This window comes from Nocardia sp. PE-7, assembly GCF_030486425.1.
Classification (GTDB): Bacteria; Actinomycetota; Actinomycetes; order Mycobacteriales; family Mycobacteriaceae; genus Nocardia; species Nocardia salmonicida_A.
This window is the reverse complement of sequence record NZ_CP129614.1, coordinates 4,981,791-5,904,536: the sequence shown is the minus strand read 5'-3', so window position 1 is coordinate 5,904,536 and position 922,746 is coordinate 4,981,791. Positions and strand designations below refer to the sequence as shown.

Here is a 922,746-nt window from a genome sequence, read left to right as displayed (position 1 = left end):
GGGCGTTGTTTGGTCTTCGTGTGCGTGCATGGCCGCAGCCTGGGGTGCTATCTGCGTGTGGGGTTGGTGTGTCGTGGGGTCAGGAAGTGGTCGATGTCGACGATGAGGAACAGGGCGGTGGCGGTGGTGACCACCTGGGCGTGGTCGTTTTCGATGGTGGCGCGCAGGTGGAGTTTGCGGCCGTCGCGGGCGTGGATGTGGGCGCGCAGGGTGTAGGCGGTGTCGAGCAGGACCGGGGCGAGGTAGTCGATGGCGAGGTGGCGGGTGACGGCGAGTTCTTCCACGCTGTAGAGCAGAAAGCCGAACAAATCGTCGAGGACGGTGGCGACCGCGCCGCCGTGCGCGATTGCCGGGGCACCCACATGGCGAGAGTCGAAGCGGTGGTGGGCGTGGACACCGTGGGCGTCACCTCGCACGCGCAGCTGGTGACCGTGCGGGTTGGCCGGACCGCAACCGAGGCAGTGGTCGTGGTGAGGCGGCAGGTCGGCGGCTTCGGACGGGGCCACGGGGAATGCGGGGAACCAGTTCTCCGACCCGGGGGGAAGGGGTCCGGTGGTATCGGGTGTGCGGCTCATAGGTGCTTTCTGTGGGGTGTGTCACCGGGTGGTGGCGAACAGGATGTCGCAGTGGGCTTTACGAGCGAGTGCGATCGGTGGGGTGGTCAGCAGCCGGGCCAGCAGCGGTGATCGGTGCGCATCGGCGGTGACGATGAGGTCAGCGCCGGTGGCAGCGGCCAGGTGCAGCAGGGCGTGCGGGGTGGGCGCGGGCAGGATGTGGGTTTCGATGTCGGTGGCGCCGTGGTTGATCGCGTGCTGGTGGGCGGTACGCAGGATGGTGTCGGTGGGGGTGGTGCCGCGTAGCTGGTAGGCGTCGGGTCCGAGCCGGTCGAGGTCGGCCCCGAGATCATGTTCGTCGATGTCGTGACGGACGCAGATGATCAGGAGCCGGGCGTGGGTGGCGTGGGCGAGTTCGGCGGCGTGGTCGACCACGCGGTAGGAGCGGTCGGATCCGTCGGTGTCGACGATGATCGTGCGATAGGCCGTCATGACGGGCGTCTTTCATGGGATGGACGGGTGTGGGCGTGGTGTTCGGAATCGGCGGGTGGTGGGGCCGGGGGCGAGGAATGCCAGCACGATCGCCCCGATCGTGGTGAGAGCGGCCAGGGTGAGCGCGGCTTGGCCGCTGCCGTGCACGAACGCGGCCTTGGCGAACTCGGCCAGTGGCGCGGCTGCGGGTCCGGCCTGGTCGGCGACCTGCAGGGCGGCGGCCAGGGAATCGGCGACCGGGCCACGGGCGGGCTCGGGTAGGCGGGGCAGGGCGGGCGCGATGTGGTGGGAGTAGCCGGCGGCGAGCACACTGCCGGCCACGGCGATCCCGATCGCGGCGCCGATCTCGCGGGCGGCGTCGTTGACCGCGGCGGCGACCCCGTGTTTGGCCTCGGGGGTGTCGGCGACGATGGCGTAGGTCGCTGGGGCGGTGCACAATCCCAGGCCCGCGCTCATGATCAGCAGCGGCCACAGTAGATCGAGGTAGTGCGCGGCGAGGGTCAACCGGCTCACCAGCACCAGCGCGGCGGCGATGGTGAGCAGGCCGGTGACGGTCATCGCCCGCAACCCGACCTGGCCCGACAGCCACGGCGCGATCACCGAGATCACGACCAGCGGCACCACCATCGGCGCCAGCGCCAGTGCCGAGGCCAGCGGCCCGTAGCCGAGGATCAGCTGCAAATACTGCACCAGTAGCAGGAACACTCCGAAGGTGACCAGGAACTGGATGGTCACCGACAGCGATCCGGCACCGAAACCACGGCGGGCGAACAACCGCACGTCCAGCAGCGGTGCCGCCGAGCGCAGCTCGACGACCACGAACGCCACCGCCGCCGCGACACCGAGCCCGGCGGTGGCGGCGACGAGCGGGTCGGTCCAGCCGCGCGCGGGGACCTCGACCGCGGCGAACACGATCGCCGCGATCGCGACGGCCACCGCGCCCGCGCCGACCCAGTCCACCGGCGGATGCTCGCGTTGGCGGGACTCGGCGATGGTGCAGGCCAACCCCGCCAGCACTGCCCCGGCCACGGTCAACCCGACGAACACCGACAGCCACGACCACTGCTCGAGCAGTAGCCCGGCGCCGAGGATGCCCAGTACCGCCCCGGACCCGGCGACTCCGGCCCACACCCCTACCGCCCGGCCACGATGGGTAGGAGGGAAGCCCGCGGTCAGGATCGACAGTGTCGAGGGCATCACCAGCGCCGCGCCCGCCCCGGCCAGCGCGCGTGCCGCGATCAACCACGCCGGGTCGGACAGCAGCAGCGGCAACGCCGAGGCGGCGGCGAATACCGCCAGTCCCGCGACCAGTACCCCGCGACGCCCGTAACGGTCACCGATGGCTCCGGCGGGTAGCACCAGACATGCCAGCACCAGGGTGTAGCCGTCGACGATCCAGGTCAGCTGGGCTTGGGTGGCCCCGGTCGCGACCGCGATCTGCGGCAACGCCGAATACAACGCCGCCATCGCCGCGACCACCAGCGCCACCGCCAGGCACGACACCGTCAGCATCCACCACTGGGCCCTGGTCCAGCGGGCGATCTCGACCGTGTCCGTTCCGGGTGCGGTCACCGGCACCTCCCGACGTTGTAGACCAGCAGTCTCTGTGCGAGACCGTCAGTATCATAATGGTCGGGGTGTGGGATGATGTCTACACATTCGCAGGGTTGAACGACACGAATCGCAAGGAGCGCGCGGCCATGACCGACCCGGACCCCGCAGCGGCCGACCCGCTCACCACGGCCCCGGAGCAGGCCGATCCGCGGCTGGCACGCTCACGCAACCGGTTGCTCGACGCGGCCAGCCATCTGTTGTCCACCGGTGGTGTCGAAGCGGTCACAGTCGAGGCGGTCACCCGCGTGTCGAAGGTCGCGCGCGCCACCCTCTACCGGCACTTCGGTAGTACCACCCAACTGCTCGCGGCGACTTTCGAACGGCTGCTTCCGCAGGTCGACACACCGACCAGCACCGGGCCCGTGCGCGAGCGGCTCGTCGCGCTGCTCACCACCCAAGCCGACCTGATCCAACAGGCCCCGGTGCAGATGACCACCCTGTCCTGGCTGGCGATGGGTTCCATCGGCGAGGACCACCCAGACCCGGCCGCGGTCACCTCGCTGCGCGCGCGCGTCATCGAGCAGTACCGCCACCCGTTCGACCAGATCCTCACCAGCCCACAGGCCCGCGCGATGCTCGGCGAGCTCGACACCACCTTCGCCATCATCGAACTCATCGGCCCGATCGTGTTCGCCCGTCTCACCGGACTACGCACCATCGACCACGACGACTGCACCCGGCTCGTCGACAACTTCCTCACCGCCCACCGAACAAACACCCCGACACACACCCCTATCGACATCGCCACCCCGTAACCACAGATCCCGGGTCGCGCGGGTCAGAACAACGTGTCGCGCACCCGCAGCGGCCGGTACCCGGTCTGGCCCAGCTGGGCCAACTCGGCGTCGATGTCGACCTCGATCGCGCCGAAGAAGGTGATATTGGCGCTGTGGGCAGGGCTGATGTGGGTCAGGACTTCGTCATCGATACGCTGCCCGGCCCGGCGCATCTGCTCGATAGCGAGCCCGTAATGCTCCGTGGTCCAGGCGATGTTGTAGTTCAGAGAAGGGCCTATGAAATGAAATACGACGGCCTAAGGGCTATCGCCTATGTCGAGGACGGGCTACGGCTCGAGTCGCGCAACGGCAACGACATCACCGTCGCCTGGCCCGAACTCACCGGGCTGGCACCGGCCGAACCAGGTTTCGTGGTCGATGGGGAGATCGTGATCGAACGCGCGGGCCGGTCCTCGTTTCAGGCGTTGGCACCGCGGATGCATCAACGCAACCCGGCCGCGATCCGGGCGCTGGCGGTAACGACTCCGGCGACCTACATGATCTTCGATCTGCTCCACATCGGTGACCGTTCACTGATCGAGTTGCCCTACGCCCAACGCCGCGAACTCCTCGAACAGATCGGATTGGCTGGACCGCATTGGCGGATCCCGCACCTGTTACCGGGCCCTGCCGCTGACGCGCTTGCGGTATCGAAAGAGCTGGGGGCCGAGGGCGTCATCTGTAAGCGGCGCGACAGCTGGTATCTGCCCGGGCAACGCAGCCCGGCCTGGATCAAGATCAAGAACGTCAGCCATCAAGAGGTCGTGGTGATCGGGTGGAAGAGCGGGGCGGGTCGACGCGCGGGACAGATCGGGTCACTGCTGGTCGCGGTGCCCGATGACCGGGGCAGCCTCGAATACGCCGGTAGCGTCGGCACCGGGTTCACCGCCGCGATGCTCACCGATCTACGCGAACGCCTGGCACCGCTGCAACAGCCAGACCCGCCGATCCCCGGCATCGGGCGCACCCCGGATCGAGTGGTCTGGGTCCGCCCGGCACTGATCGGGGAGGTGGCGTTCACCGAATGGACCGGCGACGGCCGGTTACGGCATCCCAGCTGGCGAGGACTGCGACTGGACAAGGATCTCGACGAGATCGAGACCCCGGTCGATCGCCCATGACGGGGTCGCTGCGACATCCACATCTCGGCTAGGCGATGACAAGCCCGTCACCCGGCGGCAATTCCTGTCGGGCACGGCTACGTCTAGGACGGGTGACGGCGACGGCCTGGTCGTCTTTGGCACGAGTGCGGTAGTCATCCGCGGTGAAGTCGGCGGGTGGCGCATCGGTGGTCGGATGGGCGGTTAACGGACCGGCGCAGCAGCCAGTGACGATGCCGACGGTCAGTAGGGCTCGTTGCTCCGGAAGTCGAGCGGTGGGGGAGGGCTCTCTGCGACTTCGAGCATGTGGCGCATCCGCTTCAGCACGGCTGCCGATGATTCGCCGGGAGTGAATCCGACGTGCGGCATCGCGAGGATGTCGAGCACGGTACGCACTTCCCGAAGGCTAGGCGGGTTGGTCGATTCGGCGGCCAAGGCACGGTGCAGGTTTTCGGCGGTGATGTCGGTATCGGGCTCGATCTGACCGATCACCAATGCCACGATCGCTGCCTGCTCAGCGGGGATCGGATCGCCATCTTCGTGGACCACGGTGATCAGCGTAGTCGGATACACGGTTCGTCCGATATGGCCGCTGCGGTGGTTCGACGAAGTCGACAGCCTCCAGATCAGGTCGACTTGGCTGCGGAGGTGACAGGCTTCCGTGAAGATGGGATCTGGGACCTCACCGAACTCGACCGGGCCTAAATGACGATCTGCCCATAGGTCGTCCGCACATCGGCATGAGCGGACATTCGCTCATCGCCGTTCAGCGTCGACGCTAGCCAGGCGCTGGCCGCGCTGCAGCGATGCCCTGGAGGATCAGGTCGAGCGTGGTGTGGAATGCCGAGGTCTGGATGCTCGCAAGGTGCGCACCGGTAGCAGCGACATTGGGATACCGAAGCGCATCAGCTGAGCGGTAAATCGTGCGCCACGTTGCCGTTTCGGCTTCGACTTGCGCAGGCTCAAGCGCCGCCCATGATGCGGCCATCAACGAATGGCTGATCACGGTGTCGGACAGGGCGTGGTAGTAGCGCACCGCGTCCGCATCGTCGAACCCGGCGCCGCGCAAGATGCCGAGAATCGTCTCGACCGCTTCGATCTCGTGAACCCCACCGGTGACTCGAAAGAGAGTAAGGATTGCGGCCTCCGGGTGGGCGAGACTCGTCTGGTAGAAGCTGTCGGCGAGCTGTCGCAAGTCGGCGAGCCAGTCCCCACTGGGTTCGAAGTTTTCGAACCCCCGTCCAGTGAGCGTGTCCGTAATCGCCAGCAGCAAATCGTGCTTGTTTCGGAAGTACCGGTAGACCGCAGTGGCATCGGCACCGAGCGCCGCACCCAGCCGCCGCATCGACAGCGCCTCGGCACCGTGCAGCTCTACCAGTCGCAAACACGTCTCGACGATCAGTTCCTCGGACAACACCTGGCCGCCTCGGGTCGGCCGTCGCCGTTGCCGCTGTGCCCTCACCCTGCTGTCCGACATTTCCACGCCCTTCTGACGGATTGTCCCACTCAAGTAACGGCTATCTCACGGCCTTATGTCAACACCATTGATCTAGTGTGCGCTGCCCGGTTCTATGACAGCTGTATCTCGATGAACTTGCCTCGAGCCGACAGAGTGGAAGGACCAGCTCATGGGAACTACGACCGTCAGTTATCGACAGAGGGGAAGGCTCGGTGCCACCCGAGCAGTCGTCGCGTTGGTCGCCACCGGAATGCTGATCAGCGCGTGCAGTGGCGAAGACACCCAGAGTTCGACGCCCGTATCGGCTACAACCCAGATGGGCACTGCCGTCGCGGAGGCCAAGGCAGCGGAAGCTGCTGCTGCGCTCCCACTCGACGACATCTACTTCACCAAGCCCACAGACGGGCCCGCAGGATCATTGATCAAAGCCGAATCCTTCGACGGTTGGACGCTGGGCACCGGACAGACCGGAACCCGGATCGTGTACAACTCTCGCTCCGCACAGGGCAAGCCGAATGTCGCGTCGGCAGCCGTCATCACGCCCGCAGGCACTCCCCCGCCGAACGGCTGGCCGGTGATCGCCTGGGCCCACGGCACCACAGGTGTCGCCCGTCAGTGCGCACCGAGTCTGTCCAAGGACTTCGCCGCCTACGGCCCCTACCTCACCCAGATCGCCGAGCAGGGCTATGCCATCGTCGCGACCGACTATTCCGGACTGGGAGCGGGTGAAGACCACGAATACGTCACCACCAAGGCCAACGCGAACGACGTCAGTTTCTCGGTCGCGGCAGCTCGCGAGGCCGTCCCGCAGTTGAGCAAACAGTGGATCGCGGCCGGACATTCACAAGGCGGCCAAGCCGCTTGGGGTGTTGGCAAACAGCAGTCCGAGACACCGATCGGAGGCTTCCTCGGCACAGTCGCGCTGGCGCCCGGGCTCCCCCTCGACCAACTCCTCGCCGCCGGGTTCGACACCCCGGGTGCCGGCCTGTACGTACCCTTCTTGGTGAACTCGATAACGTCGCAGTACCCCAGCATCAGCCCCGCCGACCTCCTCACAGAGGAAGGAAACCGTGTCTATGCCGCCGCGACGAAAGACGGGTGCTTCGCCTTCTCGGCAGCGGTGACCGACAACGCGGCCCCTGCTGCGCTCATGCAGGCGGATTGGGCGGATCATCCTGAGGTCCGCACTTTCATCGAACGCAATGGATACACAGATCGCCGACTCGCAGGACCGGCGTTCGTGGCAGCGGGTACCGAAGACCAGACAATCCATCCCGAAGATGTCGAACGCACGGCGAGGACGCAGTGCGACCACGCGACTCCAGTTCTCTACCGGAGCTTCCCTGGCGGCCATGACGAGATGCTCGCGAGCTCGGCGCCGGAAGTCTTGCATTGGGTGCAAGACCGTTTCGCGGGAGTTCAGCCGGCACCGTCCACGTGCCGATAGGACACCCGTGCAGCAACCCCGCACAGCGCGGTAGCCCGAAGTACTGGAGGTGTTTCACCGCCTGCAGGTCGGGTGAAAGCGCTGGCCGCCTATCGAACCAATAAGAGCGGCTAGTTGGAACGGGTCAACTCCGCATCGGACAGTGACACCGATGCAGCACCAGAACTCGGAACGCTGTCGCCTGCGCCTGCCGGGCATCCCCGCTCGCGCGGGGAGTCGAAGACATGTTCCGCGGCCGCTCTTCGGTCAGCGCTCCTGACCGCTGGGAGCCGATCGTGAAGTACAGATCAGATGCTGAGCCAGGTTCGCACAGGATCAGCCCTAGCCGCCGAGATGCGGTGCAAGGCACAGGAAACCGAACAGAACAGGTAGAAGGAGGAGCCGGTCCGGTGCGTCAGCCAGATGACGCACCGGACCGATACGCAGCGCTTGACACGGGTGATCGCCGTGAATAGCGAGGGTGTACCCCGCCGGACACAAGTACTGCTCATCAGATGTCGGGTGACAGCCGTGTGGATGTCTTCGACGACCCTGACGATGTCGACACCGCGATGATTGGTCTGCATGTCGAGGGCGTCAGAGCAGGCCGGGATCGATTTGCTCGACCCGAGTGCCTACGCCCACCGGTCGACACCACACCGGCCTGGCACATGAGGTACCGCCACAGCAGACAACTGCAATCGCTCGAGGCCCACCGGGTCGACTCGCCGACGTTCTATACCAACATCGCCCACCGCGAAGAAGGCGTCGAGGCGTTGCTCGGCAGGAGGCGACGACAGTTCACCAGTCGAACCAACCATCAATTGCCGCGGGTATTCGGCTGACTAACCGCACCACACCGCACCGAGGACGACGAGATGCGATCAATAGCTAGAGGAGACACCGTACCGATGTTGAGCACCATGCAGGACGAGCAGCTTTCGCTCGCGACGCTACTGAAGTACGCGTCGACATTCCAAGGCGACAGCACAGTGTCGACTTGGACCGGTAGCGGCGTGCGGACCATGACCTACCGCGAAATGGGTTCTGAGGCAGCAAGGCTGGCGAACGCGCTGCGCGGGTTCGGAATCGGAATCGGCGACCGGGTCGCGACTTTCATGTGGAACAACAACGAGCACATGGTCACTTACATTGCCGTACCAGCGATGGGCGCGGTGCTCCACGCGCTCAATATCCGGTTGTTTCCTGAGCAGTTGGTGTACGTGGCCAATCATGCACAAGATCAGGTCGTCATCGTTGACGGCTCGCTGGTGCCGATGTTCGCCCAGTACCTGCCGAACCTGAAGACGGTTCGCCACGTCATCGTCGCCAACGGCGACGCCGAGGCATTGCAGGCACCCGCAGGCGTGCACGTGCACTCCTACACCGAACTGCTCGCTACCCAGCCCGACACCTTCGACTATCCGCTGATCGATGAGCGGTCGGCCGCCGCAATGTGTTACACCTCCGGCACTACTGGCGACCCGAAGGGTGTGGTGTATTCGCACCGCTCCAACTGGCTGCACGCGATGCAGGTCACCTCCCCGATGGGTATGGGCTGCACTGAGTCAGACAACATGCTGGCGATCGTGCCCCTGTTCCACGCGAATGCCTGGGGTCTGCCCTACGCCGCGCTGATGGCGGGCGCGAACCTGCTCATGCCCGACCGCTTCTTGCAGCCAGTACCGCTGCTGGAGATGATGGCAGACCAGAAGCCGACCTTCGCTGCGGCCGTGCCAACCATCTGGGGCGGGGTCCTCACCGGACTGGCTGCCAGGCCACAGGACATCTCGCACCTGCGCGCCGCGGTGGTGGGCGGGTCGGCGGTACCGCCGTCGATGATGCGCGCCTTCCAGAAACAGCACGGCTTGCGAATAGTGCAGGCTTGGGGCATGACCGAAACCTCACCGCTGGGCAGCGTCGCGCACCCGCCTGCGGGTGTCACCGGTGAGCAGGAGTGGGAATTTCGCTATACACAAGGCCGTTTCCCCGCCGGTGTGCAGGCGCGGCTGGTCAGTGACGACGGCAACGTCGTGCCCAACGACGGTGATTCGCTAGGCGAGCTGGAAGTTCGCGGACCATGGATCACCGCCTCTTACTATTCCCCCGACGGCGCCGCGATCGACTCCGACAAGTTCGACGACGGCTGGCTACGCACCGGCGACATCGGCAAGATCAGCCCCAACGGCTACCTCACCCTGGTCGACCGCTCCAAAGACGTCATCAAGTCCGGCGGCGAGTGGATCTCCTCGGTGGACCTGGAGAACACCATCATGGGCCACCCCGCCGTCGCCGAGGCCGCAGTCATCGGAGTGCCGGACGAGAAGTGGGACGAGCGGCCACTGGTCGCCGTCGTGCTGACCGAGACCGGCGCCGCCGAGGCTGCCGAGCTGCGCGACTTCCTGGCCGACAAAGTCGCCAAATGGCAACTGCCTGAACGCTGGACCTTCATCACCGAGGTGCCCAAGACCAGCGTCGGCAAGTTCGACAAGAAGCGACTGCGCGCCCAGTACGCCGACGGCGACCTGACCGTCACCTCGCTGCCCTGACACAGATCTCCAACCAGCCCCGACATCCTCAGGAGCCGACCTCAGCTCCCGAGGATACGCTTTCTGGCCGGCGTTGGACGTCCCGATGCTGACTCGACTGGGACCACCGCAGCCCCATATCGAACGAACCGTATACCCGACCACGCTGATTACCGTGGTCCCCGATGATGGCGATCCGATCCCCGCTGAGCAGGCTGCGATCGTGGCGTTGGTGATCGATCGGATCGAGCCCGATACCGCCGAAAACGTGCATCGTGGCAGGCCTCGATACGACAGCTGCCTTGGTCACGATCTGCTCAGGAGTCGGCGGAGGGTCGAGCTGTTTCCCGATTCGCACCCGGGCCGACGGCTTAGCAGGGGCGCCGGTCGGCAGATGTAGTGCTTCGTCCCCGCAATGCCGTCCCCGCTCGACCAGGTTGGTCTGGAGAAGCTAGCCGAACTGGGGTCTGCCCTGAACGCCGAGAGGGCCCAGAGCTCCCACCTGCGATCGCGTTGGCAAGTCTGGTGGTCATGTAGCTCGTGGACTCGGCGTGGTCGATCAGGTCATCGGACAGGAACTGGCGATCTGGGTTTCGGACCAGTCGTCGAGTTCGGTGCCGCGGCGGGTAGCGAGCGGGTTCGGGAAGGCGACCGGTCGCCGCGAGCCGGGTTCAGTCGTCGGCGGTCACCATCAACGCTGTCGATGCTGGCCACGGGTATGTGCCCGGGGTGTCGTCGACGGCTTCGACGAGTACCCGTTCCGGATCGCTCTGATAGTCGACTTCGAGCACCTTGAACACCGTTGCCCCATTGGGGTGTAATCGCACCCGCGCACCAACCTCGAACCTCATGGGTACAAGCTAACCGGATCGGCGGGGGAGCAAATCCGCGACATACTCCTCGGTCCGTTTCGGTGACTCGACATGACGGCTACTTGTTGAACGGTGAGGCGGCCGAGCTGAAACTGATGTAGTAGGTACCGCCGGGAAACACGTTCAGGAGCAGGAATCCCCCGTGAGCGGCATGGTGGCGGATCAGCTCGATGAAGGTGACGCCGTCTTGCTCGTCGGTGAGGGAGATGTATTCGACGAAGTCGTCGCCGCCGACTGCGGTGTCGGTGAAGTTGAAGTAGCTGTCGTAGCCGAGCGCGTACACCACCTGTGAGGAGCCCTCGGGTTTGGCGGGGTCGGCCAGTAGCCGTGGTACTCCGTTCGAGAGTAGGTAGGTGCCCTGGTCTTTGGCCCATGCCAAAGCGGGTGGGATCGGGTTGGGTTTGTTGTCGTCCCAGGTGGGCCAGGAATGTTCGGTCGCGGCCATCGCGTGTTCGGCGATCGTGCTGACCTGGCTGAGTGGGAATCGCAGCTCGAATTCGCCTGTGTGCATGTCCATGGTCGTCCTTTCTGTCGGTGGATGATTGAAGTGCGTAGTGGCGGGTTGGGGTACGCCCGCCGGAGCCGCCATTGCGGCGGCGAACTCTGTTGGTGCCCCACGGCATGCTGGAGTTCGACGGATCGGCAGCAAGGGGGAAGTTCGATGGGCGGCAATGCTGGTAGCGGGGACAGCGCGGACCATCTCGACAAGCACTACGTCCATCGGGACTGCGTGAGGCCAGGTCAGTCGCAAACCTCGCCGATCTGGAACGCCTACCTCAAACTCCTCGTCGACCCGTTCGTCGACGAGGACATCGATTTTCGGTATTGCGATGAGGACGAACTCCACGAACTGATCTGGCAGCGGTGGGCCGACGCCGGCGTCGACAACGACGTCAGCATCGACCACGAGCTGGATCTCTCGGAGGGAACCTCGGCCGCGAAAGGCTGTCGGATCGACTTCGTCGCCACCTACGACGAGGGGCATCGGGTCGGTATCGAGATCAAAGGCGCGGGATGGTGGGCTTTGGATGTGGTGCAGGACCAGCTCGTCCGATACGCCGAGACCGGGCAGATCGACTCGCTGTTGCTGCTGACCGCCGATCCTGAGATGACCGAGATCGACTGGCCCAGTGATCTCACGGTGCCGTTGTTCATCGTCCTGATCACAGGGCGGCGGTCCCGGTTGTAGAAGGGGCGAGTATTGCCTGCTGGGCCGGGACCTTGGTGTTCGGAAATCGGGCCGCGGTGCCATCGAGATCACGACAGAGGGCTACCTCGGATCAGCGAACTCGCTGAGACGCTTCTTGTTTGACGCCGCGGCTGGTCATCGAGTGCCCGGCGCCCTGCGTGCGGGGTCCGATCAGCGTCGCGAAGAAGTCGACGGGTTCTGTGGAGACAGCGCGTGCTCGGGGCACCACTGTTCGACTGGGAGACGCCCCTGACCGTTCCCGGTGGGCACGGTGAAAGCCACGAGCCCCAGCCATGTCCCGTCCGCGACCCTGGCCCAAGCTCGGAGGAGGCCAGGTGTGGTATCTGTCAGGCGTAGGCCGCCTTTGCGGATGCCGAGGCGGACCTTGTTGACACCGAAGTGCGCCGGTCGGGTCACGATCGCGGTTCCGAGTTCGACGGTGACCGGCAGCGGGGGCTCGACGATCCGCCACATCGGCGCTGTCGGGTCGTGCGGCCAGGTCTCGAACAACGACGACGAGCTGTTCACCGTGGGGCCTGTCGGTAGCTCTGGCAACCCATCGGCGATGGCGGTTTCAAGGGCCGGTTCGCCGCATTGAGCCCGTCGACGCGGAACTGTCGTTGCATGTGCGCGTCGATGCGGGCGAGGACGTCATTGATCTGGTCGGCGGACGCGACCGCACCGAACGTTGTCACGTCGCGGCGTTGCCGACCGACCGTGGCCAGGGTGGCTGCGGTCCATTCCGGTGGCGGCGTCGGGGTCATGTTCGGCACGTTACTCGTATTCGAACAAACTTTCGATAATGAGGTTCAGGGTCGAAGGTGTTGTGGTTGTCCACAGAGTTATCCACAACATGTGGATGCAGGTGAGCGTGGCTCACCATCTGTCGGTCGGATCGCCGACGGATCCAGTTGGTGATCGGGTCAGTGGCGTGGGCCGGCGTGGATGTGGAGGTATGCGCAGTCGATCACCTCCTACAGCGACGCGTCGCGAAGTCCGTGCTGGTCGGCGAGCTCCATCGCTGTGACGGCGATCGCGATGACATCCCAGGGCCGTATCGCCGGTGATCGCCCGTCTGATGGGTCCGGGTGCAGCCGCAACCGTTCGAGGGTGTCGAGTTGTCCGGTGCTGAGGATGTCGTCGGGGTCGCCGTAGGTGTCATAGAGGTCGGTCGCGATCGAGATCAATCGTGCTGTGGTGACCGGGCCGATCGCCGCCGCGACCTCTGCGTTGTCCGCCATCGCGGTGGCGATGTCGGCCAGGGCTTGGGCCTGGTTCCATCCGTCGAGGAAGGTTCGCATGATTTCGGCAGCGCCGCCACCGACCGCCATCCCCGCGATCGCCTCGCGCACAAAGGAGTTCAGTGCGGGGGCTGCTGGCTCACCGCGGGCGTGGGCGTCCTGACCGACCTGGGCCCAGTCGATCGGCGCGGCCCGCGGAATCAGGTCCGGGGCGGGATGGTCTGTGCAGGTGCACTTGAAGACGCCACACCGGCCGGGTCGCCCGGTGGATTGCTCGGCGGTGTGGCCGCACGAGCACAGAGGCGAGGGCGAGTGTTCGTGGTCGACCGGGTCGAACTGGTGGACGTTGTTGTTCTGATCGACCCACTGCCGGGGCGGGGTAACCCCGACTGCTTTGTCGGCTTGCAATGGCGCGATCGGTGCCCGGCATGTTGCGCACCGTTGATCGTAGGAACGGTGTGCTGGCGAGGCCCGCTGGTCACGAGCGCGGTGTTCGTCGGTCACGGCTTTCTCCATCCATTCGGTCACCAACACGGCGCGACCGCACCGGTCACGGCCAAGCCGTACGGTGACGGGCGCAACGCCAGACCGGTCGGGAATCAGGAATTGATGTCAGGGTGTTCGTCGACGACCAGGGTGTTCCACAGCCTTCGAGCCGCGACGATCTTGGCGAGCATGTCCATCCACTCGGTGTTGGCGCCGTCGGGTGCGGGATCGCGGACCTTACGCAGCCGCAGCAACGGCACCCCGCGAAGCGCGATGCCGGTGGCGGCGGGCCCGGATTCGTCGGCGGGCACGGTGAAAATGCGGTAGTCCTCGAGCTTGATCCAGGCCTCGTACCAGCCTTCGGCGGGTTTGCCCTCACGGCCCGGCGTGGCATCGTTGTCTTCGACAGAGGCCCAGAATCGGCAGCGACACAGCGGGTCACCGCACCGGTTGAGCGGGCTGCCGCCGGAGGGGTTGTAGCGGTCGACGTGCCCGGCCAGCATCACGCACGCACGCCGACTGTATAAAGCACATTCAGGATGCAAGCCGGGCTCTACGGCCACGCCGCGCACGTAGTCCGAAGGGCGGATCATCAGCACCAGGGTCGCGTCGAGCGGTTCGCCGCAGACCTGGCACCGCTTGTTGTCCAGCACCTCACCGAGGCGCTGCGCGTCGATCCGACCCCATATCGGACGGGTCCGATCCCGGTGGGCCAGAGTGATATACGGGACTACCAGTCCCGCCGAGACCGGAGAATGCGCCAAGCGCGCGGGGATCGGAACACGCTCGGCCGCAGCCGAGCGTGAGGCGGGGCAGCGGGGATTGTTGGGCAAGTGGTCCTCGAATCTGTCGATCCGGCATGCGGTTCGGTGTCGTCGGCGGGAGCGGGGTGGGCGACCAGGACCACCGTGGTGGCCCGATCGGGCGTGAACGGGGCTTCGACGCGGACGTGGATCAGCGTGACCAGCGACGCGGCGGTCGGTGTGCCGCTGTTCCAGGGCAGGTGCCGGTCTTCGTCGAGGGCGGGCATCTGGGCGCGCATCCACGCGGTGAGTTCACCGATGTGGGTGATCACGATGTCCAGCGTTTGCCGGTGTGGGGGTCGTGGTCATAGACCGGCACGACAGTGGGTGCGCCGAGCGCGCGCTCGGTGACCGAGTTCGACAGAACTGCTTCCTCGCCGTTGGCGGCCCACCACCCTGGTGCGATCACCCACCGGCCATCCCCGTCACGGTGGGCGGGGACCAGCCGCCAGCTGATGCCGGTCTTGGCGATCCCGAACGGGTCTGGACCCCATTGGGTTTCGTGGGTGCCGTCGTCGGTGATGGTGTCGAGCGCGGTGGCGTGTTCGATGCGCACCAACGCCATCACCGTCAGATGATCGGGGCCGGGTTCGACGTCGGGAAACACCGCAACCCGTGTGCCTGCGGCGGGCGTGGTGGCGAATGCTGCGTGCCAGCCGATGACCAACACTTCCCGTGCGAGCTGGGGGATGGGGTGCAGGCGTGCGGTCCAGCGGGAGGGCTCTGCCGCGCCGAGGGCAGTGGTGCTCACAACAGCCCCCGCTCGCCGTCGGTGGTGGGGCGTAGTTGCTGCACGGATTCGATGAACCGCAACGGCACGATCACTGCTTCGCGGGAGTCGGTACTCAGGCTGGCGTGGCGGTTGTGGACGTTGTCCACGCTCAACCGCGGCATCAGGTGTCCACCGCGGGTGCGGAGCGTGACCGGGCGGTTGTGGTGGCGTGCCTCGTGCAGTGCGGCTACCACCAGCGTCGACTCGCGCGAACCGGTGGCGGGATCGGCGGCCGACCCTGCTCCGCGCAATTGGGTGAGGGCGGCGCGCAGCCGATACCGCAGGGGAGGAATGGTCAGGGGATGTGTCATCGAGGGTTTCCTTCCCGCAGAGCTCCACACGGAGCGATAGATGTTGGGGGTCAAGCGGTTTCGAGTTCGATGTCGATGAAGTCGGCGTAGCGCTCGGACTCGTCGGGGCAGGCGCACGTGCAGCGCGGGTAGGTCCGCTGGCACTGCACGCAGTAACCGCAATAGAGGCAGTGCGGGCCGTCCGGGTCGTCGATCTCGGCGCCGCAGTTGTCGCAGAAGCCGTCGTCGAACCCGTAGTCAAAGACCACGCCCTGGGGGAAGCGGCCCAGGTCGTAGGAGTGGTTGGAATACCAGGACCCGTCTCGCCAGTGCCCGGCCTGTTCGTTGAAGATGTAGGCGGGGTGTTTGTAGGCGGGATCGACAGTGAGGATCACGGCCTTGTCGGTCCCGAGCCAGCGTTCGAACCGTGTGCGTCCGGTCCAGGAATCCAGCGACCCGAACGGCAACCGGGGCAGGAAGTCCTCGGCCGCGATCCGGGTATCGGAGCGATCGTCACCCGGGAGCGGGTGGACATGCTCGGGCAGGATCCCGTTGTGGGCCAGCACGCTGCGCTTGTCTCCGCCGATAGCGAAGGGGTGACAGTTCGCGGTGGTGTGTTTGCCGTGGGTGGCGTAGCGGGAGTGAAACAACGCGGGCCCGTCCGGGAACAGCATTCGGGTTTGGGCGAATTCGGTGATCGTGGTCTTTGGATTCAGCCCGTGGCCGACGACGAGCCGGTTCCCGGCGTGGACCGCCCAGCCGTGCCCGTGCGGATTGGCCAGAGCCCCGGCAGCGAGGGCGTCGTAGTCAGCGACGATGCCGGGTTTGATGAAGGTCAGGATGCACATGCGAGGTCCTCGTGGTATTCGGTGGACACACCCGATCCGGTCGCGGTCAGCTCCGCGGTGAGCGCGGCGTACTCCGGTCGTGTGGCGACCCACGCGGTGAACGTGGCCCAGTCCCAGCCCTGGTTTCGGGCGACGTCGTAGGCGCGCAGGGTGCGGGTGTACTCCACGGAGGCGTGGGCGAAACCGAGGGCCGCCTGGACCTGCTGGCGCTGCAGTGAGCTGGCGAAGATCCGCAGCTCGAAGGTGTGCGGAGGGCGGGTGTTGATGGCGTGATAGCGGCCCCATCCACGGCCACCATGCGCGAGTTCCTTGGCTTTGGCGCGGATGTCGGGATGAAAGCCCGCCCATTGCGAATCGTGTCGGCGCGCGAGCATGGTGACCTCGTCCTCGTTCCGGTAAACGAGTTTGAGCCAGCGGTAGATGTGGGCAGGGGAGTCGAACCCGGCCCGGGACAGATGGACGTGGATTCCGACCTCGTCGTCGGTGTAGCAGCCCAGCAACCGCAACCGCGACAGCACCGACCACGGAAACTCGGTGATCGCGTAGTCGAAACTCATCGGGTGGGTGACCAGCTCGAATCCGCAGCTGATCGAGCCGTCGTGCTTGAGGTAGGCCAAACGCCCGAGCTGGTCGTTCGCGGTCTCGACCGAGTCGTCGAAACCGTGCGCCGTGGTGCGGAGTTCGAGCTCGAGGCCCAGGAACAGCGGGCCGCTGCCGTGGAAGATGGGGCGCGGGGTGTACTCGGAGTCGTGGACCAGTGCATGGTCGGGTCGGTAGCAGTCCTCGCAATAGTCCTCGCGGCCGCGGATGAGGGTCTCGCACCGGTCGCACTCGCGGTAGTCCTGGCGGCAGTCCGCGCAGACGTCGCGTTCGTCGTTGATCGAGACGGGTTCGGCAACAGCGAAGTTGCAGTCGTCGCAGGTGGAGTACTCCAGCGCGCAGGACTCGCACACATCACCACCGGAGATGACCGCGATGTTGTAGCGGGTGTAGCGGTCGCAGTCGTCGCAGACACTGAAAGCCGATCGGCAACCGGCACACCGGTAGTCGTCATTTGTGGTCAACGCGGTGTCCTGGGCGGGCAGGTCGCAGCCCGCGCACAGCTCGAGATCGGCGACGCAACCCGAGCAGAGCCGGTCGTCCTCAGCGGTCTCGACCAACTCCGAGAGCGGGTGTGGAGCGGAACAGGCCTCGCATTCGGCGAGGTCGACCATGACAGCGGTGGGCATCGAATTCCTTCCCTGAAAACGACGAAAGCCCGCACCGACGGGTGCAGGCAGAGGTGAAACCAGCTGTGGGGCAGGTGTGTTAGGTGCTCGGTGTGGTCGGCGGGCGCGCCGCGGGCAAAGCGAGCGGCCGGTTGAGGGCGCGGTGGCGGGTGCTGCGGGCGCGGGGTTGGCGGCATTCGCAGTGCGGGAACCGGTTCTCGCAGGCGAAGCACCACCCGCACTTGGTGCAGTAGCGACTCACCCGGTAGAGGTCGATGTCGTCACAGTTCTCGCAGACATACCGCTTGGGGTAGCGCTGGCTCAATGGCAGGTAGCTGGTGTTGGAGTACCAGATTCCGTTGTCCCACTGGCCTTTCGGCTCTCCGAACAGATACACCTGCTGATCGAAGGCCGGGTCGACGGTGAAGATCAGCATCTTCGACGACCCCAACCAAGACTCCAGCCCCCGGAACCCGCGGTAGGTGTCGATCGACCCGAACGGCTCAGACGGCAGGTAGTCCTCGGCCGCGATGCGCGTATCCGATCGCCAGTCATACGGGCCGGGGTGGACGCGTTTGGGCAGGACTCCGTTGTGCGCGAGAACCGTTCGCTTGTCTCCAGCGAGGCGGAAAGGGTGGCAGTTGTCTACGGTCCGGATGCCATGGGTGGCATAGCGGGAATGAAACAGCGCCGGACCTCTCGGGTGCTGGGATCGGACACGGGCGAACAAGTCGATCACCTCATCGGCGTTCATGCCGTGGCCGGTCACGATCGTCGGCCCGGCGATGACCGCGAACCCGTGCCCGTGCGGGTTGGACTCGGCACCATGGCGCAACGCGGTTGGGTCGGGGGCCACGGAGGCCGGGATGAAAGTTAAGAGGCACACAGCACGACCTCCTGTTCGTCAGCAAGGTTGGTCAAGTCGGCGAGTTCGGCGACCAAGGGCGCGTATTCGAGCCGGCGGGTCAGCCAGTCGGTGAACCGGTCCCAGTTCCACCCGCCGGCGTGGATCTGGGGGATGGTGAGGTCGGCGGTGTAGCGGATCGAGGCCTCGGTGAACGCCAATGCCGCCTGCACCGCGCGGGTTTCGAGAGAGCTGGCGAAAACCCGCAGTTCGAGGGTGTCGCGGGGGTGGGGGTTGATCGCCTGATACCGCGGCAACCCGACCGCGTTGCGGCAGCCTTTCGCGAGGTATTTCGCCCGAGCGCGGGTGTTGGGTTCAAAGGGGGCGTAGCGGCTGACGCGTCGGGCCAACATCGAGACCTGGTCCTGGTTGCGATAGACCAATTTCATCCACCGGTAGATGTGGGCGGGCCCGGTGAACCCGGTCCGGGAAGCGTGGACATGGAGACCGACACTGTCGTCGGTTTCGCACCCCATCCGGGCGAGCTTGTCGAGGAGCTGCCAGGGGAACTCGGTCAGGGCGTATTGGTAGGTCATCGGGTGGCACACGATCTCGAAACCCGAGGGCCGGATCGAGGAATCACGCTTCAAATACCCGAGCGAACCGAGCGCGTCGGTCGCGGTAGCGATCGCGTCGTCGAAGCGATCGTCGGGCACGATGACTTCCAGTTCCAGCCCGAGGAACAGCGGCCCGGTGCCGTGGAAGATCGGATCGGGACGGTAGGAGTAGTTCCACAGCGCGTGCGGATCAGCGCAACGATCGCAGCCGCGGCGCCCGGCGATCAGCGTGCCGCAGTCCCGGCACGACCGCTGCAACTGTGCGCAGGCGGGGCAGGCGCGTTGGTTGCCGACGACGTAGCGGCTGTGCAGGGTGTACCGCTCGCATTGGAAGCACTGGTCGTAGAGCTGGTGTGCGCAGATCCCGCACACGAACCCACCGGTGTCGACGGGCAACCGGGTGAACGTGGCTTCCGAGCAGGACGCGCACGGGTGCAACCTGGACACGCAGATCGAACACAGCTGTCCTGCTTCGGCGGTGTCGGTGAGGGCGATCGAGCGGGTACCGCAGCGGTAGCACTGCGCGCAGGTCAGCACGCAGCGTTGGCAGACGCGTCCGCCGTCGACGTCGACGTGGATGTCGGGCTCACGGGATCGACAGATCCCACACGGGTCGAGCAGATCGAGATCGGGCACAGCAAACAACCCCTTCCGGAAAACGACGAACGCCGCACCCGAAACCCGGGATGCGGCGCGAAAATTCAGGACGAAAAGGCGGAGGCGCAGGTCAGGCGGCTCGCGCGGACGCAAAGCGGCAGTCGGCCGGTTCGCCGAGGTGGCGGCCCTCGCAGGCGACAAGCGTCAGCACCCGCGAGGGCTTCGCGAGCTTGCGACGGGCGATGGCTTCGAAGTCATCGATCCCGCTGGTATTGATGGCTTCGTAGTGCCCGTCCAGGTCCTCGATCGGCCCGCCTAGGTCGGGCAGTCCTGCTTGGCGCCACATCCGCAAGTACAGGCCGAACGCGGTGGTGTTCAACGGTGTCACGAGGCTGACTCGCATCAGCAACAGCACGACCTCAACCGAGGTTCCGGGCTTGGTCGAGAATCCGGTCGCGACTCGCTCGATGAGCTCCCGGGCGTGGGCTCGGTAGACGAACTCGGTGGCCATTCGTTCGTGAGTCGCGGTCAACAACGAAAAGCTGTGGTGCAACACGTCAGCCACGTCGGGATGTCGTTGTTGTGCTCGACTGATCTCGTCTTCGGCCCAGTCTTGCTGCGTGAGAGTCGTTGTGAGGGTCCTGATGAACTCTGGTCCGGCAATCTCGCGGAGTGCCAGCTCGATCCTGTTGAGTGCATCGGTCATTGGTGTCCGTTCTGTGCAATCGGTGCCACGGGTGAACGCTCATGTGGGGGTGCGGCGCGAAGACCGCTGGGTCCGACCCGCCGCAACGTGCGACATTCAGCGGATCACCGTTTCGACTGAGAGATGGTGTGGCAGATGTGGTTCCCTTCACAGCACTGGCAAGCCCCGCTGGCGGAGGCGTAGTCTGAAAGTGGAAGAGCCGCTGGTCGGGCCATTCTCAGGAGATTGAGATGCCTACTGGCAAACAACGACGGTCCAAGCGCGATCCCGAATTGAGTCGGCGTTTGGACGAGGTCCATAACGTGATGAAGGTTCGGCGTGACGAAGCCGAACGTCGCGAGGCCGCCATGATGGACGCGGTCCAGGTCTACCTGCGCGCTGCTGGATCGATCCGCCGGTGCACCGGGGTACATGATCAGCGCGTTAGTGAGCTACGCAAACGGATCGAACAGCTGGAAAGCGAGCACGAGGCAGAAGTTGCTCGATGGCTCGGTCAGCAAGCAGGCGCTGTGGCGGCGATACGCGACTTGGGGGAGTCCGATGACAGCATCGGTGAACTGCTCGAATTGACCAACAAACAAGTGCGACAACTGATGGCCTCGGCCCGAGCCTCCGACAGGGCAGCGAACAATCCTGAGCTGCGTGATCGCGGTCGACTCCCCGGATTGGCCCAGGAACCTGGACGGCCAGAGGCTCAGAGGGAACCGCAGGTCATGCCAAACGCTGAGGATTCGGACGGTCAGAGTTTGGCGTAGCCGCCGGTGTTCCAGACATGCCAACGGAATTGGCTTGGTGCGAGGGCGACCCGGTAGGGGATGCCGGGTTCTGTTGGGTAGGGCCAGTAGGCGACACCGCATCGGTGGCAGTAGTAGGCGTGGCTCCAGACACCGCGCGCGCGGTTGTGCCCGGCATCGACCTTGCCGTTGCGGCGGGCACGCTTGAACGCGACGGTCAAGATCGCTACAACCGGGATAGACAGCACGATTGGAAACAGATAGAGGCCCAGCAGCGAGGCCATCATCCGGATCGGATTGGATGGCAACGGATCCATGGTCAACCCGATACTGCAGAAGCCGAACATGATCAGGACGAAGAACATCAGGACCGTGCCTAGGGCGGACAGCGGGCCCGCCGATGGCAGAACTGGTCGCCACGCCAAGCTTCTGGCTAGGGCGGAGCTGTGGCTGAACTCGTGGGTAGAGGTACCGATGATGGGGACAATTCCTCCCGGGGCGACGCCGAACCCGGCATGCATGCCGGTGCTGTAGCCGCTGTGCGTTCCCTCCGACATGGCGGCGGGCACGCTCTGGACCAAGTCGATACTTTGGCATTGCGGGCAGCTGATATCGAAGTTCACTGGTCCCCCAAGGACGTGGGTTTCGCTGGAGTTAGTACACGAGAAGTGGTGCCAGGCAACGAACCGTGCATCGATCCAACACCGGATGGCCTCAAACTGTCGATGTGTCCTGGCCCACATCGGCATAGTTTCGGGCGGGGTGTGCGCATGTTGAAACATTGTCTGGCCCAACCCGTCATAGGTGTTCTCCGTGCGCACGATCGCTGTCAGGGTGCGCACGCACAGTCGGCGGCCCAACCTCGGCGTGTGCACGGTCGGTGGCTGCGTGCGCACGCAACCGCTCGGCGTCGCGCAGGATACGGCTGACCGCCGAGCGGCTACATTCGAGCTCGCGAGAGATACGACTGGCATTCCACTCGTCGACATAGCGGTGTGTGAGAACTGTGGTGACAGTGCCGCGATCGCGCCGCCCGCCGGGATCTTGTTCGCAGATCAATGCTGCCAACACGTCGAGGTCGGGGCGTTTGTCCGCAGGTTGTTCGGCGGCGGCGTCCTCGATGGGCTCGGTGGCGGCTGGCTGTGGAGCCGGTAGTGTGACGGCGCTGCGAGATTCGGGTAGTTCGGGTGTGGGCTGTGGTGCTGGGGCTGGAGTTACCGACTCGGTGTCGGTGTCAGGCTGCTGAGTGTGAGCCAACGTCAACAGGGCCAGAGAACTTTGCGTCATGCTCCCCTCCACTATGAGCGGCCAAAGCCATGCTTCGGCGGCGGGCACACCTGCGGTGATCGCCAAAGCGCGCAGCGCGGTGAACGACAGCCAGAACGCGCCACCGGCGATGACCACGGTCAGCGCGGTCGCAGCGCGTCGCGCAGTAGGGGAGGCGGTGTGCGCACGGGTGAGCAGGGCGACGCCGTGCACCGCGGCCAGCAAGGCCAGGGGCGGGATGACAGCGACGGTGGCCGCGACTGCTGGCAAGACGGTCGTATGGAGGACGGCTTGGGTTGCGTTGCCGACCACGCTGACTCCGGCGGCGATGCAGAGCTCGGTCCAGAAGAAGACGTGCGCACGGTCCATGCGCACGTCTTCGCTCGTAGTCGGCTGAGTTCGGGTAGATCGTGGTGATGCAGGCTGCATGGCTGGTCCCATCGTTCGGGGTGTTGATGGTCAGGACATTGCGGCGATCGGATGTGCCACGCGGTGGCTGACGGGACGGGTCAACACGGCGCGCGGCATCCAGCCACAATGCAACCGCTGAATGGTTGCCAACCGATTTGTGGTTGCATACCGTTGTGTGGTTGCCCCGGTTGCCCGTGATCTCTGGGTCGGTTCTGCCTCTACCGTCAAGGAGTGTTCTCGATGACCGATAGCAATACCGCCGCCGTCGCCGACCAGCTGGCAGGTGCCCTGGACAACTACATCGTCGGAGCGCTCGAAGCGATCGGAGCTCTCGACCTCGCCGCTATGACGCGAGAACGCATCGCCGAGATCGCCCCCACCCTGGCGGCGTCGCTGTGTAGCGACGATGATGAGGTCGCCGCGCAGACCGTGATCGACCTCGCTGGCGTCGCCTGGCCTGAAGAGCCTGAGCCGGTGTGGTGGCGAACACCGGTCGGGCGCATGGTGGGCCGCTCGGTCGGCAGGGACGACACCGAGTCGGTGTCGTACTCGGTGGCCGCGGCGATGCTGGGAGTCGCCACCGGCACAGTGAAATCGATGATGGCGCGTGAGCGCACTGACCTGGATCGCCACCCCGACGGCGGCTTGACCCGAGCGTCGGTGCTGGCGCGTATCGCCCGCCTCGACCGGCCGTGACCAGCTTCCGATTCAGGCCGCGCGGGCGCTCGGCGTTTCCCGAAACTTGGTGCGGGCGAGGCTTGCTGAGCTCGGCGGAATCAGGCATCCCAATGCGTCACGTGATGCTCGGCGTCGGGAGTGGGACCGCAAGGCGCTCCCCACTATGTCACCACTAATTCAGCTGGGCGGCCCGTTGCTGACCGTTGTCCATCGTTGTCGAAAGTTGTCGTAGCCAGTGCGTTTCACCAGGTAAGAGCGCAAATCAGTTGTCCGATTTGTTGTTTGGAGTTGTCTATGGTAGCCCGTCTCGCCTGTACCGAGAAGGTCAGGGGTTCGATTCCCCTTAGCTCCACATATGCGCAGTTCAGGCCATGTTTTTGGTCTGATTTGCGGGCTATGTGGTCACCAGTAAGTCCCCACTAATTCAAGTGGCGAGTGTCCGGCGGGGTTCGAGTTGGGCAGCGTATTTCGAACGGATTCGCGAGCGGTCTGAATCCGTTATCCGGTCACCGCTCGGTTGAGGACATCGGCGGCGGCCTTGTGTGGGCGTCCACGTGCCATGTAGTGGCGTTGGGTCATGGCAGGGTCGACGTGGCCGAGGACATCGGCAGTGACACGGGCCGACAGGCCGGCGTCGTCGAGGATGGTGGCCACGGCGTGGCGGAAACTGTGTGGGGTGATGTCCTCGGCGAATCCGAGGGCTTCACGGACTCGCTGCCAGCCGTGTCCGACGTTTTGCGGGTCACGCAATGTCCCCACGGCTGAGGGGAATACCAGGTCCAGCACTTCGATTCCGGGGTCCGGCGGAGAAGCCGGTCGGCGGTTCGCCACCGCGGCTTTGCGGCGTTTGAGCATTTCCACCGCGAACTCGGGTACTGCGATGGTGCCGGTCCGGTTCTTCGGGTCGTCTTTCCTGGTGACCCGGACCAGTCCTTTGCCTGCGACGCGGACGAGTTTTCCGGTGGGGCGCAGGGTCGCGGCGTCGAGGTCGATGTCGGTCCACAGCAAGGCGAGCATCTGGGAGCGGCGCAGGCCGGTGGCGGCGTAGAGGGTGATGACGTCGGCGAGGTCGGCGCTCTCGCAGTACGCAGCGACGGTCGGTGGGGTGTAGGCCTTGACGGGTGTGCCGCGTTCTCGTTCGGCTTTGGCGAGCTGTCGCGGGCACGGGATCTGGGAGGTCCGGACGGCGGAGAGGATGAACCGCAGTTCGTCGGTGGTGAGGTCGCCGGCCCCGCCGGTGCGGCCTTTGGCTTCGATATTTTTCGGCATCTGGACCTCGCGGACCGGGTTGACTTCGAGGGGGCTGGTGCGGACGGCGTAGCGGAACATCCCGGAGAGCACGATGCGCCCGGTGCGCATGTTCGAAGGGCCCCTGGCCTTTCCGACTTCGGTGAGGAAGGTTTCGATGGCTGAGGTGGTGACTTCGAACAGGCGCCGGTCACCGAAGGCGGTGTTGAACATTTTGGCGACTTCGTCGTAGCGGGCGATGGTGTTTGTGGTGCGGTCTTGTGCGATGAGGCTCGCGCGGTAGCGGACCCAGAGGTCGCGCACGGTCATGGATGTGGACAGTTCCCCGCCGAGGCCGACGGTGATGACGGCTGCGGCTGCCATGACGGCGTCGAGGGCTCGTTGGCCGGTGCGGTCGGGGATCGGGCGGTGGCGGGAGTCGAGTTTGGTCGGGGAGACACGCATGAGCTCTCGGCGTTTTCCGGAGGAGTCGCGGACCCGGACGCGGGCTTTCCAGTGCCCGGGAGCGAGTTCGGTGAGCATCGGTTTGCCGGGGACCCCGAGGGGCCGGGGTGGTCTACCGCGGGTCATGGGTACACCGATTGAGTCGGTTGTTGTGGGTGGCGGCTGTCTTGGTGTGGTGTGGCAACGAAATCCCTTTCCGTTCGGTGAGTTGGGGAGTCGGCGTCGTCTGCGGGTGGAGTTCGGGGTTCGACCTCGCGCAGTGCGCGTCGAGCACGCGGCGTCGGTCCACGTGACCTGTGTCTGGGGAGGCGACTTTTCTGAATGCGCAGCTCTAGCGGCTGCTGCGACCATTACGGTGGCGGCGGCGGTCGACCGTGTGGAGGATTGCTATGTCGCGCGAGAGGCGCCATGACCGTCTACCTGGCCCTGAACTAGCGCACCGGGCCCTGATTCGGCGTCGTCGAGTAAGTCCATCTCGGCGACGGCGACTGCCAGACTTGTCACCCCGCCTACGAACTGTTCGGTGTGCGCGTCGACGGCCACCCCTCGCGAGCGAGGATGAAGCCTCCCGATCGAGCTGCGGCACCTTTGCGTATGCGTGCTCCCCGGGCGCGCGGAATGAAGCCAGGGTGGGGGAGGTGCAGCTGTCCGGCCTACAGTGCTCCCCGCCCGAGCGGGGATGAAGCCACCGCCGGCCCCATTACAGGCAAGTCATGAGACTGCATGGTTCTGAGCGCCAAAGTGAACACCACGCGAGCGCGAATCCCGACACCACCTGCCGACGGCTCGATGTCCGTCAGCGCGAATTTCAACACCGCCGCCCGAGCTCGGCTCGTCCGGCGCGCTCGCCGTCCGGCGGCGCCAAGCCGCCGATCGCTGCTGATCTGGGCGACCTCCGCGTGCCGAGGGCGATTCGGCGGCACGACGACCCGCAACGCAACGGCCCTTCCTCTGGCTCGGGTGGTGTCGAAATTCGCGCTGACGATCGGCAGACCAAGATCGCGAAGTGGTGTTCGAGTTCGCGCTCGGGTGGTGTCAGTTTTCGCGCTCTTAGCCAACTGCATGCCGCTGCGGGAGATGCCGATGATGGATCATCTCCGTGTCGTGGGTATCGGCGAGTTCAGCCAGCATCTGTGCTGAGGGATCGCATCGACTGTCCGGTGACAGTGAAGATGAGCCACGCCAACCTCGCTGACCTGCGGTGGCCCATTTTGAGTGGCAGACTCCCCGACCCGATTTGCCATTCAAAGTGAGCCAACTCTCTCCATCGGCCACGGCGAACTGGCTGGTCGGGCTCTCGATGGTCCAGGTTCAGTGGCAAGGCTGCGTCGATGGCTCAGGTGGGTTGGCAATAGCCTATTTTCACTGGCAACGGACATCGGCTGAAGCGTTGCTCAGTGTCGGATCTCACCGATCCGATTGGTGAATTCTGACGTCGCCGGGTGTGGCAGGGCGGGATTGTCGACCAGTTGGCAGCACGCAACAGTGACAGCGGCGACCAGCAGAGTTCCGGGCGAAGATCCGTTGAGACAACGCTCAGCTAAGCCAGCGACGGGCCACTGGCCAGCGATAATCCCGGCGACGTCGATGGTCACCCCAGCCATAATCTCCGACGTGAAAGAAGTCGAGGTCGTCGTCCAGTACGAGCGCGCGACTCTGCACGTCGGCGGGGTGTTCCTGAAGATCGACGCTGAACAGTCGAACACCGACACCAAGGTCGAGGCGATGGCCGGCACCGTTCCCGACTCCGGATGTTCTGTGGCGTAAGCCACCAGTGCTCGCGCTCGCCGCTCTGCCAGGATTGGCACTCGGCGCCTCGGTGAGCCGTCGACCGCATCGCCAGCGGCGTGGGCCGCAGCGGGCGCCACCATACGGAAGCTGCACGACGCGCCGCTACCGCCATGGCCCGGCCGCAGCCTCGACGCGCACGCATCGGAGCTCAACCGCAAATGTGCAGCGCTTACCAGGAGCGGGGTGGCCCCACCAACGTAGTCGCACACAACCGCCGGATAGCCGAGATCGCGCTTCGGCCGTGAACGCCGGCATTCACCCACGGCGACCTCCAGATCTCCCATGTGTTCGTCGAAGGCGATGAGGTCACTGGCGTTAACCGGTGCAGCGAGGGAAGGCGTTTCTCGCGGGGTGGGCGGTCGTTGGCGATCAACACCGCCATCCACGACAACGGCAGTGTCACCCCCATGATCGCCGCGGCCACCCAGCCGGGACCACCAGCGGCGTACACGGCGGTGGCCAACAGCAACGACGGCACCCGACACGCCATCAGGACCACGTACTTGCGGACCCGACGGCGATGCTGTTCGGGGTAGGACAAGCCCACGGCGGTGATCAACGCCGCCTGCCGCTCGTCCCCGTCGGCGGCAGAGCCCGGCGCAGACCGTTTCATGCGCAGGCCTTACCCGCCTGTGCCGGACCGAATCACCGCGCGAATGTCGGATCCGCAGTGAGCGCATTGCTGACTGTATCGTCGGCCCGGATGCGATGTCGGTGACCGGCGCCTGGCCGAGCTGCTCCTGCGCGATCACGGCGGGCGAAGCAGATGCCGGTACGCATTGCCACCGATGTCGACGGGTGGGGCCCGGGAACTGTTTTAGGCGAGCAGGCGCGGGCATTTCGCAACAGGTCGTGTTGGGGCGATCGGATCGTGCAGTCCCGAGTGGCGAACTGACTTGTCACAGGGGGCGGAAAGGGGCTGTGATGGTGTCGAACACAGTGGTCTCGCTCCTGGTGGCGAGTGGGGAAGGACCGCCGGGCTTGTTGCCCGCTCGCCAGCAGATGGCGTTCTCGTTGGGCTGGCATATCGTGCTGGCCTGTTTCGGTGTCGCCTTTCCCGCCATGATCTATGTCGTGCACCGGCGTGGCCTGGTCCGGGAGGATTCCGTCGCGCTGGGGCTGGCCAAAAGGTGGGCGACGGTCTCGGCGATCCTGTTCGCGATCGGTGCTGTTTCCGGGACGGTGCTCAGTTTCGAAATGGGGCTGTTGTGGCCGGGGCTCATGGGCCGCTACGGCGATGTGCTCGGTCTGCCGTTCGCCTTGGAGGGCCTGGACACCAGTTATCGGGGCCCACCCGGGCGCGGACAGCCTCGATGTGGGCGCCGCAGCCCGACCAGGTGGTTTTACCGCAGGTGCGGCATCGCACCGGTGAGCACATCAGCGGGCCTCCTCGGTGGTGGCATCAATTGTGGGCGGGCCTTGATAGGGGCGATGCAGGGCAGCGAATCCCGGGGTGGTCGCGGCGGTGACCAAGGCGGCGAGCAGGCCCGGGCCGCGCTGCGCGGTCGGGGATTCGGTCAGGACGGGGCCGTGGAAGCCGTGTCCGTCGATGACGATGATCGGACTGCCACCGGCGCTGCCGAGCGCGTCCTGACTGGCTCGGTGGGTGTTCGCGAGTTCGGCGTCGAGGGCGGTGTCCTCGGTACGCTGGGCCAATGCCGGATCCAGGCCGGCCTCGGTGAGTGCGTCGGTGAGCGCGTCGTGATCGATCTCGTCGCCGCGAACGTGCAGTCGTGTCCCCAGCGTCTCATACAGTCGCGCGAAGGCCTCGCTTCCGGCGGTGTCGGTCGCCGCGGCGAAGACCCGGCCGAGGCGGCGTGATCGCTGGATCATCGGCTTGTGATCGGCGTCGACGTCGCTGCCTTCATTGAGCACCGCCAAGCTCATCTGTTGTAGCCGCACAGTGTGCGGACCGGATTCGGTGGCGGCGAGCAGCCACCGCGAGGTCACCCATGCGAACGGGCAGACGGGATCGAGATACAGGTCGATTTCGGCCATCGACGGCCTCCTGAGGGAAATGGTAGGAACGGCGGCTGGCGCCTTGGCATGAGCCGTGGGCCGCCGCGCAGGGTTTCGATGCGGTGCGAAAGTTGGGCCGATCAGTGGCTGCCGCGGGGTCGACCCTGCAGGTCGACTCCCAACACCGGACCGAGCAAGCAGAAGTTGAACACTCCCGCCGCGATGGGGACCAGCCCGATGATCGCCACCACGATCCCGGCGGTCCCGCCGACCAGGAGCAAACCCGCGGCGATCACCACGATTCCGGCGGCGATACGGGCCAGGCGCCCGGCGGTACTTCGCATGAATTCGACGATGCCCATAACGCTGCACTCCTTCGACACAGGAACAGGGGTTGCGCTCGACTATACCCCCTGGGGTATTGTCGAACTCGATATCAATATACCCCAGGGGGTATTAAAGGAGGGTCGGATGACCGAAACGAAGCTCGATACCGCCTCGGCGAAACCACCCCGCACGACCTCCGGGCCAGGAATGCTGGGCCGGTGGGGCGCGTTCATGGCCGGGCGCACCCGGGCAGTGATCGGGATATGGCTGCTGGTGCTGATCGCACTGGGCGCGGCCGCGCCGAGTGTGTTCACCTCCCTGGCCGGGGCAGGGTGGCAAGCCAACGGCTCGGAATCGGTCCGTGCCCGCGAGCTGGCTCAGCAGCATTTCGGCGGTAATTCCTCGGCCGCGGTGCAGGTGGTGATCCATTCCGACACCGCCACGATCGGTGGCCCGGCGATGGCACGGGTGGTCGAGCAGGCCACGGCGGTCTTCGCCGGGGACGAGCGGATCGGGCAGGTGATCGCCCCGCAGCCGGGGTTCACGATCAGCCCTGACGGACACACCGGCATCGTGATCGCGGGCGCCAATGCCTCCACCGATGACATGGTCAAAGCCGTCGACGAGCACAAAGCCGCGTTGACCGCGCTGTCGAAAGACGGGATCGAGGTGTATCCGACCGGGGCGTCGGCGTTGTGGAGCGATTTCAATGTCGCCAACCACGACGCGATGATCCAGGCCGAGATGTTGTCGTGGCCGGTCACGTTGGCGATCATGGTGCTGGCGTTCGGTTCGCTGGTCGCGGCCGGGCTGCCGCTGCTGCTGACCCTCGCGGGCTTGGTGGCCTCCGCGGGTGGGTTGGTGCTGCTGAATCAGATCACTCCGATCTCGGTGTGGGCGATGAACTTCGCCATGATGTTCGCCCTGGCCCTGGGGATCGACTACGCGCTGTTCCTGGTCGCGCGCTTCCGCGACGCGCTGGCCCGCACCGGCGATCCCCGCGCCGCGGTCACCGAAACCATGGACACTGCCGGCAAAGCCGTCCTGCTCTCAGGGCTGACGGTGCTGGTGAGCTTGTCGGCGGTGCTGATCGTGCCCGCTCCCGCCGTGCGGACCATGGCGGTCGGGATCATGCTCGCGGTGGTGTTCGTCCTCGCCGCGACCCTGACCCTGCTGCCCGCCGTCCTCGGCGCGCTCGGCACCAAGATCAACGCCGCCGCGCTGCCGTACGCGCGCCGCCAGCAGCACCGCTCGCCGGTGTTCGCGCGCTGGGCCCAGATCCTGCACAAGCATCCGTGGCCGTTCGCCGCGGTGGCACTGGCCATCCTGATCGGGCTGGCCGCACCGGTGTTCGGGCTCAAGACCGCGATGCCCTCGATCGCGGTCGTGCCCACCGACGCGCCGGTGCGCCAGGGCTATGAACTGATCGCCGAGCAGATGGGCCCCGGCGCCCCGGGCATGCTGTCGATCATCACCTCGACCGCCGACGCGGCGGCCACCGAGACCATCGCGCGCGCCGGCGACGGCATCGTCATGCTCACCCCGCCCCAGCTCGCCGTCGACGGTGCCGATCTGGTGATGATGCAGGCCATGCCCGCAGTCGATCCCTCCGCACCGCGGATGGCCGAAATCCTGGACCGGTTGCGTGCCGACCTGCCCGCCGACGCGGTGGTCGGTGGCGCGGCGGCGGAAAACCTCGACCTGCAACAAGCCCTCGACGACTATCTGCCGATCGTGGTGGTCATCATCTTGGTGCTCGGGTTCGTGTTGTTGCTGATCGCGTTGCAGGCCCCGCTCATCGCTGCCCTGGGAACCCTGGTCAGCCTGCTCTCGACCGCGGCCGCGTTCGGGGTGGCCAAGCTGATCTTCCAGGACGGGCACGGCGCCGAGCTGCTCGGCTTCACCCCGCAAGGGTTCCTCGACGGGTGGGGGCCGGTGTTCTTCTTCGCGATGATCTTCGCCATCGCCATGGACTACACGGTGTTCTTGCTGGCCACCGCCAAGGAACACTACGAGCGCACCGGCGACCCCCACGCCGCGCTCCTGGACGGGCTCGCGCATTCGGGGCGGGTCATCTTCGCCGCCGCGGCGGTGATGGTGGCGGTGTTCTTCACCTTCGCCCTGGCCGACCCGCTGCCCCCGAAGGAGATGGGCATCATCCTGGGTGTCGCGGTCCTGCTCGACGCACTGCTGGTGCGGTTGGTGCTGTTGCCGGTGATTCTGCGCCTGACCGGGCACGCTGCCTGGTGGAGCCCGGCGTGGCTGACCCGGGTGCTGCCCACCATCAGCTTCGCTCACCACTGACCCACCGGCCAACCCACTTCCTCGGAACCCCCTATACCCCATGGGGTATAGGGGGGAGGATCCGAGAAGGGAAACATCGATGATCGGCAACGACGACGCTATCGCGCAGGTACTCAACAGGCTGCGCCGCGCCCAGGGCCAACTCACCGGGGTGATCGCCATGATCGAGGACGGGCGCGACTGCAAGGACGTGGTCACCCAACTCGCCGCGGTCTCCAAAGCGCTCGACCGCGCCGGATTCAAGATCGTCGCCACCGGCCTGCGCGAATGCCTCACCGAGACCCCCGAGGGTGAGGCCGCGCCCATGAGCATCGACGAACTGGAAAAGCTCTTTCTCGCCCTGGCCTGACCCCGCACAGCGCGGGGTCGGGTACGCACACTGGAAGGACTCCCGCCGATGGCATTGCCACCGCGACCGCACGGATGGACCATCACCCGCCTCGTCCCGGCCCTGGCCGGGACCCTGGTCCTGCTCAGCGTATTGCTGAGTGTGACCCTGTCCCCGTGGTGGCTGATTCTGGCCGCCCTGGTCGGGGCGAACCTGCTGCTCTACAGCGCGGCGGGCTGGTGCCCGGCCACCCTGGTGATGCGCCGACTCGGTCTGACCGACACGACCTGCCCAACCCCCACCGCCTGACCACTCTCCTCGGATCGGAGCACACGAATGGACCTGGCCCTGTCGACCACGCTGCACACCACCTTCGACGACGCGCTCGAACGCACCCGAGACGCGTTGGCCGAGCAAGGATTCGGCATCCTCACCGAGATCGACATGCAAGCCACCCTCAAAGCCAAACTCGGCCACGACATGGAGGACTACCGCATCCTCGGCGCCTGCAACCCACCCCTGGCCCACCAAGCGGTCGAGATCAACCGCCAGATCGGGCTCCTGTTGCCCTGCAATGTCGTGGTCCGTCGCGACCGGACCGACACCGACACCATCATCGTCGAAGCGATGAACCCCCAGCTCATGGTCGCAGTCACCGGTCAGCCCGCACTCGATCCGGTCGCCGAGGATGCCACCACCCGCCTGCGCGCAGCCCTGGCTGCGCTGGGGGCCACGGGGATTTGACATGACGCCCACCGTCCCGGTCTATCCCGGTCACTGCGCCAGACTGCCGCGCCTTCCCAACGAGCCGATCGTCCCTACGGCCCTGAGCCGATTATCGACGACCCGAATAACCTTGGCACGCCGCTCGGTGAGACCACCCACCACATCTCACTCCGGCCTTCGCCAAGCCTAGGCTTTCCGACCGACCCGCCGAGCAAGCGCGCCGGTTCGAGACCTCGGACTCCGAGTGCACCGGTGGTGACTGGTTGCAGAGCGGGACCGATGGCGTCCTTGCCGGTGCCCGGCCGGGGGGATGCGTATCGCACTCACATGTAGCACCGGTGCATCAGCCACTGGCACTGAAGCAATTGAATATCAAGGAAATGATAGAATGATTGCCAACGCGAGGTGGTATGACGTGAGCAATGGGGCTGGATACATTGCAGCGCAGCTTCCTTCCAGAACCCTCATCAGCAATTACAGTAGCTATAGCCCGAAATCCTTTCTAATCTGCAGCAGACCCCGCACCCCAGCGCGGTCCTGAACCTGCTCGTCGGCCGTGCTGGGCCTGGCAAGCCACAGCAAAGCGACCGAGATGGTACGCCTGGAATGTAGGCCTTTGATCGGACTTCGTTGTCATGCGAAATCCGCCTAGAGCAGTCCAATATTCTCGGTGTGCAGCGTCGCAGTCGGATCGATTCGGATCCCCCGGGCTCGCGACGACGCATCGATAATTCCCCAAATGATAGCGCTGAGATGATCCCGGAAGGCCGAGCGGGACATCGCGGATGGGTCGGCTTGCGAGTTAATCCACCAATCGGTTGCGGAGAGGCTGGCCCCTATGATTGACTGCACGACCAAATCTATGCCGGTGCTGTCCGCGCCAACGTTCTCCAACACGGCGGCGAAATGGCCAGCAATGAAACCGGCGAGCTCGCGTGCATCCTCCAGGGCCTGATCGGATTCTGATGAGCTCTCGCTAAAATGACTCCGCACGAGATATTTGAAAACGTTGCGGTGCTCGTCGACCAATTGCGTATATTGCTCGACGAGCTGATTCATCACTTTACCGATCGGCTCGGATCCGAAGTCGACCGCATCGAGAATGTTGGTCCACATGAGGTCCTTCGCCCGCTCCACCACAGCGGCACGGAGGCCCTGTTTGTCGTTGAAGTGGCGATACAGCTTAGGTTTTGTTGCGCCTGCTTCCCGGGCGATATCGTCCATGCTGGCCTCGGGGCCATATTTAGCGAAGGCTTGGTACGCGGCATCGACCAGCTCCGCGCGCACTACGGCCCGATGCTCTTCCCAACGGCTTGATCGTGCGTCAACTCGCCGAACCACCGAGCTACCGACCTCCAACATTTTCCGTCGCGCGCCTGCCACGATGCCGATCTTACGCTACGGGCTACACGGATGGACAAGTACACGAGGTCGGCAGCCCGTTAACGCCTGGATTCTGGCGATGTCACCGCCGGACGGCCACTGCCGGTTGTGGACGGTTAGCCGAATGTCACAATGACAGTATCGGTGATCGGTAGAGACTGGCAAGCCAGGCGGTCGCCCTCCTCGATGTCGTCCTCGTCGAGTACGTCGTTCACTCTCATCTGTATGTCACCATCTATGACCTTGCATACGCACGCGCCGCATCCGCCTTCGCGGCACGAGTACGGCGGCGAAAAGCCCTCGTTCAGCAGGACTTCGACGAGCGTAAGATCCTTGGGCCATTGAAGCTCGGCACGGTCACCATCGAGGTAGACCACGAGACGTGCCTGCTCCGTGGTCATCGACTGCTTGACGCCAATTTCGGTGTCGAATGGATCGGAACGAAGAGATTGGAAAATTTCTCGATGGAGATTGCCATGCGGGATGCCGACATGATGCGCTACGTCGCCCACTAGGTCCATGAAAGCTGCTGGACCGCACACGAAGTACATTCGATTCTTATATGCGCTGCAGAGTTCTGAGAGAGTTTCTCGGTCCGGGAGTCCTCGCTCGCTCTCCAGCCATTCTATGAGAATGAGCCGTTCCGGAAACTGTTTCGCCATATAGCGAAGGTCTTCGCCAAAAATTACGCTCTCTGCGTCCTGGTTCGCGTAGAAAAGCACAAGATGGCCATCACCCTCGAGCAGGGCTGACTTGATAATTGAGATGATCGGCGTGATGCCACTGCCAGCTGCTAGCAGTACCATATCCGAATTCAAATCCTGCGGCGTGAAATGTCCGCTAGGCGGTAGCACGGACACGATAGTGCCAGTGGCGATATTGTCGCACAGCCAGTTGGATCCATACCCACCCGCTGTGCGTTTTACTGTGACAGCCAGCTCGTCCTCGGTGTGCGGAGAACTCGACAGCGAGTAGCAACGGGCTACAGGTTCCCTCTCGCCACTCCCAGGAATGCGCAACGTCAGGAACTGTCCCGGAGTGTACGAGAATGTTGCCCATTGATGCTCCGGGACTTCAAACCATATCGAGACCGCATCCTGCGTCTCCTGCACCACGCGTGACACAGTGAGCTCACATGGCATATTTTTCTTCGAGAACATTCCATCTCCCTCGATGCTGGACAGCCACTGTCGGAAGTCCCGTCTAGCCCGGCGGACCGGCATCAAATATTGTAATTCACCAGACCGTATCGGCGACCTATCGCGAATCCGAGGCGGGCCAGAGGCGCGTTGAGGTCCTGGTACCTAGGCCCTACCGCCCGCGTAATAACATCGAAGCCGAGGGCGTCAGGCCCGATGAGAACGCGTGGCTTATTGCGACGCACGCCTTTAATGATTGAATCCGCAGCGCCATCGGGTGTCGTGAGAGCAATCCGATCGAATCCGGCAACAATCTTCTTTTGATCGCCCATTGTGCCGACGCCCCGAGCATCCCGTACGATATTGGTCCGGACACCACCGGGATGAACGCAGGTTACACCTACGGGCAAGCGGTTAATTCGCATCTCTTGACGCAACGCTTCGGTGAAACCTCGGACAGCGAATTTGGACGCGTTGTACGCGCTCTGGCTGGGTATGGCCATCAGCCCGAAAACGCTCGAAACATTGACAACGTGGCCGTCACCTGAATCAATCAGATCCGGAAGAAATAGTTTTGTTCCGTTAACCACCCCCCAGAAATTGATGCCCATCAACCATTCGAAGTCGATCCATTCCATGTCCACTACATCGGCGCCTAGCGCAACGCCTGCGTTGTTGACGACCATGCTGATTGATCCGAAGTCCGCCAGGACGCGGTTCCGGTAATCCTGGAATGCGTGACGATTGGCTACATCGAGCTCATAGGGTCGGCATTCTGCACCAAGCGAATTGCAAACAGTGGCGGTCTCCTGTGCGCGTTCCGCGTCGATATCAGCGATCGCGAGCCGTGCGCCGTCGCCAGCCAGCCGAATTGCGACGGCGCGGCCGATGCCCGAACCGCCACCCGTTACCGAGACCACCCGGTCTCTGAAATCTTTCATTTCGGAAGGTTCCCCTTTTCGAGCGCATTCGGGAGGTCGGCGGTGTATTGTGCACCGGCCAACTCGCCGACAAATCCGAAATCCGCCGGCGCCAGTTTGCGAGTGCGCCGCCAGTATTGCCATGTGAAGCCCGGCCAAACAGTTCGGTTGACGCCCTGTGCGTCGAGGTACCAACTTGTACACCCGCCGCTACTCCAGACTCCCTTGACCAGCTTGGCCTGAATTTCGGAGTTGAATTTCCGCTGGACCGGCTCGCGTACTTCTAGCGCAGCTGCGCCACGTTTGTTGACAAGATCGATCGCCGAGATGATGTAACTGATCTGGCATTCAATCATAAAGACTACGGAGTTATGGCCTAGCCCTGTGTTGGGGCCGAGTAGGAAGAAAAGATTGGGGAACCCGGCGGTGGTGATGCCGAGGTGCGTCTGGATCCCTTCGTCCGACCAAACCGTTGCGAGTTCCCTGCCGGACAAGCCCTTGAGGCGAAGACTTTCAAACCCGTCGGTCACATGGAATCCGGTCGCGTAGATGATCACATCCGCTGGACGCTTCTCACCGTTCCGTGACACGATCGCATCCTCGGTTATCTCAGAGATACCTTCGGTGATGACGGTTGTGGTTGGTCGATTCAGTGCTGGATAGTAGTCACTCGAGCCGAGAATCCGCTTACATCCGATGCGATAGCTAGGCGTGAGTTTACCGCGCAATACGGGATCATCGATTCCCTGTGCGATGTTCCACTTGGCAATGCTCTCAAGTGGGCGCATGAGGTTGAGGTGACCATTGAGGCCCATTGACAACGATTCTGCTGACCAGTAGATAGCGGCCCGGACTGCCTTCGCAAGGATCGGCATCCTGGTGAATGCCGCACGGATAGATTCCGGGATCTTGACATTCTTCCTTGGCAGTACCCATGCTGGCGTCCGCTGGTATACGTGCAGTTCAGCGGCTTCCTTGGCAATCTCGGGAATGAACTGAATCGCACTGGCTCCGGTGCCGATCACGGCGACCTTCTTGCCCGCCAATGAGCAATCATGATCCCACTGCGCCGAATGAAAGACTGTGCCGTTGAAGTTCTTCTGCCCGTCAATTGTAGGGATGCTCGGTATGTGTAGCGCTCCGACTCCTGAGACTAGGAACTGGGCGATGTACTCGTGGCCGTCGGATGTGACCAGATGCCAGGCGGAATCATCGGGATCCCAATGTCCGGATTGCAGTGTCCGACCAAAATGAGTGAACCGATACAGATCGTACTTGCGTGCTAGCCCGGTGAGATAGTTCTGGATCTCGTCCTGCCCTGCCCAGAGCCGACTCCAGTCCGGTTTGGGTTCGAAGGAGTACGAGTACATATGCGAAGGAACGTCACATGCGCAGCCCGGATACGTGTTGTCGCGCCACGTTCCGCCGATCTCGGTCTCTTTCTCGATAATTAGGAAGTCATCTATTCCCGCTCTCAGCAACTGTATTGCCATCCCCATTCCCGAAAATCCGCTTCCGACGATGAGGACTTGCGCCCGGTGGACTGTGGCTCGCGCTCCGTCACCTCCCGAGCCATTGGCCTTTTGTGCATACTTGGCAGATCGACTTTTGCTCATCGGTTTCCTCTGGCCGGTGCGGCTCGCCCAGTGCTAGCCGCAAATTCATGTGTCGTGCGAAATTCCTGGCCACGTCCGTGCGCTTGTGTTTTCGCCGGACTGGGCTGCTCACCGCTGGGCGATATCCTCGGGGAGGCTCCTGGACAGACGCCACAGGAACATTGTGATGCGGCCTTCGATCATGCCGGCCTCGTCAAAGAACCGGATCATCGGCTCGGACATGAACTGCAAATTCTCCCGGTAGTGTGGACCGGACTGGCACGCCAAGAACCCACGTAGTGGATGCACGCCGACGACACGGTACAGCTTCGGGTTGATCAAGATGGGATAAGCCAAGTTCGCGACGACCGCGAGCACGCCGCGGTGCCATGCTCTCGAGGCTCGTCCCCGTACGCGCATACCATCGACAAGTTCGGTTCGCGCGAACGTGATGTGGCGTGCCTCTTCGAGTACATGGATCTTCATCAACTGCCGGACCTGTGGCTGTAGACGCTCGTCATTCATCGCCTCGCGCTGGGCCCTATCGAGGATCTCTTCGATCAACAGCGTCGCACCCTGAATGGACGGCCCCAGCGGGATGAAGTGCAGGATCTTCGCCATCGAAAGGAACCCGCGCGGGAGCTTGTAGGGCGGGATGCCCGTTTTGGCAATCAAGCGCGCGAACATCATGGAGTGGCGGCTCTCGTCGCCAACTTCGGCGAGTGCGTACAGCGACTTGTTGTCGACGAGGTCCCCTGTGGTGTTCTGCCGTAGCAATGCCATGCTCAGCAAATTCTCAGCGTAGATGCCGAAGCTGAGAATGCTCACGAGTTCATGCTTGCCCAGCTCAACTTTCTGTGCGTCCGAGAGCCGGTCCCAGATCTCGGTGCCGAAGAGCGACACCCGGTGTTCGGGCAGCCATGCCTTATCCGGCCACCATGGACTATCCCAGTCGATGTCAACCTCGGCGTCATAGGACTTCTCGGCAGAGGTCTTGAGCAGTCGCCCGGCCGATCGTTGAAGATCGGTGCGTCGGCGTCCGCTCACGCGGGCCATGCCGTCAGTGGTAACGGCTATCGGCCCGGCGCTGCGGCTTCGAACTTCGCTTGATGTCATTGGTCCATCTTTCGACTCGGCCGATGGCACAGCATCGGCGTATCTGGCACGGTGTGCCACCCCGTCGGAATGCTTGGACTCCCGCCCAAAGTTACCCGAACGATGGGTAGCGGATACTCGGGGTATGGGGTAACTTTGACTGCGGCAGACCGGATTGTCAAGCGGTCAACGCCCTCGGATTCCGACGTCGGCCCACCACACCGGCAGTGCTGGTGTGGTGGATCCCGTTGCAGGCGTCGGCTGGCGATCACGCGAAGGAAGCCACAGTGAATTCTCATAGTCCGCACGATGACTCCGACTACATCGGGTCCGCGACAGTGATCATGGCAAGCACGGAAGTTGAGGTGCAGGTCGAGCTGCGTGGCTTCTTCCAACCCATCGATGGCCGCTTCTGCTGGTACGGGCGGGTTGGACAGAGTGACATTCTCGACGAGTTTCTGCAGGGTCGTCGACGTTCGGTAGTGGTCCGGACTTCTGCCGGCGAAGCTGCCGGAACCATCGGTGATCGAGACTTCTGGGGTCGCTATCGGATTCAAGGCCGCGGTCGCCCGCCATACCCCACGCCGTCATCACTAGACGAAGTCGAGGCGACGCCGAGTTGAACTACAGACCGCGAAGACGGACGGCGACAACCAGCCGCTTGCGAATGGAACCGGAACCGACATGATCCGCTTTGGACACCTGCTCGACGCCCGAAGATCCGCAGCCTGGACCATGATTGTCACCTGCGGCGCAGTGGCTCTCGTTGTCGCGGCTATGGCAGCGCTCTATACCGCGCTCCCCGCTATAGCCTTGGACACGGGCGCGGATCAAAACGCGCTTACCTGGATAGTCGACGGCTATACGCTGGTGCTTGCTTGCCTCGTGTTGCCAGGGGGCGCGATCGGCGATAGATATGGACGTCGACGTGTTCTGACGGCAGGCTTGGCCGTATTCGCGGTCGCTTCTGTGGTGCCCGTGCTGGTCGATGCCCCGATATGGCTCATGCTCTCCAGGGCTGTGGCGGGAGCCGGAGCCGCCTTTGTCATGCCTGCGACTCTCTCGCTTCTGACCGCAAACTTACCGGTGGACAAACGGGAGTACGCGGTCGGGGTGTGGGCAGGTGTCGCCGGTTCCGGCGGAGTAATCGGTATGGTCGGATCCGGTCTGCTCCTCACACGTTGGTCATGGCACTCGATTTTCGTCGGCCTGACCGTCGTCGCACTGCTGCTGTTGGTGCTTGGTCTCACCGTCCCTGATTCACAAGACACCGAATGCCCGCGGCTGGAGGTTCGCGGCATGTTCTTGGTGGTACTGGCGATCGGGACGACGGTATTCGCGGTCATGGAGGCTCCGACGCGTGGTTGGACCGATGGCTGGGTCTTCGCCATGGGAGCGACCGGCGCAATGAGTGTCGTGGCCTTCATCGTCACTGAACTCCGTGTCGAGCACCCCTTGCTTGATGTACGGCTGTTCCGCCGCCGAGGTTTCTCGAGCGGTGCGTTGTCGATAACCATTCAATTCCTCGTGACTTTCGGTGTGATGTTCCTGCTGGTGCAGCATTTCCAGCTCATCTTGGGGTTCACGCCCCTGCACTCGGCCTTGGCGCTTGCCCCGATGGTTGCTCCCCTCATCGTGATGTCTCTCGTCTCACCGATGATCGCCGCGTGGCTGGGGCTCCGGGTGACGACCACGACCGGGCTACTTACCATCGCAGTCGGCTTGTTGGCCCTCCAGCGCCTCGACACCGGTTCGTCTTACCTCGATGTGCTCTGGCCGCTGCTGATCATGAGCGCTGGCCTGGGCATGTCGGCCGCTCCCGCCACCAACGCGATCATGCTCGACACGCCCTTGGAGAAACATGGGGTATCAGCTGCGGTCAACGACGCAACTCGAGAGATCGGCGCCGCAGTCGGTGTCGCCGTCGCCGGCAGCATCCTGTCGGCGAACTACACGTCGAAGATCGCGGAGGTGTTACCCCGCCTTCCTGAGCCTGCTCGCGACCCGGTGCGGAGTTCGCTGGCTGGTGCACTCGAAGTCGCTGAGCGCGCGGGGGCTGCGGGAGAGCCCCTCGCCGAGTATGCGAAAGCCGCCTTCTGGGATGGAGTGGAACACTCCGCGTTCGCGCTGGCCGTGATCAGCCTCGCAGGCGCGCTGATACTCATCCCGCTCTCTCCTGGACGCACAGTCGACGAAGGCCACAAAGTCAGTTGCGTTCGCCGGGGCCGTCGAAATCGTCTGCGACGCCTCCGGCTTACGCGTGGTGCGCGGAGGAAGCGGTTGGAGTCAATGCCTACCATTGAACCGGCGCAACGGTAAGCCGAACGCACTTTCCGGATCCGTTCACACTTGCGGACCGCTTCAGGGCGTCAGCAGAACAGCCAGTCGGGAGCGAACTCCGGTGATGAACTCTCGTCGCCGACGTGCTCTCGGGTGGTCGGCTAATGGCACATGCCCGATCTGAGTGACTGCCCGGTTGTCGTGGTGTCCGGCCCGAGAGTGGGCCCCGTTCCTGGTCGATAGTTGATTATGTGGCCAGTGTCTCTGATCTTGGAATGACGGGGTCCCGTTCCCGCACATGGACGGACTGTTGGTCGATGCGGTTCGTGGGGTCGGGTCCGTGCGAATCGACGCCGCAACTTTGCGATGCGGTGGCGCTCTGCCCGAGTGGCTCAGCGCCGTCCCGGTGGATTCACGGCCGTATCGGCGGCAACTGGCCGATATCTCGGTCACTGCCAGCGAAGCGGCGATCGTGTTGCTCGTCAGCAGATTGTTCTGCGACAACATCGACTTCGGAAAGACTTTCGCCGAGCAAGTACCTTGGCTCGCCGCACGCCGCGGGCGATGGACGTTGTTCTGCAGCGGGTGTTGGGAGCGGTGGCGTTAGTCCTGGGTGGCCGCCCGGGAGCGCCGTTGGACTGGACATCTCGCGGCGCGGACCGGATAACCCTGCTCCGCCATGTTCGTGCGATCCCTGACCTGCCGCAGCCCAACTATGCGCGGACGGCTCCGCGCTATGCCATGGACACCGCTACGCCACGATCCTGATCGCATGGAATCTCGCCGCCCGATCGACGTGCTCACAGATTGCAGCGCCAAGACTCTGAGAATATGGTTACAGACCCTTCTTGACATCGAGATCATGTGCCGCGACCGGGCCGACCCCTACTCCGGAGGTGTGGCCAGCGGGGAGCCAGTAGGATTCCAGGTCGCTGATCGGTGGCACATCTGGGAGAACCTCGGTGACGCCCTCGAACACGCTATCGCACCGCGCCGACACTGCCTGACCGCCGCGGCGGGCTGCCTCGATGACGCCCCCGCAACTACCCGATATCGCCGAGGTCTCCGCAGGCTTGCATCGTGGTCCGGTCGAGCCAGGTCTGCGCCAAGACAGGGTCGCGATCCGATGCCAGCAGCGTTTCGCCGAGGTCCAGGAATCATCTACGAGTTCAAGCCCTATCTCCTCAGCGGTGGAATAAGGGATGCACCCGACGCCGCCCTGCTGTTTGACGCGATCACCGCCTGCGGCTATCGAAGTCAGCCGAACCTCGTCCGCGCCCATCAGGCCTTCCTCGATGCCGCTCACATCACCGGGCCCCAATTATGACCGAACCTGCTCGCACAGACCCAAATGACCAGTGGCGCTTCGACATGACTCTACCGCCAGCCCGGATTCGACGCACCCGCTGGTCACGTTCGTTCGCCGCGATCATCAAGAGCCGTGTGAGAGGCGACGCCACCTTCGGCGAATCCTCCTGAGCGGCTGAGCAATTCACACAGTCGAATTGCGAAATAGTGCCAGATCCCTGATTCGGCCGGAATTGAACCTGGCACCGATGGAAGTGAGCGGCCCGCGGAAGTAGTCCGCGACTGCCCACGCGATCGCCAGTTTGCGGTACGCGGCAAAGAGTGGTTTACTCAGCGATTTCTCGTAAACCTTGCGGTGGAACTTGTTGTGGGCCTGTTCCATTTCGGCAGTCCGACACCGGGCGCCTGGCGGTGCGGGATGAAGAGGCCGTTCCCTGGTAGCCGCCGTCGGCGATGACCATAGCGGTGCGGCAGGCGTCGGCGCCGGATTCCGTCCAGGCCTGCGGTGCAACGGACGTCCGATCACGACGACGACTTCGTTATCGGGCGTCGATGACGACCAGATGGTGGGTCGAGTACCAGTGGTTCCTACTCGGTGCGGCAATGTACGGTCGCAGGTCGGACCAGGTGCTGACCACCGTAAGCACCACACCGTGCGGGATCGGACCGGGGTCGCAGCGCCAACGTAGTACCAGGTCGTCGATCACCGGGGTTGGCCGGCTTCCATTCCGAGTACCGCCGCGGGTTGACGCATCGTCAGATTCGTCCGCGGTACCTGGCCACCAGTAACACCTGGCCCTCGAAACACAACTCTCGATGTCGGCCCCGCAACGACCGGTCGGTGCCCTCGTGCGGAAGCCGTGTGGTCGGGCGAGCGAACATGCGTGGCCACAGCCCGGAGATCAACTCCATCATCGAATAAGCCGCCGAGTGGCTACCCCCAGAACAATACTCACTGCTAGTCGAACGAATTATGGACAGCCGTCAGGAGGAGCTCATCGGCAAAGCCGCCAGGGGCTTGTTGTTTGCCGGATCAACTCTGTCCGATGAACTATCAGAAGTCCAACGGCTTATGCGGTGACCACCTTCAAGGTCGAAAGTCCGCGAAAAGACAGCCCGGTGCGCCAGCGGGGCTGCTCGACCAGCCGAAGATCGGGAAATCGGGACGCCAGGAGCGGGAACAATATTGCCCCTTCGAGCCGTGCAAGCGGTGCGCCGAGGCAGAAATGGATGCCGGCCCCGAACGACAACGGCGGGACCCCGGTTCGGGTGATGTCGAGACTGTCGGGGTCGTCGAACCGATCCGGGTCTCTGTTGGCTGCCCCAAGCAGGATCAGTACGACCTGACCGGGATGTAAATCAACTCCCGCCAGTCGCGTCGGCTGGAGCACCGTACGCCCGTTGGTCTGGACGGGGGACTCATAGCGCAATAATTCTTCGACTGCGTTGCTCGCCAACTCTGGCCTGGCACGAAGTTCGCGCATTTGGTCAGGGTGGGCGAGCAGCGCGGCGACGCCGTTGCCGATCAGGTTCGTGGTGGTCTCGAACCCTGCCGCAAACAAAAGAATCGCGGTACCGACGCATTCGTCGTCGTCTAGGATGTCGTCGCCATTCGCGACGGCGAGCCGGCTCAGTAGGTCATCGGTAGGGCGGGCGCGTTTGACCGCCAACAGGTCAGCGAAATATGCGGCAAGTTGGTCTTCGGCGTCGCAGGCTGCTGTCAAGGCCGCGATATCGGCACCGGGTTCGAGCGAGGCCAGCAGGGCCCGCACCAGTGGGGCTGCTACTGCTCTATCAGTAAAGGGCACCCCGAGTAGATCTCCAATCACATTCACGGGCAGCGGGAGCGCCAGATCGTTGATGATGTCGACGGAGACCCGTGCTTCCATGACATTGAGCAAGTGGTTGACCTGTGTGACGATACGGCCGCGCAACGCGTCGATGTGCCTCGGGGTGAACACGTCGGCGACCAACCGACGCAGCCGGTGGTGGTCAGGAGGGTTGCGGAACAGCATGGTGCGTCGGAACCGGTGCATGGCCTGATGTTGCAGCTCTTCAGGAATGTCGGACAAGCCGAAGCCCAGCGACTCGTCGGCCTTGCCGAGGCTGCGGTCGCGGAGCGCCGCCGCGCAATCGTCGTAGCGGCTCAATACCAGCACCCCCGATCGTGTAACCAACACTGGTTGCGTCTGGCGCAGCCGCCGGAACGCCTCATAAGGTCCGGCCGAGCCGTGATCGGTTAGCAAGGCGTCCAGGAGCAGTGCTCGCTCGCTCGGTACAGTCATGCCTGTCTCCTTGCACTCACCGGCGACTGCAAGAAATGTTTGACATCGACCACAATGAACAGTGCTGTGGCCGTGACAACCAAATGTCCCCCTGCATCCTCGATTCTGGCCCCGAGATGTAATTTCCGGCCATCTCGAGACCGTAGTTCGGCGTGCAGGGCGTAGGGAGTGTCGAGCTGAACCGGAGCAAGATAGTCGAGGTCGAGATGGCGCGTCACGGCGAGTTCGCCGACGGTGTATAGCAGGAAACCGAATAGGTCGTCGACTACTGTCGCCACAGCGCCCCCGTGCACTATTCCGGGCGCTCCTACATGACGTCGATCGAATCGGTGGTGAGCGACCACGCCGCCTGCGCAGCGCTGGGCCGTCAGAAAATGCCCATGCGGGTTGGCCGGTCCACAACCGAGACAGTTGGGATGGTGGGGAGGCAACTCAGTCGATCGAGGTTCCAAAAGTCGGAACGAACGCACCCATTCCTCCAAGTCGGGATCGGACGACCTGCCGCCCGTGTCCGATAGATTGCTCATGGTCAGCCTTCCTGTCGATGAAGCCGCACCCAACATCGATCTCGAGCGTGACCACTATGCAAATACATATCGCGCACGCCAGAGGTGGTGCGCAGCCGGTGGCCCCATTCCACCACCACCGGCGCGAAACGTGCCGTGCACTGGGAGGTGACTCCCATCTTCGTTTGCAGCCTTTCGCCGATGTCGACGTGCACGGTAATGTCGCCGGTGTCGCGAAAGCTTCGCATTATGGGTATCAATGTCCTGTTCCGTCCTACTCAGGACCAGGCATGGAGACAATTCCTAAATCTCGACGACGGTCAGCTCGCCGTTCGCATGCAGGGTGCGCAACCGCTTCTTATCGAACTTGCCGACCGAGGTCTTGGGCACCTCTGCGGTGAAGCTCCAGCGCTCAGGCAGCCACCACGTGGCGACCTTGCCGTCGAGGAAGTCACGCAGTTGGGCAGGTGTTACTTGCCGCCCGTCGCGTACGACGATCACAGCGAGGGGGCGTTCCTGCCACTTCTCATCCGGGACCCCGATTACTGATGCCTCGAGCACGTCGGGGTGACCGGCGAGCAGAAGTTCGAGCTCGACCGAGGAGATCCACTCCCCGCCGGACTTGATCACGTCCTTGGTGCGGTCGGTCAGCGTGACAAAGCTGCGTTCGTCGATCCGGCCGACATCGCCGGTGCGCAACCAGCCGTCCTGGAACTTATCCCCGCCATCCTCTTCGCCGATGTACGAGCCGGTAATCCAAGGTCCGCGCACTTGCAACTCACCGACGGCTTCGCCGTCGTGCGGGAGCTCATTGCCTCCGTCGTCGACGATCCTAAGCTCGACTCCTGCAACCGGACGACCTTGGGTCGCTCGCAGACGCCACCGCTCCTGGGCGTCGAGCGACGCCGGTGGACGCGCGACAGCCGCTAGTGGCGAGGTCTCGGTCATTCCCCACGCCTGTACAACCTGTACGTTGTACCTCTCTTCGAAGGCCTTCATCAGATGAACGGGTACAGCTGAGCCACCGCAAGCGACCAGGCCTAGAGACGAGATGTCGTAGCTGGGGTTGGAATCCAGGAAGTCCAAGACGTCGTTCCAGATGGTCGGGACTGCCCCGGCGATGGTTGCCTTGTGGACGTCGATCAGCCGCACGAGCGGCTCGGCCTGTAGGAACCGGTCAGGCATGAGCAAGCCGGCACCCGCCATGAGTGCGGCGTAGACCAGCCCCCAGGCGTTCGCGTGGAACATCGGGACGATGGGGAGGATTCGGTCATCGCTGCTCACGCTCAGTCCGTCGGCGGCGCAGGCCGCCATCGAGTGGAGGTAAGTCGACCGGTGGCTATAGGCGACACCTTTGGGGTCGCCGGTGGTGCCAGAGGTGTAACAGGCCGCGGCCGCAGACTGCTCGTCGAGGTCTGGCCAGTCGAACGTCTCGGGCTGGGCGGAGATGAACTCCTCGTAATCAACGACTGTCAGTCCCTCACGGTGCAGCGGGGTAAGGTCCACCTCTCCGGTGACAACGATGGTATGCACGCTAGTGAGCTGCAGCAACACTGAGGCCATCATGGGTACTAGGCTTCCATCGACAATCACGACTTGGTCCTGAGCGTGGTTACCGATGTAAACAAGCTGATCGGAGGCGAGCCGTAGATTCAGGGTATGCAGCACCGCTCCCATCGAGGGCACTGCGCAGTAGGCCTCCACGTGCTCCTGGTTGTTCCACATGAGGGTCGCGACGCGCTCATCGCCTGTGATCCCGCAAGCCCGCAATGCGTTGGCCAACTGAGCGGACCTCCGTCCGATTTCGGAGAACGTAGCAACCTTCACGCTTCCGTCAAGTTGCAAAGTCCGCACGGTCGCCGAGCCGTGCACACTCGAGCCGTGGCGCAGAATCGCCGCGGTCGTCAACGGGACGTTCATCATCGTGCTCTGCATAGCATTTCCTCATTCAAGAGTGTCTTCGAACGTAGGCGATCTGGGGGTTGATTCGCCGCTGGCCGGCGACATGGGGCTGCTGTCAGCGATCCACAGCCGTCAGCGAACTGGAAGCAGCCTCCAGGGACGCGACCAGGTCCAACTCCAGCTCTGGCAGTTGGCTAGCGGCCGAGGCCACCCCGGCCAGGCGAACTCGTATATCAACGTCGCGGCGGATACCGGCACGCGCAGTGGCGGTCCACGCCTGCGCACAACGGCTGGCCGCTACGGCGAGTTGAGCGGTGGCGGAGTCCCCGGTCAGACGAGCGACATCTGCGCAGCCATCGGCTAGCAATCGGCGGAACAGCCCGCCGCCAGTACCTGCCTTCTCAATGAAAGCGCTCAGGCTGAACAGGAGAGTCTCGAGGTCGTCCACCGGAAGATCGGCCCAGGTCTGAATGTCGGCCGCCAGCTGCACCGCCGCGGCCAAGCCCTCCGCACCGGATGCCGCTGTCCTGAGATCGACGATCCCGGGTTGCGATGGGCGGCGCATTCCGGCTGCGGACTGTCGAAATGCCTCCGCCGCTACTTCCGCCACGTCCGGCAGCGCACTCGGCCAGCTGATGCGGTATGTACAGTGGCGCGTCGGTTGCGGGAAAGACTTCGAGGACCGCGCCCGAGCCAGTGCATCGAGCGGGACTTTCTGCACCTCGGCGCGGTCATTGTCTACGACAAAGGCGATCCCCTCGGCCTCGTCGTGACCGATCACGACGATGTCGTGGCGACTCATCTGGAACTGGACGCGGAGGTACGGCAACTCACCGATATCTCCCCATACCAGGCTGGGTCTGCCTGCTTCGAGCTCGTCGAGAACCCATGACCACCCCTCTCGGGGATCATCGGTCGTGAGAACCTGGACTTGCGCGCCGAGTCGGCGGGGCAGATCAATTTCGAAGTCGGCGCCTCGTCCTACCAGGTACAGCGGTGGAACGAGGTCGCTTGACCGGAGGTACGATAACCCCAGTGCGCCGCCGAGAGCGAACACCAGACCTTCGTCGGGCGGCCCATCCCACCCCAGTCCATGCCAATGCAGAAGATCCCGCATAGCGCCAGAACCGCAGTGTCCCCCCATCTTGTGCGGGTAGTCATCGACCAGGGTCCTGCGGGGCATGTGAATCCTTCCGGGTGAATGAGGGGGCCAACGGGGATCGAAGACCGGGTCAGTGGGTCCGGATTCTGTCCAGGTAGGCCTGGCGGGCCGCTGTGTCGACGCCGTCGAGAAATACCGAGTCCGTGCCCAGCGCGGATCCGAGCCTGGCGGTCAGCCAGCCAGGGACGAACTTCATCGCCGCGACCAATACGCCGGCCAGGCGAGTGACGCGTACGAATGGACGCGGGCGCTCGATAAGATCGGCTGTCGCACGCGCGATCTCCTCGGGCTCGGCATTGCGCAGTCCCTTGGCACCAGCGGTTCCCGCGACGAGCTCGGTGTTGGTGAATGTGGGCCTAACGGTGGACAGCTCGACGCCTGACGTGCGGTACTCGTGCCGTGCCGCCTCGGTGAATCCGATGACCGCGAATTTGGTACCGCAATACGTCGCCAGTCCAGGCACAGCGAGCTCGCCGGCCAGCGACGCGGTGTTGATGATGTGCCCAGCGCGCCGCGGCAGCATTCGCTGAAGGGCTAGTTTGGTCCCAAAGACGACTCCCAGGACGTTGATCTCGACCTGCCTCCGGGTCACCGTGTCGTCTTCCTCGTGTACGTGACCAGTGGGCATGATGCCCGCATTGTTGATCAGCACGTCGAGGGGGCCGAGCTCTTCCTCGACCAGCTCGAGAAATTGCCGAAACGAAGTGGGGTCGGTTACGTCGAGGTGGGTAACGATCTTCACGCCGAGTTCGGTGGCGGCCTCCTGAGCGCGCTTCTCATCGACATCGCCGATGGCGACGCGGTGGCCTCGTCGAATCAGCTCCTTCGCGGTCTGGTAGCCGATGCCGCGGGCCCCGCCGGTGATAGCTACGGTCTTTGCGGCGGTGCGGGCACGGTGTGTCGTCACTTGCTGTTCTCCTTGTTGAGGCCGAGGCGCTGCCATAGGCCGCGACCGGCCGCCGCGCGCAACACTCTTCCGGCCATGGCCGCGCGCCGCGGGGTGTACGGGTACCAGGTGAGTTCTCGCGACAGGACAGGGATCCGTGGCTCTGTCACTGCCTGTACCCGGCAGTACTTGCGTAGCCCGTGAGCTCCGCCGAGCCGAGCACCGATGCCCGAGGCCTTCCATCCACTGTGCGGCAGTGTGGTGGCGAACAGGTTGCTGAAGACATCATTTATGTTGACAGCTCCCGCGTTTAGCTGTAATGCGATGCGCTGAGCACGAGCATGGTCTCGGGTCCACACCGTCGCAGACAAGCCGTACGCCGAGTCGTTGGCCAGGCGGATGGCCTCGTTCTCATCCGCGACCTGCATCACCGGAATCGTGGGACCGAAGGTCTCCTCGGTCATGCAGGCCATCGTGTGGTCGACACCGACCAGGACCGTCGGAGCGTAGTAGTTTCCGACCGCACTCCGAGTTCCGCCAGCCAGAACCCGCGCACCTGCCACCACTGCCTCGCTGACGTGGCGATCGGCAATGTCGACCTGCCTCGCGGTGACCATTGCGCCCACGTCGCGACCGGCCGCACCATGGGCGAGGGACCGCACACGTTGGGTCAGCCGCGCCACGAACTCGTCGTAAACCTCAGATACCACATACACCCGCTCGACAGAGATGCATACCTGTCCCGCGTTGAACAGAGCGCCCCACGCGATTCCCTCCACCGCACGAGCAAGGTCGGCGTCCTCCAGCACGATCGCCGGATCTTTGCCGCCAAGCTCCAGACTCATCGGCTTCAAATGCTCGGCACAGCGGATCGCGACCGCACGCCCGGTGGCGGTCGAGCCGGTGAACTGTACAAAGTCAGCGGCATCGACCACGGCTGCGCCCGAATCGCCATCACCTACAACGTGCGCCAGAACCGCGGGGGCGCCGATCTCGTGCCAGCCCTCGATGATCCGCGCGCACGTCAGCGGCGTCTCCTCCGAGGACTTCGCCAGGACCGCGCAGCCTGCTGCCAGCGCGGGCGCTGCGTCCATGAGGAAGAGGGTGATCGGGAAGTTCCACGGCATGATCATGCCGACGACCGGGAAGGGGTGATAGGTCGTAGTGAGTCGTTTCGACAAGGTCAGCAGGCTCGAGGACCTGACCTGCTCGCCGGCGAGAAACTTCGCGGCATGGTCGGCGTAGTAGCTGATGAACTCGCACGATGCTGTCGTCTCCACCAGGGCGTCGGGACGCACCTTGCCTGTCTCGGCTTGCAACAAGTTGGTGAGCTCGTCGGTGTGATCAAGGATCCAGTCCCGCCAGCGATGCAGCCATTTGGCGCGTTGGCGTGGGCCGGCTTCGGCCCACCCGACCTGAGCGTCTCGAAGATCAGCAGCGACGAGACTTACTGTCTCGCGGTCGTCGACAGCGACGGTTGCGATGAGCCGACCGTCGGCGGGGTTGCGCACGTCCAAGACGCCCGCTGGGATCGTCGCGCTCATCGGACCTCCGTAGGTGAATGGGGATCGCGGGCGATCCCGTCGGGATGGGTGCGGTGGGCGGGTGTATCGGTGAAAGCGTCAGCGATCACCTGGGGCCGCTTGAAGATAAGAGGCCCATAGGTGCGGCGAAGTTCGGCCAGGATCGCGTTCAACGGCAAGTCGTCGTAGACGCCCCGCTCGCGGACGTACTCCATATGCTCGGCTCCGTCGGCAGAAAAGGCGTGCAGTAGTGCATCGCGATCGCCGTCGAAATCCACCGGCGGCACACCGAAACGCGCACACAACTCGGTGTTGAACGCGGGCGTCGCCTTCAACCACCGGCCGTCGATATTGAGGAGGCTGTAACCGTGATAGACGAACAGGTCTGTGCCACCCATGAGCGCTCGCAACGCGTCTGTCTGCAAGTGATTGCGGACGTCAGCGAAGCCAAGCACCGCAGGGATCCCCGCCGCACGGCACACCGCGGTCAAGAGCACCGCCTTCGGGACGCAATAGGCGCGCCCGGACTCGAGGACGAAGCTCGCGCGATAGTGGGCAGGGTCGTCAGACACCGTGTAGGGGTCATACCAGACCCGGTCGCGAACGGCGGCGAAGAGACGCTTCGCCTTCTCTCGGCCGGTGCTCGCGTCGCCGATCACAGTGGCGGTGAACTCCCGGACTAACTCGTGCTCGATGTCGAGGAAGTCGGTCGCTGCCAAGAATGTCATCCGGTCCGTTTTCATCTGTGCTCCAGGTCTATCGGCAATCCGTCGACGGGAATTGGGAGCGAGGTGTTGTCCCACCTGGCTTCATACTGGTCAGGGACCGTCCAAGTGTAGGTTCGCAGCATGTGATGCAGGATCGCCTTCACCTCGAGAGTGCCGAAATGCAGGCCGATGCACTTGTGCACGCCTCCTCCGAAGGGGATCCAACCGAGGCGATGATTCCGGTCCTCATGCCGCGGCTCGGTGAAGCGGTCAGGGTCAAAAGTGTCGGGATCGGTCCAGTACGACTCATCGAAGTGGTTCACCGCCGGAGCCACGGCTACCAGTGTGTTTTCGGGGATTTGGTGTCCGGCGATTTCGACATCCTCGATGGTCTTACGCATCATGATCGGCACGGGCGCCACCAGCCGCAGCGTCTCCTTGATCACCAGGTCGAGAGTCTTCAGCGCGTCCAGGTCGTCGATAGTTGGGCGACGTCCGCCCAGTTGGTCGGACTCGGCCCGAGCCCGTTCCTGCCAAGCTGGATGCTTGGCGAGGAAGTAGACGGCAGCGGTGCTGGTGATGGTCGAGGTGTCGTGTGCCGCCATCATCAAGAAGATCATGTGGTTGACGACGTCCTCATCGGTGAAAGCTTGACCGTCGGCCGTGCGGGCATGGCACAGCGCCGCAAAAAGGTCCTCTCCCTGGGCGCTCCGCGCCGCCGGCAGGTGGAAGGTGAAGTAGTCCTCCAGGAGCGCACGCCCACGGACTCCGGCCCGCCACCGAGTCCCCGGCAGCGGGAAACGGATGATCGAGCTGGCCGCACGCACGGCCGCCACGAAGGCATCGTTGATGGCGTCAGTGTCCTCACTGCCACCCCGATCCGCCATGAAGACCTTCGTTGCTACGTCAAGGGTCAGGCCCTTCAGCAGTGGATAGATGCGTGTGGACTGGCCCGCTGGCCACGCGGGAATACCGGTCTCGAGCGGCGGCCCGAGCTGGTCCACATAGGCGGTCAGGCGGTCGCGGGTGAACGCCTCCTGCATGATTCGTCGATGCATCCTGTGCTCGTCGAAGCTCATCAGCATCAGACCCCGGTGAAAAAAGGCGTCGATGAGATACGCCCACCCGTCCTGTGAGAACGATTTCGCCTTGACGGTCAGCGCCTCCTGCATGGCATCTGGACCGGCCACCATCACAATCTTCGTGCCGAAGGCGCCCATCCATGAGACGGGCCCGAATCGCTGGTACCTGGCCCGGGTGAAGCTGGATCCGAAACGGATGTAGTCCAGGGTGTGACCGAGCACAGGCAGACCAGCGGTCCCTCGGATCGGCTTGAGGCCCGACCCTGCGGGGGGCATTGCCAGCTCACGGACAGGCCACTGATCACTGGCCCGCAGGAGGGCCACATCGACCCGGCTCGGCAGTGGCGCCAGGAGGACTGACGAGAGTCGCTCCCGACTCTTCGCCAGCGGCAGATGGATGGCGTACGTCACTGACATTCCTTTCTGAATGCTGTTCGCACGCAGTCGTCGTGCGAGTCGCCTGAGAGTCGGTCACTCAGGGCGAGCCAGCGAGCACCAGTTCTGCCCGGCTTATGCGAAGCTGCTGGGTGATGGCCCGCTTGCTGAAGATGAAGTCACGGGGGCGATTGATGCAGTCGGCGGCAATCAGCTCGCCAGCACGGAGGTAGAAGCATGTGAATTCGCGGCCCCGGGTAGGATCCCCGCTGAGTACGACTTCGTCGTAGCCGGTGTTTAGACCGGCGATCTGGAGCTTGAGATCGTATTGATCCGACCAGAACCATGGAAGCGCAGCTATGTTCTTTGACTTCCCGCAGATGGTCGCGGCAGCGACCTTGGCCTGCTCGCCCGCGCTGGGTACAGATTCCAGGCGTATGCGACGGCCGTAACGGGCCATGTCGTGACTGGCGCAGTCCCCAGCGGCCATGATGTTGCGGTCGCTGGTCCGACTCTGGCCGTCGATCACGACCCCGTTGTCGACCAGCAGACCCGCGTCGGCGGCGAGTTCGGTATTCGGCTCCACGCCGATGCCGACAATGACGAGGTCGGCAGGAATTGATTCGCCGCTGGACAGGAATACCTCTCGGATCCTGACGTCTCCGGATAGGGCCTCGACTAGCGCGCCTGTTCGGATGTTCACGCCCTCCTGTCGGTGAATTCGGTCGAAGAACGCGGATACCTCGGGGGCTGTGACCCGTTCGAGGACGCGTTCGGTAGCCTCGAGCACAGTGACCTGCAGACCCAGCGCACGCAACGAGGCGGCCGTCTCCAGTCCGATATATCCGCCGCCGATGATCACGACCCGGCGCCCCGGGCTGCTTTCCTCTCGGATCATCTCGACGTCCGCCGCGGAGCGTAGGTAATAGACCCCGGCCAGGTCGACACCGGGCACGGGGAGTCGACGGGGGCGAGCGCCCGTGCACAGTGCGAGCTTGTCGTAGGGCACTTCGTCGCCGGTGCTCAGTGAGAGCAGGCCAGCCGAACGGTCGATCGCCTCCACCGTTGCATCCACGAGTTGGATTTCCTGCTTGTTATAGAACTCGGCGCTGCGAATCGCGAGCTCGTCGAGGGTTTGCTTCCCTGCCAGGTATGCCTTCGACAGCGGAGGGCGGTGGTATGGTAATACCGCCTCTTCTCCAATGATGGTGATCTCGTCGGTCCATCCTTCTTGGCGCAGACTGCCGGCGAGTTGGACCCCGGCGTGGCTGCCCCCGACGATGACGGCCCGCCGCGTGGTCATATGCTAGTTTTCGGGGTGAGACGGACCATCATCTTGCTGATGCCCCGCACAAAGTTGGACTGCACGTACTCGGGCTCCTCGACAACCTCGATACTTTCGAAGCGAGGAAGTAGCTCCTCCCAGAGGATCCGCAGCTGCAGCTCGGCGAGCCGGTTGCCCATACAGCGGTGAACACCGAAGCCGAAGGCTATGTGGTTGCGGGCGTTTGACCGGTCGATGATGAAATCGTCGGGGCGTTCGAATACTCGCTCGTCGCGGTTTCCCGAGGCGTACCACATCACTACCTTGTCGCCCTTGCGGATGAACTGCCCGTTAAGAACGGTGTCAGCTCTGGCGACACGGCGCATGTAGGCAAGCGGAGTTTGCCATCGGATGATCTCCGAGCACATGTTGGGGATCAGGTCGGGGTTCGCTTTCAGCTTCGCGAACTGTTCAGGGAAGCGGTTGAGCGCAAGAACGCCGCCGCTCATCGAGTTCCGGGTCGTGTCGTTCCCTCCGACGATCAGCAATACGAGGTTGCCCAAGAACTCCATCGGGCGGTCGATCAGGTCCTTGGTATTTTCATTGCTTTGCAACATCGTGATCAGATCGAATCCGGGCTGCTCCCCAGCGGCTGTCCGGGCCGCTTTGTCGTGCCAGAGAGCGCTGAGACCTCTCGCCATGTCGCGCATGCCGGGGAACACCTCGTCGTTGTCCGATGGCCCACCGTTGGCCTGCTCCAGCGAGGTTGCGAGATCCGACCAGTAGACGAGCTTGTGACGTTGCTCGTACGGGAAATCCAGCAGGGTCGCAAGCATCCGCGCGGTCAGTTCGATCGAGACGTTCTGCACCCAGTCGAACGGCTTATCTACGGGTAGATCGTCGAGCACCTCTTGGACGCGCGATCGAATCAGGCCCTCCATCTCGCGCAGGTTCTTCGGCGCGACCACGCCTTGAACAGCGGCCCGCTGTGCGTCGTGTCGTGGCGGGTCCATCGCGATGAACATCTCGATATCGAGGAAACGGGGCGGAGCCCCGATAACGATGAACGGCTCAGCGGAGAAGAGTTCGTGGTTCTTGTCGACGGCCACGATGTCAGCATGCCGCGTCACGGACCAGAACGGACCGAACGGACTGTCTGGCTGATAGTGGACCGGGGCCTCGTTTCGCAGGCGCGCGAAGTAGGACTGCCAGCGTCCCTGGCGGTACAGGAAAGGGTTGCTGAGGTCGATGTCAGCGAGCGCGACTTCTTCGACTGGCGGGATGGGCCTCTCGACGAAGAGCTTCTCCCCGTTCGTTCCGGTCATCCATCGGCGAGTCTTGTCATATAGGTGTGCACCCTGGATCTGTAGATCCATCGGGATGGTCGACTGAACCTTGGCGGTGATTGCTCCGGGAATCTTCATCGCGTCGTATCCGTTTCTCGCCGTTACATCTGGAACTCGGGTAGGTGGACGATCAAGCCGTCCCAGGCCGTCGATGCCATCATCTGGCACGACAGCCGGGAGGTCGGCTGGCGCTCGGGGTTCATCGCGAGCATCTCCTCCTCATCGGCGCCGGAACGTCCGACCTGCTCGATCCACTGCGGATCGACAACCACATGGCAGGTGCCGCAGGCAGCTTCGCCTCCGCAGTCCCCGTCGACGCCGGGCACAGCGTTGTTGGTCGCGACCTGCATCAGCGACTGGTCTTCCTCGATCGGCGCCTCGTGCTTCTCGCCGTCGTGGGAGACAAAAGTGACAACTGCCATAGCCAACTCCTCGATGCGTTGTCCTCAATGTGACTTGGTCCAAGTGTTGTCGAACACGGGTTCGGAGGCTATGTTCGGCAGAGTCAGAAATTTGTGAATTCGGCTCAGAGAGACCATGGTGAACCTCAACGACGAGGGCGTGCCTCCGCTCATGTTCGTGCAACTGCTCGAGAGCCAAGCGCTCGACCCGGACGCCGCCGCTCGGCTTCGCGACATCATGGCTCGCGAAGGAATTGACGAGACGACGTTGATCCAACGCAATATCCAGGCCCCGATACGGTGGTTTCGCGAGGTCTACCCTGCACTCGATGTCGACCAGGCAACTTCGCTCGGCTTCGCGTTCGCCGAACAAGCTCAGTTGACATCCTTCGGCCCATTGAGTTTTCCGCTGGTCAGCGCAGGCTCGGTAGCTGAGATCGTGGAGCTGCTCACCTATCTGCCTTTGATCTCGACGGCTCTCAGTCCGCAGTTCCACCCAAGTGACGAGGGACTCACCGTCGGGCTCGCCGCGCACACAGGCGATTCGGCGCTGAACTGCCTGGTCGTCGCGTATGGCGGGTCGGCACTCCTGCGCCTGCTCGACATGCTGGCCGGCGATATGCCGACCGTGACACTCCATCTGAGCTGGTCAGCGCCGAACTTTCTAGCCGATAATGAGGACGCCCTAGCTGGGCGGTTGTTCTTCGACGCTCCGACGTCATTCCTTAGTGTCCCGGCGGACACTCTCAACGAGGTATGCAGGTTCTCCGATCCGGTCGCCTATCGACTTGCCATCGTGGATCTGCAACGAACCCTCGACCAGCGAAGTAAAACCATGTCTTTCTCGGAGAAGGTACGACGGCTGCTGGAGGAAGATCCTGGAAAGCGGAGTAAAGACTGGGTCGCGCACGAGCTGTCGATATCGACGAGCACACTCAAGCGGCGTCTATCCGGGGAGGGGACCACCTTTCGCGAGTTGCGCGAATCATTTCTGCGTGACCGTGCGATGCTGCGGCTACTCGACCGATCGATGTCGGTGAGTGAGATAGCTGCCGATCTCGGATATAGCGACCTCGCGAACTTCTCGCACGCCTTCAAGCGATGGACCGGTCGCTCTCCCAGCGAATTTCGACACGAATAGGACCACCCGTCCCGTCGTTGGTGGATGGAGTCTGCGCGAACTGGTGCAGATCGGTTGGGGCTGGCCCCAGGCAGGAACCCGCTGCGGCATACGACAAAAACTCGCGACTTTGCCGAAACCGTGCAGAACTTTGCCGAACTCGTTGCTGCAGCCAACGGCTATCAGCGGCGTAGCCAACACCTAACACGGCGAGTAGTGAGTCGGCACCGGTCTGAATGATCTCAGCGCGTTGCCACCAGGATCCTGTCGGTGACGGCTGCGCATGAGATGGACGGAGTCGAGTCTCTCAATCGTGAAGCACATCGACTCGGTTAGCCAGCCCTAACTGGTCCAGTTGCGATGCGATGCAGGACTGCAGCACGAATCGATCGTGCCCCGCATCCAGGGCCGGTGTTGACGAGAAGGCGACGATCGGTGCCGAACCGACAGTCTTACCCGCTAGGTGGAGGGGATCGCCGGTGAGCTGGGTACTTGATCTTGTCGGCCTGCTTCGAAGCGGCTCACCCGTTATCCACGGGCGGGTATTCGGTCACTGGCACTGATCGGCGGTCGGTCCGTTTCCGACCGCGACCCTTGGGTGGGTAGCGAGAAAGTTGTCGACCAGTTGGGTGCAGTCGTCATGATCGATGGTGCGTAGTCCGGTGAGGCGCGCGAACACGATCGGGCCGAGGAGTTCGATGATGGCGAACGTGGTGTCGAACTCGCCGAGCATCGCCCGCGCGTCGGGGCCGGTGAGGATCCGGTCGAACGGCTGGCGATATTGCTCGATGACGCGGGCACGCAGCGAGGTTACCGCTGCCGGGTCGGTGTGGTCGTCGCCGATCGATCCCATCGCCAGCCAGGCCAGCGTGGTCATCTGCACTGGGGCTTGTTCTACGAGGTCCGCCTGAGTAGTGAGTAGCGCGATGAGTTGATCGCGCACGGGCCCGTCGCCGGTCGGTGTGTCGACATGGGGAAGCAACCGTTCGAAAGTTGCCGCGAGCAGTTGGGTGGTGCTGCCGAAGTGTCGATAGAGAGTGGCGCGCGCGACCTTCGACACGCGGGTGACGGCATCGACTGTGACCGCTTCGACCCCGCCGGTGGACAGCAGATGACTGGCCGCGTCGAGCAACCGGTTGCGGGACCGCGCCAGCCGAGGATCGGCCTGCTCGTCGGCTACGGTGCGCGGATCGGCCGCGGCAGAGTCCGGCTCTGTCATGGCCGCCCCTTCCTCGATTCGTATCGCTCAATTTGATCGTGCGTGGACGTCATCTCGCTCGCCGACCCACTATGATACTAATAGTCTCACACAGAGACTATCGATCTACAACGGCGGGAGGTGCACCGGTGAACACTTCCCGGACGGGCGCTGTCGAGATCGCCCGGTGGACCAGGGCCCAATACTGGGTGCTGGCAGTATCGTGCCTGGGGGTGGCGCTGGTCGTCGCGGCCATGGCGGCGTTGTACTCGGCGTTGCCTCAGATTGCAGTCGCGACCGGGGCGACCCAAGCCCAGCTCACCTGGATCGTTGACGGCTACACACTGGTGCTGGCGTGTCTGGTGTTGCCCGCCGGAGCCATCGGTGACCGCTATGGGCGCCGCGCGGTGCTGGTGGCGGGACTGGCGGTGTTCGCGGCCGCCTCGGCGTTGCCGCTGGTGCTGACCGACCCGGTGTGGCTCATCGCGGCACGCGCACTCGCCGGTGCTGGCGCAGCGTTAGTGATGCCATCGACCCTGTCGATTCTGACCGCAGGCTTCGCACTAGCTCATCGCGGCCGAGCGGTGGGGGTATGGGCGGGCGTCGCCGGATCCGGAGCTGTTCTGGGGATTCTCGGTGCCGGGATGCTGCTTGAGCGGTGGTCGTGGCAATCGGTATTTGTCGGGCTGACCGTGGCGGGGATTGTGCTGGCCGGGTTGGCTTGCACGATCGCGGAGTCTCGCCAACCCGAGCATCCGCCGGTGGACGGAATTGGCGCGGCGACGGTGGCTGTCGCGATCGCGGCGATCGTGTTCGCCGCGGTCGAGGTTCCCGCACGCGGCTGGGCCGACCCGCTCGTCGCTGTCACCGCCGGTGTCGGAGTCGTGGCGGCGGTGGCGTTCGTGGCCGTGGAGCTACGGATCTCGGCACCACTGTTAGACGTGCGGTTGTTCGGACGCCGAGGCTTCGGTGCTGGCTCCCTGTCCGTGACCATTCAGTTCCTGGTCACCTTTGGGGTGTTCCTACTGCTGGTCCAGTACCTACAGCTGATTCTCGGATACGGGCCGCTGGCGTCGGCCCTGGCGCTGGCGCCGATGGTGGCGCCGCTGGCCATGATTTCCGTGATCGCGCCTTGGCTCTCGAGCATGGTGGGATTGCGGGTGATGACCGTGACTGGCCTTCTCACCATCGCTGCCGGGCTGGTGCTGGTGAGCCGGTTGGACCTCGCCGCGAACTACCTCGACCTACTGTGGCCGCTGCTGATCATGAGCGCGGGCCTGGGATTGTGTACCGCCCCGGCGACTTACGCCATCGTCGCCGACACCCCCGAGGCCAAACACGGGGTCGCCGCGGCGGTGAATGATGCCGCCCGCGAGATCGGCGCCGCGATCGGGATCGCCGTGGCCGGCAGCGTGCTGGCCGCCGGCTATACTCAGCGTATCCAGCCCGCCCTACCCCGCCTGCCCGAGTCCGCTCGCGAACCCGTTGCCGATTCCCTGGCCGCCGCCCTGCAGGTCGCCGAGAAGGGCGGACCAGCGGCCCAGCCGCTAGCCGAGTACGCCAAGGCCGCGTTCGTGCACGGCAGCGGCGAGGCCGCGCTGGTGTTGGCTGCTATTACCGCCGCAGGCGCGATCGTGCTGGCTGTGCTTGCACCCGGGCCCACCACTCGCCGATGCCGCGCACAACCCTCGTGCACGATGGCTCCTGCCTCTCGCACGTCCCCTACCCGCGAAGGACGCCCGGCATGACGGCCTATCGCACGATCCTTGTGGATACCGATGGATCCGATCGCTCCTACCGCGTGGTCGACCGCGCCGCCGAATTGGCCCACGCCACCCACGCCCGACTGGTTATCGTCGGCGTCCGCCACCACATCGACGAACGCACACTCGGAGTTGACCTCGACCGGCTGGGACCCGAGGCCTACCGGCTGCGCGGCACCAACCCGGTCGAAGCGATATTGCGCACGGCCTGCCAGCACGCCCTAGCGCACGGCGCCATCGACATCGACACCCGCATCTTGTCCGAACCCACTTTGCGTGCCCTATTGCGCCTTGCCGCCACTGCGGCGCCGGACCTCATCATCACCGCCGACTTGTGCCGGTCGAGTCCGCTGGCCCGGCTGCTGTCCAATACACCGACCGAGCTCGCACGCAGAGCTCACTGCGACATCCTTATCGCCACCACCCAATGACACACATATGCAGAAAGCACCCATGAGCCGCACATCCGATACCATAAGATCCGTATCGTCCGAGGCCGAGGAGAGTACGCCCCTCTTCCCTGTGGTTCCGCCGGAATGCCAAGACTTGCCGCCCCATCATGATCATTGCCTCGGTTGTGGGCCAGCCAATCCGCACGGCCACCAGTTGAGCGTCCGACGTGACGCGGAAGGTGTCTACGCCCGTCACACGTTTGACTCCCGCCACGTTGGCGCCCCAGCGATCGCCCATGGCGGCGCAGTCGCCACCGTCCTCGACGACCTGTTCGGGTTCCTCCTCTACACCGTGGGAGAACCCGCCGTCACCCGCCACCTCTCCATCGACTACCTCTCCCCGGTTCTACTCGACACCCCGTATATCGCCCGCGCCCATCTTCATTCCCGCCAGGGTCGCAAACTGAACCTTCGGGCCACCATCGAAGACGACCATGGCCACATGGTTACAACCGCTACTGCCCTCTTTCTCGTCGTCAACATCGACCACTTCTTCCTGGCCTCACAGCGTGCCACCTCTTCAGACGTGCCACCAACGGCCTAAGCGGCGATCACGTACTGTGGCCGGCGCGATCAGGCGATGAGGACGACTTGGGTCGGGACCGCTATGCCGCCAGCGCACTCTGGGGTGCAGGCTGCTGTGGGACGGTGACCTACGGGCTTCGCTCACGAGTATGCGCTGTCTGACACGATCCGCCAAAACACTACGCACAGGATGCGGCTGTTATGACTCTAATGGGCACGCACGGTCCGGAAATCCCGGAAACGCCAAGCTTCGGTGGCCTCGTGACCACCGATGACATGGTCGCTGCTCGGAAACGATTAATGGAATTCACCGATGAAGACGAGGCATTGCTGCGGCAGTTTAGCGGAGTCGCGACACCCGGTATGGCTGAGATCGTCGACGAACTCCGCGCCTACCTAAACGAACACCGGGACACTGCCGCACTTCTTTCTGGGCGCGACACTGAGGAACAGGTCGAACATCTTCGAAGCGATCACCTTTCCGGTTTGACGGCGGGAACCGTCGATGCTGACTATCTCATCGAGCGTATGCGTATGGCCGCGCGTCACGAGCGACTCGGCGTGAAGCCGACATGGCTTCTCGGCGCGTACAATCGGTTTCTTTGCTCTGCTGCGAGCCGGATCTGTGAATCCAGCTCATCTTCCGATCCCGAGCGTGCGTTGGCGACGCTGCTGGCGCTACAAAGGCTGGTGTTCCTCGATATCGGCCTCGCCGCCGACATCTACCTCGCCAAACGCGAGCACTCGAATCGCGAGCAGCAGAGGGCGGTGAGCGAACTCCCGACTCCGGTACTGCAGTTGATCCCAGGGCTTCTGGTGGTCCCGATCGTAGGAGAATTGGACGATCGCCGGGCTCTCAATTTGACCAATCAGCTGATGGCGCATATCCGCAATTCGAGGGCGCAGGCCGCCGTCGTCGATATCACCGGACTGCCGTCGATCGATCTCGACGTTGCTGCCCATCTGATCACAGCAGTAAAAGCATGTGCGCTTTTGGGTGCGGAGGTTATTTTCACTGGGCTTTCCGCCGAAGTCGCCCGGACGCTTGTCGACATCAGTCCACAGAAAACTACGCTCATTACATTTGTCGACTTGCAGAGTGGGGTCGAGCATGCCACACAGACACTTGGGTACGAGATGGTGATGACGTGGCCATTACGCAATACCTGATTTGGCGAAGTGCTTGGCCAGTTGCGCAGTCCCGGCTGCGGTGGGCGATCCGGCTCACCAGCCTGTGTACGTGCCGACGCGGTGCTGATTGCGAAGTAAGTCCGCCGTCGGTGAAGATGCTCAACAGCAACGTTCGCGCGCACCGCCAAACATGCCGCGCGCAGTATCTGCGGTGGGCCACCGCTGGTATCGTACGGAGCTTCGGCGGCATTCGAGTTCGGGTACCGGTCCTCATAGCTCCTAGCGTGAATCTGCATGTGTCACCGAGACACGTTGCGATGCAGGAAGTTTCGCAGCGGACCTATGTGACGGATGATTGTGGTGGTTAGCGAACCGCAACTCCCAGTGAAGCCGCCGGGAATAGCCAGCCCTCACCACACAGCCCGAGGTTGGTGTTCAAGGGGGAGTGGGGGAGGGCTGTACGTGCTGTCGGGGGCCGCTCATTCTCGGGTTCGTGTCCGGATGACCTTCTGGCGCAGGCTAATAGCTTCTGTCGGTGCGGTTGCTGTGCCGTCGCCATCAGATCAGTGCGGCATCGAGATTCAGGAATCCGTAATGGATGTCGATGCGGCGTGCCCACCGGATGGCCAGGCGCCGGTACCGGGGGAGCGGGCGCAAGTCTGCTCCACGATCCACCGGCCGCAGTGACTTTGTCCCGGGTTCCGCGGCGGGATGTAATTCGACGCAGTAAATCCCCTTGCCTGGACGGCCGAGGCCACTGGGACGGCGGATCGATAAAACTATCACCGACACGGGTTGCGAGCATGTAGTCTGTACGCCGACCTGCGACAGCGCCGGGATCGACGGCCCATTCCCATCGCGGAACCCGAGACAAAGGTCACCGCCAGTCGGCTAGTCGTGGAACAAACCATGGCCCGACCCCACCAATATCGGCGAACGGTGATCGATGGAACGCCGCATCGACATCCACTATCGATTCCTGAATGTCGGTGCCGCAGTATCAGACCGCGACGACTCAGCAACTGAACCTGACAGGAGCTCCTAGGGCACAGCGTGGTAGTCGGATAGGGCGAACTGAGTCATTTGGCTACGGAATTGTCGAGCCAAGCCCGGGAAAGCCGCGGGATTAAAACCATCTTCCCCGACAGGCCAAGTAACGCATCCAGAGTTCCAAGTCGTGCGAGCCAAGTGCCGTTGAACAACCGCGTTGAATCGGTCCTGCGCTGACTTTCGTACATCAATATATCGGAGCCCCCATCGCTCCAGCGTCCGCACCGACTCTACGATGTAATCTATCTGCGCCTCCAGATAGGCTAGGGCTGTGTAGAAATACGGACCGGAGTTCGGTCCGAAAGTGAAATGTAGGTTGGGATACCCAGAAACATGTATGCTCTTGTACGCGTAAACTCCTTCGACCCATTCTTCCTGGAGGAGTCGTGCGCCACAACCACGAACCGGGAATGGTACTCCAGCCTCGCCGGGTGCATCGAAAACGATCGTATCGAAGCGGCGCTCGACGCCATCAACCGTGAGGATTCCGTGCTCCGTAAGCCGAATGATCGGGAAGGTGAGGAGTCTGCAGTTGTCCCGATCTAGAGCCGGTAAGAAATCATTTGAGATGAGCAATCGCGGACGGCACGCCCGGTTGTCCGGTGCGAGCTGCCGTCGCGCCCATCTATCTTTGACCTGAAGCCTCAACTGGATTTTAGATACCTGTTCCAGCGCGGTGGTGAGACCTGTTGTTCGAACCAAACCGTATCCGATAGACTCGTACGCCCAGAAGTGGGCACTCCGGGCTAGATCCTCGGCCAGCGGTAGTTTCTCGAATAGCGAACGTCTCCACCCTGCCGTCCCGTACTGCGGGTGGGGAAGAACCCATCGCGGTGCACTCTGAAATACGGTGACGTGGCGGGCTCGGTCCACCAACTCCGGGATCATCTGGACTGCATTGGTGCCGGTACCGACGACTGCCACCGTCAGTCCGGTGACATCGATACCGGCGTCCCATCGGGTACCGTCTATCTTGTGGCCACGAAAGTCGTCGGCGCCCACGATCTCGCGCCTGCTTGCGTTCGAGAACGGCACAGTCGCCACCACGACCGAGCGGGCAGTGATGCTCTCCTCCTCGCCACTGCTGGTCGAGACACGCACATGCCAGGTCCCTCGAGCCTCGTCGAAGTCGAGTCCGTTTACGTTGTACCCGTAGCGAATCCGTCCATCGAGACCATGCCGGGTGATCACGCCGCGCATGTAGGCGCGGACGTCTACGCCCGGCGTATACCTATGGCTCCAGGCGGGATCCCGCGTGAACCAGAACGACCGCAGTACTGACGGACGACCGCAGGATGCGTCCGGATGAACGCTGTCGCGCCACTCACCGCCGGGCTCAGGTGCGCGCTCGAGAACCACGACGTCCTCGATCCCCGCGCACCGTAATCGGATCGCGGTGCCGATTCCCGAGAACCCGGCACCTATGATCACGACTCGTGTGGGACCGGGAATTGTTTGCCCGGGGTCATCGTCTGTCGGCCGCCCCTCGTCGATCATGCTGCGGCCACCGGTTGGTAAGTGAGCTCGTTGATCCAGGAAGGAGTCGAACCGAGCCATTGTTTAGGGTAGTGCTCAGTGATCGTCAACAGGGCATTGCCGAGTAGTCGATGATAAGGGTGCGACTGGTCCATGACCATTTCACCGTAGTACTTGACGAGTTGGTAGATCGGATTGCGGCGGGTGGCGACGCTCCGGTCACCGATAATGCCGAACTTCCGAATCGCGTCGAAGAGCTTCTGTTCGTCGAGTCCCATCGCGATGATGCTGTCGTGCATACGGGTCAGCAGGGGCAACCCGGTGAGGATGCCGATGAGTAGGGATGGGCGCAGCGCGGCGCCGGCGGCTTCGATCAGCAGTCGGTGTATCGGCCCCGCTCCAATCATGTCCAGCACATGGAAATCCACAGCTAGGTGACGGGACTCATCGGCATTGATCCGCTGAAAGACCTTGTGGCACAGGGGATCCTGGATCTCCTCAAGTAGGAACTTCAACAGTGCTCCGTCGAGTGCCACCTCGAGCATCGGAATCGCTGAGCCTAGTACGGACAGCGGCAGATCATCTGCGTAGCTGTCCAGCCATTCTATGGCTAGTCGGATATTGATATTCGGTTCTGGGATCTCGTCGTCATCGAGCATTCCCCAACGGCGCATGAGGGCCAGCTCGGCGTTTGCGTGCTTTTGTTCCTCGGCCTGGAAGTAGCGGTAGATCTCAGCTAGCGTACTGTCCTTGGTTTGACGGCCGAGCGCGACGAAGGCGCGCGAGCCGACCTGCTCGATCCAGACCAGATCGGACATGAATTGCTTGACCTGCGGGAGCTGCTCGGCCGTTATCGTGTCCGCGCCGGGCTCCGCCCAGTCGAAGTCGCCGAGTGCCCATTGGCGTTGTTTTATGATTTCCAAGGTGTGCGGCAAATCGATTGACATCGCTCTACTCCTTCGCGAATATGGACACAAAATCTTGGCCTGGTGTCCGGAGGCCGTGCATTTCGCAGCGGTAGCCGCTCACGTGTGGCATTGTCGGACAAAACTCTTGGAACTCGTTCCAGTAGACGAAAACGCTCGTCGCTGGCGCATGCTGGCCGTGAGTAATCCGGCGCCGGGCGAAGGCCGCGGCGCAGCGGGGTCTCCTGAAATCGCGGGCCCGTGCGCGCCATTTGCGTCCGTTAGCGAGGTCGAGGCCGGCGAGGGGGGAGGTGTCAGGCGATCGCAGCTGCGATTAGGCGTACGTCCTGGCCATGAATCGACGGGCAGAGGCCCCGCCTCGGGTACTCCGCGATGGCGATTTGAAAGCCGTCTAATCGCGTGGCCGACCACCGACAGGCACGCCATCCATGGTCGTGCGCACCAGGAGAGCGACACCGTCGGGGCGTTCGGCGCACGACCGAGGGCACCGGGAAACGCAGATCGTGCGGAGAGCTCAGACGTCAGTCTGCTGTGGGCGGGCAGTGAACAAGCCGCGAGCGTAGCGGCGTGAACGCAGGGGAGTGTAGGTCCGCAATGCTTGACACCGGGAGCGTGAACTGCGCCACCAAGTGAGCAAGCAGCCCCGAAACACGTGCGCACAAGCGAGACCGCCGACGCCCACACCGCACTTCGGACACCGCTTCCAATGATGACTGTTGCAAGGCCAGAGCACTCCCTCTCCGATAGGGCCAGTCCCGAGGCGACGACATCCGACGATGAGGACCCGCGCGTGTTGGTCCTCATCCATTCGTTCGTCGTCAGCCCGGACTTGCACCGGGGCGCCCCGTTGCGTACCACAGGAACGATGGTACTCACCTAGTATGATCGTTTCAATGCCCACGTCAGGGGTTTGAAAGTATGGCGTACGGAGGTTCATTGGGTGCATACTCAACGGTCGACCAACGACCCCTGCCCACATGACACCCGGCGACGTTGCCCGGCTCGAAGGATCCGATCACGACGATGAACTACACCAGGTTGCTTCTGAAGGCCATCGCGGTGATCCGGACGCCGTCGCCGTCTGGGACCTCGGAACGTATCCTCGACGCCGGGCTAAGGCAATTCGAGGTTGTCGGGATCAGCCGCACACGTATCGAAGACATCGCTCGTCGCGCACGGCTGGCACGTGTGACGCTGTACCGACACTTCCCGAGCAAGGGGCGCATTGTCGAGGCGGTGATTCTGCGAGAACTCGCCAGGTTCCTCGTTGAGTTGGAAGCAGAGGTGTCAAATCATCAGGATCTCGAGGAGAAGATCGTCGAAGGATTCGTTTTCACGCTGAAGGCAGTACGGGGGCACGCCCTGCTCAACAGGCTGTTGGAGACCGAGCCGGAGTCACTACTGCCGTTTCTCACGATCGAGGCAGGGGGTCTTGTCGCGACCGCGTCGAACTTTCTGGCCGACCAACTCGCGCAAGAAGTTGATGCTGCCCGCACGGATGTCGAACTTCACGTGGTTTCCGAGCTGACTGTCCGCGTGATCCTGTCGTTCGTGCTGACCCCATCGACCCGCATATCCCTCGATACCCCTGAGGGTGCGCGCCGATTCGCGCGCCGCCACCTCCTGCCTCAGCTGCGTGACGACTCAGTTGGCGGTAGCGCGACATAATGTCAGATCTGTATCGCTGCCCGGCCGCAGAGATGCGCACCGGTAGAGGACAGAGGGGGATGCGCTCCTCGACGAAGTAGCGGCATACTCGTTGTGGTGACGACGAAATCTGCACGTCGCGGCGCGCGATTCTCGGCCCTGGGTAGCACCCGGGATGCCCTACTTGATGCCGCAGAGTTCTGCTTCGAAGAGGTCGGATTCTCGGCGACGACGATGGAGGACATCGCTCGGCAGGCCGGCGTCTCTCGGGCCACCGTGTACCGGCACTTCGCGAACCGTGAATCGGTGGTCTCGGGCGTCGTCCTGCGGACGGCCGGCCGCTACCTCGACGGGATTGGCGGGCCACTCGCCGGACAGCCTGATCTCGCATCTGCCGTGCTGGTCTTCGTAGAGACCACTGTTCACGCCGCCAGCCGAGAGAAGTCGATTTCCGCTCTGTTCGTCAGCGATGATCGCCTCGCTGGAATCGGTCTGACAGAGTCCACATCGGTCGCCCTCTTCGAACTCGTCACCGAGTTCCTGCGACCGGTATTCACCCGTCACCGCGATGACCTGCAGCCGGGGATCTCAGTGGACGACGCCGCGGAGTGGATCCTGCGGACGATCCTCAGCCTGCTCACCGTGCGCGGCCCGAGACGGCGCAGCCCTGAGGGCCTACGCGCGTACCTTTGCCGCTGCCTCCTTCCTGCCATCGTCGTACCAGGGTCTACCGAATTGGATCGGCACCGCGGTCATGACGAGCGTGCAGATCGCAATCCAGGTGACACAAATCTGCAGTAGTGTCACCTTGGGGCAGGTCAACGCAGAGACGGAGGAGGCTCCGATGGAATTCCCGCAGTTCGACCCCCAAGTTGCTGGGCAGGTGCTCGGCGCGGCAACGGATGTGGGCGGCATCTCGGCATATCTCGGATTTCGTCATGCTGAACTGAGCGCCGGTCGGTTGATCGCCGAGATGGAGGTGCGAGACGAGCTCCTTACCCCCTTCCGTACATTGCACGGTGGCTGCCTGTCAGCCATGGTCGACCATTGCCTGGGTGTTGTCTTTTATCCGGTGATCCCGACCGGCTGCTGGGTCGCGACAACCGAGTTCAAGATCAATCTTCTGCGGCCGGTCACGGCTGGGGTATGCATCGCCACGGCAGATATCATTGCCCTGACCAGGCGATCGGGCGTCGCACGCATCGACATCACCAACGACGGCAGGCCAGTGTGTGCCGCTCAGGGGACCGTTACGATCGTCAGCGACGGGGGCGGCAGCTCGTGACGGAGGGCATGATCGAGATGCAGGTGCTGGCTCGTGACGGAATCACGCTGGCAGCCGACTACTATCCCCATGGTTCCAACCATCAGGTTGTGATCCTGTTGCATGGAGGTGGGCAGAGTCGTCACGCCTGGACCACCTCAGCGCTCCGCCTGCGCGATCGCGGCTACACAGTAGTTGCATACGATGCACGTGGGCACGGCGACAGTGACTGGGCCCCCGACGGACGATACGACGTCGAGCACCTTGTCGATGACCTGCTCATGGTGCGAGAACGATTCTGCACCGAGGACGCGCCCGCGGTCGTCGGAGCATCGTTGGGCGGGATGACCGTTCTTGCCGCGCACCTGCTTGCGCCACCCGAGTTGTGGGGAGCGGTGGTGCTGGTCGACGTGACCCCACGGATGGAATTCGATGGCGCTCGACGCATCGTCTCGTTTATGTCTGCGCATCCTGACGGATTCGCGAACCTCGAAAACGCTGCCGACGTCATCGCGGCATACAACCCGCACCGCGAACGACCGGTGCGGCTTGAAGGCCTTCACAAGGTACTGCGGCAACGAGCCGACGGTCGATGGGTGTGGCGATGGGATCCCGCCTTCATCACCAGTCGTTTCCAGGCGTTGCAACAGGACGCGTCCGCCGGTGCCGAGCAATTCGAGACGCTTGTAGAATTGCTCGTCGCGGGTGCGGGTCGAGTCGTCGCGCCGACTCTGCTCGTGCGCGGTGCCCTGTCCGATCTGGTATCGCATGAGACCGTTGCAGAATTCCTGGAAATTGTGCCGCACGCGGAGACGACCGATGTCTCCGGAACTGGCCACATGGTGGCAGGAGATGACAATGACGCATTCACGCAGGTTGTCACCGACTTCCTCGGACGCACCCTATAGGCCCGATCGCCTCCGGGAGTTGGGTGCTGGTCATGGCGTCTTTGCGCGACACCATTGCCAAGGGATCGACTGCTGACGGGCTGTTCTCTGATTGCAAGAAGGCACACCGCGACTTGCAAGGCCAGGCGGCTGAAGGGTGAGAGGCCCATCGGCCGCATATGACACCGGCCAGAGATAACGGGAGAGGCGCGGACTCCAGGTCGCTAGCGATGGCCAACTGGCGATACCGCGCGGCCTGGGCAGCATTGAATGTGCTCTCCGTTCGTGCTACTTGTGCTGGCACTAGCCTTGCCCGTTTAAGCCCAGTTCGGACAGTTTATAGACCAATCTCAACTGTGTCACAGAATGATGCAGGGCCGGCGGCGAACCGCCCCGGGTTGAGTACCGCTTTGGGCTGTCTCGGAATTCTGTCCGCTGAGTTGTGAGATTCCAACCGTTCGATGGAAGGATCTCCGCTCGTGCCGATGATGTACTCACCGCAGTTCCGTGAAAGCGCTGTCGCTCTGGTCGTCGATGAAGGAAGCAGGGTCGCCGACGTCGCCCATGATCTGGGAGTCACCGAGGCCACGCTGTAGCGGTGGAAACATCAGGCCCGCGGTGAGGCCCACGGGACGTCCACGGTCGAATCGGCGCAACTGAGGGATGCGCTGAACAGGATCAAGCAACTCGAGGAGGAGCTGCGAGCGACTCGGCTGGCCGCGAAGGTTTTCGACGACACCACGCTCGGCTCAAAAGGCGGTTCCCGGCTGTCACGACCTTGACCGGGCAAGGAATCAGCATCCGCACCGCCTGCCGTGTGCTCGGCGTGTCCGAGCGCGGCTACCGCCATCACGGCAACCGATTACCCAGCCAACGCCGACTGCGCCACGAGATGCTCGCCGAAACGATCCGGTCTATCCATGCGGCCTCGCGCGGCTGCTACGGCGTGCGCCGCATGCACCCCGAGCTCACCATCGGCATGGGTATCGAGGTTGGCTCTGGACGGGTGCGCTCGATCAAAGCAGCCAAACGTTGGGCTGGTGTGTCGCAGTCGAGAATTTTTGTGGACGGCCGGTGAGCTCCTCAGCGACCTCGCAGTGCGCATTTGGATTGTAGATGCGTAAGTCTATTCGTCGCGGCAGGTTCTGCCGCAGAGTACCATTAGTGTCTTCGTTGCTGTCGCGCTGTCGCGCTGTCGCGCTGTCGCGCTGTCGCGCTGTCGCGCTGCCGTGCTGCGCCGGGATCGGCGAAGTAGACGCGAATGTCGGTGGCCATGGGAAAGGATCGGTGCTCGGCTATCTCGGCATCCTGGTCCCGAGTCGCGGTGCGGTGGAGGGTCGCGGGTAGTTCGGTGCCGGCGGCGATGAGGCTGTCGCGGACGACTTCGGCGGTCCGTTCGGCGCCGAGGTGTCCGAGGACGAGATAGCGCTTCAAAGTTTCTGGATCGAGGAGCCACGAACCGGGCCCTGCCGCGGCCGCGGGAGTTTCGCCTGATGTCGGCTATCGGTGGGTTCACCGGGCTGGAGGCTCGACGCCGCGCCCGACGCCACGGGTGTGTATGCGGAGCAAGACGCGATGTTCGATACCTCGAGCTCTTCCGCAACCCTGTCAGCGGCGTCACAGCGGCATCGGAATGCTGACCTCGATGGAGTACGAGAACGCAACCATCGTGGCGTGAGGTCCACGACTCCGTGAAACCAGGGTAAGACCAGACCTAGAAGACCGGCCGAGCCAGATTCCAACATGGCTGGCGGAAGCACTCGCGTCAGCCATGCAGTTAACTGTGGTGTTGCTGCCACTATCTCGGTCACCTTGTGCGAGTGGTGATGGGCCAGGTCTTCCCCGGACCGCTCTCCCGGCAGATTCTGTTGTGTATGCATGGAGACGGCCCGAAAATGGAGTTACGGGAAGGCTTCGAGACGGTCGGGCGGCGACGAAGGGGCATATCGCGGTCGGTCAGACCGCGCTGATGGGTCTGGCGTGTCGGCGAGCTTGCATCCGGTGGAGGTCGCGAGCGACTCGAAATCCATCGCCAAGCGGCGATCGTCGGATCGAATCGCGAGTTTGCGGATCAATTGCTGTCACGCATCCGTTGGAGTCTGATGGTCTATTGACAGGGTGTGACCCAGGACGCATACTCGTACCTCAAGTATCTAGTACTTGCCGTAGCACACATGGAGGTGTCGTGGTCGTGATGGCGCACTTGGTCACAACTCAGCAAGGCACAGCTTTCCGGCCAGCACCAGCCGAGCACGTCGAGTGCAAGATCAGCCGAACCGATGCGTTCTTTGCGCCCGCCGCGACGTCGGGCAACGATGCGAGAGACGAGATGGGAATCTGCCGTGGTGCCTGCGCGTAGTGAGTTGTCGGCGTCGGCCCGAGTAATTCGCGAGAATTTATCCGGAACAGTGGTCTCTGGCCTCCGAACGTTTGGTCGGACTACGCGGATGGCGTATTCAGCCGTGCTGGGTGCCGCGAGTGACATTGCCGGATCTAAGTTTCAATGGCGTGAGGCGCTGTATCAATCCTGGTACTTGATTACTGTTACCGCAATTCCGGCAATCCTAATGGCCGTGCCATTCGGGGTTATCGTCTCGGTTCAGGTCGGGAATCTGATCCATCAAATCGGCGCAGATTCACTGCTCGGTGCAGCTGGCGGTTTGGGGGTAATTAAACAGGGTGCCCCCATGGCGACAGGATTGTTGCTGGGCGCGGCTGGCGCGGCCGCGATCGCGGCCGACTTGGGCGCCCGCAACATCCGTGAAGAGATCGACGCCATGCGAACAATGGGCATAAGTCCTATGCATCGCCTCGTAATTCCTCGGATGGTGGCGATGATTCTCGTTGCACCGATGCTCAATGTCTTGATCATCTTCGTAGGGGTCGTGGCGGGATATGCAGTCGCGGTCGGTCCTCAGGGGGTGACGCCCGGAAGCTATTGGGGAACCTTCGGATCCTTCACCGTAATGGCGGATATCGGCGTGTCGATTGTCAAGTCTGTCCTGTTCGGCTTCATCGTCGTGATGATCGCGTGCCAGCGGGGTCTTGAGGCCAAAGGTGGTCCACGTGGAGTAGCGGATGGCGTGAACGCGGCGGTTGTTCTCTCCGTCGTCTCTGTCGCTGTCGTGAATCTATTGGTCACTCAGTTGGTCTCAATGTTCCTTCCAACAAGGCTGGCATAGATGTCGGAGATGAAGTACACCCCCCCGCGGCTAGTGAAGGCCCGGCGAACTGCGACGTCACTCGGGCACCGTGTCGTTCCGGTGGAGCTCCTAGGTTTCGTCCTCAATTTCATCTGGCAGGCATTGTCGGCGATACCGTTCACGCTCAAACGATATCGAGCGGAGACAATGCGCGCGATCACGGATATGACGTGGGGGCAAGGCTCGATCATCGTGGGCGGTGGAACGGTCCCGATGCTGGTGGTGCTGGGACTGGTCATCGGCGGCTCGGTCGGCGTCGAGTCATTCGCGACTCTGGATCTCATCAGTATGGGGCCAGTGTCAGGCATTGTCTCAGCCTTCGCCAACACCCGAGAGCTGGCGCCGATCGCGGCAGGAGTCGGATTCGCCGCACAAGCTGGGTGTCGTATAACAGCGCAAATTGGATCGATGCGGATCTCAGAGGAGATCGACGCCATCGAATCGCTTGGATTGCGATCGATACCTTTCGTGGTAACGACCAGGATTATTGCCGGCGCGGTCGCCATCGTTCCGACTTTTCTTATTGCTCTAATCCTCAGCTATGCGGCGTGCCGGACTGTGATCGTCCAGCTGCACGGCCAGGCCGCAGGTGTCTACGATCACTACTTCTATCAATTCATCAGCGGGTGGGATATCACTGCTGCGGTGATCAAGGTTCTTGTATTCGGAACGGCTGTAATTTTGATTCACAGTTATCAAGGGTTCTTCGCGACAGGCGGTCCGGAAGGCGTCGGAATTGCGTCCGGCCGCGCCGTCCGGGCAAGTTTTGTGGCGATCATCAGTCTGGACATGGTATTGACCATGCTCTTGTGGGGTGTCAACTCCGCGATCGAATTCACAGGGTGAGCGCCGATGTCTCGATATGAAATGCCGGGAGTATCGGCAACAAAGCGATCGTCGATTATTGTCGGTATGGTCGCCGTGCTGACGGCACTGTCAGTAGCGGCCGCTTGGACAGTTGGCAACGCGGCCCGCGGCGACAACCGAATGCTTGTGGTGTTGCGCACCGAGAAAATCGGAGACGGCGTCGGGGTGGGTACGCCGGTGCAGTTCGACGGTGTCGGCATCGGTGCCGTCACTGCCATCGGTTCAGGTGATGGGGCGAAACAGGTGACTTTGATGCTTGATCGAGCAAACTCGAGCGGGCTCACCGACAGCCTTCTCGTAGACTACTCGCCGTCTAATCTTTTCGGTATCAGCGAGGTTGCGCTGAAACCGGGCGTTGGGGGCGCGCCCCTGCGAGACGGCGTTGTTATCGACCTGACGGGTCCTCGATCTGACAGGCAGCGAGATGCGACCATGGGTGTACTGATTCGGACAGTCGCCGAGACCACGGGAAGCCTTCTTACCCCGGAACTCACCGACGTGCTGGTGCGGGTTGCTACAGCGGCCCGCCAATTCACGCCACTCATGGAGGCGATTGTGGTATCCGGCCGGAACGTTGCTGAGACACGCTCTGTGCCGGTATCGGAGTTGCTGGAACAGTATGGCTCGATGCTTGTCGGCAGCGCATCGATGATCGACGGCACGGTAGGCCTGATATATCGGCTCACCACCATCGAGATTCTGAATAGCCAACGCGAGCTATTCGACGCCACAGTCAGTGTTGTAGGCCAACGCTTCTTCCCCGCCCTCGCAGGAACGCTATTCACGGCGCAGGCTCATCTGTCAGAGTACGCGGTAATGCTCACGCCGGTTCTTGCAAGTGGCAGCCGAATGGTTTCGACGCCTGGTGTTTCGAGCATGCAACTCTCCGAGATACTGTCGCGTCTGGATCGGTCGTTCACGTCGACACCTAGTGGCCCGGCACTGAGTATCAAACTGATTCTCGATCTAGTGCCCGCGATTGCGGCGTCCTCGCCGGGAACGTTCGTTCCGTCACCGTATTCCGGAGGTGGTCGATGAACAGGCATGGCAGCCTATTGGTGGTAGTCGCGAAGCTCGCGGTTTCTGTAGTCGTGATCGCAGTGCTGCTCGCAGCAATCGCGCAGACTGTGCAACGCCCCGTCTCAGGAGGGACTAAGCAGTTCTCATCGGAATTCGTCGATGCGAACGGTCTCAAGTCCGGAGACGATGTTCGGATGAACGGTGTCCGCATAGGCAAAGTGCTTTCGATCTCACTTGAGGATGGTCGCGCAATCGTTACGTTCATGGTCGAACGCGATCGGAATTTATACGAGAACACCGTCCTGGCGATACGATATCAGAGTCTGGTGGGCCAGCGTTACGTCGATGTTCAACAATCATCGCCAGTCACGGCGGAGTTGGCGGCAGGCAGTAGGATCGGGGCTTCCAGAACCATCCCGTCATTCGACATCACAGCCCTATTCAACGGGCTGAAACCGGTTCTGAGCGAGTTGTCGCCAGCAGCAGTAAATAAGTTCGCTACTAACATGATCGCCGCTATAGAAGGAGACGGCTCGGGTATCGGTTCGGTTCTCGACTCTATCCAGACGTTGTCCAGCTATACGATGGACCGACAGGCAGTGATTACCGCATTGGTGGCTAATCTGAAAAAGATATCTGACCATCTCGGCGGTCGATCCTCACATCTGGTGCAGCTTGTTTCGGAGCTGTCGGTGGTTGTCTCAACGCTACGTAGCAAGGTGGATGGAATCGTCGAATTCGCTCTTATGGCTCCAGACGTGATCGCGCCGCTGAACAGCCTCCTCGACGCGATTGGGTTGACTCCTGGTAGCAATCCGGACGCCGATACGCTGCTGCGGGCGATATTTCCAGATCCTCAACAGGCAGTCGAAGTACTCCGAAAACTGCCAGCGATGCTCCAGACCCTGAATAGTTGGATTCCGTCCGATAGTCCTGTCGTGAACCGAAACTGTTCGAACGGGAACGTAGACAGTCCGGATCCTTTCCAGGTGATGATCACGGGACAAAGGATATCGATATGCAAAGGATGATAGCCAAACTAGTAAGGATAGCCGGGAGATTCGCTGGCTGGGCGCCAACGGCCGCCTCATCACGTGATTTGCGGGAATTGCGATGGGGCTTCGTCGGAGCGTTCCTGATGGGTGTCGCGTTGCTAGCGAGCGTTTTGGTGTACGTGGTGCCATTCGGCCAGTCGACGTACTGGGCCGAGATGTCGGAACTCGGGTCCATAAAGGTCGGCGATGACGTCCGTATCGCCGGTGTTCCGGTCGGTGCCGTGAAATCGATTGAGCTGCGTCGGAAGGACGTCCGCGTGAGCTTTACGATTGACGATGATATTTTCATAGGCGATCAGACAAGTCTCGACGTCCGAATGTTGACTCTGATCGGTGGGCACTATCTCGCCGTGACATCAGCAGGGACTTCATCGCTTCGCGCCCCGATACCTTCTGACAGAGTGCATCTCCCATACAGCCTCGGTCGGACCTTTCAAGATGCAGCACAGCCGATCGCGGATATCGAGGGCGACACCTTACGGCAGAACTTGACTAACATGAATCGCGCGATCGCCTCCGGGCCGGCAGGGATCCAGCGAGCAGTCGATGCGTTCACATCGCTCGTCGAAATTCTCGACCGTCAGAGTCGGGACGTGTCGGAAACGCTTGCGATGGCCGACGAGTACATCAGTGCGATCAATAACTCGAAGGCGATCCTCGGGGAACTAATCGCAAGTGTCAACCTTATGGAGACGGTGGGGCTCGGCAAAAGGGCTGAGATTTTCGAGGCAGTCCGGTTGATGGAACAGCTTCTGTCTCGGATCGCGGCACTCGAGCCGGTGTACCGGTCAAGGCTGGATTCCATCGCCCGAAGTCTGGCCGAGGTCATACCCGAACTGAACCGTCTGGGCGAAGGTATGGGGCAGATCATCACAAGCACTCGGGACTTGATGTCGAGACTGCAGCCGATCGCTTCCTCAGAAGATGGCGTCGTTGTTGACCAGTCTGCATCAGTTGTCGTTGCGCAATCGGTTTGTATTCCCGTCCCTGGAAAGGACTGCTAAGGATGAATAGGATTCTGGCCTCCCGCGGTCTCATATCCGTCCTGGGCGTCGGGGCTATGTGCACGATATTGGTTGCTGGGTACTTCGCGGTACTCAATCCGCCCAAGACGATGCGGCACTACTGTGCAACGATGCCGGACGCAATTGGGCTGTACACCGGAAACCACGTCACCATTCGTGGCGTCAGAGTTGGCACGGTGACGCACATCGAACCCCGTGGTGATGCGGTGCAGGTTGGTTTCGAGGTGGACGCCAACTATTCGCCGCGTGGTGAGGTATCGGCCACTACCCTGTCAGACACCATCGTTGCTGATCGCTCCCTTGCTATTCTCGACAACAGCGAATCCGATGCTGAATGGGATCCCCGGAAGTGCATTTCCCGTACATTGACTCCGAAGAGCATGACACAGACACTCGATGCGTTGGGTGCCCTCGCAGCAGAAATCGACAATGGGAGTGATCCGGCACAGCGAGGGCAGCTATCCGAGGAAATCGCCGCACTCGACAGCTCGTTGTCCGGCACCGGTCCGAGAATGAACGAAATAATCCGCACACTCGATCGAGCGCTCGGCTCTTCCAGCGCTGCCGCCGGACACCTCGGGGCACTCATAGATTCGCTGCACATCTTGATGAATAGTGTCGCGCGTGGATGGGGAGATATCGAATCCATGATCACCCGTTTGGCGCCGGGGCTGGCGGTGATCGACCACGGAATCTTCGCGCGAACAGTCTCGATCATCGACTCATTGCGAATTATCGTGCCATGGCTGAACGAAATCACCACCATGTTCGGTGACCAAATCCTCCAAGGTCTCGATGCGACAGTTCCCCTCGCTCGCCTCGCTAGCGCGAATATCGGTACAATGAGGGACATTGTCGACATGGCGCCGCCGCTGCTGCAAGCCTTCGTGGACGTAACCGACGCGCACAGCGGTCGACCCGTTCTGACGTATGCAGCACCTAGGGTGGCCATGCCCCAAGCTGATGCTGACCGAATATGTGCTGCGATCGGCCTTGTCGCACAGGGCCGTTGCGATACTGCCGAGGACGGGTTGACGAATGTGTCTCTGATTCCCTTGGTGCTCGGAGTGGCAGGTGCGCGATGATTAATCTGAGAGTACATGCGGTGGCCATTCCTTCCCGGACCTGCCTGACGCAATTCGTGACCGCGGCCGCTGTGGCACTTGTATGCCTTGTCCCCGGCTGCGGATTCGATCCAGCTGCGATTCCTGTCCCTGGGACTGGGATATCGGGGGACCGCTATGGTATCCGAATCGAGTTCGCCAATACGCTAAACCTGCCGTCACAAGCACGAGTGACGGTCGACGGTCTACGTGCCGGAATTGTCCGCGATGTTGCGGTGATCGATGCCGGGAAAGATAACGACGGATACGTCGTGGTCGACGTGGAAATCATCGAATCGGTGCGGTTGCCTGTTGGAACTACGGCTGAGCTCCGCCAGCCGACCATATTGGGTGACGTCTCCATAGCGTTGATCACGCCGGAGGCCGACGGAGGTGGCCTCATCGCGCCGGGCTCCACAATCGATCGAGGACAAACTAAGCCGTTGCTTCAGGTTGAGGACACCATGAACGTCTTGGCGACCTTTGTCCAAGGGGGTGGAATACAGCAGGCTCAGGAGATCATCAACCGCGTGAACTCGGTGCTTCCGGCGGATACACGGGAGACTGCCTCGATCTCGGAGGTGCTGGGTGCCGATATCGAAGACTTGGCACAGCACCTGGATGCTGTCGACGCCTTGCTGGGTGGACTGCGGGCCAGTACCGATGCTGTGCTGAGCCGAACACCCGAGTTGGAGTATCTGCTTACAGATTCTGGAGTGGATCAGGCGGCTGCGTCGATGACGTCCATGATCGGTTTGATCTCACTGTACGATGGATTCACGCTACTGGCAGATTCCCTCCGATGGATCGGTCCACTGGCGCAGTCAGGCGACGCGGCTGCCCGTGCCTTTATACCACTCCTTTTCACGTCCCGGCCGTTGGACCTCTCAGCCCCGTCGAACTTGAACAAGATCATTGCGTTGTTGCGCGAAAAGGTCATTCCATTCGTGGAGCACGGACCGAAGGTTAATGTTATCGGCCTTGAGACTGCCGAAGGCTCTCCCGGATCCGAAGCCGACCGGATCGCTGGGATTTTATCGGCATTGCGTATGATCGGAGCAGTGCGATGAAACTGAGTTCGGCACTATCCCTCGTTGCGATCATGTCGGTTTTGACTCTGGGCGTCGGTTATCTCGCATTCGGTGTATTGCGAATAGATGTCTTCAGCGACTCGATCAACGTGACGTTGCGTGTTCCCCAGGCGGGAAGTCTGCTGGTGGGTTCACCGATACTTCTACGTGGTGTGAAGGTGGGAGAGATCGCGTCGATAGAGAAAGTCGAACGTGGTGTCGAAATGCAACTAGCCCTCGAGTCGAGATACCGAATTCCGGCAACGGGGACCGCGACAGTCGAAGACCTATCAGGTCTCGGTGAGCCGTATATCGAGTTCGTGCCCAAGAACGGCGCCGGTCCCTACCTAACCGATGGCCAGCGCCTCGACGCGGTACAAGTAGTACTGCCCCGTTCGATTCCAGACGTGGCGCAGACTGTTACGGGGCTGCTTGAACAACTGAATCCACAGGCGATCAGCAACATCGTCAAGACGTTGGATCAAGCGCTGACGGGAACAGACACCGTTATGCCGAGGCTGGCAGCCTCGACGACACTGTTGTCGGAGACGATTCTGAGTAGGTCGCCCGCCATCCGCAGCATCCTCGTCGATCTACAGACGATGGGCGCGGACATGGCTTGGGCCGGGCCCGGGATGGAAGCCGCTGGTCCCTTGTGGGACGAGGCAGGAATGTGGGGTGCTCTCATCGCCGATTCCATCGCCCGGCTGGCCCGTATCGGCACCATGCCGGACGACTACTTGCAAGGCAACGGCGTCGTACCTTTCCTCGGCGAGGTCACGGAATATCTCAGCCGCATTGGACCCGACTTGCAAGAATTGGCACCAGCCGTTCAGCCGCTGGCGGACAGCGCGGCGATGTCCATACCACAGATAGACATAAGCGATTTGATATCACGTGCTCTCAGCGCGACTGGAGACAGTGCATTAAATGTGCGTATCGGCATCAAATAGGACTGAAACACGCTATCCGAGGAGATATTCATGCCCATAGAAACCGCTGACAACATCGACGGCCGAACGGAGAGCGTATCCAGTAAGTTGGATATGCCGCCAGAGTCGGTCGTAGAGATCAGGAACCGGTTTGGTCCGGGAAGAACGCTGTCGGTGGACTTGCGCTCGATCATTGTCGGGGTGATAGTGGTAACACTTGTCGTTGGGATGTCTGTTAGCTTTTTGTTGTGGCTCTCGACGAGGAATGAGCTGCGAGAAACTGACTCCATTGCGTCCGCGGAAGAAAGGGCTGAAGAAGTAGCCTCCGAGTACGCTGTTGGCGCGTCCAATATTGATTATCAGAACTTCGATGGATGGGTACGTAATCTGAAATCGAATACTTCCCCCGCCCTAACGAACAAGTTCGACCTCACTGCCCCTCAACTCAAAGACATAGTACTTCCGCTTAAGTGGAGTTCGAACGCGACCCCCATCGCCGCGAAAGTGAAATCGGAAGACGCTGGTGTTTATGTTGTGAACGTCTTCTTGAGTGTGACATCGACCAGTGTGCAGACCCCGGAGGGTGCGCAAACAACCGTCACCTACACGGTGACGCTAGACAAGAACGCGGATTGGAAGATCACGGATGTCGGCGGTGTTGACATGGCCCTTCCGATCAAGTAGCCGGCGACACTGTCAGTAGCAGGGAACTGAAATAATGACCTCGAAATCTACGATCTTTGTTGCTCCCCGAAACTACACGCTGGAGCGGGACTCTGGGCCTGCTTTACATATCGCCGAGTGGGGATCGACGAGCCCGAGAGTGACAATCATCCTGGCACACGGGTTGGCTCTTTCTCATGGGAGTTGGGAAGACGTCGCACAACTGGTCGTCACGGCGGATCCCACCGTACGTGTACTCGCCTACGACCATCGAGGACACGGGCAGTCGCAATCTGCTCCAGCGAGCCTGGAGCTTCTCGCCGACGATCTCGCTGCAGTCATCTCCGCATATGCACCCGTCGGCCCGATCGTGCTCGGCGGTCATTCCATGGGCGGAATGACATTGATGGCGTTGGCCGAACGCGACAGCATGGTGCTCGAAGCGCGAGTCGTCGGCGTCGCGTTCGTGGCGACTGGAGCCGGAGATATCCTCGGACGACTGATGCGCCGCGGGTTCTGGTCATGGTTGGTATCGCTGGCGTTGACTGTGGCACCGCTTCTCGTGATCCCTTCCCGGCCGCTGCTCATCGTGCGACAGCTGACACGCGCCGTCTTGTTCGGGTACCGACCATTCCGCCACGACCTGAACCGAGCGGTAGGGCAGCTGGCGAGCAGCAATCCTCGCAGCGTCGCACAGCTGACTCGTTCGATCCTGTCCCATGATCGGTACTCGGCACTGGATCGATTCGACTGCCGTGTCGTCGTATTCGCAGGTTCGCGAGATCTGTTGACTCCCGTTTATCACGCTCGTGCGATACACCGTCGCGTACCAAGGAGCGGCCTGGTCATCTTCCCGAACTCCGGACACTTCCTACCCTATGAACGTTGCGGTGAGATTGCGGCCCACCTACTGGGATTGACAATGCCAATGGCGTACTCGGACAGCGACGTTGCATAGCGGCATGGAGGCTCGAGTTCGTCGTAGGCCCAGCCGGTGTCGCCGGACAGCTCTTAGGTCTTGCCCTGATGCTCCTCGGTGGTGACCACAACGGCGATGATTTCAGCCAGATTCCGGCGCGACGCCGAAGCGACCACACCGTCGCCGGTGCTCGACAGCGGCACCGGTCTCGCGAACGGTGGGGATGATGTCGCGGCCGTAGTTCTCGCTGTACCAGCCGCTGCGCAGGATCGTGAACGACACCCCGCTGGCACGCACGCGTCTTCTGTGGGCAGGTGCATGGCCGCGGTCGACAGCGCGGTGTCGTCGGCTTTGAGGCCGCTGGTGTAGATGATCCGCGCGGCACCGGCTTTGGCGACGGCAGCGATCTCCTCGGTGTGCTGGCGGTCGCGGTTGGCCAGGGCGGTGCCCGAGATCAGCACGAACATATACACCGGCGTAATGGTGGTGGGGTCGTCGTAGTCGATGACCGCGGTGTGCACCCCTCGGGCGGCGTGGTCAATGATCTTGGCCAGGTCGCGGGCACCGGCGATTACCTCGGCGGGGTCGGTGCTGCGGTCGAGGACGGCTTCGACGGCTGCTCGGCCGAGGTGACCGCAGGTAACGGTGATGACGATGGACACAGGTCTCCGTTCAGGTTTCGACGGTGGTCAGTTGCTGATGGCGGCTGCGCGATGCAGGTAGCGACTCTCGCCGATCTGATCGGCGGTGAAGGCGGCGATGCCGGCGCGGGTGATCGCGAAGCCGAGCTTGTCGGTGCCGAAGAACCTGACCGGATATGGCCCTTCGGTGCACAGTCCTTGGGGGGCGATGAACCGCACGATCGTCCTATCCAGCCCCGAGGGCATGATCTTGTTCGACATGCCGGTGATCTCCTCGTAGGCGCGGGGCATGAACGTGCGCGGCATGAACTCGATCAACCCGGTGATCAAGGTCGGGGACCCCCGCGGGTCCAGTACCGCAGGAGTGGCGTGGCCGATGAAGCGGCCCACACCGTGACGCTTCATCGCCGCCAGGATGTGGCTGGTGCCCTCGATCAGCGGGGTCCCGGTTGGCTTTGCGGTCCATGCTCGGGCCCAACGCGCTGATCACTGCATCGGAAACCTCGCCGACCACGACTTTCACCTGCTCACCCCAGCGAGAAGGGATCTTGGCGGGTTGTGGGCGTAGGCGGTCACGGTCTGCCCGGCCGCGAGCAGCCGTTCCACCATCAGCGAACCGGTGGCCCGAAAACAGTGACATTCATACGAGTCCTCCTTCGGGAATCGGGGTGGTCAGGAGGCGTAGGGGCCGAAACGTCCCCAAGCGACGAACACCGCGGCTTCCAGCAGGGCAAGGTTGAACACGATCGCGGCGGGCTCCTTCCAGCGCGCGTGGGCCACCATTGCCAGCGCCATGATCACCGCGAGGCCGACCGCGGCGCTGAGACGTCGATGCCTTCAGCTTCTACCGCCGCAATACTCCGTTCGTTTTCCTCGACACCACCGCCGAGCGGCTACGGTTCGATGCACCTCACGACCTCGGGCACCTGTGTATTCACGGCATTCATGCTGTGCCGCACGGGTGCGAGGCAGAAGCTGCGGCGATCAGTTCGCTAACGCGTTGCTCAAGTCGCCATGATGTTCTATCGGTGGGACTGCGAAACCCTAGCGTGGCGCAGGTCATCCGTGCCAAGGCTCGATGGAACGTGTCCGCGACAGCGCTGGCGAACCGGCTGCATGCGCTGGGTTTGATAGCTGACTGGACGTATCGCGCAGCGTTGGTGGAATTGAGCAAGCGCGGAGTCCGCTCCGCGCGCCCAGGCTCGGCGCTTGTCCACGAATCGTCACAGGTGCTGGGTAAAGTGCTCGCCGGCCTGCATGGGCAAGGGATGACGGTGCGCGACATTGCCAAGGAGTTCGGTCTCACTCCCCAAGGGGTGACCGAGTACCTGTTCGGACTGACGACGACCCAGCACGAAGGTAACGGGTCCGGACGGTCGCGGATGGATCGCTTCGCCCGTGCCTCCCTGTCGTGCGAGATTACGTATCTGCTGGGTGCAGCGCCGAGAACATTGCGTTGCAGGGTGTGCGCACGGCAGAATTTCTCGGACTTCTCGGCGTGCGCACCGGTCGAGTGCGGGTGCACACGGTCAGTTGCACTGTGCGCACGGCTGAACGAGCGTGCGCACAGTGTCGATCTTGGGGGTTAACGTGCGTATGCACCCTGATCGGGGGAGCACAGGATCAGCTGTGGTGGGGCGGGTGAATCCAATCGCGCGAGAAATGGCTGTTGTCCCAGCTCTCGATGTCGTCGGGCGGGCGTCGGCCACCTCACGTTGCGTGCTCTGAAGGCGCCTGCCGCGCAGGCGTGGCCTGGCGGGGATCGTGGGGGTCGGCGCCACGGCATTAGCGTCAATCGGTCTGCGATCGTGGCTCACGTGATCTTGGCCCCGCTCGCCGGAGTAAGAGCTTTCGTCCCTCGATCTGCTCCCCGTACAGAGGACGATCGTCGAGAGCCGTTGATGCCGTGTAGACGGCTCCTGCATGTGAGCCATTCGGGAACTCAGCTCGACTTCTCTGCTTGTCCGCACGGCGTCTTTCGAGAAGGTCGTGAGTGCGATGCTCGGGTGTGTGACGCGCGATCGCTGGGTGCTAGTGGCTGTCGGCGATGCGGCGTTGCGGCGAGATACACGGCTCGGCCAGAAGGTGGTGTGTTGATCATCACGTGTGGATCGGGTCGGGCGGGGCCGTGCCGATCGCTCGTATGGCTTGGCACACTCTCAGGCGGCCTCGATCTGGGGTGCGCGATCGTCGATCTCGACGCAGGGCGAGTGGCTCTCCAACGCGGTGGCAGCGGGCGGGGACCCCACTATGTCACCACTAATTTGGCTGGACACGCCGTTGTCGAGCGTTGTCCAGCGTTGTCGATAGTTGTCGTATCGGAGCGTATTTCCCCAGGTAGGCATGCTGATTTGGTAGACGATGGTTGCCCAGAGTGGGCCACGGTTGTCTATGCCGCGCGCTCCGAGAAGGTCAGGGGTTCGATTCCCCTTAGCTCCACCCCAGAAGGGCCCGGTCACCGACCGGGCCCTTTCTCTGTTCCTGGCCGACATCGGCCCGCTCCTTCGCTGCGGCGCGCACTCTAGGCGTGGCACGGATGGATCGCATGCCCCTAATTTCTATGGCACTATCCATTGATGATTATTTACTGGTGAGTAATAGTCTTCTTCATTTCCGGTTGCGTAGCTGTCGAATTGCATTGTGAAAGATTCATTTTGCTGTACAGCGGTGAATTCAACTTATTCACAAATCGGATAAACCGTAATACTGGTCACATCGGTAACGCTGACCACGTGGTAGCCGATACACCAAAAATGGCTGTTACCGTGCAGGTCGATGCATTTGCGGACCCTGCTGAATGGCAGTAACGTTCCGATAAATCACATGATCCGCGCAGGACCGCGAGCGCTCGCTCACCAAGTTCGCTGCCGGGGAGGAATCGTTTCACCAGCGAACAGATGTGACGCCACCATCGGGAGGGGCGTCGAACGCGTCTGTTGGAAAGCGTCAGAGGCAGTTCATGACAGCGGTCATCGAGGCTCGTACCGAGCCCGAAGAAATACCGAATACCCATCCGTCGTTCGCCTATCGTGGCGTCGCGCTGATCGCTTCGATCGCCGCGATAGCGCTGACGGCAACGGCGGGCCGTTACGACTACTTCGGTGACGAACTCTACTTTCTCTCCGCCGGACGGCGACTCGACTACACCTACGCCGATCAGGGCGTGGTGGTGCCCATGTTCGCGTGGATCGCCGACCAGCTCGCACCGGGATCGGTGATAGCCCTGCGCTTCCCGGCTGTCCTGATGTGCGTGGGCGCGGTAGTCGTGGCGGCACTGATCGCCTACGAACTCCGGGGCAGCCACCGCGTTCAGATGCTCGCCGCGGCGGCGTACGCGTTGTCGGGACTAGCGGCCAATCAGGTCGTGCTGAGCACGTTCTCCTTCGATGCCACCTTCACGGCCGTGATCACCTGGCTGTTCATTCGCTGGGTTCGTACCCGCCAGGACTGGCTGATCGTCGTCGCCGGACTTGTTGCCGCCCTGGATATGCAGGTGAAGTGGATGATCCCCATCGTCTGGGCGTGCCTCGGCATGGCGGTCATCCTGTGCGGCCCCCGCGACATCCTGCGCCGCCCCGCGCTGTGGGTGGCCACCGGCATTCTCGCCTCGTCCCTGATCCCGATTCTTTACTGGCAGTCACAACACAATTGGCCGCAGCTGGCAATGGGCGCGGTCATCGGAGCCGAGCAGGACGCCACCGGTTACGGCCCGGTGGGATTTCTTCCGCAGTTTCCGATCTTGGCCGGCATCCTGGGCACATTGCTGCTCGGTATCGGACTCTGGGCGGCTTTCAAACAGGAGTCACTGCGCCCGTATCGATTCATCGCGGTGGCACTTGTGATCATGACCGCATTTGTCATGATCACGCATGGGCGGCCTTATTACCCGGGTGGTCTGTTTCCCGCCATGTTCGCCTTCGGCGCCGTCGGCCTCTGGCAATACGACCGGAAACGGTGGATGAATGTGGCGCTGGTTCCGATCGCCGGAATCTCGGTGCTGACGACCATCGTGACACTCACGGTGATACCCCTCGCGCCCAGTTGGCGCACACAGGCCGAGGATGCGATCGACCTCGGACTCCGGACGGCATTCTTCGGAAACACCAATTGGTCGTTGATGGTCTCCGCGGTCAACGACGGCTATCGCACGCTGACGCCTGCGGAAAAGGCAGACGCCGTCATCGTCGCGCAGGGCTATCCGCAAGCGGGTGCCGTCGAACAGTTCGGCAGGCAGTACGGCTTGCCCGCCACGTATAGCCCGAGCCGTGGCTTCGGCTTCTTCGGCCCCCCACCGGACTCGGCGACGTCGGTGGTCTACGTCGGACTCGACACCGCCGAACACGAACTGCGCACCCGTTTCACCGAGGTGGAGCGCGTAGTCCACCTCGACGATCCCATGGGCATCCCCGGTATCGACCGTATGACCGCGGTCTGGGTCTGCAAGGGCCCGAAGCAGCAGTGGTCGACCATGTGGGATTCCATGACCACGCTGTATTTCGATCTCGGCCTCTGGCGAGACGGCCGGACCACAACCCGACCCACGCACTGAGCGAGGACGACACAAACGAACCCCCGGCCGCGCAGGCAGCCGGGGGTTCGTCGTTCGATCCGGGAGGTCAGTTCTTGACCAGCTCCGGCTCGTCCGCCTCGTCCTGCACGGGTGTGGCGTGCGGGTCGGTCGCCGCGCGGTTCGGCAGCAGGACCGCCATGGCGATCACGATCAGGGCCAGGGCGGCCGAGATCAGGAAGGCCAGGCGCATGCCGTCGAGGGTGGCGTCGGCCACCGGGGTGCCCTCGTCGATGAGCGAGGTGCTGCGGGCCGACATGACGGTGACCACCAGCGCGGTACCGAAGGCGGCCGCCACCTGCTGGATGGTGCCCAGCATCGAGCTGCCGTGCGAGTACAGGTGCATCGGCAGGGCGCCGAGGCCAAGGGTGAACACCGGAGTGAACGCCGCCGCCAGCGACACCATCAGCAGGATGTGCAGGCCCAGCAGCTGCCAGTACGGCATGTCCATCGAGATCTGGGTGAAGCCGGCCAGCGAGGCCGCGATACCGATCGAGCCGGGGATCACCAGCAGCCGTCCACCGAACTTGTCGAACAGCTTGCCGACGGTCGGGCCGAGCAGACCCATCGCCAGACCACCCGGCATCACCAGCAGACCGGTCTCCAGCGGGCTCAGACCGCGCAGGTTCTGCAGATACAGCGGCAACAGGATCATCGAGCCCATCATCGCCAGGAACGCGATCGACATCAGGACCAGTGCCTTGGTGTAGGTGCCCTGCAGCAGGACGCGCAGATCCAGCAGCGGGGTTCCGTTGCGCTGCAGGCTGATCTGACGCAGCGCGAACGCCGCGATCAGCGCGACGCCACCGGCGGTGATCAGCGCGGCGGTGGTGTAGCTGTCACCGTGGAACTTGCTCAACCCGAACACCAGTCCACCGAAGCCGAGAGCCGCCAGCGCCACACTGGGGAGGTCGAGCGTGCCGGGCTGCGGCTCGCCGACGTTCTCCAGCTGACGCAGACCCAGCCAGGTGACCAGACCGGCGATCGGCAGCATCACCACGAACAGCAGCCGCCACGAATCGATGCCGGGGATGTCGATCTGCAGGATCAGGCCGGAGATGACCGGGCCCATCGCGGGCGCCACCGAGATGGCCAGGGTGACGTTGCCCATCACGCGACCACGGTCCTGCTCCGCCACGACGGTCATCAGCGTGGTCATCAGCAGCGGCATCATCACTGCGGTGCCGCCCGCCTGGATGACGCGGCCGACCAGCAACACCGCGAACGTCGGCGCGAGCGCCGAGATCACGGTGCCCGCGATGAACACGCCCATCGCGGCCGCATAGGCCTGCCGGGTCGTGACCCGCTGGAGGAACCAGCCGGTGGTGGGAATGATCGCGGCCATCGTGAGCATGAACGCGGTGGAGACCCACTGCGCGGCGACCTCGGTGACATGAAGATCGCTCATCAACCGCGGAATCGCGTTGATCATGATGGTTTCGTTGAGGATGACGACGAAGGTCGCGAGCACCAGCACGCGGATGACGGTCGGTGTCTTGCCCTTCGTCGTCGGCGTGGATAGATCGGCTGGCATCGGGGTGACCTCCGGAGGACATGGGTTCGGCGGGGTGTGAGCTGTGGCCCGATGCCGAGTCGACGACGTCCCGGCACCACAAGAGAGAAGACGGATTCCGTCGGTCCAACTCATCGGGCGCCGGTCAGTATTCCGGGCGGGTACGACACAAATCACCTGGTTTTTCGGATTCGCGTCAGCGGGAACGCAATGAAAGCCGCAGGTCCCGGGGATATCGAAGCGAATCTCGCGCTCGATGGTGAGCCTGGTCACTGCCTGATTCCGACCTGCGGCGCGCCGGTGTGTTCCCGGAGTGGCGCCCGAAAGGCGGGGTATACCGGTTAGGTGACTGCATCGAGAACCTGGCTTGCTGTGGTGTGCGCGATCGTCGCCGCTCTCGGGGGTGCGAAGGCAACGGCCGATCCGGGGGCCTACGTGGCGGGCGAGGCGCCGCTGGGCGGCAGGTCCGCGCAGATCGATGTGTACTCGCCCGCGATGGGGCGGGTCATCCAGAACAAGGTGATCAAGGCGGCGGGGGCCGGGGCGCCCACGTTGTATCTGCTCACCGGGGCCGGTGGCGGGGCGGACGGGATCTCGTGGTGGGACAACACCGACGTACGCACCTTCTTCGCCGACAAGTTCGTGAATGTGGTGATGCCGGTCGGCGGTGCGTACACGCTGTACACCGATTGGATCTCCGATGACCCCGGCGTGGGCCGGGTGCGGTGGGAGACCTATCTGACGCAGGAGTTACCCGGGGTGATCGACGGCGCGCTCGAGACGAGTGGGCGCAATGCCATCGCCGGTGTGTCGATGAGCGCGTCCTCGGCCCTGGATCTGGCGATCCAGAGTGGTTCACGGTTTTCCGCGGTGGCGGCGCTGAGTGGTTGCCCGTGGGCGTCGGATCCGATGGGGATCGCGATGGCCAGCGCGCAGGCGGTGCGTGGCGGTGGGAATCCGGGGAACATGTGGGGGCTGCCCGGTGGGCCGGGGTGGCAGGAGCACGACGTCTTCGCCAATGCGGGGCGGCTCGCGGGGAAGGCTGTTTTCCTGTCCGCGGCGACGGGGGTTCCCGGTGCGCAGGATCGGGGTCTGCCGATGCCGCCGATCGAGGCTCTCGCGGGGGCGTGCACGGCTGCTTTCGCGGGGCGGTTGGGGCAGTTGGGGATTCCGGCTGTGCATGTGCATCGGCCGAGTGGGTCGCATACGTGGGGGCAGTTCCAGGCTGACTTGCATGAGGCTTGGCCGCATCTGGCGGCCGCTATCGGGTGAGAAGTAGTCCCGGGTGGTTTGCTGTGTTTGTTGGCGCGCTGGCGCGCGCGTGTCCGCGGCCCTGAGGGGCCGCCGGTCAGGCGCCGTTGCTTGCTCCTTCGTCGCCTACGCAACGGCGCCTGACCGGCGACCCGGCCGCGGACCGGCCACTTCGTGGCCGTCCCTCCCTAGGGGTCGGGAGTGCGGTGGGTGGGTTGTGGACGGCAGGGGTCGGCTGGGGTGGTCGGGAGTGCGGTGACCAGTTGGGGGGCGGGGGGATTGGTCTCGGGTTGGTGTTCGGGGGTTTCGGGTGGGTTGATCTGGCGGGTGCGGCGGAACAACCACTGCAGCAACGCGATGCCGATCAGGGCCAGTAGGGCGGTGGTGAGGCTGATGGACAGGCCGGGTGGGCGCCAGGTGACGGTGAGCGTCGCGTTGCGGGTGCCGGGTGGAATGTCCACCGCGACGAAGGTTCCCGCGACGGCTCGGATGGGGATTTCGCTGTTGCCGAGCGTGGCTGTGTAGCCGGGCCAGGCCAGGCGGGACAACACGATTCGGCCGCCGGTCCCGGACGAGACGGTGGCGCGGTTGGTGAGACCGGCTTCGGGCATGACGCTGGCGTGGACGCCGGATTCATGGGCGATCAGGTCGCCGGGGGAGGGCAGGGGGTTCACTCGTTCCAGTACCCAGATCTGGTGTTCGTGACCGGGGTAGTGGACGAACTTCCAGCCCGCGGGGGCCGGGTCGTTGCCCGCGTTCGGATACTGACTGCGCTGCAGGACGATGCGATCCAGGCGCATCAAATCGACGATCGGTGTGTCGGTCGACGGTTCGACGGTGAAGACCCTCCTGTACGCGTCGGGGCAGGTGCCGCCGTCCCACGCCATGCACAGCAAGCCTGCGAAGGCCGCGTGTCCCACGGGCGTGTACCCGTTCACGTACTGCAGCCCCAGGTTCTTGGCGTAGCTGCCCAGCGCGATGGAGCCGTAAGTGCCTGCGAGCGTTCGCTCTTCGTCGCGCACCAGGATCCGGTCCGCCAATTGCAGTGTGCGCCCGCCGAAATCGGGGAACGCGGCGGTCATGTCCGAGCGCTGCTCGGCGAAGCCGTACGACATCGGGGTCCGCGGCGCCGACGCCACCTGGACGAAGGCGATCGGGAAGGTCGCGACGATCGTCAACGCCGCCGCCGCGGCGATCCCGCGCGTGCGGGCCAGCCACACCACCGCGGCCCCGAGGCCGAGCACCACGAACACCGCGAGGGCATGCCGTTCGACGAGTTTCGGTGCGGCGGAGAACGATCGAATGAACAGCAACGCGATCAGCGCGCCCGCCGCCGCGTACCGCCGCCGTGACGACGCGAAATCCCCGTAGCGACTGATCAGCACACACACCAGCACCAGCAGTGCGATCGCGAGCATCGGCAACACTCGCGCCGGCCACCGCAGGGGACCGATCGCGCCAGGCCCGGCCGTCCACATCAGGGTCGCCACCGCGAACAGCGCGATCCCGCTCCAGGAAGCGGCGGCGCGCGCGGCGGCTTTCCAGTCGATGAACGCGAGCGCGGGAATCACGAACCACGCGATATAGACCATCGGCAGCGGCTGCACATGCCCCCACCACGCGGTGAACGCGGGCACGGTGCTCGGCAGGCTGGCATTGAGCGATTCCGACCACGGCACGGTCAGGAACGGGTCGTTGTGGATGGTGGAGACGTCACCGCGCCAGGTGGCCTGCGACGACAGCAGGATCGGCAGATTCGCGATCATCGACGCGAGCACCGCGAGCCCGGACGCCGTGAGCAGGCGCAACACCGGCGCCCACCGGCGCTGGTGCAGGTACTCGCCCGCGGCGACCGTCGCGATCATCAACCCGGATTCGACTGCGGGAAAGGCGTATTGGATGGTCAGCGCGAGGTACAGGAACACGAACAGTGGAATCGGTCCGGTCCGCCCTCGGGCGTAGAGCACCGCGGAGGCCCACGCGTGCACCAGCCACGCGGTGCCGGTCTGCGAGGTGAACCAGCTGGCCTCGTCGAAGAACAGGAACCAGCCGCTGAACGGAAACGCCACGCCGGCGACCGCGGCCCACGGCGCGCGGGCGCCGTAGGCCAGGCAGATGCGAAAGACGCCGAGCGCGGCGATCGCCGAGAACACGAATTTCACGGCGGTCGCGTACAGCGCGAGATTGTCGAACGAGGGCGCCAGCAGGTAAACCAGCAACTGCGCGGGGTTGTAGAGCCCGGCCTCTTCGAGGCTGTAATTGCCCGCCATCCATTCCCACGGCACCATCGCCGGGAATCTGCCCGCCCGCAATTCGTTACCGAGCAACTGCCACATCGGCACGTATTGCGCCTCGGTGTCGTCGGTGTAGAAGTGCCGCGAATCTCCCAGCAGCACAGCGAGATATCCGACCAGCACGGCCGCGATGACGACACCGGCCCAACGCACGACTTGTTTTCGCGGTTCCAGCGCCGCGCGTACCCACACGAGCGCGGGAGCTTAGGGCATGGAGGTGAATCGAACAATAGCGCCAGGCATCCATCCGGTGGTGGTGGACATTTGTCCAGCTCAGATATGGTTAGGGTGGGGTTTGATAGCATTGCGCAACCCGAGCAGGACCCTTCGAGAGAGTCGTCAATTGCAGTTCGAAATCGTCGAGCGGGACGAGACCTGGGTGGCCGGTCTTCCGGTTCGCAGTCCCAAACGCGCACTCGGTGAGCTCCGCGACCGTGACCTCGAAGCGGCATGGTCGGCGGTCTTGCATCAGGATCTGGGCGGGCCACTGGCCAGCGCCTACACCGACTACACCGGCGAGCTGAGCACCTACAACACCCAGATCGTGGGTTATCAGTGCGCATCGCTCGATCAGGTGACTCGTGGGCATCTGGCGGCTCGGCTGCCGCGCGGCGCCTACGCGCGATTCTCCTCGGTCGGCAACTTCCCGCAGGTGATGACGGATCTGTGGACCCAGATCGCCTACGCCGAGGAGCACAACCAGATCAAGCGCACCTTCACCGGCGATTTCGAGTGCTATCCGCACGCCTACAAGATCGACCTGTACCTGGCGGTCGACCCGCGATGACCTATTCGATCGTGGTCCGCGGCGCGGCGCTGTACGGCGGCTTGGCCGTGCCCCGGGTGCATCCGAGCTTCAAAGTGAGCAACAGCGATCTGATCGAGTTCCTCAAGGACCGACTGCGCGACCGGCCCGGCGCCGGCGAACCGCTGCACACCGTCTACGTCCCCGATCCGGCGGGCAACTGGAACGCGCTGGTCGCGCGCGAATACGCGACTCCGGCCGACGTGCCGGTGGGCGATCTCATGCTGCGCGTCCCCAAGGGCATCTACGCCCGTTTCGCGCCCAACGGTGACTATCACGACCCGGTGGAAGACGTATGGGCCCAAGTCGACGACGCGACGGCGTCGGCCGAGATCTCCCGCGCCTACCGCGAGGAGATCGAAGTGTGGCACGGCCCCGACACGGTGGAATTGTTCGTGTCGATCACTGTCGATAGCTGAAAGTTAGCCGAATTCGAACCGATCGGTTTGGACTCGTTCACCTTACGTGCGTTCACCCGTTCTGACCTGGGATTATTTCAACTGGCTCAGAAGGTTACCGGAAAATTAGCCACTCGTATGGTGCATTCCTTCGGAATGACGGATACTGCACGAGTTGGCATCGGAAGGACGCCGACCGCGCGCAGGCGTTGAGCACGGAGTAGGAACACGATGGCTGACAAAGCTATGCGGGCTGGAGCGAGGTTGCGGAGCATTCACCGTCGCACCGAATCGGTCGAGGTGCTCCGGGTGCGGGGCCGGCTCGCTCCATGACCGACCCTGAATATCCGGCGATGGATCATCGCCCCCTCGTCCTCGATCCGACCGACCCCACCGACGCGGCAACCCTGCGGCAGCTGGCAGGCCGAGCCGGTGTGCGCACCGAAGACCTGCGCACGGGGCTGCGTGCCGAACTGGATCGGCTGACCGGGTTGCCGGCCGGGATCGACCCCGCCGAGGAACGCTGGATCTACTACCCGTGGCGGCGCGCTCTGGTCGCGATCCTCGGACCTGCCGCGTTCCGGGCGATCCGCTCGGACCGTAACCGCAACAAACTCACCATCGGCGAACAACAGCGCCTCGCCCAGTTGGTCGTCGGCGTCGTCGGGCAGAGCGTCGGCCATTCGATCGCCTACACCCTCGCGCTCGAGGGCGGCTGCGGGCTGCTTCGCCTCGCCGACTTCGACACGATCGAACTGTCTAATCTGAATCGGGTACCGGGCGGACTGTTCGATGTCGGCGTGAACAAGTCCGTCGTCACCGCGCGCCGGATCGCCGAACTCGACCCCTTCCTGCCGGTCGAGATCTGGCCCGCGGGCGTGCTGGCCGACACCGTCGACGAGTTCCTCGACGGGCTCTCGGTGGTGGTGGAGGAATGCGATTCCCTCGACATCAAATTCGCGGTCCGCGAGGCCGCGCGCAGGCACCGGATCCCGCTGCTGATGGAAACCAGTGACCGTGGGCTGTTCGACGTAGAGCGATACGACCTCGAACCCGATCGCGAACCGTTCCACGGACTGCTCGGCGCGACCACCGGCGAACAGTTGGCCGGCCTCGACACCAAGGCCAAGGCGCCGCACGTGCTGCGGATTCTCGACCCGGGACAACTGTCGTCGCGAATGGCGGCCAGTCTTGCCGAGATCGGTGAAACGATCACCACCTGGCCACAACTCGGCAGTGACGTGCAGCTGGGCGCCGCGATCGTGACCGCGGCCGTCCGCCGGATCGGGCTCGGCGCCAAGTTGTCCTCCGGCCGGACCCGGGTCGATCTCGAGGCGACCCTGGACTCCCTCGCTGAACCCGGCTATCTCGACGACGGCGTCGGCGCCGTCGTCGACGAGCCCGTCGAACCGCCGCCTGCCGACCCGGTCGAGGCGATTCTCGCCTGCGCCCAGCGCGCACCATCGGGGGGCAATGTCCAGCCGTGGCGGTTGCGCGGCGACACCTCCACGATCGAGCTCGTCCTCGACCCCGCTGCGACCACCGCCATGGACGTGCGCCTGCGTGGCAGCGCCGTCGCGGTGGGCGCCGCACTGCACAACGCCCGCGCGGCCGCCGCCGCACACGGCTTGCTCGCCGACCAGGAACTGATCGTCGACGACCCGGCGGCCCCCTTGATCGCCCGATTGCGGCTGCGCGCGGGCGCCGACCCCGACCTCGCCGCCGACTATCCGCTCGCGCTCGCCAGACACACCAACCGCCGCCTCGGCGTCACGACGCCGCTGCAGGGATCGGTCCTGCCCGCGCTGACCGTGGCCGCGGCGGCCGAGCGAGCGAGCGTGCGCGCGATCACCGACACCGATGCGCTCGCCGAGGCGGCACTGCTGCTCGGCGCCAGCGATCGCGTCCGCTACCTCACCCCCCAGCTCCACGAAGAGCTCTATGCCGAATTGCGGTGGCCGGGCGAGGACTCGACCACCGGGATCGATGTGCGCACGCTCGAACCCGCCCCGGACGAACTGGCGAAGATGCAGGTCGGGCGCCGCACCGATGTCATGGATCGGTTACGCGAGTGGTCGGCGGGTTCGGCGCTGGGCGAGTTCACCGTCGATCGCGTGCGGGCCAGCTCCGCACTGGTCGCGATCACCTTCGCTGTCGGCGACGGCGGACCGGATCTGGCCGATTACGCACGGGCCGGCGCCGCGGTGGAGAGGGTGTGGTTACGTGCGCACCTGCTGGGTCTGGCGGTGCAGCCGGTGTCGCCGGTGTTCCTCTATGCCGACCGGCGGGATGATTTGCGCAGCGTTTCTCCCGAGTTCACAGATACACTTGCCAGCATTCAGAGACGTTTCCTGGACCTGCTGGGAATCCCTGAGGATGAGAACGTGGCATTGGTTCTTCGTCTGAGCTACGCCGCGGCTGCGAGCGTTCGCAGTCGACGGTTGCCGGTGCCCGGCAGTAGGACTGTGCCGGTGCCCGGCAGTAGCAACGACGGATAGCGCGGATCGGAGACAACGTGCCTCGGCAAACGCTCGACTCACTGGTGACACAGGTCGCCTCCGAGTTGATGGGTGTCGACGCCACGACCATGGTGGCGGTGAGCGAGCGTGTGCTCGCCGCCCTGGTCGAGCACTTCGATGTCGATGTGAGCTACTTACGCCACACCGACCGTGCGCGGCGTGCGACCGTCCTCATCGCGGAATGGTCACCTCGCGCCGATATCCCAGATCCCGATCCGCTGCGCGTCGTCGAATTCGAGCACGCCGATTCGGTCTTCCGGGTGCTCGAATACGCCGTCGAACCGCTGGTCGTGCGGCCCGGCACGGACAGCGCCGACTATCAGGAGACGATCCGCAAGTCCTCGGGCATCCCGGAGGTCGCCATGGCCTGCGTGCCGCTGGTCTCGCGCGGCGAGTCGACCGGCGTGCTCGGCTTCGTGAAGATGGGTGACCGCGCGTGGAGCAACCGGGAGCTCAACGTACTCAAGGCGATCGCCGCTCTGTTCGCCCAGTTACAGGCGCGTGTGGTGGCGGAGGAACAGCTGCGCTACATCGCCCTGCACGATGACCTGACCGGGCTGGCCAATCGCCGCGCCCTGCTCGAATACATGGAACAGCGGCTGCAGCCGGGCAACGAGGGCCCGATCGCTACCTTCTTCCTCGACCTGGACCGGCTCAAAGCGCTCAACGATTTCCTCGGCCACAGTGCGGGCGACAACTTCATCCGCACCCTGGCGCACAGACTGCGCCAGAATCTGGAGCCCACCGACATGATCGCCCGGCTCGGGGGCGACGAGTTCGTGATCGTGCCCGCGACGCCGATGGACGCCGTCGCCGCCGAGCTGGAGGCGACCCGTATCCAGGAGCTCATCGGCCGCCGCGTCTCGGTGGGGCAGGAATCGGTGAGTCGGGGTGTGAGTGTCGGTGTAGCGCTGGGCATTCCCGGGGAGACCTCGGTGTCGGATGTGCTGCGCCGCGCCGATCACGCGCTGTTGTCGGCGAAGTCCGGCGGCGGCAACGGGGTAGCGGTGTTCACCGATGCCATGCGCGCGCAGTTCGAACTGCAGGACGACGTGGAGCTCAACCTGCGCACCGCGGTGTCGGACGGGTCGCTGGTGCTGCACTACCAACCCGAGGTCGACCTGCGCACCGGCCGGATCGTCGCGCTGGAGGCGCTGGTGCGCTGGCAGCATCCCACCCGAGGGCTGTTGCCGCCCGGTGCGTTCGTCTCGGTCGCCGAGGCCACCAACCTGGCCGGCGAACTCGGCCGGTGGGTGATCCGCTCCGCCTGTGCGCAGTTCGCTGATTGGCGCAGGCGCGGCCTGGCCTCGAATGTCGTGATCCGGATCAATGTCTCTCCGGTGCAGCTGGTTTCGGCGGATTTCGTCGAACGAATCGAGGATGTCCTGCACATGTTCGGCATCGACGGCAGTTCGGTCTGCCTCGAGATCACCGAACACGTTGTGGTGCAAGACCTGGTCCGCACCCGGCTCACGTTGCGCGGACTCAAGCGAATGGGCGTGCAAATCGCCATCGATGATTTCGGCACCGGCTACAGCTCACTGTCGCATCTCAAGGCGCTGCCGGTGGACGCGGTGAAGATCGACCGCGGGTTCGTACAGCGCCTCGGCGACAGCAACGACGACCTGGCGATCGTGAAATCGATTATCGGACTTGCCGGTTCGTTCGGCCTCGGCGTGGTCGGCGAGGGCGTCGAGACGGCGATGGCGGCCCGCACGCTCGTCGGCCTCGGCTGCTATCGCGCGCAGGGCTTCCTGATCGCACGGCCCATGCCCGCCGAAGAAGTCGAGACGCAGCTACGGGAGGGCCGCATCCCGCTCGATCTCGACCTGCCACGCGCGGGCCGCGGCGTAGGACCGAACTGATCACGGACGTGTCACTCGGTAGATGGCTGCTGCTGGAGACCCTCGCCGGAGATCTCGAACCCACTCTCGTTGCCGAAGACGCCCAGGCCAAACCGTGGACCGTGGCTGCGCGCCTGCACCGTAGCGTAGGTCCGGCGCGTGCCCGTCTCGTTGTCGAAGCTGGTCGGCGATGCGCGGCTTCGGGGGACCCGCAACGCACGGTCGTGGGTGACAGCGTGGTGCTGGCCGAGCCGATCCGGTGCGCGTTCGGCGGGGTCCACGGCGTCCAGATCTGGATCGGTCCGGTGGATACGCCGGTGCGGCCGAAACGACGGGTCGCTGCCTGGGATTGGGACGCGGTCACCGAACTCGCTCACCACGGCCCCGGTTTGGAAGAACTCGTCTTCGCCAGGGAATCGGAGCAGGTGCAGGTGGTGCGCACGCCGCCCGACGCGTTCGGGCGGATGGTTCGCTTCGACGGCAGGGTCGACTATTTCGACATGGCCACCGAGCTGGAACCGGGCGGGCACTGGCAGGGCGAGGTCGATGTGCTCGGTGACGACGACGTCGTTCGCCGATTCCAGATGGTGGCAAGAGCGCGACCCGACCAGGGCAGAGTGAGTGGGCTGATGCACGCGCTCCCCGAACTCGGCGATGACGCTGCGACCGTCGGCCCCGACACGGCGATGCTGCGCGCGGTGTCGCAGCACAGTGGTGTCGGCGTCGGCATCATCCTGTTGTCCAGTGGGATCATCTACGAATGGGCAGCAGATCCGCTCCCTCCACTGGACCGGTGGGCGGTGGAGCGACCGATCATCGACCCCACCGATTTCGCCGCGCTGCGTGCGGTCTGCGCCGACGCTGCCCGGCAGCCGGGCGCCGCACGGCGACTCTCGGTGCGGGTGCGCTTCGCGGAAGGGGATTGGATCCGCGCGGACGCCGAACTGGTGACAATCACCACTGCTGCCACCGGTCACGGGTTGTTGCGGGTCTGGCCGGCCGGTAGTGATCGCCCAGGCGAGGCCTGATCGCTGCGTATGGTTCGGAGCACGGGTTCTCGCCGGCTGCCTGATCCTCCTGGTATGGATACCCGACCATGGGTTGTCGCATCTTTCGACGCTGTTCACCTCCCGTTCCTCGGGCGGGAGCCGTAGGTAACCCGCACGGCGCGACGATCGGCGGGTGCGCATCGTGCAGCTAGCCAATTTCTACGGCCCGCGATCGGGTGGGTTGCGCACTGCCCTGCACCACCTGGGTGAGGGGTATGTGGCGGCGGGGCACGAGGTGGTGCTGATCGTGCCGGGGTCGCGTCGTTCGGAAGAGGTGCTGCCCACGGGTGCGCTGCGAATTACCCTGCCCGCAGTGGGGATTCCGTGGACCGGTGGTTATCGGGCGGCTGATCCGCGCCGGGTGGCCGATGTGCTGTCCGGGTTGTCGCCGGATGTGCTCGAGGTGTCGGACCGGCTCACGCTGCGCGGTTTCGGCCGGTGGGCCCGACGTCGTGGGATCGCGAGCGTGATGATCTCGCACGAGCGCCTCGACCGGCTGCTCGGCCAGTTCCTGCCAGGGCCCGCCGCGCGCCGCTGCGCCGATGTGGCCAATCGGCGCACGGCCGCCGACTACGACATGGTCGTGTGCACCACCGATTTCGCGCGCGAGGAGTTCCTGCGGATCGGTGCGCCGAACGTGGAACTGGTGCCGCTCGGCGTCGACCTCGACCTGTTCAGTCCTCGCCGCCGTGACCTCGGCCTGCGCGCCGATCTCGGGGTCGCCGGACATCCGATGCTGGTGCACTGCGGACGACTGTCGGTGGAGAAACGTGTGGACCGCAGCATCGAAGCGGTCGGCGCCCTGCACCGCGCCGGGGTACCTGCCCGACTGGTCGTCGCGGGTGACGGCCCCCGCCGCGAATCACTCGAACGCCGCGCCCGCACCCTGCCCGCCCTCCCGGGTGGTGAACCGGCGGTCCACTTCACCGGCTTCATCAACGAACGCGCGATGGTGGCGAAACTCCTTGCCACCGCAGATGTTTCACTGGCACCCGGCCCGCACGAAACCTTCGGCCTCGCGGCCCTGGAGGCATTGGCCGCGGGCACCCCGGTAGTGGCCAGCCGTTCCTCCGCGCTCGCCGACATCGTCACCGCCGAATGCGGAGCCATTGCCGCCGACCGACCCCGTGCCTTCGCCCGAGCCGTCACCGATGTCCTGGCCATGCCGACCTCCGGCCGCCGCCTCGCCGCCCGCTCCCGAGCCGAACAGTTCGGCTGGCCGCGCGCTGTCGCGGGGATGCTCGCGGTGCTGGGCCGCTGAGGCCCGGTCAGGCTTCGGCGGACCGGGCCGCCAGCACGGCGTCGTAGAGCTCGCGACGGGAGGCGCCTCGGCCGGCCGAGACTTCGGCGCACGCGTCCTTGAGCCGCATTCCACCGGCCACCAATGTCTCGACCTCGTCGACCAACTCGGCGGGCTCGGCCGAAACCGGTTGGGAGCCTTCGAGAACCACGGTGATCTCGCCGCGGGCCCCGTCGGCGGCCCAGGCGGCCAGTTCGCCGAGGGTGCCGCGCACGACTTCCTCATAGGTTTTGGTGAGTTCGCGACAGATGGCGGCACGGCGGTCGGGGCCGAGGACGGTGACCGCGTCGGTCATGCACTCGGCGAGGCGGTGTGGGGCCTCGAAGAAGACGATGGCCCGTTGTTCGGAGGCCAGGGTGCGCAGCCACTCTCGGCGCTGGCCGCCCTTACGCGGGGCGAAGCCGTCGAAACAGAAACGTTCCACCGGCAGGCCGGACAGGGCCAACGCGGTGGTGACCGCGGAGGGGCCGGGCAGGCAGGTGACCGGCAGATCGCGTTCGACGGCGGCGGCGACCAGCCGGTAGCCGGGGTCGCTCACCGACGGCATGCCCGCGTCGGTCACCAGCAGGACTGTCAGGCCGCTCGCGATATCGTCGAGCAGGGCGGGGATGCGGGCGGTTTCCACGTGGTCGTAGAAGCTCACGACGCGGCCGGTGATCTCGACGCCGAGCGACTTCGCGAGTGATTTCGTGCGGCGGGTGTCCTCGGCGGCGACCACGTCGGCCGAACCGAGCGCGTCGCGCAGTCGCTGCGACGCGTCGCCGATATCGCCCATGGGGGTTGCCGCTAAGACCAACACAGTGTTGTCCCGCCTCTCCGGTATTTTGGGGCCGCAGGCGATGAGTACGGCGAGCGGTGCGTGCGATGAGCAGATGGCGCCCGATCCATTCTGTCAGGCGAGCGCGCGGGCGCTGTGCGCGCGTAGGTGGGGAAACGAGGGGGCACAGTGTCGGGTCGGACTTCGGTGGGCGCACCGCCTACGATCGGGGCGTGATCCCGGTGACCGATGAGCGCGCGATGCCCCCGTCGCGTCCGGTGTCGGCGTCGGTGAGCCCCGCGCCGCTGCGCCCGGCCGCCGATTTCGGCCCGCTCGACACCGCACGTGGCTGGCTGGTCACCGCGGTGCTCACCTGCATCGCCGCGCTGACCAGGTTCGTCAATCTGAACTATCCGACCGATGCGCGCACCCCCGTCTTCGACGAAAAGCACTACGCCCCACAGGCCTGGCAGATGGTCACCGGCGGCGGTGTGGAGGACAACCCCGCCTACGGCCTGGTGGTACACCCACCCGTCGGCAAACAGTTCATCGCCATCAGCGAGGCGATCTTCGGCTACAACGCGTGGGGCTGGCGCGGCACCGCGGCGCTGGCGGGCACGATCCTGGTGCTGCTCGTGGTGCGGATCGTGCGTCGGATGGCACGGTCGACGCTGATCGGCGCGTTCGCCGGAGTGCTGCTCATCGCCGAGGGGCTGACCTTCGTCTCCTCGCGGATCGGCATGCTCGACATCTTCATGTCGCTGCTGGTGACCGCCGCTTTCGGCTGTCTGATAGTCGACCGCGACGAAGTCCGCGAGCGCATGGCTCGCGCGGACCTGGCAGGCCGGGTCGGCGTCTCGGACTGGGGCCCGCGACTCGGCGTGCGCTGGTGGCGGTTCGGCGCGGGAGTGCTGCTCGGGCTGGCGTGCGGCACCAAATGGTCGGGCATCTACTACATCATGTTCTTCGGCCTGCTGAGCGTGGCCTTCGACGTGAGCGCGCGCCGCGCGTACGGGGTGCGCAAGCCGTGGCTCGGCACGATGATCCGCGACGTGGGGCCCGCGCTGTACGCGCTGGTGGTGATTCCGCTGGTGGTGTATCTGTCCTCGTACTGGGCGTGGTTCGCCAGCGAGAACGGAGTGTTCCGGTACGCGGTGGGCAATCAGGTGGGCAGCGGCGGCACGTTCGCGTTCCTGCCCGCCGCGCTGCGTTCGCTCTGGTACTACCAGGGCGAGACCCTCGACTTCCATTCCAGCCTCACCAATTCGGCCGGCAACCACCATCCGTGGGAATCCAAGCCGTGGACCTGGCCGATGGGCCTGCGTCCGATGCTCTACTACTACGCCGACGGCACGGTCACCGGTTGCGGCGAAGCGCAGTGCGTGAAGGCCGTGATGGCCGTCGGCACGCCCGCGCTGTGGTGGCCGGCGCTGCCCCTGATCGGCTGGATGGTGTGGCGGTCGATCGTGCGGCGCGACTGGCGCTACGCGGCGGTGCTGGTGGGCTACGGCGCCGGGCTGCTGCCGTGGTTCCTCACGCTGGACCGGCAGATGTACTTCTTCTACGCGGTGGTGCTCGCACCGTTCCTGGTGATGGGGATGGCGCTGGCGCTCGGTGACATCCTCGGCTCGGCGAGACCAGCGGGGATACCGCGCAGTCCCACGGGCACCTATCTGCCCGCCCCGGTGAACGAGCGGTACGCGCTCGGCTTGCTGATCGTGAGCATCTATCTGGGCTTGGTGATCGCCAACTTCGTCTGGCTGTGGCCGATCCTCACGGGTCAGGCCATCACGCCGCAGAACTGGCAGGACCACCTCTGGCTGCCGAGTTGGCGGTAGGGGAGGCAGTCAGTCCATGGCGCGGTGGACGAATTCGATCGCGTCGGCGTCGTCGAGTCCGAGTCGCCGGATCGTGGTCACGTAGTCGACGGCGGCGCGGCTGGCTATGTCGCGGGTCGGGTCGCCGGAGGAGGCGATGAAAGAGCCTTGGCGGCCGCGGGTTTCGAGGACGCCGTCGGCTTCCAGCTCACGGTAGGCGCGGGCGACGGTGTTGGGGGCGATGCCGAGCTCGGCGGCCAGCGCGCGGACCGTGGGAATCTTGGTGCCCGCGGTGAGCGTGCCCGCGCGGACCTGGTCGATCACGGCCGTGCGCAACTGCTCGTAGGGCGGCTGGGTGGAATCAGCGGACAGCTCGACGTGGAACACGGCGCTCACACCTCGTCTCGGGACAGCGGGCAGGACATGCAGCGGGGGCCGCCGCGGCCGGAGCCCAGCTCCGAGCCGCTGATGGTGACGACCTCGATACCCGCCTCGGTCAGGCGCGAGTTGGTCATCTCGTTGCGTTCGTAGGCCACGACCACCCCCGGCTCCAGGGCGAGGGTGTTGTTGCCGTCGTCCCACTGTTCGCGTTCGGCGTCGGGTCCGTCGCGGCCGGTGTCGATCACCCGCAGCTTCGGGATGCCCATCGCCGCGGCGGCGGCGGGCAGGAAGGGCTCGGGTCCGCTGATGCTGATGCGTTCGAGGTCACCACGTCCGGAGAAGCCGTCCTCACGGCGGATCGTGAACGCCTCCAAGGATTTCCGCACGCCCGGGTACATCACCACCGCATCGGTGTCGACCATGGTGCAGACGGTATCCAGATGCATGGTCGCCCGATTCTGCGCGATCGGCACCACCAGCACGGTGTGCGCGAGATCGTCGTCGAACAGGCTGCGCGCCAACGCTTCCGCGCCCGCGGGCGTGGTCCGCTCGCCGACGCCGACGGCGACGACGCCTTTGGCGAGCAGCAGCACATCGCCGCCTTCGATCGGCGCGGTATGCGATTCGTAGGCCCGTCGCACGCCGAGGAAGCGCGGATGGAACGCGTAGACGAGATCGGTGATGGAGGTCTCGCGGCTGCGGGCGGGCAGCGCCAGCGAGGTGATCGCGACCTTCGGACCGACCCAGAACGAGGAATCGCGGGTGAACAGCAGATTCGGCAGCGGATCGATGACGAAGTCGCCGCCGTGGTGCATGCGCCGCACCAGCGAGGCGGCGTCGGGGCCGAACGGCAGTTCGTCGAAGGTCATCCCGGCCATCAGGATGTCGGCGAGTGCGGGGGCGTCGATTTTGCGCAGTTCGGCGGCGAGCTGATCGGCCAGGCCGTGGCCGAGCCTGCGGGCGTCGACCGCCGCCGAGATGCCCTGGATCCTGGCTGCGCCACTGGCACTGAGGGTTTCGGTCAGCAGATCTGCCAACAACAGCACTTCCACGCCGCGGTCGCGCAGTACGGTGGCGAAGGCGTCGTGTTCGGCTTGTGCGCGTTCGACCCAGGGGATTCCGTCGAAAAGCAGCTGGTCGTTGTTGCTGGGGGTGAGGCGGCGTAGTTCTGCGCCGGGGCGGTGCAGCAGCACCGTCCGTAGCTGGCCGACCTCGGAGGTGACGGTCAGACGCGAGTCGGGGGCGGTTCCCATTGGCAAACCGTAATGCGAGGACGGCGTGTCTGCGAGCCGCAACGCGCTGGGTTCGGCCACGGTGTGCGCACCCCTGACATGTGTTCCGCCCATTTTTCGTACACGACACGAATACCTGAAGTATTGTTTAGGTGGTAGTGGGAGGAGCTATAGATGACGATGGCCGATTGGCAAACGAAGGAGCTGACCCCCGGGCAGCTTTCCGATCGTAGTGGAGTTGCAGTGTCCGCGTTGCACTTCTACGAACGCGAAGGTCTCATATCGAGCCGTCGAACCAGTGGTAATCAACGTCGATATTCTCGCGAGACATTGCGCCGGGTCGCCTTCATTCGCATCTCGCAGCGGGTGGGGATCCCGCTCAGCGAGATCCGTTCGGCACTGGATCGTCTTCCCGAGGGGCGCACGCCCACCCGCCGCGACTGGGAGACACTGTCGACCACGTGGCGCGAAGATCTCGACGATCGCATCACCCAGTTGGTGCGCCTGCGCGACAACCTGACCGGCTGCATCGGCTGCGGCTGCCTCTCGCTCGGCTCGTGCAAGCTCGTCAACGAGCACGACCGCCTCGGCGCGGAGGGGCCCGGCGCGCGCGTGCTCGATGTGCAGCTGAACTGCCCGCCCAAATCCGGCTGCGTCTAGCTCTTGTCGGATGCCTGGGGCATCATCGCGGGTATGACTTCTCTGGATGCCAAGGCGAAGGCTCTGCTCGAACTGCACCGTCCGGGAAATCCGGTGGTGCTGCCGACGGTGTGGGACGCGTGGTCGGCGAATGTCGCTGTGGCCGCTGGTTTTTCGGGATTGACCATGGGCAGCCATCCGGTCGCCGACTCGATCGGACGCGCCGACGGCGAGGGCATGAGCTTCGATGAGCTCCTCGCCCGCGTCACCCAGGTCACCGGATCCGTCGAGCTCCCGGTCTCGGTCGACATCGAATCCGGCTACGGCCTCGAACCGCTGCAGCTCATCGACGGCCTGCTCGCCGCGGGCGCCGTCGGCCTCAATATCGAGGACACGGTCCACAGCGAGGGCAAGCGGCTGCGATCACCGGCCGAACACGCCGACCTGGTCCGCGGTCTGCGCGAAGCCGCCGACGCGGCGGGCGTGCATGTCGTGGTCAACGCCCGCACCGACCTGTTCTTGCGTCAAGACGGCGACGAGGCCGACCGCGTCGACCGTGCGATCTCCCGGCTGACCCTGGCCGCCGAAGCGGGCGCCGACGTTCTCTACCCCGTGGGCAAGCACGCCGACGCCGATCTGCGCCGGCTCACCACCGAGCTGCCGTTGCCGGTCAACGCGATCGGTCAGCCGGGCGCCCCGGCCAAGGACTACTTCGCCGACCTCGGCGTAGCCCGCATCAGCTTCGGCCCGTTCCTGCAGGCCGCGCTGGGCGCCGAAGCGACCAACCTGCTGGCCGCCTGGAAATGACCCGAACCCGGACATAGCTGTGGCGCACGGCGAAAGGCCGTGCGCCACAGCTCGTTCGACTATTCCTTGGGCTCGATGTAGCGCGGGAAGATCGGTTCCGGCGCGGGCAGGTCGAGGCCGGGGGCCAGGGGTGTCGCGATATCGGCGAAGGTGCGGCCGTCCTGGGCGAGCAGGTCCAGGATCTTGGCCGCGGAGCCGGGCATCACCGGCTGGACCAGGATCGCGACGATGCGCACCACCTCGAGGGTGACGTAGAGGACCGTCGCCATGCGGGCCAGGTCCTCTTCGGTGCCCGACTTGCGCAGTGCCCAAGGGGCGTTGGCGGAGAAGTAGCGGTTGGTTTCGCCGAGGGTGAGCCAGATGGCTTCCAGGGCGAGGTGCATCTGCTGGACGTCGAACTCGGCGCGGCACTTGGCGAGCAGCCCGTTCGCGCGGTCGAGCAGCGCACGGTCTTCGTCGGTGAACTCGCCGGGCGTGGGGGACTTGGCGTCGCAGTTCTTGTTGACCATGGTCAGGCTGCGCTGGATCAGGTTGCCGAACTCGTTGGCCAGGTCGCTGTTGATCCGGCCCGCGATGGCGTCGTTGCTGTAGCTGCCGTCCTGGCCGTAGGAGATCTCGCGCAGCAGGAAGAAACGCACCTGGTCGAGGCCGTAGGTGGACACCAGCGAGAGCGGGTCGACGACATTGCCCGTCGACTTCGACATCTTCTCGCCCTTGTTGTACAAGAACCCGTGCACGAACACCCGGTCCGGCAGCGCGATCCCGGCCGACATCAGGAACGCGGGCCAGTACACCGTGTGGAACTTGGTGATGTCCTTGCCGATGATGTGCAGGTTGGCAGGCCAGTGCTTCTGGAACGCGGCGGAGTCGGTGTTCGGAAAGCCCACGCCGGTCAAGTAATTGGTGAGCGCGTCGACCCACACGTACATCACGTGGTCGGGCGCGCCGGGGACCGGAACACCCCAGTCGAAGGTGGTGCGCGAGATCGACAGGTCCTTCAGCCCGGACTTGACGTAGCTGACGATCTCGTTGCGCCGCGTCGAGGGTGCGATGAATTCGGGCCGCTCCTCGTAGAGGGCGAGGAGCTTGTCCTGATACTCCGAGAGCTTGAAGAAGTAGTTCGACTCCTCGGACCAGGTGACCGGGGTCTTGGTCTCGGTGGACTCGCGGGTGCCGTCGGCGAGGAGGGTGGTCTCGTCCTCGTTGTAGAAAGCCTCGTCGCGCACCGAGTACCAACCCGAGTAGTTGTCGAGGTAGATGTCGCCGTTGGCGAGCATCCGTTCCCAGATGGCGACGCTCGCGGCCATGTGGTCGTCATCGGTGGTGCGGATGAAGCGGTCGAACGAGATGTCGAGCGCCTTGTCCATCGCCTCGAAGACGTCGGAGTTGCGGGCCGCGAGTTCCTGCACCGGGATGCCTTCGGTGGCGGCGGTCTGCTGCATCTTTTGACCGTGCTCGTCGGTGCCGGTCATGAAGAACACGTCGTAACCGTCGAGTCGCTTGAAGCGGGCGATCGCGTCGGTGGAGATGTACTCGTACGCGTGGCCCATATGCGGCACACCGTTGGGGTATGCGATGGCCGTCGTGACGTAGAAGGCGGGCGCCTCGGCGCCTTCGGCTGCACTCATGATGCCCATTACTGTAATCCGGGTGGCAAATACGAATCGTCCGGCTCCGCCTGTTCCGACGCCGCTAGCGCCCCTGATCGACGCGCATACCCACCTCGATGCCTGTGGCGCAACCGATGCCGCGTCGACCACGGCCATCGTGGACCGCGCCGCCTCGGCCGGTGTCGGGCACGTGGTGACCGTGGCCGACGATCTCGCGGCCGCGCAGTGGGCGGTGCGGGCGGCGCAGTGGGATCCGCGGGTGTACGCCGCCGTCGCGTTGCATCCCACCCGGGCCGATGCCCTCGACGACAAGGCCAAGGCCGAGCTCGAGCACCTCGCCACCGATCCGCGCGTGGTCGCGGTCGGTGAGACCGGCCTGGACTACTACTGGCCGGGCAAGCTCGACGGTTGCGCCGACGTCGAGACCCAGATCGAGGGTTTCCGCTGGCACATCGACCTCGCCAAACGCGTGCGCAAACCGCTGATGATCCACAACCGCGAAGCCGACCACGACCTGCTCACAGTGCTGCTCGACGAGGGCGCGCCGGACACGGTGATCTTCCACTGCTTCTCCTCCGACGCCACGATGGCCGAGGCATGTGTGGCGGAGGGGTACGTGCTGAGCTTCTCCGGCACCGTGAGTTTCAAGAACGCGCACGAACTTCGAGAGGCCGCCAAGCTGGTGCCCGACGACCAGATCCTGGTGGAGACCGACGCGCCGTATCTGACCCCGCACCCGTATCGCGGTGCGCCGAACGAGTCGTACTGCCTGCCGTACACGGTGCGCGCGCTGGCCGAGGCGCGTGAACAGGATCCGCAGGCGCTGGCGGAGATCACCACCGCCAACGCGCGCAGGCTGTATCGGATTCGATAGTCCGTTTCGTCTGTTCGGCAGGGGGCTGGACATTAAACGTGAGTCGGCTCACATTCGTACGCCCACGTTGTTATCTACCAGCGCTGTCTATATCGAATTGTGATCTACGATCCCGCTGTTCGGGCGGCCTGGTGTTGTCTACCGCGCACCTCGTCGTTATCGTCCTGTAATCATGTCAGCTTTTGCGCGGATCAACTCGTCACGCTCGCCGCTGCTGTTCGCAGCGGTGGCGGCCATGCTGCTGATTCTTCTCGTCGGCGCCTCGCTGGCGATCGTGAACCACAAGACGGTGGCGCTGGTCATCGACGGCGAACAGACCGAGCTCTCGACGATGTCGCGCGATGTGCGCGCCATTCTGGCCGATGCGGGCTACGAGATCGGCGAACACGACGAGGTGATCCCCGCCGCGAGCGCCAAGGTCGGCGACGGCGCCACGATCACCTTCAACCGCGGCCGCGAGATCACGGTCACCGTCGACGGTGTCGAGCGCACGGTGTGGACCACCGGCACCACCGCGGGCGACGCGCTCGCGTCGATGCAGATCCCGTCCGACACCCACGTATTGCCGTCTCGCACCGAGAAGCTGCCCCTCGCCGGTGCGGCGCTGAGCGTGTACACCCCGCGCAATATCTCGCTGGTCGACGGCGGCGCCGCCCCGATCGATCTGCGCCTCGCGGCCGCGACCATCGGTGAATTCCTCACTGCCGCGGGCGTTCCGCTCAAGGACGAGGACTTCACCGAGCCCGCCGCGACGACGCCGCTCGCCGAGGGCATGCGGGTCGTCGTCACGCGTCAGCACACCGAACAGCGCACCGAAACCCTTCCCCTCGATCCCGTCGAAACGGTGATCGAGGACGTGACCATGAACATGAGCCGCACCGTGGTCGAGAACCCGGGCATGCCCGGTCTGCACGAGGCGACGTTCGCGGTGCGGATGGTCAACGGCGTAGAAGCCTCACGCGTGCAGGTGAATTCGAATGTGATCACGCCCGCGCAGCCCAAGACGATTCGTAAGGGCGCCAAGCCGGGCACCGAGGTGCCGCCGGTGCGCGACGGCGCTGTGTGGGACGCGTTGGCCAAGTGCGAGTCGACGGGGAACTGGGCGATCAACACCGGCAACGGTTATTACGGCGGCATCCAGTTCGATCAGAGCACCTGGGAACGACAGGGCGGGTTGAAGTACGCGCCGCGCGCCGATCTGGCGAGTCGGGAAGAACAGATCGCGATCGCCGAGGTGACCAGGGCGCGGCAGGGCTGGGGTGCGTGGCCTGCGTGCACCGGACGGTTGGGCATCGGCTGATTTCGCAAGAACAGGGCTGACTCCCCAGCCACCTCCCATCCGGTGCGCACCTGACGCAAGGCCGAGAACCAACTATCGAGCTCCCGGACGGCACGCTGAACACCCGGAGAGGCGAAACTGCCGTACAGTGCTCTCGTTTCGCCGAGTCTGCTGTGCTCGTGCGGTGGAGTCGGGTCGTTGAACGAGTCGACGGGTGGTTGGGATGTCTACGGTTTCGGCCTGGTGGCGTGCGATTGCCACGGTGGTGCTGTCGGCGGGGGTCGGGGTGTGCGCGCCGGTGACGGTGGCGCACGCGGACGCGCCGGGAACGGTGATCGCGGTTGTTCCACAGGGCGACGGGTTCCATGGGATGTCGGGGGCTCAGGTCATCGACTACTGGACGCGGGGCGTGGGGGGCGTGCCGCAGCCCGCGAGTGGCGCGCTGTACCTGCCGACCGGGGTCGCGCCCGCGGGTGGTTGGCCCGTCGCCACCTACGACCACGGCACCACGGGACTCGGCGCGGGCTGTGGCGGCCAGTCGGACCCGGCGGGTGCGCCGTGGCCGCAAGCGCAAGCGGGCCAGGACGTGTTCCTGCGGCATCTGGTGTCGAAGGGGTTCGCTGTCGTGGCGCCGGATTATCTGGGTCTCGGCAGATTCGACACCGGTCCGCATCCGTACCTCGGGATCGACACCGAGGCCACCGCCACGATCGATATGCTCCGGGCCGCGCATGCTGTGCGTGATGATCTGTCGCCGGTCTGGGTGGCGACGGGAATGTCGCAGGGTGGGCAGGCCGCGCTCGGCACCGCGCATCGGCAGGTGAGCTACGCGCCGGAGCTGGACTTCCGCGGCACCATCGCGATCGACCCGGAGTCGGACGTGGAGAAGGTGGCCACGCTGCTCGGGCCGGGCAACCCCGATCGCCTCAGCGGCGGAATCCTGGGGTTCTCGGCCAGCATTCTGGCCGGACTGCGAGCCGCTCGCCCCGACGCACAGGTCGACAGTTACCTGAGCCCGCTCGGCCGGCAGGTGATCGACGAGATCGGCGCCCTGTGCTCCGACGCCATCGACGACCGGGTCGCCGATCTCACGCTGGGTGAGATGCTCAGCCGCTCGCTCGGCGACGAGCCGTTGCGCTCGGTGATGGCCGACTACATGACCGTCCCGACCAGCGGGTACGACGCGCCGATCCTGCTGCTGGTCAACGCCACCGACCGCACGGTGCCCTCGCCGCTGCACGCGGCGCTGGCCGCGCAGTTCACCGCGGGCGGCGTGAACTACACGCCGGTGGTCGGCACGGGCAGCCACTGCGAGCTGAATCCGGCGATGTGGGCCGCGATCGACGAGTTCTTGGGTCGAGTCGTCGCAGGTTAAGGGTTCTCTGTCATGCGGGGTCCCGACGGCCGTTGATCTGTACACTCGTCCAAAATCTTGATTGCCTGGTAGAGAGACCGAACTGTGCTGAAGAATCCGATTCGGGCGGCCGTTGTCGCCGCGCTGGCCGCGAGCGCGTTCACGGCCGCCGGCTTCACCCCGGCGACGGCCGAGACCCCCGGTTCACTCATCTCGGTGCAGGCCGAGCCCGCGGGCTGGCACGGGCTCGACAGGGGCTCCTCGGTCGAATACTGGATGACCGACTCGGCTGGCGTCCAGCGCCCGGCCAGCGGCGCGATGTTCCTCCCCGAAGGTGACGCACCGGTCGGCGGCTGGCCGATTCTGGCCTACGACCACGGCACCTCGGGCTCCGGCCCGGGTTGCGGTGGTCAGGCCGATCCGGAGAGCGCGCCCTTCCCACAGCAGCGCGGGAGCGAGGACCGGCTGCTGAAGCGGTTCGTCGACCAGGGCTTCGCCGTCGTCGCGCCCGATTACCTCGGCCTCGGCCGATTCGACACCGGCCCGCACCCGTACCTCGAGGTGCGCAGCGAGGCGACTGCGACGATCGATCTGGTCCGTGCTGCCCGCGCCGCCAACCCCGACCTCTCGCGCACCTGGAGCGTGCTCGGCGTTTCACAGGGTGGTCACGCGGCGCTGAGCGCGGCGCACGTGCAGGCTGAGTACTCCCCTGAGCTCGACTTCCGTGGTGTCGCCGCGATCGACCCAGCCTCGGACGTGGAGAAGATCCTGCCGTTCGTCAGCCCGACGACGCCGATGGTGCCGGGGCTGTCCAGCGCCACCACCTCGTTCATCGTCAGCATCCTGGCCGGTCTGCGCGCCACCGACCCCGCGCTCGACATCGACTCCTACGTGACTCCGCGCGGCAAGGAAATCGTCGACGCCGCGGGCAGTCAGTGCCTGGACGAGATCTTCGCGTCGACCAAGGGCGTCACCTCCGCCGACCTGCTGGCCCGCCCGCTCGCTCCGCTGCGCGATCCGCTCGCGGCCTACATGATGCTGCCGACCAGTGGTTACGATGCCCCGATCCTGTTGTCCATGAACGTCGCCGACACGGTCGTGCCGTCCCCGCTGCACGCGGCGCTGGTTGCCCAGCTCGCGGCCAACGGCGTCGATCAGCAGGTGGTCCTCGGCAACGGACAGCACGGCTCGGTCTCGCCCGAGCAGCTCGCCGCCATCGACGGTTTCCTCGCGCGCGTCAACGTCGTCCCGACACAGCGCTGAGCTGCCGCAGCGGCGAGGTTGGTAGGTTCTAGCGGTGTCCGAACCAGAGAAATCCGCTCGAGGTAGCCGTGCCGCATTGCTCGGTCCCGTCGAGGTCCGGACGCTGGCCGAACGTTTCGGCGTCCGACCGACCAAGCAACTCGGACAGAACTTCGTGCACGACGGCAATACCGTGCGTCGCATCGTGTCCGCGGCCGGTGTCGGTGCGGACGACACCGTGCTCGAGGTCGGGCCCGGTCTCGGCTCGCTGACGCTGGCGCTGCTCGACGTGGTCGATCAGGTGGTCGCCGTCGAAATCGACCCCGTACTGGCCAACTACCTGCCCGAGACCGTCGCCGACCGGGCGCCCGGCCTGGTCGATCGTCTGCGGGTGGTCGAGGCCGACGCGCTGCGGGTGCGCCCGGAGCAGTTGCCCGCCGTGCCGACCGCGCTGGTGGCGAACCTGCCGTACAACGTGGCCGTGCCCGTGCTGTTGCACCTGCTCGCGACGTTGCCGAGCATCATGGTGTCGCTGGTGATGGTCCAGGCCGAGGTGGCCGACCGGCTGGCAGCCGAGCCCGGTAATCGGGTGTACGGGGTGCCGAGCGTCAAGGCGGGTTTCTTCGGCAAAGTCCGTCGTGCGGGCCATGTGGGGACGCAGGTCTTCTGGCCGGTGCCGCGGGTCGAATCGGGACTGGTGCGCATCGACCGCTATGTCGAACCGCCGTGGCCGATGGACGAGGCGCATCGCCGCCGGGTGTTCGAGGTGATCGACGCGGCGTTCGCGCAGCGGCGAAAGACGTTGCGGGCGGCGCTGTCCGGATGGGCGGGCTCGCCCGTCGAGGCGGAGCGCAGGCTCGTCGCCGCGGGTATCGATCCGACGGCACGGGGGGAGACCCTCGAAACCGCGGCGTTCGTCCGGTTGGCGGCGACGACTTAGGTCCGCGAATCGTGGCTTCTCGCAGGGGAACCCGCAGTACACCGGCCGTTCATCGACGCGGGTCGGGTGGTTCCTGTGAAAGCGCTTGTGGATAACAGGTTTTCGCTGGGTCCGGAGTTGATCATGGTCGGCGGGTGGCGTTGCCGGTCGCACCCCGGAATTCGTGTCTCACCACGTCCGGGGACGGATGTGGATGACATTGTGGATGATTCCCCGGGTCGCGCGACGGGGGTGAACCGCCGGTGAACGGCTGGTCGGCCGTGCACCGGCGGCGCGGAAATCAGGCGCTGAGCGCGTAGCCCGCTTCGTCGACCGCGGCGGCCACCTCGGTCTCGGTCAGTTCGCCCGCGCTGTCCACGCGAACGAGACCGCTGGCGAGGTCGACATCCACACTGGTGACGCCGTCGATCTTGCCGATCTCCTGCTTGACCGAGCTCGCGCAATGCCCGCAGGTCATCCCCGTGACGGTGTAAGTGGTGGTGGCCATGGCCGACTCCTTCGCTTCGAACATACGGTCCAGGGGTATGTCCCCGACACGATCGAACATACCCCCCATGGGTACCTAGCGCAACCCTTTGCATGAGCGGCGGGTGTTCGACGTGCGTACTAGTCGGCCGAACCTATTACGCTTGGTGATCGTGCTGTCAGTTGTGCCCAGCCCGGTCGTCGTGCGAGCTCCGTCGAAGGTGAACCTGCATCTCGGAGTCGCTGATCTGCGTCCGGATGGATACCACGACCTGACCACCGTCTTCCAGGCATTGTCCCTCGCCGACGACCTCCGCTTGGCCCCGTCGGCCTCGCTCTCCGTGCGGGTCACCGGCGAAGGCGCCACCGAGGTGCCCACCGACCGCACCAACCTGGTCTGGAAGGCCGCGGTCCGCCTGGCGCACCTGGCAGGCCGTGCCCCGCTGGTCGAGATCTCCATCACCAAGGGCATCCCGGTGGCAGGCGGTATGGCGGGCGGGAGTGCCGACGCGGCCGCGACCCTGGTCGGGCTGAACGAGCTGTGGGACCTCGGCCTGGCCCGCGACGAACTGTCCACGATCGCCGCCGAACTCGGCAGCGACGTCCCGTTCGCGCTGCACGGCGGCACCGCGCTGGGTACCGGTCGCGGCGAACGCCTGCTTCCGGTGCTGTCGCGCAACACCTTTCACTGGGTCCTCGCGTTGGCCAAGGAGGGCCTGTCCACCCCGTCGGTCTTCCGTGAACTCGACCGCCTCCGCGCCGAAGGTGAGCCTCCGCGTCTCGGCGACCCCCAAAAACTCATGCAGGCACTGGCCGCGGGCGACCCGCACACCCTCGCGCCGCTGCTCGGCAACGACCTGCAGGCCGCGGCCCTCTCACTGAAGCCGGAACTGCGCCGCACCCTGCGGGCGGGCGTCGGCGCGGGCGCGTTGGCCGGGCTGGTCTCCGGCTCGGGCCCCACCTGCGCCTTCCTCTGCGAATCCGAGGAAGTCGCGATCGGTGTCGCCGCCGAACTGGCGGGCGCGGGCGTGTGCCGCAGCGTGCGCACCGCGAGCGGGCCGGTTTCGGGAGCGCGGGTGCTCGATACCGAGGCGTCGTCCAAGGGCTGATGGGCCCGGCCGCGGTGGCGGGCCAGAGCGGCCGACGGCCGGTCCTCTATGATCGCAAGCAACAGATCTCGTATGGACATGGGTAACTCGCCGGGGACGGGCCCACTGATCCAGCAATCCAACGTAGGCCGCCGACGCACCGCCTCCCCGCGCCTGAGTCTGGCCAGAAGTCGCGGGGAGGCGGAACAGGCTACACCTATGTCCAACCTGATCAACCTGGAACAGGTCTCCAAGAGCTTCGGCGTCAAGCCGTTGCTGGATGACGTCTCCCTCGGAATTCACGCGGGGGAACGGATCGGGGTGGTGGGTCTCAACGGTGGCGGTAAGACCACGCTGCTCGAGGTTCTGACCGGACTGGAACCGCCCGACAAGGGCCGGGTGAGCCGGGTGGGTGGGCTGCGGATGGCCGTGGTCACCCAGCGCGGCGTGCTCCCGGAGGGCGCGAGCATCGGTTCGATCGTGTTCGCCGGGCTCTCCGATGATCTGTCCACCGTCGACATCGCCGACCATCAGTGGGCCGCCGATTCGCGCGTGCGCTCGATCCTCGAGGGCATCGGCATCGCCGACCTCGGGCTCGACACCCTGGTCACCAACCTCTCCGGTGGCGAACGCCGCCGCGTAGCCCTGGCCGCGGCGCTGGTGCGCGACCTGGACCTGCTCGTCCTCGACGAGCCGACCAACCACCTCGACATCGAGGGTGTGCAGTGGCTGGCCGAACACCTGGTCGCTCGTCGCACCGCGCTCGTCGTCGTCACCCACGATCGCTGGTTCCTCGACACCGTCGCCAACCGCACCTGGGAGGTCGTCGGCGGCAAGGTGGAGGTCTACGAGGGCGGCTACGGCGACTGGATCTTCGCCCGCGCCGAACGCGCACGTCAGGCTGACGCCTCGGAATCGCGTCGACAGAACCTGGCCCGCAAGGAACTGGCCTGGCTGCGCCGCGGCGCCAAGGCCCGCACCTCCAAGCCGCGCTACCGCGTCGAAGCCGCCGAGGCGCTGATCGCCGATGTGCCCGCGCCGCGCGACTCGGTCTCGCTGGCCGCGTTCGCGCGCAAGCGCCTCGGCCGCGTGGTGATCGAACTCGAAGACGCCGCGCTCGCGACCCCCGACGGCCGTGTGCTGGTCGACGACCTCACCTGGCGACTCGCGCCGGGCGAGCGGGTCGGCCTGGTCGGCGTCAACGGGTCGGGCAAGACCACGCTGTTGCGCGCGCTGGCCGGGGAGACCGAACCCGCCAAGGGCAAGCGGATCCAGGGCCAGACCGTGCAGATCGGCTGGTTGCGTCAGGAACTCGACGACCTGCCCACCGATATGCGGGTGCTCGAGGCCGTGCAGCAGGTCGCGCAGCGCATCATGCTCGGCGACAAGGAGATCTCGGCCGGCCAGCTCGCCGAACGGCTCGGGTTCACCCCGGCCCGCCAGCGCACCCCGGTCGGCGACCTCTCCGGTGGTGAACGCCGTCGCCTGCAACTGACCCGCATTCTGATGGCCGAACCGAACGTCCTGCTGCTCGACGAGCCGACCAACGACCTCGACATCGACACCCTGCAGCAGCTCGAGGACCTGCTCGACAACTGGGCGGGCACACTGGTGGTCATCAGCCACGATCGCTACCTGGTCGAGCGGATCTGCGACTCCACCTGGGCCCTGTTCGGCGACGGCAAACTCACCAACCTGCCCGGTGGCATCGACTCCTACCTGGCCAAGCGCGCCGCCATGGCGGGTAACACCAAGCCGCTCACCGCGAAGACCGGTGGCACCTCGACGGATTCGTCCGATAGGCGCGCCGCCCGCAAGGAATTGTCGAAGGTCGAACGCAGCATCGCCAAGCTCGACGAGCGCGAACAGAAACTCCACAGGGCGCTGGCCGACGCCGCGACGGATCCGGACAAGCTGATCAAGCTCGGCGCCGAGCTGAAAGAAGTCGTCGCGGAAAAGGAAGCGGCGGAAGAACGCTGGATGGAACTCGCGGAGCTCGGCGAGAACTAGGTCGCGGTTTCCCTGCCGTCGCTGATCACGACCGGTAGACACGTCTGGACGAAGTCGGCGCCGAATTCGGTGAGCAGGATGCTGCGGTAGGTCACCTTCGTACCGAAACCGGGGCGCCGCAACGCTTCCCGCACCTGCTCCTGGGCCTCGATGACCTGGTAGCGGTGCGGGTTGCCGACGGGGTCGCGGGTGTACTCGATGAGCCCGAGCCTGCGCAGGTTGGGCAGGTACTGCGGCACCCGGTTCGGAAACCGCAGGCCCGCATGCTCACCCAGCATGGTGAGTCCGCTGATCAACCGCTCGCCACCGAACGCCCGCTGACGCCCGGTGCGCACATCGATGGCCGGTTGCGGCCCGTCGACGTGCAGGAATCGCAGAATCCGCGCCTCGTCCGGCGTGATCTCGGCGAGGATGCCGGGATAGGCCGGATGGGTGTCGGGCTGCGCGGCATGCGTGCTGGCGGACAGGCGAAGCAGTTCGGCGCCCTGCTCGCGCAGGGTCGGCGTGCCGTCGTTGCCGCGGCGGTCGGCGCTCGTCGGCAGGCCGAGCGCGTGCCGAAGCCGGTCGCGTACTGCGGTTTCCGCTTCGGCGAGCACCTCGTTGGGTGGGGTGCCCGCCATGCTGCCGCGCACCACCGTGACGGTCACCCCGAGCGCGGTATCCAGGGTCCACAGCGTCATCCCCGAGGCGGCGGTCAGCGCGACCCGCGCCACACCGGTCGCCGCCCTGACCGTGCGCACCGGTGAGACAGGCAGCAGGCCACGCTTGTCGCCTGATGCCTCGAGCGGCGGTACCGACCGTCGCACCATGTCGGTGGACGGGGTCCCGTCGTCTACATCCATGTCGTCGCTACTCCTGTTCCGAAGACCAGGATGTGAGCGTATCCGGCGAGCAGTCCCAGCACACCGCCATGGACGAAAAGTAACCATTCGTCCTGTTTGATCGCCGAGCGCAGCATGTCCACGAAGTCATGGGGCGAAAGTGCGGACATTTGCCGGGCGATGTAGTCGTTGACCTGCCTGCTCTGCTGAGCGTTGAACGCCGGGTCGGCGAATGCCATGGGCGCGATCGTCATGGCCTGCGTGGTGAGAGTTGTTTGCAGCGTGTCGTATTCGCGGCTGCCGAGCATGAATTTCACCGCGGGCCGCGCGGGCCCGAGCGCACGGTCGGCGGCCGGGCGCAGGGTGTCCTCCAGCATCTGCAGGGTGCGGTCCGAGCGCGGGCCGTTGAGCAGTTCGTCGCCGATATTGGCCACGGTGACGACCTCGGTGGACACCAATGCCGCGTACCCCGCGGTGATTTCGGGCTGACGCTTGATCAGCAGACCCTGCCGCCATGGGCACCACCACTTCGGCGTGGCGGGCGCGAAGATCATATTGATGCCGATCCAGTTCACCACCCAGCCGATGATGATCCCGCCGATCGGCAGCACGACCAGCGCCGAGAGCCCGGTCGTGTGCAACGCCAGCACCAGCAGCAGCCCGCAGGGCGCACCGAAGTAGAAGCCGAAATTCTGCATGAACCGCAGCTCTTTGGCGCCGAGCACCTGGAACAGTTGGTTGAGCAATTGCGGTCGGGCCTGGAAGTAGCGGATCACCATCTGCTTCACGTCGAGCAGCTGGTCGATATTGGCGCCGAGCTCCATGGTGAGGTCGCGCAGGATCTCGGGCAGTTGCGAGCGCACCCGCTGGTGGATCATCTCCCTGACCTGAACGGGCAGGTTGTACCAGAGCTGCGGGTGTTCGCGGCGCAGGATCACCTCGACGATGTCGCGGATCTGCGCGTCGGCCACCTCGGCCAGATGTTCGGCCAGCTTCTCCGGGTCGAGCTCGCGATAGAAGTCGGCGACGCTGCCCAGCTTGGACAGCCCCTTGTCGACCGCGATGCTGGCCATCTTGTCGGCGCGCGAGGGCACGATGCCCTGCCAGCCGATCCGGCCGTCATAGCTGAGCAGCGGCAATACCTGGATCCGCTTGGGCAGAAAGGGGAAGACCGCCCGCAAACCGGGCAGTCGGACTCCATGGAATTGAATCGGCTGGAACAGCATGAGAATGCCGGTCCAGTTGGTTATGTAGCCGATAATTCCTGTGAAAAGAGGAATTGTCACAATTTCTAGCAGGAGTGTCGGGTGTAACCCGAACACACTCTCCAACACGACACGCCCTCCTGCCGATACCCGGTGACCACCGCCTCACCGAGAACCAAAATTTATCACCCCCGCGGCGAGGTGACCCTACTGTGAGTTGAGGAACTGGGTCCATTCGTCGTGCGTCAGACCACAGGGTAGTGTCTGAGACATCAGTCACAGAACCTGTCCCGAATGCCGTACTCACCCTTGCAAGTCGGAACAATGACCACCACCACATTTGGTGACAGCCCACAAACTTGCGCACAGGGGGCGCGGTGGCAGGACTGTTCACATGGCGAGACTTCGGAGTAGGACGTGACAGACGACAGGACCGGACAGGACCTGGCCCGTGCCGGTACCCGCGCCGTCGAGCGCAGCTCGGATGTAGAGCAGCGACAGATCAGCAATGAAGCACGGTTGATCCGTGGCGTTTTCCGCGCCGCCGGATTGGCCGCCGGTACCGCGGTGCGCGGCAGTCAGTGGGCTGTCGGCACCACCTACGAGGTCACGAAGGAACTGGCGCAGGCGGCGCTGGACGGCGAATCCTCCGCCGATATCGCCGAGCGCACCGGCAATGCCCTGCGTTCCATCGCGCGCAGCGCACTCGGCGTCACCGAGGGGTCGGTGCGCGAGATCGTCAGCTATGTGCCGACGCCCAACGGGGCATCGCAGCAGGCCATCACGGTCGGCCCGTACCTGCAATCAGCCACCACCGATGACCTGCGGCGACGCGGCGACGCGCTGTTGGCCCGCTCGGCGGACGTGTACTTCACCGAGGACGTGCACCCCGCCTACGACCGCATCCTCGACGAGGTCGCGCCCGACGAGGCCCGCATCCTGCGGTTCATGGCTCTCAACGGTCCGCAACCCTCGGTCGACGTGCGGACCAACCGACCGCTCGGCATCGGCTCCGAGCTGGTGCAGGGCGATCTGACCTCGGTCCCCGAGCAGGCGGGCGTGCGCTACCCGGACCGCTCACGGTCCTACCTGATCAACCTCAACCGACTCGGTCTCACGCTCACCTCCGACGATCCGGTCGTGCTGAGCCGGTACATGGTGCTGGAAGTGCAGCCCGTCGTGGAGCAGGCGCTCAAGAAGGCGGGCCGTGCGCCCAAGATCGTGCGCAAGAGCCTTCGCCTCTCGGAATTCGGTGAGGATTTCTGCCGGACCTGCTTCACCATCGGGTAGCCCAGACAGCCGGGACGGCAGGCGCCGGAGGTCACACTCCGGTGTCAGCAGTGATAGCGATCTGATACAGAACGCGCGGCGAGCCGCTTCCGGTGGGATCGTGGAGAGATGGAGCAGGGTCCGGAATCTCCGAACGTGCACGTCGACGAACCTGTCGCGTCCGCGTGGACAGGCCCTACGCCGTTACTGCCCGGAGATGACACTCCGTTGGTCGCCGGGTCGGACTCGGGGGAGGCATGGATGGCGCCAGAACTGCCGGACGACGAGGAACAGCCCGTACCGATCGAGCGCCCGCCGGATCACCCCGACGACCTCATCGCGATCAGCAGGCTGAAATACCGCTACCTGCGCAGCCTCGATACCAAGTCGTGGGACGAGTTCGCCGACACGCTGATCCCCGAGGCCACCGCCACCTACAGCGAATATCTGCAGTTCGAGTCACGCGAAGCCTTCCTGGCCTTCCTGCGCAACACCCTGGGGCCGCACGTGATCACCGAGCACCGCTGCGACCACCCCGAGATAGACGTCGACGGTGACACCGCCAGCGGTACCTGGTACCTGGCCGACACGGTGATCATCCCCGAACACAACATGTGCCTGCGCGGCGCCGCGTTCTACACCGACAGCTACGTGCGCTGCGACGACGGACACTGGCGTATCTCGCACACCGGGTACGAGCGCACCTACGAGGTGGTGCTCTCGCTCAGCGACCTGCCCAGTCTGCGTCTCACCGCGAGCCGCTGGGGAATGATCGCGCAGGAGAACCACATCTCCTCGGTGGAACGCAATCCCGGACCGGCCGCGTAGCAGCCGACCCAGACAGCCCTAGTCCGCGGTCGCGACCAGCGGTTCCAGCGTGAGCTTCGGGTGTTCCTTCTCGATGTACTGCAGCCGCCACTTGTCGCTGAACAGCGCCAGGACCACGCCGTCGGTGCGGGTGAACACCTCGACGCCGCGCTGGCGATCCAGCTCGGGCGCCGACTCCGCGTCGGTTCGCCGGGCCAGGGTGAAGGGAAGGAAGTCCAGCTGGGTCTCGACATTGAACTCGCCCTGCATCCGGGCGGTGACGACCTCGAACTGCATCGGACCCACGGCGGCCAGCACCGGGGTGGCGTCACCGCGCGCGTCGTTGCGCAGCACCTGCACCACGCCCTCGGAATCGAGCTGGTCGATGGCCTTGCGGAACTGCTTGTACTTGCCCGCGCTCTGCGCGCGCAGCGTCGCGAAATGCTCGGGGGCGAAGCTCGGGATCGGCGGGTACTCCACCTTCTTGTCGACGAACAGCGTGTGGCCCGGTGCGAGCGCGGTGGCGTTGACCAGGCCGACCACATCGCCGGGATAGGCGGTGTCGACCGTGGTGCGCTCGCGGCCGAAGACCGTCAGCGCGTACTTGGTGGCGAACGGGCGACCGGTCTGCGCGTGGGTCACCACCATGCCGCGTTCGAACTCGCCGGACACGATCCGCATGAACGCCAGCCGGTCGCGGTGGGCGGTATCCATCCCCGCCTGCACCTTGAACACCACCGCGCTGAACGGGTCACCGGTCGTGCGTTCCTTGCCCGTCACATCGGCACGCGAGCCGGGCGCGGGCGCCAGTTCCACCAGCGTCTCCAGCAGTTGGCGCACACCGAAATTCAGCATGGCCGAGGCGTAGATCACCGGCGAGGTCTGGCCTGCCAGGAACATCTCCTGATCGTGGTCCTGTCCGGTCGCCGAGAGCAGTTCGCTCTCCTCGGCCGCGGTCGTCCACGCCTCGCCCTCGCGCGCTTGCGCTTCGGTGGAATTCAGGTATTCCTCGGGTGCGATGGTCGCGCCGCCCGCGGTGCGGGTGAAATGGATGTACTCGCTCGCCTCGCCCTCCGGCCCACGGCGCAGCAGGCCACGGAAATCGCCCGCGATGCCGACCGGCAGGAACAGGGGAGTGGGCGTGAGGCCGATCCGCTCGCTGATCTCGTCGAGCAATTCCAGCGGGGCCTGACCCGGCCGGTCCCATTTGTTGATGACGGTGATCACCGGGATGCCACGGTGGCGACACACCTGGAACAGCTTGAGCGTCTGCGGTTCCAGGCCCTTGGCGGCGTCGATCAGCATCACCGCGGCGTCGACGGCCGTGAGCACCCGGTAGGTGTCCTCGGAGAAATCGGAGTGACCGGGGGTGTCGACCAGGTTGATCACATTGTCGACATCGGACCCGGCGACCCGGTAGTTGAACTGCAGCGCGGTCGAACTCACGGAGATACCGCGCGCCTTCTCCATCTCCATCCAGTCCGACACCGTCGACTTGCGGCCGGCCTTACCGTGGATCGCGCCCGCCTCGGAAATCATCCGCGCGTGCAGCGCCAGTGCTTCGGTGAGCGTCGACTTACCCGCGTCGGGGTGCGAGATCACGGCGAACGTGCGCCGGCGGGCCACCTCGGCGGGCAACCCGCGTGGGGTGGGGGCGACGTTCTCTCCGGACTCGGACAAGGGGGAGCCTTTCGGTGGGGGCAGCCTTTCCAGGGTACGAGGGGCTGAAGGGGTGGTCACAGGGGGGATCAATTGTTCTGTGTTTTTGGAGCGCTGGCGCGCTCGAGTCGCGGCCCCTGGGGGCCGCCGGTCAGCCACCGGGGCTTGCTCCTTCGTCGCGTACGCCCCGGCGGCTAACCGGCGACCCGGCCGCGACCGGCCACTTTGTGGCCGCTGCTCCCTAGGGGTCGCAGGTGCGGGGTTCGGAGTGCGGTCATGGCGGTTTCAGATCGCGGATTGCTATGCGGTATGGTTGGCGGGTTGTCTCGGCGAGGGTGAGTGCCCGTTTGGTGCGCACACCGTGATCGACGCGGCTCGGCTGAGTTTGTTTGGGCCGTCCTCGTTCGTTCTTTCGTCCGACGAGTAGACCTTGACCCCGGAGTTGGGTCACCCATGAACCAGCCGTAGGAGCGCATTCAGTATGTCCGACGCCAATCTGATCGAAGCCGCCGTCCGCACCGAATTCGGTAAGGGCGCCGCTCGCCGTACCCGTCGCGACGGCAACGTGCCCGCCGTGCTGTACGGCCACCACGCCGAGCCGCAGCACCTGTCGCTGAACGCCAAGGCGTTCGCCGCGATCCTGCGTCTGCACGGCACCAACGCCATCCTGAACCTGCAGATCGACGGCCAGCCGCAGCTGGCGATGACCAAGTCGGTCGTCGTCCACCCGATCCGTCGCTACATCGAGCACGCCGACCTGCTGATCGTCAAGCGTGGCGAGCGCGTCACCACCGACGTCAACGTCGTGGTCGTCGGCGATGCCGTCTCCGGCGCCCTGATCACCCAGGAGCTCAACACCCTGTCGATCGAGGCCGACGCGATGAACCTGCCCGAGACCATCGAGGTCTCGGTCGACGGCATCGCGCCCGGCACCCAGATCCTGGCCGGCACCATCGCGCTGCCCGAGGGCGTCACCCTGGCCGGTGACCCGGAAGCGCTGATCGTCAACGTCATCGAGGCGCCGTCCGCCTCGCAGATGGACGACGAGGGTGAAGCCGCCGCCGAGACCGAGACCGCGGAGACCGCTCCCGAGTCCGAGTAAGACCGCGCACTACGATTCGGGCAATGACCGAATCCTCCGGGCCCGCGCTCGTAGTCGGACTGGGTAACCCCGGCCCCGAATACGAGCGCACCCGCCACAATGTGGGCTTCCTGGTCGCCGATGTGCTCGCCGAGCGCATCGGCGGCCGTTTTGCCGTGCACAAGAAGTCCGGCGCCGACCTGCTCCAGGCCCGACTGGACGGACGCCAGATCCTCCTCGCGAAGCCGCGCACCTACATGAACCTGTCCGGGCGGCCGGTCGCCGCGCTGGCGAAGTTCTTCTCGGTGCCGGTGGATCAGGTGATCGTGGTCCACGACGAGCTGGATCTGCCGTTCGGGACGCTCAAGCTCAAGCAGGGCGGCGGCGAAGGTGGACACAACGGATTGCGGTCGATCTCGCAGGCGTTGACCACCAGGGAGTACCTGCGGACCAGGATCGGGATCGGGCGTCCGCCCGGTCGGCAGGATCCGGCCGATTACGTGCTCAAGCCCTTTGCCGCGCCGGAGCGCAAAGAGGTTCCGGTGATCGTGGAGCAGGCGGCCGATGCGGTGGAGCTGTTATTGAAGGTCGGGCTGGAAGCAGCCCAGAACAACCTGCATTAGGGGTTCGGTAGTCCCGGGACGGGTTGTACGGCAGCGCACGGGGTTCGAGTAGTCCCGGACGGTTTGACGCTGTGTTTGTTGGAGCGCTGGCGCGCTCGAGTCGCGGCCCCGAGGGGCCGCCGGTTAGCCACCGGGGCTTGCTCCTTCGTCGCGTACGCCCCGGCGGCTAACCGGCGACCCGGCCGCGACCGGCCACTTCGTGGCCGCCGCTCCCTATGGGTCGCGGGTGGGGGTCGGGAGTGCGGTCATGGCGGATCCAGGGTTGGGCTAACGCAGGTGCACCGCCGTCGCGGTGCGGCGGAGTTTGCCCGAGGAGGTCTTCGGGAGGGCTCCCGGGCCGAGGATGGCGACGGTGCGGGGGCGCGCGCCCACCTCGGCGAAGACCTCGTGGACGATCTCGCGCTCGATGCGCTTCACCTCGTCGGGGTCCTGGTAGTCGTTGGATTCGACCACTACCGCGAAGCTTTCGCGTTTCTCACCGGCGTCCAGACGCACCGCTACCGCGTTGCCGGGGCGGACTCCCGGTACCCGCAGGGCGGCTCGTTCGATGTCGGTGGGGTAGATATTGCGGCCGCCCATGATGATGACGTCCTTCATGCGCCCGCACACCACCATCAGGCCGTCTTCGGTGAAGTAGCCGATGTCACCGGTGTCGAGCCAGCCGTCGGCGTCCTGGGCGGGGCGGAAGCCGTCGACGGTGACGTAGCCCGAAGTGACCGCGGGGCCGCGCAATTCGATGACGCCAACCGAGCGGACCGGCAGCGGCTGCCGTTCGGCGTCGACGACGCGGCCCTCCAGATCGTCGACCAGGTGTCCCAGCGTCGGCAGCTTGCGCGGGGTGCCGTGGTGGCCGTCCTCGGCGACCGGCACCGCCTTGCCGACGGCCTCGAGCAGGTCGGCGTCGATCACGTCGAGGACCTGCCCGTAGCCGGGGTCGGGGATCGACACGGCCAGGGTGGTCTCGGCCATGCCGTAGACCGGCGTGAGCGCCATCGGGTTGAGCCCGAACTGTTGTCCGGCCGCCGCGAGAGCGGTCATGGTGTCGGGGTCGACCGGTTCGGCGCCGTTCCACATGTACCGCACGCTCGACAGATCCATCGTGCCCGGCTCGGCCTGCCGCAGCCGCCGCGCCAGCAGGGAGTACGCGAAATTCGGTGCGGCGGTGACAGTGCCGCGATACTTGTCGATCAGCTCGGCCCACAGCAGCGGCCTGGCCAGGAAGTCCAGCGGTGTCACACACACCACCTCGGCGCCGAATTGCATGGGCACGCTGAGGAAGCCAACCATGCCCATGTCGTGGAACAGCGGCAGCCAGCTGACCATCACGTCGTCGTCGGTCTGGAACTTGACCCGGTTGAACATCGCGTACGCGTTGACGTAGAAGTTGCCGTGGGTAATTCGCACGGCTTTGGGTGATCCGGTCGATCCAGAGGTCAACTGTTGCAGGGCGATATCGCTCTCCGTGGTGGGCACCGGATCGGCGTCCGGGCCACTGTGCAGGTCTTCGATCCGCACCACAGCGATCCCGCGTTCCCGCAGCACCGGTTCGGCGGCGGCGAACGGGGCGCCGAGAACCACGGCCTTCGCGTCGATCATGCGCAGCACCGTTTCGGTGTCGCGCACCCAGACCTCCAGGTCGGTGCGCGGCGTCGGCTGATGCAACATCGTGATCGATGCGCCGCGCATCCAGATGGCCTGGCAGGCGGGCGCGATATCGACGGGCAGACCGGCCAGCACGCCGACAGCGTCGCCGTGCCCGATCCCGGCGGCCGCGAGACCACCCGCCATTCGCCGTGCCTGCCTATGGATTTCCCCCCAGGTCTGCCGCAGTGGTGCCTCCGGCTCTCCGGTGACCAGTCCCTTCGGGCTGGTCAGCGCTGTGCCAAACATTTCGTCGGTGAACCTGCTCAACGTCGGTCTCCCTTTACGCCAACGATCGGTTACGGCCGTGCTGTGCACTCCCAACAAGAAATCCCGCCCCGCCCCGCGCGTGTTAACCCGGGCTGACGCCCCAGCACCCCTGCTGGTGCGCACTAGCCGACGAAGGTGGCTGCGTAGCGGTTTACATATGGTCTACCCGATAACGTGGCAATTTCCCGCATCAGCAGGTCTGTTGCCGCTCTGACCTGGGCGTGATGAACTGCTGCGGGATAGTGCCTCGCGGGGTGAACGGTGATGCGTACCTTGGTGAAACGCAACAGTTTCCGACCGCGAGGATTCATGCGATCGGTACCGTCCAGGACCACGGGCACCACCGGTGCCCCGGTGGCCATGGCAACGCGCAGCGCCCCGGTGCGACCACGATAGACCCTGCCATCCCGTGACCGTGTGCCCTCTGGGTGAATTGCCCAGGCGCCGCCGCCGTCGAGGATCGCGGTGGCCGCCGCGAGCGCGCCTGCGGCCGCGTCGCCGCCGGTGCGGTCCACCGGTACCTGGCCCGCGGCGGAGAAGAACCAGCGCTTGCATCGCCCCCGCAGCCCCGTGCCGGTGAAGTACTCCTGCTTCGCGAGGAAGGTGAGTGGCCGGGGGATCACCAGGGCCAGGTAGAGCGAGTCGATGAAGGCCAGATGATTGGCCGCGATGATCACCGGCCCGGTGCGCGGAATGTGTTCGAGCCCTTCGACGTGCGGGCGCCCGAGCAGGCGAAGCACCGGGCCGATGAGGACGTATTTGCACAACAGGTACCACATGGGCAGCCCTTCGGTAGACAGTGTCTACCGAAGACTAGTAGACACTGTCTACGTATGCGACGGCGAACACCGCCGAGCTGGTGTGCAGAATTGCCGGTATGCCTGAATCGTTGCGCGAGCGCCTGATCGACGTCGGCGTCGATCTGCTCGAAACCGACGGCGTCGGCGCACTCGGGCTGCGCGCGATCGCGCGGGCCGCCGGCGTCTCGCACGGCGCACCCCGGCGATGGTTTCCCACCCACGCGGCCCTGCTCGCGGCGATCGCGGCGCGCGGATTCGGGGAGCTGATCGAGCGGTTCGCGGTCCTCGCCACGATCGATGACCCGCGCGAACGATTGCGTCGGATGGCGGTCGACTACGTGGATTTCGCGGTGTCGCGGCCCGAGATGTTCACCCTGATGTTTCGCCACGATCTGCTGGTGGGTTCCGGCGAGAACCTGCGGGCGACGACGCAGCCGCTGTACGGGCAGGTGGTCGACTTGGTCGCGGCGGTGGCGCCGGAGTCGGCGCCGCAGCGCGCGCTGGCCCTGTGGACCAATGTGCACGGTCTGGCGACGATCGCCGTCAACCGGACGCTGGAAATCGTTGCCCCTGATCAGGACCCGCGGGTGCTCGCGGACCGGATCGTCCGCGAGCACCTCGCGAGGCTCAGCGGCCGAGGTCGGCCAACGTCGTGACGAAGCGGTCGAGATCCTCCGGGCTCACGAAGCAGTGCGGGGAGGCCCGCAGGACGGCGGGCAGGGTGCGCTCCGACATGTCGAGCAGGGTGGAGCCCGCGCGGCTGACGGTGACAGTGATCGCGCGCTCGGCCAGGCGGTCGCGCAGCTGGTCGGGGTCGTGGCCGTCGACGGTGAACGACACGATGCCGCTGTGTTCGGTACCCAGGTCGCGCACGGTCACGCCGGGCAGCTCGGGCAGCGTCTTGCGCAGGTACTCGGCGCGGGTCGCGACGGCCGCGTAAACGTCGTCGGGGCCTTGTTCGAGCAGGTAGTCGACGGCGGCGCCGAGGCCGAGACGGGCGGCCACGCCGCATTCCCAGAACTCGAAACGGGACGCGTCGTCAGCGAGACGATATTCGCCGGGGCTCACCCACTCGGCACTGTGCAGGTCGAGGCGGGCCGGTTCCATCGTCCGCGCCAACTCGGCTCGGACGTAGAGGAATCCGGTGCCGCGGGGGCCGCGCAACCATTTGCGGCCGGTGCTCGACATCGCGTCGACCCCGAGTTCGGTGACGTCGATGGGCAGCTGGCCGGTCGACTGGCAGGCGTCGAGCAGCACCAGCGCACCGGCTTCGTGAGTGATTCTGGTCGCTTCGGCGACCGGGTTCACCAGGCCGCCGTTGGTCGGTGCGTGCTGGAGCGACACCAGTCGCACGCGTTCGTCGAGCATGTCGGCGAGCGCGTCGGTGTCGAGGCGTCCGGTGTCGTCGCTGGGAATACGCTCGACCACGGCCCCGGTGCGTTTCGCGCGCTGGAGCGCGGCGATCGCGTTGCTGGCGTAGTCGGCGCCGGAGATCAGGATGCGGTCGCCGGGACGCAGGGGCACCGAGTAGGCGAAATCGGCCCATGACCGGGACGCGCTGTCGCTGAGGGCGATGGTGTCGGGGGTGGCGCCGATGAGGGTGGCGATCGAGGTCTTCACCCTGGCCAGATCGTCGAGGCGCTCATTAGCCGCGCGGTAGCCACCGATCTCGGCTTCGCGGTGCAAGTGGGCGATCATCGTGTCGATGACGACCTTCGGCGGCAGTGACGATCCGGCGCTGTCGAGGAAGACCTGACCGGTGGAAAGTCCTGAGGTGGCGGCTCTGATCGCGGCGAGGTCAAGCATGGTGACGACGATAGCGCCCCGAGGCGTTGGCCTTTTCGACACTTTCTCTGTCGGTGGCGCTCGCTACTCTGGAATGAGCGAAACGCAGGTTCCCCGGCAGCACGCAGCACGTGGAGGTTGGCATGGCGGTCACTCTGGAACGCTCATCGTGGCCCGATTACGCCCCCGACCAGGGCGAAATGTCGTCCAGGGTGGCTGCGGAGGCCTATGTCGGCGGCGTGTGTTTCAAGCTCGGACCACCCGCGCTGATCGGCGCCGAACTGGAGTGGCTCACCGCGGGGCCCACCGGTTCACGCCCCTCGCTCGACCAGTTGGCAGCGGCCCTCGGGCCGCACGCACCGACCTCCATCGCCCCGGCCTCGGGGGCGGTTCCCCTGCCGGGAGGGAGCATCGTCACCCTCGAACCCGGTGGTCAGATCGAACTTTCCAGCGCACCGTTCGCCGATCCGGCAGCGCTGACACAGCATCTGCGCGCTGACGCGGCCCGTTTGCGGGACCTGCTCGCCGCCCGAGAGATCAGCATCTACGCCGCCGCCGCCGATGCGGGCCGTCCCGCCGAGCGCCTGCTCCGACTACCCCGCTACGCGGCGATGGAACGTCATTTCGACGGCGTCGGCCCCTTCGGCACGCTGATGATGTGCAATACCGCCGCCACCCAGGTCAGTGTGGACGCGGGCGCCGATCTCGCCGAGGTACGGGCCCGCTGGACCGCCCTCTACGCGCTCGGCCCCACCCTGATCGCCGCCTTCGCCTGCTCACCCCGCCTGCACGGTGTCCCGCCGGGCGACTGGGCCTCCCAGCGCATGCGTACCTGGTTGCGCCTCGATCCCTCCCGTGCCAGACCGCCGGTGGCCGACTGGGCCGACCCGATCACCTCTTACGCGCACTGGGCCCTCGACGTACCACTGCTGTGCGTGCGCTGTGGCGATGAGGACGCCGACTGGTCCCCACCGCCCGGCGCCACCTTCGCCGACTGGCTGTCCGGGGCCCTCGACGACGAAGTCGGCCGCCGCCCCACCCGCGCCGACCTGGACTACCACCTGACCACGCTGTTCCCCCCGGTCCGGGCATCCGGTCATCTCGAGGTTCGCTACCTCGACACCCAACCCGGCGAAGCGTGGACCACTCCGATCCACCTGTTCGATGCCCTGCTGTCGACCCCGGCCGTCGTCGCCGAGGCGACCGCTCTGGCCGCGCCCACCGCGGGGGAGTGGTTGACCTCCGCCCGCTCCGGATTGCTCGACCCGCAATTACGCCGTGCGGCCGTAGATGTGTTCGACCTGGCCGCCGCCCATGCGCGAACACCGGCTGCCGCCGCGGAATTGGCGGCATCGGCCCGCCGATGTAGGTCCGGTCGCAGTCCGCTCGCCGAGGTCGACTCCTCGCGCAACGGCTCGTCGCGGTGACCTCACGGCTGCTCGTCCGCCGCGGGCACGCCGCTGTCCTTCTGTCCGAAGTCGTTGTCGACCAGTCTGTTTCGGAGATCTCGTGAGTCTTTCCGTCCCCGCCGACCACAGTGACCGCGACCGTACGCGCGCCCGGATCGCCGAAGTTCTCTCGCGTGCCCGCCGCCGCACCGCCACGCTCACCGACAGCGTGGACGAGGCCGATCTCATCGCGCAGCATTCGCCGCTGATGTCGCCGCTGGTCTGGGATCTGGCGCATATCGGGAATCAGGAAGAGCTGTGGCTGGTGCGCGACGTCGGTGGGCGCGAGGCGGTGCGCGCCGATATCGATGAGATCTACGACGCGTTCAAGCACGCCAGGGTCAATCGTCCGGCGCTGCCGCTGTTGGATCCCGAACAGGCGCGCGGTTACGTCGGCTCGGTGCGCGAAAAGGTCCTCGATGTCCTCGATTCCAGTGAGCTGGCCGGTACCGCGCTGGTGGACAACGGTTTCGTCTTCGGCATGATCGCCCAGCACGAACAGCAGCACGACGAGACCATGCTGGCCACCCACCAATTGCGGATCGGCGCGCCGGTGCTCTCGGCCCCGCCCGCGCCGGTCGCGAAGGTTCGGGTCGGCGGCGAAATCGTCATTCCCGCAGGCGAATTCCTGATGGGCACATCGGCCGATCCGTGGGCGCTGGACAACGAACGTCCCGCTCATCCGGTGCAGGTCGACGGGTTCGCGATCGATGTCGCACCGGTGACCAACGGGCAGTTCCTCGCCTTCATCGACGACGGCGGCTACGAACGAGCCGAACTGTGGTCGGAGCGCGGCTGGGCGCACCGCAGGGAGGCAGGCTTGGTCGCGCCGCAGTTCTGGGAGCGCGACGGTGACGGATGGACGCGCACAGCGTTCGGCGTCCGCGCTCCGCTGCGGCTCGATCAGCCGGTCGTGCACGTGTGCTGGTTCGAAGCCGAGGCTTTCGCTCGCTGGGCCGGAAAGCGGCTGCCCACCGAGGCCGAGTGGGAGAAGGCGGCGCGCTTCGATCCGGAAACCGGAGCGTCGCGGCGCTATCCGTGGGGTGAGGAGCAACCGGACGCCGCCCTGGCCAACCTCGGTCAGCAACACCTCGAACCCGCCGAGGTCGGCGCCTACCCGGCCGGCGCGTCGGCCACCGGGGTGCACCAGCTCATCGGCGATGTCTGGGAATGGTGCTCTTCGGGTTTCGAGGCATACCCCGGCTTCCGCGCGTTCCCCTATCGCGAGTACTCCGAGGTCTTCTTCGGCGGCGACTACCGCATCCTGCGCGGTGGCTCCTTCGGCACCGACGAGGTCGCCTGCCGCGCCACCTTCCGCAACTGGGACCACCCGATCCGTCGACAGATCTTCGCCGGCTTCCGCCTCGCCAGAGACCTGCGCGAGGACGAACACTGATGTGTAGACATCTCGGTTACGTCGGCCCACCGGTGGGCGTGGGCGAGCTGGTGATGCGCGGCCCGCACTCGCTGTTCGCCCAGTCCTGGGCCCCTGCCGACATGCGCGCGGGCGGCACCATCAACGCCGACGGCTTCGGCGTCGCGTGGTGGCGCCGAGCCGATATCGGCGTCGAAGCCGCCCGCGACGCCGTCACCCGCTACCGCAACCAGGCCCCGATCTGGACCGATCCCGCTGTCGCCGAGGTCCTCGGCCAACTCGAGTCCCGCTCGGTGATCGCCGCTGTCCGCTCGGCCACCGTCGGCATGCCGGTGGAGCGTTCCGCCTGCGCCCCCTTCACCGACGAACACTGGGCCTTCAGTCACAACGGCGTCATCCCCGACTGGCGAACAACCCTCGTGGCCGTACTCGCCGACATCGACGACGTATTCGCCACCGCGGTTGCGGATGAACCCGCCTCCCCCGCAACGCTATTCGGCTCGCCTGCGCTGCTGCTGCAAGCTGAGGCGTTCACCGACTCCGCCGCGCTGTGGGTGCTGCTGCGAGGACTGCTCCGGGCGATCACCCCCGAGGGGCCGATCAGCTCTCCGGCCGAGGCCGTGCAACTGCTGGTCGCACTCGTCCTGCGTCGGCAGCCGACGGCTCGGCTGAACCTGTTGCTCGGCAACGGCGCTGCGCTGTGGGCCACCACCTGCTGGCATTCGCTGTCGGTGCTCGTCGCCGACGACCACACCGTGCTGTCCTCCGAACCCTACGACGCCGACCCACGCTGGCAATCCGTCACCGATCGCCAGTTGGTCGTCGCCACGCCCGGCCACTGCACCATCACCGCTCTCGAACTCCCCGCCACCGAAAGGGTCCGTTCATGACCGCGCCGCTGCTGGACATCCACCTCACCGACGACGATCTCACCGCGGCCTTGCGCACCGACGCCCGCACCGGTCTGACCGCCGATCCGAAGTCCCTGCCGCCCAAGTGGTTCTACGACGCGCGCGGCAGCGAACTCTTCGAGCAGATCACCGGACTGCCCGAGTACTACCCGACCCGCACCGAGCGGGCCCTCCTCGAGCGGGTCGTCGGCGAGATCGCCGCGGCGGCCAATGCCGAGGTACTGGTGGAGCTCGGCTCCGGCTCGGCCGCCAAGACCCGTCTGCTGCTGGACGCCCTCACCGCCGAAGGCTCGCTGAAAACCTATGTTCCACAGGATGTCTCGGCCTCGGCACTGCGCGGTGCGGCCGCCGAGATCGCGACCGAGTATCCGAACCTGTCCGTGCACGGAGTGGTCAGCGACTTCACCGACACCCTGCACAACCTGCCCCGGGGCGGTCGCCGCATGATCGCCTTCCTCGGCGGCACCATCGGCAACCTGGTCCCCGCCGAGCGCGCCGAATTCCTGGCAGGCATCAACGAGGTCCTCGAACCCGGCGAACTGCTCCTGCTCGGCGCGGGCCTGGTCATCGACCCCGCGATCCTGGTCCCCGCTTACGACGACGCCGCGGGCGTCACCGCGGAATTCAATCGCAATGTCCTGCACGTGCTCAACAACCGGCTCGACGCCGACTTCGTCCCCGAGAAATTCGAACACGTCGCCATCTGGGACGCCGAGAACGAATGGATCGAAATGCGCCTGCGGGCCACGGAAGCGATGAAAGCCACCGTCGCCGGACTCGACCTGACCGTCGATTTCGCGGCAGGCGAGGAAATGCGCACCGAGATCTCCGCCAAATTCCGCCCCGAATCCCTCGCCGCCGAACTCGACAAAGCCGGCTTCACTCCGGCCCACACCTGGACCGATCCCGACAATCGCTTCATCCTGGCCCTGGCCGAACGCCGCTGATCAGGGGGTCGGCGGCTCTTCCGGCCCACAGGATCCGCGCAGTAAGATCAACATGTGACCCAGGTCTCACTCGTGTAGTGGGCCCACGTCGCCGAGCAAAGGAGCTCACATGTCGGATCGACCTGGTCAGCAGCCTCCTGGATCGTCGCCGGACCCGCACAATCAGCAGCCTTCCGGTGAACAGCCATCGGCTCCTCCGCCGTCGGGCAACCAGCCGCCCGGGCATGAGCCGTACGGGCAGCAGCCCTACGGACAACAACCGCCGTACGGGCAACAGCCCTATGGGCAGCAGCCCTACGGACAACAGCCTTACGGACAACAGCCCTACGGTCAGCCACAAGGTTGGCAGCAGCAGGGTGGTCCGCCGTACCAGCAGGGCGGCTATCCGCAAGGTGGCTACCCACCACCCCAGAAGCGCAAGGTCTGGCCATGGGTTCTCGGTGGCGTCCTGCTGGTGTTCCTGGTCGGACTCGGCTCGTGCATCGCCATCGTCGCGACCACGGTGAACGAGGTCGACAACGAGATCAATCGCGCCGTGACCGTGACCTATCAGGTCGACGGAACCGGCCAGGCCAGTTCGATCACCTACTCCGGTCGCAATATGGACATCGCGCAGGACACCGACGCGGCTCTGCCCTGGACGAAGGAGGTCAGCATCGACGGGATCTTCAAAACCGTCACGCTCACCGCCTCGGCCGACGCCGACGGTGGCGATGTCACCTGCAGAATCCTCGTCGGCGACGAGGTGCTCGCCGAGCAAACGGCCAGCGGGCCGTATGCCAGCGTGTCGTGCACCGGCGACGCGGGGAGTTAGAGGTCGAGTTCGTCGGCGAGGTATTCGCCGCTGGTGAGGTTCTCGTCGCCCTCGAGGTCTTTGTCGACGCCTTCCTCGCCGTTGACGGCGTCGTCGTCGAAGAGGTCGCCGTCGACCTTGTCGTCGCCGCGCACTCCCATCGCGACTTCCTCGGCGGGGCGTTCGTCCTGTGCCAACGCCTCGCGGCGGGACCCGCTCTCGGTGTACTCCTCGGCCATTTCCTCGGTGATGCCGAGGAAGCCGTCGGCTTCGGCTTCGTGGTTGCGGATCACGTGGTCCGCGGGTGGGTCCTCCACATAGCGCTCGTATTCGACGATGTCGTCGGCTTGATCGTCATCGCCCATGTCCATGTCCAACGGTTCACGGCTCATGGTTTCCAGTATCGGCCTCCGCGAGCCGTGGCGTCACGAGGCACGCTCGGGCCGATCGGTCACCGCTGCTACGGACGCCTGCCGCTCGTGTCCTCCGGGACGCCCTCCAGGACGGCGGCGAACCATTCGACCAGCGGCCGGAGGTCGTTCCACGCGCGGCGGATCTCGGTGGCCGCGGCCGGGGTGGTGAGCCAGTCCGGCGCGCCGAACTCGCGGTGCAGGGTGAGCGATTTGTGGCGCAGCAGGTCGATGCGTGGATGGTCGACGGCATAGCCTCTCGGCTTGGTTTTGAGCTTGTCGCCGCCGACGGTGAAACCGGCTGCCGTCGTCGCGGCCAGGATCTTCTCGAGTTCCGCGCCGCGCACCTCGTCGTCGATCGTGGCCCGCAAGACCGCCAAGGCCGTGGGCGAGGGCCGGAAGCAGCCGCCCGCGACGAACAACCCCGCCGCCCCGATCTGCACGTACCAACCGACGCCGGGCGACACCGCCGCCACCGCGCCCTGGTGTGTCTTGTAGGGCAGCTTGTCGGCGGAGAACCGGACATCACGGTAGGGCCGAAAGATCTTGGCCTGTCCGAATTCCGCCGCGAGCTCGGCGGCGAGCGCGGTCATCGGGGCTCGTACCGCGTCGTCGTAGATGTGCTTGTGCGCGTTCCAGAAAGCCTTCGAATTGTCGGCCTCGAGGTCTTCGTAGAAGTCGAGTCCGGTGAGCGGGAATCCGGTGAAAGCGTCCATCGGTGCGGCGTTTCTCAGTTCTGTTCGGAGGAGCAGGCCTGATCGGTCAGGTTACCGCTACCAGTATCGCGCGCCGCGGCTCAGATACCGCCGATCATCGCCACGAACACGACGACGGCCAGCGCGGCCAGCGCCGCGATCGCACCGTTGACGATGGCGGCCCACTTGCCCATGTCCTCGCCCTTGGCATGCCCGACCAGCCCGAGGGCGATGCCCGTCGGCGCGGTGATCAGCACCGGCAGCCCACACAACGCCAACCCGCCGAACACCGACGCGGCGGCACAGCAAAAACTGAAGATCGACCAGAGCGGTGTGTTGTCCCTGTACCCATAACCCGGCTGCGGCGGATACGGCTGATACGGCGCAACGCCATACGGTCCCCGGACCGGTGCGGGATAACCCGGCGCCGGATTACCGGAAACGGGATAACCAGCGACGGGATAACCAGGAGCGGGAAAAACCGGTGGAGGCGGCGGATACGGCGGCATCTCGACAGCCGGACCCGGATTCGCGAGTCCACCCCATGGCTGTGCGGCGGGCGGCGGTGGGTACGGCGCCGCATCGCGAGGTGCTACCGGATCGGCGATCCCACCCCACGGCTCCCCGGCCGACGAATCAGACACCTCCGGCGCGTCCTGCACCCGCGGCACACCCTGATCCTTACCGAGCTCGACCCGCCGCTCCGGCTCAGTCCCCATGCCGCCCCCTGTCCCGTCCCGAATTACAGGACCACCATGCACCAAGGATCGGTCGGTGCGCCAATGTCCGAGGACAAGCGCACCGACCGATTCAGCAAGAACATGGGTAACTCACCGGGTACGAGCTAACCCTCCACCCCAGGAAAGCTTGCCGCGTCCCCAACTCACCCGCGCCTCGGTCTGGCCAAAAGACGCGGAGAGGCGGAACAGCCTAAGCGTTGCCGTTGAACAGGCCGGTGACCGAGCCGTTCTCGAAGACCTCGCGAATGGTGCGGGCCAGCAGCGGCGCGATCGACAGCACGGTCAGCGTCGGGAACTTCTTGTCCTCGCTGATCGGCAGCGTGTTGGTGATGACGACTTCCCTGGCGCCACAGTTGGCGAGGCGCTCGGCGGCCGGATCGCTGAGCACACCATGGGTGGCCGCGATGATCACGTCGCCCGCGCCCGCTTCCTTGAGCACCTTCACCGCACCGGCGATGGTGCCGCCGGTGTCGATCATGTCGTCGATCAGCACACAGGTGCGGCCTTCGACTTCACCGACGACGCGGTTGGACTTCACCTGGTTGGGCACCAGCGGGTCGCGGGTCTTGTGGATGAACGCCAGCGGGGTGCCACCGAGCGCGTCGGCCCACTTCTCGGCGACCTTCACGCGGCCCGCGTCGGGGGAGACCACCGCGAGGTTGTCCGACGGGTAGTTGGTGCGGATGTAGTCCGAGAGCTGCACCAGTGCGTGCATGTGATCGACGGGGCCGTCGAAGAAGCCCTGGATCTGGTCGGTGTGTAGGTCGACGCTGATGATGCGATCGGCGCCCGCGGTCTTGAGCAGGTCGGCGACCAGGCGGGCCGAGATCGGCTCGCGGCCGCGGTGCTTCTTGTCCTGGCGCGCGTACGGGTAGAACGGCAGCACCGCGGTGATCCGCTTGGCCGAACCGCGCTTGAGCGCGTCGATCATGATGAGCTGTTCCATCAGCCACTGGTTGAGCGGCGCGGGGAAGCTCTGCAGCACGAAGGCGTCGGAACCGCGGACCGACTCCTCGAACCGGACGAAGATCTCGCCGTTGGCGAAGTCACGCGCGGTCTGCGGAGTGATGTCGACGTCGAGTTCCTTGGCGACCTGTTCGGCAAGCTCAGGATGTGACCGGCCTGCGAAGAGCATCAAGTTCTTCTGATTGTCGATCGAGAACGCGGTCACTGCTGGTTGCCATCCTTTTGCTCGATTGTCTTCGAAGACGTCTCGTCTGCCGCGATGGCTTCCGCCGCCGCGCGTGCCGCAGCGGTTCCTGGACGGTAGCGCTGCACCCAGTTTTCGATAGTGCGCTGAGGCCCACCCGACACAGCAAGTGCACCCGGTGGAACGCTTCTGCGCAGTACAGTACCCGCACCCGTATAGGCGCCGTCACCCACGGTGACCGGCGCGATGAACATGGTGTCGCTACCGGTCCGCACATGGGAACCGACCACAGTGTGGTGTTTGTTCACCCCGTCGTAGTTCACAAAAACGCTGGAAGCGCCGATGTTGCTGTACTCGCCGATGGTCGCGTCGCCGACGTAGGTCAGGTGCGGCACCTTCGAGTGCGCGCCGATCGAGGCGTTCTTGGTCTCGACGAACGCGCCGAGCTTGCCTTCCTCGCCGACGACCGTGCCCGGGCGCAGATAACTGAACGGTCCGATGGTGGCGCCCTCGCCGATCTCGGCGCGCTCACCATGGGTGCGGATCACACTCGCGCCCTCGCCGACGGACACATCGGTGAGCGTGGTGTCCGGCCCGATCTCGGCGTCCTCGCCGATGCGGGTCTCGCCGAAGAGCTGGGTACCCGGCCGCAGCACGGCGTCGCGTCCGATCCGCACGCTCGCGTCGACCCAGGTCGTCGCGGGGTCGATGATGGTGACGCCCGCCCGCATGTGGCGCTCGAGAATGTAGCGATTGAGGGTGGCGCCCGCCTGGGACAGCTGCACCCGGTCGTTCACGCCGGTGACCTTGTTCGAGTCGACCAGTCGCGCGCCGTGCACGGGTCGACCGGCCTCGCGGGCCAGTCGAAGCACGTCGGTGAGGTAGAGCTCGTGCTGGGCGTTGGCGGTGGACAGCCGCCCGATCATGGTGCGCAGCACCGACGCGTCGAACGCGTAGACGCCGGAGTTGACCTCTTTGATCTTGGCCTGTTCGGGGGTGGCGTCGGCGTGCTCGACGATCTCGGCGAGCTGGCCGTCGTCGTCGCGCACGATCCGGCCGTACCCGTTGGCGTCCTCGGGCACGAAGGTCAGCACTGTCACGGCGGGCCGCTCGGCATAGCTGCGGTGCTCGTCGAGCAAAGCGGAGAGAGTGTGCCCGTCGAGCAGTGGCACATCGGCCGAGGTGACGAGGAGGTCGCCGTCGAAGTCCGCCGGGATCGAACCCAGTGCGCACTGCACCGCGTGGCCGGTTCCGAGCTGCTGCTCCTGCACCGCGCACACGATCTCGCGGCCGAGCTCCTTACCCACGTCCGCCACGGCAGCGCCGACCTTCTCGCGGTCGTGCCCGACAACGGTGATCAGGTGGGTCGGATCGATCTCGGCGGCGGCGTGCAGCGCGTGCGAGAGCATCGACCGGCCTGCTAACGGGTGCAGCACTTTCGGAGTCTTCGACCGCATTCGCGTCCCAGCACCTGCTGCGAGAACGACGACGGCGGTCTGCGGTGGCATGGATCTCCCTCGGCTGCCTGTCAGCGAGTGTGCTGTGGCGGGTTCGGTCGGTAGATGGTGCGGGCCGACGATACGTCACTGTGTCCGTGTGTGCTCCGCCGCCAGGACTCGAACCTGAACTATCTGAACCAAAATCAGAGGTGCTGCCATTACACTACGGCGGATCGCCACACCAGTGGGCCGTCGAGGCCCACCACTGTGCTACGGCACGCCAGTGATCCTCGCACATGATCCTGCCCTCGGGCGAATCTTGTGTACGCCTGTCGCGCACCGCCTCGCGGCGCGTTGTTAGCCTTCTGGAACGTTCGTACAGATTTCGCGAGTACATGGGTATCTCCCCGGAGACGCCCAAAACTTCGACCGCGCACGTCCGTCGGTCCGGTGCGGTAGTGGAGGAGCACGTGAAGACCGGCAAAGGGCACGGAGAGGCGGGGGAGCATGTCTTCCAGTGAGCCGGGTCGGACCACCAGGCCGAGGATGACGGGGACGCAGCGCAGGCAGCAGTTGATCGAGATCGGTCGCGCGTTGTTCGCGGAGCGGGGGTATGACGCGACATCGATCGAGGAGATCGCGCAGCGCGCGCAGGTGTCCAAGCCGGTGGTCTACGAGCATTTCGGCGGCAAGGAAGGCCTCTACGCGGTGGTCGTCGATCGCGAGATGTCGATGCTGCTGGAAATGATCACCTCCTCGCTCACCCAGAATCGCTCGCGGGTGCGCTTGGAGCAGGTCGCGCTGGCTCTGCTCACCTACATCGAGGAACGGACCGACGGCTTTCGGATTCTGGTCCGCGATCAGCCGGCGGCCAGCTCCGACGGCCGCTACTCGAGCCTGCTCAACGAGGCGGTCAATCAGGTCGCGCATCTGCTCGCCAGCGATTTCGGCCGTCGTGATCTCGATACCAGCCTCGCCCCGCTCTACGCCCAGGCCCTGGTCGGCATGGTGTCGACCACCGCCACCTGGTGGCTCGACGAGCGCACCCCGCCCAAAGAGGTGGTCGCGGCGCACCTGGTCAACCTTTGTTGGAACGGTTTGAGTCATTTGGAAGCCGAACCGGGGCTCAGCTCCGAATGGAATACGGGGACTACACCAACCATCGGTGGGGTAACCGGACGTTAGCGCACGCTGTGTGGACCGAATCCATGATTCGGCTGCCACTTTGGCGCCTGGTGGTACGGTTCACCCATCCTTTTGGGTGCTGCCGGGCGGTATGTCGAGCAAATTTCGGGATGTCGGTCTACTTCAGGATGGCTGGATTATTGGATGACAGGCGGATCTGATGGCTAGGCAAGCACGCGCGGAGATCACCCGCGACTCCGTCCTTGCTGGCGCTGCCGATGTCTTTCTCCGTTTGGGCTACGCCAACGCGAGCCTCAGCGAAATCATCGCGCAGTCCAATGTGACCAAGGGCGCCTTGTACTTTCACTTCGGCTCCAAGGAGGAGCTGGCCAGGGCGGTGGTCGATCAGGGCAACGAGCGCCTGATCGGATCGTGTCAGGGCTTCTTCGATTCCCGGGTGCCTGCGCTGGAAGCCGGTATCGGGATCACCTATGTGGTGGCCGATCTATCGATGAACGATCCGATGGTGGGGGCGATGCTCAAGCTCACCCATCAGATCGGTGACTATCGCGGCGCGCAGGGCGACAACATCGCCAAGACCTGGGGTGAGACCTACCGGCTGCTGTCGGAACGAGCCATCGCCCAGGGCGATCTGATCGCCGACCTCGATCCCGATGTGGTCGGCGTGCTGCTGCAGGAACTGACCGCGGGCGTGCACATCGTCGCGGTCGGCACCGAGACGATGGATCAGATGGCGGCGCGGATGGAGCGGGCCTGGTACTTCCTGCTGCCCTCGCTGGTGCCGCCGGAGAAGCTGTCGTACTTCCGGGAATTCGCCGCGCGCAGGCTGCGCCGCTACGTCGTCTAGTTCAGATGCTGCGGTCGGTGGCGAGCACCGCCCGCACGTCGGCGTCGGCCCCGGTCGGCGTGATCCGGACTTCGTCGCGGCCGAACGCGTGCAGCAGCAATTCCGAGGGCGGGCCGGTGAGCACCACTTCGGCGCCGTCGCCACGATGTGCCGTGATCCTGGCGCCCTGCGGCGTCGCGAGCACGACCGGGACCGGCGACTTGCGGTAGGCCGCACGGGCGATGGGGCGAAGGGTCTTCCAGAGGCGATCTTCGTCGCTCTCCGCCAATTGCCTTGGCTCCCAGCCCGGTTCGGACCTGCGCACGTCTTCGTGGTGGACGAACATCTCGCTGAGGTTGGCCACGGCGTCGACCGGGCGCAGCGGCGACCACCACGGTGGGCCCGTGCGGACCAGTTCGAGCAGTTCGGCGAACGGGCGCTGGGCGATCTGCGCCTGCTTCGCCTCCAGGTACCCGGCCATCGGCCGGAACATGATCCCGATCGAAGCGTCGGGCCTGCGTTCCCGGACCACCAGGTGGGCGGCGAGGTCGTGCACCGTCCAGGTGCCGCACAGGGTCGGCGCGGCAGGGCCGGCCTCGGTCATCGTTTCCACGAGGGCGTGGCGTTCACGTCGAGCCAGACTCACGCCTCGACCATACGCGCGTATCGGCGTTCACCCCTGAGCGATCCCACCCAGCGGTGTGTTTCAGCGGCCGTTCATCCACTGCTGCTTGAGGTTCCAGTGGTTTGCCCACCACGCCTGTTCCGCCGCCGGGTCCGAGCCCGCCGCCGGGGGCGGTGATTCTCCGGGGAACAGCCCTTGCGGACCCGGAGCGCCGACCTTTGTCGGCGTCGGAGAGTTGCTCGGCGCGGCCGCTTCCGGTGAGCTCGGTGGCGCGGGGGAGTCGGTAGGGCCTTTCTCCGGTGCTGGAACCCGAGTGGGCGGTTTCGGACCACGAGGCGCGGTCGAGGTCGTCACAGCCGGCGGCGGCGCGGGTGCAGCGGCCGAGGGGATACCGGGGTCGGGCGCAGGTGCCGGTGGTGGAGCGGGCTGCGTCGGTGGTTGCGGCGAGGTCGGAAGCGGGGCCTCGACGGTTGTCGGTGCGGACGTTGGCGAAGGGCTGGTCGTGTCCAGGGAACCCGCGTTCGTCGTCGGGGTGCTGTCGTGCAGTACCTGTGCAACCGCGAATCCGGAAACTCCGAGGAAAGCCGCGAGCGCCGCCGCGGTCAGCAGGAGCCGCTTGGGGCGCCGGGGCGCGCGCGGAGTTCCGGCGGATTGCTGTCGCACCTGGTCGGCGGCGATCAGCGCGGCTCCGCGCGCCGTTGCCTCGGCGAAGTCGGGCACCAGGACTACGCGCGCGGTGAGTTCGTAGCGCAGAGCGCCCGCGATCTCGGGATCGGCCGCCGACGAACCACAGAGGGCTACCGCGCCGGGATGCGCCGGGATCGACTCCAGCATCGACCGCACGTGTGCGATCGTCTCGGTCATCGCGTCGGCATCGAACGCTTCCACCGGACCGTCGAGCGAGGCGTCGTCGGCGAATCCGGTGGTCCAGGTGTCCGACGCCAGGATCTGCCGACGGTCCGGTCCGACCACCACCGCGGTGGCGATGCGATCGGCGAGGTTCAGCAGCACCACTGTCTCGAACTCGGTGAGTTCGGGCAGGTCACCTACCAGCGCGAACAGTGCCGATCGAGTCGAAACCAGCGACGATGCCCGCCACTGCCCGTCCGCCAGCTGCGACACGATGCGCTGCCGGTCCTCCACCGTGGGATAGGCCACGGCAACGTCGGCGACGACCGGCGACGACTCGGTGAGTGCCTCGAGTACGCCGACGATCGAGCCCCCGTCCGCCACACGCTGCTCGACTGCCTGCAGGACCTCGGGCCGTTTCCCCGGCGCGCTGGACAGGAGCACCCCCCGGACGACAGTGCGTTCCGCTGATATTCCGACCGTGGTCGTCATGAATCACCTACTCGATAGACGTATAGCTTTCGGAGGTTCGTGGTGAGTGCGTTCTCCGACTGGTCGAAATTGCATATGTGATGTCTCTCACAGGTCGCCTACCACCCCCGAGGCAGCGTGCACTCCGGGGTCAGCCGCAGGCCAACCCCCTGGAATCACTCATCTAGACTTCGAGACGGCTGCCTCGCCGATCCCGTCTGCGTATTCAGGAGCGAACAATGTCCTCCCTTCGTCCTCCGCTCGCCGGTCTGGCCGAAGTGGTCGCGGGTGACGCCGCGCTGCGGACCGTCACCGACCTGGTCGGCAAGTCCGGGGTGGAATTGGTCGCACCATCGGCCGTACGGCCGTTCGTCGCCGCGACGATCGCCGACCAGCGCCCGCTGGTGGTGGTGACCGCGACCGGTCGTGAGGCCGACGATCTGACCGTGGAACTCACCGAGATGATCGGCCCCTCGGTAGCCATGTTCCCGTCCTGGGAGACCCTGCCGCACGAACGACTCTCGCCCGGCCCCGACACGGTGGGCCGCAGGCTGGAGGTACTGCGCAGGCTGGCCCATCCCGAAGACCCCGTCTACCCCGATCCGCTGCGGGTCGTGGTCACCACGGTGCGTTCGCTGATGCAGCCGATGACCGCGGGGCTCGGCGATATCGAACCGATCGTCCTGCGGGTCGGCGGCGAATACGCTTTCGACGAATTGCTCGCTCGCCTGGTCGAATTCGCGTACACCCGGGTCGACATGGTCGGCAAGCGCGGTGAGTTCGCGGTGCGCGGCGGGATCCTCGATCTGTTCGCGCCGACCGCGGATCATCCGGTGCGCGTGGAGTTCTGGGGCGACGAGGTGAGCGAGATCCGTCCGTTCTCGGTCGCTGATCAGCGCTCGCTCACCGAGAGCACTGTCGAGTTGGTGGTCGCGCCGCCGTGTCGCGAGTTGCTGCTCACCACGCCGGTGCGCGAACGCGCCGCCGCGGTCGCCGCCGACAACGAGGCCGACGCCTCCCTGGTCGAGATGCTGGACAAGATCGCCGACGGCATCCCCGTCGACGGCATGGAAGCCCTGCTGCCGGTCCTGGCGCCGGGCAAGCTCAGCCTGCTCACCGAGGCGCTGCCCTCGGGCACCCAATTGCTGCTGTGCGACCCGGAGAAGATCCGCACCCGCGCAGCCGATCTCGTGCGCACCGGCGAGGAATTCCTCGAAGCGTCCTGGACCGCGGCCTCGTTCGGTAGCGACGCGCCGCTGGGCGCCAACGGCCTCGACCTGGCCGCCTCCGGCTACCGCAGCCTGCCCGAATTGCACACCAGCGCAGACGAACTCGGCCTGCCCTGGTGGACGCTGAGTCCGCTCAGCTCCGGTGACCCGGTCGAGGTGAACCTGCCGGTATCCGCCGGGCCGACCGCCCGCGGTTCCGAGGAACTGGTCGCCACCATCTTCGCGTCGCTGCGCGCGCACGTCGCCACCGGCGGCCGCGCGGTGGTCGTGGTCACCGGCCACGGCACCGCGCAACGCGTGCTGGAGCGGCTCGGCGAGGCCGAAGTGCCCGCCGCCCTGCTGCCCGCCGGTGCGGCGCCGGAGTCGGGCGTGGTCGGCGTGCTGTGCGGTTCGCTGCACGACGGCCTGATCTTCGACGACGCCGGCTTGGTGGTCGTCGCCGAGTCCGACCTCACCGGCAACCGGGTCACCGCGCCCACCGAGGGCAAGCGGTTGCCCGCCAAGCGCCGCAACCAGGTCGACCCGCTCGCCCTCACCTCGGGCGACATGGTGGTGCACGACCAGCACGGCATCGGCCGGTTCGTCGAGATGATCGAGCGCACCATCGGCGGCGCGCGGCGCGAGTACCTGGTCATCGAGTACGCGCCGAGCAAGCGCGGCCAGCCCGGTGATCGGTTGTTCGTGCCGATGGAATCGCTGGACCAGCTCTCCCGCTACGTCGGTGGCGAACTGCCGAGCCTGTCCAAGCTCGGCGGCTCCGACTGGGCGAACACGAAACGCAAGGCCCGCAAGGCTGTTCGCGAGATCGCCGGTGAGCTGGTGCAGCTCTACGCCGCGCGCCAGGCCGCGCCCGGTCACGCCTTCGGTCCCGATACGCCGTGGCAGCAGGAGATGGAGGACGCGTTCGCGTTCACCGAGACCGTCGACCAGATGACCGCCATCACCGACGTGAAGTCGGACATGGAGAAGGCCGTGCCGATGGACCGCGTGGTCTGCGGCGACGTCGGCTACGGCAAGACCGAGATCGCCGTGCGCGCCGCGTTCAAGGCGGTGCAGGACGGCAAACAGGTCACCGTGCTCGTGCCGACCACCCTGCTCGCGCAGCAGCATCTGCAGACCTTCACCGAACGTGTCGCGGGCTTCCCGGTGACGGTGCGTGGTCTGTCGCGCTTCACCGATGCCGCCGATTCCAAGGAGATCCTGGCCGGGATGGCCGACGGCTCGGTCGACATCGTGGTCGGCACGCACCGGTTGCTGCAGACCGGTGTGCGCTGGAAAGACCTCGGCCTGGTGGTGGTCGACGAGGAGCAGCGCTTCGGTGTGGAGCACAAGGAGCACATCAAGGCGCTGCGCACCCACGTCGACGTGCTCACCATGTCGGCCACCCCGATCCCGCGCACCCTGGAGATGAGCCTGGCGGGCATTCGCGAGATGTCGACCATCCTCACCCCGCCCGAGGAACGGCACCCGGTGCTCACCTACGTGGGCGCCTACAACGACAAGCAGGTCACCGCCGCCATCCGCCGTGAGCTGATGCGTGACGGCCAGGTCTTCTACGTGCACAACCGGGTGTCCTCGATCGACAAGGCCGCCAAGAAGATTCGTGATCTGGTGCCGGAGGCGCGCGTCGTCGTGGCGCACGGTCAGATGAACGAGGACCAGCTCGAGAAGACCGTGCAGGGATTCTGGGAGCGCGAATACGACGTGCTGGTCTGCACCACCATCATCGAGACCGGCCTCGACATCTCCAACGCGAACACGTTGATCGTGGAACGTGCCGACTCCCTGGGTCTTTCGCAGCTGCACCAGTTGCGTGGTCGCGTCGGTCGTTCCCGTGAGCGCGGCTACGCGTACTTCCTCTATCCGCCGGAGAAGCCGCTCACCGAGACCGCCTACGACCGCTTGGCCACCATCGCGCAGAACTCCGATCTCGGTGCCGGTATGGCCGTGGCGATGAAGGACCTCGAGATCCGTGGCGCGGGCAATGTACTGGGCGCCGAACAGTCCGGTCACGTCGCCGGCGTGGGCTTCGATCTGTATGTGCGACTGGTCGGTGAGGCGGTGGAGGCCTACCGCGCGGCCGCCGACGGCAAGCCGATCGTCACCGAGGAGACCAAGGAGGTGCGCATCGATCTGCCTGTCGACGCGCACATCCCGCCCGACTACATCGCCAGCGACCGCCTGCGGCTGGAGGGTTACCGCAAACTCGCCTCCGCCCAGGACGATACGGCTCTGGCGGCGGTGATCGAAGAGCTCGTCGACCGTTACGGCCCACTGCCTGTGGAGGTCGGGCGACTGGTGGCGGTGGCCAAACTGCGCCTGCTCGCGCGCGAGTACGACGTGTCCGAGATCGTGGTCACCGGTTCTTCGCTCAAGATCGCCCCGCTGAATCTGCCCGACTCCAAACAACTTCGGCTCAAGCGGATCTACCCCGCCGCCAATTATCGGCCGGCGAGCGGTCTGATCACCCTGCCGCTGCCGCGGATCACCGACAGCGTCGGCGCCGACCGGGTGCGTGACGTGGCAGTGCTGCAGTTCGTCGCCGATCTGCTGCTGGTCCTCGACGGCAAACCCCAAGGAATGGTGGATCTCTCGGTTCCGACGGAAGCCGCGGCGGCCCGATGAGCCCGGAGATCTCCCAGGAGCAGGCCGACACCGCGGTGGTCGCCGCGGGACTGTCCGATGCCGTCGAGGTGATGGACCGCCTCTGGAATTTCGGTGGCTGGGAACGCACCCAGACCCACGATTCGCTGCGGCCCTACCTCCTCGAGGAGACCTACGAACTCCTCGACGCCATTCAGGCCGGCGATGCCGAGACCATCAAGGAGGAACTCGGCGACCTCCTGCTGCAGGTGCTGTTCCACTCCCGAATCGCCGAACACGCGGGCGAATTCACCGTCGACGATGTCGCGGCGACCCTGGTCGACAAGCTCGTCCACCGCAGCCCCTATCTCACCGACGCCGGGTTCTCCTCGGGGACCTCGGTGGACGACAAGATCGCGGCGCAGGAAAAGGCTTGGGAGGAGCGCAAATCCGCGGAGAAATCCCGTCGCTCCTGCCTCGACGGCATTGCCATGGCCCAACCCGCCCTCGCCCTCGCCGAGAAGATCCGCACCCGCAGTGCCGCCGCCGGCCTGCCCGCCGACCTCGTCCCGGACTCCCTGCGCGTGGTCGAGCTCGGCGGACCCGACTCGGCCGAGGAACGCCTGCGCACAGCGTCCATCGACTTCGCCACCGCGATCCGGGCCGCCGAGGACGCCGCCGAAGTCGAACGAGGCACCCGATCGCCACTCACCAGCCAGGATTGGCACACTTTCTGGCCGCGCTGAGCACCACCCGCTGCCCGTCAGTTACCGATCGGCTACTGGTCGATCGTGGGTTCGGGAAACGGCATCAGCGTCTGAGACGTTGCTGAGATCTTGTGGACAATCATGTGCGCGCCAGCGAGCAAGGGCCGCACCGCTTTAGAATCGAGGCAGCTCGTCGTTCGCGGCGGGGCAGGGGTCCGGCGATCGTCGAGGTGAGGCTGATGGGTACAGAGGTAGATTCGGCAAGGCAGGACGTGGCGTCCGACCATCCCGAGCTGGACGTGTTGCCGGTATGGCCGCAGGAAACCATCGCGGTGCTGGTGACCACCGATCCGGGCCCGCACGCGATCCCGGTCTCCTGGCCGGTGCGCGCCGGTGACCGGCGGATTCTCCTCAGTCTGAAGTCCGATCGTGGGTCGCTGGCGCGTTTGCGAGCGCGGCCGGAGGTCGCGTTGCTGATCCTCGGTGGCGGCAATGTGGCGTTGTGCGCGCGCGGACGGGCGACGGTCCTCGCCGAGCAGATGCCGTCGGCGCAGGACTACACCGCGGTGCAGCTGGACGTTGACGTGATCGACGACCATCGGCAGTCCGCGTTCGCCGTCGACCGCGGCATCCAGCGCACCGTCCTCGACGACACCGAACTGCGAGCGCTCGAGGGTCGGGTCGAGACCCTGCGATCCTGGATCGACAGCGGACCCGCAGCGTAAGTTCCTCTACGGCAAACCATCTGGACAGAAGGGTTTTCATGAGCGTCACACTCGCCAAAGGCGGCAATGTCTCGCTGTCGAAGCAGACCGACAACCTCACCAAGGTGGCGGTCGGTCTCGGCTGGGACGTGCGCACCACCACCGGTGCCGACCACGACCTCGACGCCAGCGCGCTGGCGACCGGCACGAACTTGAAGGTGCTCTCGGATCAGCACTTCATCTTCTACAACAACCTGCGCTCGCCGGAAGGCACCATCGAGCACACCGGTGACAACCTGACCGGCGAGGGCGACGGCGACGACGAGATCATCAACGTCGACCTGGCCGCCACCCCGCCGACGATCACCAACATCTTCTTCCCCGTCTCGATCCACGACGCCCAGGCCCGCGGCCAGTCGTTCGGCCAGATCCGCAACGCCTACATCCGCGTCACCGACGCGAACACCGGTGTGGAGCTGGCGCGCTACGACCTGTCCGAGGACGCGTCCACCGAGACCGCGATGGTCTTCGGCGAGCTCTACCGCCACAACAACGAGTGGAAGTTCCGCGCGGTCGGCCAGGGTTACGCCTCTGGCCTTGCGGGCATCGCTCGCGACTACGGCGTGAATCTCTGACGCACCGCGACCTCAGGCGGGCGACGCGAGGTCGCCCGCCTTTGTCGTGTCATCGTGACTGGGTGACGGGCACGCGCCGCGGTGGCGTCATGCTGACCTGATCGAGCAGCGCGAAGTACTTGCGCAGCATCAGCACGGCGGTGGTGGCCAAGCCCGCCGTGAGCCCCCACCACACGCCCGCCGCGCCCAGATGCAGCGGGAACGCGAGCAGCAGCGCCGCGGGCAGGCCGACGCCCCAGTAGCCGACCAGCGACAGCCGGAAGCCCGCGGAGGTCTCCTTCAGCCCGCGCAGCAGCCCGGTGCCGATGTTCTGGGCGGCGTCGAAGAACTGCAGCACGATGCCGATGAGCAGCAGGGTGTGCGCGATGGCGATCGTGTCGGTGTCGGTGGCATCGAGGAACGGCGCCAGCACGATGTCCGGGGCCAGCACATAGACGACACCGGTGACGATCGCGATCACCGCGGCCATCCGCAACGCCAACCAGGCCACCGCCCTCGCACGGCCGAACTCCTCGCGCGAGACAGCATCGCTGACCAGGATCGACGCACCGTGCGACAGCCCGATCGCCATCTGGAACACGATGTAGATGATCTGGTAGACGACATTGTGCGCGGCCAGCGCGGCGGGCCCGAAACTACCCATCACCAACGCGAGCACCGAGAACATGCCCGCTTCCGAACCGTAGGTGAGCGCGATCGGGGTGCCCAGACGCAGTTCCTCGCGCACCGTCGCCCAGCACACCGGCCACGGCGTCGACGGCAGCGTGCGGCCGAGTTGTTCGTCGTGGCGCACCATCGCCCAGAACACCCCGAAGGTGATCAGGAAGACCAGCGAGGTCGCGATGCCCACACCTGTCAGACCCATCGCCGGGATACCCGCCCAGCCGTGGATGAAGGCCAGCGCGAGCACCAGGTTCAACGCCACCGAGCCGAGCGTGACCAGCAGCAGCGCCTGTGGGCGCTGCATGCCGACGGTGTACTGCCGCAACACCTGGAACCACAGACACGGCAGCAATCCGGGCGCGAGCGCGATCATCATCGGCCGGGCCAGTTCGAGCACCGCCGCGTCCTGACCGAGCCAGGGCAGCACCCAGCCGAGCCCGATCAGCAGCGCCCCACCGAGCAGGCCGGCGAGCGTAGCGATGACGAACGCGGCCCGCACCACCGCACGCACTTCGGCGTCGGCCGAACCGCCACGCTTGCCTGCCGCGCCGAGCGCGCCCGCGATCTGATTCCCGGTGCCGGTGATCAGCCCGACGCACATGGTGCGGATCTGGTTGAACAGCACCAGCGCGAGCCCGCCCGCGGCGACCTCGCGCACACCGAGCGTGCCCATCAGCGCGAGGTTGGTCGTCGAGACCGCGATCTGCGCCAGTTGGGTGAGCGCGATCGGCGTCGCCAGCCTGGCCAGCGCGCCGCTATCGGTCGCCGCGCCGTTCACCCACCCGCTCCGTGGTTCGTCCCGCGCGCGTTCGCGCTCACCTGACCTCCATCAATTCGTCCTGATGCCGCAGCGGCGAATAGCGGCGCAGCAGCGTGGTCACTTCGGCTTCGGCGGCGGAGTCGAGCAGGTCGCGCGCGCGCATCCAGTCGTCGTCGAACACGGTGTCAAGATATTTCTCGCCACCATCACACACGATGGTCACCACGGTGGACCCGGCCGGGAACTCCTCCAGCCGCGCCAAGGCATTGTGCACCGAACCGCCCGCCGAACCGCCGATCAACAGACCGTGTGTCCTGGCGACGGCGCGGGTGGTGGCGAAGGCGTCGACATCGCTGACCTTCACGCCCTCGTCGAGCAGCGCGTAGTCGACGGCGGTGCCGATGGTCGCCCCGGGCGGGGTGCCGGTGCCCGACTGCCAATACGGCCCGCCCTCGCCGCCGAAGGCGATGGACCCCACCGGCTCGATCCCGATCACCCTGGCGGGCTTGCCGAGGTCGCGCAGGCGGGTGGCGGTGCCGAACAGCGAGCCGCCGGTGCCGACCGCCGAGAGCAGGATGTCGACCCGCTCGACGTCTTCCAGCAACTCCTCGGCGACGGCGTAGTAGCCGACGGCGTTGGCGTCGTTGTTGTGCTGTTCGGTGAAGTACGCGTCGTCGCGGGCGGCCGCCATGGCCTCGGCGAGGTCTTCTCGCGCCGAGGTGGCGAGCTCGTCGTCACCGTCGTCGGCGACGAACACCAGGTCGGTGCCCATTGCTTGCATCGCGCGCAATTTGTCCTTACAGGCGTGGTTGTCGACCACAGCGGTGAACCGATAGCCGCGTTCGGCCGCGACCACCGCCAAGCCGAGTCCGGTGTTACCGGACGTCGACTCGATGATATGCCCGCCATCGCGCAGCAAACCTCGCCGCTCCGCGTCGAGCACCATCGATCGGGCCATTCTGATCTTGGCGGCGCCGGTCGGATTGAACTGTTCGAGCTTGAGTAGTAACCGGGTACCGGCGTCGGTGAGGGCGAGTTCGAACAGGGGGGTGCGGCCGATCAGGTCCGTCACGCGCGTGACGAGAGCCATGGGGTATTCCTCCATCGGATTGGGAGCTCGGGTGGATCAGCGGGCTGTGCTGTCCAGACTCCAGCGCGGTCGGTCGGCGCCTACGCGCAGCACCACCTTGGGCGGGAGCGGGAGTTCGTGGAAGGGGGATTCGTTGGAGTCCATCTGATACCCGGCGGTGTTCGGGTAGACGAGCAGGTCGCCGGTGCGGGCGCGGCGGGGGAGCGGGATGCGCCGTCTGCTCAACAGGTCGGACTCCAGACAGGTGGTGGCGCCGACGCAGGCGGGGGTGAGGTTTCCGGGGCCCTGCGGCCACAGCACGGGATCGGGGAGGTACTCGCTGTCGAACCACTGCTCGGACAGGCTGAGGCTGGTGCCGTCGACGGTGAGGATGTCGTACGGGTTTCCCTGCGCGGTACGGGTTTTCACGCCCTGGACCCGGAAGACGGAACTGCCCGCGCGGTCGAGGAGCGCCCGGCCGGGCTCGATCGCCAGTCGTATTCCGTTGTCGCGCAACAGCCCGGCGAGATCGTTGTGGGCGAGCACGGCTTCGAGCATGGCCGCGCCGGGAACCGGGAAGTGATAGGGGTAGAAGTCGCCGGGTGGGCTCGCGTGGAACCAGTCGTCGCTGACGTTGTTCCGGAACTCGGACCACGTCGACGCATCGAGATAGTCGACGCCGAAGCCGCCGCCGATCGAGATCGTCTCCGCGAGATGACCGTTCGCCCGTGCGCGCCTGCAGTGCCCGACCAGCGCGGCCGCCTGCTCGGAGCGGGCGACCGCGTCGTAGCCCGAGAGATGGAAACTGAAGCCCGACAGCGTGATCGGGCCCGCCACGGCGATGGCCTGGATCGCCTGCTCGAGTTCCATGGGATCGAGCCCGAACCGGCTGGTCGAACCTTCGGGCAGCACCCGCAGCAGTACCCGCACCGGCAGATCCAGCGCGGTGAGGCGGTCGAGTTCGTCGAGCGCGTCGACAGCGATGAGCGCTCGATGCCGAGCGGCCAACCACAGCAACTCGTCGGACTTCGCGGGCCCGGTGACCATCAGGTCCTCGCCACGCACCCCTTGCCCCAACGCCGCGATCAGCTCGCCGGTGCTGGCGACGTCGATCCCCGCGCCGTTCTCCGCGCACGCACGAGCCACGCACGCTGCCTTGTTCGCCTTCTTCCCGTAGTAGACGAACCCGTCGACCTTGCCGAACGCCGACTGAAAAGCCTTGATATTCACCGAGACCCGCTCGGGGAACAGCACATGGAACGGCCCACCGACCGCATCGGCGATATCGGTGAGCAGGCGGGGATCGGCGAGCAGCCGCTGTTCCAGCGCGTCGGTGTAGGCGGGCATCGGTGGTGCGCAGTGCGACGGCCGCCCGTCGGTTGCCGTATGCGCCGAGTCGACGACACGGTCGGTGACGTGCGGCGGGCTCGGCGGCACCCGCGCGTCGGTTCGGGGCGCGGCGAGCGGGGTGCTGTCCCCGGTGACCCCGGGCTGCGCACCCGTCAGTCCCACAACGGCACCTCCGTGCCACGTCCCTCGCTGATCGCCCTGGCGGCCAGCGCGTGCGCGACCGCGATATCGGTGAGTACCAGCCCGCTGTTGTAGACGAAGATCTTCTCGTCCTCGTTGCGACGAGCCACGGCGCTGCGGGTGAGTACCTGCGGCAGTTCGGCATCCACCGACCGCAGGGTCCCGTCGGGTCCGACCATGTCGGTGCCCGTCAGTGCCATCTGCGCCGCGCTGGTGGCCACCACCCGATCGGCCTCGACCAGCGTCGACGGCGCCAGGCCGTAGCCGACCAGTACTGCCACCGAACCCGGTGCCAGATGCGAGGATTCGAGCGCCACCTCGGTGCCGGGTCCGGCCGTGGCCAGTACCACGTCGGCGGACGCCGCCGCGGCGTACGGGTCGTCGACCACGTCGAGTAGCGCGTGGGGCGCCGCGTCGGCCAGATGCGCGTGCACGGCGGCCAGTCCCTCGGGATGCGTGCCGTACACCATCAGCTTGCGCAGCTGCGGGTTCGCGGCGAGCAAGTGCGGCAACGCGTTACGGCCCTGGGTCCCGGTGCCGATGAGCAGCACGCTCTCCGCCCCGCGCCGGACCGTCTCGCGCACCAGCAGCGCCGACACGGCCGGCGTGCGTAACGCGCCGACCCGCGCGCAGTCCATCATCGCGATGGGGGCGCCCGTGGTGTCGTCGTAGAGGGTGATGGTCGTGTAGTACCGCTTGGTGCTGCGGTCGTGACCGGGGTCGAATTTGTAGGAGGTCTTCATGGCCACCACGCGCCGCCGCCCGTCGCGGCCGAGCATGGCATAGGACACCGAGGAGCCGCCGGGGTCGGCGACGCTCAGCTTGCGCGGATTGTCGGATTCGCCCGCCGCGAAGGCGAGATAGGCCTCCTCCACGGCGCGCACCACCTCGGCGGGGCTGATCGGCACGTCGGCCAGGTCGCTGCGGGAGAGCACCCGCAGGCCGATGCCGCGGTCACGGTTGTTCAACGGATCCTCGTTCATCTGCAATGCCCCGCTCTGCTGTCCGATCAGCGGCCGCCCGGAACGGGGCGACCACACGTTGGCCATACCCATTCTCGGACGACTCCTGCGCGCGCCGACGGCGTTCGGGCAGCCGGATGTTGACACGCTTGAGCCAGCGGTCGGTGCCGTCGTAGCGCGCGCGGAACGGAACGCGCCCGTGTACGGCGACATCGTTGTCCACCAGCAGGATCTCGCCGGGGGCCAGTGCGGGGGCGTGACTGACCCTGGCGAGTTCGGTGGTGAGCCTGGCGTAGGCGGCGCGGAAAACCGCGTCCGCATCGTCGATCGGGGTGTAGGCGGGATCGTAACGTGCTGTGACAGCATCGTTTTCGTCGAGCCACAGGGTGGGCAACGGTGCGAGCTGATCGAACCCGGTGCCGTAGGAGACATCGGGCAGGATCGGCAGCGTCGGGGTGGTGAGGGTGCGCAGATCGTCGTCGGACAGGCGTACCTCGCGCACCGAGGCGACCGTGGTGGCCACCCGGTCGGGGTTGCGCAGGCAGGCCAGCATGAGCATGTTCGCGCGCTGAGCGTGGAAAGCGTCCTCGGTGTGCGGGCTGAGCAGGGTGGAACTGCTCGCACCCGACTGCTCGTCCTCGTGACCCTCGGCGGGCACGATGTTGTTGACCAGCCTGCCGTTCTGCTGGCCTTGCCAGCCGAAAGGCTCACCGGCACAACACCCGAGCAGCAACATCGCGATATCCAGCTCGAGGGAGCCGCAGTGCGTGTGCTCGGCCGCGGCCTGCCAATTCGCCGGAGTCGCACCGAATTCGGCGTCGTCGACGGGCAACCCGCGCACCACGGTCGCGCCCGCGGCGGTGGCGGGTGGTCGAACGGCGTGGCGCAGGCTGTCGGGCAGTTCGCCGACGCGCTCGGTGATCTGGGCGATCAGAGCCGTGTCGTGCAGCGACGTGATGTGTGATGCGTCACCTAATCGGTGACGGATGTCGGTCGCGAGCGATCGCAGCGCCGTGGCGGCGCGCGGATCCAGCTCGCGATATTCGATGTCGTGCTGGTGAATCGTCAGACGTTCGGAGAGAACGCTTTTCACCGGCTTCCCTTCTTCGCATCGGTCGAACATGGGTGATCTTCAGGCTCGATGTGCGAAGGTAGTACCTACCATCTGATTAGGCAAGACTTACCTAACGTGTCGGCAAGGGAAATAGCCGATCCATATAACCTAGCGTTCTACCCGGGCGGTGGAAGTGAACGCTGACCGGGGTGTCGTCAGGTCGCTGCGGTTCGGTGACGGTCGATGTGAAGCTCCCCACTCGACACGGCTTTTAGGCTAGCCTCGCCTGGTTTGCGGCGCCGGGAAAGGGGTTTCGGCGCACGCGGTTCGAGGAGGCAACACGATGGGTTTCACTCGCAGGCAGCTCTTCCAGTCCGGCATCGGCGTCACCGCGTTACTGCTGGCCGCCGGATGCGCCGGTGATGATCGATCCACCACCGCGCAACGCGGTGGCACTCTGCGCGTCGGGGCGCTCGGCACCGCGGCCCGCAGCGAACGCGATCCGCACGCGAATCTCAGCAACGACAGCGACTTTCTCATCGCCTCGCTCGTCTACGACGCGCTCACCGTGCCCGGCGCGGACCCGACGGTCGCCCCGCGCCTGGCCGCGCGCTGGGAGCCGAGCCAGGACAACCGCCGCTGGACCTTCACCATCGCCGAGGGCGCGACCTTCCACAACGGTGCGCCGGTGACCGCCGACGACGTGGTGTGGTCGATGCGGCGCCTGCGCTCGGTCGGTGGCGCCTCGAAGATGCCGGTGGCCGAGAACGACATCGTCGCCGACGGCCCGAATCGCGTCGTGTTCACGCTGCCCGCACCCAATACCCAACTGCCACTGCTGCTTCGGCTGATGACTTTCACTGTGCCGAAGGACACCACCGACTTCGCCGCCGCGATCGGCACCGGGCCGTTCCGGCTCGAGTCCTATCAGGGCGGCAACGCCAGGCTGGTGCGCAACGAGCGCTGGCACGGCACGCCGCCCCTGCTCGACGCCATCGAGGTGACGATGTTCGACAGCGTCACCGCGCTGGGCAATGCCGCACTGGGCGGCCAGATCGACCTCGCCTCCAACGTGGGCGCGATCGCCGGGCGTACCGCCGCGGGGCGCGGTGACCTCCAAGTGATCCGGCGTGCCGACGACACCATGCTCGGTGTGGCGATGCGGGTCGCCGACGGCCCGTTCGCCGATGCCAGGGTGCGCACCGCGCTGCGTCTCGGCGTCGACCGGACAGCGCTGGTCAACCAGGTGCACTCCGGCTACGGCACCGTCGCCGCCGATGTTCTCGGTACCGCCGACCCGCTCTACGACAGCGCGCTGCGTCGTGACCGCGATGTCGAGCGCGCGAAAGCTCTGCTGCGCGAGGCGAATTTCGACACCGGGCGCAGCTACCCGTTCGTGACGAAGGCCGAGGTGCCCGGCGAGGTCGAATCGGCGAAGGTGATCGCCACCCAGCTCGCCGAGATCGGTGTCCGGCTCGACGTGCAGGTGGTGGAATCGGCGGCGTTCTACGACCGGACCTGGCTCAACGCGCTGCTGTACACGGTGTCGTGGGGGACCAACGACTCGGTGGTGTTCCTGGCCGACAAGCTGATGACGTCCGGCTCCAACCGCAACGAAACCGCTTTCCGTGACCCGGAATTCGACGCCGCCGACGCGAAGGCTCTCGCCGCGTCCGGTGACGAGTACACCCGTGCGGTGCGCGAACTGCAGCGCATCGAGTTCGAGCGCGGCGGCTATCTGGTGTGGGGCATGGCCGACGGTGTCGACATCGCCGCGGCGACGGTGCGTGATCTGCCGACGCTCGGCGGGTTCGCGCGCGTTCAGCTGGAACGTGCCTGGTTGGCGTGAGTGTCATGAAAACCTTCGCCCTGCCGATGTTCCGGCGGATCGCGCTCCTGGTGACCTTGCTGGCCGTCGTGTTCGTCGCGGTGGATCTGCTGCCGGGCAACGCGGCACGCGCGGCGCTCGGCAGGGACGCGGATCCGGCCGCGCTCGCGGCGAAAGAGCACGAGCTCGGCCTGGATCGTGCGTTACCGGTGCAGTTCCTGGACTGGATCGGTGGGGTGCTCACCGGAGATTTCGGGCAGACCGCGCGCGGGAACTCGATCGGTGCCCTGCTGGCCGACAAGTTCCCGCAGACGCTGCTGCTGGGTGGGCTCGCCTTGCTGCTGACCATCGCCTTGTCGTTGGGGCTCGGCTGCTGGTGGGCGATGCGTCCGACCGCGCTCGGCTCCCGAATTCTGCAGCCTGTCAGCACGATTGCCGTGGCCGTGCCGGAATTCGTCGGCGGCACCTTGTTGATCCTGATGTTCTCCCTGGCCACCGGGTGGCTTCCGGCCGTGACCATCACGGGCCGCTCCGGTTTCCCCATCGGTCCCGAGATGCTGGTGCTCCCGGTACTGGCGTTGGCGATTCCGCAGATCGGCTGGAACGCTCGGGTCGTGCGCTCGGCCCTGCTCGATGTGGGTGCCGCGCCCCATGTGGAAAGCGCGGTGCTGGACGGACTCCCCACCCGCACGATCCTGTTCCGGCACATGCTGCCGTTCGCCGCGCCGACCATCGTCGCCGGATACGCGACCTCGGTCGGCATGCTCTTCGGCGGCGCCCTGGTGGTCGAGACGCTCTTCAACTACCCCGGTATCGGCGCTGTTCTCGCCGGGTCCGTCGCCGACCGTGACGCCACCATGGTCGCCGCGGTGGTCGCCCTGACGGCGATCGTCATCATGGTGCTGCTAGCCGTCGCCGACCTGGCCAGAGCATGGGCGACGGGCCGCACCCAGTGACCACCCGAAAGGCCTACTAGTGCAGCAGGATTCGCGCACCGCAGATCAAGATCATCAGGCCGTGGTGGATTTTCCTTCTCGGCCGATGTCTCCGTCAGGGCCTGGTGAACATGCGTCCAAGTCCGGTATCGCGTGGGGGTCGTGGTTCGCGGGGGTCGGTGTGGGGGTTGTTGGGTTGCTCGCGGTGGTGGGGCCGTTGTTCGCGCCTTATTCGGCGGATGCGGCGGTAGGGATGCCGTTTGCGCGGCCGGGTGGGGCAGCGCTGCTCGGGACCGATCGGCTGGGCCGGGATGTGCTCAGCCATCTGCTCACCGGCGGCACCCAGCTGCTGGCCGTCTCCGCGGTGATCGCGGTGGCGGTGACCGTGCTGTCGGCCGTCCTCGGCGCGATTGCCGCCGTTCGGCCGCGCGCGGGCCGGGTCATCGAACTCTGCGGCGACCTGGTGATCCTGTTGCCCGCGGTCCTCGGCATCCTGCTGGTTCTCACCGCCTGGCCCCAGGGTGGCATCACCGCGCTGATCGCGGTTTCGCTGCTCTTCGGAGTTCCCTACTGCGCCAGAATCTTCGCGGCCGCCGCGTCGACCATCGCCGCGTCGGGCTACGTCGAAGCGGCCGTCTCCAGTGGAGAATCTCTGTCCCATCTGGTCTTCCGTGAGATCCTGCCCAACCTCCGCGCAGTTTTCACCACACAACTCGGCCTCCGCTTCGTCGTCGCGATCTATCTCGTCAGCACCATCGCCTTCCTCGGCGTGTCGGCGCTCGGGGCCGACAACTGGGCGATCATGGTCCGGGACAACGCCTCTGGGCTGCTCTTGAATCCCTGGGCCGTCCTGGCGCCGAGCGCTGCCATCGCGATCGTGGCGGTCGGCGTGAATCTGGTGGTGACCGGTAGGCCGAGGACCCGCCGGACGGCCGCGCCGGATGTGATCGAGGCGGCGGGTTTTGCTAAGGGTGGGCGGAACGCCCTCGGCGTCAGGGGATCGAGCGAGCGGGAAGTGCGCGGGGGCGCGAGTGCTGCGGACGCCGGGCACTCTGGGGATCGGAGGCCTGGCGAGTCCGAGCGGTCGGCGGGATGTGGTATCTCGGTGGTGGATTCGACGGACGCGGTGGTGGTGGACGGGCTCAGCGTTGTCGCCGACAGCGGGGCGGTTTTGCTGACACCGGTGTCGTTTCGGTTGAGAACCGGGACTGTCACCGCGCTGACGGGGGCGTCGGGGTCGGGGAAGTCGACGGCGATGCGTGCGCTGCTCGGGCATCTGCCCGCCGGTGCCAGTAGGCAGGGCGGGGTACTCGTCGCGGGACATGATGTGTTCGCGCTCGACGCGGGCGCGCTGCGCGCATTCCGCCGTGGACAGATCGCCTATGTGGGCCAGGATCCCGGCTCCGAACTCAACCCGTTGCTCCGCGTCCGGGCAGTCCTGGCAGAGGCGGCGCCCGACGCCTCCGCCGCCGACCGCCTGGCCGTCCTCGAACAAGTAGGCCTCGACCCCACCCATCTCCGCCGCCGCTGCGCTCGGCTCTCCGGCGGCCAGCAACGCCGGGTCGCGCTGGCCCGCGCCATCCTGCGCCGCCCCCGCATCCTCGTACTCGACGAACCACTCGCGGGCCTGCACGGCACTCTTCGCACCGAAATAGCCCAGCTGATCTCGACCCTCGCCACCGAGCACCACACCACCGTGCTCCTCTCCGGCCACGACACCGAGGCGATCAACGCCATCGCCGATACCGTGATCGAACTCCACCCGCCCGGCGATCGATCGATGAATGTCGGGGCCGCCGTAGCTGGTTCGGTAGGCAACAGCCTTCCGCCGTCCGTGCGCGCGGTCACCGGCGCCGACAGCATCGCCGAGCCCGAGGCGGTCAGTGGGGGGACGGACGAAGTAGTGGCTGATTCCGCCGACCGCGAGCACCCGACCGATGGGCGTTCGAGAACCGGCCGCCGACGGGCCGACCCACCGTCCCGGGTTGCGGCACGCGGCATTGCTGACTCGGGACGGGCGCTGAATCCTGACCTCACCGAGGTAATCGCTCTGCACGCGAGGGGGATCAACGCGGACGCGGGCGGCCACACGGTGCTCGAGAGCATCGGTTTCCGCGTGCCCGCAGGTGCCGCCCTCGCTGTGGTGGGACCCTCAGGGGCGGGAAAGACCACGCTCGCGCGGGTGATCGCGGGTTTGCACGCTGATGCCGTCGGATCGCTGGAGTTGGGTGGTGTGCGGGTTCCGGTAGGGAGGCGGCGGCGAATCCGTCTCGGTGCCAACGGTATTCAGTTCGTCCCACAGAACCCTCGGGCCGCGTTGAATCCGCGACGCACCGTCGAGCAGACCCTGGCACGTCCGCTGCGCCGCATCGCGCGGGTCGCCGGACCCGACATCCGCCCCCGCGTCACCGCCCTGCTCGCCGCCGTCGATCTCCCCGCCGACCTCGCCGACCGCCACCCCCACCAACTCTCGGGCGGCCAGCGCCAACGAGTCGCCCTGGCCCGCGCACTCGCGGCCGACCCCGCGGTCCTGATCTGCGACGAGATCACCACCGCCCTCGACACCGACACCGCCGCCGCCATCATGGCCCTGCTCGACCGACTCCGCGCCGACCACGGCACCGCGGTCATCCTGATCAGCCACGACATGACCCTGGTCCGCGGCCACTGCACCGACCTCCTCGTCCTCGACCACGGCCGAATCGTCGAATCAGGCACCCCGGAAACAGTTCTCACCACCCCGACCCACCGAGCCACCGCCGCGCTACTCGGCTGATACCGCCTCGGTCCGGCCGGAATCGCGGCGACACGGAGCTGAGAACTCCCTGTGAGATGTGCAGAAACACTGCTGGATCTGGATGATTGAACAGATGTCAGTGCAGAAGGTCGGCGTACTCGCCGCCGTGGCGATCAGCGCCCTTCTATCGGGGTGCAGTTCGCTCGCGTCGATCCCCGACGACATGCCGCCGGGGCCGGGAGTCGCGCTGCCCGTGATCGATGTCGACGCGCCCGGCCGCGCGGCCGAGCAGTTGCGCGGCTGGGCCGACGAGCAGTCCGGGGCGATCGGCATCGAGCCGGTCGCCCTGGAGGCCTATGGCTACGCCGCCGCCGTGCTGGCGAAGTCGAAGCCCGAATGCGGGATCGCCTGGACCACCATCGCCGGCATCGCCAGCGTGGAGAGTGGGCACGGCACCCATCGCGGCGCGGGCGTCGACGCCGACGGGACGGTGCGCCCGGCGATCATCGGCGTCGCCCTCGACGGCACCAAGGGCAACGCCGACATCCGCGACACCGACGGCGGCAGACTCGACGGCGACACCACCTACGACCGCGCGGTGGGCCCGCTGCAGTTCATCCCCGAAACGTGGAAGCGCTGGGGCGTCGACGCCAACGGCGACGGCGTGGCCGACCCGCAGAACATCGACGACGCCGCCCTCACCGCCGCCCGCTACCTCTGCACTCGCGGCGGCGACCTGACCTCGGCCGACGGCTGGCAGCGCGCCCTGTTCGCCTACAACCAGTCGAACAAATACATGCATGTGGTGCGCGATCGCGCCGCCATATACAGCATCGGCCGCCGCGTGTAGTTGCGCACGGCCCGGAGTGCCGGTTACTCCACACTCCGCCGAGACGATAGGCTCGGCACCGCACGGCCCTTTCCCGTGATACCTACCGTGCCTTCCGTCGTAAGGAGCAGTTTTCGTGGCCATTATCGAACAGGTCGGAGCTCGCGAGATTCTGGATTCGCGCGGCAATCCCACTGTCGAGGTCGAGATCGCCCTCGACGACGGCACCCTGACCAGGGCAGACGTACCTTCCGGTGCGTCCACCGGCGAGCACGAGGCCGTCGAGCTGCGTGACGGCGGCGACCGCTACGGCGGCAAGGGTGTGACCAAGGCCGTCGAGGGCGTCCTCGACGAGATCGCGCCCGCCATCATCGGCCTCGACGCCGTGGAGCAGCGCACCGTCGATCAGGTCCTGCTGGATCTGGACGGCACCCCCGACAAGTCCCGCCTCGGCGCCAACGCCCTGCTCGGTGTATCGCTGGCCGTGGCACGCGGTGCCGCCGAGTCCTCGGGTCTCGAGCTGTTCCGCTACCTGGGCGGCCCGAACGCCCACGTGCTGCCGGTCCCGATGATGAACATCCTCAACGGTGGCGCGCACGCCGACACCGGCGTGGACGTGCAGGAATTCATGGTCGCCCCGATCGGCGCGCCCACCTTCCGCGAGGCGCTGCGCTGGGGCACCGAGGTGTACCACTCGCTCAAGGCCGTGCTGAAGGAGAAGGGCCTGTCCACCGGCCTCGGTGACGAGGGCGGCTTCGCCCCCGACGTCGCGGGCACCGTGGAGGCTCTCGACCTGATCAGCGTCGCCATCGAGCGCGCGGGCTACAAGCTCGGCACCGATGTGGCGCTGGCGCTCGACGTGGCCGCCACCGAGTTCTACACCGAGGGCGAGGGTTACAAGTTCGAGGGCAAGGTCCGCACCGCCGCCGAGATGGGCGAGTTCTACGCGGATCTGCTCACCCGGTACCCGCTGGTCTCCATCGAGGACCCGCTGTCGGAAGACGACTGGGACGGCTGGGTCGCGCTGACCGATTCCATCGGCGACAAGGTGCAGCTGGTTGGTGACGACCTGTTCGTCACCAACCCCGAGCGCCTCGAAGAGGGCATCGCCAAGGGCGCGGCCAACGCGCTGCTGGTGAAGGTCAACCAGATCGGCACGCTGACCGAGACCCTCGACGCCGTCGAGCTGGCGCACCGCAATGGTTACAAGACCATGATGTCGCACCGTTCGGGCGAGACCGAGGACACCACCATCGCCGACCTCGCGGTCGCCGTGGGTTCGGGCCAGATCAAGACCGGTGCCCCCGCGCGCTCCGAGCGGGTCGCCAAGTACAACCAGCTGCTGCGCATCGAGGACGCCCTCGGTGATTCGGCACGCTACGCGGGTGACGTGGCCTTCCCGCGTTTCACCGGCGAATTCTGAAGGCAGTGCAGGGGCGGTAGCGAATGACCGAGCGACGTGCGCGTGGGACCAGTCCAGGTGGACGAGGTGACCGGCGCACGTCGCGGGCCGCGCGCTCCCGCCCCAGCCTCGACACGCCCGGCCGCCCCACCGCGGCCAAGCGCCCGACGCGGCGGCACCCGCAACCCACGGGTGCTCCCCGTAAGTCCAGCGGCAAGCTGGAACGCAGCGAGCACACCATCCTCGGTCTCTCGACCGGTAAGGCGGTGATCCTGGCGGCGGTGCTGTGCGGTCTCGCACTGACCCTGGCCGTGCCGACGCGCACCTACTTCAGCCAGCGCGCCGAAGCCGTGGCACTGGCCAAGCAGCGGACCGAACTCGAAGCCGACCTGGCCGACCTGCGTAATCGTCGTGCGCAACAACAGGATCCGGCCTACATCCGCTCCGAAGCGCGCGACCGCCTGCGCCTGGTGATGCCCGGCGAAACCCCCTACATCGTGCAGATTCCCGGCATCGAGGCACCAGCGCCGCCGCCGATGAGCACCCGAACAGCGGCGCCTGACCCCTGGTACACCGACCTGTGGCGCAGCATCTCCGAACCAGCCCCGGAAGGACCACGGTGACGACACCGAACGCCGACGACCTCGAGATCATCGCGAAGCAGTTGGGTCGCGAGCCTCGCGGCGTGCTCGAAGTCGCCTACCGCACCCCCGACGGCCTGCCCGCCGTGGTGAAGACCGCGCCGCGCCTGCCCGACGGCACCCCGTTCCCGACGCTCTACTACCTGACCGACCCCCGGCTCACCGCCGAGGCGAGCAGGCAGGAATCGGCCGGGGTGATGCGCGAGATGACCGAACGCCTCGCCACCGATCCCGAATTGGCCGCCGCCTACCGGCGCGCGCACGAGAGCTACCTGGCCGAACGTAATGAAATCGAGTCGCTCGGCACCGATTTCACCGGTGGCGGGATGCCCGACCGGGTCAAGTGCCTGCACGTGCTGATCGCGCATTCGCTCGCCAAGGGACCCGGTCTGAACCCCTTCGGGGACGAGGCCGTCGCCCTCGCCGCCGACGCCGGTTTCCGCGGTACCGCGATCCCCGCCGACTGGCCTGCCACGAGCACACCCGACGAACAGGCATAATCGCGGTCAGTGCCCGTGCGCGGGTCGAGACCTCTGGAGGACACCATGAGTGAGCGCATCGCCGCAGTCGACTGCGGCACCAACTCGATCCGCCTGCTGATCGCCGAGGTGGGGGCCGACGGCGGGCTCACCGACGTGCACCGGGAGATGCGCATCGTGCGCCTCGGCCAGGGGGTGGACGCCACCGGCCGTCTCGCGCCCGAAGCCATCGAACGCACGCGCCTCGCGTTGTCCGATTACGTCGATGTGATGGTGGCGCAGGGTGTTTCGCGCGTGCGTATGGTCGCCACCTCCGCCACCCGTGATGCCGCCAACCGTGACGACTTCTTCTCGATGACCCGCACCGAACTCGGCCGCGTAGTGCCCGACGCGGTCGCCGAAGTGATCACCGGCGACGAAGAGGCGCGGCTGTCCTTCGCCGGCGCCGTCGGCGAATTGGCCGCTGACGCCGGACCTTTCGTCGTGGTAGATCTCGGCGGCGGCTCGACCGAGCTGGTCGTCGGTGATGAGAACGGCGTCCAGGCAGCCTATTCCGCGGATATCGGCTGTGTCCGCATCACCGAACGTTGTCTGGCGGGCAACCCACCCACCGCCGACCAGGTCTCTGCCGCAAGGGAATTCGCCCAGCAGAAGCTCGACGAGGCTTTCGCGAAGGTCCCCGTCGACAAGGTGCACACCTGGGTCGGCGTGGCAGGCACGATGACCACGATCACCGCCGTCGCCCTCGACCTCCCCGAATACGATTCCGCGCGAGTGCATCTCACCCGCCTGAGTCTGGCCGAGGTCCACCAGGTCTGTGACCGCTTGATCGGCATGAACCACGACGAACGCGCCGCCCTCGGCCCGATGCATCCGGGTCGGGTCGACGTGATCGGCGGCGGCGCGGTGATCACCGAGGTTCTCGCCGACGAACTGTCCGAGCGCGCGGGAGTTTCCGAACTCATCGTCAGCGAACACGACATCCTCGACGGCATCGCCATGTCGATCGTGAACGCCGCGGCCTGACGTTCGCCGCGATCACCTGGGCCCGCGCGTAACCGCTAAGGGGCCGACTCCGACTGCGGCCCACCCGCCTCGTCGCCGATGTGCTCGGCTCCCGGGTAAGCCCGCGCCAGTCGACCGTCCGTTGTGACGAGCGGCATCTCGAACTGCTCCGCGAGTTCTACATAGAGTGCGTCGGCGAGCCTGATCGCAGCTCGGCGATTCCAGGCGCCCGTCGTCAGGTTCACGACATGGTGTCGGGTCAACGGAGCTCTCGCAAGACGACCGAGCGCGGTCTCGACCTCGGCAGCGGACACCAGATCAGCCCGATTCAGTCTGCCGAGCGCGGAGAGTACCTCCACGTCGAAGTGTGCAGGCACGTGCAGGACGGCTGCCGAGATCCGCTTGCTGACCGCGTCGGTCCGGTCGTTGCGAACGAGTAGATCGACCATGGCGCTGGCATCGAGGACGATCTGCTCGGCCTCGCTCACTGGTCGAACTCGTCTCTGGCCGCGTCGACCGCCGCCAGTACGCGGTCATGTGGAATTTCGGGGCGATCGGTGAGATCGGCCAACCATGCCGACGTCGCATTCGTTTCGAGTGCGGCCACAATCGCTGCCTGAGTCAGCGCCGAAACATTGACCCCGGCTGCTCTGGCGCGTTCGGCCAGCTCATCCGGTACGTACACATTGAGTCTCGCCATAGATCAAACTATACACACCAATGTGTGTATACCGGTCGTGCGGTGCTAGCTGCCGGTGCGTTCGCGATGCTTGCAGCCCGGCCAGCAGCACGGCCGCCGTTGCCCTTCTTCCAGCTCCTCCTGGGTGCGTCGAATCCGTCGTTCACGAGTCGCGTTCTGCTTGGCGTCCTCGACCCAGCAGATGAACTCGTTGCGGGCCAGCGGCGTGATGTCCTGCCAGGCGTCGAGCGCTACGGAGTTGGCGAGCAGTGCCGCACGCAGATCGGCGGGCAACTCGTGCACCACGCCCCCGGAGACTCGTCGACTACTCATCAGTCCACGGTAGCGCGCAAGAGTTCGACCTGCGGTTACCCGGACGGGGAGCCAGCGCTACTAGACAAAGCAGTTCATATGTCTCACCATAGAGTCATGAGCACAGCGACGTCTCATTCGGTGCGATTCGAACTCCGCTCCGGAGACACTTGGCGCGATCCCTGGTCCATGTATTCCGCACTGCGTGATCACGACCCTGTTCACCGAGCGATCCCCGCCGGGCAGGAGGACAACGACTTCTACGTGCTGTCCCGGCATGCGGACGTGTGGATGGCGGCGCGCGACCCCGCGACCTTCTCCTCCGCGTCGGGACTGACCGTCGACTACGTCGACCTGGTCGCCGCCGGATTCGGCGCCGTCAAGCCGTTCGTCTTCATGGACCCGCCGGAGCACACCGATTTCCGGCGTCGGGTTTCACCGGGATTCACTCCGCGCCAGGTGAATTCGGTCGAGCCCGCAGTGCGCAGATTCATCGTCGAACGCATCGAGCGGCTGCGCGCGGCGGGGGAGGGTGACATCGTCAAGGACTTGTTCAAGCCGCTGCCCACCATGGTGGTCGCCCACTATCTCGGTGTGCCGGAACAGGATCACGAGAAGTTCGACGCGTGGACCGAGAACATCGTCGGTGGCGCGGTCGCGGGGGCCGGGCTTGCCGCGGGCGACCAGAACGCCTTCACCGCGGTGGGCGAAATGGTCGGCTATTTCAGTGAATTGATCGCCCGTCGTCGAGTCGAACCGGGCGACGACACCATCTCGCACCTGCTGGCCTCCGGTCTCGGCGCCGACGGCGACAACGAAGGTCTGGTCGCGATCCTCGGCTTCGCGTTCACGATGATCACCGGCGGCAACGACACCACAACCGGCAATCTCGGCGGAGCGGTCCAGCTGCTCACCGCCGCCCCCGACCAGCGACGGCTGCTCATCGACGATCCCTCGCTCATTCCGGACTCCATCGAGGAGTTCCTCCGGATGACCTCACCGGTGCAGGGCCTGGCGCGCACCACCACCCGCGACGTCGAACTGCACGACACCGTCATCCCGGAGGGCCGCCGCGTGCTGCTGCTCTACGGTTCGGGCAACCGCGACGAACGCGAATTCGGCCCCACTGCAGCCGAACTCGATATCCGGCGCAACCCCAAGCGTATTCTCAGCTTCAGCCACGGCCACCACCACTGCCTCGGCGCCGCCGCCGCCCGCATGCAGGCGCGCGTCGCACTCGAGGAACTGCTCACTCGCTGCCCCGACTTCACCGTCGACCTAGACGCGGTGCAGTGGTCGCAGGGCAACTACGTGCGCTGGCCGGTCTCGGTGCCGTTCCGCGCGGAGGGCTCGGCATGAGCGGTCAGTGCCCGGAGTCGGTAGCCCGCGCAACCACGCAGGGCGTCCGAGGATGCCGCGGGGAAACAGCATGAGCGGTGACTGGCTGGGCGCCGATCGGGCGGACCTGGCCGCCGAGCGCATCATCGACGCTGCCGCCGAACTGTTCGCCGAGCACGGGGTGGCCGCGGTCGGCATGGCCGACATCGCCAAGGCCGCGGGCTGCTCCCGCGCCACGCTGTACCGCTATTTCGACAACCGGCACGCGGTGCGTCTGGCGTTCGTGCACCGCGAGACCCGCCGCATCGTCGCCCAGCTCGACGAGCGGTTCCGCGACATCGCCGACCCCGGAGAACGCATCATCGCCGCGATGCTCGGCGCGGTCGCGGAGGTCCGCGCCAACCCCCTGCTCATCGCCTGGTTCCGCCCCGCCGACTCCGGTACGGCAGGGCGCATCAGCCAGGACTCCGACGTCATCGAATCCCTGGCCGCGACCATCTTCGGCCCCGCGGACCTGACCGACCCGGAACGCAGCCGGCTGGCCCGCTGGCTCACCCGCGTCATCGTCTCGCTGCTGTCGGCTCCCGGCCGCGATGCCGCCGACGAACGGGCCATGCTCGAGGAGTTCGTCGCCCCGGTGATCACCCGCACCTTCGCCTCGCCGAACTAGAACGTGTTCTATATTCGAGGGAAAGTTCCGGCGATCCCTCGGGAGTCCAGATATGTACCAGTGGTCAGACGAAGACCTGATGTTCCGCGACGCTGTGCGCGGCTTCATCGCCAAGGAGGTCACCCCGCACGTCGACCAGCTGGAGAGTGGCGCGCTGCCGCCGTTCGACATCATCCGCAAGCTGTACGCCACCTTCGGGCTGGACGAGATGGCGCGCGACGGGCTCGCGAAGGCGCTCACCCGCGAAGAGGCCGGCACCACCGGCTCCGGTAAGTCGGGCGGCGGTTTCAGCGGTGCGGGCAGCATGGGGGTGGTCCTCAACAGTGAGCTCGCCGCCGTCAGCCTCGGGCTGGTGGCCTCCATGGGGGTGAGCCTCGGTCTCACCGTGGGCACCATCCGCAGTCGCGGCACCCTCGCGCAGAAGAAGCGCTGGCTGCCCGAACTGGTCACCATGGCGAAGGTCGGCGCCTGGGCCATCACCGAACCCGATTCGGGCTCCGACGCGTTCGGCGGCATGAAGTCCTATGTGCGCCGTGACGGCGAGGACTACATCCTCAACGGTCGCAAGACGTTCATCACCAACGGGCCGTACGCCGACGTCACCGTCGTCTACGCCAAGCTGGACGAAGAGGACGGCACCGACCGCCGCGACCGCAAGGTGCTGCCGTTCGTGCTGGACAAGGGCATGCCCGGTTTCGTGCAGAGCCCGCCGTTCAAGAAGATGGGCATGAACTCCTCGCCCACCGGCGAGCTGTTCTTCGAGAACGTCCGCATCACCCCCGACCGGCTGCTGGGCGAAACCGAGAACCCGGCCAAGGGCGACGGAAAAGACAGTGCCAAGGAGTCTTTCGCGGCCGAACGCATCGGCATCGCCTCCCTCGCACTGGGCATCATCAACGAATGTCACCGCCTGTGCGTCGATTACGCCAAGTCCCGCACGCTGTGGGGCAAGGAGATCGCGCAGTTCCAGCTCATCCAGCTCAAGCTCGCCGAGATGGAGATCGCGCGAATCAATGTGCAGAACATGGTGTTCAACGCCATCGAGCGCACCGCGGCCGGCGACAAGGTGACCCTCGCCGAGGCCTCGGCGATGAAGCTCTACTCCTCTCGCGCCGCCACCGAGGTCGCGATGGAGGCCGTGCAGCTGTTCGGCGGCAACGGGTACATGGCCGAGTACAAGGTCGAACAGTTGGCCCGCGACGCCAAGTCGCTGATGATCTACGCGGGCAGCAACGAAATCCAGGTCACCCACATCGCCAAGGGTCTGACCGCCGGGTAGCCGGCAGTTCGCTCGTATACTGCGAAGATGCGCATCCACCGGAATGCTTTCGCCGGCGCCGTGGTGGTCGTCGCCGCGGTCGTCGCCCTCGCGCCGTCGACTGCGGCCACCCCGGCCTCCGGTGTGACCGTCGAACCGCTGACTCAGGTCGACGTCAGCGCGTTCAGCCCCTTCGCCTCCTTGCCGAGCAAGTTCACCTTCCGGCGGATCACCATCGCGCCCGGGGGCACCCTCGGCTGGCACTACCACGACGGCAACGTTCTCGCGGTGATCACGGCGGGCCAGGTGACCCGATACGAGACGGACTGCGTGCCGACCACGTACTCCGCGGGCCAGGGACTGTCCGAGACCGTGGGCCCTGACCATGTCCATGTGGGCCGCAACCTCGGCAACGAGCCCGCCGAGCTGTACGTCGCGTATGTCAACCTCGCGAACGAACCCCTCTTCGTGGACGCCCCTGCCCCGAACTGCGCGTAGCCACCTCAGGCGCCGAGGCAGGCTTCGGCGCCGCCTGTCGTGAACGTCTCGGTGCTGCAATAGGCGGTTCTCGGGTAGTAGGGGCCCATCGTGGTAGCCGGGTCGTCGCCGGAGTCCTGGGACGCCTGGATCGAATTCGGATAGAACGCCGCGCTCGGGGTCATGTTCCGCAGGAACAGCACCTTGTCCACGTCGGTGCTGCCCCAGGGAATCACCGTCACACTCGAGTCGAGATTCGCGGGCACGTCCGCGGGTGCGGCGACAATGTAGGTGTAGTAGCCGGACCCGTCGATCGCGGTCTGGAAGTCGGCCGCGCAGGCGACAACGGGGTAGGGCGAGCGCAGGTCGTTCTGGCACATCGACCAGTACCGCACCTGCTGGCTCGGATCGGTAGGTGACTGTCCCGCACGGGTATTCGGGCAGATCGGCGCCTTGCCACGCACCACCAGCAAGCGTCCCGGCTGATAGCTGATCCGCGTTCCGATGTATTTGTTGTCGCCGTTCGGGAAGAGCCCGGAGGTGCTCGCCGGGTTGCTGAACGTCGCCTCCGGTGTATTGCCGGGGAACGCGCCCGAGGCCGCTCCGGCGATCGCCCGGTCGAAGGCGGATTTTGCCGCGTCGGCGACGGGACCGGTGTACGCAGCCGGGTCGAAGGGCTGCGCGCACGGCTGGGTGGGCACGTCGGCGCCCGCGATCGACAGCGTCACATCGGGCAGCGCGACGCCGCCACTGAGCGAAGCCGGGTCGGTCGGAACATAGACACGGACGATGACGAAGCCGATCGGCGAGCTCTGACCGTTCGCGACAGCCTGAATCTCGTTGCGACTGTGGTCGGCCGGACCGTTGACCAACGTGGCATGCCAGCGTCGCTGCGAGGCGGGCAGCGATGCGGCGTCGGCATCGACGAACGGATTGGCACTGCCCGGGTCGGCGGCGATCTGGTCGTCGCGCAATGTGTCCACGGTGTCGAGGTCGGTCCCGTAGGTGTTCAACGAGAAATACCGTGCGGCCGGATAGGTACCCGACAACTCGATCGAATCACCCGGCCCCAGTGCATAGGGCATCAGCCAATACGTCGAATTCGCATCGGGGAAAGCCACATTCAGCACGGTGCTGTTGGACATGAACCGCCACGCGCACAGGGCCGAGTCCGGTGGATCCGCGGACGCGGGCGCGGCGAACCCCACCGTTGCCACCACGCAACAGACACGAACGATCAATGCGCCGACCGAATGCATGACGATCCCCTCGCTGAGCTCGAACTGGCGAACTATCGAAGAATCCCGCGCGCCCACGTCACCGTGGCCGGCTCGCGATCAACATAGTGCACCCCATGGCAGCGTCACACGCCACGTAGAGGTGGACCGTCACTGGTGTGTCCGGTCGTCGCCGTTCTACAGGGCTCGTCGTGGTTCCGGCATCGCACATGCCAGCCCATCGGCCATCCCCGTCGGCTGCACACCGAGACCCTGGTTCAGCCTGGCCCGCTGGTTCTCCCACGCGATGCTCGCCGCCAACTCGGCCAGTTGTGCCTTCGACAGATGGGTGAGCAGCGTTTCCCGCAATTCGTCGATATCGACCGCCGGAGTAACCGTCATCGCCTCCGCGAACGCGATCACCAGCTTCTCCAACTCGGAATAGGCGTCACTGGTCCGATACCGAGGCAGATCGACGAGCTGCTGCTCGGTCAGCCCCGCCGTATGCGCCAGCGCCGACCCGATGTCGAGACAGAACTGACAAGCCACCAGCCCCGCCGTTTTGAGCTCGGCCAACTCCTTGAGTCGAGGATCGAGCTTGTTGCTGAACAACAACGCCGTCTCATAGGTCAGCGTCGCCGCCGCGATCTGCGGCCGCCGCCCGAGCCACCCCACCAGATCCCCCCGATTACGCCGAGCCTGCCCGATGACCACGGCGTATCCCCGAACCCGCTTGACCACCCGCATCGATAACACCCCTTCGTGCCGACGATTCACCTACCGATGAACCTACGCCGAGTGCCCACCGAACCCCAGAGTGATCCGCCTCGCTTCCAGCCGGCGGAGAGGCCGACGCCAAAGCGGCTGCCGTGTAAGCCGTTGGAGCACAAAGCAATACCCATTGCGCTGCGATTGGCACCTTAAGGATTTCGCATGTCGAACGTATGCGGCGCTCTCTAATTTCATGGGTGTCAAGGCCCCGAGGGGCATATTTCATCCACACCAGCAAGGTCGACGAGCGTATTTCGCAGGGCGACATCAATGTCCCCAACTACACCTGCAAGCGTGACGGAAACGGCTGGCGGGTAGCCGTCGGCTAGCCCTCGCCGAAGTGGTTGGGGGTCAGTCCGGCGGACCGACCCCTGCCATCCGGTTGCCGTCGCAGACGCTCTTGAACCGGCGGCGGCTATGGGCAGGACGCGCGAGCGCTTGCGGACTCACTGCGGACCGAGCAGGCCAGTTGACCAGGGGAGAAGCGCAGATAGCGCCCACGACCTGCGATGAAGAGTGCCCCCACAGGGACTCGAACCCTGACTGTGCGGATTTTAAGTCCGCTGCCTCTGCCAATTGGGCTATAGGGGCGTCCCGGATAGCGTAGCGAATCGTACGGGTGTACCGGAATCCTGTTGGTCGACAAGGTCGGCCCGGCGTGTCGGAACAGACCACGCCGGGACCGATCATGTCATCGAAGGTGCTGGTCAGTCTGCACTCGCGCTCTTTTTGCCGAGGACGGAGTGTCGACGGCCATAGGCGAAGTAGACGGCGAAGCCGATGGCCATCCAGATCACGAAGCGCATCCAGGTTTCCACCGAGAGGTTCACCATCAGCCACAGGCAGGCCGCGACGGCCAGGATGGGGATGAAGGGGACCAGCGGGACGCGGAAGCCGCGGGGCAGGTCGGGGCGGGTGCGGCGCAGGACGATGACGCCGACCGAGACCAGCACGAAGGCGAACAGCGTGCCGATGTTGACCATTTCCTCCAGCGTGCCGAAGTCGACGAAACCGGCCAGCACACAGCAGATCACGCCGACGATGGCGGTGAGCCGCACCGGCGTGCCGCGCTTGCCGGTGTGGGCGAGTCCGCGGGGCAGCAGGCCGTCGCGCGACATCGCGAACAGCACGCGGGTCTGCCCGAGGAACAGCACCATCACCACGGTGGTGAGACCGGCCAGGGCGCCGATGGAGATGACGTTCTTGGCCCAGTCCACGCCTACGATCTGGAATGCCGTTGCCAGCGTGGCATTCTCGCCGGACAGGTCGGTGTAGGGCACCATGCCGGTGAGCACCAGCGTCACCGCCACGTAGAGCACGGTGACGATCAGCAGCGAACCCAGGATGCCGCGCGGCACCGCCTTCTGCGGGTTCTTGGTCTCCTCGGCGGCGGTGGCCACCACGTCGAAACCGATGAACGCGAAGAACACGATGCTGGCCGCGGCGAGCAGGCCGTACCAGCCGAAGTTGGTGTCACCCGCGCCGGTGATGAATTGGAACAGCGTCTGGTGCAGACCACTGGCGCTTTCCTCGGCGGGCTGCGACGGCGGGATGTAGGGGCTCAGGTTGGACGCCTTGAAATAGGTGATGCCGAGAACGAGCACCAGCGCGATGACCGCGAGCTTGATCGCCACGGCGATCGCCGACACCCGCGAGGACACCTTGGTGCCGATGGCGAGCAGCACACCGAGCACGGCGAGCAGTAACACCGCGCCCCAGTCGAAGGTGATCGAACCCAATTGCACAGTGGCGGACTCGAATCCGAATACGGTGCCGAGATACTGCGACCAGCCTTTCGCGACCACCGACGCGGCGAGCGCGAATTCCAAGATCAGGTCCCAGCCGATGATCCACGCCACCAATTCGCCGAAGGTGGCATAGGAATAGGTATAGGCACTACCGGCAACGGGCACGGTCGAAGCGAATTCCGCGTAACAGACCGCGGTGAGACCACACGCGATCGCCGCGAAAACGAAGGCCAGCGAAACCGAAGGGCCTGCCACATTGCCCGCGGTCCGCGCGGTGAGGGTGAAGATGCCCGCGCCGACGACAACGGCGACACCGAAGACCGTGAGATCCCAGGCCGTCAGATCTTTACGGAGTTTGGAATCGGGATCATCGGTATCGAGAATCGACTGTTCGACGGATTTGGTGCGGAACAACCCGCCCCAGCGGCTGGGCGATCGGCCCACGCCTGGAGCGTCCTGCGGTGTCGGCACGGTATATCTCCTTCTGCTGCGAAAAACGTAATCGGGGATTACCCGGAAATCGGTCAGTGCACGCCCTGCATGCGGCGCTTGATCCAGGGCGAGCACGCGACGACCACGAGACCGGCCGCGATGGCCGCGGCGCCGCTGAACCCGAAGTAGGCGATCTCGCTGTCGGGGCTGTAGAACCGGGCGAGCGTGCCCGCCATCGACGTGCCGATACCGACGGAGAAGAAATACAGGGCCATCATCTGCGAGCGGAACGCGGCGGGCGCGAGATGGGTGGTCACCGCGAGACCGATCGGCGAGAGCAGCAATTCCGAGACCGCGAAGCCGCCGAGGATCAAGAAGACCGCGAGCACCGGCACTGTCTTGCCGTCGAAACCGCTGAGCAGCGCGAACAACCAGAACGCGATGCCCATCCCGATCACGCCGAGCGCGAACTTGATCGGCGTGCTCGGCGCGCGATTGCCGAGTTTGGTCCACATCAGCGCGAACAGCGGCGAGAGCGCGATGATCCACACCGGCTCGACCGAACCGATCCAGCTCGCCGGCGCCTCCCAGCCGAAGATCCGCCAGTCCACGCGCTCGTCGGAATAGACCGCGAGCATGGTGAACATCTGCTGGAACAGCGACCAGAACACGGCGTTGGCGATGAACAGCGGGATGAAGGCGACCACTCTCGTCCGCTCGACCTGCGTCACCTTGGCGCTGCGCAGCATCACCGCGAAATACACGACGGAGGCGACCACGATGACGCCGGTGGTGACGTCGGAGAGATTCTCGAGGGTGATCAGCTTCGTCAGCACGGCCACCAGCACCACGACGGCCGCGACGGCGACGCCGATCAGGATCGGGGTGAGCTCGCGCCGGGTGATGGGATTGGGCACCTCGCGCCCGTGGGTGCCCAGGTTGCGACGGAAGATCACGTACTGGGCCAGACCGAGCGCCATGCCGATCGCCGCGGCACCGAAGGCTACGTGGAATCCCCACTCGCGCTGCAGCAGGCCGGTCAGCAGCGGGCCGCAGAAGGCGCCGATATTGATGCCGAGATAGAACAGCGTGAAGCCGCCGTCGACCCGCGCGTCGGTGGGCGCGTAGAGCGTGCCGAGCAACGACGACGCGTTCGCCTTCAACCCGCCGCTGCCGAGCGCGACGAGCACCAGGCCGACGCCGACGCCAGCCAAGCCGGGCAACACCGCCAGCGCGAGGTGTCCGGCCACGACCACGACGCCGCCGTAGAAGACCGTCCGCTCCATCCCCAGCACCCGGTCGGCAATCCAGCCGCCGAGCACGGTGGACAGGTATACCAGGCCGCCGTACGCGCCGACGATGCCGAGCGCGGTGCTCTGGGCGATGCCGAGGCCGCCCTCGGTGGTGGAGTAGTAGAGGTAGTAGCCCAGGATGGTGAGCATGCCGTAGAAGGAGAAACGCTCCCACAGCTCGACGCCGAACAAGTTGGTCAACCCGATGGGGTGACCGAACACGGTCCGTTCGGCCGCCTTGTCGGCAGGGTTCGGCGGGTCGCCGAGCCGGGTTTCTTCGGTGGACATAAGGGAACGATCCCACGTCGAAACGGTGGACAGCAATTTTCCCGCATCGTCGCGGGTTCGGCGTGCCGCACCCGCCGGGCCGCCGCGAGCACCTCCGGCGGCGGGCGTCGGCACGACGGGGCGCGCCGCCGTGATCGCCGCGGCGGTACGCGGGGCGAGCAGCGCCGCGCCAATTAGGCTGTGGTGACCGGACTCCCGCGACGGACGAGGAAACCAGACGTGTTGACAGCCCAAGTGACCGTCCCCGTGCGGCCGGAGAGGGCGTTCGCGACCCTGGCCGACGGCTGGCTCTACGCGAGCTGGGTGGTCGGCGCCTCGCATATCCGCGAGGTCGACCCCGGCTGGCCTGCCATCGGCAGCCGCATCCACTACCGATTCGGGCTGTGGCCGGTGCTGATCAGCGACGCGACGGTGGTGCGCGCGATCGACCCGCCGCATCGACTCGAGTTGGAGGCGCGGCTGTGGTCGGTCGGTTCGGCGTGGATCACGCTCACCCTCGTCGAGCGATCCCCGGGGCACACCACGATCCGGATGGTCGAACGCGCCGGGAGCGGACCCGCTCAGCTGATTCCGGGAGTCGCGCAGGATCTGCTCTTCTCGGCGCGCAACCAGGAATCCCTCGATCGGCTGGCCGCTTTGATTCGTGCGCGTTCGCAGAATGAATGACTCATAGGAATTCCGACCGGTCCGTATTTCTCGAGAGCGAGTATTCGCGCTGAAATAGTGGCGTGGAATTCTCTGTCGCGGTGTTCTGTCTGCGCAATTGGTTTAGTCTCTAGCGATTATCTGAATGCGTAGATCAGGGGAAAAGCGCGTGCTTCATATCGAGCACTTCAATAATGGCTGGATGAATCCGGTGCTGGCCTTCGGCCTGTCGTTCATCGGCTCGGTATTGGGGCTACGGTGCGCGGTGCACGCCAAGGCGTCGGCCGCGCCGCTCGGTTGGCTCGTCGCCGCGGCCGTGGGGCTGGGCGGAGCGGCCATCTGGGTCACGCACTTCACGGCCATGCTCGGGTTCAGCATCGGCGGTGCGCCCATCCGCTACGACGTGCCGTTGACGCTGGTCAGTGCGGTTATCGCGATCGTGGTGGTGCTGATCGGGCTCACCATCGTCACCGGTGGGGGCAACGAGTGGGTGACACTGCCCTTCGGCGGCGCGATCACCGGACTGGGGGTGGCCGCCATGCATTACCTGGGGATGTGGGCGATACGCGCCCGAGCCGTCATCGAATACGAGCCCGCGCTGATGGCGCTGTCGATCGTGATCGCCGTGGTCGTGGCCACGGTGGCGCTGTGGTTCATGCTGCACGTGCGCGGCCTGCTGATGACAACAGGCGCCGCGCTGGTCATGGGAATCGCGGTGTGCGGCATGCACTACACGGCGATGGCGGCCATGCGTGTGCACCACGGCGACCCGATGACCGTGGTGGACGGCGTCACTCCGGTGCAATTGCTGCTGCCGTTGATCGCGACGGTGTCCTTGGTGGTCACCGGATTGGTGATCGTGGTCGGGTTGGCCGAGTTGGAGGTCGGCGAGAGTCGACCGGACTGACGGATTGGCCGCCGTGGCCGATATCGGCCACGGCGGAATCCATCAGCTCGGCTGGGGTAGCTCGCAGTCGTCGACCTTCGGATTGGCGCCCACATAGTTCAGTGGGCCCGCGATCAGGGTCACCGCGATGGTGCCGAGAGTCGCACAGTTCTGATCGCGTTCGGTGTAGTAACCGCGTTGACCCGCGGCCAGTACTCCGATCAGCAACCACACCAGCACGACGATCGTAATGATGCGAGAACTACTGCCTGTCATGACCGGTCCTCTACTACTACTTCGACGGATTCTGCGCATGGTCAGTAGTAGTGCCGACGGCCGCCGACTGCACGACCTGTGCTGCCGATCAATGCCAGCGCTACGCCGACCACCAGGAGGATGACTCCCACGGTGTTGAGAAGGGGGATGCCGAAAACGAGTCCGGCTATGAGAAGTACTGCGCCGAGAAGAATCATCAGAGCTCACCTTGTTCGGTGTCGGGACTGTGGAATACCGGTGGGCACCCACATAAGCCGTTTGCCCGGTTTTTCCGATCCGAAACAGGCTGTGCCACAAGAGACCGGCCGCCGTGACCGAACTGTTGGGCCACGGCGGCTCGGGTGGATCAGCGGGCGAAGAACGGCAGCGCGGCCGAGCCCGTCGAGACCGGGCGGGGGGCGCTCGAACCGAGATCGGCGTCGAACGAGCCGGTGCCGCTGCCGACGTCGACCGAGCCCATCGAACTACCGGTGGGCGGGCCGAGCTCGACCGAACCGGAGGGGAGCAGGTCCCAATCGGCGCTGCCGACCGCGTTGGCGGTGCCGCCGGCGCCGAGCAGGGTTCCCGCGGCGAGCACGGCCAGTAAGCCCGCTCTGGCGGCGGTGGATTGACGGATGGACATGGGTGATACCTCCGAGCGCTTCGCTGTGATAGCAACCCAGACGGTAACTGAAATACGGTGATTTCACACCGGATCGGCGTGGTCCGCTACGACTGCGGCCGCTGGCCCACTTCCATCTGCACGCGATAGCGGTCGGCGCGGTACCAGCTCTGGGTGTGCTCGATCGGCACCTCCGCGCTGAACGACACGCGGTCGAAATGCAGTACGGGAGCGCCCTTCTTGATGCCGAGCAGGGCCGCGACACCGGCCTCCGCGGCTTGGGCGTCGACCGTCTGCACGGCTCGTTCGATCGGCCTGCCGTAGCGATCGGCCGTGGTCCGGTAGATCGATGAGGTGAGGTCGTGCGAGATCAGGCCGGGGACCAATTCGGGGTTGAACCAGGCATCGTCGACGCTGACCGGATCTTCGTCGGCCAGGCGCAACCGCCGCACGTGGTAGGCGAGCGCGCCCTGGGGCAGGCGCAGCCCGCGGGCGGTGGCCTCGGGTGCGATCGCCTCCTCGGCGACGAGCACCAGGGTGGTCGGATGGTGGCCGAGCGCGCGCATCTCCTCGGTGAAAGAGGCCAGGTGCAGCCGCGATTGCACCGGCCGGTGCGCGACGAAGGTGCCCTTGCCGCGAACCCGGACCAGATACCCTTCGTTGACCAGCTGACCGACCGCCTCGCGCACGGTGATCCGGCTGACGCCGTAGTCCTGCATCAGATTGCGCTCGCTGGTGAGCAGATCGCCCGGCTGCAGCTCGCGCGTGCACTTCTGGAGCAGAATCGCGCGCAGCTGTTCGTGTTTGGGCACTGCGCTGTCACGCAGCGGTGCGGGCATCGCCAGTGGCTCCTTTTTCCTGGTAGGCCGACCGGTCCCTACTGGTCCTATCCGGTTGATTCGAGAATACGCGACCGGCGCCCGGGAACCCAGAGATCTATGCCCGGCTCAGCGGATGCCCGGCGTGCGTGGGTCGGTGCCGACGCATCCCAGGATGACGCATCCCGGTGGCGAATCCGCGAACGGGGCCTTCGGAGTCTCGCCGAGGCAGTCGAGGAAGTTGCAGCCGGGGTAGGCGTACGGGCCGACGCCGAGGGTGCCGAAGAAGGCGTCGGGCCGCGCGATCATCGGGTCGGTCACGCTCACGTCGGGACGCTCCCGATACGGACCGGGATCGGGAACCTGCTGGTCGCGGAACGCGGAGACGAGGGTGCGCAGCACGTCGTGGGTGTAGGTGGTCGAACTGCCGACCGTCGCGACGCCGGTCCAATTCAGCACCAGGCCGAGGCTGGGCACGATGAAGCTGTCGTTGCGCAGCATGCCCGACATCTTCACCGCGTCGTCGGGCAGTCCGGGGAACTCGAGGCGGCACGGTGCGCCGTTGATCACGAACAGGAAGCCGTAGCAGGGCATGCTCGGCGACGGTGACACCGCCGCACGCATGTAGTCCTCGGAGATCACCTGCTGGGAGTTCCAGCGGCCCCGATTGCCCACGAGCAGGCCGAGTTTCGCGAAATCGTCCGGCGGCAGGATCAAATGCGCGTGGCCGTAGGTGTTTCCGGCGCGGTCGCGGGCCCAGTAGTAGTCGCTGCGGGCAATGCCCAACGGGTCGAACAACTTCCGCTGGGCGAAGGACTGGAAGTCCTCGCCCACCGACTGCTGGATCACGTAGACCAGCAGGTCGACAGCGCGCTGGCTGTAGCGGAACATCGTGCCCTGCGGGCGTTCGATCGGCATCGCGAGGGCTTGGGCGACGACATTGGGATCGAGTTGGGCCAGCCCCGTCGCACCCTCGGCGGCGACAGCCACTTCCATGCCGGAGGACTCGGTGAGCAGATTGCGCACGGTGATCGCACGGTGCCCGGCATCGCCGAGTCCAGGGGGCAGGTACCGGCCGATCGGTTCGTCGATCCGCAGCAGTCCCTCGTCGACGGCCGCACCGGCGACGAGCGCGACGACGCTCTTGGTCCCGCTCCACAGATTCCACGCCACCCCACCGGATTCGGCGTTGCGCGGACCGGTCGCGATCAGGCAGTTGTTGCGGAACAGCTGGATGTTGAAGCGGGTGACGTCGGTCGCTCGCGCCATGGCGGTGGCCAGCACGGCGGGGTCGAGCGCGGCCTCGGCCGGTGTCGCGGACTGCGGTGTGCGGCCGGTGGTGACCTCACACTGCTTCGCGGTGACCGGGTCTGCGGTCGCCGGGCTGGGGAGCCATGCCCCCGAAACCAGGGTCAGCGCGGTAATCGATGCTGCCACAACATGTTTCAAATAGCCCTGCACGTACCCCTCCAGATGGTGTGTCGGGAGGGGAATCGTGAACGATCACGTTCTTGTTACGAGGCGATCAGCTGCCGTACGGCGTGCACACCCCGATCGCGATGTCCTTGGACGTGTTGAAAGTGTCGATCACACCGTTGAGTTCGTCGGTGGGCGCCCTGCGCTCGAGGGTGTCGGCGAGGGTGTTCGTCTTCTGGATGTAGTCGCGCAGCGGCACGGACAGATCGGCGATCACGTCCCCGGTGATCTTGCGGTCGAGGTCCTTGGCGCTGTTGCGCAGGGTGGTGACCGCGTCGGTGGCCTTGGCATCGGCATCGGGCGCCTGATCGTTGGAGGCCGCGATGTAGGCGTTGAACGAGGTGACCGAGGTCTTGTTGGCCGAGCGCAGGCCGTCGCACGCCGTATCGTTGGCCGCCTCGATCTTCGCCGCCTTCGACGACGAGGCCGCCGCCGACGACGCCGCCACCTCGGAGGTGTACGAGGCGAGCTCGCTCTGGTTGACCTCGGCGGTACCCGGCACCTGCTTGGAGCAAGCGCCGATGAAGATCACTCCGGTCGCGGTGGCCGCGAGCGCGGTTCCGAGCCCCAGCCGTTCCAGTACTCGCATTTCTCTCTCCTGCCTCGAGACTGCAGGCACCGGTTGGGCCGGAGCCGAACATATCGACCGTACTGGCTACTTCCGGGTGACGTCAGGTCGCGGTGGTGATTTCGATGACGAACCGAGATGCGGCGCCGGAGTGTTGTCTCCGGCGCCGCCCCTGCTCAATTCTGCGCGAGCATGCCGCGCATGGTGGCGATCTCGGCCTCCTGATCGGCGATGATCTTCGTCGCGAGCTGCCGCGACGGCGGATTCACGCCGCCGTTCAGCTCGGTCTGGGCCATCCCGACCGCGCCCTCGTGATGGGCGATCATCATCTCCAGCCACTGCCGGTCGAAATCGGCGCCGTTCGCGGCTTGCAGAGCGCTCATCTGCGCGTCGGTCATCATGCCGGGCATATCGTGGTCGCCGTGTCCTTCGGTCGCGCTCGGAGCGGGTTCGCCGAAGCCGGCGAGCAGGTCGGTGATCTGCTGCATCTCCGGCGCCTGCGCCTTCTCCACCTGGGCGGCCAGCGCGATGAGCTGCTGGTTGCCGGTGTGACTCGGCACCATCTTCGCCATCTCGACGGCCTGCGCGTGATGGGGGTACATCATCTGCAGGAAGCTGACGTCGACATCGTTGAAGCCGGTACTCGCGGCAGCGCTGGTCGTCGTGGTGGTGGTGGAGTGCTCGGTGGGGTGGGTGGCGGTGCTGTCGTCGCTACAACCCGCCGCGAGCAAGACGGTGGCGGCCGCGGCGACGAGGATGTGGGTACGGCTGATGGACATGGTGATCCTCCTGGGGATTCGGGTGAGGTGTCGAAACTGGCGAGGCACGAGAAGTGCCGCGCCTGTCAGATCCGCAGAATCGCCAGTTGGGAAAGGGTGAGGACGGTCCACGGTGGTGGGCGCGTCCGTCGGCCGCGCCAAGCCTTCGACGGGTGCCGGGTGGCCTCGGAGGTATCGCCGAGGCGGTAGAGCAGGACCAGGGTCAGTGCGATGGCGAGTGCGGCAAGGACGAAAACACAGGCGTGGACGGCAGCGTGCTCGTCGCAGCCCTCGGCGCCGCAGCCTGTGTGCGGGTCGGACGGAGCGGCGACGGGCAGTGTCGGCGATGCTTCGGGCAGGGCGGCGGCGTGCTCGGTCGCGAGGATCGTGGCGTGTTCGTCGATCGGCGCCGCGGAGGGTTGGTGATCGGGCTGAGCCACGGTGAGGACTGGAGCCGGGCCGTGCGCACTGTCGCTCGCGTGGGCGGTGCCGAAGACTGCGGAGTGCATGGCCACGATTCCGACCAGCAGCATCAGCACGGCGAGCGCCCTGGCGATGCCGGGTGCGCGCGCGGGCGGATGCTGGTCCATCACGGCGGCCAGTCTAGCGATCGTCATCGCGATACCCGGTAGGGGTAAGGGTTACTGCGTGGCGATGTCGATGACCAGGCGCGGGGGATCGGCCAGAGTGGTCACGGCGAACGGCGGCTGATCGGCGTCGAGGCCGATGAACGACTGTGTGACGCCCTCGTAGACCAGCCGTTTATAGACCCCGGTGATGGCCGGTGTGCTCGGATCGGTCACCGGGTCCGGCCCGGCGAACGGGGGGACGACCGAGTCGAACGGATACGCCGAGCCGAGGATGCGGACCTCGAGTATCGCGCGGCCCGCCACGTCGACGGTTCTGCCGCTGCCGTCCTGCACCGCTTGATCGGTGTAGGACACCTGCCATCCGGGAGCTCCGGTGCCGCCGAGGGCGAAGACCACGCGGTCGAAGCCGGGCTGTCGGCCGAGCCTGATATCGGTGACGGTGAGTGCCGCATCGGCGGAGGCCGAACCGGACTTCGGGCTCGCGTCGGTGGGCACCTCGCCGGTGGCTTCCGCGAACCTGCTGGTGTTGCTCGTCGTTGTCGGTGGTGTCGCGGCCGGTGCGTTGTCGGTGTCGCAGCCGGACACCGAAACCGCGGCCGCGGCGATCAGCACGAACACGAGGGCGTTGCGCATGGGGCCGATGCTACGCAGGGTCAGGGGCATGGTGGGCGAAAGAGCATGGGGTGTGTTCGGCTACGGAAAGTTTGCTGATGGTCACGTAATAGCAGCTGTTCCGGTCGGCGCCCGCAGGTCGTAGCCGGGATTTTCGCTGAACGCGTGCCAGTTCGGCAGTTAGCGCCATCTGCGGTGATCGGCTGCGGCGCGAAGTCGGTCGGTGATCGCGCCCGAACCATTGGGGAACAATGCAATTCGTGAGATCCGCGAATTCGGAGCTGTCTGCAAGGGTGTCGCAAATCGATGGAACTCGTTATGGCTCAAGGAAATACATCCGACCAAGACCCGTCGCGCGCCGTCGCGACAGCGGATACCGGGCCCGGATGTGACGGTGGGGCAACGATCTAGCACACTTGTCGGGTGGACAGTGTTGACGACGTATTCGACCGACTACGCCGGTACCCGGATGTGGAGGCGCCGAACCTCTATGCCGTCGATGCCGCCGACCGGCTGATCCTCGACACGGCCGCCGACGCCCTCGCGGCCGCGGGTAGCGGTGATGTTGCGGTGATCGGCGACGCCTACGGCGCGCTCACGCTCGGCCTCGCCGCGCAGCACGGACTCACCGGTATTCGCGTCCATCAGGACCTGATCACCGGCGAATCGGCGCTGGCGGCCAACGCCAAGACCCTCGGTCTCACCGATCGCTACACCACCCACGCCCTCGACGCCGACCTGCTCGCCGGCGCGCGCGTGATCCTGATGCGGTTGCCCCGGATGCTGTCGGGCGTCGCCGAGATCGCCGAGGCCATCGCCCGCTACGCCGCCGACGATGTGGTGGTGTTCGCGGGTGGTCGCGACAAATACCTCACTCCCGCGATGAACGAGGTTCTCGCCGAATCCTTCGCGCTGGTCCGGGCGGGCCGGGGCAGGCAGAAGTCGCGTGTGCTCGTGGTGGGCGAGCCGCTGCCGACGGGCGAATCCCGGTTCCCCGTCCGTGAGCACGTCATCGAGATCGACGGCGATGTCGTCGCGTTCGGCGCGGCGTTCTCCGGTTCGCGCCTCGACATCGGCACCCGCTTCCTGCTCGAACACATGGACCGGATGAAGCCCGACGCGCGCGATGCCGTCGACCTCGGTTGCGGCACCGGCATTCTCGCGGTCGCGCTGGCCAAGTCGCGGCCGCACATCCGGGTGGTCGGCACCGACCAGTCCGCCGCCGCCGTCGCCTCGGCCAGGGCGACCGCCGAAGCCAACGGTGTCGCCGACCGGGTGACGGTGGTGCGCGACGACGCCATGTCCTCGGCCGCCGACAACAGCGCCGACCTGGTGCTGTGCAATCCGCCGTTCCATGTCGGAGCGGCCGTGCACACCGGTTCGGCGATCAAGATGTTCGTCGAGACCGGGCGGGTGCTGCGGCCCGGCGGTGAGTTGTGGACGGTGTACAACTCGCACCTGAACTATCGCGGCGTGGTGGAGCGGATGGTGGGTCGCACCGATGTGATCGGCCGGAACCAGAAGTTCACGGTCACGCGGTCTGTTCGTGGTCTGCGCGACGTACAACGATAGGACGACCCGAAAGCGGTAGAGTCCGATTTGTCCGAACGGACAGCGATGTGGTCATCGACCGGGTCGCTGGGAACTTTGTCCGATCGTGATGCGTTGAACAGGGCAGTTGGAGCTTCTGTAGCGACTAGTAACTCCAGGAAAGGCGCACGGTGCGTACCTCATCGAATCCGGTGTTCAAGAACCTTCCCCGCCAGGAAGGTGTCGGCGGTTACGCGAACTTCGGTTCGGGCGTAGCCGGCGCGGGCCAGCTCGGTAACCAGCAATACGGCGAATACGGGCAGCAGTACGGCCAGCAATTCCAGCAGGCCCCTGCCACCCGCGCGATGACCATCGACGACGTGGTCACCAAGACCGGCATCACCCTCGCGGTGCTGACCGTCACGGCGATCATCTCCTTCGCGCTGTCGAGCGCGAACCCGTCGCTGGCGCCGCTGTTCGTGATCGGCGGCGCGATCGTCGGCCTGGTGCTCGTCCTGATCGCGACCTTCGGTCGCAAGATGGACAACCCGGCCATCGTGCTGTCCTACGCGGCCTTCGAGGGTCTGTTCCTCGGCGCGCTGTCACTGATGTTCACCGACGTCACCTTCGGCGGTGTGGGCGGTAGCGCCCTGATCGGCCAGGCGGTGCTCGGCACGTTCGGCGTGTTCTTCGGCATGCTCGTCGTCTACAAGACCGGCGCGATCCGCGTGACCCCGCGCTTCACCCGCATGCTGATCGGCGCGATGGTCGGCGTGCTGGTGCTGATGGTCGGCAACCTGATCGCGAGCTTCTTCACCGACGGCGGCTTCGGCCTGCGCGACGGCGGCGCGCTGGCGATCGTGTTCAGCCTGGTCTGCATCGCCATCGCCGCGTTCAGCTTCCTGCTGGACTTCGACGCCGCCGACCAGCTGATCCGCGCCCAGGCCCCCGAGAAGGCCGCGTGGGGCGTGGCCCTCGGCCTCACCATCACCCTGGTCTGGCTCTACGTCGAGATCCTTCGCCTGCTGAGCTACTTCCAGCGCGACTGATCCGAGTACGAAAAAGCGGCCCACCTCATCGAGGTGGGCCGCTTTTTTCGGTCTATCTCAGCTGAGGCGCTCGAGGACCAGCGCCATGCCCTGGCCGCCGCCGACGCACATGGTCTCCACGCCGAACTGCTTGTCGTAGGTCTGCAGGTTGTTCAGCAGGGTGGTGGTGATACGGGCACCGGTCATGCCGAACGGGTGGCCGAGCGCGATCGCGCCGCCGGAGACGTTGAGCTTGTCCTCGTCGATCTTCAGCTCACGCGCCGAGCCGAGCACCTGCACGGCGAAGGCCTCGTTGATCTCGAACAGGTCGATGTCGGAGACCGACTTGCCCGCGATCGCCAGCGCGCGCTTGACGGCCTCGACCGGGCCCAGGCCCATGATCTCGGGCGACAGGCCGGACACACCGGTGGAGACGATGCGGGCCAGCGGGGTCAGGCCCAGTTCCTTGGCCTTGGTGTCGCTCATGATGACCAGCGCCGCGGCGCCGTCGTTGAGCGCGCAGCAGTTACCGGCGGTGACGGTGCCGTCGGGCCGGAACACCGGCTTGAGCTGGCTGACCGCCTCGTAGGTGACGCCGGCGCGCGGGCCGTCGTCCTTGCTCACGATCGTGCCGTCGGGCAGGGTCACCGGGGTGATCTCGCGCTCGAAGAACCCGGCCTTGATGGCCTCTTCGGCACGGTTCTGCGAGCGCACGCCCCAGCGGTCCTGGTCTTCGCGCGAGATGCCGGTCAGCGACGCCACGTTCTCGGCGGTCTGGCCCATCGCGATGTAGGCGTCGGGGAGCAGGCCGTCCTGACGCGGGTCGTGCCAGACACCGGCGCCACCTTCGGCGGCCTTGGCGGTGCGGGCAACGGCTTCGTCGAAAATGGGGTTCCTGGTGTCGGGCGAGCTGTCGGCCGAGCCACGGGCGTAGCGCGAGACGGTCTCCACGCCCGCGGAGATGAACACATCACCCTCGCCTGCCTTGATCGCGTGGAAGGCCATCCGGGTGGTCTGCACCGACGACGCACAATAACGCTGCACGGTGGTGCCGGGAACGACATCGAGGCCGAGCTCGATGGCGATCATGCGGCCCATACCGAAGCCGCCCTCGCCGGCTGGGGAGCCGGTGCCCAGGATGATGTCGTCGATCTGCGTCGGATCCAGCGAAGGCACCTTGGCCAGCGCGGCACGAACCATCTGCGTGGTCAGGTCGTCCGGGCGCATTCCCGCCAGGGACCCCTTGACGGCACGGCCGATGGGGGAACGGGCGGTGCTGACGATGACGGCCTCGGGCATGAGGACTCCTTTTCGCTGGTTCGACGTGAACGGCTGTTTACATGCCGGTCATTCTCGAATCTACGTCTCGAGGTGCGCCACGGGAAGAGCAGGGCGGTCGCGCACCTGCGCGATCAACACGGGCAGCAGCTGCGCGGCGGCCAGTTCGTAGCCCGCCGCGGACGGGTGGAATCCGTCGGTGGCGAAGAGGATTTCGGGCGCGGCGCGGAACTCCGACGCGACCAGCGGTGAGCCCATCGGCACCGCGATACCGCCCGCGATCGTGGTCGCCACGGTCTGCGCCTTGGCCAGCCGCACACTCCAGTTCGCGACGATCGTGCGCAGCGGCTGCTGGATCGCGGTGACGGTGCCGAGGTTCGGGCAGGTGCCGACCACCACCAGCGCGTCGGCCCGACGCAGCCGCGACACCGCCGCCGCGAGTCTGCGCGCCGAGGCCCGGATGGAGTGCTTCTTGGTGATGTCGTTGGCGCCGACCAGGATCACCGCCGCGTCCGGCGGTGGGCCCGCGACGAACATCGCGTCGACCTGTCCGGCCAGGCCCTTCGAGGTGGCGCCGGAGATCGCTTTGGTACTCAGCCGGATTCGCATGCCGGTGGCCTCGGCCAGCCCGCGGGCCAACCGCACTCCCGGCACATCGGCGGCACCGAGACAACCGAGCCCCGCCGCGGTGGAGTCGCCGAAGATCATTAGGTGCAGGTCGACCGGCGTGTTCTTGCGCCACGGCTCGGGACGGGTGGCACCCGGCGCGTACACGCCGTCGGCCTCGGGCGGCTTGGAGGTGTCGCGGCCGATCACCGCGCGCGCCGCACCCGCCTGCGTCATCAGCAGACGATAGGTCGCCCAGGAGACCGTCCCTGCGCTCGATCCGGCGAGCACCGTCGTCGCTGCGGTCACGACCGCGGTCCGCCAGCTGATTCGAGGTGCGCTCACATCCGAAAATTCTACGACGCGGGTCCGCCAGTACCCGACGAGTTACCCATGTACTCGCGAAATCGGAGGTTCTGCAACGATGGAGGAATGCGCATCGCGGATCATGTGGTCGACCTCATCGGTAACACCCCCCTGGTTCGGCTGAACTCGGTGGTCGGCCCCAACGCGGGTCTGGTGGCCGCGAAGGTCGAATACCTGAACCCGGGCGGCAGCTCCAAGGACCGGATCGCGGTCAAGATGATCGACGCCGCCGAACAGGACGGACTGCTGAAGCCGGGTGGCACGATCGTCGAGCCGACCTCCGGTAACACCGGTGTCGGCCTGGCGCTGGTCGCCCAGCAGCGCGGATACAAGTGCGTGTTCGTCTGCCCGGACAAGGTCAGCGAGGACAAGCGCAACGTGTTGCGTGCCTACGGCGCCGAGGTCGTGGTCTGCCCGACCGCCGTGCCGCCGGAGCACCCCGACAGCTACTACAACGTCTCCGATCGCCTGGTCCGGGAGATCGAGGGCGCCTGGAAGCCCAACCAGTACTCGAACCCGGGCGGCCCCGACAGCCACTACGAGACCACCGGTCCCGAGATCTGGGCCGACACCGAGGGCAAGGTCACCCACTTCGTCGCGGGCGTCGGCACCGGCGGCACCATCTCCGGCACCGGCCGCTACCTCAAGGAAGTCTCCGGCGGCAAGGTCAAGATCATCGGCGCCGATCCGGAAGGCTCGGTGTACTCCGGCGGCACCGGCCGCCCGTATCTGGTCGAGGGCGTCGGCGAGGACTTCTGGCCCTCGGCGTACGACGCGTCGATCCCCGACGAGATCATCGCGGTCTCCGACGCGGATTCCTTCGAGATGACCCGGCGCCTGGCTCGCGAGGAAGGGCTGTTGGTCGGCGGTTCCTGCGGTATGGCCGTGGTCGCCGCGATCGAGGTCGCCCGCCGCGATCCCGACGCCGTGGTGGTCGTGTTGCTGCCCGACGGCGGCCGCGGTTACCTGTCGAAGATCTTCAACGACAAGTGGATGAGCTCCTACGGTTTCCTCCAGACTCCCCTCGAGGCGGGCCCGGAACCGCTGGTCGGCGACGTGCTGCGCGGCAAGTCCGGCGCCCTGCCCGATCTGGTGCACACCCACCCGTCGGAAACCCTGCGCGACGCCATCGAGATCCTGCGCGAATACGGCGTGTCACAGATGCCCGTCGTCGGCGCCGAGCCGCCGGTCATGGCGGGCGAGGTCGCGGGCAGCGTCACCGAACGCGACCTGCTCTCGGCCGTCTTCGAGGGCCGCGCCAACCTCACCGACTCGGTGGCCCAGCACATGAGCCCGTCGTTCCCGCTGATCGGCTCCGGCGAACCCCTCTCCACCGCCACCAAGGCCCTGTCGGACTCCGACGCCCTGATGGTCGTCGAAGACGGCAAGCCCGTCGGCGTGATCACCCGCCACGATCTACTCGGATTCCTGAGCACCGGCAGTATCTGAGGCCCGCCGTACCGTGGGCGCGGTGCGGATCTCGGCGGCGAGTCCCTTCTTGGCCGCGGCGGTCCGGATGGCGTCCACCACCAGGAGCAGCGCGGCTCGGCCCGCCGAGTTGGTGCGGTAGGCCAGCGACACCGTCCGGGTGAGGGAGTCGCCGAGCGCGACGATATCCACCCCGGGCGGGCGCAACGCCAAACCCAGATCCGATACCAGGGTGACGCCGAGTCCGGCCGCGACCATCGACATCGCGGTCGCCTGCTCCTCCAATTCGTGGTCGATGCGCGGCCGTAGCCCGGCGGACTGGAACGCCAGCCGCGCCGCGTGCCCGAAGTGCGACCGGGCGGGCGCGATGATCCACGGATGCTCGGACAGCTCGGCCAGCGTCACGCTGGCCGAGGGCACCGCACCGGCGGGGACGGCCGCGTGGATCCGTTCGACACCGATGACCGCTCGCTCCAGGCCACGGTCCCAGGTCATCGGATAGTTCGAGTAGTCGAGAACGAACGACAGATCGAGCGTGCCATCACGGACGGCCGCCGCCGTCGACTCCGGGGCGAGTTCGGTGGTGCGCACCAGAATGCCCGGATGCGAGGCGGCGAGGGCGGTGAGCGCGCTGGGGAGCAGGCCCGAGGCCACCGACGCCCACACCCCGGCGGTGATCTTCGCGGTCACCGATCCGCCTGCTTCCTCCAGTGCCTGGGTCGCGCGCTCGACCGCCGCCAGGATCTCCTCGGCATGCTCGGCGAGCACGATTCCGAGGTCGGTGAGCTGGACTCGGCGCCCGCGTCGTTCGAACAGTCGGGTGCCCGCGTCGCGTTCGAGCTGTGCGAGCTGTTGGGAAACCGCCGACGCGGTGTAGTGCAGAGCAGCCGCCGCGGCCGTGATCGTGCCGCGTTGGTGTAGCTCGTGCAACATTCGCAGCCGGGCCAGAGACAGGTCCATAGCACCGAGGGTAGGCACTGTGCAGGAACCGTGAACGGTGCCGTGAACGATCCGTAAATAGACGCGCCGCCGTGGGGTGACGCAGGCTTGGTGCTACCGGGACGACGAGGTCCGCCACAGGCGATCACGACGAATGAGGAGGTGGGGCGCCATGACGATGCTGAACCCGAATGGGGGAACGCCGCAGGTGACTTCACAGACCGTTGCTGCCACACACACGGACCCGGCCGTCGCTCCCGCTGTCCGCCGCGGGCAGCCGTACATGCGTCTGCAGTGGACCGATTCGCTCACCGACGCGGTCGGCTACCTCGTCGTCCACACCCTGCGCGGCGGCTTGGCCACCGGCGGCACCCGGATGCGGGCCGGTTGCACCCTGGGTGAGGTCGAGGATCTGGCGCGCGGCATGGCCAACAAGACCGCCACGTTCGACCTGCCGATCGGCGGCGCCAAGGGCGGGATCGACTTCGATCCCAAGGACCCGCGCGCCGTGGAGGTTTTGCAGCGATTCTGCGAGGCGATGCGCCCATGGCTCGACGCGCACTGGGTGACCGCGGAGGACCTGGGGGTTCCGCAGCACCTGATCGACGAGGTGTTCGAAAAGCTCGACCTGGGCCAGAGCTTCCACGCCGCGATCCGGCGCGCCGCCGACCCGGTGGCGACCCTGGCGCGGGTCCGTGACGGGCTCAACGCCGCGGTGGACGGCGGCTTCCTGCTCGGTGACGTCATCGGCGGTTACGGCGTCGCGCACGCCTGCCTCGCCACGGCGGTGCAGTGGGGGCAGGCACCGGCTCAGACGACCGTCGCGATCCAAGGCGTCGGCACCATGGGCGGGGCGGCGGCCTACTACCTGCACGAGGCCGGGATGAAGATCACCGCCGTGGCGGACGCCGCGGGCACATTGTCCTGCGCCGACGGGCTCGACATTCCGGCACTGCTGGATCTGCGCGACGGCTACGGCGAGATCGACCGGTCCCGCCTGCCCGAGGGCATCGAGCAGCTGCCGCGCAACGCCATCATCGCCGCGGATGTCGATATCCTTGTGCCCGCGGCTATCTCGTACGCGATCACGCCCGACAACTCCTACGACATCCGGGCCCACGTCATCGTCGAAGCCGCGAACGCCGCCACCACACCGGAGGCCGAGGCCATGCTCGCCGCCCGCGGCATCCCGGTCCTGCCCGACTTCGTCGCCAACGCGGGCGCGGTGGCCTGGGCGTGGTGGTTGCTGCTCGGCGAGGTGGACGACACCCCGGACACCTCCTTCGACCGGCTCCGGACCACCATGCACGACAAGGTGGCGCAGCTGCTGACCGCGTGGACCGACGAGGGCGTCACTCCTCGCGAGGTCGGCCACCGCTGGGCCGACGACCCGTCACCACTCACCGGACCGGTCGTCATTCCCTGATGCCGACGTCGGTGCTGCCTTCAGCGGGAAGGCAGCACCGATCGCCCTTCAGCAGATGAGCATCGAATGCAACTCCACCCACTGATCCGGGTGGACATAGGCGACCACGGTGTCGTGGGCGATGCCCGCGGCCGCCATGGCCTCGTCCACGCCGTGGTAGCGGGCGTGCAGGGATGCCCGGACCGTGCCGCCTGATCCCGAGAAGGCGGTGCGCACCAGCTCGGTGTAGGAATCACGGTGGGGGACAAGGGGTTGCGCGCGTCGGACGATCCGCAGGATCGCGGAGTCGACCGACGGGATCGGGCGGAAGCTGTCGCGGGGTATCCGCCCGCGAAGTTCCCAGGTGAACCACGGCCAGGTCGTCGCGGTGAGCAGGCTCCAGCGGCCGTAGTCGCCGGTGCGTTTGCGGGCGTATTCGCGTTGGGTGAGCAGCGTCGCCGAGGTCAGGGCGGGTGCGGTCAGGCACCAGTCGACGATGTCGGCGGTCACGGAGAACGGGATGTTGCCCACCACGGCGAACGGCTCGCGGGGAGCCTTCGCCTTGGTGAAATCGCCACGGACCACGCGGATTCCGTCCTCGGACCGCGTTCGCGCCGAGAGCTTGGCCGCGAGTAGCGGGTCGATCTCGTACGCGGTGACCCGCGCTCCGCGACGAGCCAGGGCACGCGTGAGAATGCCTTCGCCCGCACCCGGCTCGAGAACGGTCCCCGCCGGGTCGGCCGCCGTCACGATCGAGTCGACGGCGCCACGATCCACCAGAAAGTTCTGGGACAGCGTCCTTCTCGCGTGGTCACGGGCGGTCCGACCGCCACTGTTCCCGGTGACCTTGCGCTGGGTGTGTGAATAGTTTCGGTGTGAATAGTCCTGCGCCACGGCAGTTGCCCCTTCGGGTCTTCGAGTTGATGGAAGCTCGAAGGGCCCTTGGCGCGCCGGTGGACGCCGATGCAGTTATCCGCGTCCGCTAGCGGGCCAGAGCCCGGTTGTGGCGGAGGCGAATGAAGAAGTGGCACGACATGCGACCAACTCTAGGAATCGGCGAAACGGTGGGCAACCGATTTTCGGCCGGGAGGGCGTGGACCCGATCGGCGACCCGAGCGCATGGCCGGCGCGAGCCGCCGGGGCGATCGACAGCCGATTATGGGGTTGACCGGCCGTCGGCAAATTTATCGCTATCGTGACGATTCGGCGAAGATTACCTGGGTAAGTACCTCGAACAGGTGCTTCGGCAATTCAGCCGCACCGGTCGGAAAGCGAAAGGACAGGCCGTGGACAACTCCGTCATTGCGATAGATTTCCAGCAGGGCTTGACCGATGCGTGGAGTTCGGTCGCGCAGTTCGTCCCCAAAGCGGTGGCATTCATCGCCATTCTTCTCGTCGGCTGGATCATCGCGAAGGTCGTCGCCAAGATCGTGAACGCGGTACTGGAGCGCGTCGGATTCGATAAGCTCGTCGAACGCGGTGAACTGCGAAATATGATGTCCCGCAGTAAATATGACGCTTCCGACATCATCGCCAAGATCGCCTACTACGCGATTCTGTTGATCGCGCTGCAGATCGGTTTCGCGGTATTCGGGCCGAACCCGGTCAGCGCCCTGCTCACCAGCATCGTGGCCTGGCTGCCCAGGGCCGTGGTCGCGATCGTGATCGTGGTGATCGCCGCGGCCATCGCCCACGCGGTGAGCGACCTGATCTCCAACGTGCTCGGCGGGCTGTCCTACGGGAAGATGCTCGGCCGGATCGCGGCGGTGTTCATCTGGGGTATCGGCATCATCGCCGCGCTGAACCAGATCGGCGTGGCGACCTCGGTGACCACGCCGATCCTGATCGCCGTGCTGGCCACCATCGGTGGCATCCTGGTGGTCGGTGTCGGCGGCGGCCTGGTCAGGCCCATGGAGCAGCGTTGGAGCAATTGGCTGGGCAACCTGGAATCGGAGATGCCCGCGATGAAGGGGCATGCCCAGGCGTACCAGCGTGGACGCGAGGACGCGGCGCGTCAGGGCGAGCAGGTGGCGCCGAGCACGGCCGCCGAGCAGGGGCGGCAGGCGCGGGTGATGCCCGGCACGGGCTACCCGGAAGGCGAACCGGGCTGGGGTGGCGAAACGGCTCGATAGCCAACCGACACCGGCGCACCGTTACCTTCGGGTGGCGGGGCGCCGCTGTCTGTCCGAGGTCGGCGTCAGTCGGCGGCGTACGCGCACACCGCGGCCAGACGCAACTGCAGCCAGTCGGCGTCGTGCCAGTCGGCAGGCGCGCCTGCGAAGAATCCGTCGGGTCGCTCGGCGAAATGGTCGAGGAGCCCGCGGACATAACCGGCGAGCAGAATGGTCATCGGCACGCGAGCGGAATCATCGACACCGAGTACGAGGATGTCGCGCACGGCGGCGGCGTGCTGATCCAACTGGGCGGACAGGGCGGGCGCCACTGCGGCGGCGGCTGCCGCCGGTGCCCCGAAATCGGTGTTCAACTGTTGTAATTGTCGTTGCGCCGAGGGTTCGAGCAACGCGGGACCGGGCGCAAACATTGCAATATGGTAGCAATCTCTCCCGCATTGATAAAATTGGATCTCTTCAAGATCAATAGCGTGACCTGGCGAATGTTCCGCAATCTCCTCGCGGTCGATCGAATTCGGGTGAGCGCAACCATGGTCGCCCCCGTGGCGTCCTGCTGGACTGTCGACCATGGGCAGTGAACGTCGGAAGTTGAAGACCGTCACCGGGGTCAGCGGATCGCGCGATGTGTACGCCGCGGCCCTCGATCCGACCCGCTCGACGCTCGACGAAGCGGTGCGGGTGGCGCGGATCGCGCAGGAGAACAAGTTCGGCGCGATCTTCGCCGCGGACCTGCTCAGCTTCGGCGCCCAGGGGGCGATCGGCGCGCAGGAACCACTGATCCAGCTCGCCGCCCTCGGCGCGGTGACCACCGATCTCGGCCTGATCGCCACCGTCTCCACGACCTTCCATCACCCCTACAACCTGGCCCGGCTCTTCGGCACGCTCGACCACATCAGCAACGGCCGCGCGGCCTGGAACGTGGTGACCTCCTCGCTGGGTGAGGAGAACTACGGCGACGCTGACCTGCCGAGCCCCGAGCAGCGCTACGCGCGCGCCACGGAATCCCTCGAGGTGGTCAACGCGCTGTTCGACAGCTGGCAGCCCGGTGCGCTGCGGCCGGACGGCAAAGGCGGTGCGGCACTGGACGAATCGCTCGTACGGCCGATCGACTATGCCGGAGAGCATTTCTCGGTGCGTGGTCCGCTGAACATTCCGCCGTTGCCGCAGGGCAGGCCGGTGCAGTTCCAGGCGGGCCAGTCCGCCGGTGGCGTGGAACTCGGCGCGCGATTCGCGGAGGTGGTGTTCACCTCGCTGGCGACGCTCGAGGACGCGGTCACCTATACGAAGAAGATCCGCGCCCGCGCCGCCGAATTGGGCAGGCCGGACGGACTGCCGCTCATCTTCAGTTCCTTCCACGCCACCTACGGTGCGACGGAGGAGGAAGCCCGCAGGTTGGTCCGCGAGGCCGCCGAAGCCACCGATTTCGAGGCGGGTCGCCGTCAACTGGCCGACATGCTGGGTGGCGCCATCGACCTGTCCGGCCTGCCGTTGGACAAGCCCATCCCGGAAAGCCTGCTGCCGCGATTGGATTCGGTGCATCGGCGCCGCGGACGGGTCGAGATCTTCGGCAAGCTCGCCGCCTCCGGCGCGACCCTGCGCGAACTCGTCATCGCCGCCAAGGACACCGGGCACTGGGCCGCGGCGGGCACGCCCGAACAGTTGGCCGACGCGATCGAGGAGCGCTATCGGGCGAATGTGCTCGACGTGATCTCCCTCGGTGGGCTCACCGACGAACGCACCCACGATTTCGTCGTCAACGGCTTGCTGCCCGAGCTGCGTCGCCGAGGTCTGCTCGATACCGACTATCTGGGCGGCACCTACCGCGCGAACCTGGAACTGCCCGCGCCGACCGGAGCGACGAGGGCGTAGCCGACGGGATCCGATCGATACCGCGGAGTTGCGCGAACCGGGCGTCGGATGGACTCTGAATGGGTATAACCGTTGAGAGGCAACTTTCGGCAAACCAGCTCGGCGAGTGAAGGGATCCGCAGTGCAGGTCACCGACCCGGCCGTTCACCTGTTCGGCATGAGCACGGTAATCGCTGCTAGCGCAGGGTATTCGGCTCAGACGAGAATCGCGGGCGCTTGGCGGCGCTTGCCCTACGCGCCGTTGTTCGGTCGGCTGGCCGCCGCGATCTTCTGGGGTTGCGGCAGTGTGGCCGGTCTGACGCTGCTCGGCATCCCCACAGCGATCACCGTGCCCATCGCGCTGACCGTGTTCACGGTGGTGATCGTGATGCTCGCCGTGGCCTTCGCCGGTGGCATGATCAGGCCCGCGCCGAGGCCGGGCCTGACCGCCGGTACCTGACCTACCGGAACGCGTTGGCGTCGGTGAGCGCCTTGCCGATGACCAGTTGGTGCACCTCGGCGGTGCCCTCGTAGGTCAGCACCGATTCCAGGTTGTTGGCGTGCCGCAACACGGGGTAGTCGAGGGTGATTCCGTTGGCGCCCATGATGGTCCGGCATTCGCGAGCGATCTCGAGGGCTTCGCGGGTGCTGTTCAGTTTGCCCACGCTGATCTGCTCGCCGGTGATCTCGTGACGATCCTTCAACCGGCCCAGGTGTAGCGCGAGCAACTGTCCCTTGCCGAGCTCGAGCGCCATATCGGCCAGTTTGGCCTGGGTGAGCTGGTAGCCGGCCAGCGGCTTGTCGAACACGTCGCGGGTGCGGGCGTACTCGATCGCCGCGCTCAGGCAGTCGCGTGCGGCGCCGAGCGCGCCGAAGATGATGCCGAACCGCGCCTCGCTCAAACAGGCCAGCGGGGAACTGAGCCCGCGCGATTCGGGCAGCACCGCGTCGGCGGGCAAGCGCACGTCGTCGAAATCCAGTGCGGCGGTGATCGATGCGCGCAGCGACAGCTTGCGGTGGATCTCGCGAGTGGTGAAACCCGGTGTGCCCGCGGGCACCAGGAAGCCGCGCACTCGCGGCTTGTCCGTGCCCGGCTCGTCCGCGTAGGCCCAGACGATCGCGATATCGGCCACCGACCCGTTGGTGATCCACATCTTGGACCCGTTCAGAACCCAGTCGTCACCGTCGCGACGCGCCCGCGTGCGCATTCCGCCGGGGTTGGACCCGAAGTCGGGCTCGGTGAGTCCGAAGCACCCGATCACCTCGCCGGCCGCCATCGCGGGCAGGTACTGCTGCTTCTGCTCCTCCGACCCGAAGAAGTGAATGGCCGCCATCGCCAGCGAGCCCTGCACCGACACCATGCTGCGTACACCGGAGTCGATGGCTTCGAGCTCCTGGCAGGCGAGCCCGTACGCGGTGGCCGACGCGCCCGCGCAGCCGTAGCCCTCGAGATGCATGCCGAGCAGTCCGAGCTTGCCCAGCTCCGGCGCGATCTCGCGGGCCGGGAACGTCCCCTCCTCGAACCAGTCCGCGAGGTGTGGCCGCAGTCTGCGTTCCCCGAATCGCGCCACCGTGTCGCGGATCTCGCGCTCCTCCGGCGACAGCAACGGATCAATGGCGAACAACTCTTCGACGGTGACCATGGCGTGAGCTTAACCGCAGTACCGATACCGAATCCGGCACATCGACCATGTCGAGAACCCCTGCGAAAGCGACCCGAACCGGCCAACTAGTCTGAGGGATATGAGTGAGCTGGGATTCTCCACCAGGGCCGTGCACGCCGGATACGAACCCGATCCTCAGACCGGTGCGGTGAACGTACCCATCTACGCGAGCTCGACCTTCGCCCAGGACGGCGTCGGCGGCATGCGCGGTGGCTACGAGTACGCGCGCACCGGCAACCCCACCCGCACGGCCTTGGAAGCCAACCTCGCCGCCCTCGAGTCGGGCAGTTACGGGCGCGCCTTCGCCTCGGGTATGGCGGCCACCGACTGTGCGCTGCGCGCCATGCTGCGCCCCGGCGACCACATCGTCATCCCCGACGACGCCTACGGCGGCACCTTCCGGCTCATCGACAAGGTCTTCAGCCAGTGGGGCATCGAGCACTCGCCCGCCCACATCGCCGACGTCGACGCGGTGCGCGCGGCCATCCGCCCCAACACCAAGCTGGTGTGGATCGAGACCCCGACCAATCCGTTGCTGAGCATCGGTGACATCCCCGCGCTGGCCGATATCGCCCACGAGGCCGACGCGAAGCTGGTCGTCGACAACACCTTCGCCACCCCGTACCTGCAGCAGCCGCTGCTGCTCGGCGCCGATGTCGTCCTGCACTCCACTACCAAGTACATCGGCGGGCACTCCGATGTCATCGGCGGCGCGCTGATCACCAACAGCGCCGAGCTCGACAAGGATTTCGCGTTCCTGCAGAACGGCGCGGGCGCGGTGCCCGGCCCGTTCGACGCCTTCCTCACCATGCGCGGCATCAAGACGCTGGCCGTGCGGATGGAAAAGCACTGCGACAACGCCGAGGTCATCGCGGAGTTCCTGACCAACCATCCGGCCATCTCGCAGGTCATCTACCCAGGTCTGCCCACGCACCCCGGCTACGAGATCGCGCAGAAGCAGATGCGTCGCAGCGGCGGCATGATCTCGGTGCGCCTGGCAGGCGGCCGGGAAGCGGCGCTGAAGTTCTGCTCGCGGACCGAGATCTTCACCCTCGCCGAATCGCTGGGCGGGGTCGAATCGCTGATCGAGCACCCGGGCGCGATGACCCACGCCAGCACCGAGGGCTCGGCCCTCGAAGTCCCCGCCGACCTGGTTCGCCTCTCGGTCGGCATCGAGGACATCAGCGATCTCCTGGCTGACGTCGAGCAGGCCCTGAGCTGAGCGGGAGCCCCACACATGACGAAGCGGCCGCATCCGGATTCCGGATGCGGCCGCTTGCGTTCGGGTTCTCGACGTACGGGTTCAGCCGGCTCAGCTGTGGTACGGCTCCGCGCTGACCAGCGTGACCTTCATGGTGTTGCCGTTGGGGAGTGTGTACTCGCGGGTCTCGCCCACCTTGGCGTCGATCAGCGCGCCGCCCAGCGGCGAGTTCGGCGAGTAGGCCTCGAGGCCGGTGGCGCCGAGTCCCTCTTCGCGGGTGGCGATGAGGAAGGTCTCGGTATCGCCTTCGTCGCCGTCGTAGTAGACGGTGACGACCGAGCCCGGCAGCGCCACGCCGGATTTGGTGGGGGCGACGCCGACCTTGGCGTTGTTCAGCAGTTCCTGCAGCTGGCGGATACGCGCCTCCTGCTGACCCTGCTCTTCACGCGCGGCGTGGTAGCCACCGTTCTCCTTGAGGTCGCCCTCTTCGCGGCGCTCGTTGATCTCGGCGGCAATGACCGGACGATTGGCAATGAGCGAGTCCAACTCGCCCTTGAGCCTGTCGTGCGACTCCTGGGTAAGCCAGGTCACATTCTCGGTCATCTCGATCACTCCCTAGTAGTTGTTCCCGGCGCACCGGGATTCCTGAGAAACCAGCGCGATTCCTCCCGGAGGAGGGCATGCACCAGCCCGACGGCTGGAGCGATCCTGGGGGTGAACCCGATACCCGCAAACAGCACCGCTGGCCGCCAATGCAGCAAACACGGCTCCGAACCCCGGAACCGTGTATCAGCCCATTTTAGCATGTCTCACAAAAATGCAGGTCAGCCTAGTCAGCCGGGCAATTCAGCGCGCCGGATCACCTAGCGCTGGTGCGCCGGACCGCCTAGCGCTGGTGTTCGGTCACGGAGCGCTGGTGCGCAGATACCCAGGTATCTGGTCGCTGCAACCATAAATATCGCCCGCCGAAGCGCGTGCCGACGACTTGACCGTAGTGGTCACCTGCACGCTGGTCGAGTCCGAGCCGGGGACGAGCACCTCGCGCCGTCCCACCTCGGCGCCGTCGCGATCCATCGCCCGGACGAAGCAGACCACGGCCTGCCGCGGATCGTCGCGGGTGACCTTGATGCGCACTTCCAAGGTGGAGTCGTCGACGACCACATAGCCGAGCTGCTCGGTCTCGATCGCCTTCGGACCATATTTCTGGAAGCCGAGATAGGCCACCGCGAAGCCGACGGCAACGACCCCGACACCGAGCAAAACCATCAGCCACAGGCGACGCGCAGGTGGTTTTGTGCCGTAACGGTCGGCGTGTCGCGCTGCTGCGGCGGCCGAGGTCGCGGCGGAGTCCGGTGCGGGCTCGGTCATCGGTTCGCGCTCCCGGGGGTGGTCGGAACAAACAGGGGGTCGGATGGAACTATAGGTAACGACATCTGACACCCGCGAGCGAGAGCGACGGTGAACGAGAAGTGAGTGGCCTTCGCCTCATGGCAGTGCACGCCCACCCCGACGACGAATCGAGCAAGGGCGCCGCGACGACCGCCAGGTACGCCGCCGAGGGCGTGGAGGTGCTCGTCGTGACGTTGACCGGCGGCGAGCGCGGCAGCATCCTGAACCCGGCCATGGACACACCTGGTGTGCTCGACCGGATCAACGAAGTGCGACGCGAGGAGATGGCCGCGGCCGCCCACGCGCTCGGCGTGCGTCAGCACTGGCTGGGATTCGTCGATTCGGGCCTACCCGAGGGCGACCCACTGCCGCCGCTGCCCGAGGGCTGCTTCGCACTGGTGCCCCTCGAGGAGTCCACCGAAGCGCTGGTGCGCGTGATCCGCGAGTTCAAGCCGCACGTGATCACCACCTACGACGAGAACGGTGGCTACCCGCACCCCGACCACATCCGCTGCCACGAGGTGTCGATGGCCGCCTACGAGGCGGCGGGCGATCCCAGCGCGTTCCCCGAGGCGGGCGAGCCGTGGACGCCGCTCAAGCTCTACTACGACCACGGTTTCAGCATGAAGCGGCTGGAAGCCTTCGCCGCGGAGTACGAGCGCATCGGTGAACCGTTCCCGCTGCAGGAGTGGCTGGACCGGATGAAGCAGTACACGCGTGCGCGCAGCGACATCATGGGCCGGGTCACCACCCAGATCGAATGCTCGAAATACTTCCCCCAGCGTGACGACGCTCTGCGCGCCCACGCGACCCAGATCGATCCCAACGGCGCGTTCTTCGCGATCCCGTTGGAGATGCAGCAGCGGCTCTGGCCGACCGAGGAGTTCGAATTGGCCAAGACGCGCGTATCCACCGCCATCCCGGAGACCGACCTGTTCGCCGGCATCGAGGACAACGACCGGTGATGTTGGTCTACCTCGCACAGCAACCGACGGGCCCCGAATTCGGCAAGGCCTCGCCCCTGGGCCTGCTGGTCATCCTGATTCTGCTGGCAGGCACGGTGCTGCTGGTCCGCTCGATGAACAAGCACCTCAAGGGCCTGCCCGAAACGTTCGAACCCGAGCACCCGGAACCGGATCAGAAGGCCGACGAGGGCACCGAGCCCGGTGTGATCACCGTCGAGGATTCCGAACCGAAGCAGGGTTCCCAGTAGGCCCGGACGCCTAGCGCGCCGCGGCCAGGTCGGCGACGAGTTCGCCGACCAGGTCGCGGGCGGTGACGGCGTGCTCGGCCACCGACCGCGGCGCCCCACTGGCGTTCAACTCGATCATCGTGTTCATCAGGCCGAACAGCGCGACGAGTCGGCGTAGGGCTGCGCGGCGCTCGGAGACAGTCATCGGCGCGGTGGATATCGGCATGTTCACAGCTATGGGATCGCTGCCGTTCGTGGGTTCGTTTCGGCCGATATCCAATCGAAGCCGTCCGCGGATCACCAGTCGATGAGGTCGAGTTCGTGCAGGCGTCGGAACACCATCATCGAACCGGGGGCGACGTGCTCCATCGCGGCGTATTCACTCACGGTGAAGTAGCGGAATTCGGCGATTTCGCCGGTGGCGAAGGGTTCTCCGGTGAGTTCGGCGCGGAAACAGGTCATGTGCAGGCCGGTGTTGCGGCGGTGTCCGAAGGCTTCGGCCTCGAAGATGCCGAACTCGGCGACACCGGCGAGGCCGACGCCGAGTTCTTCTTCGATCTCGCGATGTAACGCCTGTAAAGGGGTCTCGCCGGGGTCGATCTTGCCGCCCGCCATGTAGAAGACATCCTTACCTTCGGGACGCGTCTGAATCAGCCTGCGGTCGCGGACATGGGCGAGGGCGGCGGTGCGGATCATGGGGATCACTCTATGGACCGAACGGCTTCGGTTCATATCGAACGGCTCTGGTGTCTGGGTCAGCTCATGGTGACGGCGTGATCGTGCGGGGATCGGCGCCGGTCAGGGCGCGGGAGGTGTCCTTGAGCTCGACGCCGGAGCGGCCGAGCGCGCGGGCGCCCGCGACGAGGCCCCCCACCACCCGGGCCGCGTCGGCGTAGGTGAGGCCGTCGGGCGGGTGGATGTTGGAGATGCAGTTGCGTTCGGCGTCGGCACGGCCGGGCCGGGGCAGATGGGTGAGGTAGATGCCGAGGCTGTCGGCGACCGAGAGGCCGGGCCGCTCGCCGATCAGGACAAGAACGGTGCGCACGCCCATGGCTTCGGCGATGTGATCGCCCAGCGCCACTCTGGCCTGGGTGGCGACGACCGGCGGGGCGAGGGTGTAGCGATCACCGAGTTCTGTTGCGAGAGCGGCGAGTAGGCCGGGGGCGTGCTCGGTGAGGGCCACGGGGGACAGTCCGTCGGCGAGGACGAATCCGATATCGGCGCCGGTGGCGGGGACGGCGGTGAGGTCGTCGGGAAGTCGGCCGAGGTCTGGTCGGCGCAGGTATTCCGCGCGGTCCGCCGCTCGGCTGGCGACGGTCACCGGAGTGCCGAGCCCGACGGCCGCGATCTGCTCGGTGAAGGACTCGACGTCGAGCGGCAGGTGTACGGCGTCGCGGGCCGCGGCGTGGGCGGCGCGCAGTGCGAGGACATCGGTCGTCGGTAGCGCGTCGCCGGTGCGGCCGAGTCCGATCCTGGCTTGCGTGCTGCCACGGAGAGCGCGCCAGAAGTCTTCGGCGACAGTCGAATCCGGGTCGGGAGCGGTAACCGGCGAGGCCGCGACGGGCTGGTTCGCAGGTGCTGCGCCGGTGGGTTCGCCCGGCTGTCGTGGCGCGCTCATCGGGTGGCCGTCAGCGCGCGCAGAGGCGAGGACAACGGTTCCACTTGTCGCACACGGCCGTTCGCGTCCAACATGCCGAGGCCCGACAGCCAGGCTTCGAATTCCGGTGCGGGGCGCAGGTTCAGGACCTGGCGGGCGTAGAGGGCGTCGTGGAAGCTGAGGCTCTGATAGCCGAGCATCACGTCGTCGGCGCCGGGGACCGCGATGACGAAGGCGCAACCCGCCGCGCCGAGCAGGGTGAGCAGCGTGTCCATGTCATCCTGGTCGGCCTCGGCGTGATTGGTGTAGCAGACATCCACGCCCATCGGCAGGCCGAGCAGCTTGCCGCAGAAGTGGTCTTCGAGCCCGGCCCGGATGATCTGCTTGCCGTCGTAGAGATACTCGGGTCCGATGAAGCCGACGACCGTATTCACCAGGAGCGGTTGAAGATCGCGTGCCACGGCGTAGGCGCGCGCCTCCAGGGTCTGCTGGTCTACGGGCCGATCACCAACGCCCAGATGGGCATTCGCGCTCAGCGCCGACCCCTGCCCGGTCTCGAGGTACATCACGTTGTCGCCGACGGTGCCGCGCCCGAGCGAGCGCCCCGCCTCGTTGCCCTCGCGCAACAGCGAGATATTCACTCCGAAGCCGGTATTGGCGCCCTCGGTCCCCGCCACGGACTGGAACACCAGGTCCACCGGCGCCCCCGACTCGATCAGCCCGATGGTCGTGGTGACGTGGGAGAGCACGCACGACTGCGTCGGGATGTCGAAGCGCGATCGCACCTCGTCGAGCAAATGCAGCAGATCCGAGGTGGCCTGCGGTGAATCGGTGGCCGGGTTGATCCCGATCACCGCATCGCCGCAGCCGAGCAGCAGTCCGTCCAGGGTGGCGGCGGCGATCCCGCGCGGATCGTCGGTCGGATGATTGGGCTGCAACCGCGTGCTCAACCGGCCGGGCAGGCCGATGGTGGTGCGGAATCCCGCGGTCACCTCGGCCGCCTTGGCCACCGCGATCAGGTCCTGATTGCGCATGATCTTGCTGACCGCGGCCACCATCTCCGGCGTCAACCCCGGCGACACCGCCGACAGGGTCGCCGCCGAATCCGCGGTGACGGCGACCGCGAGCAACCAGTCCCGCAGTCCGCCGACCGTCAGGTGCGCGATCGGCGCGAAGGCCACCCGGTCGTGACTGTCGATGATCAGCCGGGTGACCTCGTCGGTCTCGTAGGGCACGAGCACGTCATCGAGGAATGTGGTCAGCGGGACCTCCGCCAACGCCCATTGCGCCGCGGCGCGTTCGGCATCCGTGGCGGCCGCGCAGCCGGCGAGTTCGTCGCCGCTGCGCAGGGGGGTGGCCTTGGCCATCAGGTCGATCAAACCGTCGAAGGTGTAGGTCGTGACGCCGATTGTGCTGCGGTACACGGTCATCGGGTCCCTTTCGAAAAGATCTGTCGGCCACCGGGGTATCTGCGCGTTACTCCAGCTCGGATTCCGCCTCGGCGATCGCCGCGAACTCCTCGTCCGGCGACTTGGCGACCAGGTGTTTGCGACTGTAGAGCCCGAAGTACGCCATGAAGGCGATGAACACACCGAGGGTCCACAGCGCCGCGGTCGGGTCGACCAGGAAGGTCGCCGCCACCGACGCGGCCGCGATGACCAGCGCGAACCCCGTGGTGACGATGCCGCCGGGGGTGCGATACGGGCGCGGCATGTTCGGTTCGCGCTTGCGGAGCACGATGTGGCTCACCATCATCAGCACGTAGCTCAGGGCCGCGCCGAATACCGCCATGTTCAGCAGCATCGCGCCCTTGCCGGTGAGCGAGAGGGCGAAGCCGATGATGCCGGGCACGATCAGCGCCAGCATCGGGGCCTTGCGGGAGTTGGTCACCGACAGGGCCGTCGGCAGGTAGCCGGCGCGGGAGAGCGCGAAGGTCTGGCGGGAATAGGCGTAGATGATCGAGAAGAAGCTGGCGACCAGCCCGGCCAGGCCGATGTAGTTGACCACCTTGGCCGCCGAGCTGTCGCCCAGTGCTTCCACCAGGGGGTTGCCCGAGGCGGACGCGCTCTGGGCGCCGAGCGCGCCGGTCACCAGGAACAGCACCGCCGCGCCGGTGACGCACAGCAGCAGCATCGCGACGATGATGCCCTTGGGCACGTTCTTCTCCGGCTCGCTGGCTTCCTCCGCGGCCAGCGGCACCCCTTCCACCGCGAGGAAGAACCAGATCGCGAATGGAATGGCGGCCCAGATGCCCAGGTAGCCGAAGGGCAGGAACGACGACGATCCGGTCGCCGTGGGATCGGCCGCGATATCGGTCAGGTTGGCCACGTCGAACCTGCCGACGGCCGCGAAGGCGAAGATCGCCAGACCGACCAGCGCGATCGCGGTGATCACGAACATCGCCTTGAGCGCCTCGCCCGCACCGGCCAGGTGAATACCGATGAACAGCGCGTAGACCGCCAGATACACCCACCAGCCGTCGGTGATCCCGAACAGGTTCAGCGATTCCACATACGCGCCGATGAAGGTGGCGATGGCGGCGGGCGCGATCGCGTATTCGATGAGAATCGCTGTGCCGGTGGCGAATCCGCCCCACGGTCCGAGTGCGCGCCGGGCGAAGGTGTAGCCGCCGCCCGCCGCGGGCAGCGCCGAGGACAATTCGGCCATGCCGAGCACCATCGCCAGATACATCGCGGCGATGATGATCGTGGCGATCAGCAGACCACCGAAACCGCCCTCGGCGAGACCGAAGTTCCAGCCCGAGAAGTCGCCGGAGATCACGTAACTCACGCCGAGGCCCGCGAGCAGCACCCAGCCCGCTGATCCCTTGCGCAGGGTGCGTTTGGCGAGATAGTCGTCGACCGGTGCGCCCTCGTCGGTGGCGGGACTGGTTTCTGTACTCACGGGGAGCTCCTCATCAACAAGCGATACGCGTTCGGCGGCAACGGTGATCGTCGAGAGTTGCAGAATGGTCGACGACTGTTACGGCCGTGGATCCGTCAGGTCAGCGGTGCGTATCGAGCACCGCTGACCTGCGAAAACGATCTGATTACGCGTGTTTCAGATCACCCGGTGGGCGGCGGCGTGGATTCGAGCGCGGCCGCTTCCTCGTCGGTGAACAGACGTGAGCGGATCAGGAACCGCACACCCTCGGGAGCTTCGAGGGAGAATCCACCGCCGCGACCGGGCACCACATCGACGGTGAGGTGGGTGTGTTTCCAGTATTCGAACTGGTCGGCGCTCATCCAGAACGGAGTGTCGCCGGGCAGGTACCCGAGCAGCACGTCCGAACCGCCCACCCGGAATTCCCCACGCGGATAACACATCGGTGAGCTGCCGTCGCAGCAACCGCCGGACTGGTGGAACATGACCGGGCCGTGCTGCCCGGTCAAGTCCCGCAGCAGCGCCGCCGCCTTGTCGGTGAGGTCGACGCGCTGCACCATCAGAAGAAGCCGAGCTTCGTCGCCGAGTAGCTGACCAGGATGTTCTTGGTCTGCTGGTAGTGATCGAGCATCATCTTGTGGTTCTCGCGCCCGATGCCGGACTTCTTGTAGCCGCCGAACGCCGCGTGCGCGGGGTAGGCGTGGTAGCAGTTGGTCCACACCCGACCGGCCTTGATGCCGCGGCCGAGGCGGTAGGCGGTGTTCATATCGCGCGTCCACACGCCCGCGCCGAGGCCGTAGAGGGTGTCGTTGGCGATCGACAGTGCCTCCTCGGTGGAGTCGAAAGTGGTGACCGCGACGACGGGGCCGAAGATCTCCTCCTGGAACACGCGCATGTCGTTGCTGCCCTTGAAGATCGTCGGCTCGATGTAGAAGCCGTCGGCCAGCCCGTCGACGCTGCGGACCGCGCCGCCGGTGAGCACCTCGGCGCCTTCCTTCTTGCCGATGTCGATGTAGGACAGGATCTTCTCGAACTGATCATTGCTGGCCTGGGCGCCGATCATGGTCGCCTCGTCGAGGGGGTTGCCGCTGATGATGGCCTTGGTGCGCTCGACGCAGCGGGCCATGAACTCGTCGTAGATCGACGAGGCGATCAGCGCGCGCGACGGACAGGTGCACACCTCGCCCTGATTGAGGGCGAACATGACGAATCCTTCGATCGCCTTGTCCAGGTAGTCGTCGTCGGCGGCCATCACATCGGGCAGGAAGATGTTGGGGCTCTTGCCGCCCAACTCCAGGGTGACCGGAATGATGTTCTCGCTGGCGTACTGCATGATCAGTCGGCCGGTGGTGGTCTCGCCGGTGAACGCGACCTTCGCCACGCGCGGGCTCGAGGCCAGCGGCTTACCCGCTTCGACGCCGAAACCGTTGACCACGTTGAGAACTCCCGGCGGCAGCAGATCCGCGACGAGCTCGACGACCTTCATGATCGAGGCCGGGGTCTGCTCGGCGGGCTTGAGCACCACCGCGTTACCCGCGGCGAGGGCGGGAGCGAGCTTCCAGGTGGCCATCAGGATCGGGAAATTCCACGGAATGATCTGTGCGACAACGCCGAGCGGCTCGTGGAAGTGGTAGGCGATGGTGTCTTTATCGACCTCGCTGATGCCGCCTTCCTGTGCGCGCAGCACTCCGGCGAAGTAGCGGAAGTGGTCGACCGCGAGGGGGAGGTCGGCGGCGAGGGTCTCGCGGACCGGCTTGCCGTTGTCCCAGGTTTCGGCGACGGCGAGGGGTTCGAGGTTGGCCTCGATCCGGTCGGCGATCTTGTTGAGGATGTTGGCGCGCTCGGCGGCCGACGTCTCACCCCAGGCGGGGGCCGCGCGGTGGGCGGCGTCGAGAGCCAGTTCCACATCGGCGGCGCTCGAGCGGGCGATCTCGCAGAACGGCTGCCCGTCCACCGGGGAGGTGTTCTCGAAGTAGCGGCCCTCGACCGGCGGAACCCACTTGCCGTCGATGAAATTGTCGTATCGCGGCGCGTAGCTGACAATGCTGCCCTCGGTGCCCGGCTTGGCGTAGATCATATGCGGTGGCTCCTCGCTGATTTCCGGTGAAGCGTGACGCCCATCACTATCCGGTACGAGGGTTGATGAAACGTTGAAGACAGGATTCTTGGCGGCTGGTGCCGCGGTTCTCGGCGCTTGACTCCGCCTCTTCCCTCCCTCCGGGCACTCCTTCGTCGCACCCTCCACTCAGTCCAGAGGCGCCAGGCGCGCCGAGAACGAGGGCCTATGTACGCAGTGCGCTGTGCAGGCGTGCGATGGCGACCGCGCGGCGTGCGTCGCGGGCGGGGAGCAGGGCGAGCGCGTGTTCGTGGACGGCGACGTCGCCGGGTGCGCAATCGCCGTAGGTCAGTGCGTGATTCGCGTCCGGGCTGTTGAGGACCGCGTTGCGCATGGCGACTTCGAGGTAGTCGCGCCATTCGCTGATGCCCGGCGTCTCCGAATCGGGAAGCAGCGGACCGTGATACAGGCGCACGGCGGTGTCGAGATCGCCTCGCTCGATGGCGCGCAGCACGTCGACGGCATCGCAGGACAGGGCGGTGGTGAAGCGGTAGACGCGACTGGTGATGTCGCCGCCGGTGGCGCGGCGCAGGTACGACATCTCCGATTTGAGCGTGCTCGCGCCGACCGCGCGGTCGCCGTAGACGGCGTAGTGCAGGCGTTCGTGGCTGTAGCCGTCGTCGTCGAGGGCCAGCAGGGTCAGGATCTCGAGGTGGCGTGGCCGCAACCGGATCTGCTGACCGTCGCGCATCAACCGCCCGGTTCCGAGGCAGGTCAGCCGCATGCCCGCGGGTGCGGGCGCGGCGGCGTGCAGTTTCGACTCGATGGCACTGGTCATGGTGCGCACGGTGGCCATGGCCAGCGGGTGCGAGCGCTTCCAGGTGGTCGACAGGTCGAGCACGCCGAGCAATGTTCCGTCGGCGGCGCGGATCGGCGCGCAATAACAGACCCAACCGTGCAGCGCCGCGACGAGATGTTCGGCCGAGAACACGGTGTGCGGTTGGTCGGTGCGCAGAGCCAGAGACAGCGCGTTGGTCCCCATGTGCGCCTCGTCCCACCGGCCACCGGGCGCGAAGTTCACCTGCTCGGCCCGCCTGCGCATGACGGGCCCGCCGTACGTCCACAGAATCGTCCCCGAAGCATCGGTGACCGCCGCGACGTACCCCGCGTCGTCGGCGACACTGTGCAACTGCTCTTTCAACTCGGTGATCGGCCCCCGCAACGGCGACTCCGCCCACCGAGGTCCGATATCGGTCTCACTGACCGGCGCGTGATCGCGCCCCGGATCCACCGTCCGCAACGACCGCGACCACGACTGCGCCACCTCGGTCCGAACCCCTGAACTCGGTCCCACCCCCGAAACCCCACCCGGCACCCACATCGCCCACTCCCGCTCCAGTGCAGCGCGCTGTGCGGAAAGCGTGAGCTGCACCATCTCGGGTCTTCCTGCTAGACGAACTGGGTGAGGATTCCACATTTCATCATGCCCCAGTGCCAGTCACTGAGCAGCGGTTTCGCCAGGCCGTTCGGATCGCTGCGCCGGGATGGATGATCCCGGTGCCGAGGTCGAAGTGGATGCCCGCGTGGAGCCTTTTCGTGGCGGCGTCTCGACGCGTCGCGCACCGGCACTCTTGTCGGTGGTCCTTGCTATCAACTGTGCATGAGCACATTCATGCTGATCCCGGGTGCGGGCTGCGATGCGGGTTACTGGGGTCAGGTGGCCGACCGACTGCGCGGCCTCGGCCATGACGCGGTACCCGTGCCGCTGCCGAGCGAGGACGACAGTGCCGGGTTGGCGGAATACGCCGACGCGGTGGTCGAGGCGATCGGCGAGCGAGGCGATGTGGTCGTGGTGGCGCACTCGTTCGGTGGCTTCACCGCACCGCTCGTGTGTGCGCGGGTACCGGTGCGGCGAATGGTGTTGGTATCGGCGATGATTCCGGCGCCCGGCGAGGCGCCGGGCGACTGGTGGGCCAACACCGGACACGCGACCTCGGGTGACGACGACGTGTTCTACAACCAGCTCACCCCCGAGCAGCGGGCCGAGGCGCAGACATACGAGTGTGGCCAGTCCGGCACTCCGATGGCGTCCCCGTGGCCGCTGGCATCGTGGCCCGAGGTGCCGACCCGGTTCATCCTGCTGCGCGACGACCGCTTCTTCCCCGCCGACTTCATGCGCGGACTCGTAGCTTCCCGACTGGGGATCGAGCCGGTCGAAATGGACGGTGGGCACATGGTCATGATGTCGAGCCCCGCCGAGCTGGCTCGCCTGCTGCTCTGATCGAATTCACCCAGGGCTGAACGTGGGGGGCGGCACACACCGGGTCGCGGCCTGTGATCGTCGCGTGTGGCAGGGTGGAACCGTGAACCGATTGGCCGGTGCGACCTCGCCCTATCTGCGTCAACACGCCGACAACCCCGTCCATTGGCGAGAGTGGGACGCCGATGCCCTAGCCGAGGCCGCCGAGCGGAATGTGCCGATCCTGCTGTCGATCGGCTACGCGAGCTGCCACTGGTGCCATGTGATGGCACACGAGTCCTTCGAGGACGCCGCGACAGCCGAGCAGATGAACGCCGATTTCGTCTGCGTGAAGGTGGATCGGGAGGAGCGCCCCGACCTGGACGCGGTGTACATGAATGCCACCGTGGCCATGACCGGGCAGGGCGGCTGGCCCATGACCTGCTTCCTCACTCCCGACGGCGCGCCGTTCTACTGCGGCACCTACTACCCCAAGCAGCCGCGCGGGGGGATGCCGTCGTTCACGCAGTTGCTCAGCGCGGTGTCGGAGACCTGGCTCCATCGGCGCGACGACGTGGACAAGGCCGCGCGTCAGGTGACCGATGCGCTCCAGTCGCAGGCAGCGGGCCTGCCCGACGCCGAATTCACCATCGGCGGTGAACTTCTCGACAAGGCGGTGCTGGAGATCGCCGCCGACGAGGACGCGACGCACGGCGGATTCGGTGGGGCGCCGAAGTTTCCGCCGTCGGCGCTGCTGGAAGGACTGCTGCGGCACTGGGAGCGCACCGGCGACCAGGCCGTGTTCGATCTGGTCGAGCGCACCGCCGAGGCGATGGCGCGCGGCGGGATCTACGACCAGTTGCGCGGTGGTTTCGCGCGCTACTCGGTCGATGCCGGATGGCTGGTGCCGCACTTCGAGAAGATGCTCTACGACAACGCCCTGCTGCTGCGCGCCTACGCCCACCTCTCGCGTCGCACACCCCCGACCCCGTTGGAGTCGTTGCCGCACAGAGTGACTCGGGAGACGGTCGAATTCCTGCTGGGAGATCTCGGGACCGCCGACGGCGGTTTCGCGTCGGCGCTCGATGCCGACACCCACCTCGAACCGGACGGTCCCGGCGTGGAGGGCGCCACCTACGTGTGGACGCCCGCCGAACTGGTCGGCGAACTCGGTCCGCTCGAAGGGATGTGGGCGGCCGACGCTCTCGGCGTCACCACCGCGGGCAATTTCGAACAGGGCACCTCGGTGCTCACCCGGCGCAGCGACCCGGTCGACGCCGAGCAGTCGTCGCGGTTCGACCGACTGCGCGCCCAACTGTTCGAGGTCCGCACCCAACGCCCGCAGCCTGCCCGCGACGACAAAGTGGTCACCGCCTGGAACGGTATGGCCATCACCGCGCTCGCGGAATCCGGTGCGGCGCTGGAGGAACCGTCGTGGATCGCCGCCGCCGTGCGGTGCGCCCGCTATCTGCTCGACGTCCATCTCGTCGGCGGCAGACTGCGCCGGGCCTCCCTCGACGGCGTCGCGGGCACCCCGCCCGGTGTCCTCGAGGACTACGCCTGGTTCACCACCGGCCTGCTCGCCCTCTACCAGGCCACCGGCGAACCGGACTGGCTCGCCGCCGCGCAACTGTTGCTGGACAACACGATCGACCACTTCGCCGATCCCGAACGCCCCGGCAGCTGGTTCGACACCGCCGATGATGCCGAAACCCTGGTGGCGCGCCCGCGCGACCCCGTCGACGGCGCCACGCCCTCCGGCGCGTCGGCCCTGGCCGAGGCCCTGCTCACCGCATCGGCGGTCGCCGACACCGAGCGTGCCGTCCGCTACCGCGAACTCGCCGACCAGACCCTCGCCCGTGGCGCGATCCTGCTGGCGCGCGCACCTCGCACCGCGGGCAACTGGCTGTCGGTCGCCGAAGCGGCGGTTCGCGGGCCGTATCAGGTGGCCATCGCCGCGACCGAACAATCATCCGCCGCAATGGAACTCCTCGCCGCGGCCCGCGCTTCGGCCCCCGGCGGCACGATCATCCTCGCGGCTCCGCCGAACACCGCCCCGCTCCTCACCGACCGGCCGCTGGTCGACGGGACCCCCGCCGCCTATGTCTGCCGAGGCTCGGTCTGCGACCTCCCGGTCACCGACCCCGCCGACCTGACAGCATCACTGCGGCGGTGAGCGGCTCCTGCGGTAGGGCGCTATCGGTGGCTCGGACTCACTTGCCCGGCGAGATGTCCGTCCAGGTCCGGGTTCGCCCGGGGATTCCGCGCAGGCGTAAGTCCTTGTAGCGCTTCCACTTGGACCGCTCGGCAGGCGTGGCGGCCTGCCACACCGAATCGCTCACCAGTACCCGGCGCGGCGCTTCCTTCGCGACGGCGGTGAGGCGGGCCGCCTCGTTGACCGCGTCGCCGATGACCGTGAACTCGAGGCGGGTGTCGGCGCCGACGTCGCCGGCGAACACCTGCCCACGGGCCACCCCGATGCCCACGTCGAGTTCGCCGGTGGCGACTACTTCGTCGCGGATGCGGCGGGCCGCGCGGAGGGCGGGGGTGGCGTTGTCCTGCAGGGCGGAGGGGGCGCCGAAGATGCACAGGGCGGCGTCGCCGGCGAATTTGTTCACCAGGCCGCCGTTGTCCTCGGTGGCCGCGACGACCGTGGCGAGCAGCCGGTTGAGCTTGTGGACGAAATCCTCCGGCGCCATTTCCGCGGACAGCTGGACCGAGCCGGTGACGTCGACGAACAGCGCCGAGACGATGCGCACGTCGCCGGTGAGGTCGGTGCTGCCCGACAGTGCGCGTTCGGCCACGGTGGAGCCGACGTGCCTGCCGAAGACGTCCTCGGTGTGCATCTGCTCGCGCAGGGTGGCGGCGAGTTCGTTGACGGAGTGTTCGAGTCGGCCGATCTCACTCGCGCTGCCGACCGGCACCCGCACATCGAGTTCGCCGCGGGTGATCCGGTCCAGTGCCCGGTACATCGCGCGCATCGGCGTCGCCACCGAGCGCGCGAGCAAGGCGGTGGCGAGGGTGCCGACACCGAGGGCGACGATCGAGAACAGCAAGGCGGCGCGCACCCGGTCCTCGGCGGACGTGGTGGTATCGCTGAGGACCACGATGATGATCAGTCCCGGCAGCGCACTGGATACCGCCCAGGTGACGAGCACCCGCACCAGCACGGTCGAGCTGGGATGCACGGTCGGCCCGAGCACCGCGGCGATGATGGGCACCGCCGGTCGGATCAGGCGGTCCAGGATCAGATAGATCGCGCCCGCCGCTTCCAGCCCGCCGAGGGCGAATCCGGCCAGCAGCACGGTGATGTTGTGATAGTCGGTGAACCGGTCGACCAGCCAGACGGTCAACACGACGCCCGGCGCCCACAGGATGATCGCGCGCAGGGTGATCGCGGCGGGCAGCCGGATCAGGATTCGCGCTTCCTCCGGTGTCGGTTTGCGGTTGTCGTCGAGCCAGCGCATATATCGGCGCCGGTCGTAGAGGGCGATCCCGATCCCGACGGAGAAGGCGATGATCGGATAGATCAGGATCAGTGCCGCCGCGTCGCGCCAATCGTTGCCGAGGCGGCTGAAAACCCCGCCCGCCCAGCTGACGAGGAAGATGGCCGTGACGCCGACCATGTTGGCGGTAATCACCACCAGCGCCAGCCCCCAGTAGGACTGCAGCGCCCAGCGGACCAGCCGGTTCACCGCACACGCCCTGACCCGGCGCCCGAGGACGCCCGGGCATCACGAGCTGCGCTGACGGGTGACACAACTACCGAGCATAGAAGGCGCGCCGATAGAGGCGATGCGCACGCGCCGTTCAGCCGAGCACGACCAGCCAGATCGCGATGTAGTGACACAGCGCCGCGACCACCGTCGCCGCATGGAAGAACTCGTGATGTCCGAAGTCGGGCCAGGGATTGGGCCACTTGGTCGCGTACAGAATCGCGCCCACGCTGTAGATCACGCCGCCGACCGCGAGCAGTACCAGCGGCGCGACCCCGACGTTGCGCAGCAGTTCGGGAATCACGGGCACGATCGCCCACCCCAGCAACAGATACAGCGGCACCCCGACCCAGGCGGGCGCGGTGGGCCACAACAACTTCAGCGCGATCCCGGCGATGGCCCCCGCCCACACCACGACCAGCAGGATCTGCCCGGTCCGCCCGGGCAATCCGAGCAGCGCGAACGGCGTGTAGCTGCCCGCGATGAACAGGAAGATCATCGAATGATCGGCCCGCTTCATCCGCACCCGGGTCCGCACGCTCGCCCAGGTGACCCGGTGATACACCGCGCTCACCCCGAACAGCGCGCACACCGAGATCCCGTAGAGCAAGGTCGACCATCCCGCCGTCAACGACGTCAGGAACCCGAACACCACGAGCACCGTCACCGCCACAGCGGCAACGCCTACCGCCCAGGTGTGAATCCACCCCCGGAACCGCGGCTTGCTCACCGTGCCGATCTCCGTCAGAACTGCCTCCACGAAACCTCCAAGGCCAAAACCTACGGTACCGTAAGTTACGGTTCCAACCGTACGTCAAACCCCCACCTCGACACCACAAAACGTGCCCCCGACCACACAAAAGACGAACCCGCTGATCTCGCGAGAACATGGGTGACTCCTCAAACACCCCAAAAGCCGACCCCGGGCTCACCACAGGCCCGGCACGAATCCCACCCCCCGCCCACGACCGGCAAAATTCCCGGAGAAGCGGGGGAGCGTAGGGTGCGGGCGTGGAGTTTCTTGGTCGGGTGCGTGGATTGCCGTACCGCATCTACGAAGCCAGGCTGTCACAGCAGCTGGCAGACAAGCAGCACCCTCGCCATGTCGCCGTGATGTGCGACGGCAACCGTCGCTGGGCGCGCGAGAACGGGTTCACCGACGTCAGCCACGGCCATCGAGTCGGTGCGCTGAAAATCGCCGAGCTCGTCGGCTGGTGTTCCGACCAGGGCATCGAGATGGTCACCGTCTATCTGCTCTCGACCGAGAACCTGCGCCGCGACGCCGACGAGCTCGAGACCCTGTTCGAAGTGATCACCGATGTCGTCGAGGAACTGTCCGCCCCCGAGCAGAACTGGAGCGTGCGGATCGTCGGGTCGCTCGAGGGTTTCCCCGAGCTGATCGCCAAGCGCCTGCGGGTGGCCGCCGAGCGGACGAGCGGGCGCGACGGCGTGCACGTGAACGTCGCGGTGGGGTACGGCGGACGCCAGGAGATCACCGACGCCGTGCGGTCGCTGGTGCGGCAGGAGATCGCGTCAGGGGAGTCGGGAGAGGATCTGGTGCAGTCGATTACGGTCGACGCGATCGGTCAGCACCTCTACACCTCCGGTCAGCCCGACCCCGATCTGGTGATCAGAACATCGGGTGAGCAGCGACTTTCGGGTTTCTTGCTGTGGCAGAGCGCCTATTCGGAGATCTGGTTCACCGAGGCGTATTGGCCGGAGTTCCGGCGCGTCGACTTTTTGCGCGCACTAAGGGATTACGCCGCGCGGCACCGTCGTTTCGGCGTGTGATGTCGTAACCGTCGCGTACTCTGCGGTCAGTGGAACCCGAACAGCCTTCTTACATCAGCTATGAGGAATTCGGCAGGCGTTTCCTGGAATACGCCGTCTCCGAGCAACGCATCGCCGACGCGTTCGGCCAACTCACCGGGGCCGCTTTCGATTTCGGGCCGATCGGGGTGGGGCCGGGTCGGCTGGCGAAGGTCACCGCGCAGGTGGAGCTCGGGCAGCCACGAATCCTGCGTTTCGTCGACGCGTTCATCTCCTTCGAGCTGACCATCCCGCTGCACGTGGATCTGGTTCTCGATCTGGCGGTGGACCGGTCCCGGTTCCGGGTCGACGGCACCGTGCATCTGCATCTCACCGCGCGCACCGCCGACCCGCTGCGGGTGGTCATCGATATCGCCGAGCCACGGCCCGGTGATGTGCGGGTCAATGTCGCCAGTAGCTCCAAGCGCGGTGAGCTGCTGCGGGTGCTCGCCAGTGTCGACCACGAGATCCGCCGTTTCGTCGCCCGGTATGTCGCGCAGGAGATCCGCAAGCCCGAGATCGCGGCCGTCCGCAATATCGACGTGGCGACCAGGCTCGACGCGGCGTGGAAGTTGTAGCGGAGTGAGCCGATCCGCGACCGCCCCCGACTAGGCGTACCTCCGCCTTCGCTCCGGCCGTGCGCACGTCTTTGGGCGGCTGCGCCGACTGTGTCGATTAGGCTGCTGCGCGAGACCGGCCCGACGACACATTGCAGGGGTGTGAGCTGTGGGAATTGCGACGAAGGCGAGCGGATGGCGTGCGTTGATCGCGGTGCTCGGCGCCGTGATGGTCGTCGCGGGCTGCGGTGAGGTCGAACAGCCCGCGCCGCCCCGACTGACACCCGCCGAGGAGGAGGCCGCCAAGGGCCCCGTGTTCGCCTATCGCACCGACGCCGAGCTGGCGGTGGTGCACGGCGCCGAAACCGTGCGGGCGCCGGGCAGTTTCGGCCATTCGTCGGCCGCGGTGACCTTCACCAGGGACGGGCAGTACGCGTTCGCGGTGGAGACGAGCAGCAAGACGCTGGTGGCGCTGGGTGTGCGGGACCGGTCGGTGACGCGCATCCCGTGCGACTGCACCGACGCGGTGGGGTTGCGTGGTTCGGTGATCGGCTGGTGGCGGGAGCCCGGTGAGATCATGAGCATGGATCTGGCCGGTTCCGAGCCCGCCGCACCCGAACGTGAGATCGTCCTGCCGGATTCGCCGAGTCCCATGACCGGTGGCAGCTGGAACGGCGCCGAGTTGGTGGCGGCCACCGACGAATTCGTCCTGCTGGCCAGGGTCGAATCGCGCGGACTGTGGTGGGAGAAGAGCCACCTCTACGCCATCGGCGCCGACGTCATCCTGCCGCTGGGTCGCGTACCCGGCATCGACGCCGGACTCTCCGCCGCCGCCGGACCCGACGGGCACACCTTCGTCCTGGCCGGGGCGACGGCGCGCAGCGCGACCTGCGGCAGCGGCAACGTGGCCACCCTCGACGTCGCGACCAACGGCGTCCGGTCGCTGCCCACGCTGCCGGGCGAGTGCTCGGCGGTGTACAGCCCGCGCTGGAGCGAAGACGGATCGATCACGATCGCCACCCGCAAATGGGCCGATCTCGTCGGCGCGCCGAGCACGGTGGACCGGATGCAGTCGGCGGCCCAGGGATGGGCGCCGGTGGGGGAGTACCCGGTGGTCGACATGCTCCGGCGGGTGCCGGGCTCGGTGATCGAGGTGGTCGCCGGTGAACCCACCGATGCGCGCGGCACTCCGCACGGGGTGTTGGTCGTGCACAAAGGCGGTGTCCGTGAGGAATTGGCGAAGCAGGTCATCTCGCTCGGTGCGCCGCCGACCGTGAACGGCTGATCCGGCGCAAGACGATCAGAGCTTGCGCAGGCGCAACCTGTTGATCGTGTGATCGGAGTCCTTGCGCAGCACCAGGGTGGCGCGCGGACGGGTGGGCAGGATGTTCTCCACCAGGTTGGGTCGGTTGGTGGAGTTCCAGATATCGCGCGCGGCCGCGGTGGCCTGCTCGTCGCTGAACGCCGCGTAGTGGTGGAAGTGCGCGTCGGGGTCGGCGAAGCCGGTCTTGCGTAGGGCGAGAAAGCGCTGCACGTACCAGTTCTCGATGTCCTCGATGCGGGCGTCGACATAGATGGAGAAGTCGAACAGGTCCGACACCATCAGTCGCGGACCGGTCTGCAGCACGTTCAGGCCCTCGACGATGAGGATGTCGGGCTGACGCACACAGTGCTTCTCGTCCGGCACGATGTCGTAGGACTTGTGCGAATACACCGGCGCGCACACCTCTTCGGCGCCCGACTTCACCTCGGTGACGAACCGCAGCAGCTTGCGCCGGTCGTAACTGTCCGGGAAACCCTTGCGGTGCATGATGCCGCGGCGGGTGAGTTCGGCGGTGGGATAAAGGAATCCGTCGGTGGTCACCAGGTCGACCCGCGGGTGGTGATCCCAGCGCGCCAGCAGCGCCTGCAGCACGCGCGCGGTGGTCGACTTGCCGACCGCGACGCTGCCCGCGACACCGATCACGAACGGCACCTGCTTGTCGGGGTGTTTCTCCCCGAGGAAGGTGGCGGTGGCGGCGAACAACCGCTGCCGCGCCGCGACCTGGAGGTGGATCAACCTGGCCAGCGGCAGGTAGACCTCGGCGACTTCCTCGAGGTCGATCTGCTCGCCCAGGCCGCGTAGGCCGGTCAGTTCGTCCTCGGTCAGGACGAGGGGAGTCGATTTGCGCAGGGTGCGCCACTGGCTTCGATCGAACTCCACATAGGGGCTCGGTTCACTCATCCGTGCCACCTACCCGACCCTCCGTCCAGGCGCATCCGCACAGCTTGGCTGCCCGTCTGGTGAGTTCCGGGATAACTCTGACCGCATAGCGAGATTGTGCTCCGTGCTCGCCGCCCGCGCGCAACAGGGGGTTTGGCTACCGGTCGGTAACTAGCGACAATGCCGAGGTAAGGCGCCATTTTCCGGGGGACCACGTAATGTCGGACGGATGGGGTCACATCCACTTGTCACTGAATACCTGCGCCTCGGTTTGGCTTTCGATCGCCTCGAAGAGGGCTTCGTCGACGCCTATACCGGCGATCCGCAGCTGCGTCGCGATGTCGAGAACGCCGCCGTCCCCGAACCCGCCGAGCTGGCCCGGCGCGCCGTCGATCTGCGGGCCGCCCTGCCCGATGCCGGGCTCTCGGCCCAGCGCACCGAATTCCTCGATGCCCACCTGGTGGCGATGGAGTGCTCGGCGCGCAAGTTCGCCGGTGAGCAGATCGGTTTCGTCGACGAGGTCCGCGCCTATTTCGACGTCGACATCGCACCGGGTGACCCCGACGACTATCGCGAAGCGCACCGGCAGATGGACGAGGTGCTCGGCGGCGACGGTCCGCTCGCCGAACGGGCCGCCGCCTACCGTCGCGGCGACGAGATCCCGCCGGAAAAGCTCGCTACCTGCGTCGAAGCGTTCTCCAGTGCGTTGCGCGAGCGGGTGCGCGACCGGTATCCGCTGCCCGACCACGAGCACGTCACCTACGAGGTCGTCGGCGACAAGCCCTGGTCCGGCTTCAACTACTACCTGGGTAATTTCGCCTCGACGGTGGCGATCAACTCCGACCTCAAACAGCACATGGGCAACCTCCCCGCGCTGATCGCGCACGAGGCCTACCCCGGTCATCACACCGAGCACTGCCGCAAGGAAGCCGGACTGGTCGCGGCGGGTGAGGACGAGCAGACGCTGTTCCTGGTCAACACCCCGCAGTGCCTGATGGCCGAGGGCCTTGCCGACCTCGCTCTGCAGTCGATCGTCGGACCGGGCTGGGGCGTGTGGGCCCAGGAGATCTACGCCGACCTCGGCCTTCGTTTCGACGGTGAACGGGCCGAACGTTTCTCGACCGCGTCGGCGAAATTGCTGAACGTGCGTCAGGACGCCGCGCTGCTGCTGCACGATCAGCATCGCGGCGAAGACGAGGTGGCCCTGTTCCTGCAGCGGTGGATCCTGGCGACGCCGGAGCGGGCGCGGCAGTCGTTGCGGTTTCTCTCCTCGCCGCTGTGGCGGGCCTACATCAGCACCTATGTCGAGGGCTACCGGTTGCTCGGTGGCTGGCTCGACGGTGCGGTCGGCGCGCAGGACCGGGTCGAGCGGTTCGGGCGTCTGCTCGACGAGCCGCTGACACCGGGGGCGATCCGGCGGATGAGCGTCGCTACCGGGTGACGGTGCGGCCGCCGGGGTCACGGGTCGGGCGGCTATCTCTGTGTCATCGGTCACCGTCCGACGGGTCCTCACAGCGCGTCTATCGTGTTCGACGGCTATCGAACCTGGTCAGACGTGGTGTGACCCTGGTCTCTCGGGTGGCGGCTCGGACGGTGTTGCGGTATCCCCGTGCTCGGCGCGTACACGGTCGGCAATAGACTCGCAGGCGTGACGCAGACGACCGCTTCGGTGAATACCCAGTCTCTCGGTGAGCTCGATCCCGAGTTGGCCGCCGCGATGGCGGGCGAGCTCGCCCGCGAACGCGACACCCTCGAGATGATCGCTTCGGAGAACTTCGTGCCGCGCGCGGTCCTGCAGGCGCAGGGCTCCGTCCTCACGAACAAGTACGCCGAGGGTTACCCGGGCCGCCGCTACTACGGTGGCTGCGAGGCTGTCGACGTGGTGGAGACCCTGGCTCGTGACCGCGCCAAGGAACTGTTCGGCGCCGAGTTCGCCAATGTGCAGCCCCACTCGGGCGCGCAGGCCAACGCCGCGGTGCTGATGGCGCTGATGAACCCGGGCGAGACCCTGCTCGGCCTCGATCTCGCACACGGCGGGCACCTCACCCACGGTATGCGCCTGAACTTCTCGGGCAAGCTCTACGACGTCCACTCCTACGGCGTGAGCAAGGAAGACCACCGCATCGACATGGACGAGGTGCGTGACATCGCACTCAAGGCCAAGCCGAAGGTGATCGTCGCCGGGTGGTCGGCCTACCCGCGTCACCAGGACTTCGCGCGCTTCCGCGAGATCGCCGACGAGGTCGGCGCCTACCTGTGGGTCGACATGGCCCACTTCGCCGGCCTGGTCGCCGCCGGTCTGCACCCCTCTCCGGTGCCCTACGCCGACGTCGTGTCCTCCACCGTGCACAAGACGCTCGGCGGCCCCCGCTCCGGCCTGATCCTGGCCAAGCAGGAGTTCGCCAAGAAGCTCAACTCCGCGGTGTTCCCCGGCCAGCAGGGCGGCCCGCTCATGCACGTGATCGCCGCCAAGGCCGCCGCGTTCAAGATCGCCGCCACCGAGGAGTTCGCCGACCGCCAGGTCCGCACCCTGTCCGGTGCCCGGATCCTCGCCGAGCGGCTGACCGGCGCCGACGTCAAGGACAAGGGCGTCTCCGTCCTCACCGGCGGCACGGACGTACACCTGGTCCTGGTCGACCTGCGCAACTCCGAGCTCGACGGTCAGCAGGCCGAGGACCTCCTCCACGAGGTCGGCATCACCGTCAACCGCAACGCGGTTCCCTTCGACCCGCGCCCCCCGATGGTCACCTCGGGCCTGCGCATCGGCACGGCCGCGCTGGCGACCCGTGGTTTCGGCGACACCGAGTTCACCGAGGTGGCCGACATCATCGCCGCCACCCTCGCGGGCTCCTCCGACACCGACACGCTGCGTGGTCGGGTCTCCAAGCTGGCCCAGAGCGTCCCGCTCTACCAGGGCCTCGAAGATTGGCGTCTGCTCGGCTGAGACCGGCTCACACTCGCGAATCGCCCCGGTCGACCGAAACCTCGGTCGACCGGGGCGATTCGCCGTTTCGAGGTAGGAGCGTGTCGTGGTGACAGGGGTTGTGACGTGTGATTGTCGGAACGCACAAATTTCTGAGGAAGTGCCTACGGGGGTAATGAAATACGGCATGGTCAGTCCGCATGGGATATCGACGTGAGCTTGCGCGTGAGGTCGGCGGGGAGGTGCATGCGTTCGAGTTGCTCACCGAGGCCGAGGCCAGGGAGATGATCGAACTGTTCCGAGCCGCGCGGGCCAACGAGGTGCGGGCACTGCGCCGGGCCATCGACGCCGCGCTCGTCGCGATGCCCGCTCCGCTGCGCAAGATGACTCGCAAGATCATTTTCGGCCGCTGAACCGATGATCGAGACCGAACTGGAAGCCCAGACCCAACTCGTCGTACTCGCGCGCACACTGCAGGTGCCGCCGCAACACCTCGCGCCGCTGGCGCGTCTCGGCGCCGTGCACCTTTCGGCGATGCAGCAGCAGATTCTGCGGGCACTGCACGCCGAGCACGCGGACACGTTCCGGCGGATCAGCTTGCTCGTGCCGATCTTTCCGGGCGCGCTCGGCCTCGCGCTGTTCGAGCGGGTGGTGCCGCCGGTGCTGGCGGCCAGATTCCTCGGGGCGGTCGGTCCCAAACACCCCGTGAAGTGCGCGCAGGCGTTGTGCTCGGTCGACGCCGTCTACGCCGCGGACGGCGCGCCGTACCTCGACCCGAACGTCTTCGAACAACTGATGCGATACGGCAGGCCGGAGCCGATCACCCGCATCATCAACGAGCTACTGCGCCGTCGCGACTACGTGACGGCGGCGCGGTTCCTCGCGGTGGTGGACGAACCGCTGATCGCGGCACTGGAGCAGACCGTCCTCGATGACGCAGGGCTGATCTTCACCGCCGCCTACGCCTACCCCGCGCACACGCTGAGCCGGATCGTGCGGCAATTGCTCGCGGGCCCACGACAGCGGATTCCGGGAATGCTCCAGACGGTGCTGGCCGGTCCGCCCACCCTGCATCACGCCATGCTCGCGTTGTTCTGCAAGGTCGCCCCCGATATCGCGGGCAGCCTCGGCGATATCTTCTTCGGCCGCGGCACCACCCACGAGGTCGGTCGATTCCTGCTCACCGCCGTCAACCGGAACGCGTCCACCGCCCTGCTCACCGTGATCGGCCGACTCAACCCGGTGGCGCTGTGGGCACTGTCGACGAACCCCCAGTTCGCCGACACCGACGTGCTCAGCGCGCTGGTCCGCTCGCTGGACGGCAAGAACGAAGCCGACCCGTGGCGCGGCCTGTTCGCACTGTCGGCCCGGCTGAGCGAACCGGCCCGCCGCCACATCGCCGCGACCCTCGCCGAACTGGACCACGCGTCGGTAGCCGCCCTGCCCGCCCACGCGACCGACGCCACCTATTGGCCCGCCCTCCTGCAACTCCTCGCCGAATCCGAACCGGCCGCCCAGTCCAGGGTCGCGGCGATCTGGTCGCGCCTTTCCCCCGAATGGCAAGCCGGCATCGAACGTCACATCCACGAGAACCGCTACGACACCCGGCTGAGCCGCATCACCGATGCCCTGACCACAGTCACCCCCGAAGAGGTCTTCTTCCGCCGCCGCCAGCGAATCCGTCAACGGGGAGAAGACCACTTCGCTTCGTGGTGAGCTCAGTTCACCAGGGGGCGCAGGGCGCGGCCGACCTGCTCGATGACGCCGGGTTCGTGGCCGTTGACGATCAGGTTGACGATGAGACCGTCGACGCCGTGGTCGAGCACTCGGGTCTGGATCTGCTCGGCTACTTCGTCCGGTGTGCCGACGAACTGGCGGTCGGCGACGGTGGCGCGGCGTTCGGCGTCGGTCATGGTCGAGAGGTCTATGCCCATGCGGGACAGGATGTCGGTCTGCGTCTTTCGGGCGCGGTCGCCGTCTTCGTCGACGATGGCGAAGGCGAGGAAGCTGGTTTCGAGGGTGGCGGGGGCGCGGCCCGCTTCGTCGCACCGCTGGTGCAGGGCGTCGAGTTTGCGTGGCAGCTCGGAGGCGTTGCAGATGATGTTGAGGTGGTCGGCGAAGCGAGCGGCCATGGCGAAGGTCTTCTTCTCGCCACCGCCGCCGAGCAGGATCGGCAGGTCGTCGCGGATGCGGGGCTCGTTCATCGCGTTCTCGGTGCGATACCACTTGCCGTCGAGGGTGGAACGCTGTCCGCGCAGCATCGGCGTGATGATCTGCAACGCCTCGTCGAGCCGCTCGAATCGCTCGGTGAACGTGCCGAACTCGAACCCGTACTGCTGATGCTCGAGCTCGAACCACCCCGCCCCGATCCCGAGTACCGCCCGCCCGCCGCTCACCACGTCGAGCGTGGTGACAGTCTTGGCCAGCAGCGCCGGGTTCCGGTAGGTATTACCGGTCACCAAGGCGGACAACTGAATTCGCTCGGTCGCGGTAGCCAACCCCGACAGCGCGGAGTAGGCCTCCAGCATCGGCTCCTGCGGCTCGCCGATCAACGGCAACTGGTAGAAGTGATCCATCACGAACGCGGCGTCGAACCCCGCCGCCTCCGCCTCCCTGGCCTGCGCGATCACCGCGGGAAACAGCTCACGCACCGAAGCGGTGTTGCTGAAGTTGGGCATCTGGTAACCGAGTCGAATGCTCATGTCCTCGACGATATGACTTGGAGTGTACTCCAAGTCAAGGGCTACACCCCGACCAGTTGCGGGTAGTCGATCAGGTCGATGTCGTTGGCGGCTTTGTCGCCGTATTTCATCATCAGGGTGAAGAAGCGGGAGCCGAGGAACCAGTTGCGGGCCTTGATGCCGAGGGCGGTCTTCGGCGCGAGGAAGGGGCCGGCGTTGGTGTTGCCCGCGATTTTGGCGTAGCGCTTCATGATGCGGTCGTAGTTGGCGAAAGCGGCGACGTGATCGCCTGCGGCGGAAGCTAGTTCGCCTGCCAGCACGTACGCGCCGACTACGGCGAGGCCGGTTCCGAAGCCCGCCAGGGTGTTTCCATAGGCGGCGTCGCCGACGAGGGCGACGCGGCCTCGGGTGTAGGCGCCGTCGAGGCGGACCTGGCTGATCGAATCGAGGTAGATGTCGTCGAAGTCGGCCAGGTCGGTGAGCATGCGGGGGGCGTGCCAGCTCATGTCGGCGAAGGTTTCTTCGATGATGCGGCGTTGGGCGGCGGCGTCGTTGCGGGGGTAGTGGAGTTCGGGAGCGGCGAACATGTACATCTGCTGCGCCTTCGGGCCGCCGTCGATGGCGAGTTTGCCCGGGGTGTTGTGGGCGTAGCCCGACGCTTTGTCGCGGGGAGTGGCCGCGTCGCTCCAGCGACTCGCGCCTGCCACGCAGTAGTAGTAGCCCAGGTGGGTGACGTAGTCGGATTCGGGGCCGAACGCCAATTTTCTTACCCGGGAATGGATTCCGTCGGCACCGAGGACGAGGTCGAAGGTGCGCGGCTGGTTGTGCTCGAACCGCACCGCCACCCCGTCGCCGGTATCGCGGAGGTCGGTGATGGTGTCGCCGAAGAGGTATTCGACGGAGTCGGCGGTCGCGTCGTACATGATCTCGGCCAGGTCGCCGCGCAGGATCTCGAGGTCGCCGCCGGTGAACTCGCCGGACATCACCGCGAGCTCGTGCCCGTCGGCGTCGACGAGAACCAGGTCGGTGGTGCCGGTACGTCTGGCCCGAACCTCCTCGAGGATGCCCATTCGCTCCAGCACGGTGAGGTGGGTCCTGCCCTTGAAGTCCACCGCCTGTCCGCCCGCCCGGAGTGCGGGGGCGCGCTCGACGACGGTGACGGAAAAGCCGTATCGGTGCAGCCAGTAAGCGAGGGCGGGGCCGGCGATGCTGGCGCCGGAGATGAGAACGGTACGCATGGGAGCTCCTAGAAGTTCTGTGTCCGGTGGAATCTGTATCCGGTGGATGCAGATTAGAGTATGGTAGACACAGTTTCGCGTCAAGATGATTTTCGAGAGGATGGACAGATGCCGCCGCCGACCACAGTCGAGCTGCTGTGGGGGACCACGCAGCGCCCCAAGCGCGGGCCCAAACCCGCACTCACCCTCGACGGGATCGTCGCCGAGGCCATCGCGCTCGTCGATGCCGAAGGGCTGTCGGCGTTGTCGATGCAGCGCCTGGCCGAACGCCTCGGCTTCACCAAGATGTCGCTGTACCGGTACGTGCCGGGCAAAGAGCAGCTCACCGCGCTGATGCTCGACACGGCGATGGGCGAGCCGCCGAATACCGCGAATGCGCAACAGAATTGGCGCACCGGCCTGCGGGATTGGGGTGAGGCGATCTTCGCCCGCTACCTCGCGCACCCGTGGACGATCGAGCTCACCCTCGGCGTGCGCCCGTTCGGTCCGAACGAGATGGGATGGACCGAAGCCGCGCTCACCGCGTTGGCGGGGACCGGCCTCACCGGCTCGGAGAAGCTGGACACGATCGTCTTGCTCAACGGTCACGCCCGCAATCTGGCCCAGCAGGTCGCGTCGATCAGCGGCGACGGCGAAGTGCAGTTCACCGAGCAGTTCACCGCGATGATGACCGCCGCCGCGGGCCGCTATCCCGAGGTACGCGCGGCCTTCGCCGAGGAGGCCGCCGCCCCGGTGGGCAGAGGCGGCCCGAACGACGCCCTGCGGTTCGGCGTCGACCGGATCATCGCCGGACTCGCCGTCCTGATCGACCAGCGAAACTGAGCAGACCCCTGGTCCCGCGGCGATCGGAGCCCTAGGCTCATCCCATGACCGACGAGCCGGAACTGCCGGAGCCCGCTGTCACCATCGTGCGCGAATTCTTCAACGCGCTCGAGCTCAGTGCGGTCGACGAGGCCCTGGATCTGCTCGATCCCGAGATCGTCTGGAAGAACGCCTCGCTGCCCAGCGTGCGCGGCAAGAAGCGAGTCGCCGCGGTGTTGCGCGGCCTGGATCGTCCCAAGCTCGGGTTCTCCGCGGAGATCCACCACATCGCCGCCGACGGCGACATCGTGCTCACCGACCGCACCGACTACCTGCACTTCGGCCCGGTGCGGATCGGCTTCTGGGTGAGTGGCACCTTCGAGCTGCGCGACGGCCGAATCGTGCTGTGGGACGACCACTTCAGCAAGGGCAATGTCCTGCGCGGCACCATCGTGGGCGTGGTGAAGGCGATCCGCGGACGCTGACTACTGGTGCTTGCGCAGATACGCCAGGTAGGTCGGTCGCAGCACATCGGCCAGTTTGCCGTCGCCCGCGTGGAAGTAGTCGTCGATCATCGGCAGCACGTATTTGATGTCGGCCGAGCTCTCGCCCAGGTCGCCCGCCTCGGCCTGAGCCGCCGGGATCGACTTCAGCAGTTCCCACAGGAACTTCACATCACCGTGGTGCACGGCGGTCTTCACCGCGCGATCGTGCAGTTCTTTCGACGTCAGCTTGTCCAGATCCTGCTCATCGGCCATGCCATCGACTCTAGCGCTCGACGACGCGGACGCGCCGGATCCGGCGCGACAGTGCCGGTTAACGACAAATTCACGGACACGTGTGCCGGTCCAGCAGCGCGGCCGCGAATTCGGCGGTAGCGTCGGTGATGCGAGTCGCGTCGGTGTGATTCGTACGGGAGGTCCTGACCGTGACTGAGCTACTCAGTGCGAGAGGGCCGGCACCTGGCCCTCGGGGCGGTTGACTCAGCGTCAAGCGCCCACAAGGACGGACCGGTCCAGCGAGATCGTTCGCGCGGGTGCCGTGCGAACACATAAGGAGCCCACCGTGACTGCTGCACGCTCCGTTTCCAATTCCGCGAAGCACACGGCCTCGGCCTCGGCCTCGAGCAATTCGGCCTCGAAGAAAGGGGCTCGCCCCTCACGTTCCGGTCGCAAGACTTTTGTCGTCGACACCTCCGTACTCCTGTCGGATCCCTGGGCTGTCACCCGGTTCGGGGAACACAGTGTGGTCCTACCCCTGGTCGTGATCAGTGAGCTGGAGGCGAAACGGCACCACCACGAGCTCGGCTGGTTCGCCCGCGAAGCTCTGCGCATGCTCGATGACCTGCGTGTGCAGCACGGCAGGCTCGACCAGGCGCTGCCCATCGGCACCGACGGCGGCACCCTGCAGGTGGAGCTCAACCACACCGACTCGTCGGTGCTGCCCGCCGGGTTCCGTTCCGACACCAACGATTCCCGCATCCTGGCCTGCGCGCTGAATTTCTCGGCCGAGGGCGAAGACGTGGTGCTGGTGTCGAAGGACATCCCGCTGCGCGTCAAGGCCAGCGCGGTCGGCTTGTCGGCCGACGAGTACCACGCCCAGGACGTGGTGACCTCCGGCTGGAGCGGCATGGTGGAACTCGACGTCGCGGGCGCCCAGATCGATCAGCTCTACACCGATTCGGTGATCGACCTCGACGACGCGCGAGAACTGCCGTGCCACACCGGTGTTCGGTTGCTGGGTACCAGCTCCAGCGCGCTGGGCCGGGTCACCGCCGACAAGCGGATCCAACTGGTCAGGGAGCGGGAGGCATTCGGCCTGCACGGGCGTTCGGCCGAACAGCGCATCGCACTCGATCTGCTGCTCGACGAGAGCATCGGGATCGTGTCGATGGGTGGACGCGCCGGTACCGGTAAGTCGGCGCTGGCGTTGACCGCCGGGCTCGAGGCGGTACTGGAGCGCCGGACCCAGCGCAAGGTGGTCGTGTTCCGGCCGCTGTACGCGGTGGGCGGGCAGGAACTGGGCTATCTGCCGGGTTCGGAGAGCGAGAAGATGGGCCCGTGGGCACAGGCCGTCTTCGACACGCTCGACGGGCTGGCCAGCCGTGAGGTGCTCGAGGAGGTGCTCAGTCGCGACATGCTCGAAGTGCTGCCGCTGACCCACATTCGTGGTCGGTCGCTGCACGATTCGTTCGTGATCGTCGACGAGGCGCAGTCGCTCGAGCGCAATGTGCTGCTGACGGTGTTGAGCCGCCTCGGCACGGGTTCTCGGGTGGTGCTCACCCACGACGTCGCCCAGCGCGACAATCTGCGGGTGGGCAGGCACGACGGCGTGGCGGCGGTGATCGAAAAGCTCAAGGGTCATCCGCTTTTCGCGCACATCACGCTCACTCGCAGCGAGCGCTCGCCGATCGCGGCGCTGGTGACCGAGATGCTCGAGGAGTACGGGCCCAACGCGTAATCACCGGCTATCGGGCCGCGTCACGGTCCGAATCCGTTTGATTACCGCGAACGGTGGGTAATATCCGCTTCGACACCAATCCAGCAACGGCTCGGCGAACACTGTTCCGCCGGGCCGTTGCGGATGTCGGCCAGGCTCCGTTCCGGGGTGCAGCCCCGGGGGGCCACTCGCGAGAGGATGGATATGAACCACTTCGCTCGACGTACTGTTGCCGGGAGCGCCGCGGTCCTGGCCGCGGCGGGTCTGCTGCTCGCCGCCGGCTGCAGCGACGACGACAAGGACAAGGCCAACGACGCCGTCGCCTCGGTGACCTCCGCCATCGGCGCCCCCGGGGGCAGCGCGACCACCACGCCGGGCATGGGCGGCATGACCACCACCCCGGGTTCGGAAACCACCTCCGGCACCGAGACCACCTCCGGTGCGGCCACCACCAGTGGAGCGGCAGGCGAATCGACCACCATCTCCACCCCGAACGGTGACATCACCATTTCCGGTGAGGTCTACAAGAAGTACGTGGCGGTCGGCGGCGCGGCCAGCCCGCTCGGCGCACCGGAAGAAGCCCAGGAAGCCGGCCCCGACGGCGGCGAGTACCAGGACTTCACCGGCGGCACCATCTACTGGAGCAAGGATTCCGGCGCCCATATCGTCTGGGGCGAGATTCGTGAGGCGTGGGAGGAGAACGGCGGCGCCAACGGCACGCTGGGCTACCCGACCAGCGACGAGAAGGACATCGCCGGCGGCAAGCAGAGCGACTTCACCGGTGGCACCATCACCTGGGTCAACGGTGAGATCACGGTGACGCCCAAGTAAGAGCGTTGTGCTCGGCCCCAGCGCGGGGGCCTGGTTCACCCCGTAGGTCCCCGCGCTTGCGCACGAAGTACTAGGTTGTCGGGGTGCAGAAAACTTTGACCGACCGCGAGCTGCTGGATTCGCTCGCGGACGAGGTGGAAATCAACCTGCGTCGCCACATCGAGGTGGCCGACGGCTGGCAGCCGCACGAGCAGGTGCCGTGGTCGGACGGGCGCAACTTCGCCTTCCTCGGTGGCACCGATTGGAGCCCGGAACAGTCCGAGCTCAGCGAGACCGCCAGGCTCGCGCTGACCGTGAGCGTCCTGGTCGCCGACAATCTGCCGTCCTACCACCGTGAGCTCGGCAAGCACCTGCGCATCGGCCCCTGGTGGCGCTGGGTCGGCCGGTGGACGGCGGAGGAGAACCGCCACGAGATCATGATCCGCAACTACCTCATGCTCACGCGTGCGGTGGACCCGGTCGCGCTCGAGCGGGCCCGCATGCAGCACATGACCGATGGTTTCAACCGGCCTGCCATGCACCTGATCGACGTGCTGGCCACCTGCGCGTTCGAAGAGGCCGCTGCCGCGATCCGGCATCGCAACACCGCCGCGCTCGGCGAGAACCCGATCGTCACCGCGATGGCCGAGAAGCTGGCCGCCGACGACGAACTGCAGGCCGAGTTCTTCGCCGCGCTCGTCGCCGCCGCCCTCGACCTGGTTCCCGACCAGGGTGTGCGCGCGATCGCCGATCGAGTCGCCGACTTCCGGGTGCCGCACGTGGATCTGCCCGGTGGCGGATCGAGCGACGAGGCGCTGGCCGAGGCCGGCATCTACGACCGTGCCAACGAAGACGAACTGGTGTTCAAGCCGTTGCTGCAGCGCTGGAACATCTTCTCCCGCACCGATTTCAGCGAAGCGGGGGAGAAGGCTCGCGCGGAACTCGCGCACCTGGCCTGAGCCGCTGCGCGAACGGCCGTCACCTGCTTCGAGGTGGCGGCCGTTCGTCTTCTCAGCGGTCGACGTCGGCCATGGCCAGCACGTCGAGCTTGCGATCGAGTTCTTCGAGCGAGAGCTTGTCCGGGACCAGCCCGCGATCGATGACGGTCTGACGGATCGTCTTCTTCTCGCGCAACGCCTCTTTGGCGACGGCGGCCGCTTCCTCGTAACCGATGGCCGAGTTGAGCGGGGTGACGATCGACGGCGACGATTCGGCGAGTGTGCGCAGGTGCTCCTCGTTGGCGACCAGGCCGCTCACGCACCTGTCGGCGAACAGTCGAGAAACGTTGGCCAGCAGGCGAATCGACTCCAGCAGGTTGCGGGCCATCACCGGGATGTAGACATTGAGCTCGAACGCCCCGCTCGCCCCGCCGAACGCGATCGCCGCGTCGTTGCCGACCACCTGCACCGCCACCTGCGTCACCGCCTCGGGCAGTACGGGATTCACCTTGCCCGGCATGATCGAGCTGCCCGGCTGCAGGTCAGGAAGCTGCAATTCGCCGAGCCCGGTGAGCGGGCCCGAACCCATCCAGCGGATATCGTTGGCGATCTTGGTCAGGCTCACCGCGATGGTTCGCAGCGCGCCGGAGGCCTCGACGAGTCCGTCGCGCGCGGCCTGCGCCTCGAAGTGATCATGGGCTTCGCGCAGCGCGTCGATTCCCGTGGTGCGCACCAGTTCCGCGACGACCTTCGTGCCGAATCCGGCGGGCGCGTTGAGTCCGGTGCCCACCGCGGTGCCGCCGATCGGCAACTCGCCGAGGCGCGGCAGGGTGGCCATCGCGCGCTCGATGCCCGCGGCGATCTGACGGGTGTAGCCGCCGAATTCCTGGCCGAGCGTCACCGGCACCGCGTCCATCAGGTGGGTGCGGCCCGACTTCACGACGGTGCGCCACTGCTGCGACTTGTCGAGCAGGGCGAGGCGCAGATGGTCCAGCGCGGGAACGAGTTCGGTGATCACGGCCTCGGTGGCGGCCAGGTGTGTCGCGGTGGGGAAGGTGTCGTTGGAGGACTGCGACATGTTCACGTCGTCGTTGGGGTGCACGGTCACACCGTTACGCGCGGCGATCGAGGCGATCACCTCGTTGGCGTTCATGTTCGAGCTGGTGCCCGAACCGGTCTGGAACACGTCGATCGGGAACTGGTCGTCGTGCGCACCGTTGGCGATCTCGCCCGCCGCCGCGATGATCGCGTCGGCCTTGACCGGATCGAGCAGCCCGAGGTCCTTGTTGACCTGCGCGCAGGCGGCTTTCAGCAGACCGAGTGCCCGGATCTGGGCTCGTTCGAGCCCACGTCCGCTGATCGGGAAGTTCTCGACGGCCCGCTGCGTCTGCGCCCGCCACAGGGCGTCGACAGGGACGCGAACCTCCCCCATGGTGTCGTGCTCGATCCGGTACTGCCCGTCGTCGTCAGCCATAGTTCGACCCTAGGACGAGAACACCGCGAATGGTGGCCCCACACCAGCGGTGATTCCCACACAGTCGGCGGGAATACATCCAGAGACGACCGACACAGGCGAGTCTTACGAGCCCGTTCGCGGCCGGCTCGCGTTCGCGGGTCGAGACGGAACGCCGCAGGCGCAGTATCGACCCGCGAACGCGAGCCCTCGGGGCCGCGAACCCCGCGGCCCCGGCCGCCTATGTCAGGGCAGCGGCGGGTTCGCGCTGTCGTCGCCGTCGAAGTCGACCGAGGAGTACTCGCGCAGCTTCGTCAGGCGGTGGTAGGCGTCGATCATGCGGACGGTGCCCGACTTCGACCGCATCACGATCGACTGGGTGGACGCGCCACCTGCGTAGTAGCGCACGCCGCGCAGCAGGTCGCCGTCGGTGACGCCGGTGGCGCAGAAGAAGACGTTGTCGCCGGAGACCAGGTCGGTGGTCGAGAGCACGCGGTCCAGATCGTGGCCCGCGTCGATCGCCTTCTGCCGCTCTTCGTCGTCCTTCGGGGCGAGCATGCCCTGCAGCTCACCGCCGAGGCAGCGCAGCGCGGCGGCGGCGATGATGCCCTCGGGGGTGCCGCCGATGCCGACCAGGATGTCGACGCCGGACTCGGGACGCGCGGCGGCGATGGCGCCCGCGACGTCACCGTCGGAGATGAGGCGGATGCGAGCGCCCGCGTCGCGCGCCTGCTGGATGGTGTCCTCGTGGCGGGGACGGTCCAGGATGCAGACGGTCAGATCGGACACCGAGAGGCGCTTGGCCTTGGCCACGCGGCGGATGTTCTCGCCGATCGGGGCGGTGATGTCGATCGAGCCCGCGGCGTCGGGGCCCACCGCGATCTTGTGCATGTAGAACACCGCGGACGGGTCGAACATGGCGCCGCGCTCGGCGACCGCGAGCACGGAGATGGCGCCGGGGGAGCCCTTCGACATCAGGGTGGTGCCGTCGACCGGGTCGACCGCGAAGTCGACCTCGGGGCCGGTGCCGTCGCCGACGAGCTCACCGTTGTAGAGCATCGGCGCTTCGTCCTTCTCGCCTTCGCCGATGACGACGATGCCCTTCATGGACACCGAGCTGACGAGCTGACGCATGGCGTCGACGGCAGCGCCGTCGCCACCTTCCTTGTCGCCACGGCCGACCCAACGGCCACTCGCCATCGCGCCTGCCTCGGTGACGCGGACCAGCTCCAGTGCGAGGTTGCGATCGGGTGCCTCGCGGCGGCTGGGGACGGGCGAGGTGGGCGTCATTGCGGAGTGCCTCCTTGGCGTTGGTGATACGGGTGCATTGTCGCATTTCGAAACGGCACGCTCGTGCACGACCTCCTGCGATGACCCCTGGGCGGCCTGGTCATAGCTCGAGTGGATACTGGTAGCCGTGGCACAGACCAAGCACCGCATTTTCAACGACTACCGCGATCTGTTCTGGTCGTTGATCCCGTTGGTGCTGGCCGCGGTGGTGCTGGCGGGCGTGGCGAGCCAGTGCACGGTGGCGACGAACGGCCCGACGCAGGGTCAGATCCCGCATTTCGACGCCGACGCCGCCCTGAAATCCGACGCGAAGACGCTGTCGTTCCCGATCCGCAACCCGACGTTGCCGCAGGGCTGGACGTCGAACTCCGGCAGCCGCGACACCATCGCCGCCGCCGGCGGCGGTGCGGTGAGCACGGTCGGCTACATCACGCCGCAGGGGACCTATATGCGGTATTCGCAGACCGGTGCCTCCGAGGAGGCGTTGTCGCGGCAGGTACTCGGCTCGCGCTACCCGACCGGGACACAAGAGGTGGCCGGGCAGCGGTGGGTCGTCTATTCCGAGCCGACCGAGGAAACCGGCTGGATCGCCGACCTCGGTGGGGTGCGCATTCTGATCACCGGCGCGGGCAACGAAGCCGCGTTCACGACGCTGGCCACGGCGATCACCACCGCCCAACCGCTGTCGAAGTAGCGGCCGCACCCGGCTTCGAGTCCGGTGGGTTCAGCGCACGATCAGGCTGGGTAGAAAAGTTTGGTTCGGTGCTCTTTCGCCGCTGGCGAGGGCTGTGACCAGCATGCGAACCGCCGCCGCTGCCTGCTCTTCGCGATGGGTATTGATCGCGGTCAGTGGCGGATCGTTGTCACGGGCGATGCTGCCCTCGGAGGTGATCAGGCCCAGGTCGGCGCCGATGGTGCGGCCGAGTTCGCGGGCCGCGGTGACGCAACCGGCGGCGACCGAGTCCAGCGGGGCGTACACGGCGTCGACGTCGGGGCGTTCGGTCAGCAGTCGCACGCACGCGCGATGGGCGAGTCTGGTGCGGCCGCCGCCCCCGGCGAAATCGACGGCCGCCACGATCGGCGTCATGCCGGCGGTGCGACTCCAGCGTTCGTAGGCGGCCCTGCTGGCGGCGGCGTTCTGGCGGCCGCTGTTGTCGACCAGAAGGGCGGGTCGGCGAGCGCCGGTACTCAGGAAATGCGTCATCGCCAGGTCGACCGCCGCGTCGCGGTCGAGCGATACCGAGCTCGCCGGAGCGGGCGCGTGACCGCCGATCGTCACCACCGCCAGGCCGCGGGCGGTCGCCGTTTCGACGATGCCTTCGGCCGGGTCGGGGTCGATGAGCAGGACGCCGTCGGCGGCGAGATCGTGTAACTGGTCGCGCTCGCCCAGCGGTGGGACGAGGACCAGCGCGTAGCCGTGCCGGAAGGACTCGTCGGCGGCGGCCAGGGCGGTGCGGGTGTACCAGTCCAGGCGTGATTCGTGGTCGTCGACCTGATCGGCGACCATCGAGGTGACCAGCCCGATCACCATCGTGCGCCCGGTGCGCAATGCCCTGGCCTCGCGGTTGATGCGGTAGCCGAGTTCGGTGGCGGTGGCCAGGATGCGGGCGCGGGTGCTGTCCTCCATCCGGCCCTTGCCCGCGAGCGCGAGCGACACCGCCGACGGAGAGACGCCCGCGGCGGCCGCGATATCGCGCATGGTCGGCCTCGGTGGCACGCGCACCTCCTTCGTGGTCATGAGATTACCGAGGGATCGGCGAAGCGCAGCGCGACGACACGTTCGACGGCGCCGATCCGCTTGCTGGGCAATGAGTTCCGGGGTAATGCGAGAGAGGACCACCCATCCCTCGAGGTCTGGCCGATTCGCGGTCCGATCCGGAGGAACGCGGTGAGTAGACCGAACCACGCGGCGGGCACGACCACGGTGGCCGACGCCGCCGAGGCGAGGAAAGCCGAGACACTCTTCACGATTCGCACTCCGGTTGGGTGATGGGGCCCGGGCCGTACCGCCGGGACGGAATAATCTTGCCACCAATGAGGCGAAATGCTTTGTGCCCGAGAGTGATCCGGGAAGCGAGCACTCGGGAGATCACGAAGACCTGAGCGCGCGTGCGTAGTCCGACATCGCTGTACGGAAACGAAAAATGGGCGGCCTTCTCAGTTGCTCAGTCGGTAGGACCAGCCGCTGTTGGGCAGCGCCGTCGAGGTGGAAATGATGTCGGTGCCGACGACGTCGTCGGCCTTGCCCTGTGCCAGCAGGCCGTAGGGATCGAAATCCCGTTTGAGCGCAGCTTCTTTCGGCCCCCACGGCTTCATGCCGCCGGCGCCGAGGACGGGCGTGTGGGGGTTGGCGATGAACAGCCCGGCCTGCTCCAACCGCGCGGTGATCGTCGCCAGCTGGTGTTGACTCTCGAACTCGAAGACCGGCGAGCCCTGGCACGACAGGCCGCCGTCGATCCGCTTCATCTCCAGATGCAGCGGGCCGAGGTCGGCGAAGTCGCGGTGGATCCGCAGGATCGACTCGAACAGGTTCTCCTGCGGGTACAGCGCGAGCAGTCCGATCAGCTGCTTGTTGCGGCGCTGGTAGCGCATCATCGAATGCCCCCAGGTGAATTCGTACAGCGGTGCGCCGTAGACGCCTTTGCCCTCGAGGCAGCGGTAGCGGATCCGGCCGCCGTTGGCGTGCACGAGATCCTCCACGTTCGGGACCGACTGCACGGCCGCCATCACCAGCACCATCGCTTCGCCGTCGGGCACGAGCCCCGCCAGCTCCGGGAAGTACTGGGGGAGCGGATGCGCGTGGGGCGAGACGACCTTCTTCAGCACACCGTCGCTGTTGCAGATGTCGACCGAAAAGCGTGCCGCCTGTGCGAAGTCCGGGAACGAGATCACCAGCTCGTGCCATTCCCAGGCCGGTGCGACCGGGAGTTCGACCTCGGTGATGATGCCGTTGGCGCCGTAGGCGTGGTGCACGGTGTTCACATCGCGCCCGCGCAGTTCGATCAACCGCGGATGTTCTTCCACCGTCATCACTTCCAGCGCGGTGATATTGCCGGTGTCACGCAGAATTCCCCACTGGCAGCTGCCGATTCCGGCGTGTCCGCCCGCGATGTAACCGCCGACGGTGGCCTGCTGCGAGGTGGACGGATGCATGCGCAGCTCCCAGCCCGACGGGCGGATCGCCGCATCGATATCGGCCATCACCGTGCCGGTGAGCGCCCTGACGGTGCGCGGGATCTGCCTGCCGCGATCACCGTGCCAGCCGAGCACCCCGGCCAGGGCGGTCACGTCGATCACCGCGCCGCCGCGCAGCGGCACGCACTGCCCGAACTGCCCGGAACCCGCGCCGCGCACGGTGATCGGGATGCGATGGCGCGCGCACGCGGCGACCGCGGCGCGCAGTTCCTCCTTGTCGCGCGGGGCGATGTAGATCTCGGCGTTGCGCCCGCGCAACAGGTCGCGTAGCACCGGGCTCTGCGCGAAGCGGTCGCGGCTCTTGCTGCGCAACTTGCGGGTGTCGGTGGAGTGGTGGATGGGGCCGAGTTCGGTGCGCAGCTGGGTCAAGGCTTCGACAGGGGACATCGGTAGTACTTGCCGGGCGGAATTCACCGGCACGAACACTCTGTCGACGGAACTCTCCACGGTGTAGGCCTCCCAGCGAACCAGCTGATCAATCGATTTATCAACAAGGATCAGCGTGCCGGGACAGTGTTTCGTGGCCGTGAAGCGCGAATTGCGTTCGGTGCACCGGCGCAGAAACCGGTGCCGGATCAGTCGGTGGAGTCGAGATCCGCGCGGGAGAGCGCGTCCTCCACGCGGCGCCGAGCACCGGCGAGATGCTGTTCGCAGCGCGTAGCGAGGGCTTCGCCGCGTTCCCACAGCACCAGCGAGTCGTCGAGGTCGAGGCCGCCCTGTTCCAGCATCTTCACCACATTGATGAGCTCGTCGCGGGCGCGTTCGTAGCCGAAGGTCGCGATCTCGGCCAGGGTGTCGGCAGCGGTGTTCTCGGAACCGGCGTCGGCCACGGTCACTTCCTCTTCTCGTCGGTGGTCTCTGGCGTCAGTCGCTGGGTGCCGAGGGCCGCGGCGGTGACCGCGCCGTCGGCGACCCTGATGCGGAGCTGGCTACCCGCGGGGGAGTCGTCGATCGAACGCACGACATGGCGTTCGGGACCGGCGACGCGCTGCACGACAGCGTAACCACGGGCCAGCGTGGCGGCCGGACCCACGGCGGTCAGCTTCTCGCGCAGGTGCAGGGTGGTCGTCGACTCGCCGCGCAGGAGCTGTTCGACACTGCGTCGCGCGGCGGTGCGCAAGCGCTCCAGCTCGTCGTGCCGGTGATTCAGCTCGCGCAGCGGATCGGCGAGGACAGGACGCGATCGCAATTGCGTGATGGTGTGCTCCTCACGCTGCACCCAGCCGCGCAACGCCGCCGCCGAGCGTGCGCGCATGTCCCGGACTCCGGCCAGTTCGGCGGCGGCGTCGGGGACGATGCGTTTGGCGGCGTCGGTGGGGGTGGCCGCGCGCAGGTCGGCGACCAGGTCGAGCAGCGGGTTGTCGGGTTCGTGGCCGATGGCGCTGACGATCGGGGTGCGGGCGGCGGCGACCGCTCGGCACAGTGCTTCGTCGGAGAAGGCCAGCAGGTCTTCGACGCTGCCACCGCCGCGAGCCAGCACGATCACCTCGACGTCGGGATCGCGATCGAGTTCGGCCAAGGCTTCGAGCATCTGCGGGACCGCGGTCGGACCCTGCACCGCGGTGTTCCGGATGACGAAACGGACTGCGGGCCAGCGATTCTGGGCCACGGACAACACGTCACGTTCGGCCGCGCTCGCCCGTCCGGTGATCAGCCCGATGGTCGCGGGCAGAAACGGCAACGGTCGCTTGAGCCGGGCGTCGAACAACCCCTCGGCTGTCAACAGGGCTTTCAACCGTTCGATCCGCGCCAGCAGCTCACCGATGCCGACCGCGCGAATCTCGGTGACCCGCAACGAGACCGTGCCGCGGCCGGTGAAGAAGTGCAGCTTGCCGTAGACGACCACGCGGCTGCCCTCGGTCAACGGCACCGACAGCCTGCGCAACAGATCCGGATCGCAGGTCAGTGACAGCGACATGTCCACCGAGGCGTCGCGCAGCACCAGAAAGGCGGTACGGGTGCCGGGGCGCAGATTGATCTGGGTGACCTGCCCCTCCACCCAGATGCTGCCGAGCCGCTCGATCCACTGGGCGACCTTCACCGCGACCGAACGCACCGGATACGGCTGCTCCGCCGAATTGGCCGGAGCGCCGGTCTGCGCGACGCCGTCCTGAGTCATAGGTCAGTTCTACGCGGAGCCACCGACACAACCAAAAAGCGGCCGCATCCGTTGTGTCGGATTGCGGCCGCCTCGACGGAAGGTCGGTTACTGCGCCTGGACGGTGGCGATGCGGTTGGTGAGCATCGTGACGAAGGGGGCGCGGGCGCGGGTCCGCTGTTCGAAGTCGAGCAGCTGGGCCAGCTCCTCGACGGTCAGCATCCGCAGCCGGGCGCGCAGCTGGGCCAGCGTCATCGCGGGGTAGTCGTAGCGGATAGCGACCTCGGGGGCCACGACCTCCTCCTCGGCGGGCTCTTCGGCGGGCTCGATGACCTCTTCCTCGGTCTCGAGCAGCAGCAGCGGTGTGGGCACGACTTTGCCGTTGGTCCGCGGGGCATCGGCCTCTTCGAACAGATCGAAGCGGCTGGTGTGGCCGTTGGCGGCGGGCGCGGGCTCGACGTCCTCGTCGAAGGTGGCCCACTCGGGCTGCTCGGCCGGAGCCGAACCCAGCCGCTCGAACACACCGTCACCCTTGAGCGCGAGGCTGGTGACGAACTGCTGCATATGCATCGTGGTCTGCAGCACGCGACTGAGCGCGGTGATCGGGAAATTGACCGCGGCGACAGGAAGTCGCCGGGTCTCTTCTAAGGCATAGACGGCGGCGCCGGCGGCCACCCTGGCCAGGAACGGAGGTCGAAACATGACCCCAGCCTGCCGCAAGTCGGGTGTGATGCAAAGGTCCAGCCCCCTGTTATGTGACTTTCGCCCCTTGATCCGACCTGATCCGGCCCGTCGCACGCACGTAAGCTGTGCAATATGACCTCGGCAATCCCCTTGAACGTCGGTATCACGCGCTCCGCGGGCGCGAATGCTGCCGGTGGCAAGCGCGTGCTGCTGGCCGAGCCGCGCGGCTACTGCGCAGGCGTCGACCGCGCCGTCGAGACCGTGGAGAAGGCTCTCGAGAAACACGGCGCCCCGATCTATGTGCGCAAGGAGATCGTGCACAACCGCCACGTCGTGGAAACGCTACGTGAGCAGGGCGTGATCTTCGTCGACGAGACCGACGAGGTGCCGGAGGGCGCGCTGGTCGTGTTCTCCGCGCACGGTGTCGCGCCGATCGTGCACGAAACCGCCGCGCAGCGGAACCTGCGCACCATCGACGCCACCTGCCCGCTGGTCACCAAGGTGCACCAGGAAGCCAAGCGCTTCGCCCGCGACGACTTCGACATCCTGCTGATCGGCCACGAGGGCCACGAGGAAGTCGAAGGCACCGCCGGTGAGGCGCCCGAGCACGTGCAGCTGGTCGACGGGCCCGACTCGGTGGACAAGGTGACCGTGCGCGACCCGTCGAAGGTGATCTGGCTGTCGCAGACCACGCTCTCGGTCGACGAGACCATGGAAACCGTCGAGCGGCTGCGCGAACGCTTCCCGACGCTGCAGGACCCGCCCAGCGACGACATCTGCTACGCCACCTCCAACCGCCAGACCGCGGTCAAGGCGATGGCGCCCGAATGCGATCTGGTGATCGTGGTCGGTTCGCGCAACTCGTCGAACTCGGTGCGACTGGTCGAGGTGGCGCTCGGCGCCGGTGCGAAGGCGGCCTACCTGGTCGACTACGCGCGCGAGGTCGATCTGACCTGGCTCGAGGGCGTGCAGACCATCGGCATCACCTCGGGTGCTTCGGTGCCGGAGATCCTGGTGACCGGGGTACTCGACCTGCTGGCCGAGCACGGCTTCGGTGAGGTGCAGCCGGTGACCACAGCCAACGAAACCCTGGTCTTCTCCCTCCCCCGCGAACTCCGGCCTGCGCGCCTCTCCGCGACTTGAGGCCGGACTTGGGTGCGGGGAGAGTTGTGCTGGCGGCCAGACCATCAGCGTGGCTGGGTTAGCCCGTACCCGGTGAGTTACCCATGTTCTTGCTGGATCAGTGGGCTCTCGAAAGAAAATCCCCGCCGTTTGTACGGCGGGGATTTCTTTGTTTTCAGACGTTGTCCGGGCGGCGGCGTTCTGTGCGGGCGGAGTCGGCTCGGTCGCGGTAGCGCACGTTCGGTTGGGGGTGGGGTGGTGCTTCGCCGCGGCGGCGCGGGACGCGGGAGGGTTCGGGTTCGCGCGGGGGGGCGGCGGCGCGGGCGGCGCGGGGTTCACCGCGTGCGGCGCGGGGCTCGCGAGGTTCGCGGGGCCGGGCGGCGGCGGGGGCGGGGGCGCGTTTGGGTTCGGTGGGTCTGGCGGGGCGGCGAGCCGGGCTCGCCATGTCGACCTCGGTGTCGGGCTCGTCCAGGACCGCGGTGCCGCGGCGTGGTCGCTTGCGGGCGGCGGTGGCGAGGTCGGGGGTCGGCTCGGGGCGACGGCGCTTGACCGGCTTGCGTTCGGTTTTGCGCTCCGGCGTGGGGCGAGCCGTCTGGGGCGCGCGCTTGGCGATCGCGATCCTGGCGCCGCCGATCGCGAGTACCAGCACGGTCGCCAGCGCCATCGTGGGGAAGCGCTCCACCAGCGGGATGATCAGGTTCATCAGAACGTCTTTGATCGAGGTGGTGGCACGCCCACCCAGCATCTGGCAGGCCACCGGCACCGCGACGAACAGCAGCAGCGGCGGCATCACCATGGTGGAGAACAGACCGCGGAAGCGCACCGCGCAGACGGCGAGCACGCAGCCGAGTACATACAGCGCCGAGAACGTGCCTGTGGGATACGTCTCTCCGCCGAATCCGTCGATCAAGAACCCGAGACCCGTCGCACTCACGGCGAGCAGAATCGCGGCCCAGGCGGGGAAGCCGGGTACCGAGGGCACGATCGAACGTTGCGGCGCGGGCACCCGGGGTCGCGCACGTTGGGAAGCAGCCACACTATGACACTAACTGCACATCGCCCCCGTAGGCGCCACGGCACGAGGATCTCAGATGCGATCCTCTGCGTCGGCGAACGCGACGACCCGTGGTCGGGTCTCGGTGAGTCGGATTGCCGGGAGCTCCTGATCGGCGATACCGAGATCGTGCATCCGGCGCGCGGTGACCATGACCCGCGACTCCACCGAGCCTACTGTCGCGTTGAAAGCCGCTACGGCCTTACCGAGATTCACGCCCAGATTGTCCAGATGTTCGGCGACTTTACCCAGCCGGGTGTAGAGCTCCTTACCCAGTTGCTGCACCGTTGCCATATCGCGCGAGAGCGCTTCCTGCCGCCAACTGAACGCCACTGTTCGTAGCAGCGCAATCAAGGTAGTGGGGGTTGCCAGAATCACGTTCCGGCCGAACGCGTACTCCAGAAGGTCGGCATCGGTGGTGAGCGCGGCGTCGAGGAACGGGTCGCCGGGCACGAACAACACGACGAACTCCGGCGCCGGATCGAAGGCCGCCCAGTACGCCTTGTCGGCCAGCTGGTCGACGTGGGCGCGCAGGTGCTTGGCGTGGCGGGCCAGCAATTGCGTGCGTTGGCTGGGATCGTCGGTGGTCGCCGCGTCGAGATACGCCGAGAACGGCACCTTCGCGTCGACGACGATGTGCCTGCCGCCGGCCAGCCGCACCACCAGGTCGGGACGCACCACGCCGCGATCGTCGCCGCCGGGCCGACTCACCTGGGTGTCGAAATCGCAGTGCCGGGTCATCCCGGCCAGTTCGACGACCCGTTCCAGCTGGATCTCGCCCCACCGGCCGCGCACCTGCGGCGCGCGCAGCGCCGCGACCAGCTGACCGGTCTGATCGGAGAGTCGATGCGAGGTGCGTTGCATGCCCGCGACCTGCTCGCGCAGTCCCGAATACGCGTCGATCCGATGGTGCTCGACCTGTCGGATCTGCTGCTCCAATGCGCCGACCGCGTCGCGCAGCGGATCGACCATCGCACCGATCGCGGCCGAATGCCTGCGCGCCGCATCCTCATTGGCCGAGTGCAGCGACTGCTGCAGCAACCGTTGATTGTCCCCGGCCGCGGCGAGCCGGGCCTCCGCGGTGGCGGCGCGTTGCCCACCACGGGCGGAATGCCCCAACCAGCCGAGACCGAAGCCTGCGGCGAAGACGAAGACGAGCGCGACGAGCATCGAAGCGGTCATGTCGGCGATACTGCCCGAGGCCACCGACAAATTCGCAATTCCCCGGCAAACCGGGGACGGTCGTGGCGAACTCGCCGGGCCGTCACGGCGGCGGGAGCGCCGCGCTGTGCGGCACGCCGGTGAATTACACGCGTGTGGTGCGTCGATTGAATTCTGTCGGGGGTGTGCCCTACGGTTCGCGACATGCGGATCCTGCACACCTCCGACTGGCACATCGGGCGCACCTTCCACGGTGTCGACCTGCTGGCCGATCAGGCACGCGTGCTGACTGCCGTCGCGGAGCTGGTCGCGGCCGAATCGGTCGACGTGGTGGTGGTGCCCGGCGACATCTACGACCGCTCCATCCCCAACGCCGACGCGATCGGCGTCTGCAATCGCGGATTCGAGGCGATCCGAGCGGCGGGCGCGACGATCGTCGCCACCTCGGGCAATCACGATTCGCCCGCCCGACTCGGCGCGGGCGCCAGCTTCGCCGCGGCCGGTGGCCTGCATCTGTGCACGCGGGTCGCCGACGCGGACCGGCCGATCGTGCTCTCCGACGGCGACGGCGACGTGGCGTTCTACGGCATCCCGTATCTGGAACCGGAGATCACCCGCGCCGAACTGGGTGTGCCGCAGGCGCATTCACACGCGGAGATCCTCGACGCCGCGATGGCGCGGATTCGCGCCGATATCGCCGCCAGATCCGGCACCCGCACGGTGGTGCTGGCGCACGCCTTCGTGGTCGGCGGGGAAGCGACGGGTTCGGAACGGTCCATCTCGGTGGGCGGTGTGGAGACGGTCTCGATGTCGGCCTTCGACGGCATCGACTATGTGGCGCTGGGACACCTGCACTCGCCGCAGACGTTGTCGGAGTCGGTGCGCTACAGCGGATCTCCGCTGCCGTATTCGTTCGGCGAGAGTTCGCACCGTAAGGCGGTGTGGATCGTCGACCTCGACGCCGAGGGGCTCGCCGCGGTGCATCGCCACGATCTGCCGCTGGTACGCGGGCTGAGCAGGCTCACCGGCACTCTCGAATCCCTGCTCACCGATACCGAATACGCCGCGGCCGAGGACCACTACGTGTCGGCCACGCTCACCGACACCAGCCGCCCGGTGGACCCGATGCGTAAACTGCGCGGGCGGTTCCCGCACGCGGTGCACGTGGAATGGGCGCGCCCGGAAGGCAATCCGGAGTTGCACTACCGCGAGCGGGTGCACGGTCGTCGCGACGCGGAGGTCGCGGCGAGCTTCCTGACCGACGTGCGTGGCACACCGAGCAAGGGGGAGATGGCATGGGTGGAGCGCGCGCTGGCCGCCGCGGTGAGCGAAAACGACTCGGTCCGTGCCGAATCCGGCCCGTCGCCGGTCGCGTCGGAGCTGACTGCGTGAGCCGACGCGTGGCGTTCCCCGTGGCGACTCTCGTCGGCGGTGGCATCGCGTGAGGCTGCACCGGCTCGAACTCACCGCGTTCGGCCCGTTCGCCGAGACCACCGTCGTCGATTTCGACGCGCTCGGCGCCGACGGGCTGTTCCTGCTGCACGGGCATACGGGCGCGGGCAAGACGACGATCCTCGACGCCATCGCCTTCGCCCTCTACGGCAAGGTGCCCGGTGCGCGCGGCGAGAGCAAGCGCCTGCATTCCGATCACGCCGATCCGCAGACGCCGCCGAGCGTGGTGCTGGAAGCCACGCTCGGCGGCCGTCTCCTTCGCCTGACCCGCTCGCCGGAATTCGAGCGCCCGAAGAAGACCGGCACCGGAACCCGGCTCCTGCAGCCCCAGGCCACCCTCACCTGGCTCGACGGCAGCGGCGAGAACCTCTCGCGCATCACCGATATCGGCGACGAGGTCCTGCGGCTGCTCGGTATGAGCGCCGACCAGTTCTTCCAAGTGGTGCTGCTCCCGCAGGGCGACTTCGCGAAATTCCTGCGAGCCGAGAACGAGGACCGCGAGAAACTGCTCGAAAAGCTTTTCGACACCCAACGTTTCGGAACGGCCGAACAGTGGCTGTCCGATCGCCGCCGCGCCGCCGCGGGCGAGCTGGATTCCCGCAAACAGGGCATCGACCGGCTGATCACCAAGGTCGGTATGGCCGGGGGCTACGGCGGCGCGGAGTCGGTCGGCGTGCTCGACGCGGTGACCTGGTCGCAGGAGCTACTCGCCACCGCGCGCACCGCACTCGCCGAGGCGACCACGAATGCCGAACTGCGCCAGAAGGAATCGTCGCAGGCCCGCGCCGAAGCCGAAGAACAACGTCGCGTCGCCGGGCTGCACGCCCGCATGGCAGCAGCCCGCACCGAACTGGCCACCTACACCGCGGCCTCTCCCCGCCGCACCGAACTCGAACACGAATTGGTGCAGGCCCGTCGCGCCGAACCCGTCGTGCACGCCATCGACGAGGCTCGCTCCGCGGTTCGCACCCTGCGCCGTTCGGAGACCGCGACCCGTGGTGCCACCGGTGAACTGGCCGACCAACTGAGGGCACCCGCCGCCGCCGACATCGCGGGAGTGGACCGGCTGACCGTGGTGACGGATGAGCCGGTCGATGGGCGTGCCTCCGCACCGGACGGTGGGCGGCCCGACCACGGCGCGTCAGCGGACCTGCTGTCGAGCGGTTCAATCGGCGCGGGCCATCAGGGGCGAGGCTCGGTTCGTAGTGGGGATGCGGGCGTCGATGATGTCCAGGGCGATCTCGATGCCGCGATCAGTCAGTGGAACGCGCTGCTCGGTGTGCTCGGTGAGGTTCGGGCCGATGTGGTGACCGCGCGTCAGCTCACCGCTGATCTCGCCGCGCACGAGGGCGAAGCCGGTCGTCTCACGCAGCGTTCGGAGGAGTTGGCGCAGCGGCGGCTCGAACTGCCTGCGGCGATCGGCTCGGTCCAAGAGCAATTGCGTGAGGCCACCGATGCGGCCGCCGCGTTGCCCGGGCTTCGCAACGAGTTGAGCAAGTGGCAGGACTCGGCAGCCGCGGCTGTCGACATCGCGCGTCGCCGACCAGCTTTGGACGCAGCGCGGACCGAACACGATTCCGCCTGGCGCGCTCACCTCGAAGCCAAGGAACGGGTTCTCGATCTGCGGGCCCGCCGCCTCGCTGGCATGGCCGCCGAGCTCGCGGGCGCGCTCACCGACGGTGCGCCGTGCACGGTCTGCGGTTCTGCCGAACATCCTGAACCGGCGCGGCCCACCGACGACGCGGTGTCCAAGGATGCCGAGGACGCCGCGCACACCGCCGAACAGTCCGCCGAGGCCGCGCGTGATCGCATCGCCGATCGCATCAGCGTCATCGAACGCGAGATCGAGGCGCTGACCGCCCGCGGTGGCGACGCGGATCCCGTCACCCTCGCCGACGCGGTCCGCACCGCCACTCACCGCTTCGACGACACCGCCGAAGCCGCCGAGCGCGTCCCCGCCCTGACCAGCCGCCTCGAGGCCCTGCGCACCGAGGAAACCGCCCTCCACGACCGGTCTCGCGACCTCGACGCCCGCCTCGGCACCGTCACCGCCAACATCACCACCACCCGCGAGCGCCTCGACGAACTCACGGCGCGGCTGCGCACCGCCGCGGGCGCCGACACCACCGTCGACGCCCGCACCGCCCGCCTCGAATCGCTCATCACCGCGGCCACCGCGCTCCGCGCTGCCCGCACCGAGGAATCCACCGCTCGCGACGCCGTCCGCACCATTGCCGCCCGCGTGGAAAACCTCGCCCGCACAGCCGGTCTCGTGCCGGAAGGGTACGAGGAGCAGGTGGCGTCGGAGGTACTCGATTCACCAGCTACCACCAGCCGAACCGCGGCTGACGATGTCGACGCCGAGCTCGACCCCGACGAGCAGGAGACCGGGAGCCCCGCGCGAGCGATCCGTGCCGAGCCCGAAATGCCCAGCCTGTTCGATCTGTTCGACGAAGGTCCCCTCGATGAGGAACCCGCCGACGAAGCCTCAGCAGTCGAGCCGGCGGCGCCGCGCGACGACATCGCTCTCCTGACTGCCTACGCTCAGGTCGTCACCGCCGTCGCGCGGACCGCGCGGCAGCAGGCCGCGATCGAAGCCGAACTCACCGCAGCGGACCGGGCCCGCGCGCATGCCGAGGCGGTGCTCGCCGAACCACAGATCCAGGCCGTCGCCGAACAGACCCCGGGCGACCTGAACACCCTCGAGCAGCGCTTCGCCGAAGCTCAGAACGCGCTCACCGCGGCGGTGGCAACCCAGTCGGCGGCCACCGAACGGGTGGCCCAGCTCGAGCAGCTGGGGACGCAGCTGTGGGGAGAGGTCGAGCGGATCGCGCCCAAGCAGCGTGAGTTCGACGAACTGGCTGCCCTGGCGGAAGTGGTGGCGGGTCGCGGCGAGAACAACCGGCGAATGTCGTTGCGCTCCTACGTCCTCGCGGCTCGGCTCGAAGAGGTCGCGGTGGCGGGGTCGCTGCGGCTACGCCGAATGTCGGGCGGCCGTTACGAATTCGTCCACTCGGACAAGGCTGGCCCTCGGGGCAGACGAGGCGGCCTCGGCCTCGACGTCCGCGACGACTACACCGGCGTCGTACGGTCCGCGAAGACCCTGTCCGGCGGTGAAACCTTCATGGCCTCACTGGCTTTGGCTCTCGGCCTCGCCGACGTGGTCGCCGCCGAGTCCGGCGGCCTGGTCTTGGACACCCTGTTCATCGACGAAGGCTTCGGCAGCCTCGACGCCGATACCCTCGACGCCGTCATGGGCGTTCTCGACGAACTCCGCGCGAATGGTCGCGTGGTCGGCGTCGTCAGCCACGTGGACGAAATGCGTCAGCGCATCCCCACGCGCCTGCATGTCCTGCGCGGTCGCACGGGTTCGCACCTCGAGGCCACGGTCGCCTAATCAGCCGAACGAGCCCGACGAAGCGATCAGGAGGGCGCGGCTGGGGCTTGCGGACGGTCCACAGACAGTTCCGCTTCCTGGCGAATAATCGGTGCGAACCCGGGAAGTCGGCCGTCGACGAGCGGGATCATCAGCTGGACCAGCGGCCCGATCCCGAAGGCGTAGACCAGCGTGCCGATCCCGACGCTGCCGCCGAGGAACCAGCCGGTGGTCAGCACCGAGACCTCGATACCGGTCCGAACAGACCAGACCGGCCAGCCGGTCCGGCCGACCAGTCCAGTCATCAGTCCATCGCGCGGTCCCGGACCCATGCCCGCACCGATATAGAGCACCGTCGCCGCGGCGTTCACCACCACCGCGACGACCATGGCCAGAATCCGCAACCACAGGGCGTCCACGGACGGGATCAACCACAATCCGACGTCGACCGCGACCGCGATCACCACCACATTGCTGACGGTCCCGAGCCCCGGCCGCTGCCGGAGCGGAATCCAGGCGAGCAGCACGGCGATCCCGGTCAGCGCGGTCACCACCCCGAAACTCAACGGCACGTGCGCGGCGACCCCCTGATGGAACACATCCCACGGATCGAGCCCGAGTCCCGCCCGGATCATCACTGCCATCGACGTGCCGTACAACCACAAACCGACGTAGAGCGCGACCAGGCGACGAGTGAGCATAGGTAACAGAATCCCGCCGACTGGACCTAGAAAAAAGAGCCAATCAGGGATAGCTGGACTGATCTGTCGCCTCTCACCCCTCGTGTGCGAGCAACCAGGCCTTTGCTTCCAGCCCCCACCGGAACCCGCCGAGCGCGCCGCCGATCCGCAACACGCGATGACACGGCACGAACAGCGCGGCGGAGTTGCGCGCGCAGGCATTGGCCGCTGCCCGCGTGGCCGCCGGACGCCCGGAGAGTCCGGCGAACTCGGTATAGGTCACCGGCTCGCCCGCAGGCACCTTGCGCAGGACTTCCCAGGCGTGGACCAGGAACTCGCCCGACTGTTGACGCACGGGAATCGCGTCGATCGCCGTGAGGTCGCCCGCGTGATAGTCGACGACGGCCTGGGTGACCGCGCCCAGTGAATCCCGCTGCCGCAGTTCGGCCGGACGCAAGGTGGCATGGATGAGCCCGGTCAGGGTGGCCGGGTCCCCGGTCCAGCCCGAGGCGAGTACGGCGCCGTCGGTGTCGACGACGGTGGTGAACGGGCCGATCGGCGTGGTGACCGTCGCGACATCGGCACGACGAAGAGCAGTGTCAGTCATGGTGTTTCGCTTCCTGGAGAGAAGGTTCACGGACAAGCGCGCCACGATGTTCGAGCGCGGTCTTCCACAGGTGCATGGACAGATAGGAGCGCCACGGCGCCCAGTGGGTGGTGTCGTCGAGGTCGATTCCCGCTCGCGCCGCACCCTGGCGAACCACCAGGTCGGTGTCGAGCAGGATGTCGGGATCGGCCAGCGAGCGCATGGTGACGTAGTCGGCCGTCCACGGCCCCACCCCGTCGAGCGCGAGCAGGTCGTGCCGCAGGTCGACGGCAGTGCGACCGGAATGCAGGACGAGTTCACCGTCCGCGATCGCGCCGGCCGCGGCAACGATGGCGTTCACCCTGCGCGCGGGCCCGGTCAACACCTCGGCGCCGTGCTCGGCGACCGCTTCGGCCGTCGGGAACAGTCGGGGCACCGACCCGTCGATCCGCTCGCCGAGCGCGTCCACCAGCCGCGCGGTATGCGTCCCCGCCGCCCGCACCGAGATCTGTTGCCCGATCATGGTGCGCAACAACAACTCCGAGCCGTCGAGGGACCCGGGCACACGGATTCCCGGTGTGAACCCGTGTCCCGAGACGGCATCACCCGATTCACTGGCGCCGATCCCGAGCGCACCGTCGATCCCCAACGGATCGGCATCCAGATCGAGCAGATGCCGCACCCGGGCCACGGTCGGCGCCAGATCGCGCATATCCCGCAGCGCCAACTCTGCCCGCACATGACCCGGCTGGAACGACAGCCGAATGGTCGCGTGGCCGTGTGGAGTACGCAGGCTGCGCGTGTACACGCCGTCCTCCCACAGCTCCATCCCCGGTACCGCGTGCGACGAGAGGAACCAGGCCAGCCAGCCGGTATCGAGCGGCTCGCGATACGGCAGTCGCAAAGTCAGCAGACCGGGCGTGCCCGGTGCGACCACATCGGCGCGCGGGGATCGCCGCAACTCGGTCCGCATCGTCGTCGGGCTCACCGCGAACACCTCGCGCACGGTGTCGTTGAACTGCCGGATGCTGGCGAACCCGGCCGCGAACGCGATATCCGACATCGGCATCTCGGTGGTCTGGATGAGCAGCCGCGCGGTGTGCGCGCGATGTGCCCTGGCCAGCGCGAGCGGACCGGCTCCGAGTTCGGTGGTGAGCACCCGCGTGAGCTGACGCTGCGAATAGCCGAGGGTGGCGGCCAGCCCGGGCACCCCACCCCGATCGATCATCCCGTCACCGATCAACCGCATGGCCCGCGCGGCCAGGTCGGCGCGCACATTCCACAGCGGTGAGCCGGGCGCGGCATCGGGCAGGCACCGACGGCACGCGCGATAACCAGCCTGCTGCGCCGCCGCCGCGGTGGGCAGGAACGACACATTGGCCCGCTTGGGCGTGATGGCCGGGCACGAGGGCCTGCAGTAGATGCCGGTCGTGCGCACCGCGGTGAAGAACTGCCCGTCGAAGCGGGAGTCGCGGGTGGAGACCGCCCGGTAGCAGCCCTCGAAGTCCAAAGCGGTGATGGTCACGAGTTCCACAATGGCACCCGTCCCGGCGAGGTGCTAGCGGAAATCGGCCACCGATCCCTCAGGGGCGTCGACCCGGATCAGCAGCAGCGATTGGTCGGATTCCGCTCGGCTTCGGCATAGCGTTCGCGCCAGTAGTCGCGCACCGACGGCACCGGGGCCGCCGGATGATTACGGCGCAGGTGCTCGACGTAGCGCTCGTAATCCTGGCCGCCGTTGATGGCGCTGTACCAGCGGGCGATGCCACGCAAGGCCGCCCAGACGCGCCGGAGAATCGCCCAAGGCCCACGGGGATCGCCGGCGACAACCGCAGGGGCGCGGACGGCCGATTCACTGAACCGGCCGTCCGCGTCCCTGACCACACTCACGAGACGTGCGCCGATCCGGGCGCGCTCACCTTGCCCTCGGCGATCAACGCGTCCCACTCCTTCTGCACGTTCTTCTCCGTGGCCGTGGCGACGAAACCGCTGGGGGCGAAGATCTTCGACGGCTGCTCCTCGGACTCGGTGCTGGTCACCGTGCCCGTGCGGATCGCCTTCGCGCACACCAGCACGCCGACGGCGGTGACGATCAGCACCAGCACCGCGAACACGATCGACAGCGTGCCCTGGATGAAGGTATTGCGGATCGCGATGTCGACCTGCTCGGGCGTCTTGGCCGTCAGGCAGGCTTTGCCCGCCTCCTTGGCCGCCTCGCACAGGCTGTGCTGCTTCCAGTAACCGAGCTTGGGGTCGTCGGAGAAGATCTTCTGCCAGGAGGCGGTCATCGTGACCACGAGATCCCACACCAGCGGAACACCCGGAATCCACGCCCACTTCCACTGCCCGCGCTTGACGATGATCGTGAGCACCACGATCAGCGCGATCGCGGCGAGCAGCTGGTTGGCGATGCCGAACAGCGGATACAGCGCGTTGATGCCGCCGAACGGATCATTGACGCCCATCAGCAGCACCCCGCCCCAGCCCGCGACCACGATCAGCGAGCACAGCCAGGCGCCGATCCGCCACGACGGATCACGGAACTTCTTGAACCCGCCGCCGAAATTGCCCAGCGCGTCCGAGACCAGGAAGCGCGCTACCCGAGTGCCCGCGTCGATGGTGGTGAGGATGAACAGCGCTTCGAACATGATCGCGAAGTGGTACCAGAAGGCCTTCATCGTCGAGCCGCCGAGGAACGCGGAGAAGACATCGGAGATGCCGATCGCCAGGGTCGGGGCGCCACCGGTGCGCGAGACGATCGACTTCTCGCCCACATCGGCGGCCGCGTCGGTGAACAGTTCCGGCGTCGCGGGCGGGCCGGACAGACCGAGCGAATTCGTGAACTTGGCAGCGCCTTCGGCCGTGCCGCCGGTGAGTCCGGCCGAGGCGTTCATGCCGAAGTACAGGTGCTGGTCGATGATCGAGGCGGTGATGATCGCCATGACCGCGACGAACGACTCCATCAGCATGCCGCCGTAGCCGATCATCCTGGCGTTGGATTCCTTGGCCATCAGCTTCGGCGTCGTGCCGGAGGAGACCAGCGCGTGGAAACCCGAGAGCGCACCGCAGGCGATGGTGATGAACAGGAACGGGAACAGACTGCCCGCGAACGCGGGACCGGCGCCGGTGTGTGCGAATTCGGAGACGGCGGGCGCCTTCAGCACCGGCATCGTGATCAGGATGCCGACCGCGAGCAGCACGATCGTGCCGACCTTCATGAACGTCGACAGATAGTCGCGCGGGGCGAGCAGCAGCCACACCGGCAGCACCGAGGCGATGAAGCCGTAGGCGATCAGGCACCACGCGATGGTGGTGCGCGAGAGGGTGAACCAGTCCGCGCCCCACTCGGTTTCGGATACCCAGCCGCCGCCGATGATCGCGGCCAGCAGCAACACGATGCCGATCGCGGAGATCTCGCCGACCGCACCCGGTCGCAGATACCGCAGATAGACGCCCATGAACAGGGCGATCGGGACGGTCATCGCGATGGAGAACACACCCCACGGGCTCTCGCCGAGCGCGTTCACCACGACCAGTGCCAGCACCGCCAGCAGGATCGTCATGATCACCAGAATCGCCACGATCGCCGCGGCACCACCGACGACGCCGAGCTCGTCACGCGCCATCTGCCCGAGGCTGCGCCCACGTCGACGGGTCGAGGCCCACAGCACCAGGTAGTCCTGCACCGCACCGGCGAACACCACACCGACGACGATCCAGATGGTGCCGGGCAGATAACCCATCTGCGCGGCCAGCACCGGACCGACCAGCGGACCGGCGCCCGCGATGGCGGCGAAGTGGTGTCCGTAGAGCACCCGCCGGTCCATCGGCATGAAATCTTTGCCGTTGTCATAGATTTCGGCGGGCGTGGCCACGTCGTCGCGCGGCTTGGTGATCTTCCACTCGATGAACCGCGCGTAGAAGCGGTAGGCGATGATGTAGGTGCAGACCGCCGCGATCACGATCCACACCGCGTTCACGGACTCGCCGCGCACGAACGCGATGATCGCCCACGCGACGGCGCCGAGTACGGCGATCCCCGCGAACACGGCCTTCTTGGCGGGCGTGATCGGCGTGCGATCGACGACACCGACCGGAGGCAAATCCGGGTCGGTCCGCAGATGTTCGATGGTCGCCATTGACTCAACTCTCCTGTACAACGCGCAGAGCCTCGGGTGAAGCAATCGACAACGTAGCTGATCGCGGAACTGCGACGGAGAGGTTCGCACACGATCGTGCGCAGAATGAAATTTTGTTCAGCTGGTCATTCGCCCCGGTAGGTTCCGAAGCTCCAGAGGTTGCCTTCCGGGTCCGCGGCGCTGAAGCCGCGGGAGCCGTAGTCCTCGTCGCGCAGGTCGCGGATGATCCTCGCGCCCGCGGCCTTCGCTCGGTCGTAGAGCGCGTCGGGTCGGTCGGTGACCAGGTAGAGATTGGCGACGCCCGGCGGGCGCGTGCCGAAGGGGCTGTCGTCGCGGCCGGTGGACCCGAACATGATGCCGCCGCCGCCCGGCCAGCGCAGTTCGCCGTGTTCGACGACGGCGTCGTCGTTCTCTCTGGCGTAGACCGCGGTTGCTTCGAAACCGAAAGCGGTGGTGAGGAATTCGACCATCGCGCGGGCGTCGTCGAAGGCGAGGCAGGGCCAGATGGTGTTCGTTGAGGTTTCCATGTGCTCAGCCTCTCGCTGGTCCGGCCTCCGGGTCTTGGACGGATGGAATCTCCTCGGCGAGCCAGGTGGTAGGGGCCACGCCCGCCAGTTCGGCGAAGTCGCGGTTCAGGTGGGCTTGGTCGTAGTAGCCGCAGGCGTTCGCGACCTGGGCGATGGAGATATAGGACGGAGTGCTCGCCAGCATGCGCTTGGCGCGCTCGAACCGGATGATCCGCGCGGCCAGTTTCGGGCTCGCGCCGAATTCGGCGGTGAACTTGCGGGTCAGGTGTTGGCGGGTCCAGCCGATCCGATCGGCGAGCGGGTTGATCGCGTAGGTGCCGCCGGTCTCGACGAGAGCGCGCCAGGCCCAGGTCAATTCGGGACCGGCGAGAGTGTCGGTTCGAGCCGCCGCGGTCAGGGCTCGGTCGCATGCGGCGAACCGACTCGGCCAATCTCGTTGCGACTGCACGGCATCGGCGAGTTGATCACCGAGAGTGCTTTGTGCTTGGGAACATTCGATCGAGGTGTCCCACAGTTCGCTCGCGGGCATGCCGAACAGCACCCGGCAGCCCAGCGGGGTCAGTTCGATCGCCACGCCTTCTTGGAAACCGGTGTGCGCGATCATCGCCGGGCTCGCCTGTAGGCCGCTCAGTACGCAGCGATAGCTGCCGGGGGACTGGCGCGGGTCGGTTTGCTCGACGACATCGATGGTGGGGCCGATGGCGACGATGAACGTCATGTGCCGTGATGGCAGGCCGCGGTGCAGGCCGGGCTCGAAACCCGCGAGCCGATAGCCCACGTACCGGTCGATGAACGCTGCCATCACCGGCGCGGGGGCCGCGGTCACCACCTCCGTGGTCGCCTCCATAGGGCAACGCTACGCCTGGGTGTGGGATTACCCACGCGTCTCGGGCATCGCTGCGGGGTAACCGGACCGTGAAGGTGCTCTCCGTCATGCGGCGGAGGCGGTGAGATTTAGCACTCGTAGGCCGATGGCCTGTGGAAACGCGAGGTCAGCCGGTTAATGTTGCGCCTTCGCTCAATTCTGTAGGAGGTGTCATGCGGCGGGTTCAGTACGAGCGCAGCAGTGGTTCGGAGATGCTCGAGGTCGTCGCGGCCGAGATGCCGGTACCCGGCGTCGGTGAGCTGCTGGTCCGGGTCGAGGCCATCGGCGTCACGCTGTCGGCGATCCGGCGGATCAGTGCCGCGCCGGTCACACAGATGCGTGCCGAAGTCGCCGGTGAGGTGGTCGGGGTCGGTGACGGGGTCGACGGATTCGGCGTCGGATATCGCGTGGTCGGGCTGTGTACGTCCGACGCCTATGCCGAGTACGTCGTGCTCGCGGTCGACCAGGCTTCCGCCATCCCGGACGGCGCTTCCGCGGTCGATGCCGTCGCGTTGATGCGCAGCGGACTCGTCGCGCTCGGCGCGCTCGACACCGCCGCCCCGCGTGAGGGCGAGACCGCGCTGGTCACCGCCGCTGCCGGTGGTGTCGGCCACCTCGCGGTGCAGTTGGCGCGGGTGCGTGGAGCGAGCTGGGTGGTCGGCGCGGTATCCGACGAGTCGAAGATCGATTTCGTGCGCGAACTCGGCGCCGACGAGGTCTTCACCTACGGCGAGCTGCACTGCGGCAAGCAGGCGGATTACGCCCTCGACGGCGTCGGCGGCACCGGTCTCGGTGGCACCCTCGCCGGTCTCGCCGAAGGTGGCCGCGCGGTCACCTACGGCACCGGCGGCGGCCTCATCGACACCGAGGATCTCCTCGCCGGTGGCAAGACCCTGACCGGTTTCCGGATCGGTCGTCTCGCCCAGCGCGACCCGGCCCGCTACGAGGACCTGCGCCAGGAGGTCTGGCAGTACTACGCCTCCGGTCTGCTGCACCCGGTCGTGCACGCGGAGTTCGCACTCGACGACGCCGCTGCCGCGCACGCGGTCATCGAGCAGCGCGCCAACCTGGGCAAAGTCGTCCTCGTACCCTGATCGACTCCGAACCTCGACCCCTAGGGAGGGGCCGTTCGCGGCCCGGCCCGCTGGTCAGGTGCCGCGGCGTAGGCGACGAAGGAGCAAGCCGCGGTGCCTGACCAGCGGGCCACAGGGGGGCCGCGAACCCGCCGCGCCGTAGGTGCGGCAAAATCAACACAGTGAGCCTCACCCTCGGAATCGTCGGCCTGCCCAACGTCGGAAAGTCGACGCTGTTCAACGCGCTGACCAAGAACGACGTGCTGGCCGCGAACTACCCGTTCGCGACCATCGAGCCCAACGTCGGCGTGGTCCCGCTGCCCGACCCGCGCCTGAACCAGCTCGCCGAGATCTTCGGTTCCGAGAAGATCGTGCCCGCCGTGGTGTCGTTCGTCGACATCGCGGGCATCGTGAAGGGCGCCTCCGAAGGCGCGGGTCTGGGCAACAAGTTCCTCGCCAACATCCGTGAGGCCGACGCGATCTGCCAGGTCGTGCGCGTGTTCGCCGACGACGACGTCATCCACGTCGACGGCCGGGTCGACGCCGCCGCCGACATCGAGGTCATCGAAACCGAGCTCATCCTCGCCGACCTGCAGACCCTCGAGAAGGCCATCCCGCGCCTCGAGAAGGAAGCCAGGGTCAAGAAGGACCGCAAGCCCCTGCTCGACGCGGCCAAGACCGCCGAAGCCTTCCTCAACGAGGGCACCACCCTTTTTGCCGCGGGCAAGAAGATCGACGCCGACCTGCTGCGTGAGCTCTCCCTGCTCACCATCAAGCCGTTCCTCTACGTCTTCAACGCCGACGAATCCGTCCTCACCGACGAGGCCAAACTCGCCGAGCTGCGCGCCACCGTCGCCCCCGCCGACGCGGTCTTCCTCGACGCCAAGGTGGAAGCCGAACTCCTCGAACTCGACGACGAATCCGCCCTGGAACTGTTGGAGTCCATCGGCCAGACCGAGCCCGGCCTGCACGGCCTCGCCCGCGCCGGTTTCCACACCCTCGGCCTGCAGACCTACCTCACCGCAGGCCCCAAGGAATCCCGAGCCTGGACCATCCACCAGGGCGACACCGCCCCCAAGGCCGCCGGCGTCATCCACACCGACTTCGAACGCGGCTTCATCAAGGCCGAGATCGTCGCCTTCGACGACCTGGTCGACGCGGGTTCCATGGCAGCCGCCAAGGCCGCGGGCAAGGTCCGCATGGAAGGCAAGGACTACATCATGGTCGACGGCGACGTAGTCGAGTTCCGCTTCAACGTGTAGCCCCGAAGGCTTCGAGCCCGCATCATCGACTTTGTTGGGCCCCGTCCGGAGAACTGGATGGGGCTCTGGTCGTTTCCCGTGATCGGGTTGAAGTGGTGGGGTAGGTGACGATGCGCTGGGCGACTCGCGCGGCCATGAGAGTGGAAACGCCGCTGGGCAGCAGGGGGTCGTAGCCGCTCAGTTCGGTGATGCGGGAGAGCCGGTAGGTGACGGTGTTGCGGTGGATGAACAGTGCCTGGGCGGCGGCGTTGTGGTTGAACTCGCTGGCTATGAACGCATCGAGGGTCTCCAGCAGCGCAGGATGATCGGCGAGCGGATCGAGCAGCGCGGCCAGGGCTGTGAGCGTGGATCCGCCCGCGGCCACGGAGTATTCGAACATCATGTGCCTTCGGGTACAGATTGTTTCCGGCCGGGCAAGGGCGCGGGCTGTCTCGGCGACGGTGTGCGCTTCGGTATAGGCCCCGGGGATGTCCGCCCGGGTGCGGGCGGTCGCGACGCCGATCCAGCATTCGGGCCGAGCAGCCTTGCTGGACAATCCGATACGGCCGGCCAGCGCTGCCGCCGGGTCGTCTTCGTCGACCGGGCGCAGGGGGACGAGCGCGATCCAGCCGCCGTTGTCGCGGTAGAGGAAGGTACCCGGGAGCTGCCCGAGCCGGTTGCGTAGGGCGGTGAGCGTGCCAGGCGCGGGGTCGCCGAGCCGTACCGCCGCCACGAGAAACGATTCCGCGATGGGGATCTCGGGTGCGCCTGTCCAGCCGCTGATCTCGCGTCCGGCCAGCAGGTCGGCAGCGATCTCGCCTTGGCGTTCCAGGATGTCCCAGCGTGGCTGGCGGCTGTCCTCGATCAGGGCGGTGGCGATGTGTGTGACCACCAGGTTGAGGTAGTTGGTCAGACGCAGCCCGAGTTCCGGCAGCAGCGGGTACTCGTCCGGTTCGAGGATCGAGATGGACTGACTCCACAGGAACGCGGTGCCGACCCGGTAATTGGTCAGGATCTCCTCGAGGGACATACCGTCACGGACCAGCCGCATCGCCCGCTCGACGATCGGGCGGGTGTCTTCCCTGGACAGTTCGGAGTCCAGGGTGAGCGACCGGAAGAACAGTGCGATATTGAGTTGAACGCTCGGCTTGAAGTCCGCGTCCAGCATGGAGTGGGGCAGCAGATCGTCAGTCTTGAGGGTGGCGGCCAAGCCTGCCGCTTTGGCGTGCGTCCGCTCGACTACCTGCTGCCACCGCTTATCGTGCGCGAGCCCGGGCTCGGGGGAATACATCTGGGTCATGTGCCCTCCTGAGACGCCGGTACCCGCGCGACCGATTGGCTCAAGAGCCGGGGAAGCCTTCGGGCAGCGGTGCGGGGTACCCGAGATTGAACGTCGGGCCCGGAGGCAAGCCGCGCAGGACCGCGCTGGTCCAGGCTACCGACGGAATCCAGCCGGTGACAGCGTTCACCCCGTGCTCGGGAAGGGGAACGGTGATGAACCGCAGGTCCGCACCGCTGTCCCAGTACTTGTTCACGGTCGGCAGCACGGTCGACGGTGGCACGACCTCGTCCCAGATACCGTGCCACCACAGGATCGGGGTGTCCGGAATGTGTTTGCCGAGGCTGTTGTCTTCCAGCACTCGCTGGATAGCGGGCTCGGTTTCCAGCGATTTGCCCGGTTTGAAATACGCACTCAGTGGGCGGTATATCCCCGACGGCGCGAGGGTGATGACACAGCGAGACTGAAAATCGCGCAGTAGCCGCTGGCCTTCCTCGGTCAGCAACTCCTCGGGCCGGAATACCTCCGGGTATTCCCGCGCGAAGGCTACGAGCCCGAGCCACATGGTGAAGTTGCCGATCCCCGCGAGTCCGGTCTGCGGCTGCACCGCGTATCGGGCGATTCCCGTGAGGCTGCCGGGGGTGGCGCCCACGGCTGTGCCGAGCAGCCGCACATCAGGCGCGTAGGTGGCGCGCAGTTCGGCTGCGCGAATCGATCCCGAGCCGCCGCCGGAGTACCCGTACAGCGCGATGCCGGCATCAGCCAGGCCCAGTCCCGCATCGTTCTTTACCGCGCGCAAGCTGTCCAGCACCATCTTGCCCTCGGCGTAGGTATTGAACGTGTTGAACTTGCCGTCGAAGTCGGGGACGTTGAGGGCGAAGCCTTGCATCAGCCAATAGATCGCGAGCGCGGACTCCTTCATCGTGCCGACCTGCAACGTGTACGACGGATTGCAGGAGGAGTTCGTGGAGTCGATGGCCTCCTGGAACGACAGCACCGGCCGTGTACTGCCCTGCCACGGAATGCCCGGGACGATGACGGTCGTAGCTGTCACGATGGGATTGTCGTGGACATCGTTCGACCGAAACAGCAGTTGCTTGGTGTAAACCGGGAACGGGATGCCGGCCAGGCGAGTCTGGACCTCCCGCGTGCGCACGATCTGACCGGGCGCGTAGGAGGCAAGGTCGTCCGGATCGTTGTACCAGGGGTCTTCCGAGGGCGTCGGAATCGGCAGCAGATCGTAGATCTGCGGTTCGGACGGCAGTTGCGGTAGCTGGTTCTGGTCTGGAGGGAATGCGATATCAGTGGGATCACCCGCCGCGGTACCGGCGCTGAACAGTACAGTTGCCGCGGATAGCGTCGCGACAGTCCAGTGTCGCAACCATGTCTTACCCATTGAACCTCCAGCGTCATTGCCATGAAGTGTCGAAAGCCTCCCGGCACCTCGAACAAGAACATCGCATGACACAGGGCGGAGTCTTCGGCACGATCCCAGCAGTGAATGCCAACATTAGTGCGTGTGCACAACCGATCCGAGGGTGCTTCACCAGGCTCGATCAGTTTTGCTGACCCATTGCTTCGGGTCGACCGCGCCGGTCTGTCGTTAACTCCACCCGGTGGATGGCAGTCGGTAGGTCTCGAGATCTCGTTTTCAGGTCCGCGTGGCCTGTGATTGTCGTTAGAATCGTGTGTTTTCGTAGCACCCAGGGGATTCGCCGGTTCGACGATCGGAGGGGCTCGATGAAACCGCATTACATGTATCGGTGGGTCAACAACCACGGGTTGGTCCTGCTGTTCAAGAAGATCCTGCTTCGTCGTGGCAATCCGTTCGCTCGGCTGATCGGCGGTGCGGAGGGTATCGAGAATCCGTACGCGCTGATCGAGGAGATGCGCGGGGAGGGCGGGTTGATCCGTGCCCTTCCGGTGTGGATCACCTTCGATCACGACATGGTCCGGGAAATCCTGCGCGACAACCGTTTCGGCGTCGGGATACCGACTGTGTTCGGGGTGCCGGGGCCGGTGTTGCGCGCGCTGGAGCGGCAGCCTCTGCCGCCGAATCTGATGGATCCCCCGTCGATGCTGATGATCGACGAGCCCGAGCACACCCGGATGCGCAAACCGGTCTCTGCGGCGTTCACCCCGCGGGCCATCGCCCGGCTGCGCGACAGGATCGAGACGGTGACCAGCGAACTGCTCGCGGCGCTGCCCGACGACGGGCCCACCGACCTGGTGACGCGGTACGCGGCGCAGGTGCCCATCGCCATCATCTCCGAGATGCTCGGCTTCCCGGACGCCGACCGAGAGATGTTCCTGCACTGGGGCGATGAGATCAGTCCGTTGCTCGACCTCGGGATCTCCTGGCAGACGCACCAGCGGGCGATGGAATCCTCGGAGCGGCTGCACGGGTACCTCGTCGAGCACCTCGAGCGACTGCGCGCCGAGCCCGGCGACGACATCCTCAGCAGCCTGGTCACCTCGGGCGATCTGTCCACCTACGAACTGTGCGCGTCGGCGACGCTGCTGATGGCCGCCGGTTTCGAGACGACGGTCAACCTGATCGGCAAGGGCATCGTCTGGCTGCTCCAGCACCCCGAGCAGTTGGCCCGGTTGCGCGCCGAGCCGGAACTGTGGCCCAACGCGGTGGAGGAGATCCTCCGGATCGATCCGCCGGTGCAGTCCACCGCTCGCACCACCAGGACGGCGCTGGAGATCGGTGGTTGGCGGTTGCGCGAGGGGTCGACCCTGGTGCTGTCGCTGGCAGGCGCGAACCGCGACCCCGCCGTGTTCACCGATCCGGCCCGGTTCGACATAACCAGGGAAAACGCCAAGAACCATGTGTCCTTCAGCAGCGGTAGCCATGTGTGTCTCGGCGCCGGTCTGGCCCGGATGGAAGCGGCGCATGCCCTGCGCGCGCTGTTCGAGACGTTCCCGGATCTGCGATTGACCCATCCGCCCACCCGTCGGCCGCTGTTCACCCTGCATGGCTATCAGCACCTTCCCGCGCACACCGGTCCGCGCGTCCGCAGCCACTCGTCCATCAGCTGACCCGCTCACCACACCCGCCGTCGCGCGGGGCTCGCCTCGCCGAGGTCTGTCGATAGTTCGAATCCGCGTCTTCCGTCGAGACTTCATCGAAAAGTTTTGTCGGAAGGCGATTTTCGTGTGCGAGCGCACCGGTGCGCGGCACCCGATCGGATCGGGCAGGAAGTATCGGGCGCGCGGGTCTTCGGCTGACGAGAATCGTTCGGGAAGGGGGTAGCTGTGATCGAGTTACTGAACCGTCTCGTCACTGAGGTGGAAGAGCACCTCGGTGCGGAGGTCGACGTCGAGGCGTTCGCCTCACGATCGGGAACTACCGAATACCACCTGCGACGCATGTTCTCGTCGTTGGCGGCGATGCCGCTGTCCGACTACATCCGTCGGCGACGGATGACGGTCGCCGCGGCCGATGTGATCGGAGGCGAGGATCTGCTGACGATCGCCGTCCGGTACGGGTACGGATCGACCGAGGCATTCGGGCGAGCATTTCGCGCTGTGCACGGCGTACGGCCCGCTGATGTGCGACGCGACGGCGGCCCCCTTCGCAGTCAATCGCAACTCAGGTTCCGCCTGACCGTCGAAGGGAGCACCGCTATGAATGCCCGAATCATCGAACAGCCCTCGTTCCGACTCATCGGCCACGCCGCTCGCGTGCCGTTGATCCACGAGGGCGTGAACCCACATATCCAAGCGCACATCGCGTCGCTGCCCGCGACCGAGCACGCGCGCCTCGCACAGCTCAGCAACACCGAGCCCGCAGGCCTGTTGCAGGTGAGTGCGGAGGTCGACCCGGATTACGCGCAGGACAGCGAGCTGACCTACCTGCACGGCGTCGCTGTCACCGCTGGAACCGCCGTCGAAGACGGCCTCGACGCGATCGACGTTCCTGCCGGACTGTGGGCGGTGTTTCACACGACGGGTGAACATCCGAAACAGCTTCAGGACGCGTGGGCGGCGACCGCGACGGAGTGGTTCCCCTCGAACCCATGGCGACTGCGTCCTGGTCCCTCCATCGTCTCGGTGCTCGATCGGGCCGACGACTTCAGCACCGCGACGTGCGAGTTGTGGCTCCCCGTCGAACGGAGCTGACGCGGCCGCGACACCAAGGTGGTGTTCTGTGCACCCTCGGGGGAGCGCGCTCAGTACTCGGGGCCCTGATGAGGGGCCCCGAGTCGGCGCAGAGTGGATGTTGTCACCACACGCGAACCGGAGGCTCCGATGTCGAACATCAGCACAATTACCCGCTCAGCCGAGCGTCGTGTTTCGGTGTCGACCGGTGACGGCGTGGAGCTCGCGGTTCGTGAGTACGGGGCGCGGGATGCGCACATGACGGTGGTCCTCATCCACGGACATTGCCTGCGGACCGAGTCGTGGACGGATGTTCGGGACGCGCTGCTGCGCGAGCACGCCGGCGCCAAGGTCGTGTGCTACGACCATCGTGGGCACGGCGACTCCGCTACCGCGTCGAGGAAGACCTACAACATCGAACAGCTCGGTCATGATCTGCACGACGTGCTCGACGTCGTCGCCCCGACCGGGCCGGTCGTGCTGGTCGGGCATTCGATGGGCGGCATGACCGTGCTGACCTACGTCGACCAGTATCGGCACGAGGTCGGGACCCGCATCGTCGGCGTCGGGCTCGTCGCCACCGCCGCGAGCGGGCTCGCCGACGCCGGCTTCGGCCGACTGCTGCACAACCCGATCGTCCCTGTCTTCCAGGCCGCGGTGCGGCGCGCACCGCGGCTGATGCAGCACGCGAAGGTGCTGGCCTGCAAGGTGTTCGCGCCCGTCGTGCGCACCGCCGAGTTCGGCGATCGCAAGGTCAGTCAGCGTGTGCTGGCGCTGGCCGAAGCGATGCACAACGCCACGTCGATCGTGACCATGGCGACCTTTCTGAGCGCCTTCAAGACCTTCGACCGCACCGCCGCCCTGGCCACGCTCTCCACCATCCCCACCATGATCCTGTGCGGCTCCGCCGACCTGATGACGCCCCCGTCCCATTCTGTCGCCATGGCCGCCGCCGTCGATTACGCCGACTTCGTGCAGATCGACGGCGCGGGCCACTCGGTGATCCTCGAACAGCCCGCCCAGGTCGCCCATGCCATCGCCCGCCTGGTCGGCCGAGCGGCCCACGTCGACCGCCCCGAGCGCGCTCAGCTGGCCCTCGCCGCCTGAGTCACCAGTGGCACGCTGGTGATGCCGATCCGACCAGGACACCCTTCGAGGGCGACACCGTTCTCGGCCCCTCGTTCTTTCGACTCCGGTACCTCGAGCCCTACGCGGAGGCCGCGCGGACCTGGTTGCACAGTGAGGCCGAGGTTGTCGATACCTTCGAGATCACGCCCGCCGAGGTCGCTCGGCGGATCGCTGACGCCGTCGACAACTGACGCGGTTTCGACCCAAAAACTATGCGGGATAGTAAATTGGGTGGCCGGATATGGATGCTCGGGCGAGGGGGAGTGATGAAGGGCCTGGGTGCGCTCGAGAGCCAGGTGATGGCGGTGCTGTGGGACAGTGCCGACGCGCTGTCGGTGCATGATCTGGTCGAGCGGCTGGACAGCGATGATCGGACTCCCGCCTACACCACGGTGTTGACGGTGGTGACGCATCTGTGGGAGAAGCGCTGGGTTCAGCGGGAGAAGATCGGTCGGTCCTATCGTTACCGGCCCACCCGGACTCGGGCCGAGGCGACCACGGATCTGCTGCGCGAAATCCTCGATGCCAGTCCCGATTCCTCCGCGGTGCTGTTGCATCTGGTGAGCACCGCGAGTGAGCGTGAGGTCGAGGCACTGCGCCGTGGCCTCGCCGAGGAACCATGATCCTCATTACGGCGCTCCTGGCCGCGGGCATCGCGTTGGCGGTGCTCGTTCCCGCGGCGCTCGCGCGCATCGATTTCACGGCTGCCCCGGCCGTCGGGATGGCGGCGTGGTTGGGTGCGGTCGCCGCCACGATCGGGTGCGGCGTGCTGGCCTTGGTGGCGTTGGCGTGGCCGGGTGATCCGCCGGGGAATCTGTCGGCGGGCAGGTTGGTGGCGAGCTTGGCCGCCGTCGAGCCCGCGGTCGTCACCATGACGGCGGGGCTGATCATGCCGGTCGCGGTGATCGGCATGATCGTGCCGACCGGGCAGCTGGCGCGAACCGTGGTCGGGCACCGGGGGCGCACGGCGGCGCTGCGTCGCAGGCACCGGGAGTTGGTGCAGATCGTGGGTCGCGTCGATGCCGCAGGCGGGAAGGTGGTGCGGCTCGAGCATTCGGTTCCGCTGGCCTACAGCGTCGCGGGGCGCGGCGGCTTCGTCGTGGTCACCGACGGTCTGGAGCGCTGTCTCACCGACACGCAGTGGCGTGCCGTGCTCGCGCACGAACACGCGCATCTGCGCGGGTTCCACCACCACATCGTCGGTGCCTGTCAGGTGCTCGCCCAAGCTTTTTCGTGGATTCCGCTGTTCGCCGCCGCCCCGGCCGCGATGACCACCCTCGTCGAGTTCGCCGCCGACCGCGCGGCCGCGACCTCGACCGACCCCCGGGCGCTCTCGGCCGCGCTACACACGGTTGCCGCGCACGGCGCGACCGCGCCGACATCACCGCTGCGATTGGTCGACGAATCGCTGGCGATGCGGCTGCAATGCTTGGGGGCCGCGCCGGAATCCCGTTCGGCGGCACGCCGCACGGCGACCGCGATGCTGTTCGTGACGATGTTGCTCGCGCCCGTCGCGTCGGTTGTCGTGGTCGGGCTCAGCGCGGCGATGGTGTGCTTGCTCGTGGTCTGAGAACCGACACGAAAAACTATGTTCCATAGTATTTTGACCGAAAGGGCGCGCACCCCGCGTGTGCGTCAAATGTGAAACAGTTCTAGGTCAGAAATGGGAACCCTTGTATCCGAACATCTTTCGCTTGACAGCGGCGGCCATCCTGGCGGTCGCGGGGCTCACCGTGCCCGGCTGCTCGGGGTGGGCGACCGCGGCCCCGGACCAGACCCGCTATTCGCTGGTCGACGGCTGCTACCGGATCACCACTCCGGCCGGACCGCTGGTTCCGGCGTCGGGGCCCTATCGGATGCGCGCGACAGGACTCGGCGAATACCTCCTCTACGGGCGCGATCGTGAGGTGCTGGAAGCATCGGCGGGTTCGATCGCCCCCGCGAAGAATCCGTCACCCGCGGCAGTGTGGAAGGTAGACGGTTCGGGCGCAGGCGGTTTCACTCTCACCAATGCCGCGTCGGCGACCAGCACGCCCGCCGAGTTCGTCGCGGATACCGGTTGCGCGGATTTCCCCGAGGCCCGAACCGGTGCGGTGGGAACGCCGGGCCCCAGCGCCGGCGCGGACGGCGCGATCGTGGGCGCCATCGACGCGCACGCGCACGTGACCGCCTATGAGTTCATGGGCGGAAACTTCCACTGCGGGCGCCCATGGCATCCCTATGGGGTGACCTACGCCCTGCCCGATTGCGCGCAATATCGCACCGGCACCAACGGTCTGGTCGCCGACTTCCTCGATTACGGAGAACCGTTCCACGGCGCCGACACCCGTGGCTGGCCGACCTTCCGTGACTGGCCCGAGCCCTCCGTGCTCACCGCGGAAGGCACCTACTGGACCAGCATCGAGCGCTCGTGGAAGGCGGGGCTGCGCGTGATGACGGTCGACCTGGTCGACAACGAGTCGCTGTGCACCATGCTGACCGACCGCCGAAACCCCTGCGACGACATGGCTTCCGTCCGTCTGCAGGCGAACAGTCTGCGCGGGCTGCAGGACTACATCGACGCTCAGGCAGGTGGGCCCGGACAAGGCTTCTTCCGGATCGTCACCGAACCGGGCGAAGCGCGCCGGGTCGCCGCGTCAGGCAAACTCGCCGTCGTTCTCGGGATGGAGCTGTCCGACCCGATGGGCTGCGGAGTCTTTCTCGGACAACCCGAGTGCGGCCGCGCCGATGTCGACCGCTGGCTGACCGAACTGAGGAGCATCGGAGTCAGCAGCTTCTTCCCCGTGCACAAGTTCGACAACGCCTTCGGCGGCACGAAAATGGACCGCGACATCACCGGCCTGCTGGTGAACGCGGGCAACTTCATGCAGACCGGCACGTTCTGGAACGTGCAGCCGTGCTCCGGCGCCGAACAGGACAGCACGCAGATCTCGGTGCCCATCGCCGGCCATATCAATCAGTTCCTCGCGAATCTCACCGGGCCACTGCTCGGTGGCGCACCGTTGCCGCTGTACCCGGCGGGGTCGCATTGCAATGCCCGTGGTCTGACCGAGTTGGGCGCGTACCTGATCAACCGGATGATCGACCACGGCTTCCTCATCGAAGTCGATCATCTGAGCGAAGCCACCGCCGACGAAGTGATGGTCATCATCGAAAAGCGTGACTACGCCGGCGTGCTGTCCTCGCACGGCTGGGACTCGCCCCGCACCACCGAACGCGTCTATGCCGCAGGCGGTTTCGTGACTCCCTACGCCGGTGGGCCGGCCGGCTTCGTGAACGCGTGGCGCGAAGCCAAGGACGCGCCACGCCCGAACGGCGATTTCGGCTTCGGCTTCGGCTCGGATATGAACGGCATCGCCGGCCAGGGCGCGGCGCTGGGAGCCGATGTCGTGCGATATCCGTTCGTCTCGCACGACGGCCAGGTGACCTTCGATCGGGAGCAGTGGGGCGAGCGAACGTTCGACATCAATACCGACGGCACCGCGACCTACGGAACCTACGCCGACTGGCTCGAAGCGGTCCGTATCCTCGGCGGCCCGGAGATCATGACCGACGTCTTCCACGGCGCCGAGGTGTACCTGCGGCTGTGGGATCAGGTCAGGCGGTAGTCGTCGCGAACTTGCCGACTGCCAGGGCTGCGTGCGGTCGGACGTTTCCCGATGCGGGGTGGTAAAGGCGGCCGAGTTCGGTGAATCCGGCTGCGCGCAGGGTCGCCGACAGATGGTCGGTCGGCCAGCGGTAGGCCGTGGTCACCTTGTGCGGGAAGGGTTCGACCACTTCGGTGGATTCGAAGAAGCCGATCACCAGTCGTCCGCCGGGAGTGAGCACCCGGTGGAATTCCGCGAGCACGGCGGGAAGTTCGGTGGGCTCCATGTGGATGAGGGAGAACCACGCCAGGATGCCGGGGACCGACTCGGTGGGGGCGTCGAGCTCTCGGAGCGAGCCGAGTTCGAACGCGATGTTCGGGTAGGCCGATCTGGCGTAGGCGATGAATTCCGGGACGAGGTCCACGCCGGTGGCGGGGATGCCCGCGTCGGTGAGGAATTTGGTGAAGTGACCGGGTCCGCAGCCCAGGTCGAGGACCGGGCCGGGGGAAAGGTGGGTGGTGGCGAACGCGGTGTCTTCGGGGTCGAGGTCGGTGGGCGAGCCGAAGGACTCGATGTAGAGGTTGTGGATGGCGGTGTAGGCGGCTTGGACCGTGTTGTCGGGCACCCGGTCGACGGTAGTCACTGGACAGGGCATGCCCTGTCTCGTCCACCGTTTGTGATGGGAAGACCCGGGTAGTCGAATGTAGGGAGCCGTTTTCCCAGTCGTAGACACGAAGGGATCGACGATGCCGATCAAGCCTGTTCGACGCATTGCTCGCGCGCTGCTGGGGACCACATTCGTGGCCGCCGGAGTGAACGGGTTGATGAATCAGAAGCCCCGCGCCGCCGCCGCGAACGCGCTGGCCGACAAGGGCCGGACCGGTCTGCCGGACGCACTGGCCGCGCGGGTGCCCGATGATCCGAGTCAATTCGTGCGGATCAACTCCGCGGCGCAGGTAGTCGGTGGCTTGTTGCTGGCCAGTGGACGGGCGCCCCGACCCGCGGCCCTGCTGCTCGCCGCGACCGTGGTGCCGGGGACGGTCACCGAGCAGGACTTCTGGGCCGAGAACGATCCGGACCGCAAGGCCGCGAAGCGGGTGGGGTTCTTGAAGGATCTCGGGTTGCTCGGCGGGCTGATGATCGCCGCCGCCGACACCGAGGGCAAGCCGTCGCTCGGCTGGCGGGCGCGTCGGGCCTTCTCGCGTGAGGAGCCCCGCATCGCGGCGGAAGGCGCTGCCATCGCCGCAGCGGCCAAGGTTCGTGGCGCGCACCTCGCCGATGTGGCCCACGAGCAGGGCGCGCATCTGGCGGAGGTCGCGAACGAGCGTGGCGCCGCGCTGGCCGAGATCGCCCGGGAACGGGGGCCGCAGCTGGCCGACGCGGTGCGCAACCGCAGTGCCCACCTGGTGGAGGTCGCCAAGGACCGTGGCCCCGAGGTGGCCGAGGCTGTGCGAACCCGCGGTGCGCACCTGGTCGATGTGGCCAAGGACCGCGGTCCCGAGGTGGCCGAAGCGGCGCGAACCCGCGGCGCCCAGATCGCCGAGGTCGCCAAGGAAAAGGGGCCGGAGCTGGCCGAAGCCGCGCGCGAACGAGGCACGTTACTGGTCGATACGGCCCGCGAACGCGGCTCGGAACTGGCCGCCGCGGCACGGGAGCGCGAGGAGATCGCAGCGCCCGTACGCCGGTGGTCCAGGCGATAGAACTCCCGCGCCGGGGCTCTGCCACTGAGAACGTGGCGGACCCCGGCGTCGTCGTGTTCCGCCGCGGCATAGTGGCCACCTGATCGGATCCGAGCAGACGGCTATTGCGTACCGGCCGGTCTGTACGCGAATGCCCCGATAATCGTGGTCTGGCGCTGTCACCTGCTGTGGCGCACCATAAAGCCGGGGTCGGGCGTACCGACGAACTCACCGTGCGAACCGAACATCGGGGCAATCCCGGCGATTCAGGTTTGGCGGTGAGTTCTGGTGTGAATACTGGGCATTCGCAATGCTTTTCGACAGAGTGGGATTCATCTGATGTTGTCCGGTCGTGAAACGTCCAAGCTGTACGCCGTTCGAGCCGCGGCGGTGGGGGCGGCGGTGACCATCGGCCTGCTCGGTTCCGCGGGAACCGCTGCCGCACTTCCGGGTTCGGGCTCGGCGTCGGGATCGGCCAGCGGATCCGCGAACCTGGCGACAGGGTCGGCGGCCGCGTCGGCGTCGATCGATCCGGCGGTCGCTTCCTATTACTCCTGGCAGTCGGCGCAGTTCATCCAGAACACCCTGCGCGTCCTGCTGTCGATCCCGATGCGCAACATCTAGATCCAGGCCTTTTCCCAGCGCTCGGCCGCCCAGTCGCGCACCTCGGCGCTCAGCAGAATCGCGGGTAGCAGTAGCGCGAAGCCGATCAGCAGGATCGCCAGCCGCACCCACACCCTGAGTTCGCCGAGGGCGCGCAGCAGCATGGGCAGGATGCAGATCACGGCGAGCGCGACGAGGGCGATCGCCGCGAGATCGTGTCCTGGCCCGGCGATCAGCGCGGCGCAGGTGCCGAAGCACAGGCCGAGGACCAGGCCGCCGACGCCGACGAAGTAGTTGTCCCAGGAAAGCCAGCTCGGGCGGGTAGACCGGTGAGTGACCACGCCGCGCAGCTTAGCGCGATCAGCTATCGCTGCGCGGCGGTCTGGGCCACGGGTTTTCCTCCAGCTGCTCGACGGACCGATTGAACTTGCGCATCAGTCTGCTGAGGTCTTCGACATCGTCGGCGTCCCAGTCGGCGACGACTTTGCCGATGTCGCTGCTGCGGTGGCGTCGATCGGCTTCGAGCGCGGCCTTGCCGTCGGCCGTGGTCTTGATCTTGCGGGCGACGCCGCCGTCGGGATCGGGGACCCGTTGTACCAGTTCCTGTTTCAGCATCGCGCCGACCTGGCGATTGATGGTGGAGATGTCGAGCTGGAACGACTCCGACAGCTCGCGCAGGCTCAGTGGTTCACCGAGATCGAGCCTGGTCAGGATCAGAAACGCCGAACGGTCGAGGAGGAAACCGGGACGCCTGCGGGTGGTCGTGGGGAAGTGCCGAGAGATCAGGTTCAACTCGAACACCAGGCGGGTGAACGGGGTGTCGTCGGCGGCGCCGGAATCGGACATGTGCCAACTATGTCGCGTGGGTGACCTCGGACACAAATTGTGTACCATGCACACGCTGTGTAGCGTGCATATTTGTGTCTGTAACTGCCGCCGACGTCTCGCCGGCCCTCCCCGAAGCCCGTCGCCCGGCCCCGGCCGTGCTGATCGCGGTGCTCAGCACGGTCGGCATCGTCGTCTCGCTCATGCAGACGCTGGTCATCCCGATCATTCCGACGCTGCCGACCCTGCTGAACACCTCGGCCTCCAACGCCTCCTGGGTGGTCACCGCCACCCTGCTGGCGGGTGCGGTCTCGACGCCGATCGCCGGACGGCTCGGCGACATGTTCGGCAAGCGGCGAATTCTCGTCATCAATCTCGGCTTCATGATCGTCGGCTCGGTGATCTGCGCGGTGGGGAGTTCGTTGCTGCCCGAGGTGATCGGCCGCTCGCTGCAGGGCATCGCGGTGGGTGCGATCCCGTTGGGGATCAGCATCATGCGCGACGAGCTCGCGCCCGAGAAGGTCGGCGGCGCGATGGCGGTGATGAGCGCGACCCTCGGCGTCGGCGGTGCGGTCGGTCTGCCGTTCTCCGCGCTGATCGCGCAGAACACGGACTGGCACATGCTGTTCTGGACCGCGGCCGGGCTCGGTGTGCTGTGCGCGGTGCTGGTTTTCGTGTTCGTGCCGGAGTCGCCGGTGCGCACGCCCGCGCGTTTCGATTTCGGTGGCGCGATCGGGCTGTCGATCGCCCTGCTCACGCTGCTGATCGGCATCACCAAGGGCGCCGACTGGGGCTGGGCGAGCGGTTCGATCCTCGCGCTGTTCGGTCTGTCGCTGGTGAGCTTCCTCGGTTGGGGCGCCTATGAACTGCGCCGGTCCGCACCGTTGGTCGATCTGCGCGTGTCGGCTCGTCCGCGCGTGCTGTTCACCAATATGGCCTCGATCGCGGTCGGCTTCTCGCTCTACGGCATGTCGCTGACGTTCCCGCAGTTGCTCATGGCCCCGGAGCGGACCGGCTACGGGTTCGGGTTGTCGATGGTGGTCGCCGGCCTGGCGATGGCGCCGACCGGTCTGGTGATGATGCTGCTCTCGCCGGTGTCGGCGCGGCTGTCGGCGAAGAAGGGCCCGAAGTTCACGCTGGCGCTCGGCTCGGCCGTCATCGCGCTCGGCTACCTGTGCGCGGTCGTCATGATGGACACCGTGTGGCAGATCGTCCTGTCGGCGGTGATCGTGGCGGGCGGCGTCGGCCTGGCGTACGCGGCCATGCCCGCGCTGATCATGGGTGCGGTGCCGCTGAGCGAGACCGGCGCCGCCAACGGCCTCAACTCGCTGATGCGTTCCATCGGCACCTCGACCTCGGCGGCGGTGATGGGCGTGGTGCTCGCGCACATGACCATGCAACTCGGCCCGCATATGGTGCCGACCCGTTCGGCCTTCCACACCGCGTTCTTCATCGCGATGGCCGGTGCGGTCGCCGCCATCGCCTTGACCCTGTGCATTCCCATGGGGAAGAAGAAGGCCGGCTGAGTCAGTCCGCGGCGGGCGAGTACACCACCAGCGACCAGTCCCGGCGCGGTACCAGGGAGGCGCCGAGGGAGTGCACCGCCATCGGGATCGGCGCGCCGGTGTGCGGATCGCGCAGTTGCACCACCGGTCCGTCGGGTCCGGGCACGGCCGCCGGTTCGGTGGTCCAGAATTTCTCCCATTCGGGAGCCTGCGCACAGGTTTCGACGATTTCGGCGATCCGGGCCTGCGGCGCCAATCCCGGGCCCATCACGCGAAACGCGTAGACGCACAGGTGAACCTGCTGCTCCCAGTCGACCAGCGCGGTCCTGGCGCGCGGGTCGAGCATCATCCACTCGAGCATCGACTCGCCCGTGACCAGGCCGGGAAAGAGCAGTCGCCACGCGGCGTTGGTGGCCAGGATCTCGTAGACCGGATGCAGTTGCAGGCTGGCCGGATGGGTGATCCCGTCGATCAGGACCTGGTCGGCCGGGCGGACGAGCGAGGGCGTCGAGTCGTAGCGGTGGGCGATCGAGAGCGAGATCAGATGGTCGCGAAACACCTCCGGCACGTCGAGCGCGTCGAACAGCGCGGTCAGCGCCTCCAGTGTCGGTGTGCGCGTGCCCTGTTCGATCTTCTGGATGAGAGCGGGCGAGATCCCCGCCGTCTCGCCGAGCGCCGCCCTGGTCAGGCCCGATGATTCGCGGCGTTCGCGGAGGTATCGCGAGATCGACGCGTTCGGGTCTTCCACAATGCACTCCTGTTTCGGTCATAGGTACAAATTGGGACAGTCGTCTAGCTTGACCGAGGGTAAAGGTTTCGCAAAACTCATGTCAGCCGAGCGGGACAGCGCGTGGCTACCCGACCGTGGCGCACAGGCTGATCACCGGCTTTTGCGCTGGTCGGGCCAGTGTGTTCCGGAGCGGAAAGTGTTCGACACCACCCCTGCGCGGACTCGAGGTCGCCGGAGGGGACGGCGCGCACCCGAGAGTGCGCGCCGAGAGCGATCGCCGGGCTGATACCCGGGTGGCGCAGGGGTCCACCCGGTGGTCGCCCGTCCGCTTCGGAAAACACCCGTGATGGGGAACCGAACGCCCTCGCGATTCGTCCAATAGGTCAGAAGGACGAATGAGAGTGGGGGGCGATGACGCAGATTCACGCCGAACGATCCGGTCGACGCACGTCCTGGATCGTCGGAATCTCCGGCCTGTTGGCCGCGGCGACCATGCTGGTCGTCGGACTGGTGTGGTGGCAGCACGATTGGGGCGATCGGTTCCCCGCGCTCGACAGCGAACGTCTCGACGAGCAGCAGGTCGTGCTCGTCGACGTGTTGCGCCGCGAGTACGAGCAGCCCGGCGACGGCCCGAAGTACGCCGAGGGCGTCAAGGAGGCGTGGTGCGCCGACTTCGTCAGCTGGACGATGCGCGAGGCGGGCAGGCCGCTGGCCAACCCGAACTCCGGTTCCTGGCGCATCCCCGGCGTGTACACGCTGCAGGAGTACTACCAGCAGGTCGGCCGATTCACCCGCGCCGACGTGGGCTATCGCCCGCGCACCGGTGACGTGGTCCTCTACGGGCCCGACAGTCCGCTCGGTCAGCACACCAACATCGTGTTGAAGGCCGAGGGCGACACGATCACCACCATCGGCGGCAACGAGATGGGCGGGATTCGGGTCCGAACCATCACACCCGCCGAAACCGCCGATCTGGTCGGTTATGGGCGATTCTGAAATCGATTGGCGCTCAAGACAACTGCGATGATCCTGGACGGCGGTACCACGCCGTTACCCGTACCATGGAACTCGCGGCGCCCGGCAGCGCCGTCGCCGGCTCCTCCGTCCTGCTTCCCCCTCATCGGCAGGACGGGGGAGTTGTGCCACCAACAGCGGGTTCGTCGACGTCACGTACCGTGTTCGATGTGCGTGTGAAGGTGGACGAGCAGCCACGTCATGACCCGATGTGGATCGAGTACGCCGATTTCGGCGAACGATTCGTCACCTACGCGGTGACCGAGGAGCGCATCACCGCCGCGGTATCGGGGATGACCGGGCGCGGCGTGCAGATCGGTCCGTTCTCCCTCGGCCCCGCCGGTCTGGCCGGTTTCGTCGCCGAGGGCACGCTGGGAACCCCCGTGGTGACCCGTACTCCCGGTGACGCGCTGAGCTTCGGCGTGAAGGTCCCGCTGACCCTGGCCGTGAAACTGGTTCTCGGTGGACGCAAACTGCGACTGGCCGCCGTGGTCGAGATCGGCCTGACGCTGCACGCCCGCACCGCCGCCCCGCTGCTGGTCGTGATCGATGTCGCCCCCGTGACGGCCAAGGACGTCAGCTTCACATTGCGCGCCGAGGCCGTCGACGGAGCGTGGGAGATGCTGCTCGACCCGATCGCGGGCCTGGTGCAGCGCGAAGTCGCCAGTCGGGTCAACGCCATCGTCGGCGATCCGAAGGTGCGCTCGGAGCGGGTCTTCGATATCGAGGCGATCCTGGACGGCTACCGCTCACCGCATCGCAACGACACCGTCTTCGAATGGATCGACTACCGCGAATTCGGTCTGCGCTTCTTCACCACCATCGTCACCAGGGACCGCGTGCACGGTGTGGTCGCGCAGTTGGCGGGCAACGAGATCGAAGTGGGACCGCTGGCCGAGGGCCCACGCGGCGCGGCCACGGTGACCGTGCGCGGTGCGATCGAGCAGCCGCGCGTGATCGATCGTGGCCTCGGCGAGCCGGGGGAGCTGCGGATCTTCGATATGACGCTGCCGGTCGGGCTCGACATCACCGTCGACGTCCTCAAAGCCAATCACTACCGCGCCGACCTCGAGATTCCGCTGGTCCTCACGGCCAGGGCCGCCGAGCCGTTGCAGATCGTGATCGAGGTGCCGCCGCCCGCGCTGGAGGACATCTCGATGGAGTTCACCGCGAAGGGCCTGCGCGCGGCGACCCTGGCCCGGCTGGCCGGGATCAAGAAGCAGGTCGTGGCGCAGGTCGTCGCGGTGGTGAGCACCGAACTGGCCGATCCGAGCGGCCGCACCATCGATGTGGGCGCGGCGATCGACGGCGCGACCTGAGTCGTGTGACTCGTGGGGCGAATGTTGCCGTTGGTTCTGGTGGTTCCCCTGGGGTTGTGGTGCAATGAATCGCACGTTCCAGACTCCCGGCGCGCGATTTTCACCGAAAGCGCGCCGGGTTCGCTTGCCGGTTGAAGGTCGGGTTTGCGCGAAGGAGTCCTGCGATGCGTTCTGTTCCGGTGAATCGGCGGAAGTTCTTCGGCTTGGCCGCCGCCGCGGCCACGATCGGCGCCGGCCTCGCCGCCGCCCCTGCCCGCGCCCAATCCTTCGGCACCATGGTCGACTACGCCGCGGGGGTTCCCTCCGCCGCATCGATCGCCGCCGAAGGCCACATCGGCGTTATCCGCTACGTCTCCGAGCGCAGGCCGGGCGCGGAGTGGATGGAAGGTAAACCGCTGCTCGCCGCGGAGGTCGAAGACCTCTGGGCCAACGGCCTGTCGATCGTGTCGAACTATCAGTTCGGCAAGGGTCCGACGGCCGACTGGCGCGGCGGCCTCGAAGCGGGCAAGGAACACGCCGAGCGCGGCTGGGCCATCCACGTCGCCGCGGGCGGACCCGACTCCGCGCCGATCTACGCCTCCATCGACGACAACCCGTCGCAAGAAGAGTTCGACGAGATGATCGCGCCCTATATCGAGGGCTGGCAGTCGGTGCTCGGACCCGAACTCGTCGGCATCTACGCCAACGCGCCGACCATCGACCGCGCACTCGACGCGGGCCTCGCTTCCTGGTTCTGGCAACACAATTGGGGCACCGAGCGAGGTTTCGTGCACGACTCCGCGCACCTGCACCAATTCGAGATCGATAAGCGCTCGATCGACGGCGTCGGCGTCGATCTGAACCGGGTGCTGGCCGAGGACTACGGCCAGTGGTGAATCAGGTCTGACAGTGGCACGTCGACCCGTGACGCAGGTCGGGCTCGTCGTCGGGCATCACGCACAGCGGTGTCGTGGTGTCGGGTGCGGAATGGTTCCCGAGCCAGGACAGCAGCGACCAGCGTGACAGCCCCGACAGCGCCGAACCCAGGCTGACGAACGAGCCCGACGAGATCGCCGACCCGAACGATCCGATCGAGCCGATGGACAGCACCGACCCGACGCTGCCGATGGACAGCACCGAATAGGCCGATCCGATCGACAGGATGGATCCCTCGGATCGGTAGGAGAGAATCGAGCGGCTGCTGCGAGTCGACCGAATGTTGCGAGATCCCTGCGTGGTCGCCATCGTCTCGGTTTACCACATCGCGGTGCCCGCGGGAACAGCCGAAAACAACAACTGAGCCCGGTCCGCTCTCGAGGAGCGAACCGGGCTCAGTGAATGCTTTACCTAGACGGTGAAGAAGCCGAGGGTCGGCATGAACGTGCAGGTGCGCGGTGCGGCGCCCTCGGCGGCGGTGGTGAGCGAACCCGAGATCACCGCGACGACGCGGCCGTGGCCGGTGTTCGCGACGGCCGACAGGGTGGCCGGACCGCCGGGGTTGATCTTGGCCTCGTCGGTCAGCGTCTGGATCGCGGACTGACGGGTGTCGAGGTTGAGCCACTGCACCGTCATCGGCGGGTTCTGCTCACCGGTCGGCGCCTTGGTGCCCAGCGCGGTGAACACGAAACCGGCCTGCCCGGCGGCAGGGCCGGGCGGGGGCAGCTGCGCCGGACCGGCGACCGCGAGCGCGGTGCCGACCGAATCGGCGCCGTCGCCGATGCAGCCCTTACCGATGGTCGGGTACAGGAACTGCGCGATGACCGGGCCGTCCTGCGGGAGTTCGGGACCGCCGCCGCCGCTGCCGTCGAGGAAGGTGATGATCCGCTCGAGGGTGGCCTTGATGGCGGGCGGCAGGTTCAGTGTCGCCAGCAGGGTGCGCGCCTGATCGAGCAGGGCGGTCTGTGGGCTGGCCACGTCGGCCGGGCCCGCTACCAGGCCGGCCACGGCGGGGGCGAAGGCGGCTAGCGCGTCGACCGGAACACCCTCCGGCACCATCGGGACGCTGATCGGCGCCGCCTGTGGGGCGGGCGCGGGCGCGGCGATGGTCGATGCGGGCGCGGCCAGCATGGCACCGGCAGCGATGGCGAGAGCGGTCGTTGCGATCCGCGATCCTCGGCTACGAAGCACTTGTCTAGCCGTCCTTACCTCGGTTTGCGATGGGCGAGGGTTGTCGACCCCAACATGTCGGGGGTCACTCTAAGGACAACGCTGCCGTGTTGTACAGCCGCCGGGCCCTGAGCGGATCACCGGCCGAAACCTTGTCCATCGACGCTAGCCCTGACCGGCGTTACACCTGGGGATGTTGATGCAAATGTTACCCATGGTGTCGTCGCGGCCGGTGCGCGCGGGGGTCGATCGACGCCCGGTTAAAGTAGCGGAGCACCGTGAAACGGCGCCCGGCGCCACCCATCCGACCGAAAGCCTGGCTTTGAACAGACACCTCCGATGGGCTCTCGCGCTGCTCGGACTGTCCGTGCTCGCCCGGTTGGCCTGGATGCTCTTCGCCCCGAACGGGCTCAATGTCGTCGATCTGCACGTCTACGTGGACGGGTCGGCGTCGCTGCTCACCGATCGGCTCTACGACTTCACCTACTCGGAGGTGACGCCGGACTTCCCGCTGCCGTTCACCTATCCGCCGTTCGCCGCGCTGGTGTTCTTCCCGCTGCACTATCTGCCGTTCACCCTGGTGGCGGTCGGCTGGATGCTGGCCACGGTCGCCGCGCTCTACGGGGTGATCCGGATCAGCTTCGAGCTGCTCCTGGGCGCGCAGGAGGCGAAGCGGACGCCGTGGATCACCGCGGCCGTCGGCTGGACGGCGCTCGGGGTGTGGCTCGAGCCGGTGCGAACCACGATCGACTACGGCCAGGTGAATGTGTTCCTGGTGCTCGGCGCGATGCTGGCCGTGCGCAGTGCGCGGTGGTGGATCTCGGGCACTCTCGTCGGCGTGATCGCGGGCATCAAGCTGACCCCGGCCATCACCGGCCTGTATTTCGTGGCGCGGCGGCGCTGGGCGACGGTGCTGTGGTCGGCGGCGGCCTTCGGGCTGACGGTCGCTGTGAGCTTTCTCATCAATGCCCACGAGGCGAAACGCTATTTCGGCACCCTGCTCGGCGACGCCGACCGGATCGGCCCGGTGGGCTCGGTGTGGAACCAGTCGCTGCGCGGTGCGCTGAGCCGCATCCTCGGCTACGACGTGCAGTCCGGGCCGTGGTGGCTGGCCGCGGTCGTGGTCACGACGGTGCTGGCGTTCTGCGCGTGGCGCACCCTCGGCTCCGACGACCGGCTCGGCACCCTGGTGCTGGTGCAGCTGTTCGGGCTGATGATCTCGCCGATCTCCTGGTCCCACCACTGGGTGTGGCTGATCCCGACGGTGCTGTGGCTGCTCTACGGACCGCTGCGGGCCGAGCGGGTCGCGCGCGTCATCGCCGGGTTCTGGGTGCTCACGATGCTGGTCGGCGTGCCGTGGGTGCTCTCGTTCGCGCAGCCGACGATCTGGACCATCCCGCGCCCGTGGCCGTTGGCCTGGCTCGGCGCGGTGGATGTGATCGGCGTGTTCGTCCTGCTCGGCTGGCTGATCTGGCGTGGCCGCGACACCCTGCGCGCGCAACTCCCCGGCCGTCGCACGGCCGAGGTGCCCGCGAGCTGAGGTGTCAGCCGACGAGGTCGTCGATGGTGTGCGCCATCGCCGTGTCGAGCGCGGTGAGTCCACCCGCCGAATGCGTACTCAGCGTGAAACGCAGTGTGCGCCAACGGATATCGATATCGGGATGATGATCGGCCGCTTCGGCCGCGGTGGCGACCTTGCGGACCGTCTCGATGCCGGCGAGGAAACTCGGTGCCTGCACCGTGCGGGTGATCGCGTCACCCTCGCGTGACCACTCCGGAAGAGTGGCCAGCGCGATGGTGAGTTCGGGGGCGGAGAGCAACGGAGTACTCATACTTCGGTTGTACCCCTCCGCCTACTTGGCGCGCGCCAACTTCAAGGCCTTTTTGAGATCTTTACCGCTTGTTCCGGCGGCCTCGGCCTTCTTCATTCGCATGATGACGACGGGGCATTTGAAGCAGCGCGTCTTCTTCCTGCAGCACTTTTTCTTCGGCTTCAGGCTCGAGACCTTCTTCGCCTTCACCTTGCCCATGGGAGTTAGCGTAGCCTAAGTACAAAGCCTGACACGAGACTGCCACCGGGGTACCGGTAGGCTGTAACAGGCCGCGATGCCAGATGAGTGCGCGCCAAATACCCCAACAGCAGGAGGATCCAGGCGTGTCGTCTTCACGCGATTTTCGCAACGTCGCCATCGTGGCCCACGTCGACCACGGCAAGACGACGCTGGTTGACGCCATGCTTCGTCAGTCGGGCGCGTTCGCTGAGCGAGCCGAACTGGTCGACCGCGTCATGGACTCCGGTGATCTCGAGCGCGAGAAGGGCATCACCATTCTCGCGAAGAACACCGCCGTCCATCGCCATAACCCCGACGGTTCTCTCACCGTCATCAACGTGATCGACACCCCCGGCCACGCCGACTTCGGTGGCGAGGTCGAACGCGGCCTCTCCATGGTCGACGGTGTCGTGCTGCTCGTCGACGCGTCCGAGGGCCCGCTGCCCCAGACCCGTTTCGTACTGCGCAAGGCCCTCGCGGCCAAGCTGCCGGTCATCCTGGTCGTCAACAAGACCGACCGTCCCGACGCCCGCATCGCCGAGGTCGTCTCCGAGTCGCACGACTTGCTGCTCGACCTGGCTTCCGACCTCGACGACGAGGCCGCCGAAGCCGCCGAGCTGGCGCTGGACCTGCCGGTCCTCTACGCCTCGGGCCGTGAGGGCAAGGCCTCGAAGGTGGAGCCGGAGAACGGTTCCGCGCCCGACGCCGAGAACCTCGACGCCCTGTTCGAGGTGCTGATGGACTACATCCCGGCGCCGAAGAGCAACAAGGACGCGCCGCTGCAGGCCCACGTCACCAACCTCGACGCGTCGGCGTTCCTCGGTCGTCTGGCCCTGGTCCGCATCTACGCCGGTGAGCTGCGCAAGGGTCAGAACGTCACCTGGATCAACGCCGACGGCGCCAAGACGGTCAAGATCACCGAGCTGCTGCAGACGATCGGTGTGGAGCGTCAGCCCGGCGAGGTCGCCGAGGCGGGCGACATCGTCGCCATCGCCGGTATCCCCGACATCATGATCGGCGACACCCTCGCCGATCCGGAGAACCCGGTCGCGCTGCCGCGCATCACCGTCGACGAGCCCGCCATCTCGGTGGTCATCGGCACCAACACCTCGCCGCTGGTCGGTCGGGTGCAGGGCCACAAGCTCACCGCCCGCATGCTCAAGTCGCGCCTGGATTCCGAGCTCATCGGCAACGTGTCGCTGCGCGTGCTCGACATCGGCCGTCCCGACGCCTGGGAGGTGCAGGGTCGTGGTGAGCTGGCGCTGGCCATCCTGGTCGAGCAGATGCGTCGTGAGGGCTTCGAGCTGACCGTCGGCAAGCCGCAGGTGGTCACCAAGCAGGTCGACGGCAAGACCCACGAGCCGTTCGAAGAGCTGACTATCGACTGCCCCGACGAGTACCTGGGCGCGATCACCCAGCTGCTGGCCGCCCGCAAGGGCAAGATGGTCCAGATGAGCAACCACGCCGCCGGTTGGGTGCGCATGGAGTTCATCGTCCCCTCGCGTGGCCTGATCGGCTTCCGCACCGTGTTCCTCACCGAGACCCGCGGCACCGGCATCGCCAACGCCGTCGCCCACGGGTACGCGCCGTGGGCCGGTGAGATCCGCGCCCGCCACACCGGTTCGCTGGTCTCCGACCGCGCGGGCACCGTCACCCCGTTCGCGATGATCCAGCTGGCCGACCGTGGTCAGTTCTTCGTCGAGCCGGGCGCCGACACCTACGAGGGCATGGTCGTGGGTATCAACCCGCGTGCCGAGGATCTCGATATCAACGTGACCCGCGAGAAGAAGCTGACCAATATGCGCAGCGCCAACGCGGACACCTTCGAGACCATGGCCAAGCCGTTGCAGCTCGACCTCGAGCTGGCGATGGAGTTCTGCACCGAAGACGAGTGCGTGGAGGTCACCCCCGAGGTGGTTCGCGTGCGCAAGCTCGTTCTCGGCGCCAATGAGCGGGCCCGCGACCTGTCGCGTCGCAAGGCTCGCGACAAGGCCGCCGCGAACTAGTCGGCAGTAGTTTCGAACGGCGTCGGCCGGGTACCGGAAACGGACCCGGCCGACGCCTTTTCGTAGGCCTGTACTGGCCGAACGGCAGTCGATCGAGGGGTTGGGTAGAGTGCGCAGGGTGAGTTCGGGGCGGCGCGCAGGGTGGCGTGCGATAGTGCTGGCGATGATTGCCTCGACGGCGGTCGTGGCCGGTTGCACGGCGAATCCACCACCACCGATCGAGTCTTCCGACTCTCCCAAGACCACCCAGGCCAAGCCGGGTAAGAACACCGTGGTCGTCGCGATCGACGACATCGGGATCGGGTTCAATCCGCACCTGCGCTCGGATCAGTCGCCGGTGACCAGCGCGGTGAGTTCGATGGTGCTGCCGAGCCCGTTCCGCGCCGCGCCGAGTCCTGTGCATTCCGGTCTGGTCGAGTGGGTGCCCGATACCTCGCTGATCGTGTCGGCCGATGTGACGGCCCAGGAGCCGTTCACCATCACCTACACCCTGCGCAATCAGGCCAATTGGTCCGACGGCGCGCCGATCGCGGCCGAGGACTTCCGGTTCCTCTGGCAGCAGATGATCAGCCAGCCCGGCGTGGTCGATCCGGCCGGCTATCGGCTCATCTCGGATGTGGCGTCCTCGGGCGGCGGAAAAACGGTCACGGTGACCATGGCGCAGCCCTATCCCGCCTGGCGTGAACTGTTCTCGAACCTGCTGCCCTCGCACCTGGTCAAGGATTCCCCGGGTGGGTTCACCAGCGGCCTCGTCGACAAGATTCCGGTCTCGGGCGGCAATTTCACCATCAAGTCCGTCGATCGCGGGCGCGACGAGATCTTGCTCGAACGCAACGACCGTTTCTGGGGCACGCCCGCCTCACCGGATCAGATCCAGTTCCGTCGCGGCGGCACGCCCTCGCAGCTGGCCGAATCGCTGCGTACCGGTGACGCGCAGATGGCGCTGGTACACGGCGGCGTGGCGACCCAGGCGCAACTGGCCGCGATCCCGTCGGTGCGCACCACGATCATGCCGCAGGCCCGTGAGATGCAACTCGCGCTCAACGGCCGCTCCGGCGACCTCGCCGACGTCCGGGTCCGCAAAGCGGTGCTCGCGCTGCTCGACCCCGCCCTGTTGGCGACCGTCGGCGCGCAGACCGGCGGTTGGGTGGAACCCGCACGCGCACAAGTCCTTTCGCCGTCGAGCCCCGGTTACGTGCCCACCGCGCCGCCGCGGATGACCGCCGAGGAAGCGTTCGCGCTGCTGGCCGAGGCCGGTTACGGCCGTGCGCCGGAGACGCCGCAGACCGGTTCGCCCACCTCGCCCGCGCCGCGCCCGCGTTCGGTGGCGCGCAACGGCAAGGGGCTGTCGGTGCGGATCGGCGCCGTCACCGAGGACGCGTCGGCGCTGGCGGTGGCCAATACCGCCGCCGACCAATTGCGCAGTGCCGGAATCGATGCCACCGTGCGTGGCCTGCCCGCCGACGAGCTGTACGGCAAGGACCTCACCGAATCCTCGATCGACGCCATCGTCGGCTGGGAGCTGGCAGGCGGCGACCCGGCCACCGCGCTGGCCTCGCGCTACGGTTGCCCGCCGGTCGCACCGGCGGGCGCCGAAGGTCCTGTGCTGGCCGCGGCCGAGGCCTATCGCCAGGCGCCGAGCAATATCGGCGGGGTGTGCGACCCGACCCTGCAGCCCTCGATCGACGAAGCCCTGCGCGGGTTCGATGTGCCGCGGATCCTGGCCGAATCCGAGCCTCGGCTCTGGGAACTGTCGACCGTGCTGCCGATCGTGCAGGACAACGTGGTCGCGGCGGCCGGTCCGCGCGTCGACGGTGTGTCGCTGTCGGGCGCCATCCAGGTCGGCATCTTCGGTGATACGGCACAGTGGCGGAGGATCCCATGACCGATACCGGCGGATTGCTGCTGGTCCACGCACATCCTGACGACGAAACCCTCACTACGGGTGGCACGATCGCGCACTACCGCAGGCGCGGCGTCCCGGTGACCGTGGTGACCTGCACGCTCGGCGAGGAGGGTGAGGTCATCGGCGAACAGTGGTCTCGCCTGGTTTCCGCCGAAGCCGACCAGCTCGGCGGTTACCGCATCGGCGAACTCACCGCCGCGCTGTCGGCCCTCGGCGTGACCGAGCCGCGGTTCCTCGGCGGCCCCGGTCGCTGGCGCGATTCCGGTATGGCCGGTACGCCGTCGGCCGCGAACCCACGGGCCTTCGTGCATTCCGGCGACGCGGCTGTCGACGAACTCGTCGCGGTGATCCTCGAACTGCGGCCCCGAGTGGTGGTCACCTACGATCCGCGCGGCGGCTACGGGCATCCCGACCACATCCGCGCGCACGAGATCACCACCGCGGCCGTCGCGGCGGCGGCCGAGCAGGGCTGGGATGTCCCCAAGTTCTACTGGACCGTTACCGACACCGATCTGCTGCGCCAGCACACCGCCGCGCTGGCCCGTCGCACCGTCGACGAACTGCCGGGCGCGCTGCCCGCGGGCTGGCGTCTGCCGGTCGAGGCCGAGCTGGCCGCCATGTCGACGAGCGGGGTGAGCACCGTGGTCGACGTCTCCGATGTGGTCTCGGCCAAGCGCGCCGCCATGCGCGCACACGCCACCCAGGTCACCGTCGCGCCGAGTGGCCGGGAATTCGCTCTGTCGAACAATATCGCGTTGCCGGTACTGCCCGAGGAGCACTTCGTTCTGGTTCGCGGCACTCGCGGCCAGGTGGGCGCCGACGGGTTCGAACACGATCTGTTCGCCGGCCTCGATTGAGTCGCCGGCCACGGGATCGTCGGCGCTGGTCGCGGTTGTCCGCTGAGCGGTCGGCGATTCTCCCGGGCGCGCGCGACACGGCGGGCCGGTGCGGCCGAATAGACTCGGGCTCATGGTGACCGATCACGATCAGCCCACCGCCGTGCTGCGGTCCTCGCGCCTTCCCGGCGTGGCGGATCCGCTGATCGCGGGACTCATCGTCGTGCTGCTGTTGCTCGACGCGCTGATCACCCTGGCCGTCGAAGTGCTGTTCCTGCCCACCTATCTCGGCTCGTTCGCCTTTCCGGTGGTGGCGCTGCTCGCCGCACCGATCAACATCGCCCTGGTCTACGGCATGGAATCGGTGACCGACCGGGTCGGCTTCACCTTCGCCCCGATCGTGGTGTGGGTCTTCGGGTTCCTGGTCTGCGCCTCGCGCGGGCCCGGCGGCGACATCATGCTGGGCAGCGACTGGCGCACCCTGCTGTTGTTCGCCTGCGGTGTGCTCGCCCCCGCGGGCTACCTGTACTACCGCTCGAACGTCATCCGGTAGATTTCGGCTGCTGCCAGGGCCACTTGCCGGTCAATTCGAGTTCGAGCGAGTAGCTGAGGAACGTCCGCACCAGCACGATCAACGCGAGCACGCCGACGCTGGTGAACGTCGGCGAGATGGCGACCGTGCGGATGATGTCGGCCGCCACCAGGAATTCCAGTCCGAGCAGGATCGCCCGGCCGAGCCCGCGCCGATAGGTGGTGTAGGCGAGCTCGAACTCCTGGTGCTGCGCCAGCTGCCGCAGGAACCGGACGGTGCCGATGAACCCGCCGATGACGATGGCGGCGACCCCGGCCCCGTCGAGCACCTGGCCCGCGGTCTCGATAACCTCGGTGAACTGCACGAATCACCCCTAGCGTCAGCGGCACGGCGATCGAATCGAACGCTACGCCGTGTCGGCGCCGCCTGCGCCGCTATCGGGCGTGGCGGGTCTGGGCGCCGTCCAAGATCAGGTCGATGGCCTGGGTGAATCGGCTGAGCACCCCGTTGGCGGCCTCCTCGACGACCTGCGGGCGCTGCTCGACATAGCGCCGGTGCAGGCGCGGATACTGCTGCGACGCGGCCTCGCTCGCCACCATCACCCGGTCCACCCACTGCTGGGTGGACAGGCCGCTGCGCGCGATCGTCATCATCATCGCGGCCTCGTTGCCGCACGAGCCGACAACGAACTGGAAGATCGCGTTGGTCGCGATATCGACCACCTCGTCGTCGAAGCCCCCGGCTTCCACGATGGCGACCATCGAGTCGGTCAGCCGCATCATGTTGGGCCCGAGATAGGTCAGCGCCGCGCTGCTCAACACCACGGTGATCCACGGATGGGCCAGGATCGTCGCGCGCAATCCGTCGGCCTGCTCGTGCATCACCGCCCGCCAGCGCTCGGGGTCGGGCGTCGGTGTCGGCGCCTCACCGATGACCTGGTCGACGACGAGTTCGAGCAACTCGTCCTTGTTCGCCACGTGGGTGTACAGCGAGGTCGCGCCCGCGCCGAGGCGGGCGCCGAGCTTGCGCATGCTCAACGCGTCGAAGCCTTCGGCGTCGAGCAGGGCGATGGCCTCGGCGACGATCTGGTCGCGGGTCAGCGTGGGTTGGTCGCGCCGTTCGCGCGCCGGCTTGGTCCACACCGAGGTGATCTCCGTCGAGCCGGTGCTCGCCATCCGCTGCCTCCTCGCGTTCTACGACTTCGCCGATCAGCACAGCGTAGCCCCTGTTCGAACACTGTTCGGAGGACGAACACCGCAGTAATGGCGAACAGTGTGCGGTGTTCCGTACGGCATTCGGCGTAGCGAGATGCTCGCAGCGACTCCGGTGGATCCGCCGGTCCGCAAACCACACCGGCCGATTCTGCTCGTGCTGGAGTTCGCTGGTTGCCCGCGGTGGACAACATGGTTCTCACCGTGGCCATCCCGCAGATCGCCACCGATCGGCCGCGGGCTGGTGATGGTGATCGGGCTCGCCGCGGTGTCGGCGGTGGTGTTGATGCGCGACGCGAAAACGCCTGTGGGCGAATCCGAATTGGCGAAGGCGTCGGTGAGCGCCTAGGCTGTCGAGGCGGAATGGCCGGGAGTCCAAGGGCGCCCGGCCATTTCAGCGTCTACCGAGTCGGCCCGGGGTCACTGCCTCGATCAGGTCGGCGGCCTGATCGATCGGGATGTCGACCACCAGGTAGGACTTCTTGCCCGCCGCGGTGGCCGCGACAACAGTGGCGAGACCGGCGCGGCGCTGCCAGAAGGTCTGTCGCACAGTCCATCCGATGATGCCGGGCGCTTCGAGACAGTCCCGATTGCGATCGAGGCTGCCGCTGCGGGTGATCAGCCAGGTCGGACCGGTGGTGCCGGGGAGCACGCGGTGGCCCAAGCCGCGGTAGCGGTCCTCGGCGAGCAGGGCCATGACAACGGCGAGCAACACCGGGAAGGGCCAGGTCCACGCCGGTGGATGCCCACCCGCGAGCGCGATGGCGAGCAGAGCGACGACAGCGATACCGACGGGCCACGCGGCGCGGGTGTAGCGACGACGATGTGCGGCGGGTCCGTGACGCCGTAGCTCGACGGTGCCGAGCGCGGAACCGGTGATCGGTTGCGGTGCGGGCGAATCCGTGAGGGCGGCTGTGGAGGCGACTTTGTCGAGGGAGGTCGCGACCGTGCGTTCGGTGTCGTCGCGGGGTGCCCAGGCCGAGTCCGGTTCCGGGGCGGTCGATGCCTCGGCGTGTGGGCGTCGGCGGGTGCGGAGTAGTTCGTCGAGGGTGCGTTCGACGGCGGCGCGTGGAGCCTGGGGGAGGATCTTCTGCCGGGGGTTCTCGCCGGTCATGATCATCTCGAGCTGAGCGGCGTTGGCGGCGCGCAGCAGCAGCGGTTCGTTGAGTGTGGCGCCGCGGAAGCGGGCCAGGTCCAGGGTGATCTGGCGGGTGGTGAACAGGCCGTGGCGCAGGTGCAGGGTGGTGCCGTTGTCGAGCACGCGCAGGCCGAACCAGGTGGCGAGGTAGTGGGCGCACCCGGCCAGACTCACCAGCAGCACCGTCAGCAGGGTCAGCCCGGTGATGACGATCACGACGATCATCGCGGTGTCGTCGTCGAGATGTTGCACGACAGCACTTTTCGACAGCACGTCGATGAGTCCGTACTGCGCGCCGATTCCCGCGATCGGCGCGACGACGGCCAGCCCGGTCAGCGACAACGGCGCGTACCGCACCCACGCCGCCCGCCAGTGCCCGATCTCCACCCCGGACTCGGTGAGGGCATCGTGCTGCGAAACATGCGGCGCCCCGGTGCTCTCGCTGTGCCCGGATGTCCGTTGCCCGGTGTGCGCGAGTAATTCGGCCCGCAAGGCCGGGATCTGACTGGTGTCGAGCGCGTCGAGCTTGAATTCCTCGCCCTTGTCGGTCTGCTTGCCGGTTCCGATGGCCAGCACCGCCAGCCCGAGCACCCGGTGCAGCAGATCGGCTTCCACATCCACCGACCGAATTCGCGAGCGCGGCACCGACAACGTCCGGCGCTGCACGATTCCGCTGCGCAACTGCACATGATCGGCATCGATCCGATACGAGGTGGTGAACCACCGCGCGATACCGAACGTCGCGACGAGCGTGACCGGAATCAAGCTCCACAGCGGATTGCCGCTGGTGGTGCCGACGATGATCGAACCGAGCAGCACCGGAATGTATTTCATGACCTCGTTGACCGGATATACCAGCAGCATGCGCGGATCCAGGCGCTGCCAGTCGGTCTCGGCCTGCGCGGGTGCGGTCATGTCGCGTCGCCGCGGTGCTGTGCGGCGATGGCGGTCAGCCGCAGCACCGCCTCCTCGGCGACCGGCAGGTCGAGCGCGCCGATCTTCACCGCGCCCGCCGACGACGCCGTGGTGACGGTGACGGTCGCCAGCCCGAGGATCCGTTCCAGCGGCCCACGCTCGGTATCGACGGTCTGTACCCGCGAGATCGGCGCGACCCGCGATTCCTGATCCAGCCACCCCACCCGCGTGTACACGGCATCATCGGTGACCTCCCAGCGATGCACCGCGTATCGCCACACCGGGATCACCACGACGGCCAGTACCGCGAGCACCACGATCGCCAGCCCGGCCAGCACCTGCCAGCCACGATGGTCCTCGTCCACCACCGCCCACAACACGAGTACCACGAAGAGCACCACCACCCCGATCGCGTTCTCCAGCGCCCACAGCAGCTTGGCCTTGGAACTCGGACGCCAGGCCGGTTCGGCCAGGATGGTGGAGCGTGGCAGCGACATGCTGCCCATGGTTCCATGCGCGTGCGACGAGTTCACCCCGTCGGGAATACGCGCGGTCACGGGGGAGGTTGTCGTCGGACAAGGACGACCACAACGCGCCCGCCACGGGCCCGTGACCTCACCGACCACACGTCCGGGGAAGAAGTAGCGCATGATCGACGGGGTGACCGACCTTCCGAAGCCGAGCGTTCCGATGTCGCCGCCGAGTCCCACCGCGATGCGCCGAGCCCTGCGCCGAGCCCGCGACGGCGTCACCTTGAACGCCGACGAGGCCACCGTCCTGCTGCATGCCACCGGCGACGACCTCGTCGACCTGTGCGCGAGCGCCGCCAGAGTCCGCGATGCCGGGCTCGAATCGGCGGGCCGCCCACGCACGATCAGCTATTCGCGCAACGTGTTCATCCCGCTCACCAAGCTGTGCCGGGACAAGTGTCACTACTGCACGTTCGTCACCGTGCCCGGCAAGCTGCGCGCCGAGGGCAAGGGCATGTTCCTCGAACCCGACGAGGTCCTCGAGATCGCCCGCCAGGGCGCCGCGCTGGGCTGCAAGGAAGCGCTGTTCACCCTGGGCGACCGGCCGGAGGACCGCTGGCCGGAGGCGGCGCAGTGGCTCGACGAACGCGGCTACGACTCCACCCTCGACTACCTGCGCGCCGTCTCCATCCTCGTGCTCGAGGAGACCGGCCTGCTGCCGCACCTGAACCCCGGCGTGATGAGCTGGAACGAGATCTCCCGCCTCAAGCCCGTCGCCCAGTCCATGGGCATGATGCTCGAGACCACCGCCACCAGGCTGTTCACCGACAAGGGTGAGTGCCATTACGGCAGCCCCGACAAGGATCCCGCGGTCCGGCTGCGCTCGATCACCGACGCGGGCAGGCTCTCGGTGCCCTACACCACCGGCATCCTGGTCGGCATCGGCGAGAACCTCACCGAGCGCGCCGAGTCGATCATGGCGATTCGCAAGCAGCACAGGGAGTTCGGGCACATCCAGGAAGTGATCGTGCAGAACTTCCGGGCCAAGGACGACACCGCCATGCGCGATGTTCCCGACGCGGGCGTGGCGGAGTTCCTGGCCACCGTGGCGGTGACAAGGTTGCTTCTCGGGCCGGATGTTCCGGTGCAGGCGCCGCCGAACCTGGTGTCGCACAGCGATTGCCTGGCTTTGATCGACGCGGGCATCGACGACTGGGGTGGGGTGTCGCCGGTGACGGTCGATCACGTGAACCCCGAACGGCCGTGGCCGAACCTGGATACCCTGCGCGAGATCACCGAGGCGGCCGGGTTCACCCTCGTCGAACGCACCTCCGCGCACCCGAAATACGTGCGCGCGGGCCACCCGTGGATCGACCCGCGGATCGGTGCGCACGTCGACGCGCTCACCGACCCCGCGACCGGGCTGGCCAGGCCCGATGTGCTGCCGGTCGGCCTGCCGTGGCAGGAGCCCGACGAGTCGTGGGATTCGGTCGGCCGCGTCGACCTGAACACCGCCATCGACACCGAAGGCCGCAATACCGACAGTCGCAGCGATTCCGGGCTCGGCCAGGAAGTCGTCGGCGCGTTCGGCGACTGGGAGACGATCCGCGAACACGCTCGCGACCTGGCCGTCGTGGCGCCCGAGCGCCTCGATTCCGAGGTCCTCGATGCCCTGCGCGCGGCGGAGAAGGACCCGGCGGGGCTCACCGACGACCAGTACCTCGCACTCGCGACGGCCGACGGCGCCAATATGGAAGCCGTTGCGGCACTGGCTGATTCGCTGCGCCGTGAGGTCTCCGGCGACGAGGTCACCTATGTCGTCAACCGCAATATCAACTTCACCAATATCTGCTACACCGGTTGCCGCTTCTGCGCCTTCGCCCAGCGCAAGGGCGATGCCGACGCGTTCACCCTCAGCACCGACGAGGTCGCCGATCGCGCGTGGGAAGCCCACGTCGACGGCGCCACCGAGATCTGCATGCAGGGCGGCATCGACCCCGAGCTCCCCGTCACCGGCTACGCCGATCTGGTCCGCGCCATCAAGGCCCGCGTCCCGTCGATGCACGTCCACGCGTTCAGCCCGATGGAGATCGTCAACGGCGCCTCGCGTGGCGGCCAGAGCATCCACGACTGGCTGTCGGCGCTGAAGGACGCCGGATTGGGCTCGATCCCCGGAACGGCCGCCGAAATCCTCGACGACGAGGTCCGCTGGGTGCTCACCAAGGGCAAACTCCCCACCTCCGCCTGGATCGAGGTCGTCACCACCGCCCACGAACTGGGCATCCCCTCCAGCTCGACGATGATGTACGGCCATGTGGACAACCCGAAGCACTGGGTCGGCCACCTGCGGGTGCTGCGCGGCATCCAGGACGAGACCGGCGGCTTCACCGAGTTCGTCCCGCTGCCGTTCGTCCACCAGAGCGCGCCGCTGTACCTGGCGGGCGCGGCCAGGCCGGGGCCGACCAACCGGGACAATCGCGCGGTCCACGCCCTGGCCCGGATCATGTTGCACGGCCGCATCCACAACATCCAGACCAGCTGGGTGAAACTGGGTACCCTCGGTACTCAGGCCATGCTCACCGGCGGCGCCAACGATCTGGGTGGCACCTTGATGGAGGAGACCATCTCCCGGATGGCCGGCTCTCAGCACGGCTCGGCGAAAACCGTCGCCGAGCTCACCGAGATCGCGGCGGGCATCGACCGTCCGGTCCGCGAACGCACCACCACCTACGGACAGGTGGAAGCCAAACCGACACCACTGCCTTTGGCTATCGGATGATTGTCAGAGTGAGTTAGGGCAGGCTGACCTGGGAGTAATGTGGGCGGTCGGGATAGGGTTTCGTGGGCGGAGTAACCCCGCAGGTGAGGACAGACTAGGAGAACGGCAGTGCCGTACATCATCGCTGAACCGTGCGTTGACGTGAAGGACAAGGCGTGCATCGAGGAATGCCCCGTGGATTGCATCTACGAGGGCGGTCGCATGCTCTACATCCAACCCGACGAGTGCGTGGACTGTGGTGCGTGTGAGCCGGTCTGCCCCGTGGAAGCGATCTTCTACGAGGACGACACTCCGGACCAGTGGAGCGGTTACATCAACGCCAACGTCGACTTCTTCAACGAGCTGGGATCCCCCGGTGGCGCGACCAAGGTCGGTGTGGTCGACTTCGACCCCGCCTTCATCAAGGCGCTGCCCCCGATGGCCGAGGAGTGAGCACAGGGGCGCCCACGCGTGGGCGTGTGAGCAGCCTGCTGCCTGATTTCCCATGGGACACCATCGCCGCGGTCAAACAGAAGGCGTCCACCCATCCGGGTGGACTCGTCGACCTGTCCGTGGGGACGCCGGTGGACCCGGTCGATCCGCTGATCCGGGCGGCATTGGGTTCGGTGGCGGCTGTTCCCGGCTATCCGACCACGCACGGCACCCCTGAGCTTCGCTCGGCCGTCGTCGCGGCGTTCGCGCGCAGGTTCGGCGTCACCGGCGTCGACCCTGCGGCGGTGCTGCCGGTACTCGGCACGAAGGAGCTCATCGCCGGGCTGCCTCGGCTGCTCGGCGTCGGCCCCGCCGATCTGGTGGTGATCCCCGAGATCGCCTACCCGACCTACGAGGTCGGCGTGCTGCTGGCGGGCGCGAAGCCTTGGCGCGCGGACGGTCTCACCCAGATCGGCCCGCAGAACCCGGCGCTGATCTTCGTGAACTCACCCTCGAATCCCACCGGCAAGGTGCTGCCCGTCGAGCACCTGCGCAAGGTGGTGGCGTTCGCTCGCGAGCGTGGCGCGATCGTCGCCTCCGACGAGTGCTACCTGGGCCTGACCTGGGAGGGCGAGGCCGTATCGATCCTCGACCCGCGCGTCTGCGACGGCGACCACACCGGCCTGCTGGCCATCCATTCCCTGTCGAAGACCTCGAACCTGGCCAGCTACCGCGCCGGTTTCGTCGCCGGTGACCCGGAACTGGTGGCCGAACTGCTCGAGGTGCGCAAGCACTCCGGCATGATCATGCCGTTCCCGATCCAGGCCGCGATGACCGCCGCGCTCAGCGACGACGTGCACGAGGCCGAGCAGCGCGAGCGTTACCGCGCGCGCCGCGAAATCCTGCGAAACGCCTTGCTGCAGGCGGGTTTCCGCATCGACTTCTCCGAAGCCGGGCTGTACCTGTGGGCCACTCGCGGCGAACCCTGCCGCGTCACCCTCGACTGGCTCGCCGAACGCGGAATCCTCGCCGCCCCCGGCGATTTCTACGGTCCGCGGTCGCCCGAACACGTGCGCATCGCGCTGACCGCCACCGACGAGCGCATCGCCGAAGCGGCAGCCCGCCTGTCCTGATCGCGATCTCGGCGCGAACCCCTGCGGCTGCCCGCCCAGGGGTTCGCGCCGTCTTGCTTGCCGATATCGTGTGGAGCACAAGGGGACAGGATCGAGGGGACAACGGATGCGCGGGGTGGAGTTCGGCGCCGGCACGGTCTTCGCGGGGTATCGGATCGACCGGCTGCTCGGCCGGGGCGGGATGGGCACCGTGTATCTCGCGGCGCATCCGCGCCTGCCGCGGCGGGTAGCGCTGAAACTGCTCGATCGCGAACTGTCTTCCGACGACGAGGTCCGCGGCCGGTTCGAGCGCGAGGCCGATGTGTCCGCCCATCTCGATCATCCCGGCATCGTGTCGGTGCTCGACCGCGGTATCGAAGACGGTCTGATGTGGATCTCCATGCAGTACGTCGACGGCCGCGACGCCTCGGCGTTCCGCGGGGAGCCGTTGGCTCCGGCACGGGCGGTCGGCATCATCGCCCAGACCGCCGAAGCCCTCGACTACGCCCATGATCGCGGCGTGCTGCACCGAGATGTGAAGCCCGCCAATATCTTGCTCGGCCCCAGCCGTTCCGGCGACCGCGTGCTGCTCACCGACTTCGGCATCGCCCGACTCCGCGGCGATGCCCGCCAACTCACCCGCACCGGCGCTTTCCTCGCGACCCTGGCCTACGCGTCCCCCGAACAACTCTCGGGTGAACCGGTCGATCACCGCTGCGACCAGTACTCGCTCGGCTGTACGTTGTTCACTCTGCTCACCGGCGAAAGTCCCTTTCCCGCCGACAATCCCGGCGCGGTGGTCGCCGCCCACCTGACCAAGCCAGTACCTCGCGCGTCCGCGGTGGTCGGCGACCTGCCGCCCGGAATCGATGCGGTCATCGCCAGGGCGATGGCGAAGGCGCCGGACGAAAGATTCGACAGCTGTGAGGAATTCGCGCGCGCGGCGGCAGCGGCTTTGGTCGGTGTGGGTTCCACGTCGCAGGGTCGAGGCGGCCCGCCACCCGCTGCTGGGGAAGCGACCCGTGTGGCGACCAGGTCGGCCGTTCCGGCTGGGGCGTCATTCGGCCGTGCACGCCTACCGGCGAATACCGGCGAGAGTTCGATGAACCCGACCCTGGTGAGTTCGCCGTCGTCCTCCGTTCCGCGGGCCACAGTCCACGGTGGTGGAAGGGAAGCGGCGGGCGCTGTGGCGATTCCGCGTTCCGGGTATGCGCCAGCGGGTGCCCCTGGGGTCGGGCAGCACGCCGAATCGTCCGGACGACGACCACAGCGGGCGGTTTCGTCGCGGTGGCGGGCACTCGCGGTGAGTCTGATCGTGCTCGCGCTGGTCGCCGGGATCGGCGTCGTCGGCGTCGGTGCGATCTACTGGAAGTTCGTGCGGCCCAACCGAATTCCACCGCCGCCTACCTGGGGCGCCCATGGTTCGGTGGCATCGGGTTTCACCGACTTGATCCCGTCGGGGCCCACCGGGCGCGGCTGGCGCGAGGCGAATTGTTCGGCGACCCCGTCGCTGGTCGTGCTGCCGGGCGACCCGGCGCCGCTGCGGCAGATCAGCTGCGTCGATTCCGAAGGACTCATCGCCTGGTACACCGAGTACCCCGATGCCGCCGATGTCGACGCCTATCTCCTGCGGCACACCACCGAGGAGCTCACGCGCGAACTGCACCACACCAGCCTCGCCGCCTACCGCCCACGCGACCCCGCCGCGCCGTTCACGCTCGCGGCCAGGGAACGCGGCAATGTGTTCAGCGCGAACTCGGTGGTGGAGGTGTCGTGGCCGGGTCACTCCTTCGAGGAGACCCGCGACAACTGGTGGCAGCAAGCACCCTTCTGATCAGTACGCCCCCGCCAGGCGAAGGATCAGCGCGGGCAGGGCGTCGAGCACATCGGCGGACTGGTCGGCCGGTGCGCCGTAGGTGTGCGCGGCGACCGAGAAGCCGGGCCCGAAGGATGCGGAAGCCACCTCGGGAGCGCCCATATCCGACCATCCCCACTTGCTGCCCTGCACGCCGGGGAGTTGGGCGGTGCCCCAGTTCTGGGGAGTGCCGTCGGCGGCGGTATTGCTCGCGCCCGCCATCCACTCGAAGATCGGCGAACCGGCGTCGGTGCGCTGCTTGGCGGCCAGGAATTCGGTGATGTCGGCGGTGCTGGTGCTCGACCGGCCCCAGTCGGCGGTGCCGTGCGTCGCGCGCAATCCGTATTCGCCCGCGGTCGCATCGATCGCCTGCGGATATTTGTCGGCGAGTCGGGTGGCGGCGCCGTCGTCGGAGTCGCGGATCATCCGTTCCGACAGCGCGCGGTCCTCCGGCGAGCCGTCGCCGTGGCGCAGCGCGTAATCGGCGATGTAGAGCTTGGACATCGACAGCGCCGCCCGCGATTCGTGCTCGTTGGCGGTGCCCCAGGCGAATCCGCCCGGCATCCGCAGCGACATGGCGGTGCGCGGCGGCACTGTCGACGGGTCCTCGTCGGCGCGGGCGGCGGGCGCGGCCGCCATGAGGCCGACGGCGACCGCCGCCGCGCACCATGTCACTGTTCGAATGCTCACGAACGTCCTCCGATTCCGCGCGACGGCGTTGCGATCGTGGGGAATGAAACCCGAACGTCGCAGGTCGGCGTGGGAGGCGCGCGGTGATGCCGATCAGATCAGGGGCTTGCCGCGCCGGTGGCGGCGGCGCATGTCGGCGAGGGTGACATTGAAGGGGAAGTTGCGCAGGGGGCGCGGCAGGCGGCCCGTCACGTTGCCGGTGGTGCGCATCAGGCGGTTGAGTTTGCGCTCGTCGGCGGGGCTCCACGATAGGCCGAGTTCGTCTCGGAGGTGCTGGGGGAGCAGGCCGGTGGTGAACCAGCGGTGGAAGCGGGCGAAGGGCGGGCGCAGCAGCGGGTGGACCATCTTCAGGTCGAGCAGGTCGTCGAAGTAGGCCTTGACCGTGGCGTCGACGCTGGTGAGCTGCAGATGCTCGGACCAGTAGGCATCGAAGGCGGCGCGGTCGGCGGGCCACATCTCGCGGGGCACCTGGAGGGTGGTGCCGAGGTAGTGGGCGTAGTCGTAGAAGGTGTCGGCGACGGCGTCGTCGACGGGGCCGTAGAGGCGATTCATCACGTCGACCGAGCCCCAGTACAGACACGCGGCCACCCATAGCTGCAGGTTCTTGTCGAAGGCGTTGTACTTCACGGGGCTGTCGGCGGTGGAGTGGACCTGGCGGTGCGCGCCGTTGACGGCGGTGCGGTAGGCCGCGCGGTCGGCGTCGGTGCCCATCAGCGCGACCGACAGGTAGGTGAGCGTGGTTCGGGTGCGTTTGATCGGGTGCAGCATGATGCTGCCGCTGTGGACCTGCGATTCCGCGACGCCGTGGCCCACGGGAGCCAGGCTGAGCTGCATGATCACATTGGCGGTCGCGCCGTAGAAGGCAGCGGAGCCGTCGACGTAGTCGCGGATGTCGAATTGTGCCGGTTCGGATTGCTGCGAACGCGAGCGCGACTGGATGGTCATCGTTGACCCCGTTTTCGTCGAAGAGAGCGTGAGAGAATTATATGTTGAATCTCGCATCATGTCACCGGGGTGTCAACGACAGCGGCGGCGGCACACACGGAACCTCGTCGCGTTAGCGTTGACGGATGCCCTATGGTCCGCCGCTGCTGCTCGCTTCGTTGAATCCGGCCGCCGTCGCCGCCGGGGATGACATTCCCGACGCCGTCACCATCGATGATGCCACCGTGTCGCGCAGTGATCTGCTGGGTTCGGCGACATCGGTGGCGGAACGGATCGCTCGCGCCGACCGCGTCGCCGTGCTGGCCGAACCGACCCTGCGCACCGTGATCGCGGTGGTCGGTTGCCTGATCGCCGGTGTCACCGTGGTCCCGGTGCCGCCGGACTCCGGCGTCGCCGAGCGCGAGCACATTCTGCGCGATTCGGGTGCGCAAGCCTGGCTGGGCCCGGCGCCGGAGGGCGCCGACCTGCCGGTAGTGCCGGTGCGGCTGCACGCGCGGTCGTGGCACACCTATCCCGAACCCGATCCGGCGGCGATCGCCTTCATCCTCTACACCTCGGGAACCACCGGGGCGCCCAAGGGTGTGATGCTCAGCCGCGGCGCGATCGCCGCCGGGCTCGACGCGTTGGCCGAGGCGTGGGCATGGACGTGGAAAGACACACTGGTGCACGGGCTTCCGCTGTTCCACGTGCACGGGCTGATCCTCGGGCTACTCGGGCCGCTGCGCATCGGCAGTCCCGTGATCCACACCGGCAAGCCGACGCCCGAGGCGTACGCGGCGGCGGGCGGCAGTCTGTACTTCGGCGTGCCGACGGTGTGGTCGCGCGTGGTCGAGAAGCCCGAACTGGCCGAGGAACTGGGTAAGGCGCGGCTGCTCGTCTCGGGTAGCGCGCCGCTGCCGGTGCCGGTGTTCGAGAAGCTGGCCGAGCTCACCGGGCAGGCGCCGGTGGAGCGATACGGGATGAGCGAAACCATGATCACGCTGTCCACCCGGGCCGATGGCGAGCGGCGGCCCGGCTGGGTCGGCACGCCGGTGCGCGGGGTGGAAACGAGGCTGCGGGACGAAGCGGGCGAGCCCGTGCCCCATGACGGTGTGAGCATCGGTGGCCTGCAGGTTCGTGGGCCGATGCTGTTCGACGGGTACCTGAATCGGCCGGAGGCCACCGCGCGGGACTGGACCGAGGACGGCTGGTTCCGCACCGGTGACGTGGCTGTCATCGATGCCGACGGGTTCCATCGAATCGTCGGGCGCGAGTCGATCGACCTCATCAAATCCGGCGGCTACCGGATCGGCGCGGGGGAGATCGAGACCGCGCTGCTCGGGCATCCGGCGGTCGGCGAGGTCGCCGTGGTCGGGCTGCCCGATGACGACCTCGGGCAGCGGATCGTGGCCTTCGTCGTCGCGCGCGACGGGAGTTCCGACGCGCTCGGTGTCGAGCTGACCGCCTATGTGGGCGAACAGCTTTCGGCTCACAAGCGCCCGCGTGAGGTTCGTTTCGTCGACACGCTCCCGCGCAACGCGATGGGCAAGGTGCAGAAGAAGCTGCTGGACTGAGATTCAGTCGGTCCGTTCGGTGCTCCCGCGAGCGCTCATTCGCCGGATCGGTCCGATCAACGCGTGGTAGATCGGCCGAACAATGCGTCCCGGCAGGTAGCGATGCCGCTCCTCCTGCCAGACGCGCGCCCTGCGGTGCGCCGCGAGCGGTGACCACCTGTCCGGGTCGATGGGCTGAGACGTGTGGAATTCGATGCGGCACAGGTGTTTCGTGTTGACGAAGCCGTACTGACCGGGACTCACCAGCCGAATCGGGGCGCCGTGGTCGCTGGTGAGGGGCTGCCCGTCGAGCCGGTCGGCGATGAGCACATCATCGGCCAGCGTGTCCTCGAGCAACGCGATCGACTGAAACCCGTCGAGACCCTCGAAAACGACGTGGCTGATCGAATCGCCCGGCGTGAGAACGGGTTCGACGCGCGCGCGATAGAACGTGGCGAACCCGATGCCCTCCCAGCGCAGGTCGGTAGCGGACCACCCGGCCACACAGTGGAAGTCGGCCTTCACCTCCACTCGCGGTAGCTGGGCGAGGTCGCTGATGGTGAGCGTGAACGGTCGCGTGAGCGCCCCACCGACCTCGATCACCGGGTTCGCGGGAATCGGCGGCGGTGGGTGATGCAGGTGGGTGCCGAAGCGGGGGAAGCCGTCGATCGCGCGTTGGCCGGGGGGAAGCGTCATGTCGAACCTCCAGTTATACGGTTCCGTATAGCTGGCAGCGTAGCGCGCGGACGGTGCCAGGTCGAGAGGCGGTGCGTGGCGATCCCTTGACCTCGACAGCACTCGAGGTTTTAGCGTCGAGGCATGAGCGCAACGCTGACACCGGAACACCTCGCCTACCTGTCGACCCAGCAGCTCGGGCGGCTGGCGACGGTCCGCCCCGACGGCACCCCGCAGAACAATCCGGTCGGCTTCCGCTACAACGCCGAACTCGGGACCATCGACATCGCGGGCTGGAACCTGGCCGCCTCCAAGAAGTTCCGCAATCTCGCCGACAACGCGCAGGTGGCCTTCGTCGTCGACGACATCGCCTCGGTGCGACCGTGGCGGGTGCGCTGCCTCGAGATCCGCGGCACCGCCGAGGCGCTGACCGGGGTGGAGTCCTACATCGGTGATCGGTCCGACGCGCTCATCCGGATCCACCCCGGCCGGGTGATCGCCTTCGGCCTCAGCCCGGAATCCTTACCGCACTGAGCTTTTCGGGGTTGCGCATGGAGTACACCGCGGTGACCCGGCCATCGGTGACCTCGATGGACGTCACCTGGTCGAGCACGCCGTCGACGGTCGCCAGGATCGTGGGCATCGCGTTGTAGATGCCGAGGTGCGCGCCCAGGACGCCGAGCCGCTGACCCTTGGCGAGCAAGCCGATGACGAGCCTGGCCACCTTGTCCTGGCCGTGTACCGGCCTGCGTACCGTGTTCACCACGCCGCCGCCGTCCCCGAGGAACACCACCTCGGGAGCGAGCACGTCCATCAGCGCCTGCACATTGCCGGTGGCGGCCGCGATCGAGAACTTCTCGACCACCGACTGGGCCTCGGCGGGAGTGGCGACGGCGGTGTGGCGTGCGGCGTGCACCCGGTTGCGAGCGCGCTGGTTCAGTTGCCGCACAGCGGCTTCGGATCTGTCCACCGCCGCCGCGATCTCCGGATAATCGAACGCGAACACCTCGCGCAGCACGAACACCGCCCGCTGCACCGGCGTGAGCGTTTCCAGCACGAGCAGCATCGCGGTGGTCACCGCCTCGCCGGTGAGCACGTGCTCGACCCCACCGTCCGCCTCGGTGGCCAGTGGTTCCGGCAGCCACTGGCCGATGTAGTCCTCACGCCTGCGGGCGGCGGAGCGCAGCACCCCGAGCGCCTGCCGGGTGACGATCTGCGCGAGGTAGGCGCGCGAATTCTCGACCAGCGCGAGGTCGACCTCGCGCCAGCGCAGGTAGCTGTCGTGGAGGACGTCCTCGGCGTCGACGACCGAGCCGAGGATCTCGTAGGCGATCGAGAACAGCAGCCGCCGGTTCTCGGTGAAGGTGTCGACGTGTGCCTGGATCACCGTTTCGGACCGCTGAGCCACACGCTGTTGCCGGTGCGCGAGGCGTAGGCGGCGTAGCGGCTCACGCATTCCTTGGCGAACGACGCGAGGGGCCCGCCGAGATACAGCCGCTGGGCGATGTCGTTGCGATCGGTCGCCTGCACCAGCCCGTCATGCCTGCCCAGGCTGATTCCCTGGCCCGCGTAGCCCAGCGAAAACGGCCGCGGCTCCCGTCCTTTGCTCATCCTGGCCAGCGTATCGGCCGCGTGTGCGCCCTGAGGAGCCGCAGTGGCGCAGGCCATGCGCATGCCGGGTACCACCGCGCAGTCGCCGACGACGAAGACGCGAGGATCGGTGACGCTGCGCAGCGTGGCGTCGACCAGGGCACGGCCGTCGACGTCCACCGCGAGCCCGCTACGAGCGGCCAGTTCGGGTACCGCGGCGATGATCGCCCAGAGGGTGAGATCGGAATCGAGTTCGGTGCCCGAACGCAGGCGCAGGGTCGTCGCATCGATCTCGGCGACCCGCTCGGCCACGATCTCCACGTGCAATCGGGCCAGCGTAGTGCGGATGTGCCGTTGCGCGCCGGCGGAGAGCCCGTCGGCGACCGACTCGCTCACCAGTCGTACGCGCAGGTCGGGACGGGCTTCGGCGACCTCGGCCGTGGTCTCGATCCCGGTCAGCCCACCGCCGATCACCGTGACGGTCGCGCCGGCAGGCAAGCCCGCGAGCGCGATGCGCGCCTGTTCGGCCCCTTCCCACGTATCGACCGCGATCGCGCCGGGCAGCGGGTTCGCGATGCTGCCCGCCGCGAGGATCGCGTGGTCGAAGTTCAGGCTCCGACCGTCGTCGAGGCTGACGGTGCCGTCGCCGATCTTGTCCACGCTCGCGGTCTCGATCGTGATCGCTTCCCTGAGCATCTCGGTGAGCGGTCGGGCCGCGGCGCCGCTGCCCGCGATCTGCTCGTGCAACCGCACCCGTTCGATGAAGTCGCCCCGCGGATTGACCACAGTGATCCGTGCGTCGGGGACCTTCTTGTTCAGCCGATTCGCCGCGACAGTCCCTGCGTAGCCCGCTCCGATAACCACGATGTCCATCTGTGCCTCCTGCCATGGGAACTGATGTGTCGACCATGGGATGCGGGCAGGCGTCTGTTTGTGACGGTGATCCCCGCCACAGCGGAAAGGCCCCGCACTCCGCAGAAGTACGAGGCCTTTCCCTATCGTGCTGTCAGATCAGGGCTGACCGGTCACGAAGGCGATCACGGCGTCCAGGAATTCCTGGCCGCCCGTCACGTAGCCGCCGACGACCATGCCGGCCGGGATGGTGAACAGCCACAGGAACGGGAAGAACGCGCCGATGACGCCGCCGATGACGACGCCGGGCAGGTTCTTGTTGACCTGCTCGACGAGCCGGTCGTAGGAGCTGATGTCCTTCAGTTCCGCGATGTCGCTCAGCTTCGCGGAATCCTCGGGCGCCATGGTGGAGGTCAGCTTGACGGTGCGGCCGTCCTCGCTGATCTGCGGGTTCACGGCGATCGGCAGGCCGACGACCTCGGAGCGCAGCGGCGCCTGGTCGACGGTCACGCCGTCGGCCGTCTTGAGCAGCACCGAGGCGCCGTCGGCGGCGACCTCGAACTTGCCGTTGTCGACAGCCCAGGTGACGGTCTTGTCAGCCGGGGACACCGTGGTCTGGTAGTTGATTCCGTGCGTCACGCCAGAAGTCACGCCCCCCGAAGCCACTACAGCGGGCTGTTCGGTGGCCACCGCGGGCGCACCGTTGGCAGTGGCAGCGGTAATCCCCACCGCGGCGACCGCCATGAAATCCCTCCGCTTTTTCGCTGTCCTGATCGGAGCAGCGAAACGAAGGTTAGCGCGCTAATTCGCTTGTCGCACATTCTGGTTCATCTTCATGAAACCGCAATATTTGCTGAATTGTGACTGGTGAGAAGAATTGCCGGGCCGTTCGGCCCGGCAATTCGACCGGTCAATCGTTGGCGTGCAATGCGGCGTTCAGTTCCACGCCGGTGCCCTTGCGCCCGACGACCTCGACGGCGCCGGTGGTGGAATTGCGGCGGAACAGCAGGTTGTCCTGACCGGACAGGCTCGCGGCCTTGACGACGGTGCCGTCGGGTCCGGTGACCTTGGTGCCCGCGGTGACGTAGAGGCCGGCCTCGATCACGCAGTCGTTGCCGAGGGAGATGCCCACGCCCGCGTTGGCGCCGAGCAGCGAACGCTCGCCGACCGAGATGACCTGGGTGCCGCCGCCGGACAGGGTGCCCATGATGGAAGCGCCGCCGCCCACGTCGGAACCGTCACCGACCACGACGCCCGCCGAGATACGACCCTCGACCATCGAGTTGCCGAGGGTGCCCGCGTTGAAGTTGACGAAGCCCTCGTGCATGACGGTGGTGCCCGCGGCGAGGTGCGCGCCGAGGCGGACCCGGTCGGCGTCACCGATGCGCACGCCGGAGGGAACCACGTAGTCGACCAGTCGGGGGAACTTGTCGACGCTGAGCACCGTCACCGGACCGCGGGCGCGCAGCTTCAGGCGGGTCTGCTCGAAACCCTCGACCGCGCACGGGCCGTGGTTGGTCCACACGACATTGCTGAGCAGGCCGAACTGGCCGTCGAGGTTCAGGCCGTGCGGCTGGACCAGGCGGTGCGAGAGCAGGTGCAGGCGCAGGTAGACCTCGTGCGCGTCGACCGGGGCGGCCGACAGATCCGCGATGGTGGTGCGCACCGCGATCACCTCGACCCCACGGGCCGCGTCCACGCCCAGCAACTCGGCGAACTCGGGCACATCGGCGGCGTCGAGGCGCTGGGAACCGGTCTCGGTGAACTCGCCCAGCGCGGGGCTGGGGTACCAGGTATCGAGGACGGTCCCGTCCGAGGTCACATTGGCGATACCGACTGCAGTTGCTCCCTGAATACTCACGGAGGCTATTTTGCCCGTTCCGGCCGGTGCGGTGTGCCGGGGGGCCCTGTGCGTTGGACCACGCGGTCGGCTTCGCCCGGATCCGCGGATCGAGGGCCCGGCCGTACTACTGTCGAGATGTGACTCTCGATTTGCGTGCCGATCCCATCCAGTTGACCGCCGCCCTCGTCGACGTGCCGAGTGTGTCGCGCGACGAGGCCAAGATCGCGGACCTGGTCGAGGAGGCCATCCGGGAGCAGACCACCGGATTCGAAGTGCTGCGGCACGGCAATGTGGTGCTGGCGCGCACGCAGCGTGGATTGCCGACGCGAGTAATTCTGGCGGGCCATCTCGATACGGTGCCGATCGCGAACAATGTGCCGAGCCGACCGGATCGAGTCGACGGCGAAGCCGTGCTGTTCGGTTGTGGCACAGTCGATATGAAATCCGGCGACGCGGTATTCCTGCACCTGGCCGCCACGATCGCCGACCCCGCCCATGATTTGACGCTGATTTTCTACGACGGCGAGGAGATCGCCGCGGAGTTCAACGGACTCGGACATATCGAGCGTGAATTGCCGGAATGGCTCGAAGGCGACTTGGCGATTCTCGGTGAACCGTCGGCAGGTTGGATCGAGGCGGGGTGCCAGGGCACCTTGCGGGTGCGATTGACCACCTCGGGTGTGCGGGCGCATTCCGCACGGGCATGGCTGGGGGAGAACGCGATTCACGGCCTCGCTCCGGTGCTGGCGCGGCTGTCGGCCTACGAGGCGCGCGAGGTCGATATCGACGGCTGTGTGTACCGCGAGGGTCTGTCGGCCGTGCGGGTCTCGGGTGGGGTCGCGGGCAATGTGGTGCCCGATGTCGCCGAGGTGGATGTGAACTTCCGTTTCGCCCCCGACCGCACCGTCGAGCAGGCCGTGGCGCATGTCCGCGAGGTCTTCGACGGACTCGACGTCGCCTTCGAGGTCACCGACTCCTCACCGGGCGCCCTGCCCGGCCTGACCGCCCCCGCCGCCCGCACCCTCATCGACTCCGTCAACGCCCACGGTGGCGGCGGCGTGCGCGCCAAGTACGGCTGGACCGACGTCTCCCGCTTCGCCGCCCGCGGCATCCCCGCCGTGAACTTCGGCCCCGGCGACCCCAACCTCGCTCACAAGCGCGACGAGCACGTCCCGCTCAGCCAGATCACCGCGGTCACCGCGATGCTGCGGACCTACCTGTCCAAGCCGTAGGCCGAGACACCCGTTTCGTGCTCACCAACCATCGGTGAACAGGGCGGCCAGGCCGGGGACCGGGTTCGACGCGTTGGTGGTGTTCGCTACCGCGACGACGACCATGACCAACGCGAACAGTGCCGAGAGGGCGCCGAACCAGGCGAGGACGCGGCGGGAGCGCCGGTCGCGAGACCCCACGGACGCGCGCCACAGCAGGGCGCACGCCCCGAGCAGGAGAACGGCCGTAACGGCGGCGAGCGCGGCCATCACCTCGTGGTAGCGCGCGAATTCGTCGATCATCACCTCCAGCGGGGGCACCCTGGTGCCGTCGGCCAACCGCCGGTCGACCTGGGCGATGACCTCGACCGGGGCGGAGTCCTCGCCCAGCACCATCGGCAACAGTGACGCGAACGGCGTCACCGCGCCCTGCGCATTGGCCAGCACCAGCACCAGCGAGCACAGGGCGAGCACGGTGGCCAGACCACCGGACACCGCGAAGCCCACCCGTGAGCTCAGCGAAGCCTGGCCCGCCGCCACGAACGCCCGCCAGAGCCGCACGGCGAGCGCGACGAGCACGGCCAGCAGCATCGCGGCGAGTACCGCTTTGACGAGGTGGTAGCGGTACCAGTAGTCGACGACCTGCGTCAGGTCGGCGGTGAATTCCCGGTTCCCAGCGTGCCAATACTCGACGAAGGCCGTGCGGAACGCTCGTCGGAGATCGTTCTCGTCGCGCAAGCTCACCTCGGCGCTGTTCGCCAGCAGGCGCGGAGCGACGACGAACGCGGTGATCAGGGCGCCGGCCATGGCGACGAGCGCGACGAGCACGCGACCGGAACGTGCCGCGGTGGCAGGGGACACGGGAAATCCTTCGGCTGGATCGAGGACGCGGATGGCCGTGGGTCGGCCGATCTCGAAGTGCGCGCCCGTGACCGGAATCCAACACAGTAGGTTGGGGTCATGTCTACCGATTCCGCTGATGAACAGGTTGGGAAGGTCAAACCGAAGTTCCGTGGTCCGGTGATGTTCCGCCGGGAGCGCAAGCCCGGTGTGCGGACCGCCGACCGGAACCTGCTCGATACGCGGCAGGACAGCGACTGGGTGCACACCGATCCGTGGCGGGTGCTGCGGATCCAGGCCGAGTTCGTCGAGGGTTTCGGCGCGCTCGCCGAGATCCCGCCCGCGGTGACGGTATTCGGCTCGGCGCGCACGGGTCCCGACCACCCCGAGTACCTGGCGGGCCGGGAGATCGGCGCGGCGCTCAGTCGGGCGGGCTTCGCGGTGATCACCGGCGGTGGGCCCGGGGCGATGGAAGCGGCCAACCGCGGTTGCTCGGAAGGGGGCGGCTACTCGATCGGGCTCGGGATCGAGCTGCCGTTCGAGCAGGGGCTCAACGACTGGGTGGATCTGGGGATCAACTTCCGGTACTTCTTCGTCCGCAAGACGATGTTCGTGAAGTACTCCCAGGCCTTCGTCTGCCTGCCCGGTGGTTTCGGGACCCTGGACGAGCTGTTCGAGGCGCTCACCCTGGTGCAGACCCGCAAGATCACCCGCTTCCCGATCATCCTGTTCGGTACCGCCTACTGGTCCGGGCTCGTCGACTGGCTGCGCAGCTCCCTGGCCGGCTCGGGCAAGATCTCGCCGGAGGATCTCGACCTGATCCAGCTCACCGACAGCGTCGACGAGGTCGTGCGGATCATCCAGGGCGAAACCGGCGACCACGCCGATATCGAGCGCCTCGGCACCGAGGACAAATGGTGAGCTATTCCGTGTGTGTCTACTGTTCGGCGAGCACCACCGATCCCGACCTGATCAGCCTCGCCGCGCGCGTCGGCACCGAGATCGCCCGTCGCGGTTGGCAATTGGTCTCCGGTGGTGGTCACGTGTCGATGATGGGCGCGGTCGCCACCGCGGCCAGGGCCGGTGGCGCGCACACCATCGGCGTGATCCCGAAACATCTGGTGCACAAGGAAGTCGCCGATGTCGACGCCGACGAACTGCTCGTCACCGACACGATGCGCCAGCGCAAGCAGCTGATGGAAGCGCGCGCCGACGCGTTCCTCACCCTGCCGGGCGGCATCGGGACCCTCGAGGAACTGTTCGAGACCTGGACCGGCGGCTACCTAGGTGAACACGCCAAACCCGTTGTCCTGCTGAACGCGAATGGCTTCTACGACGGCCTGTTCCACTGGATCGACGGACTGTCCGAGCGCGCCATAGTGCCGCGGGCAGCACGTGACCGACTCATCGTGGCCGCCGACCTGCCCACCGCGTTCGCCGCGCTGGAACCGGCCGCGCCCGCACAGTAGGAGAGATCGACGTGAGCAATGACGCACGCGACACGGTAAGCGTGTTCGACCTGGCCAAAGCCCTGCCCGGCATGGCGCTCGACGCCCCCGGCATGCTGCGCAACGCGCGCGGAATGCTGGTGGGGCCCAAGGACAAAGCCTCGATCGGGCTGTATTTCCAGCGGGTCGCCCACCGCAGGCCCGACCGGGTGTTCCTGCGTTTCGAAGGTCGTTCCTACACCTACCGCGCCGCCAATAGTGAGGTGAACCGTTACGCCGCGGTGCTTTCCGCGCGCGGAGTGACGCGCGGCGACGTGGTCGGCGTGCTGATGACCAACCGGCCCGAGACGCTGTTCACGGTGCTGGCCGTGCTCAAGCTCGGCGCCACGGTGGGGCTGCTCAACTACAACCAGCGAGATCAGGTGCTGGCGCACAGCATCGGGCTGCTGGGCAGCGTGCTCAATGTCGTCGGCGCGGAGTGCGCCGAGGCGCTGGATTCGCTGCCAGAGCCGGCGCGGAACGTGCTCCCCGCCGAGGAGTTGGACGAGTCGGCCCGCACCGCAACCGATTCCGACCCCGCCACGTGTGCGCGGGTCCGGGCCGGGGAACGGGCGTTCCTCATCTTCACCTCCGGCACCACCGGTCTGCCCAAGGCCAGCGTGATGACCCATCAGCGCTGGACCAAGAGCATGTCCGGCCTCGGCGGGCTCGGCGTCCGGTTGCGTGCCGACGACGCCCTGTACTGCTGCCTGCCGCTCTATCACAACAACGCGCTCACGGTCGCGCTGTCGGCCGTGCTCGCGGGCGAATCGACCTATGTGCTCAGCCGCAAGTTCTCGGCGTCGGGGTTCTGGGACGAGATCGCGCGCGAGCGGGCCACCGCGTTCATCTACATCGGCGAGCTGTGCCGCTACCTGATCAACCAGCCGGTGCGGTCCGGCGAGCAGGGCAACCGGGTCCGGCTGGCCGTCGGCAACGGGTTGCGGCCGGAACTGTGGGACGAGTTCCGGCGCCGGTTCGGGATCGGCCGGGTGGTCGAGTTCTACGGGTCCAGCGAGGCGCCGCTGGCGTTCGTCAACGCGTTCGGCGTCGACCGGACCGCCGGACTGTGCCCGCTGCCGTACGCGGTCGTCGAGTACGACGACGAGACCGGCCACGCGCGGCGCGGTCGCGACGGGAAGCTGCGCCGGGTGCGGTCCGGCGGGGTGGGCCTGCTGCTGGCGAAGGTGAACAACCGGCAGCCGTTCGACGGCTACACCGACAAGAAGGCGTCGGAATCCAAGCTGGTGCGCGACGGCTTCAAGAAGGGCGACTGCTGGTTCGACACCGGCGACCTCGTCCGCGATCAGCACTTCTGGCACATCGCGTTCGTCGACCGGCTCGGCGACACCTTCCGGTGGAAGGGCGAGAACGTGGCGACCACGGAGGTCGAGGGCGCGCTCGGGCACGACGAACGCGTCGATCAGGCCGTTGTCTACGGCGTCGACATTCCCGGTACCGACGGAAAAGCGGGCATGGCGGCGATCACCCTGGCCGACGACGCCTCGTTCGACGGGAAGGCACTGGCCGCGACCGCCTACCAGCGACTGCCGCTGTACGCGGTCCCGTTGTACGTGCGCGTGGTCGCCGAACTGGAGCAGACCTCGACGTTCAAGAGCCGAAAGGTGGAATTGCGCAAGCAGGGCTACGCACCCGACTCGGACGGTGAGCTGTATGTGCTGTCCGGTCCGACAGATGGCTACATCCCGGCTTACGACGGATACGCCGATGACGTCGCCGCCGGTCGAGCCCCGCGCTAGCAAGGTAACGTCTGATTTCGCATGAACATCGGTAACTCGTCGGGTACGCCCGGACCTCGACCAGAGAACGAACCGCCTGCCCGGAGCACAAGCAGTCGCGGTTCCGAGTTGTCGGCGGAAACCCAGGGCAGGCGCGACGAGCGCACTTTCTGTGGGCGCGAGGTGGCGACGGATCGCGCGTTGGTGATGGCGATCGTGAATCGCACGCCGGACTCGTTCTACGACCGTGGCGCCACGTTCAGCGACGAGGCCGCGATGGAACGTGTCTCGCGCGCGGTCGACGAGGGCGCTGATCTGGTCGACATCGGCGGAGTGAAGGCGGGGCCCGGAGTCACCGTCGACGCGGCCGAGGAAGCGCAGCGGGTGGTGCCGTTCGTCGCGGCGATCCGGGCGAAGTATCCGGACCTGTTGATCAGTGTGGATACCTGGCGAGGTGACGTCGCGCGGGCCGCGGTCGCCGTGGGCGCCGACTTGATCAACGACACCTGGGCCGGTGCCGACCCCGATCTCGTGCATGTCGCCGCCGACACGGGCGCGGGCATCGTCTGTAGCCACACCGGTGGCGCCGTGCCGCGCACCCGCCCGCATCGTGTCCGCTACGCCGATGTGGTGGCCGAGGTGACCGCCACCGTCGTCGCCGCGGCCGAGAATGCGGCGGCCGCGGGGGTGCGAGCCGATGGCATCGTGATCGATCCCACTCATGATTTCGGCAAAAACACCTATCACGGGCTCGAGTTGTTGCGCGGAATCGACGGTCTTGTAAAAACCGGATGGCCAGTGCTGATGGCACTGAGCAACAAGGATTTTATCGGGGAGACTCTAGGGGTAGGTCTTACCGAAAGGGTCGAGGGCACACTGGCGGCAACCGCATGGTCGGCCGCCGCGGGCGCTCGGATCTTCCGGGTTCACGAAGTCGCCGAAACCCGTCGGGTCGTGGACATGATCGCCGCGATCCAGGGCATCCGGCCCCCCGCACGAACTCTGCGAGGTCTGGCATGAAAATCCAACACCGCGAGCCCGCCTGGGCCACTACCCACACATGGGACACCCCTGAATGGACGGTCGGCGAGCTCGTCGCCGCCAAGGAGGGCCGCACCGTCTCGGTGGTGCTGCCCGCGCTGAACGAACAGGACACCGTCGCCGCGGTCGTGGCCAGTATCCGGCCGCTGCTCGGCACGCTCGTCGACGAACTGATCGTGCTGGACTCCGGGTCCACCGACGCCACCGCCGCACGCGCACGCGCGGCGGGCGCCGAGGTGATCTCACGCGAGGAAGCCGTTCCCGAACTCGAACCGGTCCCCGGCAAGGGCGAGGTGCTGTGGCGGTCGCTGGCGGTCACCACGGGCGATCTGATCGCCTTCGTCGACTCCGACCTGATCGACCCCGACCCCGACTTCGTGCCCAAGCTGCTCGGCCCGCTGCTGATGATGCAGGGCACGCACCTGTCCAAGGCCTACTACCGCCGCCCGCTGCGCCAGGGCGAGTCCGTCGACGCGAACGGCGGCGGGCGAGTCACCGAGCTCGTCGCCCGTCCGCTGCTGGCCGCCCTCCGTCCCGAACTGGCGCAGGTGCTCCAGCCGCTCGGCGGCGAATACGCGGGCACCCGCGAACTCCTCACCGCGGTCCCCTTCGCTCCCGGCTACGGCGTGGAAATCGGCCTGCTCCTCGACACCTACGACCACATGGGCATGGACGCCATCACCCAGGTGAACCTGGGCGTGCGCACCCACCGCAACCGCCCGCTGTCCGACCTGGGCGTGATGAGCCGCCAGATCCTCGGCACCGCTCTGCGTCGCAGCGGAGTCCCCGACTCGGGCGCACCGCTGACCCAGTTCCCGTTGATCGAGGGCGAATTCATCGCCCATTCCACCGCGGTCTCGCTCGAAGACCGACCGCCGATGAAAACCCTTCGGCCCGAACAAGTCGCGGCATAGTCGTCCACATCGGGCGTCGCCTCGGTCGGTGGACCGGAGCGGCGCCCGCTGTGTCAGTTCCGGCGGCAGGCGCTGAGCGCGGCGGCAGTGGCCAGCACTGCCAGCAGGATGACCGCCAGCAGCACCTGCGGGTGCAGGCCGATGATCGTGGTGTCGGCGAACTCGGGATCGTGAACAGCGGTGCCGGGGAACAGCATCGCCGCCAGCAGGCCGAGCCACGGCGTAGCCAGGATCGCGCAGGCCGTCCACACGCGTGAGCGGTCGCCGCCATCGCGCCGGAGCAGCAAGGTCAGCGCCAGCACGCCCAGCAGGATCGACATGACGATGTACTGGGCATCGTGGAATTTCGCGTGCGGCGGCCAGGCGTCGTTGCGCAGGTGCTGAGCAGCGCCCGCGGGGATGACGAAATCGGCCAGCAGAGCACCGAATACGGTGATGATCGCGACGAGGACGGCGAGAACGCGCGGGGCGGACAGGGTTTTGGTCATGTCACGGGGTTCCTTGCTGGGGTGCGTGTTTCGAGGCGTGGCCGCGCAGGAAGTCGTCGAGGACCGCGCGCACGTAGTCGAGGTCGAAGGTTCGATTGGCGACGAGTCGCCGGAAGAACAAGGGACCGTGCAGCTGATCGACCGCGAGGTCGACATCGAGTTCGGCGGGTAGTTCCCCGCGGGCGACGGCCTCGGTCAGCGTCGTGCGCACCGCCCGGGTGCCCGACCGGTACAGCGCTTGCTTCACCTCCGCGAATTTCGCGTCGACGGCGGCCCTTTCGATCATCACCCGCATGCCCTGCTCGGTCGCCGGTTCGTGCAGCATCGCGCGGGTGGCGGTCAGCGCGGTCAGCAGATCGGCTCGCAGATGCCCGGTCGGCTGAGGCTGCGCGAGAGTGATGTGGCGGGTGACGGCGGCGCGGACGAGATCGGTGGGCTCCGGCCAGAGTCGGTACAGCGTGGCTCGGCTGATCCCGCTGCGCGCCGCGACGGCCCCGTGCGTCAGCCCGGCCAATCCCTGCTCTATCAACAGCTCTCGCGCCGATACGAGCGCGGCATCACGACTGCGCACCGTCCGCGGGTCGGGAGGTCGCACGAACACTCCCTTCGGACAATCTGTTTCATAACTTCGATACAAACTGTATCGAAGTTATGTGCCGGTGAACAGATGCTCCAAGGGGAGGAAGTGGCGAGCGGGACCTAGTCCGGGCGGCGGTGGATCGGGCCGTCCAGATCTGCCAGGGGTCGGGCTGTGGCGCTTCCTCGGGTGGCGAGGATGTGGGCGAGGATGGAGATGGCGGTTTCTTCGGGGGTGTGGGCGGCGAGGTCGAGGCCGAGAGGGCTTCGGACGCGGGCGATATCGGAGTCGAGGAGTCCGGTGTCGCGGAGGCGGGCGGTGCGGTCCGCGTGCGCTCTGCGGGAACCGAGAGCGCCGATGAAAGCCAGGGCGGGCAGGCCGAGTGCGGTGGCCAGGAGGGGAACGTCGAATTTGGGGTCGTGGGTGAGGACGCAGAGGACGGTGCGCTCGTCGATGCGGCCCGCGCGCTGTTCGGCCTCCAGGTAGCGGTGCGGCCAGTCGATCACCACCTCGTCGGCGGCCGGGAAACGGGCTGGGGTGGTGAAGGTTTCGCGGGCGTCTACGACGGTGACGTGGTAGCCGAGGTTCGCCGCGGCGACGGTCACGGCGCGGGTGTAGTCGTTGGCGCCTGCCAGGATCATCCGGGCGGGGGAGCGGAAGACCTGGACGAAGGTGCGGGGGCGTGCGGCCTGGGCGGGGGTGCCGTCCTGGGCGCCGATGAGTCCGTTGTGGCCCGCGGTGAGGAGGGCGGCGGCGTCGTGGTCGAGGCCGCGCCATGGGGCGGTATCGTCGGGCCGCAGGAGTTTTCGGTCGGGGATGGACTCGAGGGTGGTGGCGTAGGCGACCGGGCGGTGTGCGTCGAGTGCGGTGTGGAGGGCGTGCAGGACGGGGAGGTCGTCGTGGTCGAGGCGTTCGACGAAGACTTCGATCTCGCCACCGCACGGCAGGCCGACCGTGAGTTCATCGGCGGCCGCGAACCGCTCGAGGCTCGCCCGGCCGTCGAGCAGGACCTGGCCGGCGGCAGCGAGCACCGCCGACTCGACGCAGCCGCCCGACAGCGAACCGAGCACGCGCCCGTCGCCCGTCATCGCCATCGCGGCTCCGGTTTCGCGCGGACCCGCACCGGTCCGGTCGACGATCCTGGCCAGTGCCACGGCCTGATCGGGGAGCAGTTCGAGAATCTGCCCGAGGAGATCACGCATCACGCATCGGCCTCTCCACGGTCATCATCGAGGCGTTGTGACCGTTGGACCAGCCTAGCTATCGTCGAGCATTTCGCGCGCGGCGAGAAGCTCTCAGTCGAGGATCTCGCGCTGCTGCAGGCCGGCGGGAATCGTGCCGGCGTGGAAGAAGTCGCGGAAGATCTCCACCGCGTTGTCGGCGGTGAACACCTCTTCCGGGTAGACGTAGGTGTCCTCGTCGCCGTGCGGGAGGTACACCGTCGGGAGACCGAGTCGACCGCCGGGTAGTCCGAGGGTGAAGCGCCGGGTGACGTGATCGATGGTCGTGCGCAGTTGCAGAGTCATCGCGTCCGCGGAACCGGCGCAGCCGAGCGAGAGATCGCCGCGCGCCGAACTCACCGTCGTGGTGACCTCGGTGGCGGGCACCGGCTCGGGTAGCACGGTCAGATCGAGCGCGTAGCGCTGATGGCCGTCCATCCGCCGCAACGGGCGTAGAAAGCTGTCCACGTCCTCGTGCGGGCCGATGAAGACCTTCAGGCGATCGCTGTAGGTCACACGATGGGTGGTGACGATGACGTCGCCGGTGGTCGATTCCGCGTCGAAGGGCGGAACGGGCCCTGGATGGCCTGCCGCGTGCACGGGCAGAACCCGGCATGCGCTGGCCTCGGGAGACGAGAACATGTGATGCTCACCTACTCACACTCGGTTACTCGCTAGCAATCTAACCATCGCGGGCGACTTGTGATCCATAACAGTACAGTGATGCAGATCACTGAGCGCGGCGAGTTTAGTTCAGTCTATGGACGAACCCGGGTCGTAGCCAACTTTGGGTCTGTTTCATGGCGGTATACCGGGGTGAGTAAATCCGCATCGACGGGTTCGCCGGTGGCGCGGTCGTACCGGACCGCGATGAGGACCGAGAACAAATGACTGCTCGCACGTTCGTGCAGCGTCGCCAAGCGGGTCGCCAGCAATCGGATCGCACCCAGTGAGCCGGGCGGATGCAGGCCGTCGATCAGCATGATGCTGCCGCGCCGGTCGGGCCGGGGGAGCCGAGCCAGGTAGGCGATGTCGTGCGGTTCGGTGCCGCCGGGCCGATAGACGCGGCGAGCGGCCCTGTCCTCGATGCCGCGCCGGGTATCGCCCGCTCTGGTGACGGTCCGGCGCAGGCGCGGATCCGCCACCACCAGTTGGCGCAGGCTGGGGGAGAGTTCGGGGCCGCCGAGAATCACCAGCCCGTCGCGATTGAGGTCGATCGGTCGGCCGGGCATGAACGTCTCGACGTTCGCCGCGAAGCCGAGTTGTCGCAGCAGTTCGGCCAGGCGCTGCGCGGCCTGGGGGTCCGGTGCGCCGAGGAGTCGGCCGGAGCGGACTTCCGGGGCGAGCACGGTCAGCGTGCCGTGCCCGAAGAACAGTCCTTCGGGCACGGGGCCCTGCGTGCTCACCTGGTGGATGCGCGCACGCGAGAGTCCGGCGGCGGCGCCGATCCGGGCGAACGTCCAGCCGTCGGCATGGAGTTCTCGGATCACGGCTCGCCGGATCCTGGTTAGTTCGTTGATGGTCTGCTGGGCAGCCGCCACCCCGTCGGTGGCTGCTTTGAGTCGCTCGACCTTGTCCTCGATCGCGAAAACTCGTGCCACGTCATCGGCCGACATGTGCGAAGTCTAGACAGCTCGACAGCGTTGTGTGTCTATAACGATTGACATCGAACTGTCTTGCGACACAACAGTCTCGGATGCGATTTGTCGGCAAATCGCACAGAAGCGAGGTCGCCGCCGCAGAGTTCGTTCAGCGCGATCTCGTAGCAAATGCCGACCGTGCGGTGTGTTCGGCGATCTACGTCGCGTCGTAGTCGACCGGGGGACGCTCGTTGTTATCCAGCGGCTTCGGCAGCGGGGGAGCCGACGGTGTGGCGGGCATGCCGCTGCTGGTGCCGAACAGTTGCTTCTTGTCGGGCACCGCGCTCTCCAGATCGCGCAGCACCGAATCGTCACCGCCGAGCAGGTGCTTGGTGACCACGGCCCTCGGGCTCATGCCACGCAGCTCGTTCAGTTCGGCGAGCGGCTTGCGCAGATCGTCGAACTCCGGTCCGAGTTCCTGCTTCAGCTGAGAGGTGGCGCCGCTGGCGTAGTCGCGCGCCTGGCGCAGCGCGCCTGTGGTCCAGCGGACGGCGCCGGGCAGTCGCTCCGGGCCGAGGATCACGAGGGCGGCGACGAGCAGGATCATCATCTCGCTCCACCCGATGTTACTGAACACGAATCCAGGTTACCCGGCGCGCGCGTCCCCAGGTCAGTCGGATTCGAGGGTGACCGGCACGTCCACCTGCCTGCCATCACGGATCAATTGCACGTTCACCGTTTCGCCGATCTTGCGCGACTGCACGGCGACGACCAACTCGTCGGGCCCGGTGACCTCGCGGTCGCCGATCTTCACGACCACGTCGCCCTCGACGATGCCTGCCTTGTCGGCGGGGCTGCCCGGCGTCACATCGGCGACGGCGGCGCCGCTCATCACCTCGTTGGCGACGGTCTTGGTGCGCGCGCTCAGGCCGATCACCGGGTGGTGCATCTGGCCGTCGCGGATCAGGGTCTGGGTGACGGCGGTCATCACGTCGACCGGGATGGCGAAGCCGAGGCCCACCGAACCGCCGGTCTCACTGCGGATCGCGGTGTTGATGCCGATGACGCGGCCCTGCATGTCGACCAGCGCGCCACCGGAGTTACCCGGGTTGATCGCGGCGTCGGTCTGTACGGCGTCGATCACCGCGTTGGTGTCGCTGCCCTCGCCCGCGAGCTTCACGGGGCGGTGCAGGGCGCTGACGATGCCGGAGGTGACGGTCTTGCTCAGTCCCAGTGGCGAACCGACCGCCAGCACGTCGTCGCCGACCTGCACATCCGCGGACTTGCCGAGATTGGCCACCGTGAGGTTCTTTGCCTCGACCTTGAGCACCGCGAGGTCGGTCTTGGGATCGCGCCCGACGATCTGCGCGGGCACCCGGGTGCCGTCGGAGAACTGCACCTGGATGGCGGCCCGGTTGGACTTGTCGGTCGCGGCCATCGAGATCACGTGGTTGTTGGTGACGACGTAACCGCCGCCGTCGATCACCACGCCGGAACCGGTCGCGCCGTTGTCGCCGACCGTGGCTCGGATCGAGACCACCGAGGGCAGTACGGCATTGGCGACCGCGGCGATCTGGCTGTGTGGGGTCTCGACACCCGCGCTCTGATCCAGGGTCACCTTGCGCGAGGTGAGCGTGGACGCGGTCTCGGCGGTGACCCGCCCGACCAGTCCGCCCACCACGGCGATGCCGAGGGCCAGCACGGCCAGGATCGCCAGTGCCTTCGGCGCCACCCGCGAACCGAACAGCACCTCGCGAGCGCTCAACTTGTCCGCGACGGGCAACCGGGCAGGCGGGGGAGTGTCGACAGCGGGCGCACCGAGCCGGGCAGCCGCGTCGGGATCGCGCCACGGGTCGACCGGACCCGCGACGACCGTCTTCGGCTCGTCGGCGCCGGGCTCGCGCTGCAACAGCTCCGAGGAGCCCTCCGGCCGGGCGAACGCCTCGGCGAGCACGCCGTCGGGCGGGCGGGCGACGATGCCTTCGTCGGCGCCCTTTCCGGCCACGCGCTGCGGGTCGTGTGGTGCGAACGAACCGGCTTGGCCGTTCGGGCGGCGGAACGCGCGCGCGGTGTGGCTGTCGATGTGCGGCCGGTAGACCGGGCGCGGCCCGAGGCTCGGTGCGTCCGAAGGGCGCAGCGTGCCCCGCTTGTCCCCCGAATCCGAGTGGTCGGCCGATCCGGAATTCGTCGATTCGCCTGTCACGTCGCAGACTCTACTTGCGCCGCCACGTTGTCCACCGGGTCGCGGTGAAGGAATCTGTGATGAATCCGAGAAATGCCTCGTTACGGCGCTGCGGTTCGGGCGCGTTGCCGGGGAGGTCGGCCAGCGGAATGCGCGAGAGGCTGTCGTGCAGACTGCGTGGAATCGCCACCTCGGCGGCCCGGCGCAGCGCGATGCGCGCCTGCTGCTGGGCATCGACCTCGGCCGCGCATTCGGGGCAGACCGAAAGATGCTGGGCGGCACGCAGATAGGCGTTCATCCGCAGTTCGCCGTCGACGAAAGCCGCGACAGCCTCACTGGCCAGGTGCTCGGTGGGCTGAAAGCGCGGTGGGCGACCTGCGGCACTAGGTTCCACGCTCATGCCTGCACCTCGCTGGCGCTCGGCTCCGGCATGACCGTGGTCACGGCTGTGTTGGTCTGCCGCTCGCTTCGCTCGCTCACCCGGGATTCTTCCTTCCGACCGACATCAACCGAGAGCCCCCGGTGACGTCGAACTCCCGTCACAACGATGGGGCTTCAGCGGAGTACCGCTGCTCACTTCCATTATGCGCAAGGTACTCGCGCAATGCCTGACGCCCGCGATGGATCCGGCTTCGCACGGTGCCCAGTTTCACACCGAGCGTCGCGCCGATCTCCTCGTAGGACAGACCCTCGATGTCGCACAGCACGACCGCGGCGCGAAACTCCGGCGCCAGCGAGTCGAGTGCTTTCTGCAGGTCGGGGTCCAGGCGGGAGTCGTGGTAGGCGTCCTCCGGGGTCGGGCCTTCGGCGGGTACCCGGTCGTAGTCCTCCGGCAGCGCTTCCATGCGGATGCGGTTGCGACGGCGGACCATGTCGAGGAACAGGTTGGTGGTGATGCGGTGCAGCCAGCCCTCGAACGTGCCGGGCTGGTAGTTCTGCAGCGAGCGGAAAACCCGGATGAAGGTGTCCTGGGTGAGGTCATCGGCGTCCTGGGCGTCGCCGGAGAGGCGGTAGGCCAGGCGATAGACCCGGTCGGCGTGCTCACGGACCAGTTCGTCCCAGGAAGGCATGGCAGCGCGATCGCCGGTCGCGTCGAAAGCGGCGGTGCCGGTGAGTTCGGCCTCGAGTTCGTCGGCTTCCGCCGTGAGGAGATCGGCGGGCAGAGTCTGGTCGGTGGCGTCTTGACGCGCCGTGTCTACCATCGTGATGGGACACCTCCTACTCGGGACCGCTGGCACGAAACCTGGCTGGTCCGGATCAGCGAACCTTGCTTACCGACAATCAACCAGCAACTGTGTGTGGTTGTTCCCGAGTCTCATGCCCGCCGCGATCGGCTGGCCTTGCGTAGGGCAACTATTTCCTGCCCTGATATGGGTCAGGTGTGGAGATCCTGAGTGTGACCTGAGAATTCTGGTCGAACTCGACCCTAGTCGTGTCGCCAACGGAGAACCAGCAGTTCGGGGGCTGTTGTGACCGATCCGCAAACTTCCGGCAATTGTTCGGGATCTGTGCGACACAGTGTCGGATCCGTCCCTTTGCTGAATACACATACCCCCTCCGTGGCCTAGCCTCATAGCTGTGGCATCGAACGTGGAGCGGAACCTGGCCTATGTGGAGGAGTCCGTCGTCGAGGACGAGGTTCTTCTCGAAGCGCGCGAGCGGGCCACCGAATTGGGTGCCGCGCCGGTGCCCCCGGCGGTCGGTGCGCTGCTGAGCATGTACGCGCAGATGCTCGGCGCGCGCTCGGTCGTCGAGGTGGGCACCGGAGCGGGCGTCAGCGGGCTGTGGCTGCTCGACGGGATGCGTGAGGACGGGACGCTGACGACGATCGACTCCGAACCCGAGCATCAGCGCGCGGCCAAGGAGGCGTTCCGGACCGCCGAGATCACGCCGTCGCGCACGCGACTGATCAACGGACGCGCGCTGGACGTACTACCCCGCCTGGCCGACGGCTCCTACGACCTGGTCTTCATCGACGCGGCACCGATGGAACACCCCAATTACGTCGAACAGGGTGTGCGGCTGCTGCGCGAGGGCGGCGCGTTCATCCTCAACAACGCGCTGCTCGGCGGGCGCGTTCCGGATCCGGAACAGCGTGACCCGGCCACACAGGCCGTGCGTGCGGCGACTCGTGCGATCGCGGAAAACCCCGAGCTCACCAGCATTCTGATCCCGATCGGTGACGGGTTGCTCTGCGCGTCGAGGGGCTAACCGACCCAGATGCCCTTGCCGACGGTGACCACACCGCCGTTGCTGACAGCGAAACGCTCGCGGTCGCGATCGAGATCGAGGCCGATGATCTCACCCTCGCCGACCACCACGTTCTTGTCCAGGATCGCGTGGCGCACCACCGCGCCACGCCCGATCCGCACACCGGGCATCAACACGCTGCCCTCCACCGTGGCGCCGTCCTCGATCACCACGTTCGAGCTGAGTACCGAATTGCGGACCGTGGCCGCCGACAGGATCGAGCCCGCCCCGACGATCGACTCCTGGGCGAGCCCGCCCTGGGCGAACTTCGCGGGCGGCAGGTTCTCGGCGGCGCCGCGGATCGGCCAGTGCTTGTTGTAGAGGTTGAACACGGGGTGTACCGAGACCAGGTCCATGTGCGCCTCGTAGAAGGCGTCGATGGTGCCCACGTCGCGCCAGTAGCCGCGGTCGCGTTGGGTGGCACCGGGGACGTCGTTGTCGGCGAAGTCGTAGACGGCGGCCTGGCCGGCGGCGACCAGCGTCGGGATGATGTCACCGCCCATATCGTGGTCGGAATCGGAGTTCTCGGCGTCGGCGCGGATGGCGTCGACCAGTACGCGGGTGGTGAACACGTAGTTGCCCATCGACGCGAACGTCACGTTCGGGTCGTCGGGGGTGCCCGGCGGATGCGCGGGCTTCTCCAGGAACTGGGTGATCTTGCCGGACTCGTCGGTGTCGATGCAGCCGAACGCGCTCGCCTCGGCCCTCGGTACCCGGATGCCGGCGACGGTGACGCCCGCGCCGGACGCGATGTGGCTGGCCACCATCTGTTCCGGGTCCATCCGGTACACGTGGTCGGCGCCGAACACCACGATGTAGTCGGGGTCCTCGTCGTAGATCAGGTTGAGCGACTGCATGATCGCGTCGGCGCTGCCGGTGTACCAGCGCGGCCCGAGACGCTGCTGTGCGGGTACCGGGGTGATGTACTCACCGGTGAATCCGGACAGCCGCCAGGTCTGCGAGATATGGCGATCGAGCGAATGCGATTTGTACTGGGTGAGCACGCACAGACGCAGGTATCCCGCGTTCACGAGGTTGCTCAACACGAAATCGATCAGCCGGTACGCGCCGCCGAAAGGAACCGCGGGCTTGGCACGGTCGGCGGTGAGCGGAAACAGTCGTTTGCCCTCGCCACCGGCGAGCACGATCCCGAGTACGTGCGGCTGGCTCCTCACCCTGCTCAAAGTACAGGGCCAGCGGGGTTACGGTGGCCCATGTCGACCCGAGGGTCTAATTTGGACCCAGTGAGTGACGGCACCGACAGCGAGCAGATTCCAGCGCAACCGCTGCGAGTCGCCATGCTGACCCGGGAGTATCCCCCCGAGGTGTATGGCGGTGCGGGCGTTCATGTCACCGAACTCACAGTCCGATTGCGGGATCTCTGTGATGTCGCCGTGCACTGCATGGGCGCGCCGCGCGCCGGTGCCGTGGTGCACCGTCCCGATCCCGAGCTGTACGCCGCCAATGCCGCGTTGCAGATGATGTCGGCGCAGTTGCGCATGGCCGACGCGGCGGGCGGGGTGGACGTGGTGCATTCGCACACCTGGTACGCGGGGTTGGCCGGTCACCTCGCCGCCATGCTGCACGGGATTCCGCACGTGCTCACGGCGCATTCGCTGGAACCGCGCAGGCCGTGGAAGGCCGAACAGCTCGGCGGGGGATACCGCCTCTCGTCGTGGTCGGAACGCAATGCGATGGAGCACGCCGACGCGGTGATCGCGGTGAGCGAAGGCATGCGCCACGACGTGCTCGACGCCTACCCCGCGATCGATCCCGATCGAGTTCACGTGGTGCACAACGGCATCGACGCGAGTGTGTGGCATCCCGGCCCGCCCGCCGGTGCCGAGAAGCCGGTGCTGGAGCGGCTCGGGGTGCGTGCCGACCTGCCGATCGTGTCGTTCGTCGGACGGATCACCCGACAGAAGGGTGTCGGGCATCTGCTCGCCGCGGCCGCCTCGTTCGACCCCGATATCCAGTTGGTGCTGTGCGCGGGCGCGGCCGATACCAAGGAGCTCGAGGTAGAGGTCGCCGCCGCGGTCGACGGATTGCAGCGGCGGCGCGGCAACGTCTTCTGGGTGAAGGAGATGCTCCCCGCCGAGCAGGTCCGCCAGATCCTGTCCGCCTCCTCGGTATTCGTGTGCCCGTCGGTCTACGAACCGCTCGGCATCGTGAACCTGGAGGCGATGGCGTGCGCGACCGCCGTCGTGGCCTCCGATGTGGGTGGGATTCCGGAGGTGGTCGTCGACGGGGGCACCGGCCGCTTGGTGCACTACGACCCGGAGGCGACGGAGGAGTACGAGCAGGGGCTCGCGGCCGCCGTGAACGACGTCGCGGGGGATCGGGCGCTCGCTGTGCGCTACGGCGAGGCCGGGCGGGCGCGGGCGATCGCGGAGTTCGACTGGGCGCGGATCGCTGAGCGCACGCTCGAGGTGTACCGGAGCGTGCTGCGCTAGGGCCCGGTTGGGCCGCAGAGCGCTCGGTGGGGGCGCGCGGCCTCAGCGTGACGAGTGCGGTCAGCTGCGAGGTAGGTAGGTCGACACGGTTACCGAGGCCGTCACCTCGGTGATGTCGGGTAGGGCGGCGATGTGGGGATCGTCGGCGGGGGTGCCGTGGAAGGCCGACGGGCCCATCGCGACGACGTTGGTGACGTCGGGGCGCGACAGCTTCATCGGGAACTCGACGAGGGTGTGTTCGGCGCGGGTGAAGGCGCCGGACAGGGAGTCGGCCAGGCGGCGGTCCTTGTCGGGGTCGACACCGACCATGCCGAGGGGGCCGATCAGCTCGCCCAGATGACGAGCCGTGGGCGTGACGACGACGAAGCGTCCGCCCGGGGTGAGCACGCGAGCGACTTCGGCGGGGTTGCGCGGGGCGAACACCGAGAGCACGCCGGAGACGGCGTCGTCGCGCACCGGCAGGCCGCGCCAGGCGTCAGCCAGCACGGAGCCCATGTGGGGGTGCGCGCGGGCGGCTCGGCGGGCGGCGGGCTTGGCCACGTCCAAGGCGATGCCCAGGCCGCCTCGGTGCGCGTCGAGCACCTCGGCGAGGTAGTAGCCGGTACCCGCGCCGATCTCGAGCACCGTGTCGGCGGTGTCTACGGCGTGAGCGATCGCCGCGGCGATCGGGGCGAAATGGCCCGCACCTTGAAAGGCGGCGCGGGCGTCGAGCATGTCGGCGGTATCGCCGGTCATCTTCGTCGATGCGCCGGTCAACAGCCCGACATAGCCCTGACGGGCGATGTCGAAGCTGTGGCCGGTACCGCATCGCAGCGCACGATCGTGCGGTTGCAGTGCATCGCCGCACTCCGGACAGGCCAGAAGTGCGGCGACCTCGGTCAGCGCATTCAGCTGGTGACGCTCTTCAATTCGTCACCGAGCGCCGCAGCCTCGTCCGGTGTGAGTTCGACGACCAGACGCCCGCCACCCTCGAGTGGAACCCGCATGACGATTCCACGACCTTCCTTGGTTGCTTCGAGGGGACCGTCCCCGGTACGGGGCTTCATGGCCGCCATCCTCTGCTCCCTCCAGATCTGCGCGGTGGTTCTGCGCACTGTTTTCTCGTCTGCCGGTTGTCGCCAACCAGCGGGCTCGCCGGGTGTTCGGCGGGCCACACCGGTCCTATTCTTCCCTATTGCCGTCGCGGGCGGACACCTGAGTACGAAATGTGACTGCTGAGTCGGTTCCGTTCGGTACCGCGCCCACCCAGCAAACGTCCAGGTGATCGTCCACCATGCCGGTTGCCTGCATGAGGGCATACGCCGTCGTAGGGCCGACGAAAGCGAACCCGCGACGCTTCAATTCCTTTGCCAGAGCAATGGATTCAGATGTGGTCGCGGGCACATTCGCGATCGAGGTCGGCCGTGGGCGTGGCGCGGGTGCGAACGACCACACCAGCTCGTCGAGACTCATCGGCAGGTCGCGAGCAACCCGGGCGTTGTTGATCACCGCGTCGATCTTGGCGCGGTTGCGCACGATGCCGGCGTCGGCGAGCAGCCGCGCGCGGTCGTGATCATCGAATTCGGCGACCTTCGCGATCTCGAAACCGGCGAACGCGGTGCGGAACGCGGGACGCTTTCGCAGGACGGTGATCCATGCCAGCCCCGACTGGAAGGCCTCGAGGCAGAGTCGTTCGAACATCGCGTCGTCGCCGTGCAGGGGCTGACCCCACTCGGTGTCGTGATAGTCGCGGTACAGCTGCGAGCCGGTCGACCAGTCGCAGCGAACGAGGCCGTCGTCGGCGAGCTCGCTCACGTGCGATCCTGGCCCGCCGCCACCTGCGCCTGCCACTGCCGAGCCTGCGCCAACTCGAGCTCGAGTTCGTCGATCCGGTCGGCCAGCCTGCCCAGCGCCCAGTCGACCTCACCGGCCTTGTACCCGCGTACCACCTGCTGGAACCGCAACGCCCGCACATCGGCCCCCGTGACCCCGTCAGCGGGCAGCACCGTAGCCGTGGTCCCCTCGGGCAGCGGCCCGAGCTCCTCGGACCGCCCGAACACCGCACTGGCGACGAGGAACAACATCGCCGCGACCAACCCGACGATGAGCACGTACAGAAGCAGCGTCAGCATGGAAACAGCCTAGGCAACGCCACTGACAAGTCCCGAATCAGAGATGACGGGTGGTGTCGATTCCGAGGGACATGCCTGCCAATCCGCGCTTGCGCACGGCGAGTTTGTCGGCGATGCCGAGCAGCGCGACAGCGGCCGGGTTCTCCGGGTCGGAGAGCACGATCGGGTTGCCGTCGTCGCCGCCTTCGCGCAGGGCCTGCTCGATCGGGATCTGGCCGAGCAGCGGCACATTCGAGCCGACCGCGCGGGTGAGGCGATCGGCTACGACCTGGCCGCCGCCGGAGCCGTAGAGCTCCATGCGCGAACCATCCGGCAGGTCGAGCCAGGACATGTTCTCCACGACCCCGGCGATGCGCTGGCGGGTCTGCAGGGCGATCGCACCCGCACGCTCGGCCACCTCGGCGGCGGCGATCTGCGGGGTGGTGACGACCAGGATCTCGGCGCTCGGGATGAGCTGGGCGAGGGAGATCGCGACGTCGCCGGTGCCGGGCGGCAGGTCGAGCAGCAGTACGTCCAGATCGCCCCAGAACACGTCGGCGAGGAACTGCTGCAGCGCGCGGTGCAGCATCGGGCCGCGCCACACCACGGGAGTATTGCCCTGGGTGAACTGCGCGATCGAGATCATCTTCACGTCGTGGGCGACGGGCGGCATGATCATCCGCTCGACCTGGGTCGGGCGGGCGTCGGTGCCGAGCATGCGCGGGATGGAGTGGCCGTAGATATCGGCATCGAGCACACCGACCGACAGCCCACGCTGCGCCAGCGCCACGGCGAGGTTGGCGGTGACGCTGGACTTGCCGACGCCACCCTTGCCGGAGGCCACCGCGTACACCCGGGTCAGGGAACCGGGCTGGGCGAACGGGATCACCGGCTCGGCCGAATCGCCACGCAGGGACTTGCGCAGCTCGGTGCGCTGCTCATCGCTCATCACGTCGAGGTCGACCGTCACCGCGCCTGCCCCGTTGACGTCGGCGACGGCCTTGGTGACCCGCTGAATGATCTCGGTCCGCAACGGGCACCCGGAGGTGGTCAGATAGATCTCGATGTGCACATCGCCGCTGTCGGCGATGGCGATGGACTTGACCATGCCCAACTCGGTGATCGGTTTGCGGATCTCCGGATCGTCGACCTTCGCGAGCGCCGCCCGCACATCCGCTTCCGTAATCACTGCCATACGCCCGATGTTATCCCCCCAGCGTCAGCGCGCCTTCCGGGGATTCCCAGACGGTCCCGAGGCATCAGCGGGTATCGGCCCGGTTCCGCTCGACCGCCGCCACGAAATCCGGGTGCGCGGAAACGATCAACCGGTCGGCCGTCGCGTTCATCCACACATCCGCGAAGTACCCCGATCGGCTCCAAGCCGGCACCGCCGCCAGCAACGCGATCCACCGGAACCGCCGGACCTCGGACAGACAGTATTCGCAGGCCGGACACGGGAACCTGACGCACGCCTCGGCAGCACGCCGGCGGGTCATCCCCGACCTCGGTGTGACGATTCCTAGTGGATCCTGGGGAGGTCCTGGGGCTTGGGGGCCAGGCCGCTGGAGTAGGAACCCGACCAGGCCATCACGTTGGCGACGTAGGCCATCGAGTTGTTGTAGCGCAGGATCGCCTTGGACTGCTGGGAGAGGTCGCGCATGTTCAGGCCGCCGTCGCAGAGATAGCGGCCCGCGGTGAGGGCGGCGTCGAAGAGGTTCTGGGGGTCGGCGATGCCGTCGGCGTTGCCGTCGGCGGCGTAGCGGTGCCAGGTTTCGGGCAGGAACTGCATCGGGCCGATGGCGCGGTCGTAACCGCCGAGGCCGTCGAGCTCGCCGCCGTCGCTGTCGTGGATGACATTGTTGCCGGAGAGGCTGCCGTCCAGGACCGGTCCGTAGACCGCCTTGATCGGATTGCCCTGTGCGTCGGCCTTGCCGTAGGCATGGGTGGACTCGACGCGGCCGATGCCCGCCAGCAGCGACCAGGACATTCCGCAGTGCGGATCCTCCACGGCCAGTTGCTGTTCGGCGGTCTGATAGGCGGCGACGGCGATGCCGGGAATGCCGAGCGGACCCGCGGGCATATCCGAGGAGACGCGATCGCCCGACAACGCAACGGTTTTCACGACCGGCGTGGCCGAGGCAGACTGGCGAGCCTCCGCATGGGTGACCTCGGCGACATCGGCCAGCGGCGACGCGACCAGATCGGCCCTCGTCTCCGGCTCGGCGCCGGGAAGCAGGTCGTGCTCGACAGCTGCGTTGGTTGCCGGGGTCGCCTCGGTGGCGGCCGCGGTAACGGCCACCAGTCCAGCGGGGACCAATCCGGTCAGTGCGATGAGCGAGCTACGCCGAACTGTCGTAGCTGGCTGTTTCCGATGACGACCCACTGTGTGGTGCCCTCCTCAACCGTGTTGGATGAGAAGAGATTACCGCACCCGAGACCTTTTTGTTACTCCCTTGTGATCTGAGTTTCGGTTTGATTTCTACGGGGCCGGTGCAGGGGCGGGCGGCAGCGGGATGACGATGCCGAACGGCAGCGTGATGCCTGGTTGCTGGGTCGGGGCCACCGGCGCGGGCTCGGCGGGTGCCGGTTCCTCGGCGGGCGCGACACCTGGTTCCGGTGTCTTCTCCGGCGTGGCGGGGACGGGGGCGGGCTTCTCGGTGGGCTCGGCGGCCGGGTTGCACGCGGCGGGCTCGACCACCGGCTGTTCCGGCGCGGCCGGGTCCTTCGGCGCCGCGGCGCCGTAGGTCTGCTCGGCGGGCTTGTCGGCGGGCTTCTGCTCGGGTTCGAGCGGGTTGGGCATCTGCGCGGGCAGCGGCTCGCTCACACAGGTTTCGGGCGGCGCGACCGGCACCGGGCAGAAGATGCCACACGGGATCGGCGGCAGGCCGGGCAGTGTGATCATCACCTGGGTCGGTGTGGTGACCTTCGGCGTGGTCGGCTGCGGCGTGGTCGTGGGGGTGGGTGTGTTGGTCGTCGCGGCCAGCACATTGGGGGCCACCAGCGGGGCACTGCCCGGCGGGATGATCTCCGGCGAGATGGCCACCTGGCTCGGCGCGCCGCCCGTCCGATACGCCGCCGACCAGCTCAGCACGTTGGCCGCGTAGGACATGGAGTTGTTGTAGCGCAGTACCGCTCGCAGTTCCTGGGCGGCCTCGCGCAGATTCATGCCACCCGAGCAGAGGTATTTGCCCGCGGCCAGCGCGGCGTCGAAGACATTGTGCGGGTCCGCGGCACCGTCGCCGTTGCCGTCGGCGGCGTAGTGCACCCAGGTGCTCGGCAGGAACTGCATGGGCCCGAGGGCGCGCACGAAACCGCCGTCGGCTTCCTTGATGATCTCGTTGCCCGGCAGCGTGCCGTCGAGCGCGGGCCCGAAGATCGGCGTCGTCGTCGTACCGGCGGGGTCGGTGCGGCCGCTGCTGGCGTGCCCGGATTCGATCCGGCCGATGCCGGCGAGCAGGTTCCAGGTGAGCCCGCACCCCGGCTGCGCGGTTTCCATGGCCAACTCGGCATTGCGGTAGGCGGCGAGCACGATCTCCGGGATGCCGAGCGCGCCGCTGCCGATGGGTAGCGAGATGCTTTGCAGCGGGACGGTTCCCGCGAAGGGTGCGGCGCTGTTGGCGCTCGGCGAGAGGGCGCGCAGCCTGCGCGGCGCCTCCTGCGCGATCGGCAAGAGACCGACGATTTCGGACGGATCGGTTTCGGGCGTGTCCTCGGCGGTGCTCGCGCTGGCGGCCAACAGGGCCTCCGGCGCGGTAGGCGCGGTACTCGGGTCGCTGGTGTGCACGCCCGATCCAGAGGCGACGAGACCTGCGACTACAAGGGCCGACATCGTTATCGGAGCAGAGATTCGCACGGCCACACCCTTTTCGTCGAAAAGCAGCGGCGCCGCAGAGTCCCCCTCCGGCCCGCCCGGAACAACGTGATCCAGGTTACCTACCAGTCAGGAAGTTGTTGAGCATTTCCGGTCATACGTCTGGAGCGCCTGGCGAAATCGGGGCGGAAGAGGGCGTTTGACCGGAGGTTTTCTTGCGGACCGCTTTCCGCTTTTTGTCCGTCTTCGGCGCGCCGTCGGGCGTGGTGACCGCATCGATGCGGTCGAGGATGTCTTTGATCTCCTCGAGTTCGCGACGCAGGTAGTCGCGGGTGGCGACCTCGCCGACCGCGAGGCGCAGGGAGGCGAGCTCACGGGCGAGGAACTCGGTATCGGCCTTGGTCTGCGCGGCCCTGGTCCGGTCCTCGTCGAGGGAGACCTTGTCCCTGTTGTCCTGGCGGTTCTGCGCCAGCAGGATCAGCGGCGCCGCATAGGCGGCCTGGGTGGAGAAGGCCAGATTGAGCAGGATGAACGGGTACGGATCCCAGCGCAGCGCCACCGCGAACACATTGAGCAGGATCCACACGATGACGATCACCGTCTGGATCGCCAGATAGCGCCCGGTGCCGAGGAACCGCGCCACCCGCTCGCTGGAGCGGGCGAACGCGTCGGAGTCCCAGTCGAAACTGAACCGCGACCCGACCGGGGTCTCCAGTCGTTGCCTGGCCGGATTCTTCTCACTCACGCCGTGCTCCTGTTCGCCGGACTCGTCTCGACCTGGCCGAGCACCGGTGGTTCCTCTTCCCGCCAATCCTCTGGCAGCAGATGATCGAGAACATCGTCGACCGTCACCGCGCCGAGTAGATGGTTCTCCGCGTCGACCACGGGCCCGCACACCAGGTTGTAGGTGGCGAAATAGCGGGTCACCGCCGAGAGCGGCAGATCGGGCGACAGCGGCGCCAGATCACTGTCGAGGATGCCGCCCACCAGGTGCGCGGGCGGTTCCCGCAGCAACCGCTGGATGTGCACGCAGCCCAGGTAGCGACCGGTGGGCGTAGCCGTCGGCGGTCGCACGACGAAGGCCATCGAGGCCAGCGCCGGGGTGAGGTCGGGGTCGCGGACCCGGGCCAGCGCTTCGGCGACGGTCGTCGCGGGACCGAGCACGATCGGCTTGGGCGTCATCAGACCGCCCGCGGTGTCGGGGGAGTGCGCGAGCAGTCGGCGCACCGGCTCGGATTCCTCGGGGTCCATCAGGGCCAGCAGCGATTCGGCTTCGCTCTCGGGCAGCTCGCCGAGCAGGTCGGCGGCATCGTCGGGGTCCATCGCCTCCAGTACGTCGGCGGCGCGGCGCACCTCGAGGTGGCCGAGCAGGTCCACCTGGTCGTCGTCGGGCAGTTCCTGGACCACGTCGGCGAGGCGTTCGTCGTCGAGGGCGAACGCCACCTCGAGGCGACGTTTCTCGGGCAGTTCACGCAACCGGTGCGCGACATCGGCCGCGCGCAGCCCCTCGAACTGGGTGAGCAGGGTCGTCACGTCCTGGCCTGGCCGGTCCACTTCGGCCGGGGTGAGTCCGTCGACCTGCGACCACTCGACAACATGCACCGAGCGCCTTCGCCCGATCCGCCGATGCCCGCGCACCGCGACCCGGCTCACGATCCAATCCCTGGTCCTGGTCTGCTCCATGCCCAGATCGGCGACGAGCACGTCGACGTCGGCCAGGTCCGGCAGATCCGGGTCGTGCACGCGTACCCGCGAATCCACGATCTGGGCCATGGCGAGCAGTTCGCCCGCGCGCTGGGCGAACCGGCGCAGGCTCACGGTCCCGGTATTGAGCGTGACCATGCCCGGCTCGACCGCGGTGACCCGCAGCATCGGCACGAAAATTCGTCGACGGGTGAGCAATTCGACGACGAGCCCGTGCACACGCGGCGGCTGGCGCCCGTGGCGGACGGCGACGACCACATCACGGACCCTGCCGATAGACTCCCCGTCCGGACCCAGCACCGTCAGGCCGGCGAGCCGGGCGACGTACACCCTGGTGGTTGCCATGACCATCAGGCTATCGGTCGGGTACGGCCGCTCGAACCAGGAGGCGCTCCTCATGAAGCCACGTCGGTCGGTACTCGCTGTGCCGGGAAGCAACCAGAAGATGATCGCCAAGGCGAAGACGCTGCCGGTGGACGAGGTGTTCCTCGATCTGGAGGACGCGGTCGCCCCCGGCGCCAAGGCCGCCGCACGGGCCAACATCGTCGCCGCGCTGAACGAACCCGGCTGGGGTTCGCAGTTGCGCGTGGTGCGGGTCAACGACTGGTCGACCGAATGGACCTTCACCGATGTGATCAGCGTGGTCGAGGGCGCGGGCAGTTGGATCGACGCGATCCTGCTGCCCAAGGTCACCGACGCGGGTCAGGTGCAGGCACTCGATCTGCTGCTGACCCAGGTGGAGAAGGCCAGCGGCCTCGAGGTCGGGCGGATCGGCATCGAACCGCAGATCGAGAACGCGCTCGGCCTGCGCAATATCGATGCGATCGCCACCGCGAGCCCGCGCGTGCAGACACTGGTGTTCGGGCCCGCCGATTTCATGGCCAGCATCAATATGCGCACGCTGGTGGTCGGCGAGCAGCCGGAGGGCTACGACGTCGGCGACGCCTATCACCACATCCTGATGACGATCCTGCTTGCCGCCCGAGCCCACGGCCTACAGGCGATCGACGGCCCCTACCTGCAGGTTCGCGATGTCGAGGGGTTCCGTCGAGCCGCGGGCCGCACGGCCGCACTGGGTTTCGACGGCAAGTGGGTGCTGCACCCCGGCCAGGTGGACGCGGCCAACGAGATCTTCAGCCCACGTCAGGCCGACTACGACCGCGCCGAGTTGATCTTGGAGACCTACGCCTTCCACACCTCCGAGGCGGGCGGCGCGCGTGGCGCTGTCATGTTGGGAGATGAGATGATCGACGAGGCCAGCGCCAAAATGGCTCAGGTCATCGCCGACAAGGGCCGGGCTGCGGGAATGTCGCGTTTCACTGCGGCACAGCCGGTCCAGGAATAGCAGAATAGGACTATGACGAATCCCTTGGGCAACTCGAATCGCGGGCGGCAGGCGTTGCCGACGCCGCCGTCGGGCTGGCCGGTCGGCTCCTATCCCACCTACGCCGAGGCGCAGCGTGCGGTCGACTACCTGGCCGACGGGCAGTTCCCGGTGCAGGACGTGACCATCGTCGGTGTCGATCTGATGCAGGTGGAGCGGGTGCTCTACCGGCTCACATGGGGCAAGGTCATCGGCGGCGGCGTGGTGTCGGGCGCATGGCTCGGCCTGTTCCTCGGTCTGCTGCTGAGCCTGTTCACCACCACCGGCGGCGCGCTCGGACCGCTCGTGGTCGGTCTGCTCGGCGGCATCGTCTTCGGCGTCATCACCACCTCGATCCCGTACGCGGCCACCAAGGGTCAGCGCGATTTCGCCTCGACCATGCAGTTGGTCGCGGGGCGTTACGACGTGCTATGTGATCCGAAGTCCGCCGAACAAGCCCGCGACATGCTGGCCCGATTGGCCCTGTAGCGCAATGGATGTGGAGAACACGGTCCGCGCCGCGGTGCTGGACCACTTCGATGTCGAACGCGCGCAGGTCGATTCGGCGTCGGTCACCTTCCTCGGGCTCGAACCCGTGGAGATCCTGCGTATCCCGGGCGACGGCGCCGTCCACTACGCGACAGTGGGCGGTTCGCGTCATCCGATGGGTGATCCGACCGATCTGCTGGCCGACCCGGTGCGCGGCCCGCGCGCCGAACTGGTCCTGACCCTGTTGATGAGCGCGGAGTCGCAGGTCGGGGTGGCCAAATCCCTCGGTGTGCTGGTCGCCTCGCCGTCGGTGGAAGGCGTGGTGCTGCAAGCGGACGCGCTCCTCGATCTCGGAGAACCGCTGTGGCGCAACGCGAAGTTCACCGCGGTCGTGCTCGGCGAGAGCGACATCCCCGCGGTCGGGCTGCCCGATCCCGCCGACCCGGTGCGCTACCTCAGCGTCACCCCGGTGACCGCGACCGAGGCCGCCTGGGTGCGGGTGCGCGGCGCCCAGGCACTGCGTGAGGCCTGGGCCGAGGCGGGCATCGACGTGCGTGATCCCGAACGCGGCGCGGTGAACCTCTAGAGCCACCCGTTTCGGCGGAAGCTGCGGAACAACCACGCGCAGATCACGACCATGAGCACCAGGGTCGAGGGATACCCCCACCATTGATGCAGGAGCCACATGTGGTCGAAGTTCATGCCGTACACGCCCGCGATCAGCGTCGGCACGGCCGCCATCGCGGCATAGGCCGAGATCTTGCGCATGTCGGTGTTCTGCTGAACGCTGATCTTGGCCAGCGCGGCATTGACCAAGCCGCTGAGCGCTTCGTCGAAATAGCTGATGTGATCGGAGACGGTGACCTGGTGGTCGGCGACGTCACGCAGATAGCGGCGGATCTCCGTGGGCACCGGTAGTTCGGTGTTGTTCACCAGCCGCTCCAGCGGAACCGCCAGCGGCGCCACCGCCCTCCGCAATTCCACCACTTCGCGTTTGAGCTGGTAGATCGACCCGATTCCGATCTTCGAGGCGGGCGTGAAGACCGCCTCTTCCATCTCGTCGATATCGATCCCGACGGATTCGGTGACGTCGACGTAGGTGTCCACAATGTGGTCGGCGACGGCGTGCAGCACCGCGGTCGGTCCGTATTTCAGCTGTTCGTGCTGCTCTTCCAGCTCGTGGCGCACATTGGACAGGTGGGTGTGTTCACCGTGGCGCACCGTAACGGCGAAGCGTGGCCCGGTGAAGACCATGATGTCGCCGGTCTCCACGATCTCGCTGGTCGAGTCGATCTCGTGGTCGACATAGCTGACCGTGCTCATCACCAGGAACAGCGTGTCGGCGTAGCGCTCGAGCTTGGGGCGTTGACGGCCCTGCACCGCGTCTTCCACCGCCAGCGGATGCAGGTCGAAGATCGAGGCGATGTCGTTCATCTGCCGCTCGTCCGGGTCGTGCAGGCCGATCCAGACGAAGCCCGATTCGGTCTTCTCCGCCGCCGTCAGTGCCTGCTGTGGGGTGAAATGCCCCGGCTGCCGCTCGCCGTCGACGTAGACCCCGCAGTCGACGATCGCTCGCGCCGTCGGGACGGGGACCTGGGGTCGCGGCGTCTTCGTCGCGCGATTCGGCCCGTGGAACGACGGCATCGGCGGAAATGAGGGCACCGAGCCCATCCTACGGTCACCGACTGTGCGGACCCTCGGAACGCGCGGTACCCGAGACGGCACTGTAAGACTGAGGGTGTGCGCATCGATCTGCATACCCATTCCACCGCCTCCGACGGCACCGATTCCCCCGCCGAACTGGTGCGTCATGCCGCGGCGGCCGGTCTCGACGTCGTCGCGATCACCGACCACGACACCACGGGCGGCTGGGCCGAGGCCGAAGCCGCCCGCCCACCGGGACTCACCCTGGTGCGTGGCATGGAGATGTCGTGCACCGGCATGGGCGAGGACGGCTACCCGGTGCCGGTGCATCTGCTGGCGTATCTGTTCGACCCCACCGACCGCGGTTTCGCCGCCGAACGCGAGCGGTTGCGCGGCGAGCGGGTGGCCAGAGTGCGGGCGATGGCCGACAAGATGGCGGCCGACGGGCTGCCGATCGATCCCGACGCGGTGATGGCCGGCGCCGGTCCCGCCGTCGGCAGGCCGCATCTGGCGCAGGCGCTGGTGGCAGCCGGAGTCGTCGAGAGCGTGAACGCCGCGTTCACCGATCTGCTCGCCCCGCACGGGCCGTACTACGCCGAGAAGGCCGACACCCCGCTGACCAGGGCGGTGCAGTTGATCGCGGCCGCGGGTGGGGTCAGCGTGATCGCCCATGCCAGGGCGCGCACGCGGGGCAGACTGCTGGCGCTCGACGAGATCAGGGAGCTGGCGGGGCTCGGACTGGGCGGGCTCGAGATCGACCACCCGGATCACAACGACGCCGATCGTGTTGTGCTGACCGGACTTTCGCGGGAACTGGGCTTGGTTCGCACCGGCTCGTCGGACTATCACGGCACCAACAAGACCATCCGGATCGGCGCGTGTGCCACCGATCCCGATCAGTACGAAGCGCTCATCGACAAGGCGAGCGGGACGCCGGTGATCGCCCCGTGACGCTGGTGCGCGGCTTCAGCGGCGTCGTCGCCGGTGGGGTGGTAGTCCTGTTGTGTGTGGTCGTCGGCGCGGCGGTGATCGGCTCGCGCCGCGACTTCCCCGGACCGGGCGCCGAATCACTGGCTTGGCATGTCGTGGCCGCGGGAGTGGTGGTCGTGGCGCAGGTCTTCGCCGATCGGCGTAGCGGGATGTCGGCACTGTTCGGAGCCGTGACGGTCTTGGTCACGGCTGGTGTATTGCTTTGGACACAATGGTGGGGTTGACGGCCGCGTAATGGTTGCGGACGGGTGAACTGTGCCCGAATATTTCTCTTTGTGACCAGTATCGAAACGGATGTCTTGGTACTCGGCGGTGGCCCCGCCGGGCTCTGGGCCGCCGTCTCGGCCGCGGCGACGGGCGCGCGGGTGGTGCTGGTCGACAAGAGCCGCTGCGGTTCCAGCGGGCCCACCGTTTACGGCACCACCGTGCTCTGGGCGATCCCGCCCGGTCCCGGCCGCGCCGACGCGGTCGACAAGGCGTTCGCGGCGGGCGGTGGGCTCGGCGATCGGGCCTGGCTGCACCGCGTCGTCGACGAGACCCACCGTCGATTGCAGTCCTGGTCGGGCGCCCGCCATCGCGTCCCCGACCCGAACGGCGACCCGGCGCGCGTGCACTTCGACGGTGCGAGCTATCTGCGCAGACTTCGCCGCGGCGCGCTCGAGGCCGGCGTGCGCATCCTCGATCATCATCCGGCGCTGCAACTGCTGGTCGATCCGGCGGGCACCGTGGTCGGTGCCGCGGGGATCCAGCGCCACAACAAGTTTCGGCCGTGGACCATCAGGGCGGGCGCGGTCGTGGTCGCCACCGGCGGCTGCGCCTTCCTGTCCGGCGGTGCGGGCACCGACGTGAGCACCGGCGAGGGCTTGCTGATGGCGGCCGAGGCCGGCGCCGAACTGTGCGGGATGGAATTCTCCAGTGCCTACGGGCTGGCGCCGGTGCTGTCGCGCGTGCATCCGCATCCGGCGGTCGCGCCCGGTCTGTCGGTGCATTTCGCTGCTCTCTACGACGAGTCGGGCGCCGAACTGCCCGACCGTTATCCGGCGGCACTCACCGCCATCGCGGACGGCAGGCGGGTCTTCGCCGCTCTGAGCGAGGTGCCCGATACGGTTCGGCACTGGCTGAGCAGGCACGGCGCGATCGATGTCACGGGTCGGGTTCCCGTGCGCGCGGTGCTGGAGGGCACCATTCGCGGCGCGGCCGGACTCGCCCTCGCCGACACCGATTGCTCGACGACAGTTCGCGGACTGTTCGGTGCGGGCGATGTGACGGGCCGACAGGTGGTCACCGGAGCGGCGGGCGCCACCGGCGGCCTCAACGGTGCGTGGGCGCTGGCCTCCGGCACCTGGGCGGGTCAGGGTGCCGCCGCGTTCGCGTTCGCCAACGAGCGGGCGAGCAGCGCGCGCCCGGTGCCCGGCGCAGGCCTCGGCCCCCACTCCCATATCGATCCGCGTTCGGTGGTCGGCCTGGTGCAGGAACACACGCTGCCGCTGCGCCGTAGCTACCGGCGCAGCGCGGGCAGTCTCGCCGACAGCATCGCCGAACTGGACGCCATGTGGCCCGGCGCCCAGTTCGATCTCGGCGGTCTCGGCATCGGGCAGCTGCGGGCACGCCAGGCGGCTGCCCTGCTCGCCGTGGCCCGGTGGGCCGGCTACAGCGCGCTCGTGCGCACCGAGAGTCGCGGCATCCACCGGCGCATCGACCACCCCGACGCCCGCTCGGATTGGCTGGTCCGGCTGCGGTGTGGTGGGCTCGACGAGGTGTGGGTGCGCCGCGAGGAATGGCCGGAGCCGCTCGGCGGCGAGCTCACCGCGGCCACCCCCGCCGCGGTGTGAAAGTTCACCGGATGTTCCCGCTGCGCTGCGAGTTTTCGCTTACGCCACGGCAATTCGACACGGCTACGCTCGACACATGACGCGGTTTGGCAATCGACGCACCATGCTGGCAGAATGTTGCGGATTCCCTACCCTTGCCACCGCCGGGTTCGGGGACATCGGTGACCTTCCGCCGTGCGACGCACCGTCGCAGCGTTGGCCGACCCGTTTTGCTCGCCCGGACCCACCCGTCCGGTTCCGCTCGGCGGATCAGCGCCGCGCCATGCGTCCGGTTGCCACCGCGATACGCGTGCGGTCGCGCACTCGATGAGCGTTGTAGCGATCCAGCGTCCCAGTAATCCGTTTCCGATATACCCGGCGGTAACCGTCCCCCGGTTGAGCCCGACTCGAGCAGGAGTGAAATCGTGTCACCTGTGACTGACGCACCGAATGCCACCGCGGCGCCCAAGGCCGATGACGCAGCGAGCCTCGCTGCCATCACCAACGACGAGATCTTCGCGGGCCACCTCGGCGGCAAGCTGTCGGTCGAGCTGGCCGCGCCGCTCGAGACCCAGCGAGATCTGTCCATCGCCTACACCCCCGGTGTCGCCCAGGTCAGCCGGGCGATCGCCGAGGATCCCGCGCTCACCAAGCGCTACACCTGGACCGACCGCCTCGTGGTCGTGGTCAGCGACGGCACCGCCGTGCTCGGCCTCGGCGACATCGGCCCGCGCGCCTCGCTGCCCGTGATGGAGGGCAAGGCCGCGCTTTTCAAGAAGTTCGCCGGTCTGAACTCGATTCCGCTCGTGCTCGACACCACCGACCCCGACGAGATCGTCCAGACGCTGATCCACCTGCGTCCGAGCTTCGGCGCGGTGAACCTGGAAGACATCTCCGCCCCGCGCTGCTTCGAGATCGAGCGTCGCGTCATCGAGGCGCTCGACTGCCCGGTCATGCACGACGACCAGCACGGCACCGCCATCGTGGTGCTGGCCGCCCTCAAGGGCGCGGCCGCGGTGCAGGGCCGTGACATGTCGGGCCTGAAGGTCGTCGTCTCCGGTGCGGGCGCGGCCGGTGTGGCCTGCGCCAACATCCTGATCGCCGCGGGCGTTCCCGATGTGGTCGTCCTCGACTCGAAGGGCATCGTCAGCGCCGGTCGCGACGGTCTCAACGGCGTGAAGGCCGATCTGGCCGCCCGCTCCAACCCGCGCGGCCTGACCGGTGGCCCGGCCGACGCGCTGGCCGGTGCCGACGTGTTCCTCGGTCTGTCCGCGGGCACGATCCCCGAGGAGCTCATCGCCTCGATGGCGCCGGAGGCGATCGTGTTCGCCATGTCCAACCCGGACCCGGAGATCCACCCCGACGTGGCCGCCAAGTACGTGGCGATCGTCGCGACCGGCCGCAGCGACTTCCCGAACCAGATCAACAATGTGCTCGCCTTCCCCGGCGTGTTCAAGGGTGCGCTCGATGCCGGTGCCCGCCGCATCACCGAGGGCATGAAGGTCGCCGCCGCGAACGCCATCTTCGGTGTCGTGGCCGACGAACTCGCCGTCGACAAGATCATCCCCAGCCCGCTCGATCCACGCGTGGCTCCGGCTGTGGCCGAGGCCGTCGCGGAAGCCGCGCGCGCCGAGGGTGTCGCCTAGTTTCTGCTGATACAGCGCCCTCGTTCCCACCGGAACGGGGGCGCTGTCGCGTTATCTGGGATCATCCGAGAATGACCACTATCTCCGTGCAGCTTCCCGATGACGTCGCCGAGCAACTCGCCGCCGCCGCGACGGCCGCGGGCGTTTCGGTGAATGTGGCGATGGTGCAGGCGGCGCAGGAGTGGATTCACGCCAACGCCCAGCGGGCCAGGGAACGCGCCAGGATCCAGGCGGTGCTGGCCGACGACCCGCACCTGCGGGAACTACTCGGTGACGACTGAGATGCGGGTGAGGTCCGCCGAGGTGCGGGTGAGCCGACCGGTGCCCGGCACGCTCGCCCACACCGCCACCGCCAGCAACCCGTCGAGCACGAGCGCGAGCACGGCGACCAACAGCGCACCGACCAGCACCAGGTCGTAGCGATAGAGTCCGATCCCGTCGAAGATGTAGCGGCCGAGCCCGCCGAGGTTGACGTAGGCCGCGATGGTCGCCGTGGCGACGACCTGCAAGGTGGCGTTGCGCAAGCCGCCGAGCATCACCGGCATCGCATTGGGCACCTCGACCCGAAAGAGGATCTGGCTTTCGGTCATCCCCATCGCCCGCGAGGCGTCGACCACATCGGCGGGCACATTCGCGATCCCCGCGTACGCCCCCGCCAGCAGCGGCGGGATGCCGACGGTGATCAGCGCCAGCAGCGGCGGGATCAGCCCGAGCCCGAGGCCGAGCACCAGGAAGGTGAGCAGACCCAGCGTCGGCAGCGCCCGCATGGCATTGGCGAAGCCGACCATCACCGCACTGCCGCGGCGCGTATGCCCGATCACCAGCCCGAGCGGCACCGCGATCACCGCCGACAAGGCCACCGTCAGGAAGCTGTACCACACGTGTTGCAGCAGGCGATGTTCGACGCCGGTGGGCCCACCCCAGTTGGCGCTGTCGCTCAGATAGTTCCAGGCCTCGACGAACAGGTTCACGCGCGCGCGCCTTTCCGGGTGACGCACGCGTCGGCGCGAGTCCACGGGGTAGCGAGGACGCCGAGCAGGAACACCAGCCGATCGAAGATCAGTGCCAGCACCAGCGTGACGATGATGCCCGCGATGATCTGGTCGGGGTAGTCGCGCTGATAGCCCTGCGTGAACAGCTTCCCAAGCCCGCCGACGCCGATCAGCGCACCGACCGACACCATGGCGATATTGGTGACGACCACCACGCGCAACGAGGCGGTGAAAACCGGGAGCGCCAACGGCATATCGACGGTGAGGGTGCGTCGCAACCGGCCGAAGCCGACCGCGTCGGCGGCATCGACCACGCTGTCGGGCACCGTGTCCAGCGCCATCGGCACCGCGATCAGCAGCAGCGCGGTCGAGTACACGGTGAGCGCGATGATCACATTGAGCGGGTCGATCATCGAGATGCCGACCAGCGGCGGAATGATCACGAACAGCGCGAGCGAGGGAATGGTGTAGGCCAGGCTCGACATCGTGGTGCTGATCCGGCGGGCCCAGCGGTTCGCGCGCACCAGCGCGCCGACCGGCACCGCGATCACCAGGCCGAGCAACAGCGGGATCAGTGCCAGCACCAGGTGGGTGCGGGTGATCGCCATGACTTCGGCGAAGTTGTCGATCAGATATCTCACGACGTGCCCTGGGTGAAGAACTCCTGATTGCGTTCGGAGTCTTCGGCTTCCCGCTGTTCGGCGAGCTGGGCCAGCACATCGGCGGCGAGCAGTCCGCCGCGCACGGCGCCCGTCTCGTCGACGGCGACGCCGATGCCGGAGGGCGAGGAGATGGCCGCGTCCAGCGCCTGACGCAGGTCGCCGTCCGGGGCGAACAGCGAACCACCGGCGGAAACGCTGGAGTCCACGGGTCTTCCGGCGCGCACCCGCTCCACGCCGGTGACGTCGATCCAGCCGCCCGGTGTGCCATGGGCATCCACGACCAATGCCCATTCGCCTCGGGCGAGCCGCAATCCGGCGATGTCGTCCGGTTGGACCGTTCGAATCGGCGCCAGCGCGACAGCTTCGGCGCTACGGAACGACAGCCCCCGATAGCCGCGATCCCTTCCGACGAACCCCGCTACGAAATCCGTGGCGGGCTGCGCCAATACGCGCTCGGGAGTGTCGAATTGCTGTAGTACGCCGCCCCGTCCGAACACCGCGATCTTGTCGCCGAGGGTGATCGCCTCGTCGATATCGTGGGTGACGAACACGATCGTCTTGTGCAATTCGGACTGTAATCGCCGCATCTCCGACTGCAGTTCCGCCCGCACCACCGGGTCGACCGCGCTGAACGGCTCGTCCATCAACAGCACCGGGGGATCCGCGGCCAGCGCCCGCGCCACCCCGACTCGCTGCTGCTGACCACCCGAGAGTTGCGCCGGATACCGTTCGGCCAGATCGCGATCCAGCCCTACCCGGTCCATCACCTCCAGCGCGGCGGCACGGGCGGCCTTGCGTGACTGCCCGAGCAGGACCGGCACCGTCGCCACATTGTCGACCACTTTGCGGTTGGGCAGCAGCCCGCCGCTCTGGATCACGTAACCGATGCCGAGGCGCAATTTCACCGGATCGACCGTCGCGATATCGCGGCCGTCGATGGTGACGGCGCCCGCGGTGGGGTCGACCATCCGATTGATCATGCGCATCGAGGTGGTCTTGCCGCAGCCGGACGGCCCGACGAACACGGTGAACGATCCCGAGTCGATGTGCAGGTTCAGGTCGCGCACCGCGTGTGTGCCGTTCGGATAGGTCTTGTCGATACCGCGGAATTCGATGTCGGACAATGATTTTCTCCTCGAGGCGCCGGTCCGCCTAGCCGATGGGGGAGTTCAGCCCCTGCGCGGTGATCCAGGCGAGCGCGGCGGCCTTCGGTTCGATCTTGCTCTCGCCCGAGACGGCCGTGTTCAGCGAAATCAGTTCGGTGGTGGTCAGTTTGGCCGACACCGCGTCGAGCACGGCGACGGCCTTGTCGGTCTTCTTCGCGGAATTGAACAGCGGCACCACGTTCTGGGCGGCGAAATTGTGCTTCGGATCGGCGAGGACGACCAGATTGTTCTGCGCGATCGCCGGTGAGGTGGTGAAGATATCGGCCGCGGCCACCTGGCCGTCGACCAGCGCGCGCACCGTCGCGGGGCCGCCGCCGTCGGCGATCGGCACGAAATTGGCGTCGGTGATATCGAGGCCGTAGTTCTTCTCCAGACCCGGCAATCCACCCGGGCGCTGCGCGAATTCGGCCATTGCGCCGAACTTCACCTCGGCCGAGTGCGGCGCGAGGTCGGCGATGGACTTCAAGTTCCACTTGTCGGCCGTCGCGCGGGTGACCACCACCGCGTCGGAATCCTCGCCGGGGGCGGGTGTCGCGATGGCGAGATCGTCGCCGAGCGCCTTGGTGAGTGCGGCGTTCACCTCGGGGGCTGAGGTGGCCGTGGCGTCCTTGTCGAGGTATTGCAGCAGGTTGCCGGTGTATTCCGGGATCAGCGAGATCGCGCACTGGCGCAGTGCGGGGATGTAGGCCTCGCGCGAGCCGATGTCGAACTTGGTGTCGACCTTGAAACCGTTGATCCGCAGTACTTCGGTGTAGATGTTGGCGACGGTCTCGGACTCGGGGAAGTTGGCCGACCCGATGATCAACGCGTCGCTCGTGCAGTCGCCCTTGGCGGCGAGCGGATCGCTGCTGCCGCAGGCGGAGGCGATCATGGCGGCGGCGAGCGCCACCGCCGCAACCAGTACCCGGCCCGCCCGCATCGCGAGGCGGCGTGCCGGTCGACGTTGTCCTGGTGATGAGGAGGCGAAGTCGGCTTTCACTGGTGTCCTTCCGGCAAAGGCGGGCAGTGCGCTGTGCGTGCGACCCGGGGGCCACAGGTACATTCTGGTAGTTCATACTGCCCGCCGTCGGGCCGAATTGCGCGGGTTGACGGCAAATACGGAAAGTTGGTGTCGTCGGATGCACTCGGTCGCCGTGCGTGGCGCCGCCGCCGCGATCCTGGCCGCAGCCTGCGCTTTCACCACTGTTTCCTGCGCCTCCGACGAAGCCGGGCCGGTGGTCGTGGTGGGTGGGGATTCGACCACGGAATCAGTTCTGCTCGCCGAGATCTATTCCCAAGCACTGGATCGCGCGGGCACCGACTCCGCCGTCGTCACCGGATTGCCCACCCCGCTGGCCGATCTCGACGCCGGTCGCATCGCGGTCTTGCCCGCCCGCAACGGCGCCCTTCTCGACCGCTGGAACCCGGCCTCTCCCGCGCGCAAACCGGACGAAGTCGCCGCTGCGGTCAATGCGGCACTCCCACAGGGTCTTTCGGTAACCGACGCGGCGGACGGCACCGACCTGCGCCCTCCCGAGGCCCTCCCCGACCCCGACTACACCGTGCGCGCCCAGAACATCCTCGCCCTGTACCGCACCGGCATCTTCGATCGCCAACAGCTGAAGAAGCTCAACTACGTAGCGGGCGAACTGACCACCGAGGAACTGGTCGACCTGATCCATCAGGTCGACACCGGTTCCCGGCCCGCCGACGTGGCCCGATCCTGGCTCGACGCCCACAGCCTCTAGCGCCACCCCTCCCGACCCGCTGCCCTGCCATCGCGCACGGTTTCGATGTGTGCGCGAACTAGATCAAAGCCGGGTGCAGGCGTGGTCGCGATTGAACGAGCCGGCACTTCCGGTGCCTGTGGGGAGGTTGCGGGTGGCGTCTGTGTATGCCTCCCCTGGGCTCGCCCCTTTACCGAAGCCCACGATCGGGAACCCCGCGACGATCGCGAGCGGACTCGTCACGACGGCACCGCAGCCGTTCGCGAACGTCACCATCATCCGGCAGTCGATGATGCCCTGACCTTTGCACGCGTGGTCGGCGGCTCGAATGGCGTCGGCTTCCGTTGGATGGTCGACCGAGAACGCGTAGACATTGCCCCACACGCTGAGGGAAACGGCGCCCCAGCTGACCGGGTCGGCGGCGGCGGGCGGTGCCGCGAGGACGGCAGCGGCGCTCACCGAGAGCGCGGCGGCCGCAAAGGACTTTTCGAACATGTGGTCAGTGCTTCCTCTGCGCGCCGACCAGGGTGCGGCGATCGCATGGAAGATACCGCAGCGCGTGGACGCGAGGTTGCCCCAAAAGTCTTGGGGTCACGGCAAAGACCGTCACGAATTGCGCAAACGGGTTGCTCGGGACAGGACAGGTGGCTGGGTTACTCGGTTGCCAAGCTATGCCCCGCTCCGTATATTCCTACTGGAATATTTGGTAGGGAACATATAGCTGGTTGGAGGTGGCGGGGTGGGGCAGACCGGGCGGGCTACGTTGACGCCGTTGGCTATCGCGGTGCTCGCGCTGCTCGACGAGCGGCCGATGCATCCGTACGAGATGTATCAACTGCTGGTCGCTCGCCGGGAGGACCTGCTGGTCAAGGTGCGGCCGGGGTCGCTGTATCACGTGGTGGCCAGGCTCGCCGACGAGGAGATGGTGGCGGCGGAGGGCATCGGTCGGGCCGGGAACAGGCCCGAGCGGACCACCTATCGGATCACCGATTCCGGACGTAGCGCGCTGCGCGGGCGGATCGCCGAGCTGCTGCGGACGCCGGTGCAGGAATATCCGATCTTCCGGTTGGCATTGGCCGAGGCGCACACCCTCCCGCAGGAACAAGTTGTCGCGCTGCTCGACGAGCGCATGGAGTACTTGGGTCAGTCGCGGACCGATATGGACGTGCTGCTCGACTGGGCGCGCAGCCGTGCGATCCCGCGACGCTATTACGTCGTCCTGGAATACATTCGCGCCACCATCCACGCCGAACTCGGCTGGATCGAAGTCTTCGCCGCCGAACTCGGCAGCGGCGCCGTGCCGTGGGAGCAGTACGACCCCGACACCGGTGAACGGATCACCGCAGACCACACCCATGAATGGCCGAGTGGGGATCACCCCGACGCCGCGCCCCGGCCCCGATGGGCCGCCCGAAGCTGAATCCCTCTCCTCGATTGGAACGAATTCGATGACCACCCAACGTAATCCGTGGCTAGCGCTATTCGCGCTCGTGGTCGGCTTCTTCATGATCCTGCTGGATATGACGATCGTCGCGGTCGCCAATCCGGCCATCATGACCGATCTCAGCACCGATATCTCCAACGTCATCTGGGTCACCAGCGCCTACCTGCTCACCTACGCGGTGCCGCTGCTGGTCACCGGCCGTCTCGGTGACAAATTCGGGCCGAAGAACATCTACCTGATCGGCCTCGCGATCTTCACCGGCGCGTCGCTGTGGTGCGGCCTGTCCGGCAGCATCGGCATGCTGATCGGCGCCCGCGCCGCCCAGGGCATCGGCGCGGCGCTGATGACGCCGCAGACGATGGCCGTGATCACCCGCACCTTCGCGCCGGACAAGCGCGGTGCCGCGATGGGCCTGTGGGGCGGCGTCGCCGGCCTGGCGACGCTGGTCGGCCCCATCCTCGGCGGCGTACTGGTCGACAATCTCGGCTGGGAATGGATCTTCTTCGTCAACGTCCCGGTCGGCATCATCGCGTTCGGGCTGGCCGTGTGGCTGGTGCCCGCGCTGCCCACCAGCGACCACAAGTTCGACATCGTCGGTGTCGTCCTCAGCGGCATCGGCATGCTCGCACTGGTTTTCGGTATCCAGGAGGGCAATTCGCAGGACTGGTCGCTGCGGATCTGGTTGCTGATCGGCTTCGGTGTGCTGATGCTGATCGTGTTCGTGATCAACCAGGCGCGCAACAAGGGCGAACCGCTGGTGCCGCTGAGCCTGTTCCGCGACCGCAACTTCGCGCTGTCGAACCTGGCGATCGCCGCGATGGGCGCCGCGGTCACCTCGATGATGGTGCCGTCGTACTTCTACCTGCAGGCGGTGCGCGAGATGACGCCGACCATGTCGGCGCTGGTCTTCGCGCCGATGGCGATCATCACCGGTTTCACCGCGCCGTTCATCGGCAAGGTGTCGGACAAGCTGCCGCCCCGACTGCTGCCGACCATCGGCTTCGTGCTGTTCTCCGGTTCGGTGGCCTCCTTCGGCGCGCTCATGAGCCCGGATTCGTCGATCGGCTGGTTCCTGCTCGCGGCCGCTGTCGCGGGTCTGGCCAACGCCTGCATCTGGGCCCCGCTCGCCACGACCGCCACCCACAATCTGCCGGTCGCCCAGGCCGGAGCGGGCGCCGGTATCTACAACACCACCCGCCAGGTCGGCTCGGTCCTGGGTAGCGCCGCGATCAGCGCCCTGATCGCCGCCCGCCTGACCGCCAACGGACTCGGCGACAGCGGCCCGGTCGGCGAAGGCGCGGCCACCGGCCCGCTCCCGCCGCAGATCGTCGACGAATTCAGCACCGCGCTGGCCCAGTCGATGATCCTGCCCGCCTCGATCCTGCTGATCGGCGTCATCGCCTCGGCCCTGTTCGTCGGCCACGGAAGGTCGGCCGGAAAGGTTCCCACGCGGGAGAAGGCCGACGCTTCGGCCTGATCGCGCGCTCAGTTCACCTGAATGGTGAGGGTGGGGTAGCCGGTGGCGCCGTCGGGCACGACGTCTTGTTCCACGGCGGTCTGGGGCTGTCCGGTGGTGTCGGTGGCGCGGGCACGCAGGGTGTGTTGGCCAGGGGTGGCGTCCCAGTCGTAGGTCCACTGGCGCCAGGTGTCGACGGTGACCTCGGTGGACAGGCGGGCGGGCCGCCAATCGCCGTTGTCGATCTGCACTTCGACGCCGGTGACGCCGCGATGTTGAGCCCAGGCGACACCGGCGATCACGGTGCGGCCCTGCGGGATTCGGCCACGACCGCGCGGAGTGTCGATGCGGGTGCCGGTTTTGATCGGGCCCTGCGCCGACCAGCCGCGGCGGGTCCAGTAGGCGGTGGCTCGGTCGAAGCGGGTGACCTCGAGTTCGGTGACCCACTTGGTGGCGGAGACGTAGCCGTAGAGGCCGGGGACCACGAGGCGGGCGGGGTAGCCGTGCTGGACGGGGAGGGGTTCGCCGTTCATGCCGATGGCGAGGAGGGCGTCGCGGCCATCGGTGAGCGCGGAAAGCGGGCTGCCCGCGGTCCAGCCGTCTTTGCTGTGGGACAGGACCATGTCGGCGTCCGGGAGCGGGCGGGCTTGCGCGAGGAGTTCGTCGAGGCGGTACCCGAGCCACCGGGCATTGCCGATGAGGTCGCCGTTGATCGGATTGGACACGCAGGCCAGGGTCACCAGGCGCTCGACCGGGGTGCGGCGCAGAAGATCGTCCCAGGTGAGAGTGATTTCCTGTTCGACCATGCCGTGGATGCGCAGCGACCAGGAGTCTGTGGATACCTGGGGAACGATCAGCGCGGTGTCGATGCGGTAGAAGTCGCGGTTGGGCGTGATGTACGAGGTGAGCCCAGGTACGCGCAGATCGGCGTCCGGCGGAAGGTCCGGCAGCGGCGCCGACGCTCCGGGGAGTTCGATGGTCTCGCGCTCGACTGTCACGTCGTGGCGGGCGCCGCCGAGTAGCCGACCCGCGAGCCCGGCGCCGATGGCGAGTACCCCGGTCGCCGCGATACCGCCGAGCACGCGCCGCCGCCCTGCTCCCGTGGTCGATGGGTCGCCGACCGCCGATGCGGCTTCGGCATCCTGTTGCGCCGCAGCGGGTTCCGTTGCCGGTCGCCGCGATTCTGAGGCGTCGTCGATCCGCCTGGTCAGCCCTCGCAACGCGAGAATCCCAGCTGCGGTGCCGATCAGCGCTGGCAGCGCACCGGCGAACCCGCCGACTCGGCCTGCCCCGATGATGGCGGCGACCACCCCGAAAACCGCGAACGCGACCGACCCGATCGGCCTGGCCGTCCGCTCCGCCACCCCGGCGATCCCCGCGACAACGATCGCGACGATGCCCATGCACACGAACAACACGGCTTTGTCGTTCGTCCCGAAGGTCGAGATCGCCCACTCTCTGACCCCGTCGGGCGTGTGGTCGACAACGGTCGCGCCCAGTGCGTACGCGGGCGCGCTACCGGCCCCGGTGAACACCGCGACCAACTCCGCCACACCGAGTACCAGTGCCGCGGCCACGATTCCGGCCATCGCCCGCATGAACGCCATGGTCCGAGCCTACGTCGCGGCCGAATCGACCCGGTGACCGATTTGTGACAGCCGAAGGCCTCCTGAGATCCGCACTTGAAAACTACACTGTGTAGTAGAAATGATCCCGCTCGGCAGGAGACCCGATGACCGAGACAGCTCCCGACACGACACTGCGCGCCGCGACGGCGGTCTTCGCGGTCGCACTCCTGGTCCACGGCGCCGACCACCTACGCCGCGGCATGGACGCCACCTCAGCCCTGGTGAACGCCCTCGGCACCCTGCAACTCCTCTTCGCCCTGTTCACGGTGTTCCTGGTGTTCCGGGGTCACGCGGCGGCCCCACGCGCCGCGGTGTTCATCGGCTTCGCGAGCGCGATCGGCTTCACGATCGTGCACGTGCTCCCGGACTGGTTCGGCCCACTCAGCGACAGCTTCATCAACGCCCCGCCGAGCTCCGGCGTCACCGGATTCTCCTGGTTCGCAGCACTGTTCGAGATCGCCGCGGATCTCGCGATCGCCTTCGCCGGCCTGAGCGTGCTGCGATCGAGGCAGGTGAGCGTGGCCTGAACGACCGGCCCGGCGCATCACCGCGGCGGCGCGTCGGGGCGACCGGGGGATCGGCGAACGCTCGCGGTCGGTAGTCTGCGCGGCATGACAGCACGTTCTCTCATACGATTCGTGTCTGCAGTCTTCTTGGCAGCCGCGATTCCCCTGGTATCGCCCACCCATTCCGCTACCGCCGCACCCTGTTCCGATATCGAGGTGGTGTTCGCTCGCGGGACCGCCGAGCCTGGCGGCGAACTCGGCCTGACCGGTATCTCCTTCGTCGAAGCGCTGCGCGCGAACGCGGGCGGACGCTCGGTCGGCTCGTATGGCGTCGACTACCCGGCCAGCAGCGACTTCGCCGACCGGCTGGCCTTCGCGCGCACCGTCGTGGAGGGGATCGGTGATGCCCAGCGGCGGGTCGAATACATCGCGGCGAACTGCCCGAACTCCCGCATCGTCCTCGGCGGATACTCCCAAGGCGCGGCGCTGGCCGGTTTCGCGACCGGTGTCGGCGTGCCGGAGGGTGTGCTGCCGGAGTACCAGATGTACCTGCCGGCGCCGATGGCGCCCGAGGTGGCCGAGCACGTCGCGGCGGTCGTGCTGTTCGGCAAACCGTCGGATCGATTCATGGCCGACGCGGACGCACCGGCGGTCTCGGTCGGCGCGCCCTACAAGGACAAGACCATCGAGCTCTGTGTCCCCTCGGACAACATCTGCGACGGATCCCCACTCGCCCAACCCAATGCCGCGCACAGCCTCTACGGCGTCAACGGAATGACCCTCACCGCGGCACAATTCGCGGCACAACGGTTCTGAACAGCCGAAAGGCCGGTTGCGCGAACGCAACCGGCCTTTCGTACCCGTGGGATCAGGAGTAGATCTTGTCTACTTCGCCCGCGTACTGCTTCATGACGACGGCGCGCTTGAGCGACATCTTCGGGGTGAGCTCGCCACCCTCCTGGGTCCAGTCGACCGGGAGGATGCGGATCTTCTTGATCGCCTCGGCCTTGGAAACCTTCTTGTTGGTCTCGTCGATCGCGGCCTGCACCTCGGCGACCAGCGCCGGGTTCTCGATCAGGGTCTCGATCGCGGTGTCGGCGGCGACGCCGTTGCGATCCTTCCAGCCCGGCAGGGCTTCCGGGTCGAGGGTGATCAGCGCGCCGATGAACGGCTGACCGTCGCCGACGACCATGACCTGGCTGATCAGCGGGTGCGCGCGCAGGGAGTCCTCGAGGGTCGCGGGGGAGACGTTCTTGCCGCCCGCGGTGACCAGGATTTCCTTCTTGCGACCGGTGATGGTGACGAAGCCGTCGGCGTCGATGGCGCCCAGGTCGCCGGTCTTGAACCAGCCGTCCTCGAACGCCTCCTCGGTGGCCTCGGCGTTGCCCCAGTAACCGTCGAACACGACCGAGCCCTTGAGCAGCAGCTCGCCGTCTTCGGCGATCTTGGCCGCGTGGCCCTGGATCGGACGACCGACCGAGCCGACCCGGATGAACGAGGGCGTGTTCACGGTGAACGCGGCGGTGGTCTCGGTCAGGCCGTAGCCCTCGTAGATCGTCACGCCGGCACCGCGGAAGAAGTGGCCCAGGCGCGCGCCCAGCGGGCCGCCGCCGGAGACAGCGGCCAGGCACTGACCGCCGAGGGCAGCACGCAGCTTGCTGTAGACCAGCTTGTCGAAGACGAAGTGCTTGAGCTTGAGCAGCAGGTCAGGGCCGCTCTTGGTCTCGAGCGCCGTGCTGTAGGCGATGGCGGTCTCCGCGGCGGCGTCGAAGATCTTGCCCTTGCCGCCGTCGTGCGCCTTCTGCTTGGCGGAGTTGAACACCTTCTCGAACACGCGCGGCACCGAGAGGATGAAGTCCGGCTTGAAGTCGCCGAACTGCTCGACCAGGGTGGTCCAGTCCGAGCTGTGGCGGATGGTCACCTTGGAATCGAAGGCGATCAGCGCGACGGCGCGGGCGAACACGTGCGCCAGCGGCAGGAACAGCAGCGTCTTCTGCCCCTCGGAGACGAACGCGCTGAGCTCGATGCCACCCGAACGCGACTCGGCCCACAGGTTCGCGTGGGTCAGCTGGACGCCCTTGGGGCGGCCGGTGGTGCCCGAGGTGTAGATCAGGGTCGCGGGGGAGGCCGCGCCGACCTGCTTGCGACGGGCGTGCACGACGGAGTCGTCCAGATCGGCGCCGCGCTCGGTGAGCGTGTCGACGGCGCCCTTGTCGATCTGGATGGTCTCGGCCAGCGCGGGCAGCGAACCGGCTTCGATCTCGTCGATCGTGGCACGGTGCTTGTCGTTCTCGACGACCAGCAGCTTGGTCTCGGAATCCTGCAGGATCCACTTGGCCTGCTCGGCGGCCGAGCTGTCGTAGATCGCGACGGTCACGCCACCGGCGGCCCAGATCGCGAAGTCCAGCAGCGTCCACTCGTACCGCGTGGCGGCCATGATCGCGACGCGGTCGCCCAGCTCGATGCCCGAGGCGATCAAGCCCTTGGCAACGCCGGTGACGGCCTTCGCGAACTGCGCTGCCGTGACGTCGTTCCAGCCGCCGCTGCCGTTCGGGACGTTGAACAAGACCGTGTTCGGCGTCTCTTCGCCGAAGCGGAAGACGTTGTCGGAATTGTTCGCGTCGTCCGGGATGGTGTAGGAAGCCGGAACTTCGAACTCTCGCATCTGTGCCCTTCCAGTGGGTTCTACTCGCCAGTAATCTACGACACGTTCGCGCGGGTCGCGATATCGCCGCCCGAATTGCCCGTCACCAGGCTTTATCGTAAATCGTTGATCGATACCGGCTGAATTGCCTCTCGCAGGAATTCCGCGAGTTCGCTGAGTGCCAGCGCTGCCTCGGTGACCAGCGCGGCTTGCAGTTGCGCGACATGCCAGAGTCCGCGGGTTTCGGTGAAGCGGACGTGCACGCCCGCTCCACGCAGGGCTGAGACGAGCCTGCGACACTGGACGTGCAGGAGTTCGCTCACATCGACCTGCACATAGGTGGGCGGCAGGCCGATCAGGTTGCCCGACAGCGGGGCGTAACCCGGTTCGGTCGCGGCGGCGTCACCGAGGTAGTGGGCGGCGCACGCCCGCGACCAGGTTCGGTTGATCACCAGGTCGCGATCCTTGCTCGGCACCTCGGTGGGGTCCACCCAGGGCGCGATGAGGCCGAGCGCGGCGGGGGTCATCTGATGCTTTTCGATCAGCCGCTGGGCAAGAGCCATCGCCAGGCCGCCGCCTGCCGAGTCGCCGGCCAGACAAATCTGTTCGGGCCGGTAGCCGACGTTGCCGACCAGGTCGAGGAACGCGGCCTCGGCGTCGTCGAGCCCGGCCGGGAACGGGTGCTCGGGTGCCAGCCGGTAGTCCAGCGAGTACACCGCGCACGCGGTCTCGCGCGCGAGACCGGCCACCAGCGAACGGTGCGTGGCGATGGAACCGACCACATAGCCGCCGCCGTGCAGGTACAAGATCGCGCCCGCGGCACGTTCGGGCGGGACCGCCCGGGTACGCGAACCCGGAATGGCGGTTTCGGCGATCACGCGTTCGGCGGGGCGTCCGCCCAGCTGCAGGTGCTGCACGACGGAACCGTCGGGCACCAACTGCAGCCGGGAGACCGCGTCGAGCAGAACGCGCTGCACCGGGACCGGTAGCCGCGCGTTGAGTGTCACCCGGAATACCGGGTCGAGCAACGCACGGGCGACCGGCAGCGGAATCTTGAACTCGCGCATGGAGTTTCCTCGGATCTAGCGGAGCGTCAGTGTGGCATGAAGCGGCCGTTGACTACGGCCGAGATCCGGCTGTAGCCGGAGGCGAGGAAGCGCACGCTCACGTCGAGCACCTTGGCCTCCCAGCCGATCAGCACGCGGGCCTGGCCCTTGCGCACACCCTCGGTGATGGTCTGCGCGGCCATCTCCGGGGTGTGAATCGCCAGGTACTTGTCGAACAGCGTGGCGGCGTTGGCGCCGTCCATGCCCTCGGCGTAGGTGGCGTTGCGGGCGACCGCGGTCTTGATGCCGCCGGGGTGCACACAGGTGACCTTGACGGGCGCCTTGGCGACCTTCATCTCCTGGAACAGCGCCTCGGTGAAGCCGCGCACCGCGAACTTGGCCGAGTTGTAGGCCGCCTGGCCGGGCACGGCGACCAGGCCGAAGAGGCTGGACACATTGACGACGTGGCCGTCGCCGGACTCGATCAGCATCGGCAGGAACGCCTTGGTGCCGTTGACGACGCCCCAGAAGTCCACATCCATGATGCGTTCGATGTCTTTGAACTCGGTCTTGATCACGTCACCGTGGTAGGCGATACCCGCGTTGTTGTAGATCTGGTGCACGACGCCGAAGTGCGCCTTCACCTGATCGGCGTAGAGCAGGAACGACTCGCGCTCGGCCACATTGAGCCGGTCGGACTTGACCTGCGCGCCCAGCTTCTCGCAGGAGGCGACGGTCTGGGCCAAGCCCTCGGCGTCGATATCGGACAGCGCCAGCTTGGCGCCGCGCGCGGCCAGGTTCTCGGCCAGCGCGCGGCCGATACCGGAGCCCGCTCCGGTGATCACGCATACCTTGTTCGTGAAGTAAGCATCTTTGCTCACTGTGCTGCCACCACTTTCCGATCGGCGTCTGCGGTTGTCGTAGTGTAGGCGGAGGCATCGAAATGCCGTGTGAGCCTACGGAATTCGAAGGTGAAGTCCGGCCACAACGTGGTGTTGTTGCCGTGCTTGTCCAGGTACCAGCTGGCGCAGCCGCCAGTGTTCCAGACGGTCTTGCCCAATTTTTCCTGCAGGTCGGCGTTGTAGGCCCGCTGCGCTTCTTCGCGCACCTCGACGGTCCGCAGACCGCGCTTGTCGATCGCCGCCAGCGCGTCGCTGACGTAGTTGATCTGCGATTCGATCATGTACACCATCGAGGTGTGGCCGAGCCCGACGTTCGGGCCGACCAGGAAGAACATGTTGGGGAAGTTCGCGATGGCCGAGCCCTTGTATGCCTGCTGGCCGATCTCGTCGAACACCTCGGCCAGCGTGCGCCCGTCGCGCCCGATCATCGAGTTGTAGGTCGGGGAGTCGGTGACGTGGAAGCCGGTGGCCACGATCAGCGCGTCGATCTCGCGCTCGGTGCCGTCCTTGGTGACGATCGAGCCCGGCTTCACCTCGGCGATGCCGTCGGTGATCACGTCGACATTGTCGCGATCCAGCGCGGGGTAGTACTCGTTGGAGATCAGCATGCGCTTGCAGCCGATCCGGTAGTTCGGGGTGACCTTCTTGCGCAGTGCGGGATCGCGGATCTCGATCTGCAGCTTGGCGCGCGAGAGAGCCTCGAAGGCCTTCATCAGCACGGGGAAGCGGGTCAGGCCGACGACCTGGGTCTCCCGCGCGGCGTAGATGGCCGCGCGCGAGAGGCGCTGCACGGCGGGGATGTGCTTGAACGCCAGCCGCTCGGGCAGCAGATACGGGCGGTCCATGCGCGGCAGCAGCCACGGCGCGGTGCGCTGGTAGACGTCGAGCGTGGCGACCTTGCTCGCGATGGCGGGCACGATCTGGATCGAGGAGGCGCCGGTACCGATCACCGCGACGCGCTTGCCGGTGAGGTCGGCGTCGTGGTTCCAGCGGGCGGAGTGGAAGATCTCGCCCTCGAAGTCGTTGATGCCCTTGATGTCGGGGAGCGACGGCTCGCACAGCGCGCCGACCGCGGAGACCACGGTGTCGGCGGTGAAGTTGCCCTTGGTGGAGCCGATCTCCCACCGCGCGTCCGCGTCGTTCCAGCGGATGCTCTGCACGTCGCAGTCGAAGATGTGCCGGTCGAGCACGTCGTGACGCTCGGCGACGCTCTTGATGTAGGCCTGGATCTCGCCCTGCTTGGAGAACGAGCGCGTCCAGTCCGGGTTCGGGGCGAAAGAGTACGAGTACAGGTGCGAGGGCACGTCGCAGGCGGCACCGGGGTAGGTGTTGTCGCGCCAGGTACCGCCGACTTCGCTGCCGCGCTCGAGCACGAGGAAGTCGGTGCGACCCTCCTGGGTCAGGCGGATGGCCAGGCCGAGCCCGGCGAACCCACTGCCGACGATGATCGTCTTCACGTGCCGGGTTTCGGCGACCGGGGGTTCGACAACATTGTCTGTGACCTTGCGACTCATGTAATGCAGAATACGGTCCTATTGAGTCTGAGTCAACAGCTATTGAGCAAGATTCAGTAGTGGCTAAGATGACCGGTGTGAGTACCAGGAGTGCGGGAGAGACCAAGCGTGTGCGGCTCAGCCCCGAGGAACGTCGGCTACAGCTGATCACCCTCGGTGCCGAGATGCTGGCCGACCGCACGCTCGAGGAAGTCTCGGTCGACGACATCGCCAAGCAGGCGGGGATCTCGCGCGGCCTGCTGTTCCACTACTTCGCTTCCAAGCAGGAATTCCACCAGGCGATCGCCCGGCATGTGAACACCGAGATCTTCGTCGCGATCATGCCCAACCGCGAGCTGTCGCTGTTCGACATGCTGCGCGACTCGATCGAACGGTTCGTCGACTACGCCACCGAGCATTCCGCGTCCTACCGTTCCGTGCTGCGTGGGCCCGCCAGCGTCACCCCCGACATGGTCGGCTATGTCAACGAAACCCGCGGCGCCATCACCGATCTCATCGTCAGCGAACTGCCGCTGCCGCCCGAGGATCCCGATCTTGCCCGGCTCACCCTGGCCATTCGCGGCTGGATCGCCTTCGTCGAGGAGACCATCCTCACCTGGCTGATCGACAAGCCGATCAGCCGTGAGTCGCTGGTGGATCTGCTGGTGGAGTCGCTGCCCGCGCTGGCCCTGAGTCCGGCGTTGATCGCCGCGCTGCGGGATTGAGATTTCTGTTAACGGACCGAACGGCGCGTCGCGAACTTGTCATGAGATGCCCTGTTCTCCGGGGCGTCCGCTGCTGCATGGGATGAAGTTCTTCATTCACCAAATCGGTTGTGCCAGTTGATCTTCAGATGCCGAATCGTGATCGTAACGGCGGCTAACGGAAGGCCGGTTCGGGACGACGAAGTGGGTATGACTCTCACGAACAGCACGTTTCGCAAACTCTCTGCCGTGGCTATTTCCGCCGGTGCCGTCCTCGTCGGGCTCGGTGCGCCCGCCGGTGCGCTGCCGTCGGATCCGGTCACGGTGTTCACGCCGACGCTCAGCCGGACTCCCGGCGCCAACTGCGCGGCGATCATCAACGCTCAGACCGTGCCGCAACCGCAATCGGGCACCTTCGGAGTACGGGTGGCGATCACCCAGACCGGGGACTTCTGCCAGCGCTACCAGGTGGCCGTGCGCTTCCGCAATCTGGATACCGGCGTCAGCAACGGCCAGTCGCACCCCGTGGAGAACGGCCAGATTCTGCACGCGCCGGACAATGTGATCGTCGGGTTCGGCACCGCGCCCGGCAAGGGTCGGGTGGAGGCCTGGATCGTGACCACCGACGAATCCCTGCCCCAGCATCAGGAATTGGAGCAGATCTCGGGACACGCGACCTTCACGCTCGGCTGATTTCGTAGTTTCGGCGTCGGGGCGAGTGCGCAGGTGAGCGCACTCGCCCCCTGTCATGCATGCCCTAGCCGGACTTCGGGCGGGCGCGCAGGTGTGCGCGTTCGCCCTGCTTGCCGAACAGGCTGATGAATTCGACGGACTGTTCGTCGGCGGCGCCGAACCAGTGCGGGATGTGGGTGTCGAACTCGGCGGCCTCGCCGGGGTTCAGGATGAGGTCGTTGTCGCCGAGGATCAGGCGAAGGCGGCCGTTGAGCACGTACAGCCATTCGTAGCCCTCGTGGACCTGGGGCGTGTCGGGACGATTGCGCGCACCGGGGGCGATGATCATCTTGAAGGCCTGGATGCCGCCCGCGCGCTTGGTGAGCGGGAGCATGGTCATGCCGTGACGGGTGACCGGGCGCAGGTGGATGCGCGGGTCGCCGGTGGGCGGGGCGTCGACGAGTTCGTCGAGGGTGACGCCGTGCGCCTTGGCCAGGGGGAGCAGTAGTTCGAGGGTGGGTTTGCGGTCGCCGGATTCCAGGCGGGACAGCGTGCTGACCGAGATCCCGGTTTCCTGGGAGAGGTCGGCGAGGGTGGTCTGGCGCTGTTTGCGCAGGGTGCGCAGCCGGGGGCCGACCGAGTCGAGGGTCTGATCGAGGTCGTCCATGCTGTTCATTTTGCCATGTCGGCAAAGAAGGTTGCCAGTATTTGTCGCTGGGATGCACTGTGGGTCCTCGAAGGAGGTCGAGATGACACAGCTGAACGATTCATACGACGTAGTGGTGCTCGGTGGTGGAGCCGCCGGGCTGAACGCGGCGCTGATGCTGGCGCGTTCGCGGCGCTCGGTGGCCGTGATCGATGCGGGGGCGCCGCGTAACGCGCCTGCTCAGGGGGTGCACGGACTGCTGGGGCGCGAGGGGATGTCGCCGTTGGAGCTGCTCGAGCTCGGGCGCGCGGAGGTGCGTGGGTACGGCGGACAGGTGGTGTCGGGTCGGGTGGTCGGGGTCGACCGTGCCGCTGATGCGCCGGACTCGACCGACATCGCCGAATTCGTGGTGACCCTCGACGACGGTCGCACCGTGCGAGCGCGACGAATTCTCGTCGCCACCGGACTCGCCGACGAACTTCCCGAGGTCTCCGGCCTGCGCGAACACTGGGGTCACGACGTACTGCACTGCCCGTACTGCCACGGGTGGGAGGTACGCGACCAGCGCATCGCCGTGCTGGCGAGCGGTCCGATGTCGGTGCACCAGGCGCTGCTGTTCAGTCAGCTCAGCGACGACATCGTCTTCCTGTCGCACACGGCTGCTCCGTTGAGTGACGAAGACATGGAAAAGCTGGTGGCCCGGGGCATTCGGATCCTCGACGGCAAGGTCGTCGAGGTGCTCGGCGCGGACCGGCTGACGGGCGTCCAGCTCGCCGACGGCACCGTCGTCGAACGCGACGCACTGGTCGTCGCTCCCCGCATGAACACTCGCGCCACCTTCCTCACCGATCTCGGCCTGGTCCCCGAACCGCATCCCTCCGGCATGGGCGACCACATTCCCGCCGATCCCGCCGGCCGCACCTCGGTGCCCGGCGTCTGGATCGCGGGCAACGCCACCGACCCGTCTGCCCAGGTCGGCGCGGCCGCGGCGGCCGGCGCCATGGCCGGCGCGCAGATCAACGCCGAATTGGTGGTGGTCGAAACCGCCGCCGCGGTAGCCGAACACCGAGCCCGGGCGGGCCGGGTCGAATCAGCGTCTGCGTGAACCGGATCGGCTCGACAGGACGATGGCCCCGACGTATGTCACGGCGGGGCCATCGTCGAGAACTCAGTTATCGGCCGGGCAGACCGTGCTGCTGAACGGGCACGGCTTGAACAGTTCCTGAATGAGCAGTGCCAACGTTCCACTCCCGCTGGTCGCGTCGGCACTGCCGGTGCCCGCCTCGGCGACCGTCACCGTCGGCGCGGCCGCCGCGGTAGCGGGCATCACAGCGCCGAGCGCCACCATCGTCGTCGCCACGCCCGACATCACGAATTTCCCGATTGACACGCTGTTCTCCCGATTCCGAAAAGTATTGCCACAGAGTGGATGACAAGCATGTTGCCTTCTGAACCGACCGACCGGTAGCCAAGGAAATCGGGGGTAGTCGATCGATGCGGCGCGCTGCGCCGGTGGAGGGGAGGTCACTCGCTCCGGATGTAGCCCTGCGCGTTGCCAATTGCTGAACTCAGTATTGCCCGAGCTTTTTCGGGGGACAGCTGGCCGACGGTGACGTGCAGGGCGAGGCCGTCGAGCAGGGCGAGGAGAGTGTCGGCCGCGGTCGACGGGTCGGGGTGGTGGGTGATCATGGTGGCGAGGTGGTCGCGGAAAGCCAAGCCGTTGGCGGCCAGGGCTTCGGCGATGTGGGGGCGGACCGTGGCGAAGGCCAGGTAGCCGATCAGGATGCGGGCGTCGGCGGCTGATTCGGCGTCGGTGGGCAGCAGTGCGGTGAGGATCTGATGGAGATCGGGGTCGGGGCCCGCCGCGGTGATCCTGGCCGCGATCCGGTCGGCGATGGTGGCGGTGGCGAACTCCATCATCGCGTCCTTGCTGGGGAAATAGTGCTGCACCTGACCGGCGGAAACCCCGGCCTCGGTGGCGACATGGCGCAGGCTGATCGACTCGAGGCCGTCACGGGCGAGTAGCCGCATCACCGCATCGCTGATCGTCGCGCGTCGAGAGTTGTGATCCACCAGCTTCGGCATCGGACCATCTTTTCACAATGCACTTGTATTGCCATGGCTCACCTCTTTACAATGCGAGTGTATTGAAAAGGAGGGTCGCATGCGCACGATCACCCGGCTCGCACGGTCGTTCGTTCGTCTCGAAGTCGATATCTGGGTGAGCCTCGCGCGGGCCGTCAGCCGCAGGCCGGATACCGAGGGCGGCACGCCGATTCGGTACGCGGGCGCGGTGTCGGCGGTCATCTGGGCGTTCATCGTGGTCAGCGCCGTGGAGATCCCGGCGGTCCACCTGATCATTCCGTGGCCTGCGGTGCGGATCGTGGCACTGGGGCTCGGAGTCTGGGGACTGGTGTGGATGGCTGGAATGCTGGCCGCGCACCACGTGTATCCACATGTGCTCACCGGTGAACTGCTGCGCGTGCGCTACCTGCGCCGCGTCGGCCTCGATATTCCGCTGGCCGACATCGAGGCGAGCCGGCACGAACTGCGGCCCTACGACGGCGCGAAATCGTTGCAGCTCACCGGAACAGGCGACGAGACGCTCGCCGTGATCGTCGGTAATTCGACGAACGTCCGCGTCGTCCTGACCGAACCCGCGACCTTTCGCACTCCGCACGGCGACTTCACGGTGAGCGCCATCGCGTTCTGGGCCGACGACCCGCGGGGCGCGCTAGCGCAGATCCGTGCGGCGATGGTGGACCGAGTCTGAAGGTTCACCCCTGATCGGGCAGGGGTGCGTCCGCCGGGAAACGGCGGACGACCTCGATCCCACCGACGATATTGCGATTGAATTCATCGAGATCCTCTGCGGGGATCCAGTATTCGAGGATGTCGCGGCCACCGGCTTGCTGGACGTCGTAGTTGTCGAGGTAAGCGGTTCGGACTTCGAAGCGGGTGACGTATCCCGCGCCGGACGCGGGCACATTCCAATCGCGGGCGATCAACACCGCGTAGGATTCGTTGAGGACCGGGTAGAAGATCGGCTGGTCGGGTAGGCGTGGTGGCCAGGTGCGCCAATCGGATTCGGCGACAAGCGCGAGCTCCTCAGGGCCGGTCGGCCGCCAGAGGGTCGTGGTGCGTGGCGCGGTTGTCATCGTTACTCCTTCGCGAGTAACGCACCGTAGCCGAGTAGGCCCAGTGGCGGCCATCTGTTATTCGGTGGTCGGTGTCGCGAAGGATTCGAGGCCGGTTACGCGGAGGAGGTCCAGGGCGGTGGCGGTGTGGGTATGGGGGGCGGCGGAGTAGATGATGACGGTTTGGTCGGTGTCGGGGACGTGCATGGCGTCGCAGTCGAGGGTGAGGGCGCCGAGTTCGGGATGGGCGATGGTCTTGGTGAGGCTGTGCATGGCGCTGGAGCGGCCTTCCTGCCAGAGCGCCTCGAATTCGGTGCTGCCGGTGCGTAATTCATTGAGCAGTCGGGACAGATCCGGGTCGTCTGGGTAGGTCGCCTTGACCGAGCGCAGGCAGCCGACACAGGCGGCGGCATTGCTCTCGGCCTCTTCTGGCGTCATGACGAGGCGACCGACACCGGAGCCGAGAAAGCGTTGCCACATGATGTTGCGCTCGGCCACCGGGATCGCGGAGAAATCACCGAGCAGGGCTGCCGACAAGGGATTCCAGGCGAGGACATCGGACTTGGCGGACAGGACGAGCACGGGCAGATCGGCCAGGCGATCCAGCAGTCGCAGCACGCTGGGCCGGATCGCCATCGGAATCCGGCCTGCCTGTGGTGGTTCGGACCCGGCGAGCCGGTAGACGAGATCGCGGTCGACGTCGGTGAGGCGCAGCGCTCTGGTCAGTGCGCCGAGCACCTGCTCGGACGGTTTGGGTCCGCGACCCTGTTCCAACCGCACGATGTAGTCGACGCTGACGCCTGCCAGATTGGCCACCTCTTCGCGCCGCAGTCCGGGCACCTGCCTGCGTGATCCGTTCGGCAGTCCCGCGTCGGCGGGGGTCAGCCGGGAACGCGCGGTGCGCAGTACCGTCGCCAATTCCGCTCTGTCCACCTCTCCCATGGTGCCGCAGGACGCGAGGGCGGGGGTGGTACCGCGAGTCCTATGCCGAGCCGGCACTGGAGACCGGGCCGCACCGGCGCGAATCTGGACCCGTGACGACAACGATCGCCCTGGTGACCGGGGCCAACAAGGGGCTGGGACAGGAAACGGTGCGCAGGCTGGCGAGTCAGGGGTGGCAGGTGTTTCTCGGAGCCCGCGACACCGCGCGCGGCGAGCGAGCGGCGGCGGAGTTCGCCGCGGCGGGGCTCGATGTTCGATTCGTCTCGCTCGATGTGACCTCCGACGACTCCGTCGCCGCGGCCGCGGCAACAGTACGGGCCACGGCGGGCCGCCTCGACGTGCTCATCAACAACGCGGCCATCGGCGGTCCGCGCACCGCACCCTCCGAGACCGGGCCCGATGACCTGCGAGAAGTGTTCGAGGCCAACGTCTTCGGCCCGATCCGGGTCACCAACGCGTTCGTGCCGCTGCTGCGGCTCTCGGCGCATCCCCGCATCGTGATGGTCTCCAGCAGCGTCGGCACGATCGCCATGATCACCGATCCGAAGTGGAGCGGACTGCTGCCACCGGCACTCGGCTACCCGAGCACCAAGGCGGCGCTGAACATGATCACCGTCATGTACGCGAGCGAACTCACCGAGATGAAGGTCAACGCGATCGATCCCGGCTACACCGCCACCGACCTCAACGGGCACAGTGGTTTCCAGACCGTCACCGAGGGCACCGATGCCGTCGTCGCCGTGGCGACGGCCGACCGGGACGGTCCGACCGGCGGATTCTTCGACCGAACGGGCGCCGCGTCGTGGTGAGAGCCGGCGCCCTGCTCATGGCGGCGCTCGCCGCCGTCGGCATCACCGCCTACCTGATGAGAACGGAGAACCCAGTGGCACAACAGAACACGAACACGGTGCTGTCGCTCGGCCTGCGCCCCAGCGCCGTCGACTACTCCCACTACCCGCAGCTCGACGAGGCCACCCTGACCGCCCGCATCGCCGCGGGTGAAAACGCCTTGCGCGAAGCCGGTTTCGACATCGTCACCTGCCAGGTCCCGGCCGACCCCGACGCGGCCGAAGCGGCACTGCGCGAATGCGCGGCGGGCGGCGAATTCCGGGTCGCGATGATCGGCGCGGGCGTACGGATGGCTCCCGAACACACCCTGTTGTTCGAGCGGCTGATCAATGTCGCCACCGATCTCGCGCCCGGAATCCGCTTCTGTTTCAACACGTCTCCGGAAACCACGATCGACGCCCTGCGGCGCTGGGTCCAGCCCGGCTGATCGGCGAGAACCTACTTGTGGCCGCCGTGGTCGTGGCTGCAGGTGTCGGTGCGGCGGCCGTCGGCGCCGGCTTGGCCCGCGCCGTGACCTTCGAGCGCCGCGAACGGACCGCACTGATGCGGGGCGATCCAGACGTGGACCATCGGATTGCCCGAGCCGGGATTGATGGAGTTGGGCGGGCAATTGCCCTGGGCGTCGAGGACACCGGCGACCACGGGGCCGTTGTCGCCCGCCTTCCAGCACAAGTTGTCGTGGACGTGCCACTGCATCAGGGAGCCGCCGAAGTCCACCAGGCTCGGGTCGTCGATCTTCTTGCCGTTGGCGATGTACATCGCCGAGACGAGGGTGCGGTTCGTTCCGTCGACCCGGTAGACCAGCGACTCCGGGTGGGTGGGGTCGAGGAAGTTGTTGTCGCGGATGTAGCTCATGTTGATGTAGTGCTCGTACCCGGTGGCCGAGTCGCCGATCGAGCGGAATCCCAGGGCGCCGACGGTATTCACGTCCGTGAAGGCGGGCAGGCCGTCGAGCGTGCTGCGCACCAGGTTGGTCGCGCGCGACTGCTGCTCCGACGTCACACCGGAGACGCCCGACAGGTCGATCGGCTTCGTCGGATCCCACGGGCGCGGCCAGTTCGCCTCGGCGCTGTGGTCGTCGCCCGCGCCGTGTGCGTGGTCGCCGCCCGCGGCGTGCGCGTGATCGCCGGTATCGCCGTGACTGTGGACGTGCCCGACACCGTTGAGCATCGCCGCCAGCGCGAGAACACCCACCGCCGCCGCCGCGATCCCCGACCGCAGGGGCGGCAGGGTCGCGGTGGGCCGGAGCAGGCCGATGCCCGCGGCGAGGGCGGCCAGCGCGCCCAGCGCCGCGCACACGGTGTCGGCCACCTGCGGTGACTCCGCGGTCAACCCGGCGATCCACCCCACATCGGCGAACCGGGTGAACGCCCACACCGCGGCCGCGAACGCGTTTACCGCGAGCATCGAACTCACGACGAGCTTGCGCTCGCTCAGCAACACCGCCAGTCCGGTCGCGCACTGGATCGCGGCGAGCACCACCATCAGCCGGGCCAGCGTGGCGTGCTCGGTGTGCATGCCCGCCGCCATGAAGTGCACGGCGCCCGCCCCCACCGACGCGATCCCACCTAGAAGTAGGTATCCGTTACGTCCGTTCGCCATGCCACGCTCCTGCTGTGTTCTCGGAGCGCCGGCGCGCTCGAGCGGGGCCCTTCGGGCCCCTGATCTTCCCTCCCTCCGGGCACTCCTTCGTCGCACCCTCCACTCAGTCCAGATCAGGGCGGGCCCCTTGGGGATTCCGTCGGACACTACCGGGGTTCACTGAGGCGCAGGTGCCGGCCGGATAAGAGAACTCTGTGACCCACATCTCGCCCGGAAACGGCGAACGCCGGGTGGATCGCGGTGATCCACCCGGCGTCGGTCGTTGTGCGAGAACTACGTGGTCGGCTCGAAAGCCTCGCTGATGATCTCGGCCTGTTCCACGGCGTGCACCTTCGACGAACCCGAGGACGGGGCCGACATGGCGCGACGCGAGATGCGACGCAGGCGGCCCAGACGCTCGGGCAGCACCTCGGGGAGGTTGAGGCCGAAGAAGGGCCAGGCGCCCTGGTTGGCGGGTTCTTCCTGGACCCAGGCGATGTCGGTCGCGTTGGGGTACTTGGCCAGTGCCTCGTTGAGGCGGTACGTCGGGATCGGGTAGAGCTGCTCGATCCGGACGATGGCCACGTCTTCGCGCTTGTGCTTGGCCTTCTCCGCGGCGAGCTCGTAGTAGAGCTTGCCCGAGGTCAGCAGGATGCGCTTGACCTTGGTGGTGTCGCCGATGCCCTGCTCGTAGGTGGGCTCGTCGAACACCGAACGGAACTTCGACTCGGTGAAGTCCTTGACGTCGGACACCACAGCCTTGTTGCGCAGCATCGACTTCGGGGTGAAGACGATCAGCGGACGACGGATCCCGTCGAGCGCGTGGCGACGCAGCAGGTGGAAGTAGTTCGCCGGCGTGGACGGCACCGCCACGGTCATCGAGCCCTCGGCGCACAGCTGCAGGAAACGCTCGATGCGACCGGAGGTGTGGTCGGGACCCTGACCCTCGTGGCCGTGCGGCAACAGCAGCACCACGTCGGAGAGCTGGCCCCACTTGGCCTCACCGGAGGAGATGAACTCGTCGATGATCGACTGCGCGCCGTTGACGAAGTCACCGAACTGCGCCTCCCACAACACCAGTGCGTTGGGGTTGCCCAGGGAGTAGCCGTACTCGAAGCCGACCGCGGCGTACTCGCTCAGCGCCGAGTCGTGCACCGCGAACCAGCCGGGGTTCTCCGAGCCGATGTTGTGCAGCGGGGTGTACTCGACCGCGTTGACCCGGTCGATGATGACCGAGTGACGCTGGGTGAACGTGCCGCGCCGCGAATCCTGACCGGTCAGGCGCACATCGTGGCCCTGGTCGATCAGCGAACCGAAGGCGAGCAGCTCGGCGAAGGCCCAGTCGACCTTGCCCTCGTAGGCCATCTCGCGACGCTTCTCCAGCACCGGCTTCACGCGCGGGTGCACGTTGAAACCGTCGGGAGTGTTCAGGAACGCGTCGCCGATGCGTTGCAGCACCGACTTGTCGACCGCGGTGATCACGGTGGCGGGCACCTTCTGATCGTCCTCGACCGACTCCGACGGCTCCGGAACGTACTTCTCCAGCTCGCGGACCTCGTTGAACACGCGCTCCAGCTGACCCTGGTAGTCGCGCAGCGCGTCCTCGGCCTCCTTCATGGAGATGTCGCCACGGCCGATCAGCGATTCGGTGTAGGCCTTACGGACCGAACGCTTGGTGTCGATGATGTCGTACATCTCCGGCTGGGTCATCGAGGGATCGTCACCCTCGTTGTGCCCGCGGCGGCGGTAGCAGACGAGGTCGATGACGACGTCCTTGCGGAACTTCTGCCGGAAGTCGACCGCGAGACGCGCGACCCAGTCGCAAGCCTCCGGGTCGTCACCGTTGACGTGGAAGATCGGCGCGCCGATGAACTTCGCGATGTCGGTGGAGTACTCGGTGGAGCGGCTGTTCTCCGGCGCCGTGGTGAAGCCGATCTGGTTGTTCACCACGATGTGGATGGTGCCGCCGACGCGGTAACCACGCAGACCCGACAGGTTCAGCGTCTCGGCGACCACGCCCTGACCGGCGAACGCGGCGTCACCGTGCAGCATCAGCGGCATCACCGAGAAGCCGTCGGGGCCGTCGCCCTTGTCGAGCAGGTCCTGCTTGGCGCGGACCAGACCCTCGAGCACGGGGTCGACCGCCTCGAGGTGCGAGGGGTTGGCGGTGAGCGAGACCTCGATCTCGTTGTCGCCGAACATCTGCAGGTACTGGCCGTGCGCACCGAGGTGGTACTTCACGTCGCCGGAGCCGTGGGTGGCCGCCGGGTTCATGTTGCCCTCGAACTCGGTGAAGATCTTCGAGTACGGCTTGCCGACGATGTTGGCGAGCACGTTGAGGCGACCGCGGTGCGGCATGCCGATGATGACCTCGTCCATCGCGTACTCGGCGCACTGGTCGATGGTGGCGTCCATCATCGGGATGACGGCTTCGGCGCCCTCGAGCGAGAACCGCTTCTGGCCGACGTACTTGGTCTGCAGGAAGGTCTCGAACGCCTCGGCCGCGTTGAGCCGGTTCAGGATGTACTTCTGCTGCGCGACAGTCGGTTTGACGTGCTTCTGCTCGACCCGCTCCTGCATCCACTTGAGCTGATCGGTCTCGAGGATGTGGGTGTACTCCACACCGACGTGGCGGCAGTACGCGTCACGCAGGATCGAGAGCACATCGCGCAGCTTCATCCGGTCCTGGCCGTGGAAACCGCCCACGTCGAAGGTGCGGTCCAGGTCCCACAGGGTGAGGCCGTGCTGGGTGACGTCGAGGTCGGGGTGGCTGCGGAACTTGTCCTTGACCAGGCGCAGCGGATCGGTGTCGGCCATAAGGTGACCGCGGTTGCGGTAGGCCGCGATCATCTCGAGCACGCGAGCGCTCTTGTCGACACCGCGCGCGCTGATGTCCTTGCGCCAGCGGATCGGCTCGTACGGCACGCCGAGGCCGTGGAAGATCTCGTCGTAGAACTCGTCGGAGATCAGCAGGTTGTGGATGGTGCGCAGGAAATCGCCCGACTCGCCGCCCTGGATGATGCGGTGGTCGTAGGTCGAGGTCAGCGTCATCAGCTTGCCGACGCCGATATCGGCGATCCGCTCGTCGCTCATGCCCTGGAACTCGGCGGGGTACTCCATCGCACCGGCGCCGATGATCGCGCCCTGGCCCGGCATGAGGCGCGGCACCGAGTGGACGGTGCCGATGGTGCCGGGGTTGGTCAGCGAGATGGTGACGCCGGAGAAGTCGTCGGCGCCGAGCTTGCCCTCGCGCGCCCGGCGGACCACGTCCTCGTAGGCCGCGTGGAACTGGCCGAAGCTCATGTCTTCGGTTTCCTTGATGGCGGCCACGACCAGCGATCGGTTGCCGTCCTTGCCCTGGAGGTCGATCGCCAGGCCCAGGTTGGTGTGGGCCGGGGTCACCGAGTTCGGCTTGCCTTCGATCTCGGCGAAGTGGCGGTTCATGTTCGGGAACGCCTTGATCGCCTGCACGATCGCGTAACCCAGCAGGTGGGTGAACGAGATCTTGCCGCCGCGGGTGCGCGCGAGGTGGTTGTTGATCACCAGGCGGTTGTCGATCATCAGCTTGGCCGGGATCGCGCGCACCGACGTAGCGGTGGGGATCGTCAGCGAAGCGGACATGTTCTTGGCGATGGCGGCGGCGGGGCCGCGCAGCACCTTGTTCTCCGGGCCGGTGGCAGCAGCCTTCGGCGCGGTAGTGGTGGCCGGTGCGTTGGACACCGGTGCAGGTGTGGTCTGCGGTGCGCGCACTGTCTTGGCGGCCGGAGCCGGAGCCGGAGCCGGAGCGGGGGCCGGAGCCGGAGCCGCGGCGGGCTTCGGCGGTGCAGGTGCTACCACGGCCTTGGGGGCCGGGGCCGGAGCTGCTGCCGCCTTGGGTGCTGCGGCTGCCGCGGGAGCGGAGGCGACCGGTGCCTCGCTGTTACCGGATTCGGTGGCTTCCGGCGTGTAATCCGCGAGGAACTCGTGCCAACTCGCGTCGACCGAGGACGGGTCCTGTTTGAACTTCTGATACATCTCGTCGACTAGCCACTGGTTCTGTCCGAACTGGGAAGTTGAGCTGCTCACAGCTGGTGTTCGCCTCATTTCGTTCTTCGCGCTGCGACGTTTGTGACGTGCCCGGCAGGGGTATCAGCGGATGGCTGCCGATGCGCCCGCACCGAGCATATGCCCAGCGGTTGACAGGCGTCGCTACCGGTCTTGGGTCGACACTATGCCCTCTGCCCCGGTGCCCGCCGCCCAGAGTCGGGAGTAATGACCGCTACTGGTGAGTAGGTCCGACGGTGCGCCGAATTCCACGATACGGCCCTGCTCGACCACGGCAACCAGGTCCGCGCGCGCCGCGGTCGCGAGCCGATGCGCGACCACGACGGTGGTCCGGCCACGCGCCAGCGATCGGCTCGCTACCAGCACCGATGCCTCGGTTTCCGGGTCGAGGGTGGAGGTGGCCTCGTCGAGTACGAGCAGGTCCGGATCGACCAGTTCGGCCCTGGCCAGCGCGATCAATTGGCGTTGGCCGGCGGAGAGCCCGCGTCCGCGTTCACCGACCGGATGGTGCATTTTCCTGGGTAAACCGTCGATCATCTCCGTCGCGCCGACAGCGTCGGCGGCGATCGCGATGTCCACTGATGTGGCAAAAATTTGCCCGAATGCAATGTTGCTCGCCACGTCGCCGGTGAACAAGTGAACTTCTTGCGGCACAATTCCCAACCGCTTGCGGTAGTCGGTGAGCACATAGTGACGAAGATCGACGCCGTCGACCCGGATCGTGCCCGCCGCCGCGTCGGGTGGAAGGTCGTAGAGGCGGGCCAACAGCTTCACGATCGTCGATTTGCCCGCGCCGGTCGGGCCGACGAGTGCCAGGGTCGCGCCGGCGGGGACGGCGAAGCTCACGCCGTCGAGGGCGGGCGCGCTCGCGCCCGGGTACTGGAAGCGCACGTCGTCGAAGACGATCTCGCCGCGCAGCCGGTCGACGGGCATCGCGTCGGGTGGGTCGGCGGCGATCGACGACGTGGTGCGCAGCAGCTCGCCGATGCGCCGCAGCCCGACTCTGGCCTGCTGATAACCGTCGAAGACCTGGGACAGATCCTGGATGGGACTGAACAGCAGGCCGAGGTAGAGCACGAAGGCCACGAGCGTTCCGGTGGTCGTGCGCCCCTCGGCGACGGCGTTGGCGCCCAGGTAGACCACGACGGCCAAGGCCAGGTCGGCCCAGGCGAGGCCGAAGGAGAAGTAGGCCGCGATCGCGCGCTGGGCGCGGATCCTGGCATCGCGGTAGCGGTGGGAGTATTCGGCGAAGCGCCGCGCGGCGGTCGGCTCGTTGCGCGCGGCCTGCACGGCGCGCAGGCCCGCGATGTTCTCCTGGAAGCCGGCGTTGACCACCGAGACCCGCTCGCGCGAGACGGTGTAGGCCACCGAGGACACCCGCCGGAAGGCCAGGGTGGCCAGCACCATCGGCGCCACGGCGACCAGCACGACCGCGGCCAGACCGGCATCGATGAAGAACAGCCCGATGGTGACGCCGATCAGGGTGATCAGCGCGACCAGCCCGGTGGCCACCCCGGTCTGCAGGAACGTCGAGAGCGCGTCGACGTCGGTGGTCATCCTGGTCATGATGCGGCCGGACAGTTCACGCTCGTAGAAGTCCAGCCCGAGCCGCTGCAACTGGGCGTAGCTGCGCACCCGCAGCCCGAACAGCACCCGCTCGCCCGTGCGCGCGGTGAGCACGGTGACCGCGGCGCCGACCACCAGGCCGGCCAGCACGAGACCGATCCCGACCACCGCCGAGACGACGAGCGCGGTGTCGTCGCCCGCGGTGACGCCGGTGTCGATGGCATAGCGGACCAGCGGCGGGAAGGCGATCGCGAGCAGGGCGTCGACGGTGAGCAGTCCCACGACCACACACACCAGCGCGCGGACCGGGCGCAGCAGCGCGCCGAGCCCGAAGTCGGGTTGGGGCGCGCGCAGGTCGCCGGGCAGCGCGGGGTCTTCGGTGGCCGGTGGCAGGGCGTCGACCGCGGCGCGCAGTTCCGGCGTCTCGCTGAGGTCGTTCGACGCCGACGACATCGACCGTGGTCGGCCCGCGTCGCCGAGGGACTTCGTCATCGTGACATCGGTCGGCACCACCGATCCGGTGGGCGCGGGCAGCCGGATGACGCGGTCGGCCTGGGCCAGGGTCGATTCGCGGTGCGCCAGGATCAGCGTGGTCCGGCCGCCCCGGTCGGGCAGTCGGCGGAAGATCTCGGCCTCGGTGACGGCGTCGACCGCGGAGGTGGCGTCGTCGAGCACCAGCACGCGGGGTCGGGTGAGCAGCACTCTGGCCAGAGCGATGCGCTGACGTTGTCCACCCGACAGCGTCAGCCCGCGTTCGCCGATCACGGTGTCGTAGCCCTCGGGCAGCGCGGCGATGAACTCGTCCGCGGCCGCGGCCGTCGCGGCGGCGGTGATCTCGGCATCGGTGGCGTCGGGCCTGCCCAGCGCGATATTGGCGGCGATGGTGTCGGAGAACAGGAACGGATCGTCGAAGACGACACCGACCGCGCCGCGCAGCTCGTCGGCGCGCAGGTCGGCCAGGTCGACCCGGGCGCCGTCGGTGCCGACGAGGTTGATCCGGCCCGCGTCGGGTGCGTAGAAACGGGGCAGCAGCAGCGAGAGCGTCGACTTGCCCGAGCCCGCCGGACCGATCACCGCGACCGTCTCGCCGGGTCGCACGGTGAGATCGAGTTCCCGCAGGACCGGTTGGTCGGCCTCGAAACCGAAACTTACAGCGTCGAATTCGATCCCGAGCGGTCCCGGCGGAAGGTCGGCGGGGTCGTCGGGATCGACGAGCACCGGCGCCGCGTCGATCACCCCGAAGACTCGGTCGACGGCGGCTCTGGTGAGTTGAGCCATGATCACCACCGAGGTGATCGTGCGCGCCGAGGACGTCATCGTGGCGAGATAGGCGGTGAACGCGAGGAAGGTGCCGATGCCGATCGCGCCGTGCGAGGCCAGCACCCCGCCGACGATGATCACCGCCACCAGCCCGGCCTGCGGCAGCGCCGACACCACCGGAGCGAACCTGGCGTTGATCCGCGCGGCGCGCATCCGCTCGGCGAACAGCAGACGGCCGTGGTCTTCGAGGATGTCGACCATCCGGGATTCCTGCCCGAACCCCTTCACCACCCTGACTCCGGTCACCGTCTGCTCGACGTGTTCGGCCAGGTCGGCCGCGCGCTGCTGCGCCGACCAGGTCGCCGCGTAGAGCCGGGGCCGCATCCGCAAGACGATCAGCGCCATCGCGGGCGCGACCAGCAGCGCGGCCAGCGCCAGCGGCGGACTCAACCACACCATCACCACCGCCGACAGCACGAACTGCAAGACCGCCAGCCCCGACCACGGCACCATCGCCAGTAGCCCCTGTACGAGCTGTAGGTCGGTGATCGACCGCGACACCACCTGCCCGGTGCGGATCGCGTCCTGCCCGGCGCCGTCGAGCCGCTGCAGGGCGGCGAGCAGCGAAATCCGAAGGCTGTGTTGCACTTCCAGTGACAGCTTGCCCGCCCAGAGCCTGCGCGCGAAGGTGACGACGAACCTGGTCGCCGCCAGCCCGGCGAGCAGGGCCGCGGCGCCGCCGATCACCGAGGTGTCGCCCACCTGGGCGGCGTCGACCGCGCGTTTGGTGGCCAGCGGCGCGGCGATCGAGACGGCGGCGCCGCCCAGCACCGACACCGCGATGCCCGCGAGTAGCCGAGGATGTTCCAGGCACAGGCGCCACAGCCTGCGGATCCACCCGTCCGAACCCGTGGTCGCGGGCACTACAGGTCTCGGTTGCGCAGGTCCCACCACCCGAGGGCCCCGACTGCCGCTGCCCACAGCACCAGCACCACCAGTGCCGCCGGTGTCGGCGCGAAGACCTCGGCCTCGGCGAACGAGCCGGCGCTCACTCCGGCCACGGTGGCCGAGACGGGCAGCATCGCGGCGAATCCGCCCGCGCCGAAACCCTTGGCCACCAACCAGATCAGCGGTTCGAGTACGAAGGCCCAACCGAGTACCAGCCACACGGCGCCGCTGAACGTCCGCAGCAGCAGCCCGACTCCGGCGCCGAGCACCGCCCAGCACATGGCGACGAGCAGCCCGGCGGCGAGCACCTCGAACAGCCGCACGCCCAGTTCGAATTTCCCGCGTGCGGCGACCAGCAGCACCAGCAAGCTCACCAGCTCGGCGACCAGCGCGAGCGCGAACGCGAACGCGGCGGTGGCGACATACTTCGCAGTGACCAGCCGGTCGCGATCGGGCGCGAACAGCACGGTCAGCGCCATGGTCTTGTGCCGGTACTCACCGCCGGTCGAGGCGATGCCGATCAGCGCGGCGACCACGAAGACCGCGATCATCCCGAGGTAGAGGCCGATCGTGGCGGCGCCGGTCGCGGGCTGACCCTTCGGATCGGCGGGTCCGGACATGATCGCGGTGATCAGCGTGCCGACCAGCGCCAGCACCACCGGCGCGGCCAGCAGCAGCCGGGTCTGGCGCAGCGCGACGACCTTGCGCGCCTCGGTGTCGATACCGGGAACGAGATCGGCGGGGATCACGGAGGTCATCGGGGCATCCCATACGAGGTCGGCGCCGGGGCGTACGCGGCGGGATTCGGCGTGGGCACGGTGTGGCGGTGGCGGCGCGGTTTGGTCAGCGAGGCGAGTACCCGATCGGGGTGGATGGGGTCGGCGACGATGCTGCCGAGCCGGACCTGCGCGAGCTCGGCGATCGAGCGGATGGTCGCCTCGCTCGCCTCGGCGACGGCCAGGCGTCCGTCGGGTCGCATGACCGCGTCGGTGAACCCGTGCCCCGCCAGCGCGGTCGCCAGCGCGATCGACGGGGACGCGGCGACGACGAGCCGGTCGGGATGGCCGCGGCGGAGCTTGGCCGGTGTGCCCTGCCAGACGACGGTGCCTTCACTGAGCACCACGAGCTGGTCGGCGCTCGACACCACATCACCCAGCGCGTCGGAACTCGCCAGCACGGTGCCGCCGCGGTTCGCGTGGCGGCGCAGCAGATCGTGCAGCCAACCGCGTTCGATGCCGTTCGCGCCCGCGAACAGATCGTCGAGCACCAGCAGCGGGGGATCGGCCAACAACGCCATCGCCAGGGCCAGACGCGTCTGCTGACCCGGATGGAGCTGGGCCACCACGGTTTCGGTGACGGCGGTGAGGCCTGTCTCGTCGAGCACCGCGGCGACCCGGCGCCGCGACGCTCCCGCGACCGGCGCGTAGCTCCACAGCTGATCGCGCACAGTGCGCGCGGGATGCAGTCCGCGCGGACTCAGCACCGCCCCGACCTCGGCGGGACCGCGGCCGGGGCCTTCGATAGTGCCCGTGGTCGGCTGCCCGAGCCCCAGCACCATCCGCAGCACGGTCGACTTGCCCGCGCCCGTGGGTCCGACGAGCGCGGTGACCGAACCGGTCGGCACCGCGAAGTCGATCTCGTGGACCGCGCTCACCGGACCGAACTGCTTGCCGACGCCACGCACCAGCACGGCGTCACCGCCGCGGCTCTTGCTCACTTCTTGGTCACCTTGCCGGTGCCGATCGCGGGCAGCGGATCGGCGTCGATCACGTTGTGCAGCGGGGTGGGCCACCTCGCGGGCGCGGGCCCGAAAGCCTTGTGCGCGTTCTCGATCGTGACCTTGCCCAGCGCCCGGTTGCCCGCGCCGCCGATGGCGGCGCCGATTCCGGCGGGCAGCACTTTGCCCGCCATCAGCGCGGCCCGCTTGGTGATGAACCGCTTCATGAACTGTTGCAGCAGTTTGCTGTTGATGCCGCCGAGGCCGGGGACGCTGCCCGCCAGCTTGCCCGCCCAATTCTTCGACTGGGTGCTGAGCCCCTTCTGCACGATCGCCATGCCGGCGTCACCGAGCACGACCGCGAGTACCAGCGCGCGCCGGGCTTCCTTGTCCGCGGGCTCGATGCCGTGCACCGCCGCCTGGGCCAGGGTGAACAGGGCCGAGGCCTCCATGAAGAACACGGTCTCCGCGCTGACGGCCCCGAGCGCGGCGATCGTGCCGATCCCGGGCACGGCCGCGGTGGCGCCGACCGCCGCGCCGCTGCCGGTGACGGCGAGCAGGTACTGCTTCTCCAACCGTGCCACGATCTGAGCCGGATTCTCCCCCGGATGACGCTCACGCAGGAACTCGACATAGCGGCGCACAGCAGGCGCCTGCAGCTTGGACCCGGTGTCGAGCACATCGACCACGGCTTTTTCGATCGCGTTCTTGAACACGGCGTCGTCCTCCTCTTCGCCCCAACGAGTCGAACTGTAGGGCACTTCCGTACCCCAGAGCTCATCATGTCAACGAGCACCGACAGCCCGCGGTTCCGTGACGTGCGCGACCTGTTCCTACCGGCCGGTCCGACTTGCGGCGTCGGTGCGGGAGCCGGGTTCTACGCTGACCTGATGAGTGCAACCCAGCCAACCCGACTGTCACGCGAGTTCACCGAATCCGGTGCCGAGTTCGCGACGATCACCATCGACCACCCGCCGCTGAACCTGTTCGATCGCGGACTCATGGCCGCGCTGACCGCCGATATCGCCGCGGTGAGCGCGTTGCCGCCGCGCGCGCTGCTGATCAGGGCAGAGGGCAAGGTCGTCTCGGGTGGTGTCGACGTGAACATCTTCGACGGCCGCACCGTCGAGGAAGGCGCGCAGCTGTGGCGTGAGCTGTTCGCGCAGATCATCCACCCGCTCGAGGCGCTGCCGTGCCCGGTGGTGTTCGCCGCGCACGGGCTCACCCTCACCGCCGCCTTCGAGGTGTCGCTCGCGTGCGACATCATCCTGGCCGCGCCGAAGGCGAAGTTCGGGCTGGTGGAGACCGTTGTCGGACTCACGCCGTCGATGGGCGGGCCGCAGCGGCTGGCCGAACGCGCGGGCTCGGGCCGTGCCCGCGAGTTCGTGATGACCGGCGACCTCTACACCGCGGCGACGATGGCCGAGTGGGGCGTGGTCAACGCGATCCACGACGACCTCGAAACCGCGGCCTCGGCGCTGGTCGCCCGGCTGGCCGAGGGCCCGACCCGCGCACACGCCGCCACCAAGCAGATCATCGAAGCGTGGCGTTCCGGTGGTGTGGCACACGCTGATTCGGTGACTCCGGAGGTCTCGGGCGCGCTGTTCGACACCGCGGACCTGCGTGGCGCGGTGCGCAGCTTCCTCGAGATCGGACCGGGCAAGGCGACCTATCGCGGCGAATGAGCTCGCCGAGTGCCTGACAGCGCTGTGATCCACGTCATATAGTCACAGGTGCGGCTGTATCGACGTACGGAGGTCCGGATGGGTCATGGCGAGCACGAACCGGGCGCGGCCGTCTTCGAGTTCCCCGCCACCAGTGCGGCAACGCAGCTGCGGCGGGGCTCCGACGGCGTGCTGCGCTACGGCGACCTCAGCCCGGCCCTCACCGAACTGCTCGATCTGCGGGTGCACTCGTTCGCGAATCGGGAGGCGGTCGTCGAGGTCGGCGGCCCGCGCCTGACCTACCGCGAGCTCTGGCACAGCGCCTCGCGGATCGCGGGCGGCTTGCAGGACCACGGCATCGGCTACGGCGACCGGGTGGCGGTGCACATGCCCACCGGCGCGCGCTGGGTGCAGGCGTTTCTCGGCGCGCTGCTCTCGGGCGCGGTGCCGGTGCTGGTGCCCGACGCCTTGCCCGCCGCGATAGCCGACCGGGTGATCGCCGACAGCAGAGCCGATTTCGTGCTCGGTCCCGACGGACCGCTGCCCGACAGCACCGCCTACATCGATGACGGTGCGGCACTGGCTGATCCGGCCCTGCTCTGCTACACCGGTATCGCCGCGCGCCGGTCCATGCCCGCGGGCGTCGAGCTGACCAACGAGAATCTGCTCTCGGCGGTGTCGTCGGTGGTCGGGGCGCTCGGACTGCCCGCCGACGGGTTGCGCAATCTGGTGTTGCTGCCGCTGGCCCACGCCAGCGGTTGCGTCGACCAGCTGCTGCCCACCTTCGCTGTCGGCGGCACGGTCGTCCTCGCACCGGGCGCCCGCCGACTCGCCGATGTGCTGGTGAGCGAGCGGATCGACACCGTCTCGGCCACGCCGCGAATCTTCGCCGGGCTGGTCCCCGAACTCGTCGCCCGCCGCGCCGGGGAGGGTGTGCGCAGGATCAGTAAGGCCTGTCACCGTTCCGAACGCGCCGCCGCCGCGGCTCCGGCCACGCTCACCACCGCGCTGCGGGGATTGTTCCCCTCGGCCAAGCAGTGGTCGGTGTGGGGCGCCACCGAGACCAGCGGAATCGGGCTGGTGGTCGACGACACCGAGCTCGCCGACTCCGATGCCACCCTCGGGTTCGCCTTCGGCGGAACGGAATTGGCGCTGGCCGGGCCGCGCGCCAGTTCAGGGCACGGCGAATTGCTGTGTCGCGGGCCCAATGTCAGCCATCGCTACTGGAACGACCCCGATGCCTCGGCAGCTCGCTTCAGCGGAAGCTGGTTCCACACGGGCGATTTCGTCAGCATCGACGCCGACGGACTGGTCCGGCTCGACACAGCCCGCCGAGTCAGCGGGCTGTGAGCGAGGTCGGGTCGCTTCCGGTTACACCAGTCGTGCCCGCAGGGCCTCGCGCAGATCGCCGGTGAGCCCGACCGTCGCGAGGTAGTTCTCGAGGTGGCCGTGGTTCTCGCGCACGCTGGCGTCGGCGGTGCGCAGGTACTCCTCGCGCACGCCGAGCAGGTCCGCCGACAGCGCGTCGCCGTTGCCGATCTTCGGTTCCAGCAGCCTGCGCAGCGGCTCGACGGCGGCGTTGCTGGCGAGGAAGTCGGCGTACACGTCTTCTTCGGTGACGCCGACCGCGCGCAGCACGGTGGCCACCGCCCAGCCGGTGCGGTCCTTGCCCGCCGCGCAGTGCACCAGCACCGCGCCGTCGCCGCGCACGATCGAGCCGGCCAGTTCGGCGATCGCGGTGTGTGCCTCGGGCAGCGTCGGGAAGGCTCGGTAGACCTCGATCATGTGCGTGAACGCGGAAATGGTCTTGGCCTCGTGCGGAGGCGCCTCCTCCATCCGCGAATCGAAGGGCGTCACGTGCAGGCGCACGTCATCGGGAAGGGTGTCGTGGCCGATGTGGTCGATCTCGACGATGCCGCGCAGATCGTGCACATCGGTGACGGACAATTCACGCAGGGTGTCGTGGCCCCTGTCGTCCAGACCGCTCAGCTGGGCGGATCGCAGCAGTACGCCGGGGCGAACAGCAGTGCCGTCGGCGGTACGAAGGCCGCCCACATCGCGGAAATTGAAGGTGCCGCTGAGAGCGAACTGGTCGGCGGGAGGCGAGAGAGTCACTCGACCAGGTTATCGGCGACTCCGGTGCCGCCGCGCCCGAGTTCGCGAATCGGTCATCTGCTGTGTTGTGTCTGTTACGACGGGTGCCACTGTGCCGTCGCCCACACCTCCGTGGCTGACCAGGGCCTACTTTGTACAATCGACCAGATGCGCAGATTCCGGCGCGGGGGTGTCGGATAACCGGGAATGCGACAAATTAAGGCCGTATGGTCGGTTTTACATAAGGTCGCATTCGGATAACAAAACAATCTTTCAGTCTGAAAAGGATGGCTGAACCAGTTCATGAATCCTGAAAATCTTCTAAGATCGAGCTCGGTGACCACCAAGCTCGCATCGCCGCGGGCAGCGATATTTGTTGCCGAGGAGTCGTCGTTGAGCGCCAGTCGTGAACTAACTGAAATTTCGCTTCGGCCAGCCGTATGCGATGCCGTCGAACAAGCCGCCGCCAGTTCGGATGCCACCGGTGTTCGGGCGCTGCGGGTGTTCCTACATGCCGGACTCAGCACCTATTGGCCGCTGGTGAAGGCCGCCCCCGCCCGGCGAATAGCCGCCTACGAAGCCGCGTTGCAGACCCTGCGTCTGCGGTGGGCGCCCCCGGGCGACACCATCGGCGATCCGACCGCCGTCGCGATGTTCCGTGAGATGGACGACGAGGCCGCCGACTTCCTCGGGTTGTGTGCGCGCCTGTCCGGCACGCAGTGGCTGGAGCCGGTCGATTCGGTCGCGGGCTATCTCGTCTCGGTGTTCCACGGCGCGGTCCTGCGCTGGCTCGCCGACGGCAACGACGAGACCATCCTCGTGGTGATCGACGACCTCGTCGGCTGCCTGACCTTGAAGGCCGTCGAAAGCTGAGCGGCAATGCTGGACGACTGACCAAATAGGTGGTTCAGTAGTCGAGTGACCCAGACGACATCGCTGCACCATCTGCACGCGGCGACCGCGGAGCTCGACCCGCCGCTGGCCGCCCTCGACCTGACCGCGCTCGATCGCAATGCCGCCGACCTGGTCGGGCGAGCCAACGGCACCGCGATCCGGGTGGCCAGTAAGTCGGTCCGCTGCCGCGCCGTGCTCGAGCGCGTGCTCGGCGACGAACTCACCGCCCACGGCGGCTTCGCGGGGATCATGGCGTACTCGCTGCGCGAGGCCATCTGGCTGGCCCGGCTCGGTGCCCGCGACGTCCTGCTCGGCTATCCGGTGCTCGACCGTGCCGGCCTGGCCGAACTCGCCGCCGCCCCGAATCTGCTCGCGGCGATCACGCTGATGATCGACGATGTCGCCCAGCTCGAACTCACCCGCGCCGCGCTGGGCACCGACCTGGTCCACCCTCGTGTCTGTCTCGATGTCGACGCCGCCCTGCGGATCGGCCCGCTGCATCTGGGCGCCCGGCGCTCACCGGTGCGCACCCCCGAGCAAGCCGCCGAGTTGGCCGCCGAAGCACTGCGGCGCGGGTTCGCTGTGGTCGGCGTGATGACCTACGAGTCGCAGATCGCCGGACTGCCCGACAGCAATCCGGCGGTGCGCGTGGTGAAACGCTTGTCCGCCATCGAAATCGGGCGAAGGCGCACCCGAGTGCTCGACGCGGTACGCGCGGTGACCGGCCCGCTGGAGATCGTCAACAGCGGCGGCACCGGTTCGATCGAAGTCTCGATCACCGATCCCGATGTCACCGAGGTGACCGCCGGTTCCGGCCTCTACGTGCCGACCCTGTTCGATCACTACCGCTCCTTCACCCCGCGCCCCGCGCTGTTCTTCGCCACCCCGGTCCTGCGCAAACCCGCCCCGAGCATCGCCACGGTCTTCGCGGGCGGCTACATCGCCTCCGGCCCCGCGGGTCCGAGCCGGGTGCCGGCGCCGGTCTGGCCCGCGGGGCTGAAACTGCTCGGCTCCGAAGGCGCGGGCGAGGTCCAGACACCGCTGGCCGGTGGCGCCGAACTCGAGATCGGTGACCGCGTCTGGTTCCGCCACGCCAAGGCGGGCGAGCTGTGTGAACGCTTCACCGAGATTCACCTGGTCGACGAATCCGGCGCACGCACAACAGTTCCCACCTACCGCGGCGAAGGTCAGTGCTTCGGCTGAGACCGACGTTTCCGCTCAGCGCAGCAGAGCGGTGACCTCGTCGTCCTCTAGTTGATGGAAGTCGCCGTAGGCCAGGCCGACGCCGCCCAGGTCGGTCGGCATCCACAGGCAGACGAGTTCGTCGCACTCACGCTCGACCCGTCGCGCCGCCTCGGGTGAGGACACCGGCATCGCCACCACCAGCCGATCGGGGCGCTGCGCGCGCGCCACCCGGCACGCGGCCACCACCGTCGCCCCCGTCGCCATCCCGTCGTCGACGATCACCACGGTGCGTCGTGCCAGGGGAACAGGGGGGCCGACGCGCAGGATGGCCTTGCGACGGCGGAGTTCGGCCCGTTCGGCCTGCTCCACCTCGTCGAATGCCTCGGCGCTCACCCCGCTGCGCTCGACCACGTCCCGATTGAGCACCACGAGCCCGCTCTCCCCGAGCGCCCCCATCGCCAGCTCCGGCTGCCATGGCAGGCCCAGCTTGCGCACCAGCAGCACATCGAGTTCCCCGCCGATCGCCGCGCTCACCGCCGCCGCCACCGGCACGCCCCCGCGTGGCAGCCCGAGCACCAGCGGGCGGGTGGCCCGCAGGTGCTCGAGAGCCGTGCCGAGGGCGCGGCCCGCCGCCGTGCGATCCGGGTACACCATCGCTTCGAACGCTACTCCGGTGCCGAACCCTCGGAAATGGTGAAACGGCGCAGCGACAGGCTGGGATTGGCGGCGCGCACCCTGGCCAGATGCGCCGGGTCCACCGTCGCGGTGAGAACGCCCGGTTCGTCGCCGAGTTCGGCGAGCACCGTCCCCGCCGGATCCACGATCATCGACGCACCCGCGCCGCGTGGCGCGCACTGATCGGCCGCCGCCACGTACACCGTGTTCTCGATGGCGCGCGCCCGCAGCAGCGTCGTCCACTGGTCGACCTTGGCGGGTCCCGGTATCCACTGCGCGGGCAGCAGCAACACGTGTGCGCCCGCCGCCGCGACACGCCGACATCCCTCCGGAAATCGCAGATCGAAACAGGTCTGCATGCCGAATATCACACCCTCGATAGCGAATGTGGCAGGTGCGACGAGCGGTCCGGCGGCCACCACATCCGATTCCAGATGCCCGAACGCGTCGTACAGATGCACCTTTCGATACACCGCCACCCGCGTGCCGTCCGGACCGTGCGCGACGAGCGTATTGCTGATCCTGGGGGCTCCCGGCGCGGGCAACTCCACCACACCGGCCACCAGGAACACTCCGAATTCGGCGGCGAGTGCGGCGAGTCCGGTGGTGAAAGGGCCGTCGAGCGGCTGCGCGATCGCGACGACACGCTCGTCGAGGCGAGTCACGGCAAACATCGAGTATTCGGGCGCCACCACCACGCGAGCGCCCGCGTCGGCCGCCGTCCGCACGTGTTCGCGCAGGGTGGTCAAATTGGTGTCGGGGTCGGTTTCGGGCGCGAATTGGACCACGGCAATCGGCACCGCCACCGGCTCGGGTTCCTGATGTGTTGACCCGTTCTGCAGTTGCATAGGTCTCACCGTATTCACCTGGTGGTTGGGGCAGCTACCTCCAGGCAGTAAACTCGTGGTCAATGAACACAAATGAGGTCGACAGCGTTCCTGCCGACAACGACAGGCACGACACCGGCCCGACCTTCGCCGATCTCGGCATCGATGACCGCGTACTCGCGGCCATCGCCGATGTGGGCTACGAGTCGCCGTCCCCGATTCAGGCGGCGACGATTCCCCCGCTCCTCTCCGGCGCCGATGTCGTGGGCCTCGCCCAAACGGGCACCGGCAAAACCGCGGCATTCGCGATCCCGATCCTGATGAATCTGGACACCGCGCAGAAGAAGCCGAGCGCCCTGGTGCTCGCGCCGACTCGTGAGCTCGCGATCCAGGTCGCCGAGGCCTTCGGTAAGTATTCCTCGCACATTCCGGGTCTGCACGTGCTGCCGATCTACGGCGGGCAGAGCTACGGCGTGCAGCTGTCGGGTCTGCGGCGCGGCGCGCACGTCGTCGTCGGTACGCCCGGCCGTGTGATCGATCACCTGGAGAAGGGCACGCTCGACCTTTCGCAGCTGCGCTACCTGGTGCTCGACGAGGCCGACGAGATGCTCAAGATGGGCTTCCAGGAAGACGTCGAGCGCATCCTGCGTGACACCCCCAAGGACAAGCAGGTCGCGCTGTTCTCGGCCACCATGCCGGGCGTGATCCGCAAGATCTCCAAGCAGTACCTCAACGATCCGGTCGAGATCACGGTCAAGTCCACGACGCAGACCAGCTCCAACATCACCCAGCGCTATGTGCAGGTGTCGCATCAGCGCAAGCTCGATGCTCTCACTCGCGTGCTCGAGGTCGAGACCTTCGAGGCGATGATCATCTTCGTGCGCACCAAGCAGGCCACCGAAGAGCTGGCCGAGAAGCTGCGCTCGCGTGGTTTCTCCGCCGCCGCGATCAACGGCGACATCGCGCAGAACCAGCGTGAACGCACCATCGGGCAGCTGAAGTCGGGCGGGATCGACATCCTGGTCGCCACCGATGTCGCCGCGCGTGGTCTGGACGTCGACCGCATCTCCCACGTCGTCAACTACGACATCCCGCACGACACCGAGTCCTACGTGCACCGCATCGGTCGCACCGGCCGCGCCGGCCGTTCGGGCGAGGCGCTGCTGTTCGTGGCCCCGCGTGAGCGTCATCTGCTCAAGTCGATCGAGCGGGCCACCAGGAGCGCGCTCACCGAGATGCAGTTGCCGAGCGTTGACGACGTGAACGCGACCCGTGCCTCCAAGTTCGGCGACTCGATCACCGAGAACCTGGCGTCGGACAACATCGCGCTGTTCCGCAAGCTGATCGAGGACTACGAGGCCGAGCACAACACCCCGCTCGCCGATATCGCCGCGGCACTGGCCGTGGGCGGCTACGACGGCGACAACTTCTTCATGTCGCCCGAGCCGGAGCCCGCCCCGCGTCGCGAGCGTGATTTCGATCGCGACCGTGAGCGCGCACCGCGCCGCTACGACGACGAGGACCGTGCCCCGCGGCCGCCGTCGTTCAACCGGGAGAACGGCGAAGAACTCGCCACCTACCGGATCAGCGTCGGCAAGCGTCATCGCGTGGTGCCCGGCGCGATCGTCGGCGCCATCGCCAACGAGGGCGGCCTGCGTCGCAGCGACTTCGGTCACATCAGCATCCGGCCCGACTACAGCCTCGTCGAGCTGCCTGCCAACCTGCCCAACGAAACGCTGGAAGCCTTGCGGCGCACCAGGATCAGCGGCGTGCTGATCCAGCTGACGCCCGACCAGGGCGCCCCGGCGCAACGGCTCAATGCTCGTGGCCCCCGCCGCGACCGCGAGGCGCGCCCGCGGACCGAACGGCGCAAGCCGCGCACCTGAGTCCCGCTCGCGTGCACCAGGGCCGCGGTCAGGCGCATTCGCCCTGCCCACGGGTCGTACCCTGGTCTCTCGCAACGCTGGTTAAGGTGTTGGGCGTCGGGTGTGCGTGAACACAGGAGGGCCGCGCTTGTTCGTGTCCGGTGATCGGGTGGTCGGTGCCGTCGGCGATCTCGCACGCGCGGCGAACTGTGAGTTCGCGGTGTTGCGCGGAATCGACGCCGCTCTCGGCAATCTGCCCGGGGTTCCCGACACGACCGCCCCGCTGCTGCGCACGGCCGAACCGTCCGCCGAGCTGCTCGCGCACTTCGGTGACAGGCTCGTCCGGATCCCGTCGCCCGAGGTGGTCGGCGGGGACGCGGCGGCCCGGATCGCGGCGCTGACCTCCGCGGCGGAGCGCACCGCGCGAGCGCTGAGCTCCGGCGCCGAGGCGATCTACGGCGCGGTGTTCTTCGACGGTCGATTCGCCTGCGGTGCAGACCTTCTGGTCCGTGACAACGCGGTCTCGCGATACACCGTGCACAGTGCTCTCGGCCAGGATTCGGTCGGCGTGCCGGGGGTGCTGCGTCGTAGTGATACCGCAACGCCACCGGTGGCGGGGTTGTCCGAAGTGTCGGCGGACGAGGAATTCCGCGGGTTCGTCGGGTCGACGGCTGTGCCCGCCGACAGTCGGGTGCTGCGCCGCGAATTGGCCGCGGGTCGGACACCTTTCGAGCGGATCGCGGCGTCGGTGCAGACGGTCAAGGTCGATCCGGCTCGTGAATTGCTGGGTGCTCGCCTCGAAGCCGCGGCCTGCGCGCAGGCGCTCGCCGACGCCGGGTTGGGGGTCGATCCGTCGGCCTGCCTCTGGACGGCCGATGGTGTGCGGCGTGAGGTGATCGATCAACTGGCGCCGGTGTATTCGGCGCGCCGGGCTCGGGTGGAGCAGATCATCGAGGACAAGCTCGCGGAATTGCTGCCGGTCCAGTGGGGCGACCCGCGGTATCTGGCGTGCGGGCAGTGTCCCAGTTGCCGTGCCGCCGCGGCGAACGCGCGAGACCTGTTGCTGGTCGCGGGAATCCGACCCACCCAGCGGGCCAGGCTGCGTGAGGCGGGCGTGCTCACGATCGACCGCCTCGCCACCACCAACACCCCCGTCCCCGGCCTCGCCCCCCGCACACTGGCGGCCCTGCGCAAACAAGCCGACATCCAACTCGTCCGCGAACGCACCGGCCACCCCGCCTTCACCCTGCGCGACGCCGCCGCACTCGGCGCCCTCCCGGCCCCACGCCCCGGCGACCTCGCCCTCGTCATCGACCTGGACCGACACGGCACGATCACCGGCCTCGAACTCGCCGATGCCGCCACCATCGTCTTCCGGCCGGTCGTCGCCGGTGTGGAACAGCCGAACAGCGTCAGCTACCGCCCCGGCCCGCCTGTCGGTCCGACGGACACGAACGCGGTGGTCTTCGGCCCGGCCGGGGTCGAACCCGCGAACGCGGCGGGCTATCCCAGCGCCGATCCGTCGGAGGCGGACACCGTCTCGTTCGGGCGCATAGTCCTCGGCGACGACGAGGCAGACGCGCCTGCCGCCGATCCACGTCCCACCGGTGTCGAGACGCTGCCGCGCAGTCCCCTCGGCCCTGCGAACGGCCCGTCGACGCAGGACGGAGGTGTGCTGGAGGAGTTGCTGGAGATCATCGCCGAGCATCGGGCGGCGGACCCGAACGTGCGTGTGTACCACTACGGTTCGGATATCCGGACGGCGCTGCTCGATTGGGCGGGTCAGCTCGGAACCGGCGCCGATCTCCTGGACGAGCTGTTGGCCGATCGAGCGCTGGTCGATCTGGCGCCGATCGTGCGCACCGCGCTGTTGATCGGTGAACGGTCCTACGACGCGGCGGGACTGGCGGCCTTGCTGCCTGATACGCCCGGTCGCGCGGCGACGGTGCTCGGTATCCGCGACTGGCTGCTCGATCGCGCGGCCGAAGCGGGAATCGCGGTGCCCGGCACTCGATTCGCCGTCACGGAATCCGATGTGCCGCCCTCGCTGCACCCGAGCTCATTGGAGGCCGCGCTCAGTGAGTTCGCCGCCGACGCGCAGGGCGACTCGGCGCGCGCCGCTTCCTTGACGGCCGCGGTACTCGGCTATCACCGGCGGGAACGGCAGCCCCGCTGGTGGGCCCACATCGATCGGCTCGGTCATCCGGTCGGCGATTGGGCCGACGCGCCGGGCGTGCTCGTCGTCGAATGGGGCACCGTCGACACCAAATGGCATCGCACGCCACAGCTTCCGACGATGCGCCGCTACCTCACGCTCACCGGCAGGCTCGGCACGGGCGCCACGCTCACCCCCGGCACGCAGATGGTCACCATCTACGACGGCGCCGCCGCGGCGGGCATGACCCAAACGCTCGGCCGCCGCGCCACCGCCACCGCCACCGTGCTCGGCTGTGCCGTCGATCCGAATTTCGACGACACCGTCCGGCTGGAAGAACTGCTCCCGGCAGGCTGCCCGCCTTACGACGACCTCCCCGCCGCCATCGCCCCCGGCCCGCCCGACGGGGAGGCCGAGATCGAGGCCGCGCTGGAGTCCACCGCTCAGAACCTGCTGATGAGCCTGCCGTGTGTGCCGGAGAACGCGGTCTACGATCTGCTGCTGCGTCGCGCGCCCCGGCTGCGCGACGGGATGGCGTTACCGCAGCCCCACGACGACCTCGGCGCCGTCCTGGCCCACGCGGTCGGTGCGCTGGACGCCTCGTACCTGGCCGTGCACGGCCCGCCCGGCACCGGCAAGACCGGGATCACCGGGCGGGCGCTCGAGCGGCTCGTCACCCGCCACAAGTGGCGGATCGGGGTGGTGGCCCAGTCGCACGCGGTGATCGAGCGGATCTTCGACGCGGTCGTCGAGGCGGGGCTGTTACCCGAGCTCGTGGCGAAGAAGGACGTCGCCTCGGTGGGCCTGGAATGGTCGGCGATCGATGCCACGCGGTATCCGCGGTTCCTCGACAACGCGGTCAACGGTTGCGTGATCGGCGGCACCACGGCGGATTTCGTCGATGACCGGCTGATCGCGCCCGGTGCCCTCGACCTGCTGGTGATCGCCGACGCCGGGGAATGCTCGCTGGCCGACACGGTCGCGGTGGCGGTGAGCGCGCGCAATCTGCTGCTGATCGGCGATCCGGTCCCGGCCAGGTCGCAGGCGAAGCATCCGGAGCCCGTACAGGTCTCGGCCTTGGAGTGGCTGTGTGACGGCGCGGCGACGCTGCCTGTCGAGCGTGGCTACTTTCTCGATCGCACCTGGCGGATGCATCCGGCGGTCTGCGAGCCCGTGTCGGCAAGCTGCTACGACGGGCGACTGCGCGCGGACGAGGCCGTCACGATGACGAGGGATCTGGTGGGGATCGCGCCCGGCGTGAGCACGGTGCTCGTCGAGCATCGCGGCAGCGCTACCGAATCCGATGCCGAGGCGCGTGAAGTGGTGCGGCGGGTTCGGATTCTGCTCGGTGAGACGTGGACCTCCGACGGGGGGACCCGCAAGCTCCACCCGCACGACATCTTCGTGGTGGCGCCCTATGCGGCGCAGGTGGCGCGGATTCGTACTCTGTTAGCTCGTGCCAAGATCGAAGATGTGCTGGTGGGTACGCCCGATCGGTTCCGGGGGCGGGAAGCTGCTGTGGTGTTGCTGTCGATGACTACGTCGACTCCGGCTGATGCGCCCTTCGGGATGCGGCCGCTGTTGTCGCGCACTGTTATTCATGCGACGTTGTGTCGGGCTATGTGGATGGCTGTTGTTATTCGGTCGCCGCTGCTTACCGAGTATTTGCCCGATACTGCTGAGGAACTCGCGGATCTGGCGGGGTTTCTTCGGCTCGGGTAGTGGGCGGGGTATTCGGTGTTTGCTGGGTGCGGGTGCGGGTGCGGGTGCGGGTGCGGGTGCGGGGTGCTCGGTGTTTACCGGGCCCGGGTGGTTTGACGGGCTGTGTTTTTGGAGCGCTGGCGCGCTCGAGCGGGGCCCTGGGGGCCCCGATCTTCCCTCCCTACGGGTACTCCTTCGTCGCACCCTTCGGTCAGTCCAGATCGGGGCGGGCCCCTTTGGGTAGAGACATATCGGGTTTACCGGGCCAGGTGAGTGGGGCGGGCGCATCGGGTTACCGGGCTAGGTGGGTGGGGCGGGCCTTATCGGGTTACCGGGCTAGGTGGGTGGGGCAGGGCTTATCGGGTTACCGGGCTAGGTGGGTGGGGCGGGCCTTATCGGGTTACCGGGTCAGGTGGGTGGGGGCCGACGCATCGGGTTTACCGAGCCGAGGGGGTGGGCGGAAGGGTTCAGACGCTTCGGAGTAGGCGGCGTAACCATTCGACGGCGGAATCGGGTGTGGCGGGGGTGATGTCGATGTGGCGGCTGGCGTGGACCAGGTAGCGGCCGTCGCCGGTGAGGTCGATCCAGGACAGCACGCCTGTGGGCTTGGGGTCGCTGCCCGCCGCGACGAGGATCTGGCCGATGCCGCTGCGGGGGCGCTGGAGGAGTCGGCGGATGCGGGCGGCGTCGGAGGGGCCCGCGACGGGGGCGGTGACCAGGTCGCGGCTGTCTTCTTCGACGCGAGTCGCCGGGGCTGTGATGCGCGGGACGAGGCCGGGAGGTTGGGCCGGAAGTCGGGAGAACACTTGGGCGGCAAGACGTTTCGTGCTGCCGACCTGGACGTGCACCGAGCCGCCGCGGTCGGGCGCGGTGCCGGGATCCTGCACCGCCAGCACCGCGACATCCGCGGTGACCGCGCCGAGCATCCGCACCGGCGCGGGGGCGTGGCCGCAGACCTCCACGCGGATCTCCGGTTTCGCCAGCACGCGCAGGGCGGCCGCGAGGTCGGCGTCGAGGGTGCGGGCGCACCAGGCTTCGAGCGCGGGTTGCTGGGCGGCGCGCTCGACGGTGTCGCGTGCCGACGCACGCACGGCGAGCGGATAGGGGATCCGGTCGCCGTCCGTGCGAGCCCAGGTCAGCGCGAACTGGTCCGGGGTGAAGTGCCAGTTCACTCCCGCTCGGTCCACTCGCCGAGTACGGCGGGACTGGTCGGGTCGAGCTTCCCGATCAGCGCGTTCACCTCGTCGGCGGGCTCGAGATAGGTCGGCTCCTCCTCGAGGAACCGCAGGAACTCGTCGTCCTCGTCCTCCGGCTCGTCCACGTGCTGGGCAGGCCGGGGCCCACCGGACGGCCGCGCCTGATCCGCGGCGGCGATCGCCCCACCCATCATGCCGCCGACGGCGCCCGCGCCCATGCCGGCCGCGGCCTCACCACCGGTCACCGTGGCGGGTTCCTGCCGCCCATCGCTCCCAGCCGAGGCCTCGGACACCTGACCGGTGGCCGAGGCGGTAGCGGTGTCCGCCGCGGGGCGGGGTCGGCTGCCTGCCGACACCTTGCCCGGCAAAACCGACGACGTTGCCGGGGTGATCGACGCTGGGGCAGTGTTCGCCGATTTAGCGGAATCGGTCACCGGCCGAGCCGGACCGGCGACAGCGGCCGGTGTCGTGGCGGCGGTGGTCGCCGGTGTGGTCCCGAGTGTCGACCCTGCCGGTGCTGTGGCATTGCCGTTGGTCGAGAGCACGTTGTTGCTCGTCGATGTCGTGCCCGCGCTGCTGACCACCGGCGCGGATCCGGCGGGTACCGTGGCGGCGATGGTCGCCGGGGCCGTCGTCGATGCGATGACACCGGGCGCGGCGGCCTGCGGGATTCCGGCCGACGGCAGCGCACCCGACGGCGCGACACCGGCAGCGGTAGTTCCTGTGTCCGTGGTGATTCCGGTGAACGCGGGCACACCCGACCCGGTGGGCAGGAACGCGCCGGCGTAGATCGTCTCCATCGCCCGCACCGCGTCGAGCCGGGCGTTCTCGGCCTCGCGGGTGATCGTGGCGTTGTTCGCGGCCTGCTCGGAGTCGAGGAGCGCGGCAGCCGGATCGGGCTGTGCCCCGGCGGGTTCGGCGATGGCGGTGCGAATCGACTCGGCCGCGTCACCGGCCTGGCTGAGCCGGACACCGACCGCCGTCAGCACATCGGCGATGCGCCGACCCGTCTGCTCGAAGTCGCGCACCGCGTCCGCGGCCTGCTGGGCCGCGGCGCCGCGCCAGCCGTCGGCGATGGCGGCCCGGATCTCACCGTGCGCGATCTCCACGCCGTCACCGAGACCGGTGGCGGCGGTGAGGAAGGTCTCGGCGGCGCCTGCCAGCGCGGCCGGGTCGAGTTGTCTTACCGCGCTGTGGATTTCGGTATGGGAAAGATGGTCGAAGACTTCGACGACCGACACGTAGTCCACGTCGGTGCGGCCCGAGATGCTACGCATCGCCACCACCACCCGGAACCTCGATCGCGGTCACCGCGCCCGCCAGCGCCTGGTCGGCGTCGTGGAAGCTCGCTCCGGCGGCGCGGAACACACCGGCCAGCTCGCGTGCGGCGCTCGCGTAGGCGCGCAATTCGTCGAGTGCCTGGTTCGTCTTGGACTCGAAGCCGGTGCGCAAGGCGCCACCCGAGGCGAGTCCGCCGAAACCCGGAATGACCGCTGCCCGGCTGAGAACCAGCACCTGGGCTTCGACTTCCTCGGCCAGTCGTTCGTAGCGCAGTGCACACCGCTCCGGCGCGCCGTCGGCGACGAGTACCCCGTCGATCCACAGCCCACCCTCGTCGACGGCTTGGCCGAGAGCCGCCGTATTCGGCAGCCCCGTTCGGTTCGGTTGCACCGGTTCCCCCTTCGTCGTTCATCGCACCGCGGTGAGTACCCACTCCGCGATATCGGCCGCCACGCGGTGCTGCACCGGTTCGTGCAACAGGTCATGTCCGGCGTCGGCGTACTCGCGCAAATCTACCGATCGGTGCTGTGCTGTCCATAGCCGGATTACATCGATGGGCGCGCGCCGATCGTCGACCCCGTGGACCGCCAGAATCGCGAGGCCGGGATCCGGGGCGAGGTCGGCGACCCGGCGCGGGGTGCCGCACAGAACGAGTCCGCCCAGCTCAGAAGGTCTTTCGCGCGCGAGGCTCAGCGCGGTCATCGCGCCGAGGGAGTGGCCCATCAACACCGGTGCGTCCCGATGATCGGCACGAACGAGCGCGAGAAACTCCCGCGCGTCGGCGGTCAGCTCGTCGATCGTGCCCGGCGCGTCGGGATCGCCTTCGCTCAGTCCCTGCCCCGAGGTGTCCAGTGCCCACAGCTCGATCCGGGCGGGACGTAAGGCCGCGGCGAAGCGGTGGTAGTGCCCGCTGTGCTGACCGGTGCCCGGCAACAGCGCCAGCCTCGCCGCGGGCTGGTCGATGGACCAACACCGGCAGTGAAGCCGTCCACGCTCGCTGTCGAAATAGGGCACTCGTCGATTATCGCCGCCGCGCCCACTCAATTGTTCTGGGGGACAGGATCAGAGGCGATACACGGTGATCGGAACGGCCTGTGACGGGGGCTGCCCAAGGTGGGCCCGCAGCCGTTAGACTTCGCGCGTCGAACTGGGTCAACAGAGTCGAGGGTTTGCAGATGTTGTCGTTCCGCCGTTGCGTCGTCCGTGTGGTGGTCGGCGCGGCTGTCGTGACCAGCGCCTCGCTCGGTACCGGCGCCGTCGCGGGCGCCGCGCCGCAGTCGTCGTGCGGACAGGCTCGCCAGGACATCGCGATCAAGTCGAGTGTGCCGCTGCTCGACTGGTCGGAGAACTTCGGCATCGACGCTCAGGGTGACCTGTGGGTATCGCGGGTCATGCGCGGCGAGATACAGCGCTACGACCGCGACGGGCGGCTGACCGCCACCGTCGCCGTGCCGTCGCCCGGCGCGGTCCGACTCGGTCCCGACGGCCTGCTGTACGTGGTCACCGGCAATTCGCCGCTGGCCGGTTCGGGCGGCATCGTCCGCTTCGACCCGGCGGCCGAGCGTCCGAACCCCGTCGCGTTCGCGATCGGGTTCCCGCAGCCGAACGGCGCCGCGTTCGACGCCGACGGCAATCTCTACGTGACAACCGGCAACGGTCTGCACCGCTTGCGCCCCGACGGCAGCGAGGACATGGACTGGTGGTCGGCCGTCAGCATCGACGGTCCCAATGGTGTTGCGGTGTCGGGTGACTCGGTCTATGTCACCGCGAACTTCGTCGGCAGCACGGGCCCGGTCGGTCGGGTGCTGCGACTCTCACGGAGCAACCCGGGTGAGGCGAGCACCGTCGCCGATCTGACCTCGTTCGGCACGCTGCCCGATTTCGTCGACGACCTGGTCGTGCGTGACGGCGTCCTCTATGTCACGACGCTGGCCGGTCACCTCGTCCGGGTGAACCCGGGCACCGGCACCGCCTGCACTGTCGTCTCCACCCAACCGCTGACCGCGGTCGTCGCCGACCCCGCGGACCCGTCCGCGCTGCTCGCCGGTTCCGAAGAGGGCACCGTGCTGCGGATCCGTCCGATCGGCTGATTCGACCGGTCGGCTCAGCCGCCGACGTTGGTCGCCGCAGGCGGGGCCGGGGGAGCGGGCGCCGGGGCGGGCTGGGGCGTTTCGGCCGGAGCCGGAGCCGGAGCGGGTGTCTCGGCGGCAGGGGCCTTCGATGTCGGGGCGCCCGAAGAGGATTCGCCCGAGCCGGGGCTGACGGCCTGGGGTTCGGGGGCGGGAGCCGCCGCGGGGGCCTCGGGGAGCGCCACCGGCAGATCGGGCACGACGAACGTGCCGACGGTCGGGGTCATCACGCAGCGAGCGCCCGCGTAGTCGATGGTCCCCCACATGGAGGCCACCACCGTGCCCGCGCCGCTGTGCACCGTCTTCGACAGCGACGGCAGCTTGAACTCGGTCTGGTCGTCGAGGCCGACGATGCCGCTCTGACCGGTGTTGACGTTGACCCAGGCGACGCTCAGACCCGATGCCAGGGGAACCCCGGTGTGGCGCGGGCTCGCGCTGAAGCGGATATCGCCCGGTGCCAGGCTGGTCTCGGTGCGCGGACCGGGACCTTCGAACGACGCCGCGGCGATGATCGTGGTGATCGGACCGTTGCTGCCGCAGCCGAAGGTGGGGGCCGCGTAGGTGAAGGGGGTGAACTGCGTCGAGATATCCCGCAGGGCGTCCTCGCCGACGATGCTGGTGAAGCTGGCGATGGCGCCGACACCGGCCTTCGTCGTGGCGTCCTCGCCCGCGAGGCGGGTGAGGTGGCCGATCGCGTCCTCGGTGGGCGTCGCGACCGCGTTCGGGGCCAGCAGTGCCAGTGCGCCGATGCTCGCCGCGGTGACCGCCGCTGCTCTGCCTGCGATGGATCTGCCGTTCACCCGTGACTCCTCGGTGGATGCTCGTCGCCGGATAGTCCGGTTCGTCTGGCAACGTACCAGGTCGGCGCGGGGGTCGCCGAGCCGCCGACGGTCTGGTGAGCGTCGGTAGGACCGTCATCGCGTGTGATGTAGTCGACACCGAGGATTACCGAAGGGTAGGTTTCTCTTCGACGGCTACGAGTGACTGGGAGACCCGTATGAAGTTAGCCCTGTCCCCTGAAGAGGTCGCCTTCCGCGACGAGCTCCGGCAGTTCTATACGACCGCGATCCCGGCCGACATCCGTGACCGGGTGAAGCACGGCGAGGATCTGTCCCGCGAAGACATCGTCACCGCGAACAAGATCCTCAACGACAACGGGTTGTGCGTGCCGAACTGGCCGGTGGCCTGGGGCGGCAAGGACTGGACGCCGATGCAGCGCCACATCTGGCTCGACGAGATGCAGCTGGCCTCGGTGCCGGAACCGCTCACGTTCAACGCCTCGATGGTCGGCCCGGTGATCGCGCAGTTCGGTTCCGAGGAACTCAAGCAGCGCTTCCTGCCACCCACCGCCGCGCTCGACATCTGGTGGTGCCAGGGCTTTTCCGAGCCCGACGCGGGCTCGGACCTCGCCTCGCTGCGCACCACCGCGGTGCGCGACGGCGACTCCTACATCGTGAACGGCCAGAAGATCTGGACCACGCTCGGCCAGTTCGCCGACTGGATCTTCTGCCTCGTGCGCACCGACCCGAACGCGCCGAAGAAGCAGGCGGGCATCTCCTTCCTGCTCTTCGATGTGAAGTCGCCCGGCGTCACTATGCGCCCGATCAAGCTGATCGACGGTAGCTACGAGGTCAACGAGGTGTTCTTCGAGAATGTCCGGGTGCCCGCCGATCAGCTCGTCGGCGAGGAGAACCAGGGCTGGACCTACGCCAAGTACCTGCTCGGCAACGAACGCACCTCCATCACCGGCGTCGGCAAGACCAAGGTCAAGCTCGGCCTCGCGAAGGACTATGCCCGCGCGACCAGGACCGGGCGCGGCACGCTGCTCGACGACCCGGTGTTCGCGGCGCGGGTGGCCGAGCTGGAGAACGAACTGCTCGCCCTGGAACTGACCCAGCTGCGGGTGGTCTCCAACTCGGTGGAGGGCAAGCCGAATCCCGCGTCCTCGGTGCTGAAGCTCAAGGGCACGGAATTGCAGCAGGCCGCCACGGAACTGCTCCTCGACATCGCCGGTGCCGACGCGCTGGCGGTCGACGCCGCCGACATCGCCTCGCCCGCGTGGGCCCAGCACACCGGCCCCGGCTACCTGAACTACCGCAAGGTGACCATCTACGGAGGCTCGAGCGAGGTCCAGCGCTCGATCATTTCCTCCACGATCCTCGGATTGTGAGGCACTGACATGGAACTCGCACTGACCGACGAACAGACGATGCTGCGCGACACCGTGCGCGAGCTGCTGCACCGCTTCTACGACGGCGAGGCGCTGGCCAAGGCCGGCGACACCGACCCCGGCTGGAACCGCACGGTCTGGAAGCAGCTGGCCGACCTCGGCGTGCTCGGGCTGACCATTCCCGAGGAAGACGGCGGCGTCGGCGCCGGCCCGGTCGAGGCGATGCTGGTGCAGGAGGAACTCGGTCGCGCGCTGGCTCCGGAGCCGGTGCTCGACGCGGTGGTGATCCCGGCCGAACTGCTGCGGCTGGCAGGCAGCCCCGAGCAGCGTCAACGCCTCCTGCCCGCGCTGGCCGAGGGAACCACCCTGCTCGCCTTCGCCCACACCGAGCCCGGCATCCGGTGGCCCTCGACCGAACTCACCACCGCCGCGGTGGCCGTGGGCGAGGGGTACACGCTGACCGGTGTGAAGAACCCGGTGCTGCGCGGTGATGTCGCCGACGAGTTGATCGTCAGCGCGGTCCTGCCGGACGGCGGGACCGGACTGTTCCTGGTCGACCCGAATCAGGACGGTGTGCGACGACGTTCGTACCGCACCTTCGACGGCCGCCGCGCCGCGCAGTTCGACCTCGCCGACGCGAAGGGCGAGCTGCTCGGTGGCAACGTCGACGCGGCCGAACAGATCGCGCTGACCCAGGGTTACGCGCAGGCGGCGCTGTGCGCGGAGTCGGTCGGGGCGATGGAGGTCGCGCTCACGCTGACCACCGAATACCTCAAGACCCGCAAGCAGTTCGGGGTCACGCTGTCGAAGTTCCAGGTGCTCACCCAGCGGGCGGCGGACTGCTACGTCTCGCTGGAACTGGCCCGCAGCATGAGCCTGTACGCCACGGCCGCGCTGGCCGACGGCGGCAACGATCCGTCGGTCGCGTCACGGGCGCGGTTGCAGGTGGGCAAGTCCGCCGAGCACATCGGCCAGGAGGCGATCCAGATGCACGGCGGCATCGGCGTCACCGCCGAGTATCCGGTGAGCCACTACGTCGCCCGGTTGACCGCGATCGGGCAGACGCTCGGTGGGGCACTGGAACATCGGCGGGAGCTGGCCGATCGGATCGGCGACTACGACCTGGTCGAGCTGTAGTTCTTTCGACGATGGTGCGTGCCCGAATCGGGTGCGCACCATCGTCATGTCAGCCCTCGGCGGTGGGGGCCGGGGTCTCGGTGGTGGTCGACGCCTCGGTGGTCGTCGCCTGGGTCGGAGTGGCGCCGGTGTCGGCCGGGACGACCGGGGTCGGGGTCGCGTGGTCGAAGGCGTGAGTCGGCGGATAGTCCTCGGCCGCTTCGTCATCGCCGACGCGGGGCGGGGTGACGGTGCGGGTCGGGTTCGGCCGGGTGGGGATCTGCGGCCGGGTCGTCGTCGGCTCGTCCTCGGTGGTCTCCGGCGGGCGTGTCGAGGGCTCGGCCTGCCGGGATTCGGTAGTCGCCTCGGCCGGGCGGGACTCGGGATCGGGTCCGCCCTCGGTCGGAGTCTCCGACGGTGAGGTCTCGGTGGAGCTGAGGCTGAACGGTTTACGCGGCGACATGTACGGCGCGATCCGCCAGGTGGGCGACGGTGGGATCGAGATGTGCACCGTCGTCGAGGTCGGCTCGTCGGCCACCCGTGCGGGCGCGGCGGCCAGGTCCGCGCTCAACGGCGGCGCGGGCACGTAGACATCCTGTTGTCCGACACCGCACGCACCGATGATGATCAGTCCGAGCGACACCGCGCCAACAGCGACTGCCGGACCTACGAGCTTGGCCCTGCTGTTATCCATCGCCTGTTACTCCTCGTCGGCTTCGAGATCGCCTCACAGTAGTGCAGGTCGGGCCGAAGAGCGCATTTTAAATGCTAGTGGTCCAGATATCGGATTGATCAATTCGGCGTGTCGCGGGGACGTGTCGCGCACATTCGACGTCGCCGGGTCGTAGCGTGTGTGAGCAAAGTTACGCATGAGACGCCCGGACCGAAACCCCTGACGCGCGAAGTTTGCGCGACGCAAGTATCTGATCGGCGTCATCGAGGAGAATCTCATGGGAGCACTCTCGACACCCCGGCTGGAAAACGCGGCGGCGAACACTGATTCGGCCACCGCCGGGCATCTGTCGGCGACACCGCCCGGTAACCGCACCCTGGCGGTTGTCGCGCGGATCATGGGCTGGTTGTTCTTCATCGGCGGTCTCGTCGGTGCCGGCCTCGGTATCGCGGGCCTGCACGTGGAGATCGCCGTCGCCGGGCTGATTCTGGCTTGCACGGCTGGACTCATCCTATTGAAGCTGCGCACCGATCGGGACGCGCGCGAAACAACCTGAGACACCTCATAATTCGAATGCGTTCTCGTGTGTGACGCCTTACCGTCGGTAGGGTGCGCATCGACATCACCGCTGACGCCGCCCGGTTCCTGGACGACGTGGAGCCGTTCCTGCAGGGCGATCCACTACGCCACACGGTCATAGCGACCGCCCTGGTGAACCGGATCAACGGCAGGTCCGGCGGGATGGTGACGCATTTCGTGAGCGTCCGCGACGACGCGGGCGCGGTGGTCGGCCTCGCGCAATGCACGAACGGCGCCGTCTACCTCGGTGAGGTGCCCGCACACAGCATTTCGGCCCTCGCCGATGCCTTCGGGACCCACGACATCGTGGTGCGCAGTGTCGAGGGCGCCGACGCCGACGCCGCTGCCTTCGCGGCGCACTGGTCGAAGACCGGCGGCGGTAGCTACGGCGAGAAGTTCTCGGTCCGGCTGTTCCGTCTCGGCGCCCTGCGTGTGCCCGAGACCGCCGGCGCGCCACGGCAGGCAACCGTCGACGACCTAGCCGTCTGCATCGCGATGACCGAGGAATTCGCGGTGGAAGCCGATGTGCCACACCGACTCGACGAGACGGCGATGCGCAAGCGCATCGAGGCCGGAACCTCGTGGCTGTGGGAGCACGACGGCGCGCCTGTCACACTGGTCGCCCGGCACGCGGCGGTCCTCGGCTGGGCCCGAATCGGCCCGGTCTACACCCCACCTCGTTACCGGGGCAACGGGTTCGCTAGCGCGCTGACAGCCACAGTCGCGGCCCGAATTCGCGCGGAGGGCGCCGATGCCTGCCTGTTCACCGATCTGGCCAACCCCACCTCGAACAAGATCTACCAGCGCATCGGCTTCGAGCCGGTGCGCGATTTCGTGCACTACGCGTTGACCGACTAGACCAGCGGGGCGGAGTGCCACCACTGGAGTACTTGCGCCTCGTCGGCGATGAAGCCACGGCTGTACATGAGCATGGTGTCGCGGCCGGAGTCGCCGTCGAAGCGGGTGACCATGCGCGGTGACTTCGGCTGGCTGTCGTCCAGCACGAAGTTCGTGTAGGTGTGGCCGGTGTGCGTCGTGGGACGCGCGTCGTTGGCGGGCAGGCCCGCGATCGCTTGCGCGGCCTCGCTCGCGGAGGGGTAGAGGAAGAACTCGTAGATGGCCTTGTTGCCGCCGCCGAAGCAATGCCACATGACCGACCAGTCACCCATATCCGCGTCGTCGGCATCGCGGCTGGCGGTCGCGCGGTCGTAGGCGAAGCAGCCCGCGTTGCCCAGACCCGAACCGGCATGGACGAGGTTGCTCGCCGAAGTGGAGGGCAGCATGCGGGGGAACTCGTCGCTGAGCTTCGCCGCGTTGGCGCCGACGACCTGTCGGTCGCTGGTCGGCGGCGGAGTCGACGTCAGGCGCTGGGGTGCGGACGTGGTCACATCCACCGAAGACGGTGCGACCGCCGAGGTTTCGAGACCGGGTGGGCCTGACGCGGCGGCGTCGCCGTCATCGCCCAATGCCTTCATGAGGATCCAGCCGAGGAAGACGACACCGGCGATGATCGCCAGCCAGCCGATCGGCGAGCCCTCCCAGCGTGACTTCCGTTTCTTGCCGAGATACTCCTCGGCGACAGATGAGCGCCCGCCCGTCTGCCGGGAACTTTCGGCGTCGCGGGGACGCTGAGCGAGGGCATTCGGCGCGCCCGCCGGGTACGGGGACGACCCGCCGGGCCACGAAGGGGGCTGTGCGGGCCACGGCTGACCGGTGCTCGGCGTCGCTCCCCACTGCGGGTAACCCGCGGGACGGCCGCTCGTGGCCCACGGCTGATCGGGGCCGGTCGTGCTCGGCCACGATGTCTGTCCACCAGGCGAATTCGGGTCGCTGTACCCGGCGATCGGGTAACCGGCGCCCGGGGTGAAGGGCGAGTTCGGCGGATAGGTCCTCGTCGCGGGCGAGCCGTGAACCTGCTGCGGGGCAGCGTGACCGGCCAAGGCCCGCTGTGCGGCAGCGGCGAATTCGGCGCAGGTGGCGAAGCGTTCCTCGGGCCGCTTGGCCATGCCCTGGGCGATGACCGCGTCCAGGGCGGGGGTGATGCCCGATCGAAGGGTGCTCGCTCGGGGCGGGGGCTGCTGGAGATGGCCCTGGATCACCGCGACGGGATTGGTGGCATCGAAGGGGGTGGTCCCGGTGAGGAGCCGGAAGAGCGTGCAGGCCAGGGAGTACTGGTCGGCGCGCCCGTCGAGGGCGATGCCGGAGAGCTGTTCGGGGGAGGCGAAAGCCAGGGTGGCCGTGAAGGTGCCGGTTTGGGTGAGCTTGGCGGCGCTGTCGTCGTGCAGGCGGGCGATGCCGAAATCGGTGAGGTAGACGCGTTCGGTGCCCTCGACCGGTTCGATCAGGATGTTGGCCGGCTTCACGTCGCGGTGCAGCACCCCTCGGCTGTGCGCGAAGTCCAGTGCCGCCGCGGTTTCGGCGACGATGCGGACCGCGCGGGCCGGGTCGACGGGCGAGGGCAGCGACGACGCGTCGGAACCGTCGATATAGCGCATCGAGATCCACAGCTGATCGTTCTCGACGCCACGGTCGTACACGGTGACGATATTCGGGTGCTCGAGCTGCGCCACGAGATCGGCCTCGCGTTCGAACCTGGCCCTGATCTCGTTGTCGAAGAACAGCTCTCGATTGAGCAGCTTCATCGCGGTGCGTCGTGGCAGCCGCGGGTGGCGCGCCAGATACACCGAGCCCATCCCGCCACGGCCCAGCAGTCGTTCGATCGTATAGCCGGCGAAAACGCCGCCCTCGTCGTGCGTCGACATCAGTTCAGCGGGGCCGAACGCCACCAACGCAGCACCTCGTCGGCCGTGCCGTAGCCGTCGGTGTACATCAGGAACTGGGCGCGGTCGGGCTCGCCGGTGAACTGCGTGATGATCTTGTTCCCGTTGTCGGTGTACTTGTAGTTGGTGTACTGCTTGCCGCCGTTGCTGTCGGTGGACTTGGTGTTGGTCGGCAGACCGTCGAGCACCGACTTGGCGTCGGCGGCCGAGTCGAAGGCGTAGATCCGGTAGAACGGGTCGTCGCTGTCGCCGCCGCCGAAGCAGCTCCACAGATGGACCCAGGCGCCGAAATCGGGTTCGCCTTCCGCGGGTGAGGGCGGGTTGCTGTTGTCGGTCTCCCAGCAGGTGGCGCCGTTGTACCCGGTGGAATCGTCGACCGTGGCGGGCACGATCCGGCCGAATTCGGCGCTGATGGCCTCGGCGCTCGGGGTGATGTGGTTGGCCGCCGATGTGGTCGTCGTGCGGTCGCTGCCCGCGTCGTCGCCGCTGGCCGCGATGCCGATGCCGATCAGCAGCGCGATCACCAGGATCACCGCGACGATGATGCCGATGACCAGCCCGGTGTTCGACTTCTGTGGCGGTCGCGAGCCCTGCGGATACTGGGTGAAACCACTGGCCTGCGGCCGCGGCGCGGACTGGTACTGCGGGCGCGATTGCTGGCTGTAGTGATTCTGCGGAGCACCGGTCGGCGATTGATTCATCGGCCGCTGGGTGCCCATCTGGCCGCCGGTCGTCGGACCGTGGGCGGTGCCCATCGGACCACCGGTCATCGGGCCTCGCGCCGTGCCCATCTGGCCGCCGGTCATGGGGCCCTGTGCGGTGCCCAGCTGTCCGCCGGTTATCGGACCCTGTGTGGCAACGGGATACGGCAGACCGGTCTGGGGAATGGCGCCCCCCGTCGTGGGTCGACCGGCGATCGGGTGTGCCCCACCGGTACCCGGACGTCCACCGACGATCGGTATCGCGGGCGCGCTCGGACTGTTCAGCGCCTCGATCGCGGCCTCGGCGAAGTCCGAACAGGAGTCGAACCGGTCGTCGGGCCGCTTGGCCATCGCCTTGGCGAGCACGCCGTCCAGCGCATAGGAGAGCCCGGGCCGCACAGTGCTCAACGTCGGCGGCGGTTGCTGGAGGTGACCCTGGATCACCGCGGCCGGGTTGGTCGCCGCGAACGGCCCCGAACCGGTGAACAGCCAGAACAGCGTGCAGGCAAGGGAATACTGGTCGGAACGGTGATCGAGCGAGGCGCCGGTGAGCTGCTCGGGCGAGGCGTAGGCGAGCGTCGCGGTGAAGGTACCCGTCTGGGTGAGATTGCCGGTGTCGTCGCGCAATCGGGCGATGCCGAAGTCGGTGAGGTAGACCCGTTCACCACGGCCCGCGCCCGAGCGGGCGAGCAGGATGTTGGCCGGCTTCACGTCGCGGTGCAGCACGCCCATGCCGTGCGCGTAGTCCAGCGCGTCGGCGGTTTCCTTCACGATCTGTAGCGCGCGGGCGGGCGGCAGCGTCTGCGGATCCACCGAGGCCGCGTCGACGCCGTCGATGAACTGCATGGAGATCCACAGCTGTTCGTCGTCGTGCCCGCGGTCGTAGACGGTGACGATGTTCGGATGATCCAGGCGCGACACGAGATCGGCCTCCCGCTCGAATCGCGCCCGCACCTCGGCGTCGAAGAACATCTCGCGGTTGAGCAGCTTCAGCGCCGTCATCCGTGGCAGGCGAGGGTGCTTGGCTAGGTAGACCGAACCCATACCACCGCGACCGAGCTGCCGTTCGATGACGTAGCCGGCGAAAACATCTCCGTTGGCCAGCATGTCTGCTCCACTTCCCGCCGCGCGCCGGGACCCACCAGCGCACGCGCGTACAGCATAAAAGCCGCGGCCGGGGTTGCCCGCCACGGGAAAATCAACGAAACCTTATCAGTCGGCGAGGGCGCCGAAGGCCGCCACGATCACGGCGGACGTCGCTGCTGCGGCGGCACGATATAGCCGGGATGGTTACGGCCACCAGGGAAATCGATGGTGCCGGGGCGCGCGGTTCCGCGTCGCGGCGGCAGCGCCTGGCCGCCCGTGGACGGCCGCGGCGCATGCGGATGCGGCTGCGCGGGCGTCGTCGGCGGGGTGGGCGCGTGCGGGTACGGCTGCGCGGGGGTGGTCGGCGGCGGCGCGTTGCGGTAGGGCTGGGCCGGGGTGTGGGGCCGGGGATATCCCGGTGCCTGCGGGTACGGGTCGCGGGCGCGCAGCACCACGCCCGCCGCGGTGTACTGCTGCTGGTGATGCCACGGCCCCGGCACCGCGAACAGCGCGGCCTTGGCCGCCTGGGCGAACTCGGCGCAGCTGGCGAAACGGGAATCGACGCGCTTGGCGGTGGCCCTGGCCAGCACCGCGTCCAGCGTCGCGGGCAGGTCGGGGCGCAGGCTGCGCAGCGGCGGAAGGGGTTTGCTCAGGTGCGCCTGGATCACCGCGCCCGGACTCGGTCCGGGGAACGGCACCGAGCCCGTCAGCATCCAGAACAGCGTGCAGGCCAGCGAATACTGATCGGCGCGATGATCCAGCGGCGCCCCGGACAGGTGCTCGGGCGCGGCATAGGCCAGGGTGGCGGTGATCGTGCCCGCCGAGGCAAGCGTGGTCTCGCTGTCGCGCACCGCCGCGATGCCGAAGTCGGTGAGCACCACGCGCTCCGGGCGTCCGATCGGTGGCTTGGCGAGCAGGATGTTGGCCGGTTTCACGTCGCGGTGCAGCACACCGCTCGCGTGCGCGAAGTCCAGTGCGGTGGCGGTCTCGGCGACGATCTGGACGGCCCGGCCCGGCGTCAGCACGTTCACATCGGCGGTCGCCACGTCGGTGCCCGCCACGAACTGCATGGAGATCCAGAGCTGATCGTCATCGGTGCCGCGGTCGTAGACATTGACGATATTGGGGTGCTCGAGCTGGGCGACCAGATCGGCTTCGCGTTCGAAGCGGTGGCGGATCTCCTCGTCGGCGGACAGCTCGGTGCTGAGCAGTTTCAGCGCGGTCAGCCGAGGCAGCCGCGGGTGCCGGGCCAGGTAGACCACGCCCATGCCGCCCTGGCCGAGCACGCGCCGGATCGTGTACCCGGCGAATACGTCGCCTTTGCGCAACACGCGAAGTCACCCCCTCCAGGGCAGAGCACCCGTTCGAAATTCTACCGATGTATCTCCCGAAGCCACCGCGGTGCAACATCGGCCGAAGTTGTCGGTGCCTGATATTAGGGTGGGATCTATGCGCATTGGAGCACACGTTCGCGACGAGAGCGATCCGATCGGCTTCGGGGAGAAGCTCGGCGCCGAGGTCGTCCAGCTGTTCGTGGTAGATCCGCAGAGCTGGGACAAGCCCCAGCCGCACCCGAAGGCCGCCGAGATCCTGGCCAGTCCGATCGATGTCGTGGTGCACTCGTCCTATCAGATCAATGTGGCGAGCCTGAACAACCGGCTGCGGATGCCCTCGCGCAACGCGGTGGCCCAGCAGGCGAAGGCCGCGGCAGAGCTCGGTGCGTTCGGGCTGGTCGTGCACGGCGGACATGTGCGCTCCGATGCCGAACTCGACACCGGAATCGACAACTGGCGCAAGCTGTTCGAACGTCAGCAGGACAAGGGCGGATTCGCCGTGCCGATCCTGATCGAGAACACCGCCGGTGGCAATCACGCGATGGCACGGCATTTCGATTCGATCGCGCGGCTGTGGGACGCGGTGGGCGACTACGGCGCGGGCTTCTGTCTCGACACCTGTCACGCCTGGGCCGGCGGTGAGGAATTGGTCGGCGTGGTCGAACGGATCAAGGCCATCACCGGACGGATCGATCTGGTGCACCTGAACTCCTCGCGCGACGAGTTCGATTCCGGCGCCGACCGGCACGCCAATTTCGCTGACGGCACCATCGACCCGCAGCTGCTGGCCGAGGTCTGCCGCACGGCCGGTGCGCCGGTCATCTTGGAAACCCCGGCCGACGGGGTCGCCGAGGACCTGGCCTATCTGCGCGAGAACCTGGGCTGAGCCCGTTCCGATCACTCCGAGATAAAACCTGTCTGCGGCGGCGTTTTCGCGGTGTGCTGAGTACACAGCAAACCGATCGAGAACGAATTGAAGGTGACCCCCATGACGGTCGACACTGCCACCGAAACCACCCTGACGGTGACCAAGCTCGGCGCCCACATCGGCGCGCAGATCGATGGTGTTCGTCTCGGCGGTGACCTGGACGCGGCGACCGTAGCGACGATCCGTCGTGCGCTCAACGAGCACAAGGTGATCTTCTTCCGCGGTCAGCAGCATCTCACCGAGGACGGCCAGTACGAATTCGCCGAGTTGCTCGGCAGCCCGACCACCCCGCACCCGACGGTGAAGTCCGCCGGTGTGAAGAGCCTGGCCATCGACTCCGAGCGGAGCCGCGCCAATTCCTGGCACACCGATGTGACGTTCGTCGACCGGGTGCCGAAGGCGTCGATCCTGCGCGCGGAGTACCTACCCACCTACGGCGGCTCGACCACCTGGGCGTCCACGGTCGCGGCCTACAACTCGCTGCCCGCGCCGCTGAAGGTGCTGGCCGAGAACCTGCGCGCGGTGCACACCAACCTCTACGACTACGCCGGGGCGGTCGACAAGGTACGGCCTTCGCAGGTCAAGTACTCGGCGGAGTTCCAGTCCGATGTGTACGAGACCGAACACCCGGTGGTGCGGGTGCACCCCGAGACCGGCGAGCGTTCGCTGCTGCTCGGCCACTTCGTGAAGCAGTTCGTCGGGATTCCGTCTCGGGAGTCGGACCAGCTGTTCCGGTTGCTCCAGGACCGGGTCATCCGCTTGGAGAACACCACCCGCTGGAACTGGTCCGAGGGCGACGTCGCGATCTGGGACAACCGCGCCACCCAGCACTACGCCATCGACGACTACGACGACCAGCCGCGTCGGCTCACCCGTATCACCCTCGCCGGTGATATCCCGGTCGGTGTCGACGGGCAGACCAGCACGGTGCTGAAGGGCAATGCCGAGGACTACTCCATCATCGAGGAAGTGGAACTCCTCGCGAGCTGAAATATGGTGCTGACCTGGGGTTTGGTAGTCCCGGTCGGTATACGCTGTGTTTGTTGGCGCGCTGGCGCGCGCGTGTCCGCGGCCCTGAGGGGCCGCCGGTCAGGCGCCGTTGCTTGCTCCTTCGTCGCGTACGCAACGGCGCCTGACCGGCGACCCGGCCGCGGACCGGCCACTTCGTGGCCGCCGCTCCCTAGGGGTCGCGGGTGGGGGCTGAAAGTGCGGTCATGGCGGTCTCGGGGTTGTCCGTGTGGCGGGGTTGTGAGGGGGTCGCGTGTCGCGCGGGGTTGGGCCGCCATACTGAGCACATGAGTATTCGGCCGTTGGACGGTGTTCGCGTCCTGGAACTCGGTAACTACGTTGCCGCTCCTACTGCCGGACGTATTCTGGGCGATTTCGGCGCCGAGGTGATCAAGGTGGAGCGCCCCGGTACGGGCGACGAATTGCGCAACTGGCGGTTGTACGGTGGCGATACCTCGATGCTGTATCGCACCGTCAATCGCAACAAGAAGTCGATCGTGCTCGATCTGCGTACTGAGGCGGGACGGGCTATCGTGCTCGACCTGGTGAAACAGTGCGATGTGCTGCTGGAGAACTTCCGGCCGGGGATGCTCGAGAAGTGGGGGCTCGGGCCCGACGTGCTCGAGGAAGCGAATCCGAAGCTGGTGATCACGCGGATCTCCGCGTACGGCCAGACCGGTCCGATGGCCGCGCGGCCGGGATTCGCCGCGGTCGCGGAGGCGGTCGGCGGCCTGCGTGAGCTGGTCGGCGATCCCGATCGGCCGCCGGTGCGTACCGGGGTATCGATCGGTGATTCGATCGCGGGCATCTACGCCGCGTTCGGCACGGTGATGGCGCTGTTCCAGCGCGAACGGGTCGCCGGTCCGGTGCCGCAGGTGGAGCGGATCATCGACGTCGCGCTCAACGAGTCGATCCTGTCGGTGATGGAATCGTTGATCCCCGACCACCTGGCCTACGGCATCAATCGGGAGCGCGTCGGCGGCCGGATGGAGGGCATCGCACCGTCGAACGCCTACCCGACCAGCGACGGTTACTCCATCATCATCGGGGGCAACGGCGACGCCATCTTCCAGCGATACATGCAGGTCATCGGCCGCCCCGACCTGGCCGCCGACCCGGAACTGGCCGACAACAACGGTCGCTGGCTGAACCGCGAACGCCTCGACGCCTCGATCGCGGAATGGTCGATCCAGCACACCCGCGCCGAAGCACTGAAAATGCTCGACGAGGCCGCCATCCCGTGCGGCCCGATCTACACCGCCGCCGACATCGTGGCCGACGAGCAGTACCGCGCACGCAATATGATCCAGATGTTCCCCGTCGACGTGGGCGAGGCCGAACCCAAACAGGTGGGTTTCGGCGGCATCGTCCCGGTGATCGGGGGCGCATCGCTGCCGATCCGCAATGTCGGCCCCGACCTCGGCGAGCACACCAGAGAAGTGCTCGGCGGACTGCTCGGGATGAGTGAAGATCAGATCGACGCGCTGGAGGCACTGTGACGAGGCGAGTACACGGCAGGCGCCGCCCGCCGGTGCGCAACAAGTGGGAGCCGCGCGGTCCGGGTCATGTGCGTCCGACGGTGCACCCCACCCCGGCCAGCGTGGGCGACAAACCGTGCGGTGGCGTGATGTGCGTGCCGACGCAGGAACCCGAGCAGCGACGATGACAGCACCACTGTTGCGGGACGTGACGCTGCGCGACGGCCTGCAGCTCACCGGCAAGGTGCTGCCCGTCGAGCAGAAGGTCGACGTGGTGCGCAGGCTGCTCGCCGCCGGCGTGCCCGCACTCGAGATCGGTTCGATGGCGCGGCCCGATCTCGTCGCCCCGATGGCCAACTCGCTCGACTTGATCGCGGCGCTGACCCCCGATGAACTGGCGAAATGCTGGGTATGGGTGGCCACGCCGCGCCACGTCGAGAAGGCGGCGGCGGCCGGTGCGCGCAATTTCCAGTACTGCTTCTCGGTGTCCGACGCGCACAACAAGGCCAATATCGGCCGCGATACCGAGACCTCGGTGGCGGCGATGCCCGATGCGATCCGCCTCGCCCACGAGGCGGGCGGCGAGATTCAGCTGTGCCTGGCCACCACGTTCACCTGCCCGTTCGACGGCCCCGTCGACCCGGCACGCGTCCTGGCCATCGCGAACGACCCGCGCACCGACGGTGCCGCCGACATCGTCCTCGCCGACACCCTCGGCCAAGCCCACCCCGGCGAGGTGAGCGCACTGGTCACCGCCGTCCGCGACACCACCCCGCCGCGCCGCATCGTCTTCCACGGCCACGACACCTGGGGCATGGGCGTGGCCAATACCCTCGCAGCGGTCGCCGCGGGCGCCACCATGGTCGACGGCGCGTTGGGCGGCCTCGGCGGCTGCCCCTTCGCCCCCGGCGCCAGCGGCAATACCGCGACCGAAGACATCCTCTTCGCCACCCGCCCGGACTGGTTCACCCCCGCGTCGCTGTCGAGCCTGGTCGGGCTCACCGAGGAGCTGCTCGCCGATCTCGGCGAACCCAACCGCTCTCGGACCCTGGAAGGCGCGCGTTCGGAGGCTGAGGCGTTCGAGTGGGTCGTTCACTGAGAGGTCGATAAGACCTGCGGTATCGGGGGGATCCCGGATGGCGCGGTGCACAGTCGACCGCCAGACTGGACAGCATGACATCGCACGCCATGGGGACCGAGGCCGTCGATGCGGCGGCCGCCACCGATATCGCGGCCGCCGCGCTCGATCTGGTCAAGCTGTACGGATCGGGAGATACACAGGTCAAGGCCCTGGACGGGGTGTCGGCTGACTTCGCGAAGGGCGAATTCACCGCGATCATGGGCCCATCGGGCTCGGGCAAGTCCACGCTGATGCACTGCCTGGCCGGACTCGACAGCGCCAGCACGGGCGAGGTACGCATCGGTGACACCGCGCTCACCGGCCTGTCCGACAAGCAGATGACGGCGTTGCGCCGCGACCGGATCGGGTTCGTCTTCCAGGCGTTCAACCTGGTTCCGACGCTCACCGCGCTGGAGAACATCACCCTGCCGCTCGATATCGCGGGTCGCAAGCCCGACCAGGAGTGGCTCGACACCGTGGTCAAGCGCCTAGGCCTCGGCGACCGCCTCGAACACCGGCCGTCCGAGCTGTCCGGTGGCCAGCAGCAGCGCGTGGCGTGTGCGCGGGCGCTGGTGGGCAAGCCGGAGATCATCTTCGGCGACGAGCCGACCGGCAACCTGGACTCGCACTCCTCGGGCGAGGTGCTCTCGATCCTGCGGGCCTCGGTCGACGAGTTCAACCAGACCGTCGTGATCGTCACCCACGATCCCCGGGCGGCCGCCTACTCCGACCGCGTCGTGTTCCTCGCCGACGGTCGCATCGTCGACGAACTGCGTGACCCGACCCAGGATTCGATCCTCGACCGGATGAAGGCGCTGGAAACCCGATGAGCTCACCGATGCGCAAGGTCGCCTTGCGTAACCTCGCCGCGCACAAGGTGCGGTTGGCGTTGACCCTGCTGTCGGTGGTGCTCGGCACCGCCTTCATCTCCGGATCGTTCGTTTTCACCGACACGTTGCAGCGCACCTTCGACGGCATCTTCGAGGGCCAGGCCCAGGGTGTGGACGTGCGCGTCGGCCCCGCCGACCGCCAATCACTGGGTCTGCCGACGAATATCGTCGACGCGCTGGCCAAGACCGAGGGCGTCGCCCGAGTCGCTCCCGCCGTGAACGGCCCGGTCGTGCTGCTCGAGCCCGACGGTAAGAAGGCCGTCCAGACCGGCGGCGCACCGAGTTTCGGTCTGTCCTACCTGCCGCCGGAGAAGGCGGTCGAGGAGCCCGACAAGTTCGTGGCGGGCGCCCCGCCCACCCAGCCGAACGAGATCGCGCTCAATGTCGGTGGCGCCGAGAAGGCCGGTCTGAAGGTCGGCGACAAGGCCAAGGTGCTGATTCCGTCCAGGGGAGATCCCTTCGAGGTGACGCTGTCGGGCATCTACGAGATGCCGGGCGCCGAGGGCGGCGGTGTGGTCGCGGTGATGTTCACCGAACCGCAGGGCCGCAAACTGTTCACCGACGGCTCACACGTCGCCTACGTCGATATCGCCGCGGCTCCCGGCGTCTCGGCCGACGACCTGCGCGACCAGCTCGCCGCCGGTCTCCCCAATTACAAGGTGCAGAACTCCGACGAGGTCCGTGAGGACATGAAGAAGGAGATCTCCGAGGCGCTCACCTTCATCAACTACTTCCTGCTCGCCTTCGGCGCGATCGCGCTGATCGTCGGCACGTTCATCATCTACAACACCTTCTCGATGATCGTGGCCCAGCGCCTGCGCGAACTCGCGTTGCTGCGCGCGATCGGGGCGAGCCGTCAGCAGGTCGGGCGGTCGGTGGTCGGTGAGGCCATCGTGATCGGGTTGATCGGCAGCGCGCTCGGGCTGGCCGCCGGTATCGGATTGGCGTACGGGTTGTCGGCGTTGCTCAACGCCTTCGATCTCGGACTGCCCACCGGTTCGCTGACGGTGCTGCCGCGTACCGCGATCGTCGCGCTGCTCGTCGGCCTGCTCGTCACCGTGGCCAGCGCCTACGCCCCCGCTCGACGGGCCGCGAAGGTGCCGCCGGTGGAGGCGATGCGTTCCGAATTCGCCAGTGCCGGTGAGTCGTTGCGACTGCGAACGATCATCGGCGCGGTCATGGCCGTTGTCGGCGGCGTGCTCGTCTATGTCGGCGCGCAGGGCACCGGCAAGGGCTCGGCGGTGACCGTCGGCGTCGGCGCGCTCGGGTTGATTCTGGCGGTGCTGTTGGCGGCGCCGGCGTTGTCGCGGCCGATGGTGCTCGTGCTCGGGGTGCTCACCAGGCCGTTCGGCGCGATCGGGCAGATGGCGCGCAACAACGCCACGCGCAACCCGCGTCGCACGGCGGCCACCGCGTTCGCGCTCACGCTCGGTCTGATGCTGGTCTCGGCGATCGGCATTCTCGGCGCTTCGGCGAAGACCAGTGTCGGCGTGCTCATCGACAAGGGCGTGCGGGCCGAATACGTGCTCGCCGGTCCGCAGATGATCGGTGTGCCGATCGGTGCGGTCGATGCCGTGCGCACCCAGGTACCCGGGGTCAGCGATGTCACCGGGATCCGGATCGTCGCGTTCGAGATCGACGGCGATCAGATCGGCGCCACCTCACTGGACGGTCCGATCGACCCCGTGATGGACATCGACGTGACCAGTGGCACGAGCACGATCCCCGCCGGTGGCGCGCTCATCGATGAGACAGAGGCGGGCGAACGCGGGTGGAAAGTCGGCGACAAGGTCGCCATCACCAGCCTCGACAAGAAGCAGATCGAGCTCACGATCGCGGGCGTCTACGCCGACTCGCCGCTGCTCGGCCCCATGGTGGTCGATCCGGGCATCTACGAGCAGTTGATGCCGCAGAGTCTGCGCACCAATGTCTTCGTGCTGGTCAAGACCGCGCCGGGCACCGACCTGACCGCGATGCGCACGAATCTGGAGAAGGCCACCGAACCGTTCGTGGTGGTGCAGGTGCAGGACCACGAACAGTTCAAGGGCGCACAGGGCCAGCAGATCAACACCCTGCTCGCCATTCTCTACGGGCTGCTCGCCCTGGCCGTGGTGATCGCGGTGCTCGGCATCATCAACACCCTGGCGCTGTCGGTGGTGGAGCGCCGGCGTGAGATCGGCATGCTGCGCGCCGTGGGCACCCAGCGTGCGCAGGTGCGGCGCACCATCTACCTGGAGTCCATGCTGATCGCCATCTTCGGCGCGATCGTAGGGCTGGTGCTCGGCATCGCACTGGGCGTCGGATTCCTGCGCACCCTGCGCGACCTGGGCATCGACCAGATCACCATTCCCTGGTCGCAGTTGGTGATCGTGCTGGTCGCGTCCGCGGTGGTCGGCGTGCTGGCCGCGGTGTGGCCGGGTGTGCGCGCCGCGCGGACGCCACCGTTGGCGGCTATCGCGGATCTGTAAGAGTCGCAGTCACTCTCGGCCCCCGGTGGACATTCCATCGGGGGCCGAGTGCGTTCCGAGGCGGAGGATCTCCCCTCGGGTCGAGATCGTGTGCGTAGACGGCGGTCGGCCACAGGCAGGCGCAGGTTGGGCGTCACCGCGTTCAGGCGATCGGGTAGCGGTCGATCCAGGCCTGTGTCGGATGCCCGTGGTCGTCTTGTGGTGGGGTGAGGCCGAATTCGGTGCAGTAGTCGGTGGCGAGCCGGTCGAGCACGGGGCGAGCATCGACTGTGTTCGACCAGCGATGGGGCAGGGCAGGGCGACCGTAGCGCGCGCCGAGCAGGCTGCCCGCGATCGAACCGGTGGCGTCGCTGTCACCGGAATGGTTGACCGACAACAGGAGTCCGTTGCGGACGATGATGTGGGCAGGACCGCCGACGGACTCCGCGGCCAGCACAGCGAAGACGGCGATGGCGAGGGCTTCAGGGGCGATCCAACCCCGGCCGAGAATTTCGAGGTCCTCGGGCTGGGGCTTACGTCCTGGCCGGGAGGTGCGGGCGGCGAGCGAGATCGCCGCTTCGAGTGCTGCCGAGGTCTCCTCGTGGTGGGGATAGCTCGCCAGTTCGGCGCGAGCCCGGTCGAGTGCGGTCATGGTGTCGACGCCGCGACTGGCCTGGTACACGAGTGCGGCGAGGGTGCCGGCGGGGAGCCAGCCGCTGGGGTGGCCGTGGGTGAGTGCGGCCGCGTCACATCCCAGTTCGAAGATGGCTGTGAGCGCGGAGCCGCCACGATCCGCGGCGTAGCCGAATCCGCACGGCGAGGCCCGCATCACCGCCCCACTGCCCTTGGAATTGTTGATCGGTCGGTCACGAGTGCCCAACGGGTTCGTCGGATCCCGGCGCTCGGCCGCCTCGCGCAGCGCGGTGTACACCGAGATCGCAACGCCGCGTTGTTCGGTCAGCTCGGCATGGTCGGCGAGTGAGCTGTGGAGGGCGATCGGCTGATCGGGTACATCGCGTACCTGCCCGCGCAACCACACCAGCATCCCCTGCTGCAGTAGACCCAATGTCGCCCCGCCGATTCCCTTCGCCCGTGCACGCACAGAGCCTCGGACCAAAGCCTCCACCGTGAATGCCGTCAACTGCGTCTCCTCCGAGATCCGCAGATGATCGGCGCCGTCGCCCACTCCGAGGTGGCCGTGCTCGTCGCGAATCTGTTGCAGGGTACTGGTTTCCACCGGCGCGCCGAGCGCATCACCGATCGCGCCGCCGAGGAGGCAACCGTGCACGGCGTTGAGCCAGATCGGTGCGGCTGTCGCGACGGCATCCCTGGTCCGCCGCGCAGGATCGGAGCTCGATGTCGGTGTCGATGAGAGGCCGTGTGGGATCGGTTCCTGGGTCGGCCGGGCTTCGCGGGCGGCGATGATGCCGCGGCTGTCGACGGCGATGAGACTTTCGGGCTCGGTCGCGCTGTGGCGGACAGCGGTCGGATCGTGCCGTCCGGTATTCGGCCGACTCGGGGATCCGTGCGACGCGGCGCCGGAGGTCGGGCGCCGACGGAGGGCTTCGGTGAGCGCGGTGGCGAACGCGATGCAGGTGGGGAAGCGATGGGCGGGGTCCTTGGCCATGGCCTTGGACAGGACCGCGTCCACCGCGGTGGGCAGGGTGGCGCGGCGGGCGCTGGCCGCGGGTGGTGGGGCGTTGAGGTGGCCGAGCATGACGGTGGCGGGGTTGGGCGCGTCGAAGGGGCCGGTGCCGGTGAGGAGGCGGAAGACCGTGCAGGCCAGCGAGTATTGGTCGCCGCGGCCGTCGAGGGGGGCGCTGCTGAGTTGTTCGGGGGAGGCGTAGGCGATGGTGGCGGTGAACTGGCCGGTGCGGGTGAGCCCGCCGGTGTCGTCGAGGAGTTTCGCGATGCCGAAGTCGGTCAACACGACTCGTTCGTCGAAGCCCGCGCCGACTCCCGCGGTGCGCGACAACAAGATGTTGGCGGGCTTCACGTCTCGGTGCAGAACGCCCTGGCGGTGGGCATAGTCGAGGGCGCTCGCGGTCTGGGTGACGATCTGGGCGATGCGCTCGTTGCCGAACTGCTGCACCGGAACCGCCGACGCGTCGACACCGTCCACGAACTGCATGGATATCCAGAGACGTTCCTCGTCGACGCCACGGTCGTAAACGGTGATGATGTTCGGGTGATCGAGCTGGGCCACGAGGTCGGCTTCGCGTTCGAACCTGGCTCGGATCTCGAAGTCGGCGAACAGATCACGGTGCATCAGTTTCAACGCGGTCAGCCGCGGCAGCCTGCGGTCCCTGGCCGCGTACACCGCGCCCATCCCGCCGCGTCCCAGCTCACGCTCGATGACGAAACCGGCGAACACCGCCCCGCGCCGCAACATCGCCTCACCCCGTTCACCGAACCCGATCGTTGGCAGCCTAGTTGGCCCGGCCGCGATGCGCTTCTGGTCTGTCGCGTTACACCGCCGGGGCGTTGGTGTCGGCCCAGCGGGTGATGTCGCCGCGGTCGAGGGCGGTGGCGAGCAGGTCGGGGAATTTGTCGGGGGTGCAGGCGAAAGCGGGGATGCCCAGGGCTGCCAGTGCTGCCGCGTTGTCGTGGTCGTAGGCGGGTGCGCCTTCGTCGGAGAGGGCGAGGAGCACGACCACCTGCACGCCCGCTTCCTTCATCGCGTTGCAGCGGCGCAGCATCTCGTTGCGCACGCCGCCCTCGTAGAGGTCAGAGATGAGCACGAACAGACTGTCGGTGGGGCGGGTGATCAGCGTCTGCGAGTAGGCGATGGCGCGGTTGATATCGGTGCCGCCGCCGAGCTGGGTGCCGAACAGGACGTCGACCGGGTCGCTGAGCTGGTCGGTGAGGTCGACGACCTCGGTGTCGAACACGACCAGCGAGGTCTTCAGCGACCGCATGGAGGCGAGGACCGCGCCGAAGACCGAGGCGTAGACGACACTGGCCGCCATCGAACCGGATTGGTCGATGGCCAGGACCACATCGCGCTGGATCGACTGCGACTTGCGGCCGTACCCGACGAGCCGTTCGGGCACGATGGTGCGGTGTTCGGGCAGGTAGTTGGCGAGATTCTTGCGGATGGTCCGATTGAAATCGATATCGCGCAGCTTCGGGCGATGGGTGCGGGCGGCCCGGTTGATCGCGCCCGAGACGGCGGCCACGGTCTTGGCGGCGATGCGCTGCTCGATCTCGCGCACCACCTTCTCCACGACCATCCGCGCGGTGGCCTTGGTGGTTTCGGGCATCACGCGGTTGAGGCCGAGCAGGGTGCCGACCAGGTGAACATCGGGCTCGACCGATTCCAGCAGCTCGGGTTCCAGCAGCAGCTGGGTGAGGTTGAGTCGGTCCACGGCATCGCGCTGCATCACCTCGACCACGGTCGCGGGGAAGTACGTGCGGATATCGCCGAGCCAGCGCGCGACTCGGGGCGCCGAACCGCCCAGTCCACCAGATCTTTTCGTCGACCCGCCGGCTTCACCGGTGTTGTAGAGAGCCGACAGTGCCTGGTCCATCGCCTGATCGGCACCGGAGCTCAAGCCACCGAGCTGTTCTTCGGCAGCGGTTCCCAGCACGAGACGCCAACGGCGCGAATGTGTTTCGTTGGGATCGGTCATCGGTGCTCCTCGTGATCGAGCGAGTGATCGGGTTGCTGTGTCGCGTGCGGGCCCGCCGGGCACGAGGCGGTCGCCCCACTGCCAGGGGCGGTCATCCGGCGGCGCCGAGGATCGCGGTGGCGGTGCGCAGCGCGAGTCGACCGCGGACCGGGTCGACCTCGGTGGTGCCCCGGGCGGTCGTCGGTGCGGATCCGGTGTCTCGCAGGGCCTGACTGATGGCCCGGCGTTCACCGGATTCGAAGGAGCCGAAGGTGCGGCGCAGCAGCGGCAGAGTGGCGACGAACTGGTCTTCGTTGAGCTCGCGCAGCCATTCATCGATGCGGCGCAACAGCTCTCGGTCGTGGACCAGGAGCAGGCCGCGCCCGCCCAGGAAGCCGTCGACCCAGGCGGCTTTGGCGGCAGGGGTGTTGCCGATGGACAACGCGGCGGCGAGTCGACGGGCGGAGTCGGCGTCATCGATGCGTTCGGCGTCGCACAGCAGGCGCACCGCGCGACCGCCGATCGCACCGTGCACGTCGTCGCGGTCGGCTATGCGTTGCAGGGTGGCCAGCCATTCGGTGGTGGCGTGCTCGTCGTCGCGGGTGCTGATGGCGGTGTGCGCGGCGTCGATCTGGGCGCGCAGGGCCTCGGCGGCATCGGTATCGAGGCCGGTGACGGCGCCGGGCAGACCCGCGCAGATCCGCACCAGCAGGCCGTCGGCGACGTGGGCGAGGGCCTTGGTATCGGTGCCGCGGACATCGCCGTAGCGCAGTGTGCGGGTCAGACCGGGGAGTGCGCCGAGCAGGTGGGTGACGTCGTGGTCGAGGGCGGCCGCCGCTTCGAGCCTGGTGATCAGCCCTTCGGTGGCGCCACCAAGGTCGGCGAGCAGGGCCGTCTCCAGTGCATGGGCGAGGGCGGTGACGGTGACGTCGTCGCGGCTCGCGGTATCGAGGATCTTGGTCTCGGCGGCGGTGCGCAGGGTCGTTCCCCACACGGCCGCTTCGACGATGCGGACTTCGAACTCCGGTTCCCAGCGCAGCGTCCACGTCTCACGGAAGGTGCCCGTGCTGCGAACCTCACCGGTGGTCGGAGTGCCCCAACCGATACCGAGCAGGCGCAGGCGGTGCAGCAGATGTGAACGCTCGACGTCGCGTTCCTTACGCAGATCGAGATCGACAGTCCGGGCGAGCGCTTCCTGCTTGAGCCGCAGTGTTTTACAGCGCGCCCGCAGATCGGCGGCCAAGGGGACCGTCGGGGTGTCCTCGGGGACACCGCCGAGCGTCTCGCCGACGACGAGTTCGTCGATGACAAGACGCAGCATGGTCTCGTCGCCACCGCACATCACCGACCGCACCGCCTCGGTGACCTCCGACAAACCCGGCAGCGGCCTGCCGCGCAACGCGGCGAGTGTGTCCGCCAGTCGCACCGCCTCGATGATGTGAGCGCTCGACACCGGCAGATCGTGCGAGCGCAGCACCCCGGCGACCTTGGTCAGCCAGCGTGCCACCGGCCGCTCGGTCTCGGTGAAGAGATGGTGGTACCAGCCCGGCGAGGTGACGCCCGCGCCGTAACCCGATCCTGCCGCCAGCCGCGAATGCGTCCACGGCACCCAGGTCAACGCGGCCTTCGTCTTCGGCAAACCCTTGAGCAGTCGCGTATCCGGTGCGGCGGGCCCGAGCGGTTCGACCAGCGCGGGCGCGTGCCAAGCGCCACACACCACCGCCAATCGTTTCGCGCCGCCCTTGAGTACCTGCCGCATCACCTGACGCATATGCGCCTCGCGGACCAGCGTGTGATGGTCGACGATCAGCGGCGCAAGCGCGGCGTCCTGCCGATCAGTGCCTGCCGGGGACACGAATCCGGGTGCCGCCGAGGGGTTCTCCGACCGCTCCGGAACGCCGGGTATCGACACCGGGTCGGCATCGCTCGGCGTAGGCACGCCGAGCTGCGGCGGAGCGTCCGCTACGGGCGGGGTGATCCCTGTCGCGGAGTGCGAGGCGTCCTCGCGCAGAGCGGCCATCGCTTCGGTGATGGCGTCGAAAGCCGCGCTGTCGGGCACGGATTCGACGACGGCGTCCCACCAGCGTTCGGCGTCGTCGTAGCCCGCGGCCGAGGCCAGGGCCGCCAGCGGGTCGGAGCCGCCGCCACGGGCGTCATCGTCGGCGGCGAGGACGTGCGTGGCGGGAAGGTCGCAGAAGCGGACCGGTACGGCGTGGTCGACGCCGTAGCGCATGGCCTGCCATTCGGGAGAGAACACGGCGAACGGCCAGAACGCGGCGCGGGCAGGGGAATCCGGGACGTAGGCAAGCAACGCGACCGGTGGGCTCATCGTGTCGGCGGCGACGAAACCCACGAGCGGATCCGCGTCGGCGGGACCTTCGATAAGAATGGCGTCGGGCCGGAACTCCTCTAGTGCGTGGCGCAACGAGCGCGCCGACCCCGGTCCGTGGTGACGGATGCCGAACACCCGCGTCACCGCTGCTGCGTCCACAACAGGATGGCTTTCCGAACCTGTGCTCGACTTCGCGCTCGCGGTGCCCTCCTGCGTCTCGACGACATCACCCGCGGTCGTGCTCCTGCGGATATCGGCATCGCCGGGCGTGGCTTCACCGGTTGCCCGGCTGGTCGCCTTCTTGGCTTGACTCATCGAAAACCCCATGTGTGCGGTGTGTTCCGTCCTCCCCGGCAGCGGGTGTCAGCCGGCGATTTCGCGGCAGGCCCGGTAGAAGTCGGCCCAGTCGGGCCGTTCCCGCACGACGGCCTCGAGGTATTCGGTCCAGATCACGGTGTCGGCCACCGGGTCCTTGATCACCGATCCGAGCACGGCGCCCGCGATGTCGGAGGCGCGCAGGACGCCGTCGCCGAAGTGGGCGGACAGGGCGAGGCCGTTGGTGATCACCGAGATCGCCTCGGCGGTGGACAGGGTGCCCGAGGGGGATTTGAGTTTGGTGCGGCCGTCGGCGGTGATGCCGGAGCGCAGTTCGCGGAAGACCCGCACCACGCGGCGGACTTCCTCGGCGGCGGCGGGCACGGTCGGCAATTCCAGTGCGGCGCCGAGCTGTTCGACGCGACGGCTGACGATGGCGACCTCGGAATCCTCGTCGGCGGGCAGCGGCAACACCACGGTGTTGAAGCGGCGGCGCAGCGCGGACGACAGATCGTTCACACCACGGTCACGGTCGTTGGCGGTGGCGATGACGTTGAAACCCTTGGCCGCCTGCACTTCTCCGCCGAGCTCGGGAACGGGCAGGGTCTTCTCGGACAGGATGGTGATCAGCGCGTCCTGCACATCCGAGGGGATGCGGGTGAGTTCTTCGATGCGGGCGATGGCGCCGGTTCGCATCGCGGTCATCACCGGCGACGCGACCAGCGCGGCATCGCTCGGCCCCTCGGCGAGCAGGCGGGCGTAGTTCCAGCCGTAGCGGATCGCTTCTTCCGCGGTGCCGGAGGTGCCCTGCACGAGCAGCGTCGACTCCCCGCTGATCGCGGCCGCGAGGTGTTCCGACACCCAGGTTTTGGCGGTGCCGGGTACGCCGAGCAGCAGCAGCGCGCGGTCGGTGGCGAGGGTGGCGACCGCCACCTCCATCAGCCTGCGTGGGCCGACGTACTTGGGCGTGATCACGGTGCCGTCGTCCAGGGTGCCACCGAGGACATAGGTGACCACCGCCCACGGCGACAGTTTCCAGGACGGCGGACGCACGCGGTCGTCGACGCGGCTCAGGGCGGCCAACTCGTCGGCGAAGGCCTGTTCGGCGTGGGGACGCAGCAGGGTGGTCGACGGTTCGGTGGTGGTCATCGCAGCTCCTCGAGCATGGTGGCGCGATCGGTGAGATCGTGCGCGAGTCGGTGGAAAGCCTGTTGCCAGGCGGGGTCTTCGGTGGTGTCGGCGAGCGCGGTGACCCGCGCGGCGAGCTCGACGGGGAGGTGGACGCTCGCCGCGGTGAGCAGCGCCCGGTCGGTGTACACGCCCGCGCTGGCATGTGGCTGACGCGCGGTGGTGCGCGCGCGCTCGCCGAACAGGCGCAGCACGTGGGCGGCCACGGGTTGCGGCCATGGGTGATCGAGGCCGGGCAGGATCGCGTGCAGTTCGTTGAGTTGGTGCGCGTCGAGATCGAGCACGTGCTCGATCCGGTCGGCGGCATCGAGCAGAGTGAACAGTTCGCGACGCCGGAGGACCGCCTGTTCGGTGGGCGTCGCGTGGGCGAACAGCGCACGCGCCCACGCGGTATCGCGCTGGGCGAGCGTGGCGTCGACCCAGCCGTCCACGATCGCCTTGGCATAGCGCGGTGGCAGGTCCAGGGTCAGCGCCGTGGCGGCGGTGTTCTCGCCGGTGGAGTGCACGATCGGAGCCCACGCGGTGAGTGGAGTCGCGGCGATCGCCTGGTGCAGGGTCGTGATCGTCGAATCAGGGGTGTCCCAGCGCAATTTCGCCTGATCGGTCGCGTCGGTGATGCCGTCGCGCCGTGCCTGCGCGTCGAGTTCCGCGGGCACCGTCACCTCGACGGTGCCGTTGTTCTCCACCCGAATCCACGACGCCACCAGCGCTGCCATCCGTCGCCCGAAAGCGGCGTCCGGGAGCTTGTTCAGCAGCGTCGTCGCGGTGCGCCGGACATCGCCGCGCCGATCGTCGAGCGCTCGCTCGAGCAGTGCTTCGTCGGCCGAACTCAGCCCGTCCTCAAGCAACGCCAGCAGTTCCGCCTTGACCGGCCCCGACTCCTTGGGCCACGCCGTGGTCAGCGTGGTCAGCGCGGCGGTGCGATCTGCCCGGCGCGTACGCGCGAACCAGTCCTTTCGTTCGCCGGAGGTGCCGAACAACCAGACATCGTGGGCAGCGGGCGCTTCCGGCTCGGCAGTGGTGCTCGGATCGGTGTGGGTGGCGCCCGAAAGAGAGCTGGACGCGTCGACAGGGAATTCGTCGACCAGCTTCGCCCAGGCCGGGTTGCGGGCGGCGAGCCAGCGTCCGCGGCGACCGGCCAGTCGCAGCAGCGGTGCGCGCAGCGCGGGGTCGGAGGCAGCGGAGAGCGCCTGGACGCACAGCACATCGGGGAGCCGGAAGTCGAAGGGTGCAGCCGAGGCGAACCATTCGGCGAGGAACGGCGACTTGTCCGCGAGCAGGCGGCTGAGCCGGTCGGCGGCGGGCCGGGGGAGCAGCGGGCGTGGATCATCCACGGCGGGTTCGGGTTTCGCCGCGGTGCGGGGGAGCTGTCCACCGCGCAGGTACAGGTCTTGCAAGGCGGCGGTGTGGAGCAGCCGGGTGGCTGGTTCGCCCGCGTGCTGCGGTACCGCGGTGGCGACGGCGGAGTCGAGGTGGACGCCGTCGGCACTGCGGCGGGCGGTGCCGAGCAGAGCTACCGAGACGAGTTCGGCCAGTGCGGGGGTGGGGGTCGTCTGCGTGGGGAATTCGGTTTCCAGGTCGTGCACCTCGCCCGCACCGAGAACCGAGATCGGGTCGAAGCCGTCGGCTCGCCACTCGCCGCACACCGTCACCGGGTGACCACCCGCGACGGCGAGCAGCCGCCACGGGCGGACGCCGGCCTGCAGTGGCAGCGCGGTGCCGTCGGTAGCGACGAGCTGCCAACCGCTCTCGTCGAGCACCGGCACGACATCGGTGAGCAGCGCGGGCCAGGAGCGCAGCCACGGATCGTCGCTCAAGGCGCCGGCGTAGGCGTCCAACGTGTCGTCGATCGTGGTGCCGCCGACAGCGGGGACCGTGGTGAAGGGTTCGGGTACGCCGTGGCGGGTGCCCCACTGCGCGCGCAACGATGCCGCGCCGGGGTAATAGTGCAGTTCGGCGTCTACCTCGCTGCCGGGCGCGGGCACCTCGCCGGTGAAATTCGGTGTGGCGAAGGAATGTTCGATGAGCAGGGCCCAGCGTCCGCTACTGCGACCGCGCAGCCAGGTACGCCGGGTGTGCAGCCGTTCTTCCTCGCTGGTCCGCATGCCGAGTACCAGCCAGCGATCCCGGACGGCCGGCTCGGTCAGGACCGTCTCGGCCGACGTCGGGTAGCCGATGTGGGTGCGAATTCCCGCTTGTAGCGGCTCGGGTAGGGCATCGAGCCTGCGATGGGCCAGAACCAGCAGGTGTAGACGGGCGTACTCGCGCAACAGCAGCTCGGGCCAGTGCTCGGTGGTGACGACCGCGGTGGGCAACCTGCGCAGGGTCTCGGCGATACGCGGCGCCTGGGCATCGACCATTCGGGCCGCGATCGCCTCGTACGCGGCGTAGGAACGGTCGGTCTGAGCCAGTCCGGTCCGGATCTGGTCGGTCAGCCAGACCTCCAGTTCGGTGAGCCCGGCGGTGACGCGGGTCCGCCGCTGCTCGACGGAAGCCTGCGACGGCGTGCTCGCTGCTTTGGCTTTGGATGGGGCGGCCGCCTTCGCGGCCCGCCCCGCCAGCCACTCGGCCGCGAAATCGGCGGGGGCATCCCGCACGGGCGCCTGTCCGCTCGACCACGTGAGCAACAACGACAGCGTGTGCTTACAGGGGAACTTGCGGCTCGGGCACGAACACTTGTAGGCGGGCCCGTCCAGGTCGACGATCGCCTGATACGGCTTGGCTCCACTGCCCTGACACAGCCCCCACACCGCGTTCCCGGCGGTGCCGGTCTCGCGCCAGCGACCGGCCAGCTTGCGCGCGGCAGCCAGCGAGCTCGCGTCGGGCGCCAGCGCGCGGACCTGGTCCTCGGTCCACGGCGTGCGTTGCTCGGTCATCGGATTCCCCCGTTCTCTGTTCGCCGAATATCTACCGCAACCCACCGACAACTAACGGTGCAGGCGGCGAAGCCGGTGGAAAATGCTGGCGCTGCGGCAATTTCGTGCTTCAGCTCTTGCTATGAACCGAGATATCTCGTATTCTGACCTGTTCGGCACCGCCCGGACCGCCCGCGCTGCTCGACGCAGCGTAACGCGGGTGTGAACACCTCATCGAGCTGCCCGCCGGGGTGGGCGAGGGGTGGACATCGAGGGCCCGCCGTGGCGCCGCGATGGCCATTCCACTCCCGCGGGCAGATTCGCTGAGGGGCCTGCGCATCCCCTGGGCGAACTTCCGGCGATCGGGTAGCGTTTCCATCAGGATCGCGGCGTCGCGCGCCGACGCGAAGGGGGATGTCGCCAGTGTGCTCGGATCGGATCGCCGAGGTGGTCGCGCGCGAGCTCGCCGCCGACCCGGCAGTGGAGGAACGGGTCGCCGAATGCGTGCTTGCCGCGCTCGCAACTGTCGACGGTGATTCGGCCGCAACGGATTCCGGTGATACCGGGGTCTTTCTGCGGTCGATCACCGTGCAGGGCTTCCGTGGGATCGGGCCCGCGGCGACGCTGCGATTGAATCCGGGGCCGGGGCTGACGCTGGTGGTCGGTCGCAACGGCAGCGGGAAGTCGAGTTTCGCCGAGGCCGCCGAATTCGCGTTGACCGGTGGAAATCGGCGTTGGGACGGCAGATCGACCGCATGGCGGGAGGGCTGGCGCAACCTGCACGAACCCGATACCGCCCGCATCGATGTCGAACTGCTCACGGCGGGCGAGGAGCCGCAGGTCTCGGTCGCCACCGTCTGGGACGAGAGTGCGGAACTGGCCGACGCGCGGTGGACCGAGCGGCGCGGATCCGAACCGGTGACCTCGGTGGACCCCCAGGGCCGGCGGCAACGGCTCGATCTGTACCGGCCGTTCCTTTCCTACAGCGAACTCGGCGCGCTCGTCGACGGGAAGCCGAGCGACCTGTTCGACGCGCTGCATCGCCTGCTCGGCCTCGACGAATTGGCCGCGGCGGCAGAGCAGATCAGACTGCGCAAGCTGGAACTCGAACGCGCCGTGAAGGATTCGCGCCAGTCCCACGCCGACCTGCTGGTCGAGCTCGCCGAGGCCGATGACGAACGCGCACACGGTGTGGCCGACCTGCTGCGCACCCCGGACCCCGATCTCGACGCGGTGGCGGGCGCGGTGGCCGACTCGGTCCTCGGCATCGACGGGCCCGAGGGTTTGCGCGCGATCCTGCGGCTGACCCTGCCCGATACCGCGCAGGTCGCCGCCGCGGCGGATCGGCTCGCCGAAGCGGCCCGGAACGTGGCGCGCCACGCGACCGTCGACACCGATGCCGATCTGCGAGTTCTCGCCTTGCTCACCCGGGCACGCGAACACGTCACCGCGTCGGGTTCGTGCCCGTGTCCCGTCTGCGGTCGCGACGAACTCGACGCCGACTGGATCACCGCCGCAGATTCCGAAATCGCCTACCGGACTGAGGAACTCGCCGCCCTCCAAGCGGCCACGGCGGAGTTCGACGCCGCTCTCGTGGCGGCCCGCAACCTACCGGCAGCGCTGCCGATCGAGCTCGGCTCGGCGTCCGCGGGCCGTGTCGGCGCGGCAAGCCGCTCGCATCCGGCGCCGACCTCCGAACCGACAGCGCGCCGAGCCGATCACCCCGCGGGGCCCTCTGGTGCGTCCACTGCCGCGGACTCGTTGCCTGAGCGGCGCGAAATCGTAGGGCGGCTCTGGTCGGAGTGGGCCGAGGTCACCACCGCCGACGAGGATCAGCTCCCGGATCGGTTGCGCACGATCCATGCCGAGCTCACCGTGGAACTCGGTGCACTGCAACGAGATACGCGGACCGAGCTGGATCGCCTGGATACGGTGTGGTCGCCGCTGGTCCCGCGCATTCTCGCCTGGCTCGACCCCGCCCGCGCCGTCGCCGACCACGCGAGCGAACTGCGGGTCGTGAAGAAGGCGGCCGACTGGCTCAAGTCGGCGACGGCGACGATCCGCGAGGAGCGGATGCGGCCGCTGGAGACCACGGCGCGCTGGGTGTGGAGCACCCTGCGCCAGCAGAGCAATGTGGAGCTGGGCGCGATTCGGTTGCAGGGCAGCGCGGGGACGGCGCGGCGGGTGCTGCTCGATGTCACCGTCGACGAAGTGGACGGCGCGGCGCTCGGGGTGATGAGTCAGGGGGAGCTGCACGCGCTCGGGCTCTCACTGTTCCTGCCGCGGGCCACGGTGGCGCACAGCCCTTTCCGATTCGTGATGATCGACGACCCGGTGCAGGCGATGGATCCCGCGAAGGTCGACGGGCTGGCCAGGGTGCTCGCCGAGGTGGCGGCATCGCGGCAGGTAGTGGTGTTCACCCATGACGAGCGCCTGGCCGAGGCGGTGCGCCGCATGCAGCTCGACGCGACCGTGCTCGAAGTCCAGCGTCGCGAGCGTTCGATCGTCGAGGTCAGAGTGACCGGTGACCCGGTCCGCCGCTATCTCGACGACGCCCGATCCCTGCTCCGCACACCGCAACTGCCCGCCGCCATCGCCGACGAACTCGTCGCGACCTGTTGCCGTTCGGCGATCGAGGCGGCCGGGCTGGCGAAGGCCCGCCAGGAACTACTGGCGGGCGGCCTCGAACACGGCGAGGTGGAGCGGCGCGTGCGCAACGCGCACACCACCCGCGCCATGATCACCCTCGCGATCATGGGCGTCGGCGCCCGCGTGGACGACCTGAACAAGCACCTGAGCGCGGTCGGCGGACGCTGGCTCGTCGGCGTCCTACGCGACGCCACCGCGGGAGCGCACGTGCCGATCGATCGTCCGATGCGGGAATTGATCAGTGACACCGAACGATTCATCACCTGGCTGCGAGCCCACGAGCCGAACGCGGTGCGAACATGAGCGGCTCGGCCGGATCGCCGCGTGGTCTCGCCGGTGCGGTGAGGCCGTCGTGAATCGTCGTGCCAGGCCCGCTCGCGCGAAGTTCAGCCCGCGGCCGTCGGTGGCTCAGCGGCTGGAAGCGGCCGAGAATCTGCTGGACGGGTCGGTGTCGGATGCCGGCGGGGTGTGGTCGCGGGCGGTGGCGTGGATTCTGCGGTTGGCGCTCGAGCAGGCGGTGGATCAGCTGTGGGCGCAGGTGGCGCCGGAGCTGATGCGGTGTCCGATGCGGGCTCAGCTGCTCGCGCTGCGGGTGTACGCCGGGTCCGAGACCGCTGGTCAGGTCGGTGCGTTGTGGGCGGCGCTGTCGCGGGCGGCACATCATCTCGACTACGAGATGGCGCCGAGTGTCACCGATCTCCGGCGTTGGCGCGATCAGACCGCTGAGCTGGCGCGAGCGCTGGAGCTCGCGCCCCTGGCCCACCAACCGTTCGGGTGATCGGCGGCGGTCATGGTGGACCTGGGGTGCACGGGGTGGCCGCCGGGTCCGGCAGGATGGGCGGCATGGGTGAAGTGAAACCGTGTCCGTGCCGCCGTGGCGAGCCGTTCGATGCCTGCTGCGGCCCGATCCTGGCCGGGGACAAGCCCGCGCCGACCGCGGAAACGCTGATGCGCTCGCGCTACACCGCCTATGTCGTGGGCGATGTGGACTATCTGCTGCGCTCCTGGCATCCCAGCACCCGTCCCGCCGACCTCGAACTCGACGCGGACCAGCGCTGGCTGTTCCTCGAGATCGTCGGCACCCAGCGCGGCGGCCTGTTCGACGACAACGGCACCGTCGAATTCATCGCCCACTACAAGCTCGACGGCACGCGCGACGCGATGCACGAGCTGAGCACCTTCGTCCGGGTCGACGGCGCGTGGGTCTATCTCGACGGCACGTTCCAGGCCTGAACCAGGGATACTGCTGACGTGCCCCGCATCGCGATCGAGTACTGCACCCAATGCCGCTGGCTGCTCCGGGCGAGCTGGATGGCGCAGGAACTGCTCACCACGTTCGCCACCGAACTCGGCGAGGTGGCGCTGGTTCCGGGCCAGGGCGGCATCTTCCGCATCACCCTCGACGGCGAACAGCTCTGGGAACGCAAGGCCGACGGCGGCTTTCCCGACATCGCCGTCCTCAAACAGCGGGTCCGCGACCGGATCGCCCCCGAGCGCGACCTCGGCCACTCCGACCGCCGCGACTGACGTCCGACCGGCGGCCGTGGACTCCGGTCGACGAGGTCAGCAGCAGCCGCCGCCACCGCAGCAACCGCCGCCTGCCGGACGGGGTGCGGGTGCTGGGCTCGGCGCCGACCCGCGTCCCACCGCGGCGAAGGTGGTGAGCAGTTTGACGGTGTCGTCGTGGCCCGCGGGGCACGTGGCGGGGTCGGAGGACTGCGCCATCGGCCGGTTGACGTCGAACGTGTCGCCGCAGGAACGACACCGGAAGCTGTAGTTCGGCATCGGCCAAGTGTAAGGGCCGAGGCTTGTGATCACGGTGCGCCGAAGGCTTCGCCGTGGCCGCCGCGCTCCGTACCGTGAGCGAACGGCGGTGATGGCGAGGTGGCGCATGACGAACAGTAGCGCGGGGGCGGTATTGCGGGCGGTGCTCGACCTCGGGTCGGCACCGCGCAGCGTGGTGGCCAGGCACGCCGGGGTCTCACCGGCCACGGTCACCTGGCAGAGCCGGGCGCTGGTCGAGGCGGGACTGCTCGTCGAGCTGCCGGAGTCGCCAGGGCCGGGCGGCGTGGGCAGGCCGCACAGCCCGATCGCCTTGGACACCGCGGGCAATGTGGTGATCGCGGTGCATATCGCGGCGGTGCAGATCACCGTCGCGGTGGTCGACATCGCCGGTTCGGTGCTCCACAGCGAGCAGGTGCCCCATCGCACCCATGCCCCTTACGACATCCTCGACGCGGTGCTCGAGCGAGTGCGCGCGGTCGGGGCGAACCTGCCGGACCACGTGCGGATCCGCGGGCTCGGAGTGGCGATCGGCGGTCGCGTCGACACCGCCACCGGTTCGGTCGTCGAACACTCCTATCTGCGCTGGCGAGATGTGCCGGTGCGCGAATACCTCAGTGCCCGAACAGGTTTACCCGTCAGCGTGGACAGCCATACCCGCGCGACGGTGCACGCCGAACAGCTCTACGGACGGTTGCGCGGCTCGGCGAGTTCGATCGTGCTGTTCGTCGGCAATGTCATCGACGCCGCCATCGCCGTGCACGGCCGCGTCCACTGTGGGCCGCATTTCGGGGCGGGCTCGATCGCTCGATTACTCGGCACCACCGACAGATTCGCACTCGACGCACTCGGTGACCACGCGTTGCTGGCCCGCGCCGAGACCGTCCGCCGATTCGACAGCTTCCCCGAGTTGGTCGCGGCGGCCGCGGCGGGCGGCCCGGAACGCGAGTACTTCATCGAGCGTGCCACGGTGATGGGTGAGGTCGCCGCGGCGCTGATCGATCTGATCGACCCGGAAGCCTTGGTGCTGATCGACCGCGGGCTGATCACGGTGCCCGGCGTTCGGGAAGCCTACGACGAGGCGGTGCGCGCCCACTCTATGATCGGCGCCGACCCCGCCGAGGTGATCTTCGCGTCGACCTTCCCCGGGCAGGTGCTGGTGATGGCCGCTGCCGGGGTGGTGTTGCAGGAAGTGTTCAGTGATCCACTGAGCACGGTTGTCGCGCAAGCAGTTTGATTCGTGGTTATTTTAAGGCAGTCGAATATTGACCGGAAGCGGCGGCACACGCGACAGTTGACACTATGAACAAAATGCAGTCCGGCGTCGCCCGGGTTACGTCGGATGTGCTGTGTTGTCGCGGTTCGAATTCCGTCGCCGATAATTCTTCGATCAAATCCGGGAAATCACCTTGCGTAAAAGTATTCGACGAATAGCACTTCTCGCCGCAGCGACTTCGCTGCTCGCGGTCTCCTGCGCCACCGGCGACCAGGACGGCGCCGCGCTGACGAGCCCGCTGCCCACCGAGGTCCCCGCCGGGGTCTCGCTCGCGGTCGCGGCCAATACCGCCAAAGTGGCGCTGACCGCGTCGGGAGAACTGAGCAAACTGCCGTTCACGGTGTCGTCGTGGCCCGCCGTACAGGCCGGTCCCGATGTCATCCAGGCCTTCCGCGGCGGTTCGGTGGACCTCGCCACCAATGCGGGCATTCCGCCGATCCACGCGCACGCCAGCGGTCTCGACGCGAAGATCGTCGGGATCAAGGTGCGCTCGACCCCGCTGTACAAGCTGGCCACCGCCCCCGGATCGAACTTCACCGGCCTCGATGGGCTGCGCGGGAAGAAGATCGGCTTCTCGCCGGGTCAGGCGCAGGGGCTGGTGGTGTTGCGCACCCTGAAGGCGGCGGGCATCCGCACCGACGAGGTGCAGCTCGTGGAGCTGCCCAGCACGAAGTTCCTCACCGCCCTGCAGGCCAAGGAAATCGACGTCGCCCCGTTCGGCGAACCGACGCTGACCAAGTACCTCGACAAGTATCGCGTCGACGGCGCCACCGCGATCGACACTCCCGCCGTCGACGCGCTGACCGTGCTGTGGGCGCCGACCTCGGTGTTGCGTGACGACAGCAAAGCCGCCGCCGTGGCCGAATTCGTGAAATTCTGGGCACGCGGCGAAGTCTGGGCCTGGGAGCACCCCACGGAATGGATCGACGCGTACTACGTCAAGGATCAGACGGTGTCGGTCGAGGACGGCAAACGCATTATCGCCACGACGGAAAAGCCGTATTTCCCGGAGAATTGGAACGAGGCGATCATCTGGGAACAGGAGACGATCGATCTGGTGACCAAAGCAGGTTTCTTCGGTAATTCCTTCCCCGCTGAAGAACTGTTCGACCGCCGATTCGAGAAGATCGCGTTCGACGCGGTGTCGGCGACGTATCGCACCAAGGGGCAGCAGTGACGATCACACTGTCTCGCACCGCGATTCCGGTCTCCGCGCCGTCCGGTGACGGATTCGTCGAGCGGCGCGCCCTACGCCGACTCGGCCTGCGCAAGGCCGTCCCCGCCGCCCGCCTGTTCGGCGTGATCCTGGTGGTCGCGGCATGGGCCGCCGGCTCACTGCTCGAACTGATCGACCCGCGCAAACTGTCGGCGCCGTGGACCGTCCTGCAAACCGGGTGGGAACTACTGGTCGACGGTCCGCTGCTGGCCAACCTGGGGGTGTCGCTGCAACGGGTGTTGATCGGCATGGTCCTCGGTGTGCTCATCGGCACCACTCTCGCCGTGATCGCGGGCCTTTCCCGGTGGGGTGAATCGCTCATCGACGGTCCGGTCCAGATCAAACGGGCCATTCCCACCCTCGGCCTGATTCCGCTGATGATCCTGTGGCTCGGTATCGGCGAGGAATTCAAGCTCGTGCTCATCACCTTGGGCGTGGTCGTGCACATGTACATCCAGACCCACGCCTCACTCACCACGATCGACCAGAAGCTGGTGGAACTCTCCGAGGTGCAAGGGGTTTCGCGCGCGGAGTTCATTCGCAGCGTGGTACTGCCGGGATCGCTGCCCGGCTTCTTCCTCGGACTGCGGATGTCGGTCACCAGTGCTTGGCTGGTGCTGATCGTGGTCGAGACGGTCAACGCCATCGACGGTCTCGGCAAGATGATGTCGAACGCGCAGAACTACGGACAGGCCGATGTGATCCTGGTCGGCTTGGTCGTCTACGCGATCTTCGGCTTGGCCTCGGATTCGGCGATCCGTCTGGTGGAACGGAGGGTGCTGTCATGGCGACGCACTATCGCGGGGTGAACGAGACCGAGGTCACCGGGGTCGAGGTTCGTTCGCTGACTCGCAAATTCGGTGACCGCACGGTGCTCGATTCGATCGACTTGACCATCGCGCCCGGCCAGTTCGTCGCGCTGCTGGGACGCAGCGGCTCCGGCAAGAGCACGTTGCTGCGGGCACTGGCCGGACTCGACTACGACGTCGAGGGTGAGGGCACACTGCGGATACCGGCGAAAACCTCGGTGGTGTTCCAGGATTCGCGACTGCTGCCCTGGCAGCGGGTGCTGCCCAATGTGCTCTACGGACAGCCGAGAACACGCCGCGCCGCGGCCGAGCAGGTACTCGCCGAAGTAGGACTCGCGGGCCGCGAACGCGCCTGGCCGAGGGAACTCTCCGGTGGCGAGCAGCAACGGGTCTCGCTGGCCCGCTCGTTGGTCGGCGAACCCGATCTGCTCCTGGCCGACGAACCCTTCGGCGCGCTCGACGCGCTCACCCGGATCAAGATGCACGCCCTGTTGCGGGACCTGATCAGCAGGCACCGCCCGACCGTCTTGTTGGTCACCCACGATGTCGATGAGGCAGTCGCCCTGGCCGACCGGGTGATCGTGCTCGACGACGGACGCCTCTCGCTCGACATCCCGGTCGAGTTGAACGGCGTGCGCGATCCGAGCCTGCCCGCGTTCGGGCGCATTCGTCACACTCTGCTCACCGCACTCGGCGTCGCCGAACACGCGGCCTGAAAGGCGCTTCTCATGTCGAAACACCTGCACCTCAACGCTTTTCTGATGTCGGTCGGCCACCACGAAGCGGCCTGGCGGCTGCCCGAGAGCGATCCGCACGCCCACACCGATATCAACTACTACGTCCGCCTCGCCCAGACCGCCGAGCGCGGCAAGCTCGACTCGATCTTCTTCGCCGACAGCCCGGTACTGATGGGTGACCCCGGCCGCAGGCCCAGCGGAAAGCTCGAGCCGACCGTCATCCTGACCGCGGTCGCCGTGCAGACGAGCCGGATCGGTCTCATCGCCACGGCCTCCACCAGCTACAACGACCCCTTCAACCTCGCCCGCCGTTTCGCCTCCGTGGACTGGGCGAGCAACGGCAGGGCAGGCTGGAACATCGTCACCACCGCGGGCGCCGACGCGGCCCGCAACTTCGGCCTCGACGACACCCCCGACCACCGGCTGCGCTACGAGAAGGCCGCCGAATTCGTCGACGTGGCAACGAAACTGTGGGACAGCTGGGACGACGACGCGGTGCTGGCCGACAAGGAACTCGGCATCCACACCGACGCCTCGAAGGTGCGCAAGATCCTGCACCACGGCGAGCACTTCCGGGTGGACGGTCCGCTGAACCTGCCGCGTTCCCCGCAGGGATATCCGCTGCTGGTGCAGGCCGGATCCTCGGAGGACGGCAAGGAATTCGCCGCCCGCTACGCCGAGGCCGTGTTCACCGCGCAGCAGACCCTCGACGACGCCAAGGCCTTCTACACCGACCTCAAGGCGCGCACCGTCGCCGCTGGCCGCGACCCGGAGTCCATCAAGATCCTGCCCGGCATCGTCCCGATCATCGGCGACACCGAGGAGCAGGCCAGGGAGCTGGACGAGGAACTGGCCCGGCTGATCTCGCCCGAGTACGCGCGCAAGCAGCTCGCCGAGCGTTTCAAGCTGCCCGTCGACGAGCTCGATCTGGACAGCGAACTGCCCGAGGACCTGCCCACCGAGGACGACATCGAGGGCGCCAAGAGCCGCTTCACGCTGATCGTGAATCTGGCCCGGCGCGAACGACTCACCCTGCGTGAGCTGATCGCCCGACTGGGCGGCGGCCGTGGGCACCGCACCTTCGCCGGCACCGCGGTTCAGGTGGCCGACGCCATCGAAGACTGGTTCCGGCAGGGCGCCGCCGACGGCTTCAACATCATGCCCGCGGTGCTGCCGTCGGGTCTGGAGCGCTTCGTCGACGAGGTGGTCCCGATTCTGCAGGAGCGCGGCCTGTTCCGCACCGAGTACACCGAGACCACGCTGCGCGGCCACTACGGTCTCGCGCGCCCGGCCAACCAGTACGACGACGCGGACGCGCTCGTGGCCGCCCGATGAGATCGGATTGGATCCGCTACCTGACCCGCCGCTGTCTCGAGCACCGGCGGCTGGTGATCATCAGCTACACCGGTGCGTTGGCGGCGGCGCTGCTCACCGCGGCGCTGCCACTGGTGGTACGGCATGTGGTCGACACCCTCAGCGCCACGGCGGCCTCGGTGACGCCGTGGGTGGTGCTGTTGCTGGTGATCGGCGCGGCCAGGTTCGGGTCGTCGTACGCGCGCCGGGTGGCCTCCTCGGAACTGTCGCTCGGGGTGCAACACGACCTGCGCCGTGACCTGTTCGCCGCGCTGCTGCGGCTCAACGGGCGTGAGCAGGCGCAGTTGCGCACCGGGCAGGTGGTGAGCAGGGCGATCACCGATGTCACGTTGATCCAGATGTTCCTGCAGCTCATCCCGATGATCGCGGGCAATGTGGCGCTGCTGTTCGCGGTGCTGGTGCTGATGACGGTGATGTCGCCGACGCTGACCCTGATCGCGCTGGTCGTGCTGCCGGGGCTGTGGATCGTCACCCGGCGCAGCCAGCGGCAGCTGTTCCCCGCGAACTGGGACGCGCAGGCGCGGGCCGCCGAGGTGGCGATGCAGGTCGAGGCCGCGGTGGCCGGTGTGCGGGTGGTGAAGGGCTTCGGGCAGGAACAGTACGAACTGGAGCAGCTGAGTGCGCGTGCGCGCGTGCTCTACCGGTCGCGGTTGCGGGTCGCCCGGATCACCAGCCGGTTCACCCCGGTCGTGCAGGCGGTGCCCGCGGCGGGGCAGGCGCTGATCCTGGTCGTCGGCGGGTTGCTCGCGCTGCGTCAATCCATCACGCTCGGCACGTTTCTCGCGTTCATGACCTATCTGAGCGCGTTCGTCGGGCCGGTGCGGCAGTTCTCGATGTTGCTCACCGTGAGTCAGCAGGGCAAGGCGTCACTGGACCGGGTGCGCGAGGTGATCGAAGCGCCCGACGACGCGGGCGCGGTGCCTGGTGCGGCGGGGACACGAGGCGCCGACGCACCGCAGGTGGCCGAAGCCGCCGAGCCGCCGTCGATCGAATTCGACGGGGTCGGTTTCGGTTTCGACGACATCCCGATCCTGAACGGCCTCGATCTGCGGATCGGTTCCGGCGAGACCGTCGCCATCGCGGGTGGGGCGGGCAGCGGCAAGACGATTCTGGTGTCGCTGTTGCCCGCGCTGCTCGAACCCGATTCGGGCGCGGTGCTTTTCGACGGCGTCGATCTGCGCGAGCTGCCCGATCCACGCGCTCAGGTGGCGATGGTCTTCGAGGACACGCACCTGATGGCCGACTCGATCCGCGCCAATGTCGCCTACGGCAGGCCCGACGCGAGCGACGAACAGGTCTGGCACGCGCTGTATCTCGCCGCCGCCGACGAGTTCGTCACCGCGTTGCCGCAGGGCATCGACACCACCATCGGCGAACGTGGACAACGACTCTCGGGTGGGCAGCGTCAGCGCATCGCGCTGGCCCGCGCCCTGCTCACCGAGGCGCCGGTGCTGGTGCTCGACGACGCGACCTCGGCCATCGATGCCCAGGTGGAGGAGCAGATCTACCAGCGGATCGGCGCCGAGCTGCGCAAGCGCACGACCATCGTTGTCGCGCATCGGATCTCGACGCTCTCGCTCGCCGATCGGGTCGCTGTCCTCGACGGCGGGCGGGTCGCCGAACTGGGCACGCTGCGCGAATTGCAGCAGTCCGGTGAGCTGTTCCGTGCCCTGTTCACCCCGCCCGAGGTCGTCGGCATCGGCTCCGATCCGCACCGCGACACCACCCGCGTCGCCACCGAGGAACTCTGGGTGGCACCGGAAGTCGACTCCGACGACGACCGCACCATGGAGCACCTGGCCAAGGCATTCGCGCGTCGATCGGCGGGCGCGCCCGCGGGTCCGCCCGGTGCCGTGGGCGGGGGCATGATGGCGAGTGTGCCACCGAGCGGCGATATCGTCGCCCTGCTCGATCGGCTGCCGCCGGTGTCCGGGGAACCCGAGGTCGACCCGTCGTTCTCGCATACTCCCGACACCGCCTTCTCGCTGCCGCGACTGCTGCGCCCGTTCACCTGGCCGCTGCTCGCCGGGCTCGGCCTGGTCGGACTCGATGCCATCGCCCAGGTGCTGATCCCGTTCCTGGTGCGCTACGGCATCGACCACGGGGTGCTCGCCGGTGCGCGCGACGTGGTGATCGGCGCGGCCGCGCTGGCGATCGTGGTCGTGGTGGTGGACTGGGCGATCAGCGTGGCCCAGGTGCGGGTCACCGGGCGCGTCGGCGAACGGTTGCTCTACGGGCTGCGCGTGAAGACGTTCGCCCACCTGCAACGCCTCGGCCTGCAGTACTACGAGCGCGAGCTCGGCGGCCGGATCATGACCAGGATGACCACCGACGTGGACGGTCTGTCGGCGTTCCTGCAGACCGGCCTTGCCACCGCGCTCACCAGCACGGTCACCATCGCGGGCGTGGTCGCCGCGCTGCTGGTGATCGACGCGGGGCTCGCCGTGGTCGTCCTCGTGCTGCTGCCGGTGCTCGGCGTGGCGACCGTGGCCTTCCGGCGCGCGTCGGTGCCCGCCTACAACCTGGCCAGGGAGCGCGTGAGCGCGGTCAACGCCTACCTGCAGGAGAACGTCGACAACATCACCGTCACCCAGGCGTTCCGCCGGGAGGCGGTGAACCAGACCGAGTTCGAGAGCCGGTCGTGGGCCTACCGCGACGCGCGGCTGCGCTCGCAGGTGCTGATGGCGGTGTTCTTCCCGTGCATCGAACTGATGTCGGTGATCGCCACGGCCGCGGTGCTCGCCGTGGGTGTGCACCAGGTCCGCGACGATGTGCTCACCGCGGGCACGCTGATCGCGTTCCTGCTCTACATCGAATTGCTGTTCGCCCCGATCCAGCAGCTCTCGCAGGTATTCGACAGCTATCAACAGGCGGTGGTGGGTGTCGACCGCATCGGTGAACTGCTGCGCACGCCGGTCGACACGCCGGAAGCCGCCGATCCGCTCCCGGTGACCAGCCTCGACGGGGCGATCGAACTGCGCGCGGTGAGCTTCGGGTATTCGTCGCGGGCGCGCACCGTGCTCGACGGGCTCGACCTGCGGATCGAGCCGGGCCAGAAGGTCGCGCTGGTGGGCGAGACCGGCGCGGGCAAGTCGACCCTGGTCAAGCTGCTCGCCAGGTACTACGACCCGACCGAGGGCGCGGTGCTCGTCGACGGGGTCGACATCCGCCGGTTCCGGTTGCGTGACTTCCGCAAACGCCTCGGTGTCGTTCCGCAGGAGCCGTTCCTGTTCGGCGATACCGTGCGCGAGGCCATCGCCTACGGCAATCCCGAGGCCGAACCCGCCGAGATCGAGTGGGCCGCCCGTGCTGTCGGTGCGCACGAGATGATCGCGGCGCTCGAACACGGCTACTACCAGCCGATCGGGGCGCACGGGCGCAGTCTGTCGGCCGGACAGCGTCAGCTGCTCGCGCTGGCCAGGGCACAGCTGATCGATCCCGACATCCTCATCCTGGACGAGGCCACCGCCTCACTGGATCTGGCCACCGAGGCCCGCGTGCGCGCCGCGGTGGACGTGCTGACCGCGGGCCGCACCACGATCGTCGTCGCGCATCGGCTCGCCACCGCCGCCGACGCGGATCTGATCGCGGTGGTCGGCGCGGGCAAGCTGGTGCAGGTCGGTGCCCATGCCGAGCTGGTCGGCGTCGACGGCCCGTATCGGCGGCTGTGGGCCGCCTACGTCGGCGACGAGGCACAGCGCATTTCCAGCTAACCGACGCGAGGTCGGCTGTCATCCGGTGTGGCGAGATCCGGATGGCAGCCGACCCCGGTTTCCCCGGAGACCGGACTGGGTCGGCATTCGTCGCCGAATCCGCGCCGTGACCGCCGTGTGACGTCGCGAAACCGGGCTTTCTCCTGTACCGCGAAGTAACTGTTACCTGCGGAAATGGCGCGTAGGGCGCGCGTTCGGGCCGTACGCACGTACTCTCGTAGGAAGTCACCAGGTGCTTCGACCAGCGGGAGCAAATACACAGGTACCCGTGCGGTCATGCCGGCTAGGAGGTGTGCGATGAGCATTCAGCCCGATTTCGATCCGGACACGCGGGCCCACGATGCCGACCCACTGGCACAGACCGACTACGGATTGGTCAGTGGAACCTGGGATGGGCCGGTCGCCGTCTGGCGCAGCATTCCCTATGCGACCGCGCCCGCCGGGCCCGCTCGATTCGCGGTGCCCGAGCCCCCGAAGCCATGGGACGGGGTGCGTGAGTGCGTGGTCTTCGGCGATATCGCACCGCAGACGATGGGTGCGATGGTGCCGGTGGATTCGGACCTGCAGATGGGCGAGGACTGTCTGTGGGTGAATGTCTGGTCGCCGCGGCCCGAACCGAGCGACGACGCGCCGCGTCCGGTGATGGTCTGGTTGCACGGGGGCGCCTACTGCCTCGGCACCGCCGCCCAAACAATCTACGACGGGCGCAAGCTCGCCGAGGCGGGCGACGTGGTGGTCGTCTCGGTGAACTATCGGCACGGGGTGCTCGGCTTCCTCGATCTGTCCTCGTTCGGTGAGCAGTTCACCGCGAACCTCGGCCTGCACGATCAGCTAGCCGCGCTCGCGTGGGTGCGCGATAACATCGCCGCGTTCGGCGGCGACCCGGGCAATGTGACCCTCTTCGGGGAGTCCTCGGGCGCGGGATGCGTCACCGCGCTGCTCACCTCACCCGCCGCGGCCGGACTGTTCCACAAAGCGATCGCCCAGAGTCCACCCGCCACTACGGTGTTCGGCCAGGAACGGGCCGCGGTCGTCGGGCAGCGCTATCTGGAACTGCTCGAACTCGGGCCGGGCGAGGCGAATCGGCTGCTGGAGTTGCCGATCGAACGGCTGGTCGAGGTCGGGGCGGTGCTGCTGGACGAGGTGCCGATCAAGGAACCGGGCAGACTCGCCGCCGCGCCGGTGGTCGACGGAAATCTGTTGCCGGGCTACCCGATCGACCGATTCCAGCAGGGGCGTTCGCATCGCGTGCCGTTGCTGATCGGCACCAATCGCGATGAGGCGTCGCTGTTCCGGGTGCTGCGCTCGCCGATCATGCCGGTGACGCCCGACGCGGTGAACGCGATGCTGCGCGATGTCGCAGCCTCGCATCCGGAGATGGCGCCCGAGCGGATCGCCGAGATCACCTCGGCCTACCCTGATCTCACCAAAACCCGTGGGGCGCTGGCGATGTCGACCGATGCTGCGTTCCGGATGCCCGCGGCCTGGGTCGCTGAGGGGCATGCTCAACATTCGCCGACCTGGATGTATCGCTTCGACTACGCCACCCCGATGTTGAAGGCGGCCAGGGTCGGAGCGGGTCACGCCACCGAATTGCCTTATGTATTCGGCAATTTCGGCACTTTGAACCACGACCCCACCTTCTGGCTGGGCGGGCGCAAAGCCTCGCTCGCGGTCTCCGGCCGCATGCAGCGGCGCTGGCTGGCCTTCGCCGAACACAGCGTGCCCGCCGCGCTCGACGGCTCCAAACACTGGCCCCACTACCGCCCCACTGCCCGCACCACCCTGCTCATCGACACCATCGACCGCATCGTGGACAACCCGGACGCCGACCTGCACACCGCATGGGGCGACCAAGCCGTCGGCTTCAGCTAGCGGCGGCGCGGGCGCGCTCGATCTCGTTGATGTGGGTTTCGGTCCATTGCCGCAGCGCGGTGATCGGTTCGGCGAGGCTGCGACCCAGCGCGGTGAGTTCGTATTCGACCCTGGGCGGAATGGTGGGATACGCGGTGCGCGTGACGAATCCGTCGGCTTCGAGACCGCGCAGCGTCTGGGTGAGCATTTTCTGGGAAACGCCCTCGATGCGTCGGCTGAGGTCGGTGTAGCGCTGCGTGCCGTCGAGGAGCGCGTCCACCACCAGGATCGTCCATTTGCCTGCGATGTGATCGAGCACCTGGCGGGTCGGGCACTTCGCCGAGTAGGCGTCGGCGGGCAGGCCGGAGGACTCCACGAAGGTTGTCATCGGGGGATAGTAACGCACTATTTAGTGCCTACTTCCCAATGGAGAGTGACTCTCCGATAGTTGGTGCATGACATCCAAGATCTTGTCGGTCGCCGAAGCGATCCGCACCCGACGCACTGTCCGCCACTACCGTCCGGATCCGGTCTCGGCGACCGATCTCGAGGCACTGCTCGATCTCGCCATCGAGGCGCCGACCAGCTGGAACCTGCAGGACCGGGCCATTGTCGCGATCACGAGCGAGGCGGGCAGGGCCGGTCTGGTCCGGGCGACCGGTGGCCAACCCCAAGCGCGCGAGGCGCCGGTGATGCTGGTCTTCGTCGCCGAACCGGAGTCCTGGCGCGAGGACCACACCGACGTGTACGACCAGGCCCGCGGCAACGGCGCGTGGTCGGAGGAGTTCGTCGCGATGTTCGCCACGGCTTCGCGGGAGTTCCAGGACGATCTCGCCCGGCGGGGATTGCTGCGTGAATACGCGGTCAAGGACGCGATGATCGCGGCGACCTATGTGATGCTGGCGGCGACCGAGCTGGGCCTTGCCACCGCACCGATGAACGGCTGGGACGAAGCGAAGGTGAAGCAGACGATCGGGATCGGCGATCGGGACGATCTCGCGGTCGCCCTGCTGATGGCGGTCGGTCATCCGGCCGAGCGACGCCGTCATCCGGGTCGCCGGGCCAGGGAGCGCACTGTCTTCCGCGAGGCGTACGGGCGCGGGTGAACAGCACGACGCCGGGCCACCGACCGAGGGAATCGGCGGGGACCCGGCGTCGTACGGATCAGACGTCGGTGGAGAAGCGGATGCCGCCGTCGGGGATGACCACGCCGGGCCACACGCGGGCGCCACGCAGGAGTTCGCAGCGGGCGCCGACGTTGGCGCCGTCACCGATCACCCCGTCGCGCACCAGCGCGCGGGGACCGATGCGAGCGCCGAAGCCGATGATGGAGCGTTCGACCGTGGCGCCTGCCTCGACCACCGCGCCGTCGAAGATCACCGCGCCGTCCAGTCGCGCACCCGCGCCGATTTCCGCGCCGCGACCGACCACGGTCCCGCCGATGAGCAGCGCGCCCGGCGCCACGCCCGCGCCGGGATGCACGAGGGACTCACCGCGCTGGCCGGGGAGCGCGGGGGAGGGAGCGATCCCGCGGACCAGGTCCGCGGAGCCGCGCACGAAGTCCTCCGGGGTGCCCATGTCGCGCCAGTAGGAGGCGTCGACGTGGCCCTGCACGCGGGCGCCCTCGGCCAGCAGCGCGGGGAAGACCTCGCGCTCCACCGAGACCGGACGACCGGTGGGGATCTTCTCGATGTATTCGCGGCGGAACACATAGCAACCGGCGTTGATCTGGTCGGTCGGCGGATCCTGGGTCTTCTCCAGGAACGCGGTGACCCGGCCGCTGTCGTCGGTCGGCACGCAGCCGAAGGCGCGCGGGTCGCTGACGCGGACCAGGTGCAGGGTGACGTCGGCGTTGGTCGACTCGTGGGTGTCGAGGATCGCGCCCAGGTCGGTGCCGCCGAGAACGTCGCCGTTGAACACCATCACGTTGTCCGCGCGCAGCTTGGGCAGCACATTGCGGATACCGCCGCCGGTGCCCAGCGGTTCGGTCTCGGTCACGTACTCCAGGTCGAGGCCCAGTTCGGAGCCGTCACCGAAGTGCTCTTCGAAGACCTCGGCCTTGAAGGAGGTGCCGAGCACCACGTGGGTGATCCCGGCCTCGGCGATCCTGGCCAGCAGGTGGGTCAGGAACGGCAGCCCGGCTGTCGGCAGCATGGGCTTGGGCGCCGAGAGGGTGAGCGGACGCAGCCGCGTGCCCTGTCCGCCGACGAGGATGACCGCGTCGGTGCCTGCATTGCCTGCCATCGAGTTTCCCCTGTTCACAGTGGACCGGCGCCTACTCAGGCGCCGGTTCGCGCTTTCTCACGCAGCGCCGATCGAACCGCAATCCGGGAGCGAACCGCAAGTCCGGCCCGCAGCGCACCTCGCAACGGCGCCTGCCACCAGTGCGGATGCCGGTCCGCCTGGAAGCGGTACGCGCTGGCGTGGTGGGCGGGCAGCATCAATTCGGGATGCTTGCCCGCGGCGTGGCCCTTGGCGTGGGTCACCTCGGCGTCCGGGACGAAGACATTGTGCCAGCCCGCCTTGCCCATGCGGTCGCCGAAGTCCACGTCCTCCATGTACATGAAGTAGCGCGAGTCGAAACCGTCGATGGTGTCGAACGCGGCGCGGCGCACCAGCAGGCAGGAGCCGGACAGCCAGCCGACCACCCGCTCGGAGATCTGCTCGTTCTCCTGGCGGTAGCGCATCGACCAGGGGTTCTTCGGCCAGACCGAGCCGAGGATCGCGTGGCCCGCGCCGTCGGCGAGGCCGGGGACGCGGCGTGCGGACGGGTAGATACTGCCGTCGGGCTCCCGGACCATCGGCCCGAAGGCGCCCGCGCGCGGCCAGCGCTTCGCCGCCTCGAGCATCGTGTCGATGGAGTCGACGCCCCAGCGGATGTCCGGGTTGGCCAGGATCACGAACTCGATCGACGGATCGATCTCGGCGACGGCGCGGTTGATGGCGCCGCCGTAGCCGATATTGCCGCCGGTGTGCAGCAGCGTCACGTGCGAGTTGGCCTCGGCGACGAGTTCGGGAACGCCGTCGGTCGACCCGTTGTCGGCCAGGATCACCTGCGGCTTCTCGGTGGTCGCGTCGGCCAGGGTGGTGATGAAGTGCTCGAGGTGCTCACCCGGTGAATAGGTCACCGTGACCACGGCAATGCCGGCGGGGGCTGAAGAATCGGCTGAGTCTGCTGCGTTCACGACTGCGGAGCCTAGTCGGACAACCGGCTCAGTGTGTCGGTGAGTGCGATACGCCAGGGGCGAAGCGGGGTGAGTCCTGCCCCGTCCCAAGCTGCGGGAGACAGCACCGAATACGCCGGGCGCGGTGCGGGTCTGGGGAACTCGCTGGACGCGCACGGCAGTACCCGGGTCGGGTCGGCGCCGAGCTCGGTGAAAACCGCCGCGGCGAGGTCGAACCAGGTGGCGGTGCCGGAATTGGTGGCGTGCAGCACAGCGGGTGCGTCGGGTCGGGTACTCAGTTCCAGCAGCGCGGCGGCGAGGTCGGCGGCGCTGGTGGGGGAGCCGAGCTGGTCGTTCACCACGGTGACGGTGTCGCGTTCGGCCTCCAGCCTGCGCATGGTCGCGACGAAATCCCCCTCGACACCGCCGTACACCCACGCGGTGCGCACGACGTGGGCGCCCAGTTCGAGCACAGCCCGCTCACCGGCGAGCTTGGACTGCCCGTAGACCGAGGCCGGTCCGGTCGGGTCGCCGGGTTCATACGGTGTCGTGGCGGTGCCGGGGAAGACGTAGTCGGTGGACACGTGGATCAGCCGCGCGCCCGCCGCGGCGCAGGCGGCGGCGAGTACCGCCGGTCCGGTCGCGTTGGCGGCGAAGGCGGCCTCGACATCGGTTTCGGCGGCGTCCACCGCGGTGTAGGCCGCGCAGTTGATCACCACGGCGCGGGGCGTGAGGACAGCGTCGACGGCCGCGCGGTCGGTGATGTCGAGATCGGCCCGCCCGAAGCCACGCGCAGCGGGTGCCAGGCGCAGGATCTCTCGCCCCAGCAGGCCACGCGCGCCGGTTACGATCAGAGGAGCGGGGGCGCGGAAATCGGCATTCACGCGGCCAGTCTGGCACGCCGGGACACCTGCGGTTGGGCCCGAGTGTGGTAACTGTTGGTTAGCCTGTGAAGGCCGGTGTCCGTGGACGAGCCCGGGCTGATGACAAGGCGGTATTGCCGGGGGTGCAGCTGTCCGGGCGCGGAGTTCGTCGAGAGGATGCACGAGTGCGAGAGTCGACAAGGCCGGTCAGCGCGCCCACGGGCGCCTTCGGTCCGGCCAAACTGATGGTGGCGATCTCGGCGGTGTTGGTGCTGGCACTCACCGGATTCGCTTGGCGCAGTGTCGACAACCTGATCGCCAATATCGACCGGATCGGCGGCCTCGGCCTCGGTGGTGAGCGCGACGGCGCCGTCGACATCCTGCTCGTCGGTGTCGACAGCCGCACCGACGCGCACGGCAACCCCCTCACCAAAGCCGAACGCGCCATGCTGCACGCGGGCGACGAGGTGGGCACCAACACCGACACCATCGTGCTGATCCGCGTGCCCAACGACGGCCGCTCGGCTACCGCGATCTCCATTCCGCGCGACGCCTACGTCGATATCGGCGGCCAGGGCAAGGCCAAGATCAACTCCGCGTACGGCTCGACCAAGGAGACCGAACGCGCCGAACTGCTCGCCGACGGCAAGTCCGAGGCCGAGGCCGAACGCGCGTCGACCAAGGCGGGTCGACAGGCCCTCATCAAATCGGTGGCCACCCTGACCGGCATCACCGTCGACCACTACGCCGAGGTGAGTCTGCTCGGCTTCGTGCTGCTCACCGACTCGGTCGGCGGGGTCGAGGTGTGCCTGAATCAGGCGGTGGACGAACCCATGTCGGGCGCGGACTTCCCGGCCGGGCGTCAGCGCCTCGACGGTCAGGAGGCCCTGAGCTTCGTGCGTCAGCGCCATGATCTCGAGCGCGGTGATATCGACCGGATCGTGCGTCAGCAGGTGTTCATGGCGCAACTGGTCGGCCAATTGCTCAATGCCAAGATCCTCGCCAATCCGGGCAAGCTCAGCGAGATCAGCGAGGCGGTCGGGCGCACCGTCGTGCTCGACGAGGACTGGGACGTGCTGGCGTTTCTGCAGCAGCTCAAGGATCTGTCCGGCGGCAAGGTGGAATTCGAGACCATTCCCGTCTCCGACCTCAACAGCATGACCTCGGCGGGGGAGTCGGTGGTCAAGGTCGACCCGAAGACGGTGCAGAGTTTCGTCGCCGGGCTCGTGGGGGAAGAGGAGCAGGAAGAGTCCGCGCCGAAGATCGACACCTCGACGGTGACGGTGAGCGTGCTCAACGCGGGTGGCGCCACCGGTCTCGCGGGCAAGGTGTCGGCGGCCTTGACGAGCAAAGGATTCAGAGAAGGCACGGTCGGCAACTACACCGGCGGCACCGTGAGCTCGAGTCGCGTGCTGGCCGCCGATGCCGCCGATCCGAAGGCGGTGGCGGTCGCCGAGGCGCTCGGTGGCCTGACGGTGGTCGCCGATACGACAGTGTCGGCGGATACGGTGAGCGTGGTATTGGCGAGCGACTACTCTGGTCCCGGCTCGGCCGCGGCAGGCATGTTCGATCTCGACGCGACATCCTCGGCGACCGCGACACCGATACCGCCCGCCCCGCCGATCGACGCAGGCCAGAACGGACCGAAATGTGTGAATTGACCCATGCGTGAGCCGAACTCGACCCTGACCGACGCTCTCCTCGACCCGATCCTCGAACGCGATCCCGCCGGACCCCGCGTCACCTGGTACGACGACGCCACCGGCGCGCGGATCGAACTCTCCGGGCTGACGTTGGCCAACTGGGCCGCCAAGACCGCGAACCTGATCCGTGACGAATTCGCGCTCACCCCCGGCGCCAGGGTGGCGGTGCTGTTGCCCGCGCACTGGCAGACCGCCGCGGTGCTGCTCGGATGCTGGTGGGCGGGAACCGAAGTGGTGCTCACCCCCGACCCCGATGCCGACCTCGCGCTGGTCACCCCCGACCGGATCGACGACGCCGACGGTGTCGGCGAGGTGGCGGTGCTGTCGCTGGACGCGATGGGAACGCCGGTGCGTGATCTGCCGGTCGGCGTCACCGATTTCGCGACCGCGGTGCGGGTGCACGGTGATCAGTTCCTGCCCGGCGGCTTCCGGGCCGCGCTCGACGGCCTCTCGGTGAACGAAGTACTGACCGCGGCCCGCAAATCCGCCGCGCTGCAAGGGTTCTCCGCCGGCGACCGGGTGCTGTCGAGTACGCCGTGGGAGACGGTGCAGGAAGTGATCGACGGGTTCGTCTCGGTGTTGTTCGCCGGGGCTTCGCTGGTGCAGGTCGTCAATCCCGATCCGGCCGGTGTCGAACATCGGGTCGTCACCGAGAAGGTGACCGTCCGGCGCTGACTCCTACCCAGGTATAGGTTCGGGTCCGCCTCGGGGACGTGTCGCGTGTCACATCCCGTCCGTACTGTGGAAGCAAGACTTCGGCAGAGTGGCAGGGGTGGCGATGATTGCGAAATACTGGGTTCGATGGTCGGCCGAGCACGGCGCGCCGAGAGCGATTCTGCACTGGCAGGCCCGCCGCGGCGATCCGTTCGCGATCTTGCTCAGCGGTCGGCGGGGTCTGCACGACCCCTATCCGCTGATCGATGAGCTGCGCGGGTCCGGCGGAGTGCTCAGGACGCCGTTGTCTCTCGCCGCGTTCGACCACAAGCCGGTCCGAGCGATCCTGCGCGACCCCAGGTTCGGGGTGCGGCCCGCCCTCGGCAACGACCTGCCCACCCCGTGGCGCAAGCTCGCCGAACGGGTCACGGTGCCGCCCAATCCGGTCGAGCCGCCGTCGATGCTGGTCATCGATCCGCCCGAGCACACGCGCATGCGCAAGCCGGTGGCCTCGGCGTTCACCCCGCGCGCCGTCGCCAGGCTGCGCGATCGCGTGGAGGTGGTCACGGCCGAACTGCTCGACGCGATGCCGGCGAACGGCTCGGTCGACCTGATCACCGATTTCGCCGCCAAAGTGCCGATCGCGATCATCGCCGAGATGCTCGGCTTCCCACCCCCGGACCGGGACAGGTTCCTCGAATGGGGCGATAAGGTCACGCCGCTGCTCGACATCGGCACGTCGTGGCGGACCTACCGTGCCGCGGTGAGCGCGATCGAGGACATGGACGAATACCTCGCCGACCACATCGCCACGCTGCGCCGCGCGCCGGGTGAGGACATCCTGTCCACCCTGGTCCGTTCGGGCGATTTGAGTCTGGCCGAACTACAGGCGGGCGCGAGTCTGCTGATGGGCGCGGGTTTCGAGACGACGGTCAACCTGATCGGCAACGCGGTGGCCGCGCTGTCGGCCCATCCCGATCAGCTCGCGCTCGCGCAGGACGATCCCGATCGCTGGCCCGATGTGGTGGAGGAGACGCTGCGCTTCGATCCGCCGGTCCAGACCACCGCGCGCCAGGCGCTGGAGGACGTCGAGGTCGAGGGCGACCTGGTGCGGGCCGAGACGACGGTCATTTTGTCGCTGGCCGGGGCCAACCGCGACCCGGCGGTCTTCCCCGACCCGCACCGCTTCGACATCGACCGCCCCAATCTCCGGGAGCACGTGGCCTTCAGCAGCGGGATCCACGCCTGCCTCGGCGCGAGCCTGGCCAGGATGGAAGCGGTGCACGCCCTGCGCGCGCTCTACACCCGCTACCCGAACCTGCGACTACGCGGCGAGCCGGTGCGCCGAAACCTGTTCACGCTGCACGGTTTCGAACACATGCCGGTCGACCTCGGCCCGGTGGCGCGAACCTCGGCGCCGGATGACCTGGCGGGTGCGTCCCGTCCGGCCTGAGTCCGGTGCGTGCGAGTCGGTTACGTGCTCGTGCGCCAGCGGTAGCGGGTCTTCGGGCGACCGGCCCGGCCGTAATCGGCACGGCGTTCGGCCAATCCGTCGTCGGCGAGCTTCTCCAGGTACCGCCACGCCGTGATCCGCGAAACACCGACGGCCGCGGCGGCATCGGTGGCCGTGATGCCCGATTCGACCGAGCGCACCGCCCGCGACACCTCCTCCAGGGTGTGCTGCACAACGCCTTTCGGCGCACCGGCCTTCTGGTCGGCGGTGCGCAGCGCACCGAGCGCGCGGTCGATGTCGTACTGCGACAGCGCCGCCTCGCCCGCGGGCAGCGCGGTGTCGAAACCGCGGTAGCGTTCCAGCTTCTCCCGGAACGCGGCGAAGGTGAACGGCTTGAGCAGGTACAACACCACACCGTGCGCCACCGCGCTGCGCACCATGTTCAGCTCGCGCGCCGAGGTGATCGCGATGACATCGGGGCGCGGCTGCAGTCCGTTGAGCGCGGCGGCCACATCGAGCCCGCTGATATCGGGCAGCCCGATGTCCATCAGCACCAGGTGGAACGGATTGCCCTCGGCGATCGCGTCGGCCGCCACCCGCAGTGCGTCGCGTCCGGTGTGGACGACACCGCCGGTGACGAAACCGTCGAGCCGTTCGAGATAGGCCCGATGTGCCTGGGCGATCAACGGCTCGTCCTCGACGATCAGCACGCGGATCATGGTGTCTCCTTCAGCGGAATGCGAACGATGACCGCGCTGTGTGGTGCGGCCGTGGTGGTGATGGTGCCGCGATGTCGGTCGACGAGGCGGTGCACCAGAGCGAGGCCGAGGCCCGCGTGGTCGGATTTCGTGGTGTAGCCGCGTTCGGCGGCTCGGGAGAACATCTGTGCCGACATCCCCGGTCCGCTGTCGGACACCTGGACCCACAGCGCGCCGTCACGATGACACACCGACACCTCGACGCGCTTGTCGACGGTCCCCGCCGCCGCGTCGATCGCGTTGTCGATCAGGTTGCCGACCAGGGTGACGGTCTCGTGTGCCGACAGCGGATCGGTGGAATCCAGCGCGGTGTCCTCGCTGATGGCCAGGCCCACCCCGCGTTCGGCGGCCTGGTCGACCTTGCCGAGCAACAGCGCGGCCAGTGCCGCGTCGCCGACGGCGGCCAGCAGCCGGTCGATCAGCACCTGCGAGAGCTGCAATTCCGCGGTCGCGAAGGTCACCGCTTCGTCCGGGCGGCCCAGCTCGACCATAGTGACCACGGTGTGCAGCCGGTTGGCCGCCTCGTGCGCCTGGGCGCGCAGCGATTCGGCGAAGCCGCGCACCGAGTCGAGTTCGCCGAGCACCGCGCGCAATTCGGTCTGATCGCGGATGGTGAGCACGGTGCCGATCTCGCGGCCATCCCAACTGACCAGGTCCTGATTGACCAGCAGGATGCGGTCGGTGGTCACGTGCGTCTCGTCGCGCACCACGCCCCCGCTCATCTGTTGCAGCGAGACGGGCAGGTCGGTCCGGAACACCGGACCGTCGGGCAGGTCGAGCAGGGTGCGGGCCTGATCGTTGACCACCTCCGCGGCCTCGCCCGGGGCGCCGAACACCACCAGTCCCTCGTGCACGGAGTGCAGCACCGCGTCGTGGTGTTCGTAGAGCGCGCGCAGTTCGTCGGGAGCCAGACCGTGGGTCTGGCGGCGCAGCCTGCGGCTGATCAGGAACGACGACAGGGCGGCCAGCCCGAGCCCCACCGCGGCCACCCCGAGGATCAGGGGTAGCTGGGAGGCCACCTGGGTGCTGATCTTGGCCCGGGTGACCCCGGCCGAGACCAGCGCCACCACCCGGCCGTTGTCGTAGACCGGGGTGACCGCGCGGATCGAGGGGCCGAGGGTGCCGGTGAACGTCTCGGTCAGGGTCTGGCCCGCCAGCGCGCCATCGATGCTGCCGACGAACGGCTTGCCGATCAGGTCGGGGTTGGTGTGGGTGTAGCGGGTGCGGTCGGTCGCCATCACGACGATGAAGTCCATGCCGGTGGCCGCTCTGATCCGCTCGGTGGTCGGCTGCAGCAGCCCGCTCGGGTAGGGCGAGTTCACCGCGGCCAAGGTCGACGGCGACCGCGCCACCGTCACCGCCACGTCTCTGACCTGCATTTCCGCGGCCAGATCATGATCGCGCCTGGCATCGAGCACGGCCAGGATCGTGCCGACGGCGATCAGCAGCGCCAACACCACCAGCTGCCATACGAAGGCCTGTCCCGCGAGCGACAGTCGTCCTCGTCGCACCTCTTGCCTCCGACCTGAATTTCTCGAACGTTATGCATCGATATGAAACTTATGGACCAAAGTGACGGCCGTCACAATAGTTGCTCATGCTCGTCGACATGAGCTCAACCACCGGACAACGGAAACGCGACCATACCCATTGGCTCTACATCGCGGTGATCGTCGCCGTCGTGGCCGGCGTCATTGTCGGCCGGGTGGCCCCGGAATTCGGTCAGTCACTGGCGCCGCTCGGCACCGTGTTCGTGAACCTGATCAAGATGATGATCGCACCGGTCATCTTCTGCACGATCGTGCTGGGCATCGGTTCGGTGCGCGCGGCCGCCACCGTGGGCAAGGTCGGTGGCCTGGCCATCGGCTATTTTCTGGTGATGTCGACGGTCGCGCTCGGCATCGGGCTCGTCGTCGGAAACCTCATCGATCCGGGTGAGGGCCTCGATGTCGGCGCCTCGGGAGCGGGTGCGAAATACGCCGATCAGGCGCACAGCGCGGGCGGCACGTGGGACTTCATCCAGAACATCGTGCCGACCACGCTCGTGTCGTCGCTGACGGCGGGCAGCGTGCTGCAGGCCCTGTTCGTCGCGTTGCTGGTCGGGTTCGCCGTGCAGGCGATGGGCGATGCGGGCGCACCGATCCTGCGCGCGGTTGCGCTGGGTCAGAAGCTGGTGTTCCGCATCCTGTCGATGATCCTGTGGCTGGCTCCGATCGGCGCTTTCGGCGCGATCGCGAACGTGGTCGGGCGCACCGGCTGGTCGGCGGTGGTGCAGTTGGCGACGCTGATGATCGCGTTCTATCTGACGTGTCTGGTGTTCGTGTTCGGTGTGCTCGGCGTACTCCTGCGGATGGTCTCGGGCGTCTCGATCCTGAAGCTGTGCCGGTACCTGTCGCGTGAGTACCTGCTGATCTTGGCGACCTCGTCGTCGGAATCGGCGCTGCCGCGACTGATCGCGAAGCTGGAACACGCGGGTGTGGAGCGCACCACCGTGGGTGTCGTTGTGCCGACCGGGTATTCGTTCAACCTCGACGGCACCGCCATCTATCTCACGATGGCCTCGATCTTCATCGCCGACGCCATGGGCAAGCCGCTCGCGCTCGGTGAACAGATCGGCCTGCTGCTGTTCATGATCATCGCGTCCAAGGGCGCCGCGGGCGTCACCGGCGCTGGTCTGGCCACCCTCGCCGGCGGCCTGCAGAGCCATCGTCCCGACCTGCTCGACGGCGTCGGCCTGATCGTCGGCATCGACCGCTTCATGTCGGAAGCCCGTGCGCTGACCAATTTCTCGGGCAACGCGGTGGCCACGCTGCTCATCGGAACCTGGACCAAGACCGTCGACGCCGACCGGACCCGCCGCGTGCTCGACCGTGAACTGCCGTTCGACGAGGAGGCGATGGTCGACGACCACGAGGTGGATCAGCCCGTCGAACTCACGAAACCTGTTCCAGCGCAGCCGGTCGAGGTGTCCTGAGACGGTCGTAGGCCCCGCGACGAGGAATCGCGGGGCCTACGGGCGGAGCAGCTGGACCGTCTGCCGTTTCGGGGGTCAGATCCTGGACCACTTGCCGGGGTTGAGGTGGAACTGCACCAGGGCGTTGGCGTGGCCGTGGCCGAGACCGTGCTCGGACTTCAGCCAGGTGACCAGGGCCGTGTGCCCGGTCGGCTCGGCCGCGTCGAGCAGGGCGAACCACTCGTCGACGGTGCGCCCGTACTTGGTCTCGATGGTGGGGAAGTACGACGCGGGGCCGTGCGGCGCGTTCGCCATGGTGATTCCTCCTCGATGGGTGTTCGTTATCGGTGAAGACGGTGCGGTGGGGCGGAATTCATCGCTGGTGTGGTCAGGCCGCGACGAGTGGGCGCTCCGTCGCGCTCACGCGGCTTTCGCGGATCAGCAGCATGCCGGCGAGCGCGACGAGTACGGCAGTGAAGCCGTGGACGCCCAGCGCGGTGGCAGTGGAGCCGTGCCAGCTCAGAACCGTGGCCATGTCCCCGAACGGCGTGAGCGAGGTGGCCAGCATGGCGACGCCGAGCGCGAAGCGCTGCCTGGTGGCCAGCAGGCCGAGGATCACCAGACCGCTCACCACGTCGCGGACGCCCTTGAGGTTCAGGAAGGCCACCGCGTCGCCTTCGGGCACGGCGGGGAGACCGAAGCCCGCGGCCGTCGCCTCCGGGGCGATGAGGTAGTTGATGCCGACGTAGATGATGAAGATCCCGCCGAGCAGGGAGAGGGCGGTGGCGATGCGCGAGGTGGTCATGAGGTGCTCCTGAATCTTGTTGCTTGCTCTCAAATCTAGCGGCGCTAGGTGTTGGTAGAACTATAACCAGAGTCGCGCTACCTTGTCTAGCGCTGCTAGAATTTCGAGCATGAGCACCCAACAGCGCAAGGGACGCGAACGCGCCGAACGGCATCAGCGGATCATCGACACCGCGCGCGAGATGGCCGAAGCGGAAGGCTGGGACGCGGTCACCATCCGCAAACTGGCCGACCGCATCGAATACAGCCAGCCCGTGCTCTACAGCCACTTCGCGAACAAGGCGGCCATCGTCGGCGCCGTCGCCCTGCAGGGTTGCGTCGAGCTCGCCGAACAACTGAAGCTGGCCCGTGAGGCGGCGACCACCCATGCGGAGGTGATCGCCAACGTCGCGCGCGCCTACCTCGACTTCGCCACCGACAACCCGGCTCGCTACGACGCCATCTTCCAGCAGAAGACCGACCTGAACTTCGGTCTCGACGCCCCACAACCCCTGCGCGATGCCTTCGCCGGCCTGGAGGCGATGTTCGCCCCCTACTCCGAAGGCGACGACCTGGGCGCGCGCACCGAAGTCGCCTGGGCCTCCCTGCACGGCCTGGCCACCCTCGACCGCAACGGCCGATTGCGCCCCGAACTGCGCGAACGGCGCATCACCCTACTGGTCGACGGAACCAGCGAAGCGGCGGTCGAGCCGAGCTGAGCCGGACCGCGCTGTTCGAAACCGTCTCGCGCCACACCGGTCCGGCGATCCGGCGCGGTGGGTCCCGCTCGGTACGGTGCCGTCGCGGTATCGAACCGGCCGGGTGACCGAGCGCACTGCGACAGGCTCGCCGCTCCGCGTAGGTTGGAGGCAACGACGCAGGTCGGCAGAGCGGCCGAGGGCGAAGGGACGGCGGATGACGGAAGTCGTAGTAGTGGGGTCGGGGCCGAACGGTCTTGCCGCGGCCGTGATCGCCGCACGCGCCGGGTTGTCGGTGCGGGTTCTCGAGGCGCAGGAGCAGGCAGGCGGTGGATCGCGCACCGCCGAGCTCACCCTGCCCGGCTTCCATCACGACATCTGCGCCGGAGCGCATCCGATGGCGTTGGCGTCACCGTTCTTTCGCGCGTTCGATCTCGCCGCGCACGGCGTCGACCTGCTCACCCCGACCGTCTCCTACGCCCACCCGCTCGACGGTGGAGTCGCCGGATTGGCTTGGCGCAACCTCGAATCCACCGTCGCCGACCTCGGGCGCGACGGCCGAGCCTGGCGCGAGCTGTTCGCGCCGCTGGTCGAACACTGGCCCGAGGTGGTCGAGCTGGCCATGTCGGATCTGCGACATCCACCGCTGCGCGTCGGCACGGGCATCAAGTTCGCGACCCGCTTGCTCGAGCAGGCATCGCCGTTGTCCGACAACCGCTTCAGCGATGACGTGGCGCCCGCGATGTTCAGTGGTGTGGCCGCCCACGCCATCACCTCACCGCGCGCTTTCCCCGCGGTCGGCGCCGCATTGCTGCTCGGCACCCTCGCGCACGCGGGCGGCTGGGTGATCCCGCGCGGCGGCAGTCAGGCGATCCCGAATGCGATGATCGCCGAGATCGAAAGCCTCGGTGGAGAGGTGCTCACCGGGCACCGGGTCGACGATTTCGCCGAACTCGCCACCGCCCGCGCGGTGCTGTTCGACACCTCGCCCGCCGAACTCCTCCGCATCGCCGGTGACCGGCTGCCGTCGCGATACCGCAACAGCCTCGGGCGTTTCCGGTACGGCAACGCCGCCTGCAAGGTCGACTTCGCCCTGTCGGGACCGGTGCCGTGGGCCGCGCCGGGCGCCGACCTGGCGGGCACCCTGCACCTGGTCGGCACCAGGGCCGAGGCCATGCACGCCGAATATCAGGTCGCCACCGGCGCTTTCGCCGATCGGCCGTTCGTGCTGGCGATTCAGCCCGGCGTGGTCGATACCACCCGAGCACCCGAGGGACAGCACACCTTCTACACCTATGCCCACGTCCCCCACGGCACCGATCGCGATATCAGCGACCAGGTGATCGACCAGGTCGAACGCTTCGCGCCCGGTTTCCGCGATCTGATCCTCGCCAAACATGTGCGACCGGCGGCTTTCATGCCCGCGCACAACGCGAACTACATCGGCGGCGATATCTCGGCGGGTGCGATGTCCACGCGCCAGACCCTGTTCCGCCCGCTCGCTCGCTGGAACCCCTACTCCACCCCGATTCCGGGCACCTACCTGTGCTCGTCGTCGACCCCGCCGGGGCCCGGCGTGCACGGGATGTCGGGGCTGCACGCGGCACAACACCTGCTGCGCAACCGTTTCGGCATCGTCACCGACCCGCTCGACCTGTTGCGCGGCGCGGAGCCCGCCTACCGGTAACCGCTCAGCTCGGCTTCATCGGTCGGTCGTGGACCTTGTCGGGCTCGAACACATCAGGCTCGAGGTAGACCGTGCACGTGTTCGGCACGGCGGCGTGAATGCGGTCGTCCGCGGCGTCGATGACCTCGGACACCTGCGTGATGTCCAGGCCCGCGTGCAGCGCGATCTTGGCGTTGATCAACAGGTCCTGTGGACCGAGGTACTGGGTCTGCATCCGGATGACGCGCTCGATCCGCGGATCGGCGAGCAGCGCCGACCGAATCGCGGTGTCGTCCTTGGCCGTCGCGCCCTCACCGATCAGCAGGCTCTTGGTCTCCACGATCAGGATCACCGCGTTCACGCCGAGCAGGATGCCGATGAGCAAGGTGCCCACACCGTCCCACACGGTGTTGCCGGTGATCATCGACAGACTCACACCCGCCAGCGCGAACAGCAGGCCGGTAACGGCGCCCGCGTCTTCGAGCAGCACCACCGGCAGTTCGGGATTGCGGGTGGTGCGGATGAAGTGCCACCAGGTGTTCTTGCCCTTCAGCGGCGCCGACTGCTTGCGGGCGGTGAGGAAACTGGCGCTCTCCAGCACCATCGACACACCGAGGATGCCGATCGCGACCCAGGGCGACTCGATCTCCTCGGGGAACCGGATCTTGTGGATCGCTTCGTTGATCGCGAACAAGCAACCCATCGTGAACAGCACCAGCGCCACGACGAACGAATAGAAGTACCGATTGCGCGAATACCCGAACGGATGCAGCGTGTCCGGCGGCTGGTCGGCTCGGTTCTGCCCGACCAGCAGCAGCGCCTCGTTGCCGGTGTCGGCCACCGAGTGCACCGCCTCGGCCAGCATCGACGACGATCCGGTGATGAACGCGCCGATGAACTTCGCGACCATGATGCCGGCGTTCGCCCCGAGCGCCGCGAGGATCGCGACCTTGCTCTCTCCACCTTGCTCGGCCATAGACGAACGCTACAACGGTCGCCGACCCACACCTCGACCCCGCACCGTGTCGTCGGGCCAGGCGTTCTCGGCGCGCCTGGCGCCTCTGGACTGAGTGGAGGGCGCGACGAAGGAGTGCCCGGAGGGAGGGAAGAGGCGGAGTCAAGCGCCGAGAACCGCGGCGCCAGCCGCTATTTCACCCGGTAGAGGTCGGGTTCCAGGTAGATCAGGCGGGCGGTAGGTACTGCCGCGCGCACGCGCGTTTCGGCCGCGTCGATCGCCTCGGCGACACCGGCGACGTCCAGGTTCGGGGCGAGCGCCACCTTGGCCGCGACCAGCATTTCCTCCGGGCCCAGGTACTGGGTCTTGAGGTGGATCACCGAGGTGATCTTGGCGCCGTCGACCAGGTTCTCGCGGATGGCCACACCCTGTTCGGGGGTGGCGCCTTCACCGATGAGCAGGCTCTTCATCTCGACGATCAGCACGATCGCGATGACGCCGAGCAGGACACCGATGGCCAGGGTGCCGATGCCGTCGTAGATCGGGTCGTCGGTGACCATGGTCAGGCCGACGCCGCCGAGCGCGAGTACCAGACCGATCAGTGCGCCGGTGTCCTCGAGCAACACCACCGGCAGCTCGGGGCTGCGCGAGTTGCGGATGAACCGCCACCAGCTCGCATCGCCCTTGAGCGGCCTGGATTCGCGCACCGCGGTGAGGAAGCTGAAAGTCTCGAGGCCGATCGCGATCACGAGGATGATCACCGCGACGATCGGCTGACTCAGCTCCTCGGGATGTTGGACCTTGTGGATACCTTCGTAGACCGCGTACACCGAGCCGAGGGTGAACAGCACCAGCGCCACGACGAACGAGTAGAAGTAGCGGTTACGGCCGTACCCGAACGGGTGCAGTTCGTCGGCGTCCTTGGCGGCGGCGCGCTGCCCGAACAGCAGCAGACCCTGATTCGAGGTGTCGGCGACCGAGTGCACACCCTCCGCCATCATCGACGCCGACCCCGTGATGAACGCGCCGACGAACTTCGCCACCGCGATCCCCGCGTTGGCTACCAACGCCGCGACGATCGCCTTCTTGCCACCACCAGCCGACATGCCGGCCCGCCCTTCTGTTCACTGAACACGACTCGCCACAGCCTAATGGGACACCGACGCGGAGCGGTCATTGTCCTGCGCGGGAGCCGAGGCGGGGGTTCGCCTACGGCACAGATCAGTTGCCGTCGCCGACGCAGGCGCTGAACAGCTGCGCGGGCCCGCGCAACGCGCGCGCCTTGATGTCGGTGTCGGCGGCGGAGATCCAGGCCGCGCTGCCACGTTCGACGATGAGGGTGCGTCCGTTCTCGGAGAGCTCGAGCGTGCCCGCGGTGCACAGCACGATGCCCGGCCCGACGTCGGCGAGCACCACCGGCTCGTCCTCGGCGCCGAGATCGAAGCGGCACAGGGCGAATTCCGGTGCGGGCGTGGGGTACCGGATGCCGCCGTCGTCGCCGGGTGCGGGTTCGATCACCGGCAGGTCGATCGGCTCGAAGTCGAGCACCCGCAGGAGTTCGGGCACGTCGACGTGCTTGGGGGTGAGCCCGCCGCGCAGCACGTTGTCGGAGTTGGCCATGATCTCCACCCCGACCCCACGCAGGTAGGCGTGCAGATTGCCGGCCGCGAGGAACAGCGCCTGGCCCGGTTCCAGGGTCAGCCGGTTGAGCAGCAGCGCGGCGAGGACACCCGCGTCGCCGGGGTAGACCTCGGCCAGTTCGAGCGCGGTGCGCACCTCGGCGGTGAACGCCCGCGCGCCCTTGCTGGACAGGTAGTGCACACAGCCCTCCAGCACCGTGGGCAGCAGCTTCGACAGCGCGGCGGGCGGCAGCGTGATCCAGGTGGTGAACAGGGTGCGCAGGCCGGCCGAATCGGGCTGGGCGGCAAGTAGTTCGGCATAGATATTGAGGCCGGGCACGTCGAGCGCTCGTAACAATTCGACGGTGCGGAGCGGGTCGCGGAACCCGGCCAGCGCCTCGAAACGCTCCAGCGCGACAACGAGTTCGGGCTTGTGGCTGTCGTCGCGGTAGTTGCGCAACGGCGAATCGAGCGCGACGCCGGTGCGGTTCTCCCGTTCGAATCCGGCTCGCGCCTGCGCCGAACTCGGGTGCGCCTGCAGCGACAGCGGTTCCTCGGCGGCGAGGATTTTCAGCAGGAACGGCAGGCGGGCGCCGAAAGTATCGGCCACCGCGCCCAATTCGCCCGCGGGGTCGGCGGTGAGTACCTCGACCAGCGAGCGTTTGCCCGATTCCGTCTGCACGTGGGCGGGATCGGCCGGGTGCGCGCCGAACCAGAGTTCGGCTTCGGGATGGGCCGAAGGCACCGGCCGTCCGCACAGCTGAGCGAGCGCGGTGCGCGACCCCCATGCGTAAGAACGCAGCGCACCAACGAGTTCCTGCACTAGTAGCGTCCCCCGTCGTATCGATCCGGTTCGGGCGCGGCGGCACCGCGTGCGAGGGTCAGCCGAAGATAGGCCGCGGCCATGTCCAGCCGCAGCGCCAGTACCGCGAGCTGCTCGAGTTCGCTGCCGTGTCCGCCCCCTGCGGCGGAGGCGGCAGCGGTGCGCTCGATCGCGGGCGCGGCGGCGGGATCGGCGAGCTGGGATTGCAGCACGTCGACATCGGCATGGATCAGCTCGGCGTCGACCAAGCCACCGCCCGCGCCCTCGAAGACCGCCAGCTTGCGCCGGGCGGCAGCCTGATCGGGATGCACGCTCAAGGCAAGTACTCGCACCCGCTCGACCGGGGCGGGTCCGTCGAGCTCCTCGTCGTGGAACAGCGGATCGAAGCCGGGTGCGGTGCCGCCGGTTGCCTGGGAGAGACGGCCGACCGAGGCGACCGCATCGGACAGATCAGCGGCGGAGACGAGCCTGCCCGCCGATTGCAGCAGCACCTCGGCGCCGTGGCCCGCCAGTTCGACGGCGGCGGGGGAGTCCCCCGCGAGGACTACGCCGACTCCGTGCATGCGGGCGGCGAGAGTTTTGGCCGGATTGCGGAACGCTTCCGTGTGCGGGCCGTCGCGCAGCGCCTCGGCGTCGAGCATGTCGGCCAGCGCGGTGAGATCGGGAGTGGACGGACCGCTGCGCTGGGCGTCGACACCGCGCAACACCGCGATCCCGACGGCGAGGAAACGCAGCAGCCGATTGTGGTCGAGGACAGGCACCCGAGGTTCGAGCACGATCGCGCGACCGGCGGCGACCGCGCGCAACGGACCCTCGTTGGGGGCGGCGATCACCACTTCCGCACTGCGGCGCAGGGCGCGGTCGACGGCGTCGATGAGTCGCGGATCGCCCGCGTCGTCACCGGCCACCAGGACCACATCCAGCGGACCCACCCACGGTGGCAGCGAGGTGACATGCACGATCGGCAGCCCGGCCCGGTCACCGAGCGTGGCGACCAGCAGCCCGGCCGCGCGCGAGGCCCGACCCGAGCCGGCGACCAGCACCAAGCTGCGCGGGCGCAGATCGGAGAGCCGATCGATGAGCGAGGTTTCGGCGACCGCCGCGGCCGTGGCACGCACCTGGGCGCCGCCCGAAGCGGCCGAGCGCAGGGCGCCGGCGGTGTCGGCCGCTGCCAGCGACTCGGCATCGTCGAGGTCGAATACCGGTGTTCCAGCGATCATCGCCGAATCCACCTCCCCTCATCGCGCTGTGTCGTCCGTGACTCCACTATTCCAGCCGGGCACCGGCAATGCTCGTAATCTGCCGTGCCCGAATACCGGGCATGTGATTCCACTGCTACTGGTTTCATCTTCCCAGTCAGGCGCGGACGATGCTCAGGATCTCGGTCACGAGTGCGTTTACATCGTCGCGCGATCCGGCCTCGACATTGAGTCGGAGTAGCGGTTCGGTGTTCGAGGCGCGCAGGTTGAACCAGGCATGGCCGCCCAGATCGACCGTGACACCGTCCATGCGGTCCACCGACTCGGTGCGGTCGGCGAACGCGTCGAGCACCGCGGCGGTGCGCTCGGCGGCGTCGGCGACGGTCGAGTTGATCTCGCCCGAGGCGGCGTACACGTCGTATTCGGCCATCAGGTCCGAGACCGGGCGCGTGCCCTCGCCGAGCGCGGCCAGCACGTGCAGCGCGGCCAGCATGCCCGAGTCGGCACCCCAGAAATCGCGGAAGTAGTAGTGCGCCGAGTGCTCGCCACCGAACACCGCGCCGGTCGAGGCCATCTCCTGCTTGATGAACGAGTGCCCGACCCTGGTGCGCACCGGCTTGCCGCCCAGCTCCTCCACCAGCTCGGGCACCGCGCGCGAGGTGATCAGGTTGTGGATCACGGTGGCGCCCGGCTCCTTGGCCAGCTCACGCTGGGCCACGATGGCCGTGATCGCCGAGGGGGACACCGGCTCGCCGCGTTCGTCGACGACGAAGCAACGGTCGGCGTCGCCGTCGAAGGCGAGGCCGATGTCGGCGCCGCTGGAACGCACCAGCGCCTGCAGATCGACGAGGTTCTTCGGATCGAGCGGGTTGGCCTCGTGGTTGGGGAACGAGCCGTCGAGTTCGAAGTACAGCGGCACGATCGTGATCGGTCCGAGGGTGCCGAGGACGGCGGGCACGGTGTGCCCGCCCATGCCGTTGCCCGCGTCGACCGCGACGGTGAGCGGACGGATCTCGTCGAGGTTCACCAGCTCGCGCAGGTAGTCCGCGTAGTCGGCGAGCAGATCGGTGCTGGTGGCGGTGCCGGGCGTGCCGTCGTAGGCGGGCACACCCTCGATCACCTCGGCGGCGATGGTCGCCAGCCCGGTGTCCTGGCCGACCGGCAGCGCGTTCGCGCGGCACAGCTTGATGCCGTTGTACTTCGCCGGATTGTGGCTGGCGGTGAACATGGCGCCCGGACAGCCGAGCTTGCCCGAGGCGAAGTAGAGCTGGTCGGTGGAGGCGAGACCGATGTGCACCACATCCAGCCCCTGGGCCCGCACGCCCTGCGCGAACGCCTCGGACAACGCGGGGGAGGACTCGCGCATGTCGTGGCCGATCACCACGCGCTGGGCGCCCTCGGCGCGCATGAGGCGGGCGAAGGAAGCGCCGACATCGCCGACGAACGCCTCGTCGATCTGTTCGCCCACCACCCCGCGGACGTCATAAGCCTTGATCACGGCATTCACGAGTTCGCCAGAGCGCGCGAGGGTCGTCATGTGGCTAACCCTAGCGGGCTGCGCCGACTCCTCGGGATCCTGGCCGGACTAGCTACGGATCCGGCAGAACGCGGAGATGGCCGCGGCGGCCGGTCCGCGCGGTGCGCGGGGCCGAGGGGGCGTTGTCGCGGTAGCCCGGCTGGTCGGCTTCGGCGGCGGGGCGGCGGCGTAGGCCGGCTTCGCGGACAGCTTCGGCCAGTGCGGTGAGGTCGTCGTCGTCCGGGTTGCTCGAGGAGAAGCCGCCTTCGTGGCGAACCAGTTCCCAGCCCTTGGGCGCGGTGATGCGGCAGGCGTGCGTTTCGCAGAGATCCCAGGAGTGTGGTTCGGCGACGGTGGCCAGGGGTCCGACGACGGCTGTCGAGTCGGAGTACACATAAGTCAGCGTCGCTACAGCCGGGTTCTTGCAGCCGGGTCGGCAGCAACGACGCATAGGGATCACGACGTCGAGATTAGCCCTCCGCGCACCGAAAGTGGATACGGACACGCCCTAAACGGGCGTAGTCGCGCATGCGTTCGACAGTTTTTCGCGCATGGCCGGAGCGAAGGCGGAGGTACGCCCAGTGGGCGCAGTCGCGTAGCGGTCGACCGGCTTTCGCGCATGGCCGGAGCGAAGGCGGAGGTACGCCCAGTGGGCGCAGTCGCGTAGCGGTCGACCGGCTTTCGCGCATGGCCGGAGCGAAGGCGGAGGTACGCCTACTCGGGTTCGGGATCGATGAGATCTGGGTCCACGCCGAGGTAGGTCGCGATCTGCTGGACGAGGACCTCGCGCAGCAACTCCACCAGATCGTCGGGATCGGCCGCGCGCAATTCCAGCGGCTTGCGGAACAACACCACCCTGGCGCGGGTGGCCGCGCCGTGGCGATCGACGCCGGCGGGGATGAGACGTGACAGCGGGACGGGCCCGTCGGCGACGACCTCGTCCGGCCAGGTGACCGAATCAGGATGCAGCGGACGGATTTTCGGTACATCGTCGACAGCGATATCGAGCTTGGTGAGGCGATCGTGCCAGCGGGTGTCCAGTGGGGCGAACGCCTCGAGCACGAGCCGATCGAATTTCTGGCCCCTGGTGCGCCACGCGGGCACCGTCGGCGGAAGCATGGGGCCTCGGACTCCGCGGCCGCGGCGGGTCACCGAACGAGCGGTGGGTGCCGGAGAATGACGCCGGGAACGTGCCATGGGTCTTTCACCTCTCTCGCCTGCACCGTGAAGATCAACAAGGGCGTTCGCCCGGAGACACCGACGTACTGCGCCTGCGTGGCTCCGGGCCAGGCCTGGAGAGAGTCTACTTTCGAACAGTCACTTAACCGATTCCGCGCTTCAGCCTGCGACGCTCTCGTTCCGAGAGGCCGCCCCAGATGCCGAAGCGTTCGTCATGTGCCAGTGCGTATTCCAGGCACTGGTCACGTACTTCACAGCCCAAGCAGATTCGCTTGGCCTCACGCGTCGAGCCGCCCTTCTCGGGGAAGAACGCCTCGGGGTCGGTCTGAGCGCAGAGGGCACGTTCCTGCCACTGCTCTTCGATCGACTCGAACATTTCGTCGAAGCCCGTGACGACCAGACTCAGCCGGGGAGCCGCGACTTCGCTTACCACGTCCGGTTCCTGCCAGCTCATATCAGCGCAGACAGCGTGAGCTGCGCCTGCTGTGGAATCGGTCGGCGAGACCAGATCTTCGGTCATCGTTCCGCCTCCTCACTATGTGTTAGCGCAGAATGATTCTTTCCGTCGGATCAGATGCAACCCCGACGGCCCAACACCGCGACGTAGTCTCGCGGGCTTCCCCGAGCCTGCCTTCCGGCGAGTCGGAACCTTCTCGCAAACGTGCCCTGCGCTAATTCCTAGCGCAGTAGCCTTTTCAGGCGAGTTGGAACCTTCTCGCAAACGCCCCCGCGCTATGTCTTCTCGCGGTGACCGGAATGACATGTCTGTGATTAGACACGCCGCACTTGCCGGTGGTCAACCCGCCGTCACCCTTCCGTTACACTCCGCACCCGCCTTTCGTGTTGATCTTGTTATGTGCCGTGGCAAATGACCAGCAACTTCGCTGTCATTCGGCGCGGAAGCAACGGGCAACCGCCACTCACTAGGCTGTGACCCTGTGACTGCACAACACGCGGTGCGCGAGCCCAAGATCGCCGTTCTCGTCGGCGGTGTCGGCGGTGCCCGGTTCCTCCAAGGCGTCCGGCAGCTGCTGCCCGAAGCCGACATCTCCGCCATCGTCAACGTCGGCGACGACGTCTGGATGCATGGCCTTCGCATCTGTCCCGACCTCGACACCTGCATGTACACCCTCGGCGGTGGCATCGATACCGAGCGTGGCTGGGGCCATGCCGACGAAACCTGGAACGCGAAAGAGGAGCTGGCGAAATACAACGCTCAGCCCGATTGGTTCGGCCTCGGCGATCGCGATATCGCCACCCATCTCATCCGTACCGAAATGCTGCGCGCCGGATATCCGCTGTCCGCGGTCACCGAAGCGCTGTGTAATCGGTGGCAGCCGGGTGTGAAGCTGATCCCGGCTACCGACGATCGTTGCGAAACTCACGTGGTGGTCAGCGATCCCGACAATGCTGGCGAACGTCGCGCGATCCACTTTCAGGAATGGTGGGTGCGGTACCGCGCGGCCCTTCCGACCCACGGATTTGCCTCGATCGGCGCCGAGCAAGCCACTCCGGCACCCAATGTGACAGAAATCATAGCCGCCGCTGACGCCGTGTTATTGGCCCCGTCGAACCCCGTGGTGAGCATCGGCGCGATCCTCGCCGTGCCCGGGATCAGAGGCGCGTTGCGCACCACCGAGGCCAAGGTGATCGGCCTGTCGCCGGTGATCGACGGAAAACCGTTGCGCGGCATGGCAGATGAGTGCCTCACGGCGATCGGCGTCGAGTCCACCGCCGAGGCGATCGCCCGCCACTACGGCGCCCGCTCGGCCACCGGCATTCTCGACGGATGGCTGGTGCACTCCACCGACTCCGCCGATGTCGCGGGCGTCGAGGTGCGCAGCGTGCCGCTGTTGATGAGCGACCCCGAGGCGACCGCTGAAATGGCGCGCGCCGCACTGGAATTGGCGGGAGTGAAGGCATGAGCGCACAGGAGGCGGCCGACTCGATCCGGCCGGAGAACGGCCCCGCCGAGGTGTTGCCCGACCATGCCGCCGACGAGCTGCGAATCCTTCCGGTGACCGGCCTGCCGGAGTTCCGGCCGGGTGACGACCTCGCCGAACACCTTGCGGCACAAGCGCCCTGGCTCGCCGACGGGGACATCCTCGTGGTCACCAGCAAGATCGTGTCGAAGGCCGAGGGGCGCATCGTCGCCGCACCCCTCGACCCCGAGGAGCGCGACACCGCCCGGCGCAAGCTCGTCGAGGACGAGGCCGTTCGGGTGCTCGCGCGCAAGGGGCGCACCCTCATCACCGAGAACCGGCTCGGCATCGTGCAGGCGGCCTCCGGCGTCGACGGCTCCAATGTGGCCGAGGGCGAATTGGTGCTGCTGCCCGTCGATCCCGACGGCAGCGCGAAAGCCCTGCGCACCGCGCTCGCCCAGCGGCTCGGCGTCGACGTGGCCGTTGTCGTCACCGACACGATGGGCCGGGCCTGGCGCAACGGGCAGATCGACGCGGCCATCGGTTCGGCCGGACTGCGGGTGCTGCACGATTACGACGGCGCTGTCGACAAACAGGGCAACGAACTGCACGTCACGCAGGTGGCCATCGCCGATGAGCTCGCCGCGGCCGCCGACCTGGTCAAAGGCAAGCTCGGCGGTGTTCCGGTGGCGGTGGTGCGCGGGCTGACCACCGACGACGACGGTTCGACCGCGGCGGCGCTGCTGCGCGGCGGCATCGACGACCTGTTCTGGCTCGGCACCGCCGAGGCGCTCGAGCAGGGCCGCAAAGAGGCTGTGCCGCTGCGTCGTTCGGTTCGCGCGTTCGCCGACGAACCCGTTGACCCGGAACGTATCCGCGCCGCCGTCGCGGTCGGACTCACCGCGCCCGCACCGCACCACACCCGCCCGGTGCGCTTCGTCTGGCTGCGCGAGGCGGCCCTGCGGGCGCGGTTGCTCGAGGCCATGACCGAGAAGTGGCGCGCCGACCTCACCGCCGACGGGCTCGCCCCCGAACGCGTGCAGCGTCGAATCGCGCGCGGGCGCATCCTTTTCGACGCGCCGGAGGTGATCATCCCGTTCTGTGTGCCCGATGGTGCCCATGACTATCCCGACGCTCGTCGCCAGGCCGCCGAGCAGACGATGTTCACGGTGGCCGTCGGCGCGGCCGTGCAGGGCCTGCTCGTCGCGTTGGCCGCCGACGGTCTCGGCAGCTGCTGGATCGGCTCGACCATCTTCGCGCCCGAGATCGTCCGCGAGGTCCTCGATCTGGACGAGGACTGGATGCCGTTGGGCGCCATCGCCATCGGGCATCCGCTGGAGGAGCCCGCACCGCGCGTCGTCGGCTCGGCCGGCGCGGGATTGGTGGAACTGTGAACCCGACAGCGATCGCGGAGTCGGCCCGATGAGCGCGGAATCGCTGCACGCCTCGGCGACCGAGTTGCTCACCCGGTGGGAGCCCGGCACCGGCGCGGATCACTCACTGCGCGAAGCGATTCTGGCCTTCCTCGGCTCGGTGCCGCGTGGTTGTCTGCGTGAACACGCCCCCGGCCACATCACCGCGTCTGCCATCGTGTTGTCCCACGATCGTCGCGACATCCTGCTCACCCTGCATCCACGCGTGGGCCGCTGGATTCAGCTCGGCGGTCACTGCGAACCCGATGACAAGACCGTGCAGGACGCCGCGCTGCGGGAGGCGGTGGAGGAATCCGGCATCGCCGACCTGATCCTCACCCCGGGGCTCTACGGCGCGCAGGCGCACCCGATCACCTGCTCGCTCGGAGTGCCGACGCGACATCTCGACCTGCTCTTCGAGCTCGTGGCGCCCCCGGGCGCGGTACCGGTCCGCAGCTCCGAATCGACCGATCTGCGGTGGTGGCCGGTCGACGGGCTACCTGCCGGCGCCGACGTTCTGCTTCGGTCAGAGGGGTGATGTAAAGGCCCCTGAAAAGGTCTCTGACCTGTAACGACGACGGCCGTGCCCAGCTGGGCACGGCCGTCTTTTTCGTGGTCCGACCGGGCCATCTTTACAAATCATGAAATTTGTCTAGACATCCGACATATCCGCACCTATCGTCTGTGACAGAGAGTTACGCACATCACAGATGTGAGATGTGCCTCGGAACTGGAGACGATGATGTCGACTGATGCCAATACGTCCGAGCAGCGGGTCGCGCCGCCGCAGTGGCGAGATTCCAAACGATATTTGTGGCTGTGGGGCCTGTTCGCCCCGACCGGCCTGTTCACGATCGCGATCCCGCTGATCTGGGGTCTCAACCAGCTCGGCTGGCACCGCATCGCCGAGATCCCGTTCTGGCTGGGCCCGGTGCTGGTCTACATCGTGATCCCGCTGGCCGACCTGTTCTTCGGGCCGGACGGCAACAATCCGCCCGACGAGGTGATGGAGTACCTGGAGAACGACAAGTACTACCGCTACCTCACGTATCTGTACCTGCCGTTCCAGTACGCCTCGCTGATCTTCGCGTGCTACATCATCACCGCGCCGAACCTGCACTGGCTCGGTTTCCCCGGTGGCGCCAATGTGGTCGACAAGATCGGTATCGCGATCAGCGTCGGGATGATCGGCGGCATCGGCATCAACACCGCGCACGAGCTCGGCCACAAGAAGGTCGAACTGGAGCGCTGGCTCGCGCGCATCGCACTGGCCCAGTCGTTCTACGGGCACTTCTACATCGAGCACAACCGGGGTCACCACGTGCGGGTCGCCACCCCGGAGGACCCCGCGAGTTCGCGGATCGGCGAGTCCTTCTGGGCCTTCTGGCCGCGCACGGTCTGGGGTAGCCTGCGCTCGGCCTGGCACCTCGAGAAGGAACGTCTCGGCCGACTCGACAAGAGCCCGTGGACGCTGCGCAACGATGTGCTCAACGCCTGGGCGATGTCGGTGGTGTTATGGCTTGGTTTGATCGCCGTATTCGGCATCGAGGTGCTGCCGTATCTGATCCTGCAGGCCGTGATCGGTTTCAGCCTGCTCGAGTCGGTGAACTACCTCGAGCACTACGGTCTGGTCCGGCAGAAGACCGCGAGCGGACGCTATGAACGACCGGCGCCCGAGCACAGCTGGAACAGCGACCACATCGTCACCAACATCTTCCTGTACCACCTGCAGCGCCACAGCGACCATCACGCCTATCCGACCCGGCGCTATCAGACGCTGCGCAGTTGGGACGGAGCGCCGAACCTGCCCAGCGGCTATGCCAGCATGATCCTGATCGGCTACTTCCCGCCGATCTGGCGCAAGGTGATGGACAAGCGCGTGCTCGCGCACTACGGCGGGGACGTCAGCCTCGCCAATATCGAACCCAAGCGCCGCGAGCAGGTGCTGGAAAAGTACGGAACCGAGGTCGAGTCGTGAGTGCCTACAAATGTCCGGTCTGTGATTTCGTCTTCGATGAAGCCAAAGGCGCGCCACGCGAAGGATTTCCGCCTGGCACACTGTGGACTGCCGTTCCCGACGACTGGTGCTGTCCGGACTGTGGGGTGCGCGAGAAGATCGACTTCGAAGCGGTAGGAGTATCGCAGTGACCGAGTACAAGCTCTACCAGTGTGTCCAGTGCGGTTTCGAATACGACGAGGCCGAGGGCTGGCCCGACGACGGCATCGCGCCCGGTACCCGCTGGGACGACATCGCCGACGACTGGACCTGCCCGGACTGTGGAGCCCGCAAGTCCGACTTCTTCATGGTCGAGATCGAACGTTCGTGAGCGTCGCGGGTACCCCGCGCACCGGTTCGCGCATCCCGTATCAGGAGGCCGCGCGCGAACTGCTGCGCACCTCGGTCCTCGACGGGATGCGCGAACTGCTCACCGAGCGTGACTGGTCCAAGGTCACGCTCGGTGACGTCGCGGCCAGGGCCGGGGTGAGCAGGCAGACGCTCTACAACGAGTTCGGTTCGCGCTCGGGGCTCTCGCAGGCCTACGCGCTGCGTCTGGCCGACGATCTCGTCGACCATGTGCGCGAGGCGCTCGACGCCAATGTCGGTGACGCGCGTGCGGCGATTCGGGTCGGGATGAGCGGGTTCTTCCTCTCGGCCGCGGGCGACCCGCTGGTCCGTTCGCTGTTGAGCGGGGAGATGAAGCCGGATCTGTTGCGGCTGATCACCCTCGACGCGGCCCCACTGCTCGCACACGCCACCACGCGGCTGACCGAGGTCTTCATGCACAGCTGGGTGGACGCGACGCACGCCGAGGCCGATGTGCTCGCGCATGCGCTGGTCCGGATCGCGCTGAGCTACATTCCGAATCCGCCCGTGCCGGAGCGCGACGCCCCCGCCGAGATGAGTGCCCTGCTCGGTCCGTATGTCGAGGCAATCGTGCAGGTACGAGGGATGCGCGTCCCGTCAGGTGAAGTAGAGCACTGAGACAAATCACGAGCCCGGATTCGCTCTTGTGTAACCATCACCACGTTTGGGGACGTGGCAGTGTGTAACGCGCCTATGGTCTGTCAGTATTCACATCGGTCAGCGATGGTCTTTTTGTAGCGGAGCGGGTGTGCAAACGGTTGGCAAACCGGGGGGTTTTCGTGATCCCAAACGGTATCTCTGGGCTTTAGGGCTGATCGCCCCGGCGTGCGCGCTGTTGCCCTCCCAGCTTGTGTTCCATACCAAAGCTGAAGTGTTCTGGTGGATCGGACCAGTAATCGTTCTGATCGCCATCCCCGTGCTGGACTGGATCGTCGGTGAAGACGGCAACAATCCCCGGGACGAGGACTACGCGGCGCTCTCCGCCGACCGGTACTACCGGTGGTGCACCTACCTGTTCCTGCCGATCCAGTTGGTCAGCCTCGGCGTGGCCTGTTTCATGTGGACGAGCCCCGAGTTGGCCCTCGTCGACAAGCTCGGATTGGCCGCCACGGTCGGCTTCGTCAGCGGCATCGGTATCAACGCCGCCCACGAATTGGGCCACCGGGTGGAGCGCGCTGAGAAATTGCTGTCGAAGGTCGCGCTGGCCCAGTCGGGGTACGGACACTTCTTCGTCGAGCACAATCGCGGACACCACGCACGCGTGGCGACCCCCGAGGATCCGGCCAGTGCCCGACTGGGTGAATCGCTGTGGGAGTTCTTGCCGCGCAGCGTGATCGGTGGTTTCCGGTCGGCCCTGCAGCTCGAGCGCGCGCGCCTGTACCGGAAGGGTCGCGGCTGGTGGAGCGTCGAGAACAACATCCTGCAGGCCTGGGCGATGACGGCGGTGCTGTTCGGTTCGCTGATGGCCGTGTTCGGCCTGTCGATTCTTCCGTGGCTGATCGTCCAGGCCGTAATCGGCTTCGGACTGCTCGAGACCGTCAACTACGTCGAGCACTACGGACTGCTGCGTGCGCGCAAGCCCAACGGGCGCTACGAGCGGTGCTCCCCGCGCGACAGCTGGAACTCCGATCGCCTGGTCACCAACATCTTCCTGTTCCACCTGCAGCGCCACAGCGACCACCACGCCAACCCCGGTCGCCGCTATCAGACCCTGCGCAGCACCGAAGAGGCGCCACAGCTGCCCGCCGGCTACGCCACCATGATCGTGCTGGCCGCCGTCCCGCCGCTGTGGCGTGCGGTGATGGACCACCGGGTCGCGGCCCATTACGGCGGCGACCTGCGCCTGGCCAACGTCGCACCCGAGAAGCCGCGACGGTTGCTGGCCCGATACCGCGCAGCGGCCTGAGACCCCAGCTCGACGGAGCGGGGAACGCGCGCGGCCCCAGACGGTAACCTAACCAACGTGACGACCTCAGAACTCCCCGCGCGCACCGAGCTCACTCCTGACGTCCGCAACGGCATCGACTACAAGGTGGCAGACCTCTCGCTGGCCGAATTCGGCCGCAAGGAGATCCGCCTCGCCGAGCACGAGATGCCGGGCCTGATGGCGCTGCGTCGTGAATATCACGACGTCCAGCCGCTGAAGGGCGCGCGAATCTCCGGATCGCTGCATATGACGGTCCAGACCGCCGTCCTGATCGAAACCCTCGTTGCTCTCGGCGCCGACGTGCGCTGGGCCTCGTGCAACATCTTCTCCACCCAGGACCATGCCGCCGCCGCCATCGTGGTCGGCCCGAACGGCACCGTCGACGAGCCCAAGGGCATTCCCGTGTTCGCCTGGAAGGGCGAGACGCTGGAGGAGTACTGGTGGGCCGCCGAGCAGATGCTCACCTGGCCCGGCGCCCCGGCCAACATGATCCTCGACGACGGCGGCGACGCGACCATGCTCGTGCTGCGCGGTGCGCAGTTCGAGAAGGCCGGTGTGGTTCCGCCCGCCGACGCCGACCACTCGGCCGAGTACACGGTGTTCCTCGACCTGCTGCGCGAGAGCCTCGAGGCCGACAAGACCAAGTGGTCGACCATCGCGGAGTCGGTCAAGGGCGTCACCGAGGAGACCACCACCGGCGTGCTGCGTCTGTACCAGTTCGCCGCCGCGGGTGAGCTGGTGTTCCCGGCGATCAACGTCAACGACTCGGTCACCAAGTCCAAGTTCGACAACAAGTACGGCACCCGCCACTCGCTGATCGACGGCATCAACCGCGGCACCGACGTGCTCATCGGCGGCAAGAAGGTGCTCATCTGCGGTTACGGCGATGTCGGCAAGGGCTGCGCGGAGTCGCTGGCAGGCCAGGGCGCGCGTGTGCAGGTCACCGAGATCGACCCGATCAACGCGCTGCAGGCGCTGATGGACGGCTACGACGTGGTCACCGTCGAGCAGGCGATCGGCGACGCCGACATCGTCATCACCTCGACCGGCAACAAGGACATCATCACCCTCGACCACATGAAGGCGATGAAGGATCACTCGATCCTTGGCAACATCGGCCACTTCGACAACGAGATCGATATCGCGGCGCTGGAGCGTTCGGGCGCGACCCGGATCAACATCAAGCCGCAGGTCGACGAGTGGACCTTCAAGGAGTCCGGCAAGGCGATCATCCTGCTGTCGGAGGGGCGTCTGCTCAACCTGGGCAACGCGACCGGCCACCCGTCGTTCGTGATGTCGAACAGCTTCTCCAACCAGGTCATCGCGCAGGTCGAGCTGTGGACCAAGCCGGAAGAGTACGACAACGAGGTCTACCGCCTGCCCAAGCACCTCGACGAGAAGGTCGCCAAGATCCACGTCGAGGCCCTCGGCGGCACCCTGACCAGGCTCACCAAGGATCAGGCCGAGTACATCAACGTGGACGTGGAAGGCCCGTACAAGCCCGACCACTACCGCTACTGAGTTCTGTACGCGACGGTGGCTCGTCGACCTTCGGTCGGCGGGCCACCGTCATCACCTCACCCGACCGGCCCCGTGGTGCAGATCGACGGGTGACCGTTGCTGCTCAGGCTGAGCAGTCCACAGATCAGGGCGCCGGCGAGGTCGCTGGAGCCGGTCGCGGCGGCGGTCTCGTTGCTCCCCGTCAGCAGGGCGGGGCCCGAGCCGGTCGTCACCACGCCGGTGACCAGCTCACTCAGTGAACCCATGACCTCGGAGGATCCGACCGCTTCTGGTGCCGCGGCGGTCGGGTCGGCGCCGCAGCGCGAGCCGCACTGGCCCGCTTGGAGGAGGCCGGCCAGAAAGCTCAACGGAGCCAGCAGCGCGCTGCCGGAGTCCGGCGCCACAGCAGGGTCGCCGGTCTGCGCGGCGGCGGTGCCGCAGGTCAGCGCGGCGGTGAGGGCAAGGGTGGCGGCAGTGGTGCGGACGATCATCTTCATTGGTGCTCCGATTCCGGGCGCCCGGCTACTTCCGGTGCGGTGGGGACCACTCTGTTCGGCGGTGTCGGCGGTGACCAGCCCGGAGTTCTGGGGGCTGTGCGGGTAATCTGCTGCGCATGGGCGTACTGATTGCGGTCGAGGGGCTCGACGGTGCCGGTAAACGGACGTTGATCGATGGGCTGATCGCCGAATTGTCCGCCAAGGGCTTGCGGGCGGACAGTCTGGCCTTTCCGCAGTACGGGCATTCGATCCATGCCGATCTCGCGGCGGAGGCGCTGCGTGGCGGCAACGGCGACCTGGCCGGGTCGATCAATGGCATGGCGATCATGTTCGCGCTCGATCGGTCCGGCGCGCAGGCGGAATTGGCGGACCTGCTGGGCGGCAACGACATCGTGATCCTGGACCGCTGGGTGGCCTCCAACGCGGCCTACTCAGCGGCGCGGGCGCACCAGGATGCCGATGGCGAAATCGTGTCGTGGGTGGGCGATCTGGAGTTCGGCAGGCTCGCGTTGCCCGCGCCGGATCTCACCGTCCTGCTCGACGTGCCCACCGAAGTGGCGGTCGAACGGGCCCGTCTGCGTGGCGAACTCGACGACGCGCGCGCCCTCGATGCCTACGAACGGGACGGCGGTCTGCAGCAGCGCACCGGCGAGGTCTATCGTGAACTCGCCGACCGCGACTGGTTCGGCCGGTGGTGGACATACCGATCCGAAGACGATAGGCCTGCGTTACTCACCCTCTGCTCGGAAATCTTTTCCGGATGAGGTTGGATACGCCACGGGTTCGCACCATTAATGGCGTGGCGGCCCGATCCTGGCCTGGGAGATGACAACATAGGACTATGAAGCCCAAGATTCTGGTCGTCGACGACGATATGGCACTCGCTGAGATGCTGACCATCGTCTTGCGCGGGGAAGGGTTCGACCCGCATGTGGTGGGCGACGGCACACAGGCCCTGTCAGCGGTGCGGGAGATCCGCCCCGATCTGGTTCTGCTCGACCTGATGCTGCCCGGCATGAACGGCATCGATGTATGCCGGGTGCTGCGGGCCGATTCCGGCGTTCCGATCGTCATGCTCACCGCCAAGACCGATACGGTCGATGTGGTCCTCGGCCTGGAGTCCGGCGCCGACGACTACATCGTCAAACCCTTCAAGCCGAAGGAACTCGTCGCCCGCGTACGAGCGCGCCTGCGCCGCACCGAGGACGAGCCCGCCGAGCTGCTCTCGATCGCCGATATCGTCATCGACGTGCCGGCGCACAAGGTGACTCGCGGCCCGGGACAGATCTCGCTCACCCCGCTGGAGTTCGACCTGCTGGTCGCGCTCGCGCGCAAGCCTCGTCAGGTGTTCACCCGCGAGGTACTGCTCGAGCAGGTGTGGGGGTACCGGCACGCCGCCGACACCCGTCTGGTGAACGTGCACGTCCAGCGGCTGCGCGCCAAGGTCGAGAAGGATCCGGAGAACCCGGAGATCGTGTTGACCGTGCGCGGTGTCGGTTACAAGGCCGGACCGCCGTGATCGGTCACTGCGGGGCGCCGCTGTGACCACTGGTCCAGTGGCGCAGCTGCGGCGGTGGGCGAGCCCGATCGTGGCCTGGTTCCAGGCCGTCGGGACCGCACTCGGCCACCTGTGGCGCCGGTCGTTGCAGCTGCGAGTCATCGTTTCGACGTTGACCCTCTCGCTCATCGTGATCACGATCCTCGGGGTCGTGCTGACCGGTCAGATCACCGACCGGCTCCTCGAAGCCAAGATCAACGCGGCTGTCGAGGAGATGGATCGTGCCCGCAGCACGATCGAGAACAAGATGTCGGGTGTGCAATCCGGCAACAGCCAGGAGCAGCAACTCGACGACGCGCGAGCCGCGCTGTCCAGCCGTGGCGGCACCGGTCAGTCCAGCGGCGCCGCGGGTAGTTTCGACTCGGCGTTGGCGATGGTCGGCGGGACACCGCCGCACGAGATCGCCACCAGCTCGATCTCGGAGGTCCCGCAGGAACTGCGCCGGTTCGTCCAGCGCAACCAGGTCTCCTACCAGTTCACCACCGTCGCCGATCCCGACGGCTATCGAGGGCGCGCGCTGGTCATCGGCAGCCCGAGTGCCGAGGTCGCGACGTTGGAGATCTACCTGATCTTCCCGCTGGCGAGCGAGGAATCGAGCCTGTCGCTGATGCGCGGCACGATGCTCATCGGTGGGGTGGTCCTGCTGGTGTTGCTCGCCGCGATCACCGCGCTGGTCACCCGGCAGGTGGTGCTGCCGATCCGGTCGGCGGCGCGGATCGCGGGCCGATTCGCCGACGGCAGACTCAAAGAACGCATGCTGGTGCGCGGCGAGGACGACATGGCGCGGCTGGCGCAGGCGTTCAACGAGATGGCCGAGAGCCTGTCGAACCAGATCACCCAGCTCGAGGAATTCGGCAATCTGCAGCGCCGCTTCACCTCCGACGTCAGCCACGAACTGCGCACCCCGCTCACCACGGTGCGGATGGCCGCCGACCTCATCCACGGCTCCAGCGACGATCTCGATCCCGCTCTCGCCCGCAGCTCCGAACTGCTCGTCAACGAGCTCGACCGGTTCGAGGGCCTGCTCAACGACCTGCTCGAGATCTCCCGCCACGACGCGGGTGTGGCCGAATTGCAGGTCGAATCGCTGGACGTGCGGATGTGCGCGCGGGCCGCGATCTCCACGGTGCGCCACCTGGCCCGCGACGCGGAGATCGAGGTGGTGATCGACCTGCCGGAGGACCCGGTGATCGCCGAGGTCGATCCGCGCCGCGTCGAGCGCGTGCTGCGCAACCTGCTCGCCAACGCGATCGACCACTCCGAGGGCAAGCCGGTGCTGATCCGCATGCGCGGCGACGCCGAAGCCAATGCCGTCGCCACGGTGGTTCGCGATCAGGGCGTGGGGCTGCGGCCGGGCGAGGAGAAGCTGGTGTTCAACCGATTCTGGCGCTCGGACCCGTCGCGGGTGCGTCGTTCGGGCGGCACCGGGCTCGGCTTGTCGATCAGTGTCGAGGACGCGAATCTGCACGAGGGCAGGCTGGAGGCGTGGGGCGATCCGGGTGTCGGCGCGAGCTTCCGGCTGCTGCTGCCGATGGTGCGCGGCCGCAAACTCGGTCAGAGCCCGCTCGCGCTGGAACCGATGCTGCGCAAGGTCCCCGCGCTGCCGGAAGTCGAACCCGAGCCGAAGGTCGTCGAAGCCGAACCCGCCGAGCCTGCCGGAGCCGAGCCGACCGCGGTCGCGCCGACGGAAGCCGGCTCGACTGTTGCCGAGCCGACGGGAACCGAGCCGACGGCTACCGATCCGACTGTCGACGACTCGACCGTCGCGGAGCCGGGCGCGGTCGAACCGCAAGACACCGACCCATCGGCGGAGGAGCCCGGCATCGACCGGCCCGCCACGGATGCGCACCCGACGACCAACGGTCGCGGCGCTACCCCAGCCGACCTGGACGAGCCGATGTCTACCGAGACCAGAGACGGGAAGTCATGACCAGCGCGCGTGGTGATCGTCGGGATCGGCACGGCGCCGCACTGGTCGCGGCGGTTCTGGCCGGGCTGATGGTGCTCACCGGCTGCGCGAGCCTGCCGGAGTCCTCCGCACCCCAGGCACTCGGCACGATCAACCGTGCCCCCACCTCGGAGGGACCGACTCCGCCGATCTCCGGCCGCGATCCCGACCTGCTGCTCGGCGACTTCCTCACCGCCAGTGCCGATCCCACCAACAGGCACGCCGCGGCCCGCCAGTACATGGCGCCGGAGACCGCGGGCAGCTGGAACGACGAGGCGAGTACCACCATCGTCGACGATCGCCCCGACACCCTGCGGGAGTCTCGTTCCGGCGACAAGGCGAGCTACGTGCTGCGCGCCCGCAAGGTCGGTGAGCTCGCCCGCGACGGCGGCTATCGCGCCACCGAGGGCACCCTCGAGAACAAGATCGAGATGAGCAAGATCGACGGCGAGTGGCGGATCACCGAGCTGCCGCCGGGCGTCGTGATGGACAACGACGCCTTCGTCAAGTCCTATCACCGCTACGTGCTGCACTACATCGACCCGGGCAATTCGCTGCTCGTCCCGGATCCGCGCTGGATCTCGGTACCGCGCGCCCAGCTCACCGAGCGATTGATCGGCATGCTCGCCGAAGGCCCGCAGTCCACGATCGCCCCGGTGGTGCGCAACCAGTTGGCGCAGCCGGTCGCGCTGCGCGGTCCGATCACCAAGGCCAACAACGAACCGGGTGATGTCGGCGTCGGTATCGGGGGAGTGCGGATCGACTTCGCCGGGATCAGCGGACTTGGACAGCGCGACCGCGAGCTCCTCGCCGCGCAGGTGGTGCTCACCCTGGCCGGCGCCGATATTCTCGGCCCCTACGTGCTGCTCGCCGACGGCAAGCCGCTCGACGACCGGTACGTGAACGGCTGGTCGGTCGCCGATGTCGACCAGTACAGCGCCTCGGCGCCCGGCCAGAACCGGATCGGCCTGCACGCGCTGCGCAACGGGACCCTGGTGCAGGTCACCCCGGACGGGATCGTCACGCCGAGCGGATCCTTCGGCGAGGCGACCAATCTGCAGTCGGTCGGCATCTCGGCCGACGGTCAGTTCGTCGCCGCCGTCGCCGACTCGGGCAAGCCATTGCCCGAGCTCGCGCACACCCTGCTCATCGGCAACTACGGCGCCAAGGCGTTCGCGGTTGCCGAGGGCACCAGCATCGCCCGCCCGTCCTGGACCAGCGACGGCGGCGCCGCGTGGACGGTGATCGACGGTGACCGGGTCATCCGGGCGGTCACCGACCGCGCCACCGGCAATGTGTCCACCGAGGACGTCGACATCACGGCCCTGTACGAAGGCACCGGTGCCCCACGGCCGCCGATCAGCGAGGTGGTCATCTCGCGCACCGGCGTGCGCGCGGCGTTGATCGCCGACGGCAAGGTCTACGTCGCGGTGGTCCAACGGCGTCCCGACGGCAAGTACGCGCTCACCTCCCCGCTGCCGCTGGCGCTGGGCCTGAGCTCGCGCGCGGTCTCCCTGAGCTGGGTCACCGGCGACACCGTCATGGTCGCCCGCGAAGGCAATGTCGACCCGGTCTTCACCGTTTCCATCGACGGCTCCCAATTCAGCCCGGTGACCGCGCAGAATCTCACCCCGCCGGTGCGGGTGGTAACAGCGGCCCCGGCCACGCAGTACGTGGCCGATTCCCGGGCCGTGCTGCAGCTGCAGACGGCCGATCCGACCCGCAATGACCGTTTCTGGCGCGAGGTACCCGGTTTGACCGGAGAACAGGTTGTACCGGTCCTGCCGAGCTGAGTATGTCGGTACCCGTCGCCATACTCGATCGCTATGAAGGCGCTGCTGGATCTGATCCTGCCCGACCGGTGCGGGGGCTGCGGATCGCTCGGCGAGAGTTGGTGCGCGGAGTGCGCCGCTGAACTCGGCCGCGGTCCCGTCCGGGTGCGGCCGCGCGCCGACCCCGGCATTCCGTGTTGGGCGCTCGGGCCCTACACCGGTGTGGGCAGGCGAGCGGTGCTGGCGGCGAAGGAGCAGGGTCGCCGCGACCTGGCCGCCCCACTCGGGCTGGCGTTGGCCCACGCGTTGGCCCGCTTACGCGCCCCCGACCGTCCATTGCTGCTCGTGCCCGCGCCGACCAGAACCACGGCAGCGCGTCGCCGTGGCGGTGACCCGGTGGCCCGCTCGGCCGTGGTCGCCGCCCAGTGGCTGGTCGATTGCCGAACCGCGCCGCTGCTGCGGATGGGTCGCGGCGTCCGGGATTCGGTGGGCTTGACGACGCATGAGCGTAGACACAATCTGCGCGGCAGGATCATGACCGTCGCCGATCCGGCCGAGTGGGTCGACATCGGCGTGAAAGCCCAGGTAGTGCTGGTCGACGATGTGCTGACCACCGGCGCCACCGCCTGCGAATCGACACGTGTTCTCAGCCGGATCGGCATAGTTCCGCGAGCGGTTTTGGTTACCTGCGCGGCTTGACGGAGGAAAGTTCGCGTGAACAGTGGCGGACTTGCCGATGGCGGACTAGCGTCGCGAGCACACACCGAACCACAAGTTTGGGAGGTGGTGCCGCGGATACAGGTGCCGGGCGATTCCCGATCGGCACAGCTCAATCCCGCCGCCCTACGTTCGTAGTTGTGCGGCCATATCCGGGAGGTACGCGTGACGACTTCTTCACGGGCATCAGTGCAAGATGCTGAACCCACGGCACTACAGAACGGTGCCACCGAGACAATCGATTCCGAGAGCCCGAACGCCGAAGTGGTGGTCTCCGGTCGAAATGTCGAAGTCCCTGACCACTATCGAATCTACGTGGCGGAGAAGCTGTCTCGGTTAGAGCGCTTCGACCCGTCGATCTTCCTCTTCGATGTGGAACTGTTCCACGAACGCAACCGTCGTCAACGCAAGGCGTGCCAGCGTGTGGAGATCACCGCGCGTGGCCGTGGACCGATCGTGCGCGCCGAAGCGTGCGCCGACAGTTTCTACGCCGCGCTCGAATCGGCCACCCAGAAGATCGAGAGCAGACTGCGCCGGACCAAGGACAAGCGGCGCGTCGTGCACTACGGCGACAAGACGCCGGTCTCGGTCGCGCAAGCCACCGCGACACTGGTCGACGACTCGCTGTTCGCCCCGCCGGACGGTTCCGCTGCCCACGACCACGACGAGACCGTCGACGAGGCAGGCCCCGGCCACATCGTGCGCACCAAGGTGCACACCGCGACACCGATGTCGGTAGATGACGCCCTCTATCAGATGGAATTGGTCGGCCACGACTTCTTCCTATTCCACGACAGCGAGACCGACCGCCCGTCGGTGGTCTACCGCAGACACGCCTTCGACTACGGCCTGATCAAGCTGGCCTAGAACCACGATCGATCCGGGCATCCGCGCTCCGCGGGTGTCCGGATCTTGTTCAATCGCCGAAGGTTTCGTGATGCACGGCCTCGGTCAGCGACCGTCCCGCCCGCCATCCGAAACGTTCCAGATCCGGCACCTGCTGGAATGCGCTGACCGGTCCCACGCACAGCCAGGCCACCGGCTTGATCTGCGCGGGCAGACCGACGAGTTCGCGCAGGAATTCCGGCTCGTAGAACGACACCCAGCCCACCCCCACCTGCTCGGCGGTCGCCGCGAGCCACAGGTTCTGGATGGCCAGCACGGTCGAGTACACGCCTGTTTCCGGCACGCTCGCCCGGCCGAGTACCTGCGGCCCGCCCCGCGAATCATTGTGCGTGACAACGATACCCGTGCCGCTCTCGACGATTCCGTCGATCTTGATCGGCGCGAATGTGGTCGCTCGGTCGGCGGGCAGCGACGCACCGAATTCCACGCGCTTGTCCGCCACGTGCTCGGCGAAACGGCGCAGCGTCTCGGCTCGACGGACCACGACGAAATCCCACGGCTGCGAGTTCCCGACGCTGGGCGCGCGATGCGCGGCGTCGAGAATTCGCAACAGGGTGTCGTCGTCGACGGGCTCGCCGGTGAATTCGGCGCGCACGTCACGACGCAGACGGATCGCGTCGTAGACGCCGAGTTGGTCGGTACTCACGCCGACCATACAACCGCAGCCGGTCAGCCCACCGTCCGGCGGGCCAGCTTGCGACCGGCGGCCAGCGCGGTGCGCAAGCCCTGACGACGCCCGGTCACCGGGTCGATCGACGGCGTGGTGTTGCCGGCGAACAGTCGCTCGGACTTGGTCTCGGGCGCGTCGTCGGCGGTGTGGCGCAGGTACTTGTTCGGCAGCGAGAGCTTGAGGATGGTGCGCCACGACTTGAAGTACTGCACCGGCAGCGAGCCGGTGGTGTAGGGCAGGTCGTACTTGTCGGCCAGCTCCCGCACCCGCACCGCGATGGCGGCGTAGCGGTTGCTCGGCAGGTCGGGGAACAGGTGGTGCTCGATCTGGTGGCTGAGGTTACCGCTCATGAAGTGCAGCAGCGGTCCACCGGTGATGTTGGCGCTGCCCAGCATCTGGCGCAGGTACCACTCGCCCTTGGTCTCGTTCTCGATGTCGGCCTTGGTGAACTTCTCGGCGCCGTCTGGGAAGTGCCCGCAGAAGATGATCGCGTTGGTCCAGACATTGCGCACCACGTTGGCGGCGATGTTGGCGGTGAGCGTGGTGAGGAACGACGGGCCGGTGAGCAGCGGGAAGACCACGTAATCCTTGGCGGCCTGCTTGCCGATCTTCTTCAGCACCAGCGTGCGGTCTGCCTCGAACTGCTTCCACTCGGGCGAGTCCTTGTCCCACTTCTTCTTGGCGACCTTGCCCAGCTCGAGGTGCTGGATCGCCACGCCGTACTCGAACAGCGCCTGCAGCAGGAAGTTGTAGATGGGGTTGCCGAGGTAGAACGGCATCCAGCGCTGGTCGCGGGTGACGCGGAGCAGGCCGTAGCCGATGTCGTCGTCCATGCCGAGCACGTTGGTGTACTTGTGGTGCAGGAAGTTGTGGGTGATCTTCCAGTGCGCCGACGGGCCCGCGTTGTCCCATTCCCACGAGGTGGAGTGGACTTCCGGATCGTTCATCCAGTCCCACTGCCCGTGCATGACGTTGTGCCCGATCTCCATGTTCTCGATGATCTTGGCGGAGCCGAGCAGGGCGACACCGGCCAACCAGGCCGGGGGCAGGAAGCTGGCGAACAGGACCGTGCGGCCGCTGATCTCGAGCGCGCGTTGTAGCCGGATGACATTACGGATATAGCGCGCGTCGGCCGCTCCGCGGGAGGATTCGATTTCCCGGCGGATCGCGTCGAACTCCGCGCCTAGAGCTTCGACATCCGCTGCGGTGAGGTGCGCGTATTCCTTGACATCCGAGATCGCCATGGCGGCTACAGTACCGTAAGTTACGAGAGCGTAGGTTGGCGATTTCGGCGACGAAATGTGTGATAAGTCCTATTGCGCCGTCGAGATGGAAATGTTATCAGGCGTGCCGGGCCATGCGGCGAGCTGCCTTGTCGCGCAACACACCCCGCTCGTGCACGGCGCGTTCGCCCAGCGCACGCTTCGCCTCACGCAAAGCCAGCTTCTCCTGCCGTGCTCGCGCCTTGAGCGCCACCTTTGCCTCGCGCAGCACTTCCTTCTCGTGCCGTGCCTTGATCTCGAGGGTGACCTTCGCGTCGTGCAGCGCCGAACGCAGACCGAAACGCTTACCGGTCTCCGGGTCGACCCGCAGGCTGTCGGGCAGCGAGATACCGGCGAACTTGCGCTCCGACGACGTCTCGGGCGCGTCGTCGGCGGTGCGCTTGAGGAAACGATCCGGCAGCGCCAGCTTGTGGATGGTGCGGAAGGCCAGCAGGTACTGCTTGCCCAGGGAGCCGGTGGTGTAGGGCAGGTCGTACTTGTCGCACAGCTCGCGCACGCGCACCGCGACCTCGGAATACCGGTTGCTCGGCAGATCGGGGAACAGGTGATGTTCGATCTGGTAGCAGAGGTTGCCGCTCATGAACGCCATCACCGGGCCGGCCTTGAAGTTGGCGCTGCCCAGCATCTGGCGCAGATACCACTCGCCCTGGGTTTCCCCGTCGAGCTGTTCGGCGGTGAACTTCTGTGCGCCGTCGGGGAAGTGGCCACAGAAGATGACGGCATAGGACCACAGGTTGCGCACCAGATTCGCGGTGGCGTTGGCCTTCAGCGTCGACTTCCACGCCGGTCCGGTCAGCGCCGGATACAGCACGAAATCCTTGGCGACCTGACGGCCCGCCTTGCGGTAGAACTCGATGTCGGGCGCCGAGGTGTGCGCGCTCATCGGAATCCCGGCCAGCTCTTTCTCGATGCCGAGATCGTGGAGCGCGATACCCCATTCGAAGGTCGCGGCCAGCAGCAGGTTGGCGGCGGGCTGAGCCAAATGCAGTGGGCGCCACTGCTCGTCGCGCGTCATCCGCAGGATGCCGAAACCGAGATCCTCGTCCTTGCCGAGGACGTTGGTGTAGGTGTGGTGCGAGTAGTTGTGCGCGCGTCGCCACTGCGACGAGGTGCCCGTCATGTCCCACTCCCAGCTGGTGGAGTGGATCTCGGGATCGTTCATCCAATCCCACTGGCCGTGGCTCACATTGTGGCCGATCTCCATGTTCTCGATGATCTTGGCCACCGAGAGCATCGCGGTACCGCCGAGCCAGGCCCAGCGGTTACGGCTGCCGAACAGCACCGCGCGCCCGGCTACCTCGAGGGCGCGCTGGGCCGCGATGGTGCGACGGATGTACTTGGCGTCGCGTTCGCCGCGGGAGGTCTCCACCGAGCGGCGGATCGAATCGAGTTCTTTCCCCAGGGTCTCGATGTCGGCCGCCGTCAGATGGGCGAAGGCCTGGATATCGGTGATGGCCACCGGGGGTCCTCCTGTGTTTATCAGCGGCAGGTGCCGCGGGTTCTCGGCCTGGGAACCTCGATCTTCCCTCGCCGAGGGCGCTTCGTCGTCGCACCCTGTCGGCGAGTCCAGATCGAGGCGGGCGAGAACCGGGCGCTGCGCGCCTCGGGTCCTAGCCCTCGATGCTGGTCGGCCTGTGAGTGATCCTAAGTCGCGCCCTCGGGCATGGATCGAAGTGAGGGGCCTAAGCGATGGGCGCCGGTCACGGTTTATGACCGGCGCATACCTCGAGGGTACCCGCTCGGCGGTCCGGCAACCGGCTAGATGTCCAGCGTGCAGTCGCCCGCGGCGGCGGAAATGCAGGTTTGCACCTTGTCGCCGGGCTGACGTTCGTCACCGTTGCGCAGGTCGCGGGCGTGTCCGGCAGACAGGGTGACCACGCAGGTCTGGCAGATGCCCATCCGGCAGCCGAAGGGCAACTGCACGCCGACGGATTCCCCGGCTTCGAGCAGGCTGGTCGCGCCGTCGACGGTGAGGGTGCGCCCGGTGGTGCCGAAGGTCACGGTGCCGCCCTCGCCGATCGCGGAGCGTTCCACCTCGAAGCGTTCGATGTGCAGCTGCTCGGCCACACCCGCGTTCTTCCAATGGGTTTCGATCGCGTCGAGCATCGGGGCCGGTCCACAGGCCCAGGTCTCGCGTTCGCGCCAGTCGGGGTAGAGCTCGTCGAGCCGGGCCAGGGAGAACAGGCCGTGCTCGTCGGTGAGCTGCAGGTGGGAGACGAAGCTGGGGTGCTTGTCGTGCAGGGCGCGCAGTTCGGCGCCGAACATGACGTCGGCGTCGGTGGGCGCGGAGTGGACGTGCACCACGTCGTTGACCCCGTCGCGGCGGTCCATCGTGCGCAACATCGACATCACCGGGGTGATACCGCTGCCCGCGGTGATGAACAGCACCTTCGCCGGCGGCGGCTCCGGCAGCACGAACCCGCCCTGCGGCGCGGCCAGCCGCACGATGGTGCCCGCGGCCACCCCGTTGACAAGGTGGCTGGACAACTTGCCCTCCGGCATCGCCTTCACCGCGATGGAGATGAGTCGTTTACCGCCCTCGCCGGTCCAGTCCGGGGGACAGGTCAGCGAGTAGGAACGCCAGTTCCACCGGCCGTCGATCAGGATGCCGATGCCGATGTACTGCCCGGGGCGGTACTTGAAATCGAAGCCCCAGCCCGGCTTGATCACCAGGGTCGCCGAGTCGGCGGTCTCCTTCTGCACCTCCACGATGCGGCCGCGCAGCTCGCGCGCCGACCACAGCGGGTTGGCCAGGTGTAGATAGTCGTCGGGCAGTAGGGGAGTGGTCACCCGGGCGACCGCGCCACGCAACACGTTCAGCTTGCCGCCCCGATCGGCGACCTGCGCCGCCGGTGCTTCGAGCCATTCCCGGAACTTGTTCAGGACCATCTGTGCCGTTACTCCCTGTCATACATCCGCGTCACCGTGGGGTGACTCGCTCGCAGCAAGGTTACGGCATCGTAGGTTGAGCGCTAGTTGTGAACATTGGGCAACCGGGCCGCCGACCGCCGAAAACTACAACAGTTCGAGCAGGAAAGGCAGCTCCTGGGGCGCGTACCAGGCAAGCTGATGGTCCTCGGCGTCGCCGAGCACGAATTCCGCATCGGTATCACCGAGGTCGGCGGCGTCGATGACGTCCACGGCCTTGGCGACCTGCGGCTCGGCCTCGGCCAGGTCGACATGCACCGCGGCGACCTGCTTGAAGCTGATCGGCCCCGACAGCTTCACCACAGCATCGTCGAGATCGGGCCGCAGCTTCGCCCCCGGCACATCCGCCGCGATCACCGCGCGTCGATACACCGGGCCACCCGGGGCGGGCGTCGTCGATTCGGCGCTCGCGTCGTCGTCCGGATCGTCGAGGCCGTCGCGCTCGGCGCCGATCAATCGCATGGAGGCCCGTGCGGCTTCCTGCATCGCCACTTCGGCGAGCTCCTCGTCGTCGCCCGCGGCGTAGGCCTCGCGCAGGGCGGGCGTCACGGCGAACGCGGTCGCGCCGAGCGGGAGCAACTGCTGCTCGTCGACGAGTTGGCGCAGGAGCGGAATCGTCGCCGGGATGTAGACGCGCATCGTGTCGTTCTCAGAGACAGGCACCGAGCAACTCCTCCATCGATTCGTGCACCGAGGCCGCGAGGACATCGATGTCGGCCATGGCGTCGCGGTCGGCGTTGAGTCCGTAGAAGACCTGACCGTCGTACGAGGTGAGTCCGAAGCTCAACGTCTGATTGCGCAGCAGCGGCGATACCGGATACATCTCCAGCATGCGTGCCCCGCCGATGTACATCGCGGTCTGTGGTCCCGGCGCGTTGGTGATCACCAGATTGAAACTGTTGTCGGCGAAGGTACTCGCCGCCCGCACACTCATCGCGTGCAGGCTCGCGGGCGCGAACCCGGCCAGGTGCACGAGCGTGCGCGCCCGCACCCCGCGACGTTGCCTGCCCGTGGCCTCGGTGGCATGGGAGATGTGCGACAGGCGCATCGTCGGATTCGGTTCGCCCACGGGCAGATCGATGAGGAACGAGGACACCTCGCTGGCCGGGGTCAGCTGATTGTCGCCGTCGACGTAGACCGACATCGGCACCACCGCGCGCAGATTGGTCGACTCGATCAGCGCCTCGTTGCGCGAGAGCAACCAGTTGCGCAGCGCCCCGGTGACCACCGCGAGCACCGCGTCGTTGATCGAGCAGTCGAAATGTCTGCGGATGGTGCGGTAGTCGTCGAGGTCGGTGCGCACCACATCGAAGCGGCGGCTGCGCGAGGTGCGGGCGTTGAGCGGGCTGTCCGGCGCCGCGCTCGCGGTCGCCGCGCGCACCACGTTGGCCGCGGCCTTCACCGCCATCCGGGTGCCGCGCACCACGCCGAACGCGTTCGATCCCGCGTCGCGCATCACGCTGTAGGCCTCGCGCGGCTGGGCGGCCAGCTGCGACAGCGCCCCGGCCAGCAATTCCACATCGGTGGGTTCGCGCGGCGCGCGCCACGCGTCGTCGGCCAGTTCGCGCGGCAGGGGGGAGTTGTCGAGGATCACGTGACCGATCTCGAGGGCGGTATCACCGTCGACGAGCGCCGAGTGCGACTTGGTGAACACCGCGGCGCGCCCGTCGGCGAGCCCCTCGATGAGATACATCTCCCACAGCGGTCGCCCCTGATCCAGCGGACGCGAGGCGAGCCGGGCGACGAGATCGTAGAGCTGGGAGTCGCTCCCCGGGCCGGGCAGCGCGGAGCGGCGGATGTGGTAGCTGATGTCGAAACGGCTGTCCTCGACCCAGACCGGCCGGCCCATGGCCAAGGGGATCTCGCGCACCTTGCGGCGGTAGCGCGGCACCATCGGCAGCCGGGATTCGACCAGGTCGACGAGGCGTTCGTAGTCGAGTACCTGGCCCTCGGTGTCCGGGTAGGAGTTGTTCAGGATCGCGAGAGAGCCGATATGGATCGGGTTACTACTCGACTCGAGCCGATAGAACGACGCGTCCTGCGGCGTCAATCTCGTGATCACGCGCTCCGAAGCTCCTTCCGGTGCCGTATGGCGCTGATCGGGCACGCGGTACATCCTACGTCACGGCAGGTGAATAACAGTGCCGGGCAACGAGGCTCGCCGGGCGTTGTGACCTGGGGTAATGACTGCACCGGTACATCGGGCACAGGTCCGCGCCGCCGGGTACGGTGGTCTGCGGACTACCATCGCCGTTGAACACAACTCCGACCAGAGGACTGACGAGACCCGTGCCTGCGCTGACACTGACGAGGTTGCTACGGATTGGTGAAGGTCGCATGGTCAAGCGGCTCTCGAACCTCGCCGATGAGGTCATCGCGTACGGCGACGAGATCGAAGCTCTGACCGACGACGAGCTGCGCGCCAAGACCGCCGAATTCCGCCAGCGCTACGCCGACGGGGAAACCCTCGACGACCTGCTGCTCGAGGCTTTCGCCGTGGCGCGTGAGGCGTCGTGGCGGGTGCTGAACCAGAAGCACTACAAGGTGCAGATCATGGGCGGCGCCTCGCTGCACCTGGGCAATATCTCGGAGATGAAGACCGGTGAGGGCAAGACCCTGACCTGTGTGCTCCCCGCGTACCTCAACGCGATCTCCGGCGACGGCGTGCACGTGGTCACCGTCAACGACTACCTCGCCAAGCGCGACGCCGAGTGGATGGGCCGCGTGCACCGTTTCCTCGGCTTCGAGGTCGGCGTGATCCTGGGCGGGATGACCCCCGCCGAGCGTCGGGTGGCCTACGCCGCCGACATCACCTACGGCACGAACAACGAGTTCGGCTTCGATTACCTGCGCGACAACATGACTCACTCCCTGGACGATCTCGTCCAGCGTGGTCACAACTTCGCCGTGGTCGACGAGGTCGACTCGATCCTCATCGACGAGGCCCGCACCCCGCTGATCATCTCGGGCCCGGCCGACGCGTCGTCGAAGTGGTACGCCGAATTCGCGCGCATCGCGCCGCTGCTGAAGAAAGATGTCCACTACGAAGTCGACATCAAGAAGCGCACCATCGGCGTGCACGAGCAGGGCGTGGAGTTCGTCGAGGATCAGCTCGGCATCGACAACCTCTACGAGGCCGCGAACTCGCCCCTGGTGAGCTACCTGAACAACGCCATCAAGGCCAAGGAGCTCTACCAGCGCGACAAGGACTACATCGTCCGCGACGGCGAAGTGATCATCGTCGACGAGTTCACCGGCCGCATCCTGGTCGGCCGCCGCTACAACGAGGGCATGCACCAGGCGATCGAGGCCAAGGAGAAGGTCGAGATCCAGCCGGAGAACCAGACCCTGGCCACGATCACCCTGCAGAACTACTTCCGCCTCTACAACAGGCTGTCGGGCATGACCGGTACCGCCGAGACCGAGGCCGCCGAGCTGCACTCGATCTACAACCTCGGCGTGGTCCCGATCCCGACGAACAAGCCGATGGTCCGCAAGGACCAGGCCGACCTGATCTACAAGTCGGAAGAGGCCAAGTTCGCCGCCGTCGTCGACGACGTGACCGAGCGGCACGAGAAGGGCCAGCCGGTCCTGATCGGCACCACCAGCGTGGAGCGCTCGGAGTACCTGTCCAAGCAGTTCACCAAGCGTGGTGTGGCGCACTCGGTGCTGAACGCGAAGTTCCACGAGCAGGAAGCCCAGATCATCGCCGAGGCCGGTCGCCCCGGCGCGGTCACCGTGGCCACCAACATGGCCGGTCGTGGTACCGACATCGTGCTCGGCGGCAACGCCGACATCATCGCCGACATCCTGCTGCGCAAGCAGGGCCTCGACCCGGTGAACACCCCCGACGAGTACGAGGCCGCCTGGCACTCCGCGCTCGAGCAGGTCAAGAAGCAGACCGAGGACGACGCCGAGACGGTCCGCGAGGCCGGCGGTCTCTACGTGCTCGGCACCGAGCGCCACGAGTCGCGTCGTATCGACAACCAGCTGCGTGGTCGCTCCGGCCGTCAGGGCGACCCGGGCGAGTCGCGCTTCTACCTCTCGCTGGGCGACGAGCTGATGCGCCGCTTCAACGGCGCCGCGCTCGAGTCGATCATGACCCGGCTGAATCTGCCCGACGATGTCCCGATCGAGGCGAAGATGGTCTCCAAGGCCATCAAGAGCGCACAGACCCAGGTCGAGCAGCAGAACTTCGAGATCCGCAAGAACGTTCTGAAGTACGACGAGGTCATGAACCAGCAGCGCACCGTGATCTACGGCGAGCGCAACCAGATCCTGCGTGGCGAGGACATGGAGGGTCAGGTTCAGAACATGATCACCGACGTGACCACCGCCTATGTCGACGGCGCCACCGCCGAGGGCTATGTCGAGGACTGGGATCTGGACAAGCTCTGGACCGCCCTCAAGACGCTGTACCCGGTGAGCCTGGACCACAAGGAACTCACCGGCGAGACCGCCACCGGCGACGCGGGCGAACTCACCCGCGACGAGCTTCGCGAGGTCCTCCTCGAAGACGCCCATAACGCCTACGAGAAGCGCGAGCAGGAGATCGACGGTCTCGCGGGCGAAGGCGCGATGCGCAACCTGGAACGTCAGGTCCTGCTCTCGGTGCTCGACCGTAAGTGGCGCGAGCACCTCTACGAGATGGACTACCTCAAGGAGGGCATCGGCCTGCGCGCCATGGCCCAGCGCGACCCGTTGGTCGAATACCAGCGTGAGGGCTTCGACATGTTCGCCGCCATGCTGGAAGGCCTGAAGGAGGAGTCCGTCGGCTTCCTCTTCAACCTCCAGGTCGAGGTCCAGCAGCCCCAGCCCGAAGGCGTCTCGATCGACAAGGGCCTGCGCTCCCCGGTCGGTGCCCGCCCCCAGGACGCCCCCGCGGAAACCCAAGCCCCGCCGGCTCTGCGTGCCAAGGGAATCACCGATCAGGCTCCCCGGGCCATGAACTACTCGGGCCCCGCCGAAGACGGCCACGCCGAATCCCATTCCGACGCCCAGGAATACGGCGGCCAGCAGCAGTCCGGCACCCGCCGCGAACGCCGCGTAGCGGCCCGCACCGATTCCAAGGGCAAGCGCCGCCGCTGAGTTCGATGCCGAATGACGAAGGCCCCCGAGTTTCCCTGGGGGCCTTCGTCATTCGTCCACCGATTGCTACGGGCTGTCCAGTGCGTCCAAGGTGATCGCCAGAATAACCGGGGTATCGAGGACGAGCGCGGTGCGATGCACCCGATGCGGCATATACCGCATTCCTGACCAGTCGAGTCGATACTCTTCGACGCGGTCGATCCGGGTCCAGGTCTTGTCGAAATGAACAATCAGATAGACCGGAATCCCTGCACGCGCATAGAGCTGGTGTTTGATGCCTGTGTCGGCATCGACGGTCGTGCGAGAGGCGATTTCGGCGACCAAAGAAAGATGCTCACGCACAGTGTTGACGTCGTAGGGCTCGCAATCGCGAACGAAGATATCCGGGTAGCGAACGTTGAGTCGCTGGTCGTCGGGAACGTCCTCGGTATCGGCGAACCGAACCGCCACATCGGAGCCCACCCGCAGACATGGCCCTGCCGGGTCACGCGCGTTCTCGATCGCCGCGGCAAGACGGCGCACCACTCGACTGTGAGCCTCACTCTGCGCCATCGCCCGAACCACGAGTCCGTCGACGATCTCGAAATCGCCGAAGGTGGTGCCGAGCGTATCGGGCTCGGTATCGAGAAACTGTTCCGCGGTGATGCGTCGCGCCTCGTCTGGGTGCGCTGCGGTCACGGTTAGCTCCTCGTCCTCGTCGGCACCGACGAGCCTACCGCCGTGCGACTGGCCGCCGCCTCGAAGGTTGCGGATCCCCGAGCGATTTCCGGTGGCAGATCAGCTCGCGCGGTGGATCGGGTGGACTCGGGAGAGGGCGCGTTTGGCTTCGGCGAGGGAGATCATCTGGTCTTCGTCGTCGATGTCGGCGACGGCTGCTTCCGCCCATTCTCGGAGCAGGGTCGACACGCCTACGCGGCGTTCGTCGGCGAGGGATTTCAGGCGGCTGTGTAGGCCGAGGGGCAGGCGGATCGACGTGGTCACCATGATGTCTTCGTTGACGGGAAGACGTGGTGGGGCGTCGGTGGGGTCGTCGGAGAAACTCAGCCGATCCATGAAGTCGGCGAGTTCTTCTTTGCTGGACGGAAGTCCCTGCTCGCTCATGATCGGGTCTCACTTTCCCACTGCTCGAATTGCGCCAGTTCCTCGGCGCGCATCGTGCGTGCGCCGATGATCACCCACGTCCAGTCCTCCCGCTGTCGCATCACCACGATCAGCGGGCGGCCGGCTGTGGTGCGCCCCCACACCGTCAACACGGTCACCTGGCCGTCGAAGGCCGGGCGTGGCCACCGTCGTGACGCTGCGAGGACCTGCCGAACCTCGCTGGGTTCGATGCCGATCAGGTGAGCGATCGCCCAATCAGGCCACTCGAAACCCATAAGTCCATAATACGCATGTAGTAACGCCATGTGAAAGCGCTGAGCATCGGTTCGCTACGCTCACGCTGACCGGGTTCGTCGATGAAGGAGGCCGCGCGGGTGCGCAACGGTGAGGTGATTCGCCCGCTGTCGGCCTCGGAACGGTGGTTCTGGCTCGTCGATCAGTTGTCGCCGGCGAATTGCGTCGTCCGCTTGCGGGTGCGCGGCCCGATCGGCGCCTACCGCCTCGAAGAAGCCGCCGACGCACTGCTCGCGGAATTCCCCTTGCTGCGAACAACGGTTGTCGACGGTCCCTGTTTCGCCCCGTCCGTCGACCCGCACCTACCGGTGCTGCACCGCATGGTCGAAGATCCCGACGAGTGGCGCACGATCTTCGACGAACAACTGGCCGAGCCCATCGACCTCGCGACCTCGCCCGGCCGCCTCATCGATCTGGCTTGGCGCCCCGGCACTTCCGAGGAATACCACGACCTGATTCTCGTCCTGTCCCATGTCCTGCTCGACGGCCGCTCGATGACATCACTGGGCTGGCGAATTCTCGCCTACGCCTTCGGTTCCCCCGTCCCCACCCTCTCGCGCCCGCCGATTCCGGCCCCGGACGATCTCATCCCACCCGCGCACACCCGCCTCCTGCGCTGCCTGCGCACCAACCTCACCGGCCAACTCGCCGCTATGGCCCGCCGCCCGAGCAGCCTGCCCGGCATCGCGCCACCGCTACCGATTCGCCGCACCCGCACCGTGATTCGCACCATCGAGGGGCAAGCCCTCACCGACCTTCGCGCCCGCTGCCACCAGCACGACGTCACCGTCAATGCCGCCTTGACCGCTGCCCTGGCCGACGCGCTCGGCGAACTGGCGCCCCGACCGTCCGGTGTCGCCGGCATCGGTATCCCGGTCGACGTCCGTTCCCGCCTCGACCCACCCCCGGCCGACGACGAGCCGGGCATGTTCACCGCGGTAGTCCCCACCTTCGTCCCCTACGGCCCGACGTACTCACTCTGGGAAGCCGCCCGCGCGGCGAAATCCCGACTCACCCGACGACTCGCGAACAACAACGACCTCACCGCCCTGGCCGCCATCCGCTACGGCTGCCCCCGATCGCTCGAATCCGGCAGGCGCACCATCGAACTCATCGACCGCCGAGCCCCCTGGAACGTCACCCTCAGCAACCTGGGCAGACTGTATCCCCCCGAAACCCCTGAGCCGCTGCACATCACCGACCTGACAGTGGCGGGCACGAACTCCTGCGCCAGCGCACTGACGGTCGCGGTAGCCACCCTCGGCCCCACGATGTCGATCACCTTCTGCTACGTCGACACCATGCTTCCGCGCACCACCATCGAAGCCATGGCCGACCGCACCATCCGCTCGGTCACTCGCTGAGCAGTCCGCGCACCATCTCCCGCAGTGCCGCACGGTCCGGTTTGTTCGTCCGTCCGCTGACCGGAATTCTGTCCACCACCACGATGTCGTCGGGGACGGCTGTGGTGTCGATGACCTGGGGTAGTCGTTGGCGAAGGAGCGCCGCGATGTCCGCGGATTCCGGATCGGGGACGACGGCGAGCACGATGCGCTCGTCGCCGATCTCGTCCGGTAGGCCGACCATGATCGCTTCCCGCACACCGCTGATCGCGGTGATCACCGGCTCGTACAACCCCGGGTAGATGTTGGTCTTGCCCCGGATCATCATGTCCTTCTTGCGTCCGGTGAGGACCAGTTCCTTGTCGTCCCAGCGGGCGAGGTCGCCGGTCGCGATCTCGGTGAGGGGCTCGGCGCCCAGATATCCACGACACAGGTTCGGCCCGGACAACACCAGTTCGCCGTCGTCGGCGATCCGCGCCTCCACGCCGCGCACCGGCGCCCCGAGTAGATCTCCGTCGTGTGCGAGCTTGGCGGCTCCGGTCGCGACCGCCACCGGCAAGATCTCGGTCATTCCGTAGATCGCGAGAAACTCGGTGTCGGGCAACGACTTCTGTGCCCGGCGAAGAAGCGCGGAGGTGACCGGCGCGCCGCCGAGAGCCACCTGACGCAGATGTGGCGGCGCCACGAGGTCGCCGGCTTCCATCGCGTCGAGAGCGACAGCGAGGTCGGCCGGGGTATAGAACGCGTGCGTCGCACTGCGCAGATTCCGGGTGAACCGGACCGGGTCGATGTGCGTACCGAACCGCGCATACCGCGGCATCGCCCATCGTGCCCCTGCCATCAACGCGGGCAGCCCCATCATGAGCTGCTCGGTGTGCAGGAAGGCGCCGGGCGCGAGGCTGGTCTTGCCGCCCATCGCGGCGAGGCCGGCGCTCAGCGAAGCGCGAGTGTGCACCACGGCTTTGGGGTCATCGGTGGTTCCGGAGGTGAACACGATCAACGCCGCCGCCTCGGGATCGGCGGCGGGCACGGTGGTCCGGCGCGCGTCACCGGTGAAGCGCCGCAACGGAGTCGACCCGAACGGTGTCCCCGGCACCCACACCCCACTGTGGATATGTCGAACATCGAGCGCGCCGAACCGCGGCAGTTCCAAGCCCTTCTTACGCCCGAACCCGGCCAGCGGGCCGCTCACGGCGTACAGCAGCGATTCCGTTGCCGCCCAAGTGGGTTCGACCATGCCGACTCGTCGGGCGAACAGTTCCGGGCCCACACCGGGGTCGACGAACGCGATCGTCCCGCCCGCCGCGATCACCCCGAAGATCAACAGCACCGACGACACACTCGGCCGGATCGAGAACAGCATCCGATCACCGGCCGAGAACCCCGCCTCGCCGAGATTGTTCGACACCCGTCCGATGGTGTCCGCCAGTTCCCGGTAGGTGAACGCACGCTTGCCGACCGTCCCGAGCGCCGAGGCGTCCGGAATCCGTTCAGCTTGCGCGGCAAGCCGTTCGAGAAAGTCGGTCATCGGTGGTCCCCCTCGGTAGTGGTGCGCGGCGTGCGGGCATGGCGGGCGCGGCGCTCATCGAATATCGACCACGTCGGGCCGATACCGATGGTCGGCGTACCAGGCGAGCGTCTTGCGGATTCCCCAGGCACGCACCCGCCGATTCGAGCCGAACACCCGCACATCCCGACGCAACCCGTAGTCGGTGGTGATCGTGCGCACCGCATTGACCAGCGCCCGATCCTCGTGCAGGTCCTCGATCGCGGTCCGCGGGAACCCTCCTGCGGCAACATACAATTCGGCGGTTATCGCCATATTGCATCCCGGTGTCATCACGTAGGGTCCGAGATATTTCGGGTCCCGGTTACCCGAGCGCACCTTGCCGAAGGTCGACGCCACCTCCAGGGCCACCCGGATGATCGTGCGGTCGATCCAGGAAACGCCCTCATCGGTGCGCGGAATCAGCTGACCGCTGACCAGGCGCAGGCCCGAGTCGAACCCGGCTCTGATCCGCGCTGTCCAGTCGGGTGCGGGTAGGCAGTCGGCATCGGTGCGCGCGAGGTAGGTCGCGCCGTGCGCGATCGCGTGGCGCATCCCGGTGTCGGCGGCAGCCCCGGTCCCCTTCTGCTGCTCGTGGATCACCACGATGCGTGGTACCGGATGCGCCGCAGCGAACGCGCGGACCACCTCGACGGTGCCATCGGTCGAATTGTTGTCGACCACGACCACCGTGAAGTCCGTGTCCTGTTGCGCGGCAATGGCATCCAGGGTCTTGCGGATGCCGCGTTCCTCGTCGAAGGCGGGGATCACCACCCAGAGCGCGCCCGGTTCACCAGTACTCACAGGTCCTCCAACAGCCGATCGAGCCCGCCGACCTGGGCGACCCAGCGGTGGAAGTTGTCCAGTCCCGTCTCGAACGGTACGTCCGGCCGGTAGCCCAGTTCACGCTCGGCTCGCGAGAGGTCATAGGTCGCCGAACGGGTGACGAGCGCGACCGCGTACCGCGACAGCGGGGGAGTCCACCGCTGCGCGACCGCCGGTATCCGCCACAGCGTTTCGATCGCCGCCAGCGCTCCGCTCAGTACGAGTGCGGGCACCGTGCGACTCGGTCCGGTCAGAGCGAACCGTTCGGCCACGGCATCCAAAGTCGGCCACACCGACACCGGTTCCGCGTCGGCGACGAAATACGCTCGCCCGCCGACATTCTCGGCCTCGAGAGCGAGACCGACGGCGTCGACGAGATGGTCGATGTAGCACAGCGAGGCCCGAACATCGCGCCCGCCGGACAGATCCGGCAACCGGCCCGCGCGCAACTTCGCCAGAATCTGCACGATCGGTCCGCGCCGATCCCCGGGTCCCCACACCGCCCGAGGCCGCAGCGAACACGTCGTGAACCCCGGCGCGTCTGCCGCGAGCACCAATTGCTCGGCGACAGCCTTGGTTTCGCAATAGCTGTTCAGAAACCGCTCGGGGTAGGGCACCGTCTCATCGATTCCCACCTGATCCCCGCCGTCGGGCACCATCAACGCACTCGGACTCCCGATGAACACGAACCGCCGCACCCCGGCCGCCGCGGCTTCCTGCACCAGCCGATCGGTTCCCGCCACATTCACCGCGAAGTACTCCGCGGGTCGACCGAATTCACCGAGCAGGGCGGCCGCGTGCACCACAGCCCGCACCCCGGTCACCGCACGCGCCAGCGCGCCGGTGTCCCCGAGATCGGCAACCGCTACCTCGACACCCTCCGGCGCCGCCGCCGCATCCCGGACCATCGCCCGAACCGGCACCCCGCGCGCCACCAACCCACGCACGATCGCCCCACCGACGAACCCTGTCGCGCCGGTCACCAGCACAGTCATCGCGCCACGCTATACCGTCGACACGAGTCGCAGCGGGCCGGAGCCGCAGTGCCGTATCGCCGCCGCCCGATCGCATGCGGGCCCGGCGCATCGATCACCGCTCGCCCTCGCCCAACGTCTTCCACCAGGTAGCCCCGAACAGCATGGTCATCGCCGCGGCCCGGCCGGACGAGATCCCCCGTTCGGCAGCTACTTTTCGCGCCGCCGGAATCTGCGCGGCGTGCACCCCGACGCTCAGGACCACATCGATCCAGAAGGCGATGCGTAACAGCCGACTACGGAACGGCCGCACCAGCCCGACGATCAGAAATGCCCAACCGAGCACCGGAATCGACCGCAGCGCCAGCACCGCTTCCCGGCTCGGTCCCGATGCCGCGACCGTCGCCGCCCGGTGTCGACCGCCCGGCTCGCTCACCGGATCCGGAACAACATGCAACGAACGCGACCGCGTCACCGCACACCAACCCCTCGATAGGTCACCGCTGCCGCGGTGGGTCCGCCATCGGCGGCAACGAACAACAACGGCCGATCGGCCAACCCCGCGTCACGGGCCGCCACGAACGCGGCGGTCAGCGCGGAAGTGTGGACGTCCCCGCCGAATTCGTCGGTCACCACCGCGGCCACGCCGAGTTCGGCGGCCAGTCCCCCGGCGAAGTCGGGAGTCGGCTTGCCGCACAGCAGAACCACCTGTCCCGCGTCGATACCGTCGGCCGCCAATGCCTCTCGGGCCGCGACAGCGGCATGTTCGACGAGTTCGGCTGTCCCGGTAAGTAATTCCACCGTCAACGAGGACCGCCCCTCGGCCCCCATCGCCGAGAGCTTCACGTATCCCTGCGGGTCGGGCAACGACTCACCCGCGCTCACGTGAACTCCACCGAAACCGACAGCGTCGGGATCGTTCTCGAGCACGAACGCCGCACCCACCGGCTCGAACGCGAAATCGGCGTCGGCTCGCTGCGACGGATGCGCGTCCCCGGATACCACGACCACATGCCCGGCGGGCAGATCGGCCAGCAGCGAAGCGGCCACCCCGACCGCGTTCACCACCCCGCACGCCCCGTTCATCAGGTCGAACGACAAGCACGGCACGTCACCGCGCCGGTAGTCCAACCCGATTCCCGCCGCCTGCTGGATCAGCGCCGCGATCGCCGGTTCCACGAGGTTCGCATCGCGATAGACCCCCACGTTGATCAGCGCGTCGACCTCTTCGGGCTGACAACCGGCCCCCGTCAACGCCTCGCGCGCGGCCTCGGCCGCCTGACCCACCGAGCTGACGCCGCCACTGCGCGTCACTGCCGAAGAAATGATGATTCCCATACTGTCCTATACCCGCAGATCGCCGATTGTCACCGACAAGAATCCGGCGACCACCCCGGAAGCCGCCGGTACCAGTAGTACTTTCGATCCCGGCGCGATCAGTCCCTGCCGCAGCGCGTCGTGCAACACCACGAAATGCGAGGTCGACGCGGTGTTGCCGTACCGGTCGAGCACCGCGAGGCCCGGCGGCATCGCCGCGTCGAATTCGCGCTCGGCGATCTTGTTGATCAATTCCACGGCCGGGCCGCTGAATTGGTGATGGATCAGGTAGTCGTAACCCTCCTCGGCGAAGCTGGATCCGCGGGCGGCGAGGAACTCCAGCTGCCGCGAGGTCCACAGCAGGTACCGGGACTCGTTGTGCATCGAGCGATTGTCGGTGTAGAGCGCGACGCCCGGCCCCTGATCGCTCGGCATCCCCAGGCACAGCTTCGCGAACGCGGCGCTGGTGTTGAGCTCCACGTAGTCGAGCCCTGGCCCCTCGGTGCCGTCGAGCACCACGGCCGCTCCGGCGTCACCGACGGTGAGCGAGGCGAACTGCGGATCGTATTTCTGCGAGATCTCACGCACCGCGGTATCGGAGATCGGCGTGATGCATTCCCCCGAGACCACCATGCCGCGACGCACCGCGCCGGATCGAATCATCCTGTCCAGCAACAGAACTCCGGTCATCATCCCGGCGCACGCATTGGACACGTCGAAGTGGATCGCCCTGTTCGCCCCGAGCGCGGTCCGCAGCATCAGCGCGAACGACGGCTCGAGGCAGAAGTCCTCGCCGCGGGTCCGGGTGATCGAGCAGGAGATGATCACGTCCAGATCGGCGGCGGCGTAGCGGGAATTGTCCAGTGCGCTGCGGGCGGCGGCGAGGGCGATGGAGAAGGAGTCCTCGGATTCGCCGCGTACCCTCCGTGCCCTGACCCCGCTGACCTTCTCCAGATCCAGCGGCGCGTCGACGACCAGTTGCGCCAGCAACTCCGCCGTGGTCACTTCTCTGGTCGGCAGATACGCGCCGACGGCTTCGATTGTCGATCTCACCATGCTTGTTCACTTCCAGATATCGCGTGATGCACAGATCACCACCAGCGCATCTCGCCGATCCTAGCCACAGACCTTCACTAATCGGACCGGGTCGATTAGATTCTGCCGGGGTGTGGAGTTCCGCCCGACGCCATGAACTAACCCTACTCGCCGCAGGTCAACCCTGGCTGCCTGGATTATTGCTGTTGGGACGGTTCGCGCGGCCGATCCGCAAGGTTCCCGAACTCGGCTGGTTCGTCGCCGATCCGCTGGTAGCCCGCCAGATCTACAACGACAGCACCCATTTCAGCATCGTGTCCGAGGGTGCGGCCGGGCACTGGTGGGCGCAGGTCATCGGCGACTGGGTCGAGGATCTGTTCGAAGGGCCGGGGCACACCGACCTGCGGACCAAGGTGCGCGACCTGTTCACCCTCGCCCATACCGACGCCCTGGTCGAACGGGTGATCGGCCCCGACCTGCGTGACCTGCGCGAACGGCTCGCGGCGGGGGAGACCGTCGACATCGCCGCCAGGGCGCAGATCCTGGTCGGGCGCAGCGTCTCCGACCTGGTCGGCATGCGCCCCGAGGACATCGCCGCGGCCATCGGCGGCGATTACACCGACGACCAGGATGCCCTGTTCCTGCGCCTGTTCCATCACGTCGAAGAGCTGGTCAACCTGGGTTTCGGCACCATGGCGTCGACCACGCTCGATCCCGTGGCACTGGACCGCGCCCGTGAGCTGGCCACCCAGCTCGCCGTGAATGTCCCCGATGCCTACGCCCGCGCCGACCCCGACACCACCCTCGGCCGCTGCCGTGAACTGGGATTGGACGTGGAGCACGCGGGCGGCCTGGCGATCCTGATGGCCGTGGCCGGCACCGACACCCTCGCCAGCGCCATGACGAGAATGGTCGCGATCATGCACGACACCGGCGAGCATCGCGCCCTGCTCGCCGCACCCGACCGGCTCCCCGACGCGGTCCGCGAGACCTTGCGCGTCACCAGCCCGGCCTATCTCGTCGGCCGTTCGGTGACGGCGGACGTTCGCATCGCCGACCGCGACCTGCGCGCGGGCGAACACGTCAAAATCCTCACCTGGACCATCAACAACGCCGCGGGCGAGTTCCGCGTCGACCGCGGCTACAACCCCGAAACCCGTCAGCTCTGGTTCGGCGGCGGCCGCCACCTCTGCCTGGGCGCCCAACTCGTCCACTCCGAACTCACCGCGCTCCTCGAAGCGCTCACCGACGCCGGTCGCCCCTGGGAGATCGTCGAACGTCGCTATCGCAGAAAGGTTTTCATTCCCACCTACGAAAAACTGCGCATCCGCCTCGCGCGCTGAACAGCACAGAAGCCCCGTCGGGTGGACGGGGCTTCTGCGACGAGGACTACTGGTTTTCCGGCGCGTTGATCCGGTTGGCGAAGCCGATGCCGATGGCGATCGCGGCGGGAACGCCGGTCAGCACCAGGCCCGCGGCCGCACCCAGCGGGATGCCGACGGCGGCACCGGCGAGGCAGCCCGCGACGCCGGTGGCGCCACCGAGGGCGAGCACCGGGATGCCGAGGAGCATGCCGCCCGCGCCGCCGATGGCGCAGCCCGCGACGCCGCCGGTGAGGGTGCCGACGAGGGTGCCGATGGCGGTGATGATGCCGAACTGGGTGGCAGCGGCGCCGACGGCGTCATCGAAGGCGTCCTGACGAACGACGTCCTTCAGCAGGGTCGACGGGCGGGCCGAGGCCGCGTCGGTGCGCGGGGTCAGGGTGGCGCGGGTGCCGTCGACGACGGCGTCGATCGGGTACTCGAGGTCGTCGATCGTGTAGGCGAGCGGCAGGGCGGCGACGATGTTGCCCTGGTTGTCGCGCACCTGGAACTGATTGTTCGCGGTGGTGAGCGAGCCCGCGTCGGTCTCGACGACCACGGCGTCGCCCTCGATGCCGGTCTTCCAGTTGATGCCGGGCAGCACCTGGTTCACGCCCTGGTTCACGCCGTCGAGGAAGGCCGGGACGGGAGCAGGCGCCGGAGCGGCGTGCGACGTGCCGGTGGCGACGCCGAGCGCGGCGATGACGAGTGCGGAGGTTGCGGCAACCTTGCTGAAGTTCATGAATGCAGTCTTTCCCTCAATGGCGATGCTCCCTGGGGAGCGCAGGCCCTCGATCGAGCACCCATGATCAAGTGTCCAACTGTTTGTTGCTGAAATGTAACTTAAAAAGTCGTAAGAGTTCAAAACGGACAGTGATGTGCGTCATCCTCGGTGAATTCGATGTGCGGTTAACGACTTTCATTCACCATTCACCGGTCGTGATCTGGAGCACAATGATGACGAAGTCCTGTGACCAGCCGCAATCGTCGTGAGAGGTCGGAGGCGAATACCCGCTCCGGGTCGACTCGATTCCGGATCCGGCGCCATTCGTCGAGCCTCGGGTACATCGTCGCGATCATCTCGGGCGTGGTCCGTGATTCCTTCGCGAGGTACAGGCGTCCGCCCGCTGCCAGCACCCGTTCGTCGAGGTCGACGCAGAACCGGTCGAGCCCGCCGGTCAGCCCGAAGTCCAAGCTCAGCATGTATCCGGGATGGGGCCACGACAGCGGCGCCGGGTTGCCCGCCCCCATCCGTTTGAACACATTGAGGAACGAGTGGTGCCCCGATTCGGCGATGGCTCGCACCGTGTCGGCCAGTTGCCGCTCGGACCCGAACGGCATCGAGAACTGATACTGCAGGAACCCTCGCTTGCCATAGGCGCGATTCCATTCACCGAGCAGATCGAGGGGGTGATAGAACTGCGTCAGATTCTGGATTCGTCCGCGCGCCCGCCGGGGAAAAAGGCGATGAGCGGCCTCGGCCGCGATCCGGGTGGTCACCGAATTCACCATCCCGTTCGGAAAGATATCGGGCACGGTGAACAATTGTGGCGCATCGAAATTCAAGGGTTTGCTGCGCAACCTCACCGGCAACTGGTCGACAGGGGCCAGCGACCCCCTGCTGAATCCGGCCCGACCGAGTTTCGCCCCGGTGGAAATGGTGTCCGGCACCGCCATCGAGTAGTCGTACCCTTCATCGGAACCGCCGGTGAGCAATTCCATCGTCTCGTCGAGATCGCGTGTGCGGTCGTTGTCGACGAGGAAATACGCGGTCTCGGTGTGCTTCAACCGGACTCGCGCCCCGACGACGATGCCGGTGAGCCCCATCCCGCCCACCGTCGCCCAGAACAGCTCGGAGTCGGCCCCCTCCGGCCTCAACGTGCGCACCGAGCCGTCAGCGGTCAGCAGGTCCATCGACACCACATGATTGCCGAAGCTGCCCTGCGAATGATGGTTCTTCCCATGGATGTCGGCACCGATCGCCCCGCCGACCGTCACCTGCCTCGTCCCCGGCAGCACCGGAATCCACAGCCCGAACGGCAGTGCGGCCCGCATGAGCGCGTCCAGGCTGACGCCCGCCTCGACCTCGACGATCCCGCTGTCGGGATCGATGCTGTGGATGCGGTCCAGTGCGGTCATGTCGACGACCAGCCCACCCGCGTTCTGCGCCGGATCGCCGTAGCTACGCCCGAGTCCCCGCGCGATCACTCCGCGCGGGCCCGCGGTCCGCACCCGTTCGGCGATCACCGCGATATCGGGCGTGCGCAGCACTTCGGCGACGGTCGGTGCGGTGCGCGCCCAACCACTGAGACTGCGGCACGCGCTGACTGGTCTACCCTGCGTGAATGTCACAGGGGCTCACGCTAAAACGGGTTCCTGTGGGCAACCTGAGGTAATCGTGGGTTTATTGCGGAGATGCCCGTGCGGTGGTGAGTGCGCCCTCGTGCATCGTCGCGATGCGGGTGCAGGCGGCCTCGCGCAGGGCTTCGTCGTGGCTGATCAGCAGGACGCCGAGGTTGTCGCCGGCTCGGGTCATGACCAGGCGGATGATGGTGGCGGTAGTGGCCGCGTCGAGCATGGCGGTGGCTTCGTCGAGGATCAGGTAGCGGGGGTTCTGGGCGAGGGCACGGGCCAGGCAGGCGCGCTGGAGTTGGCCGTCGCTGAGCGCGTGCGGGCGACGGTCGAGCAGGTCGGGGGTGAGGCCGACGGCGGTGGCCGATGCCGTGAGATCGGGGACCGTGGCGCGGCGGATGCGGGCGGGCTCGGCGATGATCTGGGCGATGGTGAAGTGGGGATTGGTTGCGGCACGGGGGGATTGAAAGACCATGGCGATGGTGCCGCGCGCCTGTCGGGGTGTCCGGCCGTCGACGGTGACCGTGCCGGAGGTGGGTGTCAGCAGTCCGGCCATCGTCCGGGCGAGCGTGGTCTTCCCTGATCCCGAGTCGCCGGTGATCCCGACGATCTCTCCCGGGCTGATCTGCAGGTCGACCTCGCGGATGACGGGTCGGCCGTAACCCGCGGTGATGGAGTCGGCGATCAGCATCGGGACCTCGGTCGGCGAATCATGCGCTGCTGCTGGGGAATCAACTGTGTCGGGCCACCCGCGTAGGGGCAGATCTCGGACAGGTTCGTCAGCGCACGCGGGGGATGGGGCAGCGGGTGCAGGCCGCGTTCGGGCAGGGCGGCGAGCAGGTCGCGGGTGTAGTCGTGCCACGGATCGGCGAGTACGTGCGCGCCGGGGCCGACTTCCATCAGGCGTGAGGCGTACATCACCGCGACGGTGTCGGCGATGCCGGCGCGGATCAGGTGCCCGAGATCGTGGGTGATCAGCAGGACCGCCACGCCGCCATCGGCGCACTCGCGCAACAGTTTTCCGATCTGGTCGGTGCGTGCGCGATCGAGCCCGGAAGTGGGTTCGTCGGCGATGATCACCTCGGGGTCGCCTGCCAACGCCGCCGCCACGGCCGCCCGTTGGGCCATCCCGCCGGAGAGTTCGTGCGGGTACAGGTCGAGCGCCGTGCGGGCGAGCCCCGCGCGATCGACGAGGTCAGCCGGGGTGTGTGCGGTGCCGAGGGCGGCGATCGTCTCCTGGAGTTGGGAGCCGACGGTCCGCACGGGAGTGAAGGAGGTGCCCGGGGATTGGGGCACCAGCGCGATATGGCGGCCGCGATAGGAGTGCTCGCCGGCGAGGATGTCGACCGGTCCGGCGGTGGAGTTCGCCGGATCGTCCACCTGCAGGTGGATGGACCCGGTGGTGACGGCAGCGTGGGGCAGTACCCCCATCACCGCACCGCCGACAATCGACTTCCCGCACCCGGATTCGCCGACGAGCGCGGTGATGCTGCCCGATTCGACGTCGAGCGACAGCTCGGTCACCGCGTGGACCACATCGCCACGGCCGACCGGAATTCGTACGGTCAGCGCATCGATCGACAAGCTGGTGCCCCGACGTCCACGGTCGATGTCGATCAGCGCGCCCGCTGTCTCCTGGGGGAGGCAGGGTCCTGTCATCGCGGCATCCTCGACGGTTTCGGTGGGGCGAGAAGTCCGCGCAGTGACGACCCCGCGACAGCGACCGCCACCGTCGTCAGTACCAGGAATCCGGCGGGGAATGCCAGCGTCCACCACCCGCCCAGCAGCAGCGAAGTGCGCGCTTCCTCCAGCAGGGTGCCCAGGCTCGGTTCGTGCGGCGGCAGCCCGAACCCGAGGAACGACAGAGTCGACTCGTGCCAAATCGCATGGGGGAGAAGCAGAACCACCGCGATCAACGCCTGCGGGGCGACGGCGGGCAGCAGATGCCTGATCAGCAGGTGAGCGCGACTCGCACCCGCGAGCACCGCCGCGGACACGTACTCGCGCTCGCGCAGACTCAAGCTCTCCGCCCGCACGATCCGCGCCACCTGCACCCAGTGGGTGAGTCCGATCGACAACACCACCGCCAGCGCGTTCCCCCGGAACAGCGCCACGATCACGATCCCCAGCAGCAGATGCGGCAGCGCGTTGGCGGTATCGGCGATCCGCATCACCACCCGGTCCACCCACCCGCCCGCCAGCGCCGACACCGCACCGACGAGCACGCCGATCACCGTCGACACCGCCGCCGCGCAGGCCGCGACGATCAGCGAGGTTCGCAGCGCCGTCGCGATCCGCACGAACAGCGACCGCCCGGCCGAGTCGGTGCCGAACCACCACTGCCCCGTGGGCGCCTGCCGCGCACTGGCGAAATCGGTCAGCCGATCGTCGACGCCGCCCACCCATGGCACGACCACCGCGTACAGCACGACCGCGACCAGCACCGATAGCGCGACGGACAACCGTCGCTCAGCAGCCCCATGCGGGCGCCGACCCCACCTCTCACCCATCGGCGCGCACCCGCGGGTCGAGCAGCACCACCGCGACATCGGCGAGCAGCGACCCGAGCATAACCGCGCAGGTCGTGCCCACCGTGAGAACGGCCAACAGGGCCATGTCCAGGTCCTTCGCCGACTGGACGAACGCACCCGCGATCCCCGGCCACGAGAAGATCTCCTCCACCAGCACCGCGCCGACCACGACCTCGGGCAGTCGGGCGCCGAGGATCGTCACGAACGGGGCCAGCGAAGTCGGCAGGATGTGGCCGCGGGTGATCGTCGCGGTATCGATGCCGCGCGTGGCCGCCCCGACCACGAAATCCTCACCGCGATTGCCCGACACCGATTCCCGCACGGCCAGCAGTAGCCACGGCACCTGCGAGACAGCCAAGGCGGTGGCGGGCAGCACGAGATGTCGCGCCACCTGGCCGAATCCGACCTCGGCCCCGGCATCGGTGAGCCCCGCGGGCGGCAACCAGCCGAGTCCGACCGCGAACAAGGCGATCGCGGCCAGCGATACCACGAACGGCGGCAGCCCCTGCATCACCACGCACGACGCCGTGACCAACCGGTCGATCAACCCACCGCGATACATACCGGTCCAGACTCCCGCGCCGAGCGCCACGACGATCGCCACACTCATCGCGACGACGACCAGCAGCATCGTCCACGGAATCCGTTGGGCGAGAAGGGTACTGACCGGCTGCGCGAAACTGCGCGAATCGCCGAGATCGCCGCTGAGCAGGTCGCCGAGCCAGCGTCCGTACAGCTGGTACCACGACGCGTCGAGCCCGAGTCGATTCGTGAGCAGCTCCCGATCCGACGCGCTCGTCGTCTCGTAGCGTGCGCCGAGATACCCGACCAGCGGGTCGAACGGCGACACCGCCGCCGCGGCGAACAGCGCGGCCGACACGGCGGCGAGCACCGGGATCAACGTCACCGATCGCCACCCGACCATCGCCGGGAGGCCGCGTCCACGAACGCGACTGCGCCCCATCAGCGGGTCCAGGTCTGCAGCGACCACCACGGTCCCCAGGTGACGCCGTGCGCGTGCGGCTCGAGAATCGGCCCCGACATCTTCCAGGCCGAATCCTTCACCACATAGGTGTGGTCGAGGTGCACCAGGAACACGTGGCTCGGATCCTGGGCGTACCGGCTCTGCACCTCCCGATACGCGGCGGCGCGCACAGCGGGATCGGTGCTGCGCCTGGCGGTATCGAGTCGCGCGTCGATCGTCGGGTCCGAGTGACGGCTCGCGTTGTCGTACGGGCTGCCCGCGCTCGGGTCGAGTGGCGGCGAGTGCAGAGTGTTGTAGGCCTGGGTGTCGGGGTCGTAGGGTTCGCTTCCGCCGCCGAGCAGGATCGCGGCCTGCGCGATGCGTGGTTCGATCCGATCCCAGGAGAGCGCTTCGAGATCGACCTCGATGCCGACTCGGCGGGCGTCGGAGGCGAAAGCCATTGCGAGATCGCGCCGCAACGTGTCGGTGGAGTTGTACATCACGGTGAATCGCGCGCGCACACCCTCTTTCGCACGCACACCCTCAGCGCCTGTCCGCCAGCCCGCGCCATCGAGGATCTGCTCGGCGCGGGCGCGATCGAAGGCGAAAGAGACTGCCGGGTTATGGGATTCGCCGTAGACATCGGCGAAGGGTGTGTAGGCCGGACGGCCGTAGCCGCCGAGGATATTGTCGATCATCGCCTGGCGGTCCACCGCGAAGTTCAGTGCCAGGCGGACGGCCGCGTCCCCGGCGACCGGATCGCTCTCGGGCATCGACACACCACGCCAATCGGCGGAAGTATTGGCCTGCACCGACATCCGCTGCGCGAAGGTGGCGGCCAACAGTGGCGGCAGCGAGGTTCCGTCGAGCTCACCGGAGGCCATCCGTTGTGCGCGGGTGTTGTCGTCCGGCACGTGGAGCACGGTCAGCCGTTTGACCGAGGGTGCTCCACCCCAATAGCTTTCGTTCGCCTCGAAGAGCGCCCGGGTCGGTTCCAGCGTGGTGAGTCGATAGGGACCGGTGCCGATCGGGGCGGTATTGAGCGGCGATGCGGTCGCGGGTCCCGGCGTCGCGACGGCCTCCGACGGAACGATCCCGATCAGCAGCTTGGTCGGGAACGCGGCATAGGGATGACGCAGGGTGAACCGCACCGACAGCGGATCGACAGCGTCGACCCGCTCGATCATCGAAAACGACGACCGCACCTCCGAGACCGACGCCGGATCCAGAATCGCCCGATAGGTCGCCACCACATCGGCGGCATCGAACGCCGATCCGTCACTGAACCGCACCCCGGGCCGCAGCGGTGCCGTCCACACGGTCGCGTCGGCGTCGGGGATCGGCAGTCGAGTCGCCAGGGCCGGGGCGAAGTCGGGCACGCCGGTGCCGCCGGTCAGCCGCAGCAATCCGTCATAGACCTTGGCTTCGCCTGCCGCGCCGTAACCGGCGACGGGGTTGTATCCGCCCAGTTCATACGCATCGGCGAGGACGAGCGAGTCGGGGGAGCCGCTCTCGGGCGCACCGCAGGATGTCAGCGTGACCGCCAGCGCGGCCCCCACAGCGAACAGCGGCCGAGCGCGCATCGATCATCCCTACACTTCTCATGTTTATCTGAACAGATGAACAGATAATAGTCGCGGGCAGTGCCGTCCTGTCCACTCGGCGATTAAGCTGGGGATCGCCATGGGAGAGCCACGCACACTGCACGGGTCGCCGGTCGAACTCGGTCGGCGCGCGATCGGCGACGTCGAGATCCGGGAGTGGGCTCAGCGCTTCGATCTGCTGTCGGATCCGGGTCGTCTGGAAATTCTGCTGTGCCTGCACCGCTCACCCGGCATCAGCGTCGGCGAACTGGCCGCCGCGATCGGTCGCAACGAGAACGCGATCTCGCAGGCCCTGCGCGTCTTGCGCCACGAGGGATGTGTCACCTCGAGCCGTGAAGGTCGTTCGGTCACCAACCGGCTCACCGACCCGATCATCCACGAAATTCTGCACACCATCGGCGCCAAGCACTGACGTCGACAGTCCACTCCTCGGAGGCGATGATGGCGAAGATCCTGTTCGTGATGACCGGTGCCGATCAGTGGACGTTGTCGCGCAATGTCAAACGCCACACCGGGTACTGGGCCGACGAATTCGCTACGCCCTACCGGATATTCACCGAGGCCGGGCACGAAGTCGTCGTAGCCACGCCGGGCGGGGTGAAGCCGCCGGTGGATCTGGGGAGCCTGGCGCCGGTGCCCAACGGTGGCGAGGAGGGTGCGCGCGTGGTCGCCGAGACCATCGAAAATGCGGCGCCGCTGGATGATCCGGTGTCACTGGGAGATGTCCGTCTGAACGACTACGACGCGGTGTTCTATCCGGGCGGGCACGGGCCGATGGAAGACCTTGCCGTGAACAAGGATTCGGCGGCGCTGCTGGTCGAAGCCCTGCATTCCGGCAAGCCGCTGGCGCTGGTCTGTCACGGCCCCGCAGCCATCCTGGCAACCGCAGCCGATGGGCCATCGCCCTTCGCTGGGTATCGCCTCACCGCCTTCAGTGATGCGGAAGAACGTCTGGGCGGTCTCGCCGACCAGGCCGAGTGGCTACTCGAAGACCGGCTGATCGAACTCGGCGCGCAGTATCACAGCGGCGAGCCGTTCGCGCCGTTCCTGCAAGCCGACCGAAATCTGCACACGGGGCAGAACCCCGCCTCGGCCGGTCCGTTGGCCGAGGCGGTGCTCGACGTTCTGTGAAGACCTGTCGCTCAGGCGGCAGAGCCGGGACGGACGATCATGAGTACGACCACGGCCGTCCACAGCAGGTTGTAGATCCCCGCCAGCATCGACAGCACGCGCAGGCGCTTGCCGTCGTCGGGCTGGTCGAGGGCTTCGCGTTGCATCGGCACGATCTGCACGGCGAGCAGCCCACCCGCCACGGCGGTGGTCACCATCGCGGTGGTGATCCAGATTTCGTTCATCCGGCCCTGGATCGTGGCCAGCACGATGCCGATCACCGGCACGATGATCGCGAGTTTCGCGTAGTTGCCGGTGATCCGGTGCATGGCGACCGCGACCGACCTGCTGCGGACCGACTCGGGATCGGGCCCACCCGCTACCGGTGCGTACCGGGGGAAAAGACTGGTGGCGACGGCCGAGCCGCCGACGAAGACAATGCCCGCGAGCACATGCGCGGACAACAGGATGTGTTCCAACTACCGACTCCCTCCGACCTTCAATACGCTTGAAGCCTAGCTCGAGCTTTAGTCATATTGAAGGTCGGCTTCGTCACTGGGGTCGAGGTGGGAGCTCCCCGGCGAACGCGTCGACGATCGCCGCGCCGACCCGCCGCAGAATCGGATCCGCTTCGGCCCCGAACAGCGCGATGTCCACCCGTGCCACCGCCTCGCGCGCCTGCGCGAGCAGCTCCGCCCCCGCCTCCGTCAACTCGATCGCCGACGCCGACCCCGCCCGCGCCGTCCGATCCTGCACCAGCCCCGCCCCGACCAGCCCCTTCACCGCGGCGTGCACACTCTGCACACTCGTCCCCGACATCCGCGCCAACTCGCTGAACGAGGCCCCCGGCACCCCATTGATGTGCCCGAGCAACCCCAACCGAGCCACCGTCAGATCCAACACCCCCAACTCCACCCCCAACGCCGCCTCCACCCGCCGCGACATCGTGATCACCAAAATGCTCGGGCTCATGATCGGCGGTCCAGGACGTTCGCTCTCGGTGGTCACCACCCCATTTTCCCGCACGAGACCACGACCGTCGTGTACTGGGCGGTATCTCCGTCGTGTCCCGGTGAAATAGCTTCGGGCCCAGCGAGTTCGCGGGGAGCCGCGCCGGCCTAGGCGGGGAGGGCGGGGAGGGTTCTCGTGTGGGTGACCTCGGGGGAGACCGTGATGATGTCGCAGGCGGCGACGATGCGGTGGGGCAGGTCGGAGCCGAGGTGGGTGAGGCTGGGGGTGACGATCGCGACGGCTTCGGTGGTGGTGACCACGTCGAGCAGGCGGCCGATCGGGTCGGTGGTGCGGTCGCTGAAGACGACGGTCTTGGTGAAGCGGTAGCCCAGACGCTCGGCTAGGGAACGGATCTGCGTTTCGTCCCAGGACTGGGCGACACCTGAGATGTCGCGGCGCAGGTAACCGATCGCCGGTGGCTTCATGGGCATGACGGTACCGGCGGACGGTGTCCAGGTTGTGTACGCGAGCTGACGCGAGTCGAATTCGAAATCTGAACGAGATCTATTTCGGATTTGGATCCGCCGGGTACCGGAGCGTGATCTACTGCTCGCCACTCGGGCGAATCAGCGCCTCGACGACGTCGAGGGCGTCCGGCGTACTTGGAGACAGATGATGGTGGACAGAAGAGTGCAGCGCGTGGCCACGTTCGCGGCCGCGGCGGGACTGGCGATGACAGCGTTTCCGGGATCGGCGGCGGCCGCTCCGGCGAGCATCGCGTGGGATGACGGCAACAGTCACTTCACCCGGACGGTGTCGAACACCAACCCGGTGGTCGGCGACACCGTCACCGTGACGACGAAGTTCGAGCGCACCGGCATTCCGGTGGAATACATCTACTCGGTCAAGGACCTGCACCCGGCGTGCCTGACCCCGGTCGCGGGCTCGGCGAAGATGTCGGGTGACGCCGTGTCGATCGACACCTCGTCCTCGGACTGGGTCCGTGCCGAGTTCGGCATCACCAAATACCCGGTGTACCCGAATATCTCGCCGAAGTCGCAGACCTTCGAGATCCAGTACAAGGTCGGCGTGAACTGCGCCCGCGATACCCCGCTGCCGACGTCGATGCACTACGGCGGGTCGCTCGGCGACGGCATCTATCAGGGCAAGGGTCCGGCCATCACGGTGTCCGGCGACGCCGTGTCCAGCACGACGATCACCGAGGTGTCGGGTGCGCAGGTCGGCAAGGCCGTCACGCTGGAGGCGAGCGTGACCCCGGCGGCCGCGGGCGGCACGGTCCAGTTCAAGGCGGGCGACAACGTGCTCGGCGACATTCCGGTGGGCGCGAACGGCAAGGCGAGCATCGTCTGGACGCCGGGCGCCGCGGGCTCCTACAACATCGGCGCGGCCTTCTCCGGGCGCAGCGGTGTGGCGAGTTCGTCGACCACCAAGACGGTCACCGTGGCCGAGTTGCCGACCGACGGTGGCGGCGACGACGGCGGCGGCGTGAATACCGGGTCGTTCAGCTTCTGAGAGTCGGCCCGGCACGGAATCCGGTTGCTACCACGCGTCGTTGGCGATCAGGGCCGTCAGCAGCGTGCGAATCGCGGCAACCCGCCGTTCCGTGCCGGGCAGCTGATCGAGCGCGCATTCCGGATCGGCGGGCGGCCCGAGATGGGTGCAGCCGCGCGGGCAGTCCTCGATGGCGCCGGCGAGGTCGGTGAACGAGGCGATCACATCGTCGGGGGTGATGTGGGCGAGGCCGAACGAGCGCACGCCGGGGGTGTCGATCACCCAGCCGCCCTCTGGCAGCGGCAAGGCCACCGACTGGGTGGAGGTGTGCTTGCCCTTGCCGACACCCGATACCACGCCGACTGCCCGATAGGCATCGGGCACAAGACGATTCACCATCGTCGACTTGCCGACGCCGGAGTGTCCGATCAGCGCGGTGAGGCGATCGTTCGCGATCGCGAGCACCGGCTCCATCGGATCGTCGATGCCGGCGTAGAGGATCTTGAGATCGAGACCGTCGAAGGCGGAAGCGAATTCGGATTCCGCGACGAGGTCGCGCTTGGTGAGCACCAGAATCGGTTCCAGCCCACCGGCATACGCGGCCACCATCGCCCGCTCGACGAAACCGGTGCGCGGCGGCGGATCGGCCAGCGCGACAACGATGAACAGCTGCTGGGCATTGGCGACGACGATGCGTTCGAACGGATCGGTGTCGTCGGCGGTGCGGCGCAACACCGTGCTGCGCGCGCTCACCCGCACGATCCTGGCCAGGCTGTCGGGCCTGCCGGTGAGGTCACCCACGACGTCGACCTGATCGCCCACGACGATCGGGGTGCGGCCGAGCTCACGGGCACGCATGGCGACGATGCGCCGGTCGGCGTCACCGTCGAGCACGCACCCCCAGCGGCCGCGGTCGACGGCCACCACCATGGCGGCCTCGGCATCGGCATGCTGCGGACGGGTCTTGGTGCGGGGACGCGACGAGGCCTTACCCGGGCGCACCCGGACATCGGATTCGTCGTAGCTGGCTGAGGATCGCCCCTGGCGGCTCAGCGCGCCACCCCCTCGCCGGATAACGCGGGTGCCAGCATCTGTTCCCACAGTGCGACGAAGGTGGGGAGGGTCTTGGCGGTGGTGCCGATGTCCTCGATCTCCACGCCGGGCACCCGAAGGCCGAGAATCGCACCCGCGGTGGCCATTCGGTGATCGGCGTAGGAATGCCACTGACCGCCGTGCAGCGGGGTCGGCACGATCTCGAGGCCGTCCTCGGTCTCGGTGACATTGCCGCCGAGACGGTTGATCTCGGCGGAAAGTGCTGCGAGCCGATCGGTTTCGTGTCCGCGCAGGTGCGCGATGCCACGCAGCCGCGAGGGCGAGTCCGCGAGGGCGGCCAGTGCGGCGACGGTGGGAGTGAGTTCGCCGACGTCGTGCAGGTCGATGTCGATGCCTGCCAGGCGCTCCGGGCCGTGCACGGTGAGAACGCCGTCGAAGATGCGGGCCTCGGCGCCCATCCGGACGAGGATCTCGCGGATCACGTCACCGGGCTGGGTGGTGCCGCGCGGCCACATCGGGATGCTCACCTCGCCGCCGGTGACCGCGGCCGCCGCCAAGAACGGGGTGGCGTTGGACAGATCGGGCTCGATGTCCCAGTCGACCGCGCGGATCGGGCCGGGCGCCACGGTCCAGGTCTGGGCGTTGCCGGAATCGGCGGGGGTCTGCACGGCCACGTCGGCGCGACGCAGCATTTCCACGGTCATCTCGATGTGCGGCGTCGACGGGAGGGCCTTGCCGTCGTGGTGGACGGTGATGCCCTCGTCGAAGCGCGCGGCCGAGAGCAGCAGCCCCGAGACGAACTGCGACGAACCCGAGGCGTCGATGGTGACGGTGCCGCCGCGCAGCGCGCCGGTGCCGTGCACGACGAACGGCAGCGCGTCACCCTCGACATCGAGACCGAGCTTGCGCAAGGCGTCGAGGATGGTGGACAGCGGGCGCAGTTTCGCCTGCTCGTCGCCGAAGAACGCGACGTCGCCGGTGGCCAGTGCGGCGGCGGGCGGCAGGAACCGCATGATGGTGCCGGCGAGGCCGCAGTCGACCGCGGCGCTGCGCAGAGGAGCGGGGGTGACCTCGAGCGTCTCGGCGTCGCCGACGATCTCGGTGCCGAGACCGCGCAGGGCGCCGATCATCAGGTCGGTGTCGCGGCTGCGCAGCGCACCGGTGAGCGTAGAAGGCCCATCCGCCAGTGCGGCCAGGATGAGCGCGCGGTTGGTGATGGACTTCGAACCGGGCAGGGTCACGGTCGCGTGGACGGGGACCTCGATATGGGGCGCAGGCCAGAAACTCACGTCCCCATCTTCGCTTATGTGCGGTTCGGACGCACCGGTGGTGCGCTTTTCGGCGTGGGGTGGCGTCGTGCGCGGGGCCTGATGTCGGTCCCCGCGCGTATCTTGACCTTTATGTGTGGACGATATGCGACGACCACGAATCCGGGCCGGTTGGCGGCCGAACTGGACGCTGTCGACGAGACGGGGCTCGACGACCCGGATGCCGCCGTCAGCTACAACGTCGCGCCGACCACCCAGGTGCTCACCGTCGTGGAGCGCCACGAACACGGCGAACCCGACGACGATCCGCGCCTGCGGATCCGGCGGATGCGCTGGGGCCTGATCCCGCACTGGACCAAAGCGGCCGAGCCCGGCGTCCCGGCCAAGGGCAAACCGCTGTTCAACGCGCGGGCCGACAAAGCCGCCACCGCGCCCTCGTTCCGTGACGCGGTCAAATACAAGCGCTGTCTGGTGCCGATGGACGGCTGGTACGAGTGGCTGGTCGAGCCGGCGCCGACCGGCAAGGGCAAGGCGGTGAAGCGGCCCTTCTATATGTCGCACAGCGACGGTTCGCTGCTCTACATGGCCGGACTGTGGTCGGTGTGGCGTGATCGCAGCCTGCCCGATTCCGAACCGCTCATGTCGTGCACGATCCTCACCACCGACGCGAGCGGCGAATTGGCCGACATCCACGACCGGATGCCGTTGCCGATGCCGCGCGAGCACTGGGACGCGTGGTTGGACCCGGACCACCCGGCGCCCGCCGACCTGTTGCGCCCGCCCTCGCGGGCGGAGTTGGCGACGATCGTGACGCGTCCGGTCTCGACCCTGGTCAACAACGTGCGCAACAACGGGCCGGAACTACTGCTGCCCGACGGGACCAGCGACCTCACACAGTGAGCGCGGCGATCTCGCGCAAATTCGCGATCGATCCGACGCCGCTGCGGACCAGTCCCGCGTTCCGCACGCTCTTCCTCGCCCGCACGATCTCGGTGTTCGGCATCGGCTTCCTCGTGGTCGCCCTGCCGATCCAGGTCTATCAACTGACCGGCTCCACCGCACAGGTCGCCACGGTCGCGACCGTCATCGGGATCTCGGCCTTCGCGGGCACCCTGGTCGGCGGGACCGCGGCCGACCACTACGACCGGCGCACCGTCATCGTGGCCTCGCGCGCCGCCGCGACCGTCGGCTTCGCCCTGCTCGCGGTCAACGCCATGCTGCCGGAGCCACGGCTGTGGCTGATCTTCGTCTGCGCCGTCATCGACGGACTCACCGGCGGCATTTCCGAGACCGCGCTGGTCGCCGCGATGCCCAACCTGATCGCACCCGACAAACTGGCGGCGGGCGCGGCGCTGATGGCCTTGACGGCCGACCTGGGCTCGATGGCCGCGCCCGCGCTGGCCGGCCTGCTCATCGCCTGGCTCGGTGTCGCGGCCAACTTCTGGCTGGCCGCCGGGGCGAGCCTGGTGACGACCGTGCTCATCGCCCGGCTCGGTCCGATGATCGCCGAGCGCGGCCACACGGAGTCGCCGGTGCGGGCGGTGCTGTCGGGGTTCCGCTTCGTCGTGGGGCATCGGATCGTGGGTGCGACGCTGCTGGTCGGGTGCGTGACCATGCTGATGTCCGGGTGGACAGTGCTCGTCCCGGAATACGTGAGCGAGGTATTACACGGCGGCGAGACGACCGCGGGCCTGCTGTTCGCCGCGCCCGCGGTCGGAGCGGTCCTCGGCTCGCTCACCTCGGGCTGGACCGGGTCGATCCGGCGCGGCGGCCAGGTGATCTTCGCGGCCACGCTGGTGTGCGCGGCCGGGATCCTCGGCGCCGGACTCGTCGGCGTCACCGCGGTGGTCTTCGCCGGTCTGGCCGCACACGGTGCGGGCCGGGTGGTCAGCGATATCGCGCGATTCGCGGTGGTGCAGGCCGATACGCCCGATGAGTTCCGCGGTCGGGTGTCGGGCCTGTGGACGGCGCAGCTCACCATCGCGCTGTCCCTGGGCGCGGTGGTCGCCGGTGTGGTGTCGAGCGCGGTGCCCACCCGCGCGGTGTTCCTGGTCTACGGCGCGGGTGGGTGCGTGCTCACCGTGGTGGCGTGGTGCTCGCTCGGCACCCTGCGCAGGCTCGACACCGCCAGGCGGTGACTAACCCGCCGCGATCGTCGCGAGCTGTGGAGTGATCCGGTCCAGCGCGAAGCGCAGGGATTTCGGCGTGCCCGCCGACAGGGCCTGCACGGTCGGATCGTTCTCCGGCAGCCGTATCGCGTGCCCGTCACGGACCACGGCGAGTGAATTGATCAGGGTGTCGTTCTCCAGATCGGCGAACGGCAACCCGATGGTGGTGAACAGGGCGGTTCTGGCATCGAGATCGCCCACCCGTTCCACCGGGACCTGCGCGAAGAAACCGGAGCTCTGCAGCCGGGTGACCGGGGGATTCGGCACGAACCCGAGCTCGGCGAAGAAGTCGAAGCGCGCGTCGCCCGCCAGGTAGGCGCCGTAGGCCGTGCCGTACTTCGCGCCGTAGACGAAGGTCTTGTTCGCGAATTCCGGGTGCTCGCGCTTGACGGTCTGCTGCGCGGTGGTGGTCTCGGCGATGATCTTGTCCGCCTCGTCGCGCTTGCCGAGGGCCGCGCCGATGATCTGGGCCTGGGTCTGCCAGTTCACCGCGTAGTCGCCGGTGCCGTCGGGCGCGGTGACCACCGGTGCGATCTTGCGCAGATTGTCGATGACCGAACTGTCGGCCTGCGCGCGAACATCGAGGATCAGGTCGGGATCGAGCTCCTCGATCTGCTGCATATTGAACTCACCGGCGCTCTGTGCGGAGATCAATTCGGGAGTCGCGCTCCCGAACGCCGCCACATCCCACTCGCCGACGCCCTTGGTGGCCTCGCCGAAACCCATCCAGTCGTAGATGGCCACCGGCGGTACGCCCAGCTCCACCGCCACCGCACCGTCGGACCACCCCAGCGCCACCACGCGCGGCTGATCGGGCAGTGCGTAGCCGGGGGAGCCGTTGGGGTCGTTGAACACTTCGTGGGTGGCATTGTCGGATTTCACGCAGGCAGTCGTTGCCACGATCACGCTCGCCAGTACCGCGACGGCCACGCTGAGACGCCGTGTCGACATGGTTCTCCTTCTCGGTGGGGTACAGGTGGTCACACACTGTCGATGCGGACCGCGCCCGCGGCCAGCGGAACCACCAGCGGGGTTCCGGTCTGTGGATCGTCGATGACCTGCGCGTACACGCCGAAGACCTGTTCGACCAGTGCGGCGGTGATGATCTCGCCGGGCGGACCGGCGGCGACGATCTCGCCGCCGCGCATGGCGATGATGTGCGAGGCGTAGCGGGCGGCCTGATTGAGATCGTGCAGCACCGCGACGAGGGTGGTGCCGCGCCGATTGAGTTCGACGCACAGCTCGAGCACTTCTATCTGGTGACCGAGATCGAGATAGGTGGTCGGCTCGTCGAGCAGCAGGATCGGCGTCTGCTGGGCCAGTGCCATCGCGATCCACACCCGCTGCCGCTGACCGCCCGACAGCGCCTCGACCCGCCGGGTCGACAACTCGGTGAGCCGGGTGACCTGGAGTGCGACGTCGACCGCGTGCTGGTCCTCGTCGGTCCATTGCCGAAACATCTTCTGATAGGGGAAGCGACCGCGCGAGACCAGATCGATGATCGTGATTCCCTCGGGGGCGATCGACTGCTGCGGCAGCAGTCCCACCTCGCGGGCGAATTCCTTGCCGCCGTACCCGGCCACCTCGCGGCCGTCGAGCAGAACTGTGCCGCCCTGCGGTGGCAACAGACGCGACAGCGACCGCAGCAGCGTCGACTTACCGCAGGCATTGGGCCCCACGATGACGGTGAACGAACCGTCGGGGACGACCACGTCGAGGTCGGCGATCACGGTGCGCTCGCCGTAGCCGACCCGCAGTCCGGTGCCGGTGAGTCGCCCCGTGGCGTCGATGTTGCTTGTCACGGTCTGGCCTTTCGGGACTGGGCGAGCAGAAGGAACAGCAGATAGATACCGCCGAGCGAGGTGGTGACCACCCCGACCGGGAGCATGGTCTGTGGCGCGAGGATCGTGCGCGCGATCGCCTCGCTGGAGACCAACAGCGTGGCGCCGACCGCCGCCGAGGTGACGAGGGGGATGCCCGCGCTCGGCGTGATCCGTGCCGCGACCTGCGGCGCGACCAGCGCGACGAAAGCGATCGGCCCGACGATCGCGGTGGTCGCCGCCGCGAATCCGACGCCGATCACCAGCAGGATCACCTGGGTGCGCGCGGTGTCGACGCCCTTGCTCCGGGCCGAGTCGGTACCCAGCTCGAACATCCGCATTCGCGGCGCCACCACGATCAGCGCGGGTACGAGCAAGGCCAGCGTCACGAGCACCGGAATGGTGTCGGCCATTGTCAGATCGCGCAGATTGCCCATGCCCCACGCGGCCGCCACCCCCGCGTTCTGCACATCGGAGGTGGCGATCAGATAGCCGTTGAACGACAACAGCATCGCCGAGACGCCGATGCCGACGATGATGAACCGGAAGTCGGCGGTGCCCCCACGCATGCCGAGGAAATACACGACGATCGCGGTGAGCAGACAGCCGAGCAGCGCGCCGATCGTGGCGCCGCCCGACCCGAGCCCGAGCACCAGCATCGCCACCAGCGCACCGGTATTGGCGCCGGTGGTGAATCCGATGATGTCCGGGCTGCCCAGCGGATTTCGGGTGATCGTCTGAAAGATCGCACCGGAGAGCGCGAGCGAGGCTCCGCCGAGTACCGCGGTGAGCACGACCGGCAGCCAGGTCGCGACATGGTTGGCGGGCGCACCGCCGACACGGCCGGTGAGTACCTCGACGACCTGCACGAAACCGAGGCTCGGCGCGCGGGTGGTGCTCGCGCCGAGCGACCAGATGCCGACCACCGCGGTCACCACCAGCAGCGCCACGGTGATCGCCACGGAGACGACGTCGACGCGCAGACTCAGCCCGATCGCGGGTACCCGCACGAACCGCACCCGGCGGGGCCAGCGCGCCGACTCGACCGAAGCGGGGGTCACCATTGCGCGCCCTTGTCCCGGCTCGCCAGCCAGATCAGCACCGGTGCGCCGAGGAACGCGGTCACCATCCCGACCGGCAGTTCGCTGGGCGTGGCGACCCGGGCGATCAGGTCGGAGCCGACCAGCACGATCGGTCCCACCACCAGACACAGCGGAATCATCCAGCGATGATCGGGCCCCACGGCCATCCGCACCGCGTGCGGCACCATCAGGCCGACGAACGTGATCGGCCCGATCGCCGCGGTCGCCGCGCCACACAACACCGTCACCACCACGAAGCCGACCGCGCGCACCGCGGTGACCGGCACGCCGAGCGCGTTGGCCCGGTCGTCACCTAGGGCGAGCGCATTGAGATATCCCGACAGGGCGAGCGCGCCGACCGAGCCGAGAAGCACCAGCACCCAGATCGCCGACAGCTGTGGCCACCCGCGCCCGTCGAGGGTGCCGATCAGCAGTCCGCGGATGGCATCGAAGGTGCGGGGATGAATCATGGTGAGGCCGAACGCGAGTCCACTGAGCGTCGACGCGATCGCGACGCCGGTGAGGACGAGTTTGGCCGGGCTCGCTCCGCCGATGCCCCGCGAGCCGACGAAATAGACCAGCACCGACGCCACGAACGCGCCGCCCAGCGCCCACCAGACGTAGTCGGTACTCGCGGCGCCGACCAGGACAGAACCGAGCACCATCGCGAAGTACGCGCCGGAGTTCACGCCGAGGATGCCGGGGTCGGCCAGTGGGTTGCGGGTGAGTCCCTGCATCACCGCGCCCGCGACGCCGAGGGCCGCGCCCACCAGGGCGGCCAGCAGGGTGCGCGGGATTCGCTGCTCCCGGATGACGCCGAGAGTGGTCGGTCCGCCCTCGTTGAACAAGGCGAGCCAGGCGTCGTCGATCGTGAAGTCGCCGCTACCCACGAACAGCCCACCGGCCAGCAAGAAGACCAGGACTACGACCAGCATCAGCAGGACGACGGTGCGCGAGAACGGCGTTCGCTGTGCGGTCACGGTGGCTCGGGACACAGCGGCTATTCCTCGCTTCGCGACGCTCCGGGGTGGTGGCCGGGAACGTTGCTGCCACCGCTCGGAGTTAGTTTAGCCTCAGATTAGCTGCCGATGGTGGAGCCGCGCTGTGGGCGACGATCACGAACGACGACGCGGCCGAGCGGAGCGTGGTGTACGCCTCCGTCCGGCCGCGCGTGAGTCGTCAGAGCGAGCAGGGCACCGAATCGGTGGCGATGTTCAGCCCGCACTTGATGATTCCGGTGATCAGATCGATCACCTCGGTAGCGACCCCACCGCCGAGCTTCTCCGACTTCTCGGCTCGCTCGTCGGTTTCCGGTGTGGTCTTCGGCGAATTCTTCGGTGTGGCGCCCTGGCCGTTGAGTGGATAGTCGCCGGGTTCGGCGTGCGACGGCGGAACCACCTGCGGCGCCGCGATGGCGGGGGCCATCGCGGCGGCGCCGAAAGTGATTACCAGGGCACCGGATAGGGCGGCGATCGTCGAACGAGCGGACATCTTCGCATCACATCCTCGGGTCGAATCGGTCGTACCGGGCGCAGAATGCGTCGAAATGAATTCGGAACGAGGCGCCGACCGGATTGCCTCAGCTGGTGATCGGGGCGGTGACGGCGGCGCACGCGCGCACCAGATCGGCGGGCGCCAACTCGATTTCGAGCCCGCGTTTGCCCGCGCTGCACAGCACCCGATCCCAGTCGAGCGCCGAAGCGTCGACAACAGTGGGCAACTTCTTGCGCTGGCCCAGCGGTGAAACCCCGCCGAGCACATAGCCGGTGGTGCGCTCGGCCTTGGTCTTGTCGGCCATGCCTGCCTTCGACGCGCCGAGCGCGGCGGCCGCCGCCTTCAACGACAACCGCGCGGGCACCGGCACGACAGCGACCGCCAGCGAACCGGATGAGAGTTCGATCACCAGCGTCTTGAAGATCTGCGCGGCCTGCACTCCCAGCTCCGCCCCGAGTGCGTCGACCGCCTCGTCACCGTAGGACTCCGCCCGCGGATCGTGGGAATAGGAGTGCACCCGATGTGCGATACCGCCGAGGGCCTTGATCGCGGGAGTCGACATAGGCGCCCACCCTAATCGGCGCCGCACCCGGCTCGGCAACCACATTTCCCGCGGTATGGGAACACGAATGCCGGAGTGCATGTTGCACACAAGTGACAAGCCACCCAGCCGAGACGACGCGAAGGAGAGATAGTGACACTGCTGCTCGAGGAGCGTCCTCTCCTGCCACGGGGTGCGCGATTGCCAGTCGATTCCGTCGTGCCGGTAGATTCGGCTAGTACGGCGATCGAAGGGATTGGTGTGACGAGCGACGACGACGTGGTCTCCGACGGTGCGTCCGGCACAGAAGTCGACGAAGCCGAGCTGGCGGCCCGGTTCGAGCGCGATGCGCTCCCGATGATCGATCAGCTCTACGGCGCCGCCCTGCGCATGACCAGGAACCCGGCCGATGCCGAGGACCTGGTGCAGGAGACGTTCGTCAAGGCGTTCCAGGGGTTCAAGTCCTTCCGGGAGGGCACCAATCTGCGTGCCTGGCTGTACCGGATCCTGACCAACACCTACATCAACTCCTACCGCAAGAAGCAGCGTCAGCCCGCGCAGTACCCGACCGACGAGATCACCGACTGGCAGCTGGCGGCCACCGCCGAGCACTCTTCGGTGGGCCTGCGCTCGGCCGAGGTGGAGGCGCTGGACGCGCTGCCCGACGACCAGATCAAGTCCGCGCTACAGCAGCTACCGGAGGAATTCCGGATGGCGGTGTACTACGCCGATGTCGAGGGCTTCCCGTACAAGGAAATCGCCGACATCATGGGCACCCCCATCGGTACCGTGATGTCTCGGCTGCACCGTGGACGCAAGCAGCTCAAGGGCCTGCTCGCCGACGTGGCGCGCGAACGTGGATTCGACCGTGGGGAACGCCAGGAGGTAGTCAAGTGAGTGACGATCCCGATCTCGATATGGACTGCACCGCGGTCCTCGCGGATGTGTGGCTCATGCTCGACAACGAGTGCGACAACGCCACTCGCCAGCGCCTGCAGGAGCACATGGATCACTGCAGTCCCTGCATCGAGGCCTATGGCATCGAGGAGAAGATCAAGGGTCTGCTCAGTCGCAAATGCGGTGGTGAGCACGCTCCCGAAGGTCTGCGCGAGCGACTCAAGCTCGAGATCCACCGGACGATCACGGTCACCAGGATCGAGACCACCGAGGGTTGATCACCCCTCGAAACGACAACAGCACGCTCTCATCGAGAGCGTGCTGTTGTCGTCTGTGCGCAGCGGCACGACTCAAGCGTTAGGACGCTTGCCGTGGTTTGCGGCGTTGCCCTTGCGGCTGCGCTTCTTACGTCCACGCTTACCCATGGGAGCTCCCTTCTATGTCTGGTCGAGAGCCATTGTTTCATGTGTGATTGGCTGTAGCTTCGGCGGATACCGGCCACCGTCGCATCGCGGGGGCCACACGACTATTGAACGGGGTGCCATGCCTGAAGAAGTGCGCGCGGAGATGGTCTCGACCGTGCTCGCTGTCGAGGTCACCGTGGGCGAACACGTCCAGGTCGACCAGACACTGGTGCTGCTCGAATCGATGAAGATGGAGATCCCGGTCCTCACCGAGGTCGAGGGCGACATCACCTCGGTCGACGTCACACCGGGCCAGGTTCTACAGGCGGGCGACCTCATCGCCACCATCGCGTAGGTCCAACGAAAACGAAGCGGTAGATCCAGCGTGGCAACACTGAGCGAGCTCCTGGCCGAACACACCGACCTCCCCGGCATCGCCGTGGACCATCTGCAACGGGTGGTGGGCGATTGGCAGTTGCTCGCCGATCTCTCGTTCTCCGATCTGCTGCTGTGGGTGGGCGCGGGCCCGGTCGTCGACGGTTCCGATGTGGTGTGCGTGGCCCAGATCCGGCCGACGACCGCACCCACGGTGCATCTCGAGGACAAGGTCGACACCACCGCCTCGCGCACCGATTTCCCCCAGGTCTTCGACGCCCTGCTGAGCGGGAACACCGTGCGCACCGACGCCGAGGTCGAGGTGAGCGGGGTCTATCACCCGAGTCCGGTACACGCGGTGCGCGAAGCGATTCCGGTGCGCTGCGGCGACGACGTGATCGCCGTGCTCAGCCGTGATTCCGACCTGGCGCGTTCGCGGGTTCGCAGCACCCTCGAAACGGCCTATGTGTCCTGCGCCGACGATCTGTGCCAGATGATCGCCGACGGCAGCTTTCCGGTGCCGGAGGACCGGGCGGCCACGCACTCCAGCCCCCGCGCGGGCGACGGTTTCATCCGCCTCGACACCGAGGGCATCGTCGTCTACGCGAGCCCGAACGCGCTGTCGGCCTATCACCGCATGGGGATGCAGGCCGATCTCGTCGGTCAGGATCTCGCGGTGACCACGCGTTCGCTGATCACCGATCCGTTCGACGCGCAGGAGGTGGTGGCCGATATCCAGGCCGCGCTCGCCGGTCGCACCGGGCGTCGGATGGAGGTCGAGGCCCGCGGGGCGACGGTGTTGCTGCGCACGCTGGTTTTGCGTCCGGGAGGGCAACTGGCCGGGCCCGCGGTGCTGGTGCGCGATGTCACCGAGGTGAAGCGACGCGACCGCGCGTTGCTGAGCAAGGACGCCACGATCCGCGAGATCCACCACCGGGTGAAGAACAACCTGCAGACCGTGGCGGCGCTGCTGCGGTTGCAAGCCCGCCGCACCGAGAACCCGGAAGCCCAAGTGGCACTGACGGAGTCGGTGCGCCGGGTCACATCCATCGCCTCGGTGCACGAGATGCTGTCGATGTCGGTGGACGAGGAAGTCGACCTCGACGAGGTCATCGACCGGCTGCTGCCGATCATGGCGGATGTGGCGACGGTGCACACCGCACGGATCAAGGTGCGCCGGGCGGGCTCACTCGGGGTGTTCTCCGCGGAGCGGGCGACGCCGCTGGTGATGGTGTTGACCGAACTGGTGCAGAACGCGATCGAGCACGCCTTCGACGCGGGCGAGAACGGTACCGTGACAATTCGCTCGGAACGGTCGGCACGCTGGCTCGATGTGATCATCTCCGACGACGGCCGTGGCCTGCCGTCAGGGTTCAGTCTGGAAGGTTCCGACCGGTTGGGTCTGCAGATCGTGCGCACCCTGGTGACGTCGGAACTGGGCGGCTCGATCGGTTTGCATCCTGGCGCCGATGTGGGCACCGACGCGGTATTGCGGGTTCCGCTCGGACGTCGTTCCGGGCGCTGAGACTGCTGAAAACAGCTGGTGGGCAACAATAAACCCGGCACCGTAAGGTGCCGGGTTCTCACACATGCGTTACCGGGCCGGGGGGGCTGATGGCCCGGCAACGCCAGGTCCGTCGACTTAGACGGAGGTACGCGTACGGGTGCGTGCGTTGCGCCGCTTGAGCGCGCGCCGCTCGTCTTCGCTCATTCCACCCCACACGCCGGCATCCTGTCCGGACTTCAGGGCCCATGACAGGCAATCGGCAGTGACGGGGCAGCGGGCGCAGACCAGCTTGGCATCGGCAATCTGCGCGAGCGCAGGACCACTGTTACCCACCGGGAAGAACAGTTCGGGGTCCTCATCGCGACAGATGGCCTTGTGGCGCCAGTCCATTCCTCTGCTCCTTTGCGAGGGCGCCACAAAGGGCGCCTGTAGTTAGTGGATCGTTCACTTGTGCGACTCGAATGTTTCCGCACGGTTGCTTGTGAATGCTTTCACGATCACCGTAGATGTCAATAGGTCTCCGGCGCACCGTGGGGGAGATCACGCTCTGGGCCCCCACAAGGGGAACCTGCCCGGTCCTTTGTACTCGCGTCGCCAGCTTTTCGCAGCGCAACCAGGAGATTTTTCTTGACGGTCCAGTGTCAGGAGGGCTTGGGGGCCACCACGTCCAGCACGCTGGGGACAGATGTGAAATGCACCATCTTGCGTTTTCCGATGAAGTCGCCATCGATTTGCAGGCCGATCTCGGTGCCCGTCTCGATTCGCACGGACCCCACATCATCGGCGCGGAAAAGCATGGGCGACTTGGGGTTTCCATTCTCGGCCAGCAACTGCCGCGCAAGCAACAGGGTTCGGGTCACACTCATCGACTTGACCGCGAACACACCGAGACCCGATTCGAAGGTGGTGGTGGGATTCGTGCGAATCGGACGGTCCTCGAGATAGGTCCACGGGCTCGAATTCGTGACGAAGGCGTAATAGACCTCCTCGAGCGGATCCCTTCCTGTGACCTCGACGGTGACGGTCGGATCCTGACGCCGGGCCCGGAAGAACTGACGCACCGTGGTCAGCAGATATCGCGCGGGCGTCGCCTTGCGGCCCTTGGCGCGGGCGGCGTCGATCGCCTCGCACACATCGGCGTCGAGGCCGACGCCGGCGCTGAAGGTGAACCACCGGTCGTCGGCGAGGCCGAGCCCGATCCGGCGGTCGGCGTCGCGCGCCAGCAGATCGATGAGCTGGTTGGTAGCTGTCACGGGATCGGGGGAGATGCCGAGCGCGCGGGCGAAGACGTTCGCCGAGCCGCCGGGGATGATCCCGAGCCGCGGGCGCCACACCTGGTCGTCGCCGACCTGGGGCACCGGAAGGAAGCCGTTGATGGTCTCGTTGACCGTCCCATCGCCACCGTGCACGACGATCAGATCCATTTCCTGCGTCGATGCCCACTGGGCCAGTTCGGCCGCGTGGCCGCGATGCTGGGTGTGCGCAACGGTCAGCTGCGTTCGGCTCTCCAAGGCGTGAGCGAGCAGATCCCGGGTGGCCGGGGTCGTCGAGGTGGCATTGGGATTGACAATGAGCAGCGTCCGCACACTGCCGAGGGTAGTGCGCGCGGGCGAACAGCCGACGCGCGCCGGGCGCCACGACACGTCGTCGTAGGCTGGGGCACGTGGCAGAGCAGGACGTGACAGACGGTGACCAGCGCGAGGGCGGCGAACAGGTGTCGACCGGCATCCCGATGACGGTGCGGTTGGCCGGTGGGCTGGTGTCGCTGGAGGGACTGGCCGGGGTGGTGACCGCGATCGTGCTGATCGTGCGGGCGCTGACCGGGCACGATCAGTCGGGGGCGAGCGGGGTCGGCACCGCGATCTGGTTCGGGGTGCTGTTCGGTGGGGTGCTCGCGGCGGGCATCGGGCTGCTGCGCGGCAAACGCTGGGGACGGGCCATCGCGGTCATCGCGAACGTGTTGCTGGTGCCGGTGGCTTGGTCGTTGCTGACGGACTCGCATCAGCCGTTGTGGGGGAGTCTGCTCGGGCTCGTGGCGGTCGCCGGGTTGGTCACGCTGTTCGCCCCGGCCACCAGCCGCTTCATGGCTCAGGACTACGGCGAAATCCCCGACGACGATTCGTAGTCCGACCTTTGTCGCTGGTCAGGCCGTTGCCGCGCGCAGCGCCTCGCGGCACAGGTGGTCGGCTCGGCGGGTGGTCTCGGGTTGCCGGAACCCCTGGGTGAGGGCGAGCACCTGTCCGCACGCGGTATCGAGGTCGATGAGATGGCCGACCGAGACGAACAGCGGTTTCACCTCGTCGCGGGTGCGCAGTGCCCGGCCGACGACCTCACCGTCGATGGTCACATCACTGACATCGCCGCGACGCGGGCCGGGCTCGCGGTATTCGCCCCACACCGATTTGGCGACACCGATGGTCGGAATGCCGGTGAGCAACCCCACGTGGCACGCCAATCCGAACCGTCGCGGATGCGCCGATCCTTGTGCATCGCACACGAGTAGATCCGGTGTGATGGTGAGTTTTTCCAATGCGGCTACCGTCGCGGGCAGTTCCCGGAACGCGAGTAGTCCCGGCACATAAGGAAATTTCGAAACCCCCTGTGCGACTGCTGTTTCCACTGTTTGCATGGTGGCGATGTCGATAATTATCGCGGCCGTCGCGACGGTGCCGTCCTCGGCATAGGCCGAATCGATTCCGGCGGCCGTCGAAAATTGTGGCGGCGCGACATTTTCCGCTGACACCAGGGGACGGAGTTCGTCCTGGAGTGCGATCGCCTCCTCGGGTGTGCGCGGCCAATCATGGGGTAACGCGATGCGCATACGGCTCAGCTCGCGGTCGCGGCCAGCGCCGTCAGTTCGGCACCGGCGAGGCGGTAGCCGATCCATTCGTCCTGCGCTGCGGCGCCGAGGGATCGGTAGAACTCGATCGACGGTGCGTTCCAGGTGAGCACCGACCACGACACCCTGCTGTAGCCGTGTTCGACCGCCTCGGCGGCCAGCGCCGCCACCAGTGCGCGGCCGAGCCCCGTGCCGCGGGTCTCCGGGCGTACGTACAGGTCCTCGAGGTAGATACCGTGCACGCCGTCCCAGGTGGAGTAGTTCAGGAACCAGATCGCACAGCCGTGGACCTCGCCGTCGTTCTCGGCGACGTGGGCGAAGAGCGCGGGCGTCGGCCCGAACAGCGCGGCCCGCAACTGCTCCGGGGTGAGCGTGCACTCGGCGGGCGCCTTCTCGTACTCGGCCAGATCGTGGACGAGCCCGACCATCGCGGCCACATCGGCGGGGGTGGCCCGGCGGACCAGTGCGCTCATCGCGAGACTCCTTCGATCGGTTCGGTGCGGGTCGTCAGGTTGTGGCCCCAGATGGAGCGGGCGTCGTGGTCGAAGCCGAGTACGCTCACCGCCCCGGTGGACATCGCGAACCGGCGACCCTCGCGCACCGCGAACTCCGCCCAGCGCGCGATCAGCACCCGCGAGAAATGTCCGTGCCCGACCAGGACCACGTCGCGCCGCGGCAGCTCCGGCTCGACCCGGGCGAGCACCCGGTCGGCCCGCTCGCCCACTTGCTCGGCGGTCTCGCCGCCGGGGACCGGCGCGGTCCACACGGTCCAGCCGGGCACGGTTTCGCGGATCTTCGCGGTCGTGATGCCCTCGTACTCGCCGTAGTTCCACTCCACCAGGTCCTCGTCGACCTGGATCGGGGACAGTCCGGCCAGTTCGGCGGTCCGGCGCGCACGCAGGCGCGGGCTGGTGAAGCAGAGCGGATCGCGCAGGTCGAGCGATTTCACCACCAGTCCGGCCGCGACGGCCTGGGCTTCGCCCTGCTCGGTCAGCGGCAGGTCGGTGAAGCTGGTGTGCTTGCGTCGACTCGACCACTCGGTTTCGCCGTGGCGCAGCAGGACCAGGCGGGCATCGGGTGTGGACATGAGTCCATCATGGCAGTGCGGGTTCAGCCGAGCGCGTACAGCTGTCCGCCGCGGTGTTCGAACACCGTGTTGCCCAGGACGGCGGTGGCGACGGTGTCGCCGCGGTAGTCGGTGCGCTCGAACGGGATCAGGGCCACGGTCGCGCCGTTGCCGCTGTCCACCGCGAGCTGCCCGTCGGCGACCGGGACCAGCAGCCTGCCCGCCATCAGCGCGGGCGTGCCGAGCGCGTCGCGAACCGTCCAGACCGGCTGTAATGTGCTCGAGCTCAAGGCGATGAGGCTGTTGCCGGTGAAGACGTAGATGGCCGAGCCGAGGCGGGTCACCGTGGCGCGCGCGTCCCACGGGGCGGCGAGCTGATGGGTCGCGATCTCGTTGCCGGTGCCGTCGTGCACCACGATCCTGGCGGGCAGTCCGAGGCCGGTGGCGGTGGGTGCCGTCGGCGGGTAATAGACGGCGATCTTGTTGTCCGACACCGCGATTACCCGCATCTCGGGGGAGTCGGCACCCGGCGCGGTGAGTACCCGCGAGCCGTATTCCTCGGGGGCAGTCGATTCCTTCGGTGCCGGGTTGAGCACTGTCAGCCGGTCGGTCGTGTCACCCGGGCAGCGTTCGAGCACCGCGAGGCGCGAGGAACTCGACGCGGCCGAACGCAGCGTACATCCGTTGCGCGGCTGGGTATTCGGATTCACCGGCGCGTCGACGTAGCCGTACTCGAGGGTGCGCACCAGGTCCGAGCGCCACATCTCGAGCCGGTTCGCGCCGAGCGCCAGCAGATAGGTGCCGTCCCCGGTGACGCGAATCTCATCGTCCATGTAGCTGCTGCGCGCGACCCGGCGCTCCCCGGTATCGGCCTCCAGCATCACCGACTGACTGCACCCACGCTGATCGCGATAGGTGGCGATCACGGTGCCGAACTGCGACTCGACCCCGCACAGCGGCATATCCCGGCGATACCACCACAGCTGCGTGCCGGTGATCGGATCGCGTCCGCTCACGGTGCCGTGGTCGCCGGTCACCACCACATTGCCCGACGTGAGCGCCCGCCTGCTCGACTCGTCGGCGGCATGCCACTGCTCGCGCAGGGTGGTGGGCAGTTGGGTCGCCGCGGTGACGGTGGGAGCGGGGGACGCCGCGGTGACCGAATCGGTCCCGGTGGCATCGGCACGCGCCCAGACGACGAACGCCGCCACTACGAGAGTGACGGCGATCGCGATTGCTACGAAGATGTCGGCGCGCGTCCGCCGTTCGGGTGCGAGCACGAAGGCGACAGTAGCCGATCGGCAGCACTGGGCCGAGTTTGCCGTTGCGTGCACGGGAGACTCGGCGGTGACGGATTCCGGGGTGCGGGTGGCTGGGATTCGGGGTTCGGTAGTCCCAGGCTGAATACGCTGTGTTTTCGGCGCGCTGGCGCGCGCGTGTCCGCGGCCCCCACGGGCCGCCGGTTAGACGCCGTTGCTTGCTCCTTCGTCGCGTACGCAACGGCGTCTAACCGGCGACCCGGCCGCGGACCGGCCACTTCGTGGCCGCCGCTCCCTAGGGGTCGCGGGGGCGGGGTTGGGAGGGCGGTCATGGCGGGTTCGGGGTGGACGGTGGTGTGGCTGGGGAGGAGCTAATTGCCTTTCTCCCCAGCTGGCGGTCAGGCGTCTACGGTTTCCGTTGCGTCGGACGTGGTGGCTTCCGCGGGCTTGCGGCGGCGCCGGCGGCGGGCGGGCTTGGCGGCGTCGTCGCCCTCGGTGGAAGCCGATTCGGGCGGGTCGGTGGCTTCGCTGGTGCTCGACTCGGCGGTGCCCGCTTCGCCTGCTTCGGCGGGCTTGCGGCGGCGGCGCCTGCGGCGGGCGGGCTTGTCGCCGTCGGTGGTGTCGTCCGCGGAGTCGGTGCTCGACTCGGTGGTCGTGCTCGCTTCGCCGCCCTCGACGATGGGCGTGCCGCCGCGGGTGCGGCGACGGCTGCGCGAGGACTTGGGGCGCTCGGTGCGCTCCTCGACCACGGCGTCGTCGTCACGGGTGGGGGCCGCGGGCTTGCGGATCACGCCGGTGATGCCCTCGGGGATGCCGAGATCGCTGTAGAGGTGGGGCGAACGGGAGTAGGTCTCGGCGGGGTCGGCCATGTTCAGGCCGAGTGCCTTGTTGATCGACTCCCAGCGGTGCAGCTCGTCCCAGTCGATGAGGGTGATCGCGACACCGGTGCGGCCGGCGCGGCCGGTACGGCCGATCCGGTGCACGTAGGTCTTCTCGTCCTCGGGGCACTGGTAGTTGATGACGTGGGTGACGTCGTCGATGTCGATGCCGCGCGCGGCGACATCGGTGGCGACGAGCACGTCGATGGTGCCCTTGCGGAACTTGGTCAGCGCCTTCTCCCGGGCGATCTGACCTAGGTCACCGTGCACGGCGCCGACATTGAAGCCGCGCTCGGCGAGATCGTCGGCCACCTTCTGCGCGGTGCGCTTGGTGCGGGTGAAGATCATCGTCGCGCCGCGGGATTCCGCCTGCAGCACGCGCGCGACCAGTTCGGCCTTGTCCATCGCGTGGGCCCGGTAGACGAACTGCGCGGTGCGGTCGTGCACCGCCGAATCGTTGGCCAGCTCGGCGCGGATGTGCGTCGGCTTGGTCAGGAAGGTGCGGGCCAGGGTGATGATCGGGCCCGGCATGGTGGCCGAGAACAGCATCGTCTGCCGCTTGTCGGGCACCATCGACAGAATGCGCTCGATATCGGGCAGGAAGCCCAGGTCGAGCATCTCGTCGGCCTCGTCGAGCACCAGCACGCCGATCTTGCCGAGGATCAGGTGACCCTGGTTCGCCAGATCGAGCAGGCGGCCGGGGGTGCCGACGACCACGTCGACGCCCTTGCGGAGGTCGGCGATCTGGGTGTCGTACGGACGGCCACCGTAGATGGCGGCGACCTTGAGCGAACCCTGGTGGTTGGCCAGGTACTTGCCCGCGTTCTCCAGGTCCTTGGTGACCTGGATGCACAGCTCGCGCGTCGGCACGATGACCAGCGCGCGCGGGGTGCCGTCGAGCGGGGTGGTGCCGGTGTCGGCGGTGGCGATGCGGTGCAGCAGCGGCACGCCGAAACCGAAGGTCTTGCCCATGCCGGTGCGGGCCTGGCCGATGAGGTCATCGCCGGCCAGTGCCAGCGGCAGGGTCAGTTCCTGAATCGCGAAGGTGCGCTCGATCCCGATCTCACCGAGTGCGCGCACGATTTCTTCGCGCACGCCCAATTCGGCGAAACTCGGCGGGATGTGGGTGTTGTCCAGTTCGGCCGTCAGGAGTGTGTCGGCCAAACCGGGTTCCTGTTCGACGGTGATCTTGCTCAGTGTTCGTGCCTTCCTCGTCATTGCATCTCGCACGCACGAGGTGGGGCGGGCCGGTCGGCCCGCGACGACCACTTACCCGCCTGTGATACTCACCGGGCCGGCGCCGGATAACCATCGCCGACCAGGCGTTATGCGTGGCCGTCGAGACGGTGTCATCGGCGCGGCGCTGCGGTGATGCGGATTCGTTGCGCGCACATTTTCTCGACATTGCTGTCGGTGGACATCGCCGCTGTCCGCCCGCGCTGTGCGCCGGTGGAGTGCCAGGCCGCGGAGTATGTCCGGGCGCCGAAATTAGCGTTGTCCACGGAGATTGTAGCGTGATAATCTGCGCGATCCGAATTTCGACGTCGGTGAATGCCGCGCGAATACCGGCTCGCCACCGGATTTCCTCAGCGCGGATGGTGTGTCGCAGCGCAATTCGAGAGCGCTGGATTTCGCGCGTGTCCGCGGGTGTAATCGAGCTCACTGGTACCGGTGGTACCACTTGTGAGACATTTCTAGTCGTGAGTATCACCGACACCGTCACCACCGCCGCGCGCCACGCGTGGGCCCTGAGCTTCGGCGCGGGTATCGAGCCCGTCGACCCGGCGCCCTCGACCGTGCTGTGGGACGAGCCGCACCGCCTGCTGCGTCGCTACGATACCGAATTCCAGTCCGCGGCAAGCGATTCCGCGGTATTGCTGGTGCCGCCGCTCGCCGCACCCGCCACCTGCTTCGATCTGCGCCGCGATCAGAGCCTGGCGCGGTATCTGGTGGAGACCGGCCGCGCGCCCTACCTGGTCGACTACGGCCAGATCTCCTTCGCCGATCGCCGGATGGGCTTCGAGGACTGGGTCACCGACATCCTGCCCGAGGCGATCCTGCGCGTGAGTGCCGATCGCGGCGGTGCGCCGGTCGATCTCATCGGCTGGTCCGTCGGCGGCATGTTCTCGCTGCTCACCGCCGCCGCGAACCCGGAGCTGCCGATCCGCTCGGTCACCGGCGTCGGCCCGCCGCTCGACTACGACAAGATGCTCGGGATTCCGCAGTTGCGCGCCGTGGCGAACCTCACCGGCGGCTGGGGCGCCACCGCGCTGGTCCGGGCCGCGGGCGGCATTCCGGCGCCGCTCACCAAGCTCGCCTACCGCCTCGCCGCGTACGACCGTGAACTGGCGCGCCCGCGGTTCATCGCCCGGAATATCACCGATGCCGCGACGCTGGCCAAAATGGAATCGATCGACCGTTTCCAGGCCGCCATGCCCGGCTACCCCGGCCGTTTCTACAACCAGCTGTGGGGTCGGATGATGCTGGCCAACGACATCGGCAACGGCAAGCTCGAACTGGCCGACCGGACCATCGAACTCGCCGATGTGCGCGTGCCCGTGCTGCTGATCGGCGGCGAGTCCGACGTGATCACGCCCAAGGCCGCTGTCGAGGCCGGTTTGCGCACGCTGTCGGGCTCGTCATCGGTCACCTACGAAGTCGTGCCGGGCAGCCACCTCGGCATTCTCACCGGACCCGAAGCCCGCGAAACCACCTGGGCGCACCTGGACAAATTCCTGGCCGAACGCGACTGACCATCGATCGGGACTATTGTTGACGGTCATGGGAGCCCAGACCTCTGCCGCGCCGGAATTCTTCTCGACCGAGCCGCTCGCCGCGGACCACGCGGGGGTGACGGAGCTGTTCGCGGTCCTCGCCTACGGCGAACTGTCCGCGTTCTATCGCCTCGCCGAGGAGGCGAAGCAGGCGCCGTCGCTACGGGGCCGGATCGGTGTCGCCAAGATGGCCGCCGCCGAGCTCGCGCACTTCGAGACGCTGGAAGCGGCGCTCACCGATCGCGGTGCCGACGCCGAGGCCGCGATGGCGCAGTATGAGGGCGCGCTGGACTCCTACCACGCCTCCACCGACCCGTCGACCTGGCTCGAATCGATGGTGAAGTTCTATGTCGCCGACGGCCTGGCCGCCGACTTCTACACCGAGATCGCGGGCGCGCTGCCCGCCGAGGTCTCCGATGTGGTGCGCGACGTGCTCGCCGAGACCGGGCATTCGCAGTTCGTGGTCGACGAGGTCCGCAGCGCGGTAGCGGCCAGCCGCTCCGAGCGCGACCGTCTCACGCTGTGGGGTCGCAGGCTGCTCGGCGAGGCGATCACGCAGGCGCAGTTCGTGATGGCCCAGCGCGACGAACTGGCCGAACTGGTCCTCGCCGCCACCGGCGACCTCAACGGCATCGCCACCCTGTTCGACCGGATGCAGGAGCGGCACGCGGCCCGCATGGCCGAACTGGGCCTGTAGTCGGCGAGCACGGGCTACCGGTCATCCACCGATCGCGCGGTGCTGCACCAGCCGCAATTCCGGTGTGCGGGAAGCGGTTTCGCGCGGTAGCCAGATCACGACCTGTTGATCGTTGTCTGCGGCCAGCGTCTGCACCGTGTAGGTGATGGTGCCTCGGACGGGGTGTTCGAAGCCGAGGAGGGTGGGTTGGTCCTCCGCGAGGCGGTGGGGTTGCCAGCGGCGGGCGAACTCGGGTTCCTTGCACAGGTCGGCGATGAGTTCGGCGACGCGTTCGTCATCGGGTCGACGTAGCCGTGTTCTGGCGAGTTGGTCGGCCAATTGGTCGGCGAACTGGGACCAGTCGGTCACCGTGGTGCGGGCGAGCGGATGACGGAATGTCCACAGCGCCAGGTTGACCAGGTCGGGATTGTCGAGCAGGCCGAGCGGGGCGGCCAGTTCCGACCACGCGTTGTTCCAGGCGAGCACGGTGGCACGGGGGCCGAGTGCGAACGCCGGGGTGGGGTCGAGCGAGTCGAGCACGCCGCGCAGCGTGGGGGAGACCTGGTCGAGGGCGGGATCGAAAGCGGTACTCGGGCAACGGGCGTCGCTGCTGGTGGTCAGGGCCAACCAGGCGAAATGGCCGCGCTCGGTATCGTTGAACCGCAGGGCGGTGGCGAGCGCGTCGACGACCGCCATCGAGGGATTGGTGTCGCGGCCCTGTTCGAGCCGGGCCAGATAGTCGGCGCTGACGCCGGCCAACACCGCGACCTCTTCCCGACGAAGTCCGGGGGTGCGACGCCTGCCGCCACCGGGCAGGCCGACGTCGGCCGGATTCAGCTCGGCCCGACGGGCGACGAGAAGTTCCGCGAATGCCGAACGAGCGCCCGGATGATCTGCCATATCTGCGCCTACCATGTCTCGATGGTGCCCGGTCATGGGGTTTTCAGCCACGCCCTGCCAGGACCAGGATAACCGCGGTCTGGTTAACGGACCGCGGTCCGGTCAGGGTGGAGACATGACTTCCTCGACACAGACCCAGCAGTTGAAGGCCGGATCCTGGACCCTCGACGCCGCCCACTCCTCGGTCGCGTTCACCATCCGCCACCTCGGGATCGCCAAGGTGCGCGGTGGCTTCACCCGCTTCCGGACCGAGTTCGTCGTCGACGAAACGGGCGTGGCCACCCTCGGCGCCACCATCGATCTCGACTCCTTCGACACCAGCAACGCCGACCGTGACGCCCACATCCGCCAGGCCGACTTCCTCGACGTCGCCAACCGCCCGACCCTGAGCTTCCGTTCCACCCAGCCGGTTCGGGTCGCCGAGTCCTTCACCGTCACCGGCGAGGCCACCCTCGGCGCGATCACCCAGCCGCTGACCCTCGACGTCGAATGGGGCGGCATCGCCGACTTCCCCGACGGCACCCGCCACGCGGGCTTCTCCGCCACCGGCGCCATCAAGCGCACCGATTTCGGCGTCGGCGTCGCCCTGCCGGGCATGCTGTCGGACACCGTGAAGATCGAACTCGAAATTCAACTGATCGAGCCTGCGTGACCCGTTCGCTCAGAGCGCAGGCGGCTGTGACACCGCTGTCGGCCGCCTGCACTAGCCTGGGAGTCGACAACACAGGACTCTTACGTTCGGAGGTTGGCCGTGGAGGTCAAGATCGGTATTTCGGATAGCCCGCGAGAGCTCGTCATCAACAGTGCGCAGAGCCCTGACGAGATCGAGGCGCTGGTGTCCGATGCGCTGAGCGGCTCCGCCGGCGTCGTGTCGCTCACCGACGAGAAGGGCCGCAAGTTCCTGATCCAGGCCGCGAAGGTCGCCTACGTGGAAATCGGTTCCCCGGCCACCGGTCGCGTGGGATTCGCCACCGTCTGAGCCGCGAACACGACAATGCCCCGTCATCTTCGAGATGACGGGGCATTTCTCGTAGGTCAGAGGTCCTGCGAATACGCACGCTGAGCGGCGGTCAGCGGCACATGCTTGAGGCCGCCCCACGCCAGCGAGACCGTGGTGTCGACCGCTTCGTCCTTGGGGACCGGGCGATCGGCTTCGAGCCAGTAGCGAGCCGAGAACTGGCTCGCGCCGACGAGGCCGACGGCCAGGATGCGGGCGCGGTAGGGATCGAGACCAGAGTCGTGGGCGACCAGATCGAACACCGCGTCGACACACGCCTCGGTGGCCTGCTCGACCCGGCGCTGCACCTGCGGTTCGCTGGTGAGGTCGGATTCGAAGACCAGGCGGAAGCCCTGCATCTCGTTGTCGACGAAATCGAAGTACGCGGCGACCGCGGCCCGCACACGCTGCTTGTTGTCGGTGGTGGAGCGCAGCGCCTGGCGCACGCTCGACACCAGGATGTCGACGTAGTTCTGCAGCACCGCCAGGTACAGCTCGAGCTTGCTGGCGAAGTGCTGGTACAGCACCGGCTTGCTGACCCCGGCCACCTGGGAGATCTCGTCCATGCCCGCCGCGTGGTAGCCACGTTGGACGAAGACCTCGCTGGCGGCGAGCAGCAACTGCTGGCGGCGCTCGTCACGAGGCAGGCGGGTACCGCGCTTGGCCGGGACCGTCTCCGGCACCGATCGGCGCGAGGGCATGCGGTCCACGAGGTCAGTCATCTCGGCTCTCTATAGATAGTCGATTCCCCCGGCCGGAGGTATGCGGTCCGGGTATCCCAAAGACGATACTCGCACGGTGTTCACCCTGCGGCTCGCCCTGGAAATGTAGTACCAGTCCGCGGAGTTCGCCGGGCCGTAACCGGGCGATCTCCTCCGGCCGCCCGCACGGCGGATTTGCCTACTGTGAGAATCTGATGGGGTGACCGACCGGACGGATGACCATGCCGACGGCGGGCGCGATATCGCTCGCTCCACGCACCCCTCCGAGTCCGGTGCTGTCACGTCGGCGTCGGAGGGGCGGGAACTGCAGGTCTACGACCCGCTCGGGCTCTATCAGCCCGCCGACCGATCCCGCCAGCCCCTACGCGCCCGCTGGGATCCCACCGACAACGACAACGGCCGCCCGCGCAGCCCGCAGCGTGATGCGAAGAAGCAGAGCGCCCTCGGCCGATTCGTGTCCGCGTACGGCTGGCGGGCCTACGCGTTGCCGGTGCTGCTCGCCATCACCGTGCTGGTCGTCGTCGACGCCGTGCGCACCGGCCCGATACCGCTGCCGAGCGATCCGGGCTTCGGCGCGCTCAGTCCCAAGGTGGCGCAGTCCGGCATCATCGGCGCACCTCCCGGCGACGGCAAGTTCCCCGCCGATCTGCCCCTCGGCGCGCTGCCCGAGGGTGGCGAATACGTCGAACGCGCGGCAGGCACCTGGCACATCGTGCCGGGCACCAGCGCCCAGGTCGGCGCGGGCACCGAGCGCGTGTTCCGCTACACCGTCGAAGTCGAGGACGGCATCGATACCTCGCCGTTCGGTGGCGACGGCGCCGTGGCGAAGATGGTGGAGACCACCCTGGCCAACCCGAAGAGTTGGACCAACGACCCCAAGTTCGGCTTCCAGCGCATCGACGCGGGCCCGGCCGACTTCCGCCTCTCGCTCACCTCTCGCGAGAGCACTCGCGCCGCTTGTGGATTCGAGATCCCGATCGACTCGTCGTGCTACAACGCCGACCTCGACCGCGTCGTGCTCTCCGAGGTCCGCTGGGTTCGCGGCGCGCTGGCCTTCGACGGCGACATCGGCTCCTACCGCCAGTACCAGATCAACCACGAGGTCGGCCACGCCATCGGCTATCACGGTCATCAGCCGTGCGAGACCGACGGCGGCCTCGCCCCGATCATGATGCAGCAGACCTTCGGCACCAGAAACAACGACATCGCGCTGCTCGACCCCCACGGCGTGGTCCCCGCCGACGGCAAGACCTGCCGCTTCAACCCCTGGCCGTACCCGCGCGGATAGTCGCCTCGCCCATGCGGGAACATGTTCGGGGAAGAACAGCGCGGCAGGTTTGGTTGTAGTCAACAGAGCGACCACCGGTAAGCGGTCGCGCCGACGCCACAGATACAGGAGTTCTCACGTGTCTCTCAATGGGACGTTGCCGCCGCTCGTCGAGCCGGCCGCGGAACTGACCAAGGATGAAATCGCCCGCTACAGCAGGCACCTGATCATCCCCGATCTCGGTGTCGACGGTCAGAAGCGATTGAAGAACGCCAAGGTCCTCGTGATCGGCGCGGGCGGCCTCGGCTCGCCTGCCCTGCTCTATCTGGCCGCCGCCGGTGTCGGCACGCTCGGCATCGTCGAGTTCGACGAGGTCGACGCCTCCAACCTGCAGCGCCAGATCATCCACGGCGAATCCGACATCGGCCGTCCCAAGGCCGACAGCGCCCGCGATTCCATTCTGGAGATCAACTCCGGGATCGACGTGCGGCTGCACAAGATCCGGCTGGAACCGGAGAACGCGGTCGAGCTGTTCGCCGAGTACGACCTGATCGTCGACGGCACCGACAACTTCGCCACCCGCTACCTCGTCAACGACGCCGCCGTCCTCGCGGGCAAGCCCTACGTGTGGGGCTCGATCTACCGCTTCGAGGGCCAGGTCTCGGTGTTCTGGGAAGACGCACCGGACGGTCGCGGCATCAACTACCGCGACCTGTACCCGGAGGCCCCGCCGCCGGGAATGGTCCCCTCCTGCGCCGAGGGCGGCGTGCTCGGCGTGCTGTGCGCGTCGATCGGATCGGTGATGGTGACCGAGGCGATCAAGCTGATCACCGGCATCGGCGAGACGCTGCTCGGGCGCCTGATGGTCTACGACGCACTGGACATGAACTACCGCACCATCAAGCTGCGCCGCGATCCGCAGCGTGAGCCGATCACCGAACTGATCGACTACGACGCGTTCTGCGGTGTGGTGTCGGAGGAAGGCACCGCCGCCGCGGCCGGGTCGACCATCACCGCCGCCGAGCTCAAGGACCTCCTCGACGCCGACAAGATCGAGCTGATCGACGTGCGCGAGCCGGTGGAGTGGGACATCGTCCACATCGCGGGCGCGACCCTGATCCCCAAGGACCGCATCCTGTCCGGCGAGGCGCTGTCGGAACTGCCGCAGCACAAGCCGATCGTGCTGCACTGCAAGACCGGCATCCGTTCCGCGGAGGCGCTGGCCGCGTTGAAGCGCGCCGGTTTCGCCGACGCCACACATCTACAGGGTGGCGTGGTGGCCTGGGCCAAGCAGGTCGATCCGTCGCTTCCGGTCTACTGACCCCGATAGCTGCCGGTTTGCGACCTCATCGCATATTGCGGTGAGGTCGCAAAGTGGGGTATCACAGCGTGCCTTGGGACGCCTCCGGTGATTGCGGGGTTACGGTACGGCCCGTGACCTCAGTCGAACCTCCCGAGCATGTGCGAGCCACATTCGGGCTTCGCGAAGTGACGCCGGTTTCCCTAGGGGACTGGGACGGCGGCTGGCGGATGGGTGACGTGGTACTCAGCCCCGTCGCCGATCACGCGCGGGCCGCGTGGTCGGCGAAAGTACGCGAACACCTCGCGGTCGACGGGCTGCGCGTGGCCCGCCCCGTCCGCGCCACCGACGGTCGTTATGTTGTCTCCGGTTGGCGCGCCGACACCTTCGTCGACGGCGCCCCCGAGCCCCGCCACGACGAGGTCGTCTCCGTCTCGCTGCGCCTGCACAAGGCGACAGCGGAATTGGAGCGCCCCCGCTTCCTGGTCCAACCGCCCGTCGCGCCCTGGGTCGATGTGGACGTGTTCGTCGCCGCCGACCGCGCCGCCTGGGAAACGATCCCGCTGCGCACCCTGCGCGCGGGCGGTGTCCCCATCGCCGCCACCCCCGACGGCCAGCGCTCCCTCGAACTGATCGGCCAACTCTCCACCCTGCGCAAACCGGTTCGCAGCCCCGACCAACTCGTCCACGGCGACCTCTTCGGCACCGTCCTGTTCACCGGCGCCCACACCCCCGGCCTCACCGACATCACCCCCTACTGGCGCCCCGCCACCTGGGCCGCCGGGGTCGTCGTCGTCGACGCACTGGCCTGGGGCGGCGGCGACGACGGCCTACTCGACCGCTGGGCCACCCTGCCCGAATGGCCCCAGATGCTGTTACGCGCCTTGATGTTCCGCCTGGCGGTCCACGCCCTGCACCCCCGCTCCACCCCCGAAGCATTCCCCGGCTTGGCTCGCACCGCGGACATGGTCCGTTTGGCGCTGTAAGGGCGAATTGCGCGCATCGTGACCGATGGGTCTTATGTGATCTCAAATCCGTTGAGACCCAACGTTTCCTATGGCTGCCCATGCTATCTTCATCGAGCATCGCCGCCATGTGTCCTGCCCTGGACCCGGGGGACCCACCGCGGCCCGTCACGAGCGGTGAGGATTGCTACGGGTGAGAATCCAGCCCAGACAACAGATTCTGGACATTTGGAGCGCCATGCTCTCGGCCTGTTACCGGGACGAGAAATGGCATTGGGACGGCGTCCTCGGCGCCAATTCGATCAGCGATTCCGAACAGCTGCTGTGCCTGTTGTATCCGGCGACGGAAATCGAGAGTTTCTCGCTGGATAGGCCGGAACTGATGGCCGACGATGTGCAGGTCGCCCTCAGCGCGTTCGGTGGGCCGACCAGAATCGGGATCGCCATGATCGGCCTGATGGAGCAATACCTGCGGCGCAACACCGGTGCCGACGGGACGCCGCGCTTCGACGCGGGCAGTTATCTGCGCCCGAACGCGGGCGAGGAACCCACTCGGGAACAACTCGCGATCGAAGTGGTCGACAGCTACTCGATGTCGGTGACGTTGTGCCTGGCCGGTCTCGGGTTCGCTCGCGTCTTCGATCGATGGGCGAACGCGGAGAACCGCGAGGACATCCGGATCCGGATCGCCGATCTCAGAGCCGCGATGAGCGATCGGCTCACGATCGCGATGACCGGATTGATCCGTAGCTTCGTCGTCAATACCGTGTCGGTTCGCTCGCCGTCGGGCAAGGCGATGCTCGCGATGCTCAATCAGTCCGGCGCCCCGGAGAATTCGGTGGTCGAGGCGGTCCGCGACAATCTGGATCGCGTGCGAGCCCGCCTGCGCACCGATGTGAAGCTGGGCCGGACACCGCACACCGACTTCGAAGAAGACGATCAGCTGTTCGAATGCGGCTGGAGTTGGGGGGTTGTGCAGGAGGCGGATCCGGTCGAGTTCGACGATCGGGAGGTCGCGCAGACCGTCGGTATCGCCGATCCACGGCCCTATCTGTACTTCACCGTCGTCGCGCTCGACGGCATCAACGATATTCTCTCGCAGCGGACCAGAGAGCTCGACCTGCTCAACAAGGAACAGCAGCGACTGGCCGACGCGCTGCGTGTGCGCTGGGATCTGACGCAGCGGTACTGGTCGACGGTCGCCCGGTTCGGTGCCGGGCGTTGGCCGTTGGAGGACATTCCGTGGCGGACCTCCGACGGCGAGGAGTCCGACTACTTCAGTTTGATCGTGTCGGCGGTGCTGATCCAGGAACTGATCGCCCGCACCGCCTCCGACGATGATCTGACCCGCGCGGTCGCGATCTTCGACGAGCTGTCCCGACGCGGCCGCATCACCCGGCGACCGACCAAGACCGACTCGGCGGTTGCCCTGCACGACCCCGGTGTGCGCATGGTGCTGGCGGGCACGGAGAAGGTCGACGGCGGCGGTCCCCAGCTGACCTGGATCGTGTCCGATTTCGCGACCGTGCTGCTGAAGCGGGCACTGCAGGCGGCGCAGTTGTCGAGCAATATCGGCGCCCGCGATCAGCTGATGGAACTGGCCAAGAACGTGATGGACCATTTGGACCGCCGCGTGATCTCCGACGGCGCGGCGACCGGACTGTGGGACGATCCGGCCGGCGTCTTCGGCGGGAAACATCAGCAGCATCCCTCCTGGTACCTGACCGAGCGGATGGTCGAGTGCCTGGTCGCCGCCGACCGAACCTACCGGGAGACGCCGCTGCGTTCGACGGCGATGGTCAGCCGTGCCGTCGAAATCCTGAACGAGGCAGAACATCTGCTCAACCAGGCGATGCTCGAGGTGAGTATCTTCGACACCTCGGCCAACCGGGTGTCACTCGACGAGATCGAACGCAAACTCGGGCGGGCCCGCGCACTGATCAACACCCAGCCCGCCACGTCCTTCACGTTGGCCTCGACGGCGCTGAAGGAACTCGACGACCTTGCCTACGCGCGTTCCAATGCGATGAGGAGCACCTGATCCGATGATCGTGTTCGCCACCTCCGACAAGGGCGGGACCGGGAGGTCGGTCACCAGCTGCAACCTCGCCTATCGACTCGGGCTGCGTGGAACCAGCACCGCCTACGTGGATTTCGACTTCGGCTCGCCGACGGCGGGTGCGCTGTTCGAGATCAGCAAAGTCGACAAGGGCGCCGAGCCCGGCCACGGACTGCACTCCTATCTGCGCGGCGAGATCACCGATCCGCAGCGGCTCGATGTGCGAGCGGCGACCGACCGCGAGGCCTTGCGCAGCAGGCGTTCCCGCGGCGGCAAGTTGTTTTTGCTGCCCGGCGACGAGGGCGGCGGTGAGGCGATGGCGGCGGAGGACCCGCAGGTGGTGCGGCGTTGTATCGATCTTCTGCTCGAGCTCGACGCGTCGTTCAAGGTGGTCATCGTCGACCTCAGCGCGGGGCGGTCGGTGGCGATGCAGATCGCGCTGGAGGCCACGGCGCCGAAGAACATGCCCGACAAAGAGGTCTACTGGTTGCTGTTCCACCGGTGGACCCGCCAGCACATCATGGCTGCCCACGGCCTGGTGAACGGCCCGAAGGGCCTGATCCAGACCGGTACCGCCGAAATCGGCCGTCAGCCGCTCTACAGCGAGCGCGAGTTGCGGCGGCGTATTCGCTTCGTGCGCACCGCGGTGCCGCGCCCAGGCGAACAGCCCGAGATCGTGAGCGGTCCACAGGCCGCGTGGTTGCTGCGTCAGGATGCCGCGCTGCGCTCGCTGGCCGCCGAATATCGGCTCGGCGCCGGATCTCTGCTCGGGCGCACCCCGGTGGAGCCGGTACTGCAGTGGCGCGAACAGATCATCCTCGACGCCGATGTCGCCGCGGGTATCGCCAATCGAGAAACTGTCGACGCGTTCGAGGATCTCGCCAGGAAGCTGATCGCCGAGGACACCTGGGTGCCGATCTGAGGCCCGGTGTGGACCGCGACGGAAAACTCGTTAGGCTCCCTGTTTCGTGGACTCATTGTTCCAGGAAGCGACTGCGGCGACTCGCGTGGAATCCGTTGCGATGTCGCACGTATCCCTCGAGGTCGGCCATTTCTCGATGGACGAACTCGCCAATCGACCAGAGGCTGTGCGCGCCCAATTCGAGCGGGTCGCACCGTTGGTGCACGCTTTCACGGAGTTGGCGCGCGACGAGTTCGCCGAGCGAGCCGGTGGTCGTTCCCGGGTCAGGGTGAGCACGTGTTTCCTCATCGACGACTATTTCCGCGGTACCACCGACCCGCGGGCGATCCTGCCCGGATTCCTGCGATCAGCGGCAGAATCGGGGATCCGCGTCGACTATCTCGGCCGGGAGGCCGGTTGCGCTGTGGTGCCGAAGAAGGACAGCAGCGGAGCGCCGACCAAACTCGCCCAGATCGTAGCCGACATGGTGGTCGCCGAGCCCTTGGAGGGCTATTCGGGTCGCAGGCCACCGACCACCGAACTCGGGTGGTTGAGCAACGGACGACCGTCCAGCGACGACCAGCGCCGCGATGCTATGGACCTGCGCGACTACGAGCCGCCGCTGGAACTGAGCAGGCGCAATCATTCGATCTACCTCGATGTCGAGATGTGGCGTCGTGATCGCGAGCACGAGGACCCGTACTGGTCGTGCCCGTTTCTCGCTACCGTCTGGCAGTTGTTGCGGCTCGGCATGGTTCGTGCCGAGGGCAAGCGCGTCGCCGAGCCCGTCGACTGTCGCGACTGGGCCACTCAGGAGTGGGCGGAGAGCTGGGGCGTGTTGCCCTCGATCATGCAGTTGCACGACGCGGCGCCGTTCGCGGCGTTCCGCTCGGTCTCGATCCTGCCGAAACGCTACTTGGGGATCGAACATTCGGTGCAGCAGATCATGGACCACCTCGACATCGACGCGGGCGTCAACGAGGTGTATGCCCAACGCGCGCAAGAGAATCGGATCATCGCCACCGAGCACCTCAGCGATCGGCTCTCGCACATCTTTCTCGGCGCCGACTGAACCGCGGTGAGCGCGTACGCTGCAACGATGGATCTGCGCCCCCCGGTATCGGCGGTGCTCGGCGAAGTCCGCACCGGCTTGCTCCCCGCGGCAGCCGCGTTGTCGCGCGATTCCGCGGCCGAACTCATGGCACTCGTGCACGGTCATCCGGTGCCGTCGAGGGAACGGCCGGTCACGTGGGCGCAATCGCCGGTCGTGCTCGAAGGTATCGACTGCAGGCTCGCCACTCCCGATCAGCGTCGTGTCAAGGCGGTCGGCACGGTCGCGGCCAGAGCCGCGGTGGTCGGTGGCCGGATCATGCAGAGTTCGGCACGCAGCGCGGTGGTGCCCGCGCAGTCGGATCGGCGACAGAAATGGGTGCACTATCTGCACCGGCCCGGTGTCGTAGAAGTGCTCACGCGCGCGCAGGCCAACCTCGGCGCCGATCTCGCCTCGGGTTTCCTCGCGGTGCGTGATGGCGCCACCGACACCTTCGACCCCGGTGCCGTCGCGGCCCGGTTGGCTGTTCGTGTTCGACGCAACCCGATGCTCGATCAGCGTCCGCCACTGCACACTCCGACAACACAGCTGCGGTGGGCCGCACGTGTCGTCGAGGGCGCCGCGGCCACGATGACGTTGACGATGTACCCCGACGAACTGCGCACCGCCGAATTCGTCGTCGGCGATATCGCGCAATTGACCGCGGTACAGGCACTGTGCGACGACATCGCGCTGCACGACTGGCTGCTGACGGTACTCACCGAGGTGATCGACGAAGCCGAGATGTCGGAACTGTCGCGGACCCCGGTGGAGAAGGTGATCAGCCCACTGCTCGAGCACCTGGTCTACCTGTGGATGCCGGGGGCTGCGACCCCACCGGTGGTACGCGGACTGTGGGATGTCCTCGAAGCCGACCCCGGATTCAGTCGGCAGTGGAACGCGCGGGTGGGGCAGTTGCGCGACAGGCTCGCCGTTGCCACGTTGGCCGCGCTGAACCGCTCCACCACGGCGTGGTGATCACAAGCGGAACAGCTGGCGAACCAGCAACGCGAAGAACACCGAGATCGAGACGATGCCGGCATAGGACTCGACGATGAGAAGTACCTGAGCGGTTGTCCCGGCGTACTCGACATCCTGGTAGCCCAGTGGGTTGAGGAAGCTGACGAAGCCGAGGTATACGGAGCGGCCGACACTGGTGGTCGAGGTCAGGGCTACGGCCAGGGTGAACAGCGCGATCTGACCAGCGATCCACGCCAGCAGCCGGAACGGCCGGTACCCGTAGCCACACAGCAGATCCGAGCTCCGGCCGAGGAAGCGTCCCAGCCGGGTGCGGTTGGCGACAGTCCGCGCGCGTGCCTGGTTCAGGCCACAGCGATCCTGACCGCGGGAGTCCTCTGTCACCGTGTACAGCCGGATGCCCTGGCGGTAGGCCAGGGCGGCGTGCGCGGGCAGCCGAGCGCGGCGCAGGTGCTCGCCGAGATCTTCGTAGACCTCGGCCAAGAGTCTGTCCTGGGTGCGGCTCAGTCGCAGCGGTCCACGCATTTCCACCTCCGCCGCGAACAGCGCGCTGAGCGCGGTGATCAACACCAGGTCGTCGCCTGCCGTTCGGAGCCGGGCAGGGTCGGCGTCGCGGTACAGGTGCGCGAACACCAGGCTGTCGCCCGATCGACGAGTCGTCGGCGGGGTGTAGCTCAGCAGAACCCGCTCGACTCGGTGATTGAAGTCGTCGAGCAGAACGTATTCGTCGGCCGCGCCGTCGCCGCGCCGGAAGTCGCCGATCTCCGCCGCGAAGGCATCCGCGTGGCGTTCGATCAAATCCGTCTTCGCCGCGACGAAGTCACTGAGATTTCGCTGTTCGGTGTGTTCCATGAGTCCCCCCGAATCGGTCGCGCCCGTCATCTACCCGGTGGCGCGTGACCGCCTTTGCGCCATCGTGGATCCGTGCGGTCCAGGGGCGGCCAACGGCTCCCCGCGGGCTCGATCCAGCGCACCAGCAGCTCGCGGGGTTCACCTGCCCCGAAGTACTGGTCCTCGTATCCGGCCCACGTGAAGCCGGATTCCTTGTACAGGTTCGCCGCGGGCACATTCGACGGGCGAACGGTGATGAAGACCGCGCCGATGCCGTCGGCGCGACAACGGTCGACCGCGCGCTCCAGCAGTGATCTGCCCAGACCTCGGCCCTGATGTGGTGGGGCGACAGCCAATCCGACGAGCCACGCGGTGCCTTCCGGCCCGACGGCGACCATGGCGTAGCCGCAGATCGAGTCGGCGAGTTCGGCTACCACCCAATGCGATCCGTGCACGTCGAACAGTTGGCGCAGCGCGAAATACGGGTAGGCCAGCTGCATGAACTCGCTGGACTCCAGCTCCGCGATCGCGGGGAGGTCCTCGACGACGGCCGACCGGAACACTGGATCGGTCAACCCGCTCGAGATGTCCAACTACCGCCCCACCTCCGTTGCGCAGCCGCAAGGTTCGCTTTCCAGAGTAAAGGCAGGGTCGGTAACCGGGCTACAAACATTGATGAAAGCCGTTGGCTCACAGTCGAAAGCCACACCCGGGGAGGAATTTCCGGGTGTGGCTTCCGGTTGTCGGCTATCGCGTCGCGCGGGGGCTACACCGGGGTCGGCGGGCGTCCGTCTCGTAGTCGGGCAACCTCCGAGCGCGCGAAGTTCACCCGTGGTGTCTGCGCGCCGTGGTCGGCGGCGAGAGCATCGGCCAGATCCGAGATCGCGTCCAGTACGAACCCGTGCCGGGTCCGCGCTTTACGGTCCGCGCCGGTACGCCGGAATGCCCGGCGCTGCTTGGCATTCCCGCAGGCGGCAGCGGATTCGGCGGCGGTCACTGTGCCGGCGGCCACCTCCGGTGCGAGGATCACGGCCAGGAATTCGCGCTCCCGCGCGACGGTGAGCCGGAACACCAGCACCGCGACGACCAGCACGACCAGCATGAGAAGTGCGATGAGGCCGATCGCGGCGAGATTGTTGCCGTTGTTGAAGTTGCCCTGCCCATCCCATAATCCGTGCAGCAGCATCGCCGTCGCCATCAGCAGCAATCCGCGCCCGGCGCGACGCGGCTCGGCGGGCCTGCCCAGCAGATACACCAACCCCGCACAGAAGATCGCCGTGTAGACCATGTGGCCGGTGGCGCCGGTCACCACCCGCATGACCACTGTCCCGAGGGAGGCATCGACCTGATTGGCGCCGAACTGGGAGGCACCGGAATTCAGGCCGTAGGAGATGTCTTCGAGGATCTCGAATCCGAGGCCGAGGAACGCGCCGAGGACGAATCCGTCGAATGCGGTGCGCACCAGTCGCGGCGCCAACGCGATCAGCAGCAGCAGCCCGAAACCCTTGGCCGTCTCCTCGGTGAACGGCGCGGCCAGCGCCGGACCCCAGTCCTGTGCCCAGGCGTAACCGAACAGCTTGCCGTAGATGCCGATCAGGGCGGTGTTGGCGTAGGACGCCATCGCCCAGGTGGCGGCGAAACCGCCCCAGGCGAAGGCGACCACGAGCAGTTTCACCGGATGGCGGGAATAGCGGTCGAAATGCCGGGCGAACCACCAGAAGATCGCACCGTAGATCCCGAAGACCAACGCGCTGACCAGGATCGCCCGACTGTAGGCGCCGTAGGTGCGCCCGATCATGGCGGCGAACAGCAGCGCACCGGACCCGACGAGAACCAGATAGACCCAGAACGCGAGGTTGCGCGGCTGGTAGAAGGTGAACGAACGGCCCCAGCCGGAATTCTCGATGGCCAGGAACCGGGCGTCGGCGAGTTCGGTGGAGGTGGTCATGACGACTCCTTTCCGGTGTGGGTGAGGCTGGCGATCATCGCGCCGACGTCGGTGAGGATGTCCTGACCCGGTTGTTCCGGGCCGAGTGCGATGATTTCGACGCCGGTGCCCTCGATGACGAACGCGGCGAGCACGCCGTCCACCTGTGGCGCCGCGTATCTGGTCATCACGCCGGACTCGCCGCTGAGGGTGGTCACCGCCACCCGATCCCCGGTCGCGGTGAGCGCGCTTCCCAATTTCTGCTGGGTCTGTTCGATCTGATCCAGCAGAGCCGCCGAGTCACCGGTGAAGGTGCCGGTCCGGACGGTGAATTGCGTGCCGCCGCGGGTCAGTACGGCGGCGTCGGGGTATCCCTGCCCGGACGGTTCGTCGCCGACGAGTTCGCCCTCCACCAGCGACCAGCCACCGTCCGCGGTGAAGGTGAACCCGCCTTTCAGGGCGAGCACGTCACCAGCGGTGGTGACGTCCGCGACCGGAATGGCATCGTCGATCCGCGGCAGGACGACACCCTGCAGGAAAGCCAGTGCGAGCACTACCAGCGCGGGCAGCAGGGTGCGCCGATCCAGGCCCCACCAGCGGCGATCCACCGGTACCCACCGATCGCCTGGATCGAAAACCTCTGCCGAGGACACAGATTCGGCTTGTGCGTGTGTTCCCATTCGGGCCTCCGTTCCGGATTCGCCACACGATAGCTGGAAATCTGTCGACGGGCTCGGCGGAAGTCGGACACACAGCGGAAAGCCACGTTCGGGAGGGGACCGAACGTGGCTTTCCGGGATGGGTGATGGCTCAGACGCTGGCGTAGGCCAGTGAGGGAACCTTGTCGGTGGCGAAGGAACTGCGCAGGTAGCACCACCAGGTGACGGCGGCCATGACGAGGAAGACGGCGGCGTAGGCCCAGAAGGCGGGGGCCATGGTCTTCAGGTGGACGTTGGACAGGCGAAGGGCCTGCTGGACCACGAAGCCGCCCGCGGCGCCGACCGCGCCGATCACACCGATCGCGGCACCGGCCTGACGCTTGGCGGAGGTGGCCGCCTCGGTCAGGTCCATGCCGTGCTCGGAGGCGTACTTCTTGGCGGTGGCGTTGAAGATCGACGGGATCATCCGGTAGGTGGAGCCGTTACCGATACCGGCCAGGATGAACAGCACGAGGAAGGCGGTCAGGTAGAGCGGGAAGCTCTTCATGTCGACAGCGGCCACGATGCCCGCCACCGCGATCGACATACCACCGAAGACGAGCACCGTGATCTTGGCGCCGCCGCCGATCTTGTCGGAGACCCAACCACCGAACGGGCGGCTGAACGAACCGACCAGGGCGCCGAGGAAGGCCAGGTTGCCCAGGGTGGTGATCCAGCCGATCTTGGCCAGGTCGGGGAAAGTGGCCTTGATCAGCGTCGGGAAGGCGAACGAGAAGCCGATGAACGAACCGAACGTGCCGATGTAGAGGAACGACATGATCCAGGTGTGCCGGTTGGTCAGCGCCAGCTTGTAGGACTTGCCGTCGGACTTGGCCTCCGACAGCGAGTCCATGAAGTACAGCGCGCCGACGGTCGCGACCGCGATGAACGGCAGCCAGAACAGCACGGCGAGGGTGATGCCGAAGCGGTAGCCGCCCGCGTCCTTGGCCATGATGTGGGTGCCGAAGGTGATCAGCAGCGGCACGATGAGCTGGGTCTGCGCGACACCGAGGTTGCCGCCCGCGGCGTTGAGGCCGAGCGCGGCGCCCTTCTTGCCCTCGGGGAAGAAGAACGAGATGTTCGACATCGACGAGGAGAAGTTGCCGCCACCGACACCGGCGAGGGAGGCCAGCACCAGGAACACCCACATGGGTGTGCTCGGCTGGTTCACGAAGTAGATGATGCCGAGCGCGGGCAGGAACAGCATCGCGGCGCTGAACGCGGTGAACGCGCGCCCACCGAACCGCGGTACCGCGAAGGTGTACGGAACTCGCAGGGCCGCGCCGACCAGGGTCGGGATCGAGGTGAGCAGCAGCGCGTTGCTCACGGCGACCGCGTTGCCCTTGCCGAGGCCCTCCAGGAAGCTGAAGCCGGCCGGGCCCATCGCGGTGACGATGGAGCCCCAGATGACCCACATGCTGAAGCCGAGATTCTCGGCGAAAACGGAGAAGTACAGATTCTTCTTGGCGGTCTTCGCGCCGCCGGACTCCCAGAACCTCGTGTTGTCGGGGTCCCAGTGGGAAATCCAGCGGCCCTTCTTCTGGTATTCGAACGACGGGGATTCCGTCGCCTGGCCGGTGGCGGCGATTGCGGTCATCGGCTTCCTCTCGATCGAGCGCGTATGCGGTGTCGAGATAAAGGTAGGAGCCGGTTGTTGCGGGACCATGGCCTCAGGTGACGTTCCCGGCAACTCGGGCTCACCGCGCGAATTCGCTGCTGGTGACAGCTCGTTTACCTGGATTCAGTAACCGAACCTGTTGTGGGCTCAGCGATCCGGGTATTCGGCGATGAGCGAGCCGAGGAAGCAGTTGGCGGCCTGCACGGCTCGCTCCGCGTCACCGTCGATGACGGCCTGCACGAGCTCGGCGTGCTCGGTGTCGTACGCGTCATCGGATTTCGCGGTCCGCGCGTGGATCACCTGCTCGATGATCGGCAGCAGCGAATCGTAGAACTCCAGATATACCGCGTTGTGGCTGGCGACGACGATCGCGCGGTGCAATTCGACGTCGGCGGCGATGGCCACCGGATCGGCTTCGGCCCAACTCCGGTTGCTGCGTTCGGCGAGCAAGCGCTGGAGGGTGGCGATATCGGCGTCGTCGCGGCGGCGCGCGGCCAGGCCCGCCGCGGTGGTGTCGAGGGCCTGGCGCAGTTCGAGGATGTCGCGTTCGTGCGCGTCGGCGAAGTACTTGCCCAGGGTGCCGCCGACCTCGGAGGTGGCGATCACGTAGGTGCCGGAGCCCTGGCGGCGTTCGAGCATGCCGGCGTGCACGAGTGCCTGGACGGCCTCGCGGACGGTATTGCGGCCGGTCCCGGTGAGCTCGGTGAGTTCGGGTTCGGTGGGGATCCGCTGACCTACCGGCCAACGGCCGGAACGGATCTCGGCCCGAAGTTGTTCGGTGACCTGGGCGATGAGGCTGGTACGCCGGACGGGTTGCACGTGAGCAAGGGTACTGGGCTGTTCGGTGAGTTACCCGTGTCCTCGTGTTCGGGAGATCGCTCACAGTCGCTTGGCAGCAGTCATCGGGTCATCCTATGATTTCCGGGTGCCGCCACTCCGCGATTTCCAGCCGGCTTCTGGCGCCGAGTCGACCCTCGTGGACGACCGGCGTAGTCGAGTCGACCCGTCTCCCGCGATCACCGAGCGGTCGCTGATCGAAGGTCGGCTGCTCGTACTGGCGGCCATCATCATGTCGGCGCTGACCTTGCGCGCCGCTGTCACCGCGTTCAGTCCCCTCGCCGAGACGATCGGGGCCGAGGTCGGGTACGGGACGGGGATCGTCGGGGTGTTCGGCATGTTGCCGACCGCGATGTTCGGTCTCGCCGGGCTCGTCGCGCCGCTGTTCGTGCGCCGGTTCGGGCTCGAACGGACCGTGTTCGTGGCGATGCTGCTGGCCGGTGCGGGGTCGCTGGTGCGGGTGTTCGCCACGGGGACCGGCGCGCTGCTGGCGTTCTCCGGGGTGGCGCTGCTCGGCATGGGCATCGGCAATGTGGTGATTCCGCCGCTGGTGAAGCGGTATTTCGGCGATCACCTGGCCGTGATCAGCTCGCTCTATATCGTGATGGTGCAGCTCAGTACTGTCATCCCGGCGTTCATCGCGGTGCCGGTGGCCGAGGCGCACGGCTGGCGGATCTCGATGGGCGTGTGGGCGCTGGTCGGTTTCGCGGCCGCGATTCCGTGGTTCGTGGTGCTGCGCGAGCGGCGTGGTCGCGACACGGTCGACACCACCGGGCTGCCCGCCGAAGCGCCCGAAGCCGGCAAGGTCTGGCGTTCACCGGTGGCCTGGGGGATGGCGGGCATGTTCGGCATGACCTCGCTGACCACCTACGCGATGTTCGCCTGGCTGCCCAAGATCCTGTCCGACGCGGGCGCGAGCGCCGGCTTCGGCGGCAGCATGGTCGGGCTGTTCGCGCTGATGGGGCTGATCCCGGCACTGGGCGCGCCGACCGTGGTCTCGCGGATGCGCAATCCGTTCCCCGTCGTCGTCGGCTGCATGGTGCTGTTCGCGACCGCTTTCGTCGGCCTGCTGGTAGCGCCGATGCACGCCACCCTGCTGTGGGTGGTGTTGCTGGGTCTGGGCCCGTCCACCTTCCCGATGGCACTCACGCTGATCAATCTGCGCACCCGCACGCCCCAGGGCTCCGCGGCGCTGTCGGGCTTCACCCAGGGCGTCGGTTACGCGGTCGCCTGCCTCGGCCCGCTGCTGTTCGGCATGCTGCACACGTGGACCGGCGGCTGGCTCGTTCCGTTCGCCATGCTGTTCGTCGCTCTCGGCGTGCTCCTCGCGGGTGCGTGGCAAGCCTGCAAACCGCGCATGCTCGAAGATTCTTGGTAACCGGTAATCGAACTTCTCACCGTCGGTCGCTTGCCGAAGTGCGGTGCGCGTGACTCTGACCTAAAATTGTCGAGACGAGTCGTAGCTCACACCCTCACGGGGGTTACCTCCGATTTCTTGCCGCTTCCTTACCTGCGGAAATCGTTGCGACACATGCCCGAAACAAAAGGGCTGATCTCACCTCCCTGACCGGGTGAAGGTGAGAAACCGTTGATTCGCGCGACATTTCCCGCAGCATTTCGGCAATACCCATTTCCTACCGTTGGGCCATCGCACTTTTGGGAGGCCCAATCTTGAGCACGCTGAAGCGGAACCACGACATCGCGCACTGGGATGCCGAAGATGTCGCGGCCTGGGAGGCCGGCGGCAAGGACGTCGCCAAGCGCAACCTGATCTGGTCTGTGATCGCCGAGCACATCGGATTCTCGGTGTGGTCGATCTGGTCGGTGATGGTGCTGTTCATGCCCACCGACAAGTACGGCATCGACGCGGCGGGCAAGTTCTTCCTCGTCGCCATGCCCACGCTGGTGGGCGCGTTCCTTCGCATTCCCTACACCGTCGCCACCGCCCGCTTCGGCGGCCGCAACTGGACGATCTTCTCGGCGTTCCTGCTGCTGATCCCGCTGATGCTGACGCTGTACTTCGTCAACCAGCCCGGCACTTCCTACACAACGTTCCTGGTCGTGGCCGCGTTCGCCGGCTTCGGTGGCGGCAACTTCGCCTCGTCGATGACCAACATCAACGCCTTCTACCCGCAGCGCCTCAAGGGCTGGGCCCTCGGGATGAACGCCGGCGGCGGCAACATCGGCGTCCCGGTGATCCAGCTGCTCGGCCTGCTGGTGCTGGTCACCCTCGGCGGCGACTACGCCTCGGTGATCTGCGCGGTCTACCTGGTCCTGGTCGGTATCACCGCCGTCGGCGCCGCCCTCTACATGGACAACCTGACCAACCAGCAGGCCGACCTGTCCTACATGGTCAAGGCCCTGCGGGTGCCGCAGTCCTGGGCGATCGCCTTCCTCTACATCGGCACTTTCGGTTCGTTCATCGGCTACAGCTTCGCCTTCGCCCAGATCCTGCAGATCAGCTTCAAGGCCGGTGGCGACACCGCCGCCCAGGCCGCCATCCACGCCGCCTCGATCGCCTTCATCGGCCCGCTGCTCGGTTCGCTGGCCCGCCCCTACGGCGGCAAGATGGCCGACCGGATCGGTGGCAGCAAGGTCGCCATCGCCACCTTCGGCGCCATGATGGTCGCCGCGCTGCTGGTGATCACCGCCTCGACGGTCGCCGACGGCAACAAGGGTGTCGCCACCGGAGCCACGATGACCCTGCTGGTCGCCGGCTTCATCGCCCTGTTCGTCCTGTCCGGTTTCGGCAACGGTGCCGTCACCAAGATCATCCCGTCGGTGTTCGAGGCCAAGTCCAAGAGCCTGCCGCTGTCGCGGACCGAGCAGGCGGCCTGGTCGCAGAACACCGCGGGCGCGCTGATCGGCTTCGTCGGTGCCATCGGTGCCCTCGGCGGGGTGGGCATCAACATGGTGCTGCGCAGCTCCTACTCCAGCACCGCCTCGGCTACCAGCGCGTTCTGGGTCTTCCTGGCCTTCTACGTGGTCTGCGCCGCCGTTACCTGGACGGTGTTCCTGCGCCGTCCGCGCCTTACCTCCGACGCCGCTGTCGTGGTCGAGGCCGAGTCCCTGGTCCTCGAGGCCGAAACCAACGCTTCGTCGGCCAATTCGTCGGCTCGCTGACAACCGACCACTACCAAGGAGGTCACTCTCATGAACAGCACTCGCAAAACAGTGGTCGTGGTCGGCCACGGCATGGTCGGACACCGTTTCGTCGAAGCCCTTCGCTCGCGCGACGAGGCAGGCCAGTGGCAGGTCATCATCCTGTCGGAGGAGAAGCTGCCCGCCTACGACCGCGTCGGCCTGTCCTACTACGTCGGCAACTGGAACGCCGATGACCTGGCCCTGCCCGGCAACATGTACGACGGCGACGAACTGGTCGACCTGCGACTGGGCCAGCGGGGCGAGTCCATCGACCTCGAAGCCAAGACCGTCACCAGCACCAGTGGCGACGTGATCGCTTACGACGCGCTGGTCATGGCGACCGGCTCCTACCCGTTCGTGCCGCCGGTCCCCGGCCACGACCTGCCCGAGTGCTTCGTCTACCGCACCATCGACGACCTCGACGGCATCCGCGCCGCCGCCGAAGCGGCCGGTCCCGGCGCGCACGGCGTCGTCGTCGGTGGCGGTCTGCTCGGTCTGGAGGCGGCCAACGCGCTGCGTCTGCTCGGGATGACCCCGCACGTCATCGAGTACAACGGTCGCCTGATGCCCGCCCAGGTCGACGCCGGCGGCGGCGCGATCCTGGAGAAGCTCGTCACCGATATCGGCCTCAATGTGCACACCGGGGTCGGCACCGCCAAGATCGTCTCGATCGAGGAGGAAGGTGCCGACAAGGTCACCGTGCACCTGTCCGACGAGGCCGAGATCAAGGCGTCGCTGGTGGTGTTCTCCGCCGGTGTCCGCCCGCAGGACGCGCTGGCCAAGGCCTCGGGCCTCGAGACCGGCGCCCGCGGCGGCATCCTCACCGACCTCACCCTGCAGACCTCCGACCCGAGCGTCTTCGCGATCGGTGAATGCGCCGCGATCGAGGGCGTCTGCTACGGCCTGGTCGCCCCCGGATACACCACCGCCGAGATCGTCGCCGACCGCCTGCTCGGCGGCGCGGGCGAGTTCCCCGGTGCCGATATGTCCACCAAGCTGAAGCTGATGGGCGTCGACGTGGCCTCCTTCGGTGACGCGCACGGCACCACCGAAGGCGCCCTCGAGGTCGTGCTGCACGACGCGGCCAAGGGCACCTACGCCAAGCTGGTCGTCTCCGACGACGCGCAGACCCTGCTCGGCGGCATCCTGGTCGGCGACGCCAGCCAGTACGCGGCCCTTCGCCCGCTGGTCGGACGCCCGCTGCCCGCCGACGCCGCCGCGCTGATCTCCCCGGCCGGCGCCGAACTCGGTGCCGACGCGCTGCCCGACGACGCCCAGATCTGCTCGTGCAACAACGTCAGCAAGGGCGCCATCTGCGGCGCGATCGCCGAGGGCGCCTGCGATATCCCCGCCGTCAAGAGCTGCACCAACGCGGGTACCTCCTGCGGTGGCTGTGTGCCGATGATCAAGAAGCTGCTCGAGCAGTCCGGCGTGGCGCTGTCGAAGTCGCTGTGTGAGCACTTCACCCAGTCGCGTGCCGAGCTCTACGACGTGGTCGCCGTCACCGGCATCCGCACCTTCTCCGAACTGATCGCCAAGCACGGCAAGGGCTCGGGCTGCGATATCTGCAAGCCGACCGTCGCCTCGATCCTGGCGTCGACCTCGAGCGAGCACATCCTCGAGGGCGAGCAGGCCGCGCTGCAGGACACCAACGACCACTTCCTGGCCAACCTGCAGAAGAACGGCACCTACTCGGTCGTCCCGCGGATGCCCGGTGGCGAGGTCACCGCCGACCAGCTGATCGTGATCGGCGAGGTGGCCAAGGAGTTCGGCCTCTACGTCAAGGTCACCGGTGGTCAGCGCATCGACCTGTTCGGCGCTCGGGTGGAGCAGCTGCCGTTGATCTGGAAGCGTCTGGTCGACGTCGGCATGGAGTCCGGCCACGCCTACGGCAAGTCGCTGCGCACCGTGAAGAGCTGCGTCGGGTCCACCTGGTGCCGCTACGGCCAGCAGGACTCGGTCGGCATGGCCGTGTTGCTGGAGAAGCGCTACCGCGGCCTGCGTTCGCCGCACAAGATCAAGCTGGCCGTGTCGGGTTGCGCGCGCGAGTGCGCCGAAGCCCGCGGCAAGGACGTCGGCGTGATCGCCACCGAGCACGGCTGGAACCTCTACGTCGGCGGCAACGGCGGCCTGACCCCCAAGCACGCGGTGCTGCTGGCCGGTGACCTCGACGACGAGACCCTGATCAGCTACATCGACCGCTACCTGATGTTCTACATCCGCACCGCCGACCGTCTGCAGCGCACCGCGCCCTGGCAGGAGGCCCTCGAAGGCGGCTTCGACTACCTCAAGGCCGTCGTCTGTGACGACAGCCTCGGCATCGCCGCCGACCTCGAGGCCGCCATGGCCAAGCACGTCGAGGGCTACAAGGACGAGTGGGCCGCCGTGCTCGAGGACGAGAACAAGCTCTCGCGCTTCGTCTCCTTCGTCAATGCCCCTGACCAGGCCGACCCGACGATTTCGTTCGACGACAGCGGAGAACGCAAGGTACCAGTGCTCCTCGGTCTTCCCGGCATGCCCGTCGGTGTTGCTTCGGACACAGCACCGGCCGGGAAATAAGTACTTAACGCTGCGGAAACAGGGCGCCTGTACCAATAGGTAAGGCGTTCGGAGGAGGAACCGATGACCGTTATCGACACACCCACCATCACCACTGAGACCGCGACCTGGACCCAGGCGTGCAGGCTCGATTTCCTGATCCCGGGGCGCGGCGTTGCTGTCCTGCTGAAGGGCGGCCGTCAGGCGGCACTGTTCCTACTCACCGACGGCACGCTCGCCGCCGTCGGCAATATCGACCCGTTCGGCCGTGCCGCGGTGATGTCGCGCGGCATCATCGGTGATCGCGGCGGCGTTCCCGTCGTCGCCTCGCCGCTGCTCAAGCAAGCTTTCTCGTTGATCGACGGCCGTTGTCTCGACGACGAGTCCCAGTCCCTGCCGGTGTACGCGGTCCAACTCGACGGCGGCGTCGTCGCGGTCTCGAACGAACCGGTGCAGACCCCATGACCTCTCCCACCGACAGTGGCCCGTGCCTTGCCGGCTTCACCATCGGCGTCACCGCGGCTCGCCGCGCCGAGGAATTCAGCACCCTGCTCACCCGCCGGGGCGCGACCGTCACGTCCGCCCCTGCCATTCGGATCATCCCGCTGGCCGATGACACCGAGCTCGAACGCGTCACCGAACTGCTGATCACCGATCCGCCGCAGATCACCGTCGCCACCACCGGCATCGGTTTCCGCGGCTGGATGGAAGCGGCCGAGGGCTGGGGTCTGGCCGAGGTCCTGCGCGACACTCTCGCCTCGACCCGGATGCTGGCCCGCGGCCCGAAGGCCAAGGGCGCGATCCGCGCGGCCGAGCTGCGCGAGGAGTGGTCGCCTGCCTCGGAGTCCTCGGCCGAGGTCCTCGATCATCTGCTCGCCGAGGGCGTCGAGGGCGTCCGCATCGCGGTGCAGCTGCACGGCGCGACCACCGAATGGGAGCCGGTTCCCGACTTCTGCGAGGTGCTGCGTTGCGCGGGCGCCGACGTGGTTCCGGTCCCGGTGTATCGGTGGGAACCGCCTGCCGATCGTGGGCCGATGGACACGATGATCGATGCGATCATCTCCGGCAGCCTGGACTGCGTCACCTTCACCAGCGCGCCCGCCGTGGCGTCGATGTTGATGCGCGCCAAGGAAACCGGGCTCCTGGAGTCGGTGCTGCACGCGTTCCGTGGCCGGGTGCTCGCTGCCTGCGTGGGACCGATCACCGCCGCTCCGCTCGAAGAGCTCGGCGTGCCGACCACGATGCCGGGCCGGGCCCGGTTGGGTGCGCTGGCTCGCCATGTGGCAGAGGAACTTCCGCGCCGCGCCAGCCGGATCTACGCGGCCGGTCATCTGATCAGCGTGCGCGGTGGATGCGTTGTCGTCGACGGTGAGGTGCGTCAGCTGGCGCCGGCCCCGATGGCGTTGATGCGGTCGCTGGCTCGTCAGCCGGGTCGGGTCGTCTCGCGCGAAGACCTGCTGGCCGCGCTGCCGGGCGGTGGCGACGACACCCATGCGGTGGAGACGGCGATCGCGCGACTGCGGGCCGGTCTGGGGACCCCCAAGGCGATTCAGACTGTGGTGAAGCGTGGGTATCGGCTGGCGTTGGACGCGGCCGACTGCTCCGACACTCCTCCCGCGCGAGCGGCTGTCCAGGCACCGCACGCCGCGGGGATCGGAACGCCCGCCCGCTCGCCCCGGCCCGCGCAAGCGATCGGGGTGTGGTGAGCGCCGGGCTGCCGGGTGATCCGGCACTGGTGTTGGTCGCGCACGGAACTCGCAGTGCGCGCGGGGTGGAAATGATCGCCGCGCTCGCCGAGGCCGTGGCCGCCGAACTCGGCGTCGCGGTGTCCTCGGCGCCGAATGCCTCGCTGCGGACCGCTTTCGTCGACGTGCTCGGGCCCTCGCCGTCGGAGGTTCTGCGTGATCTCGACGGCCCCGCTGTGGTGGTTCCGGCGTTTCTCGCCTCGGGGTATCACGTGTATCAGGACGTTCCGCGTGAGGTTGCCGAGAGTGGGCACGGCGCGGTCGCCGTGACGGCGGCGATGGGACCGGATCCGGCGTTGACGCGGATCATGGCGGTGCGCTTGCGTGCTGCCGGGTGGAAGCCGGGCGACGCGGTCGTCTTCGCGGCTGCCGGTTCTTCGGATTCGCGTGCGCGCCAGGATGTTCGGCGTGCCGCGGGGATGCTGGCCGAGCAACTGGATGCGCCGGTGAAGATCGCCTATGTGGCGACCGGGACGCCTCGGGTGCCCGAAGTTGTTGCCTCGCTTCGTGAGTCGGGTGCCGAGCGGGTGTTCATCGCGTCCTATCTGTTGGCGCACGGTCTCTTTCACCAGCGGTTGCACGATGCGGGCGCCGATGGGGTGGCCGATCCGATCGGCGTGCATCCCGGGGTTGTTCGGTTGATCGTCGATCGGTATCGGAGCGCGGCTCGCGAGCTGGTCGGCGTTCGCTGAAGCCGATCGCGCGCAGTCGGCCGGTGTCGGCGGCTGCGACTAGAGTTGGCCCCGACTTCACAACAAGGGGGCACAGCTCGATGTCAGATTCGTCCGCGGGTCAGGGTTATCCATCGCAGGATGACGGGCTGACGGCGTATCCGGACGAGTCGGCAGTGCGTGGCCCCGCGAACCCGGTGGTTCCCGGGGCCTATCCGCAGCCGCCGAGCCAGGCGATACCGCAGCCGCCGTATGGACCGGTGCCGGGATCGCCGCCACCCTACGGGCCTGTGCCTCAGTCCTACGGGCCGAGCGCTCCGTATCCCGTGCCGGCCGGCCCTTATCCGCCGGTGGACGCCGCGCCGCGGGTGGCGCCGCAGAGTGTGCAGATCGCGTTCTACGTGATGCTGACCGGAGCGGTGGTCACGCTGCTCGCCATGGCCTACTCGCTCACCATGCTCGACGAGGTGCGAAGCAATGCGCTCGACGCGTCGGGTGGCGTACTGCGGGGTGACGACCTCGACCTGCTCGTGTACGCGAGCATCGGTGGGGGCGTAGTGAGTTCACTGGTCACGGCGGGGCTGTGGGTGTGGATGGCCTTCGTCTGCCGAGCGGGCAAGAACTGGGGGCGGATCACGGGCACGGTGTTCTTCGGGCTCAACGCGCTGTTCTATGTCTTCGGCACGGTGATGGCGATGGTCACCGCGACGGCCGGTATCGCGCTGGTGTTCAGCACCGTCACGCTGGCTGTCGGGCTGGCCGCGGTGATTCTGTTGTGGAACGGCATGTCCGGTCCCTACTTCGCGCCACGGACGCCACAGGGTTATCAGCCCTACCCCGGCTATCCGCCCGTCGCGCCGTAGGTGAAGTTCGCCCGGTAGACACTCGGGGGAACGCCGAGCAGGCGAACCATGTGCTGGCGCAACGACTCCGCCGACCCGATCCCGCTGTGCCGGGCGACCTGCTCGATCGGCAACGAGGTCGATTCCAGCAGTTCCCTGGCTCGGTGGATGCGCTGACTCAGTAACCACTTCTGCGGGCTCAGGCCGGTTTCCTCGTGGAATCGGCGGGTGAGGGTGCGCACGCTGGTTCGCGCGTGTTCGGCCAGTTCGCGCAGCGACAGGGGAGTGTCGAGGCGCTGCAGCGCCCAGGCCCGGGTGGCGGAGAGCGAGAGATCGTCGTCGGCGGGTAGCGGGGTGTCGACGAATTGGGCTTGGCCGCCGGCCCGCACCGGAGTGACCACCGCCGCCCGCGCGGCGGCGTTCGCCACGGTGGCGCCGTAGTCGGCTCGAATCAGATGCAGGCACAGGTCGATTCCGGCCGCCGCGCCTGCCGCGGTGGTCACCGGCCCGTCCTCGATGAACAGTGCGTCGGAGCGCACCCGGACGAGGGGATGGTCGCGGGCCAGTTCGTCGGCAAGGCCCCAGTGCGTGGTCGCGGCGCGGCCACCACGGCAATCGTCTTCATGGCCTGAACCTTGGGATAGCTGGCATTCCGGCCACTAGTCTAGTGCTCGCGAGAGCGGCATCGTTGAGGGTGCGGGTGGAACCCCGCTGTCCCAACGAAAGCTGTTGTCGTGAAAGGGAATTCAAATGTCCACTCAGGTAGTGATCGGCCGAGGTGGTACCGCGACCGCCACCGCGTTGTTGCTCGCCGAGGCCGGAGATCGCGTGCGGATGGTGAGCCGCAGCGGGCTCGGCCCCGACCATCCCGGCGTGGAACCGATCGCGCTCGACGCGCTCGACACCACCGCCCTGACCGAGGTCGCGACCGGTGCGGCCACCGTCTTCAATCTGGCGATGCCCGCCTATCACACCTGGCCGGACACGGTTCCGCCCCTGTTCGGTTCGATCCTGTCGGCGACGGAAAGCGTCGGCGCCGACCTGGTCATGTTGGGAAATCTGTACGGCTACGGCCCGGTCGACGGTGTCGTCAGCGAACACACCCCGCTCGCCGCGACGGGGAGCAAAGGCGTAGTGCGAGCCAGGATGTGGACCGATGCGCTCGCCGCGCACGAGACAGGCCGGTTGCGTGTCACCGAACTGCGCGCGGGTCAATTCCTCGGCGCGGGTGCTGTCTCGGTCTTCTCCCTGCTCGTTCAGTCCGCGGTCCTGGCGAACACCCCGGCCCGGGTACCGCAGGAACTCGACCTCGCGCACTCGTTCACCGCGATCGGCGACGCTGCGGCCGCGCTGGTCACTCTCGCGCGCGATGACCGGTCGTGGGGGAGGGCCTGGCACGCCCCGGTGATCACCACGACCGTGCGTGCGGTCGCGACCAGGCTCGCCGCGCTGGCCGGCGCCGCGACACCGGAACTGGCGGTACTCACCGACGCGGAGATCACCGAACTCGCCGAGCAGGACCCGTTCTGGGCCGAGTTGTTCGAGACGAAACACATGTCCCATCGTGAGTTCGTCGTCGACGATTCGGCGATGCGGACCACCTTCGGCCGCACCGCGTCGACGCTGGACGAGGTGCTCGCCGAGGTGGTCACCGCCGACGCGGCCGCGCGGGTAACCGTGCCCGACGCGGGGTAGATGCCGTAGGTTTGCCGGAGAACCAGTCAACGGTTGCTCCGAATCCCGGGAGGCCCGGTGCGGCAAGATGAGGGTGGTATCGGCGCGGTAGCTGCCGTGGTGGCGGCCGAGGCCGCGCCGATTCCCTTGTCCACCGGGCAATTACGCTGGTGGGTAGCTCATCAGCTGGCACCCGACGTGCCCGCCACCATCGCCCTGTATCTGGATCTGCGTGGGCCACTGGATATCGCGCGCCTGAGCACGGCGATGCGCTCGGCGGCGGCGCGACTGCAATCACCCCACGTACGCCTACGTCTCATCGACGGCCGACCCCACCAGTACCTCGACCCGACCGTGTTCGGCGAACTCACCGACATCGACCTCACCGGTGATACGAAGGAACCGCGTCAGGACTCGGCGTGCCCCGCGGTGGCCGAAGCGCACTCGCGCATGGAAGCCGATCGCCGAGCTCGGCTGGATCTGTGCGCGGACGCGATCACCGTCGCAGTCCTGTACCGCGTGGGTCCCGAGCGGTGCTTTCTCTACCTACGCAGTCACCACCTGGTACTCGATGGAGTCGGTGCGGCGGCGGTGTTGCGACTGGCCGCCGAGAACTACTCCAAGGCAACAGATCTCGACCAGAAGGGTGTGCTGTCGATCGCGGATCTGGTCGACGCGGATCGACGCTATCGCGACTCCGCCCGGGCCGTCGCGGATCGGGCCTTCTGGGCCGAAGAGGTTGCCGGACTGCCTGATCCGGCAGGACTCGCCGGTATCGCGGCGCCCGCGTCGGCAGACCCGCATCGGGTATCGGCCCGTCTAGACGAGCGGACCGCGCACCTGCTGGCCATCGCGAGGCAGCGTTACGCGGCGAGCTTTCCGGAGTTGACCGCCGCCGCTTTCGCCGCTTTCCTGGCGAGAATGTCGAGCGCCGACCAGGTCGTCTTGTCGCTGCCGGTAGCCGCTCGGCCCACCGCGGCTCTTCGTCGCTCGGCGGGTTCGGTCTCCAATGTCGTACCCCTGCGCCTGCGTGACCTCGCCACGACATCAGTCGAAGACCTGATCGGCCAGGTGCGGCTGCGGGTGATCGGCGCCCTGCGCCACCAGTGCTACCGCTACGAGGACATCCAACGCGACCGTGGCGAAACCCAGATCGCCCGAGGCGGATTCGGCCCGGTGATCAACCTCCTCGGCTTCACCGCGCCGTTGACCCTCGGCCCCGTGACCGGCCACGCCCATCTTTTGAGCCTTGGCCCCGTCGAAGACCTCCTCGTCAACGGCTACCAACTCGGTCCCGACAACACCACCGCGACCATCGACTTCCAGGCCAACCCGGCCTGCTACGACGCCGCCACCCTGGCCTGGTACCACCGCCTGTTCCTCGATTGGTTCGCCACTTTCCTCGCCGCCGACCCGACCCGGTCGATCCGCGACCTGACCCCCGCGCACGACGTGCGGTCGTCCGCCGCCGAGAGTGCGGAACAGGCTGACGCACCGGTCGGCAGTTGTCGCCGCGACGGGATCGAGGTGGTACACGACTGCGCGGCAACAGCTTCGACGTTGAGCGACTTGCTCAGCGGGTTCGACGAGGCGGACAGCGTCGCCGTGGTGGACGGCTCCAGGTCGATGACCTACCGGGAGCTCGGTGAGTCGGCGGCGCGGTGGGCCAGGGTGCTCATCGCGCACGGCGCCACACCGGGAAGTCCGGTGCTCACCGCGATTCCGAGGTCGCTCGAGTCCGTGCTGGCGGTGCGCGCCATCGCCGCCGCCGGTGCCTGCCTGACGCCGATCGATGTGGGCGATCCGAGCGAGCGGGTCGCCAGGATCGTCGCCGGATCCGGTGCGGTGCTCGGGCTGACGACACGAGCCGCGAACCCTGGGGAATCCGGCCATTCCTCCGGGGTCACGTGGCTGCTGCTCGATGACGCGCGAACCCTGGCGCACGTCGCCGATCAGGCGTCGGAGCCCGTCACCGACGCGGACCGCGACGGACGGCTGACACCCGCGCACCCGGCCTACCTGATCCACACCTCGGGAACCACCGGGACGCCCAAAGGCGTCGCGGTCACGCACCGCGGCCTGGCTCCCTTGACCAGCCACCTGCTCGACCGCTATCGAACGACACCCGATTCGGTAGTGCTACACGCGCATTCACCAGCGTTCGACGCGCACCTGCTCGAACTCCTCGCCGCGTTCGCGGCGGGTGCACGCCTGGTAGTCGAACCGCCCACGGTCGTCGCAGGCGCGGAACTGACCGGGCTGATCACCGAGCATCGAGTCACCCATCTGCTCACCACTCCCGTCGTGTTGGCGACCCTGCGCCCTGCGGAGGTACCGACTCTGGCGGTGGTGGTCGTCGGTGGCGAGGCCTGCCCGCCGGAACTGGTCGTCACCTGGGCATCCCGAGTCCGCTTGCACAACGGCTACGGCCCGACCGAGGCCACGGTGATGGCCACCCAGTCGCCGCCGCTGGCGTCGGGGGAGCCGGTGACCATAGGCTCGCCGCTGCCGGAAGTGTCCGCGCTGCTCCTGGACGCACACCTCCGGGCTGTTCCCGCCGGAGCCCGCGCCGAGCTGTACCTCGGCGGACCCTGTGTGGCACAGGGGTATATCGGCGACCCCGCGAGCACGGCGGCGCGTTTCGTGGCAGATCCCCGAGGTACCGGCGAGCGTGTCTACCGCACCGGCGATCTCGTCGGCCCGCGCGCCGACGGCGGCTACGAGTTCCTCGGCCGCATCGATACTCAACTGGCTGTGCGCGGCCGCCGCATCGAACCGGCCGAAGTCGAAACTGCCCTGCTCGCCGACCCCACCATCACCCGCGCGGCTGTCGATATCGCCGACGCGGGCACTCCCGCAGCGCGTCTCATCGGTTACGTCGTCCCTACCCGAGCTCCCGGTCCGCAACCCTCCACAACGGACACCACCTTCGACAGTGGTTCGGCTCTTGGCCGCCCCGGATCGGAGGATCTGTCCGCATCGGACACCAGCTTCGATGCCGCCGCATCCCTCGCCCGCCTCCGTACTGTCCTGCCCACAGCTTTGGTCCCCGCCGCCCTGATCACCCTCGACCGCCTCCCGCTGACAGCCAACGGAAAACTCGACCGCGCGGCACTTCCCACACCGCCCGCCACCCCCTATCGGCCGCCACGGACACCGCTACAACTCGTGGTCGCCACCACCTTCGCCCTCGCCTGCCACCTCGACGCGGTCGGCGCCGACGACGACTTCTTCGCCATCGGTGGCAATTCACTGACCGGCGTGCGTGTTTCCGCGGAACTGGCCGAGGCGACGAACACCCCGATCACGGTCCGCTGGCTCTACACCGCACCCACGGTCGCCGCGCTCGCCCACCGTATCGAGACCTACCGTGCCGACGCCGACCCCGGCGCCGACGCCCTCGCCACCGTGCTGCCCTTGCGCACCGGCGGGACCCACCCACCGTTGTTCTGTGTCCACTCCGCCGTCCCGCTCGCCTGGTGCTACACCGGCCTGGCGCGCCACCTCACCGACCGTCCTGTCTACGGATTGCAAGCACCGACCTTGTCGGCGGCAGATCCTGGCCGGACCGCGGCAGGCGAGCACGCGACTGCGCGACCCGACGACCTGACCGTCGACTTCCTCGCCGCCACCTACGGCACCGAGATCACCCGCCTACAACCCGAGGGTCCTATCCACCTGCTCGGCTGGTCCCTCGGCGGCCAACTCGCCCACGCCACCGCCGTCCGCCTGCGCGCCGCAGGTCGCGACGTCGCCACCCTGGCCATGCTCGACAGCGTCGTCGTCCCCGATCACGCGGACCCGCCCCCGCGCCCCCGCATGCGCGATCTCCTCACCCACCTGCTCGGCGACGAACCCGACGACGCCGACGCGCTTCCCGATGTCTCCGCCGAGGAAGCCGCAGCCGAATTAGCCGGAGCCGGGGCGAGTTTCGGGTCCGGTCTCACCGTCGAACAACTCACCAGGCTGCACGAGGCCTACGCCGACGGCGTACGCCTCTCCCACGGTTACCGCCCCGACCTGTTCGACGGCGACCTCCTCTACTTCTGCGCCACCCAGGGCATGACCGCCTTCCTCGACGCTCAGATTTGGCGCCCCTTCGTCACCGGCCGTCTCATCGAACACCCCGTCGACACCACCCATGCCCAACTCACCAACGCCGACGTCGTCACCCGCATCGGCCCGATCCTCGATCGTCATCTGCGCGAAGTCGAGATCGCGACGGCCGCGACATGACCACCCTGCGCTCGACGAGAGGTCGACGGACCGACGCCACCTGGTGGTGCGTCTACGACGACCCCGCCCGCTGGTCCGCCGAACACCCACGAACAGCACCCCTGATCGACTGGTTCACCGACACCCTGATGCGCCCCGACCCCGCCCAGGGCAGACCCGGCCCCGTATGCCCGTTCGTCAAACCCGCTGTGGCACATCGCACCCTGTGGATCGCCGAACTGACGAACACCGGCGAGATCGCCGCCGCCGTCGACGACGCCTTCGAGCTCTACCGCACTCTCGACCACACCTCGGCGGTCCTCACCGTCTTCCCCGAGCTCGCCGACACCGCCCGCATCGACGCCGCACACGCCGCCCGCAAGAGCGACATCGTCCGCGCGGGCGCGATGCTCGGCCAGTTCTACCCAGGCTGTCCGGTCGCGGGCCTGTGGAACCGCGACTACCGCCCGCTGCACGCCCCGCTGCCGATGCTGGTGATCCGCCCGATGATGAACACCGATTTTCCGTTCCTCGTCGGCGAAACGGAGTGGCTCTCGGCCTATCTCGCCCGGCACGCGCCCGGGCTCCCGCGCAAGCTGCGCACGACGATTGCGGACCGGATGCACGTGCCCGACGTGGGACCCGCCTCGATCACCGAACTGCGCGCACATTTTCCGGATGAACACGCACAATAGGGACACGAACCGCACAATGCCGGACATTAGCGGGGTCATGCGGCACACTACGTCGCATGCGTCGGCTTGTGTGCTGTCTGCTCGTGCTGCTCGGCTGTGGTTTCGTCGTCTCGCCCATGGCGTCGGCGGAATCCGGGATCCTCGATGTCCGCCCGCTCGGTGGCAGGCAATTCGAGGTGGTCGTGTATTCCGCGGCGATGAATCGCCCGATCACCCTCTGGATGTCGCATCCCGGGTCCGGCGCGCCCGCGCTGTATCTGCTGAACGCGGTCGACGGTGGCGAGGGCGGCGGGCCGTGGATGCGGCGCACCGATGTGGTCGACTTCTTCGCCGACAAGCCGGTGAATGTGATCGTCCCGATCGGCGGCCGCGCCAGCATGTACACCGACTGGCAGCGCGACGACGGCGCGTTGGGCCGCAACAAGTGGTCCACCTTCCTGACGAACGAACTTCCCCCGCTGCTCAACGAGCGTTTCGGCATGACCGGCGCCAATGGCATTGCGGGCCTTTCGATGTCGGCCACCTCGGCGTTGAACCTGGCGATCGCCGCACCCGGCCTGTACCGCGCGGTCGGCGCCTTCAGCGGGTGCACCCAGACCGGCAATCCGCTCGCGGAGACGCTGGTGCGGGCGCAACTGGCCACCTTCGGCGCCGACGCCACCAATATGTGGGGAGCTCCCGGCGACCCGGCCTGGGCGGCCAACGACCCGACAGTGCACGCCGACCGTCTGCGCGGCACCGCCATCTATCTGTCCTCGGGTAACGGCGCTCCCGGCCCGTACGAGGCGTTCAACGACCCGAGCATCGCGGGCAATGTCGGCGTGCTGGTCGATCGCCTGCTGGTCGGCGGCACCATGGAAGCCGTCGTCGGCAGCTGTTCGAGTCCGCTCGCGGGCCGCCTCGCCCAACTCGGCATCCCCGCCGACATCCGCTTCCGCCCCGCGGGCACCCACGCCTGGCCCTACTGGCAGGACGACGTCCACGATTCCTGGCCCATGTTCGCCGCGGCACTCGGCATCTGAGTCTGTGTCGGTGGCTCGGCGCACACTGAGCTGATGGCATACGACGAGGAGCTCGCCGAGCGGATCCGGGAGATCGTCTACCCGCGCCGCGACCTCACCGAGCGGAAGATGTTCGGCGGTCTCGCCTTCCTGATCGGCGGCAATATGGCCGTGGCCGCCAGTGGCAAGGGCGGGCTGCTGGTGCGGGTCGCCCCGGCCGAAGGCGACGGTCTGCTCGACGGGTCGGCGATCACGCCGATGGTGATGGGTGGGCGCGAGCTGCACGGCTGGCTGCGAGTAGCCCCGGAAACGATCGCCGACGACACGGTCCTGCGGGAATGGGTCGAACGCGGAGTGCGGTTCGCCGCGACCTTGCCGCGAGAATAAAAGTTCGGCGGATGTGTCGAAGCGCGATGATCGGCTCCGACCAGGGGGTGAAGAGAGCCACTCACCCCAAGGAGCACATCATGTCCGTCAACACTTTCCTCTGGTTCGACGCCGACGCCGAAGCGGCGGCCGAACTCTACGCCGCGTCCGTCCCGAACTCGCGCATCGTCGAGGTCACCCGTCAGGGGGACGGCTCGGCCTTCATCGTCACCCTCGACCTCGACGGTCAGGCCGTCACCCTGATGAACGGCGGCCCGGGTCACCCGCACAGCGATGCCGCGTCGCTGCAGGTGGTCGTGGATACCCAGGACGAGATCGACAGCCTCTGGGACGCGCTGTCGCAAGACGGCGGAGCCCCCGGCCCGTGCGGCTGGCTCACCGACCGGTTCGGGGTGTCCTGGCAGGTTGTGCCGACTGTGCTGGCCAAGCTCATGGGTGGCGAGGTCGACCGGGTCATCGCCGTCGGCACGGCGCTGCGCTCGATGTCCAAGCTCGACATCGCCGCCCTGCAACAGGCCTACGACCAGGTCTGAACGCAGTACGGCCGCCGCGGGGAGAGGTTCGCGGCGGCCGTACTGGTTCGAGCGGGCTAGCCGGCCGAGCCCGACAGCAGCCCACCCAGGTCGGCGGAACCGGTACTCGCCCCACCACCGGGTGGGGTGGGCTTCGGCGCGACGGTGATGGTGACGGTCTTGGAGCTGATGAGTTCCTGCACCGCCTTGATCTCGTGCGCGCCGGTGGTCTTCGGCGTCCAGGTGATGGTCGCCTTGCCGTCCGACACCGAGACCGGCTCACCGATCTGGGTGCCGTTGTCGGTGAAGGTCACCTTGAACAGGAACGAGGTCGACGTGACATCGGCGGTGACGGTGTAGGCGGTATCGACATAGTGGGTGCTACCGCTCACCGCGATCCCCTGCACGAGTGCCGATGCCTGCGGTGCTGCCAGCACGGCGGCCGCGGCCACCGCGGTGAAAGCCGTAAGTCCGAAACCGGCACGCCGCGCCTGGTAGATCTTCATGATGTTCTCCTGTTCGCGCTGTTGATGAGCGCGACATTAGCCAGCGGATCCGGCCCGCGTCCCGAAAACTGAAATAACGATGTTTAAAAGTGTCGAGCCGGTTGCACCGCAGGTGGCGAGCGAATTCACCCGGAGCGGATGAGGCAGCCGCGGCGACCGGCCACGACACTGGGGCCATGTCGAAGCCCGGACCGCTCCGCTACCAGTTCGTCGTCGAGGGCGAGCTGTCCGAGCGTGTCCTCGCGGCTTTTCCCGAGCTGCGTCCCAGCTCGCATTCGCCCACCGGGACGACCACCCTGTTCGGCCTCGTCGCCGACAGCACGGCCATGCGCGGGGTGATGGCCCGCATCGACACCCTCGGCCTCACGCTGCTGAGTATGTCCCAGTTGCCCGACTGAGCGTCGGCCGACGAGTCGACGTCGATCTGATAACGAGCGGCCCCACTTCACCTCGCCAGCAACCGCGCAGCCTCCGATTGGCCTACCGTCGATCTCGGCGGAGGTCGGCCGCCACGCGATGAAAAGCGTGTTCAGGAGGGTGAAGATGGCTTCGTCGTCGGGTTCTCTGGAAGTTCATAGCGGCGGCTCGGTGATAGCTGTGGCCGGTCCGTGTGCCGGTCTCCCGGAGCTGTCGTTCGCTCCGGTTCGCTGCAACGAGGCCTTCGCCCGCTTGGATCGGGCACAGGCGGCCACCGGGCACACCGTGCTGCTGTGCGGACCGGCGGGCAGTGGGAAGACCGTCGTGCTGGTCGACTGGGTACGCCGTAGGTGCTCGGCGCGCGTCGCGTGGTTGACCGTTGCCGATCATCGGGGCCCCGACCTGCTGGCCGAGATCGCCCGAACCCTCGATCCCACACCGGATTTCGTGCCGACCGGCGTGTTGCAGACGCCGATGGACCGGGCTGTGGATCTGCTCGCCGCCCTGGTCGATGTCGAGCCGACGGTGCTGGTGATCGACAACGCCCACCTGCTCGCCGACCCGCTGCAACTCGCCGGTCTCGAATACCTGCTCACGCACCTGCCCGCCCAGGTCACCGTGTTGATCGCAAGCCGCTTCGATCCGCCGTTGCGCTGGCACGCCCTCGACCTGGCGGGCAGGCTCACCCGGATCGGCGTGCCCGAACTCGCGCTCTCCCCGGACCGGGTCGCCCAACTGCTCGCCCAGCACGGGTGCCGACTCGACGACGCCGAGCTCGCCGTGGTCCAGAACCTGACCCGTGGCTGGGCCGCCCTGGTTCGCATCGCGGCGATCTGTCTGTCGGCCACCGGGACCGACCGCGATACGGCCCTCGCCGCGCTGGCCCGCCCCGCGCACGCGGTCGCCGACTTCCTGGTCGCCGAACTGCTCGCCTCGCTCCCGGCGCCGACTCTCGAATTCTTGCTCGCCACAGCGGTTCCCGCGCAATTCTGCCTGCCGATGGCCGAAGATCTGGTCGGTGACGACGCCGCCCGCATCCTCGACGAACTGCTGCGCGCCAACTTCCCCTTGCACACCGTCGCGCACGGGGGCGAACTGTGGCACACCTACCACCCGCTGCTGCGGGCCTACCTGCTCGCCGAGGCCGCGTACACCAGGCCGGATCGCCTGCCCGATTGCCATCGCCGGGTGGCGGCCTGGTTCACCGCGGCCGCGATGCCGGGGCCCGCGCTCGAGCACATCGCGGCTGAGCCCGGCGCGCCAGGGCTGGTGCCCTTCCTGCGCGACTGGGGGCTGCGCATGGTGCTGGAAGGAACCGGCCATACGCTGCTCGCCGCCCTCGACAACCTTTCCGAGCACGACACTTTCGTTCGCCTGCTGCGCGCGGCCGTCGCGGTGGAGGCGGGCGATATCGCCGCCGCCGAGGTATACCTCGAAGCCGCCCACGTAGGCCCGGATTCGGCCGCGCCGATGGTGCCCGCCGAGTGGGTGGCCGCCCTCGATCATGCCGTGAGCGCGGGAGTGGCTGTCCTGGTAGGTGATTCGGCCTCGATGTCATGGCCGCTGCCGCCGGTGACCGGACAGCCCGACCTCGACTGCTACGCCGCGTTGTACTGCGGAATCGCCGAGATCCACGGCGGTGAGCTCGACAGCGGCGCCACGTCCGTGCGCCACGCGATCGTGCACTCCGAGCGGGTCGGGCTGGGTCGCGTCGCGGTCCGCGCCAGGACCGCGACGGCCGTGGCGGCCGGAATGGCGGGCCGGGTCGGCGAGCTCCGCGCGCTGGCGGCCCGGGCGATCGAGTGCGCCGAGCGCTACGACCTCGCCGGTTCGGGTGAGGCCGCGGCGGCGAGGGCGCTCGCGGCCTACGGCGCGTACGAACAGGGCGTGGATTTCGAGCGGCCGTTGCCGAGTCTGCCCTCGGCCGCCGCCGACGAGACGGTGGTCCCCGCGCCGGTGCGCCTGGCCGCGATCATGACCGGCGTGCTGATGTTCGACGACGCCCCGGATCGCTCGGCCGCGGCGGTCGCGCTGAGTAAGCGACTGCATCGCCTGCTCGATGAATCGCCCACCCTGCACGGCACCGGAGGTCTGGTCACCGACGTGCTGTGGCTGCTGCTGCGCGTACAGGCCAAGGCGGACGCGCAGCAACTGATCGACCACGCGACGCGGGTGCTCGGCCGGACCCCGGACATGGTGGTCGCCGAGGCGGGACTGGCCCTCTACGCCCATCGACCCGCCGTCGTGCTGACGTCGCTGGAACCGCTGCTCGCCACCGCGCGGTTGTCCTCGCGATCACAGGTCACGGCGTGGCTGCTGGTCGCGGTCGCCGCCGACCGCCTCGATCGCCCCCGCAAGGTCGACGACGCCTGCGAGCAGGCCCTCGCCCACGCGGCCACCGAACAATTGGCTCGCCCGTTCCTCGATGTCCCCGCGGCCGACGAGCTGCTCGCCCGCATCGGCGCCCGCTTCGGTCAGTACGCGGCTCTGGTCGACCGTATCCGCGCCTACCGGGGCGCCACGGCGGGCGCGCCACAGCTCACCGACACCGAATTGGTGGTGCTTCGCCAACTTCCCTCCGGCATGACGGCCGGCAATATCGCCGCCGACCTCGGCGTCTCGGTGAACACTGTCAAGACGCATCTGCGCGGGATCTACCAGAAACTCGCCGTCAATGCCCGGGCCGAGGCGATCGCCCAGGCCAGGGTGCTCGGCCTGCTCTGAGCTCAGTCCGGCGCCTGGAGGGCCGGGAACCAGACGTCGGTGAGAACCGCCGCGGCCTGTGCGGCCGAGACGTCGATGGTGCCCTGCATCGCCCAGCGGGTGAAGAACCGCTCGAGCTGGGCGACGAGCAGCTCGATCCGCAGCCGGGCCTCGTCGCGGCGGTGTTCGGGCCAGCGGCCGAGGTAGGCGGGCATGGTGTCGGCCAGGGCCATGATGCCCTCGCGCGCCACCGCGCGGAACTCCGGTTCGAGCGCGGTGGCCTCGTCCCAGGCCGGGAGCATGTCCTTGTTCGTGAAGAACCAGTCGATCGCGCGAGTCATCCAGTCCGCGAACGACTCCCGGGACCCGGTGGTGAGCACCCGGTCGAGGTCGGCGTAGAAATCCCGGACGCTGGCGAGGGTGCCTTCCTGCGCGATGGCCCGCAGCACCTCGCCCTTGCTGGTGAAGTGCAGGTAGAAGGTCGCCCGGCTGCAGCCGACAGCCGCGGCGATGTCGTCGACGCGGACATCGGAGTAGCCCTGCGTCTCGAACAGGGTGCGCGCGGTCTCGACGATCCTGGCCTTCGTCAGACGCTTCTGTTCCTCGCGCAACGATCCACGGCGGGCGGGTTCGGTCGTCATCGCACCATCTTAGACGATCCGCTCATTCACTAGACATGATGTCCAGCGAGAAGTTATCCTGTGGTCCACGTCACCCGGCATGGTCGACGACGACCGAAGCCGCTGGAGGAGTTCTGCATGGATACAGGTCAATTACCCAAGGTGTGCGTCATCGGCGCCGGACCTTCGGGTATCACCGCCGCCAAAAGGCTTGCCGAGCACGGGATTCCGTTCGACTGCTACGAGGCGTCCGACGAGGTCGGCGGCAACTGGTACTTCAAGAACCCCAACGGCATGTCGGCGTGCTATCAGAGTCTGCACATCGACACCTCGAAGTACCGCCTGCAATTCGAGGACTTTCCGGCGCCGGCGGATTGGCCGCACTTCCCGCACCATTCCCAATTGCTGCAGTACTTCAAGGACTATGTCGACCACTTCGGCCTGCGGGATCGGATCCGGTTCAACAGCCTGGTCACCGCCGCCGAGCGCGACGACGCGGGTCTGTGGCGGGTGACGACGGCGGCAGGCGAGACCGGGGTCTACGACGCGCTGATCGTCTGCAACGGACACCACTGGAATCCTCGATTCCCGGACTACCCGGGCGAGTTCGACGGTGTGCTCATGCACAGTCACGCCTACAACGACCCGTTCGACCCGATCGACATGCGCGGCAAGCGGATCGTGGTGGTCGGCATGGGCAACTCGGGCCTCGACATCGCCTCGGAACTGTCCCAGCGCTTCCTCGCCTCGAAGCTGTTCGTTTCCGCCCGTCGGGGCGTGTGGGTGCTGCCCAAGTACGTCAACGGGCAAGTGGGCGACCGCGCGTCGATGCCCGCGTGGATTCCCGCCAAGATCGCGCTCAAGCTCAAGCAGCGCTTCGTCCGCAAGAACCGCGGCGAGATGTCGACCTACGGTCTGCCGACGCCCGATCACGAGCCCTTCGAGGCGCATCCGTCGGCGAGTGAGGAATTCCTGCACCGGGCAGGCTGCGGTGACGTGGAGTGCAAGCCCGCGATCACCCGATTGGCCGGCGACACGGTGCATTTCGCCGACGGCAGCAGTGAACAGATCGACGTGATCGTCTGTGCCACCGGCTACCACATCAGCTTTCCGTTCTTCACCGACACCGAGTTGGCGCCCGACGCCGACAACCGGTTCCCGCTGTTCCAGATGATGATGAAGCCCGGTGTGGACAATCTGTTCTATCTCGGTCTGGCCCAACCGATGCCGACGCTGGTGAACTTCGCCGAGCAGCAGAGCAAGCTCGTAGTGGCCTACCTGACCGGTCGATACCACCTGCCGCCGCGCGCGGAGATCGACGAGGTGCTCGGGGCGCAAGAAGCCAAACGCTCCGGTCGCTATTACGATTCGCCGCGACACACCATCCAGACCGAATTCGAGCCGTACGTGCGCTCGATGACCAAGGAGATGGAGCGCGGTGCGAAACGTGCCACCGCCGCGGGCAATGCCCTGCCGGTGCCCGCTCGGGTGACGGTCGAGGTGGCCCGGTGAGCGCCTCTTCCGGCTTCTGTCGCGACGAATTCGCCGGTGTGCGTGCGGCATTCGATGAACACCTGCGCTCCGGCGCAGAGCTCGGCGCCGCGCTGTGCGTCACTGTCGACGGCGATCCGGTCCTCGACCTGTGGGGCGGTTACGCCGATCCCGAGCGGCAGACCGCCTGGGCCGCCGACACCCTGGTCAACGTCTTCTCGGTCACCAAGACGATGACAGCGCTGTGCGCCCTGCTGCTGGTCGACCGTGGCGAACTCGACGTCGATCAGCGTGTCGCCCACTACTGGCCCGAATTCGCGGCCAACGGCAAGGCAAACATCGAAGTCCGCCACCTGCTCTCGCATACCTCGGGCGTCTCGGGCTGGGACAAGCCGATCGCGCTGTCCGATATCTACGACACCGATGCCGCCGCGGCCCGGCTGGCGACGCAGGCGCCCTGGTGGGAGCCGGGCACCGCCTCGGGCTATCACGCCATCAACTACGGCCATCTCATCGGCGAACTGGTGCGCCGCATCACCGGCCGCTCGCTGGGCAGATTCTTCGCCGACGAACTGGCCGGGCCCTTGGGCGCCGATTTCCACATCGGCACCGGTCCCGAGCACGCCGACCGGATCGCCACCCTGGTCCCGCCGGAGATGCCCGACTTCGACCTGTCGACCCTGGACCAGAACAGCGTGCTGATCAAGACGCTCACCAGCCCCTGGCTGGAGGTCTCCGAAACCGCGACGCCGGCCTGGCGCGCGGCCGAGATCGGCGGTACCAACGGGCACGGCAACGCGCGCTCGGTAGCCCGCGTCCAGTCGCTGATCGCCAACGGCGGCGAGCTGAGCGGCAGACGGTTCCTCTCGCCCGCGACGATCGAACTGATCTTCCGCGAGCAGGCCGACGGCATCGACCTGGCACTGCTCGCCCCGCTGCGCTTCGGCATCGGCTACGGGTTGCCCCGACCGGAGACCTTCCCGCACATTCCGGATGGCCGGGTCTGCTGGTGGGCCGGGTACGGCGGTTCGATGGTGGTCAACGACCTGGATCGTCGAATCACCTTCGCCTACACCATGAATCGCATGGCGACGGGATTGATCGGTTCCGATCGGTGCGACAGCTACCTGAAAGCCACCTTCGACGCGGTAGGAGACGCCCGATGAGCATGCGTGCGATGCAGTTGACGGCCCCGGGCACTCTCGAATTGCGCACGGTGCCCGTACCGGAACTCGGACCCGATGATCTGTTGCTGCGGGTCGGCGCGGCCGGCATCTGCCATTCGGATTCGTTCGTGCTGAGCCTGCCGTTCCCGATGAGCGAGAAGCCCCTGACATTGGGTCACGAGATCGCGGGCACGATCGAGGCCGTCGGCTCGGCGGTGGAGGGTCGTAGCGTCGGCGAACGCGGGATCGTGTACCTGTGCTGGTCGTGCGGTGAATGCCGGGAGTGCCTGCGCGGCAACGAGAATGTGTGCCTGGCCGCCGGTCGCACCGCGATGCCGCCGTGCCCCGGTCTCGGTCCAGACGGCGGCATGGCCGAGTACGTCCGCATCCCGGTTCGCTCGTTCGTGCCGATCGCCGACGAACTCGACTTCGCGCACGCCGCACCACTGGCCGACGCGGCACTGACGCCCATGCACGCCATCCGCGGCGCCATGGACCAACTGTGGCCCGGCGCCACCGCGGTCGCCATCGGGATCGGCGGACTGGGCCACGTGGCGGTGCAGTTGTTGAAGGCGCTCACCGAGACCACCGTGATCGCCGTCGACGTGGACGCCGACAAGCTCGCCCTGGCCACCGAATGCGGTGCCGACCTCGTGCTCAAAGGCGACGAGAACACCGCTGCCACGATCTTGGAACTCACCGGCGGACGCGGTGCGGAGGCGGTGTTCGACTTCGTCGGTACCGATCCCACCGTCAAGCTCGCCGTTGAATCCGTAGCCCCCAACGGCGCTGTCCGACTGGTGGGTCTGGGCGGCGGCGCTACCGGCATCGACTCGGGACCAGCAGGCGGACCAGGGCTGCCGTGGGGCGCCACGGTACGAAAGTCCTACGGCGGCAGGAGATCCGACCTCATCGACGCCGTGGCCCTGGCCGCTACGGGCAAGCTCCGCGCCGAGATCGAGCGGTTCGACCTCGCCGACGCCCGCACCGCCTTCGACCGACTCGACTCCGGCGCTATCCGCGGCCGTGCCGTCCTCATTCCCTGATGGAGAAGAACATGACCGATGCTGTAGACCCACAGGAATTCGTGGCCAAGGTGGCGGCGGGCCTGACCGCGCCGGGCGCGCCGTTCGAGATGACCGTCGAACCCGTTCTGGGCGTGCCGATTCCGGTCTTCGCCCAGCGCCGTGCCAACCTGCGCGAACTGCTGGAGCATTCGCTGAAGTGGGGTGAGCGCGACTACCTCGTCACCGAGGACCGCCGGATCTCCTTCGCCGAGCACGCCGCGGCGGCGGGCGCGCTGGCCACCGCGCTGGCGGCCCGCTACGGCGTGGGCAAGGGTGATCGCGTCGGCATCCTGGCCGCCAACGGCCCGGACTGGGTGATCGCGTTCTGGGCCGCACAGTGTCTCGGCGCGATCCCGGTCGGCTACAACGCCTGGTGGGCGCCGCCGGAGATCGCCTACGGACTGGGCCACACCACGCCGACCGTCGTCATCGCCGATGCGAAGAGAGCCGCGCACTTGGCCGAGACCGGCACCGACCTGCCCGTGTTGACCATGGCGGAGGATCTGCCCGCACTGATCGCCGAGTTCGGCGGTGGCGAGATCCCCAGCACGCCGGTCGCCGAAGACGATCCGGCCGTGATCCTCTACACCAGCGGGACCAGCGGCAGGCCGAAGGGCGTTGTCCATTCGCAGCGAAACATGGTGGCGATCAGCGACTACCACCGTTTCACCGACGCCATGATGGGCGCGTTCATGGGTCAGGAGCCCAGTGATGCCCCCAGTGATCGCCGCTACCTGGTCACCGCGCCGCTGTTCCACATCGCCAGCCTGCACAACCTGGTCATTCCGCGCCTGCTGACCGGCGCGGCGGCGGTGTTCCCGCACGGCGCCTTCGAGATCGGCCGGGTCCTGAGCCTGGTCGAACGCGAGAAGGTCACCAACTGGGCGGCAGTGCCGACCATGGCGTCGCGACTGTTGGAACACGATGTGGCCCAACATGATCTGTCCTCACTGAGCGCACTCTCGCTGAACTCGGCGCCGTCCTCGCCGGCGCTGCTGGCCGGTCTGCGCGAGAAGACCTCGGCCCTGCAGTTCTCGCTGACCACCAGCTACGGCCTCACCGAGAGCGGCACCGCGGCGACGGTCGCCACCCCGCTCGACCTGGCCGCCGACGATGCCTCGGTCGGCAGACCGATCATCGGCGTCGCGGTGGAGATCCGCGACACCGAGGGCAAACCGGTCGGCGAGGGTGACGAGGGCGAGATCTGCATCCGCAGCCCCTACGTGATGCTCGGCTACTGGAACGACGACGCGGCGACCGCTGCCGCGATCGACGACCGACGCTGGTTGCGCTCCGGCGATTTCGGCACGATGCACCACGGCAGGCTCACCGTGTCGGGCAGGCGCACCGACCTGATCCTGCGCGGCGGCGAGAACGTGTATCCCACCGAGATCGAGAACGTGCTCGTCGAACACCCGGCCGTCAGTGAGTGCGCGGTCTTCGGCGTTGCCCATCCCGATCTCGGCCAGGAAGTGGCGGCCGTCGTCGTCGCCGAACCGGGGGCGGTGGACCCGGAGGAGTTGCGCGCCTTCGTGGCCGAGCGCCTCGCTTATTTCAAGGTGCCCGCCCGATGGCGGATCACTTCGGACACGTTGCCGCGCAACGCAACCGGTAAAGTCACCAGGCGCGAGCTCGCGATTTAACAGGGGGTCACAATGTTCGACAGCATCATCAAGGGTGCCCGTTGGTTCGACGGCACCGGCGCCCCGTCCGCGGTTCGTCACCTCGGCATCGCCGACGGCAAGATCGCCGAGATCTCGCAGACCCCGCTCGACGAGACCGGCTGTTCCCGCGTCGTGGACGCGACCGGCAAATGGGTGATCCCCGGCATCATCGACATCCACACCCACTACGACATCGAAGTCCTGCTCGACCCGTCGCTGTCGGAATCGGTGCGCCACGGCGTCACCACCGTGCTGCTCGGTTCGTGTTCGCTCTCGACCGTGCACGTCGACGGCGAGGTCGCGGGCGACCTGTTCGGCAGGGTCGAGGCCATCCCGCGTCAGTACGTGGTCGGCGCGATGAACGACGTCCGGACCTGGAGCACCGCAGGCGAATACGTCGACGCGCTCGAACAGCTGCCGCTCGGACCCAACCTGGCCGGCTTCATCGGCCACTCCGATATCCGGGCCGCGGTGATGGGGCTGGACCGCTCCACCCGCAAGGACGTGAAACCGTCCGATCAGGAGCTGGCCGAGATCGAGCGCCTGCTCACCGACGCGCTCGACGTCGGCTTGGTCGGAATGTCTTCGCAACAGCTGCTTTTCGACAAGCTCGACGGCGAGACCTGCCGTTCGCGGACGCTGCCGTCCACGTATGCCGAGAGCAAGGAACGGCACCGGCTCAACACGATCCTGCGCAAGCGCGGTCGCGCGTTGCAGGGTGGCCCCGATATCGCCAACCCCAAGAGCCTGGTGTCGATGGCGGTGTCGAGCATCGGTCTGTGGCGTAAAGCGCTCAAGGTGAGCCTGCTGTCGGCGGCCGATGTGAAGGCGCTGCCGGGCGCGTCGAAGATGTTCCCCGCCGTCGGCAAGATCATCAACGGGCTCGACGGCAACTTCCGCTGGCAGCACCTGCCGGTGCCGTTCGAGGTGTACTCCGACGGCATCTCGCTGCCGGTGTTCGAGGAGTTCGGTTCCGGCGCGGCGGCTTTGCACCTGTCCGATCACATCGACGAGCAGCGTCACCTCATGCAGGACGAGGAGTACCGCCGCGCGTTCCGCAAGGACTACGACAACAAGTACGGTCCGCGCGCCTGGCACCGCGATTTCTTCGACGCCGACATCGTCGAATGTCCCGACGAGACCGTCATCGGCAAGACCTTCGGTGAAGTCGGCGTCGACCGTGGCGGTCTGCACCCGGTCGACGCGTTCCTCGACCTCGTCGTCGAACACGGCGACAAACTGCGCTGGCGCACCACCATCTCCAACCACCGACCCGAGGTGGCCGACATCCTGGCCGCCGACCCGTCGATCCAGCTCGGTTTCTCCGACGCGGGCGCGCACCTGCGCAATATGGCCTTCTACAACTTCGGTCTGCGCCTGCTTCGTCGCGTCAACGACGCGGCGACCAGCGAGCGGCCGTTCATGACGGTCGAGCACGCGGTGCACCGCCTCACCGGCGAACTGGCCGACTGGTACGGCCTGGACACCGGCCACCTGCGCGTGGGTGATCGCGCCGACGCCGTCGTGATCGACCCCGCCCACCTCGACGAAACCCTGGACGCCTACGCGGAGAGCCCCCTCGCCATCTTCGGCAACCTCTCGCGCATGGTCAACCGCAACGACGACACGGTCACCGCGGTCTTCGTCAACGGCCGCTACGTCTTCGGCGAGGGCGAAGCGGATCCCGTGCTCGGCACCGAACGCGTGGGAGCCTTCCTGCGCGCCGAGTAGGCGGGCCCGGTGCGCACCGGGCCCGCACCGATCTGCGACCCTCAGCTGATGACCGGGCGACGCTCGACCGCGACCGGGTCGAGCGCCGCCCGAATACCCGGACATCAGCGAGAGGACTCGATATGTCGGACGCGAAACGGATCACCTGGGGTAAACCACGTCATCCCACCGACGCCGACCGCGATGCCCTCCGCGAGGACCTGCTCGCCAAAGCTCGCGCCGTGCGCGGCGACGGCTGGGCGAACCACCGCACCGAATGGCCCGCCGGTCAGGTGGCTGTCGTCGCCTATGTGCTGGACGACGCCGAAATCCTCGCCGAACTCGAGGAGAACGAGAGCACCGTCCTGAGCCGCTATGCCGCCGACCTGTTCGGCTTCGTCGGCGGCCGCAAGGACAACGAGAAAGGTCTCGTCGACACCCAGGCCTGGTTCGACAAGGTCCGCAAAGCCCTTGGCCCCGCGTCGTGACGCAGGGCTGTTCCGGTGGGAACTACCAGCGGTCGGGGGTGACCGGTGCGTCCCACGCCTTGGCGAAGCGGGTCTTGTCCTTGGTGTCCACTTCCTTGCGGCGGTAGACGATGTAGGGGCGGGTGAGGTAGCCGATGGGGGCGCTGAACATGTGGACGAGGCGGGTGTAGGGCCAGGCCGCGACCAGGACGAGAACGACGAGGCCGTGCAGCTGGAAGGTCCACGGAACGCCGACCATCAGGCCGGGTTCGGGGTTGATCGAGAACAGGCTGCGGAACCACGGCGACACCGTGGTGCGGTAGTTGTAGGTACCCCACAGCAGGTTGGAACCCCAGGTGTTGAGCAGGCCGGTGACCAGGGCCAGGGTCAGCAGCGTGTACATCATGACGTCGTTGCGGCTGGTGTTCTTGCGCACGGCGGGAATGGCGATGCGGCGGTAGCACAGGATGGCCACGCCCAGCACGACCATGAGCCCGGCGATCGAACCCGCACCGACCGCGATGATGTGATAGGCGTGCTCGGAGATGCCGATCGCCGAGGTCCAGGATTCGGGGATCAGCAGACCCATCACGTGACCGCCGAACACCCCGAGCATGCCGAAGTGGAACAGCGGGCTGCCCAGTTGCAGCAGCTTGGACTCGTAGATCTGCGAGGAGCGGGTGGTCCAGCCGAACTGGTCGAAGCGGTAGCGCCAGACATGGCCCAGCACAAAGGAAGTCGCTGCGATATAGGGCAGGATCAGCCACAGGCCTTCGGGCAGGGGGATGGTTGCGTTCATCGGCGGCCTTCTGTTGCTTCGAAGAGGGCGGGGTCCATGGCGTACGGTTCGAGGCCGACCTCTTCCTCGGGCGGCCCCTGGGCGGCGAGTTCGGCGATGCGCCTGCGGTCGGCGGTGGTCACCGCGGGCAAGGTGGTGAGGACCGCGCCGAGGACACCGCTGTAGGGAGAGTCGTTGTCGGCCAGCGACAGTCGCAACAGCTCCATCACCGGCACGTGCTCGCCGAGCAGACGCTCGCCGCCGATCGGGTCGATGGTGGCGGCGAATTCCAGCAGTACCGGCAGGTGGTCGGGCAGTTCCTCGTCACCGAGTTCGACCCCCGCCTGGCGGTAGGCGTGCTTGAACCGCAGCAGCGCCATGCCTCGTTTGCGGGTGTCGCCGAAGGCGTAGAACGTCAGGTGCAGGCTGGCGCGTCGGCGCATGTCGAAGGTCTCGACGTAGCTCTGGGCCACTTCGATCGCCGGGCTGTCGCGCAGGTAGGCGAAGATCCCGGCGAAGCGTGCCTGCACCTCGGCGGGCAATTGCGCTGCGGCGTCGGACAATTGGTCGAGCATGGCCAGGGTCTGCTCGCCGGGGTAGTCGAGCAGCAACGCCGCCAGCCGCCACACGACCAGGCGGTCGTGCTCGGCCATCTCGGTAACCGGTTGGGGCCGTTTACGAATCGACAGCAGACTCATGGCGCGACGCCGCTCACGGGGGAGTCGGCCACGGCAGCGCCGTTGCTGCCGTTGCCGTTACCGGCGCCGTTGCCGGTCTTCTCTTTGCCGTTCGCGCTCGGCAGGAGTCCGCTGGTGCTGCGCCCGTCCCAATTGAGCAGGTTGATCCGGCCCGACTTCTCCTCGGGCGCGGCCTGGTTGACGTCGGAGAGCGAGAACTTCTCGACGACCTGATCGAACGCGGTCATACCCGGTCCGCCGTCGGTATCGAGACTGCACCCGGTGGCCAGCGAATCCAGTTCGTGCGCCTTGGACGTCGCGCCCATCGGGATCACGTACCGGTGCTCGTACTTGGCGATCGCCAGCAGCCGGTACATCGCTTCGATCTCTTCGGGCTCGAGCCCGATCGACGGCGCGATATGGGCCTCGGGCTCCTCGCCCAGGTTGACCGAACGCATGAACGCCCGCATCCCGGCCAGGCGCTGCAACGAGGACCGCACCGGCCCGATCTCCCCGGCGGTGAACAACTCGGCGAGGTATTCGAGCGGGATGCGCAGTGCGTCGATGGCGCCGAACAGGTTGCGCACGTCCTCGCCGTCGTGACCGGTCTCGGCGAGTACATCCACCACCGGCGACAGCGGCGGCACGTACCAGACCATCGGCATCGTGCGGTATTCCGGGTGCAGCGGCAGCGCCAACTGGTAGTCGACGATCAGCTTGTAGACCGGTGAATCCTGGGCGGCCTGAATCCATTCCGGCGAGATGCCGGCCTTCTCGGCCTCGGCGATCACGCGCTCATCGTGCGGGTTGAGGAACACGCCGAGCTGCGAGGTGTAGAGATCCTGCGGATCGGTGACCTGGGCCGCTTCGAGCACCGCGTCGGCGTCGTAGAGCATCACGCCGATGTAGCGCAGCCGCCCGACGCAGGTCTCCGAGCACACGGTCGGAATGCCGACCTCGACGCGCGGGTAGCAGAAGGTGCACTTCTCCGCCTTGCCCGTCTTGTGGTTGAAGTAGATCTTCTTGTACGGGCAGCCGGTGATGCACTGGCGCCAACCACGGCATTTGTCCTGGTCGACGAGCACGATGCCGTCTTCCTCGCGCTTGTAGATCGCGCCGGAGGGGCACGACGCGGCGCACGAGGGGTTCAGGCAGTGCTCGCAGATGCGCGGCAGGTAGAACATGAAGGTCTCTTCGAACTCCAGTTTCACCTTGGTCTCGAGCTTGCCGAGGATGGGGTCCTTGCCGACCTGCTCGGGACCCGAACCCAGGTCGTCGTCCCAGTTCGCACCCCAGGTGACCTTGGTGTCCTCACCGGTGATCAGCGACTTGGGCCGCGCCACCGGGGTGGTGTCCATGGGCGGCGACGACAGCAGGTTGTCGTAGTCGTAGCTCCACGGCTCGTAGTAGTCGTCGACCGTGGGCAGGTCAGGGTTGGCGAAGATGTTCATCAGACGCTTGAACCGCGAGCCGGACTTGAGGGTCAGCTTGCCGCGCTTGTTGAGCGTCCAGCCACCCTTCCACTTCTCCTGGTCCTCGTACTGGCGCGGATAACCCTGTCCCGGCCGGGTTTCCACGTTGTTGAACCAGACGTACTCGGTGCCGCCACGGTTGGTCCACGCCTGCTTGCAGGTGACCGAGCAGGTGTGGCAGCCGATGCACTTGTCCAGGTTCATGACCATGGCGAGCTGTGCCATTACGCGCATGTCAGTTCCGCCTCTCCGGGTATTCTGCGCACGGCTGCGAGCCGGCGACCGTCGTGTATGCGGGCATGCGGTCGAGTGCCGAGCCTGTTCTGGGCGTGCCCGGTGAGTTACCCGGACGGTTCGAAATCAGTTGTCGGATGTGCGGACGAACAGCCTGGTGCATGTCAGTACTCGACTTCCTGGCTGCGGCGGCGAATCGTGGTTACTTCGTCACGCTGGTTACCGGTCGGGCCGTGGTAGTTCAGGGCGAAGGACTGCTGGGCGTAGCCGCCGATCAGATGCGAGGGCTTGATCAGCACCCGGGTGAGCGCGTTGTGGATACCGCCGCGCTTGCCCTTGGCCTCGGAGGTGGTGTCCTCGGCGCCTTCGATGCGCGGCACGTCGACCGCGCGGTCCTGGGCGTGGTACATGAAGACCGTGCCTTCGGGCATGCGGTGCGAGACGATCGCGCGGGCCACGACGACACCGTTGCGGTTGATCGCCTCGATCCAGTCGTTGTCGGCCACCCCGATCTTCTTGGCGTCGACGTCCGACATCCAGATCGTCTGACCGCCGCGCGAGAGCGTGAGCATGTGCAGGTTGTCCTGGTAGGCGGAGTGGATCGACCACTTGGAGTGCGGGGTCAGATAGCGCACCGTCAGCCCGTTGCCGCTCACATTGCCGATGCTCGGCTCCGCGAACAACGCCGACATATCGAGCGGTGGTCGGAAGATCGGCAATTGCTCGCCGAGTTCGATCATCCAGTCGTGGTCGAGGTAGAAGTGCTGGCGACCGGTGAGGGTGTGCCACGGCTTGAGCCGCTCGACATTGATGGTGAACGGCGAGTACCGGCGACCACCGGATTCCGAGCCCGACCATTCCGCCGAGGTGATCACCGGCACCGGGCGAGCCTGGGTGTCGGCGAAGGTGATCCGTTTGCCCTCGGCCTCTTTCGCGAGGTCTACGAGTTCGGTCCCGGTCCGCCGCTCCAGCGCTTCGAACCCTTCGACCGCCAGGCGGCCGTTGGTGGTGCCCGACAGCGACAGGATGGCCTCGGCGGCGTGGGTGTCCTTGGCCAGCGACGGCCGACCCGCGGCGACGCCGGAGACGATGGTGCCGTTCTGTCCGGCCAGGTACGCCACTTCTTCCTCGGGGAAGGTGGTGACGCCCTTGGTCGTCAGACCGAGCGTTTCCACCAGCGGCCCGAGCGCGGCCAGCTTCTCCGCGATCTTGGTGTAGTCGCGTTCGATCTCCACGATCTTGGGCATGGTCTTGCCCGGAATCGGTTCGCACTCACCGGCTTTCCAGTCCAGCACCTTGCCGCCGGCCTGCGCGAGCGCATCGGGGGAGTCGTGCTGCAACGGCACCGCGACGATGTCCTTGCGCGTGCCGAGGTGCTTCTCGGCCAGCCAGGAGAAACCACGCGCGATCCGGTGGAATGCCTCGAAGTCGGTCTTGGCCTCCCACGGCGGGGAGATGGCGGGGGAGAAGGCGTGCACGAAGGGGTGCATGTCGGTGGAGGACAGGTCGTGCTTCTCGTACCAGGTGGCGGCGGGGAGCACGATGTCGGCGAACAGCGTGGTGCTGGTCATGCGGAAGTCCAGTGCGAGCAGCAGATCGAGCTTGCCCTCGGCGCCTTCCTCACGCCATTCCAGTTCCTGCGGTCGCACGCCGGTCGCGTCGGTGGTCTGCAGGTTGGAGCCGCAGCCGAGCAGGTGCTTCTGGAAGTACTCGTTGCCCTTGCCCGAGGAACCGAGCAGGTTCGCGCGCCACACGGTGAGCACGCGCGGGAAGTTCTCCGGCGCGTCGGGGTCTTCACAGGCGAAGCGCAGGTCGCCGGATTTCAACCCGTCGACGACGTGCTCGGCGGGGGTCTTGCCCGCTTCGGCGGCCTCGTCGGCGAGGTCGAGTGGGTTGCGGTTGAACGTCGGGTAGCTGGGCATCCAGCCGAGACGACTCGCCAGCGCGATGTTGTCGGCGGCGGTACGACCGGCGAACTTGCCCTTGCCCAGCGGCGACGCGAACGAGTCCGAGGTGAAGGGGTCGTAGCGCCACTGGTCGTTGGTGAGGTACCAGAACACGGTGCCCTGCATCTGGCGCGGCGGGCGCTGCCAGTCCGATGCCGAAGCCAGTGTGGCCCAACCGGTGACCGGACGGCACTTCTCCTGGCCGACGTAATGGGCCCAGCCGCCGCCGTTCTTGCCCTGACAGCCGGTGAGCAGCGTCAGCGTGAAGAAGGCGCGGTAGATCTGATCGGAGTGGAACCAGTGGTTGGTGCCCGCGCCCATCAGGATCATCGAGCGGCCGCCGGAACGTTCGGCGTTGTCGGCGAATTCGCGTCCGATGCGAGCGGCCTGGACGGCCGGAACGCCGGTGATGTTCTCCTGCCAGGCCGGGGTGTACGGCGACTCGGCGTCGTCGTAGCCCTTGGCCCACTCGCCGGGCAGGCCGTCGCGGCCGACGCCGTACTGCGCGAGCAACAGATCGAAGACGGTGGTGACCCGTTTACCCGCGACGATCTTCGTCGGCACACCACGGATGATCGACCCGGCGACATCGGTGTCGAAACGCGGCAGCGCGATGGTGGCGGGCGCGTCGTCGGAATGGCCGAGCAGGGTGAGCAGCGGGTCGACACCCTCGAGGTCGAGGTTCCACTTGCCCGCGTCGCCCTCGCCGAATCGATGGCCCAGCGAACCGTTGGGCACGATGGGGTTGCCCGCCTGGTCGAGCAGCACCGGCTTGTGCTCGACGCCCTCGCCGGTGTGGCCGAGATCGGCTGCGGTGAGGAACTTGCCGGGCAGAGCGCCGTCCTGATCCGCCGCCTCGTCGAGGCAGATCAGGTACGGCAGATCGGTGAAGGACTTGATGTAGTCGGTGAACATCGGAGTCTGCTTCTCGATGAAGAACTCCTTGAGCACCACATGGCCCATCGACATCGCCAGTGCGGCATCGGTACCGGGGCGCGCGGCCACCCATTCGTCGGCGAACTTGGTGTTGTCGGCGTAGTCGGGGGAGACCACCACGACCTTCTGGCCGCGATAGCGCGCCTCGGTCATGTAGTGCGCGTCCGGGGTTCGGGTCACCGGGACGTTGGAGCCCCACATGATGAGGTAGCCCGCGTCGAACCAGTCGGCGGACTCCGGCACGTCGGTCTGGTCGCCGAACACCTGCGGCGAGGCCACCGGCAGGTCGGCGTACCAGTCGTAGAACGACAGCATGTAGCCGCCGATCAGCGACACGAAGCGCGCGCCGGTGGCATGGCTGACCATCGACATCGCCGGGATCGGCGAGAAGCCTGCCACGCGGTCGGGGCCGTACTGCTTGATCGTGTACACGTGCGCGGCAGCGGCGATCTCGGCGGCTTCCCACCACTCGGCGCGGACGAAACCGCCCTTACCGCGCGCGGTCTTGTAGGCCTTGGCCTTGACCGGGTCCTCGACGATGGACTCCCAGGCCAGCACCGGGTCCTTGAGTTCGGCCTTGGCCTTGCGGTAGAGATCGAGCAGCGTGCCACGCACATACGGGTAGCGCACGCGGGCCGGGGAGTAGGTGTACCAGGAGAAGGAGGCGCCGCGTGGGCAGCCGCGCGGTTCGTACTCGGGCTTGTCCGAGCCCACCGACGGGTAGTCGGTCTGCTGGGACTCCCAGGTGATCACGCCGTCCTTGACGTAGATCTTCCAGGAGCACGAGCCGGTGCAGTTCACGCCGTGGGTGGAGCGCACCACCTTGTCGTGCGACCAGCGGTCGCGGTAGAACTCGTCGGCATCGCGGCCGCCGACCTTGTAGACGGACCGGTTGTCGGGCGAGACCTCGCCCCGCTGGAAATACTTACCGAGGTTCAGCAATGTGTCGCCGAAATCGGCGGGCGACGGACCTTGCGTGCGCGAATTAACCACGACGCCCCCTTCGAGCTGTGAAATCGGGCTGTTGAGGGCAACTGTAAGGAGACGGACTCTTTCGGCAAAACGAACTTTTCACATCCGTATTCGGCCCTCGGTGAGCTGTGAGGTCGTCGAAATGCTGTGGTCACGGGGGAGGGGCTCGTCGGCATCCGCGATCAGGGACTCACCTGGGGCGAATGAGTCGCGAGCTGGCAGAACGCGGTGATCGGCGGGTCCGTCGGCGGGCCGACGGTGATGCTTCGGAAACGACTGGTTCTCCCGCGGTTTACATTTGTTTACACGCCCGGCGTGCCCGCTGAACAGCGCTGATGTGACGCCACACACAGCTATGGTCGCGTCGAGACGGCCTGTGGGGCAGCCGGGACGGTCGTGCGGACCTGACGGCCCCGGGCGATCGTCGCGCCCGGCGGCAGTGGGTGGAGGCCGCCGCGGCGGGGTGACCGGGTCGCGCGGTCCGGAATCTTATAGCAGTGCTGAACGGAACGATTTCGAATCCTTTTAATTCGGTTCGGTACGCCGTATTTCGTGACCGCGAACACAGTTGCCGCAGGTTAACTACCCAAACGAACCGGCGCTAATATAAAGAAACGGCATCTTTTCCGGTTGGTGGTTGGTTCGAGGTTGAAAAGTCATCCAGGATTGGCCCGTGCAGACAGGAAGGGTAGTCGTGATACCGAAGCCATCGTTCGACGGACCAGACGGGCCGCCGAAACCGCCGACGCTCGGCGGGTTGCTGCGGCGACTTCGCGACGATCGGCGGATTTCGAGAGAGAAACTCGCCTTCGCGGCGGGTGTCAGTTCGAGTTACATCACGCATTTGGAGAGCGGGGATCGAGACCGGCCTACGCGCGCGGTGATCGAGGCGCTCGTGCGCTACCTCGACCGGATCGCGCCGGTAACCGATATCGAGCGCAGACATCTCTTCGATCTGGCCGGCATCGCGCCGGTCGACAATCCGACGGTCGAGGATCTGCGAGCCGAGATCAGCGCCGAGATGCGCCGGACGCTGTCGCTGCGGGAACCCGATCTGGCGGCCTATGTCGACACCCGATGGAACGTGCTCGCGGGCAACCATTCCTATGACCGCGCGTTCCCGGGTCTGGTCGAGGATGTCAATATTCTGCGCTGGTTCTTCGGTAACCCGCTCTCGCGCAAAGTAATGGTGGAATGGGAGAAGGAGTCCACCCTCACCGTGCACTGGTTACGCGGTCTGATCGGCCAGCAGGTCGGCGGCGACTGGGCCTCCGACCTGCTCGACGAATTGGCGCAGTACCGCGATTTCCGCCGCATCTGGGACGACGGCGACACCGTCTACGGTCGCGAGCAGGCCGCCATGCGGCTGTGTGATCTGCACACCGGCGAGATCTACACCGTCGACGTCCAGCTGTTCCGGCTCGATTCGGTCGCCTATCCCGGCCGCATCCAGTACTACCAGGGCGTTCGCGGGCCCGACCGCTAGATGCCGGCGACCGCCACCGGCTCCACGGCATACGGGCTGCAGGCCGTCACCAGCGCGGCCAGCGCCGCGGCGACCTGTTCGGGATGGGTCAGCGCGCAGCCGTGGCCCGCGCCCGCCACCGTGCGTACCCCGTTCGCGCCCGGCAGTCCTTCCGCCAATCGCGCGCACTTGGCCGCGGTACTGCTGTGGTCGTGTTCGCCGCGGAGAACAAGAGCGGGCACCGCTATTTCGCCGAGTCGCTCACGGATCGAATCGCGCCCGATCAGGCACTCGGCCGCCGGGCGGATCGCGGTGCGATCGGCCTCGAGCCAGCGGGTGATCCAGGTCTGCCAGATCCGCGGATCGGTGCCGCCGATCAATAGCGGGGCGAGATCTTCGGCCAGTGGCCGCAAATCGCCGTCGCCGCACCATTCGTCGAAGAAGTTCTCGTAATAGGTTTCGTCGCTTCTGGTGCAGGCGTCGGCTTCGGTATCGAGCAGTGCCAATCCGGTGACGCGTTCGGGGGCGAGCAACGCCATCCGTAGTGCCGCGTAACCGCCCTGGCTCACGCCGCCGACAATCGCGCTCTCGAGGCCGAGTGCGTCGAGCACCCGCAGACCGTCGGTGGCCAGATCCCAGTAATCGAAGCGCGGGTCGTTGCCGTATCCGGTGCGGCCGTGACCGCGTGCGTCCCAGGCGACGACATTGATATCGGTGTGCGCCAAGACCTTCCGGATCGGGTCGAACATGGATTCGTCCATGAGGAATCCGTGGGCGAGCAGCAGCGTCGGACCGTTGACCGCGTCGGTCCGGAAATGGACGTTGACAGAATCGGACTGTACGAAGGGCATGGTCGAAACATACAAGCGGCGCGGTCGATTTCGCCCGGTTGCGGACCGAATGCGGCACCGCCTGATGGGTGCACGGCCGGTCCTGTGAATTCACTGGCGAGTGTATATACCTAACTGGGGCCGTCTATTTGTGCGCGCCCTGTGGACATGTCTGTTTGTGGCCGATTGGATAGAGGATGTCGGTGACAGTCGGCACGAATCGGAAAACGGGGATTTTGATGAGGGTGACGGAACAGGGGCAGGATGCCCACATAAGTTTGGCCGCCGCGGGCGACAGTGTCTCGGCGACCTTCGCGGTCTGCGACGCGGAGGGCCGGGCGATCTGGTACGGCCCGTTCATCGACGCCGACGCCGACCATCCCCGCGGTGACCAGCTCGCTGCCGCGATGGGCGCTGCGGGCCGCGCGATCTGGCTCGCGGGCCGAGCGCGCGAGGACACCGGGGTCGAGAAGGTGACGCTGCACCTGACCGTCAGCGAGGAAGGACTCGACGCCGTCACCCTGGCCTGCACCGCGTCGATGGCCGGGCTGGCCCTCGATCTGGTCGTCTCCGAAGACAATCCGGCACTGGACTGGTGCCAGGCGTTCGGCAGGCTCGACTGGACCTCGGGTCCGTTGACCGGTCTCGTCGATCCGGAAGTACCACAGACGATCCCGACGCTGCGGGCGATCACCGGCGGTCTCGATCAGCAGTCCGAACCACAGGAAAGGCTCGACATGCACGAACTGGCACTCGACCCCTCGATGGAATTGCGCTCGGCACTGGAAAGCCTGCTGCTGCACGACGCCATCGGCATGGACGCCAAGATGCGTCATGCCATCGCCGCCGTCGTCCACCTCGCCGTCGACACCCCCCACGGCCCGCCCGAGGACACCGAGGAATTCCTCGGCCGTCTCGATGCCTCCTGGCTGGTAGCGGCCTGGCTCGGCCACGACACCGAACTCTCCCTCATCGCCACTCTCGCCGCGGGCGAGATCCCCGCCCTGTCCTGGTGCGAACTGATGTTCACCACCACGCTGGCGCCGTGGTCGACGAGCCCGGTCGCCGTCCACGCCCGACGGGTGTTCGGGACAGCCCAGCGAGGACCGCTCGGCGCGGTCAGGGCGCACGTCGGCTGAGAGCCGCCACCTCAGTTTTCGGCGACCTCGACCTCGGCGAACGAATTCACCCAACGATGCGGTGGCCGTGGTGGGTTCGGCTCGCCGTGGCGGTGCACTCCGACGGCCTGCCAACCCGCGGCCACCGCGGCGTCGAGTTCGTCGGGGTGGTCGGACAGGAACAGGATGTCTCGCGCCGGGATGCCGATCCGGTCGGCGATGAGTTCGTAGGAACCCGCCTCGCGTTTGGCGCCCGCGCTGACCAGGTCGAAGTGATCGGTGATCAACGCGGACAGGTCGCCCGCCTCGGCGAAGGTGAACCAATCCCGTTGGTTGCGTTCGGAACCCGAGGAATAGACGAAGAGTCGGTAGCCCTCGGCATGCCACGTCTTCAGCGCGGGTACCACATCGTCGAAGAAGCGTCCGTGTAGTGCGCCGGCGCGGAAGCCCTCGGCACAGATGGCGCCCTGGGCGGCTTTGAGGGGCTCGGCTTTCACGTCCGAATGCAGCCAGGCGGTGAGGATCGCGGCGACGCGGTCGGTGTCCGCGGTGGGTTCCTCGGCGAGTTCGCGGGTCCGCGCGATCACCGTTTCGGCGGGGCCGGAAGCGTTGTCGGCCAGCCAGGCGGGCAGGTGCTGTTCGGTGTAGCCGTAGAGGCCGGTGCGGACCGAGTCGGTGGGGCTGGTGGTGCCCTCGATGTCGAGGACGATCGCGCGGGTCACGCGAGCAGTTCGTCGAGGGTCGGGAAGCCCGCGCTGATCTTGTCACCGGTGAAGTCGCCGACCCAGCCGTCGGCCTCTTCGAAGAAGCGGATGGCGATGAAGTCGGGGGTGGTGCCCATGTCGAACCAGTGCAGGGTGCCCGCGGGGACCGACAGCAGGTCGCCCGCTTCGCAGACCGTCGCCAGCACGGCGTCGCCCACGTGCAGGTAGAAGCACCCGCGGCCGGCGGCGAAGAAGCGCACCTCGTCCTCGGCGTGGCGGTGCTCGTCGAGGAACTTCGCGCGCGCACCGGCGGCGGTGGCAGGCCACTCCGGGTTGTCGGCGTCGGGGTGGATGCGGGCGACGTCGATGTGTTCGTAGCGGCCCGAGGCGTTGAGTTCGGCGATCTGCGGGCCGTAGTGGGCGAGCAGGGTGTCGGAGTCGGTCGCGGCGGCGTCGGCGAGCACGGCCCAGTGCGAGTAGGCGATACCGTGCTGTGCCAGCTCGGCGCCGATCTCGGTGGGGTCGGTGGTGCGCACCCGGACATCGGCGGCGTTGTCGGCGGCCATCACTTGCAACAGGGTCATGTCGGTCCGATCTCGAGAGGCGTGGCGTCGGTACGTCCCGTACGGGCGATCAACTCGCACAGGGCTTCCAGGCATTCGGCGCGATCGCGCGCCTGGGCAAGAGTGTCACCCCAGGTGGTGATCCCGTGCCCGGTGATGAACAGAATCGGTGGGGCGTCAGGGTTTTCGCGAAGGTAGGTGTCGATGTCGGCGCCGATGCGCGCCACCTCCGGCCAGTTCGGGAACACCGGGATCACGACCGTCGACGGGTCGGCGAGGCCGAATCCCTTGAGCAGTTCGAAACCGCTGATCCGCAGCGGGGTCACCGCGTCGCCGGGCCGCGCGGAAGTAGTCGCCAACGCGGTGGCGAACGGGGAGTGTACGTGCACGACCGCGCCGGCGGGACGGGTGCGGTAGACGGCGGTGTGAATGCTGGTCTCCGCGGAAGGCTTGCGGTTCTGACCTGGGAATGCCGTGGTGTCGGCGATCGCGACGAGCACCGTGTCGCCTTCGCCGAGTTCGCCTTTGGACAGGCCGCTGGCGGTGATGAGGGCGTCGGCGGGCTCGATGCGCACCGAGATATTGCCCGCGGTGCCCGGCATCCAGCCCCGCTCGTAGAGCTGGCGTGCGGTGGCGGCGATCGCTCGTCCCTGCCCGGCCAGGGGCCTGTCGGTGTTCTCGACGGTGGCCGCGTTCGCACGGCCGTGCTCGTCATAGGTCTCCGAATTCCGGTAGACCACACCGTTTTCGGTGACCACGGCGGTGACCAGATCGGTCGGGGTCACATCGAAGGCCGGGTTGAACACCGCGGTGCCCGCCGGTGCGGTGTCGACGCCGCCGAAGCCGGTCACCTCGGCGGCGGCCCGCTGTTCCACCACGATCTGCGCGCCGGTGGCCATCGCGGTATCGCGGGTGGATTCCGGGGCCACCACGATGAACGGGATGCCGTGGTGGCGGGCGGCCAGGGCCAGGGTGAAGGTGCCGATCTTGTTGGCGACGTCGCCGTTGGCGGTGATCCGGTCGGCGCCGACCAGCACGGCGTCGACCTGTCCGGTCGCCATCGCCCAGGCGGCGGCGGAGTCGATGGTCAGGCGGTGCGGGATGCCCGCCTCGGCCAGCTCCCACGCGGTGAGCCGCGCGCCCTGCAACAGCGGGCGAGTCTCGTCGACGATCACGTCCTCGACGACACCGCGTTCGTGCAGCACCCGCAGCGCGCCGATCGCGGTGCCGACCGCGCTGGTGGCGAGGCGCCCGGTATTGCAGTGGGTCAGCAGCCGGAGCGGGCGCTCGCCGCACAGACGTTGCACCAGGTCGGCGGCATGAGTGGCGGCGGAGAGGTTGACCCGACCGTCCTCGGCGAGCAGGTCGAATGTCTCGGCCAGCACCGCGTCGGCGCCGTCGGCGACCCGGCCACGGACCCGGTCGACTGCCCATGCCAGATTGACCGCCGTCGGTCGAGCCGCGGCGATACGGTCGGCCTCGGCCTGCACGGCGGCCACATCGACCACCCTGTGGCCGCTGCCGCCACCGCCATCGAGTACGCCGTCGCGAGTGTGTGCCCTGGTCGCGATGACCACGCCGAACGCGCCCGCGATCCCGATCGCCGGAGCGCCGCGAATGGCGAGGGTGGTGATCGCCTCGATGACCTCGTCGACGGTGCGCAGGCGAAGTTCTCGCACTTCGTGCGGCAGTCCGCGCTGGTCGATGGTGACGAGCGCACCGTCGTCCCAGATCAGGGAACTGTCGTCCATTCCGGCGTCCTGTCTGCGTGGCATTTCTGGCTGGTAAACGGTATCCGACCTGGTCGCGCCGCGATCCCCGGGGCCGGTCGATCACTCCGCGGCGTACTCGGCCTCCCGCTCCACCGCGTCGATCGTGCGCTGCGGGACCTGCACGGGACCGGGCGTGTAGGTGATCGCGCGCAGGCCGCCGGAATAGCGGAACGGTCCGCGGCGCTCGCGCAGCTCCCACGAGACCGGGCCGCGCGCGTCGACGCCGACGGAGATCCCGGTCCACGGCGCCATGCCGACCAGTTGCACCTGGTCGGTGAGCTCCGCGAGCGGCGTGCCGTCGACCTGGATGGTGAAGTCCCAGCGCAGACGCGGCTCGACGGTGGCCCGCACGGTGATCTCGCGCGTCCCGATGGGCAGCGGCACGCCGACGGACGCATACCGCCCGTAGCTGTTCACGCCGAGCACCACTTCGCCGTCCTCGATGTAGAGCAGGTACCCGCCGAGCGGGTCGCCGTGTGCGACCAGGACTCCTTCGTCGCCGGGCCGATAGCCGTCGACCACCCGCTCGGCGGATACCGCCGTGCCGGTCAGATCGGCGGTGATGGTGAAGTCGCGGTAAGCGATGAGGCGTTGGGAGCGGTAGCGCTCCAGGGTGGGGGTGCCGGGCAGGAGCCGCACCGGAGCGGCGAAACGCGCTTCCTCCGGTCGACGGCGGAACAGGTCGGCGCGGGTCAGCAGCGGGAACACCGTGTTGGCCCACGCTGATTCGTCCCAGGCGGCGGCCAGTTCGGCGGCCTTGTCCGGGTGCCGCGCCGAAAGATCGTGCAGCTCGGTGGGATCGGCGCGCACGTCGAACAGTTGCCAGTTCGGCGCGTCGATGTCGGCGTCGGCACCGTGCAGCGACAGCAGTTTCCAGCCGTCGCGGTAGAAGCCGCGATGGCCGGTCATCTCCGAGTACTGCTCGGTGTGCCGCGTCGGGGCTGCCTGATCACGCAACAGCTCGGCCGCGGAGACACCGTCGAAGTCCTTGGCGGGCAGACCGTTACGCACCGAAGGACGGTCCAGACCCGCCAACTCGAGCAGCGTCGGCGCCAGATCGGTGACGTAGGCGTATTCATGGCGGATGCCGGAATCGGTATCGGTGCGGGGCAAACCCTTCGGCCACGACACGACCAGCGGCACCCGCACGCCACCGGCGAACGTCTGGCCCTTGTAGAACCGGAACGGCGTGTTGGACGCCTGACCCCAGCCGCGCGGGTAGTGCACGCCCAGCTTCGCGGTGCCGATCAGGTCTTCGTCGTGGGGGACATCGCCCACCCAGCCGGGGTCGTCGACGTGGGCGAATTCGGCGAAATAGGACCGGGTGCCCTCCGGTCCGCCCTCGGCGGTGCCGCCGTTGTCGGAGGTGAACACGATGATGGTGTTGTCGAGTTCACCGAGGTCTTCGAGCAGGTCGACGATGCGTCCCAGGCTCTGGTCGATGCTGTCGACCATGCCCGCGTACACCTCCATGTACTTGGCGTAGCGTCGCTGTTCGTCGGCCGACAGCGAATCCCACTCCGCCGCTTCGTAACCCGGCTCGGTATTGCGCGGCTTCTGCTCGGTGCCCGGCGGGAACAACCCCTGGGCCAGTTGCTCGGCGAAGCGGCGTCGGCGCAGTTCGTCCCAACCCTCGGCGTAGCGCCCGCGGTACTTGGCCTGGTCCTCGGCCTTGGCCTGCAGCGGTCCGTGCATAGCCACGTGCGCGAAGTACAGGAAGAAGGGCTTCTCGGCGTCGTGCGCGCGCAGGTCCTTGATGTAGGACAGTGCTTTGTCGGTGAGATCGTCGGTGAGGTAATAGCCCTCCGGGTATTCCTCGACATCGACCACCGAGCTGTCCGACACCAGCTGATTGGGGTAGTAGAAGGAATTCAGCCCCTCCAGCGATCCGTAGTAGCGATCGAATCCGCGCTGGGTCGGCCAGGAGCCCCGATGCGCCGACGGGTTCATCGTGGCATCGCGCACCAGATGCCACTTGCCCACCGCGTAGGTGGCGTAACCGTTGTCGCGCAATATCTCCGGCAGCGTGAGCACGTCGTCGGCCAGTTCCAGCCGCAGGCCCGGATAGCCGGGATCGGCGTTGGCGACGAAGCCGAAACCCGCACGGTGGGAATTGATTCCGGTCAGCAGTGCCGCGCGCGAGGGCGAGCACAGTGGCGTCGTGTGGTAGTTCGACAGCCGCACACCCTGTGCCGCGAGACGGTCCAGGGTCGGCGTCTCGATCTCCGAACCGAACGGGCCGATATCGCTGTAACCCATGTCGTCGACGAGTACGACCACGATGTTCGGCGAGCCCGCGGGCGCGGTGGGCGGGTAGGTCCAATCGGGGGTCGACTCCGCGGACGTGCGACCGGCCGAGCCGCCGAAGGATGCGTAACCGCGAGCATGGGGTGGAACAGGCATTCTGGCAGTAAAGGCGACGTATCCGCTGGTCACCAGGGTTATGTGCAGTGTGCGTGGAATCGGTGACCGGTCCGTCGCAACTTGTTAGCGTCACTGCCGTGCCCACGAATCAGCCACCCTGCTGCTGTTCGTGTCGCGTCCTGCGCGGCTGACGAACGCCCACGACGTTCGCGGTCGAGCCGATGTGTTTCCCTTTCCTGCGGTGTGCTGTGCGCACCCTCCTCGGCCCGCCGCGCGGGCCGATGCGTCTTCGAGGATCTTCACGATGAGTTCAACGGCGAGTGGCTTCGGCCGCCGAAATTTCCTGCGCACCAGCGGCATCGCCGCCGCGGCCATCTTCGGCGGCGCCGCACTGGCGGCCTGCACCTCGGCGGTCTCGGAGCAGAAGGCGGGCGGGGACGACGCCACGCCGGTGCGCGGCGGCACGCTGAAGGTCGGCATCCGTGAGGACCTGGTGCCCGCGAACCTGCTCACCAACACCGCGGCCACTCCGGTTGTGATCGGCCTGGTCTACGAATCGCTGATCCGCTACCCGAACGACACTCTGGAACCGCAGCCGCTGCTGGCCAAGGCGTGGCAGCTCGCCGCCGACGGTCGTTCGCTGAGCCTGGACCTGCGCGACGACGTGAAGTTCCACAGCGGGCGCCCCTTCACCGCCAAGGACGTGGAGTTCTCGCTGCGCACCTACGCCGACGCCAAATGGTCAGCGCAGCTGCGTAGCTCGGCAGCGGCCGTCACCGGTTTCGACATCGTCTCGCCGACGCGGATCGTGTTGCAGCTCGCCCACCCGCTGAGCAACATCTACGACCTGCTCGACACCGTGCCGATCCTGGACAGCGAAACCGCCGACAAGCTCGGCACCGGCGACACCTATATCGGCACCGGCCCCTTCAAATATGTGCAGCGCGTGCCGAACTCGCAGTTGATCTTCGAGAAGAACCCGAACTACTGGGTGCCCGAGCGCCCGTATCTCGACCGGGTCGAGGTCTCGATCATCCCCGACCCGAACGCGCTGCTCAACGCGTTGAAGTCCGGTCAGATCGCCGCGGCGCGCGAACTCGGCTATCGCGATGCCGAAAACCTCGGCAAGAGCGGCGGATTCACGGTGCACGATCTCGAAGGCGCCGAGCTGCAAGCCTATGTCGGCGTCAATGTGACCGAGCCGACGCTGGCCGATGTCCGGGTCCGCCAGGCCATCGCCTTCTCCCTCGACCGCGAACGCATCATCAACGAAGTGTTCCGGGGCGCGGGATATCCGCTGAACGTGCCGTGGCCCAAGAACTCGCCCGCCTTCGACGAATCCCGCAACACCAAGTACAAGCGTGACGTCGACAAGGCCAAGCAACTCCTCGGCCAGGCGGCCAAGCCGCCGAAGCTGCCGCTGACCTTCGCCCCCGGGTACGGCGAGGTCGCTCAGATCGTGCAGGCCAACCTCGCCGACGTGGGCATCGAGGTCGACCTCGACCCGGTCGACGCCGCCACCTTCGTCAAGCAGCTCACCGGCCAGCAATTCCGCGGCCTGTGGGTCACCGACCATTCGTGGGCGCAGTTCGTCCCGTCGACGCTCACGGTGAGCGCCTACCCGTTCAACGCCCGCCGCAATGCCTCGCGCTACGAATCGCCCGCCTACACCGCGGCCGCCGACACGGCATGGCAGCTGCCGAAGGGCACCGGGCCCGACGCGGTGCGCGCCTATCAGGCCGTCACCGACCAGCTGCTGGAAGGGCTGTTCCTGATCGAGATCGGCGTGCGTTTCCAGCAGTACTCCACCGTCAACAAGGTGCACGGTTTCGCCTGGACCAAGCGCCGCGAACCTGTTCTCACCGACACCTTCCTGTCATGACGCGCTACCTGCTGCACCGCCTCCCGTCGGCGCTGCTGGTGCTGTTCGGCGCCTCGGTGCTGATCTTCCTGCTGCTGCGGCTCGTCCCCGGCGACCCGGCCACCATCCTGGCAGGCAACGACGCGACACCACAGACCATCGAGGTGATCCGCCACCAGCTCGGCCTCGACCGGTCGATCCCGGTGCAGTACCTGCAGTGGCTGGGCGACCTGTTCACCCTCGACCTCGGTCGCTCCTACATCATCGGCGGTGAGATCACCGACCTGGTCGGCCGTGGGCTCACCAATACGCTGGTGCTCACCGTGACCGCGCTGCTGCTGGCCGTGCTGGTGAGTCTGATCGTGTCGGTGGCGTCGGTGCTGTGGCCGAGCCGCTGGCTGAATACGGTTGTCGCCGCCGCGAATACGGCCGCCGTCGCGCTGCCGACCTTCGTGGTGGGCCCGCTACTGGTGCTGGTGTTCGCCGTCGCGATTCCGGTGCTGCCCGCCGGCGGGGTGCCGCCGGACGGATTCATCGCGCGACCCGATATCGCGGTGCAGTATCTGCTGCTGCCCGCGATCTGCCTCGCGCTGCCGGTATCGGCGGCGCTGACCCGGTTCCTCACCGAAGCGCTGCGCACCGAACTCGCGAAACAGTATGTGTTGACGGCACGTTCACTCGGTGTCGGCTATCGCGAGATCGTCACCCGTGGCGCCCTGCGCAACGCGCTGCCCACCATGCTCACCGTGCTCGGCATCCAGACCGGGCAACTGCTCGGCGGCGCGGTGCTGGTCGAGGCGGCCTTCGTATGGCCGGGGATCGGTCAGCTCATCGAACAGGGCATCAGTCGTCGCGACTATCCGCTCGTGCAGGTGCTGTTGCTGCTGTCGGTGGCGGTGTTCGTGGTGATCCAGCTGATCACCGATGTCGCGCACGCGTGGCTCGACCCGCGAATTCGCATCGGAGGACGGTCATGACGACGACAATCGAGAAACCCGCTGTCACAGTCGATGATTCACCGCGCCGCGAAGGTCCGCTGCGGGCGCTGCGCCATGGACAGGGACTGGCCGGGGTGTTGCTGGTCGTCGTGGTGGCGCTGGCCGGGGTGTTCGCCGGATTGCTCAGCTCCTACGATCCGCTCACCCAGATCCCGGGCGCCAACCTGCTCGGACCGAGCGCGCAACACTGGCTCGGCACCGACCATCTCAACCGTGATGTGGCCGCCCGAGTGCTGGCCGGTATCCGGATCGACCTGCTGATCGCGCTGCTCGCGGTGCCGATCGGGGCGGTGATCGGTGCGCTGATCGGGCTGGCCGCCACCGTCCACCCCGTCGCGGACGTGACCGTCCAGCGGGTATTCGACCTGATTCTGGCCTTCCCCACACTGATCCTGGGCATCACGCTCGCCGCGATCACCGGGCCCGGCTGGCACGCGGTGGTCATCGTGATCGTCGCCGCCGAGATCCCGATCTTCGGTCGTCAGATCCGCACGGCGGTACTGGCCGTGCGCGAACAACCGTTCGTCGAAGCCTCGGAGGTGATCGGCGCCGACACCTGGTGGACCCTGCGAAAGCATGTGCTGCCCAATGTGATCGAGCCGCTCGGCGTGCAGTTCGCGCTGTCGCTGTCGGTGGCGGTGTTCATCGAAGGCGCGATGAGTTTCATCGGCATCGGCGTGCTGCCGCCGCAGCCCTCGCTGGGTTCGCTGATCGCGGCCTCGATCGCCAACCTGGACGCGAATCCGTGGATCGCGATCGGACCGTTGGTGGTGGTGGCCGCGTTGACCCTGGGATTCCTGTTGATAGCCCAAGCACTGGGCCGGGCAAGGAGATTGGCATGAGCGCACCATCTGATCCGCTCGACCCCGTGCTCGAGATCGACGAGTTGACGGTGGGATTCGGGGACAAGACCGTCGTCGACGGGGTGAGCCTGCGGGTGCGCCGGGGTGAAGTCGTCGCCCTGGTCGGCGAGTCCGGTTCGGGTAAATCGCTCACCGCGCGATCGGTGCTCGGGCTGCTGCCGGAGACCGCGCGGGCGGGCGGGTCGATCCGGCTCGGGGGCACGCAGGTCGTCGGCGCCGCCGAATCCGCGTTGCGGGACCTGCGCGGTACCAAGGCCGCCATGGTCTTCCAGGAGCCGCAGACCGCGCTGAATCCGGTGCAGAAGATCGGCACCCAGATCGCGCAGGCGCTGCGCGCGCACGGCGTCACGGACAAGGCTGTCGCTCGAACCCGCGCGATCGATCTGCTGACGGCGGTGGATATTCCGGAACCGGACAAGCGTCTCGACTGGTACCCCCATCAGCTCTCCGGCGGGCAGAAGCAGCGCGTGGTCATCGCGCTCGCCCTGTCCGGCGAGCCCGAACTGCTCATCGCCGACGAGCCGACCACCGCGCTCGATGTCACCGTGCAGGCCGAGATCCTCGACCTGCTGCGCTCCTTGCAACGGCAGCGCGGCACGGCGATCCTGTTCATCACCCACAACCTCGGCGTGGTCGCGGAGATCGCCGACCGGGTCGTGGTGATGCGCGAGGGGCGGGTGGTCGAGGAACAGGCGGTGTTCGGATTGTTCGCCGAGCCGGGTGAGGAGTACACCCGGACGTTGCTGGCCGCGGTGCCGCGCTTGCCCGCGGTGTCGTCGCGGGGCGAAGATCCAGCGCCTGTCGCCGAGGTGGATGCCGTGAGCCCGGGTGGTGCGGAGGCCGAGCTCGCCACAGAGACAACGGGTGACGATCAGGCGACGGTGGGGCAAGAGGACGAAGCCGGTGAGGTCGACGCGTCCGATGGCGACGACGAGTCGGCGGAGCTCACCGACGATTCGGATGACGACGTACCGGCGGAACCCTCGGACCGGAGTGTTCGCCGGATTCTGCGCCGGGTAGTCGTGCGTGGGCCCGCTGTCGTCGCCGAAAAGGGCGGGGGGCGAGGCGAATCCGAATACCGCGACGTGCTGCGGATCGACGACCTCTCGGTGGTCTACCCGGGCCGCCACGGCGGCGCGTCTTTCCCCGCGCTGCTGGATATTTCGCTCACCCTCGGTCCGCGTGAAGTTCTCGGGCTGGTCGGTGAATCCGGGTCGGGCAAGAGCACGCTGGGGCGCACCGCGCTCGGGCTCGTTCCCGCGACCTCGGGCCGCGTCGAGCTACAGGGCGTCACGCTGGCGGGATTGTCACGTCGCGAGTTGCGCGGACTGCGCAAGCACGTGGCGCTGGTGCACCAGGATGTGAGCGCCTCACTCGATCCGCGGCGTACCGTCGCCGACTCGATCGGCGAACCCTTGCAGGTGCATCGGGCAGCGTCGGGCGCGCTGCTGCAGGCCAAGGTCGCGAACTTGCTCGAATCGGTTCGGCTGCCGAGGGATTACGCGCAGCGTAGGCCGGGAGAACTGTCCGGCGGACAGCGTCAGCGAGTGGCGTTGGCTCGCGCGCTGGCTTTGGCGCCGCGACTGCTGGTCGCCGACGAGCCTACGAGTGCGCTCGACGTCTCGGTGCAGGCGCAGGTGCTCGACCTCTTCGCCGACCTGCGCGCCGAATACGGCTTCGCCAGCCTGTTCATCAGTCACGATCTGGCCGTGGTGCACCAGGTCGCCGACCGGGTAGTGGTGCTGCGGCAGGGCCGGATCGTCGAAACCGGCGAGGTGCGCGCGGTATTCGCCGCGCCGGCTCAGGAGTACACCCGCCGCCTGGTCGACGCGGTGCCCGTCCCCGATCCGGCCACGGCTCGGCGTGGGCAGGCCGGATCCGCGGCAGGCGCGCCAGTGCGCATCGGGGCATGACGTGGACGAGCCGCCGGTAGCGATACCGGCGGCTCGTCGACACACGTATATCAGTGATGGCCGGGGCGGCGCTGCTCACGCCGATCGTCCTGGCCTGCTCGCGTCGTGCCCTGCGAGTCCTGCCCCTGCTCCTGCCGCTGCTCCTGCTGCTGGCGCGGCATCTGCTTGGGCATCTTCTTCGGTGCTTTTTTAGACTTGTCAGCCATCTCCACACGGTCCTTTCCGAGGGATAAGTGATTAAGCCTTCAACGCACTGTCCGACGCAATCCACCTCGCGTGCGGGGCGTCCCACGCCTGACTCGACCAACAATAAGCACCATTACGGCGCGAGGGTAGACCTGCGCTGAAAATAGGTTTCTGACCTGGTGAAATTCGGCGTGTCAGTCCTCGATCCATTCCGCATTATCGAAACCGGACCCCTCGTCTCATTAATCAGGGCTTCGCCATTCTGTGACAATGCGAGAATTGCGGCGAGAACGGGGGATTCGATCTCGATCATTGTCGTGAACTCGGTCAGGAAGGGAGAGGGATGAATTCGACGGTCGATCCGTCGGTGGCGTTCGGGGGGACGATGACCAAGCCGTCGCGGTCGATCAGGCCGGCCAGGTGAGCGGTGCGGACCACCGGGTCGCCGAGCCAGCCGCCGTCGGGGGCGTAGCGGGCCGGGGTGATGCGTTGAACCGGTGCGGTGATCTCGGCGGCATTGTGGAGCGGGCCCAGGATCTTTCGGGGGAGGGGGGCGCCGGTGCGGGCGGCGACGATCGCGGGGGTGAGGGAGAGGAGGACGGCGATGGCGGCGAAAGGGTTGCCGGGGAGGCCGAGAACCGTGGGGCCCGTCGGTAGTTCGGCGACAACGGTGGAACCGCCTGGGCGCAGGGCGAGTCGGGGGACCAGGACGCGGGCCTCGGCGCGGGCGATGGCGGTACGGAGTTGATCGGCCGCGCCGCCGCCGGTGGCACCGACTACTACCAATAGGTCGAAATCGGTTGTTTCGGTGAGCATGTCGTCGAAGCCGTGTGCGGTGTCGCGCAAGTGGACCCGGTCGACGACGCGAACGCCGCAGCCCGCGAGGAGATCTGGCAGGACGGGGCCGATCGAGTCACGGGTCTGGCCGGTCTGCAGGGGGCCGGTGCTGCGAATTTCGTCGCCGGTCATGACAATTCGCGCACGGACCGGGCCACGGACCGTGCCCGTGGTGACCTCGACGGAGGCCGCGGCCGAACGGAGGGCGGCGGTGACCCGGGTGCCCGCCGGTGCGACGAGATCGCCGATCTTCCTGTCCTCGCCGCTCTTTCGGACATCGCCGCGGAACGGGGTGTCGGGGAGGCGGGCCAGCTCGTCGCCGGTGATGGTGGCGAATTCGTCGCGCACGACCGAGGTGGTGCCGTCCGGAACGTGGGCGCCGGTGGCGATGCGTACCGCTTCGCCCGAGCGCAGACCCTCCGGGCGCGCGCCGCCCGCGAAGCCGACGTCGCGCCGCAGCTGCCACGGGCCGTCGCCGCTTACGGCGTAACCATCCATGGCGGAGACGTCGAAGCGGGGGAGCGGGCCCGCCGCGGTGATCGCCGCCGCCAGTGCGGCACCGGGGACTTCGCTCAGCGCGGCCTCGTAGGCGACCAGGGGAGTCAGGCCGCTGCCGAGGCGTTCGCGCGCTTCGGTGAGGTCGAGGCGGGCCGACGCGCGGTCGGTGGCCAGGGATTCACGGGCGCGGCGGACCTCTTCCTCGGTATCGCAGTCGGCGATATCGGGGAGCTCGACCAGCACGGTCTCGGCGGGCACGATGGCCTTCATCGGCTGGTTCACCAGTGAACCCAGTCCCGCCACCGCTGCCATCAGCGCGCTGCGCCGCCAGACGCCGACGAGGTACTGCGGGCGACCGGAGGCGTCGATCGCGAACACGGCATCAGCGGTGGACTCGGTTGCCCTGCGGAGCAATTCGTGGACGGTGGCCTCGGTGAGGAACGGCATATCGGCGGCCAGTACGACAATCCACGAGGACGCGGTGTCGAGTGCGCTCAGACCGGTGCCGATCGCCGCGACGGGCCCGGAACCCGGCGGCACCTCACGAACCTGGCGGAACCGCGAATCCAGTGCGGGACGATGCGGGCCGACCACCACCACCTCGGCGCAGTCGCGCACCGAATCCAGCGCGGCGTCGAGCATCGATCGCCCACCGATCACGATCGCCGGTTTGTCGACCCCGCCCATCCGACTGGCTCGTCCACCCGCGAGCACGATGGCATCGACGGCGGTCATCGGCTGATCCTGAATCGGGTGAACGGCACGAAAGTCATGCTAGTAGGCGTGCTGCCGGTGCCCGAGCCGCCCGCGAGCCGGGCCGCTCAGAGTCGCGCGGTGCGCAGGACGACACGGCCGTCGACGACCGGAACGCCTTCTTCGGTGAGCAGCCGCAGCTGGCGGGTGGCCAGGTGCGCGGCGGGACGGCCGCTGGCGCCGATGACGCGGTGCCACGGCAGATCCGCGGTGTCGGTGCGCATGATCCAGCCGACGGTGCGCGCCGAGGACAGCCCGGCAGCGGCGGCGATATCGCCGTAGGTCGAGACGCGGCCCGGTGGGATCGCGGCGACGAGTTCACGGACCTTCTCCACCTGCTCCTCCGTCGTGACAGCCATCGGCCTACAGGACCCTGGCGATCAGCGCGGCCGTGTCGGCGGGGCGGGCCTGGGCGACCATGTGATCGCAGTCCCAGACCTCGGCGGTGAAATCGTCGAGGTGAGCGGTGAGGGCGGCCAGGAACTCCTCGGTGACATAGGGCGGCTGCACCTTGGCGGCGCGGACCAGCACCGTCGGTAGGTCGGCGGGCGGCAGCACGAACCCTCGCGCCAGTTGACCCCAGTACGAGGTGATCGCGGGCTGGAAGATGCGCCAGCCGACCCGGTCACCCTCGGTCGGCACGAGGTGCTCGGCCAACTCCCGTTCCAGGATCTCGGGATCGACTTCGTCGGGTCCCCACGCGCTGACCTGCTTGTCGGAGCGGGCTTCGGCGAGATCGGTGTAGTCCGGGGAGGCGAGATTGGCCAGGGCGATCTGCTCGATCAGTTTCGCGTCGATGCCGATGGCGGGATCGAGCAGCACGAGCGCGCGCACGAGGTCGGGGTGCTGCCGGGCCAGATGGACGCCGGTGGCGCCGCCGAACGAGTGGCCGACCACGACGACCGGTCCGTCGGTCTCGGTGCGCAGCAGCTGCGCGAGATCGGCGACGATCGTTTCGAAGTCCCACGGCGGCAGCGAGGTGGAGCGGCCGTGTCCGCGCAGGTCGGGGGCGATGATCCTGGCCTCGGGCAGGTGTTCGGTGGCCAAGGTTTCCCACCGGTTGCCGTGGCCGGTGAGACCGTGCAGGGCGAGGACGACGGGACCGTCGGCGGGGCCGAATCGGTGCACATGAAGCGACGACACGACACCCATTCTGGCCGGTCGCGCACAGTCTCGCAGCGTGTCCCTCCGGTAGGGGTGCGCCGGTGTGTCGGACTGGTCTGTTGCAATAGCCGATGTGGTGCGATCGGATAGCGCGGTGCGACTCGTGCGCCGGACAACGCGGGCGCCCCGGCCGCGGGCCTGGGGCGCGTCCGTTCGCGCGCTGTTCGCCGAGCAGGCCCAGCCCGCGCCGCCACGTCCGGGGTGGCGGCCGTGGCAGGTGATGGGCGGACCGGGAACGGGCAAGACTTCGCTGCTGGTCGACCTGGTGACCGCGCGGATCGTCGACGGCGCCGACCCGGCCTCGGTACTGGTCCTCACCCACACCAAGCACGCCGCGGCCGCGTTGCGCGACGCGATCACCCATCAGCTGGGGCCCGCCGCGGGCGGTATTCCGGGCGCGAGCCGGGAACCGATGGTGCGCACGCTGCACTCCTACGCGTTCTCGGTGCTGCGTCGGAATGCGGAGCTGCACGGCAATCCGCCGCCGCGACTGCTCACCGGTGCCGAACAGGACGCGGTGCTCCGGGAGATGCTGCGCGGCGACCTCGCCGACATCGAAGCCGGGGCCGGGGGCTTATGGCCGCCGCGCCTACAGCCCGCCCTGGCCTTGGGTGGGTTCGCCGAGCAACTGCGCGATCTGATGCTGCGCGCCACCGAGCGCGGACTCGGGCCGGAGGACCTGATGGCCCTCGGTCGTGCGCACGACAACGACGCGTGGGTGGCGGCCGGGCGGTTCTTCCAGCGCTACGAACAGGCGTCGATGCTGCGCTGGTCGGTCGGCGTCGCCGCGCCGGAGGCCACCGCGCCCGCCCTCGACGCCGCGGAACTGGTCGGTGCGGCGCTCGACGCCCTGGCCGGTGACCGGAATCTGCTTGCCGCCGAACGGGATCGGATTCGCTACCTGCTCGTCGACGATGCGCAGCACCTCGACCCGCAGGCCGCGACGCTCGTGCGCGCCATCGGCAGCGGCAGCGCGAGCACCGTCGTCACCGGCGACCCGGACCAGGCGGTCTTCACCTTCCGCGGTGCGGATTCGCACTTCCTCACCGACCTCGACACCACCGCGTCGCGTCGAATCGTCTTGCGGCACAACCATCGCAGTGGTGCGCCGATTCGATTGGCGAACGCTCGCATCGCGGCGAGGTTGCCGGGCAGTGCCCGACACCGGGTGCTGCCGGGACAGGAGAACGAACCACCCGAGCCCGTAGCAGGTCAGGAGCCTGGACCCGAGGGTGGCGCCGATCTGTTCTCGCATGCCGACCTACCCGAGGAGCCACGCCGTCAGCGGGCCGCGGACCGCGACGTCAGCGAGGAATTCGCGCGGCACGAATCGGTGGCATTCGACGAAATGCCCGACGAAGACATCTGGCCGGAGCAGCCGCCGCCCGATGACGAGTGGGCGGCCCCGGATGATCCGCATCCCGTCGACGAGTCGAGTGTGCGGGTGCGGGTGCTGTCGACGCCGGCCAAGGAAGCGGCGCTGATCGCTGATCACCTGCGCCGCGCGCACCTCACCGATGGGGTGCCGTGGTCGGCGATGGCGGTGATCGTGCGGTCGGTGCCGTTGTCGCTGGCGCCCTTGCGGCGGGCGTTGCTGGCGGCGGGGGTGCCGGTACGCAGGCCCGCGGTGGCCGAGCCGTTGGCGCGGCGGCGTGGAGCGGCCTGGATGGTGCTCGCGCTGCGGGTGCTGTTGGCGGGTGATCCGTCGCGGCCGGGCTCGCGACGGGCGATCGACGCGATGTTCTCGCCCGACGACGCGATGGATCTGCTGTCCGGGCCGCTCGGCGGGGCCGACCAGATCGCGCTGCGCCGGTTGCGCCGGGGTGTGCGACGCAGCGTGCTCGACCTGGAACGTACGGGTGCGCTCGCCGAGCCCTTCGTCGACGGCGCCGACCAGTTCCTGCTCTGGGACGAGGCCGCGCCCCTACCGGAAATGCCGGAGCCGGAGCCGGAGCCGGAACCGGTCGACGACGAATGGCTCCCGCCACCGGATCCCGACGACCCGCTGCGCCCGGAACCCGAACCGGACTGGGATATCGCCGAGCGGCTGCCCGACGACATCGACCTCCTCGATGTCGAGAACCCGCCTGCCGCGAACACCGTCGTGGAAGTCGTGCGCCCGGAGGCGCCCGCGGTGGCGCTGATCGACCAATCCTCCGCCGAGGTCCTACGCGACCTGATCGTCGGCATCGGCGAACAACGGTTGCTCGACGGGCTCACCGAAGTCGAAGCCGCGCCGCTGCGCCGGGTGTTGCGCGCGGTGGCGAAGGCGAAGGAGACCCAGGCCAGGGGGCAGGGTCTCGAAGACGTGCTGTGGACGCTGTGGACGAGTTCGCGGCTGGAGCGGCGCTGGTTCCGGCAGTCGCGGCGCGGCGGGGCCTCGGGCATGCAGGCCGACCGCGATCTCGACGCGGCCGTCGAATTGTTCGATGCCGCGGCCGCGTACGTCGACCGGCTGCCGAAGGCGAGCATCGACGGGTTCGTCGAATACCTTCTGCACCAGCAACTTCCGCAGCAGGGCAGGCCCCTGACCGCCGAAGGTGAGGCGGTGACCCTGCTCAGCGCGCACGCCGCCGCGGGCCGGGAATGGGATGTGGTGGCGGTGGCCGCCGTGCAGGAGGGCATCTGGCCGAACCCGCGCTCGCGGGGCACGTTGCTGCACACCGAGGATCTCGTCGACCTGGTCGGCGGGGTCGATCCGAGCGCGACCGTGAGCCGGGCCGCGCCCATCCTGGCCGAGGAACGCAGGCTGCTGCTCGTGGCGTGCAGTCGGGCTCGGCTGTCACTGCTGGTCACGGCTGTCGAATCCGCGGCGGGAGACCAGGATCTGGTGCCGTCGCGGTTTCTCACCGAACTCGTCGGCGACGACGACAGCGGCGAACCCGGCGCGCTGCCGGTCGCCGATCCCGGCCGCGCGCTGGTCATGCACGCGCTGGTCGCCGAATTGCGCGGGGTGGTGTGTGATCCGGGGGGCGATCCCGAGCGTCGCGACCGCGCCGCACGGCAACTGGCCCGGCTGGCCGACGCGGGAGTACCGGGCACCGATCCCGGCGACTGGTACGGCACCGCCGAACTCAGCTCGCAGCGCGAACTCTGGGACGACGACGATTCGCCGATCGGGCTGTCGCCGTCGACGGTCGAGCTGCTGCGCACCTGTCCGCTGCGGTGGGCGCTGGAACGGCACGGCGGGACCGACGGCGACAATCCGCACGCCGTGAAGGGCAATCTCGTGCACACGCTCGTGCAGGCGCTGGCGGGCGATGTCCCCGAGGCGCAGGTGCGCGCGGCACTGGATCAGGCGTGGAAAACGGTCGATCCGGCCGACGGCTGGCATTCGCGACAGGAACTGCGCCGCACCGAGACGATGCTGGAGACCTTCCTCTCCTGGGTGCGCACCACGCGCGGTGAGCTCACCCAGGCCGGGGTGGAGGTGCCGGTGGACTGCGTGTTGCCCGCGCGCACGGAAGGCGCACGGGCCGTGCGGATTCGGGGTCGCATCGATCGGCTCGAACGGGATGCGCAGGGGCGCTTCGTCATCGTCGACGTGAAGACGGGCAAGACGCCGGTCAGCGAGAAGGCGGTGGCCGATCACGCCCAGCTGGCGACCTACCAGGTGGCGGCCGCGCACGGCGCTCTCGACGAGGAGGAGTCCGACGAGCCGACCCCGGTGATCGATCCCGGTGGTGCGCGGCTGGTCTATGTCGCCAAACCCAACCGCAAGACCGGCGCGGCCGAGCGGACGCAGGGCGCGCTCGACAGCGATGGACTCGACCAGTGGCGCACCACCATTCACGACGCGGCCGACGCGACGCGCGGCCCCGGATATCTGGCGGTGCGCAACGACGGGTGCAGGCACTGCCCGGTCGCGGGCAGTTGCCCGGTGCAGGACACCGGACGCCAGGTGACCGACGAGTGAGCGGCGTGCGCGTCACCCCGCAGCGGTTGGCCGACGCGCTCGGCCTGCCACCGCCGACCGACGAGCAGGCGGCGGTCATCGCCGCGCCGCCAGGGCCCACGTTGGTCGTCGCGGGCGCCGGCGCGGGCAAGACCGAGACGATGGCCGCGCGGGTGGTGTGGATGGTGGCCAACCAGCTGGTCGCCCCGGACGAGGTACTCGGGCTGACCTTCACCCGAAAAGCCGCCCAGCAGTTGACCTCTCGCATCCGTACGCGGCTGGCCCGGTTGGCGGGTGCGCCGCTGCTGCGCGAGATCGACCCCAGCGGCGCGCTGCGCACGATCGTCGCCGGGGCCGAGCCGGAGATCAGTACCTACCACTCGTACGCGGGCAGGCTGCTCACCGCGCACGGGCTGTTGCTGCCAGTGGAGCCCTCGGCGGCCCTGCTCACCCAGACCCAGCTGTGGCAGCTCGCGCACGAGGTGGTGCGGTCCTGGGACGGCGACCTCGATACCGACCGCACCCCGGTCTCGGTGACCGAGGCGGTGCTCGCCCTGTCCGGACAGCTCGCCGAGCACCTGGTGGAGCCGGAGCAATTGGCCGAGGCGCACGCGGAGCTGGAGAAACTCGTCTACACGCTGCCCGCCGGTCCCCGTCAACGCGGCGGGCCGAGCCAGGCACTGATCGGCGTCGTGACCGCGCAGCGTGAGCGCGTCGCCCTGTTACCGCTGGTCGGCCAGCTCGCCGAAGCCCTGAACCGGCGCGGCGCACTGGATTTCGGCTCCCAGATGTCGCTGGCCGCCCAGCTCGCCGTCGACCACCCGGAAGTCGCCGCCGCCGAACGCGCTCGATTCAAGCTGGTCCTGCTCGACGAATACCAGGACACCGGGCACGCCCAGCGCGTCCTGCTCTCGGCGTTGTTCGGCAACGCCGAGGCGGTGCGACAGGACCGGCCGAGGCAAGCGGTTCGGATCCGGGGTGAGGCGCAGCCGACTCGTGCGCACGTGGCCGACACCTTGTTCGCGGTGGACGATCAGGATCCGGCATCCCCGCAGGGGCGCGGCGGACCGGGGCACGTGGGCGATCAGTCGCCCCGCGGTGACGCTCTCGGCTCCTCGCAGGCCCTCGCGGTGACGGCGGTGGGCGACCCGATGCAATCCATCTACGGGTGGCGTGGCGCGTCGGCGGCCAATCTGCCGAGGTTCGCCACCGACTTCCCCACTGCGCCAGGGGTTCCCGCGCCGGTGCTGCCGCTGCTCACCAGTTGGCGGAATCCGCCCGAAGCGCTGGCGTTGGCGAATCTGGTGGCCGACCCGTTGCGGATGGTGGCACGGGCCGCGGGCGGGGCGACGGTGGACGCGTTGCGCGCCAAGCCGCAATCGCATGCGGGGGTAGTCGAGTTCGGCCTCACCGAAACCATTGCGCAGGAGCGGGACTGGATCGCCGAGCGGATCGCGCGAGAGTGGGCGAGCGCGCGGGAGAACGAGGCGCCGCCGCCCACCTCGGCGGTGCTGGTGCGACGCAATGCCGATGCCGCGCCGCTGGCCGAGGCGCTGCGTGAGCAGGGGCTGCCGGTGGAGATCGTCGGGCTCGGCGGGTTGCTGGCGACCCCGGAGGTCGCCGATATCGTCGCCACCCTGCGGTTGATCGCCGAACCTGGGACCGGGAGCGCGGCGGTTCGGATTCTCACCGGAGCCCGGTGGCGGATCGGGGTGGCCGACCTCGCCGCGCTGGCGCGACGCGCTCGGATGTTGTCCATCAGCAGTGTGTCCGGTGGCGACGCGAACGCGATCACCGATGCCGCCGGGCTGGCGACAGCGCTGCGTGAGGTGGCGCCCGAACCGACCGAACAGGCCGGGCTGGCCGATGCCCTCGCCGATCCCGGTGCGGCGGACCAGTATTCGGAGGCCGGGTTCGCGCGGATCACGGCCTTGAGTGAGGAGCTGGCCGCCCTGCGCGAGCGCAGCGGACAACCGCTGGTCGAGCTCGTGGCCGATGTCGAACGCACCATCGGGGTCGGCGTGGAGACCCAGGCCAGGCGCGCTATCGCCGGTGGCGGTGCGGGTCGCGAGCATCTCGACGCCTTCGCCGAGGTGGTCGCCGGATACGCGGCCGACTCCAGGGCATCGCTGAGCGGTCTGCTCGCCTTCTTCACCGCGGCCGAATCGGTCGAAAACGGTTTGGAGCCGGGCGAAGTCGAGGTCGCACGTGATCGCGTGCAGATCCTCACCGTGCACGCGGCCAAGGGCCTCGAGTGGGAAGTCGTCGCCGTGCCGCATGTGAGTGCCACGGTGTTCCCGTCGACGACCGCGTTGAGCACCTGGCTCGGCGCACTCACCGAACTCCCCACCACCCTGCGCGGCGACCGTGCCCAGCCGGACGCGTCCGAGGGCGTGCCCGTGCTCGACCTGAGTGCTGTGGGGGACCGCTCCGAACTCGAACACGCGATCGCCCACCACAAGGACGCGCTCAAGAGCCGCCGCCTCGACGAAGAACGTCGCCTGTTCTATGTCGCGCTCACCAGAACCGAACGGGTGCTGCTGGTTTCGGCCTACTACTGGCCCGAGACCGGCAGTTCGCAGAAGGGGCCGTCGGAGTTCCTGCTCGAGCTCAAGGAAGCCAACGAGAACCCGGACAGCGCGGCCTACGGCGTCGCCACTGTCGCCCGCTGGGACGACAAGCCCGCACCGGATGCCGTGAACCCCTTCGCCGACAACCCGCCGACCGCCCAGTGGCCGCGTGACCCACTCGGCAACCGTCGCGACCCGATCGAGCAGGGCGCCGCGCTGGTTCGCGAGGCGCTCGACACCTTGCGCAGCGGCACAACGGTTTCCAACAGTGCGTCGGGTGATCGATCCGAATCGGCGGAGCCCGTCGAGGACGATCCGGAAGGGTGGGTCAACGACGTCGACGCGCTCCTCGCCGAATTCACCGCCGCCGAGCTCGCTGAACAACAGGTGGAACTTCCGGGCCAACTGCCCGCCACCGCCCTGGTCGAACTGCGCGCCGACCCCACCCGCCTGGCCGCACGTCTGCGCCGCCCCCTTCCGTACCCGCCGAACCCGATGGCCCGGCGTGGCACGGCTTTTCACGCGTGGGTGCAGTCCTGGTTCGGCACCGAACAACTGCTCGGCCTCGACGAGCTACCCGGCGCCGCCGACAGCACCACCGAGCTGGGCCGCGCCGATCAGGAACTCGCCGCCATGCAGTCGGCCTTCCGCCGGTCACCGTGGGCGCACCGCAATCCTGTCGACGTGGAAGTGCCGTTCGAAACCAGCATCGCGGGCACGGTGATCCGCGGCCGCATGGACGCCGTGTTCGCCGAACCCGGCGGCCGCTGGATCGTGGTCGACTGGAAGACCGGCGCCGAGCCCGGCCCCGCCGACGAACCCGCCGTCGCCATGCAGCTGGCCGTCTACCGCCTCGCCTGGGCCCGCCTGATGGCCGCCCGCACCGGCGAGACCGAGGACCGGATGCTCCAACGCGTCGGCGCCGCATTCCATTACATCCGCTCCGGCCGCACCATCGCCCCCGAGCAACTGGCGGGCCCGGCCGAACTGGCGCGCCTCATCCACGACGCCGCACCGGAAAACGCCGACACCGATCCACACGAGGCCCACTGAGCCGATAGTGTTGCGCTCGCCGAGGAAAGCTCGAGGCGAACAACAGGCCGGTCAATCGGCGGCGAAGCCGTCGTTTTCGGCCGCCTTGATCTGGACTGACCAGAGGGTGCGACGAAGGAGTACCCGGCGGGAGGGAAGATCAAGGTACCCAGGCCGAAAACCCGCGGCGCCGGCCGCCAGAAATACAGGAGCAGGCATGTTCGGTGACACGCGCAACCCGGTCGGGTTGAGCAGCAGTCCCGACTACGCCCTGGTCGGTCTGTTGCGGATCCCGGCGGCGCAGTCGAGCCCGTGGGTTTCGCTCACCCGCCGCGTGCTGTTCGCGATCGCTTTGCTGTTCACCGCCGCGACGGTGGTCTACGTCGGCCGCGACGGCTACAGCGACAACACCGGCGACGAGTTGTCGTTCCTGGACGCGATGTACTACGCGACGGTGTCGCTGTCGACCACCGGTTACGGCGACATCGCTCCGGTGACCCCGACGGCACGGTTGGTGAACATCATCGTCATCACCCCCCTGCGCGTCCTGTTCCTCATCGTGTTGGTCGGTACCACTCTCGGCGTGCTGACCGAACGGTCGAGGCAGGCATTCAAGATTCAGCGATGGAGGCACACCGTGCGTAATCACACCGTCGTCGTCGGCTACGGCACCAAGGGCCGCACGGCGATCGATGCGATGGTCGGTGACGGGATACAGGTGTCCGACATCGTGGTGGTCGATACCGACCCCGTCGCGCTGGAGGCCGCCGCCGCCGCGGGTCTGGTGACCGTGCACGGTTCGGCGACCAAATCCGATGTCCTGCGACTGACCGGCGTGCAGCGCGCCGCCGCGGTCGTCGTCGCCACCAATCGCGACGACACCGCCGTGCTGGTGACGCTCACCGCCCGCGAACTGAACAAGACGGCCAAGATCTCGGTGGCCATCCGCGAAGCGGAGAACACCCACCTGGTCCGCCAGTCCGGCGCCGACTCGGTGGTGGTGTCCTCGGAGACCGCGGGTCGGCTGCTCGGTATCGCCACCACCACACCCACGGTCGTGGAGATGATGGAGGATCTGCTCACGCCCGAGCAGGGCTTCGCCGTCGCCGAACGCGAGGTGGAGGAGAGCGAAGTGGGCGGATCGCCGCGCCATCTCAGCGACATCGTGCTCGGCGTGGTGCGCAACGGTGCACTGATCCGGGTTGGCGAACCCGAGGTCGACGCCCTCGACGCGGGCGACAAACTGCTCTACATCCGTCGCACCGGAAAGTAGTCACCCGACCGACCAAGGCGTACCTACGCATTCGCCGCGGCCGTGCGCGGCCTATGCTCGGCAACGTGTCATTCCGGCTGAAAGACGTTCCGCTGCTGTCACGTTCCACTATCGACCGGGCCGAGCACGCCCGGCTCGATCCCGGCGCCCTGCGCGAAGGGTGGGGCAAAGCCAAGATCCTGCGTATCGACCCGCGCGGGAAAGTGCGGGTCGAGGGCGACAAGATCGTCCTCGACGCGGCCGTTTCGGTGGCCCCGGAGCCCGGTGACGGGACGGTGTTCCTCGGTGTCGTCGACGGCAGCCACCTGTGGGCGATCCGGTCGACCGACCTCGACGGCACGCTGCGGGATCTGCGCACCCTCGGGGCCGTCGACGATTTCACCGCTGAGCTGCTGTCCACCGCGTACGCGCTGCTCAACTGGCACGATCGGGCCGGCTACCACGGCGGCGACGGCTCGGCCACCACATCGGCGCGCGGCGGTTGGTCGCGGCTCACCGCCACGGGCGAGGAAGAATTCCCTCGGATCGACCCCGCGGTGATCTGCCTGGTCCACGACGGCGCCGATCGCGTGCTGCTCGCCCGCCAGCAGAGCTGGCCGGAGACGATGTTCTCGCTGCTGGCCGGCTTCGTCGAAGTGGGCGAATCGCTCGAGCACTGCGTGGAACGCGAGGTCCGCGAGGAGGTGGGCGTCGACCTGCGCGATATCCACTACCTGGGCAGCCAGCCGTGGCCGTTCCCGCGCTCGCTGATGCTCGGCTTCGCCGCGGTCGGCGACCCCGCCCAGGAACTCGTGTTCTCCGATGGCGAGATCGCCGAAGCGCATTGGTTCACCCGCGATGAGGTCCGCGCCGCCTTGCAGGTCGGCGACTGGTCGGCGCGCGAACCCGGCGCACGGCTGCTCGTCCCCGGATCCATCTCGATCGCGCGATCGATCATCGAGTCCTGGGCGGACTGACTCGGCGGATCAGGCCCGCTGGGCGGCCAACGCCTGCTTGACCGCGGCCAACGACGGGTTGGTCGCGGTGGAGCCGTCGCGGTACTTGATCGTCGGCACGACATGGTTGCCGTTGTTGACGCTGCCGACGAACTCGGCCGACGCGGGATCGTCTTCGATATCGATCACCGTGTAGGTGATGCCCGCCTCGTCGAGCTGGGTCCGCAGGCGTCGGCAATAGCCGCACCAGGTGGTCGAGTACATCGTCAGATCTGCCGTTGCTTCAGTCACGCGATGTGCAACGTCGCGACGAGGCTCGGTGTTCCTTGCCCGATCGGGGCCGACTGGTGACGGTGCGCGATCGTGGCCCGGGATCGGCGGGCGTCGCGGCAAGTTGTCGGGGGGCGCTGTCATGATGGTGCGCGTGCCAGCACTAGATCTCACCGCCCTCGACCCGGAACAGGCCGCCGCGGTGCGGGCACCTCGGGGGCCGGTCTGTGTGCTCGCCGGTGCGGGCACCGGCAAGACCAGGACGATCACGCATCGGATCGCGCACCTGATCGCGGGTGGGCATGTGAAGGCCGACCAGGTGCTTGCGGTGACCTTCACGGCGCGGGCGGCGGGGGAGATGCGCAGTCGGTTGCGCACGATGGGGCTCGGCGGCGACGCCGGACAGGTGCAGGCGCGCACCTTCCACGCCGCGGCGCTGCGGCAGCTGCGGTATTTCTGGCCGCAGGTGGTGGGGGACGTGCCGTGGCGACTGATCGACAGCAAGTTCCCCATCGTCTCGCAGGCCGCGCAACGGGCGGGGCTGCGCGCCTCCACCGAAATGGTGCGCGACCTGCTCAGCGAAATCGAATGGGCCAAGGCCTCGCTGATCGCGCCGGAGGACTATCCGGCCGCCGCCGCCCGGCATCATCGTGACGCGCCGGTCGACGTGGCCAAGGTCGCCGAGGTGTACCAGGGCTACGAATCCGCGAAAGCCTCCGCCGACGGCCTGCTGCTCGACTTCGACGATCTGCTCCTGCACACCGCCGCCGCGCTCGAGGACTACCCGGCCGTCGCCGACGAGTTCCGCGGTCGTTATCGCAGTTTCGTCGTCGACGAATACCAGGACGTCACGCCGCTGCAGCAGCGGGTGCTCGACGCGTGGCTCGGCGAACGCGACGACCTCACCGTCGTGGGTGACGCGAACCAGACCATCTACTCGTTCACCGGCGCCACCCCGTCCTACCTGCTCGATTTCTCCCGGCGCTTCCCCGACGCCACGGTGGTCCGGCTCGAACGCGACTACCGGTCGACTCCCCAGGTGGTGTCGCTGGCCAACCAGGTGATCGGCGCCGCGCGCGGACGCATCGCGGGCACCCGCCTCGCGCTGATCGGTCAGCGGCCTGCCGGTCCCGAACCGGAATTCGCCGAGTACGCCGATGCGCAGGCCGAGGCGGTTGCCGTCGCCGTGCAGATCCAGAAACTCATCGCCGCCGGGACGCCGGCTTCCGAGATCGCGGTGCTGTACCGGACCAACGCGCTGTCGGAACCGTTCGAACAGGTGCTCGGCGCCCGTGAGATTCCGTTCCAGGTGCGCGGTGGTGAGGGGTTCTTCCACCGTCAGGAGGTGCGTCAGGCGGTGTCGGCGTTGCGTCAGGTCGACGCGCGCGACGACCTGCCCGATGCGGCGCGCAGCGGATCGTCATTGATCACGCTGGTACGGGCCGCGCTGGCGCCGGTCGGTCTCACCGCGGAGGAACCTGCCGGTGCGCAGGCGAAGGAACGGTGGTCCTCGCTGCTGGCGCTGGTGCAGCTCACCGAGGAACTGGTCAGCCACGACGACGAGATGGATCTCACAGCGCTGCTGCGCGAGCTCGCGACCCGCGCCGAGGCCAAGCATCCGCCGATCGTCGACGGGGTCACCCTGGCCTCGCTGCACGCGGCGAAGGGCCTGGAATGGGACGCGGTGTTCCTGGCCGGGCTCACCGACGGCACGCTGCCGATCTTCCACGTGCTCGGCAAGAAGAACACGGCCGTCGACGAAGCGGGACTGGAAGAGGAACGACGGTTGCTCTACGTCGGTGTCACCCGGGCCCGCGAATATCTGAGCTTGTCGTGGACCCAGCGGCGGCTGCAAGCAGGCGGGGACTACCGGCCGGTGACCAGGTCGCGATTCCTCAACGGCCTGATTCCGGACAGTTCCTCGGCCTCGCGGATCGCTGTCGAGATCCCGACCGGGTCAGAGGCCCCACGTCCGCTGTGTCGGGTGTGCCTCAAGCCGTTGATCGGCACTCATGCCACCATGCTCGGCCGCTGCCGGCGCTGCCCGGGCGAAGTCGACCCCCAGCTACTCGAGGCATTGAAGGAATGGCGAGCCGAGAAGGCCGAGGCCCTGCAGCGGCGTGACTTCGTGGTCTTCACCGACACCACCCTCACCGCCATCGCCGAGCAACTGCCCGCCGACGATGCCGCGCTGGCGGCCATCGCGGGTATCGGCGCGAAGAAGATCGAACAGTACGGCGCCGACGTGCTCGCGATCGTCGCATCACGTTTACGGACAACGGCACAAAACCCCAGGTAGAAAATAAGTTGTTCGGTTCTCGATCATTGCCTATGGTGGAGAACACGCACCGAGAGTGATCCCGGTGCGCGGTAATTGTTCACACACGAGTTCAGGAGGGAGGCAGACACATGAACACGAACACGAACACCACGTTCGATGCGATGAGCAATCGCGTCCTGGTGAACGCATTTGTCATGTCCGCCTCCCGGGGGGTCCTCGCTCTGCAGGGGACCGGCCTGTCCGGCGTCGATGCCAAAGCTGTGCCGATGACTGTCGTCCATCAGCACACTCCGATTCGTCTCCAGGACAAGCCCAACGTGGGTTGGCAGCCGACCGCTGTTGCGGCACCGGCAGCAATCGCCGATGAAGCCGGTTACGCACCGGAGTTCATCGGCGCAATCCGCCTCCGCGTCCACCCAGCGACCGTGATCAGGTCTCGACAGAAATGTCGAACTAGGTAGGGAACACCTCCCAGACCTCCTGGCCACGGATCGCGAGAAGCGAAATCCGTGGCCATCTTTATATCGGCTCCTCAGCCGTAGGCACCGGGTTCGCACACCGAACATTCCACCGCTGCAAACGAGCTGAAGGAGAACGACGTGTTCACCGCCCAGGACTGGCCGACGGCCACTACTGACGTGACATGCCGAACCGTGGCGCAGACCCCTCGCGTCCGTGAGGTCACCAAGACTCTGCCCTGTAGGGGCGGAAACCCCGATCTGTGGTTCGCCGAGAGCCCCACCGATCTCGAGCAGGCCAAGGAACTGTGCGCGGCCTGCCCGATCCGCAAGGGCTGCCTGACCGCGGCTATCGATCGTGCCGAGCCGTGGGGCGTGTGGGGCGGTGAGATCTTCGACCAGGGTGTCGTGATCGCCCGCAAGCGCCCCCGTGGTCGCCCGCGCAAGGTCGCGATCATGGCATGAACCCGGGAAAAGGGTTGTACCGCAAGCGAACCGCTCACCTCGTCATGGTGAGCGGTTCGTTTTGCTTTGTGCTTACGAAGCCTGTTCGGCGCGGAAGCCCGGCACCCAGGTGCGTACCAGCTCCATGAAGCCGAGTTCCGCGTCGAGTTGGGCCAGGATGCCGACCGAACCACCGAGCACCCGGAAAACGGTGAGGTACTCGGCCGGAAGTTGCAGGGCGCGAGCGGTTTTCATCTCCGGGCTGGAGAACTCGGATGCCTTGCCCGCCACCCGCTGCATCCACGAGCGGGTGAAGTGGAAGGTGTCGGTGCGAATCGGGTCGCTGAACGGGCGCAGGTACGCCTCGATCTCCTCGTGGGTCACCACACGTCCCGGAATGACCCAGCCGTGCTCGTAGAGCAGTTCGGTGAGCGCCGCGTGCTCGTCGGCGACAGCGAGGGCCAGCATTCGGCCCAGGATGTCCGGGAAGCCGTCCGGCATCGGTGCACAGGCGCCGAAGTCGAGCACGGCCAGGGTGCCGTCGTCGCGCACCAGGAAATTGCCGGGGTGCGGGTCGCCGTGCAGCAGGCCGACCAGTTCGGGCGAGCTGAAATGGAAGGTCCCCATCAGCTCGGCGATCCGGTTGCGCTGAGCTCGGGTGCCCTCGGGATCTTCGGCGCCCGCCTTGATCAGTGCCGACACCGGGGTGCCGTCGAGCCATTCGGTAACGATCACCTTCGGGGACCCGGCCACCACCTTCGGGACCGAGATGGTGGGGTGCCCCTCGAACGCGGCCGCAAATCGGCGCTGGTTGGCGGCCTCGATGCGGTAGTCGAGTTCTTCCTCGGTGCGTTCGGTGATCTCGGCGAGCAGCGGCTTCACGTCGGCGCCGGGGATCACCGACGAGAGCAGTCCGGTCATCCGGGACAGCGTTTTGAGGTCGGCGCGCAGCGCGTCGTCGGCGCCGGGGTACTGCACCTTCACCGCCACCGCGCGTCCGTCGGACCACACCGCGCGGTGCACCTGGCCGATGCTGGCCGAGGCGGCGGGGGTGTCGTCGAAGGACTCGAAGCGGTCCCGCCATTTGGTGCCCAGCTGCTGGTCGAGCACGCGGTGCACCGTCTCCGCCGCCATCGGCGGCGCGGCGGCCTGCAGCTTCGTCAGCGCCTCGCGATAGTGCTCACCGAACTCCTCCGGAACGGCGGCTTCCATCACGCTCAGCGCCTGCCCGAACTTCATCGCGCCGCCCTTGAGCTCGCCGAGCACGGTGAACAACTGCTCGGCGGCTTTCTGGTTCAGGTTGGCGTTGATCTGCTTCTTGTCACCACCGACGAGCTTCTTCCCGAACCCGACAGCGGCTCGTCCGGCGATGCCAAGGGGAATCTTGGCCATCTTGGCATTGCGGCTGGAACTGCGGCGCACGATCTCGGACACGGTACCCATCATGGCCGAACCTGCGGGGTGTGTGCCATAAGAATGCTCACACCGGCCGGTGCGACGCCCGTCACCGAGACGCTCCCGGCGTGCGTGCGGCCATGTTCCGGCACCCGCATTCCTGATGCGGCAGCCAGGGCCGACGCTGGATCTCATGGGTGTCGAGGTCCAGTTCCACGGTGGCGTCGAGCGTGCGGGGGTCCCGCCGCGGGGAACAGGCGATGATCGCCTCGAGTTCGCCCAGCGCCAGCGCGGTCGTCGCCGCGATGCCCGCCGGCGAGGCGTGTCCGGTGCGGCCGAGTAGCTGGGCGGCCAGGTGCGGCCACTCGGTATCGAATCCGGCCCGGGTCAGATCGGCACAGCGCAGGCAGCTGGTCTCGCCGGGCAGGACGAGCGGGCCGACCACGCCCACCCCGTCGCGGACTCGCACCTGCAGGTGCGGCACCCGGCGCAACATCAGATCCACCGACAGCGCCGGGTCGATCATCAACGCGTCGGTGAGCACCACCAGATCGTCCGAGCCGGTGCCCACCGGTGTGTCCGGTCGGTACTCGCGCGAGCGGGTCGGCCGAAAACCCATGCGTCGCAATCCGATCGCCACAGCATCGGAGAGCGGCCCGAGGCCGTGCACGGTGATGGCACGGATCTTGCCGAGAGCGGGTTCGGATTCGGGTTCGAGCAGCAGGCCCGCACGCTCGATCGCGGCGAGCATGCCCATGGTGCGGTCGGGACTGATGCCGAATTCGCCCGCACGCCAGATGATCTGGGGCCGTGATTGCAAGCCGTCGAGCAGGCGCAGGAAGGCGAGCACGGTACCGGTGTCGTGATCGGTGGTTCTCAGCAGCAGCGCGCGTTCGGGGTCCCAGCCGAGTTGGACCGTGCCGGACGGGCGAACCAGGGTGGTCACTCGCGGGTGGAGCATCGGGCCGCGCAGTGGGGAGGTGGTCGTCATGCCTGAAGTATCGGCACCCGGCCGCGGCTCATCGTGTGCCGAAAGTGCGGTTATCCACACGGTTTCGGCGTGTCGGTTCGAGAATTCCGAATTGTGAACAGCCGCTGTACCGCGGGTCGTCGCGGCATTTTCCGACGAACGTCAGCCACGTAACCGTGTCGCGCCACCGAGATCGGAAGATTTCTCACCGACCTCGGTGGCGGTGCGGATCAAGCCTTGCTCGCGCCGGAATCCGGGTCGGCGTCGCCCTCGTCGCGCGGGGTCTCGTCGGACTCGTCAGCCTTGGCTCTGTCGCGATCGGCCGCGTCGCGTTCGCGCGCCTCGGTCTCGGCCAACTGCGCCAGCGGGTCGTCGAAAGCGCCTGTGCCGCCGCCGATGATGGAGTCGATGAAACCGGCGGGCGAGTCGAGATCGGTGGAATCGGGCAGCAGATCGGGGTGTTCCCAGACCTTGTCTCGCCGCTCCATCCCCGCATCGGTGGTCAGTCGCCGCCACAACGCCGAAGCCTCACGAACCTTGCGCGGCCGCAGCTCCAGTCCGACGAGCGTCGCGAACGTCTGCTCGGCGGGCCCACCTGTCGCCCGGCGACGACGCAGGGTCTCCGACAGCGCACCCGCGCCCGGCAGCCGCTCACCCACCGCATCGGTGACCACGACATCGACCCAGCCCTCGATCAGCGCCAGCAGGGTCTCGAGGCGCTCCAGCGCCTGCTTCTGCTCCGGCGTGGTCTGTGGCTCGAAGGTGCCCTGGGAGAGCAGTTCCTCCAGCTTGGACGGGTCGCTCAGCGACATCGGGTCGATGCCCTGCGCGGCTTCCTCGATCGCGGAGAAGTCCATCTTGATGCCGCGCGCGTAGTCCTCGACGGCGCCGAGCACTTGCTGACGCAGCCACGGCACATGCGCGAAAAGCCGCTGGTGGGCGGCCTCGCGTGCCGCCAGGAAGACCATGATCTCGCTCTCGGGCTGCTCGAGCCCCTCGCTGAACGCCGCGACCGCGGTCGGCAGCAGTGCGGCGGTACCGGCCGGGCCGAGCGGCAGTCCGATATCGGTGGAGGTCAGCACCTCCTTGGCCAGCTGGCCGAGCGCCTGACCGAGCTGGGAACCGAACGCCAGTCCGCCCATCTGGCCGAGCATGCCGACCATCGGCCCGGCGAACTGCTTGGCCTCCTCGGGCAACTGCGCGGTCCACATGCCCGAGATCTGTTCTGCCACCGGGTCGCACAGGCGCTTCCAGGTGGGCAGGGTCTCTTCGATCCAGTCGTTCGGGGTCCACGTGACCGTCTTGGTGGCGCCCGCGGGCAGCACGGTGGCGCCGTCGAGCCACAGCTCGGCCAGGTGCGCCGCGTCGGTCACCGCGGTGGTGGTGCCGGAGGCGATCGGGGCGATGGTGGAGCCCAGCTGCTGGCGGGCCAGCCGCTTGGCGACGTCGTAGTTGACCGGGCCGGACTGCGCGCCGCCGGGTCCCATGCCCTGTCCCATGCCGCTGATCATCTGCCCGAGCTGGCTCAGCATCTGGCCCAGCTGCGACGGATCGAATCCGCCCGCGCCGCCGACGCCGCCCGCTCCGAACCCGAACGGATCGTTTCCGCCAGGTCCGTTGCCCTCGTCGCGACGCTTGCCGGAATCGTCGTCGTCGCCGGTCGAGAAGCCGAAGGGGAGATCGCTCATACCTCTTACGTTACGCGGGACCCCCGGGCCCACGGTGTTCGCGCATCGCGAAATCGCGCGACAACGGCCACGCCGCAAAAGCGTGCCACTACCGTCGGTCACGGTCGCCGATCACTACTGTGGTCCGAGTGAATCGTCGGATCCTCACCCTGATCGTCGCCCTCGTCCCCGTACTCGTGCTCGGCGTGGCCGGCAGCGTGGTCACCGTGCCGTTCGTCGCCCTCGGCCCCGGCCCTACCTTCGACACCCTCGGCCAGGTCGAGGGCAAGCAGGTGGTCGATGTCACCGGCGCGCCACTGGATCCCACGAGCGGGCACCTCAATATGACGACCGTGTCGGTGCGCGACGGGCTGAACCTGTTCGAGGCCTTCGGGTTCTGGGTCAGCGGTGAACACGGTCTCGTGCCGCGCGCCGAGGTATACCCGCCCGGCGTGTCGCGCGAGGAGGTGGACAAGTCCAATCAGCAGGACTTCAAGGATTCCGAGAGCGATGCCGAGGTCGCCGCGCTGCACTACCTGAAGATGCCGACCGTCGTGCTGGTGCGCGGACTCGGTGAAGAGGGCCCGGCCAAGGGCGTGCTCGAAGTCGGCGACGAGCTGATCAGCATCGACGGCGCCCCGATCACCACGCCCAAGGACGTGATCGACATCGTCGGCACCAAGGCTCCCGGCGACACCATCACCGTCGTCTACCGCCGCGGCGACGCGGAGCGGACCAACCAGATCACCCTCGCGCCGCGTCCCGGCGACGAGGCCAAGGGATACCTCGGCATCACCCCCGGCGAAGGCGGGCGTCCGCCGCTGCAGGTCGAGTTCAACCTCGCCGACATCGGCGGACCGTCGGCCGGACTGATGTTCAGCCTCTCGCTGATCGACAAGCTCTCACCGGGCGAGCTCAACGGCGGCAAGTTCGTCGCGGGCACCGGCACCATCGACCAGGACGGCAAGGTCGGCCCGATCGGTGGCATCCAGTACAAGATGATCGCCGCGCGCGAGGCAGGCGCGGAGACGTTCCTGGTTCCCGCCGACAACTGCAACGAGGCCGTTCAGCGGGCGCCCGAGGGCCTTCGCCTGGTGAAGGTCGACACCCTCGACACCGCGATCGCCGGACTGGCCGACATCAACGCAGGCCGCGAGGCGATCGGCTGCGGGTAGGTCACTCCAAGGTGTGGTGCAGGGCCTCGATCAGGCCCGGGGCCAGGTTGGGGTAGGTGCGCAGATCGAGATCGCCGAAGCCGTCGTCGTCCTCGGGGCGGATCTGCAGCAGGCACAGGGTGGCGCCCTGGCGCAGGACGCCCGCGATGAGTCGCGCGTCGCGGCGACCCGGATGCGCGTGCGCGGCGGCACGCCCGGCCGCGTCGGCGGCTTCGTCGTCGGCGAGCAGCGGGACCAGCGCCTCGTCGAGATCGCTCTCGGCGTCGGGCGGCAGCACCACGATCTCCTGCACCAGCACGCAGCCCTCGACCGCGGGCGGCCAGGTGGTGGTGGCCAGGAACTCGTCGAGCGCCATCGACCCACCGGTGATGTCGTCGGGGAATGCCTCCTGGGCCACGGGGGTCAGCTCGCTGCCGTCGTCGAGCTGATCCTGCAGGTCGGGTTCGGCCGCGGCCAGGTCGGCGGTCGGCACCAACGCGAACATCTGCGGCGGGTTTCCCCAGCCCTCGGCGTCGGCGAACTCGACGACCTCGCGCACACAGCGGGCGAGGAGAACTTCGGCGTGCTCGTCTTCGGTCACCCGCACATCCAATCATTTTCGGCCCAGACGCTTGCACGGTGTCCGATTTCCGTAGAGTGGGCGCCAACGGTCCGGTAACGGATCACCCGCAACATTCGGACTGCGGTGACTGCGCCGATCACGGTGTGGAACCGCCGGAACATGGAGAGTGGCACCGTGGGCATGCGGCCCCCCACCGGCTTACCTTCGCTGTCCCGACGCAGCCGTGTGCTGCTGGTGACAGCAGTCGTCCTCGCGGCGTTGCTGCTGCTCGGGCCCCGTTTCACCGATGCCTATACCAATTGGTTGTGGTTCGGCGAGGTCGGATATCGCAGTGTGTATCTCGGCGTCTTGCGCACGCGTCTGATCCTGTTCGTGGTCGTCGCGTTGCTCGTCGGTCTCGTGGTCTGGGCAGCGCTGCTGCTGGCCTATCGGTCGCGTCCGGTCTTCGTGCCGGTCGCCGGGCCCAACGATCCGATCGCGCGCTACCGCACGACCGTGATGAGCAAGCTGCGGCTGTTCGGCGTCGGCATCCCGGTGCTGCTCGGCGTGCTGTCGGGACTGGTCGCGCAGTCGAACTGGGCGACGGTGCAGCTGTTCCTGCACGGTGGCGAGTTCGGTCAGCAAGACCCGCAGTTCCACCTCGACATCGGTTTCTACACCTTCGACCTGCCGTTCTACCGGATGGTGCTGAACTGGTTGTTCGTCGCCGTGGTGATCGCGTTCTTCGCGAACCTGGTTACCCACTATGTCTTCGGCGGCCTCCGGTTGGCCGGTCGTGAAGGCACGCTCACCAGAGCTGCGCGCGTGCAGCTCGCGGTGATCGCCGGAATCTTCGTGCTGCTCAAGGCGGTGGCGTACTGGTTCGACCGGTACGACCTGTTGTCGAGTACGCGGAAGGAGCCCACGTTCGGTGGTCCGTCGTTCACCGATATCAACGCGGTGCTGCCCGCCAAGCTGATCCTGCTGTCGATCGCGGTGATCTGCGCGATCGCGTTCTTCGCCGGGATCGTGCTGCGCGATCTGCGGGTTCCCGCGATGGCGGCCGCGCTGCTCGTGCTGTCGTCGATCCTGGTCGGTGCGGTGTGGCCGATGGTGGTCGAGCAGTTCTCGGTGCGCCCGAACGCGGCCGAGAAGGAGAGCCCCTATATCGAGCGCAACATCATGGCCACGCGCGAGGCGTACGGGATCACCGACGACAAGGTCGAGTATCAGAACTACCGAGGCAGCTCGACCAAGAGCCCGCTCGAGGTCCCCGCGGACGCGGCGACCATCGGCAACGCCCGCCTGCTCGACCCGAATATCCTCTCGCCCACCTTCACCCAGCTGCAGCAGCGCAAGAACTTCTACGGCTTCCCCGAGTCGCTGGACATCGACCGCTACAACCTCAACGGTGACCTGCAGGACTACATCGTCGCCGCGCGCGAGCTGCATCCCCAGGCGCTGTCGGGCAACCAGAAGGACTGGATCAACCAGCACACCGTCTATACCCACGGCAACGGTTTCGTCGCCGCGCCCGCCAATCGGGTGAACAAGCCGCAGTCCGAGGCGCAGAGCGCGGCGGGCGGCAGCGATTCGGGTTATCCGCTGTTCATGGTGAGCGACCTGTTCACCAAGGTCGAGGACCAGCAGATCAAGGTCGACCAGCCGCGCATCTACTACGGCGAGCTGATTTCCCAGACCGACCCCGACTACGCCATCGTCGGTACCGCCGAGGGGCAGGCCCCGCGCGAGTACGACTCCGACGAGGCGCAGTTCACCTACGACGGCAGCGGCGGCGTGCCGATCGGGAACTGGTTCAACCGGCTCGCTTTCGCGGCCAAGTACGCCGAGCGCAATATCTTGTTCTCCTCCGCGATCAGCGAGGACTCCAAGATCCTGTTCAACCGCGGTCCGCGTGATCGGGTGCAGAAGGTCGCTCCGTGGCTGACGACCGACGGCAACGCCTACCCGGCGGTGATCGATGGTCGCGTCAAGTGGATCGTCGATGCCTACACCACTCTCGACAAGTACCCCTACGCCCAGCCGACCTCGCTCGACGGCGCGGTCGAGGACAGCATCGACAAGAAGACCGGGCGCGTGATCCCGCGCAAGGAGGTCAGCTACATCCGTAACTCGGTGAAGGCCACCGTCGACGCCTACGACGGCACCGTCACCCTGTACGAGACCGACACCGTCGACCCGGTGCTCAAGGCCTGGCGTGGGGTGTTCCCCGACGCGGTGAAGCCGCAGAGCGAGATCTCGCCCGAGCTGCGCGCGCACTTCCGCTACCCGGAGGACCTGTTCAAGGTCCAGCGCGACATGCTCACGAAGTACCACGTGGACAACCCGCGCGAGTTCTTCACCAACAACGCGTTCTGGTCTGTGCCCAGTGATCCGACGATCGAGGGCGGCACGTTCAACCAGCCGCCGTACTACGTGCTGCTCGGTGATCCGAAGACCACCAAACCGGTCTTCAACCTGACCTCGGCGATGGTCGGCTACAACCGGCAGTTCCTCTCGGCCTACATCTCGGTCCGCTCGGACCCCGAGAACTACGGCAAGTTCACCGTGTTGCAGCTGCCGACCGACTCCCAGACCCAGGGTCCGCAGCAGACACAGAACTCGATGACCACCGCCGACGCGGTGTCGCGAGAGAAAACGCTGTTGTCGAACTCGAACAAGATTCGCTACGGCAACCTGCTCACCCTGCCGGTGGCCGACGGCGGCATCCTCTACGTCGAACCGTTCTACAACGAACGCAACACCGGTTCGTCGACCTTCCCGCAGCTGTTGCGCGTGCTGGTGAGCTACCGCGACGCGGCGGGCAGCGTGAAGGTCGGGTACGCGCCGACGCTGGCCGAAGCCCTGAACCAGGTGATGCCGGGTGCGGGTTCGCTGGCGACGCCGTTCGGTGGCGATCCGTCGGTGAAGCCGAAACCGGGCGCGACCCCACCGGTCGACCAGGGCACGGTCACTCCGCCCGGGGGCGGCACGACGCCGCAGCCGGGGACGACACCCCCCGTGGGTTCGACCGGCCAGGAGGCCGCGGCCGCCGAGCTCAGCCGCAAGATCGAGGCGGTGCGCACGGCGATGCGGACGGGTAACTTCACCGATTTCGGTAAGGCGCTCGAAGAACTGGACACCGCGGTGAAGGCGTATCAGGACGCCGGCGGCCGATAAGTCGACCGCGTAGCAGCAAGAAAGGCCCCGTCTGGATGACGGGGCCTTTCTTGTGCAGGGGGAACGGTGGATCAGCCGCCGATCGAGGCGATCAGCGGAGCGTTGGCGTCGAGCAGGTCCTGGTACTGACCGGCGACACCGTACTGGTCGGCCAGGGCCTTGCCCGCGGCCTTGGCCTGGTCGACGGCGGTCTGGACATCGGTCTTCGCCTCGGCGGGCAGCTCGACCGGCAGTTCGACGGCGGGCTCCTCGACCACCTCGGGCTCGGACGCGCCCGACTGGAGGAACTGGCCGCAGTGCGGCCACGCGCCGACGCCCTGGCTGGCGAGCACGTTCTCCGCGACGCGGATCTGCTCTTCCTTGCTGGCGTTGTGCGCCGAACCCTGGCCTCCGTTGGCAGCCCAGGTGCTCTGCGAGAACTGCAGCCCACCGTAGTAGCCGTTTCCGGTGTTGATGCCCCAGTTGCCGCCGCTCTCGCACTGGGCGACGCCGTCCCAGTTGTAGGCGGCGGCGGAGGCGGTACCGGTGGCGAGGCCGAACGGAACGGCAACAAGGGCGCCGGCGATGGCGGCGACGCCAAGGGCGCGGGTGCTGAATTTCCGGGTCTCAGTCATGGAGGAGACGCTAACCAATGAATCGATGCCGATCACATCTTGATAACGGGCGGATTCTATGAATGGAATAGTCGCCTTTTCGATGTTTACATCGCATAACCAGTGGGAATACCTTGATTCCGTGCGGTCTGTAATTGGACCGTTATGTGTTCGGGATCACGGGGTGATAGTGACGCCGCTCACCGAAATTCCGCCCCGACACGGGTGGTTGCTCGAATGTGTGATGGCTGCCACATTAGATGGCCTCGCGCGGTGGCATAACTCGGCGAGGATTGCGCGAATCCGGCGGAAAACGCATGCTGACCTCACGATTTGGCGCCTGCGCGCACCTGTGTGTAATGTTGTGTTCACACCGACGCGGGGTGGAGCAGCTCGGTAGCTCGCTGGGCTCATAACCCAGAGGTCGCAGGTTCAAATCCTGTCCCCGCTACAAAACGAAAGGCCCGGAACCACTGGTTCCGGGCCTTTCGCGTTATTCGAGACTAGGCGTCGAGGTCGCTGGCGACGAGTTCGGCGATCTTGTCCAGGGTCGGCTGGTCGTCGCTGGTAATCACGACTTCCGCGCCCTGGCCTGCGCCGAGGGTCATGATCATGAGCGCTGAGCCCGCGTCGACCGGGTCGCCGCCCGTGACCGCGATGGTGACGGGAACACCTGCCTCGCCGACCGCTTCGGCGATCAGAGCCGCGGGGCGGGCGTGCAGGCCGACCGAGGAGCCGACGGTGACGGTGGTGCTTGCCATGGGATATCTCCTTGTGTGCGAACGGATTACGCGGTGGTGAGAACAGGGGCGGCGGACTGCTTGCGGGTGAATTGCTTGGCGAGGGTGACGCAGGCCGCGGCGACGACAGTGCCCGCGACCAGCGACACCAGGAACCAGCCGAGGTGACCGATCGCGAAGAACACGAAGATGCCGCCGTGCGGCGCGCTCAGGGTGACGTCGGTGGCCATGATCAGCCCGCCGGTCACCGCGCCGCCGACCATCATCGACGGCAGCACTCGCAGCGGGTCGGCGGCGGCGAACGGGATCGCGCCCTCGGAGATGAACGAGGCGCCGAGGAGCCAGGCGGCCTTGCCGTTCTCCCGTTCGGCCTCGGTATAGAGGCCGGGGCGCAGGACGGTCGACAGTGCCATCGCCAGCGGCGGGACCATGCCCGCCGCCATCACCGCGGCCATGATCCGCAGGGTGGCGGTGTCGGTCACCGACAGGCCCGCCGCGGCGAACGCGTAGGCGGCCTTGTTGACCGGACCGCCGAGGTCGAAGCACATCATCACGCCCAGGATGACGCCCAGCGCGACAGCGGAGCTGCCGGACAGGCCGTTGAGCCAGTCGGTGAGCCCGTTGGTCACGGCGGCGAGGGGCTTGCCGAGCAGGACCAACATCAAGATGCCGACGATCGCCGAGGCCAGCAGCGGAATGACCACCACCGGCATCAGCCCGCGAGCCCACGTCGGTACCGGCAGCTTGCTCACCCACAGGGCCGCGAATCCGGCCACCAGACCACCGACCAGGCCGCCGAGGAACCCCGCGCCGACGAAGATCGCGATCGCGCCCGCCGTGAACCCCGGTGCCAGACCGGGACGGTCGGCGATCGCGAACGCGATGTATCCGGCCAGTGCCGGAACGAGGAAGCTGAAGGCGAGTGAGCCGATCTGGAAGAGCACCGCACCGAAATAGGTGGCCAGACCACCCTCGGGCAGGTCGGTGATCGAGTTGTCGAGCACGATCGTTTTCGCGCTGTCGGAGATCTCGTAGCCGCCGAGCAGGAAGCTCAGCGCGATCAACAGACCGCCCGCGGCGACGAACGGGATCATGTAGCTGACGCCGGTGAGCAGTATCTGGCGCAGGCGGGTACCCCAGCCGATGCCCTTGGCCGCCGTCTGCGAGGGCGCGGGCGCGGTACCGCCGACCGTGGCGGCGCCGGCGGTGGCGCTCGCCGCGACGGCCTCCGCGATCATCTGGTCGGGCTCGCTGATGGCGCGTTTGACGCCGGACTCGATCACGGGCTTGCCCGCGAACCTGCCGCGATCCTTCACCCCGACATCGGTGGCGAAGATGACCGCGTCGGCGGCAGCGATCGTCGACGGGTCGAGTCTGTCGCCGCCGCTCGACCCCTGGGTTTCCACTGCCACGTCGACTCCGGCGCGTTCGCCCGCGGCGACCAGCGAGTCGGCGGCCATATAGGTGTGGGCGATACCGGTGGGGCAGGCGGTCACGGCGACGATCTTCTTCGGCGCGCCGGAGGTCGATGCGTTGTCGGCCGACGCATCGCTCGCGGCGATACTCCCGGCTGACGCCGAGCTGTCGGCTCCGCCCGCGTCCCCGAGGGGCGCAGCCGTGTCATCACCGGCCTTTGCGCCGGAAACAACCACACCACTTGCCGCACCGGTGACGGTTGCCGCACTGACGCCGTCGTCGTCGGCGGCGACGGGAGCCCCGTCGGGCGCACCGGCAGCGGCGGACGAACCTGCCCCGTCTGTGGGCGAATCGGACCCGGCCGTCGACCCGGCAGGCCTCGCCGAACCCGCGGCAACGGGAGATCCGGTCGGTGGGGGATTGATGACGCCGTCGACGAGGGCGACCACGTCTGCCGAGGTCGCGGCCGCACGCAGATCGGCGACGAACGCGGGCCGGACCAGCGCACGAGCCAGGGAGGACAGCAGTTTCATGTGCTCGGCCCCCGCACCGTCCGGGGCGGCGATCAGGAAGACCAGGTCGGCTGGCCCGTCGGGGGCCCCGAAGTCGACGGCGGGGGCGAGGCGGGCGAAGGCCAGCGACGCCGTCGAGACGGCAGCCGATCGACAGTGGGGGATCGCGATGCCGCCGGGGAGGCCGGTGGCCGACTGTGACTCCCTGGCCGTGGCGGCCTCCGCGACCGCGGCGGCGTCGGTGGCGCGGTTCGCGGCGGCGAGTCTGCCCGCGAGCGCGGTGATCACCGCGCTCTTGTCGGCGCCGAGGTCGGCGTCCAGTGCGATCAGGTCGGCAGTGATGATCGAATCGGCCATCGTCGTGTCTTTCCGGAGTGGGGGTGGAGCAGGCAGGGGGCGGTGTTCATGGTGTGGAACGTTCGGAGACGGTGAGTGGGTGGGCCGTCACGGCCGCGGCGAGGCGGACGTCGGCGGGGCCCGGCAGTTCGGTGCCGGGCAACGCGGTGGCGGCGCTGCCGTAGGCGACGGCGGTGCGGAGCCGATCCGCGGGGGAGGCGCCCGCGAGATCGGCGAGCAGGTAGCCGGCCAGCGCCGAGTCACCCGCACCGACGGTGCTGCGCGCCACGATCGGCGGGGCCGCGGCGAACCACCCGCCATCGGCGGTGACCAGCACCGCGCCTGCCGCGCCGAGGGTGGCCAGGACCGCGCCGACGCCACGATCGATCAAGGTCGAGGCGGCTTCGGCGGCGGCCGTCGGGTTTTCGAGGTCGACCGGGTCGAGGCCGGTGAGCTGGGCCAGCTCCTCGGAATTCGGTTTGATCAGATCCGGTGCGGCACCTGTTGATTCGTCGAACAGTGCGAGCAGGGGAGCGTCCGAGGTGTCGACGGCGACGCGGGTACGCCGAGTTCGGCTGGATGACAACGTCGCGACGAGCTGCGCGTACCAGCCGACGGGCACACCCGGCGGCAGCGACCCGGACAGCACGATCCACTCCGCCTCCGCGGCCGATTCGACGAGCAGCGCCGTGAGCTCGTCCAGATCGCGCGCCTCCAGCGGAGAGCCGGGCTCGTTGATCTTGGTCGTGGTGCCGTCGGTTTCGGCGATGGTCAAATTCACCCTCGGCCCACCCGCCACCGGCACCGTGCGGAATGCGATTCCCGCCGTGCGCAATCCGTGCACCACGGGGTCGTCGTCGGACCCAGGTAATACAGCCAGCACCGGTGCCCCGCCGCCGGACAACACCCGTGCGACATTGACCCCTTTACCGCCGGGATGCGACGTGACGCTCGCCGCGCGGTGCACCTGCCCGCGCCGCAACGGCTCGGTGAGGGTGACCGTGCGGTCGACACTCGGATTCGCGGTCAGTGTGACGATCATGCGAGCACCACCTCGATTCCCGCGGCGACCAGTTCCGCGTGCGCGGCGGCCGGAATGTCGGCATCGGTGACCAGGACGTCGATATCGGTGACATCGCCGAAGCGCACGAAGTCCTCGCGCCCGATCTTGCTCGCGTCGGCGACCACGACCACCCGATCGGCGGCGGCGATCATCGCGCGTTTCACGGCCGCTTCCTCCGGATCGGGGGTGGACAGCCCGTGCCGCACCGTCAGCGCGTTGGTACCGAGAAACGCGACGTCGACCCGCAATTCGCCGAGCAGCCGCAGCGTCTCGGCGCCGACGGCGGCCTGGGTGATGCCGCGCACCCGTCCGCCGAGCAGATGCAACCGCACACCGGCGAACCCGGTGAGCCGCGCGGCGACCGGCAGCGAGTTGGTGACGGTGACCAGATCCAGGTCGATCGCCATGGCCGCGGCCACCCGCACGGTGGTCGTGCCCGCGTCGAACAGCACGCTGCCCCCGGAGCTCGGCAGGTACCGCTGCGCGAGTTCGGCGATCCGGTCCTTCTCCTCGGCGCGGGTGCTCTCGCGCTCGGCGGTGCCCGGTTCGAACGTGGTGAGCGCGCCGGAACCCACCGCGCCGCCGTGGACCCGCCGGATCACCCCGAGCCGGTCGAGCACCGCGAGATCGCGGCGCACGGTTTCGGTGGTGACTCCGTACTGGTCGGCGAGTTCGGCGACCGAGACGCGCCCGCGATGCCCGATGAGGGTCGCGATCGCCTGCTGCCGTTCCTCGGCGTACATGGGTTCCTCCGGTCTCCGTGAATCTTTACTTATGTTGTTTTATGCCCGTTTGTGTGGGTTTGTCAATGACTTTTGGTGATACGAGTCACAATCGTAGCCGCCGACTATCGAGAGGGAAGGTGCCGACGGTCACAGTCGAGGCTCGCGCGTGTTCGGCATCACCGTGGAAGTCTGTGCAGGTCAACGGTTTTCACGTCGGCTTTCACCTCGCTGTTACGCACCTCGACGAAGATCGACACGAATGCCGGAGACGCTGATCCGCATGAGGCGATTCGCAGTGCGTCCCCGTGTCACGGTCCTGGCCTGCGAGGTCTGCGGCAGATTGCCGCATCCTGGGCGAACCAGGCTCACCCTCGCCAAACTCGCCGCGGTGTTCCCGGTGGAACTGGCGCTGCACGCGCTGGTGGTCCACCTACACCCGCCGTACCTGCTCACCGTCACCCTGCTGACGATCACCACCACGATCCTGGTGATCTGGGTGGTGGAACCCTCGGCGATGCGGATGCTCGGCGGCTGGCTGCACAGCCCGGAGCTCCGCACGCGCGACCGGATCGACGCCGCGCCCGCGCTCTGGCGGATCCGGGTGCGCCTGGCCGACCGACCCGGCGCGCTCGAGACGCTGGCCAAGCATCTCGCCCACCGCGACGCCAACATTCTCACCGTGCACGTGCACCAACTCGAGGACGCGGTGCTCGACGAACTCGTCGTCGCCGCGCCCGCCGAGATCACCGCGCAGGCGATCACCGCCGCCGTGGAGCACGCGGGAGGTTCTGGGGTGCGAGTGTGGCCCGCGACGGTGCTGTCACTGATCGACGGACAGACCAAAGCGCTCGCGATCGCCGCCCGCATCGTGGGCGATCCGGACGAATTGCCCTTGGCCGTCGCCGAACTACTCGGCGCGCGCTACCTCGCGCCGGGAACCGTCGAGGTCGCCGAACCGGGCGAGGGCACCCTGCTGGAATTGGACCGCGACGACCGTCGCTGGAGTTTCGTGCGCCCGGACGAACCGTTCACTCCGGCGGAGATCGCCCGCGCGGACCGGCTCGCCGATCTGGCGGCGCTCACCGCGCGGCGGCGGTGACGCGCGTCAGTCGTAGCCGAGGTCGCTGGTGAGCGGATCGCGCAGGGCGCCCTCGGCGGCCCGCAGTCGATCGGTGACCGAGGTGAGCAGATCCATCGAATCCTGGGAGAGCCCGAGCGCGAGGCGGGTCAAGTGACGGATGGCATCGCAATGGACGCGGTCGGCGAGGAGGGCGTCCGGATCGGCGGGCGCTGCCGAGTGTTCGACGACGGTCACGACAGGGGCACTCACAATCTCGTATTTTCGAGTATGACGCACCTTACATCCCCCTGCGGTCCGTGAACGCCGGTCGGCGTGCGAAAGTGCAGCAATGAGTCAGTTCGCCGACTATCAGAACGAGATCTACCTGGCCGCGCTCGGGGGGATCCAGCCCGAATTTCCCATGGACTACGCGACGCTCGAGCGCAAAGCCACTGTGGCACTGCCGGATTCGTTGCTGAACTATATCGCGGGCGGAGCGGGCGACGAGCTCACACAGCGGCGCAACGCCGAAGCCTTCGCCGACTGGGGTCTGGTGCCGCGGATGCTGGTCGGCGCCACCGAGCGCGACCTCGCCGTCACCGCGTTCGGCCACACCTTCGCCAGTCCGCTGTTCCTCGCGCCGGTGGGCGTGATCGGTCTGGTCGGCGAGCAGGGCCATGGTGACATCGCGGTGGCCGAGGCGTCGGCGCAGACGGGGGTGCCCGCGATGTATTCCACGCTGATGGAGGATCCGCTCGAGGACGTGCGTCCGCACGCGGGCGATACGCCCTCCTTCTTCCAGCTCTACACGCCGAAGAACCGTGAACTCGCCGAGAGCCTGGTGCACCGCGCCGAGGCCGCGGGCTACGCGGGCATCACCGTCACCCTCGACACCTGGGTGCCCGGTTGGCGGCCGCGCGACCTGGCCAGTGGCAACTTCCCACAGTTGCGTGGGCATGTGCTGAAGAACTACACCAGCGACCCGGTCTTCCAGCAGATGGTGGGCTCCGACGACCCCAAAATGATTGTCCTGCACTGGATCGCGACGTTCGGCAATTCGCTGACCTGGGACGACCTCGGCTGGTTGCGCTCGATCACCGACCTGCCGCTCATCCTCAAGGGCATCTCCCACCCCGACGACGCCCGCAAGGCGATCGATCTCGGCGCCGACGGCATCTACTGCTCCAATCACGGTGGGCGCCAGGCCAACGGTGGTCTGAGCGCGCTGGAGACCTTGCCCGCGGTCGTGGCGGCCTGTGATGACCGGGTTCCGGTGTTGTTCGACTCCGGAGTGCGCTCGGGCGCCGATGTGGTGAAGGCGCTCGGACTCGGGGCGACGATGGTCGGGCTCGGTAGGCCCTATGTGTACGCGCTCGCGCTGGGCGGTGTGCGCGGTCTGGTGCATCTGCTGCGCAGCTACGCCGCCGAAGCGGACCTGTTGATGGCGGTCAACGGCTATCCGGATGTGGGCGCGGTGCGCGCGAACATTCGGCCGACCACGCGCGGCAACGCCGCTCGCGGCTGATGGCATCGCGGTCCGGAATACCCGTGCGGGACGGGTTTTCGGGCCGTGTGGGCGGCTCGGGGGAGAACTTGTCGGTGCCGTGCGGCATCATCGGTGCCACAGACCACGCTGTAGCACCAACCCCCGGAGTCCACGATGTCCTCGCCGAGCACCAAGTCCGCATCCCGCCGATCAGCACCGCCGGTACTGTCCGACGCCGAGCTCGCGCGAATCGCAGGCGAGCTTGCCGAGGGCAAACCGCCGATGGTGTGGTTCACCGCCGCCGCTGTCGGCGTCGCCGAGGGGAAGTCGGGCAAGGTAGTCGCGCTCGACGATCCGTCCGCAGGCGACTTCCTGCAGGTGCGGCCGACCGGTTCCAAAGATGTGCTCTCGTTCGGCCCGAGCGAGGTGACGCTCACCAAGCCGGCCCGCGCGACTACCGTAACGCCGGGCGGTTCCGCGAAGACCCGCCCGGAAACTGCCCCCGCCCCGAGCAACCGAGAGGACAACACTGTGACCCAGCCGTCGACCCTGCCGAGCGCTGCTACGCCCGCGCCGAGGTCGCTCGCCCCGGTATCCGACGACGCCGCCAAGACCGCTCCGGCCGCACCGCGGCCCGCGAAAACCGCCGCGGCGCGCAAGGCGAAGGCTCCCGAGGTAACCGTCACGCTCACCGGTACCGCCGACGGGGAGTGGACCGTCGATGTGGTCAACGGCAAGAAGCGCAGTGTGAAGGGGATGGCCGTCAGTAGCGCGGCCGTCGCCCAGGCGGCGAAGATCCTGCATCCCGAGGTGGAGGAAGTGGTGGCCGGGATTCTGGAGGCTGCTCGGGGCGTTCAGCAGGCGAAGGTCGCGCAGTTGCAGGCCGAGCTCGAGGCCGCTCGAAAGCTGTTGGAGGAGTTGGGGGATTGAGCGAACCGTCGAGCTACCGGGCGACTCGCTGAATACGCGGGGCGGCTGAACTCAGGCGACGGATCGAGGGCTTGCTCAATTCATCGTGAAAGGTGAGGCCGAGGCGGTATTCCTTGGCGTGGTACATCGCGGCGTCGGCGGTGCGGATGAGGTCGTAGATCGTCTTCTCCGTGGGGCAGGTGGTCAGGCAGGCAACGCCGATGCTGGCGGTGATGGGGATTTCGCCACAGCTCAGTTCGAAGGGGCGGATGAAGGCGCCGAGGATGTGTTCGGCCAGGACCGCGGCTTCGGCGCGGGTGCGGGGTGCCAGCACGACGAATTCGTCGCCGCCGTAACGGGCGGTGAGGTCGGCGCTGGTGGTGGTGCGGCGGATGCGGGAGGCGGCGTTGGCGATGAGTTCGTCGCCGACGGCGTGTCCGTAGCTGTCGTTGACCATCTTGAAGCCGTCGAGGTCGATGAACAGCAGACACATCGGTTTTCCGGCCCATTGCTCGCGGTAGCGGTGCGGTGCGCGCAGCAGGGCGGCGCGGTTGAACAGGCCGGTGAGCATGTCGTGGTCGGCCTGATATTGGGCTCGGCGTTCGCTGCGCATGCTGCGGGTGATGGCGCGTTCACTACGCACCAGCACGCCGACCAGCAGCAGCGTGAGCAGCGAACAGATCACCACCCGGTCGACGACGGCGAGATCGGCGCCCACCACGCTGACCAGCGAGGCCGCCACCAGTGCCACCGCGATCATCCCGGCCCGCTGCCGCGAACGATGCGGTCCCACATCCTCGGCGTCGCGCAGCGCCCCCATCGTCGGCTGCACCGCGGCCAGCCCGGCCAGCAGATACGCCCACTGCTGCGGCACCAACGCGAACTCTGGATCTATCGTGAATGTGCCTGCGGCGGTGAGACTTTCGATCAATCCACCGAAGAGCACGGTGATCAGCGCCGCTTGCAACAACCGCAGCGAGGTCTCCGAGCGAACCACCGTCGCCAGCGAATGCGCGAGCACCGTAGCCAGCAAGGCATGGATCACCGGATAGCTCGCGGCGAAGGCGGTGTCGACGAACCCGGTGCAGTGCCGCAGAATCGGCGAGATCAGGAAGGTCCACGACGCCAGCAGCGCGCTGAGTCCGATGAGCGTCGAGTCCAGCCACAGGTCACGGGCGTGGCGGAGTCGGCGCGGCTGTAGCCAGCCGACGGCGGCGAGGCCGAGACACAGATACGCCGCCAAGGTACACAGATCGTCGACCGGGTGCCAGCTCGGGTGCATGCCGAGCGCGCGTATCGCGGTGCCCGCGGCGAACAGCGGAACCGAGGCTGCCAGCAGGTACCACGGCAGCCGGTGCGCGGGTCGGTGGCTGTACATGCCGTACCCGATCATCGCCAGCGAACCGGCGACGATCACGATGAGCAGCAGAAACGGCAGCGCCCGGCCACCCGCCAGCGGCGCGATCAGCACGGCCCCCGCCGCCCCGATCAGCACCACGCATCGTCGCAGGCTCCCGTAGCGTGTCTCGCTGATGGTCATCAGCCCCCCTCGATCTTGCTGCGCACGCGACGAGCGTCGATCGAATGGGAGGCCGGTGAATCACTCGAAGTATCGGCCGAGAGCACCGAGTGTTGTTGTTCGAGCACTGTCCCCGGCCGGCAGGCGCCGACGCTCAAAACCTTTACAACCCAGTCGATCATGACACGTCCACGGCCCTGCTGTCGATGCGTTGTGAGCATTGCCGGGTACCGATTCGGCACCCGGTGTCGCATGATCGCCTGCCGCGGTGTTCGGTGGTGGCATCGTCGCAGGAAGCGGAAGGGAAGTACGGGTGGACAAGTGGATCGCGCCGGGCCGGGTCAACATCATCGGCGAGCACACCGACTACAACGACGGGTTCGTGCTGCCGATCGCGCTGTCGCTCGGTGTGGTCTGCGGGGCCGCGCCGCGCGATGACGGGCTGGTGCGGCTCACCTCGGCGCAGCGGCCGGGCGAGGTCGTCGAGGTGCGGATCGATGAGCTTGTGGCGCAACGGGATCGGTTGCCGGGCTGGGCGCGCTATCCGCTCGGCGTCGTCGACGAGTTCGTCCGCGGAGACCATGGCGTCGACGGGGTGACCCTCGAACTCGACGGTGCGGTACCGATCGGCGCCGGGCTGTCCTCGTCGGCGGCGCTGTGCTGCGCGGTGACGATCGCGCTGCGCGATCTGTTCGCGCCCGAACTCGGCGATCGGAACATGGTCGAGATCGCCAGGGCGGCGGAGAACGGTTTTGCCGGAGTGCCGACCGGCCTGCTCGACCAGTCCGCCTCGATCCTGTGCACCGAAGGCCATGCCCTGTTCCTCGACATCCGTGCCTTCACCGGCGCGGAACCCGATGCCGCCGAACAGATTCCGTTCGACCTCGACGCCGCCGGACTGGCGCTGCTCGTCGCCGACACCGGTAGTCCGCACGATCTGGCCGACGGCGGATACGCCGAGCGCAGAGCCCAATGCGAAGCCGCCGCCGACGCGCTGAACTTGCCTGCTCTGCGCGACGCCACAGCCGAAGACCTGCTACGCCTGAAGGATCCGCTGCTGCGACGCCGCGCGACCCACGTGGTCACCGAGAATGCGCGAGTACTCGCTGTCGTCGACCGGCTACGCGGCGGTGCGGACCCGCGGACGATCGGTGCGCTGCTCACCGCCTCGCATCGTTCGCTCCGACACGACTTCGAAGTGTCAGCGCCCACCTTGGATCTCGCGGTCGACGCCGCCCTCGACGCGGGCGCCCACGGTGCGCGAATGGTCGGCGGCGGCTTCGGCGGCAGCGTGATCGCCTTGGTCGACCGGAACGCCGAGGTCGCCGGGGCCATCACGGACCGTTTCGCCGCATCGGGTTTCGCCCCGCCCCGCGTCTTCGCCGTCGAGCCCGCCGCGGGTGCGCACAAACTGGAGTGAATTTTGTTCAGCGCGATTTCGCTGTGAGGCACGGCGTGCGACGCGCACAGTGGAGACACCCGAAACAGGTCGACGGACGACCCATCTCGCGCCGTGTGAACGAGGCTCGTGTGCCGTCCGGCTCCCGGTCAGGAGGGACACGCTGTGCCGCTTGCCTTTTCGTCCGTCACCCAAGAGGCCTCATCGACCTTGCGACTCGATGCCGCGCCGGTCGACTACGCGCTGGTCGCCCTGTATTTCGTCTTCGTCCTCGGCATCGGCCTGATCGCCAGGCGCCGGGTGTCGTCGAGTGTCGACTTCTTCCTGTCCGGGCGCTCGCTTCCCGCGTGGGTGACGGGACTGGCGTTCATCTCCGCCAACCTCGGCGCCGTGGAGATCATGGGCATGTCGGCCAACGGCGCCCAATACGGTTTCCCCACGTTCAACTACTTCTGGATCGGCGCCGTACCCGCGATGCTGTTCCTCGGCGTGGTGATGATGCCGTTCTACTACGGCTCCAAAGTGCGGTCGGTGCCCGAATTCATGCGCAGGCGTTTCGGAACGGGCGCCCACCTCGTGAACGCGTTGAGTTTCGCGGTGGCTCAGGTGCTGATCGCGGGGGTGAACCTCTACCTGCTCGGCACCATCGTGAACGTGCTGCTCGGCTGGCCGCTGTGGATCTCGGTGGTCGCGGCCGCGGTGATCGTGCTGTCCTACGTCACCCTCGGCGGGCTCTCGGCCGCGATCTACAACGAGGTGCTGCAGTTCTTCGTGATCGTCGCCGCGCTGCTGCCGCTCACCCTGGTCGGTCTGCACCGCGTCGGCGGCTGGGACGGCTTGCAGGACAAGGTATCCGCGTCACCGGGTGGTGCCGACCAGTTGCAGACCTGGCCGGGCAACGCGATGAGCGGGTTCACCGACAACTTCGCCTCGATCATGGGCATCGTGTTCGGTCTCGGCTTCGTGCTGTCCTTCGGCTATTGGACGACGAATTTCGTAGAAGTGCAGCGCGCGTTGGCGACGCACTCGATCTCGGCCGCGCAGCGCACACCCATCATCGGCGCCTATCCGAAGATGTTCATCCCGCTGATCGTGGTGATTCCCGGCATGATCAGCGCGGTCCTGGTGCCGCAGATGATCGAATACAAACAGCAGGTCACCGCGAACCCTGATTTCGAGGGCGATGTCACCTACAACCAGGCGCTGTTGTTCCTGATGAAAGAGGTGCTGCCCAACGGACTTCTCGGAGTCGGGCTCGCGGGTCTGCTCGCGGCGTTCATGGCGGGTATGGCGGCCAATGTCTCGGCGTTCAATACCGTGTTCAGCTTCGATCTGTGGCAGCAGTACATCCGCAAGGGTCGTCCCGACGGGTACTACCTGAAGGTGGGCAGGCTGGCCACGGTCGGCGCGACGGTGGCGGCGATCTTCACCGCGTTCATCGCGGGCGGATTCAGCAACATGATGGACTACCTGCAGACCCTGTTCAGCTTCTTCAACGCGCCGCTGTTCGCGACGTTCATCCTCGGCATGATGTGGAAGCGGATGACGCCGACCGCGGGCTGGGTCGGCCTGGTCAGCGGCACCCTCGCCGCTGTGTTCGTGTTCCTGCTCAACGAGACCGGGGTGACGAACCTGTCCGGGCAGGGCGCCAGCTTCGTCGCCGCGGGCGCCGCGTTCGTGGTCGACATCGTCGTCAGCGTCGCGGTCACCGTGGTGACCCGGCCGAAACCGGCGGCCGAACTGGTGGGTCTGGTGTATTCCGAGACGCCGAAGGCGATGCGCACCGATGCCGATGCCGACTCGCTGCCCTGGTATCAGCGGCCGGTCCTGCTCGCCGGGATCGCGTTCGTCCTGGTGATCGCGCTCAACATCGTCGTCGGATAAGGAGTCGGCACAATGTTTTTCGATATCCGCACCATCATCGGTGCGCTGCTCGGCAGCTACGGCGCGGTCCTGGTGATCACCTCGCTGGTGCAGGACAGTGCGGTGCAGGAAGCCAAGACCGGCGGGATCGATGTGAACCTGTGGGCGGGCCTGGGCATGCTCGGGGTCGCTGTCGTGTTCATCGGCTGGGCGCTGCTGCGCCCGGTGCAGGTCCCCGAGGTAACGGCGATGACCATGGAGGAATTCACCCCGGAGCCATGACGTGTGTGCGTCGGAGTGTGTGCGAGTGTGCCTCCACAGCAGGGGAACTCGCGCATCAGCTCGGGATCTATACGTCGGACCTCACGCTGGAGTAGCGCCGGGGACTGCGTTCTCGACGACGAAACTCGCCCGCGTGCTGATCGGCGCGCCTGGCCGGCTGACATACGGGACAACGCGGAAGTCGTTGCGCCACTGTCGATGATCGAGGTCGACGCGGACATAGCCACGCTGACGGTTGTAGAACTTCAGGTCCGGATTGCCTGCGAGCAGCGCGCGCCCCGCGTCGGTGAGGTCGGCGCCGTCGCTGCCGGTGCTGATCGAGGTTCCGGTGAACTCGGTCGCTACGACCGGTGATTCGGGATCGGCGTAGTCGCGGCGCAGGTCGGCGACGTAGTTCTCGTGGCGGTCACCGGTGATCACGACCAGATTGTCGACCGCGTGGTCGGCCGCCGCGGCCAGGACTGTATTGCGGTCGGCGACATAGCCGTCCCACGCGTCCGTGCCGAGGAGTAGGTCGGGGCCGGGGTCGTAGTCGGACTGGGCCATCGCGACCTGGTTGCCGAGTACCTGCCAGCGCGCGGTCGAGGTGGCGAAGCCGTCGACGAGCCAATCACGTTGGGCCGCACCGAGAAGGGTGCGGTCGGCGTCGAACCGGTCGGCGCAGCCGATCACCGCGGAGCCGTCGCCGCAGGCCTGGGGGGTTCGGTACTGCCGGGTGTCGATCATGGTGAACTCGGCCAGATCGCCGAACCGGTAGCGGCGGTGCAGATGCATCGACGGGCCGGAGGGGAGTTGGGCCAAGCGCATCGGCTGGTGCTCGTACATGGCTTGGAAGGCGGCGGCTTTGCGGCGTCGGAACAGCGGCGGGATGCGGTACACGTCGAGTCCGAGGCCGGGACTGTCACCGGCCCAGTTGTTGTCGAGCTCGTGGTCGTCGAGGGTGACCAGCCAGGGGAACGACGCGTGCGCGGCCTGCAGCGGCGCTTCGCCTTTGGCTTGGGCGTAGCGCAATCGGTAGCCGGCCAGATCCACTGCCTCGCCGGCGAGTTGCGGCGGCAGATGCGCACCGCGGCGGGCCAGCACCCAGGAGGATTCGTAGATGTAGTCGCCGAGATGGACGACGAGGTCGAGATCCTCGGCGCTGAGGTGTTCATAGGCGGTGTAGTAGCCCGAACTCCACGACTGGCACGACGCGAAGGCGAACCGGAGCCGCTCGGTCGGGCTGTTCGGTGGCGGGGACGTGCGGGTGCGGCCGATCGGGGAGATCGCCGAGCCGGCCCGGAATCGGTAGTAGTACCAGCGATCCGGTGCCAGCCCGGCGATCTCGGGATGCACGCTGTGGCCCAATGCGCGGGTGGCCACCGCCGAACCTCGCACCACGATCTTGGTGAACCGCTCGTCCTCGGCGACCTCGTAATCCACGGTCACCGGGTCGACCGTCATCCCGCCGTACCCGTCGGGCGCCAGCGGATCGGGGGCCAGGCGTGTCCACAACACCACCCCGTCCGAAGTCGGTTCGCCGGAAGCGACCCCGAGTGAGAACGGTTCGCCGAGCCATCGCGGCGCGGCGAACCTCGCGCTGCTCACCGCCGACACTCCCACCAGCGCCGCGACCGAGCCGGCCACGCCGGTGCGCAGGAGTTGTCGACGGGACAGCGGCATCATCGGATCCTAGGCGCCTCGCTGTGCGGCGCGGGTGTCAGAGCCGGAAGATCCGCGAGCCCACAGCCCAGCCCGCGCTGGACCAGTTCGGGCCGAAGCACGCCACCGTGCCTGCCTGGCCGACGGGCAGGTCCTGGCGGATCGTGTACGGCCCGACGGCGAAGGGCGCGAGGTTGTACCCGACGCAATCGACCTCGAGCCGGTAGGTGCCCTCGCCGCCGTAACACCCACCGTTGAACGCCCACGGCCCGTTCAGCGAACCCTGGCAGCCGGGATCAGCGGCGGCTGTACCCGCGGCGACGCCGGACAAGGCGATCGCGACGACCGGAGCGGCCAGGCACATCGCCACTGTGCGAGCTGAGGTTCTCATAGACGAACTCCGATCATCGTGTGTCATGGGTTACATGGGATGTTTCCTCGATAGTTAGCCATGCGTTACACCTTGTCGGCGCGAGCGGCGAGTCCCAAGGCGATATCGATGAGCCCGAAGACGAGCAGACTCACCCCGATGAGCGGGATGAACCACGCGACGGCGACCGCGACGCCGAGCAGCGGAACGGTGATCCACAGCGATGTGCGGCGCAGCACGCCACGGCGTGGCGGGACGGGCAGTGCCGCCCTTCGGGTGGGTCGGCGCTGCCACCACATGCGGTAGCCGAGCACGATCACGGTGACGAGGCCACCCATGATCGCGAGCAGCAGCAGCTGGTTGGCCAGGCCGAACAGCAGACCCATGTGGAAGGCGATGCCCCAGTTGGTGAGCTTGGCCATCAGCGGCCAGTCGGCGAACGCCAATCGATCGGTGACCGTGCCGGTCGACCCGTCGACGGCGAGCGAATCGACCGTATAGGTGCCGGGCAGGCGAAGTTCCTTGACGCCGAACGCCTTCGCGGGCGAGGCCGGGACGGCGATCTCGGCGCCCTGGGTGATGCCGTTGGCGCGTGCCGCCTCGTAGACGCGGTCGAGTTGTGCGATCTGAATTGTGGGGTCGACGGGTGCGGGTGCGGTGTGGCCGGCGCTGTGATGTTCGCTCGGCGCGGGCACGGCACCGGACGCGGCGCCCGGTAGAGCGACGCTCACCGCGGGCGTGGTCCAGCTGAGTTCTTCGCGCAGCTTCGTGACGTTCTCACCCGCGTAGGTAGACCAGGTCATGCCGGTGGCGGAGAGCAGCAGTGCCACGGGCAGGACCCAGACCCCGATCGCGCCGTGCCAGTTCATCTTTCGACGCTTCGGCTGGGAAAGATCCGGCCTGAGCAACCACTGGGCGGATCTGCGCTCGCGCCGCTTACGGACCCGATGCACCCACAGCACCAGCCCGAACAGCGCGATCACCCACAGCCACGACGCGGCCAGCTCGCTGTAGAGCCTGCCGGGTTCGCCCAGGTGCAGGCTGCGATGGAACTCGCTGAGCCAGGTGCGCAGCGGCAGCGCGCCACCGCTTCCGTAGACCACGGACTCGCCGACCGGCCGGGCGGTGTGCGGGTCGACGAACACCGACAGCCGCTCGGAATCGCCGAGCGTCGGATCGTTGAACAGGACACGAGTCGTGTCGCCCTCGTTCGGGGCGGGAGCGACGGCGACCAGCGTGAGATCCGGGCGCGCCGCGACAGCCGCGCCGACCTGGGCGGACAGTGCCTGATCGGGACCGGTCGTCTCGACCGTCAACAGGTCACGCGAGACGAACCCTTCGATCGTCGGCGCGATCGCGTACAGCGCGCCGGTGAGCGCGGCGATCAGGATGAACGGGGCGACGAAGATCCCCGCGTAGAAGTGCAGGCGCAGGGCCAGCGGATAGAGGTGGCGGCCCCGGCGTGCACCGGAACGCGGACTGTCACCGGAGATCGGTGGTGCCGAGGGGGAGTTCTCCTCGACCGGACGAGTGTCCGTGATGCTCATGCTGATTCATTTCTGGAGTACTGGAATCCGGTGCGCGCGGACAGGTCCTGCGCCGCGCCCGATATCGGGCGGACGCGGAACCTGCCGATCACGAGATCGGTGGCGCGTCGCGCGGATCGGGGCGAACGCCGTCGACCGACGCCGCACGTCGACCGCTGCGCTCATCTCGAGAGATCTGGCTCAGCGGGTGACGTCGGCACATCGGGTCGACAACGAGGCGCGTGTTCGATACGCGGACAGCGCACGACATGTGCGTGCACCGGGTGAGGGAAAGGTCAGAAAGGAATCGCGAGCGGGGGAGCGCGGGTGCGCAGCGATGGCGTGGCGAGGATTCGCAGGATGACGCGATCGCGGTGGGCCAGGCGCAACGGCGCCGGGTCGGGGATGCGGGCAGTGCGGTAGCGCAGCGGCAGAATGCGCGCGAGGACGGCGCTGCCGATCCGATACGCGGCCTCGGCGCCGACGATGACGACGGCGGCGAGCAGCGCCGCGACGGTGTGGGCGGTGAGCATGCCGAGGCCGAGGGAATCGTCGGCCGAGTGCGAGTGCCCGGACCAGCTCATCGTGGTGTGGCCGATCAGCTGACCGCCCAACAACACCGCCGCCAGACCGAGCGCACCCTGGCGCAACGGCCCGATCCCGGCGACGAGCGCGCCGACGACCGCCGAGGCAGCCGCCAGCAACACGATCGCCGTGCTCCCCGGCAGCCCTCCACCGCCCGCCAACCCGTGCGCAGCCAACGACAGCGCACCCGACATCGAGCCCGCGCAGGCACCACGCAGCCGCGCGCCGACAGCACGCGACGGCGCTGACGCCTGCTCGAACCCGATGATCACGCGCTGATGATAGTCGACCGGGTTACCCAGCCCAGGTCAGACGGTCGAAACCAGCTCAGTCGGCGTCGACTGCCATCTCGGTGAGCGGCTTGCGCAGCAGCTTGCCGGTCGCGTTGCGGGGCAGTTCGTCGACGAAGATCACCTCGCGCGGCACCTTGTAGCGGGCCAGATTCTCGCGGACATAGTCCTTGATCTCCTGGGCGTCACGCTGGGAATCCGGACCGGGCACCACGATCGCGCGCAGCCGTTTGCCGTAGTCGTGGTCGTCGACGCCGACCACCGCCGCCTCGAAGACGTCGGCGCGACCCGCGATGAGGTTCTCCACCTCCAGCGGGAAGACGTTCTCGCCGCCGGAAACGATCATGTCGTCGTCGCGGCCGTCGATGTAGAGCAGGCCGTCGGCGTCGAAGTGACCCACGTCGCCGCTGGACATCATCCCGTCGACCATCTCCTTGGTGCGACCGTCGGTATAGCCGGTGAAGGCGAAACCGTTGTCGACGAAGATCGTTCCGGTGACATTCGGCGCGGTGATCGGCTTGCGGTTCTCGTCGAGCAACACGATCCGGATGCCGACCGGCGCCTTGCCCGCGGTGGTCGGCGCCTTGCGCAGATCCGCCGGGGTGGCCACGGTCATCACGGCGCATTCGGTGGAACCGTAGAGGTTGTAGAGCGAATCACCGAAGTAGTCGAGGGCGCGGGTCACCACGTCGGGCGCGATCGCCGAGCCTGCGGCGAAGATGACCTTCATCGTCGACGGGTCGTACTTCGCCAGGACCTGCTCGTCCAGATCGAGGATGCGCTGCAGCATCGTGGGCACCACGACCAGCGAATCCGCCTTGTACTTCACCACATTGGCCAGGGTCTGCTCCGGATCGAACCGGCGCTGCTGGAAGATGACCCGGTTGCCCAGGGCCAGCCCGAGGGTGAACTGCGACAGGCCGGTGCCGTGGAAGATCGGCGCGGCCATGATCATGGTGCCGTTGTTGGGCAGCGGCACCCGATCCACGAACTGCGCCGAGGCGAACGGGCTCACCTTGTCGCGCGGTGCGCCCTTGGGGGTGCCGGTGGTGCCGCTGGTCAGGATCACCATGCCGCCGGGCTTGCTCGGCGCGGCGATCGCGGCGGTCGAACGGTCCGCCGACAGCGAGGCCACGGTCGGGATCGACGGGTCGGCGCCGTGCGCTTCGTCGACCCAGGTGAGAACGCGCGGGATCTCGGTGGGGATGGCGCTCATCAGGTCGAGGAACTCGCTGTCGTGCAGCACCGCCTTGACCTTCTCGCGGGCGGCCACGTCGGCGAACTGCGGCTTGGCGAAGCCGGTGTTCATCAGCACCGCGCGCACGCCGAGCTTGCCCGCCGCGAGCAGGCTCAACACCATGCCGCGATGGTCGCGGGCCAGTACGGCGATCACGTCGCCCTCGTTGATCCCGCTCGCGCGCAGGCCGCGGGCGAAGGCGTTGGACTGTGCGTCGAGTTCGCCGAAGGTGATCTCACCCAGCTCGTCGACGATCGCGCCCGCCTGCGGCCTGCTCTGCGCGGCATGCATGACGACGCCGGCGAACGGGCCGAACTTCGAGACATTGCGGAACGAGCGGGCGGCGTGGTCGAGGCGCAGCGGGTTGAACAGCTTGCGATCGACCATGACCTTGACGCCGAGCGCGAAGTCACCGGCACGTCGGGCGGAGGAACCTAGCGCGGGCAGAGACAGAGACATCGAACAGCCTTCCGGCAGACCGAGCCCACGCAGAACCGCAGGCCGGACCGCGTCTTCGAGATCCAGTGCTGTTGCTAACACTAGCAAGCGATCCGGCCGCGCTGTCCACTCTGTGTCGGCCAGGGGCCTATCCCTGTGAGACCTCATAGTCGATGAGGGTGCGGCGCACGATCTTGCCGGTGGCGTTGCGGGGCAGTTCGTCGAGGAAGACAACCTCGCGCGGCACCTTGAACCGGGCCAGGTTCGCCTTGACGTGCGCCTGGAGTTCGGCGGCCTCGACGGTATGACCTTCTTCGAGGACGACGAAGGCGCGCAGTCGTTTCCCGAATTCCGGGTCGTCGACGCCGACCACCGCCACGTCGAAGATCTCTGGCCGCTCGACCAGCAGGTTCTCGACTTCCTGCGGGTACACGTTCTCGCCGCCGGAGACGATCATGTCGTCGTCGCGGCCGTCGACCATGAGCAGCCCGGAGTCGGTGAAATGGCCCATGTCGCCGCTGGACATGAAGCCGTCGATGATCTGCTTGTGTCTGCCGTCGGTGTAGCCCTCGAACGGCGCGCCACTGCGCACGAAGATCCGGCCGCGGGCGCCCGGGGTCTTGACCGGTTGGTCCTGGTCGTCGTAGAGGCGGACCTCGCAGGTGATCGGGGAACGGCCGACGGTGCCCGGCGCTTCCGCCAGCTCGGCCGGGTTCGCGACGGACGCGATGGCCACCTCGGTCGACCCGTAGAGGTTGTACAGCACCGGTCCGAAGACCTCGGTGGCGCGGATACACAGCTCAGGGGTGAGCGCGGAACCGGCGAACAGGATCACCTTCAGCGACGACAGATCGTATTTCGCGCGGACCTCCGGCGGCAGCTCGGTCATCCGGTGCAGCATCGTCGGCACGCAGACGAGCATCTCGACCTTGTGCTCGGCGATCGAGGCGAGGGTGGCCTCGGCGTCGAACCGACGGCGCATGACGATCTTGTTCGACAGGATCGTGTTGACCAGCCAGGTGCCGAGGCCCGTGCTGTGGAAGATCGGCGACACGATCATCGCCGTACCACGCCGGGGGAAGGGCACGCGGTCGACGAACTGGGCGGTGGCCATCGGCGTGACCTTGGTGCGCGGTGCGCCCTTGGGCAGGCCGGTCGTGCCGCTGGTGAGGATGATGAAGCCGCCCGGCTTGCTCGGCGCGGGCAGATCGTCGGTGGAATTCGCGGCGATGAGATCGTCGAACGTCGTCGCGCCGGCGGGCAGTTCGGTGCCTTCGTCGACCCAGGTGAGGTAGCGCGGTAGGTCGTCGGGTAACGCGTCGAGCAGACCGAGGAACTCGCTGTCGTGCAGCACCGCGCGCACGTTCTCGCGTGCGCACACCTCGGCGAATTGCGGCTTGGCGAAGCCGGTATTCATCAGCGCGATCCGCGCGCCCAGCTTGCCCGCCGCGATCATCGACATGATCAGGCCGCGGTGATCGCGGGCCAGCACGGCGACAACGGTGCCCTCGCCGATGCCCGTTGCGTGCAGGCCGCGGGCGATGGCCGTGGACTGCTGGTCGAGTTCGCGGTAGGTGAGCTCACCGCGCTCGTCCACGAGGGCCACCTGATCGGGGGCGACCCGGGCCGAATGGCGCACGAGGGTGGCCTGCGGGCCGTAGATCTTGGATTCCTTCATCGTCCGCAGCGTCTCGAGCGGCGTCTTGGGGTCGGAGACCCCGCGTGCGCGCAGCACGCCGATCGCCTTCACGCTTTCGAGCAGATGTGACATATTCACTCGACTACCTCCGCTGCTGTGATCACTCGACGCTCACCGTAGCAGTCGATGTGCCTTGCATCACAGTAGCCTAACCGGGCAATTGGGACATCTCCACAAGATCAGCGCTGGGCCGCCGCCAGTACCGCGAGAAGCGGGACGAGCCTGCCCTCCGGCACCTCGAAACGGCCCAAGCCCGCGGTCTGCAACCAGCCGACGGCGGCCAGCTGGCGCAGATGCTGGTAGATCTCGGGCGAGGTGCCCAGTTCCGCGATGGCGGCGAGATCGGCGGCGGTTCTGCGTCCGTAGACGATTTCCTGGAGCAGACGCAACCGAACCGGATCAGCAAGTGCGGCAAGGCAATTGGCTGCCTCGATGGTCCAGACGTCACCGACGATGGCATCGGTGGGGTACTGCGCCTGCCAATCGAATCGCTCGCCGGTGGGCAATTGCAGCGCGCCCGCCAGCAGCACACCGCCGGTGCGTTTGCCCGCATCGGCGAATTCCTGCCGCAGGCGTGCCACCGCCCACGGCAGCTGCGCGTCCTCGGGTCGCGCGCTCTCCAGCGCGGCGACACGGCGTTCCAGTTCTTCGAGTCGGTCGACCAGATCCTCCACGTCGGTCAACCTACGCCACACCGAAGCTGTTGCGCTGCATCATCGAAACGACAACGCACCCCGGGGTCGAGTGGACCCGGGGTGCGCGATGGTCGAGAGCTAACGCGTGACAGCGCCGAACGAGGGCTGCTGGATCGTGCCGAGCTGGTAGGCGAACCCGTCCGGGTGCGCCTCGTCGACCGGAACGGGCCAGCGGTGCCACAGGTTGCCGTAGACCGCGGCCACGATGAGCCCGCCGCCGGTGTTCAGCGGTGCGGTGCGGATGGTGGTGTCGACCGGTACGTCCTGGTGTTCGGTCAGGACCGCGGTGCCGCTCTGCCCGTTGGACAGATTCAGCCACATGACCTCGAGCTTGGCAGCGCCCTGATTGGGCGAAATGGTGCCCGGCCCGCCGAAGAAGCCGAAGCGGAAGCCGTCGATATCGAGGGCGATGCCCGATCCGTACACCCCGGGTCCGCTGCCGTTCTGGCCGACATCGGAGGTCGCGGGGATCTGGAACGGCTGCGCGGGAAGTGCGACGTCGACCTTGCCCTTGGCGGTGAGCTGGTCGAGGGCGGCGAGTGCGCCCGGATTGTTCGCCACCGAGGTGCGCAGCTGCGAGACGGCCGAGGCCACATCGACAGTCTGTGGCTTCGGATCCGCGACCGCGGGACCCGCGAAGACGATGGCGACGGCGGCCGACGTGACGGCTACCGCGGTGGTGAAGCGACGCATGAAACTCAGATGATGCATAACCAGCTCTCCTCGAGTGTCCTGGTGCAGCTTTCCCTGGTAATTCGTCCGCTGTGCACCGTACCGACAGCGGATGTGGGCCCCGTCACTACCCCGGGGAAGCCGGATTCAGGACTTCTGGATCGAGCTATGGCATGTTCGCGATCTCTACCTTGTACCCGCGATACAGCTCGGGTTTGGCGGTGAGGATCGGCATGTCCAGATTCTGCGCGGTGAACACCACGGGCGCGATCAGCGGCCAGTCGAGGTGGTCGTCGACGATCGGCACCGTGGTGCCGATGCGGATGGCGGTGGGCGCGTCGAGTTCGGCCCAGCGCACGGCGACGCGATTGTCGAGCAGGCGCCCGAGTTCGTCGATGTTGTCGACGGCGCGCATCGCGGCCATCAGGCTCACGGTGGGCACCACCAGGATTCGGCGCTGCTGGGTGAACTGGCGCATGATCACCTGCCCGAACAGCGGCGACAAGGCCAGCGAGGTGAGCGCGGTGTGATCGGCGACGCTCACTGGTGACTGTCCAGCGCGCCCATCAGCTTGCTCAGTTTGGCTTGCGCCTCGGCGATGTCCTCCGCGGAATGCTGGGTGATCCTGTCGTCGAGCTTGCCCAGGATCTGTTCGCGGAGATCATCGTTGAAGTACGCGGGCGGCAACGCCCCGTGTCGCAACACCCCGGCGGGTACCACCGCGACCAATTCTTTCCCCTCCCGCGTCACGATCACCGGCCGTCCGCTCGCGGACACCCCGTCGAAAACACTGCCAAGCTGACCACGTAATTCGGTCAGGGGCACACTGTCGTAATCGGCCATAATCAACTGTACATCGCGGTGTACAGCTTGTCGGGAGCTCTCGGTCTGCGCCTTCGGGTCGTCACGCGCTCCTCGACCAGGACGCCGACGGCCCGCCGGAACGGTAGTCCGGCGGGCCGTCGTACTCACTCGGTCACTCAGGCGACTTTGCGAGCCGGTTCGCTGCGGTAGCGGGTCACCGGGCCGTCGATGCCGAGCAGGCGCCAGGTGAGCTTGGCGACCGGGTTCATCAGGCCGCTGTTGGTGGCGAGGGCGCGCACGTCACCGAAGATGTTGCGCATCGTGGTCTGCGATTCCTCGCTGCTCCAGTACGCCTCGCGCATGACCTCCGCCGGAATGTCGAACTTCTCGACGAATTCCTTCGGCGGCGTCATGATCATGTCGAGCATCACTCGCATGGCGATCGGGAAGGCCACGGAGAGCACCGATTTCGTGATCGGGTTCATGCCGGGCACGTTCCGTCGCAGGTATTCGTGGGCGAACGAGATGTGCCGGGCTTCCTCGGCCACGTGGATCTGCATCACCCGCTTGACCATCGGATGCAGGTCGACGCCCGCGCGCAGCAGCGACTTCTGCAGGTGGTCGATCGGCTCCTCGCCGCCGAGGATCATCGTGAAGAACAGCTCGGGGAAGTACTTCACCGCGGGCCAGATGGCCATCGTCAGCTTGCGATCGATGGTGCCCATGCCGACCACGTCGCGATAGCCGATGCGGTTGATCATCTCCTGGAACATCATCGTGTGGTTGCACTCTTCGGCAGCCTCGTGCGTGATGTACCGGAATTCGGGGTCACCGTTGGGGACCGACACCAGGTACTGCATCAGCCCACGGATCAGCAGCTGCTCGAAATCCAGGCCGACCTTGGCGATACCGGCCTGGCGCCACATGCCGATGGCGATCTGCTTCTCGATCGGCTGGGCCTTGTACCAGGGGTGACGGCCGAGTGGGTCCTCGTCGGGCATGATCCAGCGCGGGTCGTCGCTGTGCACGGCGAACTCGGGCGATTCCCAGTCGATGTCGACGTAGGGGTCGAAGTGCCGGTTGACCGAACCTTCGGACAGGTTGCGCAGGATCTCGTGGTACTCGGGATCGGTGGCGGTGTTCTTGATTGTCGACAGCATCAGCGGTGTCTCCTTCGGTGTGGCCCACCCCTACGTTATATGAGACTCAGAGTCCCACACAACCCCGCCGGTGATCGAGAAGGTGCTTGCGGCACGATCTACCTGCGCCGACGTAGGATGAAACGTCGCAGGACACGGTTGACCGGTCAGCCAGCGCACCTGGCTGTGAACGGGCGCGACCCCGGTCGCGCACCGAGAGAGCGAGGAATCCGATGGCCCGTTCCACTCCCGCCGAGGCCATCTGGCCGACTCTGCTCGTGGATTCCTGGTCCGATACCCGCGACACCCTGCACATGTGGTCGCAGATCATCGGCAAGCTGAAAATGGCGGGGACGCCGCTGGTCAATCACTGGTGGAACGTCACCTTCGCGGTGAGCGCGCGCGGGATGGCGACCGGCGCGATTCCCGTCGACGGCCGCCTGCTCGATATCGAATTCGACTTCGTCGACCACGAACTCGTACTGCGCAGCAGCGACGGCCGCCGCGCCGCGATCGCCCTGCGCCCGCGCACGGTGGCCGACTTCTACGCCGAGCTCGGCCACGTGCTCGGTCGCCTCGACGTCGTGGTCGACATCGAGGCGTCGCCGAACGAGGTGGATCCGGCCATCCCGTTCGCCGAGGACACCGACCACAAGTCCTACGACGCGGACGCCGTCGACCTGTTCTGGCAACAGCTCGTCCAGATCGAGCGGGTATTCCAGCTCTGGCGTGCCGGTTTCGCCGGGAAATCCAGTCCGGTGCAATTCTTCTGGGGGTCCTTCGACCTGGCCTGCACCCGCTTCTCCGGCCGTCTCGCGCCCACGCACCCCGGCGGCGCCCCGAACTGCGCCGATTGGGTGATGGAAGAGGCCTACTCCCGCGAATGCGCCAGCGCGGGCTTCTGGCCCGGCGGCACCGAGGGCACCTTCTACGCCTATTCCTACCCCGCCCCCGACGGCTACGCCGACCGTCCCGCGGGCCCCGACGGCGCCGGCTGGGACGCCACTCTCGGCGAATTCGTCCTTCCCTACGAATCGGTCCGAAATTCCGCCGACCCCGACGCCACCCTCCTGAACTTCCTCGACACGACCTACGCCGCCGCAGCCGATCTGGCCGACTGGGACCGGCCCCACCTGGACGTCGACCCGCACCGCCTCGACCGCCGACTCCACCTCTCCGACACGACCGAGGTCTGAGCACAGGATCGGCGCGAAATCAGAACTCCCGCAACAGTTCGGTCAGCAGCGTGGGGTCCACCCGATAGGGCGTGTTGAAGCCGAGCCGCCCGACGATGCCGTCGTAGCGCTCGTGCAGTTGCGCCGCCGCGCGGGCGGGGTCGGTGGCCGTGATCGCGACGGCATCGAGGAAGTCGTCGTCGATGAGCTCGGCCATCCGATCCCATTGCCCGCTCTTGGACATGTCTTTGAGCCGGGGTCCGAGTTCGGCCCGATCGTGGAGCTCGAGAATCGGCCAGTAGGCCGGCGTCGATCCGTAGAAGGCGAGCTGCTTTCGGATGGCCTGTCGCGCGGTGGCGAGTTCGCTCGCGGACCTGCCCGCCGCGACCATCGCCGAATGGTGGACCACGATGTCGTCCGCGGGTTTGTGCGCGCGCTGGGCGCCCCGCGCCAGGGCGGGCAGGGTCACCTCGCGCAGAAATCTCGGCGTGCAGAACGGGTGCGACATGAATCCGTCGGCGACCTCTCCCGCGACCGCGGTCATCTTCGGCCCCACACCCGCGAGATAGATCGGCGGCGGGCCGAACCCGGCCACCTCGGCCGCCGCGGGGCGGAACAGCGGCGGCATCAGGGTGTGCTGATAGAACTCGCCCTGGTAATCGAGCCGCCCGCCGTGCTCCCAGCTCGCCCAGATCGCGCGCACGGCCATCACCATGTCGCGCATCCGGTCGGCCGGTCGGCTCCACGGCATCGAGTAGCGCCGGGTGATGTGCGCGCGGATCTGGCTACCGAGACCGAGAACGAAGCGGCCACGGGAGTAGGCCTGCAGATCCCAGGCGATGGTGGCCAGCGACAGTGGATTTCGGGCGAACGCCACCGCGATCGAGGTGCCCAGCTCGACCCGCTCCGTGTGCTCGGCGGCGAGCAGAAGCGGCAGGAACGGGTCGTGGGCCCCTTCGAACGTCCAGATGCCCGCGTAGCCCGCGGCCTCCGCGGCGGCGGCGTCCTCGCCCATCGTGGCGAGCCCGCCGGTCAGCGTTGTGTCGATCTTCAAAACGCTCGAATCCCATCACCGTCGTCCGAATCGACCCTCACCGTATCGCTGTACAGAGCCGATCCGGGCTGATCCGGCAAACGCCGATGATGGGATTCGAGCGGGTCCGCGGATCACACCGGGACGCCGCCGTAGGTCCTGCGGTGCTTGGCCTCGAGGAAGGACAGCCCGCCGAAGGCGATGAGGCCGACCGCGATCAGCATGAGCAGCCAGGGGCCGAAGGGCTTTCCGGCGAAATCGTGCAGTACCGCGTCGACACCCTTGGCAGCCGCGGCGTCGTAGTTGATCGCCGCCACCATGGCGGCGAAACCGATGCTGATCACGATCGCGCCCCGAGCGAGATAGCCGATCCGGCCCAGCCAGATCGCGGCCTGGCGCATACCGTGCGTCATCCAGCCCATCCGAAGGTCCTCGGCGAAGTCCAGGCGCAGACCGCGCACCGTCTGCCAGATACCGAAGGCCAAGATGGCGATACCGATCAGCAGCACGACCACCTGCCCGCCCTCCCAGCTCAGGATGCGGCCGGTCAGATCGCGGGCGACCGCGTCGCTCGGCGTCGGCGTGCGGCCGTGCATCACGAACCGCAGGGTGCCCCAGAAAGCCAGGGCATAGACGATCCCGGAGACCACGGCATAGGCGCGGTGTCCGCCCGAGTAGGTCCGCCCCGCACCGGCCACCTGCACCGCGCGCCACACGGCCAGCGCGGCGAAGCCGAACACGAGAATCCACAGCAGCAGGTAACCCAGCGGCTTCGCGGCGATCGCGGCCAGCGCCCCACCGGCATCCGGCTCGTGCTCGGCCGTTCCGATCGCCAGCATGAAAGCGAGAATGCCGATCACGACGTAGGCGACGCCACGCGCTACGAAACCGAAGCGGGCGACGGACTCCACTCCGCCGGAACTGGTGGATCTGCGCGGCGCCCGGTCATAGGACCGGCGGCCCCAGCCCCGGTTTCGGACCGACCGCCATCCGCGCCGGTCGGTTCGGACCCGATCACGTCGCCGATATCTGTTCGCACTGCGAAATACGCTCATGATGTTCCCTATCTCTTCCTCTGCGGTAATGCCCGCACCCTGCGGTTCAAACACCATGAAGAGAATTTCGAGGCGACGAGATCTGCTGTCGGGCAAGTGAATGCGCCGCAGGTCAGCCGATCTCGTCGGCCCGATTTCCGGAACATGCTGGTGCGCTTAGGATCTCGCCATGTCTTTCGCACTGTATGCCTGGGGAAACTTCTTCGGCGAGGTCGGCCTCGACCGACATTCGGGGTGGCTCGACCCGGCCCTGCTGCGCGGCGAGCGGGATTTCGTGAGCGAGGTTCTGACGCTCTGCGACACCCAGGAGCTGCTGGTGGACGGGCCGGGAACGATCTTCGAGATCGACGGAGAGTCGGTCGAGGGGCGCGATCTGGTGGGGCGTGATCTGAGCGGCGTCGACTGGCGGGTGGAGCACATCCTGGTGCGGACCGATCGAACCAGGGAGGACGCGGTACGAATCATGGCGGTGGTCGAGGAAGAAGGCGACTACTGGGCCGACGAGGCGCCGCAGGAGAACGTGGTCGGCCGCGGCGAGGTCGTGACCACCTGGGCGGACGAACACGGCCAGTGGGATATGGCCCTCGTCCGCCTCGACGCCACGGCGTGAGGATTCGAGAACAGGCCCGGACGCGGCCTGAGTGACCAAGGGCCCCTTCCGGAAACAAAGAAATCCGGTGCGGGTCAGCAGTCGACTCGCACCGGATTTCGTTGTCTACCAGGTCACTTCAGCTCGGAGCTGGTCTTTCCGAGCACGCGGCGAGCCACGATCAGCTGCTGGATCTGCTGGGTGCCTTCGAAGATGTCGAGGATCTTGCGGCCAGATTTCGGCCTCCTGGCGAAAGGTCGCAGAATGCCTCCTGAACAGGGCGAACGGCTCTCGCTAGTTCTCACCCGTTTCGGGTGCTCCGCAGCCTCGCACGGCCTGTAGACGGCCTGGGTTCGGATGATGCGGGGTCCATGCGGCCGTCTGCTCCGGAGGCAGCCTCGGCCCGTTCGTACCGGTACTTGTAAATCTTCCGGCGTACCGTGACCTGCCGATTCTGTCCGGCCACATCCGGGGTTGTTCGGGGTACTTGTGACAACGTGGTGACACTCGGAGCGGCCGTCGACGGCTTCGTCGTCGAAGATCCGCTCATGCCGAATTCAGGACGAATTGGCGGCTGGGCGCTTGTGTACATGACCGACCCTCAAGCTCGTCGATTCCGAATGTCGGTGTGCCTGGCTAGGATTCGTGTCGTGTCGAGCACTTTGAATGTGTACCTTCTGAATCTGGCAGATCTAACAGCCGTTGTCGGCTCCGCGGACGAGAAGCTCCTCGACCAGATCCTAACCAGCGAGCCAGAAGTTCTCTTGCTGGGCTTCGAGCGAGATGACCAGGACGATCATGTCGAGCGGAACAAGGAAGCGCTGCGAAAGATACTCGCGGGCGGCCCGTTCGAGGAGGAGCACGCTGCGCATTACGGTGAAGCGCTGCAGCTGATTTGCGAAGAACTCGCTGGTCCGGGATATAGCGGTGTGGAGTTCGTATGGTGGGACGAGGGACTGCCCTCCGTTGTCGAAACACTGGCCAGCAGTATGGACGACGAGGATCCATTTCCGAACGCACCGGCCTTGGCCGAGAGTCTCAGTGTCTCCGAAGACAACGGGTGGGGACATCTGAGCGCGAAGGAGTGCATCGAAATCCTGGGCCATGGTTTGGAGCAACAACTTGCGGAGGACCCCGACTATCTCGACGGGTACGGCGAGCCCATCCTGGTTTGGCTGCGTGAATCGCGAACAAGCGGCAAGGATCTCATCGGTTTCTGGAACGCATGACGGTCACCGCGCACGCACGTTGCGAACGCACTCACATGCCGCATACCGCGCGGTCACGAACGTCCGCATCGGCCGACGGAAGATCTCACTGCTTGGGAAGCAGGCGAACAGGCGGGAAAAACGGTCTGACCTGGGCTACCGGTTGCGCGTGAGGTACCCGGATTTACCCCCTTTGACCCTGGCTCAGGGCACGAATGGGGCACGGCCGGTAGGCGTCTCCAGGCGAGTTGCCCGCGCGGTCGAACGTCCGCTCATGCCGAATTCAGGGCGCTGTCAGGTTCCCGAGCCTGAGGTTCGCCACCAGCATTAGGGTGTCGATGATCTTGGAAGGGCAAGGTCACGAGAGGTTGGGAAGCCATGTCGATAAACACTTATCCGTACTCGGTGCGGATCGAGCAAGCTCGGCGGTACCTGCGAACAGGCGATGAATCCGACATAGACATAGTGGTAGATCTGCTGGGGAACGATCTAGATGAGCTCGGCCAGGAGTGGGCGGCACAGGAACGTCGGCTTACTCCCGAGGACGCGCTACGGTGCATCGTGCTGGGCGTCAACGAAAATGGTCGCGATATCCGATACGACACCACTGACTGGAACGACGGCAGCTACATTCGAGTCTTCGAACTGTTGGTCCAACACCACGGCGAAGCGCTCGATGGTTGGGAACAGACGCGACGGAGTTGGTTCGACACCATCGACAGTGCCTTATCCGCCAAAGGTAGTTCGTTCTCGGTGGCGAGTCTGATGTGCGAAGGTGTCGAAGAACTTCCACTGGGTGTGAGCGGGAGTTCGGTAGGCTACTTGCTCCTGGAGGATATTCCGGAGGCGCTGACCGATCTCGCGACCGCGATCGAACGAGGGCTGCCTTCCGAGATCGAGGACAACGTCGCTGACGTCCAAGGGTGGCTTCGGTATTGCCTCGACAGGCGAACGGACTTGGTCTGCTTCGCGGATTGATGGATCCCTTGACCAGCTATTACCCGTCGGAGACAGGTCGCCGTCTCAGTCGACCCCGAGTGCACTCTTCTGCCGCTTATCGCGCTTCCCGGCGCCCGGCATCGGCCCTGTTCTGGGGTGGGTTGCACACCAAGGGGCTGGCTCACCGCCTGCCTTTCACGCGCAGAGGCTCACAGGTCAAGGGTTGCTCAGCAATCAGCGAAGCTGACGCCATCGGCGCCCTTGAGGTGTGAGGGGCGCGGGATCACAATGCAGGCCAACCCAGAACAGGGCCACGCGGCCACCGGTCGCGATACCACCAACCTCACCGCGGATTCCGTTCAGCAATTCACTCGGCATCTGGTGACCGGCCAAGGTGATCGGGAACTATGCCGGCCTTTTCGGCTAGGACCGGTGACGGCTCGATGACCACCTGCACGGGTTCGGCAGGCTGGTCCTATGAGGCAAGCGACGAAGTCGTGCGGCAGTACGTATGCGACTCGGTGTGCTGGTGGCCGTCGATCGGGCAGTATGCCAGCCGATTCGGGCTCGGGAATTCCGTTCAGCAATTCTGACGGGCTGCTCCTGGCCCTCGTCATCGCTCTCGGGTCGATGCTGCCTGAGCTGTCACGAGTCCGGCGTCTGCCGATAGCGCGTGCTCGTTGCCGACTCGCCGCCGCGCCGGGCGGTGAGGTACGAGCAAGACCGTTGCGCGGCGTCTGCGCGGCGGCGGCGCGCACGCGCCGCCGCAGGCGCCCTTGACTCTATATAGCCGAATTCAGCAACAACTTCGTGAAGTATGCGCTTCACGCCTTCGGATGCCGGATTTAGCTGATCCTGCCCTTGGCTAGACCGAGATGCTGGGCGATCTCGGTGGCACTGATGCCGGCGGTGTACGCGTCTTCGGTGGCGGCCTGACGGATGCTGGACAGCTCGGCAAGCGGATCTAATACTGCGTGCTCAGTTCGGTTGCGAGCCTCGCACGGCGAATTGGGTCGGGAAGGCGCGGATCCGTTCAACCTCACCGAGCGGCCCTTCAGGCATAGCAGCGTGGTCGTCCGGGGAGCTGCTCGGCAACAATGGATCCCCGACGTGGGGCGGTTCGGATGAGACCCCTCGACTTCACCCCACGGTCGGCCGCGCAACGGTCGGTCTGCGGCCTCGCGCCGCAACTGTGTGATCAGGCGAGCAAACGTGGCTGGCGCGCAGCCCGGAGAACAACTCCACCATCACCGGGTCAGCTGCCGAGATCACCACTGTGGAGACGATACCCGTTGCCGCTCAACGACCTACGGGACATCCCTTAGTCTCGAGGATCAATTCTTCTAGCCCAGGAAATGTAGTCACAAGCGCGATCTGCGGCTATATCAAAATATGTGGTGGTTGATGAATACCGCACTGGACTTCTGCCGTCTTCAGACAGCTCCCACAGCGGTGGGTTCTCACTACCAAGGTCGGAGCCATCAACAACCAAACAACACTCGCTTTGAAATTTCATGACTACCAGCAAGTTGTCAGGGCCATCAAGTGATTTAACGCCTCTCGGCAGCTCTTCAACGAACTCGATAGCCATTTCCTTAGCATCTGGCCCGAGATACGAAACACAGAATGTTCCCTGTGCCGCGAACACACCCTCGATCATTCCGATATGTCTAAGAATCTGGCGTACCGCTATGGGCACCTCGGCAACTCCCTGGGCGGAAGCCAACGCATCAATCTGACTATCCGTTGCACCAACCGGCCCCCCCAGTTCATCATCACTACAGAAATCAACCACCCTCCTGTAGGCGCGATTTATCTCTACAATTGGATTTTCATTATCCATTGCCACACCTATTCATTCGCCTTTAGGAGCTTCGCTAGCCAGTTCGTAGGGCATCGATAGTTTGCGCGACCTCGCCGGGCTCGGCCGAGCTTGTGTTGATCGTGAGGTCCGCGTCGATCCATGGCGTAGCGTCTCGGGCTGCCAGCCGGAGGTCAACATCACCCGTATCCCGCGCTACGATGCGTGACCTCGCGGTTTCTGCGTCGCATTCAAGCTGAATCACAGTCCACTCGACGTTCGGAGTGGCGGCTCGCACAGCAGGAATGACCTCGGGCTGACCAGCATGAATCACCGGGATGAGGTCTGCGGCGAGTAAGTCGTCCAGACCAGGTTTGTCGATTGCGTATCGAGCGCCGTACCGCGCGTTGGCCCACACCAAAAGGCCGGCCTTTTCTAAGCGGTCGAGCTCGTGTGCGTCCGTCATGCGGTAGCCCGTAGTTCGTCCTGGGCCGGACTTCAACCGTTCGAACAGGCGATAGCGGGCATCGATTCGTGAAAGAGTTTCGGTCACAGTGTCTTTGCCGGTTGCAGGCCCGCCGTAGAGGATAAGTCCCGCCCTCACTGGCCAGAATCCCGCCGGAACGACTCGATGAGCTGCTGAGCCTGGGTCCGAAGCGGCGGACTGTCGGGATCGTTGTCAACCACGACGTGCGCGATCTCGGGCCGGAAGTTCAGATCCAGCCCGGCGCTATAGCTGTCCCATTCGGCAAGCTTGCCGTTATCGCGTCCGGCGCCGCGCCGCTTGAGGTACATCAGCATCGTGTCGAGAGAACAGCGGACCCACACGAAAGTACAGTCTGCTTCGTAGGTTTCACCGCGGGCCGTGACGCGGTCCAGCCATGCACGGTTGGTGAATTCCTTCACGTACGGGGCGGTGGCGATGACCGACGTCCCGACGGCGATGTTGTCGTTGATCACTCCTTCGAGCGCCTCGTATTCCCTCGGCCGAAGTCGGTCGAAGTAGGTGTCGGATTCGCGGTCGTTGACGCTGTGCCCGAGGTCTTCAAGTGCAGGTTCGATCAGCGGACGCGCAATCGTGTCTTTGTCGAGGAACGCCCAGTTCGTTGCCCTAGCCAGCGTTCGAGCGAACTCGCTTTTGCCTGATCCGGGAAAGCCGCCGACGTAGACGATCCGCGGGCGAATCGGGCGAAGTGGCGACGACAGCGCAAGCGTGACTGATGTCGGCGTCGTCACGATGCGGCCGGACCGGTTCTGCGTCGCGACATAACCCTCCTTGACCAGGAGGTCCATCGCGTCGCTGATTGTGCGCTGACTTGCTTGCCATTCCTTCGCGAGCTCTCGCGTCGATGGGAGCCGCTGCCCGTCCCGCAGTCGCCCCGCCTCGATGTCGTTGCGGATGGCCTGCGCGATCCGGGCGGAGGCTGTCGATTTGGGGTCGCTCGCGGGCACGGCACTCCTTCGGTAGCAGTTGCTAACGGAAGGGTATCAGCTGCCACCGACGTTCTGACCTGGGAAAAGCGCGGATTCGGCCGTTGCTGTGAATTGCCTCACGAAAGTAGTTGCTCTCATGAGGTAGCAGTTGCTACCGTTGATGGCACGGGGCACATAGACCAACCGAATCGACACCCACCGAAGCCCCCGACTTCAAGGAGAAAAGATCATGGCTTTCAAGCGCGGCAACCGCTTCCCCGTCTCGCACGCCGAGGCATTCCCGATGGGCCTGATCCTGCAGGGCCAGATCGAGCCGCTAATCAAGTGGAACCCGGACCGCAATGCGGTGCCTGAACAGCGACGCGACTACGACCCCAAGACCAACGAAGGCACTCAGCTGCTGATGTGGCGTGCCACCGTGACCGATCCGGATGAGGCCAAGTCCAAGCGGGCCAGCTTCGACCTGATCTTCCTGGCCGAGCACGCTCCGGTTCCCTCGACGCCGGAGGTGTTGCCGGGGATGCGTCAGATCGTGTTGGAGGGCCTGATGGCTGAGCCGAAGGTGATGGGGCAGGGCGAATTCAAGTACCTGGGCTACCAGTTCTATGCCGGTGGCATCGAGGGCGATAACTCCGGTGCCCGTAACCGCTCCGTCGCTGACAAGGCCGCGTGATCGACATGGCAACCATGACGTTCTTCGTCCAATCACCCGACGGCGTCACGGTCGAATACGACGCGGCTAAGCGCCACGGCGACTACAAGATCGGTGCGTACGTGCGGATCAAGCTTCAGTCCGAACGCGGCCGCAACTGCCTGGCGCTGAGCATCGATGAGGCACGGCTCTTGGCTGAGCAGTTGCCCGCGTTGGTCATGGCTCATGATGCCGCCGAGCGTGTCCGGGCCGAGCAGGTCGCCGCTGAGAAGTCCGCGACTGAGTCCAAGGCGGCGTGACCGTGAGTACGGCGGATCAGCAGCCCAAGAGTGTTCGGTGGGCTCGCTGGTCCGCCGTCCTCATCGTCCTGGTTATCGGTGGGGCCGCGTTCGTTCTCTCGTTCGCGGCTCTGCGTGACCTCGCGGTCAGGGCCCACACACCTACTCATCTGGCGTGGCTGTTCCCGGTGATCGTGGACGGCACCATCATTCAAGCCACGATCGCGGTCCTGGCTTTGGCCGACAGCCCCGAACGCTCCTTCTTCACCCGTGTGCTGATCGCCGGGGCAACGGTCTCGATCGGCGGGAACATCGCTCACGCGCTCGTATCGGGTCACGGCGCTCTGGCCGCCATCCTCGCGGTGATCGCTCCCGCTGCGCTGTTGCTCGACACTCACGGTCTGGCTGTGCTGCTGCGCTCCCGCAATACCCCAAAGTCCGAACCCGCTACCCCAGCTGTCGCGGTCGAAGCGGCCGAACACGCTGTCCCCGAACATGTTCCGGCACCGACACCGATGCCGACGACTTCGCCGATTCCTCTGGCATCTGTCCGGCCGACCACGCCGCCACCGGTGCGGGTGGTCCAACCTTTCCAGCCACCGCGCCCGGTCGCGGTCCCTTCAGGAGGTCATTGACATGCAATACCCGCTGCCGCATTCGGTTCTGATCCCGTTGGGCGAGAAGTCCGTCCTGCGTGAGGTCGACGCGATCGACGCAAGGTTCGTCCACCGGTTCGACACGGTGGAGGTGAAGCTGGGTGCTTCCTGCCTGCTGCTCACCTTCGCCGATGCCGCCCTGCTGGCGGACAAGCTCGCCGCGGCGCTGGAAGCTCGCACCTCGACTCTGCGGGTGGTGGCGTGATGCTGCACCAGGCCGAAGGCCACTGGGTCTTCAACAAAGAACCGCACTGGGTGCGCGCCGAGATGCAGGTCGGTGGCCGTCTCTACCTCGACACCGGCGTTCCGGCTGCCCGGTACTTCGACTACGTCAACCGGGGGCATGGCGGAATCGTGCTCTCCCTCGGTCATGTACCGGGAACACCGTCTTTCCGGATGGAACTCGGTATCGACGATGTCATGCAGCTGATCGACATCCTTGCCGCTGCTGTCGTTGACGGGCGTATCGCGATGGTGGCAGCCAACGCCGAGGTCGAACGCGGCGAGGTTGTGGAGCCGATCCCGCCGATCCCGTTCACAGACGTGACCGCTGAACCGTGCCAGTGGCGTTGCTGCCGAGAGCGGGTCCTGTAATGGGCACCACTGTTGTTGCGCTGTCGACGATCCTGGCCACCGGGATGATGCTGTGGTGGCGCCGTCTCGACGGGGTGAGCGCCGCGGCTTCGATGTCGGCGTCAGAATCTGATCCGTTGGCCCATGTGCCGGCCGAATTGCGCACTGCGGTCATGATCATGACCGACTCCCGCCAGCTCGCCTACATGTGGGTCGCGCTCGGCCTCGGAGGTCCGGACGGCGGTTGGCCGAACGTGTTGACCATGACTCGGGTCCCTTCCGGTGCTGTCGCTGAGGTGCAGATGCTCGGCGGTCAGAAGCTCACGGACTGGACCAACGACGACACTCGCGACCAGCTCGCCCAGTACCTCGGTGTCCCGAAAGTTTTTGTCACACAAACAGATCCAGGATTCCTGACTCTGGATCTGCGGTGCTGGGACACCCTGGCCGATCCTGTCGTCGTCCACCCGAACGCGTTCGTCGCGACCGGTGTCGACCTGTCGGCCGTCCCGGTGGGTGTGCGTGAAGACGGCCGGGATTGGCTGGTACGGCTGCTCGGGACTCACATCCTGCTCGCCGGTGCGACCGGTTCGGGTAAGGGCTCGGTGCTGTGGTCGCTGGTCGCGGGGGTCGGTCCTGCCATCAAGGCCGGGTACGTCGATGTGTGGGTGGCAGATCCCAAGGGTGGCATGGAGTTTTCCCGCGGTGAGGATCTGTGGACACGGTTCGAGTGGACCGCTGCCGGGATCCTGGGGATGCTCTCCGACGCCGTGGCGCAGATGCAGGAACGCACCGCCCAGCTCAAGGCAGCACGCATCCGCAGGTTCACGCCCTCGCCGGACACGCCATTGGTGTGGGTCGTCATCGACGAAGGCGCTGCGTTGTCCTCGTTCGCCACCCGCGACGAGCAGGAACAGTTCCGCCAGTACACCGGCCTGCTGCAATCCCAAGGCCGTGCGGTCGGCTACTCGGTCACCGCGGCGGTGCAGGACCCGTCGAAAGAAACGATGCCGAACCGGCAGCTGTTCAACGTCCGCGTCGGCCTCCGCCTGGAGGAAGTTACTCAGATCCGGATGGTCCACGGCGATTCTGCCAAGGACAAAGGTGCCCGCTGCGACGAGATCCCCGCTGACACACCCGGTGTCGGCTACGTCGCCGAGGACGGCAAAGACGGGTTCGTGCGGGTCCGAGCGTTCATGGTCACCGACGACGACATCGACGCCCTGGTAGCCGCCTACGGGCCCGAGAAGCCGGACTACAGCCCGCAAGCCGACTACACCGGCTTCGATCCCGACTACATCCCAGGCGAAGACGACGAGCAAGGGATGGCGGCATGAAACGCGGAATGGTCACCGAATCCCACGTCGTCATCTACTGCGACACCTGCGGCGACATCCTCACCGACGCCGATGGGGAATCGATCTGCTTCGACACCACCAACCAAGCCGTGTCGTTCCTGGGCGCTGACCGTGCAAGCGGCTGGGTCTACGACGGCGACACCGTCCGCTGTGACATCTGCGTCGCGACTCAGCAGTGCCAGCGCGATGGCCACCAGTTCACCGAACTCGAATGCACCGTCTGCGGCATCTTCCCCGCCGATCACAAGGAGCACTGACCATGGCACGCAAGCACACCACCCGCACCGACAACGATCTCGCCGACGTTATTGACTTCCAGACACGGAGCCGCTGCCGCTCCGAAGCCCGCGGCCTCGACCCCGTCGCCGTCGCGGTCACGATGCTCGCCGAGACCGGCCACGCCCCTGCCTGGAACGACTACGGCACGGATGGATGGGACGACGCAGCATGATCATCGACCCGGCCGACGCCAAGCATTGGGGCCTGCTGGTCGGCGAGACAGTCCACCCGCTGCCCAAAGCTCGCGGACCGGCAGACGCCTACATCGCCGCCGCGAAAGACCGTCGTGACACCGACGTGGTCTACCGATACAACGCCAGTGACCCATGGCGCACCTTCATCGGCGACAAAAAATCACCCAACCAACTCGAATTCGATTGGGATGCAGCATGAGTCAAACGCAGAAGATCACCATCACGACCACAACCGACTTCGCTGACGTCGTGATGGACGCCATCGGTCGCGCCATGATCGCCGTCGTCGTCGCCGGTTTCCAACTGATCTGGTGGGCGCTCCTGTTCCCGATGGTCTCGGTTCCCGCCGGCCTTTCTGTCGCGGTCGGTTGGTGGTTTGGCTGGCCGTTCGGGGTCGGGGTGGCTGGTGTGGCTGTCGCGGGGATGGTGCTGTGGCGAGTATCGAGTCCGCAAACCTTCGAGCGCTGGCTCACTGGTCGCATCCGGTCGCGTTGGCTGAGCTGGTTCCGTTACTCCCGCTGCTGGGTAACGGTGATGGCCGCCTGCCAGCTCACCAAGACCGACAGCAACGACCGGGTGCTCAGCCCTCGACTGGTCGACGTCCGGATCGGGGAATCCCTCGACGTTGTCAAAGCCAAGATGCTGCACGGGCAGGCTCCGAGCGACTGGGAAAACCGTGTCGAGCACCTGGCCCACGCCTTCGGTACCCGCCACGCACAAGTCGCGATAGTCGGCCCGAGCCTGGTCGCAATCACCTTCCGCCGGTCGGACTCGCTCGCTGAACCGATCGTTGTCGACTTCGAATCGATGGCCGGATTCAAGACCCTGCCCTCGCGCAAGGCCGCATGACCACCACCGATTACCTAGCTGAGGGAGGCCACACCATGGACAACGCCACCAACACCGCCGAATCCGCCCCTGTGGCTTCCCTCGGCCGTACCACCGCCGCCCAGCGCCGTGCAATGCCGTCCTTGAAGGACATCGCTGCATCGGCAGCAGAGAAAGAAGGCGTGTGCGCCAGGGTCGTTCCGATGCGTGCCGTCGACGATTCCACCGGCAAGATCTCCTATGTCGGGGCACCGTGCAAATGCCGCTTCGAAGCGATCTGCCCGGCGTGCGCCAAGGCGTACCGCACCCTGCGGATGAACCAGCTCCGTGAAGGGTGGTGCCTGAGTGAGGAACCGGTCGATGAGACCGTTGAGCCGACTCAGGAACAAACAGACTTGCTCACTGCCCGCGCGAAACTGTTCGACCAGTTCCGCCGGGCCCGCGAAGACGACACCGACCTAGCTGACTCGATCCGTGCCCAGGTCGCCGAAATCGACGAGAAACTCCGCGAACTCGGCGTCAAGGGTCGGTTCCCGTCGCTGGAGGAGAAGCCACGCCGCAAGGCCAGGTCCACCCGCCGCCGCCAGGACGTGCCGAACCTTCCTCGCCGCAAGGTCGAAAAGCGCACCCTGGGCCAGGTCTACAACGGCTACCAGCCCTCTACCTTCCTGACGGTCACCCTCGACAGCTACGGGCCGATCAACCAGGTGTGGGACCCCAAGGCGGGTAGAGACGGTAAGGGCGCGATGGTCTCGGATGGTTCCCCGGTCGACCCCGAAACCTACGACTACTCCCGTGCTGCCCGTGACGCCATCCACTTCGCCGCTCTGATAGATCGGTGGGTGCAGAACCTGCGTCGGGCGGTCGGCTGGGATGTGCAGTACTTCGGCAGTGTGGAACCGCAGAAGCGTGGTGCCCCGCACCTGCACCTGGCTATTCGTGGGTCGGTGTCGAACAAGATGCTCAAGGCGGTCACCGCGGCGACTTACCGCCAGATCTGGTGGCCACACTTCGACAAGCCGGTCTACCACGACGGGCAGATGCCTGAATGGGACTACGTCGCCGGCACTTTCGTCGACCCGCAAACCGGCGACCCGCTGACCTCCTGGGACGACGCCCGGGCGGTGATGGACGAGGTAGACGACCTCGAACCCGCCCACGTTGTTCGGTTCGGTGTGCAGGCCAAGCCGATTCAGATCCTCGGTGGCACCGACAAGATGGAACGCCGGGTGCGATACCTGACCAAGTACCTGACCAAGAGTGTCGCTGACCTGCTCGAACCAGACTCACGTCGCGTCGCCGAACACTATGACCGGTTGCACGCGGAGATGTGCGTGACGCCGTGCTCGCCGAAGTGCGGGGTGTGGTTGCGCTACGGCATCGTCCCGAAGGGTGCCAGAGAGAAGACTCAGCCCGGTTATTGCAAGGGCAAGGCCCACCGCCGCGACACCCTCGGCCTGCCCGGTCGGCGGGTCCTCAACTCGAAGAAGTGGACCGGCAAGACCCTGCCCGACCACAAGGCCGAACGCGCGGAATTTGTTCGGCAACAGCTCGCGGCCGTGGGCATCGTCAAGCCCGACACCTCACATGTGCGGGTGTACCCGGTCCCGTCTGGTGATCCGGACGCACCACCGCGCGAACACCTCGTGATGGCGCTGGTGAATGCCCGCTCGAAATGGCGGGTCGAATACACCGCCGCTCGCATGGCTCTGGGCGACAACCCACCAGACACACCGACTTCTGTTCAGCAATCCGAAGCAGCATAGGGAGGGATCAACGATGGAACTGCCCGACGACCGCATGTGGACGGTAGACGAAGCCGCCTACTACCTCGGCGTACCCGTGAAGACTCTCTACCAGTGGAAATGGCAGGGTGACGGGCCTCCTGTACGCAAAGTCGGCCGCCACCTGCGCTACAACCCTGTTCGCCTGCGTGCCTGGGCTGACATGGACGAGGCCGCCTGATGGGCCACATCGACGACCGCTGGTGGCGTCCCAAGAAGGACGAAAAAGGCGACGTCATCGTCAACAGCCGCGGTAAGCCGGTCATGGAGAAGACCGAGCTGTACGGGCATGGGATGCGCTATCGGGCCCGCTACAAGGACCCTGACGGTGCCGAGCGTGGAAAGTCGTTTCCGGACAAGCAGAAGGGGCGCGCTGAGAACTTCCTGATCGAGGTCGAATCGGACAAGCGCGAGGGCAAGTACATCGACCCGAAGGCGACACGGAAGACGTTTCGGCAACAGGGTGAGAGCTGGTTCCGTGCGCAGTCAGCCGACCCGGCGAGCCGTGAAACCTTGCGGAGTCGGCTCGATTCACGCGTCTACCCGGAGTTCGGCGACCTCCCATTGGGAAAGGTGTTGCCGTCGACTGTTCGTGACTGGGTGAGCAAGCTCGAAGAGAAGAAGTACTCCGATAACTACAAGGCGGTGTTGTTCGACATCGTTGTCGGCGTTCTGGATACTGCGGTCGATGATCGACTGATCCGGACCAACCCATGCCATGCCAAGACGATTCGTCGCCCGGTGCGTAGAAGTCCGAAAGTGGTTGTCTGGCAAGATGATCGAGTTTCACGGGTGCGTTCGGGGCTGGTGAAGGTCGATGAGCGCTATTCCATCGTGATCCCGGTCGGGGTCGGGCTGGGTCTTCGGCAGGGCGAGCTGTTGGGTCTGTCGCCGGCCGATATCGACCGGGAAGCCATGACGGTCCATGTCCAGCGTCAGGTGAAGTACGTCAGAGGTGTGCTGATGTTCGCGCTTCCGAAGCGGGAGAAGACCCGGTACGTGCCGCTGTCGACGGCTCTGCTCGACGCGATCGATGAACACCTGAAGACCTTTCCGGCCCGGCCGGTCACGCTGCCATGGGCCTCCGCCGACGGAGAAAGGGTGACGGTGTCCCTGCTGATCACCAACGGCGGCGGGTCGACGATGAGCGGCGATCTGTTCGGCAAGGTCGTGTGGAAACCTGCGTTCGGCAAAGCTGGCCTCGAATATGTGAACCGTGCGGACGGGATGCACTCGGGCTTGCGTCACCTCTACGCCTCGAAGTTGCTCTCGCGTGGTGTCTCGGTGAAGGAACTCGCCGACTACCTCGGCCACGAAGACCCCGGCTTCACGCTTCGGGTGTACACACACCTGCTCTCGTCCAGCCACGAGCGCGCCCGCCAGGCCGTCGACGAGTCGGCCTACCTCTGGGAGCTTCCCTCCGAGAACGGCCTGGAAGCGGCCTGAGTGACCGTGAACCCGAATCGGACGGCTTCCGGAACAAAGAAATCCGGTGCGGGTCAGTAGTCGACTCGCACCGGATTTCTGTTGTCTACCAGGTCACTTCAGCTCGGAGCTGGTCTTTCCGAGCACGCGGCGAGCCACGATCAGCTGCTGGATCTGCTGGGTGCCTTCGAAGATGTCGAGGATCTTCGAGTCGCGAGCCCACTTCTCGAGCAGGGTCCGCTGGGAGTAGCCGATGGAGCCGGCCAGTTCCACTGCCTTGAGGGTGACGTCGGTGCCGGTGCGGCCCGCCTTGGCCTTGGACATCGAGGCCTCGAGCGAGTTCGGCTTCTTGTTGTCGGCCATCCAGGCGGCGCGCAGGGAGAGCAGGTAGGCCGCTTCGTAGTCGGCTTCCATGCGCAGGAATTCGGCGGCCGCGGCGGACTGGTTCATCGCGGGGGTGTCGTAGGAGATCTCGACACCCGCCTCGGTGAGGACGCTACGCAGTTCCTCGAGCGCGGCGCGGGTGACGCCGACGGCCATCGCCGCCACGAGGGGACGGGTGTTGTCGAAGGTCTGCATGACCCCGGCGAAACCCTTCTCCACGTTGACTTCCGGCGAGCCGAGAATGTTGTCGGCGGGGATGCGGCAATCCTGCAGCAGCAGCACCGCGGTGTCGGAGGCCTTGATGCCGAGCTTGTGCTCGAGCCGCGCCACCGACAGACCCGGAGCGTCACGCGGGACGACGAAGGACTTGATCGCGGCGCGACCGAGGCTCTTGTCGACCGAGGCCCACACCACGATGTGGGTGGCACGCTGACCGCAGGTGACGAAGATCTTCTCGCCGTTGAGCACCCACTCGTCGCCGTCGAGAACAGCGGTGGTGGTGACGGCGGCGGAGTCGGAACCGAAGGACGGCTCGGTGATCGCCATCGCGGCCCACACCTTGCCGAAACGCGAGAGCTGCTCGTCGGTCGCCACCGCGGCGATCGCGGCATTGCCCAGTCCCTGGTAGGGGATGGTGAGCATCAGGCCGACATCGCCCCACGAGGTCTCGAGGGAGTTGAGCAGCGCGGACATGTTGCCGCCGTTGGCATTCGCGGTCAGATCCGCGTCGGCCTCGTCGTTACGGCCGCCCGCGGCGCCGCCGATCTTCTGGGTGCCGGAGTCGGCGAGCCCTTCGATCATGGCGGCCATGGTGTCGAGCTCGACCGGGTACTCGTGCTCGGCGAGGTCGTACTTGCGGGAGATGGGACGGAAGATCTGCGAGGCGACCTGGTGGGCCTGGTTGGCGCTCGCCTTCAGCTTCTTGGGGAGTTCGAGATTGATCATGAGGGGGCTCCTGGAAGGTGAGAAACGGGCCTAGACCAGCACGATGCCTTCGGCGACACCGACGGAACGAAGGTCGCGGTACCACCGCTCGACCGGGTGTTCCTTGGTGAAGCCGTGACCGCCGAGCAGCTGCACGCCGTCCAGGCCGATCTGCATGCCCTTGTCGGTGGCCAGCTTGCGCGCCAGCGCCGCCTCACGGGCGAACGACAGGCCCTGTTCCGCGCGCGAGGCGCCACGCAGGGTCACCAGACGCAGTCCGTCGAGCTCGATCGCCATGTTGGCGACCATGAAGGCCACCGCCTGACGGTGCGAGATCGGCTCGCCGAACGCTTCGCGCTCGTTCACATACGGGATCACGTAGTCGAGCACGGCCTGACCGGTGCCGATGGCCAGCGAGGCCCAACCGAGCCGGGCGAGCTGCACCGCGTCGCCGTACTCGGCGGCGCGGGTCTTGGCGTCACTGTCGCCGAGAACGGCGTCGGCGCCGACGGCCACGTTGTCCAGGATGAGTCGACCCAGGCCGGCGGCGCGCAGGCCCATGCTCGGATCGGCTTCCACGGACAGCCCGGCGGTGTCGGACTCGACGATGAACAGCGCCGGGCGCCCGTCGAGTTCGGCCGCCACGATGAACAGTTCGGCATCGGCGGCGGCCGGGACCAGGCTCTTCACGCCGGTGAGCTTGTAGCCGCTGGGGGAGCGAACGGCCTTTGTCTGCAGGGCGAAGGGGTCGAACAGGGCGCGCGGCTCGTTGATCACCACGGACGCCTGCGGCACCGCGTCGCCGGTGAAGGCGGGTAGGTAGGTCTGCTGCTGCGCGTCGGTGCCCCACTGCGAGAGCGCGACGGTGACGCCGCTGGGCGCCAGAATCGGCAGCGCCAGGCCCATGTCGCCGTGCGCGAGAGCCTCGGCCACCAGGGAGTTGGTGACGGCGCCGCGCTCGGAAGCCGCGCCTTCCAGCTCCTCGGGGACATTGATCAGGGTGATGCCGAGTTCGGCGGCGCGCTCGAGCAGGTCGCGCGGGGCCTTGGCGGCATTGTCGGCGTCGTAGGCCGCGGGGCGCAAGATCTCGCCCGCGAACTCACGCACCGTCTCGACGATCATCTGCTGCTCGTCGGACGGGGTGAGATCGAAGTAGTCCTTGGTCTTGGCCTCGTTGTCGACCAGACGCTTGGGCTCACCGCCGCCGGCCACCTTCGCGAAGGTACGAGTGGCCGCGCCCAGGGTGCGGAAGCCCGTCTTGGTGCCCTCGTAGGTGACTCGCTCGATCGGCTTGCGCAGGTTGTACTTGCCCGCGAGCTCCGACCCGGTAATGGTCGTCAAAGCGCGCATCGCGGCGCCCATCCAGTCCCGTTTGGGCTGGCTGAGGCCGACCGCGGACGTGTCGTTCGGACGTCGCTTCGTCGCGCTGTCTCGAGTGCTCATCATCACCTGATTTCCTCGGCTGTCGGGGTGCCTTCGACCCCACCATCTTACTCTTCGGTAAGACTATCTTACTCCGGAGTAAGAAGTGTGCCCACCCGTTGTGAAATCGCCGGTTTCTGTCACGCTGGTCCTGTGCCAGTCATCGCGTCGGCCTTCGCGCTCGTTCTGCTGGTCACGTCGGGGCGCTACGGCTATCACCGCGACGAGTTGTACTTCCTGGCCGCAGGTCGGCGTCTGGACTGGTCATACCCCGATCAGCCGCCGTTGTCGCCGTTTCTGGCCAGATTCATGGCCGCGGTCGATCCCGATTCGTTATGTGTCATGAGATTGCCTGCCGTCGCCGCGGCCACCTTCGTCGTGGTGTGTACGGGGTTGCTGGCGGGGGAGTTGGGCGGTGGACGTGCGGCGCGGGCACTGGCCGCGGGCGCTGTCGCGAGTTCCGCGCTGGTGATGGGCGTGGGGCACCTGCTGGGAACGACGGTGTTCGATCTGGCGGCCTGGTCGCTGATCTGTCTATTGGTGGTGAAACTCGCCCGCGATCCGCGATGGTGGCTCTTGATCGGCTTGGTCGTGGGGATCGGGCTGCAGAACAAGGTTTTGCTGATCCTGCCGGTTGTCGTCCTCGCCTCGGCACTGGTGCTGACCGGGCAACGAAAGCTGTTCGCTACCAGGTATTTCGGATTCGCCGTCGGGACCGCGCTGGTGCTGTGGCTGCCGTATCTGTGGTGGCAGGCGGACAACGGGTGGCCGCAGTGGGAGCTGAGCAGGGCGATCGCCGGTGGTTCGTCGGGGACCTCGGATTCGCCGATCATGTTCGTGCTCTTGCAGTTCGGGCTGTTCGGGCCGTTGCTGGTTCCGCTGTGGGGGTACGGGTTGTGGCGGTTGTGGAACTCGCGATGGCGGGCGTTTGCGCTGACCTACGCGACGCTGTTCGTGGTGTTTCTCGCGACCGGTGGAAAGGCCTATTACCTCGGCGGGATGTATCCGGTGCTGCTCGCGGCGGGTACGGTCGGGCTGAGCCGGTGGTCGGCCGAGAACCGAAAACGTTGGGCGGCAATCGCTTCGGTGCTCGTGGTGAACGCGGTGATGTCGGCGCTGGTGTTCCTGCCGGTGTGGCCGATCGCGTGGCTGCGGGACTCGCCCGTCCTCGCCATCAACTACGACGCGGGCGAAACCATCGCCTGGCCCCGCTACGTCGAGCAGATCGCCGCCGCACGACCACCCGGCGCCCCCGTCCTCACCGCCAACTACGGCGAGGCGGGCGCGATCGAGCGCTACGGATCCGACTACGCCCTGCCCACACCGCATTCCGGCCACAACGCCTACTGGTGGTGGGGACCTCCGCCGGACACCGCGACCGAGGTCCTCACCGTCGGTATCGACCGCGACCGGCTCACCGAACTCTGTTCGACGGTCGAACCCGCGGGCACCCTCGACAACGGCCTCGGCATCGACAACGACGAACAGGGCGAGCCGATGTTCGTGTGCCGCAACCCGGTCCGCCCGTGGTCGCAACTCTGGCCGCAGCTGCGCAGGCTCGGCTGAGTGTCCGGTCCCGGTCGTCGCGGAGATCTAGAGACCGTGCCGGTCGAGGAAACCGGTCAGCAGTTTCTCCCATTCGTCGGGGCGCTCGACCATGACGACATGGCCGGCTTCGATCTCCGCGTATTCGGCGCCGGGGATCGCGGCGGCCAGCGTCCGCGAGTTCGCCGGATCGACCAGCAGGTCGGCGGTGGTGGCCACGACGAGCGTGGGCACGGCGATGGCGGCGAGGTCGGCGGTGGTGTCGACCGACTCGACCAGCGCCGCCTGCTGGCGGGTGCCGCCGGGAATCGAGGCGGCGGTCCGACGAACGATGTCGTCGACGGTGTCCGCGGGCAGATTGTTGACAAAGCTGGTGGAGAAGCCGGTGAGCACGGTGAGCCGGGCGAAGGAATCGTGGTCGCCGCGCTCGAGCAGGTCCTGCCAGGCCCGCACGGCCAGCTGGGCGCGATGGTCGGGAGCGGCCAGGCCCGCGGTGAGCAGCAGGCCGGTGACGCGGTCGGGGTGGCGCGCGGCGGCGCGCACGGCCACCGCGGTGCCGAGCGAGAAACCGACGACGGCGAAGGTCTCGACACCCGCATCGACGGCCGCCGCCACCAGGGCATCGGCGAGGCCGTCGAGATCCAAGGGCGTGTCATCGCCCGGGTAGTCCGACGCGACCACGGTGTGCGCCGCGGCGAGAGTGGGAATCAGGGTGCCGAAATTGCTCTCGATCCCGCCGCCCGCGCCGTGCGCGAGGACGATGCCGGAACCGGAGCCGTGGACGGTGGTGTGCAGGGGAATCGTGTTCATGGCAGCGACGTTAGGGATTGACATGGGTGTGAAGGTCAAGCCGAAGGTGCCGGTGGTCACATGCTGATCGGTGAATTGGCGCGACGCACCGGGGTGGCCACCCGGCTGCTGCGCTACTACGAGGAGCAGGGTCTGCTGCATCCGCACCGCGACGGCAACGGGTACCGCAGCTATCCCGCGTCGGCGGTGGGCACGGTCGCCCGGATCAGGGAACTGCTGGCCGCGGGACTGAACACCGATGACATCGCCCTGCTCATGCCGTGCGCCGAGAACGCGGGGCCGGTCCAAGCCTGTGAGATGTCGGTGCGAATCATGGCCGAGCGAACCGCCGAACTGGAACGGCGCATCACCGACCTCGACCGTCAGCGATCCCGACTCGCCGCTCAACTCGGCGCGAGCCTCGCCCACGCCGGGGGACAGCCGGTGCCGGACCTGAAGTAGCACCCGCGCATCGGCCGTTCCCGCCGACAGGCTCTATTCGCGCACGTAGTAGCGCAGCGTGAGGTAAGCGGTGACGGCGGCGAACACGATGCCGACGGGAGCGATCGTCAGGGCCACCACCGCGATGTCGTCGCCGGTGATACGCGGGAAGACGTTGCTGTCGAACAGCGGGCCCAGCGCCCGGTCGATCACCAGCGGCCGGGCGATGACCAGGCCGAGGACCGCGAGTACCGAACCGACGAAGGCTGCCGCGACCGCTTCGAGGAGGAACGGTAGCTGGGTATACCAGCGGGTCGCGCCGACCAGTCGCATGATGCCGACTTCCGTGCGCCGCGTGAACGCGGCGATCTGCACCATGTTCAACACCAGCAGCATCGCGGCCAGCGCCATCACCAGCGCCAAACCGAACGCGGCATTGCGCAAACCGTCGAACAGGCTGGTCAGCCGGTCGACGAACTCCTTGTCATTGGCCACGATCCGCACACCCGGCCGGGTCGCGAAGCTGTCGTAGATGTGCTGGTACTGATCGGCGTCGGTCATCTTCACCCGCAACGAGGCGGGCAGCGGTGAGTCGGAGATGTACTGCACCATCTCCGGCTGGTCCGCGAACAGCTTCTTCGCCTCTTCCAGAGCGTCGGCGCGGTTGAGGAACTGCACGCTCTCCACGCCCGAGGTCTGCTTGAGGTCGGCGAGCAGCGACTTGCACGGGTCGGCGGCGCAGTCGGGATCGGTGTCGGAGACCGCGTCGTCGAGATAGAAACGCACCTCGAGACGGCCGATGAAGAAGTTCTCGGTCTTGTCGGCCATCCGCACCGACAGCATGCCGCCGCCGAGCATCATCAGCGACACCGCCGTGGTCAGAATCATCGCGATGGTCATCGTGAGATTGCGGCGCAGGCCGTCGACGACCTCGGTGAACAGAAAACTCAGTCGCATTATCGACCCACCCCGTAGACACCGGTCGCTTCGTCGCGCACGAGTCTGCCGTGGTCCAGTTCGACCACCCGCCTTCGCATGGCGTCGACGATGTGGTTGTCATGGGTGGCCATCAGCACCGTGGTGCCGACGCGATTGATCCGCTCCAGCAGGGCCATGATGTCGGCGCTGGTATCGGGGTCGAGGTTGCCGGTCGGCTCGTCGGCGAGCAGGACCAGCGGCCGGTTGACGAACGCGCGCGCGATCGCGACCCGCTGCTGCTCACCACCGGACAGCTCCGAGGGCAAGCGCTGCCCCTTACCGCCGAGCCCGACCATGTCGAGCACCTCGGGCACCGTCCGTTCGATGAACTGACGTCGCTTGCCGATCACCTCCAGCGCGAACGCGACATTCTGCTCGACGGTCTTCTGCTGCAACAGCCGGAAGTCCTGGAACACGCAGCCGATCCGCTGCCGCAACTTGGGTACCTTGCGCCCCGGCAACTTGTCGACGCGGAAGTCGGCGACCCGGATCTCGCCCGATGTCGGCGCCTCTTCCTTGAGCAGCAGTCGCATGAAAGTCGACTTGCCCGAACCGGACGGGCCGATGATGAAGACGAACTCGCCTTTATCCACATCGACGGAAACATTGTCCAGCGCCGGTCGCGTCGAGGTCGGGTACGACTTGCTGACGTTGCGCATGGTGATCACGGGGAGCCAGTGTAACCAGCGATGGGGGCGTCCCGGCCGGACGCGACGCGCCGATCAGCGTTCGGGTTCGGAATTCACCCAGGTCGGGACGGCATTGAGGAACGTCGTCGGGCCCTCGGCCGCGGTATCGGTGGGTTTGACGAACAGATACACGACGAACGTCGACAGCCACGCCGCCATCAGGATCGCTGTGGACTTACGTGGTTTCACTGATTCCCTCCTTACGCAGGGCCGCGGCCACGCGTACGCGCAGTTCGCGACCCACTTCGAATTGTTTGCCTGGCAATGTGCGGGCAACCATCCGGATGTTCATCACCTCGAGCGAGAGATCCTCGACACCCATCACCGACGGCTCGTCGAGCAGAAGCGGTTTGAGGCGATGATCCTCGTAGGCCTTGGTGCAGACCGCGTGCAGGATCTCGTTGATCTTGGTGATGTCGGCCTGCGCGGACACCGGGACGTCGATCGCGGCGCGCGCCCAGTCCTTGGACAGATTGGTGACTTTCACGATCTGCCCGTTGGGGACGATGATCACCTCGCCGTCGGAATTACGCAGCGTGGTGATGCGCAGAGTCACGTCCTCGACGGTGCCCTCGGCCACCTCGGCGGAGCCGGTGACCGAGATCTGCACCACGTCACCGAAGCCGTACTGGCGCTCGGTGATCAGGAAGAACCCGGCCAGGATGTCCTGGACGATGCGCTGCGCGCCGAAACCGAGCGCGGCGCCGAGCACCGCCGCGGGCGCGACCAGTCCGGTCACCGCGAAGCCGAGCCTGCGTAGCACCTCCATGCCGACCAGCACGTACACGATGGTCAGCACCACCCACGTGACCACCTGGGCCAGCGCGTGCCGATGCTTGGCCGCTTCGGTGCGCACCAGGGCATCGCTGGTCTGGAAACCCGAGTCGATCTTGGTGGTCACCCGGTCGCGTAGGAACGCCGCGAATCGGCCGAACAGCATCGCGCCGACGATCAGCAGAACGATTTCGAGGCCGCTGGAACGCATCCAGTCGCTGATCTCGGGTCCGCTGCTGGCCGCGAGGACGTCGGTCATCGCGTCTCCTTCATGGACCTGCACAGGCACAGTTTCGGTTCGGTCGAACGCACACCAGAAAGGTTACAGGTCGGTCACGGCGTGCGGTCAAACGTGCTGAAGCCCACGGTTTGTGAGCGAATCGCTGGCTACGCGTCGTCCTGATCGCGCATCCGCCAACGGATTCCGGATTCGATGAACCCGTCGATGTCACCGTCGAGCACCGCGGTGGGGTTGTTGACTTCGTGGTTGGTGCGCAGGTCCTTGACCATCTGGTACGGGTGCAGCACGTACGAGCGCATCTGGTTGCCCCACGAGGCACCCTCGTTGGTCTTGAGCGCGTCCATCGTGGCGCGCTCCTCCTGGCGCTTGCGCTCGAGCAGCTTGGCCTGCAGCACGCGCATCGCCGAGATCTTGTTCTGCAGCTGCGACTTCTCGTTCTGGCAGGTGACGACGATGCCGGTGGGGATGTGGGTCAGACGCACCGCGGAGTCGGTGGTGTTGACCGACTGGCCGCCGGGGCCCGACGAGCGGTACACGTCGACCCGGATCTCGCCCTCGGGGATCTCGATGTGGTCGGTCGTCTCCACGACGGGCAGGACCTCGACCTCGGCGAAGGAGGTCTGGCGGCGGCCCTGGTTGTCGAACGGGCTGATCCGGACCAGGCGGTGCGTGCCCATCTCCACCGACAGGGTGCCGTAGGCATAGGGAGCCTTCACCGCGAAGGTGGCGCTCTTGAGGCCCGCCTCTTCGGCGTAGGAGGTGTCGTAGACCTCGACGGGGAACTTGTGCCGCTCGGCCCAGCGGATGTACATGCGCATCAGCATCATCGCCCAGTCGGCGGCGTCGACGCCACCGGCGCCGGAACGGATGTTGACCAGCGCGTCACGCTTGTCGTACTCGCCCGAGAGCAGGGTGCGCACCTCCATCGCCTCGACGTCCACGCGCAGTGCGGCGCGCTCGGCATCGGCGTCGGCGGTGGCTTCGGCGGCGGCCGCGTCTTCTTCGGCCTCGGCCAGTTCGTAGAGCACCGGCAGGTCCTCTAAGCGCTGGCGTAGTTCCTCCACGCGGCGCAGTTCGCTCTGCGCGTGCGACAGCTCACTGGTCACCTGCTGGGCGTGTTCCTGGTTGTTCCACAGCTCGGGATCCGCGGCCTGGTGCTCGAGTTCGTCGATGCGGCGGCGTAGCTCCTCGACATCGAGGACCGACTCGACCGTCTTGAGCGTGGTGTCGAGTTCTGCGAGGTCGGCGATAACGTCAGGATGCACGATTTCCTAGGCTACCGGTCGCCTCCGACACCGCGCGTAATCGGCTCAGCTTGCGATGGACCGTAGGCCGCCGGGGCGGCGTCCGACTAGTTGGTCGAGGGCGCTCGCGCTGGCCTCGTCGGCGGGGAGCAGGACGTAGAGCGACTGGTCGTCGTCGATGGACAGATCCAGCGATTCGTAGGCCAACCGCAGCGTGCCCGCCTCGGGATGGCTGAGCCGGTCGATCCCACCCGAAGGCGGGAGTCCGGGCAGGGTCGCGAGGCGATCGGTGAAGGCGCTGCCCGCGGTGACGGTGAGTTCGTCGACCAGGGCGGCGACCATCGGGTCGGCGCGGAACGGGCCCTGTTTGAGCGAGGCGACCAGCTTGTCGGCGGCGGCGTCCCATTCCGGGTACAGCTCGCGGGCGCCCGGATGGGTGAATACGAACCGGGCGACGTTGGCGGGTTCGCCCTGCTCGAACAGCCCACTGGGCGCCATCAGCTTCCGATAGCCCTCGGTACAGGCCAGGATCTCGGTGAAGCGGTTGGTGATCGCGGCGGGCGCGGGTTCGAGCTGGGTGAGAACGGCCAGAATCGTGGGTCGCACCGTGCGGTTCGGCCCCTGCTCGGCGGCGCCGCAACTGAAACCGGACGCGCCCTTGGAGAGTTGATGCAGGTGGACGCGTTCACGAGGGCTCAGTCGCAGCGTCTCGGCGAGCGCGGACAACACCTGGGCAGAGGGGTGACTGTCGCGGCCTTGCTCGAGCCGGATCAGGTACTCGACACTCACCCCGGAAAGATACCCACTATGCACTCCTTCTCATAAAATCGGATCATGACGCGATCGAAGGCAAAGACCCAGGTCGAGCCCGCCTGGCTCGCCGAGATCAACGGGGCTCTGGCCGATGCTGTGGCCGATGTCGACCCCGCTCAGTGGGTGTATGGGTATGTGCGGATCTCCCGTGATGAGAAGGACCGCGCCGAGGGTGTGCACCTACAAGCGAAAAACCAGGTCAAGCACGCCAAGCGCAAGAAGCTGCCGTTGGCGCGGATCTTCTGCGACAACGACATGTCCGGTGCCGACGCCGACCGCCCCGCCCTGCGGGAAGTGCTGGGGTTGGCCACCGGTGGTCCGGCCAGCGTCATCCTTGCTCGTGACGTGTCCCGGTTGACCCGTGACTACGACCTCGGCAACGAGCTGATGAAGCTGGGCCGTGATGAGGGTGTGCGGTACTGCTTCGTCAACGCCACCGACTACGACCTGACCACCGGTGCGGGTCGCAAGAATTTCATGGTCGCCGTCGCCGAAGCGGTCGAGTACCGCGAAGTCAACACCGAGAACCTGTTGGAGCGGATGAGCGAGGAAGCGGCGAAGGGAGTCATGCAAGGAGGTTCGCGCCGCTTCGGATACGGGAAGGTGGCCGGGACGCATCCGATCACCGGTGCCGAGATCCTGGACCGGTGCGCGTTGCGTGACGAGGAAGTGGAGGTACTGCGGGAGGGCCGTGATCGGCTCATCAACGGTGAGACTCAAACCTCGATCGTGACCGACTGGAACGCGCGGGGTGTGACCACTGCCGAGGGCGAGCTGTGGGGTGTGGGCAGGCTCGCCAAGCAACTGCTGTTGGAAGCGTATGTGGCTTACGACCAGGGAGAGCACACCGACGCCAACGGCGATCGCTGCGAATGCCTGAACAACCCCGAAGGCAACGGCATTCGCTTCCACGAGCGCAGCGGTACCCGTCATCGTGGGCAGTGGCCCGCGATCTTCACTCGTGCCGAACATGACGCCATGCGCGCGGCGGTGACCTCACACCGCCGGTCCAAGAACCCCGAGAGGCCACGCCAGCGCAACGCCTTCTACTGGTTGACCGGGTTGGCCGAGTGCGGCGGCACGTGGAGAGAGGGCACCGACCGCGCTGGCCAGTACTGCGGGGGATGGTTGGTTGGTTCGGCACTGGAACGCACACGCAAGAGCGGGCCCCCGGTAATTCAGCGCCGCTACGGGTGCCGGTCCAAGGACGCGCGCAAAGTTGTGTGTGCGTGCGGGCGGGTGTTCCGCGACGCGGACGCGTTGGAGACGTTCGTGGCGCAAGCGGTGATCGCCGAGTACGAGAACCCCGACATCCTCTCGCGTCTGGATCGCGGCAACGAAAATGCCGAGCGGATCGCGGCACTACAGAAGAGGATCGAGACCACCGCGGGCAATCTCGACGCCGAGGCTGACCGCCGCACCGAGGTTCTGAGCGGTGCCGGTGACGAGTTCGACTTGCGCGTCATCGATCGCACCATCACCGGACTCAAAACCAGCTTGAAGACCCTGCGTGCCGAACAGGATTCGTTGCGGTCGAGTCAGGCGCTGGCGGTGTTGGCCGACATCGGTTCCGCACCAGGGGAGTTGCGCAAGGCATGGATTACCAAGGGTTCGCGGTGGCGGCACGAAGCCGCCGCCCGCGTGATCGAGAAAGTGATCGTGCGGCCCGCGAACATCTACGCCGCGAAGTGGGAAGACCAGAACGGGCGCGTGTGGCGTTTCGACAAGTCCTCGGTCGAGATCGTGTGGCGTCCGTTGTGAGCGTCTCAGGTGTCGTCGCGGCGGCGGCGGTCGCGGTCGAGGGAGTCGATCGCGTTGCGCAGGAACAGCGCGAGTGAATCGAGCACGACGGGATCGGTGATGCGAGGCGATAGCCCTTGCCGCATCCGACTTTCGGCGACCCAGCGGCGGGTGGCTTCGCTGGTCGGTCCGATCAGCGCGGGCCCGCGCCCGTCGGTGTTGTTGTGGCCTGCGGTATCAGAGTCGGTGCCCTCGGTGGCCGCACTGTCGGCCGGTGTCGAGGCTTCCGAGTTGTCGGCTGGTGCCGATGCTGCCGGGGAGTCGGAGTCGGTGACCGGCGGAGCCTGCTTGTCACGTCGGCCCGACTGAGAGACACCGGACCGGCCGGTGTGTGGACGAACTTTTCTGTTGTGAAGGGACATTTGCGTTCCTTTTCAGTTGATCGACGTGTCCCCTGATCTCGCGGCTCTTTTCCGCTTTCCAGTGTGCCATTGTTCGAAGGTCGGTTAGGTATGCAATTTTCGGCACCTCGAGCGGGCTCGGTCGGTGCCGCCGCTCGCAGGCCGCGTCCGGTCGGCGCGCGGGTCCTCCAGTGGCGCGGCGGATTCAACGCCTCAACCTGACCGACCCCATCCCATCGGTACTCAACACATCCCATTCACACCCATACCCCCGCAATACATCTCACCCCACCCCATCAATGCCTCACCCCCGCAACTAAACTCACCCTTACTTCCATATACCCCCTACCCCTATTTTCCGTTCCTTCACATTCAGACATCTTTCATCTCAGGGTAACGAGTTGATAACGTCCTGTGGAAACGTTGTCTGCGGCAAGGGTTCACGGACTAGGCCGCCTTGAATTCGCCTGTTTTGGGGTGTCTCATGGAGGCATGGTCGCGACCATGCACAAGGTCGCCGCAGGCAACGGCTACGAGTACTACCTGCGCAATACCGCCGCCAATGACACCACAGCGCGCGGGCGAGCATCGCTGTCCGACTATTACAACGAGCACGGCGAAGCTCCCGGAACCTGGCATGGCAGCGGACTTTCCGACCTCGAGATCACCCCCGGTGCGGAAGTCACCGAAGATCAGATGAAGTTTCTGTTCGGCGCGGGGATACACCCGAACGCCGACCAGGTCCGCGAACGTGTGAAAGCGCATCACCTCGCGGCTGGTGTGCGCCCCGCCTATGCCGCCCGGTTGGCCGAGAAGGCAACCAAACTCGGCAACAAGTTCGCCGTCTACTCCACGACTTCGGGGTTCCCCGCCGCCACCGCGCAGGCATACCGCGACTACAACACCAGCGTGGGCGAGTGCGTCACCGCCCATATTCCCGACCAGATTCGCGCGCAGATGCGCACCGATATCGCGACCGAAATGTTCACCATCGAGTACGGACGCGCACCACTGGACCCGCGCGAACTGTCTGGATGGGTCGCGAAAAACTCGCGCCCGGACCGCACAGCGGTCGCCGGATTCGACTTCACGTTCAGTCCCGTCAAGAGTGTGTCGGGACTGTGGGCAGTCGCGACCCCCGAGCTTGCGCACACGATCGAGACCGCCCACCGTGCCGCGATCACCGACGCACTGTCGTGGTTGGAGAACAACGCGCTGTTCACCCGATCGGGTCGCAACGGGATTCGACACATCGACGTGCACGGCGCGATCGCCGCGACATTCGACCACCGTGACTCGCGTGCTGGTGACCCGGACCTGCACACCCACGTTCTGGTCGCTAATCGGGTCCGCACACCGGATGGCAAATGGCGCACTGTCAACGGCACCGTGATTCATGAAGCGGTGGTCACGGTGTCAGAAATCTATGACACCCGCCTCGAACACCACCTAGAAACCGCGCTGGACATGCAGTTCGAAACCCGCACCGACCGCACACCCGACCAAGTCAGGGTCCGCGAAATCGTCGGTTTCCCACTGCCACTGATCCACCACTGGTCGCGGCGTACCGCCGTGATCGCTGACCGACTCGACACCCTCACCGCCGCGTTTCAAACAACGTTCGGGCGCGAACCCACCCCCAGCGAAGTCCACGACCTCGGTCAACGCGCGACCCTGGAAACCCGCCCCCGCAAACACGCTCCGGGCTCACGCACCGAACAACGCGCGAGCTGGCGCGCCGATGCCGCCGCGGTGCTCGGCGGGATCGATGTTGTGGACAACATCGAAGCCCGTGTCGTAGGTGTTCCGCGCGTGCCGCGTCCGGCACCAGATCGCGCGTTCGTCACCCACCTCGCGGACCAAGCGTTGGCGGCGGTCTCGGACAAGCGCGCGACCTGGCGTGAGTTCAACCTCCGGGCCGAAGTTGAACGCCAAATCCGCGGGAACATCGCCCCCGCAGAATGGGCCGAAGCCACCGAAAAGATACTGGCACAAGCATTATCGCCGTCATCATCGGTAGCGCGCGGTGACCCCGACGTGACCGAGCAACCCGACCTACGCGCGGTCCCGGCGTGGTTACGTCGCCGCGACGGCACCCCGATACACACCCGCGCGAACTCTCAGATCTACACCACCGAATCCACATTGGCCGCCGAAGCTGAGCTGATCGCGCTGTCAGTCGAGCCCGGCGGAGTCACCTTGAACGCCGGATTGGTCGCGCGCGCGGTGTACGAATACAACACCGCCCACCCCGACCAACCCTTGAACCCCGGTCAGATTCGGGTCATCGAATCGTTCGCCAGCGCCGGAATGCGTGTCCACACCGCCAACGCCCCCGCCGGAACCGGCAAAACTACCGCCATGCAAGTACTGGCCATCGCGTGGGAAGCCGGTGGCGGAACCGTGCTCGGTATGGCACCCACGGCCGCCGCCGCGTCCGTGCTGGGCGAGTCGATCGGCACCCGCGCCGAGACCGTGGACAAGCTGTTGCACGTCATCGACGCCCAGCACGCGGCCGCGACGACCGGTGAGTACCCGCCGTTTCTGCCGCAATGGGTCCTCGATATCGACGCGACCACGTTGGTGATCATCGATGAACACGTCACCTTGCCGACCACCAAACGTCTCCAGTTGCTGCGGTATCTGGCCGGGCGCGGTGCAAACGTGCGATGCATCGGTGACGACCGACAGTTGCCCGCGATCGATGCCGGTGGAGTCCACACCGACATCGACCATGCCGCACCAGAGCAAGCACCGACGCTCACAGAGGTGGTGCGGTTCGCCCAACGAGGCGAAGCGCTGGCGTCGACCGGGTTGCGCAAGGGCGATCCGCTCGCGTTGGCCTGGTATCTGGACAACGGCCGCATCCACTCCGGACACCTCGGCACCGTCTACGAAGACGCCTACCAAGCGTGGGCCGCCGACATCACCAACGGATCGGATGCGGTGATGTTGGCACCCACTCACGACATCGTGACCGCACTGAACGTGCGTGCCCGCGCCCACCGCATTGCCCGCAGTGACCCGCCTACGGGCACAGCTGCCGATTCCCATGTGTTCCTTGCCGACGGGTTGGTGGCCTCAGCCGGTGACACCGTGCGCACGCGCCGCAACGACCCACGCCTGCGGGTCGGCGCGCGCGATTGGGTCCGCAACGGATACTCCTGGACCATCCGGCAAGTGCATTCCGACGACTCGGTCACCGTCGTACGCCGCGTACACGGTCGCGATACCGACGCCGTGGTGCGGCTGCCGGGGGACTACGTGCACGACCACCTACACATGGGCTATGCCGCGACCATCGATTCCGCGCAAGGCATCACCGCGGATTCCTGCCACGTCGCCCTGTCTGGGCGTGAGTCGCGCCAGCAGTTCTATGTGGCGATGACGCGCGGACGCCAGGCCAACCACGCCTACATAGCGACCGCGCTCAACGGCGACGAGGGCGATATCTACACCTTGCCCGCGCACTACCCGCGTACCGCCGTCGAACACCTGCACCACGTCTTGGACCGCGACGGCGCACGCACGTCCGCTCACACCGAACTCCGTGACGCGCTCGACCCCGCACGCCGGATCGGCCGCGCGGTCGACATCTATCTCGACACACTGGGCATGACGGCCGAAAACGTTATCGGCACAACACGACTCGACACCATCGACCGCATCGCCGAACGACTCGTACCGGGACTGACCGGCAGCCCCGCCTACTCGGTCCTACGCCAACACTTGGCGATGCTCGCCCTGTCCGGAGCCGACCCGGTCACCGAACTACGCACCGCGATCGCCGCGCGTGAACTCGACACCGTCACCGACCCCGCCGCCGTACTGTACTGGCGACTGGACCCCACCGGCAACCATTCCGCCGGACCCGGACCGTTGGCATGGACACCCGGACTACCTACCGAGGCCCCCACCGCCGACGCAGAGACCGCCCCAGTGCAGGCGCGGGAACGGATCGTGGCAGAACTTGCCCGACAGATCAGCGATACCGCCCGCGCCTGGACCACCGCTACAGCCCCGAAATGGGCGCGACCACTGCTCGGTACCGATCCCGAACTCGTGGCCGACCTCGCCATTTGGCGTGCGGGATTACACGTCCCGGAGTCGGACCCCCGCCCGACCGGACCCGCCCGATACATCGCGATCGAACGCGCGCACCAGCAACAGTTGCACCGCCGCATCCTCGAAGTCGACGGCAACACGCGCCTGCCCCAACACCGGTGGGCCGCGACCGTCGACCGCATCGACCCCCGCATCAGCACCGACCCCACCTGGCCGATCATCGCCACCAACATCGACGCCGCCGCCCGCGCCGGCCTCGACATAGAAAACCAGCTCACCAATGCCGCCGGCGCCCGCCCACTACCCGACGAAATGCCCGCCGCCGCACTCTGGGCACGCCTGGAAATCGCCGACACCGACCTGGCCGCCGCCACACCCGACCCGACCAAGCACACCCACAAACCGGACCTACAAGCGCGAACCATCACCAACGCCGTAGACGCCGCACTAGGCGACACGCATGCAGACTGGTCCGAGACTGACACCACCGCCGACGAGTTCGAATCCACCGGTCGGGAACCTGACTCCGGCTACGAGGTCGACTGGTTGTAGCGCCGACAAACCACCAGTTCCAGCTGTCCGAACATGGAGGCGGCGGTCGACCTCCACAGTTGAGGTCGGCCGCCGCGAAGTTCAGCCAGAGATACGTCTCTCGAGACCATCCGGGCGTAGATCAGGCAGCGCAGTTCGGACCGACTGCCCTGAAAGCGGATGCTCAACACCCTGTCCGCGACAACGACTTCCGGCTCACCACCCGCACCATCGGACAAGTGGCCACCGGTCACGAAGCGCCACCGTTGGCGACGATCTCTCTGAGCCGACCGTCTACGGGCAGTCATGTGCCCTAGCAACCAGCGATACGAGTTCCTTTGCGGTGAGACTGTTCCCGGCGATGGTGTGTCGAGATTGCGGGCTGTGTGTACAGCCATCTGAATCGTAGACAACACCACCGCTCTCTCGGACGATGACTGTTCCCGCCGCGATGTCCCACGGGTTGTTCGACAGGATCACGCAACCATCCGTGCTTCCATCGGCTACACACGCCAGGTCGAAGGCCGCTGTTCCGAACATTCGAATTCGTTCTACCCGCTCGGCCAGTAAGGCTGTCAATGCGAGCCGAGGTCGGTTCCTTTCCATCGCGTCCTCGCCAACGGCGTAGTCGCCCATTGAGACGATCGACTCCGAAAGCCCGGAAGCGCTCGCGACCTGGATTCGCTCACCGTTTCGATAGGCGCCTAGTCCGACTGCCGCATAGTATTCGAGGCCAAGTGCTGGCATTGTGATGACCCCGATTGTTGGACTGTTGAATTCGAAGAGTGCCAGCGAGATTCCGAACAGTGGAATTCCATGGATAAAATTGGATGTTCCATCGATGGGGTCCAGCGTCCAGAACGGCCCGCTGCGCGTCTGTGCACGCTGCCCTTCTTCGCCGAGGAACCCTATGTCTGGCGTTTTCGATTCTAGGAATGCTTGAATGCTTTCCTGTACTGCGATATCGATATCGGTAACAAAATCGCGATCGCCCTTCGACGAAACCGATGAGACGTTCCTCGACTCAACTATGGATACGCCTATGGAAACCGCGCTACGCGCGGAGTCAAGCAGGAATTCCCTGGTTTTGTTCAACTGCCGGCTCCGTTCCCTCACGCCACATCTCTTCGAATACCTCGGAGAATGTCTGAAAAATCCCTCGGCTGCCGTTTTGTCGCGCAACAAATGTCGGAGACTCCAGGCCGCGCGCAAACGGTAGGTATGGTTGCATAACGCATACCTCAGAATCAACAATGCAAATGTTGAATCGGGCTGGCGCATCGTAGAGGCGAATCGCAATATTGCCGCCCATCGTAGATTTCCATTTCGATCTAACCCGCTGCAACATATGAATATTTAGCCTTGTGAGACTGGTCAACGCACCAGGCGCGTGCCCTTCCTCCAACTCTCGCGCTTGGATGCTCAGGCCATCGGGGTCGAGGAACAGACACCGTATGAATGTGCCTTCCCTCATCATCCGCAGAACCTCGCTGTCCGAGCATTGTTGGCAGAGGATATTAAGCGATATTCCCGCGAGATCGATCGTTCGTGCGTCCCGGAAGAGGTCCTGAGGCGAGCTTGACTCAAGGAAATCAGCCCTTCTCGGAAAAACGCTCTCAATATCGGAAATCCTTTCCACTCGGCCCTTTTCCGGCAGGTTCCCATTCGGCACCCGGTCGGATAAGGAAACGCTTTCATTGAATTCCGAGAACAGATCCGCTGCGGTCCACCCGGGAAACATTTCCTGCAGTACGCGGCAGTGGTGTGGGTAGGGGAGTGTTGATATATTCCCCGCTAGCCATCGGTAGAACTGAGCCTTCTTAGGTCCCGCTCCCACTGCGCCCGGATCAATCGTAAGGGCGGCTCTATCATATTCACGATTGAACGCTGAAACTGTTTGGATATGCCGTTCTTGAAGTAGAGCTTTGAGTACCGTCCCCACGTCATACCCCTTGTCATTATGTGACCCGCTCGGCTGATCGTAGCTTGCATGAGCCATAGAAGAAACCCGATCAGACACCAAAGTTCTAGATAAGACATCCTCGGCGTCGCCGCGATACCGCTCGACGTACGACAGTTGACGGCGAACGACACCCACAACGGCTGTAGCACCGGTTCCCCGGTGCCGCGAATGCCCGACCAGTCGGCCCACGAGGAAGAACACGACGATGCAGCGAGCCTGTCTGACGAGCCATGCACATCAAACAGCTGAACTATCAGCACTTCTCTCATTTCTCGGTTATATCGGCCTGGTTCGTTCCGTGTCGCTGCCCAAGCGCGTCCCCGGACAGCACACAGCTGAGTTCGGTCCAGCACCTGTCGATCGTGTTCGTGTAGAGGTCCCCGGCCAGGTCGCAACTGCTGCCGAGCGTGCGCGGGCTGCCCGGTCATTCCTACGTCGCCTGCCGATTTCGAATGCGAAGCCACAGGCATCCGTCGCATCGTCGCCATCGCCATCGCCATCGCCATCGCCACCGCGGCGCCAGGCCACACCCCACTCGAAGGGTAGGCAATGACAGACACGAAAGTACCTGCCTCCCTGCAAGATTCGCCGCTCTCACGCAGCATGTTCTACCGGCGAATTTGTAGCCTGCCGACGTTCGTGGACACCGTAACGGGGCAGATCATGATGACGGCCGGATCGACCGGTGCGGTCATGATGCCGATCGACCTCGCGCAGCGGGTCAAGGTCGAGTTGCACCGCCGTAACGTCGGTCAGTGCCCGATCATCGGCCACCCTCGGGCGCGGGCATGGTCCTACCTCGTCCGCACTGCCGACATGCGCCCGATCGGTGACCCCGCCGCGCTCGCCGAACTCTGGCGTGCGCACGTGGTCGTGATCCGCGACGGCAATATCGTGTTGCCGTCGCCGAGCCCAGACCATCACGCCCACCGAACGTGGATAGTCCCCGCGACCACCCCCTTCCGGCCGACTGGGACCACGGTCCTGGGTTGCGTCCGCCACGTCTTGGACGCGGCCAAGCCACGCACCCACGGCCCCTACTGACCTGGCCCGGAAGGACGCCGCCCGTGCCACACCCGAATGCCGATCCATTTGCGCGGTCACCGTGTCCCGACGAACCCGATATCCACCTCACAGTTCAAATCGCCAGCATCCGAATGGATTTCGCCGCATGCCTGACAGCAGCGCTGGTGTTCGTGCAAGACATGGCCGCCCGCCGACCCTGCACCGTCGCAGTGGATTCCGGGCACTGTGTCGGGCTCCCTCGACTCCCGAACGAGCGGCTCTACCTACTGCCCTGACCCGAACATTTTCGACCAATTGAATGGCCTTCGCGCCCGGTGAGGACCCGAGACACCTCAACCTGCCCGCGCGAAGGCGGCCTCGTACTCGTACCCGGCGATGTCCGGGGCCCCAATCGTTCCCGATCCACAACAACCCATCCCACCGCCCACCACGGGCACCGCCCCGACGCCACAAAGACCACCTGAATACCTCGAACCACCGGCGACCCCCCGAGCCGCCCCGGGTTCGAGGGTGGGGAAACCCCGGAGGCCGCCCAACCGGCCTCCGGGGGCACCCACACCACCCACTGACCAGCAACACTGGAAGGCCCTGACCAACTCCCAAACCGTGCGCCCCTCGCCACGGGCACCGGAGTTGGTCGGGGGCCTTCCGTCGCAGATGCGGCAGGAGCCCCGACTATGACCACCCGCCCACGGAATCTGATCGACCCCTACCAGCCCACCCCCGCACGCCTACACAGTGTGTTCCTCGGCGGGAAAGACCACTACGAACCCGACGATTCGCTCGCGAAGAACCTGTCGAGCAGCACGATCAGACCCGCGATCACCGAATCCCGGAGGTTCACCCGACGCGCGGTCGAATACCTGTCCGACCATCACAGGGTGTCTCAGTTCGTCGAACTCGGAAGCGGCCTGCCCCACGCCCCGAACATCCACGACATCGCCGAACAACGCAGCGACACCGCCCGGACGTTGTACGTCGACTCCGACATCCTCGTGGCCGCGCACGGGCGCGCGATGCTGCACGAAGGGCCCCGGTACTTCACCGATACCGACATCGTTGACACCGACGCCATCATGGGCGACATCGCCGCAGTGATGGACATAGCGGCACCGTTGGCGGTGTGCGTGTCGGGCACCGCGGAATGGATCAGCGACGCCCCCGCCGTGCTCGCCGCGTTGACCGCTCGATTCCCGGTCGGGACATGGCTCGTGCTCACTCACGTCACCGACGAGTTCTACCCCGACCACATCCAAGCCGCCGCCGAAACCCTGCGTCGAGCGGGCATTCCGTATCACCCACGCGGACGAGGCGAGATCACGGCCATGCTCGCCGGGTACCAGCTCCTCGCGCCCGGTCTGATCGCCCCGCACCGATGGCCACCCACCCCCAGCCGCGACGACGACAGCGACAGCGAAAACGGCGACGGGGATGGGGATGGAATTCGGAGGCTGTCGGCTACCGCACCGCGCCATCGCGCGGCTTGGGATTTGAGCGCGTACGCCGCTATCGGCCAACGACAGCCGTAGAGAAGACCCGAATTGCCGGGTGTCGCGCCCCTGGGCGGTCGCGACTTCGACTCACGCCGGTGCATCCCGACCGGCACCACTCACCACCGAACGAAGGGAGCACGGCTATGTCCCGTGCTGCAATCCCCGTCCACGTCGACAAAGACACTACCTTGCGCGTCAAGATCATTGACGCATGCGGCCTGACCTGCACGTTCTGTCACAACGAAGGCACGCCGGTCGCCGTTGACAACCGAGACCGTTTGCCTGGCGAGTTCCTCGCTGCTGGGGCGAGCGGGCGTGTGTCGATCTACGCCCAAAGCAATGGCGCGGCCTTCCTCTCGGCCCCGGTTCCCGGCAACGACGAATTCGCCCATGTGCTCACGGTGCTCGGTGACGCGCTGGAGCTGACCGAGGTACACCTGACCGGCGGCGAACCGACCTTGCATCCGGGCGTCGCCACACTGACCAAGATCGCCGTGGATGCCGGGCTACGAGTTGGTATGACCTCCAACGGTGAACGTGGCGAGCGCGTTATCGCTGATTGCGCCGCCGCCGGACTGGACCGAGTGAACTTTTCCATCTTCGGCACCACCGCGTCCGAACTCGCCGACGTGCAGCACCCCCGCTACCGCAATCCTGTTCTGGCCCAACGCAGAATCGACGCACTCGAACGCGCGATCACAGCGTGCGAAACGCACGGAGTCAAAGCCAGCGCCAACATTGTCGTCCCCGACTACACACACGCCCCACGAGTACATCGGCTACTCGATGAGTTCTCCCCGAACCTGACAGTGCGGTTGCTGATGTCACTCGACCAAGGTGACAGCTCGATCACCGCGATCGAACATATCCTCGCCGACCGGGGCGCTGTTGCCGAAGCCCACTACGTCACCGCCGGAGGTTCCAACTCCCGCACCGCTTACCGCCTGCCCGATGGACGGCGCATCCTCTTCAAGCACATCCGCCCCGTCCGATTACCGGATACCTGCACCGGATGCCGGTTCAACAACGGCACCGATTGCGAGGAGGGCTTCTACGGCGTCCGGCTCTACTACGACCGCAAAGGCACGTTCCAGGTCGGAGTGTGCATCCAACGCATGGACTTGTGCTTACCCCTAGCCGAGTTCCTGACCAGCCCCTTACGCACCGAAATCCTCAGGCTTCGCGAGGCCGAGTACACCCGGCTCACGACCCGCCGAGTCGGATAACCTCACCCCAACGGCAATACAGAAGGAGCCCCCCGTGCCCATCGAGCACGAAGCGAAGATCCTCGACATCGACCCCGACACCATCGACCGCCACATCCTGGACAAAGGCGGCCACAAGCTCGCCGAGCGATTCATGCGCCGCTACGTCTACGACGTCGCCCCCGGTGTCGACGGCAAGTGGATCAGGTTGCGCGACGACGGGAAACGAACCACGCTCGCGGTCAAAGAGATCACTAGCGACGCCATCGACGGCACGCACGAGGTGGAGGTGAGTGTCGATGACTTCGCCGCTACCAACGCCCTGCTCGAGTTGATGGGATTCTCTGCGAAGTCGTACCAGGAAACCAGGCGGACCAGCTACACCCTCGACGGCGCAGAACTCGAACTCGACACCTGGCCCCGGATCCCGCCGTATCTCGAGATCGAGGCCGCCACCAAGGCCGACGTCATCCGTGTCGCGGAACTGCTCGGCTACACCGAAGCAGACCTCACCGGCGAGAACACGATCAAGATCTACGCACGCCACGGAATCGACCTCAACACGATACGAGAACTGCGCTTCTGAAGACGTTCCGAATCCTGCTGCGAAGCAAACGAACATCACCCCGACAGCCCCGGTTGCTCATCGAAGTGTGAGCGTCCGGGGCCTTCGTTGTGCATCGGCCAAGGTGAGTTACGCCGGATCGAGGCGAAGCGATGACATGCGAGCTACTGCCGCACCTCTTCGGGGCTTGCCACCCAACAACCCGGTCACGAGCCAGGGAGTGTGTAACGAACATTTTCCCTGGCAAGTAGCACCACGACACCCTCTATGGTCGGAGCTGAGGAGAATCCGTTAGCCCACCCGACCAACGTGATCCCGTGTCCACAAGCCACGGCCGCCGCGTGAACATGTGCATGGTGTTCGTGCCCTACCCGGAGACCGGACGGCCTCGAGAAGTCACTAAACAACCCAGCGCGGCGCGTGGACCCACATCTGATGTCCACCGTTACCTCGCTCGCCAACGAGGCAAGTCAGCTACCGACCAACTTCCAATACGGTCCGTTGAGGATTGGTGGCATGTACCGCCCTGGGGTGCGAGGGCACCCGGGGCGTGACGCTTCACGGAGACATGACCGGTCAGCACCCCTGGCCGGCGCACGGACCCCTAGTCGGGCTCCGTATTGCGCCTTGCCCAGGTGTCCAACGTGTTCGGCGGTTCAACTTGCTCCCCGGGAAACGCCGACCAGGGCCGCTGCACGCCGCGACATGGCGTTCATGGGCCCGGTATCGCCGCAGTTTTCCGTAGGCGCGCACAGCGTCGGCACAACTGGTCCCCAAACTGGACAGGAGGAGGGGTCGAGTTCAAGTCGGGTCGTGTCGTAAGATTCGTCGGCCGTCCTGTACACCGGAGTCCTTGTAATATCATCCTTTTCGTATCCGATCATCTCCCGAAGCAGTTTGAGTGAACTCCCACTTGAGGCTTGCAACGTGCGAGCGACAGCAGTTCGTTTCATCGGAGGGAACTACAGTGCAGGGGACGGCGGCCGAGGGGCGAATCGCGGCACGGTTGCGCAAGGCAGGTCGGCAGAGATGCTGGGGTTCCAGTGGCCTGCCAGCAGATGCGTGGTTCGGTATCTAGGTCGGTGGAGGCATAGTTGCGAAAACTGCTGGTGGCACCTTTGGAGGGGAGGGCAGGCGGCCAACCATGACCGACGAGTCGTCGTCATAAGACCAGCAGACCTTTAGCCTGGGAAATCCCTCTCACTTCAGCGCATACCCTCCCAGCGTGCGATGTGCTCGTTCGACTTAGTGAATAATATGACCTATACCCGGAGGATAATTCAGTGAATGGGATTATTGTCAAAGACCCTATCGTTCTGTTGCTGGTAGAACAGAACAGTTCGGCAGCCAAAGCGAACGCGCGTGGTCATCTATTCGAGCATTTCATGGCAACGATCATGCATCATCTCGGATACCAGAAGCCGTCAACCGATAAACTCAATGAAACCAGCGATGGCGTTGAGATTGACATTTCGCTGAAGCATTCTATGAGTCGATCCGAAGCTATCGCAGAATGCAAAGCGTACTCAACGAATATTAACGTAGGACTATTGACCGCATTTTACGGACGGCTTGCGGCGCGCCGCCTCACCGAACCGAATCTGGAGGGATTCTTCTTTGCGCTGCCAAGAATGACCGCTGAAGCGACAGAACAGGCGAAATCTATCAGCGAACGCGACTCTGCGTTCAAAAGTTTTACGGCGAGTGAAATCTGGACTCTTCTGGATGAACGCGACATTATTTCACCTGTCGATATCAATCAGGTTAGCGACCACGCGCTGGTTGTGCACGAAAGTGGTGTGTACACTGCTGCCCTCAAGATCGACCCTTTGACTCGCACGGCAGCGCAGGTGGCAATAAAGGCGATCTCTGGCGGCGTTGCTGCCGCGGCAATTGATCTACTGGGTCAGCACCCTTATTCGCAGGGGCTTCAGGTCGTTGCCCTAGATTCGAGCGTCCCGATGACTCCCGAAGCGCCACCGAGTGCGCCATTGGTAATCGAGGTGAATGGATCGCATTCAGATTTTGAATATCAACTCCCGGCATCCCCTCGTTATTTCGTGGGGCGTCGAGATTCTCTTCGAGAGCTCGTTGCGCTCGTCGAATCCCGGGGTGGACCCTTTGTTCTCAATGCACAGTCCGGGTGGGGAAAGAGCTCTCTAGCGCTAAAACTTGCGTCACAGATGCAGGGGGCGGCAATGGTAGTCGATACAAGAACTGCCACCTCCGGTTCATTCGTACCTGCCGCTATTCGCAAGGCTGTCGAATCCGCCGAAGGCTCTGGCATCGTAGCACTTCCAGAGGAAGCCAGTTGGGCCACAACTGCTGGCGCGCTTAGTTCGATCCAGAACGCCAGTTGGACGCCCGATGCGCATCTATTGATAATCTTCGATCAGTTCGAGAATGTTTTCACTGACCCACTTCTCACTCAAGAGTTTCGAGATGCGGCTTTGTGGAATTCTGATTTCCGGACCAACGTGACCTTTGGGTTCGCATGGAAAACCGACTACGTGGACTGGATTGAGAATCATCCTTACCGATTGCGGGATCAAATCCGCGGTGCGTCAAAGGTTGTTCATTTGTCCCCGTTCGGTTCACGTGAAGTCGACACGCTCCTGAAGCGACTTGAGACAGCCGTTCAACTGAAGCTCTCGAAGGAACTTCGTCAACGGCTGCGGGAATACAGTCAGGGACTGCCCTGGCTTTTGAAGAAGCTGTCCGGGCACGTAATACGTGAGTTCAAGAGCGGAAAAACGCAGGAACAACTGATTGGTGAAGCGCTCAATATTCAAGATCTCTTTGATTCGGATCTGCAAGCCCTGGGCCCCCAGGAGAGAGACGCACTGGGCTTCGTCGCCCGCTACGCCCCAGTTCGCGCTACCGAGGTAACCGAGAAATACTCTGCCGGACTGGTTCAGTCTTTGCTGAACCAGCGATTGATAGTTCAGGTCGGAGAGAAGCTGGATACATATTGGGATATTTTCCGCGACTACCTCAATACCGGGCGTGTTCCGATTGAAGATTCGTACATTTTGCGGCTCTCGCCCAACTCGGTCGCGCGCCTTGTTTCGGAGCTCTTGGCGCATGGTGGAAGTCACGTTACCAGCGATATTTCTGAAGCGTGGGAAACTTCTGAAAATGTTGTATGGAATTCGGCTCGAGAACTTCGCCAACTCGGCCTGGCGCCCTCGGAGGTTGGACAGGTTTCGCTAATCTCGGAGATTCTTAACGCAGAGGACCAAGAGGCAGAGATTAGGACGCGCGTTGCAACGGCACTTAGGCGCCACCGCGCATATTCAGAATTTATGGAACTAGCCGACCGAGGCCACGGGACTGTGACTGTTGCTCCGTTCGCGGATCGTATGCGGCTAGCATTCCCAGCAGTTGAGGGTACTGAAAATACTTGGATAACCTATGCACGGATCTTTCTGGCCTGGCTCGAATACGCTGGTCTCGCGCTCAGCGCCAGCAACGGCTACGCGCAGGCACCCGAGGGCAGCCCCGGCGTCGGATCGCTTACATCGAAACCTTCGTCGTTTGCGCGGAAGCAGGGGGTTTTTCCAACAGTTGCACCCGGTCCGGCTATCGAGTTGCTGCGACAATCAGTCGATGGTCGGCTTACGATTCCTCGACAGCGAAAATTGCATCTAGCTCAACTTGTTAGCCTCAAGGCAGTGTCGCCATCCGAAGATGGAAGTTTTCTGATTGTTTCAGATGGGTTGGTCTCGAACGGAGAGGTCGTACCGGAGGTGCTCCTGGAACTCCTCCGGGCAAAGCCAGGTGGCAGTCGAGCGATCGAACTTCTACAGTCGAACAGCTCCGTCACGCCGCAAGATGTCGCTGAGATCTTTGAGTCGGCCTACAGTGCGACCTGGACGCACTCGACAAAGGATAAGGTCGGCAAGTCGTTCTTCGCATGGGCGCGAGCGGCTGGACTCCGGACTCGGCGTGGGGCCCGCCGCGCAGCACGCTAGTTCGCCATCCCGGCGGCTGGGGCAGTCACACACCGGGTAGCTGCCCTAGGTTCGCTATTGCCTGTCAGACCCGATCCTTTGATGCAACAGAGGATCGGTTACAGGGGCCCGGTACCGGTCAGCATTTACGTCGGTACCCATGCCTTGCATCTGCTGACCCTCTCCCATGCTCGTCCTGAGTCCGGTACCGAGTCATTCCTCTTCTGCGATAGGTGTGCGCCGGGCCTGATTCAGATTGAGATCGCGCGCAGCGCGCCGGGGTGGCGGCCCGCGATCTTGTCCAATGCGGTCGCAGTGGCTTCGTCGGCCGGGAGATAGATGAACACCTGCTGATCGTCGTCCGCGGGGAGATCGAGGGTTTCGTAGACGAGGCGCAGTGGACCGGCCTCGGGGTGTTCGACGCGGGTGGTGCCGGTCGCGGCGGGAAGGCTGGGGACGGTAGCGACACGGCGCGTGAATTGCTCACCGGCGACGATCTCGAGCTGATCAGCCAGGGCGGCGGTGGCCGGGTCATTGCGGAAGGGGCCTTGTTTGAGGGCGGCGACCTGGAGGTCGGCGATGTGTTCCCAGTCTGGGTAGAAGTCGTGAGCTCGGGAGTCGCCGAAGATGAAGAGGGCGAGGTTGGCTGTGGACGGATCGGCGAGCACCCCGGTTGGTGCCATCAGACGGTGGTAGCCCGCGGTGTAGGCCAGGACATCGCTGAGGCGGTTCACGACCACCGCGACTGCTGGTTCCAGGTGGTCGAGGATGGCGCGGACCGTGGGACGAACGGTCCGGGCAGGTCCTACGTTGCCCATGCAGCTGAAGCCCGCGTCAGCCGATTTGGTCAGTCGGTACAGGTGGATGCGTTCGCTCGGTGCGAGATGTAGTGCGTTGGCGATGGCTGAGAGCACTGGCGGGGACGGGCGACGGTCACGGCCTTGTTCGAGGCGAATGAGGTACTCGACGCTAACTCCAGCCAGGGTGGCGAGTTCGGCACGACGCAAACCGGGTGTGCGGCGTCGCGGTCCGGCAGGCAAACCGACATGGGCAGGTGAGACCGCCTCACGGCGGCTGCGCAGGAACAGGCCCAACTCGTTGTCGGTCATTCTCGTGCTCCTTCGCTCCCGCAAGGTTCATTCCCACACGCAATGAACCGGACAAGGTCGGTGTCCCGCCTGCGCAGCAGCACTCAACCACATCTCACTCCGATGGGTGTCGCAAGTTCGGAGCGGCGCAGTCCGGGCGTGCGACTGCGCGGGCCAGCCGGCGGCTGTACCTGGCGGGAGACCATTCGCGCGGGTGCGCAAGAACAGACCCAGCTCGTAATCGCCCACTCGTCGAATGTATCGAATCCGAATGGTCGGACGGGTGACCCTGCTGCTACCACCCTCGCGATGGCCACATGTGCCACATCAGCCGCACACACCGGGACGGTGCTCGAAAACCCGAGTGGCGCCGTCTCCTGTTAGAGATGGCTTGCCTTACGGGCCATGGTCCGGTCACGCTACCGACACGGCCAAAGGCGCGCTGACTCAAGGACAAGGGATGGCTTAGATCGAAAGAGGATTCGCATCTGCCAAGCAACGATTGCCTGAATAATGGCCAGGTACGTTGAGTGCGAGAGGTCTAACCGTCAGCCACTGCATGGATAACTTTGTCATGGCATTGGGGATAACCCGCGACGCTTCATCAGTAGCGTTACGTCCTTCTTGTTGACATTCCGCTGCAGGCTGTTGAGAACGGCGTGCTCGGTTTCGGGCGTCCAGAAGATCTGGAGGCGCTCGCGCGCCCTGGTGATTGCCGTGTAGAAGACGTTGTGCGAGATGTCGTCCTCGTTGGCGTCGGTGATCACGACCTTCACCGAGTCGTACTCCAGACCTTGAGCCTTGTGGATCGAGACAGCATACGCGACCTGGAACGGCACCGACCCGGATGTCGAGTCGTCATCGTCGTCACCACTGCCTCGCTCGTAAACATCAAATCGCACCGTCGAGTCCTCGACGTAGCGGAGGTCGAAGCCATCGACGTCAAACTCCGTCACCGGGCGGTCGAGCGACACGTCGAACTGCACTCGGCCGGGGAAGGTCTGGATGTCGACGATCTTTCCTTTGAGGTTGTTGTAGATGAGGGGACGTAGGCGGTCAGTCTCATTGAAGAGAATAGGGTCTCCGATCTTGTAGATCGAGGCTCCCCACGTTGTCGCGGCGCCGGTGTTGCTGCTCTGGAGAAATCGGTTGACGTTGTTGATCCCGTATAGGCCGTCGTAGTTCAAGCACAGGATGATCTCGTCTTCCCGCTGTGCTTGAAAGAGACTCTCGTTCAGTACAGTGGAGTAGCTGTTGCGCGCCAGGGTCTCGGCGATGTCGTCCTTCAAGTCACGGACTGTCGACCACAGATCCAGCAGGTCGGCGTTTTTAGTCCGGTACGGCGTCGTTAGCTCGAACACCGCGGTAGCCGGGACGAAGGAGCGGGCAAGTGTGAACCAGTTGCCAAATTGGATTGACTCAATCTGGTAAATATCCCCGACGAGCACAAGGAGCTTGAAGGACGTGCTGTCGATCACCTTGAGGAGGTCGGAATTGCTGACCGTACTGCACTCATCGATGACCAGTACGTCGTAGTCGGTCGCATCGTCGCGGCTAATCTGACTACTGATTGTGCGGAAGGTCGCGTTCTGTGCACCGACTCGGCGCTTGAGGTTGTCGACGGCCGGGTTGGTGTGGGCCAGGAAGATCTTTTCGTTGTCATTGAAGTAGTTGGCGATCAAGCTGACCATCGTGGACTTACCTGTGCCAGCTGCTCCGTAGATCAACGCCACGTGCGAGTCGACGAACAACTCTTCGAGAGATTGAACTTTGATCGGGTCATCCGGAGCGGGAGTCGTTTGGGCGAGCCATTGCTTGACCGCGCCCTGATATCCAGCGATGCCAGACGCCGCGTGCTTTTGCAACTTTTCGATGATCGCGGCCGTGCCATCCTCGTAGTCCCTGATGAAGACGTGTCCCTTATCCTTCAGCATCTTGCGGCCCGTGTGCTTGTAGTACACCTGCGCGTTGTAGGTCGACATCAGCGAGTCGACCTCTCCCAGTGACTCGACATCGGCAACCGGCGTGTACAGCATGCCGCGATCCTCGATATTGGTCTTCACCCGGCGAGCGAGAAGTTCGTGGGTGCGCCCCGTCATGTCCAGGCTCTCGGCGAGATCAGCGAAGCGAGGGTTGTGGCCGACCAATGAGGTGCAGAACGGCATACTGTCGAATGGTTTGCACCCGTATCGGAGGTGCAGATTCGACAGCGCACCATACTTCTCGTGAGCGTGCTGCAACCTGATGATCTGGTTGCGCATCCGCAACATCAGATAGCGCAGGACATTGTGACCTGGGCTTGCAGACTGGATCGTCTGACGTGCCAGGTCCAAAACCGGAAAGATCCGCGGGTGCTGCGACTTCTTCGTGGCCCACGCTTTCAACAAGTCGTATTGCGCATCTCCTATGTCGACAATGTCGAGTAAATTTGACGCCGTCGTTGTCAAGTATTTCATCAGGTTTCGATACTCGGAGCTTCCGGTCGAGATCTTAACATGCTGGTCGAAAATTAGAGCGAAGTTGTCAAACTCGCACGGACGAATCGACACCTCCCAGTCGCGAATGATCGTGATTGGCATCGTCTGACCCAGTACTTCGATCGAGTCGCGTTCGAGGACGAGATTTGCTGCGTATTTGTCGGTGATGTCTATGTTGGTGAAGGCGATGATGCGGTCGAACTTACTGACCCGATTGACGGCGTTGTAGAAGGTCACCTCGTAGTAGACCTGCCCACTCGCGTAGAACGGGCGCACCGCGTGGATGTAATAACGATCCTTCCGAGGCTCTATCAGCGGCGCTCCCTGTACAGCAACAATCCGTTCTGAGATCTTCTGGTAGTACTCCTTCAAAGACGGATCGAGATCGACGGGAAAGTCTTCCAGATTGTCAAGGATGTTGAGCCCGAGCTGGGTGCCCGTCAGGTCGCGAATGCGATGCAGATAGTCGTAGTACTTGAGCATGAGTCGCTCTGATGGGTCGCCGCCCATTGTGTAGTGCGAAGTGCTGATCTGCAGCAGCTTGTGGAACCGCAAGAGGAAGTTAATTTGCCCCTTCGAACCAACGTGAGACATCGCTGCGCCCACGGCCGCATATTGAAACTCTACGTCGCCCCGACCGGCGTGGAGCCTGACCGCAACTCCCTCGACCAGGTTGCGGAGCTGACTCAGGATGTTTTGAGCAAGGAGGGCTCGATCATGGCTCAGCGCAATGATGTTGGATGAGATCGCACTCGCGGCGCTCTGGATCTGCTGGTCAACGGTACTCACGCCTCTGCCTACGCGCCCTTTCCATCGAGCGCCCGAGTCAATGCCTCATGCACAGCTTCAAGGTCGCACTTCCCTGTATTCTTGGGCCAAGAAGCCGAGATTGGGCGCGTTCGCAGTTGAGACGAGTTGCCCAGCTCGGCCTGCATCGATGATCATACGGTGTCGGCCCGCGTCCTCCCCAGTGTCGGAGTCTTGCTGGTACTACGAAGATCACGCAGAGCTATCGCGGCGGGAGGGCTACCGCGTCATTCGTGTGAAACTTGGCCGCCAACCTTCGGCTCACGCGCGCAGAACATCTACCTGTCTGAACTCGCGGCCCACATGCAGCGAGCAGAAATTCGAACGAGCGTGTAACCGAGATCTCACCCCGGCGAGCATCGCGACCTCCGCGCGGCGCAGACCCGGCGTGCGTCTGCGCTGGCCGACCGGCAGCCCGACCTCGGTGGGGGAGACCGCCTCGCGGCGGGTCCGCAGGAACAGCCCGAGTTCGTTGTCGCTCACCTCCTCGACGGTACCCAGCTCGGTGGACGGGAGAGTGGCCGTGCCACTACCACTCTCAGCGTGGTCTCCCTGCGACGCTCGCGATCCGCGAGATTTGGTCGTACCGGCTGATCGGGCCGGTGCGACGAAGAGGAGTACATCGTGTCCACACTGAAGCTCGCCATCATCATCGGCAGTGTCCGCGAAGGCCGATTCGGCCCGGTGGTCGCGAACTGGTTCGCCGAGCAGGTCGACGACCGCTTCGAGGTCGACATCATCGACCTCGCCGACACCACGCTGCCTGCCCTGCCCGCCGTGCCGCCCGCCCTGGACCCCGACCCGGTCCGCCCGGCCGACATGCGCGACCTCACCGACCGCCTGGCCGCCGCCGACGCCTACGTGATCGTCACCCCCGACTACAACCGCAGCTACCCGGCAGCCCTCAAAGCGGCCATCGACTGGCACTTCACCCAGTGGGACGCCAAGGCGATCGGCTTCGTCGGTTACAGCGGCGGCTCCGGTGGACTCCTGGCGATCGAGCATCTGCGTCAGGTCTTCAACGAACTCAACGCCCACACCGTGCGCAACTACGTCTCGTTCCCGCGCTACTACATGCTCTTCGACGAGAACGGCAGCCTCCGGGACCCGCAGGAGCCCGAAGGCGCCGCCGCGGCACTGCTCGATCAGTTGCACTGGTGGACAAGCGCTCTGGTCGCGGCGAGAACAGCCGAGATCGTGGCCTGATCACGGTTCGCGCACGCCCGGCTGACGCAGCCGAGGGCGGCCGGCCGACAGCACCGCTGTCGGTGACGCCGCTGACGCGACCGCGTCGGGTCGGCGAATACACTCTCCGCGTGGCTGCCTACTCCGCTGACCTGGACCTTGCCCTGCGACTGGCCGACCAGGCCGACGCCATCTCACAGGAGCGCTTCGGCGCCGTCGACCTGAAAGTCGACTCGAAGCCCGACCTCACCCCGGTCTCCGATGCCGATCTCGCGGTCGAACAGCTGATCCGCCGCGTACTCGCCGAGGAACGCCCCGGCGACGCCGTCCTCGGCGAGGAATTCGGTGGTGACGTCGAGTTCACCGGTAGGCAGTGGGTAGTCGACCCGATCGACGGCACCAAGAACTTCGTCCGCGGTGTGCCGGTGTGGGCCAGCCTGATCTCCCTGCTCGACGACGGCGTTCCGGTGGTCGGCGTGGTGAGCGCGCCCGCACTGGGTCGGCGCTGGTGGGCCGCCGTCGGTTCGGGCGCGTGGGCGCAGGTCCACCCGGGGGCGCCGAAGCCGATCTCGGTGTCCGCGGTCGCCGACCTCGACGCCGCGAGCCTGGCCATCTCGAGTCTGTCCGGCTGGCACGAGCGCGGCCTGCGCGACAAGCTCATCGACCTCACCGACGAGGTCTGGCGGGTTCGCGGCTACGGCGACTTCTTCAACTATTGCCTGGTCGCGGAGGGTGCGGTGGACATCGCCGCCGAGCCGGAGGTCTCCCTGTGGGACCTGGCCGCTCTCGACATCCTGGTTCGTGAGGCGGGCGGCACGTTCACCTCCCTGGACGGGCGCTCCGGTCCGCACGGCGGCGACGCCGTGGCGACGAACGGGCTGCTCCACGACGAGGTCCTGCCCCGTTTGCGTGGATGAATCGAGTTATCCACAGGTGAGCAACTTCCGCATCCGCCGCCGTCGGCTCCGGTCGACGGGCTGCGCGCCCGGCGCTCGCTCGTAGGATGGCCCGGTGAGCAATTCCGGCGCCACAGCCCCCGATGTCGATGACTTCCCGCCCGAGGACTTCCCACCCGACGACGCGTATCCGTCCGACGGCGGTTACGTCTCCGAGCACGACTTCGCCGATACCGGCGGCTTCCACTTCGACGATCTCGCCCCGGCCACCCCCGGCCGGGTCGCGGCTCCCGATCGCGGCGAGACCGCCGACGAAGTGCTCCGCCGCGTCTTCGGTTACGACAGCTTCCGTGGCGACCAGGCGGCCATCGTCGAACAGGTCGTCGGCGGTGGCGACGCGCTGGTGCTGATGCCGACCGGCGGCGGCAAATCGCTCTGCTACCAGGTGCCTTCGCTGGTACGTGATGGCGTCGGCGTCGTCGTCTCACCGCTGATCGCGCTCATGCAGGACCAGGTCGACGCACTGAGCGCTCTCGGTGTGCGGGCCGGGTTCCTCAACTCCACCCAGTCGCCGGATCAGCGGCGGACCGTGGAGGCGCAGTTCGTGTCGGGCGATCTGGACCTGCTGTATCTGGCGCCGGAACGCCTACGACTGGAAGCCACGCTGCGGCTACTCGACCGCGGCAAGATCGCGCTGTTCGCCATCGACGAGGCGCACTGTGTGTCGCAGTGGGGCCACGACTTCCGGCCCGACTACCTCGCGCTGTCGCTGGTACACGAGCGCTGGCCCGATGTCCCGCGTATCGCGCTCACCGCGACCGCCACCGAGAAGACCGCCGCCGAGATCGTCGAACGGCTCGATCTGGGCGCCGCGAAGCAGTTCATCTCCAGCTTCGACCGACCCAACATCCAATACCGGATCGAATCGAAGAACCGCGCCGATCGCCAGTTGCTCGACTTCATCCGCGCCGAGCACCCCGGCGACGCGGGCATCGTCTACTGCCTCTCGCGCAACTCGGTCGAGAAGACCGCGGCCATGCTCAACGAGAACGGCATCCGCGCGGTGCCCTATCACGCGGGTCTCGACTTTCGGACCCGCGCCGAGAACCAGTCCAGATTCCTGCGCGAAGACGGCCTGATCGTGGTCGCCACCATCGCCTTCGGCATGGGTATCGACAAGCCCGACGTGCGTTTCGTCGCCCACCTCGACCTGCCCAAATCGGTCGAGGGCTACTACCAGGAGACCGGCCGCGCGGGCCGCGACGGTCTGCCGTCGACGGCCTGGATGGTCTACGGCCTCAATGATGTTGTGCAGCAACGCAAGATGATCGACTCCAGCGAGGGCGACGCCGCCCATCGCAGGCAGCTGCAACTCCACCTCGACGCCATGCTCGCTCTGTGCGAGACGGTCGGTTGCCGTCGCGCGCGGCTGCTCAACTATTTCGGCCAGACCGGTGGCACCTGCGGCAATTGCGACGTGTGCCTGAACCCACCCGAAACCTGGGACGGCACGGTGCCCGCCCAGAAGCTGCTGTCCACGGTGCTGCGGCTCAAACGCGAACGCGGACAAGCCTTCGGCGCGGGCCACCTCGTCGACATCCTGCTCGGCAAGTCCAACCAGAAGATCACCCAGCATCGCCACAACGAGCTCTCGGTGTTCGGCATCGGCACCGATCTGCGCGATACCGAATGGCGCGGTGTGGTCCGGCAGCTGCTCGCGGGCGGCCTGCTCGCGGTACAGGGCGAATACGGTGTGCTCGCACTGACCGACGAGAGCAACGAGGTGCTGTTCGAGGGCAGGAAGGTGCCGATGCGGCGCGAACCCGAACGCGCCGCCCGCCCCGCGCGCAGCTCGAGATCGGCCAAGGCGACCGCCGACCTGCCCGCCGCCGACGTCGGACTGTTCGAGCGGCTGCGGGCCTGGCGTGCCGCCACCGCCAAGGAACAGGGCGTGCCCGCCTACGTGGTCTTCCACGACGCCACCCTGCGCGAGATCGCCGCGCGCAAGCCCGCCGACCTCGCCGCACTCGGCACCGTCGCCGGCGTCGGCGAGAACAAACTGGCCCGCTACGGGGAGGGGGTGCTGACGACACTGGGTGAGGAGTAGGGCGCACCCCCGCTGTCGCCCCGCGCCGCCGACAAGAGGTGTACACGCGCGGCGGAAAGGAACCCGCGCCGAATCGGACGACACCGAGTTACTGTCGAGTCATGTCGAATGGTGAAGGCTCGGACGACGATACGTCGGGCAGCAGCCCGAGTGCGGGCGCCGACGCCCCGACTCCTCCCATGCCGCACCGCCACATCGACCCGGTCGTCGCGCCCACCCTGCTCGGCGCCCACCACGGCGTGATCCACCGCGGCAGGCCACGCTGGTCGACCATCGCGCTGATCGCGATCTTCACCACCGCCTTGGTTCTCTACCTCGTGCTGAGCCCGGGCTGACGTTCGCGCTCCGCCGACCGATCGCCCGCGTTTCGACAATTTCCCATGTGCCGCTGCCGGATCAGTGCTGCCTCACTGATGGTCGTACGCCGTTGGTCGCTGCGGTGCCTACCGTTCGATCGTGCGCTACCTCGACCCGGCAGCCGATTCCGGAAATTTTGCGATGCCCTGCACCAGCATCGGCCGACATGTGCATGTGAATTGTCGTAGCCGCAGGTCAAAGGGATACCCGCCGATGTCTCCCCGGCGCACTGTTGCCGAGCGGGACCGATCACTGCAGATCGGCCCGAGCTCGAGGAGGCGACGGCAATGGTGCGGTGGACTTGGAGTAAGCGTGTGGTGTGCGCCGCGATAGCGGTCACCGGACTGGCCTTGGTGCCGGTCCCCGCCGGTGCCGACGTACCGGCGCCACCCGGTCTCGACTTCGCGCGGGCACTGGGCACGCCCGTCCTGCCCGGGATCTACGGCCCCGATACCGCGGTGGTGGTGCTCGGCTACGGCCTGACACCGGAGGGCACGATGCGTGAGGAATTGGTCCGACGACTGCGCGCCGGCTTGGCCCAGGCAGTCTTCGCGCCGTGGTCGCCGATCATCGTCACCGGCGGCAATCCGCAAGCCGGTCTGTCCGAAGCCGATGCCATGGCCGACTGGCTGGTGGCCGCGGGCATCGACCAGAGCCGGATCCTGCGCGAATCCGAGGCCGACTCGACGGTGGCCAATGCCCGCAACACCGCGTCGATGCTGTCCGAACGGGGGCTGCGCTCGGTCGTCCTGGTCACCTCGGAGGACCACATCGCCCGAGCCAGAGGCGCCTTCGACGACGCGGGCGTGCTCGTGGTCGGCGACCTCACCCCCGACCGCGCCCAGTGGGAATCGGTGCCGCTGCACGTCGGCGGCTTCGGCCCCCATCAGGGGAGGCTGTGACCGATCATCGCCGCAGTGTCGACCGCATGATGAGTAGTCGCGGAAATCTCGGCAATCACGGGGAGAACCGACCTCCGGCCTCGTAACGTCGACCTATGACGCTCCACCTGTCCGACAGCGACATCCTCGCCGAGCTCGAGCCGACGGCCGAAGCCAACCTCAACGACCACCTGGCCAAGGCCAAGATGTGGCACCCCCACGACTACGTGCCGTGGGACGAGGGCCGCAACTTCGCGGCCATGGGCGGCGACGACTGGGACCCCGAGCAGTCGCGACTGAGCGAGGTCGCCAAGGCGGCGATGATCACCAACCTGCTCACCGAGGACAACCTGCCCTCCTACCACCGCGAACTCGCCGACACCTTCGGCTTCGACAACGCCTGGGGCACCTGGGTCGGCCGGTGGACCGCCGAGGAGAACCGCCACGGCATCGTCTTGCGCGACTACCTCGTGGTGACGCGCGCCGTCGACCCAGTCGCGCTCGAAGAGGCCAGGATGGCGCACATGACCGCGGGCATCGCCAAGCCCGAGAAGGGCTCGCAATTCCTCAAAGGCGTCGCCTACGTCACCTTGCAGGAACTCGCGACGAGAATCAGCCACCGCAACACCGGCGCCCTGTGCAACGACGCGGTCGCCGACCGCATGCTGGCCCGCATCGCCGCCGACGAGAACCTGCACATGGTCTTCTACCGCAAGCTCTGTGCCGCGGCCCTCGACCTCACCCCCGATGCGGCCATGCAGGCGATCACCGACGTGATCCTGCGTTTCCAGATGCCCGGTCTCAACCAGCCCAACTTCCGCCGCAACGCGGTCATGCTGGCCAAGCACGGCGTCTACGACCTGCGTCAGCACCTCGACGTCGTGCTGCGTCCGACCCTGCGCACCTGGCGAGTCTTCGAGCGCACCGATTTCGGTCCCGAAGGCGAGCTCGCGCGCGAAGAGCTGCACACCTACCTGCTCGACCTCGAGGTCAAGGCGGCCCGTTTCGAAGAGCAGCGTGACCGCGCCATGGCCAGGGCGGCCGCGCGGGTCTGAGTCAGCCATGGAATAAAGCGCTGGCGCCGTCACTTACAGTTGACCGTTATGAGGGAAAAGGGGCGCAAGGTCATCGCGACCAACCGCCGGGCGCGGCACAACTACACGATCCTCGACGTCTATGAGGCGGGGATCGCGTTGGTCGGCACCGAGGTGAAGAGCCTGCGCGAAGGCAAGGCCTCCCTGGTCGACGCCTTCGCGACCGTCGACCACGGCGAGGTCTGGCTGCGTGGGCTGCACATCCCGGAGTTCAGCCACGGCACCTGGACCAACCACTCGCCGCGCCGCACCCGCAAGCTGCTGCTGCACAAGCGGGAGATCGAGCACCTGGTCGGCAAGTCGCGCGAGGGCAACCAGACGCTGGTGCCGCTGTCGATGTACTTCTCCGACGGCAAGGTGAAGGTGGAGCTCGCGCTCGCCAAGGGCAAGCAGGACTACGACAAGCGTCAGGATCTGGCTCGCAAGCAGGCCGAGCGCGAGGTCACCCGTGAGATAGGTCGGCGGGTCAAGGGCATGCGTTAGTGCTGTCGGTCGTGCTCGCCCTCGTCGCGGCGGCGGGTTACGGAGTCAGCGATTTCTTCGGCGGGATCGCGGCGCGCAGGGTCACCGCATTGCGGGTGGTCGTGGTGTCGTACCCGTTCTCGGTGCTGCTGGTGTTGTTGATCGCGCCGCTGGTCGGCGGGCACGCCGATACCGCGTCGATGCTGTGGGGCCTGGCCGCGGGCGTGGCCAGCGGCTTGGCGGTGTGGTGGTTCTACGCCGCGCTCGCCGACGGGCCCATGTCGGTGGTGTCGCCGCTCACCGCGGTGCTGGTCGCGGGCATCCCGGTCCTCGCCGGATTCTTTCTCGGCGAGCGGCCAGGGGTGGTCGCGATCGCGGGCATCGCCGTCGCTCTGGTCGCGGTGGTACTCGTCAGCCGGGAGGCACCCGACGAAACCACCGAGGAGATCACCGGCGGAAGGCCACTGCGTTTCACCCGCCGAGTCGCGCTTCTCACCGTCGGGTCGGGCGCGGCCTTCGGCTTCGCGTTCTACTTCCTGCACGAGACCGAGGCGAGTGCCGGGCTGTGGCCCCTGCTCGCCCAGCGTGTCGCGGCGACAGCGGTCGTGTGGACCTCCGCGCTGGCAGCAGGCGAATTCCGTGGCCTGCACGGCGAACCGCTTCGCCTGGCCCTCGCGGTCGGCGTGCTCGACGTGATAGCCAACGCCGCACTGCTCTACGCCTTCCACGGCGCGATGCTGTCGGTGGTCAGTGTGATCGGCTCGCTGTATCCGGCGGCGACCGTACTGCTGGCGATGATCCTGCTCGGCGAACGCGTCAGCGCTACCCAGAAGGTAGGCATGGTGCTCGCGCTCACGGCGGTCGCCATGATCGCCGCGAACTGACTCCCTACAGCCGGGTGCAGGGCTCGTGCAGGTCCAGTCGGGCAAGTGTCTTGCCCTGATAGCCGACGCTCACCGCCCTGGCTCCCATCGGTTCCGCACTGTCCGGTTCGAACACCGCCGACCATTCCGATGCCAGATCGGGTTCGGCCGCTCCGGCCGGATGGATCACGACCATGCCCTCACCGTCGGGTTTCATCGATTCCACGCTGCGCCGCAGGCCTGCCCTGGTGAGTTCGCCGTTGGCCGCCGCGGTCGTGAGCAGGGCTTTGAGCGGATAGGTGATCGCCCAGCCCAGCGAGTAACCGAAGTTGGCGGGTTCACCGGTGATCGCCTCGCGGGCGTGCTTGGCGCCCACGCTGTTGCCGGACCAGCTGTCGACCGGGGTCGTGTAGTTGTAGAGCGCGGTCAGCGCGGGCGCGGCCGCCGATTGCAGCAGTGCCGCGTTCCAGGTGGGCAGCGAGCCGAGGAACCGGCCGGTGAAACCCGACTTCACGAGCTTGCCCACGATCTCCGCGGTCTCACCGGGCCCGGTGGCCAGCATCACCAGATCCGGGTCCGCCTCGAGAATCTCCGCCACGGGCCCGTCCTGATTGCCGACCTCGGAATTGGGCCCGGTATCGATGCGATCGGCGATGGTCGCGTCGTTGGCCAGCGCCCACTTCATCGCCCCACTGGCGTAGTCGCCGCCGTAGTTGCCGCGATAGGCGACGACGGCGATGTTGCGTGGCGTGTAATGGGTTTCGGCGAACCAGTCGAGCCCGGTGACCGCTTCGGTGCAGTAGGAGTAGCCCGCGCTGAGCACCAGATTGCGGTCGGCGCTGCGATAGTTCCAGCCCGACCACTGAGTGGCCGCGGTGCTCACCATGTCGTCGGCGTCCATCTGATTCAGCATCGCCACGGTCTGCGCGGTCCCGAAACTCATCGACAACGCGAGCACGTTCGGCTCGATCTTCTCGTACGCGCTGCGATGGGTGCGTGGATCGTAGGAGGTGTTGCGGGTATAGGTGCTGATGTCGATGTCGTAGCCACCGATGCCGCCCGCCGCGTTCACCTGCTTCCAGAACGCCACCTGACCGTCGTTCATCGAGGCGCCGAGCGGGGTGAACGGCCCGTTCGCGAGATCCGAGAGCACCCCGAGGTAGATGCACCCGCGATCGGTGTTCACCGAACCGGGACAGGGCGTGCTGGTGACGCCCGGCGCCGCGGTGGACTCGCCCGACGAGCAGGCCGCGGCCAGCACGAGACTCGCAACAGCAGGGATCGCCGCGAATCGGCGCAGTCCCTGCTGACTGGTGAATGCCATGAGATAACTCCTTGCTCCAGTCGCCCAGTACATTTCACAGTTCCGGGGCGGCCGATCGAGAACAGTACCTGCCTCCACCGGCGGTCCCACCCGGATTCGCGGAGGCGATCTGGCAGGGTTCGCTACAAGATCACTCAGGCGACACCACGAGCTGGCAGAAATAATGGGAAGAACCGACGCCGCGCCGGTGTTAATATGACTAGCCCGCACGGTGCGGGCACGTACGGGGCTGAACGGTTTCGACTGCGTACGTTGATTCAGGGGAAGCGTGTCGGTGCAGGCAAGAGACCACCGTAAGCGTCGCTGCAACCAATTAAGCGCCGATTCCAATCAGCGCGAGTACGCCCTCGCTGCCTAAGTAGCCAGGTCGTCTCTGTCAGTCCGGGTTCGTCCCTCGACCCGGGTACTGGCATCAGCTAGAGGGAATTACCGTTCGGCTCGGTCGCGGAGTCGGATGGGACATCTAACAGCGACTGGGATCGTCATCCAGGCTTGTTCGCGAGACTTGGAGATCCGAGCAGAGACACAGCGAACTGCACACGGAGAAGCCCTGAAGACGCGGCGGAGGACCCGGGTTCGATTCCCGGCAGCTCCACTAAGAGCCCCTCACCTGACACGCAGGTGAGGGGCTTTTTCGTGTTCTGGCGACGCAAAAGCATGTGTACACGGCAGCGTGTACGCTGAAGGTATGGACGAGATCAGCACCCGTGAACTACGTGCCAACCTGGCGAAATACATCGATGCTGCCGAGGCCGGCGAGCAAGTGATCATTCTTCGCGACGGCACCCCGGCTGCCGCGCTCGTCCCGCTGTCTGTCGTGGAAGCCGTCGACGAGGCCGAGGACGCACTGCTGGCCCGAGAAGCTGCCGCCCGGCTGGTCGACGGCAGTGCGACCGTCAGCATGGCCGAGGTGCTCGCCGACATCTTCGAGGCGCGTCGGTGAAGTACGAGTTCCGCTTCCACGAATCGGCTCGGCGTGAATTGCGTGATTTGGAACAGCGGGACGCGATGCGAATCCTTACCGCACTCACGATCCTCGGCGACGATCCATACGCCGAGGGTCTGGCTATCCGGAAACTGACCGGCGTCGACGCCTACCGGCTACGGGTGGGACGGTTCCGGGTTGTCTACCAAGTGCAGGACGAAGTACTGGTGATCCTGGTCGTGAAAGTCGGGTGGCGGCGGGACGTGTACCGCGACCTCTAGGTCGACATCGTCAGACGCTCAGGAGCAGGGTGATCACCTCAGGGTCGTACCAGCTACGGGCGAGCTCTTCTCGGCAACTGACCACCTGCGACCTGATGGTCAGACCCTGGTGGAGGGCGGTGCGAACCGGCCACGTAGAACTGAGCGAATGACGCGGTATGCATACGACTCGGGGGCGGGAACGCTGGTCGCTACCTGGGGGACCGGTCGGGGTGATCTCGCCGAGACGATCGCCGAGGTGCCGGGGACGGAACACGGGGTGGAACTGGCGGCGGCGCTGGCGAGTCTGGCGCGGTTCCAGTGGCGGACCTACACCCATCCGGCGACCGCTGCCGGGGATCCCGATATCGAGAACGGGGAAGCGTGGCGGCGGGCCGAGGAGCGCAATCGCTTCGAGAAGGTCGAAGCCGCGCTGCGCACGCCCAATCTGCCCGACGAGGACGGGTGCATGCTGGTTTTCTACAGCCCTATCGAGGAATCCGCGCACCACGTGGGTCGCGTGCTCCATGCGATCGGTGACGCGAGCCTGGTGGACCGGGTAGTGAACGAGGTGCTCACCGAGCAGGCGGCGATCATCGCCGCGGAACTGGGCGATCTGGCGGGTCGGGCCAGGCAGGCCGTCGAACTCACCCGCCCGGAGATCTCCCCGGTGCAGGTGCACGCGGCCGACAGCCTGCTGCGGGCCAACCCGTTGGGCTCGATCGACCTGTTCACCGAATTGGACCCCGCCGCCGCATCGGTCGCCGCCGCACACTGGCTGCGGGCCGCGGCGACGGTGGCCGGGGAGGTCACGGGCCTCGAACCGGTGGATGTGGTCGCCGAGGCCGACGACATCGAAGCACTCCAGGTGGAAACTCCCACCGTGGTCTTGGAACGGCTCGGCGCGGGGGAGACGCCGACCGAGGTGGTGGTCGACCTGATCGCCGACGCCATCGCCGCCTCCGAGGGCAAGGTTCGCGACCTGGACGGCATCATCGAGGCCGCGCAGGAAATCGAGGAACGCGACGACGACGATGACGATCCCGACGACTGGACCGACGGCTACCGAATCTGCCGCCTTGACCCCACCCGTCCCGCGATCGATCTACTCGAAGACCTGCTCGGCGCCATCCGGGGATGTTGGCTGGTCTTCAGCGAAGCGGACAGTGGCACCACCTTCGAGAACGCCGTTCGAACCGAAGCGGACGCCGATACCTCCCGCTTGCAGTAGCTCCCGTTCCGCCGAAAAGCCCTGCACCGCAAGATGATTGCCGACGGCGCAGGGCTGCGCGAAACTATCCGCCTGCGCGACGGCGGAAGGTGCGCTTCCCGCCCGCCTGCGCGTGCGTCCCACGCACTTTGGCGGAATTCTGGGCGGCCCCACCCACGGAGGAGTGGCCGTTCTTCCGCTCGAGCGCCTCACGGAACCTCCGCTTCGTCGCCTCCTCCGGAGTTTCGAGCGCGTCCGCGGACTGTTCGGCGGAGACTTCCTGTTCATCGGGCATCCCTACAGCCTGCCACCTCAGCGCACGTTCGCACACCATCGGCAGGACCATCGACCTGCCCGCGACGGCCCCTCGGTAGGATCCACCGATGCGGGGCAGGCCAGGAGGGACGTGGCTTTGATCGAAGTATGGGGTGCGCGAGTAGCGGTCCGGTATGCGGACGGGCGACTGGTGACGACGCCGCTGCGCGCCGACAACGAGATCGCGCTCGACGTGGGTGTGGCCGAACTGGCCAGGATCGCGCTGGCGAACACCGAGGACGGGCAGATGGCGCTGCTGCTGTTCTTCCGGTCGGCGCAGTTCGTGGTCAACGGTGCGCCGACGGATCGGCACCCGGTGCCGGTGTTCCTCGAAACCGATCTACGCGCGCAGGCGCAGGCTCTGATCAGAGCCGTCGAACGCGACTTGGTCAGCCTACGCCGGGTGTTCCCACCACGACCGAATCTCGTTCCACCGCAATCTGTTCAGGGTTCGAACGGCCGAAGGCGTCCCGATGTCACCGCGGCGGCGCACCGAATGCGCCACGCGGGCAATTCCTTACGTGAGATAGACATCTTGCACAGCTGCGCCCGCACCGACGAGTACGTCCTCGAACTGGCCCAGGCCGGCCACGAAGGTGCGCCGGGTCTGGTCGCGATCACCACGCTGCGCCTGCTCTTCGTCTCCGCGTGGGCGGTCTACGAATTCCCGGTCTCGGTCCTCACCGATGCCGAAGTGCGTACGAGCCCCGGACAGGTTGCCACCCTGCGGATTTCGGGCGCGGGCACCGAGCTGGACTTCGTCGACTGGGAACCCGCCGACTTCACCCGCATCACCGAGGCCGTCCGCCTGGCCTGCGAGATCGAGCACGTCGACGGATCCATCACCCAGTCCATGCCCTGCTCGGCCGACCTCTTCGGCGAATGGCAACTGCTGGTGGAACGCCGCAAACTGGGGATGGTCGACGACGACCCGTTCCGCCGTCAAGCCGTGGGCATCATGCTGACGATGCCGGGCTGAACACCGGCGCACCCGGATGCAGGGCTACCCGCCGCCACGGACTCGACGGCCGAAGGTGCAGCCCGGCGATCATCCGCCTACGTTCGGCCACTTGGCTTTTCGCGGCCGACAGATCCTGCGTGGCCGCCCAGAAGATCGCCCCCGTGAGGAACCCGTCGCCGAACTGTCGCCAGTTGCGATAGTGCTGACGCGCCCGATCCAGCCCGGTCAGCATGTGCTCCCACGCCTCGTCCTCGGTCAGATACCCGGCCGTGCAGGCGGCGCGGGCGATGAACACCAGCCGTGCCAGATCCCAGGCGGTGGCGTCGATCTGCAGTGGCGTCGGCAGGCTGTCGGTGATGCCGAGCTTGATGGCTTGCAGCCACGCGTCGTAGTCGCGATCGATCCCGGCAGGCCCGCGATAGCCGCGGAAACTCGACAGTGTGTGCAGGAATTCGCGGTGCTCGTCGGCCAATCCGGATCGGTCGACGCGGCCGGTATCGCTCGCGGCCATGACGGCGAGCGGATGGACGAGTTCGAACAGCGGCGCGTGCATCCCGGCCAGCAACCGCCGCACGGTGTCGTGCGCGTCCTCGGCGTTGTCGACACCCCACGACTCGTGCAGTCCTTCGATCGCGGTCTCCCGCCGCGTCGACGCGCTGTCGGGCTCCTCGGGCAGGAACGCGACGCCGTCGCACTGCGCGCCCCAACTGCGCCCGTAATACGCGCCGACGGCCAAAGCCCTGATCCGGTCGTCGTCGATCCTCGCCCCGGACCACACGTCCGGCTCGATATCTATATCCGCTCCGGGAAACCCCGCCACCCGTGGCCGTCCACCCTGCACTGATGCTGTCGGTTGCATTGGCACCCCTCTGCCGAGCCGAACGTCGTGGCGTCAGATCTTACGTACCGGGTGATCGCGGTGCGGCAACTGCCTGTCGGTGGGCAGGGCTACCGTCGGACGTGTGGCGGAATACCGGGAACGCGAATCGAGGCTGGACCGAGCGGTGGTCTGGTCGCGAACCATGCCCGCCCACACCGGTCCCGTCACGGTGTTCCCCGACGGCTGCATGGATCTGATCTGGACCGAGGGCACGCTGATGGTGGCGGGGCCGGACAGTCGCGCGTTCCTCGCGCCGAATGCGCGGGCGAGCGAGTTCGTCGGCATCAGGTTCGCACCGGGCACCGCACCCACGTTGCTCGGGGTCCCCGCGGTGGAACTGCTGAATCAGCGGGTCGACCTGGCCGAGATAGCGTCCTCGCGCACCACCAGGGAACTCGTCGACCGCATCGACAACGCGCCCGACCGCGTTGCCGCCTTGGAGGCGGTCGCATTACGACTCGCCGCCGATAACGGCGTGGCCGATCCGGCGCTGACCGCCGTCGTCGATTCCTTGTCGCTTGGCGCAACGGTCGCCGAAACCGCCGCTCAGACGGGGATGTCGGCCCGGATGTTGCACCGGCGTTCCCTGTTCGCCTTCGGCTACGGACCCAAGATGTTGGCCCGTATTCTGCGTTTTCAACGTGCGTTGGCGGGGCTTCGCAGCGGAAATTCCGCTGCGCAAATCGCCGCGGTGACCGGTTTCGCCGACCAGGCACACCTGTCCCGGGAGGTCCGTGACCTGGCGGGATGCTCGGTGCGCGCCTTGCAAACCCGTTGATCGGGCGTCCGCCCGCCCGGAAAGTCTCATTCGGCACAGCGTGACGAAAGGTTTAGGCTCGGTAGTGCACGCCCCGTCGCAAGTGCTCGGTCCGAACACCGACGAGAGGATGTGACCTGATGATCGATGAATCCGTGTACTCCACGCTCCGTATCGAGGCAGAACGAGACGAAATCCGTCGGCTTGTCGTGGGCGCGGTCGTCGTCCGCCATCATCGAGTGCTCATCCTGCGCCGTCGACGATCGGATTTCCTCGGCGGACGGTGGGAGTTGCCCAGCGGCGTCGTCGAGCCGGGTGAGGCACTCGACGAAGCGCTGGCCCGCGAAGTCGCGGAGGAAACCGGGCTGGAGGTCACCGGCGTCAGCGATTACCTCGGCGAGTTCGACTACCTGACCGGCGAAGGCGCCCGCACCAGACAGTTCACCTTCGTCGTCGACGTGGCCGCGTCGGGACCGGTGACCCTCACCGACCACGACGCGCACCTGTGGACGAGGCTCACCGGAGAACCCCCGGTGAGCGACGAGGTCCGCGAGATGCTCGGCCGCTACCAGCGGCGTCAGCGCGACCCCCACGACTGGTCGGCCTATTCGGCGGGCAACGGCGCGTAGAGGTCGATTCCGTGCCCGTCGGGGTCGGTGAGCGAGGCGTAACGCTGGCCCCAGAAGGCATCCCACGGTGCGAGTTCTCCGTGATGGCCGGCGTCGACGAGTTCGGCGTAGAGCTTGTCGACCTCGGCCGGATCGGCGCATCGGAACGCCAGACTGCTGCGGCCCGGACCGGTCGGCGGTTGCCAGTCGGGCGTGAAGGAGGCGATCGTCGCCTCGGTGTCCAGCGCCAGCCGCAGACCACCGCCGATCACGGCCTCGGCATGGCCCTCGGCTTCGGCACCGTCCGGGAAAACAAGTCCCAGCCTGCGGTAGAAGGCCACCGAAGCGGCCATATCGGAAACGACAACGGACACGACATCGAGCTGTGGAGTCATATTCGCAGCTTAGGCACCCGAGTGGGGTGCGGTCTTGAACGAATCGGACGTCAGCGCGCGGGCACCGGTACCAGTTCGCCGACCAGATTCCCGATCAGGATCCGCAGGTGGTCGCGGATGCCGCGCACCACCTCGATCGGCTGCCCGGCGGGATCGGGCAGCACCCAGTCGCGGTAGCTGATTCCGGGAAAGTACGGACACAGCTCGCCGCCTCCCACCGTGACCACCACATCCGAGATCCCGACGACATCATCGGTGAGTGCCGTCGGGCGTTCGCCGGAGATGTCGATCCCGATCTCGGCCATGGCCGCCACCGCGGTGGAGTCGAGCGCCGCCGCCGGTTCGCTGCCTGCGGTGCGCACCTCGATCCGATCACCGGCGGTGGCGCGCAGCAAACCCGCCGCCATCTGCGATCGGCCCGCATTGTGCGCGCAGACGAACAACACGCTGGGAGTGTGGGCCATTGGTCGCCCTTTCGGCGCAGGGGCGAAGTGCTTGTGGCGCTTCGGGTATCACCGTCATCATTCCACCAGGGCGCCGCGGCGGGGGAGGGTGCGGGCTATCCGGCGATGCTGTTGTCCGAGCAGTGTCCGCGCCGTGACGCTCAGCCGAGTGAGCCGAGCACCCGGTGCACGTAATCGTTGGCGAACACCCCGGTGGGGTCGAAGCGTCGCCGGACCGCGGTGAAGCGGTCCCATTCGGGGTAGCGCGGGCGCAGTGTCTCGGCGGTCTGGAAGTGGCGTTTGCCCCAGTGCGGCCTGCCGTCGTAGGCGTTGAACACCGCCTCGCACGCGCGGAAATACGGCTCCCACACCATGCCCTGGTACTGGTGCACCGCGATGTAGCAGGTCTCGCGTCCGCCCGCGGGGGACAGGAAGGCGTCGTCGGGCGCCACCCAGCGCACCTCGATCGGCATCGGCGTACCGAATCGCCTTCCCAGTGCGAGGATTTCGCGAATCGCCTCGGCGGCGTGCGCGCGCGGGATCGCGTATTCCATCTCGTTGAACTTCACCAGCCGTGGCGTGGAGAACACCCGGTAGGAACGGTCGACCTGGCGGTTGTTGCTGCCCGCCAGGGTGGCCGCGCGGTGAATCATGGGGATGGCGGCCGGAATTCGCCGACCCAGCCTGCACAGGCCGTCGTAGACATGGTTGGCGATCAGGATGTCGTTGAGCCACTCGCTCACCGTGCCGCGCGGTTGTTCCGGCGCTTCGGTGCGATCGATGGCCTTGGTCATCGCCGTGTCGCTGTGCGGGAAGGCGAAGAACTCGAAATGATCACTGCCGTCGGCGAATCGGTCGATATCGGTGAGCACCTCGTTCAGTGGCACCGGCCGTTCGACGCACTCGAGCACGAACGACGGCTCGAGCTGCAGGGTGGCCGCGGTGACGACGCCGAGCGCGCCGACGCTGACCCGCGCCGCCTTCCAACCGTCGGGATCGGTCTGCTCGTTGAGCTCCACCCGGGTGCCGTCGGCCCGCAGCACCTCCACCGAGTGCAGTGCCGCGGAGATATTGCGCAGCCGGGCGCCGGTGCCGTGGGTGGCGGTGGCGGTGGCGCCCGCGAGGCTCTGCGTATCGATGTCGCCGAGATTGGGGAAGGCCAGTCCGTGGGCGTGTAGCAGGGGACTCGCCGCGTGCAGCGAGATCCCGGCCTCCACGCGCACCTGGCCGGCGTCGACGTCGACATCGAGGACCTTGTTCAGACCACTGAGATCTACCAGTGTGCCGTCGGTGAGTACGGCGTCGGTGAACGAGTGCCCCGACCCGGCCACGCGCACGGTCCGGCCCGCGGCGGCCGCATCGGTCACTATCGCGGCCAGTTCCTCGACGTCACGCGGCGCGGCGACGACGGCGGGTGTGCAGCGCTGCTGGCCTGCCCAGTTCACCCAGGTGTTCTTGGTCATGTGTCCAACAGTAGAGGATGCGCTGTGACGCGCGCTACCGGTCGGCCAGGTTTCGGCTCAGCGACGACGGCCGAGGCAGCTGGCGGCCTTGGCCCGCTCGACCTCTTCGTCGGTCATCGGCGAGACCAGCAGTGGCCTGCGCGGCACGGCGTCGGTGCGGACGCCGTTGAGCGTGATGGCCATATACCGTTGCCACACTTCGGAATTCACCGGACCGGCGAACTCGGCGAGTGCGTTGACCATATGGATCAGGGCGAAGAAGTCGGTGGTGGCCACGTCGGGATCGATCGCCCCGGCGGTGCGCGCGCGGTCGATGATCGCCGTGACCGACGGATGGATCCGGTCGCGCAGCTCGGCGAAACGGGCCGGATCTTCCTCGAGTTCGAGCATCACCTCGCCGAAGCCGCGGTTGGTCGCCAGGTGTTTGCACGCGCTCTCGAAGAATTCGACGAGGCCGAGCCAAGCGTCCGCATTGCCGAGTGCCGCCTCGGCCGCGTCGGCGAAGTCCTTGACGTGCTGGTCGAAGACCTCGGCGATGAGTTCCTTCTTGTTGGCGAAGCGCCGGTACACGGTGCCGACGCCGACGCCCGCGCGCTCGGCGACATCGTCGAGGGTGATCTCGAGGCCGTGGTCGGCGAATAGCTCACGGGCGGCCGCGACGATGCGTTGCTGATTGCGCGCGGCGTCGGCGCGCAGTCTGCGGGGTGGTGTGGCAGTCGTCGTGGCGTGATTCACAGACACATCCTATCAATTCGAGGATTAAGTGGAGGTCGTTTCTCCGTTACTCTGGTAGCTTCGTATGAAGCGGAGGCGGTATCTCCGATTATGCCACCAGAAACCATCCGTAGACCTACTAGGGGAGTTATGACCACCACACTCGACACCGGGCTCGAGAGCCCCGCGGATACCGGTCGCCGCGGCTCGCACGCCCTGCGCTGGTGGGTGCTTGCCGTACTCGGCATCGCCCAGCTGATGGTCGTGCTCGATGCGACGATCGTCAATATCGCTCTGCCCGCGGCCCAGGCCGACCTCGGTTTCGGCGACGGTGACCGCCAGTGGGTCATCACCGGTTACGCCCTCGCCTTCGGCAGCCTGTTGCTGCTCGGCGGCAGGCTCAGCGACCTCTTCGGTCGTCGCAACACCTTCATCATCGGCCTGGTCGGCTTCGCGGTGACCTCGGCCATCGGTGGCGCGGCCACCACCTTCGAGATGCTGGTGGCGGCCCGTGTCGGCCAGGGTGTGTTCGGCGCGCTGCTCGCGCCCGCCGCGCTCTCGCTGCTCACGGTCACCTTCACCGAACCCAAGGAACGGGCCAAGGCGTTCGGCATCTTCGGCGCCGTGGCCGGTACCGGTGGCGCGATCGGCCTGTTGCTCGGTGGCGTGCTCACCGAATGGGCGTCGTGGCGCTGGGCGATGTACGTCAACCTGATCTTCGCCGCCGTGGCGCTCGTCGGCGCGGTGTTGCTGCTGGCCAAACACACCTCGACCACGCGGCCCAAGCTCGACTGGTACGGCACCGCCGCCGTCACCGTCGCGCTGTTCGGCATCGTCTACGGCTTCTCCCACGCCGAGTCCAACGGCTGGAGCGACCCGACCACGCTGGCCTTCCTGATCGGCGGCGCCGTGTTGCTCGCCGTGTTCGTGTGGATCGAGACCAAGGTCGCGCATCCGTTGCTGCCGTTGCGTATCGTCGCCGACCGCACCCGTGGCGCGTCGTACCTGACCGTGTTCGTCATGGGCATCGGCATGTTCGCGATCTTCCTGTTCCTCACCTACTACATGCAGCTGACCCTGGCGTACACCCCGATCGTGACCGGTCTGGCGTTCCTGCCGATGGTGGCGGGCATGGTGGCTTCCTCGACCACCGCGCCGTCGCTGTTGCTGCCGAAGGTCGGACCCAAGGTCGTCATCAGTGGTGGATTCCTGGTCGCCGCGGCGGGCATGCTGTGGCTCACCCGGATCGGCCTGGATTCGAGCTACGTCACCCACATCCTGCCCGCGCTGGTACTGCTCGGCCTCGGCCTCGGTGGTGCGATGTCGGTCGCGTTCCAGGGTTCGACGGCGGGTGTGCAGCACGAGGACGCCGGCGTCGCCTCGGCGATGGTCAACACCAGCCAGCAGGTCGGTGGTTCCATCGGCACCGCGCTGCTCAGCACCATCGCGGCCTCGGCGATGACCGACTACGTGTCGTCGCATCAGCCGGGCCCGCTCACCGTGGCGCAGGGCGCGATCGAGAGTTACACCACCAGCTTCTGGTGGGCGACGGCCACTTTCGTGCTCGGCGCGATCGTGATCGCGGTGCTCATGCCGAACACCGTGCCCGCCCCGGCCGAAGGCGAGCCGGTGCTGGCGCACTGATCCAGAACAATCGCCCGACGATGGCCCGAACCGACAATCGGTTCGGGCCATCGTCGTTCGTCCGTGGCGGCTGCTGAAAGTTTGCCACGGTACGCACCGCTCGCCCGAGTGTCGGTGGTTCTCGATACCATGAGCAACGACCACCACACGGATCGGCCAACGGGAGGCGAACGCATGACATCGCGGCCTCCGGCGCTCGATCCGGCCGTCCTCGCGGCGATCTCGGTGGGCGGCGGGCTCGGCGCCACCGCCCGTTTCGGCGTCGCACAGTGGTGGCCGGTGCTCCCCGGCCGATTCCCGTGGTCGACCTTGACGGTGAATGTGCTCGGCTGCTTCGCGATCGGGGTGCTGATGGTCGTGGTCACCGAACTGTGGGATGCACCGAAGCTCGTGCGACCGTTCCTGGGAATCGGTGTGCTGGGGGGCTTCACGACTTTCTCCACCTATAGCCTCGAGATTCGTAGACTCATCGGCATCGGTGAGACGGGTACGGCGCTCGCCTATCTCGGTCTGTCGGTGCTCGCGGCGCTGAGTGCCGTGGCAATTGCCATGATCGCGACCCGGTGGGTCGCGCGGCGGGGGTTCACATGAATTCGACGACGGAAGGGGGCCATCCGATGGTCGAGATGTGGGCTCCCACAGCGGGAGGCGCGGCATGACGGTGGCGTTGGTGCTGGCCGGCGGCATGCTCGGCGCACCTGCCCGGTACCTGATCGACCGGCGGATGTCGGCGTGGTTTCCGACTGGGCTGCCATGGGGGACGCTAACCGTTAACATTGTCGGTTCGGCGTTGCTCGGGGGTTTGATCGGCGCGAGTGCGGGCAGTGCGCTGCTGGCATTCGCGGCAACCGGCTTCTGTGGTGCGCTGACCACGTTCAGCACGTTCGGGTACGAGACGATCCGTCTGGTAACCGAGGGCGCCTACGTGTATGCCGTGGGCAATGTCGTGATCAGCGTCGCGGCGAGCCTGGTCGCGGTATACGCCGCCGCGTCTCTGACCCAGTGGTTGTGCGCATGATTCTCATGACCAGCCGCGCGCAGCCGACACGGAAGGGAACACCCACCATGGCCCACGATCGCGCCGGACGGCCTGCCCGCCCGACCGACCTGGTGGACATCGCTCACCTGGTCACCGCGTACTACAGCCTCGTCCCCGATCCGGACGAGCCGAGCCAGCAGGTGGTGTTCGGCACCTCGGGTCACCGTGGGTCCAGCGAGGACGGCGCGTTCAACGAGGCCCACATCATGGCGATCACGCAGGCGATCGTCGAATACCGCGCCACCCGCGACATCACCGGCCCGGTCTACCTCGCGCGCGACACCCATGCCCTGTCCGAGCCCGCCTGGACCACCGCGCTCGAGGTCTTGGCCGGCAACGACGTCACGGCCGTGATCGACGCCCGTGGCCGCTACACCCCCACGCCCGCGCTGAGTCATGCCGTGCTGAACCACAATCGCGGCGGCACCAAGCACCAGGCCGACGGCATCGTGGTCACCCCCTCGCACAATCCACCCCGCGACGGCGGCTTCAAATACAACCCACCGCATGGCGGCCCCGCCGACACCAAGGCCACCGACGCCATCGCCGCCCGCGCCAACGAACTGCTGCGCGGCGGCCTGGCCGAGGTCAAAAGGGTCTCGCTCGATCAGGCGATGAGCACCCACGTGCAGCGCTACGACTACCTCGACCAGTACGTCTCCGACCTGCCGAACGCGTTGAACCTGGACGCGATTCGCGGTGCGGGCATCCGGATGGGCGCCGACCCGATGGGTGGCGCGAGCGTGGACTACTGGGAGGAGATCGGGCAGCGCTTCGATCTCGAGCTCGAGGTGGTCAACCCGTTCGTCGACCCCACCTGGCGTTTCATGACCCTCGACAGCGACGGTCAGATCCGGATGGATCCGTCCTCGCGCCACGCCATGGCGGCCCTGGTCGGCATCAAGGACGACTACGACATCTCCACCGGCAACGACGCCGACGCCGACCGGCACGGCATCGTCACCCCCGACGGTGGCCTGATGAACCCCAATCACTTCCTCGCCGTCGCGATCGAATACCTCGTCGCGAACCGGATGTGGTGGGACGCGCTCACCAAGATCGGCAAGACCGTCGTCACCTCGTCGATGGTCGACCGTGTGGTCGGCGTGCTCGGGCGCGACGTGTACGAGGTGCCGGTCGGGTTCAAGTGGTTCGTGCCCGGATTGTTCAGTGGCAGTTTGGCTTTCGGCGGCGAGGAGAGCGCGGGCGCGTCGTTCCTGCGGATGGACGGCACCGTGTGGACCACCGACAAGGACGGCATTCTGCTCGCCTTGCTGGCCGCCGAGATCGCCGCCGTCACCGGCCAGACCCCCTCGGCCAGGTACGGCGAACTCGAACGTCAGTACGGCAGCCCCGCCTACGCGCGCATCGATGCCGCCGCCACCAGTGAACAGAAGGCGAAACTGGCGCAACTGACCCCCGAGGCCGTCACCGGCACCGAGATCGCGGGCGAGGAGATCACCGGCATCCTCACCACCGCGCGCGGCAACGGAGCGCCGCTGGGCGGGTTGAAGGTGACCACGGAGAACGCCTGGTTCGCCGCCCGTCCCTCGGGCACCGAGGACAAGTACAAGATCTACGCCGAGTCGTTCCTCGGCCCTGAACATCTCACCCAGGTGCAGGCCGCGGCCGAGGAGATGGTGAATCAGGCGCTGGGCGAGTGAGCGCTCCGGCGAAAGTCCGGCTACCCGCCGAGATCTGGGTACTGATCGCGGCCGCTTTCGTGATCGCTCTCGGGTTCGGTCTCGTCGCACCCGTGCTGCCGCAGTACGCACGCGAATTCGGGGTCGGCATCGCCGCCGCGTCGGCGATCGTGAGCGCGTTCGCGTTGATGCGGTTGTTGTTCGCGCCCGCCAGTGGGCGGCTCGTGCAGAAGCTGGGCGAGCGGCGGGTGTATCTGGCCGGCATCGTGATCGTGGCGGTGTCGACCGGAGCGTGCGCGCTGGCGCAGACGTATTGGCAACTGCTGGTGCTGCGTTCGCTGGGCGGTGTCGGGTCCACGATGTTCACGGTGTCGTCGATGGCGCTGATCATCCGGGTGTCGCCGCCTGCCGCGCGTGGTCGGATCTCCGGCGTCTACTCGACGAGTTTTCTGATCGGTTCGCTGCTCGGTCCGCTGGTCGGAAGTAGTTTGGCCGGGTTCGGGCTGCGCGCGCCGTTCCTGATCTACATGGCCGCGCTGCTGGTGGTGTGTGTGATCGTGTTCGCCGGGTTGCGTGAATCGCCGGTGCTCGCGCCCGAGAGCGGGGCGAAGCCGATCGAATTCACCTTCCGGCAAGGGTGGGCCGAACCCGCCTATCGGGCGGTGCTGCTGTCGAGTTTCGCGGGCGGCATCGCGGTGTTCGGTGTGCGGATGGCGTTCGTGCCCCTGCTGGTGGTCGAGACCCTGCATCAGGAAATCGGTATGGCGGGCGTGGCGCTCACGGTGTTCGCCGCGGGCAATGCGGCAGTGCTGTTCCTGTCCGGGCGACTCTCGGACCGGTTCGGTCGCAAACCGTTCCTGATCGCCGGGTCGGCCATCTGCGCCCTCGGCACCGGCGTGCTCGGTTTCGCACCGACCATCGAATGGTTCCTGGTCGCCTCGTTCGTCGCGGGCCTGGGTTCGGGAATGTTCAGTCCGGTGCAGCAGGCGGCCTTGGCGGATGTGATCGGGTCGCGCGCCCGCGGCGGTCCGGTACTGGCCGCGTTCCAGATGTCGGCCGATCTGGGCACCGTGCTCGGCCCGATCGCCATCGGCTGGTTGGCCGAACGCACGTCGTTCGGTGTGAGCATGGCCGTGACCGGTGCGGTGCTGGCGGTGTCGGCGGCAGTGTGGGTGTTCACGCCCGAGCCCTCGCGGATCGAGCACCCCGAAGATCCGGAGCGCCCCGATCACGCGGGTGACGGCATCGACCCGCAATGCGCCTGCGATGGCAGCCCCGACGGTAAGCCGGTGGTGCGTGACGGCATGGTTCCCGCCGGCCGACCCAGCGACTACCACAGGCCCCAGTAGCAGGTCAGCGTCATTTCGGCGTGCCCGGGCGGCGAGCCGGCGGCGACTCGAGGCAGAGTGGACGGGTGAGCACAGCCGGTTCTTCGCACAATCCGCGCCCCGTTTCCAGCAACACCACCTACGCGCTGGCCGCGGTGGCGGTCGTCCTCATCGGGTTGATCGTGTTCGCTGCCTACAAGTGGAGCGCGGAACCGCCACCCGCCGTCCGCAACGACGGCTACGGCCCCGTCCGCGAGGCCGCCGTGCAGGTCAGCAGCACCCCCGAAGGTGTCATCCGCCTCGGCCGCCCCGACGCCTCCAAGACCGTCGACATCTTCGAAGACCCCATCTGCCCCGCCTGCGGCGCGATGGAAACCGCCTACGGCCAGGAACTGGCCCAGAAGATCGACGAAGGCAAGCTCGCGGTGAACTACCACCTCGTCACCTTCCTCGACCCCCAGTCCAAGAGCAAGGACTACTCCACCCGCGCGACAGCCGCGAATCTCTGTGTCGCCCAAGCGGGTTCGGGCCCGGTCTACAGCAAATTCCACGAGACCCTGTTCACGAAGAAGCAGCCCGACGAAGGCGGCTCCGACCTGAGCAACCCGGCGCTGGCAACCATCGCCACCGAATCCGGCGCCCCCGAGTCCGTCGCCGCCTGCATCAACAACGGCACCCAATCCGAAGCCGCCAAGACTGCCGCCGCGAAGAACCTCGCCGATCTCGACGCCCGCACCGACAACAAGGCCGCCACCCCCGCGATCTACGACGGCACCACCAAGATCAACTGGCAAGACGAGAACTGGGTAGTGAACCTGGCCCCCTGAGCCCCCACGTGAGGTTCGGCACATTCTACCCCTGACCAGCCGATCCTCCCCGCCCCACCGGCCACTACACCCCCGCCCGTAACCCCGCATTTTCGCCGTCTACCAGCCGATTTGTTCTCTCTCAGACGCATGGTGTAACTTCATTCAGGCAGCAGCGAGAGCCGCTGGAACAACTGAACACGGGGCTATGGCGCAGCTGGTAGCGCACCACACTGGCAGTGTGGGGGTCAGGGGTTCGAGTCCCCTTAGCTCCACTTCATCACCGCAGGTCAGGATCGGTATTACTTCGGTCCTGACCTTTTGCGTTTCGGCCATCTTGCCAAGATCTTGCCAACGGGCGGGAGAACATCGGTTCTCGGACCGCCTTAAACGGCGCGCTGCGCGCTGCCGAACATCGCCGTGGCGGCGGCGGTCAGTCCTTCGTCATAGACCCGGTTGTAAACCGTTGTCGTCATCCGCACATCGTGTCCGTGCCAGGCGGCGACGGTCGACGCCGGAATGCCAGCGTGCAGCATCACCGACACTGACGTGTGTCGCAGGTTGCGCAGCGTGATGCGGGGGAGTTCGGCCGCGATCCGAATGCGGTGGAACCACCCGGTGTAGGTGCGGGGGAGTACCGGCTCACCGTCGATGCCAGCGCACACGTGCGCGTTCTCATCCCACGGCATCCCCAGCGCAAGGCGTTCGCGCATCTGCTTGGTGCGCAGCTCGCGCAGTGCCGTGGTCACGTCGGCGGGCATCGGCAGGGTGCGGCGTGAGCGTTCCGTCTTCGGTTCGTCTACCGCGTGTTCCTTGCCTTCCACCTCCACGTGACTCTGTTCGATGCTGAGCGTTCCGCGTGCCAGGTCGATATCCGACCAGCGCAGCCCGCACACTTCAGAGCGCCGCAGCCCGTAGCAGGACATGAGAAACACCGCGTGAAGGCGGTCGTCCTTGGCCTTGTCGGCAAAGGTCTGCACCTGTTCCTTCGTCCACACGTCCGCCGTGGTGACCTTGGCCGGACGCTGCCGGGGCGATTCGACGTATTCGGCCGGATCGCGAGCAATGAGCCCTTGCCGCGTGGCGTACTCGGTGACCTGCTGGAGCATGACCAGCGCCAGCCGAACCGTGGCCGGTGCCAGTGCCTTACCGGCCATTGAACCGGACTCCAACATCATCGACACCCATTCGTCCACGTGCGCCTGACGCAGCGCCTGAATCTTCATCGCGCCAAGGTCACGCTTGGCGTACTTCAACGAGTCTCGGTAGTTGCGCAGCGTGTTCGCGCGAATATCGCGTCGCGACTTCAACCAATCGTCGGCCACCTGCGAGACGGTGAGGTCAATCCGGCCGACGAACGTACCGGCGGCGACGGCGGCACTGATTCGCCGGTACTCGCTGCGCGCCATCCTCATGGTGTCGTAGGTGAACTGCTGGCGGATGCGCGAACCGTCCGGCTTCACGCCGACATCGACCTGGAACGAATAGGATTTCTTGCCATTCTTGGCGGTGTAGGGATTGATCGGCTCAGCGCGACGGGACTTCTTGCCGCGCTCGATTGGGGCGGTTGTCACAGGGGGCTGTCCGTTCCTTTGTTATTGGGTCGCTTGGGTTTACGCACCGCGTCGGCTGCCAGGAGGCCGCGCGTCTTGCAGCCCTTGATCCAGTCGTAGACGACTTCGCGTGACGGTTCGTCACCGTCGGCGTAGGGCATTCGCTTGCGGATGAACTCGGCGACGCTTTTGGCCTTCTGTCCTTCGGGGGACAGGACCAGGGCCGCGACGCGCTGGTAGTGATCCATGGTCAAGGGAGGCCGTCCAACGCGCGGCGGGCTTTCACTTTCCCGGAATGCCTGCCAGACGCCGGCCTTGGTGAACCTGACTTCTTCTAGGTCCTCGTATCCCTCAGCGGGTAGCCCGTGATGCTTTGCGGTCGCCTCGAAGACTTCACGCAGTTCACGGGCGCGGACTCGCGCGTCCATGCTGTCGGCACCGGCGGCGTAGACCGCAAGTCGGTCAGGATCGATGCGGGAGAGGGTGCGCTTGGTGATGGGCGAGCCGTCGGTCGATGTGATGCGTAGGTCGGTGATTACCGGGCCGTCGGGGGTGTCGCGCCAGGCGAGTTCGTAGTGGTGAACATGGTCATGGCAGGTGATCGAGACAGGGCGCTCGGCGCGGGGGTCAGAGTCCACTCGCGCGCCTACGACCTCGCCGGCCGGAACCGTGTATTTCCTTGCGGGTTTTCCACTTTGGTGGGGCGTCATAGTTTCCCACTATAGACGGATGTCGCACTATCGGGTCAATCTATCCGTATGGAACCAGACAGCACGGACATCGAAACCGTCCTCCGAACGCAACCCACCGTCTCTATGGATCAGACAGCCCTCGCGTTCGGTGTCGGCAGATCCACTGTCTATGCCGCAGCAAAAACCGGTGAGCTGCCAGTGATTCGAGTCCGCGACCGGTTGCGTGTTCCGTCAGCGTGGGTGCTACGTCAGCTACACCTCGACCCGGAGCGGGCGGTCGCGGCGGAATGATGCAGATACAAGCGCGCCCCGGCGCGGAGAACACCGGGGCGGCAATTGGTCGGGGTGACCGTAACCAGGATATCGAAAATAACCGAGTCACGTCACCCGCCGAAGCGGCCGCGATCTACCGGCGCCACATGGGTGACCGGCCGTTGTCGCCGGTGCGACCGACTTCGACTCGGATCGACCAAACTTATCTGTTGGACAGTAGGTTTCGTGCGCATGCCGAGCGCATCGGCAACCGCCTAGTGACTATGGCCGAGGATGCGTCCCTGACGCCTGCCGACATAGTTGCCGAGCTGCGCCGCGACGGCGCCCGGCTGGTGAACGCCGAACGGCAACTCGGTCGTGTGCTCGCACGGTGGGCCGACCGGTGACGGCTGACGCACGTTCTGCGGCCGAAGGGGACGCCCTCAATGGGGCGTGCGTCCTCGGAGACCTGCGCGAGCCCAACCAGGAGCACGTGGTCGATTATGACTCGCTGCATGAAAAGCGCTCTGCTGCAACAGTATTGGTAGGCATGGCGCGTGAACGCTACGAATTTGGCATCAGTGACGATGATGAACCATTTGCGCGGACAGTCGACGGTGAGCCTGTCGTGATGATGCTGCGTGGCAGCAAGAACGGCCTACGTCAGGAATTGGCGCGCCAGTACTTCGACCAGACCACCAGGGCCGCGCCCGCCCAAGCGCTGGCCGATGCGCTCACCATCCTGGAGGGCGACTGTTTGGCGGCTGCCCGGACCGCGTTGCACCTGCGAGTTGCCGAACATGGCGGGAACGCCTTCATTGACATGGGCGACGCCGACATGTCGGGGATCTGGGTGAACTCGTCAAGCTGGGGGGTCTACGGTCGTGCGGACCACGGCCACGCACCGGTTCTGTTCCGCAGGACTCGACTTACCGGCGCGTTCCCGATGCCTCAACGCGGCGGTGACCTGACGGCGCTGTGGGGTCTGGTGAATATCACCGAGTCTGATCGGCCGCTGATCTTGGCCGCGCTCGTCCAGGCACTCATCGACCCATCGACACCGCATCCGATCGTGTCGCTGTTCGCCGAGCAAGGCAGCGGAAAGTCGTCGGCCACGAGAATGCTCGTCTCCCTGGTAGACCCGTCGCCGGTTCCGCTGCGTAAGCCACCCAAGGATGCGGAAGGATGGGTTACCGCAGCGCAAGGTTCGTGGGTCGTTGCGATCGACAACCTGTCGACCATCCCGGCGTGGTTGAGCGATTCGATGTGCCGCGCGGTGACTGGCGACGGTGACGTGCGCCGTGCCCTCTACACCGACGGCGATCTGTCGGTGTTCTCGTTCCGGCGCTGCCTCATCGTCAACGGCATCGACCTAGGCGCCATGGCCGGTGACTACGCCGAGCGGTCAGTCGTCGCCAACCTCGAACGCATCCCGGCTGACCGTCGCCGAAGCGAACGCGAACTAGTCGCCGAATGGGATCGGCAATACCCGCTGATCCTGGGGGCGCTGCTCGATCTGTGCGTGGCGGTGAAACGCACGGTGTCATCTGTTGAGCTGCAAACCCTGCCGAGGATGGCCGACTACGCCATGATCTTGGCCGCCGTGGACATCGTGTTGGGTACCAACGGCATCACCCGCTACGCCGATCAGGCGCGGACACTGGCTGTCGACACGCTCGATGGGGTGCCCTTCTTGGCCGCCTTGCGCGAAACCGTCACCGAGGAGGAAGAACTCACCGCAGCCGAGTTGCTGACCAAAGTCACTATCGGCGCGGAATCGTCGCCGAACTGGCGTAAGCCGATCGGGTGGCCCAAGGACGCCCGGAGCGTTACCGCACTACTCAAACGCAACGCCCCCGCGCTGCGTTCTGCCGGGTGGATCGCGGAACGCCGCGACCGTAGCGGCAAAGCCAACGCGGTTGCGTGGTATTTCGTCCCCCCGTTGCTTACGGGTGACGGTGGGACCGTCCAGCCGAGTAGTCCCGGAAATGTTGCCGCTTTGCCGCTTCGCCGCCAAACCGCCGGTCTAGCTGGGAAAACAGTAGGCGGCATCGAGGCGGCGACACGGCGGCAAGAACCAGGCGATGCCGCAGGTGCCGCCGACCTGACAGCACACCGAATTGATGCCGCGGCGACGCCGCCCCTTATGCCGCCCGTAAACCCGCTGGTAGATGGGGGTTTAGCGGAAAGGCGGCAAAGCGGCAACGATTCCGCCACCACTCCGCTACTCGGCCCGTGCGCCCGGTGCCATGGCGACGGCATGGCCGACGGGTGTCCCGAGTGCAGGGTGGTCGATGCCGCCGCCCGGATCGTCAACCTCCGCGACATCGACGGGCTCAGCTTCGGCAAGATCGCCCGATGCCTCAACGATGACGGAATCAAACCGGCGAAGGCAGAGCGATGGACCGAGCAACTCACCTGGAAGCACTACCAACTGCGCATGAGACGGGCTGCGAATTGACCCAGTACCGGCGCGGCGCTGACTTCGAGCGCACCGTGAAGCGCCTCCTCGAAACCAACGGCTACGACTGCAGACGGTCTGCCGGTTCCCGCTCACCCGTCGATGTCGTCGCCTTCAAACCGGGTCAGGTCGTCATGGTGCAGGCCAAACTAAATGGCCGCTGCCCGCCCGCCGAGCGCGCCGAACTCGTGCGCGTCGCCGGTCTCGTCGGTGCGGTCCCGCTGCTGGCCTACCGGATAACCCGGCAGGGCACGCGATTCCGGCGGTTGTTCGGAACCGGTGCTAGAGAGTGGGCGGAATGGGCGCCGGATGCCCTCAGACCGCATTAGGGCACGGCACGCGGGAACGTTGCCGCTACCGGTACCAGCAATGTGGACAACACCGCGCCGGAAGGAGTGCGCCAGAAATGCCGAAGGACTACCACGGAGGAACCAGTTATCACCCCCGCCGGCCTTTCTTCACCACCCCCGGGAACCCAGCGCGAGCTGCCCCCGCCGAACGCCACCGTCATCTAGAAGCGCTGCGGCTGTTCGCGTCCGGGATGACCTGGCAGGCGATCGCCGACGAACTCGGATACGCGCACCGAGCCAGCGCCTACAACGCCGTATGGACGCTCATGTCACGCAATCCGCCGCGACGGGTGTCCGAGCAGCGCCAGCGGCAGAACGATGCGCTATGGCTACGGGAGGACGGATGGACGTGGCAGGCCATCGCCGATGAACTCGGTTACGCCACGCGGTCAGGTGCATTTCGGGCCGCCGAGTTCGCGCGGCAACGGCAGTTTCGAGCCGACAAAGATCGCACCATTGTGGCCCAGGTACGTGGATGAACGGTCGCCAGCGCCGTGTGCTTCCTGGGGTCTGGAGCCCACTTCATCAGTCGACAACGACGAAGGACGACTGATCAATTTGAGCAAACACGTGGGGACTGCCGACGATCGGTATCAGATGTCGTCCGCCGGGGCTAGGGTTCGGACGCATGTCACCGAATCCGGAACTCACACGTACACAGTGGATTCAGAAGCTGAACGGCGCGCGCTTCATCATCCAGGCAATGCATCACCAGACCAGCTTGGCGGTGAAACCGAATACGTTCACCGCCGGTACCCAGAAGGCTATGTGGCAGACGCCCATTGGGGAGTTGGTCCAGGAGTTCGACCGGAGGCCAGCACTACCAGGAACCGCTGCCGAGGAACCGATTGCGACTGCCGTCGAGCTGATCCGGACACTACTTACTCGGCCCCAGCCCCTTACAACGACGCAGGTTGTCGTAGACAGTGCATCCATACGGGACGCCCTCGACTCGGCAATCGTTGCTGCCGAGAGCATCGCTGACGGGCGGGAGACGCTGACGGCGGTCGTCGATGAGCTGGAACGCGACTTTCTTCTGTCGTTGACAGTCACTCTCACTGGGCAGAACACGGTGGTCACCAAGCTGGCTGAATGGTCCCGTGGTGGAGGTGACTATCTCGATGTACAGACCCTCAAGCTTGTGCCGACGGGCGGCCCAGGCCGTGTGCACATGCGTCACGTTCACGATGCGACCGATGCCGGCATAACGACCATTCTGGCCGGGCCCGGAGGTGGATTCCGGAACCTAGATCGGTATCCGAGCCTGCAATTCATGCTCTACAGTCAGTGGTTCGTATACATCTTCGCTCTGTGGGACGAGCAGTACCGTGACCGATTGGCTGCCGCACACGGGCCCGCTGACGACGGAGAACCCTGGACGCGCTTCGATGTCCGAGTTCCTCTATTCGGCGACATTCGAGCGATCCGTAACGACTTCGTGCACAAGCGTGGCATCGCAAACGAAAGCAGTGGCAACACCGTCCTGCCGTGGTGCACCGATCTCCAGCGCATCGAGATCACCACCGAGCAGATGCTGACCCTGGTGAACTTGTTCCCCCGAGAGGAACTGTTGAAAACCCCGACAAGGGCTACGCCAGGTAAGCCCACAATGGTCCCGTGGCCAGCCTCTCCCGAACTCGTGCACCAGGTGAAGCAGCGAGCGATCGATCTGGGCATCCCGAGGAAGCAGCGAAGTGAGATCTCCAACCAGGCGCTGCAGTTCTGGTTGGATGTCTACCTGCCTCCTGCCAAGTAGCCAGTGGCGTCCCGGCATGCGACCGGGACGCCAACCCGCCGGAATCTAGCCGAGATCTCTGAGCTGCCCGATTCAGAAGTCTCCTGTAACGCCTTAGCGGTCAGTCGACTTTCCAGGCGCGAGTGAGCTCGTCGACTCGCTTCGCCAACACGTTTCGCTGCGCGCGGCGATCGATTTTCTTGGGTTCTGTGCCAGGCAGGGCACCCTCCAGAACCGTAATCGAGGCATTGTCCGGGTAGTCGTGCTCGAACTGTTTGCGGTCCTCCCCGCTGAGGTACGGACGCAGCCTTTCGTACCACCTGCTGGAGCGGACGCCCGCCATCTCGCCTCGCGAATCGCCTGTTTCTGCTAGTCCGGCTCGCCACTCATCTACCAGGTCTCGGCGCCGTTGCGACCGGGCTGCTCGGTCCAGTACTACCGCCTGCATGATGTTCTGCACGATCGGCGCGAGCAAGGAAGCGATGATGCCGACGAGAATCGGGACGACGTACTGCATCCCAAGATAGAACCACGCCGCAGTAGGTCGTCAGCCGCGTTCCGGTTCTTCGCCCCGGGTTAAGAAAACCCGTAGGTCTCAGCCCGATGAATCGTGGACCATGGCCCGATGACGTCAAACCAGTACGGTGACCCCCTTGTCCTCGTCGAACGGCTCGGCAGAATCACACAACGTGCTGCCCGCGCCACAGATCTCCTTCGGTGGGGGCTGAATCCCCAGAACGCGGACGCCGGTAGCTGCATGGCAACCGATGACGAGGGCCTGATGAGTGACTTCGGCGACCGCCGGTTCGAATCGGCGGCGCTTTGGCCGCTGATGAGTGCCACCGATAGCGTCAGCACGGCCGCCGGCATCTTCATGCAGGGGACAAAGACACGTCAGCTCCACGCCCCTGCAATGGCGGCGCTTTGCCGAAGCGCCGTCGAATCGTCTGGTCGGGTTATCTGGATGCTTTCGCCAGAGGACCGTCAGGTCCGTCGAGACCGATGCACCGCGATCGCGCTGGCCGAGATGAAGGAACAGACCAACCACAACTCGAACGAGGTCGCCGCGTTGCGTCTCGGAACCATCTCGGCGCCGCCGGAACACAAGAATGAGTTCATCAAGGGCAGCAAGGACCTGCTCGACCGCTACACCCAGCTTGAACAGCAGTACACCCAGAATCCTGACCGTGAGAAGGTCCGTCCATTCGGGAAGACTGCTGAGCTCGCAGCGGAATGGGTCCAGGATCATGTCCCTGCCCATGACACTGGCGAGATCGCTAACAACGGAATGGCGTTGGGCACCAAGCGGATCTATGGACTGACTTCCGCCGTGATGCATGGCTATAAGTGGGTCAACGACTACCTTTACAACGGCGATCTTTTCGCACTGCTTGCCGATAGCTTCGCCACTGCGGTGAACCTGACCGAGTGCGGGATCGCGCTGTACGAAGCACAGGCACAGAATCACGCGGACGAGACGACACGGAGCATGCACTACCCGGCACGGTTGCAGCCCACGGTGACCGAGTGGTCGAAGTTGTACCCGCCGACCTCATAGCGACGGGGGTCCGGCCGCACGACAGTAGGAGCACGACAGATCGCTACGGTGTTCGTCGTCGGCGACCACTTTGCCTGTCCGTCTCGGACTCCACCCGCCGCCGGATCGCGTCGACCGTGCGGTCGGGCGGTATCCGTTCCGGCCACAACACCACGCCGACCAGGACGGCCAGTGGCAGGCCGATCGCGATGACGAACCCGAGCGTGATCACCCGTCCGCCCTCACGCCGGTCTTGCTCACGGTCGGCGGACAACCATCGCGCTGTTCGGCGGCGGTCAGCCACGCGGCCACGTTGTTCAGTGACCCATGGCAGACGACCCGAAACGGGCTGTACAACTCCCAGCCATAGGGCGGTTCGGGTGCGCGGCGGATCGCCATCGACCGCAGCGCGGCCCGTTCGGTCAGCTCATCGAGGCGGGGCTGTACCGGCCCGCTCAAGGTGTACGCCGCTTCGGTTCCCACCGATCGAGCGCGGCGAGTAGCCGCCGGATCACTTCAGGTGGCGCGACTTCTACCGGGTGCGGTCGTTTCGTGTGCGGCGTGCGCTGGGGCAGTGTCACGGGTCCCCCTGTGGGTCATCAGTGAATGCGCCCACCGCCGCAGAGCTTTCGCCATCGTCTGCGCAGCTCACTGCGCCCGATGTGCCGAGCAGCGTTGCCGGGCATACCCCGGCGGTGGGGCTGTGTGAACTGTGGCATCGCTGGTCGTTCTCGCTGTCCCACAGCGGGACAAGGCACGTAGCATGTGTGTTTTCGGGGTGTCATCGACGGGAGCGGACATGGACGCCGACCGGTACATAGGGCAACAGGTGCGCGTCATCCGAGCGCGGCGCGGCATCTCGCAACAGGTGCTCGCCGACCGCACGGGGCTGAGCCGTGGCGCGATTGCGAAGTATGAGAACGGCGAACGGCCGATCGACTCACGCCGGACGCTACTCGCCTTGGCATCGGCCCTCGGGGTCACGATCGGTGATCTGACCGGCCACGACCAAGACAAGTTGGACCCGTCCACCGCCGGATTCCATGCCGCTGTTCCTGAGCTGGAGACGGTTCTCTGGTCACGCGGGAACATCACCGACACCACCGCGCCGCGCTCTCTGGACGAACTGGCCGCGCTCACCCGCACCGCTACCAAGCTGCGCCACGATTGCGACTACGCGACGCTGGGGCCGATGCTCGCCCCGATGCTGACCGATGCCTACCGCCACGTTCACGACGCCGGTAGCTCTGAGCGGGCATGGGACGTTCTGGGAACGGTGGCCTACGGCGTCGCGTCGGCGCTGCGCGCCCGGGGGTACTACGCCCTTGCCTGGAACGCTGCGCAGGAATCCGAGCGCGCCGCCGCCCACGTGGACGCGGCCGCGCCGATCGCCGCCGCCGCATTCGCTCAGGGTCAGATTCTGCTGTCTCGCCCCGGTGCGCTGCCCGCTGCTCTGGCGACGACCACCGAGACCGCCGCGCGGGTCGCTGCCGACGCGCGCACCGTGGGCGACATGGAAACGCTGGGGATGCTCCACCTACAGAGCTCGATCGTCACGGCCACGATGGGCGGCGACCCTGAGCCCTACCTAGTTGAAGCGGCCGACCAGGCGACGCGCCTAGCCGATGCGCGGCCGAATACCTCCGTTGCCCGCAATGAGTCGTTCGGCCCGGCGAACGTGGCCCTATGGCGGATGTCGGCGGCGATGGAACGGCGTGAGCCCGGTCAGGTGCTCGCACTCGCGCCGACACTCTCGCCGGTCGACCTGCCCAACGATGGCCGCCGCGCTCAGTACTTCGTGGAGACGGGCCGCGCGTACGCCATGCAGAAGAACTACCGCGATTCGCTGTACGCGCTGCTGCGCGCCGAGCACGCCGCCCCGCAGCACGTGCGAAGCATGTCGCCGGTGCGGGAGTTGGTCGGCCACATGATGCGCACCGCCCGGCGGGACATGACGACGGGTGATCTCGGAAAGCTGGCGCAACGGGTCGGCGTGGTCCCGGCCTAATCTGCGCGGCTTACAACCTTGCTAGATCCAGCCGCCGTGTTTCGAGTGGGTACCGGTACCGGGGTCCGGCCGATCGATGGTGAAGCCGAGCTGGCTGCTGCGAGTTTTCAGTGCCCGGCGAATCTCCCGCTTTGTTACGCCGTGCAGACGCCACTTCTGGCCGAGTTCGATGGTGTCGGTGAGCACTCGGTTCAGCAGCGGTATCCCCGAGATGAGGTCGACTCCCGCTGCTTCGACTTCGGCGGGAAGGTTCACCGAGCCGCCTTCGCCCATGTACTGGGTCACACCGCCCCCAGCCATGAAGCCCATCTCCATCGTTCGTACAAGGACCTCTGAAGCCGAATCTCTGGGAGTTGGCCGAACCATCGAGAGCTTGAGTAGGTCCATCCAGATCTTCTCGACCTCGGTCTCTGCGGCATCCTTGTCAGTCTCCGCCAACTCACCCGCATCCAGCACGCGGCGGAGAACAGCGCTGAGTTCGTTGACCCAGAAGTCCAGTTCATTCGCGTTGCTGTCATTACGGGTCTTCCTGAGAGCCAACCATGCGCCGAGCCACACGGTGCCAAAGGTAACCAGTCCGCCGCCGAGGACCTGACCAAGAGTTATCCACAGCCTGAACCATTGATCGGGCTCCATGGGTCGGCAGACTACCGGTGGATCGGGGGCGCTACCTTAAAACTCCGCACGAAGTAGCGGCCCGCATTGGAGCTGTGCCGAGCGGGGCCGTGCTGCGCAGTTCAGGGCCATGTTCTGAGATTCGGCCAACTTGCCGACGGCTTGCCAAGACAGGCACGCACAGCCTGGATAGGGCGGTACACCCTGGACGCTGTACTGCCCCTGACCTGGACAGGTTGGACGGGAGCCCACCCGCTGGAAAGTCCTTGCGACACTGGCAGTGTGGGGGTCAGGGGTTCGAGTCCCCTTAGCTCCACTTTTCTCCAGGTCAGGCCGGGTTTCGAAATATTTCGAAACCCGGCCTGACCTGTCTTATTCGAATAATCGATAGCCGATGTAGAACCCTGGGAAATAGTCGGATGTCGATGGAGCCGCTTCAATCATGAGTAGTGATGTGAACGGATACGGTCCGTTCCCTGTCAAAGATGACCTCCAGCGGCCGGTCGCCATGGTCTGGCGGCCCGTCTTTCACTCGATTGTTCGAGCGCTGGCACACAACGATTACCAACTCATCGGCGAGATCGACTCCGTCGAGCCGATCTCGGTTGACCTGGCGGCCCATATTCGAGGCAACATCGAATCCTATGGGGCAACTCTTATCGAGCTTCCCGATCAAACATGGGAAAGTTCGTGCGTCATGTGGAAGGGCGGGGAGAGCTGGGAGGTCCTTGTCGATCTATGGACCGTCGAGGACGGTCGTAGCGACCTGTGCCTTGAAGTCGACGTGCACGAGACAGACTCCGGATTCAGATTCGAGATACACATGGTCTACACGCCGTAGAGGAACGTACGAACGCCGAAGGCGGGTCCATCTCATAGCGGTGCGCCAAGATGAGGACCGATCAAAGATAGTCCCCGAGTTCGTGTTCGAGGACGGGACGACCGCCCGGCATCGAGCGAGAGCCCTCCGCCGTCATGATCAGCTTGGCTAGATCGCCCTACATCGCCCTACATCGCCCATGAATCCGAGCATGAAGTCTTGGCGGTCCCAGGTGCGCCCGCGCTCGGCAAGGTTCAGCACGTCGTAAACATCATGAACCGAGATCGCCTGCGCCCGAAGTCGTTGTAGATCCATTCTGCCTGCCTACCGGCAGTGACCACCCGGTGATTGGTCAAGGCCATCGGTGATGGTTCGGTAGTCGTCGATCCGATGGCAGGTCCGCCAAGGACGCGCCGCCCCCGAGACCAACCAGCGCCGCGACAACGACGGATGCTTTAGCACAAATTCGTTCGCTGGATCGCCTTGCCGTCGCGACGGAGCAGACATGCGGTTGCCTCTCGTCCTCCCGATGGTCGCGAACTCATGCGATGGTCCGCGACCACCCTGAGCCGGATCTGTCCACTGCGGAAATATGCAGCTGGAACCAGTCTTCGGTCGGTTCTTTCGGAACTTCTGGCAAATGCGTCACGTTCTGGCCGCAAACCACTACTCTCCGTGTTTGAGACGAGGACGTCTCAAACTTGATCGGTCGGGTTGCGCGAGGTCCGGCCTGAAGACGGGAGCTCGGCCGTGACGGCTGGATGGCGACGGGCATTCGCTTCGATCATCGTGGCTGTCGCCGCGATCGCGGGTCACTCGTCGATCGTTGGACCTGCTGGAGCACAGAGCGATTCGGGCGTCACCGCGCAGCGTGTCTTCGGCACCGCGGGACAACGTCAGGTCGCCACTTCCACGGTGACCGATCCATGTCAGGAATCGGTAGTGGGGATGATCGCGCATATCACCGCGCATCTCTTCGGCAACCGTGACGACCTCGAGTGCACGCAGGCGTTTCCGTATGGACTGCAGTCGCCGGTCGGCGTGAACACCTATTTTCCGGCCGATATCGGTGACTTGGACAGTGCGCCGCTGATCCTGTTCGAGGGCGGCAACTTCGCGTGGGTGCGCTGGTGGGAGTACGACCTCATGTTCAACGCGCCTGCCTGGATCGCGAATGCCCTTGGGGTGGGCCATTTCTCGCCGGTGGATGGGACCGATGCCTATCTGTCCTCGGGTACTGCGGTCGCCTGGCTGAAGTACCTCGCATTCGAGGACGACACTGCTGAGTAGTTCTTCGTCGGCCCGCAGTGGGGACTGAAGGACGATCCCACGTATTTCAGCGTCGAACGCAACGCCCTTGCCAGCGGTCTCCGCTGACCCACAGATGTTCACAAGGAGCTTCACAATGACGAGTCGTCGAGCCGTCGTGTCCACGGGTTTGGCCGCCGCGATGATTGCCGCACTCGCGGTATTCGGTGCGCCTGTGGCGGCAGCCTCGGAGAACGTGGCATGCGCGGAACCCCTTCCGGCGCAGACACCTTCACGGGCGGATGCCGAAGCCGTCGGCATGAATCGAGCGGCAGTCGATGCCGCCCTGGACTTCGGCACACAGGCTGGTGGCGTGGCGGTGCAGATCTACCGGCACGGCTGCCTCGTCGGTGACCGCACGCCGACCGGGAATTTGCCGTTGCCGCTGGCCAGCGCCACCAAAGGCATCACCGCCACGGTGATCGGGCGCGCGGTGACGCTGGGCTACTTCGGCGTGGACGATCGGCTCGGGAAATTCTTCCCCCGCGCCGATCCCGCGCACGCGGACCTCACTGTGCGTCAGGTGTTGACTCAGACCACCGGCCTGCATTTCAGCTGGCCCGCCGACATCGCCGGTCTGCAGACCGATGCGGTCCTGCAAACTCTGGCCACACCGGCGGAGTACGAGCCCGGCAGCATCTTCCAGTACGCGCAGAACGTGATCACGCTGCTGCCGAAAATCGTCGAGCTCACGACCGGCGTCGGCTTCCAGGACTTCGCCCAGCGAGAAGTGTTCGACCCACTCGGCATCGCCAGGGAGAACTGGGTGTGGCTCAGCGACCGCAGTGGCAACACCGCCGTCAACGGCGGCCTGGCCATGCGCCCCGACGATCTAGGCCGCGTCGGGCGACTCATGCTCCAGAACGGTGTGTGGGGCGAGCGGCAGCTGATCAGCCCCGACTACATCCGGCAGGCGACCACCGGTACCGACGCCAACCCCGGCTACGGATTTCTGACCTGGCTCAACTCCGGTGACACGTACAGGGGCACGGAAGTCCCCGCCGCGGTCAGCCACGACCGCCCACAGTTTCCCGGCTCGCCGCGCGATCTGTTCTCGTTCGAGGGCGCGCTCGGCCAGTTCGTCACCATCGTTCCCAGCCGCGACATGGTCATCATCCGAATGGGTGTCCCGATGCGCATCGACCTCGCCAATCCGGTCGCGATGCTCACCGGCAGTGGCAACCCCGACAACAAGGAGCTGTACCAGCGCATCAGCGCGGCGGTGACCGACATTCCCGCCGAGCCGTATGTGAACCCGTACGCCACCGAAAGCGCGCGCTTGCCCATCCGCAGCCTCGACGATCTGATCGAGGTGATCGACCCGGTCACTGCCGCGAGCATCCTTCTCGGTGTCGGTCCGTACGCCTCCAGTGCCTGCAATATTCTGTGGTGCAACGGAAAACCCGTCCCGGTCGACGTGTTCCGGCTTCTGCTCGACGTCAGCGGTCAGCTGGCCGCCGCGGTCACCGCTGCCGGCAACGCGCCGAGGTGACCGCGGCGGCCGGGTCCCGCGATCGCACGCCGACGGCTGCCGATATCGCGCCGACCAGGTTCGGATGTCATCGATCTGCAACCCGTTCACCCACCCGTGGCCTGCATGCGCCATGCTTGTCCCGTGGTTATCGCGTCTGATGTCGTCCCCGTGCGTGGCAGTGAGTACTCGGTCCTGTTGCGTCGCATCCGGGAGGCGGACCTGCTCGACCGGCAAGTGGGGTATTACGGGTGGAAGAGCGCGCTGACCGCGACGGCCTTCGTTGCTGGTTGGGCGGCATTTTTCGCCATCGGTGACTCGTGGTGGACGCTGGCGGTCGCGGTGTTCCTGGCCGCGGTGTTCTCGCAGATCGCGTTCCTCGGCCATGATGCGGGGCACAAGCAGATCTTCGCCGGGCGGCGGGCCAACTACCTGTACGGGCTCATCGCGGGCAATCTCGCCATCGGGCTGAGCATCGGGTGGTGGACCAGCAACCACAACCGCCATCACGCCCACCCCAATACCGAGGGCATGGACCCGGACGCGATGGGCGTGCTCGCGTTCTCCGGTGACCGTGCGCGGGCCGGAAAGGGTTGGCGCCGATTCATTTTCCGCTACCAGGCGTGGCTGTTCTTCCCGTTGCTGCTACTCGAAGGCGGCAGCCTGCACTGGAAGAGCATCGTCGCGGTGTTCCGCTGGCCGATTCCGAACCGCATCTGGGAGGGCGCGCTGCTCGCCACCCACTTCATCGGCGTGCTCTCGGCGGCGTTCCTGGTGCTGTCGCCGGGTAAAGCGTTGGTGTTCATCGCGGTTCAGCAGGGCCTGTTCGGTCTGTACATGGGCTCCACCTTCGCCCCGAACCACAAGGGCATGGAAGTTCTGCCCGAAGGCGACAACACCGACTTCCTGCGCAGGCAGGTGCTCACCTCACGCAATGTGCGCGGCAGCTTCCTCGTCGACACCGCGATGGGCGGCCTGAACTACCAGATCGAGCACCACCTGTTCCCGTCGATGCCCCGGGCCAACCTGCGCCTCGCTCAGCCGATGGTCGCCCAGTTCTGCGCCGAGATCGACGTTCCCTACTGCGAGACCGGCCTGTTCGAGTCCTACCGGCAGGCGATGGCCCACCTGAACGAGGTCGGCCGCCAGACAGTGCGGTAGCGCCTACTGGCCGACCGCCTCGTTGTAGGCGGCGGTGAGTTCGGCGAGCACCCCATCATCGGGAATCGGCGCGCCACGCAGATGGGTGGCGCGCAGCTCATCCATGAATCGGTCCCACATCGGGGCCCCGCCCGCGGCGAGTAACTCCGCACGAACTGTCAGCTCCGGGGTCGTGTGCAACCACCGCGAACCCCACGCACCCAGGGCGGCCAGCACCGGAACGAGCTGAATCGCGGCCTCGGTGAGGTGATACTCGACCTTCTGCCGATGGCTCGGGTCGTCGTCGCGAGTGAGCAAGCCCGCGGCGACGAGTTTGGTCAGGCGCGCGGCCAAGATGTTCGAGGCAATGCCCTCGACGGACCCGGTGAGCAATTCCCGGAAGTGCGTCTGTCCACCGAACATGATGTCGCGCAGGATGATCAGGCTCCAGCGGTCGCCGAGTAACTCGACCGTCAGATTGATCGGGCAGCCCGACTTGCCCGGCGGTACTGGCAACTTTTCCTGGGCAACTGGTTGCGGCATAGGATCAGTCTAGGATACGTTCGTCGCTGCTTGCACAGTGCAATCAGAAAGGGCACCTCGATGGCTCAGATGGTTCGCGTTCAGAACTTCAGTATTTCCAGCGACGGGTACGGCGCGGGGGAGGGGCAGAGTCTCGACCGTCCCTTCGGGCACGCCGACCCCGCTGACTTCATGTCCTGGGCGGGCGCCACCGCGCACTGGCCCAACCGCACCGATCCCGGCGGCAGCTACGGCCTCGACGACTACATCACTCGCGACTTCGCCTTCAATATCGGCGCGGAAATCATGGGCCGCAACAAGTTCGGGCCGTTCCGTGGCCCGTGGGAGAACTACGACTGGCAGGGCTGGTGGGGCGACAACCCGCCGTTCCACACCCCGGTCTTCGTCCTCACCCACCACGAGCGTCCGTCATTCACTTTGGCCGACACCACTTTCCACTTCATCGACGCCACCCCGAAGGACGCACTGGCCCAGGCTCTCGACGCCGCCGACGGCAAGGACGTTCGCATCGGCGGCGGCGTGGCCACGGTCCGCGAGTTCCTCGCCGCCGATCTCATCGACGCGATGCACATCGCTGTCGCACCGGTGGAAATCGGTGCGGGCGAACGACTGTGGGAAAGCTCGAACGAATACGACGACCGTTTCCACCACGAGCAGATCCCCAGCCCCAGCGGAGTGGTTCACCACTTCTTCTGGCGCCGATAATTACCGTGTGACCTGCGCGGCAGCGATAATGATGTGGTGCCAACAGATGCCGTGCTGCTCGACAATTCGACGCTGGAACAGTCCTCGGTAGTCGCGAACAACGCGATGAATCGCGGCCGAGGACTGTCCGGCGTGAACAGCTACACCCGAGAACTCGGTTTCGACCCCTACGAGGTACTCGCCGAACGCCTGCGCGCCGACCCCACGGCTCGGGTCACCTGGGTCGACGTCTGCTGCGGTTCGGGCCGCGCGCTGCTCGAGGCGGAGCAACGCTTCGACCGAGAATTCCCGACCGCCGACGTGACGATCATCGGCCTCGACCTCGTCGACTTCTTCCGGGGCGAACCCCGCAGCCCCCGCCTACACCTGCTCACCACCTCGGCGACAACCTGGACCCCGCCCCACAAGGCCGACCTCGTGACCTGCGTACACGGCCTGCACTACATCGGCGACAAACTGGCACTCATCGAGGCGATGACGAACTGGCTCGCCCCCACCGGCCTCTTCGCCGCCGACTTCGACCCGGCCGAAATCCGCCGCCCCACCGGCTCACCGGCCGCCGAGGCCGTCATCGAAACCCTGCGAGCGGCAGGCCTGACCTACAACCCCCACCGGATCCACGGCCACGGCCGCCCTGAGTTCACCGCGACCTACCTCGGCGCCGACCCGACGGCAGGCCCCGGCTACACCGGCCAACCCTCGGTGGTCTCGTACTACGACTGGTGATTCCCCGTCGAAGAATCTGTCAATGCTCGCAGAGGGAGAATTCTCGTTCGTACAGTTCGTCGTTGTGTTCGTCGATGAAGAACTTGCGCTCTCGCATCAGTTCTTCGCGGAAGTCCGCGGCTTGGGCTGCCGTCATCGTCGAAGTGGGGGACCACGGTTGTTGTGGCGGGATGTCGGAGGTCGAGACGATGGTGATCGACGGGTCCACCAGGAAGAAGGCCAGGATCTTGCGGTGGCCGTTGCGGGTGGGGTCCTGGAGGCGGAACGGGGCGACGCGATGTTGGAGGATGTTCGGGAAGGCCACGCAGCGACCTGCGGTGGCCTGGACCGATCCCAGGTCCTGATTGAGGATGTCCTCGTCGGCGAGACCGAAGACCTCGCGCATCCCGGTCTCGTCGTTCTGCTGGTATTCCGGGTCGTCGACGGCGGCGCGGAAACCGAGCACGCTATCGGTGATGTTCTCGTTGTCCCAGTAGTAGATTCCGGTGGCGACGATGCGCTCGTTGAGCATTGCTTCGACGTGCCACGAACCGCCCGGATACTCCGGCTTGTCGGGTGTGAGGTGGATGTTGGCGAGTTTGACGATGACCTGCAACCGGCGGCCGTTGAGATCGACTCGGACGGTGTCGTCGGCGCGCGTCGGCGGCTCGAAGACGGGGGCGTCGGGGATGGCCGGTCGGCGGTTGTCCCACCAGTGGTTCCAGGCCTCTTCGTAGGCTTGCTCGGCTTCGTCGCTCTCCTCGACCGGCTGGGTGGGTTCGCTGTCGTCGTACCAGGTGAACGGGTTGACGTCGATGCGCACAGGTCGTGGTTGCCGAAGGTCGGTGAGTACGTTCGCCAGCAGCGGGAGCATGCAGGCGAAGAGGTCCGGCAGTTCGGATTCGAGTGCGTGATGGCGAGCCGGGTCGACATTGTTGACGTAGGAGCGGAAGGCAACGTCGCCACCGTCGGTGACGTCGACGTCGGTGGGCAGCCACTGGAACTTCTGCGAGTACGCGTACTTGGCCTCGTTGGTCGCCGGGCGGACCCATGGTGCGTCGGCGGGAAGGCTGACGCCGCGGACCAGGCAATACAACGACGGGTGGACGAGATTGCGTACCTGGCCGTTCGAACCGGGGTGCCAATCGTGTTCGGCCGCGGGGACATCCTCCAATACCCGCGCCGCCTCGCCCAGTCGAGCACGCAACGCCTCGTCGATCAGCGTGTCCGACTGCCACACCCCGTCGACAGCGGACACCTCGATCCCGGTCTTCTCGTCGCGCAGCCCGGCGTAGTACACGATTTCATCGAGCACATAGCGGATCTGGGCCTCCGTCAGCCCCAGTTCGGCGGCTTCCCGAGTCCACCGGGCGACGATGTCGGCGTCGTCGATCTTCTGATGCCACCGCGGTTTCGCCCGGATCGCGGCGCTCAATCGCATCATCTCCAGCTCGCGCACCGTCCGGACCGGCGCGGCGGCCATCAGATCTGCGATACGAAAGGGCAAGGGAAACGGGGCGAGCTGGGTCAATTCTCTATTCTCTCAACAATTCTGGCGAGCAGGACGAGGCCGGAAACGACACTAGTCGACGCGGAGGTCCTCACAGGCGTGGGTCCGTCGGCACGGATTCCATGGCGAGGATCGCGAAAACCAACTCGTGGACTCGCCACAGCGGCTCGCCGGTGGCGACAGCATCCAGGGCAGCCAGGCCGAGGGTGTGTTCGCGGAGGGCGAGGGTGCGCTTGCGGCTCAGGGTGCGGTCGCGTAGCCGGGCGAGGTGATCGGGGGTGGTGTAGTCGGGACCGTAGATGATGCGCAGGTATTCGCGGCCTCGGCATTTGATACCCGGTTGGGCGAGTTTGCCTTTGGCACGGTGAGCGAGGCCGGCGAAGGGCTTGATGACCATTCCTTCGCCGCCCGCCGCGGTCAGCTCGAGCCACCAGGCGGTGGCTTCGGCTTCGGCGGCGGGGTCGGACAGATCGACGATTCGGCGGCCGGTGGGACGGAAGGTCACGGGGTCGGCCGCTACCAGTCGGTCACTGATGTCGAGGTGCCAGCCGTGGTCGCGGTCGGCGTAGGTGGCGCCTTCGGAGGCGAGGAGGGCGAACGGGGCGATCTGCACACCGTCGAGTCCGGTTGTCGGCCAACAGTATTGACGGTAGGCGGTAGTGAACTTGTCCGCGTTCTCAGCGCGGGCGGCGGTGCGCTCACGCAGTGCGCCGAGGTCGAGCCCACGGGACAGCCCGGCGTCGAGGGCCGCGACGGCCGACGGAAGCGCGGACCGCGCTGCGGCACCGGCCGCCGCGTACTGGGTGCGGATCAGTCCGGCGGCCTTGGCCGACCACGGCAGCAGTTCGCAGTCCAGGAGCAGCCAATCCGAATCGAGCTCGTCGAAAAGTGGTGCGGCTGCGACTCGTACGCGTTCGAGGAGCGTGTCGGTCAGGACAGGATCGTTGAAGAACGACCGGCCGGTGCGGGTGTAGATCGCACCGGAGCACTCGACCCCGAACCGAGCCGCCGCCCCGTCCCGGCACACGAGCACCACTGCCCGCGACCCCATGTGCTTCTCCTCGCACACCACCGTGTCCACGCCCGCCGCGCGATAGTCGGCGAACGCCTCCGTCGGGTATTCGAGATAGCCCTCGACCGTCGAGGTCGACGGTGGGGACATGGTCGGCGGCAACCACAGCAACAGTCGCGGATCGATCGCGAAGCGGCTCATCACCTCGAGCGCGGCCGCCGAGTTCTCGGCATCGACGATCACGGTGCCGTGATCGGTGCGGATGTGCCTGCGCCCGGTGACATCGGCGAGGTCGAGAGTCTCGTCGTCGCGCGCGGATTCCGCATCGGCGAGCGGCCGGATCGGCTCGTAGTACATCCGCTCGGCCTGCACCGCGACGAATGTCTTCTCGGGGTAGCGCATCGCCGTCAGTTCGCCGCCGAATACCGCGCCGGTGTCGAGGCAGACGGTGTTGTTGATCCACTCCACCTTCGGCGTCGGCACGTGCCCGTAGACGACCGTCGCCGCACCGCGATAGTCCCGCGCCCACGGATAGCGCACGGGCAAGCCGTATTCGTCTGTCTCCCCAGTGGATTCGCCGTACAGGCAGAAGTCGCGAACCCGCCCCGACGCGCGACCGTGGTACGCCTCTTTGAGTCCGGCATGTGCGACGACGAGCCGCCCACCGTCCAGTCGAAGGTGGCTGACGAGGTCGTGGATCCATTGCGCCGCGGCATCGATAAATTCCGGTGTCTCGCCTTCCAATTGCTCGAGCGTCTCCGCGAGGCCGTGCGACACCGTGACGTTCTTGCCGCGCAACTTCTTCAGCAGCTTCTGCTCGTGATTGCCCGGCACGCACAACGCGTTGCCGCTCGCGGTCATCCCCATCACCAATCGCAGCACGCCCGGCGAATCGGGACCACGGTCCACGAGGTCACCGACGAACACCGCCTGACGCCCCTGCGGGTGCGTCGCGTCGACCGGACGGCCCGCCTCGTCGCGTACCAGCGTCCACCCGAGTTCGCCGAGCAGCGTTTCCAATTCGGCCCGGCAACCGTGCACATCGCCGATGATGTCGAACGGTCCGGTGAGTTCGCGCCGGTCGTTCCACGCCTTCTCGTAGGTGATCGTCACCTCGGACGGATCACTGACGACGTGCACCTTGCGAAAACCCTCGCGGCCGAGCTCGCGCAGCGAGCGCCGCAGGTCCTGACTCTGCCGCTTCAGCACATTGCGTCCGAAGTCGCGATCGGTGCGGCCCTGAGTGCGTTCCCACGCGACAGCTTCGGGCGTATCGATGACAATCGCGACCGGCAGCACGTCGAAAGACCTTGCCAAAGAGACCAATTCGGCCCGCGCGTGCTTCTGCACATTGGTCGCGTCGATAACGACCCGCCGACCGGCGCGCAGCCGGATTCCGGCGATGTGACCGAGCGCGTCGAAGGCGTCCTTCGTCGCGGACTGGTCGTTCTCGTCGTCGGCGACCAGACCGCGGAAGAAGTCCGACGACAGCACCTCGGTGGGCTTGAAGTGCTCACGGGCGAAAGTGGACTTGCCGGAACCGGAGATGCCGACGAGGGCGATGAGCGACAGCTCGGGGAGGTCGATGTTCATTTACGCGGCCTTCCGGAAAAGCGCGAGCTGGGTGGGGGAGCCGGTCCGCGGGTCGAGATCGCCGACCGGGCGGATGTCGACGGTGTAGCCGAACGTCTCGGCGACGCGGGCGCTCCATGCGGCGAATTCCGCACGGGTCCACTCGAATCGGTGATCGTCGTGGCGGTGGCCGTCGAGGGTTTCGTAGTGCACGTTGTATTCCACGTTCGGCGTCGTCACGATCACCGCGCCGGGTGCGGCGTGTCCGAAGACGGCGCGTTCGAGTGCGGGCAACCGGGACTCGTCGACGTGTTCGATCACCTCCATGAGCACCGCCGCGTCGAAACCTCGCAGCCGGTTGTCGTGATAGGTCAGCGCCGACTGGATCAGGGTGATCCTGGCCCGCTGCCGATCCGACATCTGATCGAACTTCAAGCGCCGCTCCGCCATCGACAGTGCCGCGCTGGAGACATCGGCGCCCACGATTTCGGTGAACCGGGCCTCGGCTTGCAACGCGAGCAGCAGCGCGCCCGGGCCACAACCGAGATCGAGGACCCGCGAGGCGCCGGTCTCGGCCAGTGCGGCGAGTACTGCTTCCTTGCGAAGCTTCACCAGTGGCGTGCGGCGTTCGGTGGCTTCGACCGCGTCCTCGGGGATTTCGGCCTCGTCGAGCACCTCGTCCACCGAGCGCAGACGTTCCAACGCCGACAGCGTCAGAGTCCGTCGCCCGGCCAGATAGCGTCGCGCGATCAATTCGCGGTCGGGGTGGCCCCCGAGCCAGCCCTCGCCCGCGCGCAACAGCTTGTCGACCTCGTCCGCGTCCACCCAGTAGTGCTTGGCGTCGTCGAGCACCGGCAACAGCACATAGAGGTGGTTCAGTGCCTCGGCCAGCCGCAGCGTCCCGGTCAAGCGGAGGTGGGTGTAAGGCGAAGGGCCCCATTCCGGGAACTCCGGATCGAGCGGCACCGACGTGGTCGACACCGTCCAGCCCAGTGGCGCGAACAGCCTCTCGACGATCTCGGTCCCGCCCCGGCACGGTACGGCAGGCACCTCGATCTCCAACGGAATCGCCTGCTCCGCCAGCTCTTGACGGTCCCGGCTCGTGCCGTTCAGCGCCGACCGGAACACCTTGCCCAACGCCACCGACAGCAGGCTCGACGCCACATACGGCCGATCGTTCACATAGCGCCCGAGGGCGGACCCGTTGTGCCCCTTGGCCGGACGCGCGAGCTCCACCGGGTCGACCTCCAGCAGCAACGCCACGGTGCAGCGATCCACATCGGCCTGTGGATAGAACACGTGTGCCGTGCCGCCGGTGGTCGTGAACGACTGCACGCGGTCGGGATGTTTGACCACGAGGTATCCGAGGTCGGTCGCCGGCGTGTGAGTCGTGGAGATCGTCAAGAGCACTTGATGATCCTGTCACGCCCCGCCAGCGGTTTTCGCGGTGTTTTCAGATCATCGGAAATCGAACGACGGCGGGATGGCGACGATCGCGGCAGCCGCCCACACGCCGTACACGGGCAGGTAGTCGGTCTGCCAGCGCTCGAGAGCGGCGAAGGTCTTCGTGCCGCGTACGAACCCGAAACCGAGATGACCCGACCAGGTGAGGTTCACCAGCAGCACCACGTTCAGTCCGAGCGCGACCACCTTGTTCGGAGTGGACCCGAATTCGGCGATCCGGGTGAGCATCGCGGCCAGCATCACGACGTCGACGACCAACGCCGTGACCACCAGGAGCAGTTGCAGGCGGTCGAAGAAGCCGGGTGGGGTCAGCGGATCGCGCGCGGAGATCGTGTAGAGGAGCAGGCCCAGGACCAGCACGAGGATCAGGTCCATCAGGATGAGTAGATCGCGGTCGATCGAGGTCAGGCTGTGGGTGCTCGCGAGGGCGCCGAGCAGTGCGAACAGCATGACGATGGTGAGCGGGGTGAAGACCCTCGTGAGCACCGGCGCGATGTTCTCCACGACGTTCTGTTTGGCCTCGACCAGCCAGGCGGCGACGATCACCGCGCCCGCGATGCCGAAGGGCAGCACCCAGTCCTCGATCACCGGCTCGATATCGAAGTCGAGGGTCCCGAACGCGCCGACCGTCAGTCCGATCAGGACGCCGCCGCCGAGCGCGAGCAATGTCAGGTAGACGAACCATTCCCCGGTGAACCGGATGAAATCCATCCGCCGCCGTTCGGATCGCCAGTCACCGCCCGCGTAGGCGAGGCCGACCGCCAGCCACAGCAGGATCGGCGCGTGGATGGCGGCGATGATCTCGGTCGCCCCTTCGGGCTCGAACGGGTAGAGGTTCAGGACCAGCGCGGTGAGTGCGAACGGCACGAGCAGCACGGCGGCCACCCGTGCGGAAACCTGGCGCTTCCACGCGAAATACCCGGCGAGGAAAGGTAATACGAGCAGGCTGAGGTTGCGGCCCAGTACGGGGCCGTCCAGCCAGGTGAAGCCGGCCTTCACCGTGAGCGCCGCTCCTACGGCGAGGGCGAGAACCACCATCAGCTCTCGATTGCCCGCATCACCCTCGGAGTCCTCCGGCACCAGAACGAGCTGCTTCCACAGTCTTTCGGAATGCTCGAGCGCGAATTCGCGCGAGATCGCGTCCATGCTGCCCATCCGTTTCACCGCGACGAGAAAGGCCTCGTCGCCGGACAGGCCACCGGCTTGCAAGGTGGAGATCTGTTCGCGCAGATGGTCTTCCATCTCGTCGACATCAGCCACCGAAATCGCACGGTGGCGCTGGACGTACCCGCGCCACTGATCGATATGGGCTTGCAACTCGGTCTCCATCATGCCCATCCCTTCTCGACCGGTCCGGTGGCGCCGCGCCAGACCTGGTCGAGTGCCTCGGCGACCACGCTCCACTGGGCTTGTCGTTCGGCGAGCGCGGCTCGGCCGGAATCGGTGATCAAGTAGTGCTTGCGCCGACGTCCGCCCTCGGACACCCGCCATGTCGACGACACGTGCCCGAGCCGTTCCAATCGGTGCAGCAGCGGATACAGCATCCCGTCGGTCCATTGCATCCGCCCGCGTGAGAGCTGGTTGACCTGCTCGAGGATGGCGTAGCCGTACGACTCGCCCTCGGCCAGAATCCCGAGCACCAGCGGCGTCGCCGAGGCCGCCACCAGGTCTTTGTCTATCCGCATCGCACTCCTATACCTAGAAGATCTATGTCATAACCTAGCAGATCTAGGTATATAGGTGTGAATGTCGCACCCTAGGGTGAGGATTTCGTTGAACCGCCTAACGACCGTGTGGAGGGCCCCGATGAAGTCTGCATATACGCGCTTCAGCGCGTAGGGGACACAGAATCGAGGAACCATGAAGAACGCAGTTCGGATGGGTGCGCTGATCGCCGTCGCCGCGGCATTGGTCGCAGGCTGCACTGATGAGAGTGGTTCAGGGGCAACCACTTCCACTTCCCGCGCGACGGCCGCCTCGTCGACGACGCGCGCGCCCGCGCCGGGCACCCAGGCGCCAGGTGCGACCGCGCCGGAGGAGACGGCCGCACCCCGGCCCGGCGCCACCACCGAGCCGGAGCCCGAAACACCGCCGGTCACACAAGCTCCCACGCTGATCCCGGCACCCGACACCACCTCTCCCGCTCCCGCTGACGACATCAGTGGACCGGGTCGCTGCCTGGACCCGGCCTCGACCGGAGTGCAGAACGCCCTCGCGAGCCTCGAGGGAAGCTGGGTCGCCGGACAGGCATCCACTGATCAACCGGGTAGCTGTGGTCAGCTGCTGTATGTGCGCGCCATCGGCGGCAATTCCGCGGGTGCGCCGATCCACATCCTGTTCTTCCGCAATGGAAAGTACCTGGGCACAGGCACTTCCGAGCCCTATGCCTTCACCACCGTCGTCGGGTCGAGCAACAACGCGGTCACCGTCGACTACCGCTGGCTCGCCGGTGACGAACCCTTCGCCGCACCCCAGGGCGGCCCCGCGACGATCACCTATTCGTGGAACGGTTCGAAGGTGGTGATGGGCGGCACGCTGCCGACCGAAGTCACCCAGCCGCACCGCTGATCTCGGATGCCTGCGCGCCGGGCAGCTGGGGTTCAGTTGTGCGGGTGTAGCACCAGCACGGTGATCTCGCTGGGTGCGAAGACCCTAAGCTGTGGACCCCAGAAGCCGGTGCCGCGGCTGGTGTAGAGCTGGGTGTTGTTCGCGTGTCTGCTCAGGCCCGCGACCACCGGCTGGTCGAGCCGGACGAGGTAGTGGAACGGCCAGATCTGGCCGCCGTGGGTGTGGCCCGAGATTTGTAGCGCGACGCCCGCCGCGGCGCTGTCGGCGATCTGTTTGGGCTGGTGGGCCAGCAGAACGACCGGCAGCGAGGGGTCGGCGCCCGCGAGCGCGGCGGGCAGATCGGGGCCGTGACCTGGCAGGCCGACGCCGGTCGGGTCGTCGATGCCTGCGATGACGAGCCGGTCGCCGTCGCGGGTGAGCACGCTGTGCTGGTTGTGCAGCGGCTGCCAGCCGAGCGAGGCCATGTAGTCGATCCAGCCCTGGGCGTCGCCGAAGTACTCGTGGTTGCCGGTGATGTAGAACCGGCCCAGCGGCGCCTCGACCTTGCCGAGCGGATCGACCTGCGCCTGGCGTTTCGCGACCGAACCGTCGGCGAGATCACCGGCGTGACAAGCGATATCCGGTCGCTGGGCGTTGACCACCTCGACCACGCGCTCCGACCAGCGCCGCCGATTCAGCGCCGCGTAGTGGGTGTCGGTGACGACCACGACGCGCAACCCGTCGAGCCCCTGCGCCAGCCCCCGGATCGCGACATCGACCGTGCGCACCCGCGGCACCCGACGCGCCTCGTATACACCCCAGCCGACCAGCACCGCCGAGGTGACCAGTACCCCCGCCGCCACGATGCGCGCACTGTCGACCCCACCGACGGCCAGCGCGCCACGTACGAACAAACCGATCACCGACCAGGAGAAGACCACCCACAGGACCCCGAGCAGGGTGTCGCCGACGATCACGGCCGGATCGGACTGTGCGGGCCCGTGCCCGAGGAACATCGTGAGCGGTAGGGACACGAGCGCGGCCACGCAGACGGCCGTACTGATCCAGAACAGCGCACCGCTGCCACCGGTCGGCGACGAGACCAATGTCCACCAGGGCACCCCGAACAGCAAGGCGAGGACCAGCGACAACATCATCAGGCGTACGGCGATCTTCACAGCGGTCCGTTCTCGGCAGGGGCGGCCGGGCACGGCCACGAGTCGACTTCCCAGGGTAGCCCTCCGGCCGGGCACCCCCTTCACCGAGAATCCGCAGCTCCGGGCAGGTGTACGAAGCGGGCTGCCCCACTTCACAATTCGAGGTTCCCCGGGGATCGAGGGCGCGCTATGCTGCCCGGCAGGGCCCCGCGCGCAGGTTTCGCACCGCCGTGGGTCGAGTGGGGAAGCGGCGTGGCCGCACAACGGGAAGGTCAGTACACCGATCATGCGTGGGGTAAACAAGCTTTTTCGGGGGGTCATGGCAGGCGCCGTCGTGGCGGTGCTGCCGTTCGGCGCGTCGGTCGCGCCCGCGGCCGCCGATGCCGACCCGTCCGCGATCGACTTCCGGGTGGAGACGTCGATGGGGGAGATCAACACCAGGATCATCCGCGCGGCCGACGGCAACACCGATCGGGTGGTCTACCTGCTCGACGGCGAACGTGCCGAGGACGACCTGAACGGCTGGGAGAAGCACACCACCATCCCGGCGCAGATCGCGAAGTTCAACATCAATGTCGTGATGCCGGTCGGTGGGCAGTCCAGCTTCTACGCCGACTGGGAGCAGCCGAGCAACTTCTTCGGCGCCAACCCCGACGGGTCGCTGCTGCCGAGCGCGGACTCCGGTTCGGCGATCGGCGGCTGGGAGGACACCCAGGGCAAAACCAACACCTACCAGTGGGAAACCTTCATCACCAAGACCCTGCCGGAGGCCATGAAGTCCAGGCTCGGGTTCAGCACGACCCGCAACGGTGTGGTCGGCCTGTCCAGTGGTGGTAGCGCGGCCCTGTTGATGGCGGCCTACTACCCGGAGCAGTTCACCTACGCGGGCTCGCTGTCGGGCTACCTGCACATGTCGATGCCCGGCATGCGCGAGGCCCTCGGCGGAGCGATGATCGCCAGCGGTGGATACAACATCGAGGCGATGGCGCCCGCGGGCAGCGAGAAGTGGAAGCGGATGGACCCGTACGGGTTCGTCGAGAAGCTGATCGCCAACAACACCCGCCTCTACATCTCCGCGGGCAGCGCCAAGCCCGCCGACCAGGACCTGTCCTCGATCGACGCGATCACCCAGGGCATGCCATTGGAAGCGATCGCCTTGGCCAACACCCGGTCGTTCGAAAAGCGTGTGACCGCACTGGGTTACGAGAATGTCAGCTACGACTTCCCGGACATCGGCATCCACAACTGGGGCACCTGGGAACAGGTCGCCATCCGCCTGATGCCGGACATGGCACGCAATATCGGCAAGCCGTTGCCCGCGGGCGCTACACCGCCCCCCGGTGGCGCACCGCCCGCCGGCGGCCCTCCGGCCGGTGGTCCGCCAGCTGGTGGCGAGCCGCCGAAGTAGCCTCTGACACCAATGAAACCGCCGCTACCAAATTGTAGGTAGCGGCGGTTTTCGCTTCCTCGGAGCTCGGTCAGTCAGTGCCGGATTCGATGCGGTGCTGCTCCACCACGACGTCGTAGCGCGTCCGCTGGTCGGCCGTCATGTGTTCTTCGGCGATGGTGCTGATGCTCCAGGGGATCGGGCAGGGAGGCGTGTGATCCGGGTCCGGGCACAGCAGCCGTTCGATCTGCTCGGCGATCGTGCGCGCATCGGCCTCGGACGCGACAACACCCACGCTGATCTCCCACAGCTTCTTCTCGTCTGCCATCTGTCGGATCTCCTTGCGATAGCGGTCAGTTCGTTCTGATCGGGCTCTCGTTCACCCAGCCCCATGTGGTGGTCGAATGGTGGCCGATCTCGGCGGGTGGTGCGGCGACGGTGCGGGTGAGGCGTTGGAGTTCGCCCCAATCGCGGGTCCAGTCGTCGGCCAGGTAGGCGGGGATGGTGCGTGACTGCATGAGCATGCCGGTCCAGCCGAGGGGGCCGCCGCCGGTGTCGCCCTGCCAGGTCTCGGAGACCTGGGCGTTGAGTTTGTCGGGTTGGATCCGCCAGATCGGCATCTCCGCGACGCCGCTGTGGTGGTCGAACGGGCGCTGGCACGGGAAGGCTAGTCCCACATGCCAATCCGCGAGAACTGGGTCGGTGCTGCCGACCACGGTGTTCAGGCTCGACAGTTTCGGCAGGCGCGGTGGGGTGACCGCGAGCCACTGCATGGGGTCGGGCTCGGCTGGGTCGACGACCAGTCGAAGGGCGTTGGTGCCTGTGGGAATTCGGTCCAAGTCGACCGGGATGTTGCGCCAGCCCGGAGCGCCGCCGACCGATGCCGGGGTCGAATCGCCCAGGGCGGTGATAGTTCCGTCATCGTCACGTCGCGCGAACTCCACCCGCAACCGCTGACCCGGCATGCGCGAACCGTCGGGCGCGGTCGACTCGATTCGTCCGGCCACTGTCAGAATCAGGACTCGGTACGCCGGGTTCTGCTGTGTGGCAGCGAGATCCATGCGATACCACTGTGTGGTCAGCTGTGTCCGCTGGGGCTCGCCAGTCGAATAGCTGCCGAGTACTGGCGTCCGTTCCGGGGCGAGCCCGAACGGCAATGCCACCGTGCTTTCGTTCACACCGGCCGCTGCGGGGCCGGACGCTCCAGGTGCTCCCGGTGGTCCCGCGTTCGGACCGCTCGGTGGTGCCCCAGTGGAACCACCTGGTGCGGAGCCGGTGCCACCAGGAGTAGCGCTCCCGGTTGGTGCCGTGCCGCCTGGCCCTCCACCACCAGGGCCTCCAGGTGCGCCTCCACCAGGGCCGGAGCCTCCGGGTGCACCACCACCGGGGCCGGGTCCGCCGGGGCCAGGTCCTGAACCTGACGGAGGGGCCGAGGATTGGCCGGGTCCGGGATCGGGGGCGAGGCTGCCGACGCCGTTCGGGGTGAAGCCGGTGTTCTCGGCGGCCAGCCCGTCGGCGACGGTGCCGCTGTAGGGGGTGAGCAAGGAGTCCGCGGTATTGGTCTCGACGAGAACGTCATCGGCCATCGCGCACTGGTCACCCGTCAGCGCGCGCAGATTCGACAGTCCGACCGAGTACGCCGGGTACTGCGAAACAGCTGCCACGGCAAGCGATCCCACCTCGAACAGGACCATGGCCGCTGCGGCGACGGTCAGCGGCGCGACAGCCGGGAATTTGCGATCAGGTCGGCCGCGGCGACCGACATAGCCACCGGACTTCAGCTGTCCGCCGCCGGCGCGTTCGAGTACGTGACTCGTGTCGGAACCGGCTGGATCTGCGGCATCGTTGTCGGATCCGTCATCGCCGGTGCCGCCGTCGTCAGCGCTCGGGTCTCGGAGGTCATCGGCACCGTTGCCCACCGCCGGGGATTCGATGCCTGCGCGGTAGTACTGGAACAGCGCCGCGAGGAGGGTTGCGGCCGTCGCGACGAGGAAGAGTGTCGAGACCTCGATGCCGCCGACCGTGGGAGCGCGGTCGGGCCAGGGGACTCCGTAGCCGGAGACGTACCACCAGCCGTTGGAGCCGGTAAAGCTCACGGCGAGCAGGAACAGCACCGCGGCGGCGAACAGGGTTCGCAGATAGTTCTGGCCGAGGCGGACCAGAGCCACCGCCGTGATCGCGGCGAGCGCGGCCGCCAGGCCCGCGTAGACGCCGAAGTGATGGGTCCACTTGGTGGGGGTGAACATCATCAGCAGCAGGGCCATGAAGACGACGGCGAGGATTCGGGTGACCGGGCCGCGGGCGGTCGCGGGGATACGGCCCCTGCGCAGAGTCGCGACGATGCCGACGGCCAGGCACAGGAGCATGGCGAGGACGGCGAAGCGACGGGCCAGGGAACCGTCGGGGTTGACCGACAGCAGGGAATCCCAGCGGGTGCGTTCCTCGAACCAGGACATGTCGGGACCGACGAGCTGGCGGACGCGGGTGGCTTCGAGGACGGTCGAGATGGTTTGGTCGGCGAAGACGACGACCAGCACGAGAGTGCCCGCGGCGAGGATCGGGGCCACGAGCGCGGCGTACCGGAGGAAGACGGCACCTCGACTGGCGCCCGAATCCGGTGTGGCGCGCATGAAGATCGTCCGGAGCACCGGTCGCGAACCGGCCAATAGTGCAGCCACGCAGATCAATCCGGTGGGACCGGCCGCGAGGGAGAACGCGGCGATCAGCACCGCGACGGCGGCGGGCAGCAGGCGGCGGGTGGCGATCGCCCGTTCCATCGAACACCAGGTGAGCAGCGCGCCTACCGCGATCAGGGGTTCGGGTCGCAGGCCGTTGTTGTAGGGCAGCCAGACCGACAGGAACACCAGGGCCGCTGTCCAGCGTGCTACCCGGCTCGCGTTCACGCCGGAACCCAGGCGCGGCAACACTTCCCGGCTGAGGATCAGCCAGCACACGACCCCGGCGAGCAAGGCGGGCAAACGCATCCACAGCCCGGTCTCGCTGACCCGGGTCATGTGGGCGAGTACCTCGTAGGGCCACCCGAACGGTGCCTCGGCGACCTGGAACCACCGGTAGTAGTTGGCGGTATAGCCCGCTTCCTTCGACGCGCGCGCCATCGTGAGGATGTAGCCGTCGTCAGAGCTGTTGGCGCCGATCACATGCCACACGACCAACGTGCCCGCGACCACCGCGTCGAGACCGGTGAACCGCCACCAGCGCGCGGGCAGGGTGCGGCGCGTACGGCGGCCATCACGAGTGTCGCTGCGGTGCAGGCAGATCAACGCGAGCAGCGCACACAACACCGCCCCGATGATCGCGGCCATCTTCCAGCCGGTCGGACTGGACGAGAACCGCGCATCGATCTCGGCATGCAGCCGCGCGTCTCCCATCCGTCCGCGATCCAATTCGGTGAAGACCCCGACCACTTGTGGGCGCACATCAGCGTCGACGGTCGTCCTCATCGGCGACCCGTCGGCCTGGGCCATGCCGGTGAGTTCGGCGGTCGTGCTCGTCGCCGTGGACACCACCGTCAGTGCACCGCATCGAGCATCCTGTGCACTCGCGGGAACGGCTGCTCCCGGCGCGCCGGGCCCGCCATTCGCACCGGTCGGTGGCTTCGCGGTCGACGGTGGTGCGCTGCTCGGCCCGTTCGGCGGAACCGCGCCCGAAGGAGGAGCGCTACCGGGATCGCGCGGCCCTGGCGGCTGGCCGCTACCTAGGGCCCCCGGGGCTGGCAGTGGTTGCCCGGCGCCCGGTGCGCCCGTGGCGGGCGCGCCCGGTGGTGACTCGTCACCGCTGGGCGCGGGGTTCCCAGTAGGAAGACGGCCTCCATCAGCGGCAGCGCCGTTGGGTGAGGTGCTGCCCCGCGGTGGTGCCGGGACACTGCCGGGGGACGGCGCGCCGCTGGGGGGAGTGCTGTCGGGAGATTGTGCGCCAGCGGGGACAGGCGGCCGGTTCGCGTCGGTAGGCGGGGGTTGTGTGCCGTTGCGATCGTCGGCGACCGAGCCCTCTTTCGCGGGAGTATTCCCCGCGATATCCGCGATCGGCGCGCTCAACAGCAGCTTGTCGCGCAGCACCACCGACAACGTGCGCCCGGCTCCCGGCCGGTCCTCGATCCGCGCGACCAAGCCCTTCGAACCGGCTCGCGGCGCCTGGGCGGGAACCGTGGACAGCACGGTCCCGCCGGTCATGTCGCGCAATGCCGTGCACGGAATGCTCACCTCGAGCGACAGCGGCACATAGTCCACGAGCGGCGCGCTCAGTTGCATCGACTGCGGCTGCGGCCAATCCAGGCTCGCGTGCTGCTGCTGAACCGGCAGTAGCGGAGTCGCCACCGCCAGCACCACACCCAGCGCCCCCGCCGCGATCCCGTTTTTCTGTACTCGGCCGAAGCCGGAAGAATCTCCACCCACAAACGACGATGCTAGCCCCGGGGGCGGCGCAGTTCGGTGACGGCGATCCGCGCCGCCTCGCCGATCGCGGCGTCGACCACCGGGAGCGTCGGGTCGGCGCGGGCGGCGCGGGTGAAGACCGCTACCGCTACCGGTGTCTCGCCGGGGAACTCGATGACGGCGACTTCGTTGCGGATCACCCCGATGGTGCCGGTCTTCCCCGCGACCAGGACTCCGCGATGGGGGAACCCGGCGGCGATGCGGTGTGGCCAGATCTGCTTGCCCATCACGGTGCGCGCGAATTCCGTACTGGCCGTGGACAATATGTCGCCCGACCACAGCTTCCACAGGAAACGCGTCATCTCCTCGGGTGTGGTCGCGCTGGCGTAGGAGGGGTCGTAGGCGGAGACCGTCCACGCCTCGTCGTTGTCGGCCAGTGCCGCGAAAGCCTCTGCCGTGCTGTGGGTATCGGTGTCGCGGACCAGGCTGCGGTGCTGGTCGGCCGTACCGCCGACGATGCGGGTGTCCGTCAGGTCGAGTTCTCGCAGGAGCTCGCCCACCGCGGCGAGGCCGACCTCGCCGAGCAATACGTCGGCGGCGGCGTTGTCGGACACCGTCATCATCGAGGTCGCCAGATCGCGGCGGCTCAGTGTCACCGGATCATGCAGTGCCGCAAGGCCGGTGGGTCCTGGCGTGCAGTCGGCGGGATCGATGGTGAGTAGCCCGGCGGGGTCGATCAGCCCGTGATCGACCTGTCGCAGGAACGCGGCCAACAGCAGCAGTTTGTAGACCGACGCGATCACCACACGGTCGCCCCCACCGACCGAGACCTCGCCGGGGGAGCCGTCGCAGCGCCGGGCGTGCAACCAACCGGCACAGCCCGCATCGGCGAACACGGCGCGAATCCTGGCGGTCGCCGATTCCGCGACGTCCGGCAGGCTGGAACCGCTCTCCACGTGAGCATTCCGGCTCGCCTCGGGCAGACCGATCTCGAACCTGCTCACCGCAGTCGTTCCCGGTAGAGCACCCGATCCAACGCCTCGGCATGGGCGTCGGCGTCGGCCCGGCGGATAATCCTGACTCGTACGGCAATCGACTGCGGCGCCAACGTGAGCCAGGCCACCCCCGGCGTCGGTGTCGGCGGTGTGGCGGTGACGCCGAAACTGGTGCCCGCGGCGACGGCGGCCAGCACCGCGCGATCGTCGGGCGCGGCGAGCGGCGCCGCGTCCAGCCCGCGTTCCCGCAGCAGATCCATGATGCTGTCGAAGGCGGGCGGGTTCGCGGCGCGGGGCGGATAGGCGAAGTTCAGCCCGGCGAGCATCGGGAAGGTCGGCCGCTCGGCTGTGGTGGTGCGGTGATCGAGGGGCACCACCAACCACCGTGGCAACTTCACCACCGGTCCGGCTTCGACACCGTCGACCAGCGCCGGATGTTCGATCACCGCCACATCGCACATACCCGCCCGCACCTCGCCGACGAGATCGACGGTCGTGCCCAGCGTCGTCGCCACGCTGCCGCCCGCCGCGCGCAGACCGGTGACGCACGCGGTGACCAGCCGGTCGGGCAGCGCGCTGGTCGCCGCGAACCGCACCGTCCCGCTGAGCTGGGCGATCCGCTGTGATTCGGCGAGCAACCGGTCGGCGTCGTCGACGAGCAGCCGGGCCCTCGGCAGCAGGTGCCTACCCGCGGTGGTGAGCAGCGCACCCTGGGTGGTGCGGCGGATGAGCTCGACGTCGAGATGCTGTTCGAGGCGGCGCAACCCCTGGGACAGGGGAGGTTGGGTCATGTCGAGCGCCGCTGCCGCCCGCCCGAAGTGGCCCTCGTCCGCGACGGAGACGAAGAACCGGAGGTGGCGGATCAGATCCATATCGGCCATTGAACCAGCGCTCTTGCCGCGACTTGGTCGATCTGCGGTGACCAGCTGGTGAGTATCGGTCTTCCCGGCGGCCTTACCGCCGTCCACCTGCGATGATATCGGGTGCGACTCGTCCAGCCCGCTGTCCGATATTGGCTTCGAGGCCGTCGGCGATGATTGCGTGCACCGGTGACTTCCTCCACACTGACTCCCCGCCTCCGCACCCGGATCGCCGCCGTCGCGCTGGCGATCTCGGCCGTGACGTTCACCGCCTGCTCGAGCAACGACGCCGAACCCGCCGCGAGTACGTCGGCCACGGTGCCCGCCGCCGCGACATTCGTCGATATGGAGGCGAAATACGGTGCCCGGCTGGGTCTCTCGGTGGTCGACACCGGAAGCGGAGCGACCGTCGGCTACCGGGAAGGTGAGCGCTTCCCGATGGCCTCGACCTTCAAGGGTCTGGCATGCGGCGCTCTCCTGCACGCGCATCCGCTGGCCACCGGCTATTTCGACCAGGTCATCCGCTACACCCCCGCCGACATCGTCGTGAACTCGCCGGAGACGGAGAAGCACATCGACACCGGCATGACTGTCACCGCGCTCTGCGACGCGGCGATCACCCAGTCCGACAACACCGCGGGCAACATGCTGCTCCGATTGCTCGGCGGCCCAGAGGGATTCACCGCCTTCCTGCGCACCCTCGGCGACACCGTGTCCCGTCTCGATCGCTGGGAGCCCGAGCTCAACACCGCGATCCCCGGCGACGAACGCGACACCACCACCGCGGCCGCGCTGGTGGCGAACTACCGCGCCCTAGTCGTCGGCACCGCCCTCCCTGAACCCGAACGCGACCGACTTGCCACGTGGCTGAAGGCGAGCAAGACCGGCGCCAAACGCATCAAGGCCGGTCTGCCCACGGACTGGATCGTCGGCGACAAAACCGGCAGCCCCGCCTACGGCTCCGCCCTCGACGTAGCGATCGCCTGGCCCCCCAACCGGGACCCGCTCGTCCTCGCCGTTCTCACCACCAAACCGGATCAGAACGCCGAACCCTCCAACGACCTCGTCGCGGAGGCGACGAAAGCCGCTGTATCCCAGCTCAACTGACCCGCCAGCCCGATGTCACCGACCGCGCGCACCGCTGCGGATCATCACCGGCTCCCACGAACAATGCTGTGAGCAGGGGAATTCCGTGACCGAGCGCGGCCGGTGGCAGCGGCCCGGTCGCGACCAGGCCCGCCAGCCCGTGTCCGATGGTCCAACTCTGCGTCGCCAGATCGAGCGGATCGATGTCGGCGTCGAACCGTCCGATCGATCTGGCCGAGTCGGCCGCCCGCACCAGGCGGTCGAGGGTGGTGTCGGGGGCTTCAGCGTCCTCCAGCGCGAATGCCGCGTCGAACATCACCCGGTAGAGATCGGGATTGGCCATGGCATTGGCGAGGTAGGCGCTGCCCAGCGCGGCCAGATCGCGCACCGGATCCTCGGTGACCGGCACCTGCGCCAGCCGCGCCGCCAGCCGGGTGAACCCCTCCTGCCTGACCGCGCGCCACAGGCCGTCCATCCCGTCGAAGTAGGTGTAGACGGCCATTGTCGACACCGCGGTACCCGCGACGAGGCCGCGCAGTGTCACCGGCTGTCGTTCACGCAACAGCTGTGCCGCCCGGTCGATCAGCATCGACCGCACCGCGGGATTCTTCGTCCTAGCCATGGCCTCAGATTACATATCAATGTTATGTTATTGGCATGACGGTGGAATTGGTGAATCCGGACGGGCTGCCGAAGCCCGAGGTGTATCGGCAACTCTCGATCGCGACCGGGTCGCGGCTGGTCTTCCTGGCGGGGCAGGTCGCTCGGGACGGTGCGGGGAATCCGGTCGGCGCCGGGGACTTCGCGGCGCAGGTGGAGCAGGCCTATCTCAATATCGGTACCGCGCTGGCGGCGATCGGTGGCTCGTTCGACGATGTCGCGAAGCTGACGATCTATGTCGTCGACTGGAGTGCGGAGAAGTATCCGCTGCTCGGTGAAGGTGTCGCCAGAGCGGCGGCGAAGCTCGGTGTGGATCCGGTCAAGCCGATCACGTTGATCGGGGTGGCAGCGCTCGGTGAGCCGGATCTGCTCGTCGAGGTGGAAGCCACGGCCGTGCTCGACTGAGGACTACCGCGCGCCCGCCATCAGGACCTCGGTCGGCGTCGAGCGGTAACGGCCCGGCGCCGTGCCGAATTCGCGTTTGAAGGCCTTGCCGAAGGCGTACTCGGAGCCGTATCCGGTGTGTCTGGCGACGGTCGCGAGCGGGTGGTCGGTGTCGCGGAGTAGGCGGGCGGCGGTGAGCATGCGCCAGCGGGTGAGGTAGGTCAGCGGTGGTTCGCCGACCAGCGTCGTGAAACGTTTGGCGAAGGCGGCCCGGCTGAGACCTGCTCGGGCGCCCAGTGATTCGACCGTCCAGCCGTGGGCGGGGTCGTCGTGGACGGCGCGCAGGGAGCGGGAGATGTCCGGGTCGGCGACCGCGGCGGCCCAGCCGGTCGCTGCGTCGGAGTCCGCGAGTTGGGCGCGCAGGAGATAGAGCAGCAGCAGGTCCAGTAGTGGGGGGATCGCCGCGTCGGCGCCGGGGTGGGTGTCGGTGAGTTCGTCGGCCAGCAGGTCGACCGCGGCGCGCAGCGACGGGTGCGTGCCGAGCCGGGCCGGAATGTGCACCACCTCGGGCAGTTCCGTCAGCAGTGGATGGGTTCGGTCGGCGGCGAGCTGGTAGGAACCGCACAGCAGGGTGGCGGGAGCGCCCGGCCCCGGCACGGTCCGGACATCCTCGGGGCCCGCGGTTTCGGTCACCGGGCTGTCGAGTTGGTCGAGCAGATCGTGGGCTATCCCGCGCGGCATGAAGACCGCGTCACCGGCGCCCAATGCCAGCGGCTCCGCCTCGGATCGCGTCAGCCAGCACGAACCCTGCAGAACCACATGGAAGCCCGCGCTCTCGATGCGCGGATACGCCCGGCCCCACGGTGCGTGGCGCACGAACATCCCGGAGGCCGGGCTGCCGGTCTTCGCGGTGGCCAGGACATCGCTCAGCAGATCCATGTTCGAAACTCTACTCGTAGAGACGATCGGATATTCACGTAAGATTCTGGATGATTTCTTGTCTCCTTGTTGGCTCATACGCTGGTGTTCATCAGCCCGATGAACACAAGGAGCACGACATGAAGATCGCCGTCTACGGAGCCAGCGGCCACGTGGGAACATTCGCGGTGCGGGAACTGCGCGAGCGCGGAATCGAGACCGTGGCCGTGGGCCGCAACGCCGCGCGGCTCACCGGACTCGACGCCGAGGTCCGCGTTGCCGAGGCCGACGATCACGCCGCGCTCGTCGCCGCGTTCGCCGATGTCGACGCCGTGATCAGCACGCTGCCGGACTACACCGGTCGCGGCGAAGGGGTGCTGCGCGCCGCCATCGCCGCCGGCGTCCATTACGTCGACGTCGCGGGCGAACAGCTCTTCGTCGAGAAGGTCTTCGCCGAATTCGGCCCGCGCGCGGCCGAAGCCGGGGTGACGCTCTCGACCGCGACCACCGAAGCGGGGATCTTCGGCGACCTGCTTGCCCACCTCGGCGCCGAGCGACTCGGCGGCGCCGACGAGATCGTCCTGAGTCATGTCGCCACGCCCGGCGGCGAGGGCTCGCGCGGAAGTATGCGCACCGTCTACCAGAATCTAGATGTCTTCACCAGTGGCGGCCTGTCGTGGTCCGACGGCGAATTCCAGACCGGCCCCCGGCCCCGCCGGACCACTTTCCTGCTTCCCGACGAGACGGAACCCATTGCCGTGATGAAGTTTCCGCAACCCTCCGTGGTGACAATTCCGCGCCACACCACGGTGGGCTCGGTGGAGGGCGTACTGGCGAAGTCGATCTTCGAGATCGTCGGCACGGTCACCGCGGCCGATCTGGACGCCGCGCCCGCAACGCCGTCGGTCCCGGCCGCGTACTCGATGGTCGTCGACATCTACCGCGACGGCCGGACCCTGCGTGGCATCGGCCGTGGCCCCGACGCCTACCGCAACAGCGCCCAGCTCGCGGTCGAGGTCGCGACTCGCATCGCGGCGGGTGCGGGCAAGCCGGGCGCGCAGTCACCCGCGGAGTTGTTCGATCCGGTCGAATTCCTCGACGCCCTCGCCCCGTTCGGCATGACATGGTCGCTGCGTTGACAGCGCGCCTACGGTGGATCGCCGTGCCCGTCGCCGCCGTGGCCGCGCTGGTGCTGGTGGCGTTCGGCGCCCGCGACACCGAAACCACCTGGTCGAGTGCCTGGACGACCGCGGTGCAGTACCCGGTCTACCAGAACTGGTCGGCGATGGGTTTCGCTGATCAGACTGTGCGACAGGTGTTTCGCCTGTCGCAGGAGGGGCCGCAGGTCAGGATCCGGTTGTCGAACCGCTTCGGCGAGTACCCCCTGCCGGTGTCGGCGGCGACGGTGGCCGCCAGTGCGGGTGGCGCGGCGGTCGTTCCGGAATCGGTGCGGGGGTTGAGCGTCGCCGGGCAGTCCACCTTCGTGATCGCGCCGGGAGCCGAGGTGATCAGCGACGCGGTGGGCACCGTGGGGGCATCGATCGCGGTCACTCTCTACTTCGACCGGCCCACCGGCCCCGCGACCCAGCACGGCCAGTCGCTGGCCACCAGCTACCGAGCACAGGGTGATCACGCCGCCGACCCGTCGTCGGCACCGTTCACCGATACCTCGCAGTCCTGGTACTACGTGGCGGGCATCGAGACGCTGCGGTCGAGCACCGGCGACGTCACCGTGGCCTTCGGCGATTCGATCACCGACGGCTACCGCTCCACCCTCGACGCCGACCAGCGCTACCCCGACCAACTCGCGGCGGTAGGCCACCACGGTCCGGTGGTCAATGCCGGAATCAGCGGCAACAGGCTGCTCACCGACTCGACCGTGCTCGGCGACAGCGCGCTGGCGCGGTTCCGTCGCGATGTTCTCGACCAACCGGGCGTCGGCACCGCCGTCGTCCTGATCGGGATCAACGACATCGGGCTGTCGGACAGCGCCGGCCCGGACGGGGTTGTCTTCCCACCGGTTTCGGCCGACCAGCTCATCACCGGATATCGCGCGTTGATCGGGCAGGCGCGCGCGGCGGGCGTGCGCATCGTCGGCGCGACCATTCTGCCGTTCGCCGGGTCGGCCTACTACTCGCCGGAGCGGGAGCGGTTGCGCGCCGAGGTGAACACGTGGATTCGGGAGTCGGGCGCCTTCGACAAGGTGGTCGATCTCGAACAGGCCTTGGCCACTCCCGGTGATCGCACCCGTCTCGCCGACGGTTTCGACAGCGGTGATCACCTACATCCCAATGATTCCGGCTATCGAGCCATGGCCATGGTCATCGCGCCCGCTCTCGCCACGTGATCGCCGTTTCGCCCCACCTGCCGTGACCAGGCCGGATGCTGACCTGTAGCCCAACGGTCGGTGAACCCTGATCCGTCGAGTGGCAGGTAGGGCGGGGGCTCGATATGCTCGACTCCGACTTCGAAACAGGCTGCCTTGCTGCGTGTTTGATCGACCACTGATGGCAGGGGGCCTGTGAGTACTGCGGACGTACTGCCGATGGCGCAGACAGTAGCTGCGCCGAAGGCGTCCGGTGACAGCGCTGGTTCTGTGGTGCTCGGCGCCGGCGTGGCGGTGGTGGCTATCGCCGCCGTGACCGCGGTGTTCGCGCCGCAGGCCGTCGGTATCCCGGTGCTCGCCGCCGCTGTGGCCGCGGCACTGATCGGCTGCCCCGCGGTGTGGTTCGCACTGCGTCAGCGCGCGCAGGCGCGCGCGAGTCTGGCCGCCGCCCAACGGGCCGAACAGCAACTGGCCGCTACTGTGGCCGAGGCGAGCGCACGGCTGACCCAGGCCGACGAGCACACCGCCGCCTACGCCTGGGAAGCCCAGGAGAATTCGCGGCGGGGCGCGGCGGCACTGGCCGCGTTCGCCGGCGCCGCGGGCCGCATCCAGGCGATGACCACCTCGATGCTGGCCGAGCTGCGGGAGATGGAACACCGCCACGCCGACCCCCGGGTACTCACCGACCTGCTCCACATCGACCACCGCACCGCCCAGGCGGGGCGCCTCGCCGACAGCATCGCGGTGCTGTCCGGTGCGCGCACCGGTCGCCGCTGGGCGAAACCTATTGCGATGGAGTCGATTCTGCGCGGCGCGATGGGTCGCGTCGCCGGGTATCAGCGCGTGCGGCTGCGGGCGATCGCCGAGGTCGGCATCGCCGGGCATGCGGCCGAAGGCGTGATGCACACGCTCGCCGAACTCCTCGACAATGCCTGCAACTTCTCGCCGCCCACCACCGAGGTGCACGTCTACGCCGCGGAAGTGCCCGCGGGCGTGGTGATCACGATCGAGGACAGCGGCCTGATCATGAGCGATTCCGCGCTGCGCCGCGCCGAAGCCGCCGTGACCGGACGCGATCACAAGGGCAAGGGCGCCGACCTGGCCTCGTTGTCGGGGACCAGGCTCGGGCTCGCCGTGGTCGGTTACCTGGCGCGCAAACACGAACTCACCGTCTCCTATCGGCCGTCGGCGATCGGCGGCACCGCGGTCGTCGTCGTCGTCCCGCGGGAGCTCACCGCGCGCGCCGAACGTCGCAGTCGCAATGTGGTGGCCCCGCCGCGCTTCGCCGAGCCGGCCACGCTGAGCCAGTTCGACAGCCCGATCCCGCGCCGAACCGACACCGGCACCATGGATTTCAGCGAGCCCGTCGGCCAACACACGCAACCCGAGACCGACGGCGCCCCGCCCTCCTCGCCCATGCTGCCGAAACGTCGCAGGGGCGACACGCTCGCGCAGGTCCACCCCGAAGGCCTCTCCGCCACGCCCGCCGCCAAGGCGCCACCGGCCAAACCCACCGCCCTCGGTGCCTTCCAGCGTTCCGCGCCGGGCCGCACCACTGCAAGCCACGATCCGGGTAGCGGCGCTGCGGCTCCCGACCCACTGGAGGACCGATGACCACCACCGCCCCCGCGAACCTCGGCTGGCTGCTCGAGAAGCTGCTCGCCCGCACCCCGCGTGCCCGGCACGCCCTGCTCCTGTCTGGTGACGGGCTGAAGATCTGCCATACACCAGAACTCGACGTCGACCGCGCTGATCAGTTGGCCGCCATCGCCGCGGGGTTCCAGAGTCTGTCGCACGGGGCTTCCGTCGAGTTCGGTGACGGGCGTGGCGGAGTTCGCCAGTCGATGACCGAGTTCTACGGCGGCATCCTGTTCGTCGTCGAGGCGGGGCGCGGCGCGCACCTGGCGGTGGTCGCCGCCGAGGACGCCGATGCCGGTCTGGTCGGGCACACGATGCACGAGTTGGTCGAACAGCTCGGCGAGCATATGGCGGCTCAGCCCAGACGCGGAGCGATCGATTGACCAGGGCCGGTCGTGACGACGATCCGGACCGCTTCTATACCCTGACCGGCGGCCGGGCTCCCGTCACCGAGGACTTCGACCTGGTCACCCTGGTGGTCAGCGAGTCCGCGGCCACCCCGGGGATGTCCTCGGAACAGGCCGCGGTCCTCGACATCTGCCGGGCGCCCACCGCGGTGGTGGAGATCGCGGCCGAGCTGCGGCTGCCCGTCGGTGTCACCACGGTTGTCCTGTCGGACCTGCTGGCCGCGGGCAAGATCACGGTGCGCCCACCGTTGTCCGCGGCGATGTCGCTGGATGCTTCCACCCTCGAGAAGGTGCTCGTTGGACTTCGCAAGCTCTGAGAACGTGCCCGAGCGGGCGAAAGCGCCGCTGCACAGCACGGCAATGCACGGGTTGAAGATCGTGGTCATCGGCGGATTCGGTGTCGGCAAAACGACATTGGTGCGGTCGGTGAGCGAGATCCGGCCTCTCGACACCGAGGCCACCATGACCGATGTCGGGACAGGCGTCGACGACACCACCGGTGTGCCCGGCAAGTCGACCACCACCGTCGCCTTCGACTTCGGCCGTATCACTCTCGACGACGAACACGTGCTGTACCTGTTCGGAGCTCCTGGGCAGCAACGGTTCTGGTTCCTGTGGGACCGGCTGTTCACGGGCGCGCTCGGCGCGATCGTGTTGGTCGACCAGCGCCGGATCAGTGACTCCTGGTACGCGATCGACCGCCTCGAACACCAGGGCACTCCGTTCGTGGTGGCCTGCAACGACTTCGGTGACTCCCATTCGGTGGGCGCGGTGCGTGACGCACTCGATCTCGATCCGGCTGTGCCGCTGGTGATGTGTGACGCGCGCTCGCGCGAATCGAGCAAGCAGGTGCTGATCGCACTGGTCGAGCACCTGTATTCCGCTGTCCCACAGGGAGAAACCGTTTCATGAGCACACCGACCGGCGCGTGCCCGATCACCGGCGCGGTGCCGTTGAGCGGCCCCGAGTTCCACATCGAACCGCACGAGGTCTATCGGCGGATGCGGCGTGATCACGGTCCCGTCGTGCAGGTCGAGTTGCCCGGCGGGTTCCCGGCGTGGCTGATCATCGGTTACCGCGAACTGCACCAGGTGACCAGTGATCCGCTGCTCTTCCCGCGTGATGTGTCGCTGTGGAATCAGTGGGGGCGGGTGCCGGAGGACTGGCCGCTGCTGCCCATGATCGGGCAACCGATGCCCTCGATCTACTTCACCGCCGGCGCCGAACACCGCAGGCACCTCGCGATGGTGGAACCGGCACTCGACGCGGTCGACCACTTCGAATTGCGCAGGGCCTGTGAGGAACTCGCCGATCGCCTCGTCGACGGGTTCTGTGGTCGCGGCAGCGCCGACCTGATCGCCGAGTTCGCGGTGCCGCTGCCCGCGCTCGCCTTGGCGCGCATCCTCGGTCTGCCCGACAACGACGCGGCAGACCTCGCCCTGACGATGAAGCAGCTCGCCGACGGTGGCGCCGACGCCCAGTCCGGACACGCCCGCTTCGCCGAACACATGGCGCGGCTGGTCGCGGTGAAGAGGGCCCGCCCCGCCGGTGATCTGGCCTCGATGATGCTGGCCGACCCCGAGCCGTTCACCGACGAGGAATACATGAACGACCTGATGGCGATCGCCGCCGCGGGTCACCTCACCACCGCCGACTGGCTCGGCAGTTCGATGCGGTTGATGCTCACCGACGACCGGTTCGCGAACGCGCTCGGCGGCGGCAGGCGCAGCGTCGGCGAGGCCATGAACGAGGTGCTCTGGGAAGAGGGGCCCACCTCGATTCTGGCGGGCCGGTGGGCAGCGCGTGACACCCGGCTCGCCGACAAGACGATTCGGGCAGGCGACCTCCTGCTGCTCGGTCTCGCGGCCGCCAATCTCGATCCGCATGTGCGCCAATCGTTTACCGACGGTGGTTCCGTACCCACCGGCAACAGCGCCCATTTCGCGTTCAGCTACGGCGAATACCGCTGCCCTTTTCCGGCGCAGCAGATCGCGGAGATCATCGCCAGGACCGGGATCGAGGTGCTGCTCGACCGGCTTCCCGATGTCGACCTCGGGGTCCCCGCCGACCAGCTCACCCGGCGACCTTCGGCTTTCCTTCGGGGCATGACCGCACTGCCCGTTCGTTTCACGCCAGTTCGACCCGTCGGAGGTTTTTCGTGAGCTCGCCATGCCCTTTCGCCATCGACCCCATGGTCGGTGACCTCAACGGGGAAACCGCCCGCCTTCGAGCACTCGGTCCGATCACCCGGATCGACCTGCTCGGTGTGCCCGCCTGGACCGTCACCGATCACGCCGTCGCACGTCAGCTGACCACCGACACCCGGCTGGTCAAGGACATCAACGCGTGGTCGCTGTACGCCGACGGCGTGGTGACCACCCAGTGGCCGCTGATCGGGATGGTCCTCGTCGACCGTTCGATGTTCAGCGTCGACGGCGCCGAGCACCGCCGGTTGCGGCTCAAGACAGCCCAGGCACTGGCCCCGCGGCGGCTGGAAGAGCTACGTCCGGTGATCGAACAGCTGACCGCCGACCTGCTCGACGACCTCGAGGCCGCCGGCGCCGACGGCGCCGCGGTGGACCTCAAGGAGGTTTTCGCCTATCCGCTGCCGATGCGCGTGGTCGGCGACCTGATGGGCGTCTCGCGCGGAGACCACGCGCAGCTGCTCGACTGGTACAAGAAGTTCTTCTCGGTGATGACCCCGCAGGACGAGCGCCTCGAGGTGATGGGCGGCCTCGATGTGTACTTCACCGACCTGGTCCGGCAGAAGATCGCGGACCCGGCCGATGATCTGACCTCGGCGTTCGTCACCGCCGACGAGGGTGGCGAGCCGCTCACCGAGGAAGAGGCGATCGGCAACATCAAGGCCCTCGTCGCCGCGGGCCACGAGACCACCGTCAGCCTGATCATCAACACGGTGCGCGCGTTGCTCGCCGAACCCGAGCAGCTGGCGAAAGTCCTTGCCGGGGATGTGGAGTGGAAGCAGGTCATCGAGGAATCGCTGCGCTGGGACGGCCCGGTCTCGCACCTGCTGATGCGTTTCGCCACCGAGGACATCGTTGTCGGCGACACCGTGATCGCCAAGGGTGAGGGCGTGGTGATGTCCTACCGTGCCGTCGGCCGCGACACCGCCGTGCACGGCGAGACCGCCGACGAGTTCGACGTGACGCGCTCGACCGCCAACCGCCACTTGGCCTTCGGCTACGGCCCGCACATCTGCCCCGGCGCCGCGCTGTCGCGTCTGGAAGCCGCGATCGCGCTGCCCGCGCTGTTCGCCCGCTTCCCGAAGCTGCGCCTGGCCGTGCCCGACAGTGAGATCGGCAACCTGCCGGTGCTCACACAGAACGATCTGGCCGCGCTGCCGATCATCCTGAACTGACCGGCGACGCGTCGCGCCCGGTGGCTCCTACGCCGGGCGCGACGCTATCCGTGCGCTACAGACCCAGATCGCGGCCGATCAGTTCCTTCATGATCTCGTTGGAGCCCGCCCAGATCTTGGTGACCCTGGCGTCCATCCACGCCCGGGCGACCCGGTATTCACGCATGTAGCCGTAGCCGCCGTGCAACTGCACACACGCGTCGAGCACATCGTTCTGTACCTGCGCCGACCACCACTTGGCCTTCGCCGCGTCGACCGCGGACAGCTCACCGGCCGCGTGGGCGACGATGCCCTGATCGACGAACGCCTGTGTCACTTCGATTTTGGTGACCAGCTCGGCGAACAGGAACTTGTTGTACTGGAAGCTACCGATCTGCTGCCCGAATGCCTTGCGCTCCTTGGCATACTGCAGCGTCTCGTCCAGGATCGCCGCGGCATGGGCGAGGTTGGAGACCGCCGCGCCGATGCGTTCCTGCGGCAGCCGCTCCATCATGGCGATGAAGCCACGGTCGACCTCGCCGAGCCGGTTGGCGTCGGGAACCCGCACATTGTCGAAGAACAGTTCGGCGGTGTCGGATTCGGGCTGACCGACCTTGTCGAGCTTGCGCCCGCGAGTGAAGCCGTCCATCCCGGTCTCGATGACGAACAGCGTGATGCCCTTGGCCTTCTTCTCCGGGCTGGTGCGCGCGGCGACGATCACGAGGTCGGCGTTGAAACCGTTGGTGATGAACGTCTTCGAGCCGTTGATGATCCAGTCGTCGCCGTCACGCACGGCGGTGGTCTTCAGCGCGGCCAGGTCGGAACCGCCCGACGGCTCGGTCATGCCGATGGCGGTGATGATCTCGCCGGTGCAGAACTTGGGGAGCCAGCGCTGCTTCTGCTCCTCGTTGGTGAGCTCGACCATGTAGGGCGCGCACACGTCGTAGTGGATGCCGAACGAGGACGCGATCGCGGCGCTCGCCTTCGACAGCTCCTCGCCGAACACCGCGTTGAACCGGTAGTCGCCCGCGTCGCTGCCACCGAACTCCTCGGGCACGCCGAGGCCGAGGTAGCCCAGTTCGCCTGCCGCGAGCCAGGTTTCGCGGTCGATCGCCCGTTCTTCGGCGAAGCGTTCGGCATTCGGCTCGATCGAGCGCTTGACGAACTCGGCGACCGACGCGCGGAAGGCGTCGTGGTCCTCGGTAAAGATGGAGCGCTTCATGGTGTCCTTTCGCTGACTTACTGTTCGGGCCGTTCGCCCAGCAGAACCAAAGACGCCCGGACAACTCTGGCCGCGTCGGGTTCCTCACCGCTGATCACATCGGTGTAGATGAAGGTCTCGGTGATCCGCACCAGCAGCAGCGCCAACTCGGGCACCGGCAGCAGCGGATCGAGAGTGTCGGCCGAAATCTCTTCGGCGAGTAGTTCTTCCACGATCGCGACGATGCGGTGCTGCACCGTGCCCGCGCGCGTGGTGAGCAGTCGCAGCGACCGTTCGGGCTCGCGCAACAGGAATTGGCGGAAGGCGTGGGAGGTGTTGGTGGCCTGGGCGAAATCGCCGAGGATGGTGGCGATGCGGTACGCGCCGTGACCGGGAGCCGCGGCGGCCGCGCGACGCAGGGTGGGCTCGGCGACCGACCAGATGACCTCGGCGAGCAGTTCGTCGCGCCCGCCGACCCACCGGAACAGCGTTGCCCGGTTCACCCCGAGCGCGACGGCGAGTTCCTTCATCTCCAGTCGGTGCCCGGCCAGGAATACGGCCCTGGCGGCGCGGAACGCGCTCACGGCATCGGGGCGCGCCGCCGCGTCCTGGAGTCTTTTCTCCAGGGCCGTCTGCTCGATCACGTCACCTCCATGCACCGTTTCCTACAGTGTATGAACTGTGCAACGTCTGTCAATGTGTTGCACTCCGGGCACAAGAACGGGCACAAAAAAACTCCCCGGTCACCATGACCGAGGAGTTCTCGTTGTAGCCCCGACGGGATTCGAACCCGCGCTACCGCCTTGAGAGGGCGGCGTCCTAGGCCGCTAGACGACGGGGCCAGAACAACAGCTCACCGGGGTGAACCGCGCGGAACATACGATAGCCGACGACCTGGTGATCGACCAAAACGGGTGGTCGCCCCGGTTGACCGCCCCTTGGCGGCGGGGCACAGTGGGGCCATGACCAGCAAAGAGCTGCGCGGTGGGGTGGAGATGAGCAATCTCGATCAGCCGCTGTTCGACGGGGCCGAGGCGACCAAGCGGGATCTGGTCGACTACCTCGAGTTCGTGGGGGAGCGGCTCGTTCGGGTGTTGCGGGGGCGAGTGCTGTCGGTGGTGCGGGTGCGGCCGGGGCAGCCACCGTTCATGCAGAAGAATCTGCCGAAATACACCCCGGAGTGGGTACCGCGCGCGACGGTGTGGGCGGAGAGCTCGCATCGCGAGGTCACCTACGCGCTCGGTGACGACGTGCGCACGCTGCTGTGGTTCGGCAACCAGCGCGCGGTGGAATACCACCCGCTGCTGTTGCCGGTCGACCACAGCGCGGGGCCGACGCACCTGGTACTCGATCTGGATCCCTCACCGGGACAGACGTTTCGCGACGCGGCGGTGGGCGCGCAGCTGATCCGGGCCGCGCTGGAAGCCGACGGGCTCGCCGGTACGGTGAAGACCAGCGGCGCCAAGGGATTACACGTCTACGTGCCGATCGAGCCCGGCGTCGCGATCGAGGACGCCGCGGCGGCGACCCGGGCCGTCGCGGCCAGGGCCGAGCGCATAGATCCCAGCGTCGCAACCACGGCGTTCATTCGTGAGGACCGCGCGGGAAAGGTTTTCCTCGACTCCACCCGCGCGGGCGGCGCGACGGTGATCGCGGCGTACAGCCCGCGCATCCGGCCGGGAGTTCCGGTGTCTTTTCCCTTGCGCTGGAATGACATCGAGTCGGTGACCCCCGCCGACTTCACCCTGCGCACCGCCCCGGATCTGCTCGGCGACACCGACCCGTGGGCGACGGAAATGCCCGCACCGCAAGCACTCCCGGCCGATCTGATCGCCGAAGGTCACACCATCCCGATCGCGCGAGTGCAGGCCATGCACGAGGGCAAACGCCGGGCCCGGGCCCGCCGCGCCGAGTGAGCCCTGCCGGGGGTTGATCAGCCGCCGAGCGACGCGACGCCCGCCTGGGCGAACTTCTCGTCGAGGTCGCCGCTCGGGGCGCCTGCCACGCCGATGCCCGCGATGGGGGAGTTGTTCGCCTTCACCGGGGCGCCGCCACCGAGGAAGAGGGTGCCGTCGATGTCGGCCAGGTGCGGTGCCGACTCGAGGCGCTTGGCCAGCTCGGTGGTGGGGGCGTTCCAGGAGACGGCGGTGAAGGCCTTCTGCTGGGCGGCATCGTAGGACTGCGGGCCCGCGCCGTCACCGCGCAGGGTGACGATGACATTGCCGTTGCGGTCGACCACCGCGACGCTCACGCGCTGGTTCTCCTTCGCGGCGGCGTCGAGGGCGGTCTGCGCGGCCTTGGTGGCGGCGGCGATCGACAGGTGGGTGGACTGGGCCAGGTTGGCATCGGCGGCGTCGACGACCACGGGCGTACGGGTCGCCGGGTCCTGATCCTGCGCCTGGACGGTCACGACGCCGACCACACCGGCGGCGACGACACCGGCGGTGGCGCCGGCGATGATGAGGCGATTGCGAGTGGTGGACTTGGCGGTCATGGCTGCTCCTGCGCGGATCTCGGCCGACCGGCGGTCTGCCGTGGCCTGGTGATATCCATCCTGTTCGCGCAGCGGTCTCCGCGAATCGGCGTACCGGCTGCACTCCGGGGACGGATCGGCCGACACTCGGGTCAACCGATCGGATGACCCACCGCGGGGGATCACCGGGGAGAATCGGAGTGTGCCCAGGCCCGCGCACGTTCGCGGCCGAGAACCGCGGCGACAGCCGCCGATGGACGCAGGTGGACGACATGGCTCAGCTGCTCGGCGCCCAACGGGACGACACGCGACTGCTTGCCGTCATCGTCCACAGTGCCTTCTACGTCCTGCTGGCCGCCTCGTTGATGCGATGGCTCATCCGGCACAGCGAGACCCGCTCGACGCCGCTGATCGTGGTCCTCTCCCTGATGCTGGCGGTGCTGTACGCACTCAGTGAACTACGCCAGTCCGGCCGACTCGTGTGGTTCGCGATGCTGGTACTCACCTGGTCGGTGCTGGTGGTGCTCGCACCGAGCTTCGCCTGGTGCGCGGTGCCGCTGGTGTACACGGGACTGCGGATCCTGTCGGAGCGAGTGGCGGTGATTCTGGTCGTGGCGCTCACCGTCTTGGTGGTGTCGAGTCAGGTGCGCATCGCCGGATGGCTGGATCCGAATCTGGTGCTCGCCCCGCCCGCGGTGGCCGCGGTGACCACGGCGCTGTTCGTCGGGATGCGCCGTCAGGCCGAACGTCAGGCCGCGCTCATCGATGACCTGGTGCGGACCAGGCAGGAACTGGCGGCCACCGAACGCAGGGCGGGCACCCTGGCCGAACGGCAACGGCTGGCCATGGAAATCCACGACACCCTGGCCCAGGGGCTGTCGAGCCAGCGCATGCTGCTCCAAGCGGCCGACCTGGTGTGGGACAGCGATCCGGATCTCGCGCACACGCATCTGCGCTCGGCAGCCGCCATCGCCGAACGCGACCTGACCGAGGCACGCCGGTTCGTCCACGACCTCGCCCCGGCTGAGCTCGCCGTGGGCGGATCGCTGCCCGCCGCGCTGGCCGCACTCGCCGAACGGGAGACGAGCGACTCCCTGACCGTGCGTTGCCATATAGAAGGAACGCCGGGGCAGTTACCCCAGCGGGTGGAGGCCACCCTGCTGCGCATCGCCCAGGGCGCGCTGGCCAATGTGCGTGAACACGCGGCGGCCACCACCGCGACGATCACACTGACCAGCCTCGACGATCAGATCGTGCTCGACGTCGCCGACGACGGCCGCGGCTTCGACCCCGACGCACAGGCCGACCCCGCGCGGCATCGCGGCCATGGTCTGCCCGCGATCCGGGCGCGAGTTCGCCAACTCGGCGGCACCTGCACCGTGGAGTCCGCGCCCGGCGACGGCACCGTGCTCTCCGCGGCCGTTCCGCTCGCCCCCGGCCCGACCTCGCCGCACTAACATCGGCACCTGTGACCACCACCGTGCGCCTGTTGATCTGCGACGATCACGCTGTCGTCCGCGCCGGACTGCACGCGCTGCTGTCGAGCGCTCCCGATATCGAGGTCATCGGGGAGGCCGCCGACGGACCGACCGCGGTCGCGCTGGCCGCGAGTCTGCACCCCGATGTGGTGCTGATGGATCTGCAGCTCGGCAAGGACATGGACGGTGTCGAAGCGACCCGCCGGATCACCGCCCAGCCCGCGCCGACCCCGCACGTCCTCGTGCTGACCACCTACGACACCGACGCCGACATCACCCGCGCGATCGAGGCGGGCGCGACCGGTTACCTCCTCAAGGCCGAACGGCCGGAGGAACTGTTCGCCGCTATTCACGCCGCCGCGAGCGGGCAGACCGCTCTGTCCGCGCCGGTCGCCGCCAAGATGATGGCCAAGATGCGCAACCCCGGCCCCACGCTCACCGCCCGCGAGCGTGACATCCTCGGACAACTCGCCCACGGCCTCGGCAACCGGGAGATCGCCCGCGCGCTGCACATCAGCGAGGCGACGGTGAAAACCCATCTGGGCCGCATCTACGACAAACTCGGCGTCGACACCCGCGCGGCGGCGGTCGCGGTGGCCACCGAGCGTCGCTTGCTCGCCTGAGCGGGCGGGTGGTCCTCAGCGGGGCGCCAGGGTGGCGGCGCCGAAGGACACACGGAAGCGCTCGCACCAGATACTCACCGACTTCACCGTCGACAGATCGGTGCCCGCGGGCAGCTCGTAGTTCTGGCTGCCCTCGTTTCCCTTCAGCGAGCCGAGGTCGATGTGGCTGCCGTCGTCGAAGTTGTGCCAGTCGTCGACGATCACCGGCTGATCGGTGAGCCAGACGTGCAAGGCGGGCCCGTCGGAGGTGCTCAGGTCGGCGATCCGCAGCACGATGGTGCCCTCTGCCGTGCGCTGGAGTTGCGCGGTGCCGGAGGTCTCGTGCTCGTGGGAGAGGAAGGCGCCCTCGGCGATCACCGGCGGCGGCGCGCCGTCCACCGCGGCGATCGGCGCCTCGTCGACAGTCACCGTGGTGAACAACCGCCACGGCTGGAACAGGTAGAGGCCCACGGTCACGGCCGCGACCAAGCCGACGGCGATGACGGTGAACAGGGTCCGGCGAGTGCTCATTACGCCTCCTTTTCACCCATCATCCTCCGTCCAGGACAGGGCGTGCTGCCCGAATTGCCGGAAAGAAAACGTGACCGGGGTCTCGGAATCTCTATGAGCCCCGTCACATTACGACGCTATAACGACAAGAATGTGATTACGGATTTATTACGGCCGACCAGGGGTGAACAGTGTTCCTTTGGACAATATCCGCTACAAACACGCCCGTGATCGGTACGTGATCTCAGCGCGCATTCCAGCTACATTCGATCACGGCTTGAACAACAACCCGAGCCGAATCGAATCGCAGAACGCCGGAAAGCCTGCCCCGCGATTCGAGGATCCCCGACATGACTGAGGGGCAGGGACGCGGTAGTTTTCATCACCGAGTCGGTGGACGCAGGCAGGAAATACTTTATGTCTTTGAATCGCAAGTTCACCACCCGTGCCCTTGGTCTTGCCGCTGTTGCCGGCGCGATGATCGCCGTTCCGGCCGGTCTGACCACCGCAACCGCCTCGGCGAACAACTGGGACGCCGTGGCGCAGTGCGAGAGCACGGGCAACTGGAACATCAACACCGGTAACGGCTACTACGGCGGCCTGCAGTTCTCGCAGAGCACCTGGGAAGCCTACGGTGGCGCGGGCACCGCCGACAACGCCAGCCGTGAAGAGCAGATCCGCGTGGCCGAGAACGTGCTGGCCGCGCAGGGACCCGGCGCCTGGCCCGTGTGCAGCGCCTACCTGTAAAGAGCGCTGACAAGTAAGACTTTCCTTGTCGGGAAACGAATTACCCGCTATTCGAAGCACACGTCGAATAGCGGGTTTTTTCGTTGTCCGGAGAATCCAATCGATATACCGTGAGCGATGCGGCGAGCATGCGTGAATCCGAGGGATCGGACGGGTCGAGGCCGGTGAGCTCGGCAATCCTGCGCAGTCGATAGGTAAATGTATTCGGGTGTACGTGAATCAATCGTGACGCCGTTTTGCGGTCGCCGCCGTGGACGAGATGCGCTTCCAGCGCGTCGATCAGGTGCGGACTGCTCAGGAGCGGAATCACCCGCTGCGCCAGGCGTTCTCGGGCCGGACCCGGTCGGGTGAGTTGGTATTCGAGCAGCAGATCGTCGAGTCGGTAGCAGCCACCGGGCTTGCCGCGTAGTCGCGCCAGTTCGGTCAGTTCGGTCGCGTCCTCGGCCGCCGCCGGAATCGCGTCGCGGCTGATGCCGGAGAATTCGGCCAGATACACCGGGACGCCGAACTGTGTGCGCAATCGGTCGGCGAGTTGGTCGAACTTCGCCGGGTCGAGGATGTCGGTGTCGGAACTGTGACTGAGCAACGCGATGCCGTGGGTGCCGTCGAAGGTGGCCGGGGTGGTGGTGCCGGTGAGTTCGTCCAAGGCGCGTTGCAGCACGCGGATCCGTCGCCTGGTCACCAGGTTGGCCGCGGTGCCGACGCGGGGTGGCTCGCTCAGGTGAACCGCCAGCACCGTGTACCGGTCGGCGAGGATCGTGTCGGCGCGGGCCGCGAGTTCCTCGGCGGGCAGGCCGCGTACCAGTGCCGAACACAGTTCCCGGCGCGCCTCGCGTTCGGCGTGATAGATCGACTGCTCGACCTCGGTATAGGTCTCCACGACCGTCATATTGATGTGGCGCAGCAGGTCGAGCAGGCGGTTGCCGACCCGTGCCATCTCCGCGGTCTCCGTGGGCAGGGCCAGCGACAGCGCCTCCGCGAACACCGACTGCGCCGATCCGTGGATCGCGCCGATCAGCATCGGCAACGGCAGCCGGTCCTCCGCGTGGCGCTCGGCGACCGGGGCGACGAACGCCGCGACCTCGGCATAGGTGAACTCCCGGTCGGCGCCGATCGCCTCGAGTACGGCCCGCCCGCACGCGTAGATGGTCGGCAGAACCTCGGCGGTGAAGTGGCCGTCGGGGAGTTCGGCGGGCGCGTTGGCGCCGAGGCCGGCGGCGAGCATGCGCTCGGAAATCTGTGGCCATCGCGTCAGAAGACGTGCGGTCAGCGCGGGCAGGGCGGGAAGTTCGGAGAGGGGATGTTCGGCGAGCATGCCTCGATTGTGTCCGACGACAGGTCGGTGCAGGACCATCCGATCGAAAACGAACAGAACTTGGCTCCCGCGCCAATCACGTCCAGAGTTTCTCGTTGCTCGGTGCAGTGACATCACTGTGTCCTGGGTCATAGATTCGCAGAGCGCGTCCGAGCTACCTGCTCGTCGACGCGGATCTACGGAAGTGAAACCATGATTGCAACGACGCATTCCCTTCGCCGCGCGCTGTGCGGAATCGGCATCGCCGCGGTGTTGACCGCGGCATCCGGCCCGGCCACCGCGGATCCCGCGCTGGAGCCGACGATCGCCTCCTTGGCCGAGTACGTGAACGCGGGCACGGTGCCCGCCGCCGACGGCCGCACCCCTACCGCCATCGCCGACACCGGCAGCGCCTCCGGCAGCAGTTCGGGTTCGGCGGGCAGCCGCGCCTCCGACGCCGTGGGCGAGGGTCCCGAGATGTCGGCGTACCTGCCCGCCTTCGCCTACGGCCTGCTCCACCCCGACGCGGCGCCGCCCGGCGCCAACCGCTGGGACTGTAAGCCCTCGGCTCAGCACCCGCGCCCGGTGGTGCTGCTGCACGGCACCTGGCTCAACGCCTACGACACCTTCTCCTACCTCTCGCCACACCTGGCGAGGGCCGGGTACTGCGTGTTCGCCCTGAACTTCGGCAAATCCGGGTTGCTGGAGGCCGGCGGACTCGGCGCCGTGCTGCCGGGCCGCTACGGGGTCGGCCCGATGGCCGACTCCTCGCGCCAGGTCGCCGCCTTCATCGAGCGGGTCCGCGCGGCGACCGGGTCGGACCAGGTCGACATCGTCGGCCATTCCCAGGGCGGCACCATCGCGAACCACTATCTGAAGTTCGAGGGCGGCCAGGGCAAGGTCGGCAAGCTGGTCAGTTTCGGCGCCACCCATCACGGCACCTCGCTGCTCGGGATAGCCACGCTCGGTCGCATGATCAACAACGCGGGCATCGACATCCTGGGCTTCTACCGGCCGATCATCGGCGCGGCCAATGTCGAACAGGCCATCGGGTCACCGTTCTACACCACCCTCAACGCCACCGGTGACACGGTGCCCGGCGTCGCCTACACCGCCGTCGGTTCCCGCTACGACGAGGTGATGAACCCCCTCGACCTCGGCTTCCTGCGGGCCGGGCCGGAGGCGACCGTCGACAACATCACCCTGCAGAGCGGCTGCGAGCAGGACGTCTCCGACCACCTGACCATGATGTATTCGCCGCGCGCCACCTCGATCGCGCTGCGTGCTCTCGATCCGGAAGGCAGTCCCACCTTGGCCTGTACGTTCAACCCCTGGTTCTTCGGCGGCGGCGGCAGCCTATGACCGTCGACGCTCCGGCAGCTCCCGGGCGCGACGCGCCCGTGCTGCCGCCCGACGACCCGTTCTACGACACCCCACTCGGCATCGCCGCGCTCGCGCCGGGGACGGTGGTGCGGTCGCGGTCGGTGGAGCTCGCGCTGTTCGGGGTGATCCGGCAGCGGATCACCGCGTGGCAACTGCTGTATCGCACCTGCGATCTCGACGGTGCGCCGGAGGTCTCGGTGACGACGGTGCTGCTGCCGTGGGGTGCTTCGGCACGGCCCCGGCCGCTGGTGTCGTTCCAATGCGCGATCGATGCCGTTGCCCCGCAATGCTTTCCGTCGTACGCGTTGCGGCGGGGCGCGTGGACGATCGGTTCGATCGCGCCGCTCGAGCTGCCGATCATCGCGATGGCGTTGGAGCGGGGATGGGCGGTGTCGGTGCCCGATCACGAGGGCCTCGGTGGTCGCTTCGGGGCGGCGCGGGAGCCCGGATATCGTGCGCTTGACGGGATTCGGGCCGCCCTGGACTTCGCCCCGATGGCGTTGACGCCGACCACTTCTGTTGCCCTGTGGGGCTATTCGGGCGGCGGGCTCGCCACGGCGTGGGCCGCGGAACTGGCCGCCGAGTACGCGCCGGAGCTGAATATCGTCGGTGCGGCGGCGGGTTCACCGGTGGGTGACCCGGCCGCCGCCTTCGAGCGTCTCAACGGCGGGTGGTTCGCCGGGTTCCCCGCCGCGTTCATCGCGGGATTGCGGCAGGCCTATCCCGAACTCGGTGCGGTGCTGCACGATCACCTCGACGCGCGGTACCGAGGTCTGCTCGGTGAAGCCGAGCAGCGCAGCACCTTCGCGCTGTTGCTGCGGTTCGCGCGTCGCGATGTCACCGGGCATCTGCGCGGCGGCATGGCGGAGTTGCTCGCCGAACCCGTCCTGCGCCGCATCCTCGCCGACATCGAACCCGGCACTCGCGCGCCCGCGGCACCGCTGCTCATCGTTCAGGGGGTGAACGACGAGGTGATCGCGGTGGCCGATATCGACGCGCACGTGCGCCGCTATCAGCAGGCCGGGGCGACGGTGCGTTATCTGCGCGTGCGCCGCGGCTCGCACCTGCCACTGGAATTCCTCATCGTGCCGGCGATTCTCGACTGGCTCACCGACAGATTCGCCGGCGATCCCGCGCCGACCGGGACGTGCACAGTCGCCTCCGTCGCACGTTCGCCGCGAGCCCTGCGTACCCATCTCGCGTTCGTGCGGACGGTGCTGTGCATGCTCGGCGGATTGCCGATCGGCGGGACGGAGGCGGGTGCCTCACCCGAACGACCCCGCTTGGGTGGCGGCGATTCCGAACGTTCGCACGTTGTCGATGATGCCTCGATCGCCGTTCGGTGATGAATCCGTGCTCTCGCGGAGGTGGGTGATCGGTCGTGGTGCCACGGCAGTGGTAGATGTCGGCAGGGTCGGGATCACCGCTTCCACCACGGCGGTGAGCTGAGTGGCGCCACACGCCGGCGCGCTGTCGAGGACGAATTCGACAGTGTCGCATCGCGTTCCGTTGTCGGTATTGAACTCGTCGGTCGAGCTCACAGGTCCGCCACGTATCGGTCGTCTTCGGGGTGCGCTTCGACCGCCGCGAGGTAGACGTCGAGGCGGCGTCGCAGCTCGTGCACGGCCAATTCCTGTGCGGCCACCAGCTCGTCGACCGTCACACCGGCGGGCGACGTCACGGTCGGCCGGTGGGCGCACAGGTCGCCGCGGTCCGCCTCGATCAGCATGCGTTCGGCGGCCCGCTCCTGCTTGTCGATCGACGCGGCGCGGCGGCGGTTGCGGGCGTCCTCGTCGAGCCGGTGACGGGCGATGGCGGCGATCAGGGAGTGCCGTCGCCGATCCGCCGCGTCGACCTCGCTGTCGCGTTGTCGCCGAGCCGTTTCGGCCTCGGCGGTCGCGGCGAGCTCCTCGGCCCTGGCACAGGCATCGCGCACGCTGTCGTGATGCTTCGCCTCACCATCGGCGAGCAGCAATCGGGCCTGGGCTTCGAAAGACTCGGCCGTAGTCCGCAACCCCGTCCTGGCATGCGCGCTCACCTGGAACACCATCGCCGCGGCGACAGTGAGCCGCCGGGCCGCATCGCTTCTCGAAGGTGTCATCCCCGCGTTCCTCACTACCGGTCGTCGAGAACATAGATGCGCCACGCACCGACAGCGGTTCGCCGCGAACCGATCGTCTGTCGTACGGCATCAGTGTCGGTGAGGGGTTTCACCGACGTCGCCGCAGCACCGTGGCGGCGTCGGTGAAGTACTGCTGCCCCTGGGGGTGACGGCCGCGCCACCACGCGCCGAGTGGAGCCGCAGGGGGGTTCCACGCGGGTCGGTGGTGCGCCCTCCCAGGGCGCATCCGAACCCGATTGCCGGACGAACGTTTCCGGTAATCGGGTTCGTAATCCGTGCCGCGACAGCGACGATCAGCTCAAGCCGGCGACGATCGCCGCCCGCACCGGATCGTCGGCGGGCAGGCCCTTGGCCACCCTGCGCCACGCGTTGCGCCCGGCCGTGAGCGAGCAGCGCACCGCGTCGGTGACCGCCGATGTATGCGTGCTGCCGAGCGCGGCACCCGGCAGCAGCGAGATCTCGAGATCCTCGGACATGGTGAGCGCCCTGGTGACGACCTGACCGGTGAGCGTGCCGTCGGCATCGGCGTAGAGGACGACGAGCAGTTCGGTGCGCTCGTCACCGAGGCTCACCGCCACTCGCACGATGTCGCCCGCCGCGGCCCGAGCGCCGAACGAGTGCACCGAGATTCGCGTCTGCTCCGCACCCGCGGGTGAGCGGGTGAACTCGATCCCCAACTCCCGGTCGAGCTGTTTCTGTACCGCGCGGGTCGCCGTCGTCTCACCCTCGGATGACGCGGCCAGCGGTTGCACGGTCCAGCCCGGCACCGCCATCACGGTACGGCGCGCGTCGAGGTCGCCGACGGCGGCCGAACCGCCCGCCTCGCCGCGTAACAGTCGCGCCGCGATCCGTGCTCCGGCGGCGGCCGACTCCGCGTCGAAATCCGGGCTGTCGGCCTCGGCGAAGGCGATCAGCACATCGATATCGACCGGCAGACTCAGGCGGTCCGCGTCATGATCCGCCATCAGGATGTCTCCTCGTTGTCCCGGGCGTCGAGTTGCGCGCGCACTGCCGCACGCAGCAACTTGGCGCCCGCCGCGCGTAAACGCTTGACCTTCTCCTGGCTGAACTGCAGGTCTCGGGCCACCTCACCGGTGGTCTGCACGTCGGAATAGCTGCCGTCCGTGGCGATCACGAAGGTCGCCCGGAGCACGGCCGCGGTCTCCGCGTGCGCGATCGAGTCCAGCGCGTCCCGCAGGATCACGCGGTCGGCGAGCCGGTTCTCGGCATCGCCGTGTCGATGATCCTCGAGTACCAGCACGGTCGACTCGTAGTCGACCCGGTGACCCGGGTGGCGTTTCTCGGCTGTGCGACTGCGCCGGTACTGCAGCACCTGCCACTGAAGCTTCTTGAGTACCAACGCTTTCCAGTGCCGGATCCGCTCGGTGGGCAGCGTCGCGGTGAGCTCGACCATCGTGTCCTGGGCGACATCTTCGAAGTCGCTGCGCATATCCGGGTCGAGCCGGTCCAGGACGTAGCGGGCCTTGGTCGCCGCATAGCTCGACATGGTGACCAGATCGGCGCCGAAGATGTGGTCGACGACCGCGGGACGCAGGCGTTCGGGGACCTCGCTCCACGCGGCGCCGAGCCACTGGTCCATGGGCTCAGAACTCAACTGACACCCCCACTCGGCCGGCGACGGGCACACCACGGCTCGTTTTCTCGTCGCCGTCGATGCTACCTGCGCCGCAGGCCGAGCCGACGGGAGACATCGGAGTGCGGTGTGGGATCGAACATGTCCCATCGCGGAGCCTCCTGTCGGGTCGATCGGCTCCTACACAGATGCGGTTGCCGCCCCGAGCGGTTCGCGGCGCCGTCGCCAGACCCGCGCGATCAGGCCGGGCAGGCAGGGGAGGCGACCATGAACGAGAACGCGATCTGGCAATACCAGGCCTTTTCGACCTTCCACTTCCCGCCCTCGGCGACGAAGTTGACGATCAGCGGGTACGGCGGACTGCCGTTGATCGACGCGGTACCGTCGGCGAGCATGCCGGGAGGTGCGGTTCTGGTGCCCGCGATGGTGATCGCGATGGTGGCGCCGCCCTGTCGAGGGGCGTCGGCGACTCGGTTCGGCAGCTCGGGGTCGCTCTCGATGCCCTGGATGAGTTCGAGCTTCTCGGCGTTGGACACCGCCGGATCGAGCAGCCGCTGCATCAGTGCCCCGACTTCGTCGGCACCCGGTAGCGGCGGCGGCGCGGAGATCTCGTGCGCTACGACTCTTGCCGGCTCGGTGGTGGCGTCCTCGGCGGCCGAACAGCTCGCCGATACCGCGGTCACGGCGAGCAGGGCGGCGACGGTCATGGTGCGTCCGGCGCTGTGTCGTCTCGGCAACGTGGTCCCTCGGGTCGATCGATGGTGTGCTGGAATTCAATCGTATCGGGGCATTCTCGGAAGGGTCGGGTGATGCCCGGCGGGGAGACGGGGGAGACATGGCGGTCGAATCGACGGATCGGTCGGCGGGCGCGCTGTCGACCGACGACGCGGTGCTGATCGAGCTGACCGGTGCGCCGCAACGGTGGCTGGCTCTGTGTCGCGATGCCGTCGCCGCCGGACCCGATGCCGCGCGCCGGCTACTGGAGCATCGGCGGGAGACCGGTGTGCTGGCACGGCAGTCGCTGGCCCGGTGGAAGAATCTCGCGGCGGACGAGGATCTGCTCGAGGAGGAGTCCGAGGATCCCGACGCGCAGGACCGCAGGATCACCGCGGATCTGTCGGCGGCCCGGGCGATGGCGGTGCTGGCGCAGGCGCTGACCGGTTCGATCGACATCGACGACGCGTGCGAGGCCTTCCTCGATCACGCCGAACGCGCCGGGTTGATCTCGGTCGGCACCCAGCTGCTGCCCGCGGGTATTCCGATCACCAGCGCGAATGCCCCGCTCGGCGAGATCGTGCGACATCTGCTCGGGCAGGGCGGTCGGGCGGGGCGCGGGTACGCCATCATGGCCGCGCTCGAGCTGGCCGGGCACACCCTTCCGGTCGTGCGCAGCAGCCGGATCAGTGTGCTGTTCCTGAATTTCGGCGGTGGTGGTGAGGTGGGCGTGCTGCGCCTCGACCAGGTTCGTGGCGGACCGAGCGGCCTGCATCCCGACCCGGCGCGGATGGGTTTCCTGCAGGCCGATCGCGAGTTCACCGACAGCCTCGAAAGAGCCTGGCGAATCAGCAGACTGGCGGGTACCGACGCGTGTGTGCGGTGGTCGGTCTCGACCCACGGCAGCACGCCGGCCAACGACATCAACGGCGCGTCGATGGGCGCGGCGTTCGCGGTCGCCCTCGACGACCTCGCGCCGCGGCACGCGCTGCTGCGTCGCCTGCGGCCCCGCCGGCTCGACCCCGAGTGCGCGGTCACCGCCGGGCTGTCCGGCACGAACCTGACGGCCGTCGGCGGCTACGCGGGCAAACTGACTGCCGCGCAACGCTCGTCGCTTCGCGTAGTGGTCGCGTCCGAGGCCTACCGGGCAGCCGCCGACGAGGCCCCACAGAACTACGCCGACCGCATCTCGGCCGCCCGCACGGTGTCCGAGGCGATCGCGAGGACCCGCACCCGGGCCAACCTCGCGCTGTGGATGGTTTCCGTGGCGGCCGGGCTGGCCGTGCTGCTGGCGGTGGGGTCGGTGACCGAGCTGGTCCAGCTGCGCATCGAGAACGCGGCCGCGCGCGCGGAATCGAATTCGCGCCTGTTCGCCGGCGTCGCGCGCGGCGGTGGCAACCTCAATCCCGCACTGTCCCAACAGATCGCGCTCGCCGCCTATCGAACCGCGCCGACCGAGGAAGCGCGATCGGCACTGTTGGAGAACACCGCGACGAACGCGCCCATCCGGATCAGCCCGGGTGTCGTGCTCGGCCGCGGGGTGGTCTTCGATCCCGACGCACCGCGCATCGCGACCACTCCGCAGGGCGAGGTGATCGCGATCGGCGAAGGCGACGGTTCCGTGGAATTGGTGCGGGTCACCGAGTCCGGCGTCGACCGCTGGCCACGGTTCGCCACCGACAGCGGCCACATCCGCGGCATCGCGATCAGCGCGAACCACGAATGGTTGGTGGTCGCCGGCGATCTGCGATCGGCGTTGTGGAATATCGCCGACCCCGGCGCACCGCGCCCGGTGACCCAGTTCCCCCTCGCCGGCCGGTTGCCCTCGTCGGTCGCGCTGAGTCCCGACCTCGAGTTCGTCGCCATCGGCACCCACAGTGCGACGGTGTCGACCTGGCGACTCGGCGACGATCCCGCGCACCCGGTCGCCCTGCCGACGCAGTCGGTCTCGGGTCAGCGTGCGGAGGTCGCCCTGAGTGATCACACGCTGGTCGCGGCGGTACCGTCGTTGTTCGGCGGAGTCTGGACGACCACGGTGCGCGGCTGGAACGCCGAGACCCTCGACCGCGATCAGACGCCGGTGTTCGACCGGCGCCTCGAACGCCCCGGCGGCGCGGAGGCGAGGTCGGTCGAGTTCACCGGCGACGGCACCGTGCTGGCCGTCGCTCTCAATCCGGGTGAGGTCGCGCGCTGGCGAGTCGGCGCGAGCACCTTCGAGCCGATGCCGGCGGTAATGCGGGGCGCCAACGAATACCTCGACGTGTCGCTGACCGAGGACGGTCGATCGGCGGTGATCGTCGGCGGTGACTCCCGGGCCCGCATCCGCGACCTGGACACCGGCGTGGAGCTGGTCACGCTCCCGATCGATATGGTCGCTCGCGCGCGCTTCCTGCGCGGTGGAAGATCGCTGGTGACAACGAGTTTCGACCATGCGGTGCACGTTTTCGCACTGCCGGGTCCGGTCGTGTCGACCAGCTCGCTGACGCTGTTCCGATTTCCGCTCGACCAGCCAGTCCTGTCACAGGAGCTGTTCCCGCACCTGCGAATGCTGGCCAGAACGCCCTTCGCCACCGATCGAACATTGCTCGACGGCGACCCCGCCGGCCTGATCGACGTCGTCGCGATCGCCCCGGGCGGGATACGGGCGGTGACCAGGACCGAATCCACGATCCAGGTGTGGGACATCGCCGACCCGGTGACTCCGCGCCGCGTCGGCGCGCCGCTCAGCGCGGCAGGCGTCGACATCCGCGCCATCACGTTCAGCCCTGACGGCACCTTGGCCATCGGTCGCAGCATGACCCAGACCGTCGATATCTTCGATGTCTCCGACGAGCCCCGGTTGCTGACGAGTATCCGATTCGGCCGCGGCTACCCGACCTCGCTCGCCTTCAGTCCGGACGGCAGCATGCTCGCCGTCGGCAGCCACCGCACCGGCAACGTCAGCGTCTTCGCCACCACCCCCGCCGCGCCGACGATCGCGGAACTGTCCGACCTGCGAACCCCGGGCCAGACCATGTCGCTGGCCCTGAGCTCGCGCGACACCCTCGCGGTCGGCACTCTCACCGGCGCGTTCGTCTACGAGATCGGCAAGCCGGGTCGTCCGCCGCGCGGCCTCACCGTCCCGGTCGGCGCCAACGGCTCGGCGGGCTCGGTGGCCTTCGATCCGGGCGGAACCCGACTCGCCGTCGACGACATCCTCAGCGGCACCATTCTGCTCTGGGACTACAGCGACCCCGCGAACCCCACCGCGTACGCCACGATCACTCGCGGCCAACGCCACCGTCAGCCCACGATGCTGGCCTTCGCGGCAGATGGGGCCGTCCTCACCGAATCCGCCGTCGACGGCACCCTGCGTCGATGGCGCACCGACGCCGCCGCCGAGGCCGACCGGATCTGCGCCAGCGGCACCACCCCGATCACCCGCGAGGAATGGACAGGCGCCCTTCCCGGCCACGCCTACGTGAACCCCTGCCCGGAACGCTGATCCATTACCGCTCCACCGGCGGTTCTCGCGTTTATATGTGACGGTATGTAGCGGTGCCCCTATTTTTTGGGGCAATAGAAATGTGGCCTTATCAGATACCGCAATACGATTCTCATAGAGTTCTCAGAATTAATTGAGAAACGGTGGGTATCGCGCGAAAATGCCAGCTGGGGGCGGTGTCGTGGCCGAACTGTTACCAGTGTCACTAAATCGAGAAATCCGTAACCCGTAATCTTCGGGCGTCGATATGCCATTCGTAAGCCAGCTCCGGCTGGGCCTATGCGAGAAACAGAGGAATTACTATGATCCCCGTTATCATCGACACCGGTAGCGCTGCCCTCGGTGGCCTCTTCAACACCCTCGGCGCCGCGCTCAACGGGCTGGTCGACACCCTGTGGACCGGTTCCTTCGGCGGCTGATACAGCCCCATAGGTCGATGAAACGACCTGGTCCTCGCTAGCGCGTGACCGACGAGAAGGCCCCGCACCCGACGGTGTGGGGCCTTCCCTCGTCAGTGGATGTGGGGGGCCCGTTCGGGCACGTGCTTCGGGCCGTGCGAGTCGGCGCACGGGTGGGAGTCACGGTTGCCGATGGCGAGGAGTTTCGGGCTGGCATGGTCGACCTGCAGGGTGACGTGCTCGATGTGGTGGTCGTGGTCGAGCATGTGCGCGATGTCCTCGCGGACCGCGTGGCAATCGCGGCCGGGCTGCACGAGAACATGGGCCGACAGGGCGGGGGAGCCGGAGGTGATTTCCCAGATGTGCAGGTCGTGTACCTCGGTGACGCCGTCGCGCGCGGCCATGTCGCGGCCGATCCGCGCCGGGTCGAGGTTCTCGGGCGCGGCCTCGAGGAAGATCCGGCTCGACGCCTTGATCAGGCCGATTCCGGCCTTGATCATCAGCGCCACCACGATCAGCGTGGCGACCACGTCGGCCTGGACCCAGCCGGTGAGGATAATGATCAGACCGGCGACGGCGGTGGCGATGAACGCGAACAGGTCGTTGAGGATGTGCTGGTAGGCGCCTTCGACATTGAGGCTGGTGCGATCGGCGCGGCTGATCATCCAGGTGGCGAGCACGTTCACGACGATGCCGATCAACGCGGTGATCAGCACCAGCCAGCCGTGCACCTCCGGCGGCTCGAACAGTCGGCGGATCGCCTCGTAGCCGAGCCAGAGGGCCAGTAGCAGCAGCGTCAGCCCGTTGGCCTGTGCCGACAGGATCTCGGCCCGCTTCCAGCCGAATGTCATCCGCCCGCTCGCCGGTCGCGCCGCGAGCCGAATGGCCCACAGCGCCAGCGCGATCGAGGCGGCATCGGTGGTCATGTGCGCCGCATCGGAGAGCAGGGCGAGCGAATCGGCGATGATGCCGACGATCACCTCGCCGATCAAGAAGGTGACGATCACCGCCAGCGCGCCGGCCAGCCAGCGTCGATCGCTGTCGGCCGATACCCCGTGGTCGTGCCCGTGCCCTGCGCCCATCACGTTCCCCTCTTCTGCGGTTCGATCGGTCGCAATCATATGCACACATCGCTATGTATGCAATTCGTTCTTGGTCAGGGGTGATCGTCGCTGGTCACCGAATGTTGCCGCGTCGAATTCCAGCTTATGCCTGAACGGACGGGCGCGGTGATGCGCGCCGAACCGCTCCCGGGCGGACTCGCTGCCCTGCGTCGCCCGGCCGGAGCCCGCGTGAATCTGTCGATCAGTCCTGATCGGGCCAGGTATCGGCGACGACCAACTTGCCTGCCGCCAGGAGCATCGCGTAGTGCTCGGCGACCACGCCGGACGGGTAGGTCGGCCAGAACGACACCGCCCCGGTCGCCTTGTCGATGACGTACACCGAGCCGCCGATCGGGATCGGCCGATCCGGGGGCGCGTGCAACGGGTCGATCGCGAAAATGGTGAAGCCGTCGGCGAATTCGACGATCTGCCGATCGTGTCCCGGTTGCTCGGCGGGGAGGTGTTCGGCCGCGAGGCGGGTGGCCTCGGCTCGGTCGACCGGCGTGTGCGCGTCGGTCGGAAATGCATGGATGTCCACGTTGTTCGCTCCTCGTGGCGATTGTCGTCGCCCTGGTGCGATCGTGCTCGACTTCGCTCGAATCCGCGAGCCCGGAAATAGAGCGAGCCCGGCGTCCCTGCTCCCCCCTCCTGGAGAAGGCCCTGCCGGGCTCGCGAGAACTACTTTCCGGTACCGGCCCAGCAGGATCCTGAAGAGTCGCTTAACGCGCGGCGTTGTCATCTACGCGGTCCACTGCGATATCCCCATATGAAGGACAACTCCTGCGGTGCGCACTGCGCGCGCCTGTGTACCAGGGACGGGCTGACCGAGGTGCTCGCCACCGATCGCGGTCTGCTGCACTGGCGGGCTGTGCGCAGCCTCGGTGATGCGGGCCTGGCCGAGCACGCGGTGCAGGAGACCCTGCTGCGCGGCTGGCGGTCCTGTCAGGACTTCGACGATCGCAAAGGCAGCGTGCGCACCTGGCTGCTGGCGATCGAACGCAACGTCATCATCGACATCCTGCGGGCCAGAGCGATTCGGCCCGGTGATGTGGGCTGGGATGACATCACCGAGGTATCGGTCTGTGGCGGACCGGATTTCGCCGACGGACTGGTCGACGGTCTGCTCGTCGATGAACTGCTGGCCAGGCTCCCGGAACCGCAGCGCGCGGCGGTGACCGAGGTGATTCTGCACGACCGTGGGTACCGGGAGGTCGCCGCGGATTTCGGTGTTCCGGTCGGCACCGTGAAGACCCGGGTGCACTACGCGTTGCGGTCCCTGCGGCAATTGCCAGAAGTTGCCTGAGGGTCGTCGCCGAGCGCTTATCTGGGCATCCGACCAGCGTCTTTTCGTACTTCCATCCAGTTACATTTCGGTAACTGTGCTTGCCCTGTGGTTGCCAACGTTGCAAGAGTGAACCACTGGGTTTGGTGTTACCAGGTGTTACCAATGGGAAGGGAGGGGTGCTCCGGTCCCGGGGCACCGACCGAACATGCAACCAAACATCATCAAGGCCGGAATCTGCTCTACCGTCTCCGCCGCGGTGGTGGTGTCGCTGTCGGGTTTGATCCCCGTGACCGCCCACGCCGCTCCTGAACCGGCGACCAGCGCGCAGCTCGCCGGTAAAACGATCTTCCTCGACCCCGGTCACCAGGGGTCGGCGCATTCGGAGGACCTGAGCCGCCAGGTCGACAACGGCCGCGGCGGCACCAAGGACTGCCAGACCACCGGCATGACCTCGCTCAACGGCATCCCCGAGCACACCATCAACTGGGACGTGGCCCAGCTCGTGCGGGCGTCCCTGGAGGCGCTGGGGGCCGACGTGGTGCTGAGTCGTGCCGACGACACCGGGTGGGGCGGCTGCGTCGACGATCGCGCCCGCGCCGCCAACCAGTCCGGCGCCGATGTGGCGGTGAGCATTCACGCCGACAGCGCGGGCCCCGACCAGCACGGATTCCACATCATCGTGCCGCAGCTCCCCATCCCCGACCCGATCGCCGACAAGGCGCAGTCCGGCGGTGGGCGACTCGTGTCGAGCGCGGTCCGTGACGCCTACCTGGCGGCAGGCTTCGCGCCCGCGAACTACGCGGGCGTCAAAGGGGGCCTGCAGACCCGCGAGGACGTGGCAGGCCCGGCGCTGACGCAGGTGCCGCTGGTGTTCGTCGAGATGGGCAACGGCGCCCATGCCGGCGATGCCGCTCGGCTGGAATCGCGCGAAGGTCAGCTCGAGCACGCGGTCGCCATCGCGACCGGCGTCGTCGGGTTCCTGCTGAACAAGCCGATCCCCGCCTACGCCGCCGCCCCGGGGCGGGTGCCGGTCGCGACCACCACCCAGACACCGAAGCGCGCACCCGCTGCCGACCCGACCGAGACCCCCGCGCCGACCACTGACGCACCCGCGCCGCCACCGGCTGCGAACCGAAACGGCGCTGCCGTCCCGGCCGAGGAGCCCGGCGGTGCCGGAACGCCCGCCGAGGGCACGAATGGGGCCACCGACCCGGCTGACTCCTCGCAGCCCTCGAAGAAGCCCGGAGGGACCACCGCGTCGACTCCGGAGTCCGAGGCGCCGACTCCGACCTCGACGACAGCGGCGCCCCACGCGGTCGCGCCGGCGCAGGTTCCCGCACCCGAGCAGGCACCGGTTGATCCGCCCGCGCTGCCCGGTGGCGCGAGCGATCAGACGGCGCCGACCGAGGATCCGGCCCCCGCCGACGCCAATGCTCCCGCGACCGCCGCACCGATCCCCGCACGAGCCCCGATCGCCGATCCGGTTCCGGTGGCGCCCGTCCGCACCGCCGCCCCCGGCGACCCGCCCCGCACCGCGTCACCCCAGGCGCCCGCCGCACCCGCCCCCAAGAAGCGCGGCACCACACCCAAAACCGAGGCGACGCCCGAAGAATCCGAGCTCGATCTGAGCGCCCTCGGTGGCCCGATCACCACCGTCATGACGCTGCTCATGCCGTTGGCCCAGGCCCTCGGCATGGACGAATCGACCATTCCCGGCCAGCTGATCAATCTGGTGTACACCCTGGTGGGTATGGTTTTCGGTCCGTCCTGACAGTTCGACGCACCCACGCCGCCCACTCCTGATCCAGGGGTGGGCGGCGTGCTGTGTGGCCGCGGGCAGGTGGCACCATGGGTGCGGTGATTCCTGTCGTGATCGTTGCTGGGTTTCTCGGTTCGGGGAAGACGACCCTGCTCAATTACCTGCTGCGCAACAATCGGGGAACCCGGATCGGGGTGGTGGTCAACGATTTCGGCGCGGTGAACATCGACGCGATGCTGGTGGCGGGGCAGGTCGACGCGATGGTGTCGCTCGGCAACGGGTGTGTGTGCTGTGCGGTGGACGTGTCCGAACTCGACGATCTGTTCGCGCAGCTGGCGCAACCGCGCAGTGCGGTGGATGTGATCGTGGTGGAGGCGAGCGGACTGGCCGAGCCGCGCAACCTGATCCGGATGGTGATCGCCAACCCGAACCCGCGCATCGCCTACGGCGGATTGGTCGAAGTGGTCGATGCCGAGCAGTTCGCCGCCACCAGCGCGCAGCATCCGGAGCTGGTGACCCATCTGCGGATGGCGGATCTGGTGCTGGTGAACAAGGCGGACCGCGTCGTAGCCGAGGCGCTGGCCGGTCTGCGCGCACAGTTGGCCGACTGGGTCGGGCAGGTGCCGGTCTACGCGACGACGCACGGTCGAATCGATCCGGGCCTGCTGTTCGACGATCGGGTGCCCGATCACCCGAAGGTGGCCGAGCAGCTGAGTTTCGACACCTTGCTCCACGAGCACGACCACGACGATCCCGACCACCGGCATCTCCACGACGACTACGTCTCGGTGTCGTTCACGAGTGAACGCGCGTTGAATCCCCGTGCGCTGGTGGGATTTCTGGAGGATCCGCCGCCAGGTCTGTTCCGCGCCAAGGGATATGTGACGTTCGCGGTTGCGGGCGAGCGACGCAAGTTCGAAGTCCACGTGGTCGGCAGGCACGTGGTCTTCACCCCCGGCAGCTGGGCGCGCGGTGAGCAGCGTGTCTCGAACCTGGTGCTGATCGGCGCCGGGCTCGACGCGGACGGAGCGCTGAAACGCTTGCACGACACCGTCTTCGACGGTGAGACACTCTTGGATGAGCAGGAGATGCTCGGCGTGTGGCGTTACACCGTGCAGTGACGGTCAGCCGCAGGCGTTGACCCACTCCGACAGCCCGTCGGCGAACAACTGCCGCTTCCAGATCGGCACCTCGTGCTTGATCCGATCCACGAGCTGGGCGCACACCGTGAACGCCTCGGCCCGATGCGGCGCGGCCACCGCCACGACGATCGCCAGCCCGCCGATCGTGAGCGACCCGATCCGATGTGTCGCCGCGACCGGAAGTCCGCTCGCCTGCGCCACTTCCGCGCAGATCGTGTGGAGGAAGCGCTCGGCCTGGGGGTGCGCGGAGTACTCCAGCGACGTCACCGCCTGCCCGCCGTCGTGGTTGCGCACCTTGCCGGTGAACACCACCACCGCGCCGAATTCCGGTCCGTCGACAGCGTTTTCGACGGTGAGGGGGTCGAGGTCCTGATCGCTGATGGTCGCCAGCCGAACGGCACCGAAGTCACTCATGGTTGCCGCCTCCGGCTACTTGCGCGAGCAGATGATCCAACAGCGGTTCCAGTACCGCGATCCCGTCCTTCACCCCGCCGGGCGAACCGGGCAGGTTCACGACAACGGTGCGACCGGCCAGCCCGGCGACGCCGCGACTCAGTGCGGCCAGGGGGAACTTCGCGGTCCCACGCTGCCGGATCGCATCGGCGACACCCGGCAGCTCTCGATCGAGCACGGCGCGGGTGGCCTCGGGCGTCGCATCGGTGGGGGAGGCGCCGGTGCCACCGGTGGTCACCACCAGCGCGGGCGCCGCGCTGAGTGCGTCGGCCAGCCCGGCGGCGATCTCGGCATCGGCGTAGACCAGTGGCCCGCGTACCGAAAACCCTTGTGCGGTCAGCCAATCGACGAGGACTGGACCGGTGGTGTCGGTGCGGGTTCCCGCCGCGGTGCCGGTCGACGCGACGACCACGACGGCGGTTCGCGAAAAAGTCTGGGCGTCAGCTGATTCCGTCGAAGCTTCGGTGTGTGTCGGCAACGTGGGCTCGACACTCGCACCCGCGTTCACCTGCGCCAACCGGTCGAGAGCCGGTGCGCCGGTCTCGGACCGACTCTCCGGTCGCACCCAATGTCCGTGCTTTCCACCTTCTTTGGTGACCAGCCGGACACCGTTCATCACCGCCGCGGGATCCACCGCCTTCACCATGTCGTGCAAGGTGAGCCCCGCCACGGCCACCGCCGTCAGCGCTTCCATCTCGACGCCGGTCGGCCCCTTCGTCTTGGCGGTCGCCTCGACGGTGATGGTCGTCTCGGTGAACCCGAACTCCACCTTCACCGACGACAGCGCCAGCTGATGACACAGCGGGATCAGCTCGGAAGTCTTTTTCGCACCGGCGATTCCGGCCAACCGCGCAGTCGACAACACGTCGGCCTTCGGCATGCCCTCGGCCCGCACCAACGCGATCACCTCGGCGGTGGTCTGCAATTCGCCTGCGGCGACAGCGATCCGGGTGGTGTCGGCTTTCGCGCTGACATCGACCATGCGCGCACGACCCTCGCGGTCGACGTGGGACAACTCGCTCATAGCGTCAAGATTCGCACAGGGACACCGGCGGCCAGCGAGGTGACCTCGGCGGGAACGTCGACGAGCACATCGGCCCAGGCCATCCCCGCGATGAGATGCGAGCCGGGCCCCGAGATCACGTCGACCCCGTCCTCGGTCAACAGGCCGCGCAGGTATTGGCGACGACCGGCGGGGGAGCGCAGCGGCGTGCGCAGGGTCGTTTCGCCGCTCACGAGTTCCGGCAGTCCGGCCAGCGCGCGCACGGCGGGGCGCGCGAACACCGCGTACGACACCATCGTGCTCACCGGATTGCCGGGGAAACTGAGCACGGGGACCTCGTCGACCACGGTGTAGCCCTGAGGTCCGCCGGGTTGCACCGCGACCGAGCCGAAAGTCCCGCCGAGCGGACCCAACACATCCTTGACGACCTCGAAGTCGCCCTTGGACACGCCACCGGAGGTGAAGACCACGTCGGCGGCGGCGGTCGCGGCGTTCAGCACCGAGGTGAACACCGCGGGGTCGTCGGTGCTGTGCGCGACCTCGACCACCTCGACACCGTCGGCCCGCAATGCCGCGGCCAGGGCGATGCCGTTCGAGTTGTAGATCTGTCCCGGCGCCAGCACGCTGCCCGCGGGCCGGAGTTCGTCACCGGTCGTGATGCAGACCGCCCGTAATCGACTCAGCGCCGGCACGGCAGGCAGGCCCACCGCGGCCAGTGCCGCGATATGCCGGGGGGCGAGCACCGTGCCCGCCCGCGCCACGAGCTCACCGGTCCGCACATCGGTGCCCGCCTCGCGCACGAATTCGCCGCGCCCACGTCCACGTTCGACCACGATTCGCCCGTCACCGGCCTGCACATCCTCGACCGGCACCACACAGTCGGCACCGGGCGGCAGCGGCGCACCGGTCATCACCTTCACGGCCGAGCCGACGGGCAGCGCGTCGGTGCCCGGCTTACCCGCCGCCACCACGCCGACAACAGGCAGCGTCACCGGCGTGACAGCCACATCGGCCGCGCGCACCGCGTATCCGTCCATCGCCGAGTTACGGAACACCGGCAGGTCGATCGGCGACACCACATCGGCCGACAGCGTGCGGCCGAGCGCGTCGGGCACCGCCACCTGTTCATCGGGGCGGTCGGCGAGTGGGGCCAGCAGCGCGGCGACGGTGTCGCGGTACTCGTCGACGCTGCGTGTCGACGCGGTAGCGGGCCGGGGAGTCATGCTGCCAGCTTAATCTCCGCCGTCGGGGCCGGTCGGGGTCGCGTTGCTCACGGTGGAGGGTCGGCTGTGGTGAGCTGACGAGTTCGCGAAGAAACGGCCCGGCGCAGGGAATGTGACGGGCCTTACGGGTCATACTGTAGAGATGACGCTGGTCGAGATGGGGATACCCGCCGTGCGATCGGAGCTGCCGTCCCTGGACGGCAGGCCCGAGACGCCGTTCCTCGTCGACCGATTCGGCCGGATCGCCCGCGACCTCCGCGTGTCCATCACCGAGAAGTGCTCGCTGCGCTGCACCTATTGCATGCCGGAGGAGGGCCTGCCGCCGATTCCGCGCCAGGAACTGCTCACCGCCGACGAGATCGTGCGGCTGGTGTCGCTGGCCGTGCGCGAGCTGGGTGTGCGGGAGGTGCGGTTCACCGGCGGCGAACCGCTGATGCGTCGCGAGCTGGAACAGATCATCGCGGGCTGTCACGCGGCGGTGCCCGGCACCCCGCTGGCCATGACCACCAACGGCGTCGGCCTCGAACACCGCATCCACAAGCTCGCCGCGGCCGGCCTGACCAGAGTCAACGTCTCCCTCGACACCGTCGACCGGGAGGATTTCACCCGCCTCACCCGCCGCGACCGCCTGGAATCGGTACTCAACGGCATTCGGGCCGCCCGCGACGCGGGCATGGCGCCGGTGAAGGTCAACGCCGTGCTGATGCGCCAGAATCTGGCGGGCGCGGCCGACCTGCTCGCGTGGTGCCTGGCCGAACAGTGCGAGCTGCGCTTCATCGAGGAAATGCCCCTCGACGCCGACCACGAGTGGGCCCGCGATCACATGGTGACCGCCGCCGACCTCCTCGACGTCCTCGGCGAGCGCTTCACCCTGACCCCCACCACCCGCGCCGACCCGTCGGCTCCGGCCGAGAAATGGCTGGTCGACGGCGGACCGGCGACCGTCGGCATCATCGCCACGGTCACCCGCAAGTTCTGCGACAGCTGCGACCGCACCCGGCTCACCGCCGACGGCATGCTGCGCTCGTGCCTGTTCAGCGACCAGGAGTTCGACGTGCGGTCCGTGCTGCGGGCAGGCGCCGACGATGACGAGGTCGCGCAGCTGTGGCGTGGCGCGATGTGGCAGAAATGGGCCGGTCACGGTATCGACGCCGCCGGTTTCGTCCCCCCGGAACGCACGATGGGAGCCATCGGTGGTTGAGGTCCGCTATTTCGCCGCCATCGCCGACGCGGTCGGCAAGAACACCGAATCCCTCGACCTACCCGACGGCGCCACCGTCGCCGACCTACGCGCCACTCTCGCCGCCACTTACGGTTCCGACGTCGACGGCCTGGTCGGCGTCTGCGCCTTCCTCATCGGTGACGAACTCACGCGCGACCCGTCGGCCATGCTCCGCGACCGCGTCGACGTCCTGCCCCCGTTCGCCGGGGGCTAGTCGCACATGGTCCAGAGCAAGGCCCCTGATGTGGCGACCTACCTCGCCGAACTCCCCGCCGACCGGCGCGAGGCGCTGACCAGGCTGCGCGAGCTGTGCCTGGCGGAGCTGACCGGCTTCAGCGAGGTGATGTCCTATGGCATGCCCACCTACGAGCGCGACGGCATCGGCGAGGTCGCCTTCGCCGGTCAGAAGCAGTACATCTCGTTCTACCTGCTTCGCGCCGACGTCCGTGCGGCGTTCGCCGACCGCCTCGCGAGCCAGGCCATGGGCAAGGGATGCCTGCGGTTCCGCAAGGAACCGGACTACGACCTCGTGCGGGACCTGTTGCGCGCCACCGCATCCGGTGAGGGTGCGGCGATCTGCTGATCTAGTGGGTTCCGGTTCGGCGCAAGCGGCTAGCGCCACCAGGTGTCGAGCGGGGTGACCGGGACGGTGCGCTTGTGGCGGGTATTGGTGAAGATCGACTCCAGGCGCGTGGCGACCTCGGGCGTGACGTCCTTGCCTTCGAGGTAGTCGTCGATCTCGGTGTAGCGAAGGCCGAGTGCGTCTTCGTCGGCGAGGGCGGGACGGTCGTCTTCGAGGTCGGCGGTGGGGACCTTGGACCAGATGCTCGACGGGGCGCCGAGTTCTTGCAGCAGCGCCGCGCCCTGGCGCTTGGTGAGACCGGTGAGGGGAGTCAGGTCGACACCGCCGTCGCCGAACTTGGTGAAGAACCCGGTGACCGCTTCGGCCGCGTGATCGGTGCCGACCACCAGCAGGCTTTCCTGGCCCGCGAGGGCGTACTGGGCGACCATCCGCTCGCGCGCCTTGATGTTGCCGCGCACGAAGTCGCGCAACCGCTCGTGATCCAGCGCGCCCGCCACTTCGATGCCCACCGCGTCGGCGCTGGGGCGGATGTTCACCACGACCGTGCGATCGGGGTCGACGAAGTTCAGCGCGATCTGCGCGTCGTGCTCGTCGGCCTGCACGCCGTAGGGCAGCCGCACCGCCAGGAATTTCGCCTCGACGCCGTCGGCGCGCAGCTCCTCGACGGCGAGCTGGCACAGCCGACCGGCCAGCGCACTGTCCTGTCCGCCGCTGATCCCGAGGGCGAACCCCTTGGCCGGGGTAGTGGCCAGGTAGTCCTTCAGGAAGTCGACGCGCTGCCGGACCTCCTGCTTCGGCTCGATCTCGGGCTGTACACCCAGTTCGGCGATGATCTGTTCACGCAGTGTCCCCATGCCGGTTCACTCTACTTGTGGGGCAGGGGAAATGACCCGCCGAACCAGCCATTCCCAGTTGTCGCCGATCTGCTCGCGCGAGTACCCGAGCACTTCGACCTGGTGGATGATCAGCGCCGCCGACAGCGTGGACAGCAGTGAGTCGGCGATCAGCGGGACTTCACCGTCGACGCCCGCCGCGCGCAGCAGCAGCGTGACGTGCGCCTTGTGCAGGGCATACGGCCCGCCGCCGAAACGCCCGTTCTCCTCGGCGGCCCGGTGGAGATCGCCCTCGACCTCGATATCGAGCAGCCGAGTCCGCCCGAACGCGATCAGCCGCTCGACCGGGTTCGCGTCGGGGCCGAGCGGCGCCGGACCGAACATGAACGCCGCCTGGAACTTCTGCTCGGAGTGATCCAACAGCGCCAGCATCAGCCCGGTGCGATTGCCGAATCGGCGAAAGACGGTGCCCTTGCCGACTCCGGCGCGCTTGGCCAGGGCGTCCATCGTCAGACCGTCGACGCCGTGTTCGCGTACCAACTGCTGGGCCGCGTCGAGCAGCAGCGCGCGATTGCGCGCCGCATCGGCACGTTCGACGGGTTCCGCGCTGCCGGGCAGCGGCTGTCCGATCCCCAGCAGGGGCGGCTCGTCGGATCTGGGTGTGCCGTAGCTCACGCCGCTCACACGTCCTCCGCGGGAAGTAATCGGACCGAGGTCCGGTTATTGTCGGATGAAACTTGGATCATTCCACTGAGTACACCAGGAGTCGCAATGAGCGAGACCCGCATCCTTACTCTTGTCGGAAGCCTGCGCGCGGGCTCCATCAATCGCCGCCTGGCCGAGGCCGCCGTGCAGACCGCGCCCGCCGACGTCGACATCACCATCTACGAGGGTCTCGGCGAGATCCCGTTCTACAACGAAGACCTCGATGTGCCCGACGCCGTGCCCGCGCAGGCCGCTGCGCTGCGCGCCGCCGTAGCCGCCGCCGATGCCGTTCTGCTGGTCACTCCCGAATACAACGGCACCCTGCCCGCCGTGCTGAAGAACGCCATCGACTGGGCCTCGCGTCCGTACGGCGCCGGCTCGATCAAGGGTAAGCCGGTCGCCGTGGTGAGCGCGTCGATCAGCCCGAACGCCGCGGCGTGGGCGCACGGCGACACCGTCAAGTCCGTCGGCGTGGCGGGCGGCGTCGTCGTCGAGTCGGCGCACGCGCAGTTCGCGACCATCGGCGAGCGTTTCGCACAGACGCATCCGGCCGAGGACGCCGAGGCGCTGACCCAGCTCGGCGCGACCGTCCACGAGTTGGTCACCGCGGTGAACGGCACGTTGATCTCGGCGTAAGCTGAGCGTTCGGCAGGGCGTCACATCCGTCACGGGTGCGACGCCCTTCGGCTGTCCACGGGGTTTGCTGAAGACTCGCCGGTAGATGAAATCGTGATCTGAACCACTGTTTTCCCTGCTGGTCGGTGGCCCGTCCTGGGACTTACCGCGTGGGAATTACATCCGTGCGACTCGCAACACCTTGTGTTGTTCCCATCTGTCGGACACTAGGTGTAGTGTCTGTCGTACTGGAAGACGGTGTGAAGCCACCACTGATCGGGCCCAAGGGAAGGGGTTACGAGCAGGGCTTTCTTCGCTAGATCCAGGAGTTTGCGCAGCATCACCCGTTCGTGCATTGCATACGGATCTCAGGCTGTGGATCAGGCATAGGAGAGAGGGACTTCCATCATGACCGTCACCGTGTACACCAAGCCCGCTTGCGTGCAGTGCAACGCCACCTACAAGGCGCTCGACAAGGTCGGGGTGGACTACGACGTCATCGACATCTCGGAGAACGACGAGGCGCGTGACTTCGTCATGGCGCTCGGCTACCTGCAGGCGCCGGTCGTCGTCGCGGGTGAGGATCACTGGTCGGGCTTCCGTCCCGACCGCATCAAGTCGCTCGCCGTCGCGGCTGCGTAATTCGCGCCGGTTCGCCGGTAAGGAGGCGCCATGCCCGAGCAGATGTCTCCGGGCGGGCTGGTCTACTTCTCCAGCGCCTCGGAGAACACCCATCGTTTCGTCGAGAAGCTAGGTCTCCCGGCTACTCGACTTCCACTGCACACATCATCTGATCCGCCGCGGATCGACGAACCCTACGTGCTGATCACCCCCACCTATGGCGGTGGTCGGCACGTCATGGGTGGACAGCGTCCCGACAAGGACCTCGTTCCGCGGCAAGTCGCCAAGTTCCTCAACGACCCGCACAACCGCGCGCTGCTGCGCGGGGTGATCGCGGCCGGCAACACGAACTTCGGCGATACCTACTGCGTTGCAGGAGACATCATCTCGCAAAAATGCGGGGTGCCGTATCTGTATCGCTTCGAACTCATGGGAACCGCTGAGGACGTCGCGCGCGTCCGAGAGGGATTGGGATTGTTTTGGCAACAGCAACCACAGCACCGGCAGGCAAGTCAGCACGCCTAGAGCAGTCGGCGGTGCGCGGCGAGGCGGGCGAGGCGCTCGACTACCACGCTCTCAACGCGATGTTGAACCTGTACGGCCCCGACGGCGAGATCCAGTTCGACAAGGATCGGGAGGCCGCGAACCAGTACTTCCTCCAGCACGTGAACCAGAACACGGTCTTCTTCCACAACCTGGACGAGAAGCTGGATTACCTGGTCAAGGAGAACTACTACGAGACCGAGGTGCTCGACCAGTACGGTCGCCCCTTCGTCAAGCAGCTGTTCCAGCAGGCCTACGCCAAGAAGTTCCGGTTCCCGACCTTCCTCGGCGCGTTCAAGTACTACACCTCGTACACGCTCAAGACCTTCGACGGCAAGCGCTACCTGGAGCGGTTCGAAGATCGCGTCTGCATGGTCGCGCTGACGTTGGCCGCCGGTGACGAGGTGCTCGCGAGCAACCTGGTCGACGAGATCATCGACGGCCGTTTCCAGCCCGCCACCCCCACCTTCCTCAACTCCGGCAAGAAGCAGCGCGGCGAGCCCGTGTCCTGTTTCCTGCTGCGCATCGAGGACAACATGGAGTCCATCGGGCGCTCCATCAACTCCGCACTGCAGCTGTCCAAGCGCGGCGGCGGCGTCGCCCTGCTGTTGAGCAACATTCGTGAGCACGGCGCCCCGATCAAGAAGATCGAGAACCAGAGCTCGGGTGTCATCCCGATCATGAAGCTGCTCGAGGACTCGTTCTCCTACGCCAACCAGCTGGGCGCGCGTCAGGGCGCTGGCGCGGTGTACCTGCACGCGCACCACCCCGACATCTACCGCTTCCTCGACACCAAGCGTGAGAACGCCGACGAGAAGATCCGCATCAAGACGCTGTCGCTGGGTGTAGTGATTCCGGACATCACCTTCGAGCTGGCGAAGAAGAACGAGGACATGTACCTGTTCTCGCCGTATGACGTCGAGCGCATCTACGGTGTGCCGTTCGCCGATGTGAACGTCACCGAGAAGTACTACGAGATGGTCGACGACAAGCGCATCCGCAAGTCGAAGATCAAGGCGCGCGAGTTCTTCCAGACCATCGCCGAGCTGCAGTTCGAGTCGGGCTACCCCTACATCATGTTCGAGGACACGGTGAACCGGGCCAACCCGATCAAGGGCAAGATCACCCACTCGAACCTGTGCTCGGAGATCCTGCAGGTCTCCACCCCCTCGGAATTCAACGATGATCTGTCCTATTCCAAGGTGGGCAAGGACATTTCGTGCAACCTCGGTTCGCTCAACATCGCCAAGGCGATGGACTCGCCCGACTTCGGTCAGACCATCGAGACCTCGATCCGCGCGCTCACCGCTGTCTCGGATCAGACCCACATCTTCTCGGTGCCCTCGATCGAGCAGGGCAACAACGAGTCCCACGCCATCGGCCTCGGTCAGATGAACCTGCACGGATACCTCGCGCGTGAGCGGGTCCACTACGGCTCCGAAGAAGGTGTGGATTTCACCAACATCTACTTCTACACCGTGGTCTACCACGCGATTCGGGCCTCGAACCTGATCGCCAAGGAGCGCGGCTCCTCGTTCGGTGGGTTCGCCGACTCCAAGTACGCCAGCGGCGAGTACTTCGACAAGTACACCGAGCAGGTGTGGGTGCCCAAGACCGACAAGGTGGCGCAGATGTTCGCCGAGGCGGGCGTGCGCATCCCCACCCAGGACGACTGGCGTCTGCTGAAGGCCTCGGTGCAGGAATACGGCATCTACAACCAGAACCTGCAGGCTGTGCCGCCGACGGGTTCGATCTCCTACATCAACCACTCGACCAGCTCGATCCACCCGGTGGCGTCGAAGATCGAGATCCGCAAGGAAGGCAAGATCGGCCGCGTCTACTACCCGGCCCCTTACCTGGACAACGACAATCTCGAGTACTTCGCGGACGCCTACGAAATCGGCTACGAAAAAATCATCGACACCTATGCCGCAGCCACCCAACACGTCGACCAGGGCTTGTCGTTGACCCTGTTCTTCAAAGACACCGCAACGACCCGCGATATCAACAAGGCTCAGATCTACGCCTGGCGTAAGGGCATCAAGACCCTCTACTACATCCGCTTGCGCCAAATGGCCTTGCAAGGGACGGAAATAGAGAATTGCGTCAGCTGCATGCTGTAATTCCTCGTTAGAAACTCGGCGCGGAGGTCAGATGGGCAAGGCAACTGCTGGTGTGATCTACGGAGTTCGCCTCCGCGCCGAGTTCGACTACCGCTATATAGGGCTGACGACAAAGTCGGAGCATATGCGACTCAGTCAACACTTCAAGGTCGCAGGCACCGGTCGAAAGACCCCGTTCTATGACTGGCTGCGCAAGCAGGATCGCGACGAGGTGATCGCGGATGTCCTGGATCGGGTATACGACCCGAAGAAGCTCGGTCGCGCCGAGATCGATTGGATCGCATACCTCCGTAAGGAAGGTCAGCCACTACTCAACCTGGCTGATGGCGGACTCGGGCCTGTCGGCGTGGTCTGGACTGCTGAAATGCGGGAGGCGGCGCGGGTCCGCTCGACTGGTCGGCCAGGTGTGAGTCGGTTCGGCGACGAGAATCCGTTTCACGGGCGCACGCACTCGGCTTCGCAGCGAGCGAAATGGTCGATCGAACGTAAAGGCACATACGAAGGCGAAGCCAATCCGAACTATGGGAAGTTCGGCCCAGAACACCCCGGATTCGGCCGTGTGATGTCGGAGGAATCGCGTCTGCGGCTTTCGGAAATGAGAACCGGCGCGGGAAACCCGAACTACGGGCGGACGGCTAGCGACGAGACTCGGGCGAAGATGTCTGTTGCCCAGAAGGGGCGGCCGAAGCCCACCAGCAGGCGTAACGCGCACACTCGCCACCATACGAATAAAGCTGTGTTCAAAGAGTCTTGTGCGCATTGCCTCGATGATCTTGCGGCGCGGAACGATCCCGAATCGGAAGCTGATAGCTGAATCTCTCCGCCGATGAGCCAGTCCATCTCACTGCTTTGTACGGCAAGCTATCCGGCGCTGTGCGTCAGTCGGAACTGCCGAAGAGGTCGAAGCAGGACCAGCCGCCACGGAACCACTGACCGATCAGCTGCCAGGTCGACGGGTAGGTCCCGTCGGCGTACCGCAGTCGGAGTCCGTACGAGCACTTGCCGATGGTTGTCCGGGTGAGTCGTTGGACGATCGTGCGGTGCAGGAAGGACGCGCCGAGCCAGGCGAGGATGCCGTACAGAACGGCCGTCGTGCCGGACGCGATGTACCAGGCGGTGGCGCCGATCGCGGCGTGCAGTGCCATGTCGATGAGGAACGCGGGTATCACGCCGGTCTCGTCACCGCTGGAAGTGCTTCCGGTGAGCGGGAATTCGTCCGTCGGGCGCGGGCGGGTCTCGGGAGCGATGCGCGTCGGTCCACTGTTCCTCGTCGCGTGCCGGGGTGGTGCTGCGTTGCTCATGGGGCTGAGCGTGGTCGACACCGCTTAACAAGCACCCGCTGCCGACCTTGTCGACCTGATCACGGGGTCTCTTGTGGCGGGGCGTCCTATGGATTATGGTCAATGTGACTAATATTGGGGTGGGGAGATGAACGTACTGGATCTGGTTGCCGCACTGCAGCAGCCGCTATTCACGGTGCTCGGGACAGCGGTGAGCTGGACCGAGGTGCTCGGGTTCGGCAGCGGGGCGTTGTGCGTGTGGTTGGTGGCTCGCCAGCACATCGCGAACTGGCCGATCGGCATCGCCAACAATGTGTTCTTCATTCTGTTGTTTACCCAGGCCGGGCTTTTCGCCGACGCGGGGTTGCAGGTGGTGTTCATCGCGCTGGCCGGGTACGGGTGGTGGACGTGGGTGCACGGGTCCTCGCGTACCGAGCCACTGCCGGTGCGTCGGACGACGCGGGTCGAATGGCTGTGGCTCGCGGCGTGCGGAGTACTCGGTACCGCCGCGATCACCGTGCTGCTCGACTCGGCCACCGAGTCCACCGTGCCGTTCTGGGACGCGCTCACCACCGCGCTGTCGCTGATGGCGACCTATGGGCAGTGCCGTAAACGGCTGGAGTCGTGGTGGTTGTGGATCGCGGCCGACATCGTCTACATCCCGCTGTACGCCTACAAGGGGCTGTACCTGACGGCGCTGTTGTACCTCGGATTCCTCGCGTTGTGTGTGCGCGGGTTGATCGCTTGGCGTCGTGATGTGGTCGAGGCCCCGGTGGCGGTCGCGGCATGACGCGGTATGGGCACGGGCTGGTTCTCGGCAAGTTCTATCCGCCGCACGCGGGTCATCACCACCTGGTTCGTACCGCCGCCGCCCGCTGTGACCGGCTGACCGTGTTGGTCTGCGCCTCGTCGGTGGAGTCGATTCCGCTCGCCGATCGGGTGGCCTGGATGCGCGAAATGCATTCTGATCCACATGTTTCCGTCGTCGGTGCCGTTGACGATGTGCCGATGGACATCGCCGACCCCGCCATCTGGGACGCGCACATGGCGGTGTTCTTCGCCGCCGTCCCCGACCCCGTGGACGCGGTCTTCACCTCGGAAGCCTATGGCGACGAGTTGGGCCGACGCTTCGGCGCCGAGGCTATCTGCGTCGACCCGCGGCGACTGCGCCACCCGATCTCGGCAACCGAGATCCGCCGAAATCCTCGCGTGCACTGGGACTTCCTGTCTCCACCTGTGCGCGCCGCGATGACCAAACGGGTAGTGGTGCTCGGTGCGGAATCGACCGGAACCACGACCGTCGCGCAGGCGCTCGCCGCGCACTACGACGCCCGCTACGTCCCCGAGTACGGCCGCGAGTACAGCGAACGAAAATTGGCCGCTCTCGGTCCGGGCGGGCACTGGTCCGATATCGAGTTCACCTCACCGGAATTCCCGCTGATCGCCGCGCACCAGCAGACGAACGAGGACCGCGCCGCCCGCGAAACCGGCCCGGTACTGGTGTGCGATACCGATGCCTTCGCCACGACGATCTGGCACGAGCGCTATCTCGGTTACGCCCATCCCGGCATCGTCGCCGAGCACCGCCAGCACCTGTGGCTGCTCACCGACCATGTCGGCGTCGCGTTCGAAGACGACGGATTGCGCGACGGCGAGCACCTGCGGCCGTGGATGACCGAGCGTTTCCGTGCCGAACTCACGCGTACCGGCAGGCGGTTCACGATGCTGACCGGTCCTCACGAACAGCGTCTCGCCGCCGCCGTGGCCGCTGTCGACGCGCTGCTGGCCGAAGGCTGGGCCATCGCCGACCCGCTGCCGGAGCGCGCCACAAGCGATCGGGCGTGCACCTAGGACGCGGACCGGTCGCGTCGTCCGAGTTCGTCACAGCATCGGGTGCGGGGTTGTGGTGATCGGCCCAGGCTTGTCGAACGACGGCTCGAGGCCGCCCCGACCCTTGTTACCGTGGCCGCGTTTTGCGACGCACGGTGAGAGGGAACACGGATGAAGCGCGCGCTCATGGCGGTGGCGACCGGGGGATTGGCGTTGGCGGCGCTCGTCGGATGTTCGAGCGGCGGGCAGGAGTCGTCGGCGACGAAAACCTTGTTCGAGCCGTGCGCCGGAGTAACCGCGGACGCTCTGCAGAAGGCCGGTGTCGACCCCGCGACGAAGGTCGCCGCCGGCACCGTGTCCGCGGGCTGGCAGACCTGCGAGTGGACCGGCGGCACCGCCTACCTGCGAGTATTCTCCACCTCGCGAACTCTCGAGGAATTCGAATCGGAATCGGGCGAAGCAGCTTTCGCCGACTACACCGTCGCGGGCCGCACCGGCCGTCGCCTCGGCGGCGCTCCGACTCCCGGCTCCTGCGACGTCCTCTTCTCCGCTGATCAGGGCGTAATCCGCATGGTCGTAGTGAACAACCCCGCCCAACCGAGCGCCGACGCCTGCGCGACTTTGCGCCAGATGGGCGAGTCGATCGTCCCGACCTTTCCCGCCTGAACCAGCGGGCAGGCGGTTCACCGGGTCGCCCGTCAAGCCAATGCCGGGATCACCTCGCGTTCGAAGAGTTCGATGCCGGAGGTGTCGTAGGCGGCTTCGGGGAAGTTGACGATGGTGTAGGCGAGGCCGAGATCCTTGACCTTCGTGAGGCGTTCGACGATCTGCTCCGGGGTGCCGACGGCCGCGCTGGTGGCGAACTGTTCGTGCACACGGGCTTTGGCCACATCGGCGCCGAGGAAGGGGGTGAAGCGGTCGACGATCGTCGAGAGACGTTCCTGCACTTCGGTTTCGGTGGTGCCGACGATCGCGTTGAAGTTCGAGCTGCGGGTGATGGCGGAGAAGTCGGTGCCGACCTCTTCGCAGTGCTGGCGCAGGATGTCGGACTTGCGAGCGAATTCGTCGGGGTCGCCGCTGAAGTTGGTGTAGTCGGCGTATTTCGCGGCGATACGCAGGGTCTTCTTCTCACCGCCACCGGCGATCCAGATCGGAATCCCGTTCTCCTGCAACGGTCGTGGGTGCACGATGGCGTCATCGACCTCGTAGTACTTGCCGTTCAGCGTTGCCCGGCCGGTCTGCCACGCCTGGCGGAAGATCTGCACGCCCTCGTCGAGGCGGCCGAGACGCTCACCGGCAGAAGGGAAGCCGTAACCATAAGCGCGCCATTCGTGTTCGTACCAGCCGCCGCCGATGCCCATCTCCACCCGGCCGCCCGAGATGAGGTCGACGGTCGCGGCCACCTTGGCCAGGTAGGCGGGGTTGCGGTAGCTCATGGCAGTACACATCTGCCCCAGCCGCACGCGCGAGGTGGTGGCCGCGAACGCCGCCATCAACGACCACGCCTCGTGGGTGGCCTCGTCGGTGGGAACGGGCGTGGTGTGGAAGTGGTCGTAGACCCAGATCGACTCCCAGTCGGTGCCGGTGTCGAACCGCTGGGCCAGCTCGCGCATCACCGACCACTGGTCGGCCGGTTCGATACCGACCAGATCCAGCCGCCAGCCCTGGGGAACGAAGATGCCGAAGCGCACAGGTTTTCTCCTGGATTGAGTAGAACTCGAGCGGCGCCGCACGCCGCGGGTGTCGAGAACCACTGTTCCACTTCTGCGCGCTCAGGCAACTATTGTGCGCGCACCGCGCTGAACCCTGGACCGGCCGTTATGCACCGAAAAACATTTGGCACGGGTCGCTGACCCGGGCATGCTGGCAGCCGTATGAACAATATTTCCCCACCCCGCCTCGGCGTCGACTTCGGCCGAGTGATCCAGGGGGCCGCGCTCACACCGGGCGCCGCGGACACGGTATTCCTCTCGGGCGGCTTCGACGAAGCGATGAGTACTCCGCCGAGTCGTGACGCGTTCGACGTGCTCAATCGGCTGGTCACCCGCTTCGACGGCAATGTCTGGGTGATCTCGAAGTGCGGTCCGCGGATCGAGCAACGCACCCGGCAATGGCTCGACCATCACGACTTCGCCGCCCGCACCGGAATACCCCGAGAACACTTGCGCTTCAGTAGAACTCGCGCCGGCAAGGCCCCGCACTGCGCCGAACTCGGCATCACGCACATGATCGACGACCGGCTCGACGTGCACGAGATCCTGCGCGATCTGGTGCCCCGGCGGTACCTGTTCGGCGCGCAGGGCGGGCCGGTCCCGGATTGGGTGACCCACACGCCCGACTGGCTCGCGGTCGAACGTGCGGTCGGTGCGGATCTGGCAGGTCAGGCGCTCGGGTCGCCGTAGGAGGCGGCGATGTCCTTGCTGCTCGGCCAGCCGCTGTAGGTGGGCGACTGCGGCCAGCCTTCGGGACTGTCCTGCCATTCCTCCTGGCGGCCGTAGGGGAGCGCGTCGATGAGTCCGAAGCTGTAGGCCAGTTGTTCGGTGCCACGGCCATCGGTGTGCCAGCTGCGGTAGACGGTGTCGCCGTCGCGCAGGAAGGTGTTCACGGCGAAGCCCGCGTCGGGGCCGGCGCCCATATCGGCGCCGAACGGGCTGTCGGCGGTCGAATACCAGGTCATCGCGTTGCCGACGCGCTTCTTGTACGCGAGTACCTCGTCCATCGGCCCCTGCGTCACGATGACGAAGCGCGCGTCGTAGCCGTCGAGGAAGTCCAGGCGTGCCCACTGTGCGGTGAGGCCGGTGCAGCCGGGACACTGCCAGGTGTTCCCCGGCGTCCACATGTGGTGATAGGTGATCAGCTGCGAGTGTCCGTCGAAGACCTCGGCGAGTGAGACATCGCTGCCGTCTTCGGCTTTCAGGGTGTAGTCGGGTAGCCGGACGGCGGGCATGCGGCGGCGCTGGGCGGCGACGGCGTCGAGTTCGCGCGTGGCGGCCTTCTCCCGAATCCTGAGCTGATCGAGTTCGGCCTGCCAAGCGTCGTGATCGACGATGGTGGGCAGTGCGGTCATGATGGGCCACCCTTCGATGTATACGGCGTGCACATTTGATATGTTCACACCGTATACTTCATCGAAAGGGAGTTCAAGGGTTGGCCTATCACCACGGTGACCTCGCGGCGGCATTGATCGAGGCCGGGTTGGAGCTCACCCGATCCGGCGGCCCCGACGCGCTGACGATCCGCGAAGTCACCCGCCGGGTCGGCGTCACGCCGAACGCCGCCTACCGGCACTTTCCCGACCGGCAAGCGCTGCTGCGCGCGGTCTCGGCCGCGATCGAGTCCAGGATGGCCGAGGGTATGGAGCGCAGCCCGGCGGCGCCGCGTGCGAGTCTGCGCGCGGTCGGGCTCGGCTATATCGGCTTCGCCCTGCTCGAACCGGGCTGGTTCGCGGTCGCGTTCTTCGGCGCCGGTGATATCTCGCCGGAGTCGGTGGTCGACTCGCCCGCCTACCTCGCCCTCGCCGACGCGCTCGACATGATGGTGCACGTCGGCGACCTCGCTCCCGTGGCGCGCCCCGGTGCGACCTGGAGTTGCTGGTCCACCGTGCACGGATTCGCGGAACTGGCGTTGCGCGGGCCGCTGCGGCATCTGGACCGCGCCGAGCTGTGGCCGCTCGCCGAACAGGCCGTCGACACCGTCATCGCGGGGCTACCGGCGTCGATGTGATCGGTGTCACTGTGACCAGTGGTACGCGAGCTGAAGGTGAAACAAGTGGGGCTCGCATGTAGTCTCATAGGTGGAAGGGTGTGCCCGTGTGGGTACTCCAAGCGATTCGCGGAGAGATCACCCGCGGCGACTGCGAGGAGGTGGGGTTGCTATGCGCAACGAACCTCCCAGTCGAAGGCCGCGCGGCGTCGCCCCTTCGTCCTCGCACCACACATCCTGACCCGTTCGGTCCGGTCTGTGCGTGTCGGCCTCGGCGGTGGACGCCCCGCGGTGTGAACCACCGTCACTCGTTCCACTTCTCGCACATCCTGTAGCTGTGCCGCAGGCGTGTGCGCTGTTAACGCCAGAGGACTCGATCATGTCGAACGTCGATCTCGTTACCGCCCGTCATGTACCCGCCGAAACCGTTGTGCCCGAAGTGATTTCGCCGCGCCGTACAGGCGTCGAAGATCATGCGGTCACCGAGGCGCTCGAAATCCTGTCCGAGTCGGTGCGCGACATCGTCGCGAACCACCGGGTCTGTAGCGGCCTCGACTGGCTCGACAACCGTCCGCCGCACGTCATCGCCGACGCGCTGGCGCGCATGGACGCCGTGCAGGCCGGTGTCGTGTTCCGGCTGCTCGACAAGGAGCGCGCGCTCAGTGTGTTCGAAGAGCTCGAGCCGGTCGACCAGCAGCAGATCCTGCAGGGACTGCGCGAGAAGAGCTTTCGCGATCTCGTCGAGGCGATGGACCCCGACGACCGCGCCCGCATGCTGCACGAAGCACCCGCCAAGGTCGCCAAGAAGGTACTCGCCGGGCTGAGCCCGCGCGAGCGCCGGATGACGGCCACGCTGCTGGGCTACCCCGAGGGCTCGGTCGGGCTGTACATGACGCCGGAAGTCGTTGCGCTGCCGGACAATCTGACCGTCGCGCAGGCGCTGGGTTGTGTGCGCGCCAAGGGCGGCAACGCCGAGACGGTCTACACGCTGCCCGTGGTCGATCGCGGCCGTCGGCTCACCGGCATCGTCGAGCTGCGCGAGCTGGTGCTGCACTCCCCGGACGCGATGGTGTCCGAACTCGTCGTCACCGAGCCGCCGTTCGTGCGGGCCACCGATGCCGCGGAGAAGGCCGCCCGGCTGATGAGTTCCACCAACCTCATCAACCTGGTGGTCGTCGACAGCGAGGATCGAGTGGTCGGGCTGCTCACCATCGACGACGCGATGGAGGTGCTGGAGGCCGCCGACAGCGAGGACGTCGCCAAGCAGGCCGGTTCGGCGCCGTGGGAAGGCCACTACATGGCCGCCAAGGTGTTCCAGCTGGCGCGCTACCGGGCGCTGTGGCTCACGCTGCTGCTGTTCGCGGCCACGCTGACCGTGAGCGTCACCGACATGTTCGCCTCGACCCTCGAACAGGCCGCGAGTCTGGCGCTGTTCATTCCGCTGCTGATCGGGGCGGGCGGCAACGCCGGTGCGCAAGCGGCGACGGCGTGCGTGCGCGCGCTGGCGGTCGGCGAGGTGCGGGTCTCGGATCTGTTCAAGGTGATCTGGCGCGAATGCCGGGTGGGCCTGGTGCTCGGCACCATGCTGGCCGCCGCCGGCCTGCTGATCGGCACGGTGTTCGTCGGACCGAAGATCGCCATCGTCGTGGCCATCACCCTGGTGGTCATCTGCGGTTGGGCGGCGACCATCGGCGGCACGATGCCGTTGCTGGCCAAGAAGTTCCGTATCGACCCCGCGGTCGTGTCGGCCCCGATGGTGACCACGCTGGTCGACGCGACCGGGCTGATCATCTACTTCACCACCGCGAAGCTGGTGCTGGGAATCTAGCGCTGAGGGAAGAGCGTGAGCGTCTGCGCCATGACGTCCTTGGCGACGTCGTCGGTCGCGGCGACCACCTCGACAACCGGAATACGCCTGCCGAACGCGGTGGATTCGGCGGGCAGTTCCGGGCCCACAGCCGCGGTGTAGATCGGGATCGAGCTGTCGTACACCGAGACCGAGCGGTGCACGGTGCGGCCGTCGATACGGTCCTCGGTGCTGTTGGCGGCCAGATATTCGGGCACGCGGTACTCGTAGCTCACGGTGATCTTCTCGCCGCGGTAACCGAACAGGCACTGGGTGAGTCGCTGTTCGTCGTCGGGGACGGCGCCTGCAAGTTTGGTCCGGACCGTGCACGGATCGGCGCCGAGCAGCACGGTCGGTGCGGTGTCGGGGGAGGTGCCCTGTGGCGGTGATTGCCGCCAACGGTCGATCATGCCGGGCATCAGCTCGTCGGCGACGATGCAGGGATTCTTGCCCGGGGTGGAAAGGCCGAGGTAGAAGGCGGCGCTGGACGGGAACTGGGCGGTCGCACCGCAGGCGCGTGGTTCGCCGGTCTCGCGGTCGGGAACCGTGCGGACGGTCGCATCGCCGATCTGCCGCATGAACCCTCGGCCGCTCGTGGACACGCTGCTCAGCAGGGTGGCGTGCCAGGTCAGGGTCGAGCCCTCCCCGGGTTTGTCGCTGCCGAGAAGAGCCCGGCACGAATCCAATCCGACGGTCACGCTCTTGACCTCGCCGAGCTTTGCCAGGACGTCGCGCGGTAGCAGCGCGCAGACGTCGACCTGGCGGGTCGCCTGGGCTACCTCGGCGCGCTGGTTCGGATCCTGGGGGACCTTCGACCAGAACTCGGGGGGCTGGGCGGGAATCACCGGTGCGGGCGGCGGCGGCAGTTCCCCGTAGTCGGGGGGTTCGCCCGCGTCGTCGCTCCCGCATGCGGCGCACACGAGCAACGCGGCAGCGGCCAGCGCCATCCTGCGATACATCGGTACCCCTGTCCTCGACAGATCCGGGCCCGGACTCGCGCCCGACCACCGAGTCTGCCTGCGACGGCAACCTTCGCGCAAACATCGTGCCGGGTCGTTCTCAGAACGTTGTCGTCAGCGCACCAGCGGCAGGGTTTCGCGCATGACCTTCTCCGCGATGGCCGAGTGGGCCGTGACCGAAACCGTCGGTACGCGCCGACCGAGCAGCGCGTCGGTCGGCCCCGGCGCGAGGCCGGGGCCGACGACGGCCGACAGCGACGCCATGTCGGCCTGAGCCGTGTCGAATCGGTACACCTGGCGAGCGCCCACGGTGAAGGCCGGGGTGTCGTCGATGATCGAGCGTTCCTCGTTGTAGTCGTAGGTGACGATCGCGTCGCGCCCGTCGACATTCAACTTGCAGGTGGTGACACCCTGGTCGGCCACCGGCACCCGGACACCGAGCAACGGCGCGACCGCGCACGGATCGGCCCCGGTGACCACCGCCCGATCCGAATCCGGCGAGGTCCCCTGCGCGGGTTCCTTGCGCCACTCGGTCAACGCGATCCGCACCAGCGTCCTCGCCGACGTGCACGCGTCCTGCGGCGCCCGCACACTGAACGACAGATCGGCCCCCGCCACGAACCGCGCCCATGCCTGGCAAGCCCCGCGCACCTGTGGATCGGCCGACGCCGCCGGCTCGTCGTTGAACAGCACCCGCACGTCCCCCATGGACTCCTCGTCGACCGGCCCGTCCATGCTCGGCTCACCCTCGAACATCACCCCGGTACTCCAGGTCGCGTCGATGCCGGTGAGATGACCCGGTACGGCGATGCTGAGTCGGCACTGATTCGGATGCACGTTCTCGATATCGCGCACGGTGCCGAGGGTGCCCAGTGCCACGCGGGGGAGCAAGGCGCACACATCGATCGCCCTGACCTTGCGCAGTGTCGCGATCTTCTCCTGATCGGAAACCGCTGCGGTGGACCAGAAACCACCTTCGGGCATGGAGTCCGGTGCGGGTTCGCTCCCGCAGGCGACCATCGTCAGCACTGCGGCGGAGAGCAGGATGAGCTGTCGCACAAAGGTTCTCCTCGTCCGGTTCAGGTGGCGGGAAAGAGCGTGAGAACGTGCCGCATCACATCTTCTGCGGCCTCGGGAGTGTCGGCGAAGACGTTGACAGCCGGTGCGGAGGCGCCGAAGTAGCTGGTCTCGCCTGCGAATTCGGGGCCGACCACTACGGTGTAGCTCGTGCCGTCGACGATGTGGGCAGTCCGGCCGTCCGGCATCTGCGCGGTGGTCTTGCTGAGCGTCGGCCTCTCGCGGTTCTCGAAGCTGACGACGACATCGTCGCCGCGGTAGGTGAACCCGCACGATGTCAGCACCGGCACGCCGAATGGACCGGTTCCGTCCAGGCGGGCGCGCACGGCGCACGGGTCCGCACCGTTCAGGACCGAGCGCCTCGTATCGGGCGACGTGCCGTGCGGCGGCGCTGTCAGCCAGCGCCGCACCGCGCCGGGGGCCATGGTCTCCAACCGGGCGCACGCGTCGGTCGTCGGCGAAGTAGTGGCCTTGAAATAGATGGCGGCACCCGAGCGGAACTTCGCGGTGGCATTGCAGGTTCGCTCTGTCGTGCTGGTTCCCGGGTCTTCGGGCAGCACCGACAACGCCACGTCGCCGAGTTGCCGCACGCTCGCCCCCGGTGGCGCAGCATCGCCGAAGACGACCATCGACGCCCAGCTCAGCTTCTCGACGCTGTCGCTCGGTCCCAATTCGACTCGGCAGGAATCGGTTTCGTCGTTGTCGACGTTCCGAACCTCGCCGAGGGTGACGAGCTCCGCACGGGGAACGAGCGCGCACACGTCGATCAGTCGCGCACGCGCCGACACCTCGGCCCGCTGCTCGTCGGTCTGCGGGACGGTCGACCAATACGACGCGTCGACCGGTGGCAAGGTCGTGGTCGGCGCGGGCTCGGCAACCCGCGTGGTCTCCGGCGGATCGCCTTGGCAGGCCGTCAGTCCGAGCATGACGGCGGCGGCGACGACCATCAGTCCACGCAATCGCATCGAAAATCCCCCCTCGCGCGAGACAGCTCCCGCTCCTACGGACCCGCTTCGAATGCCAGTGTGCCGGAATTGGCGCCTCGTACCCGCACCGGGCCGGGCGTGCCGGGCAGTGGCGGCGCTCACCGGTGAAGTGGGAGTCGGCACACATGTGGCGAATCACTGGCGATGCGATGGTGGTGAGATCGCGATCGTGGCGCACAATGGGGGCCGCGTGTGTGGTGTGGGTGTTCGGCCGGTCGGGTCGAGTTCTGCGCGCCGCAACACAAGCTGTAGTGCTCCCCGAGGTTGTCACCCACTACGAGTAGTGTTCGTGGGTGAAGGGCTTCGCGCACGGCGGCGGGTGCGGGTCAACAGGTCTGGCGGAAAGGTGTGGAGGCGGAATGAAGCTCATCGATCGGGCGTCGGCCATCAATTGGAATCGGGTGCCCGATGAGAAGGATGCCGAGGTCTGGGATCGGCTGACCGGCAACTTCTGGTTGCCCGAGAAGGTCCCGGTATCCAACGACATTCCGTCCTGGAACACCCTCACCCCGGACGAGAAGCAGCTCACCATGCGGGTCTTCACCGGCCTGACGCTGCTCGACACCATCCAGGGCACCGTCGGCGCGGTCTCGCTGATCCCCGACGCGATCACCCCGCACGAGCAGGCGGTGTACACCAACATCGCGTTCATGGAGTCGGTGCACGCCAAGAGCTACAGCTCGATCTTTTCCACGCTGTGCTCCACCAAGGAGATCGACGAGGCGTTCCGCTGGTCGGAGGAGAACCGCAACCTGCAGCGCAAGGCCGAGATCGTCCTCGGCTACTACAACGGTGACGACCCGCTCAAGCGCAAGGTCGCCTCCACGCTGCTGGAGAGCTTCCTGTTCTACTCCGGCTTCTACCTGCCGATGCACTGGTCCTCGCGGGCCAAGCTCACCAACACCGCCGACATGATCCGCCTGATCATTCGCGACGAGGCCGTGCACGGGTACTACATCGGCTACAAGTACCAGAAGGGCCTGGAGCTGGTTTCCCAGGCCGAGCGCGACGAGCTGAAGAACTACACCTTCGAGCTGCTCTTCGAGCTCTACGACAACGAGGTCGACTACACCCAGGACCTCTACGACGAGGTCGGCCTCACCGAGGACGTCAAGAAGTTCCTGCGCTACAACGCCAACAAGGCGCTGATGAACCTCGGCTACGAGGGCCTGTTCCCCAAGGACGAGTGCGAGGTGAACCCGGCCATCCTGTCGGCCCTGTCGCCCAACGCCGACGAGAACCACGACTTCTTCTCGGGCTCGGGCTCGAGCTACGTCATCGGCAAGGCGATCAACACCGAGGACGAGGACTGGGAGTTCTGAGCGAACTCGACTCGAACGGCGGCGGAGCGTTATCCGCCGCCGTTCTGCTGTTCCGGGGTGGTCGCGCGGGTGAATCGTGCGGCGAGCAGGCGCAGGTGCTCGACCAGTTCGGGGCCGTGTTCGATCTCGAAATCGGCGTCGAGGGCGCCGAGCAGGAAGGTCAGGCCGCGCGGGTTGTCGGCGCCGATCTCGAGGCGGCAGGTGTCGGCGTCGATCGGTTCGACGGTGCCGTAGGTGGCAGCTGCGCGGGCCTGTTCGGAGTCGGCGGGTACGTGGAGTCGCACAACGGCGCGGTAGGGCCACAGCTGGGCGACGCCTTTCGCCACGTGCGCCGCGGCGTCGCCCCCGGGGATCTCGCGCGGTGAAAAGCGCGGGCCCACGGGGATTTTGGGCTGCATCCGGTCCACACGGAAGGTGCGCCAGTCGTCGCGGTCGAGGTCCCAGGCGACGAGATACCAGCGCGGGCCCCAGGTGACGAGTTCGTGCGGTTCGGTCTCGCGACGGGATTCGCGGCCACCGCTGCGATAGTCGAATCGCAGGCGTTGACGGTCGCGGCACGCGGCCGCGATGGCGGACAACACCGCCGGATCGACATCGACGCGGGCCCGGCCGGGGGTCTGGACGGTCGAGACCTGCATGGCGTGCACGCGATGTCGCAACCGGGCAGGCAGCACCTGCTCGAGTTTGACCAGTGCGCTGAGCGCGGTCTCGCCGATGCCGCTCACCCCGCTGATCGAGGCCGTGCGTAGGGCGATCGCCATCGCGACGGCTTCCTCGTCGTCGAGCTGCAACGGCGGCAGCTGCGCGCCCGCCTCCAGGTGGTAGCCGCCGTCGATGCCCTTCACCGCGCGTACCGGGTAGTCCAGCGCGCGCAATTTGTCGACATCGCGGCGCACGGTGCGGGTGCTGACCTCCAGGCGCGCGGCGAGCTCGTCGCCGGACCATTCGCGCCGGGTTTGCAGCAGTGCGAGCAGCCGAAGTAGCCGCGCCGAAGTTTCTTTCACGAATTCGACTCTGCCAGTTCTATAGGACAGAAGGTGTCCGCTTGTGCTCATAGTGTTGTTCTTATGAGCAACGAGATCACCCCGTTCCGGATCGAGATCGCGCAGTCCGAGCTGGACTACCTCCAGGCCCGGCTGACCGACGCCCGCTGGCCCGCCGAGCAGCCGGGCGCCGAGTGGAGTCGCGGTGTGCCGGTCGCGTATCTGCGCGAGTTGGCCGAATACTGGCGGACCTCCTACGACTGGCGCGCCGCCGAGGCGGAGCTGAACAAGTTCGCGCAGTTCACCACCGAGATCGACGGCCAGCGCATCCACTTCCTGCACGTCCGATCGGCGAATCCCGATGCCACGCCGCTGATCCTGACGCACGGCTGGCCGGGCTCGGTCGTCGAGTTCCTCGATGTGATCGGCCCGCTCACCGACCCCGCGGCCTACGGTGGCGACCCGGCCGACGCCTTCCACCTGGTGATCCCGTCGCTGCCCGGCTTCGGCTTCTCCGGACCGGTCACCGAGGAGGGCTGGAATCCGGCCCGCATCGGCAAGGCCTGGGTGGAGTTGATGAGCAGGCTCGGCTACGACAGCTACGGTGCGCAGGGCGGTGACTGGGGTGCGTTCGTCACACCCGAGGTGGGACGCGCGGGCGGCGACAAGGTGATCGGCGTGCACGTCAACGCCGCGACTTTCGGGTTCATCCCGTTCGGTCCGGTCTCCGACGAGGAGAAGGCGACGATGACCGCGTCCGAACTGGCCCGGCTCGATCGCCTCGCGTATTTCAAGAGCGAGGGCAACGGCTACTTCCAGATCCAGGCGTCACGGCCGCAGACTGTGGCCTACGGCCTGCACGATTCACCGATCGGCCAGCTCGCGTGGATCGTGGAGAAGTTCAAGGAGTGGACGTTCCCCGCCGCCGGCCTGCCGGAGGACGCCGTGGATCGGGATCGGCTCCTGACCAATGTGATGCTCTACTGGCTCACCGGCACCGCGGGTTCGTCGGCCGCGCTGTACTACGAGGCCACCCACGTCCGCTCCTGGCAGACCACCCCGCTCACCACGCCCACCGGTGTCGCGGTCTTCGCCGAGGACGTCGCGATCCGCCGCTACGCCGCCGCGGATACCGACATCGTGCACTGGTCGGAGTTCGACCGGGGTGGCCACTTCGCGGCGATGGAAGCGCCGGACCTGCTGGTCGACGACATCCGCGCGTTCTTCCGCAAACTGCGCTAGTCAGCGATCCCAGGGCGCGGCGACGGATCGGCGCGTTCTCGGCAGAGCGGGCGGCGCCGACCCCTCGTCGGCGCCGCCGAGTTCGGTCAGCCCAGCGCGGCCAGGCCGCGGCGGTCGATCTTGCCGGTCGGGGTGCGCGGCAGTTCGTCGACGAACAACACATCGCGTGGGGCTTTGAAACGGGCGAGGTGGGTCTTCACGTAGGTGCGCACGGTGTCGGCGTCCAGCTCACCCACGGGGACGACGAACGCGGCGAGCCGCTGGCCGAATTCCTCGTCGGGCACACCGATCACGGCCGCTTCGGTGATCGACGGGTGCTGGTAGAGCAGGTCCTCGATCTCGCCGGGGAAGACGTTCTCGCCGCCGGAGACGATCATGTCGTCATCACGCCCGTCGATGAAAAGCCTTCCGCCTGCATCGAAGTGGCCGAGGTCGCCGGTGCTCATCAGGCCACCGCGGATCTGCTTGGACCCGCCGCCGGAGTAGCCGTCGAAGGCGATGGTGTTGCCCACATAGACGGTGCCCACCGCGCCGGGCTCGCTGATCCGGGCGCCGTCTGCGTCGTAGAGCGCGACGGTGATCCCGACCGGCGCCTTACCCACGGTGCCCGGAGCGGTGATCCAATCCTGCGGGGTGGCAATGGTGGCTGTGCCGGTTTCGGTGCAACCGTAGAAGTTGTAGATGACCGGGCCGAAGGTCTCGATCGCCCTGGTGCCCAACGACGAGGGCAACGCCGCCCCGGCGGTGAACACGATCCGCAAGGAGCTGGTGTCGTTGGCGGACAACAGCTCCGGGCCCAGATCGAGGATGCGACGCAGCATGGTGGGCACCAGCACGACCATGTCGGCGCGATGCTCGGCGATCTGGGCGAGCGCGCGGGCGGCGTCGAACCGGCCGTGCAGCACGACCGTCGACCCCAGATTCAGCGAGAGGATGAACTGGGACAGCGCGGTGCCGTGGAACAGCGGTGCGCACAGCAGCACTGTCTGCCCGCGTCGCAAGGGCACCCGGTCCACGAATTGCGCGGCGGCCAAAGGCGATTCCACTCGTCGCGGTGCGCCCTTGGGCGTGCCTGTCGTCCCGCCGGTGAGCAGGACGAAGCCACCCTGCTGTGCGGGCGGAGGTAGCGGTGCGGCGGTGGGGCGAATCGTGTTGTCCAGCAGCTTGATCCGCTCGGGCAGATCCTGGGCGGTCACGGCCGATGCCGGATCGAGCACGAGAGCCCTCACGCCTTCGCGTTCCAGCACGTCACGTAGCTGTGCCGCACCGAACCCGGTATTGAGCAACACCAGTCGAGCGCCGAGTTTCGCTGTGGCAGCCATGGATTCGACGAGGCGCACCCCATCGGGGCACAGCACGCCGACCGTGTCGTCCGGGCCGAGGCCGTCGGCGTGCCAGGTGGCGGCGAGCGCGTCGGTGCGTCGGTCCAGTTCGCGATAGGTGATTCGCTCGTCCCCGCAGACCAGCGCGACGCGGTCGGGTGTGCGCTGTGCCGAGGATCGGATCCCGCCGGCGATCGGGCCGAACGCGCGCATGGTGCGGGCGGTGCGCAGGATCTGTGCGGGGTTGCGCGGATCGATGATCCCGGCCCTCGCCAAGGCGCGGATCTGGCGCAGCGAGGTCGTGGCGGCGCTCAACATACTCGCGGCCCCGGATCGGCGCCCGCGGTGACCGCGAGCAACCAGGCGACAGTGCCCAGTTCGGGGACGATCTCGGCGCTGATGTGCTCCGAGAACGGCACTCGGATCATCCGCATGTTCACGCCACGAGCACAGTAGCCGGCGGCGATCTCGTCGATCGCCAGTTCGGCGGGCAACAGTTGGTCGGTGGTCGAATGCCACATCAGCAGCGGCATATCAGGGGTGTTCTCCGGTTTGCCGAAACTCGCGGCGGACAGGGCGGGTTGTGCGGCGGCGAGCGCGGCCCCTCGGTCGGTCAGATACTCCGCCATCGGGCGGAGCAGGGTGGTCGCCACGGAGGTATAGAGACAGCGTTCCCGCAGGTCATCGGCCACCCGGCGGCCTTCCGGAGTCAGGTACTGCTGCAGTTGTCGCTCGAACTCGGGGTATTCGCGCGCGAGTCCGAGCACGGCCAGCCAGCCGGTGAAGTTGGCTTGCGGCTGCTGTCCCGAGATCGCGAACGGTGCGATGGCGACCTTGTCGCCCGGGATGCCGCCCTGCGCACTGCCCTTGATCTCGAGTTCGGGAGCGTAGTGGCGGCGTTGCTCGGCAGCCGACGCGGACGCGTTGCCGCCACCGGAGTAGCCCCACAACCCCACCGGTGCGGCGTCGAGCCCGAGCCCGCCGCGCTTGGCCGCGCGGATGCCGTCGAGCACCATCCGGCCCTCGCTGGGCGACATGATCGTGTTCTCTTTACCGTCGAAATCGGTGATCACCACCGCGGCGCCCGCGGAAAGGAACTGGGCCATGATGGCCACCTCCTTCTGGATGCCCGCGCGCAGCGTGTAGGACGGATTGCACTGCTGACCGAGGCTGTCGATCGCCTCCTGATACGAAATCAGCGGGCGCGCACCGGGGCCCAGCCACGGGATGCCCGGTATCAGCACGGTGGTCGCGGTCGCGATCGGGTTGTCGTGCGCGTCGGAGGTGCGCAGCAGCAATTGCGTGGTGTGCACCGGGGCAGGGATGCCGAGCACGTGGGTCTGCACGACCCGGCTGCGGATCACCTCGCCGTTGGCGTAGCCCGCGAGATCAGCCGGATCGGCGTACCAGGGGTCGTGCTGAGGGGTGGGGATCGGCACGACCGCCGGATACACCTGCGCCTCGTTCGGCAGTGGGGGCAGTTCGAAATCCTCGGCGCCCGCCGGCCCCGCTGCCACCAGCGCTGTTATCGCGAGCAGAGGCAGGGCTCGGGTGCCGAGCCATCGGAGCCGGGGCGACCGGCAGGTGGCCGTGCTGCGCTGCATGGCATCTCCTTCGATAGGTGATCCTGATTACAGCACGGTGTCTTGTTAAGAACAAGAGTTCTTGTTTTTAATTGGCAATCTGTAGGCTGAGCTGCGTGACGTCGACCGACAAGAGCCAAGTCCGCTCCCGGCGCATCCAGGGCCTGGACGCCGAGCAGCGCCGCGCGCGCAGGCGCGAACAGATCCTGGCCGCCGCCTTCGACCTGATCGCCGCCGACGGCTACGTCAACACCGCGATCGAGCAGATCTGCCAGACCGCCTTCGTCGGCAACAAGGCCTTCTACGAACTCTTCGACAGCAAAGAGGACTGCTACCTGGCGCTGCTGCAACAGCAGAGCGAACGCTCACAGGACCGGGTCGCCGCCGCGCTGTCGGCCTCCTCGGGCGCCCGCGACGACGTGGTCGCCGCCGTCATCGGCGCCTTCGCCCACTCGATGGTCGACGACCCCCGCGTGGCAAGGGTGACGTTCGGTGAGGCCAGCGGCATTTCGGCCAAAGTCGAACAGCAGCGCCGAGCCAACCGCCGCTGGGCCGCCCAGTTCCTCGAAACCCTGTGGCGCGAATACGGATTCGTTCCCTCCGAAGGCGTCGGCGTCGACCTGCACGCACTGGCCGTCTCCGCGATCGGCGGCCTGTTCGAAACCGTCGCCGACTGGCTCCACACCGACGCCGGCGCGACCGGCGATATCGACGTGCTGATCCGAGACCTCACGGCTTTCATCGAAATCGTGCACCTGGGACTGGCTGCCGCAGCCGACCGTTCGGGGCGCTGAGGGTGCAGTCCTGAGGGCAAGCTTCCGTGCCACGGAGGTCGACGTCAGCGAGGTAGTGCCCCTTGTCGTTGTATGGCGACAAATGATATTGTCTTCATATGGCGACAATCGAGGTATTTCGGGCGGACGACCTCGGCCCTGCCCTGCGTGAGGCGCGGATTGCCGAAGATCTGACTCAGCAGGACCTGGCCTCGATCGCCGGAGTCGGTCGCCAATGGCTCAATGCGTTCGAGGCCGGCCAGAAGGGCTCCGCCCCGCTGGACATGGTCATGCGCGTGATCACCGCCCTCGGTGTATCAGTGACGCTGTCCCGTCGAGCACCGGAACTCTCGTTCCCGGTCGATGAGGAACCCATCGACCTCGACTCCCTTGTCGACGGCCCGCACCAATGACGGAATCGAACGATCACGTCCTCTACGTGGTGATGAACGGCCGCGTGATCGGTGACATTCAGCGCTCGAGTCAACGCAGAATGTGAACAGATGACCGTGACCGACTGGCTTCGATTCGCGCCCGCCATTCATGTCGAGCCCGACTGGCTGCGCGAGGAGATCGGCCGTCAGTCCGACGGGTTGATGAACGCCATGACGGCTGCTACCCGGCAAGATGACATCGCCCGACAACAGCCCGACGATCACGCGGCTCCTCAGCAATACAGAACGATGGATCGACAGGGTGGTTTCGGGACCGCGATTTCAGCGCTGACCGATGTGCGAAGACGGTGGTCAGGGTGCGAATCCGATCAGCTGTTGGCCTGCGGATTTGTCGTCTAAGGGGATCAGGATGATGCCGGGGGCGGCGATGATCTGGGAGGACTGTCCGGATCCGAGGGGTACCGGGGGCGTGTTCTCGACGAGGTCGACGCGTCGCCACGTGCGCAATTGCGCATCGCCGACAGCGATCAGTTCGTCGGTGATCAGTTTCGCGTCGAACGGTGAGACACCGCCCAGCCTGGCATCGGGGTCGGTGAGCGACCGGTCTGGCGCTGCGCCCTGCGACAGCGTGATCCCGGTATCCCAGGAGTTGGTGACGAGGGTGCCGGTCGCCGGATCGTTGGCGATCACCTTGACGTAGCCGGCTGTGACGGCGGCAGTACCGAGCAGCCCGGGAGCCGCGACGACCAGGTGGTCGAGTGGTGCGTTCCGGTAGGCCCAGTCAACCAACAGCGCGTCCTCCCACGCAGAGACCTTCGGTGCGCGATCGGGGTCGGGATTGGGGAGATCCCGCCTCGCTATCTGCGCTCCCGTGGCTGGATCGAGTGCGAGGACGGTAGTCCACGCGGACTCCCTGTTTCGGCATACCTGCACCTGATATACCGCAGGGGAGGTGATGGCGATCCGCGATGTCATGTCGTCGCAGCCATCCGGTGTGGCGGGCTCGGACCACATGTGTCGTCCGGTGCGCGCGTCATACCGGGCGAAGTTGCCGTACGAACCGCCGAAGAGTTCGTCGTCGACCAAGGCCAGCATCGACTCGCCGACGGCGCCGACGCCGTGGGCGACTCGCATCGCGGTTTTGCTGTCGTCGGCGAAATCGGATTCGGTCCAAAGTTTTTCGCCGGTGGTGGCGTCGAAGGCGATCCACCCGAGGTGTTTCCAGCTGGTGAGGACGGCGTTCTCGGCGGGGATGGAGAGCAAGTTGCTTACCTCCTGGTGCACGCCGTCCTCGGCTGCGTCCGGCCGGAGGTAGTGCCAGCGGGCGCTGCCGGTTGCTCCGTCGTAGGCGGTGATGCCGGTCGGCGTGCCGATGATGAAGCCGGGTCCGCCGACGACCACCCTGCCCTCTTTTGGCAGAGCGATGCGAAATCTCTCCTGCCCGAGTCGATTCGGTACCGGCGGCGCGACTACCGAAGCGGCGGTGCGATGGTCGACGGACCGGTCGTCGTCACCGACCCACAGCGCCCCGCCGGTGGCGAGCGCGCACAGCAGCAGGCCGATCGTGGCAGGCACCGCGATCGTGCGCGTCGTCGGTGTGAAACGTAGTGCGGCGGTGAGGGGATAGGTGACGACAAGGATGCCGAGGCACACGAGTACCCAGGCGGCGATCGCGGTGGGCAGCCGGGGAAAGGCTGCGTAGTGCTCGAATATCTGCTCAGCGACGGACGGGACGTGCAATTGCATCGTGCGCACGATGGCGACGGCCAGGACCAGATAGATCGCCATGCCGGGGTTGCCGAAACCCGCTGCGCGCAGTCGTTGTGCCGACAGCAGAACGGCAGCAATGGTGAGCAGTGCCACGACGCCGACCACGATGGCGGACATTCCCAGGGCATCGGGTAGCTCGGCTCGCGCATCGTCTCCTGGCGTGACCGGGTTCGCGGCGGCGAGGAACCGACTGAAGAGGCCGAGAGCGACACCACCGATCAATATCGCGGTACCGAGGGCTGCGGTAATCGTCGCCAGCCGCGAATAGTCCGGTAGCCGTGGCAAAGACGTAGTCCGGCTGTTGTTCATCGACCCTCCCCAGCGATGGCGCGACACAGTCGCGTCCTGAGGATAGCGGGCTCACGACCACCGACCATTCGGGAGTCGGTACCCGCGGACTCTTCAGCGGGGTGCTGGACCGCCGGGGGGTGGGCCGCTGGGTGCGCCGTTGCCGGAGGGCGGGGGGCCTGGGAAACCGTTGTCGGACTGGGTGTTCTGGGATCTCGCCGCTACGCCGACGGTGAGGGAGACCGACATCGTGGTGGTGGGTGTGCCGGTGACCGTGGCCAGTTCGGCGTCCCAGCCGTCGCCGAAGACGCCGTCGGAGGACAGGGTGACGCCGGAGAAGTTGCGGGTGCTGTTCACGTAGCCGGGGTCGGCGTCGAAGACCACGGTGCACGCGTCCTGGGGGAGGGCGATCTGGGAGGTGAGGCGGGCGTTGTCGCCTGCTACCGCGGTGGAAAGGGAGTCGTAGACCTCGAAGTGGATGTGTGGCCAGCGCCCGGCGTAGCAGGCGGGGAAGATCGAGGTGAACCGTACGGTGCCGTTGTCATCGGCGACTTGGACGCCACGCAGATAGTTCTGCTCCGTGGCGCCCTCGGTGTAGAGCGAGTAGCGGCCCTCGCGGTCGCAATGCCACACGTAGACCGCCATGCCGGCGCCTGCCGCGTTCTTCACGAGGTCGCGCAGGTTCAGGGTGAGCGTCATCGGAACACCCTGGGCGGTACCGGAATACGCGCCGAAGCTGGTGGTGATATCGGAGCGCACCACGCCGGATTCGATCAGGACATTGGGTCCGTTGGAACCGTCACCGGGATAGGGGCCCGCCGTTTCCTGCGGCGCCGCCGCGGGAGTTTCCGCGGACGCGGAGGTGGTGGCCTCGGCCGAGTTCGAGCTGCTGCTGTCGGTCGAGGTCGCGCAGCCCACTGCCGCGGCCGCGACCCCGGCGACGCCGAGAAAACTCAACGCCCGCCGACGTGACATCACTCGGAGATCGTGCCCGAGTCCCAGATCGTGCTCACCCATCGCTGCTCCCTAACCGCTGTCGTGTTGTCGACCACGCTAAGTACGTGGACTGCGCCGCGACTGCGAACACGCTGGGAGTCAGCTGGGAGTCAATCGGTGACGTAGCCGTTGAGGCTGTTGCGGAGGTCGGTGAGGACCGCGCGGGCAGCCGTGAGACCTGTCGTGTGCCAGACGTTGTCGTCCACCGCGAAGACGCGCTTGTCGGTGGAAGCGCTGAGTTCCTCGAAGGGAGTCGAGCGCAGGACCTGTTTGCCGTGCTCCTCGCCGTCGGGGCCGTCGAACATCACGTAGATGACGTCGCCTTCGGCTTTGGTGGCGAGGTCGGCTTCGGTGATGTCGAAGGACCGGCCGCGCTGGGCGGTCGGGCGTTGCACCCCGACATCGGAAAGGACCTGGGCGGCAAAGGTTTCCGAGCCCTGGGCCTGGGTGGCGTCGGCAGTGAAGCGCAGCACCGAGGCCTGGGACTGGGTCGCGTTGAGGGCGGGGCCGAGGTCGTGGGCCTCGGTGAGGTAGTTGCGCAGGGCGGTGTCGGCGGCGTCGTCGCGGTTCATGCCCGCGGAGTAGGCGGCGAAGTCGGACTGCCAGCTGCCGCCCGCGCCGATCAGGACGGTGGGGGCGATCTTGCTCAGTGCCTCGTAACCGCCGGCGGCCGGGGCGACGTCGCCGAGGATCAGGTCGGGCTTCAGTTCGGCGATCCGCGCCGGATCGGGCTGACCGATCGGGCCGATGCTCGGCACCTTCACCACGCCGTACCCCAGGTACATCGGCTGCGAACGATCGCCGTCGAGGGTGACCGCGCCCGCGACCCGCTCCCACAGGCCCAGCGCGCAGGCCGCGTCGAGCGCCGAGGTGGTGAGGACGACGATGCGCTTCGGGTCGGCGGGAACCTGCGAGACCCCGGCGGTGTGGGTGACCGTGCGCGTGGCGCCGGAGCCCGCATCGGGCGCGCTGGGCAACGGGCACGCGGTCGCGGTGTCACGATCGGTGCCGACCACCCCCGCACCCGCGATATTCGTGGTGGTGCGGATGATCGTGCTCGCGTCGTCGTGCTTGTCCGCGCAACCCGTGGCGAGCAGTGCGGCACACAGCAACGCGGCGGCCGCGACGACACCGCGCGAGCGGACAGCCTCGGCGGTGCGACTCAATCGGGTGCGGTCTCGGGCGCTCACCGGCATGCGCACGAGGGTACTGCGTTGCTCCCGGTGCGAGTGCCGCGGGTTCGCGGGCCGGACTACCGGCGGCTCGCGCGCCGGAAGCCGATGGCCGCGGGCACGGCGAACAACAGCAGGGCGGCGCCGGACCAGGCGAGGGTGAGCAGTAGGGGCCGGGCGATGGGACCCTCATCGGACAGGCCGCGCATCGCGTCGACGGCGACCGACATCGGCTGATTGGCGACCACCGGCTGAATCCAGGTCGGGAAGGCGACGAGCGGCACGAATCCGGTGCTGAAGAACATCATCAGCGAGGCGAGGATCGTGATGCCCTCGACCAATGAGGCCTTCGCGCTGTAGACGGCGACGGCGGTGACCATGGTGGCGAAGGCGAGTCCGAACACCACGGGGATCGCCAGGAATACCACGGCGGCCAGTGGACCGTGGTGGAAGCGGAAGCCGAGCAGGTAGCCGACGATCAGCACCGTCACGGTGCCGAGCAGGATGCGGCAGCCCTCGGCGAGGATGCGCGAGATCAGGCCGGAGGCGCGATGCACGGGCAGCACCCAGAATTTGGCCAGCAGGCCGGCGTCGCGTTCCCGGCCGAGCAGCACGCCACTGGCGACGGCGCCGGACAGCGCGCCGACCAGGGCGACCATCGGCACCGAGCCGTAGAGGGCGTCGTCGCCGGTGAACTTCTGGATCTGGCCGCCCACCACGATGTCGAGCATCAACAGCAGCAGACACGGGATGAACAGGGTCTCCAGCAGCGTGACCGGGTTGCGTGCCCAGCGCAGCAGCAGCCGTTCGGTCTGGATCAGGGTGTGCCGCAGCAGCGACGCCGTCGAGGTCTCGAGTTGTTCTGCCATCAGGCCCTCCTGGAACTCAGCCGGACAGCCACCGGCGCGCAGATCGCCAGCATCGCGGCAAGCCACAGCAGCGACGGGGTCACCAGCGCCCAGGTCACCGTCCCGGCGTTGCCCAAGGTGTCACCGGCCAGCGCGCGCAACACGATCGCGAACTGGGAGACCGGTTGATTGCGGACGAACCACTGGATCCACTCCGGGAACTGGCTGGCCGGGGCGAGCCCGGTCGAGAGCATGCCGAAGATCAACGGGGGTAGCAGCAGTGCCTGCGAGGTGGCTTCGGGGCTCTTGGACAGCGAGCCGATCACATCCGCGCCGAGGGTGAACGCGAGTCCGATGAGGACCGAGAACGCCAGATATCCGAGCGTGTGCAGGGCGTCGAGCCGGAACCGGAAACCGATCACATAGCCCGCGGCGATTCCCGCGGCCAACGAGATGAGCAGCCGGAACAGGTTGGCCGACATCCGCGCCGCGACCGGAACCAGCGGGCGCAGCGGCATCGCGCCGAAACGGCGGTTGAGGCCTGCCACGGAATCGGTGGCCGAACGGAATGCCGCCGAGATGGCGGTGAACGCGGCGGCCTGCAGGATCACCAGCGGCATCATGTACTGGGCGTAGCTGCTGAAACCGTTGCCGGAGAACGTCATCACGGTTTTCAACGGGATGTAGAAGCTGGCCGTGAAGGCCGCGGGTGCGAGTACCGAGGCGAGGAACTCGCCGGATTTGATCGAGGGCACGATCAGCCGGGTGCTCAGGACCCACCACTGCTGCACTGTCTCCGGTGTCGCGCGCGCGGAGGTGTTCCAGGTGGCGGCGGTCATGCGGTGGCCTTCGATTCGTCCTCGTTCGAGGCCAGGTGACCGGTGAGCTGCAGGAACACATCGTCGAGCGAGGGCCTGCGCAGGGCGATGTCGACGAGTTCGACCGAGGCGTTGTCGAGTCGGCGCAGTGCCTCGGCGAGCGTTTTGGCGCCGTCGGGCGCGGGGATGGTGATGCGGTCCGATTCGGGAGTGAGCGCGGCCAGGTTCTCCGGGGGAAGCAGCGAGCCGAGCGCGGCGACAATGGTCGGCAACCCTTCCAGATCCAGCGGCACGATCTCGCAGTAGCTGCCGCCGGTGCGATGTTTCAGCTCGTCCGCGGTGCCGGAGGCGATCACCACGCCGTGATCGATCACGATGATCTGATCACTGAGCGCATCGGCTTCCTCCAGATACTGGGTGGTGAGCAGGGTGGTGATCCCGGCAGTCTTGAAGCCGCGCACCAGGTCCCAGACGCCCTGCCTGCTGCGGGGGTCCAGTCCGGTGGTCGGCTCGTCGAGGAAGACGACATCGGGTCGCACCACCAGCCCACAGGCGATGTCGATGCGGCGGCGCATGCCGCCCGAATAGGTGCCGACGCGCCGGTTCGCCGCCTTCTCCAGGTCGAATTCGCCGAGTAGTTCTCTGGCCCTGGCCTGCGCCGCCGGTTTGCGCAGCCCCATCAGCCTGCCGAACATGACCAGGTTCTCGTAGCCGCTGAGCATGTCGTCGAGCGCGGCGTACTGCCCCGTCAGCATGATGCGTTTGCGGACCGCCGCCGGGTCGTCGACGACATCGTGGCCGGCGACCACCGCCCGCCCGCTGTCGGGCGTGACGAGGGTGGACAGGATGTTCACCATCGTCGTCTTGCCCGCGCCGTTGGGACCGAGGATGCCGAGCACCTCACCGGGGGCGGCCTCGAAATCGACACCGCGTAGGGCGTGGACGTCGCCGAAGGACTTCTCGATCCCTTCGACCACGACACCGCCGGTGCGCGGGTTGCTCTGCACGAGAGTGTGTTCGACGCTCATATCCGGTCTCCTGCTTCCAAGTGGTCGTCGAGCAATGGCGAGATCACCGACAGTGCGTAGGGATTGGTCATTTCGTCGTGGGTCACATCGACGTCGTGGTTGGTGATGTCGCCGGTGACGTAGGCCCGCCAACCGTCGGGCCCCATCCATTCGGCGGGGTCCACCGTGGCGCTGAAATAGACGATGTCACCGTGGTAGACCGGCCGTTGATACCCGGTCCGCGTGCCCGCGGAGGCGTTGTAGGAGCCCGCCATTCGCTCGATCGTCGCCGCGTCGACGAGTTCGACCCCGCCGAGCCGGGCGGTGATGAGCCCGGCCGCCTCCTCGGCGCTCGATTCGGCGGGAACGTCGTCGATGCCGAAGATGGCGCCGAAGGTGTTGATGAACGCGCCCGCCGACAATCGCTCGATGGTGTCGCCGTCGATATCGGCGGTGTCGGTGTCCAGGAGCGCGACGACCCCCACCCGCTCGCCCGCGGCGGACAGTTCCACCGCCATCGCCTGGGCGATGAGGCCGCCGAACGACCAGCCGAGCAGGTGATAGGGGCCCCTCGGCTGCACCGCGCGGATCTCGCGTACGTAGCGCCGGGCGAATTCCTCGATCGAGCGTGCCGACGGTTCGCGACCGCTGAGGTCGGGGGCCTGGAGTCCGTAGATCGGTCGCCCCGGCCGTAGCTGTTCGGCCAATCCCAGGTAGCTCCACGACATTCCGGAGGAGGAGTGGACGCAGAACAGTGCGGGTCGATCCCCGCCGGGGCGGATCGGAAGCAACACATCGAGGCCGAGACCGCTCGGCCCCGGCTCCGCGGTCGCCGCCGTGTGCGCGGTCATGGCGGCGGCTTCGTCGGCCGAAGCGGCCTGGGCGGCAGGGGTTTCGGCGAAACGTGCTGCCGCGCCGAGTGCCTCGACCCACAGGTTCGCGAGTTCGGCGACATCGTCGCGGGCCAAAAGCTGGGCCGCGTAACCGAAGTCGGCCTGGAGGCGGTCGCCGACCACCATCGCGTTGATATCGATCGCCGACATGATCGGTACTTCTGGATGTTCGGCCGCCTCGAGATCGCCGAGCGCGTCGGTGGGTAGCCAGCCCAGGCCTTCCAGACCGGCGGGCGTGTCGACCGAGGTGTGCCTGCCGAGGTAGTTCACGCAGATCTGACCGGGTAGTCGCGTCGGGAGTTGTTCGGCTGCTTCGGGATTCAGGTAGCGCAACAGACCGAATCCGATGCCCTTGTCCGGGACCGCGGCGAGGTCGTGCTTGGCTCGGCGGATGGCCGTGCCCATGGCGGGTCCGCCGGCCAGGGCATCCTCGACGTCGATATCGGCGAGATCGAGCCGCACCGGATACAGGTTCGTGAACCAGCCGATGGTCCGTGACAGATCGGCGCCGGGCACGACTTCCTCCTGCCTGCCGTGGCCTTCCAGGCGCAGCAGCGCCGAGGGCTCGTCCACGCCTCTGCGGGCCCGCCATCGCACCAGCGCCAGTGCCAGGGTGGCGAACAGCGCGTCGGTGACGCTGCCGTGGAACAGGCGCGGCAGGGTGGTGAGCAGCGCTGTGGTGGTGTTCTCGTCGACCTCGATATCGAGGCGGCGGACCGTCCGTCCCTGGTCGGTGCCCGGATCGAGGTGGCGGGCGCCGAGCAGCGGGTCCGGGCCGTTCACCACCTGTTGCCAGTACGGGAGTTCGGCCAGCCGCGCCTCGGAATGGGCTTGCTCGGTGAGCGCGTGCGACCAGCGCCGCATCGACGTGCCGATCTCGGGCAGCGCCGGGGCGGCGCCCGCGGCTACCTGCGCCCAGGCGGCGATCAAGTCCTGCACCAGGATCCGCCAGGACACGCTGTCGATCGCGAGGTGGTGTGCGACGACGATCAGGCGTCCCGGTCGGGTGTGCGAACCGGCGTCGCCGACGGGATCGAGCCAGACGAATTGGAGCACGACGCCCTCGGCGGGATTCAGGCGGTTCATCGCGGAGTCGAGTTCGGTCTGCGCGTATTCGCGCAGGTCGATCGAGTCGGTGGCGTCGAACGCCGTGCGGTGCACGAGTGCGTCGACGTCCACCGAGCCGGGGGCGGCCACCCGCAGCCGCCAGCCGTCGTCGTCTGCCCACAGGCGTGCTCGCAGCATGTCGTGTCGGTCGATCGCGGCGGTGAGTGTGGTGACGAGTTGCGCGCGGTCGATGCCGACCGGCAGTTCCAAGACCGCGGTCTGGGCGAACCGGTCGAAATCGCCGCCGCGTTCGATCATGTACCGGACGATCGGGGTGAGCGGCAGGTCGCCGATGCCGCCGCCGGGCAGTTCCTCGAGTGCTTCGAACGTTTCGGCGGCATCGACGGCCGCGCCCAGCGCCGCGACCGTGCGGTGTTCGAACACCTGCAGCGGGGTGCAGTGCACCCCGCGCAGCTTCGCCTGGGTGACCAGCTGGATGGCGAGGATGCTGTCGCCGCCGAGGGCGAAGAAGGAATCGTCGATGCCCACCTGCGCGCGGCCGAGCAGTTCGGCGAAGACCTCGGCGAGCACCAGTTCGGTCGGGGTCTCCGGTGCGCGGTAGGGGGTGTCGTCGGTGACGAACACCGGTTCCGGCAGGGCTTTTCGATCGAGTTTGCCGACCGCGTTGATGGGAATCTCGTCCAGCACGACAAAGGCGGTGGGCAGCATATAGGCGGGCAGGGCGTCGGCTGCCGTGGCGCGGATGTGCGCGATGTCGAGCTCGGCGCCGGGCATCCGCACCAGGTAGGCGGCGAGGGCGGTGGCACCGGTCGGACCCGGAACACCCAGCGTCACAGCGAGATCGACGCCGTCGACGGCGCCGAGCACCGCGTCGATCTCGCCGAGTTCGATGCGCTGGCCGCGTACCTTCACCTGGAAGTCGGTGCGACCGAGGTATTCCAGAGCCAATCCGGCGGGCGGGCGCGTCCACCGCACCAGATCACCTGTGCGATAGAGGAGTTCACCGGAACCACCGAACGGATCGGCGACGAATCGGGCCGCGGTCAGGCTCGGCCGGGCGTGGTAGCACCGCGCCAGGGCGGTGCCCGTGAGGTACAGTTCGCCCGCGACGCCGACGGGCACGGGGCGGAGTCGGTCGTCGAGGACCAGCACCGCCGCACCGCGAACAGGGGTGCCGATGGTGACCGGTTCGGTGGCGGAGAGCGGCTCGGATCCTGTTGCCCAGATGGTGTATTCGGTCGGGCCGTACAGGTTGACCATCGTGCGCCCGCCTGCGCCGCCGCACCAGCGGGCGACCAGATCGGGGCCGACCGCCTCACCCGCGACCGCGAGGACCCTTAGGCTCGACACCTCGGCGGGGTCGATGGTGGCCAGTGCCGACGGCGTGATCACCATATGGGTGACCGACTCGGCGGCGATCAGTTCCGCGAGCGGTGCCCCGCCGAAGACCTCCGGTGGGGCGATCACCGAGGCCCCGCCACAACCGAATGCCATGAGCGCCTCGAAGATCGACGCGTCGAAACTCGGTGAGGCGACCTGCAATACCCGGGCGTGTTCGTCGAGGGTGAGGTCGGCGCGCTGGGCGGCGACCAGGTCGGCCAGGCCGCGATGGGTGACGGTGACGCCCTTGGGAGTGCCGGTGGAGCCGGAGGTGTAGATCATCCAGGCCGGGTTCTCGACCCTGATCGGGACCGGCAGTTCCTCGGTGGTGAGGTCGGCGTCCTCGGTGGCGTCCAGGCGCGCGGTGAACGCGGCGTCGTCGAGGATCAACCAGCGGGTGGTGTCGGAGAGCTGTGGTCGGTATTCGGCGAGGGTGATCCCCACCTGGGCGCCGGAATCGGTGAGCATGTGGTCGATGCGGTCCGCCGGATGCTTCGGGTCGACCGGCAGGAAGGCCGCGCCCACCTTCGCCGCTGCCCAGATGCCGGTGTGCAACTCGGCGCAGCGGGGCAGGCCCAGCGCCACCACGGTTTCGGTCTGAGCCCCCGCCTCGATCAGCAGCCTGGCCAGCTGGTTCGACCTGGCGTGCAACGCGCGGTAGGTGGTCGTGCCGGATATCCGCGCGGTGGTGTCGGTGACCAGCGCGGGTCGGTCGGGGAAGGCGGTGGCGGTCGCGGTGAGCAGCTCGGCCAGAGTGGTCGTTCCCGTGGTGGCGCGACCGCGGACCGGAATCAGCTCCGCGCGTTCGGCTTCGGCGAGGATGTCGATATCGGCGAGGCGGACGTCGCTGTCGGCGAGGACGGTGGACAGGACCTGCCGCCATCGGGTCGCGAACGCGGTGACCGTGCTCGCGTCGAACAGGTCCGTCGCGTAGGTCAGGACGCCTTCGATGCCTTCGGGTCCTGTTTCGCCGAACCGTTCGCGCAGGTCGAGGGTGAGGTCGAAGGCCGAGGAGCGGCGGTCGAAGTCCTCGACTTCGAAGCGGAGTCCGGGCAGTTCCAGCACCGGCTCGATGAAGTTCTGCAGCGACAGCGATACCTGGAACAGCGGGTGGTGGGCGGTCGATCGGGTGGGGTCGAGTGCCCCGACGAGCTGCTCGAACGGCACGTCGGCGTGGGCGAACGCGTCGAGATCGGTGGAGCGGACCGTCGCGAGCAGTTGCCGGAAGCCGGTACCGGGATCGACCGGGGTGCGCAGAGCCAGGGTGTTCACGAACATGCCGACGAGGTCGTCGAGGGCGGCTTCGCCGCGACCCGCGATCGGGGTGCCGATGACGACATCGCCGGTGCCGCCGAGTCGGGCCAGCAGGACCGCGAGCGCGGCGTGGACCACCATGAACACGCTGACGTTGTTCGCGGCGGCGAAGTCGATCAACGCACGGTGGGTCTGTGCGTCGACGGTGAAATCGACGTCGTCGCTGCGCATCGACTGCACCGCGGGCCGGGGTCGATCGCTGGGCAGTTCCAGGGCATCCGGGGCGCCGGCGAGGTTCTCGCGCCAATACTGGATCTGCTGTGCGGCGACGGAGTCAGCCTCCGCGCCGGTGCCGAGCAGTTCGCGATGCCACAGGGCGAAGTCGGCGTACTGCACGGCGAGGGGAGGTCGGCTGGGCGCCGCGCCCGACACCCGCGCCGAGTACGCGGCCACCAGGTCGGCCGCCAACGGCGCCATCGACGCGCCGTCCGCGCTGATGTGGTGCACCACGAGGACGACGACATGCTGCTCGGCGGCAGGAGAGTTGTTGCCGGACTCCGCGCCGTCGAGGCGGTACAGGCCGACCCGCAACGGAGGCTCACGGGTGAGATCGAATCCGGTTCCCGCCAGGTCGTTGATCCGATCCCGTAGTGGCGCACCGTCTTCGGTATCGATCAGTGGCATGGCGGGGGTGGATCCGTCGATACCGACGACGACCTGGCGTGGGCCCTCGGCGTCGGCGGGGTAGCGCGTGCGCAGGCTTTCCTGGCGCTCGACCACGTCGGCGAGTGCTCGGCGCATGGCCGCCACGTCCAGTGATCCGGTGAGGCGAAGGGCGATCGCGATGTTGTAAGCCGACGATTGCGGGTCGAGCTGGTTGAGCACCCACATGCGCTGCTGGGCGGGGGACAGCGGGATGCGGTCGGGGCGCGGGCGCGGGGCGAGGGCCGGGCGACCCGCGCTGCCTTCGGCCGCGGGCAGGACCCGCGAGGACAGCTGGGCGACGCTCGGTGCGTCGAACAGATCACGCAGGGCGATGCCGGACCCGAGTGCCGAATTGACCCGGGCCACCACCTTTGTCGCGCTCAGCGAGTTGCCGCCGAGCTCGAAGAAGGACTGGTCGACGCTCACCCGCTCGCTGCCGAGTACCTCGGCGAACACCTCGGCGACGGCCTGTTCGACCGGCGTGCGCGGCGCGAGATAGGACTGCTGAGTCACCGAGAAGTCCGGTATCGGAAGGGCTTTGCGGTCCAGCTTGCCGACGGGGGTGAGTGGGATGTCCTCCAGGACGACGACATAGGCGGGCACCATGTACCCGGGCAGTTCCGCCGCCACCTGCGCGCGCAGTCGCTCGGTGTCGAGTTCGACACTCGGCACGGGGAGCACATAGGACACCAGCACGGTGGCGCCCGCCGGTCCGTCACGCCCGATCGTCACCGCGTAGTCCACCTCGTCGACGCGCGAGAGCACCGCGTCGATCTCGCCGAGTTCGATCCGCAGGCCGCGAATCTTGACCTGGAAGTCGCTGCGGCCCAGGTATTCCAGGGTGAGCGCGTCGTTCTCGCCCGCGACCCAGCGCACCATGTCACCGGTCCGGTACATGCGTTCGCCGGCGATGCCGAAGGGGTTGGCGACGAATCGGCTCGCGGTCATCTCGAACCGGTTGAAGTAGCCGCGCGCCAGCGCGGGACCGGCCAGATACAGTTCGCCCGCGATGCCGATCGGTACCGGCCGCAACCAGCTGTCCAGCACCACCAGCGCCGCGCCGCGAATCGGTCCGCCGATGGTCACCGGCTCGCCCGCGACCAGCTCGGCGGGGCCGGTGGCCCAGATGCTGAACTCGGTGGGGCCGTACAGGTTCACCATCCGTCTGCCCGCGGCCCACTTCTCGATGAGCTCGGGGGTGGCCGCCTCGCCGGCCACCGACAGCACCCGCAGATCGGTGAGATCGGTGGGTTCCATGGTCGCCAGCGCCGAGGGGGTGATCACCGCGTGGGTGACCCGCTCGGTGCGCAGCAGCGTCTCGAGTTCGGCGCCGCCGTAGACCTCCGGCGGCGACACGACCAGGCGTCCGCCCGCCGCGTGCGCGGTGAGCATTTCGAAGACGGAGGCGTCGAAACTGGGGGAGGCGACCTGCAATGCGCTGGCCGACGGGTCGAGTGCCAGGGTCTCCCGTTGGGCGGTGACGAGATTCGCGATACCGCGGTGGCTGAGCAACACCGCCTTGGGCTTGCCGGTGGAACCGGAGGTGTAGATCAGGTACGCGGTGTGGTCGATATCGACCGCGCCGCCGCGTTCGTCGTCGGTGATCGGCGCGTCGGAGACCAGCATGGCGCGGCGCATGGTGTTCAGGTCGTCGAGCAGCAGCCAGTCGATGGACCCGGGCAGGTCGTCGCCGGTGGCCGTCACTGTGACGCCGATCGGGGCCTTCGAATCGGTGAGCATGTGCTCGATCCGTTCCACCGGATAGCTCGGATCCAGCGGAACGAAGGCCGCACCGGTCTTGGCCAGCGCCCACACGGCCACCACCGATTCCAGCGACCGGGTCAGCGCGAGCACCACGAACACCTCGGGGCCGATCCCGCGACGGAGCAGGACCCGGGCGAACCGATTGGACCAGGCGTCGAGTTCGCCGTAGCTCATCCGCAGCTCGCCCGCGCTGACCGCGATCGCGTCGGGATCGATGCGCGCGCCCGCGGTGAGGACATCGGCCAGCGTGCGCATCGGCAGCGGCGGTGGGCCGTGAACCGGTGCGAGCGCGGCTGTTTCGGCCTCGCTGCAGTACCGCAGCTGCGACATCATCGCCCGCGGATTCTCGGCGAGTTGGGCGAGGAGCCGGATGAAGCGGTCGAGGAGTGACTGCGCCGCGGTGTGTTCCAGCTGATCGGCCATGAATTTCACTGTGATGCGCAGGGCATCGCCGGCGCCGGCTTCGCCGCGCAGCGGAATCACCATGAGGTTCAACGGATACGGCGTCGCGTCGGTGCCCTCGATGTCGAGCACTCGCATCCCCGCGATATCCAGGGCTTGGGACAACGCCTCGCGATCGATGGGGTAGGACTCGAAAACGGTGAGGGTGTCGAACAATTCGGCCAGGCCGACGGCGCGGTGGATGGCGGCGAGGCCGACGTGCTGATGGTCCATGAGCCGCGCCTGTTCGGCCTGCACGCGGGCGAGCAGGTCGCACACCCGCTCCGACGGATCCAGCGTCACCCGCACCGGCACGGTGTTGATGAACAGCCCGACCATCTCCTCGACACCGGGCAGCTCCGGCGGCCGACCGGACACCGTGGCGCCGAACACCACGTCGGTGCGGCCGGTGAGCATGGCCAGCAGCATCGACCAACCGGCCTGGACCAGGGTGTTCACGGTCGCGCCCGCTGCCCTGGCGGCGGACTCGAGTGCCGCGACCGTGGCGGCGGACAGATCGTGCGAGAGCATCCCGGTCTCGGTCGACTCGATCCCGGCGAGCGTGGGGACTGCTCGGGTCGGCGTGTCGATCCCGGACAGGGCATGCTTCCACGCGTCGAGCGAGGCTTGGGCGTCCTGGTCTTCGAGCCAGGACAGGAATTCGCGGTAGGACCGGGCGGGCGGCAACATCGACGCGTCGCCCGCGGTGACGTACAGGGTGAGCAGTTCCCGAACCAGCAGCGGCGTCGACCAACCGTCGAGCACCAGATGGTGATTGGTCATGACGAGCCGGAAATTCTCCGGGGCGGTCCTGATCAGCGTGAAGCGCAGCAGCGGGGGATCGGTCAGGTCGAAGCGGGTCAGCGCGTCGAGTTCGATCACCCGGTCGAGTTCGCGCGCTCGCTGCTCGTCGTCGGCGATCTCGGTGAGATCGATGTCGTGCCAGCGGATCTCGGCCGCCGACAGCACCAGTTGGCGGGGGCCGTCGTCGGTCTCGACGAAGGCCACGCGCAAGTTCTCGTGCCGATCGATCAGCGCCTGTGCCGCGCCGCGCAGCCGGGTGGCGTCGACCGTGCCCGCCAGGGTGAGCAGCGATTGGACCGTGTAACCGTCGGCGGTGTCGGAGTCGTAGAGCGCGTGGAAGAGCAGGCCGTACTGCAGCGGCGAGAGCGGCCAGACGTCGGTGAGCTTCGGGTAGGCGTGCTCCCAGCGTTCGATCTGTGGCTGATCGACCGCGACCAGCTCGAAGTCCGAGGGCGTGCGGCCACCCGCGTCGCCGGATCCGGCGTGGGTGACCAGCGCGCGCAGGGCCTGTGACCAGAGCTCGGCCAACTCGCGCACCTCGGCCTCGTCGAGCAGCCTGCTCGCGTAGGCCCAGGTGACCTCCAACCCGGCATCGGTGAGCACCGCGTTGATATCGACGACAGCGGCCAGTGGAGCGCCGTCGTCGTTGGTCGCGGCGAAACGTCGCGGTACCCAGGCATCCTCGCCGGTCACCGCCCTGCCGAGATAGTTGAAGCTCAGCTGCGGTGTCGGCGCGTCCGCCAGCGCCGCGGCGGTCTCGTCGTCCAGATAGCGCAGCAGGCCGAAGCCGACGCCGCGATCGGGGACCGACCGCAACTGCTCCTTGGTCGCCTTGATCGCCGAACCCGCCGCGTGGCCACCGGCGAACGCGTCGCCGAGATCGATCTCGGTCAGGTCGAGCGCGACCGGATACACGCTGGTGAACCAGCCGACGGTGCGCGCGACATCGGCGCCGGGCAGCAGGGATTCACTGCGGCCGTGGCCCTCCAACGTCAGCAGGGCGCCGGTGCGTTCGCGCCACCGGCACACGGCCATGGCGAGCGCCGCGAGGAGTACTTCGTCCGCGCCGCAATGGAATTGCTCGGGTACCGCGTGCAGCACGGTGTGCGCGAGGTCGGCGGGCACCGTCGTCTGCCATTGCGCCATGGTGGCGACCACGTCGACGGCCGGATCGAAGGCGGCCCGCGGCGAGGCGAGGGCGAAAGACGGATCGGGTGTGGCCAGGATTCGCTGCCAGATCGGCAGTTCGTCGATGCGGGAGGCGGCGTTCTCGACCTGGCCGTGCGCCCAGCGGCGGAAGGAGGTGCCGACGGGGTCGAGTGCGCCGCCGAAGGCCGCGGTGGCCAAGTCCGGCAGCAGGATTCGCCACGAGACGCCATCGGTGACCAGGTGGTGCAGGACCAGCCAGCACAGCGGATCGGCGTCGGCGCGTTCGATCATGACGAACCGGGCAACGGCGCCCACGGTGGGATCGAGGCGATCCGCGGCATCCTGTAGGGCGCGGTCCACCGCTTCGTCGGTGTCGGCCCGGACCACGTCGATCAGCGTCGCGGCGTCGACCGAACCACGTTCGGCGACAATCCATTCCCAGCCGTCCGGGGTGCGGCGCAGCGACGAGCGGAGCAGATCGTGGTGTTCGAGCAAAACCTGTAGCGCCGCCGCGAGTCTCGGGCGGTCGAAGTCGGCGGGCAGCCCGATGAGTACGGCCTGTCCGTAGCGACCCCAGGTGTCGCCGTGCTCGACCATCGCGTGCACTATCGGGGTGAGCTCCACCGCGCCGACGCCGCCACCGGGCAGTTCGTCGACCACCACGACCTCGGTGTCGTCCGCGACCGCGGCCAACGCGGCGACCGTCTTGCGTTCGAACACATCGCGGGCGCTGAACGAGATACCGGCGGCCTTCGCGCGCGAGACCAGCTGGATGGAAACGATGCTGTCGCCACCGAGTGCGAAGAAGCTCTCGTCGACCCCGACGGTGTCCAGCCCGAGTACCTCGGCGAACAGGGCCGCCAGAGTTTCCTCGCGCGGTGTGGACGGCGCGCGGCTCGTGACCGTGCGGGCACTGAAATCCGGCGCGGGCAATGCTTTTCGGTCCACCTTGCCGAGTGGAGTGAGGGGAACCTCGTCGAGGACCATCACCACGGCGGGCACCATGTAGGCCGGAAGACGTTCACCGACAGCGGCTTTCACCGCCTCGGGATGGACCTCGGCACCCGGCTCGGTCGTGACGTAGGAGACGAGCGCCGTCGCGCCGGCGGCGGTCTCGACGCCGAGGGTGATCGCGAAATCGATCTCGGGAAGTCGCTGCAACGCGGCGTCGATCTCGCCCAGCTCGATCCGGTAGCCGCGCACCTTCACCTGGAAGTCGCTGCGGCCCTGGTATTCCAGGGTGAATCGGTCAGGATCGGTCCACCGCACCAGATCTCCGGTGCGATACATCCGCTCGCCGGGCGCGTGCGGATTCGCGACGAACCGGCTGGCGGTCAACCCGCTGCGCCGGTGGTAGCCGCGCGCGACGCCGGGTCCGGCGAGGTACAGCTCGCCCACAGTGCCCGCGGGGACCGGCCGCAGCCAGGAGTCGAGCACCAGGCCCGACACGCCCCGGACGAGGCTGCCGATCGTCACCGGGGCGCCGGGGACCAGCGGTGCGGTCAGGGTCGTGGTGACGGTGGTTTCGGTCGGCCCGTAGCCGTTGATCAGGGCGCGCCCGGCCCACTTCGACACCAGCTCCGGTGGACAGGCGTCGCCGCCGACCACGATCGTGCGCAGGTCGGGCAGGGTCGCCGGGTCGAGGGAACCGACCACGGCAGGGGTGACATTGAGATGGGTGACGCGATGGGTGCGCAACACCTGCGCCATGTCCTCGCCCGCGTACGCCGACGGCGGGACCACCGCGAGGGTGGCACCGGCGGCCAGGGTCACCAGGATCTCCTCGACGGAGATATCGAAGCTCGGCGACACCGCGTGGGCGACGACGGAGTCGGCGTCGACGCCGAAGCCGGCCCCCGAACTCGCGGCGAGATTCGCCAGGCCCCGGTGCGGGACCAGGACGCCCTTGGGGAGTCCGGTCGACCCGGAGGTGTAGATGACGTAGGCGACCTGATCGAGCCCGATCGCGGCGGTTCGCTCGGCATCGGTGATCGGGGCGACGTCCTGTGCGGCGAGGTCCGCGACAGTGGTTTCGGCGTCGAGTGCGAGCCAATCGACCTTGTCGGGCAGAGACTTACGGACCTGGGTGACGGTCAAGCCGGTGACGACGCCGCTGTCGTCGATCATGTGCTCGATCCGGTCGTCGGGATAGGTCGGATCGATCGGAACGAACGGCGCGCCGGTCTTGGCCACCGCGATCGTGGCGAGCACCGATTCCGCGGAGCGTGGAATAGACAGTGCCACACCGTGTTCGGGGCCGGCGCCCGCGGCGATCAGCAGGTGGGCCAGCCGATTCGTGTACTCGTCGACTTCGCGGTAGCTCAGTGTGTCGTCGGTGCCCCAGCGCAGGGCCACCGCGTCCGGATCGATCGCCGCGCCCGCGGCGAGGATCTCGGGCAGAGTCTTCGGCTCGACGCCGGCCGGACCACGCGCGGGCACCGAGGCCGCGTGCTCGGCAGCCGAGAGGACCGGCACCGTCGACAGCGGGGCATCGGGTCCGGCGACGAGGAATCGGTGCAGGAACATCAGGAAGCGAGCGTGGTGGGCCGCCAGCTCGGCGTCGCTGTAGAGGTTTCCGTTGCCCTGCAGATCGATGTGGGTGCTCTCGCCGCCCACGCCGGGGTAGACGTTGACGAACAGATCGTCGATCAGCCCGGAGGTGAGCACATTGAGCCGTCCGACCACCGGGCCGAGCGCGATCCTGGTGTCCACCATCATCAGATTCACGGCAGGACCGAACGACGCCGCCTCGTCCATCGCCCAGCCGAGATCGCGGACGATGTCCTCCTGGCGATAGCGCTGCCGCCGCAGCGCGCCGGTCAGCTCGGCCTGGACAGCCAGAATCGCCGCGCCGACGGTCGTCGCGGGATCGAGGGTGACCCGCAGCGGCACGACATTGGCGAGCATGCCGCCCGAACGGCGCAGGGTCGCCGAGGTCCGGGCGGACACCGGCAGGCTCAGGACCACCTCCGGTGCGCCGGTCATCGCGGCGAGATAGGCGCCGAACGCGGCGACCACGGTGGGCGCGACGCCCGAGTTCACCGCGGCGGCAACAGAATCCAGCAGTGCGGTCGTCTCCGCGGGCAGGGCGCCCGAGACCCGGTTGGGGTGGCCGTCGACCTCGGCGGCACGGCCGGCGAGGGTGACCGGATCGGCCAGCTCGGCCAGGTGATCGCGCCAGTACTCGCGGTCGGTCTCGAAACGGGTCGAGGTCCGGTAGGCCAGGTCGGCCTCGACGATCTTCTGCAACGGCTCGGCCTTGGCCGGCGGCGGCTCGCGGCCGTCGAAGGCGGCGTTGTAGAGCTCGCCGGTGCGCTGGACGAGGGCGAGCGCGCCCATCCCGTCCAAGACGATGTGGTGCATGCGCGCGTACCAGAACCAGCGGTCCTCGGCGACCCGCAGCATGGCGAGGCGGACCAATCGGTCGCGCATCACGTCCAGCGGTGCGGTGTACTCGGCCCGCATCCAGGCGTGCGCGGCGGCTTCCGGGTCGGGGCGGTCGCGCAGATCCACTCGGACGATCTCGTCGTCGAGGGCCAGGTCGACGATCTGATGCGGCCGGCCGTCGACGTCGACCAGCCGCACGTAGCCGGTGCCGAACTCCCGGCCGGTCTGTCGGACCGCCTCGGTGAGCAGCGTGTGGTCGATCTCGCCGGACAGTTCGACGTATTGGGCGATGGAGATGGGTGTGTCGCCCGCGATGTGCTGGGCGAACCAGATGCCGCGCTGGGCGGCGGACAGCGGAAAAGGGCCTTCTGGTGCGATCATGAGCGAACCTGCGTTCTCATGTCTCGAGCTCGGTGTTCACGATGTGTCCCGACCGTCGGGTAGCTACCTGGCTGGTAGTACTCGCCGTTGCGTACTGCGCTCTATGTTCATTCTGAACCAGCGCGGACCACATCGGAATGGGTTCAGGAGACTGCGGCCAGTTCGGTGGTCGCCAGCGGCGCGTCGGAACTGACCAGATAGCGCTGCAGGGTCGAGCGATCGTCGAGCACCAGCCAGTTGCCGCTGTCGGCGAACTGGGCCCGATTGGCCTTGGTGGTGATCCCGAAACCGGTCGCGGCACCGTCGGCGGGCGACACCGGGATCGCGCCGATCTTGCGCACCGCGGCCTCGGCGACGACCGCCTCGATCCGGGGATCGACCGCGACGGCGATCCGGTCGCCCGCCTCGGCTCCGCGACCGAGCAGCACGCGGGCCAGGCGGTTCGCCCAACGATCCAGATCGGCGTCGGCGAGCTGTCCCGCGACGATCGGCGCGTCGGAACGGCGACGCATCTGGATGACGTTGTCGGCGGGTGCGGTGACCATGGTGCTCATCGGATTCCCCTTGAAGGCTTGTCGGCGGGTGTTTTTTGCTACACCTCCAATCTCGTCTCCGAGAGGGGAACCCGACAGCAACCCCAGCGTTGGTGCGCCGACTCCCAGGGGGATCGATTACCACCCCTAGGGGGTCGAACCCTCGGTCAGCGGGCGTTTCCGCCGATGCTGAAATGCGCGCCGGTGGGGTCGATCAGGCCGGCGAGACGGCCGTAGGGGGTGTTCATGGGTTCGAAGGCGACGGTGCCGCCGAGGGCCACCGCTTGTTCGGCGGACTTGTCCACGTCGTCGGCGCCGAAATAGACCGTCCACGAGCCGGGTATGCCTTCGGCCAGGTGGCCGCCCGCGTCGAGGACACCGCCGCCCATGGGTGGGACGGCGTGAATGGTGGTGTAGCGGAAGTCTGCGGTGTCGGCGATTGTCAAAGTGTCGGCCCAGCCGAAGACGTCGCGGTAGAAGACCAGGGACTCGTCGTAGGCGCGCGTCATCAGCTCGAACCAGGACGGGACGCCGACGTGGTCGGTCCAGGTGCCGTCGGCGACGATGCCGACCGCTTCGAAGCCGGCGAAGGTATCGGCCTGCCAGACCCCCACACCGATGCCGCCGACATCGGCGAGCACCGCCATCGATCCGAGATCGGCGACCGCCATCGGCTCGACGATCACATTGCCGCCCGCCGCGCTCGTCTTCGCCGTCGTCGCCAGCGCATCGGGGGAGTTCAGATACACGGTCCAGCGGTCGGGATAGGGGTCGCCGGGATCGTCGTGGCGGCCCATCGCGCCCGCCACCGCCCGCCCGTCCTTGCGCAGGGTGGTGTAGCCGCCGAATTCCTCGCCGCCGCGATCGGCGGTCCAACCGAACAGTTCGCCGTAGAAGGCGATCGCGCGGTCGAGATCGGTGGTGTAGAGATCGACCCAGGTGGGGTCACCGGGTTTCGGGGTCAACGACATGACTTCTCCTCGGCTGAAGGGGGAGCTCGATCGAGACGCTGGCACGTTCGTGTGTCGGCATCGATCATGACGCGCCGACCGCCGAAAAGTCATCGCCGACAACCATTGCACCCACGCGACCTGCGGAGGAAGATCGGGATCGCGAACTACGGCGCGCCGAATACGACACAGAGTAGGACCCGCGCGGAATGCTGCGGCAGCACGGTTTACGATTCACTCCAACGCATGTCTGCTGCTGTCCGTCCTTTCAGGCGCGGCCGACGCTGCGAGTGACGTACAGGCATCTTCAGGAGGATCAGTGACTGCGGTAGAGCCCAGGCCAGTCCCTCAGTTGGAAGCGACTCGACCGTATCCGGCCCGGACCGGGCCGAAGGGCTCGTTCCTCTACAAGGCGGTCACCACCACCGACCCCAAGGTGCTCGGCACCATGTACTTGGTGACGGCGATCAGCTTCTTCATGATCGGCGGCCTCATGGCGCTGCTCATGCGTGGTGAGCTCGCACGTCCGGGTCTGCAGTTCCTCTCGCCCGAACAGTTCAACCAGCTGTTCACCATGCACGGCACGATCATGCTGCTGTTCTACGCGACGGCGATCGTGTTCGGCTTCGCCAACATCGTCCTGCCGCTGCAGATCGGCGCTCCCGACGTCGCCTTCCCGCGACTGAACGCGTTCAGCTACTGGCTGTACCTGTTCGGCGCCTCCATGGCGACCGCGGGCTTCGTGACCCCCGGCGGCGCGGCGGACTTCGGCTGGACGGCCTACGTGCCGCTGACCGACATCCTGCACTCGCCCGGTGTCGGCACCGACCTGTGGATCCTCGGTCTGGCCGTGTCGGGTCTTGGCACCATCCTCGGTGGCGTCAACATGCTCACCACCGTGGTCTGCCTGCGCGCACCCGGTATGACCATGTTCCGCATGCCGATCTTCACCTGGAACATCGCGGTCACCTCCGTGCTGGTGCTGCTCGCGTTCCCGCTGCTCACCGCGGCGCTGTTCGGTCTGGCCTACGACCGCCACCTGGGTGGTCACATCTACGACCCGGCCACCGGCGGCATCCTGCTCTACCAGCACCTGTTCTGGTTCTTCGGCCACCCCGAGGTCTACATCATCGCGCTGCCGTTCTTCGGCATCGTGTCGGAGATCTTCCCGGTGTTCAGTCGCAAGCCGATCTTCGGTTACACCACGCTGGTCTACGCGACGCTGGGTATCGCGGCGCTGTCGATCGCGGTGTGGGCGCACCACATGTACGCCACCGGCGCGGTGCTGCTGCCGTACTTCTCCTTCATGACCTTCCTCATCGCGGTCCCGACCGGTGTGAAGTTCTTCAACTGGATCGGCACCATGTGGCGCGGTCAGTTGACATTCGAGACACCGATGTTGTGGTCGCTCGGCTTCCTGGTGACCTTCCTCTTCGGTGGTCTGTCGGGCGTCATCCTGGCCTCGCCGCCGCTGGACTTCCACGTCACCGACTCGTACTTCGTCGTCGCGCACTTCCACTACGTGCTCTTCGGCACCATCGTGTTCGCGACCTTCGCGGGTATCTACTTCTGGTTCCCGAAGATCACCGGTCGCATGATGGACGAGCGCCTCGGCAAGTGGCACTTCTGGACCACCTTCGTCGGCTTCCACACCACCTTCCTGGTCCAGCACTGGCTGGGCGCCGAGGGCATGCCGCGTCGCTACGCCGACTACCTGCCGTCCGACGGTTTCACCACGCTGAACACGATCTCCACGATCGGCGCGTTCATCCTCGGCTCGTCGATGCTGCCGTTCATCTGGAACGTCTTCAAGAGCTTCCGCTACGGCGAGGTCGTCACGGTCGACGACCCGTGGGGCTACGGCAACTCCCTCGAGTGGGCCACCACCTGCCCGCCGCCGCGCCACAACTTCTACGAGCTGCCGCGGATCCGGTCTGAGCGCCCCGCGTTCGAACTGCACTACCCGCACATGGTCGACCGTATGAAGGCCGAGGCGCACGTGGGCTGGGGCTCGGGTAAGCACAGCACGCACGTGTCCGAAGGCGCGCTCGCGAAGAAGTAGGACACCACCGAACGACAGGGTGTGCACCTGCTGGGTGACCAGCGGGTGCACACTCTTTTTGTGGGTAATCGAACGGAGCAGATCGACTTGGCCGACACCACAGTTCTCGTGACCGTCACCGGCCCCGACCGACCGGGCGTCACGTCGGTGTTGCTGGCGACGTTGTCCCGGCACCAGGTGAGCTTGCTGGACGTGGAGCAGGTGGTCATCAGGGGACGGCTCACCCTCGGGGTGCTGGTGTCGTGCCCCAACGACCCCGAGGCGTTGCAGGACGAGCTCGAAGAGGCCATGAACACCGTCGGCATGCAGGTCGACGTGTCCGTGGACGCGCAGATCGGCAAGCCGCCGATGTCGACCCACGCGGTCGTGGTGCTCGGCGCCCCGGTCACCGCGAAGGCCTTCAGCGCGATCTCGCGGGAACTGGCCACCGGTGGCGCCAATATCGACTCCATCCGTGGCATCGCCGACTACCCGGTGACCGGGATGGAACTGATGGTCACCGCGACCGACACCAGCGACGAAGGCGACGCGCGACTGCGCACCGCACTGGCCGAGGTCGCGGTCGCCGAGCGGGTCGACATCGCGGTGGAACGGGCGGGGCTGGCCCGCCGGGCCAAGCGCCTCATCGTTTTCGACGTCGACTCCACCCTGATCACGGGCGAAGTGATCGAGATGCTGGCCGCGCACGCCGGTGTGGAGGATCAGGTCCGCGAGGTCACCGAGGCCGCGATGCGCGGCGAGCTCGACTTCGCCGAATCGCTGCGTCAGCGAGTGGCCACCCTCGAGGGTCTCGACGAGTCGGTGATCGAGGAGGTCGCCGACCGGATCGAGCTCACCCCGGGCGCGCGCACCACGATTCGGACCCTGCGCAGGCTCGGCTTCCGCTGCGGCGTGGTCTCCGGTGGCTTCCGGCAGGTGATCGAGCCGCTCGCGCACGAGCTGGAACTCGATTTCGTGCAGGCCAACACCCTGGAGATCATCGACGGCAAGCTCACCGGGCGGGTCGTCGGCGAGATCGTCGACCGGGCGTTCAAGGCGACCGCCCTGCGCAAGTTCGCCGCCGAGGCGGGCGTACCGATGGAGCAGACCGTCGCGGTCGGTGACGGCGCCAACGACATCGACATGCTCAACGCGGCCGGGCTCGGCGTGGCGTTCAATGCCAAGCCCGCGTTGCGCGAGGTGGCAGATACGGCGCTGTCGCATCCGTATCTGGACGCGGTGCTGTTCATCCTCGGCGTCACCCGCGACGAGGTGGAAGCGGCCGATGCGCGCGACGGCGGCGTACGGCGGGTTCCACTGCTCGGCCGGTAGCGTCACGCGGAATCGCGACCTCGCCGACGTAGAGTGACCGCACAGGCACGTCGTTACCGCTCGTCACCGGGAGGTTGTTGTGCGCAGGTCTCTTCTCGTCCTGATCGCCCTGGCGGGTCTCGGCGGATCGACCGCCGGGTGCGGTGGCGACAAGACCGAGCCCTACTTCGTCACCCTTCAGCCGACCGCTATTCCACAGTCCGCGGTCGAGCCGCTGATGATCGAGCCGGCCGCCAACGGCAGCACGGTCGTGGCCACGGTGGGCCAGCGCCTGCTGGTGCGTCTGCCTCAGGATCCCTCGTCGACCGGCCAGTGGGGCATGGTCAATGCCGAGAAGGGCATCCTGATCCCCGACGGTGGGCCGACCAGCGAGGGCAATGCCACGGTGTGGCCGTTCCGGGCGATCCAGCGGGGTGTGACCTCGCTGCAGTTCACCTACGGGCCCGCCAACGAATCATCCATCGGCCCCGAGCCGACCTTCATGGTGGATGTCCGGGTGAGCTGAACGCGGTAGGGCCACGTACCCGCGCGATTAGGCTGGCGGGCGGACCGGTGTCGATCGAACGGGTGTTGTGGCATGAGTAGTGGGTTGGAAACCGAGGAGCAGGCCGAGGCGACGGCCCGCGACGAGGCGGCCGAATTCGCCGCCGCGCATGCGGAATTGGCGCAGGGCTACGGTGGCACCGGTGATCCCGACGATCCGGCCATGGTGCAGGCGATGCAGATGGTGTTGCACATTCCCAAGAGCGATCCGCCCGCCCGCAGCGCATTGCTGGAAGCCGCGGCCGCCGCGGCCGTCGCGGTGTGCCTCGACCCACGTTCGGGGCCGGGAGGGGAGTGGGAGCCGCGGTATCTCGCGTGGAAGCGGTCGCGGATCAGGAAGGTCGCCCGGCGCGCGCGTGGCGCCCAGTGGACGGCCGTGGGTGACGTCGACGGGGTGACTGTCGATGTCGACGGCGCGCAGGCCCGTGCGTTCGTCCCCGGTCCGGTCGGGGAGATCGATCAGCGCGTCCGCAAACTCCAGATCGGCGGCACCGACCTCGACCATGACGAGCCGGGTCCGGCGGATCCGACGTCGCCGGTGCTGTGGGTGAACGCGGCGTTGACGATGTCGGTGGGCAAGGCGGCCGCGCAGGTCGGGCACGCCAGCATGTTGCTGGCGGGTGCGCTGCCCGTGGACGCGGCGGCCGCGTGGGCAGGGCGCGGGTTCCGGTGCGCTGTGCGCGACGCGGACGAACAGCAGTGGGCGGGCTTGGTGGCCGAGGTGGCGGCGGGTCGTGCGGTGGCTGTGCGCGACGCCGGTTTCACCGAGGTGGCGCCGGGCTCGATGACGGTGATCGCGGTGCCCGCACAGCAGTGATCGCCTCGCCATACCAGGCGAATCCGACAGTTACGTTGCGGTTTTCGCGACTCGCCGCGATAACGCGGTGTGGCGTGGGTGCCCCGGGGGTATACGTAACGGACAGCTGGGCACGTCGAGGTACAGGGAGGTTCCGCGATGATGACGACAATTGTGGTGATCCTGATCGTCTGGGTCGCGCTGTCGGTGCCTGTCTCCTTTGTCGCCGCGCGGATGTTGCGTCGCGAACTTCGCAATGCGAATGACCCGTCGACGACCAGGATCGACGAATCTCGTACGGGCCGGTCGCTGCGCTGAGAGCCCGCGTGGGCCAAGATGGAGCGCGTGTCGCAACCCGATCCCGATTTGCTCATCGACTTCTCCGACGTGACCATCCGCCGCTCGGGCCGAACCCTGGTCGGCCCTGTCTCTTGGCAAGTAGAGCTCGACGAACGCTGGGTGGTGCTCGGCCCGAACGGCGCGGGCAAGACCTCGCTGTTGAGGATGGCCGCCGCCGAACTCCACCCGACCTCTGGTAGCGCGAATCTGTTGGGGGAGACGCTCGGTCGCGTCGACGTCAGCGAATTGCGACCACGCATCGGGCTGTCCTCGGCGGCGGTGGCCAGCCGGATCCCGGTGGACGAGAAGGTCAGCGACCTCGTGGTCTCGGCCGGCTACGCGGTGCTCGGCCGCTGGCGCGAGCGCTACGAGGACATCGATACCGAACGTGCCGTCGACATGCTGGAAACCCTGGGCGCCGAACATCTCTCCGACCGCACCTACGGCACCCTGTCCGAAGGTGAACGCAAACGGGTGCTGATCGCGCGCGCACTGATGACCGATCCGGAACTGCTGCTGCTCGACGAACCGGCCGCGGGCCTGGACCTGGGCGGGCGTGAGGAACTCGTCGAGCGTCTCGGCGATCTCGCCGCCGACCCCGACGCGCCCGCGATGGTGTTGGTGACCCATCACGTCGAGGAGATTCCGCCCGGCTTCACCCATGCGCTGCTCCTCAAGGAAGGCGAGGTGGTTGGCCAGGGGCTCCTGGGCGACGTGGTCACCGCCGAGAATCTGAGCAGGGCCTTCAGCCAGTCGATCGCCCTCGACCGGATCGACGGTCGCTGGTTCGCGCGGCGGGCTCGCCGTTCGGGCGGGCATCGGCGCCGGAACTGACCGCTGAGAGGAATCTCGACGCACCGTCGACCAAGCGGGCGTTAGGGTGCTGAGAGGTCGGCTGCGCTCGCAGGAGGTAGCCGATTGCGGCCGGGAGGCCGCGGTGTCGGTCGCCGAGCAGTCGGTTCGGTGGTGGAGAGGAACGGTATGAGTGAGTCCGGGGTCCCCGCGCGGGACGCGTCGACCGTGATGCTGGTGCGGGACGGCGAGGCCGGTATCGAGGTGTTCCTGCAGCGTCGGGTCAAGGCGATGGCGTTCGCCGCCGGGGTGACGGTGTTCCCCGGCGGTGGTGTCGACGCTGCCGACGGAACGGCCGACATCGCCTGGACGGGCCCCGAACCCGCGTGGTGGGCGAAGCGGTTCGCCACCGACGAGCAGAGCGCGCAGGCGCTCGTCGCCGCTGCCGTGCGGGAGACGTTCGAGGAATGCGGAGTGCTGCTCGCCGGTCCGACCGCGGACACTGTGGTCGACGACTCGGCGCGCTATCGCGAGGCGCGGGGCAAGCTCGAGCGCCGTGAACTGTCGCTGGCCGATTTCCTCGCGAGCGAGGGCCTGGTGCTGCGCGCCGATCTGCTGCGCCCGTGGTCGAACTGGATCACTCCCGAGGCCGAACCCCGCCGCTACGACACGCGCTTCTTCGTCGCGGTGCTCCCGCAGGGCCAGATCGCCGACGGCGCCACCTCCGAGGCCTCCCAGGTGATCTGGCGGACCCCGCAGGATGCCCTGACGAGCTGGCGCGAGGGCGAACACGTGCTGATGCCACCGACGTGGTCGCAGCTCGACGCGCTGTGCGGGTTCGCCGACACCGCGGCCGTGCTGGCCGCCGACCGCGTCATCGAGCCGATCATGCCGAAGTATTCGCCGGGAGCGGGCGGTCGTCCGCTGTCGGACTTCCCCGACAGCGAACGGTATTTCGACGATCTCCCGCAGTTGGGTGCATTCGGCGGCCGGTAGGTTGTGGCCCATGGCCGAATTCGTGACCCTCGAGCTGCCCGCCGAGCCGACCACCCGTGGCGTCGCGCTGCTGCGCATCGATCGTCCGCCGCTGAACCTCGTCGACGCCCAGTTGGCCCGTGAGGTGGCGGCCGCGGCAGCCACGGTGGCCCAGCATCCCGGGGTCTCGGCCCTGATCGTCTACGGCGACGAGCGGGTGTTCAGCGCGGGCGACGAGATGTCGGAGCTGGCCGCGCTCGACGCCGGTCAGGCCGCTGCCATGGCCGCCGATCTGCAGGCCGCGCTCGGTTGTCTCGCGCGGGTTCCGCAGCCGACGGTCGCCGCGATCACCGGCTACTGCCTCGGCGCGGGCCTCGAACTCGCGCTCGGCGCCGATCACCGGATCATCGGCGACAACGTGAAACTGGGTCTTCCGCAGATCAAAGCCGGCCTGATCCCGCTCTCCGGCATTCGCCGACTCTCGCTGCTCATCGGCGCCGCCCGCGCCAAGGACCTCGTCTACACCGGCCGTTTCGTCGATGCCGAGGAAGCCGCGAAGCTCGGGCTGGTCGACGAGGTGGTGGCCCCCGACGACGTTCTCACCGCCGCCCGCGCCTGGGCCGCCCAGTTCGTCACCGCCGCCCCGCGCGCCCTCGCCGCCGCCAAGGCGGTCTTCGAATCCGGGCCGCACGGCCACTCCACCGCCGTCACCGAATGGTCGGCACTGTTCGACACCGACGACGCCCGCCTCGGCACCCGCACATTCGCGGCCGACGGTCCGAACAGCGCTACCTTCACCGGAAAGTAGCAACTTACCGATAAGTTAATAACCGTTCCGGTCCGACCGGGCGAGTGAAAGGGCCGTCCCTCGTCCCAGCAGCGGCGTGCCGAGACACACATATTAGGCTGGCCTCTATGACGGTCCATCCCGACGACCCGGCGCCGAACCCCCACGCCACCGCGGCCCAGGTCGAAGCAGCGCGCAAAGACACCAAACTCGCCCAGGTCCTGTACCACGACTGGGAAGCGGAGACCTACGACGACAAGTGGTCGATCTCCTATGACGAACGCTGTATCGCGTATGCGCGCGGCCGGTTCGACCTCGCCGTGGGCCCGGCTCCGCTGCCGTACGAGCGCGCGCTCGAGCTGGGCTGTGGCACCGGATTCTTCCTCCTCAACCTGATGCAGGGCGGCGTCGCCAAGTCCGGTTCGGTCACCGACCTCTCGCCCGGCATGGTGAAGGTCGCCCTGCGCAACGCCGAGCACCTCGGTCTGGATGTCGACGGTCGTGTCGCCGACGCCGAGACCATCCCGTACGACGACGACACCTTCGATCTGGTCTGCGGCCACGCCGTGCTGCACCACATCCCCGACGTGGAGCTGGCGCTCAAGGAGTGCCTGCGCGTGCTCAAGCCGGGCGGACGCTTCGTGTTCGCCGGTGAGCCGACCACCATCGGCAACATCTACGCCCGTCGCCTCGGCCAGGCCACCTGGAAGGTGACCACCGAGATCACCAAGCTGCCGTTCCTGTCCGGCTGGCGTCGTCCGCAGACCGAGCTGGACGAGTCCTCTCGCGCCGCCGCGCTCGAGGCCGTCGTCGACCTGCACACCTTCGACCCGAGCGATCTCGAGAAGAAGGCGAAGTCCGCGGGCGCCGTCGAGGTGAAGGCCACCACCGAGGAACTCGCCGCCGCCCTGTGGGGCTGGCCGGTACGCACCTTCGAGGCCGCCGTCCCCGACGAGAAGCTGACCATGCCGTACCGCCTGGCGCAGTACCGCGCGTGGCTGGGTCTGAGCTGGCTGGACGAGAACGTGCTGCGCAAGGTCGTGCCGCGCGAGTTCTTCTACAACGCGATGATCACCGGCGTGAAGCCGGGCGCGGCGCAGAAGTAGGTGGGCTACCGCTTCGGCCGCGACGACGTCGCCTATCTCGGCAGTGCGGCAGGCTGTGCCGCGCTCGCCGAGGTCGCCCGGCTGGAGCTGACCCCCGCGACGCACCTGCGCGATATCGAGCAGGTGCGTCGTTCGCACGGTGACGCGGCGCCCGCGCTGATCGAGACCGTGCGATTGCGGCGCAAGGCCGTGGTGAAGCTGCCCGCGGCGGGCGAGTGGCTGTTCACCGACGACTCGCTGCAACAGGCCACACCCGCGCTGGTGGCCCGGCATCGGGCCGCTCGATTGGCCGGTCGCGCGGTCCACGACGTGACCTGCTCGATCGGTGCGGAACTGTCCGAGCTGGCGGCGGCCTGTCCGGCGGTGGTCGGCAGCGATCTCGACGATGTCCGCTTGGCCATGGCCGCCCATAATCTCGCAGCCGTCGATCGAAACATGGTGTTGGCCAAGGCCGATGCCCTCGTCCCGACCACTCGCGACACCGTGATCATCGCCGATCCGGCTCGTCGAGCGGACGGTCGCCGTACCTACGATCCCGCCAAGCTCCAACCCCCGCTGCCGGATCTGCTCGCCGCCTACGCGGGCCGCGATATCGCCGTGAAGTCCGCCCCCGGACTGGATTTCGACCGCCTCGGCTGGGACGGCGAAGTGGAGGTCGTCTCCCTCGACGGCGCCGTGCGCGAAGCCTGCCTCTGGTCACCCGGCCTCACCGAGCCCGGTGTCACCCGACGCGCCACCGTCCTGGACTCCCGCGGCGGCGCGACAACTCTCACCGATGCCGCCCCCGACGACATCCCCGAGCGCGCCCCCGGCGAGTGGATCATCGACCCCGACGGCGCTGTCGTCCGCGCCGGCCTCGTGCGCCACTACGCCGCGAAACACGGCCTCTGGCAACTCGACCCACAGATCGCCTACCTCACCGGCGACACGGTCCCCACGGGCATGCGCGGCTTTCGCATCGAAGGCCGCTTCGAACTCCGCGAGAAGACCCTGCGCCAGGAACTCGCCCGCCGCGACTGCGGCTCACTGGAGATCCTCATCCGGGGCGTGGATGTCGACCCCGACGCCCTGCGCAAGAAGCTCAAGCAGCGGGGATCGACGCCGTACACCCTGGTGATCACCCGGATCGGCCGCGCCGGCGTCGTCTTCCTCTGCCGAGCAGTCGCGCCCACCCGCTGACAGCTCACCTGTCGGTGCCCGCGCCTAGTCTGTCGTCAGAGACAGCCGGACACGAAAGGTGCGCACGATGGCGGATGCGGTGGCCGAGACAGAATTCCCCCGGGAGATCGGCAAGGTGGCGACGCGGGAGCTGGCCGCGCACGGCTATACCAGCTACGCACAGCTCACCCAGGTCAGTGCCAAAGAATTGCTCGCCATCCACGGCGTCGGGCCGAAATCCGTCCGCATCCTCGGTGCGGAACTGACAGCTCGTGGCCTCGCCTTCGCCGACTGAGGGCTCAGGCTTCCATCTTCTTCACCACCCGCTGCACCGTGAGCCAGGTGCGGGTGGTGATGTCCTTGCCGTAGGTCTTCTCCAGGCGGGCCATGAAGTCGGGGGTCGCGCCGGTGCTGTTGTCGATGACGGTGAGGAAGGCGCGGGCCTTGCGGTCGTAGCCGATGACGCGGGTGAGGGGGACGTCGTCGAAGGCTTTGGTATCGGCTTCGCGCATCTTCGCCTTGAAGAAGGTGACGGTGAGATAGGAGCCGCGTTCGTGGGGGAGGCCCTCGAACGGGTCGCGGTCCAGGAGCGCGCGCAGTTCGGGATGGCTGCGGATGATGGTGCCGCCGGGGATGCCGAGTTCGGCGTTGAGCGCCTGCTGAACGCGGTCTTCCAGGTCGGCGGGGTCGTCAGCGGTGCGGAAGACGATATTGCCGCTCGTGAGCACCGAGGCGACCTTCTCGAAGCCCAGCCCCTCGAACACCCCGCGCAATTTCTCGTTGCGCATGTTCGGGTTGGTCGGCATGATCCCCCGCAGCAACGCCGCATAACTCTGCACGATGCTGACCGTACCGACCCCCACCGACAGACACGGTGCTTCCGTCGCCCGTGTCCGCGAAATGCTAGCTCTGAGCCGCGGCGTTCTTCTTGCGCTCGATGTCGGCCAGCGCCGCCATGTAGGCCTCGCGCTCCTCGGCGCTCGCATCCCAGGCGACCTTGCGGTTCTTCACGACCTTGGCGGGAGCGCCGACGGCGATGCTGAAGTCGGGGACGTCCCCGCGCACCACCGCGTGCGCGCCGAGCACGCACCCACGACCCACCCTGGTATCGCGCAGGACGGTCACCTTGGCCGCGATCCAGGTGTCGGGACCGATGCGCACGGGGCTCTTCACGATGCCCTGGTCCTTGATGGGCATGTTGATGTCGTCCATGCGATGGTCGAAGTCGCAGATGTAGCACCAGTCGGCGACCAGGGTCGACTCACCGATCTCGATGTCGAGGTAGGTGTTGACGACGTTGTCCTTGCCGAACACCACCTTGTCGCCGATGCGCAGCGAGCCCTCGTGGCAGCGCAGGGCGTTGCCGTCGCCGATGTGCACCCAGCGGCCGATCTCCATGCGCGCGAATTCCGGGGTCGCGTGGATCTCCACATTGCGGCCGAGGAAGACCATTCCGCGCAGCACGATATGCGGGTTGGCCAGGCGGAACTTGGCCAGGCGGTAGTAACGCACCAGGTACCAGGGCGTGTAGGCGCGGTTGGCGAGCACCCAGCGCAGCGAATCCCTGGTCAGAAAGCGGGCCTGCTGCGGATCGCGGCGGCGTGATCCACGCCAGCGCGCGCTCAGCGGCGCGCCCCACATGCTCGTCACGAACTACTCTCCCGTCATGATCGCACCGGGCCTGCCCCGGGGATTCGGTCGTCGGGTACACAGAGTACTTTCGCAGGGCACACTTACCGTGCCATACCCCGATTACACAGGGAGATCAGCAGGTGCGAACTCGGACTCGCGTCGTTGCCTCGCTCGCTGCCGCCGGTGTGGTGGCGCTGGCCGGGTGCGGTACGGATGTGGACGACATCACCGTCGGCGCCGGAAAGGGTTGGCCCGCAACGCATCACGACAGCGGCAATGCGAGCAGCAGTCCGGTGTCGGGTGCGGAGTCGGTGTCGCTGAGCTGGTCACGTCCGGTGGGTGGCCCGATCGCCCAGCCGTTGACGATCGGCGCCGACGGCCAGATGTTCGTCACCACGAGCACCGGCAACTGCGCGATCTTCTCCTTCCAGATGCTCACCGGCCGCAAACGCTTCTGCAACCCGCTCGGACCGTCGACGATCGAAGCGCCGACCGTGCTCGACGGGGTCAGCAATGTCTACGTCGGTGACGACGGCGCGGTGAATTCGTTCAACTACCTCGGCCAGCCGCGCTGGCGCACCCCCGTCGCGGGCGTCCCGGTGGCCATCCAGTTCACCGGCGACGGCAAGCTGCTGACGGTGACCCAGTCCGGCCAGGTCGACGTGCTCAGCCGTCAGACCGGCGGTCGTGAAGTGCCGACGGTGCAGTTGCTCGGCGAACCCGACTTCCTGAAATACCCCGGCCTCACCCGCCCCGCCTCCGGCGACGGCCTCGACGACTGCCAGGTCGGCGGCCCCCGCTGTGCCGTCGCGAATACCACCGCCGTCGACCCGTCGACCGGTCGCTTCTTCGTCACCGTCTGGGAGCCGGGCAAGCAGGCCGCCGCCCTGCGCGCGATGCGCTACGGCAACGGCGTCGTGACCCAGGAGTGGAGCGCCGAGATCCTCACCGGTGGCAGCGCGACCAGCCCGACCCTGTCCGCCGACGGCGACACCGTCTATATCGGCGACAACAGCAAGCGCCTGATCGCCCTCGACACCGCCGACGGTGCCACCCGCTGGGTTCAGCCCCTGCCGTGGGCCCCGCGCGGTGGCATCTCCGTCGCGGGCGATCTGATCATCCCGGCGGGCGACGACGGCTTCCTGACCGCACTGCGCGACAACGGTGACAAGGCCGAGATCGTCTGGGAGCGCAAGGACCTCACCCTGCGCGGCACCCCGGCGCAAACCGCGGGCGATATCGGCTACACCGTCGCCGCCATCGGCGCGGGTCTGAATCTCATCACCTTCGACACCGGCACCGGCAACACCGTCGACTCCGACCCACTTCCGGCGGCCACCGGCACCACCACCGGTACCTCCATCGGCCCCGAAGGCGAAGTCGTCGTCGCCACCCGCCTCGGCGAGATCTTCGCCTTCACACCGGACGCCTGACCGGGTCGACCTCAGTACGGGTTGGCTCGGTCCTGCCAGCGCACGTCGAGTTCCGTCGCGCGCTGGCGGGTGAAGGAGATACGCGCGGGGTCGCCGTCGGCGGTGTAGCGCTGGTCCGGGTTCGCGGCGAGCCAGTCCAGCCAATAGGCCGAATCGAACGGGACCGCACCCCGGCCCGATCGGATGCGCGGCACCGCGCCGGGGTCGATCGCGCCGAACGGGGCCGGGGCGGGGTTGGAGCCGACCAGCATCACGGCGTCGAAGCGGTAGGGCGTGCCGTCCCAGACGCCCGCCGTGGCCAGCGCGTGATCGCGGGGAAAGATGCCGAGCGGTAGGGCCATGGTGCGCACGGTGACGCCCGGCGCGGCCGTGGTCACCGCGCGCACGTTCTGCACGAGTTCGCGTTGCACATTGTCGGCGTCCAAGGTCGCGAGATTCGCGTGATCAGCGGTGTGCGCGCCTATTTCGTGGCCGTTGGCGATCAGCCACGGCAGCGCGCGCGGGTCGCCGCCGAAGGGGTCGTTGTTGACGTAGAAGGTGGCCACCGGCCGGAAGTCCGGGTAGCGGCCGGCGAATTCGGCGAGGATGCCCGCGGCACTGTCCGGTGCCACCGCGCCGGAATCGGTGAAATCGACTTGGCTGCTGGTGGAATCGTCGAAGGTGAGCACCACCGGGTGGGTACCGGCGGGCAGGTCGAGGTCGCCCGCGATGTATTGCGCGGCGGTCACCGGGCGATAGTTCTCGCGGTAGAGCCGCTCCAGTTCGTCGCGGAACTCCGCCGGCGTCTGGTCGTATTCGCCCGCCGGGTTCGGTGCGATCTGGTGATACATGAGCACCGGGACGAATCCCAATTCGTTGGCGGCGATCTCGGCCGGATTCGGCGGCGCGGGCTTCGTTGTCGTCGCGGGCGCGGACGGTTGACTCGTCGACACCGCTTCGTTGTCCACCGCCGCGCAGGCCGTGAGCGCTGCGGCCAGCGTTACCGCCGACGCGAGCCACAACATTGTGTTCGAACCGCCCATCATCAATGCGATATTACGCCGCGGCGACGGATTACAGTCGATCTATCGATACCGAGTACACCCTGTCGGAACTGCGAAATAGTTGGCGCGTCAGTGTTTTTGGAAGGCGGTGTTGACGTTGGGATTGCAGCTCCGATGGGCCGATCGGCGGCGATGGATGGCCCCCGTGATCGGTGTCGGTCTCGCGGCGCTGGTCGTCTCCCTGGTGGCCGGATTCGCGCTGAGTAGATCGGCCGAGTTGCCGTCCGCGGACACCGTGCCGCCGACGCTCCGGGTGGCGCCGCCCGAGCCCGTGAGTTCCTATCGCGCGCCGGTCGTGGTGCGCGGCACGGCCGTCGACGCGGTGCGCGTATCCATCGGACCGGATTCGGTGGTTCCCGCCGCCGACGGGACCTTCGAGCTCTCGGTGCGCTGGGCCCCGGCTTTCGAGGTCGTCGCGGTGGACGCCCAGGGCAATCAGGCCGCGAGCACCGTGGTCACGCAGAGCACGCTGCCGAGGATGCGCGCGGTGCACGTCACCGCGCACGCCTGGTCGCACGAGGGCCTGCGCGAAGCTGTCCTCGACCTCGCCCGCGAAGGCCGTATCGATACCGTGCAGCTCGATATCAAGGACGAGGACGGCGTGGTCGGCTACGCCTCCCAGGTCCCGCTTGCCCTCGAATCCGGCGCCACCGCAGCAATTTACGATGCACCGGCCGCCCTGCGGCAATTGCACGATATGGGCCTGCAGGTGGTCGGCCGCATCGTCGCGTTCCGCGATCCGACTCTCGCGAGCTGGGCCTGGCACAACGGCAGGCCCGACTGGGTTGTCCAGAATCCCTCCGGGCAGCCCTATTCCAGCCACTACGGGCCGGTCGCGTTCACCAATTTCGCCGATCCCGAAGTACGGCAATACAACATCGCTCTCGCGGTGGAAGCCGCGCAGCTCGGCTTCGACGGCATCATGTACGACTACGTCCGCCGCCCGGACGGCAGCCTGACCAGCATGAATTTCGCCGGACTCGCCACCACGCCCGCCACCGCGGTCGCGGGCTTCCTCGCCGAGAGCCGCTACCCCGTGCACCTGGCGGGCGCACACCTGAGCGCCGCGGTCTACGGAATCGCCTCCACCCGCCCCGACGAGATCGCCCAGGACATCCCCCTGATGTCGCGCAGCGTCGACTTCGTGGCGCCCATGATCTACCCATCGCATTGGGGCCCCGGCGAATACGGCGTCGCGAACCCCAACGCCCAGCCCTACGACATCGTCTTCCGCTCATTGCAAGACTTCCGAGCGGCCACCGCGGGCACCGGCGCGAAAGTGGCCCCCTGGCTCCAAGACTTCAGCCTCGGCGTCACCTACGGCGACGCCGAACTCCGCGCCCAGATCGACGCCACCCGAGACGCGGGCATCGACAGCTTCTTCCTCTGGAACGCCGCCACCCGCTACCACGGCGGCGGTCTGGTCTCCACCCTTCCTGAGCCGCCCCACAGGTGACGGCCCAGGATCTCGCACATCCGCCGAGCGGTCGTAGAACTACGCGACCGGCTCCGTCGCAGTGACATCGGCCTGTTTGGGGGCCGCGGGAACCCACTCGCGCAGAGGTTGCACCACCGATCCGTAGAAGGCGTCGGTGGCCGTGGTGACGCTGGCGATGAAGCTGGCCGCGGTGCCGGAACGTTTGCTGCCCATCGGGAAGGTCTGGTCGAGGGTGAACGAGACGATCGGGCTGGTGCGGCCGTCGATGAGTGACTTGGGGGTGGTGCGGACGGTGTCGAGGAATTCGCAGGTTTCGTTGCCACGTTCGGCGAAGACGGCTTCGACCTGGACGCGGCCGGATGCGTCGGTGAGTTGCTTGGTCAGCCAGGACACGCGCCGAGCCTGGGTGCCTTCGTCGGGTGCGGCGATGGTGGTGCGGCAGCGGACCTTGTTGGTACGCACATCAGCGATGACGGTGAGGTCGCCTGCGGTTTCGGGGATGCGGAGGACGGCTTCGAACGAACCGTCGGTGGCCAGACGGTCGGCCACGGCGGCGGCACGCGCGGCCGGATCGGACTGGAACTTGCGGGCGAGAACATGCTTGACCTCGACGCCGAGCTCGGCCGTGAGTCGCAAGGCGAGGTGCCTGCACAGTGATACCCAGGTGTCGGCGACCGTCAGCGCTTTCGCGTCCCCCGCCCGCAGGGTGCCCTGGGTGACGGAGTCTCGGACGGTGACCCAGTGCCTGCCCATATCGACGAATTCGGCCGCGCCCGAACGGGGATGGTCGAGGAATCGCAGGAACTCGGCGAGAATCCACGCTTGCAGGGCGTCGTCGATGCCACCGTGCGTGGCGAGCATGCGCGCCTCGTGGGCCACTTCGGCCCACGACAGATGGCGCAGTGCGACCTTCGTCAGCTTGCGGCGGTCCACTTGGACGGGCAGTTCGCCCGGCCCGGCGGGGATGTCGTTGGACAGGCTGACGACGGCGTCGTACTTCTTTCGCCGCGCGACATCGAGGTAACTCTCCAACTGGTCCCGCCGGAGCTTGCCGTTGCCCGTCTTCACTTCCAGCAGACCGGTCCACTGCTTGGCGCCGCGGCTCACCTTCAGTACCGCATCCGGGATGACCTTGGTGTCGCCCGTTTCGTACTGCACTTCGAGGTAGCCCTCGAAAGCTCCCGCGGGCGCGCCCATCCGGGCACAGATGGCGCGGGCGAAAGGACGGACGGCCTGCATGGTGGCGATGAGCGCGGAGGTGGTGCGCCGCTCCTGCTCCTCGCCCGCTCCCACCCCGATGACCGAGAACAGGCGAGCGGGCTGCCAGGCGTCGGATTCGGCCTGCCGGAATTCGATCGGTTTGGTTTTGCGCACCACGCGCCTGGTGGTCACCACGCCACGAGCCGGCGCCTGAACCGCCCGTGACTCGGGAGCAACGACTTCCGGCTCGACTGTCTCGACGGCCGCGGGTTCGGGGTTTTCGACCGCGACACCGAAATCGGTGGCGAGCCCGCACAATCCCGTGTCCCATCCCTGCCCGACAGCCCGTACCTTCCAGCTGCCGTTTCGTCGATATACCTCGCCGAACACGAAGGCCGACTCGGTATCCGCGTCGGCGGTGAGGTATTCGGCCAGTGAGTGTCCGGCGGGATCGATGACGTGGAAGGCGAGTTTGCCCAGTGCCCCGAAGGTGCCCTCGCCGACGCTGCCCGCCAGCGCGATGGTGTGTACGTGTGCGGGAACCGCCGACAGCTCGATCGAGATCCTGGCTTGTTTTCCTTCCTCGGTGGCGCTCGTCCCGAGGAAACGCACTGAGCCGTCGGATGATTCGGTCTGGTTGTAGAAGACGAAATCAGCGTCGGATCCGACGCGCCGATCGGCGCCGAGTAGCAGCGCGGAGGCGTCGACCTCGAGCTCGGGTTCCGGCCAGCCGATCACGATGTCGATGCGGTCGACATCTTCGGGAAGCGGAATGTTCTGGCCCTTGGACAGCAGCGGAGACGTCACGATGGCGGTTCACCCTTCGATGGTCGGCAGTCAGTCGCAAGGCTGATGCAGCCGACCCGCTCGCTGACCCCCTTGCCGCACACCGCGATTGCATGCGGTGCCGAGGGTTGTCGGCGGCGAAACCTACCGTGTTACACAGATCACGTTTGAAGCCTTTGGTGAATGGTGAATGGGCCTACTTCGGATCCCGTTCCGGGAGTGGGCGTTCCACGATGTCGGGGCGGCCGAGGGAGGTGCGGACTCGGCGTTTGGCGGCGGAGTAGACCTGGGCGGTTTCGGCGGCTACCACGTCCCAGGCGAAGTCGGCGGTGAGGCGTTCTCGGGCCGTGCGGGCGCGGGCCTGGGCGGTGGCCGGGTCGTCGAGGACGGCGCGGGTGGCGTCTACCAGGCCGTCGATGTCGGCGGGGGCGAAGGACGCGCCGGTGACGCCGTCGATCACGGCTTCGCCGAGGCCGCCCGCGGTGGAGGCGATCAGCGGCACGCCCGCGGCGGCGGCCTCGAGGGCGACGATGCCGAAGGGTTCGTAGCGGCTCGGCAGGACGATGGCGTCGGCGCCGTGCAGCCAGCCCAGCAGTTCTTCGTGGCCGAGACTGCCGACGAAGTGGACCGCGCGGGCGACGCGGTGCACGCGGGCGCGTTCACGCAGCCACTCGAACTGGGTGCCGATGCCGGCGATGGTGAGTGTGGTGCCGGGGTGGGCGCGGCGGATGCGGGGGAGCGCGGCGATCGCGTCCTGCACGCCCTTCTCGTACTCGAGGCGGCCGACGTAGAGCAGACGCGGCGGACCGGAGCGTGGTGCGCGGTTGCGGAAGGTCCACGAGCCGACGTCGATACCGTTGCGGATCACCGTGATCGGGGGAAGCTCGGGACCGTAGAGGCGCTCGACCTCGTCCTGCATGGAGGTCGAGCAGGTGATGAGCTGATCGGATTCGTTGGTCAGCCACCACTCGACCGAGTGGACCTGCTTGTTGACCCGGCCCGAGACCCAGCCGCTGTGCCGCCCGGCCTCGGTGGCGTGGATCGTCGACACGAGCGGCACGTCGTAGTACTCGGCGAGCGCGATCGACGGGTGCGCGACGAGCCAGTCGTGCGCGTGCACCACATCGGGCGTCCAGCCCTCGCCCACGCCGGGCTTGCCCAGTGCCACTCCGGCACGCACCATCGCGTGCCCCATCGCCAGCGTCCAGGCGAGCATGTCCTCGCCGAAGTCGAAGCACGGCGGGTCCTCGGCCACCGCGACGACGAGCACGCCGTCGGCGATGTAGGAGTGGGTGGGGTGGGTGACCGAGTCGGTGCCCGTCGGCCGACGTGCCAGGACGACGACCTCGTGACCGGCCGCGGCCAGCTCGACGGCCAGGTGATGCACATGCCGACCGAGCCCACCGACCACGACCGGCGGGTACTCCCACGACACCATCAAAATCTTCATGCGGATCCTTCAACGGCGGCCGACGGGACAGCGGTCGGCAACCGCCGCGCGTCCAGACCAGGGAAGAATCCGTCGGCCATCGCCCATCCTGCCGCGAGACGGGTCGCTTTGGCGAACTGTCCGGCGCCGATCGCCTCGGCGAGCTCGCGGACGGCGTGCGCGTGTTCGTGCGCCCGATCGCGGGCGTACCCGGCGGCGGAGTCCTTGCTGACCATGAACGCCCAGTCGCTGGACACGGTGAGAATCGCCTCACGCAGCAACTGATCGGCGACCGGGTCGCGCAGGGACCCGTCGCGACGCACCTTGTCGAGGGTGTCCAGCGCCAGGCGAACGATGTCGGCGTTGAGCTCGACGAGGTCGGCCACCTGGTCGCCCGCCCACACCCGCCAGTCCTTGCCGGAACCCCACGATGAGTCGTTGAGCTGCACGGGTTCGCCGACGAAGCCGTTCTCGCGGGCATCGGCGAGGGTGCCGACGTTCACGCCCGCTTCGGGCAGCGCGCGCAGCACCTGCTCCAGCCACTGCGGCCCCTCGTGCCACCAGTGCCCGAACAGTTCGGTGTCGAACGCGGCCACCACGAGGGCGGGCCTGCCGATCCGCGCGGACTCCTCGATCAGCCGCGCGCGGACGGTCTCGACGAAGTCGGCGACGTCGCGGGTGACCGCTTCGGCCGCCAGTTCGGGATCGTAAGGGGCCTTGTCAGGACCGTCGACGGTCTTGCCGGTGACGCGCGAGGGTTTGAGCCCGGTCGCGTGGTCGTAGTGATGGAAATCGCGGTAGGCGCTCTGGCCGGGGTAGCCCTGTTTCGGCGACCAGACCCGGTAACTGACGGCCAGGTCGCGCCCGAAGGCGAGGACCTCGGCATCGCGGACCGGCCTGCCGAGCGAGGTGTCGCCGCGCAGCGACGGACCGTCGACCATGAAGTGGGTGATGCCCGCGGCGTCGTAAGCGCGTTCCATGCCGGGGGTGTAGCCGCATTCCGGTGCCCAGATGCCCGTCGGCGTGGTGCCCCAGCGCAGTCGCGCGTCGGCCAGGCCCTCGGTGAGCTGGAACTGGCGCAGGCGCGGGTCGAGCAGCGGCTGGAAGGGGTGCGCGAGGGGTCCGCCGAGCAGTTCGATCGCGTCGGCGTCGATCAGCGAACGCCATACCGGCGAACCGCCGTGCTTCCAGTTCTGTTCGAAATCGGCCAGCGCCGCCGCGGCGAGCCGATGTTCATGACGGCCCAGCGCCACATTGCCCGACATCGACGCCTCGTTGGCGCGCAACTGCCAGTTGCCCAGCCAGTGGTGCATACCCGCGAGGCAGTGCGGATCGTCGAGCTGCGCGGCGAGCACCGGCGTGATGCCGAGGCTGAGCAGATGCGAACGCCCCTCGGCGGCAAGGTTTTTTAGTGCCCGGACCAGCGGCAGATAGGACGCGGCCCAGGACTGGTAGAGCCATTCCTCGCCGACCGGCCAGCGCCCGTGATGGGCGAGCCAGGGCAGGTGGGAGTGCAGGACCAGCGTGAACTGACCCGGCACGGCGGAGCGGGAACCGGTCAATTTCTTGCCTGCCCGACCTCTGCCTTTGCGGCGATCGCGACCAGATCCAAGCTCGCGTCGATATCGCCCGCACGCAGGTCGAAATCGTCGATCGTGACGGCGGCGACGTCGGCGGTGAGGTCGGCGGGCCACGGCTCACCGGCCAGCGCGCGCTCGATCTGGGCGTCGATGAACGACCCACCGTGCTTGGCGTCCAACGCTTTCAGGCTCGCGCCGTGGTGCACGCCCAGCATCTCGGAGACGGTGAACCCGGCCTCGACGAGCAGTTCGGTCAGCTCGGCGGCATTGAGTTCGCGGGTGTGGAACGGGTTGAGCGGGGTGTCGCGACCGGGGGAGAAGGTGATCCGATTCGGGGTGCTGATCAGCAGCACACCGCCGGGGCGGAGCACCCGCAGGCATTCGCGCAGGAACTGTCCCTGGTCCCAGAGGTGTTCGATGACTTGGAAATTCACCACGACGTCGACGGATTCGTCGTCGAGGGGCAGCGCGGCCAGGTTGCCCTGGATCATCTCCACGCGCGGGTAGCGCGCGCGGACGTGCGCGACGGCGCTCTCGTCGTAGTCCAGACCGGTGACGCGCTGGGCCACGCCCGCGATCATGTCGGCGCCGTAGCCCTCGCCCGAGCCCGCCTCGAGCACGATCTTGTCGGTGCAGCGGTCGAGCAGCCGGGCATAGGCGATCTCGTGCCGACGGAACCAGTAGTTCTCCTCGGCGATGCCGGGCACCGTCCGCTCGCCGGTCAACGGCAGTGGTTCATGTGTTGCGGCCACGGGTGCGGCAGGGATCACAGCCTCGCTCATTGGTCCGAGGTTACTGGTACCGCCGGTTCACGCAGGAGTCAGGGACCTCTTGCGCAGGTAGGTTACCCACGAGTAACTTAGCGTAGGGTAGTGTTCCGATCTGAGCTAGATATCTCACACGGACGTACGGCTGAGCTCGTGCGGCCCCACCACACACGTGTCCCCAGAAGGAGGTCGACGAAGACCGATGCCGAACATCGTCGTACTCATCAAGCAGGTCCCCGACACCTGGTCCGAGCGCAAGCTGACCGATGGTGACTACACCCTCGATCGCGAGGCCGCCGACGCGGTGCTCGACGAGATCAACGAGCGCGCCGTCGAGGAAGCGCTGCTGATCAAGGAGGCTCAGGGCGGTGAGGTCACCGTGCTGGCCGCCGGTCCCGACCGCGCCAACGAGGCCATCCGCAAGGCGCTGTCCATGGGCGCCGACAAGGCCATCCACATCAACGACCCGGCGATCCACGGCTCCGACGCCGTGCAGACCGCCTACGTGCTGGCCGCCGCGCTCGGCCAGGTCGAGGGTGTCGAGCTGGTCGTCGCGGGTAACGAGGCCACCGACGGCCGCGCAGGTGCCGTGCCCGCGATCATCGCGGAGTACATCGGCATCCCGCAGCTGACGCACCTGCGCAAGCTCACCGTCGACGGCGACAAGATCACCGGCGAGCGGGAGACCGACGAGGGTGTCTTCAAGCTCGAGGCGTCCCTGCCCGCGATCGTCTCGGTCACCGAGAAGATCAACGAGCCTCGCTTCCCCTCCTTCAAGGGCATCATGGCCGCGAAGAAGAAGGAAGTTCTGGTCTTCACCCTGGCCGACCTGGGCGTCGACCCGGAGACCGTCGGTGTCGCCAACGCGGGCACCAAGGTCACCGGTGCCACCCCGAAGCCGGCTCGCACCGCGGGCGAGAAGATCGCGGACGAGGGCGAGGGCGGCAACCAGATCGCGTCCTACCTCATCGGTCAGAAGATCATCTGATCCGGCGCCGTCCGAGACTTCTAAGGAGAAAGAACTAATGGCTGAAGTACTTGTGCTCATCGAGCACGCCGACGGTGCCGTGAAGAAGGTCAGCACCGAACTGCTCACCGCCGCCCGTGCGCTGGGCGAGCCCGCCGCCGTCGTGACCGGCCCCGCCGGTACCGCCGACAAGCTGGCCGCCGCGCTGGCCGCCGGTGGCGCCGAGAAGATCTATGTCGCCGAGTCCGACGACATCGAGGGCTTCCTGGTCACCCCGAAGGTCGACGTCCTGGCCGGCCTGGTCGATTCCGCCGCGCCCGCCGCCGTGCTGGTCGCCGCGTCCGCCGAGGGCAAGGAGGTGTCGGGCCGCCTCGCCGCGCGCATCGGCTCCGGTCTGCTCGTCGACGTCATCGGCGTCAACGCCGACGGCACCGCCGTGCACTCCATCTTCGGTGGCGCGTTCACCGTGGAGGCCAAGGCCACCGGCGACGTGCCGGTGATCTCGATCCGTCCGGGCGCCATCGAGTCGGCTCCGCAGGCCGGCGCGGGCGAGCAGGTCGTCGTCGAGGTTCCGGCGCAGGAAGACGGCGTCGTGAAGGTCATCTCGCGTGACCCGATCGTCGGTGGCGACCGCCCCGATCTCGCCGAGGCGAGCATCGTGGTCTCCGGTGGCCGCGGCGTCGGTTCCGCCGAGAACTTCTCGGTCGTCGAGGCGCTGGCCGACTCGCTGGGTGCCGCCGTCGGCGCCTCGCGTGCCGCCGTCGACTCGGGCTACTACCCGGGCCAGTTCCAGGTGGGTCAGACCGGCAAGACGGTCTCCCCCCAGCTCTACATCGCACTCGGCATCTCCGGCGCCATCCAGCACCGCGCCGGCATGCAGACCTCGAAGACCATCGTCGCTGTCAACAAGGACGAGGAAGCACCCATCTTCGAGATCGCCGACTACGGTATCGTGGGCGACCTGTTCAACGTCTCCCCGCAGCTGACCGAAGCCGTCAAGTCCCACAAGGGCTGATCGCCACCGGTTGAGTCGACCTCGGCCCGCGACATCTGTTCCTGCGTCCGCGCAGATCGGTTTCGCGGGCCGTTGCCGTTTCTCCGACTATCGCGGCGCTATGTCCCCGGTCGGCGAAGTGCTGTCACCGTCGAACACTCCCTCCGAAATGGAGGCGAAGAAGGCCCGCTACGCAGGTGCCGGAATTCCTTCGTATCGGGAAGCCGACCTGACGCCGGATCTGACCGGTATCGGAGCCCTTCGCGTGTACATCCTCGAGGTCGGTCACGCTGACCTCCCGGCCGGCGTACGCCCGCTCCGCCACGCCAACTACCTACTGGCCGGCGAGTGGGTCCCCGAATCCGGCGCGGGCATCTCCTTCCCGTACCCCTTCTCGATCGAAATCCCCTGGGCCGCGTCGGCTTTCTGACAGCGGGCCGACTTGCGTGCCCGCGTTTCCGGTGCGGCAATCCGCAATATCTGAATCATATTTGTTTTAGATTATCGGTATCGAGCAGTGTCGAGCGACTCTGCCGAAGTCGCGGAGGAGTTTCGTGAAGCGTCTGATAATCGTGGGCGTGCTGGCGGTTATGTCATCGACCGTCGGTGCCGGGATCGCGTCGGCCCAGTCGCCAGCGGAAGCTCGGGTTGTATCGGGCTCGCTCGGAACTGGATCCGCCGCCATCGGGAGCACCAGCTTCGACACGATCGATGCCAACCTCTCATTAATTCTCCGGTGTACGCTGTTGCCCTCGCTGAGCGGCGCGCCGCGGTGTACGGGCTAGCATCGCGACAGCGACTCGCACCGGCGGGAGGTGACCGACTGTCTTCGGGTTTCGGCGTAGTCACGCCGCCCTCGGCGGGCGGCGCGGACCGGAGCGGAGATCCGACCTCGTCAGCGGCTGTTGCCCGTAGATCCAGCCGTTGAGTTCTGTTGCCGAAGTGCTTGCGCCCGACGTGGATCGCGATCCCTGTAGCGTGCAAGTTGTGTTGGAATCGGGGGCGGGCTTCGCTGGATATCGCTTGGAACGGGTGCTCGGGCAGGGCGGGATGGGGACGGTCTACCTGGCCGAGCATCCTCGGTTGCCGCGCAGTGTCGCGCTGAAACTGTTGAATCGGGAGTTCTCGGCCGATCAGGAATTGCAGCGGCGGTTCGAGCGGGAGGCCGATGTCGTTGCGCAGCTGGATCATCCGAGCATCGTCGGGGTGTACGACCGTGGCCGCGACGAAGGGTATCTGTGGATCGCGATGCAGTTCATCCGCGGAACCGATGCCGCCACGTGGGATTCGCGTGCGCACGAGCCCGGGGTCACCGCACGCCTGATCGGCGAGACGGCATCGGCACTCGATTACGCGAACCGGCACGGAGTGCTGCACCGCGACGTCAAGCCGGGCAACATCCTGATCGCCGATGCCGAACACGGCCGGGAGATCCGCGCGGTACTCACCGATTTCGGGATCGCCCGGGTCGCCACCGCCGACACCCAGCTCACGGCCACCGGCACCTTTACGGCCACCCTCGCCTACGCCTCACCCGAACAACTCTCCGGGGAGATCGTCGACCACCGCAGCGACCAGTACTCGCTGGCCTGCACCCTGTTCGCGATGTACGCCGGGTATCCGCCCTACACCGCGACCAACCCCGGCCAGGTGGTGGCGGGACACCTGTCGCACCCGGTGCCGCGACTCACCACGGTGCGAACGGATCTGCCGCCTGCGGTCGACGGCGTCATCGCCCGCGCGATGGCCAAGCGGCGTGACGAGCGCTTCGGCAGCGCAACGGAATTCACCGACGCGATCCGGGATGCCCTCGAGGGCAGGCACGTCGTCGCGCCGACCGTGCGTCAGCCGTGGACCGACCCCGCGCACCAGGTCCCAGGATCCGGTGAACACGCGCAGCGACCGTGGGGCGATTCCCAACTGGGGCACGGTTTCGGTGGACATCCACAGCAGCCCGCCTTGTCGGCATATGGCTCCGGTGGACATGTGCAGCAGCACAGCCCGCAGGTGCTCGGCTCCGGTGGGCACGCGCAACCCGGCTGGGGAGGTGCGGAATACGTTGCGCCGGTGGCTGATCCGCGGATGTACCCGATGGCGGCGGGCAACCAGTGGTACCCGACGCCCGTCGGCGGCCCGGAGCCGTCGAAAGCCGCCGCCTTCTTCGTCGGCATCGTGACGCTGCTGTTCAGCCTGTCGATCGCCGCCTTCCTGGTCTACGGCATCACCGAGACGCTGAAGGAGATCGACGAGGGCAAGGATCCGAGCGGATCCTTCATGGCGATCGCGATTCTCACGGTCGTCGTCGCGTTCACCGGCAGCGGTGCCATCCTGCTGCTCTGTGCGCGCACCGCCGGTCGGGTCATGTCGATCATCTCGGCGGTGCTCGTCGGGATCTTCGCCCTCTTCGGGGTCATCGGGTCCGCGATCGGCGAGGTCTATGCCGCGACCGCGGGCGCCGCCGCGGTGTTCGTCCTCGCGGCGGCGTTGGTCGGTTTCGGTGCGTCGTCGTCGACCGGGCGCTGGATCCGCTACCGCAAGGCGGTGCGCGAAAGTCGGTGGCGATGACGGGAAGCGGCGTGCGCGGTGGTCAGTAGGGTGGGTTGATGTCGTTGGGGCGTATGCCGGTGGTGTTGCCGTCCTCGGTCGAGGACACGGTTCGCGCGGTGTTCGGGGCCGCCGGGGCACGATGGATCGATGAGTTGCCCGATGTGGTGGCGGGGTTGGCCGCTCGGTGGGGGTTGACGGAGTTCTCCGCGCCGTTCGGTGGTGGAACGCATGCCTATGTCACGTCCGCGCGGCGCGAGGACGGCGCGTGGGTGGTGTTGAAGGTGCCGATGGTCGACGAGGAGAACCTCGCCGAAGCCACCGCTTTGCACAGCTATGACGGCGACGGTGCGGTCCGGCTACTCGATTTCGACCCGGACAGTGGTGCGCTGCTGCTCGAATGGGCCCGTCCTGGAACGGAATTGCTCACGCAGCCGGGGTTCCCGAGCCTCGAAGGCCGACCGGAGAACGCCGACAAGGTCGCGTTCGCCTGCGGGCTCTATCGCCGCCTGCGTCGTCCCCCGACCGCGGTTCCCATCGGCTTCCCGGAACTCCCCGAGGTCACCGACATCGTGGCCGGTCTCCACGCACGCCTGGAGGATCCGGAACCCGGACTGGCCGAACATATCTCACCGGTGCTCGGAGAGCGGGTAGCGCACTGGTGTGCCGCATTGAGCGCCCCGACCGACGAACTGCTGATCGTCAACCGCGACACCCACCTCGGCAATATCGTTGCCGCCGAACGCGAACCGTGGCTTCTGATCGATCCGAAACCCTGTCTCGGCGAAGCCGCCTTCGACGCGGGGTTCCTGATCATGATCCAGGTGCAGTCTTCGCCGACCCCCGAGCACGCGGGCGCCGTCGTCGTCACCACCGCGCGGCACCTCGAAGTCCCGGTCGACCGCGCGGGCGGCTGGGCCTTCCTGCGCGCGATCGAGGAGATCGTCTGGTCGGTCGAGGACGGTGACGACGAAACCCTGCCACTGCACCTGGCGGTCGCGACGGCGCTGGCCGGCGATCCGTGGCGATCCGGCGACCCGACCTGACCACACGCGGGGTCGCTCACCGTCGGTGCAGAGCGTCCAGCAGGGTCCGCACGATCGGATTCTCCCTGGCCTCCTCGCGCAGGACAGCCGACACCGGGATGCGCAGCCGGTGGTCGGTGAGGTCGAGGGTGAGCAACCCCTTCGTCGGTCCCTCGTAGAGGATCGTCCAGGATTCGGGACGGTTGAGCAGTTCCATCGTGGCGGTGTGGTCCGGCGGGATCGGCGGGCCGAAGGTGGGGCCGGTCGGGAGGTCGGCGAAGGCCGAGCGGATCAGTGTGTGCAACAACACCTGTTCCTGCTCGGGCGGGAGCAGCAGGGGATAGGGGCTCAGATCGGCGAGGGTCACCGCGCCGCGTTCGGCCAGCGGATGATTGCTCGAGATGGCGATCACCAGGTCCTCGACCCACAGCTGCTCCACCGCGAGACCGGGCTGGTCGACGCTGCCGCGGATCAGCGCCAGATCGCAGTCACCGTCGGACACCGCCGTGATCCGCTGACGGAACGGCTTGATCACGTACTCGATCTCGGCGTCGGGGTGCGCGGCCCGCGCGGTGGCGATCGCCGACAGCGACGGCGCGGCGAAAGACATGTTCGCGGCCAGGCGAATGCGCGGCCCGGTGGTGCGCACGGCGGCGCGGATCGCCGATTCCAGGCTCAGCATCTGCTTGGCCAGCGGCAGCAGCCGCAGGGTCGCGTCGGTGGGGACCACGGCGCGGGTGGTGCGCTCGAACAGTTGCGCGCCGAGGTCACGTTCCAGTCTCGCGATCTGATGGCTGATCGCGGATTGGGAGATGAAGCAGCGGTTGGCCGCGCGGCTGAAACTGAGCTCCTCGCAGACGGCCACGAAGTAGGCCAACTGTCGAAGTTCCACCAGGTACCTCCCATTGATTAGTTATACAGATAAGAGTCATCTCTAGTATGCGCCCAGGCAGTGGAAACATCTTCGTTCCGCATCGCGTTTACTCATAGGAAAGGATTTATTACCGATCTGGAACGCGATCTTGGAGCGAGTGATCATGGAACACACAGATGTCGTCATCGTCGGCTCGGGCTTCGGAGGCCTGGCCGCAGCCAAGCAACTGGCCAAGTCACGAGTCGGTGTCGTGCTGATCTCGAGCACGCCCGAGCACCTGTTCCAGCCGCTGCTCTATCAGGTGGCGACCGGCGTGCTCGCGCCCGAGGAGATCGCGCCGCCGATCAAGAACGTACTGCGCCGCCACCCCGAGATCGACGTCCGCCTCGGCAAGGTCACCGGCATCGACGCCGACAACGCGGTCCTCACCTACGAGACCGCCGACGGCCCCCGCCAGATCGCCTACGCCTCGCTGATCGCCGCCACCGGCGCCAGCCAGAGCTACTTCGGCCGCGACGACTTCGCCGAGAAGACCTACTCGCTCAAGACCATCGACGACGCCCAGCGCCTGCGCGACCAGATCGCCCACGTGTTCGCCCTGGCCGAGAACGCCGACGAGGTGACCAGGCACCGGCTGCTCAGCTTCGTGGTGGTCGGCGCGGGCGCGACCGGCGTCGAGGTGGCGGGCCAGATCAAGGAACTCGCGAAACGGCACTTCCACCAGCAGGTCTCGGTCACCCTGGTCGAGGGCGCGAATGCGGTGCTGCCGCCCTTCGGCGGCGGGCTCTCGGAGTACGCGAAGCGCTCGCTCACCGACAGCGGCGTCGAGGTGCTGCTGGGAACCTTCGTCACCGATATCGACGAGGGCAAGGTGACGGTCAAGGACAAGGACGGCATGGAGCGCCGGATCGCCGCCGAGACCGTGGTGTGGTCGGCGGGCGTGCAGGTCGGCGGCTTCGCGACCCTGCTGGCCGAGGCCACCGGCGCCGAGACCGACCGCGCGGGCCGCATCCTGATCAACCCCGACCTGACCGTCGGCGGCCACGCCGACATCTACGCCATCGGCGACATGACCTCGCTCAACGGCTACCCCGGCCAGTCGCCGGTCGCCATGCAGGAGGGCCGCCACGCCGCCGACATCATCCGTCGCAAGAAGGACGCGGGCACGCCCTTCGTCTACTGGGACAAGGGCAGCATGGCCGTGATCAGCCGCTTCAGCGCGGTGGTGAAGCTCAACGAGCGCGTCACGTTCAAGGGCACTATCGCCTGGGCGATGTGGCTGGCCGTGCACCTGATGTACCTGGTCGGCTTCCGCAACCGCTTCGCCGCGGTGGCGGGCTGGCTGGTCGCGTTCATCGGGACGGCCCGACCCGGTTTCGATGATGTGACCGAGGCGAAGATCGACGCCGAACCGGACACTGTGCGCGAGAACAAGGCCGAAGCTCGCGAGCACGTCGCAGTCTGACGCTCCGATCCTCACCGAAACAACAACGACCCGTCACCCTGGTGACGGGTCGTTGTTGCTGTTGCGGGGATGCGGTCCGGGGTCGGGTGGACGAATCAGCGAGGTTCAGGAGGGTGCGGTCGTCGCGAACGTGGGCACGCTGGCGAGCAATTTCTGGGTATAGGCCTGTACCGGATTCCCGTAGATCTGTGCGCAGGAGCCGGATTCGACGACCTTGCCGTGGCGCAGCACCGCCACCGCATCACTGACATGGCGCACCACCGCCAGGTCGTGCGAGATGAACAGCATCGTCAATCGGAGACGTTCACGCAGATCGAGCAACAGATTGAGGACCTCGGCCTGCACCGAGCAATCCAGCGCGGAGGTGATCTCGTCGGCGATGATCACCTCCGGCTCCACCGCCAAAGCACGCGCCACCGCGATCCGCTGACGCTGGCCGCCGGAGAATTCGTGCGGATAGCGCTGGGCGACAGCGGGATCGAGCGACACTGTTTCCAGCCAGCGCCCGATCGCCTCGGTGTGTCTGCGCGGATTGGCGCGGGCCGGATCGATGGCTTCGGCGATGGCGGCACCGATGGTCATGCGCGGGTTCAGCGAGGCGTAGGGATCCTGGGAAATTAACTGCACACGTCGCCGCAACCGACGTGACGGCTGCGTGGTGAGCGACTGACCATCGAGGGTGATCTGTCCGGCACTCGGTGCCAACAGTCCGACCACAGCCTTGGCGATGGTCGATTTGCCCGACCCCGATTCGCCGACCAAGCCCAGGGTTTCGCCGGTCGGCACCCGAAGTGTCACGTTGTCGACCACGGTGACCGCGCGCCGGGCGGAGCCGTACGAGACGGTGAGTCCGACGATTTCGAGTCCACCGCTCATCGCGCCGGAACCTCCTGTGCAAGTGGGGAATTGACTACATGGCAGGCGACACCGTCGATCCGGGGCGGTAGCTCGGCTTCGCATCGTGGTACCGCGAGCTGGCAGCGTGGCGCGAACGCGCAACCTGGCGGCCTCTCCGCGGGGGCGGGCGGGCGACCCGGAATGGTCGCCAACCTACCGCTGGACGTGTTGCCGTCGAGAGTGGGGCTGGCCGCCAACAAGGCCCGGGTGTACGGATGCTGAGCCCGCCCGGCCCGCAGCTCCTCGGCGGTCAACTCCTCGACGACGCGACCCGCATACATCACGACCACGCGATGGCACAGCGTGCCGACCACGCCGATGTCGTGGGAGATGAACAGCATGCCGGTGCCACGGTCGTTGATCTCGCGCAACAGGTCGAGCACTTCCGCCTGCACCGTCACATCCAGCGCCGTGGTCGCCTCGTCGGCGATGATGAGCCGCGGATCGGGCAACACGGCCGCGGCGATCATCGCTCGCTGACGCATCCCACCCGAGAGCTGATGGGGGTACTGGCCGAGCACGGTCTCGGGTTCGCGCACATGCACTCGCCGCAACGCGTCGGCCGCCGCAGCCATGGCAACGCGGCGGCTCGTCTTGCGATGTACGCGAAGCACTTCGATGAGCTGACTACCGATGCGCTGCGCCGGATTGAACGACGCCGACGGATCCTGGTAGACGATGCCGATCGCCGTTGCCAACCGCACCGGATCACTGTCGGCGGCGGTCAGGTCGAGCCCGTCCAGATCTAGACAGGCCGCCCTGATACTCAGTCCGTCGGGCAGCAATCGTGCCACCGCCATCGCCGTGAGTGACTTGCCCGAGCCGGATTCGCCGACGAGACCGACGATTTCACCCGGCGCCACCTGTAGCGAAACCGAATCGACCAGACGGACACCGTTGTCCAACTCGATGCTGAGATCGGTCATCGTCAACAACGCATCGGGCGAGGGATCCTGTGGGGCGATCGGTTTGGGAACCGCCGTCACACGCCGTTGCTCGGCGCGTTCGCGCGGATCGAGAGTGGCGGCCAAACCGTCGCCGATGAGCGATGCGAACACGCCCGTCATTGTGATGGCGACAGCGGGCCCGAGCGCCTCCGACGGGGTGGTGTAGAGCGAACGCAGGCCACCGTTGAGCATCGAGCCCCAGTCGAATTGGGGGTTCTGCACACCGAGACCGAGGAACGACAGCCCCGAGAGGGCTACCAGTACCTGCGCGTACGCGGAGGACAGCAGCACCAGCAGCGGCCCGGCGATATTCGGTAGCAAGTGCCTGCTCATCACCCTCCCCGGTGAGACGCCGAGTAGCTTTGCGGCAGAGACGAAGTCGTGGCCTGCGATCGACCCGGCGAGGTTGGCGGTGAGCCGCGCGAACGACGGTGAACCACCGAGCACGATGGCGATCACCGAGGCTGTCGGTCCCGCGCCGAGAATGGTCGCCACCACGAGCGCCATGATCAACGTCGGCGCGGTGACCATGATGTCGATGATCCGCAGTCCGATTTCGCGGACTCGCGGCCCGGACACCCAGACCGCGGTGCCGATCGCGATACCGAGTGCCGCCGCCAGCGCGGTCGCCACGGTGGTCAGCACCAAGGTGAGCCGGGCCGCGACCAGGGTGCGTGCCCAGACATCGCGCCCGAGTGAGTCGGTGCCGAGCCAGTGCTCGGCACTGATCCCCGCCCGCACGGTCGACGACATGGCGGCGGCCGCGTCGCCGAGCAGGGGCGGCGCGATCAGGGCGACGAGTGCGACGGCGGCGAAACCGATCGCACCGATCACCAGCGAGGGATGGGGACGGGTCTTCATCGGTTACCTCCGACCAGCGACGAGCGCGGATCGAGGATCGCCAGCGCGACATCGACCAGCAGGTTGAGTACAGCGGCCAGCAGACCGAGAACCAATACGCAGCCCTGGATCACCGGGTAGTCGCGCACCAGCAGTGCGTCTACCACCCGCTGCCCGATCCCCGGCCACGCGAACACCGTTTCCACGATCACCGTGCCACCCAGCATCGAGGCGAGCACCAAACCACTCAAGGTCATGACGGCGGTGAGCAGGTTGGGGAGCACGTGGCGGGTGTACAGGCGCAGCGAGGGCAGGCGCCTGCCGCGTGCGGTGCGGATGTAGTCCTGAGCCAGCACGGTTCCGGCTTCGCGCCGCACCACCCGTGCCATCACACACATGCTGGGCAGGCTGATGGCCAGCACGGGCAGGATCACCGATTGGGTGGTCTGCGCGCCGCCCGCGGGCAGCACCCCGAGCGTGATCGCGAAGACGACCACCAGCGCGGTGCCGACCACGTATTCCGGTACGGCACCGAGCAATCCGGTGGACAGGGTGAAGGCCCCGTCGGTGCGTCGACTGTGCCGCGCGGCGACCGCGATGCCGAGGGGCAGCGCGATCGCCAGGACCAGGACCAACGAGAACACGGCCAGCTGCGCGGTGAACGGCAGCCGCGCCGCGATCACATCCGAGACCGCCTCCCGAGTCTGGAACGAACGACCGAGGTCACCCTGCAGCAGACCAGACACATAGTCGAAGAAGCGGGTGAGTACCGGGCGGTCGAGCCCGAGTTCCGCCCGGATCCGGGCGATGTCGGCCTGGGTCGCGTTCTGACCCGCCAGCGATTCGGCCGGATCACCGGGAATGAGCTGAATCATGCCGAAGGTGACCACGACGAGCACCACCGCAACCGCGAGGAGTCCGGCCGCGCGGCGCAGCGCGAAGCCGAGCCACCCCGTCACGAGCCGATCCGCAGGGTGCTGAGGTCGATCTGACCGTTGGGGATATGCGCCCGCACACCCTCGCTGAACACGTAGCGCACGTTCAGCGTCGACAACGGCACGATGTCGACGGCGCTGAGCAGACCCGCCTGCCCCTGCTGCCAGGCGGTGCATTTGGCCACCTGGTCGGTGGTGACGACGGCCGCGCGCAGACCCTGGTCGAAGGCGTTGTTGTGCGTCGCGCCGTAGTTGCGCCCCTGGGGCGGTTCGGCACCGGTGAGCAGGTTCGACGCGGTGAGCAGCGTGGTCGACAGCGAAGCCATCACATTGATGTCCCAGTCACCGCCGGGCAGCACCGACGACGCCCAGGTGTTGTTGTCGACATTGACCAGCTTCACCTCGGCGCCCGCCGCGCGCAGTGCCTCGGCGACATAAATGTTGCCCGCACCGTCGGCGATCGCGTTGGTGCCCGTGACCGTGATCTTTTTGCCCGTCAGGACGCGGGTGGCGGAGGCGAGGTCGTGCTGGGTCAGCAGGGCGTCGTCGGTGTTGGCGCAGACGTTGGCGGTGCTGTCGACATAGCTCTTCAGCAGCGTTCCCGAGCCGCCGAGAACCCTGTCGTAGGCCTTGGCGTCCATGGCTCGCGCCACGGCTTTGCGGAATTCCGCGTCGGCACCGGGCTTGCTCGCGCGCTGGTTGAAGAGCAGGAAGTTACGGACCATCGGCGCGGTTGCGGTGTCGAATCCTTGCTCCAGCCGGGAGCCGTCGGGACCGGTGAAACCGGCGAAGTCGAGCTGACCGGTCTGCAGGAGATTGGCCGCGGCCGATTCACTCTTGACGATGCTGATCTCGATCGTGGCGGGCGAGCGACCGGACCGGTCGGCGGCGAAAGCGGGAAAAGCGTCGAATCCCTTGCGCAGGGACGCGGTGTAGCGGGAGCCGCGTTCGCTCGCGGTCAAGACGTAGGGGCCGGTGCCCGCGCCCGGCACCGAGCCGGTCGCAAGGCCGGTGGGGTCGTCCAGACCGGGCTTGCAGATGATGCCCGCGTTGACCAGGCCCAGCGAGGGGAGCAGCTCCGACCACGGGGTGGCCATGCGCACCGAGACGGTGCCCGCGATGTCGTCGCCGGTGATGGTGGTCTTGTCTCCGGCGTTGGCCGCGCCGAATGTGTACGCCGCGCCCGGGGCGGTCCTGCGGAAGTAGTCCAGCGAGGCCGCGATCTGGCCTGCGGTGAGCGGGGCGCCGTCGGAGCAGGTCAGGCCCTTGTTCAGGGTGAAGGTTGCCTGCGTCGCGGTGACGTCCCAGCTGGCGGCCAGGCGTGGGACAACGACGTTCTTGTCGTCGAGGCCGACCAGCGTCGAGTAGAGCAGGCGATCGAAGGCGTAGTCGGAGGAGCCGGCCGCCCGCGCGGGATCGAAGCTACCCAGATCCGAGGTCAAGGCCAGGCGCACGGTCGCCTCGGATGCCGCCGAGCCGGTCTGTGATGTCGTGCACGCGGCGAGCGTCGCGACCGCCGCGACACACGCTGCGGCGAAGAGGGGACGTTTCATGCGAACTCCTTGATGCGTGAGGTGACATCAAGGAATCAGTGCCGCTGCCGCGCCCCGGTCTATCGCAACTATCAGCCGTAGCGAATCTCGGTGTGCCGAGAATCGGCATTCGGAGTCCACATGCTGCGGATATTCGCCATGGGACGGGTCCGGATCGTGGCTGGGGCCCGACTGGCGCCGTGCTACCGGTGGTGCGCCGAATTCTATGGTGCGACAGCGGTGCCGACTGAAGCGGAACGTCTGCGCAGAATATCGACGAGGGCGGCTTCGGCGCTCGAGGCCGCACTGTCTTCCCAGCGCCCGATCGGAATGTGGCGCAGGTAGCGTCCACCCGGGTCGAGCAGTGTGGCGCCGATCTTCAACGGCCACAATGCCATCGAACGATCAGCGATGGTCAGTTCCGGCATGGCGTCGGTGAGACGCGCCTCGAACGCGGGCATGTCGGCCATCGTGCGCAGCCAGACATTGAAGATCAGGTTGCGTGGACCGGTCAGCGAGTAACACATGCGGGTCTCGCGCATCGCCGCGATGGCGTTGCCGATCTCCGGGACGTGCGAGAGTGGCGCGGCGGCCCAGAAGGTGACGCTGAGCGGCCAACCGGAGATGAAACGGGCCACCTCGCAGCGATACGCGATGGCATTGTCGTGCTCGAGCCGCGCCATCCGCCTGCGCACGGTGGTCGGGCTCATCTCGGTGCGCTCGGCCAGCGTGGTGACCGATTGGCGGCAGTCGCGACTGAGCTCGGTGACGAGCGGGATGTCCTCGGCACGGATCGAGCCGTAGCCGGCTGCGCGTCGGCGCGGCGAGGCGAGCAACGAAGTGTGGGCCATCCGGGCTCGATCGAGTCGCCAGCGACTGCCCTCGGTGAACGAGGTGGTCACCACCTGGGAGCGGGTGGTGACCACGCCGTCGAGCGTGCCGAGCCGGAAGGTGATGTAGCGGGCCAAGGACGCGTGGTCGAAGAACACTGCGGTGATCAAGAGGTCGCGCGCGCCCGTGGTGAGTTCGACGGTCACCAGGTTCACGTCGAGCGCGAGTTCGGCCGACACCTCGTGTAATCGTCCCGGCGCGCAGTCGATTTCGATGATGGCGAGCAACGGTGATACGCCGTCGATACTGATCGGGTAGCAGGTGAGCCAGGCCAGCCCCGCGCTCTGCAGGCGCGTCCAGCGGCGTGCGGCGGTGGAGCCGTCGATGCCGAGCGCGCGCCCGATCTGCTGCCACTGCGCCCGCGGTGCGACCTGCAGTGCCGCCACCAATTGGTAGTCGAGTTCGTCCAGGGTGGCGGAATTCTGCATCGTTGAACCTTTCGGTGGCGAGTTCCGGCGAATCGTATCGGCCTGGCGACTCGGTCGGCACCTTGATGATGCTCGCCGCGCACATCGAGCGACCACCCGGCCGTCGACCGCCACTGATCCGAAGGACACCACTGTCGTGAACGACATCAGCACGCCACCCACCCCATCCCTGCTCGCCGGTCTCGGTCACTCGATCGCCGCAGCACCCACCGAGGACCGATGGCAGCAGCTGTACCGGCAGTTGCACGCCCATCCGGAACTGTCGGGCGTGGAATTCGCGACCGCGAGCCTGGTGGCCGAACAACTGCGCGCGCTACCCGGCTGGGAGGTCACCGAACGAGTTGGCGGCACCGGCGTGGTCGGGGTGTTGCGGGGCGGGCCGGGCCTGGTCGTCTGGATGCGTGCCGATATGGACGCCCTGCCGGTGCAGGAGGACTCGGGCGTCGACTACACCTCGACCATCTCGGGGGTCATGCACGCCTGCGGACACGATGTGCACGTCACCGCATTGCTCGGCGTCTGTGCGGAACTGGCCGCTGACGACACCATGAGCGGGACCGTCGTCGCGATCTTCCAGCCCGCGGAGGAAACCGGCGCGGGCGCCGTCGGCATGCTGAACGACGGTCTGCTCGAACGCTTTCCGCGTCCGGACATCTGTTTGGGCCAGCACGTCGGGCCGATGCCGGCGGGACTCGTCGTCACCCGCAGCGACATCGTGATGGCGGCGTCGGATTCGGTCCGGGTGCGGCTCACCGGCAAGGGCGGACACGGGTCGAGCCCACACTTGGCCGTGAATCCGCTGACAATGGCCGCGTCACTGGTGCTGCGCTTGGAGAGTCTGGTCGCACGACAGGCAGCCCTCGGATCCGGCCCGGTGCTCACCGCGGGGTCGTTGCACGTGGGTACGCGGCCTAACATCATCGCCGAGACCGCCGAACTCCTGCTCACCCTGCGCACGTTTTCCGAGCGTTCTCGCGAGCAGATGATGGATGCGATCCGGCGGGTCGTCGCGGCCGAGGCCGTCGCGTTCGGCGCCCCCATCGAGCCGGAGGTCGAGTTCTATCACCCCTTCCCGATGACGGTGAACACTCCGGGCGCCACCGAGCGGGTAATGGCCGAACTCGCCTCGACCGGGCTGGCCGTGCTTCCGCTACGCAATCCCCTCGCCGGTAGCGAGGATTTCGGGCTCCTCGGCACCGCGGCAGGCTGTCCGTCGGTGTTCTGGAACATCGGCGGCTTCGGCGCCGACCGATTCAGTTCGGAAGATGCCGCGTATATGCTGGCAGAAGGCACCCTGCCGGCGCATTTCCCGGCCAATCACTCGTCGCGATTCGCTCCCGATCCCGCGGTCACACTGCCCGCCGCGATCACTGCGCTGGGCACTGCGGTACGGGCGGAACTGGGTATCGGCGAACGTTTCGCGGCGGTGAAATGAACGCTCGGTGTGACTCCCATCTCGTTCACCGAACGGGCATCGACACGACACTGAGGTGTCGCTCCGATGCCAGCTCGGGCTGGCTTCATCAGCAGTATGACAATTTCGTCCGTGTTGACCGCCCCGGCGCCGGACTCCGGGGTGGGGAAATCTCGGTACTCCTTGGTCGTCGCGTCTGATGCCGAGCACCGGGAAGCCGCGCAGCGCCTGCGCTACCAGGTGTTCGCCTCCGAACCCGGTTTCCAGATGCCGGAGAACAGCACCGGCCTCGATGCCGACAGGTTCGACGAGCACTGTGACCACCTGCTGGTTCGGGACGAGTTCTCCGAACAGTTCGTCGGCTGCTACCGCATGCTGCCGCCGGACAAGGTCGACGCGGCGGGCGGGTACTACACCGCCACCGAGTTCGACCTGACCCAGCTCGACCCCACGGGCAACCGGATCGTCGAGATGGGCCGGGCCTGTGTGGTGCCCGATCATCGCAACGGCTCGGTGCTCACCCTCATGTGGGCGGGCATCCTGCACTACATCCAGCTCACCGGCTACGACTGGGTGATGGGCTGCGTGTCGGTGCCGATGCGGGATTCGCCCACCGATCCGGCCGGGGTGAACGTGCGCGGCGTGCGCGATCAGCTGCTCGGCCGCCACGCCTGCGATCCAGAGCGTCGCGTACACCCGTACAACCCGGTGATCGTCGACGGACTCTCGCTCGACCAGATGACCCCGCCGAGCCGTCCCAAGATGCCGCCGCTGCTGCGCGGCTACTTACGCCTGGGCGCCGAGATCTGCGGCGAACCGGCACACGATCCCGATTTCGCCGTCGCCGACTTCGTCGCGCTGCTCGGCATGGAAACCATCAACACCCGGTATCTGGAGCGGCTGCAGAGCGCGGCCGCCAATTTCGACGGGAAGTAAACCCATGGTGTTCGACGCGCCGCCCGCAACTCACTCTCATTCGTGGATGCCGTCGAGCCCCTGTGGTTCCGGCTGCATCGAGCCGATCGACGAGGTCGGCACCGCCAGGATGTTCGCCCGCCTGGCCGGAATCGCCGGGCTGGTGCTCAGCTTCCCGGTGTTGACCGTGGCCACCCCGAAGTCGCGCCGGGAACGGGTGCAGCGTCGCTACGCCGAGGCGGCGCTGGGTTGTCTCGGGATGCGGTTGCGCGTCATCGACAACCGCGTCCCCGAGCAGGGCGCCTCGGCGGAGGGCTTCGCCGATACCGGCACCGCGGTGATGATCGTGGCCGGGCACATCGGCTGGGCGGATGTGGTGGCGCTGGCCGCCGTCCAGCCGGTCAGCTTCGTCGCCCGTGCCGACATGGTCGAATGGCCGCTGCTGGGCAAGCTGGCGAAGCTCACTCGCGTCATCCCGATCGAGCGGGCACGTCTGCGTGAGCTGCCCGGCGTGGTCGCGCAGGTGGCGGATCGACTGGCCGCCGGTAATCGGATCGTGGTGTTTCCCGAGGGCACGACGTGGTGTGGCCGGGCCTACGGTTCGATGCGGCCCGCCATGTTCCAGGCCGCCGTCGACACCACCACGCCGGTCCAGCCGGTGCGTCTGCGCTACCTCGACAGCGACGGAATGCCCTGCACCGTCCCGGGTTTCGTGGGCAGCGATACCTTCGCCGACTCCGCGAAGCGAGTGCTGCGCAGCAAGGGCATGGTCGTCGAGATCGTGCTCGAGCCGCTCGAACATCCCGGACTCGACCGCCGGGACCTGGCCCGGCGTTGTGAGACGGCGGTGCGCGGCACCGACCGCTCTCGCCACGGGGTGGCCGACACCCAGTGGATCGAAGCGGGCAACACCCGCGTGCAGGACCCCTCGATGGCCGAGCAGGAGCAGGTTCGCCGGCCGGTAAGGGCTACTGCCTGGTAACTATTTCCGTTCGCATTCATCGACTGCCGGAGGCCGTGTGCGCGGTCTCCGGTTTTGTCGTTGGTGGCGGCGAATCGTCACGGATAGGCTGGTCCATGGTGCGGCCGCGCCTCGACGGAATGTGAAAATGTCGCGTCCGCTCGAAGATCATTCGCCCTGCGTATGACCTGCGTATGAGCTGTGTAACAAACTGTTCAGTCGGCTATACCCAGCGATTTGTGAGTTGAAACGACCAAATTGCCACGACAACAAAATTGATGAGATATTTGCGGTACCGTCACGCAGGATTTTTCCGATACCCCGTGTAGCCGAAAGTTCAGGCGACGTTAGAGATGTGCGATCGCATGGTTGACCCATGGTGAAGGGAAGCGTTTCCGGTGACTGAGCAAGCTTCTGGCGTCCGCCGACGAGCCACGCGCCGAGTTCGCCGTGCACCGGTGTCGTCCACGCTGCCGCGGCTGCTGCTGGCCGCCGTCGAGCGGGCACCCGAAGCGCCCGCGCTGCGGTTCGACGGGCAGACCCTCACCTACACCGAACTCGACCAGTGGTCCTCGCGCCTGGCCAGGGTGCTGATCGCCCGCGGCCTCGGGCCCGGTGACCGCTTCGTGCTCGCGCTGACTCGCTCGATCGAGTCCGTGGTCGCGGTGTGGGCGGCGGCCAAGACCGGGGCCACCTTCGTGCCGGTCGATCCGCGCTACCCGGCCGAACGAGTCGCCCACATGCTCGCTGATTCCGGTGCCGGGTTCGGGCTGGCCAAGGCGGCGGACGCGGCGCGTCTGGACGCGGGAATCCAGTGGCTCGCCATCGATTCCGACGAGTTCCACGCCGAGTCGGCCGCGATGTCGGACCAACCCGTGAGCGCGGACGAACGCCTGCGCAGGCTCTCCCCGGACGATCTCGCCTACATCATCTACACCTCCGGCTCGACCGGCGTCCCCAAGGGCGTCGCGGTCACCCACACCGGCCTGGCCGGGCTGTGCGCCGAGCAGGTCCGCCGCTTCGGTATCACCGGCGACTCGCGCACGCTGCACTTCGCCTCGCCCAGCTTCGACGCCAGCATGCTGGAGATGCTCCTGGCTATCGGGGCGAGCGCGACGATGGTGATCGCTCCGCCCGATGTCTACGGCGGCGACGAACTGACCGAACTGCTGCGCGCCGAACGTGTGACCCATGCCTTCATCACCCCCGCGGCCCTGGCCGGGCTCGACGCGGCGGCCCTGCCGGAGCTGACCGCGCTCGCCGTCGGCGGCGAGGCCTACCCGCCCGAATTGATCGCTCAGTGGGCGCCGGGCCGCGCGTTCTTCAATGTGTACGGCCCGACCGAGACCACCATCGTCTGCGCGATGAGCGAACGACTGACCGCCGACGACGTGATCACCATGGGCGACACGATCCCGGGAATGACGGCGCTGGTCCTCGACAGCCGATTGCATCCGGTTCCCGATCGTGTGCCCGGTGAGCTCTACCTCGCGGGCGAAGGTCTGGCCCGTGGCTATCACGACCGGGCCGGGCTCACCGCGAGCCGTTTCGTCGCCGATCCGCTCGGCCGCGGCAGGCTCTATCGCACCGGTGACCTGGTGCAATGGGTTCCAGTTCCCGGCGGAGTCGGCCTGAAATTCCTCGGCCGTACCGACGCGCAGGTGAAACTGCGAGGCTTCCGCATCGAACTCGGCGAGATCGATGCGCTGTTCGCCGCCGACGACACGGTGCGCTTCTGCGCCACCCTCATCCGAACGCTGCCCAGCGGTGAGAGCGCGCTCGTCTCCTATCTCGTCGCGGCCGCCGGCGCCACCATCGACACCGCGGCGCTGACCAGGTTGGCCGAGCAGCACCTGCCCCAGCACGCGGTGCCCGCCGCGATCGTGGTGCTCGACGAGGTGCCGTTGACGCCGGTCGGCAAACTCGATCACCGGGCGCTGCCCGCGCCGGAACTCGTCGCGCGCGAGTTCGTCGCGCCGCGCGGCGCCACCGAACACACGGTGGCCGAAGTCTTCGCCGAGCTGCTCGGCGCGGACCCGATCGGGCGCGGCGACGATTTCTTCGCCCTCGGCGGCAATTCACTGCTGGCCACCCAGCTGGCGGGTCGCCTCGGCGCCGCGGTCGGTGTGCGAGTTCCGGCCCGCACCGTTTTCGAACACGGCACGGTGGCCGAGCTGGCGACCGCGCTCGACGCGCTGGTCGGTGACGCGTCGGTGCGCGTGCCGCTGACCCGGCGTGAGCGTGGTGCGCACGTCCCGCTGTCGCTCGCCCAGCAGCGCATGTGGTTCCTGGCCCGACTGGATCCCGAATCCAGCGCCTACAACATCCCGGTCGCGCTTCGCCTGTCCGGCCGACTCGACACCGCCGCGCTGACCGCCGCGCTCGACGACGTGCTCGAACGGCACGAGGTGCTGCGCACGGTGTACCCCGAACACGAGGGCGCGGGCTTCCAGCAGGTGCTGCCCCTGGCCCAGGCCGGTCTCGACGTGGTGGTCGACCCGATCGCGGAATCCGACCTGCCGAGCGAACTGGCCCGGCTGACCTTCGGCGGGTTCGACGTGTGCCGTCGAGTTCCCGTGCGCGCGGCCGTGTTCCAGCTCTCCGCGACCGACCACGTGCTGGCGGTCGTGGTGCACCACATCGCCACCGACGGCTTCTCGCTCGGCCCGCTGACGCGCGACCTGATGACCGCCTATGCCGCCCGGGCCGGCGGCGTCGCGCCGGGCTGGGAGCCGTTGCCCGTGCAGTACGCCGACTACACGCTCTGGCAGCAGGAAATGCTCGGCGCCGCAGACGATTCCAGCTCACTGCTGGCCGCGCAGCTCGGGTTCTGGCGCACCGCGCTCGCCGGCGCCCCCGCGCTGCTCGAGCTGCCCACCGACCGCCCACGACCCCCGGTCGCGGGCACCCGCGGCGCCGCGCATGACTTCGCTGTTTCCGCGCAGGTGCATGCCGCACTGGAAACCCTTGCGCGCGAACACAACGCCTCGCTGTTCATGGTGGTGCGTGCCGCGCTGTCGGTGCTGCTGGCGCGGGTCGCCGGGACCGATGACGTCACCGTCGGCGCTCCCGTCGCGGGCCGTGGCGAACCCGAGCTCGACGATCTCGTCGGCATGTTCGTCAACACCGTCGTCCTGCGCACCCGCATCGATGCCGCCGAATCCTTTGCGGCCCTGCTGGATCGGGTCCGCGATATCGATCTGGCCGCCTTCGCCCACGCCGATGTGCCCTTCGAACGGCTTGTCGCCGAACTGGATCCGCCGCGTACCCAGGCTCACCACCCGCTGTATCAGGTGGCGCTGTCGTTCCAGAACTTCGGCGCCACCCGCCTCGAGCTGCCCGAGTTGACGGTGTCGGCGGTTGATCTGGGCGAGGAGGCCGCGCCGGTGGACCTCCAGCTCACCGTCGTTCCGCTCGAAGACAGCGACGGACCCGCCGGTCTGCGCTGCTCCTGGCGCTATGCCACCGATCTGTTCGACGCCTCGACCATGGAGACGCTCGGCACCCGCCTGGCCGGACTGCTCGCCGCGGCCGTCGCCGCGCCGCACCGGCCCGTCGGCGACCTGCCGCTGCTGACGGCGGACGAGCTGACCGAGCCCTCGGGCGAACTGCGCCCCGTCGCGGACCCGACCTTGCTCGACGAATTCCGGGCCCGTGCGCAGCACCGTCCGGACGCGCCCGCGGTCACCTTCGGCGAGGTCACGCTGAGCTATGGCGAGCTGGCCCGTCGCGTCAACCAGCTGGCCCGGCTGCTCGTCGCCGACGGCGTCGGCCCCGGAAGCACTGTGGGCGTGGCGATTCGGCCGTCGATCGAGCTCGTCGTGGCCATGTACGCGGTCTTCGCGGCCGGTGGCGCCTACGTGCCGCTCGATCCCGATTCACCCGCCGAACGTCGCGCCGATATCCTCGCCGCCGCGCGGCCGGTGTGCCTGCTCACCACCACGGCCGACGCGATCGAAGCCGACGGCCTGCCGGTCGTGCCGGTGGACCGGGTCGCGCTGTCGGCCTTCTCGGAGGCCTGGCTGACCGATGCCGACCGCCTGCGCCCGCTGCGCACCCTCGACCTGGCGTATGTGATCTTCACGTCCGGCTCGACGGGCAAGCCCAAGGGCGTCGGCGTACCGCATTCGGCGATCGTCAACCAGGCCGCGTTCATGGTCGGCGAATACGGCGTGGGGGAGTCCGACACTGTCCTGCAGTCGATTCCGTTCACCTTCGACGCCTCGATGATCGGTTTCGCCACCCCGTTGCGCGCGGGCGCGCACATGATCGTGGCCGCCTCGCAGGGCCTCACCGATCCGGCCTATCTCGCCGAACTCATCGCCCGCCACCGCGTCACCGGCACCACCATCGTGCCCTCGGTGCTCCAGATGCTCCTGGATTCCGCGCCGACCGGCGCCCTGCGGTCGGTGCGCGCGGTATGGGTCGGCGGTGAAGCGCTGCCGAACGCCACCATCGAACGCTTCACCACGGTCACCGCGGGCCGTCTACACAACCTGTACGGCCCCACCGAGGCCACCGTGTCGATCACCGGCGCCGATGTGACCGAGGTGGGTGACGGCATCGTTCCGATCGGTCTGCCGCACTGGAACTCTCGTGCCTACGTGCTCGACGCGCGGTTGCGGCCGGTGCCCGTCGGCACGCCCGGCGAGCTGTACCTGGCCGGTGCGCAACTGGCCCGCGGCTACCTCGGCAGCCCCGACAAGACGATGGAACGCTTCGTCGCCGACCCGTACGGTCCGGTCGGCGAACGCATGTACCGCACCGGCGATCTGGTGCGCAGGCTGCCGTCGGGTGACCTGACCTACCTGGGCCGCACCGACGTTCAGCTCAAACTGCACGGCCTGCGCATCGAACCCGGTGAGATCGAGGCGGCACTGCGCACGCATCCGGCGGTCGCGGGTGCGGCTGTCGCCGTGCACCACGAGCAGCTGGTCGGCTACGTGACGCCCCTCGACACCACGGTGGACACCGCCGAGGTGCTGGCCACCATCCGGACCCTGTTGCCCCCGTACATGATTCCGCACCGCCTGCTGGTGCTCGACGAGTTCCCGCTCGGCGCCACCGGCAAGCTCGATCGCAAGGCGCTGCCCGCGCCCGCCGTGGAGATCCGCGAATACCAGGCGCCTGCCACCGCCGACGAGCAGATCGTCGCGACGGCGATCGCCGAGGTTCTCGATCTCGAACGGGTCGGCCGCGACGACGACTTCTTCGTGCTCGGCGGCACCTCCCTCGCGGCGATCCGGGTGCGCGCCACCCTCGCCGAGCAACTGGGCATCGAAGTGCCGCTGCGCCTGCTGTTCAGCTATCCGCTGGTCAGCGACCTGGCGCTGGCTCTGCGCGACGAGTCCTCGGCCTCGGCCGCCGGGCCGGATCCGGCTGTCGACGCGATCCTCGACCCGTCGATCGACCTCACCGGCTGCGCGCCACAGCGCACCGGCGCACCGGCCACAGTGCTGCTCACCGGCGCCACCGGATTCCTCGGCAGCTTCCTCCTGCGCGAACTCCTGGTGCAGACCTCCGCGACCATCCACTGCCTGGTCCGCGCCACCGATGACGCGGGCGCGGTGGATCGCATCGTCTCGACCGCCGCGAAGTACCGCATCGACCTGACGCCCTACATCGACCGCATCGTCGGCGTACCCGGCGATCTCGCGCAACCGAACCTCGGCATGGACCCGCTGCGCTTCGCCGAACTCGCCGCGAGGGCCGACGCGATCTATCACAACGGCGCGCTGGTGAACCACCTCGAACCGTATGCGCGGATGCGGGCGGCCAATGTCGGCGGCACCACCGAGGTGTTGCGCCTGGCCACCACCACCCGGGTCAAGCCGATCCACTATGTGTCGACCCTGTCGGTGCTGGCGGGGGTTCCGCAGGACAACGGCGTACCCGCCGGACTGCCCGGTTACGCGATGACCAAGTGGGTCGCCGAGCAGCTCGTGCACACCGCGATCGAGCGTGGCGTTCCCATCGCCGTCTACCGTCCCGGCTTGATCACCGGTGACTCCCGCACGGGCGTGGCCCCCGCCGAAGACGCCTGGTGGACGATGTTGCGGTCCATGCTGGTGCTCGGGGTGGCTGTGGATGTGCGGGCGATCGCCATCGAGATGGCCCCGGTGGACCATGTCGCGGCGGGAATCGTCAGCCGATCCCGCCAGCCCGCGGCCATCGGCAATATCTTCCGGGCCGCCGGTGCGCAGGTGCCGCTGCAGGTTGTCTACGAGGAAATCCGCAGCCGCGGTTACCGTTTCGACTTCATCGACCCGATGGAGTTCGGCCTGCAGCTCTCCACCGCCGCCGAACGCCAGGACGCGGACCCCATCCTGGCGCGGGCTTCCGCGCTGAGCGGGAACTACGCGGCCGCTCTCGCCAAGACGAACCCGGTGGCGGTGCTGAGCGAGGTGGAATCGGCCCCGGTCGAGCCCTTCCGCGGCCTGCCGATCGAGTTCCCCGCGGTCGACGCCGAGGTCATCACCCGCTACTTTGACCACTACATCGACATCGGCTTCTTCCCCGCGCCCGACGCCGAGAACCTGGCGCGGGCCTGAATCCGGGAACTATCGCCCGGACTGTGGCTGAGGCGTCCCGCAGGAGCTCGCGCTCCTGCGGGACACAACATCACTTCGCGTAGTCGTAGAACCCGCGCCCGGTCTTGCGGCCCAGTCGGCCCGCGTCCACCATCCGGCGCAGCAGCGCCGGCGGTGCGTAGTGCGGCTCGGCGAACTCGGCGTACAGCGACTCCGACGCCGCGAGGGCGATATCGAGGCCGACGGTGTCGAGCAGCGTCAGCGGGCCCATCGGGTAGCCGCAGCCGCCCTTCATCGCCGCGTCGATGTCCTCGGCGGTGGCGTAACCCGACTCGAGCATCCGAATCGCGGAACACAGGTAGGGGATCAGCAGCGCGTTGACGATGAACCCGGAGCGGTCACCGGCCTGCACGGCCATCTTGGCGAGGGTGTTCTTCACGTAGTCGGTGACGGCCGCGGCCGCTTCCGGCGCGGTTACCAGAGTCGAGATGATCTCGACCAGCGGCATCACCGGCACGGGGTTGAAGAAGTGCACACCGACGACCCGCTCGGGCCGCTCGGTCGCGCCCGCCACCTTGATCACGGGGATCGAGGAGGTGTTGGTGGCCAGGATGCCCTCGGGCTTGACGATCTTGTCCAGCTTGCCGAAGATCTCGTACTTGAGCGCCTCGATCTCCGGCGCCGCCTCGATCACCAGGTCGCGATCGGCGAACTCGTTCATGTCCAGGGTCACGCGCACCCGCGCGAGCACGGCGTCGGCCTCGTTCTGGGTGATCTTGCCCTTGGCGACGCCGCGGGCGATCGAGGTGGCGATCCGGTTCTGCGCCGCGTCGGCGAACTCCGGCTTCGTCTCGAGCACGAGCACCGAGCTGCCCGACTTGGCGCACACCTCCGCGATACCCGCACCCATCGTGCCGCCGCCGATTACACCGATCAACTCCATTGCCGTACTCCCAACATCGCATTGCCCTGGCTGTCCCGGGGATTATTTCATCCGAGCTGGCACTGAGTGCCACAGGCCGGGAAAACAGTGGGCTCTCGGGGCTGCCGACGCCGACCGGGTCGTCCCCTGCTCGGCGGTCGAGCAGGGGGCGACCCGGCGGGTTTCGGCCTATCGAACCGGTGTCAACTCCGGTTTCTCGGGCTGTGGTTGTCCGCGACCGAGGATCGAGTGCCTGCGACCGTACGCGAAGTAGACGATGACACCGAGGGCCATCCAGATCGCGAAGCGCAGCCATGTCTCGATCGAGAGGTTGACCATCAGCCACAGGCAGGCCAGGGCGCCGAGGACAGGAACCACCGGTACGAACGGGACGCGGAACCCGCGCGGCAGATCCGGACGGGTCCGGCGCAGCACCAGCACCCCGATCGACACCAGCACGAAGGCGACCAGCGTGCCGATATTGACCATTTCCTCCAGCGTGCCGAACTCGACGAAGCCGGCCAGCAGCGCGCACACCACGCCGACGAGCACGGTCAGCCGAACCGGCGTGCCCTTCTTGCCGGTCTTGGCCAGACCTCGGGGCAGCAGACCGTCACGGGCCATGGCGAACAGCACCCGGGTCTGGCCGAGGAACATCACCATCACCACGGTCGACAGCCCGGCCAGCGCGCCGATGGCGATGATGTTCTTCACCCAGGTCGCGCCCTGGATGGCGAAGGCGGTGGCGAGCGTGGCGTTGCCGTCGGCGAGTTCGGTGTAGGACACCATGCCGGTGAGGACCACCGAGACCGCGATGTAGAGCACCGTCACGATCGCCAGCGACGCCAGGATGCCACGCGGGATGTCGCGCTGTGGGTTGCGCGTCTCCTCGGCGGTGGTGGCCACCACGTCGAAGCCGATGAAGGCGAAGAACACCAGGCTGGCCGCGGCGAGCAGTCCGTACCAGCCGTAGCTGGTGCCACCGGATCCGGTGAGGAAGGCGAACAGCGACTGGTGCATGCCCTCGGCCTTCTCCGACGGTTGCGCGGGCGGAATGTAGGGCGTCAGGTTCGACGGCTTGAAGTAGGTCGCGCCGACGACCAGCACCAGCGCGATCACCCCCAGTTTGATCGCGACGGCGACGGCCGAGACCCGCGACGACAACTTGGTTCCGGTCGCCAGCAGCACGCCGACCACCGCGATGATCAGCACCGCGCCCCAGTCGAAGGTCACCGATCCGAGATGGACCACCGGCGCCGACGACCCGAGCACTTCGCCGAGGTATTGCGACCAGCCCTTGGCGACCACCGACACCGCGAGCGCGAACTCCAGGATCAGATCCCAGCCGATGATCCAGGCGATCACCTCACCGAAGGTGGCGTAGGCGAAGGTGTACGCGCTGCCCGCCACCGGCACCGTCGAGGCGAACTCCGCGTAGCACAGGGCCGTGAGCCCGCACGCGATCGCGGCGAAGACGAAGGCCAGCGAGACCGCGGGTCCCGCCACCGTGCCCGCGGTGCGCGCGGTGAGGGTGAAGATGCCCGCGCCGATCACCACGGCGACACCGAAGATCGTCAGGTCCTTGGCCGTCAGATCCTTACGCAGCTTGGCATCGGGATCGTCGGTGTCGCGGATCGACTGTTCGACGGACTTGGTGCGGAACAGTCCGCTCTTCGAGATCATCACAGCGACCTCGGAATGGCATCGAGACGGCGCTCGGCGAAGCGGTTGGCGGCGGCGCCGGTCCCGATGCCCTCGGTGACGGCGGCGGCGATGATCTCGCGGCAGCGCGGGTAGATGTCGGCGACCTCGGCTTCGACCTCGGCAGTCGAGGCCTCGCGCAGTTCACCGGCCACCTGGATGAGGCCACCGGCGTTGGCCACGAAATCGGGCACCCAGATGATGCCGCGCTCGGTGAGCGCCCGCTCGATCTCGGGGGTGGCGAGTTGGTTGTTGGCCGCGCCGCAGATCAGCTTCGCCTCGATCGTCGCGGCGCTTTCCGCGGTGAGGGTGGCGCCCATGGCGCACGGCGCGTACACGTCGACCGGTGCGGTGGACACCGCCGACAGCAGCCGCACGGCGGGCAGTTCGTCGGTGATGCGCGCCAGCGCCGCCTCGTTCACATCGGTCACGCAGACCTCGGCGCCGTCGGCGAGCAACAGGGCGGTGAGCTCGCGGCCGACCTTGCCGACGCCTTCGACGCCGACCGTGCGACCGGCCAGTGTGGGTGCACCCCAGACGAATTCGGCGCCCGACCGCATCGCGTGGAACACGCCGAGTGCGGTCAGGCGGGCGCTGTCACCGCTGCCGCCCGCGCCGACGCTGCGGCCGGTGACATGGCGGGTGTGCCTGCCGATGACGTCGAGATCGTCGGTATCGGTGCCCACGTCACCGGCGGTGATGTAGCGCCCACCGAGGGTTTCGACGAAGCGTCCGTAGGCGGCGAGCAGGTCCTCGCTCTTCATGGTGGCCGGATCACCGATGATCACCGCTTTGCCGCCGCCGAGATCCACTCCCGCCGCCGCGGCCTTGTAGGTCATGCCCCACGACAGTCGCAGGACGTCCTGCAACGCGGCGGATTCGTCGGCGTACGGGTAGAAGCGGGTCCCGCCGAGGGCGGGGCCGAGTGCGGTCGAGTGGATGGCGATGATCGCCTTCAGCCCGGACCTGTCGTCCTCGCAGAACACGACCTGCTCGTGGGCGCGGGCGCTCAACTCGTGCGATCGGCCGAAGACTCCCGCCTCGGTGTGCACAACGGTCACTGTCGATTTCCTTTCTTGTTACCGCGCAGCAAGGGTCGTGCCCGGCGTGCGACGGTGTTGTGGTGGGTGCCGCGGGTATGCGGCGGTGTGGTTGCACCACAGGTGCTTTGGCGTTGCGGTGCGAAGGGCTGTGATCGCACCGAAGGTCGCAACGGTGTTGTCGGTGGTGCGAGGCAGGCGCCGGAGGGCTTCAGTCCTCGATGCCGAGATCGCGCAGTCCGGCGCGGTAGAGCTCGACATTGCCGAGTTTGATGTCCTCGTAACCGCGCACTACCTCGGTCAGTGCGGCTGCCGCGGTGGCTGTGTCGTAGTTCTCGGTGGTCAGGCCATCAGCCAGTCGTCGCACCATGTCGGTGTAGTGGGCCAGCAGTTCGCGTTCGACCTTGCGGACATGGGCGTAGCCGAAGGGGTCGAGCTTGGTGCCGCGCAGGAACTTCCCCCTGGCCAGAACCTTCAGCGCCACCTGCGACTTCGGCCCGATTCCGATCTTCTTGTCCCGGCCCAGCGCGCGCAGCATCGGCGGGTGCAGCTTGTAGGTGAGTTTCTCGCCACCCGGCACCTGGGCTTGCACGTCGGCGAGGAAGTCCGGGTCCACGAGCAGTCGGGCGACCTCGTACTCGTCCTTGTATGCCGTGAACTTGAACAGCCCGCGTGCGACCGCCTCGCTGAACTCGGTCCGCTCGGAGACGGAACGTTCTGCCGCCCAAGCTGATTCGACCGTCTCGAGGTAGCGGCGCGCCACCTTCGTGTTCTGGTAGCCGATCAGCTGCGCTGCTCGCAGTTCCACGAGCCGGCGCACCTCGCCCTCGAAGCTGGTGTGTGCCAGCAACTCCGCGGGCGCCACCGGCTGAGTGCGCCGCGGCCGACCTGTTTCGACCGCCGCCGCGAACGCCGCCGGATCGGCGACGGCGACCCGGCCCCACCGGAACGCCGCGATGGTGGCGTTCACCGCGACACCGTTGATCCCGATCGCCTCCTCGATCGCCGCGACCGGCAGGCGCAGTCCGCCGTTCTGGACGGCCGCGCCCACGATCAGGAAGTTCGCCGCCGCCGTGTTCCCGAACAGGGTCAGTGCCGCCGCGAGCGCGTCGAAGTGACTGATCGAATTCGTCGCCGTGGCAAGCCGATCCAGCAGCGTGTCCGTCGCGGGGTAGGCCACCGACTTGTCGAAGACCATCTCACCGGTCGGGGTCTGGCTCGTCGACGCGACCGCCACGGTGCTCGCCGCATCGCCGTACTGGAGGTAGCGGGGGTCGGTGGCGGTCAGCAGGTCGACGGCGAGCAGGCAGTCGGCGCTGCCGGGGGTGAGCCGGTTGGCAGGCTCCAATGCCGTGGCGGAGAAACGCAGGTGCGACAGCACGGGTCCGGCCTTCTGGCTCAGGCCGATCTGGTCCAGGCTCTCCACCTCGTAGCCTGCGCGCAGGGCGGCGGTGGCCAGCACCTGGTTCACCGTCACGATGCCGGTGCCGCCGATACCGGCGATCAGTACGTTCTGGGTGCGTTGCGGTGCGGCCACGGCCGGATCGGACACCGCGGGCGGCTCGATGGTCCTGCGCGGCTCGGCTTTCCCCTTGTCCGGGTCGACCTCCACCGTCACGAAGGACGGGCAATCACCGTCCAGGCAGCTGTAATCGGTGTTGCACGAGGTCTGATCGATGCGGGTCTTGCGTCCGAATTCCGTCTCGACCGGCTGTACGGACAGGCAATTCGACTTGGCGCCGCAGTCGCCGCAGCCCTCACAGACGGCCTCGTTGATCACCACCCTGGTGTTGCGGACCGGCAGTGTTCCGCGTTTGCGCTGCCTGCGCGCGTCGGCGGCGCAGTGCTGGTCGTAGATCAGCACGGTGACGCCCTCGATCTCGCGCAGCATCCGCTGCGCCTCGTCGAGCCGGTCGCGATGCCACAGCAGCGTGCCCTTGGCCAGTGCCCGCTTGCGGTGACGCTTGGGATCATCGGCGCAGATGATGATCTGGCCGACACCCTCGGTGGTGAGCTTGTGGGTGAGCTGGGCGACGGTGATCCCGCCCTCCACGTCCTGGGCGCCGGTCATCGCGACGACCTCGTTCCAGAGCAGCTTGTAGGTGATGTTCACCTTGGCCGCCACGCACGCCTGCACGGCCAGCTGGCCGGAATGGAAGAAGGTGCCGTCGCCGATGTTCTGGAACAGGTGCGGCACATCGGTGAACGGCGCCTGCCCGATCCACTGACTGCCCTCACCGCCCATCTGCGTCAGCCCGGTGACCGCGCTGTCGGTGCGCCCGGACATGGTGACCAGCGTGTGACAGCCGATGCCGCCGCCCCCGATCGAGCCGTCGGGCAGCGCGGTGGAGCGGTTGTGCGGGCACCCGCTGCAGAAGTAGGGGGTGCGCTTGGCGGAGAGGACTTCGAGCGGAAGTGCCGGTGGCGCCGCCCTTTTCAATTCGACCCGCCCGCGCAGCACCCGGCGCAGCGGGGCCAGCAGACGTCCCGCGGTGAGTTCGCCGTCGACCGGCATCAGGCGCGCGCCGCGCTCGTCCTGCTTGCCGAGCACCCGCGGCGCGCCCGGGGTGCCGTAGAGGATCTCGCGAACCTGGGTTTCGACGAACGCGGTCTTGTCCTCGACGACGATCAGTTGCTCGAGCCCGCGGGCGAACTCGGTGAGCGCGGCCGAGCCGAGCGGATACGGCATGCCGATGCGCAGCAACCGGATTCCGGCCCGGTGCATGGTCGCGTCGTCGACACCCAGATCCAGCAGGGCCTGGCGGACGGCGTCGAAGGTGGTGCCGGTGGCCGCGATCCCCACCGTTGCCTCGGCCGGGTCCACCTCGATCACGTCGAGGGCGTTGGCCGCGCCGTAGGCGTGCACCGTCGCCCAGCGCGGTCCGTACAGGTCCGCCTCGGCGAGCACGCTGTCGGTCGGCGCTGCCATCGGCCGCTGCCGGTAGACGAAAGGCCTTCCCTCCCACTGTACTTCGGGAACCGTCACGGCCAGATCGGCGACGCCCGCGTCGACTGTCCAGGCGCCGTCGGCGACATCGGCGACGATCTTCAGCGCCACCACGCAGCCCGACGCCCGCGACAGCGCGATGCCCTGCATGCCCAGGGTGATGATCTCCTCGGCATTGCGCGGGAACAGCACCGGAACGCCCATGGCGGCCAGCGAGCGTTCGCTCACCGCGGGCACGGTCGACGACTTCGAGGCCGGATCGTCGCCCACCAGCAGCAGCACGCCGCCGCGCGGGTTCACCCCGTACATATTGGCGTGCCGGATGGCATCGGTCGCGCGGTCGACGCCGGGGCCCTTGCCGTACCAGACGCCGACCACGCCGTCGTGGGTCGGCCGTCCGGCGGGCAGCTCCGCCTGGCTACCCCAGACCGAGGTGGCCGCCAGTTCCTCGTTGAATCCGGGCACGAAGGTGATGTCGTGCTCGGTGAGCACCTCCGGCATGCCGAGCAGCATCTTGTCCACCCCGCCCAGCGGGCTGCCCTGGTAGCCGGAGACGAACGTGGCGACGCGTCGACCGGCGCGGATATCGCGCACGTGCTGTTCCACCATCAGTCGGGCGATGGCCTGGACCCCGGTCAGCAGCACCGGGCCCGCGCCGGAGCGGTAGCGATCGGCGAGGTCGTAGGGTGCGGCCGGGTCGGCCAGCGGTCGGGCGGTGGAACAGACGACGCTGGTCATGATCACCTCACTGCGCGAAGGAACTTGCTATCGGTGCAGCGAAATGTGCCGGTGATGGGTGATCTGTGTCAACAGTCGGTCAAAAAGTTGATCAGAATGCTCAAAAGTGATCTGCGCCACTGACTCGAATGCGTCAATCTGCTCGAGTCGCGAGACCTAGGTCACATCGCGGGTGTTCGTCAGATGCTCGACCAGGGGCAGGCTCCGGTACCCGATCGGGGTGGCCAGCGCGAGCATCGTCTCGGTATGTTTCACGCCCTCGATCGCGTGGACCCGCTGGATGATCTCCAGCAGGTCCTGCTGGGATCGCGCGGCGATGCGGACCAGCAGATCGGCGCGGCCCGTGGTGGCGTGCACCTCGAGCACGTGCGGGAATCCGCGCAGCGTCTCGATGATCGGATCCATCTTGTTCTGGTCGAGTTCGATGCCGAGGAACGCGTGCACCGCGAACCCGATCGCCTGCACATCGATATCGGGCGGATATCCCCGCACGGCGCCCGAGGCTTCGAGCCTGCGCATCCGCGCCTGCACGGTATTGCGGGCGACCCCGAGCCGTTGCGCCAGCTCGAGGATCGGCGCCCGCGGATCACGGGCCAGTTCGGCCAGCAACGCGGCATCGAGTGCGTCGAACTTGATGGTCATGGGCGAATTCTGGCATGCCGCGATCCGGCCGACCGCACACCGGACTCAGCCGTGCGGGGTCGGCCGGTAGACGAGTTCCTGGATGTCGCCGTCGAGCGTGCGGTGCTCGAGCAGTTCGAGGTCGAAGTCGGCCGCGCCTCGGAAGATCGGGTCGTCACCGGTCTGTCCGGTGATCACCGGGAACAGCGTCACCTGGACTCGGTCGACGAGCCCCGCCGCCATCAGCGCCCGGTTCATCGACAAACTGCCGTGGGAGCGCAACGGCACCGGGGACTCCTCCTTGAGCCGGGCGACGACATCGACCGCGTCGCCGCGCACGGGGGTTCCGTCCGGCCAGTCGAGCGGGCCCTCGAGGGTGTTGGACACCACCGTCGCCGGGAGATCGCGCATCCGGGTGACCCAGGGGTCGCGCACCTCGTCCACGTCGCCCGCGGCCAGCATGTCCGCGAACGCCCGATAGGTGTTGGGCCCGAGGATCATTCGCTGCTCCACCTCGAACAGCGCGAGACGGTGGTCGAGCAATTCGGGGCCTTGCTTGCCCCAGTACCCACCCCAATCGCCGTTGCCGTTGTAGCTGCCGAAGCCGTCGAGGCTGGAAAAGACATCGAAGGTGTACGTGGTCGCCATCGGGTTCTCCTGATCGTCTGCGGGTTGTATCGATGCAGACGAGCTCACCCGGGCAAACTCATCGCCCGATGCCGCGTTCCCCGACCGATCGGGTCACGACGGCCCGAGGAGGGTGACCGCTTGCAGCGCCAGATGCAGCTCCGCCGACTGCACCGGGTCGGCGGTGTCGCGGCCGGTGAGGTCGCGAATCTTGCGCAGGCGGTAGCGCACCGTATTGCGGTGGCAGTGCAGCTGTTCGGCAGCGGCGGCGGTCGATCCGCGGCATTGATACCAGGCGTCGAGGGCCCCGATCAGATCGTCGCGTTCGGGTGCGGGCAGTCGAAGCACGGGCCCCAGGATCTGGGCCGTGGCACGCCGACTCGCCTCGGGCACCGTGACGAGCAGGTGGGCCACGGGCTCGCTGCCGAACCGGACGACGGTGTGCGCGCCGGGTCGCGCGCTGCGGGCGGCGAGACGTGCCTCGGTCAACGCACCCGGAATGGCGGTCGGGCTGGTGAAGGGGGCGCTGAGGCCGATCCGCCCGTCGGCGAGCTCGGCCAGCGCGATGGCGGCCCGTTCGACTGCCACCGGCGTAGCCGAGGACAGTAGCCCGGTGTGTGAGTCGATCTGCGAATCCCACACGGATCTGGCGCCGAGATCTCGCAACGCCCCGACCAGGCTGCCGGGGAGGGTGGCGCCGGGGTCGGTGGTCTCGATCGACACGACGGCGAACGTGCCGCTCTCGGACAGGCCCAGGGTGCGCAGCGCGGTCAGGGTGTGCGCGGGATTGTCGGAGTGGTCGTCGAAAAGCGTTCGGACCAAACGGTTCTGGGATTGCGCGTCGACATGCGCGAGCATGATCTCGGTCTCGCGATAGGCCTCGACCGCCGCGTCGGAGAACGAGTCGATCAGTTCCCACAGTGCGGTGGCGAGGTCGTGCAGGCGCGGATCGCCCGGACCGGTGGACCGGGCGGTGAGTTCCTCCCAGAGCAATCGGCCGCCGAGCCGGAAGGCGTGCAGCAGCGCGGCGATCGGGACCCCACGCTCGGCCTTGAGTCGTCCGACCGCGCGCGCGGTGTGCAGCCGCGTCGGCTGGTCGCCGGACAGGGCGGTGATGATCGCCGTGAGGTTGTCCAGGCACGCCTGCTGGAGTTCCTCGGCCGTGAGCAGCCCTGGATCGGCATAGGAGCGGTCCGCGGCGGCGATGCGACCCACCAACTCCTCGGCCAGCTGCTCGACCGAGTCGAGCAGCAGTTCGGCCGGCTCGAGGGTCGACGCGGCGGTGGTGGTCGGCGGTGGTGCGGTCACCCCCTCGATGTTAGGTGACACGACATGATCCACGCCACCATAGATTTGTGCACGGGCACATCAGATGAATCGACCAGCGGAGTCGACCCCTGTCGTACTCGGGATCAACGACCAGAGCCCGTGGACTTCGGCATGAGCCACATCACGTCGACTTTGTGCCCGCGCACAACTGGGGTGGGGGTCGATCCGCAACGGGCGCACATGGTGCGTACCCGGTCCGCGGCGAAAGAATTGATCCATCTCGTCCACCGCGCCGTGGACCGAACCGAACAGTTGTGGAGGATCGTCAGTGGTCACCAAGAAGGCAGAGTCCGCCCTCGCCGCGGTGGATGTCGCGTTGTCCGAACTCGTCGAAGGCGAGAAGAAGTGGGCGGCCACCTCGCTGCCCGACCGGCGCGCGCTGCTGGATCGGGTGCGTGAGCTCACCGGGCGGCACGCTCAGGAGTGGGTCGACGCGGCCGTCGGCATCAAGGGGCTCGACGCCTCCTCGCCATTGGTCGGTGAAGAATGGATCTCGGGACCGTATGTGATGGCCGCCGGACTCGGCGCGCTGGCGAAGACGCTCGACGTCCTCGCCCGCGGTGAGAGTCCGCTCCACAATGCCTCTTTCGGCGTCGCGGGCGACCGGATCACCGTCGATGTGCTGCCCGCGAGCCCGTTCGACGCGCTGCTGCTCAACGGATTCAGCGCCCAGGTGTGGCTGCAGCGCGGCGTCAGCAGTGCCGCGGCGAAGGCGAATGCCGGTCTGGCCCAGTTGGATCCGAGCCGAACGCAGGGGATCGGCGCGGTGCTCGGCGCGGGCAATATCACCTCGATCGCGCCGTTGGACGTCCTCTACGAACTCATCGCGCACAACCGAGTCGTCGCGCTCAAGCTCAACCCGATCACCGATCCGATGCTGCCGGTGTTCACCGAGATCCTTGCCCCGCTGATCGAGCTCGGCGCGGTGCGGCTGCTCACCGGCGGCGCCGAGGTGGGCGGCTATCTGATCGACAACGACCTCGTCGACCACGTGCACATGACCGGCAGCGCGCGCACCCACGACGCGATCGTCTGGGGCACCGATGCCGAGGCGGCGGAGCGCAAGCTGGCGGGCACACCGAAGCTCGACAAGCCGGTCACCAGCGAGCTCGGTGGCGTGTCACCGACGATCGTGTTGCCGGGTGACTGGAGCGCGGCCGATATCGGCTACCAGGCCGAGCACGTCGCCACCCAGCGCCTGCACAACGGCGGCTACAACTGTGTCGCCGCGCAGGCGCTGATCATCTCCGCCGACTGGGCGCAGAAGGACCAGTTCCTCGCCGCGCTGCGCGACGCACTCGCGAAGGCGCCCGCCCGCCGCGCGTACTACCCGGGCAGCGACGATCGCGTGGCGCGGGCCTTCGAGTCCTATCCCGGGGCCGAGCGGCTCGGACCGAGCGGTGAGCGGCTGCTGGTCACCGGGGTCGTGCCCTCGCCGGTCGAGCCGCTGCTGGCCGAGGAATACTTCGCGCCGGTGCTCGGCGTGGTCGAATTGCCCGGAACCGGAACGGAATTCACCTACGCGGCGGCTCGCGCCGCGAACGAGGCCTTCGTCGGCACGCTCGGCGTCAATGTGATCGCCGCGCCCGCCACGATCTCCGAGCTCGGCACGGCCTTCGACGAGATGATCGAGGACCTGCGCTACGGCACGGTGGCGATCAACGCGTGGACCGGCGTGGGCTACCTGACGCCGACCGCGTCGTGGGGCGCGTTCCCCGGCCACACCGTCGACGACGTGCAGAGCGGCATCGGCGTCGTCCACAACGCGTGGCTGATCGACCGGGTGGAACGCACCGTCGTGCGCGGCCCGTTCCGTCCGGCGCCGCGGTCGTTGCTGCGCGGCGAACTCGCGATCTCGCCGAAGCCGCCGTGGTTCGTGGGCAACAAGACCGCCGCGAGCACGGGCAGATTGCTCGCCGGGTTCGGCGCAAATCCCGGCTGGCTGCGCCTGCCGCAGATCTTCGCTTCCGCCCTGCGCGGCTGAGCCCGACTTCCGTGGAGAATCAGATGAACAACAGCATCGCCGATTACGTCGTCGTCGGCACCGGTTCCTCGGGTGCGGTGCTCGCCGCCCGGCTCAGCGAGCGCTCGGCCACCAGCGTCATCGCTCTGGAAGCCGGTCCCGAGGACAAGAATCAGGCCGTCCACATTCCGGCGGCGTTCTCCAAGCTGTTCCAGACCGACCTCGACTGGAACTACCTGACCACCCCGCAGTCCGAACTCGGTGACCGCCAGATCTTCTGGCCGCGCGGCAAGATGCTCGGCGGGTCCTCGTCGATGAACGCGATGATGTGGGTCCGCGGTTTCGCGGCCGACTACGACGAGTGGGCGCGCGCCGCCGGGCCGGACTGGTCGTTCGCGAATGTGGTCGAGTACTTCCGGCGCATCGAGTCCGTCGAGGACGCCGCCGAACCCGACGAGGGCCGCGCCGGACCGCTGCGGATCTCGCACCAGCGCAGCGCGCGCCGGTGGACCGACGACTTCCTCGCCGCGGCCGAGCACGCCGGTTTCAAGCGCGAGCGCGCGAATCTGCCGCAGCCCGAAGGTTTCACGCAGACCATGGTGAGCCAGAAACGCGGCGCCCGGTGGAGCACCGCGGACGCCTACTTGAAGCCGGCGCGCAAGCGTTCGAACCTGACCGTGCTCACCGGTGCGCAGGCGACGCGGATCCTGTTCGAGGGCACCAGGGCCGTCGGCGTCGAATACCGCAAGGACGGCAACACCCATGTCGTGCGCGCCGGTAAGGAAGTGGTGTTGTGTGGTGGGGCGATCAACAGCCCGCAGCTGCTGCAGCTCTCCGGTATCGGTGACCGAGAGGAGCTCGGCCGCCACGGCATTCCGGTGGTGCACCACCTGCCCGAGGTCGGCCGCAACCTCACCGATCACCTGATCTCGCTGCTCGGCTTCGCCGTCGACTCCGACACGCTGTTCGACGCGGAGAAGCCGGGGGAGTTGCTCAACTACCTCGCCCGGCGTCAGGGCATGCTCACGTCCAATGTCGGTGAGGCGTACGGCTTCGTGCGCAGCAGGCCCGAACTCGAACTGCCGGATCTCGAGATCATCTTCGGACCCGCACCCTTCTACGACGAGGGCATCGGTGTCGCGCCGGGCCACGGCATCGCACTGGGTCCGATCCTGCTCCAGCCACGCAGCCGCGGCACGGTGACCCTGGCCTCCGCCGACCCGATGGCCAAGGCGCTCATCGACCCCAAGTACCTGTCCGACCCCGACGGCGCCGACCGCGCCGCGCTGCTCGCCGGCCTCGAGATCGCCCACCGCATCGTGACCGCCGAGCCGCTGGGCTCCCGGATCGGCCGTTTCCTGCAACCGAAACGGGAACTGCCGACGATCGAGGCCACGCTGGAGGACGCCCTCACCTGGCACTCGCACACCCTCTATCACCCCACCAGCACCTGCCGGATGGGTACTGACGCCGCCAGTGTCGTCACCCCCGACCTGAAGGTGCGGGGTTTGGATGGTCTGCGCGTGGCCGACGCCTCGGTGATGCCGACCATCATCCGTGGCCACACCCACGCACCCTCGGTGGTCATCGGTGAGAAGACAGCCGATCTCCTCCGCTGAAAAGCGCCGTCGCTCAGAGGGTGAACGTCAGGGCGTCCGGTCGGAGGTAGTCGCCGGGATCGGAGAGGAAACGCAAGGTCGGGCGCCCCTGCGCGGGAATGCGTTCCAGTTCGCCGCGCAAGGTGTGCTCATAGGTGTCGCCCCGCGCGGTGAAGCCGGGAAGCCAGTTGTCGTGATGGCTGGGCACGAACATCGCCGGTCGGATCGCCTCGATGTACTGGCGCACATCGCGTAAACCGTTGAGCGGCTGGTTGAAACCCTGGATGGCGCCCAGTTGCACGTCGCTGCCGGGCAGCGCTCTCAGGACGTCGAACACCTCGGGTGCGGCTTCTGTGAGCGGCCCGGCGGAGTCGTGCCAGGTGAGGGTGAAGCCACCCACCCGGAACTGGTAGAGCAGGCTGCCGCCTTCCTGGTCGGACAGCGAGGACCCGAGTGCGACGAGATCACACAGTTGCGGCGGGTTCGCGATCGAATCACGAATGTCGGGCACCGGAAAGAACGGTGCGGAACCCTCACTGCTGCGGTCGGGAGGCTTCGGTCCCGAATGCACGTGCCGGACCGCGGTCACCTCGACCGATCCGACCGAATGCTGATAGGTCTGGCCGAGCGCCGACGTGGCGTCACCGAGCACGACGGTGCGCACGGCCGTCGCCCCGGCCTGGCGCTGCGCCTGGGCGCAGTGCTCGGCCGTGCCGAACAGCACCGCGCCGGAGGCCTGCGCCAGCGCGGCCGCGTCACCGGCGTGGTCGAAATGCCCGTGTCCGAGGAAGATCGCCTCGGGGCGAAGCTCGCCCACCTGCGCCACGGTGGTCGGGACGTATCCGCTGTGGGCGCCACGGGGAACCCACGCGTCGAGCAGGACCACGGTCCCGCCCAGTGCCGCGGCGAAACTCGTGCAGCCGAACCAGGACAGGATCACTCGATCGCCGCGTACCGCGCCGGTCACCGGATCGACGTTGGCGGCGCCGAAGAAGCGGGTGCGCGCGGCGATCATGCGCTCGTCCGGATCCGCGAGGGCCCGGCCCGCTGTCGCGACCAGCCCGGCGCCGATCGCGCCGCCGAGGAGAGTGCGCCGGGTGACGGCGCGCGGACTGTGCGAGAACTCTGACACGTGGTCATCCTGACAGCTGTCGGAAACGGGCACCGGCCTTCGGGCTGATCGCCGTCGTCCCGGTCTCATCGGATACTAAAAGGTATCCGATACTTTATAGTATTCATATGGCAGAGAAGTCCCCTCCGATCAGCCGCCGTCGCCAAGAGACCCGTCGGCGACTGATCGACGCCGCGCTCGAGGTCTTCGCGGAACGCGGCTTCGGCAGCAGCACGGTGGACCAGGTGTGCGAACGGGCCCAGTTCACCAAAGGCGCCTTCTACTCCAACTTCGCGGCATTGGACGAACTGTTCCTCGCCGCGTGGGAACAGCGCTCGGCGCAGATGCTGGCCGCCGTCGAGGCACTGGTAGCCGACCGGGTGTGCGCACAGGTCTCGTCGACGCGCGATGTCGTCGAGCAGGTGCTCGAAACGATTTCCGTCGACGACAAGTGGTACCGCCTCACAGCCGAATTCACCGCCCACGCGCTGCGCAACCCGTCGCTCAAGCGGGTGGTGGCCGCCCGTGAGGAGACCATCCTCGCGACGCTGATGCCGCTGCTCGAGCTGCTCGTCACGCAATTGGGGCGTGAGATCACCGATGCCACGGCATTCGGTTCCGCCTTGGTCGCCGTGCACGACGGCACGACCGTGCAATGCCTCATCGACTCCGATACCGACGCCGCGCGAGCCCGTCGGACCGATCTGTTCGTCCTGCTCGTCGAGCACCACACCAGGGAGATCCGTTCATGACCGACACATTCGAACCCGATGTCATCGTGGTCGGCGCGGGCCTGGCGGGCCTGGTCGCCACGCACGAGCTGGCCGCCGCGGGACGCCGGGTGCTGGTCCTCGACCAGGAGAACCGCGACAACCTGGGCGGGCAGGCGTTCTGGTCGCTCGGTGGCCTGTTCCTTGTCGACAGCCCCGAGCAACGCCGCATGGGCATCAACGATTCCTACGAACTCGCACTTCAGGATTGGCTGGGTTCGGCGGCCTTCGACCGGCTCGACGGCGAGGACATCTGGCCGCGCCGGTGGGCGCAGGCGTATGTCCGTTTCGCGGCGACCGAGAAGCGTCGATACCTGCACGACCTCGGTCTGCGGTTCGTGCCGTTGGTGGGGTGGGCGGAGCGCGGCTCCGGGTCGGCCACCGGTCACGGCAACTCGGTGCCTCGGTTCCACCTCACCTGGGGGACCGGCCCGGAGGTCGTGCGGGTGTTCCGCGAACCCGTCGAACGCGCCGAGCGGGCCGGGCTCGTCCGTTTCGCCTTTCGGCATCAGGTCGACGAGCTGTTGATCGAGGGCGACGCCTGCGTCGGCGTTCGCGGCACCATCCTGGAAAGCAGTGCCGCGGCACGCGGCGTCGCCTCGTCGCGATCGGAGGCCGGATCCTTCGAGCGCCGCGCACCAGCGGTCATCGTCACCTCCGGGGGCATCGGCCACAACCACGACCTGATCCGGAAGAACTGGCCGACCGATCGGCTCGGCGCCGCGCCGAAGCACCTGATCTCGGGAGTCCCCGCGCATGTGGACGGACGGATGCTCGCGATCAGTGAGCAGGCCGGGGCCAGCATCGTCAATCGCGATCGGCTGTGGGCCTACACCGAAGGCATCCACAACTGGGATCCGGTCTGGCCCGACCACGCGATCCGGATCATCCCCGGTCCGTCGTCGCTGTGGTTCGACGCGAACGGACAGCGCATGCCCGCACCGCACTTCCCCGGTTTCGACAGCCTCGCCACGATGAAGCAGATCCTGGCGACGGGACACGACTACTCCTGGTTCGTGCTCACCCAGACCATCATCGAAAAGGAGTTCGCGCTGTCGGGATCCGAACAGAACCCCGACATCACCGGCAAGAGCATCCGCCAGGTACTCGGCAATCGTGTCGCCAAGGGTGCGCCGGGTCCGGTGGAGAAATTCAAGCAGAACGGGCAGGACTTCGTGGTGGCGGACACTCTCGCAGAGCTCGTCGAAGGCATGAACAAGTTGGCCCGAGGGCCGCAACTGGACGCCGCCGAGATGGAACGCCAGATCGTGGCCCGCGACCGCGAACTGGACAATCCCTTCAGCAAAGACCTTCAACTGATGGCGGTCGAGAACGCCCGCCGATCACGCACCGACCGACTGGCGCGGGTCGCCGCACCACATCGGATACTCGACCCCGCGCACGGGCCGCTCATCGCTGTCCGCCTCAATATCCTGACCCGTAAAACTTTGGGCGGCATCGAAACCGACCTCGACAGCCGGGTGCTGCGCACCGACGGCACGCCGCTGGCAGGGCTCTACGCCGCCGGCGAGGTAGCGGGCTTCGGCGGCGGCGGCGTGCACGGATACAACGCACTCGAAGGCACGTTCTTGGGCGGATGCATTTTCTCCGGCCGCGCGGCCGGTCGCGCGCTCGCCGGGGGATCGGTGTAGCCGTTCGCTGAACCTCGACTCAGCGTCCACCGGCGAGCGACGGCGTCAGGAAATACCGTGGAAGAAGGCGCGGATGTCGTCGGCGAGCAGTTCTGTCGCCTCCATCGCGGGGAAATGACCGCCCTCGGTGAACTCGCTCCAGTGGTCGATCGCCTTGTACGGGTCCAACGCGCGGCGCATGAGCGGGTGGGTGTCGAACACGGCCCATCCGGACGGAACCCCGGATGCCATGACCCAGTCGAGGCCCGAGTGCTCGCCCTCGTAGTAGAACTGCGCGCTCGACGCACCGCTGCGGGTGAACCAATACAGGCTGATGTCGGTGAGGAGCTGGTCGCGGTCGACCGACTCGTCCGGCGTCCGGAAGGTGTCGCCGGTCCTGGTCTTGAACTTCTCGGCGATCCACGCGAGCTGACCGACCGGCGAGTCGGTGAGCGCCGCACCGATCGTGTCGGGACGGTGGTTCTGCATCTCGAGATATCCGCGCTCGCCCGCGTCCTCGGCGCGCACCGCCTCGATCTGGGCGATCTCGTCCTCGGACAGATCCTCGGGGTACGGGAACTTGTCGCCGACCAAACCGAGCCACCGGGGGTCGGCGCCGATATGCGTGCCGATGACGCGCTCCGGGTAGAGCGCCGCGAGGCGGCCGGTGGTGCCCGAACCGATGTCGGTGCCGTGGGCAGCGAACCTCTCGTAGCCCAGGCGCGTCATGATCTCGGCATAGGCCTCCGTCGTCCGCGCCAGCTCCCAGCCGGTCCCGGACAGCGGGGTGGAGAACCCGAACCCGGGCAGCGCCGGGACGACCACGTGGAAATCGTCGGTCAGCAGCGGAATGAGTCGCTGGTACTCCACGAACGAGCCCGGCCAGCCGTGGTTCAGGATCAGCGGGGTGGCCTCCGGATTCGCCGATCGCGCGTGGACGATGTGGAACGTCTGGCCGTCGACGACCGTCGTGAACTGTTCGTACTCGTTGAGCTTCGCCTCCTGTGCGCGCCAGTCGAACCCGTCACGCCAGTACTCGGCGAGCTCCCGCAGATACCCCAGTGGGATGCCCCGGCTGAAGTCGGCGCGATCGTCTCGGCCCGGCACGGGGATCGGCCAGCGCGTGCGTGCCAGCCGGTCGCGAAGATCGTCGACATCGGCCTGCGGGATGTCGATGTGGAACGGCGTCAGTGCGTTGTTCTCGGTCATGACAGCCACGTTCCCCGGTAATGCGGCAGGTTAGCTTCCGCAATTGCTGAAATGATCGAGAACATGTTGGAGACCTCGGCCCGTCTGCTCGAACTGCTGTCGTTGCTCCAGCTCAAGCGCGACTGGACGAGCTCCGAGCTCGCGGGTCGGCTCGCGGTGAGCACCAGGACCGTGCGCGCCGACATCGGCAAGCTGCGCTCGCTCGGCTATCCCGTGAACGCGCGCCCCGGCGTCGCGGGCGGGTACCGACTGGCCGCCGGAACGGCGATGCCCCCACTCCTGCTCGACGACGACGAGGCCGTCGCGGTGGCGGTCGGACTGGGCGCGGTCGCGACCCGAAGGCTCGGAGTCGAGGAGACCTCGCTCACCGCGCTCGCGAAGCTCGAGCAAGTGCTGCCCTCACGCCTGCGTCGGCGCGTCGAGGCGGTTCGCGAGGCGATGAGCGTCGTCCCGGGGGCTGAGCCGCCGCTCGATCTCTCGGTTCTCGGCGCGGTCGCCGCCGCGATCCGCGGCCACGAACGGCTGCGGTTCGGATACACCAAATACGGTGGCGGCGAAGGCGCCCGCCACACCGAACCGCAACGGTTGGTGAGCTGGGGGCCGTTCTGGTACCTGCTGGCGTGGGATCTCGACCGGGACGACTGGCGGGTGTTTCGCGTCGACCGCATGGTCCCGCACGCGCCGACGGGCGCGCGATTCCAGCCGCGGGGGATCCCCGCCGACGATGTCGTCGCCTACGTCGTCGGACGCGTCAGCAAGGCGGGCTGGAAATACCGCGCCCGGGTACTCGTGCATGCCCCCGCCGCCGAGGTTGCCGCGAAGATCACCATCCCGGTCGAGATCGAGGCGGTCGACGAGTCCACGTGCCGGGTAGAGCTGGGTTCCGACGACCCGGACCGGCTCGCGCTGTGGCTGACACAGCTCGACGTCGACATCGAGGTGATCGACGGCGACGAGCTCGCAACGGCCTTCGATCGCCTCGTGACGAGGTTGCGCCGCGCGGCGGGCGCCGCCCCTTACCTTGCCGGCGAAAAAGGCGCAGAATGAGGTGCGTATACCGGCTTCGAGGTTTGCGACCGGTGGGCGACGAGGCCCCCGTCACACCATTCTGAATGCCGGGCGCGGCGAAGGCTGCCTGGAGTGATCGCGAGCCCCCTCCGCCGGTTCGGCGTCACTACTAGTTGGGAAACGCCATGTCAGAGCAGAACAAAGCTACAGCCAAGCGCATTTTCGACGCGTGGAACACGCGAGACCTCGATATCTTCGACGAGGTGATGTCCGCCGACGCCATCAACCACGACCCGCAGAATCCGTTCGCCGAGGTCCATGGCCCCGAGGGCCTCAGAAAACTCGTGCAGATGTATCTCGCCGGCTTCTCGAATCAACGCTTTCTCGTCAACGAACAGATTGCGGAAGGCGACTTCGTCACCACCCGCTGGACGGGTACGGGAACCAATGACGGCGAGATGATGGGGATGCCCGCCACCGGCAAATCGGCAGTCGTTCAAGGAATTACGATCAATCGGTTCCGGGACGGCAAGATCGTCGAGAGTTGGGCATCCTGGGACACCCTCGGGATGATGCAGCAACTCGGCGTCGTCCCGTCGGCACACTCCGCGACAACCTGACTCGGACAGGGCCTGCCGCAGTCGGGGATAGTCCGGCACCGTCTCCACAGCCCGGCGCGCTGGACTGAGGTGTTCCCTAGGTGAGGAACGCTCTGATTTCTGCTGCTGTCTGTGCCGGACGCTCGAGGTGTGCCAGATGCCCGGTATCGGGTAGGTCTACGCGGCGAACGTCGGGAACCATCGCCGCGACGACCTCGGCGATGACGCGAAAGTCCTCCACATCGTCGGCGCCGGTGATCAGTAGCACCGGCATGGCCAGATCCGGCAAGCACTCGATATGGGGTCGCGCCGGTGGTATCTCGCGATCGGCGTCCACCCAGACGCGGCAGGCATCCGCGGCGATGGCGGCTCGCAATCGGGCGGCCATCGCCGGGTCGCGGCGGGCAGTGGCGAACAACGGGTGGTGGAACCACAGGTACCTGGTGCGTTCGAGGTCACCGCTTCGGGCCGTCCTGGCCAACTCGAGCCAGTGCGCCCGCCAGCTGTCCGACCAGTCCCAGTCGGCAAGTCCCGGACTGATCAGCACCAGGCGATCGACCCGATCCGGATAGGCGAGTGCGAAGTCGACAGCGATCCTGCCACCCATGGAGGCACCGGTCAGCGCGGTCCGCTGGATGCCGAGTCCGTCGAGCAGCGCAGCCAAGTCGTCGGCATGGCGAAACCGTGCGGAAGTGCGGTCCTCTGACGCGCCACAGCCGCGTAGGTCATACCGCACGCAGCGGTGTGTCGTCGTGAGCTGTGGCCACAGCGGGCCCCAGGTCGAATGATCTCCCCCCGCTCCGGGTACGAGGACATGCGGTGAACCTTGCCCGGTGACGTCGGCCCATAGTTCGACGCCCGATGTTCCGGTGATCCGATGTACTTCCGGCACGTCATCTCCTCGACGTAACCCTCGCGGATTCGCACTTCCGTTGTCTCGCAAACCGATCAGGGGTGGGCAGCGTTCGATACCGACAAGCGATCGTCGCACAGCTGCGCTGTCCGCGTCAGTGCGCCATTTTGAGCCCGACGACACCGGCAACGATCATTACCAGGAACACGGCCTTCACTACCGAGAATGCCTCCACACCGGTGACCATGGCATAGGTGACGGTCAGGACCGCGCCGATCCCCACCCAGACCGCGTACGCGGTGCCGAGGGGGAGATCGCGCATGGCCAGCGCCAGCCCGCCCATGCTGGCTGCCAGCGCGACACCGAACACCACGGTCGGGACGATTCGGGTGAACCCTTCGGTGCGCCCCAGCGCGGTGGCCCAGACTGCTTCCAGCACACCGGAGATGACGAGCAGAATCCATGACATGACGAGCCTCCTGTGGCCGTCTTGTCGCGTTCCGGGTACGGCTACCCTCGTCCGGGAGCCCAGTTCGGGCTCATTGCCAAGCTGTCACACCGGCAATCTCTTGGCAAGCGGGTGGTGGGTGAAGTCACCAGCGCCCGGGTCGATCACGTGCTGCCGCCGCGTCGGTAGCCGACCTCGTCGGGTGTGCGCGGTCCGTACCGCCGGTCGCCGAAGTCGACGGCCAGAGACCGGTGCGGGTCGACCCGTCGGAAACCGACACTCGCGGTGTAGGCGTGCAGCCCGGCGGCCACCAGCCAACGGATCGCGAGGCCGGGTTCGGGCAGATCGTGCACGCGACGAAGCTGTTCGGGGCAGAACGCGGCAATCACCCGGGGCGCGGCGGACCGCACGGGACGGGGCAGACAGCGCTGACCGAAAGCGTCGATCAACGCGCGGGCGATCGCGCGTCCGCCCTCGGAGGCCGCGTACTCGCGATGCTCGTATTCGGCCGCCCAGCCGGCGAGTTCGGCGCGCTCCTCGGGGACGTCGACGAGGTGCTGGCGTACCGCCACTGCCCGCCAGAACCGCCAGTGCGCCTCCCGCTCCGCCTCGGAGAAGAGCCGGACACCGAAGGCGGAGGTGAGCGCGTGCGGGTCGAGAGCCAGCGTGGCGAGGGTATAGACGGAGTCCTGGTCGCGCAGTGGGAAGTGCGCGTGGATCTCGTTGAGCCGCTCGATCCAGGCGCTGCCGACGGCGGAGCCGGGTCCGTGTTCGATCAGCTGGCCGAAGAATACGATTGTGTCGTCGTTGCGGCGCAACGTTTCTCGGACGATGTCGCCCGTGCCGTGGCGATAGAGAGTGCGCGCCATCGTCGGCACTGCCACCTGCTTGAGGAAGGCGACGGTGAACAGCGCGTACACCAGCGGATTGTGACCGTGCAGGATCGCCAGCGAGAGGCGGGTGATCTCGTCGGCGTCTCGCACGGGGTCGAGTGCTGCGATGCGGCGTCGCACCTGCGCCCCGCGGACACGGGGGTTCGCGCGCGTCACAGCCGTGGCTCCACGTCGAGCTGGAGGCGTCCGCCGAGGTCGAGGGTGAGCGTCGTACATCCCGCTCGGTCGGCCACGATCTCACGCTCGAGCGCTCCCGCCACGTGGTACGAGCGTCCGGGTACCAGTCGGTCGACGACGACGGTGGTGCGCACCGGACCCGCGCCCGGTCGCAGGACACAGTGCAGCGCAACGCCATCGGTGAGTGCCCTGGCCACCAGGACATCGGGGTAGTCGGCGTCGGCGAGCCGGGGGCCGGTGCGCCAGGCGTCCGGCAGACCGTGTCCGATGAGGTCGCGCAACCCCGACGCGCGTCCGAACCGCGCCATCAGTTCGTAGAGATTTCCCTGGGTGGAGACGTCGGCGTAGCGTGCTGCCCCGCCCGCGCGGTGGGTGGTCTCGGTGTCGGCCAGGTCGGCCAGGACGCGCGCGGCGATCTGCTCGTCACCGATCTCACAGGCAGCCATCGCCAGCAGGATCTGCCCGAACGCCGTACCGCCGAAGGCATAGGAGCCGGAGTCGCAGCGGTTGGCCAGGGTGGGAGGCAGGAGGATTCGGCCGTCGCGCTCGTGCAGGACGGTCTCGCGCACCAGTCGCCAGGAGCGGTGCGCGAGGTCGGGGTACGCGGGGTGCAGCCAGTAGGTCGTGGGCAGCCACACGGCGTCGCCGGCCCACGGACTCCACGAGAGGCCGAGGTTTTCGGAGCGGACGCCGACGACGCGACCGTCGGGGCGATGGAACTCCGCGAGGTAGGCGGTGCGGATGCGCTCGTGCAGCCGGTCGTAGGCGGTGCCGCCGTGCAGACGGCGGTCCATGAGCAGGGTGTTGACCGCGAAGGTGTTGCAGACGGGGTAAATCCACCGCGGTTCACAGGAGAACAGTGTGAACGGCGAGCGTTCCATGTTGGTGGCGATAGAGGAGGCCAGCGCGGGCAGGTCGTAGCTGTACGCCTCGTCGTCCGACCAGCGGTAGGTGAGTGCGCCCGGCGCGGAGAATCGCGCGTCGTCGAAGGTCTCGAAGAGGCCGGCCGAGACTCCCTGCCACCCGGTGAGCATGACGTTGTCGCCGTTGTCGACCGGGTCGCGGCGCAGGGACAACCGACCCCACGCGTTCTCCAGCGCCCAATACCCCCACACCCGCCGATCACCCATCTTCTCGATCGAGCGGGCGTGCGCCTCGGTGAGATAGCCACCGAAGGCTGGGGCACAGGTGTTGCGGTAGGCGGCCAGCGCGTAACCGAGCAGACAGAGCTGATACCGCAGCGCTGCCTCACGGAACTGGTCGCGCCGGTCGAACCCGTCGAAGGACGCCAGCGGCTGCAGGGCGAGGTCGAGTGCGAACCGGAGCCGTTCGAGGTCGTCGGGGCTCGCCTCACGCACCGGCGGCTCGACGCGCGAAGGTACCCGGGTGATGGTCGCCGGTCGGGCCAGTACGCCCGCGTTGAGGAACCCGGCCCGCCGCCTCCGCCGGGTGTGCCGCACCGCGTGCGCGGCGAGGCAGAGTGCGACCGTCGCAGGCCCGGCGACGGCGACGGCGAGCAGTCCGGTGTCGGTGGAGTGGTGGCCGCCCATCGTCGCACCGAGCGCGAGGTCGAGCACCCAGACGGCGACGGGTGCGACCACCGCGCCGATCATCCACCAGATCAGCACGGCCACGACGAGAGCCAGTACCGCACCGAGCGCGTGGAGCGGATGGCCGCTCGCGAAGTGGCGGCCGCCCGGCAGCATCAAACCCGCGCCCAGCGGGCGGAGCCGGTCGTCGCCGGTGAGTGCCAGCGCCGCGCCGAGCAGCCAGACGACGCCGAGGCCACCTCCCGCGCGCAGCATGGTCCGCCGCGTGACAGGCGGTAGCAGTGGCGCGCGGTCGTCGAGCGGGGTGAGCGGCACGGTGTCGGTACGCAGCGGTTCGACGCCACTGGCCGCGGTCATCGGGTCACCGCGTAGCGAGCGGGCGGGGCGAAGACCGTGCCCGAGGCGTGCCGGTCGGCTCCTCGCAGCGCGCGCAGAAGTCGGCCGAACGCGGCCATCACCGCGAGTGCGGCCACACAACAAACCATGCCGAGTCTCCTCTGGTTAACAGCTCCCGTGCCATATAAGGAACCGGATCGTTCTGGTTCCTAATAAGGTGACAGGGTGTGGGGCGGCGTGTCAAGATCTCTTCATGACCTCCGCTGCCCGCCCCTACGGCGGCATGCCCAGCGAGACGCGGCGCCTACAGCGGCGCGCGCGGTTGCTGGATGCGGTGTTGGACGTCGTCGGCGCCGACGGGTACGGCGCGTTGACGCTGGCGTCGGTGTGCGCTGCCGCCGGGGTCGGTAAGCGCTACTTCTACGAGAACTTCGCCTCCCTCGACGAGCTGGTCGCGGGCGCGCTCCAGCAGATCTTCGAGCAGGTCGGCCGGGCTATCGAGGAGTCCGGGCTGCAACCCGACGACCCCGCCGAGCGGCTACTGGAGTTGGCCGCCCGCAGCGCGCTCGAGGTGCTGGACGACCCCCGGGTGGCCCGGTTCTACCTGGAGTCGACCGGCAGTCCGGCGGGCATGGTCGTGCGCGAGACCGCGGTCGGCGTGCTGACCGAACAACTGCTCGTCCGACTGGTCGACACCGGCCCGCCACGTCCCACCGCCCGCCTGCTCGGACACCTGCTCGTCGCGGGCACCAATCATGTTGTGGCGCTGTGGCTTCGCGGGGATTCCGGGGTCGGGCGCGAGGAACTGGTCTCGCTGCTCGTCGGCATCGGGGTCGACGCCGCGGAGCGGATGCGCCAGGAAGCCTGACCGCGCCTGAGCGACAAGGCCCAGCATCGCTGTCGTGTGCTCTATGCCTGCTCCGGCGTGGTTATAGACCTGTTGGGGGACGGCTCGTGGGATATTCGGCACCGCCACTCGTGTTGTGGATCGTGGGCAAATCGTCGAAAAATCGTTGACATGCTGCGGTTGAGGTGTCGGCGCGGCTGCTCCCTGCCCACCAAGGCCAGTGCCAATCCCGCGGGCGCGCATGGGTGCGAAGCTAGGGTCCTGGATATGGTGTCCGGCCCGCTGGGGAGTCGCGGGTTCGATTCCTCGGCAGGATTCGAACCTGCGACATCCTGGTTTCAGGTCGTGTACCGGAGCTGCCCGGCCGGGTGACAGGGGTCTCCGGCACAGTGTTGCCATGGGTTCGTCGGTCGCTGACTCTTTCACTGTCGCCACATTCAACGTCAACGGAATCCGCGCGTCACGTCGTCGTGGATTCGACCAGTGGTTGCGGGCCCGGTCGGTCGATGTGGTCGCGTTGCAGGAGTTGCGTTGTTCCGCAGCCGATGTGGGAACCTTCCCGGCCTATTCGGCGGCAGTAGACGTCGGTTCCGTGGCCGGTCGCAACGGTGTGGCCGTACTGACCAAGGTTCCCGCCGCTGCCGTGCGGACGTGGGTGACCCACCCACCCAGGGCCCGCGGACTCGGTGAGTTCACCGCACAGGGACGTTATATCGAGGTCGACCTGGCCGACCGCCCGGTGACGGTGGCCTCTCTGTATCTCCCCAAGGGGGGTTTGCCCGCGCATCTCCAGCGCCCGGGATCGATGCGCGAACAGCCCGACGGTGGGGTCAAGTACGAACGCAAGCAGAGGTTCCTCGCGGCGTTCGCCCGCGAAGTGCACCGGAACCGGCTCGCTGCGCTGAGTGCGGGACGCGAGTTCGTCCTCACCGGGGATCTGAACATCGCACACACCCGCCACGATGTGACCAACTGGCGTGCCGCCCGCACGATGGACGGCTTCCTGCCCGCCGACCGCGAGTGGTTCAGTTCGATTCTGGGCACGCGTCGGCTCGTCGACGTGGTGCGACAGGTGCACGGCGATCGCCCGGGTCCACTCACCTGGTGGAGTTGGGCGGGGCAATCGTTCGCCAAGGATGTGGGTTGGCGAGTGGACCACCAACTCGCGACACCCGGTCTCGCCCGCCTCGCCACGTCTGTCGTCGTCGACAAGGAACCATCACCCGCTGAGCGGCTCTCCGATCACGCCCCACTTGTGGTGACCTACTCGGCAATGCCTGACTGAGAAGTTCTGGTGCCCTCGGCAGGACACAAAAACATGGGCGACTGGAAAAATGCCTGGTCATAGTCGATGGCTACTCGATCTGAGCTCCAGCACCAACCGCTGCGTGGGGGTCAGGGGTTCGAGTCCCCTTCGCTCCACACTTCTTCCGCACCACCGGTGCCTCGAGCCGCGCCGTGCAAACTTTCAAACGGGTTGGGGCAGGGCCCATGGCGAAATACGCACGCGGTCCGGATGAACTGGCCGGGACCAGCAGTGCCCACCAGGCGGCGCCGGTCCCGGATTGTCCTGGCTAGGTGAACAAGCGAGCGTGCTCGGTGGCCCATTGTGCGAAATTGCGGGTCGGTCGGCCGGTCACCGTCGCTACGGTGTCGAGGACCTTGTCCGCGGCGTCGGGTGGGTGGGTTGCCAAGCGGAGACCGAATTCGACGTATTCGTCGCCGAACCCGTGACCGGCCAGGCGGTCCCGTTCCTGGGCTTCGCTGAGTTGGCGGTGGATGAGTGGAACTCCTGTCGCCTCGGCGAGGATCCGGGTGCGTTGTGCCGGGGTGAGGGCTTCGGGGCCGGTGAGGCGGTAGGTTTTGCCGCCGTGGCCGTCTCGGGTCAGGGCGGTCAGTGCGACCGCGGCGATATCGGCTTCGTGGACCATGGCACTGGGCCATCGGGCGAAAGCGGAGACGGTGCGGTGTTCGCGGATTTCGTCGAGCCAGTCGAGGGTGTTGAGCATGATCTCGACGGGTTCGAGGCGGGTCCAGGCGATTCCGCTGCCCGGCAGCGCGTGTTCGACGCTTGTCCGGGCCCAGCCGCCAAGGACGGTGGCGCGCCCGATTCCGGATCGCCGGGCGAGGTCGACGATCTCGGGGCCGGTGGTGAGGTCCGCGCCGTCGTCTCCGCCGAAGGTGATGAGGTGGACGGCGTCGACACCAATGAACGCGTCGTGCAGGGTCGAGACGTCGGTCAGGTCTCCTTGCACGCGCCGCGCGGCCGGTGGCAGGTCAGCGGAATGCGGGGTGCGGGTCAGTGCCCGGACTCGGTGGCCGTCGGCGAGTAGCTGGTCGACGAGGTGGCGGCCGATATGCCCGGTGGCGCCGCACACGAGGATTTCCATGGTGGTCCTTCCTGGTCAGCTGGTGCTCTTGCGCAGTGCGCGCAGGCCAACGGCGATACCGATGGCCGCGGTGAGGATCGCGGCCAGCCAGCCCCAGCCGACGTCGGCCGAGGTGAGGTGGCCGGCGAACAGATCGCGTTCGGCGTTCACGACGTGAGTCAGTGGGTTCACCACCGAGAGCGCCCGCATCCATCCCGGGGCTTGTTCGAGGGGCAGCAGCATGCCGGACAGGATCATCGTGGGAAACAACAATGTCTGGTGCACGGTCCAGAAGACCCAGTCCTGTTCCCGGACGACGATGGCCAGTGCGTAACTGAGCGAGCCGATGCCCAGGCCGAGGACACCCAGCAGCAGTAGGCCCTGCGCCGTGCCGAGTGGATCCGGCCGCAGTCCCAAGGGGATGGTCACCAGGATGATCAGGCTCGCCTGCGCGATCAGGGGGAGGAATTCTTTGACCGCGCGGCCCAGGAAGAGGGCCGACCGGGACAGTGGCGTGACCAGCAGGCGCTCGTGTGTGCCGTTCTGGAGGTCGAACTGGAGATTGGAGCCCGTGCCTGCGGTACCGAACAACGAGGTCATGACCAGGATTCCGGGAACGAACCAGGCCCAGGGCGACTCCCCGTCGCGCGTCAGTAGTGGGCCGAACAGCAAGAGGAAGAACAGGGGTTGGACCAGGCCGAAGACGACCGAGAACGGATCGCCGAGTACGGGGCGCAGCTCTCGGACGGTGACGAGCAGGGTGTCGGCGACGATATTTCGGCGCGGTTGCGTGGTGGTCATCGGGTCTCCTCCGGATCGTGGTTGTCGCGCTCGGCCGTGCCGGTGTCGCGCAGACTGCGTCCGGTGAGCTCGAGGAAGACATCGTCGAGCGTGGGCACCCGGGTAGCGGCGGAAACGACCTCGATGCCGCGCGCGTGGGCCGCGGTGACCAGTGCCGGTACGGCTTTCGGGCCGTTCGCTGCGTGGGCGACGACGGTCGTGCCGGTGTGGGTCACCCGGTTCACGCACTCGGTCCGGCGCGCCAGCGCGGCCAGCTCACCGGCCCGGGCCCGGTCGCCCGCCTCCAACGTGACCTTGTCGCCCGCGTGCTCGCTCTTCAGCGCCTCGGGTGAACCGTCGGCGATGATGCGCCCGTGATCCACGATCACCACGCGGTCGGCGATCTGGTCGGCCTCGTCGAGGTAATGGGTGGTGACCACGATCGTCATGCCCGATTCCGCACGGAGTCGGGCGATGTGGTCCCACAGATTGGCCCGGTTGTGCGGGTCCAGACCGGTCGTCGGCTCGTCGAGGAACAACAGCGCGGGCCGGTGAACCAACCCCATCGCCAGATCCAGGCGCCGGCGCTGGCCGCCGGACATGGCCTGGGACTTCCGATTTCCGAGCCCGTCCAGACCCAGGGCGGTGAACAGCTCACCCGCCCGGATCCGCGCCGATTCCCGGTCCAGTCCGTGGATCCGGGCCTGAGTCACCACCTCATCCATCGCCCGCTGCGTATGTCCCGCGCTGTTGCCCTGACCGACGTATCCGATCACCCGCCGCACCTGGCCTGGTGCGCGCTGTACATCATGACCACCGACCTCCGCTGATCCGCCGGTCGGCGGCAGCAGCGTCGTGAGCATGCGCATCAAGGTCGTCTTGCCGGCCCCGTTGGGGCCGAGGATCGCCAAGACTTCCTCCCGCGCGACGGTCAGATCGATGCCGTCGACTGCGCGAACTTCTGACTCACCGGGACCGTAGAAGGTCCTGGTCAAATTCCGGGTACTGATCACGTCCTGCCTCTCGATGGGGTACAGGACGATCAAAACCTCCGTTGCGGACGACATACGGCCACAAGCCGACAGCGGCGGCCCGGAATTCCTTGCCCCGGAAACGCCGAATGCCCTACGGCGCAGACGAGGCCGCAGGGCATAGCCGACGGGTCAGCGGGTGCGCGGATCCTGCAGCGACGCCATCGCTGCCATGAGCGTGGAATGAACGGCGGTCAACTCCGGCGTCGCGAACGACTCCCAGGACTGCTCGCCCGCGTCGGCCGCCGCGGAATCGGCCTGCCCCCAGTCGCCTTCGCCGGTTCCGTCCGCCGCTCCTTCATCCCAGGACGCGTCACCCGGGTTGTGCTTGTACACCCACCACAGGTGGCCGAACGGGTCGGCGAAGCGGGAGAGCACATCGCCCCAGAAATCCGTCGGCTCGGTGACGATCCGCGCACCACGCGCGGTGGCGCGTTTCAGTGTGGCGGCCGGATCGTCGACGTAGACGCGGACAAAGGACGGCATATACGGCCAGTCCGGTTTACGGTCGGCGATCGTCAGCGTCGAATCGCCTATCCGCAGTTCGGAATGCAGAACCAAGCCGTCGGTATCGGCGGTCCGAGCCTCGGGGACCTCGATCGCCCCGAACACCTCGACCAGGAAGTCGAGCAGACCTGCCGCGTCATCGGTCCAGATGAAGGGGTCGACCGTCGCGGATCCGGCGGGCGCCGGAGGAACTGCGGGAGTGGTGGACATACTGTCTCCTTTCGGTTGGTGCCCTCAGACTGGCCGCAGTTGCGGACAGTTTCTGGCCACAAGGGTGCCTATTCTCAGGGTGTGTCCACCAGCACTCGCACCCTCGCGCTTCTCGGTCTGCTGCAAAGCCGTCGCCACTGGTCCGGCGCCGATCTCGCGCGCCGACTCGATGTCAGTGAGCGGACCGTCCGGCGTGATGTGCTCGGTCTCCAGGAGATCGGCTATCCGATCGTCACGACGCGCGGAACTGGCGGCGGCTACCAGCTCAGTGCGGGTGCCTGTCTGCCGCCGCTGGTCCTGGGCGAGGAGGAGGCCGCCGCGACGGTGCTGGGGCTGAAGGAGATCGCCACCGGCGTCCATCCCGCGTCCGCAGAAGCCGCGATGAGCGCTATGGCCAAGATCGTCCAGGTCCTTCCCGCTCGTATCCGTCGCCGGATCGACAGTCTGCGGACCGTCGAGACCCCCGCCGGTGAGGGATACCGCCGAGCCGGGATCGATGATGTCACCGCGTTGACCACTCTCGCGCTCGCGTGCCGGGACGCCGATACCGTCTCGTTCTCCTACCGCGGCAGCGACGCGGCCACTTCGCAGCGCACCACCCAACCGCATCGGATCGTCAATGTCGAAAGCCGCCTGTACCTGGTGGCCTGGGATCTCGATCGCACCGACTGGCGCACGTTCCGAATCGACCGGATCGCGCAACCACTCCGCACCGGCGCACGATTCGCACCGCGCCGCCTGCCCGGCGGCGATGCGGTGGAGTATGTCCGCGACCGGATCGGGTCGATGCCGTCGAGGTACCGGGTGCACGCCACGATCCAGGCTTCCGCCGAACGCGTCAGAGCCGAAATCGTCCACTACGGCATCGTCACCGTCATCGACCCCGGGTCGTGCGAGGTCCACATCGCCGCCGAATCCCTGGACTGGGCAACCTTCTGCCTTGTCTCGATCGGCGCGCCTTTCATTGTGCACGGACCACCCGAAGCCATCGATCTCATGAAGGATTGGACATCCAGGCTCCTCACCGCCACACCCGCACCCGCGCCCAGTCACTGAGCCCGCCCGTGCACAACCCAGCTTCCGGGGGATCCGAACTGACAAGACACCCGACGAGCTTGGTCTGCCCCACTCGAGCGAAGTTCGGTAGACAGTCGATTTTCTACGGTGCCGTTGGGGTGGACTGACGTGGAGAATCAGGGCCTGGCAGCCGCGGTAGCGGGATTTGGTCGGTCCGGTGGGCACCCAGGTCAGATCCAGCCTGACCATCGCGCAGCGCGGCGAGGGAGTCAGCCGTCCGGATAGGTTCGGGGATCGTGAATCGATAGGAGCCCAACCGTTGTTGCCTGAGCGTGAAAGCAGCAAATCGTCCCGGATGGGACGGTTCGGAGGAGTCAGACCGAGGTGCGAGACGGGCCGTTCCGGCGAGGTGACTCCGTGCCTGCTCTGGCCTGGTCGTAGACCACCGGGCGGTCGGAATCGGGGAATATTTCACCCCCACTCGTGTTGTGGATCGTGGGTGAATCGTAGAAAAATCGTAGAAAGCGAGGGTGGACCCCGAAGATGACCAGGTCAGCGGTGGTATAGGCTTTGTCGGTCATGAAGTCGGCTTATTCGGGTCCGGTCAGCGGGGTGCCCAAGACGGTCTACCTCGATCACGCGGCGACCACTCCGATGTTGCCCGCCGCCGTCGAGGCGATGACGGCTGCCCTCGGGGCGGTCGGGAACGCGTCGTCGCTGCACGGATCGGGGCGGGCGGCGCGGCGGTCGTTGGAAGAGGCGCGCGAGTCCATCGCTGCTGATCTGGGTGCTCGACCGTCCGAAGTGATCTTCACTTCCGGGGGCACCGAGAGCGACAACCTGGCCGTGAAGGGGATCTTCTGGGGGCGTCGGGCGGCTGATCCGCGGCGCACCAGGATCGTCACCAGCGAGGTCGAGCATCATGCGGTGCTCGATGCCGTCGAGTGGCTGGAGAAGCACGAAGGCGCGCAGGTGAGCTGGCTGCCGGTCGACGCCGAGGGCGTCGTCTCGCCGCAGGTGCTGCGCGAGGTGCTCACCGCGCATGCCGACGAGGTGGCGCTGGTCAGTGTGATGTGGGCCAACAACGAGGTCGGCGCCATCGAGCCGATCACCGAATTGGCCGCTGTCGCACAGGAATTCGATATCCCGATGCACAGCGACGCGATTCAGGCGGTGACCCAGATCCCGGTCGACTTCGCCGCCAGCGGGCTGGCCGCGCTCAGCGTGGCCGGGCACAAGGTCGGCGGCCCGCACGGAATCGGTGTGTTGTTGCTCGGCCGCAGTGTGCCGTGTGTGCCGCTGGTCCACGGCGGCGGACACGAACGCGACCTGCGCTCGGGCACTTCCGATGTGGCCGCGGCGATCGGGATGGCCGCCGCGCTGCGTGATGCCGTCGGCGCGCTGCCCACGCGCACCGAGCGGTTGCGGGTGCTGCGCGACCAGTTGATCACCGGTGTCCAGGGGGCGGTGTCCGACGCCGTGCTCAACGGTCCGGCCGAACGGCTGCCCGGCAACGCCCACTTCACGTTTCCCGGTTGCGAGGGTGACTCGCTGCTGATGCTGCTCGACGCCGCCGGTATCGAGTGCTCGACCGGTTCGGCCTGCAACGCGGGGGTCGCCTCGCCCAGTCACGTGCTGATCGCGATGGGTGTGCAACCGTGGCAGGCGCGCAGTTCGCTGCGCTTCACCCTCGGTCACACGTCGACCGAGGCCGATGTCGAAACACTGTTGACCGTGCTGCCGCAGGTCATCGATCGAGCCAGGGCCGCGGGCCTGGCCGGCGCTAGAGGAGGTGCCTGATGAGAGTTCTCGCCGCGATGAGTGGTGGTGTCGATTCGGCGGTGGCCGCGGCGCGGGCCGTGGACGCGGGCCACGAGGTGGTCGGGGTGCACCTGGCACTGTCGGCGAACCCGGGCACGTTGCGTACCGGATCGCGCGGTTGTTGCTCCAAGGAGGACGCCGGTGACGCGCGTCGCGCCGCCGATGTGCTCGGAATCCCGTTCTACGTCTGGGATTTCGCCGATCGCTTCAAGGAAGACGTGATCGACGATTTCGTCGCCGCCTACGCCGCGGGGGAGACCCCGAACCCGTGCCTGCGCTGCAACGAGAAGATCAAGTTCTCCGCGCTGGCCGACCGCGCGCAGGCCCTCGGCTTCGATGCGGTGGTCACCGGCCACTACGCCCGGCTCGACGAGGGCGTGCTGCGTCGCGCCGTCGACGCCGACAAGGATCAGTCCTACGTGCTGGCGGTGCTCACCGCCGAGCAGCTCGCGCGGGCGATGTTCCCGGTCGGTGACACCCCGAAGCCGCGCATCCGCGAGGAAGCCGCCGAGCGCGGGCTGGCAGTGGCCAACAAGCCCGACAGCCACGACATCTGCTTCATCCCCTCCGGCGATACCCGCGCGTTCCTCGGCGCCAAGATCGGCATCCGGCCGGGCGCCCTGGTCGATTCCGACGGCACGGTGCTGGGCAAGCACGAGGGTGTGCACGGATTCACCGTCGGCCAGCGCAAGGGCCTGGGCCTGAGCCACACCGCCGCCGACGGCAAGCCCCGCTATGTCACCGGGATCGACCCCGATTCGGGCACCGTCAAGGTCGGTTCGGTCGAGGATCTGCAGGTCGACGTCATCACCGCCGACCGCGCGATCTGGACCTCCGGCGTGCGCCCGACCTCGTCGGTCGAATGCGTCGTGCAGGTTCGCGCGCACGGTGGGACCGCACCCGCTGTGGTCGAGCCCGAGGGTGACGGCTTCGTCGCCAGGCTGGGTGAGCCGCTCACCGGCGTCGCGAAGGGCCAGGCCATCGTGCTGTACCTGCCCGATGTCGACGGCGGCGACACCGTGATCGGCAGCGGCACCATCAACGGCACCGACCGCACCGTGGGCATCGCGTCCGATTCGTCGGCGGCCTCGGCCTGATCGCGTCGTGGCGTGTGCGCCGCTGTTCGGCGCACACGGCAGGATGACCACCGACCCATACGACACGAAAGGTGTTGAGCGCGTGACGTTGTGGCGTGGCAGCGAGCAGTCCGACGACCCGGCAGCGGCGGAGCCGGTCGACCTGCTCGCCGGGGCGTTCGCCACCGGCATCGGTTCCTGGCCGGGCACCGATCCACTCGAAGCGGCGACCACCATCATCGGTGAACTGCCGGAACTGCCCCACCTCGTCGAACTTCCCGAACGCGGGATCGGCGCCGACATGATCGGACGCGCCTCCGCGCTCCTGGTCGACCTGCGTTTCGACGCGACCACCCGCGGCTACCGGCTCGCCGACCGGCCGGGTTCGATCTCTCGCAAGGCCCGTGACTTCGTGCGGGTGGATCTCGACGCGATCGAGGAAGCCTGGGAGACAGCGGGTCTCGTCGGCTCCGGTCGTGCGATCAAGATCCAGTCGGTCGGACCCCTCACCCTCGCCGCTGAAGTCGAACTGCCCGGTGGTCATCGCATCCTCACCGATCGCGGTGCGCTGCGCGACCTCGTGGACTCGCTGGCCGAGGGTTTGGCCCTGCACGCTGCCGAGATCGGTAAACGACTCGGAGCGAAAGTGGTTGTGCAACTGGATGAACCGCAGCTGACGACGGTGCTCGATGGATCGCTGACCGGCCCGAGCGTCCTCAATACGGTCCGCGCACTGCCCGGCCCCGAGGCGATCCACTTCCTCGACGTCGTGATCAACGCCCTGCCGGGCCCGGTCATCCTGCACACCTGTGCCTCCCGCCCCGCCCTGCCCACCCTGCGCCGCACCGCGGCCACCGCCCTGTCCTTCGACGCGGCCACCATCACCACCGCCGATTTCGACGACATCGGCGAGGCCGTGGACTCCGGTAAGAAGCTGGCCCTCGGCCTCGTCCCCACCCAACCGCCGACGAGCCCGCTCACCTGGCGCACTGTCGCCGAACCCGCGGTCCGACTCGTGGACGACCTGGGCTTCCCACGTTCGGCTCTCACCCAGGTTCTCGTCACCCCCACCTGCGGTCTGGCGGGCGCCCCGCTCGCCTGGTCGCGCAAGGCCCTCGCCCTGGCCGCCGACGTTGCCCGCGCGTTCGCCGAAGACCCGGAGTCGCTCACCGTCGAGCGCCCGGAACCGTCGCGGTCGGGTCGGAATCATCGGTGACGCAGTCCCGGCCGCGCTGAGCGAAAATTCGTTCCCGCACGGCTGCGACGTGCGCGGATGTGTCGGTGGGCTCGACTAACCTTCAGTAGGTGAGTGACAGCGACAACGTGGTTTCCGCGAGTGCCGAAGCGGCTACGCCCGAGCAGCGGGTGCAGTGGCAGCGGTTGGCCGACGAGGTGCGGGGGCATCAGTTCCGCTACTACCTGCGGGACGCGCCGATCATCACCGACGGTGAGTTCGACGCCCTGCTGCGCGAGTTGCAGGCGCTCGAGGACGCGCAGCCGGACCTGCGGACTCCCGATTCGCCCACCCAGTTGGTCGGCGGCGGCTTCGCGACCGAGTTCACCGCGGTCGACCACCTCGAGCGGATGCTGTCGCTGGACAATGTTTTCGACTACGACGAGCTGCGCGCCTGGGCGAGCAGAGTGGAAGCCGAAACCGGGTCCGAGCTGCACTATCTGTGTGAAGTCAAGATCGATGGCGTCGCGTTGAACCTCGTGTACGAGAACGGCAAGCTGGTGCGCGGCGCGACTCGCGGCGACGGGCGCACGGGGGAGGACGTCACCCTCAACGCGCGCACCATCGAAGACATCCCCGCCGAGCTCACGCCGACCGAGGAATTCCCGATCCCGCAGCTGCTCGAAGTGCGCGGCGAGGTGTATTTCCGGCTCGAGGATTTCGAGACGTTGAACGCCCAGATCGTCGCGGAGGGCAAACCGCCGTACGCGAATCCGCGCAATACCGCCGCCGGTTCGCTACGTCAGAAGAACCCCGCGATCACCGCCCAGCGCAGGCTGCGGATGATCTGCCACGGTTTCGGCCGCATCGAGGGTTACCGACCGTCTTCCCAGCACGAGGCGTACCGGGCGCTCGCCGCGTGGGGCCTGCCGGTGTCGGCGCACACCCGCCTGGTCGAGGGCATCGACGCCGTGGTCGAGCGGGTCGCCTACTGGGGCGAACATCGCCACGACATCGAGCACGAGATCGACGGTCAGGTGATCAAGGTCGACGAGACGGCCCTGCAACGCCGCCTCGGCTCCACCTCACGCGCCCCGCGCTGGGCCATCGCCTACAAGTACCCGCCGGAAGAGGCCACCACCACCTTGCTCGACATCGCGGTGAACGTCGGCCGCACCGGTCGGGTCACCCCGTTCGCGGTGATGGCGCCGGTCTCGATCGCCGGTTCGACCGTCTCGATGGCCACCCTGCACAACGCCTCCGAGGTGAAGCGCAAAGGCGTACTGATCGGCGACACCGTCACCATCCGCAAGGCCGGTGATGTGATTCCCGAGGTCCTCGGACCCGTCGTCGACGCGCGGACCGGCGCCGAACGCGAATTCGTCATGCCGACGCACTGCCCCGAGTGCGCCACCGAACTCGCCCCGGCGAAGGAGGGCGACGCCGACATCCGCTGCCCCAATCAGCGGCACTGTCCCGCCCAGCTGCGTGAACGCGTCTTCCACCTGGCCGGTCGCGGCGCCTTCGACATCGAAGCCCTCGGCTACGAAGCCGCCAACGCCCTGCTCACCTCGGGCGCGATCACCGACGAGGGCGACCTGTTCGACCTCGACGCGCAGGCTCTGCTGGGCGTGCCGCTGTTCACCAAACAGGACGGCACCCTCTCGGCCAACGGCGCCCGCCTGCTCGACAACCTGAACGCCGCCAAGGACACGCCGCTGTGGCGGGTGCTGGTCGCGCTGTCCATTCGCCACGTCGGTCCGACCGCGGCCCGCGCGTTGGCCGCCGAGTTCGCCGGCCTCGAGCGCATCGAATCCGCGACAGGAGAAGAACTCTCGGCCACCGACGGCGTCGGCCCCACCATCGCCGCGGCGGTGCTGGAATGGTTCACCGTCGATTGGCATCGCGCGATCGTGGACAAGTGGCGAGCGGCCGGGGTGCGGATGGAGGACGAGCGCGATCACTCCATCGAACGCAACCTCGACGGCCTGTCGATCGTCGTCACCGGCTCCCTACAGACCTTCACCCGCGACGGCGCGAAGGAAGCGATCCTCGTCCGCGGTGGCAAGGCCGCAGGCTCGGTCTCGAAGAAGACCGTGTTCGTCGTGATCGGCGAGGCGCCCGGTTCGAAAGCGGCCAAGGCGGAAGAACTCGGCGTCCGAATCCTGGACGAAGACGGCTTTCGCCTGCTGCTCGACGGCGGTCCCGACGCGGTCAGGATCGACCCGGTCGAGGATTCGGGCGTCGAGGACTAGCCGGTCGCGCTGCCGTGAAGGGCTCAGTTCGGCGTGACGGTGACGGTGTTGCCGATCTGGGTCTTCATGTCGAACGACGCGCACTGCCCGTTGCTGAGCTCCTGGGTGCGCAGGGGTCGCTTCTTGATGTTGGTCTGGATCTCGACCGTCACGTCGGTGCTGGTCATCGAGCACACCTTCGACACCGGGGCGTCGGTGTAGGACACCGACCCCGCGCCCTGACAGGAGTTGGTCGAGTTACCCAGGAACACCCGTGCGGTTCCGGTCGGGCACGGATCGGCCATCGCACTCGGCGCACTCACCAGCGCGGCCGGAACCAGCGCTCCCGCCGTCATCGCCGCAACGACAACTCCGCGAACCACAACTCGAACGGCCATCACACTGTCCTGCCTCTCCGCGAATTTTGGTCAGCCTACGGGACCGGGCGACTTCGTGGCGCGTCGAGCGATACGGAGACATGGTGGCCCGCGTCGGCGACATCGTGACTCGGCCGCGTCGGCGAGACCCCGCGTCGCCTAGTCTTTCCAGGAATCTCGGAGAGGCGGACCCTTGCTGCGCAGTTTTCAGGTGACGAACCACGGATCGCTGGCCCAGGCTCAGCAATTGCGGCTGACCAAAGGCGCGGGCGGCCCGTTGGCGGTGCCGGTGACTGCGGTGCACGGGGTGGCCGCCGCGGGGAAGACGAGCTTGATCGACGCGCTCGGGCAGATGCGGGACGCGGTGCTGAACTCGGTGAGCGGGTGGGACCCGTATGCGGGCCCGGTCCGTCGACCGCATCTCGGGTTCGCCGATCGCCCAACAGAATTCGTCGCGGGGTTCATCGCCGAAGGTGTGCCTTATACCTATGGGTTCCGGCTCGACAACGCCGATGTGGTCGCGGAGTGGCTGTATACCCATCCTCGGTCGCGCAAGCGGATCGTGTTCGAACGCATCGGCGACGAGGTGAAGATCGGGCCGATGTTCGAGGCGGCTCGCTACGGTGTGGCGGCGCTGGTGCCGTTGCTGCGGCCCAACGCCCTGCTGTTGAGCCTGGCGGGGCAGATGTATGCCGAGGCGTTGGTGCCCGCGTATCGGTGGTTCGCGGCGAATCTGGCTGTGCAGCAGGGTGATGTCGACACCGACGCGCTCGCGCACGACCTGGGCAGCCACATCTCCCGTTCGCCCGACAACGCGGCGCGGCTGTTGATGCTGCTGCGCACGGCCGATCTCGGGATCGAGGATCTGCTCGTCGCCGAACACGATCCGATGTACGCGGACTACCTGCGCGATCTGGATGCCGAAATCGGCGCGCTGGCAGGTCATCTCGACCACCCCGAGCAGATTCTGGTCGACCGCGAACTGAGCACCCTTCGGGCGGCGCGCGACGCGCTGTACCGACGGATGGTCGATCGTCGCGGCGCGGGGCTGAGCCTGGTGCACGAGGGCATCGACGTCGCGTTCGAACTGGCCGACGAATCCACCGCCACGCGCTCGCTGCTGCGCGTGCTGCCCGCGATGCTGGAGGCCCTCGACGCCGGGCAGGTGCTCGCGGTCGATGATCTGGGCGTCGGCCTGCCGGTCGAGGAGACCGACCGGCTCGTCCAGCTGTTCCAGAACCCGGAGACCAATGCCCGTGGCGCACAACTGATCTACACCACCGCCGATCGCGCGCTGATCGACCGCGGCAACGGACGCTCCCAGCGCACCCGCACCGCCGTGTGGCAGGTGCGTCGCGAGCAGGGGGTCAGCGAGCTCACGCCGCTGTAGCCGGGGGCCTAGCATGGGCGCATGCTCGAAGTGGTGATGGCGGCAGCGCTGGTGACGATGCTGCTGGTGACGATCGGCGCCGTCGTCGCCGGACGGACCGGCCGGGGAAGGGCGAACCTCGAACACGGGTCGCTGTATGTGACCGGTGTCAGCCCGCTGCCCGCGATGACCGGCGAGCACTACGTGACGATCACCGGCACCGTCACGGGCCCGTCGATCACCGGCAAGGTCGTCTACCGCCGCTTCGCCTGGGACGCCGCCCACTGGCCCGCTCCCGGCGACCACCTGGCCATCGCCTACCCGCCCCACAACCCCGACGACTGGCACGCCGAGCACCCCGGTCTCCGCCCCTACCTCGGCTCCTGAGCGACCTCATCAGCCTCTCCCGGTGCGGGTGAGTGGGAGCTCACAAACGTCCAGGTGGGATCATTTCGGGATGCACGGTACCGACGACCAGACCACCGGACTCCTGATCCGCCCCGCGCACCCCGACGAGTACGACGCGGTCGCCGCGCTGACCGTCGATGTGTACGTCGGTGACGGCTACGTCACCGAGCGCGACGACTACGTGCGCGAACTCGCCGACGTCGCGCGCCGGGCGACCGAGTCCGAGGTGCTCGTCGCCGTGCACGACGGCCTGGTCGTCGGCTCGCTCACCGTCGCGAAGCCCGGCACGCGGTACGCCGAGATCGCCCAGCCCGGCGAACTCGAGTTCCGCATGCTCGCGGTGTCGAAGCAGGCGCGCGGACTCGGCGTCGGCACCGCGCTGGTTCGCGCCGTCATCGACGAGGCGAGAGCAGGCGGCTTCGAAGCGGTCGCGCTCACCACCATGTTCTCGATGGTCGACGCCCACCGGATCTACGAGCGGCTCGGTTTCGTGGGTGTCCCCGAACGTGATTGGGCCACCCACGACGGACTGCAGTTGTTCGTGATGCGGCTCGCGCTGCGCTGAGCGATCAGTTCAGCACGGTGGCGACGATGCCGGCGAGGTAGCCGAGCCGCGCCACTTCCGACGGGCGGAAGTCGGGTCCGCCGGGGCGGCCCAGCAGCAGCGACCTGCCGGTGTTGCCCAGCGGGGCGGCGGCGAGTTTGGTGTCCATGTCGCGCCAGATCTCCGGCACCCAGTCGGCCTCGCCGTCGAGCCACATCGGCTTCTCGATGGGCATCCAGGGTGCCGAACCCGCTTGTGTCTCAGGGGCACTCGGGCTGCCGACGATGCGGTAGGCGCCCGCGGGGCCCAGACCGATGATCGTGGACCAACCGACGCGCAGCACGCGGGGGCAGCCGTCGACGAGAACCTGGAGACGGTCGTCACGGGCGCTGGCGACCTGGTCGATCAGTTCGAGTTCGCGGTGGGTGTCGAGGACGCCGGAGTACGGGCGAATGGAGTCGACGCTCACATCGCGCACCGATTCCGCGGCGGTGATGAGGGTGTCGGGCAGTGCGCCGGTGGGGACTTCGACGACGAGATCGTCGATCGCGAAGCCGGCGCCGCGTTCCACGACGTCGAGCGAGAGGATGTCCGCGCCGACCCCGCCGAGGGCGAGTGCGAGGGAGCCGAGGCTTCCCGGTCGATCCGGAAGTTGCACGCGGAGCAGGTATGACACGTGCGTTCCTTTCCATAACGGCCGGGGTTGTTGAAGACGAATACCCGGTGGAGCAATACTTACACCCCTGAACGCGGGTTCTCGACCCGAAGTATGACCCCATCGGCGCGACATGCGCGAACTTTCGTGTGAGCGGGTGCGTCCGACGTGCGGGGACGGGCGCGTAAAAACCTTCAGGACCCGCCAATTAGGCTGTACCGAATACTGCCCACCGAAGCCGAAAGGGGTCCCGCGGTGCCCGCAATCTCCCGCGACGAGGTCGCTCACCTCGCCCGGCTGTCCCGGCTGGCGTTGACCGACGCCGAACTCGACCAGTTCGCCGGTCAGCTGGACTCGATCCTCAGCCACGTGCAGACCATCACCGAGGTCGCCGCCGATGTCCCCGCCACCGCGTCGCCGAACCCGACGACCAATGTGACCAGGCCCGATGTGGTCGTCCCCGGCCTCACTCCCGAGCAGGCGCTGGACCAGGCGCCCGCGGTGGAAGAACAGCGTTTCCTGGTCCCGCAGATCCTGGGAGAGGGCGAATGACGGAGTTGACCCAGCTGTCGGCTGCGGAGCTGGCGAGCAAGATCCACGGCGGCGAGGTGTCCTCCACCGAGGTCACCCAGGCGCACCTGGATCGCATCGGCAAGGTCGACGGTGAGCTCAACGCCTTCCTGCACGTCGCGGGTGACCAGGCGCTGGCCACGGCCGCCGTGGTCGACGCCGCGCTCGCCGCGGGCGATTCTCCGGCCTCGTCGCTGGCCGGAGTTCCGTTGGCGCTCAAGGACGTTTTCACCACCACCGACATGCCGACAACCTGCGCCTCGAAGATCCTCGAGGGCTGGATGTCGCCGTACGACGCGACGGTCACCGCCCGGCTGCGCGCCGCGGGCATCCCGATTCTCGGCAAGACCAACATGGACGAGTTCGCGATGGGCTCCTCCACCGAGAACTCCGCCTACGGCCCCACCCGCAACCCCTGGGACACCACCCGCATCCCTGGCGGTTCCGGCGGCGGTTCGGCGGCGGCACTGGCCTCGTTCCAGGCGCCGCTGGCCATCGGCACCGATACCGGTGGCTCGATTCGTCAGCCCGCCGCGGTCACCGCGACGGTCGGCGTGAAGCCCACCTACGGCACCGTCTCCCGGTACGGCCTCGTCGCCTGCGCGTCGTCGCTGGATCAGGGCGGCCCGTGTGGTCGCACCGTGCTCGACACCGCGCTGCTGCACGAGGTGATCGCCGGGTACGACCCGCGCGACTCCACTTCGCGCAACGTCGCGGTGGCGCCGGTCGTCGAGGCCGCCAAACAGGGCGCCAACGGTGACCTGACCGGCGTGCGTGTCGGCGTGGTGCGCGAATTGCACTCCGACAGTTACCAATCCGGCGTGCTCGCCTCCTTCGATGCCGCGGTCGCGGTGCTGAAGGAACTGGGCGCCGAGGTGATCGAGGTGTCGTGCCCGAGCTTCGAGTACGCGTTGTCCTCGTACTACCTGGTGATGCCCTCGGAGGTGTCGTCGAACCTGGCGCGCTTCGATGCCATGCGCTACGGCCTGCGCGTCGGTGACGACGGCAGCCACAGCGCCGACCAGGTGATGTCGCTGACTCGTGAGGCCGGTTTCGGCCCGGAGGTCAAGCGCCGCATCATGATCGGCACCTACGCGCTGTCGGCGGGCTACTACGACGCCTACTACGGCCAGGCCCTCAAGGTCCGCACGATGATCGCGCGCGACTTCGACGCCGCCTACGAGCAGGTCGACGTGCTCGTCTCGCCGACCAGCCCGTTCACTCCGTGGAAGCTGGGCGAGAAGGTCGACGACCCGCTGGCCATGTACCTGTCGGACCTGTGCACCCTGCCGACCAACCTGGCGGGCCACCCCGGCATGTCGGTGCCGTCGGGTCTGTCGGCCGACGACAACCTGCCGGTGGGTCTGCAGATCATGGCGCCCGCACTGGCCGATGACCGCCTGTACCGGGTGGGCGCGGCCTACGAGGTGGCGCGCGGCGCGCTGCCGATCCCGAGCGGCGTCTGAGAGAAGGTCGTACGAGCGGGGCGCGCCGATTCGATGGAATCGGCGCGCCCCGCTCGTTTGTCTGTTGCCTGTCGGTGGTGGGCGGCTACGCCACCGCGCGGCTGCCGACGCCCGCTGTCATCGCGGTGAAACCGGCCCGCAGATGCTTGCCGAGCGCCACCGTGACGACGGGGCTCAGCCAGCCCGCGAGGGTGAATCGGGACTCGTAGCGGCACCGGTCGGGGCCGAGCGGCACCACGGTGTGCGAGCGCAGGCTGCGCAGTGCGCCCAGCGGCACCGGCTTCATCGTGTAGCTGAACTCGACGCCCGGGGTGTGGGTGCGAATCCATTCCCGCTGTGGCCGGCGGTTGTTGCCCAGCTTGACCTGCATGTCGATGGCCGAGCCCGGCTCCAGCGTGCTCGACGCCTCGTAGCAGAAGGTATTCCACTCGCCGTAGCGCTCGAAATCCGTGAGCACCTCCCACACCTTGGCGGCGGGGGCGTCGATCTCGATCGTTTCGTCGATGACTAGAGACATGCGTGAAAACTAGGACATGTTCTATTTTTCGGCAACTGCATCACGCGAACCGGCGGCGTAGTTTGCGCATCGCGTCGATGATCACGGCCGAGGCCGCCGTCACCGCGAACAAACCGAGGACCGTGCGGGCGAGCGGCCAGAGGTTGGGCCGGTCGGCCGGGTCGGTCTGGGCGAAGACGTTCTCCACCACGGGGGCGCCGTACTCCTGGCGTCGGGAGTTCACGTCCACGGCGGTGAACGCGATATCGGCCATCACGCCGCAGCGGGCCCGGGAGAACTCGTCGTCGCGCTGCTGGCAGGAGGCGTGGATGCGCCGGTTCAGCGCCGCGTCCACCGCGCGGCGCGCCCATCCGCCGAGAGGCTGGTCGACCCGCTCGGCGTAGCGCAGCACGTCGTAGCCGAGGTCGTGGGCCTTGCACGCCGACTCGAACTCGGCGGGCAACGTCACCGGCGAGGAGCAGCCGCCGTTCGGGTTCACCAGCAGACCGTCCTGCGGCGCGGGGTCGTAGCCGAACTTGTAGCCGAAATCGCGGGGGATGAGCGAGGTGGCGTCCGGACTGTCGTCGATGAGCGCGCGCACCGCGGCGGCGGCCGCCACGTTCTCGGTGCTGCCCGGGGTGGTGCCCATGGCGCCCGGGGCCGACATGACCACGGCGGCGGCCATGGCCAGCCCGGCCGTGCACAGCGCGACACCGCTACGACGGCGGTGCTGCGCGGGAGCAGGGGACGGCGCGGAGGCGGCGGAATCTGCGGTACGGGCGCGAGCGGCGGCGGGTACCGGGCGAAGCGGGGTGTTCATGGCCTCCGACAGTAAGGAGCGGGTCTCACGGCGGGTATCCCGCTGCGGACCGGTTTATCGGGGCGCGCGGGTGGCATGCCCGGCGCCGGGGTCACACCAGGGTAGGGGGTCGTATTCGGTTCGTGGGTATGAGGTCCGGTGACCGGACGGTTCGTAGGCTGACTGTCATGTCCGCACCACTGCGCCCCGCCGCGCGAGGAATACCCGCGCGCACCTGGTTCGACTTCGCAACGGTGCTGGTCGCGCTGATTTTGTACAGCATCGCGTGGCCGACGCTGTTCGTGACCCACGAGGTCTCACCCGTCGCGGCGCCGCTGCTGTCGGCCCTGGCGGCCTTCCCGATCCTGTTCGTGCGGGTCAACCCGGCGATGGGCTGGGCGATCTCCGCGGGGGCCGCGCTGCTGTTCTCGATCGGCCTGCAGCCGAGCGCGGACAACGATCTGCCCTTCCAGGTCGTGCACGTCATCGTGCTGTTCGTCCTGCTGTTCGCGGTGGCGTTGCGGGCCTCGGTGCCGATCGTGGTCGTCGCCTGGGCGGCCACCTCGATGCTGTTCGCCACAACCATGCCCGGGTCGCAGAGCGGTCCGCTCTGGGGCTGGGCTATGGGGTTCGGCGCGCTGGCGCTGTTCGGCTACCTCGTGCGCATCCTGCTGGCCTCGCGGCGCAAGCTGGAGCGGCAGGAAGAGGTCACCGAACTCGAGCGCGCGCGTCGGGCGATCCTCGAGGAGAAGGCGCGCATCGCGCGTGACCTGCACGACGTGGTCGCCCACCACATGTCCATGGTGGTGGTGCAGGCGCAGACGGCGCCGTACCGGATCACCGACCTCGACCAGGCCTCGCGGGCCGAATTCGAATCCATCGGCGCGACCGCTCGCACCGCGCTCAACGAGATCCGTGGCCTGCTCGGGGTGTTGCGCAGCGATGGCCAGTTGCCCGAACACGCGCCGCAGCCGCGGGCCTCGGACGTGCTCGCCCTGTGCGCGTCGGCGCTGCGCGCGGGTCTGCCGGTCGACTGGACGGTGACCGGGGATCTGGATTCGGTGCCGGAGACGACCGGGCTGGTCGTCTATCGCGTGGTGCAGGAGTCGATGGCCAATTGCGCGCGGCACGCACCGGGCGCGGCGGTGCAGGTCGCGGTGGCGGTCGAGCCGGGCGTGGTGAGCGTGACCGTGCACAACGCCGCCACCGCCACGGTGCCGCAGCCCGGTGCGGGCGGCGGTCACGGCATCGACGGCATGCGCACTCGCGTTGTCGCGGTCGGCGGTGAACTCCACGCGGGGCCCACCGGCACCGGCGGATTCGAGGTCTCCGTGAAACTTCCCACCCACTGAGGCATACCTCGGCCTACGCTCCGTCTGTACGCGAAAGACCGAGGAACGCTTCGCGTCTGTGCCCTCTAAGGTGGTCGGGTGGCTATTACCGTGTTGATCGCCGACGACCAGGCGATGGTTCGCCAAGGTTTCGGTGCCCTGCTGGGCGCGCAGACCGATATCAGCGTCGTCGGCGACGCACCGGACGGCAAAGTGGCGGTGGCCGAGGCCAAGCGGTTGCGTCCCGATGTGGTGCTGATGGATGTGCGGATGCCGCAGATGAACGGTCTCGACGCCGCCCGCGCGATCCTGACCGCGAATTTCGATCCGCCGGTGCGGGTGCTCATGCTCACCACCTTCGATATCGACGACTACGTCTACGAGGCGCTGAGCATCGGCGCGAGCGGATTCCTGCTCAAGGACGCGCCCGCCGAGGAATTGGTGCGCGCGGTGCGGGTGGTCGCCGACGGTGAGGCGCTGCTCGCGCCGACCATCACCCGCAGGCTCATCGCCGACGTCACCCGCAGGCGCAATGCGGTCCGCGCCGCCCCGGCGCCCGCGCTCGGGACGCTCACCCCGCGCGAACGCGAGGTGCTCGAACTGGTGGCCAAGGGGCTGTCGAACACCGAGATCGCCGCGGCGCTGTTCGTGGCCGAGCAGACCGTGAAAACCCATGTCTCCAAGGTGTTCTCGAAGCTCGGGCTGCGCGACCGCGCCCAGGCGGTGGTCCTGGCCTATGAATCCGGCCTGGTCGTTCCCGGCTGAGCCGGCGCGCTCAGCGCGGGCAGACCCCGCCGCGCAGCTCCGGCAGGTGCCGGGCCAGCAGCAGCGCCATCCGGTCGAGCAGCGCGGTGGTGTCGTCGAACGATCCCGAATCGGCTTGCGCGGCAAGGGCTACCGCGAGCTGGCCGCTGCCGACGGGCACCAGTCCGAACTGGCGCACGGTGTAGATTCCGGTGATGTCGTCGGGGCCCCAGCCGCCTTTGAACTCGGTGTCGTCGAGCAGACCGAGACCCCAGCCCTGTTCTTCGGTGATCTCGCCCATCAGGGTGGTGACGACCTCGGCGTGCGGCAGGCACGGCAGCCGCGACGCGAACCGCACCTGGTTGGCCAGCGACCACTCGGTGCCGCCGAAGGAGGTGCCGTCGAGTTCGGTGCGGGTGCCCGATTTTCCGGTGGCCGCGTCGCCCGCCTCGTCGAGGATCTGCTGCACGGCGTCGGCGGCTTCGGGTGCGTCACCGAGGGATTCCCACAGACCTTCGGCGGCGTCGTTGTCCGACACCGTGATCGCGGCCTGCGCCATCTCGAAGATCGACTGGTCCTGATCGTGGCGCAGCGCGGCGACCGCGAGCGGGATCTTGATGGTGGACCAGGCGATGCCGGTGGTCCAGTCGCCGTAGATCGTCATCCGGCCGCCACCGACCGGCA

General features: G+C 67.2%; 852 protein-coding genes, 6 tRNA genes, 1 other RNA gene, 9 pseudogenes and 1 riboswitch (1 of these 869 cut by a window edge). Of the genes and pseudogenes, 433 read left to right on the top strand and 435 right to left on the bottom strand.

Annotation, left to right across the window (positions count from 1 at the left end):
• Nucleotides 1-47 precede the first annotated feature (47 nt).
• Genes QX204_RS27805 through QX204_RS27795 form a run of 3 tightly spaced genes read right to left on the bottom strand, consistent with a single transcriptional unit; the run spans nt 48 to nt 2,558 of the window.
• A complete protein-coding gene (locus tag QX204_RS27805) occupies nt 48-575 on the bottom strand; it encodes a hotdog domain-containing protein (RefSeq protein WP_101465741.1) in 528 nt (175 codons plus the stop codon).
• Nucleotides 576-596: 21 nt separating this feature from the next.
• Nucleotides 597-1,046, bottom strand: a complete 450-nt coding sequence (locus QX204_RS27800; RefSeq protein ID WP_101465742.1) for a universal stress protein — start codon at nt 1,044-1,046, stop codon at nt 597-599.
• Nucleotides 1,047-1,058: 12 nt separating this feature from the next.
• Complete coding sequence (locus tag QX204_RS27795) at nt 1,059-2,558, bottom strand: MFS transporter (protein WP_170112309.1); 1,500 nt, start codon at nt 2,556-2,558, stop codon at nt 1,059-1,061.
• 188 nt (nt 2,559-2,746) lie between these two features.
• Here QX204_RS27795 and QX204_RS27790 point away from each other — a divergent pair, with 188 nt between their 5' ends.
• A complete protein-coding gene (locus tag QX204_RS27790; RefSeq protein WP_101468442.1) occupies nt 2,747-3,415 on the top strand; it encodes a TetR/AcrR family transcriptional regulator in 669 nt (222 codons plus the stop codon).
• Nucleotides 3,416-3,438: 23 nt separating this feature from the next.
• On the opposite strand, the pseudogene QX204_RS27785 reads toward QX204_RS27790, so the two are convergent.
• Nucleotides 3,439-3,651 (bottom strand): annotated as a pseudogene (locus QX204_RS27785) (Tn3 family transposase); the annotation flags it as partial.
• 27 nt (nt 3,652-3,678) lie between these two features.
• Here QX204_RS27785 and ligD point away from each other — a divergent pair.
• Complete coding sequence (gene ligD / locus QX204_RS27780) at nt 3,679-4,557, top strand: non-homologous end-joining DNA ligase (RefSeq protein WP_301903473.1); 879 nt, start codon at nt 3,679-3,681, stop codon at nt 4,555-4,557.
• 222 nt (nt 4,558-4,779) lie between these two features.
• On the opposite strand, the gene QX204_RS27775 is transcribed toward ligD, so the two are convergent.
• Complete coding sequence (locus QX204_RS27775; protein ID WP_301903472.1) at nt 4,780-5,085, bottom strand: hypothetical protein; 306 nt, start codon at nt 5,083-5,085, stop codon at nt 4,780-4,782.
• Nucleotides 5,086-5,314: 229 nt separating this feature from the next.
• Nucleotides 5,315-5,953, bottom strand: coding sequence for a TetR/AcrR family transcriptional regulator (locus QX204_RS27770; protein ID WP_301903471.1), 639 nt, complete (start codon nt 5,951-5,953; stop codon nt 5,315-5,317).
• Nucleotides 5,954-6,164: 211 nt separating this feature from the next.
• On the opposite strand from QX204_RS27770, the gene QX204_RS27765 reads away from it, so the two are divergent.
• Complete coding sequence (locus tag QX204_RS27765; RefSeq protein ID WP_301903470.1) at nt 6,165-7,442, top strand: lipase family protein; 1,278 nt, start codon at nt 6,165-6,167, stop codon at nt 7,440-7,442.
• Between the two features lie 890 nt (nt 7,443-8,332).
• Nucleotides 8,333-9,970, top strand: coding sequence for a long-chain fatty acid--CoA ligase (locus tag QX204_RS27760; RefSeq protein ID WP_301903469.1), 1,638 nt, complete (start codon nt 8,333-8,335; stop codon nt 9,968-9,970).
• Between the two features lie 650 nt (nt 9,971-10,620).
• Here QX204_RS27760 and QX204_RS27755 read toward each other — a convergent pair.
• A complete protein-coding gene (locus QX204_RS27755) occupies nt 10,621-10,800 on the bottom strand; it encodes a hypothetical protein (protein ID WP_301903468.1) in 180 nt (59 codons plus the stop codon).
• A 79-nt stretch (nt 10,801-10,879) separates the two neighbouring features.
• Nucleotides 10,880-11,338, bottom strand: a complete 459-nt coding sequence (locus QX204_RS27750; RefSeq protein ID WP_301903467.1) for a DUF3085 domain-containing protein — start codon at nt 11,336-11,338, stop codon at nt 10,880-10,882.
• A gap of 144 nt (nt 11,339-11,482) precedes the next feature.
• On the opposite strand from QX204_RS27750, the gene QX204_RS27745 reads away from it, so the two are divergent.
• Entirely contained in the window at nt 11,483-12,010 is a 528-nt protein-coding gene (locus QX204_RS27745; protein WP_301903466.1) for a hypothetical protein, read from the top strand.
• A 171-nt stretch (nt 12,011-12,181) separates the two neighbouring features.
• Here the strand turns inward: QX204_RS27745 and QX204_RS27740 are convergent, their stop codons facing one another.
• From QX204_RS27740 to QX204_RS27685, 12 genes are all read right to left on the bottom strand, one after another.
• On the bottom strand, nt 12,182-12,538 hold the full coding sequence (locus tag QX204_RS27740) for a hypothetical protein (RefSeq protein ID WP_245914567.1): 357 nt from the start codon (nt 12,536-12,538) through the stop codon (nt 12,182-12,184).
• Nucleotides 12,535-12,774, bottom strand: coding sequence for a hypothetical protein (locus tag QX204_RS27735; protein ID WP_301903465.1), 240 nt, complete (start codon nt 12,772-12,774; stop codon nt 12,535-12,537). The genes QX204_RS27740 and QX204_RS27735 overlap by 4 nt, the downstream gene beginning before the upstream one ends.
• A 210-nt stretch (nt 12,775-12,984) precedes the next feature.
• Nucleotides 12,985-13,755: a hypothetical protein gene (locus QX204_RS27730; protein ID WP_301903464.1), complete on the bottom strand. Its 771-nt coding sequence runs from the start codon at nt 13,753-13,755 to the stop codon at nt 12,985-12,987.
• Nucleotides 13,756-13,850: 95 nt separating this feature from the next.
• On the bottom strand, nt 13,851-14,501 hold the full coding sequence (locus tag QX204_RS27725) for a hypothetical protein (protein ID WP_301903463.1): 651 nt from the start codon (nt 14,499-14,501) through the stop codon (nt 13,851-13,853).
• A complete protein-coding gene (locus tag QX204_RS27720; protein ID WP_062984929.1) occupies nt 14,468-14,812 on the bottom strand; it encodes a hypothetical protein in 345 nt (114 codons plus the stop codon). The genes QX204_RS27725 and QX204_RS27720 overlap by 34 nt, the downstream gene beginning before the upstream one ends.
• Nucleotides 14,809-15,291, bottom strand: a complete 483-nt coding sequence (locus QX204_RS27715) for a hypothetical protein (RefSeq protein ID WP_301903462.1) — start codon at nt 15,289-15,291, stop codon at nt 14,809-14,811. Before QX204_RS27715 ends, QX204_RS27720 begins: the two co-directional genes overlap by 4 nt.
• On the bottom strand, nt 15,288-15,623 hold the full coding sequence (locus tag QX204_RS27710) for a hypothetical protein (RefSeq protein WP_301903461.1): 336 nt from the start codon (nt 15,621-15,623) through the stop codon (nt 15,288-15,290). The genes QX204_RS27715 and QX204_RS27710 overlap by 4 nt, the downstream gene beginning before the upstream one ends.
• Nucleotides 15,624-15,673: 50 nt before the next feature.
• Entirely contained in the window at nt 15,674-16,450 is a 777-nt protein-coding gene (locus QX204_RS27705; protein WP_301903460.1) for a class II glutamine amidotransferase, read from the bottom strand.
• Nucleotides 16,438-17,679, bottom strand: a complete 1,242-nt coding sequence (locus QX204_RS27700) for an amidoligase family protein (protein WP_301903459.1) — start codon at nt 17,677-17,679, stop codon at nt 16,438-16,440. Before QX204_RS27700 ends, QX204_RS27705 begins: the two co-directional genes overlap by 13 nt.
• A 79-nt stretch (nt 17,680-17,758) precedes the next feature.
• Complete coding sequence (locus QX204_RS27695) at nt 17,759-18,514, bottom strand: class II glutamine amidotransferase (protein WP_301903458.1); 756 nt, start codon at nt 18,512-18,514, stop codon at nt 17,759-17,761.
• A 17-nt stretch (nt 18,515-18,531) separates the two neighbouring features.
• Nucleotides 18,532-19,755, bottom strand: coding sequence for a hypothetical protein (locus QX204_RS27690; RefSeq protein WP_301903457.1), 1,224 nt, complete (start codon nt 19,753-19,755; stop codon nt 18,532-18,534).
• A 91-nt stretch (nt 19,756-19,846) separates the two neighbouring features.
• Nucleotides 19,847-20,422, bottom strand: a complete 576-nt coding sequence (locus QX204_RS27685) for a hypothetical protein (RefSeq protein ID WP_301903456.1) — start codon at nt 20,420-20,422, stop codon at nt 19,847-19,849.
• Between the two features lie 230 nt (nt 20,423-20,652).
• Between QX204_RS27685 and QX204_RS27680 the strand changes: the two genes are divergently transcribed.
• On the top strand, nt 20,653-21,177 hold the full coding sequence (locus QX204_RS27680) for a hypothetical protein (protein WP_301903455.1): 525 nt from the start codon (nt 20,653-20,655) through the stop codon (nt 21,175-21,177).
• Here QX204_RS27680 and QX204_RS27675 read toward each other — a convergent pair.
• The gene (locus QX204_RS27675; RefSeq protein ID WP_301903453.1) at nt 21,162-21,737 is read right to left on the bottom strand and encodes a hypothetical protein; all 576 of its coding nucleotides are present in this window, start codon (nt 21,735-21,737) and stop codon (nt 21,162-21,164) included. The genes QX204_RS27680 and QX204_RS27675 overlap by 16 nt on opposite strands.
• 217 nt (nt 21,738-21,954) lie before the next feature.
• Nucleotides 21,955-22,791 carry a DUF2637 domain-containing protein gene (locus tag QX204_RS27670; RefSeq protein WP_301903452.1) on the bottom strand — a complete coding sequence of 279 codons (837 nt, stop codon included), beginning with the start codon at nt 22,789-22,791 and terminating at the stop codon, nt 21,955-21,957.
• Between the two features lie 282 nt (nt 22,792-23,073).
• Between QX204_RS27670 and QX204_RS27665 the strand changes: the two genes are divergently transcribed.
• A complete protein-coding gene (locus QX204_RS27665) occupies nt 23,074-23,529 on the top strand; it encodes a hypothetical protein (protein ID WP_301903450.1) in 456 nt (151 codons plus the stop codon).
• A 266-nt stretch (nt 23,530-23,795) separates the two neighbouring features.
• A tRNA-OTHER gene (locus QX204_RS27660) sits at nt 23,796-23,863 on the top strand.
• A gap of 146 nt (nt 23,864-24,009) precedes the next feature.
• Here QX204_RS27660 and xerC read toward each other — a convergent pair.
• Nucleotides 24,010-25,329 (bottom strand): site-specific integrase, encoded by a 1,320-nt coding sequence (xerC, locus tag QX204_RS27655; RefSeq protein WP_084503720.1) that lies wholly within the window; start codon nt 25,327-25,329, stop codon nt 24,010-24,012.
• Nucleotides 25,330-25,926: 597 nt separating this feature from the next.
• Between xerC and QX204_RS27650 the strand changes: the two genes are divergently transcribed.
• On the top strand, nt 25,927-26,343 hold the full coding sequence (locus QX204_RS27650; RefSeq protein WP_218721768.1) for a hypothetical protein: 417 nt from the start codon (nt 25,927-25,929) through the stop codon (nt 26,341-26,343).
• Between the two features lie 474 nt (nt 26,344-26,817).
• Nucleotides 26,818-26,970: a hypothetical protein gene (locus QX204_RS27645; protein WP_174562648.1), complete on the top strand. Its 153-nt coding sequence runs from the start codon at nt 26,818-26,820 to the stop codon at nt 26,968-26,970.
• Between the two features lie 193 nt (nt 26,971-27,163).
• Here the strand turns inward: QX204_RS27645 and QX204_RS27640 are convergent, their stop codons facing one another.
• Nucleotides 27,164-27,607 (bottom strand): DUF3099 domain-containing protein, encoded by a 444-nt coding sequence (locus QX204_RS27640; protein WP_062984908.1) that lies wholly within the window; start codon nt 27,605-27,607, stop codon nt 27,164-27,166.
• A 95-nt stretch (nt 27,608-27,702) separates the two neighbouring features.
• Here QX204_RS27640 and QX204_RS34480 point away from each other — a divergent pair.
• Nucleotides 27,703-28,206, top strand: a pseudogene (locus QX204_RS34480) (cytochrome ubiquinol oxidase subunit I); the annotation flags it as partial.
• 165 nt (nt 28,207-28,371) lie between these two features.
• On the opposite strand, the gene QX204_RS27630 reads toward QX204_RS34480, so the two are convergent.
• A complete protein-coding gene (locus QX204_RS27630; RefSeq protein ID WP_062984906.1) occupies nt 28,372-28,992 on the bottom strand; it encodes a mycothiol-dependent nitroreductase Rv2466c family protein in 621 nt (206 codons plus the stop codon).
• Between the two features lie 101 nt (nt 28,993-29,093).
• On the bottom strand, nt 29,094-29,315 hold the full coding sequence (locus QX204_RS27625) for a YgaP family membrane protein (RefSeq protein WP_062984903.1): 222 nt from the start codon (nt 29,313-29,315) through the stop codon (nt 29,094-29,096).
• Nucleotides 29,316-29,424: 109 nt separating this feature from the next.
• On the opposite strand from QX204_RS27625, the gene QX204_RS27620 reads away from it, so the two are divergent.
• The 4 genes from QX204_RS27620 to QX204_RS27605 all read left to right on the top strand — a co-directional run bounded on the left by QX204_RS27620 (nt 29,425) and on the right by QX204_RS27605 (nt 32,656).
• Nucleotides 29,425-31,584, top strand: a complete 2,160-nt coding sequence (locus tag QX204_RS27620; RefSeq protein WP_062984901.1) for an MMPL family transporter — start codon at nt 29,425-29,427, stop codon at nt 31,582-31,584.
• Nucleotides 31,585-31,663: 79 nt separating this feature from the next.
• Nucleotides 31,664-31,933, top strand: coding sequence for a metal-sensitive transcriptional regulator (locus QX204_RS27615; protein WP_062984899.1), 270 nt, complete (start codon nt 31,664-31,666; stop codon nt 31,931-31,933).
• Nucleotides 31,934-31,981: 48 nt separating this feature from the next.
• On the top strand, nt 31,982-32,221 hold the full coding sequence (locus tag QX204_RS27610) for a YgaP-like transmembrane domain (protein ID WP_062984897.1): 240 nt from the start codon (nt 31,982-31,984) through the stop codon (nt 32,219-32,221).
• 27 nt (nt 32,222-32,248) lie between these two features.
• Complete coding sequence (locus tag QX204_RS27605; RefSeq protein ID WP_062984895.1) at nt 32,249-32,656, top strand: DUF302 domain-containing protein; 408 nt, start codon at nt 32,249-32,251, stop codon at nt 32,654-32,656.
• A gap of 630 nt (nt 32,657-33,286) precedes the next feature.
• On the opposite strand, the gene QX204_RS27600 is transcribed toward QX204_RS27605, so the two are convergent.
• From QX204_RS27600 to QX204_RS27580, 5 genes are all read right to left on the bottom strand, one after another.
• Entirely contained in the window at nt 33,287-33,925 is a 639-nt protein-coding gene (locus QX204_RS27600; protein ID WP_062984893.1) for a TetR/AcrR family transcriptional regulator, read from the bottom strand.
• A 212-nt stretch (nt 33,926-34,137) separates the two neighbouring features.
• Nucleotides 34,138-35,181 (bottom strand): ferredoxin--NADP reductase, encoded by a 1,044-nt coding sequence (locus QX204_RS27595; protein WP_062984987.1) that lies wholly within the window; start codon nt 35,179-35,181, stop codon nt 34,138-34,140.
• A 62-nt stretch (nt 35,182-35,243) separates the two neighbouring features.
• Complete coding sequence (locus tag QX204_RS27590; RefSeq protein ID WP_062984890.1) at nt 35,244-36,101, bottom strand: SDR family NAD(P)-dependent oxidoreductase; 858 nt, start codon at nt 36,099-36,101, stop codon at nt 35,244-35,246.
• Nucleotides 36,098-37,579 (bottom strand): flavin-containing monooxygenase, encoded by a 1,482-nt coding sequence (locus QX204_RS27585; RefSeq protein ID WP_063816139.1) that lies wholly within the window; start codon nt 37,577-37,579, stop codon nt 36,098-36,100. The genes QX204_RS27590 and QX204_RS27585 overlap by 4 nt, the downstream gene beginning before the upstream one ends.
• A gap of 225 nt (nt 37,580-37,804) precedes the next feature.
• Nucleotides 37,805-38,791, bottom strand: a complete 987-nt coding sequence (locus QX204_RS27580; protein ID WP_062984888.1) for an AurF N-oxygenase family protein — start codon at nt 38,789-38,791, stop codon at nt 37,805-37,807.
• A gap of 323 nt (nt 38,792-39,114) precedes the next feature.
• Here QX204_RS27580 and QX204_RS27575 point away from each other — a divergent pair, with 323 nt between their 5' ends.
• The 3 genes from QX204_RS27575 to QX204_RS27565 all read left to right on the top strand — a co-directional run bounded on the left by QX204_RS27575 (nt 39,115) and on the right by QX204_RS27565 (nt 42,377).
• Nucleotides 39,115-39,393: a DUF4873 domain-containing protein gene (locus QX204_RS27575; protein WP_243750073.1), complete on the top strand. Its 279-nt coding sequence runs from the start codon at nt 39,115-39,117 to the stop codon at nt 39,391-39,393.
• 61 nt (nt 39,394-39,454) lie between these two features.
• On the top strand, nt 39,455-41,089 hold the full coding sequence (locus QX204_RS27570; RefSeq protein ID WP_063816138.1) for an MFS transporter: 1,635 nt from the start codon (nt 39,455-39,457) through the stop codon (nt 41,087-41,089).
• Between the two features lie 1,087 nt (nt 41,090-42,176).
• Nucleotides 42,177-42,377: a hypothetical protein gene (locus tag QX204_RS27565; protein WP_143876026.1), complete on the top strand. Its 201-nt coding sequence runs from the start codon at nt 42,177-42,179 to the stop codon at nt 42,375-42,377.
• 1,051 nt (nt 42,378-43,428) lie between these two features.
• On the opposite strand, the gene QX204_RS27560 is transcribed toward QX204_RS27565, so the two are convergent.
• The 11 genes from QX204_RS27560 to QX204_RS27510 all read right to left on the bottom strand — a co-directional run bounded on the left by QX204_RS27560 (nt 43,429) and on the right by QX204_RS27510 (nt 55,818).
• Nucleotides 43,429-44,643, bottom strand: a complete 1,215-nt coding sequence (locus QX204_RS27560) for a cytochrome P450 (protein WP_062984883.1) — start codon at nt 44,641-44,643, stop codon at nt 43,429-43,431.
• Complete coding sequence (locus tag QX204_RS27555) at nt 44,640-45,170, bottom strand: PaaI family thioesterase (protein WP_022565926.1); 531 nt, start codon at nt 45,168-45,170, stop codon at nt 44,640-44,642. Before QX204_RS27555 ends, QX204_RS27560 begins: the two co-directional genes overlap by 4 nt.
• Before the next feature lie 282 nt (nt 45,171-45,452).
• Nucleotides 45,453-47,084, bottom strand: a complete 1,632-nt coding sequence (locus tag QX204_RS27550; protein WP_062984881.1) for a long-chain fatty acid--CoA ligase — start codon at nt 47,082-47,084, stop codon at nt 45,453-45,455.
• 82 nt (nt 47,085-47,166) lie between these two features.
• Nucleotides 47,167-48,234, bottom strand: a complete 1,068-nt coding sequence (locus tag QX204_RS27545; protein WP_062984879.1) for a BtrH N-terminal domain-containing protein — start codon at nt 48,232-48,234, stop codon at nt 47,167-47,169.
• 49 nt (nt 48,235-48,283) lie between these two features.
• Nucleotides 48,284-49,120: an SDR family oxidoreductase gene (locus QX204_RS27540; RefSeq protein ID WP_062984877.1), complete on the bottom strand. Its 837-nt coding sequence runs from the start codon at nt 49,118-49,120 to the stop codon at nt 48,284-48,286.
• Entirely contained in the window at nt 49,117-50,643 is a 1,527-nt protein-coding gene (locus QX204_RS27535) for an aldehyde dehydrogenase family protein (protein WP_062984875.1), read from the bottom strand. Before QX204_RS27535 ends, QX204_RS27540 begins: the two co-directional genes overlap by 4 nt.
• Nucleotides 50,640-51,365 (bottom strand): transglutaminase domain-containing protein, encoded by a 726-nt coding sequence (locus QX204_RS27530; protein ID WP_062984873.1) that lies wholly within the window; start codon nt 51,363-51,365, stop codon nt 50,640-50,642. The genes QX204_RS27535 and QX204_RS27530 overlap by 4 nt, the downstream gene beginning before the upstream one ends.
• Complete coding sequence (locus QX204_RS27525; protein WP_062984871.1) at nt 51,362-52,828, bottom strand: cytochrome P450; 1,467 nt, start codon at nt 52,826-52,828, stop codon at nt 51,362-51,364. Before QX204_RS27525 ends, QX204_RS27530 begins: the two co-directional genes overlap by 4 nt.
• Nucleotides 52,829-52,886: 58 nt before the next feature.
• Nucleotides 52,887-54,089: an NAD(P)/FAD-dependent oxidoreductase gene (locus QX204_RS27520; RefSeq protein ID WP_062984869.1), complete on the bottom strand. Its 1,203-nt coding sequence runs from the start codon at nt 54,087-54,089 to the stop codon at nt 52,887-52,889.
• Nucleotides 54,086-55,474 carry a cytochrome P450 gene (locus tag QX204_RS27515; RefSeq protein ID WP_062984867.1) on the bottom strand — a complete coding sequence of 463 codons (1,389 nt, stop codon included), beginning with the start codon at nt 55,472-55,474 and terminating at the stop codon, nt 54,086-54,088. The genes QX204_RS27520 and QX204_RS27515 overlap by 4 nt, the downstream gene beginning before the upstream one ends.
• A gap of 23 nt (nt 55,475-55,497) precedes the next feature.
• The gene (locus tag QX204_RS27510) at nt 55,498-55,818 is read right to left on the bottom strand and encodes a 2Fe-2S iron-sulfur cluster-binding protein (protein ID WP_019050196.1); all 321 of its coding nucleotides are present in this window, start codon (nt 55,816-55,818) and stop codon (nt 55,498-55,500) included.
• Nucleotides 55,819-55,936: 118 nt separating this feature from the next.
• Here QX204_RS27510 and QX204_RS27505 point away from each other — a divergent pair, with 118 nt between their 5' ends.
• Complete coding sequence (locus QX204_RS27505; RefSeq protein ID WP_062984985.1) at nt 55,937-56,938, top strand: helix-turn-helix domain-containing protein; 1,002 nt, start codon at nt 55,937-55,939, stop codon at nt 56,936-56,938.
• Nucleotides 56,939-57,467: 529 nt separating this feature from the next.
• On the opposite strand, the gene QX204_RS27500 is transcribed toward QX204_RS27505, so the two are convergent.
• The gene (locus QX204_RS27500) at nt 57,468-58,136 is read right to left on the bottom strand and encodes a TetR/AcrR family transcriptional regulator (protein WP_062984865.1); all 669 of its coding nucleotides are present in this window, start codon (nt 58,134-58,136) and stop codon (nt 57,468-57,470) included.
• 128 nt (nt 58,137-58,264) lie between these two features.
• Here QX204_RS27500 and QX204_RS27495 point away from each other — a divergent pair, with 128 nt between their 5' ends.
• The 4 genes from QX204_RS27495 (at nt 58,265) to QX204_RS27480 (ending at nt 62,025) form a co-directional block, all read left to right on the top strand.
• Nucleotides 58,265-59,863, top strand: coding sequence for an MFS transporter (locus QX204_RS27495; protein ID WP_062984859.1), 1,599 nt, complete (start codon nt 58,265-58,267; stop codon nt 59,861-59,863).
• Nucleotides 59,860-60,309 carry a universal stress protein gene (locus tag QX204_RS27490; protein WP_062984857.1) on the top strand — a complete coding sequence of 150 codons (450 nt, stop codon included), beginning with the start codon at nt 59,860-59,862 and terminating at the stop codon, nt 60,307-60,309. Before QX204_RS27495 ends, QX204_RS27490 begins: the two co-directional genes overlap by 4 nt.
• Before the next feature lie 22 nt (nt 60,310-60,331).
• Complete coding sequence (locus tag QX204_RS27485) at nt 60,332-60,874, top strand: PaaI family thioesterase (protein WP_062984983.1); 543 nt, start codon at nt 60,332-60,334, stop codon at nt 60,872-60,874.
• 242 nt (nt 60,875-61,116) lie between these two features.
• On the top strand, nt 61,117-62,025 hold the full coding sequence (locus QX204_RS27480) for a protoglobin domain-containing protein (RefSeq protein WP_170112136.1): 909 nt from the start codon (nt 61,117-61,119) through the stop codon (nt 62,023-62,025).
• 1,002 nt (nt 62,026-63,027) lie between these two features.
• On the opposite strand, the gene QX204_RS27475 is transcribed toward QX204_RS27480, so the two are convergent.
• Nucleotides 63,028-64,533, bottom strand: a complete 1,506-nt coding sequence (locus QX204_RS27475) for a flavin-containing monooxygenase (RefSeq protein WP_084503717.1) — start codon at nt 64,531-64,533, stop codon at nt 63,028-63,030.
• The gene (locus QX204_RS27470) at nt 64,530-65,459 is read right to left on the bottom strand and encodes a ferritin family protein (protein WP_062984851.1); all 930 of its coding nucleotides are present in this window, start codon (nt 65,457-65,459) and stop codon (nt 64,530-64,532) included. The genes QX204_RS27475 and QX204_RS27470 overlap by 4 nt, the downstream gene beginning before the upstream one ends.
• A gap of 1,002 nt (nt 65,460-66,461) precedes the next feature.
• Between QX204_RS27470 and QX204_RS27465 the strand changes: the two genes are divergently transcribed.
• From QX204_RS27465 to QX204_RS27440, 6 genes are all read left to right on the top strand, one after another.
• The gene (locus QX204_RS27465; protein ID WP_022565909.1) at nt 66,462-67,106 is read left to right on the top strand and encodes a TetR/AcrR family transcriptional regulator; all 645 of its coding nucleotides are present in this window, start codon (nt 66,462-66,464) and stop codon (nt 67,104-67,106) included.
• 93 nt (nt 67,107-67,199) lie between these two features.
• Nucleotides 67,200-67,886, top strand: a complete 687-nt coding sequence (locus QX204_RS27460) for a TetR/AcrR family transcriptional regulator (RefSeq protein ID WP_101465753.1) — start codon at nt 67,200-67,202, stop codon at nt 67,884-67,886.
• A 43-nt stretch (nt 67,887-67,929) separates the two neighbouring features.
• Nucleotides 67,930-68,370: a PaaI family thioesterase gene (locus QX204_RS27455; RefSeq protein WP_062984982.1), complete on the top strand. Its 441-nt coding sequence runs from the start codon at nt 67,930-67,932 to the stop codon at nt 68,368-68,370.
• 8 nt (nt 68,371-68,378) lie between these two features.
• Nucleotides 68,379-69,257, top strand: a complete 879-nt coding sequence (locus tag QX204_RS27450; RefSeq protein WP_062984981.1) for an alpha/beta fold hydrolase — start codon at nt 68,379-68,381, stop codon at nt 69,255-69,257.
• Nucleotides 69,258-69,697: 440 nt separating this feature from the next.
• Nucleotides 69,698-69,832, top strand: coding sequence for a transposase (locus QX204_RS27445; protein ID WP_084503716.1), 135 nt, complete (start codon nt 69,698-69,700; stop codon nt 69,830-69,832).
• 182 nt (nt 69,833-70,014) lie between these two features.
• Nucleotides 70,015-70,314 (top strand): IS3 family transposase, encoded by a 300-nt coding sequence (locus QX204_RS27440; protein ID WP_063816137.1) that lies wholly within the window; start codon nt 70,015-70,017, stop codon nt 70,312-70,314.
• A gap of 83 nt (nt 70,315-70,397) precedes the next feature.
• On the opposite strand, the gene QX204_RS27435 is transcribed toward QX204_RS27440, so the two are convergent.
• Entirely contained in the window at nt 70,398-70,670 is a 273-nt protein-coding gene (locus QX204_RS27435) for a hypothetical protein (protein ID WP_301903430.1), read from the bottom strand.
• 1,013 nt (nt 70,671-71,683) lie between these two features.
• Between QX204_RS27435 and QX204_RS27430 the strand changes: the two genes are divergently transcribed.
• The 10 genes from QX204_RS27430 to QX204_RS27385 all read left to right on the top strand — a co-directional run bounded on the left by QX204_RS27430 (nt 71,684) and on the right by QX204_RS27385 (nt 81,132).
• Nucleotides 71,684-72,418 carry an ABC transporter permease gene (locus tag QX204_RS27430; protein ID WP_084503715.1) on the top strand — a complete coding sequence of 245 codons (735 nt, stop codon included), beginning with the start codon at nt 71,684-71,686 and terminating at the stop codon, nt 72,416-72,418.
• Nucleotides 72,419-72,427: 9 nt separating this feature from the next.
• The gene (locus QX204_RS27425) at nt 72,428-73,285 is read left to right on the top strand and encodes an ABC transporter permease (protein ID WP_245915104.1); all 858 of its coding nucleotides are present in this window, start codon (nt 72,428-72,430) and stop codon (nt 73,283-73,285) included.
• Between the two features lie 66 nt (nt 73,286-73,351).
• Nucleotides 73,352-74,344, top strand: a complete 993-nt coding sequence (locus tag QX204_RS27420; protein ID WP_062984841.1) for an MlaD family protein — start codon at nt 73,352-73,354, stop codon at nt 74,342-74,344.
• On the top strand, nt 74,341-75,357 hold the full coding sequence (locus QX204_RS27415) for an MCE family protein (RefSeq protein WP_062984839.1): 1,017 nt from the start codon (nt 74,341-74,343) through the stop codon (nt 75,355-75,357). Before QX204_RS27420 ends, QX204_RS27415 begins: the two co-directional genes overlap by 4 nt.
• 107 nt (nt 75,358-75,464) lie before the next feature.
• Nucleotides 75,465-76,385, top strand: a complete 921-nt coding sequence (locus tag QX204_RS27410; protein WP_169812774.1) for an MlaD family protein — start codon at nt 75,465-75,467, stop codon at nt 76,383-76,385.
• Nucleotides 76,386-76,516: 131 nt separating this feature from the next.
• Nucleotides 76,517-77,491 (top strand): MlaD family protein, encoded by a 975-nt coding sequence (locus tag QX204_RS27405; protein ID WP_169812773.1) that lies wholly within the window; start codon nt 76,517-76,519, stop codon nt 77,489-77,491.
• Between the two features lie 20 nt (nt 77,492-77,511).
• Nucleotides 77,512-78,579, top strand: coding sequence for an MlaD family protein (locus QX204_RS27400; RefSeq protein ID WP_245914573.1), 1,068 nt, complete (start codon nt 77,512-77,514; stop codon nt 78,577-78,579).
• Nucleotides 78,576-79,532, top strand: a complete 957-nt coding sequence (locus QX204_RS27395) for an MlaD family protein (protein WP_063816134.1) — start codon at nt 78,576-78,578, stop codon at nt 79,530-79,532. Before QX204_RS27400 ends, QX204_RS27395 begins: the two co-directional genes overlap by 4 nt.
• A 30-nt stretch (nt 79,533-79,562) precedes the next feature.
• Nucleotides 79,563-80,195 (top strand): hypothetical protein, encoded by a 633-nt coding sequence (locus QX204_RS27390; RefSeq protein ID WP_084503714.1) that lies wholly within the window; start codon nt 79,563-79,565, stop codon nt 80,193-80,195.
• 139 nt (nt 80,196-80,334) lie between these two features.
• Complete coding sequence (locus QX204_RS27385; protein ID WP_169812772.1) at nt 80,335-81,132, top strand: alpha/beta fold hydrolase; 798 nt, start codon at nt 80,335-80,337, stop codon at nt 81,130-81,132.
• Nucleotides 81,133-81,185: 53 nt separating this feature from the next.
• Here the strand turns inward: QX204_RS27385 and QX204_RS27380 are convergent, their stop codons facing one another.
• The 3 genes and pseudogenes from QX204_RS27380 to QX204_RS27370 form a co-directional block, all read right to left on the bottom strand.
• Nucleotides 81,186-81,755, bottom strand: a complete 570-nt coding sequence (locus QX204_RS27380) for a Rossmann-fold NAD(P)-binding domain-containing protein (protein ID WP_062984825.1) — start codon at nt 81,753-81,755, stop codon at nt 81,186-81,188.
• Nucleotides 81,756-81,782: 27 nt separating this feature from the next.
• Complete coding sequence (locus tag QX204_RS27375; protein ID WP_255284529.1) at nt 81,783-82,169, bottom strand: NAD(P)H-binding protein; 387 nt, start codon at nt 82,167-82,169, stop codon at nt 81,783-81,785.
• Nucleotides 82,170-82,406: 237 nt separating this feature from the next.
• Nucleotides 82,407-82,547: pseudogene (locus QX204_RS27370) on the bottom strand (DoxX family protein); the annotation flags it as partial.
• A 236-nt stretch (nt 82,548-82,783) separates the two neighbouring features.
• On the opposite strand from QX204_RS27370, the gene QX204_RS27365 reads away from it, so the two are divergent.
• Complete coding sequence (locus QX204_RS27365; RefSeq protein ID WP_062984823.1) at nt 82,784-83,323, top strand: helix-turn-helix domain-containing protein; 540 nt, start codon at nt 82,784-82,786, stop codon at nt 83,321-83,323.
• A gap of 1,370 nt (nt 83,324-84,693) precedes the next feature.
• The gene (locus tag QX204_RS27360) at nt 84,694-86,283 is read left to right on the top strand and encodes an ArnT family glycosyltransferase (RefSeq protein ID WP_301903421.1); all 1,590 of its coding nucleotides are present in this window, start codon (nt 84,694-84,696) and stop codon (nt 86,281-86,283) included.
• 67 nt (nt 86,284-86,350) lie between these two features.
• Here the strand turns inward: QX204_RS27360 and QX204_RS27355 are convergent, their stop codons facing one another.
• Nucleotides 86,351-87,835 (bottom strand): MDR family MFS transporter, encoded by a 1,485-nt coding sequence (locus QX204_RS27355; RefSeq protein ID WP_301903420.1) that lies wholly within the window; start codon nt 87,833-87,835, stop codon nt 86,351-86,353.
• A 324-nt stretch (nt 87,836-88,159) separates the two neighbouring features.
• Here QX204_RS27355 and QX204_RS27350 point away from each other — a divergent pair, with 324 nt between their 5' ends.
• Nucleotides 88,160-89,086: an alpha/beta hydrolase gene (locus QX204_RS27350; protein ID WP_301903419.1), complete on the top strand. Its 927-nt coding sequence runs from the start codon at nt 88,160-88,162 to the stop codon at nt 89,084-89,086.
• Nucleotides 89,087-89,253: 167 nt separating this feature from the next.
• Here QX204_RS27350 and QX204_RS27345 read toward each other — a convergent pair whose 3' ends face one another.
• Nucleotides 89,254-91,512, bottom strand: coding sequence for a glycosyltransferase family protein (locus QX204_RS27345; protein ID WP_301903418.1), 2,259 nt, complete (start codon nt 91,510-91,512; stop codon nt 89,254-89,256).
• 190 nt (nt 91,513-91,702) lie between these two features.
• Here QX204_RS27345 and QX204_RS27340 point away from each other — a divergent pair, with 190 nt between their 5' ends.
• The 6 genes from QX204_RS27340 (at nt 91,703) to QX204_RS27315 (ending at nt 99,235) form a co-directional block, all read left to right on the top strand.
• Complete coding sequence (locus QX204_RS27340) at nt 91,703-92,146, top strand: GyrI-like domain-containing protein (RefSeq protein WP_301903417.1); 444 nt, start codon at nt 91,703-91,705, stop codon at nt 92,144-92,146.
• Nucleotides 92,143-92,583, top strand: a complete 441-nt coding sequence (locus QX204_RS27335; RefSeq protein ID WP_056813908.1) for a hypothetical protein — start codon at nt 92,143-92,145, stop codon at nt 92,581-92,583. Before QX204_RS27340 ends, QX204_RS27335 begins: the two co-directional genes overlap by 4 nt.
• A gap of 308 nt (nt 92,584-92,891) precedes the next feature.
• The gene (locus QX204_RS27330; protein ID WP_301903416.1) at nt 92,892-95,060 is read left to right on the top strand and encodes an Rv1355c family protein; all 2,169 of its coding nucleotides are present in this window, start codon (nt 92,892-92,894) and stop codon (nt 95,058-95,060) included.
• Between the two features lie 68 nt (nt 95,061-95,128).
• Complete coding sequence (locus QX204_RS27325) at nt 95,129-96,946, top strand: putative bifunctional diguanylate cyclase/phosphodiesterase (RefSeq protein ID WP_301908130.1); 1,818 nt, start codon at nt 95,129-95,131, stop codon at nt 96,944-96,946.
• An 8-nt stretch (nt 96,947-96,954) separates the two neighbouring features.
• On the top strand, nt 96,955-97,953 hold the full coding sequence (locus QX204_RS27320; protein WP_301903415.1) for a GAF domain-containing protein: 999 nt from the start codon (nt 96,955-96,957) through the stop codon (nt 97,951-97,953).
• A 154-nt stretch (nt 97,954-98,107) separates the two neighbouring features.
• The gene (locus QX204_RS27315; RefSeq protein ID WP_301903414.1) at nt 98,108-99,235 is read left to right on the top strand and encodes a glycosyltransferase; all 1,128 of its coding nucleotides are present in this window, start codon (nt 98,108-98,110) and stop codon (nt 99,233-99,235) included.
• A 7-nt stretch (nt 99,236-99,242) separates the two neighbouring features.
• Here the strand turns inward: QX204_RS27315 and rsmI are convergent, their stop codons facing one another.
• Nucleotides 99,243-100,073: a 16S rRNA (cytidine(1402)-2'-O)-methyltransferase gene (rsmI, locus tag QX204_RS27310; protein ID WP_268793516.1), complete on the bottom strand. Its 831-nt coding sequence runs from the start codon at nt 100,071-100,073 to the stop codon at nt 99,243-99,245.
• A gap of 191 nt (nt 100,074-100,264) precedes the next feature.
• Here rsmI and QX204_RS27305 point away from each other — a divergent pair, with 191 nt between their 5' ends.
• Nucleotides 100,265-101,869, top strand: coding sequence for a dolichyl-phosphate-mannose--protein mannosyltransferase (locus QX204_RS27305; RefSeq protein ID WP_301903412.1), 1,605 nt, complete (start codon nt 100,265-100,267; stop codon nt 101,867-101,869).
• A 9-nt stretch (nt 101,870-101,878) separates the two neighbouring features.
• Here QX204_RS27305 and QX204_RS27300 read toward each other — a convergent pair whose 3' ends face one another.
• Nucleotides 101,879-102,235, bottom strand: a complete 357-nt coding sequence (locus tag QX204_RS27300; protein WP_301903411.1) for a GntR family transcriptional regulator — start codon at nt 102,233-102,235, stop codon at nt 101,879-101,881.
• Nucleotides 102,236-102,240: 5 nt separating this feature from the next.
• Nucleotides 102,241-103,482, bottom strand: coding sequence for an arginine deiminase (gene arcA / locus QX204_RS27295; protein WP_301903410.1), 1,242 nt, complete (start codon nt 103,480-103,482; stop codon nt 102,241-102,243).
• A gap of 153 nt (nt 103,483-103,635) precedes the next feature.
• Here arcA and soxR point away from each other — a divergent pair, with 153 nt between their 5' ends.
• Together soxR and QX204_RS27285 are read left to right on the top strand one after the other, a co-directional pair.
• A complete protein-coding gene (gene soxR / locus QX204_RS27290; RefSeq protein ID WP_056813892.1) occupies nt 103,636-104,121 on the top strand; it encodes a redox-sensitive transcriptional activator SoxR in 486 nt (161 codons plus the stop codon).
• 33 nt (nt 104,122-104,154) lie between these two features.
• Nucleotides 104,155-104,907 carry an isocitrate lyase/PEP mutase family protein gene (locus tag QX204_RS27285; protein ID WP_301903408.1) on the top strand — a complete coding sequence of 251 codons (753 nt, stop codon included), beginning with the start codon at nt 104,155-104,157 and terminating at the stop codon, nt 104,905-104,907.
• 59 nt (nt 104,908-104,966) lie between these two features.
• On the opposite strand, the gene metG is transcribed toward QX204_RS27285, so the two are convergent.
• Entirely contained in the window at nt 104,967-106,535 is a 1,569-nt protein-coding gene (metG, locus tag QX204_RS27280; protein ID WP_301903407.1) for a methionine--tRNA ligase, read from the bottom strand.
• 22 nt (nt 106,536-106,557) lie between these two features.
• Between metG and QX204_RS27275 the strand changes: the two genes are divergently transcribed.
• The 5 genes from QX204_RS27275 (at nt 106,558) to rsmA (ending at nt 112,206) form a co-directional block, all read left to right on the top strand.
• Entirely contained in the window at nt 106,558-107,391 is an 834-nt protein-coding gene (locus tag QX204_RS27275) for a TatD family hydrolase (RefSeq protein ID WP_301903405.1), read from the top strand.
• Nucleotides 107,392-107,563: 172 nt separating this feature from the next.
• A complete protein-coding gene (locus QX204_RS27270) occupies nt 107,564-108,691 on the top strand; it encodes a resuscitation-promoting factor (protein ID WP_301903402.1) in 1,128 nt (375 codons plus the stop codon).
• 202 nt (nt 108,692-108,893) lie between these two features.
• Entirely contained in the window at nt 108,894-110,045 is a 1,152-nt protein-coding gene (locus tag QX204_RS27265; protein WP_301903401.1) for an alpha/beta fold hydrolase, read from the top strand.
• Nucleotides 110,046-110,129: 84 nt separating this feature from the next.
• The gene (locus QX204_RS27260) at nt 110,130-111,287 is read left to right on the top strand and encodes a lipase family protein (protein WP_301903399.1); all 1,158 of its coding nucleotides are present in this window, start codon (nt 110,130-110,132) and stop codon (nt 111,285-111,287) included.
• Nucleotides 111,288-111,321: 34 nt separating this feature from the next.
• On the top strand, nt 111,322-112,206 hold the full coding sequence (rsmA, locus tag QX204_RS27255; RefSeq protein ID WP_301903397.1) for a 16S rRNA (adenine(1518)-N(6)/adenine(1519)-N(6))-dimethyltransferase RsmA: 885 nt from the start codon (nt 111,322-111,324) through the stop codon (nt 112,204-112,206).
• A gap of 280 nt (nt 112,207-112,486) precedes the next feature.
• Here rsmA and QX204_RS27250 read toward each other — a convergent pair whose 3' ends face one another.
• Nucleotides 112,487-112,693, bottom strand: a complete 207-nt coding sequence (locus tag QX204_RS27250; RefSeq protein ID WP_301903395.1) for a heavy-metal-associated domain-containing protein — start codon at nt 112,691-112,693, stop codon at nt 112,487-112,489.
• A 151-nt stretch (nt 112,694-112,844) separates the two neighbouring features.
• Here QX204_RS27250 and QX204_RS27245 point away from each other — a divergent pair, with 151 nt between their 5' ends.
• Nucleotides 112,845-113,780 carry a 4-(cytidine 5'-diphospho)-2-C-methyl-D-erythritol kinase gene (locus QX204_RS27245; protein WP_301903394.1) on the top strand — a complete coding sequence of 312 codons (936 nt, stop codon included), beginning with the start codon at nt 112,845-112,847 and terminating at the stop codon, nt 113,778-113,780.
• A gap of 198 nt (nt 113,781-113,978) precedes the next feature.
• Entirely contained in the window at nt 113,979-115,769 is a 1,791-nt protein-coding gene (locus QX204_RS27240; RefSeq protein ID WP_301903392.1) for an ABC-F family ATP-binding cassette domain-containing protein, read from the top strand.
• On the opposite strand, the gene QX204_RS27235 is transcribed toward QX204_RS27240, so the two are convergent.
• Nucleotides 115,766-116,611, bottom strand: a complete 846-nt coding sequence (locus tag QX204_RS27235; protein WP_301903391.1) for an Abi-alpha family protein — start codon at nt 116,609-116,611, stop codon at nt 115,766-115,768. The genes QX204_RS27240 and QX204_RS27235 overlap by 4 nt on opposite strands.
• A complete protein-coding gene (locus tag QX204_RS27230) occupies nt 116,602-117,876 on the bottom strand; it encodes a DUF445 domain-containing protein (RefSeq protein WP_301903390.1) in 1,275 nt (424 codons plus the stop codon). The genes QX204_RS27235 and QX204_RS27230 overlap by 10 nt, the downstream gene beginning before the upstream one ends.
• Nucleotides 117,877-118,212: 336 nt before the next feature.
• On the opposite strand from QX204_RS27230, the gene QX204_RS27225 reads away from it, so the two are divergent.
• Nucleotides 118,213-119,085: an Abi-alpha family protein gene (locus QX204_RS27225; RefSeq protein WP_082843540.1), complete on the top strand. Its 873-nt coding sequence runs from the start codon at nt 118,213-118,215 to the stop codon at nt 119,083-119,085.
• Nucleotides 119,086-119,325: 240 nt separating this feature from the next.
• Complete coding sequence (locus QX204_RS27220) at nt 119,326-119,892, top strand: nuclear transport factor 2 family protein (RefSeq protein ID WP_301903388.1); 567 nt, start codon at nt 119,326-119,328, stop codon at nt 119,890-119,892.
• An 18-nt stretch (nt 119,893-119,910) separates the two neighbouring features.
• On the opposite strand, the gene QX204_RS27215 is transcribed toward QX204_RS27220, so the two are convergent.
• Complete coding sequence (locus tag QX204_RS27215; RefSeq protein ID WP_301903387.1) at nt 119,911-121,551, bottom strand: peptide chain release factor 3; 1,641 nt, start codon at nt 121,549-121,551, stop codon at nt 119,911-119,913.
• A gap of 460 nt (nt 121,552-122,011) precedes the next feature.
• Between QX204_RS27215 and QX204_RS27210 the strand changes: the two genes are divergently transcribed.
• Both QX204_RS27210 and pth read left to right on the top strand, forming a co-directional pair.
• The gene (locus QX204_RS27210) at nt 122,012-122,632 is read left to right on the top strand and encodes a 50S ribosomal protein L25/general stress protein Ctc (RefSeq protein ID WP_056813862.1); all 621 of its coding nucleotides are present in this window, start codon (nt 122,012-122,014) and stop codon (nt 122,630-122,632) included.
• A gap of 23 nt (nt 122,633-122,655) precedes the next feature.
• Nucleotides 122,656-123,234, top strand: a complete 579-nt coding sequence (gene pth, locus QX204_RS27205; RefSeq protein WP_301903386.1) for an aminoacyl-tRNA hydrolase — start codon at nt 122,656-122,658, stop codon at nt 123,232-123,234.
• 267 nt (nt 123,235-123,501) lie between these two features.
• Here pth and QX204_RS27200 read toward each other — a convergent pair whose 3' ends face one another.
• Nucleotides 123,502-125,145, bottom strand: coding sequence for a fatty acyl-AMP ligase (locus QX204_RS27200; RefSeq protein ID WP_301903385.1), 1,644 nt, complete (start codon nt 125,143-125,145; stop codon nt 123,502-123,504).
• A 122-nt stretch (nt 125,146-125,267) separates the two neighbouring features.
• Nucleotides 125,268-125,924 carry a lysophospholipid acyltransferase family protein gene (locus QX204_RS27195; RefSeq protein ID WP_301903383.1) on the bottom strand — a complete coding sequence of 219 codons (657 nt, stop codon included), beginning with the start codon at nt 125,922-125,924 and terminating at the stop codon, nt 125,268-125,270.
• A 98-nt stretch (nt 125,925-126,022) separates the two neighbouring features.
• On the opposite strand from QX204_RS27195, the gene QX204_RS27190 reads away from it, so the two are divergent.
• Nucleotides 126,023-126,601, top strand: coding sequence for a TetR/AcrR family transcriptional regulator (locus QX204_RS27190; RefSeq protein WP_301903381.1), 579 nt, complete (start codon nt 126,023-126,025; stop codon nt 126,599-126,601).
• Here QX204_RS27190 and QX204_RS27185 read toward each other — a convergent pair.
• A complete protein-coding gene (locus QX204_RS27185) occupies nt 126,573-127,751 on the bottom strand; it encodes an aminotransferase class V-fold PLP-dependent enzyme (protein WP_301903380.1) in 1,179 nt (392 codons plus the stop codon). The two genes, QX204_RS27190 and QX204_RS27185, sit on opposite strands and share 29 nt — an antisense overlap.
• A gap of 122 nt (nt 127,752-127,873) precedes the next feature.
• On the opposite strand from QX204_RS27185, the gene egtA reads away from it, so the two are divergent.
• The 5 genes from egtA to QX204_RS27160 all read left to right on the top strand — a co-directional run bounded on the left by egtA (nt 127,874) and on the right by QX204_RS27160 (nt 133,225).
• Entirely contained in the window at nt 127,874-129,157 is a 1,284-nt protein-coding gene (gene egtA, locus QX204_RS27180) for an ergothioneine biosynthesis glutamate--cysteine ligase EgtA (RefSeq protein ID WP_301903377.1), read from the top strand.
• A gap of 82 nt (nt 129,158-129,239) precedes the next feature.
• Nucleotides 129,240-130,574 (top strand): ergothioneine biosynthesis protein EgtB, encoded by a 1,335-nt coding sequence (egtB, locus tag QX204_RS27175; RefSeq protein WP_301903375.1) that lies wholly within the window; start codon nt 129,240-129,242, stop codon nt 130,572-130,574.
• Entirely contained in the window at nt 130,574-131,443 is an 870-nt protein-coding gene (gene egtC, locus QX204_RS27170) for an ergothioneine biosynthesis protein EgtC (RefSeq protein ID WP_301903373.1), read from the top strand. Before egtB ends, egtC begins: the two co-directional genes overlap by 1 nt.
• Complete coding sequence (gene egtD / locus QX204_RS27165; protein ID WP_301903372.1) at nt 131,440-132,411, top strand: L-histidine N(alpha)-methyltransferase; 972 nt, start codon at nt 131,440-131,442, stop codon at nt 132,409-132,411. Before egtC ends, egtD begins: the two co-directional genes overlap by 4 nt.
• 109 nt (nt 132,412-132,520) lie before the next feature.
• The gene (locus QX204_RS27160) at nt 132,521-133,225 is read left to right on the top strand and encodes an MmpS family transport accessory protein (protein WP_301903371.1); all 705 of its coding nucleotides are present in this window, start codon (nt 132,521-132,523) and stop codon (nt 133,223-133,225) included.
• Here the strand turns inward: QX204_RS27160 and QX204_RS27155 are convergent.
• From QX204_RS27155 to QX204_RS27130, 6 genes are all read right to left on the bottom strand, one after another.
• The gene (locus tag QX204_RS27155) at nt 133,222-133,596 is read right to left on the bottom strand and encodes a hypothetical protein (protein ID WP_301903370.1); all 375 of its coding nucleotides are present in this window, start codon (nt 133,594-133,596) and stop codon (nt 133,222-133,224) included. The genes QX204_RS27160 and QX204_RS27155 overlap by 4 nt on opposite strands.
• Before the next feature lie 68 nt (nt 133,597-133,664).
• A complete protein-coding gene (locus QX204_RS27150; RefSeq protein ID WP_056813838.1) occupies nt 133,665-134,330 on the bottom strand; it encodes a DUF2461 domain-containing protein in 666 nt (221 codons plus the stop codon).
• Between the two features lie 80 nt (nt 134,331-134,410).
• Nucleotides 134,411-135,028 carry a hypothetical protein gene (locus tag QX204_RS27145; RefSeq protein ID WP_301903368.1) on the bottom strand — a complete coding sequence of 206 codons (618 nt, stop codon included), beginning with the start codon at nt 135,026-135,028 and terminating at the stop codon, nt 134,411-134,413.
• A 211-nt stretch (nt 135,029-135,239) separates the two neighbouring features.
• A complete protein-coding gene (locus QX204_RS27140) occupies nt 135,240-136,220 on the bottom strand; it encodes a ribose-phosphate diphosphokinase (RefSeq protein ID WP_301903367.1) in 981 nt (326 codons plus the stop codon).
• Nucleotides 136,217-137,707, bottom strand: a complete 1,491-nt coding sequence (glmU, locus tag QX204_RS27135) for a bifunctional UDP-N-acetylglucosamine diphosphorylase/glucosamine-1-phosphate N-acetyltransferase GlmU (protein WP_301903366.1) — start codon at nt 137,705-137,707, stop codon at nt 136,217-136,219. Before glmU ends, QX204_RS27140 begins: the two co-directional genes overlap by 4 nt.
• Before the next feature lie 93 nt (nt 137,708-137,800).
• Nucleotides 137,801-137,871: transfer RNA gene (locus QX204_RS27130), tRNA-Gln, on the bottom strand.
• A 274-nt stretch (nt 137,872-138,145) separates the two neighbouring features.
• Between QX204_RS27130 and QX204_RS27125 the strand changes: the two genes are divergently transcribed.
• Both QX204_RS27125 and QX204_RS27120 read left to right on the top strand, forming a co-directional pair.
• Nucleotides 138,146-138,823 (top strand): TetR/AcrR family transcriptional regulator, encoded by a 678-nt coding sequence (locus QX204_RS27125; RefSeq protein ID WP_301903365.1) that lies wholly within the window; start codon nt 138,146-138,148, stop codon nt 138,821-138,823.
• A 160-nt stretch (nt 138,824-138,983) separates the two neighbouring features.
• Nucleotides 138,984-139,631 (top strand): TetR family transcriptional regulator, encoded by a 648-nt coding sequence (locus QX204_RS27120; protein WP_056813825.1) that lies wholly within the window; start codon nt 138,984-138,986, stop codon nt 139,629-139,631.
• Between the two features lies 1 nt (nt 139,632).
• Here QX204_RS27120 and QX204_RS27115 read toward each other — a convergent pair whose 3' ends face one another.
• Complete coding sequence (locus QX204_RS27115) at nt 139,633-140,256, bottom strand: TIGR03085 family metal-binding protein (RefSeq protein WP_301903364.1); 624 nt, start codon at nt 140,254-140,256, stop codon at nt 139,633-139,635.
• Nucleotides 140,257-140,316: 60 nt separating this feature from the next.
• Nucleotides 140,317-141,576 carry a hypothetical protein gene (locus QX204_RS27110; protein ID WP_301903363.1) on the bottom strand — a complete coding sequence of 420 codons (1,260 nt, stop codon included), beginning with the start codon at nt 141,574-141,576 and terminating at the stop codon, nt 140,317-140,319.
• A gap of 218 nt (nt 141,577-141,794) precedes the next feature.
• Here QX204_RS27110 and mfd point away from each other — a divergent pair, with 218 nt between their 5' ends.
• The 4 genes from mfd to QX204_RS27090 all read left to right on the top strand — a co-directional run bounded on the left by mfd (nt 141,795) and on the right by QX204_RS27090 (nt 147,413).
• Nucleotides 141,795-145,409, top strand: coding sequence for a transcription-repair coupling factor (gene mfd / locus QX204_RS27105; RefSeq protein WP_301903362.1), 3,615 nt, complete (start codon nt 141,795-141,797; stop codon nt 145,407-145,409).
• Nucleotides 145,406-146,113: a nucleoside triphosphate pyrophosphohydrolase gene (locus QX204_RS27100; protein ID WP_301903361.1), complete on the top strand. Its 708-nt coding sequence runs from the start codon at nt 145,406-145,408 to the stop codon at nt 146,111-146,113. Before mfd ends, QX204_RS27100 begins: the two co-directional genes overlap by 4 nt.
• 200 nt (nt 146,114-146,313) lie before the next feature.
• A complete protein-coding gene (locus QX204_RS27095) occupies nt 146,314-146,799 on the top strand; it encodes a pyridoxamine 5'-phosphate oxidase family protein (RefSeq protein WP_301903360.1) in 486 nt (161 codons plus the stop codon).
• A gap of 38 nt (nt 146,800-146,837) precedes the next feature.
• Nucleotides 146,838-147,413, top strand: coding sequence for a TerD family protein (locus tag QX204_RS27090; protein WP_301903359.1), 576 nt, complete (start codon nt 146,838-146,840; stop codon nt 147,411-147,413).
• A 49-nt stretch (nt 147,414-147,462) separates the two neighbouring features.
• On the opposite strand, the gene QX204_RS27085 is transcribed toward QX204_RS27090, so the two are convergent.
• The 5 genes from QX204_RS27085 to QX204_RS27065 are packed head-to-tail and all read right to left on the bottom strand — an operon-like array spanning nt 147,463 to nt 153,490.
• Entirely contained in the window at nt 147,463-148,854 is a 1,392-nt protein-coding gene (locus QX204_RS27085; RefSeq protein ID WP_301903358.1) for an MATE family efflux transporter, read from the bottom strand.
• Between the two features lie 37 nt (nt 148,855-148,891).
• Nucleotides 148,892-149,926, bottom strand: coding sequence for a PLP-dependent cysteine synthase family protein (locus QX204_RS27080; RefSeq protein ID WP_301903357.1), 1,035 nt, complete (start codon nt 149,924-149,926; stop codon nt 148,892-148,894).
• A 36-nt stretch (nt 149,927-149,962) separates the two neighbouring features.
• Nucleotides 149,963-151,417: an alanine racemase gene (locus tag QX204_RS27075; protein WP_301903356.1), complete on the bottom strand. Its 1,455-nt coding sequence runs from the start codon at nt 151,415-151,417 to the stop codon at nt 149,963-149,965.
• Entirely contained in the window at nt 151,408-152,418 is a 1,011-nt protein-coding gene (locus tag QX204_RS27070) for an ornithine cyclodeaminase family protein (protein WP_174552007.1), read from the bottom strand. Before QX204_RS27070 ends, QX204_RS27075 begins: the two co-directional genes overlap by 10 nt.
• On the bottom strand, nt 152,390-153,490 hold the full coding sequence (locus QX204_RS27065; protein WP_301903355.1) for a TauD/TfdA family dioxygenase: 1,101 nt from the start codon (nt 153,488-153,490) through the stop codon (nt 152,390-152,392). Before QX204_RS27065 ends, QX204_RS27070 begins: the two co-directional genes overlap by 29 nt.
• 304 nt (nt 153,491-153,794) lie before the next feature.
• Between QX204_RS27065 and QX204_RS27060 the strand changes: the two genes are divergently transcribed.
• From QX204_RS27060 to QX204_RS27025, 8 genes are all read left to right on the top strand, one after another.
• Nucleotides 153,795-155,300, top strand: a complete 1,506-nt coding sequence (locus QX204_RS27060) for an ABC transporter substrate-binding protein (RefSeq protein ID WP_301903354.1) — start codon at nt 153,795-153,797, stop codon at nt 155,298-155,300.
• A 5-nt stretch (nt 155,301-155,305) separates the two neighbouring features.
• Complete coding sequence (locus tag QX204_RS27055) at nt 155,306-156,235, top strand: ABC transporter permease (RefSeq protein ID WP_301908129.1); 930 nt, start codon at nt 155,306-155,308, stop codon at nt 156,233-156,235.
• Nucleotides 156,236-156,467: 232 nt separating this feature from the next.
• Nucleotides 156,468-158,990: an ABC transporter ATP-binding protein/permease gene (locus QX204_RS27050; protein WP_301903353.1), complete on the top strand. Its 2,523-nt coding sequence runs from the start codon at nt 156,468-156,470 to the stop codon at nt 158,988-158,990.
• 94 nt (nt 158,991-159,084) lie between these two features.
• A complete protein-coding gene (locus QX204_RS27045) occupies nt 159,085-159,801 on the top strand; it encodes a lytic transglycosylase domain-containing protein (protein ID WP_301903352.1) in 717 nt (238 codons plus the stop codon).
• Nucleotides 159,802-159,916: 115 nt separating this feature from the next.
• Complete coding sequence (eno, locus tag QX204_RS27040; protein ID WP_301903351.1) at nt 159,917-161,203, top strand: phosphopyruvate hydratase; 1,287 nt, start codon at nt 159,917-159,919, stop codon at nt 161,201-161,203.
• 23 nt (nt 161,204-161,226) lie between these two features.
• Complete coding sequence (locus tag QX204_RS27035) at nt 161,227-161,805, top strand: FtsB family cell division protein (protein WP_301903350.1); 579 nt, start codon at nt 161,227-161,229, stop codon at nt 161,803-161,805.
• Complete coding sequence (locus QX204_RS27030; RefSeq protein ID WP_301903348.1) at nt 161,802-162,323, top strand: DUF501 domain-containing protein; 522 nt, start codon at nt 161,802-161,804, stop codon at nt 162,321-162,323. Before QX204_RS27035 ends, QX204_RS27030 begins: the two co-directional genes overlap by 4 nt.
• A gap of 45 nt (nt 162,324-162,368) precedes the next feature.
• Nucleotides 162,369-163,328 (top strand): Ppx/GppA phosphatase family protein, encoded by a 960-nt coding sequence (locus QX204_RS27025; protein WP_301903347.1) that lies wholly within the window; start codon nt 162,369-162,371, stop codon nt 163,326-163,328.
• Between the two features lie 35 nt (nt 163,329-163,363).
• Here the strand turns inward: QX204_RS27025 and QX204_RS27020 are convergent, their stop codons facing one another.
• From QX204_RS27020 to QX204_RS27010, 3 genes are read right to left on the bottom strand one after another with little or no spacing between them, the layout of a single operon-like run.
• Nucleotides 163,364-163,756 carry a type II toxin-antitoxin system VapC family toxin gene (locus QX204_RS27020; RefSeq protein WP_367620207.1) on the bottom strand — a complete coding sequence of 131 codons (393 nt, stop codon included), beginning with the start codon at nt 163,754-163,756 and terminating at the stop codon, nt 163,364-163,366.
• A gap of 35 nt (nt 163,757-163,791) precedes the next feature.
• Nucleotides 163,792-164,007, bottom strand: a complete 216-nt coding sequence (locus tag QX204_RS27015; RefSeq protein WP_301903343.1) for a type II toxin-antitoxin system CcdA family antitoxin — start codon at nt 164,005-164,007, stop codon at nt 163,792-163,794.
• A gap of 45 nt (nt 164,008-164,052) precedes the next feature.
• A complete protein-coding gene (locus QX204_RS27010; protein WP_301903341.1) occupies nt 164,053-164,319 on the bottom strand; it encodes a YdeI/OmpD-associated family protein in 267 nt (88 codons plus the stop codon).
• A gap of 96 nt (nt 164,320-164,415) precedes the next feature.
• Here QX204_RS27010 and QX204_RS27005 point away from each other — a divergent pair, with 96 nt between their 5' ends.
• From QX204_RS27005 to QX204_RS26990, 4 genes are all read left to right on the top strand, one after another.
• Nucleotides 164,416-165,657 (top strand): cytochrome P450, encoded by a 1,242-nt coding sequence (locus QX204_RS27005; protein WP_301903339.1) that lies wholly within the window; start codon nt 164,416-164,418, stop codon nt 165,655-165,657.
• 70 nt (nt 165,658-165,727) lie between these two features.
• Nucleotides 165,728-166,306: a TetR/AcrR family transcriptional regulator gene (locus QX204_RS27000; protein WP_301903337.1), complete on the top strand. Its 579-nt coding sequence runs from the start codon at nt 165,728-165,730 to the stop codon at nt 166,304-166,306.
• 52 nt (nt 166,307-166,358) lie between these two features.
• A complete protein-coding gene (locus QX204_RS26995) occupies nt 166,359-167,585 on the top strand; it encodes an acyl-CoA dehydrogenase family protein (protein WP_301903335.1) in 1,227 nt (408 codons plus the stop codon).
• 27 nt (nt 167,586-167,612) lie between these two features.
• Complete coding sequence (locus QX204_RS26990) at nt 167,613-168,062, top strand: cupin domain-containing protein (protein WP_301903333.1); 450 nt, start codon at nt 167,613-167,615, stop codon at nt 168,060-168,062.
• A gap of 5 nt (nt 168,063-168,067) precedes the next feature.
• On the opposite strand, the gene QX204_RS26985 is transcribed toward QX204_RS26990, so the two are convergent.
• Both QX204_RS26985 and QX204_RS26980 read right to left on the bottom strand, forming a co-directional pair.
• Nucleotides 168,068-169,300, bottom strand: a complete 1,233-nt coding sequence (locus QX204_RS26985; protein ID WP_301903331.1) for a hypothetical protein — start codon at nt 169,298-169,300, stop codon at nt 168,068-168,070.
• Nucleotides 169,301-169,456: 156 nt separating this feature from the next.
• The gene (locus QX204_RS26980; RefSeq protein ID WP_301903329.1) at nt 169,457-170,005 is read right to left on the bottom strand and encodes a carboxymuconolactone decarboxylase family protein; all 549 of its coding nucleotides are present in this window, start codon (nt 170,003-170,005) and stop codon (nt 169,457-169,459) included.
• A gap of 221 nt (nt 170,006-170,226) precedes the next feature.
• Here QX204_RS26980 and QX204_RS26975 point away from each other — a divergent pair, with 221 nt between their 5' ends.
• Nucleotides 170,227-170,358, top strand: a complete 132-nt coding sequence (locus QX204_RS26975) for a hypothetical protein (RefSeq protein ID WP_301903327.1) — start codon at nt 170,227-170,229, stop codon at nt 170,356-170,358.
• A 188-nt stretch (nt 170,359-170,546) separates the two neighbouring features.
• Here QX204_RS26975 and QX204_RS26970 read toward each other — a convergent pair.
• The 3 genes from QX204_RS26970 to QX204_RS26960 all read right to left on the bottom strand — a co-directional run bounded on the left by QX204_RS26970 (nt 170,547) and on the right by QX204_RS26960 (nt 173,789).
• Nucleotides 170,547-170,620 (bottom strand) — tRNA-Leu (locus QX204_RS26970).
• Between the two features lie 116 nt (nt 170,621-170,736).
• Nucleotides 170,737-172,248, bottom strand: coding sequence for an APC family permease (locus QX204_RS26965; protein WP_301903326.1), 1,512 nt, complete (start codon nt 172,246-172,248; stop codon nt 170,737-170,739).
• A gap of 53 nt (nt 172,249-172,301) precedes the next feature.
• Nucleotides 172,302-173,789, bottom strand: a complete 1,488-nt coding sequence (locus tag QX204_RS26960; protein ID WP_301903324.1) for a peptide MFS transporter — start codon at nt 173,787-173,789, stop codon at nt 172,302-172,304.
• 219 nt (nt 173,790-174,008) lie between these two features.
• Between QX204_RS26960 and QX204_RS26955 the strand changes: the two genes are divergently transcribed.
• Nucleotides 174,009-174,455, top strand: coding sequence for an SRPBCC family protein (locus tag QX204_RS26955; RefSeq protein ID WP_301903322.1), 447 nt, complete (start codon nt 174,009-174,011; stop codon nt 174,453-174,455).
• Nucleotides 174,456-174,636: 181 nt separating this feature from the next.
• Nucleotides 174,637-175,341, top strand: coding sequence for an MHYT domain-containing protein (locus QX204_RS26950; RefSeq protein ID WP_301903320.1), 705 nt, complete (start codon nt 174,637-174,639; stop codon nt 175,339-175,341).
• A gap of 42 nt (nt 175,342-175,383) precedes the next feature.
• On the opposite strand, the gene QX204_RS26945 is transcribed toward QX204_RS26950, so the two are convergent.
• The 9 genes from QX204_RS26945 to QX204_RS26905 form a co-directional block, all read right to left on the bottom strand.
• Nucleotides 175,384-175,596, bottom strand: a complete 213-nt coding sequence (locus QX204_RS26945; protein ID WP_301903319.1) for a hypothetical protein — start codon at nt 175,594-175,596, stop codon at nt 175,384-175,386.
• 41 nt (nt 175,597-175,637) lie between these two features.
• A complete protein-coding gene (locus QX204_RS26940; protein WP_165610278.1) occupies nt 175,638-175,793 on the bottom strand; it encodes a DUF6131 family protein in 156 nt (51 codons plus the stop codon).
• A 149-nt stretch (nt 175,794-175,942) separates the two neighbouring features.
• Complete coding sequence (locus tag QX204_RS26935) at nt 175,943-176,218, bottom strand: hypothetical protein (RefSeq protein ID WP_301903317.1); 276 nt, start codon at nt 176,216-176,218, stop codon at nt 175,943-175,945.
• An 86-nt stretch (nt 176,219-176,304) separates the two neighbouring features.
• Nucleotides 176,305-177,036 (bottom strand): GntR family transcriptional regulator, encoded by a 732-nt coding sequence (locus QX204_RS26930; protein ID WP_301903315.1) that lies wholly within the window; start codon nt 177,034-177,036, stop codon nt 176,305-176,307.
• 108 nt (nt 177,037-177,144) lie between these two features.
• Complete coding sequence (locus tag QX204_RS26925; RefSeq protein WP_301903313.1) at nt 177,145-178,452, bottom strand: serine hydrolase domain-containing protein; 1,308 nt, start codon at nt 178,450-178,452, stop codon at nt 177,145-177,147.
• 88 nt (nt 178,453-178,540) lie between these two features.
• A complete protein-coding gene (locus tag QX204_RS26920; RefSeq protein ID WP_301903312.1) occupies nt 178,541-179,080 on the bottom strand; it encodes an Rv2240c family protein in 540 nt (179 codons plus the stop codon).
• A gap of 155 nt (nt 179,081-179,235) precedes the next feature.
• A complete protein-coding gene (locus tag QX204_RS26915) occupies nt 179,236-179,838 on the bottom strand; it encodes a DUF305 domain-containing protein (RefSeq protein ID WP_301903310.1) in 603 nt (200 codons plus the stop codon).
• Nucleotides 179,839-179,903: 65 nt separating this feature from the next.
• Complete coding sequence (locus QX204_RS26910; protein WP_301903309.1) at nt 179,904-180,434, bottom strand: DUF6153 family protein; 531 nt, start codon at nt 180,432-180,434, stop codon at nt 179,904-179,906.
• A gap of 24 nt (nt 180,435-180,458) precedes the next feature.
• Nucleotides 180,459-181,040 (bottom strand): AMIN-like domain-containing (lipo)protein, encoded by a 582-nt coding sequence (locus QX204_RS26905; protein ID WP_301903308.1) that lies wholly within the window; start codon nt 181,038-181,040, stop codon nt 180,459-180,461.
• Nucleotides 181,041-181,442: 402 nt separating this feature from the next.
• Here QX204_RS26905 and QX204_RS26900 point away from each other — a divergent pair, with 402 nt between their 5' ends.
• Entirely contained in the window at nt 181,443-182,591 is a 1,149-nt protein-coding gene (locus QX204_RS26900; protein ID WP_301903306.1) for a class I SAM-dependent methyltransferase, read from the top strand.
• A gap of 149 nt (nt 182,592-182,740) precedes the next feature.
• Complete coding sequence (locus tag QX204_RS26895; protein ID WP_301903304.1) at nt 182,741-183,598, top strand: Bax inhibitor-1/YccA family protein; 858 nt, start codon at nt 182,741-182,743, stop codon at nt 183,596-183,598.
• Between the two features lie 57 nt (nt 183,599-183,655).
• Here QX204_RS26895 and QX204_RS26890 read toward each other — a convergent pair whose 3' ends face one another.
• Both QX204_RS26890 and QX204_RS26885 read right to left on the bottom strand, forming a co-directional pair.
• The gene (locus tag QX204_RS26890) at nt 183,656-184,876 is read right to left on the bottom strand and encodes an acetyl-CoA C-acetyltransferase (protein ID WP_301903303.1); all 1,221 of its coding nucleotides are present in this window, start codon (nt 184,874-184,876) and stop codon (nt 183,656-183,658) included.
• 60 nt (nt 184,877-184,936) lie between these two features.
• Nucleotides 184,937-185,806 (bottom strand): SGNH/GDSL hydrolase family protein, encoded by an 870-nt coding sequence (locus QX204_RS26885; protein WP_301903302.1) that lies wholly within the window; start codon nt 185,804-185,806, stop codon nt 184,937-184,939.
• A gap of 87 nt (nt 185,807-185,893) precedes the next feature.
• Between QX204_RS26885 and QX204_RS26880 the strand changes: the two genes are divergently transcribed.
• Nucleotides 185,894-187,276, top strand: coding sequence for a cystathionine beta-synthase (locus tag QX204_RS26880; protein ID WP_056813716.1), 1,383 nt, complete (start codon nt 185,894-185,896; stop codon nt 187,274-187,276).
• Here QX204_RS26880 and QX204_RS26875 read toward each other — a convergent pair.
• The gene (locus QX204_RS26875; RefSeq protein ID WP_301903301.1) at nt 187,244-188,215 is read right to left on the bottom strand and encodes a LysR family transcriptional regulator; all 972 of its coding nucleotides are present in this window, start codon (nt 188,213-188,215) and stop codon (nt 187,244-187,246) included. The two genes, QX204_RS26880 and QX204_RS26875, sit on opposite strands and share 33 nt — an antisense overlap.
• A gap of 262 nt (nt 188,216-188,477) precedes the next feature.
• Here QX204_RS26875 and QX204_RS26870 point away from each other — a divergent pair, with 262 nt between their 5' ends.
• The gene (locus QX204_RS26870; RefSeq protein WP_301908128.1) at nt 188,478-189,620 is read left to right on the top strand and encodes a Glu/Leu/Phe/Val dehydrogenase dimerization domain-containing protein; all 1,143 of its coding nucleotides are present in this window, start codon (nt 188,478-188,480) and stop codon (nt 189,618-189,620) included.
• A 48-nt stretch (nt 189,621-189,668) separates the two neighbouring features.
• On the opposite strand, the gene erm is transcribed toward QX204_RS26870, so the two are convergent.
• Nucleotides 189,669-190,493, bottom strand: coding sequence for an ErmE/ErmH/ErmO/ErmR family 23S rRNA (adenine(2058)-N(6))-methyltransferase (gene erm / locus QX204_RS26865; protein ID WP_301903299.1), 825 nt, complete (start codon nt 190,491-190,493; stop codon nt 189,669-189,671).
• 392 nt (nt 190,494-190,885) lie between these two features.
• Here erm and QX204_RS26860 point away from each other — a divergent pair, with 392 nt between their 5' ends.
• Nucleotides 190,886-191,731, top strand: a complete 846-nt coding sequence (locus QX204_RS26860) for a mechanosensitive ion channel family protein (RefSeq protein WP_301903298.1) — start codon at nt 190,886-190,888, stop codon at nt 191,729-191,731.
• Between the two features lie 65 nt (nt 191,732-191,796).
• Here QX204_RS26860 and QX204_RS26855 read toward each other — a convergent pair whose 3' ends face one another.
• Nucleotides 191,797-192,141: a DUF6401 family natural product biosynthesis protein gene (locus QX204_RS26855; RefSeq protein ID WP_301903297.1), complete on the bottom strand. Its 345-nt coding sequence runs from the start codon at nt 192,139-192,141 to the stop codon at nt 191,797-191,799.
• A gap of 157 nt (nt 192,142-192,298) precedes the next feature.
• Between QX204_RS26855 and QX204_RS26850 the strand changes: the two genes are divergently transcribed.
• Together QX204_RS26850 and QX204_RS26845 are read left to right on the top strand one after the other, a co-directional pair.
• Entirely contained in the window at nt 192,299-193,600 is a 1,302-nt protein-coding gene (locus tag QX204_RS26850) for an NtaA/DmoA family FMN-dependent monooxygenase (RefSeq protein WP_301903295.1), read from the top strand.
• A gap of 157 nt (nt 193,601-193,757) precedes the next feature.
• Complete coding sequence (locus tag QX204_RS26845) at nt 193,758-194,039, top strand: hypothetical protein (protein ID WP_301903294.1); 282 nt, start codon at nt 193,758-193,760, stop codon at nt 194,037-194,039.
• A 1-nt stretch (nt 194,040) separates the two neighbouring features.
• Here the strand turns inward: QX204_RS26845 and QX204_RS26840 are convergent, their stop codons facing one another.
• Nucleotides 194,041-195,222: an acyl-CoA dehydrogenase family protein gene (locus tag QX204_RS26840; RefSeq protein WP_301903292.1), complete on the bottom strand. Its 1,182-nt coding sequence runs from the start codon at nt 195,220-195,222 to the stop codon at nt 194,041-194,043.
• Between the two features lie 100 nt (nt 195,223-195,322).
• Here QX204_RS26840 and QX204_RS26835 point away from each other — a divergent pair, with 100 nt between their 5' ends.
• Nucleotides 195,323-196,465, top strand: coding sequence for a cystathionine gamma-synthase (locus QX204_RS26835; RefSeq protein ID WP_301903291.1), 1,143 nt, complete (start codon nt 195,323-195,325; stop codon nt 196,463-196,465).
• Between the two features lie 90 nt (nt 196,466-196,555).
• On the opposite strand, the gene greA is transcribed toward QX204_RS26835, so the two are convergent.
• Both greA and QX204_RS26825 read right to left on the bottom strand, forming a co-directional pair.
• The gene (gene greA / locus QX204_RS26830; RefSeq protein WP_056813695.1) at nt 196,556-197,047 is read right to left on the bottom strand and encodes a transcription elongation factor GreA; all 492 of its coding nucleotides are present in this window, start codon (nt 197,045-197,047) and stop codon (nt 196,556-196,558) included.
• 300 nt (nt 197,048-197,347) lie between these two features.
• Nucleotides 197,348-197,812 (bottom strand): DUF4307 domain-containing protein, encoded by a 465-nt coding sequence (locus QX204_RS26825; RefSeq protein ID WP_301903289.1) that lies wholly within the window; start codon nt 197,810-197,812, stop codon nt 197,348-197,350.
• A gap of 119 nt (nt 197,813-197,931) precedes the next feature.
• Between QX204_RS26825 and mca the strand changes: the two genes are divergently transcribed.
• Together mca and QX204_RS26815 are read left to right on the top strand one after the other, a co-directional pair.
• Nucleotides 197,932-198,798: a mycothiol conjugate amidase Mca gene (gene mca / locus QX204_RS26820; RefSeq protein WP_301903287.1), complete on the top strand. Its 867-nt coding sequence runs from the start codon at nt 197,932-197,934 to the stop codon at nt 198,796-198,798.
• Entirely contained in the window at nt 198,798-199,046 is a 249-nt protein-coding gene (locus QX204_RS26815) for a hypothetical protein (protein ID WP_056813692.1), read from the top strand. Before mca ends, QX204_RS26815 begins: the two co-directional genes overlap by 1 nt.
• Nucleotides 199,047-199,056: 10 nt before the next feature.
• Here QX204_RS26815 and QX204_RS26810 read toward each other — a convergent pair whose 3' ends face one another.
• From QX204_RS26810 to QX204_RS26775, 8 genes are all read right to left on the bottom strand, one after another.
• Nucleotides 199,057-199,251 (bottom strand): hypothetical protein, encoded by a 195-nt coding sequence (locus QX204_RS26810; protein WP_301903285.1) that lies wholly within the window; start codon nt 199,249-199,251, stop codon nt 199,057-199,059.
• 71 nt (nt 199,252-199,322) lie between these two features.
• Nucleotides 199,323-199,721 carry an NUDIX hydrolase gene (locus QX204_RS26805; RefSeq protein WP_194826619.1) on the bottom strand — a complete coding sequence of 133 codons (399 nt, stop codon included), beginning with the start codon at nt 199,719-199,721 and terminating at the stop codon, nt 199,323-199,325.
• Nucleotides 199,722-199,785: 64 nt separating this feature from the next.
• The gene (eutC, locus tag QX204_RS26800; RefSeq protein ID WP_301903283.1) at nt 199,786-200,643 is read right to left on the bottom strand and encodes an ethanolamine ammonia-lyase subunit EutC; all 858 of its coding nucleotides are present in this window, start codon (nt 200,641-200,643) and stop codon (nt 199,786-199,788) included.
• Entirely contained in the window at nt 200,640-202,052 is a 1,413-nt protein-coding gene (locus tag QX204_RS26795) for an ethanolamine ammonia-lyase subunit EutB (RefSeq protein WP_301903282.1), read from the bottom strand. The genes eutC and QX204_RS26795 overlap by 4 nt, the downstream gene beginning before the upstream one ends.
• Nucleotides 202,053-202,098: 46 nt before the next feature.
• Complete coding sequence (gene eat, locus QX204_RS26790) at nt 202,099-203,526, bottom strand: ethanolamine permease (protein WP_301903281.1); 1,428 nt, start codon at nt 203,524-203,526, stop codon at nt 202,099-202,101.
• A gap of 161 nt (nt 203,527-203,687) precedes the next feature.
• Entirely contained in the window at nt 203,688-204,065 is a 378-nt protein-coding gene (locus tag QX204_RS26785; RefSeq protein WP_301903280.1) for a DUF779 domain-containing protein, read from the bottom strand.
• Entirely contained in the window at nt 204,065-205,582 is a 1,518-nt protein-coding gene (gene adh, locus QX204_RS26780) for an aldehyde dehydrogenase (protein ID WP_301903278.1), read from the bottom strand. The genes QX204_RS26785 and adh overlap by 1 nt, the downstream gene beginning before the upstream one ends.
• A 205-nt stretch (nt 205,583-205,787) precedes the next feature.
• Entirely contained in the window at nt 205,788-206,996 is a 1,209-nt protein-coding gene (locus QX204_RS26775) for a helix-turn-helix domain-containing protein (RefSeq protein ID WP_301903276.1), read from the bottom strand.
• Nucleotides 206,997-207,221: 225 nt separating this feature from the next.
• Here QX204_RS26775 and QX204_RS26770 point away from each other — a divergent pair, with 225 nt between their 5' ends.
• Nucleotides 207,222-207,842: an alpha/beta fold hydrolase gene (locus QX204_RS26770; protein WP_301903274.1), complete on the top strand. Its 621-nt coding sequence runs from the start codon at nt 207,222-207,224 to the stop codon at nt 207,840-207,842.
• A gap of 82 nt (nt 207,843-207,924) precedes the next feature.
• Nucleotides 207,925-209,976 (top strand): thioredoxin domain-containing protein, encoded by a 2,052-nt coding sequence (locus QX204_RS26765; RefSeq protein ID WP_301903272.1) that lies wholly within the window; start codon nt 207,925-207,927, stop codon nt 209,974-209,976.
• A gap of 37 nt (nt 209,977-210,013) precedes the next feature.
• Here the strand turns inward: QX204_RS26765 and QX204_RS26760 are convergent, their stop codons facing one another.
• Together QX204_RS26760 and QX204_RS26755 are read right to left on the bottom strand one after the other, a co-directional pair.
• Complete coding sequence (locus QX204_RS26760; protein WP_301903270.1) at nt 210,014-211,495, bottom strand: adenylate/guanylate cyclase domain-containing protein; 1,482 nt, start codon at nt 211,493-211,495, stop codon at nt 210,014-210,016.
• 115 nt (nt 211,496-211,610) lie between these two features.
• Nucleotides 211,611-212,276 carry a PAQR family membrane homeostasis protein TrhA gene (locus QX204_RS26755; RefSeq protein ID WP_084465817.1) on the bottom strand — a complete coding sequence of 222 codons (666 nt, stop codon included), beginning with the start codon at nt 212,274-212,276 and terminating at the stop codon, nt 211,611-211,613.
• Nucleotides 212,277-212,527: 251 nt separating this feature from the next.
• On the opposite strand from QX204_RS26755, the gene QX204_RS26750 reads away from it, so the two are divergent.
• The 3 genes from QX204_RS26750 to QX204_RS26740 all read left to right on the top strand — a co-directional run bounded on the left by QX204_RS26750 (nt 212,528) and on the right by QX204_RS26740 (nt 215,167).
• Complete coding sequence (locus tag QX204_RS26750) at nt 212,528-213,307, top strand: isoprenyl transferase (protein ID WP_056813646.1); 780 nt, start codon at nt 212,528-212,530, stop codon at nt 213,305-213,307.
• A 29-nt stretch (nt 213,308-213,336) separates the two neighbouring features.
• Nucleotides 213,337-213,903, top strand: a complete 567-nt coding sequence (locus QX204_RS26745) for a hypothetical protein (RefSeq protein WP_301903262.1) — start codon at nt 213,337-213,339, stop codon at nt 213,901-213,903.
• A gap of 148 nt (nt 213,904-214,051) precedes the next feature.
• On the top strand, nt 214,052-215,167 hold the full coding sequence (locus QX204_RS26740) for a hypothetical protein (RefSeq protein WP_301903260.1): 1,116 nt from the start codon (nt 214,052-214,054) through the stop codon (nt 215,165-215,167).
• Nucleotides 215,168-215,182: 15 nt separating this feature from the next.
• On the opposite strand, the gene coaA is transcribed toward QX204_RS26740, so the two are convergent.
• Nucleotides 215,183-216,115, bottom strand: a complete 933-nt coding sequence (coaA, locus tag QX204_RS26735; RefSeq protein ID WP_056813636.1) for a type I pantothenate kinase — start codon at nt 216,113-216,115, stop codon at nt 215,183-215,185.
• 199 nt (nt 216,116-216,314) lie between these two features.
• On the opposite strand from coaA, the gene QX204_RS26730 reads away from it, so the two are divergent.
• The 4 genes from QX204_RS26730 (at nt 216,315) to QX204_RS26715 (ending at nt 220,724) form a co-directional block, all read left to right on the top strand.
• Nucleotides 216,315-217,526: a hypothetical protein gene (locus QX204_RS26730; RefSeq protein WP_056813633.1), complete on the top strand. Its 1,212-nt coding sequence runs from the start codon at nt 216,315-216,317 to the stop codon at nt 217,524-217,526.
• 276 nt (nt 217,527-217,802) lie between these two features.
• Nucleotides 217,803-219,029, top strand: a complete 1,227-nt coding sequence (gene glyA, locus QX204_RS26725) for a serine hydroxymethyltransferase (RefSeq protein ID WP_245661722.1) — start codon at nt 217,803-217,805, stop codon at nt 219,027-219,029.
• Nucleotides 219,030-219,208: 179 nt separating this feature from the next.
• Nucleotides 219,209-219,421, top strand: coding sequence for a hypothetical protein (locus QX204_RS26720; protein WP_301903258.1), 213 nt, complete (start codon nt 219,209-219,211; stop codon nt 219,419-219,421).
• A 4-nt stretch (nt 219,422-219,425) separates the two neighbouring features.
• Nucleotides 219,426-220,724: a hypothetical protein gene (locus QX204_RS26715; RefSeq protein ID WP_301903256.1), complete on the top strand. Its 1,299-nt coding sequence runs from the start codon at nt 219,426-219,428 to the stop codon at nt 220,722-220,724.
• A gap of 2 nt (nt 220,725-220,726) precedes the next feature.
• On the opposite strand, the gene QX204_RS26710 is transcribed toward QX204_RS26715, so the two are convergent.
• Together QX204_RS26710 and QX204_RS26705 are read right to left on the bottom strand one after the other, a co-directional pair.
• Nucleotides 220,727-221,710 carry an LLM class F420-dependent oxidoreductase gene (locus tag QX204_RS26710; RefSeq protein ID WP_301903254.1) on the bottom strand — a complete coding sequence of 328 codons (984 nt, stop codon included), beginning with the start codon at nt 221,708-221,710 and terminating at the stop codon, nt 220,727-220,729.
• A 41-nt stretch (nt 221,711-221,751) separates the two neighbouring features.
• Nucleotides 221,752-222,927, bottom strand: a complete 1,176-nt coding sequence (locus QX204_RS26705) for an FAD-dependent monooxygenase (protein ID WP_301903252.1) — start codon at nt 222,925-222,927, stop codon at nt 221,752-221,754.
• A gap of 108 nt (nt 222,928-223,035) precedes the next feature.
• Between QX204_RS26705 and QX204_RS26700 the strand changes: the two genes are divergently transcribed.
• Together QX204_RS26700 and QX204_RS26695 are read left to right on the top strand one after the other, a co-directional pair.
• A complete protein-coding gene (locus QX204_RS26700; protein WP_301903250.1) occupies nt 223,036-223,749 on the top strand; it encodes a TetR/AcrR family transcriptional regulator in 714 nt (237 codons plus the stop codon).
• A gap of 44 nt (nt 223,750-223,793) precedes the next feature.
• Entirely contained in the window at nt 223,794-224,213 is a 420-nt protein-coding gene (locus QX204_RS26695) for a limonene-1,2-epoxide hydrolase family protein (protein WP_301903249.1), read from the top strand.
• On the opposite strand, the gene QX204_RS26690 is transcribed toward QX204_RS26695, so the two are convergent.
• Nucleotides 224,214-224,486: a hypothetical protein gene (locus QX204_RS26690; protein WP_301903248.1), complete on the bottom strand. Its 273-nt coding sequence runs from the start codon at nt 224,484-224,486 to the stop codon at nt 224,214-224,216.
• Between the two features lie 445 nt (nt 224,487-224,931).
• Between QX204_RS26690 and QX204_RS26685 the strand changes: the two genes are divergently transcribed.
• From QX204_RS26685 to QX204_RS26675, 3 genes are all read left to right on the top strand, one after another.
• Nucleotides 224,932-226,188 (top strand): RNA 5'-3' helicase PhoH2, encoded by a 1,257-nt coding sequence (locus tag QX204_RS26685; RefSeq protein WP_301908127.1) that lies wholly within the window; start codon nt 224,932-224,934, stop codon nt 226,186-226,188.
• A 183-nt stretch (nt 226,189-226,371) separates the two neighbouring features.
• Entirely contained in the window at nt 226,372-226,998 is a 627-nt protein-coding gene (locus QX204_RS26680; RefSeq protein ID WP_301903247.1) for an LGFP repeat-containing protein, read from the top strand.
• Between the two features lie 83 nt (nt 226,999-227,081).
• Entirely contained in the window at nt 227,082-227,936 is an 855-nt protein-coding gene (locus QX204_RS26675; RefSeq protein WP_301903246.1) for an acyl-ACP desaturase, read from the top strand.
• Between the two features lie 52 nt (nt 227,937-227,988).
• Here QX204_RS26675 and QX204_RS26670 read toward each other — a convergent pair whose 3' ends face one another.
• Nucleotides 227,989-229,389 carry a class II fumarate hydratase gene (locus QX204_RS26670; protein ID WP_301903245.1) on the bottom strand — a complete coding sequence of 467 codons (1,401 nt, stop codon included), beginning with the start codon at nt 229,387-229,389 and terminating at the stop codon, nt 227,989-227,991.
• A gap of 225 nt (nt 229,390-229,614) precedes the next feature.
• Nucleotides 229,615-230,658 (bottom strand): class II fructose-bisphosphatase, encoded by a 1,044-nt coding sequence (glpX, locus tag QX204_RS26665; RefSeq protein ID WP_301903244.1) that lies wholly within the window; start codon nt 230,656-230,658, stop codon nt 229,615-229,617.
• 127 nt (nt 230,659-230,785) lie between these two features.
• Here glpX and QX204_RS26660 point away from each other — a divergent pair, with 127 nt between their 5' ends.
• Nucleotides 230,786-231,352, top strand: coding sequence for a DUF4245 domain-containing protein (locus QX204_RS26660; protein ID WP_301903242.1), 567 nt, complete (start codon nt 230,786-230,788; stop codon nt 231,350-231,352).
• Nucleotides 231,353-231,382: 30 nt separating this feature from the next.
• On the opposite strand, the gene QX204_RS26655 is transcribed toward QX204_RS26660, so the two are convergent.
• From QX204_RS26655 to QX204_RS26635, 5 genes are all read right to left on the bottom strand, one after another.
• Nucleotides 231,383-232,396 (bottom strand): LacI family DNA-binding transcriptional regulator, encoded by a 1,014-nt coding sequence (locus tag QX204_RS26655; RefSeq protein WP_301903240.1) that lies wholly within the window; start codon nt 232,394-232,396, stop codon nt 231,383-231,385.
• Nucleotides 232,397-232,815: 419 nt separating this feature from the next.
• A complete protein-coding gene (locus QX204_RS26650; RefSeq protein WP_301903239.1) occupies nt 232,816-234,240 on the bottom strand; it encodes an FAD-binding oxidoreductase in 1,425 nt (474 codons plus the stop codon).
• A gap of 188 nt (nt 234,241-234,428) precedes the next feature.
• Nucleotides 234,429-234,683: an exodeoxyribonuclease VII small subunit gene (locus QX204_RS26645; RefSeq protein ID WP_056816031.1), complete on the bottom strand. Its 255-nt coding sequence runs from the start codon at nt 234,681-234,683 to the stop codon at nt 234,429-234,431.
• Between the two features lie 2 nt (nt 234,684-234,685).
• On the bottom strand, nt 234,686-235,972 hold the full coding sequence (xseA, locus tag QX204_RS26640; RefSeq protein WP_301903237.1) for an exodeoxyribonuclease VII large subunit: 1,287 nt from the start codon (nt 235,970-235,972) through the stop codon (nt 234,686-234,688).
• 87 nt (nt 235,973-236,059) lie between these two features.
• Nucleotides 236,060-236,653, bottom strand: a complete 594-nt coding sequence (locus QX204_RS26635) for a lipid droplet-associated protein (protein WP_301903236.1) — start codon at nt 236,651-236,653, stop codon at nt 236,060-236,062.
• Nucleotides 236,654-236,767: 114 nt separating this feature from the next.
• Here QX204_RS26635 and QX204_RS26630 point away from each other — a divergent pair, with 114 nt between their 5' ends.
• Complete coding sequence (locus tag QX204_RS26630; RefSeq protein WP_301903234.1) at nt 236,768-237,778, top strand: 4-hydroxy-3-methylbut-2-enyl diphosphate reductase; 1,011 nt, start codon at nt 236,768-236,770, stop codon at nt 237,776-237,778.
• A 154-nt stretch (nt 237,779-237,932) separates the two neighbouring features.
• Here QX204_RS26630 and QX204_RS26625 read toward each other — a convergent pair whose 3' ends face one another.
• Nucleotides 237,933-238,793, bottom strand: a complete 861-nt coding sequence (locus QX204_RS26625) for a DUF6542 domain-containing protein (RefSeq protein WP_301903232.1) — start codon at nt 238,791-238,793, stop codon at nt 237,933-237,935.
• Nucleotides 238,794-238,844: 51 nt separating this feature from the next.
• Nucleotides 238,845-239,993 carry a DNA recombination protein RmuC gene (locus QX204_RS26620; protein ID WP_301903230.1) on the bottom strand — a complete coding sequence of 383 codons (1,149 nt, stop codon included), beginning with the start codon at nt 239,991-239,993 and terminating at the stop codon, nt 238,845-238,847.
• A gap of 183 nt (nt 239,994-240,176) precedes the next feature.
• Between QX204_RS26620 and QX204_RS26615 the strand changes: the two genes are divergently transcribed.
• Nucleotides 240,177-241,364: an exonuclease SbcCD subunit D gene (locus QX204_RS26615; protein ID WP_301903228.1), complete on the top strand. Its 1,188-nt coding sequence runs from the start codon at nt 240,177-240,179 to the stop codon at nt 241,362-241,364.
• Between the two features lie 49 nt (nt 241,365-241,413).
• Complete coding sequence (locus QX204_RS26610) at nt 241,414-244,821, top strand: AAA family ATPase (RefSeq protein ID WP_301903227.1); 3,408 nt, start codon at nt 241,414-241,416, stop codon at nt 244,819-244,821.
• 26 nt (nt 244,822-244,847) lie between these two features.
• Here QX204_RS26610 and QX204_RS26605 read toward each other — a convergent pair whose 3' ends face one another.
• From QX204_RS26605 to QX204_RS26575, 7 genes are all read right to left on the bottom strand, one after another.
• Nucleotides 244,848-245,501: a membrane protein YczE gene (locus tag QX204_RS26605; RefSeq protein WP_301903226.1), complete on the bottom strand. Its 654-nt coding sequence runs from the start codon at nt 245,499-245,501 to the stop codon at nt 244,848-244,850.
• A 73-nt stretch (nt 245,502-245,574) separates the two neighbouring features.
• Nucleotides 245,575-246,087: a methylated-DNA--[protein]-cysteine S-methyltransferase gene (locus tag QX204_RS26600; protein ID WP_301903224.1), complete on the bottom strand. Its 513-nt coding sequence runs from the start codon at nt 246,085-246,087 to the stop codon at nt 245,575-245,577.
• Complete coding sequence (locus QX204_RS26595; protein ID WP_301903222.1) at nt 246,080-247,600, bottom strand: Ada metal-binding domain-containing protein; 1,521 nt, start codon at nt 247,598-247,600, stop codon at nt 246,080-246,082. Before QX204_RS26595 ends, QX204_RS26600 begins: the two co-directional genes overlap by 8 nt.
• Nucleotides 247,601-247,668: 68 nt before the next feature.
• Entirely contained in the window at nt 247,669-247,839 is a 171-nt protein-coding gene (locus QX204_RS26590) for a YbdD/YjiX family protein (protein ID WP_131816778.1), read from the bottom strand.
• Nucleotides 247,840-247,952: 113 nt separating this feature from the next.
• Nucleotides 247,953-250,205, bottom strand: a complete 2,253-nt coding sequence (locus QX204_RS26585) for a carbon starvation CstA family protein (protein ID WP_301903221.1) — start codon at nt 250,203-250,205, stop codon at nt 247,953-247,955.
• A gap of 125 nt (nt 250,206-250,330) precedes the next feature.
• A complete protein-coding gene (locus tag QX204_RS26580; protein WP_301903220.1) occupies nt 250,331-250,732 on the bottom strand; it encodes a VOC family protein in 402 nt (133 codons plus the stop codon).
• A 4-nt stretch (nt 250,733-250,736) separates the two neighbouring features.
• Nucleotides 250,737-251,579: an AraC family transcriptional regulator gene (locus QX204_RS26575; protein ID WP_301903219.1), complete on the bottom strand. Its 843-nt coding sequence runs from the start codon at nt 251,577-251,579 to the stop codon at nt 250,737-250,739.
• Between the two features lie 191 nt (nt 251,580-251,770).
• Between QX204_RS26575 and QX204_RS26570 the strand changes: the two genes are divergently transcribed.
• Nucleotides 251,771-252,691, top strand: a complete 921-nt coding sequence (locus tag QX204_RS26570; protein ID WP_301903217.1) for a quinone oxidoreductase family protein — start codon at nt 251,771-251,773, stop codon at nt 252,689-252,691.
• A gap of 161 nt (nt 252,692-252,852) precedes the next feature.
• A complete protein-coding gene (gene ychF, locus QX204_RS26565) occupies nt 252,853-253,932 on the top strand; it encodes a redox-regulated ATPase YchF (RefSeq protein WP_301903215.1) in 1,080 nt (359 codons plus the stop codon).
• A gap of 22 nt (nt 253,933-253,954) precedes the next feature.
• Here ychF and QX204_RS26560 read toward each other — a convergent pair whose 3' ends face one another.
• Nucleotides 253,955-255,211 (bottom strand): PucR family transcriptional regulator, encoded by a 1,257-nt coding sequence (locus tag QX204_RS26560; protein WP_301903213.1) that lies wholly within the window; start codon nt 255,209-255,211, stop codon nt 253,955-253,957.
• A 40-nt stretch (nt 255,212-255,251) separates the two neighbouring features.
• Nucleotides 255,252-256,586: a lipase family protein gene (locus tag QX204_RS26555; protein WP_301903211.1), complete on the bottom strand. Its 1,335-nt coding sequence runs from the start codon at nt 256,584-256,586 to the stop codon at nt 255,252-255,254.
• Nucleotides 256,587-256,930: 344 nt separating this feature from the next.
• Between QX204_RS26555 and QX204_RS26550 the strand changes: the two genes are divergently transcribed.
• The 6 genes from QX204_RS26550 (at nt 256,931) to QX204_RS26525 (ending at nt 264,033) form a co-directional block, all read left to right on the top strand.
• Nucleotides 256,931-258,235, top strand: coding sequence for a cytochrome P450 (locus tag QX204_RS26550; RefSeq protein WP_301903209.1), 1,305 nt, complete (start codon nt 256,931-256,933; stop codon nt 258,233-258,235).
• A gap of 216 nt (nt 258,236-258,451) precedes the next feature.
• On the top strand, nt 258,452-259,318 hold the full coding sequence (locus tag QX204_RS26545) for an AraC family transcriptional regulator (RefSeq protein ID WP_301903207.1): 867 nt from the start codon (nt 258,452-258,454) through the stop codon (nt 259,316-259,318).
• A gap of 129 nt (nt 259,319-259,447) precedes the next feature.
• Nucleotides 259,448-260,404 (top strand): alpha/beta fold hydrolase, encoded by a 957-nt coding sequence (locus QX204_RS26540; RefSeq protein WP_301903205.1) that lies wholly within the window; start codon nt 259,448-259,450, stop codon nt 260,402-260,404.
• Nucleotides 260,405-260,691: 287 nt separating this feature from the next.
• Nucleotides 260,692-261,048 (top strand): BlaI/MecI/CopY family transcriptional regulator, encoded by a 357-nt coding sequence (locus QX204_RS26535; RefSeq protein ID WP_301903204.1) that lies wholly within the window; start codon nt 260,692-260,694, stop codon nt 261,046-261,048.
• Entirely contained in the window at nt 261,045-261,995 is a 951-nt protein-coding gene (locus QX204_RS26530) for a M56 family metallopeptidase (RefSeq protein WP_301903202.1), read from the top strand. The genes QX204_RS26535 and QX204_RS26530 overlap by 4 nt, the downstream gene beginning before the upstream one ends.
• A gap of 124 nt (nt 261,996-262,119) precedes the next feature.
• Nucleotides 262,120-264,033 (top strand): amidohydrolase family protein, encoded by a 1,914-nt coding sequence (locus QX204_RS26525; protein WP_301903201.1) that lies wholly within the window; start codon nt 262,120-262,122, stop codon nt 264,031-264,033.
• Here QX204_RS26525 and QX204_RS26520 read toward each other — a convergent pair.
• Nucleotides 264,023-264,637, bottom strand: a complete 615-nt coding sequence (locus QX204_RS26520) for a class I SAM-dependent methyltransferase (protein WP_301903198.1) — start codon at nt 264,635-264,637, stop codon at nt 264,023-264,025. The genes QX204_RS26525 and QX204_RS26520 overlap by 11 nt on opposite strands.
• Nucleotides 264,638-264,758: 121 nt before the next feature.
• On the opposite strand from QX204_RS26520, the gene QX204_RS26515 reads away from it, so the two are divergent.
• Together QX204_RS26515 and QX204_RS26510 are read left to right on the top strand one after the other, a co-directional pair.
• Nucleotides 264,759-265,712, top strand: coding sequence for a DoxX family protein (locus tag QX204_RS26515; RefSeq protein WP_301903196.1), 954 nt, complete (start codon nt 264,759-264,761; stop codon nt 265,710-265,712).
• Between the two features lie 318 nt (nt 265,713-266,030).
• On the top strand, nt 266,031-266,315 hold the full coding sequence (locus QX204_RS26510) for a hypothetical protein (protein ID WP_301903194.1): 285 nt from the start codon (nt 266,031-266,033) through the stop codon (nt 266,313-266,315).
• Here QX204_RS26510 and QX204_RS26505 read toward each other — a convergent pair.
• Nucleotides 266,312-266,635, bottom strand: coding sequence for a hypothetical protein (locus tag QX204_RS26505; protein ID WP_301903192.1), 324 nt, complete (start codon nt 266,633-266,635; stop codon nt 266,312-266,314). The genes QX204_RS26510 and QX204_RS26505 overlap by 4 nt on opposite strands.
• A gap of 19 nt (nt 266,636-266,654) precedes the next feature.
• Nucleotides 266,655-267,140 carry a MarR family winged helix-turn-helix transcriptional regulator gene (locus QX204_RS26500; protein WP_301903190.1) on the bottom strand — a complete coding sequence of 162 codons (486 nt, stop codon included), beginning with the start codon at nt 267,138-267,140 and terminating at the stop codon, nt 266,655-266,657.
• Nucleotides 267,141-267,214: 74 nt separating this feature from the next.
• Between QX204_RS26500 and QX204_RS26495 the strand changes: the two genes are divergently transcribed.
• A complete protein-coding gene (locus QX204_RS26495) occupies nt 267,215-268,645 on the top strand; it encodes an MFS transporter (protein WP_301903189.1) in 1,431 nt (476 codons plus the stop codon).
• Between the two features lies 1 nt (nt 268,646).
• On the opposite strand, the gene QX204_RS26490 is transcribed toward QX204_RS26495, so the two are convergent.
• On the bottom strand, nt 268,647-269,372 hold the full coding sequence (locus QX204_RS26490) for a helix-turn-helix domain-containing protein (RefSeq protein ID WP_301903188.1): 726 nt from the start codon (nt 269,370-269,372) through the stop codon (nt 268,647-268,649).
• 393 nt (nt 269,373-269,765) lie between these two features.
• On the opposite strand from QX204_RS26490, the gene QX204_RS26485 reads away from it, so the two are divergent.
• The 3 genes from QX204_RS26485 to QX204_RS26475 all read left to right on the top strand — a co-directional run bounded on the left by QX204_RS26485 (nt 269,766) and on the right by QX204_RS26475 (nt 272,562).
• Complete coding sequence (locus tag QX204_RS26485; protein ID WP_301903186.1) at nt 269,766-270,350, top strand: CHAP domain-containing protein; 585 nt, start codon at nt 269,766-269,768, stop codon at nt 270,348-270,350.
• A gap of 188 nt (nt 270,351-270,538) precedes the next feature.
• The gene (locus QX204_RS26480; RefSeq protein ID WP_301903185.1) at nt 270,539-271,687 is read left to right on the top strand and encodes a hypothetical protein; all 1,149 of its coding nucleotides are present in this window, start codon (nt 270,539-270,541) and stop codon (nt 271,685-271,687) included.
• A 164-nt stretch (nt 271,688-271,851) separates the two neighbouring features.
• Entirely contained in the window at nt 271,852-272,562 is a 711-nt protein-coding gene (locus QX204_RS26475) for a DUF1906 domain-containing protein (protein ID WP_301903184.1), read from the top strand.
• 1 nt (nt 272,563) lies between these two features.
• Here QX204_RS26475 and QX204_RS26470 read toward each other — a convergent pair whose 3' ends face one another.
• Nucleotides 272,564-272,911 (bottom strand): hypothetical protein, encoded by a 348-nt coding sequence (locus tag QX204_RS26470; protein WP_301903183.1) that lies wholly within the window; start codon nt 272,909-272,911, stop codon nt 272,564-272,566.
• 102 nt (nt 272,912-273,013) lie between these two features.
• Nucleotides 273,014-273,793: an Rv1157c family protein gene (locus QX204_RS26465; RefSeq protein ID WP_301903182.1), complete on the bottom strand. Its 780-nt coding sequence runs from the start codon at nt 273,791-273,793 to the stop codon at nt 273,014-273,016.
• Nucleotides 273,794-274,088: 295 nt separating this feature from the next.
• Here QX204_RS26465 and QX204_RS26460 point away from each other — a divergent pair, with 295 nt between their 5' ends.
• The gene (locus tag QX204_RS26460; protein WP_301908126.1) at nt 274,089-275,312 is read left to right on the top strand and encodes a mannosyltransferase; all 1,224 of its coding nucleotides are present in this window, start codon (nt 274,089-274,091) and stop codon (nt 275,310-275,312) included.
• Nucleotides 275,313-275,316: 4 nt separating this feature from the next.
• Here the strand turns inward: QX204_RS26460 and QX204_RS26455 are convergent, their stop codons facing one another.
• The gene (locus QX204_RS26455) at nt 275,317-275,604 is read right to left on the bottom strand and encodes a 4a-hydroxytetrahydrobiopterin dehydratase (RefSeq protein ID WP_301903181.1); all 288 of its coding nucleotides are present in this window, start codon (nt 275,602-275,604) and stop codon (nt 275,317-275,319) included.
• A 21-nt stretch (nt 275,605-275,625) separates the two neighbouring features.
• The gene (locus tag QX204_RS26450; RefSeq protein ID WP_165610273.1) at nt 275,626-275,802 is read right to left on the bottom strand and encodes a hypothetical protein; all 177 of its coding nucleotides are present in this window, start codon (nt 275,800-275,802) and stop codon (nt 275,626-275,628) included.
• Nucleotides 275,803-275,885: 83 nt separating this feature from the next.
• Between QX204_RS26450 and typA the strand changes: the two genes are divergently transcribed.
• From typA to QX204_RS26430, 4 genes are all read left to right on the top strand, one after another.
• Complete coding sequence (gene typA, locus QX204_RS26445; protein WP_301903180.1) at nt 275,886-277,829, top strand: translational GTPase TypA; 1,944 nt, start codon at nt 275,886-275,888, stop codon at nt 277,827-277,829.
• A gap of 163 nt (nt 277,830-277,992) precedes the next feature.
• Nucleotides 277,993-279,714, top strand: coding sequence for an ABC transporter family substrate-binding protein (locus QX204_RS26440; protein WP_301903178.1), 1,722 nt, complete (start codon nt 277,993-277,995; stop codon nt 279,712-279,714).
• Nucleotides 279,711-280,592 (top strand): N-acetyl-1-D-myo-inositol-2-amino-2-deoxy-alpha-D-glucopyranoside deacetylase, encoded by an 882-nt coding sequence (mshB, locus tag QX204_RS26435; protein WP_301903176.1) that lies wholly within the window; start codon nt 279,711-279,713, stop codon nt 280,590-280,592. Before QX204_RS26440 ends, mshB begins: the two co-directional genes overlap by 4 nt.
• A gap of 112 nt (nt 280,593-280,704) precedes the next feature.
• Nucleotides 280,705-281,124 (top strand): hypothetical protein, encoded by a 420-nt coding sequence (locus tag QX204_RS26430; RefSeq protein ID WP_301903174.1) that lies wholly within the window; start codon nt 280,705-280,707, stop codon nt 281,122-281,124.
• Here QX204_RS26430 and QX204_RS26425 read toward each other — a convergent pair.
• On the bottom strand, nt 281,114-281,467 hold the full coding sequence (locus QX204_RS26425) for a DUF1622 domain-containing protein (RefSeq protein WP_301903172.1): 354 nt from the start codon (nt 281,465-281,467) through the stop codon (nt 281,114-281,116). The genes QX204_RS26430 and QX204_RS26425 overlap by 11 nt on opposite strands.
• Nucleotides 281,468-281,537: 70 nt before the next feature.
• The gene (locus tag QX204_RS26420; protein WP_301903170.1) at nt 281,538-282,278 is read right to left on the bottom strand and encodes a TetR/AcrR family transcriptional regulator; all 741 of its coding nucleotides are present in this window, start codon (nt 282,276-282,278) and stop codon (nt 281,538-281,540) included.
• Nucleotides 282,279-282,411: 133 nt separating this feature from the next.
• On the opposite strand from QX204_RS26420, the gene QX204_RS26415 reads away from it, so the two are divergent.
• Nucleotides 282,412-282,663 carry a hypothetical protein gene (locus tag QX204_RS26415; RefSeq protein WP_301903169.1) on the top strand — a complete coding sequence of 84 codons (252 nt, stop codon included), beginning with the start codon at nt 282,412-282,414 and terminating at the stop codon, nt 282,661-282,663.
• A gap of 45 nt (nt 282,664-282,708) precedes the next feature.
• On the opposite strand, the gene QX204_RS26410 is transcribed toward QX204_RS26415, so the two are convergent.
• Both QX204_RS26410 and QX204_RS26405 read right to left on the bottom strand, forming a co-directional pair.
• Nucleotides 282,709-284,367 (bottom strand): PH domain-containing protein, encoded by a 1,659-nt coding sequence (locus tag QX204_RS26410; RefSeq protein WP_301903168.1) that lies wholly within the window; start codon nt 284,365-284,367, stop codon nt 282,709-282,711.
• On the bottom strand, nt 284,364-284,864 hold the full coding sequence (locus QX204_RS26405; RefSeq protein WP_301908125.1) for a PH domain-containing protein: 501 nt from the start codon (nt 284,862-284,864) through the stop codon (nt 284,364-284,366). Before QX204_RS26405 ends, QX204_RS26410 begins: the two co-directional genes overlap by 4 nt.
• A 151-nt stretch (nt 284,865-285,015) precedes the next feature.
• Here QX204_RS26405 and QX204_RS26400 point away from each other — a divergent pair, with 151 nt between their 5' ends.
• The 4 genes from QX204_RS26400 (at nt 285,016) to QX204_RS26385 (ending at nt 290,973) form a co-directional block, all read left to right on the top strand.
• Complete coding sequence (locus QX204_RS26400; RefSeq protein ID WP_301903166.1) at nt 285,016-287,616, top strand: bifunctional FO biosynthesis protein CofGH; 2,601 nt, start codon at nt 285,016-285,018, stop codon at nt 287,614-287,616.
• Nucleotides 287,617-287,724: 108 nt separating this feature from the next.
• Nucleotides 287,725-288,048 (top strand): ferredoxin, encoded by a 324-nt coding sequence (gene fdxA, locus QX204_RS26395; protein ID WP_056813450.1) that lies wholly within the window; start codon nt 287,725-287,727, stop codon nt 288,046-288,048.
• A 26-nt stretch (nt 288,049-288,074) separates the two neighbouring features.
• Nucleotides 288,075-289,160: a succinyldiaminopimelate transaminase gene (dapC, locus tag QX204_RS26390; RefSeq protein WP_301903163.1), complete on the top strand. Its 1,086-nt coding sequence runs from the start codon at nt 288,075-288,077 to the stop codon at nt 289,158-289,160.
• 106 nt (nt 289,161-289,266) lie between these two features.
• Nucleotides 289,267-290,973, top strand: coding sequence for a serine/threonine-protein kinase (locus QX204_RS26385; RefSeq protein WP_301903161.1), 1,707 nt, complete (start codon nt 289,267-289,269; stop codon nt 290,971-290,973).
• Here QX204_RS26385 and QX204_RS26380 read toward each other — a convergent pair whose 3' ends face one another.
• Entirely contained in the window at nt 290,974-291,684 is a 711-nt protein-coding gene (locus QX204_RS26380) for a hypothetical protein (RefSeq protein WP_301903159.1), read from the bottom strand. It abuts the gene before it with no gap.
• A 93-nt stretch (nt 291,685-291,777) separates the two neighbouring features.
• Nucleotides 291,778-292,629 carry an oxygenase MpaB family protein gene (locus tag QX204_RS26375; RefSeq protein ID WP_301903157.1) on the bottom strand — a complete coding sequence of 284 codons (852 nt, stop codon included), beginning with the start codon at nt 292,627-292,629 and terminating at the stop codon, nt 291,778-291,780.
• Between the two features lie 125 nt (nt 292,630-292,754).
• On the opposite strand from QX204_RS26375, the gene QX204_RS26370 reads away from it, so the two are divergent.
• Nucleotides 292,755-294,182: an acyl-CoA synthetase gene (locus tag QX204_RS26370; protein ID WP_301903155.1), complete on the top strand. Its 1,428-nt coding sequence runs from the start codon at nt 292,755-292,757 to the stop codon at nt 294,180-294,182.
• 3 nt (nt 294,183-294,185) lie between these two features.
• Here the strand turns inward: QX204_RS26370 and QX204_RS26365 are convergent, their stop codons facing one another.
• Nucleotides 294,186-294,857 carry a molybdopterin-dependent oxidoreductase gene (locus QX204_RS26365; RefSeq protein ID WP_301903153.1) on the bottom strand — a complete coding sequence of 224 codons (672 nt, stop codon included), beginning with the start codon at nt 294,855-294,857 and terminating at the stop codon, nt 294,186-294,188.
• A 123-nt stretch (nt 294,858-294,980) separates the two neighbouring features.
• Between QX204_RS26365 and QX204_RS26360 the strand changes: the two genes are divergently transcribed.
• Complete coding sequence (locus tag QX204_RS26360; protein ID WP_301903151.1) at nt 294,981-295,370, top strand: PPOX class F420-dependent oxidoreductase; 390 nt, start codon at nt 294,981-294,983, stop codon at nt 295,368-295,370.
• Here QX204_RS26360 and QX204_RS26355 read toward each other — a convergent pair.
• From QX204_RS26355 to dapD, 4 genes are all read right to left on the bottom strand, one after another.
• Complete coding sequence (locus QX204_RS26355) at nt 295,345-296,223, bottom strand: RNA polymerase sigma-70 factor (protein ID WP_301903150.1); 879 nt, start codon at nt 296,221-296,223, stop codon at nt 295,345-295,347. The two genes, QX204_RS26360 and QX204_RS26355, sit on opposite strands and share 26 nt — an antisense overlap.
• Nucleotides 296,220-297,299 (bottom strand): NAD(P)/FAD-dependent oxidoreductase, encoded by a 1,080-nt coding sequence (locus QX204_RS26350; RefSeq protein WP_301903149.1) that lies wholly within the window; start codon nt 297,297-297,299, stop codon nt 296,220-296,222. Before QX204_RS26350 ends, QX204_RS26355 begins: the two co-directional genes overlap by 4 nt.
• 138 nt (nt 297,300-297,437) lie before the next feature.
• On the bottom strand, nt 297,438-298,022 hold the full coding sequence (locus QX204_RS26345; protein WP_301903147.1) for a DUF8020 domain-containing protein: 585 nt from the start codon (nt 298,020-298,022) through the stop codon (nt 297,438-297,440).
• Nucleotides 298,023-298,188: 166 nt separating this feature from the next.
• The gene (dapD, locus tag QX204_RS26340) at nt 298,189-299,139 is read right to left on the bottom strand and encodes a 2,3,4,5-tetrahydropyridine-2,6-dicarboxylate N-succinyltransferase (RefSeq protein ID WP_301903145.1); all 951 of its coding nucleotides are present in this window, start codon (nt 299,137-299,139) and stop codon (nt 298,189-298,191) included.
• Nucleotides 299,140-299,258: 119 nt separating this feature from the next.
• Between dapD and dapE the strand changes: the two genes are divergently transcribed.
• A complete protein-coding gene (dapE, locus tag QX204_RS26335; RefSeq protein WP_301903144.1) occupies nt 299,259-300,353 on the top strand; it encodes a succinyl-diaminopimelate desuccinylase in 1,095 nt (364 codons plus the stop codon).
• Nucleotides 300,354-300,374: 21 nt separating this feature from the next.
• Here the strand turns inward: dapE and QX204_RS26330 are convergent, their stop codons facing one another.
• The gene (locus tag QX204_RS26330) at nt 300,375-301,193 is read right to left on the bottom strand and encodes a hypothetical protein (protein ID WP_301903143.1); all 819 of its coding nucleotides are present in this window, start codon (nt 301,191-301,193) and stop codon (nt 300,375-300,377) included.
• A gap of 99 nt (nt 301,194-301,292) precedes the next feature.
• Here QX204_RS26330 and QX204_RS26325 point away from each other — a divergent pair, with 99 nt between their 5' ends.
• The 5 genes from QX204_RS26325 (at nt 301,293) to QX204_RS26305 (ending at nt 306,353) form a co-directional block, all read left to right on the top strand.
• Complete coding sequence (locus tag QX204_RS26325) at nt 301,293-302,093, top strand: LOG family protein (RefSeq protein WP_301903141.1); 801 nt, start codon at nt 301,293-301,295, stop codon at nt 302,091-302,093.
• Nucleotides 302,087-302,641 carry an LOG family protein gene (locus QX204_RS26320; RefSeq protein ID WP_301903140.1) on the top strand — a complete coding sequence of 185 codons (555 nt, stop codon included), beginning with the start codon at nt 302,087-302,089 and terminating at the stop codon, nt 302,639-302,641. The genes QX204_RS26325 and QX204_RS26320 overlap by 7 nt, the downstream gene beginning before the upstream one ends.
• An 11-nt stretch (nt 302,642-302,652) precedes the next feature.
• Nucleotides 302,653-304,419 carry a long-chain-acyl-CoA synthetase gene (locus tag QX204_RS26315; RefSeq protein WP_301903138.1) on the top strand — a complete coding sequence of 589 codons (1,767 nt, stop codon included), beginning with the start codon at nt 302,653-302,655 and terminating at the stop codon, nt 304,417-304,419.
• 108 nt (nt 304,420-304,527) lie between these two features.
• Nucleotides 304,528-305,418: a dihydropteroate synthase gene (gene folP / locus QX204_RS26310; protein WP_301903136.1), complete on the top strand. Its 891-nt coding sequence runs from the start codon at nt 304,528-304,530 to the stop codon at nt 305,416-305,418.
• On the top strand, nt 305,415-306,353 hold the full coding sequence (locus QX204_RS26305) for a glucosyl-3-phosphoglycerate synthase (RefSeq protein ID WP_301903134.1): 939 nt from the start codon (nt 305,415-305,417) through the stop codon (nt 306,351-306,353). The genes folP and QX204_RS26305 overlap by 4 nt, the downstream gene beginning before the upstream one ends.
• 53 nt (nt 306,354-306,406) lie before the next feature.
• Here QX204_RS26305 and QX204_RS26300 read toward each other — a convergent pair whose 3' ends face one another.
• From QX204_RS26300 to sigE, 9 genes are all read right to left on the bottom strand, one after another.
• Nucleotides 306,407-306,841 (bottom strand): DUF6640 family protein, encoded by a 435-nt coding sequence (locus QX204_RS26300; protein WP_301903132.1) that lies wholly within the window; start codon nt 306,839-306,841, stop codon nt 306,407-306,409.
• A gap of 1 nt (nt 306,842) precedes the next feature.
• Nucleotides 306,843-307,436 (bottom strand): TetR/AcrR family transcriptional regulator, encoded by a 594-nt coding sequence (locus tag QX204_RS26295; RefSeq protein ID WP_301903131.1) that lies wholly within the window; start codon nt 307,434-307,436, stop codon nt 306,843-306,845.
• A 104-nt stretch (nt 307,437-307,540) separates the two neighbouring features.
• Nucleotides 307,541-308,620 carry an XdhC family protein gene (locus tag QX204_RS26290; protein ID WP_301908124.1) on the bottom strand — a complete coding sequence of 360 codons (1,080 nt, stop codon included), beginning with the start codon at nt 308,618-308,620 and terminating at the stop codon, nt 307,541-307,543.
• 93 nt (nt 308,621-308,713) lie between these two features.
• Nucleotides 308,714-309,280: a hypothetical protein gene (locus tag QX204_RS26285; RefSeq protein ID WP_301903130.1), complete on the bottom strand. Its 567-nt coding sequence runs from the start codon at nt 309,278-309,280 to the stop codon at nt 308,714-308,716.
• A gap of 116 nt (nt 309,281-309,396) precedes the next feature.
• Nucleotides 309,397-310,254: a hypothetical protein gene (locus tag QX204_RS26280; protein WP_056813397.1), complete on the bottom strand. Its 858-nt coding sequence runs from the start codon at nt 310,252-310,254 to the stop codon at nt 309,397-309,399.
• A gap of 181 nt (nt 310,255-310,435) precedes the next feature.
• On the bottom strand, nt 310,436-310,855 hold the full coding sequence (gene tatB, locus QX204_RS26275) for a Sec-independent protein translocase protein TatB (RefSeq protein ID WP_301903128.1): 420 nt from the start codon (nt 310,853-310,855) through the stop codon (nt 310,436-310,438).
• A 33-nt stretch (nt 310,856-310,888) separates the two neighbouring features.
• The gene (locus tag QX204_RS26270; RefSeq protein WP_301903127.1) at nt 310,889-312,421 is read right to left on the bottom strand and encodes a S1C family serine protease; all 1,533 of its coding nucleotides are present in this window, start codon (nt 312,419-312,421) and stop codon (nt 310,889-310,891) included.
• A gap of 10 nt (nt 312,422-312,431) precedes the next feature.
• The gene (locus QX204_RS26265; RefSeq protein ID WP_056813391.1) at nt 312,432-312,800 is read right to left on the bottom strand and encodes a hypothetical protein; all 369 of its coding nucleotides are present in this window, start codon (nt 312,798-312,800) and stop codon (nt 312,432-312,434) included.
• 139 nt (nt 312,801-312,939) lie between these two features.
• Nucleotides 312,940-313,602, bottom strand: a complete 663-nt coding sequence (gene sigE / locus QX204_RS26260) for an RNA polymerase sigma factor SigE (protein WP_301903126.1) — start codon at nt 313,600-313,602, stop codon at nt 312,940-312,942.
• Nucleotides 313,603-313,972: 370 nt separating this feature from the next.
• Between sigE and QX204_RS26255 the strand changes: the two genes are divergently transcribed.
• Nucleotides 313,973-314,611 (top strand): O-methyltransferase, encoded by a 639-nt coding sequence (locus QX204_RS26255; protein WP_301908123.1) that lies wholly within the window; start codon nt 313,973-313,975, stop codon nt 314,609-314,611.
• Here QX204_RS26255 and glgC read toward each other — a convergent pair.
• Nucleotides 314,608-315,825, bottom strand: a complete 1,218-nt coding sequence (gene glgC / locus QX204_RS26250) for a glucose-1-phosphate adenylyltransferase (RefSeq protein ID WP_056813378.1) — start codon at nt 315,823-315,825, stop codon at nt 314,608-314,610. The genes QX204_RS26255 and glgC overlap by 4 nt on opposite strands.
• A gap of 111 nt (nt 315,826-315,936) precedes the next feature.
• Between glgC and glgA the strand changes: the two genes are divergently transcribed.
• Entirely contained in the window at nt 315,937-317,103 is a 1,167-nt protein-coding gene (glgA, locus tag QX204_RS26245) for a glycogen synthase (protein WP_301908122.1), read from the top strand.
• A gap of 60 nt (nt 317,104-317,163) precedes the next feature.
• Here the strand turns inward: glgA and QX204_RS26240 are convergent, their stop codons facing one another.
• From QX204_RS26240 to QX204_RS26200, 9 genes are all read right to left on the bottom strand, one after another.
• Nucleotides 317,164-317,985, bottom strand: a complete 822-nt coding sequence (locus tag QX204_RS26240; protein ID WP_367620206.1) for a putative RNA methyltransferase — start codon at nt 317,983-317,985, stop codon at nt 317,164-317,166.
• A gap of 5 nt (nt 317,986-317,990) precedes the next feature.
• Nucleotides 317,991-318,158 carry a DUF3117 domain-containing protein gene (locus tag QX204_RS26235; RefSeq protein ID WP_011211259.1) on the bottom strand — a complete coding sequence of 56 codons (168 nt, stop codon included), beginning with the start codon at nt 318,156-318,158 and terminating at the stop codon, nt 317,991-317,993.
• A gap of 106 nt (nt 318,159-318,264) precedes the next feature.
• Entirely contained in the window at nt 318,265-318,897 is a 633-nt protein-coding gene (locus QX204_RS26230; RefSeq protein ID WP_301903086.1) for a DNA-3-methyladenine glycosylase I, read from the bottom strand.
• Nucleotides 318,894-319,214 (bottom strand): DivIVA domain-containing protein, encoded by a 321-nt coding sequence (locus tag QX204_RS26225; protein WP_301903084.1) that lies wholly within the window; start codon nt 319,212-319,214, stop codon nt 318,894-318,896. The genes QX204_RS26230 and QX204_RS26225 overlap by 4 nt, the downstream gene beginning before the upstream one ends.
• 37 nt (nt 319,215-319,251) lie before the next feature.
• On the bottom strand, nt 319,252-320,388 hold the full coding sequence (locus tag QX204_RS26220; protein ID WP_301903083.1) for an Mrp/NBP35 family ATP-binding protein: 1,137 nt from the start codon (nt 320,386-320,388) through the stop codon (nt 319,252-319,254).
• Between the two features lie 324 nt (nt 320,389-320,712).
• Nucleotides 320,713-321,576 carry a lytic transglycosylase domain-containing protein gene (locus QX204_RS26215; RefSeq protein WP_301903082.1) on the bottom strand — a complete coding sequence of 288 codons (864 nt, stop codon included), beginning with the start codon at nt 321,574-321,576 and terminating at the stop codon, nt 320,713-320,715.
• 96 nt (nt 321,577-321,672) lie between these two features.
• On the bottom strand, nt 321,673-322,977 hold the full coding sequence (locus QX204_RS26210) for a lytic murein transglycosylase (protein ID WP_301903080.1): 1,305 nt from the start codon (nt 322,975-322,977) through the stop codon (nt 321,673-321,675).
• Nucleotides 322,978-323,158: 181 nt separating this feature from the next.
• Complete coding sequence (locus QX204_RS26205; protein WP_301903078.1) at nt 323,159-323,749, bottom strand: DUF1003 domain-containing protein; 591 nt, start codon at nt 323,747-323,749, stop codon at nt 323,159-323,161.
• The gene (locus QX204_RS26200; RefSeq protein WP_301903076.1) at nt 323,746-325,053 is read right to left on the bottom strand and encodes a magnesium transporter MgtE N-terminal domain-containing protein; all 1,308 of its coding nucleotides are present in this window, start codon (nt 325,051-325,053) and stop codon (nt 323,746-323,748) included. Before QX204_RS26200 ends, QX204_RS26205 begins: the two co-directional genes overlap by 4 nt.
• Before the next feature lie 52 nt (nt 325,054-325,105).
• Here QX204_RS26200 and QX204_RS26195 point away from each other — a divergent pair, with 52 nt between their 5' ends.
• The 3 genes from QX204_RS26195 to QX204_RS26185 are packed head-to-tail and all read left to right on the top strand — an operon-like array spanning nt 325,106 to nt 327,146.
• A complete protein-coding gene (locus QX204_RS26195) occupies nt 325,106-326,053 on the top strand; it encodes an HpcH/HpaI aldolase/citrate lyase family protein (RefSeq protein WP_301903074.1) in 948 nt (315 codons plus the stop codon).
• A 12-nt stretch (nt 326,054-326,065) separates the two neighbouring features.
• Nucleotides 326,066-326,560: a YflT domain-containing protein gene (locus QX204_RS26190; RefSeq protein WP_056813349.1), complete on the top strand. Its 495-nt coding sequence runs from the start codon at nt 326,066-326,068 to the stop codon at nt 326,558-326,560.
• Nucleotides 326,561-326,564: 4 nt separating this feature from the next.
• On the top strand, nt 326,565-327,146 hold the full coding sequence (locus QX204_RS26185; RefSeq protein ID WP_301903071.1) for a suppressor of fused domain protein: 582 nt from the start codon (nt 326,565-326,567) through the stop codon (nt 327,144-327,146).
• On the opposite strand, the gene QX204_RS26180 is transcribed toward QX204_RS26185, so the two are convergent.
• Nucleotides 327,143-328,231 carry a magnesium and cobalt transport protein CorA gene (locus tag QX204_RS26180; RefSeq protein WP_301903069.1) on the bottom strand — a complete coding sequence of 363 codons (1,089 nt, stop codon included), beginning with the start codon at nt 328,229-328,231 and terminating at the stop codon, nt 327,143-327,145. The two genes, QX204_RS26185 and QX204_RS26180, sit on opposite strands and share 4 nt — an antisense overlap.
• Before the next feature lie 69 nt (nt 328,232-328,300).
• On the opposite strand from QX204_RS26180, the gene QX204_RS26175 reads away from it, so the two are divergent.
• The 5 genes from QX204_RS26175 (at nt 328,301) to QX204_RS26155 (ending at nt 332,932) form a co-directional block, all read left to right on the top strand.
• The gene (locus tag QX204_RS26175) at nt 328,301-329,155 is read left to right on the top strand and encodes a PHP domain-containing protein (RefSeq protein ID WP_301903068.1); all 855 of its coding nucleotides are present in this window, start codon (nt 328,301-328,303) and stop codon (nt 329,153-329,155) included.
• On the top strand, nt 329,152-329,418 hold the full coding sequence (locus tag QX204_RS26170; RefSeq protein ID WP_301903067.1) for a hypothetical protein: 267 nt from the start codon (nt 329,152-329,154) through the stop codon (nt 329,416-329,418). Before QX204_RS26175 ends, QX204_RS26170 begins: the two co-directional genes overlap by 4 nt.
• Before the next feature lie 51 nt (nt 329,419-329,469).
• Nucleotides 329,470-331,026 carry an FAD-binding protein gene (locus tag QX204_RS26165; RefSeq protein WP_301903065.1) on the top strand — a complete coding sequence of 519 codons (1,557 nt, stop codon included), beginning with the start codon at nt 329,470-329,472 and terminating at the stop codon, nt 331,024-331,026.
• A gap of 476 nt (nt 331,027-331,502) precedes the next feature.
• The gene (locus QX204_RS26160) at nt 331,503-332,651 is read left to right on the top strand and encodes an NAD(P)-dependent malic enzyme (RefSeq protein ID WP_131816781.1); all 1,149 of its coding nucleotides are present in this window, start codon (nt 331,503-331,505) and stop codon (nt 332,649-332,651) included.
• 71 nt (nt 332,652-332,722) lie between these two features.
• Entirely contained in the window at nt 332,723-332,932 is a 210-nt protein-coding gene (locus tag QX204_RS26155; protein WP_301903064.1) for a ribbon-helix-helix protein, CopG family, read from the top strand.
• On the opposite strand, the gene QX204_RS26150 is transcribed toward QX204_RS26155, so the two are convergent.
• The 4 genes from QX204_RS26150 to QX204_RS26135 are packed head-to-tail and all read right to left on the bottom strand — an operon-like array spanning nt 332,915 to nt 336,390.
• A complete protein-coding gene (locus tag QX204_RS26150) occupies nt 332,915-333,622 on the bottom strand; it encodes an ABC transporter permease (protein ID WP_301903063.1) in 708 nt (235 codons plus the stop codon). The two genes, QX204_RS26155 and QX204_RS26150, sit on opposite strands and share 18 nt — an antisense overlap.
• Nucleotides 333,619-334,284, bottom strand: a complete 666-nt coding sequence (locus QX204_RS26145) for an ABC transporter permease (protein ID WP_301903062.1) — start codon at nt 334,282-334,284, stop codon at nt 333,619-333,621. Before QX204_RS26145 ends, QX204_RS26150 begins: the two co-directional genes overlap by 4 nt.
• Nucleotides 334,281-335,429: an ABC transporter ATP-binding protein gene (locus tag QX204_RS26140; RefSeq protein WP_301903061.1), complete on the bottom strand. Its 1,149-nt coding sequence runs from the start codon at nt 335,427-335,429 to the stop codon at nt 334,281-334,283. Before QX204_RS26140 ends, QX204_RS26145 begins: the two co-directional genes overlap by 4 nt.
• Before the next feature lie 28 nt (nt 335,430-335,457).
• Nucleotides 335,458-336,390: an ABC transporter substrate-binding protein gene (locus tag QX204_RS26135; protein ID WP_301908121.1), complete on the bottom strand. Its 933-nt coding sequence runs from the start codon at nt 336,388-336,390 to the stop codon at nt 335,458-335,460.
• Nucleotides 336,391-336,589: 199 nt separating this feature from the next.
• On the opposite strand from QX204_RS26135, the gene QX204_RS26130 reads away from it, so the two are divergent.
• On the top strand, nt 336,590-337,198 hold the full coding sequence (locus tag QX204_RS26130) for a type 2 periplasmic-binding domain-containing protein (protein ID WP_301903060.1): 609 nt from the start codon (nt 336,590-336,592) through the stop codon (nt 337,196-337,198).
• Nucleotides 337,199-337,261: 63 nt separating this feature from the next.
• On the opposite strand, the gene QX204_RS26125 is transcribed toward QX204_RS26130, so the two are convergent.
• Nucleotides 337,262-337,672, bottom strand: a complete 411-nt coding sequence (locus tag QX204_RS26125) for a DUF4189 domain-containing protein (RefSeq protein WP_301903059.1) — start codon at nt 337,670-337,672, stop codon at nt 337,262-337,264.
• Nucleotides 337,673-337,916: 244 nt separating this feature from the next.
• Between QX204_RS26125 and QX204_RS26120 the strand changes: the two genes are divergently transcribed.
• Complete coding sequence (locus QX204_RS26120) at nt 337,917-338,597, top strand: PadR family transcriptional regulator (RefSeq protein WP_301903058.1); 681 nt, start codon at nt 337,917-337,919, stop codon at nt 338,595-338,597.
• Between the two features lie 28 nt (nt 338,598-338,625).
• On the top strand, nt 338,626-340,098 hold the full coding sequence (locus QX204_RS26115) for a DHA2 family efflux MFS transporter permease subunit (protein WP_301903056.1): 1,473 nt from the start codon (nt 338,626-338,628) through the stop codon (nt 340,096-340,098).
• An 8-nt stretch (nt 340,099-340,106) separates the two neighbouring features.
• Here the strand turns inward: QX204_RS26115 and QX204_RS26110 are convergent, their stop codons facing one another.
• Nucleotides 340,107-341,684 carry a molybdopterin-dependent oxidoreductase gene (locus QX204_RS26110; RefSeq protein WP_301903054.1) on the bottom strand — a complete coding sequence of 526 codons (1,578 nt, stop codon included), beginning with the start codon at nt 341,682-341,684 and terminating at the stop codon, nt 340,107-340,109.
• A 125-nt stretch (nt 341,685-341,809) separates the two neighbouring features.
• Here QX204_RS26110 and QX204_RS26105 point away from each other — a divergent pair, with 125 nt between their 5' ends.
• Both QX204_RS26105 and QX204_RS26100 read left to right on the top strand, forming a co-directional pair.
• A complete protein-coding gene (locus QX204_RS26105) occupies nt 341,810-342,232 on the top strand; it encodes a hypothetical protein (protein ID WP_301903053.1) in 423 nt (140 codons plus the stop codon).
• A gap of 111 nt (nt 342,233-342,343) precedes the next feature.
• A complete protein-coding gene (locus QX204_RS26100; protein WP_301903052.1) occupies nt 342,344-343,027 on the top strand; it encodes a cutinase family protein in 684 nt (227 codons plus the stop codon).
• A gap of 52 nt (nt 343,028-343,079) precedes the next feature.
• On the opposite strand, the gene QX204_RS26095 is transcribed toward QX204_RS26100, so the two are convergent.
• The 4 genes from QX204_RS26095 to QX204_RS26080 all read right to left on the bottom strand — a co-directional run bounded on the left by QX204_RS26095 (nt 343,080) and on the right by QX204_RS26080 (nt 348,317).
• Nucleotides 343,080-344,876 carry an AMP-dependent synthetase/ligase gene (locus QX204_RS26095; RefSeq protein WP_301903051.1) on the bottom strand — a complete coding sequence of 599 codons (1,797 nt, stop codon included), beginning with the start codon at nt 344,874-344,876 and terminating at the stop codon, nt 343,080-343,082.
• A gap of 92 nt (nt 344,877-344,968) precedes the next feature.
• Nucleotides 344,969-345,922: an alpha/beta hydrolase gene (locus QX204_RS26090; RefSeq protein WP_301903050.1), complete on the bottom strand. Its 954-nt coding sequence runs from the start codon at nt 345,920-345,922 to the stop codon at nt 344,969-344,971.
• 26 nt (nt 345,923-345,948) lie between these two features.
• On the bottom strand, nt 345,949-346,782 hold the full coding sequence (locus QX204_RS26085) for an SDR family NAD(P)-dependent oxidoreductase (RefSeq protein WP_301903049.1): 834 nt from the start codon (nt 346,780-346,782) through the stop codon (nt 345,949-345,951).
• Nucleotides 346,779-348,317, bottom strand: a complete 1,539-nt coding sequence (locus QX204_RS26080; protein WP_301903048.1) for a flavin-containing monooxygenase — start codon at nt 348,315-348,317, stop codon at nt 346,779-346,781. The genes QX204_RS26085 and QX204_RS26080 overlap by 4 nt, the downstream gene beginning before the upstream one ends.
• A gap of 68 nt (nt 348,318-348,385) precedes the next feature.
• Here QX204_RS26080 and QX204_RS26075 point away from each other — a divergent pair, with 68 nt between their 5' ends.
• Nucleotides 348,386-349,021 carry a TetR/AcrR family transcriptional regulator gene (locus QX204_RS26075; RefSeq protein ID WP_301908120.1) on the top strand — a complete coding sequence of 212 codons (636 nt, stop codon included), beginning with the start codon at nt 348,386-348,388 and terminating at the stop codon, nt 349,019-349,021.
• A gap of 228 nt (nt 349,022-349,249) precedes the next feature.
• Entirely contained in the window at nt 349,250-349,693 is a 444-nt protein-coding gene (locus tag QX204_RS26070; RefSeq protein ID WP_301903047.1) for a hypothetical protein, read from the top strand.
• A 64-nt stretch (nt 349,694-349,757) separates the two neighbouring features.
• On the opposite strand, the gene QX204_RS26065 is transcribed toward QX204_RS26070, so the two are convergent.
• Nucleotides 349,758-350,339 carry a helix-turn-helix domain-containing protein gene (locus QX204_RS26065; protein ID WP_062991330.1) on the bottom strand — a complete coding sequence of 194 codons (582 nt, stop codon included), beginning with the start codon at nt 350,337-350,339 and terminating at the stop codon, nt 349,758-349,760.
• A gap of 82 nt (nt 350,340-350,421) precedes the next feature.
• On the opposite strand from QX204_RS26065, the gene QX204_RS26060 reads away from it, so the two are divergent.
• Complete coding sequence (locus tag QX204_RS26060; RefSeq protein WP_301903046.1) at nt 350,422-351,423, top strand: NAD(P)/FAD-dependent oxidoreductase; 1,002 nt, start codon at nt 350,422-350,424, stop codon at nt 351,421-351,423.
• Between the two features lie 63 nt (nt 351,424-351,486).
• Here the strand turns inward: QX204_RS26060 and QX204_RS26055 are convergent, their stop codons facing one another.
• Together QX204_RS26055 and QX204_RS26050 are read right to left on the bottom strand one after the other, a co-directional pair.
• Nucleotides 351,487-351,708 carry a hypothetical protein gene (locus QX204_RS26055; RefSeq protein ID WP_301903045.1) on the bottom strand — a complete coding sequence of 74 codons (222 nt, stop codon included), beginning with the start codon at nt 351,706-351,708 and terminating at the stop codon, nt 351,487-351,489.
• Nucleotides 351,709-351,842: 134 nt separating this feature from the next.
• Entirely contained in the window at nt 351,843-352,403 is a 561-nt protein-coding gene (locus tag QX204_RS26050; RefSeq protein ID WP_301903044.1) for a TetR/AcrR family transcriptional regulator, read from the bottom strand.
• A gap of 79 nt (nt 352,404-352,482) precedes the next feature.
• Here QX204_RS26050 and QX204_RS26045 point away from each other — a divergent pair, with 79 nt between their 5' ends.
• Nucleotides 352,483-353,091 carry a hypothetical protein gene (locus QX204_RS26045; RefSeq protein WP_301903043.1) on the top strand — a complete coding sequence of 203 codons (609 nt, stop codon included), beginning with the start codon at nt 352,483-352,485 and terminating at the stop codon, nt 353,089-353,091.
• Between the two features lie 4 nt (nt 353,092-353,095).
• Here the strand turns inward: QX204_RS26045 and QX204_RS26040 are convergent, their stop codons facing one another.
• Both QX204_RS26040 and QX204_RS26035 read right to left on the bottom strand, forming a co-directional pair.
• A complete protein-coding gene (locus tag QX204_RS26040; RefSeq protein ID WP_301903042.1) occupies nt 353,096-353,476 on the bottom strand; it encodes an ADP-ribosylation/crystallin J1 in 381 nt (126 codons plus the stop codon).
• 57 nt (nt 353,477-353,533) lie between these two features.
• The gene (locus QX204_RS26035) at nt 353,534-354,388 is read right to left on the bottom strand and encodes a helix-turn-helix transcriptional regulator (protein WP_301903041.1); all 855 of its coding nucleotides are present in this window, start codon (nt 354,386-354,388) and stop codon (nt 353,534-353,536) included.
• 101 nt (nt 354,389-354,489) lie between these two features.
• Between QX204_RS26035 and QX204_RS26030 the strand changes: the two genes are divergently transcribed.
• Nucleotides 354,490-355,206 (top strand): SDR family NAD(P)-dependent oxidoreductase, encoded by a 717-nt coding sequence (locus QX204_RS26030; protein ID WP_301903040.1) that lies wholly within the window; start codon nt 354,490-354,492, stop codon nt 355,204-355,206.
• Entirely contained in the window at nt 355,200-355,673 is a 474-nt protein-coding gene (locus tag QX204_RS26025; RefSeq protein WP_301903039.1) for a hypothetical protein, read from the top strand. The genes QX204_RS26030 and QX204_RS26025 overlap by 7 nt, the downstream gene beginning before the upstream one ends.
• An 11-nt stretch (nt 355,674-355,684) precedes the next feature.
• Here the strand turns inward: QX204_RS26025 and QX204_RS26020 are convergent, their stop codons facing one another.
• From QX204_RS26020 to QX204_RS25995, 6 genes are all read right to left on the bottom strand, one after another.
• Nucleotides 355,685-356,848, bottom strand: a complete 1,164-nt coding sequence (locus QX204_RS26020) for a hypothetical protein (protein WP_301903038.1) — start codon at nt 356,846-356,848, stop codon at nt 355,685-355,687.
• 273 nt (nt 356,849-357,121) lie between these two features.
• Nucleotides 357,122-360,910: a multifunctional oxoglutarate decarboxylase/oxoglutarate dehydrogenase thiamine pyrophosphate-binding subunit/dihydrolipoyllysine-residue succinyltransferase subunit gene (locus tag QX204_RS26015; RefSeq protein WP_301903036.1), complete on the bottom strand. Its 3,789-nt coding sequence runs from the start codon at nt 360,908-360,910 to the stop codon at nt 357,122-357,124.
• A gap of 105 nt (nt 360,911-361,015) precedes the next feature.
• Nucleotides 361,016-364,621 (bottom strand): ABC transporter ATP-binding protein, encoded by a 3,606-nt coding sequence (locus tag QX204_RS26010; RefSeq protein ID WP_301903035.1) that lies wholly within the window; start codon nt 364,619-364,621, stop codon nt 361,016-361,018.
• Nucleotides 364,621-365,403, bottom strand: coding sequence for an ABC transporter permease (locus tag QX204_RS26005; protein WP_301903034.1), 783 nt, complete (start codon nt 365,401-365,403; stop codon nt 364,621-364,623). The genes QX204_RS26010 and QX204_RS26005 overlap by 1 nt, the downstream gene beginning before the upstream one ends.
• The gene (locus QX204_RS26000; protein WP_301903033.1) at nt 365,400-366,362 is read right to left on the bottom strand and encodes an ATP-binding cassette domain-containing protein; all 963 of its coding nucleotides are present in this window, start codon (nt 366,360-366,362) and stop codon (nt 365,400-365,402) included. Before QX204_RS26000 ends, QX204_RS26005 begins: the two co-directional genes overlap by 4 nt.
• Nucleotides 366,359-367,063, bottom strand: coding sequence for a hypothetical protein (locus tag QX204_RS25995; RefSeq protein WP_301908119.1), 705 nt, complete (start codon nt 367,061-367,063; stop codon nt 366,359-366,361). Before QX204_RS25995 ends, QX204_RS26000 begins: the two co-directional genes overlap by 4 nt.
• 189 nt (nt 367,064-367,252) lie before the next feature.
• On the opposite strand from QX204_RS25995, the gene QX204_RS25990 reads away from it, so the two are divergent.
• Nucleotides 367,253-368,047 carry an enoyl-CoA hydratase/isomerase family protein gene (locus QX204_RS25990; RefSeq protein WP_301903031.1) on the top strand — a complete coding sequence of 265 codons (795 nt, stop codon included), beginning with the start codon at nt 367,253-367,255 and terminating at the stop codon, nt 368,045-368,047.
• 78 nt (nt 368,048-368,125) lie between these two features.
• Nucleotides 368,126-369,376 (top strand): class I adenylate-forming enzyme family protein, encoded by a 1,251-nt coding sequence (locus QX204_RS25985; protein WP_301903029.1) that lies wholly within the window; start codon nt 368,126-368,128, stop codon nt 369,374-369,376.
• 21 nt (nt 369,377-369,397) lie between these two features.
• Here the strand turns inward: QX204_RS25985 and QX204_RS25980 are convergent, their stop codons facing one another.
• Nucleotides 369,398-370,141: a tyrosine-protein phosphatase gene (locus tag QX204_RS25980; protein WP_301903027.1), complete on the bottom strand. Its 744-nt coding sequence runs from the start codon at nt 370,139-370,141 to the stop codon at nt 369,398-369,400.
• Nucleotides 370,142-370,423: 282 nt separating this feature from the next.
• Here QX204_RS25980 and QX204_RS25975 point away from each other — a divergent pair, with 282 nt between their 5' ends.
• The gene (locus QX204_RS25975) at nt 370,424-370,993 is read left to right on the top strand and encodes a TetR family transcriptional regulator (RefSeq protein ID WP_301903026.1); all 570 of its coding nucleotides are present in this window, start codon (nt 370,424-370,426) and stop codon (nt 370,991-370,993) included.
• Between the two features lie 45 nt (nt 370,994-371,038).
• Nucleotides 371,039-372,217 (top strand): alanine racemase, encoded by a 1,179-nt coding sequence (locus tag QX204_RS25970; protein WP_301903024.1) that lies wholly within the window; start codon nt 371,039-371,041, stop codon nt 372,215-372,217.
• 15 nt (nt 372,218-372,232) lie between these two features.
• Here QX204_RS25970 and QX204_RS25965 read toward each other — a convergent pair whose 3' ends face one another.
• Complete coding sequence (locus QX204_RS25965; protein WP_301903023.1) at nt 372,233-372,853, bottom strand: phosphoribosyltransferase; 621 nt, start codon at nt 372,851-372,853, stop codon at nt 372,233-372,235.
• Nucleotides 372,854-372,864: 11 nt separating this feature from the next.
• Complete coding sequence (locus QX204_RS25960) at nt 372,865-373,722, bottom strand: carbon-nitrogen hydrolase family protein (protein ID WP_301903021.1); 858 nt, start codon at nt 373,720-373,722, stop codon at nt 372,865-372,867.
• 62 nt (nt 373,723-373,784) lie between these two features.
• Between QX204_RS25960 and QX204_RS25955 the strand changes: the two genes are divergently transcribed.
• Together QX204_RS25955 and QX204_RS25950 are read left to right on the top strand one after the other, a co-directional pair.
• Nucleotides 373,785-375,587: a DEAD/DEAH box helicase gene (locus QX204_RS25955; RefSeq protein WP_056813218.1), complete on the top strand. Its 1,803-nt coding sequence runs from the start codon at nt 373,785-373,787 to the stop codon at nt 375,585-375,587.
• A gap of 133 nt (nt 375,588-375,720) precedes the next feature.
• Complete coding sequence (locus tag QX204_RS25950) at nt 375,721-379,443, top strand: bifunctional RecB family nuclease/DEAD/DEAH box helicase (RefSeq protein ID WP_301903019.1); 3,723 nt, start codon at nt 375,721-375,723, stop codon at nt 379,441-379,443.
• A gap of 446 nt (nt 379,444-379,889) precedes the next feature.
• Here QX204_RS25950 and QX204_RS25945 read toward each other — a convergent pair whose 3' ends face one another.
• Genes QX204_RS25945 through QX204_RS25930 form a run of 4 tightly spaced genes read right to left on the bottom strand, consistent with a single transcriptional unit; the run spans nt 379,890 to nt 382,913 of the window.
• The gene (locus QX204_RS25945) at nt 379,890-380,609 is read right to left on the bottom strand and encodes an ESX secretion-associated protein EspG (protein ID WP_301903017.1); all 720 of its coding nucleotides are present in this window, start codon (nt 380,607-380,609) and stop codon (nt 379,890-379,892) included.
• Nucleotides 380,591-381,895, bottom strand: coding sequence for a WXG100 family type VII secretion target (locus QX204_RS25940; protein WP_301903015.1), 1,305 nt, complete (start codon nt 381,893-381,895; stop codon nt 380,591-380,593). The genes QX204_RS25945 and QX204_RS25940 overlap by 19 nt, the downstream gene beginning before the upstream one ends.
• Complete coding sequence (locus QX204_RS25935; protein ID WP_301903013.1) at nt 381,888-382,289, bottom strand: hypothetical protein; 402 nt, start codon at nt 382,287-382,289, stop codon at nt 381,888-381,890. The genes QX204_RS25940 and QX204_RS25935 overlap by 8 nt, the downstream gene beginning before the upstream one ends.
• 18 nt (nt 382,290-382,307) lie before the next feature.
• Complete coding sequence (locus tag QX204_RS25930) at nt 382,308-382,913, bottom strand: alpha/beta hydrolase (protein ID WP_301903012.1); 606 nt, start codon at nt 382,911-382,913, stop codon at nt 382,308-382,310.
• A 161-nt stretch (nt 382,914-383,074) separates the two neighbouring features.
• On the opposite strand from QX204_RS25930, the gene QX204_RS25925 reads away from it, so the two are divergent.
• Nucleotides 383,075-383,989: an SMP-30/gluconolactonase/LRE family protein gene (locus QX204_RS25925; RefSeq protein ID WP_301903010.1), complete on the top strand. Its 915-nt coding sequence runs from the start codon at nt 383,075-383,077 to the stop codon at nt 383,987-383,989.
• Between the two features lie 14 nt (nt 383,990-384,003).
• Here QX204_RS25925 and QX204_RS25920 read toward each other — a convergent pair whose 3' ends face one another.
• Nucleotides 384,004-384,828 (bottom strand): hypothetical protein, encoded by an 825-nt coding sequence (locus QX204_RS25920; protein ID WP_301903008.1) that lies wholly within the window; start codon nt 384,826-384,828, stop codon nt 384,004-384,006.
• A gap of 197 nt (nt 384,829-385,025) precedes the next feature.
• Between QX204_RS25920 and QX204_RS25915 the strand changes: the two genes are divergently transcribed.
• Both QX204_RS25915 and QX204_RS25910 read left to right on the top strand, forming a co-directional pair.
• A complete protein-coding gene (locus QX204_RS25915; protein WP_301903006.1) occupies nt 385,026-386,198 on the top strand; it encodes an acyl-CoA dehydrogenase family protein in 1,173 nt (390 codons plus the stop codon).
• A gap of 9 nt (nt 386,199-386,207) precedes the next feature.
• Nucleotides 386,208-387,335 carry an acyl-CoA dehydrogenase family protein gene (locus QX204_RS25910; RefSeq protein ID WP_301903004.1) on the top strand — a complete coding sequence of 376 codons (1,128 nt, stop codon included), beginning with the start codon at nt 386,208-386,210 and terminating at the stop codon, nt 387,333-387,335.
• A gap of 49 nt (nt 387,336-387,384) precedes the next feature.
• On the opposite strand, the gene QX204_RS25905 is transcribed toward QX204_RS25910, so the two are convergent.
• Nucleotides 387,385-388,008 carry a hypothetical protein gene (locus tag QX204_RS25905; protein WP_301903003.1) on the bottom strand — a complete coding sequence of 208 codons (624 nt, stop codon included), beginning with the start codon at nt 388,006-388,008 and terminating at the stop codon, nt 387,385-387,387.
• Between the two features lie 256 nt (nt 388,009-388,264).
• Between QX204_RS25905 and QX204_RS25900 the strand changes: the two genes are divergently transcribed.
• Nucleotides 388,265-388,543 carry a hypothetical protein gene (locus tag QX204_RS25900; protein WP_301903001.1) on the top strand — a complete coding sequence of 93 codons (279 nt, stop codon included), beginning with the start codon at nt 388,265-388,267 and terminating at the stop codon, nt 388,541-388,543.
• 53 nt (nt 388,544-388,596) lie between these two features.
• Nucleotides 388,597-389,424 carry a GNAT family N-acetyltransferase gene (locus tag QX204_RS25895; RefSeq protein WP_301903000.1) on the top strand — a complete coding sequence of 276 codons (828 nt, stop codon included), beginning with the start codon at nt 388,597-388,599 and terminating at the stop codon, nt 389,422-389,424.
• On the opposite strand, the gene QX204_RS25890 is transcribed toward QX204_RS25895, so the two are convergent.
• The 3 genes from QX204_RS25890 to QX204_RS25880 form a co-directional block, all read right to left on the bottom strand.
• Nucleotides 389,421-391,328: a serine/threonine-protein kinase gene (locus tag QX204_RS25890; RefSeq protein ID WP_301908118.1), complete on the bottom strand. Its 1,908-nt coding sequence runs from the start codon at nt 391,326-391,328 to the stop codon at nt 389,421-389,423. The genes QX204_RS25895 and QX204_RS25890 overlap by 4 nt on opposite strands.
• Nucleotides 391,328-393,154 carry a serine/threonine-protein kinase gene (locus QX204_RS25885; protein ID WP_301902999.1) on the bottom strand — a complete coding sequence of 609 codons (1,827 nt, stop codon included), beginning with the start codon at nt 393,152-393,154 and terminating at the stop codon, nt 391,328-391,330. The genes QX204_RS25890 and QX204_RS25885 overlap by 1 nt, the downstream gene beginning before the upstream one ends.
• 137 nt (nt 393,155-393,291) lie before the next feature.
• Complete coding sequence (locus QX204_RS25880; protein ID WP_301902997.1) at nt 393,292-394,464, bottom strand: serine/threonine-protein kinase; 1,173 nt, start codon at nt 394,462-394,464, stop codon at nt 393,292-393,294.
• 118 nt (nt 394,465-394,582) lie between these two features.
• On the opposite strand from QX204_RS25880, the gene QX204_RS25875 reads away from it, so the two are divergent.
• From QX204_RS25875 to QX204_RS25845, 7 genes are all read left to right on the top strand, one after another.
• Entirely contained in the window at nt 394,583-395,353 is a 771-nt protein-coding gene (locus QX204_RS25875; protein WP_056813180.1) for a deoxyribonuclease IV, read from the top strand.
• Between the two features lie 102 nt (nt 395,354-395,455).
• Nucleotides 395,456-396,385: a TauD/TfdA dioxygenase family protein gene (locus QX204_RS25870; protein ID WP_301902994.1), complete on the top strand. Its 930-nt coding sequence runs from the start codon at nt 395,456-395,458 to the stop codon at nt 396,383-396,385.
• 305 nt (nt 396,386-396,690) lie between these two features.
• Nucleotides 396,691-397,902, top strand: a complete 1,212-nt coding sequence (locus tag QX204_RS25865) for a CaiB/BaiF CoA transferase family protein (protein ID WP_301902992.1) — start codon at nt 396,691-396,693, stop codon at nt 397,900-397,902.
• Entirely contained in the window at nt 397,899-398,069 is a 171-nt protein-coding gene (locus tag QX204_RS25860; RefSeq protein ID WP_165610399.1) for a hypothetical protein, read from the top strand. The genes QX204_RS25865 and QX204_RS25860 overlap by 4 nt, the downstream gene beginning before the upstream one ends.
• A complete protein-coding gene (locus tag QX204_RS25855) occupies nt 398,066-398,980 on the top strand; it encodes a hydroxymethylglutaryl-CoA lyase-like TIM-barrel protein (RefSeq protein ID WP_301902989.1) in 915 nt (304 codons plus the stop codon). The genes QX204_RS25860 and QX204_RS25855 overlap by 4 nt, the downstream gene beginning before the upstream one ends.
• Nucleotides 398,981-399,054: 74 nt before the next feature.
• Nucleotides 399,055-399,831, top strand: a complete 777-nt coding sequence (locus QX204_RS25850; protein WP_301902988.1) for an ABC transporter ATP-binding protein — start codon at nt 399,055-399,057, stop codon at nt 399,829-399,831.
• A complete protein-coding gene (locus tag QX204_RS25845; protein ID WP_301902987.1) occupies nt 399,828-402,359 on the top strand; it encodes an ABC transporter permease in 2,532 nt (843 codons plus the stop codon). Before QX204_RS25850 ends, QX204_RS25845 begins: the two co-directional genes overlap by 4 nt.
• 142 nt (nt 402,360-402,501) lie before the next feature.
• Here the strand turns inward: QX204_RS25845 and QX204_RS25840 are convergent, their stop codons facing one another.
• The 5 genes from QX204_RS25840 to QX204_RS25820 all read right to left on the bottom strand — a co-directional run bounded on the left by QX204_RS25840 (nt 402,502) and on the right by QX204_RS25820 (nt 412,660).
• The gene (locus QX204_RS25840; RefSeq protein ID WP_301902985.1) at nt 402,502-404,730 is read right to left on the bottom strand and encodes an ADP-ribosylglycohydrolase family protein; all 2,229 of its coding nucleotides are present in this window, start codon (nt 404,728-404,730) and stop codon (nt 402,502-402,504) included.
• Nucleotides 404,731-404,806: 76 nt separating this feature from the next.
• Nucleotides 404,807-405,970: a VWA domain-containing protein gene (locus QX204_RS25835; protein WP_301902983.1), complete on the bottom strand. Its 1,164-nt coding sequence runs from the start codon at nt 405,968-405,970 to the stop codon at nt 404,807-404,809.
• A 91-nt stretch (nt 405,971-406,061) separates the two neighbouring features.
• Nucleotides 406,062-408,596 (bottom strand): DUF5682 family protein, encoded by a 2,535-nt coding sequence (locus QX204_RS25830; RefSeq protein ID WP_301902982.1) that lies wholly within the window; start codon nt 408,594-408,596, stop codon nt 406,062-406,064.
• Nucleotides 408,597-408,644: 48 nt separating this feature from the next.
• On the bottom strand, nt 408,645-409,745 hold the full coding sequence (locus QX204_RS25825; RefSeq protein WP_056813159.1) for an ATP-binding protein: 1,101 nt from the start codon (nt 409,743-409,745) through the stop codon (nt 408,645-408,647).
• Nucleotides 409,742-412,660: a DUF5691 domain-containing protein gene (locus QX204_RS25820; protein WP_301902980.1), complete on the bottom strand. Its 2,919-nt coding sequence runs from the start codon at nt 412,658-412,660 to the stop codon at nt 409,742-409,744. The genes QX204_RS25825 and QX204_RS25820 overlap by 4 nt, the downstream gene beginning before the upstream one ends.
• 402 nt (nt 412,661-413,062) lie before the next feature.
• On the opposite strand from QX204_RS25820, the gene QX204_RS25815 reads away from it, so the two are divergent.
• The 4 genes from QX204_RS25815 to QX204_RS25800 all read left to right on the top strand — a co-directional run bounded on the left by QX204_RS25815 (nt 413,063) and on the right by QX204_RS25800 (nt 416,815).
• Nucleotides 413,063-415,591, top strand: coding sequence for an AAA family ATPase (locus tag QX204_RS25815; protein ID WP_301902978.1), 2,529 nt, complete (start codon nt 413,063-413,065; stop codon nt 415,589-415,591).
• Between the two features lie 49 nt (nt 415,592-415,640).
• The gene (locus tag QX204_RS25810) at nt 415,641-416,066 is read left to right on the top strand and encodes a hypothetical protein (RefSeq protein WP_301902977.1); all 426 of its coding nucleotides are present in this window, start codon (nt 415,641-415,643) and stop codon (nt 416,064-416,066) included.
• A gap of 56 nt (nt 416,067-416,122) precedes the next feature.
• The gene (locus tag QX204_RS25805; protein ID WP_301908117.1) at nt 416,123-416,521 is read left to right on the top strand and encodes a YchJ family protein; all 399 of its coding nucleotides are present in this window, start codon (nt 416,123-416,125) and stop codon (nt 416,519-416,521) included.
• Between the two features lie 78 nt (nt 416,522-416,599).
• On the top strand, nt 416,600-416,815 hold the full coding sequence (locus QX204_RS25800; protein WP_235569469.1) for an Rdx family protein: 216 nt from the start codon (nt 416,600-416,602) through the stop codon (nt 416,813-416,815).
• 36 nt (nt 416,816-416,851) lie between these two features.
• On the opposite strand, the gene QX204_RS25795 is transcribed toward QX204_RS25800, so the two are convergent.
• Nucleotides 416,852-417,073: an FmdB family zinc ribbon protein gene (locus tag QX204_RS25795; protein WP_301902976.1), complete on the bottom strand. Its 222-nt coding sequence runs from the start codon at nt 417,071-417,073 to the stop codon at nt 416,852-416,854.
• A 106-nt stretch (nt 417,074-417,179) separates the two neighbouring features.
• On the opposite strand from QX204_RS25795, the gene QX204_RS25790 reads away from it, so the two are divergent.
• The 7 genes from QX204_RS25790 to QX204_RS25760 all read left to right on the top strand — a co-directional run bounded on the left by QX204_RS25790 (nt 417,180) and on the right by QX204_RS25760 (nt 428,070).
• Nucleotides 417,180-418,307, top strand: coding sequence for an ROK family protein (locus QX204_RS25790; RefSeq protein ID WP_301902974.1), 1,128 nt, complete (start codon nt 417,180-417,182; stop codon nt 418,305-418,307).
• Between the two features lie 172 nt (nt 418,308-418,479).
• Nucleotides 418,480-419,523: an ABC transporter substrate-binding protein gene (locus QX204_RS25785; RefSeq protein WP_301902972.1), complete on the top strand. Its 1,044-nt coding sequence runs from the start codon at nt 418,480-418,482 to the stop codon at nt 419,521-419,523.
• 8 nt (nt 419,524-419,531) lie between these two features.
• Nucleotides 419,532-420,371 carry an ABC transporter permease gene (locus QX204_RS25780; RefSeq protein WP_301908116.1) on the top strand — a complete coding sequence of 280 codons (840 nt, stop codon included), beginning with the start codon at nt 419,532-419,534 and terminating at the stop codon, nt 420,369-420,371.
• The gene (locus QX204_RS25775; protein ID WP_301902970.1) at nt 420,347-421,087 is read left to right on the top strand and encodes an ABC transporter ATP-binding protein; all 741 of its coding nucleotides are present in this window, start codon (nt 420,347-420,349) and stop codon (nt 421,085-421,087) included. Before QX204_RS25780 ends, QX204_RS25775 begins: the two co-directional genes overlap by 25 nt.
• A 12-nt stretch (nt 421,088-421,099) precedes the next feature.
• Nucleotides 421,100-422,443 carry an LLM class flavin-dependent oxidoreductase gene (locus QX204_RS25770; RefSeq protein ID WP_301902968.1) on the top strand — a complete coding sequence of 448 codons (1,344 nt, stop codon included), beginning with the start codon at nt 421,100-421,102 and terminating at the stop codon, nt 422,441-422,443.
• The gene (locus tag QX204_RS25765; protein ID WP_301902966.1) at nt 422,440-426,195 is read left to right on the top strand and encodes an ABC transporter ATP-binding protein; all 3,756 of its coding nucleotides are present in this window, start codon (nt 422,440-422,442) and stop codon (nt 426,193-426,195) included. Before QX204_RS25770 ends, QX204_RS25765 begins: the two co-directional genes overlap by 4 nt.
• Nucleotides 426,196-426,492: 297 nt before the next feature.
• Nucleotides 426,493-428,070, top strand: a complete 1,578-nt coding sequence (locus QX204_RS25760) for a carboxylesterase/lipase family protein (protein ID WP_301902964.1) — start codon at nt 426,493-426,495, stop codon at nt 428,068-428,070.
• Here the strand turns inward: QX204_RS25760 and QX204_RS25755 are convergent.
• Nucleotides 428,063-428,437 (bottom strand): winged helix-turn-helix transcriptional regulator, encoded by a 375-nt coding sequence (locus QX204_RS25755; RefSeq protein WP_056815937.1) that lies wholly within the window; start codon nt 428,435-428,437, stop codon nt 428,063-428,065. The genes QX204_RS25760 and QX204_RS25755 overlap by 8 nt on opposite strands.
• 67 nt (nt 428,438-428,504) lie before the next feature.
• Here QX204_RS25755 and QX204_RS25750 point away from each other — a divergent pair, with 67 nt between their 5' ends.
• Nucleotides 428,505-429,155 (top strand): nitroreductase family protein, encoded by a 651-nt coding sequence (locus QX204_RS25750; protein ID WP_301902962.1) that lies wholly within the window; start codon nt 428,505-428,507, stop codon nt 429,153-429,155.
• A 58-nt stretch (nt 429,156-429,213) separates the two neighbouring features.
• Here QX204_RS25750 and QX204_RS25745 read toward each other — a convergent pair whose 3' ends face one another.
• The 3 genes from QX204_RS25745 to rfbD are packed head-to-tail and all read right to left on the bottom strand — an operon-like array spanning nt 429,214 to nt 432,097.
• Entirely contained in the window at nt 429,214-430,293 is a 1,080-nt protein-coding gene (locus QX204_RS25745; protein WP_301902960.1) for a mannose-1-phosphate guanylyltransferase ManB, read from the bottom strand.
• Nucleotides 430,294-430,328: 35 nt separating this feature from the next.
• Complete coding sequence (locus QX204_RS25740) at nt 430,329-431,192, bottom strand: glycosyltransferase family 2 protein (RefSeq protein ID WP_301908115.1); 864 nt, start codon at nt 431,190-431,192, stop codon at nt 430,329-430,331.
• Between the two features lie 53 nt (nt 431,193-431,245).
• Nucleotides 431,246-432,097, bottom strand: coding sequence for a dTDP-4-dehydrorhamnose reductase (gene rfbD, locus QX204_RS25735; protein WP_301902959.1), 852 nt, complete (start codon nt 432,095-432,097; stop codon nt 431,246-431,248).
• A 224-nt stretch (nt 432,098-432,321) separates the two neighbouring features.
• Between rfbD and QX204_RS25730 the strand changes: the two genes are divergently transcribed.
• The 3 genes from QX204_RS25730 to QX204_RS25720 all read left to right on the top strand — a co-directional run bounded on the left by QX204_RS25730 (nt 432,322) and on the right by QX204_RS25720 (nt 435,886).
• The gene (locus QX204_RS25730) at nt 432,322-433,737 is read left to right on the top strand and encodes an LCP family protein (protein WP_301908114.1); all 1,416 of its coding nucleotides are present in this window, start codon (nt 432,322-432,324) and stop codon (nt 433,735-433,737) included.
• 3 nt (nt 433,738-433,740) lie between these two features.
• On the top strand, nt 433,741-434,454 hold the full coding sequence (locus tag QX204_RS25725) for a TIGR03089 family protein (protein WP_301902958.1): 714 nt from the start codon (nt 433,741-433,743) through the stop codon (nt 434,452-434,454).
• A gap of 103 nt (nt 434,455-434,557) precedes the next feature.
• Nucleotides 434,558-435,886: a cytochrome P450 gene (locus QX204_RS25720; protein ID WP_301908113.1), complete on the top strand. Its 1,329-nt coding sequence runs from the start codon at nt 434,558-434,560 to the stop codon at nt 435,884-435,886.
• Nucleotides 435,887-435,906: 20 nt separating this feature from the next.
• On the opposite strand, the gene QX204_RS25715 is transcribed toward QX204_RS25720, so the two are convergent.
• Entirely contained in the window at nt 435,907-436,605 is a 699-nt protein-coding gene (locus QX204_RS25715; RefSeq protein WP_301902956.1) for a response regulator, read from the bottom strand.
• Complete coding sequence (locus tag QX204_RS25710; protein ID WP_301902954.1) at nt 436,602-438,155, bottom strand: ATP-binding protein; 1,554 nt, start codon at nt 438,153-438,155, stop codon at nt 436,602-436,604. The genes QX204_RS25715 and QX204_RS25710 overlap by 4 nt, the downstream gene beginning before the upstream one ends.
• A gap of 98 nt (nt 438,156-438,253) precedes the next feature.
• On the opposite strand from QX204_RS25710, the gene QX204_RS25705 reads away from it, so the two are divergent.
• Entirely contained in the window at nt 438,254-439,618 is a 1,365-nt protein-coding gene (locus QX204_RS25705; RefSeq protein ID WP_301902952.1) for a cation:dicarboxylate symporter family transporter, read from the top strand.
• Nucleotides 439,619-439,693: 75 nt separating this feature from the next.
• On the opposite strand, the gene QX204_RS25700 is transcribed toward QX204_RS25705, so the two are convergent.
• Nucleotides 439,694-439,912 (bottom strand): DUF4287 domain-containing protein, encoded by a 219-nt coding sequence (locus QX204_RS25700; protein WP_301902951.1) that lies wholly within the window; start codon nt 439,910-439,912, stop codon nt 439,694-439,696.
• 73 nt (nt 439,913-439,985) lie between these two features.
• Entirely contained in the window at nt 439,986-440,402 is a 417-nt protein-coding gene (locus QX204_RS25695) for a DUF4267 domain-containing protein (protein ID WP_301902950.1), read from the bottom strand.
• Nucleotides 440,403-440,511: 109 nt separating this feature from the next.
• Here QX204_RS25695 and QX204_RS25690 point away from each other — a divergent pair, with 109 nt between their 5' ends.
• Both QX204_RS25690 and QX204_RS25685 read left to right on the top strand, forming a co-directional pair.
• Complete coding sequence (locus tag QX204_RS25690) at nt 440,512-441,099, top strand: TetR/AcrR family transcriptional regulator (protein WP_301902949.1); 588 nt, start codon at nt 440,512-440,514, stop codon at nt 441,097-441,099.
• A gap of 196 nt (nt 441,100-441,295) precedes the next feature.
• Entirely contained in the window at nt 441,296-442,765 is a 1,470-nt protein-coding gene (locus QX204_RS25685) for a phytoene desaturase family protein (RefSeq protein ID WP_301902948.1), read from the top strand.
• A gap of 4 nt (nt 442,766-442,769) precedes the next feature.
• On the opposite strand, the gene QX204_RS25680 is transcribed toward QX204_RS25685, so the two are convergent.
• The 8 genes from QX204_RS25680 to QX204_RS25645 form a co-directional block, all read right to left on the bottom strand.
• Nucleotides 442,770-443,720: a cation diffusion facilitator family transporter gene (locus QX204_RS25680; RefSeq protein ID WP_301902946.1), complete on the bottom strand. Its 951-nt coding sequence runs from the start codon at nt 443,718-443,720 to the stop codon at nt 442,770-442,772.
• 170 nt (nt 443,721-443,890) lie between these two features.
• Entirely contained in the window at nt 443,891-444,805 is a 915-nt protein-coding gene (locus QX204_RS25675) for a cation diffusion facilitator family transporter (RefSeq protein ID WP_301902945.1), read from the bottom strand.
• A 115-nt stretch (nt 444,806-444,920) separates the two neighbouring features.
• Nucleotides 444,921-446,141: a mannose-6-phosphate isomerase, class I gene (manA, locus tag QX204_RS25670; RefSeq protein WP_301902944.1), complete on the bottom strand. Its 1,221-nt coding sequence runs from the start codon at nt 446,139-446,141 to the stop codon at nt 444,921-444,923.
• On the bottom strand, nt 446,141-447,361 hold the full coding sequence (locus QX204_RS25665) for a tobH protein (RefSeq protein WP_301902943.1): 1,221 nt from the start codon (nt 447,359-447,361) through the stop codon (nt 446,141-446,143). Before QX204_RS25665 ends, manA begins: the two co-directional genes overlap by 1 nt.
• 136 nt (nt 447,362-447,497) lie before the next feature.
• A complete protein-coding gene (locus QX204_RS25660; protein ID WP_301902941.1) occupies nt 447,498-448,877 on the bottom strand; it encodes a phosphomannomutase/phosphoglucomutase in 1,380 nt (459 codons plus the stop codon).
• A gap of 52 nt (nt 448,878-448,929) precedes the next feature.
• Nucleotides 448,930-449,316 (bottom strand): DUF3499 domain-containing protein, encoded by a 387-nt coding sequence (locus tag QX204_RS25655; RefSeq protein WP_301902940.1) that lies wholly within the window; start codon nt 449,314-449,316, stop codon nt 448,930-448,932.
• A 254-nt stretch (nt 449,317-449,570) separates the two neighbouring features.
• Nucleotides 449,571-450,053 (bottom strand): metallopeptidase family protein, encoded by a 483-nt coding sequence (locus tag QX204_RS25650; RefSeq protein ID WP_194826429.1) that lies wholly within the window; start codon nt 450,051-450,053, stop codon nt 449,571-449,573.
• Nucleotides 450,054-450,177: 124 nt separating this feature from the next.
• The gene (locus tag QX204_RS25645) at nt 450,178-450,411 is read right to left on the bottom strand and encodes a WhiB family transcriptional regulator (protein ID WP_133733920.1); all 234 of its coding nucleotides are present in this window, start codon (nt 450,409-450,411) and stop codon (nt 450,178-450,180) included.
• A gap of 562 nt (nt 450,412-450,973) precedes the next feature.
• On the opposite strand from QX204_RS25645, the gene cofD reads away from it, so the two are divergent.
• The 9 genes from cofD (at nt 450,974) to ahcY (ending at nt 459,182) form a co-directional block, all read left to right on the top strand.
• Complete coding sequence (cofD, locus tag QX204_RS25640) at nt 450,974-451,960, top strand: 2-phospho-L-lactate transferase (RefSeq protein WP_301902939.1); 987 nt, start codon at nt 450,974-450,976, stop codon at nt 451,958-451,960.
• Nucleotides 451,957-453,351, top strand: coding sequence for a coenzyme F420-0:L-glutamate ligase (locus tag QX204_RS25635; RefSeq protein ID WP_301902938.1), 1,395 nt, complete (start codon nt 451,957-451,959; stop codon nt 453,349-453,351). Before cofD ends, QX204_RS25635 begins: the two co-directional genes overlap by 4 nt.
• A gap of 28 nt (nt 453,352-453,379) precedes the next feature.
• The gene (locus QX204_RS25630) at nt 453,380-453,907 is read left to right on the top strand and encodes an NUDIX hydrolase (protein ID WP_301902937.1); all 528 of its coding nucleotides are present in this window, start codon (nt 453,380-453,382) and stop codon (nt 453,905-453,907) included.
• Nucleotides 453,908-454,108: 201 nt separating this feature from the next.
• Nucleotides 454,109-455,347 (top strand): alkane 1-monooxygenase, encoded by a 1,239-nt coding sequence (locus QX204_RS25625; RefSeq protein WP_301902936.1) that lies wholly within the window; start codon nt 454,109-454,111, stop codon nt 455,345-455,347.
• Complete coding sequence (locus QX204_RS25620; protein ID WP_082844102.1) at nt 455,344-455,517, top strand: rubredoxin; 174 nt, start codon at nt 455,344-455,346, stop codon at nt 455,515-455,517. Before QX204_RS25625 ends, QX204_RS25620 begins: the two co-directional genes overlap by 4 nt.
• Nucleotides 455,514-455,696 (top strand): rubredoxin, encoded by a 183-nt coding sequence (locus tag QX204_RS25615; protein WP_056813067.1) that lies wholly within the window; start codon nt 455,514-455,516, stop codon nt 455,694-455,696. The genes QX204_RS25620 and QX204_RS25615 overlap by 4 nt, the downstream gene beginning before the upstream one ends.
• The gene (locus QX204_RS25610) at nt 455,693-456,352 is read left to right on the top strand and encodes a TetR/AcrR family transcriptional regulator (RefSeq protein WP_301902933.1); all 660 of its coding nucleotides are present in this window, start codon (nt 455,693-455,695) and stop codon (nt 456,350-456,352) included. The genes QX204_RS25615 and QX204_RS25610 overlap by 4 nt, the downstream gene beginning before the upstream one ends.
• A gap of 193 nt (nt 456,353-456,545) precedes the next feature.
• A complete protein-coding gene (locus QX204_RS25605; RefSeq protein WP_357218431.1) occupies nt 456,546-457,640 on the top strand; it encodes an alkane 1-monooxygenase in 1,095 nt (364 codons plus the stop codon).
• Between the two features lie 57 nt (nt 457,641-457,697).
• Nucleotides 457,698-459,182 (top strand): adenosylhomocysteinase, encoded by a 1,485-nt coding sequence (gene ahcY, locus QX204_RS25600; RefSeq protein ID WP_301902930.1) that lies wholly within the window; start codon nt 457,698-457,700, stop codon nt 459,180-459,182.
• 56 nt (nt 459,183-459,238) lie between these two features.
• Here ahcY and QX204_RS25595 read toward each other — a convergent pair whose 3' ends face one another.
• On the bottom strand, nt 459,239-459,658 hold the full coding sequence (locus QX204_RS25595) for a hypothetical protein (protein WP_301902929.1): 420 nt from the start codon (nt 459,656-459,658) through the stop codon (nt 459,239-459,241).
• Nucleotides 459,659-459,774: 116 nt separating this feature from the next.
• Between QX204_RS25595 and QX204_RS25590 the strand changes: the two genes are divergently transcribed.
• The 6 genes from QX204_RS25590 to raiA all read left to right on the top strand — a co-directional run bounded on the left by QX204_RS25590 (nt 459,775) and on the right by raiA (nt 466,520).
• A complete protein-coding gene (locus tag QX204_RS25590) occupies nt 459,775-460,422 on the top strand; it encodes a dTMP kinase (RefSeq protein WP_301902927.1) in 648 nt (215 codons plus the stop codon).
• Between the two features lie 77 nt (nt 460,423-460,499).
• Complete coding sequence (mtrA, locus tag QX204_RS25585) at nt 460,500-461,177, top strand: MtrAB system response regulator MtrA (protein ID WP_056813049.1); 678 nt, start codon at nt 460,500-460,502, stop codon at nt 461,175-461,177.
• Between the two features lie 70 nt (nt 461,178-461,247).
• Nucleotides 461,248-463,146, top strand: a complete 1,899-nt coding sequence (gene mtrB, locus QX204_RS25580) for an MtrAB system histidine kinase MtrB (protein WP_301908112.1) — start codon at nt 461,248-461,250, stop codon at nt 463,144-463,146.
• On the top strand, nt 463,143-464,957 hold the full coding sequence (gene lpqB, locus QX204_RS25575) for an MtrAB system accessory lipoprotein LpqB (protein WP_301902925.1): 1,815 nt from the start codon (nt 463,143-463,145) through the stop codon (nt 464,955-464,957). The genes mtrB and lpqB overlap by 4 nt, the downstream gene beginning before the upstream one ends.
• Nucleotides 464,958-464,990: 33 nt before the next feature.
• Nucleotides 464,991-465,635 carry a ComF family protein gene (locus QX204_RS25570; RefSeq protein ID WP_301902924.1) on the top strand — a complete coding sequence of 215 codons (645 nt, stop codon included), beginning with the start codon at nt 464,991-464,993 and terminating at the stop codon, nt 465,633-465,635.
• A 255-nt stretch (nt 465,636-465,890) separates the two neighbouring features.
• The gene (raiA, locus tag QX204_RS25565) at nt 465,891-466,520 is read left to right on the top strand and encodes a ribosome hibernation-promoting factor, HPF/YfiA family (protein ID WP_301908111.1); all 630 of its coding nucleotides are present in this window, start codon (nt 465,891-465,893) and stop codon (nt 466,518-466,520) included.
• Between the two features lie 49 nt (nt 466,521-466,569).
• On the opposite strand, the gene bluB is transcribed toward raiA, so the two are convergent.
• The 6 genes from bluB to QX204_RS25535 all read right to left on the bottom strand — a co-directional run bounded on the left by bluB (nt 466,570) and on the right by QX204_RS25535 (nt 473,502).
• Complete coding sequence (bluB, locus tag QX204_RS25560; protein WP_301902923.1) at nt 466,570-467,205, bottom strand: 5,6-dimethylbenzimidazole synthase; 636 nt, start codon at nt 467,203-467,205, stop codon at nt 466,570-466,572.
• 23 nt (nt 467,206-467,228) lie between these two features.
• Nucleotides 467,229-468,473, bottom strand: coding sequence for a fatty acid desaturase family protein (locus tag QX204_RS25555; RefSeq protein ID WP_301902922.1), 1,245 nt, complete (start codon nt 468,471-468,473; stop codon nt 467,229-467,231).
• 97 nt (nt 468,474-468,570) lie between these two features.
• The gene (locus QX204_RS25550) at nt 468,571-469,971 is read right to left on the bottom strand and encodes a fatty acid desaturase family protein (protein ID WP_301902920.1); all 1,401 of its coding nucleotides are present in this window, start codon (nt 469,969-469,971) and stop codon (nt 468,571-468,573) included.
• 299 nt (nt 469,972-470,270) lie between these two features.
• A complete protein-coding gene (locus QX204_RS25545) occupies nt 470,271-471,401 on the bottom strand; it encodes a ferredoxin reductase (RefSeq protein WP_062983593.1) in 1,131 nt (376 codons plus the stop codon).
• 126 nt (nt 471,402-471,527) lie between these two features.
• Nucleotides 471,528-472,079 carry a DUF6912 family protein gene (locus tag QX204_RS25540; protein ID WP_301908110.1) on the bottom strand — a complete coding sequence of 184 codons (552 nt, stop codon included), beginning with the start codon at nt 472,077-472,079 and terminating at the stop codon, nt 471,528-471,530.
• Nucleotides 472,080-472,089: 10 nt separating this feature from the next.
• Nucleotides 472,090-473,502 carry a WS/DGAT/MGAT family O-acyltransferase gene (locus QX204_RS25535; protein ID WP_301902917.1) on the bottom strand — a complete coding sequence of 471 codons (1,413 nt, stop codon included), beginning with the start codon at nt 473,500-473,502 and terminating at the stop codon, nt 472,090-472,092.
• A gap of 227 nt (nt 473,503-473,729) precedes the next feature.
• Between QX204_RS25535 and secA the strand changes: the two genes are divergently transcribed.
• Entirely contained in the window at nt 473,730-476,528 is a 2,799-nt protein-coding gene (secA, locus tag QX204_RS25530) for a preprotein translocase subunit SecA (RefSeq protein WP_301902916.1), read from the top strand.
• A gap of 66 nt (nt 476,529-476,594) precedes the next feature.
• On the opposite strand, the gene QX204_RS25525 is transcribed toward secA, so the two are convergent.
• From QX204_RS25525 to QX204_RS25515, 3 genes are all read right to left on the bottom strand, one after another.
• Nucleotides 476,595-477,206 carry a Uma2 family endonuclease gene (locus tag QX204_RS25525; RefSeq protein WP_301902915.1) on the bottom strand — a complete coding sequence of 204 codons (612 nt, stop codon included), beginning with the start codon at nt 477,204-477,206 and terminating at the stop codon, nt 476,595-476,597.
• Nucleotides 477,207-477,305: 99 nt separating this feature from the next.
• The gene (locus QX204_RS25520; RefSeq protein ID WP_301902913.1) at nt 477,306-477,629 is read right to left on the bottom strand and encodes a hypothetical protein; all 324 of its coding nucleotides are present in this window, start codon (nt 477,627-477,629) and stop codon (nt 477,306-477,308) included.
• On the bottom strand, nt 477,626-477,904 hold the full coding sequence (locus tag QX204_RS25515; RefSeq protein ID WP_056813016.1) for a hypothetical protein: 279 nt from the start codon (nt 477,902-477,904) through the stop codon (nt 477,626-477,628). Before QX204_RS25515 ends, QX204_RS25520 begins: the two co-directional genes overlap by 4 nt.
• 81 nt (nt 477,905-477,985) lie before the next feature.
• Between QX204_RS25515 and QX204_RS25510 the strand changes: the two genes are divergently transcribed.
• Nucleotides 477,986-479,287 (top strand): phthiocerol/phthiodiolone dimycocerosyl transferase family protein, encoded by a 1,302-nt coding sequence (locus tag QX204_RS25510; protein ID WP_301902911.1) that lies wholly within the window; start codon nt 477,986-477,988, stop codon nt 479,285-479,287.
• On the opposite strand, the gene QX204_RS25505 is transcribed toward QX204_RS25510, so the two are convergent.
• The 6 genes from QX204_RS25505 to QX204_RS25480 all read right to left on the bottom strand — a co-directional run bounded on the left by QX204_RS25505 (nt 479,277) and on the right by QX204_RS25480 (nt 484,984).
• Complete coding sequence (locus tag QX204_RS25505) at nt 479,277-480,794, bottom strand: class I adenylate-forming enzyme family protein (protein ID WP_301902909.1); 1,518 nt, start codon at nt 480,792-480,794, stop codon at nt 479,277-479,279. The two genes, QX204_RS25510 and QX204_RS25505, sit on opposite strands and share 11 nt — an antisense overlap.
• A 54-nt stretch (nt 480,795-480,848) precedes the next feature.
• Nucleotides 480,849-481,616, bottom strand: coding sequence for a glycosyltransferase family 2 protein (locus QX204_RS25500; protein ID WP_301902907.1), 768 nt, complete (start codon nt 481,614-481,616; stop codon nt 480,849-480,851).
• Complete coding sequence (locus QX204_RS25495) at nt 481,613-482,632, bottom strand: NAD-dependent epimerase/dehydratase family protein (RefSeq protein ID WP_301902906.1); 1,020 nt, start codon at nt 482,630-482,632, stop codon at nt 481,613-481,615. The genes QX204_RS25500 and QX204_RS25495 overlap by 4 nt, the downstream gene beginning before the upstream one ends.
• A 94-nt stretch (nt 482,633-482,726) precedes the next feature.
• Nucleotides 482,727-483,047: a hypothetical protein gene (locus QX204_RS25490; RefSeq protein WP_301902905.1), complete on the bottom strand. Its 321-nt coding sequence runs from the start codon at nt 483,045-483,047 to the stop codon at nt 482,727-482,729.
• A gap of 35 nt (nt 483,048-483,082) precedes the next feature.
• Nucleotides 483,083-483,925, bottom strand: a complete 843-nt coding sequence (locus tag QX204_RS25485) for a beta-ketoacyl-[acyl-carrier-protein] synthase family protein (RefSeq protein ID WP_301902903.1) — start codon at nt 483,923-483,925, stop codon at nt 483,083-483,085.
• A 30-nt stretch (nt 483,926-483,955) separates the two neighbouring features.
• On the bottom strand, nt 483,956-484,984 hold the full coding sequence (locus tag QX204_RS25480) for a 3-oxoacyl-ACP synthase III family protein (RefSeq protein WP_301902902.1): 1,029 nt from the start codon (nt 484,982-484,984) through the stop codon (nt 483,956-483,958).
• Nucleotides 484,985-485,169: 185 nt separating this feature from the next.
• Here QX204_RS25480 and QX204_RS25475 point away from each other — a divergent pair, with 185 nt between their 5' ends.
• Entirely contained in the window at nt 485,170-486,306 is a 1,137-nt protein-coding gene (locus tag QX204_RS25475; protein ID WP_301902901.1) for a cytochrome P450, read from the top strand.
• 46 nt (nt 486,307-486,352) lie between these two features.
• Here the strand turns inward: QX204_RS25475 and QX204_RS25470 are convergent, their stop codons facing one another.
• The 7 genes from QX204_RS25470 to QX204_RS25440 form a co-directional block, all read right to left on the bottom strand.
• Nucleotides 486,353-487,066 (bottom strand): DUF8020 domain-containing protein, encoded by a 714-nt coding sequence (locus QX204_RS25470; RefSeq protein WP_301902899.1) that lies wholly within the window; start codon nt 487,064-487,066, stop codon nt 486,353-486,355.
• A gap of 188 nt (nt 487,067-487,254) precedes the next feature.
• Nucleotides 487,255-488,676, bottom strand: coding sequence for a decaprenylphosphoryl-beta-D-ribose oxidase (locus QX204_RS25465; RefSeq protein WP_301902897.1), 1,422 nt, complete (start codon nt 488,674-488,676; stop codon nt 487,255-487,257).
• 52 nt (nt 488,677-488,728) lie between these two features.
• Nucleotides 488,729-489,367, bottom strand: a complete 639-nt coding sequence (locus tag QX204_RS25460) for an ABC transporter ATP-binding protein (protein WP_301902896.1) — start codon at nt 489,365-489,367, stop codon at nt 488,729-488,731.
• Complete coding sequence (locus QX204_RS25455) at nt 489,361-490,335, bottom strand: ATP-binding cassette domain-containing protein (RefSeq protein ID WP_301902894.1); 975 nt, start codon at nt 490,333-490,335, stop codon at nt 489,361-489,363. The genes QX204_RS25460 and QX204_RS25455 overlap by 7 nt, the downstream gene beginning before the upstream one ends.
• Entirely contained in the window at nt 490,332-491,186 is an 855-nt protein-coding gene (locus tag QX204_RS25450; protein ID WP_301902892.1) for an ABC transporter permease, read from the bottom strand. Before QX204_RS25450 ends, QX204_RS25455 begins: the two co-directional genes overlap by 4 nt.
• Nucleotides 491,179-492,132 (bottom strand): ABC transporter permease, encoded by a 954-nt coding sequence (locus tag QX204_RS25445; protein ID WP_301908109.1) that lies wholly within the window; start codon nt 492,130-492,132, stop codon nt 491,179-491,181. The genes QX204_RS25450 and QX204_RS25445 overlap by 8 nt, the downstream gene beginning before the upstream one ends.
• A gap of 38 nt (nt 492,133-492,170) precedes the next feature.
• Nucleotides 492,171-493,754: an ABC transporter substrate-binding protein gene (locus QX204_RS25440; protein ID WP_301902890.1), complete on the bottom strand. Its 1,584-nt coding sequence runs from the start codon at nt 493,752-493,754 to the stop codon at nt 492,171-492,173.
• Nucleotides 493,755-493,854: 100 nt separating this feature from the next.
• Here QX204_RS25440 and QX204_RS25435 point away from each other — a divergent pair, with 100 nt between their 5' ends.
• Together QX204_RS25435 and QX204_RS25430 are read left to right on the top strand one after the other, a co-directional pair.
• A complete protein-coding gene (locus tag QX204_RS25435; protein ID WP_056812972.1) occupies nt 493,855-494,187 on the top strand; it encodes an ArsR/SmtB family transcription factor in 333 nt (110 codons plus the stop codon).
• A 29-nt stretch (nt 494,188-494,216) separates the two neighbouring features.
• On the top strand, nt 494,217-494,906 hold the full coding sequence (locus QX204_RS25430; RefSeq protein ID WP_301902887.1) for a type 1 glutamine amidotransferase domain-containing protein: 690 nt from the start codon (nt 494,217-494,219) through the stop codon (nt 494,904-494,906).
• An 11-nt stretch (nt 494,907-494,917) separates the two neighbouring features.
• Here the strand turns inward: QX204_RS25430 and QX204_RS25425 are convergent, their stop codons facing one another.
• The 3 genes from QX204_RS25425 to QX204_RS25415 form a co-directional block, all read right to left on the bottom strand.
• Nucleotides 494,918-495,364 (bottom strand): hypothetical protein, encoded by a 447-nt coding sequence (locus QX204_RS25425; protein WP_301902886.1) that lies wholly within the window; start codon nt 495,362-495,364, stop codon nt 494,918-494,920.
• 73 nt (nt 495,365-495,437) lie between these two features.
• A complete protein-coding gene (locus QX204_RS25420; protein WP_301902884.1) occupies nt 495,438-495,893 on the bottom strand; it encodes a MarR family winged helix-turn-helix transcriptional regulator in 456 nt (151 codons plus the stop codon).
• A gap of 110 nt (nt 495,894-496,003) precedes the next feature.
• Nucleotides 496,004-496,321, bottom strand: coding sequence for a hypothetical protein (locus QX204_RS25415; RefSeq protein ID WP_301902883.1), 318 nt, complete (start codon nt 496,319-496,321; stop codon nt 496,004-496,006).
• 214 nt (nt 496,322-496,535) lie between these two features.
• Here QX204_RS25415 and QX204_RS25410 point away from each other — a divergent pair, with 214 nt between their 5' ends.
• Nucleotides 496,536-497,369, top strand: a complete 834-nt coding sequence (locus QX204_RS25410; RefSeq protein ID WP_301902881.1) for an Ig-like domain-containing protein — start codon at nt 496,536-496,538, stop codon at nt 497,367-497,369.
• A 27-nt stretch (nt 497,370-497,396) separates the two neighbouring features.
• Here the strand turns inward: QX204_RS25410 and rsgA are convergent, their stop codons facing one another.
• Nucleotides 497,397-498,401, bottom strand: coding sequence for a ribosome small subunit-dependent GTPase A (rsgA, locus tag QX204_RS25405; RefSeq protein WP_301908108.1), 1,005 nt, complete (start codon nt 498,399-498,401; stop codon nt 497,397-497,399).
• Complete coding sequence (aroA, locus tag QX204_RS25400; protein ID WP_301902880.1) at nt 498,398-499,690, bottom strand: 3-phosphoshikimate 1-carboxyvinyltransferase; 1,293 nt, start codon at nt 499,688-499,690, stop codon at nt 498,398-498,400. The genes rsgA and aroA overlap by 4 nt, the downstream gene beginning before the upstream one ends.
• Before the next feature lie 111 nt (nt 499,691-499,801).
• On the opposite strand from aroA, the gene QX204_RS25395 reads away from it, so the two are divergent.
• Complete coding sequence (locus QX204_RS25395; protein ID WP_301902879.1) at nt 499,802-500,569, top strand: SOS response-associated peptidase; 768 nt, start codon at nt 499,802-499,804, stop codon at nt 500,567-500,569.
• Nucleotides 500,566-501,807, top strand: coding sequence for an enterobactin transporter EntS (gene entS / locus QX204_RS25390; RefSeq protein ID WP_301902876.1), 1,242 nt, complete (start codon nt 500,566-500,568; stop codon nt 501,805-501,807). The genes QX204_RS25395 and entS overlap by 4 nt, the downstream gene beginning before the upstream one ends.
• Here entS and QX204_RS25385 read toward each other — a convergent pair whose 3' ends face one another.
• From QX204_RS25385 to ybaK, 6 genes are all read right to left on the bottom strand, one after another.
• Nucleotides 501,808-502,788: an ABC transporter substrate-binding protein gene (locus tag QX204_RS25385; protein WP_301902875.1), complete on the bottom strand. Its 981-nt coding sequence runs from the start codon at nt 502,786-502,788 to the stop codon at nt 501,808-501,810.
• A 29-nt stretch (nt 502,789-502,817) separates the two neighbouring features.
• On the bottom strand, nt 502,818-503,639 hold the full coding sequence (locus QX204_RS25380) for an ABC transporter ATP-binding protein (protein ID WP_301902874.1): 822 nt from the start codon (nt 503,637-503,639) through the stop codon (nt 502,818-502,820).
• The gene (locus tag QX204_RS25375) at nt 503,636-504,721 is read right to left on the bottom strand and encodes a FecCD family ABC transporter permease (protein WP_301902873.1); all 1,086 of its coding nucleotides are present in this window, start codon (nt 504,719-504,721) and stop codon (nt 503,636-503,638) included. The genes QX204_RS25380 and QX204_RS25375 overlap by 4 nt, the downstream gene beginning before the upstream one ends.
• Nucleotides 504,715-505,734, bottom strand: a complete 1,020-nt coding sequence (locus QX204_RS25370) for a FecCD family ABC transporter permease (protein ID WP_301902872.1) — start codon at nt 505,732-505,734, stop codon at nt 504,715-504,717. The genes QX204_RS25375 and QX204_RS25370 overlap by 7 nt, the downstream gene beginning before the upstream one ends.
• A gap of 184 nt (nt 505,735-505,918) precedes the next feature.
• Entirely contained in the window at nt 505,919-506,230 is a 312-nt protein-coding gene (locus QX204_RS25365; protein WP_301902870.1) for a hypothetical protein, read from the bottom strand.
• A gap of 88 nt (nt 506,231-506,318) precedes the next feature.
• Entirely contained in the window at nt 506,319-506,795 is a 477-nt protein-coding gene (gene ybaK, locus QX204_RS25360; protein WP_301902867.1) for a Cys-tRNA(Pro) deacylase, read from the bottom strand.
• A gap of 129 nt (nt 506,796-506,924) precedes the next feature.
• On the opposite strand from ybaK, the gene QX204_RS25355 reads away from it, so the two are divergent.
• From QX204_RS25355 to QX204_RS25340, 4 genes are all read left to right on the top strand, one after another.
• Nucleotides 506,925-507,671 (top strand): sigma-70 family RNA polymerase sigma factor, encoded by a 747-nt coding sequence (locus tag QX204_RS25355; RefSeq protein ID WP_301908107.1) that lies wholly within the window; start codon nt 506,925-506,927, stop codon nt 507,669-507,671.
• Nucleotides 507,672-507,691: 20 nt separating this feature from the next.
• The gene (gene rsrA / locus QX204_RS25350; protein ID WP_082843924.1) at nt 507,692-507,949 is read left to right on the top strand and encodes a mycothiol system anti-sigma-R factor; all 258 of its coding nucleotides are present in this window, start codon (nt 507,692-507,694) and stop codon (nt 507,947-507,949) included.
• A gap of 265 nt (nt 507,950-508,214) precedes the next feature.
• Entirely contained in the window at nt 508,215-508,430 is a 216-nt protein-coding gene (locus QX204_RS25345; RefSeq protein ID WP_194826391.1) for a biotin/lipoyl-binding carrier protein, read from the top strand.
• A 30-nt stretch (nt 508,431-508,460) separates the two neighbouring features.
• A complete protein-coding gene (locus QX204_RS25340; RefSeq protein WP_301902866.1) occupies nt 508,461-509,975 on the top strand; it encodes a sensor histidine kinase in 1,515 nt (504 codons plus the stop codon).
• A 117-nt stretch (nt 509,976-510,092) separates the two neighbouring features.
• Here the strand turns inward: QX204_RS25340 and QX204_RS25335 are convergent, their stop codons facing one another.
• Together QX204_RS25335 and QX204_RS25330 are read right to left on the bottom strand one after the other, a co-directional pair.
• The gene (locus QX204_RS25335; protein ID WP_022567051.1) at nt 510,093-510,347 is read right to left on the bottom strand and encodes a WhiB family transcriptional regulator; all 255 of its coding nucleotides are present in this window, start codon (nt 510,345-510,347) and stop codon (nt 510,093-510,095) included.
• A gap of 251 nt (nt 510,348-510,598) precedes the next feature.
• A complete protein-coding gene (locus QX204_RS25330) occupies nt 510,599-511,543 on the bottom strand; it encodes a diacylglycerol/lipid kinase family protein (RefSeq protein ID WP_301902857.1) in 945 nt (314 codons plus the stop codon).
• Nucleotides 511,544-511,689: 146 nt separating this feature from the next.
• Here QX204_RS25330 and QX204_RS25325 point away from each other — a divergent pair, with 146 nt between their 5' ends.
• Entirely contained in the window at nt 511,690-512,082 is a 393-nt protein-coding gene (locus QX204_RS25325; protein ID WP_301908106.1) for a hypothetical protein, read from the top strand.
• A gap of 18 nt (nt 512,083-512,100) precedes the next feature.
• Here the strand turns inward: QX204_RS25325 and QX204_RS25320 are convergent, their stop codons facing one another.
• From QX204_RS25320 to QX204_RS25300, 5 genes are all read right to left on the bottom strand, one after another.
• Complete coding sequence (locus QX204_RS25320; protein ID WP_301902855.1) at nt 512,101-512,700, bottom strand: endonuclease V; 600 nt, start codon at nt 512,698-512,700, stop codon at nt 512,101-512,103.
• Between the two features lie 83 nt (nt 512,701-512,783).
• On the bottom strand, nt 512,784-513,269 hold the full coding sequence (locus tag QX204_RS25315) for a GNAT family N-acetyltransferase (RefSeq protein ID WP_301902854.1): 486 nt from the start codon (nt 513,267-513,269) through the stop codon (nt 512,784-512,786).
• On the bottom strand, nt 513,266-513,883 hold the full coding sequence (locus tag QX204_RS25310; RefSeq protein ID WP_301902852.1) for an acid phosphatase: 618 nt from the start codon (nt 513,881-513,883) through the stop codon (nt 513,266-513,268). The genes QX204_RS25315 and QX204_RS25310 overlap by 4 nt, the downstream gene beginning before the upstream one ends.
• 23 nt (nt 513,884-513,906) lie before the next feature.
• Nucleotides 513,907-515,142 carry an Rv3212 family protein gene (locus QX204_RS25305; protein ID WP_301902850.1) on the bottom strand — a complete coding sequence of 412 codons (1,236 nt, stop codon included), beginning with the start codon at nt 515,140-515,142 and terminating at the stop codon, nt 513,907-513,909.
• Nucleotides 515,143-515,519: 377 nt separating this feature from the next.
• Nucleotides 515,520-517,217: a DEAD/DEAH box helicase gene (locus QX204_RS25300; RefSeq protein WP_301902849.1), complete on the bottom strand. Its 1,698-nt coding sequence runs from the start codon at nt 517,215-517,217 to the stop codon at nt 515,520-515,522.
• A 482-nt stretch (nt 517,218-517,699) separates the two neighbouring features.
• Between QX204_RS25300 and QX204_RS25295 the strand changes: the two genes are divergently transcribed.
• Nucleotides 517,700-518,752 carry an alpha/beta fold hydrolase gene (locus tag QX204_RS25295; RefSeq protein WP_301902847.1) on the top strand — a complete coding sequence of 351 codons (1,053 nt, stop codon included), beginning with the start codon at nt 517,700-517,702 and terminating at the stop codon, nt 518,750-518,752.
• Between the two features lie 28 nt (nt 518,753-518,780).
• A complete protein-coding gene (locus QX204_RS25290; RefSeq protein ID WP_301902845.1) occupies nt 518,781-519,470 on the top strand; it encodes a ferritin-like fold-containing protein in 690 nt (229 codons plus the stop codon).
• A gap of 21 nt (nt 519,471-519,491) precedes the next feature.
• On the opposite strand, the gene QX204_RS25285 is transcribed toward QX204_RS25290, so the two are convergent.
• Nucleotides 519,492-520,349 carry a helix-turn-helix transcriptional regulator gene (locus QX204_RS25285; RefSeq protein ID WP_301902844.1) on the bottom strand — a complete coding sequence of 286 codons (858 nt, stop codon included), beginning with the start codon at nt 520,347-520,349 and terminating at the stop codon, nt 519,492-519,494.
• A 115-nt stretch (nt 520,350-520,464) separates the two neighbouring features.
• On the opposite strand from QX204_RS25285, the gene QX204_RS25280 reads away from it, so the two are divergent.
• Both QX204_RS25280 and QX204_RS25275 read left to right on the top strand, forming a co-directional pair.
• A complete protein-coding gene (locus QX204_RS25280; RefSeq protein ID WP_301902842.1) occupies nt 520,465-521,001 on the top strand; it encodes a YceI family protein in 537 nt (178 codons plus the stop codon).
• A 99-nt stretch (nt 521,002-521,100) separates the two neighbouring features.
• Nucleotides 521,101-521,328 (top strand): DUF3107 domain-containing protein, encoded by a 228-nt coding sequence (locus tag QX204_RS25275; RefSeq protein WP_266292485.1) that lies wholly within the window; start codon nt 521,101-521,103, stop codon nt 521,326-521,328.
• Nucleotides 521,329-521,384: 56 nt separating this feature from the next.
• Here QX204_RS25275 and QX204_RS25270 read toward each other — a convergent pair whose 3' ends face one another.
• Nucleotides 521,385-522,068, bottom strand: coding sequence for an HTH-type transcriptional activator FasR (locus tag QX204_RS25270; RefSeq protein WP_056812916.1), 684 nt, complete (start codon nt 522,066-522,068; stop codon nt 521,385-521,387).
• 304 nt (nt 522,069-522,372) lie between these two features.
• Between QX204_RS25270 and QX204_RS25265 the strand changes: the two genes are divergently transcribed.
• The 7 genes from QX204_RS25265 to QX204_RS25235 all read left to right on the top strand — a co-directional run bounded on the left by QX204_RS25265 (nt 522,373) and on the right by QX204_RS25235 (nt 530,628).
• Nucleotides 522,373-523,356, top strand: a complete 984-nt coding sequence (locus QX204_RS25265) for a DUF3152 domain-containing protein (protein ID WP_301908105.1) — start codon at nt 522,373-522,375, stop codon at nt 523,354-523,356.
• A 118-nt stretch (nt 523,357-523,474) separates the two neighbouring features.
• A complete protein-coding gene (gene moeZ, locus QX204_RS25260) occupies nt 523,475-524,656 on the top strand; it encodes an adenylyltransferase/sulfurtransferase MoeZ (protein ID WP_301902840.1) in 1,182 nt (393 codons plus the stop codon).
• 113 nt (nt 524,657-524,769) lie between these two features.
• Complete coding sequence (locus tag QX204_RS25255; protein WP_301902838.1) at nt 524,770-525,621, top strand: TIGR02569 family protein; 852 nt, start codon at nt 524,770-524,772, stop codon at nt 525,619-525,621.
• A 172-nt stretch (nt 525,622-525,793) separates the two neighbouring features.
• Nucleotides 525,794-527,641 carry an SCO2524 family protein gene (locus QX204_RS25250; protein ID WP_301902836.1) on the top strand — a complete coding sequence of 616 codons (1,848 nt, stop codon included), beginning with the start codon at nt 525,794-525,796 and terminating at the stop codon, nt 527,639-527,641.
• A 4-nt stretch (nt 527,642-527,645) separates the two neighbouring features.
• Entirely contained in the window at nt 527,646-528,581 is a 936-nt protein-coding gene (locus tag QX204_RS25245) for an SCO2523 family variant P-loop protein (protein WP_062983645.1), read from the top strand.
• A 100-nt stretch (nt 528,582-528,681) separates the two neighbouring features.
• A complete protein-coding gene (locus QX204_RS25240; RefSeq protein ID WP_301902834.1) occupies nt 528,682-529,632 on the top strand; it encodes an SCO2522 family protein in 951 nt (316 codons plus the stop codon).
• A gap of 27 nt (nt 529,633-529,659) precedes the next feature.
• Nucleotides 529,660-530,628, top strand: a complete 969-nt coding sequence (locus tag QX204_RS25235; RefSeq protein ID WP_301902833.1) for an SCO2521 family protein — start codon at nt 529,660-529,662, stop codon at nt 530,626-530,628.
• Here the strand turns inward: QX204_RS25235 and QX204_RS25230 are convergent, their stop codons facing one another.
• From QX204_RS25230 to QX204_RS25205, 6 genes are all read right to left on the bottom strand, one after another.
• The gene (locus tag QX204_RS25230) at nt 530,629-531,480 is read right to left on the bottom strand and encodes a hypothetical protein (protein WP_301902832.1); all 852 of its coding nucleotides are present in this window, start codon (nt 531,478-531,480) and stop codon (nt 530,629-530,631) included.
• 26 nt (nt 531,481-531,506) lie between these two features.
• The gene (locus QX204_RS25225) at nt 531,507-532,052 is read right to left on the bottom strand and encodes a GNAT family N-acetyltransferase (RefSeq protein ID WP_301902831.1); all 546 of its coding nucleotides are present in this window, start codon (nt 532,050-532,052) and stop codon (nt 531,507-531,509) included.
• A 173-nt stretch (nt 532,053-532,225) separates the two neighbouring features.
• Entirely contained in the window at nt 532,226-533,407 is a 1,182-nt protein-coding gene (locus QX204_RS25220) for a PrsW family intramembrane metalloprotease (protein WP_301902830.1), read from the bottom strand.
• The gene (locus QX204_RS25215; protein WP_301902828.1) at nt 533,404-534,066 is read right to left on the bottom strand and encodes a hypothetical protein; all 663 of its coding nucleotides are present in this window, start codon (nt 534,064-534,066) and stop codon (nt 533,404-533,406) included. The genes QX204_RS25220 and QX204_RS25215 overlap by 4 nt, the downstream gene beginning before the upstream one ends.
• A gap of 130 nt (nt 534,067-534,196) precedes the next feature.
• Complete coding sequence (locus QX204_RS25210) at nt 534,197-535,681, bottom strand: MFS transporter (RefSeq protein ID WP_301902826.1); 1,485 nt, start codon at nt 535,679-535,681, stop codon at nt 534,197-534,199.
• 168 nt (nt 535,682-535,849) lie between these two features.
• On the bottom strand, nt 535,850-536,521 hold the full coding sequence (locus QX204_RS25205) for a FadR/GntR family transcriptional regulator (protein ID WP_062983659.1): 672 nt from the start codon (nt 536,519-536,521) through the stop codon (nt 535,850-535,852).
• 250 nt (nt 536,522-536,771) lie between these two features.
• Here QX204_RS25205 and QX204_RS25200 point away from each other — a divergent pair, with 250 nt between their 5' ends.
• The 7 genes from QX204_RS25200 to QX204_RS25170 all read left to right on the top strand — a co-directional run bounded on the left by QX204_RS25200 (nt 536,772) and on the right by QX204_RS25170 (nt 545,500).
• Nucleotides 536,772-537,917 (top strand): MFS transporter, encoded by a 1,146-nt coding sequence (locus QX204_RS25200; protein ID WP_301908104.1) that lies wholly within the window; start codon nt 536,772-536,774, stop codon nt 537,915-537,917.
• A 290-nt stretch (nt 537,918-538,207) separates the two neighbouring features.
• On the top strand, nt 538,208-539,662 hold the full coding sequence (locus QX204_RS25195) for an MFS transporter (protein ID WP_301908103.1): 1,455 nt from the start codon (nt 538,208-538,210) through the stop codon (nt 539,660-539,662).
• A gap of 30 nt (nt 539,663-539,692) precedes the next feature.
• Nucleotides 539,693-542,242, top strand: coding sequence for a nitrite reductase large subunit NirB (gene nirB, locus QX204_RS25190; protein ID WP_301902821.1), 2,550 nt, complete (start codon nt 539,693-539,695; stop codon nt 542,240-542,242).
• 63 nt (nt 542,243-542,305) lie between these two features.
• A complete protein-coding gene (nirD, locus tag QX204_RS25185; RefSeq protein ID WP_301902820.1) occupies nt 542,306-542,686 on the top strand; it encodes a nitrite reductase small subunit NirD in 381 nt (126 codons plus the stop codon).
• Nucleotides 542,683-543,927 (top strand): uroporphyrinogen-III synthase, encoded by a 1,245-nt coding sequence (locus QX204_RS25180; RefSeq protein ID WP_301902818.1) that lies wholly within the window; start codon nt 542,683-542,685, stop codon nt 543,925-543,927. Before nirD ends, QX204_RS25180 begins: the two co-directional genes overlap by 4 nt.
• A 71-nt stretch (nt 543,928-543,998) precedes the next feature.
• Complete coding sequence (locus QX204_RS25175) at nt 543,999-544,658, top strand: sirohydrochlorin chelatase (RefSeq protein WP_301908102.1); 660 nt, start codon at nt 543,999-544,001, stop codon at nt 544,656-544,658.
• A gap of 269 nt (nt 544,659-544,927) precedes the next feature.
• Nucleotides 544,928-545,500, top strand: a complete 573-nt coding sequence (locus QX204_RS25170; protein ID WP_301902817.1) for a hypothetical protein — start codon at nt 544,928-544,930, stop codon at nt 545,498-545,500.
• On the opposite strand, the gene QX204_RS25165 is transcribed toward QX204_RS25170, so the two are convergent.
• A complete protein-coding gene (locus QX204_RS25165) occupies nt 545,479-546,018 on the bottom strand; it encodes a GlxA family transcriptional regulator (protein ID WP_301902816.1) in 540 nt (179 codons plus the stop codon). The two genes, QX204_RS25170 and QX204_RS25165, sit on opposite strands and share 22 nt — an antisense overlap.
• A 211-nt stretch (nt 546,019-546,229) precedes the next feature.
• Between QX204_RS25165 and QX204_RS25160 the strand changes: the two genes are divergently transcribed.
• From QX204_RS25160 to QX204_RS25135, 6 genes are all read left to right on the top strand, one after another.
• Entirely contained in the window at nt 546,230-547,174 is a 945-nt protein-coding gene (locus QX204_RS25160) for a Rossmann-fold NAD(P)-binding domain-containing protein (protein ID WP_301902815.1), read from the top strand.
• A gap of 57 nt (nt 547,175-547,231) precedes the next feature.
• On the top strand, nt 547,232-551,389 hold the full coding sequence (locus QX204_RS25155) for a non-ribosomal peptide synthetase (protein WP_301902814.1): 4,158 nt from the start codon (nt 547,232-547,234) through the stop codon (nt 551,387-551,389).
• Nucleotides 551,386-552,063: a DUF6875 domain-containing protein gene (locus QX204_RS25150; RefSeq protein ID WP_301902813.1), complete on the top strand. Its 678-nt coding sequence runs from the start codon at nt 551,386-551,388 to the stop codon at nt 552,061-552,063. Before QX204_RS25155 ends, QX204_RS25150 begins: the two co-directional genes overlap by 4 nt.
• 56 nt (nt 552,064-552,119) lie before the next feature.
• The gene (locus QX204_RS25145; protein ID WP_301902811.1) at nt 552,120-553,085 is read left to right on the top strand and encodes an alpha/beta hydrolase; all 966 of its coding nucleotides are present in this window, start codon (nt 552,120-552,122) and stop codon (nt 553,083-553,085) included.
• Nucleotides 553,086-553,118: 33 nt separating this feature from the next.
• Nucleotides 553,119-553,451: a TfoX/Sxy family protein gene (locus tag QX204_RS25140; RefSeq protein WP_301902810.1), complete on the top strand. Its 333-nt coding sequence runs from the start codon at nt 553,119-553,121 to the stop codon at nt 553,449-553,451.
• Nucleotides 553,452-553,531: 80 nt separating this feature from the next.
• On the top strand, nt 553,532-553,984 hold the full coding sequence (locus tag QX204_RS25135) for a VOC family protein (RefSeq protein WP_301902809.1): 453 nt from the start codon (nt 553,532-553,534) through the stop codon (nt 553,982-553,984).
• Nucleotides 553,985-554,040: 56 nt separating this feature from the next.
• Here QX204_RS25135 and QX204_RS25130 read toward each other — a convergent pair whose 3' ends face one another.
• Nucleotides 554,041-554,469, bottom strand: a complete 429-nt coding sequence (locus QX204_RS25130; RefSeq protein WP_194826356.1) for an Ig-like domain-containing protein — start codon at nt 554,467-554,469, stop codon at nt 554,041-554,043.
• A 176-nt stretch (nt 554,470-554,645) separates the two neighbouring features.
• Between QX204_RS25130 and QX204_RS25125 the strand changes: the two genes are divergently transcribed.
• Both QX204_RS25125 and QX204_RS25120 read left to right on the top strand, forming a co-directional pair.
• On the top strand, nt 554,646-554,867 hold the full coding sequence (locus QX204_RS25125) for a DUF8691 family protein (RefSeq protein ID WP_056812839.1): 222 nt from the start codon (nt 554,646-554,648) through the stop codon (nt 554,865-554,867).
• 145 nt (nt 554,868-555,012) lie between these two features.
• On the top strand, nt 555,013-557,610 hold the full coding sequence (locus QX204_RS25120) for a winged helix-turn-helix domain-containing protein (RefSeq protein ID WP_301902807.1): 2,598 nt from the start codon (nt 555,013-555,015) through the stop codon (nt 557,608-557,610).
• Between the two features lie 2 nt (nt 557,611-557,612).
• Here QX204_RS25120 and QX204_RS25115 read toward each other — a convergent pair whose 3' ends face one another.
• Nucleotides 557,613-558,230, bottom strand: coding sequence for a TetR/AcrR family transcriptional regulator (locus QX204_RS25115; RefSeq protein WP_301902806.1), 618 nt, complete (start codon nt 558,228-558,230; stop codon nt 557,613-557,615).
• A 117-nt stretch (nt 558,231-558,347) separates the two neighbouring features.
• Here QX204_RS25115 and QX204_RS25110 point away from each other — a divergent pair, with 117 nt between their 5' ends.
• The 6 genes from QX204_RS25110 to QX204_RS25085 all read left to right on the top strand — a co-directional run bounded on the left by QX204_RS25110 (nt 558,348) and on the right by QX204_RS25085 (nt 565,795).
• Complete coding sequence (locus QX204_RS25110) at nt 558,348-559,721, top strand: flavin-containing monooxygenase (protein WP_301902804.1); 1,374 nt, start codon at nt 558,348-558,350, stop codon at nt 559,719-559,721.
• Nucleotides 559,718-560,866 carry a serine hydrolase domain-containing protein gene (locus QX204_RS25105; protein ID WP_301902803.1) on the top strand — a complete coding sequence of 383 codons (1,149 nt, stop codon included), beginning with the start codon at nt 559,718-559,720 and terminating at the stop codon, nt 560,864-560,866. The genes QX204_RS25110 and QX204_RS25105 overlap by 4 nt, the downstream gene beginning before the upstream one ends.
• A 2-nt stretch (nt 560,867-560,868) precedes the next feature.
• Nucleotides 560,869-561,912, top strand: a complete 1,044-nt coding sequence (locus tag QX204_RS25100; protein WP_301908101.1) for an NAD(P)-dependent alcohol dehydrogenase — start codon at nt 560,869-560,871, stop codon at nt 561,910-561,912.
• A gap of 11 nt (nt 561,913-561,923) precedes the next feature.
• Complete coding sequence (locus QX204_RS25095) at nt 561,924-563,576, top strand: steroid-24-oyl-CoA synthetase (protein ID WP_301902802.1); 1,653 nt, start codon at nt 561,924-561,926, stop codon at nt 563,574-563,576.
• Nucleotides 563,577-563,588: 12 nt separating this feature from the next.
• A complete protein-coding gene (locus tag QX204_RS25090) occupies nt 563,589-565,328 on the top strand; it encodes an N-acyl-D-amino-acid deacylase family protein (RefSeq protein WP_301902800.1) in 1,740 nt (579 codons plus the stop codon).
• A gap of 122 nt (nt 565,329-565,450) precedes the next feature.
• Nucleotides 565,451-565,795, top strand: coding sequence for a hypothetical protein (locus QX204_RS25085; protein ID WP_301902799.1), 345 nt, complete (start codon nt 565,451-565,453; stop codon nt 565,793-565,795).
• Nucleotides 565,796-565,817: 22 nt separating this feature from the next.
• Here QX204_RS25085 and narI read toward each other — a convergent pair whose 3' ends face one another.
• From narI to QX204_RS25065, 4 genes are all read right to left on the bottom strand, one after another.
• Nucleotides 565,818-566,573, bottom strand: coding sequence for a respiratory nitrate reductase subunit gamma (narI, locus tag QX204_RS25080; RefSeq protein WP_301902797.1), 756 nt, complete (start codon nt 566,571-566,573; stop codon nt 565,818-565,820).
• A complete protein-coding gene (gene narJ, locus QX204_RS25075) occupies nt 566,570-567,250 on the bottom strand; it encodes a nitrate reductase molybdenum cofactor assembly chaperone (protein WP_301902795.1) in 681 nt (226 codons plus the stop codon). The genes narI and narJ overlap by 4 nt, the downstream gene beginning before the upstream one ends.
• On the bottom strand, nt 567,247-568,926 hold the full coding sequence (gene narH / locus QX204_RS25070) for a nitrate reductase subunit beta (RefSeq protein ID WP_301908100.1): 1,680 nt from the start codon (nt 568,924-568,926) through the stop codon (nt 567,247-567,249). The genes narJ and narH overlap by 4 nt, the downstream gene beginning before the upstream one ends.
• Before the next feature lie 173 nt (nt 568,927-569,099).
• Nucleotides 569,100-572,810 carry a nitrate reductase subunit alpha gene (locus QX204_RS25065; protein ID WP_301902793.1) on the bottom strand — a complete coding sequence of 1,237 codons (3,711 nt, stop codon included), beginning with the start codon at nt 572,808-572,810 and terminating at the stop codon, nt 569,100-569,102.
• A gap of 736 nt (nt 572,811-573,546) precedes the next feature.
• Here QX204_RS25065 and QX204_RS25060 point away from each other — a divergent pair.
• Entirely contained in the window at nt 573,547-574,275 is a 729-nt protein-coding gene (locus QX204_RS25060) for an MmyB family transcriptional regulator (RefSeq protein WP_301908099.1), read from the top strand.
• Here QX204_RS25060 and QX204_RS25055 read toward each other — a convergent pair.
• The gene (locus QX204_RS25055; RefSeq protein ID WP_301902791.1) at nt 574,272-575,105 is read right to left on the bottom strand and encodes an alpha/beta fold hydrolase; all 834 of its coding nucleotides are present in this window, start codon (nt 575,103-575,105) and stop codon (nt 574,272-574,274) included. The genes QX204_RS25060 and QX204_RS25055 overlap by 4 nt on opposite strands.
• 218 nt (nt 575,106-575,323) lie before the next feature.
• Here QX204_RS25055 and QX204_RS25050 point away from each other — a divergent pair, with 218 nt between their 5' ends.
• Nucleotides 575,324-576,223 carry a hypothetical protein gene (locus QX204_RS25050; protein ID WP_301902789.1) on the top strand — a complete coding sequence of 300 codons (900 nt, stop codon included), beginning with the start codon at nt 575,324-575,326 and terminating at the stop codon, nt 576,221-576,223.
• An 11-nt stretch (nt 576,224-576,234) separates the two neighbouring features.
• Here QX204_RS25050 and mtnC read toward each other — a convergent pair whose 3' ends face one another.
• From mtnC to QX204_RS25030, 4 genes are all read right to left on the bottom strand, one after another.
• Nucleotides 576,235-576,924 (bottom strand): acireductone synthase, encoded by a 690-nt coding sequence (gene mtnC, locus QX204_RS25045; protein WP_301902787.1) that lies wholly within the window; start codon nt 576,922-576,924, stop codon nt 576,235-576,237.
• The gene (locus tag QX204_RS25040) at nt 576,921-577,490 is read right to left on the bottom strand and encodes a 1,2-dihydroxy-3-keto-5-methylthiopentene dioxygenase (RefSeq protein WP_301902785.1); all 570 of its coding nucleotides are present in this window, start codon (nt 577,488-577,490) and stop codon (nt 576,921-576,923) included. Before QX204_RS25040 ends, mtnC begins: the two co-directional genes overlap by 4 nt.
• Nucleotides 577,487-579,220, bottom strand: coding sequence for an S-methyl-5-thioribose-1-phosphate isomerase (gene mtnA, locus QX204_RS25035; protein WP_301902783.1), 1,734 nt, complete (start codon nt 579,218-579,220; stop codon nt 577,487-577,489). The genes QX204_RS25040 and mtnA overlap by 4 nt, the downstream gene beginning before the upstream one ends.
• Nucleotides 579,221-579,301: 81 nt before the next feature.
• Nucleotides 579,302-581,644, bottom strand: a complete 2,343-nt coding sequence (locus QX204_RS25030) for an arylsulfatase (RefSeq protein WP_301902780.1) — start codon at nt 581,642-581,644, stop codon at nt 579,302-579,304.
• A gap of 265 nt (nt 581,645-581,909) precedes the next feature.
• Here QX204_RS25030 and QX204_RS25025 point away from each other — a divergent pair, with 265 nt between their 5' ends.
• Genes QX204_RS25025 through QX204_RS25010 form a run of 4 tightly spaced genes read left to right on the top strand, consistent with a single transcriptional unit; the run spans nt 581,910 to nt 587,240 of the window.
• Nucleotides 581,910-583,487 carry an ABC transporter substrate-binding protein gene (locus tag QX204_RS25025; RefSeq protein ID WP_301902779.1) on the top strand — a complete coding sequence of 526 codons (1,578 nt, stop codon included), beginning with the start codon at nt 581,910-581,912 and terminating at the stop codon, nt 583,485-583,487.
• Nucleotides 583,484-584,443, top strand: coding sequence for an ABC transporter permease (locus QX204_RS25020; RefSeq protein ID WP_062983718.1), 960 nt, complete (start codon nt 583,484-583,486; stop codon nt 584,441-584,443). Before QX204_RS25025 ends, QX204_RS25020 begins: the two co-directional genes overlap by 4 nt.
• Nucleotides 584,440-585,306: an ABC transporter permease gene (locus tag QX204_RS25015; RefSeq protein WP_301902777.1), complete on the top strand. Its 867-nt coding sequence runs from the start codon at nt 584,440-584,442 to the stop codon at nt 585,304-585,306. Before QX204_RS25020 ends, QX204_RS25015 begins: the two co-directional genes overlap by 4 nt.
• Nucleotides 585,303-587,240 (top strand): dipeptide ABC transporter ATP-binding protein, encoded by a 1,938-nt coding sequence (locus QX204_RS25010; protein ID WP_301902775.1) that lies wholly within the window; start codon nt 585,303-585,305, stop codon nt 587,238-587,240. The genes QX204_RS25015 and QX204_RS25010 overlap by 4 nt, the downstream gene beginning before the upstream one ends.
• 50 nt (nt 587,241-587,290) lie before the next feature.
• Here QX204_RS25010 and QX204_RS25005 read toward each other — a convergent pair whose 3' ends face one another.
• The 4 genes from QX204_RS25005 to QX204_RS24990 all read right to left on the bottom strand — a co-directional run bounded on the left by QX204_RS25005 (nt 587,291) and on the right by QX204_RS24990 (nt 590,666).
• Nucleotides 587,291-587,446, bottom strand: a complete 156-nt coding sequence (locus QX204_RS25005) for a hypothetical protein (protein ID WP_301902773.1) — start codon at nt 587,444-587,446, stop codon at nt 587,291-587,293.
• Nucleotides 587,447-587,753: 307 nt separating this feature from the next.
• Nucleotides 587,754-589,496: an NTP transferase domain-containing protein gene (locus QX204_RS25000; RefSeq protein ID WP_301902771.1), complete on the bottom strand. Its 1,743-nt coding sequence runs from the start codon at nt 589,494-589,496 to the stop codon at nt 587,754-587,756.
• 86 nt (nt 589,497-589,582) lie between these two features.
• On the bottom strand, nt 589,583-589,873 hold the full coding sequence (locus tag QX204_RS24995) for an MGMT family protein (protein ID WP_301902770.1): 291 nt from the start codon (nt 589,871-589,873) through the stop codon (nt 589,583-589,585).
• A gap of 4 nt (nt 589,874-589,877) precedes the next feature.
• Nucleotides 589,878-590,666, bottom strand: a complete 789-nt coding sequence (locus tag QX204_RS24990) for an alpha/beta fold hydrolase (RefSeq protein WP_301902768.1) — start codon at nt 590,664-590,666, stop codon at nt 589,878-589,880.
• A gap of 115 nt (nt 590,667-590,781) precedes the next feature.
• Between QX204_RS24990 and QX204_RS24985 the strand changes: the two genes are divergently transcribed.
• The 4 genes from QX204_RS24985 (at nt 590,782) to nudC (ending at nt 600,404) form a co-directional block, all read left to right on the top strand.
• Nucleotides 590,782-594,594, top strand: coding sequence for an ATP-dependent helicase (locus QX204_RS24985; RefSeq protein ID WP_301902767.1), 3,813 nt, complete (start codon nt 590,782-590,784; stop codon nt 594,592-594,594).
• Nucleotides 594,591-598,196 (top strand): ATP-dependent helicase, encoded by a 3,606-nt coding sequence (locus QX204_RS24980; protein ID WP_301902766.1) that lies wholly within the window; start codon nt 594,591-594,593, stop codon nt 598,194-598,196. Before QX204_RS24985 ends, QX204_RS24980 begins: the two co-directional genes overlap by 4 nt.
• Before the next feature lie 196 nt (nt 598,197-598,392).
• On the top strand, nt 598,393-599,448 hold the full coding sequence (locus tag QX204_RS24975; RefSeq protein WP_301902764.1) for a potassium channel family protein: 1,056 nt from the start codon (nt 598,393-598,395) through the stop codon (nt 599,446-599,448).
• Nucleotides 599,449-599,513: 65 nt separating this feature from the next.
• Nucleotides 599,514-600,404, top strand: a complete 891-nt coding sequence (gene nudC, locus QX204_RS24970) for an NAD(+) diphosphatase (protein ID WP_301902762.1) — start codon at nt 599,514-599,516, stop codon at nt 600,402-600,404.
• Nucleotides 600,405-600,413: 9 nt separating this feature from the next.
• On the opposite strand, the gene QX204_RS24965 is transcribed toward nudC, so the two are convergent.
• Nucleotides 600,414-600,647 carry a mycoredoxin gene (locus tag QX204_RS24965; RefSeq protein ID WP_301908098.1) on the bottom strand — a complete coding sequence of 78 codons (234 nt, stop codon included), beginning with the start codon at nt 600,645-600,647 and terminating at the stop codon, nt 600,414-600,416.
• 148 nt (nt 600,648-600,795) lie between these two features.
• Between QX204_RS24965 and QX204_RS24960 the strand changes: the two genes are divergently transcribed.
• From QX204_RS24960 to QX204_RS24950, 3 genes are all read left to right on the top strand, one after another.
• Complete coding sequence (locus QX204_RS24960) at nt 600,796-602,952, top strand: ATP-dependent DNA helicase UvrD2 (protein WP_301902760.1); 2,157 nt, start codon at nt 600,796-600,798, stop codon at nt 602,950-602,952.
• Between the two features lie 110 nt (nt 602,953-603,062).
• A complete protein-coding gene (locus QX204_RS24955; RefSeq protein ID WP_301902757.1) occupies nt 603,063-603,395 on the top strand; it encodes a hypothetical protein in 333 nt (110 codons plus the stop codon).
• A 192-nt stretch (nt 603,396-603,587) separates the two neighbouring features.
• Nucleotides 603,588-603,857, top strand: coding sequence for a WhiB family transcriptional regulator (locus QX204_RS24950; protein WP_279388126.1), 270 nt, complete (start codon nt 603,588-603,590; stop codon nt 603,855-603,857).
• Nucleotides 603,858-603,929: 72 nt separating this feature from the next.
• Here QX204_RS24950 and QX204_RS24945 read toward each other — a convergent pair whose 3' ends face one another.
• From QX204_RS24945 to QX204_RS24935, 3 genes are all read right to left on the bottom strand, one after another.
• Entirely contained in the window at nt 603,930-605,282 is a 1,353-nt protein-coding gene (locus tag QX204_RS24945) for an ABC1 kinase family protein (protein WP_301902756.1), read from the bottom strand.
• A 58-nt stretch (nt 605,283-605,340) separates the two neighbouring features.
• The gene (locus tag QX204_RS24940) at nt 605,341-606,222 is read right to left on the bottom strand and encodes a TOMM precursor leader peptide-binding protein (protein WP_301902754.1); all 882 of its coding nucleotides are present in this window, start codon (nt 606,220-606,222) and stop codon (nt 605,341-605,343) included.
• A gap of 209 nt (nt 606,223-606,431) precedes the next feature.
• On the bottom strand, nt 606,432-607,889 hold the full coding sequence (locus tag QX204_RS24935) for a zinc-dependent metalloprotease (RefSeq protein WP_301902752.1): 1,458 nt from the start codon (nt 607,887-607,889) through the stop codon (nt 606,432-606,434).
• Nucleotides 607,890-608,017: 128 nt separating this feature from the next.
• On the opposite strand from QX204_RS24935, the gene QX204_RS24930 reads away from it, so the two are divergent.
• A complete protein-coding gene (locus QX204_RS24930; protein WP_301902751.1) occupies nt 608,018-609,043 on the top strand; it encodes a YlbL family protein in 1,026 nt (341 codons plus the stop codon).
• Nucleotide 609,044: 1 nt separating this feature from the next.
• Here the strand turns inward: QX204_RS24930 and QX204_RS24925 are convergent, their stop codons facing one another.
• A complete protein-coding gene (locus tag QX204_RS24925; RefSeq protein WP_056815859.1) occupies nt 609,045-609,623 on the bottom strand; it encodes a PPA1309 family protein in 579 nt (192 codons plus the stop codon).
• Between the two features lie 156 nt (nt 609,624-609,779).
• Here QX204_RS24925 and QX204_RS24920 point away from each other — a divergent pair, with 156 nt between their 5' ends.
• Nucleotides 609,780-612,764 carry a UPF0182 family protein gene (locus tag QX204_RS24920; protein ID WP_301902748.1) on the top strand — a complete coding sequence of 995 codons (2,985 nt, stop codon included), beginning with the start codon at nt 609,780-609,782 and terminating at the stop codon, nt 612,762-612,764.
• Between the two features lie 71 nt (nt 612,765-612,835).
• On the opposite strand, the gene QX204_RS24915 is transcribed toward QX204_RS24920, so the two are convergent.
• Nucleotides 612,836-613,378 carry a transglycosylase family protein gene (locus tag QX204_RS24915; RefSeq protein ID WP_301902746.1) on the bottom strand — a complete coding sequence of 181 codons (543 nt, stop codon included), beginning with the start codon at nt 613,376-613,378 and terminating at the stop codon, nt 612,836-612,838.
• A 356-nt stretch (nt 613,379-613,734) separates the two neighbouring features.
• On the opposite strand from QX204_RS24915, the gene QX204_RS24910 reads away from it, so the two are divergent.
• Nucleotides 613,735-613,808: transfer RNA gene (locus QX204_RS24910), tRNA-Met, on the top strand.
• Nucleotides 613,809-613,860: 52 nt separating this feature from the next.
• Here the strand turns inward: QX204_RS24910 and QX204_RS24905 are convergent.
• The 4 genes from QX204_RS24905 to QX204_RS24890 are packed head-to-tail and all read right to left on the bottom strand — an operon-like array spanning nt 613,861 to nt 618,167.
• Nucleotides 613,861-614,118 carry an HPr family phosphocarrier protein gene (locus QX204_RS24905; RefSeq protein WP_301902744.1) on the bottom strand — a complete coding sequence of 86 codons (258 nt, stop codon included), beginning with the start codon at nt 614,116-614,118 and terminating at the stop codon, nt 613,861-613,863.
• 26 nt (nt 614,119-614,144) lie between these two features.
• Entirely contained in the window at nt 614,145-616,382 is a 2,238-nt protein-coding gene (locus QX204_RS24900; protein ID WP_301902742.1) for a PTS fructose transporter subunit IIABC, read from the bottom strand.
• 46 nt (nt 616,383-616,428) lie between these two features.
• Nucleotides 616,429-617,403, bottom strand: a complete 975-nt coding sequence (locus QX204_RS24895; protein WP_301902741.1) for a 1-phosphofructokinase family hexose kinase — start codon at nt 617,401-617,403, stop codon at nt 616,429-616,431.
• A complete protein-coding gene (locus tag QX204_RS24890; protein WP_301902739.1) occupies nt 617,400-618,167 on the bottom strand; it encodes a DeoR/GlpR family DNA-binding transcription regulator in 768 nt (255 codons plus the stop codon). Before QX204_RS24890 ends, QX204_RS24895 begins: the two co-directional genes overlap by 4 nt.
• 262 nt (nt 618,168-618,429) lie before the next feature.
• Here QX204_RS24890 and QX204_RS24885 point away from each other — a divergent pair, with 262 nt between their 5' ends.
• The gene (locus QX204_RS24885; protein WP_301902737.1) at nt 618,430-619,248 is read left to right on the top strand and encodes an ACT domain-containing protein; all 819 of its coding nucleotides are present in this window, start codon (nt 618,430-618,432) and stop codon (nt 619,246-619,248) included.
• Between the two features lie 6 nt (nt 619,249-619,254).
• Here QX204_RS24885 and QX204_RS24880 read toward each other — a convergent pair whose 3' ends face one another.
• Complete coding sequence (locus QX204_RS24880) at nt 619,255-619,479, bottom strand: hypothetical protein (RefSeq protein ID WP_301902735.1); 225 nt, start codon at nt 619,477-619,479, stop codon at nt 619,255-619,257.
• 79 nt (nt 619,480-619,558) lie between these two features.
• Here QX204_RS24880 and QX204_RS24875 point away from each other — a divergent pair, with 79 nt between their 5' ends.
• On the top strand, nt 619,559-620,734 hold the full coding sequence (locus tag QX204_RS24875; protein WP_301902733.1) for an alpha-hydroxy-acid oxidizing protein: 1,176 nt from the start codon (nt 619,559-619,561) through the stop codon (nt 620,732-620,734).
• Nucleotides 620,735-620,869: 135 nt separating this feature from the next.
• On the top strand, nt 620,870-621,625 hold the full coding sequence (locus QX204_RS24870; protein WP_301902732.1) for a DUF6319 family protein: 756 nt from the start codon (nt 620,870-620,872) through the stop codon (nt 621,623-621,625).
• Nucleotides 621,626-621,638: 13 nt separating this feature from the next.
• Here QX204_RS24870 and QX204_RS24865 read toward each other — a convergent pair whose 3' ends face one another.
• Entirely contained in the window at nt 621,639-623,144 is a 1,506-nt protein-coding gene (locus tag QX204_RS24865; RefSeq protein ID WP_301902730.1) for a GGDEF domain-containing protein, read from the bottom strand.
• 292 nt (nt 623,145-623,436) lie between these two features.
• On the opposite strand from QX204_RS24865, the gene galK reads away from it, so the two are divergent.
• The 3 genes from galK to QX204_RS24850 all read left to right on the top strand — a co-directional run bounded on the left by galK (nt 623,437) and on the right by QX204_RS24850 (nt 626,667).
• Nucleotides 623,437-624,543 carry a galactokinase gene (gene galK, locus QX204_RS24860; RefSeq protein ID WP_301902728.1) on the top strand — a complete coding sequence of 369 codons (1,107 nt, stop codon included), beginning with the start codon at nt 623,437-623,439 and terminating at the stop codon, nt 624,541-624,543.
• Nucleotides 624,544-624,687: 144 nt separating this feature from the next.
• The gene (locus QX204_RS24855; protein WP_301902726.1) at nt 624,688-626,406 is read left to right on the top strand and encodes a sodium:solute symporter family protein; all 1,719 of its coding nucleotides are present in this window, start codon (nt 624,688-624,690) and stop codon (nt 626,404-626,406) included.
• Nucleotides 626,407-626,418: 12 nt separating this feature from the next.
• Nucleotides 626,419-626,667: a hypothetical protein gene (locus tag QX204_RS24850; protein ID WP_301902725.1), complete on the top strand. Its 249-nt coding sequence runs from the start codon at nt 626,419-626,421 to the stop codon at nt 626,665-626,667.
• A gap of 81 nt (nt 626,668-626,748) precedes the next feature.
• Here the strand turns inward: QX204_RS24850 and QX204_RS24845 are convergent, their stop codons facing one another.
• The 11 genes from QX204_RS24845 to QX204_RS24795 form a co-directional block, all read right to left on the bottom strand.
• Nucleotides 626,749-628,329: an alkaline phosphatase D family protein gene (locus tag QX204_RS24845; protein ID WP_301902724.1), complete on the bottom strand. Its 1,581-nt coding sequence runs from the start codon at nt 628,327-628,329 to the stop codon at nt 626,749-626,751.
• Nucleotides 628,330-628,366: 37 nt separating this feature from the next.
• Nucleotides 628,367-628,699 (bottom strand): hypothetical protein, encoded by a 333-nt coding sequence (locus tag QX204_RS24840; RefSeq protein ID WP_301902722.1) that lies wholly within the window; start codon nt 628,697-628,699, stop codon nt 628,367-628,369.
• A gap of 65 nt (nt 628,700-628,764) precedes the next feature.
• Nucleotides 628,765-630,225: a PepSY-associated TM helix domain-containing protein gene (locus QX204_RS24835; RefSeq protein WP_301902720.1), complete on the bottom strand. Its 1,461-nt coding sequence runs from the start codon at nt 630,223-630,225 to the stop codon at nt 628,765-628,767.
• Nucleotides 630,226-630,500: 275 nt separating this feature from the next.
• Nucleotides 630,501-631,061: a hypothetical protein gene (locus QX204_RS24830; protein ID WP_301902719.1), complete on the bottom strand. Its 561-nt coding sequence runs from the start codon at nt 631,059-631,061 to the stop codon at nt 630,501-630,503.
• Nucleotides 631,062-631,116: 55 nt separating this feature from the next.
• Complete coding sequence (locus QX204_RS24825) at nt 631,117-632,775, bottom strand: acyl-CoA synthetase (RefSeq protein WP_301902717.1); 1,659 nt, start codon at nt 632,773-632,775, stop codon at nt 631,117-631,119.
• A 127-nt stretch (nt 632,776-632,902) separates the two neighbouring features.
• Entirely contained in the window at nt 632,903-634,525 is a 1,623-nt protein-coding gene (locus QX204_RS24820) for an acyl-CoA synthetase (RefSeq protein ID WP_301908097.1), read from the bottom strand.
• A 107-nt stretch (nt 634,526-634,632) separates the two neighbouring features.
• On the bottom strand, nt 634,633-635,127 hold the full coding sequence (locus QX204_RS24815) for an ArsR/SmtB family transcription factor (RefSeq protein ID WP_301908096.1): 495 nt from the start codon (nt 635,125-635,127) through the stop codon (nt 634,633-634,635).
• 99 nt (nt 635,128-635,226) lie between these two features.
• A complete protein-coding gene (locus tag QX204_RS24810) occupies nt 635,227-635,859 on the bottom strand; it encodes a hypothetical protein (RefSeq protein WP_301902715.1) in 633 nt (210 codons plus the stop codon).
• A 127-nt stretch (nt 635,860-635,986) separates the two neighbouring features.
• On the bottom strand, nt 635,987-636,364 hold the full coding sequence (locus QX204_RS24805) for a PIN domain-containing protein (protein WP_056812679.1): 378 nt from the start codon (nt 636,362-636,364) through the stop codon (nt 635,987-635,989).
• Nucleotides 636,361-636,663, bottom strand: a complete 303-nt coding sequence (locus QX204_RS24800) for a type II toxin-antitoxin system Phd/YefM family antitoxin (RefSeq protein WP_301902712.1) — start codon at nt 636,661-636,663, stop codon at nt 636,361-636,363. Before QX204_RS24800 ends, QX204_RS24805 begins: the two co-directional genes overlap by 4 nt.
• Nucleotides 636,664-636,800: 137 nt before the next feature.
• On the bottom strand, nt 636,801-637,784 hold the full coding sequence (locus tag QX204_RS24795) for an AurF N-oxygenase family protein (RefSeq protein WP_301902711.1): 984 nt from the start codon (nt 637,782-637,784) through the stop codon (nt 636,801-636,803).
• Nucleotides 637,785-637,996: 212 nt separating this feature from the next.
• Here QX204_RS24795 and QX204_RS24790 point away from each other — a divergent pair, with 212 nt between their 5' ends.
• On the top strand, nt 637,997-638,959 hold the full coding sequence (locus QX204_RS24790) for a DUF5996 family protein (protein WP_301902709.1): 963 nt from the start codon (nt 637,997-637,999) through the stop codon (nt 638,957-638,959).
• Between the two features lie 19 nt (nt 638,960-638,978).
• Here the strand turns inward: QX204_RS24790 and QX204_RS24785 are convergent, their stop codons facing one another.
• Together QX204_RS24785 and QX204_RS24780 are read right to left on the bottom strand one after the other, a co-directional pair.
• Nucleotides 638,979-639,992, bottom strand: coding sequence for a TIGR03617 family F420-dependent LLM class oxidoreductase (locus QX204_RS24785; protein ID WP_301902707.1), 1,014 nt, complete (start codon nt 639,990-639,992; stop codon nt 638,979-638,981).
• A 113-nt stretch (nt 639,993-640,105) separates the two neighbouring features.
• On the bottom strand, nt 640,106-640,882 hold the full coding sequence (locus QX204_RS24780) for a DUF1206 domain-containing protein (RefSeq protein WP_301902706.1): 777 nt from the start codon (nt 640,880-640,882) through the stop codon (nt 640,106-640,108).
• A 313-nt stretch (nt 640,883-641,195) separates the two neighbouring features.
• On the opposite strand from QX204_RS24780, the gene QX204_RS24775 reads away from it, so the two are divergent.
• On the top strand, nt 641,196-641,636 hold the full coding sequence (locus QX204_RS24775) for a hypothetical protein (RefSeq protein ID WP_301902705.1): 441 nt from the start codon (nt 641,196-641,198) through the stop codon (nt 641,634-641,636).
• A 113-nt stretch (nt 641,637-641,749) separates the two neighbouring features.
• On the opposite strand, the gene QX204_RS24770 is transcribed toward QX204_RS24775, so the two are convergent.
• Entirely contained in the window at nt 641,750-641,920 is a 171-nt protein-coding gene (locus QX204_RS24770) for a hypothetical protein (RefSeq protein ID WP_301908239.1), read from the bottom strand.
• Between the two features lie 345 nt (nt 641,921-642,265).
• Between QX204_RS24770 and QX204_RS24765 the strand changes: the two genes are divergently transcribed.
• A complete protein-coding gene (locus QX204_RS24765; RefSeq protein ID WP_301902704.1) occupies nt 642,266-642,844 on the top strand; it encodes a DUF7691 family protein in 579 nt (192 codons plus the stop codon).
• Between the two features lie 357 nt (nt 642,845-643,201).
• Nucleotides 643,202-643,801: a DUF7691 family protein gene (locus QX204_RS24760; RefSeq protein WP_301902702.1), complete on the top strand. Its 600-nt coding sequence runs from the start codon at nt 643,202-643,204 to the stop codon at nt 643,799-643,801.
• A gap of 1,282 nt (nt 643,802-645,083) precedes the next feature.
• Here QX204_RS24760 and QX204_RS24755 read toward each other — a convergent pair.
• Genes QX204_RS24755 through QX204_RS24745 form a run of 3 tightly spaced genes read right to left on the bottom strand, consistent with a single transcriptional unit; the run spans nt 645,084 to nt 647,015 of the window.
• Nucleotides 645,084-645,605 carry a hypothetical protein gene (locus QX204_RS24755; RefSeq protein ID WP_301902701.1) on the bottom strand — a complete coding sequence of 174 codons (522 nt, stop codon included), beginning with the start codon at nt 645,603-645,605 and terminating at the stop codon, nt 645,084-645,086.
• Nucleotides 645,606-645,639: 34 nt separating this feature from the next.
• Entirely contained in the window at nt 645,640-646,116 is a 477-nt protein-coding gene (locus tag QX204_RS24750) for a kinase (protein WP_301902699.1), read from the bottom strand.
• A gap of 47 nt (nt 646,117-646,163) precedes the next feature.
• Nucleotides 646,164-647,015, bottom strand: coding sequence for an AAA family ATPase (locus tag QX204_RS24745; protein ID WP_301902697.1), 852 nt, complete (start codon nt 647,013-647,015; stop codon nt 646,164-646,166).
• A 211-nt stretch (nt 647,016-647,226) separates the two neighbouring features.
• Between QX204_RS24745 and QX204_RS24740 the strand changes: the two genes are divergently transcribed.
• The 13 genes from QX204_RS24740 to QX204_RS24680 are packed head-to-tail and all read left to right on the top strand — an operon-like array spanning nt 647,227 to nt 655,045.
• Nucleotides 647,227-647,670 carry a hypothetical protein gene (locus QX204_RS24740; RefSeq protein WP_301902696.1) on the top strand — a complete coding sequence of 148 codons (444 nt, stop codon included), beginning with the start codon at nt 647,227-647,229 and terminating at the stop codon, nt 647,668-647,670.
• Complete coding sequence (locus QX204_RS24735) at nt 647,667-647,948, top strand: hypothetical protein (RefSeq protein ID WP_301902695.1); 282 nt, start codon at nt 647,667-647,669, stop codon at nt 647,946-647,948. Before QX204_RS24740 ends, QX204_RS24735 begins: the two co-directional genes overlap by 4 nt.
• A 2-nt stretch (nt 647,949-647,950) precedes the next feature.
• A complete protein-coding gene (locus QX204_RS24730; protein WP_301902694.1) occupies nt 647,951-648,562 on the top strand; it encodes a DUF2637 domain-containing protein in 612 nt (203 codons plus the stop codon).
• A 1-nt stretch (nt 648,563) separates the two neighbouring features.
• The gene (locus tag QX204_RS24725) at nt 648,564-648,788 is read left to right on the top strand and encodes a hypothetical protein (RefSeq protein ID WP_301902693.1); all 225 of its coding nucleotides are present in this window, start codon (nt 648,564-648,566) and stop codon (nt 648,786-648,788) included.
• Nucleotides 648,785-649,177, top strand: coding sequence for a hypothetical protein (locus tag QX204_RS24720; protein WP_301902691.1), 393 nt, complete (start codon nt 648,785-648,787; stop codon nt 649,175-649,177). The genes QX204_RS24725 and QX204_RS24720 overlap by 4 nt, the downstream gene beginning before the upstream one ends.
• On the top strand, nt 649,177-650,493 hold the full coding sequence (locus tag QX204_RS24715) for an FtsK/SpoIIIE domain-containing protein (RefSeq protein WP_301902690.1): 1,317 nt from the start codon (nt 649,177-649,179) through the stop codon (nt 650,491-650,493). The genes QX204_RS24720 and QX204_RS24715 overlap by 1 nt, the downstream gene beginning before the upstream one ends.
• Nucleotides 650,490-650,771, top strand: coding sequence for a hypothetical protein (locus tag QX204_RS24710; RefSeq protein WP_301902688.1), 282 nt, complete (start codon nt 650,490-650,492; stop codon nt 650,769-650,771). Before QX204_RS24715 ends, QX204_RS24710 begins: the two co-directional genes overlap by 4 nt.
• A gap of 2 nt (nt 650,772-650,773) precedes the next feature.
• Complete coding sequence (locus QX204_RS24705) at nt 650,774-650,965, top strand: hypothetical protein (protein ID WP_301902686.1); 192 nt, start codon at nt 650,774-650,776, stop codon at nt 650,963-650,965.
• Nucleotides 650,962-651,186 (top strand): PIN domain-containing protein, encoded by a 225-nt coding sequence (locus QX204_RS24700; RefSeq protein ID WP_301902684.1) that lies wholly within the window; start codon nt 650,962-650,964, stop codon nt 651,184-651,186. Before QX204_RS24705 ends, QX204_RS24700 begins: the two co-directional genes overlap by 4 nt.
• Nucleotides 651,183-651,836 carry a hypothetical protein gene (locus QX204_RS24695; RefSeq protein WP_301902683.1) on the top strand — a complete coding sequence of 218 codons (654 nt, stop codon included), beginning with the start codon at nt 651,183-651,185 and terminating at the stop codon, nt 651,834-651,836. Before QX204_RS24700 ends, QX204_RS24695 begins: the two co-directional genes overlap by 4 nt.
• Nucleotides 651,833-653,581, top strand: a complete 1,749-nt coding sequence (locus QX204_RS24690; RefSeq protein WP_301902681.1) for a replication initiator — start codon at nt 651,833-651,835, stop codon at nt 653,579-653,581. The genes QX204_RS24695 and QX204_RS24690 overlap by 4 nt, the downstream gene beginning before the upstream one ends.
• A 13-nt stretch (nt 653,582-653,594) precedes the next feature.
• Nucleotides 653,595-653,780, top strand: coding sequence for a helix-turn-helix domain-containing protein (locus QX204_RS24685; RefSeq protein WP_301902679.1), 186 nt, complete (start codon nt 653,595-653,597; stop codon nt 653,778-653,780).
• A complete protein-coding gene (locus tag QX204_RS24680) occupies nt 653,780-655,045 on the top strand; it encodes a tyrosine-type recombinase/integrase (RefSeq protein WP_301902677.1) in 1,266 nt (421 codons plus the stop codon). Before QX204_RS24685 ends, QX204_RS24680 begins: the two co-directional genes overlap by 1 nt.
• Nucleotides 655,046-655,138: 93 nt before the next feature.
• Here QX204_RS24680 and QX204_RS24675 read toward each other — a convergent pair whose 3' ends face one another.
• Both QX204_RS24675 and QX204_RS24670 read right to left on the bottom strand, forming a co-directional pair.
• Nucleotides 655,139-656,353: an acyl-CoA dehydrogenase family protein gene (locus tag QX204_RS24675; RefSeq protein WP_301902675.1), complete on the bottom strand. Its 1,215-nt coding sequence runs from the start codon at nt 656,351-656,353 to the stop codon at nt 655,139-655,141.
• A gap of 30 nt (nt 656,354-656,383) precedes the next feature.
• On the bottom strand, nt 656,384-657,778 hold the full coding sequence (locus QX204_RS24670; protein WP_301902673.1) for an acyl-CoA dehydrogenase family protein: 1,395 nt from the start codon (nt 657,776-657,778) through the stop codon (nt 656,384-656,386).
• Between the two features lie 129 nt (nt 657,779-657,907).
• On the opposite strand from QX204_RS24670, the gene QX204_RS24665 reads away from it, so the two are divergent.
• Nucleotides 657,908-659,320: a glycosyltransferase family 39 protein gene (locus tag QX204_RS24665; RefSeq protein WP_301902672.1), complete on the top strand. Its 1,413-nt coding sequence runs from the start codon at nt 657,908-657,910 to the stop codon at nt 659,318-659,320.
• A 27-nt stretch (nt 659,321-659,347) separates the two neighbouring features.
• Here the strand turns inward: QX204_RS24665 and QX204_RS24660 are convergent, their stop codons facing one another.
• Complete coding sequence (locus QX204_RS24660) at nt 659,348-660,109, bottom strand: alpha/beta fold hydrolase (protein WP_301902670.1); 762 nt, start codon at nt 660,107-660,109, stop codon at nt 659,348-659,350.
• Between the two features lie 60 nt (nt 660,110-660,169).
• On the opposite strand from QX204_RS24660, the gene QX204_RS24655 reads away from it, so the two are divergent.
• Nucleotides 660,170-660,550 (top strand): MerR family transcriptional regulator, encoded by a 381-nt coding sequence (locus tag QX204_RS24655; protein ID WP_301902668.1) that lies wholly within the window; start codon nt 660,170-660,172, stop codon nt 660,548-660,550.
• Nucleotides 660,551-660,583: 33 nt separating this feature from the next.
• On the opposite strand, the gene ftsX is transcribed toward QX204_RS24655, so the two are convergent.
• The 6 genes from ftsX to QX204_RS24625 form a co-directional block, all read right to left on the bottom strand.
• Nucleotides 660,584-661,486 carry a permease-like cell division protein FtsX gene (gene ftsX / locus QX204_RS24650; protein ID WP_301902667.1) on the bottom strand — a complete coding sequence of 301 codons (903 nt, stop codon included), beginning with the start codon at nt 661,484-661,486 and terminating at the stop codon, nt 660,584-660,586.
• Nucleotides 661,486-662,175, bottom strand: coding sequence for a cell division ATP-binding protein FtsE (gene ftsE, locus QX204_RS24645; protein ID WP_301902666.1), 690 nt, complete (start codon nt 662,173-662,175; stop codon nt 661,486-661,488). Before ftsE ends, ftsX begins: the two co-directional genes overlap by 1 nt.
• A 54-nt stretch (nt 662,176-662,229) precedes the next feature.
• The gene (locus QX204_RS24640) at nt 662,230-662,385 is read right to left on the bottom strand and encodes an Rv3103c transmembrane domain-containing protein (protein WP_301902664.1); all 156 of its coding nucleotides are present in this window, start codon (nt 662,383-662,385) and stop codon (nt 662,230-662,232) included.
• Nucleotides 662,372-663,229, bottom strand: coding sequence for a mechanosensitive ion channel family protein (locus QX204_RS24635; RefSeq protein ID WP_301902663.1), 858 nt, complete (start codon nt 663,227-663,229; stop codon nt 662,372-662,374). The genes QX204_RS24640 and QX204_RS24635 overlap by 14 nt, the downstream gene beginning before the upstream one ends.
• A 128-nt stretch (nt 663,230-663,357) precedes the next feature.
• Nucleotides 663,358-664,476, bottom strand: coding sequence for a peptide chain release factor 2 (gene prfB, locus QX204_RS24630; RefSeq protein WP_301902662.1), 1,119 nt, complete (start codon nt 664,474-664,476; stop codon nt 663,358-663,360).
• 45 nt (nt 664,477-664,521) lie between these two features.
• Nucleotides 664,522-665,244 carry a helix-turn-helix transcriptional regulator gene (locus QX204_RS24625; protein ID WP_301902661.1) on the bottom strand — a complete coding sequence of 241 codons (723 nt, stop codon included), beginning with the start codon at nt 665,242-665,244 and terminating at the stop codon, nt 664,522-664,524.
• A gap of 45 nt (nt 665,245-665,289) precedes the next feature.
• On the opposite strand from QX204_RS24625, the gene QX204_RS24620 reads away from it, so the two are divergent.
• Nucleotides 665,290-667,029, top strand: a complete 1,740-nt coding sequence (locus QX204_RS24620) for a recombinase family protein (RefSeq protein WP_301902659.1) — start codon at nt 665,290-665,292, stop codon at nt 667,027-667,029.
• Between the two features lie 5 nt (nt 667,030-667,034).
• Here QX204_RS24620 and QX204_RS24615 read toward each other — a convergent pair whose 3' ends face one another.
• Complete coding sequence (locus QX204_RS24615) at nt 667,035-667,430, bottom strand: hypothetical protein (protein WP_301902658.1); 396 nt, start codon at nt 667,428-667,430, stop codon at nt 667,035-667,037.
• Nucleotides 667,431-667,901: 471 nt separating this feature from the next.
• On the opposite strand from QX204_RS24615, the gene mobF reads away from it, so the two are divergent.
• Nucleotides 667,902-672,026 carry a MobF family relaxase gene (mobF, locus tag QX204_RS24610; RefSeq protein ID WP_301902656.1) on the top strand — a complete coding sequence of 1,375 codons (4,125 nt, stop codon included), beginning with the start codon at nt 667,902-667,904 and terminating at the stop codon, nt 672,024-672,026.
• A 273-nt stretch (nt 672,027-672,299) separates the two neighbouring features.
• Here the strand turns inward: mobF and QX204_RS24605 are convergent, their stop codons facing one another.
• Together QX204_RS24605 and QX204_RS24600 are read right to left on the bottom strand one after the other, a co-directional pair.
• Nucleotides 672,300-673,100, bottom strand: coding sequence for an inositol monophosphatase family protein (locus tag QX204_RS24605; RefSeq protein WP_301902654.1), 801 nt, complete (start codon nt 673,098-673,100; stop codon nt 672,300-672,302).
• Nucleotides 673,072-673,947, bottom strand: coding sequence for a DUF5919 domain-containing protein (locus tag QX204_RS24600; RefSeq protein WP_301902653.1), 876 nt, complete (start codon nt 673,945-673,947; stop codon nt 673,072-673,074). The genes QX204_RS24605 and QX204_RS24600 overlap by 29 nt, the downstream gene beginning before the upstream one ends.
• A 660-nt stretch (nt 673,948-674,607) precedes the next feature.
• Between QX204_RS24600 and QX204_RS24595 the strand changes: the two genes are divergently transcribed.
• From QX204_RS24595 to QX204_RS24575, 5 genes are all read left to right on the top strand, one after another.
• Nucleotides 674,608-675,012, top strand: a complete 405-nt coding sequence (locus tag QX204_RS24595) for a DNA-directed RNA polymerase subunit beta (protein WP_301902651.1) — start codon at nt 674,608-674,610, stop codon at nt 675,010-675,012.
• Nucleotides 675,013-675,671: 659 nt separating this feature from the next.
• On the top strand, nt 675,672-676,523 hold the full coding sequence (locus tag QX204_RS24590) for an SAM-dependent methyltransferase (protein WP_301902650.1): 852 nt from the start codon (nt 675,672-675,674) through the stop codon (nt 676,521-676,523).
• Nucleotides 676,524-676,582: 59 nt separating this feature from the next.
• A complete protein-coding gene (locus tag QX204_RS24585) occupies nt 676,583-677,713 on the top strand; it encodes a radical SAM protein (RefSeq protein ID WP_301902648.1) in 1,131 nt (376 codons plus the stop codon).
• 34 nt (nt 677,714-677,747) lie between these two features.
• Nucleotides 677,748-678,278: a class IV adenylate cyclase gene (locus QX204_RS24580; RefSeq protein ID WP_301902646.1), complete on the top strand. Its 531-nt coding sequence runs from the start codon at nt 677,748-677,750 to the stop codon at nt 678,276-678,278.
• A 1,262-nt stretch (nt 678,279-679,540) separates the two neighbouring features.
• Nucleotides 679,541-682,231: an nSTAND1 domain-containing NTPase gene (locus QX204_RS24575; RefSeq protein ID WP_301902645.1), complete on the top strand. Its 2,691-nt coding sequence runs from the start codon at nt 679,541-679,543 to the stop codon at nt 682,229-682,231.
• A 230-nt stretch (nt 682,232-682,461) separates the two neighbouring features.
• Here QX204_RS24575 and QX204_RS24570 read toward each other — a convergent pair whose 3' ends face one another.
• The 3 genes and pseudogenes from QX204_RS24570 to QX204_RS24560 all read right to left on the bottom strand — a co-directional run.
• Nucleotides 682,462-683,319, bottom strand: coding sequence for a helix-turn-helix domain-containing protein (locus QX204_RS24570; protein WP_301902644.1), 858 nt, complete (start codon nt 683,317-683,319; stop codon nt 682,462-682,464).
• Between the two features lie 551 nt (nt 683,320-683,870).
• Nucleotides 683,871-686,564, bottom strand: a complete 2,694-nt coding sequence (locus QX204_RS24565) for an ATP-dependent DNA helicase (RefSeq protein ID WP_301902643.1) — start codon at nt 686,562-686,564, stop codon at nt 683,871-683,873.
• Between the two features lie 357 nt (nt 686,565-686,921).
• Nucleotides 686,922-687,065: pseudogene (locus QX204_RS24560) on the bottom strand (transcriptional regulator); the annotation flags it as partial.
• Between the two features lie 141 nt (nt 687,066-687,206).
• Here QX204_RS24560 and QX204_RS24555 point away from each other — a divergent pair.
• The 8 genes from QX204_RS24555 (at nt 687,207) to QX204_RS24520 (ending at nt 694,448) form a co-directional block, all read left to right on the top strand.
• Nucleotides 687,207-687,788 carry an NADPH-dependent FMN reductase gene (locus QX204_RS24555; RefSeq protein WP_301902641.1) on the top strand — a complete coding sequence of 194 codons (582 nt, stop codon included), beginning with the start codon at nt 687,207-687,209 and terminating at the stop codon, nt 687,786-687,788.
• Nucleotides 687,789-687,898: 110 nt separating this feature from the next.
• The gene (gene hisN, locus QX204_RS24550) at nt 687,899-688,684 is read left to right on the top strand and encodes a histidinol-phosphatase (protein ID WP_301902639.1); all 786 of its coding nucleotides are present in this window, start codon (nt 687,899-687,901) and stop codon (nt 688,682-688,684) included.
• Between the two features lie 94 nt (nt 688,685-688,778).
• Nucleotides 688,779-690,770: a DNA helicase RecQ gene (recQ, locus tag QX204_RS24545; protein ID WP_301902638.1), complete on the top strand. Its 1,992-nt coding sequence runs from the start codon at nt 688,779-688,781 to the stop codon at nt 690,768-690,770.
• 101 nt (nt 690,771-690,871) lie between these two features.
• Nucleotides 690,872-691,105, top strand: a complete 234-nt coding sequence (locus QX204_RS24540) for a WLR motif membrane protein (RefSeq protein WP_301902637.1) — start codon at nt 690,872-690,874, stop codon at nt 691,103-691,105.
• A 309-nt stretch (nt 691,106-691,414) separates the two neighbouring features.
• Nucleotides 691,415-692,029: a YdcF family protein gene (locus QX204_RS24535; protein WP_301902636.1), complete on the top strand. Its 615-nt coding sequence runs from the start codon at nt 691,415-691,417 to the stop codon at nt 692,027-692,029.
• A 95-nt stretch (nt 692,030-692,124) separates the two neighbouring features.
• On the top strand, nt 692,125-693,063 hold the full coding sequence (locus QX204_RS24530) for an acyl-ACP desaturase (protein ID WP_301902635.1): 939 nt from the start codon (nt 692,125-692,127) through the stop codon (nt 693,061-693,063).
• Between the two features lie 48 nt (nt 693,064-693,111).
• A complete protein-coding gene (gene smpB, locus QX204_RS24525; protein ID WP_301902634.1) occupies nt 693,112-693,585 on the top strand; it encodes an SsrA-binding protein SmpB in 474 nt (157 codons plus the stop codon).
• Nucleotides 693,585-694,448 (top strand): DMT family transporter, encoded by an 864-nt coding sequence (locus QX204_RS24520; RefSeq protein ID WP_301902632.1) that lies wholly within the window; start codon nt 693,585-693,587, stop codon nt 694,446-694,448. Before smpB ends, QX204_RS24520 begins: the two co-directional genes overlap by 1 nt.
• A gap of 4 nt (nt 694,449-694,452) precedes the next feature.
• Here QX204_RS24520 and QX204_RS24515 read toward each other — a convergent pair whose 3' ends face one another.
• A complete protein-coding gene (locus tag QX204_RS24515) occupies nt 694,453-695,751 on the bottom strand; it encodes an ABC transporter substrate-binding protein (RefSeq protein WP_301902630.1) in 1,299 nt (432 codons plus the stop codon).
• A 225-nt stretch (nt 695,752-695,976) separates the two neighbouring features.
• Between QX204_RS24515 and ssrA the strand changes: the two genes are divergently transcribed.
• The 4 genes from ssrA (at nt 695,977) to QX204_RS24495 (ending at nt 698,167) form a co-directional block, all read left to right on the top strand.
• Nucleotides 695,977-696,349: a transfer-messenger RNA gene (gene ssrA / locus QX204_RS24510) on the top strand.
• 90 nt (nt 696,350-696,439) lie between these two features.
• Complete coding sequence (locus QX204_RS24505; RefSeq protein ID WP_301902628.1) at nt 696,440-696,694, top strand: type II toxin-antitoxin system Phd/YefM family antitoxin; 255 nt, start codon at nt 696,440-696,442, stop codon at nt 696,692-696,694.
• Nucleotides 696,691-696,957: a type II toxin-antitoxin system RelE family toxin gene (locus QX204_RS24500; protein ID WP_301902626.1), complete on the top strand. Its 267-nt coding sequence runs from the start codon at nt 696,691-696,693 to the stop codon at nt 696,955-696,957. Before QX204_RS24505 ends, QX204_RS24500 begins: the two co-directional genes overlap by 4 nt.
• Before the next feature lie 148 nt (nt 696,958-697,105).
• A complete protein-coding gene (locus QX204_RS24495) occupies nt 697,106-698,167 on the top strand; it encodes a hypothetical protein (RefSeq protein ID WP_301902624.1) in 1,062 nt (353 codons plus the stop codon).
• Between the two features lie 64 nt (nt 698,168-698,231).
• Here the strand turns inward: QX204_RS24495 and QX204_RS24490 are convergent, their stop codons facing one another.
• A complete protein-coding gene (locus QX204_RS24490) occupies nt 698,232-698,441 on the bottom strand; it encodes a DUF5302 domain-containing protein (protein WP_301902622.1) in 210 nt (69 codons plus the stop codon).
• Nucleotides 698,442-698,552: 111 nt separating this feature from the next.
• Here QX204_RS24490 and QX204_RS24485 point away from each other — a divergent pair, with 111 nt between their 5' ends.
• Nucleotides 698,553-699,440 carry a hypothetical protein gene (locus QX204_RS24485; protein ID WP_301902620.1) on the top strand — a complete coding sequence of 296 codons (888 nt, stop codon included), beginning with the start codon at nt 698,553-698,555 and terminating at the stop codon, nt 699,438-699,440.
• Here QX204_RS24485 and QX204_RS24480 read toward each other — a convergent pair.
• The gene (locus tag QX204_RS24480) at nt 699,418-700,281 is read right to left on the bottom strand and encodes a DUF1266 domain-containing protein (protein WP_301902618.1); all 864 of its coding nucleotides are present in this window, start codon (nt 700,279-700,281) and stop codon (nt 699,418-699,420) included. The genes QX204_RS24485 and QX204_RS24480 overlap by 23 nt on opposite strands.
• A gap of 103 nt (nt 700,282-700,384) precedes the next feature.
• Between QX204_RS24480 and QX204_RS24475 the strand changes: the two genes are divergently transcribed.
• Entirely contained in the window at nt 700,385-701,080 is a 696-nt protein-coding gene (locus QX204_RS24475; RefSeq protein WP_301902616.1) for a helix-turn-helix domain-containing protein, read from the top strand.
• A gap of 119 nt (nt 701,081-701,199) precedes the next feature.
• Nucleotides 701,200-701,688: an NUDIX hydrolase gene (locus tag QX204_RS24470; RefSeq protein WP_194826281.1), complete on the top strand. Its 489-nt coding sequence runs from the start codon at nt 701,200-701,202 to the stop codon at nt 701,686-701,688.
• Here QX204_RS24470 and QX204_RS24465 read toward each other — a convergent pair.
• The 4 genes from QX204_RS24465 to QX204_RS24450 form a co-directional block, all read right to left on the bottom strand.
• Complete coding sequence (locus QX204_RS24465; protein WP_301902613.1) at nt 701,664-702,062, bottom strand: VOC family protein; 399 nt, start codon at nt 702,060-702,062, stop codon at nt 701,664-701,666. The genes QX204_RS24470 and QX204_RS24465 overlap by 25 nt on opposite strands.
• A gap of 50 nt (nt 702,063-702,112) precedes the next feature.
• Nucleotides 702,113-702,526: an arsenate reductase ArsC gene (locus tag QX204_RS24460; protein ID WP_301902611.1), complete on the bottom strand. Its 414-nt coding sequence runs from the start codon at nt 702,524-702,526 to the stop codon at nt 702,113-702,115.
• 140 nt (nt 702,527-702,666) lie between these two features.
• Nucleotides 702,667-703,968 carry an FAD-linked oxidoreductase, L-gulonolactone oxidase family gene (locus QX204_RS24455; protein WP_301902609.1) on the bottom strand — a complete coding sequence of 434 codons (1,302 nt, stop codon included), beginning with the start codon at nt 703,966-703,968 and terminating at the stop codon, nt 702,667-702,669.
• Between the two features lie 57 nt (nt 703,969-704,025).
• On the bottom strand, nt 704,026-704,703 hold the full coding sequence (locus QX204_RS24450) for a TetR/AcrR family transcriptional regulator (protein WP_301902608.1): 678 nt from the start codon (nt 704,701-704,703) through the stop codon (nt 704,026-704,028).
• A 129-nt stretch (nt 704,704-704,832) separates the two neighbouring features.
• Between QX204_RS24450 and QX204_RS24445 the strand changes: the two genes are divergently transcribed.
• From QX204_RS24445 to QX204_RS24415, 7 genes are all read left to right on the top strand, one after another.
• Nucleotides 704,833-706,326, top strand: a complete 1,494-nt coding sequence (locus tag QX204_RS24445; RefSeq protein ID WP_301902607.1) for an MFS transporter — start codon at nt 704,833-704,835, stop codon at nt 706,324-706,326.
• A gap of 174 nt (nt 706,327-706,500) precedes the next feature.
• Complete coding sequence (crcB, locus tag QX204_RS24440) at nt 706,501-706,917, top strand: fluoride efflux transporter CrcB (protein WP_301902606.1); 417 nt, start codon at nt 706,501-706,503, stop codon at nt 706,915-706,917.
• Nucleotides 706,918-706,981: 64 nt separating this feature from the next.
• Entirely contained in the window at nt 706,982-707,344 is a 363-nt protein-coding gene (gene crcB, locus QX204_RS24435; RefSeq protein WP_301902605.1) for a fluoride efflux transporter CrcB, read from the top strand.
• Nucleotides 707,345-707,391: 47 nt separating this feature from the next.
• Complete coding sequence (pgm, locus tag QX204_RS24430) at nt 707,392-709,029, top strand: phosphoglucomutase (alpha-D-glucose-1,6-bisphosphate-dependent) (RefSeq protein WP_301902604.1); 1,638 nt, start codon at nt 707,392-707,394, stop codon at nt 709,027-709,029.
• On the top strand, nt 709,026-710,357 hold the full coding sequence (locus tag QX204_RS24425) for an MFS transporter (protein WP_301902603.1): 1,332 nt from the start codon (nt 709,026-709,028) through the stop codon (nt 710,355-710,357). The genes pgm and QX204_RS24425 overlap by 4 nt, the downstream gene beginning before the upstream one ends.
• 65 nt (nt 710,358-710,422) lie before the next feature.
• Nucleotides 710,423-711,163, top strand: a complete 741-nt coding sequence (locus tag QX204_RS24420; RefSeq protein WP_301902601.1) for a DsbA family protein — start codon at nt 710,423-710,425, stop codon at nt 711,161-711,163.
• A gap of 181 nt (nt 711,164-711,344) precedes the next feature.
• Nucleotides 711,345-711,417 (top strand) — tRNA-Ala (locus QX204_RS24415).
• A gap of 111 nt (nt 711,418-711,528) precedes the next feature.
• Here QX204_RS24415 and QX204_RS24410 read toward each other — a convergent pair.
• Both QX204_RS24410 and QX204_RS24405 read right to left on the bottom strand, forming a co-directional pair.
• Nucleotides 711,529-712,716, bottom strand: a complete 1,188-nt coding sequence (locus QX204_RS24410; protein WP_301902599.1) for a tyrosine-type recombinase/integrase — start codon at nt 712,714-712,716, stop codon at nt 711,529-711,531.
• The gene (locus QX204_RS24405; protein WP_301902597.1) at nt 712,713-713,333 is read right to left on the bottom strand and encodes a roadblock/LC7 domain-containing protein; all 621 of its coding nucleotides are present in this window, start codon (nt 713,331-713,333) and stop codon (nt 712,713-712,715) included. The genes QX204_RS24410 and QX204_RS24405 overlap by 4 nt, the downstream gene beginning before the upstream one ends.
• Before the next feature lie 341 nt (nt 713,334-713,674).
• On the opposite strand from QX204_RS24405, the gene QX204_RS24400 reads away from it, so the two are divergent.
• The 5 genes from QX204_RS24400 to QX204_RS24380 all read left to right on the top strand — a co-directional run bounded on the left by QX204_RS24400 (nt 713,675) and on the right by QX204_RS24380 (nt 718,206).
• Nucleotides 713,675-714,046 (top strand): hypothetical protein, encoded by a 372-nt coding sequence (locus tag QX204_RS24400; protein WP_301902595.1) that lies wholly within the window; start codon nt 713,675-713,677, stop codon nt 714,044-714,046.
• Nucleotides 714,043-716,100: an AICE element replication initiation protein gene (locus tag QX204_RS24395; RefSeq protein WP_301902593.1), complete on the top strand. Its 2,058-nt coding sequence runs from the start codon at nt 714,043-714,045 to the stop codon at nt 716,098-716,100. The genes QX204_RS24400 and QX204_RS24395 overlap by 4 nt, the downstream gene beginning before the upstream one ends.
• Nucleotides 716,101-716,135: 35 nt before the next feature.
• Nucleotides 716,136-716,429: a PDDEXK family nuclease gene (locus QX204_RS24390; protein ID WP_301902592.1), complete on the top strand. Its 294-nt coding sequence runs from the start codon at nt 716,136-716,138 to the stop codon at nt 716,427-716,429.
• Between the two features lie 77 nt (nt 716,430-716,506).
• Nucleotides 716,507-716,929, top strand: coding sequence for a hypothetical protein (locus QX204_RS24385; protein ID WP_301902590.1), 423 nt, complete (start codon nt 716,507-716,509; stop codon nt 716,927-716,929).
• Nucleotides 716,930-717,078: 149 nt separating this feature from the next.
• Entirely contained in the window at nt 717,079-718,206 is a 1,128-nt protein-coding gene (locus QX204_RS24380; RefSeq protein ID WP_301902589.1) for a hypothetical protein, read from the top strand.
• Nucleotides 718,207-718,306: 100 nt separating this feature from the next.
• Here QX204_RS24380 and QX204_RS24375 read toward each other — a convergent pair whose 3' ends face one another.
• Nucleotides 718,307-718,702 carry a hypothetical protein gene (locus tag QX204_RS24375; protein ID WP_301902588.1) on the bottom strand — a complete coding sequence of 132 codons (396 nt, stop codon included), beginning with the start codon at nt 718,700-718,702 and terminating at the stop codon, nt 718,307-718,309.
• Between the two features lie 240 nt (nt 718,703-718,942).
• Between QX204_RS24375 and QX204_RS24370 the strand changes: the two genes are divergently transcribed.
• Nucleotides 718,943-719,743 carry a hypothetical protein gene (locus tag QX204_RS24370; protein WP_301902586.1) on the top strand — a complete coding sequence of 267 codons (801 nt, stop codon included), beginning with the start codon at nt 718,943-718,945 and terminating at the stop codon, nt 719,741-719,743.
• A 43-nt stretch (nt 719,744-719,786) separates the two neighbouring features.
• On the opposite strand, the gene QX204_RS24365 is transcribed toward QX204_RS24370, so the two are convergent.
• The gene (locus QX204_RS24365; protein ID WP_301902585.1) at nt 719,787-719,954 is read right to left on the bottom strand and encodes a hypothetical protein; all 168 of its coding nucleotides are present in this window, start codon (nt 719,952-719,954) and stop codon (nt 719,787-719,789) included.
• Nucleotides 719,951-720,205, bottom strand: a complete 255-nt coding sequence (locus QX204_RS24360; protein WP_301902584.1) for a hypothetical protein — start codon at nt 720,203-720,205, stop codon at nt 719,951-719,953. The genes QX204_RS24365 and QX204_RS24360 overlap by 4 nt, the downstream gene beginning before the upstream one ends.
• Nucleotides 720,206-720,521: 316 nt before the next feature.
• Between QX204_RS24360 and QX204_RS24355 the strand changes: the two genes are divergently transcribed.
• Complete coding sequence (locus tag QX204_RS24355; RefSeq protein WP_301902583.1) at nt 720,522-721,730, top strand: helix-turn-helix domain-containing protein; 1,209 nt, start codon at nt 720,522-720,524, stop codon at nt 721,728-721,730.
• Nucleotides 721,731-721,751: 21 nt separating this feature from the next.
• Here QX204_RS24355 and QX204_RS24350 read toward each other — a convergent pair whose 3' ends face one another.
• Entirely contained in the window at nt 721,752-722,366 is a 615-nt protein-coding gene (locus tag QX204_RS24350) for a hypothetical protein (RefSeq protein ID WP_301902581.1), read from the bottom strand.
• A 421-nt stretch (nt 722,367-722,787) separates the two neighbouring features.
• Here QX204_RS24350 and QX204_RS24345 point away from each other — a divergent pair, with 421 nt between their 5' ends.
• The 4 genes from QX204_RS24345 (at nt 722,788) to QX204_RS24330 (ending at nt 727,105) form a co-directional block, all read left to right on the top strand.
• Nucleotides 722,788-723,186 (top strand): DUF7668 domain-containing protein, encoded by a 399-nt coding sequence (locus tag QX204_RS24345; RefSeq protein ID WP_301902580.1) that lies wholly within the window; start codon nt 722,788-722,790, stop codon nt 723,184-723,186.
• A 768-nt stretch (nt 723,187-723,954) separates the two neighbouring features.
• Nucleotides 723,955-724,455 (top strand): hypothetical protein, encoded by a 501-nt coding sequence (locus QX204_RS24340; protein WP_301902578.1) that lies wholly within the window; start codon nt 723,955-723,957, stop codon nt 724,453-724,455.
• A 115-nt stretch (nt 724,456-724,570) separates the two neighbouring features.
• Entirely contained in the window at nt 724,571-725,965 is a 1,395-nt protein-coding gene (locus QX204_RS24335; protein ID WP_301902577.1) for a serine hydrolase domain-containing protein, read from the top strand.
• 123 nt (nt 725,966-726,088) lie between these two features.
• Nucleotides 726,089-727,105, top strand: a complete 1,017-nt coding sequence (locus tag QX204_RS24330) for a fatty acid desaturase family protein (protein WP_367620144.1) — start codon at nt 726,089-726,091, stop codon at nt 727,103-727,105.
• A gap of 3 nt (nt 727,106-727,108) precedes the next feature.
• Here the strand turns inward: QX204_RS24330 and QX204_RS24325 are convergent, their stop codons facing one another.
• The gene (locus QX204_RS24325; protein ID WP_301902575.1) at nt 727,109-727,627 is read right to left on the bottom strand and encodes a winged helix-turn-helix transcriptional regulator; all 519 of its coding nucleotides are present in this window, start codon (nt 727,625-727,627) and stop codon (nt 727,109-727,111) included.
• 60 nt (nt 727,628-727,687) lie between these two features.
• Between QX204_RS24325 and QX204_RS24320 the strand changes: the two genes are divergently transcribed.
• Together QX204_RS24320 and QX204_RS24315 are read left to right on the top strand one after the other, a co-directional pair.
• Nucleotides 727,688-728,332, top strand: a complete 645-nt coding sequence (locus QX204_RS24320) for a dihydrofolate reductase family protein (RefSeq protein WP_301902573.1) — start codon at nt 727,688-727,690, stop codon at nt 728,330-728,332.
• Between the two features lie 36 nt (nt 728,333-728,368).
• On the top strand, nt 728,369-729,058 hold the full coding sequence (locus QX204_RS24315; RefSeq protein ID WP_301902571.1) for a class I SAM-dependent methyltransferase: 690 nt from the start codon (nt 728,369-728,371) through the stop codon (nt 729,056-729,058).
• 19 nt (nt 729,059-729,077) lie between these two features.
• Here the strand turns inward: QX204_RS24315 and QX204_RS24310 are convergent, their stop codons facing one another.
• From QX204_RS24310 to QX204_RS24290, 5 genes are all read right to left on the bottom strand, one after another.
• On the bottom strand, nt 729,078-730,568 hold the full coding sequence (locus QX204_RS24310) for a DUF4246 domain-containing protein (RefSeq protein ID WP_301902569.1): 1,491 nt from the start codon (nt 730,566-730,568) through the stop codon (nt 729,078-729,080).
• A 70-nt stretch (nt 730,569-730,638) separates the two neighbouring features.
• The gene (locus QX204_RS24305; RefSeq protein ID WP_301902567.1) at nt 730,639-733,152 is read right to left on the bottom strand and encodes a polynucleotide kinase-phosphatase; all 2,514 of its coding nucleotides are present in this window, start codon (nt 733,150-733,152) and stop codon (nt 730,639-730,641) included.
• A complete protein-coding gene (locus tag QX204_RS24300; protein ID WP_301902566.1) occupies nt 733,153-734,541 on the bottom strand; it encodes a 3' terminal RNA ribose 2'-O-methyltransferase Hen1 in 1,389 nt (462 codons plus the stop codon).
• Between the two features lie 48 nt (nt 734,542-734,589).
• Nucleotides 734,590-735,933: a permease prefix domain 1-containing protein gene (locus QX204_RS24295; RefSeq protein ID WP_301902564.1), complete on the bottom strand. Its 1,344-nt coding sequence runs from the start codon at nt 735,931-735,933 to the stop codon at nt 734,590-734,592.
• Nucleotides 735,924-736,280 (bottom strand): PadR family transcriptional regulator, encoded by a 357-nt coding sequence (locus tag QX204_RS24290; protein WP_301902562.1) that lies wholly within the window; start codon nt 736,278-736,280, stop codon nt 735,924-735,926. The genes QX204_RS24295 and QX204_RS24290 overlap by 10 nt, the downstream gene beginning before the upstream one ends.
• Nucleotides 736,281-736,455: 175 nt before the next feature.
• Between QX204_RS24290 and QX204_RS24285 the strand changes: the two genes are divergently transcribed.
• Complete coding sequence (locus QX204_RS24285; RefSeq protein WP_301902560.1) at nt 736,456-737,163, top strand: LppP/LprE family lipoprotein; 708 nt, start codon at nt 736,456-736,458, stop codon at nt 737,161-737,163.
• Nucleotides 737,164-737,195: 32 nt separating this feature from the next.
• Here QX204_RS24285 and QX204_RS24280 read toward each other — a convergent pair whose 3' ends face one another.
• The gene (locus QX204_RS24280) at nt 737,196-738,299 is read right to left on the bottom strand and encodes a metallophosphoesterase (RefSeq protein WP_301908095.1); all 1,104 of its coding nucleotides are present in this window, start codon (nt 738,297-738,299) and stop codon (nt 737,196-737,198) included.
• A gap of 319 nt (nt 738,300-738,618) precedes the next feature.
• Between QX204_RS24280 and QX204_RS24275 the strand changes: the two genes are divergently transcribed.
• On the top strand, nt 738,619-739,707 hold the full coding sequence (locus tag QX204_RS24275; protein WP_301902558.1) for an alpha/beta hydrolase: 1,089 nt from the start codon (nt 738,619-738,621) through the stop codon (nt 739,705-739,707).
• 70 nt (nt 739,708-739,777) lie between these two features.
• Here QX204_RS24275 and QX204_RS24270 read toward each other — a convergent pair whose 3' ends face one another.
• From QX204_RS24270 to QX204_RS24245, 6 genes and pseudogenes are all read right to left on the bottom strand, one after another.
• Entirely contained in the window at nt 739,778-740,014 is a 237-nt protein-coding gene (locus QX204_RS24270) for a hypothetical protein (RefSeq protein ID WP_301902556.1), read from the bottom strand.
• 25 nt (nt 740,015-740,039) lie between these two features.
• Nucleotides 740,040-741,350 (bottom strand): annotated as a pseudogene (locus QX204_RS24265) (arabinosyltransferase C-terminal domain-containing protein); the annotation flags it as partial.
• Nucleotides 741,351-741,626: 276 nt separating this feature from the next.
• Nucleotides 741,627-743,261, bottom strand: a pseudogene (locus tag QX204_RS24260) (arabinosyltransferase domain-containing protein); the annotation flags it as partial.
• A 459-nt stretch (nt 743,262-743,720) separates the two neighbouring features.
• Nucleotides 743,721-743,954 (bottom strand): annotated as a pseudogene (locus tag QX204_RS34475) (indolylacetylinositol arabinosyltransferase); the annotation flags it as partial.
• Nucleotides 743,955-744,109: 155 nt separating this feature from the next.
• Nucleotides 744,110-745,015: a serine hydrolase gene (locus tag QX204_RS24250; RefSeq protein ID WP_301908093.1), complete on the bottom strand. Its 906-nt coding sequence runs from the start codon at nt 745,013-745,015 to the stop codon at nt 744,110-744,112.
• Between the two features lie 62 nt (nt 745,016-745,077).
• The gene (locus QX204_RS24245) at nt 745,078-745,953 is read right to left on the bottom strand and encodes a LysR family transcriptional regulator (RefSeq protein WP_301902554.1); all 876 of its coding nucleotides are present in this window, start codon (nt 745,951-745,953) and stop codon (nt 745,078-745,080) included.
• Between the two features lie 183 nt (nt 745,954-746,136).
• Between QX204_RS24245 and bla the strand changes: the two genes are divergently transcribed.
• Complete coding sequence (bla, locus tag QX204_RS24240) at nt 746,137-747,039, top strand: class A beta-lactamase (protein WP_301908092.1); 903 nt, start codon at nt 746,137-746,139, stop codon at nt 747,037-747,039.
• Here bla and QX204_RS24235 read toward each other — a convergent pair.
• Entirely contained in the window at nt 747,032-747,640 is a 609-nt protein-coding gene (locus QX204_RS24235) for a TetR/AcrR family transcriptional regulator (RefSeq protein WP_301902552.1), read from the bottom strand. The genes bla and QX204_RS24235 overlap by 8 nt on opposite strands.
• A 35-nt stretch (nt 747,641-747,675) precedes the next feature.
• On the opposite strand from QX204_RS24235, the gene QX204_RS24230 reads away from it, so the two are divergent.
• Entirely contained in the window at nt 747,676-748,083 is a 408-nt protein-coding gene (locus QX204_RS24230) for a RidA family protein (RefSeq protein ID WP_056812467.1), read from the top strand.
• 3 nt (nt 748,084-748,086) lie between these two features.
• Here QX204_RS24230 and QX204_RS24225 read toward each other — a convergent pair whose 3' ends face one another.
• On the bottom strand, nt 748,087-749,001 hold the full coding sequence (locus tag QX204_RS24225; RefSeq protein WP_301902548.1) for an AraC family transcriptional regulator: 915 nt from the start codon (nt 748,999-749,001) through the stop codon (nt 748,087-748,089).
• A gap of 119 nt (nt 749,002-749,120) precedes the next feature.
• Here QX204_RS24225 and QX204_RS24220 point away from each other — a divergent pair, with 119 nt between their 5' ends.
• The 8 genes from QX204_RS24220 to QX204_RS24185 all read left to right on the top strand — a co-directional run bounded on the left by QX204_RS24220 (nt 749,121) and on the right by QX204_RS24185 (nt 756,730).
• Complete coding sequence (locus tag QX204_RS24220; protein ID WP_301902546.1) at nt 749,121-750,119, top strand: saccharopine dehydrogenase NADP-binding domain-containing protein; 999 nt, start codon at nt 749,121-749,123, stop codon at nt 750,117-750,119.
• Between the two features lie 23 nt (nt 750,120-750,142).
• Entirely contained in the window at nt 750,143-751,327 is a 1,185-nt protein-coding gene (locus QX204_RS24215) for an SGNH/GDSL hydrolase family protein (RefSeq protein WP_301902544.1), read from the top strand.
• Nucleotides 751,328-751,501: 174 nt separating this feature from the next.
• Complete coding sequence (locus tag QX204_RS24210; protein ID WP_301902542.1) at nt 751,502-752,920, top strand: sensor histidine kinase; 1,419 nt, start codon at nt 751,502-751,504, stop codon at nt 752,918-752,920.
• Nucleotides 752,917-753,327, top strand: a complete 411-nt coding sequence (locus tag QX204_RS24205) for a roadblock/LC7 domain-containing protein (RefSeq protein WP_056812459.1) — start codon at nt 752,917-752,919, stop codon at nt 753,325-753,327. The genes QX204_RS24210 and QX204_RS24205 overlap by 4 nt, the downstream gene beginning before the upstream one ends.
• Complete coding sequence (locus QX204_RS24200; protein ID WP_301902540.1) at nt 753,324-753,668, top strand: DUF742 domain-containing protein; 345 nt, start codon at nt 753,324-753,326, stop codon at nt 753,666-753,668. Before QX204_RS24205 ends, QX204_RS24200 begins: the two co-directional genes overlap by 4 nt.
• 43 nt (nt 753,669-753,711) lie before the next feature.
• Entirely contained in the window at nt 753,712-754,263 is a 552-nt protein-coding gene (locus QX204_RS24195) for a GTP-binding protein (RefSeq protein ID WP_301908091.1), read from the top strand.
• The gene (locus tag QX204_RS24190; RefSeq protein WP_056812454.1) at nt 754,260-755,513 is read left to right on the top strand and encodes a cytochrome P450 family protein; all 1,254 of its coding nucleotides are present in this window, start codon (nt 754,260-754,262) and stop codon (nt 755,511-755,513) included. Before QX204_RS24195 ends, QX204_RS24190 begins: the two co-directional genes overlap by 4 nt.
• On the top strand, nt 755,510-756,730 hold the full coding sequence (locus QX204_RS24185) for a cytochrome P450 family protein (RefSeq protein ID WP_301902536.1): 1,221 nt from the start codon (nt 755,510-755,512) through the stop codon (nt 756,728-756,730). The genes QX204_RS24190 and QX204_RS24185 overlap by 4 nt, the downstream gene beginning before the upstream one ends.
• 55 nt (nt 756,731-756,785) lie before the next feature.
• Here the strand turns inward: QX204_RS24185 and QX204_RS24180 are convergent, their stop codons facing one another.
• From QX204_RS24180 to QX204_RS24170, 3 genes are all read right to left on the bottom strand, one after another.
• A complete protein-coding gene (locus tag QX204_RS24180; RefSeq protein ID WP_301902534.1) occupies nt 756,786-757,931 on the bottom strand; it encodes an acyl-CoA dehydrogenase family protein in 1,146 nt (381 codons plus the stop codon).
• 17 nt (nt 757,932-757,948) lie between these two features.
• Nucleotides 757,949-758,554 carry a QsdR family transcriptional regulator gene (locus QX204_RS24175; protein ID WP_301902532.1) on the bottom strand — a complete coding sequence of 202 codons (606 nt, stop codon included), beginning with the start codon at nt 758,552-758,554 and terminating at the stop codon, nt 757,949-757,951.
• 125 nt (nt 758,555-758,679) lie between these two features.
• Nucleotides 758,680-758,752, bottom strand: a tRNA-Glu gene (locus QX204_RS24170).
• A gap of 120 nt (nt 758,753-758,872) precedes the next feature.
• Between QX204_RS24170 and QX204_RS24165 the strand changes: the two genes are divergently transcribed.
• Nucleotides 758,873-759,826, top strand: a complete 954-nt coding sequence (locus QX204_RS24165; protein ID WP_301902530.1) for a DNA polymerase domain-containing protein — start codon at nt 758,873-758,875, stop codon at nt 759,824-759,826.
• A 17-nt stretch (nt 759,827-759,843) separates the two neighbouring features.
• Here QX204_RS24165 and QX204_RS24160 read toward each other — a convergent pair whose 3' ends face one another.
• On the bottom strand, nt 759,844-760,404 hold the full coding sequence (locus QX204_RS24160) for a GlcG/HbpS family heme-binding protein (protein ID WP_301902528.1): 561 nt from the start codon (nt 760,402-760,404) through the stop codon (nt 759,844-759,846).
• 251 nt (nt 760,405-760,655) lie between these two features.
• Between QX204_RS24160 and QX204_RS24155 the strand changes: the two genes are divergently transcribed.
• Complete coding sequence (locus QX204_RS24155) at nt 760,656-761,840, top strand: sensor histidine kinase (protein WP_301902527.1); 1,185 nt, start codon at nt 760,656-760,658, stop codon at nt 761,838-761,840.
• A gap of 11 nt (nt 761,841-761,851) precedes the next feature.
• A complete protein-coding gene (locus QX204_RS24150) occupies nt 761,852-762,484 on the top strand; it encodes a response regulator (RefSeq protein ID WP_301902525.1) in 633 nt (210 codons plus the stop codon).
• 15 nt (nt 762,485-762,499) lie between these two features.
• Here the strand turns inward: QX204_RS24150 and QX204_RS24145 are convergent, their stop codons facing one another.
• The gene (locus QX204_RS24145; RefSeq protein WP_301902523.1) at nt 762,500-762,994 is read right to left on the bottom strand and encodes a DM13 domain-containing protein; all 495 of its coding nucleotides are present in this window, start codon (nt 762,992-762,994) and stop codon (nt 762,500-762,502) included.
• Nucleotides 762,995-763,390: 396 nt separating this feature from the next.
• Between QX204_RS24145 and QX204_RS24140 the strand changes: the two are divergent.
• Nucleotides 763,391-763,717, top strand: a pseudogene (locus QX204_RS24140) (transglycosylase family protein); the annotation flags it as partial.
• 43 nt (nt 763,718-763,760) lie between these two features.
• On the opposite strand, the gene QX204_RS24135 reads toward QX204_RS24140, so the two are convergent.
• Nucleotides 763,761-765,035, bottom strand: a complete 1,275-nt coding sequence (locus QX204_RS24135) for a PucR family transcriptional regulator (RefSeq protein ID WP_301902520.1) — start codon at nt 765,033-765,035, stop codon at nt 763,761-763,763.
• 192 nt (nt 765,036-765,227) lie between these two features.
• On the opposite strand from QX204_RS24135, the gene QX204_RS24130 reads away from it, so the two are divergent.
• Together QX204_RS24130 and QX204_RS24125 are read left to right on the top strand one after the other, a co-directional pair.
• Complete coding sequence (locus QX204_RS24130; RefSeq protein ID WP_301902518.1) at nt 765,228-766,376, top strand: esterase/lipase family protein; 1,149 nt, start codon at nt 765,228-765,230, stop codon at nt 766,374-766,376.
• Complete coding sequence (locus QX204_RS24125) at nt 766,373-767,743, top strand: lipase family protein (protein ID WP_301902517.1); 1,371 nt, start codon at nt 766,373-766,375, stop codon at nt 767,741-767,743. The genes QX204_RS24130 and QX204_RS24125 overlap by 4 nt, the downstream gene beginning before the upstream one ends.
• Nucleotides 767,744-767,934: 191 nt before the next feature.
• Here QX204_RS24125 and QX204_RS24120 read toward each other — a convergent pair whose 3' ends face one another.
• The 4 genes from QX204_RS24120 to QX204_RS24105 form a co-directional block, all read right to left on the bottom strand.
• Nucleotides 767,935-768,498 carry a hypothetical protein gene (locus QX204_RS24120; RefSeq protein WP_301902516.1) on the bottom strand — a complete coding sequence of 188 codons (564 nt, stop codon included), beginning with the start codon at nt 768,496-768,498 and terminating at the stop codon, nt 767,935-767,937.
• 314 nt (nt 768,499-768,812) lie between these two features.
• Nucleotides 768,813-769,484, bottom strand: coding sequence for a hypothetical protein (locus QX204_RS24115; RefSeq protein WP_301902515.1), 672 nt, complete (start codon nt 769,482-769,484; stop codon nt 768,813-768,815).
• On the bottom strand, nt 769,484-770,134 hold the full coding sequence (locus QX204_RS24110; RefSeq protein ID WP_301902514.1) for a hypothetical protein: 651 nt from the start codon (nt 770,132-770,134) through the stop codon (nt 769,484-769,486). The genes QX204_RS24115 and QX204_RS24110 overlap by 1 nt, the downstream gene beginning before the upstream one ends.
• A gap of 218 nt (nt 770,135-770,352) precedes the next feature.
• Nucleotides 770,353-770,820 carry an MTB12 C-terminal domain-containing protein gene (locus QX204_RS24105; protein ID WP_301902513.1) on the bottom strand — a complete coding sequence of 156 codons (468 nt, stop codon included), beginning with the start codon at nt 770,818-770,820 and terminating at the stop codon, nt 770,353-770,355.
• A gap of 128 nt (nt 770,821-770,948) precedes the next feature.
• Here QX204_RS24105 and QX204_RS24100 point away from each other — a divergent pair, with 128 nt between their 5' ends.
• Nucleotides 770,949-774,311 (top strand): WD40 repeat domain-containing protein, encoded by a 3,363-nt coding sequence (locus tag QX204_RS24100; protein ID WP_301902512.1) that lies wholly within the window; start codon nt 770,949-770,951, stop codon nt 774,309-774,311.
• Between the two features lie 511 nt (nt 774,312-774,822).
• Here QX204_RS24100 and QX204_RS24095 read toward each other — a convergent pair.
• On the bottom strand, nt 774,823-775,791 hold the full coding sequence (locus tag QX204_RS24095; RefSeq protein ID WP_301902511.1) for a cation diffusion facilitator family transporter: 969 nt from the start codon (nt 775,789-775,791) through the stop codon (nt 774,823-774,825).
• A gap of 223 nt (nt 775,792-776,014) precedes the next feature.
• Nucleotides 776,015-776,350 carry an SUKH-4 family immunity protein gene (locus QX204_RS24090; RefSeq protein WP_301902509.1) on the bottom strand — a complete coding sequence of 112 codons (336 nt, stop codon included), beginning with the start codon at nt 776,348-776,350 and terminating at the stop codon, nt 776,015-776,017.
• A gap of 228 nt (nt 776,351-776,578) precedes the next feature.
• On the opposite strand from QX204_RS24090, the gene QX204_RS24085 reads away from it, so the two are divergent.
• The 3 genes and pseudogenes from QX204_RS24085 to QX204_RS24075 all read left to right on the top strand — a co-directional run bounded on the left by QX204_RS24085 (nt 776,579) and on the right by QX204_RS24075 (nt 779,977).
• Complete coding sequence (locus QX204_RS24085; protein WP_301902508.1) at nt 776,579-777,115, top strand: sigma-70 family RNA polymerase sigma factor; 537 nt, start codon at nt 776,579-776,581, stop codon at nt 777,113-777,115.
• A gap of 187 nt (nt 777,116-777,302) precedes the next feature.
• Nucleotides 777,303-778,199, top strand: a pseudogene (locus QX204_RS24080) (N-acetylmuramoyl-L-alanine amidase); the annotation flags it as partial.
• A 746-nt stretch (nt 778,200-778,945) separates the two neighbouring features.
• Nucleotides 778,946-779,977: a CobW family GTP-binding protein gene (locus QX204_RS24075; protein WP_301902506.1), complete on the top strand. Its 1,032-nt coding sequence runs from the start codon at nt 778,946-778,948 to the stop codon at nt 779,975-779,977.
• Nucleotides 779,978-779,980: 3 nt separating this feature from the next.
• On the opposite strand, the gene QX204_RS24070 is transcribed toward QX204_RS24075, so the two are convergent.
• From QX204_RS24070 to glp, 3 genes are read right to left on the bottom strand one after another with little or no spacing between them, the layout of a single operon-like run.
• On the bottom strand, nt 779,981-780,412 hold the full coding sequence (locus QX204_RS24070) for a molybdenum cofactor biosynthesis protein MoaE (protein WP_301902504.1): 432 nt from the start codon (nt 780,410-780,412) through the stop codon (nt 779,981-779,983).
• Nucleotides 780,405-781,475, bottom strand: coding sequence for a bifunctional molybdenum cofactor biosynthesis protein MoaC/MoaB (moaCB, locus tag QX204_RS24065; RefSeq protein ID WP_301902502.1), 1,071 nt, complete (start codon nt 781,473-781,475; stop codon nt 780,405-780,407). Before moaCB ends, QX204_RS24070 begins: the two co-directional genes overlap by 8 nt.
• A complete protein-coding gene (glp, locus tag QX204_RS24060) occupies nt 781,472-782,677 on the bottom strand; it encodes a molybdopterin molybdotransferase MoeA (protein WP_301902500.1) in 1,206 nt (401 codons plus the stop codon). The genes moaCB and glp overlap by 4 nt, the downstream gene beginning before the upstream one ends.
• Before the next feature lie 142 nt (nt 782,678-782,819).
• Here glp and moaA point away from each other — a divergent pair, with 142 nt between their 5' ends.
• The 3 genes from moaA to QX204_RS24045 are packed head-to-tail and all read left to right on the top strand — an operon-like array spanning nt 782,820 to nt 784,482.
• Nucleotides 782,820-783,878 carry a GTP 3',8-cyclase MoaA gene (moaA, locus tag QX204_RS24055; RefSeq protein ID WP_301902499.1) on the top strand — a complete coding sequence of 353 codons (1,059 nt, stop codon included), beginning with the start codon at nt 782,820-782,822 and terminating at the stop codon, nt 783,876-783,878.
• Nucleotides 783,871-784,113: a MoaD/ThiS family protein gene (locus QX204_RS24050; RefSeq protein ID WP_062983935.1), complete on the top strand. Its 243-nt coding sequence runs from the start codon at nt 783,871-783,873 to the stop codon at nt 784,111-784,113. Before moaA ends, QX204_RS24050 begins: the two co-directional genes overlap by 8 nt.
• 6 nt (nt 784,114-784,119) lie before the next feature.
• On the top strand, nt 784,120-784,482 hold the full coding sequence (locus QX204_RS24045) for an iron chaperone (RefSeq protein WP_301902497.1): 363 nt from the start codon (nt 784,120-784,122) through the stop codon (nt 784,480-784,482).
• A gap of 29 nt (nt 784,483-784,511) precedes the next feature.
• Here the strand turns inward: QX204_RS24045 and nadE are convergent, their stop codons facing one another.
• Both nadE and QX204_RS24035 read right to left on the bottom strand, forming a co-directional pair.
• Nucleotides 784,512-785,336, bottom strand: coding sequence for an NAD(+) synthase (nadE, locus tag QX204_RS24040; RefSeq protein WP_301902496.1), 825 nt, complete (start codon nt 785,334-785,336; stop codon nt 784,512-784,514).
• A gap of 6 nt (nt 785,337-785,342) precedes the next feature.
• Complete coding sequence (locus QX204_RS24035) at nt 785,343-785,954, bottom strand: TetR/AcrR family transcriptional regulator (protein ID WP_301908090.1); 612 nt, start codon at nt 785,952-785,954, stop codon at nt 785,343-785,345.
• A gap of 132 nt (nt 785,955-786,086) precedes the next feature.
• On the opposite strand from QX204_RS24035, the gene QX204_RS24030 reads away from it, so the two are divergent.
• The 5 genes from QX204_RS24030 (at nt 786,087) to QX204_RS24010 (ending at nt 790,736) form a co-directional block, all read left to right on the top strand.
• Nucleotides 786,087-786,656 (top strand): NAD(P)H-dependent oxidoreductase, encoded by a 570-nt coding sequence (locus tag QX204_RS24030; protein WP_301902495.1) that lies wholly within the window; start codon nt 786,087-786,089, stop codon nt 786,654-786,656.
• Between the two features lie 387 nt (nt 786,657-787,043).
• Complete coding sequence (nrdH, locus tag QX204_RS24025) at nt 787,044-787,277, top strand: glutaredoxin-like protein NrdH (RefSeq protein WP_301902494.1); 234 nt, start codon at nt 787,044-787,046, stop codon at nt 787,275-787,277.
• Between the two features lie 30 nt (nt 787,278-787,307).
• Nucleotides 787,308-787,781 carry a class Ib ribonucleoside-diphosphate reductase assembly flavoprotein NrdI gene (gene nrdI / locus QX204_RS24020; protein WP_082843882.1) on the top strand — a complete coding sequence of 158 codons (474 nt, stop codon included), beginning with the start codon at nt 787,308-787,310 and terminating at the stop codon, nt 787,779-787,781.
• Between the two features lie 59 nt (nt 787,782-787,840).
• Nucleotides 787,841-789,922, top strand: coding sequence for a class 1b ribonucleoside-diphosphate reductase subunit alpha (gene nrdE / locus QX204_RS24015; protein ID WP_301908089.1), 2,082 nt, complete (start codon nt 787,841-787,843; stop codon nt 789,920-789,922).
• Nucleotides 789,923-789,953: 31 nt separating this feature from the next.
• Nucleotides 789,954-790,736, top strand: a complete 783-nt coding sequence (locus QX204_RS24010) for an NUMOD3 domain-containing DNA-binding protein (RefSeq protein ID WP_301902493.1) — start codon at nt 789,954-789,956, stop codon at nt 790,734-790,736.
• Between the two features lie 64 nt (nt 790,737-790,800).
• Here QX204_RS24010 and QX204_RS24005 read toward each other — a convergent pair whose 3' ends face one another.
• Nucleotides 790,801-791,223, bottom strand: coding sequence for an RDD family protein (locus QX204_RS24005; protein WP_301902492.1), 423 nt, complete (start codon nt 791,221-791,223; stop codon nt 790,801-790,803).
• A gap of 127 nt (nt 791,224-791,350) precedes the next feature.
• Between QX204_RS24005 and pnuC the strand changes: the two genes are divergently transcribed.
• From pnuC to QX204_RS23990, 3 genes are all read left to right on the top strand, one after another.
• Nucleotides 791,351-791,992 carry a nicotinamide riboside transporter PnuC gene (gene pnuC / locus QX204_RS24000; RefSeq protein ID WP_301902491.1) on the top strand — a complete coding sequence of 214 codons (642 nt, stop codon included), beginning with the start codon at nt 791,351-791,353 and terminating at the stop codon, nt 791,990-791,992.
• On the top strand, nt 791,989-793,053 hold the full coding sequence (locus QX204_RS23995) for an AAA family ATPase (protein WP_301902490.1): 1,065 nt from the start codon (nt 791,989-791,991) through the stop codon (nt 793,051-793,053). The genes pnuC and QX204_RS23995 overlap by 4 nt, the downstream gene beginning before the upstream one ends.
• Before the next feature lie 150 nt (nt 793,054-793,203).
• Nucleotides 793,204-793,698 carry a DUF3558 domain-containing protein gene (locus tag QX204_RS23990; protein WP_301902489.1) on the top strand — a complete coding sequence of 165 codons (495 nt, stop codon included), beginning with the start codon at nt 793,204-793,206 and terminating at the stop codon, nt 793,696-793,698.
• A 32-nt stretch (nt 793,699-793,730) separates the two neighbouring features.
• Here QX204_RS23990 and QX204_RS23985 read toward each other — a convergent pair whose 3' ends face one another.
• Nucleotides 793,731-794,723, bottom strand: coding sequence for an LLM class F420-dependent oxidoreductase (locus tag QX204_RS23985; RefSeq protein ID WP_301902488.1), 993 nt, complete (start codon nt 794,721-794,723; stop codon nt 793,731-793,733).
• Nucleotides 794,724-794,906: 183 nt separating this feature from the next.
• On the opposite strand from QX204_RS23985, the gene QX204_RS23980 reads away from it, so the two are divergent.
• On the top strand, nt 794,907-795,434 hold the full coding sequence (locus QX204_RS23980) for a hypothetical protein (protein WP_301902487.1): 528 nt from the start codon (nt 794,907-794,909) through the stop codon (nt 795,432-795,434).
• On the opposite strand, the gene QX204_RS23975 is transcribed toward QX204_RS23980, so the two are convergent.
• The gene (locus QX204_RS23975; protein WP_301902486.1) at nt 795,413-796,099 is read right to left on the bottom strand and encodes a DUF899 family protein; all 687 of its coding nucleotides are present in this window, start codon (nt 796,097-796,099) and stop codon (nt 795,413-795,415) included. The two genes, QX204_RS23980 and QX204_RS23975, sit on opposite strands and share 22 nt — an antisense overlap.
• An 80-nt stretch (nt 796,100-796,179) precedes the next feature.
• Here QX204_RS23975 and QX204_RS23970 point away from each other — a divergent pair, with 80 nt between their 5' ends.
• Nucleotides 796,180-796,755, top strand: a complete 576-nt coding sequence (locus QX204_RS23970) for a TetR/AcrR family transcriptional regulator (RefSeq protein ID WP_301902485.1) — start codon at nt 796,180-796,182, stop codon at nt 796,753-796,755.
• Nucleotides 796,756-797,113: 358 nt separating this feature from the next.
• Complete coding sequence (gene mgtE, locus QX204_RS23965; protein ID WP_301902483.1) at nt 797,114-798,562, top strand: magnesium transporter; 1,449 nt, start codon at nt 797,114-797,116, stop codon at nt 798,560-798,562.
• Here the strand turns inward: mgtE and QX204_RS23960 are convergent.
• The 3 genes from QX204_RS23960 to QX204_RS23950 all read right to left on the bottom strand — a co-directional run bounded on the left by QX204_RS23960 (nt 798,559) and on the right by QX204_RS23950 (nt 801,581).
• Nucleotides 798,559-799,539, bottom strand: a complete 981-nt coding sequence (locus tag QX204_RS23960) for a peptidase (RefSeq protein WP_301902482.1) — start codon at nt 799,537-799,539, stop codon at nt 798,559-798,561. The genes mgtE and QX204_RS23960 overlap by 4 nt on opposite strands.
• Before the next feature lie 114 nt (nt 799,540-799,653).
• Nucleotides 799,654-800,598, bottom strand: a complete 945-nt coding sequence (locus tag QX204_RS23955) for a hypothetical protein (RefSeq protein ID WP_301902481.1) — start codon at nt 800,596-800,598, stop codon at nt 799,654-799,656.
• A 20-nt stretch (nt 800,599-800,618) separates the two neighbouring features.
• A complete protein-coding gene (locus QX204_RS23950; RefSeq protein WP_301902480.1) occupies nt 800,619-801,581 on the bottom strand; it encodes a peptidase in 963 nt (320 codons plus the stop codon).
• A 380-nt stretch (nt 801,582-801,961) separates the two neighbouring features.
• Here QX204_RS23950 and nrdF point away from each other — a divergent pair, with 380 nt between their 5' ends.
• Nucleotides 801,962-802,924, top strand: a complete 963-nt coding sequence (nrdF, locus tag QX204_RS23945) for a class 1b ribonucleoside-diphosphate reductase subunit beta (RefSeq protein WP_056812336.1) — start codon at nt 801,962-801,964, stop codon at nt 802,922-802,924.
• Nucleotides 802,925-802,953: 29 nt separating this feature from the next.
• Here nrdF and QX204_RS23940 read toward each other — a convergent pair whose 3' ends face one another.
• Complete coding sequence (locus tag QX204_RS23940) at nt 802,954-803,928, bottom strand: helix-turn-helix transcriptional regulator (protein WP_301902479.1); 975 nt, start codon at nt 803,926-803,928, stop codon at nt 802,954-802,956.
• 63 nt (nt 803,929-803,991) lie between these two features.
• Between QX204_RS23940 and QX204_RS23935 the strand changes: the two genes are divergently transcribed.
• Complete coding sequence (locus QX204_RS23935; protein ID WP_301902478.1) at nt 803,992-805,149, top strand: epoxide hydrolase family protein; 1,158 nt, start codon at nt 803,992-803,994, stop codon at nt 805,147-805,149.
• A gap of 86 nt (nt 805,150-805,235) precedes the next feature.
• Here the strand turns inward: QX204_RS23935 and QX204_RS23930 are convergent, their stop codons facing one another.
• Nucleotides 805,236-806,789, bottom strand: coding sequence for an AMP-binding protein (locus tag QX204_RS23930; RefSeq protein WP_301902477.1), 1,554 nt, complete (start codon nt 806,787-806,789; stop codon nt 805,236-805,238).
• Nucleotides 806,783-808,075, bottom strand: a complete 1,293-nt coding sequence (locus tag QX204_RS23925; protein ID WP_301902476.1) for a lipase family protein — start codon at nt 808,073-808,075, stop codon at nt 806,783-806,785. The genes QX204_RS23930 and QX204_RS23925 overlap by 7 nt, the downstream gene beginning before the upstream one ends.
• Before the next feature lie 95 nt (nt 808,076-808,170).
• Between QX204_RS23925 and QX204_RS23920 the strand changes: the two genes are divergently transcribed.
• From QX204_RS23920 to QX204_RS23910, 3 genes are all read left to right on the top strand, one after another.
• Nucleotides 808,171-808,848: a TetR/AcrR family transcriptional regulator gene (locus QX204_RS23920; RefSeq protein WP_301902474.1), complete on the top strand. Its 678-nt coding sequence runs from the start codon at nt 808,171-808,173 to the stop codon at nt 808,846-808,848.
• A gap of 98 nt (nt 808,849-808,946) precedes the next feature.
• Entirely contained in the window at nt 808,947-809,240 is a 294-nt protein-coding gene (locus QX204_RS23915; RefSeq protein WP_301902473.1) for a helix-turn-helix domain-containing protein, read from the top strand.
• A 90-nt stretch (nt 809,241-809,330) separates the two neighbouring features.
• A complete protein-coding gene (locus QX204_RS23910; RefSeq protein WP_301902472.1) occupies nt 809,331-809,621 on the top strand; it encodes a hypothetical protein in 291 nt (96 codons plus the stop codon).
• Here QX204_RS23910 and QX204_RS23905 read toward each other — a convergent pair.
• The 9 genes from QX204_RS23905 to QX204_RS23865 form a co-directional block, all read right to left on the bottom strand.
• Nucleotides 809,574-811,301, bottom strand: coding sequence for a BamB-related PQQ repeat family beta-propellar protein (locus tag QX204_RS23905; RefSeq protein WP_301902471.1), 1,728 nt, complete (start codon nt 811,299-811,301; stop codon nt 809,574-809,576). The two genes, QX204_RS23910 and QX204_RS23905, sit on opposite strands and share 48 nt — an antisense overlap.
• Nucleotides 811,302-811,394: 93 nt before the next feature.
• On the bottom strand, nt 811,395-812,297 hold the full coding sequence (locus QX204_RS23900; RefSeq protein ID WP_301902470.1) for a dioxygenase family protein: 903 nt from the start codon (nt 812,295-812,297) through the stop codon (nt 811,395-811,397).
• Nucleotides 812,298-812,386: 89 nt separating this feature from the next.
• Nucleotides 812,387-813,472, bottom strand: coding sequence for an ABC transporter substrate-binding protein (locus QX204_RS23895; protein WP_301902469.1), 1,086 nt, complete (start codon nt 813,470-813,472; stop codon nt 812,387-812,389).
• A 56-nt stretch (nt 813,473-813,528) separates the two neighbouring features.
• Complete coding sequence (locus QX204_RS23890; RefSeq protein ID WP_301902468.1) at nt 813,529-814,317, bottom strand: ABC transporter permease; 789 nt, start codon at nt 814,315-814,317, stop codon at nt 813,529-813,531.
• Nucleotides 814,317-815,135 (bottom strand): ABC transporter permease, encoded by an 819-nt coding sequence (locus tag QX204_RS23885; protein ID WP_301902467.1) that lies wholly within the window; start codon nt 815,133-815,135, stop codon nt 814,317-814,319. The genes QX204_RS23890 and QX204_RS23885 overlap by 1 nt, the downstream gene beginning before the upstream one ends.
• Nucleotides 815,132-816,142 (bottom strand): efflux ABC transporter ATPase subunit, DrrA-related, encoded by a 1,011-nt coding sequence (locus tag QX204_RS23880; RefSeq protein WP_301902466.1) that lies wholly within the window; start codon nt 816,140-816,142, stop codon nt 815,132-815,134. The genes QX204_RS23885 and QX204_RS23880 overlap by 4 nt, the downstream gene beginning before the upstream one ends.
• On the bottom strand, nt 816,139-829,347 hold the full coding sequence (locus QX204_RS23875) for a non-ribosomal peptide synthetase (RefSeq protein ID WP_301902465.1): 13,209 nt from the start codon (nt 829,345-829,347) through the stop codon (nt 816,139-816,141). Before QX204_RS23875 ends, QX204_RS23880 begins: the two co-directional genes overlap by 4 nt.
• A gap of 143 nt (nt 829,348-829,490) precedes the next feature.
• The gene (locus QX204_RS23870) at nt 829,491-829,901 is read right to left on the bottom strand and encodes an AMP-binding protein (RefSeq protein ID WP_301902464.1); all 411 of its coding nucleotides are present in this window, start codon (nt 829,899-829,901) and stop codon (nt 829,491-829,493) included.
• A gap of 146 nt (nt 829,902-830,047) precedes the next feature.
• A complete protein-coding gene (locus QX204_RS23865; protein WP_301902463.1) occupies nt 830,048-830,851 on the bottom strand; it encodes a VOC family protein in 804 nt (267 codons plus the stop codon).
• 298 nt (nt 830,852-831,149) lie between these two features.
• Between QX204_RS23865 and ctaD the strand changes: the two genes are divergently transcribed.
• The 11 genes from ctaD (at nt 831,150) to QX204_RS23810 (ending at nt 840,994) form a co-directional block, all read left to right on the top strand.
• A complete protein-coding gene (gene ctaD, locus QX204_RS23860; RefSeq protein WP_301902461.1) occupies nt 831,150-832,892 on the top strand; it encodes an aa3-type cytochrome oxidase subunit I in 1,743 nt (580 codons plus the stop codon).
• A gap of 81 nt (nt 832,893-832,973) precedes the next feature.
• Nucleotides 832,974-834,203, top strand: a complete 1,230-nt coding sequence (gene serB, locus QX204_RS23855) for a phosphoserine phosphatase SerB (protein WP_131816594.1) — start codon at nt 832,974-832,976, stop codon at nt 834,201-834,203.
• 79 nt (nt 834,204-834,282) lie between these two features.
• Entirely contained in the window at nt 834,283-834,708 is a 426-nt protein-coding gene (locus QX204_RS23850) for a protease inhibitor I42 family protein (protein WP_301902460.1), read from the top strand.
• Between the two features lie 72 nt (nt 834,709-834,780).
• Entirely contained in the window at nt 834,781-835,563 is a 783-nt protein-coding gene (locus QX204_RS23845; RefSeq protein ID WP_301902458.1) for an aminoacyl-tRNA hydrolase, read from the top strand.
• Nucleotides 835,564-835,701: 138 nt separating this feature from the next.
• A complete protein-coding gene (locus tag QX204_RS23840) occupies nt 835,702-835,860 on the top strand; it encodes a hypothetical protein (protein ID WP_301902456.1) in 159 nt (52 codons plus the stop codon).
• Between the two features lie 18 nt (nt 835,861-835,878).
• Complete coding sequence (locus tag QX204_RS23835; protein ID WP_301902454.1) at nt 835,879-836,715, top strand: ABC transporter ATP-binding protein; 837 nt, start codon at nt 835,879-835,881, stop codon at nt 836,713-836,715.
• Between the two features lie 147 nt (nt 836,716-836,862).
• A complete protein-coding gene (locus tag QX204_RS23830; RefSeq protein WP_301902453.1) occupies nt 836,863-837,669 on the top strand; it encodes an NUDIX hydrolase in 807 nt (268 codons plus the stop codon).
• Nucleotides 837,670-837,679: 10 nt separating this feature from the next.
• Nucleotides 837,680-838,456 (top strand): enoyl-CoA hydratase-related protein, encoded by a 777-nt coding sequence (locus QX204_RS23825; RefSeq protein WP_301902451.1) that lies wholly within the window; start codon nt 837,680-837,682, stop codon nt 838,454-838,456.
• A 107-nt stretch (nt 838,457-838,563) separates the two neighbouring features.
• Nucleotides 838,564-839,541 (top strand): class I SAM-dependent methyltransferase, encoded by a 978-nt coding sequence (locus QX204_RS23820; RefSeq protein WP_301902450.1) that lies wholly within the window; start codon nt 838,564-838,566, stop codon nt 839,539-839,541.
• Entirely contained in the window at nt 839,542-840,720 is a 1,179-nt protein-coding gene (locus QX204_RS23815; protein WP_301902449.1) for a THUMP-like domain-containing protein, read from the top strand.
• Nucleotides 840,721-840,787: 67 nt separating this feature from the next.
• A complete protein-coding gene (locus QX204_RS23810; protein ID WP_301902448.1) occupies nt 840,788-840,994 on the top strand; it encodes a helix-hairpin-helix domain-containing protein in 207 nt (68 codons plus the stop codon).
• Between the two features lie 4 nt (nt 840,995-840,998).
• Here the strand turns inward: QX204_RS23810 and QX204_RS23805 are convergent, their stop codons facing one another.
• Complete coding sequence (locus QX204_RS23805) at nt 840,999-841,538, bottom strand: DUF1697 domain-containing protein (RefSeq protein ID WP_301902446.1); 540 nt, start codon at nt 841,536-841,538, stop codon at nt 840,999-841,001.
• A gap of 64 nt (nt 841,539-841,602) precedes the next feature.
• The gene (locus tag QX204_RS23800) at nt 841,603-842,349 is read right to left on the bottom strand and encodes an acyltransferase (RefSeq protein ID WP_301902444.1); all 747 of its coding nucleotides are present in this window, start codon (nt 842,347-842,349) and stop codon (nt 841,603-841,605) included.
• Nucleotides 842,350-842,471: 122 nt separating this feature from the next.
• Here QX204_RS23800 and QX204_RS23795 point away from each other — a divergent pair, with 122 nt between their 5' ends.
• Nucleotides 842,472-843,764 (top strand): BamB-related PQQ repeat family beta-propellar protein, encoded by a 1,293-nt coding sequence (locus tag QX204_RS23795; protein WP_301902442.1) that lies wholly within the window; start codon nt 842,472-842,474, stop codon nt 843,762-843,764.
• Nucleotides 843,765-843,775: 11 nt separating this feature from the next.
• Here the strand turns inward: QX204_RS23795 and QX204_RS23790 are convergent, their stop codons facing one another.
• Nucleotides 843,776-844,768 (bottom strand): polysaccharide deacetylase family protein, encoded by a 993-nt coding sequence (locus QX204_RS23790; protein ID WP_301902441.1) that lies wholly within the window; start codon nt 844,766-844,768, stop codon nt 843,776-843,778.
• Between the two features lie 184 nt (nt 844,769-844,952).
• Here QX204_RS23790 and QX204_RS23785 point away from each other — a divergent pair, with 184 nt between their 5' ends.
• The gene (locus tag QX204_RS23785) at nt 844,953-846,263 is read left to right on the top strand and encodes a putative glycoside hydrolase (protein ID WP_301902439.1); all 1,311 of its coding nucleotides are present in this window, start codon (nt 844,953-844,955) and stop codon (nt 846,261-846,263) included.
• A 39-nt stretch (nt 846,264-846,302) separates the two neighbouring features.
• Here the strand turns inward: QX204_RS23785 and QX204_RS23780 are convergent, their stop codons facing one another.
• The 4 genes from QX204_RS23780 to QX204_RS23765 all read right to left on the bottom strand — a co-directional run bounded on the left by QX204_RS23780 (nt 846,303) and on the right by QX204_RS23765 (nt 852,022).
• Complete coding sequence (locus QX204_RS23780) at nt 846,303-848,252, bottom strand: TerD family protein (protein ID WP_301902438.1); 1,950 nt, start codon at nt 848,250-848,252, stop codon at nt 846,303-846,305.
• Nucleotides 848,253-848,427: 175 nt separating this feature from the next.
• Nucleotides 848,428-849,681 (bottom strand): glycosyltransferase family 4 protein, encoded by a 1,254-nt coding sequence (locus QX204_RS23775; protein ID WP_301902436.1) that lies wholly within the window; start codon nt 849,679-849,681, stop codon nt 848,428-848,430.
• Nucleotides 849,678-851,222 carry a 1,4-alpha-glucan branching protein domain-containing protein gene (locus tag QX204_RS23770; RefSeq protein WP_301902435.1) on the bottom strand — a complete coding sequence of 515 codons (1,545 nt, stop codon included), beginning with the start codon at nt 851,220-851,222 and terminating at the stop codon, nt 849,678-849,680. The genes QX204_RS23775 and QX204_RS23770 overlap by 4 nt, the downstream gene beginning before the upstream one ends.
• Entirely contained in the window at nt 851,219-852,022 is an 804-nt protein-coding gene (locus QX204_RS23765) for a class I SAM-dependent methyltransferase (RefSeq protein WP_301902433.1), read from the bottom strand. Before QX204_RS23765 ends, QX204_RS23770 begins: the two co-directional genes overlap by 4 nt.
• Nucleotides 852,023-852,209: 187 nt before the next feature.
• Between QX204_RS23765 and QX204_RS23760 the strand changes: the two genes are divergently transcribed.
• The 5 genes from QX204_RS23760 (at nt 852,210) to QX204_RS23740 (ending at nt 857,558) form a co-directional block, all read left to right on the top strand.
• Nucleotides 852,210-852,995: an electron transfer flavoprotein subunit beta/FixA family protein gene (locus QX204_RS23760; RefSeq protein ID WP_301902432.1), complete on the top strand. Its 786-nt coding sequence runs from the start codon at nt 852,210-852,212 to the stop codon at nt 852,993-852,995.
• Nucleotides 852,996-853,032: 37 nt separating this feature from the next.
• A complete protein-coding gene (locus QX204_RS23755) occupies nt 853,033-853,989 on the top strand; it encodes an electron transfer flavoprotein subunit alpha/FixB family protein (RefSeq protein ID WP_301902431.1) in 957 nt (318 codons plus the stop codon).
• 100 nt (nt 853,990-854,089) lie between these two features.
• Nucleotides 854,090-854,398, top strand: coding sequence for a hypothetical protein (locus QX204_RS23750; RefSeq protein WP_301902429.1), 309 nt, complete (start codon nt 854,090-854,092; stop codon nt 854,396-854,398).
• Between the two features lie 557 nt (nt 854,399-854,955).
• Nucleotides 854,956-856,533, top strand: a complete 1,578-nt coding sequence (locus tag QX204_RS23745; protein WP_301902428.1) for a serine/threonine-protein kinase — start codon at nt 854,956-854,958, stop codon at nt 856,531-856,533.
• Nucleotides 856,534-856,571: 38 nt separating this feature from the next.
• Nucleotides 856,572-857,558 carry an aminoglycoside phosphotransferase family protein gene (locus tag QX204_RS23740; protein WP_301902427.1) on the top strand — a complete coding sequence of 329 codons (987 nt, stop codon included), beginning with the start codon at nt 856,572-856,574 and terminating at the stop codon, nt 857,556-857,558.
• A 16-nt stretch (nt 857,559-857,574) separates the two neighbouring features.
• Here QX204_RS23740 and QX204_RS23735 read toward each other — a convergent pair whose 3' ends face one another.
• The gene (locus QX204_RS23735; RefSeq protein ID WP_301902425.1) at nt 857,575-858,429 is read right to left on the bottom strand and encodes a LysR family transcriptional regulator; all 855 of its coding nucleotides are present in this window, start codon (nt 858,427-858,429) and stop codon (nt 857,575-857,577) included.
• A 145-nt stretch (nt 858,430-858,574) separates the two neighbouring features.
• Here QX204_RS23735 and QX204_RS23730 point away from each other — a divergent pair, with 145 nt between their 5' ends.
• Entirely contained in the window at nt 858,575-859,876 is a 1,302-nt protein-coding gene (locus QX204_RS23730) for an NAD(P)/FAD-dependent oxidoreductase (protein ID WP_301902424.1), read from the top strand.
• 105 nt (nt 859,877-859,981) lie between these two features.
• On the opposite strand, the gene QX204_RS23725 is transcribed toward QX204_RS23730, so the two are convergent.
• The 5 genes from QX204_RS23725 to QX204_RS23705 form a co-directional block, all read right to left on the bottom strand.
• Nucleotides 859,982-860,752 carry an ABC transporter ATP-binding protein gene (locus tag QX204_RS23725; RefSeq protein ID WP_301902422.1) on the bottom strand — a complete coding sequence of 257 codons (771 nt, stop codon included), beginning with the start codon at nt 860,750-860,752 and terminating at the stop codon, nt 859,982-859,984.
• Entirely contained in the window at nt 860,749-862,581 is a 1,833-nt protein-coding gene (locus QX204_RS23720; protein ID WP_301902420.1) for a dipeptide/oligopeptide/nickel ABC transporter permease/ATP-binding protein, read from the bottom strand. Before QX204_RS23720 ends, QX204_RS23725 begins: the two co-directional genes overlap by 4 nt.
• Nucleotides 862,578-863,519, bottom strand: a complete 942-nt coding sequence (locus QX204_RS23715) for an ABC transporter permease (protein WP_301902418.1) — start codon at nt 863,517-863,519, stop codon at nt 862,578-862,580. The genes QX204_RS23720 and QX204_RS23715 overlap by 4 nt, the downstream gene beginning before the upstream one ends.
• The gene (locus QX204_RS23710; RefSeq protein WP_301902416.1) at nt 863,516-865,048 is read right to left on the bottom strand and encodes an ABC transporter substrate-binding protein; all 1,533 of its coding nucleotides are present in this window, start codon (nt 865,046-865,048) and stop codon (nt 863,516-863,518) included. Before QX204_RS23710 ends, QX204_RS23715 begins: the two co-directional genes overlap by 4 nt.
• A 203-nt stretch (nt 865,049-865,251) precedes the next feature.
• Nucleotides 865,252-866,346: an Lrp/AsnC family transcriptional regulator gene (locus QX204_RS23705; protein WP_301902414.1), complete on the bottom strand. Its 1,095-nt coding sequence runs from the start codon at nt 866,344-866,346 to the stop codon at nt 865,252-865,254.
• A 136-nt stretch (nt 866,347-866,482) separates the two neighbouring features.
• Between QX204_RS23705 and QX204_RS23700 the strand changes: the two genes are divergently transcribed.
• The 4 genes from QX204_RS23700 to QX204_RS23685 all read left to right on the top strand — a co-directional run bounded on the left by QX204_RS23700 (nt 866,483) and on the right by QX204_RS23685 (nt 876,187).
• A complete protein-coding gene (locus QX204_RS23700) occupies nt 866,483-867,781 on the top strand; it encodes an amidohydrolase (RefSeq protein ID WP_301902413.1) in 1,299 nt (432 codons plus the stop codon).
• Between the two features lie 96 nt (nt 867,782-867,877).
• Nucleotides 867,878-868,696 carry a GNAT family N-acetyltransferase gene (locus QX204_RS23695; RefSeq protein WP_301902411.1) on the top strand — a complete coding sequence of 273 codons (819 nt, stop codon included), beginning with the start codon at nt 867,878-867,880 and terminating at the stop codon, nt 868,694-868,696.
• A 46-nt stretch (nt 868,697-868,742) separates the two neighbouring features.
• On the top strand, nt 868,743-869,657 hold the full coding sequence (locus tag QX204_RS23690) for a lysophospholipid acyltransferase family protein (RefSeq protein ID WP_301902409.1): 915 nt from the start codon (nt 868,743-868,745) through the stop codon (nt 869,655-869,657).
• 437 nt (nt 869,658-870,094) lie between these two features.
• Entirely contained in the window at nt 870,095-876,187 is a 6,093-nt protein-coding gene (locus QX204_RS23685) for a non-ribosomal peptide synthetase (protein ID WP_301902408.1), read from the top strand.
• Nucleotides 876,188-876,257: 70 nt separating this feature from the next.
• On the opposite strand, the gene QX204_RS23680 is transcribed toward QX204_RS23685, so the two are convergent.
• The 7 genes from QX204_RS23680 to QX204_RS23650 all read right to left on the bottom strand — a co-directional run bounded on the left by QX204_RS23680 (nt 876,258) and on the right by QX204_RS23650 (nt 886,070).
• Nucleotides 876,258-877,109, bottom strand: a complete 852-nt coding sequence (locus tag QX204_RS23680) for a 3-hydroxybutyryl-CoA dehydrogenase (RefSeq protein WP_301902406.1) — start codon at nt 877,107-877,109, stop codon at nt 876,258-876,260.
• A gap of 168 nt (nt 877,110-877,277) precedes the next feature.
• The gene (locus QX204_RS23675) at nt 877,278-878,771 is read right to left on the bottom strand and encodes an APC family permease (RefSeq protein ID WP_301902404.1); all 1,494 of its coding nucleotides are present in this window, start codon (nt 878,769-878,771) and stop codon (nt 877,278-877,280) included.
• Nucleotides 878,771-879,850 carry a Glu/Leu/Phe/Val family dehydrogenase gene (locus tag QX204_RS23670; protein ID WP_301902403.1) on the bottom strand — a complete coding sequence of 360 codons (1,080 nt, stop codon included), beginning with the start codon at nt 879,848-879,850 and terminating at the stop codon, nt 878,771-878,773. Before QX204_RS23670 ends, QX204_RS23675 begins: the two co-directional genes overlap by 1 nt.
• A 190-nt stretch (nt 879,851-880,040) precedes the next feature.
• Nucleotides 880,041-883,514, bottom strand: coding sequence for an indolepyruvate ferredoxin oxidoreductase family protein (locus QX204_RS23665; protein WP_301902402.1), 3,474 nt, complete (start codon nt 883,512-883,514; stop codon nt 880,041-880,043).
• A 156-nt stretch (nt 883,515-883,670) separates the two neighbouring features.
• On the bottom strand, nt 883,671-884,156 hold the full coding sequence (locus QX204_RS23660; RefSeq protein ID WP_056812198.1) for an Lrp/AsnC family transcriptional regulator: 486 nt from the start codon (nt 884,154-884,156) through the stop codon (nt 883,671-883,673).
• 45 nt (nt 884,157-884,201) lie between these two features.
• Nucleotides 884,202-884,783 (bottom strand): dihydrofolate reductase family protein, encoded by a 582-nt coding sequence (locus QX204_RS23655; protein WP_301902399.1) that lies wholly within the window; start codon nt 884,781-884,783, stop codon nt 884,202-884,204.
• Between the two features lie 93 nt (nt 884,784-884,876).
• A complete protein-coding gene (locus tag QX204_RS23650) occupies nt 884,877-886,070 on the bottom strand; it encodes a PucR family transcriptional regulator (protein ID WP_301902398.1) in 1,194 nt (397 codons plus the stop codon).
• A gap of 289 nt (nt 886,071-886,359) precedes the next feature.
• Here QX204_RS23650 and QX204_RS23645 point away from each other — a divergent pair, with 289 nt between their 5' ends.
• Complete coding sequence (locus tag QX204_RS23645; RefSeq protein WP_301902396.1) at nt 886,360-888,075, top strand: aldehyde dehydrogenase family protein; 1,716 nt, start codon at nt 886,360-886,362, stop codon at nt 888,073-888,075.
• A gap of 23 nt (nt 888,076-888,098) precedes the next feature.
• The gene (locus QX204_RS23640) at nt 888,099-889,673 is read left to right on the top strand and encodes a GMC family oxidoreductase (RefSeq protein ID WP_301902394.1); all 1,575 of its coding nucleotides are present in this window, start codon (nt 888,099-888,101) and stop codon (nt 889,671-889,673) included.
• A gap of 13 nt (nt 889,674-889,686) precedes the next feature.
• Here QX204_RS23640 and QX204_RS23635 read toward each other — a convergent pair whose 3' ends face one another.
• Entirely contained in the window at nt 889,687-890,784 is a 1,098-nt protein-coding gene (locus tag QX204_RS23635) for an MBL fold metallo-hydrolase (RefSeq protein ID WP_301902392.1), read from the bottom strand.
• A 107-nt stretch (nt 890,785-890,891) separates the two neighbouring features.
• Between QX204_RS23635 and QX204_RS23630 the strand changes: the two genes are divergently transcribed.
• Together QX204_RS23630 and QX204_RS23625 are read left to right on the top strand one after the other, a co-directional pair.
• On the top strand, nt 890,892-891,515 hold the full coding sequence (locus QX204_RS23630; RefSeq protein WP_301902391.1) for a TetR/AcrR family transcriptional regulator: 624 nt from the start codon (nt 890,892-890,894) through the stop codon (nt 891,513-891,515).
• Entirely contained in the window at nt 891,512-893,185 is a 1,674-nt protein-coding gene (locus QX204_RS23625) for an FAD-binding dehydrogenase (RefSeq protein ID WP_301902390.1), read from the top strand. Before QX204_RS23630 ends, QX204_RS23625 begins: the two co-directional genes overlap by 4 nt.
• A 45-nt stretch (nt 893,186-893,230) precedes the next feature.
• Here QX204_RS23625 and QX204_RS23620 read toward each other — a convergent pair whose 3' ends face one another.
• Nucleotides 893,231-894,373: an epoxide hydrolase family protein gene (locus tag QX204_RS23620; protein ID WP_301902389.1), complete on the bottom strand. Its 1,143-nt coding sequence runs from the start codon at nt 894,371-894,373 to the stop codon at nt 893,231-893,233.
• 63 nt (nt 894,374-894,436) lie between these two features.
• On the opposite strand from QX204_RS23620, the gene QX204_RS23615 reads away from it, so the two are divergent.
• Both QX204_RS23615 and QX204_RS23610 read left to right on the top strand, forming a co-directional pair.
• Nucleotides 894,437-895,420 carry a helix-turn-helix transcriptional regulator gene (locus tag QX204_RS23615; RefSeq protein ID WP_367620205.1) on the top strand — a complete coding sequence of 328 codons (984 nt, stop codon included), beginning with the start codon at nt 894,437-894,439 and terminating at the stop codon, nt 895,418-895,420.
• Between the two features lie 146 nt (nt 895,421-895,566).
• Complete coding sequence (locus QX204_RS23610) at nt 895,567-896,001, top strand: ester cyclase (protein WP_301902387.1); 435 nt, start codon at nt 895,567-895,569, stop codon at nt 895,999-896,001.
• A gap of 76 nt (nt 896,002-896,077) precedes the next feature.
• Here QX204_RS23610 and QX204_RS23605 read toward each other — a convergent pair whose 3' ends face one another.
• The 5 genes from QX204_RS23605 to QX204_RS23585 form a co-directional block, all read right to left on the bottom strand.
• Nucleotides 896,078-896,872 (bottom strand): alpha/beta fold hydrolase, encoded by a 795-nt coding sequence (locus QX204_RS23605; RefSeq protein WP_301902385.1) that lies wholly within the window; start codon nt 896,870-896,872, stop codon nt 896,078-896,080.
• Between the two features lie 115 nt (nt 896,873-896,987).
• On the bottom strand, nt 896,988-897,302 hold the full coding sequence (locus QX204_RS23600) for a DMT family transporter (protein ID WP_301902383.1): 315 nt from the start codon (nt 897,300-897,302) through the stop codon (nt 896,988-896,990).
• A gap of 10 nt (nt 897,303-897,312) precedes the next feature.
• A riboswitch (guanidine-III (ykkC-III) riboswitch) is annotated at nt 897,313-897,377 on the bottom strand.
• A 68-nt stretch (nt 897,378-897,445) separates the two neighbouring features.
• Nucleotides 897,446-898,330: an oxygenase MpaB family protein gene (locus QX204_RS23595; protein ID WP_301902381.1), complete on the bottom strand. Its 885-nt coding sequence runs from the start codon at nt 898,328-898,330 to the stop codon at nt 897,446-897,448.
• The gene (locus QX204_RS23590) at nt 898,327-900,258 is read right to left on the bottom strand and encodes a linalool dehydratase/isomerase domain-containing protein (RefSeq protein ID WP_301902379.1); all 1,932 of its coding nucleotides are present in this window, start codon (nt 900,256-900,258) and stop codon (nt 898,327-898,329) included. Before QX204_RS23590 ends, QX204_RS23595 begins: the two co-directional genes overlap by 4 nt.
• Nucleotides 900,255-900,386 carry a hypothetical protein gene (locus tag QX204_RS23585; RefSeq protein WP_301902378.1) on the bottom strand — a complete coding sequence of 44 codons (132 nt, stop codon included), beginning with the start codon at nt 900,384-900,386 and terminating at the stop codon, nt 900,255-900,257. The genes QX204_RS23590 and QX204_RS23585 overlap by 4 nt, the downstream gene beginning before the upstream one ends.
• A 104-nt stretch (nt 900,387-900,490) precedes the next feature.
• Between QX204_RS23585 and QX204_RS23580 the strand changes: the two genes are divergently transcribed.
• Nucleotides 900,491-901,105, top strand: a complete 615-nt coding sequence (locus tag QX204_RS23580) for a TetR/AcrR family transcriptional regulator (RefSeq protein ID WP_301902377.1) — start codon at nt 900,491-900,493, stop codon at nt 901,103-901,105.
• Nucleotides 901,106-901,481: 376 nt separating this feature from the next.
• On the top strand, nt 901,482-902,369 hold the full coding sequence (locus QX204_RS23575) for an exodeoxyribonuclease III (protein ID WP_301902376.1): 888 nt from the start codon (nt 901,482-901,484) through the stop codon (nt 902,367-902,369).
• A 289-nt stretch (nt 902,370-902,658) separates the two neighbouring features.
• On the opposite strand, the gene QX204_RS23570 is transcribed toward QX204_RS23575, so the two are convergent.
• From QX204_RS23570 to QX204_RS23555, 4 genes are all read right to left on the bottom strand, one after another.
• The gene (locus tag QX204_RS23570; RefSeq protein ID WP_301902375.1) at nt 902,659-903,474 is read right to left on the bottom strand and encodes an NAD(P)H-binding protein; all 816 of its coding nucleotides are present in this window, start codon (nt 903,472-903,474) and stop codon (nt 902,659-902,661) included.
• 15 nt (nt 903,475-903,489) lie between these two features.
• Complete coding sequence (locus QX204_RS23565) at nt 903,490-904,254, bottom strand: ABC transporter permease (RefSeq protein ID WP_301902374.1); 765 nt, start codon at nt 904,252-904,254, stop codon at nt 903,490-903,492.
• The gene (locus tag QX204_RS23560; RefSeq protein ID WP_301902372.1) at nt 904,251-905,246 is read right to left on the bottom strand and encodes an ATP-binding cassette domain-containing protein; all 996 of its coding nucleotides are present in this window, start codon (nt 905,244-905,246) and stop codon (nt 904,251-904,253) included. The genes QX204_RS23565 and QX204_RS23560 overlap by 4 nt, the downstream gene beginning before the upstream one ends.
• Nucleotides 905,247-905,396: 150 nt before the next feature.
• Nucleotides 905,397-905,981: a VOC family protein gene (locus QX204_RS23555; RefSeq protein WP_301902370.1), complete on the bottom strand. Its 585-nt coding sequence runs from the start codon at nt 905,979-905,981 to the stop codon at nt 905,397-905,399.
• Nucleotides 905,982-906,062: 81 nt separating this feature from the next.
• Here QX204_RS23555 and QX204_RS23550 point away from each other — a divergent pair, with 81 nt between their 5' ends.
• The 5 genes from QX204_RS23550 (at nt 906,063) to ligA (ending at nt 913,324) form a co-directional block, all read left to right on the top strand.
• Nucleotides 906,063-907,037: a helix-turn-helix transcriptional regulator gene (locus QX204_RS23550; RefSeq protein ID WP_301902368.1), complete on the top strand. Its 975-nt coding sequence runs from the start codon at nt 906,063-906,065 to the stop codon at nt 907,035-907,037.
• Nucleotides 907,038-907,577: 540 nt separating this feature from the next.
• Nucleotides 907,578-908,798: a cysteine desulfurase family protein gene (locus tag QX204_RS23545; RefSeq protein WP_301902366.1), complete on the top strand. Its 1,221-nt coding sequence runs from the start codon at nt 907,578-907,580 to the stop codon at nt 908,796-908,798.
• Complete coding sequence (gene mnmA, locus QX204_RS23540; protein ID WP_301902364.1) at nt 908,798-909,916, top strand: tRNA 2-thiouridine(34) synthase MnmA; 1,119 nt, start codon at nt 908,798-908,800, stop codon at nt 909,914-909,916. Before QX204_RS23545 ends, mnmA begins: the two co-directional genes overlap by 1 nt.
• A gap of 142 nt (nt 909,917-910,058) precedes the next feature.
• Nucleotides 910,059-911,111: a methionine synthase gene (locus QX204_RS23535; RefSeq protein ID WP_301908088.1), complete on the top strand. Its 1,053-nt coding sequence runs from the start codon at nt 910,059-910,061 to the stop codon at nt 911,109-911,111.
• Nucleotides 911,112-911,218: 107 nt separating this feature from the next.
• Complete coding sequence (gene ligA / locus QX204_RS23530; protein ID WP_301908087.1) at nt 911,219-913,324, top strand: NAD-dependent DNA ligase LigA; 2,106 nt, start codon at nt 911,219-911,221, stop codon at nt 913,322-913,324.
• Nucleotides 913,325-913,347: 23 nt separating this feature from the next.
• Here the strand turns inward: ligA and QX204_RS23525 are convergent, their stop codons facing one another.
• Nucleotides 913,348-913,701 carry a hypothetical protein gene (locus QX204_RS23525; RefSeq protein WP_301902363.1) on the bottom strand — a complete coding sequence of 118 codons (354 nt, stop codon included), beginning with the start codon at nt 913,699-913,701 and terminating at the stop codon, nt 913,348-913,350.
• A 190-nt stretch (nt 913,702-913,891) separates the two neighbouring features.
• Between QX204_RS23525 and QX204_RS23520 the strand changes: the two genes are divergently transcribed.
• The 3 genes from QX204_RS23520 (at nt 913,892) to QX204_RS23510 (ending at nt 916,022) form a co-directional block, all read left to right on the top strand.
• On the top strand, nt 913,892-915,070 hold the full coding sequence (locus tag QX204_RS23520) for an AAA family ATPase (RefSeq protein WP_301902362.1): 1,179 nt from the start codon (nt 913,892-913,894) through the stop codon (nt 915,068-915,070).
• 21 nt (nt 915,071-915,091) lie between these two features.
• On the top strand, nt 915,092-915,436 hold the full coding sequence (locus tag QX204_RS23515) for a hypothetical protein (RefSeq protein ID WP_301902360.1): 345 nt from the start codon (nt 915,092-915,094) through the stop codon (nt 915,434-915,436).
• A gap of 70 nt (nt 915,437-915,506) precedes the next feature.
• Nucleotides 915,507-916,022: a GNAT family N-acetyltransferase gene (locus tag QX204_RS23510; RefSeq protein WP_301902358.1), complete on the top strand. Its 516-nt coding sequence runs from the start codon at nt 915,507-915,509 to the stop codon at nt 916,020-916,022.
• 4 nt (nt 916,023-916,026) lie between these two features.
• On the opposite strand, the gene QX204_RS23505 is transcribed toward QX204_RS23510, so the two are convergent.
• Nucleotides 916,027-916,677, bottom strand: a complete 651-nt coding sequence (locus QX204_RS23505) for an ACT domain-containing protein (protein ID WP_056812152.1) — start codon at nt 916,675-916,677, stop codon at nt 916,027-916,029.
• 234 nt (nt 916,678-916,911) lie between these two features.
• On the opposite strand from QX204_RS23505, the gene gatC reads away from it, so the two are divergent.
• Nucleotides 916,912-917,208: an Asp-tRNA(Asn)/Glu-tRNA(Gln) amidotransferase subunit GatC gene (gatC, locus tag QX204_RS23500; protein WP_301902357.1), complete on the top strand. Its 297-nt coding sequence runs from the start codon at nt 916,912-916,914 to the stop codon at nt 917,206-917,208.
• Complete coding sequence (gene gatA, locus QX204_RS23495; RefSeq protein WP_301902356.1) at nt 917,205-918,692, top strand: Asp-tRNA(Asn)/Glu-tRNA(Gln) amidotransferase subunit GatA; 1,488 nt, start codon at nt 917,205-917,207, stop codon at nt 918,690-918,692. Before gatC ends, gatA begins: the two co-directional genes overlap by 4 nt.
• A gap of 85 nt (nt 918,693-918,777) precedes the next feature.
• Here the strand turns inward: gatA and QX204_RS23490 are convergent, their stop codons facing one another.
• Nucleotides 918,778-919,209 carry an SRPBCC domain-containing protein gene (locus QX204_RS23490; protein ID WP_301902355.1) on the bottom strand — a complete coding sequence of 144 codons (432 nt, stop codon included), beginning with the start codon at nt 919,207-919,209 and terminating at the stop codon, nt 918,778-918,780.
• A gap of 40 nt (nt 919,210-919,249) precedes the next feature.
• The gene (locus QX204_RS23485) at nt 919,250-920,008 is read right to left on the bottom strand and encodes a hypothetical protein (RefSeq protein WP_301902354.1); all 759 of its coding nucleotides are present in this window, start codon (nt 920,006-920,008) and stop codon (nt 919,250-919,252) included.
• Between the two features lie 167 nt (nt 920,009-920,175).
• Here QX204_RS23485 and QX204_RS23480 point away from each other — a divergent pair, with 167 nt between their 5' ends.
• Nucleotides 920,176-921,339, top strand: coding sequence for a sensor histidine kinase (locus QX204_RS23480; protein WP_301902353.1), 1,164 nt, complete (start codon nt 920,176-920,178; stop codon nt 921,337-921,339).
• A gap of 78 nt (nt 921,340-921,417) precedes the next feature.
• The gene (locus QX204_RS23475) at nt 921,418-922,083 is read left to right on the top strand and encodes a response regulator (protein WP_301902351.1); all 666 of its coding nucleotides are present in this window, start codon (nt 921,418-921,420) and stop codon (nt 922,081-922,083) included.
• Nucleotides 922,084-922,093: 10 nt separating this feature from the next.
• Here QX204_RS23475 and QX204_RS23470 read toward each other — a convergent pair whose 3' ends face one another.
• Nucleotides 922,094-922,746: the 3' portion of a serine hydrolase gene (locus QX204_RS23470; RefSeq protein ID WP_301902349.1), read on the bottom strand. The gene runs 244 nt beyond the window's last position; the window shows 653 of its 897 coding nt (coding positions 245-897); its start codon lies beyond the right edge, outside the window; it ends in the stop codon at nt 922,094-922,096.

Coding starts and splice junctions, on each gene's coding strand:
- QX204_RS27805 (WP_101465741.1), bottom strand. CDS start 575: ATGAGCCGCACACCCGATACCACCGGACCCCTTCCCCCCGGGTCGGAG.
- QX204_RS27800 (WP_101465742.1), bottom strand. CDS start 1,046: ATGACGGCCTATCGCACGATCATCGTCGACACCGACGGATCCGACCGC.
- QX204_RS27795 (WP_170112309.1), bottom strand. CDS start 2,558: ATGCTGACGGTGTCGTGCCTGGCGGTGGCGCTGGTGGTCGCGGCGATG.
- QX204_RS27790 (WP_101468442.1), top strand. CDS start 2,747: ATGACCGACCCGGACCCCGCAGCGGCCGACCCGCTCACCACGGCCCCG.
- ligD (WP_301903473.1), top strand. CDS start 3,679: ATGAAATACGACGGCCTAAGGGCTATCGCCTATGTCGAGGACGGGCTA.
- QX204_RS27765 (WP_301903470.1), top strand. CDS start 6,165: ATGGGAACTACGACCGTCAGTTATCGACAGAGGGGAAGGCTCGGTGCC.
- QX204_RS27760 (WP_301903469.1), top strand. CDS start 8,333: ATGTTGAGCACCATGCAGGACGAGCAGCTTTCGCTCGCGACGCTACTG.
- QX204_RS27755 (WP_301903468.1), bottom strand. CDS start 10,800: ATGAGGTTCGAGGTTGGTGCGCGGGTGCGATTACACCCCAATGGGGCA.
- QX204_RS27750 (WP_301903467.1), bottom strand. CDS start 11,338: ATGGACATGCACACAGGCGAATTCGAGCTGCGATTCCCACTCAGCCAG.
- QX204_RS27745 (WP_301903466.1), top strand. CDS start 11,483: ATGGGCGGCAATGCTGGTAGCGGGGACAGCGCGGACCATCTCGACAAG.
- QX204_RS27735 (WP_301903465.1), bottom strand. CDS start 12,774: ATGACCCCGACGCCGCCACCGGAATGGACCGCAGCCACCCTGGCCACG.
- QX204_RS27710 (WP_301903461.1), bottom strand. CDS start 15,623: ATGACACATCCCCTGACCATTCCTCCCCTGCGGTATCGGCTGCGCGCC.
- QX204_RS27705 (WP_301903460.1), bottom strand. CDS start 16,450: ATGTGCATCCTGACCTTCATCAAACCCGGCATCGTCGCTGACTACGAC.
- QX204_RS27700 (WP_301903459.1), bottom strand. CDS start 17,679: ATGCCCACCGCTGTCATGGTCGACCTCGCCGAATGCGAGGCCTGTTCC.
- QX204_RS27685 (WP_301903456.1), bottom strand. CDS start 20,422: ATGACCGATGCACTCAACAGGATCGAGCTGGCACTCCGCGAGATTGCC.
- QX204_RS27680 (WP_301903455.1), top strand. CDS start 20,653: ATGCCTACTGGCAAACAACGACGGTCCAAGCGCGATCCCGAATTGAGT.
- QX204_RS27670 (WP_301903452.1), bottom strand. CDS start 22,791: ATGGACCGTGCGCACGTCTTCTTCTGGACCGAGCTCTGCATCGCCGCC.
- QX204_RS27665 (WP_301903450.1), top strand. CDS start 23,074: ATGACCGATAGCAATACCGCCGCCGTCGCCGACCAGCTGGCAGGTGCC.
- xerC (WP_084503720.1), bottom strand. CDS start 25,329: ATGACCCGCGGTAGACCACCCCGGCCCCTCGGGGTCCCCGGCAAACCG.
- QX204_RS27650 (WP_218721768.1), top strand. CDS start 25,927: ATGGTTCTGAGCGCCAAAGTGAACACCACGCGAGCGCGAATCCCGACA.
- QX204_RS27640 (WP_062984908.1), bottom strand. CDS start 27,607: ATGAAACGGTCTGCGCCGGGCTCTGCCGCCGACGGGGACGAGCGGCAG.
- QX204_RS27630 (WP_062984906.1), bottom strand. CDS start 28,992: ATGGCCGAAATCGACCTGTATCTCGATCCCGTCTGCCCGTTCGCATGG.
- QX204_RS27625 (WP_062984903.1), bottom strand. CDS start 29,315: ATGGGCATCGTCGAATTCATGCGAAGTACCGCCGGGCGCCTGGCCCGT.
- QX204_RS27620 (WP_062984901.1), top strand. CDS start 29,425: ATGACCGAAACGAAGCTCGATACCGCCTCGGCGAAACCACCCCGCACG.
- QX204_RS27615 (WP_062984899.1), top strand. CDS start 31,664: ATGATCGGCAACGACGACGCTATCGCGCAGGTACTCAACAGGCTGCGC.
- QX204_RS27610 (WP_062984897.1), top strand. CDS start 31,982: ATGGCATTGCCACCGCGACCGCACGGATGGACCATCACCCGCCTCGTC.
- QX204_RS27605 (WP_062984895.1), top strand. CDS start 32,249: ATGGACCTGGCCCTGTCGACCACGCTGCACACCACCTTCGACGACGCG.
- QX204_RS27595 (WP_062984987.1), bottom strand. CDS start 35,181: ATGTTCTCGAAGAAAAATATGCCATGTGAGCTCACTGTGTCACGCGTG.
- QX204_RS27590 (WP_062984890.1), bottom strand. CDS start 36,101: ATGAAAGATTTCAGAGACCGGGTGGTCTCGGTAACGGGTGGCGGTTCG.
- QX204_RS27585 (WP_063816139.1), bottom strand. CDS start 37,579: ATGGGGATGGCAATACAGTTGCTGAGAGCGGGAATAGATGACTTCCTA.
- QX204_RS27580 (WP_062984888.1), bottom strand. CDS start 38,791: ATGACATCAAGCGAAGTTCGAAGCCGCAGCGCCGGGCCGATAGCCGTT.
- QX204_RS27575 (WP_243750073.1), top strand. CDS start 39,115: ATGGCAAGCACGGAAGTTGAGGTGCAGGTCGAGCTGCGTGGCTTCTTC.
- QX204_RS27570 (WP_063816138.1), top strand. CDS start 39,455: ATGATCCGCTTTGGACACCTGCTCGACGCCCGAAGATCCGCAGCCTGG.
- QX204_RS27565 (WP_143876026.1), top strand. CDS start 42,177: ATGCCAGCAGCGTTTCGCCGAGGTCCAGGAATCATCTACGAGTTCAAG.
- QX204_RS27560 (WP_062984883.1), bottom strand. CDS start 44,643: ATGACTGTACCGAGCGAGCGAGCACTGCTCCTGGACGCCTTGCTAACC.
- QX204_RS27555 (WP_022565926.1), bottom strand. CDS start 45,170: ATGAGCAATCTATCGGACACGGGCGGCAGGTCGTCCGATCCCGACTTG.
- QX204_RS27550 (WP_062984881.1), bottom strand. CDS start 47,084: ATGCAGAGCACGATGATGAACGTCCCGTTGACGACCGCGGCGATTCTG.
- QX204_RS27545 (WP_062984879.1), bottom strand. CDS start 48,234: ATGCCCCGCAGGACCCTGGTCGATGACTACCCGCACAAGATGGGGGGA.
- QX204_RS27535 (WP_062984875.1), bottom strand. CDS start 50,643: ATGAGCGCGACGATCCCAGCGGGCGTCTTGGACGTGCGCAACCCCGCC.
- QX204_RS27530 (WP_062984873.1), bottom strand. CDS start 51,365: ATGAAAACGGACCGGATGACATTCTTGGCAGCGACCGACTTCCTCGAC.
- QX204_RS27525 (WP_062984871.1), bottom strand. CDS start 52,828: ATGTCAGTGACGTACGCCATCCATCTGCCGCTGGCGAAGAGTCGGGAG.
- QX204_RS27520 (WP_062984869.1), bottom strand. CDS start 54,089: ATGACCACGCGGCGGGCCGTCATCGTCGGGGGCAGCCACGCCGGGGTC.
- QX204_RS27515 (WP_062984867.1), bottom strand. CDS start 55,474: ATGAAGATTCCCGGAGCAATCACCGCCAAGGTTCAGTCGACCATCCCG.
- QX204_RS27510 (WP_019050196.1), bottom strand. CDS start 55,818: ATGGCAGTTGTCACTTTTGTCTCCCACGACGGCGAGAAGCACGAGGCG.
- QX204_RS27500 (WP_062984865.1), bottom strand. CDS start 58,136: ATGACAGAGCCGGACTCTGCCGCGGCCGATCCGCGCACCGTAGCCGAC.
- QX204_RS27490 (WP_062984857.1), top strand. CDS start 59,860: ATGACGGCCTATCGCACGATCCTTGTGGATACCGATGGATCCGATCGC.
- QX204_RS27485 (WP_062984983.1), top strand. CDS start 60,332: ATGAGCCGCACATCCGATACCATAAGATCCGTATCGTCCGAGGCCGAG.
- QX204_RS27475 (WP_084503717.1), bottom strand. CDS start 64,533: ATGATCGACGAGGGGCGGCCGACAGACGATGACCCCGGGCAAACAATT.
- QX204_RS27470 (WP_062984851.1), bottom strand. CDS start 65,459: ATGTCAATCGATTTGCCGCACACCTTGGAAATCATAAAACAACGCCAA.
- QX204_RS27465 (WP_022565909.1), top strand. CDS start 66,462: ATGAACTACACCAGGTTGCTTCTGAAGGCCATCGCGGTGATCCGGACG.
- QX204_RS27455 (WP_062984982.1), top strand. CDS start 67,930: ATGGAATTCCCGCAGTTCGACCCCCAAGTTGCTGGGCAGGTGCTCGGC.
- QX204_RS27450 (WP_062984981.1), top strand. CDS start 68,379: ATGATCGAGATGCAGGTGCTGGCTCGTGACGGAATCACGCTGGCAGCC.
- QX204_RS27445 (WP_084503716.1), top strand. CDS start 69,698: ATGGAAGGATCTCCGCTCGTGCCGATGATGTACTCACCGCAGTTCCGT.
- QX204_RS27430 (WP_084503715.1), top strand. CDS start 71,684: ATGGCGTATTCAGCCGTGCTGGGTGCCGCGAGTGACATTGCCGGATCT.
- QX204_RS27425 (WP_245915104.1), top strand. CDS start 72,428: ATGAAGTACACCCCCCCGCGGCTAGTGAAGGCCCGGCGAACTGCGACG.
- QX204_RS27420 (WP_062984841.1), top strand. CDS start 73,352: ATGGTCGCCGTGCTGACGGCACTGTCAGTAGCGGCCGCTTGGACAGTT.
- QX204_RS27415 (WP_062984839.1), top strand. CDS start 74,341: ATGAACAGGCATGGCAGCCTATTGGTGGTAGTCGCGAAGCTCGCGGTT.
- QX204_RS27410 (WP_169812774.1), top strand. CDS start 75,465: ATGGGTGTCGCGTTGCTAGCGAGCGTTTTGGTGTACGTGGTGCCATTC.
- QX204_RS27405 (WP_169812773.1), top strand. CDS start 76,517: ATGCCGGACGCAATTGGGCTGTACACCGGAAACCACGTCACCATTCGT.
- QX204_RS27395 (WP_063816134.1), top strand. CDS start 78,576: ATGAAACTGAGTTCGGCACTATCCCTCGTTGCGATCATGTCGGTTTTG.
- QX204_RS27390 (WP_084503714.1), top strand. CDS start 79,563: ATGCCCATAGAAACCGCTGACAACATCGACGGCCGAACGGAGAGCGTA.
- QX204_RS27360 (WP_301903421.1), top strand. CDS start 84,694: ATGACAGCGGTCATCGAGGCTCGTACCGAGCCCGAAGAAATACCGAAT.
- QX204_RS27355 (WP_301903420.1), bottom strand. CDS start 87,835: ATGCCAGCCGATCTATCCACGCCGACGACGAAGGGCAAGACACCGACC.
- QX204_RS27335 (WP_056813908.1), top strand. CDS start 92,143: ATGACCTATTCGATCGTGGTCCGCGGCGCGGCGCTGTACGGCGGCTTG.
- QX204_RS27330 (WP_301903416.1), top strand. CDS start 92,892: ATGACCGACCCTGAATATCCGGCGATGGATCATCGCCCCCTCGTCCTC.
- QX204_RS27325 (WP_301908130.1), top strand. CDS start 95,129: ATGGGTGTCGACGCCACGACCATGGTGGCGGTGAGCGAGCGTGTGCTC.
- arcA (WP_301903410.1), bottom strand. CDS start 103,482: ATGGGAACCGCCCCCGACTCGCGTCTGACCGTCACCTCCGAGGTCGGC.
- soxR (WP_056813892.1), top strand. CDS start 103,636: ATGACGATGGCCGATTGGCAAACGAAGGAGCTGACCCCCGGGCAGCTT.
- QX204_RS27285 (WP_301903408.1), top strand. CDS start 104,155: ATGACTTCTCTGGATGCCAAGGCGAAGGCTCTGCTCGAACTGCACCGT.
- metG (WP_301903407.1), bottom strand. CDS start 106,535: ATGAGTGCAGCCGAAGGCGCCGAGGCGCCCGCCTTCTACGTCACGACG.
- QX204_RS27270 (WP_301903402.1), top strand. CDS start 107,564: ATGTCAGCTTTTGCGCGGATCAACTCGTCACGCTCGCCGCTGCTGTTC.
- QX204_RS27265 (WP_301903401.1), top strand. CDS start 108,894: ATGTCTACGGTTTCGGCCTGGTGGCGTGCGATTGCCACGGTGGTGCTG.
- QX204_RS27250 (WP_301903395.1), bottom strand. CDS start 112,693: ATGGCCACCACCACTTACACCGTCACGGGGATGACCTGCGGGCATTGC.
- QX204_RS27240 (WP_301903392.1), top strand. CDS start 113,979: ATGTCCAACCTGATCAACCTGGAACAGGTCTCCAAGAGCTTCGGCGTC.
- QX204_RS27235 (WP_301903391.1), bottom strand. CDS start 116,611: ATGGATGTAGACGACGGGACCCCGTCCACCGACATGGTGCGACGGTCG.
- QX204_RS27220 (WP_301903388.1), top strand. CDS start 119,326: ATGGCGCCAGAACTGCCGGACGACGAGGAACAGCCCGTACCGATCGAG.
- QX204_RS27210 (WP_056813862.1), top strand. CDS start 122,012: ATGTCCGACGCCAATCTGATCGAAGCCGCCGTCCGCACCGAATTCGGT.
- pth (WP_301903386.1), top strand. CDS start 122,656: ATGACCGAATCCTCCGGGCCCGCGCTCGTAGTCGGACTGGGTAACCCC.
- QX204_RS27195 (WP_301903383.1), bottom strand. CDS start 125,924: ATGTGGTACCTGTTGTGCAAATACGTCCTCATCGGCCCGGTGCTTCGC.
- QX204_RS27190 (WP_301903381.1), top strand. CDS start 126,023: ATGCCTGAATCGTTGCGCGAGCGCCTGATCGACGTCGGCGTCGATCTG.
- QX204_RS27185 (WP_301903380.1), bottom strand. CDS start 127,751: ATGCTTGACCTCGCCGCGATCAGAGCCGCCACCTCAGGACTTTCCACC.
- egtA (WP_301903377.1), top strand. CDS start 127,874: ATGGCGGTCACTCTGGAACGCTCATCGTGGCCCGATTACGCCCCCGAC.
- egtC (WP_301903373.1), top strand. CDS start 130,574: ATGTGTAGACATCTCGGTTACGTCGGCCCACCGGTGGGCGTGGGCGAG.
- egtD (WP_301903372.1), top strand. CDS start 131,440: ATGACCGCGCCGCTGCTGGACATCCACCTCACCGACGACGATCTCACC.
- QX204_RS27160 (WP_301903371.1), top strand. CDS start 132,521: ATGTCGGATCGACCTGGTCAGCAGCCTCCTGGATCGTCGCCGGACCCG.
- QX204_RS27155 (WP_301903370.1), bottom strand. CDS start 133,596: ATGAGCCGTGAACCGTTGGACATGGACATGGGCGATGACGATCAAGCC.
- QX204_RS27150 (WP_056813838.1), bottom strand. CDS start 134,330: ATGGACGCTTTCACCGGATTCCCGCTCACCGGACTCGACTTCTACGAA.
- QX204_RS27145 (WP_301903368.1), bottom strand. CDS start 135,028: ATGGGGACTGAGCCGGAGCGGCGGGTCGAGCTCGGTAAGGATCAGGGT.
- glmU (WP_301903366.1), bottom strand. CDS start 137,707: ATGCCACCGCAGACCGCCGTCGTCGTTCTCGCAGCAGGTGCTGGGACG.
- QX204_RS27125 (WP_301903365.1), top strand. CDS start 138,146: ATGTCTTCCAGTGAGCCGGGTCGGACCACCAGGCCGAGGATGACGGGG.
- QX204_RS27120 (WP_056813825.1), top strand. CDS start 138,984: ATGGCTAGGCAAGCACGCGCGGAGATCACCCGCGACTCCGTCCTTGCT.
- QX204_RS27110 (WP_301903363.1), bottom strand. CDS start 141,576: ATGACGACCACGGTCGGAATATCAGCGGAACGCACTGTCGTCCGGGGG.
- mfd (WP_301903362.1), top strand. CDS start 141,795: ATGTCCTCCCTTCGTCCTCCGCTCGCCGGTCTGGCCGAAGTGGTCGCG.
- QX204_RS27100 (WP_301903361.1), top strand. CDS start 145,406: ATGAGCCCGGAGATCTCCCAGGAGCAGGCCGACACCGCGGTGGTCGCC.
- QX204_RS27095 (WP_301903360.1), top strand. CDS start 146,314: ATGGGTACAGAGGTAGATTCGGCAAGGCAGGACGTGGCGTCCGACCAT.
- QX204_RS27090 (WP_301903359.1), top strand. CDS start 146,838: ATGAGCGTCACACTCGCCAAAGGCGGCAATGTCTCGCTGTCGAAGCAG.
- QX204_RS27080 (WP_301903357.1), bottom strand. CDS start 149,926: ATGGCTCTCGTCACGCGCGTGACGGACCTGATCGGCCGCACCCCCCTG.
- QX204_RS27070 (WP_174552007.1), bottom strand. CDS start 152,418: ATGAACGAGGATCCGTTGAACAACCGTGACCGCGGCATCGGCCTGCGG.
- QX204_RS27060 (WP_301903354.1), top strand. CDS start 153,795: ATGGGTTTCACTCGCAGGCAGCTCTTCCAGTCCGGCATCGGCGTCACC.
- QX204_RS27055 (WP_301908129.1), top strand. CDS start 155,306: ATGAAAACCTTCGCCCTGCCGATGTTCCGGCGGATCGCGCTCCTGGTG.
- QX204_RS27050 (WP_301903353.1), top strand. CDS start 156,468: ATGCCGTTTGCGCGGCCGGGTGGGGCAGCGCTGCTCGGGACCGATCGG.
- QX204_RS27045 (WP_301903352.1), top strand. CDS start 159,085: ATGTCAGTGCAGAAGGTCGGCGTACTCGCCGCCGTGGCGATCAGCGCC.
- QX204_RS27035 (WP_301903350.1), top strand. CDS start 161,227: ATGACCGAGCGACGTGCGCGTGGGACCAGTCCAGGTGGACGAGGTGAC.
- QX204_RS27025 (WP_301903347.1), top strand. CDS start 162,369: ATGAGTGAGCGCATCGCCGCAGTCGACTGCGGCACCAACTCGATCCGC.
- QX204_RS27020 (WP_367620207.1), bottom strand. CDS start 163,756: ATGGTCGATCTACTCGTTCGCAACGACCGGACCGACGCGGTCAGCAAG.
- QX204_RS27015 (WP_301903343.1), bottom strand. CDS start 164,007: ATGGCGAGACTCAATGTGTACGTACCGGATGAGCTGGCCGAACGCGCC.
- QX204_RS27010 (WP_301903341.1), bottom strand. CDS start 164,319: ATGAGTAGTCGACGAGTCTCCGGGGGCGTGGTGCACGAGTTGCCCGCC.
- QX204_RS27005 (WP_301903339.1), top strand. CDS start 164,416: ATGAGCACAGCGACGTCTCATTCGGTGCGATTCGAACTCCGCTCCGGA.
- QX204_RS27000 (WP_301903337.1), top strand. CDS start 165,728: ATGAGCGGTGACTGGCTGGGCGCCGATCGGGCGGACCTGGCCGCCGAG.
- QX204_RS26995 (WP_301903335.1), top strand. CDS start 166,359: ATGTACCAGTGGTCAGACGAAGACCTGATGTTCCGCGACGCTGTGCGC.
- QX204_RS26990 (WP_301903333.1), top strand. CDS start 167,613: ATGCGCATCCACCGGAATGCTTTCGCCGGCGCCGTGGTGGTCGTCGCC.
- QX204_RS26985 (WP_301903331.1), bottom strand. CDS start 169,300: ATGCATTCGGTCGGCGCATTGATCGTTCGTGTCTGTTGCGTGGTGGCA.
- QX204_RS26980 (WP_301903329.1), bottom strand. CDS start 170,005: ATGCGGGTGGTCAAGCGGGTTCGGGGATACGCCGTGGTCATCGGGCAG.
- QX204_RS26960 (WP_301903324.1), bottom strand. CDS start 173,789: ATGTCCACCGAAGAAACCCGGCTCGGCGACCCGCCGAACCCTGCCGAC.
- QX204_RS26950 (WP_301903320.1), top strand. CDS start 174,637: ATGAATCCGGTGCTGGCCTTCGGCCTGTCGTTCATCGGCTCGGTATTG.
- QX204_RS26945 (WP_301903319.1), bottom strand. CDS start 175,596: ATGACAGGCAGTAGTTCTCGCATCATTACGATCGTCGTGCTGGTGTGG.
- QX204_RS26940 (WP_165610278.1), bottom strand. CDS start 175,793: ATGATTCTTCTCGGCGCAGTACTTCTCATAGCCGGACTCGTTTTCGGC.
- QX204_RS26935 (WP_301903317.1), bottom strand. CDS start 176,218: ATGTCCATCCGTCAATCCACCGCCGCCAGAGCGGGCTTACTGGCCGTG.
- QX204_RS26930 (WP_301903315.1), bottom strand. CDS start 177,036: ATGCCCGCACCGCTGCGTGACAGCGCAGTGCCCAAACACGAACAGCTG.
- QX204_RS26920 (WP_301903312.1), bottom strand. CDS start 179,080: ATGCGAGTACTGGAACGGCTGGGGCTCGGAACCGCGCTCGCGGCCACC.
- QX204_RS26915 (WP_301903310.1), bottom strand. CDS start 179,838: ATGTCCATCAGCCGTACCCACATCCTCGTCGCCGCGGCCGCCACCGTC.
- QX204_RS26910 (WP_301903309.1), bottom strand. CDS start 180,434: ATGACGATCGCTAGACTGGCCGCCGTGATGGACCAGCATCCGCCCGCG.
- QX204_RS26905 (WP_301903308.1), bottom strand. CDS start 181,040: ATGCGCAACGCCCTCGTGTTCGTGCTGATCGCCGCGGCCGCGGTTTCG.
- QX204_RS26890 (WP_301903303.1), bottom strand. CDS start 184,876: ATGCCCGAGGCCGTCATCGTCAGCACCGCCCGTTCCCCCATCGGCCGT.
- QX204_RS26880 (WP_056813716.1), top strand. CDS start 185,894: ATGCGCATCGCGGATCATGTGGTCGACCTCATCGGTAACACCCCCCTG.
- QX204_RS26875 (WP_301903301.1), bottom strand. CDS start 188,215: ATGGACCTGTCTCTGGCCCGGCTGCGAATGTTGCACGAGCTACACCAA.
- QX204_RS26870 (WP_301908128.1), top strand. CDS start 188,478: ATGCGTCTGCAGTGGACCGATTCGCTCACCGACGCGGTCGGCTACCTC.
- QX204_RS26855 (WP_301903297.1), bottom strand. CDS start 192,141: ATGTTTGCGCCCGGTCCCGCGTTGCTCGAACCCTCGGCGCAACGACAA.
- QX204_RS26850 (WP_301903295.1), top strand. CDS start 192,299: ATGGGCAGTGAACGTCGGAAGTTGAAGACCGTCACCGGGGTCAGCGGA.
- QX204_RS26845 (WP_301903294.1), top strand. CDS start 193,758: ATGAGCACGGTAATCGCTGCTAGCGCAGGGTATTCGGCTCAGACGAGA.
- QX204_RS26840 (WP_301903292.1), bottom strand. CDS start 195,222: ATGGTCACCGTCGAAGAGTTGTTCGCCATTGATCCGTTGCTGTCGCCG.
- QX204_RS26835 (WP_301903291.1), top strand. CDS start 195,323: ATGAGTGAGCTGGGATTCTCCACCAGGGCCGTGCACGCCGGATACGAA.
- greA (WP_056813695.1), bottom strand. CDS start 197,047: ATGACCGAGAATGTGACCTGGCTTACCCAGGAGTCGCACGACAGGCTC.
- QX204_RS26825 (WP_301903289.1), bottom strand. CDS start 197,812: ATGACCGAGCCCGCACCGGACTCCGCCGCGACCTCGGCCGCCGCAGCA.
- mca (WP_301903287.1), top strand. CDS start 197,932: ATGGCAGTGCACGCCCACCCCGACGACGAATCGAGCAAGGGCGCCGCG.
- QX204_RS26815 (WP_056813692.1), top strand. CDS start 198,798: ATGTTGGTCTACCTCGCACAGCAACCGACGGGCCCCGAATTCGGCAAG.
- QX204_RS26810 (WP_301903285.1), bottom strand. CDS start 199,251: ATGCCGATATCCACCGCGCCGATGACTGTCTCCGAGCGCCGCGCAGCC.
- QX204_RS26805 (WP_194826619.1), bottom strand. CDS start 199,721: ATGATCCGCACCGCCGCCCTCGCCCATGTCCGCGACCGCAGGCTGATT.
- eutC (WP_301903283.1), bottom strand. CDS start 200,643: ATGAGCGCGCCACGACAGCCGGGCGAACCCACCGGCGCAGCACCTGCG.
- QX204_RS26795 (WP_301903282.1), bottom strand. CDS start 202,052: ATGACCGTGTACCGCAGCACAATCGGCGTCACGACCTACACCTTCGAC.
- QX204_RS26785 (WP_301903280.1), bottom strand. CDS start 204,065: ATGGTGCAGCGCGTCGACCTCACCGACAAGGCGGCGGCGCTGCTGCGG.
- adh (WP_301903278.1), bottom strand. CDS start 205,582: ATGATCTACGCCAAGCCGGGCACCGAGGGCAGCATTGTCAGCTACGCG.
- QX204_RS26775 (WP_301903276.1), bottom strand. CDS start 206,996: ATGGTGCAGCTCACGCTTTCCGCACAGCGCGCTGCACTGGAGCGGGAG.
- QX204_RS26770 (WP_301903274.1), top strand. CDS start 207,222: ATGAGCACATTCATGCTGATCCCGGGTGCGGGCTGCGATGCGGGTTAC.
- QX204_RS26730 (WP_056813633.1), top strand. CDS start 216,315: ATGGGGTCACATCCACTTGTCACTGAATACCTGCGCCTCGGTTTGGCT.
- glyA (WP_245661722.1), top strand. CDS start 217,803: ATGGCGGGCGAGCTCGCCCGCGAACGCGACACCCTCGAGATGATCGCT.
- QX204_RS26720 (WP_301903258.1), top strand. CDS start 219,209: ATGGGATATCGACGTGAGCTTGCGCGTGAGGTCGGCGGGGAGGTGCAT.
- QX204_RS26715 (WP_301903256.1), top strand. CDS start 219,426: ATGATCGAGACCGAACTGGAAGCCCAGACCCAACTCGTCGTACTCGCG.
- QX204_RS26710 (WP_301903254.1), bottom strand. CDS start 221,710: ATGAGCATTCGACTCGGTTACCAGATGCCCAACTTCAGCAACACCGCT.
- QX204_RS26705 (WP_301903252.1), bottom strand. CDS start 222,927: ATGCGTACCGTTCTCATCTCCGGCGCCAGCATCGCCGGCCCCGCCCTC.
- QX204_RS26700 (WP_301903250.1), top strand. CDS start 223,036: ATGCCGCCGCCGACCACAGTCGAGCTGCTGTGGGGGACCACGCAGCGC.
- QX204_RS26695 (WP_301903249.1), top strand. CDS start 223,794: ATGACCGACGAGCCGGAACTGCCGGAGCCCGCTGTCACCATCGTGCGC.
- QX204_RS26690 (WP_301903248.1), bottom strand. CDS start 224,486: ATGGCCGATGAGCAGGATCTGGACAAGCTGACGTCGAAAGAACTGCAC.
- QX204_RS26680 (WP_301903247.1), top strand. CDS start 226,372: ATGAACCACTTCGCTCGACGTACTGTTGCCGGGAGCGCCGCGGTCCTG.
- QX204_RS26670 (WP_301903245.1), bottom strand. CDS start 229,389: ATGGCTGACGACGACGGGCAGTACCGGATCGAGCACGACACCATGGGG.
- glpX (WP_301903244.1), bottom strand. CDS start 230,658: ATGACGCCCACCTCGCCCGTCCCCAGCCGCCGCGAGGCACCCGATCGC.
- QX204_RS26655 (WP_301903240.1), bottom strand. CDS start 232,396: ATGACCACGAAGGAGGTGCGCGTGCCACCGAGGCCGACCATGCGCGAT.
- QX204_RS26650 (WP_301903239.1), bottom strand. CDS start 234,240: ATGTCCCCTGTCGAAGCCTTGACCCAGCTGCGCACCGAACTCGGCCCC.
- xseA (WP_301903237.1), bottom strand. CDS start 235,972: ATGACTCAGGACGGCGTCGCGCAGACCGGCGCTCCGGCCAATTCGGCG.
- QX204_RS26635 (WP_301903236.1), bottom strand. CDS start 236,653: ATGTTTCGACCTCCGTTCCTGGCCAGGGTGGCCGCCGGCGCCGCCGTC.
- QX204_RS26630 (WP_301903234.1), top strand. CDS start 236,768: ATGACCTCGGCAATCCCCTTGAACGTCGGTATCACGCGCTCCGCGGGC.
- QX204_RS26620 (WP_301903230.1), bottom strand. CDS start 239,993: ATGACCGCTTCGATGCTCGTCGCGCTCGTCTTCGTCTTCGCCGCAGGC.
- QX204_RS26615 (WP_301903228.1), top strand. CDS start 240,177: ATGCGGATCCTGCACACCTCCGACTGGCACATCGGGCGCACCTTCCAC.
- QX204_RS26605 (WP_301903226.1), bottom strand. CDS start 245,501: ATGCTCACTCGTCGCCTGGTCGCGCTCTACGTCGGTTTGTGGTTGTAC.
- QX204_RS26600 (WP_301903224.1), bottom strand. CDS start 246,087: ATGACTGACACTGCTCTTCGTCGTGCCGATGTCGCGACGGTCACCACG.
- QX204_RS26585 (WP_301903221.1), bottom strand. CDS start 250,205: ATGGCGACCATCGAACATCTGCGGACCGACCCGGATTTGCCTCCGGTC.
- QX204_RS26580 (WP_301903220.1), bottom strand. CDS start 250,732: ATGGAAACCTCAACGAACACCATCTGGCCCTGCCTCGCCTTCGACGAC.
- QX204_RS26575 (WP_301903219.1), bottom strand. CDS start 251,579: ATGGAGGCGACCACGGAGGTGGTGACCGCGGCCCCCGCGCCGGTGATG.
- QX204_RS26570 (WP_301903217.1), top strand. CDS start 251,771: ATGCGGCGGGTTCAGTACGAGCGCAGCAGTGGTTCGGAGATGCTCGAG.
- QX204_RS26560 (WP_301903213.1), bottom strand. CDS start 255,211: ATGACCCAGATGTATTCCCCCGAGCCCGGGCTCGCGCACGATAAGCGG.
- QX204_RS26555 (WP_301903211.1), bottom strand. CDS start 256,586: ATGGGTAAGACATGGTTGCGACACTGGACTGTCGCGACGCTATCCGCG.
- QX204_RS26550 (WP_301903209.1), top strand. CDS start 256,931: ATGAAACCGCATTACATGTATCGGTGGGTCAACAACCACGGGTTGGTC.
- QX204_RS26540 (WP_301903205.1), top strand. CDS start 259,448: ATGTCGAACATCAGCACAATTACCCGCTCAGCCGAGCGTCGTGTTTCG.
- QX204_RS26535 (WP_301903204.1), top strand. CDS start 260,692: ATGAAGGGCCTGGGTGCGCTCGAGAGCCAGGTGATGGCGGTGCTGTGG.
- QX204_RS26530 (WP_301903202.1), top strand. CDS start 261,045: ATGATCCTCATTACGGCGCTCCTGGCCGCGGGCATCGCGTTGGCGGTG.
- QX204_RS26515 (WP_301903196.1), top strand. CDS start 264,759: ATGCCGATCAAGCCTGTTCGACGCATTGCTCGCGCGCTGCTGGGGACC.
- QX204_RS26510 (WP_301903194.1), top strand. CDS start 266,031: ATGTTGTCCGGTCGTGAAACGTCCAAGCTGTACGCCGTTCGAGCCGCG.
- QX204_RS26500 (WP_301903190.1), bottom strand. CDS start 267,140: ATGTCCGATTCCGGCGCCGCCGACGACACCCCGTTCACCCGCCTGGTG.
- QX204_RS26485 (WP_301903186.1), top strand. CDS start 269,766: ATGACGCAGATTCACGCCGAACGATCCGGTCGACGCACGTCCTGGATC.
- QX204_RS26475 (WP_301903184.1), top strand. CDS start 271,852: ATGCGTTCTGTTCCGGTGAATCGGCGGAAGTTCTTCGGCTTGGCCGCC.
- QX204_RS26470 (WP_301903183.1), bottom strand. CDS start 272,911: ATGGCGACCACGCAGGGATCTCGCAACATTCGGTCGACTCGCAGCAGC.
- QX204_RS26455 (WP_301903181.1), bottom strand. CDS start 275,604: ATGAGTACTCCGTTGCTCTCCGCCCCCGAACTCACCATCGCGCTGGCC.
- QX204_RS26450 (WP_165610273.1), bottom strand. CDS start 275,802: ATGGGCAAGGTGAAGGCGAAGAAGGTCTCGAGCCTGAAGCCGAAGAAA.
- typA (WP_301903180.1), top strand. CDS start 275,886: ATGAGTGCGCGCCAAATACCCCAACAGCAGGAGGATCCAGGCGTGTCG.
- QX204_RS26440 (WP_301903178.1), top strand. CDS start 277,993: ATGATTGCCTCGACGGCGGTCGTGGCCGGTTGCACGGCGAATCCACCA.
- mshB (WP_301903176.1), top strand. CDS start 279,711: ATGACCGATACCGGCGGATTGCTGCTGGTCCACGCACATCCTGACGAC.
- QX204_RS26430 (WP_301903174.1), top strand. CDS start 280,705: ATGGTGACCGATCACGATCAGCCCACCGCCGTGCTGCGGTCCTCGCGC.
- QX204_RS26420 (WP_301903170.1), bottom strand. CDS start 282,278: ATGGCGAGCACCGGCTCGACGGAGATCACCTCGGTGTGGACCAAGCCG.
- QX204_RS26415 (WP_301903169.1), top strand. CDS start 282,412: ATGCTCGCAGCGACTCCGGTGGATCCGCCGGTCCGCAAACCACACCGG.
- QX204_RS26410 (WP_301903168.1), bottom strand. CDS start 284,367: ATGACCGCACCCGCGCAGGCCGAGACCGACTGGCAGCGCCTGGATCCG.
- QX204_RS26405 (WP_301908125.1), bottom strand. CDS start 284,864: ATGTCGCTGCCACGCTCCACCATCCTGGCCGAACCGGCCTGGCGTCCG.
- QX204_RS26400 (WP_301903166.1), top strand. CDS start 285,016: ATGATCGACGGGGTGACCGACCTTCCGAAGCCGAGCGTTCCGATGTCG.
- QX204_RS26385 (WP_301903161.1), top strand. CDS start 289,267: ATGCGCGGGGTGGAGTTCGGCGCCGGCACGGTCTTCGCGGGGTATCGG.
- QX204_RS26375 (WP_301903157.1), bottom strand. CDS start 292,629: ATGACCATCCAGTCGCGCTCGCGTTCGCAGCAATCCGAACCGGCACAA.
- QX204_RS26370 (WP_301903155.1), top strand. CDS start 292,755: ATGCCCTATGGTCCGCCGCTGCTGCTCGCTTCGTTGAATCCGGCCGCC.
- QX204_RS26365 (WP_301903153.1), bottom strand. CDS start 294,857: ATGACGCTTCCCCCCGGCCAACGCGCGATCGACGGCTTCCCCCGCTTC.
- QX204_RS26360 (WP_301903151.1), top strand. CDS start 294,981: ATGAGCGCAACGCTGACACCGGAACACCTCGCCTACCTGTCGACCCAG.
- QX204_RS26350 (WP_301903149.1), bottom strand. CDS start 297,299: ATGGACATCGTGGTTATCGGAGCGGGCTACGCAGGGACTGTCGCGGCG.
- QX204_RS26345 (WP_301903147.1), bottom strand. CDS start 298,022: ATGGCGGTCGCCGCGGTGGGGATTACCGCTGCCACTGCCAACGGTGCG.
- QX204_RS26325 (WP_301903141.1), top strand. CDS start 301,293: ATGTCTACCGATTCCGCTGATGAACAGGTTGGGAAGGTCAAACCGAAG.
- QX204_RS26320 (WP_301903140.1), top strand. CDS start 302,087: ATGGTGAGCTATTCCGTGTGTGTCTACTGTTCGGCGAGCACCACCGAT.
- QX204_RS26305 (WP_301903134.1), top strand. CDS start 305,415: ATGAAAATCCAACACCGCGAGCCCGCCTGGGCCACTACCCACACATGG.
- QX204_RS26300 (WP_301903132.1), bottom strand. CDS start 306,841: ATGACCAAAACCCTGTCCGCCCCGCGCGTTCTCGCCGTCCTCGTCGCG.
- QX204_RS26290 (WP_301908124.1), bottom strand. CDS start 308,620: ATGCGTGATCTCCTCGGGCAGATTCTCGAACTGCTCCCCGATCAGGCC.
- QX204_RS26285 (WP_301903130.1), bottom strand. CDS start 309,280: ATGTTCTCGTCTCCCGAGGCCAGCGCATGCCGGGTTCTGCCCGTGCAC.
- QX204_RS26280 (WP_056813397.1), bottom strand. CDS start 310,254: ATGTCGGCCGATGACGTGGCACGAGTTTTCGCGATCGAGGACAAGGTC.
- QX204_RS26265 (WP_056813391.1), bottom strand. CDS start 312,800: ATGAGCGTGGAACCTAGTGCCGCAGGTCGCCCACCGCGCTTTCAGCCC.
- sigE (WP_301903126.1), bottom strand. CDS start 313,602: ATGGTAGACACGGCGCGTCAAGACGCCACCGACCAGACTCTGCCCGCC.
- QX204_RS26235 (WP_011211259.1), bottom strand. CDS start 318,158: ATGGCGGCCATGAAGCCCCGTACCGGGGACGGTCCCCTCGAAGCAACC.
- QX204_RS26225 (WP_301903084.1), bottom strand. CDS start 319,214: ATGCTGACGCTGCTTCTGTACGTGCTCATCGTCGGGTTGGTCGCGGCG.
- QX204_RS26220 (WP_301903083.1), bottom strand. CDS start 320,388: ATGGCAGTGATTACGGAAGCGGATGTGCGGGCGGCGCTCGCGAAGGTC.
- QX204_RS26200 (WP_301903076.1), bottom strand. CDS start 325,053: ATGGCAACCACCAGGGTGTACGTCGCCCGGCTCGCCGGCCTGACGGTG.
- QX204_RS26195 (WP_301903074.1), top strand. CDS start 325,106: ATGAAGCCACGTCGGTCGGTACTCGCTGTGCCGGGAAGCAACCAGAAG.
- QX204_RS26190 (WP_056813349.1), top strand. CDS start 326,066: ATGACGAATCCCTTGGGCAACTCGAATCGCGGGCGGCAGGCGTTGCCG.
- QX204_RS26185 (WP_301903071.1), top strand. CDS start 326,565: ATGGATGTGGAGAACACGGTCCGCGCCGCGGTGCTGGACCACTTCGAT.
- QX204_RS26180 (WP_301903069.1), bottom strand. CDS start 328,231: ATGGGCTCGGTGCCCTCATTTCCGCCGATGCCGTCGTTCCACGGGCCG.
- QX204_RS26155 (WP_301903064.1), top strand. CDS start 332,723: ATGACCACTATCTCCGTGCAGCTTCCCGATGACGTCGCCGAGCAACTC.
- QX204_RS26135 (WP_301908121.1), bottom strand. CDS start 336,390: ATGCGGGCGGGCCGGGTACTGGTTGCGGCGGTGGCGCTCGCCGCCGCC.
- QX204_RS26130 (WP_301903060.1), top strand. CDS start 336,590: ATGCACTCGGTCGCCGTGCGTGGCGCCGCCGCCGCGATCCTGGCCGCA.
- QX204_RS26125 (WP_301903059.1), bottom strand. CDS start 337,672: ATGTTCGAAAAGTCCTTTGCGGCCGCCGCGCTCTCGGTGAGCGCCGCT.
- QX204_RS26115 (WP_301903056.1), top strand. CDS start 338,626: ATGACCACCCAACGTAATCCGTGGCTAGCGCTATTCGCGCTCGTGGTC.
- QX204_RS26110 (WP_301903054.1), bottom strand. CDS start 341,684: ATGGCGTTCATGCGGGCGATGGCCGGAATCGTGGCCGCGGCACTGGTA.
- QX204_RS26105 (WP_301903053.1), top strand. CDS start 341,810: ATGACCGAGACAGCTCCCGACACGACACTGCGCGCCGCGACGGCGGTC.
- QX204_RS26095 (WP_301903051.1), bottom strand. CDS start 344,876: ATGCGAGAGTTCGAAGTTCCGGCTTCCTACACCATCCCGGACGACGCG.
- QX204_RS26090 (WP_301903050.1), bottom strand. CDS start 345,922: ATGCGCGAGTTCAAGATTCCGCTGCCGGTCGCCCGTGCGTTGCTCGAC.
- QX204_RS26080 (WP_301903048.1), bottom strand. CDS start 348,317: ATGAGTCGCAAGGTCACAGACAATGTTGTCGAACCCCCGGTCGCCGAA.
- QX204_RS26075 (WP_301908120.1), top strand. CDS start 348,386: ATGACCGGTGTGAGTACCAGGAGTGCGGGAGAGACCAAGCGTGTGCGG.
- QX204_RS26065 (WP_062991330.1), bottom strand. CDS start 350,339: ATGGACGACCTCGATCAGACCCTCGACTCGGTCGGCCCCCGGCTGCGC.
- QX204_RS26060 (WP_301903046.1), top strand. CDS start 350,422: ATGACACAGCTGAACGATTCATACGACGTAGTGGTGCTCGGTGGTGGA.
- QX204_RS26050 (WP_301903044.1), bottom strand. CDS start 352,403: ATGCCGAAGCTGGTGGATCACAACTCTCGACGCGCGACGATCAGCGAT.
- QX204_RS26045 (WP_301903043.1), top strand. CDS start 352,483: ATGCGCACGATCACCCGGCTCGCACGGTCGTTCGTTCGTCTCGAAGTC.
- QX204_RS26040 (WP_301903042.1), bottom strand. CDS start 353,476: ATGACAACCGCGCCACGCACCACGACCCTCTGGCGGCCGACCGGCCCT.
- QX204_RS26020 (WP_301903038.1), bottom strand. CDS start 356,848: ATGGCGAACGGACGTAACGGATACCTACTTCTAGGTGGGATCGCGTCG.
- QX204_RS26015 (WP_301903036.1), bottom strand. CDS start 360,910: ATGAGGCGAACACCAGCTGTGAGCAGCTCAACTTCCCAGTTCGGACAG.
- QX204_RS26005 (WP_301903034.1), bottom strand. CDS start 365,403: ATGACCTCCGTGATCCCCGCCGATCTCGTTCCCGGTATCGACACCGAG.
- QX204_RS25990 (WP_301903031.1), top strand. CDS start 367,253: ATGAGTGCAACCCAGCCAACCCGACTGTCACGCGAGTTCACCGAATCC.
- QX204_RS25985 (WP_301903029.1), top strand. CDS start 368,126: ATGGGTCATGGCGAGCACGAACCGGGCGCGGCCGTCTTCGAGTTCCCC.
- QX204_RS25975 (WP_301903026.1), top strand. CDS start 370,424: ATGAATCCTGAAAATCTTCTAAGATCGAGCTCGGTGACCACCAAGCTC.
- QX204_RS25965 (WP_301903023.1), bottom strand. CDS start 372,853: ATGGTGTACCCGGATCGCACGGCGGCGGGCCGCGCCCTCGGCACGGCT.
- QX204_RS25960 (WP_301903021.1), bottom strand. CDS start 373,722: ATGCAACTGCAGAACGGGTCAACACATCAGGAACCCGAGCCGGTGGCG.
- QX204_RS25955 (WP_056813218.1), top strand. CDS start 373,785: ATGAACACAAATGAGGTCGACAGCGTTCCTGCCGACAACGACAGGCAC.
- QX204_RS25940 (WP_301903015.1), bottom strand. CDS start 381,895: ATGCGTAGCATCTCGGGCCGCACCGACGTGGACTACGTGTCGGTCGTC.
- QX204_RS25925 (WP_301903010.1), top strand. CDS start 383,075: ATGTTGTCGTTCCGCCGTTGCGTCGTCCGTGTGGTGGTCGGCGCGGCT.
- QX204_RS25915 (WP_301903006.1), top strand. CDS start 385,026: ATGAAGTTAGCCCTGTCCCCTGAAGAGGTCGCCTTCCGCGACGAGCTC.
- QX204_RS25910 (WP_301903004.1), top strand. CDS start 386,208: ATGGAACTCGCACTGACCGACGAACAGACGATGCTGCGCGACACCGTG.
- QX204_RS25905 (WP_301903003.1), bottom strand. CDS start 388,008: ATGGATAACAGCAGGGCCAAGCTCGTAGGTCCGGCAGTCGCTGTTGGC.
- QX204_RS25900 (WP_301903001.1), top strand. CDS start 388,265: ATGGGAGCACTCTCGACACCCCGGCTGGAAAACGCGGCGGCGAACACT.
- QX204_RS25890 (WP_301908118.1), bottom strand. CDS start 391,328: ATGTCGACGCACGACGAGGGCGGCGTTTTCGCCGGCTATACGATCGAA.
- QX204_RS25885 (WP_301902999.1), bottom strand. CDS start 393,154: ATGCTGGCCAACGGAGATGTTTTCGCCGGCTACGTCATCGAACGGCAG.
- QX204_RS25875 (WP_056813180.1), top strand. CDS start 394,583: ATGCGCATTGGAGCACACGTTCGCGACGAGAGCGATCCGATCGGCTTC.
- QX204_RS25870 (WP_301902994.1), top strand. CDS start 395,456: ATGACGGTCGACACTGCCACCGAAACCACCCTGACGGTGACCAAGCTC.
- QX204_RS25865 (WP_301902992.1), top strand. CDS start 396,691: ATGAGTATTCGGCCGTTGGACGGTGTTCGCGTCCTGGAACTCGGTAAC.
- QX204_RS25855 (WP_301902989.1), top strand. CDS start 398,066: ATGACAGCACCACTGTTGCGGGACGTGACGCTGCGCGACGGCCTGCAG.
- QX204_RS25850 (WP_301902988.1), top strand. CDS start 399,055: ATGACATCGCACGCCATGGGGACCGAGGCCGTCGATGCGGCGGCCGCC.
- QX204_RS25845 (WP_301902987.1), top strand. CDS start 399,828: ATGAGCTCACCGATGCGCAAGGTCGCCTTGCGTAACCTCGCCGCGCAC.
- QX204_RS25840 (WP_301902985.1), bottom strand. CDS start 404,730: ATGTTGCGGCGCGGGGCGGTGTTCGCCGGTTTCGTCATCGAGCGTGAG.
- QX204_RS25835 (WP_301902983.1), bottom strand. CDS start 405,970: ATGACCGATCCCAACGAAACACATTCGCGCCGTTGGCGTCTCGTGCTG.
- QX204_RS25830 (WP_301902982.1), bottom strand. CDS start 408,596: ATGAGTCAAGCCAAGAAGGCGACCAGCCGGGCAACCGGTGAAGCCACG.
- QX204_RS25825 (WP_056813159.1), bottom strand. CDS start 409,745: ATGACCACCACCGAACCGTCGACCACCCTGCTGCGTCCCCACGCCGAA.
- QX204_RS25820 (WP_301902980.1), bottom strand. CDS start 412,660: ATGACCGAGCAACGCACGCCGTGGACCGAGGACCAGGTCCGCGCGCTG.
- QX204_RS25805 (WP_301908117.1), top strand. CDS start 416,123: ATGGGCGGCATGGGTGAAGTGAAACCGTGTCCGTGCCGCCGTGGCGAG.
- QX204_RS25800 (WP_235569469.1), top strand. CDS start 416,600: ATGGCGCAGGAACTGCTCACCACGTTCGCCACCGAACTCGGCGAGGTG.
- QX204_RS25795 (WP_301902976.1), bottom strand. CDS start 417,073: ATGCCGAACTACAGCTTCCGGTGTCGTTCCTGCGGCGACACGTTCGAC.
- QX204_RS25790 (WP_301902974.1), top strand. CDS start 417,180: ATGACGAACAGTAGCGCGGGGGCGGTATTGCGGGCGGTGCTCGACCTC.
- QX204_RS25775 (WP_301902970.1), top strand. CDS start 420,347: ATGGCGACGCACTATCGCGGGGTGAACGAGACCGAGGTCACCGGGGTC.
- QX204_RS25770 (WP_301902968.1), top strand. CDS start 421,100: ATGTCGAAACACCTGCACCTCAACGCTTTTCTGATGTCGGTCGGCCAC.
- QX204_RS25765 (WP_301902966.1), top strand. CDS start 422,440: ATGAGATCGGATTGGATCCGCTACCTGACCCGCCGCTGTCTCGAGCAC.
- QX204_RS25760 (WP_301902964.1), top strand. CDS start 426,493: ATGAGCATTCAGCCCGATTTCGATCCGGACACGCGGGCCCACGATGCC.
- QX204_RS25755 (WP_056815937.1), bottom strand. CDS start 428,437: ATGACAACCTTCGTGGAGTCCTCCGGCCTGCCCGCCGACGCCTACTCG.
- QX204_RS25750 (WP_301902962.1), top strand. CDS start 428,505: ATGACATCCAAGATCTTGTCGGTCGCCGAAGCGATCCGCACCCGACGC.
- QX204_RS25745 (WP_301902960.1), bottom strand. CDS start 430,293: ATGGCAGGCAATGCAGGCACCGACGCGGTCATCCTCGTCGGCGGACAG.
- QX204_RS25730 (WP_301908114.1), top strand. CDS start 432,322: ATGGTGGCGATCTCGGCGGTGTTGGTGCTGGCACTCACCGGATTCGCT.
- QX204_RS25725 (WP_301902958.1), top strand. CDS start 433,741: ATGCGTGAGCCGAACTCGACCCTGACCGACGCTCTCCTCGACCCGATC.
- QX204_RS25720 (WP_301908113.1), top strand. CDS start 434,558: ATGATTGCGAAATACTGGGTTCGATGGTCGGCCGAGCACGGCGCGCCG.
- QX204_RS25715 (WP_301902956.1), bottom strand. CDS start 436,605: ATGATCCGCGTGCTGATCGTCGAGGACGAGCCGTTGATCGCCCAGGCA.
- QX204_RS25705 (WP_301902952.1), top strand. CDS start 438,254: ATGAGCTCAACCACCGGACAACGGAAACGCGACCATACCCATTGGCTC.
- QX204_RS25700 (WP_301902951.1), bottom strand. CDS start 439,912: ATGGCGAACGCGCCGCACGGCCCCGCGTCGTACTTCCCCACCATCGAG.
- QX204_RS25695 (WP_301902950.1), bottom strand. CDS start 440,402: ATGACCACCTCGCGCATCGCCACCGCCCTCTCCCTGCTCGGCGGGATC.
- QX204_RS25690 (WP_301902949.1), top strand. CDS start 440,512: ATGAGCACCCAACAGCGCAAGGGACGCGAACGCGCCGAACGGCATCAG.
- QX204_RS25685 (WP_301902948.1), top strand. CDS start 441,296: ATGACGGAAGTCGTAGTAGTGGGGTCGGGGCCGAACGGTCTTGCCGCG.
- QX204_RS25680 (WP_301902946.1), bottom strand. CDS start 443,720: ATGGCCGAGCAAGGTGGAGAGAGCAAGGTCGCGATCCTCGCGGCGCTC.
- QX204_RS25675 (WP_301902945.1), bottom strand. CDS start 444,805: ATGTCGGCTGGTGGTGGCAAGAAGGCGATCGTCGCGGCGTTGGTAGCC.
- QX204_RS25665 (WP_301902943.1), bottom strand. CDS start 447,361: ATGATCGCTGGAACACCGGTATTCGACCTCGACGATGCCGAGTCGCTG.
- QX204_RS25660 (WP_301902941.1), bottom strand. CDS start 448,877: ATGACGACCCTCGCGCGCTCTGGCGAACTCGTGAATGCCGTGATCAAG.
- QX204_RS25650 (WP_194826429.1), bottom strand. CDS start 450,053: ATGGCACGTTCCCGGCGTCATTCTCCGGCACCCACCGCTCGTTCGGTG.
- QX204_RS25645 (WP_133733920.1), bottom strand. CDS start 450,411: ATGTTCGAGTCGATCGAAGAGCAGTGGCAGGAACGTGCCCTCTGCGCT.
- QX204_RS25635 (WP_301902938.1), top strand. CDS start 451,957: ATGAGCGCACAGGAGGCGGCCGACTCGATCCGGCCGGAGAACGGCCCC.
- QX204_RS25630 (WP_301902937.1), top strand. CDS start 453,380: ATGAGCGCGGAATCGCTGCACGCCTCGGCGACCGAGTTGCTCACCCGG.
- QX204_RS25625 (WP_301902936.1), top strand. CDS start 454,109: ATGATGTCGACTGATGCCAATACGTCCGAGCAGCGGGTCGCGCCGCCG.
- QX204_RS25595 (WP_301902929.1), bottom strand. CDS start 459,658: ATGAAGATGATCGTCCGCACCACTGCCGCCACCCTTGCCCTCACCGCC.
- QX204_RS25590 (WP_301902927.1), top strand. CDS start 459,775: ATGGGCGTACTGATTGCGGTCGAGGGGCTCGACGGTGCCGGTAAACGG.
- mtrA (WP_056813049.1), top strand. CDS start 460,500: ATGAAGCCCAAGATTCTGGTCGTCGACGACGATATGGCACTCGCTGAG.
- lpqB (WP_301902925.1), top strand. CDS start 463,143: ATGACCAGCGCGCGTGGTGATCGTCGGGATCGGCACGGCGCCGCACTG.
- QX204_RS25570 (WP_301902924.1), top strand. CDS start 464,991: ATGAAGGCGCTGCTGGATCTGATCCTGCCCGACCGGTGCGGGGGCTGC.
- QX204_RS25555 (WP_301902922.1), bottom strand. CDS start 468,473: ATGGCGATCTCGGATGTCAAGGAATACGCGCACCTCACCGCAGCGGAT.
- QX204_RS25545 (WP_062983593.1), bottom strand. CDS start 471,401: ATGGTCCTGAACAAGTTCCGGGAATGGCTCGAAGCACCGGCGGCGCAG.
- QX204_RS25540 (WP_301908110.1), bottom strand. CDS start 472,079: ATGCGCGTCTACATCCCGGCGACGATTCCGCTCCTGCGCCAACTCGTC.
- QX204_RS25520 (WP_301902913.1), bottom strand. CDS start 477,629: ATGAGCGAGCAGGGACTTCCGTCCAGCAAAGAAGAACTCGCCGACTTC.
- QX204_RS25515 (WP_056813016.1), bottom strand. CDS start 477,904: ATGGGTTTCGAGTGGCCTGATTGGGCGATCGCTCACCTGATCGGCATC.
- QX204_RS25510 (WP_301902911.1), top strand. CDS start 477,986: ATGAAGGAGGCCGCGCGGGTGCGCAACGGTGAGGTGATTCGCCCGCTG.
- QX204_RS25505 (WP_301902909.1), bottom strand. CDS start 480,794: ATGACCGACTTTCTCGAACGGCTTGCCGCGCAAGCTGAACGGATTCCG.
- QX204_RS25495 (WP_301902906.1), bottom strand. CDS start 482,632: ATGACTGTGCTGGTGACCGGCGCGACAGGGTTCGTCGGTGGGGCGATC.
- QX204_RS25480 (WP_301902902.1), bottom strand. CDS start 484,984: ATGGTGAGATCGACAATCGAAGCCGTCGGCGCGTATCTGCCGACCAGA.
- QX204_RS25470 (WP_301902899.1), bottom strand. CDS start 487,066: ATGAACTTCAGCAAGGTTGCCGCAACCTCCGCACTCGTCATCGCCGCG.
- QX204_RS25460 (WP_301902896.1), bottom strand. CDS start 489,367: ATGCTGATCGCCGACTCCATCACCGCGGGTTACGGCCGACCCGTCATC.
- QX204_RS25455 (WP_301902894.1), bottom strand. CDS start 490,335: ATGACAGGACCCTGCCTCCCCCAGGAGACAGCGGGCGCGCTGATCGAC.
- QX204_RS25450 (WP_301902892.1), bottom strand. CDS start 491,186: ATGGGTGAGAGGTGGGGTCGGCGCCCGCATGGGGCTGCTGAGCGACGG.
- QX204_RS25445 (WP_301908109.1), bottom strand. CDS start 492,132: ATGGTCGGGTGGCGATCGGTGACGTTGATCCCGGTGCTCGCCGCCGTG.
- QX204_RS25440 (WP_301902890.1), bottom strand. CDS start 493,754: ATGCGCGCTCGGCCGCTGTTCGCTGTGGGGGCCGCGCTGGCGGTCACG.
- QX204_RS25435 (WP_056812972.1), top strand. CDS start 493,855: ATGGGAGAGCCACGCACACTGCACGGGTCGCCGGTCGAACTCGGTCGG.
- QX204_RS25430 (WP_301902887.1), top strand. CDS start 494,217: ATGGCGAAGATCCTGTTCGTGATGACCGGTGCCGATCAGTGGACGTTG.
- QX204_RS25415 (WP_301902883.1), bottom strand. CDS start 496,321: ATGAAGCCACCGGCGATCGGTTACCTGCGCCGCGACATCTCAGGTGTC.
- QX204_RS25395 (WP_301902879.1), top strand. CDS start 499,802: ATGTGTGGACGATATGCGACGACCACGAATCCGGGCCGGTTGGCGGCC.
- QX204_RS25385 (WP_301902875.1), bottom strand. CDS start 502,788: ATGTCGACACGGCGTCTCAGCGTGGCCGTCGCGGTACTGGCGAGCGTG.
- QX204_RS25375 (WP_301902873.1), bottom strand. CDS start 504,721: ATGGTGACCCCCGCTTCGGTCGAGTCGGCGCGCTGGCCCCGCCGGGTG.
- QX204_RS25365 (WP_301902870.1), bottom strand. CDS start 506,230: ATGTCCGCTCGTTCGACGATCGCCGCCCTATCCGGTGCCCTGGTAATC.
- ybaK (WP_301902867.1), bottom strand. CDS start 506,795: ATGTCGACTCCCGCGATCAAGGCCCTCGGCGGTATCGCACATCGGGTG.
- rsrA (WP_082843924.1), top strand. CDS start 507,692: ATGGACTGCACCGCGGTCCTCGCGGATGTGTGGCTCATGCTCGACAAC.
- QX204_RS25345 (WP_194826391.1), top strand. CDS start 508,215: ATGCCTGAAGAAGTGCGCGCGGAGATGGTCTCGACCGTGCTCGCTGTC.
- QX204_RS25335 (WP_022567051.1), bottom strand. CDS start 510,347: ATGGACTGGCGCCACAAGGCCATCTGTCGCGATGAGGACCCCGAACTG.
- QX204_RS25325 (WP_301908106.1), top strand. CDS start 511,690: ATGACGGTGCGGTTGGCCGGTGGGCTGGTGTCGCTGGAGGGACTGGCC.
- QX204_RS25315 (WP_301902854.1), bottom strand. CDS start 513,269: ATGAGCGCACTGGTCCGCCGGGCCACCCCCGCCGATGTGGCCGCGATG.
- QX204_RS25310 (WP_301902852.1), bottom strand. CDS start 513,883: ATGTCCACACCCGATGCCCGCCTGGTCCTGCTGCGCCACGGCGAAACC.
- QX204_RS25300 (WP_301902849.1), bottom strand. CDS start 517,217: ATGACGAGGAAGGCACGAACACTGAGCAAGATCACCGTCGAACAGGAA.
- QX204_RS25290 (WP_301902845.1), top strand. CDS start 518,781: ATGGGAGCCCAGACCTCTGCCGCGCCGGAATTCTTCTCGACCGAGCCG.
- QX204_RS25285 (WP_301902844.1), bottom strand. CDS start 520,349: ATGGCAGATCATCCGGGCGCTCGTTCGGCATTCGCGGAACTTCTCGTC.
- QX204_RS25280 (WP_301902842.1), top strand. CDS start 520,465: ATGACTTCCTCGACACAGACCCAGCAGTTGAAGGCCGGATCCTGGACC.
- QX204_RS25270 (WP_056812916.1), bottom strand. CDS start 522,068: ATGACTGACCTCGTGGACCGCATGCCCTCGCGCCGATCGGTGCCGGAG.
- QX204_RS25245 (WP_062983645.1), top strand. CDS start 527,646: ATGATCGTGTTCGCCACCTCCGACAAGGGCGGGACCGGGAGGTCGGTC.
- QX204_RS25240 (WP_301902834.1), top strand. CDS start 528,682: ATGTCGCACGTATCCCTCGAGGTCGGCCATTTCTCGATGGACGAACTC.
- QX204_RS25235 (WP_301902833.1), top strand. CDS start 529,660: ATGGATCTGCGCCCCCCGGTATCGGCGGTGCTCGGCGAAGTCCGCACC.
- QX204_RS25230 (WP_301902832.1), bottom strand. CDS start 531,480: ATGGAACACACCGAACAGCGAAATCTCAGTGACTTCGTCGCGGCGAAG.
- QX204_RS25220 (WP_301902830.1), bottom strand. CDS start 533,407: ATGACCACCTCCACCGAACTCGCCGACGCCCGGTTCCTGGCCATCGAG.
- QX204_RS25215 (WP_301902828.1), bottom strand. CDS start 534,066: ATGGGAACACACGCACAAGCCGAATCTGTGTCCTCGGCAGAGGTTTTC.
- QX204_RS25210 (WP_301902826.1), bottom strand. CDS start 535,681: ATGACCGCAATCGCCGCCACCGGCCAGGCGACGGAATCCCCGTCGTTC.
- QX204_RS25200 (WP_301908104.1), top strand. CDS start 536,772: ATGTCGGCGCTGACCTTGCGCGCCGCTGTCACCGCGTTCAGTCCCCTC.
- nirB (WP_301902821.1), top strand. CDS start 539,693: ATGAACAGCACTCGCAAAACAGTGGTCGTGGTCGGCCACGGCATGGTC.
- nirD (WP_301902820.1), top strand. CDS start 542,306: ATGACCGTTATCGACACACCCACCATCACCACTGAGACCGCGACCTGG.
- QX204_RS25180 (WP_301902818.1), top strand. CDS start 542,683: ATGACCTCTCCCACCGACAGTGGCCCGTGCCTTGCCGGCTTCACCATC.
- QX204_RS25175 (WP_301908102.1), top strand. CDS start 543,999: ATGATCGCCGCGCTCGCCGAGGCCGTGGCCGCCGAACTCGGCGTCGCG.
- QX204_RS25160 (WP_301902815.1), top strand. CDS start 546,230: ATGTCCACTCAGGTAGTGATCGGCCGAGGTGGTACCGCGACCGCCACC.
- QX204_RS25150 (WP_301902813.1), top strand. CDS start 551,386: ATGACCACCCTGCGCTCGACGAGAGGTCGACGGACCGACGCCACCTGG.
- QX204_RS25145 (WP_301902811.1), top strand. CDS start 552,120: ATGCGTCGGCTTGTGTGCTGTCTGCTCGTGCTGCTCGGCTGTGGTTTC.
- QX204_RS25140 (WP_301902810.1), top strand. CDS start 553,119: ATGGCATACGACGAGGAGCTCGCCGAGCGGATCCGGGAGATCGTCTAC.
- QX204_RS25135 (WP_301902809.1), top strand. CDS start 553,532: ATGTCCGTCAACACTTTCCTCTGGTTCGACGCCGACGCCGAAGCGGCG.
- QX204_RS25130 (WP_194826356.1), bottom strand. CDS start 554,469: ATGAAGATCTACCAGGCGCGGCGTGCCGGTTTCGGACTTACGGCTTTC.
- QX204_RS25125 (WP_056812839.1), top strand. CDS start 554,646: ATGTCGAAGCCCGGACCGCTCCGCTACCAGTTCGTCGTCGAGGGCGAG.
- QX204_RS25120 (WP_301902807.1), top strand. CDS start 555,013: ATGGCTTCGTCGTCGGGTTCTCTGGAAGTTCATAGCGGCGGCTCGGTG.
- QX204_RS25115 (WP_301902806.1), bottom strand. CDS start 558,230: ATGACGACCGAACCCGCCCGCCGTGGATCGTTGCGCGAGGAACAGAAG.
- QX204_RS25110 (WP_301902804.1), top strand. CDS start 558,348: ATGGATACAGGTCAATTACCCAAGGTGTGCGTCATCGGCGCCGGACCT.
- QX204_RS25100 (WP_301908101.1), top strand. CDS start 560,869: ATGCGTGCGATGCAGTTGACGGCCCCGGGCACTCTCGAATTGCGCACG.
- QX204_RS25095 (WP_301902802.1), top strand. CDS start 561,924: ATGACCGATGCTGTAGACCCACAGGAATTCGTGGCCAAGGTGGCGGCG.
- QX204_RS25090 (WP_301902800.1), top strand. CDS start 563,589: ATGTTCGACAGCATCATCAAGGGTGCCCGTTGGTTCGACGGCACCGGC.
- QX204_RS25085 (WP_301902799.1), top strand. CDS start 565,451: ATGTCGGACGCGAAACGGATCACCTGGGGTAAACCACGTCATCCCACC.
- narI (WP_301902797.1), bottom strand. CDS start 566,573: ATGAACGCAACCATCCCCCTGCCCGAAGGCCTGTGGCTGATCCTGCCC.
- narJ (WP_301902795.1), bottom strand. CDS start 567,250: ATGAGTCTGCTGTCGATTCGTAAACGGCCCCAACCGGTTACCGAGATG.
- narH (WP_301908100.1), bottom strand. CDS start 568,926: ATGGCACAGCTCGCCATGGTCATGAACCTGGACAAGTGCATCGGCTGC.
- QX204_RS25055 (WP_301902791.1), bottom strand. CDS start 575,105: ATGCCCTTCGTACAGTCCGATTCTGTCAACGTCCATTTCCGGACCGAC.
- QX204_RS25050 (WP_301902789.1), top strand. CDS start 575,324: ATGAGGGTGACGGAACAGGGGCAGGATGCCCACATAAGTTTGGCCGCC.
- QX204_RS25040 (WP_301902785.1), bottom strand. CDS start 577,490: ATGACCCTGTTGCAAGTGATGGCCGCCGACAACGCCGCCGATGTCCGG.
- mtnA (WP_301902783.1), bottom strand. CDS start 579,220: ATGGACGACAGTTCCCTGATCTGGGACGACGGTGCGCTCGTCACCATC.
- QX204_RS25030 (WP_301902780.1), bottom strand. CDS start 581,644: ATGCCTGTTCCACCCCATGCTCGCGGTTACGCATCCTTCGGCGGCTCG.
- QX204_RS25025 (WP_301902779.1), top strand. CDS start 581,910: ATGAGTTCAACGGCGAGTGGCTTCGGCCGCCGAAATTTCCTGCGCACC.
- QX204_RS25020 (WP_062983718.1), top strand. CDS start 583,484: ATGACGCGCTACCTGCTGCACCGCCTCCCGTCGGCGCTGCTGGTGCTG.
- QX204_RS25015 (WP_301902777.1), top strand. CDS start 584,440: ATGACGACGACAATCGAGAAACCCGCTGTCACAGTCGATGATTCACCG.
- QX204_RS25010 (WP_301902775.1), top strand. CDS start 585,303: ATGAGCGCACCATCTGATCCGCTCGACCCCGTGCTCGAGATCGACGAG.
- QX204_RS25005 (WP_301902773.1), bottom strand. CDS start 587,446: ATGGCTGACAAGTCTAAAAAAGCACCGAAGAAGATGCCCAAGCAGATG.
- QX204_RS25000 (WP_301902771.1), bottom strand. CDS start 589,496: ATGACCGCCGTCGATGCCATCGTGCTCGCGGGTGGACGAGCCAGTCGG.
- QX204_RS24995 (WP_301902770.1), bottom strand. CDS start 589,873: ATGGCTGTCACGACGGAGGAGCAGGTGGAGAAGGTCCGTGAACTCGTC.
- QX204_RS24990 (WP_301902768.1), bottom strand. CDS start 590,666: ATGGGTGTCGTGTCGTCGCTTCATGTGCACCGATTCGGCCCCGCCGAC.
- QX204_RS24975 (WP_301902764.1), top strand. CDS start 598,393: ATGTTCGGTGACACGCGCAACCCGGTCGGGTTGAGCAGCAGTCCCGAC.
- QX204_RS24965 (WP_301908098.1), bottom strand. CDS start 600,647: ATGTACTCGACCACCTGGTGCGGCTATTGCCGACGCCTGCGGACCCAG.
- QX204_RS24960 (WP_301902760.1), top strand. CDS start 600,796: ATGATGGTGCGCGTGCCAGCACTAGATCTCACCGCCCTCGACCCGGAA.
- QX204_RS24955 (WP_301902757.1), top strand. CDS start 603,063: ATGAACACGAACACGAACACCACGTTCGATGCGATGAGCAATCGCGTC.
- QX204_RS24945 (WP_301902756.1), bottom strand. CDS start 605,282: ATGATGGGTACCGTGTCCGAGATCGTGCGCCGCAGTTCCAGCCGCAAT.
- QX204_RS24940 (WP_301902754.1), bottom strand. CDS start 606,222: ATGACGACCACCTCCCCACTGCGCGGCCCGATGCTCCACCCGCGAGTG.
- QX204_RS24935 (WP_301902752.1), bottom strand. CDS start 607,889: ATGAGCGATCTCCCCTTCGGCTTCTCGACCGGCGACGACGACGATTCC.
- QX204_RS24915 (WP_301902746.1), bottom strand. CDS start 613,378: ATGACTGAGACCCGGAAATTCAGCACCCGCGCCCTTGGCGTCGCCGCC.
- QX204_RS24905 (WP_301902744.1), bottom strand. CDS start 614,118: ATGGCAAGCACCACCGTCACCGTCGGCTCCTCGGTCGGCCTGCACGCC.
- QX204_RS24900 (WP_301902742.1), bottom strand. CDS start 616,382: ATGGCCGATTCGATCATCACTGCCGACCTGATCGCACTGGACGCCGAC.
- QX204_RS24895 (WP_301902741.1), bottom strand. CDS start 617,403: ATGATCGTCACACTGACCGCGAATCCGAGTGTCGACCGCACGGTCACC.
- QX204_RS24890 (WP_301902739.1), bottom strand. CDS start 618,167: ATGTACGCCGAGGAACGGCAGCAGGCGATCGCGACCCTCATCGGGCAT.
- QX204_RS24885 (WP_301902737.1), top strand. CDS start 618,430: ATGAGGCGATTCGCAGTGCGTCCCCGTGTCACGGTCCTGGCCTGCGAG.
- QX204_RS24875 (WP_301902733.1), top strand. CDS start 619,559: ATGAGTCAGTTCGCCGACTATCAGAACGAGATCTACCTGGCCGCGCTC.
- QX204_RS24870 (WP_301902732.1), top strand. CDS start 620,870: ATGTCCTCGCCGAGCACCAAGTCCGCATCCCGCCGATCAGCACCGCCG.
- QX204_RS24865 (WP_301902730.1), bottom strand. CDS start 623,144: ATGACCATCAGCGAGACACGCTACGGGAGCCTGCGACGATGCGTGGTG.
- QX204_RS24850 (WP_301902725.1), top strand. CDS start 626,419: ATGTTTTTCGATATCCGCACCATCATCGGTGCGCTGCTCGGCAGCTAC.
- QX204_RS24845 (WP_301902724.1), bottom strand. CDS start 628,329: ATGCCGCTGTCCCGTCGACAACTCCTGCGCACCGGCGTGGCCGGCTCG.
- QX204_RS24840 (WP_301902722.1), bottom strand. CDS start 628,699: ATGAGAACCTCAGCTCGCACAGTGGCGATGTGCCTGGCCGCTCCGGTC.
- QX204_RS24835 (WP_301902720.1), bottom strand. CDS start 630,225: ATGAGCATCACGGACACTCGTCCGGTCGAGGAGAACTCCCCCTCGGCA.
- QX204_RS24825 (WP_301902717.1), bottom strand. CDS start 632,775: ATGTCTCTGTCTCTGCCCGCGCTAGGTTCCTCCGCCCGACGTGCCGGT.
- QX204_RS24820 (WP_301908097.1), bottom strand. CDS start 634,525: ATGTCACATCTGCTCGAAAGCGTGAAGGCGATCGGCGTGCTGCGCGCA.
- QX204_RS24810 (WP_301902715.1), bottom strand. CDS start 635,859: ATGCATCATCTGAGTTTCATGCGTCGCTTCACCACCGCGGTAGCCGTC.
- QX204_RS24800 (WP_301902712.1), bottom strand. CDS start 636,663: ATGGCCGATTACGACAGTGTGCCCCTGACCGAATTACGTGGTCAGCTT.
- QX204_RS24795 (WP_301902711.1), bottom strand. CDS start 637,784: ATGCTGTCGACAATCAAGAACACCGCCACCGATCCCGAGTACCACGAG.
- QX204_RS24790 (WP_301902709.1), top strand. CDS start 637,997: ATGGCCCGTTCCACTCCCGCCGAGGCCATCTGGCCGACTCTGCTCGTG.
- QX204_RS24775 (WP_301902705.1), top strand. CDS start 641,196: ATGTCTTTCGCACTGTATGCCTGGGGAAACTTCTTCGGCGAGGTCGGC.
- QX204_RS24760 (WP_301902702.1), top strand. CDS start 643,202: ATGTCGATAAACACTTATCCGTACTCGGTGCGGATCGAGCAAGCTCGG.
- QX204_RS24755 (WP_301902701.1), bottom strand. CDS start 645,605: ATGGATAATGAAAATCCAATTGTAGAGATAAATCGCGCCTACAGGAGG.
- QX204_RS24740 (WP_301902696.1), top strand. CDS start 647,227: ATGGCTTTCAAGCGCGGCAACCGCTTCCCCGTCTCGCACGCCGAGGCA.
- QX204_RS24725 (WP_301902693.1), top strand. CDS start 648,564: ATGCAATACCCGCTGCCGCATTCGGTTCTGATCCCGTTGGGCGAGAAG.
- QX204_RS24715 (WP_301902690.1), top strand. CDS start 649,177: ATGGGCACCACTGTTGTTGCGCTGTCGACGATCCTGGCCACCGGGATG.
- QX204_RS24710 (WP_301902688.1), top strand. CDS start 650,490: ATGAAACGCGGAATGGTCACCGAATCCCACGTCGTCATCTACTGCGAC.
- QX204_RS24705 (WP_301902686.1), top strand. CDS start 650,774: ATGGCACGCAAGCACACCACCCGCACCGACAACGATCTCGCCGACGTT.
- QX204_RS24700 (WP_301902684.1), top strand. CDS start 650,962: ATGATCATCGACCCGGCCGACGCCAAGCATTGGGGCCTGCTGGTCGGC.
- QX204_RS24695 (WP_301902683.1), top strand. CDS start 651,183: ATGAGTCAAACGCAGAAGATCACCATCACGACCACAACCGACTTCGCT.
- QX204_RS24690 (WP_301902681.1), top strand. CDS start 651,833: ATGACCACCACCGATTACCTAGCTGAGGGAGGCCACACCATGGACAAC.
- QX204_RS24685 (WP_301902679.1), top strand. CDS start 653,595: ATGGAACTGCCCGACGACCGCATGTGGACGGTAGACGAAGCCGCCTAC.
- QX204_RS24680 (WP_301902677.1), top strand. CDS start 653,780: ATGGGCCACATCGACGACCGCTGGTGGCGTCCCAAGAAGGACGAAAAA.
- QX204_RS24675 (WP_301902675.1), bottom strand. CDS start 656,353: ATGATCAATCTCGAACTCCCCAAGAAGCTGAAGGCGAGCGCCAACCAG.
- QX204_RS24670 (WP_301902673.1), bottom strand. CDS start 657,778: ATGATGAGCACTCGAGACAGCGCGACGAAGCGACGTCCGAACGACACG.
- QX204_RS24660 (WP_301902670.1), bottom strand. CDS start 660,109: ATGAACACGATTCCCCTGCACACCACCGTCCACGGCTCCGGTTCCGGC.
- QX204_RS24655 (WP_301902668.1), top strand. CDS start 660,170: ATGCTGATCGGTGAATTGGCGCGACGCACCGGGGTGGCCACCCGGCTG.
- ftsX (WP_301902667.1), bottom strand. CDS start 661,486: ATGCGACTGAGTTTTCTGTTCACCGAGGTCGTCGACGGCCTGCGCCGC.
- QX204_RS24635 (WP_301902663.1), bottom strand. CDS start 663,229: ATGACCGACGTCCTCGCGGCCAGCAGCGGACCCGAGATCAGCGACTGG.
- QX204_RS24620 (WP_301902659.1), top strand. CDS start 665,290: ATGACGCGATCGAAGGCAAAGACCCAGGTCGAGCCCGCCTGGCTCGCC.
- QX204_RS24615 (WP_301902658.1), bottom strand. CDS start 667,430: ATGTCCCTTCACAACAGAAAAGTTCGTCCACACACCGGCCGGTCCGGT.
- mobF (WP_301902656.1), top strand. CDS start 667,902: ATGGTCGCGACCATGCACAAGGTCGCCGCAGGCAACGGCTACGAGTAC.
- QX204_RS24590 (WP_301902650.1), top strand. CDS start 675,672: ATGACCACCCGCCCACGGAATCTGATCGACCCCTACCAGCCCACCCCC.
- QX204_RS24570 (WP_301902644.1), bottom strand. CDS start 683,319: ATGACCGACAACGAGTTGGGCCTGTTCCTGCGCAGCCGCCGTGAGGCG.
- QX204_RS24540 (WP_301902637.1), top strand. CDS start 690,872: ATGTCGAATGGTGAAGGCTCGGACGACGATACGTCGGGCAGCAGCCCG.
- QX204_RS24535 (WP_301902636.1), top strand. CDS start 691,415: ATGGTGCGGTGGACTTGGAGTAAGCGTGTGGTGTGCGCCGCGATAGCG.
- QX204_RS24530 (WP_301902635.1), top strand. CDS start 692,125: ATGACGCTCCACCTGTCCGACAGCGACATCCTCGCCGAGCTCGAGCCG.
- smpB (WP_301902634.1), top strand. CDS start 693,112: ATGAGGGAAAAGGGGCGCAAGGTCATCGCGACCAACCGCCGGGCGCGG.
- QX204_RS24515 (WP_301902630.1), bottom strand. CDS start 695,751: ATGGCATTCACCAGTCAGCAGGGACTGCGCCGATTCGCGGCGATCCCT.
- QX204_RS24505 (WP_301902628.1), top strand. CDS start 696,440: ATGGACGAGATCAGCACCCGTGAACTACGTGCCAACCTGGCGAAATAC.
- QX204_RS24495 (WP_301902624.1), top strand. CDS start 697,106: ATGACGCGGTATGCATACGACTCGGGGGCGGGAACGCTGGTCGCTACC.
- QX204_RS24490 (WP_301902622.1), bottom strand. CDS start 698,441: ATGCCCGATGAACAGGAAGTCTCCGCCGAACAGTCCGCGGACGCGCTC.
- QX204_RS24480 (WP_301902618.1), bottom strand. CDS start 700,281: ATGCAACCGACAGCATCAGTGCAGGGTGGACGGCCACGGGTGGCGGGG.
- QX204_RS24470 (WP_194826281.1), top strand. CDS start 701,200: ATGATCGATGAATCCGTGTACTCCACGCTCCGTATCGAGGCAGAACGA.
- QX204_RS24465 (WP_301902613.1), bottom strand. CDS start 702,062: ATGACTCCACAGCTCGATGTCGTGTCCGTTGTCGTTTCCGATATGGCC.
- QX204_RS24460 (WP_301902611.1), bottom strand. CDS start 702,526: ATGGCCCACACTCCCAGCGTGTTGTTCGTCTGCGCGCACAATGCGGGC.
- QX204_RS24455 (WP_301902609.1), bottom strand. CDS start 703,968: ATGACCAAGAACACCTGGGTGAACTGGGCAGGCCAGCAGCGCTGCACA.
- QX204_RS24445 (WP_301902607.1), top strand. CDS start 704,833: ATGACCACCACACTCGACACCGGGCTCGAGAGCCCCGCGGATACCGGT.
- crcB (WP_301902606.1), top strand. CDS start 706,501: ATGACATCGCGGCCTCCGGCGCTCGATCCGGCCGTCCTCGCGGCGATC.
- crcB (WP_301902605.1), top strand. CDS start 706,982: ATGACGGTGGCGTTGGTGCTGGCCGGCGGCATGCTCGGCGCACCTGCC.
- pgm (WP_301902604.1), top strand. CDS start 707,392: ATGGCCCACGATCGCGCCGGACGGCCTGCCCGCCCGACCGACCTGGTG.
- QX204_RS24400 (WP_301902595.1), top strand. CDS start 713,675: ATGATGCAGATACAAGCGCGCCCCGGCGCGGAGAACACCGGGGCGGCA.
- QX204_RS24385 (WP_301902590.1), top strand. CDS start 716,507: ATGCCGAAGGACTACCACGGAGGAACCAGTTATCACCCCCGCCGGCCT.
- QX204_RS24380 (WP_301902589.1), top strand. CDS start 717,079: ATGTCACCGAATCCGGAACTCACACGTACACAGTGGATTCAGAAGCTG.
- QX204_RS24375 (WP_301902588.1), bottom strand. CDS start 718,702: ATGCAGTACGTCGTCCCGATTCTCGTCGGCATCATCGCTTCCTTGCTC.
- QX204_RS24370 (WP_301902586.1), top strand. CDS start 718,943: ATGGCAACCGATGACGAGGGCCTGATGAGTGACTTCGGCGACCGCCGG.
- QX204_RS24355 (WP_301902583.1), top strand. CDS start 720,522: ATGGACGCCGACCGGTACATAGGGCAACAGGTGCGCGTCATCCGAGCG.
- QX204_RS24350 (WP_301902581.1), bottom strand. CDS start 722,366: ATGGAGCCCGATCAATGGTTCAGGCTGTGGATAACTCTTGGTCAGGTC.
- QX204_RS24345 (WP_301902580.1), top strand. CDS start 722,788: ATGAGTAGTGATGTGAACGGATACGGTCCGTTCCCTGTCAAAGATGAC.
- QX204_RS24335 (WP_301902577.1), top strand. CDS start 724,571: ATGACGAGTCGTCGAGCCGTCGTGTCCACGGGTTTGGCCGCCGCGATG.
- QX204_RS24325 (WP_301902575.1), bottom strand. CDS start 727,627: ATGCCGCAACCAGTTGCCCAGGAAAAGTTGCCAGTACCGCCGGGCAAG.
- QX204_RS24320 (WP_301902573.1), top strand. CDS start 727,688: ATGGCTCAGATGGTTCGCGTTCAGAACTTCAGTATTTCCAGCGACGGG.
- QX204_RS24305 (WP_301902567.1), bottom strand. CDS start 733,152: ATGAACATCGACCTCCCCGAGCTGTCGCTCATCGCCCTCGTCGGCATC.
- QX204_RS24295 (WP_301902564.1), bottom strand. CDS start 735,933: ATGGGCATGATGGAGACCGAGTTGCAAGCCCATATCGATCAGTGGCGC.
- QX204_RS24290 (WP_301902562.1), bottom strand. CDS start 736,280: ATGCGGATAGACAAAGACCTGGTGGCGGCCTCGGCGACGCCGCTGGTG.
- QX204_RS24285 (WP_301902560.1), top strand. CDS start 736,456: ATGAAGAACGCAGTTCGGATGGGTGCGCTGATCGCCGTCGCCGCGGCA.
- QX204_RS24280 (WP_301908095.1), bottom strand. CDS start 738,299: ATGATGTTGTCGCTGGTCCTCGCCTTGCTGTTCGGGGTGCCCTGGTGG.
- QX204_RS24275 (WP_301902558.1), top strand. CDS start 738,619: ATGGCAGGCGCCGTCGTGGCGGTGCTGCCGTTCGGCGCGTCGGTCGCG.
- QX204_RS24270 (WP_301902556.1), bottom strand. CDS start 740,014: ATGGCAGACGAGAAGAAGCTGTGGGAGATCAGCGTGGGTGTTGTCGCG.
- QX204_RS24245 (WP_301902554.1), bottom strand. CDS start 745,953: ATGGCCGATATGGATCTGATCCGCCACCTCCGGTTCTTCGTCTCCGTC.
- QX204_RS24235 (WP_301902552.1), bottom strand. CDS start 747,640: ATGGCTAGGACGAAGAATCCCGCGGTGCGGTCGATGCTGATCGACCGG.
- QX204_RS24230 (WP_056812467.1), top strand. CDS start 747,676: ATGACGGTGGAATTGGTGAATCCGGACGGGCTGCCGAAGCCCGAGGTG.
- QX204_RS24225 (WP_301902548.1), bottom strand. CDS start 749,001: ATGGATCTGCTGAGCGATGTCCTGGCCACCGCGAAGACCGGCAGCCCG.
- QX204_RS24220 (WP_301902546.1), top strand. CDS start 749,121: ATGAAGATCGCCGTCTACGGAGCCAGCGGCCACGTGGGAACATTCGCG.
- QX204_RS24205 (WP_056812459.1), top strand. CDS start 752,917: ATGACCACCACCGCCCCCGCGAACCTCGGCTGGCTGCTCGAGAAGCTG.
- QX204_RS24195 (WP_301908091.1), top strand. CDS start 753,712: ATGCACGGGTTGAAGATCGTGGTCATCGGCGGATTCGGTGTCGGCAAA.
- QX204_RS24190 (WP_056812454.1), top strand. CDS start 754,260: ATGAGCACACCGACCGGCGCGTGCCCGATCACCGGCGCGGTGCCGTTG.
- QX204_RS24180 (WP_301902534.1), bottom strand. CDS start 757,931: ATGAAGCGCTCCATCTTTACCGAGGACCACGACGCCTTCCGCGCGTCG.
- QX204_RS24165 (WP_301902530.1), top strand. CDS start 758,873: ATGACCAGCAAAGAGCTGCGCGGTGGGGTGGAGATGAGCAATCTCGAT.
- QX204_RS24160 (WP_301902528.1), bottom strand. CDS start 760,404: ATGACCGCCAAGTCCACCACTCGCAATCGCCTCATCATCGCCGGCGCC.
- QX204_RS24155 (WP_301902527.1), top strand. CDS start 760,656: ATGGCTCAGCTGCTCGGCGCCCAACGGGACGACACGCGACTGCTTGCC.
- QX204_RS24145 (WP_301902523.1), bottom strand. CDS start 762,994: ATGAGCACTCGCCGGACCCTGTTCACCGTCATCGCCGTCGGCTTGGTC.
- QX204_RS24135 (WP_301902520.1), bottom strand. CDS start 765,035: ATGCTCGCCGAACATCCCCTCTCCGAACTTCCCGCCCTGCCCGCGCTG.
- QX204_RS24130 (WP_301902518.1), top strand. CDS start 765,228: ATGATTGCAACGACGCATTCCCTTCGCCGCGCGCTGTGCGGAATCGGC.
- QX204_RS24125 (WP_301902517.1), top strand. CDS start 766,373: ATGACCGTCGACGCTCCGGCAGCTCCCGGGCGCGACGCGCCCGTGCTG.
- QX204_RS24120 (WP_301902516.1), bottom strand. CDS start 768,498: ATGACACCTTCGAGAAGCGATGCGGCCCGGCGGCTCACTGTCGCCGCG.
- QX204_RS24115 (WP_301902515.1), bottom strand. CDS start 769,484: ATGGCGGATCATGACGCGGACCGCCTGAGTCTGCCGGTCGATATCGAT.
- QX204_RS24105 (WP_301902513.1), bottom strand. CDS start 770,820: ATGACCGTCGCCGCCCTGCTCGCCGTGACCGCGGTATCGGCGAGCTGT.
- QX204_RS24100 (WP_301902512.1), top strand. CDS start 770,949: ATGGCGGTCGAATCGACGGATCGGTCGGCGGGCGCGCTGTCGACCGAC.
- QX204_RS24095 (WP_301902511.1), bottom strand. CDS start 775,791: ATGGGCGCAGGGCACGGGCACGACCACGGGGTATCGGCCGACAGCGAT.
- QX204_RS24085 (WP_301902508.1), top strand. CDS start 776,579: ATGAAGGACAACTCCTGCGGTGCGCACTGCGCGCGCCTGTGTACCAGG.
- QX204_RS24075 (WP_301902506.1), top strand. CDS start 778,946: ATGGGTGCGGTGATTCCTGTCGTGATCGTTGCTGGGTTTCTCGGTTCG.
- QX204_RS24070 (WP_301902504.1), bottom strand. CDS start 780,412: ATGAGTGACTTCGGTGCCGTTCGGCTGGCGACCATCAGCGATCAGGAC.
- moaCB (WP_301902502.1), bottom strand. CDS start 781,475: ATGAGCGAGTTGTCCCACGTCGACCGCGAGGGTCGTGCGCGCATGGTC.
- glp (WP_301902500.1), bottom strand. CDS start 782,677: ATGACTCCCCGGCCCGCTACCGCGTCGACACGCAGCGTCGACGAGTAC.
- moaA (WP_301902499.1), top strand. CDS start 782,820: ATGACGCTGGTCGAGATGGGGATACCCGCCGTGCGATCGGAGCTGCCG.
- QX204_RS24045 (WP_301902497.1), top strand. CDS start 784,120: ATGGTCCAGAGCAAGGCCCCTGATGTGGCGACCTACCTCGCCGAACTC.
- nadE (WP_301902496.1), bottom strand. CDS start 785,336: ATGGGGACACTGCGTGAACAGATCATCGCCGAACTGGGTGTACAGCCC.
- QX204_RS24030 (WP_301902495.1), top strand. CDS start 786,087: ATGAGCGAGACCCGCATCCTTACTCTTGTCGGAAGCCTGCGCGCGGGC.
- nrdH (WP_301902494.1), top strand. CDS start 787,044: ATGACCGTCACCGTGTACACCAAGCCCGCTTGCGTGCAGTGCAACGCC.
- nrdI (WP_082843882.1), top strand. CDS start 787,308: ATGCCCGAGCAGATGTCTCCGGGCGGGCTGGTCTACTTCTCCAGCGCC.
- nrdE (WP_301908089.1), top strand. CDS start 787,841: ATGTTGAACCTGTACGGCCCCGACGGCGAGATCCAGTTCGACAAGGAT.
- QX204_RS24010 (WP_301902493.1), top strand. CDS start 789,954: ATGGGCAAGGCAACTGCTGGTGTGATCTACGGAGTTCGCCTCCGCGCC.
- QX204_RS24005 (WP_301902492.1), bottom strand. CDS start 791,223: ATGAGCAACGCAGCACCACCCCGGCACGCGACGAGGAACAGTGGACCG.
- pnuC (WP_301902491.1), top strand. CDS start 791,351: ATGAACGTACTGGATCTGGTTGCCGCACTGCAGCAGCCGCTATTCACG.
- QX204_RS23995 (WP_301902490.1), top strand. CDS start 791,989: ATGACGCGGTATGGGCACGGGCTGGTTCTCGGCAAGTTCTATCCGCCG.
- QX204_RS23990 (WP_301902489.1), top strand. CDS start 793,204: ATGAAGCGCGCGCTCATGGCGGTGGCGACCGGGGGATTGGCGTTGGCG.
- QX204_RS23980 (WP_301902487.1), top strand. CDS start 794,907: ATGAACAATATTTCCCCACCCCGCCTCGGCGTCGACTTCGGCCGAGTG.
- QX204_RS23975 (WP_301902486.1), bottom strand. CDS start 796,099: ATGACCGCACTGCCCACCATCGTCGATCACGACGCTTGGCAGGCCGAA.
- mgtE (WP_301902483.1), top strand. CDS start 797,114: ATGTCGAACGTCGATCTCGTTACCGCCCGTCATGTACCCGCCGAAACC.
- QX204_RS23960 (WP_301902482.1), bottom strand. CDS start 799,539: ATGTATCGCAGGATGGCGCTGGCCGCTGCCGCGTTGCTCGTGTGCGCC.
- QX204_RS23950 (WP_301902480.1), bottom strand. CDS start 801,581: ATGCGATTGCGTGGACTGATGGTCGTCGCCGCCGCCGTCATGCTCGGA.
- nrdF (WP_056812336.1), top strand. CDS start 801,962: ATGAAGCTCATCGATCGGGCGTCGGCCATCAATTGGAATCGGGTGCCC.
- QX204_RS23935 (WP_301902478.1), top strand. CDS start 803,992: ATGAGCAACGAGATCACCCCGTTCCGGATCGAGATCGCGCAGTCCGAG.
- QX204_RS23930 (WP_301902477.1), bottom strand. CDS start 806,789: ATGTTGAGCGCCGCCACGACCTCGCTGCGCCAGATCCGCGCCTTGGCG.
- QX204_RS23925 (WP_301902476.1), bottom strand. CDS start 808,075: ATGCAGCGCAGCACGGCCACCTGCCGGTCGCCCCGGCTCCGATGGCTC.
- QX204_RS23915 (WP_301902473.1), top strand. CDS start 808,947: ATGGCGACAATCGAGGTATTTCGGGCGGACGACCTCGGCCCTGCCCTG.
- QX204_RS23910 (WP_301902472.1), top strand. CDS start 809,331: ATGACCGTGACCGACTGGCTTCGATTCGCGCCCGCCATTCATGTCGAG.
- QX204_RS23905 (WP_301902471.1), bottom strand. CDS start 811,301: ATGAACAACAGCCGGACTACGTCTTTGCCACGGCTACCGGACTATTCG.
- QX204_RS23900 (WP_301902470.1), bottom strand. CDS start 812,297: ATGGGTGAGCACGATCTGGGACTCGGGCACGATCTCCGAGTGATGTCA.
- QX204_RS23895 (WP_301902469.1), bottom strand. CDS start 813,472: ATGCCGGTGAGCGCCCGAGACCGCACCCGATTGAGTCGCACCGCCGAG.
- QX204_RS23890 (WP_301902468.1), bottom strand. CDS start 814,317: ATGGCAGAACAACTCGAGACCTCGACGGCGTCGCTGCTGCGGCACACC.
- QX204_RS23885 (WP_301902467.1), bottom strand. CDS start 815,135: ATGACCGCCGCCACCTGGAACACCTCCGCGCGCGCGACACCGGAGACA.
- QX204_RS23880 (WP_301902466.1), bottom strand. CDS start 816,142: ATGAGCGTCGAACACACTCTCGTGCAGAGCAACCCGCGCACCGGCGGT.
- QX204_RS23875 (WP_301902465.1), bottom strand. CDS start 829,347: ATGATCGCACCAGAAGGCCCTTTTCCGCTGTCCGCCGCCCAGCGCGGC.
- QX204_RS23870 (WP_301902464.1), bottom strand. CDS start 829,901: ATGAGCACCATGGTCACCGCACCCGCCGACAACGTCATCCAGATGCGT.
- QX204_RS23865 (WP_301902463.1), bottom strand. CDS start 830,851: ATGTCGTTGACCCCGAAACCCGGTGACCCCACCTGGGTCGATCTCTAC.
- QX204_RS23845 (WP_301902458.1), top strand. CDS start 834,781: ATGAGTAGTGGGTTGGAAACCGAGGAGCAGGCCGAGGCGACGGCCCGC.
- QX204_RS23840 (WP_301902456.1), top strand. CDS start 835,702: ATGATGACGACAATTGTGGTGATCCTGATCGTCTGGGTCGCGCTGTCG.
- QX204_RS23835 (WP_301902454.1), top strand. CDS start 835,879: ATGGAGCGCGTGTCGCAACCCGATCCCGATTTGCTCATCGACTTCTCC.
- QX204_RS23830 (WP_301902453.1), top strand. CDS start 836,863: ATGAGTGAGTCCGGGGTCCCCGCGCGGGACGCGTCGACCGTGATGCTG.
- QX204_RS23825 (WP_301902451.1), top strand. CDS start 837,680: ATGGCCGAATTCGTGACCCTCGAGCTGCCCGCCGAGCCGACCACCCGT.
- QX204_RS23820 (WP_301902450.1), top strand. CDS start 838,564: ATGACGGTCCATCCCGACGACCCGGCGCCGAACCCCCACGCCACCGCG.
- QX204_RS23810 (WP_301902448.1), top strand. CDS start 840,788: ATGGCGGATGCGGTGGCCGAGACAGAATTCCCCCGGGAGATCGGCAAG.
- QX204_RS23790 (WP_301902441.1), bottom strand. CDS start 844,768: ATGTTGTGGCTCGCGTCGGCGGTAACGCTGGCCGCAGCGCTCACGGCC.
- QX204_RS23775 (WP_301902436.1), bottom strand. CDS start 849,681: ATGAAGATTTTGATGGTGTCGTGGGAGTACCCGCCGGTCGTGGTCGGT.
- QX204_RS23765 (WP_301902433.1), bottom strand. CDS start 852,022: ATGAGCGAGGCTGTGATCCCTGCCGCACCCGTGGCCGCAACACATGAA.
- QX204_RS23760 (WP_301902432.1), top strand. CDS start 852,210: ATGCCGAACATCGTCGTACTCATCAAGCAGGTCCCCGACACCTGGTCC.
- QX204_RS23755 (WP_301902431.1), top strand. CDS start 853,033: ATGGCTGAAGTACTTGTGCTCATCGAGCACGCCGACGGTGCCGTGAAG.
- QX204_RS23750 (WP_301902429.1), top strand. CDS start 854,090: ATGTCCCCGGTCGGCGAAGTGCTGTCACCGTCGAACACTCCCTCCGAA.
- QX204_RS23740 (WP_301902427.1), top strand. CDS start 856,572: ATGTCGTTGGGGCGTATGCCGGTGGTGTTGCCGTCCTCGGTCGAGGAC.
- QX204_RS23730 (WP_301902424.1), top strand. CDS start 858,575: ATGGAACACACAGATGTCGTCATCGTCGGCTCGGGCTTCGGAGGCCTG.
- QX204_RS23725 (WP_301902422.1), bottom strand. CDS start 860,752: ATGAGCGGTGGACTCGAAATCGTCGGACTCACCGTCTCGTACGGCTCC.
- QX204_RS23720 (WP_301902420.1), bottom strand. CDS start 862,581: ATGAAGACCCGTCCCCATCCCTCGCTGGTGATCGGTGCGATCGGTTTC.
- QX204_RS23710 (WP_301902416.1), bottom strand. CDS start 865,048: ATGAAACGTCCCCTCTTCGCCGCAGCGTGTGTCGCGGCGGTCGCGACG.
- QX204_RS23705 (WP_301902414.1), bottom strand. CDS start 866,346: ATGCAGAATTCCGCCACCCTGGACGAACTCGACTACCAATTGGTGGCG.
- QX204_RS23695 (WP_301902411.1), top strand. CDS start 867,878: ATGACAATTTCGTCCGTGTTGACCGCCCCGGCGCCGGACTCCGGGGTG.
- QX204_RS23690 (WP_301902409.1), top strand. CDS start 868,743: ATGCCGTCGAGCCCCTGTGGTTCCGGCTGCATCGAGCCGATCGACGAG.
- QX204_RS23680 (WP_301902406.1), bottom strand. CDS start 877,109: ATGGAGTTGATCGGTGTAATCGGCGGCGGCACGATGGGTGCGGGTATC.
- QX204_RS23675 (WP_301902404.1), bottom strand. CDS start 878,771: ATGATCTCGAAGAGCGGACTGTTCCGCACCAAGTCCGTCGAACAGTCG.
- QX204_RS23665 (WP_301902402.1), bottom strand. CDS start 883,514: ATGACCAGCGTCGTCTGTTCCACCGCCCGACCGCTGGCCGACCCGGCC.
- QX204_RS23660 (WP_056812198.1), bottom strand. CDS start 884,156: ATGACCATCAAGTTCGACGCACTCGATGCCGCGTTGCTGGCCGAACTG.
- QX204_RS23655 (WP_301902399.1), bottom strand. CDS start 884,783: ATGGCGACCACGTACACCTTCGATGTCTTTTCCAGCCTCGACGGCTTC.
- QX204_RS23640 (WP_301902394.1), top strand. CDS start 888,099: ATGAACAACAGCATCGCCGATTACGTCGTCGTCGGCACCGGTTCCTCG.
- QX204_RS23630 (WP_301902391.1), top strand. CDS start 890,892: ATGGCAGAGAAGTCCCCTCCGATCAGCCGCCGTCGCCAAGAGACCCGT.
- QX204_RS23625 (WP_301902390.1), top strand. CDS start 891,512: ATGACCGACACATTCGAACCCGATGTCATCGTGGTCGGCGCGGGCCTG.
- QX204_RS23620 (WP_301902389.1), bottom strand. CDS start 894,373: ATGACCGAGAACAACGCACTGACGCCGTTCCACATCGACATCCCGCAG.
- QX204_RS23615 (WP_367620205.1), top strand. CDS start 894,437: ATGTTGGAGACCTCGGCCCGTCTGCTCGAACTGCTGTCGTTGCTCCAG.
- QX204_RS23610 (WP_301902387.1), top strand. CDS start 895,567: ATGTCAGAGCAGAACAAAGCTACAGCCAAGCGCATTTTCGACGCGTGG.
- QX204_RS23600 (WP_301902383.1), bottom strand. CDS start 897,302: ATGTCATGGATTCTGCTCGTCATCTCCGGTGTGCTGGAAGCAGTCTGG.
- QX204_RS23590 (WP_301902379.1), bottom strand. CDS start 900,258: ATGACCGCGGCCAGTGGCGTCGAACCGCTGCGTACCGACACCGTGCCG.
- QX204_RS23585 (WP_301902378.1), bottom strand. CDS start 900,386: ATGGTTTGTTGTGTGGCCGCACTCGCGGTGATGGCCGCGTTCGGCCGA.
- QX204_RS23580 (WP_301902377.1), top strand. CDS start 900,491: ATGACCTCCGCTGCCCGCCCCTACGGCGGCATGCCCAGCGAGACGCGG.
- QX204_RS23575 (WP_301902376.1), top strand. CDS start 901,482: ATGGGTTCGTCGGTCGCTGACTCTTTCACTGTCGCCACATTCAACGTC.
- QX204_RS23570 (WP_301902375.1), bottom strand. CDS start 903,474: ATGGAAATCCTCGTGTGCGGCGCCACCGGGCATATCGGCCGCCACCTC.
- QX204_RS23565 (WP_301902374.1), bottom strand. CDS start 904,254: ATGACCACCACGCAACCGCGCCGAAATATCGTCGCCGACACCCTGCTC.
- QX204_RS23555 (WP_301902370.1), bottom strand. CDS start 905,981: ATGTCCACCACTCCCGCAGTTCCTCCGGCGCCCGCCGGATCCGCGACG.
- QX204_RS23545 (WP_301902366.1), top strand. CDS start 907,578: ATGAAGTCGGCTTATTCGGGTCCGGTCAGCGGGGTGCCCAAGACGGTC.
- mnmA (WP_301902364.1), top strand. CDS start 908,798: ATGAGAGTTCTCGCCGCGATGAGTGGTGGTGTCGATTCGGCGGTGGCC.
- QX204_RS23525 (WP_301902363.1), bottom strand. CDS start 913,701: ATGGCCGTTCGAGTTGTGGTTCGCGGAGTTGTCGTTGCGGCGATGACG.
- QX204_RS23515 (WP_301902360.1), top strand. CDS start 915,092: ATGCTCGAAGTGGTGATGGCGGCAGCGCTGGTGACGATGCTGCTGGTG.
- QX204_RS23510 (WP_301902358.1), top strand. CDS start 915,507: ATGCACGGTACCGACGACCAGACCACCGGACTCCTGATCCGCCCCGCG.
- gatA (WP_301902356.1), top strand. CDS start 917,205: ATGACGGAGTTGACCCAGCTGTCGGCTGCGGAGCTGGCGAGCAAGATC.
- QX204_RS23490 (WP_301902355.1), bottom strand. CDS start 919,209: ATGTCTCTAGTCATCGACGAAACGATCGAGATCGACGCCCCCGCCGCC.
- QX204_RS23485 (WP_301902354.1), bottom strand. CDS start 920,008: ATGAACACCCCGCTTCGCCCGGTACCCGCCGCCGCTCGCGCCCGTACC.
- QX204_RS23480 (WP_301902353.1), top strand. CDS start 920,176: ATGTCCGCACCACTGCGCCCCGCCGCGCGAGGAATACCCGCGCGCACC.